The 922,746-nt window shown below is 70.3% G+C and carries 789 protein-coding genes, 2 tRNA genes, 11 pseudogenes, 4 CRISPR repeat arrays and 2 riboswitches (2 of these 808 running past the window's edge); of the genes and pseudogenes, 408 read left to right on the forward strand and 394 right to left on the reverse strand.

Translation table 11 applies throughout. From position 1 onward, the window contains the following. A protein-coding gene (locus tag BJ969_RS13715) for an AAA family ATPase (RefSeq protein ID WP_184479319.1) crosses the window boundary here: on the reverse strand, nt 1–2,217 show its 5' portion. Its footprint begins 165 nt before the window's first position; only the first 2,217 of its 2,382 coding nucleotides appear in the window; its start codon is at nt 2,215–2,217; its stop codon lies off the left edge, out of view. Nucleotides 2,218–2,274: 57 nt separating this feature from the next. Next, on the reverse strand, nt 2,275–3,699 hold the full coding sequence (locus tag BJ969_RS13720) for an MFS transporter (RefSeq protein ID WP_343071391.1): 1,425 nt from the start codon (nt 3,697–3,699) through the stop codon (nt 2,275–2,277). A gap of 133 nt (nt 3,700–3,832) precedes the next feature. Between BJ969_RS13720 and BJ969_RS13725 the strand changes: the two genes are divergently transcribed. Beyond that, a complete protein-coding gene (locus BJ969_RS13725; protein WP_184479320.1) occupies nt 3,833–4,015 on the forward strand; it encodes a hypothetical protein in 183 nt (60 codons plus the stop codon). A gap of 10 nt (nt 4,016–4,025) precedes the next feature. Here BJ969_RS13725 and BJ969_RS13730 read toward each other — a convergent pair whose 3' ends face one another. The 3 genes from BJ969_RS13730 to BJ969_RS13740 form a co-directional block, all read right to left on the reverse strand. Further along, complete coding sequence (locus BJ969_RS13730; RefSeq protein WP_184479321.1) at nt 4,026–4,418, reverse strand: hypothetical protein; 393 nt, start codon at nt 4,416–4,418, stop codon at nt 4,026–4,028. Nucleotides 4,419–4,786: 368 nt separating this feature from the next. Continuing rightward, complete coding sequence (locus BJ969_RS13735; RefSeq protein ID WP_184479322.1) at nt 4,787–5,452, reverse strand: phosphoribosyltransferase; 666 nt, start codon at nt 5,450–5,452, stop codon at nt 4,787–4,789. 79 nt (nt 5,453–5,531) lie between these two features. Beyond that, nucleotides 5,532–7,307, reverse strand: a complete 1,776-nt coding sequence (locus tag BJ969_RS13740; RefSeq protein ID WP_184479323.1) for an ABC-ATPase domain-containing protein — start codon at nt 7,305–7,307, stop codon at nt 5,532–5,534. Between the two features lie 200 nt (nt 7,308–7,507). Between BJ969_RS13740 and BJ969_RS13745 the strand changes: the two genes are divergently transcribed. Beyond that, nucleotides 7,508–8,356 carry a lysozyme gene (locus BJ969_RS13745; protein ID WP_343071392.1) on the forward strand — a complete coding sequence of 283 codons (849 nt, stop codon included), beginning with the start codon at nt 7,508–7,510 and terminating at the stop codon, nt 8,354–8,356. A 77-nt stretch (nt 8,357–8,433) separates the two neighbouring features. Here the strand turns inward: BJ969_RS13745 and BJ969_RS13750 are convergent, their stop codons facing one another. Then, complete coding sequence (locus BJ969_RS13750) at nt 8,434–9,549, reverse strand: LCP family protein (protein WP_184479324.1); 1,116 nt, start codon at nt 9,547–9,549, stop codon at nt 8,434–8,436. 253 nt (nt 9,550–9,802) lie between these two features. After that, nucleotides 9,803–11,059 carry an aspartate aminotransferase family protein gene (locus BJ969_RS13755; protein ID WP_184479325.1) on the reverse strand — a complete coding sequence of 419 codons (1,257 nt, stop codon included), beginning with the start codon at nt 11,057–11,059 and terminating at the stop codon, nt 9,803–9,805. 114 nt (nt 11,060–11,173) lie between these two features. Between BJ969_RS13755 and BJ969_RS13760 the strand changes: the two genes are divergently transcribed. From BJ969_RS13760 to BJ969_RS13770, 3 genes are all read left to right on the forward strand, one after another. Then, complete coding sequence (locus BJ969_RS13760; RefSeq protein WP_184479326.1) at nt 11,174–12,667, forward strand: NAD-dependent succinate-semialdehyde dehydrogenase; 1,494 nt, start codon at nt 11,174–11,176, stop codon at nt 12,665–12,667. Nucleotides 12,668–12,790: 123 nt separating this feature from the next. Further along, complete coding sequence (locus BJ969_RS13765) at nt 12,791–13,546, forward strand: DUF3632 domain-containing protein (RefSeq protein WP_184479327.1); 756 nt, start codon at nt 12,791–12,793, stop codon at nt 13,544–13,546. A gap of 253 nt (nt 13,547–13,799) precedes the next feature. Further along, nucleotides 13,800–14,948 (forward strand): glycerol dehydrogenase, encoded by a 1,149-nt coding sequence (locus BJ969_RS13770; RefSeq protein WP_184479328.1) that lies wholly within the window; start codon nt 13,800–13,802, stop codon nt 14,946–14,948. Nucleotides 14,949–15,040: 92 nt separating this feature from the next. Here BJ969_RS13770 and BJ969_RS13775 read toward each other — a convergent pair whose 3' ends face one another. From BJ969_RS13775 to BJ969_RS13790, 4 genes are all read right to left on the reverse strand, one after another. Further along, nucleotides 15,041–15,754, reverse strand: a complete 714-nt coding sequence (locus BJ969_RS13775; RefSeq protein WP_343071393.1) for a GntR family transcriptional regulator — start codon at nt 15,752–15,754, stop codon at nt 15,041–15,043. A gap of 24 nt (nt 15,755–15,778) precedes the next feature. Continuing rightward, nucleotides 15,779–16,537 (reverse strand): maleate cis-trans isomerase family protein, encoded by a 759-nt coding sequence (locus BJ969_RS13780; protein WP_343071394.1) that lies wholly within the window; start codon nt 16,535–16,537, stop codon nt 15,779–15,781. 180 nt (nt 16,538–16,717) lie between these two features. Then, a complete protein-coding gene (locus BJ969_RS13785) occupies nt 16,718–17,479 on the reverse strand; it encodes a maleate cis-trans isomerase family protein (protein ID WP_184485248.1) in 762 nt (253 codons plus the stop codon). A gap of 14 nt (nt 17,480–17,493) precedes the next feature. Then, on the reverse strand, nt 17,494–17,988 hold the full coding sequence (locus BJ969_RS13790; protein WP_184479331.1) for a DUF3830 family protein: 495 nt from the start codon (nt 17,986–17,988) through the stop codon (nt 17,494–17,496). Nucleotides 17,989–18,266: 278 nt separating this feature from the next. On the opposite strand from BJ969_RS13790, the gene BJ969_RS13795 reads away from it, so the two are divergent. Both BJ969_RS13795 and BJ969_RS13800 read left to right on the forward strand, forming a co-directional pair. Then, a complete protein-coding gene (locus tag BJ969_RS13795; RefSeq protein WP_184479332.1) occupies nt 18,267–19,250 on the forward strand; it encodes a D-2-hydroxyacid dehydrogenase in 984 nt (327 codons plus the stop codon). Beyond that, on the forward strand, nt 19,247–20,683 hold the full coding sequence (locus tag BJ969_RS13800) for an amidase (RefSeq protein ID WP_184479333.1): 1,437 nt from the start codon (nt 19,247–19,249) through the stop codon (nt 20,681–20,683). The genes BJ969_RS13795 and BJ969_RS13800 overlap by 4 nt, the downstream gene beginning before the upstream one ends. A 312-nt stretch (nt 20,684–20,995) precedes the next feature. Here BJ969_RS13800 and BJ969_RS13805 read toward each other — a convergent pair whose 3' ends face one another. Further along, nucleotides 20,996–22,009: a YeiH family protein gene (locus tag BJ969_RS13805; RefSeq protein WP_246456794.1), complete on the reverse strand. Its 1,014-nt coding sequence runs from the start codon at nt 22,007–22,009 to the stop codon at nt 20,996–20,998. Nucleotides 22,010–22,123: 114 nt separating this feature from the next. On the opposite strand from BJ969_RS13805, the gene BJ969_RS13810 reads away from it, so the two are divergent. Together BJ969_RS13810 and BJ969_RS13815 are read left to right on the forward strand one after the other, a co-directional pair. Further along, nucleotides 22,124–23,023 carry a LysR family transcriptional regulator gene (locus BJ969_RS13810; RefSeq protein ID WP_184479334.1) on the forward strand — a complete coding sequence of 300 codons (900 nt, stop codon included), beginning with the start codon at nt 22,124–22,126 and terminating at the stop codon, nt 23,021–23,023. A 133-nt stretch (nt 23,024–23,156) separates the two neighbouring features. After that, nucleotides 23,157–24,500, forward strand: coding sequence for an MFS transporter (locus BJ969_RS13815; protein WP_184479335.1), 1,344 nt, complete (start codon nt 23,157–23,159; stop codon nt 24,498–24,500). A gap of 10 nt (nt 24,501–24,510) precedes the next feature. Here BJ969_RS13815 and BJ969_RS13820 read toward each other — a convergent pair whose 3' ends face one another. Further along, nucleotides 24,511–25,950 carry an aldehyde dehydrogenase family protein gene (locus tag BJ969_RS13820; protein ID WP_184479336.1) on the reverse strand — a complete coding sequence of 480 codons (1,440 nt, stop codon included), beginning with the start codon at nt 25,948–25,950 and terminating at the stop codon, nt 24,511–24,513. 64 nt (nt 25,951–26,014) lie between these two features. Further along, nucleotides 26,015–27,247 (reverse strand): MFS transporter, encoded by a 1,233-nt coding sequence (locus tag BJ969_RS13825; RefSeq protein WP_343071395.1) that lies wholly within the window; start codon nt 27,245–27,247, stop codon nt 26,015–26,017. Nucleotides 27,248–27,344: 97 nt separating this feature from the next. Between BJ969_RS13825 and BJ969_RS13830 the strand changes: the two genes are divergently transcribed. Next, nucleotides 27,345–28,058 carry an FCD domain-containing protein gene (locus tag BJ969_RS13830; protein WP_184479337.1) on the forward strand — a complete coding sequence of 238 codons (714 nt, stop codon included), beginning with the start codon at nt 27,345–27,347 and terminating at the stop codon, nt 28,056–28,058. 161 nt (nt 28,059–28,219) lie between these two features. Here the strand turns inward: BJ969_RS13830 and BJ969_RS13835 are convergent, their stop codons facing one another. The 3 genes from BJ969_RS13835 to BJ969_RS13845 all read right to left on the reverse strand — a co-directional run bounded on the left by BJ969_RS13835 (nt 28,220) and on the right by BJ969_RS13845 (nt 30,806). Further along, nucleotides 28,220–29,440 (reverse strand): SPFH domain-containing protein, encoded by a 1,221-nt coding sequence (locus tag BJ969_RS13835; protein WP_184479338.1) that lies wholly within the window; start codon nt 29,438–29,440, stop codon nt 28,220–28,222. Between the two features lie 13 nt (nt 29,441–29,453). Then, nucleotides 29,454–29,882 (reverse strand): NfeD family protein, encoded by a 429-nt coding sequence (locus tag BJ969_RS13840; RefSeq protein WP_184479339.1) that lies wholly within the window; start codon nt 29,880–29,882, stop codon nt 29,454–29,456. 117 nt (nt 29,883–29,999) lie between these two features. Further along, a complete protein-coding gene (locus BJ969_RS13845) occupies nt 30,000–30,806 on the reverse strand; it encodes a DUF3097 family protein (protein WP_184479340.1) in 807 nt (268 codons plus the stop codon). A gap of 148 nt (nt 30,807–30,954) precedes the next feature. Here BJ969_RS13845 and BJ969_RS13850 point away from each other — a divergent pair, with 148 nt between their 5' ends. Further along, nucleotides 30,955–31,728, forward strand: a complete 774-nt coding sequence (locus BJ969_RS13850) for a hypothetical protein (RefSeq protein ID WP_184485254.1) — start codon at nt 30,955–30,957, stop codon at nt 31,726–31,728. A gap of 13 nt (nt 31,729–31,741) precedes the next feature. Here BJ969_RS13850 and BJ969_RS13855 read toward each other — a convergent pair whose 3' ends face one another. Further along, nucleotides 31,742–32,566: an oxygenase MpaB family protein gene (locus BJ969_RS13855; protein ID WP_184479341.1), complete on the reverse strand. Its 825-nt coding sequence runs from the start codon at nt 32,564–32,566 to the stop codon at nt 31,742–31,744. A 141-nt stretch (nt 32,567–32,707) separates the two neighbouring features. Here BJ969_RS13855 and BJ969_RS13860 point away from each other — a divergent pair, with 141 nt between their 5' ends. Together BJ969_RS13860 and BJ969_RS13865 are read left to right on the forward strand one after the other, a co-directional pair. Continuing rightward, nucleotides 32,708–33,325 carry a TetR/AcrR family transcriptional regulator gene (locus tag BJ969_RS13860; protein WP_184479342.1) on the forward strand — a complete coding sequence of 206 codons (618 nt, stop codon included), beginning with the start codon at nt 32,708–32,710 and terminating at the stop codon, nt 33,323–33,325. Between the two features lie 228 nt (nt 33,326–33,553). Then, the gene (locus BJ969_RS13865) at nt 33,554–34,108 is read left to right on the forward strand and encodes a GNAT family N-acetyltransferase (protein WP_184479343.1); all 555 of its coding nucleotides are present in this window, start codon (nt 33,554–33,556) and stop codon (nt 34,106–34,108) included. Here BJ969_RS13865 and BJ969_RS13870 read toward each other — a convergent pair. The 3 genes from BJ969_RS13870 to fabG form a co-directional block, all read right to left on the reverse strand. Beyond that, nucleotides 34,098–35,126 (reverse strand): ferrochelatase, encoded by a 1,029-nt coding sequence (locus tag BJ969_RS13870; RefSeq protein WP_184479344.1) that lies wholly within the window; start codon nt 35,124–35,126, stop codon nt 34,098–34,100. The two genes, BJ969_RS13865 and BJ969_RS13870, sit on opposite strands and share 11 nt — an antisense overlap. A 77-nt stretch (nt 35,127–35,203) precedes the next feature. Further along, nucleotides 35,204–35,971, reverse strand: coding sequence for an enoyl-ACP reductase FabI (fabI, locus tag BJ969_RS13875; protein WP_184479345.1), 768 nt, complete (start codon nt 35,969–35,971; stop codon nt 35,204–35,206). A gap of 73 nt (nt 35,972–36,044) precedes the next feature. Beyond that, nucleotides 36,045–36,749: a 3-oxoacyl-ACP reductase FabG gene (gene fabG / locus BJ969_RS13880; protein WP_184479346.1), complete on the reverse strand. Its 705-nt coding sequence runs from the start codon at nt 36,747–36,749 to the stop codon at nt 36,045–36,047. A 273-nt stretch (nt 36,750–37,022) separates the two neighbouring features. Between fabG and BJ969_RS13885 the strand changes: the two genes are divergently transcribed. Then, nucleotides 37,023–39,911, forward strand: a complete 2,889-nt coding sequence (locus BJ969_RS13885) for an FAD-binding and (Fe-S)-binding domain-containing protein (protein WP_184479347.1) — start codon at nt 37,023–37,025, stop codon at nt 39,909–39,911. 58 nt (nt 39,912–39,969) lie between these two features. Here the strand turns inward: BJ969_RS13885 and BJ969_RS13890 are convergent, their stop codons facing one another. Together BJ969_RS13890 and BJ969_RS13895 are read right to left on the reverse strand one after the other, a co-directional pair. Further along, nucleotides 39,970–40,362: a VOC family protein gene (locus BJ969_RS13890; protein WP_184479348.1), complete on the reverse strand. Its 393-nt coding sequence runs from the start codon at nt 40,360–40,362 to the stop codon at nt 39,970–39,972. Nucleotides 40,363–40,460: 98 nt separating this feature from the next. Continuing rightward, nucleotides 40,461–41,093: a TetR/AcrR family transcriptional regulator gene (locus tag BJ969_RS13895; protein ID WP_184479349.1), complete on the reverse strand. Its 633-nt coding sequence runs from the start codon at nt 41,091–41,093 to the stop codon at nt 40,461–40,463. Between the two features lie 172 nt (nt 41,094–41,265). Here BJ969_RS13895 and BJ969_RS13900 point away from each other — a divergent pair, with 172 nt between their 5' ends. Both BJ969_RS13900 and BJ969_RS13905 read left to right on the forward strand, forming a co-directional pair. After that, on the forward strand, nt 41,266–42,663 hold the full coding sequence (locus tag BJ969_RS13900; RefSeq protein WP_184479350.1) for an MFS transporter: 1,398 nt from the start codon (nt 41,266–41,268) through the stop codon (nt 42,661–42,663). Beyond that, complete coding sequence (locus tag BJ969_RS13905) at nt 42,660–43,838, forward strand: FAD-dependent monooxygenase (RefSeq protein WP_184479351.1); 1,179 nt, start codon at nt 42,660–42,662, stop codon at nt 43,836–43,838. Before BJ969_RS13900 ends, BJ969_RS13905 begins: the two co-directional genes overlap by 4 nt. 3 nt (nt 43,839–43,841) lie before the next feature. Here the strand turns inward: BJ969_RS13905 and BJ969_RS13910 are convergent, their stop codons facing one another. The 8 genes from BJ969_RS13910 to BJ969_RS13945 form a co-directional block, all read right to left on the reverse strand. Then, nucleotides 43,842–44,564, reverse strand: a complete 723-nt coding sequence (locus tag BJ969_RS13910; protein ID WP_184479352.1) for an MgtC/SapB family protein — start codon at nt 44,562–44,564, stop codon at nt 43,842–43,844. 79 nt (nt 44,565–44,643) lie between these two features. Beyond that, nucleotides 44,644–45,234 carry a methyltransferase domain-containing protein gene (locus BJ969_RS13915; RefSeq protein WP_184479353.1) on the reverse strand — a complete coding sequence of 197 codons (591 nt, stop codon included), beginning with the start codon at nt 45,232–45,234 and terminating at the stop codon, nt 44,644–44,646. Nucleotides 45,235–45,264: 30 nt separating this feature from the next. Then, nucleotides 45,265–46,245: a VWA domain-containing protein gene (locus BJ969_RS13920; protein ID WP_221316470.1), complete on the reverse strand. Its 981-nt coding sequence runs from the start codon at nt 46,243–46,245 to the stop codon at nt 45,265–45,267. Between the two features lie 2 nt (nt 46,246–46,247). After that, a complete protein-coding gene (locus BJ969_RS13925) occupies nt 46,248–47,201 on the reverse strand; it encodes a DUF58 domain-containing protein (protein ID WP_343071396.1) in 954 nt (317 codons plus the stop codon). A 51-nt stretch (nt 47,202–47,252) separates the two neighbouring features. Next, the gene (locus BJ969_RS13930; RefSeq protein WP_184479355.1) at nt 47,253–48,344 is read right to left on the reverse strand and encodes an AAA family ATPase; all 1,092 of its coding nucleotides are present in this window, start codon (nt 48,342–48,344) and stop codon (nt 47,253–47,255) included. A gap of 372 nt (nt 48,345–48,716) precedes the next feature. After that, entirely contained in the window at nt 48,717–49,265 is a 549-nt protein-coding gene (gene mobA / locus BJ969_RS13935) for a molybdenum cofactor guanylyltransferase (protein ID WP_184485258.1), read from the reverse strand. Nucleotides 49,266–49,386: 121 nt separating this feature from the next. Continuing rightward, complete coding sequence (locus tag BJ969_RS13940; RefSeq protein WP_343071397.1) at nt 49,387–50,694, reverse strand: NlpC/P60 family protein; 1,308 nt, start codon at nt 50,692–50,694, stop codon at nt 49,387–49,389. Nucleotides 50,695–50,928: 234 nt separating this feature from the next. Then, on the reverse strand, nt 50,929–51,759 hold the full coding sequence (locus tag BJ969_RS13945; protein WP_343071398.1) for an SIR2 family NAD-dependent protein deacylase: 831 nt from the start codon (nt 51,757–51,759) through the stop codon (nt 50,929–50,931). 154 nt (nt 51,760–51,913) lie between these two features. Between BJ969_RS13945 and BJ969_RS13950 the strand changes: the two genes are divergently transcribed. The 7 genes from BJ969_RS13950 to BJ969_RS13980 are packed head-to-tail and all read left to right on the forward strand — an operon-like array spanning nt 51,914 to nt 61,539. Continuing rightward, nucleotides 51,914–53,317 carry an MFS transporter gene (locus BJ969_RS13950; RefSeq protein WP_184479357.1) on the forward strand — a complete coding sequence of 468 codons (1,404 nt, stop codon included), beginning with the start codon at nt 51,914–51,916 and terminating at the stop codon, nt 53,315–53,317. After that, nucleotides 53,310–55,427 carry a molybdopterin-dependent oxidoreductase gene (locus BJ969_RS13955; RefSeq protein WP_184479358.1) on the forward strand — a complete coding sequence of 706 codons (2,118 nt, stop codon included), beginning with the start codon at nt 53,310–53,312 and terminating at the stop codon, nt 55,425–55,427. The genes BJ969_RS13950 and BJ969_RS13955 overlap by 8 nt, the downstream gene beginning before the upstream one ends. Beyond that, nucleotides 55,424–56,839, forward strand: a complete 1,416-nt coding sequence (locus tag BJ969_RS13960) for an FAD-dependent oxidoreductase (RefSeq protein WP_184479359.1) — start codon at nt 55,424–55,426, stop codon at nt 56,837–56,839. Before BJ969_RS13955 ends, BJ969_RS13960 begins: the two co-directional genes overlap by 4 nt. Continuing rightward, nucleotides 56,836–59,361, forward strand: a complete 2,526-nt coding sequence (gene nirB, locus BJ969_RS13965; RefSeq protein WP_184479360.1) for a nitrite reductase large subunit NirB — start codon at nt 56,836–56,838, stop codon at nt 59,359–59,361. The genes BJ969_RS13960 and nirB overlap by 4 nt, the downstream gene beginning before the upstream one ends. Then, the gene (nirD, locus tag BJ969_RS13970; protein WP_184479361.1) at nt 59,358–59,684 is read left to right on the forward strand and encodes a nitrite reductase small subunit NirD; all 327 of its coding nucleotides are present in this window, start codon (nt 59,358–59,360) and stop codon (nt 59,682–59,684) included. Before nirB ends, nirD begins: the two co-directional genes overlap by 4 nt. Next, nucleotides 59,681–60,820 (forward strand): uroporphyrinogen-III synthase, encoded by a 1,140-nt coding sequence (locus tag BJ969_RS13975; protein ID WP_184479362.1) that lies wholly within the window; start codon nt 59,681–59,683, stop codon nt 60,818–60,820. The genes nirD and BJ969_RS13975 overlap by 4 nt, the downstream gene beginning before the upstream one ends. Continuing rightward, on the forward strand, nt 60,817–61,539 hold the full coding sequence (locus BJ969_RS13980; RefSeq protein WP_184479363.1) for a sirohydrochlorin chelatase: 723 nt from the start codon (nt 60,817–60,819) through the stop codon (nt 61,537–61,539). Before BJ969_RS13975 ends, BJ969_RS13980 begins: the two co-directional genes overlap by 4 nt. Nucleotides 61,540–61,601: 62 nt before the next feature. Here BJ969_RS13980 and BJ969_RS13985 read toward each other — a convergent pair whose 3' ends face one another. Further along, complete coding sequence (locus BJ969_RS13985; RefSeq protein WP_184479364.1) at nt 61,602–62,099, reverse strand: hypothetical protein; 498 nt, start codon at nt 62,097–62,099, stop codon at nt 61,602–61,604. On the opposite strand from BJ969_RS13985, the gene BJ969_RS13990 reads away from it, so the two are divergent. The 3 genes from BJ969_RS13990 (at nt 62,080) to BJ969_RS14000 (ending at nt 68,848) form a co-directional block, all read left to right on the forward strand. Next, complete coding sequence (locus tag BJ969_RS13990) at nt 62,080–62,322, forward strand: hypothetical protein (RefSeq protein WP_343071400.1); 243 nt, start codon at nt 62,080–62,082, stop codon at nt 62,320–62,322. The two genes, BJ969_RS13985 and BJ969_RS13990, sit on opposite strands and share 20 nt — an antisense overlap. A gap of 148 nt (nt 62,323–62,470) precedes the next feature. Then, nucleotides 62,471–67,027: a cation-translocating P-type ATPase gene (locus tag BJ969_RS13995; RefSeq protein WP_184479365.1), complete on the forward strand. Its 4,557-nt coding sequence runs from the start codon at nt 62,471–62,473 to the stop codon at nt 67,025–67,027. A 564-nt stretch (nt 67,028–67,591) separates the two neighbouring features. Next, nucleotides 67,592–68,848 (forward strand): glycosyltransferase 87 family protein, encoded by a 1,257-nt coding sequence (locus BJ969_RS14000; protein WP_184479366.1) that lies wholly within the window; start codon nt 67,592–67,594, stop codon nt 68,846–68,848. A 6-nt stretch (nt 68,849–68,854) separates the two neighbouring features. Here the strand turns inward: BJ969_RS14000 and BJ969_RS14005 are convergent, their stop codons facing one another. Next, a complete protein-coding gene (locus BJ969_RS14005) occupies nt 68,855–69,796 on the reverse strand; it encodes an EamA family transporter (protein WP_184479367.1) in 942 nt (313 codons plus the stop codon). A gap of 55 nt (nt 69,797–69,851) precedes the next feature. Beyond that, on the reverse strand, nt 69,852–70,754 hold the full coding sequence (locus BJ969_RS14010) for an MIP/aquaporin family protein (RefSeq protein WP_184479368.1): 903 nt from the start codon (nt 70,752–70,754) through the stop codon (nt 69,852–69,854). A 502-nt stretch (nt 70,755–71,256) separates the two neighbouring features. On the opposite strand from BJ969_RS14010, the gene BJ969_RS14015 reads away from it, so the two are divergent. Beyond that, nucleotides 71,257–74,079, forward strand: a complete 2,823-nt coding sequence (locus BJ969_RS14015) for an aconitate hydratase (protein ID WP_184479369.1) — start codon at nt 71,257–71,259, stop codon at nt 74,077–74,079. A 90-nt stretch (nt 74,080–74,169) separates the two neighbouring features. Here BJ969_RS14015 and BJ969_RS14020 read toward each other — a convergent pair whose 3' ends face one another. Then, the gene (locus BJ969_RS14020; RefSeq protein ID WP_184479370.1) at nt 74,170–75,594 is read right to left on the reverse strand and encodes an LCP family protein; all 1,425 of its coding nucleotides are present in this window, start codon (nt 75,592–75,594) and stop codon (nt 74,170–74,172) included. Nucleotides 75,595–75,885: 291 nt separating this feature from the next. Here BJ969_RS14020 and BJ969_RS14025 point away from each other — a divergent pair, with 291 nt between their 5' ends. Next, nucleotides 75,886–76,158 carry a hypothetical protein gene (locus BJ969_RS14025; RefSeq protein WP_221315815.1) on the forward strand — a complete coding sequence of 91 codons (273 nt, stop codon included), beginning with the start codon at nt 75,886–75,888 and terminating at the stop codon, nt 76,156–76,158. A gap of 322 nt (nt 76,159–76,480) precedes the next feature. Continuing rightward, nucleotides 76,481–77,185 (forward strand): SAM-dependent methyltransferase, encoded by a 705-nt coding sequence (locus tag BJ969_RS14030; RefSeq protein ID WP_184479371.1) that lies wholly within the window; start codon nt 76,481–76,483, stop codon nt 77,183–77,185. Between the two features lie 7 nt (nt 77,186–77,192). Here the strand turns inward: BJ969_RS14030 and BJ969_RS14035 are convergent, their stop codons facing one another. The 5 genes from BJ969_RS14035 to egtA form a co-directional block, all read right to left on the reverse strand. Next, nucleotides 77,193–77,657: a nitroreductase family deazaflavin-dependent oxidoreductase gene (locus tag BJ969_RS14035; RefSeq protein ID WP_221316475.1), complete on the reverse strand. Its 465-nt coding sequence runs from the start codon at nt 77,655–77,657 to the stop codon at nt 77,193–77,195. Between the two features lie 141 nt (nt 77,658–77,798). Then, entirely contained in the window at nt 77,799–78,770 is a 972-nt protein-coding gene (gene egtD, locus BJ969_RS14040; protein WP_184479373.1) for an L-histidine N(alpha)-methyltransferase, read from the reverse strand. Continuing rightward, entirely contained in the window at nt 78,767–79,522 is a 756-nt protein-coding gene (gene egtC / locus BJ969_RS14045; protein WP_184479374.1) for an ergothioneine biosynthesis protein EgtC, read from the reverse strand. Before egtC ends, egtD begins: the two co-directional genes overlap by 4 nt. Before the next feature lie 6 nt (nt 79,523–79,528). Beyond that, complete coding sequence (egtB, locus tag BJ969_RS14050) at nt 79,529–80,917, reverse strand: ergothioneine biosynthesis protein EgtB (RefSeq protein ID WP_184479375.1); 1,389 nt, start codon at nt 80,915–80,917, stop codon at nt 79,529–79,531. Between the two features lie 83 nt (nt 80,918–81,000). Then, entirely contained in the window at nt 81,001–82,239 is a 1,239-nt protein-coding gene (gene egtA, locus BJ969_RS14055) for an ergothioneine biosynthesis glutamate--cysteine ligase EgtA (protein ID WP_184479376.1), read from the reverse strand. A gap of 264 nt (nt 82,240–82,503) precedes the next feature. Between egtA and BJ969_RS14060 the strand changes: the two genes are divergently transcribed. Beyond that, a complete protein-coding gene (locus tag BJ969_RS14060) occupies nt 82,504–83,097 on the forward strand; it encodes a TetR/AcrR family transcriptional regulator (protein WP_184479377.1) in 594 nt (197 codons plus the stop codon). A 109-nt stretch (nt 83,098–83,206) separates the two neighbouring features. Continuing rightward, the gene (locus tag BJ969_RS14065) at nt 83,207–85,426 is read left to right on the forward strand and encodes an FUSC family protein (protein WP_184479378.1); all 2,220 of its coding nucleotides are present in this window, start codon (nt 83,207–83,209) and stop codon (nt 85,424–85,426) included. A gap of 57 nt (nt 85,427–85,483) precedes the next feature. Here BJ969_RS14065 and BJ969_RS14070 read toward each other — a convergent pair whose 3' ends face one another. Beyond that, on the reverse strand, nt 85,484–86,962 hold the full coding sequence (locus BJ969_RS14070) for a peptide MFS transporter (protein WP_343071401.1): 1,479 nt from the start codon (nt 86,960–86,962) through the stop codon (nt 85,484–85,486). Nucleotides 86,963–87,496: 534 nt separating this feature from the next. Between BJ969_RS14070 and BJ969_RS14075 the strand changes: the two genes are divergently transcribed. The 9 genes from BJ969_RS14075 (at nt 87,497) to BJ969_RS14115 (ending at nt 95,384) form a co-directional block, all read left to right on the forward strand. Next, on the forward strand, nt 87,497–88,858 hold the full coding sequence (locus BJ969_RS14075; RefSeq protein WP_184479380.1) for a hemolysin family protein: 1,362 nt from the start codon (nt 87,497–87,499) through the stop codon (nt 88,856–88,858). Next, the gene (locus tag BJ969_RS14080) at nt 88,855–89,898 is read left to right on the forward strand and encodes a hemolysin family protein (protein ID WP_184479381.1); all 1,044 of its coding nucleotides are present in this window, start codon (nt 88,855–88,857) and stop codon (nt 89,896–89,898) included. Before BJ969_RS14075 ends, BJ969_RS14080 begins: the two co-directional genes overlap by 4 nt. 357 nt (nt 89,899–90,255) lie before the next feature. Continuing rightward, nucleotides 90,256–91,089, forward strand: coding sequence for a mycofactocin-coupled SDR family oxidoreductase (locus BJ969_RS14085; RefSeq protein WP_184479382.1), 834 nt, complete (start codon nt 90,256–90,258; stop codon nt 91,087–91,089). 50 nt (nt 91,090–91,139) lie between these two features. Further along, a complete protein-coding gene (locus BJ969_RS14090) occupies nt 91,140–91,553 on the forward strand; it encodes a nuclear transport factor 2 family protein (RefSeq protein WP_184479383.1) in 414 nt (137 codons plus the stop codon). Nucleotides 91,554–91,590: 37 nt separating this feature from the next. Beyond that, complete coding sequence (locus BJ969_RS14095; RefSeq protein ID WP_184479384.1) at nt 91,591–93,138, forward strand: AMP-binding protein; 1,548 nt, start codon at nt 91,591–91,593, stop codon at nt 93,136–93,138. Further along, nucleotides 93,135–93,584, forward strand: coding sequence for a hypothetical protein (locus BJ969_RS14100; RefSeq protein ID WP_184479385.1), 450 nt, complete (start codon nt 93,135–93,137; stop codon nt 93,582–93,584). Before BJ969_RS14095 ends, BJ969_RS14100 begins: the two co-directional genes overlap by 4 nt. Beyond that, nucleotides 93,581–93,994 (forward strand): MaoC family dehydratase, encoded by a 414-nt coding sequence (locus BJ969_RS14105; protein ID WP_221315817.1) that lies wholly within the window; start codon nt 93,581–93,583, stop codon nt 93,992–93,994. The genes BJ969_RS14100 and BJ969_RS14105 overlap by 4 nt, the downstream gene beginning before the upstream one ends. Nucleotides 93,995–93,997: 3 nt before the next feature. Further along, nucleotides 93,998–94,420 carry a thioesterase family protein gene (locus BJ969_RS14110; RefSeq protein ID WP_221315818.1) on the forward strand — a complete coding sequence of 141 codons (423 nt, stop codon included), beginning with the start codon at nt 93,998–94,000 and terminating at the stop codon, nt 94,418–94,420. Between the two features lie 85 nt (nt 94,421–94,505). Next, the gene (locus BJ969_RS14115) at nt 94,506–95,384 is read left to right on the forward strand and encodes a 3-methyladenine DNA glycosylase (RefSeq protein ID WP_184479386.1); all 879 of its coding nucleotides are present in this window, start codon (nt 94,506–94,508) and stop codon (nt 95,382–95,384) included. Between the two features lie 133 nt (nt 95,385–95,517). On the opposite strand, the gene BJ969_RS14120 is transcribed toward BJ969_RS14115, so the two are convergent. From BJ969_RS14120 to BJ969_RS14155, 8 genes are all read right to left on the reverse strand, one after another. After that, entirely contained in the window at nt 95,518–95,802 is a 285-nt protein-coding gene (locus tag BJ969_RS14120) for an iron-sulfur cluster assembly accessory protein (protein WP_184479387.1), read from the reverse strand. A gap of 88 nt (nt 95,803–95,890) precedes the next feature. Beyond that, a complete protein-coding gene (gene gcvP, locus BJ969_RS14125; RefSeq protein WP_184479388.1) occupies nt 95,891–98,788 on the reverse strand; it encodes an aminomethyl-transferring glycine dehydrogenase in 2,898 nt (965 codons plus the stop codon). A 168-nt stretch (nt 98,789–98,956) separates the two neighbouring features. Next, a riboswitch (glycine riboswitch) is annotated at nt 98,957–99,059 on the reverse strand. Nucleotides 99,060–99,184: 125 nt separating this feature from the next. Then, on the reverse strand, nt 99,185–99,751 hold the full coding sequence (locus tag BJ969_RS14130) for a MerR family transcriptional regulator (RefSeq protein WP_184479389.1): 567 nt from the start codon (nt 99,749–99,751) through the stop codon (nt 99,185–99,187). 331 nt (nt 99,752–100,082) lie between these two features. Next, nucleotides 100,083–100,559, reverse strand: a complete 477-nt coding sequence (locus tag BJ969_RS14135) for a bifunctional nuclease family protein (RefSeq protein ID WP_184479390.1) — start codon at nt 100,557–100,559, stop codon at nt 100,083–100,085. Between the two features lie 550 nt (nt 100,560–101,109). Beyond that, nucleotides 101,110–101,568, reverse strand: coding sequence for a glycogen accumulation regulator GarA (gene garA / locus BJ969_RS14140; protein WP_184479391.1), 459 nt, complete (start codon nt 101,566–101,568; stop codon nt 101,110–101,112). 115 nt (nt 101,569–101,683) lie between these two features. Continuing rightward, the gene (gcvH, locus tag BJ969_RS14145) at nt 101,684–102,067 is read right to left on the reverse strand and encodes a glycine cleavage system protein GcvH (RefSeq protein WP_184485270.1); all 384 of its coding nucleotides are present in this window, start codon (nt 102,065–102,067) and stop codon (nt 101,684–101,686) included. Between the two features lie 185 nt (nt 102,068–102,252). Continuing rightward, entirely contained in the window at nt 102,253–102,858 is a 606-nt protein-coding gene (gene clsA / locus BJ969_RS14150) for a cardiolipin synthase ClsA (RefSeq protein ID WP_246458145.1), read from the reverse strand. Nucleotides 102,859–103,196: 338 nt separating this feature from the next. Beyond that, entirely contained in the window at nt 103,197–103,415 is a 219-nt protein-coding gene (locus tag BJ969_RS14155) for a hypothetical protein (protein WP_221317021.1), read from the reverse strand. 394 nt (nt 103,416–103,809) lie between these two features. Between BJ969_RS14155 and BJ969_RS14160 the strand changes: the two are divergent. Then, nucleotides 103,810–105,693: pseudogene (locus tag BJ969_RS14160) on the forward strand (propionyl-CoA synthetase); the annotation flags it as partial. A 119-nt stretch (nt 105,694–105,812) separates the two neighbouring features. After that, nucleotides 105,813–107,399, forward strand: coding sequence for a beta-N-acetylhexosaminidase (locus BJ969_RS14165; protein WP_184479393.1), 1,587 nt, complete (start codon nt 105,813–105,815; stop codon nt 107,397–107,399). Between the two features lie 143 nt (nt 107,400–107,542). Here BJ969_RS14165 and BJ969_RS14170 read toward each other — a convergent pair whose 3' ends face one another. Further along, the gene (locus BJ969_RS14170; protein WP_184479394.1) at nt 107,543–107,950 is read right to left on the reverse strand and encodes a DUF779 domain-containing protein; all 408 of its coding nucleotides are present in this window, start codon (nt 107,948–107,950) and stop codon (nt 107,543–107,545) included. Beyond that, nucleotides 107,950–109,473: an acetaldehyde dehydrogenase ExaC gene (gene exaC / locus BJ969_RS14175; protein ID WP_184479395.1), complete on the reverse strand. Its 1,524-nt coding sequence runs from the start codon at nt 109,471–109,473 to the stop codon at nt 107,950–107,952. Before exaC ends, BJ969_RS14170 begins: the two co-directional genes overlap by 1 nt. 450 nt (nt 109,474–109,923) lie before the next feature. Between exaC and BJ969_RS14180 the strand changes: the two genes are divergently transcribed. Then, the gene (locus tag BJ969_RS14180) at nt 109,924–111,429 is read left to right on the forward strand and encodes a GAF domain-containing protein (RefSeq protein ID WP_184479396.1); all 1,506 of its coding nucleotides are present in this window, start codon (nt 109,924–109,926) and stop codon (nt 111,427–111,429) included. Between the two features lie 389 nt (nt 111,430–111,818). On the opposite strand, the gene BJ969_RS14185 is transcribed toward BJ969_RS14180, so the two are convergent. The 8 genes from BJ969_RS14185 to BJ969_RS14220 all read right to left on the reverse strand — a co-directional run bounded on the left by BJ969_RS14185 (nt 111,819) and on the right by BJ969_RS14220 (nt 121,057). Next, entirely contained in the window at nt 111,819–112,052 is a 234-nt protein-coding gene (locus BJ969_RS14185) for a phosphopantetheine-binding protein (RefSeq protein WP_184479397.1), read from the reverse strand. Nucleotides 112,053–112,150: 98 nt separating this feature from the next. Continuing rightward, on the reverse strand, nt 112,151–112,804 hold the full coding sequence (locus BJ969_RS14190; protein ID WP_184479398.1) for an isochorismatase family protein: 654 nt from the start codon (nt 112,802–112,804) through the stop codon (nt 112,151–112,153). A 72-nt stretch (nt 112,805–112,876) separates the two neighbouring features. Beyond that, nucleotides 112,877–114,505, reverse strand: a complete 1,629-nt coding sequence (locus tag BJ969_RS14195; RefSeq protein ID WP_184479399.1) for a (2,3-dihydroxybenzoyl)adenylate synthase — start codon at nt 114,503–114,505, stop codon at nt 112,877–112,879. 32 nt (nt 114,506–114,537) lie between these two features. After that, nucleotides 114,538–115,794, reverse strand: a complete 1,257-nt coding sequence (gene dhbC / locus BJ969_RS14200; RefSeq protein ID WP_184479400.1) for an isochorismate synthase DhbC — start codon at nt 115,792–115,794, stop codon at nt 114,538–114,540. A 33-nt stretch (nt 115,795–115,827) separates the two neighbouring features. Beyond that, complete coding sequence (locus tag BJ969_RS14205) at nt 115,828–116,610, reverse strand: 2,3-dihydro-2,3-dihydroxybenzoate dehydrogenase (protein WP_184479401.1); 783 nt, start codon at nt 116,608–116,610, stop codon at nt 115,828–115,830. Nucleotides 116,611–116,966: 356 nt separating this feature from the next. After that, nucleotides 116,967–118,331, reverse strand: coding sequence for a carboxyl transferase domain-containing protein (locus tag BJ969_RS14210; RefSeq protein WP_184479402.1), 1,365 nt, complete (start codon nt 118,329–118,331; stop codon nt 116,967–116,969). Further along, on the reverse strand, nt 118,324–119,775 hold the full coding sequence (locus tag BJ969_RS14215; RefSeq protein WP_184479403.1) for an acyl-CoA synthetase: 1,452 nt from the start codon (nt 119,773–119,775) through the stop codon (nt 118,324–118,326). Before BJ969_RS14215 ends, BJ969_RS14210 begins: the two co-directional genes overlap by 8 nt. Nucleotides 119,776–119,800: 25 nt before the next feature. Beyond that, nucleotides 119,801–121,057, reverse strand: coding sequence for an SLC13 family permease (locus tag BJ969_RS14220; RefSeq protein WP_184479404.1), 1,257 nt, complete (start codon nt 121,055–121,057; stop codon nt 119,801–119,803). Nucleotides 121,058–121,239: 182 nt separating this feature from the next. Between BJ969_RS14220 and BJ969_RS14225 the strand changes: the two genes are divergently transcribed. The 4 genes from BJ969_RS14225 to BJ969_RS14240 all read left to right on the forward strand — a co-directional run bounded on the left by BJ969_RS14225 (nt 121,240) and on the right by BJ969_RS14240 (nt 126,584). Next, nucleotides 121,240–121,953: an FCD domain-containing protein gene (locus BJ969_RS14225; RefSeq protein ID WP_184479405.1), complete on the forward strand. Its 714-nt coding sequence runs from the start codon at nt 121,240–121,242 to the stop codon at nt 121,951–121,953. 208 nt (nt 121,954–122,161) lie between these two features. Next, nucleotides 122,162–122,650, forward strand: a complete 489-nt coding sequence (locus BJ969_RS14230) for a VTT domain-containing protein (RefSeq protein WP_184479406.1) — start codon at nt 122,162–122,164, stop codon at nt 122,648–122,650. A gap of 219 nt (nt 122,651–122,869) precedes the next feature. Next, nucleotides 122,870–124,984 carry a catalase gene (locus tag BJ969_RS14235; RefSeq protein WP_184479407.1) on the forward strand — a complete coding sequence of 705 codons (2,115 nt, stop codon included), beginning with the start codon at nt 122,870–122,872 and terminating at the stop codon, nt 124,982–124,984. Between the two features lie 136 nt (nt 124,985–125,120). Beyond that, nucleotides 125,121–126,584: an amino acid permease gene (locus BJ969_RS14240; protein ID WP_184479408.1), complete on the forward strand. Its 1,464-nt coding sequence runs from the start codon at nt 125,121–125,123 to the stop codon at nt 126,582–126,584. Here BJ969_RS14240 and BJ969_RS14245 read toward each other — a convergent pair. Then, nucleotides 126,562–127,980: an MFS transporter gene (locus tag BJ969_RS14245; protein WP_184479409.1), complete on the reverse strand. Its 1,419-nt coding sequence runs from the start codon at nt 127,978–127,980 to the stop codon at nt 126,562–126,564. The two genes, BJ969_RS14240 and BJ969_RS14245, sit on opposite strands and share 23 nt — an antisense overlap. Nucleotides 127,981–128,307: 327 nt before the next feature. On the opposite strand from BJ969_RS14245, the gene BJ969_RS14250 reads away from it, so the two are divergent. The 3 genes from BJ969_RS14250 (at nt 128,308) to BJ969_RS14260 (ending at nt 130,333) form a co-directional block, all read left to right on the forward strand. Continuing rightward, on the forward strand, nt 128,308–129,234 hold the full coding sequence (locus BJ969_RS14250) for a TetR family transcriptional regulator C-terminal domain-containing protein (RefSeq protein ID WP_184479410.1): 927 nt from the start codon (nt 128,308–128,310) through the stop codon (nt 129,232–129,234). Between the two features lie 94 nt (nt 129,235–129,328). Further along, nucleotides 129,329–130,102, forward strand: a complete 774-nt coding sequence (locus BJ969_RS14255) for an enoyl-CoA hydratase-related protein (protein WP_184479411.1) — start codon at nt 129,329–129,331, stop codon at nt 130,100–130,102. A gap of 60 nt (nt 130,103–130,162) precedes the next feature. Then, a complete protein-coding gene (locus tag BJ969_RS14260) occupies nt 130,163–130,333 on the forward strand; it encodes a hypothetical protein (RefSeq protein WP_184479412.1) in 171 nt (56 codons plus the stop codon). 343 nt (nt 130,334–130,676) lie between these two features. Here the strand turns inward: BJ969_RS14260 and BJ969_RS14265 are convergent, their stop codons facing one another. The 3 genes from BJ969_RS14265 to BJ969_RS14275 form a co-directional block, all read right to left on the reverse strand. Next, nucleotides 130,677–131,618 (reverse strand): NAD-dependent epimerase/dehydratase family protein, encoded by a 942-nt coding sequence (locus BJ969_RS14265; protein WP_343071402.1) that lies wholly within the window; start codon nt 131,616–131,618, stop codon nt 130,677–130,679. Nucleotides 131,619–131,741: 123 nt separating this feature from the next. Then, complete coding sequence (locus BJ969_RS14270; protein ID WP_184479414.1) at nt 131,742–131,945, reverse strand: cold-shock protein; 204 nt, start codon at nt 131,943–131,945, stop codon at nt 131,742–131,744. A gap of 334 nt (nt 131,946–132,279) precedes the next feature. After that, complete coding sequence (locus BJ969_RS14275) at nt 132,280–133,503, reverse strand: Glu/Leu/Phe/Val dehydrogenase dimerization domain-containing protein (RefSeq protein WP_184485276.1); 1,224 nt, start codon at nt 133,501–133,503, stop codon at nt 132,280–132,282. A gap of 572 nt (nt 133,504–134,075) precedes the next feature. On the opposite strand from BJ969_RS14275, the gene BJ969_RS14280 reads away from it, so the two are divergent. Next, nucleotides 134,076–134,963, forward strand: coding sequence for a hypothetical protein (locus tag BJ969_RS14280; protein ID WP_184479415.1), 888 nt, complete (start codon nt 134,076–134,078; stop codon nt 134,961–134,963). 41 nt (nt 134,964–135,004) lie between these two features. Continuing rightward, entirely contained in the window at nt 135,005–136,555 is a 1,551-nt protein-coding gene (locus BJ969_RS14285; protein WP_184485278.1) for an amidohydrolase, read from the forward strand. 95 nt (nt 136,556–136,650) lie between these two features. Here BJ969_RS14285 and BJ969_RS14290 read toward each other — a convergent pair whose 3' ends face one another. Further along, nucleotides 136,651–137,448, reverse strand: a complete 798-nt coding sequence (locus BJ969_RS14290) for a serine hydrolase (protein WP_184479416.1) — start codon at nt 137,446–137,448, stop codon at nt 136,651–136,653. Nucleotides 137,449–137,462: 14 nt separating this feature from the next. Then, nucleotides 137,463–138,407 carry an ornithine cyclodeaminase family protein gene (locus BJ969_RS14295; protein WP_184479417.1) on the reverse strand — a complete coding sequence of 315 codons (945 nt, stop codon included), beginning with the start codon at nt 138,405–138,407 and terminating at the stop codon, nt 137,463–137,465. 378 nt (nt 138,408–138,785) lie between these two features. Between BJ969_RS14295 and BJ969_RS14300 the strand changes: the two genes are divergently transcribed. From BJ969_RS14300 to BJ969_RS14325, 6 genes are all read left to right on the forward strand, one after another. Next, nucleotides 138,786–140,384, forward strand: coding sequence for an aldehyde dehydrogenase family protein (locus BJ969_RS14300; protein ID WP_343071403.1), 1,599 nt, complete (start codon nt 138,786–138,788; stop codon nt 140,382–140,384). Next, entirely contained in the window at nt 140,381–141,523 is a 1,143-nt protein-coding gene (locus BJ969_RS14305) for an NAD(P)/FAD-dependent oxidoreductase (RefSeq protein ID WP_343071404.1), read from the forward strand. Before BJ969_RS14300 ends, BJ969_RS14305 begins: the two co-directional genes overlap by 4 nt. Nucleotides 141,524–141,752: 229 nt before the next feature. After that, complete coding sequence (locus BJ969_RS14310; protein ID WP_343071405.1) at nt 141,753–142,928, forward strand: Glu/Leu/Phe/Val family dehydrogenase; 1,176 nt, start codon at nt 141,753–141,755, stop codon at nt 142,926–142,928. A 4-nt stretch (nt 142,929–142,932) separates the two neighbouring features. Beyond that, a complete protein-coding gene (locus BJ969_RS14315) occupies nt 142,933–143,988 on the forward strand; it encodes a LysR family transcriptional regulator (RefSeq protein WP_184479419.1) in 1,056 nt (351 codons plus the stop codon). Further along, nucleotides 143,988–146,225: a thiamine pyrophosphate-dependent enzyme gene (locus tag BJ969_RS14320; protein ID WP_184479420.1), complete on the forward strand. Its 2,238-nt coding sequence runs from the start codon at nt 143,988–143,990 to the stop codon at nt 146,223–146,225. The genes BJ969_RS14315 and BJ969_RS14320 overlap by 1 nt, the downstream gene beginning before the upstream one ends. A gap of 54 nt (nt 146,226–146,279) precedes the next feature. Continuing rightward, complete coding sequence (locus BJ969_RS14325; protein WP_184479421.1) at nt 146,280–146,825, forward strand: GNAT family N-acetyltransferase; 546 nt, start codon at nt 146,280–146,282, stop codon at nt 146,823–146,825. 145 nt (nt 146,826–146,970) lie between these two features. Here BJ969_RS14325 and BJ969_RS14330 read toward each other — a convergent pair whose 3' ends face one another. From BJ969_RS14330 to BJ969_RS14350, 5 genes are all read right to left on the reverse strand, one after another. Beyond that, entirely contained in the window at nt 146,971–148,365 is a 1,395-nt protein-coding gene (locus BJ969_RS14330) for an FAD-binding oxidoreductase (protein WP_184479422.1), read from the reverse strand. Nucleotides 148,366–148,535: 170 nt separating this feature from the next. Beyond that, nucleotides 148,536–148,742, reverse strand: a complete 207-nt coding sequence (locus BJ969_RS14335; protein WP_184479423.1) for a DUF397 domain-containing protein — start codon at nt 148,740–148,742, stop codon at nt 148,536–148,538. 181 nt (nt 148,743–148,923) lie between these two features. Then, nucleotides 148,924–149,919 (reverse strand): phosphatidylinositol-specific phospholipase C, encoded by a 996-nt coding sequence (locus BJ969_RS14340; RefSeq protein WP_184479424.1) that lies wholly within the window; start codon nt 149,917–149,919, stop codon nt 148,924–148,926. Between the two features lie 139 nt (nt 149,920–150,058). Then, on the reverse strand, nt 150,059–150,178 hold the full coding sequence (locus BJ969_RS30990; protein ID WP_425503549.1) for a DUF397 domain-containing protein: 120 nt from the start codon (nt 150,176–150,178) through the stop codon (nt 150,059–150,061). A 19-nt stretch (nt 150,179–150,197) separates the two neighbouring features. Beyond that, entirely contained in the window at nt 150,198–151,073 is an 876-nt protein-coding gene (locus BJ969_RS14350; protein ID WP_184479426.1) for a Scr1 family TA system antitoxin-like transcriptional regulator, read from the reverse strand. A 155-nt stretch (nt 151,074–151,228) separates the two neighbouring features. Here BJ969_RS14350 and BJ969_RS14355 point away from each other — a divergent pair, with 155 nt between their 5' ends. Both BJ969_RS14355 and mmuM read left to right on the forward strand, forming a co-directional pair. After that, on the forward strand, nt 151,229–151,453 hold the full coding sequence (locus tag BJ969_RS14355; RefSeq protein WP_184479427.1) for a hypothetical protein: 225 nt from the start codon (nt 151,229–151,231) through the stop codon (nt 151,451–151,453). Nucleotides 151,454–151,518: 65 nt separating this feature from the next. Continuing rightward, a complete protein-coding gene (gene mmuM / locus BJ969_RS14360; protein WP_184479428.1) occupies nt 151,519–152,460 on the forward strand; it encodes a homocysteine S-methyltransferase in 942 nt (313 codons plus the stop codon). A 350-nt stretch (nt 152,461–152,810) separates the two neighbouring features. On the opposite strand, the gene BJ969_RS14365 is transcribed toward mmuM, so the two are convergent. From BJ969_RS14365 to BJ969_RS14400, 8 genes are all read right to left on the reverse strand, one after another. After that, nucleotides 152,811–153,704, reverse strand: coding sequence for a mycobacterial-type methylenetetrahydrofolate reductase (locus BJ969_RS14365; RefSeq protein ID WP_184479429.1), 894 nt, complete (start codon nt 153,702–153,704; stop codon nt 152,811–152,813). Nucleotides 153,705–153,952: 248 nt separating this feature from the next. After that, nucleotides 153,953–155,413: an adenosylhomocysteinase gene (gene ahcY / locus BJ969_RS14370; protein WP_184479430.1), complete on the reverse strand. Its 1,461-nt coding sequence runs from the start codon at nt 155,411–155,413 to the stop codon at nt 153,953–153,955. Nucleotides 155,414–155,534: 121 nt separating this feature from the next. Beyond that, a complete protein-coding gene (metH, locus tag BJ969_RS14375) occupies nt 155,535–159,128 on the reverse strand; it encodes a methionine synthase (RefSeq protein WP_184479431.1) in 3,594 nt (1,197 codons plus the stop codon). A 102-nt stretch (nt 159,129–159,230) separates the two neighbouring features. Next, entirely contained in the window at nt 159,231–160,205 is a 975-nt protein-coding gene (locus BJ969_RS14380) for a PfkB family carbohydrate kinase (RefSeq protein WP_184479432.1), read from the reverse strand. A gap of 142 nt (nt 160,206–160,347) precedes the next feature. Beyond that, nucleotides 160,348–161,550 (reverse strand): methionine adenosyltransferase, encoded by a 1,203-nt coding sequence (metK, locus tag BJ969_RS14385; protein ID WP_184479433.1) that lies wholly within the window; start codon nt 161,548–161,550, stop codon nt 160,348–160,350. 133 nt (nt 161,551–161,683) lie between these two features. Continuing rightward, nucleotides 161,684–163,393, reverse strand: a complete 1,710-nt coding sequence (locus BJ969_RS14390; RefSeq protein ID WP_184479434.1) for a glycine/sarcosine N-methyltransferase — start codon at nt 163,391–163,393, stop codon at nt 161,684–161,686. A 1,135-nt stretch (nt 163,394–164,528) separates the two neighbouring features. Further along, complete coding sequence (locus BJ969_RS14395; RefSeq protein WP_343071407.1) at nt 164,529–165,167, reverse strand: MSMEG_1061 family FMN-dependent PPOX-type flavoprotein; 639 nt, start codon at nt 165,165–165,167, stop codon at nt 164,529–164,531. A 188-nt stretch (nt 165,168–165,355) separates the two neighbouring features. Next, nucleotides 165,356–167,080: an AMP-binding protein gene (locus tag BJ969_RS14400; protein WP_184479435.1), complete on the reverse strand. Its 1,725-nt coding sequence runs from the start codon at nt 167,078–167,080 to the stop codon at nt 165,356–165,358. Between the two features lie 415 nt (nt 167,081–167,495). Between BJ969_RS14400 and BJ969_RS14405 the strand changes: the two genes are divergently transcribed. From BJ969_RS14405 to BJ969_RS14415, 3 genes are all read left to right on the forward strand, one after another. Next, nucleotides 167,496–169,232, forward strand: coding sequence for a glycoside hydrolase family 2 protein (locus BJ969_RS14405; protein ID WP_184479436.1), 1,737 nt, complete (start codon nt 167,496–167,498; stop codon nt 169,230–169,232). Between the two features lie 78 nt (nt 169,233–169,310). Continuing rightward, a complete protein-coding gene (locus BJ969_RS14410; RefSeq protein WP_184479437.1) occupies nt 169,311–170,363 on the forward strand; it encodes an aldose 1-epimerase family protein in 1,053 nt (350 codons plus the stop codon). A 280-nt stretch (nt 170,364–170,643) separates the two neighbouring features. Further along, nucleotides 170,644–171,483, forward strand: coding sequence for an alpha/beta fold hydrolase (locus BJ969_RS14415; protein WP_184479438.1), 840 nt, complete (start codon nt 170,644–170,646; stop codon nt 171,481–171,483). A gap of 249 nt (nt 171,484–171,732) precedes the next feature. Here the strand turns inward: BJ969_RS14415 and BJ969_RS14420 are convergent, their stop codons facing one another. Continuing rightward, the gene (locus BJ969_RS14420) at nt 171,733–172,263 is read right to left on the reverse strand and encodes a GNAT family N-acetyltransferase (protein ID WP_343071408.1); all 531 of its coding nucleotides are present in this window, start codon (nt 172,261–172,263) and stop codon (nt 171,733–171,735) included. 238 nt (nt 172,264–172,501) lie between these two features. On the opposite strand from BJ969_RS14420, the gene BJ969_RS14425 reads away from it, so the two are divergent. Then, a complete protein-coding gene (locus tag BJ969_RS14425; RefSeq protein WP_184479439.1) occupies nt 172,502–173,479 on the forward strand; it encodes a glycosyl hydrolase in 978 nt (325 codons plus the stop codon). Between the two features lie 49 nt (nt 173,480–173,528). Beyond that, on the forward strand, nt 173,529–174,056 hold the full coding sequence (locus tag BJ969_RS14430; protein WP_343071409.1) for a DinB family protein: 528 nt from the start codon (nt 173,529–173,531) through the stop codon (nt 174,054–174,056). Here BJ969_RS14430 and paaE read toward each other — a convergent pair whose 3' ends face one another. The 6 genes from paaE to paaZ form a co-directional block, all read right to left on the reverse strand. Next, on the reverse strand, nt 174,057–175,139 hold the full coding sequence (paaE, locus tag BJ969_RS14435) for a 1,2-phenylacetyl-CoA epoxidase subunit PaaE (protein WP_184485287.1): 1,083 nt from the start codon (nt 175,137–175,139) through the stop codon (nt 174,057–174,059). Between the two features lie 14 nt (nt 175,140–175,153). After that, nucleotides 175,154–175,660: a 1,2-phenylacetyl-CoA epoxidase subunit PaaD gene (gene paaD / locus BJ969_RS14440; protein ID WP_184479440.1), complete on the reverse strand. Its 507-nt coding sequence runs from the start codon at nt 175,658–175,660 to the stop codon at nt 175,154–175,156. Further along, nucleotides 175,660–176,532, reverse strand: a complete 873-nt coding sequence (gene paaC, locus BJ969_RS14445; protein ID WP_184479441.1) for a 1,2-phenylacetyl-CoA epoxidase subunit PaaC — start codon at nt 176,530–176,532, stop codon at nt 175,660–175,662. The genes paaD and paaC overlap by 1 nt, the downstream gene beginning before the upstream one ends. A 7-nt stretch (nt 176,533–176,539) precedes the next feature. After that, nucleotides 176,540–176,839 (reverse strand): 1,2-phenylacetyl-CoA epoxidase subunit PaaB, encoded by a 300-nt coding sequence (gene paaB / locus BJ969_RS14450; RefSeq protein ID WP_184479442.1) that lies wholly within the window; start codon nt 176,837–176,839, stop codon nt 176,540–176,542. Next, nucleotides 176,836–177,795, reverse strand: a complete 960-nt coding sequence (gene paaA / locus BJ969_RS14455; RefSeq protein ID WP_184479443.1) for a 1,2-phenylacetyl-CoA epoxidase subunit PaaA — start codon at nt 177,793–177,795, stop codon at nt 176,836–176,838. The genes paaB and paaA overlap by 4 nt, the downstream gene beginning before the upstream one ends. A 317-nt stretch (nt 177,796–178,112) precedes the next feature. After that, nucleotides 178,113–180,161 carry a phenylacetic acid degradation bifunctional protein PaaZ gene (gene paaZ / locus BJ969_RS14460; protein ID WP_221315823.1) on the reverse strand — a complete coding sequence of 683 codons (2,049 nt, stop codon included), beginning with the start codon at nt 180,159–180,161 and terminating at the stop codon, nt 178,113–178,115. 179 nt (nt 180,162–180,340) lie between these two features. Between paaZ and paaI the strand changes: the two genes are divergently transcribed. From paaI to BJ969_RS14485, 5 genes are all read left to right on the forward strand, one after another. Next, nucleotides 180,341–180,739, forward strand: a complete 399-nt coding sequence (gene paaI / locus BJ969_RS14465; RefSeq protein ID WP_184485294.1) for a hydroxyphenylacetyl-CoA thioesterase PaaI — start codon at nt 180,341–180,343, stop codon at nt 180,737–180,739. Continuing rightward, nucleotides 180,736–182,049: a phenylacetate--CoA ligase PaaK gene (gene paaK, locus BJ969_RS14470; protein WP_184479444.1), complete on the forward strand. Its 1,314-nt coding sequence runs from the start codon at nt 180,736–180,738 to the stop codon at nt 182,047–182,049. Before paaI ends, paaK begins: the two co-directional genes overlap by 4 nt. Beyond that, nucleotides 182,046–182,648: a TetR/AcrR family transcriptional regulator gene (locus BJ969_RS14475; RefSeq protein ID WP_184479445.1), complete on the forward strand. Its 603-nt coding sequence runs from the start codon at nt 182,046–182,048 to the stop codon at nt 182,646–182,648. Before paaK ends, BJ969_RS14475 begins: the two co-directional genes overlap by 4 nt. Before the next feature lie 408 nt (nt 182,649–183,056). After that, complete coding sequence (locus BJ969_RS14480; protein WP_184479446.1) at nt 183,057–183,791, forward strand: LuxR C-terminal-related transcriptional regulator; 735 nt, start codon at nt 183,057–183,059, stop codon at nt 183,789–183,791. Between the two features lie 357 nt (nt 183,792–184,148). Continuing rightward, nucleotides 184,149–184,493, forward strand: coding sequence for a LysM peptidoglycan-binding domain-containing protein (locus BJ969_RS14485; RefSeq protein ID WP_184479447.1), 345 nt, complete (start codon nt 184,149–184,151; stop codon nt 184,491–184,493). 94 nt (nt 184,494–184,587) lie between these two features. On the opposite strand, the gene BJ969_RS14490 is transcribed toward BJ969_RS14485, so the two are convergent. Both BJ969_RS14490 and BJ969_RS14495 read right to left on the reverse strand, forming a co-directional pair. Next, the gene (locus tag BJ969_RS14490) at nt 184,588–186,093 is read right to left on the reverse strand and encodes a helix-turn-helix domain-containing protein (protein ID WP_184479448.1); all 1,506 of its coding nucleotides are present in this window, start codon (nt 186,091–186,093) and stop codon (nt 184,588–184,590) included. A 317-nt stretch (nt 186,094–186,410) separates the two neighbouring features. Beyond that, nucleotides 186,411–187,817, reverse strand: coding sequence for a CitMHS family transporter (locus tag BJ969_RS14495; RefSeq protein ID WP_343071410.1), 1,407 nt, complete (start codon nt 187,815–187,817; stop codon nt 186,411–186,413). A gap of 159 nt (nt 187,818–187,976) precedes the next feature. On the opposite strand from BJ969_RS14495, the gene BJ969_RS14500 reads away from it, so the two are divergent. Then, nucleotides 187,977–189,596, forward strand: a complete 1,620-nt coding sequence (locus BJ969_RS14500; RefSeq protein ID WP_246456798.1) for a sensor histidine kinase — start codon at nt 187,977–187,979, stop codon at nt 189,594–189,596. Next, the gene (locus BJ969_RS14505; RefSeq protein WP_184479450.1) at nt 189,593–190,252 is read left to right on the forward strand and encodes a response regulator; all 660 of its coding nucleotides are present in this window, start codon (nt 189,593–189,595) and stop codon (nt 190,250–190,252) included. The genes BJ969_RS14500 and BJ969_RS14505 overlap by 4 nt, the downstream gene beginning before the upstream one ends. Nucleotides 190,253–190,419: 167 nt before the next feature. Here BJ969_RS14505 and BJ969_RS14510 read toward each other — a convergent pair whose 3' ends face one another. Then, complete coding sequence (locus tag BJ969_RS14510; protein WP_184479451.1) at nt 190,420–190,806, reverse strand: hypothetical protein; 387 nt, start codon at nt 190,804–190,806, stop codon at nt 190,420–190,422. A gap of 189 nt (nt 190,807–190,995) precedes the next feature. Next, entirely contained in the window at nt 190,996–191,772 is a 777-nt protein-coding gene (locus BJ969_RS14515) for a bestrophin-like domain (RefSeq protein WP_184479452.1), read from the reverse strand. Nucleotides 191,773–192,203: 431 nt separating this feature from the next. Here BJ969_RS14515 and BJ969_RS14520 point away from each other — a divergent pair, with 431 nt between their 5' ends. The 4 genes from BJ969_RS14520 (at nt 192,204) to BJ969_RS14535 (ending at nt 195,617) form a co-directional block, all read left to right on the forward strand. After that, entirely contained in the window at nt 192,204–193,214 is a 1,011-nt protein-coding gene (locus tag BJ969_RS14520; RefSeq protein WP_184479453.1) for a hypothetical protein, read from the forward strand. Nucleotides 193,215–193,320: 106 nt separating this feature from the next. Continuing rightward, complete coding sequence (locus tag BJ969_RS14525; protein WP_184479454.1) at nt 193,321–193,629, forward strand: hypothetical protein; 309 nt, start codon at nt 193,321–193,323, stop codon at nt 193,627–193,629. Between the two features lie 50 nt (nt 193,630–193,679). Beyond that, nucleotides 193,680–194,939 carry a nucleotide sugar dehydrogenase gene (locus BJ969_RS14530; RefSeq protein WP_184479455.1) on the forward strand — a complete coding sequence of 420 codons (1,260 nt, stop codon included), beginning with the start codon at nt 193,680–193,682 and terminating at the stop codon, nt 194,937–194,939. A 144-nt stretch (nt 194,940–195,083) separates the two neighbouring features. Further along, nucleotides 195,084–195,617, forward strand: a complete 534-nt coding sequence (locus BJ969_RS14535) for an EF-hand domain-containing protein (protein WP_184479456.1) — start codon at nt 195,084–195,086, stop codon at nt 195,615–195,617. Nucleotides 195,618–195,687: 70 nt separating this feature from the next. Here the strand turns inward: BJ969_RS14535 and BJ969_RS14540 are convergent, their stop codons facing one another. Genes BJ969_RS14540 through BJ969_RS14565 form a run of 6 tightly spaced genes read right to left on the reverse strand, consistent with a single transcriptional unit; the run spans nt 195,688 to nt 201,381 of the window. Beyond that, entirely contained in the window at nt 195,688–196,104 is a 417-nt protein-coding gene (locus tag BJ969_RS14540) for a DUF6917 domain-containing protein (protein ID WP_184479457.1), read from the reverse strand. Continuing rightward, entirely contained in the window at nt 196,101–197,060 is a 960-nt protein-coding gene (locus BJ969_RS14545) for a Gfo/Idh/MocA family protein (RefSeq protein WP_184479458.1), read from the reverse strand. Before BJ969_RS14545 ends, BJ969_RS14540 begins: the two co-directional genes overlap by 4 nt. Continuing rightward, nucleotides 197,057–198,178 (reverse strand): Ldh family oxidoreductase, encoded by a 1,122-nt coding sequence (locus BJ969_RS14550; protein WP_184479459.1) that lies wholly within the window; start codon nt 198,176–198,178, stop codon nt 197,057–197,059. The genes BJ969_RS14545 and BJ969_RS14550 overlap by 4 nt, the downstream gene beginning before the upstream one ends. Next, the gene (locus BJ969_RS14555; protein ID WP_184479460.1) at nt 198,178–199,473 is read right to left on the reverse strand and encodes a M20/M25/M40 family metallo-hydrolase; all 1,296 of its coding nucleotides are present in this window, start codon (nt 199,471–199,473) and stop codon (nt 198,178–198,180) included. Before BJ969_RS14555 ends, BJ969_RS14550 begins: the two co-directional genes overlap by 1 nt. Then, nucleotides 199,473–200,351, reverse strand: a complete 879-nt coding sequence (locus tag BJ969_RS14560) for a sugar phosphate isomerase/epimerase family protein (protein ID WP_184479461.1) — start codon at nt 200,349–200,351, stop codon at nt 199,473–199,475. The genes BJ969_RS14555 and BJ969_RS14560 overlap by 1 nt, the downstream gene beginning before the upstream one ends. Next, on the reverse strand, nt 200,341–201,381 hold the full coding sequence (locus BJ969_RS14565) for a Gfo/Idh/MocA family oxidoreductase (protein WP_184479462.1): 1,041 nt from the start codon (nt 201,379–201,381) through the stop codon (nt 200,341–200,343). Before BJ969_RS14565 ends, BJ969_RS14560 begins: the two co-directional genes overlap by 11 nt. 375 nt (nt 201,382–201,756) lie before the next feature. Between BJ969_RS14565 and BJ969_RS14570 the strand changes: the two genes are divergently transcribed. The 9 genes from BJ969_RS14570 (at nt 201,757) to BJ969_RS14610 (ending at nt 212,791) form a co-directional block, all read left to right on the forward strand. Then, entirely contained in the window at nt 201,757–202,971 is a 1,215-nt protein-coding gene (locus tag BJ969_RS14570; protein ID WP_425503550.1) for a DegT/DnrJ/EryC1/StrS family aminotransferase, read from the forward strand. Continuing rightward, nucleotides 202,968–204,125 (forward strand): DegT/DnrJ/EryC1/StrS family aminotransferase, encoded by a 1,158-nt coding sequence (locus BJ969_RS14575; protein ID WP_343071411.1) that lies wholly within the window; start codon nt 202,968–202,970, stop codon nt 204,123–204,125. Before BJ969_RS14570 ends, BJ969_RS14575 begins: the two co-directional genes overlap by 4 nt. Nucleotides 204,126–204,145: 20 nt before the next feature. After that, on the forward strand, nt 204,146–205,132 hold the full coding sequence (locus BJ969_RS14580) for a UbiA family prenyltransferase (RefSeq protein ID WP_184479464.1): 987 nt from the start codon (nt 204,146–204,148) through the stop codon (nt 205,130–205,132). Continuing rightward, nucleotides 205,129–206,499 (forward strand): protoporphyrinogen/coproporphyrinogen oxidase, encoded by a 1,371-nt coding sequence (locus tag BJ969_RS14585; protein WP_184479465.1) that lies wholly within the window; start codon nt 205,129–205,131, stop codon nt 206,497–206,499. The genes BJ969_RS14580 and BJ969_RS14585 overlap by 4 nt, the downstream gene beginning before the upstream one ends. A gap of 1 nt (nt 206,500) precedes the next feature. After that, nucleotides 206,501–208,075 carry a class I adenylate-forming enzyme family protein gene (locus BJ969_RS14590; protein ID WP_184479466.1) on the forward strand — a complete coding sequence of 525 codons (1,575 nt, stop codon included), beginning with the start codon at nt 206,501–206,503 and terminating at the stop codon, nt 208,073–208,075. A 162-nt stretch (nt 208,076–208,237) separates the two neighbouring features. Beyond that, nucleotides 208,238–209,026: a methyltransferase domain-containing protein gene (locus BJ969_RS14595; protein ID WP_184479467.1), complete on the forward strand. Its 789-nt coding sequence runs from the start codon at nt 208,238–208,240 to the stop codon at nt 209,024–209,026. Beyond that, a complete protein-coding gene (locus tag BJ969_RS14600) occupies nt 209,023–210,693 on the forward strand; it encodes a CoA transferase (RefSeq protein ID WP_184479468.1) in 1,671 nt (556 codons plus the stop codon). The genes BJ969_RS14595 and BJ969_RS14600 overlap by 4 nt, the downstream gene beginning before the upstream one ends. Then, nucleotides 210,690–212,333, forward strand: coding sequence for a class I adenylate-forming enzyme family protein (locus tag BJ969_RS14605; protein WP_184479469.1), 1,644 nt, complete (start codon nt 210,690–210,692; stop codon nt 212,331–212,333). Before BJ969_RS14600 ends, BJ969_RS14605 begins: the two co-directional genes overlap by 4 nt. Continuing rightward, the gene (locus BJ969_RS14610) at nt 212,330–212,791 is read left to right on the forward strand and encodes a carboxymuconolactone decarboxylase family protein (protein ID WP_184479470.1); all 462 of its coding nucleotides are present in this window, start codon (nt 212,330–212,332) and stop codon (nt 212,789–212,791) included. Before BJ969_RS14605 ends, BJ969_RS14610 begins: the two co-directional genes overlap by 4 nt. A 25-nt stretch (nt 212,792–212,816) precedes the next feature. Here BJ969_RS14610 and BJ969_RS14615 read toward each other — a convergent pair whose 3' ends face one another. From BJ969_RS14615 to BJ969_RS14625, 3 genes are all read right to left on the reverse strand, one after another. Continuing rightward, nucleotides 212,817–213,638 (reverse strand): nucleotidyl cyclase domain-containing protein, encoded by an 822-nt coding sequence (locus BJ969_RS14615; protein WP_184486155.1) that lies wholly within the window; start codon nt 213,636–213,638, stop codon nt 212,817–212,819. An 83-nt stretch (nt 213,639–213,721) separates the two neighbouring features. After that, on the reverse strand, nt 213,722–214,369 hold the full coding sequence (locus tag BJ969_RS14620; RefSeq protein WP_184479471.1) for a cyclic nucleotide-binding domain-containing protein: 648 nt from the start codon (nt 214,367–214,369) through the stop codon (nt 213,722–213,724). Nucleotides 214,370–214,484: 115 nt separating this feature from the next. Then, nucleotides 214,485–215,372: an endo alpha-1,4 polygalactosaminidase gene (locus BJ969_RS14625; RefSeq protein WP_246456800.1), complete on the reverse strand. Its 888-nt coding sequence runs from the start codon at nt 215,370–215,372 to the stop codon at nt 214,485–214,487. Between the two features lie 372 nt (nt 215,373–215,744). Here BJ969_RS14625 and BJ969_RS14630 point away from each other — a divergent pair, with 372 nt between their 5' ends. Further along, complete coding sequence (locus BJ969_RS14630) at nt 215,745–215,927, forward strand: hypothetical protein (RefSeq protein ID WP_184479472.1); 183 nt, start codon at nt 215,745–215,747, stop codon at nt 215,925–215,927. 26 nt (nt 215,928–215,953) lie between these two features. Here BJ969_RS14630 and BJ969_RS14635 read toward each other — a convergent pair whose 3' ends face one another. Beyond that, entirely contained in the window at nt 215,954–217,240 is a 1,287-nt protein-coding gene (locus BJ969_RS14635) for an MFS transporter (RefSeq protein ID WP_184479473.1), read from the reverse strand. Nucleotides 217,241–218,205: 965 nt separating this feature from the next. Between BJ969_RS14635 and BJ969_RS14640 the strand changes: the two genes are divergently transcribed. Then, nucleotides 218,206–218,373: a hypothetical protein gene (locus BJ969_RS14640; protein ID WP_184479474.1), complete on the forward strand. Its 168-nt coding sequence runs from the start codon at nt 218,206–218,208 to the stop codon at nt 218,371–218,373. Between the two features lie 210 nt (nt 218,374–218,583). Here BJ969_RS14640 and BJ969_RS14645 read toward each other — a convergent pair whose 3' ends face one another. The 5 genes from BJ969_RS14645 to BJ969_RS14665 form a co-directional block, all read right to left on the reverse strand. Further along, nucleotides 218,584–219,048 carry an SRPBCC family protein gene (locus BJ969_RS14645; RefSeq protein ID WP_184479475.1) on the reverse strand — a complete coding sequence of 155 codons (465 nt, stop codon included), beginning with the start codon at nt 219,046–219,048 and terminating at the stop codon, nt 218,584–218,586. A 1-nt stretch (nt 219,049) separates the two neighbouring features. Beyond that, the gene (locus BJ969_RS14650) at nt 219,050–219,295 is read right to left on the reverse strand and encodes an acyl carrier protein (protein ID WP_184479476.1); all 246 of its coding nucleotides are present in this window, start codon (nt 219,293–219,295) and stop codon (nt 219,050–219,052) included. A gap of 58 nt (nt 219,296–219,353) precedes the next feature. Further along, nucleotides 219,354–220,568, reverse strand: coding sequence for a beta-ketoacyl synthase N-terminal-like domain-containing protein (locus tag BJ969_RS14655; RefSeq protein ID WP_184479477.1), 1,215 nt, complete (start codon nt 220,566–220,568; stop codon nt 219,354–219,356). Next, a complete protein-coding gene (locus tag BJ969_RS14660; RefSeq protein ID WP_184479478.1) occupies nt 220,565–221,827 on the reverse strand; it encodes a beta-ketoacyl-[acyl-carrier-protein] synthase family protein in 1,263 nt (420 codons plus the stop codon). Before BJ969_RS14660 ends, BJ969_RS14655 begins: the two co-directional genes overlap by 4 nt. Before the next feature lie 509 nt (nt 221,828–222,336). Continuing rightward, nucleotides 222,337–223,464, reverse strand: a complete 1,128-nt coding sequence (locus BJ969_RS14665; RefSeq protein WP_184485302.1) for a methyltransferase — start codon at nt 223,462–223,464, stop codon at nt 222,337–222,339. A 452-nt stretch (nt 223,465–223,916) separates the two neighbouring features. Between BJ969_RS14665 and BJ969_RS14670 the strand changes: the two genes are divergently transcribed. From BJ969_RS14670 to BJ969_RS14680, 3 genes are all read left to right on the forward strand, one after another. Beyond that, nucleotides 223,917–225,176: a hypothetical protein gene (locus BJ969_RS14670; protein ID WP_184479479.1), complete on the forward strand. Its 1,260-nt coding sequence runs from the start codon at nt 223,917–223,919 to the stop codon at nt 225,174–225,176. Between the two features lie 127 nt (nt 225,177–225,303). Beyond that, nucleotides 225,304–226,212, forward strand: a complete 909-nt coding sequence (locus tag BJ969_RS14675) for an AfsR/SARP family transcriptional regulator (RefSeq protein ID WP_184479480.1) — start codon at nt 225,304–225,306, stop codon at nt 226,210–226,212. Nucleotides 226,213–226,236: 24 nt separating this feature from the next. Next, a complete protein-coding gene (locus BJ969_RS14680) occupies nt 226,237–226,977 on the forward strand; it encodes an SDR family NAD(P)-dependent oxidoreductase (protein WP_184479481.1) in 741 nt (246 codons plus the stop codon). A gap of 99 nt (nt 226,978–227,076) precedes the next feature. Here the strand turns inward: BJ969_RS14680 and BJ969_RS14685 are convergent, their stop codons facing one another. Continuing rightward, nucleotides 227,077–227,946: an alpha/beta fold hydrolase gene (locus BJ969_RS14685; RefSeq protein WP_184479482.1), complete on the reverse strand. Its 870-nt coding sequence runs from the start codon at nt 227,944–227,946 to the stop codon at nt 227,077–227,079. Nucleotides 227,947–228,179: 233 nt separating this feature from the next. On the opposite strand from BJ969_RS14685, the gene BJ969_RS14690 reads away from it, so the two are divergent. From BJ969_RS14690 to BJ969_RS14710, 5 genes are all read left to right on the forward strand, one after another. Continuing rightward, on the forward strand, nt 228,180–229,544 hold the full coding sequence (locus BJ969_RS14690; protein ID WP_184479483.1) for a protein kinase domain-containing protein: 1,365 nt from the start codon (nt 228,180–228,182) through the stop codon (nt 229,542–229,544). Between the two features lie 189 nt (nt 229,545–229,733). Continuing rightward, the gene (locus BJ969_RS14695; protein WP_184479484.1) at nt 229,734–230,231 is read left to right on the forward strand and encodes a hypothetical protein; all 498 of its coding nucleotides are present in this window, start codon (nt 229,734–229,736) and stop codon (nt 230,229–230,231) included. Between the two features lie 97 nt (nt 230,232–230,328). Continuing rightward, nucleotides 230,329–230,715, forward strand: coding sequence for a LapA family protein (locus BJ969_RS14700; protein ID WP_246456804.1), 387 nt, complete (start codon nt 230,329–230,331; stop codon nt 230,713–230,715). A 162-nt stretch (nt 230,716–230,877) separates the two neighbouring features. Continuing rightward, nucleotides 230,878–232,449, forward strand: coding sequence for an apolipoprotein N-acyltransferase (gene lnt, locus BJ969_RS14705; RefSeq protein WP_343071413.1), 1,572 nt, complete (start codon nt 230,878–230,880; stop codon nt 232,447–232,449). A gap of 55 nt (nt 232,450–232,504) precedes the next feature. After that, the gene (locus tag BJ969_RS14710) at nt 232,505–233,293 is read left to right on the forward strand and encodes a polyprenol monophosphomannose synthase (protein ID WP_184479486.1); all 789 of its coding nucleotides are present in this window, start codon (nt 232,505–232,507) and stop codon (nt 233,291–233,293) included. A 438-nt stretch (nt 233,294–233,731) separates the two neighbouring features. Here BJ969_RS14710 and BJ969_RS14715 read toward each other — a convergent pair whose 3' ends face one another. From BJ969_RS14715 to BJ969_RS14725, 3 genes are all read right to left on the reverse strand, one after another. Then, the gene (locus BJ969_RS14715; protein ID WP_184479487.1) at nt 233,732–234,076 is read right to left on the reverse strand and encodes an RNA polymerase-binding protein RbpA; all 345 of its coding nucleotides are present in this window, start codon (nt 234,074–234,076) and stop codon (nt 233,732–233,734) included. 440 nt (nt 234,077–234,516) lie between these two features. Continuing rightward, nucleotides 234,517–235,920 (reverse strand): MFS transporter, encoded by a 1,404-nt coding sequence (locus tag BJ969_RS14720; protein ID WP_184479488.1) that lies wholly within the window; start codon nt 235,918–235,920, stop codon nt 234,517–234,519. Between the two features lie 204 nt (nt 235,921–236,124). Then, on the reverse strand, nt 236,125–236,955 hold the full coding sequence (locus BJ969_RS14725; RefSeq protein WP_343071415.1) for a glycerophosphodiester phosphodiesterase family protein: 831 nt from the start codon (nt 236,953–236,955) through the stop codon (nt 236,125–236,127). Nucleotides 236,956–237,158: 203 nt separating this feature from the next. On the opposite strand from BJ969_RS14725, the gene BJ969_RS14730 reads away from it, so the two are divergent. After that, a complete protein-coding gene (locus BJ969_RS14730) occupies nt 237,159–237,500 on the forward strand; it encodes a hypothetical protein (RefSeq protein ID WP_184485306.1) in 342 nt (113 codons plus the stop codon). An 85-nt stretch (nt 237,501–237,585) separates the two neighbouring features. Then, complete coding sequence (locus BJ969_RS30580) at nt 237,586–238,416, forward strand: universal stress protein (protein WP_343071416.1); 831 nt, start codon at nt 237,586–237,588, stop codon at nt 238,414–238,416. Here the strand turns inward: BJ969_RS30580 and BJ969_RS14740 are convergent. The 3 genes from BJ969_RS14740 to BJ969_RS14750 all read right to left on the reverse strand — a co-directional run bounded on the left by BJ969_RS14740 (nt 238,395) and on the right by BJ969_RS14750 (nt 240,698). Then, on the reverse strand, nt 238,395–239,501 hold the full coding sequence (locus BJ969_RS14740; RefSeq protein WP_184479490.1) for an LLM class flavin-dependent oxidoreductase: 1,107 nt from the start codon (nt 239,499–239,501) through the stop codon (nt 238,395–238,397). The genes BJ969_RS30580 and BJ969_RS14740 overlap by 22 nt on opposite strands. After that, nucleotides 239,501–240,013: an SRPBCC family protein gene (locus BJ969_RS14745; RefSeq protein WP_184479491.1), complete on the reverse strand. Its 513-nt coding sequence runs from the start codon at nt 240,011–240,013 to the stop codon at nt 239,501–239,503. Before BJ969_RS14745 ends, BJ969_RS14740 begins: the two co-directional genes overlap by 1 nt. A gap of 178 nt (nt 240,014–240,191) precedes the next feature. Then, a complete protein-coding gene (locus BJ969_RS14750; protein ID WP_184479492.1) occupies nt 240,192–240,698 on the reverse strand; it encodes a winged helix-turn-helix transcriptional regulator in 507 nt (168 codons plus the stop codon). Nucleotides 240,699–241,107: 409 nt separating this feature from the next. Between BJ969_RS14750 and BJ969_RS14755 the strand changes: the two genes are divergently transcribed. Beyond that, the gene (locus BJ969_RS14755; RefSeq protein ID WP_184479493.1) at nt 241,108–242,796 is read left to right on the forward strand and encodes a hypothetical protein; all 1,689 of its coding nucleotides are present in this window, start codon (nt 241,108–241,110) and stop codon (nt 242,794–242,796) included. A gap of 7 nt (nt 242,797–242,803) precedes the next feature. Here BJ969_RS14755 and BJ969_RS14760 read toward each other — a convergent pair whose 3' ends face one another. Together BJ969_RS14760 and BJ969_RS14765 are read right to left on the reverse strand one after the other, a co-directional pair. Continuing rightward, on the reverse strand, nt 242,804–244,885 hold the full coding sequence (locus BJ969_RS14760) for an NB-ARC domain-containing protein (RefSeq protein ID WP_184479494.1): 2,082 nt from the start codon (nt 244,883–244,885) through the stop codon (nt 242,804–242,806). A gap of 419 nt (nt 244,886–245,304) precedes the next feature. Beyond that, on the reverse strand, nt 245,305–246,270 hold the full coding sequence (locus BJ969_RS14765) for a LysR family transcriptional regulator (protein ID WP_184479495.1): 966 nt from the start codon (nt 246,268–246,270) through the stop codon (nt 245,305–245,307). A gap of 145 nt (nt 246,271–246,415) precedes the next feature. On the opposite strand from BJ969_RS14765, the gene BJ969_RS14770 reads away from it, so the two are divergent. Both BJ969_RS14770 and BJ969_RS14775 read left to right on the forward strand, forming a co-directional pair. Beyond that, entirely contained in the window at nt 246,416–247,525 is a 1,110-nt protein-coding gene (locus tag BJ969_RS14770; protein WP_184479496.1) for a PrpF domain-containing protein, read from the forward strand. A 135-nt stretch (nt 247,526–247,660) separates the two neighbouring features. Beyond that, nucleotides 247,661–248,911 (forward strand): SLC13 family permease, encoded by a 1,251-nt coding sequence (locus BJ969_RS14775; protein ID WP_184479497.1) that lies wholly within the window; start codon nt 247,661–247,663, stop codon nt 248,909–248,911. A gap of 260 nt (nt 248,912–249,171) precedes the next feature. Here the strand turns inward: BJ969_RS14775 and BJ969_RS14780 are convergent, their stop codons facing one another. Continuing rightward, nucleotides 249,172–249,768, reverse strand: a complete 597-nt coding sequence (locus BJ969_RS14780) for a DUF6801 domain-containing protein (protein ID WP_184479498.1) — start codon at nt 249,766–249,768, stop codon at nt 249,172–249,174. Nucleotides 249,769–250,307: 539 nt separating this feature from the next. Here BJ969_RS14780 and BJ969_RS14785 point away from each other — a divergent pair. Then, nucleotides 250,308–250,832 (forward strand): sensor histidine kinase, encoded by a 525-nt coding sequence (locus BJ969_RS14785; protein WP_184479499.1) that lies wholly within the window; start codon nt 250,308–250,310, stop codon nt 250,830–250,832. 249 nt (nt 250,833–251,081) lie between these two features. On the opposite strand, the gene BJ969_RS14790 is transcribed toward BJ969_RS14785, so the two are convergent. Then, on the reverse strand, nt 251,082–251,933 hold the full coding sequence (locus BJ969_RS14790; protein ID WP_184479500.1) for an NAD(P)-dependent oxidoreductase: 852 nt from the start codon (nt 251,931–251,933) through the stop codon (nt 251,082–251,084). Beyond that, complete coding sequence (locus tag BJ969_RS14795) at nt 251,930–253,306, reverse strand: NsdA family TPR-like regulatory protein (RefSeq protein WP_484593013.1); 1,377 nt, start codon at nt 253,304–253,306, stop codon at nt 251,930–251,932. The genes BJ969_RS14790 and BJ969_RS14795 overlap by 4 nt, the downstream gene beginning before the upstream one ends. A gap of 260 nt (nt 253,307–253,566) precedes the next feature. Here BJ969_RS14795 and BJ969_RS14800 point away from each other — a divergent pair, with 260 nt between their 5' ends. After that, nucleotides 253,567–254,580, forward strand: a complete 1,014-nt coding sequence (locus tag BJ969_RS14800; RefSeq protein ID WP_184479502.1) for a glycosyltransferase family protein — start codon at nt 253,567–253,569, stop codon at nt 254,578–254,580. A 328-nt stretch (nt 254,581–254,908) separates the two neighbouring features. Next, the gene (locus tag BJ969_RS14805) at nt 254,909–255,574 is read left to right on the forward strand and encodes a winged helix-turn-helix transcriptional regulator (protein WP_184479503.1); all 666 of its coding nucleotides are present in this window, start codon (nt 254,909–254,911) and stop codon (nt 255,572–255,574) included. A 110-nt stretch (nt 255,575–255,684) separates the two neighbouring features. Here BJ969_RS14805 and BJ969_RS14810 read toward each other — a convergent pair whose 3' ends face one another. Then, nucleotides 255,685–256,113, reverse strand: coding sequence for a helix-turn-helix domain-containing protein (locus BJ969_RS14810; protein WP_184479504.1), 429 nt, complete (start codon nt 256,111–256,113; stop codon nt 255,685–255,687). Nucleotides 256,114–257,064: 951 nt separating this feature from the next. On the opposite strand from BJ969_RS14810, the gene BJ969_RS14815 reads away from it, so the two are divergent. The 3 genes from BJ969_RS14815 to BJ969_RS14825 are packed head-to-tail and all read left to right on the forward strand — an operon-like array spanning nt 257,065 to nt 261,900. Further along, nucleotides 257,065–260,856, forward strand: coding sequence for an AAA domain-containing protein (locus BJ969_RS14815; RefSeq protein WP_246456808.1), 3,792 nt, complete (start codon nt 257,065–257,067; stop codon nt 260,854–260,856). Between the two features lies 1 nt (nt 260,857). After that, complete coding sequence (locus BJ969_RS14820; RefSeq protein ID WP_184479505.1) at nt 260,858–261,706, forward strand: hypothetical protein; 849 nt, start codon at nt 260,858–260,860, stop codon at nt 261,704–261,706. After that, nucleotides 261,640–261,900 carry a hypothetical protein gene (locus BJ969_RS14825; protein WP_184479506.1) on the forward strand — a complete coding sequence of 87 codons (261 nt, stop codon included), beginning with the start codon at nt 261,640–261,642 and terminating at the stop codon, nt 261,898–261,900. Before BJ969_RS14820 ends, BJ969_RS14825 begins: the two co-directional genes overlap by 67 nt. Before the next feature lie 12 nt (nt 261,901–261,912). Here the strand turns inward: BJ969_RS14825 and BJ969_RS14830 are convergent, their stop codons facing one another. Together BJ969_RS14830 and BJ969_RS14835 are read right to left on the reverse strand one after the other, a co-directional pair. Continuing rightward, nucleotides 261,913–262,191 carry a hypothetical protein gene (locus BJ969_RS14830; RefSeq protein ID WP_184479507.1) on the reverse strand — a complete coding sequence of 93 codons (279 nt, stop codon included), beginning with the start codon at nt 262,189–262,191 and terminating at the stop codon, nt 261,913–261,915. 123 nt (nt 262,192–262,314) lie between these two features. Then, nucleotides 262,315–263,514: a helix-turn-helix domain-containing protein gene (locus tag BJ969_RS14835; protein ID WP_184479508.1), complete on the reverse strand. Its 1,200-nt coding sequence runs from the start codon at nt 263,512–263,514 to the stop codon at nt 262,315–262,317. A gap of 364 nt (nt 263,515–263,878) precedes the next feature. On the opposite strand from BJ969_RS14835, the gene BJ969_RS14840 reads away from it, so the two are divergent. Beyond that, nucleotides 263,879–266,332 (forward strand): NACHT domain-containing protein, encoded by a 2,454-nt coding sequence (locus BJ969_RS14840; RefSeq protein WP_184479509.1) that lies wholly within the window; start codon nt 263,879–263,881, stop codon nt 266,330–266,332. A gap of 17 nt (nt 266,333–266,349) precedes the next feature. Here BJ969_RS14840 and BJ969_RS14845 read toward each other — a convergent pair whose 3' ends face one another. Further along, the gene (locus BJ969_RS14845; protein ID WP_343071417.1) at nt 266,350–267,345 is read right to left on the reverse strand and encodes an MsnO8 family LLM class oxidoreductase; all 996 of its coding nucleotides are present in this window, start codon (nt 267,343–267,345) and stop codon (nt 266,350–266,352) included. Between the two features lie 166 nt (nt 267,346–267,511). Between BJ969_RS14845 and BJ969_RS14850 the strand changes: the two genes are divergently transcribed. Continuing rightward, nucleotides 267,512–267,718: a hypothetical protein gene (locus BJ969_RS14850; protein WP_184479511.1), complete on the forward strand. Its 207-nt coding sequence runs from the start codon at nt 267,512–267,514 to the stop codon at nt 267,716–267,718. Nucleotides 267,719–267,786: 68 nt separating this feature from the next. Next, nucleotides 267,787–268,677 (forward strand): universal stress protein, encoded by an 891-nt coding sequence (locus BJ969_RS14855; protein WP_184479512.1) that lies wholly within the window; start codon nt 267,787–267,789, stop codon nt 268,675–268,677. 123 nt (nt 268,678–268,800) lie between these two features. Here the strand turns inward: BJ969_RS14855 and BJ969_RS14860 are convergent, their stop codons facing one another. The 5 genes from BJ969_RS14860 to BJ969_RS14880 all read right to left on the reverse strand — a co-directional run bounded on the left by BJ969_RS14860 (nt 268,801) and on the right by BJ969_RS14880 (nt 276,666). Then, nucleotides 268,801–270,108: an amidase family protein gene (locus tag BJ969_RS14860; protein WP_184479513.1), complete on the reverse strand. Its 1,308-nt coding sequence runs from the start codon at nt 270,106–270,108 to the stop codon at nt 268,801–268,803. Nucleotides 270,109–270,254: 146 nt separating this feature from the next. Then, nucleotides 270,255–272,060 carry a hydantoinase B/oxoprolinase family protein gene (locus BJ969_RS14865; RefSeq protein ID WP_184479514.1) on the reverse strand — a complete coding sequence of 602 codons (1,806 nt, stop codon included), beginning with the start codon at nt 272,058–272,060 and terminating at the stop codon, nt 270,255–270,257. Continuing rightward, a complete protein-coding gene (locus BJ969_RS14870; protein ID WP_184479515.1) occupies nt 272,057–274,153 on the reverse strand; it encodes a hydantoinase/oxoprolinase family protein in 2,097 nt (698 codons plus the stop codon). Before BJ969_RS14870 ends, BJ969_RS14865 begins: the two co-directional genes overlap by 4 nt. A 715-nt stretch (nt 274,154–274,868) precedes the next feature. After that, nucleotides 274,869–275,627, reverse strand: a complete 759-nt coding sequence (locus tag BJ969_RS14875; RefSeq protein ID WP_184479516.1) for an HpcH/HpaI aldolase family protein — start codon at nt 275,625–275,627, stop codon at nt 274,869–274,871. A 163-nt stretch (nt 275,628–275,790) separates the two neighbouring features. Further along, on the reverse strand, nt 275,791–276,666 hold the full coding sequence (locus BJ969_RS14880; protein ID WP_184479517.1) for a LysR substrate-binding domain-containing protein: 876 nt from the start codon (nt 276,664–276,666) through the stop codon (nt 275,791–275,793). A 175-nt stretch (nt 276,667–276,841) separates the two neighbouring features. On the opposite strand from BJ969_RS14880, the gene BJ969_RS14885 reads away from it, so the two are divergent. Further along, nucleotides 276,842–278,443: an aldehyde dehydrogenase (NADP(+)) gene (locus BJ969_RS14885; RefSeq protein WP_184479518.1), complete on the forward strand. Its 1,602-nt coding sequence runs from the start codon at nt 276,842–276,844 to the stop codon at nt 278,441–278,443. Between the two features lie 57 nt (nt 278,444–278,500). On the opposite strand, the gene BJ969_RS14890 is transcribed toward BJ969_RS14885, so the two are convergent. Then, the gene (locus BJ969_RS14890) at nt 278,501–278,893 is read right to left on the reverse strand and encodes a DUF5997 family protein (protein WP_184479519.1); all 393 of its coding nucleotides are present in this window, start codon (nt 278,891–278,893) and stop codon (nt 278,501–278,503) included. 60 nt (nt 278,894–278,953) lie between these two features. Here BJ969_RS14890 and BJ969_RS14895 point away from each other — a divergent pair, with 60 nt between their 5' ends. Further along, nucleotides 278,954–279,709: a LysR substrate-binding domain-containing protein gene (locus tag BJ969_RS14895; RefSeq protein ID WP_184479520.1), complete on the forward strand. Its 756-nt coding sequence runs from the start codon at nt 278,954–278,956 to the stop codon at nt 279,707–279,709. A gap of 105 nt (nt 279,710–279,814) precedes the next feature. Next, a complete protein-coding gene (locus tag BJ969_RS14900) occupies nt 279,815–280,294 on the forward strand; it encodes a nitroreductase family deazaflavin-dependent oxidoreductase (RefSeq protein ID WP_184479521.1) in 480 nt (159 codons plus the stop codon). 259 nt (nt 280,295–280,553) lie between these two features. Here BJ969_RS14900 and BJ969_RS14905 read toward each other — a convergent pair whose 3' ends face one another. The 4 genes from BJ969_RS14905 to BJ969_RS14920 all read right to left on the reverse strand — a co-directional run bounded on the left by BJ969_RS14905 (nt 280,554) and on the right by BJ969_RS14920 (nt 285,422). Then, nucleotides 280,554–281,369: an SAM-dependent methyltransferase gene (locus tag BJ969_RS14905; protein ID WP_246456817.1), complete on the reverse strand. Its 816-nt coding sequence runs from the start codon at nt 281,367–281,369 to the stop codon at nt 280,554–280,556. A gap of 256 nt (nt 281,370–281,625) precedes the next feature. Continuing rightward, nucleotides 281,626–282,750, reverse strand: coding sequence for a DNA alkylation repair protein (locus BJ969_RS14910; protein WP_184479522.1), 1,125 nt, complete (start codon nt 282,748–282,750; stop codon nt 281,626–281,628). A 195-nt stretch (nt 282,751–282,945) separates the two neighbouring features. Continuing rightward, nucleotides 282,946–283,824, reverse strand: coding sequence for a diacylglycerol kinase (locus BJ969_RS14915; protein WP_184479523.1), 879 nt, complete (start codon nt 283,822–283,824; stop codon nt 282,946–282,948). Then, on the reverse strand, nt 283,821–285,422 hold the full coding sequence (locus BJ969_RS14920; protein ID WP_184479524.1) for an FAD-binding oxidoreductase: 1,602 nt from the start codon (nt 285,420–285,422) through the stop codon (nt 283,821–283,823). The genes BJ969_RS14915 and BJ969_RS14920 overlap by 4 nt, the downstream gene beginning before the upstream one ends. 17 nt (nt 285,423–285,439) lie before the next feature. Here BJ969_RS14920 and BJ969_RS14925 point away from each other — a divergent pair, with 17 nt between their 5' ends. The 3 genes from BJ969_RS14925 (at nt 285,440) to BJ969_RS14935 (ending at nt 288,055) form a co-directional block, all read left to right on the forward strand. After that, complete coding sequence (locus tag BJ969_RS14925) at nt 285,440–286,006, forward strand: TetR/AcrR family transcriptional regulator (RefSeq protein ID WP_184479525.1); 567 nt, start codon at nt 285,440–285,442, stop codon at nt 286,004–286,006. A gap of 5 nt (nt 286,007–286,011) precedes the next feature. Further along, nucleotides 286,012–287,517: a glycerol-3-phosphate dehydrogenase/oxidase gene (locus BJ969_RS14930; RefSeq protein WP_184479526.1), complete on the forward strand. Its 1,506-nt coding sequence runs from the start codon at nt 286,012–286,014 to the stop codon at nt 287,515–287,517. 85 nt (nt 287,518–287,602) lie between these two features. Then, nucleotides 287,603–288,055 (forward strand): GNAT family N-acetyltransferase, encoded by a 453-nt coding sequence (locus tag BJ969_RS14935; RefSeq protein ID WP_184479527.1) that lies wholly within the window; start codon nt 287,603–287,605, stop codon nt 288,053–288,055. Here BJ969_RS14935 and BJ969_RS14940 read toward each other — a convergent pair. After that, complete coding sequence (locus tag BJ969_RS14940; RefSeq protein ID WP_221315824.1) at nt 288,039–288,896, reverse strand: DUF6807 family protein; 858 nt, start codon at nt 288,894–288,896, stop codon at nt 288,039–288,041. The two genes, BJ969_RS14935 and BJ969_RS14940, sit on opposite strands and share 17 nt — an antisense overlap. Further along, entirely contained in the window at nt 288,881–290,014 is a 1,134-nt protein-coding gene (locus BJ969_RS14945) for a Gfo/Idh/MocA family protein (RefSeq protein WP_184479528.1), read from the reverse strand. Before BJ969_RS14945 ends, BJ969_RS14940 begins: the two co-directional genes overlap by 16 nt. 288 nt (nt 290,015–290,302) lie before the next feature. Between BJ969_RS14945 and BJ969_RS14950 the strand changes: the two genes are divergently transcribed. The 6 genes from BJ969_RS14950 to BJ969_RS14975 all read left to right on the forward strand — a co-directional run bounded on the left by BJ969_RS14950 (nt 290,303) and on the right by BJ969_RS14975 (nt 297,895). Then, nucleotides 290,303–291,697, forward strand: coding sequence for an MFS transporter (locus tag BJ969_RS14950; RefSeq protein ID WP_221315825.1), 1,395 nt, complete (start codon nt 290,303–290,305; stop codon nt 291,695–291,697). Between the two features lie 101 nt (nt 291,698–291,798). Then, nucleotides 291,799–292,815 (forward strand): substrate-binding domain-containing protein, encoded by a 1,017-nt coding sequence (locus BJ969_RS14955; RefSeq protein ID WP_184479530.1) that lies wholly within the window; start codon nt 291,799–291,801, stop codon nt 292,813–292,815. A gap of 324 nt (nt 292,816–293,139) precedes the next feature. After that, nucleotides 293,140–294,291 (forward strand): Gfo/Idh/MocA family protein, encoded by a 1,152-nt coding sequence (locus BJ969_RS14960; protein WP_184479531.1) that lies wholly within the window; start codon nt 293,140–293,142, stop codon nt 294,289–294,291. Next, the gene (locus tag BJ969_RS14965) at nt 294,288–295,463 is read left to right on the forward strand and encodes a DUF993 family protein (RefSeq protein WP_184479532.1); all 1,176 of its coding nucleotides are present in this window, start codon (nt 294,288–294,290) and stop codon (nt 295,461–295,463) included. Before BJ969_RS14960 ends, BJ969_RS14965 begins: the two co-directional genes overlap by 4 nt. Beyond that, entirely contained in the window at nt 295,460–296,308 is an 849-nt protein-coding gene (locus BJ969_RS14970) for a sugar phosphate isomerase/epimerase family protein (RefSeq protein ID WP_184479533.1), read from the forward strand. Before BJ969_RS14965 ends, BJ969_RS14970 begins: the two co-directional genes overlap by 4 nt. 210 nt (nt 296,309–296,518) lie before the next feature. Further along, complete coding sequence (locus BJ969_RS14975; protein ID WP_184479534.1) at nt 296,519–297,895, forward strand: hypothetical protein; 1,377 nt, start codon at nt 296,519–296,521, stop codon at nt 297,893–297,895. 4 nt (nt 297,896–297,899) lie between these two features. Here BJ969_RS14975 and BJ969_RS14980 read toward each other — a convergent pair whose 3' ends face one another. The 5 genes from BJ969_RS14980 to BJ969_RS15000 all read right to left on the reverse strand — a co-directional run bounded on the left by BJ969_RS14980 (nt 297,900) and on the right by BJ969_RS15000 (nt 303,373). Further along, nucleotides 297,900–298,922 (reverse strand): substrate-binding domain-containing protein, encoded by a 1,023-nt coding sequence (locus BJ969_RS14980; protein WP_184479535.1) that lies wholly within the window; start codon nt 298,920–298,922, stop codon nt 297,900–297,902. Beyond that, entirely contained in the window at nt 298,871–299,488 is a 618-nt protein-coding gene (locus BJ969_RS14985; RefSeq protein ID WP_184479536.1) for a P-loop nucleotide/nucleoside kinase family protein, read from the reverse strand. Before BJ969_RS14985 ends, BJ969_RS14980 begins: the two co-directional genes overlap by 52 nt. After that, on the reverse strand, nt 299,485–300,864 hold the full coding sequence (locus tag BJ969_RS14990) for a sugar porter family MFS transporter (RefSeq protein WP_184479537.1): 1,380 nt from the start codon (nt 300,862–300,864) through the stop codon (nt 299,485–299,487). The genes BJ969_RS14985 and BJ969_RS14990 overlap by 4 nt, the downstream gene beginning before the upstream one ends. Before the next feature lie 188 nt (nt 300,865–301,052). After that, complete coding sequence (locus tag BJ969_RS14995; protein WP_184479538.1) at nt 301,053–301,952, reverse strand: hypothetical protein; 900 nt, start codon at nt 301,950–301,952, stop codon at nt 301,053–301,055. After that, nucleotides 301,949–303,373 carry an FGGY family carbohydrate kinase gene (locus BJ969_RS15000; protein WP_184479539.1) on the reverse strand — a complete coding sequence of 475 codons (1,425 nt, stop codon included), beginning with the start codon at nt 303,371–303,373 and terminating at the stop codon, nt 301,949–301,951. Before BJ969_RS15000 ends, BJ969_RS14995 begins: the two co-directional genes overlap by 4 nt. A 329-nt stretch (nt 303,374–303,702) precedes the next feature. Here BJ969_RS15000 and BJ969_RS15005 point away from each other — a divergent pair, with 329 nt between their 5' ends. After that, nucleotides 303,703–304,590, forward strand: a complete 888-nt coding sequence (locus BJ969_RS15005; RefSeq protein ID WP_184479540.1) for a poly(ethylene terephthalate) hydrolase family protein — start codon at nt 303,703–303,705, stop codon at nt 304,588–304,590. A 275-nt stretch (nt 304,591–304,865) separates the two neighbouring features. Further along, nucleotides 304,866–305,285, forward strand: coding sequence for a PPOX class F420-dependent oxidoreductase (locus tag BJ969_RS15010; RefSeq protein WP_184479541.1), 420 nt, complete (start codon nt 304,866–304,868; stop codon nt 305,283–305,285). A 16-nt stretch (nt 305,286–305,301) separates the two neighbouring features. On the opposite strand, the gene BJ969_RS15015 is transcribed toward BJ969_RS15010, so the two are convergent. Continuing rightward, on the reverse strand, nt 305,302–305,880 hold the full coding sequence (locus BJ969_RS15015) for a DinB family protein (RefSeq protein ID WP_184479542.1): 579 nt from the start codon (nt 305,878–305,880) through the stop codon (nt 305,302–305,304). A gap of 336 nt (nt 305,881–306,216) precedes the next feature. On the opposite strand from BJ969_RS15015, the gene BJ969_RS15020 reads away from it, so the two are divergent. The 5 genes from BJ969_RS15020 to BJ969_RS15040 all read left to right on the forward strand — a co-directional run bounded on the left by BJ969_RS15020 (nt 306,217) and on the right by BJ969_RS15040 (nt 312,719). Beyond that, complete coding sequence (locus tag BJ969_RS15020; RefSeq protein ID WP_184479543.1) at nt 306,217–307,521, forward strand: MFS transporter; 1,305 nt, start codon at nt 306,217–306,219, stop codon at nt 307,519–307,521. Further along, nucleotides 307,518–307,886, forward strand: a complete 369-nt coding sequence (locus BJ969_RS15025) for an L-rhamnose mutarotase (RefSeq protein WP_184479544.1) — start codon at nt 307,518–307,520, stop codon at nt 307,884–307,886. Before BJ969_RS15020 ends, BJ969_RS15025 begins: the two co-directional genes overlap by 4 nt. Then, nucleotides 307,883–309,055, forward strand: coding sequence for an L-rhamnose isomerase (gene rhaI, locus BJ969_RS15030; RefSeq protein WP_184479545.1), 1,173 nt, complete (start codon nt 307,883–307,885; stop codon nt 309,053–309,055). The genes BJ969_RS15025 and rhaI overlap by 4 nt, the downstream gene beginning before the upstream one ends. A gap of 35 nt (nt 309,056–309,090) precedes the next feature. Then, on the forward strand, nt 309,091–311,130 hold the full coding sequence (locus tag BJ969_RS15035) for a bifunctional aldolase/short-chain dehydrogenase (protein WP_184479546.1): 2,040 nt from the start codon (nt 309,091–309,093) through the stop codon (nt 311,128–311,130). Nucleotides 311,131–311,303: 173 nt separating this feature from the next. Further along, a complete protein-coding gene (locus BJ969_RS15040; protein WP_184479547.1) occupies nt 311,304–312,719 on the forward strand; it encodes a rhamnulokinase in 1,416 nt (471 codons plus the stop codon). A 265-nt stretch (nt 312,720–312,984) separates the two neighbouring features. Here BJ969_RS15040 and BJ969_RS15045 read toward each other — a convergent pair whose 3' ends face one another. Continuing rightward, on the reverse strand, nt 312,985–314,124 hold the full coding sequence (locus BJ969_RS15045; RefSeq protein ID WP_184479548.1) for an alpha/beta hydrolase family protein: 1,140 nt from the start codon (nt 314,122–314,124) through the stop codon (nt 312,985–312,987). 294 nt (nt 314,125–314,418) lie between these two features. On the opposite strand from BJ969_RS15045, the gene BJ969_RS15050 reads away from it, so the two are divergent. After that, on the forward strand, nt 314,419–315,645 hold the full coding sequence (locus BJ969_RS15050) for a cytochrome P450 (RefSeq protein ID WP_343071418.1): 1,227 nt from the start codon (nt 314,419–314,421) through the stop codon (nt 315,643–315,645). A 383-nt stretch (nt 315,646–316,028) separates the two neighbouring features. Here BJ969_RS15050 and BJ969_RS15055 read toward each other — a convergent pair whose 3' ends face one another. Continuing rightward, nucleotides 316,029–316,736 (reverse strand): FCD domain-containing protein, encoded by a 708-nt coding sequence (locus tag BJ969_RS15055; RefSeq protein WP_184479550.1) that lies wholly within the window; start codon nt 316,734–316,736, stop codon nt 316,029–316,031. A gap of 141 nt (nt 316,737–316,877) precedes the next feature. Between BJ969_RS15055 and BJ969_RS15060 the strand changes: the two genes are divergently transcribed. The 4 genes from BJ969_RS15060 to BJ969_RS15075 all read left to right on the forward strand — a co-directional run bounded on the left by BJ969_RS15060 (nt 316,878) and on the right by BJ969_RS15075 (nt 322,255). Continuing rightward, nucleotides 316,878–317,645, forward strand: a complete 768-nt coding sequence (locus BJ969_RS15060) for a (Fe-S)-binding protein (protein WP_184479551.1) — start codon at nt 316,878–316,880, stop codon at nt 317,643–317,645. Beyond that, complete coding sequence (locus tag BJ969_RS15065) at nt 317,642–319,150, forward strand: LutB/LldF family L-lactate oxidation iron-sulfur protein (RefSeq protein ID WP_184479552.1); 1,509 nt, start codon at nt 317,642–317,644, stop codon at nt 319,148–319,150. The genes BJ969_RS15060 and BJ969_RS15065 overlap by 4 nt, the downstream gene beginning before the upstream one ends. Next, nucleotides 319,147–319,770, forward strand: coding sequence for an LUD domain-containing protein (locus BJ969_RS15070; protein WP_184479553.1), 624 nt, complete (start codon nt 319,147–319,149; stop codon nt 319,768–319,770). The genes BJ969_RS15065 and BJ969_RS15070 overlap by 4 nt, the downstream gene beginning before the upstream one ends. 652 nt (nt 319,771–320,422) lie before the next feature. Further along, nucleotides 320,423–322,255, forward strand: coding sequence for a rhamnogalacturonan lyase (locus BJ969_RS15075; protein ID WP_343071419.1), 1,833 nt, complete (start codon nt 320,423–320,425; stop codon nt 322,253–322,255). 118 nt (nt 322,256–322,373) lie between these two features. Here BJ969_RS15075 and BJ969_RS15080 read toward each other — a convergent pair whose 3' ends face one another. Next, nucleotides 322,374–322,967, reverse strand: coding sequence for a TetR/AcrR family transcriptional regulator (locus BJ969_RS15080; RefSeq protein ID WP_184479555.1), 594 nt, complete (start codon nt 322,965–322,967; stop codon nt 322,374–322,376). A 95-nt stretch (nt 322,968–323,062) separates the two neighbouring features. Here BJ969_RS15080 and BJ969_RS15085 point away from each other — a divergent pair, with 95 nt between their 5' ends. After that, nucleotides 323,063–324,016 (forward strand): alpha/beta hydrolase, encoded by a 954-nt coding sequence (locus BJ969_RS15085; protein WP_184479556.1) that lies wholly within the window; start codon nt 323,063–323,065, stop codon nt 324,014–324,016. 262 nt (nt 324,017–324,278) lie between these two features. After that, on the forward strand, nt 324,279–325,190 hold the full coding sequence (locus BJ969_RS15090; protein WP_184479557.1) for a bacteriocin fulvocin C-related protein: 912 nt from the start codon (nt 324,279–324,281) through the stop codon (nt 325,188–325,190). Nucleotides 325,191–325,207: 17 nt separating this feature from the next. Here BJ969_RS15090 and BJ969_RS15095 read toward each other — a convergent pair whose 3' ends face one another. After that, a complete protein-coding gene (locus tag BJ969_RS15095) occupies nt 325,208–325,642 on the reverse strand; it encodes a MarR family transcriptional regulator (RefSeq protein WP_184479558.1) in 435 nt (144 codons plus the stop codon). 95 nt (nt 325,643–325,737) lie between these two features. On the opposite strand from BJ969_RS15095, the gene BJ969_RS15100 reads away from it, so the two are divergent. Beyond that, nucleotides 325,738–326,625, forward strand: a complete 888-nt coding sequence (locus BJ969_RS15100; RefSeq protein WP_184479559.1) for an amidohydrolase family protein — start codon at nt 325,738–325,740, stop codon at nt 326,623–326,625. Nucleotides 326,626–326,850: 225 nt separating this feature from the next. Here the strand turns inward: BJ969_RS15100 and BJ969_RS15105 are convergent, their stop codons facing one another. From BJ969_RS15105 to BJ969_RS15115, 3 genes are read right to left on the reverse strand one after another with little or no spacing between them, the layout of a single operon-like run. Beyond that, nucleotides 326,851–327,891: an ABC transporter substrate-binding protein gene (locus BJ969_RS15105; RefSeq protein ID WP_184479560.1), complete on the reverse strand. Its 1,041-nt coding sequence runs from the start codon at nt 327,889–327,891 to the stop codon at nt 326,851–326,853. After that, entirely contained in the window at nt 327,867–328,670 is an 804-nt protein-coding gene (locus BJ969_RS15110; protein WP_184479561.1) for an ATP-binding cassette domain-containing protein, read from the reverse strand. Before BJ969_RS15110 ends, BJ969_RS15105 begins: the two co-directional genes overlap by 25 nt. Continuing rightward, a complete protein-coding gene (locus tag BJ969_RS15115; protein ID WP_184479562.1) occupies nt 328,667–329,764 on the reverse strand; it encodes an iron chelate uptake ABC transporter family permease subunit in 1,098 nt (365 codons plus the stop codon). Before BJ969_RS15115 ends, BJ969_RS15110 begins: the two co-directional genes overlap by 4 nt. Before the next feature lie 60 nt (nt 329,765–329,824). Continuing rightward, nucleotides 329,825–329,934, reverse strand: a riboswitch (cobalamin riboswitch). Between the two features lie 404 nt (nt 329,935–330,338). On the opposite strand from BJ969_RS15115, the gene BJ969_RS15120 reads away from it, so the two are divergent. After that, nucleotides 330,339–331,592: an NAD(P)-binding domain-containing protein gene (locus BJ969_RS15120; RefSeq protein ID WP_184479563.1), complete on the forward strand. Its 1,254-nt coding sequence runs from the start codon at nt 330,339–330,341 to the stop codon at nt 331,590–331,592. 25 nt (nt 331,593–331,617) lie between these two features. On the opposite strand, the gene BJ969_RS15125 is transcribed toward BJ969_RS15120, so the two are convergent. From BJ969_RS15125 to BJ969_RS15135, 3 genes are read right to left on the reverse strand one after another with little or no spacing between them, the layout of a single operon-like run. After that, nucleotides 331,618–332,430, reverse strand: coding sequence for a CPBP family glutamic-type intramembrane protease (locus tag BJ969_RS15125; RefSeq protein ID WP_184479564.1), 813 nt, complete (start codon nt 332,428–332,430; stop codon nt 331,618–331,620). A 10-nt stretch (nt 332,431–332,440) separates the two neighbouring features. Beyond that, nucleotides 332,441–333,307, reverse strand: coding sequence for a helix-turn-helix domain-containing protein (locus BJ969_RS15130; protein ID WP_184479565.1), 867 nt, complete (start codon nt 333,305–333,307; stop codon nt 332,441–332,443). 28 nt (nt 333,308–333,335) lie between these two features. After that, nucleotides 333,336–333,761 carry a nuclear transport factor 2 family protein gene (locus BJ969_RS15135; protein WP_184479566.1) on the reverse strand — a complete coding sequence of 142 codons (426 nt, stop codon included), beginning with the start codon at nt 333,759–333,761 and terminating at the stop codon, nt 333,336–333,338. A gap of 83 nt (nt 333,762–333,844) precedes the next feature. On the opposite strand from BJ969_RS15135, the gene BJ969_RS15140 reads away from it, so the two are divergent. After that, entirely contained in the window at nt 333,845–334,411 is a 567-nt protein-coding gene (locus BJ969_RS15140) for a PadR family transcriptional regulator (RefSeq protein ID WP_184479567.1), read from the forward strand. A gap of 15 nt (nt 334,412–334,426) precedes the next feature. Here BJ969_RS15140 and BJ969_RS15145 read toward each other — a convergent pair whose 3' ends face one another. Beyond that, a complete protein-coding gene (locus BJ969_RS15145; RefSeq protein WP_221315828.1) occupies nt 334,427–335,233 on the reverse strand; it encodes a GNAT family N-acetyltransferase in 807 nt (268 codons plus the stop codon). Between the two features lie 316 nt (nt 335,234–335,549). Between BJ969_RS15145 and BJ969_RS15150 the strand changes: the two genes are divergently transcribed. From BJ969_RS15150 to BJ969_RS15175, 6 genes are all read left to right on the forward strand, one after another. Further along, nucleotides 335,550–336,788: an NAD(P)/FAD-dependent oxidoreductase gene (locus BJ969_RS15150; protein ID WP_184479568.1), complete on the forward strand. Its 1,239-nt coding sequence runs from the start codon at nt 335,550–335,552 to the stop codon at nt 336,786–336,788. 25 nt (nt 336,789–336,813) lie between these two features. Beyond that, nucleotides 336,814–337,173 carry a DUF488 domain-containing protein gene (locus BJ969_RS15155; protein ID WP_184479569.1) on the forward strand — a complete coding sequence of 120 codons (360 nt, stop codon included), beginning with the start codon at nt 336,814–336,816 and terminating at the stop codon, nt 337,171–337,173. Between the two features lie 166 nt (nt 337,174–337,339). Further along, nucleotides 337,340–338,356 carry a glutathione S-transferase family protein gene (locus tag BJ969_RS15160; RefSeq protein WP_184479570.1) on the forward strand — a complete coding sequence of 339 codons (1,017 nt, stop codon included), beginning with the start codon at nt 337,340–337,342 and terminating at the stop codon, nt 338,354–338,356. Nucleotides 338,357–338,486: 130 nt separating this feature from the next. After that, the gene (locus BJ969_RS15165) at nt 338,487–339,788 is read left to right on the forward strand and encodes a cytochrome P450 (RefSeq protein WP_221315829.1); all 1,302 of its coding nucleotides are present in this window, start codon (nt 338,487–338,489) and stop codon (nt 339,786–339,788) included. A gap of 340 nt (nt 339,789–340,128) precedes the next feature. Next, on the forward strand, nt 340,129–341,043 hold the full coding sequence (locus BJ969_RS15170) for a hypothetical protein (RefSeq protein ID WP_184479571.1): 915 nt from the start codon (nt 340,129–340,131) through the stop codon (nt 341,041–341,043). Nucleotides 341,044–341,273: 230 nt separating this feature from the next. Then, nucleotides 341,274–343,094 carry an Hsp70 family protein gene (locus tag BJ969_RS15175; protein ID WP_343071420.1) on the forward strand — a complete coding sequence of 607 codons (1,821 nt, stop codon included), beginning with the start codon at nt 341,274–341,276 and terminating at the stop codon, nt 343,092–343,094. A gap of 5 nt (nt 343,095–343,099) precedes the next feature. Here BJ969_RS15175 and BJ969_RS15180 read toward each other — a convergent pair whose 3' ends face one another. Both BJ969_RS15180 and BJ969_RS15185 read right to left on the reverse strand, forming a co-directional pair. Further along, the gene (locus BJ969_RS15180) at nt 343,100–345,001 is read right to left on the reverse strand and encodes a thiamine pyrophosphate-binding protein (RefSeq protein ID WP_184479572.1); all 1,902 of its coding nucleotides are present in this window, start codon (nt 344,999–345,001) and stop codon (nt 343,100–343,102) included. 802 nt (nt 345,002–345,803) lie between these two features. After that, nucleotides 345,804–347,156 carry a M20/M25/M40 family metallo-hydrolase gene (locus BJ969_RS15185; protein WP_184479573.1) on the reverse strand — a complete coding sequence of 451 codons (1,353 nt, stop codon included), beginning with the start codon at nt 347,154–347,156 and terminating at the stop codon, nt 345,804–345,806. Nucleotides 347,157–347,276: 120 nt separating this feature from the next. On the opposite strand from BJ969_RS15185, the gene BJ969_RS15190 reads away from it, so the two are divergent. After that, nucleotides 347,277–347,362: transfer RNA gene (locus BJ969_RS15190), tRNA-Leu, on the forward strand. Here the strand turns inward: BJ969_RS15190 and BJ969_RS15195 are convergent. The 6 genes from BJ969_RS15195 to BJ969_RS15220 all read right to left on the reverse strand — a co-directional run bounded on the left by BJ969_RS15195 (nt 347,344) and on the right by BJ969_RS15220 (nt 352,955). Then, nucleotides 347,344–349,113 (reverse strand): recombinase family protein, encoded by a 1,770-nt coding sequence (locus BJ969_RS15195; protein ID WP_425503552.1) that lies wholly within the window; start codon nt 349,111–349,113, stop codon nt 347,344–347,346. The two genes, BJ969_RS15190 and BJ969_RS15195, sit on opposite strands and share 19 nt — an antisense overlap. A gap of 141 nt (nt 349,114–349,254) precedes the next feature. After that, nucleotides 349,255–351,396 (reverse strand): FtsK/SpoIIIE domain-containing protein, encoded by a 2,142-nt coding sequence (locus BJ969_RS15200; protein ID WP_184479575.1) that lies wholly within the window; start codon nt 351,394–351,396, stop codon nt 349,255–349,257. Then, complete coding sequence (locus BJ969_RS15205) at nt 351,393–352,076, reverse strand: hypothetical protein (protein WP_246456824.1); 684 nt, start codon at nt 352,074–352,076, stop codon at nt 351,393–351,395. Before BJ969_RS15205 ends, BJ969_RS15200 begins: the two co-directional genes overlap by 4 nt. Then, nucleotides 352,073–352,396: a hypothetical protein gene (locus BJ969_RS15210; protein WP_184479576.1), complete on the reverse strand. Its 324-nt coding sequence runs from the start codon at nt 352,394–352,396 to the stop codon at nt 352,073–352,075. Before BJ969_RS15210 ends, BJ969_RS15205 begins: the two co-directional genes overlap by 4 nt. Nucleotides 352,397–352,401: 5 nt before the next feature. Next, on the reverse strand, nt 352,402–352,743 hold the full coding sequence (locus tag BJ969_RS15215) for a WhiB family transcriptional regulator (protein WP_184479577.1): 342 nt from the start codon (nt 352,741–352,743) through the stop codon (nt 352,402–352,404). Next, nucleotides 352,740–352,955, reverse strand: a complete 216-nt coding sequence (locus BJ969_RS15220; protein WP_184479578.1) for a helix-turn-helix domain-containing protein — start codon at nt 352,953–352,955, stop codon at nt 352,740–352,742. Before BJ969_RS15220 ends, BJ969_RS15215 begins: the two co-directional genes overlap by 4 nt. A 291-nt stretch (nt 352,956–353,246) precedes the next feature. On the opposite strand from BJ969_RS15220, the gene BJ969_RS15225 reads away from it, so the two are divergent. From BJ969_RS15225 to BJ969_RS15235, 3 genes are all read left to right on the forward strand, one after another. Beyond that, a complete protein-coding gene (locus tag BJ969_RS15225; RefSeq protein WP_425503553.1) occupies nt 353,247–353,495 on the forward strand; it encodes a hypothetical protein in 249 nt (82 codons plus the stop codon). Between the two features lie 139 nt (nt 353,496–353,634). Then, nucleotides 353,635–355,311 carry a transcriptional regulator gene (locus BJ969_RS15230; RefSeq protein WP_184479580.1) on the forward strand — a complete coding sequence of 559 codons (1,677 nt, stop codon included), beginning with the start codon at nt 353,635–353,637 and terminating at the stop codon, nt 355,309–355,311. After that, on the forward strand, nt 355,311–355,655 hold the full coding sequence (locus BJ969_RS15235) for a signal peptidase I (protein ID WP_184479581.1): 345 nt from the start codon (nt 355,311–355,313) through the stop codon (nt 355,653–355,655). The genes BJ969_RS15230 and BJ969_RS15235 overlap by 1 nt, the downstream gene beginning before the upstream one ends. Here BJ969_RS15235 and BJ969_RS15240 read toward each other — a convergent pair. Further along, complete coding sequence (locus BJ969_RS15240) at nt 355,630–357,309, reverse strand: transcriptional regulator (RefSeq protein ID WP_184479582.1); 1,680 nt, start codon at nt 357,307–357,309, stop codon at nt 355,630–355,632. The genes BJ969_RS15235 and BJ969_RS15240 overlap by 26 nt on opposite strands. 247 nt (nt 357,310–357,556) lie before the next feature. Here BJ969_RS15240 and BJ969_RS15245 point away from each other — a divergent pair, with 247 nt between their 5' ends. The 11 genes from BJ969_RS15245 to BJ969_RS15290 all read left to right on the forward strand — a co-directional run bounded on the left by BJ969_RS15245 (nt 357,557) and on the right by BJ969_RS15290 (nt 368,990). Further along, nucleotides 357,557–357,847: a hypothetical protein gene (locus tag BJ969_RS15245; protein ID WP_184479583.1), complete on the forward strand. Its 291-nt coding sequence runs from the start codon at nt 357,557–357,559 to the stop codon at nt 357,845–357,847. A gap of 535 nt (nt 357,848–358,382) precedes the next feature. Continuing rightward, nucleotides 358,383–358,514: a hypothetical protein gene (locus BJ969_RS30590; protein ID WP_281398325.1), complete on the forward strand. Its 132-nt coding sequence runs from the start codon at nt 358,383–358,385 to the stop codon at nt 358,512–358,514. Between the two features lie 184 nt (nt 358,515–358,698). Further along, a complete protein-coding gene (locus BJ969_RS15250; protein ID WP_184479584.1) occupies nt 358,699–359,052 on the forward strand; it encodes an SAV_915 family protein in 354 nt (117 codons plus the stop codon). Then, the gene (locus BJ969_RS15255; protein ID WP_184479585.1) at nt 359,049–359,345 is read left to right on the forward strand and encodes a hypothetical protein; all 297 of its coding nucleotides are present in this window, start codon (nt 359,049–359,051) and stop codon (nt 359,343–359,345) included. The genes BJ969_RS15250 and BJ969_RS15255 overlap by 4 nt, the downstream gene beginning before the upstream one ends. A gap of 24 nt (nt 359,346–359,369) precedes the next feature. Next, the gene (locus BJ969_RS15260) at nt 359,370–360,509 is read left to right on the forward strand and encodes a WXG100 family type VII secretion target (protein WP_184479586.1); all 1,140 of its coding nucleotides are present in this window, start codon (nt 359,370–359,372) and stop codon (nt 360,507–360,509) included. Between the two features lie 122 nt (nt 360,510–360,631). After that, on the forward strand, nt 360,632–361,141 hold the full coding sequence (locus tag BJ969_RS15265) for a hypothetical protein (RefSeq protein WP_221315831.1): 510 nt from the start codon (nt 360,632–360,634) through the stop codon (nt 361,139–361,141). Between the two features lie 941 nt (nt 361,142–362,082). After that, nucleotides 362,083–362,766 carry a DUF6338 family protein gene (locus BJ969_RS15270; RefSeq protein ID WP_184479587.1) on the forward strand — a complete coding sequence of 228 codons (684 nt, stop codon included), beginning with the start codon at nt 362,083–362,085 and terminating at the stop codon, nt 362,764–362,766. A 765-nt stretch (nt 362,767–363,531) separates the two neighbouring features. Beyond that, nucleotides 363,532–366,192: a CHAT domain-containing protein gene (locus BJ969_RS30825; protein ID WP_184479588.1), complete on the forward strand. Its 2,661-nt coding sequence runs from the start codon at nt 363,532–363,534 to the stop codon at nt 366,190–366,192. Between the two features lie 237 nt (nt 366,193–366,429). After that, complete coding sequence (locus BJ969_RS15280; RefSeq protein ID WP_184479589.1) at nt 366,430–366,894, forward strand: AbrB/MazE/SpoVT family DNA-binding domain-containing protein; 465 nt, start codon at nt 366,430–366,432, stop codon at nt 366,892–366,894. Beyond that, complete coding sequence (locus BJ969_RS15285) at nt 366,891–367,955, forward strand: tyrosine-type recombinase/integrase (RefSeq protein WP_425503555.1); 1,065 nt, start codon at nt 366,891–366,893, stop codon at nt 367,953–367,955. The genes BJ969_RS15280 and BJ969_RS15285 overlap by 4 nt, the downstream gene beginning before the upstream one ends. Nucleotides 367,956–368,600: 645 nt before the next feature. Continuing rightward, on the forward strand, nt 368,601–368,990 hold the full coding sequence (locus tag BJ969_RS15290; protein ID WP_246456834.1) for a CBS domain-containing protein: 390 nt from the start codon (nt 368,601–368,603) through the stop codon (nt 368,988–368,990). A 92-nt stretch (nt 368,991–369,082) separates the two neighbouring features. Here BJ969_RS15290 and BJ969_RS15295 read toward each other — a convergent pair whose 3' ends face one another. Continuing rightward, entirely contained in the window at nt 369,083–369,814 is a 732-nt protein-coding gene (locus BJ969_RS15295) for a SpoIIAA family protein (protein WP_343071422.1), read from the reverse strand. A 385-nt stretch (nt 369,815–370,199) separates the two neighbouring features. Here BJ969_RS15295 and BJ969_RS15300 point away from each other — a divergent pair, with 385 nt between their 5' ends. Beyond that, nucleotides 370,200–371,204: a zinc-binding alcohol dehydrogenase family protein gene (locus BJ969_RS15300; RefSeq protein ID WP_184485328.1), complete on the forward strand. Its 1,005-nt coding sequence runs from the start codon at nt 370,200–370,202 to the stop codon at nt 371,202–371,204. A 92-nt stretch (nt 371,205–371,296) separates the two neighbouring features. After that, nucleotides 371,297–372,006, forward strand: a pseudogene (gene ppk2, locus BJ969_RS15305) (polyphosphate kinase 2). 53 nt (nt 372,007–372,059) lie between these two features. Here ppk2 and BJ969_RS15310 read toward each other — a convergent pair. From BJ969_RS15310 to BJ969_RS15320, 3 genes are all read right to left on the reverse strand, one after another. Next, nucleotides 372,060–372,941: a universal stress protein gene (locus BJ969_RS15310; protein WP_184479592.1), complete on the reverse strand. Its 882-nt coding sequence runs from the start codon at nt 372,939–372,941 to the stop codon at nt 372,060–372,062. Nucleotides 372,942–373,093: 152 nt separating this feature from the next. Then, entirely contained in the window at nt 373,094–373,780 is a 687-nt protein-coding gene (locus BJ969_RS15315; protein ID WP_184479593.1) for a hypothetical protein, read from the reverse strand. Beyond that, complete coding sequence (locus BJ969_RS15320) at nt 373,708–374,712, reverse strand: inorganic phosphate transporter (protein ID WP_221315832.1); 1,005 nt, start codon at nt 374,710–374,712, stop codon at nt 373,708–373,710. The genes BJ969_RS15315 and BJ969_RS15320 overlap by 73 nt, the downstream gene beginning before the upstream one ends. Before the next feature lie 250 nt (nt 374,713–374,962). Between BJ969_RS15320 and BJ969_RS15325 the strand changes: the two genes are divergently transcribed. Together BJ969_RS15325 and BJ969_RS15330 are read left to right on the forward strand one after the other, a co-directional pair. Beyond that, entirely contained in the window at nt 374,963–375,772 is an 810-nt protein-coding gene (locus tag BJ969_RS15325; RefSeq protein WP_184479594.1) for a universal stress protein, read from the forward strand. 6 nt (nt 375,773–375,778) lie between these two features. After that, nucleotides 375,779–378,214, forward strand: coding sequence for a glycoside hydrolase family 65 protein (locus tag BJ969_RS15330; protein WP_184479595.1), 2,436 nt, complete (start codon nt 375,779–375,781; stop codon nt 378,212–378,214). A 48-nt stretch (nt 378,215–378,262) separates the two neighbouring features. Here the strand turns inward: BJ969_RS15330 and BJ969_RS15335 are convergent, their stop codons facing one another. Both BJ969_RS15335 and BJ969_RS30595 read right to left on the reverse strand, forming a co-directional pair. Further along, nucleotides 378,263–378,634: a CBS domain-containing protein gene (locus tag BJ969_RS15335; RefSeq protein ID WP_246456839.1), complete on the reverse strand. Its 372-nt coding sequence runs from the start codon at nt 378,632–378,634 to the stop codon at nt 378,263–378,265. A gap of 64 nt (nt 378,635–378,698) precedes the next feature. Next, nucleotides 378,699–378,896, reverse strand: a complete 198-nt coding sequence (locus BJ969_RS30595) for a ubiquitin-like protein Pup (protein WP_184479596.1) — start codon at nt 378,894–378,896, stop codon at nt 378,699–378,701. A gap of 225 nt (nt 378,897–379,121) precedes the next feature. Between BJ969_RS30595 and BJ969_RS15345 the strand changes: the two genes are divergently transcribed. Beyond that, nucleotides 379,122–381,137 (forward strand): APC family permease, encoded by a 2,016-nt coding sequence (locus BJ969_RS15345; RefSeq protein ID WP_343071423.1) that lies wholly within the window; start codon nt 379,122–379,124, stop codon nt 381,135–381,137. An 88-nt stretch (nt 381,138–381,225) separates the two neighbouring features. Beyond that, entirely contained in the window at nt 381,226–381,486 is a 261-nt protein-coding gene (locus BJ969_RS15350; protein WP_184479598.1) for a DUF1876 domain-containing protein, read from the forward strand. 543 nt (nt 381,487–382,029) lie between these two features. Here BJ969_RS15350 and BJ969_RS15355 read toward each other — a convergent pair. Both BJ969_RS15355 and BJ969_RS15360 read right to left on the reverse strand, forming a co-directional pair. After that, nucleotides 382,030–384,702, reverse strand: coding sequence for a bifunctional acetate--CoA ligase family protein/GNAT family N-acetyltransferase (locus tag BJ969_RS15355; RefSeq protein ID WP_184479599.1), 2,673 nt, complete (start codon nt 384,700–384,702; stop codon nt 382,030–382,032). 106 nt (nt 384,703–384,808) lie between these two features. After that, nucleotides 384,809–385,816: an Acg family FMN-binding oxidoreductase gene (locus tag BJ969_RS15360; RefSeq protein WP_184479600.1), complete on the reverse strand. Its 1,008-nt coding sequence runs from the start codon at nt 385,814–385,816 to the stop codon at nt 384,809–384,811. 283 nt (nt 385,817–386,099) lie between these two features. Here BJ969_RS15360 and BJ969_RS30830 point away from each other — a divergent pair, with 283 nt between their 5' ends. From BJ969_RS30830 to fdhF, 6 genes are all read left to right on the forward strand, one after another. Beyond that, nucleotides 386,100–386,915, forward strand: coding sequence for a universal stress protein (locus tag BJ969_RS30830; RefSeq protein WP_343071425.1), 816 nt, complete (start codon nt 386,100–386,102; stop codon nt 386,913–386,915). A gap of 289 nt (nt 386,916–387,204) precedes the next feature. Continuing rightward, complete coding sequence (locus tag BJ969_RS15370) at nt 387,205–387,612, forward strand: Hsp20/alpha crystallin family protein (protein WP_184479601.1); 408 nt, start codon at nt 387,205–387,207, stop codon at nt 387,610–387,612. 12 nt (nt 387,613–387,624) lie between these two features. Next, nucleotides 387,625–388,443, forward strand: coding sequence for a universal stress protein (locus BJ969_RS15375; protein WP_184479602.1), 819 nt, complete (start codon nt 387,625–387,627; stop codon nt 388,441–388,443). 252 nt (nt 388,444–388,695) lie between these two features. Beyond that, the gene (locus BJ969_RS15380) at nt 388,696–388,962 is read left to right on the forward strand and encodes a DUF3040 domain-containing protein (RefSeq protein ID WP_184479603.1); all 267 of its coding nucleotides are present in this window, start codon (nt 388,696–388,698) and stop codon (nt 388,960–388,962) included. Nucleotides 388,963–389,018: 56 nt separating this feature from the next. Continuing rightward, nucleotides 389,019–390,653 carry an NADH-ubiquinone oxidoreductase-F iron-sulfur binding region domain-containing protein gene (locus BJ969_RS15385; protein WP_246456840.1) on the forward strand — a complete coding sequence of 545 codons (1,635 nt, stop codon included), beginning with the start codon at nt 389,019–389,021 and terminating at the stop codon, nt 390,651–390,653. Nucleotides 390,654–390,658: 5 nt separating this feature from the next. Continuing rightward, on the forward strand, nt 390,659–393,355 hold the full coding sequence (gene fdhF / locus BJ969_RS15390) for a formate dehydrogenase subunit alpha (RefSeq protein ID WP_184479605.1): 2,697 nt from the start codon (nt 390,659–390,661) through the stop codon (nt 393,353–393,355). 36 nt (nt 393,356–393,391) lie between these two features. Here the strand turns inward: fdhF and BJ969_RS15395 are convergent, their stop codons facing one another. The 3 genes from BJ969_RS15395 to BJ969_RS15405 all read right to left on the reverse strand — a co-directional run bounded on the left by BJ969_RS15395 (nt 393,392) and on the right by BJ969_RS15405 (nt 397,003). Continuing rightward, nucleotides 393,392–394,867, reverse strand: coding sequence for a bifunctional aminoglycoside phosphotransferase/ATP-binding protein (locus tag BJ969_RS15395; RefSeq protein ID WP_343071426.1), 1,476 nt, complete (start codon nt 394,865–394,867; stop codon nt 393,392–393,394). A gap of 295 nt (nt 394,868–395,162) precedes the next feature. After that, entirely contained in the window at nt 395,163–396,035 is an 873-nt protein-coding gene (locus BJ969_RS15400; protein WP_184479606.1) for a universal stress protein, read from the reverse strand. A 140-nt stretch (nt 396,036–396,175) separates the two neighbouring features. Then, the gene (locus tag BJ969_RS15405; protein WP_184479607.1) at nt 396,176–397,003 is read right to left on the reverse strand and encodes a universal stress protein; all 828 of its coding nucleotides are present in this window, start codon (nt 397,001–397,003) and stop codon (nt 396,176–396,178) included. Between the two features lie 175 nt (nt 397,004–397,178). Here BJ969_RS15405 and BJ969_RS15410 point away from each other — a divergent pair, with 175 nt between their 5' ends. Both BJ969_RS15410 and BJ969_RS15415 read left to right on the forward strand, forming a co-directional pair. Next, nucleotides 397,179–397,835 (forward strand): hypothetical protein, encoded by a 657-nt coding sequence (locus tag BJ969_RS15410; RefSeq protein WP_246456841.1) that lies wholly within the window; start codon nt 397,179–397,181, stop codon nt 397,833–397,835. Nucleotides 397,836–398,021: 186 nt separating this feature from the next. Next, nucleotides 398,022–398,279 (forward strand): SHOCT domain-containing protein, encoded by a 258-nt coding sequence (locus BJ969_RS15415; protein ID WP_246456842.1) that lies wholly within the window; start codon nt 398,022–398,024, stop codon nt 398,277–398,279. Here the strand turns inward: BJ969_RS15415 and BJ969_RS30610 are convergent, their stop codons facing one another. Continuing rightward, a complete protein-coding gene (locus tag BJ969_RS30610) occupies nt 398,280–398,408 on the reverse strand; it encodes a hypothetical protein (protein ID WP_281398327.1) in 129 nt (42 codons plus the stop codon). It lies immediately after the preceding gene. Here BJ969_RS30610 and BJ969_RS15420 point away from each other — a divergent pair. Beyond that, the gene (locus tag BJ969_RS15420) at nt 398,407–399,222 is read left to right on the forward strand and encodes a universal stress protein (RefSeq protein ID WP_184479608.1); all 816 of its coding nucleotides are present in this window, start codon (nt 398,407–398,409) and stop codon (nt 399,220–399,222) included. The two genes, BJ969_RS30610 and BJ969_RS15420, sit on opposite strands and share 2 nt — an antisense overlap. Nucleotides 399,223–399,260: 38 nt before the next feature. Here the strand turns inward: BJ969_RS15420 and BJ969_RS15425 are convergent, their stop codons facing one another. Further along, a complete protein-coding gene (locus tag BJ969_RS15425) occupies nt 399,261–400,010 on the reverse strand; it encodes an HAD family hydrolase (RefSeq protein ID WP_184479609.1) in 750 nt (249 codons plus the stop codon). Between the two features lie 367 nt (nt 400,011–400,377). Here BJ969_RS15425 and BJ969_RS15430 point away from each other — a divergent pair, with 367 nt between their 5' ends. The 10 genes from BJ969_RS15430 (at nt 400,378) to BJ969_RS15475 (ending at nt 411,084) form a co-directional block, all read left to right on the forward strand. Next, the gene (locus BJ969_RS15430; protein ID WP_184479610.1) at nt 400,378–400,890 is read left to right on the forward strand and encodes a universal stress protein; all 513 of its coding nucleotides are present in this window, start codon (nt 400,378–400,380) and stop codon (nt 400,888–400,890) included. Nucleotides 400,891–401,029: 139 nt separating this feature from the next. Continuing rightward, a complete protein-coding gene (locus BJ969_RS15435; protein ID WP_184479611.1) occupies nt 401,030–401,851 on the forward strand; it encodes a universal stress protein in 822 nt (273 codons plus the stop codon). A 326-nt stretch (nt 401,852–402,177) separates the two neighbouring features. After that, the gene (locus BJ969_RS15440) at nt 402,178–403,074 is read left to right on the forward strand and encodes an Acg family FMN-binding oxidoreductase (protein ID WP_343071427.1); all 897 of its coding nucleotides are present in this window, start codon (nt 402,178–402,180) and stop codon (nt 403,072–403,074) included. Nucleotides 403,075–403,098: 24 nt separating this feature from the next. Beyond that, nucleotides 403,099–403,977: a universal stress protein gene (locus tag BJ969_RS15445; RefSeq protein ID WP_184479612.1), complete on the forward strand. Its 879-nt coding sequence runs from the start codon at nt 403,099–403,101 to the stop codon at nt 403,975–403,977. A 90-nt stretch (nt 403,978–404,067) separates the two neighbouring features. Beyond that, nucleotides 404,068–404,292 (forward strand): DUF1918 domain-containing protein, encoded by a 225-nt coding sequence (locus BJ969_RS15450; RefSeq protein ID WP_184479613.1) that lies wholly within the window; start codon nt 404,068–404,070, stop codon nt 404,290–404,292. Between the two features lie 220 nt (nt 404,293–404,512). Next, entirely contained in the window at nt 404,513–405,415 is a 903-nt protein-coding gene (locus BJ969_RS15455; protein ID WP_343071428.1) for a universal stress protein, read from the forward strand. A 73-nt stretch (nt 405,416–405,488) separates the two neighbouring features. Then, nucleotides 405,489–406,487: an Acg family FMN-binding oxidoreductase gene (locus BJ969_RS15460; RefSeq protein ID WP_184479615.1), complete on the forward strand. Its 999-nt coding sequence runs from the start codon at nt 405,489–405,491 to the stop codon at nt 406,485–406,487. Between the two features lie 412 nt (nt 406,488–406,899). Then, nucleotides 406,900–409,557: an HAD-IC family P-type ATPase gene (locus tag BJ969_RS15465; protein ID WP_184479616.1), complete on the forward strand. Its 2,658-nt coding sequence runs from the start codon at nt 406,900–406,902 to the stop codon at nt 409,555–409,557. A gap of 238 nt (nt 409,558–409,795) precedes the next feature. Continuing rightward, nucleotides 409,796–410,203 (forward strand): Hsp20/alpha crystallin family protein, encoded by a 408-nt coding sequence (locus BJ969_RS15470; RefSeq protein WP_246456845.1) that lies wholly within the window; start codon nt 409,796–409,798, stop codon nt 410,201–410,203. A gap of 59 nt (nt 410,204–410,262) precedes the next feature. Further along, the gene (locus BJ969_RS15475; RefSeq protein WP_343071712.1) at nt 410,263–411,084 is read left to right on the forward strand and encodes a universal stress protein; all 822 of its coding nucleotides are present in this window, start codon (nt 410,263–410,265) and stop codon (nt 411,082–411,084) included. 78 nt (nt 411,085–411,162) lie between these two features. Here BJ969_RS15475 and BJ969_RS15480 read toward each other — a convergent pair whose 3' ends face one another. Further along, nucleotides 411,163–412,161 (reverse strand): Acg family FMN-binding oxidoreductase, encoded by a 999-nt coding sequence (locus tag BJ969_RS15480; protein ID WP_246456852.1) that lies wholly within the window; start codon nt 412,159–412,161, stop codon nt 411,163–411,165. A 296-nt stretch (nt 412,162–412,457) separates the two neighbouring features. Here BJ969_RS15480 and BJ969_RS15485 point away from each other — a divergent pair, with 296 nt between their 5' ends. Next, entirely contained in the window at nt 412,458–412,742 is a 285-nt protein-coding gene (locus tag BJ969_RS15485; protein ID WP_184479618.1) for a DUF1540 domain-containing protein, read from the forward strand. 48 nt (nt 412,743–412,790) lie between these two features. Beyond that, nucleotides 412,791–414,953 (forward strand): heavy metal translocating P-type ATPase, encoded by a 2,163-nt coding sequence (locus tag BJ969_RS15490; RefSeq protein ID WP_246456860.1) that lies wholly within the window; start codon nt 412,791–412,793, stop codon nt 414,951–414,953. A gap of 231 nt (nt 414,954–415,184) precedes the next feature. On the opposite strand, the gene BJ969_RS15495 is transcribed toward BJ969_RS15490, so the two are convergent. Further along, on the reverse strand, nt 415,185–415,388 hold the full coding sequence (locus BJ969_RS15495) for a DUF397 domain-containing protein (RefSeq protein WP_184479619.1): 204 nt from the start codon (nt 415,386–415,388) through the stop codon (nt 415,185–415,187). Beyond that, nucleotides 415,385–416,245: a helix-turn-helix domain-containing protein gene (locus BJ969_RS15500; RefSeq protein WP_343071429.1), complete on the reverse strand. Its 861-nt coding sequence runs from the start codon at nt 416,243–416,245 to the stop codon at nt 415,385–415,387. The genes BJ969_RS15495 and BJ969_RS15500 overlap by 4 nt, the downstream gene beginning before the upstream one ends. 493 nt (nt 416,246–416,738) lie before the next feature. On the opposite strand from BJ969_RS15500, the gene BJ969_RS15505 reads away from it, so the two are divergent. The 6 genes from BJ969_RS15505 to BJ969_RS15530 all read left to right on the forward strand — a co-directional run bounded on the left by BJ969_RS15505 (nt 416,739) and on the right by BJ969_RS15530 (nt 419,929). After that, on the forward strand, nt 416,739–417,116 hold the full coding sequence (locus BJ969_RS15505) for a hypothetical protein (protein WP_184479621.1): 378 nt from the start codon (nt 416,739–416,741) through the stop codon (nt 417,114–417,116). Nucleotides 417,117–417,695: 579 nt separating this feature from the next. Further along, nucleotides 417,696–418,124 carry an NUDIX domain-containing protein gene (locus BJ969_RS15510; RefSeq protein WP_184479622.1) on the forward strand — a complete coding sequence of 143 codons (429 nt, stop codon included), beginning with the start codon at nt 417,696–417,698 and terminating at the stop codon, nt 418,122–418,124. Nucleotides 418,125–418,198: 74 nt separating this feature from the next. After that, entirely contained in the window at nt 418,199–418,453 is a 255-nt protein-coding gene (locus tag BJ969_RS15515; protein WP_184479623.1) for a hypothetical protein, read from the forward strand. Continuing rightward, a complete protein-coding gene (locus BJ969_RS15520) occupies nt 418,450–418,830 on the forward strand; it encodes a LuxR C-terminal-related transcriptional regulator (protein ID WP_184479624.1) in 381 nt (126 codons plus the stop codon). The genes BJ969_RS15515 and BJ969_RS15520 overlap by 4 nt, the downstream gene beginning before the upstream one ends. A gap of 95 nt (nt 418,831–418,925) precedes the next feature. Further along, nucleotides 418,926–419,282 (forward strand): helix-turn-helix domain-containing protein, encoded by a 357-nt coding sequence (locus tag BJ969_RS15525; protein WP_184479625.1) that lies wholly within the window; start codon nt 418,926–418,928, stop codon nt 419,280–419,282. A 257-nt stretch (nt 419,283–419,539) separates the two neighbouring features. Next, on the forward strand, nt 419,540–419,929 hold the full coding sequence (locus tag BJ969_RS15530; protein WP_184479626.1) for a hypothetical protein: 390 nt from the start codon (nt 419,540–419,542) through the stop codon (nt 419,927–419,929). Nucleotides 419,930–419,934: 5 nt separating this feature from the next. Here BJ969_RS15530 and BJ969_RS15535 read toward each other — a convergent pair whose 3' ends face one another. The 3 genes and pseudogenes from BJ969_RS15535 to BJ969_RS15540 form a co-directional block, all read right to left on the reverse strand. After that, entirely contained in the window at nt 419,935–420,504 is a 570-nt protein-coding gene (locus BJ969_RS15535; RefSeq protein WP_343071430.1) for an IS5 family transposase, read from the reverse strand. Nucleotides 420,505–420,551: 47 nt separating this feature from the next. After that, nucleotides 420,552–420,764: pseudogene (locus BJ969_RS30835) on the reverse strand (transposase); the annotation flags it as partial. Between the two features lie 71 nt (nt 420,765–420,835). After that, a protein-coding gene (locus tag BJ969_RS15540; protein WP_184479627.1) for an IS5 family transposase occupies nt 420,836–421,650 on the reverse strand; the annotation gives its coding sequence in 2 pieces (ribosomal slippage) (nt 420,836–421,302 and nt 421,302–421,650; 816 coding nt in all). 128 nt (nt 421,651–421,778) lie between these two features. On the opposite strand from BJ969_RS15540, the pseudogene BJ969_RS30995 reads away from it, so the two are divergent. Together BJ969_RS30995 and BJ969_RS30150 are read left to right on the forward strand one after the other, a co-directional pair. Then, a pseudogene (locus tag BJ969_RS30995) lies at nt 421,779–421,988 on the forward strand (sulfatase-like hydrolase/transferase); the annotation flags it as partial. Between the two features lie 79 nt (nt 421,989–422,067). Beyond that, nucleotides 422,068–422,409, forward strand: a complete 342-nt coding sequence (locus BJ969_RS30150; protein WP_243794404.1) for an alkaline phosphatase family protein — start codon at nt 422,068–422,070, stop codon at nt 422,407–422,409. Between the two features lie 721 nt (nt 422,410–423,130). On the opposite strand, the pseudogene BJ969_RS15550 reads toward BJ969_RS30150, so the two are convergent. Next, nucleotides 423,131–423,343: pseudogene (locus BJ969_RS15550) on the reverse strand (WhiB family transcriptional regulator); the annotation flags it as partial. 1,137 nt (nt 423,344–424,480) lie between these two features. Between BJ969_RS15550 and BJ969_RS15555 the strand changes: the two are divergent. Beyond that, the gene (locus BJ969_RS15555) at nt 424,481–424,702 is read left to right on the forward strand and encodes a hypothetical protein (RefSeq protein WP_184479629.1); all 222 of its coding nucleotides are present in this window, start codon (nt 424,481–424,483) and stop codon (nt 424,700–424,702) included. Nucleotides 424,703–425,127: 425 nt separating this feature from the next. Here BJ969_RS15555 and BJ969_RS15560 read toward each other — a convergent pair whose 3' ends face one another. Then, the gene (locus BJ969_RS15560) at nt 425,128–426,000 is read right to left on the reverse strand and encodes a MerR family transcriptional regulator (RefSeq protein WP_184479630.1); all 873 of its coding nucleotides are present in this window, start codon (nt 425,998–426,000) and stop codon (nt 425,128–425,130) included. 164 nt (nt 426,001–426,164) lie between these two features. Here BJ969_RS15560 and BJ969_RS15565 point away from each other — a divergent pair, with 164 nt between their 5' ends. After that, nucleotides 426,165–427,091 (forward strand): CPBP family intramembrane glutamic endopeptidase, encoded by a 927-nt coding sequence (locus BJ969_RS15565; protein ID WP_184479631.1) that lies wholly within the window; start codon nt 426,165–426,167, stop codon nt 427,089–427,091. Between the two features lie 459 nt (nt 427,092–427,550). On the opposite strand, the gene BJ969_RS30155 is transcribed toward BJ969_RS15565, so the two are convergent. From BJ969_RS30155 to BJ969_RS15580, 3 genes are all read right to left on the reverse strand, one after another. Then, nucleotides 427,551–427,907 (reverse strand): NADH-quinone oxidoreductase subunit D-related protein, encoded by a 357-nt coding sequence (locus BJ969_RS30155; RefSeq protein ID WP_343071431.1) that lies wholly within the window; start codon nt 427,905–427,907, stop codon nt 427,551–427,553. A gap of 129 nt (nt 427,908–428,036) precedes the next feature. Beyond that, entirely contained in the window at nt 428,037–429,980 is a 1,944-nt protein-coding gene (locus tag BJ969_RS15575; RefSeq protein WP_184479632.1) for a YhgE/Pip domain-containing protein, read from the reverse strand. Nucleotides 429,981–430,000: 20 nt separating this feature from the next. Beyond that, nucleotides 430,001–430,663: an ATP-binding cassette domain-containing protein gene (locus BJ969_RS15580; protein WP_184479633.1), complete on the reverse strand. Its 663-nt coding sequence runs from the start codon at nt 430,661–430,663 to the stop codon at nt 430,001–430,003. Nucleotides 430,664–431,675: 1,012 nt separating this feature from the next. Between BJ969_RS15580 and BJ969_RS15585 the strand changes: the two genes are divergently transcribed. Then, entirely contained in the window at nt 431,676–433,274 is a 1,599-nt protein-coding gene (locus BJ969_RS15585) for a metal-dependent hydrolase family protein (RefSeq protein ID WP_246456872.1), read from the forward strand. 251 nt (nt 433,275–433,525) lie between these two features. Here the strand turns inward: BJ969_RS15585 and BJ969_RS30615 are convergent, their stop codons facing one another. From BJ969_RS30615 to BJ969_RS15605, 5 genes and pseudogenes are all read right to left on the reverse strand, one after another. After that, nucleotides 433,526–433,657, reverse strand: coding sequence for a hypothetical protein (locus BJ969_RS30615; RefSeq protein WP_281398328.1), 132 nt, complete (start codon nt 433,655–433,657; stop codon nt 433,526–433,528). 139 nt (nt 433,658–433,796) lie between these two features. After that, a protein-coding gene (locus tag BJ969_RS15590; RefSeq protein WP_184479627.1) for an IS5 family transposase occupies nt 433,797–434,611 on the reverse strand; the annotation gives its coding sequence in 2 pieces (ribosomal slippage) (nt 433,797–434,263 and nt 434,263–434,611; 816 coding nt in all). Nucleotides 434,612–434,670: 59 nt separating this feature from the next. Beyond that, nucleotides 434,671–435,440, reverse strand: a pseudogene (locus BJ969_RS15595) (IS5 family transposase). A gap of 322 nt (nt 435,441–435,762) precedes the next feature. Next, on the reverse strand, nt 435,763–437,484 hold the full coding sequence (locus BJ969_RS15600) for a recombinase family protein (protein WP_221315834.1): 1,722 nt from the start codon (nt 437,482–437,484) through the stop codon (nt 435,763–435,765). Between the two features lie 662 nt (nt 437,485–438,146). Next, a CRISPR array of direct repeats spans nt 438,147–438,661; the repeat unit is 29 nt; unit sequence CGGAACACCTCCACGTGTGTGGAGAGCAC. Between the two features lie 137 nt (nt 438,662–438,798). Next, nucleotides 438,799–439,104 carry a hypothetical protein gene (locus BJ969_RS15605; protein ID WP_184479635.1) on the reverse strand — a complete coding sequence of 102 codons (306 nt, stop codon included), beginning with the start codon at nt 439,102–439,104 and terminating at the stop codon, nt 438,799–438,801. A gap of 1,098 nt (nt 439,105–440,202) precedes the next feature. Here BJ969_RS15605 and BJ969_RS15610 point away from each other — a divergent pair. The 10 genes from BJ969_RS15610 to BJ969_RS15655 all read left to right on the forward strand — a co-directional run bounded on the left by BJ969_RS15610 (nt 440,203) and on the right by BJ969_RS15655 (nt 450,923). Continuing rightward, nucleotides 440,203–440,451: a hypothetical protein gene (locus tag BJ969_RS15610; RefSeq protein WP_184479636.1), complete on the forward strand. Its 249-nt coding sequence runs from the start codon at nt 440,203–440,205 to the stop codon at nt 440,449–440,451. Then, nucleotides 440,448–441,767, forward strand: a complete 1,320-nt coding sequence (locus tag BJ969_RS15615) for an EsaB/YukD family protein (protein ID WP_184479637.1) — start codon at nt 440,448–440,450, stop codon at nt 441,765–441,767. Before BJ969_RS15610 ends, BJ969_RS15615 begins: the two co-directional genes overlap by 4 nt. Nucleotides 441,768–442,086: 319 nt before the next feature. Then, nucleotides 442,087–442,932 (forward strand): MinD/ParA family ATP-binding protein, encoded by an 846-nt coding sequence (locus BJ969_RS15620; protein WP_343071432.1) that lies wholly within the window; start codon nt 442,087–442,089, stop codon nt 442,930–442,932. A gap of 43 nt (nt 442,933–442,975) precedes the next feature. Beyond that, entirely contained in the window at nt 442,976–446,884 is a 3,909-nt protein-coding gene (gene eccCa / locus BJ969_RS15625; protein ID WP_184479638.1) for a type VII secretion protein EccCa, read from the forward strand. Between the two features lie 216 nt (nt 446,885–447,100). After that, nucleotides 447,101–447,433, forward strand: coding sequence for a hypothetical protein (locus BJ969_RS15630; RefSeq protein WP_184479639.1), 333 nt, complete (start codon nt 447,101–447,103; stop codon nt 447,431–447,433). A gap of 18 nt (nt 447,434–447,451) precedes the next feature. Continuing rightward, a complete protein-coding gene (locus BJ969_RS15635; protein WP_184479640.1) occupies nt 447,452–447,757 on the forward strand; it encodes a pore-forming ESAT-6 family protein in 306 nt (101 codons plus the stop codon). Between the two features lie 44 nt (nt 447,758–447,801). Next, nucleotides 447,802–448,143, forward strand: coding sequence for a DUF6507 family protein (locus tag BJ969_RS15640; protein WP_184479641.1), 342 nt, complete (start codon nt 447,802–447,804; stop codon nt 448,141–448,143). After that, a complete protein-coding gene (locus tag BJ969_RS15645) occupies nt 448,140–449,417 on the forward strand; it encodes a hypothetical protein (RefSeq protein ID WP_184479642.1) in 1,278 nt (425 codons plus the stop codon). Before BJ969_RS15640 ends, BJ969_RS15645 begins: the two co-directional genes overlap by 4 nt. Then, complete coding sequence (locus BJ969_RS15650) at nt 449,414–449,857, forward strand: hypothetical protein (RefSeq protein WP_184479643.1); 444 nt, start codon at nt 449,414–449,416, stop codon at nt 449,855–449,857. The genes BJ969_RS15645 and BJ969_RS15650 overlap by 4 nt, the downstream gene beginning before the upstream one ends. Before the next feature lie 253 nt (nt 449,858–450,110). Further along, a complete protein-coding gene (locus BJ969_RS15655) occupies nt 450,111–450,923 on the forward strand; it encodes a GIY-YIG nuclease family protein (protein WP_184479644.1) in 813 nt (270 codons plus the stop codon). A gap of 65 nt (nt 450,924–450,988) precedes the next feature. Further along, nucleotides 450,989–451,323: a CRISPR direct-repeat array (repeat unit 29 nt; unit sequence CGGAACACCTCCACGCGTGTGGAGAGCAC). Between the two features lie 230 nt (nt 451,324–451,553). Here BJ969_RS15655 and BJ969_RS15660 read toward each other — a convergent pair. Both BJ969_RS15660 and BJ969_RS15665 read right to left on the reverse strand, forming a co-directional pair. Further along, on the reverse strand, nt 451,554–451,775 hold the full coding sequence (locus BJ969_RS15660) for a DUF397 domain-containing protein (protein ID WP_184479645.1): 222 nt from the start codon (nt 451,773–451,775) through the stop codon (nt 451,554–451,556). Nucleotides 451,776–451,816: 41 nt separating this feature from the next. Continuing rightward, complete coding sequence (locus BJ969_RS15665) at nt 451,817–452,638, reverse strand: helix-turn-helix domain-containing protein (protein ID WP_184479646.1); 822 nt, start codon at nt 452,636–452,638, stop codon at nt 451,817–451,819. Between the two features lie 759 nt (nt 452,639–453,397). On the opposite strand from BJ969_RS15665, the gene BJ969_RS15670 reads away from it, so the two are divergent. The 10 genes from BJ969_RS15670 (at nt 453,398) to BJ969_RS15715 (ending at nt 461,933) form a co-directional block, all read left to right on the forward strand. Beyond that, nucleotides 453,398–453,643 carry a hypothetical protein gene (locus tag BJ969_RS15670; protein ID WP_184479647.1) on the forward strand — a complete coding sequence of 82 codons (246 nt, stop codon included), beginning with the start codon at nt 453,398–453,400 and terminating at the stop codon, nt 453,641–453,643. Further along, the gene (locus tag BJ969_RS15675; RefSeq protein ID WP_184479648.1) at nt 453,640–454,038 is read left to right on the forward strand and encodes a response regulator transcription factor; all 399 of its coding nucleotides are present in this window, start codon (nt 453,640–453,642) and stop codon (nt 454,036–454,038) included. The genes BJ969_RS15670 and BJ969_RS15675 overlap by 4 nt, the downstream gene beginning before the upstream one ends. Before the next feature lie 23 nt (nt 454,039–454,061). Further along, entirely contained in the window at nt 454,062–454,520 is a 459-nt protein-coding gene (locus BJ969_RS15680; RefSeq protein ID WP_184479649.1) for a helix-turn-helix domain-containing protein, read from the forward strand. Continuing rightward, nucleotides 454,517–455,638 carry an NUDIX domain-containing protein gene (locus BJ969_RS15685; RefSeq protein ID WP_184479650.1) on the forward strand — a complete coding sequence of 374 codons (1,122 nt, stop codon included), beginning with the start codon at nt 454,517–454,519 and terminating at the stop codon, nt 455,636–455,638. The genes BJ969_RS15680 and BJ969_RS15685 overlap by 4 nt, the downstream gene beginning before the upstream one ends. Nucleotides 455,639–455,710: 72 nt before the next feature. Further along, entirely contained in the window at nt 455,711–456,445 is a 735-nt protein-coding gene (locus BJ969_RS15690) for a hypothetical protein (RefSeq protein WP_184479651.1), read from the forward strand. Nucleotides 456,446–456,553: 108 nt separating this feature from the next. Further along, nucleotides 456,554–457,144, forward strand: a complete 591-nt coding sequence (locus tag BJ969_RS15695; RefSeq protein WP_184479652.1) for a hypothetical protein — start codon at nt 456,554–456,556, stop codon at nt 457,142–457,144. Between the two features lie 41 nt (nt 457,145–457,185). Continuing rightward, nucleotides 457,186–458,169: a DUF4192 domain-containing protein gene (locus BJ969_RS15700; protein ID WP_184479653.1), complete on the forward strand. Its 984-nt coding sequence runs from the start codon at nt 457,186–457,188 to the stop codon at nt 458,167–458,169. 76 nt (nt 458,170–458,245) lie between these two features. Beyond that, nucleotides 458,246–459,727, forward strand: a complete 1,482-nt coding sequence (locus BJ969_RS15705) for a ParB/RepB/Spo0J family partition protein (RefSeq protein WP_184479654.1) — start codon at nt 458,246–458,248, stop codon at nt 459,725–459,727. Between the two features lie 150 nt (nt 459,728–459,877). Continuing rightward, nucleotides 459,878–460,816 (forward strand): bifunctional DNA primase/polymerase, encoded by a 939-nt coding sequence (locus tag BJ969_RS15710; protein WP_184479655.1) that lies wholly within the window; start codon nt 459,878–459,880, stop codon nt 460,814–460,816. A gap of 22 nt (nt 460,817–460,838) precedes the next feature. Then, nucleotides 460,839–461,933 carry a methyltransferase gene (locus BJ969_RS15715; RefSeq protein WP_425503557.1) on the forward strand — a complete coding sequence of 365 codons (1,095 nt, stop codon included), beginning with the start codon at nt 460,839–460,841 and terminating at the stop codon, nt 461,931–461,933. Between the two features lie 14 nt (nt 461,934–461,947). Here BJ969_RS15715 and BJ969_RS15720 read toward each other — a convergent pair whose 3' ends face one another. Continuing rightward, on the reverse strand, nt 461,948–462,835 hold the full coding sequence (locus BJ969_RS15720) for an aminoglycoside phosphotransferase family protein (protein ID WP_184479656.1): 888 nt from the start codon (nt 462,833–462,835) through the stop codon (nt 461,948–461,950). Between the two features lie 67 nt (nt 462,836–462,902). Between BJ969_RS15720 and BJ969_RS15725 the strand changes: the two genes are divergently transcribed. The 3 genes from BJ969_RS15725 (at nt 462,903) to BJ969_RS15735 (ending at nt 464,475) form a co-directional block, all read left to right on the forward strand. Beyond that, entirely contained in the window at nt 462,903–463,355 is a 453-nt protein-coding gene (locus tag BJ969_RS15725) for a single-stranded DNA-binding protein (RefSeq protein ID WP_184479657.1), read from the forward strand. Nucleotides 463,356–463,468: 113 nt separating this feature from the next. Then, complete coding sequence (locus BJ969_RS15730) at nt 463,469–463,999, forward strand: hypothetical protein (protein WP_184479658.1); 531 nt, start codon at nt 463,469–463,471, stop codon at nt 463,997–463,999. Between the two features lie 59 nt (nt 464,000–464,058). Continuing rightward, nucleotides 464,059–464,475 carry a hypothetical protein gene (locus tag BJ969_RS15735; protein ID WP_184479659.1) on the forward strand — a complete coding sequence of 139 codons (417 nt, stop codon included), beginning with the start codon at nt 464,059–464,061 and terminating at the stop codon, nt 464,473–464,475. Here the strand turns inward: BJ969_RS15735 and BJ969_RS15740 are convergent. Beyond that, nucleotides 464,472–464,909: a hypothetical protein gene (locus BJ969_RS15740; RefSeq protein WP_184479660.1), complete on the reverse strand. Its 438-nt coding sequence runs from the start codon at nt 464,907–464,909 to the stop codon at nt 464,472–464,474. The two genes, BJ969_RS15735 and BJ969_RS15740, sit on opposite strands and share 4 nt — an antisense overlap. Nucleotides 464,910–465,832: 923 nt before the next feature. Between BJ969_RS15740 and BJ969_RS15745 the strand changes: the two genes are divergently transcribed. From BJ969_RS15745 to BJ969_RS15760, 4 genes are all read left to right on the forward strand, one after another. Then, nucleotides 465,833–466,672, forward strand: coding sequence for a hypothetical protein (locus tag BJ969_RS15745; RefSeq protein WP_184479661.1), 840 nt, complete (start codon nt 465,833–465,835; stop codon nt 466,670–466,672). A 305-nt stretch (nt 466,673–466,977) separates the two neighbouring features. Next, nucleotides 466,978–471,966: a MobF family relaxase gene (gene mobF / locus BJ969_RS15750; protein ID WP_221315836.1), complete on the forward strand. Its 4,989-nt coding sequence runs from the start codon at nt 466,978–466,980 to the stop codon at nt 471,964–471,966. Between the two features lie 489 nt (nt 471,967–472,455). Then, complete coding sequence (locus BJ969_RS30840) at nt 472,456–473,508, forward strand: NucA/NucB deoxyribonuclease domain-containing protein (RefSeq protein ID WP_184479663.1); 1,053 nt, start codon at nt 472,456–472,458, stop codon at nt 473,506–473,508. Between the two features lie 9 nt (nt 473,509–473,517). After that, nucleotides 473,518–474,027: a hypothetical protein gene (locus tag BJ969_RS15760; protein WP_184479664.1), complete on the forward strand. Its 510-nt coding sequence runs from the start codon at nt 473,518–473,520 to the stop codon at nt 474,025–474,027. A gap of 453 nt (nt 474,028–474,480) precedes the next feature. On the opposite strand, the gene cas2e (BJ969_RS15765) is transcribed toward BJ969_RS15760, so the two are convergent. Both cas2e (BJ969_RS15765) and BJ969_RS15770 read right to left on the reverse strand, forming a co-directional pair. Beyond that, nucleotides 474,481–474,684, reverse strand: a complete 204-nt coding sequence (gene cas2e, locus BJ969_RS15765) for a type I-E CRISPR-associated endoribonuclease Cas2e (protein WP_184479665.1) — start codon at nt 474,682–474,684, stop codon at nt 474,481–474,483. A 4-nt stretch (nt 474,685–474,688) separates the two neighbouring features. Beyond that, the gene (locus BJ969_RS15770) at nt 474,689–474,967 is read right to left on the reverse strand and encodes a hypothetical protein (protein ID WP_184479666.1); all 279 of its coding nucleotides are present in this window, start codon (nt 474,965–474,967) and stop codon (nt 474,689–474,691) included. Nucleotides 474,968–475,158: 191 nt separating this feature from the next. On the opposite strand from BJ969_RS15770, the gene cas3 (BJ969_RS15775) reads away from it, so the two are divergent. From cas3 (BJ969_RS15775) to cas6e (BJ969_RS15805), 7 genes are read left to right on the forward strand one after another with little or no spacing between them, the layout of a single operon-like run. Next, entirely contained in the window at nt 475,159–477,543 is a 2,385-nt protein-coding gene (gene cas3 / locus BJ969_RS15775; RefSeq protein WP_184479667.1) for a CRISPR-associated helicase Cas3', read from the forward strand. Then, a complete protein-coding gene (locus BJ969_RS15780) occupies nt 477,540–477,890 on the forward strand; it encodes a hypothetical protein (protein ID WP_184479668.1) in 351 nt (116 codons plus the stop codon). Before cas3 (BJ969_RS15775) ends, BJ969_RS15780 begins: the two co-directional genes overlap by 4 nt. Then, nucleotides 477,887–479,491 (forward strand): type I-E CRISPR-associated protein Cse1/CasA, encoded by a 1,605-nt coding sequence (casA, locus tag BJ969_RS15785; protein ID WP_184479669.1) that lies wholly within the window; start codon nt 477,887–477,889, stop codon nt 479,489–479,491. The genes BJ969_RS15780 and casA (BJ969_RS15785) overlap by 4 nt, the downstream gene beginning before the upstream one ends. An 11-nt stretch (nt 479,492–479,502) precedes the next feature. Then, a complete protein-coding gene (gene casB / locus BJ969_RS15790; RefSeq protein ID WP_184479670.1) occupies nt 479,503–480,093 on the forward strand; it encodes a type I-E CRISPR-associated protein Cse2/CasB in 591 nt (196 codons plus the stop codon). Beyond that, nucleotides 480,090–481,241, forward strand: a complete 1,152-nt coding sequence (gene cas7e, locus BJ969_RS15795) for a type I-E CRISPR-associated protein Cas7/Cse4/CasC (protein ID WP_184479671.1) — start codon at nt 480,090–480,092, stop codon at nt 481,239–481,241. Before casB (BJ969_RS15790) ends, cas7e (BJ969_RS15795) begins: the two co-directional genes overlap by 4 nt. After that, nucleotides 481,238–481,984, forward strand: coding sequence for a type I-E CRISPR-associated protein Cas5/CasD (gene cas5e / locus BJ969_RS15800; protein ID WP_184479672.1), 747 nt, complete (start codon nt 481,238–481,240; stop codon nt 481,982–481,984). Before cas7e (BJ969_RS15795) ends, cas5e (BJ969_RS15800) begins: the two co-directional genes overlap by 4 nt. Beyond that, a complete protein-coding gene (cas6e, locus tag BJ969_RS15805; RefSeq protein WP_184479673.1) occupies nt 481,975–482,667 on the forward strand; it encodes a type I-E CRISPR-associated protein Cas6/Cse3/CasE in 693 nt (230 codons plus the stop codon). Before cas5e (BJ969_RS15800) ends, cas6e (BJ969_RS15805) begins: the two co-directional genes overlap by 10 nt. A gap of 171 nt (nt 482,668–482,838) precedes the next feature. Here the strand turns inward: cas6e (BJ969_RS15805) and BJ969_RS31000 are convergent. The 13 genes and pseudogenes from BJ969_RS31000 to BJ969_RS15870 all read right to left on the reverse strand — a co-directional run. Beyond that, nucleotides 482,839–483,282: pseudogene (locus BJ969_RS31000) on the reverse strand (CRISPR-associated endonuclease Cas3''); the annotation flags it as partial. Between the two features lie 210 nt (nt 483,283–483,492). After that, nucleotides 483,493–484,316: direct repeats of the CRISPR family, unit length 29 nt; unit sequence GTGCTCTCCACGCACGTGGAGGTGGTCCG. Nucleotides 484,317–484,696: 380 nt separating this feature from the next. Beyond that, nucleotides 484,697–485,053: a WhiB family transcriptional regulator gene (locus BJ969_RS15815; RefSeq protein ID WP_184479674.1), complete on the reverse strand. Its 357-nt coding sequence runs from the start codon at nt 485,051–485,053 to the stop codon at nt 484,697–484,699. Then, on the reverse strand, nt 485,050–485,727 hold the full coding sequence (locus BJ969_RS15820) for a GGDEF domain-containing protein (RefSeq protein ID WP_184479675.1): 678 nt from the start codon (nt 485,725–485,727) through the stop codon (nt 485,050–485,052). The genes BJ969_RS15815 and BJ969_RS15820 overlap by 4 nt, the downstream gene beginning before the upstream one ends. 8 nt (nt 485,728–485,735) lie before the next feature. Beyond that, complete coding sequence (locus tag BJ969_RS15825) at nt 485,736–486,359, reverse strand: hypothetical protein (protein WP_184479676.1); 624 nt, start codon at nt 486,357–486,359, stop codon at nt 485,736–485,738. Next, nucleotides 486,356–488,200 (reverse strand): type IV secretory system conjugative DNA transfer family protein, encoded by a 1,845-nt coding sequence (locus BJ969_RS15830; protein WP_184479677.1) that lies wholly within the window; start codon nt 488,198–488,200, stop codon nt 486,356–486,358. The genes BJ969_RS15825 and BJ969_RS15830 overlap by 4 nt, the downstream gene beginning before the upstream one ends. After that, the gene (locus BJ969_RS15835) at nt 488,197–489,261 is read right to left on the reverse strand and encodes a C40 family peptidase (RefSeq protein ID WP_184485354.1); all 1,065 of its coding nucleotides are present in this window, start codon (nt 489,259–489,261) and stop codon (nt 488,197–488,199) included. Before BJ969_RS15835 ends, BJ969_RS15830 begins: the two co-directional genes overlap by 4 nt. A gap of 179 nt (nt 489,262–489,440) precedes the next feature. Then, nucleotides 489,441–490,247, reverse strand: coding sequence for a hypothetical protein (locus BJ969_RS15840; RefSeq protein WP_184479678.1), 807 nt, complete (start codon nt 490,245–490,247; stop codon nt 489,441–489,443). A 30-nt stretch (nt 490,248–490,277) separates the two neighbouring features. Further along, nucleotides 490,278–491,522: a type IV secretory system conjugative DNA transfer family protein gene (locus BJ969_RS15845; protein WP_246456875.1), complete on the reverse strand. Its 1,245-nt coding sequence runs from the start codon at nt 491,520–491,522 to the stop codon at nt 490,278–490,280. A 257-nt stretch (nt 491,523–491,779) separates the two neighbouring features. Further along, nucleotides 491,780–493,288, reverse strand: coding sequence for an SCO6880 family protein (locus tag BJ969_RS15850; protein WP_184479680.1), 1,509 nt, complete (start codon nt 493,286–493,288; stop codon nt 491,780–491,782). Next, nucleotides 493,288–494,637, reverse strand: coding sequence for a TrbL/VirB6 family protein (locus tag BJ969_RS15855; RefSeq protein WP_184479681.1), 1,350 nt, complete (start codon nt 494,635–494,637; stop codon nt 493,288–493,290). The genes BJ969_RS15850 and BJ969_RS15855 overlap by 1 nt, the downstream gene beginning before the upstream one ends. Then, the gene (locus BJ969_RS15860; RefSeq protein ID WP_221315838.1) at nt 494,637–495,452 is read right to left on the reverse strand and encodes a hypothetical protein; all 816 of its coding nucleotides are present in this window, start codon (nt 495,450–495,452) and stop codon (nt 494,637–494,639) included. Before BJ969_RS15860 ends, BJ969_RS15855 begins: the two co-directional genes overlap by 1 nt. After that, nucleotides 495,449–495,751 (reverse strand): hypothetical protein, encoded by a 303-nt coding sequence (locus BJ969_RS15865; protein ID WP_184479682.1) that lies wholly within the window; start codon nt 495,749–495,751, stop codon nt 495,449–495,451. The genes BJ969_RS15860 and BJ969_RS15865 overlap by 4 nt, the downstream gene beginning before the upstream one ends. Then, entirely contained in the window at nt 495,751–496,725 is a 975-nt protein-coding gene (locus BJ969_RS15870) for a hypothetical protein (RefSeq protein ID WP_246456877.1), read from the reverse strand. The genes BJ969_RS15865 and BJ969_RS15870 overlap by 1 nt, the downstream gene beginning before the upstream one ends. Nucleotides 496,726–497,418: 693 nt before the next feature. On the opposite strand from BJ969_RS15870, the gene BJ969_RS15875 reads away from it, so the two are divergent. The 7 genes from BJ969_RS15875 (at nt 497,419) to BJ969_RS15905 (ending at nt 504,390) form a co-directional block, all read left to right on the forward strand. Further along, nucleotides 497,419–497,841, forward strand: a complete 423-nt coding sequence (locus BJ969_RS15875) for a helix-turn-helix domain-containing protein (RefSeq protein ID WP_184479683.1) — start codon at nt 497,419–497,421, stop codon at nt 497,839–497,841. After that, complete coding sequence (locus tag BJ969_RS15880; protein WP_343071433.1) at nt 497,838–498,746, forward strand: alpha/beta fold hydrolase; 909 nt, start codon at nt 497,838–497,840, stop codon at nt 498,744–498,746. The genes BJ969_RS15875 and BJ969_RS15880 overlap by 4 nt, the downstream gene beginning before the upstream one ends. Nucleotides 498,747–498,898: 152 nt before the next feature. Beyond that, nucleotides 498,899–499,291 (forward strand): hypothetical protein, encoded by a 393-nt coding sequence (locus BJ969_RS15885; protein ID WP_343071434.1) that lies wholly within the window; start codon nt 498,899–498,901, stop codon nt 499,289–499,291. Further along, nucleotides 499,291–500,472: an MAB_1171c family putative transporter gene (locus BJ969_RS15890; RefSeq protein WP_184479685.1), complete on the forward strand. Its 1,182-nt coding sequence runs from the start codon at nt 499,291–499,293 to the stop codon at nt 500,470–500,472. The genes BJ969_RS15885 and BJ969_RS15890 overlap by 1 nt, the downstream gene beginning before the upstream one ends. A gap of 123 nt (nt 500,473–500,595) precedes the next feature. Beyond that, a complete protein-coding gene (locus BJ969_RS15895; RefSeq protein WP_184479686.1) occupies nt 500,596–501,393 on the forward strand; it encodes a cyclic nucleotide-binding domain-containing protein in 798 nt (265 codons plus the stop codon). Nucleotides 501,394–501,559: 166 nt separating this feature from the next. Continuing rightward, nucleotides 501,560–502,363, forward strand: coding sequence for a hypothetical protein (locus tag BJ969_RS15900; RefSeq protein WP_221315839.1), 804 nt, complete (start codon nt 501,560–501,562; stop codon nt 502,361–502,363). After that, entirely contained in the window at nt 502,360–504,390 is a 2,031-nt protein-coding gene (locus BJ969_RS15905; protein ID WP_184479688.1) for a hypothetical protein, read from the forward strand. Before BJ969_RS15900 ends, BJ969_RS15905 begins: the two co-directional genes overlap by 4 nt. 312 nt (nt 504,391–504,702) lie before the next feature. On the opposite strand, the gene BJ969_RS15910 is transcribed toward BJ969_RS15905, so the two are convergent. The 4 genes from BJ969_RS15910 to BJ969_RS15930 all read right to left on the reverse strand — a co-directional run bounded on the left by BJ969_RS15910 (nt 504,703) and on the right by BJ969_RS15930 (nt 508,832). Next, nucleotides 504,703–505,569 (reverse strand): hypothetical protein, encoded by an 867-nt coding sequence (locus tag BJ969_RS15910; protein WP_246456880.1) that lies wholly within the window; start codon nt 505,567–505,569, stop codon nt 504,703–504,705. 430 nt (nt 505,570–505,999) lie between these two features. Further along, the gene (locus BJ969_RS15920) at nt 506,000–506,587 is read right to left on the reverse strand and encodes a VOC family protein (protein ID WP_343071713.1); all 588 of its coding nucleotides are present in this window, start codon (nt 506,585–506,587) and stop codon (nt 506,000–506,002) included. Nucleotides 506,588–506,624: 37 nt separating this feature from the next. Then, entirely contained in the window at nt 506,625–507,389 is a 765-nt protein-coding gene (locus BJ969_RS15925; RefSeq protein WP_184479691.1) for an IclR family transcriptional regulator domain-containing protein, read from the reverse strand. A 99-nt stretch (nt 507,390–507,488) separates the two neighbouring features. Next, nucleotides 507,489–508,832: an RraA family protein gene (locus BJ969_RS15930; protein ID WP_184479692.1), complete on the reverse strand. Its 1,344-nt coding sequence runs from the start codon at nt 508,830–508,832 to the stop codon at nt 507,489–507,491. Between the two features lie 278 nt (nt 508,833–509,110). On the opposite strand from BJ969_RS15930, the gene BJ969_RS15935 reads away from it, so the two are divergent. The 5 genes from BJ969_RS15935 to BJ969_RS15955 all read left to right on the forward strand — a co-directional run bounded on the left by BJ969_RS15935 (nt 509,111) and on the right by BJ969_RS15955 (nt 514,304). Continuing rightward, nucleotides 509,111–510,457, forward strand: a complete 1,347-nt coding sequence (locus BJ969_RS15935) for a TRAP transporter large permease subunit (protein ID WP_184479693.1) — start codon at nt 509,111–509,113, stop codon at nt 510,455–510,457. A gap of 55 nt (nt 510,458–510,512) precedes the next feature. Then, nucleotides 510,513–510,776 (forward strand): hypothetical protein, encoded by a 264-nt coding sequence (locus tag BJ969_RS15940; protein WP_184479694.1) that lies wholly within the window; start codon nt 510,513–510,515, stop codon nt 510,774–510,776. Then, nucleotides 510,773–511,864, forward strand: a complete 1,092-nt coding sequence (locus BJ969_RS15945) for an Ldh family oxidoreductase (protein ID WP_221315840.1) — start codon at nt 510,773–510,775, stop codon at nt 511,862–511,864. The genes BJ969_RS15940 and BJ969_RS15945 overlap by 4 nt, the downstream gene beginning before the upstream one ends. Nucleotides 511,865–512,066: 202 nt before the next feature. Then, entirely contained in the window at nt 512,067–512,684 is a 618-nt protein-coding gene (locus tag BJ969_RS15950) for a TetR/AcrR family transcriptional regulator (RefSeq protein WP_184479695.1), read from the forward strand. Nucleotides 512,685–512,762: 78 nt separating this feature from the next. After that, nucleotides 512,763–514,304, forward strand: a complete 1,542-nt coding sequence (locus BJ969_RS15955; RefSeq protein ID WP_184479696.1) for an FAD-dependent monooxygenase — start codon at nt 512,763–512,765, stop codon at nt 514,302–514,304. Between the two features lie 31 nt (nt 514,305–514,335). Here BJ969_RS15955 and BJ969_RS15960 read toward each other — a convergent pair whose 3' ends face one another. Continuing rightward, complete coding sequence (locus BJ969_RS15960; RefSeq protein ID WP_184479697.1) at nt 514,336–515,298, reverse strand: 2-dehydropantoate 2-reductase N-terminal domain-containing protein; 963 nt, start codon at nt 515,296–515,298, stop codon at nt 514,336–514,338. Nucleotides 515,299–515,386: 88 nt separating this feature from the next. Here BJ969_RS15960 and BJ969_RS15965 point away from each other — a divergent pair, with 88 nt between their 5' ends. Then, nucleotides 515,387–515,956, forward strand: coding sequence for a TetR/AcrR family transcriptional regulator (locus BJ969_RS15965; RefSeq protein WP_184479698.1), 570 nt, complete (start codon nt 515,387–515,389; stop codon nt 515,954–515,956). 93 nt (nt 515,957–516,049) lie between these two features. Continuing rightward, nucleotides 516,050–517,180, forward strand: coding sequence for a pyridoxal-phosphate-dependent aminotransferase family protein (locus BJ969_RS15970; protein WP_184479699.1), 1,131 nt, complete (start codon nt 516,050–516,052; stop codon nt 517,178–517,180). Nucleotides 517,181–517,267: 87 nt separating this feature from the next. On the opposite strand, the gene BJ969_RS15975 is transcribed toward BJ969_RS15970, so the two are convergent. From BJ969_RS15975 to BJ969_RS15995, 5 genes are all read right to left on the reverse strand, one after another. Then, nucleotides 517,268–518,017, reverse strand: coding sequence for an SDR family oxidoreductase (locus BJ969_RS15975; RefSeq protein WP_184479700.1), 750 nt, complete (start codon nt 518,015–518,017; stop codon nt 517,268–517,270). Continuing rightward, on the reverse strand, nt 518,014–518,799 hold the full coding sequence (locus BJ969_RS15980) for an SDR family NAD(P)-dependent oxidoreductase (protein WP_184479701.1): 786 nt from the start codon (nt 518,797–518,799) through the stop codon (nt 518,014–518,016). Before BJ969_RS15980 ends, BJ969_RS15975 begins: the two co-directional genes overlap by 4 nt. A gap of 34 nt (nt 518,800–518,833) precedes the next feature. Further along, nucleotides 518,834–519,886: an MBL fold metallo-hydrolase gene (locus tag BJ969_RS15985; RefSeq protein ID WP_184479702.1), complete on the reverse strand. Its 1,053-nt coding sequence runs from the start codon at nt 519,884–519,886 to the stop codon at nt 518,834–518,836. 105 nt (nt 519,887–519,991) lie between these two features. Beyond that, nucleotides 519,992–520,804, reverse strand: a complete 813-nt coding sequence (locus BJ969_RS15990; RefSeq protein ID WP_184479703.1) for an enoyl-CoA hydratase/isomerase family protein — start codon at nt 520,802–520,804, stop codon at nt 519,992–519,994. 70 nt (nt 520,805–520,874) lie between these two features. Beyond that, on the reverse strand, nt 520,875–522,023 hold the full coding sequence (locus tag BJ969_RS15995) for an acetyl-CoA C-acetyltransferase (RefSeq protein ID WP_184479704.1): 1,149 nt from the start codon (nt 522,021–522,023) through the stop codon (nt 520,875–520,877). Between the two features lie 211 nt (nt 522,024–522,234). Between BJ969_RS15995 and BJ969_RS16000 the strand changes: the two genes are divergently transcribed. Then, nucleotides 522,235–522,984 carry an SDR family oxidoreductase gene (locus tag BJ969_RS16000; RefSeq protein ID WP_184479705.1) on the forward strand — a complete coding sequence of 250 codons (750 nt, stop codon included), beginning with the start codon at nt 522,235–522,237 and terminating at the stop codon, nt 522,982–522,984. A gap of 60 nt (nt 522,985–523,044) precedes the next feature. Here BJ969_RS16000 and BJ969_RS16005 read toward each other — a convergent pair whose 3' ends face one another. The 15 genes from BJ969_RS16005 to BJ969_RS16075 form a co-directional block, all read right to left on the reverse strand. Further along, nucleotides 523,045–524,535, reverse strand: a complete 1,491-nt coding sequence (locus tag BJ969_RS16005; protein WP_184479706.1) for a class I adenylate-forming enzyme family protein — start codon at nt 524,533–524,535, stop codon at nt 523,045–523,047. 27 nt (nt 524,536–524,562) lie between these two features. After that, a complete protein-coding gene (locus BJ969_RS16010; protein WP_184479707.1) occupies nt 524,563–524,883 on the reverse strand; it encodes an EthD family reductase in 321 nt (106 codons plus the stop codon). Nucleotides 524,884–524,914: 31 nt separating this feature from the next. After that, entirely contained in the window at nt 524,915–525,298 is a 384-nt protein-coding gene (locus tag BJ969_RS16015; protein WP_184479708.1) for a hypothetical protein, read from the reverse strand. Next, nucleotides 525,295–525,657, reverse strand: a complete 363-nt coding sequence (locus BJ969_RS16020; protein ID WP_184479709.1) for a nuclear transport factor 2 family protein — start codon at nt 525,655–525,657, stop codon at nt 525,295–525,297. Before BJ969_RS16020 ends, BJ969_RS16015 begins: the two co-directional genes overlap by 4 nt. 381 nt (nt 525,658–526,038) lie before the next feature. Next, nucleotides 526,039–526,665: a TetR-type transcription factor C-terminal domain-containing protein gene (locus BJ969_RS16025; protein WP_184479710.1), complete on the reverse strand. Its 627-nt coding sequence runs from the start codon at nt 526,663–526,665 to the stop codon at nt 526,039–526,041. A 46-nt stretch (nt 526,666–526,711) separates the two neighbouring features. Continuing rightward, entirely contained in the window at nt 526,712–528,010 is a 1,299-nt protein-coding gene (locus BJ969_RS16030; RefSeq protein WP_184479711.1) for an FAD-dependent oxidoreductase, read from the reverse strand. Between the two features lie 297 nt (nt 528,011–528,307). Then, nucleotides 528,308–529,450: an acyl-CoA dehydrogenase family protein gene (locus tag BJ969_RS16035; protein ID WP_184479712.1), complete on the reverse strand. Its 1,143-nt coding sequence runs from the start codon at nt 529,448–529,450 to the stop codon at nt 528,308–528,310. Then, nucleotides 529,447–530,760: an acyl-CoA dehydrogenase family protein gene (locus BJ969_RS16040; protein WP_184479713.1), complete on the reverse strand. Its 1,314-nt coding sequence runs from the start codon at nt 530,758–530,760 to the stop codon at nt 529,447–529,449. Before BJ969_RS16040 ends, BJ969_RS16035 begins: the two co-directional genes overlap by 4 nt. 12 nt (nt 530,761–530,772) lie before the next feature. Continuing rightward, nucleotides 530,773–531,921: a thiolase family protein gene (locus BJ969_RS16045; protein WP_184479714.1), complete on the reverse strand. Its 1,149-nt coding sequence runs from the start codon at nt 531,919–531,921 to the stop codon at nt 530,773–530,775. Next, a complete protein-coding gene (locus BJ969_RS16050; RefSeq protein WP_246456890.1) occupies nt 531,918–532,337 on the reverse strand; it encodes a Zn-ribbon domain-containing OB-fold protein in 420 nt (139 codons plus the stop codon). Before BJ969_RS16050 ends, BJ969_RS16045 begins: the two co-directional genes overlap by 4 nt. 11 nt (nt 532,338–532,348) lie before the next feature. Next, nucleotides 532,349–533,167 carry an SDR family NAD(P)-dependent oxidoreductase gene (locus BJ969_RS16055; protein WP_184479716.1) on the reverse strand — a complete coding sequence of 273 codons (819 nt, stop codon included), beginning with the start codon at nt 533,165–533,167 and terminating at the stop codon, nt 532,349–532,351. Between the two features lie 38 nt (nt 533,168–533,205). Beyond that, nucleotides 533,206–534,426: an acyl-CoA dehydrogenase family protein gene (locus BJ969_RS16060; protein WP_184479717.1), complete on the reverse strand. Its 1,221-nt coding sequence runs from the start codon at nt 534,424–534,426 to the stop codon at nt 533,206–533,208. Continuing rightward, nucleotides 534,423–535,178: an SDR family NAD(P)-dependent oxidoreductase gene (locus tag BJ969_RS16065; RefSeq protein ID WP_184479718.1), complete on the reverse strand. Its 756-nt coding sequence runs from the start codon at nt 535,176–535,178 to the stop codon at nt 534,423–534,425. Before BJ969_RS16065 ends, BJ969_RS16060 begins: the two co-directional genes overlap by 4 nt. Beyond that, complete coding sequence (locus tag BJ969_RS16070; RefSeq protein WP_184479719.1) at nt 535,175–536,182, reverse strand: phosphotransferase family protein; 1,008 nt, start codon at nt 536,180–536,182, stop codon at nt 535,175–535,177. Before BJ969_RS16070 ends, BJ969_RS16065 begins: the two co-directional genes overlap by 4 nt. Nucleotides 536,183–536,243: 61 nt before the next feature. Beyond that, entirely contained in the window at nt 536,244–537,032 is a 789-nt protein-coding gene (locus BJ969_RS16075) for an enoyl-CoA hydratase/isomerase family protein (protein ID WP_184479720.1), read from the reverse strand. Between the two features lie 210 nt (nt 537,033–537,242). Between BJ969_RS16075 and BJ969_RS16080 the strand changes: the two genes are divergently transcribed. The 3 genes from BJ969_RS16080 (at nt 537,243) to BJ969_RS16090 (ending at nt 540,871) form a co-directional block, all read left to right on the forward strand. Then, the gene (locus BJ969_RS16080; protein ID WP_184479721.1) at nt 537,243–538,265 is read left to right on the forward strand and encodes an alcohol dehydrogenase catalytic domain-containing protein; all 1,023 of its coding nucleotides are present in this window, start codon (nt 537,243–537,245) and stop codon (nt 538,263–538,265) included. Nucleotides 538,266–538,362: 97 nt separating this feature from the next. Then, a complete protein-coding gene (locus tag BJ969_RS16085) occupies nt 538,363–539,385 on the forward strand; it encodes an NADP-dependent oxidoreductase (protein WP_221315841.1) in 1,023 nt (340 codons plus the stop codon). A gap of 151 nt (nt 539,386–539,536) precedes the next feature. Then, on the forward strand, nt 539,537–540,871 hold the full coding sequence (locus tag BJ969_RS16090) for an MFS transporter (RefSeq protein WP_184479722.1): 1,335 nt from the start codon (nt 539,537–539,539) through the stop codon (nt 540,869–540,871). Here the strand turns inward: BJ969_RS16090 and BJ969_RS16095 are convergent. Next, a complete protein-coding gene (locus tag BJ969_RS16095; RefSeq protein WP_184479723.1) occupies nt 540,866–542,212 on the reverse strand; it encodes a DUF1254 domain-containing protein in 1,347 nt (448 codons plus the stop codon). The two genes, BJ969_RS16090 and BJ969_RS16095, sit on opposite strands and share 6 nt — an antisense overlap. Before the next feature lie 186 nt (nt 542,213–542,398). Here BJ969_RS16095 and BJ969_RS16100 point away from each other — a divergent pair, with 186 nt between their 5' ends. The 4 genes and pseudogenes from BJ969_RS16100 (at nt 542,399) to BJ969_RS16115 (ending at nt 547,096) form a co-directional block, all read left to right on the forward strand. Next, on the forward strand, nt 542,399–543,463 hold the full coding sequence (locus BJ969_RS16100) for an LLM class F420-dependent oxidoreductase (protein ID WP_343071435.1): 1,065 nt from the start codon (nt 542,399–542,401) through the stop codon (nt 543,461–543,463). Nucleotides 543,464–543,646: 183 nt separating this feature from the next. After that, nucleotides 543,647–544,537: pseudogene (locus tag BJ969_RS30165) on the forward strand (beta/alpha barrel domain-containing protein). Nucleotides 544,538–545,288: 751 nt separating this feature from the next. Then, on the forward strand, nt 545,289–546,023 hold the full coding sequence (locus tag BJ969_RS16110; RefSeq protein ID WP_184479724.1) for a tRNA-dependent cyclodipeptide synthase: 735 nt from the start codon (nt 545,289–545,291) through the stop codon (nt 546,021–546,023). A 131-nt stretch (nt 546,024–546,154) separates the two neighbouring features. Next, nucleotides 546,155–547,096 (forward strand): phytoene/squalene synthase family protein, encoded by a 942-nt coding sequence (locus BJ969_RS16115; protein ID WP_184479725.1) that lies wholly within the window; start codon nt 546,155–546,157, stop codon nt 547,094–547,096. A gap of 110 nt (nt 547,097–547,206) precedes the next feature. Here BJ969_RS16115 and BJ969_RS16120 read toward each other — a convergent pair whose 3' ends face one another. Then, nucleotides 547,207–549,129 (reverse strand): S9 family peptidase, encoded by a 1,923-nt coding sequence (locus BJ969_RS16120; RefSeq protein ID WP_184479726.1) that lies wholly within the window; start codon nt 549,127–549,129, stop codon nt 547,207–547,209. Nucleotides 549,130–549,254: 125 nt separating this feature from the next. Continuing rightward, nucleotides 549,255–550,001 carry a MerR family DNA-binding transcriptional regulator gene (locus tag BJ969_RS16125; RefSeq protein WP_184479727.1) on the reverse strand — a complete coding sequence of 249 codons (747 nt, stop codon included), beginning with the start codon at nt 549,999–550,001 and terminating at the stop codon, nt 549,255–549,257. 232 nt (nt 550,002–550,233) lie between these two features. Between BJ969_RS16125 and BJ969_RS16130 the strand changes: the two genes are divergently transcribed. Continuing rightward, nucleotides 550,234–551,079 (forward strand): universal stress protein, encoded by an 846-nt coding sequence (locus BJ969_RS16130; RefSeq protein WP_184479728.1) that lies wholly within the window; start codon nt 550,234–550,236, stop codon nt 551,077–551,079. Beyond that, nucleotides 551,076–551,213 (forward strand): hypothetical protein, encoded by a 138-nt coding sequence (locus BJ969_RS16135; protein WP_184479729.1) that lies wholly within the window; start codon nt 551,076–551,078, stop codon nt 551,211–551,213. Before BJ969_RS16130 ends, BJ969_RS16135 begins: the two co-directional genes overlap by 4 nt. A 337-nt stretch (nt 551,214–551,550) precedes the next feature. On the opposite strand, the gene BJ969_RS16140 is transcribed toward BJ969_RS16135, so the two are convergent. The 16 genes from BJ969_RS16140 to BJ969_RS16210 all read right to left on the reverse strand — a co-directional run bounded on the left by BJ969_RS16140 (nt 551,551) and on the right by BJ969_RS16210 (nt 571,768). After that, nucleotides 551,551–552,465 carry a glutaminase gene (locus tag BJ969_RS16140; RefSeq protein ID WP_184479730.1) on the reverse strand — a complete coding sequence of 305 codons (915 nt, stop codon included), beginning with the start codon at nt 552,463–552,465 and terminating at the stop codon, nt 551,551–551,553. A gap of 170 nt (nt 552,466–552,635) precedes the next feature. Further along, complete coding sequence (locus tag BJ969_RS16145; protein ID WP_184479731.1) at nt 552,636–553,463, reverse strand: sugar phosphate isomerase/epimerase family protein; 828 nt, start codon at nt 553,461–553,463, stop codon at nt 552,636–552,638. A 26-nt stretch (nt 553,464–553,489) separates the two neighbouring features. Beyond that, complete coding sequence (locus BJ969_RS16150; RefSeq protein ID WP_184479732.1) at nt 553,490–554,875, reverse strand: alkaline phosphatase family protein; 1,386 nt, start codon at nt 554,873–554,875, stop codon at nt 553,490–553,492. Further along, entirely contained in the window at nt 554,872–555,957 is a 1,086-nt protein-coding gene (eboE, locus tag BJ969_RS16155) for a metabolite traffic protein EboE (RefSeq protein ID WP_184479733.1), read from the reverse strand. The genes BJ969_RS16150 and eboE overlap by 4 nt, the downstream gene beginning before the upstream one ends. Before the next feature lie 239 nt (nt 555,958–556,196). Continuing rightward, nucleotides 556,197–557,060, reverse strand: a complete 864-nt coding sequence (locus BJ969_RS16160; protein ID WP_184479734.1) for a TatD family hydrolase — start codon at nt 557,058–557,060, stop codon at nt 556,197–556,199. Further along, nucleotides 557,060–558,454, reverse strand: a complete 1,395-nt coding sequence (locus tag BJ969_RS16165; RefSeq protein ID WP_184479735.1) for an EboA domain-containing protein — start codon at nt 558,452–558,454, stop codon at nt 557,060–557,062. Before BJ969_RS16165 ends, BJ969_RS16160 begins: the two co-directional genes overlap by 1 nt. Further along, on the reverse strand, nt 558,451–559,293 hold the full coding sequence (locus BJ969_RS16170; RefSeq protein WP_425503605.1) for an SCO3242 family prenyltransferase: 843 nt from the start codon (nt 559,291–559,293) through the stop codon (nt 558,451–558,453). Before BJ969_RS16170 ends, BJ969_RS16165 begins: the two co-directional genes overlap by 4 nt. Before the next feature lie 5 nt (nt 559,294–559,298). Further along, nucleotides 559,299–560,480 carry an inositol-3-phosphate synthase gene (locus BJ969_RS16175; RefSeq protein ID WP_343071436.1) on the reverse strand — a complete coding sequence of 394 codons (1,182 nt, stop codon included), beginning with the start codon at nt 560,478–560,480 and terminating at the stop codon, nt 559,299–559,301. A 59-nt stretch (nt 560,481–560,539) separates the two neighbouring features. Then, nucleotides 560,540–563,035: a PQQ-dependent sugar dehydrogenase gene (locus tag BJ969_RS16180; protein WP_343071437.1), complete on the reverse strand. Its 2,496-nt coding sequence runs from the start codon at nt 563,033–563,035 to the stop codon at nt 560,540–560,542. A gap of 48 nt (nt 563,036–563,083) precedes the next feature. Further along, the gene (locus BJ969_RS30170) at nt 563,084–563,854 is read right to left on the reverse strand and encodes a ThuA domain-containing protein (RefSeq protein ID WP_343071438.1); all 771 of its coding nucleotides are present in this window, start codon (nt 563,852–563,854) and stop codon (nt 563,084–563,086) included. After that, nucleotides 563,851–564,897, reverse strand: coding sequence for a substrate-binding domain-containing protein (locus BJ969_RS16185; protein WP_184479737.1), 1,047 nt, complete (start codon nt 564,895–564,897; stop codon nt 563,851–563,853). The genes BJ969_RS30170 and BJ969_RS16185 overlap by 4 nt, the downstream gene beginning before the upstream one ends. Nucleotides 564,898–564,923: 26 nt before the next feature. Further along, nucleotides 564,924–565,928, reverse strand: a complete 1,005-nt coding sequence (locus BJ969_RS16190) for an ABC transporter permease (protein WP_184479738.1) — start codon at nt 565,926–565,928, stop codon at nt 564,924–564,926. After that, entirely contained in the window at nt 565,925–567,421 is a 1,497-nt protein-coding gene (locus BJ969_RS16195; RefSeq protein WP_184479739.1) for a sugar ABC transporter ATP-binding protein, read from the reverse strand. The genes BJ969_RS16190 and BJ969_RS16195 overlap by 4 nt, the downstream gene beginning before the upstream one ends. Next, nucleotides 567,418–568,566 carry a Gfo/Idh/MocA family protein gene (locus BJ969_RS16200; RefSeq protein WP_184479740.1) on the reverse strand — a complete coding sequence of 383 codons (1,149 nt, stop codon included), beginning with the start codon at nt 568,564–568,566 and terminating at the stop codon, nt 567,418–567,420. The genes BJ969_RS16195 and BJ969_RS16200 overlap by 4 nt, the downstream gene beginning before the upstream one ends. Nucleotides 568,567–568,899: 333 nt before the next feature. Then, nucleotides 568,900–570,084 (reverse strand): ROK family protein, encoded by a 1,185-nt coding sequence (locus BJ969_RS16205; protein WP_184479741.1) that lies wholly within the window; start codon nt 570,082–570,084, stop codon nt 568,900–568,902. A 676-nt stretch (nt 570,085–570,760) separates the two neighbouring features. Then, entirely contained in the window at nt 570,761–571,768 is a 1,008-nt protein-coding gene (locus tag BJ969_RS16210) for a sugar phosphate isomerase/epimerase family protein (RefSeq protein WP_184479742.1), read from the reverse strand. A gap of 327 nt (nt 571,769–572,095) precedes the next feature. Here BJ969_RS16210 and BJ969_RS16215 point away from each other — a divergent pair, with 327 nt between their 5' ends. Further along, a complete protein-coding gene (locus BJ969_RS16215; protein ID WP_184479743.1) occupies nt 572,096–572,659 on the forward strand; it encodes a hypothetical protein in 564 nt (187 codons plus the stop codon). Nucleotides 572,660–572,720: 61 nt separating this feature from the next. Beyond that, nucleotides 572,721–573,722, forward strand: coding sequence for an LLM class flavin-dependent oxidoreductase (locus BJ969_RS16220; protein ID WP_184479744.1), 1,002 nt, complete (start codon nt 572,721–572,723; stop codon nt 573,720–573,722). 331 nt (nt 573,723–574,053) lie between these two features. Here the strand turns inward: BJ969_RS16220 and dapA are convergent, their stop codons facing one another. Beyond that, nucleotides 574,054–576,459: a 4-hydroxy-tetrahydrodipicolinate synthase gene (dapA, locus tag BJ969_RS16225; protein ID WP_184479745.1), complete on the reverse strand. Its 2,406-nt coding sequence runs from the start codon at nt 576,457–576,459 to the stop codon at nt 574,054–574,056. 337 nt (nt 576,460–576,796) lie between these two features. Next, the gene (ribA, locus tag BJ969_RS16230) at nt 576,797–578,008 is read right to left on the reverse strand and encodes a GTP cyclohydrolase II (RefSeq protein ID WP_184479746.1); all 1,212 of its coding nucleotides are present in this window, start codon (nt 578,006–578,008) and stop codon (nt 576,797–576,799) included. 360 nt (nt 578,009–578,368) lie between these two features. Here ribA and BJ969_RS16235 point away from each other — a divergent pair, with 360 nt between their 5' ends. The 5 genes from BJ969_RS16235 (at nt 578,369) to BJ969_RS16255 (ending at nt 584,182) form a co-directional block, all read left to right on the forward strand. Then, nucleotides 578,369–579,670 (forward strand): FAD-dependent oxidoreductase, encoded by a 1,302-nt coding sequence (locus BJ969_RS16235; protein WP_184479747.1) that lies wholly within the window; start codon nt 578,369–578,371, stop codon nt 579,668–579,670. A 40-nt stretch (nt 579,671–579,710) separates the two neighbouring features. Beyond that, nucleotides 579,711–580,214: a flavin reductase family protein gene (locus BJ969_RS16240; RefSeq protein WP_184479748.1), complete on the forward strand. Its 504-nt coding sequence runs from the start codon at nt 579,711–579,713 to the stop codon at nt 580,212–580,214. A 70-nt stretch (nt 580,215–580,284) separates the two neighbouring features. Beyond that, nucleotides 580,285–581,700, forward strand: a complete 1,416-nt coding sequence (locus BJ969_RS16245) for an LLM class flavin-dependent oxidoreductase (RefSeq protein WP_221315845.1) — start codon at nt 580,285–580,287, stop codon at nt 581,698–581,700. Between the two features lie 152 nt (nt 581,701–581,852). After that, nucleotides 581,853–582,647 carry an IclR family transcriptional regulator gene (locus tag BJ969_RS16250; protein ID WP_184479749.1) on the forward strand — a complete coding sequence of 265 codons (795 nt, stop codon included), beginning with the start codon at nt 581,853–581,855 and terminating at the stop codon, nt 582,645–582,647. A 431-nt stretch (nt 582,648–583,078) separates the two neighbouring features. Then, nucleotides 583,079–584,182 (forward strand): mandelate racemase/muconate lactonizing enzyme family protein, encoded by a 1,104-nt coding sequence (locus tag BJ969_RS16255; RefSeq protein WP_184479750.1) that lies wholly within the window; start codon nt 583,079–583,081, stop codon nt 584,180–584,182. A gap of 45 nt (nt 584,183–584,227) precedes the next feature. On the opposite strand, the gene BJ969_RS16260 is transcribed toward BJ969_RS16255, so the two are convergent. Continuing rightward, the gene (locus tag BJ969_RS16260) at nt 584,228–585,028 is read right to left on the reverse strand and encodes an ion transporter (protein WP_343071440.1); all 801 of its coding nucleotides are present in this window, start codon (nt 585,026–585,028) and stop codon (nt 584,228–584,230) included. Between the two features lie 381 nt (nt 585,029–585,409). Continuing rightward, the gene (locus BJ969_RS16265; RefSeq protein WP_184479752.1) at nt 585,410–586,360 is read right to left on the reverse strand and encodes a helix-turn-helix domain-containing protein; all 951 of its coding nucleotides are present in this window, start codon (nt 586,358–586,360) and stop codon (nt 585,410–585,412) included. A gap of 85 nt (nt 586,361–586,445) precedes the next feature. Between BJ969_RS16265 and BJ969_RS16270 the strand changes: the two genes are divergently transcribed. Further along, complete coding sequence (locus BJ969_RS16270) at nt 586,446–587,696, forward strand: MFS transporter (RefSeq protein ID WP_184479753.1); 1,251 nt, start codon at nt 586,446–586,448, stop codon at nt 587,694–587,696. A gap of 189 nt (nt 587,697–587,885) precedes the next feature. On the opposite strand, the gene BJ969_RS31005 is transcribed toward BJ969_RS16270, so the two are convergent. The 7 genes from BJ969_RS31005 to BJ969_RS16305 all read right to left on the reverse strand — a co-directional run bounded on the left by BJ969_RS31005 (nt 587,886) and on the right by BJ969_RS16305 (nt 593,713). Then, nucleotides 587,886–588,122: a DUF1272 domain-containing protein gene (locus BJ969_RS31005; protein WP_425503558.1), complete on the reverse strand. Its 237-nt coding sequence runs from the start codon at nt 588,120–588,122 to the stop codon at nt 587,886–587,888. A gap of 24 nt (nt 588,123–588,146) precedes the next feature. Beyond that, nucleotides 588,147–588,491: an NIPSNAP family protein gene (locus tag BJ969_RS16280; RefSeq protein WP_184479755.1), complete on the reverse strand. Its 345-nt coding sequence runs from the start codon at nt 588,489–588,491 to the stop codon at nt 588,147–588,149. Next, nucleotides 588,488–589,627 carry a hypothetical protein gene (locus BJ969_RS16285; RefSeq protein WP_184479756.1) on the reverse strand — a complete coding sequence of 380 codons (1,140 nt, stop codon included), beginning with the start codon at nt 589,625–589,627 and terminating at the stop codon, nt 588,488–588,490. The genes BJ969_RS16280 and BJ969_RS16285 overlap by 4 nt, the downstream gene beginning before the upstream one ends. Further along, a complete protein-coding gene (locus tag BJ969_RS16290; RefSeq protein ID WP_184479757.1) occupies nt 589,624–591,264 on the reverse strand; it encodes a class I tRNA ligase family protein in 1,641 nt (546 codons plus the stop codon). Before BJ969_RS16290 ends, BJ969_RS16285 begins: the two co-directional genes overlap by 4 nt. A gap of 113 nt (nt 591,265–591,377) precedes the next feature. Next, nucleotides 591,378–591,902 (reverse strand): serine O-acetyltransferase EpsC, encoded by a 525-nt coding sequence (gene epsC, locus BJ969_RS16295; RefSeq protein ID WP_184479758.1) that lies wholly within the window; start codon nt 591,900–591,902, stop codon nt 591,378–591,380. Between the two features lie 282 nt (nt 591,903–592,184). Next, the gene (locus BJ969_RS16300; protein ID WP_184479759.1) at nt 592,185–593,339 is read right to left on the reverse strand and encodes an NAD(P)/FAD-dependent oxidoreductase; all 1,155 of its coding nucleotides are present in this window, start codon (nt 593,337–593,339) and stop codon (nt 592,185–592,187) included. After that, a complete protein-coding gene (locus tag BJ969_RS16305; protein WP_184479760.1) occupies nt 593,336–593,713 on the reverse strand; it encodes a cupin domain-containing protein in 378 nt (125 codons plus the stop codon). Before BJ969_RS16305 ends, BJ969_RS16300 begins: the two co-directional genes overlap by 4 nt. Before the next feature lie 435 nt (nt 593,714–594,148). On the opposite strand from BJ969_RS16305, the gene BJ969_RS16310 reads away from it, so the two are divergent. Further along, nucleotides 594,149–595,381 (forward strand): SidA/IucD/PvdA family monooxygenase, encoded by a 1,233-nt coding sequence (locus BJ969_RS16310; protein ID WP_343071714.1) that lies wholly within the window; start codon nt 594,149–594,151, stop codon nt 595,379–595,381. Between the two features lie 297 nt (nt 595,382–595,678). On the opposite strand, the gene BJ969_RS16315 is transcribed toward BJ969_RS16310, so the two are convergent. Further along, nucleotides 595,679–596,200, reverse strand: coding sequence for a DinB family protein (locus BJ969_RS16315; protein WP_184479762.1), 522 nt, complete (start codon nt 596,198–596,200; stop codon nt 595,679–595,681). 29 nt (nt 596,201–596,229) lie between these two features. Beyond that, on the reverse strand, nt 596,230–597,486 hold the full coding sequence (locus tag BJ969_RS16320; protein ID WP_184479763.1) for an amino acid permease: 1,257 nt from the start codon (nt 597,484–597,486) through the stop codon (nt 596,230–596,232). A gap of 158 nt (nt 597,487–597,644) precedes the next feature. On the opposite strand from BJ969_RS16320, the gene BJ969_RS16325 reads away from it, so the two are divergent. Further along, nucleotides 597,645–598,091: an Lrp/AsnC family transcriptional regulator gene (locus BJ969_RS16325; protein ID WP_184479764.1), complete on the forward strand. Its 447-nt coding sequence runs from the start codon at nt 597,645–597,647 to the stop codon at nt 598,089–598,091. A gap of 222 nt (nt 598,092–598,313) precedes the next feature. Here the strand turns inward: BJ969_RS16325 and BJ969_RS16330 are convergent, their stop codons facing one another. The 3 genes from BJ969_RS16330 to BJ969_RS16340 all read right to left on the reverse strand — a co-directional run bounded on the left by BJ969_RS16330 (nt 598,314) and on the right by BJ969_RS16340 (nt 601,151). Continuing rightward, on the reverse strand, nt 598,314–599,027 hold the full coding sequence (locus BJ969_RS16330; protein WP_184479765.1) for a helix-turn-helix transcriptional regulator: 714 nt from the start codon (nt 599,025–599,027) through the stop codon (nt 598,314–598,316). Between the two features lie 984 nt (nt 599,028–600,011). Further along, nucleotides 600,012–600,473, reverse strand: a complete 462-nt coding sequence (locus BJ969_RS16335) for a flavodoxin family protein (RefSeq protein WP_184479766.1) — start codon at nt 600,471–600,473, stop codon at nt 600,012–600,014. 108 nt (nt 600,474–600,581) lie between these two features. Then, nucleotides 600,582–601,151, reverse strand: a complete 570-nt coding sequence (locus BJ969_RS16340) for a thymidine kinase (protein WP_184479767.1) — start codon at nt 601,149–601,151, stop codon at nt 600,582–600,584. A 238-nt stretch (nt 601,152–601,389) separates the two neighbouring features. On the opposite strand from BJ969_RS16340, the gene BJ969_RS16345 reads away from it, so the two are divergent. The 6 genes from BJ969_RS16345 to BJ969_RS16370 all read left to right on the forward strand — a co-directional run bounded on the left by BJ969_RS16345 (nt 601,390) and on the right by BJ969_RS16370 (nt 608,014). Beyond that, nucleotides 601,390–601,866: a nuclear transport factor 2 family protein gene (locus BJ969_RS16345; RefSeq protein WP_184479768.1), complete on the forward strand. Its 477-nt coding sequence runs from the start codon at nt 601,390–601,392 to the stop codon at nt 601,864–601,866. Nucleotides 601,867–601,898: 32 nt separating this feature from the next. Then, the gene (locus tag BJ969_RS16350) at nt 601,899–603,068 is read left to right on the forward strand and encodes a hypothetical protein (protein ID WP_184479769.1); all 1,170 of its coding nucleotides are present in this window, start codon (nt 601,899–601,901) and stop codon (nt 603,066–603,068) included. Continuing rightward, complete coding sequence (locus BJ969_RS16355; protein ID WP_184479770.1) at nt 603,065–603,844, forward strand: SDR family oxidoreductase; 780 nt, start codon at nt 603,065–603,067, stop codon at nt 603,842–603,844. The genes BJ969_RS16350 and BJ969_RS16355 overlap by 4 nt, the downstream gene beginning before the upstream one ends. 10 nt (nt 603,845–603,854) lie before the next feature. Continuing rightward, the gene (locus tag BJ969_RS16360) at nt 603,855–604,985 is read left to right on the forward strand and encodes a sulfotransferase family protein (RefSeq protein ID WP_184479771.1); all 1,131 of its coding nucleotides are present in this window, start codon (nt 603,855–603,857) and stop codon (nt 604,983–604,985) included. 402 nt (nt 604,986–605,387) lie between these two features. Beyond that, nucleotides 605,388–606,395: a 1-aminocyclopropane-1-carboxylate deaminase gene (locus BJ969_RS16365; protein ID WP_184479772.1), complete on the forward strand. Its 1,008-nt coding sequence runs from the start codon at nt 605,388–605,390 to the stop codon at nt 606,393–606,395. Nucleotides 606,396–606,763: 368 nt separating this feature from the next. Further along, nucleotides 606,764–608,014: an MFS transporter gene (locus tag BJ969_RS16370; RefSeq protein WP_184479773.1), complete on the forward strand. Its 1,251-nt coding sequence runs from the start codon at nt 606,764–606,766 to the stop codon at nt 608,012–608,014. A 113-nt stretch (nt 608,015–608,127) separates the two neighbouring features. Here BJ969_RS16370 and BJ969_RS16375 read toward each other — a convergent pair whose 3' ends face one another. From BJ969_RS16375 to BJ969_RS16385, 3 genes are all read right to left on the reverse strand, one after another. Next, nucleotides 608,128–608,355, reverse strand: coding sequence for a hypothetical protein (locus BJ969_RS16375; protein ID WP_184479774.1), 228 nt, complete (start codon nt 608,353–608,355; stop codon nt 608,128–608,130). Nucleotides 608,356–608,600: 245 nt separating this feature from the next. After that, nucleotides 608,601–609,515 (reverse strand): alpha/beta hydrolase fold domain-containing protein, encoded by a 915-nt coding sequence (locus tag BJ969_RS16380; protein ID WP_184479775.1) that lies wholly within the window; start codon nt 609,513–609,515, stop codon nt 608,601–608,603. Between the two features lie 96 nt (nt 609,516–609,611). Then, nucleotides 609,612–609,782, reverse strand: coding sequence for a hypothetical protein (locus tag BJ969_RS16385; RefSeq protein WP_184479776.1), 171 nt, complete (start codon nt 609,780–609,782; stop codon nt 609,612–609,614). Between the two features lie 182 nt (nt 609,783–609,964). Between BJ969_RS16385 and BJ969_RS16390 the strand changes: the two genes are divergently transcribed. From BJ969_RS16390 to BJ969_RS16415, 6 genes are all read left to right on the forward strand, one after another. Continuing rightward, nucleotides 609,965–611,251: an ATP-grasp domain-containing protein gene (locus BJ969_RS16390; protein ID WP_184479777.1), complete on the forward strand. Its 1,287-nt coding sequence runs from the start codon at nt 609,965–609,967 to the stop codon at nt 611,249–611,251. Beyond that, nucleotides 611,248–613,269, forward strand: a complete 2,022-nt coding sequence (locus BJ969_RS16395) for a CocE/NonD family hydrolase (RefSeq protein ID WP_184479778.1) — start codon at nt 611,248–611,250, stop codon at nt 613,267–613,269. Before BJ969_RS16390 ends, BJ969_RS16395 begins: the two co-directional genes overlap by 4 nt. A gap of 46 nt (nt 613,270–613,315) precedes the next feature. Further along, entirely contained in the window at nt 613,316–614,182 is an 867-nt protein-coding gene (locus tag BJ969_RS16400) for an SDR family oxidoreductase (protein ID WP_184479779.1), read from the forward strand. Between the two features lie 46 nt (nt 614,183–614,228). Continuing rightward, nucleotides 614,229–615,818, forward strand: a complete 1,590-nt coding sequence (locus BJ969_RS16405; protein WP_343071441.1) for a phospholipase D family protein — start codon at nt 614,229–614,231, stop codon at nt 615,816–615,818. A 99-nt stretch (nt 615,819–615,917) separates the two neighbouring features. Beyond that, nucleotides 615,918–617,123 (forward strand): trans-sulfuration enzyme family protein, encoded by a 1,206-nt coding sequence (locus BJ969_RS16410; RefSeq protein ID WP_184479780.1) that lies wholly within the window; start codon nt 615,918–615,920, stop codon nt 617,121–617,123. A 190-nt stretch (nt 617,124–617,313) separates the two neighbouring features. Next, the gene (locus tag BJ969_RS16415; RefSeq protein ID WP_221315846.1) at nt 617,314–618,252 is read left to right on the forward strand and encodes a dihydrodipicolinate synthase family protein; all 939 of its coding nucleotides are present in this window, start codon (nt 617,314–617,316) and stop codon (nt 618,250–618,252) included. A gap of 36 nt (nt 618,253–618,288) precedes the next feature. Here BJ969_RS16415 and BJ969_RS16420 read toward each other — a convergent pair whose 3' ends face one another. From BJ969_RS16420 to BJ969_RS16435, 4 genes are all read right to left on the reverse strand, one after another. After that, entirely contained in the window at nt 618,289–619,662 is a 1,374-nt protein-coding gene (locus tag BJ969_RS16420) for a restriction system modified-DNA reader domain-containing protein (RefSeq protein WP_184479781.1), read from the reverse strand. 6 nt (nt 619,663–619,668) lie between these two features. Next, a complete protein-coding gene (locus tag BJ969_RS16425; RefSeq protein WP_184479782.1) occupies nt 619,669–620,352 on the reverse strand; it encodes a hypothetical protein in 684 nt (227 codons plus the stop codon). Further along, entirely contained in the window at nt 620,349–621,296 is a 948-nt protein-coding gene (locus BJ969_RS16430; protein WP_184479783.1) for a ParA family protein, read from the reverse strand. Before BJ969_RS16430 ends, BJ969_RS16425 begins: the two co-directional genes overlap by 4 nt. Before the next feature lie 236 nt (nt 621,297–621,532). Next, nucleotides 621,533–622,987, reverse strand: a complete 1,455-nt coding sequence (locus BJ969_RS16435) for a glycosyltransferase family 39 protein (protein WP_221315847.1) — start codon at nt 622,985–622,987, stop codon at nt 621,533–621,535. A 124-nt stretch (nt 622,988–623,111) separates the two neighbouring features. Between BJ969_RS16435 and BJ969_RS16440 the strand changes: the two genes are divergently transcribed. Beyond that, nucleotides 623,112–623,633 (forward strand): hypothetical protein, encoded by a 522-nt coding sequence (locus BJ969_RS16440; RefSeq protein ID WP_343071442.1) that lies wholly within the window; start codon nt 623,112–623,114, stop codon nt 623,631–623,633. Here the strand turns inward: BJ969_RS16440 and BJ969_RS16445 are convergent. Then, the gene (locus tag BJ969_RS16445; protein ID WP_184479785.1) at nt 623,593–624,711 is read right to left on the reverse strand and encodes an ATP-binding protein; all 1,119 of its coding nucleotides are present in this window, start codon (nt 624,709–624,711) and stop codon (nt 623,593–623,595) included. The genes BJ969_RS16440 and BJ969_RS16445 overlap by 41 nt on opposite strands. Then, nucleotides 624,704–625,384 (reverse strand): response regulator transcription factor, encoded by a 681-nt coding sequence (locus BJ969_RS16450; RefSeq protein WP_184479786.1) that lies wholly within the window; start codon nt 625,382–625,384, stop codon nt 624,704–624,706. Before BJ969_RS16450 ends, BJ969_RS16445 begins: the two co-directional genes overlap by 8 nt. An 87-nt stretch (nt 625,385–625,471) precedes the next feature. On the opposite strand from BJ969_RS16450, the gene BJ969_RS16455 reads away from it, so the two are divergent. Beyond that, entirely contained in the window at nt 625,472–626,080 is a 609-nt protein-coding gene (locus BJ969_RS16455) for a M15 family metallopeptidase (RefSeq protein WP_184479787.1), read from the forward strand. A gap of 50 nt (nt 626,081–626,130) precedes the next feature. Here the strand turns inward: BJ969_RS16455 and BJ969_RS16460 are convergent, their stop codons facing one another. After that, nucleotides 626,131–628,251 (reverse strand): glycoside hydrolase family 97 protein, encoded by a 2,121-nt coding sequence (locus BJ969_RS16460; RefSeq protein ID WP_184479788.1) that lies wholly within the window; start codon nt 628,249–628,251, stop codon nt 626,131–626,133. A 215-nt stretch (nt 628,252–628,466) separates the two neighbouring features. Beyond that, on the reverse strand, nt 628,467–629,093 hold the full coding sequence (locus tag BJ969_RS16465; RefSeq protein ID WP_343071443.1) for a TetR/AcrR family transcriptional regulator: 627 nt from the start codon (nt 629,091–629,093) through the stop codon (nt 628,467–628,469). A gap of 70 nt (nt 629,094–629,163) precedes the next feature. Here BJ969_RS16465 and BJ969_RS16470 point away from each other — a divergent pair, with 70 nt between their 5' ends. Continuing rightward, entirely contained in the window at nt 629,164–630,618 is a 1,455-nt protein-coding gene (locus BJ969_RS16470; RefSeq protein WP_184479789.1) for a carotenoid oxygenase family protein, read from the forward strand. Nucleotides 630,619–630,874: 256 nt separating this feature from the next. Here BJ969_RS16470 and BJ969_RS16475 read toward each other — a convergent pair whose 3' ends face one another. Next, nucleotides 630,875–631,585, reverse strand: coding sequence for an IclR family transcriptional regulator (locus tag BJ969_RS16475; protein WP_425503559.1), 711 nt, complete (start codon nt 631,583–631,585; stop codon nt 630,875–630,877). 123 nt (nt 631,586–631,708) lie between these two features. On the opposite strand from BJ969_RS16475, the gene BJ969_RS16480 reads away from it, so the two are divergent. The 4 genes from BJ969_RS16480 (at nt 631,709) to BJ969_RS16495 (ending at nt 635,888) form a co-directional block, all read left to right on the forward strand. Beyond that, complete coding sequence (locus BJ969_RS16480; RefSeq protein ID WP_184479791.1) at nt 631,709–632,683, forward strand: 2-dehydro-3-deoxygalactonokinase; 975 nt, start codon at nt 631,709–631,711, stop codon at nt 632,681–632,683. A gap of 41 nt (nt 632,684–632,724) precedes the next feature. Beyond that, the gene (locus BJ969_RS16485) at nt 632,725–633,333 is read left to right on the forward strand and encodes a 2-dehydro-3-deoxy-6-phosphogalactonate aldolase (protein ID WP_184479792.1); all 609 of its coding nucleotides are present in this window, start codon (nt 632,725–632,727) and stop codon (nt 633,331–633,333) included. A 105-nt stretch (nt 633,334–633,438) separates the two neighbouring features. After that, the gene (gene dgoD, locus BJ969_RS16490; RefSeq protein WP_184479793.1) at nt 633,439–634,587 is read left to right on the forward strand and encodes a galactonate dehydratase; all 1,149 of its coding nucleotides are present in this window, start codon (nt 633,439–633,441) and stop codon (nt 634,585–634,587) included. Nucleotides 634,588–634,592: 5 nt separating this feature from the next. Further along, on the forward strand, nt 634,593–635,888 hold the full coding sequence (locus tag BJ969_RS16495; protein ID WP_184479794.1) for an MFS transporter: 1,296 nt from the start codon (nt 634,593–634,595) through the stop codon (nt 635,886–635,888). A gap of 404 nt (nt 635,889–636,292) precedes the next feature. On the opposite strand, the gene BJ969_RS16500 is transcribed toward BJ969_RS16495, so the two are convergent. Further along, on the reverse strand, nt 636,293–636,994 hold the full coding sequence (locus BJ969_RS16500) for a GAF and ANTAR domain-containing protein (protein ID WP_343071444.1): 702 nt from the start codon (nt 636,992–636,994) through the stop codon (nt 636,293–636,295). Between the two features lie 325 nt (nt 636,995–637,319). Here BJ969_RS16500 and BJ969_RS16505 point away from each other — a divergent pair, with 325 nt between their 5' ends. Continuing rightward, the gene (locus BJ969_RS16505) at nt 637,320–638,141 is read left to right on the forward strand and encodes an SAM-dependent methyltransferase (protein ID WP_184479795.1); all 822 of its coding nucleotides are present in this window, start codon (nt 637,320–637,322) and stop codon (nt 638,139–638,141) included. 16 nt (nt 638,142–638,157) lie between these two features. Here BJ969_RS16505 and BJ969_RS16510 read toward each other — a convergent pair whose 3' ends face one another. The 3 genes from BJ969_RS16510 to BJ969_RS16520 all read right to left on the reverse strand — a co-directional run bounded on the left by BJ969_RS16510 (nt 638,158) and on the right by BJ969_RS16520 (nt 640,570). Beyond that, nucleotides 638,158–638,682, reverse strand: coding sequence for a formaldehyde-activating enzyme (locus tag BJ969_RS16510; RefSeq protein ID WP_184479796.1), 525 nt, complete (start codon nt 638,680–638,682; stop codon nt 638,158–638,160). A 71-nt stretch (nt 638,683–638,753) separates the two neighbouring features. After that, nucleotides 638,754–639,452 (reverse strand): helix-turn-helix domain-containing protein, encoded by a 699-nt coding sequence (locus BJ969_RS16515; RefSeq protein ID WP_184479797.1) that lies wholly within the window; start codon nt 639,450–639,452, stop codon nt 638,754–638,756. After that, nucleotides 639,449–640,570 carry a zinc-binding dehydrogenase gene (locus BJ969_RS16520; protein WP_184479798.1) on the reverse strand — a complete coding sequence of 374 codons (1,122 nt, stop codon included), beginning with the start codon at nt 640,568–640,570 and terminating at the stop codon, nt 639,449–639,451. The genes BJ969_RS16515 and BJ969_RS16520 overlap by 4 nt, the downstream gene beginning before the upstream one ends. 465 nt (nt 640,571–641,035) lie before the next feature. Between BJ969_RS16520 and BJ969_RS16525 the strand changes: the two genes are divergently transcribed. The 4 genes from BJ969_RS16525 (at nt 641,036) to BJ969_RS16540 (ending at nt 645,225) form a co-directional block, all read left to right on the forward strand. After that, nucleotides 641,036–641,812: an SDR family oxidoreductase gene (locus BJ969_RS16525; protein WP_184479799.1), complete on the forward strand. Its 777-nt coding sequence runs from the start codon at nt 641,036–641,038 to the stop codon at nt 641,810–641,812. A gap of 28 nt (nt 641,813–641,840) precedes the next feature. Continuing rightward, entirely contained in the window at nt 641,841–643,283 is a 1,443-nt protein-coding gene (locus BJ969_RS16530; RefSeq protein ID WP_184479800.1) for an FAD-binding oxidoreductase, read from the forward strand. 8 nt (nt 643,284–643,291) lie between these two features. Further along, on the forward strand, nt 643,292–644,713 hold the full coding sequence (locus BJ969_RS16535) for an FGGY-family carbohydrate kinase (protein WP_184479801.1): 1,422 nt from the start codon (nt 643,292–643,294) through the stop codon (nt 644,711–644,713). Between the two features lie 110 nt (nt 644,714–644,823). Next, complete coding sequence (locus BJ969_RS16540; protein WP_184479802.1) at nt 644,824–645,225, forward strand: nuclear transport factor 2 family protein; 402 nt, start codon at nt 644,824–644,826, stop codon at nt 645,223–645,225. Nucleotides 645,226–645,259: 34 nt separating this feature from the next. On the opposite strand, the gene BJ969_RS16545 is transcribed toward BJ969_RS16540, so the two are convergent. Next, nucleotides 645,260–645,814 (reverse strand): glycerol-3-phosphate responsive antiterminator, encoded by a 555-nt coding sequence (locus BJ969_RS16545; protein WP_184479803.1) that lies wholly within the window; start codon nt 645,812–645,814, stop codon nt 645,260–645,262. Nucleotides 645,815–646,046: 232 nt separating this feature from the next. Between BJ969_RS16545 and BJ969_RS16550 the strand changes: the two genes are divergently transcribed. The 6 genes from BJ969_RS16550 to BJ969_RS16575 all read left to right on the forward strand — a co-directional run bounded on the left by BJ969_RS16550 (nt 646,047) and on the right by BJ969_RS16575 (nt 651,414). Next, nucleotides 646,047–647,057, forward strand: a complete 1,011-nt coding sequence (locus BJ969_RS16550) for an LLM class flavin-dependent oxidoreductase (protein WP_221316535.1) — start codon at nt 646,047–646,049, stop codon at nt 647,055–647,057. Between the two features lie 97 nt (nt 647,058–647,154). Beyond that, nucleotides 647,155–648,048, forward strand: coding sequence for an LLM class F420-dependent oxidoreductase (locus BJ969_RS16555; protein WP_184479804.1), 894 nt, complete (start codon nt 647,155–647,157; stop codon nt 648,046–648,048). Between the two features lie 93 nt (nt 648,049–648,141). Further along, nucleotides 648,142–648,435, forward strand: a complete 294-nt coding sequence (locus tag BJ969_RS30175; protein WP_184479805.1) for a hypothetical protein — start codon at nt 648,142–648,144, stop codon at nt 648,433–648,435. Further along, nucleotides 648,425–649,678 carry a cupin domain-containing protein gene (locus BJ969_RS16565; RefSeq protein WP_343071445.1) on the forward strand — a complete coding sequence of 418 codons (1,254 nt, stop codon included), beginning with the start codon at nt 648,425–648,427 and terminating at the stop codon, nt 649,676–649,678. The genes BJ969_RS30175 and BJ969_RS16565 overlap by 11 nt, the downstream gene beginning before the upstream one ends. After that, entirely contained in the window at nt 649,675–650,574 is a 900-nt protein-coding gene (locus BJ969_RS16570) for a sucrase ferredoxin (protein WP_343071446.1), read from the forward strand. Before BJ969_RS16565 ends, BJ969_RS16570 begins: the two co-directional genes overlap by 4 nt. Nucleotides 650,575–650,865: 291 nt before the next feature. Beyond that, on the forward strand, nt 650,866–651,414 hold the full coding sequence (locus BJ969_RS16575) for a snapalysin family zinc-dependent metalloprotease (protein WP_246456903.1): 549 nt from the start codon (nt 650,866–650,868) through the stop codon (nt 651,412–651,414). A gap of 164 nt (nt 651,415–651,578) precedes the next feature. Here the strand turns inward: BJ969_RS16575 and map are convergent, their stop codons facing one another. Further along, the gene (gene map, locus BJ969_RS16580) at nt 651,579–652,358 is read right to left on the reverse strand and encodes a type I methionyl aminopeptidase (RefSeq protein ID WP_184479806.1); all 780 of its coding nucleotides are present in this window, start codon (nt 652,356–652,358) and stop codon (nt 651,579–651,581) included. Between the two features lie 168 nt (nt 652,359–652,526). Here map and BJ969_RS16585 point away from each other — a divergent pair, with 168 nt between their 5' ends. Next, on the forward strand, nt 652,527–652,724 hold the full coding sequence (locus BJ969_RS16585; RefSeq protein ID WP_184479807.1) for a hypothetical protein: 198 nt from the start codon (nt 652,527–652,529) through the stop codon (nt 652,722–652,724). 22 nt (nt 652,725–652,746) lie between these two features. Here BJ969_RS16585 and BJ969_RS16590 read toward each other — a convergent pair whose 3' ends face one another. Continuing rightward, nucleotides 652,747–653,649 carry a LysR family transcriptional regulator gene (locus BJ969_RS16590; RefSeq protein ID WP_184479808.1) on the reverse strand — a complete coding sequence of 301 codons (903 nt, stop codon included), beginning with the start codon at nt 653,647–653,649 and terminating at the stop codon, nt 652,747–652,749. A 128-nt stretch (nt 653,650–653,777) separates the two neighbouring features. On the opposite strand from BJ969_RS16590, the gene BJ969_RS16595 reads away from it, so the two are divergent. Continuing rightward, complete coding sequence (locus BJ969_RS16595; RefSeq protein WP_184479809.1) at nt 653,778–654,527, forward strand: SDR family NAD(P)-dependent oxidoreductase; 750 nt, start codon at nt 653,778–653,780, stop codon at nt 654,525–654,527. A gap of 366 nt (nt 654,528–654,893) precedes the next feature. Continuing rightward, nucleotides 654,894–655,784 (forward strand): TIGR03619 family F420-dependent LLM class oxidoreductase, encoded by an 891-nt coding sequence (locus tag BJ969_RS16600; protein ID WP_184479810.1) that lies wholly within the window; start codon nt 654,894–654,896, stop codon nt 655,782–655,784. A 57-nt stretch (nt 655,785–655,841) separates the two neighbouring features. Here BJ969_RS16600 and BJ969_RS16605 read toward each other — a convergent pair whose 3' ends face one another. Then, complete coding sequence (locus BJ969_RS16605) at nt 655,842–657,044, reverse strand: RsbRD N-terminal domain-containing protein (protein WP_184479811.1); 1,203 nt, start codon at nt 657,042–657,044, stop codon at nt 655,842–655,844. Nucleotides 657,045–657,169: 125 nt separating this feature from the next. On the opposite strand from BJ969_RS16605, the gene BJ969_RS16610 reads away from it, so the two are divergent. From BJ969_RS16610 to BJ969_RS16645, 8 genes are all read left to right on the forward strand, one after another. Continuing rightward, nucleotides 657,170–658,186 carry an NAD-dependent epimerase/dehydratase family protein gene (locus BJ969_RS16610; RefSeq protein WP_184479812.1) on the forward strand — a complete coding sequence of 339 codons (1,017 nt, stop codon included), beginning with the start codon at nt 657,170–657,172 and terminating at the stop codon, nt 658,184–658,186. Next, nucleotides 658,186–658,878, forward strand: coding sequence for a DUF4286 family protein (locus BJ969_RS16615; RefSeq protein WP_184479813.1), 693 nt, complete (start codon nt 658,186–658,188; stop codon nt 658,876–658,878). Before BJ969_RS16610 ends, BJ969_RS16615 begins: the two co-directional genes overlap by 1 nt. A 19-nt stretch (nt 658,879–658,897) precedes the next feature. After that, a complete protein-coding gene (locus BJ969_RS16620; RefSeq protein ID WP_184479814.1) occupies nt 658,898–659,734 on the forward strand; it encodes a fumarylacetoacetate hydrolase family protein in 837 nt (278 codons plus the stop codon). Nucleotides 659,735–659,786: 52 nt separating this feature from the next. After that, nucleotides 659,787–661,067, forward strand: coding sequence for an MFS transporter (locus tag BJ969_RS16625; RefSeq protein WP_184479815.1), 1,281 nt, complete (start codon nt 659,787–659,789; stop codon nt 661,065–661,067). Between the two features lie 34 nt (nt 661,068–661,101). Further along, nucleotides 661,102–662,232 (forward strand): zinc-binding dehydrogenase, encoded by a 1,131-nt coding sequence (locus BJ969_RS16630; RefSeq protein WP_221315849.1) that lies wholly within the window; start codon nt 661,102–661,104, stop codon nt 662,230–662,232. Nucleotides 662,233–662,260: 28 nt separating this feature from the next. Next, the gene (locus BJ969_RS16635) at nt 662,261–663,793 is read left to right on the forward strand and encodes a CoA-acylating methylmalonate-semialdehyde dehydrogenase (RefSeq protein WP_184479816.1); all 1,533 of its coding nucleotides are present in this window, start codon (nt 662,261–662,263) and stop codon (nt 663,791–663,793) included. Between the two features lie 347 nt (nt 663,794–664,140). Beyond that, on the forward strand, nt 664,141–664,938 hold the full coding sequence (locus BJ969_RS16640; protein ID WP_184479817.1) for a thymidylate synthase: 798 nt from the start codon (nt 664,141–664,143) through the stop codon (nt 664,936–664,938). Then, a complete protein-coding gene (locus BJ969_RS16645) occupies nt 664,935–665,393 on the forward strand; it encodes a dihydrofolate reductase (protein ID WP_184479818.1) in 459 nt (152 codons plus the stop codon). The genes BJ969_RS16640 and BJ969_RS16645 overlap by 4 nt, the downstream gene beginning before the upstream one ends. Here BJ969_RS16645 and BJ969_RS29820 read toward each other — a convergent pair. Continuing rightward, entirely contained in the window at nt 665,369–665,644 is a 276-nt protein-coding gene (locus BJ969_RS29820; RefSeq protein WP_221315850.1) for a hypothetical protein, read from the reverse strand. The genes BJ969_RS16645 and BJ969_RS29820 overlap by 25 nt on opposite strands. Nucleotides 665,645–665,666: 22 nt before the next feature. Next, complete coding sequence (locus BJ969_RS16650) at nt 665,667–666,455, reverse strand: IclR family transcriptional regulator domain-containing protein (protein ID WP_184479819.1); 789 nt, start codon at nt 666,453–666,455, stop codon at nt 665,667–665,669. A 221-nt stretch (nt 666,456–666,676) separates the two neighbouring features. Between BJ969_RS16650 and BJ969_RS16655 the strand changes: the two genes are divergently transcribed. From BJ969_RS16655 to BJ969_RS16680, 6 genes are all read left to right on the forward strand, one after another. Continuing rightward, nucleotides 666,677–667,540, forward strand: coding sequence for an isocitrate lyase/PEP mutase family protein (locus BJ969_RS16655; protein WP_343071447.1), 864 nt, complete (start codon nt 666,677–666,679; stop codon nt 667,538–667,540). 9 nt (nt 667,541–667,549) lie between these two features. Continuing rightward, nucleotides 667,550–668,818: a 3-isopropylmalate dehydratase large subunit gene (locus tag BJ969_RS16660; protein ID WP_184479821.1), complete on the forward strand. Its 1,269-nt coding sequence runs from the start codon at nt 667,550–667,552 to the stop codon at nt 668,816–668,818. Beyond that, nucleotides 668,815–669,357 (forward strand): 3-isopropylmalate dehydratase small subunit, encoded by a 543-nt coding sequence (locus tag BJ969_RS16665; protein ID WP_184479822.1) that lies wholly within the window; start codon nt 668,815–668,817, stop codon nt 669,355–669,357. Before BJ969_RS16660 ends, BJ969_RS16665 begins: the two co-directional genes overlap by 4 nt. Before the next feature lie 73 nt (nt 669,358–669,430). Then, complete coding sequence (locus BJ969_RS16670; protein ID WP_184479823.1) at nt 669,431–670,750, forward strand: MFS transporter; 1,320 nt, start codon at nt 669,431–669,433, stop codon at nt 670,748–670,750. A gap of 274 nt (nt 670,751–671,024) precedes the next feature. Further along, complete coding sequence (locus tag BJ969_RS16675) at nt 671,025–672,692, forward strand: FAD-binding protein (RefSeq protein WP_184479824.1); 1,668 nt, start codon at nt 671,025–671,027, stop codon at nt 672,690–672,692. Between the two features lie 211 nt (nt 672,693–672,903). Beyond that, entirely contained in the window at nt 672,904–674,475 is a 1,572-nt protein-coding gene (locus BJ969_RS16680) for an AMP-binding protein (protein WP_184479825.1), read from the forward strand. Nucleotides 674,476–674,671: 196 nt separating this feature from the next. Here BJ969_RS16680 and BJ969_RS16685 read toward each other — a convergent pair whose 3' ends face one another. Further along, on the reverse strand, nt 674,672–676,138 hold the full coding sequence (locus BJ969_RS16685; protein ID WP_184485391.1) for an alpha/beta hydrolase: 1,467 nt from the start codon (nt 676,136–676,138) through the stop codon (nt 674,672–674,674). 379 nt (nt 676,139–676,517) lie between these two features. Here BJ969_RS16685 and BJ969_RS16690 point away from each other — a divergent pair, with 379 nt between their 5' ends. Both BJ969_RS16690 and BJ969_RS16695 read left to right on the forward strand, forming a co-directional pair. After that, nucleotides 676,518–677,663, forward strand: a complete 1,146-nt coding sequence (locus BJ969_RS16690) for a sensor histidine kinase (protein WP_184479826.1) — start codon at nt 676,518–676,520, stop codon at nt 677,661–677,663. After that, complete coding sequence (locus tag BJ969_RS16695; RefSeq protein WP_184479827.1) at nt 677,660–678,262, forward strand: response regulator transcription factor; 603 nt, start codon at nt 677,660–677,662, stop codon at nt 678,260–678,262. The genes BJ969_RS16690 and BJ969_RS16695 overlap by 4 nt, the downstream gene beginning before the upstream one ends. A gap of 13 nt (nt 678,263–678,275) precedes the next feature. Here the strand turns inward: BJ969_RS16695 and BJ969_RS16700 are convergent, their stop codons facing one another. From BJ969_RS16700 to BJ969_RS16710, 3 genes are all read right to left on the reverse strand, one after another. Beyond that, a complete protein-coding gene (locus tag BJ969_RS16700; RefSeq protein ID WP_184479828.1) occupies nt 678,276–679,496 on the reverse strand; it encodes a cytochrome P450 family protein in 1,221 nt (406 codons plus the stop codon). A gap of 257 nt (nt 679,497–679,753) precedes the next feature. After that, the gene (locus tag BJ969_RS16705) at nt 679,754–680,749 is read right to left on the reverse strand and encodes an aldo/keto reductase (protein ID WP_184479829.1); all 996 of its coding nucleotides are present in this window, start codon (nt 680,747–680,749) and stop codon (nt 679,754–679,756) included. 441 nt (nt 680,750–681,190) lie between these two features. Beyond that, the gene (locus BJ969_RS16710) at nt 681,191–681,697 is read right to left on the reverse strand and encodes a DUF3558 family protein (RefSeq protein ID WP_184479830.1); all 507 of its coding nucleotides are present in this window, start codon (nt 681,695–681,697) and stop codon (nt 681,191–681,193) included. A gap of 336 nt (nt 681,698–682,033) precedes the next feature. Here BJ969_RS16710 and BJ969_RS16715 point away from each other — a divergent pair, with 336 nt between their 5' ends. Beyond that, on the forward strand, nt 682,034–682,591 hold the full coding sequence (locus BJ969_RS16715) for a DUF4190 domain-containing protein (RefSeq protein WP_184479831.1): 558 nt from the start codon (nt 682,034–682,036) through the stop codon (nt 682,589–682,591). Between the two features lie 217 nt (nt 682,592–682,808). Here the strand turns inward: BJ969_RS16715 and BJ969_RS16720 are convergent, their stop codons facing one another. Next, nucleotides 682,809–683,993 (reverse strand): acyl-CoA dehydrogenase family protein, encoded by a 1,185-nt coding sequence (locus tag BJ969_RS16720; protein WP_184479832.1) that lies wholly within the window; start codon nt 683,991–683,993, stop codon nt 682,809–682,811. Nucleotides 683,994–684,159: 166 nt separating this feature from the next. Then, entirely contained in the window at nt 684,160–686,433 is a 2,274-nt protein-coding gene (locus tag BJ969_RS16725; RefSeq protein ID WP_184479833.1) for a cytochrome P450/oxidoreductase, read from the reverse strand. 648 nt (nt 686,434–687,081) lie between these two features. Here BJ969_RS16725 and BJ969_RS16730 point away from each other — a divergent pair. Together BJ969_RS16730 and BJ969_RS16735 are read left to right on the forward strand one after the other, a co-directional pair. Continuing rightward, nucleotides 687,082–687,552, forward strand: coding sequence for a hypothetical protein (locus BJ969_RS16730; RefSeq protein ID WP_184479834.1), 471 nt, complete (start codon nt 687,082–687,084; stop codon nt 687,550–687,552). Continuing rightward, nucleotides 687,549–688,712, forward strand: coding sequence for an FAD-dependent monooxygenase (locus BJ969_RS16735; protein ID WP_184479835.1), 1,164 nt, complete (start codon nt 687,549–687,551; stop codon nt 688,710–688,712). Before BJ969_RS16730 ends, BJ969_RS16735 begins: the two co-directional genes overlap by 4 nt. A gap of 307 nt (nt 688,713–689,019) precedes the next feature. Here the strand turns inward: BJ969_RS16735 and BJ969_RS16740 are convergent, their stop codons facing one another. From BJ969_RS16740 to BJ969_RS16760, 5 genes are read right to left on the reverse strand one after another with little or no spacing between them, the layout of a single operon-like run. Then, complete coding sequence (locus tag BJ969_RS16740; RefSeq protein ID WP_184479836.1) at nt 689,020–690,303, reverse strand: ABC transporter substrate-binding protein; 1,284 nt, start codon at nt 690,301–690,303, stop codon at nt 689,020–689,022. Then, nucleotides 690,300–691,289, reverse strand: a complete 990-nt coding sequence (locus BJ969_RS16745; RefSeq protein ID WP_184479837.1) for a hypothetical protein — start codon at nt 691,287–691,289, stop codon at nt 690,300–690,302. The genes BJ969_RS16740 and BJ969_RS16745 overlap by 4 nt, the downstream gene beginning before the upstream one ends. Then, nucleotides 691,286–692,701 carry a VWA domain-containing protein gene (locus BJ969_RS16750; protein ID WP_184479838.1) on the reverse strand — a complete coding sequence of 472 codons (1,416 nt, stop codon included), beginning with the start codon at nt 692,699–692,701 and terminating at the stop codon, nt 691,286–691,288. The genes BJ969_RS16745 and BJ969_RS16750 overlap by 4 nt, the downstream gene beginning before the upstream one ends. Before the next feature lie 2 nt (nt 692,702–692,703). After that, complete coding sequence (locus BJ969_RS16755; protein WP_184479839.1) at nt 692,704–695,061, reverse strand: serine/threonine-protein kinase; 2,358 nt, start codon at nt 695,059–695,061, stop codon at nt 692,704–692,706. Beyond that, nucleotides 695,058–696,047 carry a hypothetical protein gene (locus tag BJ969_RS16760; RefSeq protein ID WP_184479840.1) on the reverse strand — a complete coding sequence of 330 codons (990 nt, stop codon included), beginning with the start codon at nt 696,045–696,047 and terminating at the stop codon, nt 695,058–695,060. The genes BJ969_RS16755 and BJ969_RS16760 overlap by 4 nt, the downstream gene beginning before the upstream one ends. A 680-nt stretch (nt 696,048–696,727) precedes the next feature. On the opposite strand from BJ969_RS16760, the gene BJ969_RS16765 reads away from it, so the two are divergent. Then, nucleotides 696,728–697,768, forward strand: coding sequence for a C40 family peptidase (locus BJ969_RS16765; protein WP_343071448.1), 1,041 nt, complete (start codon nt 696,728–696,730; stop codon nt 697,766–697,768). A 201-nt stretch (nt 697,769–697,969) separates the two neighbouring features. Here BJ969_RS16765 and BJ969_RS16770 read toward each other — a convergent pair whose 3' ends face one another. Continuing rightward, nucleotides 697,970–698,347: a PH domain-containing protein gene (locus BJ969_RS16770; RefSeq protein ID WP_184479841.1), complete on the reverse strand. Its 378-nt coding sequence runs from the start codon at nt 698,345–698,347 to the stop codon at nt 697,970–697,972. Between the two features lie 157 nt (nt 698,348–698,504). On the opposite strand from BJ969_RS16770, the gene BJ969_RS16775 reads away from it, so the two are divergent. Together BJ969_RS16775 and BJ969_RS16780 are read left to right on the forward strand one after the other, a co-directional pair. Next, complete coding sequence (locus BJ969_RS16775; protein ID WP_184479842.1) at nt 698,505–698,969, forward strand: MerR family transcriptional regulator; 465 nt, start codon at nt 698,505–698,507, stop codon at nt 698,967–698,969. Then, complete coding sequence (locus BJ969_RS16780) at nt 698,966–699,394, forward strand: carboxymuconolactone decarboxylase family protein (RefSeq protein WP_184479843.1); 429 nt, start codon at nt 698,966–698,968, stop codon at nt 699,392–699,394. Before BJ969_RS16775 ends, BJ969_RS16780 begins: the two co-directional genes overlap by 4 nt. Here the strand turns inward: BJ969_RS16780 and BJ969_RS16785 are convergent. After that, complete coding sequence (locus BJ969_RS16785) at nt 699,363–700,280, reverse strand: alpha/beta fold hydrolase (protein WP_184479844.1); 918 nt, start codon at nt 700,278–700,280, stop codon at nt 699,363–699,365. The genes BJ969_RS16780 and BJ969_RS16785 overlap by 32 nt on opposite strands. Before the next feature lie 96 nt (nt 700,281–700,376). Here BJ969_RS16785 and BJ969_RS16790 point away from each other — a divergent pair, with 96 nt between their 5' ends. Beyond that, nucleotides 700,377–700,856, forward strand: a complete 480-nt coding sequence (locus BJ969_RS16790; protein WP_184479845.1) for a CGNR zinc finger domain-containing protein — start codon at nt 700,377–700,379, stop codon at nt 700,854–700,856. Between the two features lie 221 nt (nt 700,857–701,077). On the opposite strand, the gene BJ969_RS16795 is transcribed toward BJ969_RS16790, so the two are convergent. After that, nucleotides 701,078–702,268, reverse strand: coding sequence for a beta-1,3-glucanase family protein (locus BJ969_RS16795; protein ID WP_184479846.1), 1,191 nt, complete (start codon nt 702,266–702,268; stop codon nt 701,078–701,080). Nucleotides 702,269–702,735: 467 nt separating this feature from the next. Beyond that, a complete protein-coding gene (locus BJ969_RS16800; RefSeq protein ID WP_343071449.1) occupies nt 702,736–703,428 on the reverse strand; it encodes a TetR/AcrR family transcriptional regulator in 693 nt (230 codons plus the stop codon). A gap of 127 nt (nt 703,429–703,555) precedes the next feature. On the opposite strand from BJ969_RS16800, the gene BJ969_RS16805 reads away from it, so the two are divergent. The 4 genes from BJ969_RS16805 to BJ969_RS16820 all read left to right on the forward strand — a co-directional run bounded on the left by BJ969_RS16805 (nt 703,556) and on the right by BJ969_RS16820 (nt 707,936). After that, nucleotides 703,556–704,359 (forward strand): SDR family NAD(P)-dependent oxidoreductase, encoded by an 804-nt coding sequence (locus BJ969_RS16805; RefSeq protein WP_184479847.1) that lies wholly within the window; start codon nt 703,556–703,558, stop codon nt 704,357–704,359. 33 nt (nt 704,360–704,392) lie between these two features. Then, on the forward strand, nt 704,393–705,520 hold the full coding sequence (locus BJ969_RS16810; RefSeq protein ID WP_184479848.1) for a DUF5938 domain-containing protein: 1,128 nt from the start codon (nt 704,393–704,395) through the stop codon (nt 705,518–705,520). Between the two features lie 68 nt (nt 705,521–705,588). Then, nucleotides 705,589–707,151, forward strand: a complete 1,563-nt coding sequence (locus tag BJ969_RS16815) for an AMP-binding protein (protein ID WP_184479849.1) — start codon at nt 705,589–705,591, stop codon at nt 707,149–707,151. A gap of 5 nt (nt 707,152–707,156) precedes the next feature. Beyond that, the gene (locus tag BJ969_RS16820) at nt 707,157–707,936 is read left to right on the forward strand and encodes an isocitrate lyase/PEP mutase family protein (RefSeq protein WP_184479850.1); all 780 of its coding nucleotides are present in this window, start codon (nt 707,157–707,159) and stop codon (nt 707,934–707,936) included. A gap of 275 nt (nt 707,937–708,211) precedes the next feature. On the opposite strand, the gene BJ969_RS16825 is transcribed toward BJ969_RS16820, so the two are convergent. The 4 genes from BJ969_RS16825 to BJ969_RS16840 form a co-directional block, all read right to left on the reverse strand. Next, entirely contained in the window at nt 708,212–710,104 is a 1,893-nt protein-coding gene (locus BJ969_RS16825) for a S9 family peptidase (protein WP_184479851.1), read from the reverse strand. A 486-nt stretch (nt 710,105–710,590) separates the two neighbouring features. After that, nucleotides 710,591–710,974 (reverse strand): YchJ family protein, encoded by a 384-nt coding sequence (locus tag BJ969_RS16830; RefSeq protein ID WP_343071450.1) that lies wholly within the window; start codon nt 710,972–710,974, stop codon nt 710,591–710,593. 76 nt (nt 710,975–711,050) lie between these two features. Continuing rightward, nucleotides 711,051–711,932 (reverse strand): UbiA family prenyltransferase, encoded by an 882-nt coding sequence (locus tag BJ969_RS16835; RefSeq protein ID WP_184479853.1) that lies wholly within the window; start codon nt 711,930–711,932, stop codon nt 711,051–711,053. Beyond that, nucleotides 711,929–714,610, reverse strand: coding sequence for a PEP/pyruvate-binding domain-containing protein (locus BJ969_RS16840; protein ID WP_184479854.1), 2,682 nt, complete (start codon nt 714,608–714,610; stop codon nt 711,929–711,931). The genes BJ969_RS16835 and BJ969_RS16840 overlap by 4 nt, the downstream gene beginning before the upstream one ends. A gap of 377 nt (nt 714,611–714,987) precedes the next feature. Between BJ969_RS16840 and BJ969_RS16845 the strand changes: the two genes are divergently transcribed. The 4 genes from BJ969_RS16845 (at nt 714,988) to BJ969_RS16860 (ending at nt 718,949) form a co-directional block, all read left to right on the forward strand. Next, on the forward strand, nt 714,988–715,593 hold the full coding sequence (locus BJ969_RS16845; RefSeq protein ID WP_221315851.1) for a nitroreductase family protein: 606 nt from the start codon (nt 714,988–714,990) through the stop codon (nt 715,591–715,593). A 264-nt stretch (nt 715,594–715,857) separates the two neighbouring features. Further along, nucleotides 715,858–716,661: an AfsA-related hotdog domain-containing protein gene (locus BJ969_RS16850; protein WP_184479855.1), complete on the forward strand. Its 804-nt coding sequence runs from the start codon at nt 715,858–715,860 to the stop codon at nt 716,659–716,661. A gap of 15 nt (nt 716,662–716,676) precedes the next feature. Then, the gene (locus BJ969_RS16855) at nt 716,677–717,315 is read left to right on the forward strand and encodes a methyltransferase family protein (RefSeq protein WP_184479856.1); all 639 of its coding nucleotides are present in this window, start codon (nt 716,677–716,679) and stop codon (nt 717,313–717,315) included. A 293-nt stretch (nt 717,316–717,608) separates the two neighbouring features. Then, a complete protein-coding gene (locus BJ969_RS16860; RefSeq protein WP_184479857.1) occupies nt 717,609–718,949 on the forward strand; it encodes an MFS transporter in 1,341 nt (446 codons plus the stop codon). Between the two features lie 227 nt (nt 718,950–719,176). Here the strand turns inward: BJ969_RS16860 and BJ969_RS16865 are convergent, their stop codons facing one another. Further along, nucleotides 719,177–719,740 (reverse strand): TetR/AcrR family transcriptional regulator, encoded by a 564-nt coding sequence (locus BJ969_RS16865; protein ID WP_343071451.1) that lies wholly within the window; start codon nt 719,738–719,740, stop codon nt 719,177–719,179. A 175-nt stretch (nt 719,741–719,915) separates the two neighbouring features. Between BJ969_RS16865 and BJ969_RS16870 the strand changes: the two genes are divergently transcribed. Together BJ969_RS16870 and BJ969_RS16875 are read left to right on the forward strand one after the other, a co-directional pair. Beyond that, complete coding sequence (locus tag BJ969_RS16870; RefSeq protein ID WP_184479859.1) at nt 719,916–721,157, forward strand: MFS transporter; 1,242 nt, start codon at nt 719,916–719,918, stop codon at nt 721,155–721,157. Further along, entirely contained in the window at nt 721,150–724,317 is a 3,168-nt protein-coding gene (locus tag BJ969_RS16875) for an arabinosyltransferase domain-containing protein (protein WP_184479860.1), read from the forward strand. Before BJ969_RS16870 ends, BJ969_RS16875 begins: the two co-directional genes overlap by 8 nt. 154 nt (nt 724,318–724,471) lie before the next feature. On the opposite strand, the gene BJ969_RS16880 is transcribed toward BJ969_RS16875, so the two are convergent. The 5 genes from BJ969_RS16880 to BJ969_RS16900 form a co-directional block, all read right to left on the reverse strand. Then, entirely contained in the window at nt 724,472–725,260 is a 789-nt protein-coding gene (locus BJ969_RS16880) for a GNAT family N-acetyltransferase (protein ID WP_184479861.1), read from the reverse strand. A 124-nt stretch (nt 725,261–725,384) separates the two neighbouring features. Beyond that, nucleotides 725,385–726,392 carry a glucose-6-phosphate dehydrogenase (coenzyme-F420) gene (gene fgd / locus BJ969_RS16885; RefSeq protein WP_184479862.1) on the reverse strand — a complete coding sequence of 336 codons (1,008 nt, stop codon included), beginning with the start codon at nt 726,390–726,392 and terminating at the stop codon, nt 725,385–725,387. Between the two features lie 677 nt (nt 726,393–727,069). Further along, entirely contained in the window at nt 727,070–728,407 is a 1,338-nt protein-coding gene (locus BJ969_RS16890) for an MFS transporter (RefSeq protein WP_184479863.1), read from the reverse strand. Between the two features lie 50 nt (nt 728,408–728,457). Beyond that, nucleotides 728,458–729,816: an MmgE/PrpD family protein gene (locus tag BJ969_RS16895; RefSeq protein WP_184479864.1), complete on the reverse strand. Its 1,359-nt coding sequence runs from the start codon at nt 729,814–729,816 to the stop codon at nt 728,458–728,460. 258 nt (nt 729,817–730,074) lie between these two features. Beyond that, the gene (locus tag BJ969_RS16900; RefSeq protein ID WP_184479865.1) at nt 730,075–730,422 is read right to left on the reverse strand and encodes a winged helix-turn-helix transcriptional regulator; all 348 of its coding nucleotides are present in this window, start codon (nt 730,420–730,422) and stop codon (nt 730,075–730,077) included. 113 nt (nt 730,423–730,535) lie between these two features. On the opposite strand from BJ969_RS16900, the gene BJ969_RS16905 reads away from it, so the two are divergent. Further along, nucleotides 730,536–731,411 carry an NAD(P)-dependent oxidoreductase gene (locus BJ969_RS16905; RefSeq protein WP_184479866.1) on the forward strand — a complete coding sequence of 292 codons (876 nt, stop codon included), beginning with the start codon at nt 730,536–730,538 and terminating at the stop codon, nt 731,409–731,411. A gap of 9 nt (nt 731,412–731,420) precedes the next feature. Here BJ969_RS16905 and BJ969_RS16910 read toward each other — a convergent pair whose 3' ends face one another. After that, a complete protein-coding gene (locus BJ969_RS16910) occupies nt 731,421–732,152 on the reverse strand; it encodes a FadR/GntR family transcriptional regulator (protein ID WP_184479867.1) in 732 nt (243 codons plus the stop codon). A 232-nt stretch (nt 732,153–732,384) separates the two neighbouring features. On the opposite strand from BJ969_RS16910, the gene BJ969_RS16915 reads away from it, so the two are divergent. Genes BJ969_RS16915 through BJ969_RS16930 form a run of 4 tightly spaced genes read left to right on the forward strand, consistent with a single transcriptional unit; the run spans nt 732,385 to nt 736,134 of the window. After that, a complete protein-coding gene (locus tag BJ969_RS16915) occupies nt 732,385–732,924 on the forward strand; it encodes a MaoC/PaaZ C-terminal domain-containing protein (protein WP_184479868.1) in 540 nt (179 codons plus the stop codon). Further along, nucleotides 732,921–734,150, forward strand: coding sequence for a CaiB/BaiF CoA transferase family protein (locus BJ969_RS16920; protein ID WP_184479869.1), 1,230 nt, complete (start codon nt 732,921–732,923; stop codon nt 734,148–734,150). Before BJ969_RS16915 ends, BJ969_RS16920 begins: the two co-directional genes overlap by 4 nt. Then, nucleotides 734,135–735,301 carry an acyl-CoA dehydrogenase family protein gene (locus BJ969_RS16925; RefSeq protein WP_184479870.1) on the forward strand — a complete coding sequence of 389 codons (1,167 nt, stop codon included), beginning with the start codon at nt 734,135–734,137 and terminating at the stop codon, nt 735,299–735,301. Before BJ969_RS16920 ends, BJ969_RS16925 begins: the two co-directional genes overlap by 16 nt. After that, a complete protein-coding gene (locus BJ969_RS16930; RefSeq protein ID WP_184479871.1) occupies nt 735,298–736,134 on the forward strand; it encodes an aldolase/citrate lyase family protein in 837 nt (278 codons plus the stop codon). Before BJ969_RS16925 ends, BJ969_RS16930 begins: the two co-directional genes overlap by 4 nt. Nucleotides 736,135–736,623: 489 nt before the next feature. On the opposite strand, the gene BJ969_RS16935 is transcribed toward BJ969_RS16930, so the two are convergent. After that, complete coding sequence (locus tag BJ969_RS16935; RefSeq protein WP_184479872.1) at nt 736,624–737,109, reverse strand: Lrp/AsnC ligand binding domain-containing protein; 486 nt, start codon at nt 737,107–737,109, stop codon at nt 736,624–736,626. Nucleotides 737,110–737,264: 155 nt separating this feature from the next. On the opposite strand from BJ969_RS16935, the gene BJ969_RS16940 reads away from it, so the two are divergent. The 3 genes from BJ969_RS16940 to BJ969_RS16950 all read left to right on the forward strand — a co-directional run bounded on the left by BJ969_RS16940 (nt 737,265) and on the right by BJ969_RS16950 (nt 741,219). Continuing rightward, on the forward strand, nt 737,265–739,598 hold the full coding sequence (locus BJ969_RS16940; RefSeq protein WP_184479873.1) for a transketolase-like TK C-terminal-containing protein: 2,334 nt from the start codon (nt 737,265–737,267) through the stop codon (nt 739,596–739,598). Nucleotides 739,599–740,053: 455 nt separating this feature from the next. After that, nucleotides 740,054–740,569 (forward strand): hypothetical protein, encoded by a 516-nt coding sequence (locus BJ969_RS16945; protein WP_184479874.1) that lies wholly within the window; start codon nt 740,054–740,056, stop codon nt 740,567–740,569. A 65-nt stretch (nt 740,570–740,634) separates the two neighbouring features. Beyond that, nucleotides 740,635–741,219, forward strand: coding sequence for a DUF305 domain-containing protein (locus BJ969_RS16950; RefSeq protein WP_184479875.1), 585 nt, complete (start codon nt 740,635–740,637; stop codon nt 741,217–741,219). 47 nt (nt 741,220–741,266) lie between these two features. Here BJ969_RS16950 and BJ969_RS16955 read toward each other — a convergent pair whose 3' ends face one another. Both BJ969_RS16955 and BJ969_RS16960 read right to left on the reverse strand, forming a co-directional pair. Next, the gene (locus BJ969_RS16955) at nt 741,267–742,028 is read right to left on the reverse strand and encodes a sulfite exporter TauE/SafE family protein (RefSeq protein ID WP_184479876.1); all 762 of its coding nucleotides are present in this window, start codon (nt 742,026–742,028) and stop codon (nt 741,267–741,269) included. A gap of 527 nt (nt 742,029–742,555) precedes the next feature. After that, entirely contained in the window at nt 742,556–743,419 is an 864-nt protein-coding gene (locus tag BJ969_RS16960; protein WP_184479877.1) for a LysR family transcriptional regulator, read from the reverse strand. A 186-nt stretch (nt 743,420–743,605) separates the two neighbouring features. Between BJ969_RS16960 and BJ969_RS16965 the strand changes: the two genes are divergently transcribed. Next, nucleotides 743,606–744,856, forward strand: a complete 1,251-nt coding sequence (locus BJ969_RS16965) for an FAD-dependent monooxygenase (RefSeq protein WP_184479878.1) — start codon at nt 743,606–743,608, stop codon at nt 744,854–744,856. A 207-nt stretch (nt 744,857–745,063) separates the two neighbouring features. On the opposite strand, the gene BJ969_RS16970 is transcribed toward BJ969_RS16965, so the two are convergent. From BJ969_RS16970 to BJ969_RS16980, 3 genes are all read right to left on the reverse strand, one after another. Continuing rightward, nucleotides 745,064–748,711 (reverse strand): caspase, EACC1-associated type, encoded by a 3,648-nt coding sequence (locus tag BJ969_RS16970; protein WP_184479879.1) that lies wholly within the window; start codon nt 748,709–748,711, stop codon nt 745,064–745,066. Beyond that, nucleotides 748,708–749,037 (reverse strand): hypothetical protein, encoded by a 330-nt coding sequence (locus tag BJ969_RS16975; RefSeq protein WP_184479880.1) that lies wholly within the window; start codon nt 749,035–749,037, stop codon nt 748,708–748,710. The genes BJ969_RS16970 and BJ969_RS16975 overlap by 4 nt, the downstream gene beginning before the upstream one ends. Before the next feature lie 453 nt (nt 749,038–749,490). Next, the gene (locus tag BJ969_RS16980; RefSeq protein ID WP_184479881.1) at nt 749,491–750,237 is read right to left on the reverse strand and encodes a methyltransferase domain-containing protein; all 747 of its coding nucleotides are present in this window, start codon (nt 750,235–750,237) and stop codon (nt 749,491–749,493) included. A gap of 483 nt (nt 750,238–750,720) precedes the next feature. Here BJ969_RS16980 and BJ969_RS16985 point away from each other — a divergent pair, with 483 nt between their 5' ends. Further along, nucleotides 750,721–752,289, forward strand: a complete 1,569-nt coding sequence (locus BJ969_RS16985) for a PE-PGRS family protein (RefSeq protein ID WP_184479882.1) — start codon at nt 750,721–750,723, stop codon at nt 752,287–752,289. 9 nt (nt 752,290–752,298) lie between these two features. Here BJ969_RS16985 and BJ969_RS16990 read toward each other — a convergent pair whose 3' ends face one another. The 3 genes from BJ969_RS16990 to BJ969_RS17000 all read right to left on the reverse strand — a co-directional run bounded on the left by BJ969_RS16990 (nt 752,299) and on the right by BJ969_RS17000 (nt 756,308). Then, nucleotides 752,299–752,991 (reverse strand): lysophospholipid acyltransferase family protein, encoded by a 693-nt coding sequence (locus BJ969_RS16990; RefSeq protein ID WP_246458259.1) that lies wholly within the window; start codon nt 752,989–752,991, stop codon nt 752,299–752,301. A 405-nt stretch (nt 752,992–753,396) separates the two neighbouring features. After that, nucleotides 753,397–753,873, reverse strand: a complete 477-nt coding sequence (locus BJ969_RS16995; protein ID WP_184479884.1) for a (2Fe-2S)-binding protein — start codon at nt 753,871–753,873, stop codon at nt 753,397–753,399. Between the two features lie 83 nt (nt 753,874–753,956). Continuing rightward, nucleotides 753,957–756,308 carry a molybdopterin cofactor-binding domain-containing protein gene (locus tag BJ969_RS17000; RefSeq protein ID WP_184479885.1) on the reverse strand — a complete coding sequence of 784 codons (2,352 nt, stop codon included), beginning with the start codon at nt 756,306–756,308 and terminating at the stop codon, nt 753,957–753,959. Nucleotides 756,309–756,575: 267 nt separating this feature from the next. Between BJ969_RS17000 and BJ969_RS17005 the strand changes: the two genes are divergently transcribed. Beyond that, nucleotides 756,576–757,814, forward strand: a complete 1,239-nt coding sequence (locus tag BJ969_RS17005; protein ID WP_184479886.1) for a PucR family transcriptional regulator — start codon at nt 756,576–756,578, stop codon at nt 757,812–757,814. Nucleotides 757,815–757,884: 70 nt separating this feature from the next. Here BJ969_RS17005 and BJ969_RS17010 read toward each other — a convergent pair whose 3' ends face one another. Then, on the reverse strand, nt 757,885–758,493 hold the full coding sequence (locus BJ969_RS17010) for a TetR/AcrR family transcriptional regulator (protein WP_184479887.1): 609 nt from the start codon (nt 758,491–758,493) through the stop codon (nt 757,885–757,887). A 94-nt stretch (nt 758,494–758,587) separates the two neighbouring features. Between BJ969_RS17010 and BJ969_RS17015 the strand changes: the two genes are divergently transcribed. Beyond that, nucleotides 758,588–759,316: a class I SAM-dependent methyltransferase gene (locus BJ969_RS17015; RefSeq protein ID WP_184479888.1), complete on the forward strand. Its 729-nt coding sequence runs from the start codon at nt 758,588–758,590 to the stop codon at nt 759,314–759,316. Nucleotides 759,317–759,409: 93 nt separating this feature from the next. Here BJ969_RS17015 and BJ969_RS17020 read toward each other — a convergent pair whose 3' ends face one another. The 5 genes from BJ969_RS17020 to BJ969_RS17040 all read right to left on the reverse strand — a co-directional run bounded on the left by BJ969_RS17020 (nt 759,410) and on the right by BJ969_RS17040 (nt 766,362). After that, a complete protein-coding gene (locus BJ969_RS17020) occupies nt 759,410–760,570 on the reverse strand; it encodes a sialidase family protein (protein WP_184479889.1) in 1,161 nt (386 codons plus the stop codon). 214 nt (nt 760,571–760,784) lie between these two features. Continuing rightward, a complete protein-coding gene (locus BJ969_RS17025) occupies nt 760,785–761,987 on the reverse strand; it encodes a sialidase family protein (RefSeq protein ID WP_184479890.1) in 1,203 nt (400 codons plus the stop codon). Between the two features lie 444 nt (nt 761,988–762,431). After that, entirely contained in the window at nt 762,432–763,730 is a 1,299-nt protein-coding gene (locus tag BJ969_RS17030) for an enolase C-terminal domain-like protein (RefSeq protein ID WP_184479891.1), read from the reverse strand. Between the two features lie 219 nt (nt 763,731–763,949). Then, nucleotides 763,950–764,666 (reverse strand): DJ-1/PfpI family protein, encoded by a 717-nt coding sequence (locus BJ969_RS17035; protein WP_184479892.1) that lies wholly within the window; start codon nt 764,664–764,666, stop codon nt 763,950–763,952. Between the two features lie 100 nt (nt 764,667–764,766). Continuing rightward, nucleotides 764,767–766,362, reverse strand: a complete 1,596-nt coding sequence (locus tag BJ969_RS17040; RefSeq protein ID WP_184479893.1) for an IS1634 family transposase — start codon at nt 766,360–766,362, stop codon at nt 764,767–764,769. A gap of 145 nt (nt 766,363–766,507) precedes the next feature. Here BJ969_RS17040 and BJ969_RS17045 point away from each other — a divergent pair, with 145 nt between their 5' ends. The 5 genes from BJ969_RS17045 to BJ969_RS17065 all read left to right on the forward strand — a co-directional run bounded on the left by BJ969_RS17045 (nt 766,508) and on the right by BJ969_RS17065 (nt 776,359). Beyond that, on the forward strand, nt 766,508–769,117 hold the full coding sequence (locus BJ969_RS17045; protein ID WP_184479894.1) for a bifunctional FO biosynthesis protein CofGH: 2,610 nt from the start codon (nt 766,508–766,510) through the stop codon (nt 769,115–769,117). 608 nt (nt 769,118–769,725) lie between these two features. Then, a complete protein-coding gene (locus tag BJ969_RS17050; RefSeq protein ID WP_184479895.1) occupies nt 769,726–770,838 on the forward strand; it encodes a sensor histidine kinase in 1,113 nt (370 codons plus the stop codon). 84 nt (nt 770,839–770,922) lie between these two features. Continuing rightward, nucleotides 770,923–772,206: a DUF8189 domain-containing protein gene (locus BJ969_RS17055; RefSeq protein WP_184479896.1), complete on the forward strand. Its 1,284-nt coding sequence runs from the start codon at nt 770,923–770,925 to the stop codon at nt 772,204–772,206. 202 nt (nt 772,207–772,408) lie between these two features. Next, nucleotides 772,409–773,632: a PLL family lectin gene (locus BJ969_RS17060; RefSeq protein WP_184479897.1), complete on the forward strand. Its 1,224-nt coding sequence runs from the start codon at nt 772,409–772,411 to the stop codon at nt 773,630–773,632. A 915-nt stretch (nt 773,633–774,547) separates the two neighbouring features. Further along, complete coding sequence (locus tag BJ969_RS17065; protein WP_184479898.1) at nt 774,548–776,359, forward strand: coagulation factor 5/8 type domain-containing protein; 1,812 nt, start codon at nt 774,548–774,550, stop codon at nt 776,357–776,359. 64 nt (nt 776,360–776,423) lie between these two features. Here the strand turns inward: BJ969_RS17065 and BJ969_RS17070 are convergent, their stop codons facing one another. Further along, complete coding sequence (locus BJ969_RS17070; RefSeq protein WP_184479899.1) at nt 776,424–776,804, reverse strand: VOC family protein; 381 nt, start codon at nt 776,802–776,804, stop codon at nt 776,424–776,426. A gap of 122 nt (nt 776,805–776,926) precedes the next feature. Next, nucleotides 776,927–777,682, reverse strand: coding sequence for a 2-phosphosulfolactate phosphatase (locus tag BJ969_RS17075; RefSeq protein ID WP_343071453.1), 756 nt, complete (start codon nt 777,680–777,682; stop codon nt 776,927–776,929). Nucleotides 777,683–777,980: 298 nt separating this feature from the next. Between BJ969_RS17075 and BJ969_RS17080 the strand changes: the two genes are divergently transcribed. The 3 genes from BJ969_RS17080 to BJ969_RS17090 all read left to right on the forward strand — a co-directional run bounded on the left by BJ969_RS17080 (nt 777,981) and on the right by BJ969_RS17090 (nt 780,693). Further along, a complete protein-coding gene (locus BJ969_RS17080; protein ID WP_184479901.1) occupies nt 777,981–778,670 on the forward strand; it encodes a response regulator transcription factor in 690 nt (229 codons plus the stop codon). Beyond that, on the forward strand, nt 778,670–780,124 hold the full coding sequence (locus tag BJ969_RS17085) for a sensor histidine kinase (protein WP_184479902.1): 1,455 nt from the start codon (nt 778,670–778,672) through the stop codon (nt 780,122–780,124). The genes BJ969_RS17080 and BJ969_RS17085 overlap by 1 nt, the downstream gene beginning before the upstream one ends. Nucleotides 780,125–780,300: 176 nt before the next feature. Further along, nucleotides 780,301–780,693, forward strand: a complete 393-nt coding sequence (locus tag BJ969_RS17090) for a hypothetical protein (protein WP_184479903.1) — start codon at nt 780,301–780,303, stop codon at nt 780,691–780,693. Between the two features lie 174 nt (nt 780,694–780,867). On the opposite strand, the gene BJ969_RS17095 is transcribed toward BJ969_RS17090, so the two are convergent. The 3 genes from BJ969_RS17095 to BJ969_RS17105 all read right to left on the reverse strand — a co-directional run bounded on the left by BJ969_RS17095 (nt 780,868) and on the right by BJ969_RS17105 (nt 784,407). Beyond that, a complete protein-coding gene (locus BJ969_RS17095; protein ID WP_184479904.1) occupies nt 780,868–781,704 on the reverse strand; it encodes an SAM-dependent methyltransferase in 837 nt (278 codons plus the stop codon). Between the two features lie 158 nt (nt 781,705–781,862). Then, nucleotides 781,863–783,446 carry an MFS transporter gene (locus tag BJ969_RS17100; protein ID WP_343071454.1) on the reverse strand — a complete coding sequence of 528 codons (1,584 nt, stop codon included), beginning with the start codon at nt 783,444–783,446 and terminating at the stop codon, nt 781,863–781,865. Nucleotides 783,447–783,654: 208 nt separating this feature from the next. Next, nucleotides 783,655–784,407, reverse strand: a complete 753-nt coding sequence (locus BJ969_RS17105) for an SDR family oxidoreductase (protein ID WP_184479905.1) — start codon at nt 784,405–784,407, stop codon at nt 783,655–783,657. Nucleotides 784,408–784,647: 240 nt separating this feature from the next. Between BJ969_RS17105 and BJ969_RS17110 the strand changes: the two genes are divergently transcribed. Next, complete coding sequence (locus BJ969_RS17110) at nt 784,648–785,091, forward strand: hypothetical protein (RefSeq protein WP_221315853.1); 444 nt, start codon at nt 784,648–784,650, stop codon at nt 785,089–785,091. Nucleotides 785,092–785,314: 223 nt separating this feature from the next. Then, nucleotides 785,315–793,837, forward strand: a complete 8,523-nt coding sequence (locus BJ969_RS17115; RefSeq protein WP_184479906.1) for a WXG100-like domain-containing protein — start codon at nt 785,315–785,317, stop codon at nt 793,835–793,837. A gap of 195 nt (nt 793,838–794,032) precedes the next feature. Here BJ969_RS17115 and BJ969_RS30180 read toward each other — a convergent pair whose 3' ends face one another. Further along, nucleotides 794,033–794,467 carry a MarR family transcriptional regulator gene (locus BJ969_RS30180; protein ID WP_221315854.1) on the reverse strand — a complete coding sequence of 145 codons (435 nt, stop codon included), beginning with the start codon at nt 794,465–794,467 and terminating at the stop codon, nt 794,033–794,035. 334 nt (nt 794,468–794,801) lie between these two features. Here BJ969_RS30180 and BJ969_RS17125 point away from each other — a divergent pair, with 334 nt between their 5' ends. Beyond that, on the forward strand, nt 794,802–794,960 hold the full coding sequence (locus BJ969_RS17125; RefSeq protein WP_184486159.1) for a hypothetical protein: 159 nt from the start codon (nt 794,802–794,804) through the stop codon (nt 794,958–794,960). A 203-nt stretch (nt 794,961–795,163) separates the two neighbouring features. Here BJ969_RS17125 and smpB read toward each other — a convergent pair whose 3' ends face one another. Beyond that, a complete protein-coding gene (gene smpB, locus BJ969_RS17130) occupies nt 795,164–795,694 on the reverse strand; it encodes an SsrA-binding protein SmpB (RefSeq protein WP_184479907.1) in 531 nt (176 codons plus the stop codon). 147 nt (nt 795,695–795,841) lie between these two features. On the opposite strand from smpB, the gene BJ969_RS17135 reads away from it, so the two are divergent. Beyond that, the gene (locus BJ969_RS17135; RefSeq protein WP_184479908.1) at nt 795,842–796,681 is read left to right on the forward strand and encodes a hypothetical protein; all 840 of its coding nucleotides are present in this window, start codon (nt 795,842–795,844) and stop codon (nt 796,679–796,681) included. On the opposite strand, the gene BJ969_RS17140 is transcribed toward BJ969_RS17135, so the two are convergent. From BJ969_RS17140 to BJ969_RS17155, 4 genes are read right to left on the reverse strand one after another with little or no spacing between them, the layout of a single operon-like run. After that, nucleotides 796,671–797,834, reverse strand: coding sequence for an acyl-CoA dehydrogenase family protein (locus BJ969_RS17140; RefSeq protein WP_184479909.1), 1,164 nt, complete (start codon nt 797,832–797,834; stop codon nt 796,671–796,673). The two genes, BJ969_RS17135 and BJ969_RS17140, sit on opposite strands and share 11 nt — an antisense overlap. A gap of 4 nt (nt 797,835–797,838) precedes the next feature. Continuing rightward, the gene (locus BJ969_RS17145; protein ID WP_184479910.1) at nt 797,839–798,873 is read right to left on the reverse strand and encodes a zinc-binding dehydrogenase; all 1,035 of its coding nucleotides are present in this window, start codon (nt 798,871–798,873) and stop codon (nt 797,839–797,841) included. Then, nucleotides 798,873–800,045 carry an LLM class flavin-dependent oxidoreductase gene (locus tag BJ969_RS17150; protein ID WP_184485405.1) on the reverse strand — a complete coding sequence of 391 codons (1,173 nt, stop codon included), beginning with the start codon at nt 800,043–800,045 and terminating at the stop codon, nt 798,873–798,875. Before BJ969_RS17150 ends, BJ969_RS17145 begins: the two co-directional genes overlap by 1 nt. Before the next feature lie 5 nt (nt 800,046–800,050). After that, entirely contained in the window at nt 800,051–801,010 is a 960-nt protein-coding gene (locus BJ969_RS17155; RefSeq protein ID WP_184479911.1) for an alpha/beta fold hydrolase, read from the reverse strand. A 237-nt stretch (nt 801,011–801,247) separates the two neighbouring features. On the opposite strand from BJ969_RS17155, the gene BJ969_RS17160 reads away from it, so the two are divergent. Further along, nucleotides 801,248–801,895 (forward strand): TetR/AcrR family transcriptional regulator, encoded by a 648-nt coding sequence (locus BJ969_RS17160; RefSeq protein WP_184479912.1) that lies wholly within the window; start codon nt 801,248–801,250, stop codon nt 801,893–801,895. Nucleotides 801,896–802,002: 107 nt separating this feature from the next. After that, the gene (locus tag BJ969_RS17165) at nt 802,003–804,531 is read left to right on the forward strand and encodes a tetratricopeptide repeat protein (RefSeq protein WP_184479913.1); all 2,529 of its coding nucleotides are present in this window, start codon (nt 802,003–802,005) and stop codon (nt 804,529–804,531) included. Nucleotides 804,532–804,694: 163 nt separating this feature from the next. Here BJ969_RS17165 and BJ969_RS17170 read toward each other — a convergent pair whose 3' ends face one another. The 3 genes from BJ969_RS17170 to BJ969_RS17180 all read right to left on the reverse strand — a co-directional run bounded on the left by BJ969_RS17170 (nt 804,695) and on the right by BJ969_RS17180 (nt 808,347). Next, nucleotides 804,695–805,816, reverse strand: a complete 1,122-nt coding sequence (locus BJ969_RS17170; RefSeq protein WP_184479914.1) for a YwqJ-related putative deaminase — start codon at nt 805,814–805,816, stop codon at nt 804,695–804,697. Nucleotides 805,817–806,008: 192 nt separating this feature from the next. Then, complete coding sequence (locus tag BJ969_RS17175) at nt 806,009–807,331, reverse strand: aminotransferase class V-fold PLP-dependent enzyme (protein ID WP_184479915.1); 1,323 nt, start codon at nt 807,329–807,331, stop codon at nt 806,009–806,011. Nucleotides 807,332–807,333: 2 nt separating this feature from the next. Then, a complete protein-coding gene (locus BJ969_RS17180; protein ID WP_184479916.1) occupies nt 807,334–808,347 on the reverse strand; it encodes an isopenicillin N synthase family dioxygenase in 1,014 nt (337 codons plus the stop codon). A gap of 215 nt (nt 808,348–808,562) precedes the next feature. On the opposite strand from BJ969_RS17180, the gene ykgO reads away from it, so the two are divergent. Beyond that, nucleotides 808,563–808,685, forward strand: a complete 123-nt coding sequence (gene ykgO, locus BJ969_RS17185) for a type B 50S ribosomal protein L36 (RefSeq protein ID WP_184479917.1) — start codon at nt 808,563–808,565, stop codon at nt 808,683–808,685. Nucleotides 808,686–808,942: 257 nt separating this feature from the next. Then, a complete protein-coding gene (locus tag BJ969_RS17190; protein WP_184479918.1) occupies nt 808,943–809,947 on the forward strand; it encodes a 3'-5' exonuclease in 1,005 nt (334 codons plus the stop codon). A 51-nt stretch (nt 809,948–809,998) separates the two neighbouring features. Here the strand turns inward: BJ969_RS17190 and fahA are convergent, their stop codons facing one another. From fahA to BJ969_RS17230, 8 genes are all read right to left on the reverse strand, one after another. Beyond that, a complete protein-coding gene (gene fahA / locus BJ969_RS17195; protein ID WP_184479919.1) occupies nt 809,999–811,171 on the reverse strand; it encodes a fumarylacetoacetase in 1,173 nt (390 codons plus the stop codon). After that, entirely contained in the window at nt 811,168–812,025 is an 858-nt protein-coding gene (locus BJ969_RS17200) for a hypothetical protein (RefSeq protein WP_184479920.1), read from the reverse strand. Before BJ969_RS17200 ends, fahA begins: the two co-directional genes overlap by 4 nt. Beyond that, nucleotides 812,022–813,218, reverse strand: coding sequence for a homogentisate 1,2-dioxygenase (locus BJ969_RS17205; RefSeq protein ID WP_184479921.1), 1,197 nt, complete (start codon nt 813,216–813,218; stop codon nt 812,022–812,024). Before BJ969_RS17205 ends, BJ969_RS17200 begins: the two co-directional genes overlap by 4 nt. A gap of 86 nt (nt 813,219–813,304) precedes the next feature. Continuing rightward, nucleotides 813,305–814,648, reverse strand: coding sequence for an MFS transporter (locus BJ969_RS17210; protein ID WP_184479922.1), 1,344 nt, complete (start codon nt 814,646–814,648; stop codon nt 813,305–813,307). A 63-nt stretch (nt 814,649–814,711) separates the two neighbouring features. Beyond that, nucleotides 814,712–816,133, reverse strand: coding sequence for an FAD-dependent oxidoreductase (locus tag BJ969_RS17215; RefSeq protein ID WP_184479923.1), 1,422 nt, complete (start codon nt 816,131–816,133; stop codon nt 814,712–814,714). Next, nucleotides 816,133–816,924, reverse strand: coding sequence for an SDR family NAD(P)-dependent oxidoreductase (locus BJ969_RS17220; protein WP_184479924.1), 792 nt, complete (start codon nt 816,922–816,924; stop codon nt 816,133–816,135). The genes BJ969_RS17215 and BJ969_RS17220 overlap by 1 nt, the downstream gene beginning before the upstream one ends. Next, nucleotides 816,917–817,744, reverse strand: a complete 828-nt coding sequence (locus tag BJ969_RS17225) for an SDR family NAD(P)-dependent oxidoreductase (protein WP_184479925.1) — start codon at nt 817,742–817,744, stop codon at nt 816,917–816,919. Before BJ969_RS17225 ends, BJ969_RS17220 begins: the two co-directional genes overlap by 8 nt. A 25-nt stretch (nt 817,745–817,769) precedes the next feature. Continuing rightward, nucleotides 817,770–818,195 (reverse strand): nuclear transport factor 2 family protein, encoded by a 426-nt coding sequence (locus BJ969_RS17230; protein ID WP_343071455.1) that lies wholly within the window; start codon nt 818,193–818,195, stop codon nt 817,770–817,772. 145 nt (nt 818,196–818,340) lie between these two features. Between BJ969_RS17230 and BJ969_RS17235 the strand changes: the two genes are divergently transcribed. Further along, the gene (locus BJ969_RS17235; protein WP_246456908.1) at nt 818,341–819,054 is read left to right on the forward strand and encodes an IclR family transcriptional regulator; all 714 of its coding nucleotides are present in this window, start codon (nt 818,341–818,343) and stop codon (nt 819,052–819,054) included. A gap of 388 nt (nt 819,055–819,442) precedes the next feature. On the opposite strand, the gene BJ969_RS17240 is transcribed toward BJ969_RS17235, so the two are convergent. Beyond that, nucleotides 819,443–821,056, reverse strand: coding sequence for an amidohydrolase (locus tag BJ969_RS17240; RefSeq protein ID WP_184479927.1), 1,614 nt, complete (start codon nt 821,054–821,056; stop codon nt 819,443–819,445). A gap of 403 nt (nt 821,057–821,459) precedes the next feature. Then, entirely contained in the window at nt 821,460–822,041 is a 582-nt protein-coding gene (locus BJ969_RS17245) for an FxsA family protein (RefSeq protein ID WP_184479928.1), read from the reverse strand. Nucleotides 822,042–822,191: 150 nt separating this feature from the next. On the opposite strand from BJ969_RS17245, the gene BJ969_RS17250 reads away from it, so the two are divergent. The 3 genes from BJ969_RS17250 to BJ969_RS17260 all read left to right on the forward strand — a co-directional run bounded on the left by BJ969_RS17250 (nt 822,192) and on the right by BJ969_RS17260 (nt 826,049). Then, on the forward strand, nt 822,192–823,286 hold the full coding sequence (locus BJ969_RS17250; protein WP_184479929.1) for a GDSL-type esterase/lipase family protein: 1,095 nt from the start codon (nt 822,192–822,194) through the stop codon (nt 823,284–823,286). Between the two features lie 199 nt (nt 823,287–823,485). Next, nucleotides 823,486–825,768, forward strand: coding sequence for a glycoside hydrolase family 3 C-terminal domain-containing protein (locus tag BJ969_RS17255; protein WP_184479930.1), 2,283 nt, complete (start codon nt 823,486–823,488; stop codon nt 825,766–825,768). A 62-nt stretch (nt 825,769–825,830) separates the two neighbouring features. Continuing rightward, on the forward strand, nt 825,831–826,049 hold the full coding sequence (locus BJ969_RS17260) for a hypothetical protein (RefSeq protein WP_184479931.1): 219 nt from the start codon (nt 825,831–825,833) through the stop codon (nt 826,047–826,049). Between the two features lie 18 nt (nt 826,050–826,067). Here the strand turns inward: BJ969_RS17260 and BJ969_RS17265 are convergent, their stop codons facing one another. The 3 genes from BJ969_RS17265 to BJ969_RS17275 all read right to left on the reverse strand — a co-directional run bounded on the left by BJ969_RS17265 (nt 826,068) and on the right by BJ969_RS17275 (nt 833,100). Beyond that, the gene (locus BJ969_RS17265) at nt 826,068–830,843 is read right to left on the reverse strand and encodes a copper oxidase (RefSeq protein ID WP_184479932.1); all 4,776 of its coding nucleotides are present in this window, start codon (nt 830,841–830,843) and stop codon (nt 826,068–826,070) included. Nucleotides 830,844–830,906: 63 nt separating this feature from the next. Then, nucleotides 830,907–831,446, reverse strand: coding sequence for a hypothetical protein (locus tag BJ969_RS17270; RefSeq protein WP_184479933.1), 540 nt, complete (start codon nt 831,444–831,446; stop codon nt 830,907–830,909). A gap of 259 nt (nt 831,447–831,705) precedes the next feature. Next, entirely contained in the window at nt 831,706–833,100 is a 1,395-nt protein-coding gene (locus BJ969_RS17275; protein WP_425503562.1) for an arsenic transporter, read from the reverse strand. A gap of 186 nt (nt 833,101–833,286) precedes the next feature. Here BJ969_RS17275 and BJ969_RS17280 point away from each other — a divergent pair, with 186 nt between their 5' ends. Further along, a complete protein-coding gene (locus tag BJ969_RS17280) occupies nt 833,287–834,603 on the forward strand; it encodes an MFS transporter (protein ID WP_184479934.1) in 1,317 nt (438 codons plus the stop codon). Nucleotides 834,604–834,796: 193 nt separating this feature from the next. Next, nucleotides 834,797–835,249: a DUF1707 SHOCT-like domain-containing protein gene (locus BJ969_RS17285; RefSeq protein WP_184479935.1), complete on the forward strand. Its 453-nt coding sequence runs from the start codon at nt 834,797–834,799 to the stop codon at nt 835,247–835,249. Between the two features lie 3 nt (nt 835,250–835,252). Here BJ969_RS17285 and BJ969_RS17290 read toward each other — a convergent pair whose 3' ends face one another. Beyond that, a complete protein-coding gene (locus tag BJ969_RS17290; protein WP_184479936.1) occupies nt 835,253–835,720 on the reverse strand; it encodes an NUDIX hydrolase in 468 nt (155 codons plus the stop codon). Between the two features lie 55 nt (nt 835,721–835,775). Here BJ969_RS17290 and BJ969_RS17295 point away from each other — a divergent pair, with 55 nt between their 5' ends. The 7 genes from BJ969_RS17295 (at nt 835,776) to BJ969_RS17320 (ending at nt 842,467) form a co-directional block, all read left to right on the forward strand. After that, nucleotides 835,776–836,843 (forward strand): DNA polymerase IV, encoded by a 1,068-nt coding sequence (locus tag BJ969_RS17295; RefSeq protein ID WP_184479937.1) that lies wholly within the window; start codon nt 835,776–835,778, stop codon nt 836,841–836,843. 57 nt (nt 836,844–836,900) lie between these two features. Further along, nucleotides 836,901–836,974, forward strand: a tRNA-Pro gene (locus BJ969_RS17300). 172 nt (nt 836,975–837,146) lie between these two features. After that, nucleotides 837,147–837,506, forward strand: coding sequence for a hypothetical protein (locus BJ969_RS17305; protein ID WP_246456909.1), 360 nt, complete (start codon nt 837,147–837,149; stop codon nt 837,504–837,506). Between the two features lie 209 nt (nt 837,507–837,715). Further along, entirely contained in the window at nt 837,716–837,847 is a 132-nt protein-coding gene (locus BJ969_RS31010) for a hypothetical protein (protein ID WP_281398334.1), read from the forward strand. Between the two features lie 1,175 nt (nt 837,848–839,022). Further along, entirely contained in the window at nt 839,023–840,126 is a 1,104-nt protein-coding gene (locus BJ969_RS17310; protein ID WP_184479938.1) for an ABC-three component system protein, read from the forward strand. After that, nucleotides 840,123–840,611, forward strand: a complete 489-nt coding sequence (locus BJ969_RS17315) for an ABC-three component system middle component 2 (protein ID WP_184479939.1) — start codon at nt 840,123–840,125, stop codon at nt 840,609–840,611. Before BJ969_RS17310 ends, BJ969_RS17315 begins: the two co-directional genes overlap by 4 nt. Then, entirely contained in the window at nt 840,599–842,467 is a 1,869-nt protein-coding gene (locus tag BJ969_RS17320) for an ATP-binding protein (RefSeq protein ID WP_184479940.1), read from the forward strand. The genes BJ969_RS17315 and BJ969_RS17320 overlap by 13 nt, the downstream gene beginning before the upstream one ends. A 97-nt stretch (nt 842,468–842,564) precedes the next feature. On the opposite strand, the gene BJ969_RS17325 is transcribed toward BJ969_RS17320, so the two are convergent. From BJ969_RS17325 to BJ969_RS17335, 3 genes are read right to left on the reverse strand one after another with little or no spacing between them, the layout of a single operon-like run. After that, on the reverse strand, nt 842,565–845,672 hold the full coding sequence (locus tag BJ969_RS17325; RefSeq protein ID WP_184479941.1) for a type I restriction endonuclease subunit R: 3,108 nt from the start codon (nt 845,670–845,672) through the stop codon (nt 842,565–842,567). Beyond that, on the reverse strand, nt 845,672–846,928 hold the full coding sequence (locus tag BJ969_RS17330; RefSeq protein WP_184479942.1) for a restriction endonuclease subunit S: 1,257 nt from the start codon (nt 846,926–846,928) through the stop codon (nt 845,672–845,674). The genes BJ969_RS17325 and BJ969_RS17330 overlap by 1 nt, the downstream gene beginning before the upstream one ends. Then, nucleotides 846,921–848,522 carry a type I restriction-modification system subunit M gene (locus BJ969_RS17335; protein ID WP_184479943.1) on the reverse strand — a complete coding sequence of 534 codons (1,602 nt, stop codon included), beginning with the start codon at nt 848,520–848,522 and terminating at the stop codon, nt 846,921–846,923. Before BJ969_RS17335 ends, BJ969_RS17330 begins: the two co-directional genes overlap by 8 nt. A 488-nt stretch (nt 848,523–849,010) precedes the next feature. Here BJ969_RS17335 and BJ969_RS17340 point away from each other — a divergent pair. Then, nucleotides 849,011–849,362 (forward strand): annotated as a pseudogene (locus BJ969_RS17340) (transposase); the annotation flags it as partial. 410 nt (nt 849,363–849,772) lie between these two features. Here BJ969_RS17340 and BJ969_RS17345 read toward each other — a convergent pair. Continuing rightward, complete coding sequence (locus tag BJ969_RS17345; protein WP_184485413.1) at nt 849,773–849,937, reverse strand: helix-turn-helix domain-containing protein; 165 nt, start codon at nt 849,935–849,937, stop codon at nt 849,773–849,775. Between the two features lie 781 nt (nt 849,938–850,718). On the opposite strand from BJ969_RS17345, the gene BJ969_RS17350 reads away from it, so the two are divergent. From BJ969_RS17350 to BJ969_RS17360, 3 genes and pseudogenes are all read left to right on the forward strand, one after another. After that, nucleotides 850,719–852,905, forward strand: coding sequence for a GmrSD restriction endonuclease domain-containing protein (locus BJ969_RS17350; protein ID WP_184479944.1), 2,187 nt, complete (start codon nt 850,719–850,721; stop codon nt 852,903–852,905). Nucleotides 852,906–852,920: 15 nt separating this feature from the next. Beyond that, nucleotides 852,921–853,061: pseudogene (locus BJ969_RS17355) on the forward strand (IS256 family transposase); the annotation flags it as partial. Between the two features lie 70 nt (nt 853,062–853,131). Then, nucleotides 853,132–854,703 (forward strand): annotated as a pseudogene (locus BJ969_RS17360) (ISL3 family transposase). A 250-nt stretch (nt 854,704–854,953) separates the two neighbouring features. Here BJ969_RS17360 and BJ969_RS17365 read toward each other — a convergent pair. The 4 genes from BJ969_RS17365 to BJ969_RS17380 all read right to left on the reverse strand — a co-directional run bounded on the left by BJ969_RS17365 (nt 854,954) and on the right by BJ969_RS17380 (nt 856,881). After that, nucleotides 854,954–855,163, reverse strand: coding sequence for a DUF397 domain-containing protein (locus BJ969_RS17365; RefSeq protein ID WP_184479945.1), 210 nt, complete (start codon nt 855,161–855,163; stop codon nt 854,954–854,956). A 9-nt stretch (nt 855,164–855,172) separates the two neighbouring features. Next, nucleotides 855,173–855,439, reverse strand: a complete 267-nt coding sequence (locus BJ969_RS17370) for a Scr1 family TA system antitoxin-like transcriptional regulator (protein ID WP_184479946.1) — start codon at nt 855,437–855,439, stop codon at nt 855,173–855,175. A gap of 411 nt (nt 855,440–855,850) precedes the next feature. Beyond that, complete coding sequence (locus tag BJ969_RS17375) at nt 855,851–856,042, reverse strand: DUF397 domain-containing protein (RefSeq protein ID WP_184479947.1); 192 nt, start codon at nt 856,040–856,042, stop codon at nt 855,851–855,853. Next, nucleotides 856,042–856,881, reverse strand: coding sequence for a helix-turn-helix domain-containing protein (locus tag BJ969_RS17380; RefSeq protein WP_184479948.1), 840 nt, complete (start codon nt 856,879–856,881; stop codon nt 856,042–856,044). Before BJ969_RS17380 ends, BJ969_RS17375 begins: the two co-directional genes overlap by 1 nt. Before the next feature lie 1,694 nt (nt 856,882–858,575). Between BJ969_RS17380 and BJ969_RS17385 the strand changes: the two genes are divergently transcribed. The 8 genes from BJ969_RS17385 to BJ969_RS17420 all read left to right on the forward strand — a co-directional run bounded on the left by BJ969_RS17385 (nt 858,576) and on the right by BJ969_RS17420 (nt 866,715). After that, nucleotides 858,576–859,004: an NUDIX hydrolase gene (locus BJ969_RS17385; protein ID WP_184479949.1), complete on the forward strand. Its 429-nt coding sequence runs from the start codon at nt 858,576–858,578 to the stop codon at nt 859,002–859,004. Between the two features lie 79 nt (nt 859,005–859,083). Then, nucleotides 859,084–859,338: a hypothetical protein gene (locus tag BJ969_RS17390; protein ID WP_184479950.1), complete on the forward strand. Its 255-nt coding sequence runs from the start codon at nt 859,084–859,086 to the stop codon at nt 859,336–859,338. Next, the gene (locus tag BJ969_RS17395; protein ID WP_184479951.1) at nt 859,335–859,751 is read left to right on the forward strand and encodes a helix-turn-helix domain-containing protein; all 417 of its coding nucleotides are present in this window, start codon (nt 859,335–859,337) and stop codon (nt 859,749–859,751) included. Before BJ969_RS17390 ends, BJ969_RS17395 begins: the two co-directional genes overlap by 4 nt. After that, nucleotides 859,748–860,608 (forward strand): helix-turn-helix domain-containing protein, encoded by an 861-nt coding sequence (locus BJ969_RS31015; RefSeq protein WP_425503563.1) that lies wholly within the window; start codon nt 859,748–859,750, stop codon nt 860,606–860,608. The genes BJ969_RS17395 and BJ969_RS31015 overlap by 4 nt, the downstream gene beginning before the upstream one ends. A gap of 131 nt (nt 860,609–860,739) precedes the next feature. Continuing rightward, nucleotides 860,740–861,888 carry an NUDIX domain-containing protein gene (locus BJ969_RS17405; RefSeq protein WP_184479952.1) on the forward strand — a complete coding sequence of 383 codons (1,149 nt, stop codon included), beginning with the start codon at nt 860,740–860,742 and terminating at the stop codon, nt 861,886–861,888. Next, nucleotides 861,885–862,400 (forward strand): helix-turn-helix domain-containing protein, encoded by a 516-nt coding sequence (locus BJ969_RS17410; protein WP_184479953.1) that lies wholly within the window; start codon nt 861,885–861,887, stop codon nt 862,398–862,400. Before BJ969_RS17405 ends, BJ969_RS17410 begins: the two co-directional genes overlap by 4 nt. A 383-nt stretch (nt 862,401–862,783) precedes the next feature. After that, nucleotides 862,784–866,374, forward strand: coding sequence for a DNA polymerase III subunit alpha (gene dnaE / locus BJ969_RS17415; RefSeq protein ID WP_184479954.1), 3,591 nt, complete (start codon nt 862,784–862,786; stop codon nt 866,372–866,374). Then, nucleotides 866,371–866,715, forward strand: coding sequence for a DUF6300 family protein (locus tag BJ969_RS17420; RefSeq protein WP_184479955.1), 345 nt, complete (start codon nt 866,371–866,373; stop codon nt 866,713–866,715). Before dnaE ends, BJ969_RS17420 begins: the two co-directional genes overlap by 4 nt. 120 nt (nt 866,716–866,835) lie before the next feature. Here BJ969_RS17420 and BJ969_RS17425 read toward each other — a convergent pair whose 3' ends face one another. From BJ969_RS17425 to BJ969_RS17445, 5 genes are all read right to left on the reverse strand, one after another. Then, entirely contained in the window at nt 866,836–868,980 is a 2,145-nt protein-coding gene (locus BJ969_RS17425) for an XRE family transcriptional regulator (protein WP_184479956.1), read from the reverse strand. Nucleotides 868,981–869,086: 106 nt separating this feature from the next. Further along, nucleotides 869,087–869,617 carry a suppressor of fused domain protein gene (locus tag BJ969_RS17430; protein ID WP_184479957.1) on the reverse strand — a complete coding sequence of 177 codons (531 nt, stop codon included), beginning with the start codon at nt 869,615–869,617 and terminating at the stop codon, nt 869,087–869,089. Then, a complete protein-coding gene (locus tag BJ969_RS17435) occupies nt 869,614–870,027 on the reverse strand; it encodes an ankyrin repeat domain-containing protein (protein WP_184479958.1) in 414 nt (137 codons plus the stop codon). The genes BJ969_RS17430 and BJ969_RS17435 overlap by 4 nt, the downstream gene beginning before the upstream one ends. A 36-nt stretch (nt 870,028–870,063) precedes the next feature. Beyond that, nucleotides 870,064–871,365, reverse strand: a complete 1,302-nt coding sequence (locus BJ969_RS17440; RefSeq protein ID WP_184479959.1) for a putative T7SS-secreted protein — start codon at nt 871,363–871,365, stop codon at nt 870,064–870,066. Further along, the gene (locus BJ969_RS17445) at nt 871,355–871,639 is read right to left on the reverse strand and encodes a hypothetical protein (RefSeq protein ID WP_343071457.1); all 285 of its coding nucleotides are present in this window, start codon (nt 871,637–871,639) and stop codon (nt 871,355–871,357) included. The genes BJ969_RS17440 and BJ969_RS17445 overlap by 11 nt, the downstream gene beginning before the upstream one ends. 478 nt (nt 871,640–872,117) lie before the next feature. On the opposite strand from BJ969_RS17445, the gene BJ969_RS17450 reads away from it, so the two are divergent. The 16 genes from BJ969_RS17450 to BJ969_RS17525 all read left to right on the forward strand — a co-directional run bounded on the left by BJ969_RS17450 (nt 872,118) and on the right by BJ969_RS17525 (nt 887,176). After that, nucleotides 872,118–872,804, forward strand: a complete 687-nt coding sequence (locus BJ969_RS17450; RefSeq protein ID WP_184479961.1) for a GGDEF domain-containing protein — start codon at nt 872,118–872,120, stop codon at nt 872,802–872,804. 72 nt (nt 872,805–872,876) lie between these two features. Then, complete coding sequence (locus tag BJ969_RS17455) at nt 872,877–873,413, forward strand: hypothetical protein (RefSeq protein ID WP_184479962.1); 537 nt, start codon at nt 872,877–872,879, stop codon at nt 873,411–873,413. A 116-nt stretch (nt 873,414–873,529) separates the two neighbouring features. Next, nucleotides 873,530–873,910, forward strand: coding sequence for a hypothetical protein (locus BJ969_RS17460; RefSeq protein WP_184479963.1), 381 nt, complete (start codon nt 873,530–873,532; stop codon nt 873,908–873,910). Beyond that, a complete protein-coding gene (locus tag BJ969_RS30185; RefSeq protein WP_246456915.1) occupies nt 873,910–874,755 on the forward strand; it encodes a hypothetical protein in 846 nt (281 codons plus the stop codon). The genes BJ969_RS17460 and BJ969_RS30185 overlap by 1 nt, the downstream gene beginning before the upstream one ends. 209 nt (nt 874,756–874,964) lie before the next feature. Continuing rightward, complete coding sequence (locus BJ969_RS17470; protein WP_184479964.1) at nt 874,965–875,546, forward strand: SAF domain-containing protein; 582 nt, start codon at nt 874,965–874,967, stop codon at nt 875,544–875,546. 129 nt (nt 875,547–875,675) lie between these two features. Next, nucleotides 875,676–876,386: a CpaE/TadZ family protein gene (locus tag BJ969_RS17475; RefSeq protein WP_184479966.1), complete on the forward strand. Its 711-nt coding sequence runs from the start codon at nt 875,676–875,678 to the stop codon at nt 876,384–876,386. Next, on the forward strand, nt 876,383–877,726 hold the full coding sequence (locus tag BJ969_RS17480) for a TadA family conjugal transfer-associated ATPase (RefSeq protein ID WP_184479968.1): 1,344 nt from the start codon (nt 876,383–876,385) through the stop codon (nt 877,724–877,726). Before BJ969_RS17475 ends, BJ969_RS17480 begins: the two co-directional genes overlap by 4 nt. A gap of 107 nt (nt 877,727–877,833) precedes the next feature. Further along, nucleotides 877,834–878,574: a type II secretion system F family protein gene (locus BJ969_RS17485; protein WP_184479970.1), complete on the forward strand. Its 741-nt coding sequence runs from the start codon at nt 877,834–877,836 to the stop codon at nt 878,572–878,574. Continuing rightward, the gene (locus BJ969_RS17490; protein ID WP_184479972.1) at nt 878,571–879,440 is read left to right on the forward strand and encodes a pilus assembly protein TadB; all 870 of its coding nucleotides are present in this window, start codon (nt 878,571–878,573) and stop codon (nt 879,438–879,440) included. Before BJ969_RS17485 ends, BJ969_RS17490 begins: the two co-directional genes overlap by 4 nt. 27 nt (nt 879,441–879,467) lie before the next feature. Beyond that, a complete protein-coding gene (locus BJ969_RS17495) occupies nt 879,468–879,716 on the forward strand; it encodes a hypothetical protein (protein ID WP_184479974.1) in 249 nt (82 codons plus the stop codon). Nucleotides 879,717–879,733: 17 nt separating this feature from the next. Next, entirely contained in the window at nt 879,734–880,138 is a 405-nt protein-coding gene (locus tag BJ969_RS17500) for a TadE/TadG family type IV pilus assembly protein (RefSeq protein WP_184479976.1), read from the forward strand. Beyond that, nucleotides 880,135–880,566 carry a TadE/TadG family type IV pilus assembly protein gene (locus tag BJ969_RS17505; RefSeq protein ID WP_184479978.1) on the forward strand — a complete coding sequence of 144 codons (432 nt, stop codon included), beginning with the start codon at nt 880,135–880,137 and terminating at the stop codon, nt 880,564–880,566. Before BJ969_RS17500 ends, BJ969_RS17505 begins: the two co-directional genes overlap by 4 nt. Then, on the forward strand, nt 880,563–880,973 hold the full coding sequence (locus tag BJ969_RS17510) for a hypothetical protein (protein WP_184479980.1): 411 nt from the start codon (nt 880,563–880,565) through the stop codon (nt 880,971–880,973). Before BJ969_RS17505 ends, BJ969_RS17510 begins: the two co-directional genes overlap by 4 nt. Next, a complete protein-coding gene (locus BJ969_RS17515; protein WP_184479982.1) occupies nt 880,970–883,258 on the forward strand; it encodes a LysM peptidoglycan-binding domain-containing protein in 2,289 nt (762 codons plus the stop codon). The genes BJ969_RS17510 and BJ969_RS17515 overlap by 4 nt, the downstream gene beginning before the upstream one ends. An 856-nt stretch (nt 883,259–884,114) precedes the next feature. Next, complete coding sequence (locus BJ969_RS17520) at nt 884,115–885,371, forward strand: AAA family ATPase (protein WP_343071459.1); 1,257 nt, start codon at nt 884,115–884,117, stop codon at nt 885,369–885,371. A 59-nt stretch (nt 885,372–885,430) separates the two neighbouring features. After that, the gene (locus tag BJ969_RS17525) at nt 885,431–887,176 is read left to right on the forward strand and encodes a vWA domain-containing protein (RefSeq protein ID WP_184479984.1); all 1,746 of its coding nucleotides are present in this window, start codon (nt 885,431–885,433) and stop codon (nt 887,174–887,176) included. Between the two features lie 278 nt (nt 887,177–887,454). Here BJ969_RS17525 and BJ969_RS17530 read toward each other — a convergent pair whose 3' ends face one another. The 4 genes from BJ969_RS17530 to BJ969_RS17545 all read right to left on the reverse strand — a co-directional run bounded on the left by BJ969_RS17530 (nt 887,455) and on the right by BJ969_RS17545 (nt 889,858). Next, nucleotides 887,455–887,718, reverse strand: a complete 264-nt coding sequence (locus BJ969_RS17530; protein WP_184479986.1) for a hypothetical protein — start codon at nt 887,716–887,718, stop codon at nt 887,455–887,457. A 412-nt stretch (nt 887,719–888,130) separates the two neighbouring features. Next, nucleotides 888,131–888,490: a hypothetical protein gene (locus tag BJ969_RS17535; protein WP_184479988.1), complete on the reverse strand. Its 360-nt coding sequence runs from the start codon at nt 888,488–888,490 to the stop codon at nt 888,131–888,133. An 81-nt stretch (nt 888,491–888,571) separates the two neighbouring features. After that, the gene (locus BJ969_RS17540) at nt 888,572–889,057 is read right to left on the reverse strand and encodes a hypothetical protein (RefSeq protein ID WP_184479990.1); all 486 of its coding nucleotides are present in this window, start codon (nt 889,055–889,057) and stop codon (nt 888,572–888,574) included. Between the two features lie 75 nt (nt 889,058–889,132). Next, nucleotides 889,133–889,858 carry a hypothetical protein gene (locus BJ969_RS17545; protein ID WP_184479992.1) on the reverse strand — a complete coding sequence of 242 codons (726 nt, stop codon included), beginning with the start codon at nt 889,856–889,858 and terminating at the stop codon, nt 889,133–889,135. 340 nt (nt 889,859–890,198) lie between these two features. Between BJ969_RS17545 and BJ969_RS17550 the strand changes: the two genes are divergently transcribed. Next, complete coding sequence (locus BJ969_RS17550) at nt 890,199–890,636, forward strand: hypothetical protein (protein WP_184479995.1); 438 nt, start codon at nt 890,199–890,201, stop codon at nt 890,634–890,636. A gap of 158 nt (nt 890,637–890,794) precedes the next feature. Here BJ969_RS17550 and BJ969_RS17555 read toward each other — a convergent pair whose 3' ends face one another. From BJ969_RS17555 to BJ969_RS17600, 10 genes are all read right to left on the reverse strand, one after another. Then, complete coding sequence (locus BJ969_RS17555; protein WP_184479996.1) at nt 890,795–892,891, reverse strand: tetratricopeptide repeat protein; 2,097 nt, start codon at nt 892,889–892,891, stop codon at nt 890,795–890,797. A 127-nt stretch (nt 892,892–893,018) separates the two neighbouring features. After that, on the reverse strand, nt 893,019–893,972 hold the full coding sequence (locus tag BJ969_RS17560) for a peptidoglycan DD-metalloendopeptidase family protein (RefSeq protein ID WP_184485422.1): 954 nt from the start codon (nt 893,970–893,972) through the stop codon (nt 893,019–893,021). Between the two features lie 5 nt (nt 893,973–893,977). Then, nucleotides 893,978–894,982: a replication-relaxation family protein gene (locus BJ969_RS17565; RefSeq protein WP_221315857.1), complete on the reverse strand. Its 1,005-nt coding sequence runs from the start codon at nt 894,980–894,982 to the stop codon at nt 893,978–893,980. A gap of 87 nt (nt 894,983–895,069) precedes the next feature. Continuing rightward, nucleotides 895,070–897,526 carry a type IV secretory system conjugative DNA transfer family protein gene (locus BJ969_RS17570; RefSeq protein WP_184480000.1) on the reverse strand — a complete coding sequence of 819 codons (2,457 nt, stop codon included), beginning with the start codon at nt 897,524–897,526 and terminating at the stop codon, nt 895,070–895,072. A gap of 29 nt (nt 897,527–897,555) precedes the next feature. Then, the gene (locus tag BJ969_RS17575) at nt 897,556–899,430 is read right to left on the reverse strand and encodes a VirB4 family type IV secretion system protein (protein ID WP_184480002.1); all 1,875 of its coding nucleotides are present in this window, start codon (nt 899,428–899,430) and stop codon (nt 897,556–897,558) included. Next, a complete protein-coding gene (locus BJ969_RS17580) occupies nt 899,430–900,473 on the reverse strand; it encodes a PrgI family protein (protein ID WP_184480004.1) in 1,044 nt (347 codons plus the stop codon). Before BJ969_RS17580 ends, BJ969_RS17575 begins: the two co-directional genes overlap by 1 nt. After that, nucleotides 900,470–901,369 (reverse strand): hypothetical protein, encoded by a 900-nt coding sequence (locus BJ969_RS17585; RefSeq protein WP_184480006.1) that lies wholly within the window; start codon nt 901,367–901,369, stop codon nt 900,470–900,472. The genes BJ969_RS17580 and BJ969_RS17585 overlap by 4 nt, the downstream gene beginning before the upstream one ends. A 40-nt stretch (nt 901,370–901,409) precedes the next feature. After that, nucleotides 901,410–902,405 (reverse strand): TrbL/VirB6 family protein, encoded by a 996-nt coding sequence (locus tag BJ969_RS17590; protein ID WP_246456922.1) that lies wholly within the window; start codon nt 902,403–902,405, stop codon nt 901,410–901,412. Nucleotide 902,406: 1 nt separating this feature from the next. After that, entirely contained in the window at nt 902,407–902,727 is a 321-nt protein-coding gene (locus BJ969_RS17595; RefSeq protein WP_343071460.1) for a pilin, read from the reverse strand. Nucleotides 902,728–902,858: 131 nt separating this feature from the next. Then, a complete protein-coding gene (locus BJ969_RS17600; RefSeq protein WP_184480008.1) occupies nt 902,859–903,566 on the reverse strand; it encodes a hypothetical protein in 708 nt (235 codons plus the stop codon). An 845-nt stretch (nt 903,567–904,411) separates the two neighbouring features. Here BJ969_RS17600 and BJ969_RS30190 point away from each other — a divergent pair. The 4 genes from BJ969_RS30190 (at nt 904,412) to BJ969_RS17620 (ending at nt 907,738) form a co-directional block, all read left to right on the forward strand. After that, complete coding sequence (locus BJ969_RS30190; protein ID WP_343071461.1) at nt 904,412–905,155, forward strand: hypothetical protein; 744 nt, start codon at nt 904,412–904,414, stop codon at nt 905,153–905,155. Nucleotides 905,156–905,199: 44 nt separating this feature from the next. Continuing rightward, nucleotides 905,200–906,114 carry a TRM11 family SAM-dependent methyltransferase gene (locus BJ969_RS17610; protein ID WP_184480010.1) on the forward strand — a complete coding sequence of 305 codons (915 nt, stop codon included), beginning with the start codon at nt 905,200–905,202 and terminating at the stop codon, nt 906,112–906,114. Between the two features lie 68 nt (nt 906,115–906,182). Then, on the forward strand, nt 906,183–906,431 hold the full coding sequence (locus BJ969_RS30850; RefSeq protein ID WP_184480013.1) for a helix-turn-helix domain-containing protein: 249 nt from the start codon (nt 906,183–906,185) through the stop codon (nt 906,429–906,431). A gap of 101 nt (nt 906,432–906,532) precedes the next feature. Then, nucleotides 906,533–907,738 carry a tyrosine-type recombinase/integrase gene (locus tag BJ969_RS17620; protein ID WP_184480016.1) on the forward strand — a complete coding sequence of 402 codons (1,206 nt, stop codon included), beginning with the start codon at nt 906,533–906,535 and terminating at the stop codon, nt 907,736–907,738. A 142-nt stretch (nt 907,739–907,880) separates the two neighbouring features. Next, nucleotides 907,881–908,903: direct repeats of the CRISPR family, unit length 28 nt; unit sequence GAAGCATCCCCGCGTGCGCGGGGCCGAC. A gap of 65 nt (nt 908,904–908,968) precedes the next feature. On the opposite strand, the gene cas2e (BJ969_RS17625) is transcribed toward BJ969_RS17620, so the two are convergent. From cas2e (BJ969_RS17625) to cas3 (BJ969_RS17665), 9 genes are all read right to left on the reverse strand, one after another. Beyond that, nucleotides 908,969–909,256 carry a type I-E CRISPR-associated endoribonuclease Cas2e gene (cas2e, locus tag BJ969_RS17625; RefSeq protein ID WP_184480019.1) on the reverse strand — a complete coding sequence of 96 codons (288 nt, stop codon included), beginning with the start codon at nt 909,254–909,256 and terminating at the stop codon, nt 908,969–908,971. Next, nucleotides 909,253–910,281: a type I-E CRISPR-associated endonuclease Cas1e gene (gene cas1e / locus BJ969_RS17630; protein ID WP_184480022.1), complete on the reverse strand. Its 1,029-nt coding sequence runs from the start codon at nt 910,279–910,281 to the stop codon at nt 909,253–909,255. The genes cas2e (BJ969_RS17625) and cas1e overlap by 4 nt, the downstream gene beginning before the upstream one ends. Before the next feature lies 1 nt (nt 910,282). Next, entirely contained in the window at nt 910,283–911,017 is a 735-nt protein-coding gene (gene cas6e / locus BJ969_RS17635) for a type I-E CRISPR-associated protein Cas6/Cse3/CasE (protein WP_184480025.1), read from the reverse strand. A 6-nt stretch (nt 911,018–911,023) separates the two neighbouring features. Next, nucleotides 911,024–911,824, reverse strand: a complete 801-nt coding sequence (gene cas5e / locus BJ969_RS17640) for a type I-E CRISPR-associated protein Cas5/CasD (protein WP_184480028.1) — start codon at nt 911,822–911,824, stop codon at nt 911,024–911,026. After that, on the reverse strand, nt 911,821–912,963 hold the full coding sequence (gene cas7e, locus BJ969_RS17645) for a type I-E CRISPR-associated protein Cas7/Cse4/CasC (protein ID WP_184480031.1): 1,143 nt from the start codon (nt 912,961–912,963) through the stop codon (nt 911,821–911,823). The genes cas5e (BJ969_RS17640) and cas7e (BJ969_RS17645) overlap by 4 nt, the downstream gene beginning before the upstream one ends. A gap of 27 nt (nt 912,964–912,990) precedes the next feature. Next, nucleotides 912,991–913,587, reverse strand: coding sequence for a type I-E CRISPR-associated protein Cse2/CasB (gene casB, locus BJ969_RS17650; protein ID WP_184480034.1), 597 nt, complete (start codon nt 913,585–913,587; stop codon nt 912,991–912,993). Beyond that, on the reverse strand, nt 913,584–915,257 hold the full coding sequence (gene casA, locus BJ969_RS17655) for a type I-E CRISPR-associated protein Cse1/CasA (RefSeq protein WP_343071462.1): 1,674 nt from the start codon (nt 915,255–915,257) through the stop codon (nt 913,584–913,586). The genes casB (BJ969_RS17650) and casA (BJ969_RS17655) overlap by 4 nt, the downstream gene beginning before the upstream one ends. After that, the gene (locus BJ969_RS17660; protein ID WP_184480038.1) at nt 915,232–915,540 is read right to left on the reverse strand and encodes a transposase; all 309 of its coding nucleotides are present in this window, start codon (nt 915,538–915,540) and stop codon (nt 915,232–915,234) included. Before BJ969_RS17660 ends, casA (BJ969_RS17655) begins: the two co-directional genes overlap by 26 nt. Before the next feature lie 241 nt (nt 915,541–915,781). Continuing rightward, nucleotides 915,782–918,595 carry a CRISPR-associated helicase Cas3' gene (cas3, locus tag BJ969_RS17665; protein WP_343071463.1) on the reverse strand — a complete coding sequence of 938 codons (2,814 nt, stop codon included), beginning with the start codon at nt 918,593–918,595 and terminating at the stop codon, nt 915,782–915,784. Nucleotides 918,596–918,818: 223 nt separating this feature from the next. Between cas3 (BJ969_RS17665) and BJ969_RS17670 the strand changes: the two genes are divergently transcribed. Continuing rightward, nucleotides 918,819–920,102, forward strand: coding sequence for an IS256 family transposase (locus BJ969_RS17670; RefSeq protein WP_425503606.1), 1,284 nt, complete (start codon nt 918,819–918,821; stop codon nt 920,100–920,102). 610 nt (nt 920,103–920,712) lie between these two features. On the opposite strand, the gene BJ969_RS17675 is transcribed toward BJ969_RS17670, so the two are convergent. Continuing rightward, nucleotides 920,713–921,471 (reverse strand): IclR family transcriptional regulator, encoded by a 759-nt coding sequence (locus BJ969_RS17675; protein ID WP_184480042.1) that lies wholly within the window; start codon nt 921,469–921,471, stop codon nt 920,713–920,715. A gap of 134 nt (nt 921,472–921,605) precedes the next feature. Here BJ969_RS17675 and BJ969_RS17680 point away from each other — a divergent pair, with 134 nt between their 5' ends. Beyond that, the gene (locus BJ969_RS17680; protein WP_184480044.1) at nt 921,606–922,574 is read left to right on the forward strand and encodes a hydroxymethylglutaryl-CoA lyase; all 969 of its coding nucleotides are present in this window, start codon (nt 921,606–921,608) and stop codon (nt 922,572–922,574) included. Next, nucleotides 922,571–922,746, forward strand: partial view of a CaiB/BaiF CoA transferase family protein gene (locus tag BJ969_RS17685; protein ID WP_184480046.1) — the 5' end (the start) only. It continues 1,060 nt past the right edge of the window; 176 of the gene's 1,236 nt are visible here — the first part of the coding sequence; the start codon lies at nt 922,571–922,573; its stop codon lies off the right edge, out of view. Before BJ969_RS17680 ends, BJ969_RS17685 begins: the two co-directional genes overlap by 4 nt.

Raw genomic sequence — 922,746 nt, forward strand, 5'->3', positions numbered from 1 at the left:
GGTGTCGAGTTCCCGCTGGATCACCCGCCGCAGCGGCCGCGCGCCGTATTCGCCGCCGGCGCCGCGTTCGGTCAGCCACTCCACCGCGGCCGTGGACACCTCCAGGCGCACCCCTTTGTCGTGCAGTTGCGCGGCGGTGCGTTCCAGCAGCAGCGCGGTGATCTCGCCGAGTTCCCGGTCGCCGAGGGCGCGGAAGACGGTGACCTCGTCGATGCGGTTGAGGAATTCGGGGCGGAAGAAGCCGCGCAGGTCCTCCAGCAGCAGGGTGGCGAGTTCGTCGGCGGGCGCGGTGGAGTCGAGGATGCGGTCGGAGCCGATGTTGGAGGTCATGATGATCACGGTGTTGCGGAAGTCGACCGCGCGGCCCTGGGAGTCGGTCAGCCGCCCGGCGTCGAGGACCTGCAGCAGCGTGTTGAACACGTCGGGGTGGGCCTTTTCGACTTCGTCGAGCAGCACCACCGAGTACGGCTGCCTGCGGACCCGTTCGGTGAGCTGTCCCGCTTCGCCGTAGCCGACGTAGCCGGGTGGGGCGCCGATGAGGCGGGACACGGTGTGCTTGTCCTGGAATTCGCCCATGTCGAAGCGGGCCATGCGTTCGGCGTCGCCGAACAGCACCCGCGACAGGGCGCGGGCCAGTTCGGTTTTGCCGACCCCGGTGGGGCCGAGGAACAGGAAGCTGCCGATGGGGCGTTCCGGGTCGGCCAGGCCTGCGCGGGCGCGGCGCACCGCCTCGGCGACCGAGCGCACCGCGACGTCCTGGCCCACGACCCGTTCGGTGAGTCGTTTTTCCAGGTCCAGCAGTCGCCGCCGGTCTTGCGCGGACACTTCGTCGACGGGGATGCCGGTGCGTCGGGCCACCACGTCGGCGACGTCGGCGGCGTCGACGAGCGGTTCGGGTCCCCAGGAGGCTCCGCCGCGGCGCATCCGGACCCGCGAGCAGGCCTGGTCGAGCAGGTCGACGGCCTTGTCGGGCAGGAACCGGTCGGTGAGGTAGCGGTCGGACAGGCGCGCGGCGGCGTCGAGGGCTTCCGCGGAGATCCGCACCCGGTGGTGGGTGCGGTACTTCTCGGCGACGCCTTCGAGCACGCGCACCGTGTCGGGCACGGACGGTTCGGGCACGTTGATCGGCTGGAACCGGCGTTCCAGCGCCGGGTCCTTCTCGACGTGCTTGCGGTACTCCTCGACGGTGGTGGCGCCGATGAGGTGCAGTTCGCCGCGGGCCAGGGCCGGTTTGAGCATGGTGCCGGCGTCCATGGAGCCCTCTCCGGCGCCCGCTCCGACGATGGCGTGCATTTCGTCGATGAACACGACGACCTCGTCGCGGTGCGAGCGCAGTTCGGTGAGCACGTCGCGGAAGCGCTGCTCGAACTCGCCGCGGAACTTCGCGCCCGCGACCATGCCCGCCAGGTCCAGCGACACGAGGCGTTTGCCGGCCAGCGGCCACGGCACTTCCCGGTCGACGATGCGCTGCGCGAGGCCTTCGACGAGCGCGGTCTTGCCCACTCCGGGGTCGCCGATGAACACCGGGTTGTTCTTGGAGCGCCGCCCCAGCACTTCCACGGCCTGGTCGATCTCCTCGTCGCGCCCGATGACCGGGTCGAGGCGGCCGGCGCGGGCCAGTTCGGTCATGTCCAGGCCGAACTCGTCGAGGCGCGGTGTGGTGCTGAGCGCGGAGTTCGACGTGCGGGAGCCGCGTGCCCGGTCGCCGCCGCCTTCCATGGCGCGCGCCAGGGCGCGGCCGGCGACGGATTCGGGGTCGGTGGCCAGGCCCAGCAGCACGTGGCGGGCCCCGACGACTTCGGCGCCCTCCCCCAGCGCCTGCTGGTGGGCGCCGAGCAGGGCGCGGCGCGCTGAGGACGACAGGACGGGGGCGCGGCGGGCGCCTCCGGACACGGCGTCGACGGTGCCGGCCACGGTGCGCACTCCGGCGGCGAGGTCGGTGACGCGCACCCCGGAGTCCGAGAGCATCTGGGAGGTCGACTCGACCTGGGTGACGGCCCACAGCAGGTGGGTGCTGTCGAGTTCGCGGCTGCCCCAGTCGACGGTGGCGCGGATCGCTTTGGACACCACGTCGTGGGCTTCGGGGTCGAGCAGGTTCGCCAAGCCGAGCCCGCCGGGGCCCGCGTCGGCGCGCCGCTGCTCACCGCCGCCTTCGACGAGGCTGTTGAGCAGCGAATCGAATGCGGCCGACGCATCGCCTGCACTGCCCCGATCCACCGGTACACCTCCACATCGGCGGGCGCCGTCCGCGCCCGCCGCACGCCACCCTAGTGATCAACTGTGCGCGGTCGGGGACCGCCGTCCGCCGCGGCGGTGACCGAGCACCTGTTCCAGCAGCGCACCGGCCAGCAGTGCCGCGCTGATCACGGCGACGACGGTACCGAGCCGGTGCAGCCCGGCATCGGCGGCGGGACCGGCGAAGCCGAGTTCGATCACGGCCGCCGCGATGTTGGCACCAACATACTGCGAGGTCCGGTACAGCCCGGAGGCCATCCCGGCGTCGGCGGCGTCGGCTTGGCGGTACATCGCGGCCTGGTTGCCGATGTTGTTGAACCCGTTGGGCACGCCGAGCACCGCGGCCACCAGCAGCAGCCACACCAGGGGGCTGGCCGAGTGCAGCCAGGTCAGCCCGAGGCCGCCGGCCAGCAGCGCCACGGATCCGGCGACGAGCACCGGGTGGTGGCCGGATCGGCGCATCACCGGGCCGGCCGCGGCGACCGCCACCATCGCCAGCAGCGCGATCGGCAGCACCACCAGGCCCGCGGCGTCGGGGCTGAGGCCGCGGGCGTTCTGCAGCCACATCGGGTAGCCGTAGAACACGGTGTAGAACGCCACGTAGGTCAACGCGGTGCGCAGGTAGGTGACGGCGAGCGCCCGGTTGCGGGCGAGCATGCGCACGTCGGCGAACGGGTCGGGCACGCGTGCTTCGAACGCGGCGAACGCGGCCACGAGCACGACCAGTGCGGCGGCGAGCCACCAGTTCGGGGTGGTCGCCAGCGACAGCAGGAACAGCATCAGCACGGCGGCGGCCGCGGTGAACAGGGCCGCGCCGGGCAGGTCGAGGGCGCGCAGCACCGCGGTGGTGGAGGTGCGTTCGCGGGGTGGGTCGGCGGGCAGGTGCTTCCAGGCGAGCGCGGTGACCGCGAGGGCCAGCGGCACGTTGATCAGGAAGATCGCTTGCCAGCCCTGCCAGGTCACCAGCACTCCGCCGAGCACGGGGCCGAACGCGACCATGACCTGCCCCGCGATGGCCAGCAGGCTCAGCGCTCCCGCGGGCAGCGCCATGCCGCGCCGGTCCGATTCGGCGCGCAGCATCGCGACTCCGGCGGGGAACGCCGCGCAGGTGCCCAGGCCGAGCAGGATGCGCAGCGCGATCAGCCAGCCCAGGTCCGGTGCCAGCGGCGCGAGCAGTGAGCTCAGCGCGGTCAGCGCCAGCGACACCAGGAACACGCGGCGGGCTCCGACTCGGTCGGCGAGCCTGCCCGCGGTGGGTGAGCCGACGGCGGTGGCCAGGTACAGCCCGGAGATCAGCCAGGACGCGGCGGCGCCCGCGTCGAACGCGTCCCGGATGTCGATCAGCGCGACGGTCATGGTGGAGGCGTTGAGCGCTTGGAGCACGGAGCCCGCGGCGATGGTCGCCACGAATCCCCGGGGCAGGCGCGGTCCGCCGTCGCGGGTGTCTGCGGGTGGGGCGGTCACGTCACGCCAGCCTAGTTCTTTAGTTTGCCTAACTTCAAAGGTTCGGGGTGCGGATCACCGCGTCGCCGGGTGGTTGTGGCGCGCCCGCGGCGGGTACGCGGGGCGCGGAACCGACGCGAGGACGGTGAGCACGATGCAACGCGGCAGCGACAAGCACGGCCCGGCGCAGGACGATGCGCTGGAAGCCGACGTGCGCGGCATGCTCCAGGGCAACCACCCCACGCGGGCGCAGGAGGAGCTCGACGCCGAACCGCCCGCCGACGACGATCCCGCGGTGCTGCAATCCCCGGCCCCGGAGGACGACGAGAACGCTTGAGGGCCGCGGTTCAGGCCGGGTGTTCGGCGGCGTCGACGGCGTCGGCCAGCCGCGCGAGTTCCCGGCTGATGTGGCTGAGCCGTTCGGACATGACGCTGGCGTGCCCGGACAGGGCTCCGGCGTGACCGGCGGCGCGCAGCCATTCGGTGATGCCGGCGACTCCGGCGGACATGCCTTCGACGGTGGTGGCGAATCCGCGGGTGACGTGCTCGAGGTCCTCGATGCTGTGCGGCATCGCGGGGTCTTGGAGGCGTTCGCCGAGGACGTGGGCGGCTTCGCCGATCTGGGCGGCGACCTCGGCGGTGTAGCGGCCGTCGTCGTCCCCGGTGCGCGTGACGCCGCGGCGAGCGGCGGGCCGCTGCGTCGGGGCCGGCGGGTGTTGGGAATGTCCGGGGAGGGTCATAAGGGTTCAGCCAACCCCACTCGGGCGGTCGAGACCACACCTTCGGGTCGAAAGATCCCGAATCCACCCGTTTCCCGCACAACCTCCCCAGCCTGTTGCGCATCGAGCAACACGAGGTGGTTTTGTCGTGATCGGAGGTCCGAATGGTGGAACCGCAGCGGCTTCCCCAGTGCCGCGGCACCCGACTTTTCCGGTGGCTGCCGTGCGGCCCACGACATCGCCGGGATCGCGGTCGAGGAGCCGGTGATCGGCCTGCTCGACGTCACCGCTCACCGGGTTCACCACCGCCAAGACCGCCGATCGAGAACGAGCTGCGCGGACCGAGGTGTCCCATGAAGGCACCAGCCGGCGCGGACCGCGGGGTGGGGTCAGTCCTGCCCGCCGGTGCCGGAGTCCGCGAGCAACCGCAGGATCTCCTCGTCGGTGGTCTCCCGGAAACCGCCGTACCACTGCCCCACCGCGCTGAAGTCCACCGGCCGCAGCACGCACAGCACCTCGTCGGCCTCTCCTTCGAGCGCGGCCACCGCGTCCGGGGCGCCGACCGGCACGGCCAGCACGATCGAGCGCGGCTCGGACTCGCGCAGCATCCGGATCGCCGCGCGCGCGGTGGCACCGGTGGCCAGGCCGTCGTCGACCAGCAGCACGTCGCGCCCCGCCGGGCTCGGGCCGTGGGACCGGCCGAACCGGGCCTCCCTGCTGCGGGCCTCGGCGCGTTCCCGCTCGCACTCCTGCTCCAGCGCGGCCGCATCGAGGTGGAAGGCCCGCAGCAGCCGCTGGTCGTAGGTCGGCGGGCCGTGGGCGGTGACCGCGCCCAGCGCGAGCTCCGCCCGGCCGGGGGCGCCGATCTTGCGGGCCACCGCCACCCGCAGCGGCGCGCCCAGCGCGGCGGCGACCTCGGCGGCGACCGGCACGCCCCCGCGCGCCAACCCCAGCACCAGGGGGCGGTGCCAGTCGCGGCCGGTGAGGTGGCGGGCCAGGACCTGACCCGCGTGGCGGCGGTCCCGGTAACGACCGGCCGCGCCGATGCCCGCCATCACGCGCCTCCCTCCGACCCCGAGGTGACCTGCTGCCACCCCCGAAGGTGCCCGCCGTGGCCGTAGCGGGAAACGTGGCTCAGTCGCGGAACGCCGAGACCCGCAGCAGCCGCAGCCGGTTGAGCGCCGCTGCCAGCTCGAACCGGCGCGGCACCGCGAAGTCGCCCACGTAGCGGGCGTCGACGGCCGCGACGCCGCGTTCGGCGACCTCGGCGCCGTAGCCGTCGAGGACCTCGGCCACGGTGCGGGTGCCGTCGAGCAGGCCCGAACGCGCGCACGTCACCAGCGCCAACCCGATCCCGGTGACCTGGGACGGGTCGACGATCTGCTCAACGGCGCGCAGTTCCACCGTCGACTCCCCCAGCGTCAGCGCGTCGGTGCCCCGCGCCCGCACCTTCGGGCGTTCGGTGGGGATCGACCGCGGGTCCGGCACCCGCCTGCGCACCGGGGGGAACTCGTCGGCCTCCCGGTTGCGGCCGGTGGGGGTCGCCGCGAGCGCCCGCGCCCGCTCGGTGACCTCCTTGGCCTGGTAGGAGTCCATCATCAGCACCCGGTCGGCGACGTCCATGTAGTCCCCGGATCCGCCCATCACCAGCACCGTGGAGACCCCGCGGGACCGCGACAGGGGGCGGATCAGGTCGAGGAACGGGGTCAGCGGTTCGGATTCCTTCGCCACCAGCGCCTGCATGCGGGCGTCGCGGATCATCAGGTTCGTCGCGGCGGTGTCCTCGTCGACCAGCAGCACTCCCGCGCCGGCCTCGACGGATTCGACGATGGAAGCGGCCTGCGAGGTGGAGCCGGAGGCGTTGTCGGTGGAGAAGTCCGCGGTGTCCGCGCCGGTGGGCAGGTGGCTCACGAACGGGCTCACGTCGACCCGGTGCACGCGGCGCCCGTCCTCGGCGCGGACCTTCACGGTGTCCTCGCGGGCCACGACCAGTTCGCGTCCGTCACCGGGCACGTGGTCGTAGACGCCGTTCTCCAACGCCCGCAGCAGCGTGGACTTGCCGTGGAAGCCGCCGCCGACGATGAGGGTGATGCCCTCGCCGATGCCCATGCCGGTGATCTCGCCCCGGTTGGGCAGGGTGACGCGCACCCGCATCGACTCCGGTGAGGAGAACGGCACCGCGTCGGGCAGGGGGCGTTCGTCGACTCCGCTGGCCCGGGGCAGCACGGCCCCGTCGGCGACGAACGCCACCAGGTCGCGGGCGGCCAGTTCCTCTCGCAGCGCGTCGGTGTCCTCCACCGATTCCACGAACTCCCGCATCCGCTCCTGTTCGGCGGTGTCGTGGCGCAGTGCGGCCTCGACCATGTCGGGCAGCCGGTCGCACAGGGCGCGTTCGGCGGCGCGCCCGTCGATGCTGCGGCCCCGGCCGGGCAGGTCGATGCCCAGCCGCAACCGCACCCCACCATCGGGCAGCAGCTGGCAGGAACTGCGGTCGAGGACCTGCTGGCGCCCGGCGTCGACGCGCAGGTCGCTGCCGCGCAGCCGGTGCTCGGCGGCGCGCACCAGGAACCCGGCCAGCCCGCGCGCCCGCACCGGCGTGGACCACAGCTGTGGTGGTAGTGCGGCGGTGTCGGGGTGCACCCGCACTTCGCAGCGGCTCGCGGGCGCGTACGGGTCGGGCTGGACGCGCTGGACCTCCAGGTCGAACCCGTCGAACGACCAGGTGCCGGTGAGGGATTTGTAGCGGCCGTAGCCGGCGCCGTGCAGGTCGCGCAGGGCTGCGCGCAGTCCGTCGGCGTCGCGGGCACCGGTGTGGGCGGCCGCGCCGCCGCGGCCGGTGGTGGTGCGGTGTTCGTGGCGGGGGCGCCCGTCGCGCCGGGGGCCGCCGGGGCCGCTGGATCGTTGTGCCATGGCACCGAGACGTACCGGACGTGCCGGTGATTATCCAATCGGGGGTGGCCAGATCACGGTTCGGCCACTGCGACCCGGCGAGAACGCGATCAAGCGGTTATCGTCGCTGCCCGCACGATCTTCGACGCTCCGTGATCTTGGTGATCGATCGGCGTGGGCGTCTGCCGCCCGGACGTCCCCCACCTAGGAGGCGAACCGCCGTGACCGTTCCCCGCACCCCGCTCCGATCCCGGCGCCGATCCCTGCTGTGCCGCGCGGTGGCGACCGCGCTGGGTGGTGCGCTGCTGGCCGGCTTCCCGCTGCCGGGTGCCGCCTCGCCCGGCGCGCCGCCCTCGCTCGACCGCGCCGACCCCGACGGGGCGTGGGCGGGCTACAGCGTGGGGCGCTCCTCGACCGCTGACACCGACCGCGCCGGGACGCGCGGCGCCGGGGTGGCCGGGATGGACGTCAGCGGACACCAGGGGGCGGTGGACTGGCCGCGCGCCTACGCCGACGGGGCCCGGTTCACCTACGTCAAGGCCACCGAGGGCATCGGGTTCACCAGCGACAGCTTCCTGCAGCAGTACGAGGGGTCGCACGCGGTGGGCATGACCCGCGGCGCCTACCACTTCGGGTTGCCCGACAGCTCCACCGGAGCCGAGCAGGCGCACTACTTCGTCGACCACGGCGGCGGCTGGATCCCGGACGGGCGCACGTTGCCGGGGGCCCTCGACATCGAATCCAACCCCTACGGCGAGATGTGCTACGGCCAGTCCCCGGAGCAGATCTCCGCGTGGATCGCCGATTTCAGCAACACCTACCTGTCGCGCACCGGCCGGTTCCCCGCGATCTACACCACGACGCGCTGGTGGGACCAGTGCACCGGCGCGAATCCGGACTTCGCGGTGAACAACCCGCTGTGGCTGGCGCGGTTCGCCCCGGACATGGGCCCGCTACCGGCGGGCTGGGCGTACCAGGCGATCTGGCAGTTCTCCAACGCCGGGGTGTTCCCCGGTGACCAGAACACCTTCAACGGCGACCCCGCCCAGCTGGAGCGTTTCGTCCTGTAACCCGGCACGCACGAGAAGAGGGGCGCGACGAGTACTCGTCGCGCCCCTCTCGCCGTCTTCCCGGCCTTCCCCCGTGGTCAGGGGCCGACGAGGTCTTCGGGGATGGGTTCGCTGTTGGCGATGGCGTCGAACATGCGCACCGCGTCCTGCTTGTCCCACACGATGACCGACTGGCCGCTGTCGGTCTCACCGAAGTCACCGAAGGGCACGGTGGTGGTGACACCGTTGCCGCCGCTGACGTCACCGAGCGCCTTGGCCAGCCAGAACAGGTGCCAGATGTGGTCGGAGTCGTTGAGCAGGAACGTGGTGCCCGCCGCGTTGGCCAGCGGCACCAGCCGGAACGGGTTGAACAGCGTCGCCGGGCTCATCGCCCGGTCCATCAGGGCCCCGAGCAGCTTGCGCTGGTTCTCGGCGCGCCCGAGGTCGCCACCGGCCACCGAGTAGCGGGCGCGCACGAAGCCCAGCGCCTGGGGCCCGTCGAGCTCTTGGCACCCGGCGGGCAGGTGCGCGTTGGCCATGTCGTCGTCCATCGGCTCGTCGAGGCAGATGTCGACGCCGCCTACGGCGTCGACCAGCGAGGAGAAGCCGCCGAGGCCGATTTCGGCGTAGTGGTCGATGTGTACGTCGGTGACCGTTTCCACGGTCTCGGCCAGCAGTTGCGGTCCACCGATGGCGAACGCCGAGTTGAGCTTGTCCCGGCCGTGGCCGGGGATCGGCACGTAGGAGTCGCGGGGCAGGCTGATCAGCGCCGGTTTCCCGCCACCGGTGGGGATGTGCACCAGCATCATGGTGTCGGTGCGGCGCCCGGCGGCGTCTCCGGCGGACAGTTCCTCGCGCTGGGACTCGTCGAGGCCTTCGCGGCTGTCGGAGCCCACCAGCAGCCAGTTCGTGCCGGGCGTGTCGGCGATGCGGCCCTCGTACTCCAGCGCGGGGGTGCGCTGCAGGAGGCTGTCGGTGTAGATGCCGAAGCCGACGACGACCAGCAGCAGCACCAGCAGCACGATGCCGATGCGCTTGGCCCAGTTCGGGCGCTTGCGCCTGGGTGGCGGCGGGGGCGGCGAGGCTCGCCGCGTGGGCGGTGGCTGCGGTGGTTGCGGCGGTGCGCCGCCGCCGTTGCGGCCGCGGGCGTAGTAGTCGTAACCGCCCTGCTGCGGCCGTCGGCCCCTCGGCGGATTCGCCGACCAATCACTCATGACCTTCACACCTGCGGAGTCGACTCACCGGCACGCTCCGTGCCGACCTGTGCGGTGCAGCATCCCAGAAGGTCTCCCGCCGGTGGCACACCGCTACCGCAACGGTATGGAAACCACCCGTCCGGCGCCTTCACCCGCCCCGGCCCGGGGCGCATCGGCAGGGAGATCCCGCACGTGGCGGATCCGGACAGCGAAAACGGGGTGCGGCGCGTGCGCCGCACCCCGTTCGCGGTCTCCGATCGCGGCCGGTCCGCTAGCCCGCGACGGCGGCGGCCACCGCCTCCGACCACAGGCCCACGGCGTCGTCGACCTGCTGGGAGTCGACGATCAGCGGCGGGATCATCCGCACCACGTTGCCCGCCGGGCCGCAGGTCAACAGCAGCAGGCCGCGTTCGGCGGCGGCGGCGTGCGCGCGGGCGGCGGTCGCGCCGTCCGGGGTGCCTTCGGGGGTGGTGAACTCGTTGCCGACCATGAGGCCCCGGCCGCGCACTTCACCGATCACGGGGTGTTCGGCGGCGACCTTGCGCAACCCTTCCTGCAGCCGCGCGCCCTGCTCGGCGGCGTTGTCGACGAGGTTCTCGTCGCGCACCACGTCGAGGGTGGCCAGTGCCGCGGCGGCGGCCACGGCGTTGCCGCCGTAGGTGCCGCCCTGCGATCCGGGCCAGGCCTTGCTCATCAGCGCGCTGGAGGCGGCGATGCCGGAGATCGGGAAACCGCTGGCGAGCCCCTTGGCGGTGATGAGGATGTCGGGTGTGATGGCGGAGTGCTGGTGTCCCCAGAACTTCCCGGTGCGCCCCACCCCGGTCTGCACCTCGTCGGCGATGAGCAGGATGCCGTGGCGGTCGGCGCGTTCGCGCAGCCCTTCCAGGAACGCGGCGGGCGCGGGGATGTAGCCGCCCTCGCCGAGCACGGGTTCGACGATGAACGCGGCGGTGTCCTTCGGGGACGTGACCGTCAGCAGCAGCTGGTCCAGCTCGGCCAGCGCGAAGCGCACCGCTTCGGCTTCCGACCAGCCGTGGCGGTAGGTCTCGGGGAACGGGGTGAACGCCACGCCCGGCATCATCGGCCCGATCCCGGCGCGCACCTTCACACCCGAGGTCGTCAGGGCCCCGGCGCCCATGGTGCGGCCGTGGAAGCCGCCTTGGAAGGCGACGATGGTCTGGCGCCCGGTGGCCTGGCGCGCCAGCCGCACCGACGCCTCCACCGCTTCGCTGCCGGAGTTGACGTAGAACATGCGGTCCAGGCCCGCGGGCAGGACGTCGCCGAGCCGTTCGGTGAGCTGGAGTAGCGGCCGGTGCATGACTGTCGTGTACTGGCCGTGGATCAGGGTCCCCACCTGGCGCTGCGCGGCTTCCACCACGCGCGGGTGGCAGTGTCCGGTGCTGGTCACCCCGATGCCGGCGGTGAAGTCGAGGTAGCGGCGTTCGTCCTCGTCGTAGAGGTAGACGCCCTGTCCGCGGGCGGCCAGCACAGGTGTCGCCTGCTGCAACACCGGCGAGAGCTCAGCCATGTTCGACTCCAAGCTGTCGTGTCCCGAATGTAGGATTGTTGACAATCGCGTGTGACATGCAACCATCACGACTGCGTCCTGTCCACCCGCCGACACGGAAGGCCCGCTGAACCGATGAGCACCACGAGCAGCTCCCCCGCAGGCACCGAGTCCGAAGAGGCCCGCGTCGTCGACGCAGCCCCCAAGCAGCTGCTCATCGGCGGCAAGTGGCGACCGGCCACCGGTGACCGCACCTACGAGGTCGAAGACCCCTCCACCGGTCGCGCGTTGTGCTCGGTCGCCGACGCCACCCCCTCCGACGGGCTCGCCGCGCTCGCCGCCGCCCACGAAGCCCAGGCGTCCTGGGCCAAGCACCCGCCGCGCGAACGCGGGGAGATCCTGCGCCGCGCCTACGAGCTGATCCAGCAGCGCCACGAGGACCTGGCGCTGCTGATGACGTTGGAGATGGGCAAGCCGCTGCCGGAGGCGCGCGGCGAGGTCACCTACGCCTCGGAGTTCTTCCGCTGGTTCGCCGAAGAGGCCGTGCGCATCGGCGGCGACTACGCCGTGGCGCCCAGCGGTTCCGGCCGGTTCCTGGTCACCCAGCAGCCGGTGGGCCCCACGCTGCTGATCACGCCGTGGAACTTCCCGATGGCGATGGGCACCCGCAAGATCGGCCCGGCCATCGCCGCGGGCTGCACGTCGGTGATCAAACCCGCCCACCAGACGCCGTTGTCGATGCTGGCGCTGGCGGAGATCCTGCAGGAAGCGGGCCTGCCCGACGGGGTCCTCAACGTGGTCACCGCGGTCGGTGCGGGCTCGGTGATGGAACCGATGATCCGCGACGGGCGGGCCCGCAAGCTGTCGTTCACCGGTTCCACGTCGGTGGGCCGCAAACTCATCGAGCAGTCCGCCGAGCAGGTCCTCAACGTGTCGATGGAACTCGGCGGCAACGCCCCGTTCCTGGTGTTCGCCGACGCCGACCTCGACGTGGCCGTGGACGGCGCGATGCAGGCGAAGATGCGCAACATCGGTGAGGCCTGCACCGCGGCCAACCGGTTCTACGTGCACGAAGACGTCGCCGAGGAGTTCTCCCGCAAGCTCGCCGACCGCATGGGGTCGCTGCGCATCGGCCGCGGCGTGCGCGACGACGTCGAGGTCGGGCCGCTGATCGACGCCACCCAGCTGGGCAAGGTCGACGAACTCGTCAACGACGCCGTGGGCCGCGGCGCGGAAGTCGTCGTCGGCGGCTCGGTCCACGGCGGCGAGGGCTACTTCTACCCGCCGACGGTCCTCAAGAACGTGCCACTGGAATCCCGCATGACCCGCGAGGAGATCTTCGGGCCCGTCGCCCCCATCAGCACCTTCACCGACGAGCAGACCGCCATCGACGAGGCCAACAACACCGAGTACGGCCTGGTGGCCTACGTCTACACCCAGGACCTGCACCGGGCGCTGCGCGTGTCCGAGGCGCTGGAGAGCGGCATGATCGGCCTCAACCAGGGCGTCGTGAGCAACCCGGCCGCCCCGTTCGGCGGGGTGAAGGCCTCCGGCCTGGGCCGGGAAGGCGGCAAGGTCGGCATCGACGAGTTCCTGGAGACCAAGTACATCGCCATCGGCGGCCTGTGATCGCCTGAACCCACCGGCAGTGCCCCGCGCGTCCCTGCGAGCGCGGGGCACTGCGCCGTCCGGGCCCCGGCCGGTCTCGGGCGTGTGCGGGCGTGTGCGGGCGCGGCTACGGTGCGGGTCGCCATGGATCACGACACCGCCTCGCGCCACTACCGGGCGCTCATCGACGACCACCTGCGCGCGCCCGCGCCGGAGTCGGCCGCGTCGCTGTTCATCGAGCCCTTCCGTACGGCGCTGGTCGTCGAGGGCGCCGAGGACTCCGCGATCGAGGGAATGTTGTGGGCCGCGTGGGGGCCGGTGGTGCAGGCGGCCCGCCGCTCGCGGGCCGCGCAGCGCGATCTTCTCGACCTGCTCGACGCGATCCGGCGCCGCGCGCCCCTGACCCGCGACGACGGCGACCGGTGCGTCATCTGGGGTGACCAGGTGGTGTTGACCGACCTGCCGTGCTTCGGCGCGCAGCTGCGCGAAACCTGGGACCTCGACGAGACGGGCTCCGAGCAGCAGGTGAACCTCAACGCCTTCGCCGCGCGGCTGACCGCGGCCGGCATCGACTTCTCCCGCTACGCGATCTGGACGCTGCGCGAGCACCTCGAGGACACCACCCCCGCTGCGGATCTGGGCGCGGTGCTGGCGTGGCTCGGCCACTGCGGGCCGACGCTGGCCCAGTTGAGCCTGCGACCGGACCCGCCACCGGACCGGGGTCCGGCGCGGGTGGGGCCGCTGGGCAGGGCCGCGGGCGTCGACGCAGGAGGGTTCAGCCGGACGCGGTGGGCGTTCTGGCGCGGCAGGCTCACCGAACTGGCCCGCGGTGACGGCGCGGTCGCCGAGCAGGCGCGCACGGCCCTGCGCCACATGCCCCCGCTGGAGACCACCACCTGACCGTGACCGCTGACCGGTTCCTCGCCCTCTGACCGTCGCGATCAGGCCGGTGAGCCGGGGTTGTCGGCGAGCCGGGGCGGGTAGTCCACCGGCGATTCGGGACGGGCGTTATCACCATCTGGAGCAGCGATTGCCGCAGACGGTCGCGCGCGATCGAATCGGCGCGGGGGCGCACGACGCGGTGCGCCTGATCCGCACCCCGCCACTCGACGGGCGTCCTCGCGCGGCGAGGGCATGCCAGGAGGGACGTTCGATGACCGAGACATCCACAGCGCTGCGCACCATGATCTCGCCCGGCCGCTACGTGCAGGGCCGCGGCGCGCTCGACTCGCTGGGTTCCTACGTGGTGAAGCTGGGGCGGCGGCCGCTGGTGCTGGCCGATGACGTGGTGCGCGGGCTGACCGAATCCGCGATCACCCGCTCGTTCGAGGACGTGGGCCTGCCGGTGGTGTTCGAGCGGTTCAACGGGATGCCCACGGCCGCCGAGAGCCGCCGGGTCGCCGGGGTGCTGCGCGAACGGGACTGCGACGTCATCGTCGGCGTCGGTGGTGGCGCGCCCATCGACACCGCGAAAGCCGCCGCCGACGACACCGGGCTGCCCGTGGCCAGCGTGCCGACGGTGGCCTCCACCGACGCGCCGTGCTCGGCGCTGTCGGTGGTCTACACCGAGCAGGGCGCGTTCGAGTCGTACCGGTTCTACAGCAGCAACCCGCAACTGGTCCTGGTCGACACCTTGCTGGCCGCGAGTGCCCCGGCTCGTTTCCTCGTCGCCGGGGTCGGGGACGCGCTGGCCACCTGGATCGAGGCCCGCGCGGTGGAGCAGTCCAACGCCGCCACGATGGCCGGGGGCGCGGCGACCCGCGCGGGGCGGGCGTTGGCGAAGCTGTCCTGGGACATCCTGTGGGAATCGGCGATCCCCGCGGTGCGCGCGGTCGAGCACGGCATCGTGACCCCCGCGGTGGAGGCGGTCGTGGAGGCCAACACGCTGCTGTCGGGGCTGGGTTTCGAATCCGGTGGGCTCGCCGCCGCGCACGCCGTGCACGACGGGCTCACCGCCGTGGACCACACCCACGGCCTCGCCCACGGGCAGAAGGTCAACATCGGGTCGATCACCCAGCTGGTCCTGGAGGGCCGCCCGGCGCGCGAGATCCACGACTTCATCGAGTTCACGACCCGCGTGGGCCTGCCCACCACGTTGACCGAGGCCGGGTTGGGCGGTGTCCAGGACTCGGTGCTGCGCACCGTCGCCGAGGCCGCCACGGCCCCGGCCGAGACGATCCACAACCTGCCGTTCCCGGTGACCGTGGACGACGTCGTCGACGCCCTCAAGGCCGTGGAGGTCACCGGCCGCGCGGTGCGCGCCGAAGCGGGACTGCCCGAGCCGGTCGCGCCCGCGCACTGATTCACCGGGCGCCTGGTGCGCGGAGAACACCGCGGCCGATGACGGCCCGCGATGATCACAGCGCACCAGGCCCCGGGTGCCGCGGGGTCGGGTCAGGCGACGGGGTCGGCCTCCGACAGCAGCGGCGTGAACGCGTTGAGGCGTTCCAGCGCGTCGTTCATGTGCGCTTCCAGCCGGGCCAGCAGCAGCGCCTCGTCACCGGACTCGATGGCATCGACCAGGCCGCTGTGCTCGTCGACGAGGGTCTGCGGGTCGGCGGTGTACTTGTCCTGCAGCGCGGTCAGGCACATCCGCTTCTCCACCAGCAGCGTCTGAGCCATCCGCTGCAGCCGCGGACTGCCCGAGACCCGCACCAGGGTTTCGTGGAACTCCTGGTCGGCGTCGCTGAGCTCGATCGCGTCGCCGCGGCCCGCGGCCGAGACGATGCGGGCCTGGGCGGCGGTGAGCTCCGCGACCGCCTCCACCCGGTGGTGGCGGATGATGCGTTCGCACGCGGCGCGTTCCACCGCCAGGCGCGCCAGGTAGATGTCGGTGACGTCGTCGGCGTCGAGCGTCGTCACGAACAGGCCGCGGTGCGGTTCGCTGTGCAGCAGCCCTTCCTGCACGAGCCGCTGCATCGCCTCCCGAAGCGGGCCGCGGCTCACCCCGAGCCGCGACGCCAGTTCGGCCTCGCCCATCTGGCTGCCCGGTGGCAGCGACCCGTACATGATCGCCGACCGCAGCTGGTCGGCCACGATCGCGGCGGTCGATTTCCGCTGCACCGGCTCTAACTCGCCGTGCTGGTTCTGCTCTTCGACTCCGAGCACCGACACCATCTCCTCATCGAGTTCTCAGCGCGGAGCGGCTCCCCCGAGCTCACCCCTGTCCGGGCCGGCCTGCCGGAACAACGTGCCCAGGCCCTCGTGGGGTCCCGGGTCACCGGCCAGCCGAAGCACTTCCCACGCGCTGACCTGGTTGGCGGTCAGCACCGGTTTGCCCAGGCGCTGCTCCAGCTCGTCGAGCCACGCCGCGGTGTGCAGCGCGGTGTCGGGCATCAGCAGTGCCTGCGCGGTCGGATCGTCGTTGGCCGCTGCGAACTCCAGCACCTGCTCGCGGGTCAACGTGCCGACCTCCGCGGCGGTGACGATGCCGCGGCTGGACAACCTGGTCACCTCGATCCCGCCGTGTGCCAGGAAATCGGCGAACCGGTCGGCCACGTCGGCCGGATAGGTCGCCGCCACCGCCACCCGGTCCAACCCGAGGCGCGCCGCGGCGTGCACGAACGCGAACGACGTGCTCGACGTGGCCAGACCGGTGACGGCCTGCAACTTCTCGACCTGGTCGCGGGCGCCTTCCCAGCCGAAGACGAAGCTGCCGCTGGTGCACGCCCAGATCACGGCCTGCACCCCGCGGGTCAGCAGTTCACGGGCCCCTTCGGCGAGGACCTCGGCGGAACCGACGTCGAGCAGCGCGTCCACTCGATGCGCGTCCTCCCGCATCAAGGTGTGCACCAGCGGCAACGAGATCCCGCCGCCGAGCAGGCGTTCCAGGGCCGGGTAGTCGTCTTCGGCGCTGTATCCGGGGTAGAGAATCCCTGCGGTGATCGACACCGGCAGCTCCCTCCTTGATTCGTTCCCGCGACCCGCCATGAACCAGGGGTTGCGGGGGCGAACGACACCGGACCGGCGGTCAATTGTCGACAATGCTACCGCACGGTTCGGTGCCGCCCGCAGTGGTGGACATGCTTTCGTAATTCGATCGACACGGTCACGGAATGTGAACCGCGCAGCTCAGGCGGCCGGAACGTCGAACGCCCCCACCAGGCGCTGCTGCGGGGCCACCGCCGGTAACCCCATCGTGCGCAGCGCCGCCCACATCGTGACCTGGTTCGCCGTCAACACCGGTTTGCCCAGTTCCTGCTCCAACGGGCCGATGATGTCGTAGGTCGGCAGGTTCGTGCAGCTGATGAACATCGCCTCCGCATCCGGGCGGTCCGCCGAACGCACGATGTCCACGACCTGGCGATAATCGACCTTCCAGATGCGCCCGAGCAGGCCCAGGCCCACGCTGGTGACCACCTCGACGTCGTGCTCACCGAGGAAACCCACCAGCCGCTCGGTCACGTTCTCCACGTACGGCGTCGCGATCGCCACCCGCCGCACCCCGAGCACCCCCAGCGCCTCCACCAGCGCCCCCGAGGTCGTCACCGCCGCCGGAGCACCGGCCTCCCGCATCACCGTGGTCAGGTTGCGCTCCCCGGCCGCGCCGTCGACGAAACTGCCCGACGCGCACGCGTAGGCCACCACCTCCGGCTCCGGTGACAGCAGGTCGCGGGTGGCGCTGTGCACCGCGGCCTCGTCCGAGATCAACGACGCCATCTCCACCGTCATCGGCACCGGAACGAACGCCGTGCGCGTCACGTACAACGTCACGTTCTCCGGCGCCCAGCGCCACAACTCGCGGTCCATCGCCAGGTCGAACGGCGCGACCACGCCCACGCCGCGCTGCGGGGCGGGACCCGACACCGCCCCCAGGAAGTCCTCCGGCGCCATGCCACGGCCCCCGGTCAACCGGAGTGGCGTTCGTAGCGCAACCGCTCACCGACGCTGCCGGAACGCCACACGTCGTTGCAGGCCTCCGCGAACGCGCCGAGGTTGTCCACGATCGACCCGTAGACGTTGCCCGGCACCCAGCCCACGTCGCCGTTGAGCAGCAGGTTGTTGCGCCCGTAGAAGATCGCCAGGTCGATCACGCCCGGCAGGGCCTCGATGTCCTTCTCCTCCTTGAACTCGCGGTCGAGCATCCCGCTGTCGAAGGAGAAGTACACGAGGTCACCGGGGATCGGCGTCACCGTCGGGTTCTCCTGGCCCGGTTCCCGCTCGGCGAAGCGGGGGACCATGGTGTAGATCTCGTTGCGCGCGTACTTCGCGTGATGCACCGGCCCGGCCTGCGGCGACGACTGCCACACGGCCTCGCAGGTGCGGGGGGCGTCCTTGTCCAGCAACTCCGCCACGCAGGACACTCCACGCTTCTCCAGCGTGATCGACAGGTACCTGGGCATCGTGAAATCCGTTCCATGAGAGGGCTAGCAGATGTGGATCGGTCTCCGCGGTCTCGGCTCGCGGCCACCAGCGGTGGCCACGCCGTGCCCTGCCCAGGGCCGAAGACCCGCCTCGCGGGCCGGCACGCCGACAGGCTCCGGCCCCACCGCGAGATACCTGCGGATTGTTGACAATCCTACGAGCGCTTCCTAGCGTGTCAATCCCCGGCCGCCGACGGCCCGGAGAGACACCGCGACGACGCGCGAACCGCTACCCGCCCACCTCCGAAGGCCAGGTCATGACCGACAACACCCCCACCGTCGTCGTCCTCCACGGGGGCGAACCGCCCCCCGCCATGGACCGCATCGCAGGCGTCGCCGAACTCCGCGCCACCACCGAAGACGGACTCGCCGACGCACTGCCCGGCGCCGACGTGCTGTTCGTGTGGGACTTCCGCTCCGACGCCGTCGCCGAAGCCTGGCACCACGCCCAGGACCTGCGCTGGGTCCACGCCGCCAGCGCCGGAGTCGACCGGCTGCTGTTTCCCGCCCTGCTCGACTCCGACGTCGCCCTCACCAACTCCCGCGGCGTGTTCGACGGGCCCATGGCCGAATACGTCCTGGCCACCGTGCTCGCCTTCGCCAAAGACCTCCACACCAGCGTCCGCCTGCAAGACCAGCGGCAATGGCGCCACCGCGAAACCGAACGCATCGCGGGCAAACGCGCCCTCGTCGTCGGCACCGGCCCCATCGGACGCGCCATCGCAGGCCAGCTCACCGCCGCCGGACTCCACGTCGAAGGCGCCGGACGCGTCGCCCGCGACCACGACCCCGACTTCGGCACCGTGCACGCCTCCGACGACCTCCACGGCGTCCTCGGCGACCACGACTACGTCGTGCTCGCCGCACCCCTGACCGACCAGACCCACGGGCTCATCGACGCCGAGGCCCTCACCGCGCTCAAACCCACCGCACGCCTGATCAACGTCGGCCGCGGCGAACTCGTCGTCCAACCCGACCTCGTCGAAGCACTCGAAGCAGGCCGCCTCGCCGGCGCCGCCCTCGACGTGTTCGACACCGAACCCCTCCCCGAAACCTCCCCCCTGTGGGAGATGCCGAACGTCCTGATCTCCGCGCACATGTCCGGCGACACCATCGGCTGGACCACCGAACTCGTCGAACTGTTCCTGGACAACCTGCGCGGCTACGCCCAAGGCGGCGCACTGCGCAACGTGGTGGACAAACAACGCGGCTACGTCAGCGGAACGGAGCGCAAGCGATGACCTCGACCCCCCATGCCGACACCCCACCGGCCGCGCCCGCCGAAACCACGGCGGCCGACCTCACCGCCACCGAGATGCTCCACGGCTTCGCCCACGGCGAACTCTCCCCCGTCGAAGCCACCGAAGCCACCCTGCGCCGCATCGACCAGGCCGACGGCGCCGTCAACGCCTACTGCCTCGTCGACGCCGACCGCGCACTCGACCAGGCCCGCGCCTCCGAAGCCCGCTGGGCCCGCGGCGAACCCGACGGCCGCCTCGACGGCGTCCCCACCTCCATCAAGGACATCTTCCTCACCCGCGACTGGCCCACCCTGCGCGGCTCCCGCACCGTCGACCCCGCGCAACCCTGGACCGCCGACGCCCCCGCCGTGGCACGGCTGCGCGAGCACAACGCCGTGTTCGTCGGCAAGACCACCACCCCCGAACTCGCCTGGAAAGGCGTCACCGACAACACCCTCACCGGCATCACCCGCAACCCCTGGAACCCCGAGCGCACCCCCGGCGGCTCCAGCGGCGGCGCCGGTGCCGCCGTCGCCCTCGGCATGGCACCCCTGGCCATCGGCACCGACGGCGGCGGATCCGTGCGCATCCCCGCGGCCTTCTGCGGCATCTACACCATCAAACCCACCTACGGCCGCGTCCCGCACTTCCCCGCCAGCCCCTTCGGCACCATGGCCCACGCCGGGCCGATGACCACCACCGTCACCGAGACCGCGCTCATGCTCGACGTGCTCAGCGGCCCCGACAGCCGCGACTGGTCCGCGCTCGAACCACCCGCGCACTCCTTCCTCGACGGACTCGACGACGGCGTGCAAGGCCTGCGCATCGCCCTGAGCCCCGACCTCGGCTTCGCCACCGTCGACCCCGAAGTCGCCGACGCCGTCGCCCGAGCCGCCCAGGTGTTCACCGAACTCGGCGCCACCGTCGAACACGCCGACCCCGGATTCAGCGACCCCGTCGCCGACTTCCACGTCCTGTGGTTCTCCGGCGCCGCCAAATCCGTCGCCCACCTCACCGACGCACAACTCGCACTGCTCGACCCCGGCCTGCGCGAGATCGTCGACGAAGGCCTCACCTACTCCGCCCAGGACTACCTCGAGGCCACCAACACCCGCATGGCCCTGGGCCAGCGCATGGGCGCCTTCCACGACACCTACGACCTGCTGCTGACCCCCACCGTCGGCATCGCCCCGTTCGAAGCCGGCGCCGAAGCACCCGCCGCAGCCGCCTCCCCCCGCTGGACCGGCTGGACCCCGTTCACCTACCCGTTCAACATGACCCAGCAGCCCGCCGCGAGCGTGCCCTGCGGATTCACCAGCGATGGACTGCCCATCGGGCTGCAGATCGTCGGACCCCGCCACAGCGACGCGCGCGTGCTGCGCGCCTCCCGCGCCTACGAACAAGCCCACCCCTGGAGCCGCCCCCGGCGGTGAACCGAACCGAACCGGTGGGACAACCGCTGGTTCTTCCCGCAACGCGACAGCGCCCGTGGCCCCACGCCACGGGCGCTGTCGCGTGAGAACCCCGGCCCGGACTCCGCATCGGCACCGGGCTCCTCGACACGCGGCGAGAACATCAGCTGCCGCCGCCATCGACGGCGAACTCGCTCGGCCTGAAGGTGCCAGAGCGCCCGTACGCAAGCGGATCCGGACATCACCTCAGCGCAGCGGAATCCCGGTCATCGCGGGTGTCCGGCTCGCACCGGGAGCGCGCTGCGAAGGGAGCCCTGCGTTCACCGCCGCGCTTCAAGCCACGGTCAGCATGCCCGCGACGGTCACCGACGTGATCAGCACCGTCGACCCGACGCCGAGCAACAACGCCCTCGGGCCCGTTCGCACCAAGCCGCGCACCCGCACCGAGGTGCCCAGCGCGAACAACGCGGCCGCCAGCAGCACCGTCGTGGCCTCCCGGGCCACCTCCAGCACCGAACCCGGCACCAGCCCGGTGCTGCGCACCGCCATCGCCGCCAAGAACCCCACCACGAACAACGGCAACAACGGCACCCGCCGACCCTCACCACCACCACCGCGGCGACGGCGGAGCAGACCGATGCCCGCGACCAGCGGCGCCAGCAGCACCACCCGGCCGAGCTTGACCACCACCGCCACCGACACCGCCGCCGCACCCGCCGGGGACGCCGCCGCCACCACCTGCGCCACCTCGTGCACGCTGCCCCCGGCGACCCGGCCCAGCAGCTCCGGCCCCACACCCCACATCCCGCCCAGCAGCGGCAGCAGCACCATCGACAACGACCCGAACACCGTCACCAACGCCACCCCCGTGGCCACCTCCTCGTCCTCGCGGTCCACCACGCCCTCCACCGCCGCGATCGCCGACGCCCCGCAGATCGAAAACCCCGTCGCCACCAGCAGCGACAACCCCCGCGACACGCCCAGCGCACGCCCCAGCAGCACCGTGCCCGCGAACGTCACCACCACCGCGGCCACCACCACGCCCACCGTCGCCGCCCCCAACTCCAGCACCTGCCCCACCGCCAGCTGCAACCCCAGCAGCACCACACCCGCCCGCAACACCACCCTCGACACCCACGCCAACCCCGGCGCCGCCGCACCCGGACACCCCGGCACGTTGCCGACCACCACACCCAGCGCCACCGCCGCCGTCACCAGCCCCACACCCGGCACCAGCGATGCCACCGCCGACGCCACGACCACCGCACCGACCGTCACCACGATCCCGGGCAACCGCCCCGGCACGGCCCGCACGACACCCGGCCCGGCGCTCATCGACATCCGCATGACCCGACCCTCGCCGCCCGGCCACCGACTGCGGTAGCCGGAAACCACGCAGGTCCTCATAACCGCAGTGCATGACCAGCCCCCCACCGCAGGCCACAGAGCTACAGTCGCTGCATGGCCGACCCCGACCCGACGTCCCTGCGGCTACTAGTGCTGCTCAGCGAACTCGGCAGCATCGGCGCCGCCGCCGCCCAACTGCGCATGAGCCAACCCTCCGCCAGCAAACGCCTCAGCAGCCTCGAACGCGGACTCGGCCTGCACCTCGTCGAACGCACCCGCCGCGGCGCCACCCTCACCCCCGCAGGCGACACCGTCCTCGACCACGCCCGCCACGTCCTCACCGAACTCGACGCCCTCACCGCGGGCGTCCACGCCCTGCGCGCCCGCCACCAGCAACGACTCCGCGTCGCCGCCAGCATGACCATCGCCGACTACCTCGCGCCGCGCTGGCTCACCACCCTGCGCACCGCCTTCACCGGACTGCGCATCCAACTCGACAGCGCCAACTCCGCCGCCGTCACCGAAGCCGTCCGCCACGACCGCGCCGACCTCGGCTTCCTCGAAACACCCGACGTCCCCGACGGCCTGTCCGTGCGCTACCTGACCCTCGACCGCATGACCGTCGTCGTCCCACCCGCACACCCCTGGACCCGACGCCGCACACCCCTCGGCCCCGCCGAACTCGCCGCCACGCCCCTCATCGTCCGCGAACACGGCTCCGGCACCCGCGAAACCCTCGAACGCGCACTCGCGAACACCACCACCGCACCCGCCGAACCACTGCTCGAACTGCACTCCACCACCGCCGTGCGCAACAGCGTCGTCGCCGGAGCCGGCCCCGCCGTGCTCAGCGCCCTCGCCGTCGACTCCGACCTGCGCACCGGGCAGGTCACCGAAATCCCCGTCGCCGGACTCGACCTGCACCGCCCCCTGCACGCCGTGTGGCGCGCCGGACACCGCCTCACCGGCCCCGCCGCAGCACTCCTGTCCACCGCCCTCAGCGACACCGCCTGAACCCGCCCCCCCTCGCACGTCACCACTCGATGCACGCGCCGGTTGCAAAACGGCCATTGTCATTGCAACGAGGCGCACGCAGACTGAGCCGATCAACGACCGGCGCGGGTCGACCGTGAACCGAGGAGCCCCCATGACGTCGCAACCCGTGCCCGAACGAACCGGGCTCCAAAGAGTCGTCGCCGCCTCCATGGCAGGCACCGTCGTCGAGTGGTACGAATTCTTCCTCTACGGCACCGCCGCCACCCTCGTGTTCAGCAAACTGTTCTTCCCCGCAGGCGGCAACGAACTCGACGCCATCCTCGCCGCCTTCGTCACCTACGCCGTCGGCTTCGCCGCACGCCCCCTCGGCGGACTCGTGTTCGGCCACTTCGGCGACAAGTACGGCCGCAAAACACTCCTGCAAGTCAGCCTCATCATGGTCGGCATCGCCACCTTCGCCATGGGCTGCATCCCGTCCTTCGACACCATCGGCTACCTCGCCCCCGCCACCCTCGTCGTCCTCCGCTTCATCCAAGGCATCGCCGTCGGCGGAGAATGGGGCGGCGCCGTCCTGCTCGTCGCCGAACACAGCCCCGACGACAAACGCGGCTTCTGGGCCAGCTGGCCCCAAGCAGGAGTCCCCATGGGCAACCTGCTCGCCACCCTCGTCCTGCTCGGCCTCACCACCACCCTCACCGACCAAGCCTTCCTCGCCTGGGGCTGGCGCATCGCCTTCTGGCTCTCCGCCGTCATCGTCCTCATCGGCTACTACGTGCGCACCCGCATCACCGACGCCCCCATCTTCACCGCCGCACAAACCGAAGCCGCCCGCACCCACGCCCCCACCTACGGCGTGTTCGAAGCACTCCGCCGCTACCCCCGCGGCGTCCTCACCGCCATGGGCCTGCGCTTCGGCGAAAACCTCATGTACTACCTGCTGGCGACCTTCTCGATCACCTACCTCAGCGTCGTCGTCGGCAAGACCACCACCGGCATCCTCTGGCTGATGCTGCTCGCCCACCTCATCCACTTCGCCGCGATCCCCCTCGTCGGCGCACTCGCCGACCGCATCGGACGACGCCCCGTCAGCGCACTCGGCGCCGCACTCACCGCCACCTGGGGCTTCTTCGCCTTCCCCATGATGGACACCGGACACGACCCGACCATCCTCGCCGCGATCACCATCGGCCTGCTCTTCCACGCACTCATGTACGCCGCACAGCCCGCGATGATGGCCGAAATGTTCCCCACCCGGATGCGCTACTCCGGCATCTCCCTCGGCTACCAGGTCACCTCGATCGTCGCCGGCTCCCTCGCCCCCATCATCGCCGTCGCCCTGCTCGACACCTACGGCAACTCCACCCCGATCTCCACCTACCTCGCCGCAGGCGCCGCCATCACCCTCATCGCCGTCGCCTGCGCCCGCGAAACCCGAGGCACCTCACTCCACGACCTCGACCGCCTCGACGACCAACGCACCGCCGCCACCACCTGAGCGCACCCGCTCACCCGTCCCACGCCGACATCACGTGCTTGATCCGGCTGTACTCCTCCAAACCGAACCGCCCGAAATCCCGCGCCGACGCCGAATGCTTGAACCCCGAATGCGGCATCTCCGCCACCAACGGCCGATGCACGTTCACCCACACCGTGCCCGCCTGCAATGCCCGCGACATCCGCAACGCCCGCGCATGATCACGCGTCCACACGCTCGCCACCAACCCGTAACGCACCCCGTTGGCCAACGCCACCGCCTCGGCCTCCGAACCGAACCGCTGCACCGTCACCAACGGCCCCAGCACCTCGTGCTGCACCAACTCATCACCCTGCTCCACATCGGCCACCACCGTCGCCTCGTGGAAGAACCCACGCCCACCCCGACGACGACCACCGGCCACCACCCGCGCATGCTCCGGCAACCGCTCCACGTACCCCGCCACCAACTCCAACTGGCCCGCACTGTTGAGCGGACCGAACGCCGCATCCGGATCCTGCGGCGGCCCCGGACGCAACACCCCCGCCTGCTCCGCCAACGCCGCCACCAACTCCTCGTAGACCCCAGGACCCGCCAACACCCGGCTCACCGCCGTGCAGCTCTGCCCCGCATCCCCACCGAACGCCGACGCCGCGATCCCCCGCGCCGCCCGCCGCACATCCGCATCGTCGAACACCACCGCAGGCGCCTTCCCGCCCAACTGCAGATGCGCCCGCTTCAAATCCGCCGCCGCCGAACCCGCCACCTCCATGCCCGACCGCACCGTCCCGGTGATCGAGAACATCCCCGGCACCTCGTGCGCCACCATGGCCCGACCGCTGTCCCGATCACCGCACACCACGTTCAACACCCCCGACGGCAACACCTCCGCCGCCAACTCCGCCAACAGCACCGCACTGACCGGAGTCGTCTCCGCCGGCTTGAACACCACCGCGTTGCCCGCCGCCAACGCAGGCGCCACCCGCGCCACCGCCAGCAACAACGGATGCGTCCACGACGCGACCTGCGCGCACACCCCGATCGGCTCCCGACGCGCGAACGACGTGCACCCCTGCTCGTACTCCCCCGCCGCGCCCGCCTCCTGCAACCGCGCCGCACCCGCGTAGAACCGCAGCAGATCCACCGCCCGCGGCAACTCCGCCTCCCGCACCACCGCCCACGGCTTGCCCGTGTTCCGGCACTCCGCCACCACGAACCGCTCCGCGGACTCCTCCACCAGGTCCGCCCACCGCAACAACGACCGCTGCCGCTGCCCCGGCGTCGCCACCGACCACCGCTCGAACGCCGACGCCGCGACGCCCATCACCTCATCGACATCGGTCCACCGCGTCAGCGGAGCACTCCCGTACTCCTCCCCGCTGCTGGGATCGACCAACGGCAACGCCTCCCCCGACACCGCCCCCGCACGAACCCCGCCCACGACGTTCCGCAGCTCCAGCGCAGTGGACACACGACCTCCTCCGACCGACGAAACCGATCACGCCGACCCTAACCGCGCCGCACAGCCCCGCAGCTCAGCCGCGCCGCGACCGGCACCACCACTGCCCCGCGGTACCCACCGCCAGCAGCACCACCACCGGCACGAACGCCCACCGGTACGCCGCCACCGCGGGCAACCCCGACACGACCTCCAGCACCGCACCCACGAACACCTGGATCAGCACGGCCGCCAGGAACCCGCCCATGTTCACCACACCCGAAGCCGCCCCCGACCGGTGCACCGCGTTGGCCTCCCGCGCACCGTCGAACGCCAGCATCGCCGCGCCACCACCGAAACCGAGCACGCCCAGCACCACCACCAGCAGCGGCGCGCCCAGCACACCCGGCCACGCCACGATCACCACCCACGCCAGCACGACCAGCACCGACATCGCCAACGTGTAGCGCTCCCGCCGACGCGGCCTGCCCGCGATCCACTGGCTGGCCACCAGCGAACCCGCGATGAACCCGACCGCCGACACCAGCAGCAGCGCACCCGCCGAACCACCGGGCACGCCCTGCGCGCCCGTCAGCCACGGCGCACCCCACAACGTCGTGATCGCCAAGAACTGCGACAGCAGCACGAAGTGCACCCAGAACGCGTGCTTCGTCCCGCGCTGCGCCACCACCAGCCGCAACGTGCGCCCGATCCGCTCCCCCACGTCACCGGTGGCCGCCGCGACCGCACCCGCCGGACGATCCCGGATCACGCCCCCGGCCACCACCGCCAGCAACGCCGTCAGCACCGCCGCGCCGAGGAACGTCGACGTCCACCCGAGCCCGTGCAGCGCCGACGTCAACGGGACCGTGGACAACACCTGCCCGAGACCACCCACCAGGCCCGTCAACGCCGCGACCCGGCCGTAGCGCTCCGCCGGGAACCACTGCGCCGCGACCCGCAGCACGTTGGTGAACATGAACGCGTCACCGATGCCGATGAGCACCCGGCCGGCGACCCCGCCCAGGATCGACCCGCTCACCGCGAACACCGCCGAGCCCACCGCCAGCGCCACCACACCTCCGGTGATGACCCGGCGCGGCCCCATCCGGTCCGCCAGCAGACCCGACGGCACCTGCAGCACCAGGTAGACGCCCAGCTGCAACGCCGAGAACAGCGCCAGCACCCCCGGGCCCGCGGAGAACCGCACCAGCGCGTCGGGTGCGGCGACCCCGAGGCTCGCGCGGTGGAACAGCGCCACGAAGTAGCACGCCGCGCCCACGCCCCACACCAGCCACGCACCGCGCGGCGGCGCGACCGACCTCGCCACTGACCGATCTCCGGCAACACCGACCGACACCGGAACACCCACCTTCCTCGACTTGTATCCACCATAGATACAAGATGCGGATCAGTACTATGGGCGCGTGTCGAGCGCAACACCGGAACCCCGGACCGGACCAGCCACCGAACCCGCCTCGGCGGGCACCGGACCGCCAGCCGCCGATCGGGCGTACCAGCACGTCAAAGCGGGACTGCTCGACGGCACCTACCCCGACGGCCACCTGCTCTCCGAAGGCGAGGTCGCCACCGCGCTGAACATGTCCCGCACCCCGGTGCGCGAGGCCTTCCTGCGGCTGCAGACCGAAGGCTTCCTGCGGCTCTACCCCAAGCGCGGAGCCCTCGTCGTCCCGGTCACCCCCACCGAAGCCCGCGCCGTGCTCGAAGCCCGCCTCGCCCTGGAGAGCTTCGCGATCGACAAGCTCGCCACCGAAGGCCCCGAAGCGATGGCCACCGTGGGCCGGGAACTCACCGCGCACCCCGCCTGCGACAGCAGCGCCCTGAGCGCCTCGGAGATGCACGAGACCGACCGCGACTTCCACGCCCGGCTAGTCGCCGCCGCCGCGAACCCCATCGTCGACGACCTCTACACCGCCCTGCGCGACCGCCAGCTGCGCATCACCGCCGGAGCCCGCACCCAGGACTGGCAGCCGCACATCAACCACCAGCACACCCAGGTCGCGGCCGCGCTGCGCGACGGCGAGGCCGCGACGGCGAAGACGCTGCTGCGCGGTCACCTGCTGGGCGTGCTGCACGCGCTCGGCGTCGCCGGCGGCCCGATGCTCGAAGACCCGGCCTGAACCTCCACGAGCGCTCACCGTCTTGGCTGGGTGTCTTCTTTGAATCTTTAGATCGTTAATTTCACTCGACACTGAAATAATCGTGCTAATAAACTCATTCGGGCAAAAGAGTGGGCGGCGCGAACGCCGCCCACTCGGCCGGGCCTCGGCCCGGAACTACCTCACGCCGGGGACGTGCCGCCCGCCGGCGGCTGTCCGAGAGCTCCCGTCTCCCCGCTGATCGCCTGGGGCGCCTGCGGCCCGCCGGACAGCGCCTGGCCGCCCGAGAGCCCGGACGTGGCGCTCGGGACCTCCTTGCGCGCCACCTCCTCCGCGGCCCGGACCGCTTCGGCGACCTCCGGGTTCGACGAGGTGTCGAACCACGCGGCCACCGACTCCTCCTCGTCCTCCGGGCGGTCGGTGGGCGGCTCCTCCTTCGGCGGCTCGTAGCGGAACGTGCCGTCCTCCCCCGGCGCGCCGAGCATGCGGGCGAAACCCTCCAGCGACTTGTTGAAGTCGCTGGGCACCACCCACACCTTGTTCGCGTCGCCCTGCGCCATCTGCGGCAAGGTCTGCAGGTACTGGTACGCCAGCAGCTCCGGGGTGGGCTTGCCGCGCTTGACCGCGGCGAACACCTTCTCGATCGCCTTCGCCTGCCCCTGCGCCTGCAGGTAGCGGCTGGCCCGCTCGCCCTGGGCGCGCAGGATGCTGGACTGGCGCTCACCTTCGGCGTCGAGGATCGACGCCTGCTTGGCGCCCTCCGCGGCGAGGATCTGGGACTGCTTCTGCCCTTCCGCGGTCTTGATGGCCGATTCCCGCGCGCCCTCGGCGTTGAGGATCATCGCGCGCTTCTCCCGGTCGGCGCGCATCTGCTTCTCCATCGAGTCCTTGATGGACGGCGGCGGATCGATGGCCTTGAGCTCGACCCGCGCGACCCGGATGCCCCAGCGCCCGGTCTCCTGGTCGAGCACGCCGCGCAGCTGCGTGTTGATCTGGTCGCGGGAGGTCAGCGTCTCCTCCAGGCTCATGCCGCCGACGACGTTGCGCAGCGTCGTCGTGGTCAGCTGCTCCACGCCGATGATGTAGTTCGAGATCTCGTAGACCGCCGACCGCGAATCGGTGACCTGGAAGTACACGACGGTGTCGATGGACACCGTCAGGTTGTCCTGGGTGATCACGGGCTGCGGCGGGAAGGACACCACCTGCTCGCGCAGGTCGATCTTCGCCCGCACCCGGTCCAGGAACGGCATCAGGAAGTTCAGGCCCGGAGCGGCGACGGTGCGGAACCGGCCCAGCCGCTCGATCACCGATGCTTGCGCCTGCGGCACCACCAGCACCGACTTGGCCACCACGACGATCACCAGCAGTATTACGACCACCAGCACGATCAATCCAGGACCCACTTCGCCCTCCAGTTCACGGTTGCGCCGACACGATGGCGGTGGCGCCGGAGATCTCCATCACCAGCACCGTCGTGTCGGTCTCCAAGACTTCGGCCTCGTCGAGCGTGCGGGCCGACCACACGTCGCCGTCGATGCGGACCCGGCCACCGCGGTGGTCCACGGTGGACACCACGGTCGCCCGCTTCCCCAGCAGCGCGTCCACATTGGTCTTGAGCTCGTTGCGGACCTCGAAGCGACGCTTCAGCGCGGGACGTGCCCCCAGCACGAGCCCTCCGGCCAGCCCGGCGAACACCAGTGCGCTCAACCAGACCGGCGCCCCGAGGGCGACCGCGCCCGCCGTTCCCAGCGCCGCGACGCCCAGCATGACGAGCACGAATTCCCCGGACAGCACTTCGGCGGCCACCAGGAGCAATCCGACGATCAACCACACGAGCGAGGCCATGAGTCCATCGTGGCAGAGCCCACCGGCCTTGTGTGCGAATTCGCTCGACGTGATCAACCCGGGATATCCGGTGGGCACGGACCCGCTCGCCCGCCCGCGCGGCGCGCTCGGGCCGGATCAGCCCTCGGTCACGAAGTCGATCAACCGCTCCACGGCGCCGATCAGCGGGGCCTCCAGGTCGCGGAACCCGTTGACCGAAACGAGCACGCGCCGCCACCCGTCGGCCGGTTCGCCCCAGCCGAGCGCGGCGCACGCGCCTTCCTTCCAGTCCTGCCCGCGCGGGACCCGCGGCCACGCCTCGATGCCGACCGAGGAGGGCTTGACCGCCTCCCACACGTCGACGAAGGGGTGGCCGGTGACGCACACGTGCGGATCGGTGATGCCTTCGACGAGCCGGGACTCCTTGCTGCCCTCGACCAGGTGATCGACGAGCACGCCGACGCGGTGCCCCGTGCGGGGGCCGAATTCGGCGAGCAGTCCGGGCAGGTCGTCCACGCCGTGCAGCGGTTCCACAACGACGCCCTCGACCCGCAGGTCGTGCCCCCAGACCCGCTCGACGAGCTCCGCGTCGTGCAGCCCTTCGACCCAGATCCGGCTGCCCCGCGCCTCACGCGCCCGCAGGCCGTCGACGTGGACCGATCCGGAGGCCGACGTGCGGGTGGCGGCAGGTGCGGTGGCGGGCGCGGGCACGAGGGTGACCGGTCGCCCTTCGCAGAGGAACGCCGCGGGGCGCATCGGGAACAGCCGCCGCGCGCCGTGGCGATCTTCGAGCACCACGTTGCCCTTCTCCACGCGCAGCACCGCGCCGCAGAAGCCGCTCGCCGGGTCCTCGACCACCAGGCCGGGCTCGGCCGGGACCTCGGGGATCTCGCGGCGCTTGCGGCCGGAGGACAGGATGTCGTTGCCGTAGTTGACCGAACGCACGCGCGAACCTTACTCATCCGGGTGAGCCGCGCGGTTCGCGGCGCGCCGCGGGGAGGATCGCGACGCGGCCCACACCGCACCGCCCCCCGGCGGAAATCCGCGTGCGGGATACGTACTCTTCCTTACCGTGCCATGCCCAAGCGCAACGATGGTCGTGTGGGCGTCCGCCTGGTTGCACGGTGCGACCGCCGCGGACGACGTGCTCGACGCTCTGCAGATCTGGGGCGAGTCGCAGGAAGTGCGCGCCGCCGACGACGAACTCGCCGCCCGGCTGGACCTCCCCGGCCCCCAGGACACCCCCGCCGGTCCCGCGCTGCTGCTGGCGGCGCTGCGCAAATCCGGTGCCACCGACGGAGAACTCGCCCTCCCGGCCCCCGGCGACGTCCGGGGCCTCGGTACCGCGAGTCCGTTCTCGAAGCAGGCGTTGCGGCGCGGTGAGGCGGTCATCCTGCCCGAGGCCGGGCTCGGCCTGGTCCCGGAGACGGTCGCCGAGGGCATCCTGCGCTGGACGGTGTTCCCCGTCGGCGAGCTGCCCCCGGCCGAGCACCTGCCGATCGGCGAGGCCGAGCACGGCATGTCCTCGGCGATGCGCGAGGCCGCCAGCACGCTGATCGACCTCGACATCGCCAAGCGGCGCCCCGGCGTGCGCGACGAGATCGCCTCGACCGTCGCCGATCGCCCGAAGCCGCCGTGGCCGGAGGACGTGCCGCAGCGGCCGCTGCGGATCCTGCAGCGCGCCTCCGAGGTGGAGGCGATCCTGTGGGTGGCCACCGACGACGCTCCCGGCGGAGCGCTGTCGGCCTCGGCGACCCGAGCTCGCACGGAGGCGCTGCGCCCGCTGTTCGACTCGGTCCGCGCCGCGCGCCGGGCCTCGATCGCGGAGATGGTCCGGGTGCTCGCCGAGAGCGCCAGCAAGCACTGAGGCGCTCCTCGGTTCACACCAGCGGGCTGCCCGCCTTGATGCGGCGGCGCACGTCCCACAGGTAGTAGTTGAACGGGAACTTGCGCAGCACCGGCGGCAGTCGCCGGATGACGGCACCCATGGCCCGCATCAGCCGGTCGAAGCGGCGCTGGTCGCGTCCGGTCCAGGGCAGTCGCATCTCGTCGCGGAACCGCTGCGGCAAGAAACCCGTGGTGAGGAACTTGTTGAACCCGCCCAGCGGGGCGCTGACGTAGCGCGGCATGAATCCGAGCACCGCGATCTGGTGCAGGTATTCGCGCACCGTGTCGTCGACGTGCACCTGCTCCAGCGCGTCGTTCCAGTACCGCTCGAACTCGGCGCGGTCGGCGGGCCACATGTCGTCGGTGACCTGCAGCGTGGTGCCGAGCGTGGCGGAGCGCTGGTAGAGCTCGTCGATCTCGGCGTCGGTGAGGCCGCCGACGAGCATCGTGTACACGTCCTCGACGCCGCGGTAGAGGCACGCGGCGACCCACAGCTGCAGGTTCTTGTCGAAGGCGTTGTAGGACACCGGGCTGGACTCGGTGGAGCGCACCCGCGCGTGGGAGCGGTTCGTGGCGCGCCGGAACAGGGCTCGTTCCTCGTCGGTGCCCATCGACGCGACCGCGAGGTAGGTCAGCGTGGTCCGGGTTCGCTTGATGGGGTGTTTGATGATGTTGCCGGTGTCGACCTCGCTCTCGACGACTCCGTAGCCGACGCCGGGCCGGGCCAGCTGCATGATCACGTTCGCGCCGCCCGCCAGCAGGCCGGCGCCGACGATCAGCTCGTCTTCGCGCACTCGCGATTCGGTGGGAACTGTCATCGGTCCCTCTCCTCCGCTACCGGGCTCCCGTACGGACGACTCCGCCCGGCGAACTCTGCTCACGCCCGTTAGCAGATATGGAACCGATCTTCGCGGAACCTGTCAAGACCGCGCTCCCCCGCGAGATGCCAAGATGGCCGCATGGAGCCGTCCCCCCTGCGCGTGTACGGCGGTGTCGAAGGCGACGACCGCAGGGCCGAGCGACGGGCGCAGTTCCTGGAAGCGGGCCTCGACCTGCTGGGGTCCGGCGAAGCGACGTTGTCCGTGCGCGGCGCGTGCAAGCAGGCCAGGCTCGCGGCCCGCTACTTCTACGAGAGCTTCACCGACCGCGAAGCGCTGGCCGCCGCCGTCTACGACCACGTCATCGAGGACCTCGCGAACCGCACCTTGGAGGCGGTCGCCGCGGCGCCGTTCGACGCGCGGGCGAAGGCTCGGGCCGGGCTGAGCACCCTCGTGGGCATCGTCGGCGACGATCCGCGGCGCGGCCGGTTGCTGTTCTCCGCGCAGGCGGGCGCCGCGCTCGCCGAACGCAGGCGGCGCTCCACGTTGCTGTTCGTGGGGCTGCTCGGCGGTCAGGCCAAGGACTTCTACGGCCTGCCCGACAGCGCCGATCTCGACGTGCTCAGCCAGTTCGCCGTCGGCGGCCTCGCCCAGACGCTCACGGCCTGGCTCGACGGCACCCTGCCCGTCGACCGCGATGCCCTGGTCGAGCACTGCACGAACATCTTCCTCGCCGTCGGCGACATCTCCCCGCACTGACCCGCACCGGCCTCGGCGAACCCGGACCGTGACGCGGCGGACCGTTCGCGAACGACGAATCCGGACGCGCGGCGGAACCGGCTACGATCCGCGGCATGGAGTGCTTCGCCGCCCTGCGCACCCGCCGCTGAGGGGCCGCTCACCGCCGGTCCGCACCGGCCGTGGGCGAACCCACCAATGCCCTCGTCAGCACCGGGTATCGGCCCTCAGCTCGAAAGGCACCCCATCATGCTCATCCGCGCGTTCGCCCGCGATGATCTCGCCACGCTCACCGAACTGACCATCAACACGTTTCGGCCGTTCTACGAGGACGTCTTCCGCCCGCTGGTCGGCGAGGTCGTCTTCGCCAACCAGCACGGCGATCGGCGCGAGGACTACCGCAAGCAGGTATCCGAGCTCCACGCGCCACAGCGGCACACCTACGTCGCCGTCGCCGAGCTCGGAGGCGCCGTCGCGGGATACGTGGCGTGGAGCGTCGATCCGGCGCGCCGCAGCGGCACGGTCACGCTGCTCGCCATCTCCGCCGAACACCGCAGGCAGGGCGTGGGCACCGCGCTGTGCGAGCACGCCTTCGACGCAATGCGCGCGCTGGGTGCGGAGGTGGTCGAGATCGGCACGGGCGGAGATCCCTTCCACGCCCCGGCCAGGTCGCTGTACGAGCGGCTCGGGTGCGTTCCGCTGCCGGTCACCGCCTACTCCCGGCGACTGCGCGGGACACCGGACTCTTCCGGGACGGGGCTCAGAACGCCCGTCCCGGAAGAACCAGCCGGGCTCAGCCGTTGACGGAGGTGCAGCAGCCCGGGGAACAGGCTTCGCCGTTGCGACCGCAGCCCGCGGCGGGCATCAGCGACAGCTTGCGGGGGCGAACCTCGTCGACGTGCTCGGAGATCAACTCAACGATCATCTTCGCGAACCGCGGGTCGTCCCCGGCGGTACCGGCGCGGGCGAAGCCCATGCCGAGCTCGGCGGCCTTCTCCGCGGCCTCGTTGTCCAGGTCCCACACCACTTCCAGGTGGTCGGAGACGAACCCGATCGGGCTCACCACGACCGAGGCGACGCCCTTGGCGTGCAGTTCCTCGATGTGGTCGACCACGTCCGGTTCCAGCCACGGCACGTGCGGCGGGCCGGAGCGGGACTGCCAGACCACGTCGTAGGTCTCCACTCCCGCCTCCTCGGCGACCAGCCGGGCGGATTCGGCGATCTGCCGCGAGTACCACTCGGGCCGACCGTCGGGGCCCTGCGCGGAGTCGGCGCGCAGCGGGATGGAGTGCGCGGTGAACACCAGCCGGGCCTCGGTGTCGCCCAGGTCCGCGTAGGCGCGGCGCACCGCGTCGGCGTTGGCGGACACGAACAGCGGGTGGTCGAAGAACTGGCGCAGCTTCACCAGGTCCGGGGCCTGCTCCCCCACGGCTTCGCGGGCCCGCACGATGTCCTCGTGGTACTGCTTGCAGCCCGAGTACCCGCCCCACGCCGAGGTGGGGAACACCAGCGCCCGGCGCACGCCGTCCTCGGCCATGCGCGCCACGGTGTCCTCGATCATCGGGTGCCAGTTGCGGTTGCCCCAGTACACCGGCAGGTCGCGGCCCTCGGCGCGCAGCTGCTCCTGCAGGCCGGCCATGATCTCGCGGTTGAGGCGGTTGATCGGCGACACCCCGCCGAAGTGGTGGTAGTGCTCGGCGACCTCGTCGAGCCGCTCCGGTGGCACGCCTCTGCCTCTGGTGACGTTCTCCAGGAACGGCCGGACTTCTTCCGGGCCTTCCGGTCCACCGAACGACAAGAACAGCAGCGCATCGAAACTCACCTGACCATGATGGCCCCGAGCGGAATCGGCCGCTCACGCGGGTGGGGCGTGCGCGATCGGCGCACGCCCCACCGGTCTCACGCGCCGAGCGCGGAGAAACCGCCGTCGACCATGATCATGGAACCGGTCGTCTTGGGCAGCCAGTCCGACAGCACCCCGCAGATCGACTTCGCCACCGGCGTCGGGTCGTTGACGTCCCAGCCCAGCGGCGCACGCTCGGACCAGGTGTCCTCCAGGCCGGAGAACCCTGGGATGGACTTCGCGGCCATCGTGCGCACCGGTCCCGCCGAGACCAGGTTGACCCGGATCCCCCGCGGCCCCAGCTCACGCGCCAGGTAGCGGTTGGTCGACTCCAGCGCCGCCTTCGCCACGCCCATCCAGTCGTAGGCAGGCCACGCGACGCGGGCGTCGAAGTCCATTCCCACGATCGAGGCACCCTCCGACAGCAGCGGCAGCGTCGCGGTGCTCAGGGACTTGAACGAGTACGCCGAGATCTCCAGCGCCGTGGACACGTCCTCCCACGGCGCCTCCAGGAAATCCCCACCCAGGCAGGACGCCGGGGCGAACCCGATCGAGTGCAGAACGCCGTCGAGGCCGTCGACGTGCTCGCGCACCCGGTCCGCGAGGCTGTCGCGGTGCTCGGCGCTGGTCACGTCGAGCTCCAGCACCGGCGCGGGCTTGGGCAACCGGCCCGCGATGCGCTCCACCAGGCTCATCCGGCCGAACCCGGTCAGCACCACCTCGGCGCCCTGCTCCTGGGCCATCTTGGCCGCGTGGAACGCGATCGACGCGTCGGTGATCACGCCGGTGATCAGGATCCGCTTGCCTTCGAGCAATCCGCTCACGTACTTCCTCCGCTGTGCTTGCTGAGGCCCGCCACCGGGCGGGCCGGACGAAAACTGGATCGGCGCCGGGAGCTCAGTGGCCCATGCCGAGGCCGCCGTCGACGGGGATCACGGCGCCGGTCACGTAGGCCGCGGCGTCCGAGGCGAGCCACGCAACGGTGCCCGCGACCTCGTCGGGCTCGGCGAAGCGCGCCAGCGGGATCTGCCCGAAGATCTCCTTCTTGCGCTCGTCGCTGAGCTGGTCGGTCATGTCGGTGGTGACGAACCCGGGCGCGACCACGTTGGCGGTGATGCTGCGCGAACCGAGCTCGCGGGCGATGGACCGCGACAGACCGACCAGGCCCGCCTTGCTCGCCGCGTAGTTCGCCTGCCCGGCCCCGCCGGACAGGCCCACCACCGAGGACACGAAGATCATCCGGCCGCGCTTGAGGCGCAGCATGCTGCTCGCCGCGCGCTTGGCGACCCGGTAGGAACCCGCCAGGTTCGCGTCCAGGACGCGGCCGAACTGCTCCTCCCCCATGCGCAGCAGCAGCCCGTCGTCGGTGATCCCGGCGTTGGACACCAGCACCTCGACCCGGCCCTGCGCGGCCTCCACCTCGTCGAAGGCGGCCGAGACCTGGTCGGCGTCGGTGACGTCGCACTGCACGCCGCGCAGCCCGTCCGGGGCGCCGGATCCGCGGTGGGTGACCGCCACCTCGTCGCCCGCGGCCTGGAACGCGCGCGCGATCGCCAGCCCGATGCCGCGGTTACCTCCGGTCACCAGTACGGACCGTCCCACTGTGGATCTCCTCCCGAATGCCCTGCGTGGTGAACGCCCGCGCCTCGACGGCGCAGCCGATTCACCTGAACAGCCGCGACATTATCGGTTCACCCGCGCGTCCCTCCCATCCACTCCGCACAGAAAACGACCTCCAGAGTGGTGCCGCGCCGACAGTGGACACCGCCGTCGGGCGCCGCGAGGCCCTACGGTGCAGTCAGCGGTGATCCGAACCGCACGCACGTACCCGGACCGTCCCACCGATCGCGCCGATCCTGGCCAGGAGCACCCCCGATGACGACCGCCGCCCACCACCGGCCCACCGCGAACCTGCCCGAACCCGCCGAGATCGCCGCCGCGCTGCGCGGCGTGCTCGACGGGCGGGCGCGCTTCGACCCCGGCACCCGCGCCCTGTACTCCACCGACGCCTCCAACTACCGGCAGGTCCCGCTGGGCGTGGTGTTCCCGCGCCACGCCGACGACGTGGCCGCGACGATGGCCGTGGCCCGCGAGCACGGCGTGCCGATCACCGGGCGCGGCGCGGGCACCAGCATCGCGGGCAACGCCTGCGGTCCCGGCCTGGTGCTCGACTTCTCCCGGCACTTCAACCGGATCCTCGACGTGGACCCCGAGCGCCGACTGGCCACAGTGGAGCCGGGCGTGGTGCTCGACGCGCTGCAGGCCGCGGCGAAACCGCACGGGCTCGCGTTCGGGCCGGATCCCTCCACCCACAGCCGCTGCACCCTCGGCGGCATGATCGGCAACAACTCCTGCGGCACGCATTCGGTGGCGTGGGGCAAGACCGTGGACAACGTGCGTTCGCTGGACGTGCTGCTCTCCGACGGCACCCGGCTCACCGCGGGAGCCACGCACGAGTCCGAGCTCGACGCGCTGTGCGCCCGCGGGGACCGCACCGGGCGGCTGTACCGGAGCCTGCGGGAGCTGCGCGACTCCTCGGCGCAGCTGGTGCGCGACTCGTTCCCCGACCTCACCCGGCGGGTCTCCGGCTACAACCTCGACCAGCTGCTGCCGGAGCAGGGCTTCCACCTGGCGCGGGCGTTGACCGGCACCGAGGGCAGCTGCGCGGTGCTGCTGGGCGCCACCGTCGAGCTCGTCGACGTGCCCGCGTGCCGGGCGATGATCGTGCTCGGGTTCGACGACAGCTACGCCGCAGCGGACCAGGTGACCCGGTTGCGGGGGCTGGACGCGCTCGCGATCGAAGGGCTCAGTTCCGAACTGGTCGACGTGGTGCGCGGCCGCAACCCCGCTTCGCCCGCGCTGCGGCTGTTGCCGGGCGGTCGCAGCTGGCTGCTGGTGGAGGTCGGCGGCACCGACGTGCGCGACGCCGAGAACGCCGCCGAACGGGTCCGCCGGGCGATGGGTTCGCGCGCCGAGTCCGTCGTGCACACCGACCCGGCGCGGATGGGCGCGCTGTGGAAGATCCGCGAGGAGGGCTCCGGTTACTCGACGCGGATGGCCGACGGCTCGGAGCGCTGGTCCGGCTGGGAGGACGCGGCCGTGCCCCCCGAGCGGCTCGGCGCCTACCTGCGCGAGTTCGACGCGCTGCTGGCGCGGTTCGGCCGCAAGGGCGTCACCTACGGCCACTACGGCGACGGCTGCATCCACGTGCGCGTCGACTTCGACCTGCTCACCGGGGGCGGCGCGGCCCGCTACCGCGAGTTCATGGAGGCCGCCGCGGACCTGGTCGTCGCCCACGGCGGTTCGGTCTCCGGTGAGCACGGCGACGGGCAGGCCCGCTCGGAGCTGCTGGCCCGCATGTACCCGCCGGAGGTGATCGGCGAGTTCGAACGGTTCAAGGCCGCCTTCGACCCCGACGACCTGCTCAACCCCGGCCAGATCGTGCGCCCGCGCCCGCTCGACTCCGATCTGCGGCTGCTGGTGGCGCCGCCGCGCATCCCGACCCGCACCACGCTCGCGCTGCACGCCGACGACGGTGATCTCGCGCCGGCCAGCCGCCGCTGCGTCGGCATGGGCAAGTGCCTGAACACCACAGGTGGGGTGATGTGCCCCAGCTACCGGGCCACGAAGGAGGAGAAGCACTCCACCCGCGGCCGCGCGCACCTGCTGTTCGAGATGCTCAACGGTTCTCTCGTGCGCGGCGGCTGGCGCTCACCGGAGGTGCGCGAGGCGCTCGACCTGTGCCTGTCCTGCAAGGGCTGCAAGACCGACTGCCCCGTCGGTGTCGACATGGCGACCTACAAGGCGGAGTTCCTGCACCACCACTACCGCCACCGGGTGCGGCCGGCTTCGCACTACTCGATGGGTTTCCTGCCGCTGTGGCTGGCGCTGGCGCGGTTCGCTCCCGCGCTGGCCAACGCCGTGCTCGGCGGCCGGGCGGCGCCGCTGATCAAGCGCCTCGGCGGCATCGCCGCGGAACGGGAGATGCCGCGGATCGCGGGAAGGTCGCTGCGTTCCTGGTGGGCGCGGCGTGAACACCCCGCCACGCCCGGCGAGCAGCGGGCGCTGCTGTTCCCGGACACCTTCACCGACCACTTCGACCCGCACATCGGCCGCGACGCGGTCGTCGCGCTGGAACGCCTCGGGCACACCGTCGAACTCCCCCGCGAGCCGGTGTGCTGCGGGCTCACCTGGGCCTCGACGGGGCAGCTGGGCACCGCGCGCCGCGTCGTGCGCCGCACCGCGCGGCTGCTGCGACCGCGGATCGACGCGGGGCTGCCGGTGATCGGGCTCGAACCGAGCTGCACCGCGTTCCTGCGCAACGACGCGCTGGAGCTCGCTCCGGACGACCCGGACGTGCGGGCGTTGGCGGCGGCGACCAGGACCTTCGCCGAGCACGTGGAACCCACTCGCGAGCGCTGGCAGCGCTCCGGCGGCGGGAAGGCCCTGGTGCAGCGGCACTGCCACCAGTACGCCGAACTCGGCTTCGACGCCGACGAAGCCGCGCTGGCGGCCACCGGCACCGATGCGCGCGTGCTCGACGCGGGCTGCTGCGGGCTCGCGGGCAACTTCGGGTTCGAACGCGGCCACTACGACGTGTCGATGGCCTGCGGCGAGCAGGCGCTGCTGCCCGCGGTGCGCGCCGCCGATCCGGGCACGGCGGTCGTCGCCGACGGCTTCAGCTGCCGGCTGCAGATCCGCCAGGCCACCGAGACCGAGCCGGTGCACCTGGCCACGCTCGTGCGCCGCGCCCTCGACTCCTGACGCCGACGGGGTGCGTGTTCCCTCCGATGTGGAGGGACCACGCACCCCGTGATCACGGTCAGCCGGTCTGGTGGGCGATCTGGATCAGGTTCCCGCAGGTGTCGTCGAGCACCGCCGTGGTCACCGGCCCCATGTCCACGGGTTCCTGGGTGAAGCGCACGCCCAGCGCCCGCAGCCGCTCGTACTCCGCCGCGACGTCGTCGACGGCGAACGACGTGTACGGGATGCCGTCGGCGACCAGCGCGTCCTTGAAGGGTTTCGCCGCCGGGTGCCCGCTGGGTTCGAGGACCAGTTCGGTGCCGCCCGGGTCCTGCGGCGACACCACGGTCAGCCACCGCGCCCCGCCGCCCATCGGAATGTCGTGCTTGAGCACGAATCCCAGCACGTCGGTGTAGAACCGCAGTGCCGTGTCCTGGTCGTCGACGAGCACGCTCGTCAGGTTGATCCTCATGCCGGTGCGTCTCCCTCCGCGTCGGCGCCGCCGACGGGACGGCCCCGCGGCCATTGTCCGGCCGGCCTCCGACGGCGGCCGGATCGGCGCCGACGGCCCTACCCGGCCCGGTAGGCCCGGAGGAAGGTCCGCACGCCCTCGACGACGAGCGGCCGCACGCGGGAGTCCTCGGCGGCGTTCGCGGAGCCGAGCCGGTCCAGCGCGACGCCGAAAGTCAGCGCGATGAACTGGTCGGCCGCGAGCCGCGGGTCGGGCACGTCGAGCAGCCCCGCCGCGGCGAGAGCGGCGAACCGGTCGGCGACGGCCTCGTCCGGGGTGTCGGCCAGGGAGTTGTAGCCCTGGTGCGGCAGGTTGCCGGATTCGGCCCGCACCAGCCGCCGCAGCGTCGCGTGCTCCGCCGAGCCGAGCATGTCGGTGGAGATGCGCATCGAGAACGCGACCAGGGCGTCTTCGAGCTCGGCCGCGTCGGTGAGCCCGGTGAGGGTGTCGTCGAGGGTGCGCCGGATCGTGGTGATCAGCGAGGCGCCGACGGCGTCGACGACCGCGTGCAGCAGCGTCCGCTTGTCGCCGAAGTAGTCGTAAACGGTCCGCTTGGACACCTCCGCGCGAGCGGCGACCGCGTCGACGCTGGACCGGTCGAAACCGTCGGCGAGGAACAGTTCCCGGGCCGCCGAGAGGATCGCCGCCCGCTTGTGCGCGGACCCCTCGCGCAGTGTCTTCGTGGTCGGCATGGGCACAGCTTAACGTTACTACACTGCACGGTGTAGTGTAGTTTCGGATCAACGGGACCGACACGCGAGCACCGGTGAAGCCCGACCCCGGCGCCGCCCCGGTCACCTCCGGAACCCCACACCGCACTCCGCTCGCCGCCCGCTCGGACCGGCGACGACGGAAAGGACCTCCATGACCACGACCCTCGACCCCCCGATCCGCATCGGGAAACCGGCCGTCGCGGCCCTCGGCCTGCTGGCGATCGCCACCGGCGCCTTGGAATCGGTGGTGACACCGACGCTCCCGCTGCTGCAACGCGAACTCGCCATGAGCCCCGCCGAAGGAGCACTGCTCAGCGTCATGCTGCTGATCACCGGCGCGCTCATCACCCCGATCGCCGGCAAACTGGGCGACCGCTACGGCGGCGAACGCGTCCTGATCCGGCTCATGGCGGTGGTCTGCGCGGGCGGCCTCGTCTCCGCCGTCGCACCGAACCTGCCCGTCCTGCTGCTCGGCCAAGTGCTGCAAGGCGCGATGGTGGGCGCGTTACCCCTGTCGTTCATCCTGGTGCGCCGCCACCTCCCCGAAGGCGAGTCGAAGGTGGCCATCGGCGTGGTCAGCGGCCTGTTCGTCGGCGGCGGCATGGCCGGCACGCTGGCGGCCGGCCCCGTGGCCGAAGGGCTGTCCCGGCACTGGATGTTCGCGCTACCGACGATCGCCGTGATCGGCTCCACCCTGCTCGTGGCACGGCTGATCCCGCACGCCCCGCCAGGCAGGTCACCCGACACCGGGATCGACCTACCAGGGTTCGCCCTGCTGAGCGGCACGCTGATCACGCTCATGCTCGTGCTCGCACTGGCACCCGACATCGCCACCCGACCGCTCGTGCTCGGCGCCCTCATCACGGTCCTCGCCGCCTTCACGGCCGGCTGGGTCACCGTCGAACGACGCGCGGTGACACCGATGGTCGACCTGCGAATGCTTGCCCGGCCCGCCGTGTGGAAGTCGTGCGTGCTGACGTTCGTGATCTGCGTCGGCACGTCGGTGGCGGTCTACCTCGTCCCGCAGCTGCTCGCGGCCCCGGCCGACGCCTACGGTTTCGGGGCCGATGCCACCGAGATCGGCCTGATCCTGCTGCCCGGTGCCGTGACCGCCGCACTGGCCGGCCCGATCAGCGGACTCGGAGCACGGCGGTTCGGCTCGCGCGCCGTGGTCACCACCGGAATCGTCCTGATGGCCGCCGCCCTGATCTCCCTCGCCGTCGCGCACTCCGAGATGTGGCACCTCGTCGTCGGCAAAGCGATGATCGCGCTCGCCAACGGCCTGTGCGTGACCGCCATGGTCACCAGCACCGCCACCTCCGTCGACCACGCCGACACCGGCATCGCCACCAGCCTCGTCCTGGTCACCCGCGTGGTCGGCTTCGCCGTGGGCGCGCAGCTCAGCGGCGCGCTCCTCACCGCCGCGACCCCGCCCGGATCCGACGTCCCCGCCGAATCGGCCTTCATCACCGGCTTCATCCTGGCCGGCATCGTCACGACTACGGCACTGCTCGTCGCCCGCACCCTCCGCAGAGGAGCCCGGAAATGACCCGCACCGAACCGAAGCGCACCGTCCTGATCTCCGGCGCCGGAGTCGCCGGACTAGCCCTCGCGTGCCGGCTCGACCGCCGCGAATTCGACATCACCCTCGTCGAGAAGGCGAGCGCGCCACGCCACGGCGGCTACCCCATCGACGTGCGCGGCACCGCCCTCGAAGTCGCCCGGCGAATCGGAATCCTGCCGCGCCTGCGCGACGCGCACATCGACCTGCGCCGATTGACCTTCCTCGACGAACACGGCGACGAGATCGCCGCGCTCCACCCGCACGCCCTCACCGGCGGCGCGAACCAGGACCTGGAAATGCGGCGCGGCGACCTCACCACGGCACTGCACGCGGCGGCCCGCGACGATGTCGAGTTCCGGTTCCACGACTCCATCAACACCCTCCACCAGCACCACCACGGCGTCGACGTCACCTTCCGCGGCGGCGACTCCCGCACCTTCGACCTCGTGATCGGCGCGGACGGGCTGCACTCGCGCACCCGCGAGCTCGTGTTCGGCCCCGAACGACCGTTCCACCGCTACCTCGGCCACTGCTTCGCCGGATTCACCCTGCCCAACACCTTCGGGCTCGCCCGCGAAACCGTGCTGTGGAACTCCCCCGGCAGGGCGGCCGCCCTCTACGCCGCAGGCGACGACACCGTCCACGCCCTCCTCGACTTCACCCACCCGGGACCGCCGTCCGCCGCGTTCCGCACCCCCGAAGCCCAGCACCACCTGGTCACCACGGCCTTCGCCGACGCCGGATGGGAGATCCCCCGCCTGCTCGCCGCGATGCGCGACGCCGACGACCTGTTCTTCGACGCCGTCGGCCAGATCCGCATGCCCCGCTGGACCAGCGGCCGGGTCGCGCTGGCCGGCGACGCCGCGCACGCCCCCTCGTTCCGCACCGGACAAGGCACCAGCCTCGCGCTCGTCGGCGCCTACGTGCTAGCCGACCACCTCACCGGCCAAGACCACACCGCGGCCTACGCCGCCTACGAACGCACCACCCGCGACTTCGTGACCGCGAACCAGGACCAGCTCGGCGACGGCGCACTGTTCCCCACCACCGCGCACGCCCTGCACCAGCGCAACGCCAAGCTGCGCGAGCTCCGCGCCGCCCCCGCCCCGGCCGCACGACCCGCGCACTCGGCCCTCACCCTGCCGCCGCTCAGGACATGACCCTCAAATACCGGCCTCCGCCGAATCACCGACCGCCGCGTGCAGCACCCCCGGGAACGTGTTGATCTCCTCCACCAGATCGCCCACCGGCCGCTTGCCCTGCAGCCGCACCGCCACCACGGCGGTGCGCTGCTGCTCGTCATCTGTGTCCTCGCGCTCCACCTGCAGGTCCAGCACCTTCAACCCGCGGCTCGTGCACAACGTCAACACCTCCCGCAGCACCCCGTGCCCGTCCAGATACCCGACGCGCACCACCTGCGGCTCCCGCAACACCCCGCGCAGCAACCGCAACAACCGCGGATACCCCACCGCGACCAGGAAGTGCACCAGCGTCGTCGCCGACGCCAACAGCACCAGCCCACCCCCGCAGGCCATCCCGATCGCCGCGACCATCCACACCGTCGCCGCCGTCGTCAGACCCCGCACCACATCGCGGCGCACGAAGATCAACCCACCGCCGATGAACCCGATCCCCGACACCACCTGCGCGGCCACCCGCGACGGGTCCAGCGACACCCGGTCGAACTCCAGCATGTCGCCGAAGCCGTACTTCGACACCAGCATGAACAACGCCGCACCCACCCCGACCAAGGTGTGCGTGCGCAGACCCGCGCTCTTCGCGCGCACCTCCCGCTCCAAGCCCACCAGGCTCGACAGCAGCAACGCGCTGCCCAGCTCCACGAGCAGCGGCAGCTCACCCAGACCTGCGACCACTTCGTCCGCCATCGCACGAACGTAACCCAGCCCCGCCCGCTCCGACATCGTCGAGAACGATCAACGACGGCACCGGATCGGCCCAACGCGATCAGCGCGGCCGACGCGCCAAGTACACCAGCGCGGGCGGCAGGTTCCGCCACACCGTGCGGCTGAGCACCGTCTCCTCGAACACCGCCCGCAGATCCGCGTGCTGGCGCCGAGCCGGCGCCGCCCACCGCGTCCACGTGTACGCGAACTGCGTGAACGCGCCCTGCTCCGTCAGCGAATCCGCGATCAACCGGATCAGCGGCACCCCGTCCTGCGGCGCGTGCGCCGCCCACGGCAACCCGCTGACCACCACATCGGCCCGCACACCCCGCTCCGCCAGCAACCGCGGCAACGCGCGGGCGTCCGCGCACACCGTCTCCACCTCGGGGTACCGCGCGCTCAGCGACTCCGCCCACCGCTGGTTGAGCTCCACCGCCAGATGCCTGCCGCGGCCACCGAGCCGCCGCTGGATCGCCTCGGTGAACGCCCCCGTACCGGGACCGAGCTCCACCACCACCGGATCACCCGTCGCCGGGATCGGCGCGACCATGTCCCGCGCCAGGTACCGCGAACTCGGGCCCACCGCGGCCGTCGTCGTCGGCGACTTCACGAACTCGCGGAGGAACTCCACCGCGCCTGCCGCACTGCTCACGTCCGACTCCCGTGCTCTGCGGGGACTTGCTCAGGGCAGACGTCGCCCCAGCAGCAACGAGAGCACCGCGGCGACGATCGCGGCGAGCGTACCCAGCACCAACCACGGCCTGCTGGCGTCTGTGTGCTTGATCTCGTAGCCGATCTGCTCGCCCAGCGTGTCGTAGACCCGGCGCAGCTGCTCCGCGCTCGCCGCCTTGTGGAACTCACCGCCGGAGAGCCCCGCGATCTCCTCCATAGCCTCGTCGTCGACCTCCACCGGCTGCGACTGGCCCTCGATGTCGATCGTGCCGTAGTCGGTGCCGAACGAGATCGTCGTGATCGGGATCCCGGCCTTCTTCGCCTCGCCCGCCTTCGTATAAGCACCGCGCGGCGCGTTGAGATCACGCGGGATCGTCTGCCCGCCGTCGGCCATCAGCACGATCCGCGCGGGCGGCGCGCCACCGGGACCGCCGACCATCTTGCCGAACGAGTCGATCGCCGACATCGAGGCGTTGATGCCGTCCCCGGTCGCGGTCGCCTCCGACAGCGACAGGTTGTCGATGGCCTGCTTCACCCCGGCGCGGTCGGTCGTCGGCATCACCATCACCGTCGCCGTGCCCGCGAACGACACCAACCCCAGGTTGATGCCGGGAGTCAGCTTGTCGGCGAACTCCTTCGCCGCGACCTTCGCCGCCTCCAGGCGACTGGGCTCGACGTCCTTGGCCATCATCGACAGCGACACGTCCACGGTGAGCATCACCGTGGCCCGGTTGCGCGGAATCCGCTGCTCCGCCGTCGGACCGGACAACGCCACCGTCAGCAGGATCATCGCGACCGCCAGCAACGCGGCGGGCACGTGCTTCGGCCAGCCCTGGCGCTTCGGCGCCACCCGGTCCAGCACCGCGAGGTTGCTGAACCGCAACGTCTCCTTGCGCGCCCGCTTCTGCGCCCACACGTAGCCGGCGACCAGCGCCGCGACCACCAGCAGCAGCAAGAACCACCACGGCGTGGTGAAACCCGACAAACTCAACATCACGCCGTTCCCCCGGACCATCCCCGTTTGCGGGCCACCACGAACCGCACCACGTCGGCGATCCAGTCCGAATCCGTTCGCAGCACCAAGTGCGCGCACCCGGCGCGCCGCAGCGCCGCCGAGACCTCCTCGCGGTGCGCGGCAGCCGCCGCCGCGAACTCCTTGCGCAGCACCGGTGTCGTGCGCACTTCCCGTTGTTCACCCGTCTCCGGATCGGAGAGCACCACCGTGCCCACGTCCGGCAACTCCAGATCCCGCGGATCCAGCACCTCGACCGCCAGCAGCGAATGCCGGGCGCCGAGACCGCGCAGCGCGCGCTGCCAATCCAAGTCGCCGAGGAAGTCGGAGACCACCACCGCCAGGCCCCGCCGGCGCGGCGGCCTGCGCAGCGACTCCAGCAACCGCGGCAGATCACCCCGCGTGCCCTCCGCGGCCCGCGGGATCTCCGCGACCTTGCGCAACAACCCGCGCGAATGCCCCAGCCCGCCCCGCGCGGGCAACCGCACCGGGCCCGTGCCGTTGTCCACGACGGCCCCGATCCGATTGCCACCACCGCTGGTCAAGTGCGTCACCGCCGCCAGCGCGGCCACCGCCAGCTCCCGCTTGTCGCAGGCCGCGGAACCGAAGTCCAGGCTGGGCGAGAGGTCGAGCGCCACCCACGTCTCCAGCTCCCGGTCCGCCACCGTCTGGCGGATGTGCGGCTCCGACATGCGCGCGGTCACCGCCCAGTCCATCCGCCGCACGTCATCGCCGGGCTGGTAGACCCGCGCCTCCCCCGGCTCGGTGCCGGGACCGGGCACCAGGCCCAGGTGGTTGCCCTGCAGCAGCCCGTCGAGCCTGCCGCGCACCGTCAGCTCCAAGGAGCGCAGTGCGGCCTGCAGCCGCGGCCCCTCCAGCTCCGGCGGGGCCCAGGACGGGCGGTCCGCGCCGTCGTGGCCGGAACTCTCCGACACGGCTGATCGCTCCTCGTGGGTCGGGTCGGGCATCATCGCCGCGCGCACTGATCAGTACTGCTGCGCCGGGCCGACCGGAGCCTGCCCGTACCCGCCGGGCTGCGCCTGCGGCTGGGCCGCCTGCGGACGCGCCGAGACCTGCGGCAGCGGCACCGTCTGCAGCACCCGGTTGACGATGTGGTCCACCGGGATGCCGTCGGCGAGCGCGTCGTAGGACAGCACCAGGCGGTGGCGCAGCACGTCCGGCACCACGTCCACGACGTCCTGCGGCAGCACGTAGTCCCGGCCGCGCACCAGCGCGAGCGCCCGCGAGGCCGCCACGACTCCCAGGCTCGCCCGCGGCGAAGCGCCGTAGGACACCCAGCCCGCGATGTCGGACAGCCCGTGGTCGTTCGGCGTCCGCGTGGCCAGCACCAGCCGCACCACGTAGTCCACGAGCGCGTGGTGCACGAACACCTGCGAGGCGACCCCCTGCAGCCGGGTCAGCTCGTCCGCGTTGAGCACCGGCGTCGGCTCCGGACTGGCCACGCCCATCCGGTAGACGATCTCCCGCTCCTCCTCAGCCGAGGGGTACTCGACCTGGAGCTTGAACAGGAAGCGGTCCCGCTGCGCTTCCGGCAGCGGGTACACGCCTTCGTTCTCGATGGGGTTCTGGGTGGCCAGCACCAGGAACGGGTTCGGCATCGGGAAGCTCTCGCCGCCGATGGAGACGTGGCGCTCGGCCATGACCTCCAGCAGCGCCGACTGCACCTTCGCGGGCGCGCGGTTGATCTCGTCGGCGAGCACGAAGTTCGCCAGCACCGGACCGAGCTCCACGTCGAAGCGCTCGCTGCCCTGCCGGTAGATGCGGGTGCCGAGGATGTCGGCGGGCACCAGGTCGGGGGTGAACTGCAACCGGGAGAACGAGCCGCCGACGACCTTCGCGAAGGTCTCCACCGCGAGCGTCTTGGCCACGCCGGGGACGCCTTCGAGCAGCACGTGGCCCTTCGCCAGCAGGCCGACCAGGACTCGTTCGACGAGCCGGTCCTGCCCGACGATGACCCGCTTGACCTCGAACACGGTGCGTTCGAGCAACTGCGCGTCCCGAGCCGGTGTGCTCACCTGCTCCGCGGGCGTCGCCCCGCCCTCGCCGGCCTCGGTCACTTCGGCACCTCTCGTTCGGCTTCCCTGGTCGCGTCGACGTCCGTCGCGCGCCGCCCCGCGTGTTCGATCACGCGCCGGTTCCCGCCTCAGCCGGACCCCGGCCGACGTGGGCACTCGCGCGTCGAGCGCGGTCCGCAGGCGATCTTGGCACGGCTGCGCCTCGGCTGCGCGAGGGGGCACCCGGCCAGGTTCGAAGTCAACCGCACCGGCGGTATGACCCTTGTGAAGCACTCCTGGTGTCGAAGCGGGTTTTGGGGACGCCTACTCGCGCGGACCCGACCCCGGGAGGGTTAATTTCAGTCGACACTGAAGTTTTCAAGCGTACGAACCAATGAGGGCGCGCGGCTTCCGCCGGTGATCGAAATCGGGGGTTCAGTTCAGGCGGTGCAGGTCCTGCGGGGTGTCGACGTCGGCGGCCTCCGCCCCCACCGCGGGGATCCGCACCGGCGCCAGCGACTCGAACAGCGCGCGCACCGGCCGATCCCGCACGTCGGCGGGCATCGCCGCGCGCAGCGCCTCCACCCGCCAGACGCCGAGCAGCCACTGCGGCATCCCGTCCTGGTCGACCAGCACCGCACCGGCCCCCTCGACCGCGGCGTGCAACCGCGCGACGGTCTCCGGGACGAGCCCGGGATGGTCGGCCGCGAGCACCGCCACCGAGCCGTGGTCGAACGGAACCTCCCCCAGCCCCGCGCGCAGCCCGGCGAGCGGACCGGAACCGGGCGGATCCTCCCGCGCCCACCGGACCGGGACCGACACCGCGCGCTCCGGGCCCACGACGACGAGGGGGTCGGCGCCGCGCACCGCGGCGAGCGTGTGGTCCAGCAACGTGCGGCCGCCGGTGGACAGCGCGAGCTTGTCCACTCCCCCGAGCCGCCGCGCACGGCCGCCCGCCAGCACCACCGCGGCGAAGTCCTCCATCACCCGCCGATGCCTACCGCATCTCCGGCGAGCCGGTGCCAGCGGCCCGCCCCGCCGAACGAACGACGGCCGTGCCGGGTGGACGAACCACCGGCACGGCCGCCTTCCGCGCGAACCCCGCTCAGAGCACCCGGACCGCGTAGGGCGCGATGCCCGAGTAGCGGACGGGAGCCACCCGCACCTGCGAACCCGAGTACGGCGCCTCCACCATCTGCCCGCCCCCCAGGTAGAGGGCCACGTGGTGCACGCGCCCGCCCGAGCGCCAGAAGAGCATGTCGCCGCGCTGCATGGACGACAGCGGGACCTGCGTGCCCGATTGGTACTGGTAGCCGCTGTAGTGGTCGAGCTCCACACCCGCCGCGGCGAACGCGTAGATCATGAGGCCCGAGCAGTCGAAGCCGATCTTGCGGTAGTCGCCGTGGGAGTCGGCCACTCCCCCGTCGCGGATGCCGCGCGTCGGGCCGTCGGCGTCGCCGCCGCCCCAGGCATAGGGCATGCCCAGCTGGGACAGCGCCCGCTGGATCACGGCCTCGGTAGATCCCGTGACCGGGCCGGGGTCGTCGTCCGGCACCACGCTGCCCTGGCCGACCGATTCCGAGGCGGCCGCCTGGTCCTGCGCGGCTTGCGCGGCCTGGCTGGCTTCGAGCCACTCCTCGTACCGGTCGCGCTGGGACTCCAGGCCCTGCACGGCGGCGCGCGCGTCGCTGAGCTCGGCCTGCACCCCGTCCCGCTCGGCCTCGATGCCCGCGGCCCGACCGGCCTGCGCGGCCCTCGCGGCGACCGCGGCGTTCTCGGCGGCTTCGGCGCGCTCCTGGGCCGCTGCCGCCGCGGCGCGCGACTCCGCGGCGTCGCGCAACGCCTTGCGGGCCAGCGAGTCCTTGTTGACCCGGTCGATGTGCGCGCGTTCCAGGTCGTCGAGCACGTCGAGCTGGCTGCGCCCGACCGTGTCGAGCAGTTCGGCGCGGTCGAGCAGGTCGTCCGGGCCGCTCGCTCCGACGTAGGCGGTGAGCGAACCGAGCTTGCTGCCCTGGCGGTAGCTGCCCGCGGCGAACTCGTCGAGCCGGGCGCGCTGGCGCTCGACCTCGTTCGCGGCGGCCCCCGCTTGGCCGTTCGCCCCGGCGGCGAGCTGCTCGGCCCGGGAGCGGGCACGTTCGGCGCGGGCGAGATCGACGCGCGCCTTGTTGGCGTCCTCCATGGCGAGTTCCACCTGCGCGCCCAGCTCGGTGAGCCGGGTCTCGGACTCGGCCAGGCGCTGGGTCAGCTCTCCGACGCGGTCCGCCCGGTCGCCGACCCGGTCGCGCTGTGTTTGGATCTCGCCGTCGCCAGGTCGCGCCGGCGGTTCCGGCGCGCTGCCGGCGGCCACCGGGAGCGCGAGGGCGATCGCGGAGGCGAGCACCAGGCCGCCGGTGAGTCGTCGAGGTCGCCGCACGACCGCCACCTCCAGCCACCGAACTAGGCCGTTCGGCCTTGCAGGTATTGCGCCATTCAGCGCATAGGACGGGCACAACTGTGCACCCGCGCCACACGGCTCGCAATTCGTCGCACGAACCACACGCGTCACAGATCGTGCATCGCGACAGGAAACGGCTATTCCGGGCACGCTGGATCGATCAACCCGATGATCGGCCGGACCGCGGGTCGACGTGGTGGGTGTGCGGGAGGCTCAGCTCCAGGTGCTCGGGTCACCCCAGGTGCGCAGGGGTTCCGCGGAATCCGACACGGGGACCGCGGCGAGTTCCGGCAGGATCTCCACCAGGGGATCGCGCAGCACCGCGGCGGCGAGCTCGTCGTACGGAGTGGGTTCGGCGTTGCAGATGACCAGCCGCGCTCCCGCGCGCACCGCGAGCTCCGCCAGGCCCGCCGCGGGATGCACCGTCAGCGAGGTCCCGGCGGCCAGGAACAGGTCGCAGTCCAGCGCGGCCCGCTGCGACGCGCGGATCACGTCGGGGTCGAGGGACTGGCCGAACGAGACGGTGCTGGACTTGAGGATGCCGCCGCAGGACCGGCACGGCGGATCGTCCTCGCCGTCGGCGACGCGGGCCAGCGCCGCCCGCATCGAACCGGTGGCGCCGCAGTCCAGGCAGACCACGCCGAACACCGATCCGTGCAGTTCCAGCACCAGGCCGGCGCCGACCCCGCCGCGCTGGTGCAGCCCGTCGATGTTCTGCGTCAGCAACGAGGTCAACCTGCCCTGCTCGGCGAGGTCGGCGAACGCGCGGTGCGCCGCGTTCGGCTCCGCCGCCCAGGCCGGGTGCTCCGCGCGGGCCTGCCACGCCAGCCTGCGCACCTCCGGGTCGGCGACGTAGGAGTCGATGTCGCTGAGCCGCTGCGCCCGCGGATCGCGCGTCCACACGCCGTCCGGGCCGCGGAAGTCCGGGATGCCGGAGGCGGTCGAGACCCCGGCCCCGGTCAGCGCCGTGATCCGCCGGGCGGTGGCGAACAACTCGCGGGCGTGGGCGTGCGCGGAGGCGGGATCACTACCGGGTGCTGTCACCCCACCACGGTGCCACGTGGCCCAGATCACCGGGAATCCGGGCGTCGCCGCAGCTCACAAGGGCGGCGACGGCTCGTGTGAAGGCACCTTTGCACGGCGGTAACGCGCACGGACGAGCGGTGAAACACCCGGCTCCTAGCTTCGGCCCAGCACGATGAGAGGAGCCGAGGTGACCGCCACCCCGCACACCAGACCAGGCCGCTGGATCGACGGCTGGAACCCGGAGGACGAGGGCTTCTGGGAACGCACCGGCGAACGCGTCGCACGCCGCAACCTGTGGCTGTCGATCCTGTCCGAGCACATCGGGTTCTCGGTGTGGAGCATCTGGTCGGTCATGGTGCTGTTCATGTCGCCGGCCATCGGCCTGGACTTCGACGCGGCCGACAAGTTCCTGCTCACCACCGTCCCGACGCTGGTCGGGGCGCTGCTGCGACTGCCCTACAGCTACGCGGTGACCCGGTTCGGCGGCCGGAACTGGACGATCTTCTCGACGTCGGTACTGCTGATCCCGACCGGGCTGACCTGCTACTTCATCCAGCAGCCGGGCACTCCGCTGGGCGTGTTCCTGGTGCTGGGCGCGTTGACCGGGCTGGGCGGCGGCAACTTCGCCTCCTCGATGACCAACATCACGAGCTTCTTCCCGCAGCGCAGGCAGGGCTGGGCGCTGGGGCTCAACGCGGGCGGCGGCAACATCGGTGTCGCGGTCGTGCAGGTCGTCGGATTGCTGGTGATCGCCACGGTCGGCGGGACCCAACCCGCCCTGGTCGCCGGGGCGTACCTGCCGCTGATCGTGGTGGCGACGCTGCTGGCGGCACTGCGGATGGACAACATCGACGCCGTGGTCACCGCTCCCGGCGCGCAGCTGGAAGTGGCGCGCAGCAGGCACGCGTGGTGGATCTCGCTGCTCTACATCGGCACGTTCGGTTCGTTCATCGGCTACGGGTTCGCGTTCGGGCTGGTGCTGCAGCACGAGTTCGACTTCACCCCGCTGCAGGCGGCGAGCTGCACGTTCATCGGGCCGCTGCTGGGGTCGCTGGCCCGCCCGATCGGCGGCCGGATGGCGGACCGCTGGGGCGGTGCGCGGGTGACGTTCTGGAACTTCCTCGGCATGGCCGCGGGCACGGGGCTGCTGCTGGCGGCTTCGGCGATGAACTCGTTCCCGCTGTACCTGGCGGCGTTCATCGCCCTGTTCGTGCTGACCGGCGTCGGCAACGGCTCGGTGTACAAGATGATCCCGGCGATCTTCGCGAAGCAGGCGGAGCGCGAGATCACCAGTGGGCGGGACGCGGTGAGCGCGTTCGCGCAGGCCCGCAGGCTCTCCGGGGCGCTGATGGGCGTGGCCGGGGCGATCGGCGCGCTGGGCGGGGTGTTCATCAACCTCGCGTTCCGGGCATCGTTCGGCGGCGCGGCCGCCAGCGGTGACGCGGCGCTGGCGACGTTCCTCGCCTGCTACCTGGTGTGCGTGGTCGTGACCTGGGCGGTGTACCTGCGCCGGGAGCCCGCGGAGCCCGTCGCCGCGCCGCGGCCCGCGGTGGCGGAAGGGGTGCCCGGTGCCTGAGCCGCGCACCGTCGCCACCCACTGCCCCTACTGCGCGCTGCAGTGCGGCACCCGGCTGACCAGGGAACGCGCGGGCGTGGTGGTGGCGCCGACGGACTTCCCGGTGAACCGGGGCGGGCTGTGCCAGAAGGGCTGGACGGCGCCATCGGTCCTGGACACCTCCGACCGGCTGCTGACTCCGCTGGTGCGCCGCGACGGGGAGCTGGTGGCCGTGGACTGGGACACCGCGCTGCGCACCGTCGCCGACGGGGTCCGCCGCATCCAGGACCGGCACGGCCCGGACGCGGTGGGCGTGTTCGGCGGCGGTGGCCTGACCAACGAGAAGGCCTACCTGCTGGGCAAGTTCGCGCGGGTCGCGCTCGGCACGAGCCAGATCGACTACAACGGCCGGTTCTGCATGTCCTCGGCCGCGGCGGCCGCGACCGCGGCCTTCGGGCTGGATCGGGGCCTGCCGTTCCCGGTGACCGACCTCGGCACGGCCGACGTGGTGCTGCTGGCGGGCGCGAACGTGGCGGAGACGATGCCGCCGCTGATGCAGCACCTCGCCCGGCCGGACCTGATCGTGATCGATCCTCGGCGCAGCGCCACCGCCGAGCGCGCGGCGCTGCACCTGCAACCGGCGCCGGGCACGGACCTGGCGCTGGTGCTGGGCCTGCTGCACATCGCGGTGGTCGACGGGTGGGCCGACACCGATTACCTCCGGGACCGCACCGCCGGGTTCGACGCGGCCTGGCAGCGGGCGATGAGCTGGTGGCCGGAGCGGGTGGAGCGGATCACCGGTGTGCCCGCGGGGTCGCAGCGGGCGGCGGTGCGGATGCTCGCGCGGGCCGAGCGGGCGTACGTGCTCACGGGACGCGGCGCCGAGCAGCACTCGACGGGCGTGGACACGGTCGCGGGGTTCATCAACCTCGCGCTGGCGCTGGGACTGCCCGGTCGCGACGGCGGCGGCTACGGCTGCCTGACCGGTCAGGGCAACGGCCAGGGCGGTCGCGAGCACGGGCAGAAGGCCGATCAGCTGCCGGGCTACCGGTCCATCACCGACGACGCGGCGCGGGAGCACGTCGCGCAGGTGTGGGGCGTCGCGCCGGAGAGCCTGCCCGGTCCGGGTCGCAGCGCCTACGAACTGCTGGACGCGCTGGGCACCCCCGGCGGTCCGCGCGGGCTGCTGGTGTTCGGTTCGAACCCGGTGGTCTCGGCTCCGCACGCCGGGCACGTCGGCGAGCGACTGGCCGCGCTGGACCTGCTGGTGGTGGCGGACTTCGTGCCCTCGGAGACCGCGCGGGCGGCGGACGTGGTGCTGCCGGTGACGCAGTGGGCCGAGGAGGACGGCACCATGACCAACCTCGAAGGGCGCGTGCTGCGCCGCCGCCGGTTGCGCATTCCGCCCGGACACGCGCGCAGCGACCTGGAGGTGCTGCACGGCTTGGCGCGGCGCCTCGGCGAACCCGGTCACCGCTACCCCACCTCACCCCGCGAGGTCTTCGAGGAGTTGCGGCGCGCTTCGGCGGGCGGCAAAGCCGACTACTCGGGCATCGGCTACGACCGCCTCGACGCCGGGGAGGCGCTGCACTGGCCGTGCCCCGCCGTGGACGGCGACGACCACCCGGGCACGCCGCGGCTGTTCCTGGACGGTTTCGCCCACCCCGACGGCCGCGCCCGGTTCGCGGCGGTCGAGCACCGCGAACCGGCCGAGTCGGTGAGCGCGGAGTTCCCGCTGCACGCCACGACCGGCCGGGTGCTGGCCCACTACCAGTCGGGCGCGCAGACCCGCCGGGTGCGCGAACTGGCCGAGGCCGAACCCGAGGCGTTCGTCGAGGTGCACCCGGACACCGCGCACCGCGCGGGTCTCACCGACGGTGCACCGGCCCTGGTGAGCTCGGCGCGCGGCGGCACCGTGGCGCGGGTGCGGCTGGTGCCGTCGATGCGCACCGACACCGTGTTCCTGCCGTTCCACTTCCCCGGCGACGGCAGCGCGAACCTGATCACCAGCCCGGCCCTCGATCCGCGCAGCCGGATGCCGGAGTTCAAGGTGGCCGCCGCTCGCATCGAGCCGCTCCCGGCGGACCCCGCGGGTCTCGTCGCGGGCGGCGTCGCGGAGGTGTCCGCATGAGCCACGTGCTGATCATCGGCAACGGACCGGCGGCGCACCGGCTCGTGGAACGGCTCCGGGTGCACGGCCACGATGGGCCGATCACCGTGCTGGGCGGCGAGGACCGCCCCGCCTACAACCGGGTGCTGCTGGCCTCGGTGCTCGACGGCACGCTGTCCGCGGCGGCCGTGACGCTGCCCGAGTCGCGGGCCGAAGTCCGGCTGGGCGTCACGGCCACGGCCGTCGACCGCGCCCGGCGGCTGGTGCGCACCGACGGCGGTGTGGTGCACCGCTACGACGAGCTCGTGCTCGCCACCGGCGCGCGGGCCACCGCGCCCGGCGTTCCCGGCGTGCTCGACGCCGACGGCGCGCTGTCCCCGGGGGTCACGCCGCTGCGCACGCTCGACGACTGCGCCCGCATCCCGGACGGCGCGCGGGACGCGGTGGTGCTCGGGGGCGGGGTGCTCGGCGTGGAGTCGGCGCGCGCGCTGCACGCCCGCGGCCTGGACGTGGCGCTCGTGCATCCGCAGGCGCACCCGATGGACCGGCAGCTCGACGCCGCCGGCGGCGCGCTGCTGGGCGAGCACCTGCGCGGCACGGGGCTGCGCACCAGGTTCGGGCGGCGCGCCGCGCGGTACCGGCCGGGCAAGCTCGTCCTCGACGACGGGGAGGCGCTCGCCGCGGACGTGCTCGTGCTGTGCACCGGGGTGACCCCGGAGGCGGGGCTCGCAGCCGACGCGGGACTCGCGGTCGGGCGGGGCGTCCTCGTCGACGACCACCTCACCACCTCCGACCCGCACGTCCACGCGATCGGCGATTGCGCCGAGCACGACGGGCGGGTTCCGGGGCTGATCGCTCCCGCGTGGGAGCAGGCGGAGGTGCTGGCCCGGCGGCTCACCGGCGGCACCGCGCACTACCGGGGCGTCGGCACGGTCACCCGGCTCAAGGCGCGCGGCATCGAGCTGTCCGCGATGGGATCGGCTGCCTTGCTCGACGGCGCCGAACCCGGCGTGGAGCTGGTGGTGGTGTCGGACCCGGCGCGCGGGCGGTACGCGAAGCTCGCGGTCCGCGACGAGCGGGTCGGCGGTGCCGTGCTGATCGGCTTTCCGCAGGCCACCGCGACCATCGCCCAGCTGCACGATCGGAACCTGCCGCTGCCCGCGGACCGGCTCGGGCTGCTGCTCGGGCGCTCCCCCGCGGCCGCCACCGCACCCGCGGACCTGCCGGACGACGCCGTCGTCTGCCGCTGCAACAACGTCACCAAGAAGTCCCTGGTGCGCGCCTGGCACCGCGGTGCCCGCGACCTCGGCGGGCTGGCGCGGGCGACCCGCGCCACCACCGGCTGCGGCGGCTGCGCCGACGAGGTGCGCGGCCTGTGCGGCGCGTTGACCACCGGGGACGGCACCAACACCGAACAGGAGGGCGCCGCATGACCCGCACCCTTGTGGTGATCGGCCACGGCATGGTCGGCCACCGCCTCGTCGAGCAGCTGCGCGCCCGCGACGACGCGGGCACCTGGCGGGTGGAGATCCTCGCCGAGGAGTCCCGCGCCGCCTACGACCGGGTCGCCCTGTCGTCCTACTTGGACGGCAAGAGCGCCGAGGACCTCGGGCTGGCGGGCTCGGACTTCCTGGCCGATCCGCTGGTGCGGCTGCGGCTGGGCTGCGGCGCCGCGCGCATCGACCGCGCCGCGCGGACCGTGCTCACCACCGACGGCACCGAGCTGGGTTACGACGCGCTGGTGCTGGCGACGGGCTCCCGGCCGTTCGTGCCGCCGGTGCCCGGTCACGACCTCGACGGCTGCCACGTCTACCGCACGCTCGACGACCTCGACGGCATCCGCGACGCGGCCGTCGACGGTGCCGCCGGCGTGGTGATCGGCGGCGGGCTGCTCGGGTTGGAGGCGGCGAACGCCTTGCGGCTGCTGGGAATGCGCCCGCACGTGGTGGAGATGGCGCCGCGGCTGATGCCGTTGCAGGTCGACGACGGCGGCGGTCAGGTGCTGGCCGGGCTGGTCGGTGATCTCGGGCTCGCGCTGCACTGCGAGACGGCTACGAACTCGATCATCGCCGGGCCGGACGGGCGGGTCGCCGGGGTGGAGCTCGGCGACGGCAGCACCGTCGAGGCGGAGCTGGTGGTGTTCTCCGCCGGGGTCCGTCCGCGCGACGAGCTCGCCGAACCGGCCGGGCTGGCACGCGCCGAGCGCGGTGGCGTGCTCGTCGACGACCGGTGCCGCACCTCCGACGAGCACATCTGGGCGGTCGGCGAGTGCGCCGCGGTCGACGGCCGCTGCTACGGGCTGGTCGCGCCCGGCTACGCGATGGCCGAGGTCGTGGTGCGGCAACTGCTGGACCTCGACGGTGCCGCCTTCCCGGAGCCCGACATGTCGACCAAGCTGAAGCTGCTCGGGGTCGACGTGGCCAGCTTCGGCGACGCGCACGGCACCGCCGACGGCGCGCTGGACGTCGTTCACGCCAACAACGCGGCGGGCACCTACGCGAAGCTGGTGCTCAGCGACGACGCGCGGGTGCTGCTCGGTGGCGTGCTCGTCGGCGACGCGAGCGCGTACGCGACGCTGCGACCGCTGGTCGGGCGGGAACTGCCCGCGCCGCCCGAGCGGCTGCTGCTGCCCGCCGGGGCCGGGCCGGACGCGGGCGCGCTGCCCGCCGACGCCGTCGTGTGCTCCTGCAACAACGTGTCCAAAGCGGACATCACCGGTGCGATCACCGGTGCCGCGCTGTCCGACGTGGCCGGGGTCAAGGCCTGCACCCGGGCCGGGACCAGCTGCGGGTCCTGCGTGCCGATGCTCAAGACGCTGCTCGGCGAGTGCGGCGTCGCCCCTTCCCGTGCACTGTGCGAGCACTTCGAGCAGTCCCGGTCGGAGCTGTTCGAGATCATCCGGGTGACGGGGATCGGCACCTTCTCCGAGCTGATCGGGAAGCACGGGCGGGGACTGGGCTGCGACCTCTGCAAACCCGCCGTCGCCTCGATCCTCGCCAGCCTCGGGCGCGGCCACATCCTCGACGGGGAGCAGGCCGGGCTGCAGGACACCAACGACCGGTTCCTGGCCAACATGCAGCGCAACGGGACGTACTCGGTGGTGCCGCGAGTGCCGGGCGGGGAGATCACCCCGGACAAGCTCATCGTGCTCGGTGAGGTCGCCCGCGACTTCGAGCTCTACACGAAGATCACCGGCGGGCAGCGCATCGACCTGTTCGGCGCCCGCGTGGAGCAGCTGCCGCTGATCTGGCGGCGGCTGGTCGACGCCGGGTTCGAATCCGGGCACGCCTACGGCAAAGCGCTGCGCACCGTGAAGTCCTGCGTGGGCACCGACTGGTGCCGCTACGGCGTGCAGGACTCCGTGGCGATGGCCATCCGGCTCGAACTGCGCTACCGGGGCCTGCGGGCACCGCACAAGCTCAAGTCCGGAGTGTCGGGGTGCGCGCGGGAGTGCGCCGAGGCGCGTTCCAAGGACTTCGGCGTCATCGCCACCGACCGCGGCTGGAACCTCTACGTCGGCGGCAACGGTGGCTTCACCCCGCGCCACGCCGAGCTGCTCGCGGCCGACCTCGACGACGAGCAGCTCATCCGGCTCGTCGACCGGTTCCTGATGTTCTACGTGCGCACCGCCGACCGGTTGCAGCGCACCGCGGCGTGGATCGAATCCCTCGACGGCGGGCTGGAGCACGTGCGCGAAGTCGTCGTCGACGACTCCCTGGGCATCGCCGCCGAACTGGAGGCCGCGATGCGCGAGCACGTCGCCGGTTACGCCGACGAGTGGGCCGGTGTGCTGGCCGATCCGGTGAAGCTGTCCCGCTTCGTGTCCTTCGTCAACGCGCCCGACGCGCCCGATCCGACGATCAGCTTCGTCGCCGAACGGGGCCAGCCCCGGCCCGGCCCCGTCGTGCTGCCGATGCCGTCGATCCGGCCCGACTCCGAGGAGGTACTCGCATGACCACCTGGCACCCGATCTGCCCTTGGGAGGCGCTGGCACCCGCTTGCGGCGTGCCCGCGCTGCTGGCGGCCGAGCCCGTCGCGCTGTTCCGCACCCACGACGACGAGCTCTACGCCGTCGGCAACGTCGACCCGTTCTGCGGGGCGGGCGTGATGAGCCGCGGCATCGTCGGCGACCGCGCCGGGGAACCGACCGTGGCCTCGCCGATGCTCAAGCAGGTCTTCTCGCTGCGCACCGGCGAGTGCCTGGACGACCCGGCCGCCCGGCTGCCGACGTTCCCGGTGCGGCGCCACGACGAGATGGTGGAGATCGCCGTTCCGTGACGACGCACCCGTCCCTTCCCGCGCGGGACGCCCCGCTGGCCGGATTCACCGTCGGCGTCACCGCCGCCCGCCGCGCCGACGAGCTGAGCTCGCTGCTGGAACGACGCGGCGCCCGGGTGCTGCGCGGACCGGCGCTGCGCATCGTCGCGGTCGCCGACGACGCGCGGCTGCACGCCGCGACCGAGCAGTGCATCGCCGATCCGCCGTCGGTGGTGGTCGCGACCACCGGCATCGGCTTCCGCGGCTGGGTGGAGGCCGCCGACGGCTGGGGTCTCGGCGGAGCGCTGCTCCACGCGCTGAGCTCCGCCCGGCTGCTGGCGCGCGGCCCCAAAGCACGCGGCGCGGTGCGGGCGGCCGGGCTCGCCGACGCGTGGTCGCCGGACTCGGAGTCCTCCGCTGAACTGCTCGAACACTTGCTCACCGCGCCGCTGGAGGGAGTCCGGGTCGCGGTGCAGCTGCACGGGCAGCCGCTGCCGGACTTCGTGGCGGCGTTGCGCCGCGCGGGCGCGGAGGTCATCGAGATCCCGGTGTACCGGTGGGTTCCGCCCGCCGACGTCGGGCCGTTGGCGCACCTGGTCGACGCGGTGTGCGCCCACGAGATCGATGCCGTCACGTTCACCAGCGCCCCGGCCGCCGCCGGGCTGCTCGACCACGCCACCGAACGGGGCCGCCGCGACGACCTGATCGCCGCGCTGCGCGGCCCCGTGCTGTCGGCCTGCGTCGGGCCGGTGACCCGGGCACCGCTGGCCGAACTCGGGATACCTGCGGTGCTGCCGCAGCGGTTCCGGCTCGGCGCGCTGGTGCGGGCGCTGTGCGAGACGTTGCCCGCCCGCTACCCGGCGCTGCCCATCGCCGGGCGCACCCTGCAGCTGCGCGGGCACGCCGCCGCCGTGGACGGCGAGCTGCGACCGCTGTCGCCGAACGCGAAATCCCTGCTGCGGCTGCTGCTGGCCCGGCCGGGCCGAGTCGTGCCCCGCGCGGCACTCGCCGATGCCCTCACCTGCGGGCGGGCGGTGGACGAGCACGCCGTGGAACAGGCCGTCGCCCGGCTGCGCTCCGCGCTCGGCGCACCCGAGCTGGTGCAGACGGTGATCAAGCGCGGCTACCGGCTGCCGCTGGAACCGGTGCCGGAATGACCGCGCCGCTGCTGCTGGTCGCGCACGGCACCCGCGATCCCGCGGGCCCGCGCGTGCTCGACCGGATCGCCGCCGCCGTCGCCGACCGGGCCGCCGTCGCGGTGCGCGTCGCCTACGTCGACGTCATCGGCCCCACCGTCGCCGACGCGCTGCGCGGGCTCGGCGGTCCGGTGGTCGCGGTGCCCGCTTTCCTGGCCGCCGGGTACCACGTGCGCACCGACCTGCCCACGCAGCTCGCCGCCGCCGGGCGCACCGGCGACGTCACGACCACCGCGCCGATCGGTCCCGCGCCGGAACTCGCGGCGGCCATGCTGGACCGGCTCGCCGCGGCCGGGTGGCATCCGGGGGCAGAGGTGGTGTTCGCGGCGGCCGGATCGTCGGATCCGCGCGCGCTGGCGGACGTGCGCGCCGCGGCCAGCCTGCTGGGGCGGCGGTGCGGGAGAGCGCTGCGGCCGAGCTACGTCAGCACCGCGACGCCGCTGACCGAACGGGTGTGCGCGGCCCCGCCGACGGCGGATCGGATCATCGCGCCGTACCTGCTGGCTCCGGGCCTGTTCCACCGGAAGCTGTCCGGGCTCCCCGTCGAGGCCGTCGCCGAACCGATCGGAGCGCACCCGCGGGTCGTCGACCTGGTCGTGCGCCGCTACCGCGAGGCCCTCGCGGACTCGTCCACCGCGTGGATTTCCGCTGCTGCGGCAAGGAAATCTCACTCCAGGTGAATGCCGATCAGCGGTCCTGACTCGTTCGTGGGTTCTTCGGTTTCGTTCGATTCATACCTTGTTCACCGTCGCTTACGGTGGACGTTTCCGTGCGTCGCAACCGGGGAGGAACTCATGACCAGCGCAACCAGTTCCGGAACGAAATCAGGTTCCGGCAGGCGCACGTCCGGCAGCAGCGCCCAAGGGCGCGGTTCCTCCTCCCGGTCCGGTTCCCGCACCAGCACCTCCGGTTCCAGGACCACCGCCAAGCAGAGCACGAGCGGCTCCACGCGCACCACCAGCGCGCAGACCGGCGGCTCCACCCGCAGCACCGGCAAGCAGAGCACCAGCGGGCGCAGCACCAGCAGCTCGGGCCGCGGCAGCGGCAGTCGCCAGAGCACCGGCACCCGGCAGAGCAGCACCGCCCGCCAGAGCACCGGCACCCGCCAGACCAGCGCCACCCGGCAGAGCAGCGGCACGACCCGCAGCAGCAGTGGCTCCAGCAGTTCCGGCACCTCGACCAGGCAGTCGACGAGCACGTCGAACGCGCAGCAGGCCACCGTGCACCTGCCGTTCGTCACCGCCCAGTTCCACCGGCCGGACGTGCACCTGCCCGCCCTTCCGGGCAAGAAGGAGTTCACCTCCGCGGCGGAGACGGTCCGCGCGCAGCTGCCCGAGCCCGGCCAAGCCCTGTTCTACGGCGGCCTCGCCGCCGGGGTCGCCCTGAGCCTGCTCGAATGGCCCGTCGCCCTGGCCATCGGCGTGGGCACCGCCGTCGTCGGCCGCGGCGACCACGGCGAATAGCCACCACCGCCACCCGCCCCGGCACACCGGCCCCGCACCTCGCGGCGCCCGTGGACGCCGGGGCGGACTCGCGCGAAGCGCTCCCCGGCCACCGGCCGCGGTCGAGCCCGCCCGAAGCCCCACCGCCCCGCGCTCAGAGAGGGAACCCATGCCGCTCGGCACCTTGCTGTCGCGAGCCTCGCAGGTGGCCGTGCCCGTCCTCGACGCCGTGCGCACCTTCGGGTCCGCACCGCTGACCCGGCGGACCTACTCCGGGGACGGCCGCACCCACCTCGAAGTGCGCGGCCTGCACCTGCCCGAGTCGGCCGACGCCGTGCGCGACCTGCGCACCCGCATGTCCGAAGTGGACGGCGTCCGCGAGGTCGAGGTGAACGCGGTGCTGGGGCGGGTCACGGTGCACCACGATCCCGACGTCACCGGGCGCGCGGCGCTGGACGCGGTGGTCGACGACGTCGAAACCGACCACGGGCTGCGCGACCTCGGCCGCGCACCCGCCGGTGCCGCGCACCCGGGCAACGCCGACGCGCTGCTGCGCGACGTCGGAGCGTTCGGGCTCAGCGTGCTCGGCCTGGGCTACACCGCCGTCGCCGGGCTGCTCCCGTTCCAGCCCGGTTCACCGCTGGTGCCCGCCGCGATCTCGCTGGCCGACTCGGTGCCGTGGCTGCGCGCCGGAGCCGAACGCACCCTCGGGCGCTCCGGCACCGACGCCGCGCTCGGCGTGGGCGGCGCCGTCACCCAAGGCCTGTCGCAGAACCCGCTGGCCGTGTTCACCGACCTGTCGTCCCGGTTCTGCTCCGCGCGCGAAGTCATCGCCCGGCGCCAGGCGTGGACCCGCTGGGAAGGCGCGACCCACTCCGGCTCGCACGAATCCACCGCGTTCGACGCCCCGCCACGCCCGAGCGCGCTGCCCGACGGACCGGTCGAACAGGTCGCGAACCTCTCCGGCACGTTCGCCCTCGGCGGGTACGGCACCGTCCTCGCCGCCACCCGCGACCAGCGGCGGGCGCTGGCGACCATGCTCGCCGCGATCCCCCGCCCCGCGAAGAGCGGGCGGGAGGCGTTCGCCGCGCAGCTGACCACCGCGCTGTCCGCGCGCGGCACCGTCGTGCTCGAACCGAAGTCGCTGCGGCGCCTGGACCGGGTCGACGCCGTCGTGCTCGACGCCCCCGCGTTGCTGACGGGACGGCGGATCGTCGACGAGGTGCTGCCGTGGGACCCCGACGCGGACGGCGCCCGGTTGTTCGCGCACGCCGCCGAACTCGTCGCCTCCGAACGCCCCAAGGCGCACCAGCGCAGCGGCAAGTGGTCCTGCGCCCCGCTCGACCGCAACGGCACCGACGTGCCCGCGCACCTGCACGAGGCGATGCGCGCGCACCGCGACCAGGGCGCGACGCTGCTCCTGCTGCGCAGGCACGACGAACCCACCGCGGTCGTGGCCGTCGCCGACGAACTCGACCCGCTCGCCGAAGCGCTCGTCGACGCCGCCCGCGCCGCCGGGACCGTGGTGCTCGCCGGGGTCGGCAGCCGCCTCGACCGCAGGCTCGCCGTGGACGACGTCGTGCACGGCGGCACCCGGCTGGCCGGCTCGGTGCGGCGGTTGCAGGAGGACGGCCGGGTGGTCGCGCTGGTCTCGCCGCGCGGGCATTCCGCGCTGGCCGCCGCCGACGTCGGCATCGGACTCACCGAGGCCGACAAGCCCACGCCGTGGGGCGCGGACCTGCTGTGCCCGAACCGGACCGAGGCGTACGCGGTCCTGTTCTCCGCCGCCGAAGCGCGCACCGCCAGCAAGCACGCCGCCGCGCTGTCGGTCGGCGGCACCTGCCTGGGCGTCCTGTTCGGCGCGCTCGGCCCCTCGCTGGGCGCACCTGCTCGCGCGAGCATGCCGGGGCACGCGGCGAGCCTGTTCGCGATCGGCACCGGCACCTTGGCCGGGATGCAGGCCGGCAACCGCCCACCGCCAGCGCCGCGGCAGCGCACGCCGTGGCACGCGCTGCCGGGCAGAGCCGTGCTGGGCCTGCTGGACAGCTCCGTCGACGGCCTCACCGGCGCGGTCGCGCAGCGCTGGCAGCGCTCCCAGCCGCAGGCGGGCGGCCGGGAATCCGGCGTAGCGGGGGCCACCCTCGAAGGACTGGTCAACCCGATGACACCGGTGCTGGTCGCGGGCGCCGTGGTCTCCGCCGGGCTCGGCTCGGTGGTCGACGCCGTGCTGATCACCGGCGTGCTCGGGATCAGCGCCCTGGTCGACGGGGTGCAGCGGGTCGCGACCGATCGCGAACTCGCCCGGCTGCTCGACGCCGGGCAACTGCCCGCGCAGGTCCGCCGGGGCGGCGAGACGATCACCGTGCCCGCCGACCGGCTGGTGCCCGGCGACGTCGTCGAACTGCGCTCCGGAGACGGCGTGCCCGCCGACTGCCGGGTGCTGGAGGCGGAGTACCTGGAAGTCGACGAGTCCAGCCTCACCGGCGAATCGAACCTCGTGGTCAAGACGCCCGAGGCGACCACCGCCGCCGCGCTCGGCGACCGCACCGGCATGGTCTACCAGGGCACCACGGTCGCCACCGGAACGGCCACGGCCGTCGTGGTGGCCACCGGTACCGCCACCGAGATCGGCCGCACCACCCAGGACGACGGTCGCGCCACCGGCGGCGCGGGGGGAGTCGAAGCACGGCTCGCGGAACTGACCCGGCAGATCCTGCCGCTGTCCATCGGCGCCGGTGGCGTGCTCATGGCCGTCGACCTGCTGCGCGGCACCCCGCTCGCGCACACCGTCGGGCGGGCCGTCGGACTGGCCGTGGCCGCCGTACCGGAAGGCCTGCCGTTCGTGGCGACGCTGGCGGAACTCGCCGCCGCGCGCAGGCTGTCCCGGCGCGGCGTGCTGGTGCGCAGCCCCGCCACCATCGAAGCGCTGGGCCGCGTCGACGCGTTGTGCTTCGACAAGACCGGGACCCTCACCCAAGGCCGGATCACCCTCGGCCAGGTCTCCGACGGCAGGCACAGCAGCACACCGGATCGGCTGGACACCGCCGAACGCGCCGTCATCGAGGTCGCGGTGCGGGCCAACCCGCAGGCCGACGACGACCAGCCGCTGCCACACCTCACCGACCGCGCCGTGCTCGAAGGAGCGCTGGCGGCCGGCATCGACCCGAACGGGCGCGAGGTCCTCGCGGACCTGCCGTTCGAGCCCTCCCGCAGCTTCCACGCCACCCGCACCCGCGGCGACGACGGCGTCGCGCTGCACGTCAAGGGAGCACCGGAGGTGGTGCTCGAACGCTGCGTCCGGTGGCGCGGCGCCGAGGGCCACCGGAAGTTCGACGCCGCCGCGCGGACCGAGGTGGAGCAGGAGATCGAACGCCTCGCCCTGCTCGGCTACCGGCTGCTCGCGGTAGCCGAGAAGTCCACACCGGACGAAACCGGATCCGAACTGGACGATTCCGATGTGGACGGACTCGACTTCGTCGGGCTGCTCGGACTCGCCGACCCGGTGCACCCCACGGCGGCGGAGGCCGTCTCGCGGCTGCGGCGCGCCGGGGTCGACGTCATCATGATCACCGGCGATCACCCGAGCACCGCCGAGGCCATCGCCGCCGAGCTCGGCATGCTAGGCGGCAGGCGGGTCATGCACGGCGCCGAACTCGACGAGCTCGACGACGAGGAGCTGGCCGCGGAACTACCCACGATCTCCGTGTTCGCGCGGGTCAGCCCGGCGCAGAAGGCGCGCATCGTGCGGCTGCTGCGCGCCGACGGGCGCACCGTGGCGATGACCGGCGACGGCGCCAACGACGTGCCCGCGATCAAGCTCGCCCACGTCGGCATCGCGCTCGGCTCCCGAGCCACCTCAGCAGCCCGCGAGTCCGCAGACCTCGTCGTCGCCGACGACCGGATCGAGACCATCACCGACGGCATCGTCGAGGGCCGCGGGATGTGGGCTTCGGTGCACGACGCGCTGTCCATGCTGCTCGGCGGCAACCTCGGCGAGATCGGGTACGCGGTGGGATCGGGCTTCTTCGGCGGTGGCGCCGGGCTCAACGCCCGGCAGCTGCTGGTGGTGAACATGCTGACCGACGTGCTGCCCGCGATCGCCATCGCGGTGCGCCCGCCCCCGCACGCCACTCCGGAGCGGCTGCTGTCCGAAGGTCCGGACGCGTCGCTGGGCACGGCCCTGACCCACGACGTGTACCTGCGCGCCGCCGCCACGGCCGGGGCTGCGGGGCTCGCCTGGGCGCTGGCCCGCCCGGTGTCCACGCCCGGCCAGGCCCGCACCACCGGACTGGTCGCGCTGGTGTCCGCGCAGCTCGCCCAGACGCTCGCGGTGCGCGGTCGCACACCGCTGGTGCTGGCCTCCGGCGCGGTGTCCCTCGTGGTGCTGTTCGGGGTCGTGCAGGTTCCCGGCGTCAGCCACTTCTTCGGCAGCAGTCCGCTACTACCACACCAGTGGTGTCTCGCGGCCGGATCCGCGATCGCATCCACCACAGCCGTGGTGCTGTGGCAGCGCCCACCTGCGACGAAGCAGCCCGCGGAGGCCCGCGCGCTGCCCGCCGGGACGACGGAGGCCCCGGCCGTCGCCGCCCCGGCGGAGGTCACGGAGGGTTCGAACGAGGACGTCGTGGAGGGCTCGGTGCTGCCCGCTCCGGCGGCGCATCGGAACGGTTCCGCCGCACGTCGCGCTCCGGCCGGCTCGCGGCCGCTGGTCACCACTCCCGGATGAGCGGCCGGGCAAGCTCACCCCACCTCCACGGTCCCTCCACCAGGTGAAACGGCGGATTTTCCCCGCCGCTTCACCTGCTCGTCACCCGGAGCCCATCCGGTCCTCACTCCGGACCGGGACCGTCGGGGCGTACGAGCGGGATCCGAGACCGGCAGAAAGCGCACCCACCATGAACTTCCTGACGACCCTGCTGACCAGCGTGGCCGTGGCACTCCTCGAGGGGCTCATCGTGCACGCCGCCAAGACCGCCTACCAGCGCATGCTCCGCACGGCCTGACCCGACGCCCGCCGGAGCCGGGCACCGGCGATCCCAGCCGCCCCGCGGCGACCGAGGAGTCGCGGGATCTCAAATAAGAGCCCGCGCACATTCTCATCGCACTGAAAACATATCCGGAATGAACATTCCTATCGATTCATTCCAAAACGTTCCACACCGCGAACCCCTATCCGAATGACGCGTTCCGCGGGGTCGGTTGACAGTCGCATCGTTGTTCGCTATTCAATTCGAAGGCCGGAAATCGCCCGGCCGCGAGCAATCGAGGCGAGTCGTCACCTAGGACGCCGATGACCGAGAACGGGTCGCGCGAGCACGACTCCACCCGAGTCGACGACCGCGTCGAAGCAGTTCGCGCACACCCGCCGCTCGACTCGCGCGGGCGGAGAACGGCGCCGTGGTTCGCCGTCGCGACCCTGGCCTACGCAGCCGTCCTCAGCAGCGCGCTCGCCGTTGCCATTCCCGAGGCCGCGCTCGTCGGCGACCCGGAATGGGGCTTGGATTACCGCGTCTACGCCCGCGCCGGTCGGGAATTGTGGACTCCGGCGCTGTACGCGCCCCGACCGGAACTGCCGTTCCTGTACCCGCCGATCGCCGGGATGCTGTTCGCCGCGCTGCGGTTCATCCCGGAAGCCCTCGGCCACGCCGTACTCAACATCGCGACCGTCGCCGCCACCGTGACGACCGCGCACCACGTGCTCGCGTGGTACGACTTCGGGACCCGCGCCCAGCGGCACGCCCTCGCCTTCGCCGCGGCCGGGTTGTTCTCGCTCACGACGCCGTGGCGCACCGAACTGGCGCTCGGGCAGATCAATTCCCTCCTGCTGGCCGCCATCGTCATCGCGGCGACGCGCACCGGTGACAGGGCGCGGGACGGCGTGCTGCTGGGAGCGGCCACCTCGATCAAGCTCGCCGCCGGGATCGTGGTGCCGGGATTCCTGCTCGCCCGGCGGTGGCGGACCGCGGCGGGCGCCGTGCTGACCTTCCTGGTCACCGTCGCGGTCGGCGTGCTCGTCCTCGGCGGCACCGCGGTGCGCTACTGGTTCGAGGTGCTCCCGAGGATGTCGAACGGGCCGGTGCGCACCGAGGTCTTCAGCCAGAACCTCGCGGCGGCGCTGTCGCGGCTCGGCCTGGCTCCGCCGCTCGGGTGGGGACTGCTCGCGGTCCTGACCGTGATCGGCCTGAGCATCGCCGTCCGGCGGCGGGACCACTTCAAGGCCGTTCTGGTGCTGGGCATGGCGGGACTGCTGGCGCAGCCGGTCACCTGGACGCACCACTGGGTGTGGCTTGGGCCCGCCGCCCTCGTCCTGCTGATCGGGGTCGTCCGGTGCGCGCACCCGTACCGGTGGGCGTGCTGCCTGGTGTTGCTGCTCGGCACGATCCTGTTCCCGGTGGGCTACGCGCTTCCGGGGCACAGCCTGTCCGGCAGCGGGCTGGACCTCGGCCGCGCGCTGCCGGCGTCCGGCTACGCGCTGCTCGGCCTCGCCCTGCTCGTGCTGATCCCGCTGTGCCCCACCGGTCGTCGCCCGCAGGACGCCTCGACCTGACGCGCGTCAGACCTCGACGGGTTCCGCGGTGGGTTCGGGCGCGGGCGCGGAGCGCTGCGCGATGAACGCGCCCGCGAGCACCAGCGCTCCCCCGGCCAGCTGCCACGGCCCCACGTGCTCGCCGAGCAGCATCCACGCCAGCACCGTGGCCACCACCGGCTCCAGGAACGCGACGGCGCCCGCGATCGGCGGCGAGAGCCGCCGCACCGCGACGATGCCGGTGAGGTAGGCCAGCACGGTGCTCATCAGCACGACCCAGCCGACCACCAGCAGCGCGGGGAACGGGGCGCCGGCCAGCTGCACGGGCCCGGCGAGCAGCGCCCAGTCCAGCTCCCAGGGCCGCGCGATCACCGTGACGATGGCGGCACCGATCAGCAGCCCGTAGGAGGCCAGCGCACGCGGGTCCACGTCGGCGGAGCTGTCGGAGAGCAGGAAGTACCCGGCCTGACACCCGGCGGCGGCCAGGGCGAGCAGCAAGCCGAACACATCGAAGCGCAGCCCCGCGGCGATCTCCACCACGCACGCCAGCCCGACCAGCGCCAGCGCCGTGCCGATCGCGGCCTGCTTGGTCACCGGCGCGCGCCGGACGAAGCGGATCCAGCCGAGCACCAGCACCGGGCCGAGGAATTCGATGAGCAGCGCCACCGCCACCGGGATCGAGGCGATGGCCGCGAAGTAGAAGGTCTGCACGCCCGCGATGGCGAACACCCCGTAGCCCAGCAGCAGCCACGGCGCCCTCCGCAGCACCCCGGCGTGGCGCACCGCGAACGGCAGCATCAGCAGCGCGCCGCCGGCCAGCCGCATCCACGCCACCTGCAACGGGGTGAACCCGGCGTTGATCAGCGGTTTGGCGAACGGCCCGGAACCGCCGAAGCAGAACGCGGAGAACATCGCGGCCGTGATGCCCGCGGTCTTCGGATCGTGGAGCGGATTGCGCACGCCGATCATCGAAGCACAGCCGGGTACCGAGCCCGGAGGCATTGGTCTCGACGAGCCGGGCGGCTCAGCTCCCGTCCGCTTCCGTCCCGGGCACGCGCCCCGGCTCCGGCGCCGTGTCCCGCGCCGCGAGCACCTTGCCGATGAACGCGTCGTAGATCAACGCGCCCAGCACGCCGCCGATGAACGGCCCGACGATGGGGATCCAGAAGTAGGCGCTGAACCACTGGTAGGTGCCGGGCAGCGCGATCTCCCCCCACCCGGTGAGGTAGGCCCACAGCCGGGGCCCGAAATCGCGGGCCGGGTTGATGGCGTACCCCGCGCTGACCCCGAAGCTCAGCCCGATCGCCGTCACGACCATGCCGATCAGGAACGGCCCCAGGTTCGACGCGGGCGCCGAGTTCCGGACGTCGATCAGCGCGCAGATCAGCGCGACGAGGATCGCGGTGCCCACGACCTGGTCCAGCAGCGGCCCCAGCCAGGAGGAGCCGAAGTACTTCGCCGGGAAGGTCGCGAAGATGGAGAAGGTGTCCAGCGATTCGGCGCGCCCGACGCCCGCTTTGGCGTTGAACGCGTCGATCGCCCACCGGTAGCAGGAGAACACCACCCCTGCGGCGAGGAACGCGCCGACGACCTGCGCCACGATGTAGGGCACGACCTTGCGCCACGGGAACGACCGGCGGACCGCGAAGGCCAGGGTCACGGCCGGGTTGATGTGCGCGCCGCTCACGCCGCCGGCGATGTACACGCCGAACACCACCGCGAACCCCCAGCCGAACGCGATGATCAACCAGTTCGCCGGCCCGAAGGCGTCCTCCTGCCTGCCCGAGCCGGGCAGGCCGGCGAGCGCGACGGCCACGGAACCGCAGCCGAGCAGGATCAGCACGAAGGTGCCCAGGAATTCCGCGGACAGCTCACCGCCGAGCCCGGAACCGAATTTCGAGCGGGATCGCTCACGTGTGGCCATCATTCCCCCTGCGCGGCACGAGCTTTCAGCGATCGCGCGCCGATGGTGTTCTGCCACGACGCCTTGCCGCATCGAGCGTAAATCCGCGACTCGGGGCGTGCCCGCCATTGACCGGGCATCGGAAATCCCGCCACGCACGGCTACTGCGACGCGGTGGATTTCCTCGAATCGGTGATTTCGGAGCTACGAGCACGTCACCCTCGGCACGAGGTCCGCGACCGGATCGCCGCGTCGCGCACGGCGAGGTCGACCTCGCCCACCGCACCGGGGTGAAACGTGATCTCTCGCACGCTTCCGCGTGGTTCCGCGCGGGATTCCGCCGGAAAAAACGGGGTTGTGCACGAACCGGAACATCGGGCGGTCGATTCGGGCCGACCCGGCCTTGAGCCGAATTACAGGACAAGCGTACTGTTACGGCCACCAGGCCGCCGAGGTCTGCGCGCACGCTCGGCCGACGTGCGCGAGACTCGCGGTCGTTCCCGAATTGACTTGCGCCCGTCGCGAGATGGAGTTGAACGTGACTGCACCTGCGAGCAAGGACAGCTTCGGTGCCCGCGGCACGCTGAAGGTCGGTGACTCCTCCTACGAGGTGTTCCGGCTCAACGCGGTCGACGGCGCGGCACGGCTGCCCTACAGCCTCAAGATCCTGCTGGAAAACCTGTTGCGCACCGAGGACGGTGCCAACATCACGGCCGACCACGTGCGCGCCCTGGCGAGCTGGGACGCCAAGGCCGAGCCGTCGACGGAGATCCAGTTCACCCCCGCGCGGGTCATCATGCAGGACTTCACCGGAGTCCCCTGCGTGGTCGACCTGGCCACCATGCGCGAAGCCGTCGCCGACCTCGGTGGCGACACCTCCAAGGTGAACCCGCTGGCCCCCGCCGAGCTGGTCATCGACCACTCGGTGATCATCGACGTGTTCGGCAAGCCGGACGCCTTCGAGCGCAACGTCGAGTTCGAGTACGGCCGCAACAAGGAGCGCTACCAGTTCCTGCGCTGGGGCCAGGGCGCCTTCGACGAGTTCAAGGTCGTCCCGCCGGGCACCGGCATCGTGCACCAGGTCAACATCGAGCACCTGGCCCGCACCGTGATGTCCCGCAACGGCCAGGCCTACCCGGACTCCTGCGTCGGCACCGACTCGCACACCACCATGGTCAACGGCCTGGGCGTGCTGGGCTGGGGCGTCGGCGGCATCGAGGCCGAGGCCGCGATGCTGGGCCAGCCCGTCTCCATGCTGATCCCGCGCGTCGTGGGCTTCAAGCTCACCGGTGAGATCCCCGCGGGCGCCACCGCCACCGACGTGGTCCTCACGATCACCGAGATGCTGCGCCGCCACGGCGTGGTGGGCAAGTTCGTGGAGTTCTACGGCTCGGGCGTGGCCTCGGTCCCGCTGGCCAACCGCGCCACCATCGGCAACATGAGCCCCGAGTTCGGTTCGACCGCGGCGATCTTCCCGATCGACGACGAGACGATCCGCTACCTCAAGCTCACCGGCCGCCCGGCCGACCAGGTCGCGCTGGTCGAGTCCTACGCCAAGGAACAGGGCCTCTGGCACGACCCGGACCACGAGCCGGAGTACTCCGAGCTCCTGGAGCTGGACCTGTCCACGGTCGTGCCGTCCATCGCCGGGCCGAAGCGCCCGCAGGACCGCATCGAGGTCTCCGACGCCAAGCCGTCGTTCCGCAAGTCGCTCACCGACTACGTCCAGGTGCAGAACACCGACGACGCCGCGCTCGACGAGGCAGGCGAGGAGTCCTTCCCGGCCAGCGACCCGGTGTCGGTGACCCACCACGGCGCGGGCGACAAGCCGCGGCTGGTCTCGGCCGCCGACGGCGCCTCCGGCCGCCCGACGAACCCGATCAAGGTGACCTCGGACGAGCTGGGCGAGTTCGAGCTCGACCACGGTGCCGTGGTGATCGCCTCGATCACCTCCTGCACCAACACCTCGAACCCGTCGGTGATGCTGGGTGCCGCGCTGCTGGCCCGCAACGCCGTGGACAAGGGCCTCACCCGCAAGCCGTGGGTGAAGACCTCGATGGCGCCGGGTTCGCAGGTCGTCACCGACTACTACGAGAAGGCCGGTCTCTGGCCGTACCTGGAGAAGCTGGGCTTCCACCTGGTCGGCTACGGCTGCACCACCTGCATCGGCAACTCCGGTCCGCTGCCGGAGGAGATCTCCGCCGCGGTGCAGCAGAACGACCTGTCGGTCACCTCCGTGCTGTCGGGCAACCGGAACTTCGAGGGCCGGATCAACCCCGACGTCAAGATGAACTACCTGGCCTCGCCGCCGCTGGTCATCGCCTACGCGCTCGCGGGCACGATGGACTTCGACTTCGAGACCGACCCGCTGGGCCACGACCCCGAGGGCAAGCCGGTGTTCCTGCGCGACCTGTGGCCCTCGCCGCAGGAGGTCCAGGAGACCATCGACTCGGCGATCACCCAGGAGATGTTCACCAAGGACTACGCCGACGTCTTCAAGGGCGACGAGCGCTGGCGGGCGCTGCCCACGCCGGAGGGTGAGACCTTCGACTGGGACACCGAGTCCACCTACGTGCGCAAGCCCCCGTACTTCGACGGCATGGGCATGGAGCCGAGCCCGGTCACCGACATCTCCGGTGCCCGCGTGCTGGCGCTGCTGGGCGACTCGGTCACCACCGACCACATCTCCCCGGCCGGTGCGATCAAGCCGGACTCGCCCGCGGGCAAGTACCTCAGCGAGCACGGCATCGACCGCAAGGACTTCAACTCCTACGGGTCGCGCCGCGGCAACCACGAGGTCATGATCCGCGGGACCTTCGCCAACATCCGGCTGCGCAACCTGCTGCTCGACGACGTGCAGGGCGGCTACACCCGCGACTTCACCCAGGACGGCGCTCCGCAGGCGTTCATCTACGACGCCGCGCAGAACTACGCCGCGCAGGGCACGCCGCTGGTGGTGCTGGGCGGCAAGGAGTACGGCTCCGGGTCGTCGCGCGACTGGGCCGCGAAGGGCACCAGCCTGCTGGGCGTGCGGGCGGTCATCGCCGAGTCCTTCGAGCGCATCCACCGCTCGAACCTGATCGGCATGGGCGTCATCCCGCTGCAGTTCCCGGAGGGCTCCTCGGCGAAGTCGCTGGGCCTGGACGGCACGGAGACCTTCGACTTCTCGGGCATCACCAAGCTCAACGACGGTGAGACCCCGCAGTCGGTGCAGGTCGTGGCCACCAAGGCCGACGGGTCGACCGTGGAGTTCGACGCGAAGGTCCGCATCGACACCCCCGGTGAGGCGGACTACTACCGCAACGGCGGCATCCTGCAGTACGTGCTGCGCAAGATGATCCGCTCCTGATCACCTGCCGATCCGGCAGGTAGCTGATCGGCGGCCCCGGCACGTCACAAGCGTGCCGGGGCCGCCGCCTTTCCACCCCCAGGCAGCCGGTCAGTTGATGCAGTTGACGCCGTCGGCGGTGATGGGGTCCGGAGCGATGGGCTGCTCGACCGGGGGCTCCGAGGTCGTGGTGCGCGAGGTGGAGCGCGAGGTCGAGGACTCCGAGGTCCACGTCGTCGACGACTCGCTCGTGCCGGACCGGGTGGTGCTGGACCGGGTCGTCGTCGCGGACTCGCTGGAGCGGGAGCTGCGGGTCGATCCGGTCGTTTCCTCGGCGCTGGAGGAGGACCCCGTGGACTCGTCGTCGCGGGTGCTGCGCGGGGAGGACGCAGTGCCGGTGGACTCCGCCTCGCCGTCACCGGTGGCCGGGTCCGAGCCGGTGCTCTGCCCGCCGGTCTCACCCGCCTGCCGCGGCACCGGCCTGCCGTCCGCGGCGCCCTGCACGATGCGGCTCACCTCGGCCGGGTCGACACGGACCGCCTCACCGTCGGGCGTGTCGTAGTTCGCGTCCCGGATGGGGATGGTCGCGAATTCGACGTCGCCCCCGGCGATGCCCTGCATCCGCTGCGCGAAGGTCAGCACGTCCCAGTTCCGGTCCAGCACGATGGACTGCCGCGCCGAGTCGACCAGCTCGCTCAGCCTGGCGGGCTGGGACAGCACGCCGCCGGAGGTCGCGGTGTCCACCAGACCGGCGAGGAACGCCTGCTGGCGCACCATCCGGTCCAAGTCCCCGCGCGGGAGGCCGTGGCGCTGCCGCACGAACGCCAGCGCGTCGGCACCGGAGATCCGCTGGTGCCCGGCGGCGAACTCGGCACCGGAGTACGAGTCGTGCACCGGGCGCTTCAAGCACACCGGGACCCCGCCGACCGCGTCGGTGAGGCGGGCGAACCCGAGCAGGTTCACCTCGGCGTAGTGGTCGATCTGCGTGCCGGTGAGCCGCTGCACCGTTTCGGTCACCAAGGACCGCCCGGCGTCGGCGGACCGGCGCTCCCGCTCCTGCGCGTCGAGCCCGTCGAGGTGCGCCGCTGCCGCCGCCTTGCCCCGGCCGTACGCCGAATTGATCTTGTGCTGCCCGTGCCCCGGGATGGTGGTGAACGTGTCGCGGGGGATGGAGAACGCGGTGGCCCGCCGCCCGTTCTCCGGGACGTGCACCAGGATCAGCGTGTCGGTGAGGCTCGCCGGGTTCTGCCCGGCCTTCAGCTTCCGCAGCACGTCCTCCGGCAGCGGGCGCCCCTGCGCGTCGGTGCGGCTGTCCAGCCCCACCAGCAAGATGTCGGTGGCCCCGTCGGCGGTGGCTCCGTCGGTGGCGGCGCTGGTGCTCAGCGCCCACTGCAGGTCGCCGTAGTTCGCCCAGCCGTAGCCGGCCACCGCGAGCACGGTGGCGGAGAGCAGGGCGACGGCGACTTTGGCGCCCGTGGCGGCGCGGGAGCGGTACGGCACATCCGGCGCGGCGAACTCACGTCGTTCTCGGCTCAACGAGTTACCCCCTGGATGTCGATGGCCGCCGGTCAGGCTATCGGGAGCTGCTCCGTTCAGCCGTGCACCGAGCGCTCAACGCCGGATCTCCGCTGATGCTCCATTCCGCCGAATTCCCCGCCCGACCGACGGAGATTTTGCCGAATCATCACTGTGCGCACCGAAAATGCGCCGTTCGGCCGGAGACTTCCGGCCTCCTCTCGCGATCGTTACCCTGGTCAGGTAGCGGTTTCGCCTACCACGCGTCACGTTGTGCGGGCGGGCGCGTCCCACTCCCGGAGGTGAACCGGCTTGCCCGACGCATCGGAGAACGCGCCCCCCGACGATCGGCTACCGGCGCCCGCCGAGCGCATCGTGGCGGTGCGCTACGCACCCGGTGTCGTCGCCGAGTCGCGCAGGCAGGCGCACCTCGCGCAGACCGCGCAGCCCCCGGAGGAGGTCGCGCAGTGGCTCACGGCGTGCGGTGAGCTCATCCCCGCCGAGTCCGCGGAGGTCTCGCACGGCCCCGCGGGCATGCCGTGCCTGCGCTGCCTGGTCGGGCTGCCCGCGCCGGGACGGGCGTGACCGCACCGCCCGGTCTGCGGGTCTGGTTGCACTTGACGCACACCAGGCCGCCGCCCTGCTCCGGGATCAGGACGTGGTCACCGCCCGCCGGGCACTCGCCCCGCACGTGCCGGTCCGGGGGATCGGCCAGGTTCGGGCGCCGTGCGGCGCAACGGGATCGGCGCACGCGGGGCATCGGCTCTCCTCCCGGTCGGAAACGCGCTCGCCGCGACTCTTCTCCAGTCCGCGGAACGCGCTAAAGATCCATCCCGGCGGTTCTCGGGCCCGGTGGTCGCCGATTCGCTCCGAGCCCCCTCCGGGAGGTCCGCTACCCTGGCCGCCGATGAGCGACATCGACTACTTCTCCATCGTCGAATCCACCCACGACATCCAGAATCCGAGCAGCCCGGCGAAACTCCGCGAGGTCGCCGAGCACTTGGAGATCGGTGCCGGTGATCAGGTGCTCGACGTCGGATCCGGGCGCGGCTGGTGGGCGGCCGAACTGGCCGCGATGGGCGCGGAAGTGGTCGGACTGGAGATCAACGACGAGTTCGTGGCCGCGGCCCGCAAACGTGCGGACGGCGCCGGGTTGACCGACCGGGTGCGCCACGTGGCGGGCCCGGCACTGGACTTCGAACCCGGCACGTACACGGTCGCGACGTGCCTGGGCGCGAGCTTCGCGCTCGGCGGGTACCGGGCCGCCCTCGAATGGATGGTCGCCACGCTCGTCGAACGGGGCCGCATCGCGATCGGTGACGTGCACTCCGTCGACGGCTCCTCCACCGAGGACCTGCCGTCGCTGATCGAGCTCGTGCACATCGCCGAGGAGTTCGGCGTCGAGGTGACGGGCGTCGTGTCCGCGTCGGTCGACGACTGGGACCGCTACGAATCCGGGCATTGGAAGAACGTCCACAGCTGGGTCAAGCGCAACCCCGACCACCCGGACCGGCACACGGTGCTCGCCGATTCGCGCCGCTTCCGCAACGACTACCTGACCCGCGAACGCGGTTCCATCGGCTGGTCGATCCTCGTCGGCGAGCTCAAGTGAGCGCCCGTCAGCGCGGGGTCAGCACGAAGACGCGCAGTTCGCGGCCTCCCGCGCGGCGGGCGTAGTCGTCGTAGGCGGGCCAGGTCGGGATGATCACCTCGCGCCACAGCCGGTCCCGCTCTGCACCGGTGACCAGCCGCGCCCGCACCGGCACCCGCCGGGACACGAGGTCCACCTCGGCCTCGGGGTGCGCGAGCAGGTTCGCCGACCAGCCGGGGTGCGTGGACTGACCCCAGTTCGAGCCGATCACGATGTGCTCCGCGCCGTGCGGGACGTACATCAGCGGCACCGAGCGCGGCCGGCCGCTCTTGCGCCCGGTGCTGGTCAGCACCAGCGACGTCAACCCGCCGAGCCGCGCCAGGCTCACCCGGCCGCCGGTGCGCCGCTGCACCGCCAGGTCGGCGGGCACCAGCTTCTTGCCCACCGACGCGAACCACTGCTGCCTGCCCAGGTGCTGCGCCACCTTGATCATCGGATTCACGCCCGCAACCCTGTCACACCTGGTCCCGAGCGCGGTGGTCCAGGCCGCTCACGCCCGGCTCCGGTCGCCCGTTCCGGTGGGCGCGCGCTCGTGGCGGCGGCGAAGCGGCCCGGTCCCGAGCGCGGGACGAGCTCAGATCGCCGTGGCCAGTGACAGCGCGAAGTCGCCGCCTTCGTCCAGCCACCAGCGGCTGAGCTCGAAACCGGCGTCGGCCAGTTCCCCGGCGACGCGCTCGCGGCGGAACTTCGCCGAGATCTCGGTGCGGATCTCCTCCCCCCGCTCCAGTTCGACGGTGAGCCCGAGCCCCGCGACCGGGACCCGCATCGCGCGGCTCGCGCGCAGCCGCATCTCGATCCACTCCTGCTCCGCGTTCCACCGCGCCACGTGCTCGAAGGCGTCCGCGTCGAACTCCGCGTCCAGTTCCCGGTTGAGCACCCGCAGCACGTTGCGGTCGAACTCGGCGGTCACGCCCTGCGCATCGTCGTAGGCCTGCACCAGCCGCCGCGGGTCCTTCACCAGGTCGGTACCCAGCAGCAGCCACTCCCCCGGCCGCAGCGAGGACCGCACCGCCGCGAGGAACCGGGCGCGCTCGGCGGGCAGGAAGTTGCCGATGGTGCCGCCGAGGAACGCCACCAACCGGCCCTGACCGGCGGGCACGGCGGCGAGCTCGGTGGTGAAGTCGCCGACGATGCCGCGGACCCGCAACTCCGGGTAGTCCACGGCGATCGCGGTGACGGCCTGGCGCAACGCCGACTCCGAGACGTCCAGCGGCACGAACTCCCGCAACGTCGAGGTCTTGCGCAACGCGTCCAGCAGCAACCGGGTCTTCTCCGACGAACCCGATCCGAGTTCGACCAGCGTCCCGGCACCGGTGATCTCGGCGATCTCCACGGCGTGCCGGGTGAGGATGTTGTGCTCGGCGCGGGTCTGGTAGTACTCCGGCAGTGCGGTGATCCGCTCGAACAGTTCGCTGCCCGCCGCGTCGTAGAGCCACTTCGGCGTCAGCCACTTCGGCCGGTCGGTCAGGCCCGCGCGGGCGTCGGCGCGCAGGTCGCGCGCCGCGTCGGCCTCGGTGAAGTGCACGATCAGTTCGGGCTCGCTCACGGTAGTTCCCCCTCGTCCACTGGCTGAACACGCACGTCGCGGGAGTCGGCGACGACGAGGCTGCGGTCGGGCACCGCCGTCCACTGCTCGTCGTCGCCGAACGGTTCGGACGACACCGTCACCGAGCCCTCGCCGCGCCGCACGGACAGCGCGTGGCCCCACGTGGTGGCGATGAGCGTGGTGCCGTCGGTGAGCAGCAGGTTCATCCGGGACTCCGGCCTGGTCCGCACCACCTGCCCCAGCACCTCGCGCACCGCCTCGGCCGGGTCCGCGCCGCGCCGCAGCCGATGGCGCAGCAGCGCCCACAGCACCGCGGAATCCGTCGGGGCCTCCAAGGTCATCAGGTCGACCACGTCGAGGTCACCGGCCGCCTTCGCCAACGACTCGGGCCAGCCCGCCACGACCCCGTTGTGGCTGAACGACCAGCGCCCGTCGGCGAAGGGGGCGCAGGCCGTCTCGATCACCGGCATGCCGACCGTCGCCGAGCGCACCGCCGCCAGCACCGCGCCCGCGCGCTGCCTGCGGGCGAGCCCGGCGAAGGCGGTGTCCGTCCACATCGGAACCGCGGCGCGGTAGCGGGCGGGTTCGCCGTCGTCCTCGTACCAGCCGACGCCGAACCCGTCGACGTTGACGGTCCCGCCGCCGCGCATGTCCCGCGGCGACCAGGTCTGCTCCAGCAGCGAATGCGCCGGGTCCAGCAACAGCTCCGCCAGCGGGACCGGCGGCCCGAGATAGCCCAGGTGCCTGCACATGCCGGGTCAGCCGAGCTCGCCCGGACGCGGTGTGCGCGCGCAGCGGAACCCGGCGAAGATCTGCCGCCGGATCGGCAGGTCCCAGTTGCGGAAGCTGCCCCGGCAGGCCGCTGCGTCGGTGCCGAACGAACCGCCGCGCAGCACCTTGTGCTCGGGGCCGAAGAACACCTCCGAGTACTCCCGGTACGGGAACGCGCCGAACCCCGGGTACGGCAGGAAGTCCGAGGACGTCCACTCCCACACGTCCCCGATGAGCTGCCGCGCTCCGCACGGGGCGGCGCCGCGCGGGTACGCCCCGGCCGGTGCGGGCTGCAGGTGCCGCTGGCCGAGGTTCGCGTGCTCCGGCCCCGGATCCTCGTCGCCCCACGGGTAGCGCAGCGACCGGCCGGTGCTCGGGTCGTGGCGGGCGGCCTTCTCCCACTCCTGCTCGGTGGGCAGCCGCTTGCCCGCCCACCGCGCGTACGCCTCGGCCTCGTGGAAGCTGACGTGCAGCACGGGTTCGTCGTCGGGCAGCGGTTCGACGTGCCCGAAACGCCGCCGCAGCCAGCTAGCGCCGTCGCGCCGCCAGAACCGGGGTGCGCCGAGTCCCGCGTGCTGCCGGTAGGCCCAGCCCGCGTCGCTCCACCACTGGGGCGAGTCGTAGCCGCCGCCGTCGACGAAGCGCCGGTAGGCGCCGTTGGTGACGGGCGTGGTGTCGATGAGGAAGTCCGCGACGTGCACCTGGTGAGCGGGGCGCTCGTTGTCCAGCGCCCACGGCTCGGTGGAGGTGCCCATCGTGAACGGGCCGCCGGGCACGAGGACTTCCGCCGCGAGGTCTCCGGAGGCGGCGGGCGGCGGCTCGGCCGTCAGCACCGGCGGTCCGTCGCGCAGCTGGTGGGTGGCCAGCATCGTCTCGTCGTGCTGCTGCTCGTGCTGCACGATCATGCCGAACGCGAACGCCTGCTCCACCAGCCGCCTGCCCTCCAGCGGGGCGCGGTCGAGCAGGTCCAACACCTTCTGCCGCACGGTGCCCACGTAGGAGCGGGCTTCGGCCGGCCCGAGCAGCGGCAACTGCGGCCGGTCGCGGCGCGGGTGCTGGAAGGCGTCGTAGAGGTCGTCGATGTCGGGGCGGATCGCCTCGGCACCGCCGACGTCGCGCACCAGCCAGAGCTCCTCCTGGCTGCCGATGTGCGCGAGGTCCCACACCAGCGGCGACATCAGCGGCGAGTGCTGGCGCGTGAGGTCGTCGTCGTCGACGCTCTCGGTGAGCGCGGCGCTGCGTTCGCGGGTGCGGATCAGTTCGCCGGCCACGCGCGAGCGCAGCCGTTCGACGCCGAGTTCGGCGAGGTCGCCGCGGCTGACCTCCGGCGCGGTGTCCGTCTCGGGATCGGTGTGTGCTTTCGACCTGGTGCTCACCGGGTCACCTCCAAGTTCGCGGGAAACGAGCGCGCTCGGGGAGTCGTCGCCCCTGCCCCGACGCGCGGGACTGCACGCGTCGATCAGCGGGCGTCGGCGAGCCGCCGGGCCACCGCATCGGCCAGCGGGCCCACCAGTTCCGGTGCTTCGCCCAGGTCGTCGAGACATCGACAGGCGAGCTCCACGACCGCGGTCGCGGTCCGCGCCAGCACCGGGTCGGCCAGCCCGCGGCGTGCCGCGTCGACCCACCTGCCGGTCACCGGGGCGGCCAGCTCCAGCACCTCGTCCACGGTGGACTCGTCGTGGAACAGCGCGATCAGCGCCGCGGCGGGCAGCATCCACCCGTCGCCGAACTGCGCGTCGAGGTACCGCACCTCCAGGTAACCGCGCGGTCGCACCGGCGGGAACATCGTGGTCAGGTGGTAGTCGAGGTCGTCGAACGTCGGCGGCGCCGGCAACGCCCCGCCGATCCACTCGGCGAAGGTCACCCCGCCCGGCGCGCCCCAGTCGGCGCCGTCGCGGCGCAGGCACAGCAGCGCGGTGTCGAGCACCCGCCGCGCCCAGTCCGCCGCCGGATCGGCCGTCGCCGGGCCGGGGCGCATCCGCGGGATGTCGGTGCGCAGCAGCGACCGGGTGCGCGCCGACGCCCATCCGGTGGGCTCGCCGAACAGCTCCGGCGAGTTCGCGAACGCGGCGATCAGCACCGGCCCCAGCGCGTGCAGCGCGGCCCAGCGCGGCGCGACCCGGTGCGGTTCACCCGCGTCGAGGCACACCTGCACCCCGGCGGTGCTGCACATCATGAGGCGCCCGCCGATGCCGATGCGGTCGAACGCGCATTCCATCGCCGCGTAGCGCGGCACGTGCAGCAGGCGGTGCGGAGTGCGCCACGGGTCCGTGCCGTGCTCCCCCAGCAGCAGTTCGGCATCGGCGAGCCTGCGCCGGACGTGCTCGGCGTCGGCGGCGACCGTGTCGAGCAGGGAGCGCATCGAGGGCGACGGAAGACTGGAGACCTCGACCTGGCCGCCGGGTTCGACGGTGAGCGCGGAGCCGTGCGGCAGCGGGCGCTGCGGGCTGTCCGGGACCAGGGAGTGCGGGGCGTGCGGGCCGAGCGCGCGGATCAGCGTCTCGGCATCGAGCGGTCTGCGCGGATCATCGGCGTGGTGGACGGTCCATTCGAGTTCGACGCCGAGCAGCCTCGGGGGCCCGTGCTTGAAGCAGACCGAGGCCACGTAGGTCTCGGCCTCGGCGCGAGTGCGGATGCGGGAGCTGGGGACCTCGGCGGGCGGGCGCGCCGCGGTCGCGGAATCGATCGACACGGTCATGCTGATCACCACCTGGGTGGGGAACCGACGCTACCGAGGACCGACGTTGGTCGCGCCCGTCCGGTCGAGCGCCCGGCACGATTCGCGAAGGAACAGCAGGAATGACACGAATCGGACGAACATCACTCGAATTGGCGGGATCGGCGCGCAGGTGTGCGGAAAAGTCCAGTGCCTGTGCGAGATGATTCCCCAACAGGTGGACGGTTGCCAACAATACGTACGTACGGATTGCATTGGGCGCCGCCGACCTGGGACGATCATCCAATGCCCAGGGTCAGTCCGGATCACCTCCAGGCCAGGCGCCGTCAGATCCTCGACGGTGCCCGGACCTGCTTCGCGCGCCACGGATACGAAGGCGCCACGGTTCGCAGGCTGGAAGAAGCCACCGGATTGTCCCGCGGCGCGATATTCCACCACTTCAAGGACAAGGAATCGTTGTTCCTCGCCTTGGCCGAGGACGATGCCGCTCGAATGGCCGACGTGGTGGCCGAACAAGGCCTGGTGCAGGTGATGCGCGACCTGCTCTCCGATCGCACGCCCGGGGGCGGGTCCGAATCGGAGACCGAATGGCTGGGCACCCGGCTGGAGGTGTCCCGGCGGCTGCGCACGGACTCCGAGTTCCGGGCGCGCTGGGCGCAGCGCTCCGAACAGCTCACGGCCGCCACGAAGGCCCGGCTGCAGTGGCAGCGCGAAGGCGGCAACCTGCGCGACGACGTGGACGTCGACGTGCTCACGGCCTATCTGGAGCTCGTCCTCGAAGGACTCGTCTCGCACCTGGCGATGGGGCTGCCCGCCGACGATCTCGGGCCGGTGCTCGACGTCGTCGAGGAGAGCGTCCGCCGCCACCGCGGCCGGTGATCGACGTCGCCGTCCGCGCGGCGCGGTTGAGCGGGTCGCCACCACCCGCGCGGGCGTAAGGTCGCGGCGGCGGCCGACCGGACCGCCGGGAGAGGAGCGGGCGCGCGCGATGGTCAGCGAGTGGTGGAACCGCTTCCTCGCCTCCGATCCTGCGCTCCGCCGCCTGCGCAACGCCACGCGCGTGACGGCGGCGACGGCCCTGTCGCTCGTGGTGACGCTCGGGCTCCTGGCGCTGTGGGACCGCCCGCTGACCAACGGGATGATCGCGGCAGTGGTCGCGGTCAACTCGACCACGGCGGTCAACGACGAGACCGAGCGCGAGCGGCGCCGCACGACGCTGCTGATGCCGCTGCCCGCGGCCGTCTCGCTCGTGCTGGCCGTCTCGACCGCGAGCATGCCGGTGCTGCACGTGGGGCTGTTCCTGCCGGTGGTGTTCGTCGCGACCTACATCCGGCGGTTCGGGCCCCGCTACTTCGCCTGCGGCATGGTCGCGTTCATGGGGTACTTCTTCGCGATGTTCCTGCGCCCGCAGCCGCCCCAGCTGCCCGATCTGCTGCTGGCCGCCGTGTGCGGCGCACTCAGCGCGTTCGTGCTGCGGTTCGTGCTGCTGCGCGACGACCCGCGCGGCATCCTCGACCGCGGCCGGCGCACCTTGCGCGCCCAGGTCCAAGGGCTGCTGCACGACGTGCGCAACGTCGCCCAGAACCCCGAGGGCACGCGGTACCGCAAGCGGCTACAGCACCGCTCGACGCGGCTCAACGAGACCGCCCGGATGTTGGAGAACGCGGTCTCCGAGCTGGAAGGGCTCGACGAGGCCGAACGGGAGCTGCTGCGGCGCCGGATCCTGAGCGTGGAGCTGACCGCGGAGAACCTGCTCAACCCGCTGATCCGGGTGGTCGACCACCCCAGCGGTGGCGCCGCGGTGGCGCAGGCCGTGGCGGGGTTGCTCGCCGTGGTGCGCAGCGACGCGTCGGAGGTCCGGGCCGCGGCCCGCGGTCTCGCCGACCGCATCGAACGCGACGGCGTCCGGCCCGTCGACGACTCCGCGGCCGACGAGCGCCCCCGGCCGGGGCGGGACGGCTCGGTGGAGCTGGCGATGGCGATCCGCAGGCTGGGTGCCGCGCTCGCCGAGTTCACCGCCGCGAGCGCGGACCTCGGCCGGGTCGCACCCCGTCCCCGCGATACCGGCTCCGGAGACTCCGGCTCCGGCGACGAGGACGAGGACCACGACGCGGACTCCGGTGAACGCGGCACCGACGACCGCACCGAGCAGGAGACCGGGCTGCGGCGCCCCGAGGTGCGCGCCGCCGTGCAGGTCACCTGCGCCGCGGCGGTCGCGATCGTGCTCGGCCAGCTCGTCTCGCCGAACCGCTGGTACTGGGCGGTGATCACGGCGTTCGTCGTGTTCATCAGCGCCAACAGCCGCGGCGAACTGGTCGTGCGGGCCTGGCAGCGGACCGCGGGCACCATGCTCGGCGTGGTGGCCGGGGTGCTGGTCGCCTCGCGCATCACCGGGAACTCCGCGGCCGAGCTGGCGATGATCCTCGGCTGCGTGTTCATGGCGTTCTACCTGGCCGGGGTCTCCTACGCCGGGATGACGTTCTTCATCACCACGATGCTGGGCGCCCTCTACGGCGTGCTCGGCACGTTCGACGTCACCGTGCTCGGCGTGCGGCTGGCCGAGACGGCGATCGGCGCCGTCGCCGGAGTGCTCGCCGCGACGCTGGTGCTGCCCACCGGCACCCGGCGGCTGCTGCGGGACAACACCGAGGAGTTCCTGCTCCGGCTGCGCGACGTGCTGCGCTCGACGGGCACCTCGGTCAGCGCGGGCACCCCCGACGACGGACTGCGCGAAGGCGTGCGCGAGGTGGACGACGCTCTGCACCAGGCGCTCTCCAGCGCGCGTCCGCTCGTCGCCTACCGGCTGCCGTCGCGGCGCAGCTCGCTGGACCGGTCGTTGACGGTGTTCACCGGCTGCGCGTACGCGGCCCGCAACCTCGCCCAGGTCCTGCCGCCCGCGGTGGAGATGGTCGACGACGACACCAGGACCCGGCTGGCCGAGCTGCTGTGGGCGCTGGCCGAGATGGCGAACGCGATGACCGGCGAGGCCGAGCAGAGCTTCGGCGCCGCGCGGGAGTCGGCGCGCGGCTGGGCCGACGACCTGCGCGACATCGCCGAGTCGTTGCCGCAGGACCCGACCTCGCTGCACCGGACGCTGGCCGTGCTGGACCGGCTGCGTTCCCTGCTCGACGACGCCGCGACCGAGATCGGCGTCCCGGACCAGGGCGCTTCGCCGCTCGGCCGCGACACCGACGCGGCCCGGACGTGAAGCGGCGGGCGGGGCCCCGGATTCCGGGGCCGCCCGCCGCTCGTCGCCCTGCTCAGATCACGGCACGCCGTGCATCAGCTTCTTGATCTTCGGCGCGGCCAGCGCCAGCAGACCGCCGCAGCCGATGGTGGCCAGCCCGATCACGCCGAAGTACAGGGTCTGGTTCGCCGGGTCGTAGAGCTTGACCACCTGCGCCCCGATCCCCTGCCCCATCGCGGGTGCCAGGAAGTACAGGCCCATCGTCTGCGAGGAGAACACCGCCGGGGCGAGCTTCGTGGTCACCGACAGGCCCACCGGCGAGAGCATCAGCTCACCGATGGTCATGATGACGAAGACCATGGCCACGACCAGCGCGAGCTGCTTGCCCTCGGCGTTGGTGACGAAGCCGGACAGGACCACCCACAGGAAGCCGAGGCCGACGAACACCAGGCCGCCGACGAACTTGATCGGCGTGCTCGGCTGGCGGTCGGCGAGCTTGAGCCACAGCGCGGCGAACACCGGAGCCAGGATGATGATCGTCAGCGAGTTGATCGACTGGAACCAGCTCACCGGGAACTCCCAGCCGAACACCTCGTTGGTGGTCTGCATGTCGGTGACGATCACCAGCGTGGACGCCTGCTGCTCGAAGAGCAGGAAGAACAGCGCCGTCGCGAGGAACAGCGGGATGTAGGCGATCAGCCGCTCCCGTTCGACCTTGGTGATCTGCTTGCTCCTGAGCATCACCGCGAAGTAGATGATCGGCAGCACGGCCGAGATGATCGTCACCAGGTTGACCAGGCCGTCGAGCCCGATCGTCCCGGTGCCCACCAGCGCCACGAGACCCACCACGAACACCGCCGCGATGCCACCGGCGCGCCCCAGCACGCCGCCCTTGTGCTCGGCGGGCAGCGGGTTGGCGGGCACCTGGCTGATGCTGGAGAGGTTGCCCCTGCCCACCACGTACTGCACTAGTCCCAACGCCATGCCGACGGCCGCGGCGCCGAAGCCCCAGTGGAAGCCGATCTCGGACTGCAGCAGCCCGGCGATCAACGGCCCGGCGAAGCCGCCGAGGTTGATGCCCATGTAGAAGATCGAGAAGCCGGAGTCGCGGCGCTTGTCCTGCTCGGTGTAGAGGTCACCGACCATCTTGGACACGTTCGGCTTGAGCAGACCCGTACCGGCGATGATCAGGATCAGGCCGATCCCGGTGGTGGTGAGCCCGCCGGGCACCGCCATCGCGATGTGCCCGAACATGATCAGCACGCCGCCCCAGAACACGGCGCTGCGGGCACCGAGCAGGCGGTCGGCGAGCCAGCCGCCGGCGACACCGGTCAGGTAGACCGAGGCGCCGTAGGCGGAGACCAGCGAGGTGGCGGTCGTCTCCGGCAGCCCGAGGCCGCCGTCCTGGATCGCGGTGTACAGGTAGAGCGCGAGGATCCCGCGCATCCCGTAGTAGGAGAAGCGCTCCCACATCTCGGTGAAGAACAGCGTGGACAATGCCCGCGGGTGCCCGAAAAAGCCCTGCTGCGGCGCGTCCGCAACCGTGGGGGTACTCACGATCACGACCTCTCTGGTGCTGGATGCGGCTGGTGGCCGCCTGCGGAACTGCGCAGAGGTTACGCCCTCGGCCAATGGTGTGAACCACAACCCGGAAATACGGTGAAAACTCGGGGGAGCCCCCTCACATGATCATCGAGCGGACGCGGGAGCCGCTCCCCCGTCGTCGACCAGGGCGGCAAGCGCACCACGCGCGTCGTGTCGATCTCCGCCAGGGCGCGTTCGGCACTCCGCACCCGGCCGCCGCCGAACGCTCCACGAGAACCCCGAAACCACTGCTCAACGCCGCTCCGAGCGGCTACCGCGATGCCCGCAGCGCGGTGCCCGAACCGGTGGTGCCCTGCGTCGCGGGCATCACGGTGTGCGGTCCTGGTGCTCCATTCGGGATATACTCGGGTCGCATATTTCCGTTTTTTTCCGAGGAGTGACACGTTCGGTGCCCACGGCACAGTCCACTGAAGGTAGTACCGAGCCGGGACCGAGCAGTCCCGGCTTTCCGCTCACTGTCTCCGGCCCGCAGCGAGGTGATCGCTGATGGCCATCGTGCTCTCCGTCCTCGGACTTCTGTTCGTCGTGGTGCTCACCTTGGGCACCGCGCTCGCCGTGGCCGCGGAATTCTCCCTGACCTCCCTGGAACGCAGCACCGTCGACTCGCACGTCAGCAACGTCGGCGACCGGCGCGCGAAGGCCGTCCAACGGGCGCACCGCACGCTGTCGTTCCAGCTCTCCGGCGCCCAGGTCGCCATCACCCTGACAACGCTGATCACCGGGTACGTGGCCGAGCCGCTGATCGGTGAGCTGCTGCGCCCGGTGTTCCTGACCGTGGGCCTGCCCAACGCGGTGGCCGGGCCGATCTCGCTGGTGGTGGCGATCCTGCTGGCCACCACGCTGTCGATGGTGTTCGGCGAGATGGTGCCGAAGAACCTCGCCATCTCCCGGCCGCTGCTGACCGCGCGGGCCGTCTCCGGGTACCACTCGCGCTTCTCGCAGGTGTTCCGCTGGCTCATCGACGGCATGAACAACAGCGCGAACTGGGTGGTGCGCCGCTTCGGCATCGAACCGCAGGAGGAGCTGCGCTCGGCGCGGTCCCCCGACGAGCTCGGGTCGATCGTGCGCTCCAGCGCCGAGCACGGAACGCTCGACGAGTCCACCGCGGCGCTGATGGACCGGTCGCTGCGCTTCGGCGACCGCTCCGCCGACGAGCTGATGACCCCGCGCGTGAAGGTGGAGTCGCTGCCCTCGGACGCGTCGATCCAGGACCTGCTGGTGGTGGCGCGGCGGACCGGTTTCTCCCGGTTCCCCGTGCACGACGGCGACCTGGACAACGTCCAGGGCGTGGTGCACGTCAAGCAGGCCTTCGGCGTTCCCGGCGATCAGCGCGACACCACCCCGGTCGGTTCGCTGGCCCGCCCGGTGCCGACCGTGCCGGAAACGCTCGACGGGGACTCGCTGCTCAACAGGTTGCGCGGCTCCGGCCTGCAGCTCGCGCTGGTCGTCGACGAGTACGGCGGCACCGCGGGCATCGTGAGCCTGGAGGACGTGGTCGAGGAGATCATCGGCGACGTGCGCGACGAGCACGACCGGCGCGAGACCGCGGCGGTGCGCCAGCTGGCCAAGGACACCTGGATCGTGTCCGGCCTGCTGCGCGCCGACGAGATCGAGGAGGCCACCGGGTTCGAGATGCCCGACGGCGAGTACGAGACCGTCGCCGGACTGGTGATGGCCCGCCTGGGCCGCATCCCGTCCCGCGGTGATCAGGTCGAGGTCGGCCGGTGGCGGCTCACGGTGGCGAGCATGGACCGCCACCGCATCGCCGAGCTGCGGCTGAGCCAGGTGCAGCGCCCGGCCGCCGACACGGCGGCCGATTCCACCGGCACCACTGGGGGGACCCGATGAGCGACACCGTGGCGATCCTGCTCGGAGTGCTGTTGCTGCTGCTCAACGCCTTCTTCGTGGGCGCTGAGTTCTCGCTGCTGTCCTCCCGCCGGGACCGGTTGGAGGCGCTGCTGGACCAGGGCGTGAGCCGGGCCCGCACCGTGATCAAGGCGAGCCAGGAGGGTTCGCTGATGCTCACCAGCGCCCAGCTGGGCATCACCCTGTGCTCGCTGGGGCTGGGGCGGCTCGGCGAACCCGCCGTGGCGCACCGGCTGGAGCTGCTCATCGAGCCGTTCTCGGTACCGGCACCGGTCGTGCACGCGCTGGGCTTCACGATCGCGCTGGCGATCGTGGTCGTGCTGCACGTGCTGGTCGGCGAGATGGTGCCGAAGAACCTGGCGCTGGCCGACCCGGAGCGCCTCGCGCTGTGGCTGGTGCCGGCGCTGGTGGCGTTCGTGAAGCTGGCGCGGCCGTTGATCGCGCTGTTCAACATGATGGCCAACGGCGTGCTCAAGCTGCTCAAGGTGGAGCCGAAGGACGAGCTGGACACGGCCTACACCTCGTCCGAGCTGGCCGAATTGCTGGTGGAGTCGCGCCGGGAAGGCCTGCTGGAGCAGTCCGAGCACCGCAGGCTCGCGCAGACGTTGTCCTCGGTGGAGCACACCGTCGCCGACGTGCTGGTGCCGCTGGACCAGGTCACCAGCCTGCCGGGCGATCCGACGCTGGGCGATGTGGAGCACGCGGTGTCGAGCACCGGGTTCTCCCGCTTCCCGGTGCGCGCGGAGTCCGGTGAGCTGCTCGGCTACCTGCACGTGAAGGACGTGCTGGACCAGGCGGGCGCGGAGCCGTCCACGCGGGTCGCGGCGAGCCGGGTGCGCAGGCTCCCGACGGTGCCGGTGGCGGCTCGCCTGGACCAGGCTCTGACCTCGCTGCGGCGGGCGCGCAGCCACTTGGCCACCGCGGTCGACGCGGACGGGACACCGCAGGGCGTCGTCGCCCTGGAGGACCTCGTCGAGGAGTACGTCGGCACCGTGCGGGACGGCACGCACGTGACCGCCTGACGGTTCGCCGTCCTCCGCGAAGCGCGGGTCGTTCCCCGGGGACGGCCCGCGCTTTCGCGTCTGCGGCCGCCGTCCGGGGACACGGCCGAACGAGTGGCGGACGACTTGGGCTGATCGCGTGAATTCCAGCGAGGCGGGCACCTTCGGTAATCGTGCGAATACCGTGCGCGCTCTCCCATGAGCCCAGGAAACAGGCCCGCGATCCGCCGTCCGGCGCCGTCCGGAGCGCTTCCCGCCGAGGTGGCAACCACCTTGACACCAAGATCGAGTTCGACATACTCCCCAAGAAGTCCAGGCCCGGCGCGGCCCGTGAATCGGATGCCGACCTCCGGACGACACCGAGGGAGAGGCGGACGCATGGCCGATCGGATGGCGGGCAAGGTCGCTTTCATCACCGGAGCGGCCCGCGGCCAGGGACGTGGCCACGCGCTGCGGCTGGCCGCCGAAGGCGCCGACATCATCGCCGTCGACCGGTGCGCCGAGGTCGACTCGACGCCGTACCCGATGCCCACCGAATTCGACCTGGCCGAGACCGCGCGCGAAGTCGAGGAGCTCGGCAGGCGGGTCGTCCCCCGCGTCGCCGACGTCCGCGACCTCGACGGGTTGCAGGCCGCGTTCGACGCCGGCGTGGCCGAACTGGGCAGGATCGACGTCGTGGTGGCCAACGCGGGCATCGTCGGCTTCGGCCGCACCTGGGAGTTCACCGCCCAGGAGTGGCAGGAGATGATCGACACCAACCTGACCGGGGTGTTCCACACCGCGAAGGTCGCCATCCCCGCGCTGATCGAGCAGGGCGAGGGCGGTTGCCTGCTGTTCACCGCGTCCATCGCCGGGACCAAGGGCATCCAGACCGTCGGGCACTACACGGCCGCCAAGCACGGCGTCGTCGGGCTGATGCGCACCCTCGCCAACGAGCTCGGCCCGCACGGGATCCGGGTGAACACGGTCAACCCGACCAACGTGGACACGGCGATGATCCGGCACCCCGCGATGTACGAGACGCTCAGCCAGGCCGACGCGGAAGCGACCGCGGCGAACGCCGAAGTGACGATGCGGTCGATGAACGTGCTGTCCACCCCGTGGGTCGAGGTGTCCGACGTCAGCAACGCGGTCGCCTTCCTCGCCAGCGACGAGGCGCGGTTCGTGACCGGCGCGGCCTTCCCCGTCGACGCCGGGGCCGCCGTCAAATGAGCGCGGCCGCTCACCGACGCGGCACCACCGAACCAGGAGAGGACGTCCCGATGTCGACGGCCGAGGTCCGCGCCGAGGTCGAGGACCTGCTGGCCGCCTACGCGCTCGGCTACGACGAGGGCGACCCGGAGCTGATCGCCGAGTGCTTCACCGCCGACGCGGAGCTGTCGCTGGAAGTCGGCGGTGAGGAGCCCGCCGGTCCGTTCCGCGGCCGCGAGGCGATCGTCGAGATGATGCGCGCCACGGCCCGCTCCCAATCGGACCGGCGCAGGCACGTGCTCACGAACCTCGTGCTCCAGCACGAGGGCGACCGGGCGCGGGCGCGCTGCTACCTGACGCTGTTCGCGGTCGCCGACGGCGCGCTGCGCGCGGTCACCACCGGCGACTACCTCACCGAGATGCACCGCACCGAGCAGGGCTGGCGGCTCACCCGGCTGCGGATCCGGCTGGACCTGCCGTACTGAGGAGCCCCTCCCCCATGAGTTCCGCCGCGAGCCCGCCATGACTCTCAACCAGGGATTCATCCCCGCCAAGTGGGCGGCGCTGACACCGCGCGCGCTGGCCGTCCACGACGTGCCGCACGAGCGGCGGGTGAGCTGGTCGCAGCTCGACGAGCGCGTGCGCAGGCTGGCGAACGGGCTGCTCGGGCTCGGTGCGCGCCCCGGTGACCGGGTGGCGGTGCTGGCCCGCAACCGGCTGGAGTACGTCGAGCTGTACTTCGCCTGCGGGCGGGCCGGCCTGGTGCTGCAACCGCTGAACTGGCGGCTCACCGGCGACGAGCTCGTCCGGCTCGTGCACGACGGTTCGCCTCGGGTCGTGGTGGCCGACGCCGAGTGGGCGGCGCGGGTGCGGCGGCTGCAGCAGGTCTGCGACGTGGCGCGCTGGCTGGAGTTCGGCGCGGACTACGAGCAGCTGCTCGCCGCGTCTAGCGACGCCGAACCCGACGGCAGCGAGCACGTCGGCGGCGACGACCCCTTCTTCATCCTCTACACCGGGGGCACCACGGGCCGCGCCAAGGGCGCCCTGCACACGCACCGCAGCGCGGAGGCGGGCGGGGTGAACCAGACCGTGGCCGAACGGATCGTGCCCGGCGACGTCTACCTGATGACCGGGCAGATGTTCCACATCCCGATCGTGCTCGCGATGAACTACCTCCGGCACGGATGCCCGCTGGTGCTGGTGAACTTCGAGGCCGAGCAGGCGTTGCGGATCATCGAGCAGGAGCGGGTGTCGGCGTTCCTGGGCATCACCACGATGCTGAACTGGATGATGGCGGTGCCCGGATTCGCCGCGCACGACCTGTCGAGCCTGCGCAACATCCAGTACGGCGGCGGCCCGATGCCCTCGTCGATCGTGCGCGCCGCGCTGGACGCCTTCCCCTGCTCGCTGATCCAGGGCTACGGGCAGACCGAGGGGCCGGGCATGGCGTTCCTGTCCCAGGAGGACCACGTCGCCGCGGTCGCCGGACGGCACCCGCACCGGCTGCGTTCCTGCGGACGGGAAGGGTTCGGCGCGCGCCTGCGCGTGGTCGACCCGGGCGGGCGCGAGGTCCCGCTCGACGGGCGCAGCCCCGGGCAGATCGTCGTGCGCTCCGAGGCGAACATGGCGCGGTACTGGAACCGCCCGGAGCTGACCGCGCGCACCGTCCGCGACGGATGGATGTGGACCGGCGACATCGCGACCTGGGACGAGCAGCGCTACGTCTACATCGTCGACCGCGCCAAGGACATGATCGTCTCCGGCGGCGAGAACATCTACAGCGTGCAGGTCGAGGAGGCCGTCGCCGCCCACCCCGCCGTGCTCGAATGCGCCGTGATCGGCGTGCCCGACGACGAGTGGGGCGAGAACGTCAAAGCCGTCGTCGTGCTCAAGCCTGACGCCGCGGCCACCGAGGCGGACATCATCACCACCGCCAAGCGGCACCTGCCCTCGTACCAGAAGCCGAAGTCGGTCGATTTCGTCGCGAGCCTGCCCAAGGCGCCGACCGGCAAAGTGATCAAGCGCGAGCTCCGCGCTCCCTACTGGGCTGATCAGGAGCGGTCGATATGACACCTGCCGTACCCGACGAGGCCAAGCTCGACGAGCTCGTCGGCACCGAATTCCCCGGCGGGGAGTTCACCTTCGAGCGGTGGTGGGTCCGGCTGGTCAACGAGTGCGCGCTGGCCGACCCGGCCGACGAGGCGGGCAGTCCCGTGTTCGTGTTCCTCGCCGCGACCTCCGCGATGGGCGTGTCCTGGGAGCGGCTCTGGTCGTGGTTCGGCGCGCGGGAGTCCGACGGCCCGATGGCCGGGGAGATCCACACCGTGCTGCACCGCCCGCTGCGGGTCGGCGGCACCTACGCGGTGCGCGGGCGCATCGAGTCCGCGCGGCGCAAGCGCGGTGCGCGGACCGGGGTGTTCGACCTGGTCGGCTACCGGCTCGACCTGCACGAGACCTCCGGCGAGCTCGCCGCGTCCTGCACCAGCTCGATCCTCTTTCCGAGGGAGCGGCGATGACCTCCGTGCGCCCCGGAGACGCGCTGCCGGACTACCGGGTCGGCCCGGTCAGCGCCGAGAAGATGAAGACGATGTCGGCGCTGATGCGGGACGCGAACCCGATCCACTTCGACGTCGCGGCGGTGCGCGCGCTCGGCCTCGGCGACCGGGTGATCAACCAGGGGCCCCTGAACCAGGCGTACGTGGTTTCGCTGCTCGGCCGCTGGGCGGGCGGCGCGCACCGGGTCCGGGAGCTGCGGCTGCGCCACCTCGGCGCGGTGCACGCCGGGGATCGGCTGCGCGCGCACGGCACCGTGCTCGACGTGTCCGAACAGGACGGCGAGCTGCTGGTCCGCTGCGAGGTCGGACTCGACGTGCTCGGCGGCGATCCGGTGCTCTCCGGCACCGCGACGGTCCACGTAGGAGGGTGAACGGTGGTCGACGACGTGCAGCGGTTCCGGCTGTCCTACGGGGACTGCGACGCCCTCGGCATCGCGTACTTCGCGATCTACTACCCGTGGATGGAACGCACCTACAGCAGCTGGCTGCACGGCCACGGGCTGCGTTCCGCCGAGCTCGCAACCGAACTCGGCGCCGGCACCGTGGGCGTGCGCTCCGAGGCGACCTACCTGGCGCCGGTGCACGTGTTCGACGAACTGGCCTGCGCGGCGGTGCGCGAGCGGATCGGCGCCACCTCGTACACGCTCGGTTTCGAGTTCACCAGGGGCGGCGAGCTCGTCACCTACGGCCGGATGACCTTCGCCTGCCGCAGCCCCGAAGGCACCAAAGCCCCGATCCCGGACCGGCTGCGGGCCCTGCTGGAGACGCTGCGAGCCGCCGACGCCCCGGCGGGCTGACGGACTCGGCAAGCCCGGCACCGACGCGGACGGGCCCGGGACCGCCGGAACGCCCGCACCCGCCGCCGCCTATCCTGGCGGCACTATGCGAGTGCTGGGCGAACAGGAATGGCGGGCCCGCCGAGCCGCGCACCAGGAGCGGGTCGAACGCTGGACCGGACCGCACCGGCGCAGGCAGCGCGCCGGGCACAAGCACCCGGTGATGGACTTCCTGTTCACCTACTACTCCCACAAGCCGTCGCTGCTGGAACGCTGGCAACCCGGCCTCGGGGTCGCGTTGGAGGGCGGCGAAGAGTTCCTCGAACGCCGTGGCTACCGCGCCACCCCCGACGGGGTCGCGCTCGATCCCGCCGTGCTCACCGCGAAGCGCCGCGACACGGCGCGCTTCGTGCACGGACTGCTCACCGCCGTGCGCTCCCGGCGCCCGCACCTCGGGTGCTTCGGCTTGCACGAGTGGGCGATGCTCTACCGCACCTCCCCCGGCGACGTCCGCCACGAGGCGTGGCCGCTGCGGCTCGGGCACGCGGGCACCGATGAGGTCGTCGAGTCGATGCCGATCAAGTGCAGTCACCACGACGCGTTCCGCTTCTTCACCGAACCGGCCCGGCCGCTCAACGCGCTGCAACCGACCCGCGCCGAGCAGGTCGCGCTGGAGCAGCCCGGCTGCCTGCACAACAACATGGACATGTTCAAGTGGGCCTACAAGCTGGACCCGCTGGTGCCCGCCGAACTCGTCGCCGACTGCTTCGAACTCGCGGTGGAGATCCGGGAGGCGGACATGCGCGCCAGCCCGTACGACCTCAGCGAGCTCGGCTACGAGCCGATCGCCGTGGAGACGCCCGAGGGCCGCGCCGAGTACGTGCGCAGGCAGCGCGACTTCGCCGACCGCGCCGCCCCGCTGCGCGCCCGCCTGATCGAGGCCTGCGAGGACCTGCTCACCGTGGAGCCGCACGCCGCTCCATGAGGCCGCCCTCGTCGAGGGCACCCCGGACAGCACGACGGCCAGGCCCGATCGGGCCTGGCCGGCACGTTCACCGCCGCTGCCCCGTCCGGAACGAACGAATCGGCCCGCCACCGAGGCGGCGGGCCGATCACGTTCAGTCCCGGACGGCCAGGTTCAGCTCGCCGTTGTCGTCGCGCTCGGCGTCGAGCACCTTGTCGCCCAACAGCTCCGCGGCCTGCGGCTCGAGGAAGACCCGAGCACCGGATTCCTCCACCACCTGGTCGTCTCCCTGCGGCTCGCTGGCGATCGCCGCCTGCAACTCGGCCTGACCGGCCTCGTCGGCGACCGGGGCGATGCGCAGCCCCGAACCCTCGGGCGAGTCACCGCCGGCCAGGACGACCTTGATGACCTCAGCTGCGCTCTCGCTGATCGTGAGCATTGCTGCACTCCTCTCGGAGGCGATTGGGATGATGGAGCCGCCCACCGTAGTGCATCGCCCACGGCACCCGCTCACCCCCGCAGGACGATCAGCCTTCGTACGCCGAAAGCGGAGGGCACGAGCACACCAGGTTCCGGTCGCCCCGCGCGCCGTCGATCCTGCGCACCGCGGGCCACACCTTCTGCGTCCCGGTACCCAGCGGGTAGGCGGCCTCCGCTCGACTGTAGGCGTGATCCCAAGGACCGGCGAGCGACGCGGCGGTGTGCGGGGCCTGGCTCAGCGGGTTGTCGTCCGCGGGCCACTGACCGCTCGCCACCTTGTCGATCTCGCCCTTGATCGCGATCATCGCTTCGCAGAACCGGTCGAGTTCGGCGAGGTTCTCGCTCTCCGTCGGCTCGACCATCAGCGTCCCGGCCACCGGGAAGGACATGGTCGGTGCGTGCAGGCCGTAGTCGGCGAGCCGCTTCGCCACGTCGTCCACCGTCACGCCGGAGGCCTTGGTGATCGGCCGCAGGTCCAGGATGCATTCGTGGGCGACGAAACCGCCGGTGCCCGTGTAGAGCACCGGGAAGTACTCGTCGAGCCGGCGGGCCACGTAGTTCGCCGCGGCCACCGCCGTCAGCGTCGCCCGGCGCAGCCCGTCGGACCCCATCATGCGGACGTAGGCCCAGGAGATCGGCAAGATCGACGCGCTGCCCCACGGCGCCGCGCTGATCGGGCCCACACCGGTCTCCGGACCGGCCGCGGGCTGCAGCGGGTGGTTCGGCAGGAACGGCGCCAGGTGCTCGCGCACCCCGATCGGGCCCACGCCGGGACCGCCACCGCCGTGCGGGATGCAGAACGTCTTGTGCAGGTTCAGGTGCGAGACGTCGGACCCGAACTTGCCCATCCGCGCCAGGCCGATCAGCGCGTTGAGGTTCGCGCCGTCGACGTAGACCTGGCCGCCCGCGTCGTGCACCAGGCCGCACACCTGCTCCACGGTGTCCTCGTAGACGCCGTGCGTGGACGGGTAGGTGATCATGATCGCGGCGAGGTCGTCGCGGTGCTGGTCCACCACTTCGCGCAGGTGGTCGAGCTCGATGTTGCCCTTGTCGTCGCAGCGCACCACGACCACGCGCAGCCCGGCCATCACGGCGCTCGCGGCGTTCGTGCCGTGCGCGCTGGCCGGGATCAGGCACACGTCGCGGGCCGACTCACCACGGCTGTGGTGGTAGGCGCGGATCGCCAGCAACCCGGCGAACTCGCCCTGGCTGCCCGAGTTCGGCTGCAGGCTCACCGCGTCGTAGCCGGTGATCTCCGCGAGCCAGCGCTCCAGGTCCCGCACGATCTCCAGCAGCCCCGTCGCGTCCTGCGCGGGCGCGAACGGGTGCACCTCGGCGAACTCCGGCCAGGTGATCGGCTCCATCTCCGCGGTCGCGTTCAGCTTCATCGTGCAGGACCCCAGCGGGATCATGCTCCGGTCCAGCGCGACGTCGGAGTCCGACAGGCGGCGCAGGTAGCGCAGCAGCGAGGTCTCCGAGCGGTGGGTGTGGAACACCGGGTGCGTCATGTACTCCGAGGTGCGCCGCAGCACGCCGGGCAGCGCGTCGGCGGTCTCCGCGTCCAGCGCGTCGACGTCGGCCACCGAGCCGCCTTCGATCCCGAACGCGGCGGCCACCCGCACCAGCGTCTCCCTGGTGGTGGTCTCGTCGCAGCTGATGCCGACGAGGTCGTCGTCGATGTGGCGCAGGTTGATGCCGCCCTCGCGGGCCGCCCGCACGACCTCCGCTGCCCTGCCCGGAACCCGCGCGACGATCGTGTCGAAGAACTCCGCGTGCTCGATCCGCACCCCGCCCCGGCGCAACCGCTCCGCCAGCACCGCGGCCATCCGGTGCGCCCGGCGCGCGATGGCCCGCAGCCCGCTCGGGCCGTGGTAGACGCCGTACATCGACGCGACGACCGCCAGCAGCACCTGCGCGGTGCAGATGTTGCTCGTCGCCTTCTCCCGGCGGATGTGCTGCTCCCTGGTCTGCAGGGCGAGCCGGTAGGCCTGGTCGCCGTCGGCGTCGACGCTCACGCCGACCAACCGGCCCGGCAGCTGCCGCTCGATGCCCTTGCGCACCGCCATGTACCCGGCGTGCGGGCCGCCGAAGCCCATCGGCACGCCGAAGCGCTGCGTCGTGCCGACCACCACGTCGGCACCGATCTCACCGGGAGCGCGCAGCAGCGTCAGCGCCAGCAGGTCGGCGCTGACCACGGCCATCCCGCCGCGCTCATGGACCCGCTCGATGATCGCCTCGTGGTCGCGGAGCGCGCCGGAGGCACCGGGGTAGGCCAGCAGCACGCCGAAGAAGTCGTCCTCCGGCAGCGCCTCGGGACCCGCGGCGAGGTCGGTGACGATCACCTCGATGCCCAGCGGTTCGGCGCGGGTCCGCAGCACCTCCAGGGTCTGCGGCATCACGTCCGCGTCCACCACGAAGCGCGGCGATTTGGCCCGGCCCGCGCGGCGCACCAGCGTCATGCCCTCGGCGGCGGCGGTGGCCTCGTCCAGCATCGACGAGTTCGCCACCGGAACACCGGTCAGGTCGGCGACCATCGTCTGGAAGTTCAGCAGCGCCTCGAGCCTGCCCTGCGAGATCTCCGGCTGGTACGGCGTGTACGCCGTGTACCAGGCGGGGCTCTCCAGCACGTTGCGCAGGATCACCGGCGGCGTGATCGTCGGGTAGTAGCCCAGCCCGATCATCTCGGTGTGCGGGCTGTTGAGCCGCGCCAGGTCCCGGAGCTGCTTGAGCGCCTCGGCCTCGGTAGCCGGCTCCGGCAGGGCCAGCTGCAGGTCCCGTTCGCGGATGCCTTCGGGCACCGCGGCCTGGCCCAGCTCCTCCAGCGAGCCGACACCGATCACGTCCAGCATGCGCGCCAGCTCGGCGGGCAACGGCCCGACATGGCGGTCGGCGAACGGAGTGCCGTGTTCCAGGGCGGCCAGCGGGATACGGTCTTCGGTCGTCATCGCCACACCTCATTCATCGCGACGGACACAGGGCGGCAGCACGAATGCTGCTCTCCCCCTCTGTCACCGTCCGCGATACGAACGCCTGAGAGCTTCACCCGGTACGGCGACCGGGCTTGCACCGTCGGCGGGGAACCACCTACCGGTGGTCCCTCTTTCCAGAGGTATCTCGCCCGTGCGGTCCAGCAGGCCTGAGAGGTTGTCGGGGAGGGTTTGCTCCTTCGGCGCCGCCGGTGACCAGGTCACCGGCGAACTCTCCCGCGCGGGGTCAGCGATGCTCAGCAGCCTACCCGATCCAGTGACGACCGAAAGTGCGATCTTCATCCCGCTCGATCACTCCGGTGCGCCGGGCACGGCGCTGACCGGCGGTGACGCCCCCGTCACGGGGCGAGGCGCTCAGCCCGTGCGGCGGTCCCGGCGACGGCGGGACAACTCGTCGTTGACCGGCTCCTCGTGCTCGCCGCCGTCGGCCCGCTCGGCGGGGAACTCGTGGATCGTCCCGGTGATCTCGCGCATCGCGCCGCTGACCGCGATCCCGAACACGCCCTGACCGCCCTGCAGCAGGTCCACGACCTCCTCGGCGGAGGTGCACTCGTAGACCGTCGTGCCGTCGCTGAACAACGTGATCTTGGCCAGGTCCTGCACGCCTCGATGGCGCAGGTGCTCCACGGCGACCCGGATGTTGTGCAGCGAGACCCCGGTGTCCAGCAGTCGCTTGACGACCTTGAGCACCAGGACGTCCTTGAACGAGTACAGCCGCTGCGACCCGGATCCCGCCGCGCCGCGGATCGACGGGCCGACCAGCTTGGTGCGCGCCCAGTAGTCCAGCTGCCGGTAGGTGATGCCGGCGATCTGGCACGCCGCGGGTCCGCGGTAGCCGACGAGCTCGTCCGGGAGCGCGGTGTCGGGGAACGGCGCCGACTGCTCCGCGGCGGAATCCTCGCCAGGTGCTCGCTCCACCACGCCTGCCTCCCCTCGCCCGGCCCGAGGCCGGCGAACCACCAGAACCCGGCTCGACGCATGATCATCCGCCGAACGGGGGAACGATCATGGAACCGGGGCTTCGACCTTCCCCGACCTGGAAAATCACATCGGGGCGATTCGCGCACTCCGACGGTAAGCCCGGCCCGTGAGCGGGTCAACGCGACGCGCGGAGCCGCCCGCCCACCCCGGGTGTGACGTCCCCGCTCCGGCCCGCGCCGCTCGCCGAACGCGAAAAGGCTCCCGGTGCGAACTCGCACCGGGAGCCGGGTACGGCACCGGGGGTGAGCGGACCGCACGTCCGCTCACCTGATCACGTATCGGCGCCGCGGAAGTCCTCCGGAGAGACCGAGTCCAGGAATTCCCGGAACTTCTCGACCTCGTCCTCCTGCTCGTCCGGGATGATCAGCCCGGCTTCGTCCAGCACCGACTCGTCAGCGTGGATCGGCACTCCGACCCGCAGCGCCAGCGCCACCGAATCACTCGGGCGTGCCGAGACCCGCACATCCCCGTCGAAGATGAGTTCGGCGAAGAACGTACCCTCCTGCAGATCGGTGATCCGCACCTCTTCCAGGTCCCGCCCCAGGGCGCCGATGACGTCCTTGAGCAGGTCGTGGGTGAGCGGTCTGGCGGGTCGCACGCCCTGCTGCTCCAGCGCGATCGCGGTGGCCTCCACCGATCCGATCCAGATCGGCAGGTACCGCTCGCCTTCGGTCTCGCGCAGCAGCAGAATCGGCTGGTTGGCTGGTAGTTCCACTCGCACGCCGACGACGCGCATTTCGCTGCTCATCGTCTCATCGCCTCCTCCAGCGCGCCGAAGCGTGACATCCTTGGTCGAGGATCGCGCACCGACGCCTCTGACGCTACCCGCGATACGGCGGTGGCCATCGCCTCCGCCCGGAATTCCCGCTCGGTGGACGGCTCTTCCGGCCCGTTCACGGCCGCGTACCGGCCGATCGCCGATACCCGGCATTCCCTTGTCCGACTCGGTCCGCACATCGTTCCGAGGCGGTTCCTGACGCCGCCGCTGCCCTCCGCGAACACCCGGAGGTCCCTCGTGGAGCGAGCTCGCGCGGCGTCGCCGACCAGCCCGTCCGATGAAGGACTCCGACCGCTCCCGACGCGAACGATGCCCAACGCCACGATACACCGCACCGCCATCCGCAGAACCCGTTGCGCGCTGCGGAAAGCACCTCGTAACGCGACCGCCCGCCGGCGGCGCCGAACGGCCGTGAAGATCATCGGCCGTGCGGCGGACCGGGTTGCGGTGCCCGCCGAGCACGATCGGGGCGACGCCGCAAGGCGCCGCCCCGATGCGCTCGGTACGCGGAACGCTCGGCTCAGCGGCCCTGGCCCTCGATCGGACCGGTCAGGAACACCAACCGGAACTTCCCGATCTGAACCTCGTCGCCGTTGGCGAGCACCGAGGTGTCCACCGGTTCCCGGTTGACGTAGGTGCCGTTGAGGCTGCCGACGTCGACGACGACGAAGTCGTTGCCCTCTCGCCTGAACTCGGCGTGCCGACGGGACACCGTCACGTCGTCGAGGAAGATGTCGCTGTCCGGGTGGCGTCCGGAGCTGGTGGTCTCCCGATCGAGCAGGAATCGCGACCCGGCGTTCGGGCCGCGCTTGACCACCAGCAGGGCAGCCCCGGCGGGCAGCGCATCGACCCCGGAGGCCGCTGGCTCCGGGGTCGCACTCTCGGTGCTCTCCGGCTCCGAGAGGAACGGCCTGAAGACCGAGGTGGTCTCCGGTGACTGCTCCGGCGGAACGCCGCCGGGCCCGTCGTTCTGGCTCACCTGAGCTCTCCTCTGCGCGGATGGGTCGTGCAAGTGCGTTCAAACGTACCGTGCCGTCCCAGGTCGCAGACGCGGGACTCCCACCTCAAGCCGCCTGCGAACCCGAGATCAACGATCATCCCTGGTCGATGAGGCCTTGGTAGTCGCTCTCCTCGAGCAGGCCGTCGGGCGCGGCGGGGTCGGCGAGCTTGATCTCGATCATCCAGCCGTCGCCGAACGGCGCCGAGTTGACCAGCTCGGGCTGCTCGTCGAGCTGCTCGTTGCGGGCCACGATCTCACCGGCCACGGGTGCGTAGATGTCGGAGACGCTCTTGGTCGACTCGACCTCGCCGATGCCACCCCCGGCTTCGACGGTCTCCCCCACCTCGGGCAGCTGCACGAACACGACGTCGCCGAGCTGCTGCTGGGCGTAGTCGGTGATCCCGACGCGCACGGTGTCCGCGCCGGTGCGCAGCACCCACTCGTGCTCCTGGGTGTACTTGATCCCGTCCGGGGCCACTGGGGTCCCGCCTTCCTCGTCGAGCCGTGGAGCGGGGGCCGAAGTGCGCCACCGCACCCGCGCGCAGTGATCGCGACGGGCCACGCGAGCGTAGGTCGCGGCCGCTTTCGACCGCAAGATGGGCACGCCGTGATCGACACGGCACCGGATCCCGGCCGGGTCGCTCCAGGAGGAAGGCGCGGGCGTCAGGCCGGTCGGGAGCGCGCGGCGCGCACGGCGGCGATGACCTGCATCAGGTACAGCACCCCCGCCCACACGTACAGCGCGCCGCCCCAGCAGGTGAAGGCGTAGGCCACCGGGCGCACGACGCCTTCGAAGGCGAAGTCCTCCTGCACCAGCAGCAACAGCGGGAACGCGTACATCAGGCAGAACGTCGCGGCCTTGCCGAGGTAGTGCACTTCCGGCGGTTCGAAACCGTGCCAGCGCAGCACCGGCAGGCACAGCGTGAGCACGACGTCGCGGCCGATCAGCGCCGCGGCGGCCCACCAGGGGATCACGTCGCGGAGCACGAAGGCGATCAGCGTCGCGACGATGTAGAGCCGGTCGGCCGCGGGGTCCAGCAGTTCGCCCACGCGGCTGTACTGGTCGAGCCAGCGGGCGAGCTTGCCGTCGAGCCAGTCGGTGGCTCCGCTGACCACGAGCACGAGCAGCGCGAGCAGGTCGGATTGCGGCCCGAGCAGCAGCCACAGGAACAGCGGGACGCCGGCGAGCCGCACGAGGGACAGCAGGTTCGGCCAGGTCAGCCAGGGGTCGTCCCAGACGCCGGCGGCGACTTCCTTGATCCGGGCCATGCCGGGATCGGGCGCCGGGGCCTCCGCGTCGGGTTCCGGTCGTTCAGCGGACTGCGACGACCGCTCCGGGGCTTCCGCGCCCCGGTCCGGTTCGTCGTGTTCGGCCATGCTGGAGCCCGCCGGTTCCGGGGACGTGGGATCGCCCGCTTCACCTCGGCCTTTGGCTCCGGCCGTGGTGCCGTCGGCGTCCTGCACCACAGCCCTCCCTGACACGGTTGTCGATCCACCGCGAAGCGCTCACCTGCGCCTGCGGGTCTCGGGCGCCTCGGGCGCCCGCTCGGATCAGGGTGCCACACCCCCCTTGCGGTGGCCGGAGCGGCCGGGGGTGGGCGGACCGGTCAACCGCGGTTGTGGCTCCAGCCGCGGCGCTGCAGTTCCGCGTCGGTGAGGAAGCGGGCCCGGCCGCGGTCGTCGACGCCCGCCCAGCGGGCGCGCCCGCCCACGCCTTCGAGGACGAACGAGTGGCCGCCGCTCCACACCACGCTGCACGGGGTGGTGGGCAGTTCCGCCGTCTCGGCATCATCGTCGACGATGCCGTCCCGGTGAGTCGTTTCCACGCTGATCAATGCTCGACACCTCCATCACGGTTGTCGACCGAACCGCGGTGCGCGTTATCCGGCCGCCTCCCCACCCACGCATTGTGTTCGACCCATGACCGCACGTTCCCCTGAATTCGACGGGGGTGCGCCCAGCGGGAGGACCGCACCGACGAGCGGATGATCTTGAAAGTGCGCGGGTTCGGCGCGGCAGAAACCACACCGACCGTTCGTCGCGAAACACACGATCATCTTGTTGTTGCGACGGAAACCGACCGGCCCGTCGATCGCCCATTGTGGACTGTCGCACGGCGGCGCGCGGGACGGAGCGCGTCCCGGGCCCGGCGCGGCGCGGATGCTGGCGCGAACGCCCGTCGTCGGGTAGGACTCTGAGGCTCGTCGACACCGCCAGCGGGAGGTCATGACCATGGGTGCGTACGCCGACGCCTACCAGCGCAGCCGCACGGACCCCGAGGGGTTCTGGCTGGACGCCGCGGCGGCCGTCGACTGGGACCGCGCCCCGACCAGGGCCTTGGACGACTCCGGCCGGTGGTTCCCGGACGGAGTGCTCAACACCTGCTTCAACGCGCTGGACCGGCACGTCCGCGACGGGCGCGGCGACCAGGACGCGGTGATCTGGGATTCGGCGATGACCGGGCAGGTGTCGCGGTGGACCTACCGCGAGCTGCTGGACCGGGTGTCCCGGTTCGCGGGAGCGCTGCGGGCGCGCGGCGTCGGCAAGGGCGACCGCGTGATCGTGTACCTGCCGATGATCCCGGAAGCGCTGGTGGTGATGCTGGCGTGCGCGCGGATCGGCGCGGTCCACTCGGTGGTCTTCGGCGGCTTCGCGCCCAAGGAGCTCGCCGCGCGGATCGACGACGCCCGGCCGACGGTGCTGGTGGCCGCGTCCTGCGGCCTGGAGCCGAACCGCGTGGTCGAGTACAAACCGATCGTCGACGAGGCGCTGCGGCTCGCCGAGCACCGCCCGGAAGGCGGCGTGCTGATCTTCCAGCGGGACCAGGTGCGCGCCGAGCTCGGCCCCGGCGAGGCGGACGCGGCCGAGGAGCTCGCCGCGTCGGAGCCCACCGATTGCGTGCCGGTGGCGGCGACCGATCCGCTGTACGTGCTCTACACCTCCGGCACGACCGGTCGCCCGAAGGGCGTGGTGCGCGACAACGGCGGCCACGCCGTGGCCTTGCGCTGGTCGATGAGCGCGATCTACGACATCGGCCCCGGCGAGGTGTTCTGGACGGCCTCCGACGTGGGCTGGGTCGTCGGGCACTCCTACATCGTCTACGGGCCGCTGCTGGCCGGGGCCACGACGGTGGTCTACGAGGGCAAACCGGTGGGAACCCCGGACGCGGGGGCGTTCTGGCGGGTCATCGCCGAGCACGGGGTGAAGGCGTTGTTCACCGCCCCCACCGCGTTCCGCGCGATCAAGCGGGTGGACCACGAGGCCGCCGAGCTCGCCCGCTACGACATCTCCGGCCTGCGCACGTTGTTCCTGGCGGGTGAGCGGCTCGATCCGGAGACCTACCAGTGGGCGGTGCGCACGCTGGAGGTGCCGGTGGTGGACCACTGGTGGCAGACCGAGACGGGCTGGCCGATCTGCGCGAACCTGCGCGGGCTGGAGCCGATGCCGATCAAGCCGGGTTCGCCTACGGTCCCGGTGCCGGGTTTCGACGTGCGGGTGCTGGACCAGGCGGGCGAGGAGCTGCCGACCGGTGCGGACGGCGCGATCTGCATCAAGCAGCCGCTGCCGCCGGGCATGCTGCCGACGCTGTGGGGCGATCACGAGCGGTTCGTCGAGTCGTACCTGTCGCGCTATCCGGGCTACTACCTCACCGGCGACAGCGGGCACGTCGACGAGGACGGCTACGTGTTCGTCATGGGCCGCACCGACGACGTGATCAACGTGGCGGGCCACCGGCTCTCGACGGGCTCGATGGAGGCGGTGCTGGCGACGCACCCGGCGGTCGCGGAGTGCGCCGTGATCGGTGTGCGCGATGAGCTCAAGGGCCAGGTGCCGCGCGGTTTCGTGGTGCTCAAATCAGGGGTGCAGGCGGATCCGGAGGCGCTGCGCGCGGAGCTGGTCGCCGCGGTGCGGGACCAGATCGGACCGGTCGCGGCGTTCCGCGACGTCGACGTGGTCGACGGCCTCCCGAAGACCCGCTCCGGCAAAGTGCTGCGCAAGTCGATGCGGGAGATCGCCGATTCCGGGGAGACGAAGGTGCCGTCGACGATCGAGGACCCGGCCGTGCTGGAGGACCTGCGGGCGGCGCTGCGCGGCGACCGCTGAGCACCGCGGCGAGACGGGGAGGGGCCCCGGACGGCGTCCGATACGTCCGTTCGGGCGCTGCCTGAGCGGGACGCGTGGTCTATACCTTTATGATCACGTCCCCTACCGGGAGCGAGCCCATGCCCCTCACCTCCGCACGGCCTGCCCGCGCGCGCCGGGTCCGCGCCGCGACGGCCGCACTGCTGACCGGTGTGCTCACCGCCGGAGCGCTGAGCACGATCACGCCCGCGGCGACCGCCGCACCGGAATCGCCGCTGCACCAGGTCATCCCCGCGCCGGAAACCGTCCGGGAAGCACCGGACGTCGAGTTCGCGCTGACCGCCGAGAGCGCGATCACCGCTGATCCCGGCGCGAACGACGTGGCCGACTACCTGGCCGGGGTGCTGCGCCCCTCGACCGGGTTCCCGCTGCCCGTCGCCGAAGGCGGCGACGTCGCGCTGCGCCTCGACGACGCCGAGCTCGGCCCCGCCGGCTACCGGCTCGAGGTCACCGGCGAGGCCGTGACCCTGCACGCCGGTGCGGCCGAAGGGCTGTTCAACGGCGTGCAGACGCTGCGCCAGCTGCTGCCCGCCGCGATCGAGAGCCCGCAGGTCCAGCCGGGGCCGTGGACGGTGCCCGGCGGCGAGATCACCGACCGGCCCCGCTACGAGCACCGCGCAGCCGGTCTCGACGTGGCCCGGCACTTCTTCGACGTCGAGCAGGTCAAGCGCTACATCGACCAGATCGCGCGCTACAAGATGAACTTCCTGCGCCTGCACCTGAGCGACGACCAGGGCTGGCGGATCCAGATCAACGACTGGCCGCGCCTGACCGAGCACGGCGGCAGCACCTCGGTCGGCGGCGGGCCCGGCGGGTTCTACACCCAGCAGGACTACTCCGAGATCGTCGCCTACGCCGAGTCCCGGCACGTCACGATCATCCCGGAGATCGACACCCCCGGGCACACCAACGCGGCGCTGTCGTCCTACGCGGAGCTCAACTGCGACGGCGTCGCGCCGCCGCTGTACACCGGCATCGAGGTCGGCTTCAGCTCGCTGTGCGTGGACAAGGACATCACCTACGAGTTCCTCGACGACGTGATCGGCCAGATCGCGGAGCTCACCCCCGGCCCGTACCTGCACATCGGCGGTGACGAGGCGGACGCGACGACCGACGAGCAGTACCGGGCGTTCATGGACCGGGCGCTGCCGATCGTCGAGAAGCACGGCAAGACCGCCGTGGGCTGGCACGAGTACGCCAAGGCCGAGCCGCAGGCCGGTTCGGTCGTGCAGTACTGGGGCGTGGAGAGCGCGGAGGCCGCCGAGATGGCCGCTGCCGCCGCCCGCGGCAACAAGATCCTGATGTCGCCCGCAGACCGGTCCTACCTGGACATGAAGTACGACGAGTCCACCGAGCTCGGCTTGAGCTGGGCGGCCTTCATCGAGGTCGCCGACGCCTACGGCTGGGACCCGGCGAGCCACCTGCCCGGTGTTCCCGCGGAGTCCGTGCTCGGCGTCGAGGCTCCGATGTGGACGGAGACGCTGGAGAACTCCGCGCACCTGGAGACGATGGCGTTCCCGCGGCTCCCGGCCATCGCCGAGATCGGCTGGTCGCCCGCGGCCACGCACGACTGGGAATCGTTCCGCACCCGGCTCGCCGAGCAGGGACCGCGCTGGACGGCGGCGGGCATCGGCTTCACCCGCTCCCCGCAGATCCCCTGGCCGTGAGCACCTGAGTGAACGGACCGTTCGCCCAATGCCGTGGGACGAACGGTCCGTTGACTCTTCGAACGCGCCGACCCGCGGGGTTGCGTGAACGGACCGTTCGCCCGATCCGGTTGGACGAACGGTCAGTTCACCCCGGCGCCGCGTCAGCTCTCGCCGAGCGCCGCCCACTCCTCGTCGGTGAGCAGCCGGGAGCGGATCAGGAAGCGCAGGCCTTCGGGCGCCTCCAACGAGAAACCGCTCCCCCGCCCCGGCACCACGTCGATGGTGAGGTGGGTGTGCTTCCAGTACTCGAACTGCGCGCCGGACATCCACATCGGCACCGGATCCGGCGCGCCCGTCTCGTCGTCCACGGCCAGATCGCCGAGGTGCACGTCCGAGACGCCGGTGCGGAATTCGCCCTGCGGGTAGCACATCGGGGCGCTCCCGTCGCAGCACCCGCCGGACTGGTGGAACATCACCGGGCCGTGTTGCGCGCGGAGGCGGCGGATCAGCTCCGCCGCCTCCGGCGTCACGGCCACCCGTGCGGGAGTGCCCGTGTCCGTGTCGCCCATCAGAACAGCCCCGGGCCGCTCTCGGCGTAGCTCACCAGCAGGTTCTTCGTCTGCTGGTAGTGGTCGAGCATCATCTTGTGGGTCTCGCGGCCGATGCCGGACTGCTTGTAGCCGCCGAAGGCCGCGTGCGCCGGGTAGGCGTGGTAGTTGTTCACCCACACCCGGCCGGACTGGATGTCGCGGCCCGCCCGGTAGGCGGTGTTGCCGTCGCGGGACCAGACCCCGGCGCCGAGGCCGTAGAGGGTGTCGTTGGCGGTCTTGAGCGCTTCGTCGTAGTCCGAGAACGACGCCACCGACAGCACCGGGCCGAAGATCTCCTCCTGGAAGATCCGCTGCTTGTTGTGCCCTTCGAAGATCGTGGGCTGCACGTAGTACCCGCCTGCGAGCTCGCCGCCGTGCTCGATGCGCTCCCCGCCGGTGAGCACCTTGGCGCCCTCCTGCTTGCCGATGTCGATGTAGGAGAGGATCTTCTCCAGCTGGTCGTTGCTGGCCTGGGCGCCGATCTGGGTCTCGGTGTCCAGCGGGTGGCCCTGCTTGATCGTCTCCGTGCGCGCCACCGCGTCGGCCAGGAAGTCCCGGTAGATGCCCTGCTGGACCAGTGCCCGCGACGGGCAGGTGCACACCTCGCCCTGGTTGAGGGCGAACATCGTGAACCCTTCGAGCGCTTTGTCGTAGAAGGCGTCGCGCTGCGCGGCGACGTCGTCGAAGAAGATGTTCGGGCTCTTGCCGCCGAGCTCCACGGTGACCGGGATGATGTTCTCGCTGGCGTACTGCAGGATCAGCCGGCCCGTCGTGGTCTCACCGGTGAAGGCGACCTTGCGGATACGGGAGTTCGAGGCCAGCGGCTTGCCCGCTTCCACGCCGAACCCGTTGACGACGTTGAGCACGCCCGGCGGCAGCAGGTCGCCGATCAGCTCCAGCAGCACGTGGATCGACGCGGGGGTCTGCTCGGCGGGCTTGAGCACGATCGCGTTGCCGCCCGCCAGCGCGGGCGCCAGCTTCCAGGTCGCCATCAGCAGCGGGAAGTTCCACGGGATGATCTGGGCGACGACGCCGAGCGGCTCGTGGAAGTGGTAGGCGACGGTGTCGGCGTCGATCTGCGACAGCGAGCCCTCCTGCGCCCGCAGTGCGCCCGCGAAGTAGCGGAAGTGGTCGATGGCCAGCGGGATGTCGGCGGCCAGCGTCTCCCGGACGGGCTTGCCGTTCTCCCAGCTCTCGGCGACCGCGAGCTTCTCCAGGTTCTGCTCCATGCGGTCGGCGATGGCCAGCAGCACCCCGGCGCGCTCGGCGGGCGCGGTGCGTCCCCAGGCGACCGCGGCGCCTTCGGCGGCGTCCACCGCCCGTTCGACGTCCTCGGCGGTCCCGCGGGCCATCTCGGTGAAGACCTTGCCGTTGATCGGCGTCGGGTTCTCGAAGTAGCCGCCCTTGGCGGGCGCGACGTACTCGCCGCCGATGAAGTGGTCGTAACGCGAGCGGAACTCGACCACCGAACCAGCGGTTCCCGGTGCTGCGTAGAGGGTCATCTGGTGCCTCCCGTACGACGTTGTGCGGTGTCGTCGGGAAGCTACGGACGGCGACGTTGCAGTGACGTTGCCGACGCCTCGCGGCGCAGCGGCGGCGGACGGCAACGGAGTGACCATGGTTGCCTGTTGCCTGCGTCACGGTCCAGGATGGTCCGATCGGGCGCGCTCGGCTGCACCGGCCGAGCGGCTTTCCGAGCGCGAGCGCCTCAGCACCGTTCGGTACCGTAGCGGATCCGGATCTTGAAGCGGACCGTTGCCGCTTCGCGGCGATGCCGGGGTTCGGCGCTCGGCTGGAGAGGAGAAGACGCTGGCTCACCGTGGCGTCCGGGCATCCGCGCACCTGGTCAGGACGGTTCGACCAGGTGCCGCGGCAGGTCTCCGGCGGACTCCGCGTCCGCACCGCACCGGCGGCGGGTGGCGCCGCCCAGTCCTCGCAGCGAGTACGGAGTCATGAAGCGCACCGACGACACCCCGGCCGACCCGGTGGAACGGGCCCGCCTGCTGCGGCGGGTGCACAGCGCCGTGCTCTCCGGCCAGCGCGCTCCGCAGGCGCCGCGCCCGGTGGTGTTCGAGTCGTGGCGCCGATCGCTGGCCGCCAGCGTCGACCCGGAGCGGTGGGAGCCGCCGGTGGTGTTCGGCTCCGACCGGCTCGCCGAAGTCCGCGCGGCGCACCCGTTGGCGGCCTGCGTACCGCTGCTGCGGCGCACCCTGCTCGACGCGGCCGACGGCACCACGCACATCATGATCGTCACCGACGCCGACGGGAACATCCTGTGGCGCGAAGGCCATCCGAACGTGTGCCGGGCGGCCGACCGGGTCCACCTGGCCGAAGGCACCACCTGGTCGGAGTCCTCGATCGGCACCAACGCCATGGGCACCACGCTGGCCACCGGCCGCGCGGTGCAGATCCACTCCGCCGAGCACTTGGTCCGCCGCTACCACTCGTGGACCTGCGCCGCGTCGCCGGTGCACGACCCGGAGACGGGGCGGATCCTCGGCGCGATCGACCTCAGCGGTCCGCTGCACACCATGCACCCCGCGCTGCCCGCGCTGGTCTCGGCCGCGGCGACGCTCGTCGAGAGCACCCTGCGGGACTGGATGGCGCGGCGCGACGACCGCCTGCGGGAGCGGCACCGCGACGTGCTGCGTTCGCTGCGCGGTGAGCCGGGGGCGTTGCTGAGCTCGTCGGGCCGGGTGATCGCCGCCGAGCCGGGCGACCTGGGGCTCCCGGAGCGGGTCGAGCTGGACCGGCCGGACGGCGCGCTGCTGCTCGGTGGCCGGGAGGCCCTGATCGAGCCGCTGGACGACGGCTACCTGCTGCGCGCGCCGCGGCAGGCCACCGCGGTCACCGCACCGGAGCCGCCGGCGCGGCGGGCTCCGACGTTGCGGCTGCGCTTCCTCACCTCGCGCCCGGTCGCCGAGCTCCGCGGCCGGGAGGTGTCGCTGAGCCCGCGCCGCGCCGAGCTGCTGGCCGTGCTGGCGTTGCGCCCGGACGGCGTGAACGCCGAGCAGCTGGCCCTCGCGTTGCACGGCGAGCAGGGCAATCCGGTGACGGTGCGCGCGGAGATCCACCGGCTGCGCACCCAGCTGGGCCACGACGTGGTGCACACGAAGCCGTACCGGCTCGCCGCGGACGTCGACGCCGACTTCCTGGACCTGCGCGCCGCGTTGCGGGCGGGACGGCTCGATGCGGCGCTGGAACTGCACCGCGGCGCGCTGCTGCCCTCCTCGGAGGCACCGGCGGTGCGCGACGAGCGGGAAGACCTCATCACCGGACTGCGCGGCGCGGTGCTGGCGGCACGCGACCCGGAGCTGCTGTGGCGGCTGGCCGACGGCCCGGCTGGCAGCGACGACATCGAGGTCCACGAGGTGCTGCTGACCCTGCTGGCCACCCACGACTGGCGCCGCCCCACGATCACGGCCCGCCTGAAACGGCTCCTGCACGACCCGAGCTGAGGCACCGGCCCACGTCCTCGACCACCGGTGGCGAAGCCGCCGAGCAGCGCCCGGCACGCGGTTTCTCGGCTGTCCTCGCGAGGACGGCATTTCTCGTCGTTCCCGCTCGGAAAATGAGCCCGCAGCCAGGAAACCGCTGACCACCTACCTTTGATCTTGCCGTTCCACGGTGGGCGGCGTTGGTGGTCGTTGTCCTGTCAGCGGCGAAGCCGCCGAGCGGTGACCAGCCCGAGCAAGCCGACCACCCGCGGGTTCTCAGCGGTTTCCTCGCGAGGACAGCTTTTTCCCTCGTGGCGGAGCCACTTGGAAAAAGATCCCGCAGCGAGGAAACCGTTGAGAACCCGCCACCCGACCCGCTGCTCAGGCCAAGACCGGCAAGGAGCCGAGGATCAAGCCTTCGGTTCGAGGACGGTCCACCATTCCGCCAAGGTGGGCCGTTCGGCGAGGTCGGCGAACGTGACCTCCACGCCCCGGGTGCGCCAGCGCTCCACCAGACTCATGATCCGCACCGAGTCGAGCCCCCAGTCCAGCAGGTTCTCCTCGTCGGTGAGTTCCTCCGGGTCCTCGTAGAGCAGTTCGGCCACGTCGGCCCGCACGCCCTCCAAGGTCAGCTTCGCGCTCATCTTCTCCTCCTGCACCCGATCTTCCCCGGCTTCGGCGAAGCCCGGTCCTGCCCGATCCACCGGCGGTCGTCAGCGGCGGGGCCGCCTCTCCGAGCCGATCACGCGACCGCGGACGGCTGCGACGCCAGGTCGGCGGCGAGCCGCTGCGTCGAATCGACCACGGCGCACCGCTTCGCCGCGTACTGCACCGCCATCCGGTGGTCGTCGGCGGAGAAGTCCGCGACGGCGTCGGCGGCCAGGAACGCCTGCACCTCCTGCTGGAACGCCTCCGCGGCGGTCATCAGGCATCCGATGTGCGCGTAGATCCCGGTGATGATCAGCTGGTCCCGGCCCCAGCCGCGCAGCATCTCGCGCAGCTCTGTGCGCTGGAACGCGCTGTAGCGCCACTTCGTCAGGTGCACGTCACCCGGTTCGGGCGCGAGCTCGTCGATGATCGCCTCCTGCGAGGCGTCGGACACGCCCGGCCCCCACCACTCCAGCTGCAGCCCGCGCTGCTGCGGCGTCTGGCCGCTGGGCTGCGCGCAGTAGACCACCGGCACGCCCGACGCGCGGGCCTGCCGCGCCAGCGCGCGGATGTTCGGCACGACCTCCGTCAGCGGTTCCGCGTCGGGCTCGAACACGCCCACGAAGTGGCGTTCCATGTCGTGCACCAGCAGCACGGCGCGGCTCGCGTCCGGCCGCCAGTCCACCCGGTTCGCGGGCAGCTCGTCCTGCCGCGGGACCCGGTACGGCGCGATCGTCGGCAACCCCACCTGCACGTCCTCCTGTCCTGCTCACTCGCCCGGCCGCCGTCCGGCCGGGCTTCACCGGGATCGACCGGCCGGTCAACGACGTTCGAGTTCCGGCACCAGTTCGCGCTGCACCGCCTCGCGCAGGTCGCGCTTGCTGACCTTGCCCACGCCGGTCTGCGGGAACCGGTCGACGAACTCGACCCGGTCGGGCACCTTGTAGCCGGCCAGCCCCCGCTCCCGGACGAACTTGATCAGCTCCCGGGGCTTCGGCGGCGTCCCGCGCGCCACCACGAAGGCGCAGGTGCGCTCGCCGAGGTAGTCGTCGGGCATGGACACCACCGCCGCGTCGTGCACGGCCGGGTGCGCGAGCAGGTGGTTCTCCACCTCTTCGGCGGCGACCTTCTCGCCGCCCCGGTTGATCTGGTCCTTCGCGCGCCCCTCCACCACGATGTTGCCCTCCGCGGTGAACCGGACGACGTCGCCGGTGCGGTAGAAGCCCTCCGGGGTGAACGCCTTCGCGTTGTGCTCCTCGGCCCGGTAGTAGCCGCGGATCGTGTAGGGACCGCGGGTCAGCAGGTGCCCGGTGCCGCCGGGGGCCACCGGTTCGTCCGCGTCGTCGACGACGAGCACTTCGTCGTCGGGCGAGATCGGGCGTCCCTGGGTGCTGACGATGACGTCCTCGGGATCGTCGAGCCTGGTGTAGTTGACGAGCCCTTCGGCCATCCCGAACACCTGCTGCAACGTGGCGCCCAGCACCGGGCGCACCCGCCGCGCCACCTCCTCGCTGCACTTGGCGCCGCCGACCTGCAGCACTTCCAGGCTGGAGAGGTCGTGCTCGGTGTTCGCCGCCGCGTCGAGCCACACCAGCGCCAGCGGCGGCACCGCGGCCAGCAGCGTGACGCGTTCCCGCTCGATCAGCGGGAAGACCTCGTCCGGGCTGGGCCTGCGGGCCAGCACGATCCGGCCGCCCGCCTGCAGCACGCCGAACGCGCCCGGCGAGCTCATCGGGAAGTTGTGCGCGGCGGGCAGCGCCACCAGGTAGACGGTCTCCGCGGTGACGCCGCAGATCTCGTTGCTGGCGCGGAACGAGTAGGCGTAGTCGTCGTGGGTGCGCGGGATGAGCTTCGGCACGCCCGTGCTGCCACCGGACAGCTGCAGGAACGCGATGTCACCCGGGCCCGGACCGTCCACATCGGACGAATCCGCGCCGATCCCGGACAGCGGGCGGAAACCGGACTCCCCCGGATCGCCCGCGATCAGCACGTGCCGCAGCCCCGGCACCTTCGCCGCGACCTCGGCGGCCAGTGCGCGGTGGTCGAACCCGGCCTCCACGTCGCAGGTGATGTAGGCCGCCGCCGCGCTGAACTCGCAGAAGTACGCGACCTCGGTGAGCCGGTGCGACGGCAGCGCGAACACCGGCACCGCCCCGATGCGGAACAGCGCGAAGCACACCTCGAAGAACTCGGCGATGTTCGGCAGCTGCACCACGACCCGGTCCTGCGCGCCGATGCCGAGCTCGCGCAGCCCGGCGGCCAGCCGGTCGGCGCGGGCGTCGAGCTCGGCGTAGGTGACCGAGCGCGCGGCGTCCACGATCGCGGTCCGCTCGCCGTGCTCGGCGGCGCGGGCGCGCAGCATCGCGCCGAAGGTCTCACCGCGCCAGTAACCGGCTTCGCGGTAGCGGGCGGCGGCCTCTTCCGGCCAGGTAGGACATCCGGGCAGCATCGTCGTTCCTGTTCGTTCGGGGCGGGCGGGCGTCACAGCGCGTCGGACCAGCCCATGGCCGACAGCGCGGTGCGGAACTTCGCGGAGGTCTCGGCCAGCTCGTCGGCCGGTTCGGAGCCCTCGACGATTCCGGCGCCCGCGTACAACCGCAGTGAGGTGTCCTCGATCTCGGCGCAGCGGATCGTGACCACCCATTCGCCGTCCCCGGAGGCGTCGCACCAGCCGACCATGCCGGTGTAGAAGCCCCGCTCGAACGGTTCGGCCTCGGCGATGGCGACCCGCGCGTCCTGCGGCGGCGTGCCGCACACCGCGGGCGTCGGGTGCATCGCCACGGCGAGCTGCAGCGACGAGGTATCGGGGTCCGCCAGCTCACCGGTGATGTCGGTGGACAGGTGCCACATCGCGGCGGTGTGCACCACCGAGGGGCGCTCCGGCACCACGAGGTCGCGGCACAGCGGGCGCAGCGCCGCCACGACGGCTTCGACGACGGCGGCGTGCTCGCGGAGGTCCTTGCCGGAGTGCAGCAGTTCGTCGGCGCGGCGGCGGTCCTCGACGGGGTCGTCGCTGCGCGGCCGGGACCCGGCCAGCGGGTTCGCCCGTACCCGCACGCCGTCCCGGGACACCAGCAGTTCCGGGCTCGCCCCGAGCAGCGTGCGACCGAGCGCGGGCCGCGGGCCGAAGGCGTCGCGCGAACCGTCCTCGCCGCGGCTCGGCAGGTCCACGGCGTACGTGTAGCCACCGGGGTCGGCGCCCGCGAGGTTGCGCAGCATCACGCCGGGGTCGATCGGCTCCGACGTCGTCAGCTCCAGGGAGCGCGCCAGCACGACCTTGCTCATCTCGCCGTCGCGCAGGCGCTTGAGCACCCGCTCCACCGCCCGCTCGTACTCGGCAGGCGCCGGGACCTGCTTGAGCCGGTAGTCCAGCCGGGGCGGGTCGGGCGGGGTCTCCGGGGCGGTCAGCGGCTCGGCTCGGCGCGTCTCGCTCGGCAGCACCAGGTGCGCGGGCAGGTTCTCGCCGAAGGGCACCGCACCGACGACCATCGGGTTCACCCGGCCGAACTCCTCGGCGTGGCGCAGGAACTCGGCGACCCGCTCCGGCAACCGCCGCCGTCCCCCCGAGCACGTCTTCGGCACCACGGCGTCGACGCCGCGCGCCAGCATCGAGCCGCGCGGCGAGGCGAAGAAGAACGACGAACCGGCTCGGTACCCGGCGAGCAGTTCGGCCGGGCTCAGCCGCTCGCCGAGATCGTCGGATCCTCCGCGCAGAGTGGTATCGCTGTCGGTGGTCATGTGTGCCTTCCGTGCGGGCGGGTGTCGGGCGGCTCAGGCGCGCAGGGTCGCGCCGCCGTCGACGTACAGGTCGTGCATCGTGATGTGCCCGGCCTGGTCGGAGAGCAGGAACACGACCGCCTCCGCGACGTCCTCGGCCGTGGCGAGCTTGCGCAGCGGGATGCCGGTCTTGTAGGTCTCCAACGAGCCGGCGATCACCGGTTCGGCGCCGCGTTCATCCCACAGCCGGTGCTGCATCGGCGTGTCGGTCGAACCGGGCGAGACCACGTTGCAGCGGATGCCGTGTTCGGCGAGCTCCAGGCCCAGCGATTTGGTGAACAGCGTCGAGGCCGCTTTCGAGGCGCCGTAGGCGGCCATCCCGTGCCGCGGCACTCCCGCCGCGTTGGAGCCGACCGTGACGATCGAGCCCCGCCGGCGCGGGATCATCCGCTTCGACACCGAGCGGCACAGGTGGAACACGCCGGTCGTGTTGACCGCGAACGTGCGGTGCCAGTCGTCCTCGGCGAGGTCCTGCACGGTGCCGGGGCGCAGGATGCCCGCCACGTTGACCAGCAGGTCCACCGGGCCCAGCTCCGACTCGACCCGTTCGACCACGGACTCGACCGCGGCGGCGTCGGCGACGTCGGCGGGGCACGCCAGGACGTGGCGCCCTTCGCCCGCGCCGGTCGCGACGACCTCGGCGAGCGCGTCGGCGTCCACGTCCACGGCGGCGACGGTCGCACCCAGCTCACCCAGCGCGTGCACCACCGCGGAGCCGATACCGTGGGCGGCACCGGTCACCACCGCGATCCGGCCGCTGATCCCCCTGCGGTCCATCTTGCCCTTCCCCTCGGCGACGCGAGCCGTACCTGAGATTGACTCGCGCCTGTATGGTTAGGCTAACCTGACCATCGAGTGATCCGGTAGGGGATGACCATCACATCTCGCGCCGGGCGACCCGCCAGGACCTGACGAGCCGGACCTCTCCGCGATCACACGATCCAGCGATGGCGCACAGGTGTTCGAACAGGCAGAGTCGAACGCATGGACCTCCGCTCAGCACATCCGTTCTCGCCCCCGCATCGCTCGACCGCGCGGCACACCAAAACGCCGCCCAGCCCGCACGACGTCGCCGCACGGCCCTGGCCGAGCACGGCGCTCCTGAGTTCGGTGCACATCGGGCTCGGCGCGCCTCAGCCCGGCGGGACCACGCCTTGCACGAAGCCGAGTTCGAGCAGGTCCCGCGGACGGAGCCTGAGCCGGTGGGCGAGCTCCGGGACCTGCTCCGGCGGCTGCTTGAGGATCGCCGCGCTCGACTCCGGCGCGATGACGGCGAAGTACGCGTCCGCCGTGATCCAGGTCGACTCCGGTGCCGCCAGGGCCAACGCGCCGCCGGAACCGCCCTCGCCGATGACCAGCGTCGTGATCGGCACGCGGGCTTCGGCCACGGCGGTGAACAGCTGCCCGATGGCGGCTCCGGCACCCGCGCGCTCGGCCTCGGCGTCGTTGGCCGCACCCGGTGTGTCGACCAAGGTGAGCACCGGCAGGCCCAGCTGATCGGCCAGCCGGACCAGCCGGGCCGCGGTGCGGAATCCGGCCGGGGTGTTCGCCGTTCCCGCCTGCGCGGCGTAGGCGACGGGGCGGCCGTCGTGCTCGCCGATCCCGCACAGCATTCCCGAGTCCGGGCCGCCGGCACGGTCCCCGCTGAGCTCGAACCGGGAGGTGAAGTAGCGATCCAGGTAGTCCGCCGCGTGCGGGCGGTCGGCGGCCCGCGCTCGCCGGACGGCGTCCCACCCGCTGTCCGCACCCGGTCGCACCTGATCCGGTTCGCGCAACGGTGCCGGGACCTCGGCCGGCTCGGGCGGACGCACCAGGCGTTGCGGGTGCAGCAGGCCGACCAGCTGGGCCAGCACGGCGGGGAGCTCCGCGTCCGGGACCAGGCGATCCACCTGGCCGTCGGCGAGCTTGCCCTCCGCGGTGAACGGCTCACCGGTCTCGCTGGCGCTGCGCACCCGGCTGCCACCGAAGGCCACCGCGGCCTCCGGTGCGGCGAGCACGACATCCGCGCCCGCCGCCAGCGACGCCCACATCCCGCCGGTCGTCGGGTTGCGCAGGACGGTGATGTGCGGAATCCGGGCCTGCCTGGTCAGCAGGCAAGCCCGCGCGATCGCCTGCAACTGGACCAGCGCGCGGATCCCCTCCTGCATCCGGCTGCCACCGGAGGCGACCAGGGACACCACCGGCAGCCTGCGTTCGCGCGCCTGCTCGAACGCGGCCACGACCCGCGCGCCCGCCTCCTCGCCCACCGAACCGCCGAGGAACCCGAACTCGAAAGCGATGAACACCGCCCGGTCCGCACCGATCCTGCCGTGCCCGCACAGCACCGACTCCTCGGCGCCGGTGCGCTCGGCGGCGCGGCGGCGCTGATCGTCGTAGCCGGGCCACGCCAACGGCCCGTCCGCGGCCGAGGTGCGCTCGGCGCCGCGCGGGGACTCGAACTCCTCGAAGTCCTCGCACACGGTGCCGATCAGCTCGCGCACGCCGGCCACCTCACCCATGCAGCGCCTTCTTCATGACCTTGCCCATCTCGTTGCGCGGCAAGGAATCCACGAACCGCACCTCACGCGGACGCTTGTGCGGGGTGAGCAGCCGAGCCACGTGCTCGACGAGTTCGCGCGCCGTCGCCTCCGAGTCGGCGGGGTCCGCCGCGGGCACCACCCACGCGAGGATGCGTTCGCCCAGATCCGGATCGGCCTGCCCGGTCACGGCGACCTCCGCGACCGAAGGGTGCTCCAGCAGGGCGTTCTCGATCTCGCCCGCGCCGATCTTGTACCCGCCGCTCTTGATGATGTCGGTGGCCTTGCGCCCCACGATGCGCAGATATCCGTCGGGAGCGCGGGTGGCGACGTCGCCGGTGCGGAACCACCCGTCCACGAACGCCTCGGCGGTGGCGTCGGGGCGGTTGAGGTAGCCGGTGAACAGATTCCGCCCGCGCACCAGGATCTCCCCGACCGTCTCGTCGTCGCTGATCTCGATGTCCCGGCCCGCGTCGTCGACGAGCTTGATCTCCACCCCGTCGAACGGCAGCCCCACGTAGCCGGGTCTGCGGTCACCCGAAGCACGCACGCCCGAATTCATGATCGTTTCGCTCATGCCGTAGCGCTCCACCACCCGCTGCCCGGTCAGCCGGGAGATCCGCTCGTGCTCCACGGCGGGCAACGCCGCCGACCCCGAGACCAGCAGCCGCGCGCGGCCCACCGCCTTCGCGAGCTCCGGATCGGATTCCGCGTCGTCGGCGAGCCGGTGGTACATGGTCGGCACCCCGAACAGCATCGTCGCCGACCCGGCCAGCTCCTCGGCCGCGGCCTGCGAGGAGAACTTGCCCAAGTGGCGCACGGTGCCGCCGAGCCGCACCGGCCCGAGCGTGCCGAGGATCAGCCCGTGCACGTGGAACAGCGGCAGCGCGTGCACCAGCACGTCCTGCTCGGTCCACTCCCAGGCGTCGGCCAGCGCGTCCAGGTTCGCCCGGATCGCGCGCCGCGGCAGCACCACGCCCTTCGGCGGCCCGGTCGTGCCCGAGGTGTAGACGATCAGCGCGGGCGCGTCCTCGCTCGGTTCGGGGGGCAGCTCACTGCCGGTGCGCGCGAGATCCACCTCTCGGACCGGAACCCGCCCCAGCGCCTCCGGCGGCTGGAACCCCGGCGCCGCCAGCAGCAGCTCCGGTTCGCTGTCGCCGATGATGTGGGCGAGTTCCCGCTCCCCCACCTTCGGGTTCACCGGCACCACGGCCGCACCGGCGGCGAGCGCGCCGAGCACCGCCACGCAGGTCTCCAGCTCCGAGGTCGCCCACACGGCGACGCGCCGGGCGGAACCGACCTGTTCGGCGATGCCCGCCGCGGCGGCGGCCAGCTCCGGATAGGTCAGCGCGCGGGCACCGAACCGGAGGGCTTCCTTGCCCTCGGGCCTGCGCAGCGTCGGGAACAACTCCATCGCGCGATCCATGCGTACCTCCGAGCTCGGTTCCATTTCACCCCAGTCCGGGGAGGACGAAAATGAGCCACGCCACAAGCGGGCCCACGGCCACGATCACCCCGCCGTAGATCATCAGGCGGCGGAAGAAGACGTCGCGGTCCACGCCCTTCGCGTTGGCCAGCACGATGGCGCCGTTGGTGGAGAACGGGCTGACGTCCACCAGCGTGGCGGACACCGCCAGCGCGGTCACCATGCCGATCGGACCGATCGTGCCGGTGGCCAGGAACGGCACCGCCAGCGGGATCAACGCCCCCATCAGCCCCACCGAGGAGGCGAACGCCGACACGACGCCGCCGATGTAGCACAGCAGCAGTGCGGCCAGCAGCGGCAGGCCGACCCCGGCGACGGCGTGCCCGACGTAGTCGATCGTGCCCATCTCCTGCAGCACGCTGACGTAGGTCAGCACACCGCAGATCAGCAGCACCGTCGGCCAGGTGACCTCGGCGGGCGCGTTCGCCGCGGTCTTCGGCGAGATCACGGTGAGCACCACCGCGACGCTCATCGCCACCAGCCCGGCGTCCAGTTCGAACACGAGGGTGCACACGACGAGCGCGGCCAGGCCGAGCAGCGTCAGCACCCGATCGCGGGTGAGCCGCAGGCACTCCGGCTCGTCGGCGGAGTCGTCCGGGGCGGCGGTGGTGTCGGCACGGGCGGTGCGCAGTCCGCCGAACACGACGAACACGACCGCCGCGATGGCCAGGTTCACCGCGAAGCTGCCCAGGAACAGCACCAGCGGGCTGGCCGCCAGCCCGTTGTCGGCGACGACCCCGTTCACGATCACGCCGTAGACGCTGATCGGCGAGAACCCGCCCGCTTGCGCGCCGTGCACGACCATCGCGCCCATCAGCAGCGGGTTGATCCCGTGCCGGGCGGCGAGGTTCAGCGCGATCGGCGCGATGATCGCGCAGGCGGCGGGGCTGACCGCGCCGATGGCGGTGAGCAGCGCCGCGATCCCGAACATCACCCACGGGATCACCGCGAGCCTGCCGCCCACGAGCCGGACCGCCCAGTGCACCAGCCAATCCGTCGTGCCGTTGGCGCGGGCGATGGCGAACAGGTACGTCACCCCGACCAGCACCACGAAGATATCGCCGGGGAATCCGGCGAAGATGTCGTCGTCGGAGAGGCCGCCGGCGAGCTTGCCGACCGCGAAGGCGGCGGCGAACGACAGCACCCCCATGTTCACCGACATCGTCGTGGCCAGCACGAAGCAGGCCACGAGCGCGAAGATGGAAATCAGCTCGGGCGACACCGTTGTCTCCTCACCGTCCATACGCCTCGGGTGAGACCGGACACAGTGGTTTACTGGCTGGACCACTTTGCGCTGCCACGCATGGAGCGTCAAGAGCCGAAGTGGTCCAGTGCTAGAACCACTGACCCGCCCCGCCGCTGCTAGTCTGGTTTTCCGCGATCTCCGGAGAAACGGGGGATGAGGTGTCCGACGCGCTGCGGCCGTTGACCCGACCGAGGCTCTACGAGCAGGTCGTGCTGCGGTTGCGCGAGCACGTCGCGGCATCCGGACTCGAAATCGGCGATCGGCTGCCGCCGGAGCGCGAGCTCGCGGAGCGGCTCGGCGTGAGCCGGGCATCGGTGCGCCAGGCGATCGTGGTGCTGGAGGTGCAGGGGCTGGTCGAGGTCCGCCACGGCGGCGGCACCTACTTGCTGCGAAGCACGCTGGACAGCGAGCCCGTCGACGAGCTGGTGGCACGCCGCAACCGGCTTCCCGACGTGCTCGACGCCCGCGAGGGCCTGGAGACCAAGCTCGCCGAGCTCGCCGCCGAACGCCGCACCGAGGCCGACGTCGCGGAGATCGACGCGGCGCTCGCCGACATGCGCGCCCAGGTCGAACGCGGCGAGCTGGGCGGCGACGGGGACCGCCGCTTCCACGCCGCGATCACCGCCGCCGCGCACAGCACGATGCTCGCCGAGTTCATGCGCACCATCGCCGACGAGATCGCCGAGAGCCGCCAGGAGTCGCTGCGCCAGCCGAACCGGCCGCCGAAGTCGCTGGCCCAGCACGAGCGCATCGCCGAGGCGATCCGCGCGGGCAATCCCCGCACCGCGAGCACCGCGATGCGCCGGCACCTGCGCACCGTCAGCCGGGTCCGCCTGCTGGCCTGGAACCCGGACGCCGACGAGCAGCCCTGAGCGGGGCGCACCCCGGCCGCACCCGGCCAGGGCGGTCGCGACCGGCGTCCACCGCGCGGAACAGGACGTACCGCACACCGCCCCACTCCCCCGATGACCTGCCCGGACACCCCGGTAAGGTCGCCCCGTTCCCCCGTTCGAGTTCCGTGGAGTACCGCCTGATGCCCGCTCGCCCCCGACCCGACGGCACGCGGCCGGGACTCGCACGATGATCGGATGGCTGCTGGCCACCGCGGGAACCGCCCTGCTGGGCAGCGTCTTCCCGCTCGCCAACATCGAGCTCTACCTGGTCGGCGTCCTCACCAGCGTCGACGGGCTGAGCTGGTGGGCACTGGCGCTGGCCGCCGCGATCGGCCAGATGACCGGCAAGACGCTGTTCTACTTGGCGGGGCGAGGCGGTTTCAGCCTCGGCACCCGGCTCGGCCGCATGACCGAAGCGCGCAAGGGCGGGCGCTGGGCGGCCTGGCTGGAGAAGTTCCACGACCGCACCCGGCAGCACCCGTGGTGGGGCCTCGGCGTCCTGTTCGTCAGCGCCGTCGCGAGCTTCCCCCCGTTCACCGTCCTGTGCTTCCTCTCCGGCGCGGCCGGCCTCCCGCTGCTCGGCTTCCTGGCGGTGAGCCTCGCCGGACGGGCGATCCACTTCCTGATCATCGCGGGCGCACCGGAACTGATCCACCAGCTGCCCTTCTTCGGCTGATCGCCCGTCTTTGAGCTTGTCTTCCCAGGTGAGCGACATTGTGGTCGTTGCCTGTCAGCGGCGGAGCCGCTCGAAAAATCGATCCCGCAGCGAGGAAGCAGCTGAGGTTCCGCTGAGCGGCCCACTACTCACGCCGAGCTCAAAACAGGCAGCGAGGCGTAACGACCCGCCGGGGCGGGCACCCACCGGGAGCAGGCGAACCCGCTCCCGGAGGTCGGCATGGCTTCTCAGCACGGCGACAAGCAGGAACAACTCGACGGTGTGCGCCAGGATCCGGACGGCACCTACCTGACCACCCAGCAGGGCGTGCGGGTCGACCACACCGACGACTCCCTGAGCGCGGGAGCGCGCGGCCCCACGCTGCTGGAGGACTTCCACGCCCGCGAGAAGATCACCCACTTCGACCACGAGCGCATCCCCGAGCGGGTCGTGCACGCCCGCGGCGCGGGCGCCTACGGCTACTTCGAGGCCTACGACGATCGCCTCGCCGATTACACGGCGGCGAAGTTCCTCACCGACCCGAGCCGCCGCACCCCGGTGTTCGTCCGGTTCTCCACGGTGGCGGGGTCGCGCGGTTCGGCGGACACGGTGCGCGACGTGCGCGGGTTCGCGACGAAGTTCTACACCGCGGAGGGCAACTACGACCTGGTCGGCAACAACATGCCGGTGTTCTTCATCCAGGACGGCATCAAGTTCCCCGACTTCGTCCACGCGGTGAAGCCCGAGCCGCACAACGAGATCCCGCAGGCGCAGTCGGCGCACGACACGTTGTGGGACTTCGTGTCGCTGCAACCGGAAACGATGCACATGATCATGTGGTTGATGTCGGACCGGGCGCTGCCGCGCAGCTACCGCATGATGCAGGGCTTCGGGGTGCACACCTTCCGCTTCGTCAACGCCGAGGGCACCGGCACCTTCGTGAAGTTCCACTGGAAACCGCGGCTGGGCACGCATTCGCTGGTCTGGGAGGAATGCCAGCAGGTGCAGGGCAAGGACCCCGACTTCAACCGCCGCGACCTGTGGGACGCCATCGAAGCCGGGAACGGGCCGGAGTGGGAGCTCGGCGTGCAGCTCGTCGACGAGTCGAAGGAGCACGACTTCGACTTCGACCTGCTCGACGCCACCAAGATCATCCCGGAGGAGGAGGTCCCGGTGCGCCCGGTCGGGCGCATGGTGCTCGACCGCAACCCGGACAACTTCTTCGCCGAGACCGAACAGGTCGCCTTCCACACCGCGAACGTGGTGCCGGGCATCGACTTCACCAACGATCCGCTGCTGCAGGCGCGCAACTTCTCCTACCTGGACACCCAGCTGATCCGGCTCGGCGGGCCGAACTTCGCCCACATCCCGGTCAACCGCCCGGTCGCCGAGGTCTCCACCAACCAGCGCGACGGCTTCCAGCAGCAGCGCATCCACCAGGGGCAGACCAGCTACTCCAACAACAGCCTCGGCGGCGGCTGCCCGGTCATCGCGGGCGCCGGCAACGGAGCCTTCCAGCACTACCAGGAGAAGGTGGAAGGCGCGAAGATCCGCCAGCGCAGCGAGAGCTTCCAGAACCACTACCAGCAGGCCACCTTGTTCTGGAACAGCATGGCGCCGTGGGAACGCGACCACATCATCGCCGCGTTCCGGTTCGAGCTCGGCAAGGTCGAGCACCACCACGTGCGCGAAGCGGCCGTGGAGCAGATCAACCGGGTCGACCACGACCTCGCGATCGCCGTCGCCGAAGGGGTCGGCGTCACGCCCCCTCCGGCCGCGGCGGGGCCCAACCACGGCAAGCACTCCCCCGCGCTGAGCCAGTCCCACTCGGTCACCGACACCATCGCCACCCGCACCGTCGCCGTGCTGGTCTCCGACGGGGTCGATCAGGCCGAGGTCGCCCAGATCCGCGAGGCGCTCGCCCAACGCGGCGCGACCGCCGAGGTCCTCGGTAGCCGGGACGGCAGCGTGCGCGGCGCCGACGACAGCGACGTCCCGGTGGATCGGGCCATCAACACGATGTCCTCGGCGCTCTACGACGGGGTCATCGTGCCCGGCGGCAGCGGCAGCGTGCGGGCGCTGTCGGCCGACGGCTACGCGGTGCACTTCGTCGCGGAGGCGTTCAAGCACGCGAAGCCCGTCGCGGCCAGCGACGAGGGCCTGGCGATGCTGCAGCGCGCCGGGGTGGACAAGGTCCGCCACGCGGGCGAAGGCGACGGCGTGGTGTCCGACAAGGGCGTCGTGACCGCCGCGGCCACCGGCGGTGCGCTGCCCGACGGCTTCATGGCCGAGTTCGCCGCGGTCCTGGCCGGGCACCGCGTGTGGAACCGGGACACCGAGCACGTGGTCGCCTGACCGGGGCGGTGGCGTCCGCCGGTCGCCGCACCCGTTGGCCCGATCGGCGGCGCGCGGGTGAGGATCCGATACCGGCTCGGTCACGCCGCGGGCGATGTTTCGCTTTCGGCTCCGGGACGTTCTACCGTCCCGTCCCGTGAGTGTTCTGCGAACCCTTCCCGTCGAGGACGTGCTGGAACGCACCGAGCGCAGCGGCCTCGCTCGGCGGCTCTCCGGTGTCGACCTCGTCGGCTTCGGCATCGGCATCATCATCGGGACCGGCGTGTTCACCTTGGCGGGGATCGAGGCCAAGGAGCACGCCGGGCCCGCGGTGGTCCTCGCGTTCCTCGTGGGCGGCGTCGTCGCCGCGCTCGCGGCGCTGTGCTATGCGGAGCTGGCCTCCGCGGTGCCGACCGCCGGGAGCGCCTACACCTACGGCTACACGACGCTCGGCGAGATCTTCGCCTGGATCATCGGGTGGGACCTGCTGCTGGAGTTCGCCCTCGGTGCCGCGGTGGTCTCGCGCAGCTGGTCGGGGTACGTGTCGAGCCTGCTCGGGCTACCGCCGGAGTGGTTCAGCGAGGACGCGACGGTCAACGTCGGCGCGATCCTGATCATCGGCGTGCTCACCGTCGTCGCCGTCCTGGGCATCCGCGAGTCGTCCTGGCTGACCAACGCCCTGGTCGTGGTCAAGGTGTCGGTGTGCGTGCTGGTGATCGTCGCCGGGCTGTTCTTCTTCAACGGCGCGCACCTCACGCCGTTCGTCCCGCCATCGCAGCCCGCGGAGCAGGGCGCGAGCATCCTGGAGCAGCCGCTGGTGTCGGCGGCGCTGGGCATGGAGCAGTCGATGTACGGGTTCGGCGGCGTGCTCACGGCCGCCGCGATCGTGTTCTTCGCCTACACCGGCTTCGAGGCGCTGGCCAACCTCGGTGAGGAGACCAAGCGCCCGCGCCGCGACCTGCCGGTGGGGCTGCTGGGCAGCCTGGTGGTGTGCACCGTGCTGTACGTGCTGGTGGCGCTGGTGCTCAGCGCCATGGTCGACTACACGCAGATCGACGAGGCCGCTCCGCTGGCCGCCGCGTTCCACTCCGTCGGCGCCCACTGGGTGGCGGCGCTCATCGCGCTGGGCGCGGTGACCGGGCTGACCTCGGTGATGATGGTGGAGCTGGTGACCATCGGGCGCATCGGCTTCGCCATGAGCCGGGACGGGCTGCTGCCGCCGAAGCTGTCCCAGGTGCACCGGAAGTGGGGCACTCCGCACCGGGTGACGATCGGCGGTGCCGTGCTGGTGATGCTGCTCGGCGGTTTCGTGCCGATCGCCGAACTCGCGGACATGGTGAGCATCGGCGCGCTGTCCGGCTTCGTCATCGTGGCCATCGCGATTCCCGTGCTGCGCCACCGCAAACCGGACCTGCCGCGCCCGTTCCGGATGCCGTGGTCGCCGGTGCTGCCGGTGCTCACGGCCGTCGCCTGCCTGTACCTGATGACGAACTTGAGCGTGCTCACCTGGGTGCGGTTCGCGGTCTGGCTCGCGCTGGGCCTGGTGATCTACCTGGCCTACGGCTACCGCAAGTCCCGCTTGGCCACGGGTGCCCCGGTCACCGACGACGCGTCAGGATGAGCTGTTCGGTGACGGCCAGCAGCAGGGCCAGCGCGACGAACCCGACGGCGACCAGCAGGCCGGTGGAGATCGCGGCGTCGTAGCCGCCGACGGCCAGCGCGCTGAAGAACAGCCCCGATGCGGTCGCCGTGCCGATCGCGGTGCCGAGGCGCTGCCCGGTCTGCTGGATCCCGGCGGCGGTGCCACCGCGAGCGGAGTCGACCTTGGCGAGGGTGACGGTCTGGTTCGGCGAGATGACCAGGCCGCTGCCCACCCCTGCCAGCAGCAGCGGGCCCGCGACCAGCAGTCCGGCGACGTGGCCGGGACCGCCCGCGAGCAGCAGGTCCGTCACGACCAGCCCGGCCAGCGCGCCGACCAGGCCGAGCACGACCAGCGAGCGGCCGAACCGGTTCACGAGCCTGCCGCTGAGCGCGGAGGACGCCGCCGAGCCGATCGCGAACGGTGTCATCGCCAGGCCCGCCTGCAGCGGCGAGTACCCCAGTCCGCGCTGGAAGTACAGCGCCAGCACGAAGAAGATGCTGGTGAAACCGGCGAAGTACAACATGCCCAGCGCGGTGCCGAAGCTGTAGCTGCGGATGCCGAACAGGCCGAGGTCGATCAGCGGTTCCCGTCCCCTGGCGCGGTAGCCGCGTTCCCACAGCACGAACAGCACCAGCAGCACCGGCGCCGCCGGCAGCAGGTACCACGGCGCGCCGCTGCCGCTCTCCCGTTCGATCAGGGGCAGCAGCAACGCCAGCAGCGCGGCACCGAGCAGCAGCACGCCCACCAGGTCGAGGCTGCGAGCGCCGTCGGCAGGCTCGGCCTTCGGCAGGACCCTGGCGGCGAACACCAGCGCCGCCAGGCCGATCGGCACGTTCACGAAGAACACCCAGCGCCAGCCCTGCTCGTCCCCGGCGAGTTCGATGATGAGCCCGCCGAGCAGCGGACCGATCGCGGTGGACAGCCCGATCACCGCGCCGAACAGCCCGAACGCCTTCGCCCGCTCGCTGCCCTGGAACAGCTGCTGGATCAGCCCGAGCACCTGCGGGTTGAGCATGCCGCCCGCCACGCCCTGCACGAGCCGGGACACGACCAGCCAGGTCGCCGACGGCGCGAACCCGGCGGCGGCGCTGGCCGCGGTGAACAGCAGCAGCGCCAGGATGAACATCCGGCCACGACCCCGGTCGTCGCCGAGCCTGCCCGCCGGCACCAGCACCAGGCCGAAGGTGAGCGCGTAGCCGGACACCACCCAGCCCAGCGCGACGGGCGGGGCGTCCAGGCCCTGCTGCATGGACGGCAGCGCGACGTTGACGATGCTGACGTCGAGCAGGGTCATGAACCCCGCCAGCAGGCACACCACCAGTGCCTGCCAGCGCTGCGTCGGCCGCTGGGCGAGCCGCGAGGCACTTGTTCCCATCACCCTCACATCCTGACGGTGTCCGGCGGCGGCGGCGCAGCTGAGGGGGCGGCGCGGGCGATCACCGCTGGTGCTAAGGACTCGGACGGAGTCCCGGTTGCGCCACGCCCGTTGTGGTCGGGGCGAGCGCCCCGGCCGAACCCGCCCGGCCCGTCCGCCGATGGCCGGGCCGACGGCCGACACCGTTCGGGGTGTGCTGGTGCGCTGGTAGCGTCCTGATCGTGCGTGGTCACGGCGCTGGACGGCCGATCCGGCCGTCCTGGGGATGAAGCGCCCGACCACTGCACGCCCCCGATCCCGCGACGCCCGGACGAGCCGCTCACCACCATGACCTCCGAATCCGCACCCGCCGGCCACAACGCCGACTCCGGTCCCGCCGCGCTGCGCGCGAGGGTCCGCGAGGTCGTGGCGGGATATCCGCACAGCCACCGGGCGTTCGCCGACCGAATCGGTCTAGACGCCACCAAGCTCTCCAAGTCGCTCACCGGAGTCCGGCGCTTCACCCCGGTCGAGCTGACGCGCATCGCGGAGATCGGCCAGGTGACGGTGAACTGGTTGATCAACGGCAGGGACGACGCGGAGACGGTCGCCGCCGCACCGCGCCGCGCGGCCCGCCCGCCGGAACGCACCGGTGGGGACCGCTACCAGCAGATCCTCGACGCGGCCTGGGAACTCATCGCCGAACGCGGGTTCCACGCCGTCCGGGTCGCCGACATCGCCGAGGCCTGCGGGGTGAGCGCGGCCGCGATCCACTACCACTTCCCCGGCCGCGACGACCTGCTCACCGAAGCACTGCGGCACTCGGTCCGGCAGGCCTTCGACCGGCAGGTCGCCGAACTGCACAGCATCGACGACGCCCATCAGCGGCTGCTGCGGCTCGTCGAGCTGCAACTGCCGGAATCACCGGGGCTGCGCCGCGAGTGGTCCATCTGGCTGCAGGTGTGGAACGAGAGCGCGCTGCGCCCCGAGCTGCGCGGACTGCACGGCGATTCCTACACCCGCTGGCACGACACGATCGAGCGGACGATCCGCCAGGGCCAGCAGCAGGGCGTGTTCACCGAGGGTGACGCGGACGAGCTCGCGGTGCGGTTGACGGCGCTGATCGACGGACTCGGCATCGGCGTGCTCACCGGCCGCCCGGAACGATCGGTTCAGCGGATGCGCCAGGTCCTGCACGACTTCATCGGCCGCGACATCGTCGGTGAGGGCATGGCGGGCACCGCAACGCAGGCACCTGACGATCACTGGTCGTGATCGCTCGCGGCGAGTTCGGGTCGCTCGTTTGCCCGGTTGAACCACCTGGTCCCGCTCGGTAGTTTCCGAGGGCAATCGCCACGGAGGTGATCAGGTGCCGGAGGACGATGAGATCCTGGTCGAGCACCGCGACGCGGTCCTGCTGCTGACGTTCCACCGCCCGGAGCGGCTCAACGCGTGGACTCCGAGCATGCGGCGGCGCTACTTCGACCTGCTGGAGAAGGCCGATGGCGATCCGTCGGTGCGGGCGGTGGTGGTCACCGGTGCCGGCCGCGGATTCTGCGCCGGAACGGACCTCTCCGCGCTGGACTCGGCACCCGAGCACGACGGCGACGACCGGGCGGTCTCGCTGTCGATCCGGATCCGAAAACCGATCATCGCCGCGATCAACGGCCCCGTGGCCGGAATCGGCTTGGTCGCCGCCTTGTTCGCCGACGTGCGCTTCGCCGCCGAGGACGCCAAGTTCACCACCGCGTTCAGCCGTCGCGGACTCGTCGCCGAGCACGGCATCTCCTGGCTGCTGCCCAAGCTCGTCGGTGCGGGCACCGCGCTGGACCTGATGCTCTCCGCCCGCACCCTGCTCGGCAGCGAGGCGCACGCGCTGGGCCTGGTCGACCGGGTGCTGCCCGCGGGCGAGGTGCTGACCGCCGCGCTGGAGTACGCGCACTCGCTGGCCACCGAGTGCTCCCCCGCTTCGATGGCCGAGATCAAGGAGCAGATCTACGCGGGCCTGGACAGCGGGCTGGAGACGGCGAGCGCCGACGCGAACAACCGCATGATCGCCGCGTTCGACCGCCCCGACGTCCGCGAGGGCGTGCGCAGCTTCCACGAGCGCCGCCGACCGGACTTCCCGCCGCTCGGGAGCTGAATCGCGCCGCGCCCGATACGGTTGGCCGCAGAGCCGCCCGGTCGTGGGAAGGATCGCGCCATGGATTCCGAAACACCCGAAGCCGACGCCGCCGAACAGGCCAGGCATGCCGAGGATCCGGTCACCGAGGACGTCACGTCCGACACCGATCCGGTCGACGAGGCAGACCCGGCGGATCTCGCGGATCAGCGCACCGACGTTCCCGTAGACGAGGACTACGACCGGGAGTAGCGCTTCCCCTCTCGGATCTCGCAGCGCGCCGCACCGATTCGCGGCACCCGCGCCGATGCTGCATTCGCACGATGCCGCCGACGAGGGCGATCCGCCGAATGCGGACCGCCTACCGCATCCGAATCCCTAGGACAAGTTCCTTCCGGAACTTTCCACGAACTGGGCGGCTCGGACGTCACCGGTGGAATTCGTGAAAGCGGGAACCGATTTCACTTAACCGTGGTCAGCACGCGGCATTCGGCCCTACCGGATCACCCGAGTTCCGAGTACGTTCCGGTCGAACCGGGCAACCGGATCGAGCAGATAAGCACTCGTCATTTCCAGCACGAAGTCGTGCTTCACCTCAGCCCGGCCACAGGCCGAACATCGTCGCGAATCCCTCGCGCCAACTCGGCCACCCCGGACGCCAGCCCAACGTCTCGCGAAGGCGGAAATTCGTCGCGCCCCGCTGCTCGGTGAGCCGGTGCACGGTGAGCCAATCCAGCTGGGCCCTGGCCTGGTCCAGGGTCAACGACAACGGCGCCGGACCGCCGATCATCCGGGCGTAGGCCGGTAACCACTCCGCGCATTCCGCCGGTTCGTTGTCCACCACGTTGTAGGTGCCCGTCTCGCCGGCGGTGAGGACTTCGACGACCGCGCTGGCCGCGTCCTCCACGTGCGTGAACGAGGTCAGCCCCACGCCGTCGGTGACCAGCGGCAGCGCACTGCCGCGGACCTGCTCGTGCACCAGCCCGCCGGGCGCGTACCAGGTGTTCGGGCCGTACAGCGACCCGTAGCGCAGCACCACGCCCTCCAGGTCGGACCGGTCCACGACCGCGCTCTCCATACCGGCGACCGCGCGCACCGCCTCGCCCCACCGGCCCGGCGCGTCGATCCACAGCGGCGAGTCCTCGTCCAGCACGTCGTGACCGTTCGGGCAGTACGCGGCGACCATGCTCTGCGCCACCACCCGGCGCACGCCCGCCTCCGCGGCGGCCGCCACGAGGTTGCGGGTGCCGTCCTCCCACAGCCGCGCCGTGCGGGCGAGCGCGTCGTCGTAGTCCGGCCCCCGGAACCCGGAGACCTGGGCCACGACCACGTCCGGCTCGGCGTGGCGCACCACCTGGCGCAGCCGCGGCAGGTCGAGCACGTCGCCCACCACGACCTCATCGGCACCGGGCAGGCCCTGCGCGCGCCCCGCGGTGCGCAGCAGCGCCGTCACGTGATGACCTCGCTGCCGCAGTCTGGGCAGCAAGGTCCTCCCGACCACGCCGGTGGCACCGGCGACGAACACACGAAGGGGCACCCGGAACCTCGCAGAGATCGACATCAGCGGGGAGCGAAGCCTACCGCGAGGGCTTCGACATCCACGACGAACATGCGAGAGGCCCACGCCTGGCAGGCGTGGGCCTCTCGGCGTCGACTGAACTCAGATGCCGCGAATCTGAGAAGCCTGCGGACCCTTCGGGCCCTGGGCGATCTCGAACTCCACCCGCTGGTTCTCGTCCAGCGTGCGGAACCCGGTGGCGTCAATCGCACTGTAGTGGGCGAACACATCGGAACCGCCCCCATCGGGGGTGATGAACCCGAAGCCCTTTTCAGCGTTGAACCACTTAACGGTACCGGTAGCCATTCTCTTTACTCCTACTTCTGATGGCCAGGGCCGACACTGCGTCAACCCCCGAGTCGCCGAGATGATCACCCGAGCCAAAAACGGCCTCCGGCACAACAAAGCGCCTGCGCCACACTTGTATCGCAGGCACTTTCAAGTACTTGTGGGAACCAAAACTGCAACCACGGCTAACGCTAGCACCCCGAACGCGGGTTGTCACACACTTGTCACCCGAAGTCGTGGCCGACTGAGATCGATGTAACGCCGATCCCCATTTCGACGATTTCCCTGAAATGCCCGTGCGTGCCACCCCTTGACGGGATGGCACGCACGTTTCGGCTTCGACCGCGGCGGGCTACGGAATGCTGACCAGCAACCGCCCTTCCGCCTCGGCCACCTTGTTCTGCTCGGTCTGCCAGTCCGCGAGCCGCAGCGCGGCGACCCGCGGAGTGGTGCCCTCCGCGTCCCAGGCCGCGATCAGCGGCGGGATCTTCGCCAGCATCTCCTCGCGGAGCACGCTGAACGAGAGCACGGGGTCGGCGTCCACCCGGCCCAGCAGCAGCCACCACGCCCACGCGACGGCACCGGAGTTGGCCACGAAGTCGGGGATCACCGGGATGCCCCGCTCCGCCAGCAGCTGCTCGGCCTCCGGGGTGATCGGCGTGTTCGCCGCCTCGATGATCACCTTGGCGGCCACCTGCGGCACCCGCTCCGGGGTGATCGCGTAGGACACCGCCGCCGGGATCAGCACGTCGACGTCGACCGCGAGCACCGCGTCCCTGGGCAACCGCTGCACGTCGGCCGGAACCTGATCGCGGTCGATCTCCCCGAACCGGTCCCTGGCGTCCAGCAGCGCCGGGATGTCGAGCCCGTCCGGGTGGTACAGCGAGCCGGCCGCGTCCGCCACGGCGACGACCTTCAGCCCGGCCTCGTGCAGGTACCAAGCCGCGCCACCGCCCATGGTGCCCACGCCCTGCACCGCGACGGTCGTGCTGTCGTGGCCCCAGCCGCGGGCGTGCACCACGCCGAGGCAGCACTGCGCCACGCCGTAGCCGCCGACGACATCACCGAGCAGCAAGCCGCCGGGAACCGGGGCGTTGAGCCCGGCGCGAACCCGGCGCAACGTGTGCTCGACGTCCGGCGCCCGCCGGATCGCGGCGTGGTACGACTGCTCCAGCCCGGCCTCGGCGAAGACCTCGTCGATCAGGTGCTGCGGCACGCCCAGGTCTTCGGCCGTGACCCAGTGCGCGTCGATCCACGGGCGCATGGCCTCGACGAACCGGCGCAGCACGCCGTGCGCCTGGGGGTCCTTGGGGTCGCAGTCGATGCCGCCCTTGGCGCCACCGACCGGCAGGTCGAACACAGCGGTCTTGCGGGCCATGCCCCGCGCCAAGTCCTCCACTTCCGACATCGTGCATCCGGCGCGCATCCGGGTTCCGCCGGTCGCCAGGCCGGACACCAGAGTGTGCACGACGAGGTATCCGTGCTTTCCCGTCACCGGGTCTGTCCAGGTCACCCTCATCAGCGGGTCACAGTCGACAAGTGCCACCGGCCGAACCTCCTCCCAAGTGCAGTGCATGAAATGGGCGCACAGGTCGGCGCCCACCAGAGTTACCTACAGAAGGGGCGTGTTCCGGCCGAGGGATTCCAGGCACCGCTCAGGGTCGAAGACCCACGGGGCCCGAGTTCGGCCGGCCGCACGCGCTGCGGAGTGACCACCGCCGGCAGGCGGTGGTCAGCCTCAATGTCGCAGCCAGAGCGATGAAGACGACAGCCAGCGGAGGGGACGGGGAAGGCCGTACTCGTTGGCCCGCATGGTCACCTCCGTGTCTCGCTGGCGATGGATCGAAGCTAAACCCGAGCTGGATTTATTGTCAACAATCGTCGTATCCGACATTCGCTCCGACATCCGAAGTTCACGGCGAAACCTCGGCGTGATCTGCCGGCAAGCCTCTGACCAGGCTAATCGAAGATCGGGCGGATACCGGCAACTGGCCGCCGACACTCACTCGTCCGGGGTCTTAAGCTCTGGGCGCGGCAGTTGTTCACCGCGTCGGAGTCAGGCTTCGCGCGGGTAAAGGCAGGGCGTCGCGCGGGTATGAGTTCGGGGAATCCGCTCCGCTCCCCGCGCGCGACTGGGAGGATGCAGGCATGAGCCAACCGGGACTCCCCGAGCAGGGGCCCCACCGACCGGACCCGCAAGGTCCACCGGGCGCGCTGGACCAAACGGCGCAGCAGAACCTCATCCAGGACGTCGGCCGGGTGCTGCTGCGCTCGATGCCGCCGGCGTGGAGCGAGGTGACCGTCGAGTACCGCGCGGTCGGCGCGCACTCGGAGATCACCGCGCAGCTGCTCGCTCCCAACGGCACGCCGATCCCGCTGGCCGTGCCCGCGGAGCTCGGAGAGCTGTTCGGCCGGCTCCGCCACGGCATGCACGAACCGGACCGGGGCACCTGGATCAGCGCGCTGTACCGGTTGCAGCGCCCCAGCAGCTACAGCGTGGACTTCAACGGCGACTACGAGCCGTCCTGGCAGCACCCGCCGCCCGCCGAGGCCTTCGCCGCGGAGCTGCGCACCTACCCCCGCGCGGGCGTGAACATCCCCGGTTGGCTCGCGCGCAACGCCGGGGTGCCGGACGCGACGGGCACCGCCACGCGCGCGCCCGCGCTGCGCACCGCGGAGGTCTTCGACGCGGTCGACGAGGGCGGACGGCCCCAGGTGGACCGCCCGGAGGTCGCCATGAACGAGCTCACCGGTCTCGTCGACTACCTCGACCACGCTCCGATCGTGCTCGCCGCGCGCAGCTACGACACCGATCAGCTCGACCCCGCGGCGCCCGCGTCGGTGCCGCTGACCTTCCACACCGACGGCCAGTGGATCTGGCCCGGCGCGGTGGGCTACTACCTGCGCACCCACGGGGTCCCGCCGGACGCGGAGCTCGTCTCGCACATCCGCCGGGCCGGGTTCCAGGTGCCCGAGGTAGACGAACACCTGCGGGAACTCGCGGTTTCGGTGATCACCGGCGAGGAGCATCGCTGACGGGGGCCGACCTGGCGTTCGTGGACGGACCGGTGGCCACCATGGACGCCGCCGGTTCGCGCACGGACGCGGTGGCGGTGCGCGACGGCCGCATCGCCGCGCTGGGGACGGCGGCGGTGCGTGCGCTGATCACCGAGCGGACCGAGGTCGTCGCGCTGCGGGGGCGGTTGCTGCTGCCCGGTTTCCAGGACGCGCACGCGCACCCGGTGTTCGGCGGGTTGCTCCGGTTGCGGTGCGACCTCATGGAGGCGGCGGACGCCGCGGACTGCCTCCGGTCGATCGCCGGGCACGATTCCGGCGGCCGGTGGGTCCTGGGCGGTGGCTGGGACTCGGCGCACTTCCCCGGCGGCGCGCCGACCGCCGCCGCGCTCGACGAGGTCACGGGGTCCCGTCCGGCGTACCTGATCAACCGCGATCATCACAGCGCGTGGGTGAACACCGCAGCTTTGCGGCTCGCGGGAGTGGACGCGACGACCCCTGATCCACCGGACGGGTGGATCGAACGGGACGCCCGCGGCCGTCCCGCCGGGACCTTGCACGAGGGCGCCGCCGACCTCGTCGCCCGCGCGCTGCCCGCCCCGGATCCCGCCGAGTACCGGGCGGCGCTGCTGGAGGGGCAGCGGCTGCTGCACGCCCACGGCGTCACCGGGTGGCAGGACGCGATCGTCGGCGCCTACCTCGGGCACTCCGACGTCCTGGACACCTACCGCGCGCTCGACGAGCAGGGGCTGCTGACCGGCCGGGTGCAGGGCGCGCTCTGGTGGGATCGGCGTCGAGGTCCGGAGCAGCTGCCGGAGCTCGTCGAACGCCGGGCGCGGGCTCGCGGAGCGCGGTTCCGCGCGGACCACGTGAAGCTCATGATCGACGGTGTCTGCGAGAACCGGACGGCGTCGATGGTGCGGCCCTACCTCGGCGAGCGCCGCAGCGGTCTCTCGCACCTGTCGGCCGACGCGCTCCGCGAGGTGGTCGGCCTGCTCAGCGCCGAGGGGTTCGCGGTGCACTTCCACGCCGTGGGGGACCGCGCGGTGCGCGACGCGCTGGACGCGGTGGCCGCCGCGCCGGGCTCCGGCCTGCGCCACCAGATCGCGCACGTCCAGGTCATCCGGACCGAGGACCTCCCGCGCTTCCGGGAGCTCGGGGTCACGGCGAACGTCCAGGAGGCCTGGGCGATCAACGACGCGGCCATGACCGAGCTGACGATTCCCCGTCTGGGCGCCGAACGCGCCGCGCGGCAGTACCCTTTCCGGTCGTTGCTCGACTCGGGGGCGCCGCTGGCCGCGGGCAGCGACTGGCCGGTCTCCGACGTGGCGCCGCTGAGCGCGGTGCACGCCGCGGTCACCCGCTGCGAGCCGGGCGGGACGGACCCGTTCCTGCCGGAGCAGGCGCTCGAGCTCGGCACGGCGCTCGCGGTGCACACCCTGGGCAGCGCTCGGGCGAACGGGTTCGCCGCGGAGACGGGGTCGCTGGAAGTGGGCAAGGCGGCCGATCTCGCGGTGCTCGATCGCGACCCGTTCTCCGCGCCCAGCGCGGAAATCGGGCGCGCCCGGGTCGATCTGACCATCGTGGACGGAGCCGTCGTGCACCGGCGCTGATCCGGCGACCTCGGCACGTTCAGCTTGGCGCGCAAGGTGTTGCTGTAGTCACCGGGCGCGGATCGGGAGGAAACCCTTCCCACGCAAGGATTTCCTCAGCCGAGCGCGCGGAACACCCGCAGCCCCAGGTCCGCGATCCGGTCGTACACCGGACTGCGCCCGGCGCCGCGGCGGGACGGTTCGTCGGTGAGCTCGTCCACCAGCACCGCGACCACCGCGCGCGGCCGGTCGTCCCCGATCAACGCCACGTCGTGGCGGGATCCCTGGATCTCGCCCGTCTTGTTCCAGCACCGCGCCTCCACCGGCAGCGCGGCGGGCAGCCGGTCCCGGATCTGCTGGCGGGACAGCACGTCCAACGCGTGCACGGTGAGCGCCACCGGCAGCGCCCGGCCGGTCGCGAGCCGGTCCAGGATCCGCGCCTGGTCCAGCGCGCAGGTGGTGTTGCGTCCCGGCGCGTCGACGTCCATCAAGCGCCGTTCGACCCGGGTGGCGAGGCAGCCGAGATCCTCGGCGCAGCTCGCGATCGCCGGGAACCCGACGGTGTCGATCACCGCGTTCGTCGCCGCGTTGTCGCTGACGACGATCATGAGCGTGATCAGGTCGGCGAGCGTGAGCCGGTGCACGCCGCGCAACTCCCGCAGCACCCCGAAACCGCCCGCCCGCTGCTCCGGGAGGGGCACTTCGGTGTCCAAGGCGAACCGTCCTGCGTGGACCTCCCGCAAAGCGGCGATCATGACGAGCACCTTGATGGTGCTCGCCGGATGCACTTCGCGCTCCGCCTCCACCAGCACGGGAACGCGCTCGTCCAAGTCCCACGCGGCGAACCCGATCCGGCCCGGGAAATCCCGCCGGGCCTCCGCCAGGGACGCCTCCAACCGCTCCGCGAAGCCCATCCGGCCGCTCCCCCTCACAGCGTTCCGAGCGCGGCGTGCGCCGCGGCGGCGTCCTGGACGCCGATTCCGACGCTGTTGTAGAACACCAGCTGCCCCGGATCGGTCCTGCCCGGTGCACGCCCGGTCAGCACCTCCCCCAGCGAGTGCAGCCGCTCGCGGGTGCGGTCACCGCGTTCCAGCGCGCGCACGATCGGTCCGGCGTGGTGCGCGGCGGTGTCCACGTCGTCGACGACGACCAGGTCGGCGCGCCGCACGAGCTCGTCGTCCACCTCCCGCCGGTGCGGTTCGAAGCTGCCCACCGACACCACCGTGGCACCGGGTTCGACCTCGTCGGCGGTGATCACCGGCTCGGTGCTGAGCGTGCACGCGGCGACGAGCGAAGCGCCGCGCACCGCCTGCTGCGCGGTGTCCGCGGCGCGCACGTCCAGGTCCAGTTCGGCGGCGAGTTCGCTCGCGAGTGCCTCCCGGCGCCGCCGGTCGCGGCCGTGGATCCGCACCGTCCGCAGCGCGCGCACCCGGGTGATCGCGCGCACGTGCGCGCGGGCCTGCACCCCGGAGCCGAGCACCGCCAGTTCGTCGGCCGATTCCGGCGCCAGCACGTCGACGGCGACGGCGCTGCCCGCGGCGGTGCGCAGCTCGGTCAGCGCGGTCGCGGCCATGACGGCCCGGACGCGGCCGTCGGCGGCGTCGAGCACCAGCACGGTCGCCGAGATCACGGGCAGTCCACGCTCGGCGTTGCCGGGGTGCGCGGCGACGAGCTTGCTCACCGCGCCGTGCTCCGGGGAGATCGTGCCGAGGTAGCCCAGCGCGGTACCGGTGCCGCTGGGGACCGAGACCTTCTGGGCCAGCCGCGCGCGACCGTCGCCCAGCGCCGCGAAGGCCGTGCGCTGCGAGCGGATCGCCGTGTCGAGGTCCAGCGCCGCGGTCACGTCCGCGTCGGTCCACATCATGTCCGTCATCCGTGCCTCCAAGCTCGCCGCTCCCCCGCCACCGGCACACGGTAGGCGGGCGGTGGTGGTGATCGTTCTGAGCAACAGCAGAACTGTCGCTCAGAGAACCAGGAAATCACTCTTCTGATGCTCGATGTTCGAACGCCTGCGCGGTTACGGTGGGTTTCGTGACCGGCGGCACAACGCAGGCCGGTTCCGGCGGTTCGGACTGCGGTCCGGGCCGCACACGCGGGAAGACGCCAGCCACGCCCCCGAAACCCGAGGCCGCCGCGGCCACGGCCGCCCGGCTCCGACATCGGCACCGACCGTCGCGACCTCCGCGACGTCTCGACCGGCAGCACGACCGCACTGCACACGCCCGCACGGATGAGGAAGAGGTGGACCACGGTGTCGACGACGGTGAGTTCGGTGATCGGAGCAGCCCCGCGCGAGGCGGCCCCCGGAGCCGGAGCCCCCGGGTCAGGATCGGCGGAGTACTCGTCCCGCAACCCCGCCCGGCTGGACGACGTGGTGGCGCGGGTCGAGTTGAGCGGCCCGGAGGACGTGCACGCGGCGGCCGCTGCCGCCCGCGCCGCGCAGCGCGAGTGGGCGCAGGTGCCCGCTCCGGTGCGCGGTCGTGTCGTGGCCGAGCTCGGCAGACTGGTCGAGGCGAACAAGGAATCGCTGGCCCGGCTGGTGACCCGCGAGATCGGCAAGCCCTACGCCGAGGCGCTCGGCGAGGTCCAGGAGATCGTCGACACCTGCGACTTCTTCCTGGGCGAGGGGCGCAGGCTCTACGGCCAGACGGTCCCGTCGGAGATGCCGGACAAGCAGCTGTTCACCTTCCGCGTTCCGGTGGGCGTCGCGATGGTGATCACGGCGGGCAACTTCCCGGTGGCGGTGCCGTCCTGGTACCTGGTTCCGGCGCTGCTGTGCGGCAACGCGGTGGTGTGGAAGCCTGCCGAGTACGCGGCGGCGGCCGCGCGGGCGGTCGCCGAACTGGCTTGGCGCGCGGGAGTTCCGCAGGGCGTGCTGAACCTGGTCTACGCCGACGGGGAGGCCACCTTCGCGGGCTTGGAGTCCGCGTTGCGGGACGGCCTCGTCGACAAGGTCGGCTTCACCGGTTCCAGCGCGGTGGGCTCCCGGGTCGGTGAGCTGTGCGGCAAGTACACGCAGAGCCCGTGCCTCGAACTCGGCGGGAAGAACCCGATGGTGGTGGCCGCGGACGCGGACCTCGACCTCGCCGTCGAGGGCGCGCTGTTCTCCGGGTGGGGCACCGCCGGGCAGCGCTGCACCTCGCTGGGCAACCTGATCGTGCACCGCGACGTGCACGACGAGTTCGTCGGCCGGTTGGACCAGGCGCTGCGGGCCGCGGTGATCGGCGACCCGGCCGGGGACGTGCTGTACGGACCGCTGCTGGACCAGAAGTTCGCCGACGGCTTCGAATCGGTGCTCAGCACCATCGCCGATCACCACAAGGTGCTCGGGTCCTCCGCGGTCGGCCGCATCGGTGCCACCGCCCCGCGCGCCGGGTTCCAGGGCGATCCGGAAGCGGGCTTGTTCTACCACCCGGTGCTGCTGGACGGACTGCGCCCGGACGACCACGTGTTCACTCAGGAGACCTTCGGCCCGATCGTCGGGGTGAGCACCTTCGACGACCTCGACGAAGCGATCGAACTGGGCAACGCGCCCGGCTACGGGCTCTCCGCGGCCGTCTACACCTCCGACCCGGCCACCGCTTTCCGGTTCCGCCAGGGCACCGGGGCGGGGATGGTCAGCGTGAACAACTCGACCTCCGGGGCCGAGGCGCACCTCCCCTTCGGCGGGAACGGCCGCTCCGGCAACGGCAGCCGCCAGTCGGGCATCTGGGTACTCGACCAGTTCACCCGATGGCAGTCGCTGAACTGGGACTTCTCCGGGAAGTTGCAGAAGGCGCAGATGGACGTCGCCACCGTCGAACCGGACCGGGGATACCGGCTGCCGCCCGAACTGGGCGGCACCTCGTGACCCTGCCGGTCCGGGCCGAGGTCGTCGTGATCGGCGGCGGGGCGATGGGCACGTCCATCGCCTTCCACCTCGCCGAGGCGGGAACGCAGGTGCTCCTGCTGGAACGCGACGAGCTCGGGTCGGGCAGCACCGGCAAGGCCGCGGGCGGGGTGCGGGCGCAGTTCTCCGATCCGGTCAACATCGCGCTGGGCGCCCGCAGCCTCCGCGCCTTCGAGCGGTTCGCGGAGCGGCCGGGCGGGGAGATCGACCTGCGCAGGCACGGCTACCTGTTCCTGCTCTCGGACCCGGCGGACGTGGCGGAGTTCGAGAACTCCGTGCGGTTGCAGAACGAACTCGGCGTGCCGAGCCGGATGCTCACCGCGCGGGAAGCGGGCGAACTCGCCCCGCTGGTGTCGGTCGACGGCGTCCTAGCCGGTGCCTTCTCCCCCACCGACGGGCACTGCACGCCCGACGCGGTCGTGCAGGGCTACGCCGCCGGTGTCCGGCGGTTCGGCGGTGACGTCCGCCGGCACTGCGCGGTCGAGGGCATCGAGGTGTCCGGCGGCAGGATCACCGGCGTGCGCACCGATGCCGGCGCAGTGGCCACGTCCACCGTGATCTGCGCGGCGGGCGCCTGGTCGGCCGAGGTGGGCGCGATGGCCGGGGTGGAGTTACCGGTGCGGCGCTTGCGGCGGCAGATCCTGGTCACCGAGCCGGTCCCCAGCCTGCCTGATCGACTGCCGTTCACGATCGACTTCAGCACCGGGTTCTACTTCCACGACGAAGGGCCCGGCCTGCTGATGGGCATGCCGGATCCGGTCGAGAGCACCGAATCGCGCACCGACGACCGGTGGCTCGACGTTCTCGCCGACACCGTGGCTCGGCGAGCGCCCGCGTTGTCCGCGATCGGTGCGGCGCACCGCTGGGCGGGGTTGTACGAGCTGAGCCCGGACCACAACGCGCTGATCGGCGCTTCGTCCGAAGTGGACGGATTCCGCTATGCGACGGGCTTCTCCGGGCACGGCTTCCTGCAGAGCCCGGCGGTGGGCGAGGTGGTCCGCGACCTCGTCCTCGGCCGACCACCCGAGGTGGACGTCGGGGGCTTGAGCGTCGACCGCTTCGCCCGCGCCGCCCACCGACCGGAGCGCAACCTCGTCTGACGGTTCGCTCCACGCGTTTCGCCGGTGTTCCCGGTCAGCGGCAGCTCCGCTGACCGGGAGCCACCGGAACAGCAAGACCACCGGAGGTTCGCGCCGGTCGCCGCACGGGGACAGCGATTCCTCGTGCGCCGGCACCACTTCCGGACGGGATTTCGCAGTGCCGATGCCGTCGCGGTTCCGCCACGGCCACCACCCAGCTCACTTCGGACGGACCACGCAGGAGGCAGTCGTGAACGACCTGTTGCAGTCGATCGACGAATGGGGACCCGAGAAGATCGTCTGCGTCTCCGATTCCCGCAGCGGGATGCGGGGCGTGCTGGTGGTCGACAACACGGCCCGTGGCACCGGCAAGGGCGGGATCCGGATGAGCCCGACGGTGAGCGTCGCCGAGATCGCCAGGCTGGCCCGGGTGATGACGTGGAAGTGGGCGGCGGCCGACCTGTTCCACGGCGGTGCCAAGGCGGGCATCGTGGCCGACCCGGCGGCCCCCGACAAAGAACGGATCGTGCGCGCCTTCGCCCGCAAGCTCGCAGATCAGATCCCGGCCAGCTACGTCGCCGGCCTCGACATGGGCATGACCGAGCGGGACGCGGCGATCATCCAGGACGAACTCGGCGATCGGGGCACCGCCGTGGGCGTCCCGGAGGTGCTGGGCGGAGTCCCCTACGACGAGCTCGGCGTGACCGGTCATGGCGTGGTCGCCGCGCTCGCCGCCGCGCTGGAACTGCGGAACCGGCCGATGGCGGGCACGCGGGTCGCGGTCCAGGGGTTCGGCGCGGTGGGTGCCGCGGCCGTGCGGCGGTTGCACGAGCTGGGCGCCCAGGTCGTCGCACTGTCCACCGTGGACGGTGGCGTGCACGATCCGGACGGGCTCGACGTGCCGTCGTGGCTGGCGCGGCGCGCCGAGCACGGCGACGCGTGCGTGCACGGCGCTCCGGCGGCCAAGCGCCTCGATCGCGGCGAGGAGCTGGTGGTCGACTGCGACGTGCTGATCCCCGCGGCCGGGCAGGACGTGCTCGGGGAACGCGTCGCGGCGGAGGTCCGGGCCGAAGTCGTCGTGGAGGGCGCGAACCTCCCGACCACACCGGACGCGCGGGCCGCGCTGGCGGCGCGTGGGGTCACCGTCGTACCGGACTTCATCGCCAACGCGGGCGGGGCCATCGCCGCCGGCTTCGCGATGGACGCCCGTCGATCCGCGTTCCGCCCGGCACCGGACCGCATCCTCGACGAGGTCGCGCAGCGGTGCCGGGACAACACCCGGCTGGTGCTGCGCTCGGCGTTGGAGCACGGGGTCGACCCGCACTCCGCCGCACTGGACATCGCGCAGAGCCGGGTGCGCGCCGCGATGGAGCTGCGCGGGCGGCTCGCGACTGTCGAAGCCGAACCGGTCGGCGCGGGCGGCTGATCACATGCTCAACCCGATCCACCTGCGCACCTTGCAGGAATGCGTGCGCACCGGCTCGTTCGCGGAGGCGGGCAGAGCCCTCGGCTACACCGCGTCCGCGGTGTCGCAGCAGATGGCGTTGCTCGAACGCGCCGTCGGAGCACCGCTGTTCGAGCGCTCGGCGCGCAGCGCCCGGTGCACCGCGCTCGCGTCCCGGCTTGCCGAGCGCAGCCGGGACGCGCTGGGCGCGCTGCAATCCCTGGAGCGCGAGGTGCGCGCGATGGTCAGCGGGGAGGAGGGCAGCCTGCGGCTGGCCGGGTTCGCCACCGCCAACGCCCGCATCCTGCCCGGCGTGCTGGCCTCGGTGATCGAGCAGCGCCCGCACGCCGAGCTGCAGCTGGACGAGGGCGAACCGGACGAGGTCGTCGACAGCGTGCTCGACGGGGTGCTCGACGCGGCGGTCGTGTTCGAGTACGACCTGGACCCGCGGCAGTGGCCGACGGACCTGCGCGTGGACGAAGTGGTGTCCGAGCCGCTGCGCCTCGTGCTCCCGGGCTCGCACCGGCTGGCCGGGGCCGCGGAGATCTCGCTGCACGAACTCGCCGACGAACCGTGGATCTGCACCCGCCGCGACACCGCCGGGGCGCGCTCGCTGGTCCGGCTCGCGGCGGCCAGCGGCTTCGTCCCGCGCATCACCTTCCGCAGCAACGACTACTCGGTCATCCGGGACCTGGTGGCCCGCGGCATGGGGGTCGCGATGCTGCCCGGCTTGGCACTCGGGACGGGGTCGGTCCGGGTGACCCGCATCGCCGGGCGGCAGCCGCAGCGCCGGGTGCGCGCCCTGTACCGCAAGGAGAACACCAACCCGCTGCTGCCCATCGCACTGGACTGCCTGCACCGGGCGGGCTCCGAGCTCGCCGTGCTCTGGGGACCGGACACCGCGGCGCACCACCCCGAACCGGATCCGCGGGAGCTGCCGGCGGAGGTGCCCCCGTCGCCACCCGGTGGTCCGCCTGATCTGCGGTGGCACGGCGTCGGCACCGGAGCGTCGGGGACTCGGGACAGCGGAGCGGAGCGGTGATGAGCCAGGGCAGCGATCACGTCGAGCAGATCGACGAGCACTTCCTGTCGGCGGTGCAGGCGCTCACCGGTCCCCCCGCCGGAGCGGGACCGCCGCGTCCCGACGTCGCGGGCGCACCGGGTGCGAGCTCGGCGCCGCAGTTGCTGGCACTGTTCGACGCGCAAGCGGGCAGCAGGCACCTGGACTTCGCCGCGCGCGAGTTGGGTCGCCGCAAGCTCGGCTACTACAGCATCGGTTCCTCCGGCCACGAGTCGAACGCGGCGGTGGCCGCGGCCCTGCGCCCCACCGATCCGGCGCTGCTGCACTACCGCTCCGGCGGGTTCTACCTGCGCCGGGCGCACCAGGTACCGGGCCGGGACCCGGTGCGCGACGTACTGCTCGGCGTGGTCGCCTCGGCCGAGGAACCGATCTCCGCGGGAAGGCACAAGGTGTTCGGGCACGGCGAGCTCGGGATCATCCCGCAGACCTCCACCATCGCCTCCCACCTGCCTCGGGCGATGGGGCTGGCCTTCTCGGTGGGCCGCGCCGAACGGCTGGACGTCACGTCCGAGTGGCCCGCCGACGCGGTCGTGGTGAGCAGCTTCGGCGACGCCTCGGCGAACCACTCCACCGCGCTCGGCGCGATCAACGCCGCCGCGCACTGCGCGCACCAGGGCTTGCCGATGCCGCTGCTGCTGGTCTGCGAGGACAACGGGCTCGGCATCAGCGTGCGCACCCCGCCGGAGTGGGTGGCCTCGGCGCACTCCCGCCACCCGGGGATCCGCTATTCCGCAGTGGACGGTGCCGATCCCGCTCAGTGCTTGGAAACGGCGGCGGAGCTGGCGGAGTGGGTGCGCGAGCACCGCAGGCCCGCGCTGCTGCACCTGCGCACCGTCCGCCTGATGGGGCACGCGGGGTCCGATGTGGAATCCGGGTACCGGACGCGGTCGGAGATCCTCGCCGACTACGACCGGGACCCGCTGCTGGCCACCGCCGCCGCACTGATCCACCGCGGCGTCCGCTCCCCCGCCGAGGTCCTCGACCGATACGAGTCGTGGCGCGCCGAGGTCGCTCGGATCGCCGAAGAAGTGCTGTCCCGCCCCAAGCTCGCCGACCGGGCCGAGGTGATGGCCGCCATCGCCCCCGCCGATCCCGGCGCGGTGCGAGACCGGGCGGCCCACCGGACCGCGCAGCGCGCACGGCACTTCGGTGAGAACGCACCGGAATCGGCCGGACCGCTCACCCTGGCCGAGTCGATCAACCGCGGCCTGGCCGACGCGCTGGCCACCGATCCGGGCACGCTGGTCTTCGGCGAGGACGTGGCGGGCAAGGGCGGGGTCTACGGGGTGACGCGGGGCTTGCGCCGCGCGTTCGGCGGCCTCCGCGTGTTCGACACGCTGCTCGACGAGCAGAGCATCCTCGGCACCGCGCTCGGCGCGGGCCTCGCCGGGATGGTGCCGGTTCCGGAGATCCAGTACCTGGCCTACCTGCACAACGCGGCCGACCAGTTGCGCGGCGAGGCCGCCACTCTCGGGTTCTTCTCCAACGGCCGGTTCCGCAATCCGATGGTGGTGCGCATCGCGGGTTACGGCTACCAGAAGGGCTTCGGCGGGCACTTCCACAACGACAACTCGGTGGCGGCGCTGCGCGACATCCCCGGCCTGGTGGTCGCCTCCCCGTCCTGCCCGGACGACGCCGCCGCGATGCTGCGCACCTGCATCGCCGCGGCGCGGGTGGACGGCCGGGTGTGCGCGTTCCTGGAACCCATCGCGCTCTACCACGAGCGGGATCTCCACGAGCCGGGCGACAACGCGTGGCTCGCCCGCTACCCGGCGCCCGGCGACGGGCACGTGCCGATCGGCAGCGCCCGCACGCACGGCAGCGGCGACGAGTTGACCTTGGTGACCTTCGGCAACGGCGTGCCGCGCTGCCTGCGGGTCGCGCGGCGGTTGGAGCGCGAAGGTGTCGGTGTCCGCGTGCTGGACCTGCGCTGGCTGAGTCCGCTGCCCACCGAGGACCTGCTCACCGCGGCGATGGCGACCGGGCGGGTGCTGGTGGCCGACGAGACGAGGCGCTCCGGGGGCGTGTCCGAACCGGTGGTGACGGCACTGGTGGACGCCGGTTTCACGGGCTCGATCGCGCGGGTCACCAGTGCGGACAGCTTCATCCCGCTCGGGGGCGCGGCCCAGCACGTGCTGCTGAGCGAGGATTCCATCGAGGGTGCCGCCCGTGACCTCCTCCGCCGAAGCACGAGGTGACCGCATGGACCACGACGCCCCGCCGCAACGACCGCCGCACGAGCGGGCCATCGGATGATCAGCTGGCGCACGCTGACCGAGCAGGACTTCCCGCTGCTGGGGAGCTGGCTCGCGCAACCGCACGTGGCCCGGTGGTGGCACCACGAGAGCTCCGCCGCGGCGGTCGCGCGCGATTTCGGGGCGGCGGCGCGCGGCGAGGAGCCGTCGGACGACCTGCTCGTGTTCCTCGACGGGCGGCCGGTGGGCTTGCTGCAACGCAGCAGGTACGGCGACTACCCGGAGCACGCGGCCGAGCTCGCACCGATCATCGAGGTTCCGGCGGAGGCGGTGTGCCTCGACTACTTCATCGGCGATCCGCGGCTGATCGGTGCCGGGCTGGGCACCCGCGTGATCCGGTCGATCGTCGAGGCGACCTGGCACGACTACCCGGAGGCGCCGTCGATCGTGGTGCCCGTGTCCGCCGCCAACCGGGCGTCCTGGCGTGCACTGGAGAAAGCGGGCCTGCGCCGCGTCGCCGAGGGCGAGATGACCCCGGACAACCCGCTCGACGACCGGGACCACTACGTCTACGAGGCGGTCCGCCCACCGGCCGGATTCTGACCGTCAACCGCGTTGGCCACGGAGGAGGAAGGGCCGACGACGCACTCCCCTGCGCCGCCGGCACTCGCCATGCTAAGCGCCGATTCCACTCGGATCATGTTGTTCATGAGGCGCTGACCTGCGACTTGATCCTGTCGCAGCGCGCTCAGCGGGTGGGCTCGCCGAAGACCTTCCCCGGGTTGAAGATCCCGGCGGGGTCGAGCCCGTTCTTCACCGCGTGGTGCATGCCCACGACGGTGGGCCCGAGTTCGTCGTGCAGGCCCGCCCGCTTGAGCAGGCCGATGCCGTGTTCGCCGCTGACCGTGCCGCCCAGCGCGATGGCGTCGGCGACGATGTCGTCGAACGCGCGCTGCGCCCGTTCCCGGGCGGCGTCGTCCCCGGCCGGGGTGATGATCAGCGGGTGCAGGTTGCCGTCGCCCGCGTGCGCGATGTTCGCGATCAACGTGTCGTGGCGGACCGCGGCGGCCTCGACCTTCGCGAGCATGTCCGGCACCAGCGCTCGCGGCACGCACACGTCCTCGGTCAGCAGCGGGCCGAGCCGCTCCAGGGCCGGGTAGGCCAGTCGGCGCGCGGCGAACAGCGCATCGGCCTCGTGCTGATCGGTGGAGGCCGCGCTGAACGTCGCACCGGCCTTCTCGAAGCATTCGACGAGGGTCGCCACCTCCTGCTCACCGGCTTCGCCGGGAGTGTCGGAGCGCCCGAGCAGCAGCACCTCGGCTTCGTCGCTGAGCCCCATGTTCTTCCACTCGTCCACCGCGCGCAGGCAGTGCCGGTCGAGCAGTTCCAGCGCGGAGGGCACCACCCCGGACGCGGCGACGGCGGCGACGGCTTCGCCCGCCGCGACCAGCGAGTCGAAGTAACCGACCACGGTCCGCTCCGGGGCGCGAACGCCGGGCAGCAATTTGACCGTGATCTCGGTGATCACGCCGAGGGTGCCTTCGGAACCGACGAACAAGCCGCACAGGTCGTAGCCGGTGACGCCCTTCGCGGTGCGCCGCCCGAGCCGCACGACCTCCCCGTCGCCGACGACCGCTTCCAGCCCGAGGACGTAGTCCCTGGTCACGCCGTACTTCACGCAGCACACGCCACCGGCGTTGGTGGCGACGTTGCCGCCGATGGTCGACCACGGGGAGCTCGCCGGGTCCGGCGGGTACCAGGCCCCGTGTTCGCGGCAGGCGGCGCGGAAGTCGTCGTTGATCACTCCCGGCTGGGTGACGGCGAGCTGTTCCCGCGGGTTGATCTCCAGCACCGAGTTCATGTGCTCGAACGAGATCATCACGCACCCGTCGAGGGCGTTGGCCCCGCCGGACAGGCCGGTGCCCGCGCCGCGCGGCACCACCGGAACCCCCAGCTCGGCGCAGGTGCGCACGACCGCGACGACGTCCTCGGTGCGCACCGGGCGCACGACGGCGGCCGGGGTGCCGTGCGGGGCCCATTCGGCTTCGTCGTGGGCGTAGCGGCCGACGGAGTCCGGGTCGGTCACCAACAGCTGTTCCGGTACCCGCGCCCGCAGTGCCGCGAGCGTGTTCTCCGTGTCCATCACGCCTCCGTTTCGCCGGTCCGCACCCACGTTAACCCGGTGCCTCGTCGGCACCCAGCATCGTTCCGGAAAACGCGATCATGGCTTCCACCACGGATTTCGCGCGCGTTGACGTCCTGTCAGCACCGCCCCACCGAGCGTGTCGACGGCCCCTCGGGCCGCCCCCGTGGTCAGCGCGCCGAGGCGTCGCGCTTGCGACGCCACTGGTCGGAACCGACCAGGACGAGGAACCCGCGCCACCGCTCCCGCGAGACGCACAGCCGGGCGCCGTGCGGCTGCTTGGAATCGCGGATCAGCGTCACCCCCGCGCGCCGGGCGACCTCGACGCAGTTGCCCACGGACCCGCTGCGGGTGCTTCTGTGCCACTCCTCGGACATGGCGGCCCCTCTCTCGTGGCGTCGGGGACCCTGTCCATCTTTCTTGTTCCCGGAGCGGTTTCCAGTGGTCAGCTGTCGTAACGGCCTGCGCCCAACGCGTCGGCGAACCCGCCCGATCGCCACGTTCGCGCGCTGCCCCGTTCGCCCACGAGATGCCTGCCCGAGAGACCGCCGCGGCGGGTCAGGAATTCCGGGAGATCACCTCGTCGATGAGGTCGCCGCCGGGGAAGTCCATCAGCACGACACCGGTGCGGGGAACGTCGTTGCCCGCCAGGTGTTCCAGCGCGTAGTCGTTGACGCCGCGGGTGCCGCCGGTGCCGCAGGACACGGTCTTCGGGTTGGCGCCCAGGCTCGAACCGCTGGTGAAGTTCCAGAACATCTCACCGGAGTCGGCGGAGTTCGTCTCGTCCCAGTGGTCGCGCACGTGGTTCCACTTGTCGTCGATGTCGCCGATCGTGGGCACCTGGTATTCGTCCTGCACGTAGTCGCCCCAGTTGTCGTTGGTGAACTGGGAGAGGCCGTAGCCGTCGACCAGGCCGCCCTGCGCTTCCTGCAGCGACCCGAGCACGATCTTGCCGCGGGCGTCGCCGAGCGTCGGCATGCCGTCGGAGGCGGGGTTTTGCAGCCGCCCGCCGTGGGGGTCCTCGTCGGCGTAGCGGTCGAGGATGGTCGCGGTGTCCTGATCGCTGTTCTCGTCGGTGCAGGACCCGATGTCCCCGGTGCATTCGGCCTTCAACCGCATCAGGATCGTCTCGCCGGGGTGCGCGGCGAGGAAGGCGTCCGCTTTCGCCAGCACATCGGCGAAGTTGGCGTTCTGGTAGAAGGTGCCGTGGTGGATGGTGAACTGGTTGTCCACCTTGCGGACCCGGATGTCGATGGCGCGCACTCCGGCGTCGAGCTGCGCGGTGAGCGTTTCCGCGCTGTCGCCGTGGTCCTCCTGGGTCTGCGTGATGTCCCCACCGTGCAGCGACAACGTGTCGTGGGTGCCGGGGATGGACAGCGCGGCGAGGCTGGTGTCGTCGGGCAGCCCGCCCATCCAGTCCGGGTTGGCGGCCTCGGTGAGGCTTTCGCAGTAGGCCGTCGCGGCGTGCGCGGTCCCGGCGGGAACGAGGGTGACCGCCAGGGCCGCGGCGAACGCGGCGGCGATCCGGGCGGTGGACGAGGCGACTCCGGTCATGCGCACATGATCTCCACCCGCAGGTCACGACCAGGCCACCCTGGCGTGATCCCGCCAGCATCGGAGTTCCCAGGCTTCGGAACCCGGTCCCGCTCCGGCCTTGTCCTCACAGCCGAGGCGGGACCGGCGTGGGGCGAGATCAGCCTTCGTAGCGGCCGGAGGTCACGGCGCCCAGGAAGCTCCCCCACCGTTCGCGCGAGACCCGCAGCCGACCGTCGCGCGGTGCTTTCGAGTCCCGGACGGCCACCTCTCCCGTCAAGACGGCCACCTCCACGCAATCACCGTTCGATCCGCTGTAGGTGCTCTTCTTCCACCGGTGCACACTCATCGGACAGCTCCTTCTTGATCGACTCGATCAGCTCAGCGGACTGATCACCGGTCAACACGACATCTTCGAGTTCGGCCAGGCCATCGGTAAAGGGCTCCACGTCCTGCGGACGAGTCAAGAAGAGTCCGACACGGCGGGCCTCGATGTAGACGTGCGGAGCTCGGTCCGGAAAGGCCAACATCATGAACGGCCCGTCGAGGCCCGGATGAGCCCCGGCGCTCCTGGGGATGATTCGGATGCTCACGTTCGGCCTGGTGCTCACCCGAAGCAAATGCCCGAGTTGGCCGCGCATGACATCCGGGCCACCGATGAGCCTGCTCAGCACGAGTTCGTCCATGAGCACCGTGACTTCCGGCGCATCGGGCCGCGTCAACAACGCCTGACGTGCGAGCCGAGCGGCGAGCAACCATTCCTGTTCGGCTCCGGATCCGATGACGGCACGCGCGTATTCCTGGGTCTGGAATAACCCGGGCACAAGGCTCATCGCAACACTCGTGATCTCCGAGGCTTTCGTTTCCAAGGCGACGAGGCTGGTGATCTGCTGTGCGGTGGCGGGCCCGGTGGCCAGCCACGCCGTGCTCGCGTCCGTGCCGTCGACCTGCTCGACCATCTGGTCCCGCCGCCTGCCGGTGATTCCGTAGACGGCGCACAGCGCGATGACCTCCTCCGGCTCCGGGACTCGCGTGCCCAGTTCGGTGCGCGCGACCGAGGTGTGCGAGACACCGATCCGCTCGGCCACCGATCGGGTGGACATCCGGCATTGCTCGCGGGCTTTGCGGAGATCCGCTCCGAGCCCCATCTGACGCACCTTGCTGCGCTGCCGCACCCACCGACCTCCGAACATGCGAGAACAATTGTCACAGAATCCGTTACACGCGTTCCACATCAATTCTCAGTCGCCTTTGTAACCGCTTGCTGTTCCGAGAGGAAGCCTTCTAGCCTCCGCTTCACGCAATCGGTTGATCACGAACTGGAGGAATCATGCGGCAAGAAGGCTGGCGCATTCCCGCGGGAGCGAACCCGGCGACGGGTGAAGTGGTGCTGGGGGTGGCGACGCCGCAGAGCGTGGCGATCCGGCAGGGGGATTCGGTGCTCGAACTGACCACCGAGCAGCTCGGCGAGCTCAGCGATCGGATCTTCTACCTGCACGAACTGCTGCGGATCGACCTCTCCGACATCGCGGAGGGACTGCAACCGAGCTGGTGATCGCGCGGCGGTCCGGGTCGGTCGACGGCGTGAGCGAGTGTCCGGGAGGGATTACCGTTCGGGGTATGAGCATCGCGGCGCAGGACCTCTTCCGGGACGGTCCGCGCATCCTGGACGGCGGGCTGGCCACGGAGTTGGAGGCGCGCGGCGGGGATCTCTCCGGCGGGCTGTGGTCGGCCCGGTACCTGCTGGAGGCACCGGAGAAGATCGTCGGCGCGCACGAGGCGTTCTTCGCGGCGGGGGCGGACGTGGCGAAGTCCGCCGGGTACCAGGCGAGCTTCGAAGGGTTCGCCGCGCACGGGGTCGGCCGCGAGCAGGCGGCCGAACTGATGCGCCGCAGCGTCGAACTCGCAGGGGAGGCGGCGCACCTGGCTCCGGTGCGGGACCAGGTCTCCAAGACCGGGGCGCATCGCACCGGGCGGCTCGTCGCCGCCTCCGTCGGGCCGTACGGCGCGATGCTCGCGGACGGTTCGGAGTACCGCGGGCGCTACGGGCTCGGCCACCGCGAGCTCGTCGCGTTCCACCGGCCCCGGATGGAGGCGTTCGCGGCGGCCGAGCCGGACCTGTTCGCGCTGGAGACCGTTCCCGACGTGGACGAGGCCGCCGCGCTGCTCGACGCGCTCGACGGGCTCGGCGTTCCCGCCTGGTTGTCGTACACGATCTCCGGTGGGCGCACCCGGGCCGGGCAACCGCTGGCGGAGGCGTTCGCCGTGGCCGCCGGCCGGGACGACGTGCTGGCCGTCGGGATCAACTGCTGCTCCCCCGCCGACGCGACGCGCGCCGTGCCGATAGCGCGGGAGGTCAGCGGCAAACCGGTGGTGGTGTATCCGAACAGCGGTGAGGGCTGGGACGCCGAGCACCAGCTGTGGACCGGCCGCTCCGGTTTCGACGCCGCCCACGTCACCGGCTGGATCGCCGACGGCGCCCAGCTCGTCGGCGGCTGCTGCCGAGTCACCCCCGCCGACATCGCCGAGGTCGCAGCCCACCTCCACCCCCGACCCCAGTAACCCCCACCTCACCGAAGAGCCTGCCTAGCGGCGAAGCCGTGCCTTGGGCTGCGGAGCACGCCTGCCTTGCGGCCGAAGGCCGTGCCTGTATTCGCGCAGCGAATAGCCCACGCAAGCAAGGCGACCACCCGCGGGTTCTCAGTCGGTCTCTCGCGAGGACAGCTTTTTCCCTCGTGGCGGAGCCACTCGGGAAAAAGATCCCGCAGCGAGAGACCGACTGAGGTTCCGCCACCGGACCACCAAAGCAAAACGACCCCGAAAACCCAACGAGAACGGACCGCCGCCCAAGGGAGGGAGGCGGCGGTCCGTTCGGTGCGAGGCGATCCGGGATCGCCGGGTTTCGGTGCGGCTCAGGCCGCCTGGGGCTTCGGCGCCCAGTAGTCGATCATCGAGGCGAACACGTCGAACGCGGGCTTCGAGTACCCGTACGGCGCTTCCAGGTGCAGGCTCAGCGGGAAGCCGAGGTCCACCACCCCGTCGATGACGCGCTTGTAGAGGTCGAGCAGCTTCTGCTTGCGCTCCTCGAAGGTGAGGTCGGTGATGCCCGCGACGAACTTCTGCTCCGCCTCCACCGCCGGGTTGCCGGGGTCCTGGATGAGCCAGTCGATGAGCTTGCGGCGACCTTCGACGCCCGGCACGAAACCGAACGACAGCAGGATCTCCGGGCGGTGCGGCGTCTTGTCCGCGAATTCCTTCAGGAATCCGACGATGGCGTCCGAGTACAGCAGTTGCGTCATGCCGTAGGTGGCGCCGCGCTCGCACTTGAAGTTGAACCGGCCGTGCTCGCCCTCGCGGGTCGGGATGAGGATGGAGCCACGGTTCGGGACGACGTCCTGGAACTGGGTCAGCGCGTCGGTGGGCGGTAAGCCGCCGCCCTCGCCGTCGGACATGGTGCGCGGCACGCCGACGAACGCGATGCCCTCCATGCCCGCCGCCTGCAGGTCCCGGATGCGGTCGGTGAGCTGCGGCTTGTCCATGAACGCGGTGACCTGCGTGCACAGGCCCTTCACGTCGCCGATCTCCGGGCGCACCGTGTTCCAGAAGTCGATGACGTCCATCTTCGGCTTCATCTCGATCGGACGGTCGTCGTCCTCGGCGATGATGCCGGGAATCATCAGGTGACCGATGCGGTCGGCGAGCCCGGCGGCGCGGCTGTTCTCGGCCACCTTGCGGCCTTCCTCCACGGCCCTCTCGTGTCCACCGTCGAGGTCGGGCGGTGCCAATTCGAGTGCGATCGTGTCCATGTCGGCCTCAGGTCTTCCTTCCTCGCCGGTCACCGTGCCAGTCCGGCCGCTCCCGCGGGCAGCCGTGAGGGCGGGGACCGTGCAACCGGAAATCGAATTCGAGGGAGGGCGGAAACGAGATCGAACGCGGATTCCCTCGACAGGTCTTCTCGATCGAGAACCGGGGGGCCGCCACCGCCCGGACCGAACCGGCCCGGGCGGTGGCGTACGACCACCGGTCGCTCACGCCACGAGGGGCGCTGAGCGGATCAGTAGCGGTAGTGCTCGGGCTTGTACGGCCCGTTCACGTCGACACCGATGTACTCGGCCTGCGCCTTGGTCAGCGTGGTCAGCTTGACGCCGAGCGCGTCCAGGTGCAGCCGGGCCACCTTCTCGTCCAGGTGCTTGGGCAGCACGTAGACGTCCTTGCCGTACTCGCCGGGCTTGGTCCACAGCTCGATCTGCGCCAGCGTCTGGTTGGTGAACGAGTTGGACATCACGAAGCTCGGGTGCCCGGTGGCGTTGCCCAGGTTGAGCAGCCGGCCCTCGGACAGCACCAGGATGGAGTGCCCGTCGGTGAAGGTGAACTCGTGCACCTGCGGCTTGATCTCGACCTTCTTGATGCCCGGGGTCTTCTCCAGGCCGGCCATGTCGATCTCGTTGTCGAAGTGGCCGATGTTGCCCACGATGGCCTGGTGCTTCATCTTCGCCATGTGGTCGGCGGTGATGATGTCGAAGTTGCCGGTCGTGGTGATGAAGATGTCGGCGATCTCGACGACCTCGTCGAGGGTCTTGACCTCGTAGCCCTCCATCGCCGCCTGCAGCGCGCAGATCGGGTCGATCTCGGTGACGATCACGCGGGCGCCCTGGCCGCGCAGCGACTCCGCGGAGCCCTTGCCGACGTCGCCGAAGCCGGCGATGACGGCGACCTTGCCGCCGATGAGGGTGTCGGTGGCGCGGTTGATGCCGTCGACCAGCGAGTGGCGGCAGCCGTACTTGTTGTCGAACTTCGACTTCGTCACCGAGTCGTTGACGTTGATCGCCGGGAACAGCAGCTCACCGGAGCGCACCAGCTCGACGAGCTTGTGGACACCGGTGGTGGTCTCCTCGGTGACGCCCTTGATCTCCTTGGCGAGCTTGGTGAAGCGCTGCTTGTCCTTGTCCAGGCTGGCGCGCAGCGTGGACAGGACGACCTTGAACTCCTCCGGGTCGTTGTCCGTGGGCTGCGGCACGGCGCCGGCGGCCTCGAACTCGACGCCCTTGTGGACCAGCAGCGTCGCGTCGCCACCGTCGTCGAGGATCATGTTGGCGACCTTGCCGCCGTCGAACTGCCAGAGCTGGTCGGTGCACCACCAGTAGTCCTCCAGCGTCTCGCCCTTCCAGGCGAATACCGGCACGCCCGCGGGCTTGTCCACGGTGCCGTTCTTGCCCACGACGACGGCCGCGGCGGCCTCGTCCTGGGTGGAGAAGATGTTGCAGGACACCCAGCGGACCTCGGCGCCCAGCTCGACCAGCGTCTCGATGAGCACCGCGGTCTGCACCGTCATGTGCAGCGAACCTGCGATCCGCGCGCCCTTGAGCGGCTTGGAGTCCGCATACTCCTTGCGAGTCGCCATCAGACCGGGCATCTCGTGCTCGGCCAGCCGGATCTGGTGCCGGCCGGACTCGGCCAGGCTCAGGTCCGCGACGGCGAACTCGATGCCGTTGGCCTTCTGCAGCTTCGCGCTCATGATTTCCTTTCTAGATTTCCCTGCTCGGGTTTCATCCCTGTCAGGGCGCTTTCCCTGCTCGGGTTTCCGCGGCACGTGCGCGGGCCGCTGATGATCAACCTTACGGCCCGCGCACGTGGCCTCATGTGTTGAAGTACTTCGCCTCGGGGTGGTGGGCGACGATCGCGTCCGTGGACTGCTCCGGGTGCAGCTGGAACTCCTCGGAGAGCTCCACGCCGATCCGCTCGCTCTCCAGCAGCTCCACGATCTTTGCGCGGTCCTCGATCTCCGGGCAGGCGCCGTAGCCGAAGGAGTAGCGCGCACCGCGGTAGCCGAGCTTGAAGAACTCGGTCACCTCGTTCGGGTCCTCCTCGGACACCGCACGCCCGCTGGACCACAGCAGTTCCCGCCGGACCCGCCGGTGCCAGTACTCGGCGAGCGCCTCGGTGAGCTGCACGCCCATCCCGTGGATCTCGAGGTAGTCGCGGTAGGAGTTCTTCGCGAACAGCTCGTTGGCGTAGTCGGCGATGGGCTGGCCCATCGTCACCAGCTGCATCGGCAGCACGTCGACCTGGCCGGTCTCCAGCGCCTTCTCCCTGGTCCGGTAGAAGTCGGCGAGGCTGAGCCTGCGGTCGCGCTGCTGGCGCGGGAACGTGAACCGGGTGCGTTCCGCGGCGTCCGGCTCCTCCTTGTCCAGGACGATCACCGAGTTGCCCTCGGTCACGACCGGGAAGTAGCCGTACACCACCGCCGCGTGCTGCAGGATGCCCGCGGTGGCCAGCTCGTCCATCCAGTAGCGCAGCCGCGGCCGGCCCTCGGATTCGACGAGCTCCTCGTACGACGGCCCCTCGCCCTTCTTGGAACCGCGCAGGCCCCACTGGCCGAAGAACGTGGCGCGTTCGTCGAGCAGCGCCAAGTAGTCGGCGACGGGCACGCCCTTGATGACCTTCGAACCCCAGAACGGCGGGGTCGGCACCGGGGCGTCGGCGTCCACGTCGGAGCGGATGGAGTCGTCGTAGAGGTCGGGCAGCGGTCCCTGCTCGGCCTTGCGCTTCTCGGCGATGCGTTTGGAACGCTCGTGGCGCTCCTTGCGCTCGGCCTTCTTGGCCTCTTCCGCCTCGTTCACCTCGGGGTTGTCGCCGCGCTTGATGGACATCAGGCGGTCCATCAGGTTCAGGCCCTCGAAGGCGTCCTTCGCGTAGCGCACATCGCCCTGGTAGACCTCGTCGAGGTCGTTCTCCACGAAGGACCTGGTCAGCGCGGCGCCGCCGAGCATCACCGGGTACTTCTCGGCGATGCCGCGGGTGTTCATCTCCTGCAGGTTGTCCTTCATGATCACGGTGGACTTCACCAGCAGGCCCGACATGCCGATCACGTCGACCTTGTTCTCGTCCGCGGCTTCGAGGATCGCGTTCACCGGCTGCTTGATGCCGATGTTGACCACGTCGTAGCCGTTGTTGGACACGATGATGTCGACGAGGTTCTTGCCGATGTCGTGCACATCGCCCTTGACCGTCGCCAGCAGCAGCTTGCCCTTGCCGCCGGAGTCGTCCTTCTCCATGTGCGGTTCGAGGTAGGCCACGGCGGCCTTCATCGTCTCCGCGGACTGGAGCACGAACGGCAGCTGCATCTGCCCGGAACCGAACAGGTCACCGACGACCTTCATACCGGCGAGCAGGTTCTCGTTGACGATCTGCAGCGGCTTCTTCTCCTGCATGGCCGCTTCGAGGTCGTCGTCGAGGCCGTTGCGCTCGCCGTCGACGATGCGCTTCTCCAGCCGTTCGAACAGCGGCAGCTTCGCCAGTTCCTCCGCGCGGGAGGCACCGGTCGAGGAGGCCGTCTTGCCCTCGAACAGCTGCATCAGCTTCTGCAGCGGGTCGTAGTCCTCGGTGCGCCGGTCGTAGACCAGGTCGAGGGCGACCTGCCGCTGCTCCTCCTCGATCTTGCTCATCGGCAGGATCTTGGAGGCGTTCAGGATCGCCGAGTCCAGCCCGGCCTCGCGGCACTCGTTGAGGAACACCGAGTTCAGCACCTGGCGCGCGGCCGGGTTCAGGCCGAACGACACGTTGGACAGGCCCAGCGTGGTGTTCACCCGCGGGTGGCGGCGCTTGAGTTCCCGGATGGCCTCGATGGTCTCGATGCCGTCCCGGCGCACCTCCTCCTGACCCGTGGTGATCGGGAAGACCAGGCAGTCGATGATGATCGCCGACTCGTCCAGGCCCCAGGTCCCGGTGATCTCGGCGATGAGGCGCTCGGCGATCCGCAGCTTCCACTCGGCGGTGCGGGCCTGGCCCTCCTCGTCGATGCACAGCGCGACGACGGTGGCGCCGTGCTCGCGCACCATCGCCATCACCTTCTGGAACCGCGAGTCCGGCCCGTCGCCGTCCTCGTAGTTCACCGAGTTCACCGCGCAACGCCCGCCGAGGTGCTCCAGCCCGGCCTGGATCACGTTCGCCTCGGTGGAGTCGACCATGACCGGCAGCGTGGAGGCGGTGGCCAGCCGGCTGGCCAGCTCGCGCATGTCCTCGGCGCCGTCGCGGCCCACGTAGTCCACGCACAGGTCCAGCATGTGCGCGCCCTCGCGGGTCTGGGCCTTCGCGATCTCCACGCAGTCGTCCCAGCGGGCGTCGAGCATGGCCTCGCGGAACTTCTTGGAGCCGTTGGTGTTGGTCCGCTCACCGACGTTGAGGATGCTCGCGTCCTGCTGGAACGGCACCGCCTGGTACACCGACGACACCGACGGAACGATCTCCGGGGTGCGCGCCTGCGGGGTGAGCGAGGACACGGCCTCGGAGACCGCGCGCACGTGCTCACCGGTGGTGCCGCAGCAGCCGCCGACGAGCCGGGCGCCGAAGTCGTTGACGAAGCCGACCAGCGCCTGCGCCAGCTCGTCCGGCTGCAGCGGGTACACAGCGCCGTTCGGCCCGAGCTCCGGCAGGCCCGCGTTCGGCATCACCGAGATCGGCACGTTCGCGTGCTGCGCCAGCACCCGCAGGTGCTCGCTCATCTCGGCCGGGCCGGTCGCGCAGTTCATGCCGATCAGGTCGATGCCCAGCGGCTCCAGCGCCGTGAGCGCCGCGCCGATCTCGGAACCGACCAGCATCGTGCCGGTCTGCTCCACGGTGACTTGCGCGATGATCGGCAGCCAGCGGCCGGTCTGCTCCATCGCGCGCTTGGCGGCCACGATCGCCGCCTTGGTCTGCAGCAGGTCCTGGGAGGTCTCCACCAGGACCACGTCGATGCCGCCGTCGATCATGCCCAGCACGTTCTCGACGTAGGCGTCGCGCAGGTCCGCGTACGGCGCGTGACCCAGCGTGGGCAGCTTCGTGCCCGGCCCCATCGAGCCCAGCACGAACCGCGGCTTGTCCTTCGTGGAGAACTCGTCGGCGGCCTCCCTGGCCAGCCGCGCGCCCTTCTCCGCCAGGTCCCGGATGCGCTCCGGGATGCCGTACTCGCCGAGGTTGGCGAGGTTCGTGCCGAACGTGTTCGACTCGATCGCGTCCGAACCGGCTTCCAAGAACCCGCGGTACACCCCGGAGACCACGTCCGGGCGGGTCTCGTTGAGGATCTCGTTGCAGCCTTCGAGGTTCGCGAAGTCGTCCAACGACAGGTCGTAGGCCTGCAACGCGGTACCCATGCCGCCGTCCGCGACGAGCACGCGCTCGTTGAGCGCGGTCAGGAACCCGCTCGGGTCGCGCCCCGAGCCGGTATCGCCGTTCGTGTTGACCCCATTCATGTCGCTGCCTCTTCCCACGCTTACCTGCGCCACGCCCGATACCTCAAGTGTGCTCGCCGGGGGCGGCACCGGGCTCTCGCCCCCGGTGCCGCCCCCGGTACATCAGCGCAGCTTCGAACCGATCTCGGCGGCGGCGGTGTCGCCGTACGCCTCACCGATGCGCGCGAGGAACGACTCGCGCTCGACGTCGTACTCCTGCGGCCCGTCGGTCTCCAGCGAGACGGTCGCCAGCGTGCAGCCGAGCTGCAAGGCCCGCTCCACGCCCAGCCCGCCGGACAGACCGGAGAGGAACCCGGCGCGCAACGCGTCGCCGACCCCCGTCGGGTCGCCCTTCTGCTTCTCCTTGGGCGGCTGCACCTCGAAGGTCGGCGACGACGCCGACTCGACCTTGAGGCCCTTCGCGCCCAGCGAGGTGACCCAGCTGCCGACCTCGGCCAGGACCTCGTCGTGGGTCCAGCCGGTGCTCTGCAGCAGCAGGCTGTGCTCGTACTCGTTCGTGAACAGGTACTCCGCGCCGCGAACCAGCTCGCGGACCGACTCGCCGTCCATCCGGGCCAGCTGCTGGCCCGGATCGGCGAGGAACTTGTACCCGCGCTCCCGGCATTCCTTGGTGTACTTCACCATCGCGTCCGGGTCGTTCGCCGAGATCACCACGAGGTCGAGCCCGCCGACGCGGTCGGCGACCGACTTGAGCTCGATCTCCGCGGCCTCGGTCATGGCACCCGGGTAGAACGAGGCGATCTGGTTGAAGTCCTGGTCGGTGGTGCAGAGGAACCGGGACGTGTGCTTGGTCTCCGAGACGCGCACCGAAGCGGTGTCCACGCCGTGACGCTCCAGCCACGTCCGGTATTCCTCGAAGTCCTGCCCGACCGCGCCGACCAGCAGCGAGGTGACGCCGAGCTTGCCGAGCCCGAAGGTGATGTTGGCCGCGACCCCGCCGCGACGCACCTCCAGCTCGTCGACCAGGAAGGACAGGGACACCGATTCGAGCTGATCGGCGATCAGCTGCTCGGCGATCCTGCCGGGGAAGGACATCAGGTGGTCGGTGGCGATCGACCCGGTCACCGCAATCCGCACTGCAACAACTCCTTATCGGCCGGCCGGCGACATCGTCGGCCACCGGCCCCAAGAACTTCTCGATACCTGGCCCGCACCGGGCCGCGGGGCGTGGCCGTGCCACGCCCCGCGACAGCCGGTACGAACGTCCGCATGTGTTCGATCAGATGCCGGCGGCGGCCTTGAGCGCCTCGGCACGATCGGTGTTCTCCCACGGCAGGTTCACGTCGCTGCGGCCGAAGTGGCCGTAGGCGGCGGTCTGCGCGTAGATCGGACGCAGCAGGTCCAGGTCCCGGATGATCGCGGCGGGACGCAGGTCGAACACCTCGTTGATCGCGGCCTGGATCTTGACCGGGTCCACGTTCTCGGTGCCGAAGGTCTCCACGAACAGCCCGACCGGAGCGGCCTTGCCGATCGCGTAGGCGACCTGCACCTCGATGCGGCCGGCCAGTCCGGCGGCCACCGCGTTCTTCGCCACCCAGCGGGTCGCGTAGGCCGCGGAGCGGTCCACCTTCGACGGGTCCTTGCCGGAGAAGGCGCCGCCACCGTGGCGGGCCATGCCGCCGTAGGTGTCGACGATGATCTTCCGGCCGGTCAGACCGGCGTCACCCATCGGGCCACCGACGACGAACCGACCGGTCGGGTTGATCAGCACCCGCGAGTCGGTGGTGTCCAGGCCGACCCGCTCCAGCTCCGGGGCGATGACCTTCTCGTTGATGTCCTTGGACAGCGTCTTGTCGAGGTCGATCTCCTCGGCGTGCTGCGTCGAGAGCACGACGGTGTCCAAGCGGACCGGCTGGTCACCGGCGTACTCGATGGTGACCTGCGTCTTGCCGTCGGCGCGCAGGTACGGCAGCGTGCCGTCCTTGCGGACCTCGGTCAGGCGACGCGACAGCCGGTGCGCGAGCGTGATCGGCAGCGGCGCGAGCTCGTCGGTGTCGTTGCAGGCGTAGCCGAACATCAGGCCCTGGTCGCCGGCGCCCTGCTTGGCGATCTCGTCGATGACGCCCTCGACCCGGCTCTCGTGCGCGGTGTCCACGCCCTGGCCGATGTCCGGGGACTGCGCGCCGATCGCGATGTTCACGCCGCAAGAGTTGCCGTCGAAGCCCTTGGCCGACGAGTCGTAGCCGATCTCAAGGATCTTCTCCCGCACGATGGACGGGATGTCGACGTAGGCGCTGGTGGTGACCTCACCGGCCACGTGCACCTGGCCGGTCGTCACCAGCGTCTCCACCGCGACGCGGGACCGCGGGTCCTGCGCGAGCATCGCGTCCAGCACGGAGTCGCTGATCGCGTCGCAGATCTTGTCAGGGTGACCTTCGGTCACCGACTCGCTGGTGAACAACCTGCGGTTGATCTCACTCACGGCTCAACCTCACCTCTCAGCTTCTTTGGCGACTTCGATCCTTGCGTACGGGCAGCAGTAATGTCATGAGTGTCCACTCACTGGCACCCCTGCCATCCGGCCCAGCGGGACCGGCCGTACGCATCACTGATGATCATGCACGGGCGTGGATGATGCCCCATGCCAGGCTTCCGCCGTTACCGGACTCCACCCAGGCACGCAGGCCACGCTTCATCTTGGTGCGATATTCCTCACTGATCCGGTCGGACAGTTCGGACTCGCGGGCTTCGAGCACCTCGAGCACCCGCTGGTAGTGCACCGGCAGGTACGAGCTGAGGTCCTCGAAGTCGATCGTCTGCAGGCCCAAGCGGGCCAGTTCGCGCCGGTAGAAGCCGGGCGAACCCATAGTGTCCAGGCTCAGCCGGTCCAGGATCGGACCCAGGTCCTGTTTGCGGGCGTTGTCGGCGGCCATCGGGTCGGTGAACACGAACGAACCGCCCTTGCTCAGGACGCGCGTCACCTCTTCCAGCACCCGCTCGCGGTCCCCGCTGTGCAGGATGGCGTCCTGCGACCAGACCACGTCGAAGGCGTTGTCCTGGAACGGGATGTCCTCGAAGGACCCGTCCTTGACCTCGATGAGGTGGTCGAGGCCCGCCGCCCGGTTGAACTCGACGTTGCGGGCGTTCTCGACCTCGCTGAGGTTCAGGCAGGCGACCTTGCAGCCGTAGGTCTTGGCCAGGTAGCGCGCCGCACCACCGTATCCGGCACCGATGTCCAGGATCCGGGTCTCCGGTGTGATCTCGACCTTGGCCGCCATGCGCTCGACGGTGCGCCGCGACGCGGCATCGATGTCCTCGTCCGGGGTGTTGTAGAGGCCGACGTGAATGTCGTTGCCGCCCCAGACGTGGTAGTAGAAATTATCCGCGTCTTCGGAGTTGTAGTAGTCGCGGGCGGTGTGAACCGCGGTCGAGTACACGTCGGACAGTTCGTCCTCGGTGCGGTAGTTCTTCTCCGCGACGTGAATGTAGAAGTCCGGGTCCTGGTCCGCGTACGTTTCCTGGAAATCGCCGTAGGTGTCGATTCGCTGGAATCCGACCTCGCGCAGCAGGCGACGCACGTAATTCTTCCGCAACGGGTACATGTTGAGGAAGAATTCGCTCTTGTCCGGGAAGGTGTACTTGAATCGGGCCAGGCCCTCGTCCACGTGGTCCGGCTCCGCGGACACGTCCTCACCAGCGTAGTAGTACGTGTGCTTGCTGGAGAATCCGTCGTCCAGGATCGCGTCGTAGTTGCGCTGGTCGATGATCAAAACGCCGTCGTGCTTGAGCATGGCGTAGAACTCGGCCAGGGCCTTGCGCCGGTCGCGCTCGGAGAACAGGTGCGTGAACGAGTTGCCCAAGCAGATGATCGCGTCGTACTCGCCGTGCACGTCGCGGTTGAGCCAGCGCCAGTCGGCGTGCACGACGCGCAGGATGTGCCCGCCGTAGGTCAGGCCGTTGCGGAAGGCCTGGGCCAGCATCTGGGGGCTGCCGTCGGCGCTGACCGTCTCGAAGCCCTCTTCCAGCAGCCGCACCGAGTGGAAACCGGTGCCGGTGGCCACGTCCAGGACGGACTCCACACCACGGGCTTTGAGCTGGTCGATGAAGAACCGGCCCTCGCTCTCGTAGCGCTTCTTCCAGTCGATCAGATCGTCCCACTTGTCGACGAATCCACCGACGTACTCGTGCGTGTAATGGTCGGATTCGCGCACTTCCAACGGGTTGTCGCCGAAGACCTGCTCCTCACGGGCGACCAGTTCGGCCGCATCCTCGGCCACACCGTTGCGTTCGCCGTGCTGCGCCAGGTCGTCCACGCTCTTGGCCATACTTCACTCCCACCACTCGCGTTGGTCATGCGCCTCATGCACCACTCAGGTCCGCGCGAATCCGCCCCGAGATCAACTCGTAGGTCGTGCGGGGTCGCCAATCGAATAAGGCGACACCTGCGCACCGGTGTGGGCGGCCGAAGAACTCAGGCCGCGCACCTGCACCAGCGCTCGCACTCAGTCAGCCCCATTGCCGACCGGGTTCGACGCGAATTCGTGCGTCGAGTAACCAAACTATGCGAATGAGTTGTCGAAGCAAGCGTACAAGAGTGTGACACTGATCACAGCAATGGGATATATGCGTGATTCGGATCGTCACCCTGGGTGAAAAAATGCGCTGCTACCAGCGTTTTCTCCGACCATTTTTCGGACGTGTCACGATCGCATAAGTGCACCGCAGCGACGATGTGTGTATGATCGCGTACGCAGCACTTACCATGACAACATTGAATAGCGCAACCGCGAATGCCTACAAAACCGATCACGGGAGGCTCGCGGGGTGATACCGATTTCCCTTTTTCGCTCGGGACATCGACCCGGGGGCTCAGGATGTTACGATGCCCGCCCCCGCTGCGCCAGACTTGGGCGGAAATTACTGGGGAGATCCTTAGTGGATCGCCGCCCCACCAGGCTCGACCGGGCCTTCCGGACCGCGCGGAAGGCCTGCTCCGAGCCGCGGCCCACCTCCTCGGCCACGCGCTCCGACCTGCGCCGGACGCCGCGAACCGCATCAGCCCGACCGTTTTTTCTCGCATTCGCACAACGCGCGAACGTTGGAATTCATTCCGCCATTTCATGAACCGCGATTCATCGGAGGACGGCGCTCGTCCGCATCCGGTGAACGGCGCGGAACCCGTCGCCCACCGGCCGCCGCGACGCCGATCTCCGCGGCGATCACCGCTGCGGAGACAAGTGTCACCGCGCCACGAGAAACCGCAGCGCACGAACCCAGGGTCGACCTCCGACTCCCCCGGGTGACCGCCCAGTACGCCGTCGGCGCGGGCGCGGTCGCATCCGGGTGAGCATCGCCACCGCGGGGCGCGGGCCGGGCCGACGCGAATTCATCGACGGACGAGGGGCGGCGCTCCGTTCGCCCCGAGCGGCCCCCTCCTCGCCCGGGAGCGGCGAGCGCGCTTCAGTACTTGCGCCAGCGCGCGTCCAGCTTCAGCGCGGCGTCGAGGACCCGCTCCGGCACCTTCGTACCCGCTTGGCTCTTCGCGATGCGGCCGGCGCTGGGCACCGACTCCCGATCCGGCCAGCCCGCCGGGTCCCACAGCGACGACCGCAGGAACGCCTTCGCGCAGTGCAGGAACAGCTCGTCGATCCGAACCGAGATGGCCAGGTCGGGCCGCTTGCCCTCGACCTCGAGGCGTTCGAAGTACGGCGCTTCCCGCACGATCGTCGCCGTGCCGTTCACCCGCAGCGTGTCGTTGACGCCGGGGACCATGAACAGCATCCCCACCTGCGGGTGCCGGAGGATGTTGCGCAGGCTGTCGAGCCGCCGGTTGCCCGGACGGTCGGCGAACACGAGCGTCCGGCCCTCGTCCTCCACCAGCACGGCGCCCGCCGGGTCGCCGCGGGGCGAGACGTCCAGGGACCCGTCGGAGGACGTCGTCGCCAGCAGGAAGAAGGGCGAGGCCGCCAGGAACAGGCGGGACTGCTCGTCCACCCGGTCGATCGACTTCTCCGCGATCACGGGATGCGGTTGCGCCACCAGTTCCCGCAGCTCGGCATCCGAGCTCACCGCGGCGATCCCACTCGTCTCGTTCTGCACGCGCCCCCACCGTCCTGTTCCGAACCACCCGATCAGTTTTGCTTAGGCTAGCCTAACTTGATCGGGTGGTCGACTTCCCCTCCTCGCCGGAGGCGGCACCCGCGGAGGAGGCGAAAGCGGACCGGCCGCCCGAGGAGATCGGGCGGCCGGTCCGTTCGAACGACGTCGAGAAACGCGCGGAAACGCGGTCAGGATTTGAGCTCGGGGAAGTCCTCCTCCCGGTACTCCCCCGCCGGAGAAGGATCCTCGTGGATCTCCACTTCGCGAGTGCGCAACTGCACCCGCCGGATCTTCCCGGAGATCGTCTTGGGCAGGTCGGTGAATTCGAGGCGGCGGATCCGCTTGTACGGCGCCAAGTGCTCCCGCGCGAACCGCAGGATCGCCAGCGCCGTGCCGTCGGACGGTTCCCACCCCTGCGCGAGCACCACGTAGGCCTTCGGCACCGCGAGCCTGATCGGGTCCGGCGAGGGGACCACCGCGGCCTCCGCGACCGCCTCGTGCTCCAGCAGCACGCTCTCCAGCTCGAACGGCGATATCCGGTAGTCCGAGGCCTTGAACACGTCGTCGGTGCGGCCGACGTAGGTGATGTAGCCGTCCTCGTCCACCGAGCCCACGTCGCCGGTGTGGTAGTAGCCGCCGCGCAGCACCTCGGCGTTGCGCTCGGCGTCGTCGGCGTAACCGGTCATCAGCCCGACCGGGCGCGGGTCGACGCGCAGGCAGATCTCGCCTTCGGCGGCCTCCTGCCCGCTGGCGGGATCGACCAGCGCGACCTCGAACCCGGGCAGCGCCCGGCCCATCGAACCCGGCTTGAGCTCCTGGCCGGGGGTGTTCGCCACCTGGACGCTGGTCTCGGTCTGGCCGAAGCCGTCCCGGATGGTCACTCCCCACGCCCGGCGCACCTGCTCGACGATCTCCGGGTTCAGCGGTTCGCCCGCGCCCACGACCTTGTTCGGCGGCGTCGCCAGCCCGGTGAGATCGGCCTGGATGAGCATCCGCCACACCGTCGGCGGCGCGCAGAAGCTCGTCACCTCGCAGCGCTGCATCTCGCGCAGCAGCGCGAGCGCGTCGAAGCGCTCGTAGTTGTAGAGGAACACCGTCGCCTCGGCGTTCCACGGCGCGAACACGTTGCTCCACGCGTGCTTCGCCCACCCCGGCGAGGAGATGTTCAGGTGCACGTCGCCCGGTTCCAGCCCGATCCAGTACATCGTGGACAGGTGCCCGATCGGATAGGACACGTGGGTGTGCTCGACCAGCTTGGGCTTCGCGGTGGTGCCCGAGGTGAAGTACAGCAGCAGCGGGTCCTCGGCCCGGGTCGCGCCGTCCGGCTCGAACGCCGTCGCCGCACCCGCGCTGTCCGAATAGGACTCCCAGCCGTCCGCGCCGCCCACGGCGATCCGGGTGTAGCCGCCCGGCACGTCCGCGAACTTGGCGGTGTGCGCCGAGGACGTCACCACGTGGCGGGCGGCGCCGCGATCCACCCGGTCCCGGAGGTCGTCGGGGCCGAGCAGCGGTGTCGCGGGGATGATGACCGCACCGAGCTTCATCGCCGCGAGGATCGTCTCCCACAGCTCCACCTGGTTGCCGAGCATCAGGATCAACCGGTCGCCGCGCGACACCCCGAGCCCGCGCAGCCAGTTCGCGACCTGGTTCGAGCGGCGCGTCAGATCCGAGAACGCCAGCTTCTGCTCGCTGCCGTCGGCTTCGACGATCCACAGCGCGATGCGGTCCTCGCGCTCGGCGATGGTGTCGAACCAGTCCAGCGCCCAGTTGAACTCGACCGGGCGGGGCCAGCGGAACTCGGCGCGGGCCGTGGCGTAGTCCTCCCGCGTGTTCAGCAGCAGATCTCGTGCTGCCAGGAACTCCGCTCCACCCGGTCCTGCGGCGGCTCGGCCGCTCACCGCTTGCTGGGCCATGTCCGCGTCCTCCTCGACTCCGGCGGCGGGGTTCGCATCGCTTCGGGCGGCCCGGGACGGGCCGCACGTGATGCGCCGGACCAACCTAACCGGCACACCCGATCAGATCCATGGCGTTGCTCCGATGCGCGGGCATTCGGGTGGTGCCGTTGACTTCGCGTGTGGTTGTGGTCACTGTTGTTGCTTGTTGTGGTTTCGCATTCGTCCTGATTTCCCGGCTCGACGCCGAGAACTCCCGACTTTCAGCACTGGGGCTGGACCTGACCTGCTGGAAGCGGCTCGGCGCCCGCCCAGTCCCGCTGATTCGAATCCACCAGGAGGCCACGTGCACCGTCGCGCGTCGACCCGCCGCCCACTACTCCGATTCCGCGTCGGTGCTCTGATCGGCGCCACTTCGCTCGCTACCGTGATCGGCATGCCCGCTCAGGCGTCCCCGTCCGCATGGGAACCGCAGGATCCACCGCTGGCGACCCGGTGGACCGACCAGGTCGGACCGGACAACGCGTTGCCCGAATACCCCCGTCCGCAGCTCACGCGCGAACGCTGGCAGAACCTCAACGGCCTATGGGACTTCGCCGGTGCCGACGCTCCCCCGTCGGAGACCTCCGAGCAGATCCTGGTGCCCTACCCGCCGGAGTCCGGCCTGTCCGGCATCCAGCGCCACGACGACCACCTGCGCTACGAGCGCACCTTCGAGGTGCCCGCCGACTGGGCCGGGCAGCGGCTGCTGCTGCACTTCGGCGCGGTCGACCAGAAGGCGGTGGTCAGCGTCAACGGCCAGGAGGTCGCCACCCACGAAGGCGGGTTCACCGCGTTCAGCGCGGACGTCACCGACGCCCTCACCGGTAGCGGCCCGCAGCAGCTGACCGTCGAGGTCGAGGACCGCAACGACGCGAACCCCTACCCGGTCGGCAAGCAGCGCAACGAGCCTGGCGGCATCTTCTACACCGGCGCCTCCGGCATCTGGCAGACCGTCTGGATGGAACCGGTTCCGGACGCGCACATCACCCACCTGCGCTCCACCCCGGACCTCGGATCCGGCAGCCTCACCGTGAACGCCGCCTCCTCGCAGGGCGGGCAGATCGAGGCCGTGCTCAGCGAACCGGGCGGCGGCGAGGTCGCGCGCACGACCGGGCCCGCCGGTGAGGACGTGCGCCTGGACGTGCCGGACCCGCACCTGTGGTCGCCGGACGACCCGTACCTCTACGACCTCGCGGTGCGCCTGCTCGACGCGAACGGGCAGCCGGTCGACGAGGTCGGCAGCTACGCGGGGATGCGCTCCATCGGGCTCGTCGACGACGAGCAGGGCCGGCCGCGGCTGGCGCTCAACGGCGAGATCCTCTTCCAGCACGGCCCGCTGGACCAGGGCTACTGGCCGGACGGCATCTTCACCGCGCCCACCGACGAGGCGCTGCGGTTCGACCTGGAGCAGACCAAGGAACTCGGCTTCAACATGGTCCGCAAGCACATCAAGGTGGAACCGGCGCGCTGGTACCACCACGCGGACCGGCTCGGTCTGCTGGTGTGGCAGGACGTGCCCGCGCTCGTCAACGGCCAGACGCCCGGTGACGAGGCGAAGGCGAACTTCGAGGCGGAGACCGCCGAGATGATCGACCAACTCGGCAGCTCGCCGTCGATCGTGACGTGGGTGCCGTTCAACGAGGGCTGGGGCGAGTTCGACACCGCTCGCGTCGCCGAACAGGTCCAGGCCCAGGACCCGTCCCGGTTGGTCAACCCGGCCAGCGGCGTGAACTGCTGCGACTCGTTGCCGGACACCGGAGCCGGGCACATCTACGACGACCACACCTACGTCGGTCCGGGCGCCCCGGACGTCACCGGCGACCGCGCCTCGGTGGACGGCGAGTACGGCGGGCTGGGCCTCATCGAGGACGGGCACCTGTGGCCCGGTGAGCCCTCGTCGTACGAGATCGTCGAGACCCGCGAGGACCTGACCCGCCGCTACCAGGAGGTGCACGACGACCTGGTGCGCATCATCGGCGAGAAGGGGATCTCCGCCTCGGTCTACACGCAGACGACCGACGTGGAGAACGAGGTGAACGGCTTCTTCACCTACGATCGCGAGATCCTCAAACCGGACCTGGACGCGGTCCGCGCCGCGAACCGGGCCGTGATCGACGCGGGCACCCCGTAATCGCAGCCGCCCCCGGCCGGTGCGCACCGGTCGGGGGCCTCCGTCCCAACAGGACTTCCCGCAACGAGGAGGACAACGATGTCCGGTGAGCACGTCTCGTCCCGCAAGTGGAGCAGGCGAACGCTGGGTGGTGCGGCACTGGCCGCGGCGGGAACGGCGGGGCTCACCGCCGCCGGCATGTCCGCGACCGGGCAGCGGCGGGCGCACGCGGAGCCCGCCGGTGCTTCGCTGCACGGGCGGCTCTACGAGCTGCGCTCCGGCCGCCACAGCGCCGTGGTGGCCGGAGTCGCGGCGACCTTGCTGTCCTGGCGGGTCGACGGCACCGAGATGCTGCTGACGCACGCGGCCGACGAGCTCGGCGAGGGCTGGCAGGGCAAAACCCTGCTGCCGTGGGCGAATCGCATCGACCAGGGGCGCTACGAGTTCGGCGGCGAGCAGTTGCAGGTGCCGATCAACGAACCGGAGCGGGAGTCGGCGCTGCACGGGCTGATGGGCTTCACCGAGTGGACTCCGGTCGAGCACCGGCGCGACCGGGTCGTGTTGGAGCACGTGCTGCACCCGCACTACGGCTACCCGTTCCAGCTGGCGTTCCGCATCGAGTTCGCGTTGGGGGACGACGGGATTCGCAGCACGCTGTCGGCCCGCAACATCGGGAAGGCCGACGCGCCGTTCGCCACCGCCAACCACACCTACCTGGCGGCCGGGACGGGCAGCATCGACGACATCGTCTTCGAACTGCCGGCGAGCACCTACTACCTGACCAATGATCGGCTGATCCCCACCGGTACCGCCCCGGTGGAGGGCGGCGAGTTCGACTACCGCGCCGCGCGGCCGATCGGCGCGACCGTGATGGACACCGCGTTCACCGACCTGGCCCGCGACGCCGAGGGCATCGCGACCATCCGATTCGGACGGTCCGACGGGAGCCGGGTGGAGCTGTGGGTGGACCGCACCCACGGATACCTGCAGGTCTACACCGACGACTCCCCGGAAGCGGACCGGCCGGCCCGCTCCGGCATCACCGTGGAACCGATGACGTGCGCCCCCAACGCTTTCGTCACAGGTGACGGATTGATCGTGCTCCGCCCCGGCGAGGTCCACGAAGGCTCCTGGGGCTACCGCCTGACCTGACAAGACCAAGAACCGGGCTGAAATCCCGTCTTCGATCTCGCCTATCCGACGCTATTGGACGTTTTCTTGTCAGCGGCGAAGCCGCTGAGCAGTGACCAGCTAGAGCAAGCCGACCACCGGCGGGTTCTCAGCGGCTTCCTCGCGAGGACAGCCATTTCGCCGTGTATGGCATACATCAGAAATGGATCCCGCAGCGAGGAAGCCGCTGAGGTTCCGCCACCCGACCACTACGCAAGCCAAGATCAATCAAAGGCTCCACGACGGGGGTTAAGGTGCGGGGGTGGCTGACTACATCGAGATCCCCACCCCTGCGGGCACCTTCGACGCGTTGAGCGCGGGCGAGGAGGGCGACCGGCCGGTGCTGCTCCTGCACGGGTTCCCGCAAGCAGCCATAGAGTGGCGGGAGCAGTTGGCGGTGCTCGGCGGCGCCGGATGCCACGCGGTCGCCCCTGATCAGCGCGGCTACTCCCCCGGCGTGCGCCCCACCGAGGTCGCCGACTACCGGATGGAGGAGTTGGTCGCCGACGTGCTCGCGATCGCGGACCGGCTCGGCTGGGCGCGGTTCGACCTGGTCGGCCACGACTGGGGTGCCGCCGTCGCCTGGGCGGTCGCCGCGGCCCACCCGGACCGCGTCAAGTCGCTCACCGCGGTCTCCGTCCCGCACCTGGACGCGTTCGCCCGCGCCCTGCGCGAGGACGAGGACCAGCAGCGGCGCTCCGAGTACATGCAGGTGTTCCGCCGGTCCGGCTCCGACAAGCTGCTGCTGGAGGACGGGGCGCGGCGGCTGCGGCGGATGTACGAGCACAAGATCCCCGAGCACCACGTCGAGGAGTACGTGCAGCGGTTCAGCGAGCCGGGCGCGCTGGACGCCGCGCTGAACTGGTACCGCGCGTCGAAGCTCACCGAGGCGATCGGCCCGATCCGGGTCCCGACGCTGTACGTGTGGAGCACCGACGACGGCGCCCTCGGCTCGACCGCCGCGCTGGCCACCGGGGACCACGTCACCGCCGACTACCGCTTCGAGATGATCGAGGACGTCTCCCACTGGGTCCCGGAGCAGGCCGCGGACGACCTCACCCGAGTCCTCCTGGAACACCTCATCGCCCACCAGGACGCCTGAGCCCGAACAAGCCCTCGTTGAGCCTCTTCAGCGGCGAAGCCGCTGAGCAGTGACCACCGAAGCAAAAAGACCACCCGCGGGTTCTCAGCGGCTTCCTCGCGAGGACAGCGATTTCGCGTGTGGCGGAGCCACTCGAAAAATCGATCCCGCAGCGAGGAAGCCGCTGAGGTTCCGCCACCCGACCCCTACGCAGACCAGACCAAGGACAACTCCTGCGGTCCGCTGCTCCGGGCGGCCGGAGAGCAGCGGTCAGTCCAGGTCGCCCGGGCGGATGCGGTAGACGTGCAAGGTGCGGTCGTAGTACTTGGTGGTCTCGCCGACCCATTCCATGCCCAGCCGCTGCGCCGTGCGGTGGGCGCGGTCGTTGAGCGGGTCGACGACCGCGAACAGCTCCACGGCTTCGTGCGCGAACGCCCAGCGGATCAGTTCCCGCGTCGCTTCCTTCGCGTAGCCCTGGCCCCACGAGTTGGGGCGCAGGTGCCAGGCGACCTCCACGTCTACGAGGTGCGGCGGCAACAACCGCAGTTCGGCGCCGCCGATGACCTCGCCGCTCTCGCGGTGTTCGAAGGCCCACCGGCCCAGCGGCGGCGGCAGCTCGCGCTGCTCCTCGATCCACTGGGACAGCACCCGGCGCATCGCGGCGAGGTCGGCGACGCGCGGCATCGAGGGCACCAGCCAGTCGGTGACCGTGGCGGTGCCGTACACGGCGAACGCGTCGTCGACGTCGTCGGGACCCCACTCCCGCAGCACGACTCGCTCGGTGACCGGCATCGGGACCATGGGGAAACGTTAGCCGCCGCCGGAGCCGGTGGCAGATTGGATGTTCCGGCGCCGACGGGTGGGTGCGCCTCCCCGTCGCCCCACGCGTCCCGGTGGTGCGCACCGACCGGATTGCGCCGCACGGCCCAGGCGAGCCGGGCGTGCCCGGCGAGTATGCGACAGCTTCGCCGCGATCGTTGACCGCTGATCGAGCGCGCGTCGAGACTTCCCGGCGGATGCCGATCACCCTGGAGGGCCGATGCGCCGTCGCCGTTCCGTTCCGCTGCTGGCCGTCGCGGCCGTGCTGCTCGCGACCGCCGGCCCGGCGACCGCGGCGCCCCCGGCCGCGACGGGGACCCTCGACTACCTGCGGGCGGTGTCCGGCACGAACACCATCAGCGGGCAGCACAACAAGGAACCGCTGTCGAACCCGACGCACTGGACCCAGCAGGTCCACGACATCACCGGGGACTACCCGGGGCTGTGGGGCGGGGACCTGCTGTTCTCCGAGGCCGACGTGCGCGACCGGCAGAACCTGGTCGACGAGGCGATCAACCAGTGGAACAACGGCGCGCTGGTCAGCCTCACCTGGCACGTGTGCCCGCCGACCCAGGGTTCGTCGTGCACGTGGGACGACGGGGTGCGGGCCGAGCTCTCCGACGAGCAGTGGCAGGAGCTCATCACCGACGGCACCCCGCTCAACGAGGCGTGGAAGGCCCGGCTGGACGAAGCGGTGCCGTACCTGCGCCAGCTGCAGGACGCCGGGGTGCAGGTCCTGTGGCGCCCGCTGCACGAGATCAACGACGGCTGGTCCTGGTGGGGCGGACGTCCCGGCCCCGACGGCAGCGCCGCGCTGTACCGGATCACCCACGAGCACCTGACCGGCCAGGGGCTGACGAGCCTCGTGTGGAACTGGAACGTGAAGGACTCCGACATCAGCGACCTGGGCGCGTACCTGCCCGCGGACGAGCAGGTGGACGTGGCCTCGATCGACATCTGGGAAAAGGCCGCCCCCACCGACGCCGACTACCAGGCCATGCTCGCGGTGGCGGGCGACCGGCCGATCGCGCTCGGCGAGGTCGGCACCGCCCCGACGCCGGAGCTGCTCGACGCCCAGCCGGGGTGGACGTACTTCATGCTGTGGGCGGAGTACCTCGACGATCACGACCCGGCGGAGCTCCAGCGCACCTATTGGGACGACCGGGTCCTCGTGCTCGACGAGATGAGCCGCGGCTGACGTCGAAAAGGATTTCCGCCGCCGTCACCTGGCGTGGCAGGGTCGAGCGGTGCCCACTTCGCGCCCGGAGCTGCTGCGCTGGCAGTTCGACATGACCTGGTCGCTGTTCGAGTACCACTTGGAGCGGCTGGAGGAAGCCGACTTCCGGTGGGAGCCCGCGGAGCTCTGCTGGACGCTGCGCCCGGACGCCGGAGGCGGCTGGACGCCGGATTTCGCCGAGGTCGAGCCCGATCCCGTTCCGGTCCCGACGATCGCCTGGGTCGCCTGGCACATCGGCTGGTGGTGGGGAACGACCCTCGACCACCTGCGCGGCAGGCCGCCGCGCGACCGCGCGGACATCACCTGGCCCGGCGACGGCGACCTGGCGGTCGGCTGGTTGCGCGACCTGCGCGCCGAGTGGCTGGTCGTGCTGGACGAGCTCACCGACCGGCGGCTCGACGACCCCGCCCCGTTCCCCTGGCGGGACGATCCGGCGATGACCGTGGCCCACACGGTCGCCTGGGTGAACGCCGAGCTGATGAAGAACGTCGCGGAGATCGGCCACCTGCGCATGCTGCGCGCCGCGGGTTCGCCGTGATCAGGTGTCGTAGTCGACGGTGACCTCGTCGGTGACGGGCAGGGATTGGCAGGTGAGCACGAATCCCGCGTCCACTTCGGACTGTTCGAGGGCGAAGTTGCGGCGCATCGCGACCGCACCGGAGGTGACCTGGGCGCGGCAGGTGCCGCAGACGCCGCCCTTGCAGGCGAACGGCAGGTCCGGGCGGGACCGCTGGGCTCCGTCGAGGACCGGGACGTCGCGCGGCAGCGACAGCGTGCTGGTGCGTCCGTCGAGCACCACGGTCACGTCGCTGCGCGCGCCGGCGGGCGGGGCGTCCTCCGGCCGGATCGGGTTCGGCGGGGGCTCGTCGACGTAGAACAGCTCCTGGTGCACCTGCTCGCGGGCGACGCCGAGCCCGGTGAGCACGTCTTGCGCGGCGGTGACCATGCCGTACGGGCCGCACAGCCACCAGTGCGCGTCCTCGTCCACCGGGATCAGCGCGTCCAGCAGCGCCGCCAGCTTCGCCGCGTCGAGGCGACCGGACAGCAGCTCCGATTCGCGCGGTTCGCGGGAGAGCACGTGCACCAGGTCCAGCCGGGCCGGGTAGCGGTCCTTGAGGTCGGCGAGCTCGTCGGCGAACATCACCGTGTCGCTGCGCCGGTTGCCGTACACCAAGGTCACGTCCGCGCCGCTGTCCCGCAGCAGGCTCGCCGCGATCGAGAGCACCGGTGTGATGCCGGAACCCGCCGCGATCAGCACGTGCCTGCCGGTGGCGTCCAGGTCGGGGGTGAACGATCCGGACGGCGGCGCCACGTCGATCAGGTCGCCGGGGCGCACCTCCTCCACCAGCCACGCGGAGAACAGCCCGTCCGGAACCAGCCGCACCCCGATGCGGGGGCGCTCCCCCACCGGCGCGCAGATCGAATAGGAGCGGCGGTGCTCGCCGTCGGTTCCGGCGCGGCGCAGCGTAAGCGACTGCCCCGGGCGGAACGCGAACTCGGCGGCGAGCTCGTCCGGCACGTCGAAGGTGACGGCGACGGCGTCGTCGCACAGCCGGTCCACCGCGGCCACCCGCAACGGGTGGAAACCGGTGCCGCGGCGCGAAGTCACCGGCCCGTCCATCGTGGAAGTCACCCTCAGATCTCCTTGACGTGTTCGAAGGGTTCGGCGCAGTCGGTGCAGCGCCGCAGCGCCTTGCAGGCGGTGGCGCTGAACCGCGACAGCTCCTCGGTGCGCGGCGAACCGCAGCGGGGGCAGCGAACCTGAGCCCGCGGCGGCTCCAGCCGCAGCGGCACCGGGCCGCCGCGCGCCGGTGCGGTGCCCGGTGGGGCGATGCCGTGCTCGGCGAGCCTGTGCCGCCCGCGCGGGCTGATCCAGTCGGTGGTCCACGGCGGGTCCAGCGCGGTGCGGACCCGCACCCGCTCGAAACCTCCGGCGGTGAGGCCGCGGTGCACGTCGGCGCGCATCTCCGCCATCGCCGGGCATCCCGAGTACGTCGGGGTGAGCGTCACGACGACGGTGCCGTCGCCGGTGAGCTCGACGCCGCGCAGCACGCCCAGGTCGGCGAGGGTGAGCATCGGCAGCTCGGGGTCGGTCACCGCCTCGGCGATCTCCCGGGCGCGGGGCAGTCCGGTCGCGGTCATCACCACGTCCCCTCCGGGTGCGCGCGGGCGACGCCCTGGAGTTCCGCGAGCAGCGGGGCCAGGTGGGCGGTGTGCTCGCCGACGCGCCCGGACACCTCGGTGGCGGGTGCGATCGGCGGGGCGTCCACGGTGGCCGCGGAGCACACCTGCTCCAGCACGGCCGTCACCTCGTCCAGCGCCGCGGCGGGATCCGCGCCGACGCCCTGCGCGGTCGCGGCGCGTTCGACGTCGCCGACCGCGAACAGTTCCGCCAAGAAGGGCCGGACCTCGTCGAACCCGGCCCGCATCCGGCGGTGCGATTCGGCGGTGCCGTCGCCGAGCCGCACCACCCACTGCGCCGCGTAGTCGCGGTGGTAGGCGAGTTCCTTGGCGCCCTTCGCCGCGATCGCGGCCAGCACCGGGTCCTCCGACGACGTCAGCCGGGTGAACAGGGCGAGCCGCCAGCTCGACAGGACCAGCAGCCTCGCCACCGTCTCCGCGAAGTCGCCGTGCGGCTGCTCGACCAGCCGCACGTTGCGGAACTCGTGGGCGTCGCGGAAGTACGCCAGCTCGTCCTCGTCGCGCACCGCCTCGCCCGTGCGCCCGGCGCGCGCCAGCAGCAGCCGCGCCTGGCCGAGCAGGTCGAGCGCGATGTTCGCCAGCGCCACCTCGTCCTCCAGCTCCGGCGCGCGGGTCACCCACTCGGCGAGGCGCTGCGACGCGATCAGCGCGTCGTCGGCCAGCGCCAGGCAGTACCCGGACAGCACGGCCGCGTCGACGCCCGGTGGCAGTGCGGTGTCCACCCCGGCCAGCGGATCGTCGAAACCGGTGCCGAACGCCCACCGCGCGTCGTTCTGCTCGGTGAGCGCCTCGTAGGCGTTGTCGAAGGACATGGCGGCCTCACATGTGCGGGACGTCGTCGGGGATGTCGTAGAACGTGGGGTGCCGGTAGACCTTGTCGCCGCTGGGCGCGAAGAACGGGTCCTTCTCGTCCGGGCTCGACGCGGTGATCGCGGCGGCCGGCACCACCCAGATGCTCACGCCCTCGTTGCGGCGGGTGTAGAGGTTCCTGGCGTTGTGCAACGCCATCTGCTCGTCCGCGGCGTGCAGCGAACCGACGTGCACGTGGTTGAGGCCGCGCTTGCCGCGCACGAAGACCTCGTACAGCGGCCAGTTCGACCGCTCCTGCTGCTCGCTCATGCCGTCGCCTCCTGCCGTGCGGCCCGCTTCGCGGCGTGCGCCGCGGCGGCCTCCCGCACCCATTCGCCCTGTTCGTGGGCGGTCCTGCGGCGTTCCACGCGTTCCGCGTTGCACGCGCCGTCACCGCTGATGACGCGCTTGAGCTCCGCCCAGTCCGGCTCGCCGAAGTCGTGCGCGCCGCGGTCGGCGTTCCAGCGCAATTCCGGGTCGGGCAGCGAGACGCCGAGCGCGTCGGCCTGCGGCACCGTCATGTCCACGAACTTCTGGCGCAGTTCGTCGTTGGTGTGGCGCTTGACCTTCCAGGCCATCGACTGCCGCGTGTTCGGCGAGTCCCCGTCGGGCGGGCCGAACATCATCAGCGACGGCCACCACCAGCGGTCCACCGCGTCGCGCACCATGTCCCGCTGCGCCTCGGTGCCGCGCATCATCGTCAGCAGCAGTTCGTAGCCCTGCCGCTGATGGAACGACTCCTCCTTGCAGATTCGCACCATGGCCCGCGCGTAGGGCCCGTAGGAGCTGCGGCACAGCGGTACCTGGTTGCAGATCGCGGCGCCGTCGACGAGCCAGCCGATGACGCCGATGTCGGCGAAGTTCAGCGTCGGGTAGTTGAAGATCGACGAGTACTTCTGCCGCCCCGAGATCAGCTTCGCGGTGAGGTCGGCGCGGTCGGCGCCCAGCGTCTCCGCCGCCGAGTACAGGTAGAGCCCGTGGCCCGCTTCGTCCTGCACCTTCGCCAGCAGGATCGCCTTGCGCCGCAACGAGGGCGCCCGCGCGATCCAGGCGCCTTCGGGCTGCATCCCGATGATCTCGGAGTGGGCGTGCTGGGCGACCTGGCGCACCAGGGTCTTGCGGTAGCCCTCGGGCATCCAGTCCCGCGGCTCGATCCGCTGATCCCGCTCGATCGTCTCCTCGAAGACCCGCTCCGGCGTCGTCACCTCCGCCGCGCTGCTCGCCACGTGCGCCACCTCCACCTCTCCACTCCGAACCGACCATTCGGTCAGTAAATTTTCCCGCGCCACCCCCCGAAAAGCAAGGCACCCGCCCCGCCTCTCCGAGAGCGGCCCTAGACCGCATCTCTCGTCTTTGTCTTGTCAGCGGCGAAGCCGCTGAGCAGCGACCACGCACGCAGATCGACCACCCGCGGGTTCTCAGGTGTCTTCTCGCGAGGACAGCTTTTTCCCTCGTGGCGGAGCCACTCGGGAAAAAGATCCCGCAGCGAGAAGACACCTGAGAACCCGCCACCCGCCCCCATCGCAACGGAAGCAGCAGCCACTCACCTCGTCTGCTTGGCGACCAAGGTGAGGACGTCGTACTTGGCTACTGAGGCTCCGTCCTGGTTCGTGACGTCGGCGTCCCAGCGGACCTCGCCGTAGTCGGCGTTCTGCCGCGGGGTGATCTGCTTCGCCGTCAGCGTCACCGTGATCTCGTCGCCGGGGTAGGTGGGCGTGAGGAACCGCAGGTTCTCCAGCCCGTAGTTCGCCAGCACCGGCCCCGGTTCGGGCGAGACGAACAGCCCGGCCGCCAACGACACCACCAGGTAGCCGTGCGCGACCTTGCCCCCGAAGAACGGGTTGGCGCGGGCCGCTTCCTCGTCGGTGTGCGCGTAGAAGGTGTCGCCGGTGAACTCGGCGAAGTGCGCCACGTCCTGTTCGGTCACGGTGCGCGGGCCCGCCACCACGGCGTCGCCGGGGCGCAGCTGTTCCAGGTGCTTGCGGAACGGGTGCTCGTCGGTGCGGGTGCGTTCGCTGCCGGGCACCCATTGGCCGGTGATGGCGGTGAGGGTCTGCGGGTCGCCTTGCACCGCGGTGCGTTGCATGTGGTGCAGCACGCTGCGGATGCCGCCGAGCTCTTCGCCGCCGCCCGCGCGGCCGGGGCCGCCGTGGACCAGTTGCGGCAGCGGCGAGCCGTGCCCGGTGGATTCGGCGGCGTCGTGCCGGTTGAGCACGAGCAGCCGCCCGTGCCGGGAGGCGGCGCCGAGCACCACGTCGCGGGCGAATTCGGCGTCGGCGGTCACGACCGAGCCGACGAGGCTGCCCTTGCCGAGGCGGGCGAGGTGCACGGCGTGCTCGGTGTCGTCGTAGGGCAGCAGGGTGCTGACCGGGCCGAACGCCTCCACTTCGTGCGGCTGGGGCTGTTCGGGGTCGTCGCAGCGCAGCAGGATCGGAGCCAGGAACGCGCCGCGTTCGGCGTCGGCGCCGACCGGTTCCACCGAGTCCGGGTCGCCGTGCACGACGCGCGCGACCTCCAGCAGCGATTTCAGCGACCGCCGCACTTCTTCCCGCTGGTCCAGGCCCGCCAGCGCGCCCATCCGCACGCCTTCGGCGCCAGGCGCCCCCACGGTGATCTCCGCCAGCTTCGCCGAGACCGCCGCGGCCACCTCGTCGATGCGCGAGGCGGGCACCAGCGCCCGGCGGATGGCGGTGCACTTCTGGCCCGCCTTCACGGTCATCTCGGTGACGAGCTGGTCGACGAACAGGTCGAACTCGGGAGTGCCCGGCCGCGCGTCGGGGCCGAGGATCGAGCAGTTCAGCGAGTCCGCTTCGGCGTTGAACCGCACCGAGTTCGCCACCACCGCCGGGTGCGCGCGCAGCCGCTGCGCGGTGGCGGCCGAGCCGGTGAACGACACCAGGTCCTGGTCGGTGACGTGGTCGAGCAGGTCGCCAGCGCCGCCGCAGACCAGTTGCACGGACCCGTCCGGCAGCAGCCCGGATTCGACGATGAGCTCGACCAGCCGGTGGGTCAGGTACGCGGTGCGGCTGCCCGGTTTGATCAGGCTCGGCACCCCGGCGAGGAAGGCGGGCGCGAACTTCTCCAGCGGACCCCACACGGGGAAGTTGAACGCGTTGATCTGCACCGCGACGCCCTGCAGCGGGGTGCACAGGTGCTGGGCGACGAACGTCCCGCCCTTGCCCAGCGGCTCCACGGCGCCGTCGAGGTAGGCGGTGCCGTCGGGCAGTTCGCGGCGGCCCTTGCTGGAGTAGGTGAACAGCACCCCGATGCCGCCGTCGACGTCGAACTTCGAGTCGCCGCGCGTCGCACCGGTGCGCGCGGACAGCGCGTAGAGCTCCTCGCGGTGCTCCCGCAGGTACGACGCGAGCGATTTGAGCAGCGCCGCCCGCTGGTGGAAGGTCAGCGCCCGCAGCGCGGCTCCGCCGACGCGGCGGCCGTGGTCGAGCGCGGCGCCCATGTCGATGCCCGCCGAGGAGATCCGCGCGACCGGTTCCCCCGTGACCGCGTCCGGCAGCACCACTCCCTCGTCGGCCGGGGACTGCCATCGTCCTTGCACGAAACTGGGCAGAACCTGCACTGGCGCGCTGCTCATGGGCGGGCCGACCTCCTGGTGGCCGGCTGCGCCGCCGACCGGATGGGAACGGGATCGCGGCGGGTTGACATCGTGACCGCCGCCACCAACACTGCAATTAATAACCGACTGTTCGGTCAGTACGCAAGGTGGTGGAGCCGTTGAGCACGGCGGAAGACGTGGCCGGACCGGCGCGAGCGATGTTCGACGAGGACGACGCGTCCCGCGCTCTCGGCATCGAACTGCGCACGGCGGCCGACGGGCGGGCCACCGCCCGCATGACCGTCACCCCGGCGATGGTCAACGGCCACGGCATCGCGCACGGCGGCTACGTGTTCCTGCTCGCCGACACCGCGTTCGCCTGCGCCTGCAACAGCCACGGCCCGGTGACCGTCGCGGCGAGCGCCGAGATCACCTTCGTCGCGCCCGCCCACGCCGGCGACGACCTGCACGCCGAGGCCGCCGAGCGCACCCGCTTCGGGCGCAGCGGCATCTACGACATCACCGTGCGCCGCGGCGCGGCGCCGGACGCCCCGGTGATCGCCGAATTCCGCGGCCACAGCAGAACCCTCAACGGTGGGAAGGACCCGAGGCCATGACGGGAACGACGACGGCGCCGGGCACCACCGCTCCCGGCGAGTCCGGGCGGCTCGGCGAGGACGAACTCCGCGCCCTGCAACTGGAACGCCTCCAGTGGACGCTGGACCACGCGTACCGCAACGTCGCCTTCTACCGCGCCAAGTTCGACGCCGCCGGGGTGCATCCGAGCGACTGCCGGAGCCTGGCGGACCTCGCGAAGTTCCCCGCCACCACCAAGGACGACCTGCGGGCCAACTACCCCTTCGGCGCGTTCGCCGTCCCCCGCGAGCAGGTCAGCCGCATCCACGCCTCCAGCGGCACCACCGGGCAGCCCACCGTCGTCGGCTACACCCGCAACGACCTGCAGGTGTGGGCGGAGGTGGTGGCCCGCTCCATCCGGGCCGCGGGCGGCGGCCCCGGCGACCTGGTGCACATCTCCTACGGGTACGGCCTGTTCACCGGCGGGCTCGGCGCGCACTACGGCGCGGAGCACCTCGGCTGCACCGTGGTCCCCGCCTCCGGCGGGATGACGGCGCGCCAAGCGCAACTGATCCGCGACTTCCGGCCGGACCTGATCATGGTGACGCCGAGCTACATGCTCACCCTCGTCGACGAACTGCGGCGCCAGGGCATCGATCCGCGCGACACCGGGCTGCGCGCGGGGATCTTCGGCGCCGAGCCGTGGACCGAGGACATGCGCCGCGAGATCGAGCAGGCGCTCGGCATCGACGCGGTCGACATCTACGGGCTGTCCGAGGTGATGGGACCCGGCGTCGCGGCCGAGTTCGCCGAGACCAAGGACGGGCTGCACATCTGGGAGGACCACTTCTACCCCGAGGTGATCGACCCCGTCCTCGGCGATCCGCTTCCCGACGGCGAATCCGGGGAGCTGCTGTTCACCTCGTTGACGAAGGACGCCCTGCCGATCATCCGCTACCGCACCCGCGACCTGACCCGGCTGCTGCCGGGGACCGCGCGCCCGGCGATGCGGCGGATGGAGCGGATCACGGGGCGCAGCGACGACCTGATCATCCTGCGCGGCGTCAACGTCTTCCCCACTCAGATCGAGGAACTCGTGCTGCGCGCCGACGGGCTGTCGCCGCACTTCCAGATCACGTTGTCCCGCCGCGAGCGGATGGACCACATGACGATCCGCGTCGAAGCGCTCGACGACACGACCGCCGACCAGCGACGAGCCGCACCCGCCTCGCTGACCAGGGCGGTCAAGGACGCGGTGGGCATCACCGCGGAGATCGCCGTCGTCGACCCCGGCACGCTCGAACGCTCGGTGGGCAAGCTGCGCCGGGTGCGCGACGAGCGCGGCGCATGACCCGCGGACGGGGCAGGCCCGGCCACGACGTGGATTCGCTGCTGCGCGTCGCGGCGGTCGTCTTCCACGAACGCGGCTACGACGGCACCAGCATGGAGGAGCTGGCCAAGCGCCTCGGCATCACCAAATCCGCGATCTACCACCACGTCTCCGGCAAGCAGGAGCTGCTGCGCCGCACGGTGGACCGCGCGCTGGACGCGCTGCTGGCCGTGACCGCCGAACCGGAATCCCGCGAGGGGCCCGCGATCGACCGGTTGCGCCACGTGGTGCGGCGCAGCGTGCACGTGCTCGTCGAGGAGCAACCGTTCGTGACGGTGCTGCTGCGGGTCCGCGGCAACAGCGAGGTGGAGCGCGCCGCGCTCGTCCGCCGTCGCGAGATCGACGCGTTCCTCGGCGCCCTGGTCGCGGAGGCGGAACGCGACGGCAGCCTGCGCTCCGACCTCGACCCGGCGCTGACCAGCCGGTTGCTGTTCGGAACGATCAACTCGATCATCGAGTGGTACCGCCCGCAGCCCGGTCTGGACGCCGCCGCGCTCGCCGACGCGGTCACCAAGCTCACCTTCGAAGGTTTGGAGGGCTGCCCCGGCGAACGGCCTTGATCAGTCCTGTTCGGAATGCACGATCGGGACACCGCACAAGCCCGTGGTGGGGCCGTCCTCGGGTTCGCCGAGGTCGCGGCTCCGGACCGCCGCCGCTCGCACGGCAGCACCGACCCTCGTGGCCACCGGGTTGTTGCCGGAAGCCCGAAGCGGGATCGCTTCCCGGTGGCAACAGGGACCATGGACCATGTCGGTCCCGCGCGGCGCGCGGCTAGCGTGGAGCCGCGTTGCGCAAGGCTGCGCGCGGGGAAACCGATCGACGCGCGCTCGAAGCACGCCAGCTGAGAGGCGTGCGGGTTCAGCTGGACGGCCCGCACCGCGCCTGCCGGCGGCGCGAGATGCGGTCGCACGCCTCCAGCGGTTCGGCGCCGTCGCCGCCACGGTCCGGTTTCAAGCGGGGGTTCAACCATGATCGAGGTCGCTGTCATCGCCCCGAACCGGTTCTACCGGGAGGGCTTGGCGCTCATCCTGCGGAACATCGGCGGATTCCACGTGATCGCCGCCGTATCTCGGCCCGAGGAGATCGCACCGCTGTCGGCGGTGCGCGGGGTGATCCTGTTCGATGTGGTGGACTCCGGCGACGGGCTCGGCGCGGTGGGCTCGCTGGCGGCCCGCAACCCCGGGCTGCCGATCGTCGTGCTGGGCGTGTCCGAGGACGAAGTCGACATCATCGCGTATGCCGAGATGGGCGCCGCCGGTTACCTGACGCGGGAGCAGCCGATCGCCGAACTGGGGCGCACCATCGAAAGCGCCGCGACCGGCGAGCTGCGCTGTTCGCCGCGGGTCGCGGCGGCCCTGAGCCACCGGGTGGCCGAGCTGACCGCCGAACTGCGGCCCGGCGGCCCGCTGGAGCCGTTGAGCAGGCGGGAAGCCGAGATCACCGAACTGCTGGAGCAGGGGTTGTCGAACCAGGAGATCTCCCGACGGCTGTGCATCGCGTTGCCGACGGTGAAGAACCACGTGCACCACATCCTGGACAAGCTGGGGCTGCGGGCGCGCGCCGAGGCCGCCAGCCGGGCCCGCCGCCAGCGCCTCAACCACTCCGCGCTGATCCGGTCGAACAACGGGGTTCGAGCGAACCGCGCGGAGACCGCCCTGCACCGGGCCGACGCGCGAGGTGGTCCGGTCTCGGCCCCGAGCTGACGGCCCCGTTCCCCCGGCCTCCGATCAGCGGTCTCACCTGCTCCTGCCGCGCAACCGCCGGTTCAGGTGCGCCGAGCCCGCCGCAGACCCGTTCGGACGCGGCTCCTTCGCGCGTCGGCCGGTGGTACTAGCGAGCACGAGCTCAGTCGCGCGAACCGGTGGCTCGCGGACGCGGCTCGACACCGGCACGTGATCCGCGTGATCGGTCACCGCGTGCCAGGACCAACCCCCAATGAACCCGCCGGACCATTTCGGCCGCGTGCGCACGGAGGTGTACTCGGGACGGGTTTCGGCACATCGGCGGAGGGCGCCGCCGAAGCCCGCCACCCGATCCGGACACCTCACCGGGAGGACGCCATGACGAACTGCAACACCTACCGGGTCCAGACCCATGACACGCTCAGCGAGATCGGCGTCTGGTTCCACGTTCCGTGGCAGGAACTCGCGCGGATCAACAAGATCGAGGACCCGGACCACATCGAGGTCGGCGAGTTGTTGTTCCTGACCGAGGACGAGAACGTGTGCAACGCCTACCAGATCAAGCCCGGCGACACGCTCTCCGAGCTCGCCGAGCGGTTCCACGTCGGGATGCGGCAGCTCGCGCACTACAACCACATCCTGAACCCGGACCAGATCCAGGCCGGAGCCACCCTCTGCGTTCCGCTGCCCGCCCACGTGGGCGCGGGACAACCGCAGGCATAGCGGGGTCAGGCCGTGATCGGGTCCCCATCGCCCCGAGCGCTTCGGCCGGTGCGGTGGGATCCGCTCGTGAGCGGGTGGGCAAGGCCCCGGAGCCTCAGGACGTGCCCAGTGCGGACTCGGCGACCGGCTCGTCGTGCAGTCGCAGGGCGAAGTGCAGGTCGTAGCGGACCGACGGGCCGTGCAGCAGGGACCGTTCGAGCAGCCGCTCGATGCGCACGATCCGCTTGCGCACCGCCGGAACCGACAGGCCCAGGGTGCGCGCCGCCTGCTCCAGCCGGGCCCCGCCGCCCAGCCACGCGCGGAGCGTGTCGAGCAGGTGCTCCTCGGCGTGGTGCAGCGGTTCGAGCTGCCGCGCCGTCCAGGCCCGGACCGCGTCGGTCTCCAGCAGGTCCGGGAGGTCCGCCTCGTCGGGTTCGGCGGGCGGTTCGGCGGACCGGGCGGCCAAGCGCAGCGCCAAGTGCAGCCGAGCCTGGGTGGGCAGGTCCCGCACGTCGCAGTCGAGGATGCGGTCGAGCTGCGCCAACCTCGACGTCAGCGTGTTGCGGTGGATCTTGAGCTGGCGGGTGGCGCTGGTGCCGAGGGTCAGCCACGACCCCAGCGTCAGCTCCAAGGTCGCCGCGTCCGGGTCCTGGGTGCGGGCGGGAACGAACGCGCGCAGCGGCGCCAGGACCCGCGTGGCCCAGCCCTCCCCCTCCGGTCCGACGATCGCGGCGAGGCTCTCCTGGAAGGCGAACAGCTCGAAGGAACCGGCCCCGCCGCGAGCCGCGGCCAGCGCGTGGAAGCCCTGCTCGTAAGCGACCCCGACTTCGCGCAGCGACACGACCCGGCTCACGCCCACCCGGATCCGCTCCTGCCCGGCCACGACCCCGCGCACCAGGTCCGCCACGGCGTCGGCGGGGCGGTGGCGTTCGTGCTCGCCCGCGGGAACCAGCGCGATCAGGTGCTTGACGTACACCGGGCAGTGCACGATCCACGCCCGGCCGCCGGTGAGGCGCGCGATCCGCGCCGCGAGCGAATCCCGATCGGCCTTGTCCGCTTCGATCACGTAGAGCGTGAGGAACGCGGGCAGCCGCGGGGTGAGGGTGCTCGCGACCCGCTGGGCGCTGTCGGTGTGCCCCATCAGCAGCAGGTGGATCACGACCTCGCGGATCGCGGTGGCGGCCTGGCCGACGCGCTGCGCGGCCCGCAGCGCCTCGTCGGAATGCCAGCGCATCGACAGCAGCCGGGCCGCGTCCGCGATGAGCCGGTCGACGCCCTGGTAGGCCGCCGCCCGCGCCGAGATCAGCAGGATCGGCGCGTCCGCGCCGAGGGCCTGCGCGGAGATCAGCCGGTCGTCGTGGTGCACCGCCGCGGAATGCGCCTGGCCCGTCCGGATCCGGTCCAGGTCGGGCGCGATCGCGGCCACGGCGGCCGGATTCACGGGAGGGCCTTCCGCGACCGGTTCGCCCGCGGCGTCGACCAGCGCCGCCTCACCGCGCACGGCGTCGGCTACCCGGCGCAGCAGCAGTCTCGTGCCGTCGGGGCTCAACGCGTCGTGGTGCAAACGGCGGAGCCGTTCGGCGTCACCGTCCGGTTCAGTGGGTGGGGTCCGCTGCTGCACGGCAGTCGACCTTATCGGCCGTGCACGAGACGTGGCGCGATCGGCCCTGGACAGCGCAATGCCACGCTGGCATATTCCATTCGGCGCGATCTCTCATTCACGCAGCAATTTATTACCGGATTCCCGGTCGGCTGGGCAAGATGAAACTTCCCGCGAAGTGGATCAAGCTCTAATCTTGGTCCTTCGCAGGGGGCATCGAGTTCGGGCGACCTGGGGGCGCCCGAACTCGGTCAACGACAGCCTCGCTCCGATCGCGAGCGGGCCGGTACTTCACGCGGCAGGCGGGACCCTCCCCGGACTCGCCTGCCGCGTGGAGATCAATGCACCGAGATCAGGCCGAGCGCGAACCCGGCCGCGATCACGACCAGCGACACCAGCAACGCCCACTTGATGGCGAACCGGTGCTGGTCACCCAGATCCACCTTCGCCAGCCCGATCAGCACGTACATCGCGGGCACCAGCGGGCTGAGCATGTGGATCGGCTGGCCCAGCAACGACGCCCGCGCGACCTCCATCGCCGAAATCCCGTGCTGCGCCGCCGTTTCCGCAAGGATCGGCACCACGCCGAAGTAGAACGCGTCGTTGCTCATGAAGAACGTGAACGGGATGCTCAGCACCGCGATCACGATGCTGAAGTACGGGAACAGCGCGTCCGGCATGCCGTGCAGCAGGTACTGCGCCATCTGCTCGATCATCCCGGTGCCCGAGAGCACCCCGGTGAACACCGCGGCGGCGAACACCATCGACACCACCGCGACCACGCTGTCCGCGTGCGAGGCGATGCGCGCCGCCTGCTCCTTGATGCTCGGGTAGTTCACGATCAGCGCGATCCCGGTGCCGATCATGAACAGCACCGCGATGGGCAGCACACCGACGATCAGCGCGACCAGCAGCGCCGCGGTCAGCGCCGCGTTGAACCAGATCAGCTTCGGCCGCAGGCTCTCGCGGTCCGGGGCCAGCACGTCGAAGTCCCCGCCGGTGCCCGGCCCGTCGGCGGCATCGGACTCCGATCCGCCCAGGCCGCCGCCGCCCGCGCCCACACCGGCCGGCACCGGTTCGGCGCTGCGCGCCCGCAGCTTCGCCCGCTCCCGCAGACCGAGCACGTAGGCGATCACGAACACCGCCACCAGTCCGGCACCCAGCGCCGGGATCATCGGCACGAACATCTCCTGCGGGTCCAGACGCAGCACGCTCGCCGCCCGCGCCGCCGGACCGCCCCACGGGACGATGTTGAGGATGGCGTTGGTCATGCAGGCCAAGCCGGTCATCAGCACCGGGCTGACCTCCAGCTTGCGGTAGATCGGCAGCAGCGCCGACACCGTGATCATGAACGTCGTGGTGCCGTCGCCGTCGAGCGAGACCACGGCGACCAGCGCCACCGTTCCCATGATCAGCTTCAGCGGGTCGTTGCCGGTGAGCCGGACGACCACCCGCGCCACCGGGTCGAACAACCCCGCGTCGATCATGATTCCGAAGTAGAGGATGGCGAACATCAGCATCGCCGCGGTCGGCGCCAGCGAGGTGATGCCCTCGGTGACCATGTCGCCCAGATCAGGGGCGAAACCGGCTATCACCGCGAAGATCGCCGGAATGACGATCAGCGCGACCATCGGGGCCAGCCGCTTGCTCATCACCAGATAGAGAAAGACCGCCACCATTGCCAACCCGAGCAACGCGATCAACGCACTACCCCCCTTCGAACCACGACGTGGCCCACGTAACACCGTTGTTTCATTTCGCGGAACCGTAGGTGCTGCACGCCCGGGGCGGGAGGGTTGCGGATGTTGTACGCCTATTCCGCGTTCGGCGCGTTCTGCTCGTTCTGCTCACCGCCCGCAGCCGCGCGTCCCGGCCGCGCCGAAACGGCTGGGTAGGGTCGCGGCATGTCCCGCCGCCCCATGCGGTTCGCCCGGCAGGTGCTCGCGTTGCAGATCGGGCTGATCGTCCTGGTCACCGGCATCGGTTTCGCGATCGCCGCCGCCCTGCTCGACCGCGGTCTCGTCGAGCAGTACGGGCAGCGCGCGCTCGGCGTGGCGCGCTCGGTCGCCGCCGACGACGAACTCGCCCGCGGCGTCACCGACCCCGCGCTGCACCCGCTGGTCGCGGCGAAGGCCGAACGCGTCCGAGCCGCCACCGGTGCGCTGTTCATCGTCGTCACCGACAGCCGCGGAGTCCGGCTCTCGCACCCCGTTCCGGAGAAGATCGGCGACCCCGTCAGCACCGACCCCTCGGCGGCGCTCACCGGGCGCGAAGCGGTCGACGTGCAGCGCGGCACGCTCGGGTGGTCCGCGCGCGGGAAGGTGCCGCTGCGCACCGCCGACGGCACCGTCGTCGGGCAGGTCAGCGTCGGCTTCGACGCCCACGAGATCGACACCGCCTTCCTGCGCCTGCTGGGCACCTCCGCCGGGCTGGCCGCGGGCGCGCTGCTGCTCGGCGTCGCCGGTGCCGCGCTGCTCACCAGACTGCTCAAGCGGCGCACGCTCGGCCTCGAACCGCACGAACTCGCCGAGCTGGTGCGGCAGCGCGAAGCGGTGCTCTACGGGATCGGCGAAGGAGTGCTCGCCCTCGACGCCGACGAACGGGTCACGGTGTGCAACGCGGAGACCGAACGGCTGCTGGGCCGCCCCGTCGAACCGGGCACCCCGGTCCGCGAACTGGACCTGCCGCCCCGGCTGCGCTCCGCGCTGCTGGCGCGGCGGCCGGTCGACAACCTGATCACGGTGACCGCGGACCGGGTGCTCGTCGTGCACCACCGCCCGGTTCTCCGCGAGGGCGTCGACCTCGGCGCGGTGGTGACCTTGCGCGACCGCACCGACCTGGACAAGCTCACCCGCGAACTGGACGCGGTGCGCGGCACCGCCGACGTGCTGCGGGCGCAGCGCCACGAGTTCACCAACCGGCTGCACGCGCTGTCCGGCCTGTTGCAGACCGGGCACCGCCAGGAAGCCGAGGACTACCTGCAAGCGCTGTTCAGCGGCTCGATCGCCGGGCTGGGGCCGGCGGCCGACGCGGTGCGGGATTCCTACCTGGTGTCCTTCCTCGGAGCGAAGAAGGCCGCCGCCGGGGAGAAGGACGTGACCCTGGAACTCGGCGAGACCAGCTGGGTCGCCACCGGCGTGGTCGCGCCGGTCGAAGTGACCACGGTGCTCGGCAACCTCGTCGACAACGCCTGCGACGCCGCCCGCTCCGGGCGCACCCGGCCGGCCGTGGTGGAGGTCGATCTGCTCTCCGACGGCACCGCCCTGCACCTGTCGGTGCTCGACAGCGGCGACGGCGTGCCCGCCGCGATGCGTGACGAGGTGTTCACCGAAGGAACGTCCACGAAAGGCGGCGAGGGCCACGGCATCGGCCTCGCGCTGGCCCGGCAGGCTGCGCACAGCCTCGGCGGCGAGGTCCGGCTCGCCGACCCCGGCGGCGCGGGCCGGGGCGCGCTGTTCGTGGCCCGGCTGCCCGGCGCGCTGGCCGCGACCGGCGAAACCACCGAACAGGAGACGAAGCGATGATCCGGGTACTGGTCGTCGAGGACGACTTCCGCGTGGCGCAGGTGCACGCCGAGTTCACCGACCGGGTGCGCGGCTTCCGCACCGTCGGCATCGCGCACTCCGCGGCCGAAGCCCGCGACCTCCTGGCCGAGCACCGGCCGGAACTGGTCCTGCTGGACAACTACCTGCCGGACGGGCCGGGCATCGCGCTGCTCGCCGAACTGGACGTCGACGCCATCATGCTCACCGCCGCGTCCGACCCCGCGTCGGTGCGCGCCGCGCTCGCCGCCGGAGCGCTCAACTACCTGGTGAAACCGTTCACCGCCCACCAGCTGAAGGACCGGCTCACCGCCTACGCGCACTACCGGTCCCGGCTGCCCGCCACCGACGGCGCCGTCGACCAGGAGGAGATCGACCGGGCCATGCGGTCGCTGCGGGAAGGCGATCGGCCCGGTTCGCCCAAGGGCCAGTCCAGCATCACCACGAAGCTGATCACCGACGCGCTGCGCAGCGCCACCGCACCGAAATCCGCCTCCGAGGTCGCCGACGAGCTCGGCATCGCCCGCGCCACCGCGCAGCGCTACCTCGCCGGACTCGCCCAGGACGGCAAGGTGACCATGACGCTGCGATACGGAGCCAGCGGGAGACCTGAGCACCAGTACGAACTCGACGGCTGACTCACCTCACGGCCGGGGCGCCCGAAGTGCGCGGGAATCGACTCGCTCAAGCCGGTGGCCGCTTCAGCGGTGTCGCCGCCGGCAGGACGACGATCGACAACGCCGCCCTCCTGGAACGCGACAAGATCGAAGGTGGCTGAGGTGCGCCCGTGCACGGCGACCGGCGGTCAGCTGCGGTGGTGCACCCCTGCGCCGGCGAGGTGGTAATCGCGCATCACGTGCAGCATCGCGTGCAACGAGAGGTCGCCGGGGCGGCGCAGGCGGGCCTTCTCGGACGCGCACAGCGCGGTCGCCGGATTCATGCCCAGCGCGCGCATCCAGCCGACGAAATCCGGGTGCGGCATCGTGCCCTCGGCGGCGTTCGGGCTCAGCTCCAGCACGGCCTCCAGCACCGGCAGCAGCATCCGGTTGAACGCCGCCTCGCCCTGCTCGAACAGGAGGTCTTCGCAGGCCTGGTGGAAGCGGTCGCGACTGATCTCCGCCCCGGCCCCGGCCACGAGCGCGATCTGCTCGAACAACCAGCACAGCGAATTGCGCAATCGGCTGGTGTCCATCGTGGACCCCGATCGGAATTCGCGGACCACACGATCCGCCTCCGCCGCCCAGTCGCACCGTTGCAGCACGGCGTTTCCCGTCAGGCTCCGCACCGCGGCTCGCGGCTCGCATCTGCGACTCATCACGACATGCACCATGACCCCCACCATTTCTCCCCCTGCATTCGGAACGAGGCTGCGACGCTCGACTCATTCGGTCGCCGATGTACCTTCCGGCAGCGCTTCCAGGAATGTGCGGAAGGAATCAGGATCGACACCGAACGGTCCTTGCAATGGGTGCATCAGTTGCACCGAGAGGTAAATGGTGAATCCGAGGGTCAACGTCAGCAGCGCCATGGTCACCACGTTGGCCGGACGAGCGCTCAACCCGACCAGCAACGGAAACACGATCATGAGCACCGCGCCGAGGATGCTGCCCACGAGCAGCACCACGTTGAAGCTCTGGTCGTCGGTCGCCACGTCGACCCGTTCCCGGTGCCCCTCGTCGATCTGGCGCACGTCGGCGAGCACCTGCTCCCGCGCCGACTTCTGCACCTCGGTGTCGGCGAGCAGCGCGATCGCCTCCGCCCGCAACCCGACGAGCAGGCGGTCCGCCTCCGCGTCGCCGCGCCCCTGGCCCAGCGCCGCCCACTCGTGCTCGGCGACCCGGTGCGCGTACTGCTCGGCCAGCGAGCGGATCGACGCGGCCTGCTCCGCCGGAACCGCGCTGACCTGCCAATACGCATCGTTGAGCGCATTGACCTCTTGCTGCGCCGCCTTGTCGACGTCGTCGCCGTTCTGCCACGCGAACACGATGTAGAACGCCAGCAGCACGGTGAACAGCGCGTTGAGCACGCCGCCCACGAAGGACTGCGAGTCGGAGTCGGAGCCGCCGGCGGCGACCGCTTCACGCCGGGCGCCCAGCAAGGTGACCGCGGCGACGGCCGCGGTGAGCAACACCAGCACCAGAAGAATGAGGAAGATCACGAGAAGTCCGTTCCTGACGGCACGACCGGGCGAGGTCGATTTGTGCTGTGCGATGACCGGGACCGGGCCGCGCGAAATGGCGCGCCCGAAGGGGAACGAATCCGGAGTTCGGCTGCTATCTCCGGTCCGCCGCGAAGAACCCTACCCGCCACGCTGCGTTAAAAGGAGGAACTTTCCAAGCGTCAGGCGCAAAATTCACCGAATAGGGTGATCTTGAACGATTCCCGAAACGGATAACTCATCTCGACCATTCCGCGCAGTTCGACAAAATTCCCACATCTCCGCTGGTCAGCAGGCCAATTAGGCCAATGTGGACTTTCCACGAAGAGCACTCGGGGTTCGAATTCGCAGTGCTACGGTTTTCCCGGCCGCCGATAAGGACCTGCCGTCTCCGGTCATTCCGCTGCTTTCCACGTGCCCGAGGGGGTGAGATGTTGCGGAAGCAATCCATTCTGAACCGATGCGCCCCGCGCCGAGCGGCCGCACGGCGTTCCGCCGTGCTGTCGTGCTGCGGGCTGGCCCTGCTGATCCCGCTGCTGACGTCCGCGTACGTCCCGCCGCACCCGGGCGCTCCGGCGCCCGGAGAGCACGTCGGAGAGCACGAGAGCGGGTGGCCGATCGAGCACCCCTCGCTGTCGCTGCGCACCGAGGTCGCGCCCGCCGTCGCGCGGCCCGGTGACCCGATCACGCAGACCGCCGTCGTCGGCAACACCGGCGACACCACGCTCGCCGGTGTCGTCGTGACCCTGGATTCCGGCCCCTGCCACGAAGTTCTCGGCCACCTCCGGCCCGGAGCGACGGAAACCGCCTCGTGCTCCGGTACGGCGCCCGCGCACGGCCGGGTGTCGGCGCGCGCGGTAGGCATGAGCCACGGCGGCCTGCCCGTCGTCGAGCGCGCCACCGCGGAGATCGCCGAATCACCGCCCGAGCCCGAACCGCCCGCACCGAAACGGCCCTCGGTCGCGCTGGAGATCCTGCCCGCGCGTGCCGGATCGGTGCCGGTGCCGGTGCGCAACACCTCGACCGTCCCGCTGCTGGGAGTCGAGGTCACCGGCGAGCCGCCCGCGTGCCGGCGCACGCTCGGCACGCTGGAACCGGGTCGCTCGGTCACCTACACCTGCCGGGCGGCTCCCGGCGAGACGGTGCGCCTCGCGGTCTCCGCCCGGTCGCTGGCGGGCGAGGTCACCGCCGCCGACGCACTGGTCGTGCCCCCGCTGCCCCCTGCGCCGCCTGCCGCCGAACCGTCCCCGCCCGCCGAACGGCCGCCACCGGCGGCGCGTCCGGTCCCGCCGCCGCTCGACGAGACCCGGGTGGAGCTCGCGGATTCCGGCGGGCCGCGCGAATCCCCCGCCCAGACCGCCGGATTCATCGCGGTCCTCGGCGTGCTCGTGATGATGGTCAGCGTCGGCGCGCTGTCGTCGGCGACCCGAGCGGGCCGGTGACCTACGGCCCGGGACGCGGCGACGCGCTCGTCCCGGGTGCAACCCCGCCACTCCCCGATCGGGTGCCACCGGCGGGAATTCCCCCACACAGAACAGGAATCGCACCATGCGCTCGACCGCACGTCTACTGGTGGCCGCGACGGCCGCGATCCTGGCCGCCGGCTTCCCCGCGGCCACGGCGGCCGCCGCCTCCAGCGGCCAAGTCCTGATCTTCAGCACCGAGCTCGAACCGGTGACGACCTACGACACGCCGAACGGGTGCTACCGGGCCCCCCTCACCGCGCACGTGCTGATCAACGAGACGGACTCGCCCGTTCGCATCTACGGCGATCCGTTCTGCATGACGGCGTCCCTCGTCGTCGCCCCCGGCCACGGAGCGCACGTGCCCCCGGGCACCGGCAGCTTCCAGGCCTGACCCGACCGTCCCCGCAGGACCGGAACCAGCATCGGACGAGGAGTCGGATGATGTCTGTTGATCTCGTGGTGGTCGGACTCGGCTACGTCGGCCTGCCGCTGGCGTCCGCCGCCTGCTCCGCAGGCGTGACCACGGTCGGGCTGGACGTGTCCGACGAGGTCGTGGCCGGGTTGAACGCGGGCCGGTCCCACGTCGGGGACGTGCCGGAGGCGGCCGTGGCCGAGATGGTCGCCGCCGGGTTCACCGCGACCACCGACCCGGCGGTGCTGGCCACCGCGGACACCGTGGTGCTCTGCGTGCCCACCGGTCTGTCCGCCTCCGGCGATCCGGACCTGAGCGCCGTGCGGGCCGCGGCCGGGACCGTCGCCGCCCGGCTGCGCGCCGGAACCCTGGTGGTCCTGGAGTCCACCAGTCATCCCGGCACCACCGAGGAGGTCGTGCGGCCGATCCTCGAACGGGGCAGCGGACTGCGCGTCGGCGAGGACTTCCACCTGGTGTACTCGCCGGAGCGGATCGATCCGGGCAACGAGCGGTTCTCGATGCACAACACCCCGAAAATCATCAGCGGTTGCACCCCGCTGTGCGCCAAGTACGGCGTCGCCTTCTACGGCCGGTTCGTCGAATCCCTCGTGGTCTCCCGAGGGACCAGGGAGGCCGAGATGGCGAAGCTCCTGGAGAACAGCTACCGGTACGTCAACATCGCGCTGGTGAACGAGGTCGCGCTGTTCTGCGACCGGATGGGCATCGACGTGTGGGACGTGCTGCACTGCGCGGGAACCAAGCCCTTCGGGTTCGCGCCGTTCCAGCCGGGCCCCGGCGTCGGCGGCCACTGCATTCCGATCGACCCGCGCTACCTGGAGAGCAAGGCGCGCAGCGCCGGGTTCACCTTCGACACGTTGTCGGCCGCTCGCGCCGTGAACGAACGCATGCCTTCGCACGTGGTGCTGCGGGCGGCCGCGCTGCTCGCCGAGCGGGGCGCGGCGCTCGCGGGTTCGCGGGTCCTGCTGCTGGGCGTGGCCTACAAGCCCGACGTCGCCGACACCCGCGAGTCGCCCGCGTACCCGATCGCCCGCGAACTGCTCGCCCGCGGCGCCCGCGTCTCGTTTCACGACCCGGAGGTCGCCGAGTTCGAAGTGGACGGTCGCCCGATCCGCAAGGAGCACCCGCTCCCGGAGGCGTTGGCAGACGCGGATCTCGTCGTCCTGCTGCAGGACCACTCCTGCTACGACCTCGTCGAGATCTCCAGCACTGGTCGCGCGCTGCTGGACACCCGAGGGAAGTCCGCCGGTGGCTCGGTGACGCTGCTCTGACCCACCCCCGCCCCGGCGCGTCGGTGCACCCCGGCGCACCGGAACCGATCTTGCGCGAGGACTTCGGTCTCGCGCGGGCCGTCCGCTGCCGTCCGGTCGCGGGCGGAGCACCATTTCACCAACGAATCATCAAGGAGGATGGCCATGACCGCGGCTATCGCTAACGACCGCCTGCGCAAGCGCTTCGCCAAGTGGGACTTGGACGGCAGTGGCCGTCTGGAGCGCTCGGACTTCGAGAAGGAAGCCGTGCAGATCGCCCAGGCCTTCGGCACGCAGGTCGACAGCGCCGAGGCCCAGTCGGTCCAGGACGCGCTCACCGGCATGTTCGAGTACCTGGCCGTCGAGGCCGGGACCACGGCCGGCGGTTCGCTCTCGGAGGACGACTTCCTGCGCGTCACCCAGAAGCTGATCTTCGAGGACGGCGAGGAGCAGTTCAACCGCGTGCTCGGCCCGCTGGTGCGCAGCATCGTCGGCCTGTGCGACAAGAACAACGACGGCAAGATCGACGCGACGGAGTTCGCCTCCTGGCTCAACGCCGTCGGCGTCGACCACTCGCAGGCCGCGGAGGCGTTCGTCAACGTGGACACCGACGCCAACGGTGAGCTCACCGTGGACGAGCTGCTCGCCGCCGTGCGCAACTTCCACTTCGGTCGGCTGGACGTCGAACTGCTGGGCTGATCCGCCCCCGGCGAACGAACGGCCGGTGACCTTCCCCCAGAAGGTCACCGGCCGTTCGGCTGCGGCGGCGTCAGACGCGGACGGACGCCTGGTCGAAGGCGAGGGCCGTTTCCGGTTCCAGGCCGATCTCCTCGCCGGTGCACGGGATCGAGGTCCGCACGAGGATGTTGTAGTGGTTCGGGTAGTGGCAGGCGTCGAAGCCGAGCACGGTGCCCACCAGCCGGTCTCCGATCCGGAGCTCGTCGCCGCGGTCGAGCACCCCGGCGCTGCCGAACTCGGCGAAGCCGAGGAACCCGACCCGGTCGATGCGGGACCCGGTGGCGGTGTCGCCGTGGTCGGTGGTGACCAGCTCGTGCACCTCGCCCGCCCTGATGCAGCGGCTCAGGTGCGGTTCGAGGGACATGCCCCGGTCATCCCGGCGGTGCCGGAGCACCTTCACGACGGTGGCCCGCAGGCCCCGCTTGCGCCCGTCTTCGTGCGGGTTCATGACAGGCCCTCCCATTCCGGTGCGGTGTCGAGGAATTCGGTGCGGTAGACCGCGTCGACCAGTTCCAGCGCGGCGAGCCCGCCGTCGGGCCGCCGGGCCGCGCCCGCGCCGCCCGCGTCGAGCACCGTCGCGAAGTCCTCCAAGATTCCGACGTACTCGTGCCACAGCGAGGCCTTGAACCCGCGGTGCCCGTGCAGCACGTCCGCGCGGTGCACGGTGCCGTCGGCGCAGCGGACCTCGACGTCCTTGGTCTCGCCCGGGTGGGACCAGTCGAGTTCGACGACGGCGGGCACGCCGGTGGCGGACCGCAGTCCGAGCACGGCCTGCCGGTCGATCCCGTGCTCGTCCCTGACCACGGACACCCCGGTCGGTTCGACGTCGCCGAGGAACAACCGCACCAGGTCGAAGGCGTTCGGTCCGTTGTCGGCGACGCAGCCACCGCCGCAGCGGTCCGGGTCGAGGTACCAGGTGTCGCCGCCGATGTGCTCCTCGATGCGCTCCAGGTAGCGCACCACCAGCGATTCGACCGGACCGCGCTCGCGCAGTTCGTCGACCAACCGCAGCACGTTGTCGTTGTAGCGGCGGTGGAACGCGGTGAACAGCGGGGTTCGCTCGGTGGCGAGTTCGGTGAGCGCGCGGGCCTCGTCCAGGTCGATGCCGAGGGGTTTCTCCACGCACACCGGCACTCCCGCCAGCAGCGCGTCGCGGCAGATCCGGGCGTGCACGTCGTTGGGCACCACGACGATCACGGCGTCCAGCGCGACGGTGGCGAGCAGGTCGCGGTGGTCGAGGAAACCGGGTACGTGCCCGCGGTGCACGGCCAGCGCCGAGCGGCGCACGTCGCACACGGCGACGAGTTCCCAACCGGGGAGCTCGTCGATCGCGGCCAGGTAGTACTTCGAGATCGTGCCGAGGCCGATCACGGCGACGCGGCGCGCGGTCTCCGGGTTCGTCATCGCGCACCTCCGCCGGTGTCGGGCAGGCCGAGCTCGACCAGTTCCCGGTGCAGGCGCGGCCGCAGCGGCACCCCGTCCCGGCGACGGCGGGCGGCCAGTTCCGCCTCGTGCCAGCCGGGGTAGCGGACCGCGTCGCCGGAGGCGGCGGGCGGGCAGTCCAGCAGCGTGCCGAACAGGCTGCGCGCGTCGGCGGCGAACTCCCCTTCCGGGCGCAGCAGGTCCGGGGCTATCGCCAGCACGAAGTAGCCGATGTCGTCGTCGCGGCCGTGCGGTCCGCCGTCGCCGTGCAGCGCCTCCGGGGCAGGGCCGAGCCCGGCTCCCGGCAGCAGCGCGGACAGCAGTTCTACGACGAGGCCGAGCCCGAACCCCTTGTGGGAGCCGGTGTCCGGGTCGCCGCCGAGCCAGCGCAGGTGCGCGGTGCCCCGGTCGAACTCCGCCGGGTCGGTGACCGCGGCGCCGGTGTCGTCGGTCAGCCAGCCCGCCGGCACGCGCTCACCGCTGCTCGCCGCGACGCGCACCTTCCCGGTGGGTACGACGGTGGTGCTCATGTCGAGGACGAACGGGTGGTCGTCGAGGGCGGGAGCGGCGACGCTGAGCGGGTTGGTGCCCAGCATCGTCAGCGCGCCCAGCGGCGGGCGGGCGATGCGCTGGCCGCCGCAGTTGCTCGCGACGATCCCGATCATGCCGCGGTCGGCGACGCGGGCGGCGTGGAACCCGGCGCAGCCGAAGTGCGTGCCGCCCCGTACCGACACCATTCCGATGCCGTGCTCGGCGGCGCGTTCCGCGGCGGAGTCCGCGGCTTCGGCCGCGGCCCACAACCCGAGCGCGCGGCGGGCGTCCACGACGGCGCACGCGCCCAGGTCGGTCAGCGCGCGGAGCTGGGCGGCGGGATCGATCCGCCCGGACTTCAGCAACGGCAGGTACAACCGGGCGAGGTTGAACAGGCCGTGCGAGTCGAATCCGCACAGATCGCCGTAGCACAGCGCGTCGGCCGCGAGGTGCGCTCGGCGATCAGGTATCCCGTGCTCGGCGAACACGCGCGCGGTGAACGCGTGCAGGTCCGCGTGGGACACCGTCGTTCGATCCCCGGAGTGTGCGATCTCCGGCAGCAGTGTCATCAGGTGGTCTCCTCCCCGGCACCCCGGTGGTGCCGCTCGGTGAACTCGGTGAGCAACGACGCCACCGCGCGGGCGAAGGCCCGCAGTTCGGCGACGTCGGCGTATTCGCCTTCGGCGTGGGCGTGGTTGGTCTCCAGCGAACCCGGCCCCAGCACGGCCGTGGCGGTGTCCGGGACGCCGTGCATCCAGATGGCGTCGCAGGTGAACGCGGGCAGCTCGTCCGGCCAGCGGGCGAGGCCGGCGGCGGCGAACAGCTCCCGCGCCCAGGCGGGCGAGTCGTCCAGGCAGGGCAGGCCGCGCTTGAGCCAGTCGACGTGCACGATCTCGGCGGCGTCGGCGGCGGTGCGGGCGAATTCCCTGGTGCGACCGAAGATCTCGGTGAACTCGCGCACCCCGGAGCGCACCGCCGCCCGCAGCGCCCGCTCGGCCTCGGCTCCTTCCGCCGCGGTGGCGTAGGACAGGTTCAGCAGCAGGTTCCCGCTGCCGTAGACCCGGTTGTGCTGCTCGCCCGTGCGCACCCCGGCGACGCAACACCGGCCCGGCCGCTCCCGCGGGTCGAGGTGGCGCGCCAGGTGCTGCGCGAGGAAGCCCAGCAGCACCGTCGCGTTGTGCCCGGCCGAGGGTTCGTCGTCGATGGCACCGCGGCCGTCGACCCGGACCCGCGCGGTCATCGAGGCGGTCGCCCGCGGCAAGTACCGCAGTCCGGTGGGTTCGCAGAACACGTTGAGGCGCCCGAAGAATCCGGCTTCGACCAGCGGCCGGGTGCCGTAGGTGCCCATCGCGCCGCCCTCCTCGCCGGAGACGATCTGCACCAGCACCCCGACGTCGCGCCCGAGCGCCGGATTCGCGGCGGCTGCCGTGCGGATGCCCGCCAGCAGCGCCACCGCGGGTCCCTTCGCGTCGATCGACCCGCGCCCGGTGATCCGTTCCGCGGAGCACGTGACGGGTTCGATCCCGGCCACCGTGTCCAGGTGGGCGTTGAACATGACCGTGCGCTCCGGCGGCAGCTCCGGGCCGAGCCGCAGCACCAGGCTCGGCTGCTCGGCCAGGAAGTCCGCGCTACCCGCCGCGGCCCGGACGGTGCGGGGCACGTCGTCGCGGTCCAGGACCGCCGGGTCGGGCGCGGCGTGGTGCGCGGTGCGGAACCCGATCGCCGCCGCCGCTCGGGCGTAGGCGCGCTGCGCCTGCCACATCCGAGCGGGCGGCTCCACCGATTCCAGCGGGTTCACCGTCGGCAGCAGCAACAGGTCCCGCAGCAGCTCCCGATCCGCCGCGCCGAACGGGTCGGCGGACATCAGGACCGGCCGCGTGCCGATGCCCCCGCCGCGTACGGCGCGAGCAGCTCCCCCAGCATCCGCTCCAGCGCCCGTCCGGCGTCGACGAACCGGTCGGCGGCGGAAGCATCGGCCTGCTCGCCGTCGTGCGGGCGGGCCACCAGGTGCGGCTCCAGCGAGAAGCTGCCCGCGTACCCGGAGTTCAGCAGCAACCGCAGGCAGTCGGCGACCCGCGCCTCGCCGTCCCCCGGCCGCACGTAAGTGGCCGCGCCGGGGCCACCGGTCGCGTCCTTCACGTGCACGTGCGCGACGTGCCCGGCGAGCGGGCGCAGCAGTTCGAGCGCGTCGTAGCCGTGGTCGACGCCGTTGCCGGTGTCGAACAGCAGCCGCAGCGACGAGGCCTCCGCCAGCAGCCGCAGCGCGCGGTCGGGGTCGGCGGCGGCCCAGCCCGCGCAGTTCTCGTGCAGCAGCGTGATGCCGTGCTCGGTGGCGCGTTCCGCGAGCCGGGCGACGCGTTCCCGCGCGCGGGCGCCCCATTCGGCTTCGGCGAGCCCGTCGTTCGGGTAGGACATGATCCGCACGTAGCGGGTGCCGAACGCACCGCACTGCCCGGCGAGCACGTCGAGTTCGCGCAGGTCCGCGTCGAACGGGGCGGTGATCGGACGCGCCCAGTTGCCGATCCGGGAAGCCAGGCACACCACGTCGAGGCCGGCGGCGCTCACCTGGCGCACCGTGCGCCGCAGGTCGTGCACGGACAGGTCGGCGAGCGCGACGCCGTCCACCGCTCGCAGTTCGATACCGGGCCAGCCGAGCCTGCGCATCGCGGCGAGCTGCCCGGTGAGGTCCACGGCGGCCTCGTCGCCGATTCCGGCGAGCGCGGGCCGCAGGTCACCCTGCATGATCTGGAGTCCTCCTCCGCTGTCGAACGGGGCCGGTGAGGTTCCGGCAGTGCTGTTTCGCCGCCCACAGCAGGCGGATCACGTCGCACTGCAGCGCGAAGCGATCGTCGGCGGCGGGGTCGGCGACCGGTCCGGTGGAGTGGAACCGGCGGTAGGCGCGCAGCGTGAACTCGGTGAGCGCGTCGTCGGGGAACACCGACCACTGCTCGTCCGGTCCGTGCACGCTCAGCTGCGCGTGGTGGTCCTGGTCGCTGAGCGGGTAGTGCCCGATCGCCGTTCCGCGCTCGAATTCGAGCGCGACGCGGCGTTCCCGCACCGGGGCGGTCAGGTCGGAGACGATGTCGGTGCGCACGCCCCGGTGGTGGTCCAGGGTGAGCCGCGCGCCGCCCATGCCGGGCAGCACGCGGTCCTCGAAGCGCATGTCGGTGCACGCCGCGTCGAGCAGGTCGGCGGGGCCCGCGAGCCGCAGGGCCACGCCGAGCGCGTGCGGGATCTCCACGTCGAACGCGGTCGGGTGCCCCTGGGTCGAGATGGAGTGCGTGAAGCGCGGTTTGTGCTGGTGGAACGAGAGGGAGCGCAGTTCCCCCAGCGCCCGCCCGTCGACGAGCTCGGCGATCCTGCGGGTGAGCTCGGCGTCCAGCCAGTGCGCGACCACCGCGAGCCGCATGCCGTGCTCGGTGCGGATCCGGTTGATCTCGGCCAGTCCGGCGAGGTCCGCTGCGAGCGGTTTCTCCACGATGACCTGGCGGAAGCCGAGTTCGGCGAGTTCCGCGAGCAGCGCGGGCCGGTCCAGCGGCGGGGTGCACAGGTGGACCACGGTGCGCGCCGGCGGCACGAGTCCGGCGGCGGCGCGCACCGACTCCGCCACGGTCACCCCGGTCAGGGCGCGCCGGGCGCGGGGCTCCGGGTCGCAGGCGATGATCGGGCCGGGGCGGAACAGGTCGCGGTCGAGTTCCCGCGCTTGGGCCAGGACGCGCAGGTGCAGTCCCGCCCCGGCGCGCCCGAGCCCGACCACGAGTGAATGCAACATCGTGCTCCGTTGATCTGTGGGACTTCCGCGGTGGCATTTCCGCGACGACTCGGTTTTCTCCGTCGTCGTCGTGACCGATGCACCGTTCGGCGGAACCGCCGTGGCGCGGTCCTTTGAGGACGGATACCGGGCGGATTCGCGCAATGGATCGCCCGCCGACCGGAATGGTCATCGGCGAACGAGTCCGGCATGCCGAACCGAAGACTAGCGATTTCACCGAACCCGACCGAAACCGGGTCCGACGACTCCGATCCGATGATCACCGAAAAGGATGAAAATCGCTTGTGATCATGCGACGGACTTCCGGGCCGAGACGCCGTTGGGCTAGGTTCACCAGCCGAATACCCCACCCCTTTCTCACAGGAGTTGACCGTCGTGTCCCGCGGTGCGAACGACACAGGGGCGCGAGAATTATCGAGCCTGCCGGACACTTCCGCGCCCGTTCCATTCTTCTCGCAAGCCCGCACTTTCGACCGGCTCTGGCCGGACATCAGCGCCCGCGTCGAAGCGGTCTTCGACAACGGCAAGTTCTCCCACGGCAAGCAGGTCGGCGAGCTCGAACGCGCCATCGCCGACTACACCGGAGCCCGGTACGCGATCGGCGTCAACAGCGGCACCGACGCACTGGTCCTGCTGCTGCGCGCGCTCGGCCTCCGGCCCGGCGACGAGGTCGTCGTCCCCGCCTACTCCTTCATCGCCACCGCGAGTTCGGTGGTCCTCGCGGGCGGAAAACCGGTGTTCGCCGACATCGACCCGGTGACCTACGCGCTGGACCCGGCCGAGGTCGACCGCGTCGCGGGCCCGCGGACCAGGTTCGTGCTGCCGACGCACCTGTTCAGCCAGATGGCCGACATGAGCGCCGTGTCCCGGGTGGCCGCCCGGCGGGGGCTGACGGTGCTGGAGGACAGCGCCGAGGCGATCGGGATGCGCCAGGTCGGAGTGCACGCCGGCCTGCACGGAGCGGGCGGCGTGCTCTCGTTCTTCCCCACCAAGACGCTCGGCGCGATCGGCGACGCCGGCGCCGTGATCACCGATGACCCGCGGGTGGCCGAAGTCGTGTCCGGGCTGCGCCACCACGGGCGCTTCGGCCACACCCTGGACCACTTCCCCGGCATCTCCACCGAGACCGCGCGGCCGGGCACCAACAGCAAGATGGACGACATCCAGGCCGCGGTCCTGCTCGCGAAGCTGCCCGGCCTGGACCAGGACATCGCGCGGCGCGCGCAGCTCGCGGCGGCCTACCGGGAACGCCTCACCGGCATCCCCGGGATCGTGCGGCTGCCGGAAGTCGTGGATCGCGGCCCTGGTTCGGCGAGCGCGTTCTACGTCTACCTGATCGAAGTCGAACGCCGCGACGAACTCGTCGAATGGCTCTCCCGCGCGGGAATCGGCACCGAAACCTACTACCCCATTCCTTTGCACCGGCAACCGTGCTTCCGCGGGCTGCATTCCGGGGGCGCCGCACTGCCCCGCGCGGAGGCGGCCGCGGAACGCGCGGTGGCCCTTCCGCTGTACCCGGATCTCACCCTCGGACAACTCGATCGGGTGTGCTCCGCGGTGCGCGCGTTCTTTTCCCGGAGGTCCGCGTGACGCGTTCCGAGATTCCGTTCTTCCCACCGGATCTGTTCGAACACGATCGCAAGGTCATGTTGGACGTGATCCAGGATATCGGTCGAGATCCCCGACAGAAGTTCATCCTGGGCGAGCACACCCGGGATTTCGAGGAAATGCTGCGCGACGATCTCGGCGCGGGCGACGTGGTCGCCTGCGGCAGCGGCACCGCCGCGCTCGGGCTGGTGCTGCGCGCCATGGACATCGGCCCCGGCGACGAGGTCGTGGTGCCCGCGTTCGGCTGCGCGCCGCTGGCGGCCTCGGTCGTGGAGGTCGGCGCGACGCCGGTGTTCGCCGACATCGATCCGCGCACCCTCGTGCTGGATCCGGCATCGGCGCGGCGGCACATCACCCACCGCACCAAGGCGCTCATGCCCGCGCACATGTTCTCGATCATGGCCGACATGCCCCGGTTCACCGAGCTGGCCGCGAGCCACGACCTGCGGCTGATCGAGGATTCCGCGGTGGCGCAAGGAGCCGTGCTCAACGGCACCCCCGCCGGGCTGTGGGGCGAAGCGGGCGTGTACTCGTTCGTCCAGGTCAAATCGTTCGGCATGCCGGGTGAAGGCGGTGCCGTGGTGACCCGCGACCCGGCGCTGGGCCGGCGGCTGCGCATGCTGCGCAACCACGGTCAGCAGGAGCGGTTCGTGCACCAGGCCGTCGGGACCAACAGCAGGTTCGACGAGATCCAGGCCGCGTTCCAGCGCTACCGGTACGCGGGCTTCCCCGGCCGGCTCGAACGGCGGGCCGAGATCGCCGAGCACTACACCGAGCGGTTCGCCCCGCTCGCCGAGCACGGCCTCGTCGCGCCCCCGCCGGGACGCAACGGCCGGTGCCACTACGTCTACAACGTGCTCGCTGAGGAGCGCGACGTGCTGCGGGAATACCTCGCCGAGCACGGCATCGGCTCGCACGTGTACTACCCGCTCGCGCTGCCGTACCAGGCGGCGTTCCTGCCCTACGCCCCGGCGGACGAGCGATGGCCGAACGCCGAGCACGCCAGCGCCCGCGTCCTGGCCCTGCCGATCTACCCGCACCTCACCGACGCCGAGGTCGCCCGGATCGCCGATGCCGTCCGCGAGTTCGTCCGCCACCGCCCGCGCGCCGCGGCGCCGGGCGTCCCCGCAAGCTGAACGAGGAGTCCCCCCACACGATGACCAGCGAACTGCACGCCGGACCGAGGCATCTCGACGCAGGCAGGCCGGAGAGCAAGGCGCGCAGCTACGCGCGGCTGGGCAAGCTCGACGTCTACGACTACTACCTGAGCATCCTGGTGGTCGCCGCCGCCGTGCTGCCGCCGGCCGCGGTGGGGGCCGGTTCGCTGCCGATGCTGCTGCTGTTCCTGCTCGGCGAGGTGTGCACGCTCGTCGCGCTGGTCTCGTTCGACGACGTGACCGGATTCCGCGACGGCAGCGACATCGCCAACTACGGGCCGAACGATCCGCTGCGCAAGAAGCTGCGCAAGCCGCTGGTCGCGGGCACGCTCACCGACCGGGAGGCGCTGCGGTTCGGCTGGGCCGCGGCGGCCGCCGGGGCGCTGCTGTGGGGAGGGGCCGTCGCGCTCGCCCCGCACCGTCCGATGTGGACGATCGTGGTGATCGCGGTGACCTATGTGATCGCCTTGCAGTACTCCTACGGGCTCAAGCTGAGCTACCACGGCTTCCAGGAGGCGTTCCTGGTCGCGCTGGGCACCGTCCTGGTGCTCGCCCCGTACGGGCTGGCCACCGGTGAGTTCTCCGGCTTCCTGCTGGTGCAGGCGATCCTGTTCGGCCTCGGGCCGCTCATGTTCGGGGTCTACTCCAACACCAACGACGTCGAGGGCGACCGGGGCGTCGGCCGCCCGACGGTGGCCGCGCTGACCACCGCGCGCGGCAACGCCCTGTTCATCGGCGCGTTGTCGCTCGGCGAGTTCCTGCTGGTGCTCGGCGCCTCGCTCACCGGGGTGGCGCCGTGGTGGTTCGTGGTGGTGCTGCTGCCGGCGAGCGCGCTGCGCGCCCGGCAGTACCACCTCGGGTTCCGGGCGCACGACATCATGCGCGCCCGCAGGCTCGGCTTCCGGGTGCACCGGACGTACGTGCTGCTGCTGGTCGTGGCGAACCTGCTGATCACCCTCGGACTCGTCGGGGGGCTCGCCCGATGAGCACCGATCTGGACGTCGCGGTGGTCGGAACGGGCATGGCGGGGCTCGCCGCCGCGACCGAGCTCTCCCGCGCCGGTCTCGACGTCCGCGTGTACGAGTCCGCCCCGCACGTCGGCGGCCGGACCGCGAGCGTCCGGGTCGACGGCTACACGATCGACGCCGGAGCCGAGCAGCTCTCCCCGCGCGGCTACCGCGCGACGTGGGAACTGCTGGCACGGCTGGGGATTCCCGAGCACGAGGTCCCGCTGATCAAGAGCCCGATCGCGATGTGGCGGGACGGGCGGGCGCACGCCGGGGTCGCCGATCCGCGCGGCCTGCTCACCGGCGCCGGGCTCTCCCCACTGGCCAGGGTCGACCTGGCCAAGTTCCAGCTGTGGCTGGCGCGGCGGCGCGGCGAGTTCGACACCGACGACCCGCAGCGGACCCCGCTGGCGGACACCACGGTCGCCGAGTTCGCGCGCCGCTTCCACCCCGACGTGCACGACTACCTGCTGCAGCCGGTGGCGGGCACCTTCTTCGGCTGGGACACCGAGCGGTCCTCGGCGGCGGTGATGCTGTCGCTGCTGCTGGCCGTCGGCGACGCCTCCAGCTGGCGGACCTACCGCGGCGGCATGGACACCTTGGCGCGGCGCCTCGCGAGCCGGCTCGACGTGCGGACCGGGCAGGAGGTGCACCAGGTCGTGTCCACCGGCAACTCGGCCCGGCTGCGGGTCGGCTCGGAGAGCATCACCGCCCGCGCGGTGCTGCTGTGCGTGCCCGCGCCGGTGGCGGCCCGGTTGCACCCGGGAGCACCGGAAGCGGAGGGCGACTTCTTGCGCGCGTGCTCGTTCACCCCGGCGCTCAAGGTGAGCTGCCTGCTGGACCGGCCGCTGGCACCGGCCGCCGGTGCCCCGCCGTACGTGCTGCTGACCTCGCAGGCCGAGGAGGACGTGCTCTCGGCGATCCTGTTCGACCACCAGAAGCACCCGGACCGGGCGCCCGCCGGGGCGGGACTGCTGACCCTGATGCCGAACCCCGCGACCACCGCGGACCTGCTGGGCCTGCCCGACGAGGAGATCATCGCCCGGCTCACCGGCGCCGCGGCCCGGTACCTTCCCGACCTGCCCGCGGCGAACCGCCGCAACTTCGTGCACCGCCACCCGCACGGTCTGCCGGAGGCCACGCCCGCCGCGCTGGGGCTGCGCTCCCGGTTCATGGCCCGCCGCCTGCGCCCCGTCGACTACGCCGGGGACTGGGTGATGTTGCGCCCCGCGAGCGAAGGCGCCGTGCGCGCGGGCGCGCTCGCCGCCTCGCGCGTGCTGAGCAGGCTGCACGCACCGCTGAGCATCCCGACCCAGGCTAGGAGCCGACGCGTTGAAACCGCATGACATGGGTGTCCTGTTCGACGAGTGCGCGCGGCGGCACACCGCGACCACGGTGCGCCTGGACCGGCCGTTCGACATCGCACCGGACGGCGGGTCGACGTACGCGGTGGACGAGCTGGCCGAACTGGTGCGCACCGCGGCGGGGTGGCTGGCGGCGGCCGGGGCCGGGCGGGGCGACCGGGTGGCGATCGTGAAGGACAACCACTGGGACTACGACCTGCTGGCGTGCGCGGCGGTGCGCGTCGGCGCGATCCCCGCGCAGATCTCCGCGCACCTGTCGACGGCCGCGTTGGAGCAGCTGCTCAAGCGGCTGGACGCGGCGGTGCTGGTCACCTCCGGCGGGGTGGCCGCGAGCTGCGCGGAGGACGGGCTCGACCTGGTCTCCGCGGCACGCGCCACCCTGCTGCTCGACGGGTACGCGCCGGGCGCGCTGTCGTTGGACGACGTGCGCGGGCAGCCCGCGCCCGCACCCCGGTTGCGCCCGGACGACGACCCGCTGGTGATCAACCACACCTCCGGCACGACCGGCGTGCCGAAGCTCGTAGCGCACTCCACGCGCACGATCATCGGGCAGCTGGCCCGGTTCGAGTCGACCCGGATGCCGCGGATCGGGGTGCGCCCGGACGACACGGTGGTCAACGCGAGCTCCTACGCGCACGGGCGGACGTTCTGCTGGACCGCGGTGGCGCTGAGCATGGCGCCGCGGGACCTGGTCATCCTCAGCCGCCCGGAGCCGGACCTGGCCGATCCGATGCTGCGCGCCCACCCGCCGACGATCGTGGAGGCGCTGCCCGCCGCGTACGTGGGGTTCCGGCCGCTGACCGAGCGGCTGGACAACCCGTTCCGGCGGGTGCGGCTGTTCATCAGCACCTACGACGCGGTGCACCCGCCGACCGTCCGCACCTTCCTGAACGCCTCCGCCCACCGGAGTCCGCTGTGGATGCAGGGGTGGGGGCAGACGGAGACGGGACCGCTGACCTTCCGCTTCCACACCCGGCGCTCGCTCACCGGCGTGAAGGGCTCCTCCGCGCGGCACCTGGGCTGGCCGGTGCCGGGGCGGACCCGGCTGCGCGTGGTGGACCCGGACACCTTCGAACCGGTCCGGCGCGGCCATCCCGGCCTGGTGCTGGCACGCACCGCCGCGCGCTGCCTGGACTACCCCGGTGAATCGGAGCGCTGGGAGGCGAAGCGGCGCGGCCCGTGGTGGAACACCGGCGACATCGGCGTGCACCACCGCGACGGCCACGTCTCGTTGCTGGACCGCGAAGTGGACCGGACCCCGCAGCTGAGCTGCCTGGAGACCGAGGACGTCCTGGAGGACCGGATCCCCCAGGCGCAGGAGTGCGTGGTGCTCGGGAGGACGGATGAGCCGCCGCTGCCGGTGGTGGTGACCGCCGACGGGACGCTCCCGACCGGTGCCTGGCGCCGGGCGATCCGCGGGCTGCCGACGATGCAGGAACCGGTGCCGCTGACGTGGGAGCAGGTACCGCGCACCGGCACCGGCAAGGTGCGGCGAGCGCTGCTACTCGAACAGCTCACGGGGGACACGGACCGGCCTGGTACCGGACGTTGGACCTAGATCCGCCCGGAGGCGGCGCGGGGGCCTGGTGGCAGTGCTCCGGCCGCGGTGCCGGTCTTCGGAGCCGCCGCGCCGCGCGAGATCGCCGTCCTCGCCGTGGCACCACTGCGAATCGGCCGACGGCCACCTGTGAATCGGCTTCGACGAAGGAGAAAGGGGCGGGTGGTGACCTGCACCTACGTGTTCGACGACCGGCACGTGCACGAGGAGGACTGGCACCGCTGCCTGAGCGCGGCACACGACCCGCTCACCTTGGCGCGGCTGGCCGAGACCGGTGTCGGTGCCGGGTGGCGCTGCCTCGAAGTGGGAGCGGGCGCGGGTGACGTGTCGGTGTGGCTGGCGGATCGGGTCGCGCCCACGGGAAGCGTGCTGATGACCGACCTGCGGCCGATGCGGGAGTCGCGCGGGAACCTGGTGGTGCGCGAGCACGACGTGGTGACCGATCCGCTGCCGGTGGAGAGCTTCGACCTGGTGGTGGCCCGGCTGGTGCTGCGGCACCTGCCCCAGCGGGAGGCGGTGCTGGCCAAGCTGGCGCGGTCGCTGAAACCCGGCGGCTGGTTGCAGATCGACGAGTTCGACACCTCCTACGAACCGCTGCTGCTGGCCGCCGACGAGGACTCCGCCCTGCTCTACGAGAAGTTCCTCACCGCGAAGGCCGTCGTGATGCGCTCCGCCGGGGTGGACGAGGAGTGGGGGCGGCGGGTTCCGCTGGCGATGCACCGCGCCGGTCTGGTCGACGTGGACCCGAGGCCGCACGTGCAGCTGCGGCACCGGGGTTCCGCGGACCTGCGGCTGCTCGTGCACCGCCTCGACCACATGCGGGACGGGCTGCTGGCGGCGGGGATGACCGAGGCCGAGCTGGTGCGGGTGCGGGCCGTGATGCTGCATCCGGAGTTCCGCGCGGCGTCGAGCCTGATGTACTCGGTGCACGGCCGGAAGGCCGGGCGATGAGCACCGCCCCGGTGTCGGACCGCGCGGTGGCGCACGTCGCCGCGGACGTCCACGCGCGGCTGACCACGGCCGTCCCCGACGACGCCGCGCGCTGCGGGATCGACTGGTCCGGGCCGGTGCGGGCACCGCTTCCCGACGAGGCTGCCGTCCAGGCGGCCTGCGGAATCATGCACGTGCACGGCCGGGCCGCCGGACTCCCCGTCGCGCTGGGCGTGGACTACGCGTCGGTCGTAGCCGGAGTGCTGGCGGCGCAGGGCACGCTGGCCGCGGCGATCGCCCGCGCTCGCGGGGCCCACCGCACCGAGGTGCGCACGTCGGTGGCGCAGGCCGCGCTGCTCAGCGTGCAGCAGTACCTCGCGGTCGCGGACGTCGACCCCGACGACGACCCGCAGCGGCCGGAGGGTGTGCGCCCGCCGTTCACCACCTCCGACGGGGTCCGCTGCGAGCTGGAGACGCTCGACGCGGAACCGTGGTTGCGCTTCTGGCGGGCGCTGGGCGCGGACAAGCCCGCCATCGCGCACGGGTGGTGGCCGTTCCAGCAGCGCTTCGGCACCGCGCGCTGCGCGCTGCCCGCCGAGTTGCACGAGGTCATCGGTCGCACCCGGTACGCCGAGGTGCGCGCGGCGGCGGCGGATTCCGGCGTCGCGGTGCTGCCGGTGCGCGAGGACCCGTCCTCGCCCTGGGAGGTCGCGGCAGGCACCAGCGCTCCGCTGCCCGCCGCGCCGGCGCGGGACTGGGGCGTTCCGGCCGGTGCGCCGCTGGAGGGGTTCGTCGTCGTCGAGTCGACCCGGCGGATCCAGGGGCCGGTGGCCGGGCACGTGCTGCGGATGCTCGGCGCGGAGGTGATCCGCGTCGAACCTCCGGGCGGCGACCCGATGCGCGGGCTGCCGCCGATGGCCGGGGACTGCTCGGTGCGCTACCGCTCGCTCAACGACGGGAAGCGGACCGTGGAGGTGGACATCAAGTCGGCCGCCGGGCGCCGCGAGCTGAACGACCTGGTGGCGGGCGCGGAAGTGTTCGTGCACAACTGGGCGCCGGGCAAGGCCGCGCAGCTCGGCTTGGACGCCGACGACCTGGTGCGCGCCAGTCCCGGATTGGTCTACGCGCACGCGTCCGGCTGGGGCGACGCGGCGGGGCCGAATCCGCCGCTGGGCACCGATTTCCTCGTGCAGGCGGGCAGCGGGCTGGCCGCGGCGCTGACCCCGCCGGGCACGCCCGCCGCGCCCTCGCTGATGACGCTGACCGATGTGCTCGGCGGCCTCGCGTGCGCCTGGGGCGTGCTGGAGGGCCTGCTGCGGCGGGTGCGCACCGGTGAGGGATCGCGAGTGGACACGTCGCTGCTGTCCGCCGCGAGCCTCGTGCCCCGGCCGGCACGACGGCCCGCGCCGTGGTCGGGTCCACTTCGGACGGAGGACGGTTTCCTGGTGCTGCCGCGGGAGATCGGACCCGACATCGCGAAGGCCGTGTTCGATTCCGAAGCCGGCGACCTCGTCGACCGGTGCCGAACGCGGCGCACCGAGATCTGGACGCGCCGGGGCGCGGAGGTCGGCGTCGACCTCACCCCGGTGTGCACGGACCTGCGTTCGCTCTCGACCGACGACCGGTTCCGCGCCGCGCTGGGCCGCGCCGAGCACCTGTTCCCGCTGCCCCCTTGGGAGTTCTCATGACCCACGACCCGATGCCCGAGACCGTCCTCCCGATCGGTGACCTCGTCCCACCAGAGCTCCGCGAGCACTGGGTGCGCGCCGGGCACTGCCCGGACCGCGACGTGCACGCCCTGTTCCGCGAGCGGGTCGCCGCCCACCCGCACCGGGACGCCGTCATCGACGCCACCGGAGGGGTGCTCGACTACGCGGGCTTGGACCGCGAGGTCGACCGGATCGCCGCCGCGCTCGCCGAGGCGGGCATCGGCCCAGGCGACATCGTCGGCATCCGGATGCCCAACGGGCGGCGCATGGTCGTCGCCGAACTCGCCGTCGCCGCCGTCGGCGCGGTCGTGCTCGCCTACCCGGCGGGCCGGGGCAGCAAGGACACCCGCAGCCTGCTGGGCCGATCCCGCGCGGCGGCGGCCATCTTCGGCACCGTCGACGACGCCGAGGACGCGCGCGCTCTCCCCTGCCTGCGCCGGATCTTCACGTTCGGCGCAGGCGAATCCGGGCCGCGCTCGCTAGACGACGCCCCGCCCGCTCGCTGGGCCGCCCGGCCGCAGGACGCCGAAGCACCGGTGCGGATCCTCGTCACGTCCGGCTCCGAAGCGGAACCGAAGATGATCGCCTACTCGCACAACGCGATGTGCGGTGGCCGCGCGAACTACGTGCGCGCCCTCGCGGAGGCGGTGCGGCCGGACCGGCCGATGCGGGCGCTGATGCTGATGTCGCTGGCCTCCTCGTACGGTTCGTGCGCGACCCACGTGGCGGTCGCCGCGCTGGGCGCGACCCTCGTGCTGGCCGAGCGCTACGAGACGGCCGCGGCGCTGGAACTGGTCGCCCGGCACCGCCCCACCCACGTGTTCGGGGTGCCGACGATGCTGCGCCGCCTCGCCGATCACCCGCCGGTCCCGGCCGAGGACGTCTCCAGCGTCACCACCGTCGTCTCCAGCGCCGCCCCGCTGTCGGAGGTGACCCGCCGGGCCGCCGCGGAACGCTTCGGAGCTCCCGTGATCAGCGTGTACGGGTCCTCCGACGGCATCAACTGCCACACCGCCCGCGCCCCCGACGCTCCCGGCGCCGGGTTCCCCGACCCGTCGGTCGCGGAGATCCGCGTCGTCGACGAGGCCGAGCGCGACGTGCCCGCGGGCACGAGCGGCGAGATCCTCGCGCGCGGCCCGATGACGCCGCTGAGCTACGTCGCCGATCCCGACCTCGACGCCCGCTACCGCACCTCCGACGGCTGGGTGCGCAGCGGGGACCGCGGCGTGATCGACGAGTTCGGCCGGTTGCACGTGCTGGGCAGGTTGCGCCAGGTCGTGTCCCGCGGCGGCTTCCACATCAGCCCCGCCGAGGTCGAACGCGAGATCGCGGCGCATCCGTCCGTCGTCGACGTGGCCTGCGTGGGGGTGCCGGACGACGACCTCGGCGAACGCCTGTGCGCCTGCCTGTGCCACACCCCCGGCACCGCCGAGCCCACGCTGCCCGAGCTCACCGCGTTCCTCGAAGCCGAGCGCGGGCTGGAACGCCGCAAGCTGCCCGAACTCCTGGTGGTGCTGCCGGAACTGCCGCTGGCCCCCACCGGGAAGGTGTGCCGCCGCACCGTCTCTGCGCTCGCCAACGAGCACTCGCTCACCAGCACCCCAGGGGGAATCCGATGACCACGTCCAGCGCGACCCGCCTCGACCTCGATCAGATCACGCCGCAGCACCTCAGCGCCCTGCACCGGCTCGCGGCGGAATCCGGTGCCGACGCCCAGGAATCCGGCTTGGACCCGATCCTGCTGGAACTGGTGCGGCTGCGCGCCTCGCAGCTCAACGGGTGCGAGTTCTGCACGATGCTGCACTCGCGTCTAGCCCTCGAGAACGGGGAGACCGAGCAGCGCCTCGCGGAACTGCCCACCTGGGCGGAGTCGGCGCGGTTCGCCGGGCACGAGCGGGCGGCGCTGCTGCTCACCGAGTCCGTGACGCGGCTGTCCGGCGGGCAGGTCCCCGACGAGCACTACCGGCCCGCCGAGGAGCACTTCGACCGGTCCCAGCTGGCGCACCTGCTGTGGACGATCACCCTGATCAACACCTTCAACCGCCTCTCGATCGGCACCCGGCCGTCGGTGAACTGAGCGGGCGCGGCGTTCGGCGGCCCGATCATCGGGGACGTCCGTTGTGGACGTCGCCGTAGACCACACCGGCCTGGAAGGACTCCTGGACGTTGCCGTGGACCGTGTTCACGAACTGCTGCGACACCTCGGGCAGTTGGTGCGAGCCGACGGTGCCGGTCTCGGCTCCGGTCTCGGCTCCGGGTTCGGGTTCGGGTTCAGGTTCGGGTTCGGGTTCGGGTTCGGGTTCGGCGGCGAGCGTCGCGAGGTGGGCCGCGACGCTGCGCGCGTCGAAGTCGGCGACCCGCACCCACGCCTCAGCGGCGTACTCCTTGTTGCGCACCGGGAACCGGCTGAACTCCCCTTCCCGCAGCACCCGCAGGTGGTCGCCGCTGAAGGCGATCCGCTTCGCGTGATCGGAGACGATCAGCGCGGTGTTCACCTCGTCGGAGTCGCCGATCTCGCGGCAGCGCGCGATCAGCTCCTTGAACGCGGGCGCGTCCAGCATCCGGGTGAGCGCCGTCTTCGCCGGGTAGTAGCCCGGGACGACACCGACCGGGCCGGTGTCGACGGCGATGCGCAGCCGGATCTCCGGCTTGCTCAGCCGGTTGCGCCGGGCGGCGGCCCGATCCAGGTACTCGGCGGCGTCGAGCACCGAGCCCAGGTGCGAGCCGGGCAGCGTGAGCAGCACGCCGTCTCCGGTCGATTCCCGGTCGAGCACGTCCGCCGCGCCGAGGCCGCCGTGGTGCAACGCGGTGTCCACCAGGCCGTCGACGGCCGGTGCGATCGCCTCGGTGTGGTACCCGCGGTTGCTCGCGGACTCGACCACGTCGACGGCGAACAGCGTGCGATTCTCAGGGACCAGCGACACTGCATACCTCCAGATGGGTGACTACGTGAAGTCACACAGTCTGGAGCGCGCACCGGAGCCGTTCTCCCCCATATCCGGGAGAACTAGTGATCGCTCCGGTTGCCGCGGATCAGATCTCGCACGCCCGGGGCGTCGAGGACGGTGAACGTCCGGCGGCCGGTGCTGATCAGCCCGGCGTGGCGCAACCCCTTCAGCGCCGATTCGACCTGCTTCTGCGAGGCGGCGACGACCCCGGCGATGTCCTGCTGCGTCAACCCGTCCACCCGCCGCCCGGAGCCGGTGGGCCTGCCGAAGTGCTCCGCCCACTTCAGCAGGTGCAGCGCGACCCTGGTCAGCACACCGCGGCTCTGCGCGACCTGGCGGTCGTCGAAGTTCTCCTGGCGCTTGCGCCACGTCTCGTTGAGCAGGTCGCGCACGGCCGGGCGGTCCTGCATGTCGCGGAACACCTCCGCCGACACCCGCCACGCGTGCCCCGCGCTCAACGCGACGACGCTCGCGGTGCGGGGCCGCGCGTGCACGGCACCCATCTCCCCGAGCAGATCGCCCGGCCCGGACACCCCCGCCACCGGCTGCCCGCCCTCGGCGTCCGGAAGCACGATCTTGACCAGGCCCTGCCCGATGAGCAGCACGTCGGTCGCCGGCTCGCCCGCGGTCATCAGCCGATCGTCGCGGTGGAACGCGATGAGCGTGCCCGCACCTTGGAGGAGCCGTTCGCCGTCACCTGTACTCACGATCGACGATTCTGCAAGAAGTGCGGCCCGGATTTCGATCATCCACTCGCGCGGAGCACCGGAGCCACCCGCTCGGCCCAACCAGCCCCCGGAATATGCCGCGGTGGGGCGGGGTTCAGCAGTGGTCGAAGACGTGGGCGGGATCGTCCGGACCGACCAGGTCGTGATCGCGCAGGGTCGTGGTCGCCGGGGTCTGCGGGTCGGCGCAGACCTCCGGGAACGTGCCGCGCAGGTCGTCGGCGTATTCGACGTCGAGCACGCCGGCGCCGTAGACCGCCGCGTAGTCGCCGCACTCCTCCCAGCGGTGGCAGCTCTCGGTGACGACGAAGTCGAATCCCGCCTCGTCCTTGCCGCGGGCGCCGAGCTCGGCGGAGTTCTTCTGCGCCACCGCGAGCCCGGAGCCGTGCGCGACGTCGGCGAGCAGCTTCGCCATCGCCAGGTTGTCGTCCTCGGTCAGCAGATCGCCGGACCTGCTGTAGGAGTCCAGGTTGTCCAGCTCCACCGAGTCGAACCCGCGCGCCGCGCAGCCCTCGACGGATTCGCCGATGATCTCGGCGAGGCGGGTGCGGTGCTGCTCGGTGGAGGTGTCCAGGATGAGCTCGTCGGGCCAGCCCGGATCGCTCACCGGTTCGCCGTCGGGCCCGGAGAGCACCAGGTCCCGGCGCTCGTCCAGCCACAGCTCCCGATCGCCGGGCTGGGACTGGAAACCGTTGACGTAGCAGATGTTGTGCAGTCCCGGCGCCGGTTCCGCCGTGCTGTCCCGCGCGACCACCGTGACGCCCTCCGGCGGCGGGTACGCGCCGCCGAGCTGGTAGTCCAGCACGCCGTCGGCCGGCGGAACGGACAGCGCGGGAGCGGTGTCCTGGGTCGCCGACACCGGCCGGACGGCCGGGGAGTCCCCCGCACCCGTCGTCGTGCCGCAGGCGGCGAGCACGACCGCGCCTGCTCCGATCGCCGCCAGCGCGCGCATCCGTCGCGCAGTCGGGCCACAGTGGTTGCTCATCAGGGCGGGTCCTCGCAGCTTCCGGTGCCCCGGCACGATCCGCCGCGGCGCTCGGCCGGGACATTACCGCGATGATCACCGGATGCCCTGGTGCGCACGGAGCATCCGCGCTCATCCACCTGGACATCCGGCCGCGGCGGCAACCACCCGCCCCCTGCGGCGCGAGCGGACACCGCAGGGACGGCACTGCTCTCGACGCCACCGCGCCCGCGCTGATCGACCTCGATCCGCCGTCCGGCTCCAGATTTCCGGCTTCCGGTCAAGGAATTCGCATCAAGTCCACTCGAAGGGTGGGTCCGGCGCGGGGGACCGTCATGCCGATCCCGAACGGTGGTCACACCCGTGCCTCATCGACGACGCAGGGAGTGTGCGATGCACGACGGATTGGTCGATCAAGTTCGCTGGCTGGTCGACGAGCAGGCCCCGCAGGACCCCGATGTCGCCGCCTCCCACCTGGACGTGCTGATAGCGGCGCACGGCAGAGCCGACGTGGCCGCGGCGCTCGCGGTCGTGGCCCCGGTCGAGATCGCCGGTCTCGTCCGCGAAGGGCGCTGACGGAACTCCTCGCCTCGACGCGGAAATCACCGCGACGCCACGTCCACCCGAGCGGGGCGGTCCTCGACGACCGGTTTCGCGGTCCGGGCCAAGTGCTCGTAGACGAGGGCCGCCCCCGACAGCGCGATCGACAGCACCACCCACGGCGCCGCGCCGGACACGGCGAACAGCAGCGTGTGCAGGCCGGGCCCGATCGCCGCCGCCACGCCCCACACCAGCTGGTAGCAGGCGCCGTAGCGCCCCGAGTCCGCCCCGCCGGCGAATCCGAGCACGATGACCATCGCGACGGCGCCGAACAACGCCTCGCCCAGGCTGAACAGCAGGATCAGCACCGCCATCACCGCCACCGCGGTCGACGGGCCGCAGCCGCCGAGCACCAGGAAACCGCCCAGCGCCACCGCCAGCAGCACCGCGGCCTGCGCCATCAACCGCATCGGGTCCCGTCTCCGGCCCCACCACAGCGCGACGGGCTGGAACGCCGGGATCGCCACGCACGAGAGCACGTACGCCACCGGCGGCAGCCACAGCGGCATGCCCAGCCAGCGCAGGTAGATCGGCAGGATCGAGTCGAACGCGACGCTGGCGAGGGTGAGCGCGAGAGTCGCCCCGGTGAACGCGAGGAAGCGCCCGTCTGCGAAGACCCCGCGATAACCCCGACCGCCCCGCTCACCGCCGGGCTCGCGCACCCGGACGGCGCGGGCGCCGAGGCGCCAGAACAGGTAGCCGGACAGCGCGAAGCCGACCGCGTTGAGCAGCGGGATCAGCGTCCAGAACACCGGCCCCACCCGGTCTTCGAGCGCCGCGCCCACCGCGACCGCCAGCGCCCCGAGCCCGAACCCGAGGGTGCGCAAGCTGTTGAGCAGCGCGAACATTCCACGACGCGCCTGCTCGCCGCGCGCGACCCCGGCGACGAGACCGCCGTGGGCGGCCCAGTAGAGGCGGTCGCCGAGGCTCACCCCGAACGCGATCATCGCCACCGCCACCGGAGTGTCGGCCCACAGGTACGCGGGGAAGACCAGGGCGCGGATCGCGCAGCTCAGGGTGGCGGCCGGGTACGGGCCGAACCGGTCGGTGAAGGTGCCGACGGCCAGCCCGCCGAGCACCAGCGCGGTCACCGAGCCCGTGCTCAGCGCGGCACCGGCCGTGGACAGCTCCATGCCGCGCCCATCGGTGAAGTACAGCAACGAGAAGGTGACCCACACCCCGGCGCCGAGGGTGTCGATGACCATCGCGGTCATGAACGCCCCGGAACCCGCTCGGCGCGGGCGCACCACGGCCCCGGGCCGGTCCGGGCCGGCCACGTCCTCGCTCATCGAGCCTCCTGCGATCGCCGGTGGTGCACTGCGCACCCGCTCACGCCGCGCCGAGCCGGCCGAGCGAGCGGCGGCTCGGCGCGGATCGGATCTCGGCGGGGATCGCGGCAGGGGCGCGATGCGATGGCGGGCGCGGTCGCCCGCTGCGCGGATCGAGCGGAGATCCCACGACGGCGTCGTCGTTCCGGTTTCGGGCACACCGGGTCCGGCGGCGCATTTCGCCGCTCCCGGCCGGGATTTCCGCGATGATCGCTTCCGCGCGGTTCCACGCTAACCACAGCGGAGCGCCGAAATCCAGGGCCGTCACACCCTCGGATCAAAACCGCCGGAGAACGAGATGGATCACGGTTGCGAGATACCGTCGCGAGACCGTCCGAATCGGATTCGCCGTTCTCCGGCGACCGTCGCGCCGATGCGCCACAGATGGCCTTCACCAGGACAGATGCAGCGCTTCTCGCAGACCTGATCTCACCCCGCGCGCATTCTCGCCGCACGCCCCACGGCCGCTGATCGATTTCAAGATCGGAACATCATCCATCGAATCCGAACATCATCCGCAGCGCGGCAAATTCATCTTCCCCGGCGGAATGAATCACCAGCGAGCACATTTCGATGCCGCCACTGCACAACACCGACGGCGGCGAAACCACGAGGAATCCTCGGGAGCACGCAGCGATCCCGCCGGAAGATCCGACCGGCACGCGGGACCTCGCACGCCGAACCGCGAGAAGTTGATCAAGATCCATAGTGGACCTCTCGCCGACCGGGCGCCCCGCACCACCGCCGACCTGCGACGGGTCCGGACGACGTCGAGATCTTGACTGATCAAGTGCCGCGTTTTCCGTACCACGAAAGCCCGTCGCCGCACTTCCGACCGGCCACAGTGGCGCCCACGCCATGCCCGACCGGCGGCGATACCGGGTCCGATGTCGGCGAGACGATCTCGGTCCCTTACCCTCTCGCTCGTGAGGGAAGAACGAACGACGCTGCACGAATTGGTCGACCAGCTACCGGACGACCGCCTGGGGCAGGCCCTGTCCCTGCTGGAGAAGCTGGTCAGCGTCTCGCTGCGCCGCAACTTCAAGACCGACGACAAGCCGGACCCGCACGACCAGCGGTGGACCACATCCTGATCGTCAGCTCCACTGTGGAGCGTTGAGCGGACCGCGGTGGCCGGACCACCGCGGTGGCGCGCGGGATCGCGGATCCCAGCGGCTTCCTCGCGAAGAAGGCGATGCCAGGCGCAGAGGTGCGTGCCACCTCAGGACGCCGCGCCGCATCGGACCGGGGGCAGCGAGGAAGCCGCCACCGCCCCGACGCGCCGTCCGCTCGACGAAGACCGCCTAGCGCGACGCGGCGGCTCCGCCGGCGGCCTTCTCGATGACGGCTTTGATCCGGTCCATGTTCGTCCGCGTCATCGCGTTGATGCGGGCGGTCATCGCCGCGTCGTCGAACGGGGCGTCCGCGCGCATCGTGAACTCCTGCACCCAGCGCAGCACCGTGCCCGCCTCGACCTCCTGGTAGGTCCAGTGCAGGTCCATGCGCTCGAACGGGCCGGTCTCCAACCGGCGCGCCCGCACGGTCCGCCCGTGCACGTCGAGCACCCGGCGCGACACCCAGCTCCACGACCGGCCCTCGGCGTCCGGGCGGGTGGTGAGCCGGAAGTCGATCGTGTCGCCGTCGCGGCGCAGCACCTCGGACCGGGCGTACTCGGCGAACAGCTCGGGCCAGGACTCCACGTCGTTGGTCATGTCCCACACCAGGGGCAGCGGTGCCCGCACCGTCACGGAGTTGTCCGTGCGCGCCACGTCAACGCACCCCCTCGTTCACGAACCGGAGCAGCTCGGCGGGCGTGCCGAGCTCGACGACGGCGTCCTCGGGAACGGTGATCCCGTGGGTACGCCGCAGCGTCGCCGCCACTTCCAGCAGCGCGAGCGAGTCGTACCCGAGCTCGTCGAAGCGGAGCTCCAGGATGTCGCCGTCCAGATCGGCCAGTTCGGAATCGCCCGCGGCGGCGCGGATCGCGCGCACCAGGTCGGCCTGCGTCAACCTCATCAACTGCCTCCTCGAATCCCGTTTCCCGGCCGCGCCGGGGCCGGCGCGGCTCGACCCGTCACACCGCGCTCAGCACCAGCGCGGAGTTGAACCCGCCCTGCCCGCGGGCCAGCACGAGCACGGTGCGCAGCGGCAGTTCGCGCGGCGCGTCCAAGACCAGGTCCAGCTCCGGCGGGACCGAGCGGGCGCCGATCGTCGGCGGCAGCACACCGTCGCGCAACGACAGCAGCGCCGCGACCACGTCCAGCGGCGCGCCTCCGGAGTCCAGCCGACCCGTCATGCTCTTCGGCGCGGTGACCGGCACGCCCGCCACGCCGAACACCTCGCTGAGCGCGTCGATCTCCACCCGGTCGCGGTCGGGCGAGCCGTCCGCGTCGGCGAACACCGCGTCCACCGCGCCCGCAGGCACCCCGCCGTCGCGCAGGGCCAGCCGGATGGCCCGCGCCAGCCCCGGCCCCCGCCCGCTGCCCGGCGGCGGGTCGAACGTCGCCGCGTGCCCGCTGATCCGGCCGTACGCCCGCCGCGCGCCGCGCTCGGCCGCTCCCGCCGCGGACTCCACGACCAGCGCCGCACCGCCCTCACCGGGCACCGATCCCGTGGCGCGCTCATCGAAGGGCCGGTACGCCCACCTCGGATCGGGCTCGGTGCTCGCACCGCCCATCACGGACTGCGCGGCCACGCCCCACGGGCACACGGAGGCTTCGAAGCCGCCGGTGAGCACCAGCGAGTTCGTGCCCTTGCGCACCATCCGCGCGGACTGCGCGATCGCGTCCAGGCCACCGGCCTGCCCGGAGACGAGCACCGAGGAAGCGCCGCGCAGGCCGTGGCGGATCGAGATCTGGCCGGTGTTCACCGCGTAGAACCAGGCGAAGGACTGGTACGCGCTGACCCGGTCCGGGCCCTCTCCCCACAGCTTGCCCAGTTCCCGCTGGCCGAACTCGAAACCGCCCGCGGCGGCGGCCGTGACCACGCCCAGGTCCGCGCCGAGTCCGGGGCGCACGTCGGCGTCGGCCACCGCCCAGTCCGCGGCGGCCAGCGCATAGCGCGTCATGCGGTCGGTCTGCGCGAGCAGGCGCGGCGACAGGTAGCGGGCCGCGTCGAAGTCGAGCACCTCGCCCGCGACCCGCACCGGGTACGCGGAGGCGTCGAACCGGCTGATCGGGTACAGCCCGCTGCGGCCTTGCAGCGTCGCGTCCCAGTAGTCCTCCACGCCGATGCCGTTGGGCGCTACCGCTCCCATCCCGGTCACCCACACCGCACCGCCCCGGCTCATCGGTCCCCCCTGGTCAGCACCACGGCGCTCTGGAACCCGCCGAAGCCGCTGCCGACGCTGAGCACCGCGTGCAGCTCCGCCTCGCGCGGATCGCCCGGCACGTAATCCAGGTCGCACTCCGGGTCGGGTTCGGCGAGGTTCGCCGTCGGAGGGATCACGCCGTGCCGCAAGGCCAATGCGCAGGCCGCGATCTCGATCGACCCGATCGCGCCCAGCGAATGCCCGACCTTCGATTTGATCGAGCTGATCGGGACCCGGTGTGCGGCGGCGCCCAGGCTGCGCTTGATCGCCGCGGTCTCGTGCCGATCGTTCTGCTTGGTGCCCGAGCCGTGCGCGTTGACGTAGTCGACGTGGTCGAGCCCCGATTCGCGCAGCGCGGCGGTGATCGCCCAAGACAGTTCGCGGCCGTCGGGCCGCAGGCCCGTCATGTGGAAGGCGTTGCAGCGCCCGGCGAATCCGGCGATCTCGGCGTGCACCCGAGCACCGCGCCGCAGTGCCGCGGCGCGCTCCTCCAGGACGAACGCGGCGGCGCCCTCCCCCAGCACGAACCCGTCCCGCCGCAGATCGAACGGGCGCGCCGCGTGCGCCGGGTCGGCGTTGTTCGCCGACGTCGCCTTGATCGCGTCGAAGCAGGCGACGGTGATCGGCGAGATCGGCGCGTCGGCGGCCCCCGCGATGACGACCTCGGCCCGCCCGTCGCGGATCAGTTCGGCACCGTGCCCGACGGCGTCCAGCCCGGAGGTGCATCCGGTGGAGATCAGCGCGACGGGGCCTTCCGCCCCGACGTCCCAGGCCACTTCGCGGGCGATGGCCGAGGGCACCTGGTAGTCCCGCAACCGCGGGGAGGCCAGCGCGTGGTCGACGAGCCAGGTCGAGCCGAACGAGGACACCCGCTGGTGGTCGCGGTCCAGGCCGATGGTGGAGCCGACGGCGCTGCCGATGCTCACGGCCACCTCCGCCGGGTCCGGCCGCGCGAGGTCCAGCCCGCTGTCCCGCACTGCGTCGCGGGCGCAGGCCACCGCGAACGAGGTCACCCGGTCCCACTCGGCGGCGTCGCGCGCGGTGAAGCCCTCCGCGCCTGCGTCGAAGTCGACCTCCGCGGCGACCCGGGAGCGGAACGGCGCGGGGTCGAACGCGGTGATGGTGCGGGTGGCCGTGCGGTCGGTGGTGAGCAGCTCCCAGAAACCCGCCGTCGCGTGGCCGCCGGGAGCCCGCACTCCCATGCCGGTGAGCACGACCCGCCGCTCGGCGCCGCTCATCTCTCCGATCCGTCCGCTCGCGGGCCGACGCGCATTCGCGGCGCAGGATGAAAACGATTCGGTCGCATTGCGGGACGTCGACTCCGGGGCAATTCACGCGTTCGCATGGCCACCTCTGGTGAATGAGACTTACTCACGCACTTCGGCCGGGCCGGAAACCCGGTGGAACGATTTCCCGGAAACAGCCGAGGAAGCGGATGAAGCGGCGCGCGCTTCGCGGGGGTTGAACGCCCCGAGCTGGATCCGGCCACGTCAACGGTGACGGGCGAGCCGTGTCCCGAGTTCCGCGCATCGCTCCCGGCGCATGGCGAACGCCAGAAATCGCCGCGACTGCGTTCCGGACGATCAACCGCGGCGAATCGGACTCCGGCGACACTGGATCAGAGGCTAGCTCCCGACCCCGCCGGAACAGCACGACCAACCGAGTGATTCACCGAACAATTACTTTTTCTCCCGGAAGAATCGGAGATTTTCGGCGGCCGCTCCGATTCCATATCACCGCGACCGGATCAGTCCCGCGCCACCAGCCGCCACAGCGACACCGTCTCCGCCGAACGGGCCTCGTGCAGCGGGTCGGTCGGATCCGCCGCCCTCGGGTGCCGCGGCGGTGCGTCGCTGCGGCCCGCGACGGCCAGCCCGGCCGCGTCGATCGCGCTCATGAGCTCGTCCTGCGAGCGCAGCTCCAGCAGCTCGGCGAGGTCGGAGAGCACCAGCCACCCCTGCCCGCCGGGCTCCAGGTGCGCGGCGAGCCCGTCGAGGAACCCCCGCAGCATCCGGCTGCCCGGGTCGTAGACGGCGCGCTGCAAGGCGGCCGACGGCTTCGCCGGAACCCACGGCGGATTGCACACCACCAGCCCGGCCCTGCCCTCCGGGTAGAGATCGGCCGCCGCGACCTCGACCCGATCCGCCAGCCCGAGCGCGTGCACGTTCTCCGACGCGCAGGCCAGCGCGCGGTCGTCCAGGTCCGTCGCCACCACTCGCGGCACCCCGCGCCGCGCCAGGATCGAGGCCAGCACGCCCGTGCCGGTGCCGACGTCGAACGCGGTCGCCGTCTCCGGCAGCGGTTCGGCGGCCAGCAGCTCCACGTAGTCCGCGCGCTGCGGCGCGAACACCCCGTAGTGCGGGTGGATCCGAGCCCCCAGCGCCGGGATCTCGATCCCGTTGCGCCGCCACTCGTGCGCCCCGATGATCCCGAGCAGTTCCCGCAGCGACAGCACGAACGGCTCGTCGGCCGGGCACCCCGCGGCCAGGCAGGCCTCCCGGATCTCCGGCGCGCGCCGCAGCGACAGCTCGCAACCGGCCTCGACGGGGATCAGCACCATGCCCAGCAGCCGCGCCCGCTGCGCCTGGCGCTGGCGGTGCCGGTGGAAGGTCTGGGCGACGGTGTCCATCGCGGGCAGCGGTTTGCGGTCCACCCGGCGCGCCATCGCGGTCAGCAGGTTGCGCGCGTTGTGGAAGTCGCCGCGCCACAGCAGGGCCGTACCCTCCGCCGCCTGGCTGTGCGCGTCGTCGGCCCGCACCCGGTCGTCGCCGACCAGCACGCGCCGCGGCGGGGCGGCACCGTTCTCCGAGCGCCAGATCGCGGAACGCGGCTCGCCTCGCTCGGTCCATTCCAGCGTCGGCAGAGGAGTAGTCAGCACCGCGTCTCTCTTTTCACCTGATGTCCGGACCCACCATCGTAACTGTGCTGCCCAGGGACAACGCCGCCAGTGCACCCCAGCCCGCCACCGCACCCGGTGATCTTGATCGAGGTCTCCGCCCGCTGCTGATCAGCGCGTGCCGCGCCCTCGGCCCGGCCGACTCCGGCGGGACCACTCGCTTGGGGGCATCGCGGCGACCGGCGTGCTGCGTACGGTGCGGGACGGGGGTGATCCGCGTCGTGCCCGGAGCTGAGGACTCACCGCAACGTTCTCGCCCCGCCCCCGGCCGCCCACGACCGGAACCACCGGTCGCGCACCCGCCGCACCGGACCGCGACCCATCCGGCTCCGTTCCCCGACGCCGCCACGAACATCCCGCGCCCGCCGATCGGCGAGCCGCCGGGACTCCCGCGCCGCCCGGGTCCGGCGCCGCGCGGCGAGGAGGTGTCGGTGCGTTCGGTGTTCGACGTGTCGTACCAGGAACTCCCGGCGCAGGCCCGAGAGCTGTACCGGCGCTTGGGCCTGCACCCTGGTCCGGAGTTGCACGTGACCGCCGCATCGGCCGCCGCCGGGTGGAACGGAACCGCGCTGCGCGAACCGCTGGACGCGCTGCTCGGCGCGAACCTGCTCCAGGAAGTCCGCGCCGACCGCTTCCGCTTCCACGACCTGATCCGCGCGCACGCCGCGGAGCGCGCAGCAGCCGAGTGCACCGCCGAGCAGCGCCGCGACGTGGTGGTGCGGATCGTCGAGCACTACCTCCGCCGCGCCCGCGCCGCCGCCGAGCTGTGCGCCCCGCGCCTGCCGGTCGCCGCCTACGACTTCACCCACCCCGCACCGGATTCCGCTGATTTCACCGGCCCCCGGGAGGCGCTGGACTGGCTGGAGACCGAACGCGCCAACCTGGTCGGCGGGGTGCGCGCCGCCGTCGGGCACCGCCTGCCCGCCACGGCGTGGCAGCTGGGGCACGCGCTGTGGCCGCTGTTCCGGTACGGCGGTCACCACGCGGACTGGCGCACCGTCGACGAGCTGTGCCTCACCGCGGCCCGCGAACTCGACGCCCCCGAACGCGAAGCGAGCACCGCGCGCAGGCTCGCGGCGCTGCACCACCGGCGGGGCGCGTGGGCGGAGTCGGCGCGGCTGCTGGAGCGCTGCGGCGAGCTGTGCGCCGCCACCGGGGACGCCTTCGGCAGCACCGACGCACACGACGCCCGAGCGGTTCTCGCGCTGGCGCAAGGCGATCCGGCCACGGCCCGCGCGTGCGCGCTGCGCGCCGAAGCGGGTTTCCGCGAGCTCGGCTTCCCGCGCGAGGCCGCGCTGGCGCTGCTGCTCGCCGGACAGGCGGAAGCGTCGGCCGGCGACGGACTCGATCACGTGCGCGTCGCCGAATCCCGGTTGCGGGAGTTCCGCGACGTGGACCCGTTCAACGCGGCGCGCGCCCGGATCGCGCTCGGCACCGCGCTGCTCGCCGCCGGTGCGCTCGCCGAAGCGTCCACCGCGCTCGACGACGGGGCGGCCGCGATGACCGAACTCGGATCCGCGACCGGGCAGGCGCTCGCGCACCGCGGACTCGCCGATCTCGCCGCCGCACGACGAGATCCGACGACCGAACGGCTGCACCTGACCGAGGCGGTACGGCTGTTCGACCACCACGGCGACGCGGCGGCGGGGCCGCTGCGGGACCGGCTCGGCGATCTCACCGGCCCGGCGTGACCCGCACCGGGTACGGCTCCCCCCTTGTCGACAGGTCTCGGACCGCGCGGCCCATCTCGGCTCGTGCCACGGCGCACGGTTCCCCGCCGGGGAAGCGACCGGGACGCGCGGGGCGTTGCACCGTGGCATGAGCCTGCACTTCTTCCTGATGGGGTCGGTCCGCGCTCGGCGCGACGCCGACGAGATCCCGCTGGGTCCGCGCCAGCAGCGCGCGGTCCTGGCGGCGCTGCTGCTCAACAACGGCCTCCGGCTGAGCAACGACCAGCTGATCGGCATGGTGTGGGACGACCCGCCGCCGAGCGCGGTGATGGCGGTGCGGACCTACGTCTACAAGCTCCGCAAGCTGCTGCCCGAACTGGAACTGGCGGGCAAGGACGGCGGCTACGCCGTCCGGGCCGAAACCGCGGACGACGGCACGGGGGAACCGCTGGAGGGCCTGCACAGCCGGTACTTCGACGCTCAGCGGGTCAGGCTCACCCAGCGGCGGCTCAAGGCCGTGGAGGACAGGCTCGAACGCGAGCTCGACGCCCTGGAGTTGCGCGACCACGTCCACGCGAACCCGCTGCGGGAGCACGCACGCGCCCTGCTGATGCACGCGCTCTACCTCGACGGCAGGCAAGGGGAGGCGCTAGACCAGTTCCACGAGGCGCGAACGCTGCTCAACGAGGAGCTCCGCATCGAGCCGGGCCCGGAGCTGCGCGAGGTCCACCGGAAGAACCTCGACGGCACGGCGAAGCACGTCGCCGCGCCCGACCGGCTACCCCCGGAGCTGCCCGATTTCACCGGCCGGGCACGGGAGATCGCGCGGCTCGTGGCGGCCCTGCCCGGCTCGGTCGGCATCACCGGCATGCGGGGCAGCGGGAAGACCGCGCTGGCGTCGAGTCGATGCTGGAATCGCTGGCCGACGTGCACCTCGTCGAACCGGTCGTGCTCGGCCGCTACCGGCTTCCTCCGCGCTTCGTGCGCACCTTCTTCGGCGCGAGCGCCGCGGCCACGTCTTGAACAGGCCGTACATGGCGGATTCACGTCCCGATGAGGGGACGCGACCACCGTCGCGGACATGACGACCAAGGAACTCGAAGGCAAGAAGGCACTCGTCACCGGCGCGACCTCCGGCATCGGCCGGGCGATCGCGGTGCGGCTGGCGCAAGAGGGCGCGACGGTCACCACCACCGGGAGGCGAGCGGAGCTCGGCGAACAGACCGTGCGGCTCATCGAGCAGGCGGGCGGGAAGGGCCGGTTCATCGCGGCCGACGTCGGCGAGCTCGACGACATCGCACGCCTCGCCCAGGAGGCGGGCGACGTCGACGTGCTCGTCAACAACGCGGCCACCGCCTCCTACACCCCCACCCCGCAACAGACGCCGGCCGTGTACCAGCAGGTGTTCGACGTCAACGTGCGCGCCACCTACTTCCTCACCGCCGCGCTCGTCCCGAGCATGGTGGAACGCGGGCACGGCACGATCATCAACGTCTCGTCCATCACGGCGGTCGCGGGCGCCCCGGTCGGCGCCGTCTACAGCGCCTCGAAGGGAGCCGTCGACGCGCTGACCCGTACGTGGGCGGCCGAGTTCGGCCCGCAGTGGATCCGCGTCAACGCCCTCGCTCCCGGCCCGGTCCGCACCGACAAGGCGCTCGAACTCGGGGCCGAGCTGTTCGAGCAGATGACTCCGACGATGCCGCTGCGGCGCATCGGCGAGCCGGCCGAGATCGCGGAAGCCGCGCTGTTCCTGACCTCCGAGCGCACCGGCTACATCAGCGGCACGGTGCTCACCGCCGACGGAGGTTTCACCGCGATCTGACCGGCGGGCAGCGCCGAGCCCGCGCCGCACGGTAGGAAGCGCCTCCCGCGCCCGGAAGAACCGGGGCGGGAGGCGCTGACCCGAATCGGCGGGGGCGGATCAGTCCGCCATGAACTCCTGGATCTCGGCGAGCACGCGTTCGGGCTGCTCGTCGACGATGAAGTGGCCGGCGCCGGGGACCCAGCGCAGGTCCATCCGCTCCGCGTACCGCTCGTAGCCCTCCAACAGGCTCGGGGAGATCGCCGGGTCCGCGGTGCCGAACACCAACCGCGCCTCCGTCGACATCGGAGTGCGCCGGTACTTGCCGCGGCGGACCTGCGGCAGCTCCCGCAGCAGGAACGTGCGGTACAACGCCACCGAGGCCCTGGCCCGCGCGGGAATCCGCCAGCGCTCGGCGAACGCCGCGCGGTCCCGCCGGGACAGCGCGCCGCCCTTGATGGTGCCGAGCACGCCGCGCGAGATGAACGGCGTCCGCCGGATCAGCAGCGCGCCCAGCGGCGAGCCCACCACGACCTGGTACCAGAACCGCCACAGCGAGCGCACCGCCGCGGGCGACATCGACGGCCACGGGTGGGCGATGTTGAGCGCGAGGAACCGCTCGAACCGCTCCGACGCGCGCATGCACGCGAGGAACCCGACCCAGCCGCCCCAGTCGTGGCCCACCAGCCGGACCCGGTCGAGCCCGAGCGCGTCGAGCAGGCCGATCAGGTCGGCGGCGAGGTTGTCCTTGTCGTAGCCGGTGGCCGGGGCGTCGGTCCAGCCGTGTCCGCGCAGATCGGGGGCGATGACCCGGTAGTGCTTCGCGAGCTCCGGGATCTGGTGGCGCCACAGGTACCAGTGCTGCGGCCAGCCGTGCAGCAGCACCAGCGGTGGGCCGTCGCCCGCCTCGGCGACGTGCACCCGCAAACCTCCGACCTGGACGTACCGGTGCGTCACACCGGCCACCTCCAGCAAAGCCGGTTCCGCCACCAGCTCACCTCCCCGCAAGACCATCCGGTACCCCACCACACCCCGCCCCCGATGCCAACCCGCGTCCGCTCGGCCGGAACGCGACGGACACCGCGAACCCGACCCGGCGAACGGACCAGTCCGCTGCGCCGACGACCGGGCAAGAGCGGCGGGGAGAACGGGCGTACTCGCGCACATCCCGGCCCGTCACCCAATAGACTGACGTCACGCGATCGGGAAGAGGGGTCAAGCGGGTGGAGTGGCAGTTCGGTCCTTATCTGGTCCAGGGCCTGATCGCGCGAGGCGGCATGGGAGAGATCCACCGCGCGCACGACACCCGCCACCAGCGGCCGGTGGCGTTGAAGCTGATCGCCGAGCGCTACGCCGGGGACGCCGAATTCCGCCGCCGGTTCCAGCGCGAAGCGCAGGCCACCGCGCGGCTGCGCGATCCGCACGTGATCCCGATCCACTCCTACGGCGAGATCAACGGCAGGCTGTACCTGGACATGCGGCTGGTGGACGGGTCGGACCTGGCCACTCGGCTCGACGCCTCCGGTCCGATGCCGCCGGACCGAGCGGTCGCGCTCATCGAGCAGGTCGCCCACGCGCTGGACTCCGCGCACGCCGACGGGCTGGTGCACCGCGACGTGAAGCCGTCGAACGTGCTGGTCAGCAGCAGCGGATTCGCGTACCTCGTCGACTTCGGCATCGCCTACGCGGCGAGCGCCGGAACCGCGCTGACCTCCACCGGGATCACGGTGGGCACGCTGGCGTACATGGCGCCGGAGCGGTTCGGCGAGGCGCCGGCGGATCCGCGCTCGGACGTGTACTCGCTGGCCTGCATGCTCTACCAGTGCCTCACCGGGCGGAAACCGTTCGAGCGCGACGCCACCGTGGCGATGATCAACGCGCACCTCAACGACGACCCGCCGCGCCCCGGCGTCACCACCCCGCACCTGGGCACCGCCTTCGACCCCGTGATCACGCGCGGCATGGCCAAGCAGCCCGCGCACCGGTTCGCCTCCGCCGGTGAACTGGCACGGGCCGCCCGCGCGGCGCTGGACTCGACCGGCCACGTCCCGCACCCCGCCGTACCGGGCGGCACCGCGCCGCAACGGGTGCCGCGAGGCCGCAGGAAGGGCCTGCTGATCGGCGCCGCCCTGGGCGCGCTGCTGGTGGCGGGAGCCGCCGCCGGGTGGGCGGCCATCACCCGTGGTGGCAGCGCGGACCCCGCGGCCGACTCCCCCGCTCCGACGGCGCCGTGGTCCTCGACCGCGCCGGCATCGCCCGACCTGGGGCTGTCGGTTCCGCTGAGCACCCCGCCCTGCGACGGCGGGTTCACCGTGGTCGTCGGCGCCGCGTTCGACGCGGACACCGCCCAGCAGCTGCTCGACGAGAACGCCGGCGCGCACTACCTCCACGTGCCCAGCACTCCGTGCGGGGCGTCCGCCACGACCTCGAAGACCGGCAAGGACATCTACTCCATCTACTACGGGCCGTACCAGGACCGGTCGAGCGCGTGCGCGGAATGGAACTCGGCCAGCGCCACCGCCGACGACGCCTACGTGAAGCAGCTGAGCCCGACCTCCGGCGGCGCCGCGGTCATCGCCTGCGGCTGAAGCCCGGCCGCGCACCGCGGGTGCTTCCGCGGACCGGCGGCGCGGCGGTCGCCGGAAGTGATTGGTCCGTCCGCCGGTACCGGGGCGGACGCCGCTGCGCCAGGCGGTGGGGATCCCGAAGATCCCACCGCCGCCACCGGAACGGGCTGCTAGAAAGGATTGGCGAGCGCGCAACCGGGGGGACGCACGGTGGACATCGACCGGACGCGGCGAGAGCTGACGATCTTCGCCGACTACCACAGCTTCGAGGTCCGCGACGCCCACGCGGACTACGACCTGGCCGCCATCAACGACACCGACGCCGATCTGCGCCGCGACCTGATCTCCAGCCGGGACGGCGTGGTCACCGTCGGCACCGCCCGCCGCAGGAACGTCCCGGTCACCGTCGAGATCGTCCCGGCGGCGCCGGAGTGCGACCTCGCGCCGTGGGACCACGTCACCGAAGCCTCCGTCGAGATCGCCAGCGGTCAGATCCTCGTGCTGGGCGGTTCCGACAGCAGGCGCAGCGCCCACCTGTTCGCCGTGCCGGTCGGCATCTACCGGGTGCGGACGCGCTGCGAGGGGTTCGGCTCGATCAGCGCGAACGGGGCCACCGGCAACGACGCCTACCACGTGCAGATCTGGCCCGGGTCCGCGCGCCGGACGGTCGTGCTCAAGCGCTTCACCGGCGGCCTCCCCACCCGCTGAGGGCACGACCGCCACCGACCCGCCCGGCGGCGCGTTCATCCGATCTTCGCGCGGAGCGCCGTTCAGCACGGTCGGTGCATATTGCACAATGAGCCGCATGGCCAGCGATGACAGCACCGCCGACGACCGGACTACCCCGGCGGAACCGCTCACCGAGCCCGAGCACCAGCGCGGCGAGCTCGAACCGTCCGCACCCGTCGAGGAACCGTCCGCGGCGGAGAAGCTCCAGCACACCCGGACCGCGGGGACCTGGGCCGCGGTCGTCGTCGCGACCATCGCGCTGATCGTGCTGCTGGTGTTCATCCTGCAGAACCTGCAGCCCACCTCGGTCACCTTCCTCGGCCTGCGCGGCGACCTCCCGGTCGGCGTCGCGCTGCTGCTGGCCGCCGCGATCGGCGGGCTGCTCGTGGCGCTCGTCGGCGCCGCCCGCATCCTGCAGCTGCGGCGCACCGCGAACCGCCGCAACCGCGCCGCGACGCACTGACTCCGCTCCCGGAACCGGCGAGGCAGCGCGCGGCACCTGCCAGGTCCAGACCTCCGCTTCGCCCGGTCGGCGTACATTTGACGCGGGCGCGCGCCGATTCGCGCGCCCGCAGCGTCAAGTCCGCCCCGGTTCGCCGGCCGCAGTACCGAGAGAGTTGATCGGGTGAGTGCCCCCACGGTGACCTCGCAGAACAGCGCCGAGGGGCAGCCCGGCAGACGCGTTGCCGGCGGAGCCGCCCGCTGGCTGCGGATCATCGCCGTCGTCGCCGCGGGCCTGCTGCTCTACGCGGCTTCCCCGCCGCGCGACCTGTGGTGGCTGGCGCCGCTCGCCGTCGCCCCGTTCGCCGCCGCCGTGCACGGGCGCCGCACCCGCGGCGGATTCGGCTACGGCGTGCTGTTCGGGTTCGCCTACATGCTGCCGCTGCTGGGTTGGATCCAGGACTTCCTCGGGAACCAGTTCGGCCCGTGGCCGTGGCTGGGCGTCGCACTGGTCGAGGCGGTGTTCCTCGGACTCGCCGGTGCCGGCATGGCGCGGGTGAGCAGCCTGCGCGGCGCTCCGGTGTGGATGGCGGCCGTGTTCGTGCTGTGCGAGGCGCTGCGCGGCGCGCAGCCCTTCGGCGGGTTCCCGTGGGGGCGGCTCGCGTTCACCCAGCCCACGGGACCGCTGCTGCCGCTGGCCTCGGTGGGCGGCGCCGTGCTCGTCACCTTCGCGGTGGCGTTGATCGGTTGCGCGCTCGGCGTCCTCGCGCTGCGGCTGCGCCGGTCCCGCACCCGGCTGATCACCCCGGTGGTCGCGGTGCTGGTACCGCTGGTGGCGGGCGCGGCGCTGTGGCCCACCGTCGGCGTCGCCCCCGAAGCGGGCACCGCACGGGTCGCGACGGTGCAGGGCAACGCGCCGGACATCGGCCTCGACCTGCTCTACGAGGACGACGTGCTGCACGACAACCACATCCGTGGTGCCCGGCGGCTCGTCGAGGACGTCCGGGCGGGCCGGGTGCCGCGCCCGGACCTGGTGGTCCTGCCCGAGCAGGTCGGCAGCTGGGGCCCGACCCGCTACGACCCGGAGCTCAGCGCGGTCACCGCGCAGCTCGGCGTCCCGGTGATCGCGGGCGGTTTCGCGCAGGACCCCGACGGAACGTTCCGCAACCGCATCGTCGAGTGGGATCCGGAGCGCGGCGCCGACGAGGAGTACGCCAAGCAGCACCTGGTGCCGTTCGCCGAGACGATCCCGATGCGCTCCGTCGCCCGCCTGGTCAGCCCCTTCGTCGACCGCTTCCAGCAGGACATGGTCGCCGGGGACGTGCCGGGCGTGCTGCAGGCCGGAGCGATCCGGCTCGGCGTCGGCCTCTGCTACGACGTGGCCTACGACGACGTGTTCACCGGTGCCGCCCGCGAGGGCGCCACCCTGCTGGCGGTGCCCACGAACAACGCCTGGTACGGACACTCCGAGATGAGCTGGCAGCACCTGGCGATGTCCCGGTTGCGCGCCGTGGAGCACGGTCGAGCCGTGGTCGTGTCCGCGACCAGCGGCATCAGCGCGATCATCCGGCCCGATGGGGTGATCACGGCTCGCTCGGAGCAGTTCACGGCGCAGAATCTCCACGGCGACGTGCCGCTGCGCACCGAACGCACCCTCGCCACGACGCTCGGAGCCGCGCCCACCTGGGTGCTCTCGCTCCTGGGCGTCGGCGCCCTCGCGGCCACCGCGCGGCGACGCGCGCACGACAAGAACTGACACGCCCGGTCACGCGCCACGCACTGGGGGACGTGTGACCCGAAGGAGGATCGCTATGACGGACCGGCACGCCCCCGATGGTGGAGCGGGGCTGCCCGGCTCGGCTCTGGTCGTCATCCCCACTTACGACGAGCGGGAGAACCTGGAGCCGGTCGTGCAGCGACTGCACGCCGCGCTGCCGGCCGCGCACGTGCTCGTCGTCGACGACGCGAGCCCGGACGGCACCGGTGAGCTCGCGGACGAGCTGGCCGCCGCCGACGAACGGGTGCACGTGCTGCACCGCAGCGACAAGGCGGGCCTGGGTGCCGCCTACGTGGCCGGGTTCGATTGGGCGCTTGCCCGCGACTACGCCGCGGTGGTGGAGATGGACGCCGACGGTTCGCACCCGCCGGAGGATCTCGCCCGTATGCTGGCGATGCTCGGCCCGGACGGCACCGGCGCCGACGTGGTCATCGGTTCCCGCTACGTCCCCGGCGGCCGGGTCGTGAACTGGCCGTGGCACCGCCAGGCGCTGTCCCGCGGGGCGAACCTGTACTCGAAGTACGCGCTGGGCGTCCCGATCAACGACAGCACCGCCGGTTTCCGCGCCTACCGCAGGCACGTGCTCACGGAGCTGTCCTTGCACGACGTCGCCTCGCAGGGCTACTGCTTCCAGGTAGACCTGACGCTGCGCGCCGTCGAAGCGGGCTTCGCCGTCGTCGAGGTCCCGATCACCTTCACCGACCGAGAGTTCGGCGAATCCAAGATGAGCCCCGACATCGTCCGCGAAGCCCTCCTCCGAGTAACCAAGTGGGGCCTCCGCCGCCGAGCCACCCAGCTCAAAGCCCTACTCCCCCGCACCTGACCCCCGGCAAAGCGAGCCAATCCCACCCCACAGCCGAAGGCCATACCTCACGACGAAGCCGTGCATCAGGGGCGGGCGAAGCCACGCCTGCTCGGCGGCCGAAGGCCGTGCCTAGCGGCGAAGCCGTGCAGTGGGCGGCGAAGCCACGCCTGCCTTGCGGCCGGAGGCCGTGCCTGTATGTGCGAAGCACATAGCCCACGTCAAAAAGCCCTCACCCGCGGGTTCTCAGCTTCCTTCTCGCGAGGACAGCTTTTTCCCTCGTGGCGGAGCCACTTGGGAAAAAGATCCCGCAGCGAGAAGGAAGCTGAGGTTCCGCCACCCGACCACCAAAGCAGAACGAGCCGTCACCCCCCAACACACAAAGACGCCTGGGCTCCCCCGCACGGGGCCCAGGCGTTCGGTGTGCTCACCCGCTGGTCGCGGGGGTGCTGTTGTCGCTCAGGCGGAGTGGCTGCGCCGGCCGCGCAGCACTTCGAGCCGCTCGTTGAGCAGTTCCTCCAGTTCGGGGATGCTGCGGCGTTCGAGCAGCATGTCCCAGTGGGTGCGCGGCGGTTTGGCCTTCTTCTGCTCGGGCTCCGATCCGTCGATGATCTTGGATTCGGAGCCGTGCAGGCGGCACTCCCAGGTCGGCGGGATCTCGGCGTCGTCGGAGAACGGCACCTCGAACTCGTGATCCTTGGGGCAGGCGTAGCGCACCGTCCGGCGCGGTGCGAGGTCGTGGTTGCGGTCGGTCTCGTAGCTGACCGCTCCGAGCCGGCTGCCACGCAGAACGCGATCGGCCATGACGGTTCCTTTCACTTCGGCCCGGAGCAGTGTCCGGACGGGTTGTGCTCACCGAGTGCAACGACGGACGGACCGTCGCATGTTCCCGGCACGAGGCTTTCAGTTGCCGTCGGTGACGTTCTTCACTCGTCAACGACGTTGTCCCCTCTAGAGATGCAAGGAGGTCGCGTTCGTGACGCGTTCTCCTTCTCGCAACCTAGAGGTTGCACCGAACGGGTGATAGTGCCAGACAAGTTGTAACTAAGGGCAAGTTAACCTTCACTCTCTTGCTGAAATTGAAAGCGAGATCACCCGTGGACCGGCGGCGGTCGCCCGGGGCTCGATCACGTTGCGTGCCGACCACCCGCCCTCGACTGCGCGACGCTGCGTACCGGCATATGCCAATCATGCCGGTGTCCTCACTGAAACGCATCACCGGCACGGCCGAGCGCCGACATCGTTCACACCCGCTCCGGAGGACGGTTGCCGACCGCTTCGATGGCCCGGCGGACCGGCACCATCGACACCAGCACCAGGCCGACGACGAAGAAGAAGACCAGCGAGACGATCGCCAGCCGGAACGAACCGGTGGCCTGGCCGACTCCGGCGAAGACCAACGGCCCGAGCCAGGACGTGGAGCGCTCCCCGACCTCGTAGAGCGAGAAATACTCGGCCTCCTTGCCTTCCGGCACCATCTGGCTGAACAGCGAACGCGACAGCGCATTGGTACCGCCGAGCACCAGGCCGATCCCGACGGCCAGCCCGTAGAACTGGAACTGCTGGCCGGACTGGACGAAGTAGGCCGCGGCCAGCACGCCGACCCAGACCACCAAGCTGATCATGATCGTCTTCTTCGCGCCGATCCGGCTTGCGAGCAAGCCGTGCAACACACCGCCGACGAAAGCGATGAACTGCACGATCAGCAACGTGATGATCAGTGACTCCTGGGGCAGCCGCAACTCCATGTCACCGTACTGAGCGGAAACCTGGGTGACCGTCGCGATCCCGTCGGTGTAGATCATGTACGCGCCGAGGAACGCCAGCGTCAGCGGGAAGCTCCGCGCCTGCCTGATCGTGGAGCTCAGCTGCTTGAACCCGGCCGTGATCACCGAGGCGCCCCGCTCGGTCCCTTCGGGCGCGTGGTGGCCGCGCAGCGCCGCCAGCGGCAGCAGGGTGAACGCGGCCCACCAGATACCGGAGGTCACGAACACGACGCGGACCGCGGTGTCCTCGCTGAGCCCGAGCGCGTCGTGACCGAGGTAGAGCGCCAGCTGCAACGCCAGCGCGCAGCCGCCGCCGAGGTAGCCGAAGGCCCACCCGCGGGAGGACAACCGGTCGCGCTCATCGGCGTCGGCGATCTCGGGCAGGAACGAGTAGTACACGACCACCGACGCGCCGAAGCAGATGTTGGCGGCGATGAAGAAGACCAGCCCCCACTGCCAGTTCGACACGCCCACCAGCCCCAGCAGCGAGGTGGCCAGCGCGCCGCCGAAGGCGAAACCGGCGAGCATGCTCCGCTTGTTCTGGGTGCGGTCGGCGATCGCGCCGGTGATGGGCAGCACCAGCACCTGCACCACGGTGGCGACCGAGAGCAGGTAGCCCCACAGCGAACCGGCCGGGAACGCCAGGCCCAGCACGGAGATGTCGCAGCGCACCAGCGAATTGCCGCCGGGGCAGGCTCCGATCCCGTTGCGCGCGACGTCCGCGGTGGCGGCTTCGGTGGCCACGCTCGTCAGGTACAGCGAGAGGAACACCGTCGTCACCGACGTCGGGAACACCGAGTTGGCCCAGTCGTACCAGCACCAACCTCGCTGCTCGCGGCGTCGTCTCGCGGTGTCCGGCGCGAGACCGCCCTGCACGCTCATACCTCTCCGTCCTCAAGTGTTCACTCGATAGGGGTAACGGGGACTGTATCGGCTCCAGATCAACGCGCGGTCGCGGTGCGATGATCATGCTTCCGACGGCTCCTGATACCCCTATCTCCCCAGTTCATCGCGTTGGCCGGTGATGCGATCGCAGCCGGTCCGGCCGTTCGTGCGGCGCTCCCGCCCCAGCGCGCCGCGGGCGGTTCAGGACAGGTCGTCTCCCCGCTCCGCTTCCCGGAGGCCGCCCGGTCCGGTGCCGCCCGCGAACCGGTCGCCCAGCACGTCGCGCAGCACGTCGCGCAGCACGTCGGGACGATCGGTGACCACTCCGTCGACCCCCAGGTCGAGCAGGTCCCGCATCTCCGACGCCTCGTTCACCGTCCACGTGTGCACTTCCAGTCCCCAGTGGTGCGCCATCCGGACGAACCGCTGATCGACGACGCGGATCCTGCCGTGCCACCGCGGCACCTGCGCGGCCCACCCGTCGATCCGCGACCGCAGGCCCCGGCCGCCGTAGCGCGACGCTCCCCACAGCGTCGCCGCGCTCCGCTTCCCCATCGACGTCAGCAGTTCCGAGCTCCCGCCCTTGCGCAGTTCGCGCAGCCGGCGCTCGTCGAACGACGCGAGGCAGACCCGATGCCACGCGTCGTGCCTGCGCAAGGTCTCCAGGACCGGCCGAACCGCGGCGTCCTCCTTGACGTCGATGTTCAGCAGCGCCTGCGGGAGTTCCTCCAGCACGTCGTCGAGGCGGGCGACCGGTTCCCGCCCGCCGACGCGGGCGGACCCGACCGCCGACCACGGCAGCCGACGGATCGTACCGCGCCCGTCCGTCGTGCGGTCCAGGTTCGGATCATGGTTCAGGACGACCACCTCGTCGGCCGTGGCGTGCACGTCGGTCTCGAGGTAGCGGTAGCCCTCGTCGACGGCGCGCCGCAGGGCGCTCATCGAGTTCTCCATGTCGTGCAGGTCGCCGAGGTGCCAACCTCGGTGGGCGAATGCGCGTGGCCAGGGTCCCTGCAGGAACGGGTGGGTCACGGGGGCTCGGGTCCTTTCACGACCGGGGATGCGGGCGGGATCGCCGCTCCACTCTGCCCGACGCGGCGCGCGCGGCGGCACCCGCACCGGCGTGGCAATGCGATGTTCGCCGAGAGGTCGCATTACGGTTGCGCACCGTGGACAGCCTGCCCGAGATCAATTCGCCCACCACCGAGACCGCCTCCAGTGGTGCCGCACCACCGGTGGCGGAGTCGGGGCGCCGTCGTGCGGACCGGCATTGCGCCTGGTGCGGGCGTCGACTGGCCGCCTCCGGGCGGCAAGGGCGGCCGCGCCTGTACTGCACGCAGTCGTGCAGGCAGCGCGCCTACGAGCGCCGGGGAGCGGTGCAGCGCTCGGGACTGCCGGAGGACGCGGTGGTGCTCTCGGCGGCGGAGATCGCGGACCTGCAGGACCGGCTGTTCCAGCTGCGCTGCGCGGCCGAGGACGTGGGCACCGCGGCCGAGGACGGCGCGAGCACCGAGGAACTGCGCAAGATGGCCGCCGAAGTGGTCTCGGTGGCCGCGGAGCTCGAACGCCTGCGCTGAGCACCCGCTCCCGTGCCTTTGGACCCTGGTTCCGCGCCGTCCCGGCGGGTCAGGCTCGAAGGCCGTGCGCGCGAAGGGGGTCAGGGTGTTCCTTCCCGCCAGAACCGTGCTCGCCGGTGTCGACGGTTCCGAGCAGTCGGAGCGCTGCGCCGAGTGGGCGACCGCGGAGGCGGCGCTGCTCGGGGCCTCGCTGCACCTGGTGCTCGCCTACGACACCGCGCACCGCCGGGAATGGGCGGACGAGCTGGTGCGCGGCGTCGCCGCGCGGTGCCGCGCCGCCGAACCCGAACTGCACGTCCGCGCGCAAGCGGTGCCCGGGAATCCCGCCGAGGACTTGGTGGCGCGGTCCGCGGAAGCGGCGCTGGTCGTCGTCGGGTCCCGCGGTCGCGGAGCGATCCGGGACGCGTTGCTGGGTTCGGTGAGCACCGCCGTCGCCACGAGCGCCGGTTGCCCGGCGGTCGTGGTGCGCGGGGCGGGCGAGCCGGGTCCCGGCCCGGTCGTCGTCGGCCTCGACCTGTCGCCCGCGAGCAGGCCCGCGCTGCACTTCGCGTTCGACTGCGCGGACCGGCGCGGGCGCGAGCTGGTGGCCGTGCAGGCGCTGCCCGACGCCTACTTCCTGCCGGCCATCCTCGACGACGCCGAGCGCCGCAGGCACCAGGAGGACGCGGAGGAGCAGGTGAGCGGCCAGCTGGCGGTGTGGCGGGAGCACTATCCCGATGTCGTGGTCCGCCGGATCGCGACGGACCAGCATCCGGTGGAGTCGCTGTGCGAGCAGGCACGCGGCGCGCGGCTGCTGGTCGTGGGCCACCGGTCGCGGAGCACCCCGGCGCGGCCGGGCTCGGTCGCGCTCGGCGTGCTGCACCACTCGCCGTGCCCGGTGGCGGTGGTGGGCGATCAGGTCGGGTTGGACTGGTAGCCCGGCCGATCACTCCTGCGCGGACCGCGGTGCTCCGGTGGTCGGCCGTCCACCTCGCGCACCAGCTCGATCGCCCTGGCCAGCGTGCTCAGCCGTTCGTCGAGGTCGTCGCCCGCCGGGTAGAGCCGCACCAGGTCGACCCCGGCGTCGCGCCATACCCGCAGCCGTTCCCGCACCATCGGCTCGGTGCCGATCAGGGTGGTGGCGAGCACCATGTCATCGGTGACGAGCGCCGCCGCGCCCGCGCGGTCGCCCGCCTGCCAGCGGTCGCGGACCTCCGCCGCGACCTCCGCCCAGCCTTGGCGGCCGTAGGCCCGGTTGTAGAAGTTGGTCGACGCCGAGCCCATCCCGCCCAGGCTGAACGCGAGCGCTTCCTTGCGCGCCGCCACCATCGGGCGCAGCGCGTCCTCGTCGCGCGCGAACGCCACCTCCGCGCCTTGGCACACGTCCAGGTCCGCTCGGCTGCGCCCGGCGTCGCGCAGTCCCTCGTCGAGGTGCGCGAAGTAGGCCTCCACGGCGCCTTCCGGCACGAAGCTGGTCCCGAGCCACCCGTCGGCGATCTCGCCGGTCAACCGCAGCATCGCGGGCGACATCGTCGCCAGGTAGATCGGGATCGGATGTTCGGGCCGGGCGGAGAGCCGCATCGGCACCGCCTCTCCCGGCAGCGGGATGGTGAACTCGCGGCCGGAGTGGGCGATCTTCTCGCCCCCGAGGGCGGCTCGGACGATCTGCACGGTCTCCCTGGTCCGGCTGCGCGGCCGCGCGAAGGGGACGCCGTGCAGCCCCTCGATCACCTGCGGCCCGGAGGCTCCCAGCCCGAGCAGGAAACGGCCACCGGACAGGTTCGCCAAGGTGATGGCGGTCTGCGCCACCGCGACGGGAGTGCGCGTGCCGACCTGCATGATCCCGGAGCCGAGCAACATCCGGTCCGTCTTCGCCGCGTAGTGGCCCAGCACGGAGGGCGCGTCGGAACCCCAGGCCTCGGCGACCCAGCACACGTCGAGCCCCAGCTTCTCGGCCTCCACCACGAACGCCACGTGGTCTCGGCCGCCCCCGGATGCCTCGACCGTGGTCGCCGTGCGCATCAGGCCGCCCGTTCCGCGGTGCGCTTGAGGAGTTCGAGGGTGGCGCCCATGTTCTCCGCCAGGTCGGACAGCCGCCGGAACACGATCTTCTGCTCCTTCTCCGGCATCCGCTCGACGGCCATCGTGAGCCCGGAACGCCCCGGCCCGATCCGCACCCGGTAGCTCAGTTCGGTCCCGCCGTCCTGCGGTCGCAGGGCGAACCGCCAGGTCGCGAGGGGCTCGGCGGGGTCCTGCACGGCCCAGGCGAAGGCGCGGCCGGGCTCGCACTCGACGACGTGCGAGGTCGTGGTCCACTCCCCCAGCACGTCGTTGCCGTTGTGCCCGCGGAAGCGCGCGCCCAGCGCGGGGCCGGTCGCCCCGTCGAGCCACTGCACGGAGCGCAGTTCGCGGCTGCCGCCGGGCAGCAGTTCGATGTCGGACACGACCGGCCACACCTGTTCCGGAGTGGCGGCGACCCAGGTCCGCACTTCGGTACCCGGCCGGTCCGCGAGCCGTGCTCCAGTCCACTCCATCGTCGACCAGGCCTCCGCTGTTGCTCCCAGTAGATCGTTGTTGAACACCAGAGTTTCAACATGAGACCGACAATGTCAACCAGGCTGCCCACCCGGCGAACACGTGCCAGGAGGCATCGCGAGACGGAGGCGGACCTCGGTGGTCGCCGGGGGGTTCCGGCGAACGGCACCGGAGCCGTCACTCCGGTTCGGCACCGAACCGACGCACGACGTCGGGACGCCGGGCCAGCTTGGGCGGGAACCCGGGCCCCATCCGCATCTCGCTGTCCTGCGCGCGCATCGGCCGGGCGCACTCCGCGCACACGACCTCGGCGTGGCTGTCGTGCCCGCAAGGGTGGTGGTGGAACGTGATCGGCGGCCCGTCCGCGTCGGCGAGCCAGCGGTCTCCCCAGGTCGCCATCGCAGCCAGCACGGGGAAGAAGTCGCGGCCCTTGTCGGTGAGCACGTACTCGTACCGCTCCGGCTCAGCCTGGTAGCGCTGCTTGGCCAGCAGCCCTTCGTCCACCAGCAGGCGCAGCCGGTCGGTGAGGGTGTTGCGCGCGATGCCCAGTTCCTGCCGGAACTCGTCGAAGCGCCGGAACCCGTAGAACGCCTCCCGCAGCAGCAGCGTCGTCCAGGCGTCGCCGAGCAGGTCCGCGACCCGCGCGATCGAGCAGGGCCAGTTCCCGAACGAAGTCCGCCGCATGCCCGTCAACATACGCACGCCCACCCCGCGGAGCCCCGGCGCTGCACCCCGGCCGCGGGGGCGCGGGTACGTACCATGGACGGGTACCAGGAAGCGGGGACGTCATGCGCACCACGGCACCGATCGGCGCGAACAGGCCGGTCAGCGGGCCACCCGCCGATCCGTGCGGTCGCCTGGTCCGGTATGATCAACTCGCGAACCGCGAACCGCGAACCGCGAACCGCGAACCGCGAACCGCGAACCGCGAACCGCGAACCGCGAACCGCGAACCGCGAACCGCGAACCGCGAACCGCGAACCGCGAACCGCGAACCGCGAACCGCGAACCGCGAACCGCGAACCGCGAACCGCGAACCGCGAACCGCGAACGGGCCTAGCCGGGGCGGTACCGCTCGGGGCAGCATGGTCCGGTGCACGCTCGATCACCGGAAGTCACCATGACCGGTGAGCCGCCGCAGCCGCTGGTCACCGAGGACGAGCCGGTGCACGGCACGTTCGGCTGCGAGCGCACGGTCCTGGTCATCGCACGCACCATCACTTCGACCGCTCGGCTGCTCGACGCGCTCCGGTTCTTCCGGGACGACTTCCGGGTGGACCTGGTCTTCACCGTCAACGACACCTCGCGGCACAGCACCGGAGTGCACGAGCTGCTGCGCGATGCGCGAGCCGACCGGATCGTCCCGTGGGACCAGGTGCGGAAGGTCCCGTACGCGCTGGCGATCTCGGCGAGCGAGAACGTCGACTTCGACGAGCTCGACCTCTCCCGGCCGGTCGTGGTGCTGCCGCACGGCATCGGGTTCAACAAGTACGTGCCCGACCCGAAGACGGGCGGCACCCGCCTCGCGGGCCTGCCCTCGGAGTACGCGCTGCGCACCGGCAACGTGCTGGTGACGTTGGCGAACGAAGCGCAGGACCGGCAGCTGCGGGCGGTCCGGCCCGAGGTCGCGGGCCGCACCGCCGTCGTCGGCGACCCCACCTTCGACCAGCTGCGGGCGAGCCTCCCGCTGCGCGACCGCTACCGGCGGGCGCTGGGCCTGCGCGGCCGGAAGCTGGTGCTGCTGAGCTCAACGTGGCGCGAGGAGGGACTCCTGGGCACGCATCGCGGGCTCGCGGAGCGGTTGCTCGCGCAGCTGCCCGCCGACGAGTACGCCGTGGCGTTGGCGATGCACCCGAACATCTGGTCCTGGTACGGCGAGCTGCGGGTGCGGACCTGGTTCGCCGACGCCGTCGACGCCGGCCTGCTGTTGCTGCCGCCCGATGGCGGCTGGCAGGCATCGCTGGTCGCCGCGCACCAGGTCGTGGGTGATCACGGTTCGGTGAGCCTCTACGCCGCATGCCTCGGAAAACCGTTGCTGCTGGCCGCGTTCGGAGCGGAGAGCGTGCCCGGAACTCCCGTCGAAGTGCTCCAGCGCGGCGCGGACCACCTCGAGGTGCGGGGCGACGTGCTGGAACAGCTGGAGCGTTCCTCCCGCGAACACGATCCCGAGCGGTTCGCCGCGCTGTCCGAGCAGGTGTTCGCGCACCTCGGCGACGCCTCCCGCGTCCTGCGCGACGTGCTCTACGACCGCCTCGGCCTGCCCGCGCCCGACCGGGAAGCGCCGCTGCTGCGCCCGGCGGACCCCGCGCCGCACCGGCGTGAACCGGCCTCGTTCGAGGTGTTCACCGAGTTCACCGCGCCGGACGCGGTCGTGCTGCGCCGCTACCCGGCGGCCGTTCGGCGTGCGGACGACCCGGCCGATCTCGACGGAGGTGCGCAGCGGCACCTCGCCGTGGACGAGGACGAACCTCGGCTGGCACGGCACCAGTCCGCCGCGGTGCTGGCGCGCGGCGCGGTGACGAATGAGGCGGACGCGCTCGCATGGCTGTCCCGGTCCGGCATCGACTTCCCCGGCGCCCGGATCCGTGCCGCCGCGACCGCGGACGGCTGCCTCGCGACCGTCCGCAATGGACCGGCGGTGCGGATCGCGACGGATCGCCCCGCCGTGGCCATGCTCGCCGCGTCGGCGCTGTACGCACTCGTCGTCGCAGGGCGGCGCGCTCAGCAGGTCACCGTGGTGTCCGGTGCGCAGGAGTTCCGGATGACCGTGTCCGAGCGCTGACGGGCGCTCAGCCGAGCCGTTCCAGCTCCGCCCGCAGGTCCGCCGCGCGGGGCCCGCCGAAGCTCTCGTGCACGGCGAGCGCGGCGCGCAGGTTGTCCCGTTGCAGCGCCACGTCTCCACGAGCGGCGGCGACCTCGGCGAGCCGTTCCCTGGCCTGCGCGGCGTAGTAGTGGTCCTCGCCCGCGATGAGCACCGAGATCGCCTCGTGCAGCACATCGTTCGCGGCGTCGAGTTCGCCGAGCCCCGCGTGGGCGACGCCGATACCGGTGAGGGCGCGCCCCGCCATCCGCTCGTCCGGCACGTCCCTGATCAGCCGCAGCGCCTCGTGCAGCGTCTCCAGGGCTCGCCGGTGCTCACCGGACGCGTCCAGGCTGCACCCGAGGAAGTACGTCACGAACGCCCGGCCTCGCAGGTCCCCGGCGGCGACGAACAGCTCCAGCGCCTGGCCGTACGCCTCGACCGCCGTCGCGCTCCGCCCGGTCGCGTCGCGGTACCGGCCCACGAGTTCCCACACGGAGGCCAGCAAGCGCGGCTGCCCGAGTCCCTCCGCCCGCGGCAACGCGGCGTCGAGCTCCGCTTCGGCGCGTGCGAGCTCACCGAGGTCGGTCAGGGCGCGGGACACGAAGCTGCGCAACCGGGCGACCGCGTCAGGCCGCTCGTCGAGTTCCGCGGCCCGCACCCCGAGTTCGGTGGTCGCGACCCATTCCAGCAGGTAGCGGCGGTTGACGTAGAGCGCGGTCATCGCCTCGGCCAGCTGCCACGCCGCGCGGTGCAGCCCACCGTCCACAGCGGACCGCAGCACCGCGGCCAGCGTCGCGCGTTCGGCGTCCATCCAGCTCATCGCGTCCTGCTTCGCGCGCTCACCGGTGAACGGCTGCTCCTGTCCCGCGAGCAGTTCCGCGTGGTCGGTGATCCGCAGCCTGCCCCGTCCGAGGATCGCCAGGTCGGCGAACGCGGCCCGGTGCAGGCAATGCCGCACGATTCGCCGCAACGTCGCGGCCCGGGACTCCGCGGAGTCGTGCTGCTCGGCGCAGGCCCGCGCGTGCGCCCGCACCAGGTCGTGCATCCGATAGCGGCCGCTGCCGTCGTCGACCACGAAGTGCGCGTCCAGCAAGGCGACCAGCACCCGGCGCGCCCGAGCCGGGACCTCGGCCGCGGCGCGCACCAGGTCCAGGTCGAAGTCGCCGACCGGCACCAGGCCGAGCCGCCGGTACAGTTCCGCGGCCTCCGGCGGCAGCATCTTGTAGGCGACGGTGAACGGCGAGGTCAGCTGCGACCCGTCCGCCCGGTTCTCCGCGACGAGCTCCGCCACCGGCAGGCTCGGATGTGCGCGCAGCGCGGCGGCCATGATCCGCAGCATCTCGGGGAAGCCGCCGCAGAGCCCGGCGAGCTCGCGCATCGCCGCCGGTTCCTGCTCGGCCCGGCGGGCACCGCACATCGCCTGCATGAGTTCGCTGCCTGCCTCGTCGCCGAGCGGGTCGATCTCGACCACCGAGGCTTCGTCGAGCAGCAGGTCGCTGAGCCGCCGGTTGCTGGTCACCAGCACCGAACTGCCCGGCGCCTTCGGCACGAACGGCTCCACCTCGGCGGGTTCGGCCACGTCGTCGAGCAGCACCAGGACCGGCGATCCGCTGGTCCACGTCTGGTAGAGACCGGCGCGCCCGGCGAACGTGGACGGCAGCACCTTCTCCTGCACGCCCAGCGAACGCAGGCAGTCCGCGAGCGCATCGCTGACGGCGACACCGTCGGGTCCGCGCAGCTTCCCGAGGTCCACGAAGAGCTCGCCACCGGGATAGGCGTCGACCTCACCCGCCACGTGCCGAGCCGTAGCGGACTTCCCCACACCGGGCAGCCCGGTGAACATCACGATCTTCGAGCCGGGCTTCCCGTCGCTGTGCGCGAGCAGTGCGCGGGCACGGGTGCGCTCCCGGTCGCGATTGACGAACTCCCCCGTCAGCGGATGGATCTCACGCGGCACGCGCACCGGTGTCGTACCGATGTAGGTGTCCCCGTAGTGCGCGCCGGTCTGCACGACCGGACCACCGGCCGCGCCGGACACGGAGTTCGCCTGCTGCGGCCGATCGTCCATGCGCCCATCCTCATCACCCGGCGGTAGTCGGCTCCCCACGGTACGCGAGCAGCCCGCGCAGATCAGCCGGATCGCAGCTCACGACGAAGTGCGCAACCGGGGCGTCGACGCGCTCCGCAGCGGTGCTCCAGGTGATCGCTTCGGCTCCGCGATGTCCCCGGCAGCGGCAGGACCACCTCGCCGCCCGGTTCCGCACGCGCGCTCGCGATGCCGAGCTCGTTGTCCTCGCGCAGATCAGCACGCCCCGCACGCTCGGCCACGACGGCGAGTTCCAGCCGCGCCCGCACTTCGTAGAAGTGGTCACCACCGGAATCGCGACCGCCTCCGGCAACGACGCGACGGCGTCGCCGAGCAGGTCCGCGCCCCGCTCAGGGCCGGTTCCCGAACGAAGTCCGCCGCCCACCCCCGCGGAGCCCGCCTCACCGCCCCTGGTGCGGGGTGCGCACGGTGCCGAACTGGGTGCTGTTGAGGTTCTGATCGGCGAACTTCACCGCCACGGCGCCCAGGATCTCGGCCATCGCCGCGGCGGCGGGAGTGGGATTGCGATTCGCGGGGCGGGCCAGCAGGATTCGCCGGATCGGCGCGGGCACTCCGGTGGCGAAGCGCACCAGCCGGACGTCGCTGCGACGGTTCGTCATCGCCAGCCTGGGCGCGATGGCGATGCCGAGCCCGGCGGCCACCATCGCCTGCGCCTCCTGGTAATCGTGCGACTCGTACCCGATGCGCGGTTCGAAACCGGCGCGCCGACAGCTGCGGCGCAGCACTTCCGCAACGGGATGGTTGTCCGCGCGGATGATCCACTGCTGTTCGGCGAGATCGGTGAGGCCGATCTCGCCGGCTTCGAGCAGCTCCGAGTTCGCGGGCACCACCAGCACGGTCGGATCGTCGAGCAGGTGGCGCACGATCAGCGAGGGGTCGTCGACGCGGTTCCACTCGTAGTCCCACAGCATCGCGAGTTCGATCTCGCCGGTGTCGAGCCGGTCGAGCAGGTGCGCCAGCAGCCCGGAGTGCACCTTGACGTGCAGGCTCGGGTGCTTGCGGGCGAAGCGGGTCAGCGCCGGGGGCAGCAGCGACGCGCTCACCGTGGGGAACGAACCCAGCCGCAGCGTCCCGCGGTCCAGCCGGGCGAGCGCTTCCAGATCCGCGTCCGCGCCGCGCAGCTCGCGGCGGATCGCCCGGCCCCTGGCGACGAGGGCTTCGCCCGCATCGGTGAGCCGGACTCCGCGCGGCAACCGGTGCAGCAGGGGCTGACCGAGGTCGGCTTCGAGCCTGGACATCTGCTGCGAGGCGGCGGACGGCGTGACCCCGGCCGCGTCGGCGGCCGCGGTGAGCGATCCGCGTTCCGCGACCTCCACCAGCAGCAGCATCCGCCGGACGTCGAGCATGCGCTTCCTCCTGCCGAAACGGAGCCGATCCAGAGCGATCCTTGAGCTGTGCTTAACGGCATCTTAGAAAACGAACATTGTCCTCAAGCCTACCTCTCGCCACTGTGGACCTCGCCCGAATGGTTCGGAACAACGGAGAAGCCCAGTGCACATACCGGCGACCTTGGTGCGGGGCGGGACCAGCAAGTGCTGGTTGTTCGCCCAGGAGAACGTGCCGGACGACATCGCGGAACTGGAACGGCTGCTGGTCGACGCCTACGGTTCCGCGGACCCGGTGCAGCTCGACGGCGTCGGCGGCGCCACCCCGACGACCTCGAAGGCCGCCGTGGTCTCGGCCTCGCAGGCACCCGGCGTGCACGTCGACTACCTGTTCGGCCAGGTCGGCATCGGGGTGCCGCGCGTCGAATGGGGAAGCAACTGCGGCAACTGCGCCACCGCCATCGCGCTGTGGGCGGTGGCGCGCGGACTCGTCCCGCCCGACGGAGACCGCACTCGCGTGGTCATGCGCAACACCAACACCGGAGCCGTCCTGGAGTCCGATGTGGACACCACTGGCGGCGTGGTGCACGAGTTCGGCGACCAGACGGTGCCCGGCACCAGAGCCGGGGGCGTCGCGGTGGGTCTGACGTTCCTCGATCCGGGCGGCCGCACGACGGGTGCGACCCTGCCCACCGGGCGGGCGCTCGACGTGCTGCGCGCGGGCGACGACGACTTCCCGGCGACGCTGGTCGACGCCGGCGCACCGGCGGTGCTGGTCCAGGCGGGCGCGCTCGGCGCCAGCGGAACGGAATCCTTGGAACGAATGCGTGACCTGGTGGCTCCGCTGCGCCAGGTCCGGCGAGCCGCGGCCCACCTGATCCTGCCCGGCCGCGACACCGGCGACGCGGTGCCGAAGGTCGGCATCGTGGGACCACCGGCCGACTACATCAGCACCACCGGCGAGCGCATCGACGCGCGATCGCACGACGTGTCGGTGCGGATGTTGTCCATGAACAGCCCGCACCCGGCGATCGGGCTCACCTCGGCCGTGGCCGTGGCCGTGGCCGCTTCCTTCCGGGGCAGCACCGTGCACGACGCGGCGGGGTCGCCGAGCTCGACCGCCACGCGGATCGGGACCGCGGCCGGGGTGGTGACCGTGGCCTGCGACGACCTCACCGACTCCGGCCCGCGACGGGTGACCATCCGACGCGCCGCCCGGGTGCTGTGCGAGGCGCGCATCCACATCCCGGACTCGGCGCTGCCGCAGCCCGCATAGGAATTCCTCCCAGATGATCGGTGCGGTGGTGGAGCGGATCTTCCGCTGCGGGACTCCAACGGCTCCGATGACCGACCGCCGCGTCGCACGCCCGCCTCCACCGCGTCGCGCCCCGACCCAGCACTGAGGACAACGATGTCTGCTGAACTGATCTCCATCGGCGCACTCGCCGTGATGTTCGTGGTCGCCACCGTGCTGCCGATCAACATCGGCATCCTGGCGTTCCTAGGCGCGTTCGCCGTCGGCACCGCCTCGCTCGGCTTGTCCGAGGACGAGATCTTCGCCGGATTCCCCGCCTCCCTGTTCGTGACGATCGTCGGGGTGACCTACCTGTTCGCGGTGGCACGGCGCAACGGCACGGTGGACCTGCTGGTCTCAGCGGGGGTGCGGCTGGTGCGGGGCGAGGTGGCGCTCATCCCGTGGGTGCTGTTCGCCGTGGCCTGCGTGCTCACCGCGTTCGGCACGTTCACCCCGGCTGCCGTGGCGTTGCTGGTCCCGGTCGGCATGAACTTCGCCCACCGGCACCGGATGAGCCCGCTCATGATCGGCATGATGATCATCTGCGGCGCGCACGCGGGAGCGTTCTCGCCGATCGCCGTGTCCGGGGTGCTGGTGTCGGGGATGCTGGCGGAGACCTCGCTCGCGGTCGCGCCGCACGTGCTGTTCCTCGCCAGCCTGGGATTCAACTTCGCGCTGTCGGCGGTCACGTTCCTGCTCCTGCGCCGCTCGGCGACCGTCCCGGCCGGAGAGCCCGAGGAAGCGCCCTCCGTCGAGCAGGCGGGCGCCGGGATCACCTGGAGGCAATGGCTGACGCTGGCCTCGCTGCTGGCTTTAGCGGTGGGCGCGCTGGTGTTCCAACTGGAGATCGGGATTCTCGCGCTCGCCGCAGGCACGCTGCTGACCCTGGTGGACATGCGCGCCCAGGCGAAGGCGGTGGAGGGCATCAGCTGGTCGACGATCCTGCTGGTCGCGGGGATGGTCACCTATGTCGGCGTGCTGGAGAAGGCGGGCACCATCGATCTGATCTCGCACCAGGCGGCGTCCTCCGGCGCGCCGCTGCTGGTGGCGCTGCTGCTGTGCATCGTGGTCGCGGTGGCGTCCGCGTTCGCGTCGTCGACCGCCATCCTCACCGCGATCATCCCGGTCGCCGTGCCGCTGCTGCTCTCGAGCCACCTGAGCGCGGCGGGCCTGGTCGCGGCGCTGGCCGTGTCGACGACCATCGTGGACGTCTCGCCGTTCTCCACCAACGGTGCGCTGGTGCTGAGCAACGCGCGGGGTGTGGACAAGGACGCCTTCTACCGGCAGGTCATCGGCTACTCCGCCGGAGTGGTCGCCCTCGGCCCCGTGTTCGCCTGGGGCGCGCTGGTTCTGCCGGGCGCGATGTGAGCACCGGATGCGAGGACGACCGCCGGGTGCTCGACGTCGATCGGCTCGCCCGGTGCGGCCATGCGGGGGAGCCGACTTCGTCGAATTCGGCCGAGACGGTCGCGTCGATCGTCCGGTCCGCCGCAGCGGGCGTCCGGTTCCCGGTGCACGGGGTCCGCTTCCGCGGTGAACGTGTGGACCAGGGTGAACAGCACCGCGCAGGAGCTCGATCACATCCGGTCCACACGTCGGTCACCTCTCGGCGTCGCGGAACGGGCGGGTCAGCTCCGGTGCGCCACGGCGGCGTCGGCGACCGGCACGGTCCCCAGCACCAGGTCCTGCCCGGCGTCGACGGTGCAGGTCAGGTCGAAGGTGCCCAGCGCGGTGTCCGAGCCGTCGGCCTTCTTCGGGGTGAGTTTCGAGGTGAACGTGTCCGCGACCGCCACCGTCGCGTCCCCGGCGGCGTCCGGCGTCACCGCGGGCACCGGGCCGGCGGCGGTCACCACCAGCGGGCCGGACTCGGGGATCGGCGTGCTGGGCACCGGCAGGTCCTGCATCACCACGTCCTGCGCCGCACCCGCCCCGTCGGTGACCACGGCGTTCACCGTGGCGGAGCCTTCTACCGTGGCCGCGCCGAGCAGGTCGAAACCGTTGACGGTCTCCTCCGGCACGCTCACCGTCGCGGAGAAGTCGGTCGCCTCGATGGGCTGGCCCAACACCGCCGCGTCCGGCAGCGTCACCGCGATGTCCGTGCTCACCTGGCCGTTGCCGATGAGCGGGAAGGCGCAGGTGTAGCTGAGCGTCTTGGTCACCGGCGCGGCCGACGCCACGCCCGCACCGGCTGCGGCGACACCGACGGCCAGCACCGTCCCGGCCACGACAGCGATACCACGGCGTGCCGCCAAGGCGAATTCGACATTCTTGTTCACAGTTCCTCCAGTCTGCGCACAGCCGTCCCGAACATGCGGGAACCGCTGCTCCTGAATTCATTCCGAACCAGTAGAGAAAACGCACCACCGCACAAGGAAGTACTGATGCCGCAACGAATCCGGCACCGATCAGAGCGAATGGACCCGCAGCAATTTCGACTTCTGCTCGCGGATTTCGGAGATTACCGAGAGGAAACTCCCCGCACAACATCCGGTAATGAAAATCCGAAGGAAACCGCCGAAACCGGGCGATCCTTGTCATCTCGCTCATAACGACCGTCCCCGCGACGCGCACCGGCGGACGAAGCGAGCGGCGCCGGCGACGACGCAGATGCTCATCGGGGACCGGATCGTGACTGTTGCACCGGCGGCCTGGCATGACACCCTCAGCGGCAACCCTGCCAAACACGGGAGAAAGTCAGGTTGGCAAGATACGGAGTCCGGGTGACGGCTGCGGCTCGCACCGGAGCACGACAGGAAGGAACCAGGTGAACGCCGACACCGCACAGGTCGACGACCTGCGACTCATCGCCCTGCCCACCGCGCTGAACTGCACTGACATCTTCGTGCGCTTCACGCTCAGCGAGTGGTCGCTTCGGCCGCTCGCGGACGAGGCCGCGCACACCACCGGTCTGATGGTGGACGCCGCGGTGCAGGCCTCCGATCCGAACTCGCCTGGGTTCCTCACGATCAGATTGCGATTGCGCGGCGATTGCCTGGTCATCGAGGTCGAGGACGAGACCAAGGGCGGGGCTCCCGCTCAGTTGAAGGAATTACAAGGAATGCGCACCGGAGTGGAACCGCTCGGCGGCCGCGGCAACCGCCGCTGGTGCGAGCTGGCACTGCCGCCGGGCATGAGCGCCTCCGCGGTGCCGCTGCCGCGGCGCGAGAAGCGACGCTCCCCCGCCGCCGAGGCTCTCGGCGACGAGCCCGACGAGCTGGACCCGCAGGTCATGCAGCGACTGCTGTCCGGTTTGAACAACGCGGGCGGCGGCCACCGCAAGCCTGACTGAGCACCGCTTCCGCGACCAACCTAGAACAGGTCCGCGCCTGGACCCCCTCGGCGTCCAGGCGATTCGGCCTGTCCGGATGCCGGTGCGCGTGGCGCGGGCCGGCGACCACCGGCCCGCTCTACGCGGCCGATGACGAGCGGGCGGGGCGCGCATTCGGCCGATCATCGGATTTCCCGCGTCCTTTCGGATCGAACGTCGGCGGTGGCGAATCGTCGAGCGGGCCATCGCCGAGGATCGAATGCTCGGCGATCAGGGAATGCGCAGGCGCGCCAAGACGGCCTCCGGTGACAGTTCCGCGAGATCGCGATCGGCGCTCCACCTCGCCAGCACGGCGGAGGCCGCCTCCGCCAGTTCCGCGGGCAGCCCCGCCGCCTCCAGCGTGCGGGCGATCTCCCGCATTTCCGGTTCCCACCGCCACGCGCGTGCTGCCACGCTCGGCAAGTAGTCGCGTTCAGCCAGGATGCGACCGGACATTCGCTCCGCCTCGCCCAGCAGGGCATCGGTGACGTCGTGCTCGTCAGCCAGGGAATGCGCGACGGCCGCCAGCACCCGGCTCGCCTTCTGGAACGACGCGAACGCCATCTTCAGCGCGCTCGCCCGCCCGATCGCCTCGCCCAACCCCACCGGTTCGAGACGGGAACCGGCGAACAGGCCCGCGAGGAACCCCACGTGCTCGGTCGCACCCGCCAGGTACAACCGCGCGGTGTGCGCGGCGTCGGGCGGCGGGCCGATGATCGCCCCGTCGACGACGGTGATGCCTGCGCCCGTCAGCACCGCCGCAAGGCCCCCCACCGTCTCGGGCGCGATCGCGTTGGCGTCCACGTACACGCCGTCGTAGCCGATCTCCGCGACCGATTGAGCCACGTCGAACGCGGTGGCCGGTGGACACACCGAGAGCACCGCGTCGCAGCGGGCCAGCAACTCCGGCAGCGCGCCCACCTCGTGCAGTCCGGCTCGCACGGCTCGATCTCTGCTCTGCTCGCTGCGGCCCTGCGAGCACCACAGGACGGTGTGGCCGCGGCTGCTCAGCTGCACGGCGACCGCCGCTCCCATGGCTCCCGGATGCAGCACGCCCACCGTCGACGGCTTCGCGCCCGTCATCTCGCGCCCTCGAACAACTCGGCCCGCTGCGAGGACTCGCAGCACGACACCACTTGTTCCCGCAGTTCCCACGCCAACGACGTGCCGTGCAGGTGCGGCCGTTGCAGCACCTGGCTGATCTGGCGCAATCGCCGAACCACGCTGTCCGTGCGGCGCCGCCCGGTCACCTCCAGCACCGCACGCACCTGCTCGGCCGCGCCTTCCAGGTCGTCCTGGCCGAGCCGGGCGACCGCCAGGTCAAGGCGGGCCAAGCTCATCTCTCCGACCCGTCTCCGTTCCGCCGGGTCCCGCCGGTAGAGCTCCACCGCCTCGGCCGCCGCCCGTTCGGCCTGCGCCAAGTTGGCGCGGTCGCCCAGCCACAACCAGGTGGTGGCGCTGTAGAACGTCTGCTTGGCCACCGGGAAGGTCATCAGCCCGCCCGGTTCGTCCTCACCGACCACCTCGGTCCTGGCCCGGTCGGCCCGGCGCAGCGAGTCCTCGGTGGCGCGCTGATCGCCGAGCCGCGCGTGCGCGCGCGCCTCGATGGACGCGAGCCGCACCCGCGGCGTGCCCGCCTCCGGCTCGTAGCGCCAGCCCTGCGCCGCGAGCGCCACCGCGTCGCGGGGCCGTTCGTCCCAGTACGCGACGAGGCTCTGGGTGCCGCGGATCCACGAGCGGAGCGAGTTGTTGCCCGCCAGTTCGGCGCACAGGAAGGCCGTGCGCGCCTGCGTCTCGGCCGCGGCGAGCCAACCGAGGTCGAAGGAGGCGTTGGCCAACACGCCGCAGACCACGCCGCCGACCAGGTACAGCTCTTGAGACTGGGCTGGACGCTGCCTTCCTTCCAGCAGGTCGAAGATCCTGTCCCGGAGTTCGCGCAGTTCCACGAACAGCGGGTACACCGGACGATTCGGGTAGCTGGTGACGATCCGGCCCACATCCGCGCGGAACTGCTCCAGGCTGTGGGGACCGACGTTGCTCTGTTCGGCGAACTGCCCGAACCGGGCGGATTCGACGGCCGCCGTGGCGACCTCGCTTTCCATCGACATGTCCACGTTGTCCAGGTGGCGGGAGCCGTGCGTCCCGGCCTGCGTCGTGGCCGGGCCGGAACCACCACCGTCGTCGCCCCGCAGGGGTGGCCCGAACAGTTCCTCTGCCGATTCTCCGAACATCCGTTCCAGCACCCGGCAGGTGGCCGGATGCGGGAGCCCGCCCAGCTGACCGCCCAGCCACCGACTGACCTGCCGCTGTGACACGACGGCGGATTCACCGCGTTCACGAGCAGAAGCGTGGAAATCCCCGCAGAACTCCTGAACGGTCCGGCGGTTCTGCCGCAGAACCTGCTCCAGCCTGGTCCGCGCGGACACGTGCACTCCGACCACCGCAGGCTCCCTCATCTCCGCCAGTGCCCTTCGCCAGAACCGTTCGGCCGCGTCGGCCGTGCCGACAGCCGAGGAAGTGAACGGCGTGTTCCACACCTATGTCAGGCAAATGTCGGACAGGCGCGGGCAATTGTCGTCGCCGTGTCGCGCCCGTTCGCCGCACACTGTGGTGTCAAGATCCAGGGAGGTGATCTCTCATGCCGATCCAGCAGGACCTCGTCCAGTGGCATGTGGAAGACGTTCGCTGCCATCGCGGGGGCAGGATTCGAGTTCCGGTGGAACAGTCTCCGTTCGGCCGCGTGCTGCCCTATCACCGCCGCGCGGGCGAACATCCGAAACCGGGTTGCGGCGAGTTGGTCCGGTCCCGGGGGTGGATCGCCGATCTCGGCCAGCGAAGCCTCGGCGAACTGCTGCTGGGCCTCTCCGCCGTGACCGCGTTGAGCGAAGTCACCAAGCAGGTGCCATTGCACTACAGCGGGCCGGACGCCGAGCTGATGCGGCGGTGTTCGGTTCCCGTCGAGTCCACCGAGCACACCTGGGGGCCGCACGTCGTCCGGACCGCCACCCGCGCGCCGATCCGCTTCCGGATCGACCCGGACGAGCAGCCGACCTGGCTGGACTCGATCGGCCCCGGGGAGGTCGAAGTCCACTCGGCGTTGCCGATGCGGCACTACCTCGCGGTGGAGCAGAGCCTCGGCGAGCGGCTGTCCGCCGACGGCGCCCCCGCTCCCAGGTTCACCTCCGCGACAGACCCCGAACCGTGGCACGTCGTGTTCGTCGCCGTGCCGGGCTGGCCGCGGAACCTGGAGTTCCGGCCCGCCGATTTCGCCGCGGTGGCCCGAGCTCTGGTCAGCCTGGTCGACGCCCCGTGGCGGTTCACCGTCGTGACCGCGCGCAACACCGCGACGGCGGACAGGTTCGACGGACTGCCCGCCGACGTGCTGTGCGAGCCCGGCGCCGCGGACTGCGTGGATCTGTTCGCCTCCGCCGAACTGGTCGTCGGCACCGACTCCGGGCTCACCCAGCTGGCGGCGCTGACCGAACGCGCGGACGGCGGCGGCCCGCAGGTCGTCGGCCTGTACTCCAGGCACGCGCACATCAAGTGGATCACCGGACTGCCGGATCACCACGCGATCGCGACCCGCTTCGCCCAGCTGCTCGCGCTGGCCGACCGCAGCGCCGACCACGCCGAACTCACCGACGCCACCTGGGGTGCCGGAGCGGATCTGCGGTCGGTCCCGCCCGAACTGGTGGCCGACTTCGCCGCCCGGTGCGCCGGTTGGTGCTGACCGACCCGGTGGCCCGAACCCGGCTCGGTGACGGGCCTTCCCCGCCGCGCTCGGGCTCGCGCTCCGTCCAGATCGCGAAGGCGCGGTCACGTTCTCGCCGTACCCACCGGTGCCGCACTCGCACATGGTTCCTCCCAAGGGATCGATGCCTATCACGCACCCACGACCAAGCGCGTTTGGACGAGTTCCGGCGGTTTCCACCACGAGACAAGGGAAACGCAACGCCGGATCGGGAGCGACGCCGCAGGCGAACCTCCCGACACCACTAAGTAAAACGTACCTGCTCCCGAAATGGCATCGCTCGATCGAGGGGTCGTATCATGGGCGCGTGTCCGCAGGTGCAGGCGAAGTCCGCTACGACGACGCGTTCGTCGCCGCGGTCGGCGTGCTCAACACCCGGTGGGCGTTGCACGTCGTGCACGCGCTCAGCGCGGAGCCGCTGGGCTTCAACGAACTGCGGCGGCGCGTCCCCGGTGCCGGCCCGAGCACGCTCAAGCAGCGGCTCTCCGAACTGGCCGAGGCGGGCCTGCTGCACCGCGAGGTGCTGGACGGATCGCCGCCGCGCACCCGCTATTCGCTGACCGAACGCGGCGCAGGGCTCCGGCCGATGTTCACCGAGATGACGTCCTGGGCCGACCGCCACCACCTGGAGGCACCGGACCCCGCCGAGATCAGCGGCGGAGTTCTCGGGCTGTTCCAGGAGAAGTGGGCCATGCACGTCGTCTGCGTGCTGCTGACCGGGCCGCACGGCTTCAACGAGCTGGCCCGCGAGGTCGGGATCAGCCAGGTCACCCTGTCGCAGCGGTTGACCGAGCTGGAACGCCGCGGCCTGGTGGATCGCGACCGCACCGGCTCCGCCCCGGCCTACGCCCTCAGCCCCGCGGGCATGGACTTCCGCGTGGTCGCCGAGCCGCTGGTCGAATGGGCCCACGACCTGCACGCCCACCACGAGCGCCGGACCGCCGATCGCGCCGAGGACGCGGCGCGCGGCTGAGCGGACCATGGCTCGTTCGGGCCGCCGGTCGCGCCGCGTCAGCCGACGATCGGGTCGCCGGGCTGCTGCGCGTCTTCGCGGCGCGGCACCTGGTCTTCGCAGCCGTTGAGCTAGTCCGGCGTCGTCGCCAGCAGGACCGCGAGACCGTCGACGATCTCCGCTCGCGGGTTGGTGTTGCGGCTGCACGCGAGCTGCTGCAGGTACTGGGTCGAGACCGTCACCTGCCGGTACCGGTGGAGCTGGTCGGCCAGCGCCGCCAGCGAGCAGCCGCGCTCCCGGTACAGGTCACGGAACCGCTTCCCCAGGAATTGCCGGTCACGGCCCACGAGATAGCCCACCGAGGACTTCAGCACCAGCGCGAGCTCGGCCGCGTAGTGCGGCACCGGCGAATCCGGCGCTCTGCCGAGCTTCGCCACGCCCGGCCTGGTGACGACGACCCCGCGCTTGCCCAGGTCGCGCACCAGTTCCGGGTAGCCGTACCCGCGCTGCTCGCACAGCAACCGGAACCGTCGCGCGCTGATGCGTTGATCGCCGGACACGACGAACACCCCCAGGAACCACGGAGTTCGGCACACCCCTGACCATCCACTGTAAGCGGTGATCCCCTTGTCTTCGGCGGGCGCCACAATTTAAGCTGCTCACCAGCAGGAATCAACTCAGTCGCGGATTCCTCCGTTCAGCGGTCCCGCGGCTGGGGATTCGGCGTGTCCGGCGCGGAGCCCGATGTGCCGCGTTCCTGCACCCGAGCCGGGGGTCAGGAAGCGCCGCACATGCGGTGCCGCGCCGGATGCGCTGTTCAGGGGGTGCATCGCATCCGGCGCGCAGGGCTCCGGGGCACGCGCCGACCTGCTCGATCAATCCGGCCAAGGACAGCTTCGCAGGGAACCGCGTTTTCGCACCCGATCGAGGCCGAATGAACGGAATGCCGCCGAGTGGCCTCGCACTAGCCGACGAATCGAACTTCGCGCCGCTCCACAATGGAAAGACGCCCGGCCCGACGAGCCGTTAACACGGCATCCGGCTGACACGATCCGCAACCCCTTGCACTATCGCGAGACCCGTGCGGCACGATGCAAAAGGACCACTCACCGCCGGGCAACTTGCCGAGCTTTTTCACCCGAACAGATGCTTGCCACGACTGGGGGCGGTTCGAGATTCTATTCAGCTCGCCAAGATCAGGCAGCGCGCAAGAGGCCAGCACGAATCCAGATCGCATGGTGACAGAGGAGATCCGCGGCATGTCGGCCGACCAGCACGATCAACGCCTCCAGCTCGTGAGGACCAAAGCGGAGCTGTGGGCAAAGAACCTCATCGAGTTCGGCCCCCAGAACACGTTGCTGCACTTCAAGAACACAAAGACCACAAGCCTGGATCTAACGACAGCAAATCCCGTATCCGTGCGGGATCTGCTCTCTGGAAAGCAGGTCAAACTCGGCGCGCTCTTCGTCGATTCCGACGTGCACAAGGATTCCTGCGCACGAGCCCGATCCTTGCGACGCACCATGACCGCGTTCGCCGAGGAACAGGGAATCGACATCGGCAAGGTCGCGCAGGGACTGGTCAAAGCCACACCTAGGCACGGGTCAACACCGCAGACTCCCAGTCGCGGCACCCGCGCCCCGCTGCTGCTGCGCTCTCTGCGCATCACGGCGCGAACGGTGGCCGAGAACGAGTTCATGCTCGAGGCCGACCGAGATGTGGAGGTCAACCCGGTTTTGCTCTACGCGCTCGACCAGGATTACGGGCTCGACCTCGACCTCGCCGAGTTCACTGCCACCGCGCAGGACCTCCTGGCCGGCACCGAGGACCCGCAAGAGCAGTTCGACGGGGTGTGGGCCGAGCTGACCGCAGTGGCCGAGCACCAGGGCGTTCCGCTGAGCGTGGAACGGGCAACCGTGTGCGGCCTGTTCAACTACGCCAAGCAGCCCATGGTCGAGGACCTGCTGCACGCGTCGGAACTACTCAGCAGCCATGACTTGGTCGCCGCTCTCGCCGGGGACGTTCCGGCGCGGGCAGCGGTCACGGCGGAAGGCGCCGGGTTCAGCCCACCGGCGGCGGACTCCATCGAGCCGGCCGAAGAATTCCTGGTGCAGGACGCGGATTCCTCGCAGCAGCGGGCGATCAACACGGCGCTGGCCGGGCACCACCTGCTCATCGAAGGCCCTCCCGGCACCGGCAAGAGCCAGACGATCGCGAACATCATCGCGGGTGCGGCCGCACGCGGAATGCGGGTCCTGTTCGTCTCCGAGAAGCGCGCGGCGATCGAAGCGGTCACCGGTCGACTGGCCCTAGCCGGCCTGGACAGGCTCGTGTTCGACCTGCATCAGCAGCGAGTCGACAAGAAACACGTCGCCCGCCAGCTCCAGAACAGCCTGGAAAACGCTGGGCGGCAGCCGCGGCCGGACGTCGGCGACACCCACCGCAAGGTCGGTGCGCACCGGGCTGAGCTGCGCGGTCACTCCGACGAACTGCACCGGCCACGCGCACCGTGGAAGATCAGCGCGTACGAGGTCCAAGCGGAGCTGCTGTCACTGCGCGCTCCGGCATCGCCGCACACGTTCGCCAGGCCGACACTGCAGCTTCTCGACGCCGACACGGTCACGGGACTACGGGAGAAGCTGCACTCCTTCATCGACAAAGGCGGACTCCGCGTCGTCCGACGAGAATCACCCTGGTGGCAGGCCGAGATTCGCGGTGTCGACGACATCGACGACATCCTGATGAAGCTCGACGCGCTCGCCACGAAGACCTTGCAGGCGGGCAGGCGGAGCATGACCTCGGTGTTGCACCAGACCGGGCTGCGCACTCCGGTCGACCTCGCGGGCTGGCAAGTGGTGCTGCACCTGCTCGGAGAGGTCAACGACAGCGTCCGAGCGTTCGGACCGGACGTCTTCGGCACACAGCTCGACGATTGGTACTTCGCCACGGCTTCCCACCGGGAGCGCACGCAAGCCGGGCACAAGCTCGGCTGGCTCACCAGGCGGAAACTCCGCAAGGAGATCACGGCGGCCTCCACGGACGAGATCAAGCAGCGCGGCGTGCTGCACCGCAAGCTGCACGCGGTCCGAGGGCAGCGGGACCGGTGGCAGGAACTCGGTGATCCGGCCGGGCATCCCTCCGAGGTGGTCGAACTCGGCGAGACGATGGAACTGTTCAACACGTTGCGCGACCAGCTGACCTCCGTAGCGCTGTTCGCGAATCTCACTGATATGGAGCGCAAGCCGCCAGAACAGGTGGATGCGGAGTTGGAAAGGCTGCTCGAGGACAAGGCCACGCTGTGGCAGATGGAGAACATCACCGCGCTGCTCGGCGAGTTCGAGCGGCTGGGTCTCACCCAGCTGGTGCAGGACGTCGCGCGGCAAGACCTCGACGGTGACGCCGCATGGCGCTTGTTCCGGCACACCTGGTTGAAGTCGCTGCTTCAGCGGTTCAAGCTCGATTCCCCGGCGCTGCGGGGCTTCACCTCTGCAGAACACGACCGGCGGGTGCGCGAGTACCAGGACTCCGACATGACCCATCGGGAGAGTTCGGCCAACAGGGTGCTGTGGGAGGTCGGCAAAGCGCTGCGCCAAGTGCGCGACGACCACCCGGACGAAACCAAGCTGATCCGCGAGCAGGCGAACAAGAAGTCCCGGCACATGCCGTTGCGCAGCCTGGTCGAGAAAGCGCCGAACGTGCTGCTCGCACTGTTCCCGTGCTGGGCGATGTCGCCGCTGGTGGTGAGCCGCACACTGCCTGCCGAGCGGCTGTTCGACCTGGTGGTCTTCGACGAAGCGAGCCAGATCCAGCCGCACGAGGCGATCGCGACGATCGCCCGTGGCACCAGCCTCGTGGTGGCCGGGGATGACAAGCAGCTACCGCCCTCGAACTTCTTCGGCCGCATGCTGGCCGGTGATGAGGACAGCGACGAGACGGGCTTGGAGGACTACGAATCGATCCTCACCGTGATGCGGACGTGGATCTCGCGCCAGGAGCAGTTGAAGTGGCACTACCGCAGCCGGGACGAACGGCTCATCGCCTTCTCGAACCGGGAGATCTACGGCGACGGCCTCGTCACGTTCCCCGGTTCCAGCAAGGAGGCACCGGTCTCGTTGCACGTCGTGGACGGCGTGGCCGCACCGGGCCAGGACGGCTCGGCTCCGGCCGAGGTGGCGCGGGTCGTGGAGCTGGCGCTGCAGCACGCGGCGGCGCGCCCGCACGAAAGCCTCGGCGTGATCGCGATGGGCGACAAGCACGCCGCGCGGATCGAGACCGCGGTGCGTCACGCGGTCCAGGGGAAACCGGAAATGCAGGAGTTCTTCACCGAGCAGTCGAGTCCGGGCTCGCGGTTCTTCGTCAAGAACCTGGAACGCGTACAGGGCGATGAGCGGGACGCGATCATCCTCACGGTCGGCGTAGCCAAACGTGCCACCGGCCGGGTCGACGGGCGGAGCTTCGGCCCGTTGAACCGCACCGGTGGCGATCGCCGGTTGAACGTGGCGGTGAGCCGCGCGAAGCGGCGGATGAGCGTGGTGAGCTCTTTCGAACCGGGCGAGCTGGCGCCGTCGGACACGGGCACCGGAACCGAGTTGCTGCGCAGGTACCTGGAGTTCGCGCAGGCGCACGCGGACATCGACCAGGTGGGCCGCCAGGAGGCTCTGGACCTCAACGGTCTCGAGCTGGACGTGGAGCAGGCATTGGCGGAGCGGGGGATCAAAGTCTTCCCGCAGTGGGGCTTCTCGGGTTACCGCATCGATTTCGCGCTGGCTCATCGCGACCAGCCCGGGCGGATGGTGCTGGCGGTGGAGGCCGACGGCGACAGCTACCACCGGTCGTACAGCGTCCGGGACCGCGACCGGTTGCGGCAGTCGCACCTGGAGAACCTGGGATGGCGGTTCCACCGAGTCTGGGCGTCGGCGTGGTTCAGCGATCGGGCCGGGGAGACCGACAAGATCGTCAAGGCGTGGGAGCAGGCAATGCTCGACACCGACGACGAACGCTCGGGTGCTCCCGCTGGCCACTCCGCCCAGGAACCGGTCCGGCGTGCGGACCCACCCCCCGAATCCCGACGCGGCCCGCGGCCGGACGTGACACCCGGGCAAGCGATGGACAAGTACACCGAGCGGGAACTGATCTCGCTCTGCCGCTGGCTGCTGCGCGACGGTCTGCAACTGGACCGCGATGAGCGAATCACCCAGGCCATGCAGGAGCTGGGCAAGAGCAAACGCGGCCGGATCATCGTGGAGCGGCTGACCCGCGCCGTAGAGATCGCCCAAGACCAGGCAGACCGAGAGGACCGTTGACATGTTGCCGCTGGACGACCGCACCGCGGAACGAATCGCCACCGTGATCGTGGACATGGGCGGACCGTACGAACGCAAGTCCTACGAGTTGGAACCGCTGCTGGCACGAGCGGGCTGGGTACCGGCGCCGGAGTACGACGGAACTCCGCGCGTGCGGTGGTTGGCCGAGCAGCTCATCGAGCATCGCGATGACCACGCCCGCATCGAGCGTCTGCTGTGCCGGGTCTGCGATCCCATCGAGTACGACGACGGCGCTGAGGTCGCCGAAGAGTTCCGCACGATACTCAACGAGAAGCTGATGGCAGAACGCCTCATCATCTCGCTCGTCGGTGGTCGTCCAGTGTTGGGCGAGATCGGGTCGGACGGCTCAGCCCAGTTCACCGCCCCCGACGACCTAGACGAACGCATCAGCGGCTTGATCGTGGATACGTTCGCCGCCGACCTGCTCGTGCGCAGGCTCTCGGAGGCGCGAATCTGCGCGAGCCACGGCGCGCACACGATGGCCGTGATCGGCATCGGGAGTTTGGTCGAGGGCTTGCTCTACTCGGTTCTCGTCGAGCGGGATCCGAAGATCCGCGAGTGCGGCTTCACCAACGAGAAGGGCAAGGAAGTGTCTCCCCATCAGGTCGGTCTGGCGATGCTGATCAGCCTGGCGCACGACAACGGGTGGATCCAGTTCGACGCGCGCGCCTTCATGGATCGCGTGCGGGAGTTCCGGAACTTCATCCATCCGAGGTTGGAGATGGAGAAGCAGTCCCGGTTCGACGACGACACGGTGATGATGTGCTGGGCGCCGGTCCGCGCGCTGCTCAACGATCTCGAAGAGCACCTGCCACCGGTCCCGCGCTGATCCGTCGGCTGCTCGGGCAAGCGGTCAGTCCCTCCGCCGAGGCCGTCGCGCTCGCCGGTGCGGGCGCCGTCGTCTCCGCTGCGGGCGGCCTCCGCGGCGCGGAGTTCGCGGGAGCGCTGCACCTCGTCTGCGCGGTGCTCGCCGCGCTGGCTGCGATCTCGGCGGTGGCGGTGCTCGTGCTGGCCCGGTGCTGAGGTCGCGGCGGTTCACCGCGCGCCGCGACGGCGGGGTTCCGGGCCGGGGCGGCTCGGGACTTCGTCGTTGCGGCGCAACCACTGCCGGGCTCGCACGCGGACGTCTTCGTCGTCGTCCCAATCGCCGCCGGTGTGCACGACGTCGAGCACGTGCTCGTCGTCGTGCGAACCGCGCCGGTCACCCGCGTGCACCGTCATCAAGTGCTCCCCGCGCCCCCAGCGGAAGGTGTAGGACCGACCCGAAGGGGCGCGGGCGAACACCCAGGTCATCGGCAGGTACCGCTTCGTCACGACAGCAGCCCCTCGGTCTCCGGGAGCGGGTTCCGCACTCGACCACGCACTAGCGCTTCGGACATACCAGGACGTTAGGACGAGGATGCCGCAGCTCCGGGTAGGTTTTCTCCCCTCACCTGATCAGCTGACCCGCAGCTCGCGAGCCAATTCACGAGCCGTGGCCGACTCACCGGCGGGTGGACTGTCACGCAGTCCGCAGGCGAGCTGACGAGCCCAGCCGTTGTAGCGCGTGGTCTCCGGCGCGGTGCGATGCGCCTCCCGCAGAGTGGCCAAAGTGGACGGTGCATCGCCCTGCTGGTCATGCGCGCGTGCGACTTCGATCAAATGCCGCGCGCGACGCGGGACCGACGCGATCTCACCGCGCGCCAGGCTGCGCTGGTACCGCAGCGCCTCGCCGCCGCGGCGCAGGTCAACGCTGATGCTCACCGCATGCGCGCGCATCACCTGGGTGCTGAAGCTCGACTGCACGTGCCGGTACCCGGGGCCGAGCGTGCGCGCCACCGAGTCGGCGAGTTCCCAATACCGCCAAGCCTCACCGAGATGGCCCTTGCGCGCGCAGGTCAACGCGCACTCGACGAGCAGCGCGCCGCGCAGCCCGTTCCGAGCATCGTCTTCGCCCGCTTCGAGGGCGTGCTGAGCCTCGATGGCGACCGTCAGCGCTTCGTCCCAGCGCCCGGATTCCCGCAAGACCTGCACCAATGCCCACGCGCCGCCGCCGATGAGGTACGGGTCGTCGGCCTCGTACCCTTCGGTCACGGCACGGTCGACGACGAGCCACACCAGTTCCGGCGCGGGCTGGTAAGCGACGTAGAAGTTGGCCAACTGGTAGACGCCGGCGAGCAGCCGCCGAGCCTGCCGCTGCTCAGGGCCGCGCCGGGAGCGCACCGCGTGCTGTGCGTCGCGGATCAGGCCCGGAAGCACACGCCCGACCCTCGTCCGGTGATCAGGCGAAGCGTGGCGGATGGTCCAAGCTGCGTTCAGCCTCTCCGCCAGATGCGCCGTATCCACCTCGCCCGTCGAAAGCCGGAACCGATCCGCGGTGAGCGCGGCCTGCACCTCCCGCAGCGCGGAGTGCTCGTCCCCGCCGTCGAACCGAGCGACGGACACCGCGGTGTCGTTGCCCGTCAGCTCCGCCAGATCGGCGATGTCCAGTGCTTTCGCCAGGCGCACCAGCATGTGCAGCTTCGGCGTCTGCAAACGACCCGACTCGACTGACTTGACCCACTCCGCTGAACGGTCCACCAAGCCGCCCAGCACGGGGCGGCTCATGCCGACACGTTCCCTGGCCCGTTTGATCCGCCAGCCGACGTCAGCGCTCATGCACCCGAAGTATCCACATCCGGTTGCAAAACGGAACATCAACACGGCCGCGGGCGAGCCGATCGCACCGCCGCCTCCCGGTGATCGGAGCGTTCGTCTCCTCTCGTTGGACGAACGGTCCGTTCACTCCGCCCGGTGCTGCATCGCTCGGTGTGGATCATCCCGGCGGGCGTGGTCGTCGGAGGGCGTGCGATCTTGTTGATCGTTGAACGACTCCGCTTCAGCCGGGCGTCCCGATCGGTGCCGTTCGGCGCGTCACGGATCACACTCGGCCACACCGACCGGAATGGAGCGTTTACAGTGCGTGCCCGCCAGACCATAGTTTGAGGCGCACGCGCGGTTGCCGACTCGTGGAGAGACGATCATGCAGAACAGGCTCGCCCGCACGGTGCGGACGGCACTGCTCATCGGGGCAGGCAGTGCGGTCACACTGGTCCTCGTCCCGACCGCCATCAGCATCGGGACCGGCGGAAAGCTCCCCGGATTCCTCCAACCGCTGGCGACGTTCCTGTGGCCGCTGGTCATCGTGTTCCTGCTGTTCGCCGCCGCGCTCGCCGCGTGGGAACGCATCACCAACGCCGACAAGCCCATCACCGCGCGCCGGCTCAACTCGCCGTCGAACCGCGAACGGTCCGTGCAGAGCACCGAGCGTTACGCCCGCGAACGGCTCAACGGCTCCCTCGCCGAACACGTCGCGCAACTGCTCGACGTCGACGAGGTGCCCGCGACGGTCGCCCGCCCGGCGGACGTCGTCGTGCAGCTCAACCAAGGCGGGAAATCCCGGCTGCCCGCCCACGCCGACCTGCCCGAGACCCTCGACGACGCCAACGGCGCGCTGCTGATCCTCGGCGCGCCCGGCTCCGGCAAGTCGACGCTGCTGCTGGAGCTCACCCGTGCGCTGTCGCTGCGGGCCGCGGGCGACCAGCGGCGGCCGATCCCGTTCATCATCGACCTCGGATCCTGGGCGATGTCCGGGTGGCGGTGGGACAACCGCAGGCCCGCGCCGCCCGCCGACTTCGAGAAGTGGCTGCTGCGCGAGATCGAACGCCGCTACACCGTGCACCCCTCGCTCGGCCGGATCTGGCTCGAACAGGGCAAGGTCGGGCTGATGCTCGACGGGCTCGACGAGGTCCCGCCCGAATACCAGGAACGCTGCGTCAACGAGATCAACAAGCTGCGCGACTCGTTCATCATCCGGGAACTCGTGGTCTGCTGCCGCAGCGAGGAGCACGAAGCGCTCACCACGCCGCTGCAGCTGAACAACTCCGTCACGATCAACCCGCTCACCCGCAAGCAGGTCGTGGAGTTCTTCACCCGCATCGGCCCCCGCGTGGACGGCGTGCGCTCCGCGCTGCGCACCGACCCGGAGCTGTGGCGCCTGCTGGACTCGCCGCTGATGCTGAGCCTGATGGCGCTCGCCTACCAGGACCGGCCGTCGTCGGAGATCCGGCTCAGCGGCGCGCTCCCGCAGCGGCGGCGCCAGGTGTTCGACGCCTACCTCACCGCCGTCCCCACCCGGGAGGCCGACGACCTCGGCTATCCGCCGGAGAAGGTGCTGCGGACGCTGCGCTTCCTCGCGCGGGTCTCGGCGAGCCCGCTGTGCAACGACCTCACGGCTCGCACCCGGTTGCCGAGCCTCGTCGCCTGGGCGCGCTTCCTGCCGTCGAGCACGCTGGTGCACGTGTTCGGGCGCGGACTTCCCGGCGTGCTCGCCGGATCCGTCACCGGTGCCACGCTGGCGATGGGCATGCTGCTGGGACCCGCGTCCGCGCTGGTGACGGCGCTGCTGCTCGTCGGCTACGTGGCGTTCCTCGACCACCTCTCGACGCTGCCGTGGGTCCGCCCTGCGCAGAAGTCCGGCACCATCCCGCAAGGCTGGATCACCGCCGCCTGCGGGTACCTGCTCGGGCTGGTCGTGAGCCTGGCGCTGGTCGGGCTCATCACGCCCGCCACGAACTGGCTCGCGGCGCAGCCGCTGTGGGTCGGGGTGCCCGTGGTGATCCTGACGGCGTTCCTGACGATCATGAGCGCGGTCGAAGCGTGGTCGAAGATGCCCGGCAACAGCGCGGCGCTCGGGGCGGCCGGGTCGGTGCTCGTCGGCGTCTCGATGTTCTGGATCGGGCCGCAGGAGCTGCTGACCTCGATGGGCATCGGCGTGGTGCTGGGCATCGTCGCGGGACTCACCACCGCGGCCCGCGACGAGGTGTGGTGGCAATTCGGCGAGGACCAGTACGAAGCGTTCGACGGGCAGGGTTCCAAGCTGCTGAAGAACTCCGCTCCCCTGGTCGGCGCGGCCGGACTGATGGGCGTGCTGCCGGTGCTGTTCTCCGGAACGCTGCTCGACGAACGCGCCCTCGACACGGGAATCGGCCTCCTGGTCGCGGGACTCGCCGCACCCGCCGCGTGGCACGCCGACGTGTTCCCCTTCGACAGCGCGAAGAACGCAGCCTCCGAATGGCTGGCGCGGGCGATGGCGCTGAGCGAACTGCCGGTCCGCCGGGCGCGGTTGCTGCGCGGGCTCGCGGAGCACAGCATGCTGTCCCGCGTGGACGGTGGGTACCGGTTCACGCACCTGCTGCTGCGCGATCACCTGCTCGGCTACGAGCGGAAACCGGCGAAGAAGCCGGGCGGCGAAGAGGCCACGGACTCCGATGCGGCGGAGAAGAGCTCGTCCGGCACCGGCGAATCCACGAGCTCGGACGAGGCGGCGAAGGCGGACTCGCCGGAGCAAACACCCTCCGATGCCGGGGCGGATTCCGGTTCAGGAGAGGAGAAGGCCGCGGCGGACCCGGCGAAGCCCGGCGCCGCGAAGTCCTGATCGGCACCCCGCGGTGATCAGCGCACCGCGGGGATCAGCCGCGCCAGGCGGCGGTACGAATCGAGCAGGGCGTCCTCGTCGTGGCCGCTGGTCGTGATGAGCAGCTCGTCGGCCTCCACCGCGTCCACGATGGACTGCAACCGGTCGCCGACCTGCTCCTCCGTGCCGTAGACGTGGCCGCGCATCGCGCGCTCGAAGTGCTCGCGCTCCTTGTCGCTCGGGCCACGAGCGAGGATTTCCGCCGCGGGCTCCAACGGCGGGAAGACGCCGTGCACTCGCGAGTACGCGGTGGACCACGCTTCCGGAACGAGGATGCGGCGCGCCTGCTCGGTGGTCTCCGCGACCGCGACGGAACGAGACAACACCACGTGCGGCCGATCCGACCAGGCCGACGGGCGGAACCGCTCGCGGTAGGCGTCGATCGAACTCCGCAGCGCGTCGTCCCCGCGCACGGCGGCGATCACCAGCGGCAGCCCGGCCACCGCCGCGAACTCGACGCCCGCCCCCGTGGCCAGTACGAACACCGGGATGTGCAGCCCCTCCGAGGGCACAGCGCGCACCGCGGACTCCGGGCCACCGGTGAAGTAGCCGAGGAGTTCGGCCAGCTGCTCGGCGAAGCGCTCCGCGGACTCGCGCCCGTGCCCCAGCGCCCGGCGCACCGCTGAGGTGAACCCGAGCGACCGGCCCAGGCCCAGGTCGATGCGGCCCGGGTGCAGCGATTCGAGGACGCCGAACTGCTCGGCCACCACCAGCGGCGCGTGGTTCGGGAGCATCACCCCACCGGTGCCGACCCGGATGCGCGAGGTCGCCCCCGCCACCGCCGCCGCCAGGACGGCCGGGGCCGCCCCGGCCACACCGGGGACGCCGTGGTGCTCGGCCACCCAGAACCGGTGGTAGCCGAGCGCCTCCGCTTCCACGGCGAACCGGACCGTGCGCGACAACGACTCCGCGGGAGCGCGCCCGCGGCGCACGAGCGAACGGTCCAGGACGGAGAAGCGCAGGGGTGCGGTCACACCGGTGCCAACACCGGCGGTCGGCGGCCGGATTCCCGACTGGCGCCGAGATCTCCCGGTCGACCGAACGGTCCGCTTTTGATACCCCGAATGGAGCAGTGCCCGGAATGAAGATACTCTCTGCATTCGATCAACACGTTGCGTATTCACAACAGGAGGATTCGCTGTGCCGACCTTGGCTCCACCAGCCCTCACCTACCAGTTGACCTGCGACGACACCCATGGCTGGGCGGCCGTGTACCGCACCAGCGGAGCGGTTCTGGAGTTCCTGGGCTTCCAGCGCCTCGACGAGGCCACCCTGCGGGTGCTGCGCGAGAACCCGGGCACCCACCGCGACGAGGACGGCATGCTCCGGTGCACGATCGCGGTCTGAGCACCCGGTAGCCGGTGCGCCGAACCTCCTGCACAGTCGGATGCGACGAGGACACGCGGGGGGACGAGATGAACGAGGCGCAGACCGAGCCGGTCGTGGTCGGCATCGACGGATCCGGGACCGCGCGACGAGCCGTCCGCTGGGCGGCGGGGGAAGCCGCGCGCCGGCGCACGCGCCTGCGGATCGTCTACGGCGACGTGTTCGCCGCACCCGCGATCCCCGGGCTGCGCAAGGCGCAGGCGCCGCCCGAAGTGGTCCGCGCCGACGTGGAGAAATCGCTGGCCGAGGCCGCCGAAGCCGCCCGGCGGGAAAGTCCGGAGCTCGCGGTGGAGACCGCCTCGCTGCCCGGAACCCCGTCGTCGGTGCTGATCGAGGAGTCGCGCCGAGCAGGACTGGTGGTGGTCGGGGACCGCGGGCTCGGCGGCTTCACCGGACTGCTCGCGGGCTCGGTCGCCGTGGCCGTCGCCGCGCACGGGCACGGCCCCACCGCCGTGGTGCGCGCGCGCAACGGGCACGAGCAGGAGGCGGCGCACGGGCCGGTGGTCGTGGGGCTCGACGGCTCCCGCAACGACGAGCGCCTGCTCGTGCAGGGGTTCGAGGCCGCAACCGGGTACGAGGCCCCGCTGCACGTCGTGCACGCCTGGAACCTGGTGGGCGTGGACGTGCGGCGGATGCGCGTGGGGCTGGCGGCCGACGAGATCCAGGCGGGAGAGGAACGCCTGCTGTCCGAACTGCTGAGCGGCTGGGGCGAGCGGTATCCGGACGTCGAGGTGCACCACCACGTCACCCGCGGGTCGGCGGCGGCGGAACTGCTGCGCCACGCCGAGCAGGCCCGGCTCGTCGTCGTGGGGGCGCGCGGTCGCGGCGGATTCACCGGCATGCTGCTGGGCTCGACGAGCCAAGCGCTGATCCACCACGCGCCGTGCCCGATCCTCATCGTGCGCGCCGCGAACGGCTAGCGCCGATCAGCTGGTCGCGGCGGCACGCGTTCTTGCGATGCGGGAGTCGGAACACGACCGGCCGGAGGTGGGACGCGACCGGGCGGAGGTGGGACGCGACCGGGCGGCTCAGGTCGCCGCGCCTCACGCGAAGGTCGACAGCTCCTCCACCGCGAGCGCCGCGCGCAGCGCGAGGTGGTCGTGCCAGCGCGCGGCGGTCAGCTGGATCCCGACGGGCATGCCCGAATCCGGGTGGCGACCGCAGGGAACGCTGATCGACGGCCCGCCGTACATCGACCAGACGTAGGTGAACCGGGCGATGCTCCTGGTGGAATCCGCGAGGTCGACCGCGTCGCGCCGCGGCACGTCCACCGGGATCGTCGGCGTCGCGATCACGTCGACCTCGGCGAACACGTCGTCCACCCGCCGCTGGAACGCGCCGCGCCACCGCCGGGCCTCCTGAGCGCGGTGAGGCGGGACGTCGTGACCGAGCCGGATCCGGCGCAGCACATCGGGATCTAGGGTTTCCGGGCGCAGCCGCACGCGTTCTTCGTGCACTTCGGCCGCCTCCGGGTACATCATGTCGAGCATCTGCCGCTGCGCGATCTCCGCGTCCGGGACCTCGATCCGCCGCGGTGCGCCCCACACCTCGCGCAGCGCGTCCAGCGCGGACCGCAGCACGCGCGCCACTCCCGGTTCGACGTCGTCGAAGAAGGCGTTCGCGGGCACGCCGACGCGCAGGTCGCCCGCTGCGCCAACGAACGCGGACTCCACGGGGATGCGCTCGGCGTCGACCGACGTCGGGTCCGCCGGATCCCACTCGTCCAGCGCGGCGAGCACCGCCGCCGCGGTGCGCACGTCCACCGCCATCGGGGACACGGCGTCGAACGACGGGCTCACCGGGAACACGCCCAAGTTCGAGACCCGGCCCAGGGTCGGGCGGACGCCGACGATGCCGTTCACCGCGGCCGGGACGCGCCCCGAACCCCCGGTGTCGGTGCCCAGCGAGGCGGCGCACATCCCGGCCGCCACCGCGACGGCGGAACCGCTGCTGGAACCGCCCGAGATCCGCGCGTGGTCCCACGCGTTGCGGCAATCGCCGAAGGTGTCGTTGCGGCCGACGACGCCCATCGCGAACTCGGCCATGTTGTTCTTCGCCAGGACGACCGCGCCCGCCTCCCGCAGCAGGCGGGTCGCGGTCGCGTCGGCCGCTGCCGGAGTGCTGCTGTGATGGGCCGAACCCGCCGTGCTGACCACCCCGGCGACGTCGATGTTGTCCTTGACGGTCACCGGCAGCCCGTGCAGCGCACCGTCCGGGCCGGACGCCGCGTCGAGCCGATCCGCGTCGCGCAGCGCCTGCTCGTCGAGCGTGGTGATCAGCGCGTGCAGCGCGGAATCCTTCGTGGCGGCCAGTTCCAGCCGCGCCTCGACGAGGTCTCGGATCGACGTCACTGAGCTCTCCTCACGATGACGCCGGTGGGCGGAGGCGCGTCCACCGGCTGGTCCTCCCCCGGCGCGGACGTGCCGGGGGTGGTGCTCCGCGCGCAGCGGCCGCTCACCGGCGGAAACCACCGCGGTCCCGCCGGTGAGCGGCGCGCTCAGCGCGCGGAGCGCAGTCGAGCCGTCGCCGCCTCGTCCACCGCCGAGGCGGCCAGGTCGATCTCCACCCCGTAGTGGGTCCGCGCGTCGTCGACCGAGACGAAGTCGTCCAGGACGTCCTCCAGCACGGTCGCGGCGTCGCGCTCGAACGGATCGCCGTACCCGCCGCCGGAGGGCAGTTTGATCTCCAGCGTGTCGCCCGCGGCGCACTTCTCCTGCGTGACCTTCGAGTGCAAGGGCTCTTCGCGGTCGGTGCCCGCGTTGCGGGTGAACGATCCGGCGCGGCCCGCGTGGCCGCCTTCGAGGCCCTTGGGCGGGTCGTTGCGGTTGTCGGCCTCCGACCCGATGAACGTGTCGGTGAGCATCTTCCACTTGCGCACGCTGCCGATCCCGCCGCGGTAGCGCCCCGGCGCCGGTGGCTCGTCGCGCAGCTCGTAGCGCTCGGCGATCATCGCGTGGTTGAGCTCCAGCTCCTCGATCGGGTTGTTGCGGGTGTTGGCCATCAGCGAGTCGACGCAGTCCATGCCGTCCTTGCCGTTGCGCCCGCCGTAGGAGCCCTCGTTGATCTCGATGTAGACCCAGTACGACTGGCCGTCCTCGGCCAGCCCCGAGTAGGCGATGGCGCACAGCGCCGCCGACGAACCCGCGACCGCCCGGTCCGGCAGGACGTCGGACAGCGCCAGGTTGATCGAGTCGAAGATCCGGTTGATCTGGGAGAACCGCGCGAAGCACGACGCCGGGAAGTCCGGGTTGAACAGCGTTCCCTCCGGCGCGTACGCCTTCGCCGGACGGAAGCAGCCGTCGTTCTGCGGGACGAACTCCTCCGTCAGCGCCTCGTCGAGCAGCAGCGTGCGCACCGCGGAGGCCACGGTCGGCAGCACCGAGCCCTCGAACGGCACGTTGAACGCGGTCGGCACCTGCCCGTGGGAGCCGGTGAGATCGACCACGACGTCGTCGTCCTCGACCTTCACCCGCACCGAGACCTTCAGCGGTACGTCCCGGTTCTTGCCGTCGTCGTCCAAGTAGGACTCCGGGGCCACGTACTCGCCGTCCGGGATCTCCCGGATCTTGCGGCGCAGCATGTCCTCCGAGTAGTCCATCCACTTGTCCGCGGCCGACATCACGACGTCGAGCCCGTAGCGGTCGAGCAGTTCGAGGAACCGCTTCTCCCCCAGCCGGGAACAGGCGATGAGCGCTTCCAGGTCGCCCGCGTTCTGCTCGGGAGTGCGCACGTTGTCCAGGATGTGCTGGATCAGCGCCTCGTTGCGCACGCCCGCGTCGTAGATCTTCATCGAGTCCATCAGCTTGCCCTCGGCCCAGACGTCCACGACGTCCATGCACAGGCCGGGGAAGTTCCCGCCGATGTCGGAGACGTGACCGGTGCAGCCCGCGAAGCCGATGTGCACGCCGCCGAAGAAGATCGGGATCATGATCCCGTAGTCGGGCGAGTGCGCCGCCCCGTGGTACGGGTGGTTGTGCAGGATGACGTCACCGGGCCGGTAGGTGCCCGCGAGCTTGCGGTCGATGCCGCGGATGTAGGCCGGGATCGATCCGCAGTGCATCGGCGTGGAATCCGACTCGCACAGCTCCCGGCCGTTCGCGTCGAAGATGCCCGCGCCCAGGTCTTCCGATTCCCGGATCAGGCTGGAGTACGCCATCCGGTAGAGGATCTGCGCCATCTCCTTGGCGATGCTGTTGAGCGCACCGCCGATCACCCGCAGGGTGATCGGGTCGACGTCGACGGTGGTGAAGTTGCGGGGTGCGACTCCGGCGAGCGACACGCCGGCGGGGTCGAGCGCGGTCACCGCTGGCCTCCTTCGGTGCTGACGGCGGTTTCGATGATGATGTGACCCACCCGGTCGATCGTGGCCGTCTGCTGCGGGCCGACGATGGTCGTGGAGTCGAACTGCTCGACGATCGCCGGTCCGGCGAAGACGTTGCCCGCCTTGAGCAGCGCGCGGTCGTAGACGGGGGTGTCGAAGGTCTTCGGCTGGTTGTCGGCGGTCCAGAACAGCGCCTCGGTGCTGCCCTTCACCGCGGCCGACGCGTCCGGACCGCCCGCCTCGACGTCGGCGAGCGGCACGTGGCCGACCTTGCCGACCGCCGCGACCCGCACGTTGACCAGGTGCACCGGCTTGTCGTCGAAGCGCTGCGAGTAGGTCCGCTCGTGCACCTCGTGGAACGCCTCGGCCGTGCGGGCCACCCATTCGGCGTCGATCTCGCCCGGCGGGGCGGGCACGCGCAGTTCGTAGCCCTGCCCGATGTAGCGGCAGTCCAGGCTGCGCTCCAGCACGATCTCCGAGGGGTCGAGTCCGTCCCCGGCGAGCTGCTCCACCGCCTGGGTGCTGAGCCGGTCGAACTCCGCCGCGATCCGGTCCAGGTCCGGGTCGGTCGACGACGTCCACACCGTCGCGGGCGTCTCCACCCGGATGTCGGTGCTGAGCAGGCCCATCGCAGAGGCGATGCCCGGGTGGTGCGGCACGATCACGCGCGGCACCCGCAGCTGCTCGGCGATGTGCCAGGCGTAGAGCGGCCCCGCCCCGCCCTCGGCGACCAGTGAGAAGTCCCGCGGGTCGTAGCCCTTGCGCACCGAGTGCAGGCTGATCGCCTCGGTCATGGCGTGCGCCAGGATCTGGAAGATCCCGATCGCGGCCTGCTCGACGGAGGTGTCGAGCTTGCGCGCGATGTGCTCGTCGATCGCCTTGGTCGCCAGCTGCGGGTCCACGAACATCGAGCCGGACAGGAAGCTGTCGGCGCGCAGCCAGCCCATCGCCACCATCGCGTCGGTGCTGGTGGGTTCGGTGCCGCCCCGCGCGTAGCAGGCCGGTCCCGGTGTCGCGCCCGCGCTGCGCGGCCCGACGCGGAACATGCCGCCCGCGTCGACGAAAGCGATGGATCCGCCGCCCGCGCCGATCGTGTCGACCTCCGCCATCGGCACCATCGCGTGGTAGTCGCCGATGCGGGTGTCCAGCAGGTGCTTCATGCGCAGCTTGCCGTCGGGGGCCACGCCGATGTCGGCCGAGGTACCGCCGACGTCGAGGGTGATGACGCTCGGATGCCCGGACGCGGCGCCGATCGCGCAGCCGCCGAGCAATCCGGCGACCACCCCGCTGGTGAGCAGCAGCACCGGGTTGTCCGCCGCGAGCCGCGAGGAGATCAGCCCGCCCGCCGAGGTCATCAGCCGGATGTCGCCGCGCACCCCGGCGTCGCGGGTCGTCTCGGCGAGGTTGTCGATGTAGCCGGACACCCGCGGGCCGACGAACGCGTTGAGCGCGGTCGTGGAGAACCGCTCGTACTCCCGGTACTGGGGCGCGACCTCGCTGGAGAGCGAGACGAACATGCCGGGGCACTCCTGCTCGATGATCCGCTTCACCGCCTGCTCGTGGACGGGATTGCGGTAGGAGTGCAGGAAGCACACCGCGATGGCCCGCACGCCGCTGCTCACGAGCTCCCGCACCTGCTCGCGGACCGCGTCGAGGTCGAGGGGCACCAGCACTTCGCCCGCGGCGTTGATCCGCTCCGGCACCACCCGGCGGTTGCGCCTGCGCACCAGCTGCCACTTCTGCCACGGCAGGTCCTGGTACGACGAGTAGTTCAGCGGACGCTTCTTGCGGGCGATGTGCAGGATGTCCCGGAAGCCCTCGGTGGTGATCAGGCCGATGTCGGAACCGTTGTGCTCGAGCACGATGTTGGTCGCGACCGTCGTCCCGTGCAGGAACTGGTCGAGGTCGCTCACCGAGATGCCGACCTCGTCGGCGAGCTGCTGCACCCCGTTCACCGTGGCCAGTGACGGATCCTGGGGCGTGGACGGGATCTTGTGCACGGACACCGATCCCTCTTCGTCCCAGTACATGAGGTCGGTGAAGGTGCCACCGACGTCCACTCCGATGCGCTTCATTGCGTGGTCTCTCCTAGCCGGGTGACGCTGTCGTGGGCCGTTTCCCACCGCCGCGCGCGGACTTCGCCGCTCGGGTGGCGCGTGGGGACGGGCCGAGATCTCAGCGGTGGGCGACTTGCCGGGGTGATCGCTGCGCGGCGGGGCCGCCGCCGTCGAGGCGCTGGTCGACGACCGCGCCGGAGGGGTCCCCCGTCCGAGGCCGCGCATCGCCGGTTCCCCTGCCGAGGAGGTGGCGGTGGTCGGAAGAATGCCGTGCGACGGCGGGGTCGCACGAACGCTCTGGCTGGCCACACTGCACGGCCACAGCGGCACCTCCTGTGAATCGGCGCCCCGAGCGGATCGAGCCGTGCCGCCGAACAGGGCCGGCCCCGACCTCCGGGTTGGCGTGAAGTATGCGGCGAACGGAGCAGCGAATCAATACGTCGGACATTTTTCGTCGGCGCGACCGGCGGAGTGCCCCGCGGCGTCGACGCGGCGTCGACGCCGCGATCCGATCAGCCCAGCGCCCGTGGACCGAACGGTCGCGACCGTCGATCATTTCGAATCAGCCCGGAAACGGTCGCGAGCCCCATCAGTCGATCTTGCCGAGCTTGACCGGCCACCGACGAGGAGAATCCTTCGCCACAGACCCGAGGCGCCTGGGCGCGAACTTCGACTGAGGGCCATCCGCGCGACGGCGACCGATCCTTCAATTGTCTGATGTTTAGTGCGCGGTTCAGCTGCGCGCGTCGTCCAGGTGCGCGCGGGCGACCTGCTCCAGGTGTTCCAGATCCGAGGACACGCTGGCGAAGGTGAACCCCTCGGCCAGCCGCCGCGCCGCCGTGGCGCCGTCGGGCGTGTGGATGCCGACGGCGATCCCGGCCGCGTCGGCCGCGGCTCGGACCCTGGCCAGCGCCGCGTCGAACTCGGCGGCGACCGCCGGATCGTCCGGGCGTGCCGCGCCCACCGCCAGCGCCATGTCCGCCGGGCCGATGTAAACCCCGTCCAGACCGGGCGTTGCGCAGATCGACTCGACGTTCGCCAGCCCCAGCGGCGTCTCGATCATCGCGAGCACGACGACGCTCGCGTCGGCCTCCGCGGGGTCGGGGCCGATGCGCAGGCTCGACCGCATCGGCCCGTACGAGCGGATCCCGCCCGGCGGGTAGCGGGTCGCCGCGACCGCGGCGGCGGCCTGCTCGGCGTCGTCCACCAGCGGGACGATGATGCCGCGCGCGCCCGCGTCGAGCGCTCGGCAGATCGCGGCCCGGTCGTGCGAAGGGACTCGCACGACACCGGCGGCACCGGCCGCGGCGTCGATCGCGATGAGGCCGTTGAGCACGCCCTGGTAGCCGAGCAGCCCGTGCTGCCCGTCCAGGCACACGTAGTCGTAGCCCGCCCTGGCGAGGCGCTCGGTGGCGGGCGGGGCGTCGAGCATCACCCAGTACCCGAGCACGGTTTCCCTGCTGCGGATCTTGCGCACGAAATCGGCGGTCATGCGACCCCTCCCCGTCGGCGTTCCCGCACTGGCCGATCGATTGAAGCACCCGGTGCGCCGCCCAGGACTGCTCCGATCTGGTTCCACGAAGCCGATTTCCACCAGAAGGAGTACTTCAGTCCACTGTGGACATCAAGGGCCCGCGCCGCGCCCGGCGTTCGGCTCACAGCAGCGCCAGCAGCGCGCCCAGCGCCGGGTTGTCGTTGGCCCCGCGCCACGCCAGGTGCAGCTCCACCGGCTCCGGATCCGGCAGCTCCACGGGGCGCAGCACCACCCCGTCGAACCGCAGCAACGTCGCCGTCGACGGCACCAGGGCGATGCCGAGCCCGGCCCGCACCAGCGCGAGCACCGTGTGCACCTGGCTGACGTGCTGGGTGTAGTGCGGCGAGACGTGGGCTTCGCGGAACACGCTCACCAGCAGCTCGTGGAAGTAGCGCGCCTCCGTCGGCGAGTACATGACGACGTCCGCCGCGTCGAAATCGGCCGGGCCCAGCGGTTCCTCCGCCTCGGCCAGCGGGTGACCGGCGGGCAGCGCGGCCAGCAGCGGTTCCGCGAGCAGGCGGCGCGACTCCAGCTCCGGGCGCGTGATCGGCGGCCGGACCAGGCCCAGGTCCAGCGCGCCGGAGGAGAGCATGTCGAGCTGTTCCCGGGTCACCAGCTCCCGCAGCACCACGTCCACGTGCGGCAACCGCTCCCGCGCGGTCTCCAGCACGCCGCCGAGCATCCCGTACGCCGAGGTCGCCGTGAACCCGACGCGCACCACCCCGGCCTCACCACCGGGCACCCGCCGCACCGCCAGCGTCGCGTTCTCCGCCTCGTGCAACAACCTGCGGGCATCGCGCAGGAACGCCTGCCCCGCCGGCGTGAGGCGCACCGCGCGGCCGCTGCGGTCGAACAGCCGCACCTGCAGGTCCCGCTCCAGCAGCTGGATCTGGCGGCTCAGCGGTGGTTGGGTCATGCGCAACCGCGCGGCGGCGCGGCCGTAGTGCAATTCCTCGGCGACCGCGACGAACCCGGCGAGCTGGTTGAGCGTGAACATGCGGTACCCGCCTCCTGGTGCGCGATGCGCTTCCCGCATCGGTCGATGCTCGATTGGAGTTGGACACGCATCGATCGCGGATCCTAATGTCCTGACTGGCGAGTTGTGCCCGCCGCCGGTCGCCGGTGCGCCCGCAGCCGCCGCCGAACCGCCCGGACCAAGGAGGATTCACCGCATGACCACAGGCCACACCGCCACCGACCTCACCGGGCGGATGCTGATCGCGGGCACTCCGGTGTTCGGCGAGGGCGAGAAGATCCGCGCGGTCGACCCTGGAACCGGGGCCGAACTGGAACCGGCCTACGGGCACGGCGGCCAGGCGGAGGTCGAACGCGCGTGCGCGGCGGCGGAATCGGCGTTCGAGATCTACCGCGCCACCACCTTCGAGCAGCGCGCGGTGTTCCTGGAGACCATCGCCGACAACATCGAGGCGATCGGCGACGCCCTCTCCGCTCGTGCGCACGCCGAAAGCGGCCTGCCGCTGGCGCGCACCACCGGTGAACGCGGGCGCACCACCGGGCAGCTGCGCCTGTTCGCGCAGGTCGTGCGCGAGGGCAGCTTCACCGGCGCCCGGATCGACCCGGCGCTGCCCGATCGCGCGCCCGCACCGCGCGCCGACATCCGCCAGCGCAAGATCCCGCTGGGACCCGTCGCCGTGTTCGGCGCCAGCAACTTCCCGCTCGCCTTCTCCGTCGCGGGCGGCGACACCGCCTCGGCGTTGGCCGCCGGATGCCCCGTGGTGGTCAAGGCGCACGACGCCCACCCCGGCACCTGCGAGCTCGTGGCGCGCGCGATCAGCGACGCCGTCACGTCCTGCGGGCTGCCGGCGGGCACGTTCTCACTGCTCTACGGAAGCGGTCCCGGGCTGGGCACCGCGCTGGTCACGGATCCGCGGATCCAGGCCGTCGGGTTCACCGGCTCGCGCGGCGCGGGGCTGGCGCTGACCGCCGCGGCGCATTCCCGGCCGCAGCCGATCCCGGTGTACGCGGAGATGAGCAGTATCAACCCCGTCTTCCTGCTGCCCGGCGCGCTGCACGCGCGGGCCGCCGAGCTCGGCGGGGAATTCGTCGGGTCGCTGACGATGGGCTCCGGGCAGTTCTGCACCAATCCCGGCCTGGTCGTCGCGATCGACGGCCCCGAGCTGACGGCGTTCCTGGACAGCGCGGCCGACGCGGTCTCCGCGTCCGCACCGACCCCGATGCTCACTCCGGGCATCGCCCGCTCCTACGCGGCCGGAGTGGAGGCGCTGGCGGCCAAGGGCGAGGTGACCGTGCTGGCGCGCGGGCAGGAGTCCGACGCGCCCCAGTCCTGCCGGGCCGCGCTGCTGGTCACCGACGCATCGGCGTTCCTCGACGGCGAAGGACTGGACGAGGAGGTGTTCGGCTCGTCCTCGCTGGTGATCCGCTGCCGCGACGCCGACGAACTCCGCCAGGTCGCCGCCGGGCTGGAAGGCCAGCTCACCGCGACCGTGCACGCCACGGCCGAGGACACCGGCGAGGCGGGCGCGCTGCTGCCGACGCTGGAGCGCAAGGCCGGCCGAATCCTGTTCAACGGCTGGCCCACGGGCGTCGAGGTCGGCCACGCCATGGTGCACGGCGGGCCGTTCCCGTCCACATCGGACTCCCGGACGACGTCGGTGGGGACGTTGGCCATCGACCGCTTCGTACGGCCCGTGGCCTACCAGGACGTGCCTGCCGAACTCCTGCCCGGAGTGCTCGCCGACTGCAACCCGGAGAACATCTGGCGCCGCGTGGACGGCGAACTCGGCAAGCACTGACCCGATCGGTCCCGACGGCCTCATCCGCGCCTCGTGCGAGGTGCGGATGGGGCGCCGTCAGGAACGGTTCTCGCGCTCCTCCGCCGCCTTCTGCTTGGCGCGGGCGTTCTCCTTGCGGACCTCGGCCTGGGTGGCGCGCTCCTGCTCGAGCCAGTCGGGGCTCTCCGCCTTCAGCGCGTCGATCTGCGCGGTGGTCAGCGGTTCGGTGATGCCGCCACGGGCGAGACCGCCGATGGAGACGCCCAGCCTCGCCGCGACCACCTGGCGCGGGTGGGGACCCTTGTGGCGCAGTTCGCTCAGCCACTCCGGCGGGTCGGTCTGCAGGGCGTTGAGCTCGTCGCGCGAGACGACACCCTCCTGGAACTCCGCGGGGGTGGCTTCGAGGTACACGTTCAGCTTCTTGGCCGCGGTCGCGGGCTTCATCGTTTGGGGGGTCTTCTGCGACGTCATGGGGTCCAGGGTATCGACCGGGCCCGCGGTACCTGCGATGACGCCCGGTAGCCTGGCCTGGTGGCAGGCTCGGTCGACTCATCGTCGTTCGCACTCGCGTTCGTCCCAGGGGTGACGCCCGGCAAGTGGGTGCGGATCTGGAACGAGCGGCGACCGGAAGTCCCGCTGAACCTCGTGGACACCTCCGCCGCCGACGCGGCGGACCTGGTGCGCCGGGGCGAGGTCGACGCGGTGCTGCTGCGGCTGCCGACCGACCGCTCGGGGCTGCACGCGATCCCGCTCTACACCGAGACGACCGTGGTGGTCGTCCCGAAGGACCACCTGGTCGCCACCGCCGACGAGATCACCACCGACGACCTCGCCGACGAGGTCGTGCTGCACCCGCTCGACGACGCGCTCGGCTGGGAGGGCCCGCCCGGGCTCCCCGCGGTGGAACGCCCCGCCACCACCGGAGCCGCCATCGAACTGGTGGCCGCGGGAGTGGGACTGCTCGTCGTCCCGCAGTCGCTGGCCCGGCTGCACCACCGCAAGGACCTCACCTACCGGCCGGTGACCGACGCCCCGCAGTCCCGCGTCGCGCTGTCCTGGCCGGAGGAGGAGACCACCGACCTGATGGAGGAGTTCATCGGCGTGGTCCGCGGGCGCACGGTCAACAGCACGCGCGGGCGACGGCAGGAACCGGCCCCGGCCAAGCGCGACCGCTCCGGCGGCGACGCGAAGAAGTCCCCCGCCCGCAAACCCGCCGGTGGACGGCCCCGCCCCGGCTTCGGCGGACCGAAGGGCGGCAAGCGGGGCAAGCCGCGCCGACGCCCGTAGCCCTTCCACCGCCGTGCGGAGCGCCAGCACCTGCGTCGGAAGCGGCGAACAGCGACGGTGGGCCCGTCAGCCCGAACTCCGCACCGGACGGGATCGAGGTGGGCCATGTCGACCGCACTCGGGCGAGCCGGGGCGAAGGTGCTGCGCAACCGCGTGCTGATGCGCGCGCCGATCGCGCTCTACCGCGCCCGCCTCGGGTTCCTGCTCGGCTCACGGCTGCTCATGCTGGAGCACCTGGGCCGCAAGTCCGGCGTCACGCGCCGCGTCGTGCTCGAGGTCATCGGGCATCCCGCGCCGGACGTCTACCTCGTCGCCTCCGGTTTCGGCACGCGAGCGCAGTGGTACCGCAACGTGCAGGCGCATCCGCGGGTCCGAGTCTCGGTGGCCCGGCACCACCGCGCACCGGCCACCGCGCGACGACTGCCCGCGCCCGACGCCGACGCGGCGATCACCGACTACGCCCGCAGGCACCCCCGAGCCTGGGCGAAGTTCAAAACCGTCCTCGAGAACACGCTCGGCACGAAGATCACCGAACAGGACACCGCACTCCCCATCCTCGAACTCCACCTAGACCGAACCCCCTGACGAGCCCGACTCGTCAACCGTCCCCAAGCTGCGCCCGACTCGTCGTTCAGACCGAGCAGGGTTCTCGTCCTGCGTCTTGTCAGCGGCGAAGCCGCTGAGCAGCGACCGCCAAAGCAACCGGCACCGCCGCGGGTTCTCAGCGGGATTCTCGCGAGGACAGCTTTTTCCCTCGTGGCGGAGCCACTTGGGAAAAAGATCCCGCAGCGAGAATCCCGCTGAGGTTCCGCCACCCGCCCCCTACGCAGAGCGAGACGGGAAATCAGGGTTTCCGGGCGATTCCGCCGTACATTGCTATGTCGGCGTCGGGCACCGACAGGTGCTCGTCGTCGTCGGGGCGCCACTTGTGCATCTGCACGAGGCCCGGGTCGACCAGTTCCAGGCCGTCGAAGAACCGCTCCGCGGCGGCCTTGTCGCGGAACCGCATGCTCTCGCCGTGCTCGTGGTAGGTGTCGGTGACCTTGGCCAGCATCTCGGGCGCGAAGTCGTCGGTCGCCACCGTGGCCGCCACGTAGCTGCCCGAGGGCATCGCGTCGATGATGCGGCGCACCACCGCCAGCGCTTCGTCGTCGTCCTCGATGAAGTGCACGATCGCGATGAGCATCAGGCCGATCGGCCGGTCCTGGTCCAGCGTCTCGTGCAGCTCGGGTGCCGCGAGCAGGGCTTCGGGTTCGCGCATGTCGGACTGGATGTACGCGGTGCGGCCCCGCTCCGCGCTGGTCATGAGCGCGCGGGCGTGGGCGAGCACGATGGGGTCGTTGTCGGTGTAGACGACCCTGGTCTCCGGCGCCACCTCCTGCACGATCTCGTGCAGGTTGGGCGGAGTGGGGATGCCGGTACCGATGTCGAGGAACTGGCGGACACCGCATTCCTGCGCGAGGAACCGGGCTGCTCGGTGCATGAACGTGCGGTTCGCCCGCATGTGCACGCCGAGCGCGGGCCAGATCTGCAAGGTCGCTTCGGCCGCGGCGCGATCGACGGCGTAGTTGTCCTTGCCACCGAGGATGTAGTCGTAGATCCGCGCACCGTGGGCGCGATCCGTGCGCAGGTCCACTTCCGGGCGCATTCCGTCCGCCATCGTGCTCCCACCTTCGTCCAGCTCAGCTCAGGTGCCCCCGACAGGCACTGCCCGACGCTCCCGGAACGGGCCCCGCTTCCAGCACGTGGAACGAACGACCCGCCGCGGTGCTCCTGGCATATGCAGCATCCCACGATCACCCCCGCGTGATCACGACGGGCGCCCCACCGGATCTCGGATCGGATCGCGATCGGTGCCACGGAGCCGACGAATCGGGACGCGCACGACGAACCGGGCGGCGCCGGCCCTGCCGGGCTCAGCCCGCGTCGACCGGTTCCGCCGCGGGCAGCAGGGTGAACTCGGCGCGCCCCGAGCGGACACCGTTGACCTGCAATTCGATCCCGTGCAGGCCCGGGTGGTAGCGCCGGGTCGTCAGGACGCGGAACGGGTGCGCGCGGGTCAACTCGACCGTCTCGCCGGGCGCGACGGTCCGGGTGGTGAGCTTGAAGGTCTTCGCCGTCCGGCTCCCGTCGGCCTTGCGGTGGTGCACGAGGTAGTCGATCACCAATCGGGCCGGTTCGGGTTCCGGGTTGTGCACGGAGGCCGTGAAGGTCAGCGCCGCACCGATGGCAACCTCGTCGGCGGCCAGTTCGGGGCCGGTCACCTCGACCCGGACCGGCGGGAAGCCCAGCAGCCGCAAGGCTTCCGGATGTCCGCGCTTGACCAGGGTCCGCAGCCCGTGCCGCACCAGGCGCGGGGTGTTGGCGTCGGGTTCGGCGAGCCACTTCGCGGCGGTCGAGGTCACCAGGTCGGGATCCACCCGACTGAGGTCGTTGAGGTGGTTGGCGACCGAGCGCCGCACGTAGTCGCTGTCGTCCCGGTAGAGCTCCCCCAAGATCGGCAGCGTCGACGAGGGCTCGGAGAGCAGTCGCGGCACCCGCACCGCCCACGGCAGGTACGGGCGGGTTCCTTCCGAAGCGAGCCGCCGCACGCCCTCGTTCTCCGACCTCGTCCAGCCGGAGATCACCGCCAACGCACGGTCGAGGTCGTGGTTCAGCAGGGAGCGCAGCGCGAACTCGGAGCTGAGCCGGTCGGTCAGCTCCGCCAGCAGCGCCACAGCGTCGTCGAACGCGGCCGCGGCATCGTCTCGGATCGCCCTGGCCGCGACCGCGGCGGTCACCGGCCAGATCAGCCATCCGGTGAACGTCGGAGCGCGCCGCGCCGCCGCGCGCACGACGTCCGCGAACTCGTCGTAGCCGTCCGGCAGGTCCGCCAGCAGCGCGTCCCGCAGGAGATCGCTGCGTTCCCGCAAAGCCAGCGGCGGCAGCGCCGGACCGGCCGCGCGCACCGCGGGCAGCTCCGCGTCCGGCAGGACCACCCGCAGCGCCGCGGTGAGCTCCTGGACGGTGCGCGCGCCGATCAGTTCCTCGGCGAAGGGCATGGGACGGCCTCCCGGTCGTGGCGGAACCTCGACGCCGCGGCCGGCCCCGTGCCCGGCCCGCGCGTGAACGTCGAAGGTCGCGCGACGGTACCGCCGACCCCCGACAACGCCCGGCGATCCGCGCGCCGGAGTCCGACGACCGTCGAACCGTGTTCCGGCAAGCGGACCCGCACCGGGAATCCCCACGTGGCCGGACTAGACCGGCACAAGCGCCTTGGCCGCGAGCGGGACGCATTCGCACGTCACCGGCAGCTTCTCGAAGCGCTCGCCGTCGGCGTAGCCCGTGACGCCCGGCGTGGACAGGCGGACCCGGCTCGCCCGGTAGGTCGTGACCTGCGCGTGCTCGACGTGCGTGCCGGGGTAGATCGTCGGCAGCAGCCGCACGATCTGGTCCCGCCGGGCGGCCCCGATGACGGTGACGTCGAACAGGCCGTCGTCGATCACGGCGTCCGGGCAGATCCGCATGCCGCCGCCGTAGGTCTGGCCGTTGCCGACCGCGACCAGGATCGCCTGCGTGGACACCTCCCGGCCGTCGAGCTCCAGGACGTAGTCCAGCGGGCGCAGCGCCGCCAGCTCGACGAGCATCGCGAGGTTGTAGCGCAGCTTGCCGCGCGGCCACTTCAACCGGTTGGTGCGCTCGGTGACCAGGGCGTCGAAACCGCCGGCGAACGCCGTGCCGAACCAGCGGTCCCCGACCCTGCCGAGGTCGATCGGGCGGACCGCGCCGTCGAGCACCACCCGCGCGGCGGCGATCGGGTCGTGCCGCGCAACCCCCAGCATCCGGGCGTGGTCGTTGCCCGTTCCCGCCGGGATCACGCCGAACGGCGTGTCCGTCCCGGCGACCGCTTGCAGCGCGAGGTTGACGACGCCGTCGCCGCCGCAGGCCACCAGCGCGCCCGTGCCCGACTCGACGGCCCGGCGCGCGAGCACCAGCGAATCCGCCTCGTCCCGCCCCACCAGGACGGAGGTCGACACCCCGGACTCGCGCAGGTAGCGCAGCGCGCGCAGCGCGACCGCCGGTGTGCGCCCCTGGCCCGAGCGCGGATTCACCAGCATCGCGATGTCGGTGATCACGGGATCAGCTTGCCCGGGTTGAGCACGCCCGACGGGTCCACGGTGGACTTCACGGCGCGCAGCACCGCCACGCCGAGCTCGCCGATCTCGTCGGTCAGCCACTCGCGGTGGTCCAGGCCCACGGCGTGGTGGTGGGTGATGGTGGCGCCGGATCGGCTGATCGCGTCGCCCGCCGCGCGCTTCGCCTGCCGCCATTGGGAAACCGGTTCGTCACCGCGTCCGCAGGCGATCGTGAAGTACAGCGACGCGCCGGTCGGGTACACGTGCGAGATGTGGCACATGACCAGTGGCGGAGTGCCCTGAGCCTGCAGCGATTCGGTGAGCGCCTCCCGCACCGCGTTGCAGGTCTCCTCCAGCCGGGACCAGGTGCTCGCGGTCTCCAGCGTCTCCACCAGCGCGTTGACGTCGAGCAGCGCGTCGCGCAGGTACGGGCCGTGGTAGCGGCCGTGGTCCCACTTCTCGGCCGGAGCGGCGCCCAGCGAGGTGCCGCCCGACTCCGACAGCAGCTGCTCGACCCGCGCGCGCACCGCGATCCGGGAGCCTTCGTAGCGCGTGATCATCAAGCAGCCGCCGGACTGCTCCCCGCCGCCGACCTCGTGGGCGGTGGCCAGGTTGATCATCGTTTCCAGCTCGTCGGAGAGCCGGGCCACGGTGGGCAGCGCGCCCTCCTGCGCCAGCACGCGCAGCGCCTTCGCGCCGGTGGCGAAGTCCGGGAACGACCACGCCGCGGACTCCACCTCCTGGGGCTTCGGGTGCACCCGGACGGTCACCTCGGTGATGATGCCCAGCGCGCCCTCCGACCCGAGGAACAGCTGCCGCAGGTCCGGCCCGGCCGCCGAGGCGGGAGCCCGGCCCAGGTCGAGCTCACCGGTGGGGGTCGCGACGCGCAGCCGCACCACCATGGCGTCGAAACGCCCGTACCCCGCCGAGGCCTGCCCGGACGAGCGGGTCGCCGCGAAGCCGCCGATGCTGGCGTGCTCGAAGCTCTGCGGGAAGTGGCCGAGCGTGAAGCCGTGCCCGGCCAGCAGCTCCTCCGCCTCCGGGCCGCGCAGCCCGGCTTGCAAGGTCGCGGTCTGCGACTCCGCGTCGAGGTCCACCAGGCCGTCCAGCAACCGCAGGTCCAGCGCGATGACCGAGGCGAACCCACCGCGCTCCGGCTCGACGCCGCCGACGACGCTGGTCCCACCCCCGAAGGGGACCACCGCCACCCGGTGCTCGGCGCACCGCGCCAACAGCTCGCACACCTGCTCGTGAGAGCCGGGCAGCACCACGGCGTCGGGCGCGGAGTCCGCGTCCCCCGCCCGGCGGCGCAGCAGGTCGGGAGTGCTCTTGCCGCCCGCGTGCAGCAGCCGCGCGTCGTCGTCGGTCCGCACGCCGTCGTCGCCGACGATCGCGACCAGCGCGGAGCGGACCTCGTCCGGCAGGCGCGACTCCCCGACGCGCACTGCGGACCGGTCCACCGACGGCGTGTCCCGCCGCACCACACCGAGGCCCTGTTCGATCAGGGTGCGCATCTCCTCGGGCACGGGGCTCGCCCCGTCGGCGGTGCCCCAGGCGTTCCACTCCTGCTCCGGGGTGCGGTGCTCAAGCTCAGTCATGCGTTACAGTTTTACACATGACGTCAAGTCGTAACGATGACGCTATCCTCGACGCGGCGAAGCAGTGCGTGCTCGCCGTCGGCATGCGCCGCACCACGCTCGCGGAGATCGCCCGCAGAGCAGGTGTGAGCCGCCCGACCGTCTACCGGCGGTGGCCGGACGTGCGGACCCTGTCCGCGGACCTGCTCACCCGTGAGCTCGTCGCGCTGCTGCCGGCCGACACCGGCGACGGTTCGCGCAGGCACGGCATCGACGGGATCGTGCGCACCGTCTCGGCGGCCCGGCAACACCCGCTGTTCGTCAAGATCCTCGAAACCGACCCGGAACTGCTCAGCACCTACGTGTTCGACCGGCTCGGCGCCAGCCAGCAGCGCATCCTCGAAGTCCTCACCACCGCGATCCGCAGCGGCCAGGCCGACCGCACGATCCGCTCCGGCGATCCCGACGAACTGGCCGCGATGGTCCTGCTGCTGGTGCAGTCGGCGGTCCTGTCCGCCCGCATCGTCTCCGACGCGCTGCCACCGGACCGCCTCGACGCGCAGCTGCGCACCGTGCTCGACACCTACCTCCGTCCCGAGGAGTGACTCCGATGACCTCGCTGAACGCCGCCCGGCGCACCAAGGACCTGACCGAACTGGCCGAGGGCGGCCAGGTCGACGTGCTCGTCGTCGGCGGCGGCGTGACCGGCGCGGGCGTCGCGCTGGACGCGGCGTCGCGCGGGCTGAACGTGGTGCTGGCCGAGAAGCACGACCTCGCCTTCGGCACCAGCCGGTGGAGCTCGAAGCTGGTGCACGGCGGACTGCGCTACCTGGCCTCCGGCAACGTCGGGATCGCCTACGAGAGCGCCGTCGAACGCCGGATCCTGATGGAGCGCACCGCACCGCACCTGGTCCGCCCGCTCCCCCAGCTGGTGCCGCTGGTCGCGGGGGTCGGGGCGAAGCAGGCGGCGCTGGTGGCCGCCGGGTTCGTCGCGGGCGACCTGCTGCGCCGCGGCTCCGGGACGCCCGGATCGGTCCTGGCCGCACCGCGCCGGGTCTCCAGCGTCGAGACGCGGCGCATGGTCCCCACCGTCCGGCAGGACCGGCTGCGCGGCGGGCTGCTGTCCTGGGACGGCCAGCTCGTCGACGACGCGCGCCTGGTCGTCGGAATCGCGCGGACCGCCGCGGGGCACGGAGCGCGAATCCTGACCCGCTGCGCGGCCGAGCAGGTCACCGGCGACGGCGCCGTGCTGCGGGACCGGCTCACCGGCGAGACCGTCGACGTCCGCGCCCGGAAGGTGATCAACGCCGCCGGGGTCTGGGCCGGTGAAGTGGCGCCCGGACTGCGCCTGCGCCCGAGCCGGGGCACCCACCTGGTCGTGTCCGACGCGGTGTTCGGCGGGCTCGACGCGGGCCTCACGGTGCCGATCCCCGGCACCACCAACAGGTTCGTGTTCGCGCTGCCCGCCGGCCACGGCAGGGTCTACATCGGACTCACCGACGAGGAGCAGGACGGCCCGGTCCCCGACGTGCCGACGGCCTCCGCCGAGGAGATCACCTTCCTGCTCAAGACGGTCAACTCCGTGCTGGCGCGGCCGATCCGCGAGGACGACGTGCTCGGCACCTACTCCGGCCTGCGCCCGCTGCTGGACGGCGGCGACGGGCAGAGCTCCGACCTCTCCCGGGAGCACGCGGTGATCACCGGGGACAACGGCGTGATCAGCGTCGTGGGCGGGAAGCTGACGACCTACCGCAAGATGGCGCAGGACGCCGTGGACGCCGCCGCGCTGACCGACCGGCCGTGCCGCACGAAGAACCTCCCGCTGGCCGGAGCCGCGAACCCCGTCCAGCTGTCCACAGTGGATGCTCCGACCCGGCTGGTCTCCCGCTACGGGACGGAAGCGGCGGCCGTGGTCGCGGAGGCCGGCGGCGATCGGCGGCTGCTGGAACCGATCGACGACGTGGACGTCACCCCGGCCGAACTCCGCTTCGCGGTGCGGCACGAGGGCGCGCTCGACGCGTCCGACCTGCTCGACCGCCGCACCCGCCTCGGCCTGGTCGCGGCCGACCGCGACCGCGCCGCGAACGCCGCCGAGGAAGCCCTGCGCGCGGGCTGACCGGCATCGCGGGCCGCCTCTGGCATGCTGGACGTCGCTTTGCAGTGGCCATGCTCGATCCGGCGAGGCGAAGGGGTTTTCGCACATGCTCGACGACATCACCGTTCGCAGCGCGGTCCCGCAGGACTACGACGTGATCGTGGGCGTGGTCGACGACTGGTGGGGACGCCCCGCCTCGCGGGACCTGACCAGGGTCTTCGTCGACCACTTCGGTTCCACGAGCCTGATCGCCGAGGCGGGCGGCACGATGGCCGGATTCGTCATCGGCTTCCTGTCGCCGTCCGACCCGGCGGTGGCCTACATCCACTTCACCGGTGTCGCCCCGGAGTGGCGGCGCTCCGGGCTGGCCCGCGACCTCTACGAGCGGTTCTTCGCGAGGGCGCGCGACGACGGCCGGACCGAGGTCAAGGCGATCACCTCGCCGCAGAACGCGACGTCGATCGCGTTCCACCGAGCGGTGGGGTTCACGGCCTCCGACCCGATCCCGGACTACGACGGGCCTTCGCTCGACCGCGTCGTGTTCACCCGCGCGCTGTGAGCTCCGCACCTGCGCCGCCCGCCCACCGCTCGACGGCTCCGCCGTCGAGCGCGCCGTCGGCGACGAGCACCCGCAGGCCGCGGTGCAGCGCGCCGCCCGGCTCCAGCAGGACCGCGTCCGGGGCGGCGAGCTGCGAGCCGACGCCCGGGTAGTCGCCGACGCGGACGAACCACGGATCGGCCCGGGTCGCCGCGTCGGTCCCGGTGAACACCAGGGTGTGGTCGCGATCGACCCAGGCCAGCCAGGGGGCGGCGGCGCCGTGCACCCGCTGCTCCCCCTCTCCCGCTTCGGTGCGCACCCGGGGCGCGACCGCGGGCGGCAGGCGCCAGAAGAATCCGCCGTAGCCCGCGCCGGGGCAGCCGTTCGCGGCAGGCCCGGCGAGCCGCAGCTCCCGGCCGGTGGCGTTGGTGAGCGCGGTGGTCATCTCCAGTTCCCAGCCGTGCTCGCTGAGCCGCGCCCGCACCCGCCGGTGCTCGTCGAGCAGGTGCTCACCGTCCGCGCCGCACCAGCGCGACCGCTCCTCGAAGGCGTCCTCGCGGACGTCTGCCAAGCCGACGCGCTCGATCCGCCCGTGATCGTCGAGGTCGACGTAGCCCCGGCCGCGCACGAAGGTGGGGCCGCCCCACAGGTTCCAGCCGCCCACGTCCTGCAGCGCGACCGAGAAACCCTGGTGCCACGGGTGGTCCGCGGGCCGGGCGTCGGTCACGGTGCTCCCGCCCAGGGTGCGGATCGGGTGCAGGTGCGGACGCGGCCCGAGGCGTGCGGGCAGCTGCGCGCCGTCGACGCACTCGGCCACGACCGCACCGGCCAACCGCAGCCTCGCGATCATCGGTTCCGCCACGACGGGTCAACTTCGGACAGCAGCAGCATCTCGTCGGCGGCGCGCACGACGGCCTCGTCCACGCCGGTCACCACGAATCGGGGGTGTGGTCCGACGCGATCGATCCACCGCCGCGACGGGGGGATCTCGCGCGGTTCGGGTGCGGTGCGCACCGCCTCCAGCACCTGCATGAACGGGCGGGTCGCCGCGGGCGGCACCAGCAGCGGGACCGATTCGTCGTGCACGTGGGCGATGAGGTTCTCCAGCAGGCCGGTGAACCCGTGCGCGCTGGTCCGCACCCGTCCGCCTGATTCCAGCCGGACCAGGCCCGTCCGGTATTCCAGGACGATCCGGCCGCTCGTGCCGTGCACCACGACGTGGGGCTCCACCTCGCCCTCCGCGCACAACGTGCCCGCGACGGTGATCGTGGTGCCGCGCGCGGTGATCAGCCGCAGGCAGGAGGTGTCGTCGGCCTCGATCGGATTCGCCCGGTACAGCTCCACTTCCCAGTCCCGCAGCCGTTCGTCGCCGCGCACCCCGTCGAGGGCGAGCGCCGTCGCGATGGCGTGCGCGAACGGGTTGGTCAGCGCGCCGTCGACGACCGCGACGCCCTCCAGCGAACGCCGCCCGGCCCACGGCGCGCGGGCGTAGTACGCGGCGTCGCGCTGCCACGCTCCCGCCGCGCCGATCCCCCGCACCTCGCCGATCGCGCCGTCGTCGATCAGCGCGCGCACGTGGCCCAGCGCCAGCGAGCCGAGGCTCTGGAAGCCGACCTGGCACGCGCGGCCGGTGACCGCCAGACCCGCGGCCAGCCGGTCGAACTCGGCCAGCGTCGGCGCGGGTGGTTTCTCCAGCAGCACGTGCGAACCGGACTCGGCGGCCAGCAGCGCCAGTTCGGCGTGGGTGTGGATCGGGGTGCACACGATCGTCACGTCCGGCCGGACCCGGTCGAGCAGGTCCCGGAGGCTCGGCAGCACCGGGACGTCCCCGGCGAGGTCGTCGTCGGCGTCCTCCGGCGGACGCGGATCGCAGATCCCGACCAGCCGCGCCCCCGCACCGCGCAGGCGCCGGAGTTCGCGCAGGTGCCAGCGCCCGTGGCCGTGCATGCCCGCCAGGACGACCGTGGTGGTGCCGCTCATCGAACCTCGCAAGGAATTCGCCGGGCCCCCGTCGGCGCGCATCGTAACGATCGAACGACCACTCCGGAAAGCGCATTCCGCACATTGGCGCCGTGACCTGCGCCTGATCCGCCGTCGCGATGCCGCCGACGAGAACCGGGGTGTTGACAGCTCGATCCGGTACTTGTTCCATCTGGAAAGCGCTTACCCAGACCGCGTGCGCGCAAGCCCGGCCGATTCGGCCGCATGGCGGCCTGCATCCCGCTGATCGGAACAACGACGTCACCGGATCATGCCGAGGAGAACACATTGACCAGCGATACCGGGGAATCCCGCCCGGAAGCACCGAAGGATTCCCGCAGCACCTCCAGGAAAGCGGCCGCCAGCGGCTGGATCGGCAGCGCGCTGGAGTACTACGACTGGTTCGTCTACGCGCAGGCCGCCGCGCTGGTGTTCCCCAGCATCTTCTTCCCCGAGGGCGACCCCACCGTCGCCCTGGTCGCGTCGCTGGGCACCTACGCGGTCGGCTACGTCGCCCGCCCGATCGGCGCGATCGCGCTCGGGCACTGGGGTGACCGCCGGGGCCGCAAGAACGTGCTCGTGCTGGCGATGCTGCTGATGGGCCTGTCCACCTTCGCGGTCGCGCTGCTGCCCACCTACGGCCAAGTCGGCATGTGGGCGCCCGTGCTGCTGGTCCTGCTGCGGTTCGTGCAGGGGTTCGCGGTCGCCGGGGAGCTCAGCGGCGCCAGCGCCATGATCGTGGAGAACGCGCCGTTCGGGCGCCGCGGCTACTACGCCAGCTTCAGCCTGCACGGCACCCAGGCCGGGCAGATCATCGCCGCCGCGATGTTCCTGCCGCTGTCGGCGTTCCTGTCCGACGAAGCCTTCGACTCGTGGGGCTGGCGAGTCCCGTTCCTGCTCAGCGCGCTGGTCGTGCTCGCCGGGTACGTCATCCGGCGGCGCGTCGACGAGAGCCGGATCTTCCTGGAGGAGAAGGAGGAACGCCGCCGCGAGCGGCCCCCGTTCGTCCAAGTGCTGCGGGAGAGCGGCATGGACGTGGTGCGCGCCGCGTGCATGACGCTGGTCAACGTCATCGGCGTCGTCGTATCCGTGTTCGGCGCCGCGTACGCGACGCAACCCGGCTACGGCATCGAGATGGACAAGAGCGTCTACCTGTGGATCCCGGTGGTGGCCAACCTGGTGGCGCTGGCGTTCATCCCGTGGTTCGCGAACCTGTCCGACAGGTTCGGCAGGCGCCCGCTGATGATCGTGGGCTCGCTGGGATCCGGCGTGCTGTCCTACGCCTACCTGTGGTCGATCAGCCAGCAGAACGTGGCGCTGACGATCGTGCTGGCGATCCTCACCTGGGGACTGCTCTACCAGGTGTGGAACGCGACGTTCGCGGGCTTCTTCCAGGAGCTTTTCCCCGCTCGCACGCGGGTCACCGGGTTCGCCATCGCCCAGAACCTGGGGCTGGCGATCACCGCGTTCCTGCCGAGCATCTTCACGCTGGTCGCACCGCCCGGATCGGCGAACGTGCCGTTGATCGTCGGCACGCTGTGCTTCGCGATCACAGTCGTCGGCGCCGTCGCCGCCTGGTCGGCGAGGGAGACCCACCGCATCCCGCTGGAGCAGCTCGGCACCAAGGACGCGAAACCGGTTCCCCGCGCCGAGTTCGACCGGCGCCGCGCGGAATCCCGCTGAGCGCGTGGGAGCCCGGCGCGCCGGGCTCCCACGCGGATCTCCGGACGTCCGGCGCCGGGCGCTATCCTCGGAATACGCATTCCCCGTGGAAGGAGCGCCCGGTGCCGGCACGTGCAGCGACCCTCACCGACGTCGCCAAGGAAGCGGGCGTGTCGCTCGCGACGGCGTCGCGCGCGCTCAACGGCAGCGAACGCGTCGTCCGGGCCGAGCTGCACGCCCGCACGCTGGAAGCCGCCGCCCGGCTCGGCTACACGCCCAACGCCCAGGCCCAGTCGATGGCCCGGGGCTCCACCGACCTGGTGGGACTGCTGGTCAACGACATCTCCGACCCCTACTTCTCCACCATCGCCGCCGGGTTGGCCAACGCCGCCGAGCAGCACGGGCTGCTGGTGATGCTGTGCAGCACCGGCGGCAGGCCCGAACGCGAGCTGGAGCTGCTGGCGGCGCTGCGGCGCCAGCGCGGGCGCGCGATCGTGCTGGCGGGCAGCCGCACCAACGACCGCGCGCACCTGCGGGAGCTCGCCGCGCAGGTGGAACCGTTCACCGAGTCCGGCGGGCGGGTGGCCGCGATCAGCGAACCCCGGCTGCCGGTCGACACCGTGGTCGTCGACAACCGGCGGGGCGCCCACGACCTGGCGGTGGAGCTCGCCGCGCTCGGCTACCGGCGTCCCGCCGTCCTCACCGGACCGGAGCGCCTGCTCGTCTCGCGCGACCGGCGGGACGGTTTCACCGCGGGCTGGCGGAAATCCGCCGACGGAGAACCGTTCTTCCTCGCCGAGGAGTTCACCCGCGACGGCGGGTTCCGGGCGATGCAGCGACTGCTGGACGAGCACCCGGAGGTCGACTGCGCCTTCGCCATCAACGACCTGATGGCGCTGGGCGCGATGGCGGCCTGCCGGGAGCGCGGCGTGGACGTGCCGGGTGATCTCGCGGTCGCGGGGTTCGACGACATCTCGACGCTGCGCGACGTCACGCCGGGGCTGACCACGGTCCGGCTGCCGCTGACCGAGATGGGCGGCATGGCGCTGGACCTGGTGCTCAACGAGGCGGACGGCAAACCGCGCCGCCGCAAGGTGCGCGGCGAGGTCGTGGTGCGGGAGAGCACTCCGCGGCGTTGACGCGGTCTCCCCGACCGGAGCGGTGGCGGAACCTCGGGTCCTGCCTTGGAACCTCTCGTTCCAGGTGAGCGGTGTTCTTGGCCGACGGGCCCCACGAGGCTCCTCGGGAGTGCGGCCCTGCGTTGCGCCTCGGACCGGTGATCCTGCCGAGCGGCCGGCAACGCAGATCTGGACCGCAGCGGTGTCGCAGCTGACGAGCTCAAGACCGTTCCCCCGGTACCGCCGCCGACGTCCTCCTCGGAAAACGCCTTCCGTTGCACCTTGCCTCGCGAACCGGCTTCCGCCTACGGTTTTGGTAAGCGCTTTCCAGAGAGGCGGTACCGCATGACGGAGCGAAGGCTGGGCGTCATCATGAACGGCGTCACCGGCAGGATGGGGCACCGCCAGCACCTGGTGCGGTCGGTCCTGGCCATCCGGGAGCAGGGCGGCGTCGAGCTCTCCGACGGCAGCCGGGTGCGGCTCGACCCGATCCTCGTCGGCCGCAACGCCGAGAAGCTCGCGGAGCTCGCGGCACGGCACGACCTGGACCGGTGGACCACCGACCTCGACACCGCCCTGTCCGATACCGAGGACGCGCTCTACTTCGACGCGCAGCTGACGAGCGTGCGGGAACCCGCGATCATGCGGGCGATCGCCGCGGGCAAGCACGTCTACACCGAGAAGCCGATCGCCGACGACGTCGAGGGCGCGCTGCGGCTGGCCCACGCGGCGAGCGAGGCGGGCGTACGGGCCGGCGTGGTGCACGACAAGCTCTACCTGCCGGGCCTGCTGAAGCTGCGGCGCCTGGTGGAGAGCGGCTTCTTCGGCCGCGTCCTGTCGGTGCGCGGCGAATTCGGCTACTGGGTCTTCGAAGGCGATCTGCAACCGGCGCAACGCCCGAGCTGGAACTACCGCCAGGAGGACGGCGGCGGCATCACCACCGACATGTTCCCGCACTGGAACTACGTGCTGGAGAACCTGTTCGGCCGCGTCGAAGCGGTCACCGCACGCGTGGTCACGCACATCCCGCAGCGCTGGGACGAACGCGGCGACGCCTACCCCGCCACCGCCGACGACGCCGCCTACGGCATCTTCGAGCTCGACGGCGGGATCGTCGCGCAGCTCAACTCCTCGTGGACGACCCGCGTGCACCGCGACGAGCTGGTGGAGTTCCACGTGGACGGCACGCACGGCAGCGCCGTCGCCGGCCTGCACCAGTGCCGCGCGCAGCACCGCGCCGCGACCCCGAAACCGGTGTGGAACCCCGACCTGGTGGAGCGCACCCCGTTCCGGGAGCAGTGGTCGCCCGTGCCCGACAACGGGGAGTTCGACAACGGGTTCAAGGCGCAGTGGGAGCAGTTCGTGCGCTACCTGCACAACGACGGCGACCACCCCTACGACTTCCTGGCCGGAGTGCGCGGACTGCGGCTCGCCGAGGCGGGGCTCACGTCCTCCCGTGAGGGGCGCCGCGTCGAGCTCGGCGAGGTGGCACCGTGACCGCGCTGCAGCTGCCCCGCGCGGACGGCACCCTCGTCGAGCACGTGCTCACCCCGCCCCGGCACTGGCCGGAACCGGCCGGTCCATTGAGGACTCGCGTCGCCTACGCCGCGGTGCACGTGGTGCCGAGGGCGCTGGGCGAGAACGTGCCGGGTGCCCCCGCCGACATCGATTGGGAGTCGACCCTGGCGTACCGGCGCCGCATCTGGTCCTACGGGCTGGGGGTCGCCGAGGCCATGGACACCGCGCAGCGCGGCATGGGCGTCGGCTGGACGCAGGCCGCCGAGCTCATCCGCCGCTCAGCCTCCGAAGCGCGCGCCACCGGTGGCGCGATCGCCGCCGGAGCGGGAACCGATCAGCTCGACCTCGCCGCGCTCCCGTCCGGGCGCGCGGGCCTGGAGGCGGTGCTGGACGCCTACCGCGAGCAGCTGGAGGTCGTCGCGGACAGCGGCGCGACGGTCATCGTGATGGCCTCCCGCGCGCTGGCCGCGATCGCGCGCTCGGCCGCGGACTACGCCGCGGTGTACGGAGCGTTGCTCGACGAGGCCGACGCACCGGTGATCCTGCACTGGCTGGGACCGATGTTCGACCCGCTGCTCAACGGCTACTGGGGCAGCGAGGAGGTGGCAGCGGCGACGCGGACCTTCCTGGAGATCATCCGGGCGCGCCCGGAGAAGGTCGACGGCGTGAAGGTCTCGCTGCTCGACGCCGAGCACGAGATCGCGCTCCGACGCGCCCTGCCGACCGGAGTGCGCCTCTACACCGGCGACGACTTCAACTACCCCGGCCTGATCGTGGGCGAGGGCACCGACCATTCGGACGCGCTGCTGGGCGTGTTCGCGGCGATCTACCCGGCCGCGTCCGCCGCGATCCAAGCCCTCGACCGCGACGATCCGCGCACCGCGAAGTCCATTTTGGACAGCACGGAACCGTTGGGACGACTGCTGTTCGAATCCCCGACGTTCCACTACAAGACCGGAATCGCGTTCCTGTCCTGGCTCAACGGTCACCAGCCCGGCTTCGCCATGGCCGGTGGCCTGCACGCAGGCCGGTCGGTCCCGCACCTCGCCGAGGTGCTCCGAGCGGCCGACGGCGCGGGCCTGCTGCTCGACCCCGACCTGGCGGCGCACCGGATGCGGCAGTTCCTCGCGGTGAACGGAGTGCGGACATGACCGACGACCTGGCGAGGCTGTCGCTGAACACGGCGACGACGAAGCGGTGGACGCTGCGCGAAGCCGTCGACGGCGCGGCTCGGGCCGGGCTGCCCGCGGTCGGGCTGTGGCGCGACCGCGTCGCCGAAGCAGGGCTGGAGACGGCGGCGAAGACGGTGCGCGACGCGGGCCTGCGGGTCTCCAGCCTGTGCCGGGGCGGCTTCCTCACGGCCGCCGACCCGGCGGGAGCGCAGGCCGCGCTGGACGACAACCGGGCGGCGATCGTCGAGGCCGCCACCGTGGGCACGGACGCGTTGATCCTGGTCGTGGGTGGCCTGCCCGACGGGAGCCGCGACCTCGCCGGAGCGCGCGCCAGGGTGGCCGACCGGCTCGCCGAACTCGCCCCGTTCGCCCGCGAGCACGGCGTGCGCCTCGTACTCGAACCCCTGCACCCGATGTACGTCGCCGACCGCGCCGTGGTCTCCACGCTGGAGCAGGCGCTGGACCTCGCCGCGCCGCACCCGGCCGACGCGGTGGCCGTCGTCGTCGACACCTTCCACGTCTTCTGGGATCCGAACCTCGCCGACAGCGTCGCGCGCGCGGGCCGCGAACACCGCATCGCCGCCTACCAGGTGTGCGACTTCAACCTCCCCATCGCAGCGGATGCCCTGCTGTCCCGGGGAATGATGGGCGACGGCGTCATCGACTTCACCCCCATCACCCGCGCGATCACCGCCACCGGCTACACCGGAGACGTCGAAGTGGAGATCTTCAACGCCGACATCTGGTCCACCCCCGGCGACGAAGTCCTCCCCACGATGACCGCCCGCTACCGACAACTCGTCTTGCCCCACCTCGGTGGATGAGCATGACTCCCCCTGACGGCCCAACAGGCGATCGTTCACCGCCACCGCGCCCTTTCAAAACCCCCTGGACGCACCAATCGACCGGCGTTCGGAGGACCCGCGAGCTGCGCAAAACGCTGCTCCGAACGTCAGCCGACAGGCGGCAGACAACGAGGCGCCGCTTGTGGTGAGTTGGCACGGTCTCGCTGATCAAGCAGCCGTGGAGGGTGAGTGGACCTCAAGACAGCGTTCGAGAAGCTCAACGAAGAATCCGTCGTGTCGTTCCACTCGACCCCTCGCCTTGTCGACCAAGTGCGCGGGCGCGCGAAACACCTCGATCGGGAACGCGTCAAGAAGAAGCGTCCGCCCCTGGCGCGGCCCGGCCGAACATTTCCGTTCCCTGGCGCGCAGAACGCAGCGAGCGGTATGTCAGTCACTCCTTGGCAGCTGCTGCACACCTTTGCCCGTGCGGTCGCACTGGCCGGACAGGGTTCCGCGCGTGCGTTGGCCCAGCAATGGGACTGCCTGCGCTACGTCACGGCCATCGAAACCCGCGACGGACGTCGGATGCGGCTCAGTTCCGAGGGCGAGAACTGGCACACCCACAAGCGGTCGCTGCAAGCTCGAGATCTCGGCAGTGCCTTCGGACTTTCAGCCGCACAGCAGCTGTTGCGGGAGCGCTACCCCGATCACCGGTTCGACGTCCTGGATGCGGAAATCGTGTTCAGCGCCTTCCGCCCCGCGAAGGGGCGGAGGCCTGCGGCAGGAAACTCCGGATTGCCGAACCATTTCCTCGTGGGGCGCAAACCAGGTGCCCCGCTGCGCATCTTCGCCGTGGACGCAAGGGGATCGCACGGTAAGCCGGAGGCCCAGCACGACCAGCTCGCGCGTTCACAGCACCGTGCGCACACGTTGCTGCTCGGCGAGTCGGACACGAGAGGAGAGCCGGTTCCCGCACTGATGCTCGCGACGAGCTTGCTCAAGGGCGAGGGCATCGAGACCCGAGTGTTGGCGACGGACGGGCTCGGCATCCTGACGGTGCCTGGGAAGTCCGCTCCGAACCTGTCCGAACCTGCTGCCGACAAGAACTTGTACCCCGAGATCGACACTCGCGATGCCGACGGGCTCCCGAGTTCACGTCCCGGCTTCGCCATTCACGAGGATCACTGGGAATGGCTGTCTCAGATCCTCGCCCGCACTGGGGCCGCTTCTCTGCTCACCTTCGCCGGAGAACGAGACACAGCTCGCGGCCTTCTCACGGAGCGTCAGCAGAAGCTGCTGGGCCCGACCGGCTCCGACTCGACCCCTGGACTCCAGTGCGATGCCAGCATCACGCTCGGAGGCATGACCTTTGTGGGAACCGACCAGGTCTTCCGCCTGCGAAAGCAACGCGTCGAGGTGTTCTCCGCGCTGCTCTCCGAGCAACGCGACCTGCTTGCCAACTGGCGTTTGGATGAGCACGAAGCACGCCTGCCGACGGTCCTGAAGGCATGGCACCGCAACAAGTCCGTCGTCGAGCACCAATGGGGTGGACTAGTGCACATGGACTCGAGCGGCGCGTTGCTGGCGATCAGGAAGCAGCGCAGGTCCAACCGACGACTGCTCTGACCTACTACCGCGATACCGCGGAGAGGGGGATTTCGCCGGAGCCTCGGGGGGTGAGGGTGAGCGGGAGGGTGAGGGTGGCGCCGGTCCCCGTTGTGCCGTCGAGTTGGTTGAACAGCTCGGCGGTGGCGGTGCGGGCGATGACGGCGGGGGCCTGGTCGACGACGGTGACCGCCGGGTACAGGGACTCGGCCATCGGGAAGTCGCCGAAGCTGATGAAGGCGATGTCGGGGCGTCCGCGCGCGTGCAGCGCGGGCACCACGCCGAGCGAGCAGCGCGCGTTCGAGGAGAGCACCGCGGTGGGCGGTTCCAGGGAGCGCAGCAGGTCGTCGAGCGCGCTGCGGGCTTCGGCTGCGCTGGACAGGCCCGTTTTGACGAGGTGCTCGTCCACGCCGACGCGGGAGGACTCCATGGCGCTGCGGTAGCCGCGGATCCGCTCGCCGGTGGTGTAGACGTCGGGTCGGTCGCCGATGAGCGCGATGCGGGTGTGCCCTGAGTGCAGCAGGTGGCGGGTCGCGGCCTCCGCCGCGCCGAAGTCGTCCCCGAGGACGGTGGTGCCGAGCCCGGTCGCCGGTCGTGCCGGGCGGTCCGCGAAGACCACCGGCGTGCTGCCCGCGACGGCGCGCAGGTAGCTCTGGTCGCGGCTGACCGGAACCATGATCAGGCCCGAGACCTGGCGCTGCAGCAGGCTTTCCACGAGTCCGTGCTCGCGTTCCGGGTCGCCGCCGACGCTGGAGACGAGCACCGCGTGGCCGCGTTCCAGCGCGCTTTGCTCGATGACGCTGGCCATCTCGGCGAAGAACGGGTCCGACAGCGATTCCAGCACCACGCCGATCGCCTCGTCGCGGCCCACCCGCAGCGAGCGGGCGTGGAAGTTCGGCCGGTAGTTCAGCTCGTCGATGGTGGCCTGCACCTGACCGCGGGTGCTCTCGGAGACCCCGGCCGCGCCGTTGATCACGCGCGAGACGGTCTTGGGGCTCACTCCGGCCGCGGTGGCCACGTCGTAGAGCGTGACGTTGCCTCCAGGCACGCCGGTTCCCTTCCACTCAGGCCGCGCCGGTCCAGCTCGGCGAGCTGCTCGGCGATCGGCCGCGTCGCGTCCACTTTAACGTGCGGGGTGATCGGCGGGGCCGTCCGCGCGGCCAGCACCCGCTCCGGGGCGGCGAGCTTGTCGGCGTCGCGTTCGGCCGCCCGCCCGCGCATCCGGGCCAGGACGACCTCCGGTGGGCTGTCCATCCAGACCAGCACCGGGTCGACGTCGACCGCGCGGAACCGCTCGGTGGCGGCCGCCCACGAAGCCGGGTCGGCGCGTTCGGCGGTGAACGGCGCGACGAGCACCGCGGAGGTGCCGACCCGCACCGAGTCGAACGCCGTGGCCAGCAACGACTCGTAGCGCGCGCCGCGGGCGTGCTCCCGCATCCACGGGTGGTCCGGCGCGGCGCCCGCGCCGCTGACCTCGCCCAGCAGGGAGGTCAGCGGCCCGGTGACGACGTCGAGGTCGAGCAGCGCGGCACCCAGCCGTGCGGCCAGCGCCCCGGCCAGCGTGGTCTTGCCGCTGGCCGGAGCACCGGAGACGAACACCGCGAGCGGGCTCATCCCCGCGCCCTGGCCCGCAGGGTCGCCTCGACCTCTTCGAGCGTGCGGTTGCGGGTCTCGGGCAGGTACTTCTTCAGGTAGAAGAAGCCGATCAGGCCGAACAGGGCGTAGAGCCAGAACAGCCCGCTGGGCGTGAACGCCTCGAAGGCGCTCAGCACGGTCAGCGAGATGATCAGGTTCAGGCCCCAGTGGGTGAACATGCCGAAGCTGCCCGCCTTGCCGCGCAGCGCGGTCGGGAAGATCTCGCTGTTGATCAACCACATGGCGAGTCCGATGCTGGCCGAGAACATCGCCTCGTAGGTGATCAGCAGCGCGACCAGCGCGACGCCCCACCCGCCGCCGAGGTCGGTCACCGCGTAGAGCAGGCCGATCCCCACCAGCGAGGCGACGACCCCGCCCAGGCCCACCAGCAGGAGCGGGCGGCGCCCGATCCGGTCGACCAGCAGCAGCCCGACGAGGGTGAACACCACGTTGGCCACACCGATGCCGACCGACGACAGGATCGCCGCCGACGTCCCGAAACCGGCCTTCGTCAGCAGGGTCGGCGCGTAGTAGGTGATCGCGTTGACGCCGACCAGCTGGTTCACCGCGGCCACACCGATGCCGAGGTAGATCGCCGGGCGCATCGCGGGCTTGAGCACGTCGCGGTAGGTCACGCCGTCCTCGGCGGTGACCGCCGAGGACAACGCGCGCAGCTCCGACTCGACCCGGTCCGGACCGACGATGCGCCGCAACACTTCGCGCGCCTCCTGCGACCGCCCGCGCGAGACCAGCCACCGCGGGCTCTCCGGCAACCGGAACAGGCCGGCGAACATCAGCAGCGACGGCAGCCCTGCCAGCCCCAGCATCCAGCGCCAGGCACCCGCTTCGGCGAGCACGTACCCGGACATGTAGGACAGCAGAATCCCGGAGCTGATCATGATCTGGTTGATCGACACCAGGCTGCCGCGCTTCTCCGGGGGCGCGATCTCGGCGATGTAGGCGGGCACCGACAACGACGCCGTGCCGATGGCGAAGCCGAGCAGCAGCCGCGAACCGAGCAGCGTCGCCAGGTCCGGTGCCAGCGCCGAGATCACCGCGCCGGCGGTGAACACCACGCTGGTGATCGACAAGGTGCGCCTGCGGCCCAGGGCGTCGGCGATGATCCCGCCGAGCCCGACGCCGACGATCGCGCCGACCAGCAGCGAGGCGACCACGACCTGCTGCCACAGCTCGGAGAGCTGGAACTCCGGGGCGATGTAGAGCAGGGCCGCCGAGATGACGCCGGTGTCGTAGCCGAACAGCAGCCCGCCGAGCGCCGCGACGAGCGCGGCTCCGGTGACGGCCTTCCCGGCGGCGCGGGAGGGTGGTGCGGGATCGAGTGACGTGGTGGCCACTGTCGAACCTCATTTCTCCGGCGACGCTGCCGGGGAAGAGCGGTGCGGAATCTTCAGGTGTCGCCTGCCGGTGCGGCGAGCGCGTGTCCTGTCGGCGGTGGAGCCGCTGAGCGGTGCCCGGCGGCTCCTCAGCGATCTCCTCGCGGGACCGGCGATGTCGTTGGCCCCGCAGCGGAAACACCGCCCGGTCAGGCGGTGATGGAGGTCCACGGGGTGGCTCGGCCCTGGATGGCCGTCACGCACTGGTCGAGCCGGCGGCGGGCGGTGTCGGCGAGGAACGGGCGCCGCTCCGGCTGGTCCAGCGCCACCGCGTCCTTCCAGAAGGCACGCCCCGCGATGAAACCGGAGGCGCCGCCCTCGTCGCAGGAGATCCGCAGCACGTCCTGGAACTCGTCGAAGCCGACTCCGGCGGAGAGCACGACCCACGGGACGGTGACGACCTCGGCGAGGCGGCGGCACGCCTCGGCCGAACCCGGGTACTCCAGCTTCAGCAGGTCGGGCTTGAGCTCGTCGAGCGCGCGGGCGGACTCGATGATCGCGTCGGCGCGGGCCTGCGGGGACAGCTCGCCCTCCCCGGGCAGCGGGTAGATCAGGTTCTCGATCACCGAGGGCACGCCGTCGGCGCGGCAGTCCGCGACGACCTCCGCGGCGGCGTCGACCGCCTCCGCCGAGACGTCCCGGCCGCCGAGCTCGCGGTCCCGGTCGGCGCGCAGCTGCACGAAGAACTTCACCGCGTGCCCGCCCATGTCGCGCACCCACTGGGCGTTCTGCTCGGGCTCGCGGCGGGTCAGCGGCTCGTCGCCGAACTTCCCGCGGTCGGACGGTTCCGCGGCGACGGCGAGTCCGGCGCCGGGCGCGAGGTTGCCGTCCTCGACGGCGGCCGGGACGCCGAAGTCGGGGTCGACGAGCAGGCCGCTGGCGCTGGGCGAGAGCCCGCCCACCACGTCCCCCTTGAACCCGCGCAGCAGGTCGTCGTCGATGGGCTGGTTCGCGGCGGTGAACATGCGCCGCAAGGTGTTGCGCTGGTCGAGCGCGACGATGGCGAAGGTGCCGTCGGACTGGGCGATGTCGGCGAGGGCCGCGGTCATGGTTGCGCTCCGATGGTGTCGAGGGCGTTGTCGGTGAACTGACGGGCGATGTCCACTGCGGACACCGCGGTCTCGCCGTCGGCGTGCGCGGCGGCACGGGCGGCGAAGATGGCAGCGCCGTAGGCGCTGGGCTGGTCGAGGCGCGAGTAGCGGACCTCGGGCAGGCTGCGCTGCTTCGCCGCGCGGAAGCTGCCCATCCGGGTCCAGCCGCCCGCGGCGGTGACGTGCTCGTGCGGCCCGGCTTCCGCGGCCATCAGCGCGATCACGGCGTCGGTCTCCGCCATGGCGTGCGACAGCGCCGCCGACCACACCCGCAGCGGGGTCGCGCCGTCGCCGCCGAGCCGCACGTCGACGTGCTCGCTGCGGGCGTGCGCACCGCTGACCTGGATGGCCGCGCCTTCGGGGGGCTCGCTGAGCCACTGCTCGTCGAGTTCGGCCCGGCCGGGTTGTTCCTTGCGCCCCAGCAGCGCGAGCACCTGGTCCAGCAGCAGGCCGCCGCGGGTACCGCCGAGCAGGATCCAGCGGCCCGGCAGGACGTGCATGCCCTGCGCGATGCCTTCGTCGGTGAGCCGGGCGCGCTGGTCGTCCCGCAAGGGCGCCGACGCGACGCGCAGCAGCGCCTCGGAGGTGCCGCAGGAGTCGAACAGGTGCTCGCCGTGCCAGACGCCGCTGGCGACGGAGGCGACCGGGTGGTCGTGCCCGGCGACGCTGAGCACCGCGCCGCGCACCGACTCCGGGACATCGGGGTGGTCGACGGTGCCGATCGGCGTTCCGGCCGGGGTGAGCGGCGGCAGCACCGCGGCGGACAGCCCCAGGTGCTCCAGCGCAGGGGACCACGGCGACCGGGTGGCCTGGTCGAGCAGCCCGGTCCGGGAGGCCAGCGACGGTTCGGTGACCGCCGCGCCGCCCAACGCGTGGGCGACGTACTCGGGCACGTTGAGCCAGCGCCCGGCGCGGCGCGGGGACAGGCCCTGCTCGACGAGGCGGTTCAGCTTCGCGAACGAGCACAGCGGGCTCAGCGGCAGTCCGGTGCGCGCGCTGAACTCGCGCACCAGATCTCCGGGCAGCGCGGCGAGTTCGGCTCCGCCGCGCTGGTCGAACCACGCGATGATCGGGTGCATCGGGGTGCCGCGGCGGTCGAGCAGGACCCCGGACTCCGCCATCCCGGTGATCGCGACGGACGTGACCCGCAGGCCGTGGGCGGAGCGCTCGGCCACCTGCACGGCACCGGACACAGTGGACAGAACTCTGCCCAGGAGCAGCTCGGCGGGCAGTTCGCTGTGCCCGTCGGCGGTGCGGCGCCAGTCGGTCGGCGTGCGCCGGAGGCTCAACGTCCCGCCGCGCCGATCGGTGACGAGCACCTTGATCTCGGTGCTGCCCACGTCGATGCCGACGACCGCTTCGGTCGTTGCGAACTCCACTCGGCACGCTCCTTCAGACCACGACACCGGCCTCTTCGCCGGCTGGCACAGATGGAACGCGAGCCATGTCATCGATGTCAACGCTTTTTCGATTCACCTTGGACATCGATGTCAGGCGCCGTGACCGGCACGAACCTCAAGCGGAACCGAAATCCCCGGCAGCACAGGTGAAAGACGGCCGAAAACCCGGGCGCGAAACCCGTTTCTTGACTCGCCAGTAGGCAGCGGGCAACATCATCGGAACGTGATATTCCCGGCACCGGTGGTGATCGACCCCGTGCCGCGCAGTGCGCACCGCCCATCGATTCATTTCGAGAAAGGCGTGGTTCATGACTGCAACATCGCCCTCATCGCCCGGCCGAAGACGCCGCACCCTGGTCGCCGCGACCGCGCTGCTGGGCCTGCTCGCGGGCGGCTCGCCGATCGCGCACGCCGCCGACGACTCCTACCAGCGCGGACCCGACCCGACCGAGGAGAGCATCGAAGCGCCCCTCGGCTCGTTCGCCGTCGAGCAGGAAGTGGTGCCGCGCAGCGGCGCCACGGGCTTCGGCGGCGGCACGATCTACTACCCCACCGACACCTCCGAAGGCACCTTCGGCGCCGTCGCCGTCTCCCCCGGCTACACCGGGGACCAATCCACGATGTCCTGGTACGGCCCCCGATTGGCCTCGCGGGGCTTCGTGGTGTTCACCATCGACACCCTCACCCCCTACGACCAGCCGGACTCGCGGGCCGGGCAACTGCTCGCCGCCCTCGACCACCTGAGCACCGAGCCCGCGGTGCGCGATCGCCTCGACCCGGACCGCCGCGCGGTGATGGGTCATTCGATGGGCGGCGGCGGGTCGCTGCGGGCCACCGTCGACGATCCGAGCCTGAAGGCCTCGATCCCGCTGACGCCGTGGCACACGGTGCGGGACTGGTCGGCGGTGCGGACGCCGACGCTCATCATCGGTGCGGAGAACGACGCGGTGGCTCCGGTGAGCTCCCATTCGGAACCGTTCTACGAGAGCCTGCCCGGCTCACCGGACAAGGCCTACCTGGAGCTCGCGGGCGCCGGGCACCTGGCGCCGAACACCGACGACACGACCATCGCGAAGTCGAGCATCGCGTGGCTCAAGCGCTTCGTCGACGAGGACGTCCGCTACGACCGGTTCCTGTGTCCGCCGCCGAGCGGGTCCGAGATCGCGGAGTACCGGGACACCTGCCCGATCGGGTAGTGCTCATCGCGGATCGATCGCCGTCGTGCCGGCCCGGCGCGGCGGCGTTCGCGCGTCCCGCGCGCGCGAGATCGCGTCCACTGTGCACTCGAACGCCCGATTCCCTTGAGCCGGAACGGTTTCCTCGATCCGCCGTGGATCTGCTCGGCCGCTGCGGGCGAACCCTCCACATTCGACCGGCGCTCCGCGATCACCCCCACCGCTGCGCGCGCCGAGCCGTGCGCGCCGGTACGTTGGCCACGGTCCGCACCACCACGCAGGAACGAGGAGGACCCATGTCCGTGCCACCACTGCCCGCCGACACGATCGCCCTGCTCCGCAAGCCCAACCCGTCGACCATCACGACGTTGCGCTCGGACGGGCAGCCGGTCTCCACCGCCACCTGGTACCTGTGGGAGAACGACAAGGTGCTGGTCAACATGGACGAGGGCCGCAAGCGGCTGGACCACATCCGCCGCGACCCGCGCGTCACGCTGACCGTGCTCGACGACGGCGACTGGTACACCCACGTCACCTTGCTCGGGCGGGTCACCGAACTGCGCGAGGACACCGGGCTGACCGACATCGACCGGTTGGCCGAGCACTACCTCGGCCAGCAGTACCCCGACCGGCAGCGGCCCCGGGTGTCCGCGCTGATCGAGATCGACCGCTGGCACGGCTGGGGCAGCCAGAAGGACAGCAGCCAGCCCGGCTGACCCCGCGCGGGACGGATCAGCCGCGGTGCTCGTCGGCCGCGGCTTGGATCCGCCCGACGTACGCCGCCCAGTGCGCGGCGTCTCCGAAGTCCTCGTGGTCGGGCCCGCCCCGGCCGTCGACGCCCTCGCGCAGGACGTCGACGTGCCCCGCGTGCTGCGCGGTCTCCGCGACCACCCTCACCAGCAGGTGCCCCAAGGTCGTGTCCCGCCGCGCCGCCGGCCACCACGGCACGTGCGCGGGCGCGTCCAGCGGCAGCTCCGCCACCACCCGGTCCGAATGCGCCCAGGCCTCCCGGTAGAGCCCCACGAGGTGGTCCCGGGACTGCTCGGCGGTGGCCCACATGTCCGCGCCGTCCCAGATCGAACCGTCCTCGACCCATGGCAGCCGCACCGGTGACGGGCGCCCGGCGCAGTCGCCGAGGTAGCCGGCTTCGATGCCCGCCAAGTGCTTGACCAGGCCGAGGACGTTGGATCCGCTGGGTGTCAGCGGACGGCGCGCGTCGTACTCCCCCAGCCCGTCCAGTCCGCGCAGCACGGTGTCGCGGGACTGCTGGAGGTAGTGCAGCAGATAGTCCGCGATCGTCGTCTCACCCATGGGGAGGACCGTAGTGCGCCGGTCCGACGGCGCGCGGCTCGCGGCCCTGATCCGACGGTGGATCAAGCCGATCCCACGCCAGGTGTTTAATCGTTACACACCTACGCGGCCTGCGGATCTTGCACCTCGACCCCAGCGGACACCCGGCCGCTCCTGCTCCGTTTCCGGAACGTCCTCGGCTCGAACGCGTTCGGAGCACCTGCCACTAGACCAGCAGGACCTTGTCCTCCGACGGCGCAACCCCTTATCGTGCGGATCCATTGATTGAAACGTTTCAACACTCCGTGCGCTCGCCGCCGGAGCCTGCGACATCAGAGCCGATGGACAGGAGGACCGATGGGGGTCCGATTCGGTAGCGAACGCACGACCGGCTGGCGCGCGACGATCGCCGTGGCCATGTCGAACTACATCGAGGCGGGCTCGATCATCGCGATCGCCACCAGCCTCAGCCTCTGGCAGGAGCGCTTCGGCCTGGACGATCTGGCGGTCGGGCTGCTCGCCGCGCTGAGCGCGAACGCGTTCGGCGCCGCCGCGGGCGCGGCCATCGGCGGCCCGCTGTGCGACCGCTACGGCCGCAAGTTCATCTACACCTACGACCTGCTGCTGTACATGCTGGGTGTGCTGCTGGCGGTGTTCGCCACGTCCTTCGGGATGCTGCTGACCGCGTTCGTGCTCACCGGCATCGCCGTCGGCGCGGGCGTCACCGCCTCCTGGACCTACATCGCGGAAGAAGCGCCGCACGACAAGCGGGCCGCCCACGTCGGCGCCGCGCAGCTCGCGTGGTCGATCGGGCCGACGCTCGGCTACCTGCTGGCGGTCGTGGCCGCCCCGTTCGGCCTGCTCGGCAGCCGGTTGATCTTCCTGCACCTGTTCGTCGTCGCGGCCGTGACCTGGTGGGTGCGCCGCGGCCTCGCGGAATCGACGCTGTGGCGCGACCGCAAGGACGATCCGAGTCAGCAGCTCACCTTCCTGAGCAGCGTGCGCGGCCTGTTCAGCAGGAGGACGAACCTGCTCGCGATGCTGTTCCTGTTCGGCGTGTACGCGCTGTGGAACGCGGTCGCGGGGCAGGCCGGGATCTTCCAGCCGCGGGTGTACGACGCGGTCGGCCTCACCTCGGTGACCGAGCAGTACCTGCTGCAGGTCCTCGTGTGGGGCTGCACCAGCGTCGCCACCTACTTCGGATTCATGCTGCTCGCCGACCGGGTGAGCCGCCGAGCGCTGTACTGCGCCGGCGCCGCGCTGGGCGTGCTGGCCTGGGCCGCGCTGATCTACGCGCCCGCGAACACCGCGACCCTGCTCGTGTTCGCCGTCGGCTGGGGCGTGTCCTCCGGCATCGGCGCGCAGGCGTTCTACGGGCTGTGGGCCAGCGAGCTGTTCGCCACCCGCTACCGGGCCAGCGCGCAGGGCGTGCTGTTCCTGGCGGCGCGAGTGCTGGTGGGCCTGCTCAGCGTCGGATTCCCCGCGCTGCTGACGCAGATCGGACTGCGCGGGCTCGGCACGCTGATCCTCGGCTTCCTGATCGCCTCGCTGCTCATCGGCACGGTCTGGGCGCCCCGCACGCAGGGCAAGAGCCTCCAGCAGATCGAGCACGAACGCTACGGCACGCCCGAGAGCACCGGCGGCGCGGTGGTGAGCCCGTGACCCGCGTGTGCTTCCAGCTCCAGGTCGACCCGGAGCGGCTCGACGAGTACCGGCGCCGCCACGCCGCGGTGTGGCCCGAGATGCTGCGCGAGATCGAAGCGTCGGGGCGGCGCAACTACTCGTTGTTCCTGCGCCCGGACGGGCTGCTCATCGGGTACTACGAGACCGATTCCCCCGCCGCCTCCGACAACCACCTCGCCGCATCCGCCGTGGCCGCGCGGTGGGAGCGGTCCATGGCGGACCTGTTCGTCGGCGACGGCGGGCGCGCCGATCAGGCCGCCACCGCGCTCGACGAGGTCTTCCACCTGGCCGACCAGCTCGCCGACCTACCGGAAACCGATCCGTGCGAAGGAGAACGCGCATGACCCCGCCTCGTTTCGAGGAGATCACCGGCACCCTCGCCCGGCAGGCCATCGAGCTGCCGAGCTGGGCGTTCGGCAACTCGGGCACCCGGTTCAAGGTGTTCGGCACCCCCGGAACACCGCGCACTCCGCAGGAGAAGATCGCCGACGCCGCCAAGGTGCACGAGCTCACCGGCCTGGCGCCCGCCGTGGCGCTGCACATCCCGTGGGACCAGGTCGACGACTTCACCGCGCTCAAGGCGCACGCCGAAGGGCTCGGGGTGCGGCTGGGCACGATCAACTCGAACACGTTCCAGGACGAGGCCTACAAGTTCGGCAGCCTCACCCACTCCGACGCTGCGGTGCGGCGCAAGGCCGTCGACCACCACTTCCGGTGCATCGAGATCATGCACGCCACCGGGTCCACCGACCTCAAGATCTGGCTCGCCGACGGCACCAACTACCCCGGCCAGGATTCGTTGCGCGCCCGGCAGGACCGGCTGGCCGAGTCGCTGGCCGAGATTTATGAGCGGCTCGGCGAGCACCAGCGGCTAGTGCTGGAGTACAAGTTCTTCGAACCGGCCTTCTACCACACCGACGTGCCCGACTGGGGAACCTCGTTCGTCCAGGTCAGCGCGCTCGGCGACCGCGCGTTCACCTGCCTGGACACCGGGCACCACGCGCCGGGCACCAACATCGAGTTCATCGTGATGCAGTTGCTGCGCCTGGGAAAGCTCGGTTCGTTCGACTTCAACTCGCGCTTCTACGCCGACGACGACCTGATCGTCGGCGCGGCCGACCCGTTCCAGCTGTTCCGGGTGCTGCACGAGGTCGTCGCGGGCGGCGGGCTCGACGAGGGCTCGCCGGTGCGTTTCATGCTCGACCAGTGCCACAACGTGGAGGAGAAGATCCCCGCGCAGATCCGGTCCGTGCTCAACGTGCAGGAGATGACCGCGCGGGCGCTGCTGGTCGACCGCGCGGAGCTCGCGAAGGCGCAGGACGCCCACGACGTGCTGGGCGCCAACGAGGTGCTGATGGACGCCTTCCAGACCGACGTGCGACCGGCGCTCGCGCAGTGGCGCGCGTCCCGCGGGCTGCCCGCGGAACCGATGCGCGCCTACGCCGACTCCGGCCACGCCCGCTTCCTCGCCGAGCAGCGCGTCGGCGGCGCGCAGGCCGGGTGGGGAGCCTGATGTCCGACCGAGCAGGAGAGGAGAGCGCTGCCGCCATGGCGAATTCCAGCGCCGTCGAGGAACTGATCGCCCGCAGCAACCGGTTGGGCGCCGACCCGCGCAACACCAACTACGCGGGCGGCAACACCTCCGCCAAGGGCCACGACACCGACCCCGTCACCGGCGAACCGGTCGAGCTGATGTGGGTGAAGGGCTCCGGGGGTGATCTGGGCACGCTCACCGAGCGCGGGCTGGCCGTGCTCCGGCTGGACCGGTTGCGCGCGCTGTCCGGGGTCTACCCCGGGGTGGAGCGCGAGGACGAGATGGTCGCCGCGTTCGACTACGCGTTGCACGGCAAGGGCGGCGCCGCGCCGTCCATCGACACCGCGATGCACGGGCTGGTGGAGGCCGTCCACGTCGACCACCTGCACCCCGACAGCGGGATCGCGCTCGCCACCGCCGCCGACGGCCCGGAGCTGACCCGCGCGATCTTCGGCGAGAAAGTCGTGTGGGTGCCGTGGCGGCGACCCGGCTGGCAGCTCGGGCAGGACATCGCCGAGATCAAGCGGACGCACCCCGAGGCGATCGGCACCGTCCTCGGCGGGCACGGCATCACCGCGTGGGGCGAGACCAGCGACGACTGCGAGCGCAACTCGCGGTGGATCATCGAAACGGCCGCCGAGCACATCACCGCGCACGGCCGCCCCGATCCGTTCGGCGCGGTCCTCGACGGCTACGAGGCGCTGCCCGAGCGGGAGCGCCGCGCCAAGGCCGCCGCGCTCGCGCCGGTGCTGCGCGGCCTCGCGAGCACCGACAAGCGCCAGGTGGGGCACTTCACCGACGGGCCGGAAGTGCTGGAGTTCCTGGCTCGCGCGGAACATCCCCGGCTGGCGGAGCTCGGCACCAGCTGCCCCGACCACTTCCTGCGCACCAAGGTGAAACCGCTGGTGCTCGACCTGCCCGCCACCGCCTCCGTCGGCGAATCCGCGCGGCGGCTGGCAGAACTGCACGCGCAGTACCGCGAGGACTACGCGGCCTACTACCGGCGACACGCCACCGCCGACTCGCCGCCGATGCGCGGCGCCGATCCGGCGATCGTGCTGATCCCCGGCGTCGGCATGTTCAGCTACGGCGGCGACAAGCAGACCGCGCGCGTCGCCGGGGAGTTCTACGTCAACGCCATCAACGTGATGCGCGGCGCGGAGGCGCTGTCGACCTACTCCCCCATCGACGAGCGGGAGAAGTTCCGCATCGAGTACTGGGCGCTGGAAGAGGCGAAGCTGCGGCGCCGCCCGGCGCCCAAGCCGCTGGCGACGAAGGTCGCGCTGGTCACCGGGGCCGCCTCCGGCATCGGTAAGGCCACCGCGGCCCGCCTCGCCCGCGACGGGGCGGTCGTCGTGCTCGCCGACCTCGACGAGGCGAAGGCCCGGGAAGCCGCGGCCGAGATCGGCTCCCCGGACGTCGCGGTGGGCGTCGGCACGGACGTCACCGACGAGGACGCCGTGGCCGCCGCCGTCGACGCCGCGGTGCTGGCGTTCGGCGGGCTCGACGTGGTGGTCAACAACGCCGGGCTGTCGCTGTCGAAACCGCTGCTGGAGACGACCGCCGCCGACTGGGACCTCCAGCACGACGTGATGGCGAAGGGCTCGTTCCTGGTCAGCAAGGCGGCGGCGAAGGTGCTCGTCGAGCAGGGGCTCGGCGGCGACATCGTCTACATCGTGTCGAAGAACGGCGTGTTCGCCGGGCCGAACAACGTCGCCTACTCCGCCGCGAAGGCCGATCAGGCGCACCAGGTGCGGCTGCTGGCCGCCGAACTCGGCGGGCACGCGATCCGCGTCAACGGCGTCAACCCGGACGGCGTGGTGCGCGGCAGCGGCATCTTCGCCGGTGGGTGGGGCGCGCAGCGCGCGAAGGTCTACGGCGTCGCGGAGGAGGACTTGGGCGAGTTCTACGCCCAGCGCACCCTGCTCAAGCGGGAGGTGCTGCCCGAGCACGTGGCGAACGCGGTGTTCGCGCTGCTCGGCGGCGACCTGAGCCACACCACCGGGCTGCACGTCCCCGTGGACGCGGGCGTGGCGGCGGCGTTCTTGCGGTGAGCACCGCGCGGGGCCGGACCCGGCTGCCTGCTCGTCTCGGGGGTGCCGCCACACCGCTGCCTCCGCGAGGGGGTAGCTGGGGCCCGCCCGCGGTGCCGGGTCGGCGGTTCCGCCGTTGACGAGGAATTCGCCGCCGTGGCGGCAGAAGCGTTGAGCGATCCGAGGAGGAGGACATGGCTGGGGCTGTCGCCGCGGTCGACCTGGGCGCCACCAGCGGCCGGGTGATGCTCGGTCGCGCCGGGCCGGACGAACTCCGGATGCGCACCGTCGCCCGGTTCCCGAACCGGCCGGTGCGCATCCGGGGAGCGCTGCACTGGAACGTGCTGGAGCTGTACCGGGAGGTGTGCGACGGCGTTCGGCAGGCGACGCGGGAGGCGGACCTCGCGAGCATCGGCATCGACTCGTGGGCCGTGGACTACGCGCTGCTGCGCGGCGGCCGGATGCTCGGGATGCCGCACCACTACCGCGACGACCGCAACGCGGCGGCGGTCCCTACCGTGCACGAGATCGTAGGTCCTGCCGAGCTGTACGAGGTGAACGGCTTGCAGCACCTGCCGTTCACCACCACCTTCCAACTCGCCGCGGATCGGGAGGACGGGCTGCTGCCGCTGGCCGAGCGGCTGCTGCTCATCCCGGACCTGCTGGCCTACTGGCTCACCGGCGAGCAGGTCGCGGAGCGCACGAACGCCTCCACCACGGGCCTGCTCGACGCGCGGACGTCGCAGTGGTCGGAGGTGCTGCTGGACCGGCTCGGCGTCGGCCGGGACCTGGTGGCGCCGCTGGTCTCGCCCGGCGAGCGGATCGGCGAGATCACCCCGGAAGTCGCCGACGAGCTCGGCGCGGGCCGGTCGGCGGTCACGGCGGTCGGCTCGCACGACACCGCGTCCGCGGTGGTCGCCGTGCCCGCCCGCGACGACTCGTTCGCCTACATCTCCTGCGGAACGTGGTCGCTGGTCGGCGCGGAACTGGACCGGCCGCTGTTCTCCGAGCAGGGCCGGGCGGCGAACTTCACCAACGAGCTCGGCGTCGACGGCAGGATCCGCTACCTGCACAACGTGATGGGCCTGTGGCTGCTCACCGAATCCGTCGACCGGTGGAGCCGGGCGGCCCCGGCGGTCGATCTGGAATCGCTGCTCGCGGAGGCCGCCGAGATCCCGCCCGGCAGGGTCGCCGAGTTCGACCCGAACGACGCCAGGTTCCTGCCGCCCGGCGACATGCCCGCCCGCATCGCGGCCTGGCTCACCGAGCACGACCGGCCGGTTCCGGGCACCCGCGCCGAATTCGTGCGCTGCATCCTGGAAAGCCTCGCCACGGCCTACGCCGAGTCCATCGACCTGCTCGAACGGATCACCGGCCGGGCACTGTCCACCGTGCACGTCGTCGGCGGCGGGGCGCGGAACACGCTGCTGTGCCGGCTGACCGCCGAGCGCACCGGCCGCACGGTGATCGCCGGGCCGGTGGAGGCCACCGCCCTCGGCAACGTCCTCGTGCAGTCCCGAGCGGCGGGGACGGTCAGCGGCACCTTGGAGTCGATGCGGGACCTGGTGCGCCGCACGTGCGAACTCCGGCACTACCGGCCGTCCCGCTGAGCGTCCTTGCTCGTTCTGCGTGGGGTCGGGTGGCGGAACCTCAGCGTTCTTCTCGCTGCGGGATCTTTTTCCCAAGTGGCTCCGCCACGAGGGAAAAAGCCGTCCTCGCGAGAAGAACGCTGAGAACCCGCGGGTGGTCGGTTTGCTCTGGTGGTCACTGCTCAGCGGCTTCGCCCCTGACAAGACAACGACGGTGATCCCGCGCGCACGCACCGGGCCGGGGGGGGGGCGAAGACAGGACTCGGTCCCAGGGCGCGGGGGCGGATCACTGGTCGTGGTGCCAGAACAGCGCTTCCGGGTTCTCGGTGGTGGGACCGTCCAGGATCGGCTGCGCCCGCCCGCGCAGGTGCAGGTCCAGGAACGCCGCCACGTACCGGTTGCCGAGCTCGGCGCCGCGCGCGCCGGGCAGCGGCTCACCGGGGAACTCGATGCCGTACTGGTTGACCAGCATGCTCAGGTCCGTGGCCGAACCGTGCCCGGAACCGTTCAACGTGATCCACCGCTTCCAGCCGCGCAGTCCTTCCCAGGTGGCGTCCCACGTGGAGTCCGTGCCGCCGGGACCGTGCGCGCCCGAGCCGAACATGAGGAACGGGCGGTCGAGCCCGCCGGCCGGGGGTTCGAAGAAGGTGCCGTCGAGGTTCACGCCCGCGTCGATCCGCGGGTCCGCGAGCATCGATTCGAGCGCGCTCGCGCCACCGATGGAATGCCCCACCATGCCGATCCGCCGCTCGTCGACGAGCTCGCCGAACTCCGGGGCGCGGGCGAGCTCGTCGAGCACGAACCGCACGTCGTCGCTCCTGCCGCGCACCACCTTCGCCATGTCCTGCGTCTCGCAGGCGACGCATTCGGTGACCCGCCCGTCGGGGAACTCGGTTCCCGCGGACTCGTGGTCGTGCCCGATGTCGGCCACGACGTAGCCGCGACCGGCCAGTTCCTCCGCCATCCCGCTCAACGTCGCCCGCGGCCACGAGAACCCCGGGGAGAGCACGACCAGCGGATGACCCTCGGGAGTGCGCAGTGCCGGTGCGCCGACCTTCGCGTGCGTGCCGACGGTGCTGAGGATCTCCGGTGGCTCGACCGGCTGCGCGCCGTGCTCCTCCTGCAGTTCCACGAACAACCGGGATTCGGCCGGGCTCACGTACCGCGTCGGCTCGCCCACCGGTTCCGCCGCCGGGTACCAGACGGTGAGCACGAGCTCGCGCCGTTCGGCAGGCACCCACGGGTCGGCCCGGGACTCGTCGCGCAGGTGCAGCGCCGTGGATCCGACCGGGTGCGGGCCGCTCGGCTCGGGCAGCGCGAGCGCCGGCTCCGATCGCGGTGGCTCGGCCACCGCCGTGGCCGGGACCGCCAGGCACAGCAGCGTTGCCGCCAACAACGCCCCCGTAGTGCGGTTCGGTTCGCCCATCGTGTTCTCCCCAGTGCTCGCAGGAACCGCGGTGTTCGCGGGAAACCGCCGACCGCGGCTTCGGAACCACACTGGCCCGGTGCACCCGGCCGGACATCGGGGAGATCACCGAGCCGGACCCCGGCGTTGCCCGATGCGCGGCGCGGACACCTGCGCGTTGCGGTGATCGTGCTGCCCGATGGGCGGAATTCCGTTGCGCCGAGGGCGATTCCCGCTCCGGCGACCGGGCGATGCCGGTGCACGGCCGAGTGATTCCTCCTGACACGGCACCGATCGGCCCGGAGCATGGCGGCTGTGTCCCTCCACCGCGTCGAACGGCCGTCCCCCGACGACCGCGGGAGCAGCACCGCCGCGATCGACGAGCACGCCACCACTCGCAGCACCCCGTTCGCCCCGCACGACGGGTTGCGCGACCTGCTCCCGCACCGGCCGCTGGCCCGGATGCACCACCCCGGTGACGCGCCGGGCTGGCTGGTGACCGGGTACTCCTCGGTCCGCGAAGTGCTCACCGATCAGCGCTTCCGCTCGCGCATCGACCTGCTTCGCGGCCCGGCCGACCGGCGACCCCAGGAGACCACGGCCGCACCCGGCCTGTTCAGCGTCATGGGACCGCCGGAGCACACCCGGTACCGGCGCAAACTGGTGTCGGCGTTCACCCTGCGGCGGGTTCGGGAGATGGAGCCGCTGGTGGAGCGGGCGGTCGCCGAACGGCTCGACGTGATGGAGCGCGCGGGCGGACCGATCGACCTCGTCGAGTCCTTCGCCAGCCCCGTCGCCTTCCAAGTGATCCGCGACCTGCTCGGGATGCCGATGGACCGGGCGTCGGTGCGGGCGACGACCGAAGCGCTGCTGCGGCTCGACGCCGACCCCGAGCAGGCCGGGCAGGCGTGGGAGCGGTTGCTGGCGGAACTGCGCGAGCACGTGCGCGCCAAGCACGCCGACCCCGGCACGGACCTGACTAGCGCGCTGGTGGCCGACGGGGAGCTCTCCGACGAGGAGATCGCGACCATGAGCGCGATGCTGGTCACCGGTGGAGACGACACGACGGCGAACATGCTCGCGCTGGGCACCTACGCCCTGCTGGCCCACCCCGCGGAACTCGCCTGGCTGCGCGAGAACCCGGCGGCCACCGGCACGGCGGTCGAGGAACTGCTGCGCTACCTGACGATCAACCAGTTCGGCACCACCCGCACGGCGCTGGAGGACGTGGAGCTGCACGGCCAGACCATCCGCCGGGGCGAGCTGGTCACGCTGTCGCTGTCCACGGCCAACCGGGACCCCGAGCAGTTCCCGGAACCGGACCGGCTGGACCTCGCCCGATCAGGCGCCGGGCACCTCGCCTTCGGCCACGGCATCCACCACTGCCTGGGCGCGCAGCTCGCCCGGGTGGAGCTGCGCGCGGGATTCTCCGGGCTGCTGGGCCGATTCCCCACCTTGCGGCTGGCCGTCGCACCGGAGCAGGTCCCGCTGCGCTCCGCCGCCGTCAACTACGGAGTCCACACCCTCCTCGTCGACTGGTGACCGTTCGTCGGCCCCGTTAACTCATGCGAGAGTTTCCGGCCGAATTGTTTCCGCGGCATCCGAGCGGTTCCCGGGAACGGCGCGCACCCGATGCCCGTCCACGGCAGCGCAGCCACAACCCGCCGGAGAGCACTTAGTGCGCAGGACGCGGCCCCGCCACGCGAAATCACCGCAATGAACCAACGATCACCCGAACCGGTAGCGCACACTTTCGAAACCGGAGTCCGCAGGCCCTGACGAATCCAGGTCGCGCGGCCTCTCGCGCGAAAATCCGACGCCGGAATTGCAGTTGCGTCGATTTCCGCAATCTCGCCGGATTCCCCGCAAGTGAATCACGCGCAGCGCAAAGTTTCATAATGCAGGAAGAGCAGGTGCCGCCACGATTACAACGACAGCCCGCCCTCGGCGTAATAGCCCTTGATGTGCGCGGTCATCCGCCACCCCGCCACCTCGCCGTCCCCGGCCCGGATCGCGGCGAGCACCTCCCGGTGCTCCCGCCGCAGCCGGTCCGAGGTGTCCGCCCACGACCGCAGCAGCGGCAGGGTCTCGCGGGTGTAGTTCTCGATCGAGTCGCGCAGCCCGGACATCATCGCGGCGATCACCTCGTTGCCCGCCGCCTGGGCGAGTGCCAGGTGGAACTGGGCGTCGAGCGCCAGGAACTCGGCCGCGGCCAAGTCCGGCTCGTCCATCGCGTCGAGCAGTTCCGCCGCCACCGCGAGGTCGACCGGCGCGGACGCCCCGGCCAGCGCGGTCACCGACGCGGTCTCCAGCACCAGCCTGGTGCGCACCACATCGCGCACCTGAAACCCCTGGCCCGCGACCTGCAACCGCAGCAGCGCGCTCATGCCCCCGGTCGGCCGCGCCAGGATCACCGCCCCCGCGTCCGGCCCGGAACCGGTCTGCGCGCGCAGCAGGCCCAGCGCCTCCAGCACCCGCATCGCCTCGCGCACCGAGGAACGCCCCACCTGCAGCTCCTCGGCCAGCGCCCGCTCGCCGGGAAGCCGCTGGCCGGGCGCGATCCGCCCGGTGAGCAGGTCGTCCTCGATCTGTGCGAGCACCCGTTCCCACGCCCGCGGCCCAGCATTCGCCACGGCCCGAGCCTATCGACGCCCCGGCGCGTTGCGGGCACCGCGCACCCGCGCAACGCTGACGCGACGGCCACCACCCGTTCCCGGCGCCACCGCTCGCGGTTACGGTGTGGTCAGACCACACCTTCGGAAGGGGTTCGACGGATGCGGGTAGCCCTGTTCGCCACCTGCCTCGGGGACACGCTGTTCCCCGACGCGGTCAAGGCCACCGCGCTGCTGCTGAGCAGGCTCGGCCAGGAAGTCGTGTTCCCGCAGGCGCAGACCTGCTGCGGGCAGATGCACGTGAACACCGGCTACCAGCGCGAAGCGCTGCCGCTGGTCGACAACCACGCGGCCTGCTTCGCCGACGAGTCGATCGACGCCGTGATCGTGCCCTCCGGCTCCTGCGCCGGCTCGATCCGCCACCAGCACCAGATCGTCGCCGAGCGCTTCGGCACCCCGGCGCTGCGCGCGCAGGTCGAGCAGTCCCGCGCGAAGACCTACGAGCTCGCCGAGTTCCTCGTCGACGTGCTCGGCGTGGTCGACGTGGGCGCGACGTTCCCGCATCGGGTGACCTACCACCCCACCTGCCACTCGCTGCGGATGCTGCGGGTCGGGGACAAGCCGCTGCAGCTGCTGCGCGCGGTGCGCGAGATCGACCTGGTGGAACTGCCCGACGCCGACCAGTGCTGCGGCTTCGGCGGGACCTTCGCGCTCAAGAACGCCGACACGTCCACGGCGATGCTCTCGGACAAGCTGCGCAACGTCGCCGCCACCGGAGCCGAGTTCTGCTCCGCCGGGGACTCCTCGTGCCTGATGCACATCGGCGGCGGCCTGTCCCGGCTGCAGACCGGCATCGGCACCCTGCACCTCGCCGAGATCCTCGCCTCCACCGAGCACGCCATCAGCCCGAAACGGGGAGCACTCGCATGAGCGGCACCTTCCTCGGCATGCCCACCGCTCCCCCGCGCGGAGCCGGCAACCTGCGCGGCGAGGAACCGTTCCCCGCCGCGGCCCGCACCGAACTCGGCAACACCCAGATGCGCCGCAACGTCGGCAAGGCCACCCGCACGATCCGGAACAAGCGCCTGCAGGTCACCGGGGAGCTGCCCGACTGGGAGCAGCTGCGCTCGGCGGGCGCGGCGGTCAAGCGCGACGTCATGGCCAGGCTGCCCGAGCTGCTGGAGCAGTTCGAACGGGCGGTGACCGAGCGCGGCGGGCACGTGCACTGGGCGCGCGACGCCGCCGAGGCCAACGCGATCGTCACCGGTCTGGTCAAGGACACCGGCGCCGACGAAGCCCTCAAGGTCAAGTCCATGGCCACCCAGGAGATCGGGCTCAACGAGCACCTCGCCGACGAGGGCATCACCGCTATCGAAACAGACCTGGCGGAGCTGATCGTGCAGCTCGGCGAGGACCGCCCCTCGCACATCCTGGTGCCCGCGATCCACCGCAACCGCTCCGAGATCCGCGAGATCTTCCTGCGCTCCATGCCGGGCGTGGACCCCGGCTTGGACGACGACCCGACGCACCTGGCCAACGCGGCGCGGCGGTTCCTGCGCGAGCGGTTCATGCGGGCGCGGGTCGCCATCTCCGGGGCCAACTTCGGCATCGCCGAGACCGGCACGCTGTCGGTGGTGGAGTCCGAGGGCAACGGCCGGATGTGCCTGACCATGCCGGAGACGCTGATCACGGTGATGGGACTGGAGAAGCTGATCCCCGCCTACGCCGACCTCGAAGTGTTCCTGCAGCTGCTGCCCCGCTCCTCCACCGGCGAGCGGATGAACCCGTACACCTCGATGTGGACCGGCGTCACGCCCGACGACGGACCGCAGGAGTTCCACCTGGTGCTGCTGGACAACGGCCGCACCGCGACGCTGGCCGACGAGGTGGGTCGCGAGGCGCTGCACTGCATCCGGTGCTCGGCCTGCCTCAACGTGTGCCCCGTCTACGAGCGGACCGGCGGGCACGCCTACGGCTCCACCTATCCGGGGCCGATCGGCGCGGTGCTGACCCCGCAGCTGGCCGGGATGGACACCGGAGGCGGTGATCCGAACTCGTCCCTGCCGTACGCGTCGAGTCTGTGCGGGGCCTGCTTCGACGCCTGTCCCGTGAAGATCGACATACCGTCGTTGCTGGTGGAGCTGCGCCACCAGCACGTCGAGGAAGCCCGCGTCAGCGCGGAGCAGCTGATGATGAAGGCCGCTTCCACGGCCATGGCCACCTCCGGCCGGTGGACCGCGGCGCAGCGCGCGGCGCAGCTGGGACGGCTGCTCGGGCGCGGCGGGCGGATCCGGACGCTGCCGCCGCCGGGCAGCGCTTGGACGGCGGCGCGGGATCTGCCGGTACCGCCGAAGCAGACCTTCCGGCAGTGGTGGGATTCCGCGGAGGGCCGGGCCGCGATCGACGACGCCCACCGCGAAGGAGGCCGGCCGTGAACGCCCGCGACACCGTGCTGGGCCGGGTGCGCGACGCGCTCGCCATCGCCCCGCCCGCCGCCGTGCAGGTCCCGCGCGACTACCGCCGGGACCGCGACCTCCCGGCCGACGAGAAGCGGGAGCTGCTGGTCGACCGGCTGGAGGACTACCAGGCCACGGTGCACCAGTGCGCCGCTGCCGACGTCGCGGCCACCGTCGCGAGGGCGCTCGGCGGCGCCGCGCGCATCGGCGTCCCCGCGGGTCTCGACCGCGGGTGGCTCGCGGAGTTCGGCGGCGAGGTCGTGGTCGACTCCGCCGAGGTGCCCCCGGACCGCCTCGACGCGTTGGACGGCGTCGTCACCGGGTCGGCGGTGACCTGCGCCGAAACCGGGACGATCTTCCTCGACGCGTCCCCGGACCAGGGGCGGCGCGCGCTCACCCTCGTTCCGGACCTGCACGTGTGCGTGGTGGCGCTGTCCGCGGTCGTCACCGGCATCCCCGAAGCGGTGGCCCGGCTCGAACCGACCCGGCCGACGACCCTGATCAGCGGCCCGTCGGCGACCTCGGACATCGAGCTGGACCGGGTCGAGGGCGTGCACGGCCCGCGCACCCTGCACGTGGTCCTGCTGCTGGACGGCTGATTGCCTGGCTTTGGTCCCTGGCCTGGGTAGGGGTCGGGTAGCGGAACCTCAGCGGTTTCCTCGCGAGGACAGCTTTTTCCCTCGTGGCGGAGCCACTCGGGAAAAAGATCCCGCAGCGAGGAAACCGCTGAGAACCCGCCGGTGGTCACCTTGCTCAAGCTGGTCACTGCTCAGCGGCTTCGCCGCTGACAGGACAACGACGAACAACGCCGCTCACTTGGAAATTCAAGCTCAAAGACGGGCAGCGAGGAGCCGTCTTCCGGCACGATCCCGCTGCGGGTCGGCGGGCGGCGCGGTGCCGCCCGCCGATTCCCGGGCACGGGCACGCGACCACTCTCGTCCACAATGGACGAATTCGCCCTAGGTCCCGCTCTCCGCGGCGAACCGTCACCGATCGCGCGCTGCCGAACGGGCTCCCCTGCACCGCGCCGAAGTGGTCCGTCCGGCGGTCCGCGACGACGCAGGTGGCCGCTTTGCGGCGGATTCACGCCGGGCGTCGCCGATCACCCTTGCCAGTGCGCGGCGAGCGAACCTACGCTTCGGAAAGCGCTTACCACATTTCCATTCGACGAGCGCAGGACTGCTCCATCCACCGGGGTGCGACCAGGCACCCTCGACCTGATCGGCACCGTCCTCAATGGAATCATTCAAGGTGAACGACTCCCGATCCCGCCGCCGGGCACTGCTTCCCGCGCTGGCCGCCGCACTGCTCCCGGTCACCTGGCCGTTACCGCAGGCGGTCGCCGCACCGCCCGCGGCCGAGCCCGGCCGGGCCGCCGTCAGCGTCCGGGCCGGCGACGGCAACTTCGTCTCGTGGCGGCTGCTCGGCTCCGACCCTGCGGGCATCGCGTTCGACGTCTTCCGCGACGGCACGGAGCTGACGCCCGCGCCGCTGACGGGCCCCACCGGCTTCTTCGACGCGGGCGCACCGCCCGAAGCCCGCTACACGGTCGTCCCGGCGACGCCCGGTGGCGCCACGATGGCCGCGTCGCAGGCCCGGTCGTTCGCCGCCGACCACCTCGACGTCCCGCTGCAGATCCCCGACGGCGGCACCACCCCCGACGGCACGGACTACACCTACAGCGCCAACGACGTCAGCGTCGGCGACCTCGACGGGGACGGCGAGTACGAGTACGTGGTCAAGTGGGATCCGTCCAACTCGAAGGACAACTCGCAGAGCGGCCACACCGGAAACCAGATCGTCGACGCCTACAAGGCGGACGGCACGCTGCTGTGGCGCATCGACCTCGGGCGCAACATCCGCGCGGGCGCGCACTACACCCAGTTCCAGGTCTACGACTACGACGGCGACGGCCGGGCCGAGGTCGCGATGAAGACCGCCGACGGCACCGTCGACGGCGCGGGCACCGCCCTCGGCGACGCCGACGCCGATCACCGCAACGACGGCGGTTACGTGCTGGACGGACCGGAATTCCTCACCATGTTCGACGGGGAGACCGGCGCGGTCCTGCACACCACCGACTACCTCCCGCAGCGCGGCGACGTCGGCGAGTGGGGCGACGACTACGGCAACCGGGTGGATCGCTTCCTCGCCGCCACCGCGCAGATCGGGGACAAGCCCGCTCTGATCCAGGCGCGCGGCTACTACACCCGCACTGTGATCACGGCGTGGCACTTCGAGGGCGGCGAACTCGTTCCGCTGTGGACGTTCGACAGCGATGAGGCGGGCGAGCAGTACGCCGGGCAGGGCAACCACAACCTGTCGGTGGCCGACGTGGACGACGACGGCAGCGACGAGATCATCTACGGCTCGCTGGCCCTCGACGACGACGGCACGCCGCTGTGGAACACCGGATACGGTCACGGCGACGCGCTGCACGTCGGCGCCTTCGCCCCGGACAACGAGGGCCTGGAGGTGTTCAAGGTCGACGAGAACTCCGACCAGCCCGGTTCGTGGCTGGCCGACGCCGCCACCGGTGAGATCCTCTGGGAGACCGAGCCTTCGGGCGACAACGGCCGCGGCGTCGCCGGGGACATCTGGGCGGACAACCCCGGTGCCGAGTACTGGTCGGCCGCCGACGACCGGCTGCGCGACTCCGCGGGCGCGGAGATCGGTCCCGCTCCCGGTTCGATGAACTTCCTCGTCTGGTGGGATGGCGACGCGACCCGCGAACTGCTCGACGACACCCGCATCGACAAGTACACCGGCGACGGCGAGCGGCGCCTGGAGGACTTCGAGGGAGTCGCCTCGAACAACGGCACCAAGGCCACCCCCGCGTTGTCCGCTGATCTGATGGGCGACTGGCGCGAGGAGGTCGTCTACCGCACCGAGGACAGCAGCGCGCTGCGGATCTTCAGCACCGCGGAACCGACCGAGCTGAGCCTGCCCGGCCTGATGGAGGACCGGCAGTACCGGCTGGCCGTCGCCTGGCAGAACACCGCCTACAACCAGCCCCCGCACCCGAGCTACGACCTCGGCGATCAGGACGCCGCCACCCGCAGGGAGTCCGGCCCGCTGCCCTGATCCGGAGGACACCTCTCGCGGACCGCACAGGTGTCCCGCGGGCGGGCCGTTCGCCTGCGAGCCGGGGCGAACAGCCCGCTCACCCCGAACACCGCTGCCGCGCAACGGGAATCCCGGTTCAGCTCCGGCGCGGCAGGGTTTCGGCGAAGGCCGCGAGGACATCGGCGAGCACCTGGCCGAACGAGGTCTCTCCCCCGCGCTGGGCGAGTTCGGCGAACGCGAGCTGGGTCAGCGCGAGCAACGACGTCGCCAGCGCCCGCGCCCGCAGATCCCCGGGGGCCCAGCCCTCGCGGCGGCAGATCATGTCGGTCACGAACTCGACGATCCGCTCGACCCGGCCGAGCACCAGGGCGAACACCTTGGAGTCGGCGGCGATCGCCTTCTCGAACAACCGCCGCTCGTCGCTGACGCCCGGCCGCTCGGAGAGCTCGGCCATGGCGGCGCGGACCGTGATCGTCAGGTCCTCGTACAGCTCCCCGGTGGGGCCGCCGCCGACGAAGACCTCGATCTCCGGTCCGGAGGGGAGCTCGTCGGGCCCGAGCACGGCGGAGGTCTTGTCCGCCAGCAGGTTGAACACCGTGCGGCGGCTCAGCTCGGCGGCCTCGGCGAGGTCGTCCATCGTGAAGCCGTCGAACCCGCGCGCGATGACGAGCTCGCACGCCTTCCGCTGGATGAGCGCGCGACGCTCCAGCAACTTGCACTCCCTGGACATGGAGTGCATTGTTGCACTGAGGGCTAGCCCAGTGCAAAGGCGCCACGCCGCGCACGGGCCGCCGCACCGACATCGAGCACGAGAGGCGACGCACGTTGAACGCAGCAACACCGGCCCGGATCGCACCGCTGACCTGGCTCACGGCCGCCACGGCCAAGTTCGCGCTCCCCGCCCTGATCCGGCCGTTCCGGATCGCCCCCCTCAGCGAGCGCACGATCGACGAACCCGAAGTCGTCCACGTCCCGACCCGGCACGGACGAGTCCGCTGCTTCGTGCACCGCCCGCACCCGGACGCCCCGCTGGCGCAGGGCCGTCCTCCCGTGCACCTCAACATTCACGGCGGCGGCTTCATCATCACCGATCCGCGCCAGGACGATCACCTCGCCACCTACCTCGCGGCCGAGGCCGGCGCGGTCGTGGTGAACATCGACTACAGCACCGCCCCGCAAGTCCGGTTCCCCGTCGCCGAGGAGCAGTGCTTCGACGTGCTGCGCTGGGTCGCGGACTCCGGCGACGCCCTGGGCTGGGACGGCGAGCGGATCAGCCTCGGCGGCGGGAGCGCGGGCGGGAAGCTCACCCTCTCGACGCTCCAGCTGGCGCACCGAGCGGGCGCGCCCCCGGTCCGCGCCGCCGCCGTCGTCGTCCCGCTGGTCGACGCCACGATCCCACCGCAGGACTACACCTCGGCGCTGCCCCGCCCGCAGGTCGGCCCGTGCATCGCCCGCCTGGTCCGGGACACCTACTTCGTCGACGCCGAACGCCGCGCGGACCCGCTGGCCTCGCCGCTGCTCGACCCGGACCTCGCGGCGGCGCTGCCCCCGCTGCTGGTGATCAGCGCGGAGCACGACACGCTCACCCCGCAGATCGAGCGCTTCGTCGACCGCGTCACGGCGGAAGGCGCACCGGTCACGCACCGCGGCTTCGAGGGACGCGACCACGGCTTCGCCGCCCAGCGCTCCACCGGCGCCGCGGTCCTGCGCGAGTGCGCCGACCTGATCGCCGACCACCTCCGCACCCACCTCGCCCGCACCACCCCGAACCCGACCTGATCGACGCGGCGGGTGCACACACCGACATCCGGCGCGGATTTCCGGACCGCAACGGCGAATTCGGCGAATCGAGGACGGTCGCACGACCCGATCGGCCGAGATGGCCCGCGTTCGCGCAGGAATGATTACCGAATCCCCCTCCAGCAGGACGCCCGGAACCTTTCCGGATCACTCTGATCGCTCATTGACCAGCGTGAACGGCGAATGGTTCCGTTCAAACAGGTAATCGCCGCAATCGACGCGCGCGACATGGGGGGATTCGATGCAGAACTCCGACGACCGCTGGGTGCTGGCCTTCGACGGCTCGTGCCGACTCTGCCGGACCACTTCCCGAGCCGTGGCCGATGTCTGCGGTGACGCGCTGGAAGTCATCCCGCTGGCGCGCGCGGACGTGCGGGAGTGGCGCGAGCGGGCGCTCGGGGCGAATCCGCCGTGGGCACCCACGCTGATCCGCGTGCGCTCCGACGGGGTGGACGCCTGGACCGGGATGTCGCTGGGGCTCAACCTGGTCCGGCACCTGGGAGCGCGCGCCACGCTGGCCGTGCTCGGTGCGCTGGGCCGGACGCGCCGCGGCACGCGCCGCGTCCGGCTCGGCGGCCTGCCGCTGATCGCCGGTCTCGCGGTCGCGGCCGGTCTGCTGAGGTTCCGGCCGCGCGGCGGTGACGGCGACGATCCGGACGCCTGGGTGGCGGCCAACCGGGACCGGCTCCCGCAGTCCTACGCGGCGGTCGTCGAGCATCCGATGGCCTACCGGAAGGCGATCTTCAACGCCTCGTCGGCGGCGGTCAAGGGCCGCCTGTGGGTGGAGCACCTCGAGCAGTACGGCGCGCAGCACCCCGAGCTCTCGGAGCACCAGCAGCGGACGCTGCGGCGTGCCGCGGACGTGCTCGGGGACGAGTCGCTGCACGCGCAGCCGTCGCCGCCCGAGCTGGACCGCGTGCTGGAGGACCTGCGGATCGACGTGACCGCCGCCTTCGGCGGGGAAACCCAGGCGCTCATCGCGACCCTCGGTCCGCCGGATCACGGCACCGCCAGGAAGACGGATTGCCAGTGCAGCACCAAGAGCGACTACTGCTGGATGGGGTGCGTCGACAGCGACGGCGGCTGCCGCGAGGTCTCCGGATGCGGGTCCGGCTGGGCCTACACCTGCAACGGGTGGTGCGAAGGCCCCTGATCCGAGCGAACCCGCGGTCAAGTGTCGGGAAAAGCGATGCCGCGCAGGGTTTCGCGGAGTTCGTGCAGGAGTTCCGGTGGCAGGTGGGCGAAGTGGGCGGCTTGCGCTTCGTCGATTCGCCGGCGGGCCTCGTCGCGGAGGCGGTGGCCGTCGTCGGTCGCGGTGATCCGCTTGTTCCGGCGGTCGGCGGGGTCGGGGCGGCGGGTCACGAGGTCGCGGTCCTCCAGCTCGTCGACGAGCGCCACGATCTGGCTCGGGTCCAGGCCGACGAGGTCCGCCAGCCGCCGCTGGGTCACTCCTCCCGAGCCCTCCGCGACGAAGGACAGCACGGAGTAGGAGCGCACTCGCAGGCCCAGCGGGGACAGCGCTGCGCTCGCGAGCTTCGCGACCACTCCGCTGGCGCGGGACAGCAGGAAACCCAGGTCTTCGGCGAACGGCTCGGGCCTCTCCACATCCGGACAGTAGCAGTCTTCAACCGTTGAACTCCTCAACGGTATGTGGTTGCCTACGGTCCGGACGCGGTGAGTTCCCGAGGGGCGGCGACACGATGAGCAGGTACGAGTACGGCATCGACTTCGACGGGATCACCGCGCTCGACTTCCACGCGCACATCGAGATCGACTCCCACGGGAACCGGTCGCTCGACGACGACCTGATGGCGGCCTCGGAGCGGTACTTCAAATCCGGCGCGGAACGCACGCCGTCGCTGGACGCCGTGGCCGAGCACTACCGCGAGCGGGGCATGGCCGCGGTCGTGTTCACCGTCGACTGCGCCGCCGCGACCGGGCACCCCGCCAATTCGATCGAGGAGATCGCCGACGGCGCCGCGCGGCACAACGACGTGCTCATCCCGTTCGGCTCCGTCGACCCCTGGCAGGGCAAGGCCGCCGTCGACCGCGCCCGCAGGCTCGTCGGCGAGCACGGGGTGAAGGGCTTCAAGTTCCACCCCAGCCTGCAGGCGTTCGAGCCGAACGATCCGCGGTTCCACCCGCTGTACGCGGCGATCGCCGAACTCGGGGTGCCCGCGCTGTTCCACACCGGGCAGACCGGGATCGGCGCCGGGATGCCCGGCGGGCACGGCATCAAGCTGCGCTACTCCGACCCGATGCTGCTCGACGACGTTGCGGCCGACTTCCCCGAGCTCACCATCGTGCTGGCGCACCCGTCGGTGCCGTGGCAGGACGAGGCGATCTCCATCGCCTCGCACAAGTCCAACGTCCACATCGACCTGTCGGGGTGGTCGCCGAAGTACTTCCCGCCGCAGCTGGTGCGCGCGGCGAATTCGGTGCTGCGGCACAAGGTGCTGTTCGGATCGGACTTCCCCGTGATCCAGCCCGATCGGTGGCTGCGCGACTTCGACCGGCTGGAGATCAAGGACGAGGTCCGGCCGTTGATCTTCAAGGAAAACGCACTCAAGGTCCTCGGCATCCGATGACCCCTCAACGGGTCCTCGCAGAATGGCGATCGTTGTCCTGTCAGTGGCGGAGCCGCTGAGCAGTGACCACCAACGCAGATCGACCACCCGCGGGTTCTCAGCGGTTTCCTCGCGAGGACGGCTTTTTCCCTCGTGGCGGAGCCACTCGGGAAAAAGATCCCGCAGCGAGGAAGCCGCTGAGGTTCCGCCGCCCGCCCCCTACGCAGGTCGCTCGGAGAGGCCCCCTCAGGACCCGACGCGATCGTCGAACCGGGGCGTGATCGACGACGGCGGTACGAGGCTCCACCGCTCCAATTCCTTGCGAACCTGCTCGGCGGCGTCGATGTTGAGCGGCCCGGAGGTCCACAGCGCGTAGGGCAGGTTGACGAACCGCTGCTCGGTGATCGCGCGCAGGCGGTTGATGCCCGGACGCGCCTGCAGCATCGCCACCTTCTCCTGGAAGCTCTGCGGCGGGTAGTCCACGAACACGAACGCGTCGGGATCCGCCGCCGCGACGCGTTCCCAGGAGACCTTCGTCCAGGTGTCCCGGACGTCGTCCAGCGCGTTGCGCCCGCCCGCGGCGTCGACGATCGCCTGCGGCCCGCCGAGGTTGCCGCTGGAGAACACGGTGTCGCTGGCGCTGTCGAAGACGAAGATCGTCGGCGGTTCCGGCGCCTGCGGGGCGGCCCGCAGCGCGTCGAGCCGGCTCCGCAGGTCGGCGGTGACCTGCTCGGCCTGGGCCGTGTGCCCGGTGATGGTGCCGAGGTTGGTCAGGTCCTCGTGCAGCGCCCGCCACGGCTCGACGATGCCGCGCGCGGAGCCGCCGCCCGGTTGCCGGCAGCTCTCGGTGAGCACGTACGGCGCGATGCCCAGCTTGCGCAGGCCGTCGGGGGTGAGCTGGTTCGCTTCGCTGTAGCCGTAGTTCCAGCCCGCCACCACGACGTCGGGGCGGTGGGCGAGGACCGTCTCGCGCGTGGGCTTCTCGGGTGCGCCGATCCGCAACGAGTCCACCACGGGGCCGTAGTGGCGGCGCAGCACGTCGACGTCCTGCTGCATGCTCGACACGGCCGCGATCCGCTGCTCGGCGCCCAGCGCGAGCGCCATCGAGATCATGTTGCCGTCGTTGATGAACAGGCGTTGCGCCGGGGCGGGGAACTCCGCGGGCGAGCCGCAGTTGGTGACGGTGACCGAAGCCGTGCCCTGCGGCGTTCCCGGCGCGTGCGCGCCGCAGGAAGCCAGCAGGGTGACCGCGGTGACCGAGATCAGCGCCTGGATGCGTCGTCGCATGAATCGTCCTCGATATCGCCGATGAGCAGGTGGGGCTTGCCGGTGCGCGGGTGCGTCACGGGGGTCGCCTCGACGCCGAACACGGCGCGCACGACCTCGGGGGTCAACGCCTCGTCCGGCGCGGTGGCGGGCCCGGCGGTTCCCCCGTGCAGCACCAGGATCCGGTCGCAGGTGGCCGCGGCGAGGCTCAGGTCGTGCAGGCTCAACACGCAGGTCCGGCCCGAGCCGCGGACCAAGCGCAGCAGCTGCAGGCGGTGGTGCACGTCGAGGTGGTTGGTCGGTTCGTCGAGCAGCAGCAGCGGGGTGCGCTGGGCGAACCCGCGGGCCAGCAGCACCCGGCGGCGTTCCCCGCCGGAGAGCCGATCCACCGGCCGGTCCTCGAAGCCGGCCAGGTCCACCGAGCGCAGCGCGGCGGCCACGGCCGCGCGTTCCGCGTCGCCGCCACCGGACCAGGGCGCGCGGTAGGGCGTGGTGCCGAGCGCGACGAACTCGCCGACCAGGAAATCGGCGGGCAGGTCCTCCTCCTGCGGAACGAGGGCCACCCGCTGAGCGCGCTGCCGCGCCGTGAGCCGGTCCAGCCGCACGCCGTCCACCAGCACTTCTCCCCCGGCTGGCCGCAGGATTCCGGCGAGCGCTCGCAGCAGGGTCGATTTGCCCGAGCCGTTCGGGCCGACGACGCCGATGGTCTCTCCGGGCTCCGCGGTCAGGGACACGTCGGTGAGCACGGTGCGGCGGCCCAGCGAGCACCGCAGCCCGTCCGCCCGCAGCGGCGCGCTCACGACGCTCCGCCGTAGGAGTAGCGGCGCCGCCCCAGCAGGATCAGGAACACCGGGGCGCCGATCAGGCCGGAGACCACGCTGAGCGGAATCTCGGTGGGGCGCACCAGAACCCGGGTCGCGACGTCCACCCACAGCAGGAACACGGCCCCGGCCAACGCCGCCACCGGCAGCAGCGCGCGGTGGCGCGCGCCGACGATCAGCCGCGCCACGTGCGGCACCACGAGGCCGACGAATCCGATGCCGCCGGAGACCGCGACCAGCACGCCGACCAGGACGGTGAGCGTGGCGAACAGGGCGATCCGCAGGCCCCGGACCGGAACTCCCAACGCCGCCGCGGTGTCCGGCCCGGTGGCGAGGGCGTCGAGCCAGCCGCTCCCGGCCAGCAGCGCGATCCCGGCCGCCAGCACCACGCCCGCCGGGAGGGCCAGCTGCGCCCACTCCGCCCCGGCGAGGCTTCCCAGCAGCCAGAACAGCACGGACTGCGCCGCCGCCGGGTCGGCGCTGCGGAACACCAGGAAGCTCGCGATGGACGAGAACGCCGACCCGAGCACCGTGCCGATCAGCACCAGCCGCAGCGGGGTCAGCCCGCCTTGCGCGAGTGCGATGGCGAACACCAGCAGCGACGAGCACAACGCACCGGTCAGCGCGCCCGCCGACAACGCCCACGTCCCTGCCCCGGCGAACAGCCCGGTCGTGATCACGGCGGTGGCCCCCACGCCCGCGCCGGACGACACGCCCAGCAGGTAGGGGTCGGCCAGCGGGTTGCGCACCAGCGTCTGCATCGCCGCACCGGCCAGCGCCAGTCCCGCGCCGACGACGACGGCGAGCAGCGCGCGCGGCAGCCGCAGGTTCCAGACGATGGTGTCGTAGACCAGATCGGGCGGCGCGGTGCCGGTGAGCCTGCTGAGCAGCACTTCGGCCACCTGCACCGGCGGGAGCGATTCGGCGCCGAACGCCGCCGAAAGCCCGATGCTCACCGGCAGCAGCGCCACCAGCAGCAACGTGATCAGGGGTGTGCGCAGGCGGCGAGGCGCGGGCGCCGCGGCCTTCCCCTGCGCGCTCTCCCGCCGGACGGGAACGAGACGTGGCGGCACTGCGACGACCCTCCTCGGACTGGCGCGGTCCGGGTAGCGGCTGGTGCGACGGGGAGGGGGCTGGCTGCCGGAGATCCGTTCAGGTCTCCGGTCACAGTGGCGCGACCGCTCCGAATTCTCATCGGATTCCCTCGTCCGTCACGTGTTCCGGATGATCCTAGACGGGGATTTCGCCGCTCGGGAAAGAGATCGCTGTCGATCGGGTCACAAGGCCTTCGCCTTCTCCTGGGAGTGCTCGTGCGAGCGCGCGGAGTCACCGCGCGCCCTTTTCACGCAGCCCCGCGAGAAGTCGCCGAGGCCGATCCCGAACGCGATCAGTCCATTCGGAACAGTCGTTTCACCGACAGCGCGAAGGACGGAGACGAGCGAGGGCGCTCGATTCGCACGCGAAGTTCGGCGGCGATCCCGATTCCGCTTCACAGAAGGAATGCGCCGCCGTCAAGGAGGTCTCGCCGCTCGTACTGATCTTTCACCTACCCGGTGGGTCGTGCGGGTGAATCGATCACCGCTCTCGACAGCCGGGGCCGCTCGCGGTCGAGGTAGTGGGGAGACGTCCCCGACCTAGGAGAACCACGTGCGAAGTGCCGCCGCCCCGGCCTGCGCCGACCGCGCCGACCGCCGGGACATCCCCGTCGCGATCATCGGGGCCGGCCCCAGCGGGCTGGCCGTCGCCGCCGAACTCGGCCGCCGCGGCGTGGCCGCGACCGTCTTCGAGAGCTCCGGGCACGTAGCGGCGAGCTGGCGCGGGCACTACGACCACCTGCGGCTGCACACCGTGCGAGGTCTCTCTGCGCTGCCCGGCATGCGGATCCCGCGCGGCTTCGGCCGGTGGGTCGCCCGCGATGACATGGTGCGCTACCTGGAGGACTACGCGCGCCACCACGACCTCGACGTCCGCCTGAGCACTCCGGTCGACCGGATCCGCCCCGTCGAGCGGGACGGGGTCGTGGACGCGTGGCGGCTGTGCACCGGCAGCACCACCGCGACGGCGGGCACCGTGGTGGTGGCGACCGGGCTCAACCGCACCCCGCACCTGCCGACGTGGCCGGGCCAGGACACGTTCGCCGGGTCGGTGATCCACTCGGCCGACTACCGCGCTCCCGAACCCTACGAAGGCCGGTCGGTGCTCGTCGTCGGAGCAGGCAACAGCGGAGCGGAGATCGCGGTCGCGTTGACCCGCCGCGGAGCCGCCCGCGTCTGGTGGGCGGTGCGCACGCCGCCGAACATCGTGCCCGCCTCCTCGGATCGCCTGCAGCGGCTGGGGATCGCGGTCGGCGCACTGCCCACTTCGGTCGCCGACCTGCTGACGACGGCGTTCGAGCGGAGCTTCCTGCCGAACCTGACCGCGCACGGGCTGCCGCGCGCCCGCGAGGGCCTCTACACCCGCGCCCGGCGCGACGAGGTCAGCCCGGTGCACGATCGCGGTGTCGTCGCCGCGGTCCGGCGGGAGCGGGTGCGACCGGTCGCGGCCGTGGCCGAGTTCGATCAGGGCCAGGTAGTGCTGGCCGACGGGACCCGAATCCGTCCCGACGACGTCGTGGCCGCCACCGGGTACCGCTGCGGCCTGGAACGGCTGGTGGGGCCCGACGTGCTGACCTCGCGCGGAGCGCCCCTCGCGCGCGGGGCGCGCACCGCGCCGGGGACGCCGAACCTGCACTTCGTCGGGTTCACCAACCATCCGAGCGGACACCTGCGCTTCGCCGGGCTGGAGGCGCGGGCCACGGCGAAGGCCATCAGCCGACGGCTCCGCCGCTGCGGCGACCGCCCGGTGGAGCACGCACCGGACTGCGCGTGCGCTCCCGAAAGGGTCTCCGAGGAGGTCGCGTGACCGGGTTCCGCGCAGCAGCGGCACGTCACCTGCGCTCCCCGGCGGCGAACCGGAACCGCGCCAGCGTCCCCGGCCCCCACAACACCACGACGAGCACCGCGAACAGCACCACCACCGGCGCGTTCGCGGAGGTCGGGATGCTCGGCACGTAGGAGCTGCACATGTTCGTCACGGCGTGCACGACGATGATCGCGCACACGCTGCCGCCGTTGTTGGCGAACAGCCACGTCCACAGCACCCGCATCCCGACGGTGCCGAAGAACCCGAGCACGAACAGCACCGGCCCCTGCCCGCTCTGCAGGATCGACGGGATGTGGAAGGCCCACCAGACGACGCCGAGCACGAGGCCGCCGCCCAGCGCGCCCCACCGCCGCCGCAGGGGTTCGAGCGCGTACCCCGACCACCCGAGCTCCTCACCGGCAGCGGCGGCGAGGAACACCGCCGCGAACAGGAGCGCCGTGCTGAGCGCCAGTTCCGGCTGCGGCTGGAAATCCAGTCCTATTAGGACGGTCGGGGCCCAGGTCAGTATCAGGCACACCACCGGCAGCAGCAGCACCGGCAGGTACCAGGCCTTGCCGGTGATCCGGCGGTGGTCGACGACGCGCCGCAGCAGGGCCCGCGCCCCGGCCGCGCCCTCGGCCCGGTAGGTGAGGATCAGCGCCGCCACCGCCGGGACGAACGCCGCGACGAAGTCCGTCACCGGGGCGTTCTTCGGCAGTCCGGGCACGTGCACGAAGTGCGCCAGCACCGGGAAGGGCAGGAACAGCGCGGCGGCCAGCGCGAAGAACACCACCGGCGATCGTGTCTCCTGCGGGGTGCGGGTCCGCTCCGTGGTCATGCGCGGGAACCTACTGAGCCGGGCCCGCCCCGGCTTGAACGAACGGGACACCGGCGGCCGCGGACGTGAAGCCGCGCAGTTGGGAGGGAGTCCACCGGGTCAGCGCGCGGACCTCGCGGCTGAGGTGGGCCTGGTCGGCGTACCCGGCGTCGGCCGCCACCTGGGCCAAGCCGCGGGAATCCTGCGCGAGCAGTCGCGCGGCGCGCTCGAAGCGCAGGACTCGGGCGGCGGCCTTGGGCGTGATGCCGAGCTGGTGGTGGAACCGCCGGACCAGGTGCCGCCTGCTCCAGCCGAGCCGCGCGGCCAGCGCCGCGACGCGCACGTCGCCCGCTCCCGCGCGCAACCGCCGCCACGCCCACACCACCTGGGGGTCCGCGCGCGGTCCCCTGGCCAGCAGAGCGGCGACGGTGTCGTCGAGGACGGCGAACCGCGCGTTCCAGTCCGGCGCGTCGGCGAGCCGGTCACCGAGCCGGGCCGCCTCCGCGCCGAGGACCGCCTCCAAGCAGGGCGCGGCACCGTCGAGCAGGCGCAGCGGCACGCCGAGCACCGCGTGGCCCAGCACGGGATCGCAGCGCAGCACCAGCCCGCGCTGCCTGCCGCCGAGGGTGAGCTCGTCGGCTCCGTCCCGGAGCCCCAGCACCATCGAGCGGTATCCGGCCACCGCCCCACCGCTGGTCAGCGTGATCGGGTCGCCGAAGCCGAGCGCGAGCGTGACGCGGCTGGACGGGAGGACGCGCAGCGGCACCGGCGCGGGCAGCCGCTCCTCGTAGCCCGCGCAGTCCCAGCCCCGCCTCGCCGCCCGGCCAGGCCGGTGGCAGGCGGACTCCCCGCCACCCGGAACGCGCCCGGCGACGGGCAGGGCGTTGACGAAGTTCACCCCGGCAGTGTGCGCCCGGCGGCGCTGCTCAGGCGTCGGCGGGAACGAGGCCTTCGGCGACGAGACCCGCGTGCACGGCTTCGCCGAGCGTCGTGACGGCGCTCAACGGACGGACCATGACGGTGAACTCCGAGATGAGGCCGTCCTCGTCGAGCTGGATCAGGTCGATGCCGTGGATCTGCCTGCCGCCGACGGTGGCCCGGAAGATCAGCACGTGCGAGTCGGCGTGCTCGTCGGCGTCGGTCTCCGCTTCGCCGCTGAGGGTGCCGACGTACCGGAAGTCCTCGAACACGCGGCGCAGCAGGACGCCGAACACGCCGAGCACCAGCTCGCGGCCTTCGAAGGGCCGGAACTTGACGGGGCTGAAGAACCGCGGTGCGACGGCGAACAGCGGCTCCAGTGCGTCGGCGTCGCGGTGCTCCACTGCGGCGCGGAAGCGCTCGATGGTGTCCACTCGAACTCCTTGGTCAACGATGTGATTAGTCAGAAAGTTGACTATAGTGTCGAGCGGGCGCGTTCGACCAGGGAGGAGTGCGGATGGCTCTGCGACATGCGGTGCTCGCGGCGTTGCTGGACGGCGAGCGCAGCGGCTACCAGCTGGCCAAGGCGTTCGACGTCGGCATGGCCAACTTCTGGCACGCACTGCCCCAGCAGCTCTACGCCGAGCTCGCGAAGCTGGAGCGGGAAGGGCTGGTCGCGGGCCGCGAGGTCGTCCAGGAGGCCCGGCCGAACAAGCGGCTGTTCACCGTCACCGAGGCGGGTTCGGCGGAGCTGGAGCGGTTCGCCGCCACCCCGTCGAAGCCCTCGTTCATCCGCGACGACCTCCTGGTCAAGGTCGCCGCCGCCGACTCGGTCGACCCGGCCGAGCTGATCAGCAGGCTCGACGAACGCGCGGAGGCCTCGCGCGCCAAACTCGACCTGTTCGACGGACTCCTGGCCACGATGCGCGGCGACCTCGACGAGGACGAATTCCTCGCTCGCGGCACCGGAATCGGCCCGTACCTGACGTGCCTGCGGGGCCGGGTGTTCGAGTCCGAGAACCGCGACTGGTGCGCGCGCACCGCCGACGTCCTGCGCAACAGGGCACGGCTGCGATCGGAATGATCCGCTCGCGCGCGGCTAGGACGTCGTGGTCGCGTAGAAGCGGATCGGCGAGTTCGCCGCGAAGCCGATGCGCGGGTACACGGGCGCGCCCGCGGCGGTGGCGTGCAGCGTCGCGCGGGTGAGCCCGGTGGCGAGCGCCCCCTCGTGGAGCGCCTTGCGCGTCACGGCCTCGCCGAAGCCCTGCCGCTCCCATTCGGGTGCGGTCGCCACGAGCACGACGAACAACCGCCCGTCGCATTCCAGCGCGGCCGCCGCGGTCACCGGGACCCCGTGCCGGAGACCGAGGTAGGCGTGGATCCCGGTGCGCCAGAGCTCCGACCCCACCAGCCCGTCGCGCCCGTCCTCGATCGCGAAGCCGTAGGCGCGCGAGTTCAGGTCGGCGTAGGCCGCCACGTGCTCCTCGGTGCGGACCCGCACGAAGGTCAACTCCGGGTGCCGCGGTTCGGGCAGGGGCAGGATGTCGCCCGCCATGCCCGTACCGGAGAACGCGAGTTCCAGGCCAGCGCGTGCGGCCGCGCCGGGCAGGGCCTCGCGCGCGGGCGGAGCCAGCAGGTCTTCGAACACCCACAGGAATCCGGGCCGCGACTTCTCCCGCATGATCGCGGCGGCCGAGTCGAGGCGATCGGCGAGCAGGTCCGGCTCGATGCCGATCTCGGTCAGCGTCAGGCAGTTCCAGAACACGAACCGGGATTCCGCCCAGCGCACCGACACGCCCGGCAGGTCGCGCACGTCGGCCCGCGGATCCGCGTCGAGGACCAGAGTTCGCCAGCCGGTGCGGAGCTGGTGCATCGATTCCACCGCGTCCGCATCGATCGTCGTCACTGCTGTCGACCTCCTGGATGAGCGGCACGTGGTGGGTTCGGCGATCGGCGGCCCGGTTCCTGCGGTGGTTCGCCGCGGCCGGGCCGACTTCCCGCACCGGCGACGAGAGTATCGGGCGCGGTTCCCGCTCCGGTGCGGCTCACGACGTCTGTTCCGGTGAAACCGATCAGGAAGGGGGCCGGACGAACGGACCGTTTCAGGGAGTGGCGGAACGGGAAAGCCGAGCCCAGCAGGACGGTCCGGTCCGGCGCGGGCGTCGTGCGCGACTCGCCGGACGCGGGGCGAACAGCGACGCGGGAACGCCGACGGGAGCGCCATGGCACATCCGGGTTTCGTGATCATCGGTGCCGGGCTCGCCGGCGCCAAGGCCGCCGAAGCACTCCGCCACGAGGGCTTCGACCGCGGGATCACGCTCATCGGCGACGAACCCGACCGCCCTTACGAACGCCCGCCGCTGTCCAAGGAATACCTGCAGGGCAAGGCGGATCGAGAAACGATCTTCGTGCACCGCCCGGAGTGGTACGCCGAGCACGGCGTGGACCTGCGTTCGAACCTCGCTGCCACGGGCATCGACCGGGAACGCCGCGAAGTCGTGCTCGGCAGCGGTGAGCGCGTCGGCTACGAGAAGCTGCTGCTGGCCACCGGCTCCGCGCCGCGCCGGCTGCCGGTGCCCGGCGCGGACGCCGCCAACGTGCTGCGCCTGCGAAGCGTGCACGACAGCGACCGCATCCGGGACGCCCTCCGATCCGGCGCGCGGGTGGTCGTCATCGGCGCGGGCTGGATCGGCCTGGAAGTGGCCGCCGCGGCCCGCGCCGCCGACACGGCCGTGACCGTGGTGGAGACCGCCGAGCTGCCGCTGCTGCGTGTGCTCGGCACCCGGATCGCGCCGGTGTTCGCCGAGCTGCACCGCGAGCACGAGGTCGACCTGCGCCTGGGCACCGGCGTCGAACGGATCGTCCAGCAGGACGGGCGGGCCACCGAGGTGCACCTGACCGACGGTGCGCGCATCGGGTGCGACGCGGTGATCGTGGGCATCGGCGCGGCGCCGCGCACCGAACTCGCCACCGCCGCGGGATTGGAGGTGTCCGACGGCGTCGTCGTCGACTCCGCGCTGCGCACCTCCGACCCCGACGTGCACGCCGCCGGAGACGTGGCCCGCGCCTTCCACCCGCTGCTGGGCGCCCACATCCGGGTCGAGCACTGGGCCAACGCGCTCGACCAGCCCGCCACCGCAGCCCGCGGCATGCTCGGTGATCCGCTCGCCTCCTACGACCGGGTGCCCTACTTCTTCACCGACCAGTACGACCTGGGCATGGAGTACGCGGGCCACATCGAGCCCGACGGCTACGACGAGGTCGTCGTCCGCGGCGATCTCGGCACCCGCGAGTTCATCGCGTTCTGGCTGTCGCAGGGCCGCGTCCTGGCCGGGATGAACGTCAACGTCTGGGACGTCAACGAGGCCGTCCAGCAGCTGGTCCGGTCCGGCGACCAGGTCGATCCGGCGGCGCTGGCCGACCCTGCGGTGCCGCTCACCGGCCTCGTCGGCACGCCGTGACCGACCCACCCTGAGAGGAGCCACCATGGCGAACAAGGACGTCAGAGTGCGCCGCGTCTACGACGAACCGGGCGAGCAGGACGGCGAGCGGGTGCTCGTCGACCGCGTGTGGCCGCGCGGGGTGAGCAAGGACGAGGCCCGGCTCAGCGAGTGGTGCAAGGACGTCTCGCCCTCGTCGGAGCTGCGCAAGTGGTTCGGCCACGACCCGGACAAGTTCGACGAGTTCAGCCGCCGCTACCGCGCGGAACTCGACGAACCGGAACGGGCCGAAGCGCTCGAGCACCTGCGCGCGCTCGCCGCGAAACGGCGCGTCACCCTGCTGACCGGGACCAAGCACCCGGACATCAGCCAGGCCGCCGTGCTCGTCGACGTGCTCGGCGGCTGACCGCGCGAATCCGCCCGATCGCCGACGGGAAACGCCTCCGACGAGCCCCGCCGCACGGCCTCGACGACGTACCATCACGCCCGGTAGCGGCGGCGTTCCCGGTGCGGGCCGACGCCGCCGAGCGGAACCTCCGGATCACCGACGCCGCAAGGGAGCCCTGATCACCATGGGAGCCGCGCAGTCCTCGACCGACGAGTTCGTCCGCGAACCGCTCGGCGTGCAGGAACGGATCACCGCCGACGGGTCCTCGCCGTGGCCCGTCGAACCGCACCGGTACCGCCTCATCGCCGCGCGGGCGTGCCCGTGGGCGAACCGGGTCGTCATCGTCCGCCGCCTGCTCGGCCTGGAACCGGTGCTGTCGCTGGGGATCGCGGGGCCGCTGCACGACGAGCGCAGCTGGCGCTTCCACAACGACCCCGGCGGCGTCGACCCGGTGCTGGGCATCGAATGGCTGCGCGAGGCCTACGAGAACGCGATCCCCGGCTACGACAAGGGCGTGACGGTGCCCGCGGTCGTCGAGATCTCCAGCGGCAAGGTCGTCACCAACTCCTACCAGGACCTCGAATTCGACTTCGCCACGCAGTGGACGGCCCACCACCGCCCCGGCGCCCCGGACCTGTTCCCCGCCGGCCGCCGCGACGAGATCGCCGCGATCTCCGACCAGGTGTTCCACGACGTCAACAACGGCGTCTACAAGTGCGGGTTCGCGAAGGCGCAGTACGCCTACGACAAGGCCTACGACGCCCTGTTCGCGCGCCTCGACGCGCTGTCCGAGCGGCTCTCCGGGCAGCGGTACCTGGTCGGCGACACGATCACCGAGGCCGACGTCCGGCTGTGGGTCACCCTCGCCCGCTTCGACGCGGCCTACCACGGGCACTTCAAGTGCAACCGGTCCACGCTCGCCGCGATGCCCGTGCTCTGGGCCTACGCCCGGGATCTGTTCCAGACGCCCGGTTTCGGCGACACCATCGACTTCGAGCAGATCAAGCAGCACTACTACGGCGTGCACGCGGAGGTGAACCCGACAGGGATCGTCCCGAAGGGCCCGGACCCCTCCGGCTGGCTCACCCCGCACGGCCGCGAACAGCTCGGCGGACGTCCCTTCGGCGACGGCACCCCGCCGGGACCGCCGCCGGAGCCCGAACGGGTGCCATCGCTGCCGGAACCCGCGCATTCGGGCTGAATTCGCCCGCGATGTCGGTGGTGCGTGCTTCGATCGTGCTCGCCCGACGGACAGAGGACGATCTAGCGACGGGCACCTGAGCGCGCGCGGACGGCGCGCGGACCCGCCGCCGCACGACGAAGGGATCTCGATGAGCACGACCAGCGACCGGTCCCCCGCCACCGACTCCGACCGGTTGATCCAGCGGCCGCTACCACCGGAACTGCTGATGCGCGGCGACGACCCCTTCTCCCCGCCACCAGGACTGGACCGCCTGCACGAGCGGGCGGCGGTCTCCCCGGTGGAACTGCTCAACGGGGCGCGCATCTGGATGGTCACCGGCTTCGCCGAATCCCGCGCCGTGCTCACCGACGAGCGCTTCAGCGCGGACACCCACCGGCACCCCAACGCGATGCAGCTGACGCCGAACCAGGTGGTCGAGCAGCGGGCCGCCGCGGCGGCGGGCCGCGGCGGGTGCCCCGCGACCGAGCAGCAGCGCACCGACGGCCTGTTCATCTTCATGGACCCGCCCGAGCAGACGCGGTTGCGCCGCTTGCTGGTCGGGCAGTTCACGGTGCGGCGGATGCGCGCCCTGGAGGCCAGGGTCCGGGAGATCACCGTCGAGCACATCGAGGCGATGCGGGCCGCCGGGCCGAGGGCCGACCTGGTGTCCGCGTTCGCGTTGCCGTTGCCGTCGCTGGTGATCTGCGAACTGCTCGGCGTCGCCTACGAGGACCGGGCCGAGTTCCAGGAACGCTCCGCGGTCGCGGTGAACCTCGACGCGAGCGACGAGGAACGGCTGCACGCGCAGGCCGGGCTCTACGAGTTCATGCGCGGGCTGGTCGCCGACAAGCGCACCCACCCCGCCGACGACCTGATCTCCGGGCTGGTGCACGGCGACGCCGACCCGGCGCTGACCGACGAGGAGCTCGTAGACCTCTCCACGATGCTGCTCGGCGCCGGGCACGAGACCACCGCGAACATGCTCGCCCTCGGCACCTACGCGCTGCTCGAACACCCGGAGCAGCTCGCCGCGCTGCGCGCGGATCCCGGCCTGATCGACACCGCGGTGGAGGAGCTGCTTCGCTACCTGTCGGTCATCCACACCGGCCCGGTGCGGGTCGCCGTCGAGGACCTCGTGCTCGGCGACGTCACCATCCCGGCCGGGGACACCGTCATGATCTCGCTGCCCGAAGCCAACCGGGACACCGGCCAGTGGCCCGACCCGGCCGAGCTCGACCTGACCCGGGTGCGCAACCACCACCTGGCCTTCGGCCACGGCGTCCACCAGTGCCTCGGACAGCAGCTCGCCCGCGTCGAACTGCGCATCGGCCTGGCCGAACTGCTCGCACGCCTGCCCGGCCTAAGACTGGACGCGTCCCCGGCCGACATCGGCCTGCGCACCGGAATGATCATCTACGGCGTGCACTCACTCCCGGTGACCTGGGACTGAGGGATCTTCAGAATGCTGTTCTGATCGTTGTCCTGTCAGTGGCGGAGCCGCTGACCGCCTGTCTTTGATCTTGTCTGCCCAGGTGAGCGACGTCGTTGGTCGTTGTCTTGTCAGCGAGGAAGCCGCTGAGGTTCCGCTACCCGGACACCTACGCAGATCAAGATCAAAGACGGGCGGCGAGCACTCCACCTGTTGCGCCGCGAGGCTGCGGCGGTTGCGCCGGTCTCCCCGAGCGGACCGGCGAGTTCTCGCCAACCGCGCACCTCCGGGTCCGCGCGCCGACACGATGTCGATCTTGCCGTGCGCACCGGGCGCACCGGCCCGACACCGAGGTGCCACCGTGCGGAGAAGAACCTTCCTGGCCACGACGCTCACGTCCGCGATCGTCGTTCCGGCCTGGGCCGGAGCCGCGACGAGTTCCGCCGCCCCCGCGCCGAGGCTCGACGCGCCACCGGAGACCTGGAAGGAGCACTGGTTCGAGCACGCCGAGGACCTGCGGCTGGCCGGGCACAACGACACCGTCGCGCTCTACTTCGACCAGGACGTCGACCCGGCCGCGAGCGAATGGCTGCTGCCGTTCATGACCTCGATGTGGCAGTACGCGCAGCGGACCTACGGCAACGACGGCAACAAGATGACCGCCGACCGCCTCTACTCGATCCACCACGAGGGCAAGCACAGCGGCGGTCACCCCTCCACCGTCTACGACGAGTCGCACGACTTCCGCAACGTCAGCGACGTCGGCGGCAGCGACTGGACCACTCCGCAGTACGAGATCGTCACGCACGAGACCGGCCACGTCGTCGAGCTCATCGCGTCCGGCAAGCACGGCTCCCCCGCGTTCTCCCTCTGGGGCGACAGCAAGTGGATGGAGTTCTACATCTACGACGTCTACAAAGGACTCGGGATGGAGGCCGAGGCCGCGGACTTCCACGACCGGATGATGGCCGACGACCACACCGACGATTTCCCCCGCGAGCAGACCCACTGGTACCGCGACTGGTTCCACCCGCTGTGGCGCGACCACGGCGGCGCGCAGGTCATGGTGCGCTACTTCGACCTGCTCGGCCGGCACTTCCCCGCCTCCGGCGACGACTTCGAGCGCGACCTGAACTGGGGCGAGTTCGTGCACTTCATGAGCGGCGCCGCCGGCAAGGACCTCAAGGAGCTCGCCGCCGGCGCGTTCGGCTGGCCCACCGAGTGGGACGAGCAGTTCGCCACCGCCCGGAGCGACTTCCCCGACATCACCTACTGAGCACGGCGCCCCGGCGGTCACCCGCGTCCCGTCCCTGATGCGGGTGACCGCCGATCGGCCGGGCCGGTTCCGCCGAACGACCACGCGCCCGCCCGCGATTCCGCTACCGCACCGCCCGAAAGGGCAGAGTGCAGTGCAGTCCTGCGGGATTGATCACTGTCCGTGTCGTGCTCCACCTACCATCGATCGCACACGGTGGTTGTCCTCACTGACGTCAAGGGGCACGCATAGTGCGGTACAGCGTTGGCATCGATCTCGGAACCTCCTTCACCTCGGCCGCCATCAGCGGCCCGAACGGCACCCGCATGGTGCAGATGTCGCCCTCGATAACCGTCCCGTCGGTCGCCTACCCCGCCCCGGGCGGCAGCCTGCTGACCGGGGAGAAGGCGCTGCACGCCGTGTCCGACCCGAAGCTGGTCGCGCGCAACTTCAAACGCCGCCTCGGCGATCCGACCTCGCTGGTGCTCGGCGGGTCCGGCTACTCCCCCGCCGCGCTGATGGCCGCGCAGCTGCGCGACGTGCTCGCCACCGTGAGCACCCTCGTCGGCGGCCGTCCCGACTCGGTCGTGCTGACCCACCCGGCGATCTGGGGGCCGTACCGGCGCGAGCACTTCACCGAAGTTCCCCGGCTGGCGGTCGTGGACGATTTCCGCCTGCTCACCGAGCCGGAGGCCGCGGCCACGCACTACTCCAGCGAGCGCAGGCTCGGCGACGGCGAGGTGGTGGCCGTCTACGACCTCGGCGGCGGCACCTTCGACACCACGATCCTGCGGATGCGCGGCGGCCGGATGGAGATCCTCGGCACGCCCGAAGGCATCGAGCACTTGGGCGGCATCGACTTCGACGAGGTGCTCACGGCCCACATCGACGAGCGGCTCGACGGCGCCGTCAGCGAATTGGACGCGGCCGATCCGCAGGCGGCGGTCGCGCTCGCGGCGATCCAGGCGATGTGCGTGCGCGCCAAGGAGGACCTCTCCACCGAGCCGGACGTGCGGTTGTCGGTCCCGCTGCCCTCCGGGCCGCGCGAGGTCACCATCACGCGCCTGGAGTTCAACGAGATGATCAAGCCCTCGGTCCGGTTGACCATCGAGGCGATGCACCGCACCACCGCCTCCGCCGGGCTGCGCGTCGAGGACCTCTCCGCGGTGCTGCTGGCCGGGGGCTCGTCCCGCGTCCCGCTGGTCGCACAAACGGTGGCCGCGGAGTTCAACAAGCCCGTGCGGGCGACGCTGCACCCCAAGTTCACCGTCGCGCTCGGCGCCGCCCTCGTCTCCGCGCGCCCCCGGCCCGCGGCGCCACCGCCACCACCGGCCCCGGCGGAACCGGCACCAGCTTCAGCGTCGGCGTCGGCCGAACCCACGGTCGTCATCAAGACCCCCGCACGACCGCAGCGCCGGAAGTGGCTCGTACCGGCCATCTCCGCAGCGGCCGTGCTCGTCGTCGGAGCCGCCGTGGCGCTGTTCGCCACCGCGGGCTCCGGCGCGCCGAGCGAGCCGCTCCCCCTCTACGACGGCGCCCCCGTCGCACCGTTCACCGGATACGTGGGCTCCGACTCGGACGGCTGGAACGGCACCGCCGTCGAACCGGGCGGCACCGAACAACCACCGCACATCACCGCCGAGCCGGACGCCGACGGCCTGCGCGTGACCTGGACCGATGAGGATCCGGCGCAGTTCTACCTGCAAACAGCCAACCCCGAGAGCGCGGTCGACCTCTCCGCGTACGCGGAGCACGGAGGCGCCGTGGTCTTCGACGTCGTGCCGCACGTGGCACCGACCGACGGCTACACGAAGATCGCGATGCACTGCCACCACCCGTGCGGCGCCGAACTCCCCGCCACCGACCTGTTCGGCGACCTGCCGGTGGCTCAGCCGACCACGATGAAGATCCCGCTGTCCTGCTTCACCTCCGCAGGCCTCGACCCGAAGCAGGTCAACACGCCGTTCCTGGTCTACTCCCAGCGGCGCATGGACATCACGTTCTCCGACGTCCGGGTCGAGCCCGGTGCAGCGGATGCGCCCGACGCCACCCCCTGCACCGAGCTGCGCTGACCTCGTCAGGCAGGCCCGAAGTTCCAGATGGCGCTGTTGCCCCGCGAGGTGCTGAGCCGACCGTCCGCGTTGAGGTCGACTTCCGCCATGTCCGGCAGAGCCGGGTCGGTGAGGACCTCCACGACGTAGGGCTCGCCCCCGTCGACCACCCGAACCGCCTCGGCCAGCGCCCGCTCCAGGTCGTCCGCGGAGTCGACCAAGCACCCGCCGACGCCGAATCCCGCCGCCAGGTCAACGAACGACAGCTGCGGATTCCCGTCGAGCTCCAGGTACTCGGCCGCACCGCTGGGATCCCAGTCGTAGGACTTCCGCATCACGTCCAGGCCGACCCGCAGCGTCTTGTACTGCTTGTTGTTCGTGATCAGGTACAGCACCGGGAGCCGGCGCTTGACCGCGGTCCACCACGTGTTCAGGTAGAACAGGGCCGACCCGTCCCCCACCGCATTGACCACGAGGGGCCGCTTGCCCTCCGCCGCCGCACCGGGCCGCAGCACCGCGTCAGCGACACCGAGGCTGGCGGGCATCGAGTACCCCAGCGAGCCGCCTTCCGAGGACATGTAGCTGCTCGGGGTGTCGAAGGCCAGTCCCTGCTGGAAATCAGCGGTGTCCGAGCAGGCTTCGTTGATCAGCCGGACCGAGTGCTCGCGCAGCGCCGCGTTCAGCACGTCCACCAGCATCGCGGGAGCGATCCCCTGGCCCGGGACCTCCTGCGCGCGCTCCCGGAACTCTTCCGCGAGCGCACGATCCTCCTGCGCCAGCTCCGCGTTCAGGCCGTCCACGTGCGCCTCGTCGTAGGCGGGATGGGTCTTGACGGCAGCGGTGATCTTCGGCAAGGCGTCCTTGATGTCGCCCAAGGCCGCCGCCGCGCCGTAGTGGTTCTTGCCGATCTGCCACGGATCGTTGTGCAGGTAGACCTGGGTCAGGTGCGCCGGGATCAACGGGCCGTCGTCCCAGTTGTAGATCACCAGCTGCGCCTGCGCGTTGAACCCGCACAGGAACGCGGTGTCCCGCACCGTGTCCGAGTCCTTGCTCCCCAGCACCTGCCTGACCTGCTGCTGCGCGCTCGGCAGCTCGCCACGGGCATGAGCGAGGTGGTGGGGGTAGTTGAGGTAGCTGCTGAGCTGCTCGTTGTACACCGGCGCCCCGATGGCCGTCGCCAGGTCCTGCAGCTCGCGCCACGCCCCCGCTTCGCCCACGCCGTCCCCGGCGACGATGACCGGGTGCCGAGACCGGGCCAGCAGATCGGCGGCCTTGTCCAGCTCGGAGGGCTGCGCGTGGAACTCCCCCGCGATCCGGGTGAACCGGCCCCGCTGCGGATCGGCGCCCTGCTCCAGCAGGAACTGCCACGGAATGGACAGGAAGACCGGCCCCATCGGCGGTGCCAGCGCCGTCTTCAGCGCGCGCTGCACGGCCATCCCGATCTCGTGGGGCCCGCGGATCTCGTAAGCCCACTTGGTGTACTGCCGGGCCACCTGGACCAGGTCCGAGCCCAACAGCGGCTCCTGGATGAGCAGGTTGCTGTGCTGCTGCCCGCACAGCACCAGCAGCGGCACGTTCGACCGGAACGCGTTGAACAGGTTCCCGAGCGCGTGCCCGACCCCCGGCGTGACGTGCAACCCGACCACACCGGGCACCACCTCACCTGCCTCGGTCCGCCGGTGCCGCGCGTACCCCATCGCCGCGCCGAGCGCGATGTTCTCGTGCAGGCAGGGCACGTACTCGACGCGGTTCTCCGGAACGTCGGTCCCGTCGATGAGCGGAATCTCGTTGGTCCCCGGCACCCCGTAGAGCCGGTCGACACCCGCGGTCTTGAGATAGTCGAAGATGATGTCCCGGCCCAGCCGGGTGTTGTTCTCTTGGTCGATCGGGAGCCACTGAGCGGACTGGCCGTGATCGATTTCGGTCACCTTGTTCTCCTCCTCGGTCATCGAGTCGTGAGCCCCGGTGGTGCAGCGAGGCGCAGGGCGACAGGTGCGATTTCCGTTGCGGCACCGAAGCAATCCGGTGCTGCCTGGCGCTCCCGTCCGGCGAATGGGCTCAAATGCGGCCGAAAGTCGGAACCTGGTCGAGCCGAGCGCTCATCGGCGCACTTCGTTCCCCGTCGATGAGCGCCCGTCGCATCGGCCTCGACCCGCGCCGATGATCCACCTGCCAGCGAGATCCGAAGGTAACAGGACGTCCCGAACGCGTTGGCCGAATCGCGAGAACGAGCGCCGGAATGCCCGATCGGGCATTCCGGGTTTCCGCTGAGGACCACCCGATCGTCCGATCCACGGCGATCAGTTGCACCCGACCGAGTGACCTGCCACGAATCGAACCTTGAGCCGATCTCCGGTGACTACCTTGACCGAGTGCGATTCGGAATCAGCATGGGTCCGCGCGTCTTCCGCATCCGGGCGAGCACCCGAGGGGCGGGAATCGGCAGCGGCATCGGACCGTTCCCGATCCACGCGAATTCCGGCTACGGGCGGCACACGGAGATCGGCGGCGCCGCGAAACACCCGCAGACGCGCCGGTCAGCCCTCCCTGCCCGGTGACAGCACGACCACCGACCTGATCGGTGCCAGCGCCTGGCAACTCACCCCGACCGGATCGGACGAGCTAGCGGCCCAGCTCAACCGCGCTCAACACCGGATCACCGGGTGGGGCGGGGCTGCCGCCACCGGGGACGAGGCGGCCTGCGCCGGCCTTCCGACGCAGGCCGACCGCTCACGCCTCCCGCAAGAACCGGTCCAGGACGCGCGTGCCGAACCGCAGCGCATCCACGGGGACGCGCTCATCCACCCCGTGGAACAGCGCGCTGAAGTCGAGCTCCGCGGGCAACCGCAGCGGCGCGAACCCGTAGCAGTTCATCCCGAGCCTGCTGAACGACTTCGCATCGGTGCCGCCGGACATCATGTACGGCAAGGTCTTCGCCGCAGGGTCCTCCGCGATCAGCGAAGTGCTCATCATGTCCACCAGGCGGCCCTCGAACTTCGTCTCCACCGGCGGCAAACCGACCCATTCCCGCTCGACGTCCGGCCCCAGCAGCTCCGCGAGTTCCCGGTCGAACGCCTCCTCGCGCCCCGGCAGAATCCGGCAGTCCACCGCGGCCTCCGCCACCGAGGGGATCACGTTGTGCTTGTAGCCGGCGGTGAGCATCGTCGGATTCGCCGTGTCCCGCAGCGTCGCCCCCACGATCCGCGACAGGTTCCCCAACTTCGCCACGGACCCGTCGAGGTCGTCCGCCGGGAAGTCCCACCCGGTCAGCTCCGTGACCCCGTCGAGGAACTCCCGCACCGACTCGTTGAGCACCAGCGGGAACCGGTGCCGCCCCAGCTTCGCGACCGCCTCCGCGAGCTGCGTCACCGCGTTGTCGTCGTGCACCATCGACCCGTGCCCCGCCCGCGCCCGCGTGCGCAGCTTCAACCAGCGAATGCCCTTCTCCGCCGTCTGCACCAGGTAGGCCCGCACCCCGTCCTGGAACGTCACCGAATAGCCGCCGACCTCGCTGATCGCCTCGGTGCAGCCCTCGAACAGCTCCGGCCGGTGATCCGCCAGCCACTGAGCGCCCTGCAGCCCCCCGGCCTCCTCGTCGGCGAGGAACGCGAACACGATGTCCCGCTTCGGCGTGATCCCGTCCCGCTTGAACCGCCGCGCCACCGCCAGGCTCATCGCCAACATGTCCTTCATGTCGACCGCGCCACGCCCCCACACGTAGCCGTCCTGCACCGCACCGGAGAACGGGTGAACCGACCACTCCGAGGCGTCCGCCGGCACCACGTCCAGATGCCCGTGCACCAGCAGCCCACCCCGATCCGACCCCGACCCGGGCAACCGCGCGATCACGTTCCCGCGCCCCGGGTGGTCACCGGACTCGACGTAGGTCGTCTCGTACCCGACCTCCGCCAACTTGTCCGCCACGTACTCGGCGGCCACCCGCTCACCCGCGAGCGTCGCCGGATCACCCGTGTTCGTCGTATCGATCCGAATCAGGTCACTGGCCAGCCCGACGACCTCGTCCTCGGCCACCCGCAGCCCAGCCCCAAGATCACCCGCAGCGCTCTCCTTGTGCTCACTCACCAGGCCTTTCTATCACTCCAGCCCCATAGTGGGGGGTGGGTCTCAGGCCTCGAAATGGATCAGCTAATCTATGAACACAACACAGCAGGGGCCGCCAGGCAAGACAGGCGGCGCTGAGGCGTCCGAGTGGCGGAATGGCAGACGCGCTAGCTTGAGGTGCTAGTGCCCTACTAATGGGCGTGGGGGTTCAAGTCCCCCCTCGGACACGCACGCTAACCACACGCGGTGAGATCGTAGCTTCTACGACTCGCGCGTGTGGTTCGTATTTGAGGCGGAGTTGCAGGCTGTCGTAGAGCTGGTTCAGGCTCTCCGGCTTGCCATCCGCGAGGGCAGCCCTCACGTCACCGAGCGAATCGATCATGGCGTAGACCTCCCCGTCTTTCAGCGTCCGCGCCTCGGGTGTGCCGTCCAACTCTGCTTGCGCGGCGGACCGCTCGGCTTGTGCCGTGTTGATCGCGTCGACGAGCGCCGCCGGATCGGCTCCCGCTTCGACAGCGGATTGCAGGCGGTGCAGCCGCGTAGTGGAGTCGGTCAGCTTCTTCTTCAGCGCGTCCTTCGGGCCGGTCCGGTTGCTGGACTCGGCCTGAGAGCCGAGCAGTGCCGCGACGGTGCGATCGACGTTCGCCGGGGCGAACAGGTGTCCGATCCAGGTGTTGAGCGGTTCCAGCACGTCGGCTTCTCGCAGGTTCACCGTTCTCGGGTGATCGGCCAGTGCTTCAGAGCCGGGTGCGAGTGAGCGCGCCAGGCATCGGTAGTAGGTCTCGTGTTTGCGGATCATCGCGCCGTGCATCTTGCGGCCGCAGAACCCGCAGCGCGCCATTCCCCGCAGCAAGTACCGCCGGGTGCCCTTGTCGCGGGTCCGTTCCAGCTTCGCGATTCCTCGGTTGCCTCCCGCGGATCGCGATCGGCGGAGAAGCTGGGCTTGCGTGAACTCGTCCACGGACACGATCTCCGGGTGCGCCGGTGTGCGTGAGCGGACGATCCGGTCCGGGCTAGAACGGCGGAACCGCGTCACGTGTCCTGCGGCGACGTCATCGGGGTTGAGAAGGGTTTCGTGCTTCGTCCAGCGGCCGAAGATGGCGTAACCGGTGTACCGGGGATTTTCGAGGACGGCCCGCACGGTGCCAGCCTGCCAGCCGTCGGCGAGCCGGTGCCGGTTCTGGTCCGGCCGCTTCGCCGAGGGGCAAGGAATGCCGTCCCGGTTGAGTCCGTTGGCGATCGCCCGATCGCCCATGTCGTTGAGGTAGTCGCGGAAGATACGGCGTACGGCTTCGGCTGCTTCCTCATCGATCGCGAGCACCTTCAGACGGTAGCCCTCGGCCGCCTTACGCGGATTCGGGTGCGGTCCCCCATCGACAACCATGTAGCCGTAAGGCGCTCGGCCGCCCTGATGGCGCCCCTCGTTGAGGACCTGAGCATCCATCGCAGCCCGAACCCGTGCTTGCACGTGCTGGCGCTCGGACTCGCTCATGCCTCCGAGCACGCTCATGAGCATCTTGTGCGACGGGTTGCGGGTGTCGAACCTGCCGCCCAACTCCGGCACCCACAGATCCACCCCGTAGGCACCGAACTTCGGCGCGATCAACGAGAACTGGTTGCCGAACCAGCACCGGGTCCCTTCCCCGACCACTACGGCGTTCCAAGTCCGATTCGGGTCCTTCAGCGCGGCAAGGAGCTGGGAAGCGGCTTCACGGCGCTCCCACGGCACGGATCGGGACTGGCCCACGTCGAAGTACTCGGCGGCGACGACTCCGCCGAAGGGTTCGACGAACTTCTGAGCGTTGCCGAGCTGCCAGCCGTGCGAGGTCTCCGGGTCCTGGTTGTCCTCGGTAGAGCACCGCCCGTAGAACGCCACCGGGCCGATCCCGTCATCAACGGCTTCGGTGACCTCGACGCCAAGTAGTTCGTCCAGCACCGCCAACGGATGCGAGCCGATTTCATCAGTCAAGCTGTTCACCTCCCTCGGCCCCGTTCGGGGCCTTTGCGTCGGCCAGTTCAACCAGTATGACAAGTAGAGCGCGGCAGGTCTGCGGGGTTAGCTCCGGAAGTTCTGACGGGAAGTGGACGGTGATCCCGTCGCTCCTGTCGTCTGCGCTGCTCACGCCCCGTCGTCCTCCGTCTCCTCATCGGAGCCGATTTCATCAGCCGCAAAGCGCTGGATGGCCGCGCGTATCTCGGCGGTGAAGTAGCCGCGAACCCGCTTGGTCTCGCCGTCGTCGGCGGGAACCCGGTTGCGGGTCGGGCGGCATCCGAGGTCGCCCATCTGCTGAGCGAAGATGCCGGGAACCACGTCGAGCGCAGCGGTCAGTTCGCCGGACGGCACGAAGTCCCTTTCGTCGAGTTCCGAGCCGAGGTAGTGGCACACGGACGCCAGGGGTTCGGGCAGGTTCTCCGGGATCGGCGCGCGGGCGGTCCCCGCACCGAGTGCCTTCACCACTGCGGTTTCGTCGATCGCCCGGTGAGCGTCGTCGCCGTTGGCATGTCCTGTGAGCGTCCCCGTGGCTTCCCGCAATGCTCGGCCGCGCTGGCAGATGTTCCGCCACTCGGCGTTGAGCATGTAGTAGGTCCGCACGATCAGCGCCAACGTCTCCTCGCCCGCATCGGTGTCGCCGTCCGGGCGGAGGATGCCAACTCCCTTGTGATTGGTGAGCAGCGTCGAGGCGTCGAAACCTCGGGTGTTCATCTGCTCGCCGAGCACGATGTTGGAGTCCCGCCAATCCATCACCCGCAACGCGAACCGCGATCCGAGCACGGCCCGCAGACGGGACGGGATCGTGTTCGAGTCCGGCCGTTGCGTGGCGAGCACGACCACCACGCCGACCGCCGGCCCCTTTCGTGCGAGGTAGGTCAGCAGGTCCGCGATGTACCCGCCGAGCGTCGTCTTCCGCCCGCCTACGTCCTCGCGTTCCGGGTTCTCCAAGAACACCTGAACCTCATCGATGATCACAGCGGTGATCGGCATCGCAAGCGCTGAATCTCTAGATATGGCAGGGGTAATCTTCGACTCGGGGCAAACGTCATCGTCCAACTTGGACATACGGGAGTAGCGGCTCTGCACCTCGGCGACCAACTCGGCGAGGTGATCCCGAACAGCCGTCGCGTGCTCGATCTCGTCTCCGCAGACGAACCGGTGCGCCACAGCCTCGGCAGCCTCCCAGTCCTTCCCGCCCTTCCCATCGAAGACGTAGAGCCGGGTGTGCGGATCGAGGACCAGTCCGGCCGCCGGAACTCGAACCGCCGAAGTCTTGCCCTGCCGAGGGATAGCGCCGACGAGTAGCGAGGTCCACACCAACGGCAGGTCGACCTTCCGATTGCGCGCGTCCACTCCGAACGGGATCGGTCGCCATGCGTCCCACCACTCCGCTTCGAGCAGCGGGAACCGAACCGGCGGACCGGCGTACGGGTCCTCGTCAGCCACCCACAGGAAGACCCGACCGGCGTGCCCACCGCGACCGCGCACCCGCTCGACGACAAGCTGAACCTCGTCGACCGCCAACGCGGAGGCGAGCGCTTCCCGGTTCTTCACGACGTCGGCCGCCTTGCGAGTGGCCGGAAGGTCCACTGTGATCGCCCAGCCGTCGCCCGCACGCGACGCGCGCTCGACCAGACGCAGTGACTCGTCCTTGCCGACCAGCTTCGCGTCCCGGAAAGCGTCCACGAGAACTTGAGGTTCCATCGCCCACGCGAACGAACGCGGACCGGACAGCACCGCTTTGCGGCCCGGAGCGCCTTCCTTCCGGCGACCGGTGACGGCGAGAGCGACCGCCACAACGCCACCCGATCCCCACAGCGCCACCGTCCCGAAGCACAGGTCTGCGACGAGGAGCACCGAAGCCGTGAACAGCGCGACGGCACCCGTGAGCTTCCACCGGAACAAGGTGAGTTCACGGATCTCAATGAACTTGTCCGCCAACTTCTCGGACTGCTCGGCCGCTTCCCGGTAGTCCACGACGCGCACCCACCGGCGCCACGTCCGCACGGCCAGCACCAGGCCGCGCCACACCGCACCGACGAACGACTTCGGCGAGCCGAGCAGGAACAGCGCGACATCCACCGCGGCGTTCTTGGCGGCTTCCCGTGAACGCAGCCCCGCCGGAATGTGCGTGGAGCTTCGCCACCACCTCGCGAAGCGTCGCCAACGGCTCGGCTTCGGCACCGGCGAGACGTCATCGACGAGATCCGCCTCGAACACGTGCCGTTCGACGTGCCCGAAAGAGCCCGAACCTTCCTCCGTACTCATCCGCGCACCTCCTCGGCGAGCGTCGCGGCGAGCCGGGACGACAGCCCACGCGAGCAACCGGCGACCTCCCGAACCCAGGCAGGCGTGACGACCGTTCCAGGAGTCCACGCCGACCGGGCGCGGTCCAAGTACTCGTCGAAGCTCACCCGCCGCTTCGGACCGGCCTCCTCGTCCACGGCCGGAGCTGGGTGTTCATCGACGTTCACAGCCATCCCGCGTGCGGCTTCGCCGAGCTTGTCCCGGAGGTCGGTCACGGCCTCGGCGGCGACGAATACCACCAGCGGCGGGACCGAGTGCAGCACCGCCAGGGCCGCAGAAGCGTCCGCGAACGCCTGCCAGGTGTTCATGACATAGGTGGCCGCGAGCGTGAACCACTTCGCGCCGCGAACCCACCCACCGGTGCGGATGCCGTACCGGGCGGTGACCTGCTCGGCCCGGAGTACCGCGAGCAGCACTAGCGACACCATCGGATCGAGCAGCCACGCGGCCCACCAAGGCAGCGACCACACCGCGGCACCGGCAGCGGCGAAGCTCTGAACGTTGGTCATGGTGAACGCGAGCCCGAGCAGGATTCCCGTCCAGCACAACCGGTCCACTTGCGACCGGGTCCGCTCGATTGTCTCGACTTCGGGTGAGGCGGGCGGCTCGTGCCGCCCGCTCTCGGCATCCCGCCGGTTCATCGTCGGCCGCCCTTCCGGCGCGGTGTCTCGACGGTGACGGTCAACGCCTTGGTCACGGTGTAGGCGGCGAACAGCGCGGGGACCGCGAGCACCGTCCAGAGGAGCGCCCGGTTCTCGGCGTGGCTGATCACGATCCACTGCACGCCGACGATCACAGCCGCGCCGAGCAGCACGCGGCTCGCGAGCGACATCAGCCGTGTGCCGACCTGCGCAGCGTCGTGCGCTTTCCGTGCGGCCCGCGCGCTGGCCCGGCGTAGCGCGACCAGGGCGACGAGCACGGCGACGCCGATCAGGATCTCTACCGGGGTGAGTTGGGGCATCATGGTCAGTCACCTCCCTCGGCGCGTTCACCGCGCTGGAGCCAGTGCATGAGCAGGTCGCGCCGGTCGTCCTCGGGCAGTGCGCCGAAGACCCCAACGGTGTTCTCGCCAGCGGTGCGGAGTTCCAGTTCCAGGCACTCGTCCTGAACCGGGCAGCCCTCGCAGAGCCGGGCGGCAAGCTCCCGATCCGAGAACGGTTCCTCGGGCGGCTCGTCGTGCGGGTCGCTGGTCATGCAGCTGCCGTTGCGGCCGACGATCTCGGTGAGCGAGGCGGTCGGCACCCAGCGCAGCCGATCCAGCCGCCACGCGATCCCGATCAGCCGGAGGTCGTTGAACGGCGTGCTCATCGGCCACCCCCGGAACGGATCTCGGTGGGCTCGCCGAGCAGCCGCGTGAGGGCGCTGGCCGGAACGACGAGCCGACCGCGCCGCAGGACGGCGCGAAGGTGCCCGACGCGAACGGCGCGGGAGGCGGTCGCCGTCTCGACGCCGAGGATCGAAGCGGCTTGCCGAACCGTGTAGAAGGTCGAACGGTCGGCGGGACGAATAGCAGATCGCATCAAAAATCCCCTTGGATTACTGATTTCATCATTATGTTGATGAAATCAGCGCATGAATGGACGTGTTCGTTCGCCGTGCCGCGAAAAGCGCGGTGTCACGGGTGGAAGGAAGAGCGAGAACGGTTAACCTCGGCGCCGAGGCGGAGCGCGGAGGAATAGGTGTCGGAAGATTGGGCGTCAGTCGCCAAGGCCATAAACGAGCGCGTCAACGCGCTCGGATGGCGCCAACGGGAACTCGCGGACCGATCGCGCGTCTCGCAAGCGATCGTCAGGGAGATCCAGCACCACACGGTGGAGCGCCGGCGGAGCGCGCGAACGCTGGAGTCCCTGTCCACCACCCTCGGGTGGCACCCGCAGCACCTCGACGCCGTGCTGAACGGGCGCACACCACCTGAGCAGTCCGAAGACACCGGCCGCGGCGACTCGCTGGCGTCCAGGTTGGACGCCGTCGAGGACCGCCTGGCCGAGATCACCGAGCGCTTGGACGACTTGAAGACCGACCTGAGAACGGTGGCCGAGAATGTCCGCCCGAACCGGTAGCGGGAAATTCGCCGCCGTGGTGTTTTCCATGCCATTGATTTCATCTGGAATCGCCGCCGATCCCCATGCGGATTCGACGCACTTCCAGTGCATGAGCAGTGCGGAACCAGTGCACAACGGCTTTGCGAGGCGCTGAACGATGGACCTGACCAGCGGCTGGACGGGCGAGACCGCGTGCGCATTACAAGCGGCGTTAAGGCTCAGCAATGAGGGATTCGCCGAGCACCTCGGAATCGGTGTGCGCACCGTGGCCGGGTGGCATCAGAAACCGGACCTACGTCCGAAATCCGAGATGCAACAGCTCCTCGACACCGCGTTGGAGCAGGCTTCGGCTCAGGCGAAGGACCGCTTCGCCGCGCTCACCGCAAACTCGACGGAACAGGATGTCCGCAACGAACTGTCAGGCAGCGTCTCTGGCTTGGTCTTTCAGGTAGGGCAGCACGTCGGCGACACCCATGTGCACCAGCACTTCTCCTCGGATACGGGCTCGGCGGAGCGGGTCTCTGCGGTCACCGAAGCTGAGCGCCGGTTAAGCGCAGACCCGAACATCGGTGCGGCGCTGGACTGGGTCGACAACAGGGCTGGATGGGAACCTGGCACCGCGCGCAGGAAGACTGCGGCACGGTTAGCGGAGCTCGACGCGAGCTCTTTACAGGACCGAGGAAAACGCCGCGGGCGAGTGAATCAGCGCGACATCGCGCACGCACTTGCCGAGTACTACCGGGACCGTCCGGACACTCACGGGCTCTACAGCGCGCGGTACGGCGACCACGAGTCGGCGACGAGCATCCTCACCAGCTCGGATTGGCTCGATCTGAACGCGCCTCTCATCGCATCGCATGACCGGCTTCGAGCTTCGACTGCGGCTGACGCCGAACTGTCGTTGGACGAGGAAGCCGCCTCGCGTGCCATCGATCGGCTGGCGGAGACGCTGACGCTCGGAATCCGCATGGTCGACATGCCGCTATACCGGCTGCTTGGCGTCGACTTCGAAGGTGGGCGGGTCGGCGGGTCACTCGGGATGACGCGGTTCGTCGAGTACGCGCTGACGATGGATCTACTCGAAGCCGAGCTGGTCGACGCGCTCACCTCGGGCCAAGTGCCGGAACCGGGGGCGCTCTCGCTACGGGACCGCCACCTGCCCGACGTGGCATCGGTGTTGGACATGTCCGGGCGGCTCTGTTCCGGCGGCACGCTGGCCTTGTGCGCCTTCGCGCGCCCGGCGAGCCCACTCCGCGGTGAAGCCGACTACCTGTTGCTCGTTCAGGAGCGTTCGGGCCACGTCGTGAACGCCTCCCGACGCCTGGCCGTCACGCCGAAGGGCTTCCACCAACCGTTGACCGACGTGCGCGCCGATGCGCAGGTCGGCGCGACGCTGCGGCGCGAGATGGAAGAGGAGCTGTTCGGCCGCGACGAGATCGACAACACCGTGGGCGACCAACGCAAGGCCGACCCGATGCACCCGAGTCGTCTCTCCGAGCCGATGCGCTGGCTGCTCGATGAGCCCGGCCGACTGCGGACGGAGTGCACCGGTTTCGGCCTGAACCTGGTCAGCGGGAACTTCGAGTTCGCCGGGCTGATCGTCGTCGAAGACGAGGAGTTCTGGAACCGCTTCGGCGGGCAGATCGAAGCCAACTGGGAGACGGCGAACCTACGGCAGTACTCCAGCCTCGACGGCGAAGCGCTGGCCGACCTGGTGCGCGATGTAGCGTGGAGCAACGAAGGATTGTTCGCGCTGCTGCAAGGACTTCGGCGGCTCGCGAACCTTGGCGGCGAGCGGGTGGACCTGCCGGAAATCGGATGGGAGCTTCGGTAGTGGGCGACAACTGGTACAGCGGGAACGCCGCCGAAGACGGCAAGGAAACCCGCGGCTGGCTGCTCGGCCACTTCAGGCCCGAAGAGGACGTGCGTCACTCGACTGACGCCGAAGTGAAGTGGGGCATCCACGAGCCCGGCGAGGCGCGTACGGAGTGGGCATCTGACGCCGACCGCACGACGATGCTGCTTCTCGTCCAGGGGCGGTTCCGACTCGATCTCGCCGAAACCAGCATCACGCTGGAGAACCAGGGCGACTACGCGGTTTGGGGACCGGGCCACGAACACAAGTGGGAAGCGCTGACTGACGCGGTCGTGATCACCTTCCGCTGGCCGACGTCGTGAACTCGGCGTCCACTGTGGGCAGATCCAGGCGCGGATCATTGCTCTCGCCGAGCCTGCGAATTCCCTGAAGCAGCGCGAAAAGACCTTCGTTGCTCCACGCTTCGTCAGCGATCAGTTGGTTCCACAGCTCGCGGTCCAGTGTGGAGTAGAGCCGCAGCCCGGACGCCTCCCAGTTCGCCTCGATGTCGCCGCCGTACCGCCTCCAGAACTCCTCATCGTCGATGACGACGAGACTCGCGAACTCGTAGTTCCCGCTCACCAAGTTGAACCCGAACCCGGTGCACTCCCGACGCAGTCGGCCGGGCTCGTCGAGCAGCCAGCGCATCGGGTCCGAGAGCCGACTCCGGTGCATCGGAGCGGCCACGCGCGGCTCTCCAGCAGTGCCATCGACCTCGGCCCGGCCGAACAGCTCCTCTTCGAGCTCTCGAAGTAGCGTCGAACCGATCCGCGCTTCCGCGCGAGCTTCCTTCAACGGCTGGTGGAACCCCTTCGGGATCACGGCTAGCTGTCCGGTCGCGTTCAGCACGTTCCCCGAGCGCTCCTGAACGAGAAGCGCGAAGTCCGCTGGACCTCGGTACGGGTCGGCTGGTCGCGCGACCGCACAGAGCGCCAGAACTCCGCCAACGCACTTCCTCGCGCGAAGATCGAGCACTTCGGACAGGCCCGGCAGGTATTCGCCCCGGATCGGTAACTCACCGCGCCGAATCGGCTGCCCGTCGCTGATCGCGTCGAGCAGTTCGCCTTCGAGGAGATCCGAGGTAAGCGCGTACTCAGCGAAGGGCGCGAGGCCGAACGAGCCGTTCACCGCGTCGCCGGTGAGGTCGACACCGTGGAGTCTGTAGAGCGGTGCGTTGGTCATTCGCACGCCGAGCGCCGTGGCTTCGGCAAGGCGGTGAATCGCCCTCCGGCTGTCGATGGGACTCGTCGATGATCCGGGCGCCTGATCAGCTAGCGCCAACATGTCGTGTTTCGGTGTGAGCGGGATTCCGAGGCTGGTCCAGTCTGGTCGTGCGAGAAGGCTGGTGCCGATCTCTCGGTCGTCGACGCGCACGCGGTGGATCGAGTATCCGTTGGTGACGGTCTGCCCGTAGTACTCGGCGAGCGCTTCGGCGACTGCCGTCCGTCCAACCCGACAGCGACGAGCGTTCCGGTCGAGCAGGTCGCCCGCGCTCAGTCGGGACAGGCGGGACCGAACCTTTCGCTTGGCGGTCCCGGCAGTCCACCCGGCGTGCTGATCGAGCCAGGCGAAGGCAGAAGGCAAGTCGCCGGTTACCTCTGTCCCGATCGTGGACGCCTCACTGACCGCCGCCGTGCTCGGCTCCACTTGCGTTCGAGAAGCGCTCGATCGGTCGTCGCTACGGGGTCCCGCTGAAGGAACGCCCGAAGGAACCGACTGTGGATCGGGCTCGCTGAGCAGCGTCTCAACGCTGTCGCCGAAGATCCGTTCCAACAGGCGTGCCGTCGCTGGCCGCACCCGGCCCAGCGGCTTCCCACGAGCCCCACGCCCGGCGACAAGTCGCTGCAAGTGCCGGACCCCGAGCGTGCCCACCTCGCCGTGCTCGCGCGCGTACGCCTCGGCGTACTCGGCGAACTCATCCAACGTCAGCCGCCGCTCACGTATCCGCTGTTCGAGCACCGTCCGGTAGCTCCACACCGCCGATCCCCTCCCCGAAGAGGCCGCCCCGTGTCGTCCGCAAGCCGTCCCGAAGTCGTTCCGTCTCGATTTCGGCGACAACAAGCTGATTTCAGTCTGACACGGACCGAACACACACGGTCCATTGAGTCGTCCGGCGTCGAGCGCTCCGCCTCTATTGCGCCGCCGCCGGACCACCGCGGGCGGAGCCGGCAAACCCCCGATCCCCGGTTCCGCCCGCGGCCCAACTTCACCAAGGAGCAGCCGCGTGTCCGACACGATCCAGTGGTTCCAGTACAAGCCCGGCCTCGTCGGCGAAACCCAACGCGTCACCCACTGCACCCGCATCACCGTCGGAGACCGGATCCGCTCTTGGTGCCGCCGCGAATTCGACGTCTCCGCCGTCGAAGAGGCGGCAGAGCCCGGCGCAGAGCCAGGTCCCGGCCAAGTCGCGCCCTGCGGACCGTGCGTCCCGTGTCTACTGCTCGCCACTGCTGCAACCGAGCAATCCCCGGCCCAGCCACCCGCCCGCGCCGCGCTCGCAGTCGGGCATCCATAACTAGTCATGTGCTGCCGATACGCCTGGATGACCAGCGTCCGCGAATCCCGCTGGCACCTAGTCCCGATGTCACGCAGCGGGCCGACCCCCGCCGCCGTATGCGGGCACCGCCTGCGCTCTCCCGTTCACCGGCGGCTGGCCGAGACACCACCTCTCGGAACTGGACGGCTGAAGCGCACGCTCTGCGACGCCTGTCAGCACTCGGCTTGTTCGGAGGCGAGCGGGATCACGCCCGCGTGGCACCCGCGAAATGGCCGGGACGCCGTCCCTGTCCCGGCAACGGTGTCTCGCCACAAGCCGCTGACGGCATCCACGGGACAGCAAGGACGGACGGCCCGTGCTGTCCCAAACCTCAAAACAGCAGTTCAGCGGCATGAGGACGCTGTCCCAGGCGTTGAAGCCCGAGCTGTTCGCGGGACACCAATGGGACGGACGAAGGACACCCCAAAGAGCGCAGAAGTCGGGACCGTCGGCTCTCTCGGCAACACGCACCGGAGTCGACGCCTCACACAGCCGACGGAAAGGAAGCAGAGCCGTGGACGAGATCGGCGAAGAGCAGCCAGCGATCGTTGGCCCCCCAATCCTGATCCGGGTTCAGACGGACTTCGTTGCGGCCGGTGTCGGCAACGAAACGACCGAGACACCCGAAGGCTCAGCGGAGGAGTGACTCGGCTCAGACGGATCCGAGTACCCGCCATCGCAGCGGTGTTCCGCAGCGCCAAACCAGAGTGATTGATCCAATCGGGTTACCTCGCAAGTCCGCCACCCACGTTAATGATCTCGTGGGTATGGTCCCGACCTGGATCGACATCTGGAGGGATGCCCGCTTGGTTTATGGAGACCGAGACTTCATGCGAGTGCATGAGGACGCTGCGCCATCGGTGATCGGAGCCGAGCACATGGCGACGCTCGATGGTGACGACGATGTACCGGAGACTGCCTATGTCCCGGCCGCGCGAGTGACCAAGCGGGACGCTGAAGTGACCTTGGAACTACGGCAGACCGCTTCGGGAGACCGCGCGCTGCTGGCGTTCACGTCACTCAAAGAGTTGGTCGAAGGATGCGGTGACGGACAGGCGTGGGTCGCGGTCCGCGGCTGGCAGGTAGAGGGCTTGCGGGAGAAGTCCGGGGCCGATGTGATCCTGTGGGATGCGGCGCTACCGATCGAGGAGCGCCAGGCGAGGTTCCAGGAGGGCAACCGGTGAGCGGCAGCGAAGTCGATCCCGCAATCCTGGACGGGCTGGCCAGCAAGCTGCGCAACGCCAGCGCAGATATGGAAGGCGCGGCGACGGCTCCGCCGGAACCTCAGGCTGGTGTGGTCACCGGCGCCATCATGGGCGCGCTGGCCCAATTGACCGAGGCACTGGGCAATGTCGTGACCGGCGCAGGTGCAGCAGGAGACTCCGTCGCAGAGAGCCGCGTCGTGTACGTGGACACCGACTACGACCAGGCGGCTGCCTTCCACGCGCAGGAGCTCCAGGCCGAGCAGCCGCGCTAAGAATCTTCGAGGGGGAACACCGCAGTGGGGCTGGATACCAAGGTCGAGGGCGATCCGGAAAGCCTGACGGCCACGTGCGATTGGCTGCGTGAGCAAGCCGAAGGAAGTTCCTCGACCGCAGACCAGGTGCACTCGGTTCGCGGTGAGTCCGAAGCCGGGTGGGGCGAGTCCGCCGGTGAAGCGTTCCGCAACCTCATGACCCAGTTCGGGCGCATGACCGACGACGTCACCGGTGCTCTGAACGACACGTGTGGAGCGCTGGAGACGCACAGCGACGACTTACGGACCGTCCGAACCAAGATGCAGCAGGCTCGCGACGTAGCCGCAGCAGGCGGTCTGGAGATCAAGGGCTACGAGATCCAGGAACCGGGGCCTGCTCCTGCGAATCCGACTCCGCTGCCCACGGACAAGCCAGCAACCCCGCAGCAGAAGCAAGACCACAGCGCAGCGGTCCAAGCTCAGGGAGCTTTTGAGAAGAAGGCGCAGGCTTACGCTCAGGCTTCGCAGATCGTGAAGGATGCCCGCAAAACGGAATCCGACTCCCAGCACGTCCTGATCCGCTTCCTGTCCGGAACCCTGGACCCTGCGAAGCTCTCGCTGACCTTGGCCGACATGTCAACGGGTATGGCTGGCGCGATCGCGGTCCGCACCACCAAGTTCCGCGAGTTCGCCGAATCTGCCATCAGCAAAGCCGAACGAGCCGCCCACCTCACCTCCAGCCAGAACCTCAGCCTGGCCAACCGGACCCAAGCCGCGCGCATCCAGATCACGAACGACCTCGCAGCCAAGGACGCGATGGATAACGCGACGGCATCACGTGCAGCCCGTGTCATCGACCGGTTCCCGCCGAAGATCCAAGCGGGCATCCGCGTTCTGGACAGAAAACTGGTACCGAATCCGCCCAAGTCAGGAAGTCCCGTACTCAAGGGCGCAGGTAAGATCGCATCCAAGCTGCCGTGGATCGGACTCGGGATCACAGCAGGCGGCGTCGGCTATGATATCGGTCAAGGTAAGGACCCGACACAAGCCGTTGTCAGCGGGGGCTCCTCGTTCGTATCCGGAGCTGTCGTCGGAGCTGCAATCGGTGGACCGGTCGGCGTCGTCGTCGGCGGCGTAGTGGGAATCGGCGTCGGCTTCGTGGTCGACGAGATCTGGCCAGACTGAGAAACGCCGATGATTTCCTTGTTGAGAGGCTGAAGTTGCCCGAAATCGCGCCCAAACCAAACTCCCTCACCGGGAATCCTCGTCCGCCGCGCGCTCCGGTCTCCGCCGATTACAGCGGTGACGTGAAGAATGACCCGGATCGGGCTGACTATCCGGCAGCCCCAGAAGGGCACGGGCCAGTGCTCGAATGGCACCAAGGCCGTGCCTCGACATCGATACTAGGTGGATTCTTTCTCCTGCTGATTCTTTTTTTGTTCATGTGCCTTCGGGATTGGGGAATCAGCTGGATGAGCACCTGGTGGCTGTGGCTCTTCATCGCCTGGCCTCCATTCGTTTTTTACTTCATCGGCAAAAGCGTTGGCATTTCCGCAGGCGCCGACTGGTTCGCAGTCAAAACCGGCTACGTCGAAACCTACGAACTAGCCCAGGTAAAAGTGGTCGGAACTAGTGGAGGACTCGCATGGGATCTCGAGCTCAAGGACAAACAAGGAAACGAGTTATCGATCAACCTGCGGGAGATCCAGACTAATCGCGACCTCTGGGATCTTGTCTACAACGGAATTGTCCACTCAGTACAGCGGGGCAGCGCAAAAACCAACACCCGCGCCTTGGATAAACTGAAGTTGCGGTAGGCTTGTTTCCCACTCTGCCTCTATGCTCGGGAATCGACATACTACACCCCAATTCAAACGTGCCTGTTTTTTTAGCTAGCGCATGGTCCGTCGGTCCAGCAGCTAGCGCGCCTGCGCGTTATCAACTCCCTATCTGGAAAGGTCGTTTTTGGCTCTATGCAGGGCGACCCGAAACTGTACTTAAGTTGTGATCAGTACCCCACCAGACATAGCACGTTTCGCGGCCCTCAGGACGGTCGAGACACCTTTGGCTGAATTTCACATTACTCGGACACCGACAGCTGTACCCGGGTGACTATCGTTGGCGGATGACGGACCAGTACCGTTTCTCGCAATCTTGGCGAATTCAGTTCATTGACTTCCTCGTTCGGCCTCGCGCTGTCCCCGCCAAGGCGCACCGAACTGCATCAGGACACCGGTCGACCTCTACGGAAGCGCACCTGGTGGCGTCACAGCCAAGCCTGAAACGCACCAACCGAAACGTTCAAGTCAGCTTCGGAAGGAGCCCGGACCACACCTGCCGCCCGTCCACCGGCACGTCGGCGAGCCAAACGATTCAGATAGCCATGCGCCTACCCGGTGTCCACGGCGCATCCCGATCAGCTCAGCCACATCCTCCACTCCCTCGATGACCAAGAAAAATAGCCCAGAGAACACCAATTTACGAGCTGGCAACAGCGTACCGGTCTCACTCTGTCGCCATACGGAGTAGCCATACGGAGCGACCGACCGAAACGGGCCGCCGCCACCAAAACAGGCCAGAGCCGTTAAGCCGACAGCCCTCTCCCGCCGATGCGGCACTAACCTCGTCGTCAAGCGGTACCCCGATCGTCAACACCACCACAGACTCACCCGACGCTTAATCATGCTGAAAGTGTCCCCCGAGATCTGGGCGTACGGTACAGTATCCCTGAGTGATTGACTGAATACCCGGAGGCGCTGTGAAGACGGTTCCCTCAAGCTTATTGCAAGTGGCGTTCATCGTCCTGATCGTACTACCCGGGGTGACTTACCAGTTCCTCCGGGAACGCTGGCGAGGACCAGTTCCAGCCGAGCAAAATTTCGGGCAGCGTGTACTGCGAGCAATTACTGCATCACTGGTGCTGGATGCCTTTTACGTCATTATCGCTGGGCCGCAGCTGTTATTCCTGGTACGCGGCAACCTACCTACCGGGTTCGATGGATTGACGCAGAATATTCGGACAGTGGGCGTGACCGCTATGTTATTATTCACCGTCATTCCTGCCATTGCCGCCGGTGCCGTGTCGTGGTGGGAACGACGACGACTGGGCGCCACCTTCCGGGGGGTTCCAACCGCCTGGGACCATACTTTTCGAGACCGAGGGCCGTGCTTCGTTCGTGCCCGACTAGCGAATGGATCATGGATTGGCGGCTGGTACGGAACGCGTTCGTACGCTACATCGTACCCACACGCGGGTGAAATTTTCCTCCAATCAGCTTGGCAAATGGATCAAAATGGTAGGTTTATGCGCAAAACTAACGACAGCGCTGGGGTGTTCTTTCGGATAGACGACATCGAAATTCTCGAACTACTCGATCCCCCCTCGCATCCCGATATGCACAAGGAGACGGATTGTGAACAAGAAGCGGCAGCTAACGCCTGACGAAAAGGCACTCCTCGTCAACGGAGGGCCAGGTCGCGGCTACGTTCCGAAGGGCGATGATGATGAACCCGATGAAGCTCCCTCAAGTCCGGGCTCACCCTCACCCTCACCCTCCAGCGACGCAGACCAGTAACCCTGCGACCAGCCGAAGCCAATTCACCTCAAACGCTATTGCCAGAAAGTGACTCAGGGAATTAAGTCCAAGATAGATACAAACCCTGTGGTTGCCCTTCTGGTGTACCCCTACCTGCACTGTTGGGCGCGTGACCAATCGTAGCTCTTAATTGGCCGTCATCATTGAGTTCGATTGGAAGCAGCCTCTCTCTACCTGGAAGGGCACAAGGATTGCCAGACGAATCAGTGAGAAATCCAGGACAGGATCGGGTACGAGCTGAGCTGCTCTCCGCCGTGGTCGATCGGCTGCGGCGGGTCGAAGATACGTTCGCTCTGTCACCGGTCTTGGAGCCCGCAGCGCTCGACCAAGCGCGACAATTAGCCGATTTGCCGTGCTTCGCCGAAGGGGATGTCGACGTGCGGTATGCACTGGGCTGGTTTTACTGGTTACGACACCTAGCATTGTCCGGGACGAAGAGGCAGACAGCACGGGACACTGCCATGCGTGTGTTTCGCCCCTGCTTCATCGTCGGAGCCCGCCGCCTTCCGGAGCCGCTGCGACCTGACCTCGCGAAGGCCACCGCACCAGTAGCCGACGCCTTACTTGAACGGGCACGTACTACGAAGGATCTCGACGAGGCCACCTGGGCCGTGACCGTGTGGAAACGCCTGGTGCGTGCCACGCCCATCGATCACCCGTCCCATGCGGTCTTCCAGACCAGCCTTGGAATCGCTTTGGAGGTTCACTTCAAGAATGGCGGTCAGCTGCGTGACCTTGACGAGGCGGTCAGGGCCCACCGGATCGCCGCGCACCTGATCCCTGCCAATCAACCCAACCGGTGGAAGGTAATAACTAACCTGGCCAACCAGCTGCATTCCCGCTCCGTACACACTGGCTCACCGGAGGATTTGAACGAGGCGATCCGGCGCGGTTGGGAAAGTATCGCCACCATATCCGACGAGTCAAAGCACCTGGCTGGGCCACTAATCAACGTTAGTAACGCACTACAGACGAGGTTTGAGCGCACTGGCTCCGCCGACGACCTTGACACGGCTATCGAAGCGGCACGGCGCGCGGTGGAGGTTACTCCCGCCGCCTGCCCTGAGGAGGCACTTGCGCACGCCTGTCTCGGGGGTGCGCTTATAACGCGGTTTGGACGTACCAATACAAGGAAAGATCTTGACGAGAGCGTCAACGCGTTCGAAGTGACGCTCAAAGCCACACCAGCCGATCATCCGAGTCTGGCTGGGCGCTTGTCTAATCATGGATCCGCACTGCTCACCCGGTTTAGCCGTGTCAACGATGACGCTGATCTACGTAGAGCGATCGATGACCTACGTAGTGCAGTGGCAGTCACCCTCGCAGGCCATCCTAGTCGTGGGGGGTACCTGATAAAATTGGCAGCAGCATTGGATGAATACGGCAAGCTGACGGGCCAACCGCCTGCGCTGGATGAGGCTGTCCGGATCGCCCGCGAAGCTATCGATACCACCCCCGAAAATCATCCGAGTCGGGGTGGACACTTGATTGGCCTCGGAAACGCATTGCATGTCCGATACGACTTCCTGGGGGATCCAGCGGACTTGGATGCCGCCATACGGATATATGAGGACGCGGCTAACGATACTGGCTTGTCGCCTTCGGTACGCATCGAAGCAGCACATGAGGCCGCCAGGCATCTGGTGGAGTCTGAACCTCATGAGGCAGCGGTGCTGATGGAGAACGCTGTCCATCAGCTGCCGGAGTTAGCTTCGCGCCATATGAGGCGTGTCGACCAACAACGTGCACTTGACCGGCTTCCCGTTCTCACTAGCGATGCTGCCGCCCTTGTTCTCGCCCATGCATCCGGAACCTCACACAACCGCGCTGTTCGAGCTCTACAAGTGCTTGAGTCCGGGCGCGGCGTACTTCTTAGCCAGGCGATGGAGGTTCGGGATGACCTCACCGAGTTGCGTCATCGGCACCCAGAGCTGGCAGCAAGGTTCGTCGATCTGCGCAACCGACTCGATCAAGGCGTTGACGATATATCCTCTTTCGTCCATTTGATTGCGCAGCGCAAGTCGGGAATCGACCCGCAGAGCCGGTATCAACTTGTCACCGAATTCAATAAGGTTCTCGCGCAGATTAGAGCAAAGAACGGATTCACATCATTTGGCCTTCCACCAAGCTTGGACGAAATCCTCTCTGCAGCGACGGAGGGCCCGGTCGTGATGTTCAATGTCAGCCGACACCGCAGCGACGCTATACTGATCACAGCAGCTGGAGTTACCTCAACGCCCCTTCCTGGACTGGAAATCCGCGCTCTAATCCGCGCATTCGAATCCTTTCACCAAGCCGTGCATACCTCCATGCACGACAGCATAGACGCCGTGTACGACGCCCAGACGACTCTGACACAGACCCTGGAATGGCTTTGGGATGTGGCTGCCGAACCGGTCTTGGAAGCACTCGGGTTCCACGATCAACCCTTACCCGGAGAGCCATGGCCGCGGGTGTGGTGGGCGCCGGGCGGCGTCCTCGGACTGCTACCCATCCATGCCGCCGGCTACCACGACGATCCCGCCGGAAAATCAGACCGGCGCACCGTCTTGGATCGTGTCGTTTCCTCCTACACGCCAACCATTCGCACCCTGCATCACGCCCGCGGGCGGGCGTTGGCAACAACTACTTCACACCATGCATTGATCGTCGCGATGCCCACCACGCCTGGACAGATGCCGCTAGCCCATGTACGAGCAGAAGCCACACGGCTGGCGAATCGCCTACCCAACTCGGTCACACTTATCGAGCCCGAAACCGAGATATGCAAGGAAGGCGATCAGGGGTCGCGCCCGACTCGGGAGCGTGTTCTTAGCCATCTCCCCGCGTCTCCCATCGCACATTTTGCTTGCCACGCCATCACTGATCCTCGTGACCCGTCCGAGAGCCGACTGCTGCTTCACGACCACAACACCGCGCCACTAACTGTGGCCAGTCTCGGCCCCCTCAATCTCGACCAAGCCCACCTTGCCTATCTGTCAGCATGCAGTACATCAGTCGTGCACACGCCCGGGTTGGTCGACGAAGCCATCCACCTCACCTCCGCGTTTCAGGTGGCCGGATATTCACACGTGGTTGGCACGCTCTGGGAAATCCACGATCAAGTCGCTGAAGAAGTGGCTGACACCTTCTACAGTAAGCTAATTAATGATCACTACGGCCTTGACGCGAAACGCGCCGCGTATGCCCTCCACCACACAGTCCGCGCGGTACGAGACCGACTGCCCAATACCCCGTTTCTGTGGGCTGCCTACCTCCATGCGGGGGCCTAGCACTGAAGCGACACGTCATACGATTCATGCCTGCTAGGCGCATTGCTGCGGCCCTCAATCCTTTTCGGGAAGGATAAGGCGTGTGGTTAGCGCGCAACTCCCCCCTCGGACACCAGTGGGTGGGATCCCTCCCACACATTGCGAAGCAGTACAGCAATCGACATGGCGGTGTGGCGCAGTGCGCCCGCCGCCATGTCGCATTGAGTCGTCGGTCCCGTGGCTGCGGGGGTGATGACCGTGGCTGAAGCGAACGTGCCCGCAGTCGTGCCGCGGCAGTGGACTGGTAGCGATCATGCCGGGCCGGTGTCAGCCCAGCTTCTGCCCGTGCCTGATCTGGCTGCGGTGCACAGCGGTCCGAGCACTGTGTACCGGATCGCCGCGGTCGACGAGCGAGGGCGCATCGCCGAGCGTGCAGTGGTCCAGGCATTGGAGTGGGGCCCTGGCCAACGAGTGCGGTTCGATCTGCTCTCGGCCACGGCGCTGGTGCTCCGGCCGGAACCGACCGGGTTGTTCGGCCTCACCCGACGAGGCCACATTCCACTGCCTGTCCCAGTGCGGCGGTGGTGCCGCGTGCAGGCAGGCGATCGGGTGCTGCTGGCCGCCAGCGCGCAACGCGGCCTGCTGGCCATCTACACCATGGCCGCCCTGGAATCCATGATCAACGAGTTCCCCCTCCCGAATGACGGGGGTGAGCGGTCGTGAGTACCGGTTCGGACAAGCCTGCGGGCGCCGCGGAGTTGCAAGCGGCACGGGTCGTGCTGGAACGGATGGGAGTCTCGCCGCAAGACCTGCTCGGTCCGTCCGCACAGCGCGCTCCGCTGCCGACGTTCGCCGACTACATCCCGAAAGTGTCGGCCGCGGTCTCCCAGGGCACGCGACGGGTGTACGACTCCTACTGGAAGCGAATCGAGCAGCAGTGGGGTGATCGACGCCTGGACGAGCCCACACCGCTGGAAATCAAACAGCTGGCCGAGCACGTCCGGGAGCATGTGGTATCGCGGCGCAACGCGCGCGGCGGGCGCAGCGCCGCTGAGCACCTCATCGCAGCGCTGCGGTGCCTGTACCGGCACGCGGTCGCTGACGAGCTGATCAGCGAGGCCGAGAACCCGGCGAAGCGGGTGCCGAAGCCACGCCGGCTCCCCAGCACCCGGCGCGGACTACCGGCGACCGGCCTCGAAGAGGTCCAGCGGATCGCAGCCACCACAGGCAACGACCCCGCGTTGGACACACTCCTGCTGCGACTGCACACCGAGACGGCATGCCGACGGGGAGGCGCACTCACCCTGCGCCCGCACGACCTCGACGCTGACCAATGTCTGGTCCTGTTGCACGAGAAGGGCGATACGGTCCGCTGGCAGCCGGTGTCGCCAACGTTGATGTGGCATTTGCTCGCCCACGCCGAGGAACGCGGCGCGTCCGTCGACGGTGGACAATTGCTGCGATACCGCTCCCGTGCGCCGATCACCTCTCGCCGCTACGACCACTTGTGGAAACGAATCGGCTCTCACCTGCCGTGGGTGGCCACCCAGCAGATCAGCACGCACTGGCTTCGCCACACCACCCTGACCTGGGTCGAACGCCACTTCGGCTACGCAGTAGCCAGAGCCTTCGCCGGGCACACCAGCACCAGCGGAGACACCGGCACCACCACAACCTACGTCCGCGCCAACCTCGACGAAATCGCCACCGCCCTCGCAGCACTCACCAACGAACCCCACCCACTCGCCCCCAGCACACCACGACGGGAACAACAGCACGGCTGAACTTCATCCACACATCCACACATCCGCCTACGCCTTGGCCCAGACCTAGGCGTAGGCGGTTCGAGTTAGTTGGTCGCCCCCAGCCGTCGATCACGACGTCGACTCGTCCGGAACGAGCGAGGCGTTATCAAGCACGGGCACGCGGTTACAGCTGGCCGAGACGATCACTGTTCGCTGGTGCGCTCGCCGCAGGGGAGATGAGCAACGCGGCTGCCCTCGAACTACTCGCACGCGATTTGCGGATAAGTCATCCTGGAAGTAGACGCCCTTCAGCTTTTCCAGTCCTACCGGCGTTGCATCGCCGGGAAGTGCGAACGGTGGCCACGGGGGTCGGTTCCCATGCGAAAGCGGGAGATCGAGCAGACCATCCGTGCACGGCTTGCCATCGACATTGTCGAGGCAGTCAGCTGAGGCCGTGTCGGTCAGTACGCCGCCACCTCGAAGAGGACAGCATCCTGCCGTTGTTGGCTCCCGGCGACAACGGCCGTCGATCGGCTCGACGTGGGTCCATCGACTCTGGCATGGGGCGAAGTTTCACCTGAGCTTCGAATGACCTGCACTCGCATATCCGATCCGTTCCGACTTGCACATGCGGACGGCTGAACCACCGGAGGGCTCATGACCACGGATCGTCGGAAAGCGTCGATGCTCGGCGCCCTGGAGCTCGCGACCAGTCCCGTCGTCTCGGTTCGAGGCGGAATCGGCGCCATGGATGCTCTTCGGGAGATGTACGGCCACGGGGTTCACCACCTGGCAGTGCTGCCGGAGACGACGCCCGGTCTCGTCACGACCACGGACCTGCTGTTCGGCATCGCCGCTCGGAGACCCGGCGAACAGGTGCCGGTCGAAACGCTGTGCCGGAGGCCGGCGCCCAGCGTGGCGGTCGGTGACAGTGGTGCCGTCGCCGCCGAGCGCATGATCGAGGCGGGCAGCGATGCGGTGCTGGTCCTCGAAGGTGCACGCGTTCGCGGCGTGCTCACCGCGGTGGACCTCGTCCGCGCGATAGCCGCCGGACAGCATACCGCATCGCCGTGAGCACCGCGGTCCTTCGGCAACGTGGAGATCACCAGCGTGCCGGCACGTTGGAGGAGTTCGCGGCCTCGCCGCAGCGGAGCCGTCCGAACACCTCACCGGGTCGCCGGAGCGCCGGTGGTCCAGGAGACGGCCTTGTCCAGGTCTTGGTAGTCGAACTTGGCCACCTCCGCATGAACGAAGTGCTTGGCGAGGTGTGGGACGATGTCGCCGAGCACGCTATCGGCCGCCAGCGCCACGCGTTCGATCTTGCGGTGGTGGTCGTGGACGAACCGGACGTGGCGAATCAGGCTCGGGAGGTTCTGCCAGCCGGGAAACGCTCGAGCGTGCACCACGAGACCGCGCAAGTCGTTGTGCTGTTCGATCCAGGCATCCACGGTGACGGCCAGTGCGTCGAAATCCTGCACTCGCAACGGTTGCCGCACATCGATGACGAGGACACCGGAGTCGGCGTCGAGTCGATGCGCGACACCAGGCCCTTCGGGTAGTCCGTTCAACCAGGCGACCGCCTTCTCCCACTCGTCGCCGTTGAAGACCCGTACCGGGCACGACACCAGGAATGCACCGAGCCTGCTCAGATCGCGGATCCAGCCGATGTCGGTGACGACGGCGCAGCCTTCGAACAACCGCAGCGACGCCAGGCCGACCTTGGTGTCCTCCCACATCGCGGCCGGCGAGAAACCGTGCAGCTCCGGGCCCGCCTGGTACAGCAAGCGAATGCGCCGGTTCTCCCGCCTCGCAGCGTCCAGCAGCGGTTCGACCACGCGCTGATAGTCCTCCTTCGTGACCGTTCCGCTGGCGCGGATCGCGTCGATCCCGTGGGGCACTTCTCGGACCGTTTCCAACATGACGTCCCCCGACCGCGTTGAGCTGATGACGCCCTCGGGACAGGAGGCGTATCAGTCGCGTCGTCGCTCGCACTTCTGCCGTGTCCCAAGGGAGTGAGGCGATGAGTATCGGCACTGGCACGCGGCGCGTTCCAGGGTTGAGAGTCCCGAATCGCCGATGGTGCCGACCGGTCTCGTCTCGGGTGTCCTCTGCACGTCGTCACTGGGCCGCTGCCGCTGACGGAACCAATTCGGCACTGGAGCGCGGTGGAGGCCGATGGGCCCTGGCATCACGGGCCGTTGCTCCGGATGGTGAGGCGGCAACGGTGCCGAGCAGCCGGTGCGGGACGCGCAGGAGATGGGGATGGCTTTCGTCGACGAGACCATGAACGCGTGGGTGGTGGACGAGCCAGGTCCGCTGCCGAGCTCGCCGATTCGCTGGAACCTGCGGCCGGTGCCGAGGCAGAGCACCGGCGAACTGCTCGTGCGGGTGCTGGCGTGCGGGGTGTGCCGGACCGACCTGCACGTCGTCGAAGGAGATCTGCCGGTGCGCACCCGTGGAGTCGTGCCCGGTCACGAGGTGGTCGGCGAGATCGTGGCCTGCGATCCGGCGAACACCGGTTTCGACGTGGGCGAACGGGTCGGCGTGCCCTGGCTGCGCGAGACGTGCGGGCATTGCGAATTCTGCTTGCGCGGAAAGGAGAACCTCTGCCCCCGGTCGCGGTACACGGGCTGGGACGCCGACGGCGGCTACGCGGAGTTCCTCACGGTCCCCGCCGGCTACGCCTACCGGTTGCCAGGTGGGTACTCGGACGCGGAGCTCGCTCCGCTGCTGTGCGCGGGCTTGATCGGCTACCGGGCGTGGCGGCGCGCCGAGGTCCCGGTCGGCGGGGTGCTCGGGTTGTACGGGTTCGGGGCGAGCGCGCACCTGACCGCGCAGGTCGCCATCGCGAGCGGTGCCCGCGTGCACGTGCTCACCAGGGCCGCGCGAGCACGCGAGCTCGCGCTGGACCTCGGCGCCGCCTCTGCTCGCGCAGCGGCCGACGAACCCCCTGAGCCGCTGGACTCGGCAGTGCTGTTCGCACCGGTCGGTGAACTCGTGCCGGTGGCGCTGGCGGCCCTCCGGCGCGGTGGCACGCTGGCCGTCGCCGGAATACACCTCTCCGACATCCCCGCACTGGACTACCACCGGCACCTGTTCTACGAACGCGACCTGCGCAGCGTCACGGCGAACACCAGGGCCGACGGCCTGGACTTCCTGCGCTTCGCAGGCCAGCACCGCCTGCGGGTGACCACCACGCCGTACCGGCTCGACCGGGCCGACGCGGCGTTGCGGGACTTGGCGGCGGACCGGGTGGACGGTGCCGCGGTTCTGCTGCCCGGTGGGTGATCGACGTGGCGGGCGAGCCGCGCCTGGCCGCGCCGACCTATCGCGCGGAGCTGCGGCGGCTGCAAACGGAACTGGTCAAGCTCCAGGAGTGGGTGCGCCGCGAGCGGCAGCGGGTCGTCGTGGTGTTCGAGGGCAGGGACGCGGCGGGCAAGGGTGGTGCGATCAACGGGTGACCGAGCACCTCAACCCCCGCGGCGCGCGGATCGAAGCGCTGCCCGTCCCCGACGAGCGCGAACGCACCCAGTGGTACTTCCAGCGCTACGTCGAACGACTGCCCGCCGCCGGGGAGATCGTGCTGTTCGATCGGAGCTGGTACAACCGTGCGGGCGTTGAACGCGTCCTCGGTTTCTGCACCGAACAGGAGTATCGGCGGTTCCTCCGGCAGTGCCCTGTGTTCGAGCGGTTGCTCGTCGACGACGGCCTGCTGCTGCACAAGTACTGGTTCTCCGTGAGCCGCGCCGAACAGCTCCGACGCCTGCGTCACCGGGCGCACGACCCGCTGCGCAGGTGGAAGCTGTCCCAGGTCGACGTCGAATCGGCACTGCGCTGGGACGACTACTCGATCGCCCGCGACGAGATGCTCGTGGCCACCGATACCGACGAGGCGCCCTGGTTCCTGGTCGACAGCGAGGACAAGCGCAGCGCCAGGATCAACATGATCGCGCACCTGCTGTCCACAATCCCCTACACCGATCTCGACGTCCCCAGGATCGCGCTGCCGCAGCAAGTCGTCGCGAGCCGCCAGCACCGACCACCGCGGGAGCGGTTCCGGTACGTGCCGGACCACGCGTCCACCTTGTGATCGGAGATCGCCCCACACGCCGGGCGATCTCCGGCGACCACGACCGCTGCTGGTCAGTGCACGATCGCTACCGCGCACGGCGCGTAGTGCACGATCGCGTGGCTGGTGGACCCCAGGACCGTGGCGCGCACCAAGGAACGACCGTGCCGACCGACCACGACCAGGTCGGCGTCGTCCGCGTGCCGCAGCAGGATCTCCGTCGGCAACTCCGTTGTGGTGACCTCCGGGTGCACGTCGACGTCCGGGTACCGCTCGCGCCACCCCGCGAGCGATTCGGCCAAATCGCGCTCGCACGAGCGCGTGATGTCCGTCCAGTCCAGCTTCCAGTCCCCCGCAGGCGGAATCGCGTCACGAGGGAACTCGTCCCACGCGAGCACGGCGACGAGAGCGGAGCCGTGCCGCGCGGCGTGGTCGAAGGCGAATCCCACCGCACCGGTGCTCGCCCGCGAACCGTCGACCCCGACCACGACCTTCCCGCTCGGTTCGTCGCCCTCCCCTCGGACGACGACCACCGGCACGGATGATTTCCGCGTCAGCTCATTCGCGGTAGAACCCAGCAGGACTTGATGCAACCGGCCGTGCTCTGAGGAACCGAGCACCAGCATCTCGCCGCGCTCGGAGGCATCGTGCAGCACGGTCGCCGGGTGCCCGAGCCGGACATCGCTCGTGATGTCCAGCTTCGGCCGGTGGCGGGCGCACTCCTGGACGAGGTCGTCCGATTCTCGTTCCGCGCTGGCGCGCAGCGGCCCGAGGTCGACGGATTCGGTCGGCAGGTGAATCCGTGTGAGCTCTTCCAACGGCGCGGAGAAGGCGCGCACGAGTTGCACCCGCCGACCACGAAGCTCCGCTTCACGGCACGCCCACATCACCGCCCGCCGTGCTCCCGGTGTCCCGTCGAAACCCACGACGACCGGTCCGGACTGCCCGCTGATCATGAAGCCTCCCGGAGAAGTACTCCGGCGAGCATCGCATCGGGGAACGCTGAGGCGGAACGGACTTTGGCCCGTAGGCACCGGGCGTCGGTGACCGGAAAAGAACCCGGCCGGTCGGGTGCGCCCCGGTTCCACCTCTGCGCAAGGCGGTGAGATCACTCGGTCTTGCTGACCCCGTACCAAATGCGATGCAGGACCCGTGCCGTCGCAGTGGTGGCGTGCTCGGCCCGCCGATACAGCTCGCGACGCCGAATCTCCGTTCTCAGGTCGACTTCATCGTTCAGCTCGATGATCGCGGCGCGGTAGGCGTGCTCGGCCGGCTCCAGCAGCCGAGCGGCTTCATCGGCCACGTCCCCGGCATCGGCGTGCGGCAACCTGGCCACCGCACGACGGCACATCCGGTTCGCCCCGGCGATTCCCCCCACGATCTCGGTGATGTTCGGATCGGGTGCCACAAAGGTGAGCTCGGCCTCCTGCACCAAGCGGTGAACGTCCTCGACCAGTTCGGCGAGCCGCTGGGCCAACTCCAGGATGTCTTCGCCTTGGAGCGGGGTGCTGAACCGTTCTCGGACCGCGATGTGCAGCTCTCGGCGCTGGTGTTCGACCTCTCCGGCCAGCTCGCGGATTCGACCGGCGGCCTCCACGGCGGCGATGTGTTCGTGAGCCCACTGGACGAGCAGCTCCACCGCGGCGCACGACGTGTCGGCCTGGGCGCGCAACATCGCCAGCACATCGTGTTCGGGAGGCAGGAACCACGCTCGCGGCAGCTTCATGCGAACAACCCCCACACCGGTGTCAGACCAGCGGCGAGCACGGCGGTCACCGGCATCGTCACCAGCCATGCCGACCCCATCTCCTGCACCACGGCCCACCGCACGCGATGACGCCGATGTTCCGCCCCGACGCCGACCACGCTCGCCGCGACCACGTGCGTTGTGCTCACCGGCGCCCCCGCGGAGGCCGCCGCCAGGATCACCCCCGCGGAGCCGCCTTGGCTGACCAGGCCGTCCAACGGCCGCATCCGGTAGATCCCGCGGCCGAGAGTGCGCACGACTCGCCCGCCGCCGACAGCCGTTCCGAGGACCAACGACAGTGCGGCGGCGACCTTCACCCACACCGGCACCCGGAACTCCGCCAAGTGCCCTTCCGAGACGAGGAGCAAGGTCATCACTCCCATCGTCTTCTGCGCGTCGTTGGTGCCGTGCGCGAAACCCAAGGCCGCCGCGGTACCCCACTCGCCCACCCGGAACGCCCCTTCGACACGACGCCGTGCACTGCGCAGACCTGTGCGGGCCAGCCGACCGCACACGCCACCGACCACGGCGCCGACCACCGGGGACACAGCGAGTCCCAGGAGCACACCGAAGACGCCCGACGCGCGGCCGTCGTGCCAACCGCCCCAGTGCACGGCTGCCACTCCGGAGGTCATCGTGCAGGCCCCCACGAGCCCGCCCACCAGTGCGTGCGAGGAACTGGACGGCAACGCCCACCACCACGTCGCCAGGTTCCACAAGATCGCTGAGGTGAGCGCGGCCCCCACCGACGCCACCACCAAGTGGCGCGGCAGCGCGACAACGCCCCCGACCGTGTCCGCCACGGCGGTGCCCACCAGCAGCGCTCCGGCGATCTGAGCGGATCCGACCACGAGCACCGCGGGCCCGGGACGCATCGCCTCCGTCGCCACCGGCGCGGCGACCGCGTTGGCCGCGTCGTGGAAACCGTTGGTCAGGTCGAACACCAAAGCCAGCGCGATGACCACGACCAGGAACAACACCCGTTCAGTGTGGGCGACGGCGCCCCATCCCACTCGACGGCGGAAGCCCCTCGTCAGGCTCTCCGCTCCAGGCCCGTTCGGACCGAGGCGGTGCGTCCGACGACCGGCGTTCGCATGATCGGGCGCAGCTCGTCACCCGCATCGTCTCCGCCGCCCCCGGGTACTCCGACATGCCGTGGCACGGCTGCTTTGCCAGCCTGGCAGGGACGTACGGAGGTGGCTGATGGCGGGCGGTGGGCGACAGTGTGCGGTGGGGGTGGACAACGCCGCCCCTTCGGAACGCGCCGTCGAGTGGGTGTGCGCGAACGCCCTCCTCGATAGGGACGAGCTGCTCCTGGTCGCGGTGGAGGCCGAAGCGCACCCGGACGAGGCCGTCCCGGAATGGCTCGGGGACCTCGCCTCCCGGTTCAGGCGTCGTCATCCCGGCCTTCGCGTGACCGCGCGGACGGCGACCGGTCACCCGGTGCCGTGTCTCGTGGAGATCTCCCGGCGCTCAACGCTGCTCGCGGTCGGATCACGCGGTCACGGAGCTTTCCACGACGCGCTGCTCGGCTCGGTGGCGCTCGGAGTGGCGATGCGGTCGGCCTGCCCGGCTGTCGTCGTCCGCGGCGAGACCGAACGCGTGACGCACGAGACCGTCGTGGTCGGTATCGACGGGTCGGCTGCCGCCCGGCGGGCACTGGAGTTCGCCTGCCGCACCGCCGAGGCACTGCGCTGCGACCTCATGGCGGTGCAGGCATCTCCGGACGCGTACTTCATCCCCGGCCCTTACGAGCACCCGGACCGCGAGGAACTGCTCGGACGCGCGGAGCGGCTGCTCGCTGAGGAACTGGCGGGCACCGGACCGGAACACCCGGACCTCGTCCTGCGAGGAGTCACCAGTTCCATGAACCCGATCGACGCGCTCGCGGAGGCCGCCAGCGGCGCACGCCTGCTGGTGGTGGGTCACCGCGGTGCGGGCGGTTTCTCCGAGATGCTCTTGGGGTCGGTGTCCCGCGGAGTTCTGCACCGATCCCCCTGCCCGGTCGCCGTGGTGCCCGGCACTCGGGACTTCCGGTGATGGCGGATGACCGATGAGCACCTATGGCGGTTCAGCGGCCTGGACCTCGACGACGTGGGACGGCGGGAAGCGTTGTGCACGCTCGGGAACGGGTACTTCGCCACGCGCGGAGCCGCGCCGGAAGCGGTGCGCGACGACGTGCACTACCCCGGTACGTACGTGGCGGGCTGCTACGACCGCCGAACAGCCGAGGTCGCCGGGCAGGAAGTCACGAACGAATCGATGGTGAACCTGCCGAACTGGTTGCCGCTGACGTTCCGCTTCGACGACGGCGCCTGGTTCGACCTTCGCCGATTCTCGCTCGTGGAGCACGAGGTCGAGCTGGACCTCGAACACGCGCTTCTCCGGCGGCGCTGCCGGTTCCGCGACGACGCAGGCAGGACCACCAGCCTGCTCCAGCGCCGCATCGTCCACATGGGACTGCCACATCTCGCCGCGCTGGAGACGACGCTGATCCCCGAAGATCACGCCAGCACCATCACCTTCCGCAGCGGGCTGGACGGCCGCGTGCGCAACTCGGGTGTCGCGCGCTACGAAGAAGTGGAACGTCCGCACCTGACCGGTTTCGACGCGCGCGAGCTCTCACCCGACACCGTGCTCTTGAGCGCCCGCAGCGCCCAGTCCCGCATCTCGGTCGCCGAAGCAGCGCGCACCCGGGTCCGGCTCGACGGCCGTGAACTGTCGCCGCTGCGCACTGTGATCGCCGAAGAGGACCTGATCGCCCACGAGTTCGCCGTGACCGCGGGGCCGGGACAACACGTCCAGGTGGAGAAAGTGGTCGCGCTGCACACCTCGCGCGACGCCGCGATCTCCGAACCGGCGGCCGAGTCCGCCGAGCTGTGCGCGGAGGCGGCCGACTTCGACGCGCTGCTGCGCTCGCACCGGGCGGCGTGGGCCCGCTCGTGGCGAACCTTCCACTTCGACGTTCGGGGCTCGGCAGAGATCCGGCGCAGCGTGCGCCTGCACGTGTTCCACCTGATCCAGACGATCTCGCCGAACACCGCGGACCTCGACGTCGGGGTTCCCGCACGAGGACTTCACGGAGAGGCCTACCGCGGGCACGTCTTCTGGGACGAGCTGTTCGTGCTGCCCGTGCTCACGTTGCGCGCCCCAGACGAATCCCGCGCGCTGCTGATGTACCGCTACCGCCGACTCCACCAAGCCCGCCGCACCGCGCGCCTCGCGGGGAGCACCGGCGCGATGTTCCCCTGGCAGAGCGGCAGCAACGGCAGGGAGGAAAGCCAAGCGCTGCACCTCAACCCGCGCTCCCGGCACTGGTCGCCCGACCACACCAGCCTCCAACGGCACATCGGCATCGCGATCGCGCACAACACCTGGCGCTACTACCAATCGACAGCGGATGAGGCGTTCCTCAACGACTTCGGCGCGGAACTGATCTTGGACACCACCCGGTTCCTCGCCGGGCTCGCCCGCTACGACCCGGCACGGGACCGGTACGTCGTCGAAGGCGTCGTCGGCCCCGACGAGTACCACACCGCCTACCCCGGTGCCGCAACGCCGGGAATCAACAACAACGCCTACACCAACGTCATGCTGGCCTGGCTGTGCCGGACGGCGTCGACCGTGCTCGACATGCTCTCGGCGCACCGCCGCCGCGAACTGACCACCGAACTCGGCTTGCACAGCACCGACATCGACCACTGGGACCGGCTGTCCCGCAAGCTGTTCGTGCCCTTCCGCAACGGCATCCCCGACCAGTTCGAGGGCTACTCCGAACTGGCCGAACTCGACTGGCGCGGCTACCGCGACCACTACGGCGACATCCGGCGGCTGGACCGCATCCTGGAAGCCGAAGGCGACGACCCCAACCGGTACCAAGCCTCCAAGCAAGCCGACGTGCTCATGCTGTTCTACCTATTGTCGGCCGAAGAGCTGCGCGACGTGCTCGACCGCCTCGGCTACCCGTTCCCGCCGCACCGCATCCCCGAAACGATCGAGCACTACCTGCGACGCACCAGCCACGGATCCACCCTCAGCGCGGTGGTGCACGCGTGGGTTCTGGCCAGGGCGAACCGCCACCAGGCTTGGGAGCACTTCCACCGCGCACTGGACTCCGACGTCCACGACACCCAAGGCGGCAGCACCAGCGAAGGCATCCACCTCGCCGCCATGACCGGCACCATCGACCTGCTCCAACGCTGCTTCGCCGGAATCGACGCCCGCGACGGCGCGCTGCACCTCAACCCGTGCTGGCCGCAGGAGCTCGGCGAGCTGAAGCTCGAACTCCTCTACCGGGGCCACCCCCTGTCCATCACGGTCACCGGCCGCACGGCCGTGGTGCGCGTCGGGCTCAGCTCGGTCCGCACCGAGTTCAGCTGCGCTTGTGGTGGACGGGAAGCGTTGCTGCGGGGCGGTTCGGCCGTGCGGTTCTCCTTGGAGCACGGCGTCCCCGCCCGCACCGACGTCAGCCACACGCCGTAGCCGTCTCCACGACCAGAGCCCGGCCAGGCCGCACCACGGCGACCTCCTTCAGATCCACGCCTCGACAGCGAGGAGATCGCGCATGGACACGACCCCTACGACGGTGCTTCCCTTGACCACCGGCATGTGCCGGACGCCGGTATCGAGCATCCGCCGGGCGACGTCGAGCGTGTCGTCGTCCAGCTTGGCGGAGGTGACGTGTTGCGATGCGAAGTCCGCGGCCGTCGCGTGGTGCGGAGATGCCTGCTGCGCGACGGCTCGTGTGATGTCGCGTTCTGAAATGATGCCGACGATGATGTTGCCATCGACCACCGCGAGCGAACCCACGTGGTGTTCGGTCATCGTCGAGGCCGCATCGGGCAGCGAGTCCGTGCTTGCGCAGGTCAGTGCTCCGGGGTGGTACGCCTCCGAGACGAGCATGAATCCTCCCTGTCCTGTGCCGTGACGACCGCCCGAGCGGAGTGAGCGAACGGCGGCGACGCGGCTACTGGCCGCCCTTCTGGACGTAGGAACGCACGAACTCTTCGGCCTCCTCGTCCAGGAGTGCATCGATGTCGTCGAGCACGGACTCGGTGTCATCGTCGAGCCCCTCCCGCCGCTCAGACCCCGCTGCGTTCACCTCGGGAACTTCCGTCTCGACATCTCGATCGTCATGCCGGTGCTTGTGCTCGCCTCGACGCATCACGCACTCCGTCCGCCGCTTCGCGGTCCGATTCCGAAGTCGAGCGTGCCGCCGCCCGGCTACTGGTGTGCAGGGCCTATCGACCCGCGTGGGCGGACGGACGTGTCCAGCAGTTGCCGCAACGTCGAGCAGCGGGAGATCGGGCTTCTCCTGTGCCTAGCACACGGCCTCGCACGGGAGAGTTCTGAGCAGCGTCATTGCGGCCAGCGCCCCTATGCTCCAGACGTGCGGGGGGCTGCGACGTGGTTGAAGCGATTGGCCGTGGGACGGCCGGTCCGCAGCGACCAGGTCGCGGAGACGTTGTTGCCGAAGCGGCTGGCCCTCCCCATCTTCGCCAGCGATCCCTTCTCCTCCGTGGCTTACGCTAGCCAGGAGATACTGCTGGTCTTGGCTTTGGGCGGGGTCGCGGTGCTGCACTTGGCGTGGTGGGTGGGCGCGGCGGTGGTGCTCCTCCTGGCCGTCGTGACAATCTCCTATCGGCAAGTCGTGCGCGCTTACCCGTCCGGTGGCGGGTCCTACGCCGTGGCCTCGGAGAACCTCGGGCCCGCGGCCGGGCTGGTCGTGGCCGGGGCACTGATGGTCGACTACGTGCTCACCGTGTCGGTGTCGGTGTCGGCGGGCGTGGACAACATCATCTCCGCGTTCACCGAGCTGAACCCGTACCGGGTGGAACTCGGCGTCGGGTTCGTCGTCGTGCTCACGGCGTTGAACCTGCGCGGCATGCGCGAGTCGGGTCGCGTCTTCGCGTGGCCGAGCTACCTGTTCATCGCCGGTGTGCTGGCCATGACCGCCACCGGATTGATCAGAACGCTGGCAGGGGCCGCCCCCGTAGCCCAGAGCGCCGCTTACGACGTGCGGGCGGAACACACCTCGTGGACCACCTTCGCGCTGCTGTTCCTGCTGTTGCGGGCGTTCGCCTCAGGATGCACGGCCCTGACCGGCATGGAAGCGATCTCCAACGGCGTTCCCGCCTTCCGCAAGCCCAAGGCCGGCAACGCCGCGGCCACGATGGCCGCGACCGGGCTGATCGCGATCACCATGTTCGCCGGGATCACCGCGCTGGCGCTGATCAGCGGAGTGCACTACGCGGAGAACCCCTGCGACTTGATCGGCCTGCCCGGCGACTGCGCGAACGAGCCACAGCGCACCGTCATCGCTCAGATCGCGGCGGCGGTCTTCGGCGGGACGACCAGCCCGGGCTTCTACTACGTGCAAGCCACCGCAACGCTGATCCTGATTCTGGCCGCGAACACCGCCTACAGCGGGTTTCCGTTGCTGACCTCGCTGCTGGCACGGCACCGCTACATGCCGCGCCAACTGCACACGCGCGGGGACCGGCTGGCCTTCTCCAACGGAATCGTCCTGCTGGCATTCGCCGCAGCAGTCCTGATCTGGCTGTTCGAGGGATCGACCACCCACCTCATCCAGCTCTACATCCTCGGCGTGTTCACGTCGTTCACCCTCGCCCAGGCGGGCATGGTGCGGCACTGGAACCGCGAACTGGCCTCGACCACCGACCGGGCAGGGCGGGGACACCGGCACCGCGCGAAGCTGATCAACGGAGCGGGCACGGTCATGACCGGTCTAGTGCTGGTAATCGTGCTGATCACAAAGTTCTCCCACGGCGCCTACCTGGTCGTGATAGCCGTACCGACGCTGGTCGTGCTGATGCGCGGAATCCGCGGCCACTACGACCGGGTCCAACGCGAACTCGAACCGGAGGACGAGGACACCGTGTTCCCGGCCCGCGTCCACGCGGTGGTACTGGTCTCCAACGTCCGCAAGCCGACCCTGCGCGCACTGAGCTACGCACGTGCTACCCGCCCGGACGATCTCACCGCGATCACGGTGAACGTCGAGGACGCCGACACACGGCTCCTGGAGCAGGCGTGGCAGCGGCGCGAGATACCCGTCCCACTCAAGGTGCTCGAATCGCCTTATCGGGAGATCACCCGGCCCGTCGTGCAGTACGTCCGGAATCTGCGGCGGACCAGCCCGCGTGAGGTGGTCGTCGTCTACATCCCTGAATACGTCTTCGGCCGCTGGTGGGACAACGCGTTGCACAATCAGAGCGCGCTTCGGTTGAAGACCCGGCTGCGATTCGAACCCGGAGTCATGATCACCAGCGTGCCTTGGCAGCTGCCGTCCTCCCACGACCGCTACCACGAACTCGAACGCCGCAGGCCCGGCGAACTGCGGCGCGGCATCACCGGCCCGAACTCAGGTTTTCCGCACCAATAGCGACAACAACCACAGGGCTTTGGCCCCTGTGTACTCGCCCGAAGACCACCGCACCCTGATGACCCCGGTGACGAGAACAGGAGGGACCATGCGCACGGAACGATGGACGGTGCTGGTGAACATTTCCGAGCACAGCGATCACACGTCAGCGGACGCCCGTCTGCACAGCCGCGACGACATCGCGGGCAGAGGACTGGCCAGACGCAATCCCAGCGATACGGACATTCCTGAGATCGGCGCGGAGTTGGCGACCTCCCGGGCACTGTCAGACCTCGCCCACCAACTGCTCGACGCGTCCATCGCGGACGTCGAACAGGCGACCAGTCACCCGGCGACGTTCCGGAGCTAGGGCTCGACTCTGGCCTCGGCCGAGTCCGAATCCGCTCGCCGCGCTTCTTCGCCGCAGGTGACGGCGGCCGGGACTCTCGTCGCCGGCTTCCGTGCGACGTTGGGTCGGAAACAGAAGAATCGGCCGCGAGGGCCGGGTGGCGACGTGATGGCGCAGGTCGGTGACCGGTCGCCGAAGGTGTCCGCTCCGACGACCGCAAGGGCGGTTCGTCGAAGCGCACGCCACGCGGAGCACCTCCTTGCGAGGTGCGGTGCCCGCGAGCGGTATCCGGACGCCGTCGTGGACCGCTTCGTCGAACGCGAACCGACCGCGACCGAATCGCTTGCGCACGCGGCGGGAGTCCACCTCCTCGGAGTGGGCACCGCGGACGCAGTGGGTTCAGCGAGCCGCTGCTCGGCTCACGAGCGATGATCCACCGCTTGCGACGTGGGGAGGCGAGGCCGCCGCTCACGTCACGCCGCCCCGTGCACGACCTCGCCGCCGAGCACGGCTGACCCCGATCACGGGGCCTCCGTTCGCCGATCGAGCAACCGCGCCGAAGGATCACACGGCGAGCCGCCGCAGCAGTGGATCCTCCGCGACAGCACCACCTATGTTCATCCGGGCCTCCGGGAGGAGCAGCCTTCCCCCGCTGAACAAAACCGGATCCAGCTCCAGCTCCACCAGCTCAGGCACCTCCTCGGCGAACCGGCCGATTCGCACCAGCAGGTCCACCAGCGCGCTCCGGCCCGAAGCGGCGTCGGGCCCGGCCCCGAGCACCGCGGTCGCCACGGGGTCGCTCGCCAGGTCTGCCGCGTCTTGGTCGTTGAGCGGCACCAAGCGGTGACTGCGCGTCGGTGCCAGCCGGCCCGCGGCGCCCCCGAACCCGACACCGAGAACGGGGCCGAACGATTCGTCGTGCTTGGCGGTGACGGAGAGGGAGCGCTCCGAAGGGACGTGATCGCGCACGGAGACCCCGCGAAAATCCGCACCCACGGTGTTGCGCAGATCCCGCCACGCTCCGCGCAACTGGTCTGCGCCCTCGACGCCCCCGCGGCTGACCACTTCCGGGTCCGGCGCATCGGTCAGAGCCGTCACGACCACCGGTCCCGCCGCGGCGTTCACCGCCGCGAGGGCTTCCTGCTCGGTGGCGCACGTCGTCCGGTGCAGCAGCGGCACGCCCACCGGAGCCAGGCAGTCACGGATCTGCTCGAACGACAGCCAGCCGCCGCCCCTCCGGTAGGCCGAGACGGCGATCACTCGACGACGTGCCGCATCCGCGTCCGCGTCCGCGGGCACCTCGGCGGGTACCGCCGACCGCTCCCGCCAGCGCTGATAGCCCGCGAGCCCGCCAATCGCCGTCGCGGCCGAGGTGGGGCTGGCCAGGCTTGGCAACGACTCGCCGGAGCAGCGCAGGAACTCCACCGGCAGCGACCGGCCCGGCCGGACCAGGACAACCGGAGCCCGGTAGTCCGACGGGTAACTTGCGAGCGCGTCGGCCAGCGCCCCGGCCGGTTCCCCGAGAGCCGTCTCGATGACCGGTACCACCAGGGCGTCGACATCCGGATCGGCTCGGACCAGCGCGACGCACCGCGCGAACGCGGGAGCCTCGACGACGGCCGTGGTGTCGACGGGGTTGGCCACCGAACCGTACGAGGGCAGCAGCCCCGCCAGTTCGTCGCGGGTGGACGAGTGCAGCTCGGCGAAGTCCAGACCGGCACGGGCGCAGGCATCGGCCGTCAGCACTCCCAGCCCCCCGGCGTTCGTGACGACCGCGACCCGCCTCCCCCGCGGAATCCCTTGCGCGGCGTGCACCGCCAGCACCGCCAGCACGTCGTCGACGTCGTCCGCTCCGATGATCCCGGCCTGCAGCAGCAGCGCTTCCCGGAAGGCCTCGGGGGCAGTGGTGGACGAGCTGTGCACGGCCGCCGCGCGCCGCGCGACCGGGCTCGCCCCGCCACGCAGCAGCACGAGCGGTTTCGCCCGTCCGAGGTGTCTCGCGGACCAGGAGAACTTGCGGGGATTGCCGAACGATTCCAGGTACACGACGCCGATCCCGGTGCGCTCGTCCTGATCCCACCATTGGAGCAGGTCGTTGCCGCTCACGTCGTACTTGTCCCCTGCCGACACGAGCGTCGAGACGCCGAGGCCCAGCTGCCGCAGCCGGCTCAGCAGCACGATCCCGACACCACCGGACTGCGTGACGATCCCTACGTCACCCGGCGGAATTCCGTCCACTCCGAAGGTGGCGTCCAGGCGCACGTCCGGGTCCGAGTTGACCGCTCCGAAGCAGTTGGGGCCCAGCAGCCGCATCCCCCACCGGCGGACCGCGGAGACGAGTTCCCGCGCGTCCGCGCCGCCGAGCCCGGAGCTCACGACGAGCAGCGCGCGCACGCCACGCCGACCGCACTGCTCGGCGACCTCGGCGACCGAGCGGGCCGGTACGCACAGCACTGCCAGCTCAGGTGCCTCCGGGAGCCGCGCGAGGTCCGGGAAGGCCGCCACCCCCTCGATCTCGGCGGTGCGCGGATTGATCGGGAAGACGGTCCCCCGGTACCCGCCTGCGAGGAGGTTCCGCAGCACCGCGTTTCCCACCTTGCCGCGGGACGCGCTGGCCCCGACCACCGCGACCGATCGCGGCGCCAGCAGGTGTCGCAGGCTTTCCGCCGTAGCGGCGCGATCTCGTGCAGCACGGCGTTCCGAGTAAGAATCGTCCTGCCCCAGCTCGACGACGACGTGCGTCACTGATCCTTCGACGGTGTGCAGGCAGTGCAGTCCGCTGTCCAGGAAAACACGCAACATCGCGGCGTTCGTGGTGAGCACCTCCGCGATGAAGGTGCGCACACCCCGCCGCGACGCCGCGAACGCGAGGTGTTCCAACAGCAACGTCGCCACGCCTTTGGCGTGCACATCGTGCTCGACGACGAACGCGACTTCGGCATGCGCCGGGTCGTCCACGACTTCGAAGTGGCCGATTCCGATCAGCCTCCGCTGGCGGAAGACCCCCATCGCGACGACCTCGGCGTCCTCGGCCACCAACAGGTGGCGCAGCAACCGCTCGACGGTCTTCGGAGACGGGACGCCCAGGAACCGCGAGTGGAGGTCGCCTTGCGGCAACTCCGCGTGCAGCCGACGCACTTCCACGGCATCGCGTTCGGTCAGCGCCCTGAGTTCGACCACCTGGCCGTCCGCCAGGAGAGCGTGCAACCCGGCCTCCGCGGGCTCGAATCCGTTCATCGCCACCACTTCCAGCCGCCGTACCGCCGCGGCTGCTGCGCCTCCCCGCGATCATCCGTGCGGAGCGGAACGCGTCCGGCAGGTGGCGGAGCCACGCCCGTCCTGGTCATGGGGCGGGGGAGGACGTCCGCACGTCCACCACGTCCTCCGTCGAACGACGCGGACTCGGCGGGCCGGGCGTGCCGAACCCGATCCGCACCACCGCGTGCGGGTTCCACCCACCGCCGAGCAGGCCCGCCAGCTCCTGCCTGGTCTCGGACACCTCGATCACTTGAGATAGCGGCGAAGCGACCAGGCCGCCCGCAGTCGCGGTCAGCAGCATCCGCTGCAACGCCTCACCGGCGCGCACCTCCGCGCCGGGGCCCGAATCCTGCGAGGACACCACCGCCAGCAGCGGCTGCGTCTCGAAGTCGTGGCCCGGATCCCGCCGACGGGCGCGGCCCGCGGAGAAGTCCCGCACCACCCACCGGTCCTGCGGCTCCGGCGCGGGTCCGGCTGCGGCAGCGGGAACGCCCTCGGGATCTTCGAGGCCCCTGCCCGTCCACCGCTCCAGCTCTTCCCGGAACCGGCGGTCGGCCATCTGGACGCGGTGCGCGCGGTGGACGAGTCCCTCCAGCTGCCCCAACTCGCCTCGCCCTACCACGTGCAACCAGCAGCCTTCCTGCTGCACGGCCTGAATCATCTCGTGCCGCAGCTCGGCGGGCACCGGCCGTTCGCGGAACGGAGCACGGGCCGTGTGCCGCCGATCGATCATCCGGTAGAGCTGCTCGGACGCGGTGGAAGGCGAGCCACGCTGCCCGGCGCGGACCTCTGCCAGCAACGTCGGCCGATCGTCCCCATCCGGCGGGATCGTGACCACCGGGTGCACCTGTTCATGATCGAGCGCCAGCCGCAGGTTCAACAACGCCGCACCGCAGGCCAGCCGCAACTCCCTGTCGTCCGGATCGGCCGCCGGAAGCCTCCTGGTCACATCCGCGTGCACCTCGATCAGGCGGCGCCAAAGACGAAATTTCCAGGGTTGGCTGTTGTGCAGCGACGGAGCTTCAGCCGCGGCGTGCAGCACCGCCTCGCCCCGCTCCGCGGGCAGACCGAGTACGGTCGGGCACCCTTGCATTCGCTTTCCTCTCGCGACAGCACGCAATCTCGTCCGAGGTTCTCGCGCGCCGCTTCCGGATTCACCTGCCGAACGTCCTGAACCCACGATTTCCAGCCAAGTGGGCGGGTGGGGCACGGGCGGCGCGCGTTCGCGCACCGGATTCGAACGTTTCGAACGTCCTCGAAGGGCTTTCGCTCACTGCACCGGAGGCACCGTTGGGCCATCCTGGCGACGTCGTGCGAGAGGCCCCACGGGCGTCATCGACCAATCCACGTCGAGGTGAGAACGGGGGGCACCCGCCGTGTCGCAACCCGAGAACGAGATCGTGGCCGCCATCGACGGTTCCCGCCGGTCCGTCGAAGCGGCGCTGTGGGCCGCCGAGGAAGCCCAGCGCCACCGAGCGGGGCTGCGAATTCTGCTGATCAACGACGACCCGGCGAGGTTGGATTTCGCGGAGCAAGCCGTCCGCGAAGCCACCGCGGCCTGCCTGGACAAGGCTCCGGACGTGCAGGTCGCCGACGAGGTGCGCCCCGGTCATCCCGTCGAAGCGCTGCTGCGCGCCGAGGAAACCGCCCGGTTGCTCGTGCTGGGTTCACGCGGCCTCGGCGGTTTCGCCGACGCGCTCCTGGGTTCCGTCAGCACCGAGGTGGCCACCCGCGCGACCGGATCCGTGGTGGTCGTGCGCGGTGACGTCGAGCATTCCGGTGGGCCGGTCGTCGTCGGTCTGGACGACTCCCCGGGCATCGACAACGCACTGCACTTCGCCTTCGAGGCCGCAGCGGTTCGCGGGTGCGAGCTGCTGGCCGTGCAAGCTTGGAACGAGGCGGCGCTGCTCGCACCGCCGCTTCCTCCCGCCGAGCGCGACGAAGCGCAGCTGCGGATCGAACAGCGCGCGCACCAACGCCTCTCCGGCTGGACGAAGCGGTACCCCGGACTGCGTGCGCACGCGGTGGCCGTGCGCGCGCATCCCGTGCCCGCTCTCGTCGATGCCGCCGATGCCTCCCCGCTGCTGGTGGTCGGACATCGGGGCAGTGGCGGCTTCAGCGGGCTGCTGCTGGGATCGGTCGCCGCGGGCGTGCTGCATCACGCACGATGCCCGGTGGCCGTGATCCGGTGATCCCGGCCAATGATCGCGACCCCGAGCCACCGAACTGCTCCCCCGGGACTTGCGCACCTCCCGCCGCGGACTCTCCGAACGGGAGCCCGACAGCCGGTTCGGGAGGCATGGCCCTTGAACCAGCCGCCCCAGTGCTCGGCACGACCGGGACATCGGGGGACGTTCGCCCCTCCACGCGAAACCGGGTCTCCGGTCAGCCTGGTAGCAGCCTCGGTGTGATGCGCCCCCGGGGCACCGCGAAGCGCTCCCCGAGCGGGGAGGAGCCGCACTCGATGACGGAGGAGAAGCCATGACGCACCTCATGCCCAGTCGCGGAACGCCAGTCCCGGACCTGCTCGACTGGATCGAGGGCCAATGGCCGTTCGGCGATCGCCACCCGGTCAAGGTCGAAACCTTCCACGACGGCGACCAGCTGGTCGTGCGCTGCGAACTCCCGGGGATGGACCCCGAACGCGACATCCACATCACGGTCGAGGGCACGATATTGAAGATCAGTGCCGAGCGCACCCGCGAAGAGCGCGACGATCGGCACAGCGAGTTCCAGTACGGTTCCTTCGTCCGCAGCCTGAACATGCCGTCGAGCGCTGATCCGGACAACATCGAGGCCGACTACGAATCGGGCATTCTCACCGTTCGTATTCCGCAGCGGGAATCCGGCTCCAGCAAGGAGATACCGGTAGCCCGCCGAGAGCGGTAGGCCGCGACCGCGATGGGTGCCCGGAACCTGGTGATCGCCGCCGTGGACCGCTCGGACAGCGCGCGGCAGGCCGCCTTCTGGGCGGCGGAGGACGCGGCGCTGCGCGGGGCCGGGCTCCAGCTCGTCGGAGTCGCCGAGGCCGGGGCCGACGACGCGCACGAGCGTGCGACGCTCGACCACGTCGCCCAGCGGTGCCGCCAGCTGCACCCGGAAGCACTCCCGGATGTCCTGGTCGCGCACGGCAATCCGATCACCGAGCTCGTCCGCCTCTCGGCCGAGGCCGAGCTGGTCGTGCTGGGCGCTCACGGGCGGACGGCGAGCCGATGGGCGAGCGTGGGATCGGTCGCCACGCGCGTCGCCACCCACGCGTCCTGCCCGGCCGTGGTGGTTCGCGAACCGCGTTCGGCGAGCCCGGTCGTGGTCGGGGTCGACGGATCGCAGCGAGGACGGCGGGCGCTGGAGTTCGCCTTCACCGAGGCGCGGGCGCGCAACAGCGAGCTCGTCGCGGTGCGCGCCCGCGACCTCGCGACCGTGGAGCGGTTCCCCGTCGTGCCGCCACTGGACTTCGAGATCCAGGCCGAGCTGGATCGCGCGCGTCGAGAACTCGACGAGGCCCTTTCCGGAGTGGTCGGACGGTACCCGGAAGTGACGGTGCGCAACGAGGTGCGCTGCGGGCATCCGACCGCGGTGCTGCTGCACCTGGCCTCGCGGGCGCGGCTGCTCGTGGTCGCCCATCGCGGCGCCGGAGGTTTCGCCGGTCTGCTGCTCGGCTCGACCGCGGCGGGCGTGCTGCGCGACGCCCCCTGTCCGGTGGCGATCTTGCGCGGTTAGGAACGGGCCGTGCGACCCGCTCCGGCCGGGAAGGGGCGGACCTCGGCGGTGTCCCGAGCGCCTGGCCGGGCGCTCGGGCTTGGAGCTTTCGCCAGGCGAACGGTCGCCGCCCTCCGCGGAGCGCGGCAACCATCGCGCCGACCAGCAAACGACCGCGCACTACCACCCGCCTTTGGTCACTGGTGGGCCATCGGGTCGCTGAGGACACTGCAAGCAGGATCGGTTCTACGCCATAGGCCGCTGGAGCACGCGATGATGGGCAGGGACGAACGCCGCCGCCTGGACGAGATCGGACAGCACCTCTCCGAGGACGACCCCGATTTCGCCCGCAAGCTGACCAAACCACGTCCGCTGTGGAACCTGCTGCACCGGTGGCCTGTCCGAATGTGGTTGGCGGCGGCGCTTTTCCTGCTCGCCTCCGTATGCCTGGTCACCGGGGACATGGTGTCGATGCTGGTGGCCGCCGCCGCCGGGACCGCGATCGTCATGCTGCGGAACTGGAGCTTCGACGCGCGTTGAGCGATGGCCACGATTCACCGGTGGCGGCCAACGCCAGGATCGAACAGGGGGCCAGATTGACACCAGACGCGTTCGTGTCCTGGCAGCGGCGCTTCGGCGCCGCGGGAATCGGCGCCCTCGACCGGATCCGCGCCCTGCACGAACGCCGCGGGACCATCGGACGGCGAGAACGGCAGGAGATCGCCGTCGAGCTCAGGTGGCCGGTGGCCGCTGCAACCGGGTCCACGTCGTTCTACGCGGACCTCCGCGGTGAGGTCCGGCGGCGGCACGTGCAGGTGTGCACGGGCACGTCGTGCTTCGTATCCGCCGGAGGCCGTCCGGTCGCACAGGCGGAGTCCGCGCTCGAGAATGCGGGACCGGCCCGCGCGATCTCGTCGGCTTGCGCGCATTGCCTGGGCTTCTGCTACGCGGCCCCCGCCGTCCTCGACGGCGCCACTCCCCTGGCGGGTTCCGGGGTCTACGAACAACTCGTCGCGGACGCTCCGAACCCCGCGCCCACCATGCCGTTCCGCAGCGAATGCGAGCCGGTGGTGCTGTCCGGCCTGCTCGGCGCCGAACCCGCGTGGCAGGTCTGGCCGGAAGCTCTCGCCGCCGGATCCGGCGCGGTGCTCGGCGAGGTCGATTCCTCGGGTCTGCGCGGCCGGGGCGGGGCGGCGTTCCCGGTGGCGGCGAAGTGGCGAGCGGCGCGGAACGGGCGTGCACCCCGGTACGTCGTCGCGAACGGCGACGAGGGGGACCCGGGATCATTCTGCGATCGGCTGCTCATGGAAGGCGATCCGCACCGCGTGCTCGAGGGCCTCGCGCTCGCCGGGATCGCGGTGGGAGCCCGGCGCGGTTTCGTCTTCGTGCGCTCGGAATACCCGGATGCGGTGCGAACTCTTGGGGAAGCGGTCGCCGAGGCGCGCGCCGCGGGACATCTCGGCTCCCGCGTGCACGGCTCCGCGGTGGATTTCGACATCGAGATCGTCCGTGGCGCGGGGTCGTACGTCGCGGGTGAAGAGACGGCGCTGCTGCGGGCGCTGCAGGGCTTGCGCGGCGCGGTGGTGCCCCGCCCGCCCTATCCGAGCGAACGCGGCGTGCGGCACCGGCCGACCGCGGTCAACAACGTGGAAACGCTGGCGGCGGTGCCCTGGATCCTGCGGCACGGGGCCGCTGCCTACGCGCGCCTGGGCACCGACCTGGAACCGGGCACGAAGCTGGTCTGCTTCAGCGAACGCTTCCGCTCGCCCGGCGTGTGCGAGGTGGAGTTCGGCGTGCCGCTGCGCCACCTCGTCGACCGCCTCGGCGGGGGCTTGCGTGCCGGTCACCGGCTGCGAGCCGTGCAAGTGGGCGGGCCGCTGGGGGGTTTCCTCGCACCGCACGAGCTGGATGTGCCGTTCACCGCGCACGCTCTCGACGGTGCGGGGGTCGCGCTGGGCCACGGCAGTCTCGTGGCGATCGACGACGCGGTGCGGGCTCGGGACCTGCTCCAGCACGTGTGGTCGTTCGCCGCCGCGGAGAGCTGCGGAGCCTGCGCTCCCTGCCGGATCGGGACCCGGCAGGGCAGCGATCTGACCGCCGCGGGTGACGTCGAAGCGCAGCAGCGCGTGCTGGAGGTGATGGCGCGGGCGAGCTTGTGCGGCTTCGGCCGCGGAGTCCCCGGTGCGGTGCGCAGCCTGCTGCGGGTCTACCACGAGGAGCTGGGGGGCTGATTCGGATGACGCGGGTGTGGATCGACGGTGCCGCGGCCGTCGAAGTGCCGGACGGTTCGACCGTGCTGGAGACGGTGCGCGCCTCCGGCATCGAGGTTCCCGCGCTGTGCCGGGACGAACGGCTCACCCCGCAGGGCTCGTGCCGCGTGTGCCTGGTGCGCGCGGCGGGCGGGATCGTGGCCGCGTGCACCACACCGGTCTCCGACGGGATGCGCATCGACACCCGCGCACCCGAATCCCGCGATGCGGCACGGGCCGCTCTGGAGCTGATCCTGTCCGAGCTGCCCCCGCGCTCGCTGGAAGTCCCCGCCGAACGCAGCGAGCTCGTCCGGACCTGCCTGCACTTCGGCATCACCGGAACGACCTTTCCCCCCACGCCCCACGAGCGGGGGCTCGATCATTCCCATCCCTACGTCAAGCTCGACCGCGATCTGTGCATCGCCTGCGGGCGGTGCGTGGCGATGTGCTCAGAGGTCCAGGGGACCTTCGCCCTGGAGCTCGCGGGACGCGGGTTCGACACCGCGGTCTCCGCCGGGGACGGCGGACCGTGGGCGGAGTCCCCGTGCGTGGGCTGCGGTGGTTGCGTGGACACCTGCCCGACCGGAGCACTGTCCGAACCCGGCCTGCTCGACCACCGGCCGATCTCCCGCACCACCACGACCACGTGCGGCTACTGCGGCGTGGGGTGCACCCTCGACGTCCACGTCCGCGACGAGGGGATCGCCGCCGTCACACCGCACCGCACGGCACCGGTGAACCGCGGGCACGCCTGTGTGAAGGGGCGCTTCGCGCACGGCTTCACCGACGCCGCCGACCGGCTCACCGAGCCGTTGGTCCGCCGTCACGGGCGGCTCGAACGAGCGACGTGGGCGGAGGCGCTGGACCTCATCTCTCACCGGAACGCCCGGATCCGCGAGCGGCACGGCCCGGACGCGTTCGCACTGATCTCCTCCGCTCGCGCCACGAACGAGGAGAACTACCTCGCGCAGAAGTTCGCCCGCGCCGCACTGGGGACCAACAGCGTCGACAACTGCTCGCGGCTGTGCCACGCGCCCTCCGCGGCCGGGCTCACCGCCGCGTTCGGCCTCGCCGGTGGCACGAACTCGCTCGACGATCTCGACCGGGCCGACTGCATCCTGCTGGCCGGGGCCAACCCGACCGAGGCGCACCCGGTCGTCGGCGCCCGCATCAAGCAACGGGTGCTGCACGGCGCGCGTCTGGTGGTCGTCGACCCACGGCGCACCGAGCTCGCCGGTCTCGCGGACGTCCACGTGCGCTGCAAACCGGGGTCGAACGTCGCGGTGTTCCACGCGCTCGCGCACGTGCTGCTACGAGAGGGCCTCGTGGACGAGGAGTTCCTGCGCGAGCGCGCCTCGGGGCGGGCGGAGCTGGCGGCGCTGCTGCACGACTACGCGCCCGACCTCGTCAGCGCGGTCTGCGATGTCCCGGCGCGCGAACTCCTGTCCGCGGCGCGGCTCTTCGGGCACTCGCGGCGCCCGGCGATCGTCTACGGGCTGGGGGTGACCGAGCACGCCCACGGGACCGACGGCGTCCGCGCCCTCGCGAACCTGGCGATCCTGCGCGGCTCGGTCGGCGAGCCTGGGTGCTGCGGCATCCTGCCGCTGCGGGGGCAGAACAACGTGCAGGGCGCTTCGGACATGGGAGCACTGCCTGACCTGCTGCCCGGCTACCAGGCCGTCGCCGACCCTGCGGTGCGCGATCGAACCGCACGGATCTGGCGGCATCCGGTGCCCGCCGAGCCCGGCCGGCGCATCCCCCAGATGTTCGACGCGGCGATCTCCGGCCGGCTGCGCGCGCTGCACGTCATCGGCGAAGACATCTGCCAGAGCGATCCGGACACCGCTCACGTCCGAGAGGCGCTGCGCTCGTGCGAATTCGTCGTCTGCCACGACCTGTTCTTGTCGCGGACTGCGCAGCACGCCGACGTCGTGCTGCCCGCGGCCTCCTTCCTGGAGAAGGAGGGCACCTTCGTGAACTTCGACCGCCGTTTCCAACGCGTCCGGCCCGCGCTGAACCCGCCGGGGGAGGCGATCGACGACTTCCAGATCCTGCACCGGATCGCGGGCGCGCTCGGCACCGACCTCGGTTGTCCCACGCCTTCGGCCGCGCTGGACGAGTGCGCCTCGATCGCCCCGCTGTTCGCGGGCGTCTCGCACGAACGGCTCGACCGCGAGGGCCCGCTGCACTGGCCGTGCCGCGCCCCCGGCGAACCCGGTGAGCCGATGTTGTACCTCGACGGATTCGCCACCCGGTCCGGTCGTGCGGAACTCGCCGCGGTGCCGTACCGCCCGCCCGGCGACGCGACCGACGACGAGTACCCGATGACACTCGTGACAGGCCGCCGCCTGGAGCACTACAACACCGGTTCGATGACCCGGCGCACGCCGGACCTGCGGTTGCTGCCCGAGGAAACGCTCGACGTGCACCCAGAAGACGCCGCACGCCTCGGCCTCTCCGACGGCGCGGCCGTCCGCGTCACGAGCCGGTGGGGCGCGGCGGTGCTGAGCGCGCGCACCACCCGCGCCGTCCGCCCGGGCGAGGTCTTCGCCGCGTTCCACTTCCCCGAGGCGGAGATCAACGCCCTGACCTCGTCCCACACGGACGACGTCACCGGATGTCCGGAGTTCAAGGTGACCGCCGTCGACCTCCGCCCCGCCGCGCGACCGGACCAGCAACGCTGAACGCGTCCCGGGCTTCGGCCTCCGCGGGCCCAGGGCTCATCCCGGCTCGGTGAAGGCCCTCCGCGCCGCGGCGATCGCCTCCTGCGGCGAACCGGAGGTGTCGACGGGCAGGGACTCGGGCCACTCTTCGAACTCGGCGGCCATCCGCGCGGCGATGTCCGGGGTCGCGTCCGAGAGGTCGCCCGTCCGGTCCGCGATCCGTCCGGCGGTCACGTATCCGGGGGCCGTGCAGCGCAGCTCGACCGATGCGCATCGGGCCAGCTGGACGAGGTCCCGGGCCCGAGCCCGTTCGTCCGCCTTGCTCCAGCTGGCGTCGAGCACGACGCTCTCGCCGTGCTCCAGCAGCGTCCGCGCCCTCGCGAGCAGCTCTGAGTAGGTCCCGTGCACGTGCTCCGCCGCGTACAGCCCGCGCCCGTACCCGGCGTGCGCGGGCTCGCCCCGCCCGGCCGCGAGTTCGCGGCGCACCCGGTCGGTGCTGAGCAGCACCGCCCCCAGCCGGTCCGCGAGCGAACCCGACACCGTCGACTTGCCGGTCCCCGGCAAGCCTCCCACCAGCACCAGGCGCACTTGTCCGGCCCGTAGGTGCGCGCGGGTCATGTCCGCCAGCAGGCGAGCCTCATCAGCCGCTCCCGCCGCCCCCTGGGCGTGCTGCAGGCAGGCGACCTTCGCACGGACGAAGGCCCGGTACGCGAGGTAGTGATGGGCCAGCGAGTCCGCGGCCTCCGCTCCGGAGAACTCGCGGTACCAGCGCAGAAACCGCCTCCCGAGGTCCGCCGCCCCGAGGCGTTCGAGATCCATCGCCAGGAACGCCGCGTCGTCGAGTCCGTCGACGTGCCGCAGCTCGTCGTCGAACTCCAGGCAGTCGAGCAGCCGCGGCCCGTCGTCCAAGCAGAAGATGTCGTCGGCGACCAGATCGCCGTGCCCGTCCACCACGCATCCGCGGCGGGCGCGCTCCTCCAGCAGCGGGCCCCGGCCGTCGACGTACTCCAGCGCCAGCCGGGCGATCTCCTCGAATTCCTCGGAGTCCAGGACATCTCCGACGAACGGTTCCACCCCCGCGACGTTGTCGCTCCACCGCCCGCGCAGCGCGGGCGCCCTTCCCGCCGCCGCGATGTCCGCCCCCGTCCGCGCGGTGCTGTGGAACGACGCCAGCACCCGGGCGATCCGTTCGAGCTCTACGAGCGGAGCTCCACGCTGCCGGACCACCGTGGACAATCTGCGTTCAGCGGGCATCCGCCGCATCACCACGATCCAGTCGCAGGTGCGGCCGTTCCCGTCCAGAGCCTGCGCCACGTCGAGGTAGACGTCCGGCGCCAGCCTGCGGTTCAAGTCCACCTCACGACGGCAGGCCCGTTCCCTGGCACCGGTCGTGCTGAAGTCCAGGAAGCCGAAGTCGACCGGCTTCTTGACCTTGTACGCGCGGTCCCCGGTGAACAGCAGCACCGCGGTGTGGCTCTCGGCGACCGCCGCAGGCAGGCGTTCTCCGACCGAATTTTCGTCCGCCTCCTCCACCGCTCCCCCCTCGCATCTCCGACGACCCGACCGCGGACGCTCCCGGCACGCCCGTCCACCGTGCAGGCTCCCGGTTCGCCTCGGGCACGGGCAGGGCCAGAGGGCCTTACGCGCTCAGCGCGCCGCGACGACCGGACACGGGAACGTGGCAAGCGTTGCTGCGCGACGGAACCCGCTGTGCGCTCAGGAATTCTCAGGACTGCGCCACATACCGGGGAGGTCGGCGTCGGTCGCCACGGTGGGCGAAGCACGGGCGTCGTGGTCCGCGAACACCGTGGATCGGCACGGACGCACCTCACCGCGCGATCACCACCGGGCACGGTGAGTGCTGCACCAGCTGTTGGCTCGTGGACCCCAGCACCAGCCCGGTGAAACCTCCCCTCCCACGGGCTCCGACCACGACGAGCTGCGCCTGCTCCGCATGCGTGAGCAAGGCCCGCGCGGGTTTGTTCAGCGGTGCGAAGCGCTGCACCACGACGTCGGGGCGTTCCTCCGACCAGCCCGCCAGCACCTCCGTCAGGAGGCGTTCCTCATCGGACTGGACCGCGGCCCACCCCTCGTCGATCCGGTTCCGCAAGCGCGCCTCATCCCACGCCAGGGAGTGCCAGGCGTGGACGGCGCGCAAGGGCACCTCCCGTGCGGCGGCGAGCTCGAAGGCGTAGCCGAGAGCGGCGGCATCATGCGCGGAACCGCTGACGCCGACGACGACCGGCTCGGTCTGGTCCGGCTCGTGCTCGCCGCGGACCACCGCGACCGGGCAGCGGGCATGTGCGGCCACGGCGATCGCCACCGAACCGATCAGCAGCCCGGTGAACCCTCCGAGCCCCCGGCTGCCCAGCACCACCACATCCGCTCGCCGGGACTGCTCGACGAGCCCGCTCGCCGGAGCCTCCATGCGGAACTCGGTTTCCACGACTACGTCCGGTGCGACTTCGCCCACCTGCTCCTTCGCGAGCCGCAGCGATTCCTCTGCTTCCTCGCGGACGCTCTCCAGGAGCGTCTGCCGCGGTGGCACGACCGGCATGTCCGGCACGACGACGAGCGACTTCACGTCGCAGTGCAGCAGGTGCAGCTGCGCCGACCGCCGCCGTGCCTCCCGCGCCGCCCACCGAGCGGCGCGGAGAGCCGACGACGATCCATCGATCCCGACGACCACCGTCCGCGCCATCGCACTGCACCTCCACCGCGTCGATCGCCGGTCCCGGCTACCCCGCGCACGGCACCCGATTACACGCACCGCGTCGCCCGGACCGACAGAGCCGAGAGTCCCGGGGAGGTGTTCGGGCACCGCGCGCCGGACCGAGTCGCTCAGGTCCGTGCGCGCACCACCATCACCGGGCAGGCGGCGTGGTGCAGCAATGCCTGGCTGGTCGAACCGAGCAAGAGACCGCGGAAGCCTCCGCGACCTCGACTGCCCACCACGACCACGCTGGCCCGCCGCGCCTGCGCCAGCAGCACTTCCCTCGGGTCGCCGCGCTCTTCGACCCAGTGGAGGTCCACCTCGGGGTGGCGCCGCCGCCATTCAGCGACGTGCTCGCCAGCACCACCGGCGCCGCCGGACGTCCGGTGGCGCTCCTCCACAGCATGTGCCGCCACCAGCGGAAGCCCCGTGCGGGAGGCGCGCTCGAAGGCCGCCGCGAGCGCCACGTCCGCAGCCGCACCCCCGTCGACGCCCACCACCACCGGACCGGTCGCATCCGGATCACCGCGCACCACCACGACCGGACTGCGGGCGCGGGCCGACACGCTCGTGGCCACGGAGCCCAAGAGCATCTCGGGAAAACCGCTGAAGTCCCCCTGCCCCAACACGACCTCGTCCGCCTGCTCCGAGAGGTCCACCAGGGCCAGCGCCGGTGGCTGGTTGGTGACCGCCGTCGTGATCGGGATGTCCGGAGCCGCCGCCCGCACCACGTCGGCAGCCGCGTCGAGGCGCTCGCGGGCGTTGCTGTCGATCCCTTCGTAGTAGCACTGCATCGGATACGCACCGGGCAGCACCGGGGCGACGCCTCCCAGCGCGAAAACCAGGTGCACCGGCAGGTTCCGCCCGCGCCCGTCGACGGCCGCCCACCCCGCGGCGAGCTCGGCGGACCGGGAACCGTCGATCCCGACCACCACCGACCTTCTGATGTCATTCATGCGATCTCCTCCCCCCGGCTGGAACACCGGCCGCTGTGACCGGCGCGGGCTCCGATACTCCAGCGTGGCCGGGGAATCCGGAGCCTGCCAGGAGAGCCCAACGCCTCTGCCGCATTCGCGAGTGCCGGTGCAGCCTGGTCCCGGCGATGGAAGGACGAACCGCAGGTGGTGCGACATGGAGGGACGCGAGCACGATGTCCGCGAGGGCGAGACGACGCGGTGGGCGATGACGGCATCGGGCCACCCGCAGGAAGAGCCACCCGGCATCGACGACTTCATGGACAGCCCTGATTTCGCGATGACGGAGCACCTTCCGGTGCGCTGCCCGCCTCGTGCGTCCTACGCGGCGCTGCGACATTTGGACCTGCTCACGGTGCGGTCCCCCGTGATCGACGCGGCGATGCTCGTGCGGGGCTGGCCGGCCAGGTTGCGCCGACACATGCCTGCGCGAACCCGAACCCGGTTGACCTTCGACGACCTCGTGGCCGAGGGAAACTGGGTCCGGCTCTCCGAAAAGCCGGATCACGAACTCGTCCTAGGGGCCGCGGGCAGGTTCTGGACGCCGGTCCCCAGCCTCGAATCGCTCGGTCCCGGCGAATTCGAACGCTACGACCGCCCCCGCCACGGCCGTATCGCGATGTCGTTGTCCGCTCGGGCCTACGGTCGCGGCAGCCTGCTCAGCTACGACGTGCGCGTCTCCCTCGACGACGCGCTCTCGCTGCGGACCTTCGGCTGGTACTGGTGGACCGCTGGCCCCTTCATTCGCCTGATCATGCGCGCCACGCTGCGTCGAGCCGCGGCCGACGCGCTGACCGGCGAGGACGAGTCCTAGCGCGGATGCCCCGTCGAGCACGCTCGTCGCGAGCACCGGAGACGAGGCGCTGTCCGGGTGACGGACGCGATGGGGCGCTTCCCGGCCTGGCCGCACGGTGTGTGCGGGCCAAGGTCCCTAGCCGGTCGGGTCGCACGTCGCCGACGATGGAACGGCAAGCATCCGGTTAAGGAGCTGTCGGCGATGATGTACGGCTATGGGCCCGGACTCTGCTGGATGTTCGTGCTGCCCATCATCTGGCTCATGTTCCTCGCGTTCCTCGGGCTGATCGTCTGGGCCGTGGTTCGCCTGACCCGTGAGTGGCGTCCTCGGCACGACAACGGCGCCGCGCACCAGGAAACCGCCGAAGAAATCCTCGATCGCAGGTATGCCCGCGGGGAGATCGACGCGGAGGAGTACCGGCAAGCACGGGCGAACCTGACCGAGCATCGGGGAAAAGAATGATCAGAGCGCGCAGCCCTCGGCCGCCACCCTGCCGATGGCCCGTTCCGGCCGCGCCAGGGCCTCGGTGGTCCGCTGCTCGTTCCACGCTCTGGGCATCATGATCAGCCACGTCGGGGGGAGAGAGAACATGGCACAACCTGAGCACGCGGTCGTGGCCGGAGTCGACGGCTCCGGCCATTCCGCCGAAGCCGCGGCCTGGGCGACGCGGGAAGCCCGGCGTCGTGGCGCCCGCCTGCACCTGGTGCTGGTCAACGACGACCCGAATCGCTCGGCTTTCGCGGGCAAGAGCGTGCACGCGGTCGCCGAACAGTGCCGCGCCCAAGAGCCCGAAGTCGAGGTGAGCGAGGAGGTCCGCACCGGGCATCCGATCGAACAGCTGCTTCGCTGCGAGGAGACCGCCCAGTTGATGGTGCTGGGATCGCGCGGACTCGGTGGTTTCGCCGACGCGCTGCTGGGCTCGGTCAGTTCGGAGGTCGCCACCCACGCGGCAGGGCCGGTCGTGGTCGTGCGCGGGGGCGGGGGCGATCTCGGGGGGCCGGTCGTCGTCGGGGTGGACGACGCGGCGAATGCTCACGCGGTGCTGCGCTTCGCGTTCGACGCGGCGGCCTCCCGCGGGGTCGATGTGCTCGCTGTGCAGGCCTGGCACGAGCAGGGGCTGCTCGCGCCGCCCCTGCCACCACCCGATCAGGACGAAGTGCAGACTCGCATCGAGAACTCCCTCAACGCCCAGCTCGCGGAATGGCGCGACCGCTACCCGGGGCTCCACGCGCGCACCCGCGCCGTGCGCGGCCATCCGGTCCCGGCCCTCGTCGACGCGGCCGGTGAGTCCCCGCTGCTGGTGGTGGGCCACCGCGGCACCGGTGGGTTCAACGGGTTGTTCCTCGGCTCGGTGGCCGTCGGAGTGCTGCACCACGCGAGATGCCCGGTCGCCGTGGTGCGGTGAGCACCGGAGCAGGATCCGCACGTCGCTCATCCATCACGTCAGGGGCGACCTGACGTCGTCACCGAGATCTCCCGCAGCGAACGGATCACGACCTCCGCGCCCACGTCCCGCAGGTCGTGGGATGCGGCGACGCGGGCCACCCCGATCACGAGGCCGAAGCCGCCCGCTCGGGCAGCCCGGACACCGGCCGAGGAGTCCTCGATCACCGCCGAGCGCGACGGGCGGCAGCCGCACCTACGGGCGGCCTCAATGAACGTCGCCGGATCCGGTTTTCCCGGCAGACCGAGTTCGTCGGTCACCACTCCGTCGACGACGACGTCGACCAGCCCGGCGAGACCGGCGCGCTCAAGCACGAGCGCGCAGTTGCGGCTGGCCGACACGACGGCGACGCGCACGTGCGCCTCCCGCAGGGAGACGAGCAGGCCGATCGCACCATCGAACACCCGCACCCCGCCGGTGGCGAGAGCGTCGCGGAAGTAGCGGTCTTTGCGCTTTCCCAACCCCACCGCCGTTTCCGCGTCCGACGGGTCCGACGGCGCACCCCTCGGGAGTTCGATTCGCCGTGAACGCAGGAAGTCGAGCACGCCGTCGGCGCGCGGTTTGCCATCGACGTGGTCCAGGTAGTCCGCCGTCGTGAACGGCTCGTGGTGGCCGGCCCTCGCCGTCAGGTAGTGGTCGAACAGCCGCTTCCAGGCCGCGCAGTGCACTGAAGCCGTGTCCGTCAGCACGCCGTCGAGGTCGAACAGGACCGCGTCGTACCGCTGCGGACGGACGGTGATCGCGGTCATCGGTCCTCCCGAGACGGGCCCATCGCCGACTGGCGGGCGATTCGATCTCGCCCAGCCTTGGATCTGCTCAGCACCTCGGCTCCACGTGCCGCGTCCAAAACTCCCGGCGGCCCACGCGACCGCTTCGTTCCGGCCGCTGGTGGTCGAAGCCGGTCAGCGCGCACGAAATGCTCGACGATGTCGCCGAGCACGCTGTCAGCCACCTCCGGAGTACCCGGAGCACGGCGCACCGACGCTGCGATACGACGGACCTCAGCCGCTGCCTTCCGACCGCTGAAACGGACCGGCGAGGACGAAAGGCTCTGGCGGCCGGTCGCCGGTCCGGACACCGTCGTCGTTGCCGGACTCACGTCCGAGGAGGTCGATCATGTGCGCCGACAACTCGCTCGTCGTCGGCATCCACGGGTCCGAGAGCAGCGCACGTGCCCTTCGCTGGGCCGTGCGCGAGGCACGGCAACGCCACCGGGCGGTGCGCGCCGTCATGGTGTGGTCGCGGCACGCCGTCCTCTCCGGGCCGGGCCCCCTGCTGATGAACCCCGAGCTGGCCCCGCACCACCTGCACGAGCAGTACCGGCGGGAGCTCTCGAGGACGGTTCACGCGTGCGTGGGTGACCAGCTGCCCCCGGGACTGCGCATGGAGCTCATGGAAGGACGGACCGTCGATGTCCTCTCGGCACTCTCGGCCGAGGCAGCCATGCTCGTCCTCGGCGGGGGCCACCATCACCGCGGCATCAATCCCACGACGGGCCACGTCGTGGGAGGGTGCCTTCGCCATGCCCGCTGCCCGGTGGTGATCGTTCCGCACGACGTGGAGTTCGCCCCGGACGAGCAAGAGCGAGCGTCGGGACCAGCGTCAACTCACGACCCCGTGCTCGGCTGAACGCCGTGCAGCGGCCCGCGAACAGGTCCGCGGTCACGTCGCGCCTCGACCGGATCGGCCTTATCTTCGCCGCAAGCTCCAGGACGCAGAGAGGTGACCGCGCGTGGACGTTCAGCGGAACCCGGTCATCGTCGCGGGCGTGGACGGATCCGACTCGGCTTTGCGCGCGGCGGAGTGGGCCGCGCGCGAGGCCGTTCTCCGGCAATGGCCGATGCTTCTGCTCACGGTGCTGCCCGCGGACCTCCCTCCCGGCGGGGAGGCAGCGGTGCGACGTCGCGGCGAGGAGGTGCTGCACGCCGCCGAGCGAGCCGTCAACCGGCACGGCCCCATCCCAGTCGTCCGTAGCGAGCTCAGGCGCGGAACCGCGGCCCAACAGTTGGTCGCCGAGTCCGCTGCCGCCGGCCTGGTCGTCGTCGGCAGCCGTGGGCTCGGCGAGTCCGGGGCAGAGCTCGACTTCGGTTCGACGGCCGAAGCCGCCATCGCGCTCGCGGCCTGCCCGGTGGCCGTAGTACGGGAGCCGTCCGGCACCCGTCCGTCCGGCGGTGTCGTCGTCGGTGTCGATTCGGCCGGAGTGGCCGACTCGGCGCTCCGCTGGGCCTTGCACGAGGCCGACCTGCGCGGCACATCGCTGCTGGCGGTGCACACCTGGCGGGAAGTCGCGGCGGAGGACTGGAACGAACTGACACCGACGATGCCGCCCGGGGAGCGGGAATCGATCGCACACCGCCTGCTCGCCGAACGTCTCGCGGGAATCGACGAGCGCTTCCCCGACGTCGAGATCCGTCGCTCGGTCGAACACGATCGCCCGGTCCGAGCACTTCTCGCGCACGCCGAACACGCGGAATTGCTCGTGATCGGAAGTCGCGGCCACAGCGGCCTCACCGGGATGCTGCTCGGGTCGACCAGTCGTGCGCTCGCCCATTGCGCACCGTGTCCGCTGCTGGTCGTCAGGCCGACGTAAGACGCCGTCATCCGTTGCCGCCACGAATGCGACGGCGCGATGCCGGTGAACAACGCAGCGGCCCCGGTTGGCCACGCTCATCCCTTGGTGTTTTTCGATCACACCGGGCTTTTCCCGCGCACACCGTTGAGATGCGTGCCGAACCGGGATGACGCAATGTCGAGCGGAGCGCGCAGAAACCCGTGCCGCCGCGCACGCGACGAAACCGGTCTCCGCACCGTCGGCGGCACGTCCGGCACATCGTGGAGCGAGGAGTGGCCTTGGTGATGGCAGATCGGGATGGTCAAGGCGATGCCGCATCCCCTTGGACGGAACAGGAACGAGAAGTGCTGTCCGAGGCCGTGGGCGCGGCGCCCTCGGTGCACAACACGCAGCCCTGGACGCTGGTGCTGCGTGAGTACCTCGCCGAGTTGCACCCCCGTCAGGTCGACCTGCTCGACGAACACGACCCGCGGGGCCGCGATCGGGCTATGTCCTTCGGCGCCGCGTTGACCAACCTCCTGGTGGCGGTCCGCCACCTAGGGCGGCTGCCTCACGTGGAGCGCGCTGCGGAGCCAGACGGCGAACCGGCGACCGCGAAGATCACCACGACCCGGCAGGCCACGCCGTCGGTGGTGGACGAGCGTCGCTTCGCCGCCATCGAACGCCGCCGCAGCTACCGGGGCGCGTTCGCCGGAGGCCCGGTGACGGACGCCGAGCGGGACACGTTGCGGACGGCCGCCGGGCTCGGCCCGGACGAAACGCACTGGATCACCGGTGGTGCCGAAGCACTGGCCGTCGCTCGCTCGTTGGCCTACGCGGCCCGCGTGCTGCACGCGGACGCCGAATATCAGCGTGAGCTCGCCCACTGGATCGTGCGGCAGGATGCGACGGGGGAACCCACTCCGGGAGCGGGGATTCCGGAGAACGCCCTGGGCCGGCAAGGACTTCCCGCGGTGGGGTTGGTCACCGAGCACACCAAGCTGCCGGACGAATCCCTGCTGGCGTCGCGCATCGAACACGACTCGGTGCTGGTCCTCTGCGGCGGAACCGATTCCACCGTTGACCACGTGCGCATCGGGGAGGCACTCCAGTCGGTCTGGTTGGAGGCGACCGCGGGCGGGCTCGCCGTGTCGGTGATGACGCAACCGCTGCGGCTGGAAGAGGTGCGCAAGGCAGTGACCGAGCAGCTGGGGCTGGCGGGAATTCCACATGCCTTCATGCGATTCGGCCGCACTGCGTGAACCACCGACCGTGTTGGGAGCGTCATGACGAACCGTGCTCTCGTCGTGGGAATCGACGGATCGGACTCGGCCCTGCACGCCGCCAGGTGGGCGGCGGCGGAGGCTCTCGCGCGATCGGCGCGATTGCGGTTGATCTGCTGCGACACGCAATCAGCTCTCGTGGTGCCGGAAATACCCGGTGTCGTGCTGCCGCAGTCGTTCTTCGACGCTGTCCGGGAACAGGGCGAGAACTGGTTGCGCCAAGCACACGACACGGCAGCGGCCGTAGCGCCGGGTGTGCCGATCGAGACCGAATTCGTGCCGCGCTCCGCACCGGCCGCCGTCCTCATCGCGGAATCGCGCACCGCCTCGCTGATCGCGGTGGGCAGCCGCGGGCTCGGCGGCTTCACCGGGTTGCTCGTGGGCTCCGTCGCCATATCCGTCTCCGCGCACGCCTCGTGTTCGGTGGCTGTGATTCGGGGCCGGGAGCAGCGCACCGGTGACGAACCGGTGGTCGTCGGGGTGGACGGCTCCTCGGAGTCCGCCGTGGCGCTCCGGTACGCCTTCGAGACCGCCTCCCGCGAGCAGGTGCCGCTGCGCGCGGTACACGCTTGGCACTCCTTGTCCGCGGACGAGGCGTGGGCACGACGCCGCGTCGACGGTGGGTGGGCGATCGTGCAGGACGACGAGGAGCGCCTGCTCGCCGAGTCCCTTGCCGGCTGGTGCGAGCGCTTCCCCGACGTCGCCGTGCAACGCTTCGTCCCGTTGGACAAGCCCGCCCGAGCACTGCTCGAACACGCCGAAAGCGCTCAACTGGTCGTCGTGGGCGCGCGGGGCCGCGGGGCCTTCACCGGATTGGTGCTCGGTTCCACCAGCCAGCACCTCGTCCAGCGTTCGCCTTGTCCGGTCGCGATCGCTCGATGAGCGCGCACGCGATGACGGGACGGCGCTTGCTGTGCACGCGAGGTCCCGTGTCGCCATACTCGGACTGCGAGGTGGAGGAGTGCGATCGTCATGTACGCAGAAGTAGGTGAATGGCTGATCGTCGAGGGGATTCATCTCGACGACCCTCGTCGCAAGGGACAGATCACCGAGGTTCGCGGTCCGGACGGCACGCCGCCGTACGTGGTGCACTGGCTGGAAGACGGGCATGTGAGCCTGTTCTTCCCAGGACCGGACACCCACACCGAGAAGGCTCTCCCGCATCACCTGAAACTGGATCAAGCCGTGTCCTCCTGACCGTGCACGGCGAAATTCAGGGCTGCGGCTTCGACCACACCCTCACATCCGTGCTCGCACAGCGCCGGCTGACGGTTCGGCCTCGGTCTGTCAGGACCTCGCACCGTCCGGTCTCCTGATGAACCGCCGAGCAGTCGAACACCCAGGCTGCGGAGCGGCTCGCGGGTGCGGGCCCACAGCCGCTCGGGCACCCTGATGACGACAGTGAGACCTCGACGCGGTGCGACCGCACGCGCTCCCCCCGTGCCCGCGCGCACCGAATACTCGAAGGCAGGGTCGCATGGCGTGGGAAGAGGGCGGCATCGTCGTCGGCGTTGACGGCTCAGAGCAGTCGATCGCCGCTCTGTCCTGGGCTGCCGTGGAAGCCGGGCGCCGCCGGACTGACCGGGTGCACGCCTTCGTCATCAACGACTTCCCCGCACAGGACGACCAAGCGTGGAAGATGCTCGAGACCATCGCCGGGCGCGTTCGAGCCGACAATCCGTCCATCACCATCAGCGAAGTGGTCACTCGTGGACGACCGGCCGCAGCATTGATCGACATGTCGTGGAGGACGCAGCTCATCGTCGTAGGAGCACGAGGGCGGAACACCGCGGTGGGAACGTTGCTGGGTTCGGTCAGCACCAAGGTCGCGACCCATGCTCACTGCCCGGTCGCCGTCGTGCGCGAACCGCGGACGGAAGGACCGGTGTACGTGGGGGTGGACAGCTCTCCGCATAGCCAGGATGCTCTGGAGTTCGCCTTCGCCGCCGCAGCCGCCAGGCGATCCGAACTCGTCGCGCTTCAGATCTGGGACGTGCCGGGGCCGGACATCTCGATCGTGCCGCCGCTGCCGGACGAGATCGCACTGGCCGAGGCGGACGCCCAACGCAGCATCGCCGAACAGCTCGCGGGCTGGAGCGAACGCTACCCGGAGGTCTCCTTGGTCAAGGCCGGTCAGCGGGGGCATCCGGTCATCGGGCTGACCGAACGAGCGCGGGAAGCGCAACTGCTCGTGGTGGGGCACCGTGGACGTGGTGGATTCGCGGGCCTGCTGCTGGGCTCGGTCGCCGCCGGGGTCCTCCAGCACGCACGTTGCCCGGTGGCGGTGGTCCGCGGCGACAAGCACAACATCCGGCCATGACGGAGCCCGGCGACGTGGGCATCTGCTGTCGCGCACTTCGCCCGGCCGAATCCTCTTCGCTCTGGGGGCGGGCATGACCAACGACGTTCCTGACCACGAAGCGATGCGAGAAGCGGTGGCGTTCTCCACTCGTGCGCCCTCGCTGCACAACGTCCAACCTTGGCGCTGGGAGATCCGCGATCACTCGCTGCACCTCGTGCTCGACCGCTCACGTCCACTACCGGCCACCGACCCGGCGGACCGAGAACTCGTCTTCAGCTGCGGGGCCGCACTGCACCACGCCGCCCTGGCCCTGACCGTGCTCGGTCGGCGGACCCGGATACGACGCATGCCCGAGCGAGCCACCACCGACCTGCTCGCGACCATCGAGCCCGCAGGACACGCCGAGCCGTCCGAGGCCGCGGTCGCACTGCTGCGAGCCGCCTACGGACGGCAGGCGGATCGACGCCGGTACGCGGCCGAACCGGTGCCCGCCGCCACGCTCGAACAACTGGTGCGCGCGGGTACCGGAGCAGACGTTTCGATCTTGGTGGCCGAGCACGACGACAGGTACGCCGTTGCGCGCGCGTTCGCGAAAGCCGCTTTCCTGCACGGGTATTCGGCGCAGTACCGCGACGAACTCGCCGCGTGGACGGCACTTGACTCGTCCTCCGACACCGGCGTCCCCGCCACGAGCACGCCTCACCCCGGCCTGCGGTACGGCGACCTGGTGCTCCGCGACTTCGGACGGGTCGCCATCGCGCAGGAGGAAGCGGGCTCCGCGCGCACCGCGGGGAGCATCCTCCTGGTAAGTACCGAAGATGACGACGCCCGCGCACACTTGGCAGTAGGAGAAGCCACCAGCATTGTTCTCTGCACCGCAACTTTCCACGGCCTGGCCAGTTGCCCGCTGAGCGAGGCCTTCGAGATCGACAGCACCCGTGACGCCCTCCGTCGCGAAGTGTTCGCCGGGTCTCGACACCCGCAGATCGCCATGCGCGTGGGCTGGCCGCCGGATCCGCGCAACCCTCCGCTCACACCCCGGCGTCCCGTGCGCGAACTGCTCCGCGATCTCACCGAGGAACGAAGCTGACCCGGGGGACTTTCAGCCACCGCGCTCCACTGCCGCACCAGTCCAAAAACGTTCTTTCCCGCACGCAACAGCGAGCAACGACGAGGTCGGCCGAACCAGGCAGGCCCGCAGCGGATCGATCTCGTGCCTCTCCTGCACTTCGAGCGAGGTTGCTCCATCCTGGCGACGCTGGGGAGAACACTCCTGCCGGCGATCGTGTTCGCCTTGCTGGCAAGCGAATTCGCACGAGTGCGCAGAGGGACGCCATGTCGCAGTATGAAACCGTGGTCATGGCCGGAGGCGCCAGCGCGACCCGGCTCCGGGGAGGCCGTGACCGAGGTGGCTCCGACTGGCCACGACAGCCCGCCAGCGGCACCGAGGGCGGTTTTATCGGCCTGTCGGGCCACCTCCGTTACCCGACGACCGCAGTCCGGTGACCGAACCGGCGGCGGTCGATCCGCGCGAAGCGAGTGCGCGGCTCCTGCGCGACCTGCGGACCTCGCCGGACGGGCTCTCCGCGCGCGAGGCCCGGCGCCGCCTGGAGGTCCACGGTCCTAACGAGCTGCCGAAGCGCTCCGCGCGCGGCTGGCCCGCAGCGCTGTTGCGCCAGCTCGTCCACCCGCTGGCTCTGCTCCTGTGGGCCGCGGCTGCTCTCGCTTGGGTCTCGGGCACCGCCGAGATCGCCGTGGCGATCGTCGTCGTGGTGCTGCTCAACGCGGTGCTCGCCTTCTGGCAGGAAGAACGCGCCGAACACGCCGTCGAGGCGCTCGGCGAGTACGTCGCGTTGCAGAGCATGGTCCGTCGTGAGTCCACCACGGGGCCGTTTCCCGCCGCGGAGCTCGTTCCCGGCGACGTGGTGGTCCTGTCCGAAGGTGATCGCGTTCCGGCCGACGCCCGGCTGTTGTCGGGAGCGGTGGAGATCGACGCCTCCATGCTGACGGGCGAGTCGAACCCGGTAGAGCGTGCCGCCGACCTGCCCGACGCCGCCGAGCGGGTGATCGACTCGGCCGTGCTGGTCTTCAGCGGCACCACGTGCACAGGCGGCACCGCCGAAGCCGTCGTGCACGCGACCGGCAAAGCCACCGAGCTCGGACGCATCGCCGCGCTCTCGGCCACCGTGCGCCTCGCCGAAAGTCCGCTGGAACGCCAAGTCCGCCGGGTCGCCTGGCTCATCGCCGCCGTCTCCGCTGCGGCTGCCGCCGCGTTCCTGCCGCTCGGCGTGCTCGCCGGGCTCTCCTGGACGCAGGCGTTCCTGTTCGCGATCGGCCTGCTGGTGGCGAACGTCCCGGAAGGACTGCTTCCCACGATCACCCTCGCCCTGGCCGCGGGCGTGCGCGACATGGCCCGCAGCGGTGCTCTGGTCGAACGCCTCTCCGCGGTCGAGACGCTGGGCTCGACGACCGTGATCTGCACCGACAAGACCGGCACGCTGACGCAGAACCGGATGCGCGTGACCGAAGCCCGCGCCGGGACCGGTGCGAGCGCTGCCGGACCGGACCTCCTCCGAGCGTTGGCGCGATGCTCGACGGCGGACTTGGATGCGGTCAGTGGAGACCCCATGGAACTCGCGTTGCTGGAGTTCGCCGCCTCCGGCAACGTTTCGCTGTCCCGGCAACAACGCACATCGGACCAGGCCCGCCTGTACGGATTCGACCCGCACCTGCGCCGGATGACCACCGTCGACCGCGAGGACGGGCGGCTCGTCGCGCACACCAAAGGCGCTCCCGAGGAGATCGTCCGGCGAGCCACCTCCTGCGTCGACGAACGCGGACAGGTGTTCCCGCTAGGCCCGCACGAGCACGAAGCCGTGGTCCGGGCGCTGAAGGAGATGGCCGACGACGGGCTGCGCGTGCTCGCCGTAGCACGCCGCCGCCTCACCTCGGTCCCCGAGCGACGAGACGATGCCGAGAGCCGCCTCGAACTGCTCGGGCTCGTCGGGTTGCTGGACCCGCCAAGGCGGGAGGTTCCCGGCGCCGTCGACCACTGCCACGGCGCCGGCGTGCTGGTGCACGTGGTGACCGGCGACAACGGCCGCACCGCCGCCGCGATCGCTCGCCAGGTCGGGATCCGGGCCGAGCGGGTCGTCGACGGTCCCGAACTGGAGGCGATGACCGAAGCGGAGCTCGACGCACTGCTGACCGGCGGCGCTGAGATCGTGTTCAGCCGCAGCACACCCGAGTCGAAGCTGCGCATCGCCGACGCGCTGCACCACTGCGGGCACATCGTCGCGATGACCGGGGACGGAGTGAACGACGCCCCGGCGTTGCGGCGCGCCGACCTCGGGGTCGCCATGGGCGCCAGCGGCACGGACGTGGCCAGGGAAGCCGCGACGGCCGTGCTCACCGACGACAACTTCGCCACGATCGTCGCCGGTATCCGGCAAGGACGCCGGACCTACGACAACGTGCGCAAGTTCGTGCTCTACATCTTCGCCCACGCGGTTCCCGAGGTGCTGCCGTTCCTGCTGTTCGCGCTCGCCGGCGGCGCGATACCGCTGCCGCTGACGGTGTTGCAGATCCTGGCGATCGACTTGGGAACCGAGACGCTTCCGGCCTTGGCGCTCGGGCGCGAACCGGCCGAGCCGGGCTTGATGACCAAGCCCCCGCACCGGCGAACGGACCACGTGATCAACCGGAGGTTGCTGCTGCGGGCGTGGGTGATCATGGGGCTCCCATCCGCCACGCTGGTGCTGATCGCGTTCTTCGCCGTGCTGATCACAGCCGGATGGCAGCCGTGGCAACCACTCCCCTCCCCGATCACCGCGCAGGCGACGACCGCGAGCTTCTGCGCGATCGTCGCCTGCCAGATCGGCACCGCGTTCGCGGCGCGCGCCGACCGCGCGTTGCTGCGCGACATCGGTGTCGGCACGAACCGGCTGCTGCTGCTGGGCATCGCGTTCGAACTCGCGGTCACCGCTGCCGTCGTCTTCACCCCCGGACTGCAGGACGTGTTCGGGACGGCCCCGCCACCGTGGTGGGTGTTCGCGCTGATGCTCCCCTTCCCCGTTCTGGTGTGGAGCGCCGACGAGTTGTACCGGGCGCGCGATCGCCGGGCGCACTGCCGGCGTCCCCGGCGGACGACGTCGGCGTGAGCACGGACGCGGCTCGCCAGGCCGGGTTTGGTGCGCTCGGATGCTGACCTGGCTGCTCTTGATGGACGCCGGGCGAGGCTCAGCGGCGTGTCCGAGGACGTTCGTCCCTGCACGCGACCGCGTTGTCGGCAGCAAGCTGAACGCGTCCGTGGGTTCCCAGAGATCTGCCCGTGGCACTGCGTTCGCAGGGTGCGCAGCGGGCTGGACTCGGCCGTGCCCGCCCGCGCTGGAGGCGAAGATGATTCAACTGACACCGCGCCGGGGAACTCCGATGCCGGACCTGCTGGAGCGGCTCGGCAGCCGGGGACCGTTCGGTGATCACCACCCGGTCAAGGTGGAAACCTACGCCGAGGAAGGTGAGCTGATCGTCCGCTGCGAACTGCCCGGTATGAATCCGGAACGCGACATCCACCTCACCGTCGAAGGCACCGTGCTCAAGATCAGCGCGAAACGCGGCCGGGAGGAACACGGCTACCACCACACCGAGTTCCAATACGGCGCGTTCACCCGCAGCCTGACCTTGCCCGCAGGCGCCGATGCGGACCAGATCAAGGCCGACTACGACGCCGGGATCCTCACCATCCGCATTCCCTTGCGCGAGTCCGGCGCGGGCAAGGAGATTCCGGTGGCACGCCGAGGACGATGACGGATCGACGAACTCACCCCACCGCCGGATTCGGGGCGGCGAAACACGATCACCCGTTGGTGATCGCCGCCGTGGACGGATCCGAACGCGCGCAGCAAGCCGCGCTGTGGGCCGCCGACGAGGCCGCGCGTCGAGGAGCCGAACTGCGCATCGTCGAAGTCACCGAGTTCACGGACACGGATGAGCGGGAGCGCGCGATGCTCGATCACGTGGTTCGCCGGTGCCGCCAGGAGACACCGGATCTGCCCGTGTCCGACCGGGTCGCGCACGGGCACCCGGCCACCGAACTCGTGCGAGCCTCGAAAGAGGCGGACTTGCTGGTGCTGGGCGCCCACGAGCGGACGGCGAGCCGGTGGGCGAGCGCGGGTTCGGTGGCCACCCGCGTCGCCACCCACGCCGAATGCCCCGTCGTGGTGGTGCGCGAACCTCGCCGGGCGGGCGGCGTCGTGGTCGGCCTCGACGGCACGGTGCTGGAACAGCAGGCACTGCACTTCGCTTTCACCGCCGCGCGGAGGCGCGGAACCGAGCTCATCGCGGTACGCGCTCGCGACCTGGTGCGCGCCGCCGAACGGTTCCCGGCCATTCCACCGCTGGACTTCGAGGTCCAGGCCGAACTGGACAAGGCTCGCCGAGACTTGGACCACTCCCTCGAAGGGTGGAATGAGCGCTATCCCGACGTCCCCGTGTGCCGTGAAGTGCGCTGCGGTCACCCCACCGCCGTTCTGCTGCACCTGTCCGCCCGAGCTCGAATGCTCGTGGTCGGCCACCGCGGTACCGGTGGCTTCGCCGGTATGCTGCTCGGTTCCACTGCGGCGGGCGTGCTGCGGGACGCGGAATGCCCCGTCGCCGTCCTGCGCGGCACCGAGACGCCGCGGTCATGACCGCGCGGGCGACCGCTCTTGCGGCGGTCAACTCCCCACCGCACCGCTCTCACCGCCGTGTCCCTGCGCTCGCTGTCCTCACCGGAACCTGCCCAAGGGCGCGACGCACTCGGCCGACGACCTCCGCGGTGTGGGCGGGCCGGGCAGCTTCTCCCGCACCGGCCACCCGACTCGAAGCGCCAGCTGCGGATAGCCCGCACCGCCGAGCACCTCATCGCGCACGTACGAGCGCGTCGTCCCGACTTCCGCGAGCTGGCTGAGCGGGCACGTCGCCAGCCCCTCCAGTTCTGCCAGCAAGAGCACCGCACTGAGCGCTTCACCCGCCGCCAGCCAGCTCTCGTAGCTGTCACCGGAGGTCGACAGGACTGCCAGCTGAGCTCCGTCGTCAAGAACGGGAACCGGCAGCTCACCTTCCGACACCAGCCCGAAGTCCCGTTCCGGCCTCGCGCGCCCGGGCTGCGCGGGAAGAGCTTCGGCCGGAACACCGTCAGGCCCAGGTACGTGCCGACCGGACCACGCGGCGAGTTCCTCCCGGTAGCGCGCTGATCGCCGCTCCTGCTCGCCGGCCTGCTCGATCGCGAGCGTCAGCTCGTGCCGGTGCACCTCCTCGGTCACGGGTCCGAGCGTGCCGCGCTGGGCCTGCGCAGCGTCCACGAGTCCGTCGACCAGTGCCTCCGGGATCGGCGCGGACAAGAACGGCCTGCGATCGGTGCGGCGCCGGTCCGCCGCCGCGGCCAGCTCGACAACGTGCGGGTCGAGGCTCTTCGCGCGCCCGAATTCGATCGCGGCCAAATGCGTCGGGATACCGGGATTGGGCAGCCGGTGCACGACCGTGCGCCAGCCTTCCGATCCGAACGCGATGCGCGCGTGGTGCAGAACCGCCCCGCAACTGATCACCGCCTCCCGCCCCGTCGGGTCCAGCGCGCCGAGCGTGCGCTCCGGGTCCAAGTAGAGGTGCAGGGAGCGATCTGCCGGCCGCCAACGCCACGGCTGGGTGTTGTGCACCGACGGGGCTCGGCAGGCGAGCACCAGCACCGAGCGGATTTCCGCCGCGGTCGGCATGTGCCGTGGTGCCATCGTCGCTCCCTCATCGTTGGGGTGCGCCTTCCCGAGGCCGAGAACGAGCACGTGCTGACCGGGAATCACGTGCAGTGTGCCGACCGAGCGGGCGAGCACAGCAGGGACGAAAGTCAGGGCCCGGTCGAACGCCCGGCCCGCCCCGCTCGCCGCCGACTCGCACTCGGTGGTGACGTCACACCGTCAGGCCTCGGCAACCACCCGAACGGCGAATCGGAGCGCCGGAAAGCGCGAGTTGACGTCGCAGCTCCGGCCGTGCCGTCGCACAGTGGTCTTCCCCACCACGAGGAGGAACCATGCACATGCCGGCCGTCGCCGAATGCACCGCCGAGAGCTGCGCCTACAACAACGACCACACCTGCCACGCCCTCGCCATCACGGTCGGCCAGCAGACCGATGCCCGGTGCGACACCTTCACCACCGCCGCCGAACGCGGCGGGGACCCTGCAGCCACCGGCCACGTCGGAGCCTGCACGATGTCCGACTGCCGCCACAACATCGACCTCGAATGTCAGGCCCCCAGCATCACGGTCGGGCAGCAGCAGGACATCGTCGACTGCCTCACCTACCAACCGGCGTGACCCGCCCAGCTTGGAGAACCCGCGCTTTGACGCAGCCCGCCGCCGTCATTGACGAAGACGGAGGGGCGCACCTCCACCGCTGAACCTGAGCCCAGCGGTGCCTGCTCGGCTGCAGGACCGCCAAGCGGGCACCGCCGAACGTCGTCGGCAAAGGGGTGCGTTCAAGGACAAGTCACGGCTGCTGCGCGGATCTGTGCTCCCCGCCCCGTTTCACGCACCCGGGCGACCGACGATCGCATCCCGCCTGGACGGCGAGTTGACGAGCCACGGCACCTGATCCGCGTCGACGCTGTGTCCACAGCCGAACTTCGAGGCGAACCCATGAGCGAGCAGAACGCGACCGGGTGGCTCGTGCTCCGCATCGCACCGCTGCGCGAACAGGTCGAGCCCTTGTTGCTCGTCCTCTCGGCAGGATTGCTCGCCGCGGGGGTGCTCAGCTGGCTCGGCGACGCCCGAGCTCTGGCCGATGCGATGTGGGCCGCGGGCACCTCTCTCGGTTTGCTGCCCTCGGTCGCCTGGATGGTCGTCGCTCTGATCCACGGGCGGACCGGAGTCGACCTGATAGCGGCGCTGTCCCTGGTCGGGACCTTGGCGACCGGGGAGTACTTCGCGGGAGCGCTGATCACCTTGATGCTGGCCTCCGGGAGAGCCCTCGAATCGGCGGCTCGACGCCGAGCTACCCGAGACCTGCGGGCACTGGCGGCAGACGCCCCTCAGTTCGCCCACCGGTACGGCGATGCGGCCGTGGAGAGAGTGCACGTCGAAGCGGTGGCGCCCGGCGATCACCTACTGGTGACCAATGGCGAGGTCGTTCCTGTGGACGGCTCCGTCATCGGTGACACCGCGGTTCTCGACGAGTCGGTGGTGACGGGAGAGGCTTGGTACGTCCGCAAGGTTGCCGGGGAAGCCGTGCTCAGCGGGACCGTGAACGTCGGAGACGCCTTCGACATGCGGGCCGACGCCACCGCCGCCGACAGCACGTACTCCGGCCTCGTGCGGTTGACCCGCGAAGCCGGCGCCGAACAATCCCCGGCTGCCCGCACGGCGGACCGTTACGCCACCTGGTTCCTGCCGCTGGTACTGCTCCTGGCAGGAGTCGCGTGGCAGGTGCAGGGGACGCCGGTCGCCGCGGTCGCGGTATTGGTGGTCGCGACCCCGTGCCCGCTGCTGCTGGCCGTTCCCATCGCCTTGGTGTCCGGCTTGTCTCGATCGTCGCGAACCGGAGCGGTGGTGCGCGACGGCACCGCACTCGAAAACCTGGCCTTGGCGCGAACGGTGCTCTTGGACAAGACGGGGACGCTCACCGAAGGCAGCCCTCAGGTCGAGCGCGTCGTCACTCCACGGGCGGGAGAGGCCGACGAACTGCTCTCCCTCGCCGCGTCGCTCGAGCAGGCCTCGTCGCACGTGATGGCGGAGCCGATCGTGGCGGAAGCCCGGCACCGGCATCTGCACCTGGTCACCCCGGACCACGCGATCGAGCAACCGGGGCGAGGGATGAGCGGAGTGGTGCGCGGCCAACGGATCGAGGTCGGAGCCCTAGCACTCCCGGAACAGCGGCCCGAATGGATGCGCGCGGTCGAGCGTTCCACGCGCGGGCACGAATCCGCCATCGCATGGATCGCGCGGGAGGGCGCGCTGTGCGGCGCGATCGTCTTGCGCGATCAACTGCGCGCCGACGCACGCCAGGCGGTGGACAGACTGCGCCGTGCAGGGGTGCGCCGCATCGTGATGCTCACCGGTGACCGTCCGGAAGTAGCCCGAGCGATCGCACAGGCCGCCGGGCTGGACGAAGTCCTCTCCCAGCGGACACCCGCCGACAAGGTGGCCGCCGTCCGCACCGAGCGGGCCCGGGAAATCACGATCATGGTCGGCGACGGCGTCAATGACGCACCGGCCTTGGCCGCGGCGACCGTCGGCGTGGCGATGGGAGCGCGAGGAGCCACCGCCTCGTCGGAGGCAGCGGACGTCGTGCTCACCGCGGATCGACTCGCCCCGTTGGCCGACTGCATGGACATCGCTGTGCGCGCCCGCCGGATAGCAGCGCAGAGCGCGATCACCGGGATGTCGCTGTCCCTGCTGGCCATGCTCGTGGCGGCGACCGGAGCGCTGGCTCCTCCTGCGGGAGCGATCCTGCAAGAAGCGATCGACATCGCGGTGATCATGAATTCGTTGCGCGCGCTTAACGGCCGACCGGTCACGAACCCCTCGTAGAGGGCGGTGGGCACGCTCAGGGATGCGGGCTTTCGGATGATTTCGCTCTTGTCGCGACCCCCTTGTAGGGGGCGTCCCAATCCCCGCCTCCCAGTCGGGCTTCGGCGCACCATCGAAGAACCTCGGCGCCTGCGGCGCCCAGCCGACAGACCGACATCGCAGGTTCAGCGTCAGCGATTGAGCGCGTCGTACTCTGGCAGGTGCTCTGCCAGAGTACGACGGCATCGAAGATCAGCCTTGGAAGCGATCGGCCTTCACCGCATCCAGAAAAACGGCGAAGGTGGTCGATCCGACGCCAATGATCGGAGAGTGTTCACAGAGCTTAGAGTCGCGAATCAGTGCCGTGCCTGGGACGTTGGTAGCTACCTCGACACACTGCTGTGCGCCACCGCTCCGACTGGACTTGCGCCAAACGGGGGTGTTGCTGCTGCTCATCCGGTTTCCTCGTTCTTGCCGACGTAGTGATCTATGAGCGCCCGCGTGTCCTCCTCGGACAACGCGTCGCTCGCAGCCTGGTCAAACGCGAGCGTATATGCGCTGGTGGACTTGACGTAGTCCGCGCCCGTTAGGGTCTCTACGTAAGCGATGGTCGTGCGAGCCTCTTCGATCCAGAGCAAGGTGAACGGGCAGCTCAACCCTGCATGTGGCCCGTTCTCGAGCGGCACTACGCGCAGCGAAACCGACGGCAGTTCGGAGATCTGACGCAGCCGCGTGAGTTGGGCAGCCATCTGGTCAGGCGTGCCAACTCTACGCAGCATCGCCTCTTCGCCAAGTACAGCCCGGACCTTTGGAGCCCTCGCCTGGAACAGGCGGTTACCCCGCGCCTCGCGGGCGCCTGCCATCGATTCAAGGTCGGCAGCGGTGACCACCGGCGAACGCGACAGCTGTGTCCTCGCATAGCAAGTGGTTTGCAGCAACCCGGGAATCTCGCTGTAGACCATGCGGATCTCGGAGGAAGCTCTCTCCAGCGGGATGTACTGCTTCGCCCAATCTGACACCCGCTCAGGGGCAGCGCGACGCCGGGCTTCTGCACCCAGCTGACGAACCTGCTCTGCTTCCGGCCCGGAGACGCCGATGTACGCCAAGAGGGTACTCAGCTCTCGCTCCGAAAGCCCGAGAGTGCCAGTTTCGATCTTGGAAAGCTTGCCCCGGTACCACCCCAGCTTCGCGTTGGCATCGTCCAGCCCCACGCCACCAGCCTCCCGGAGGGCGCGGAGACGCTCTCCAAGAATCAGACGCTGAACAACGGGCCCTGGATCTTCATCAAGCATGGGCACAGTCTGCACCATCATGCCGCGCTTACCCTTCGTAGCAAGTTGAGTCTCAGTTACACCCAAATGGACCACACCCTTGGCGCTGTCGCATTTTGAGACTCAGTTATACGCTCAATCTGAGTGGTTTCCGTGGCCGGGTTGGCAGCGGCACCGCTCGAAACCCTCACGATGGCGCTCCGCTGATCGAGCGAGAGATCGACGGCGATCGGTTCTGGCAGTGCGACGAGATCCGGAACAAGAGAAGGGAGAGAAGGAGATGCGGCAGGCGTGGCGCCGTTGGTGGCGCCGGTCGAGATCAGTGGAATTCGCACCTCGGTGTGCGACGGCGAGAAGGGAGCGGTGGCGAGATGACGGGGCTGGCGATGGTGCTGTTGCTAGTGGTCGTGGCGTTGGCGGGGACGGCGTTGACGTTGTTCGCGTAGCGGCGCTTCCCGGGCCGGTGTGGGTGCGGCTGGAGCGGGGTTCCCAGTGGCATCGGGCGGGGGCCGAATGTGGGCTGCGGTCGGGTGCGGTGACGGAATTTTCCGGCGTGTGCCCACCGCGCGCGGGCGGGTACGTGATCTGCCTGGATTGCGCGTTCGTGTCCGGTATCGCCGAGCAGGCGGCGGCCTACGTGCCGGAACAGCTTGCCGAACGGACCACCGAAATCCCTGCAGTCCCGTCCGAGGAGTTCGCGGACTCGGGTGCGGTTGTGGTGGGGCCGTGGGCCTCGGTCACCCCGGGGCGGCACCGCGCCGACGGCCCGACCCGCGAGATTCCCCGCGTGCCTGCGCACATCCGAACGAGTCCGTCTTGGTCTCGCACCAATGTGGGCGTGGAAGCCCCCGACAGCTGGTACCTGCCGGGGACATCCGCGCCCGCCGTCGAGGGTATCGCCTCGGCCGCCTAAACGGTCCGGGCACCGACGTTTTCCGATCGAATCGAGGTCTTCCGATGTCTCCAGAAGCACGCCCACCCACTTCCGGCTCGGCCGCTCCGAGCGCTGGGGAGGTGGCCGAGAAGGCCCGGCAGGTGCACGACCGGCTCGGCACTGTCCTCGGAAACCTGCCTGGCCCCGGCATGGTGACCGACGAAGAGTGCACTCGCCTCGCCGCGGCACTACGCGGGCTGGCGAAAACGTTCGACCGCCATTCCCCCGTTTGTCCCGCCCCCGCTCCGCTCGAGTCTGAATCCGGTTCGGGCGGGCGGGCGTGGGTCTTCCCGGGCCAGAACCGGTAATCGGTGTTCCGCCTCCCGGTTACGGGCCGGGCCTGATGGCCCAAACCGGGTGTCCCGGCATCCAAGCGCTCCGCTGCGGGTGCCGGTCCAGAGCGGGGAACCGTGTTTCCCCGGACACGTCCCGCTCAGCCCGGCCGCGCGGCCCTTCCCCGTAGGTCGCGCGGCCGGGTCCCACACCGCTAGATCCCGACGCGCTGGCGCCGTTCCTGGTGTCCCCGTGGCGTTTGTCGTTGCACGAATAGGATTTTGTATGGGCCCAGATCCGCCACCCTCGATTCACGCCGAAGTACGGGCGTTGCTCACCCGCGGGGCGGGCCGGGAGTGGTTACTGCTGCCCGCGCGGCATGCACGGTGGCGCCTGTCAGGTGGGCCGGTGCGGGAGGGCGAGACCCCGACCGACGCAGCCTGCCGGGTCCTGCACGACGACGCCGGGCTCACCACTTCGCAAGACCCGGTGCTCGGCGCGCACATCTGGGACGCGGCGACGTTCGGCGGCAGACCGGTCAAGCTCACTTACGTCTTCACCGTGGCCGCTCCGGCCACCGTGGTGCCTTCTGGGGAATGGGTCGATCGTCGCGCAGCGGTCAGCCTGCTCGACCCCGGCGACATCGGCCGCCTTGCTGACCTCGCCGACGGTCTTCGGCTCCCAAGGGTGCATTACCAGGAACACCATCCCTGACCGAGGTCGTGCCCACCTCGCGCTACTGCACGTCCTCGCCCGCGGCGCTTTCGATGAACAGACAAGGTCCTTCGATGACGACCCGAAACCCCAGGCTGCCCTGTGCCTGGCACTACCACCCCGAGCGAAACATCACGCTGCGCTGGGCACGACCCGACGGTCACTTCACTGTCCACTCCGGTGATCAACGCGGCAAACACGACGACCACACCCTGCTCGACACCGTTCGCGTCGCCCCGCCCTGGCAAGACGATCACGACGTCGCCCGCAAGGCGCAGGACTGGGCCGCGAAAAACCCGCTCACGCCCCAAACCGGAGGACGCTCGTGATCTACCTGTACCCGGACAGGATCGCGCAACTGGCGTTGCGCGCCGAGTTCACCGGTGCGCAGTTGGAGGTGGCGCGGCTGGTGGCGTGCAACATGACCAACACCGCGATCGCGAGGCACCTGTGCCGTAGCGAGGACACCGTCAAGACCCACTTGCGACGGATGCTGCGCAAGACCGGCACTACGAGCCGTTGTCAGCTCGTGGTGTGGATGTACGAGGCCGGGCACCTCGTGCCCGCACACCCCGAATTCCTGGCCCAGCCCCACCCGCCCGAACCGCCAGCACCGACATCACCGGCCGCCCGGAACCTGCACCACACCCTCTCAGCCGCGCGCAGCGACCTGGACTCGGCCTTGACTCACCTCGGCACCCTCTGACCGGCCTACCCCATTCTTGCGAGGAATTCGTGAACACCTCCGCGCGCCTCCCGGACCGATGTGCCGGGCTCGACTTCGACGGCGAGATCCCGGACGTGACCCTCCCGGTCGTACAGCTGATGGTCTGCGGACTGTCCACCATCGACATCGCCACACGGTTGGACCGCAGCGAAGACCTCGTCAAAAACCACCTCGTGCGCGCGTTCCGCGCCACCGGCGCGACCACCCGGTTGCACCTCGTGGTGTGGATGTACGAAACCGGACGAGTCATCCCCGGCATCGTGCACCTGCCCGACGCCCCTCCCCGATCGCGGCAACACCTCACCACGCCGCTGACCGCTGACGAAGCCGCCTTGCTGAGGCTTGCCTCTCTGCGCCACCAACTCGCCGCCACCCGCGCCGAACTCGACACCCTCGTTGTCCTCGTCGAACCCAACCCGGAACAACGATGACTCCTGTACCCGGCGACCCCCTGCCCGGTCGCGCACCGAGCCCAGCACCCTCCGAACCCGACCCACGCCACCGCCACCGCACGTACCTGCACCAGCAGGCCACCCCAGGGCCAGACCGTTCACCCGAGCGCGTCGCCACATGGGTACGAGACCACCGCGACCTTCTCCTCGCCGGGCTACGCCTGGGCTCGGTTGTTGCTTACAGCGCAGCCGCCGCTCAACTGGCGCTTGCTGTGTGGCGAGCTACCGCCGAGCAAGTGCCGGACTCGACGAGCTGGCAGGCCGAGCTGGCTCACGCAGGTGAACACGCCGCGATCACGGCCCACCAACCCGACGTTCTAGCTGAACTGCTCGAACACAGCGCCCGCGCCTGGCACTCCGCCAACCCGGTCACGGCCGAGAGCCAGTGGATTCGGGCGTTAACGATCCGCCTGTGCCTCCCTAGCGACGACGCGCTGCTGGCCACCGTCGACGCACTCACCCAGCTCTACGCACAACATCATCGTTGGTCCCTCGTCCTGGACCTCAACCTCTGGCTCCTCGCTTACTGCGACGACCACGGTCACCTCGCCGGAGCAGTCCACGCCCACCTCGCACTCGTCCACGCCGGACGTTCCCTCCCGGCCCGCGAACACCTCGGCCCTTAGAACCGCTAACAGAAGGTTTGGGTGCGTCGGTGTTGGATGAGGCAGGTGGTGAGTTGGAGGAGGCTATCTTGGATGTCGGCGCGGCGTTCCCATCGAATGCGTAGACGGCGTGGCCAGTGCAGCCAGCCGAGGCTGCGTTCGATGACCCACCGGACGACTCCGAGGCCGGATCCGTGCTCGTCGCCGCGGCGGGCGATCACGGGTGTGATGCGGCGATGCCGGAGCAGGCGCCGGTATTTGTCGTGGTCGTAGGCCCGATCGGCATAGACCGTGTCCGGCCGGAATCGGGGCCGTCCGCGTCGTCCGCGGACACCGGGAACGGCGTCGGTCAGCGGGATCAGCTGGGTGACGTCGTTGCGGTTGCCACCGGTCAACGTCACCGCCAGTGGGGTTCCGCGCGCATCCGAGATCATGTGGTGCTTCGAGCCCGGTCGGGCGCGGTCGACCGGACTCGGCCCCGTTTTGGGCCGCCTCGCATGGCCCGCACGTGGGAGGCATCGACCACCGCACGGGAGAAGTCGAGCTGGTCGGCCCCGCGCAGCTTGTCCAGCAGCACCTGCTGGAGTCGCGTCCACACATCGGCTTCGTGCCAGTCACGTAACCGGCGCCAGCACGTCATCCCCGAGCCGAACCCCAACTCCTGAGGCAGAAACTCCCACTGGATACCGGTGTGCAGCACGAACAAGATGCCCTGTAACGCCTTTCGGTCATCGATCCGGGGCCGCCCGCCCCTCTCCGGCACCCGCGTGTCCTGCGGAAGCAAGGGTTCGAGCAGTTCCCACAACTCGTCGTCGACCTCCCACGGTCGCCGCCGGGCCACCAGACACCTCCACACACGACAACAAGATCAACCTACGGCCACCGTGCCACCAAGATCAGTTTTGTTACAAGTACTAAGAGCGCGTCTCACTTGGCGTGTTGGAGTCGTTTGAAGCAGACGAGGGCGGCTGCCAGGGCGAGGAAGGCTTTGAAGGTGTCGGCGCGGCGTTCGTAGCGCAGGGTCAGGCGGCGGTAGCCGGTGAACCAGGCCATGGAGCGTTCGATGACCCACCGGTGGCGGCCGAGGCGTTCCTTGGGCTCGATGTCCTTGCGGGCCAGTCGGGGTCGGATTCCCTTGTCTCTCAACCATCGGCGACGTGCGCGGCTGTTATAGGCCTTGTCGCCATGCAACTTCGCGGGCTTGCGGCGTCGCGGCCCGCGGCGGGAGCGGACCGGCGGGATCGCGTTGACCAGCGGGATCATCGCGTCACCATCAGCCGTGTTGCCTGCCGAGATCCCGGTGACCATCGGCAGCCCGGTAGCGTCGGAGAGCATGTGGAGTTTCGAACCAGGCTTGCCCCGATCGACCGGGCTCGGACCGGTCATAGATCCCCTTTCTTCGCCCGAACATGGGCGGCGTCAACCACCGCGCGGGACCAGTCGATCAAGCCCTGACCACCTAACTCGTCCAGCATCGCGTGATGGATCCGTGCCCACAAGCCCGCTTCGGTCCAGCGCACGAACCACCGGTGCGCGGTCGGGACCTTGACGCCGAACGACGGCGGCAGCCACCGCCACGCGCACCCGCTGGTGAGCACGTACACGATCGCCGTGAACACCATCCGAGGGTTCGCCGGCGCCCGACCACCACCCTGCGGGCGGTCCTTAACCTCGGGAATCAACGGCTCGACCAGCTCCCACAGCTCGTCAGGAACCAACCGGCGCGACAACGCATCAACCACAATGGACGATCATCCCGGACGGCGGGTCAAGATCCAAACGAGACACGCTCTTAGAGGTCGACCACGGCGGAATCGTGCACCTGGAGAACCCCACCGAGGAACAACTGGCGCGCCAGCGCCAGCACTACATGGCGAACATCTCCAATATCGACGACCAGATGGGCGCCATCATCGAAGCGCTGGACCGTCGCGGGGTGCTCGACGACACGGTCATCATCTTCACGTCCGACCACGGCGACTGTCTTAACGACCACGGCCACATCCAGAAGTGGTCCATGCACGACCCGAGCGTGTGCGCCCCCGCGCTAGTGCGGGGCCCGATAGTGAGGGCCGGGCAGGTCGTGGAAGGGCTCGCGTCGCTGATAGACCTCGGCCCGACGGTGCTGGGAGCTCGCGGGTATCACGCCGCCGGAGTGGATGGAGGCGGAGTCGCTGCTACCCGCGCTGCGCGGCGAGGAGTGGGCGGGCCGAGAACACGTGTTTTCCAAGCTCGCTCGCGACATGATTCTCCAAGAAACGGAACTCATGACCATGGTTCGAGATCAGAGCATGAAGCTCGTCGAGTTCATCGACTCCGACGGAGGAGAATTGTTCGATCTGAACACGGACCCGCACGAAGAGTGGAACCTCTGGGACGGGCCGCGGTTCGAACAACATCGGCAGCGACTGTCCTGGGCCATCGCCCGGTGGCGTGGCAAGAGACAGTTGCGCACTGCCACTTGGGCCGCCCAGTACCGCCGAAGCCCTGCCCTGGCGTGAGAACCTGCCACACTCGCCGGAAGACCAACCCGTCTCGCAGACGCCATTGACCACACCGCGCGTCGAATGCCCCGGTCCGCTGGAGCGGGTACCAACCGCCAGGAGCCACCCTGCGCGGACGAAGGCGTCAGCGGTGCACGGTAACGGCCGGACGCGTGAGGATCAGGCAGTGTCGCATCGGCCGCAATTTCGGAGCGCTGCGGGCGGTCCGCCAATGCAACGAGGTGGGGGCCTCGTATCCTGGCCCCGAGCCTCAGCGGATGTCGGACTGGTCGTCAGCTAGGGAGAGCTTCATTCCGGTCCCTCTGCATTGCGGGCACATTCGCGGGGCGAGAACGAAGTGGGGTGTGGCGTCGGTGACATATCGGGCTCGCAAAGTCGTTATCGTCTGCTTCCCGTGGCAGCGTGAGCACCGCGATCGGGGCCAAGTCGTGGACGGTAATGCGGTGGCTCGTTGAAGCACTGCTACTCGCAGGTCACGGAGATGTTCGTCCTCGTCTTCGACGGTGGCATGACGTTCATGAGTCTGTACGTGTTCCACCAGTGCTCGTTCGAACGCCGTGAGAGCGTTCTCGAGTTCGACGTTCGGTGTCGGAGTGCTGTCAGCCATCACGCCTCCTTCGTTGCTGGGTTGTGCAGCAGGGCTTGTAAAAATTCACGCCACGTCCTGCCGCCGTATCGTGGTGTCGCGCCGAGGTGCGGGCAAATCGTTGTGGGACTGAGCAGCGGCACGCAGCTTGCGGCGATCGGTTTCTCCTAGCCCACCCCAAATCCCGTACCTCTCGTCGTGCAGCAACGAGTGTTCGAGGCAGGCCTCTCGGACAGGGCAGGCGCCGCAGATGCGTTTAGCCGCCGTACCCGGCTGGCCTTGCTCAGGGAAAAAGGCCTCCGGGTCGGTCTGCGCGCACAGTCCGGACTGGTACCAGTCCGACTGTCGATCTTCGGCCGCCGGTTTGGCGTCAACAATGCGCATGTTCAGAACCCCCGTTCAGAGCACTTGTACGCCCGTGTGACGGCCACCCGGACGAGCCATGACGCACTGGGTTTCGTGTGCGGCATCACACCTAGCGCTGCGGAGGACAGAGCGGGACACGTAGAGCGGAGGGCGAACGCAATTTCGACATCGATCAAGGTGCGCTTCTTACCGCAGAGCTGCGACGAAACCTTCGCGCTTGCTTGATTCGCTGCACGTATTGATCGAACCAAGTACTTTACGTAACCGGCTCGTCACAGATCTCTCGATCGCTGGCGCCCGAACACCCATCAGGTGCCCCGCATAAAACGGCCCCACCGACAAAGAATCGAAGGAGCCGAGACCGGCACTCTATGCTCTGATGATTCAGCTTATGCCACCCTCCGCGCTAGCTAGATGGCTCTAGCCTTTCGCCCCGCGCTGACCTCGTGGACATGCTGGTGCCATCGCCACGATTTCTGACCGACGGCTCGCTTCCAAAGGGGCGAGCCTACCGCGCGGACGGCTGGAGTGCTGACGCGGTCGGCCACGAACCCGAAGTCTTGCCATCATGCGCTGCGCGAACCTAACAAAACAATGGACACGAGGAGCGAACGTCCAAGTTTCATCCCACTGTTGAAGCTCGATCGCTGCGATTTCGCCTCGACGATCGGCAGCCCCACTTGAGCACGAAGCCGGCATGCCATAATCCGCGCGCCGTGCGGCTGAGCTGCATCCGCGAACCCGTTCACTACCCCATGGCCCTCCCTGTCACACAAATGTGACTAATTATATTGCGCCGCAGCACGACGGGTAGCACTCATCCGAGAGGGACCTTGTCCCATAAGCGGCACCTCTGGGCGGGTCTGGCCGGTTCCCGGCGCCGCCGCCTGACCCCCACCGGAGGTGAGACGCCGGAGGCACCGCAGAGCCCCCTCGCCGATGAGCCGATCCAGCCCGCCAGGGGCGTCAACGCCTCCAGTCGGGAACCAGCCCAATCCTCCGGCCGCCCACGGGCTGTAACGCCCGGTGCGGCCAGCCCAGTATGTTGCGGAGTACCGCCGAGTAACCCCGAAGAGATGAATGCAACTGGTCCTTACGTCCTAATACTGTTGATCCATGCACAGACAGGCTGTCCAGAGACCGAAGCCGGTACATGAAGACGCGCTGCTCCAGATTTGGCTGACCGGCCGCGTATCAGACCTGCTGGAGCTTGCTTCTAGCGACCTCGAACAGGCCCTCGAACAAGCGTGCCAAAAATTCGACGAACTTGTCTCCAGATGGGGTGCCGAGCGTGTCGGACGCGCACTCGACGCTCTCTTCCAGGACTTTCAGCGCTGAATGGGAATAAGGCGGTCTCCCCTGCCCCCTGCTGTGCTCCCGGATAGAATCGCTGCCGGATCTTTTTGGTCAGCATATGAGCGGGTCGCATAAAGGCGTCCCTCTTGGGCTGCCGCAAGAGCATCAAATCTCGACGAGAAGCAGTGACGTGAAGACGTCATTGCATATGGATGAGTAGCTTCTTGACATGTCCTGAGCTGGCTACGAGTGAGGTTGCCGGAGGGCGGCTCGGGCGATGCTCGATGTTGGTCGCCGCGCGGAGCCAGCCGTCCAGTGCCCGCTGCCGAGCGTGATCGGGGCTTTGCTGAGAGACCCGTACTTGGTGTGGCTCACGTGTGAGAGCCCCACGCCCGGTTTCCGTACATCGGATCAATCCGTTACGGACGGCAGCGCGCGCACTAGGGCGTGTCTCCCAGAATGGGCGGTCAGGGTAGGCGATGTTTGATCGGTCTGCGGTGGCGCGGCCTCCACCCTCGACTGCAAGCTCGACCCACCGCGGCGCGGTGGTGCCGAGGGCGAATGTCACCAAAGACGCCCGTCGATGAGGCCCAGCTACCGGGATCACTCGTCGACGGCCTGTCGCGATCCTTGCCCTGCCAGAACAGTGCTGTCGTCCGGCGCAGCACGTCGAGTTGAGCCGGGTTGTAGATTTCCTGCGAGACCTGCTCGACGGTGCAGTGGAAGCGTCGGGGATCCGACGAGCCCAGCTCGAAGACACCGGGGTGCTGCTCGCGCAGCGTCTCCAGGTGCGCCGCCATGCGCACGGCGAGGTCGTGCCGGACGGCTTCTGCGGCGTCGGCCGCAAAGCACTCGAAATCGTCGTCAACCTGACTGCGCGCATCCGAAGCGACCAGGTTCGCGTAGGCGCGACGATCGTCGCGATCGAGAAGTCTCCCCAGAACCGAGGTCAGACGCCTGTCCGCGTCGGACATCGGCACGGCCGCGGTCACCGCGAACTCCGGCGGCAGATCCGTGGCGAGCTGCTCCTCCAACATCATCGTGACCTCGGCTCGTGCCCTGCTCAACCGGCTCATCTGTTCGCTGAGCTCGGTGTCGAGGGCCCGCAACGTCTCCACCGGATGTTCGTCATCGGTTAGCTGGGCGATGGTGTGCAGGCCGACACCGAGCTCGGCGAGTCGCTTGATCCGCAGCAGACGGATCAGGTGGGTCACGCCGTACTGCTTGTAACCGTTGCTACGTCGTTCCGGCTCGGGCAACAGCCCGATCTGGTGGTAGTGGCGAACCGTGCGCGCGGTCGTCCCCGCCAACTCGGCGATCTCCCTGGTGCTCCACGCCATCCCGGCCCTCCAGCCGCTCCGCATTCCTCGTGTCCGTCTCTCCGCCGGCCGCCGCGCCGGTGATCACCTCGCAGCCAAGCCTTGAGTGTGACGTCACGTCAACGTGTCCACTTGGTCGCGGCGAACAGGTATTCCCCACCGACGACCGAGAAGCGGAGAACAGCATGGCAGGTAGCACCACTGCATTGTGGGCGGTCGACGCCGCGGAGACCGGCACCGACCGCGCGGGCGGCGTCCCCTTCCACCGGGCGCTGGTCCACGACCGTCGACGGGTGGGACGTGGCGTCGCCGCCATCGTGCTGGTGGTCGTCGGGCTGTTCGGGTTCGGATCGGTGATCACCTGGCTGGCGGCCCAAGTCGACCTGGCCATGGGGAGGGTCAACCCGACGCTCGGCGGTGACGACGTCACGATCCTCTTTCAGGCCGCCGGGGCAGCCTCCATTGCGTTGCTCATCCCGTGGAGCATGCTCGTGCAGCGCTGGCTCTACGGGGTCCGGGGGCGCTCTCTGATCTCGGTCGTCTCCCGGTTCCGGTTCGACGAGTTCGGACGAGCGCTTCTCTTCGCCGGCCCGCTGGCGATTCTCTGCATCGCCATCGTCTCGCTCGTGACCCCGGTCGAGCCCGCGCAGTTCAACAGCGCGGATCTGATCGGCCTCCTCGCCGTCACCCTGCTGCTGACCCCGCTGCAGGCAGCGGGGGAAGAGTTCGGGTTCCGCGGTCTCGTCCTGCGCGTCGCGAGCAGCTGGAACCGGAACCCGCGCACCGCACTGATCGTCGGCGTAGTGGTCTCCGCAGCGTTGTTCAGCGCGATCCACTTCCAGAGCAACCCGTGGCTGAACCTGAACTACCTGACGCTCGGCGTCGGCGCGGCACTCATCACCTGGCGTACGGGTGGGCTCGAGACGGCCGTGGTCCTCCACGCTCTGAACAACACCGTCAGCTTCACCTTCGCGCTGGTACTGCACACCGATCTGCTCGGCGGTACAGGTGAACCCGCGCTGCTGCTCCTCGCCGTGCCCACGGTCGCCACGACGGCCGCGGTCTTCGCATCCGCCCGTCAACACGGCCCCACGACCCAGCCGAACCACTAGGGCGTGTCTTCCAAATTGGGTGGTCAGGGTGGGCGACACTTGATCAGTGTCGCGCACCGCTGTCCTGACTGACACCCAACTGACGCCCAGTGGGCCCGCCTGGCCCTGCTACTGCCCTCGTCGGAGGGGCGCGGCGTGGGCGGCCGTTCCGTTCCTCGCGCACGATCCGCGGCCACCTGCGTGCGCGGCGGCTCGTCGCGGCCATCCTTAAACCTGTTGACCAGTAAGGACACCGACACCAGCCGCCCTCGGCGTTCGACCGTGTCGACTACCGCAATCGACCGGGCACTCCGCCGGACTTTAGAGGCCCGTTGCCCGCGTAGGACAAGTTGAAACTTTTGTTTGTCAGCGGAAAATCGGGAACGATCGTGTTGTTCAACGCCACCGGCAGCGCTGCCCATTTGAAGAAGCTCGGGTAGGCGACCTTTACTCGGCTCAATCGCCCATCCACCGCGAGCTCTACCCGGTGAACGATAGTGCCCTCCAACCTTCGGTGATGCCCACACCGGAACGACCGGGCCTACCGACGTCGTCGACGTGCTCACTCGTAGCGGAAACCCGGCCGTCCATCTGCTTCACCAAGTGCGCGATCATCTCGATCGAACGACCGATCTCCTCAGCCCTCCCGGAAAAACGGGCCAACACGTCGCCCCCAGTCTGCTCGTAGCAGAGGCGCTTCTGCGGCGGAGGCAGCACCGGGTGGTCCCACCGGGCATCTACCGCCAACCCGCTGGCGCGGGCGACGTAGCCCAAGGTTCCCAGATCGGATGCCTGCTGTGAGGAAAGCACTGCGGTACCGGTGAAGCGGTCCCGCACCAGTGCAGATGTGAGTTTGTGCGGTAATTCCGTACGGTCGGAACCGGCTGCAACTCATTGGTGACGGGCCTGAAAGGCGGTGGGCTCGACGGAGCCGGGCCGTCGCGGCCTCGATAACCCCCCGCGGCCTCACAACACGACATCCGGGTGCAGCCGGGAGACCGTCCACATTCGCTGCCTACGCACCACCAGCGTTGTCGCCAGTAGGAACACCACCAGGAACCCGCCCAGCACCGCGAAGTCCCGCACCAGGTGTTCCGCGAGTCCTCCGGAGATCGTTACCCGCAGCCCGTCGACGAGGTAGGTCATCGGCAGCAGGGGGTTGAGCGCTTGGAAGAACACCGGTGTGGTGGGCATCGGGTACAGCCCGCCCGAGGAGGTCAGCTGGAGCACCAGCAGGACCAGTGACACCACGTCTCCCGGTACGCCGAGAGCGGTGCGCAGGAAGTGGTCGATCGCCGTGAACGCCGCGATCCCGACCAGCATCAGCAGCACGCACGCGATCGCGTGCCGCGGCGCCAGCCCCAACCCGAGGTCCACCACGGCGTAGAGGATCAGCGCTCCGAGGCCGCCCAGGATCGCCGCCGGCATCCATCCGGCGACCGCGATGGTGAACGAGCCGGCGCGTCCGGCCAGGGCGCGCAGGTTCACCGGCCGCAGCAGCAGGAACGCGAACAGCCCGAACACCCACAGCGCGATGCTGAAGAAGAACGGCGCGAAACCTCGGCCGTAAGGCCCGGCCGGGTTCAGATTCTCCCGATCGATGCGCACTGGGGTGCCCAGCACCCGCGCGGCCTCGGTGACCTGGTCGGAGTTGGTCGCCGGAATGCGGCCGAACGCCGAGTCCACGGTGTGGGTGAGGTCCGCGGCCGCGGAGTTGGCCTGATCCGCGGCGGTCCGCATCGTGCCGGAGCCCTCTTCCAGCGCGCCGAGACCCGTGGTGATCGTCCGGGATCCTTCCGCGACGGAGTGGGCTCCGGAGTCGATTAGCCGGATCGGGACGTTCGCGTCCAGAACCTTGCGCTGGGCCTGCCCGACGTCGTCGCGGGCTTCCTGCGCTCGGGCCAGCGCCTGGCCCGCCTCCTGCTGGCTGCGCGCCGCGTCCTGATCCGCCCGGCCGGCGCGGGCGTCGAGATCGCGTGCGTGCTCGCGCGTCCGCTGCACGATCGGCTCGTCGGCCAGCTCGGGACGAGCGCGCACGAGTTCGTCCAAGTCGGCCATTCCGCGCTCGGTGCCCTGCTTGACCGCGCTGGTGGCCGCGTGCGCAGCGGCGGTTCCGCGATCCACCTCGGCGGCGGTGTCGACCATCGCGTCCGCGACGGCGGGAAGCCGGTCCGCGACCGCCCGGTTGAGCTCACCGGTGACCTGGTCGATCTGCCCGGTGGCTTCGGCGACCTGCGCGGCTCCGTCGCTGACCTGCCCCGCTCCGTCGTGCAGCGCGCCGCTCCCCGAGACGAGCGAACCGGTTCCCTGCTGGGCCACCTCGGTGGCGCCGAGCAGTCGGTGCGCGCCGTTGGAGGCCGCGCTCAAGCGGTCCCTCACGTCGGAGAGCTCGCCGTAGATGCTGCGCACGTAGGCGCCGTGGGCCGCCGCGTTGATCTGGTCCTGAAGTCGGGGCTGCACGACCTCCGTCATGATCCCGGCGATGTAGTTGTTCGCGTCGTTGAGCCGGATGTCGATGCCGGCCTGCTCGGGCACGGTGTTGCTCGCGGTCGCGAGCTTCGCGCTGAAATCGGACGGGATCGTGATCGTGAAGTAGTAGCGCCCCTGCTCCAGCCCGTCCCGCGCCTCGTCCTCGCCGGTGAAGCTCCACTGGAACGTCCCGGCCGCTTTGAGCTGCTGCTGCACTTCTCGCCCGGCGTCGACCCGCTGCCCCTGCGCGGTGTGCGCGACGTGGTCCTGGTTGACCACGGCGACCGGAATGCGGTCGAGCTTGCCGTAGGGATCCCAGTTCGCCCACAGGTACATGGCCCCGTACAGCAGCGGGATCAGGCACAGCAGCGGCGGGACCAGTTTTCGCAGCGGGCCGCGGAACCTGCGCAACTCCAGCAGGGCCAGTTTGACGGCGGTCATGTGGCTACCGATCCTCCGCTTCAGTTCGGGCGTTCAGCACTGGCCAGCCGGTCCGCGCTGCGCTGCGGCAGCACCACCGGTACCGCGTCCGGGAAGCACGGTGGGAAGTCCGTGGTGCTGAGCAACAACGTGGTACCGGATTCACGCACCCGGCCGAGGCCGCCCCACACCTGCGCACGCCCGTCCGGCCCGCACCCGGTGTCCGGCTCGTCGACAACCACGGCCCCCGGCTCGCGCGCCACCGCCAGCGCGACGGCGACCAACACGTTCGTCGCCGGGTCCAGGTCCTCGACCACTGCTCGACCCGGCACGTCGACCCCGACGAGTTCGAACGCAGCGCAGATGGCCGAGGAATCGACCCGGTCGATCCAGCGACGTTCGGCGATCAGGTCGTCGACCCGCAGCCGCTCCTCCAATTCGCACACCGGTGCGCGGGCGAGCGCCACGGTCTCGCGAACCGCGGCGGCATCACCGGGCAGGAAGTGCTCCCCGACGCGCACCGCTCCGCTGACGAACCGCATCCGGCCGGAAAGCGCGAGCAGCAGCGAAGTCCGCCCGGAACCGGAGGGGCCGCGAACCAGCAGCACGCCGCCCGCCTCGACGGCGGTCGAGACGTTCTCGAAAACCGGCCCCCTGTTCCCACGCACCGACACGCCTTCGGCGACCACATCCGTCCCTGACACCGGGGCACCCTAACCGGAATGGCACCCGATCACGCAGCACCACGCTCTCGTTTCCCGGAAACAACGATCGCTCCTGCCGAGATGCGGCGGCGCTCCCCCAGCCGCCCGCTCCGCGCTCCAACCGAACCACTTTCGTCAGCGGCGTAACGATTCCCCGATAAAGGGGGTCAGGGCGTACGACGTCGTAGTATCGAAACACTCTCATTAGACCCCATACAGCTTTCGCGCAGACCCCTTTACTTTGCCAAGTACGCTGAGAGCTGAGCATGCCGCTGACCGCCAGTGCAGCCGGGAGTCAAGGGATCGTGGCTTCGAATCTCGTCGTCCCGACGGTCGAGGAAGCCCGCTGATCTAGTACGAAAGTGCAGTTCAGCGGGCTTTTTGGTATTGTGGTGTCGATCTCACATTGGATCTTCCCGGATCCGCCGTGCCGATTTTTGGGAGGATCCGTCCGCGCACCGCGAAATGGGGTCGCGCAGTGGGAGGATTTCCTGGTCACCTAACCGGGTGTTCTTCAGAACAACGCCCACACTCGCCTACGCCGCCGTACTGCGAACCCGGGAACCCATGAACCGACGACCAAGCTCCACGCCGGGCCACGAGCCGGAGTGAATAATAACCGCACCTACCCGAGATAAAACACCAGGTCAAGAAGTGTCGGCCCCGCGTACGCGGGGATGTTCCTTTCGGCGAGCTCCGCCGCGGCGATCGGGTTCAGTCGCCCCGTGTACGCGGGGCCCGTCGGCCACCATCACGACAACCAACACGCAGCCCGACACCGAGAGTGCGCCGCTGTCCCACTGTCGGCATGGACGCGTCGGCGCCATCACTATCGCCGTCGGCCACTTGTACGGCGAACCCGGGTTGACCGGCGTCTTCCTCGTGCTCGTCGCGGCACTGCCGATCACCGTCCTCGTCGTCAGCCGGGGCGAGCAAACCGGACGCACGCCTTCCAAAACGATCTCGACAACACCTCACCTCTACGAGCCCAGCAACACCCAGCGGAGGCCCCATGACAACGACACTGTTCACCAACGCCGCCGTGCTCGACCCTGTCACCGGGACTCGCACCCCGGATCAGGCCGTGCTCATCGTCGACCACAGGATCCGCGAAACCGGCCCCACCACCGAAGTGCACACCGCTACGTCCGACCGCATCATCGACGCCGGTGGCCAGACCCTCCTGCCAGGGCTCATCGACGGTCACGTACACACCTATTTCCAAAGCCTGAACCTACCTCTGATGCAGTCCTGGCTGCCCTCTTACCTCATCCCGAAGGCCGTCCGGTCGCTGCAGGACATGCTCCAGCGCGGCTTCACCACCGTCCGCGATACCGGCGGCGCCGATTTCGCCCTCGCCCAAGCCGTCGATGACGGGATCATCGCTGGCCCTCGTCTCATCTACGGCGGCGCCGCCCTGTCCCAAACCGGAGGACACGGCGACGGGCGCCAACCCGGCGACGTCAGCCGCAACGACTGCTGCCGCTGCCCGTCCATCGCCCGGATCGCCGACGGACCCGACGAGGTCCGCGCCGCCGCCCGCGACGTCCTGCGCACCGGCGCACACCACCTCAAGCTGATGCTGTCCGGCGGAGTGTCCTCCCCGACCGACAGCATCTCCTCGGTGCAATACAGCAACGAGGAAATCGCCGTCGCCGCCCGCGAGGCCACCGCCGCGGGCCGCTACGTCACCGGCCACACCTACCTCGCCGCAGCGATCGCCAACGCACTCGACCTCGGGCTGCGCTGCATCGAACACGGAAACCTGATCGACGAGACCACGGCGCGGAAGTTCGTCGACAAGGACGCCTTCCTCGTACCCACCCTCGCCACTTACCACGCGATGGACGAAGTCGGCCTCGAGATCGGCATGACGAAGAGCAGCCACGACAAGAACCGCGAGGTCCTCGACGCCGGCCTTTCCGCGCTCGAACTCGCCCACCGCACCGGCGTCAACCTGGTCTACGGCACCGACCTCATCGGAGAGATGCAGGTCCGCCAGCTCGACGAGTTCACGCTGCGAACCCAGGTCCAGCGACCCATCGACGTGATCCGCTCCGCCACCACAACCGCAGCCCGGCTGCCCGGACTCGAAGGACACATCGGAACCGTTGCCCCCCGGCGCATCCGCCGACCTCATCATCGTCGACGGCGACCCGCTCAACGACATCTCCGTACTCACCCGCCCCGACCAATGCCTGTCCCTCGTCATGAAGAAGGACGAGGTATATCGCAAGACCCTCTGACATCATCCGCCCACGAATCGCCCGTCCCTGCCCCAGCAGCATCGACAAGCGCGATGGTGTCGATCGAGGTGTGGTCGAGCCGAGCAACCGGGGTCGGTTCCGCGCCTCGGCGGCTTCGACCATGGGCAGCGCCTGGGCGATCACGGGAGCCACGGAACCGTTTTCGTTCAGCGGCCACACCTTGTTCTGCACTTCAGCAACGATTGCGGCCTTCATCCGTCGAGCCATATCAGCCGGGCACTTCGGGACGACCGACCCCGAGCTCGCGCTCGCTACCGCAGGCGGCGCACTCCTCGGACTCCTCCACCTGCGCGTGCACAGCAACGACCACGGTCCCGACAATCACCCCGAGCAACTCAGGCTGACGCTCCAGAACCGTTGCGTCCCTGTTTCGTCCGGGCCGGTGAATTGTGGTTGCGTCCATCGCATTCGGTACAATGAATACTCCTGAATTACCGAATCTGCTTGAGTGAAGGCTGGCGAACTGGGCGCTGAGAGCTTGAAACGAGAGCTCGGCGCTTTTGACTGGCACGGAAGGTCTGGCCACTCTTCGGCCGCTTTGGCTTGTGCTGAGGTCTCTCCGCGCGTCATGGCTTGCTGGGCAGCACTCTGCGAATCAGCTGAGCTGGCGCTGGACGTTCGTCGCGGTGCCGGTGCTGGGCGCGGTGGCGCTGCTCGCGGCCTGGCGGTTCGTGCCGCACCAGCCTTCCGGGTCGGTCGGGGTGCGCCACGAGCTGGCGCTGGGCATCGTGGGTGTTCGGTTTCGCCGGAGTCTTCGCCTGCTACAACTACATCGCTCCAGCGCTTCAGTCGCGGTCGGTTTTGAGTGCTGATGTGCCTAGCCAGTAACAAGCGTGGAGAGCGAGTTCGACGTCTAAGAGCGCGTCTCACTTGGCGTGTTGGAGTCGTTTGAAGCAGACGAGGGCGGCTGCCAGGGCGAGGAAGGCTTTGAAGGTGTCGGCGCGGCGTTCGTAGCGCAGGGTCAGGCGGCGGTAGCCGGTGAACCAGGCCATGGAGCGTTCGATGACCCACCGGTGGCGGCCGAGGCGTTCCTTGGGCTCGATGTCCTTGCGGGCCAGTCGGGGTCGGATTCCCTTGTCTCTCAACCATCGGCGACGTGCGCGGCTGTTATAGGCCTTGTCGCCATGCAACTTCGCGGGCTTGCGGCGTCGCGGCCCGCGGCGGGAGCGGACCGGCGGGATCGCGTTGACCAGCGGGATCATCGCGTCACCATCAGCCGTGTTGCCTGCCGAGATCCCGGTGACCATCGGCAGCCCGGTAGCGTCGGAGAGCATGTGGAGTTTCGAACCAGGCTTGCCCCGATCGACCGGGCTCGGACCGGTCATAGATCCCCTTTCTTCGCCCGAACATGGGCGGCGTCAACCACCGCGCGGGACCAGTCGATCAAGCCCTGACCACCTAACTCGTCCAGCATCGCGTGATGGATCCGTGCCCACAAGCCCGCTTCGGTCCAGCGCACGAACCACCGGTGCGCGGTCGGGACCTTGACGCCGAACGACGGCGGCAGCCACCGCCACGCGCACCCGCTGGTGAGCACGTACACGATCGCCGTGAACACCATCCGAGGGTTCGCCGGCGCCCGACCACCACCCTGCGGGCGGTCCTTAACCTCGGGAATCAACGGCTCGACCAGCTCCCACAGCTCGTCAGGAACCAACCGGCGCGACAACGCATCAACCACAATGGACGATCATCCCGGACGGCGGGTCAAGATCCAAACGAGACACGCTCTAAGAACTCCTAACAGAATGTTTGGGTGCGTCGGTGTTGGACGAGGCAGGTGGTGAGTTGGAGGAGGCGGTCGTGGGTGTCGGCGCGGCGTTCCCAGCGAGTACGTAGACGGCGTGGCCAGTGCAGCCAGCCGAGGCTGCGTTCGATGACCCACCGGACCACCGGATCCGTGCCCGTCGCCGCGGCGGGTGATCACGTGTGTAGTACGGCGATGCCGGCGCAGGTGCCGGTATTTTTCGTGGTCGTAGGCATGATCGGCATAGACCACCTCTGGCCGGAATCGGGGCCGTCCGCGTCGTCCTCGGACACCGGGAATGGCGTGGGTCAGCGTCATCAGCTGGGTGACGTCGTTGCGGTTGCCATCGGTAAACGTCACCGCCAGTGGGGTTTCGCGCGCATCGGAGAACATGTGGTGCTTCGAGCCCGGCCGGGCGCGGTCTACCGGGCCCGGCCCTGTTTTGGGCCGCCTCGCATGGCCCGCACATGAAAGGCATCGACCACCGAACGGGAACAGTCGAGCTGGTCAGCCCCGCGCGGCGTGGCCAGCAGCACCTGCTGGAGTCGCGTCCACACGTCGGCTTCGTGCCAGTCGCGTAACCAACGCCAGCACGTCATCCCCGAGCCGAACCTCAACTCCTGAGGCAGAAACTTCCACTGGATACCGGTGTGCAACACGAACAAGATGCCCTGGAACGTCGTTCGGTCATCGATCCGGGGACGCCCACCCTTCTCCGGCACCCGCGTGTCCTGCGCAGCACGGGCTCGAGCAGTTCCCACAACTCGTCGTCGACCTCCCACGGTCACCGCCGGGCCACCAAACACCTCCACTGACGACAACAAGATCAACCCGCGGCTACCGTGTCACCAAGATTATTTTTGTTACAAGTCCTAAAGATGTTGACGGACGACATCCGCAACGAGGACCGGATCGTGCTGTATCCGCCTTACCGGGCCGCCGATCAACCAGATCTGGAACGCCCCACACACGCCACCCATGACGCGCCCCCACTCGAATAGCCACACACGAGCCACGCAGCGCGCCACAACACCACCCACGACACGCGGGTTAAACCACGACTCGACGCCCCTCACTCGGGGATATCAGACACAAACTGCACACCGTATGCTAACTTCGCAGGCATGGAGATGAATCCCACGAACGGGGATTCCTCCCACTGGTGGGGGTTCAAGTCCCCCCTCGGACACGCGCCAATACCCCAACGAGTCCGGGTCGAGAGTCATCTCGACCCGGACTTCGTCGTTGTGGGGATGGTAGGTGAGGCGGAGACCGAGGTTGCCGTAGAGGTCGGCCTTGTCGTCGTTGTCCGCGTTGCGGAGCAGTTCGTGTGGATCGCCGATCCGGGCGACGAGTTGGTGGATCTCCTCGCGGGTGAGTTGCCGTTGGCCACCGTGGCGGATGCGCCGCAACCGAGCAGTGGCCTCGGCTCGCCGTGTTTGAACCTCACGCATCCACCCGGCGACCAACCCGGGATCCGCCCCTGCCTCCAGGGCACGGCGGTGCGCGGCGAGCTTGCCGTCGCAGTCGTCGATGACCCGTTGCGCTTCGGCCACCTCCGCCTGTCCGGTGTCGTCTTCGTGCGCGTTAGCCAGAGCGTCCAGGGTCCGCTCCAGCGCGGGTGGCTTCAGCGCCGAGCCGATCCAGTGGTCGAGCTCGTCGAGGATTCCGTGCTCGGGCAGGTAGACGTTGGCCGGATGTTCGATCTCGTTGGCCAGCGCGTACTCTTGGGTGAACCGGCACCGGTAGTAGAGCTGGTGACGGCTCTTCTGCCCCTGCATCCGCCGGTGACACAGCCCGCAGTACAGCAGGCCGCGCAGCACGTAGCGGTGCTTCACCCGCGCCTGAGCACGACGAGGATGCTTCGCCGAACGGGTCGCGGCGACCTCTTCAGCTTGAGCGAAGGTCTCATCGCTGACGATCGCCTCGTGAGCCGGCGCCGCCGAATACACCCAGCTCTCCCGCGGGTTCCACGCCAGCTTCGTGCGATGCCCGAGCGCGACGTCGTCGACGTCGATCAACGACTCCTGCTTGCGCTGCTTGTTCCACACCTGCCGCCCCGTGTACCGAGGGTTCCGCAAGATCACCCGAACAGCACCCTTCGACCAGGCGACACCACTGCGGTGCCGATTTCGCTCTCGATCATGAGCACTCGGGCAGGCGATGCCGTCCCGGGTAAGCCCTTCCGCGATCGCGTAGATCCCGACACCCGCCAGGTACTCGGCGAAGATCCGCCGCACGACGGGCGCAGTCACGGGATCGGGCTCCAGCCTGTGCAGGCGAACTCCATCAGCCGCCTTCGCCGGATTCGGATGCGGCCCCGCATCCACGATCCGATACCCGTACGGCGGCCGGCCACCGAGAAATCGTCCTTCGATCTCGGTCTGCGACTGCATCGCCGTCCGGACCCGCACCTTGATCCGATTCCGCTCCCCCTTCGACATCCCCCCGAACACGCCCATGATCAGGTCGTGTGCTTCGGACACCGAATCGATCGGGCCGCCGACCTCGGGAACCCACAATCCGACGCCGTAGTGCTCGAACACCGGGTAGGTGAGGCTGTACTGGTTGCCGTAAAACGCACGTTGTGGCTCACCGATGACCACCGCGTCGAAACCTCGCGCCGGGTCCTTAAGCGCGTGAAGCAGCCGAGCCGCCTCCGTCCGCCGCTTCCACGGCAACGACCGCGAGTGCCCTACGTCGAAGTACTCGGCAGCGATGCGACCGTGCGATTCGATCAGAGCCTGTGCACGAGTACGTTGCCAGTTCCGCGATGATTCCGGATCTTGCTGGTCCTCAGTGGACACGCGTCCATAGAAGGCGAACCGAAGTGGCATGCCGTGCTTCCTCACTCGTCGGGGGTCGAAGTGTCCAGGCAGTCGCCTACCGCGCCGGACAGGATGATCCGAAGCAATGCCTGCGCAGCTTGAGCGGAGAGCACGGGCGGACTCTCCGGAGCCAACACCTTCGTGCTGCGGGGGCAGCTCGACCGAAAGCCTCGGGAACCCGCGGCGTTCCGGCCCGACCGCCTGTCGCTGCGCGGCCCTGCTCGGCACGGCCTGCGACCTACGTCTCCCGCAGTCTCCTCCTCGGGGCCGAAGACCATCACGCCGCCACCACACCGCATCGCCCACGCCCCGAACGGGACGCTTGCGGCGATGCAGCTGGCCGGCCCACCCACCAGCAGAAATCTCGATCTTCCTCTATAGCGGAAAACATGAGGCAAATTTAGCCGCGCGGTCAACCAAGGAGGAATCGCGTGATCAGCCGAGATCGAGCTCGGACGTTGCCGAAGATGCCATTGCCCAGGCTTTACCACGGCAAGATCGCCGGAACGGAAGCCGAACGATCAATTCACCTCCGCACGCACTCAGCACTGCTCGACACCGCCGACGGCCAAGTCCGCAACGGGCCCACTTCACATCCGTGGAAAGCGCACCAGCACGGTTTCGAACGCCGACCGCATCACCGGACCACCTCCACGAGTGTGGAGAGCACGCCGTACGCACTCCGGGCGGATCTTGCTGCGCGGAACACCTCCACGTGCGTGGAGAGCACGAACTGCCCGCCGTGCGCACCGCGCTGCGCGACGGAACACCTCCACGTGCGTGGAGAGCACCGCCGGTCTCCTGGACCCGGTAGGACACGGTCGGAACACCTCCACGTGCGTGGAGAGCACGGCGGCTCACTCGTCGACGTCCGCGTCGTCGACGGAACACCTCCACGTGTGTGGAGAGCACGAACACGCCCGGTTCGGGGCGGCTGCTCTCCGCGGAACACCTCCACGTGTGTGGAGAGCACCGTAGCCGGTCGGCGAGCACGCGGTTCGTGACCGGAACACCTCCACGTGTGTGGAGAGCACGCGGTTGGGCGAGCCGTGGCTGATCGCCACCGCGGAACACCTCCACGTGTGTGGAGAGCACTCGGGCTGCTCGCGACCTCCCGTTGGTGACCACGGAACACCTCCACGTGTGTGGAGAGCACCCTTCGCGAACTGGGGTTTTAGGGACCGTGTTGCACGTTTTCGAAGGGTCTCATGTCGCGACGGTAGCGTCCGCCCGTGGCTCGCCGACAACTCGGCGGCCAGTGCCGACTTCGTCGCGAGCCGCTCGACCACCTGGTCACCGTGGTGGCTGGCCGAGGATTTGGAGGATCTCGGCGACCCACACCAAGGTGTGCTCGTTCATGTGCTCGCCGGTGGCGTGCATCCGCTTGAGCGCGTTCCACGACGACGTCAGCTGACCAAGGGTGAGCTGTTCAGAAGCTGGGGCACTGTAGGGGTCGTAGCGGGCTTCACGGGGAACGGACCAGAAGAAGTCCTCGTCGAGTTCGACGACGTCTCCGACGCGCTCCTCGAGGTTGTTTATGGCTTCGTTGAACACCTGGCGCAACGTCTCCAGCGAGATCGTGCAGTCATCCTCGCCCACAGCTCATCCCCCTTGAGACCGCTCTCCCAAATTCCCGACAGCAACCTCCGGGCGCTGCGGGCCACGAAGTAATTGCGCTGCAATGTCGTCCTCCATGATCGCTGCCCACAAAGTAGAACAAGTCCATACCCACGGCGGGCGAGAACACGTCACACCGCGTCGCCCCCTCTTATGAAACGGGCTCCTCCACGCGAGGGGAGAGCGCCCTTCGGGAGCTGGGATTTCAGGAACGCCCCCGAAGTACACGGCATCGGCACGGGAAACGACCATGCACAACGACGCGCTGTACCTTCCGGGATGCTCCCACCGAGAACCGACCGAGCACGGTCCGCATAGGCTCGATTCGGAGCGCATCTACCGGGAGAAACTTCGGCCGCGCGCACGCGCAGCCAACCAACGCAGTGCCAGTTCGCCCATCGTCGTGCAATGACGAACGAGGCGGCTTCGCAAGTGTCCTTGCACGGCGCTGTAGCCTCGTTCCTAGTCAAGTGAGCGTTGAGAGCGGCATCCGTCGACTCGACGAAGCTGACGCCTCACGAGGTGGCTCGACGACCGGAGTCATCAACGCTGCGGTTGCCCCCGCAGCGACAGCCGGCCGCCGAGCCATTCGGGGTGCTGGTCAGTACGGCAATGCCGTACTGACCAGCACCAGCCCGTGAACCAGGCTCGCGATCACGTAGACCACGATCCGCATGGTCTTGTGCCACTCCTCGCAGCAGCAGCCATGCCGGAACACGCGCATCACCCCCTTCCCGCAGTCGGTCCGGTAGGTGATCGGAAGAGTAGTGCCTTCATTAACCGGCAGTAACCAGCACCCCCTCTGAGCCCGAGGGTGTTACCTGCAGTTGACAACGCACGTTACCGCTGGTTGACGCGATGTCGTCACCTGTTGACGAGATGTTGTCACCTGTTGACGAATTGGCGCTCGCGCTCCTTTTCCACTCGCTCCATCGGCCACCTTCTTGCCGCTCGTTCCGGACCGCCCATCCGCGGGTCCTGCCCGAGCGGAGAATTTCGGCAGGGTCTGGGACCTTGCTTCCGCGGCCGTTTCGTCGGTCCCTCCCCGTTGGCGGGGTGGTGCTGGGTAGCATCCCGGAAGTGGCACGGGAGTATGACGCTCAGCTTCTTGAGTCGGTCGCGGTTCGGCGTGGTCGGCTGCGCGAGTCGTTGCTGTGGGGACAGGCGCATCGCCGGTTGGGGATGGTCGACAACCTGAAGCGGTTCGCGATCGGTGTCGTCGTCGCGGCGGTGGGATGCGCGGGCTGCGTCGGGTGGTCGTTCTTGGAGAACGTGCTTACCCAGCAGCAGATGCGCCAGCAGAGCACGGTCGGCCAGGTGTTGAAGTGACGGGGCCGTCCGCCGCCGGAACGCTCACCCGGCTCACGCTCGCGACCCCGTGGCGCCGGGTCGATCTGGTGCTGCCCGCAGAGACGCCGTTGGGCGAGTTGTTGCCCGAGATCGTGCGGATCCTCGGTTTCCCGACGCCTCCGACGCCGGAGTCCTACCGGTTGTCCTTGGTCGACGGCCAGGTCGTCGAACTCACCGAGAGCCTGCGGTCGTCCGCGATTCCGGACGGTGCGCTGGTGCGCGTCGACCGGGTCAGCGATGCTCCGATGCCTTCCGTGGTCCACGACGTGACCGAGGAGGTCGCCGACGACCTGGAGCGGCGCCCCGGCAGGTGGAGCGACGGTACTCGGCGGTGGGTGGCGACGGCGGTGATCGCCGTGACGACCGCGTGGGCCGGGTACCTCGCGGTGGCGGCCATTCCGCCGGTGGCGTTGCTCGTCGCGGGGCTGGTCCTGGTGGCAGCGGGAACGGGTGCCGCGCTTGCGGGGGTGCGCGCGGTCGGCACGGCCGTGCTGGCGGCAGGCGCTTCGGTCGGTGCGATGTCGGTTCCGTTCTTGTTGGAAGGGTGGCCGCAGCGCTGGTCGGCGTGGACGCTGATCGTCGCGGTGCTGGTCTTGGCGGCCGGGATGGCGAACTCGCGGTTCCGCGCGTCGGCGACCGGTGCGGGCGTGCTGTTCGGGATGCTGCTGTTGTGGGTGGTTCCGCTCGTGTCCGGTCTCGACGTGGTGGGGACCGCGACGGTGGCGGGGATCGTGTCGACCGTCCTGCTCGGTCTGCTGCCCCGGTTCGCTCTGGTGACCTCCGGGCTGACCCGTCTGGACGACGTGCGGGCGGGTGAGCAGCCGGTCGCTCGGACGTCGGTGCGCGCCGCGCTGGACTCGGCGCATCGCGGGCTCGCGCTCGCGGTGGTGTTCACCGCGGCGTCGGCGGCGCTGGCCGGGTGGCACCTCGCGCACGCGGCGAACGGGTGGGCGATCGCGTTGGCGTGCCTGCTCGGCATCACGACCTTCGCGCGCGTGCGGGCGTGCCCGTTGACGGTCGAAGTGATCAGCCTGGTCACGGCTGCTCTCGTGGTCGTGGGCGGTTTGGTGCGTCATTGGTCGCTGGTGTCGCCGTCCCAGTGGTGGGGTGGGGTGCTCGTGGCGCTCGCCCTGTCCGGTGCGGGGCTCCTGGCACTCGCCTACCGCCCGGCCGCGCACACGCGGGCGCGCGCTCGACAGGTCGTGGACCGGGTCGAGGGTGTGGCGGTCGTGGCGATGGTGCCGGTCGCCGTCGGGGTGTTCGGGCTGTACCAGGACCTCTTGCAACTGTTCTGACCTAGGAAGGCCTTCAGTGTCCACAGCGGATCGCGAGCCCGGCGGGCAGCCGGGCCCTCCTGCGGCGCGCCCGTGGAGCGGCGGAGCAACCAACCGGCCACCTTGGGAGCAGAACGCCGAACCATCGGCCACGCAGCGCATCTCGGTGAACCCGAGGACACCACCTCGGCAGGCACCTGGCGCGGGTCAGCAGCCGGGCCCTCCCCTTCCGAACCGGCAGTCGTTCTCGCCGGGCCAGCAGGCCAACCAGCCGCCAGGACCAGCGGGCGGGCCTCCGGCTCCTCCCGCTGCGCACGCTCCCGGCGATCTGGTCGGGCGTGTGGCGCATGGAGATCCGCTGCCTCGCCGGGTCGCCCGCACCGTCGTGCGCGCGTTCTCCAGCACGAAGCAGCCGCGTGAGCTGGCGGAGATCCTCACCGCGGTGCAGGCGCCCGTCACGACGGGCCGCCGGATCGCGGTGACCTCGGTGCGAGGTGGTGCGGGCAAGACGGCGGTGGCGGCGCTGGTCGGTTCGGTGTTCGCCGCTCGGCGGGCCGAGCCGGTGCTCGCCGTGGACGCCGAGCCCGAGTTCGGTTCGTTGCCGTGGCGGCTCGGTATCGAATCCGCGATGACCTTGCCGGGGGCCGCTCCCGCGCTGATGACCGCCAGCGGGCAGAACCTGACCAGCCTGGAGCAGTTGTTGCCGCGCACCACCGGCGGCCTGTGGGTGGTGCCCGGTGGCTCTGGGCAGCGACCGCAGCTGGTGCGTGACCTGACCAGGGCGTTGTCGCGACTGTTCGCGGTCTCGGTCCTGGACTGCACGACCGGGATGGCCGCCCCCGCGAACAACGCGGTGCTGGCCGATGCGCACGCGGTGATCGTCGTCGTTCCCGCGACACCGGACGGGGTGCGCACGACGGCCGACGCGCTCGCACGCCTGGCACCCGGCGCGTTGCAGCACGTGGTGATCGCGCTCAACTCGCTGCACCCGCACGGGCGGGACGCCCTGCGGAACGCTCCGGCCCGCGCCGCCTTCGAACGGCTCGGGCTGCCGGTGGTGTCGTTGCCCCACGACCGGCACGTGGCCTCCGGGGCGCCGATCAACCCGGGCAGGATCGCCGAGCCGACGCTCACCGAAGCCTCCCGGCTCGCCGCGTGGGTGCTGCACCGGGCGCGGCAGTGGTGAGGGGCGGATCGCGACCCGATCGCCGGTACGACGAGGAGACGCAGTGACGACCCGCCTGGTTCACCGACCTGCACGCACGGTGCGCCCGATCGAAGACCAGGCGCCGCTCGACCTGGACCCGCCGCCGCTGCTGCCGGAGGGGAAGACCGCCGCCGGAGTGCAGGCGCTGCTGCCGATGGCCGGTGCCGCCGCGGCGATGGTCATGATGATGTTCTTCCGCAGCGGGTTCGCCGCGTTGGGCGCGGTGGTCATGCTCGTCTCGGTGTGCGCCGCGGGGGTCTTCTACTTCACCCAGCGCGGGCAGGCGACCCGCAAGCGCCGGCAGCAGCGCGAGCGCTACCTCGACCACCTCGAAGAGCTGCGGGAGGACCTGCGGGGCTGGGAGAAGACCTTCCAGACCCGAGCGGCGGTGCCCGATCCGCCGGTGGGCAGCCTGCTCGATCTCGTGCACGACCCGGCTCGGTTGTGGGAGCGGCGCCGCCGCGACGGCGACTTCCTGCTGCTGCGCGTCGGCAGCGGACACCGGCAGGTGCGCGAGCTGCGGATGCGGGTCGAAGGCACGCCGGTCAACCCGACCGATCCGTTCATGCTGGCCGAAGCGGAAGCGCTGCGCCGCAGGTTCGGCGCCGTCCCGGACCTTCCGCTGCGGGTGGACCTGGACCGCGCCGGTGACGTCTCGCTGATCGCGCAGCACCGGGAGGACGTCCTGGGCGCTGCGCGGGCACTGCTGCTGCAACTCGCGGCCACGCACGCACCCGACGACGTCACGATCGCGGTGATCACTCCGCCCGAGCGGGAATCGCAGTGGGGATGGGTGCGCTGGCTGCCGCACGCGCTCGACCGCGCCAACATCGGTGCGGCCGGGCCGCAGCCATTGTTCGCGCCCGATGCCGCCGCGCTGGCCGCGCTGCTGTCCGAGGACCTCGCCGACCGCGCCACCCGTGCCGCGCAAGCACTCCGCCACGGTGCGCGGGCATCCGAGGCGACGACCCGCTCGCGGCTCGTGGTGATCGACGATGCATTCGGCGGTATCGCGCACGTCCTGCCGACACCGGACAAGGGCGTCGGCTTCGGCCTGCTCGGCGTCACGGTGCTGCACCTGCTCTCCGACCGGCTGCACGAGCCCAGCGAGATCTCCAGCCGAGTGACCATCGGCGAGCAGGTGACCGTCGAACAGCTCTCCCCCGCCGTCACCGTCAGCGGCACCCTCGAACCGGCTTCGCACGCGTTCGCCCTGGGGTTGGCCCGCGAACTCGCGCCGCTGCGGTTGTCGGCGGACTCCTACGACGACGGATCGGGCATTCCGCCCGCGGATTTCCTGGCGCTGTTGAACATCGACGATCCCGCGCGCTTGGACCTCGCGCGGATGTGGGCGCGCCGAGGCGACCGGGACTTCCTGCGGATCCCGATCGGTGTGACCGCGCTCGGCGCCCCCACCCTGCTGGACTTGAAGGAACCGTCTCGCTTCGGGATGGGGCCGCACGGCCTGTGCGTCGGGGCGACCGGCACGGGCAAGAGCGAACTGCTCCGCACGCTGGTCCTCGCACTGGTCGCGACCCACGCGCCGAGCCAGCTCGGCCTGGTGCTTGTCGACTACAAGGGCGGTGCGACCTTCGCCCCGTTCGAGAACCTCCCTCACACGGCAGGACTGATCACCAACCTGGAATCCGATTCCTCCCTGGTCGAGCGGATGTACTCCAGCCTCGACGGGGAAGTCGAGCGCAGGCAGCAGCTGCTCGCCGACGCAGGCAAGAGCGTCGACTTCGACGAGTACGAGCAGTACCGCGCCGCCCACGGCGAACCGGCCGAGCTGCCCGCGTTGCCGCACCTGTTCGTGGTGATCGACGAGTTCGGCGAGCTGATGACCGCCAAACCCGAGTTCATCGAGCTGTTCCTGCGCATCGGCCGCATCGGCCGGTCCATCGGCGTGCACCTGCTGTTGTCGAGCCAGCGCATCGAAGGCGGCAAGCTGCGCGGTCTGGACACCTACCTGGCCTACCGGCTGGGGCTGCGGACGTTGTCGGAGATGGAGAGCCGGACGGTGCTCGACACCCCGGACGCCTTCCACCTGCCACCGGTGCCGGGCGCCGGATACCTCAAGGTCGACACCAGCGTGTACGACCAGTTCAAGTCCGCCTACGTTTCCGGGCCGCTCACCGAACCGACGCGCGACAAGCCCGCCGACACCGCACTGCCGCGGGTGCACGCACTCCCCCGCTACGGCTCCACCGGCGGCCAAGAGCACGCCGAGGAGCCGAAGGCGACCCGGCGCACGGTGGGGCCGACGCTGCTGTCGACCATCGTCGGGCAGCTCGAAAGCGCCGCCGAACCGGTTCGCCCGGTGTGGCTGCCGCCGATGCCCGCCGGGATCTCCCTCGACGTGGCAGCAGGCGGCTACGACCTCACCGAGCAAGGACTGCGGTTGCGCAACACCGGCGACGGCGGCCTGCCCGTTCCGCTGGGCTTGCTGGACGATCCGGCACACCAGTGGCAGGGAACGTGGACGCTGGACCTGTCGGTGGCAGGCGGAAACCTGATGGTTCTGGGCGGTCCCGGCGCGGGCAAGACCACCGCGCTGCGCACGCTGGCCCTCGGCCTGGCCGGCGCGCACCGGCCCGTCGACGTCGGCATCTACGGCATCGACCTGCTCGGCAGCGGCATGCGCGCACTCGCCGACCTGCCGCACGTCGGTGGCGTCGCCGCCCGCGACGACCGGGAGCGGATCCGGCGCACCATCGACGAGGTCCACGCCATGCTCGCCCAGCGGGAGAAGCTGTTCCAGCGCGAACAGATCGACGACATCGCCCAGCTGCGCGGCGTTCAGTCCGACCTGCCCTGCACCGACGTCGTGCTGCTGATCGACGGCTACGGGCAGCTCGCCAGTGACTTCGAGGCGATCGAGGCCCGGGTGCACGACCTGCTCTCCCGGGGTGCGCGCTACGGCATCCACGTCGTGGCCACCGCCCGCAGGTGGAACGAGGTGCGCGGCGCGCAGCAGGCCACCTTCGGCAACCGCATCGAACTGCGGCTCAACGACGCGGCCGAGTCGAGCATCGAGGGCAAGCTCGCCCGAGGCATCGGCCCGAAGCAGCTGGGCAGGGCGTTGACCGCCGACAAGCTCTACGCCCAGGTCGCACTCCCCCGCTTGGATTCCGCGACCGACTCCGCGGGCTCAGGCTTGCCGGATGCGGCAGCGTTGGTGCGCGACGGTTGGAGCGGCCCGGTGCCACCACAAGTGCGAGTGCTTCCCGCAGTGCTCGCCCCGCAGGATCTCCCCACCACCGAGCCCGGAACCATCGCGCTCGGTCGCTTCGAGCACGACTTCGAGCCCGCCACGTTGAACCTGTTCGGCCGCGACCAGCACTTCGTGGCCCTCGGCGACACCGGCACCGGCAAGACGAACCTGCTCAAGCTGGTCACCACGACCTTGCTCCAGCAGTACTCCGAGGACGAGATCGTTTTCGCCGTGTTCGACCCCCGCCACGCGCTGGCAGAACTCGTTACCGAATCCCACCTCGGCGGCTACGCATCGAACCACGCGCTGGCCAACGACCTCGCGATGTCGGTCGCCAAGGAACTGTCCAACCGGCGAGCGGCGGGGAACTCGAACGGCCCGAAGATCGTGCTGGTCATCGACGACTACGACGTCCTCGCCGCTTCCGGCAACCAGCCGCTGGCCCCGTTCGTGCCCTACCTGGCTTCCGGCCGGGAGCTCGGACTGCACGTGGTCCTGACCCGGCGGGTGATGGGCGCGGCGCGCGGGCTGTTCGAACCGTTCGTGCTGGGCGTGCGGGAGTCCGGTTGCCTGAGCCTGCTGATGTCCGGGGATCGTTCGGAAGGACAGCTCTTCCCCGGCGTCCGGCCCTCGACGCTGCCACCAGGCCGCGGCATGTTCATCCGCCCCGGCGACACGGCGCGCGTGGTGCAGACCGCGATGATCGAGGAAACATGACATATCGGGCGATCCACATTCGATCTTGCGTGAACTCGTTGATCACGACTAGATCACGAGGGCATAGTCCGAATGCTCGAAACGGGCTGCGCAGCGATAACCCAGCGCGTACCGGCGAACGGGCGTGCTGATTTCGACGGTTCGGCCCACAGGAGCTGATCGGCCTATTACGATCTGTCCCGGAAACGTCCGGGTCGAAGACTGGTGAGGTGTGACGTGAAGTTCGACATGGGGTCGTCGACGCTGTCGTCGTTGACCAAGCAGACGCAGGGTTCCAGCGACGACCTGGGCACGCTGATCCGCCAGCTGATCGCCGCTGCCGAACCGCTGGAGGGCAAGTTCAACGGCGCCGGACGCGCGGCGTTCGACGGCTTCAAGGCGCGCGCCGACGAGATCACCGCCGAGCTGAACGGATCGCTGAACGCGATCCTCGGCGGGCAGTCCGGCATGGACACCTCCTTCGTGCAGGGCGACACCGAAATGGCCGACAACGCCACGTCCACGCAGGCCGGTGCCAACTTCGACGCGGCCCGCTTCGGCGCCCGCTGACCTGGGGGAGAAGAAATCATGACGATGGATCGACGCAGTTTCGACACCGGCACCTCGCAAGCCGTGCAGGGCGACCTCCAGGGCATCGTCGGCCGCTTGGAGGCGGTCATCGGCCAGCGCGACCAGGCGGTCGCCGCAGCGATGGCGGACTTCCAGGCCGACGGGGTATCCGACGAGTACCACCACGTCGAGCAGCGGTGGAAGTCCGCGGCCGGCGAGGTCCGCCAGATCATCCAGCTCGTCAAGCAGACCATGACGCAGAACGACGACTCCGCGGGCAACGCGCTCTCCCGCGCCCGTTCCGCCGTGCAAGGCATCGGCTGATCATCGGTACAGCTCTCAGCTCGACGCGATAGAGGAGTCGATCGGTGCAATGGGACATTCACCCTGAGCAGGTGCGGGGTGTTCTGGGGCGGACGGCGAGCACGGCCGCCGAATTCGACGGGCACGTCGAGTCGATGCTCTCGGAAATGGAAGGCGCCGCCGGACAGGCGACCTCGGGGATCATCAGCGAAGCCCTCGCGGGTTTCGCCGAAGCCACCGGCCGGGACCTGCGATTCGTGTACTCCCGAGTCGAATCGGCGATCGGCGGGGCGACCACGGCGGTGAACGCCTACCTGCAAGGCGACCACGAGATGGTGCTCAACGCCCAACGCGGCGTCGCCAACGCCCCGGACCCGCGGGCGCAGATGCCGGGAGGCCACCGGTGATCAATCCGGGTGCCATCCCGCAGATCCCCGGCGACATGGGCGCGTTGTCCACGCACGCCGCAGCAGTGGGCACCGCCGGTACCGGCATCGCCGACACCGGCTCGGACGTGCACGCGAACTGGCAGGCCCTGGCGCCCGCCTACATCGCCCCGGAGTCCGGCCAGCTGCTCCAGGCCACCGCGCCCGTCGCCCAGGTCGCCGGGAACATCGGCCGCGACGTGGAACAGGTCTCCGGCGCGCTGAAGGCCTACGCCGACGAGGTCCGCCCCATCCAGCAGCGCCTGCGCGACCTGAAAGCCCAAGCCGAACAGCTCGTCGCCGACATCCACAGCTACGAGAACCAGAAACCCAGCAACTCCGAACTCGCCGCCAGCGCCAAGACCGGCATTGTCCCCGAGAAGGACTGGACCGACGACGGAGACCTCGTCGACCGCGACGGCCAGATCATGAGCGCCGTCAACCAGGCCATCGCGGATTGGATGGCCGCGCAACGCCGCTGCGCCAACAGCATCACCGCTCTCTACGGCGGCACCCACTACACCGCGGACAACGCCGACGGGAACCAGACCGCAGGCGAATACGGCTACACCGCCGACCAACTCACCGCAGCCGCCGGAAGCGACGAAGGCCTCCCCTGGGGCAAAACCGAGGACACCGGCAACCCGCTCTCCGACATCGGGCACTTCGTCCTCGACCTCGGCGGCCTCGTCCCCGGCATCGGCGAGCTCGCCGACGGAGCCAACGCCGCCTGGTACACCGCCGAAGGCGACTACGCCAACGCCGGACTCTCAGCAGCCGCAATGATCCCGTTCGTGGGATGGGGAGCCACCGGCGGCAAACTCGTCGGCAAGGGCGCGAAGGTCGTGACGCCTGGAAATGTAAAACCCCTCGATGTCGGGAAGTACAGCGATCTCAAAAAATACGAGAAGGTCGGCGACAATTTGGAGCACGACCACATCCCGTCGTCAGCCGCACTCAAGAAAGCCAAAGAAGAAGAATTGGGCCGCAAACTAACCCCTCAAGAAAGAAGGGATCTCCACAACGAAGGAATCGCTATCGAGGTCCCGAGGGAAGTTCACGCCAAGGGCGACACGTGGCGGCACAAAAACACCCAGGATCAGATCAGTACCGACGCATCCGATCTTGGCACTGCAGCGAGCAGGGACTACAATACAGCCCGAAAGAACCTTATCGACCATGGCTACTCAGCCGAAGAGGTCGATGCAGCCATCGAAACCATGCGTCAACTGAACCGAGAAAAGGGAATTGGATGACAGTCACTGGCGAAGTAGCCGTAATGCTAGATGTACTGGGATACCGCCAGGGCGATAATCGCATTCTCGACGCAATCGCACTAGTTGGACCAAACATGGAAGTCGAGGAGCTCGACTTCGATGGCGAAAAGTCAACACATTTCATCTTCAAGCCGTCCGGAACAGATTTCATCTTCGAAGATGACGTCTTGGTTTCGATCATGATACGCACGCAGCCGGACAGTAAAGATGAGACCTATGCGCTTTATCCGCGACCGACAGCACTGGTCGATGGACTCTCTCCTACCGCAAGCCGCACAGAAGTAACAGCGCTCCTGGGCACCCCGGAGCGAGTCGGCCCAAATTTTGACCGATACGAAGCGAACGGTCGGTATCTTCATTTCGAGTTCGATTCAGACGAACATGTAACTATGATTTCTACACTTCTTGAACCGATCTAACGATCACACACTGACATCGTCACCCACGCTGAAAAACTCCACTACCGACTTAGCGCCAACGAGCACCAGTTCGCCGCAACCATCATTCAGTGCCCGAGCAAGTAGATGGGTTGAACTGTTGTAGAGACTTACTACGTAGGCGCTGATCACGGAACATAAGCAGCCACGGCGGGTTTCTCGTGTTACGAATTCGCCCCGAAGTCCTACTGTCTCCGCCGGACTCCCTCAGAACACAACGAGAGACGGTACGTCGATGACGCTCACGCTAGGTCCGATTCTGCACAGCGCCGACATCGACCCCGGCGAGACTCATGTGATCCGTCACGCCTACGTACGTGAGCATGAGGACAGCGGATTGCCAGGCATCCACGCAGATTCCACCGACGCAGAGATCTTGCGGTACACGAGCCAGCAGTCTGCGAGACCACGAATCTTCCCAACCGTTGCGCCCCGAACCTGGATCGTGTTCATCCGGGAGGGCGGTAACCGGGCCCGGCTCTGGTCGGTGTTGAAAAACAACGGCGAGATATCCAACGATGGGAAGCTCCGCACGTTCGATCTCGTCGTCTCCGAGCAGTTGGCCGACCTCAAGAACCGCTTGGTGATCGGCTGGAAATCACCGCGCACTTGGCGGATCAACGCTACGACGGCCGCCGGCTACCCGGTATTCGAGATCGCCGACGCAGAGCCGGTGCCGTTCCCCGGCTTCGACCGGCTTGCTCTGGGCTACGTGGAACTCCAGGCCGTGATGCGCGAGCATCGCTACTCCTCCTGGCATACCGCGCTGGCGTCGGTGACAGGCGTCTACCTGATCACCGACACCCACGACGGACGGCAGTACGTCGGCAAGGCCGACGGCGCGGAAAGCATCCTCCAGCGTTGGCGGTCCTACGCTGCCAACGGTCACGGCGGCAACATCGAGCTACGCAAGCTCAATCCGGCGACCTTCCGATTCTCGCTGCTACGGGTATTCGACCCAACAACTCCCACGCGGCAAATCGACATCGCCGAGAGCCACTTCAAGGACGCCCTCGACACACGCAAGCACGGCCTGAACCGCAACTGACGGCCGCACTCTTTCCGATCACCGATGGAGATTCCGACCTGCCTACTGGAAGATGACCGCAATGTCGGAACACCTCCACGCGTGTGGAGAGCACATCCGGTCGATCAGCCGCCCGCCGCGGGTCTCCGGAACACCTCCACGCGTGTGGAGAGCACGCACCCCCCCCCGGTTGAGCCCTTGCGGGCAGACGGAACACCTCCACGCGTGTGGAGAGCACGGCACCACCATCTACAGCGCCGCCACCGTCACCGGAACACCTCCACGCGTGTGGAGAGCACTCCCACCCGCCTTCGATGAACGAGTCGTAGAGCGGAACACCTCCACGCGTGTGGAGAGCACCAGGCCGAGCCGAGCAGGCCGATAATGCCGGACGGAACACCTCCACGCGTGTGGAGAGCACCCTTTGCGAACTGCGGTTTTAGAAGGGGTGTTGCACGTTTTGGGAGGGAGTCATGTTGAGACCGGTTCTGACCTTCCTCGGCGCCTCCGTGGCCAACAGCCGGTCATCGGGTAGGTCGCCGAACGAAGCGAACCGACTTCGCCGGTGTAGCTCGAAAAGCGCCACGGCAGCTGTCGTAACCCGGTGCTGGTCATGGCGGCGGCCTCCACGATCCTCGTCGTGTCGAACCGTCAGCGTTGCGAGGAACGGCCGACTAAGTCGATGAAGGCGGCCCACCGTGCAGCCGACACACCGAGCACCGGACCTTCCCCGTGTTCCTTGCTGTCGCGGACGTGTACGAGATCGGCACCGAAGCACACCTCGACGCACTGGTTGCCGTTCGGGTTGCTGTACGAGCTCTTGAACCAGACTCCCCGCGTGCGGCGGGCGGCATCTGCGTCGGTCGAGGTCATCTCTGCTGCGATCCTTCAACGTCGGTGCTCGGGTGGGCGAACTACAGCTCGTCCGCGAAGTCGAGCAGCAACCGGCGCGTCTGTTCCGGGCCGACCGCGGCAGCCTTCTGCTGCTCCCACAGCGCCAGGGACTGCGCCGCTCGCTTGCTGTCATCCACGTACGAACCAGCGTCATGGTGTTCCAGGTAAACGATACTGACCGGAGGCTTCGTGTCGTACCCGAAGATGCTGTAGTCGTGACCTTGGCCCATGTAGTAGCCGACTCCGAACGGCACTACCTGGATCTCGACGTTAGGCCGATCAAGCTCCTCTATCAGCCGGTTGACCTGCTCCCTCATGATCTCGGCGCTTCCCGCGGTCCGCCTGAGCGCCGCCTCGTCAACGACGAACCAGAACTTCTGCGCCGTGTTGTTCAGCACATGCTGACGTGCAAGCCGGTCGGCGGTGTCGCTGTCGATCTGCTCCTGACTCGGGGAAGGCCTCCAAGCGCGGAACAGCGTCCGCATGTAGCCCTCCGTTTGCAGCAATCCAGGAATGACCAGCGATTGGTACGAGAAGAAGCGCTGACAGCTGGGCTCCATGTCGACGAGCAGCCGGAGATGCTGCCGGAACCGTGAGCTGAAGGCGCCACGCTTCGCCCGGCGGTTGCCTTCGGCTTGGAGGTCCCGCGCGTACGCCCGGTCCGCCTCTTCCGCCCCGTACGCCTCGAGCAGGGCGTCCAGCTCCATCGCTCGGATGCCACTGCCCGACTCGATGTGGGCGATCTTCTGCTGAGTGCAGCGCAGCACCGACGCGGCGTCGGCTTGCGTGAGCCCCGCATTCGTCCGCTGCCGCGCGAGTTCGTTCCCCATCACGATCTTCATGACCGCGGGCGGGAGCTGCCGGACCACATCTACCTCCGATTCACCTCTGGACACGGGCGCACCACCGCAGAACAAGTTCACCCGTTCAGTTATGTACTCAAGTTGAGTACACGAGTTACGGTATTGCGCACTGGGGATGCGATGACAGGAGAGCTTCCGCCTCGATCCCTTCGAGTACACAAGTTACCGCTCTCGCCGAGCGGACAGAGTGCAGACACGCGCGGCGATCCACCGGCCCGCAGAGGAAAAGAGGTCCCATGTCCGCATCACCGACTTCGTCGGACTCACCTCCGTCTCCGAACGCGGGTGACGTGGTCGAGCAAGCGCACGCCGTTCAGCACCGGCTCCTCGCACTGGTAGCGGCGTTGGAGGCGCCAGCCGCGGTGACCGCCGAGGACTGCACTCGGCTCGCGGCTTCACTTCGAGGCTTCGCGAAGAGCCTCGATCGCTTCGGCGGGCGCTGCCCCACCTCGTCGCCGAGCTCCGAGACGCGCACCTGGGTGTTCCCCGGCCAGCAGCGTTGACCCGAACTCCTCGAACCGGACGGACCCCGACCGCCGGTTCGGGGCGCACCGGCACCTGACCGCCCCCTCGGCAGGTGCTGGTAGCCGGCCGCGTGACGTGCTCCCCCGAGCGTCACCGGCCAGCCCGGCCGCACGACCGCCTTCCCGGTCGTGCGGTCGGGCCCGGCTGCCTCGCGGGAGCCACTTCGAACGGATCAGCACGTGGCGATCCGCCTCCCGAACAGGACTTCACCTGATGACCACCCGTACCTACGGACTCCCCTGCGCGTGGCACTACGAGGCCGCCCGCGGGATCACGCTGCGCTGGGGACGACCCGACGGCCACTTCACCGTCCACAACGGTGACCAGCGCGGCAAGCGCGACGACCACGCCCTGATCGACACCGTGCGCGTCAGCAACCCGTGGCAGGACGACGCCGACGTCGCCGCCAAAGCACGCGCTTGGGCGCGCGCCAACCCTCGGAACGGAGGAAGACCATGAGCAACGAGTACCCCGACCGGATCGCCGCGTTGAAGCTGCACGCCGTGCCCACCCCCGCCGAAATGGACGTGGCGCGGTTGTTGTCGTGCGGACTGACCAACAGCGCCATCGCAACTCGGATCTACCGCAGCGAAGACACCGTCAAGTGCCACATACGGCACCTCCTGCGCAAAACCGGCGCCACGAGCAGATCCGGGCTCGTGATCTGGATGTACGAAAGCGGTCACGCCGTGCCCGGCCAAGCCTGTTTTCCCGACTGCCCGCGCCTCCCGGCGAGCCCACCTCCTCCGAGCTCCGCCGTCGCCCACAACCACGCGGCGGCACGCCTGCACCGCACGCTCACCGCCGCCCGCGCCGATGTCGAAGCCGCACTCACCCGCCTCGGCACGCTCTGAGACCACGACCAGGAGGAAGAACCATGGTCGAATTCCCCGACAGAACCGACCGGCTCGATCTCGACGCCGTGCTCTCGCACACCGATCTCGTCCTAGCTCGACTGATCAGTTGCGGGTTGTCCAACGCGGTGATCGCCAGCCGGCTGCACCGCAGCTGTGCCGGAATCCGGGCCCAGACCAGCAAACTTCTACGCCGCACCGGTGCGCGCTCGCGAACCCAGCTCGTGGTCTGGATGTACGAAACGGGTCACGTCATCCCCGGCATAGCCGCCAACCCGGACGGTCCCCGATCGCCGCAACCGGGCTCGGGCAGGGCGCTCTCCCCGGAGCAGGCCACCGCGATGAGCCTGCCCGCGCTGCGCAGGCAGCTCACCACCACCCGCAACGACCTCGCCACGCTCGCCCGGGTCTTGGAAAGGCCCCGCGTACCCCGGCTCCCATCGGCGACCCCGCCCGCGAAGCACGGAAAGTTCCGACCATGACCGCCCGGCACCACCGAGTCCGGGTGATCTCGTTCAGCATCGGCGCACTCGCCACCACCAGCGGCCCCACGCTCGGAACGGCGCTGACCGCGGCCTCGCCTCACGATGCGGCCACCGTCGCCGACGTGCTGCGCCGCACGCTTTACCCCCGCGCCAACACCACACCGGAGTTGGTCGAACAGCTCGCCGCCGAACTCTCCCTTCCGCCGAGGAAAGTGCGCTGCCTCCTGCACTCACCGCGCCCGCTGCTCCTCGCACCGACCGCGCGGGCGCTGCTCGCCGGACTGCGCGACGCCTACCCGGAAGTCCGGCTAGCTGTGTGCTCGAACGTCGCGGCTGCCGACATCAGCCATGCCGACCTCATCCGGGCTGAACTCGGCCCGCTGCTCGACTCCACGCACTTCTCGCACCGAACCGGCCTCGCCAACGGATCCGGGCCGGAGTCGTTCGAAGCGCTCGCTCACCACCACGGCATCGCCCCCTCCGCAGTTGTCCACACTGGACTCGATAGGCACGAGGACGTCCACGCACCGTTGCTCGCCGGTTGCCGCGCCCTGCTGATCCACCGCGACCACACCGGCACACCGCGCGTCGCTGACACCGACCGCTACCGCACAGCTGCAGACCTTCCCCGAACCATCGCCGAACTCCGGCGGTGGATCCCGCAGAGCCGACCCCGTCCCACGCTCCCCGTACGGGCCTCCGCGATGATCCGCGACGCCCAAGGACGGCTCCTGCTTGTCCGCGGACCCGACGACGAGCAATTCTTCTTCCCCGGCGGCCGTTGTCATCCCTTCGGAGGCGAAGCACCGCCGGAAGCGATGATTCGCGGAGTTCGCGAAGAACTCCGCCTCACCGCCACCGCCGGGAGGCTGCTGTGGGCGGGTTCGTCGCACGCTGAATCACCGGACGGGGAGAACGAGGTCCACTTCCTCTTCGAAGCCCGGCTCGACGGCACCTGCGTGCCTGATCCCGAACCCACCGAGGTCGCCGAATACCGGTGGGCGAGCAACAACGAAGCGCTCCACTTACTGCACCCTGCCGAGGCCGACCGCCTCGTCCGCATCTCCCGCGGACAGCACCACGGCTGGCAACGACGGGACCGTTCCCGGCGATAGCCACGACCCACCTGTTCCGAGTCGTGCGGTGCGGCCCGCCCAAGCAAATGTTGATCTACCCGGAAGCGAGCGATGACGCCTGCGGTGCCGGGCCGCGATGACGGTTCGATTTCGAGCGAAAGGGCAGGTGAGGTCATGTTGTCGGTTGTTCCTCCGCGGTACCTGGCGCAACGGATCGCTCGCGCGGACGAGACCGCCGAGCACGCCGCCGACCAGCTCTACCGGCTGCGAATGCTGGAGGTGTCCCAGCTCGTGCGCGACGTTCTCCCGACGGCCGATGCCTTGGTCGTCAGTGTTCGCAGCAAGGCCCCCGAGGGGTTTCAGGTACACGCCGTGCTCGCCGCCGATGAGCAGCCGCTCTGGTCTTCCGGCGACCCCGCGCCCACTTCCGCCCCGAACGATTGGGGAGAGGTGTGCGCGCAGGTCGGCTACGCACTGGCGTCATCCCTCGGCAACCGTTCCCCGCAGGATCGTTGGCCGCAGAGCGGGTCCGGCGACACCGAGTCCTACATCGTCCAGCTGCACGGGGACGACGAGATCGCAGCCGCCATGTCGGTGTCCCCTGGCGAGCTCGCGGTCAAGCTGCACGACAAGGAAGACGACCATCCACTGTGGCTCGTTGAGCCCACCACCACGCCGACCATGACCGTCGGCGAAGTGCACATCACCGCGCACATCGGCGGAAACGGACACCTGATGGTGGACGTCACTCGCGAACGCACCACCGCGAACCGCTGGAAGACCGGGGCCGAGGTGGAGATCGACGTCCGCATCGACGGGATGAACGTGTTCCCCGCAGCCAGCTGACGAGCACGCGCTGTCCCATCTCGGCTCGTCCACCACCGACGAGCCATCCGCATTCCGCTTCAACCGACGCCCGTCCCAGGACGGGCGTCTTTTTCATGGGAGGTGAACATGGCGGCAAACCCGTCGCTCACGATGCACGGCTCGATTTCGGCCGTACTCGGCGACATCGGTCACGATGTCGCGGGGTTGTTCGAGATCATGGCTTGGGCGGAGGAGGAGATCGAGGCGGCCCGCCAACGGCACGCCGTCGATGCTGACACGCTCTGGCATTCGTTCACGCTGCTCGTTCCCCGACACGAGCTGATGTCCACCGAGTTCGTGTACCGCTCGCACGCCGTGGAGATCTTGGAACGGGTCGCAGCTGGAGAGGACACGCGGACGGCGACCGCGGCGGAAGTGTGCTGCGTCCTGGCCCAGGCCAGTCAAGTCACCCCGTTGAACTCGGTCGCTTCCGGCCTGTACTGCCGGATGTGGCAGCGCGCCTTCCCCGATCAACCGTTGTTCTGGGACACCCACGACGCGCATGAAGCGCTCGAAGGCGCGCGGATCGACGAACTCGAGGCGACCACACGCCGCAAAGCCGCCAGTCCGGACCGGGCGTTGGCCGAGATCGTCTGCACGGGGCGGCACCACGGTGAGCCCGTGGACTGCACGTACGCGACCGGGCACGGCAAGGAGCACCTAGATCTGGCGAGCTGAACACCCTCTCTCCCCCTCCACACTCAGAAAGGACTTCCACCATGGAGAAATCCGAACTGGTTCTTCCCGGAACCGACGCGATGATCAGCGAGATTCCGAACCTGCTCGGCTTCGTCCCTGCCGAGTCCCTGGTGCTGATCGGGTTCGCCGACCTCGGAACCCGCTCGGCTATGCGATTCACCCTCCGCATCGACCTGCCCGATCCGGAACACCGTTCGCCCGCAGCTCGCTACCTCCTCGGCTTCGCCGAGACCAGGCAGATCGACGCGGCCCTCGCGGTCATAGTCGGAGGTAGCCGGAGCGAGCAGCGGGAACTGGTCAACGAGCTCCGCTCGGAGTTCGACAAGCACGAGATCACGGTGCACGCGATCTGGACCGCCGCCCTGCACACCGGTGAGAGCTGGTACTGCTACCAGGACAGCGGATGTCGAGGTTCGGTGTACGACACCAGCGAATCCCAGCTGGCCGCCATGGCAACGGTCGAAGGGTTCCGCCGGTGGGGCAGCCGGGAGGAGATGGTGGCGTCGATCGCCCCCGTCCCGGACGAGGATCGACAGGTGCTCGCCGACGGAGTGCGGGCGTGGCGTGCGCTCCCCGAGAGCGCGCCCGGCTCACTGCGGGAGGCCACGGCCCCGGTGTTCGCCGCCTTGGAACAGCTCCGCGGCGGCGAAGCGCTGAGCACGGACCAGGCCGTGGCAGCGCTCGGTGCGCTGGGCTATCCGCTCGTGCGAGACCTGATGCTCGCACGCCGGGAGCCGGGCGCTGAGCAGCTCTGGACGATCCTGCTGCGGCATGCTCCGGACGCGGAGGTCGAGGCACCGGCGGTGTTGCTGGCGACCGCCGCGCACCTCAACGGCGACGGCGTGCTGGCCAGGATCGCGCTGGACCGCGCGCTGGAGGCCGTCGCTCCTCAGCCGCCCAGCAACGTCGTGCGCATGCTCGAAGAGATTCTCGTGCGCGAGCCGGCCCACCTCCGCGAGATCCTCGACGACGTCGCCGGTGACCCTGACCTCCGCCTGGACTGACAGTCCCCATCTCGCAGCCACCGCGCACCCCGACCGGGGTGCTTTTTTGTTGCTCTGAAAGGAGAACACCTTGACCATGACCACCACCGGACCCGGTGCACAGCACGACCCCGGCGCTGAGGCGCCCGAGGCACAGCTCCTGCAGGTTGATCCCAACGAACTGATCATCGGCGTCAACGTCCGCGCGAACGTGGCGCTGGGCTCGGGGTTCGTCGCCGACATCAAACGCCGTGGCGTCCGGGAGCCCGTCACCGTCGTCCGGCGAGCCGACGGTGCACTCGTGGTTCGCAAGGGGCAACGGCGAGTTCTCGCAGCGATCAAGGCCGAGCGGGCGACCGTGCCCGCGCTGCTCCTCGACGAAGCGGAGGAAGCCGACACCAAGACGCGGATCGCCACGGTCATCGATCAGCTGGGCGAGAACGAACACCGCGAGCAGATCACCGACCGCGACGAGCTCACCGCCACCCAGGAACTGCTCGAGCTCGGCCTCACCGCACGGCAGATCGCCCGCGAACGCTCGATCCCCCGCAAGCGCGTCGAAGGAACCGTCGTCGTCGCCCGCAGCGACGCCGCCCGCCGCGCCGTCCTCGACACCGGCATGGACCTTCTCCACGCCGCCTCACTCGCAGAGTTCGACGGCGACGAAGAAGCGATGACCGAACTGCTTACCACGGCCGCCGAACACCCCCACCGGCTCGACCACGTCGCTCAGCGCTGGCGGGACCAGCGCACCGAGGAAGCCGCGCTAGCCGCACGCAGCGCCGAACTCGTCGAGCAGGGCGTCACCGTCATCGACCGGCCCTACATCTACCCCGACGGGCTGCGCCAGCTCAGCGCGCTGCGGCCGACGCCCGAGTCCGAGCCTGGCAACGAGGTCGACCTCGAACAGCACCGCCGCTGCCCGGGGCACGCCGTGTTCCTGGACTACTCGCGGCGCAGCGGTGAGGTCCGGGACGTCGAGGTCTGCCAGGACTTCCTCGCTCACGGTCACGCCGAGCGCCTCGCTCCGCCGGGGCAGGCCACCAGCGCACCGAGCAGCGGCGGTTCGATGACCGAGCAGGAACGGAAAGCGAAGAAGGCCTACGGGCGCACCGTCATCGCCCATGGCAAGGCCTGGGATTCCGCCACGACGCTGCGCCGCGACTGGCTGCACCGGTTCGCAACGAGGCGCACGGCGCCGAAGGACGCGCCGGTGTGGACCACGCAAATCTGGGCCAGCGGTGGCCACAGCTTGCGCAAGGCCCTCGACAACGGCCACGAACTCGCGGGCGAGCTCCTCGGGCTCCCCGGTGGTCCGTCTGAGATCGCGCGCGCAGCACAGAACGCCACACCCGGACGCGCCACGGTGATCATGACGGTGCTCGCGATGGCCGCGATCGAGGCAGGAACCGACCGTCGCCACACCTGGGAACGACCCGACGAGCTCCAGCGCCTGTACTTCGCGCAGATCCAGCAATGGGGTTACGAGCCCGCCGAAGTCGAAGCCCTCGTCACCGGCGGGGCCTCGTCGCGCACGGGTGACACCGAGGACTCGCCCGAACTCGACGAGGCCGCCTGAACCACGTCCACCTGGCCGGTCCCGCCACTGCGGAGACCGGCCAGGTGCTGACCCGAGGAAGGAGGGAGTCGTTGTGCTGCACCGCCGCTGGCCGTGGTGCCCTGCTCGCTGCGTCCGCATCGACGTTCCCGTTCCGGGAAGGCCGAGCCGATGAGCATCCCCACCGACCGTTTCGCCGACGTTCACGACACCGACCCACCGTTGCTCTGCGCCGCCTTGGCCGCAGCACGCCGGGGGCACGCGGTGCTCCCGCTGTGGCCCCGCTCGAAACGTCCCGCCTTCACCGACTGGGAGAACGCGGCCACCACCGATCCGCAGAAGATCCGCGAGCTCTGGACGGCCGCGCCGTTCAACATCGGCATCGCCTGCGGCCCATCACGGCTGCTGGTCATCGACCTGGACGGCGCGAAGGGGCAGCGTCCTCCGCCGCGGTGGGCGGGAGCGCGCAACGGAGGCGACGTGCTCGCCCGCGTGGCCCGCGAGGCCGGTCGACCGTTTCCCTCCGAGACCTACACCGTGGCCACGCCGAGCGGGCTCCACCTGTACTTCCAGGCGCCGCGGCATCCGGTGCTGCGGTCATCGGTGGGGCGGCTCGGTTGGCGGATCGACACCCGTGGTGAGGGCGGATTCGTTGTCGCGCCAGGTTCGATGCGCGCCGCCGGCTCCTACCGGGTGCTGTGCAGCGGGCCGATCGCCCCGCTTCCCCAGTGGCTCCACAAGGCTCTGACGCCACCTGCCCTGGTGGAGACAACATCGACTTCGGTCGAGCCAGGGCGCATGGAGCGGTACGTGGCAGCCGCCCTCACCGCCGAGTGCCAAGCAGTGGCGACCGCCGCTGTCGGTGCCCGGCACACCACGCTGCTGCATGCCGCGATCTCCCTCGGCACGCTCGTCGGCGCTGATGCACTGGATATCGATGATGTCCGCAGCGCGCTGCGGAATGCTGCCGCGAAGCACGACGCGGACTTCCCCGCCTCGGAGGTCCACCGCACGATCGAAGACGGACTCGCCTACGGCGTTCGACGCCCCCGCGCACTGCTACCTCGGGCCGCGCGGGACAGCGCAACCGCACACATCCGAGGCGCATAGCGGCCAACCAGGGACTTCAGCGATGTTTCACGAGTATGTGATCATCCAGGCGAATTCGCCCGTCCCGCCACGTATTCAGTTGACACGCATGCCACTGTCGACCCTCGTGGACCAAATCGACAACGTCTCGGCGATCCGGAACATGGCCGGGCTGGCCAATCCCATGGCGTTGCGAGTCGCGGTCACGCTGGGGCTACCGGACCGCTTGCGCGGAGACGGTGCCGATGCCGACCGGCTCGCGACCGAACTCGACTTGTCACCCGTGGCGCTCGAACTGCTGCTGGACCACCTGGTGACGCTCGGGATCCTCGAGTTCGTCTCCAGCGGCTATCGGACCACCGATTTCGGCGAAGCCCTCTGCACCGACGCCGACAACGGCTTGACCAACTTCCTGCACCTGAACATGGCCGGCGGCCGAGCCGAGATGGCTCTTGTCGAACTCCTGCACAGCATCACCACCGGACACGCCGCCTACCCGCGACACCACGGGCAGGACTTCTGGGCCGACCTCGCCGAACACCCTCACCTCCGCGAATCGTTCGACCAGCAGATGACCGACCGCTTCCGCACCCAAATCCCGCACATCGTCAGCGGCTACGACTGGTCCCGCTTCACGACCATCATCGATGTCGGTGGCGGTCACGGAACCCTGCTCGCCGCGATCCTGGCCGCCTGCCCCCGACTCCACGGCCACCTGATCGACCTCGACCCCACCGCAACCAAAGCCCGCAACACCTTCACCGCACACGACGTCGATGACCGAGCGGACAGCACCGCAGCCAGCTTCTTCGACCCTCTTCCCACTGGCGCGGACGCCTACCTGCTGTGCGACATCCTCCACGATTGGGACGACGACCACGCGCACCAAATCCTGTCCCGCTGCGCCGAAGCCGTTCCCGCCCATGGCCGCGTTCTGATCATCGAACCCGTCGGCGGAAGGCATGCCGCCACCGAGTTCGACCTCGCGATGCTCGCGATCTTCGGTGGCCGCGAGCGCCGAGTCGACGAGTTCCGCAAGCTCGCCTCCACCCACGGACTCGCCCTCGAAGCCGTCACCGATCTGACCGACCAACGCTGTCTCCTGGAATTCAGGCCTGCCGAAGCGCCGCCAGCCTGATGCGCTCTCCTTCGTCAGTTCGCAGCCAGAACTCGTTCGAGGGCGGCATAGCCCGCTGATTCCCACGACGGCTTTCCACCAGGCAGACCCCGCCTCCCGTTCTGCCCGATCCCGATCAACCCCAGCGCGCGCACGACAGCCCAGCCACGGGCGCGGGTGATGGTCGCTTCGTCGACCGGTCCGTAGGCGTCGAAGAATCGATTCGCCGCACCGGTGGGCAGCAGCAGCCAGGCGGCTGACAGATCTGTAGCGGGATCACCCGCGCACATCTCACCGAAGTCGATCACCCCTGCGAGCGTTCCGTCCCGGACGACGACGTTCGCAGGGTGCAGGTCACCGTGCAGCCACTGCGGCGACCCTTGCCAAACGGGAGCCGCTACCGCCTTCTCCCACACCCCGCGAGCGTCATCAACGCCCGGGTGCTCGGCGATGGCCTCGAACCAGCCGTCGATGCCCTCGTGCCATCCGATCAGAGGAACGCCGCGCGAAGGATTGGTCGGCGCGTCGGCAGGCGCCCGCTCGTGCAGTGCGCCCAGGAACTCCGCAAGAGCCTCAGCCGCGCCGAGGTGAGTCACCGGCACCTGATCAGCCGGTTCGCCCTTGACCCAACGCACGACCGTCCAAGTGCGCTCGAACAATCGCGACGGCTCGCCGATCCGCACCGGGGTGGGCGTGGGCAACGGCAGACGACTCGCCAACACCGGCAACCACGTCTGCTCATTCCGCAGCAGGACCGGCGCGCGCTCGGTCCGCGGCAACCGCACGGCCAACTCTTCCCCGAGCCGCCACTGCTGGTTGTCCCAGCCCCCGTTGACAGATCGGAGCCGGAGCTCGGCGAGATCCGGGTGCTGATCCCGCAGCAACGCCCGCACCAAGTCTTGCCCGTACTCGGCCTCACCCATCAACGAACCCCGTTCGGTCACACGCATCGAATTCCGCGTTCTGGATCAACTACCTAGGAGGAACATCATGGCCGGTGAAACCCCGATCACGGTGGTGGGCAACCTGACCGCCGATCCCGAGCTGCGCTACACCCAGTCCGGGACGCCGGTCGCGAACTTCACCGTCGCCTCGACGCCGCGGTCGTTCGACCGGGAGTCCGGGCAGTGGACCGACAGTGAGGCGATGTTCTTGCGCTGCACGCTCTGGCGCCAGCCCGCCGAGAATCTGTCCGAGACCCTCACCCGCGGCATGCGGGTGGTCGTGCAGGGCCGGTTGCGGCAGCGGTCCTTCACGACGAAGGACGGTGACAAGCGCAGCGTCATCGAGCTCGACGTCGACGAGATCGGGCCGAGCCTGCGCTTCGCCACCGCCAAGGTCACCAAAACCAGCCGAGCCTCCAACGGTTTCGGCAGCAACGGTTCCGGCGACGACCCGTGGAACACGACTCCGGACGGCGGCGAGGGCGAAGCGCCGTTCTGACCCCGCCCCCGGTTGCCTCGGAACACCCGTTCCGAGGCAACCGGACCCTCGTCACGTTCACCCCTCGGCCGGGCACCTAGTCCGGCCGATCTCCCCGATCCCTGGAGATCTTGATGTTGCTTCGCGTCACGATCACCCGCTACGCCGACTGGCTCACCCAGCCCGACAACATCGTCGACTGGACCACCACCCACTACCGACTCGACCCCTACCGTGCCCTGGAACTGATCCAGGAGCACACCCGCCGGATCTGGAACGAGTTCACCGACTACACGATCGTCGACGAAACCACCGCATTCCCGGTCACCCTCGACGACATGGCACGAGCCGCCTACGAAACCGCCCGCCAGGACCCCACCTGCCAAACCCGGTTCGCCACCTGGCTCGCCGGGCTCCTGCACGAGCTGCTGTTCCCGTGGGACGACGGCGCCCCGATGGCCGAGCCCCACTGGCGCTACTGGGCCCACGCAGCCTGCAAGCTCCGAGAATTGTTCGACACCGTCGACGACTGGCTCATCGACCGACTCGACGCCACCTGCAACGGCGACTTCCGCCTCGAACTCGCCCGCCACGACGTGGCCGCCGCCTCCGGACTCCTCAAACCCTGGCACTGCCACCACACCCCGAGCATCACCCCGTCGTGAACGCATGGCCGGGTACGAAATTCGGCGCTCGTGCCCGAGGCGGGCGTTACCCTCCCGACGTGCGCTTCAACTTCTACATCGTGTGCCTGCGGTGCAGCGGCGCGTCCGGAATCGGCGTGCTGTTGGGATGCGCCACGGCGCACCTGTTCGGACTCCTGCTGGGACGGGTCCCCTTGACCCACGAGTGGCTGCTGGGCGCGCCCGTCCTGGCGTTGCTCGGCGCCGTAGCCGGTCTCGTCACCGCGAAGCTCACCCGGCTCTGGCTGGCGCCCGATGCCTCTCGCCGCAGACTGCGATTCACGATCATCGGCGCCGCCGCCGTTCCTCTCGGGATGGGAGGCCCTCCGGACACGACGCCACCAAGCTCGCTCACCGTGGCAGTAGTGCTGCTGAGCGCGGCCCTGTTCGTAGCGCTGTGGTTCCGCGGCTTCCGTCGCGAACTCGCGACGGTGCGCCAGTACCTGCACGGCCGCTAACACTTCGCGTCCCACGCCTCAGGCACCGTTTCGTCCTCCATGCGGGCTGTCGCGAGAATGCGCCGGGTCTCCTTCACCGAACCGATCTCCAGCAACTCAGACACCTGCTCGACGGTCCGGCCACCGACCTCGTGAATCCGCAACGCCGCCCGAGCCTGCCGATCACGCGAAGCCGCAGTCATCGCCCGCACATCCGCACGAACCCCGTCGATCTTGCGCTGCATCGCGCTGATCTTCTCCTCGGCAGCGCGGTCTGCGGCTGCGATGTCCTCGCCTGCTGCCACGAACTCCGCGAGGGCACCATCGACTTCCGCCTCGCGGCGGCGCTGTTCGGCCAGCTGCTCGACGTTGCGACGGCGGGCAGCCTCGAGCCTCTCGCTGATCTTCGTCGAACGACGACGGCGCTTACTAGTGATCTTGATGTCTTCGGACATCACAGCCTTCCTTCCAAGACAGCGTTCCGATCTGCGTGCCTTGTCAGGCTAAGAACGCTGTCGAGCAAGGTTCCCGGCTTGGGCAGTGCGGCGTTCGGGCAGGCCAGGCATCTCTCAGCCGGCGGCCACAGGCCGGGTGCTGGTGAAGGTGGGCAGGGCGTGCAAGCCCCGAAGGGCTAACCGCCGAGGCGGCTCGACCAAAAACACGCCCTGCCCGGCACCGGCATGGAAGGGGTCTACCTGACCATGCGCGCAGTGCCCGGCCAGGCTACCGCGCGAGCCGTCCCCTTCGGCACAGGACAAGCCCACCACTCCCGAAAGCACGGCAGTGTGAGCCTCCGCTTCAGGGAGCGGGTCGTAATGCTGCCTGACGGCGGCGGCTTTCGGTGCCGTCTCACCTGGGTCTGCTCCCCTTTTTCCCGCTGGAAGGCAGCGGAGGGTAGCCCTCCACTGGGGCGCGTCAAGTCGCAGGGAGAAACTTTTTGGGCGGGGACCCCTAACCCCACCCAAAAACTTTCTCCCTAAGCGCGACTTGACCCACCCCAGCTCCGGGCAGTTAGTGAGCTGCCAGCGGAAAAAAGAAGAGCAGGGGCGGGCTACGCCCTCAAAGAAAACAAGCCCACTTGGCATGCCTTACGGCGACAACTAGGCATTACAAGTCACACGTACATTAAAGCCCCCCCCCAGTTCAGCGCCCCAATCAAAACAACACATCACCCGATCGAGCAGTGCATACAAAAGCTTTCCGCTGGATTAGATAGCTCAGCCTTGTTAGCATTAAACCCGTAAGGAAATCCGGGAGGCCAAACCCGGTGAACTTTCAAATTAGGGGTCTAGTCATGCAGATTTCTGGTTTTCTTCCGATTTCACACCTCCTCTCAGCCGTGTCGGAGTGCTTGGACAGTCGGGACTATCGCGGCGCGGTGGAGTTGTTCACCTCGCTGCGCCCGTCCGAGCGAGAGCTTGCGGCACTGCTGGAGTGCGCGCGGACGTTGCAGCGCCCGACGAAGGTAGCGCGGCCCCGGTTCGAGGCGTTGCAGAAGCGCGCCGCCGACGCGGACGACGTGCGCGACATCATCGCCGCGTGCGCACCGGCCGAGTGGGACCAGCACCGCCCGGTGGTCACCGTCGGGCACGCTGACCAGCGCGCGCCGCGCTGGACCGAGGACAACCGCCAAGAAGCCCCCCGAGACATCAGCATCGGCCGCGCGCTGCGACGGCTGCCCGACCCGGCCAGCGAGGAAGCCGCGCAGCGCGCGCACAACCTCATGGAGGCCTACGCCGCGACCCGGCTCGGCGTCGATGACGACACCCCCGCCAAGCCGGTGCAGGTCGACGCGGTGTCGGTGCGCCCGGACTCCCCGACCGTCTACGCGTCCGGTCTGGACTACGACGACGCCGCCAAGCACCCCGCGCGCGGCCGGTGCTTGGTGTGCAACGTCGAACCGTCGGAATGCGACCGCCGCCAACGGGACGGGTTGTGCGAAGACTGCCGCGAACGCGGACGCCCTGGCCTGGACGTGCTGCCGGTCAACGCCTCCCGCGCGACCCGCATCCGCGCCGTGTGCGCCTACCGGCTGGCACACGCCCCGCACCCGTTGCGCGCGTTGCGCGCCGAGTGGACCCGGTACACGCGCGACGAAGACCGCCGCGTGATCGAAGATTGGGTCAGCCGCAACGTGCGAACCACCCGCGCGGTCACGCTGCCCGCCCCGCGCACCGCGCCCGAACGCAGCCGCTACCAGGTGCGCGCCGCCGCCTGATCAAGCCCCGGTGGTGCCCTTCCGCGGGGAGGGCACCACCGGGAACCCCGCAGACACCGCACCCCGATCGGCCACCGCCAGCACTCCGGCCGCGCCAACCACCCCGACCGCGCCGCGCCCGCGCCCGCCCGGCCACCCCTACCTGCCCGGCTCGCGCCGCCCGCGCCGCTCGCCCACAGCACCTCTTGCACTCGGAGTGCTCCCAGGTGCTGAATCGATTGCGGTCACTCGGGAATCGCGTACGAACCCGCAAGCATGGAGCGCACCGCTTCGTCGTCGACCATTCCTGCACGGGTGCCGCCATGATGGGAATTCGCAAGATCACGCCGGGAGGTCATGAGTACCTCGTCGGCAGGGTCGCGTGCGGTGACCGCGACCTGGACGTCGGCGAAACGCTCGCGGACTACTACTTCCGGCACGGCTACCCGCCCGGGCAGTGGTTCGGCTCCGGTGCCGCGGCGTTGGGCATGACCGGAGAGGTCAGCGCCGCACAGATGCAGGCGCTTTTCGGTGAAGGCCGTCATCCCGACGCCAACGGCATCGAAGCCCGGCTGCTGGCGGCCGGTGCGAGTCCGCAGGAGGTGTTGAGGGCGACCAAACTCGGCAACCGGTTCCCGCGCTTCGGCGGCATCGACGACCTCCGCACGATGATCCGTGAGGCGTACACGGCCTACAACCAGGCCCATGGCAGGGAAGCGAATGCACCCATCAGCGAGACCGACCGCTCGCGCATTCGCCGCGACGTGCAGGTCCGGGCCTTCACCCAGGCCCGCGGCGCCCCACCCACTGACGACGACGAGTTCGAGGCGTGGCGCGCGGAGCAGCGGCGGCTGCTCAAGAACGCCACCGCCGGATACGAGCTCGTGTTCGCGCCGCCGAAGTCGGTCAGCGTCGCGTGGGGCTTGGGCGACTCGGCAACCCGCGAACGCATCGTGGAGGCTCACCGCCGAGCGGTACGAGACACGCTCGGCTACCTGGAACGGCAGGCGGCGTTCACGCGCAAGGGTGCGGGTGGCATCGCCCAGCACGACACCCGTGGGATCGCGGCGACGCTGTTCGAGCACTGGGATTCCAGGGCCGCAGACCCGCACCTGCACACTCACGTACCAGTGAGCACGAAGGTCCAGTCCGCTGTGGACGGAAAGTGGACTTCGGTGGACGGGCGCACGTTGCTGGCGTCAGCGGTGACGCTCAGCGAGTTCTACAACTCCCGGATCCGCGACCTCATGCGGGAACAGGGCGCGCAGTTCAGGCTGCAACCGCACCAGGGCATCGACCTCAAACGTCCGGTGTGGGAACTCGACGGAGTCTCCTCCGAGCTGTTGGAAGGGTTCTCCCAGCGCTCCGCCGCGGTCGAGCGGGAACGGGCGCGCGGCATCGTCGCCTATCGCCGCGCGCACGGCCGCGAACCGAACTCCAAGGAGCTGCTGGAGATCGGTCGGCGAGCCCAGTACGCGACGCGCCAAGCGAAACCCGCCGAGTCCCTTCCCCTCGCGAAGCACGTCGCTCGGTGGCGCCAGGAAGCGACAGCGATCGCGGGCGCAGCGGTGGTGGGCCGGATCGGTGAGCGAGTGTTCGGCGCGCGCCCGGCCACCTCCGATGAACGTTCGCTCGAAGAGTTGGCGGTGGCGACGTTGACGACGGTGTCCGAGCACTACAGCCATTTCAACCGGTGGAACCTGCTGGCCGAAGCTCACCGTCAGTCCGCAGGCGCAGCCATACACGCCGACGAGCGCGAACGATTCGTCGACCGGATCGTGCAGGCGGTCCTCGACGCACCGGACACGATCGCCTTGCAAGCCCCGTCGCTGGTGGAGGAACCTGAGTCGCTGCGCAGAGCCAGCGGCGAGAGCGTGTTCACCGAGCACGGCGCTGAACGCTTCACCACTCACCAGACACTGCGGGAAGAAGCCGCGCTGGCCGCGTGGGGACAACGCCGTGATGGTCACCGGCTCACCTCCGGCACCGTCGACGCCGCGCTGGCCCGCACCGAGCTCAACGACGCGCAACAGGCGGCGGTGCGCGGTTTCGCCACGTCGGGGCGTCGGATCCAGCTGCTGGTCGCCCCGGCCGGAACCGGCAAGACGACCACGATGAAGGTCTTCGCCGACGCATGGCGGTCCGCAGGCGGGCAGGTGTACGCGTTCGGGCCTTCCGCGCGTGCGGCGCAGGAACTCGGCCAGTCGATCGGTGCCCGACCGCACACGCTGCACCAGGTCACCACCGCTCTGGACCTGGGCAACGCGCACCGCCGGTTCGGCTTCACCCGCGGCGACGTCCTCATCATCGACGAAGCGGCGATGGCCGGAACCCACACCCTGCACACCGTCGTGCGCTACGCCCTGAGCCGAGGCGCCGATGTCCGCATGGTCGGCGACCACCGTCAACTCTCCGCGGTCGAAGCCGGCGGCGCGGTGCGGTGGTTCGCGCACCAGAACGCCGACTCCGTGCTCAAGCTGCGGGAGGTCGTGCGGTTCCGCGACCCCGACCAGGCGCAAGCCTCACTGCTGCTGCACGCGGCACAACCAGAAGGCCTGAACTACTACTTCGCCAGGAACATGGTGCAGGACGGATCGCTGGAGACGATGCGCGACGCCGCGCACCGGGCATGGCGCGCCGACCTGGACTCCGGACTCCAGTCGCTGCTGATCGTGCCGAGCAACGACGACGTCGTCGACCTCAACGTGCAAGCCCGCGAGCTGCGTCTGGCCCGCGGCCACGTCGACGACGAACGTTCCGTGCGGCTGCACGACGGCACCACCGCCGGTGCCGGGGACTGGGTCGTCACCCGGCACAACGACCGGTTGAAGACCCTGTTCCGCGGCACCGACTTCGTCAAGAACGGCGACACCTGGACCGTGCAACGTGTGCACGACAACGGATCGCTCGTGCTGCGCCACCAAGCCACCGGCGGATCGGTGCGGCTGCCCGCCGAGTACGTGCGCGAACACGTCGAACTTGCCTACGCCGCCACCGTCAACCGCGTGCAGGGCATGACCGCCGAGCACACCGCCCACAGCGTCATCACCCGCGGGATCTCCCGCGAACAGCTCTACACGATGGTCACCCGTGCCCGCGGGCAGAACCGGCTGTGGGTCGAAACCCACGAGCACACCCTCAACTCCCACCACGAAACCCCGCTGGAACGCACCGCACGCGGAGTCCTCGAAAACGCGCTGCAACGCTCTTCTGCCGAGACCTCCGCGTCCGAAGAACTCCGCTCGTCCCTCGGCGCCGAGGAGTCACTGCGCACGCTCGTTGCCCGTCACACCCACGTCGCCGACCTCGGTCGCGCCGACCGCATCGACTCCGTGCTCACCGAGCACGTCCCCGAACTCCTCGACCTCGACGGAGCCGGAGCACTGCGCCAACAACTGCGCAGCGCCGAACACCTCGGATGGCAAGCCGAACGCCTCATCCCCGAGCTCGCCAGCGGGCTCGACGACGCCGACAACCTGGCCGCACTGCTCACCTGGCGCATCGGCGACCTTGTCGCCAACCAACAGCCTCCCGCGCGCACCGCCACGCCGACCGCCGAACAGATGTCCCGCTGGCGCAGCACCATCGAACGCCACGACCACACCGCCGCACCCGAAGACCCCGAGTGGAACCGGGTGTGGGAACGCGCAGCCGCGGCGGCCGCCGAAGGCCTCGATGCCGACGCCGCGATCCGACGCGCCGCACACGCGCTCAGCATCCGCAACGCCACCGACCCGGCGTCGGCTTCCACGGTGGCCGCCGACGTCGTCGCGGCAGCCTGCGCCGAGCAACGCGGACACCAGCCTGTTCCCTGGCTCGCCCACGCCGACTTCCGCAACCTCTCCGCCGACGAGGCCGACTACCTGCACCGGCTCCAGCTAGCCATCACCGACCGTGTGACAGAACTCCGCCAGGCCACCGCCGCCAACCCGCCGCACTGGTCGACGGGGCTCGGCCCGCGGCCGGACGAACCACGAGCCGCTCTCCGATGGGAGGAACTGCTCGGGCATGCCGCCGCCTACCGCGAGACGTACGGCATCGACACCACCGACCCCGCACGCCCGCTCGGCGAACCACCCGAAGGCCACAACCTGCGCGCTCAAGCCTGGCACCACATCCTCGACCGCTGGACGCCCGAAGCACACCCCGACACGGACCGCCGCGATCCGAACGACCGGCTGCGCGAGGAGTTCGGCGAACCCCTCATGGCCACGCTCACCGCAACCGATCGCCCCACCAAACACCGCACCGAACAGCCCCTCTCCGACACCGTGCACCGCCGCGAACAACTCGTGCGTTCCCTGCTCGACCAGGCAGCGCGCGAAGCGCTGGCCATCCACGCCCCGGCCGCACTCGGCGCCCCCGCCGAAGAAGCACTACTGCGCGCCCTCCACGACGCCACCCGCGCAGGCTGGCAACCACACCGACTACTCCCCCGACTCAACGAACTCGACGACGCCCGCGACCCCGCAGCCCTGCTCGCCTGGCGCATCCACCGCCACACCGACGGCCGCGAACCGCCCGCACCCACAGCCGAACCGACCACCGACCAAATCGAGCACTGGAAAGGCCTGATCCAGCACGCCGAACAACCCGACTGGAGCAGTTGGGGCACCGTCTGGCGCCACGCCGCAGCCGCTTCCTCGGCCGGCCTCGACACCGACCGCGCACTCACCGACACCACCCACGCGCTCCGCTCGCGGACCGAACTCAACCCGCGCGAAGTCGCCCAACGCCTCGTCGACCACCTCGCCGACCAACGCACCGCCGGACTCGGGTACCGGCCCGCCCTGCCGTGGATGAGTTCGCTCCCACCCGACATCGACACCGGCCAACTCGACGACCTCGACCACGCCATCCGCGGACGCCTCACCGAACTCCGCGACGCAACCACAACCAACCCACCCCGCTGGGCGACGAACCTCCCACCCCGACCCGACGACCCCTACGCCGCCGAGCAATGGGCCGAACTCCTCACCCGCACCGCCGCCTACCGCGAAACCTACGGCGTCCGCACGGACCACCCCGACCTACCGCTCGGTCCCCAACCCCACGGTGACAACACCCGCACCCAGAACTGGCACACCCTCAACAACCATTGGAGGCTCCCGATGCACCCCGAACACACCGAGTACACCCAGCGCCGCCTCAACAACATCCGCGAGAATCTCATCGACGCCCAGGACGACCGCCGGGACGATCGGACCGATCAGCGCGAACATCTCAGCGACGAGCACCACCGCCTCCGCGCTGAGGAAGAGCACCACCACACGCAGGACCACGGCAGAGGCAGTGGCCTGAGCCACGGCGCATAGGAACCGATCGGGCATCGACCAGAAGAAGGTGGGTGGCGAGGGCCGCGATCCGGACGCGGTCAACAAGGCGCCGAGTCTGGCGGTGGTCCCACGTTCGCCGGGGCTTTCTTCGCTGAGCGAGGTCCGACTGCGAGCGCGTTCTTCCAGTGTGGTTCCTGGAAGGGCGAGTAGGGCTCGCCCCCTGAACAGCAGTGAAGGCACCTTCGCCGCCGAGTCCGATGCGCGAGCGCAAGGATCAACCGGCATCCGCTAGTCCATTCGAGTGTGGCGAGCAGCGTTCGACCGCTCCGCCGTTCGTGATCCTCCTATCTTGATCGAGTTTCCAATTGGAAGTTTCCAGTTGTTCTCGCGACCAGAGAAGAGGACGCAGTGGAGAACCGAACGCGATCGTGCTCGTGGGGCTCTTCCCGCAGCCGGTTCCGTGCAGGACGAATTCCAGGAATCTTGCTGACAGCTGCTCTGAGTGCCTGCATCATGCCGAGCACGGCCGTGGCCACGACTGCTCCGGAGGTGCAGTCGACCGCACATGAGCAGGGCTGCGACCGGTTACAGGAGCAACTGCCGGAGCTGGCGAGCCGCGGCGAAACCCGTGCCTTGTGCGTCGAAACCCGAGAAGCGAACCCGGCAGATGGTGGACCCGCGAACTCGATGATGGCCGCCGCCGTCCCCGAACGGTGCATGGGGGACTACCCGAACGACGCGTGGATCATCGATCGCTTCGTGGGATGTCACCGCGAGCTCGTCCTGCTACGGGTGGTCGAAGTTCCGAGCGGCCAGCAGATCGGGGAGGTCGACCTGTCGGTGGTCAACTCCCTTGAGGTCGACCCGAAGACGTTGACGTGGAACCACAGCGCTCAAGTCTTCCGAGTCGGCGCTCGTGGCGATGTCAACGGCGTCATCGCCAATGCCGAAGCCACCTGCGACACCGGGTGCACGGTCGCCACATCGACGCCACCGTCCGGCCTGGTGCTCACCAACCCGCAGGGGAGCATGACCGCCAACTCCATTGTGGATCCAGCGGTGCCCGGCTCCGTTGTGGCTGGCCGCACGAGCTGGACCATCAGCTACACGCAGATGGGCGCTGCTCCGTCGGAACCTGCCGTCTACACCAGTGAGCCTGTGCGATGCGACAATGCCACACCTAACGCAGCAGCAGGATGTGTGTTGGCGCGCTACACGCCGACCTTGACCTACAGCTTCGCGAACAACGGCGAACTCGCACAACACGTCGCTGACGCGCAGGCATCCGGGCTGCCGGGTTCGCCGATCAGCAGCGCACTCACCCGGCAAACCGACCCCGAACTCATCAACAAGAACCGGAACACCGCTTGCCCAGGTAGTTTGCCGCGCCCAGACGGGACGGAATGCGACGAGTACCCCTTCGCCAGCACCAACCAGGGAGCGTTCCTCGGCAATGGCTACAGCCAGCGCATGATCCTCGCGGGCGACAACCAACAAGGCGGGCGCGAACTCGCCGCGTTCTATCGCACCAACCGCGTGATGAACTTCGACCCCTTCTACGTTGAAGTGGTCGGAAGCTAGACTGGTGAGATGCCGGAACCGTTGACCATCTCGGGGACCGTCGAAGCGAGCTATCACCAGTTCTTCCTGCTCGACGTTGACACCTACCCCGAAGATGCCGGTCGGTTGTCCTGGCAGGACAACGGCCTCGTCACCACCACCACCGGCATCCTCGCCATCAGCACCGGCATCCACACCGGACCAGCTCGTCTGGTGGTGGAGCGCTTGTCCAGCGCTCCACCACTGACGACGCGAACGTGGGACGATGTCGTGGAAACCTCTCTGCACGTGCCGCAGCGCGAGCTTCGCGTAGCCGGACTGATGCAAGAACCCTCGCCCGAACTGCGGACTCCGGTTCAGGTCGACAGCACCCTGTGCCGCGTGCGCGTGCACGCCAGCGGTCGCGATACGGCATTCGACGTCGCCGTCTCGGATGCCGTCGAAGATTACCTCGTGCAGCTGTGGGAAACCGACAGCGACGATCCCGATGCCATCATGCATGCGACGAGTTCTTATGGAACAAGAATGCGCGGCCATTGAACGGGAAGCTCCCCAAGGCTGCTGAACAGCTCGTTTGCACGCCGAGCGGTCCGCGGAAAGCATCAACATCGCAGTCCTGCTGCCTGCCCTGGGGTGCGTGTTGCTGCGCTGTGCGCCCGAAGGGGGTGGTCTGGCCGAGCAAGTGCGCCAAGCGCACCGCGACGCGTGCTCTCCACGCGCGTGGAGGTGCTCCGCGACCGGCCAAGGCCCGCCTCTTGGATAGGGGTGCTCTCCACTCACGTGGAGGTGGTCCGGACCCGCACGACGAATCCCACCGCAGGCGCCTGCGCTCTCCACGCATGCGGAGAACACCCCTTCGCGAACAGGGGTTTTAGAAGAGCAGTTGTTCGTTTTCGCCGCCTTCGGCGTATGCGAGTCGTGGAAGCCGATGCGCTGCAGTCCTTCGAAGTCCAATGCGCTCCGGCGTCGCTGTCCTGCAGTGGTGATGGTGTATCACTGTTCGTTGTCCGTTGGATGAACGCACACGGCCGCTCCGTCACCGATGGCGTCGGCTACCTGGTTCCACAGTTCGTCGCGTACCCGAGCTGAGATGGAGCCGACGTAGAGGCCTGGTGCCGGCTCGGTAAGCCAGCGCGACAACGAACCGCGCACGTAATCCGGTACGGCAGTCGTGGAGATGACCACGAGGTTGGACATCCGCTCAGTCCTTATCGAGTTCCCGGACGTGGTTGACACCTGCATCGATCGGACCGAGATCGGGGTTCCACAGGTGGACGAGCTCGATCTCGGTGGGACCGTCGGCGTCTTCCGATGACGTCACACGCCGATCTGGATCGAGCGGATTCTGCACATCGGTGACTATCCACGGCAACAGCCGTACGAGGTGGAAGTCCTTACGAAGCAGGATGCGTACGTCGCGGGTGACTGCCCGCTGGCCATCCTCTGGCCACAAGCGCGCGACCGGAACAACAGCAGACAAGTTCGTTGAGTTACGCCGCTGAATAGCCGTGCTGCGCGCGCCAGAACTCGTAGTCGTCACCCAGCTACACGTTGATCCATTCGGGGGATTCTCCAGTCCGAGTGACGAAACACCGCTCAAAGTGTCAGGGGCGCCGGGCAGCATGTGGCCGTCAGTTGATCACCATGTTGAAACGCTGCTGAGGATCACTCGTGTTGGACGAGCTCAAGATCAGCCCTACGGCACCGCTGTGGGGGCCGTGGGGCAAGGCGGGGAAAGCGAAACATCCGCATCCGTTGATCTGCCACGCGATCGACACCGCGGCGGTCGCCGGCTTGCTGTACGACGTCCTGCTCGGCCCGCAGGTGCGTCGAGACTTGGAGGAAGGGCTGCGCCCGCTCGGGGACCCCAGGGCGTGGGTCGCTGTGCTGGCCGGGCTGCACGACATCGGCAAGTCCAGCCCGATCTTCCAAGCGATGCGGCATGAGCTGGCAGCCGAGCACATTGGGAAAGAAGTGCGCCCGCTGCTCACCGAGCTGGAACCGAGTGCCAAGCGGAACGATTCCAAGACTTTCCACGGCACGCTCACCGCTGTGCACCTGAGCCGCTGTTTGGACGGATGGGGAGCGTCCGTCGAGCTCCGCGACGCACTCTCTTTCGGCCTCGGCGGTCATCACGGCTCCCTGCTGACATCCCACGAAGTACGCTTAGCCTGCGGGCGCCTGCCGCACCACGGTGGCGAACCCTGGCACGAGCTGCGCTGCGCCGTGGTCCGGGAGGTCGCGAGGCTGTGGGGGCTCGGTGACCCGGCGGAGGCCGACTGGCGCAACGCGAAGCTCGACGTGCCGAGCGCGGTGGGCCTCGCGGGCTTGACGTCGGTGGCGGACTGGATCGCCTCCGACGAGAACAACTTCGGCTATGTCGAGCCCCCGCTGAAAGAGCTCGATCTCACCGCTTACCGGGATAAGTCCCTTGCCCTGGCGGAAAAGGCCGTCTACGAGACGCTTCGCTGGAAGCGGTGGACCCCGCCCGCCGACACCACGTACCGGGCCCTGTTCCACAACGATCCTCGCCCGCTGAACGAGGCGGTCGAGCAACAGCTCGCGGACCGGGACGAACCCGGTGTGCTGGTGATCGAGGCGCCGACCGGAGAAGGCAAGACTCGTGCCGGGTTCCAGGCCGCGGCCACGTTGGTGAACCGGCTCGGCTTGTCGGGGATGTACTTCGCGCTGCCGACGAAGGCGACCGCGGCCCAGGTCCACGAGGAGCTGACCTCCGTCGCGACGGAGCTCCAACTGCCCTACCTGCCGAACCTGGTGCAAGGCCGATCGCCGGTCGATCCGTCCTGCGTCAGCGAGGACGGAGACGGTGCCCACGACGGGCACGAGTGGTTCACCCGCAAGCGCGGGCTGCTGTTCCCCATCGGAGTCGGCACGATCGACCAGGCGCTGCAATCGGTGATCACCTCGCGACACGTGTTCGTGCGGCTCACCGGACTGTCCGGGAAGGTCCTGGTCCTCGACGAAGTGCACGACGTCGACGCCCACATGACGACGCTGCTGCGGAGGCTGATGTGGTGGTGCGGGCGGTTCGGGATTCCGGTGGTGCTGATGTCCGCGACCCTGCCCGCCGGTCACCGCGAGCAGCTCATCGCGCAGTGGCGCGCGGGACGCGGTGGCCGTTCACCTAGGCACGCTGAACCTGGGCCTGCCACTTCCGGTGGCCGGCAGGTCACGTGGGCCGGCGAGTGCAGCGCTCCGGTTTCCGTGCCGATCAACGAGCTTTCGAGGATCAACGCGAACCGTCCTCCCGTGGCTCTGCACCACATCGCCGAGGCGGAGCTCGCGGGCTGGCTGCGCGAGCAGGACGGTTGCGCGTTGGTCGTGCGGAACCTGGTGCGCGATGCGCAAGCCACCTGCGAAGCGCTGGAACACGAGATCAAGTCCTGGCAACGCAAGCCCGAGCTCGTCCTGCTCACCGGGCACACGCCCACGAGCAAGCGAGCGAAGATCGAACGTTGGCTGCGCACTTCCTTCGGACCGACGGCCGCGACGCGCCCGTACGCCATCGTGATCGGCACCCAAGTGCTCCAGCACAGCCTGGACGTGGACTTCGACGTGCTCGCCAGCGACCTGGCTCCGATCAACGAGCTGATCCAACGGCTCGGACGCGTTCATCGCCACGAACGCGACGACGTGCGTTCGAACCCGGCGCCGCAGTTCGCGTTGATCCAACCGCCCGAGGATGACGTCGGGCCGAAGTTCGCGCGCGGACTGCACAACGTCTACCACCACGCTCCGATGCTGCAGACCTGGCGCGTGCTGTGGGGCCGGGCGGAACTGAAGTTGCCCGGCGAAACCGGCCAGTTGGTATCCGAGGTCTACGACGCACCGGTTGACGTCCTGAGCCCGGCGATGCGCCGACGATTCGAGAAGGCCGAACGAAGCATGGCCGCCCAGGACGCGAACGACGAGTCCAAGGTCCGCCGGTTCTACCTCCCTCCGCTGCGCCCCGAGGACTCCGTCCGAGAACTGACCGACCGCCCCACGATCGCCGCCCGCACCCGCAAGGACACCCCCTGGAAGGACAGCACGTGACCACCGACGACACCGTGTCGCTCGAACCGTTCGAGGTCGTACTGCTGCGCCCGGACGAGCCGTTACCGCGCGCGCTCGACGGCACCCCGGTCGACCTGTCCGACACGCACGATCTCGACGAGGCGGAGCAGCAGGCGCTCGTGGATTCGACCGTGCACATCCACCCCGCAGAGCTCGGGGAACGTGCTCTCAGGGTGGTGAGCGACCTGCCGGTGCCCGGGTGCTTCGAACGGTCCGGCTGGCTGCAGGACCACCAAGTACTCGTGCTCGACGAGGCCTCCCGTATCGGCCCCGTCCGCTTCGAGCTCCACGAGACCCTCGGCCTGCGCATCGAGGAGGACGGATGACCCGGCCATCGTTCGACCTCTCGACCGAACCGTGGATTCCAGTGGTCGACCGCGAGGGCGACTCCCGCACGCTCAGCATCATCGATGTCTTCCGCCAAGCGCACGATCTGCGGTGGATCGACGCGGAAGCCCCGCCGGTCGCCGCCGCCCTGCACCGGCTGCTGCTGGCCGTGCTGCACGCCGGCCTCGGCGGTCCGCGCGACCGGAAGGCGTGGGGAAGCCTGTGGGAGGCGCCCGAGCTGCCCGCCGAATCGGTGCGCAAATACATCGAGAGCGTGCCCGGCGCATTCGACCTGTTCGACGCGGAGCGGCCGTTCCTGCAGTGCCCGGCGTTGGAGACCGTGGACGTGCGGCCGGTGGCGCAGCTCGTCCAGTTCCGCGCGGTGGGCAGCAACCTCACGCTGTTCGACCACACCACTGCAGGCGATCGGCTCGCTCTCACCCCGGCCGAAGCAGCGCGCTGGTTGGTGACCGTGCAGTGCTACGACCCGGGTGGCACGAAAACTCCGTACGAGAAGGTCAAGAACTCCTCCGCCGGGCTCGGGAACAGGTTCGGCGTAGTCATGGCCGAAGGCAGCACCGTGAAGGAGACCCTGCTCCTCAACGCCCACTGCTACGACCCCGAGTACGAGATCCCGTGGAGTTCGACGCACGACGATCTGCCCGCGTGGGAAGCAGGTCCTCCGAACCCTCGCCCGGAGGAACGCGCCCCGTACGGATGGCTCGATCTCCTCACCTGGCCCGCCCGCCGAGTGCTCCTGCACCCCTCGACCAAGTCCGGCGACTGCACCGTGGACGGCGTCGTCATCACCCCCGGCGTCACCTTGAAGAACGAGCTCCGCCAGGTCGAGCTGATGGCGGCGTTCGAGAAACCACCTTCGAAGTCGAAGAAGGACGACCAGCCGTGGAACCCGGTTCGACTGCACGAGCTCCGCGGGGTGTGGCGGCACGCGCGCAAACTGCTGCTCGCCGAGGACACTCGGCAGCACGAACGCCCCAAGATCCTCGACCACGTCTCCGATCAAATCGAGTGGGGGACGCTGCCGGTCGACGCTGTGTTCACCATCCGCGTGTTCGGCCAGCAGCTCGACGACAGCGGCGGCGGTTCGGTGTACGCCTGGCTGCAGGAACAGCTCCCCGCACCCGCCGCACTACTCACCAACCGCCAGCCCTGGCTCGGTGAGGTCCTGGGCAGTTGCGTCGCACTCGCGGACAACCTCGGCAGGGCGCTGGACCAGTTCGCGAACGAGTGCCGCAAAGCCTTCCACGCCGAACACAGCACCGATGCGAAACGCCGCGCCAAGCACAACTTCGGACTCACGCAGGCCTATTGGCCGACTCTCCCCACCGAGTTCGCCACGCTGCTGCGCGCCCTCGGCACCGTCGTCGTCGATCGGTCACCGGCGAAGCCACCGATCAACGCATGGCGCGACACCGTGCGCTCGACCGCCGAAGACGCGGTGGACCGCGCCGTCGCCCAGCTGCGAGACCGGCAGGCACGCCACCTCGCCGAAATCGCCGCGGCCTACGAGGAGTTCCGGAAATCGGTGTTCCACCACTGCCGCACCTTCGACGACCAGATCGGCCGCCATCTTCTCTGAGACGGGACACCATGACCACCAGCGAGAAACCGCCGGTCCGCGAACGCCGCGAGCAGTTCATCGCCCAGCTCGAAAAGCTGGCCCGGACTCTCGCGCACGACCAGAGCAACGCCGCATCACAAGCACGACGCACGCTGGCCCAGCTGCGGCGATCGGTCAGTGGCCAACGCCACGAGCACGAGGCGCTCGCGCTCATCTTCGAGCACGACCCGCCGCGCGCTGAGGAGAAGATCTGGCTGCTCGTCGCCGGGTTGTTCGCCTTCAACCCGCAGCCGAGCAGGAACCGGACCCCGCTGGGCGCCTCTCTCCGCCAACTCGACCGCAAGCGCTCGGGCAGCACCGCCCAGAAGCGCCTGCGCCAGCTGCTCGCCGCCGACGTGAACTCGCTGCCACACCACCTGCGTTCGACGCTGCAACTGCTGGCCGCCGACGACATCCCGGTGAACTACCGGGCGCTGCTCGACGACGCGGTCGTCCTGCTCCGGCCGGACGTCGACGAAGAAAGAGCTCGCGACGTCCGCTGGCGGTGGGCCCGGGACTTCCACAGCTATACCGCACCGAAGACCGACAACGACGATTCTTCCCAGGAGAACGACCAGTGATCCTCGAACTGCACCTGCTCCAGTCCTTCCCGGTCAGCAACCTCAACCGGGACGACCTCGGCCAGCCCAAGAGCGCCACCTTCGGCGGGGTGCCGCGCGCCCGGATCTCCAGCCAGTCGCTGAAGCGCGCCGCCCGCGACGAGTTCACCGAGTACGGGTTGCAGAAGACGAACCTCGGGTCACGCACGAAACGACTCGTCATCGGCACTGCCGAGGAACTCGGCAAGCGCGGCTGTGACACCGAGATCGCTCCCGCCATCGCCACAGCAGCACTGGGCCAACTCGGATTCAAGGTGGAGAAGGCCCAACGCACCCAGTACCTGATGTTCGTCGGCCACCACGCGATCGAGCTGCTCGCCGACTTCTGCGAGGAGAACTGGGACCCGATCGCCGAAGCCGTCGAAAAGGCGAAGGCGTCGAAGAAGAAGGACTCGGACGAGCCGGTCAAGATCGCCAAGGTCAAGCCGGAGAAGGAGGTCGCCGCCGCCGCGAAGCGGATCTTCGACGCGACCCGTTCCGCCGACATCGCGCTGTTCGGCCGCATGATCGCCGACAACAGCGACTTCAACGTCAACGCCGCTTCGCAGGTCGCGCACGCGATTTCCACGCACGCGGTGGCGACCGAGTTCGACTACTACACCGCGGTCGACGACCTGAAGAAGGACGATGAGCCCGGCGCGGACATGATCGGCACGATCGACTTCAACACCGCCTGCTACTACCGCTACGTCAACCTCGACCTGACCCAGCTCCGGAAGAACCTGCTGGGCGACGAAGAACTCGTCGCGCAAGCCGCGAAGGCCTGGCTCGGCGCGTTCATCGAGACCACCCCCACCGGCAAGCAGACCACGACCGCAGCCCGCACCATGCCCGAAACCCTGCTCGGCACCGTGCGCAACCGCGGCGCGTGGAACCTGGCGAACGCGTTCCTGCGCCCCGTCACCGGAACCGACCTCCTCGGCACCTCCACCCAGCGGATGTTCGAGCACTTCGAGAAGCTTCGGGGCTTCTACGGCGACTCCGCGCTGCGCACTGTGGCCGGCGCCGCGCTCAGCTGCGGAACAGACCCGCTGCCGGCCGAGGACACCGTCACCGGCATCGACGAGCTGAGCACCCGGCTGCTGACCACCGCACTGGAAACCGCATGACCCACACGCTCGCACTGTGCCTGGACGCCCCCATGCAGTCCTGGGGTCTGCGCTCCCGGTTCCAGAGCCGCGACACCGCGCAGGAACCCACCAAGTCCGGCGTCATCGGCCTGCTCGCCGCCGCGCTCGGCATCGCCCGGGACAAGGACGACGAGGTGCAGGAACTCGCAAAGGCTCGGATGGGCGTTCGCGTCGACCGGGAAGGCCTCGTGGAACGCGACTACCACACGGTCAACCGCGTCCCCAACACCGAAGGCAAGGCCCACCGCACCGCCGTCAGCCACCGCTACTACCTGGCCGACGCGGTGTTCCTCGTCGCCCTCGAACACGAGGACCGGGCCGAACTGCTGCGCTGGCACGCCACGCTCAACGACCCCGTGTGGCCGATCTACTTCGGGCGCAAGGCCTTCGTACCCGCCCGCCCGCTCGTCTCGCCGGAGGCCGACTCGTCCTTGCTCGGCGTCACCGAGCAGTCCGCTGCAGACGTGCTCGCCGAGCACGGATGGTTGGAGAACCGAACCAAGGACCGGGACAGCACGACGAAGGCCGTGTCCCACGGCGAAGAGCGCTCGCTTCGGACGCTGATCGACACCGGCCCGGACGACGAGATCGCCGAACCGCGTCGAGACGTCCCGGTTTCCTTCCACCCGCGCAACCGCCTGTACGGAACCCGATCCGTGCGTCCCGGACACGTGCAGCTCACCGAATCGATGATCCACGCCGGAGCACACCTGTGTACCTGAGCCGACTCACGCCCGACACCACCTCGCACCGGTTCCGCCGCGACCACGGCGACCTGCAGCACATGCACCGCACCGTCATGTCCGGATTCCCGGACACCGAACAGGACAAGCGCGCCCGCTCCGAACACGCGGTGCTGTGGCGACTGGACTCGGCCGACCGCGGCTTCGCCCTCTACGTCCAGAGCCGCACTCGCCCGGACTGGGACCACCTCGGCGACTACCTCGACCAACCCGCCGAGGTCCAGGAGCTTGCGCCCGTGCTCGATGCCGTCCAGCCCGGGCGCAAGCTCGCGTTCCGCCTGGCGGCGAACCCCACGAAACGCCTTCGCTACGAAGACCAGCGCGTATCCGGGCGCGCCGGTCGCCGCGACAACCGCTACCCCATCATCAAACCCGAAGCGCAGCTCGCCTGGCTGGTCAACCAGGGCGACCGCAACGGCTTCATCATCCCCGCAGGCTCCGACGCGCGACCCGACGTCGCGCTCGTCCCCGGTCCGCGCCTCACCGGCCGGCAAACCGGCTCGCCGAAGACCAACAAGGTCTCGGTGGATCCCGTGCGCTTCGACGGGCACCTCGTCGTCACCGACGCCGAACTCCTCACCGCAGCGCTCGCCGCGGGAATCGGCCCGGCGAAGGCCTACGGGTGCGGTCTGCTCACGCTCGCGCGAGCGCGCCAGAGCTGAAGCCGGGCCCCACCGCAAACTCGAAACTCGCGCTGCCGCAACGAGAAGTGCGATCGGTTCGACGAGGTCGAACGTTGCGCTGGTTTCCCGCCGAAGCCCGATCACGGCGGGAAACCCGGCCAGCGCTCGGCTTCCACCTCCCGTGCCACACCCCGGACAAAAACCCCGCGCGCCCTCGACGCTGTGGAACCGCCCATGATGGCCTCCCAACAGCTGTGCAACCAGCCGCCCCACTGACCGAGCCGACCGCGACGGATACCTCAAAACGCCTAGCCCGGTGGGCAGCCACAAGTTCGTCGCCTGGTCATGCCGAATCCGAACCTCCGCCGAATCCGCCGGAAAATCCGGAGGCATCGGCAGCTGCAACGCGAACGAGGGGACGATCTTCCCGATGTCGTGGAGCGCCGCCCAGAACTCCAGTACGGAGCACGTCTCCGACTCGCTCAAGCCAAGGCCCGCAGCCAACCGTCGTCGAAGACCCGACGAGACGAAGTCGCGCCACAACGCGCGCACCGCCGCAGCGGCGTCCAGACCATGGCAGGCAACGGGATACCGAGCTCCCCCAAGTCCACGTTCCTTGCCCCACAGCCGCAGATCAACCAAGGGGTCGGCCACCGCACCTCCCAAAACGAGAACACTCAATCACGGAGCGGCACGTTAACGGCTACCTCCGACAATCCGGACCGCCTAACGCCAAAGCTGGTCTCAACGGGTGAATCGCAGCTCGGATGGCCAAAGCCATCTACCGCACCCGTGCGCTACCGTCACCGCATGGTTCCGTTCGAAAACGTGCAGCAGCGTTCCTAAAACCCCAGTTCGCGAAGGGTGCTCTCCACGCACGTGGAGGTGGTCCGCAGCTGTTCGACGCGGTGACGTCGCCGTCGTGGTGCTCTCCACGCACGTGGAGGTGGTCCGTCGTCCATGCCGGGCGAGGCGGCGGCCATCCGGTGCTCTCCACGCACGTGGAGGTGGTCCGGCTCAGGAGTCTTCGCTAGTCCTCCGTCTCGGGTGCTCTCCACGCACGTGGAGGTGGTCCGGTGATGGGGCAGGTGGCGCAGCAGGTCAAGCCGTGCTCTCCACGCACGTGGAGGTGGTCCGTGAACGCTGCGTCTGCCGTCCAGGAACGCGAAGTGCTCTCCACGCACGTGGAGGTGGTCCGGTCTACGGGATCGCGACCCGCGCGTCCTCGATGTGCTCTCCACGCACGTGGAGGTGGTCCGGAGGGGCTGTACGTGCCGGAGACCGCGACCCGCGTGCTCTCCACGCACGTGGAGGTGGTCCGCCCTCAGTGCCTCGTCAGGAAGTCGTTCGATAGTGCTCTCCACGCACGTGGAGGTGGTCCGTGCGCGAGGACGAGGGTGAGCACGCGGCCGTCGTGCTCTCCACGCACGTGGAGGTGGTCCGTGGCCTGCCGCTCGCGGCCGACGTGCTGTTGTGTGCTCTCCACGCACGTGGAGGTGGTCCGGGCGGCCCGTGGTAGCTCCCGATCCGCAGCCGGTGCTCTCCACGCACGTGGAGGTGGTCCGGCCCTGGCCCAGAAGGGCCGCGGTCCGTCGCCGTGCTCTCCACGCACGTGGAGGTGGTCCGGAGGCGATTCACAAGTTCGAATTGAAGAGGAAGTGCTCTCCACGCACGTGGAGGTGGTCCGTTATCCCGAACTGTCCTCAACATCTCAAGCTCGTGCTCTACACCCGTGGAGGTGGTCCGCCTTCGCCGCTCATGCTCGCGCAGACGTGGAACGTGCTCTCCACGCACGTGGAGGTGGTCCGCACCTGCTGGCGGCGAACGGCCTCGTGCGTGCGTGCTCTCCACGCACGTGGAGGTGGTCCGACCGTCGCCCGGCCGGAGTTTGACCGGCTCCTGTGCTCTCCACGCACGTGGAGGTGAGCTGATCACCGCGGGCGTGTAGTCGGCTCGCGTGGAAGCGTTCCGCGAGGCGTGGCGAACTGGTCGCGCGCTTGAAATGTTCTTCGTCTGCACGGGTTACCGCATACCGAAGGCCCTGCACCGGTCGTCCAGGCCGGGTTTTCTACGCCGTCCGCTGGCGTGGTTCTTCACCGAGGAGTGCGCGCAGTGCATCGGCGTTGGCCGGCGAGGCGTGTCCGGGTACGAGTCCGGCGGCCCTCCAGCGGGCGAGGATTCGGGCTCGTTCTCCGGGGGTGGTGGCGCCGCGGATGCCGTGTTGTTCGGGATGGGGGCGCAGGAGCTCGTCGACGAGGCAGTCGGTGAGCACCGGGCAGGTTCGGCAGATCGCTTTGGCGTTTTCGCGGCGGCGGTGGGCGTCGCTGCCGGATTCGCGGACGTCGTCCTCGCCGAACCACAGCCGGGGGTCCGTTCCAGCGCAGGCTGCTTCGCGTTCCCAGGATCGGGCGTCGTGGATCTTCACGGAGTCCTCCCGAGGTGTGGTTGGGGACCGTGGTCCCGGACGCGTTCGAGCGGTGCGGAACAGTGGGCGGTTGGTGGGTCGGCGTGCAGCAGCGGGTCGTAGCGGCGCCAGCCGGATCGGAAGACCTTCGCCTCGTACATGGCGCGGTCCGCCGCGGTGACCGCTTCGCGCAGCAGCACCGGTCGGCTCGGCAAGTCCCGCAGCAGCACCAGTCCTGCTGAGCAGCCGACCTGAACCGCACGTTCGCCGATCGGTAGGGGCGCGGTGATGACGTCGAGGAGTTCGTCGGCCGCTGCACCGATCTCCGCCGGGTTCCAATTAGCGAGGAAGACGAACTCATCACCGCCGAGTCGAGCGAACACGGAATCCGCTGGCAGCACACAACGAACTCGCCGCGCCACAGCACGCAGCACGTGGTCACCGCTGGCATGGCCGAAGGTGTCGTTGATCTGCTTGAAGCCGTCGAGGTCGAGCAGGCTGCACACGGTGCTGCGATGCAGTGCTTCGGGGGCGGTGCTCTCCCAGCCGGATCTGGTGAGCAGTCCGGTGACCGGATCGCGGTGGGCGATGCGGAGTTGGCGGGTGCGGTGGTGCAGGCGGTGGGCGGCGTGCGCCCAGCCGACTCCGGCGGCCACGGCTCCGGCGCCGGCCGCCGCGGTACAGGTTTGGTGCATCCAAGGTTTCATTCCGTCTCCTCCCCCGATGAGATGGCGTCCTGTTCTGCCGCGTCGGCGGCAAAGCGGGTGGGTCGGCAGCGGGCGCCGACCGGGCGGTGGCGTCTGTCGAAGCAGTGCGAATGGGTCCAGTCGCTCAACCGCGCGGCGAAGCCCGGTCTGGTCTGCTGCAACCAGAGCTGGGCGTCGCGAACGTTGGCGGTCGTGCCGATGTTGGCTCGGCGCCACGAGTACGCGAGCACGGCGACTTCCTGGGCCAAACCGGGATGTTCGGTCCAGCACGGCGGAATCGCCCTCGCCGAGGAACCCGGGGTTCCGAGGAACGTGGCGTTGTACCAGCCGACGAAGTTGCGCACCGTCCACAGCGGAGTGTGCTCATCGCCCCGGTGCCGACGGTCTTCTGCGGCGGCCGGTGGTGCGAACAGGACCCATGAGGCGGGTTGGTCGTGCTTGTTCTCCTCTTCGGCCGGTTCGTCGGGTGCGTCGGTTTCCAGGGTTTCGATGCGTCCGCGCAGGGCGGCGAGTTTGGCCGTGAGGCCGCCGACGATCTCGGTCAGCGCCTCGATCGCGGCTCCGGCACCGTCGTCGTGCCGCGGACGGTTCCGGGGCACGAACTCTTCGTCGTCGTTCACCGAGCATCCACCGCCTTCGCGGCGTAGCCGTCGGCGTCGATCGCCGCCGTGCCCGCTCGGACGGCTTGCTGGTCGGCTCGAAGCTGCGGCCAGTCGGAGCGTTTTCGCACATCGACGGTGCGGGCGAGGATGGGACGCAGGTGCCGGTGGAAGATGAGCACCCGACCTCGCGGCAGGGTTCGGACCGCACCGGGCCGATAGGTGGGCACGTCCTCGGTGCCCACGGAGGTGCGGCCGAAGCCGAACAGCCCGTCGGATTGCTGCTGGTAGCGCTTGCGCTCGTGATGAGCGGCCAGGGTCGAGACCAGCTCCAAGGTTTTAGCGTCTTTAATGCCGCCCCAGAACGTCAGCGTCGTGGTGTTGTCCAGCAGCTGGCGTCGGCCGGACTCGCCGTACAGGTCTTCGAGGTGCGCCATCGACTGCGCGGCCCAGTGGATCAGCACGCCTCGACCGGCGGAGTCGGCGAGGATCTCCGGAAGCTTCGGGATCGGTGTGGCGTCGTAGAGCTCGTCGAGGTCGTTCGTCGCCGGTGGATCCAGGCGCCGGTGGGGATAGCTCAACGCCATTTCCTGTTCTGTGGTGAGGATGTCCTCCACGAGCGCGGTCAGCACCGGACGGACTTGCGCGGCCTGGTGCTTGTCGGCGACGAGGAACAGCGAGCCCTGGTTGGCCACAAACGACGCCGCGTCGAACTCCTTCCCTGCCGCCGGGGAGCACAGCTCCCGAAGTTGCGGATCCAACCACGGCTCGATCACCCTGCGCACCGACAGCCACACCGCATCCGAGGTTTCCGCGACCATGCCGATCTCGGCTTTCAGGTTGTCGGCCAGCTCGGGGAAACCGTGCTTGCGCAGCAGCTCGACCGGCTCCTGGTCCGGTGGTTTCGTGATCGACCAGGCGACCAGGTCGGCGACTCCGCGCTGCTCGTGGGCTGCGGCGATCAAGTAGGCCTGCACCACGGCCTTGGCCCTCTCCCGGAACACTTTGTCGTTGCCGCCCACGTCGCTCAGGCCGACCGCGGAGGCGTCCACCAGCGTTTCCGCGCGGCGTCGCGCGACCGCGAAGTCGCGGCAGCCGGGGATCGGAGACGGCTGGATCCGAGCCGGCCAGTGGACCTTGCCCGTCGTGTCGAACACGTACACCGGACCAGCGCCTGGACGGCGCGAGCGCGCCAGCGCGGCGAACTCCACGAGGTCCGGCTTCGTCGACGAGCAGACCAGCACTCCTGGCGCAGCGAGCGCCTTGTGGACGACATCGGTTCGGCTCTTGCCGCTCTGGGTTGGGGCGAACGCGCCCGTCGGGTTCTCCAAGGGCGTGCCCAGCAATTGCCAGTTCGGGCCGCGGTGCAGCGGTGCGGCGACCTGCTCCAGCGGTGCTGACCGCCGCTGCTCTGCGCTGAGTCCAGGTCGGGTCCACTCCGCGGTGCGCCGAGCAGCGTGCAGGGACAGCTCGCGGCGGACCTCCATCCGGCTGGCGTGACCGAGCTCGGTGGGACCGAACCGGGACCACGCCGCCATTCCCACCGGCACGACGGCCGCGGCACCGACCGCGAGGGACCCGACTGCGAACGTCCAGTACAGCTGAGCCCGGCCCGCCAACGCGCTCGCCCACGGCTCGCCGAGCGCGACGCCCGGATCCGTCGGCTGTCCGAGGACGGACATGGCTGCCGGGAGCCAGGCGCCGTAGTCGGGCAGTCGCCACGGCCCGCCGGCGAACGCCGTGGCGGCTGCGGCGGCGAGCACAAGCACCCCGGCGAGTGCGAGCACTCCGCTGGCCACGACCACGAGGAGTCCGACCACCACGAGGTCACGGTCGACCGTCGGGGAGAAGGTGCGGCTCATGCGTTCGCTCCTCTCGGTTCGGCGACGCGACGGATCGCCACGACCTGCGGTTCCCAGGCGTCGAGCTGTTCGAGTACGACGCCGGTGCTCTCGTCGTAGGCGTTGACGATCAGTCCGTGCCCGGCGTACATGCCGACGTGGCGCGGGTTGCTCGGTGAGCCCAGCGAGCCGGGGATGAACACGAGATCCCCCGGAGCAATCTGGCCCAGCGCGGCAACCGCGCGACCGTCGTGGACTTGGCTGGTGGTGCCCGCCGAGATCGGGACTCCGGCGTGCGCCCACGCGGCTTGCATCAGCCCGGAGCAGTCGAAGGCGTCGGGGCCTTTCGCGCCGAAGACGTAGGGCTTCCCGAGCTGGGCGAGTGCGTACTGCACCGCCGCGCGCCGGGTCGGCTCCGCGGGAAGCCGGTAGCCCGGTGGAAGCTTCTGCGGGTCGAGCGGAGTGCTCGCACCACCCGGATCACCGCAGACCGCTGCGGGCTCCGCGCCGTTGGTGGGTGGCGGGTTGTCGGGCCCGCGCCAGAAGCGGTTCATCAGCTCACTGGCGGGGGCTTCCTGCGGGGCGTAGCGGTCGGGGAAGGCGGATGCCTGCACGGTTTGCTGGGCGACGCCGGGCGGCATCTCGTACCAGTCGTCGAGCTCGACGAGGTGGTCGAGGAAGGTGTTGGTGGCGTAGACGGGGTTGGTGACCTGCTCTGCGGAGCCCCATCCTTGGCTGGGGCGCTGCTGGAACAGCCCGAGGCTGTCGCGGTCGCCGTGGTGGACGTTGACCAGATCGGATTCGACGATCGCGGTGGAGAGCGCGAGGACCGCGGCGCGTTGGGGCAGCTGTCGCTGCTCGACGATGCCGGTGATCGTCTGGGCGTTGGTCATCTGCTCACCGGTCCATTCCCGGTCGCTGGCCTGCTGCCCGCCGGCACCGGGACCGCCGCTGCAGCCGCTGAAGGCGACGCCGAGGCTGCTGGACACCGCCAGCACCGCGATTCCGACCAGCGCCACGGGCAGCACGATCAGGAAGGCCGCGGCGGCCGTGGCCAGCGCTGCTTTGCTCGCACCGGACATGGCCACCTACCGGTCCTCGTGGCCGTAGCCGAGCTGACGGCTGGGCGCATCGCCGCGGCGCGAGCTGTCGTGATTCAGTTCGCTCGGGACACGGCCGGCCGCGCGTGTACCGAGGCCCTCGTGTCGCTGCGGCTGCGCTGGCGCTACCCGTTTCGGAGCCAACACGTGTGCGGATTCCATCAGTACCCCAAACCTGAGTGAAAATCGCTGCCGTTGCGCATTTCCATCCCCTCGTATCTTTCATAGTTTTCGCTGTCCGACACAGGCGAATAGTTGTCTCGGCGCACGGCGTCGAGCAGCTTATGTATGGCTTCGATGCGCTGCTTCAAACCGGCCATCAGGCCATCGACATGGGATGTGCCCTCAGCTGCGGGGTGATCGCGTGGCAACACGCTCGGGTCGCGAAGAACCTCGGGAAGCTGATCTGGTCTCACCTGGCCCCGCACGTGTTCTTCCCCGTCCGCGTCCACAGTGAACAGGGTGGCTTCAACCAGGTCGGCTTGACCTCGAACAGTTCGACATTCCAGCCGGTAGTCCTCTCCAGCACCCAAGGAGCTGGGTGCTACGAAATACTGGTTCCAGTTGCCGGCATCGTCCGGGCGGTTGACCCCCCAGATCCATCCGTACTGCACTGGATCCATGACCGGGTCGTAACCGTCAGCAAGCACATACGGCGAACGATGCACCAGTTCGGTATCGCGCGCGTATCCCTCCGGATCTTGGAGGGCATCGCCGATCGAGTCAGGCCCTACCTGCCAATAGTCATCTCCCGACTCCCGATTCCAGAGCCTCACCTCGAGCAGATCCCCCGCATCGAGATCGCATACGTAATCCACCATGAAGTTCTCATCCGGGGAAACGTAGGAATCAGTTTTATTTCCCAGGCCGGAATCGGGATACGAGTCGTAGTAGGACCAGTCGTACATCTCCGGGCTCGGAGCCAGTGCGGACTCAGGGGCGTGGCTATCGCGTGTTCCCTCAGTCATGGCGGCCACCTCGTGGGGAGCGCAATGGCCTCACCCGCCCTTGACGCGCAACTGGGCGTTGGTGTCGAACACGGCCTTCTCCACGCCGCTGAGCACCGTCTGGATCTTGAAGCCGGGTTGGTTCTCCAGCTTCCACAACGCGCGGCCTTGCCGTTCCATGCACCAGCCGGTCGTGACGTCCTGCTCGGGTTCGCCGAGCCCGAGGTCCTCTGCGAGGTCGTCGGCGACCCGGGTGGACTGTCCGAACAGGATTCTCGTGCTGCACAACGCGAGCAGGTCCTGGGCGATGGCTACTTCCTGCGATCCGGTGTTGCCGACCGACAGGAAGTCCGAAGGCTTGTGCCCCACCAGGATCTGGATCTTCCGCTCGGTGCGCGACAGGCGCAGGTCCGAGTCGACGGCCTGCACCGCCTTCACACCGAGCCGCATCTGCCGCCAGACCTCGTCGCGCACGACGATGCGGATCTCGCCGTCCTCTTGCAGATCCGTGATGAGCGACGACCATGAGCCGAGCACGGTCAGCGCCACCGCCACGGCCTGGTCGCCACGGGACCGCAGCTGCGAGAGGTCCATCGACTGGATCGGCGCCGCCCAGTCGAGCGCGAAGTTGGTCGGTTCGTCGAACAATCCCGCCAGCGGCCCGGAGATCAGGTTGCCGAGCGCGTCGGTGATCGGCCGCAAGGTGTCGAGGAACTGGCGCTCGTCGGCGAACCGCGCCCGGTCGATCAACGCGCGGTCCGGATGCGCCAAGGCGTGGTGGACCGCGGGGACGGTGACCTGCCGAAGCCCGGTGTAGCCGTCCTCCGCTCCGACCAAGCGCCGGAGCACGTGCGAGAGCACGGCCTCATCGCTGACCGTGGCGGCGTAGCCCTGGGCTTCGGCGAGCGCGGTGAGCAGCTTCGTCCACCGCCCGAGGACTCCGTCGAGCTCGTCACGCTGGCGAGCCACCGACCAGGAATCCCACCTGGTGGTGATCGGCCCGAGGTCCAGGGCGTTGAGCCGCGCCGGCGAGCCACGACCGAGCGCGATCGGCTCGATCCCCAACGCGCGGACCAAGGGGCTGTACTCGCCCTTCACATCACCGGAGATCAAAGTGCGGGTGCCGAACAGCATCATCCGCAGCAGCAATGCGACCACTGTGGACGATTTGCCGCGACCGGGTTCGCCGAACACCACCAGGTTCGGATTGGTGACCAGTCCGGCGAGAACCCAGTCGATCGGGCTGCAATGGAACGCGCCACCGCTGAGCGTGTCGTAACCGATGCGCGCACCCATCGCAGGGTTCTGATTCGCCGCCAGCAACGGGAACAACCCACCGATCTCGTGAGTAGCGGCGAGATAAGTCGCCAACGGCGCTTCAGCCGCTGACCAGCCGCGTCCGGGCAGCGCCCGGCCCCTGCGAGGTGCGCGGACGCGGTTGACTCGTCCCTCTCGCCGGAGGTTCGCAGTCACGGTCGGACGTGGACGCGGAGCGCTTGGAGCTCCTCCGAATTGGGTGAGCAGCTGGGCGGCGCTGCGGTCTCGTTCGCGCATCAGAGCAGACCTCCTCGGGAGCGGGGCAATCCGATGCCCAGCGGCACGCAGGCCGCGACGAAACCGGAATCCTGAGCCAGATCGAGCCGCAGCAGCCGGAACCGACCGGCCGAGTCGTTCTCCAGCCGCGCGGCATGGTCTTCGACCTGCCACGTCGCGGGAACCGTCACCGCGGCAGCCACCGAGTAACGCACCAAGCTGTGCCCAGCGGCCACGGCCCGCTCCTGAGCCTGGGCGCCACCGGCCGCACGCTCCTCGACCGCCGATGCGGAAAACCCCTTGTGCGCCTTGAAATCACGCAGCACCCCAGTGCGGAACCGGATGCTCTGCACCTCACGTCCCGCCCGCCGTGAGTCCAGCACCTCGTAATGGATCGCGACGCAACGCCGCTCGCCCGCGGTGCGCACGGCCAGCAACGGGGAAAGGCTGCCGAACACCGTGCCCGCATCGGGCATCAGCACCGAGTAGGACACCGTGGAGTAGGCGTCGTGGTCGTATCGGCGCATCGACGGCGACGGCGACGCGACCGGGCCAGCGGCGGCCTTGGGCAGCCCGCCCTCAGCACCGCCGGTCAGGTGCGCGGCGCGCAGCACCGCGCTGGAATCCGGGTTGAACGAGGTCCGCACCGCCTCCGCCAGGTCCGAGCCCGAGAGCCAGGTGACCGAGGTCGCGCCCATCGCCTTGAGCGGGTCCTCCAAGCCATCGAGAACTCGGTAGAGCACCCGTGCACGGCCGTGCACTCCACCGCCCGCGGCCGCCGCCGGCTTCCGCAGCGCGTCCTCAGTGCCGGAGACCGTGACGAACACTTCGTGCCGGACCCCGGCGTTGCCGATCGTGCGGTCCAGCTCGTCGGCCACGCGGCGAGCGAGCTCCGGAGCGTCGGCGACCTCGTGCTCGCGGCGCCACACCTCGTGCTCGGTCCCGTCATCGGGCACCGTGCGCACCAGCAGCGACAGCCGGTCGACGACATCGCGGTGCCCGATGGACAGCAGCAGGTTCCCCAGCCGGGCTGCGAGGCGCTCGCACTGCTCCGCCGAGAGCAGCCCGACGCCGGAGTGCGTCAGCCGCGCCGACGCTCCCCACCGGCCGTCGCCGGTGTCGTGGATGAGGCACACCCGGCCCTGGTCGCGCAGCGGCGGCCCGTCCGGCAGCTCGACCCGCTGCAACACACCGGGCAGATCCGGCTCGTCCGGATCGACCGGGTGGCCCGCTGCCGCGGCCGACTGCCACCGCGACCAGCCGGTGGCCACGCCGAGCTGGTGCAGCAGCAGGTGCCCCAGCCAGCGCAGCGCCGGACGCCCCCGAACCGGCACCACCACCAGAACCGCGACGCCTCCGCACCCGGCGAAGAGCATCAACGCATCCAGGAAGCGACCCGCTGAAACCGCCCACAGCACGGGCGCGGACAAGACCAGGCAGGTCACCGCCTGCACCGGGGTGAGGCCCATGATCCAGCCGGCGCGTTCGCGGCGCGCCAGTCCTCGGTAGATCCGCACGTTGCCGCTCATCAGGCAATCACCCCTGGTTCCACGTCTCCACCTGCGGTGCTGCCACCGCCATTGCTGTTCGGACCGTCGCCATCGGGCGGTTCCCAGTCGGAGCCGGTGGCGGGAGGCTCTGGTGACGGCGGGTCCTCCTCGTCACCGGCTCCGGTGAACTGGGGACCGATCCCGTCGTTGCTCGTGATCGACCCGCGGTTGGCGGCAGGGGGCTGAGCCGAGTCGGAATCGGCGTCGGCTCGCGGTTCGTCCGGTGCGTCCGACCGTTCCGCGTCCGGATCGAGCGGCTGATCCGCCGAACCGGTTGCTCCGCCAGTGCTGCCGATACCGTGGGCGTTCATCGCGCCGTCGCTGAAGTCCGACCAGGCCGCGTCAAACCGCCCGGCAGACGCGTCTTCCTGCGCCGAGCCACCCGAACCACCGTCACCGAACCCGGCCATGGCGGTGGCGGCTTTTGTGACCGGGCTGTTCATGCCGTAGGAATCGATGCCCGTTGACGACGACAACGCGTCCCGGAACACGCCGCCTGCATCGGTGTTCGGGTCGACGAACGCGAACAACCGGAACAGCACCAGCGGGCTGAACACGCTCAGCACCAGCACGCCGATCCCCGCGAGCAGCGCGGACAAACCCTCCGCACCTGCGACCAGCCCGATGCCCAACACCAGCGCGAGCGCGAGCACCGGTTTCATCGCGATGCACGACAGCAGCCACCGGACCGTCGTCCAGAACCAGCGCTTGGTGACGTTGGCCAGCAGTCCGGCCGCGGTGATCGGGATGGTCGCGACCAACAGGTAGATCGCCGCTTCGCGGAACAACATCTCCAGCAGGTAGCCGACCGCTGCGGGCAGAACCCCGATCACCGCGCACAGCCCGAGCACGACAGCCTTGATGCCTTCGCCCGTGCCACCGGCGAACTGGGTGCGCTCCAGAGCTTCTTGGAAGTTCGCCGCCTGCAAACCTGCTTGCAGGATGCCTTGGGTGAGCCCGTCGGCGGCGGCGAGGAACGTGCCGACCATGCCGACGGTGACCGCCAACGCCACGCCGTACTGCAACGGGCCGGTGGTCAACCGCACGATCCCGCGTCCGCCGCGCAGCGAAGTCATGGTGAGCTGCCAGAAGAACAACCCCAGCGCGAGCACCCCGGAGATCCACAACATCATCGGCCACAGCACCCCGACCGGACCGTCGTGCGGATTCACCTCGAATACGGAGAAGCGGTCGGCGAGCGCGAACGCCTCCCGCAGCAGGTCGAGGCTGCCGTCCCATAACGCCCGCATCGCGGACTCGAAAGCGGACGCCGCGAGCTCGGCGATCTCCGACCCGAGGGAGTCACCGATGTCGTCGAACGGCCACATCAGCCCTCCCGCAGTTCTCGGTAGCCGACCGACACCGCGTCCTCGCTGCCCGGCCACGCGCTCGGCGCCGGCGCGGCCAGCGGCATCGCTGCGATCCGCCAGCGGTGTCCGTTCCAGCGCAGCGCCTGGCAGTCGCCGATCCCCGCGGTGACGGTCTGACCGCGGTGGTCCACGGAGAACTGGCCGAGCACGCACGCGACTACGAGCCGGCCGCCTTCGGCAATGCCTTTGATCTGCCCGTGCGTGGGTTGGAAGTCGGCGAGCATCCCGGGAACCGGGCCGGTCGGTGGCATGCCCGCCGAGGTCCGCAGCGACCGCAGCAGCGAGTGCAGACCGGTCTCGGTAGCGCCCGGTGCTCCCGGTTCGGAGAGCTCGGTGAATCCGCGGGCGTAGAGATCCGGATCGGCACCGCGCAGCGCGGCCTCGTCCAACGCGGCGAGCTGGGCGAGGGCGCCGCGCGCGGTTCCCGGAACACCGCCGGGGATCCAGCCGCCCCGCACCGGACGGGTCGGCGGAAGGGTGATCGGAGGTCCGGCCGAACCGGTGCTCAAGGGTTGCGGTCGTACGGCTTGCGGCGGCAGCACTGGCATCGGCCGAGTCACCAGCTCCAGGACACCGGGCTCGATGCTCCCAAGGTCGGCCGATGGCGCGGCGACCGGCTCGCGGGATTCCGTCGTGTTCGGGTCGGAGGTGGTCGCGCGGGCCACGATCAGCGCCACGAGCATGACCACCAGGGCCAGCGTTCCGAGCACCACGGCGACGAGCCCGACCCCGGCTCTGCGCCGTTCCCGCGCTTCGCTGCGCGGGGCGCTCATGCCCCACCTCCGGCGAAGTGGTTGATCAGCGGGTACCCCACCGCGTACAGCAGGCCGCCTGCGACGCCGCAGAGCATCATGACGACGCCGACCTTGCCCGCGCGGTGGTGATCCACCCACCGGCCGCCCGCCCACACCGCCAGGCCCGCGAAGAACCCGATGAGCAGGGCAATCTGCGCGCCCCACTTGAACACCCCCGCGACCTCGGTGATCTTGTCCGCACCCGGCGGCGGCGCGGGTGCCGGGTTCGGAAGCTGCGACAGGACGGGGACCACGGCATCGAATCCGATGTGGAGCATCAGTGGATCACCTTTCGGGAGAAGGATTTCCCAGCCGCGTGAGCCGGGCCGGGGAGCAGGCGCAGGTGCTGCAGCAGCGGAATCGCCGCGTCGCGCAACCGCGCAGGAGTGACTTCGGCGGTGATCCCGCCGAGCGCTACGGACGAGTCGTGCGGCAGGAACACCGCGTTCTCCAGTAACACCGAGGTGCGTCGCCCCGCCGCGCCCGCGACTCCGGCAGGCCACTTCCGCGTACCCAGCACGACCAGCTGCGCCGGAGGGACGATCGTCCCGGTCTGGTTCCAGGCATCCAGCCGAGCCAGCACCTGCTCGGCGTGCAACAACGACGGCCTGCTCGCCCGGCACACCAACAACGGTCTCGGCACCGGCTCCCCCACTCGAAGCCACGCCCCCGCACCAGCCAGCGGATGCGCCGCCACCCGCCACGGGTCGTGTCCGATGTCGACGATCGTCGCCTGCACCGACCGAGCAGCCGCAGCGAAGAACCGCGGCGGCGGCACCATCCCCGGCGTCACGATCGGCAACGACGTCTCGACCCGCGCCAGCACCGCATGCGCCCGCCACGAAGCCCGGATCCGCACGGCAGGGTGCGGGCCGTCGAACACCGGCCCGTCTGCGCGGGCAGCCGCAGCCAACCCCGAACGCGCCGGATCCGCGGTGTCCACCAACAAGACCCGCCGCCCCGCCAGCTGCAATGCATCAGCGAGCACGGCCGCCACCACTGACGCGCCAGCTCCCGCTGATGCCGCCAGCACCGGAACCACCGAACCGAAACCCGACCAGTCCGCGCCACCGAGCGATCCCGGCGGAAGCCCCTGCCGTTGGACCACTGCCGCTGCCTGCCCGGTCGCGGCAGCCGTGCGGAACGCGACATCTTCATCATCCGGCTCGTTCGCCCCCGACTCGGCTGCCGCCGCAAGCCGACCGGCTTCGACGGCACCTGCGACATCCGGCGTAGGCAGGTCACCGCGCATCGCGGCGGCGGCACCAGCCAGTCGCTGGTCACGGGCGATCAGGCCAACTTCCGCACCGGCTGCCTTCCGGAGCGCTGCGGCGCACGGCTGTCGTGTTCCCGACGAGGCTCGGCCGCGTGGTGGCGCTGCGGGAGCGGACGGAGTGTCCGGCTGCTGCTGAAATGAGGGCATCACGATTTCTCCGACATTCGTTTGACGTGTGAACTGCGAAAACCTGGACGGATCAGGACATGCGGGTTCGGCGCCCGAAGACCGTGCGGCTCGGGTCGGTGCTTTCGGTTCAGCCGTCCTGACGGCGCGCGGCATCGCGCCGCGCCGAGAGGTGCTGCGGGTCGATGAAGTTCGAGATCGCCACCGGGCTGTTCGGCCTCGGTGACCGAGACGGTGATGCCCGTTCAGGGCCAGGGACTCAGCAGTCCCACCGACTCATGCATCGGCGGAGGCGTTCGTGGATCACTGCGCTCCGGTGGTCGTCGCGTCCCACGAACCCAGTGGCGTCCCGGCCGGACGTCGTGATGCCCGGTGTGGTGACCGAACGGTGAGCATCGCGCCTACCGGTGGATCTTCTCCACTGATTTCCGCTATAGTGGAACGGACGATGCCAACGTAACCCGGCCAACCGGGAGCGTCAACTGTAGTGGTTTCTTGATGTTGTGATTCCGCTATAGTGGACCCAGGGAGTGGGTGGTCGACATGCCCGACAAGACCGACATGAGCTTCGCCGCACGCCTGCGCAGGCTGTTCGACAGCGTCACGAAGGAAGGCGGCGAGAAGTACACCGCGACCGAGGTGGCCGCCGAGATCACCGCCCGCGGCAAGGTCAAGGTGTCCAAGACCTACCTCTACGACCTGCTCAACGGGCAGAAGACCTCACCGAGCTGGCAACTCGTGCAAGCCCTAGCGGACTTCTTCGAAGTCCAGCTCGACTACTTCTCCGACAGCGACCGCGCCCACGACCTCAACCGCCAGTACGAGGCGCTGGCAGTGCTCGGCGAAGCCGGCGCCCAACGCATCGCCGCCCGCGCCAGCGAACTCTCCCCCGACGCCCTCGAAAGCGTCATGCGCTTCATCGAATTCCAAGCCGACCAGAGCAGGAAACAACACCCGGAAGGGTGAGCACACCTCATTGGCATCACCAGGACGAGCGGGAGACGGTAAGCAGCGGAACAGGACTTGACCGTAAAGCGGGGTGCCGGTTGCACACGGATGGCTTCGTCGAGATCGACGGCGGCAAGCTGTACTACGAGCTCCGCGGTCAAGGACCGCCGGTCCTGCTCATTCAGGGTGGGCTCAGCGAAGCCGGCGCCACCACGCAGCTCGCCGACCGCTTGGTCGCCGCAGGGCAGCAGGTGATCACCTACGACCGGCGCGGTCTCTCCCGCAGCCCGGTCGCCAGCACTGAACCGTCGGTGAGAATGCAGCTGCACGCCCGCGACGCCGCCACCCTGCTCGCCGCAGTCGCGGACCGACCGGCCCGGATCGTCGGCCCGAGCATCGGCGCCGTGATCGGACTCCACCTCACCGTCGACTTCCCCGAACAGGTCGCGCTCCTGGTCTCCCACGAGCCGCCGATGTCATGCCTGGTTCGCGATCCCGAACAGGAAGCCGGACTCGACGCCGTCACCGACATCGCATCGCGCGGCGATGTCCTCGCCGCGATCCAACATTTCGTCGCCCTAGGCGGAGAACGCAACGACGAACCCGAGCAAGATGCGAGCTCACCCGAGCCGGTCGGGGACCTACGCGCCAACCTGCGCCGCTTCTTCGACCACGACTTCCCCGCCGTGCGGGCTGCGGAACTCACCCCTGACGACCTGATTGCCGCAGCATCCCGAACCCGAATCGTCCCGACCGGCGGCGAACGCTCGCGAGGACAGTGGGAGCACCGCTGCGCTCAACGACTCGCGGCACTACTCGACCGGCCCCTCGTTGAACTTCCGGGCGGGCACAACGGGTTCGTCAGCCATCCCAGCGGCAACGCGACGGCACTGCTGGACCTGTTCGGCGAGGCCGCTCAATGAGGCGCCGCCGCGGGCTCAGTGCCTGGCGCAGCGAGCTCGAACTACGGCGCTCGGTCCGGGATCTGCTCCGTGAACTGGACCTGCACCCACCGCTGGACGTAACGCAGCTTTGCGAAGAACTCGGACAGCGCCGCAACCGGCCGATCCGGCTCGTGCCGTGGCCGCTTCCCGCGCCCGGTGCGTTCGGACTGTGGATCGCCACCGCGGACACGGACTGGATCCTCTACCAGCGCGACACCACGACGGGGCACCAGGAACACATCATCTTGCACGAGGTCGGCCACCTCATCAGCGGTCACGCTTCCAACGAGGCCGACGACGACATCTGGACCCAACTCTTCCCCGACATCCCGCCCGAAATCGTGCGCCGCGCACTGCGCCGCGACGGATACGCCCCCGCCGCCGAACACGAAGCCGAGATGGTCGCCACCGTCATCAAAGAATGGGCCGAACTCCTGCACCGGCTGGAAGCACCACCGGACCGCACCAGCGACGCCTCCACTCGGATCGGCCGCGCCTTCGACGACCACCAGGGCTGGCTCTGATGCTGGTACCGAACCTGCTGATGTGGGCAGCCGCAGCGATCGCGGCGCTGTGGAAGCTCTCCCAGATCGCACGGGCACCCCGCGACAAGGGCCTGCACGCGGTCACGATCTGCACGATCCTCGTCGTGCTCGCGCTGACCGCCCAACTGGCCGGCCACCTACCAGCCTTCGCCGCAGCACTTCCGGCAGGTTTCCCGAAACTCGCGCAGAACACCCTGCTGACCGTCTTCTTCGCCCTACTGATCGTGCTGCTGCACGGCAGCGTCTCCCCGCAGCTCGCCGCCCGCCGCGGCTACCGCGAAATCGGGCTCGCCCTGCTGACCTCCGCCGTACTCACCGCGACCTTCGCCCGCACCGAGCCCGACGACCGCACCGGCTACGAAGAAGCCGCCGCACCCGACATGCTCGCCTTCTACCTAGCAGGCAACCTCTACCTCGCCTACGCCTGCGCCCGCGGCGCACGCCTCGCCAAAACCACCGCCGGGCACACCCGCTCACGCGCACGCCTCAGCCTCCACATCGCCGCCACAGGCCTGCTGATCAACCTCATCGGAACGCACCTGCCCCGAGCGATCTCCACCGCCAGCCGCCTCTTCCTCGGAATCGACCCGATCCCCGGCACCGCGACCTGGACCACCCCGATCCTCGCCATCGGCATCACCACGTTCTTCCTCGGAATCGGCTACCCCGGAGCACGAACCGCCCTGATCAAAACCCGCCTGTGGTTCGAAGCCCGGCGCACCTACCGCCGACTCCGCCCACTCTGGTCAGCCCTCACCGACCGCTTCCCCACCATCGCGCTTTTCCCCAAGGTGTCCCCCGCCCACGAACGCTGGCACCTGCGCACCATGCGCCTACGCACCTACCGCCGCATCGTCGAAATCCGCGACGGCCTCGTCTGCCTCAGCCCCTACCTTCCGGAACCCGCAGAGACCGCACACACCGCGGGCGAACAGGCTCGGCTGATCCACGCCGCACTTCAACGCAGCACCAAACCTGAGCCGCCATCCCGCGCCCCCAGTATCATCGCCCCACCAAGCTCCACAGATCCCATCGCCGACACCCGCCAACTCCTCGCCATCGCCGACGCACTCAACACACTGATACTGCGCGGTTCAGCAGGCAGTCCGACATCGAGTCGATGCGATGATCGTGTGGATTATCGACCCGATTCTGGATGAATGAGTCGATCATGTTGCACTATCGCATCGTGCAACAGCCGTACGACGAGGCGAATCGACGTGGCGTGGTGCGAAGCGAGCTTGGTGGCACTGTTCCAAGCGCGTGCCCACGATCCACATCGAGTGACCGATCGGCCCGCCGGTCGTCTGCAGCAGTCGAAGACTGATGTTTGGGGGTCCGTGTTGGATGATGGCGAAGTCCGGCCCGCGTCGGAGAACCGGGACGATCACGCCGGATTCGCGTTGGCGCGCGGTACCTTCATTAACCAGGCGGGGAAGCAGGTGTGCGCGCAGCTCCGCGAGCTCGGCACCCTGACCAGGTTCGCCCGCAACGACACCCTGCTCCCCTTCAACGCGGCGAGCGACCACGTTCTCCTAATCGAGGAGGGGCTCGTCAAAGTACTGCTGCCTGGGCAGGGCAGGGAACTCGCCGCGGGGATCTACGGACCGGGCGAGTTGATGGGCGACCAGGGGGTGCTGGACGGTGCCCGCCGCAGCGCCACCGTGGTGGCGCACACGCGAGGCGCGGCGACGCGGATCTCGGGACGTCTGTTCCTGAATTATCTCGACCGGAACCCTGCGGTGTTCGTGGCGCTGTGCGGCATCCTCCGCCATCGCCTCCGCAAGGCAGATCACCGCCAGGTGACCTTCGCCTTCCAAAACGTGGCAACCCGGGTGGCGCGCCAACTTCTCGCATGGTCCGAAACGCTCGGCATCGAGACCGCCGAGGGTGTCGTGATCAGCGGACTCAGTCGGAAGGACCTGTCGCAGTGCATCGGTGCTGGTGAGACCACGGTCGACGCTGTGCTCAAGGAGTTCACCGGGCGCGGACTGGTGCGCACGCACTGGCGGAAGTATGTGTTGCCTTCAGTCGTGCGCTTGCGCGAGCACGTCGATAGCGGAGACCGCGAACACGGGTAGTGAACGGACCACTACGTGGATTTCCCTAGGGCAAGGGAGACACGGCCGTGCACGTCCGATGAAACTCCGTTCCGTCCGACGCGACGAACCGAACGGAGCCGAAACCTTGACCGAAAGCTCAGAACCAGCCCCGATGCCCGAGCATCGGGCCTTACTAGCTGTGGACATGATCGAGTCGGGGGGCAGCCATCCAGAACACCTCGGCCAGGTCCCGGATCTCGTCCGGGAACCGGTACACGCCGCCCTGCGGGCGGTCGGCCTCAACCGTGATTCAGCCCAGGACGAGCAGTTCACCGGTGACGGATTCCTGCGCGCGTACCCGAGCGGATTCCTGCCGGCGTTGATCGACATGGTCAGCATGCTCGACGAGCTCCTGGACACGCGCAACAGGTCCACGAAACCCGAGGTGCGGTTGCGGATCGCGGTGCACCTTGGGCCGTTGCCACTGGAACGAGGCTTCCACCGACCGAACATCGATCTCAACAGGCTGTTGGGCGCGGAGGTGTTCAAGCGAGTCATCCGGCACTGTCGGGAACACATCACCAACGATGCGCTGACGACAGCGCTGATCGTCTCGAACAGCGCGTATAAGACCGTATTCGGGGGTGACTACACGCGGGTGCTCCGGCGGGGCGAGTTCGCCTCGTTGCCCATTGTGCACAACGAGTTCAACGAGGATGCGTGGGTCCGCATCACCGGAGTGCACCCGACACAGCTAGAAAACATCCCCATCGACGGTGAGCCGACACCGGAGGCGCCGCAGACGCCGATCTCGGGCCTCGGCCATGCACCCGGTCAGCGATCGATCAGTAACCAGGGCACTGTCGACGGAAATCTGGTCACCGGCGACGGGAACAGCTTCACGACGAATCCGACCACCAACGTGAGTAATTACGTCGGCGGCAGGAACGCTGGGGTCCAGGCCGGGACCTTCAACGGGCGCTTCAACCAGGGTGAAGATCGGCGTTGACCGCGACGAGCGAGACCGGAGAAACCGCCCGGTCCCAGAATCCGGGCAGCCCAGGTGGTTCGACGAGCAACACGGCCGAGCACAACAGCGGTGTCCAATCGGAGAATTTCAACGGGGATTACAACATCTTCAACTGGTATGCGGAGTCCAAGCAGCCGCCCCTCAAGGACCGCCAGGTCTCCGAGACCGAGATCGCCCGTGCCCGCGATCACTTCGTGCCATGCCCGGGTTTCGAAGAAGCCCAGGCGACGCTGGAACGCAGCCGCGTGCTGTTCCTCCGCAACACCGGGACCGGCCGCTCACTGGCAAGCGTCCGATTGCTCACCAAATGCGCGGTCGCTTCCATCTCGTGCCTCAGCGAACGCCGGTCGTTCGACAGCCTTGCCGACTCAGACCTGGAACCGGGGGGTGGCTACATCTGGCAGGGTCTGGACCGCGAGTGGCACGAGCAGATCACCCCCGCTTCCGTTGACCGGGTGGCGACCTGGGCCTTGAAGCAGCACAGCTTCGTCGTGGTGATCGTCGATCACCGCGTGGAGGTCGACCTGCGCAAGTACACCGAGCGGCTGGGGAAGCCAGACCCGGTGCAAGTGGCCTTGTCCGTGCTGCGTTCCCAACACGGGCTGGCGGCGGATACCGCCGAGAAGGTCTTGGACGCGGAATTCCGCGAACAACTCACCAGCACATCGGCGCCGAACGACGCCGAGTTCGTCGCCATCCGCGCTTGGGAGGTGCATCGGGGTGACCGGGACAAGGAGCAGGCTATCGCGGACGCTTCGTCGGACCTTCGTACGTCTGTGGCCCGATGGTTCCTGGAGGTAGATAAGCGCAGCCCGATCGAATACGCGATGCTCGTGGCCATCGCGGTGTTCGAGGGCCGGGAGTACGACGACGTCGTACAGTTGGCCGAGGACCTCGAGAACATGATCTACAAGCGGGACAGCGGTAAGGACGTCGAGTCCCGCAAGATCTTCGAATTCAGCAAAACGGTGATCCTCTTCCGACTCAACGCCGCGGTCACTCCGCACCAGGACACGGACGGAAGTGGATTCCCAAGGGAAGCCGTGCATTTCCGCCGCTCTGACTGGGCCCGAGAGGCATTCCGCCGGGCGTGGAGTGAGTACGACCTCTTCCGCCCCGTTCTCGTGGACTGGATGGCGAAGCAGGCAAAGCTGGGATTCCAGTGGTACTGCGCGAAAGCGCTCCACGACGTGCTGGTCAACGTCCCCCACAGTGAACCGCTCGCACACATCGGCGCCTTGGCTGCCAAGCAGTCCCGGCACGCCAACGAACTGGCGGCCGAACTCGTGGGCCGGCTCGCGCGGGACGACCGCACCAAGCACGTCGTCGAGCCGACGCTGCTGGAATGGTGCGACGGTGACCGGGACTTTCATCGCAAGTGGACTGCCGCTTCGGTCTACGCGACCGAGTACGGACGGCGTCAGCCCGATACAGCGCTTCGCGAGCTGGAGAAGATCGCGCGGACCAACGCCAACCTCAACTCTGCGGTGAACGCAGCGATCATCTCCCTGCTCGACGAGCCTGCAAATCGCACGAAGGTGCTACAAACCTTGGTGCAGTGGACCGGGGTACGAGCCATCGACACGGATTCCATGGAGCAGGGCGCGAACCTGCGGGCCATCGGGCTCGACTGTGCGCAAGCGGTTCTCGGACTCATGCACGGCACCAGCTACCTGCGCTCGATTCGTGCCGGCGGTTCGTTCGGCGACCCGGATACGCGGCTGGTGGCCAAGCTGTTCGGTCGGCTGTTCCAAGACCAGAACAAGCGTGCGGAATCGCTGCACGCGTTGCTCGAACTCAGTGCCCGGAGTGCAGCAGATCCGACGAGCGATGAGGCGGTCGGCTTCGCCCAGCTCCTGTTCGCTGTGGTCCCCGAGCTCGAGCGCGCCCGAGCGCTGTTCCAGCACTGGAAGAAGGTGTTCCCCGGAAACACACAACGAATCAACCGCGCATTCGTAACATTAAAGAACCTTTACAGGAGGTTCGGGCTGGCCCCTGAACAATGAGGAACGATTCGCCGCTGGCATGCTTCTCCGGCCTTTCTCGACGACGTCTGGGACAAGTCCGACCGCTACCGACGGATCGGACTAGATCGGTGCACCTGGAGCACGCGATCTCATGCGCGCGCACATCCGGCGCAGCCTCACCGCCCGCTTCCAGGAAGCCGCGGCGTTCCATGTCTTCGGACTTCGACCGGACCGTAGACGTGCGGACGACGCGGGTTGTATTGAGATGGGGTTTTGCCGCGTGTTGCGAGGGGTGTGGTATTTGAGAATTAGATGACGGCCACGTAGCTCGTGTGCATGCCCTGCGGTCCGTCACGTAAGCATCGGCCCACGAGAAGCGAAAAGCCTGATCAGAGCCTGAGCACACCAATCCTGCCAGTAACCACGAGAGGCTGGGCCTTTGGTTCGACTCCCCCCTCGGACACGCATGCTAACCACACGTGGTGAGATCGTAGCTTCTACGACTCGCGCGTGTGGTTCGTATTTGAGGCGGAGTTGCAGGCTGTCGTAGATCTTGTTCAGGGTCTCCGGCCTGCCATCCGCCAGGGCAGTCCCCACGTCGCCGAGCGAATCGATCATGGCGTAGACCTCTCCGCCTTTCAGGTTCCGTGCTTCGGGTGTGCCGTCCAGCTCTGCCTGTGCGGCGGCTCGCTCGGCTTGTGCCGTGTTGATCGCGTCGACGAGCGCCACCGGATCGGCTCCCGCTTCGATGGCGGCTTGCAGGCGGTGCAGCCGCGTAGTGGCGTCGGTGAGCTTCTTCTTCAGTGCGTCCTTCGGGCCGGTTCGGTTGCTGGGCTTGGTCTGAGAGCCGAGCAAACCTGCTTCGCCTATTCGCCAGAAATGACCCTGCAAATCCGGTTGATACTCCGCCAGGTGCAACTGTTCACCGGGTACCGAGTTCAGCAAATCATACATCGGGGATATCCTCTTTCGCTGCGAGCAAAGTCGCACGGGGAGAACCACGAGCCGCTCGCCGGAGGCCACTGTCGTCCCGCTTGGAAACCGACCGGCACACTCCTCAGTGAGATCGCGGCCAATCACCGCGACGTCACCACCGACCAGCTCCCAGATGTCCGGGCAACCGTCGTCGTTACCGCTCACTCCGAGCTCGCGTGCGGGTTTCCCCAACCTGCGCACGAGCGGCGATGCCGAATCCGCTTCCCAATCCTTTTCTGTCATCTCCCCCACCTCTCAATGCTGGAACGACCGCCCTGAAAAGGTGACAACCGGCCATCAACAGCTGGTATCACTACTATTGGTGTCGTGTATTCGGCTAGAGATTCTCTCGGTACTGACTGCTCCGGGTACCGTGCCGGACGAGCATGTTGTTACCAGCCGTCCAGATACACTCCACATGACCCGCCAGGCGACAGTGGTATTCACGTCGGCCGCCCGGTGCTGTCCACCTCTTCGCCCGGGGGCTCCGCCGGCGGTGTCGGCGACGATTTGCTGGGGCACGCGAATCCGGTAGGTGTGCCCGTGAACGGCGGTCGAGCGCGACCGCGACATGAACGAGCGACGGTCGCCTCGCGGGGAACCTCGTCCCGAGCCGTTTCGCGTCCTGGGTGCGGGCCGTCCGCTCGATAAGCGAAGGCGTCGAGCAGGCCGGTCAGTAGACCTCGGGAAGCAGGATGTCGGCGGGCGGGTTTTCCGGCGCGTAGTTGCCGGCGTGCGCGCCGGCGTGGATCTCGTCCTTCGTGAGGCCTTGCTCGCGTGCCTCGACGAGCTTGTCCGGGTCGAAGAAGGAGCCGATGGGGTTCTCGGCGAACTCGCGCGAGGCCCACATCCACTCCTTGGACACCGCCCAGTCGCCGAAGGCGTCGACCTGGATCTCCACGCCGTTGCCCTCCGGGTCGGCGTAGTACATCGACATCGTGATGCCGTGGTCGAGGCTCATGAACGGCAGGATGCCCTCATCCTTGAGCCGCAGGTAGTTGTCGAGCCACTGGTCGAAGTCGGTGTACTCGAACGCGGTGTGGTGCAGACCGGCGCTGGTCGACTTGTCCACCGGCTTCTTGATGGCCGGATGCGCGATGAAAGCGACCCGGTGGTTGGCCTCGTCGTTGGTGAGCCACGCCGCGCCGTCGCTGTAGTGGACTGGGGTGAGCCCGGCGACCTTCTCGTACCAGGCGACCATCTCGTCGAGCTTGAGCGTCAGGAAGGTCGTGTGATGCAGCTTCGGCGCGGGTTGACGAATCGCTGGTCACGCCAGATCTTGCGTGAGCGGTGTTCGGTCAGCTGAGGCGGCGGGTGATGGCGAAGGCCGCCCGTTGCACCTCGACGCCGAGCTGTTCGATGCGTTCGGGGGGGATCTCTTCTTGGGTGCCTGCGACCTGGATCGCGGCTGTGGTGGGTGTGTCGTTGGCCAGGCCCGCCGCGACCGACGCCATTCCGGGTTCGCGTTCGCCCACCGCGTGCCCGAAGCCCGTGTCGCGAATGCTCTTGAGGTCGTTGAGGAATGCGTCTCGGTCGATGGGCGTTCCGTCGGCGCGGGTGTGGTCGTCGAGCCGGTCGAGGAGCCGTTCGACCTCCTCGGGGTCCATGGCGGACGCGAGGACCTTGCCGGCGCCGAGGTGGAGCGGGAGCTGTTCTCCGATGGGCAGTTCGTAGCGCAGCGGGCGGGCACCGTCGACGCGAGCGAGCACGACCCGGTGCCGACCCATCCGCTTGAACAGGGATGCCGTGAGGCCCGTCTCGGCGGCGAGGTCCTGCAGCACGGGCCTCGCCGCGTTCAGCAACGGACTGGTGGTGAGGTAGGCGTGCGCACCGAAGATCAGTCCGACTCCGGGGCGATACCCGGTCGCGTCGCGTTCGACCCGCCCACGAGCTTCGAGGACGTTGAGGATGCGTTGCGTGGTCGCGACCGGGAGGTCGGCGCGGCGGGCGATGTCACTGAGCCGCAGGGTGTGGCGGCTGCTTTCGAGCACCTCCAGGACGTCGATGGCGCGCTCGAGGGACCGCATGCTGCTCGCCGGGTTCTTCGGCGTTTCCGGAGCCACCTCGACCACCCTTCTGTTCGACGCCTTCCCCCTCATCTTTCCACACGGTGGTGAACAATCTCGGGTGGCGTGGGCAGGACCGGGGCTCCGGACTGCACCTCACGCGCCGGCGAGAATCGCGGCCCGGCGCCGCGCTTCGTCGGCTTCCACGGCCCGGCCGGCGAGCAGGCTGGAGGCCGCCTGGGCGGCGGGGATGGTGATGACGCCGTCGTCGTCGGCGACCACCACATCTCCGGAGTGCACGACGACGCCGCCGACCGCGACGGGCACGTCGACCTGGCCGGGGCCGTTCTTGTAAGGCCCGGCGGGCGACACGCCGCGGGCCCAGACCCCGAACCCGATGCGTTCGAGCTCGACGACGTCCCGCGCCGCCCCATCGATGATCATGCCCAGGACGCCGCGGGCCTTGAAGCGTTCGGCGATGAGCTCGCCGATGAGCGCGCGGGTGACGTCTCCGTCTCCGTTGACCACGATGACCTCACCCGGCCGGGAGACTTGGACCGCGTCGTGGATGGCCTTGTTGTCACCGCTGCGCACCCAGACCGTGCGGGCGCGTCCGACCAGCCGCGCACCCTTCCACAGCGGGCGAATACCGCCGTCGAGCACGCCCATCCGTTCGCGACCGTCGCCGATGTTGGCGACGGCGAGGCCCTGGTACTCCGCGAGCAGATCGCCGGCGGGCAACAGGGCGGCGTCGGCGCAGGTCGCGTGGAGCTCGGCGGTGGCCCTGCTCATCACGGGCCGCAAACCGAGCGAGTCGAGCAGCGCCGCTGCGGCGGTGACCTCCCCGGCGCGACGGGCGGCGTGCTTGTGGGTGCCGCTGTAGAGGCGGTCCAGGGTCGCCTCCCCGCCTGCGAGCTCGACGGCGATCTGGGCTCGGACCCAGTCTTCGGCTCCTGCGGCCCGGCCGGCGGTGCAGGACTCGACGATCAGCGCGGCGAGGCCCTTCATGAACGTGCTGCGCAGCAGCTTGCGCGCTGACGCGTCGCCGGGACTCCCCCCGATGTCGTTCGCCGGAGCGCCGAGCGAGGTGAACACGGCGGTGGCGCCGGCGGAAGCCGCGCCGCTGATGATGACGCTGGTCTGCGCTCCGTGGTTGGGGACCGGACCGATGACCGACACGTCGGCGAACCGCTCCGCGCCGATGACCTGCGCGACGGCGTTCATCACGACGGGGTCTCCGGCGTTCATGTCCGCGAAGATCGCATCCGGCGCGAGGTGGTCGGCCACCGACTCAGCGGCTTCCTGGGCGCGCGCGCCGCCGACGAGGCTCATGACCACCTCGGCATCGCGCACGGCCTCGCCCGGAGTTTCGGCCAGCTGAACTCCGGTCGGCGCGGCGTCGACCGCCGGGTCGTACCCCGTGACGGTCCAACCCAGCTCGACCATCCCTGCCGAGTAGAGCGTGCCCGCTTCGCCCAGCCCCAGTACCGCCGCCCGCATGCTGACTCCCTCTGTCGACATCCCGTTCCGTGGTAATCCTTACCGCTGAGTGCGCAGTATTGCCACGAAATGGAAGCATGTCAACGCCGCCTTGCGCCCATGTGCTCACTGCATGGAACTTGCTTGCGCCCTGCGGAACAAAACTTCACTGCGAGTCTTGCCGTGCGACACGGCTCCATGTAACTCTCGCACACCGATACGGATTCCCACCCTATGGAGAACTGGCTCTTGTCAGCGCGACGGGGTGCACCACAGCGGTGTGGCGACGAGGAGGAACGATGGGACTGGCCGTATGGGCCCTGATCGCCTACATCGCGGTGATCGTGGTCTGGAACGCGGTGCTGAAACGCAGCATCGGGGAGGCGATGATCCTCGGGTTCGTCGTCCTGTGCGCCTTCGGCACCGTGGACTTCCCAAAGCTGGTGGGGGTCGGATTAGCTGAGGCCGGAAGCCAGAACATCGTCTTCGCGGGGCTGGCTTTCACCTTCATCGGGTCGATCCTCACCCGCACCGGGGTGATCGATCGGCAGATCGACATCCTCAACTCCCTGCTGGGGCGGGTCAAAGGCGGCGCCGGTTACGTCGCGACCGTCGGATCGGCGGCGTTCGGCAGCGTGGCGCACTCGGGCTCGGCGAACGCCGCCACGATCGGTTCGGTCGCCATCCCGTGGATGAACCGGTCGAACTGGTCGCCGCACATCGCCGCCACCGTGGTGGCGGGCAACGCGGGCAACGGTGCTGTGATCCCGCCGAGCGCCTCGTTCTTCGTGCTGATCGGCTCCGCGGCGGTGGCGCCGTTCGTCTCGGTCGAGCAGCTGTTCGTCGCGATGTTCGTCACCGCGGGCTGGTGCGTGTCGTGGCGCCTGCTGTGCATCGCCTACTTCGTGCGCCGGTACAAGATCCCGCGCGTTCCGGCATCGGAGATCCTCGGGCTCGGATCCAGCTTCCGGCGCGGCTGGACGTCCCTGTTCGTCTTCGTAGCGATCGCCGTGCCGATCGTGCTGACCTTCGGCGCAGGCGGAGATGCTCTCACCTCGGCGCTCGGTGCGGCCGCGGTCGAATCGATCGACATCCTCGTGTGGATCCCGGTGATGCTGGGTGTGGTCGCCGGAGTGATCGGTCGGCAGAACCTGCCCAAGACCTGGCGCGGCTGGTCGGAGCTGATGGACGAGTCGGCGCCGCGGTTCAAGGACGTCGGCGCCACCATGGTGTTCGCCTTCGCCGGGGGCGCCGTGCTCAGCGAACTGGGGCTGTCCGACCAACTCGGCGCTGTGCTCAACGGGCTCGGCGCGCCTCCGATCGTCGCCGCCCTGATCGTCGGAGTCATCATCATCTTGGTGGCCGGCCCGCTGAACTCCACCGCCACCGTCGCCACGGTCGGCGGCGTGGCTTTCGCCGTGCTCGTCACCGCCGGGGTGCACCCGGTGCTGGCCGCGTGCTCGATCCTGGTCTTCTCCTCGACCGAGGGCGCCTCGCCGCCCGGTGCCGCCGCGATCTACATCTCGACCAGCCTCGCGCAGGTCAACCCGGCACGCACCTTCGTTCCGCTGATCGTCTTCTACGTCGTCCCGTTCCTGTTCATCGGGACCGCCATCGCCCTCGGTGTCCTACCGGTGCCGCACTGATGGCCGGATCCCGCACTACTCGCGACAACCGATCGGAGGCCCACCGATGCCCCCTGTGACCGAGGAAACCGAGCGGCGCACGCTGCGCCGACGAGCCGATGCCGTGCTGTCGGCCGGCTTCAAACTCACGCTGATCACCATGCTCGCGCTGGGTGCGGTGGTGGTGCTGATCCAGATCGTCGGGCTGCTCACCGTGAACGCCGGCCTGGTCGAGGGTGCTGCGAACGCACTCCAGCCGACCCTGTTCGCGATTTCGGCGGGCTTCGGCGTTCTCACCATGGCGCTGGCCTACGTGCGCGGGTGGAAGAACAGCGAGTGAAGCGGTTCAGCGAGAGGACCGTCCGCGCGCAGATCGCCGGTGTTCTGACGGCGTGGGGAATGCCCGCCGAGCACGTCGCGACCACCACGGAGGCGATGGTGTACGCCGACCTCTCGGGAATCGACTCCCACGGGATCTCGATGCTGATGATGTACGAGAGGTTGTGGGACGAGGGGCATCTCGATCTGCAAGCCCGCCCGGGTGTGGAGCGTGAGAACGCCGCGATGGCGCTGCTGGACGCCGGAGGAGGCCTCGGCCACGTGGCCGGGGTCAGGGCGATGAACCTCGCCATCGACAAGGCTCGCGTCGCTGGCGTCGGGATCGTGTCGGTGCACAACTCGCGTCATTTCGGTGCGGCCGGCTACTACGCCGGCCTCGCCGCCGAAGCGGGACTGGTGGGGCTGGTCACCACCTCGGCGAAGGTCGCCGGCGTGGTGCCCACCGGCGGGGCGGTGCCGAGGCTGACCACCAACCCCATCGCCTTCGCCGCGCCCGCCCGCACCAACCCGCCGTTCCTGCTGGACATGTCGACGAGCACGGTCGCCTCGAACAAGGTGAAGGTGTACGACCTGCAGGGCACGACGATGCCCGAGGGGTGGGTCGTCGACGAATCCGGCGGCCCCGTGACCGACCCCGCCGAGGCGATGACCTACATCCACGAACGCGAGAACGGTGGCCTGACACCGCTCGGCGGGACGGGCACCCACGGAGGCCACAAGGGGTACGGGCTCGCGGTGATGGTGCAGATCCTCTCCGCCGCCCTGTCCGGGGCCGACCTCGCCGCCACCCGTCGGCCCGGGGCGGTCGGGGACATCGGGCACTTCTTCCTCGCCCTCGACGCCGATTTCTTCCGCCCTGGCGGGGAATTCCTCGCCGACGTCGACGAGCTTCTCGACATGCTGCGCGCCACCGCCCCTGCCGAAGAGGGGACCCCGGTTCAGGTCGCGGGGGACCCCGAGAGGGCCAGCCGCGAGCGGCGACGTGCGGACGGAATCCCGTTGCCCGACACCCTCATCGCGAAGATCGCGGCGATCTGCGACCGGGCGGGAACGAGGTCGCTGCTAGACCACCCCATCCTGGAGAGCTGAACCGATGTACGACTTCTGCGTGATCGGCGGAGGGATCGTTGGCGTCGCCACGCCCTGAGGCCGCGGACCCCGGCCCGCCGGATGCTCGACCTCGTCGGCCGGCCCGTACCCCTGGGTAAACCGGCACTGGTGGCCGAGCCGACTGAAACTTTCCGGTCGCGCATTTTTGCGCAATGCGCAAGTTGTCGGTACGGTCGTCGGCATGGACGCAGAGCGGATCGGCTTGCGCGAGCGCAAGAAGCAGGAAACCCGGCTCGCTCTGAGCTGGGCGGCCATCCGGCTCGCGGTGGAGCGCGGGCTCGACAACGTGCGAGTGGAGGACATCGCCGCCGAGGTCGGCGTCTCCACCCGCACCTTCAACAACTACTTCGGCGGCAAGGGCGAAGCGATCGCCGCGCGGCACCTGGAGCGGGCGCGCCAGATCGCGGTGGAGCTGCGGGCTCGGCCCGCGTCCGAGCCGTTGTGGACGGCCATCACCAACGCCGCTTTGGCCCGGTTCGCGCTGGGCCAGGGCACTGGCGAGCACGAACCGGAGCAGCAGTGGATCGACGGCGTGCGCCTGATGGTCTCGGAACCGGCGCTGCAAGGCGATTTCATGAAGGCCAACGCCGCGGCCGAGGCCGAGCTCGCCGCGGCCGTCGCCGAGCGCACCGGCGCCGACCCGGCCCGCGACCTGCATCCGCGGCTGGTGGCGGGGGCAGTGGGGGCTGCGATCGCGGTAGCCACCGAGCACTGGCTGAGGGCCGCCGAACCCACCCCGATGGCACCGGTGCTGCGCGACGCGCTCCGGCAACTCGCCGCAGGGTTGCCCGTGCCGTAATCCCGACCTCCACTGGACGCCACAGTGCCGCCGGGCCGACCGGCGCGCTGTTTCCCCCACGACAGCAAGGAAAAATCCGTGACCACCGATGTCGTCATCGCAGGCGCCGGACCGAACGGGCTGATGCTGGCCTGCGAGCTGAGCTTGGCCGGGATCAAGCCCCTGGTGCTCGAACGTCTGCCGGAGCGGACGTCGCAACACCGCGCCAACGGACTGGTCGGCCAGGTGGTGCGGATGCTCGATCGCCGGGGTCTTTACCAGCGCCTCAACGGGAATACCGTTCCGCCGCAACCGATCCCCGCGTTCGCGTTCGGGGCGATGCGGCTCGATCTGGAGGCCCTCGACGACAACCCGATGTACGCGCTGGGCGTGCCGCAACGCCGGATCGAGCAGGTGCTGGAGGAACGCGCGGTCGAACTCGGCGCGGAGATCCGTCGCGGGCACGAGCTCGTCGGGCTGGCCCAGGACACCGATTCCGTCACCATCGACGTCATCGGGCCGGACGGACCGCACCGATTGCGCGTCCGCTACCTGGTCGGCGCGGATGGTGGGCACAGCCCGACGCGCAAGCTCTCCGGCATCGGATTCCCCGGCGCCACCACGGACGGCGTCGTCTCCCGCCTGGCACACGTCACCGTTCCGCCGTCACTGGTGGACCCGGCGACCCTGGGACTGAACGTGCCCGGGTACGGCCTGGTGCCACCGTTCATCCACCACCGCACCGAGCGCGGCGTGCTCGCCTACGCCCCGTTCCCCGGGAAGGCACCATTGGTGTCCACAATGGAATGGAACGCGGAACCGGCCGACCAGGCGATGACGGTGAACGACCTGCGTGAGAGCGCGAGCCGGGTGCTCGGCACCGACCTGGCGCTCGGCCCGCCCGAAGGTGACGGCCCGCACCAGCTGCGCCGGTTGACCAGCAGCAACACCCGGCTGGCCGACCGGTTCCGGGACCGCCGGGTGCTGCTGGTCGGCGACGCGGCCCACGTGCACTCGGCGATCGGCGGTCCCGGGCTGAACCTCGGGCTGCAGGACGCCGTCAACCTCGGCTGGAAGCTCGCAGCCGAACTGCGGGGCTGGGCGCCGACCGGCCTGCTCGACAGCTACGAAACCGAACGGCGAACGGTGGCCCGGCGGGTCGTCATGCACACCCGCGCCCAGTCCGCACTGCTCTCCCCCGGCGACGAGATCACCGCGCTGCGGGACCTGTTCGGCGAAATCCTCCAGGAACCGCGCAACGTCCAGCACATCGCGGACATGATGTCCGGAGCGGACGTCCGCTACGAGATGGGCACCGGCGACGAGCACCCGCTGGTCGGCCGGTGGGCGCCGGACCTGCGGCTCGACACCATCGACGGTTCCGTCCGGCTGGCGGAGCTGACCGCGGGCGCCAGCCCCCTCCTGGTGGACACGACCGGCTCGCTCGGCGATGCGCTTTCCGGCTGGCGGGACCGGGTGCAGATCGTCACCGGTCGCGCCGACACCTCGACCACCGCGATGCTCCTGCGCCCGGACGGCTACACGGCCTGGGCATCGAACGCCGCCCGGCCCGACACCCGATCCCTCCGCCAGGCCCTGACCGCGTGGTTCGGCGCCGCCACAGCGGAGGTGAGCGCGTGACCGCGACGGACCGCCGACAACATCGGCAAAATCAGGAACCCGTCTCCTCGCGGGCGAAGTGCGGTTCCGCTGCTTCCAACCGCGGTACGGAGATGCCCAGCCGTCGTGCTTCGGCCAGGACGTCTCGGCAGACCTCGCGCGGCTCCTCGGCATCGGGGTCGTCGTGCATCGTGAGGCTCACGCGCGCGGGCGGGACATGAGCGGTCAGCCAGGCGAGCGCGGGGGCGGTGAGCCAGGTGGGCGCCCGGAACGGCAGCAGAGCGCCCCGGTGCCGTCGCAGGTCGAGGTCGCGCGCCTGGAGGAGCGGCAGCAGTTCGCGGCCGGCCAGCAGTGCCTCGCGCAGGTCGCCCCTCGCCCCGGCCAGTTCGGACAGGGAACCCCGCCGCAGGCCCTGCGAGAACATGCCGGCATCCGACACGAAATGGACCCACAGCCAGCCGTGGAAGTCGGGCCGCTCTTTGATCCGGAGCCCGGCCTCGCGAAACGCCTGACGCACGACCTGTTCCCGGCCTGTCGGGGGCCGGCCGAGGGTGCCGAAGACGACCGACCGCAGCAGAGCCCCGTGGAGCACGTCGTCCACGCCGAAACCGCCACCGGCCTGAGGAAAGCCCCAGGCGATCTGGTCGGGCGGGAGTGCACCGATCGCGGCGAGCGGCTCGGTCCAGAGATTGCCGAAGATCAGCACCGCGGCCCGGCCGACGCGCGGGGACAGGAAGGCCGTCGCCTCCGGGAGGCGGTGGTGCGGCACGCTGAGCACGATCAGGTCGAAGTCGTGGTCCGGCTCCAGCGCTTCGCGGTAGCGCACCGGCCACCGCTCCGCGACGCGCTGCCCCCACACCCGGCGTCGCATATCGATCAGGTCGAGGTTCACCGCGCCTCCGTACGACGCCGCGCGGCCCGGCCGGACGTAGAACTCGACGCTATGACCAGCCCGTTCCAGGGCCCAGCCGTAGATGGTGGCGATCACGCCGCGGCCGAACATCAAGATCTTCACACTGCACCTCGTGGGGTACGGTCGATTCGGAGACAATCTCCATTTTCAAAATATGGAGACCGTCTCCACTTGTCAACGGGAGGTACGCATGACCGCCGACAAGCCACTGCGGGCCGACGCCCAACGCAAGCGCGAGGCCCTGCTCGCGACGGCCCGGGAGGTCTTCGACGCCGGAGGCTTCTTCGACCTGCGCTTCGATGACTTCGCTCGGATGGCCGGGGTGGGCACCGGCACGCTGTACCGCCATTTCCCCACTCGGGAGGCGCTGGCCGAGGCGGTCTACCACGGCGAGGTCGCCACGCTGTGCGACCTCGCCCGCCAGCTGCAGGCCACGCTGCCCGCGGCGGAGGCTTTGGCGGCTTTCCTACGCGGCATGGTCGACCACATAGCCGCCCACGAGGGCCTGGCCCGGACGCTGGCCACGCTCTGGGCCGATCGCTCCGGCACCCTCGCCGAGGGCGGCAGGGCGCTGGAGCAGGCGGTCACCGACCTCGTGGCCGCCGCGGTGCGGGACGGCACCGTTCGCGACGACGTGGATGCCGGTGCCGTGATGATGGCGCTGCACGGCATCGGTGCGGCCCATGACCGGCCCGGTTGGCGAGCTGAGGCCGACGATGTGATCACCCTCGTGCTGGACGGACTGCGCCGCCCGCGATGACGAGGTGCGGCACGAGGTCGCATGCCGCGGGGGAAGGATTCGGCCCACGATGCTGTCCGCAGCCGACTCCCCCGCATGTGCCAGGCTACGGGCATGGCACTGCCTCATGACGACATCGATCCCGGTGGACTGCTCGAGTACTCGGTGGTGTTCACCGACCACTCGCTCAATCACATGTCCCAGCGCTTCGTGGGCGTGATGCAGGGCATCGTCGACGTCCTGCGCACGACCTACCGAGCGCACAGCGTTGCGCTGGTGCCGGGAGGTGGCACCTACGGCATGGAGGCCGTCGCCCGCCAGCTCGCGACCGGCCGCCGCTGCCTCGTGGTGCGCAACGGGCTCTTCTCCTACCGCTGGTCGCAGATCCTCGACATGGGGTCGATCGCGCAGGAACACGCGGTATGCCGGGCACGACCGATCGATGAGTCGTATCAGGCCCCGTGGCGGCCGGCACCGATCGACGAGGTCGTCTCCGCCATCCGCGAGCAGCGGCCCGAGGTGGTCTTCGCGCCGCACGTCGAGACCGCCGCGGGCATGTTGCTGCCGGACGACTACCTCCGCCGCCTCGCCGAGACCACCCACGAGGTCGGTGGGCTGCTGGTCCTGGACTGCATCGCCTCCGGAGCGCTCTGGGTCGACATGGCCGACCTCGGCGTCGACGTTCTGCTGAGCGCCCCGCAGAAGGGCTGGAGCGGCTCCCCCTGCGCCAGCTACGTCATGCTCAGCGAGGCCGGGCGGGCGGCGGTCGAGGCCGGCACGTCAACGAGCTTCTCCGCTGACTTGAAGAAGTGGCTGTCGATCGCGGACGCGTACACGCAGGGCCAGACCCCGTACCACGCGACCATGCCGACCGACACCCTCGCGCACAACCTGGAGCTCATGCTCGCGACCCGCGATCGCGGACTCGAGGACCTCCGCGCCGCGCAGGTCGACCTCGGCAGCCGCGTTCGCAAGCTCCTCGCTGAACACGGGCTCCCCTCGGTCGCCACCGACGAGTTCGCAGCCCCCAGCGTGGTGGTCGTCCACACCGAAGACCCGCAGCTGCGCAGCGGTGCCGCCTTCAAGGAAGCCGGTATCCAGATCGCGGCCGGAGTACCACTGCACTGCGACGAGCCGGCCGAATTCTCCACCTTCCGCATCGGCCTGTTCGGGCTCGACAAGCTCGGCGACGTCGAGGGCACCCTCGCCCGGCTCCGGACGGGATTGGACAAGGTCAGCAGCTGATCAGCCCTTCATGCCCAGAGGCTCCTCTTCCACATCCGCGTGGGACCCGTTGAGGTCACCGGCCTCGGGCGTGCAGGTGATCTCCGGTCAGACCGCCGTGTAGCCGCCGTCGACGGGCACGGCGGCGCCGGTCATGAACGATGCGCCTGGGGAGCACAGGAAAGCGATGACGTTCGCGATCTCCTCCGGCGATCCGGCGCGGTGCAGCGGCGGAGTCGTCCACCGCTGCGGGCCCGCCGGTACGACTGAGGCACCGTAGACGTCCTCGCTGTTGGTCGTCAGGTTCGTCGAGACGTGACCGGGGCACACGCAGTTGGCCCGGATTCCGCGGTCGGCGTACTCCGCCGCGATGCCGCGCGTCAGCTGCACGACGCCGCCCTTCGTCGCGTCGTAGGCGGCGCTGCGCCCAGCGGCGACGAGCGATCCGACCGACCCGACGGTGACGAGGGAGCCGCCACCGGCAGCGAGCAGGTGCCGCAAGCCGTGCTTGGCCGTGAAGAACGTTCCGGTGAGGTTGACGTTGACGAGGTCGTGCCAGGACTCCGACGACATCTCGTGGGCGGGACCGCCGATCACGATGCCGGCCGCGGCGACGACCGAATCAAGCCCGCCGAACCGCTCTGCGGCCACCATCATCGCGTGGGCGACGCTGTCCTCGTCGCTCACGTCGCACTCCACGCCGACGCACGCCTCCCCTAGCGCGTCGGCGACCGCCGCTGCGGCTTCGCCACGCACGTCGCAGACCACGACGGACGCGCCGTCCCGGGCGAAGCGCTCCGCCGTTGCGCGTCCGATGCCGCTGCCCGCACCGGTGATGAGAATCCGCTGTGGAGTCACGGCTCGCTCCCCTTCAGTTCGATGCCGTACGAGGTCGCCGTCAGGCCTCCGTCGACCGGGAGGTCCACACCGGTGACGAACGCGCTCAGGTCCGAACCCAGCCACGCCGCCGCTTCACCGATGTCCGCCGGACGCCCGAGCCGCCCCAACGGCAGCTTCGCCGCGTACGCGCCCCAATCCGCCTGCGCGAACTGCGGGTCACCGACGCTCATGCCGCTGTCGATCGGCCCTGGGCAGAGGGCGTTGACCCGGATTCCCAGTGGTCCGAGCTCCACCGCGGCCGACTTGGTGAGCCCGCGCACGCCGAACTTCGTCGCGGAGTACGTCGTGGCACCCGCACCGCCGATCAAGCCGCGCGTGGAAGCGACGTTGACCACGGACCCGCTTCGGGCCCCGCTGTCCCGGTGGAGCTCGGCGAACGTCTGCAGGCCGAGGAACGTTCCCATCACGTTGACCCGGAAGCCGCGTTCGAGATCGGCGTGGCTGGACTGGGCGAGCGTCTTCCCGACGATGAGTCCGGCGTTGTTGACGAGGACGTCGAGCCGTCCGAAATCGCGGCGCACGACACCGGCGACTTCCGCCCATGCGGCGGGATCGGCCACGTCGAGCGGGTGGCACGCCGCGGACTTCCCCAGCCCGGCAGCGGTCTGCGCCAGTTCTTCGCTCAGCACGTCGGTGAGCAGTACGCGCGCGCCGTGCCGCACGCACGCGTCGGCGATGGCGGCACCGAGACCGCGGGCCGCGCCGGTCACCAGCACGGTTTTCCCTGCGAGCAGCTGCATTCCCACCTCCCTGTGAGTACGGTCCCGGGTTCGTTCAGCGCGAGTCGCCGGTGCCGTCGTCGTCGGTCCGCACGTACCGCTGCACTCCCTCCACCAGTTCGACCGCGAGTCGTCCGCGTTCGACCAGCACGTCGAGGTGCGCGGCCGTCTCGTTCACCGCGAGCATCTGGTTGAAGGCGTTGAGCTCGGCGAACGGGACCGCGTGCCTGGTCCACATCAGATCCCGCGCCACCGCCGACGCGTCGCTCGTGCGGCGGCCGAGCGCGTCGATGGTGGCGTCGAGCCGCGCGTCGTGGTGGTCGAGGAGTTCGGCGACTCTCGCGTGCGCACTGCCGCCGGCGGGCCCGTGCGCCGGCAGCAGCTCCGCGTCGGCGAACGCGGTGACGAGGTGCAGCGAGTCCAGGTAGTCCGCGAGCGGCCGTCCGGACGTGGTCAGCTCGAAGCCGATCGACGGGGTGATGTGCGGAAGCACGTGATCACCGGAGTACAGCAGGCCGCGGCTCTCATCGAGATACACGACGTGTCCTCGGGTATGGCCGGGCGTCGGGATCACGCGCAGCGCGTGCCGCTCGAATCGGACCACGCCCGGCCCCAGCCATTGATCCGGCTTCTCCCAGACGCTCGCATCGAACTCGCCGCGGTCCATGTCCCGCAGCACGCGCTCGGCGAGCTCGCCGGCACCTGCCCGGCGCAGCGTGTCCAAGGATGTGACCGGAACCTCCGTGCGGATCTCGTCCAGCATGTCCAGTCCTGGACGTTCCCCGGCTCCCAAGTACACCCGCGAGCCGACCAGCCTGCGCAGCTCGACGGCCTGCGTGTAGTGGTCCCGGTGCACGTGCGTGACCAGGATGCGGCTGACGTCGCCGAGGTCGTGGCCGAGCGCGGCCAACCCGGCTTCGAGCACCTGGCGCGACTCCGGGATCGCCCAGCCCCCGTCGATCAGGACGACGTCGTCGCCGTCTTCGAGGGCGTAGATGTTGACGGCCCGGAGACCGTCGTTGGGCAGCGGCAGTGGAATCCGGTGCACGTCCGGCCGGATCGTTTCCACTCCGCTGTCGGCCCACGGCCCCCTGTCCAGTTTCGTCACGCGCTTCCCTTCGCCGCGTTGGAGCTTGGTTCGGTGCTGCCGCGAGATGGCCGTTCTCCAGGCCGCGTCGGAGTCGTGACCGATCGGGCCGGAGGGTTTCGCGGCTCAGTCCTCCGGCGGTGGGAGGAAGCGGGGTGGGCGTTTGGCGCGGAACGCCGCCAAGCCTTCGACGCCCTCGGGTGATACCGCCGCTGCTGCGAGGGAACGGGATTCACGATCCAGTTGGGTGTCGAGTCCGCTGGAGAGCCCTTGGGCGACGAGGTGCTTCGTGGCGCCGAACGCTCCCGTCGCACCGCGGGCCAGTTGACCGGCGAGCCGCTGCGCCTCGTCGACCAGCGTCTCGCCCTCGGTGACGCGGGTGATCAGCCCCATGGCGACCGCCTCGTCCGCGGAGATCCGCGGGTTGGTCAGCAGCAGTTCCATGGCTCGTTTCGGGCCGACCAAGCGCGGTAGCCACCAGGTCACCCCGGCATCCGGCGAATAGCCGATCCCGGTGTAGGCGAGCCTGAACACCGCGTCCGCGGCGGCGATCGTCACGTCCGCGGCGGCGGCCAGGCCGACTCCGGCACCGGCCACCGAGCCGTGCACGGCGGCGATGAGCGGTGCCTCCATCGACGCGAAGACGCGCAGCGCGTCGTGCAGGGCGTCGGTGACGGAGATCAGGTGATCCCGTCGCTTCTCGACGTCCACCGCCTCGAAATCGCGGAGGTCTCCCCCGACGCAGAACGAGTGCCCTTCGCCGCGCAGCAGGACGACCCGGGCGTTCGCGCGGCGGCAGGTCCGCGCGGCGTCCAGAAGTGCGCACGCCATCACGAGATCGATGGGGTTGCCGCGGTCTCCGCGCCGCATGACCACGTGGGCGATCGAATCCCGCACCTCGACGGTGACGGGTGATCTCTCCGCGCTGTTCCCGCTCATGGCCCCATCCGGCCCCCGTCGACGATCGCCGCACGGCTCCTCGGTCATCTCGGACCTCCCTCTCGTGTCGTCAGATGCGTTCGACGACTGTCGCGTTCGCCATGCCGCCGCCTTCGCACATGGTCTGGAGCCCGTACCGGCCGCCGGTCCGGCGGAGGTGGTGGATCAGGGTGGTCATGAGCCGTCCCCCGGTCGCACCGAGCGGATGGCCCAGCGCGATGGCCCCGCCGAGCACGTTCGTCCTCTCCCAAGGAGCCCCGGTTTCCTTCAACCAGGCCAGGACCACCGAAGCGAACGCCTCGTTCACCTCGAACAGGTCGATCTCGTCGATCGTGAGGCCGGCCTTGGCCAGGACCGCCTTCGTCGCGGGGATCGGGCCGGTGAGCATGAACACCGGGTCGGACCCCACGACCGCCATGGTGTGAATCCTCGCCAGCGGTGTGAGTCCGTGAACCTCGACGGCCTTCTCGGAGGCGATCAGCATCGCGGACGCGCCGTCGGAGATCTGGCTCGACACGGCGGGTGTGAGCCGGCCGCCCTCGCGGAGGGGCTTCAGGCCCGCCATCTTCTCCAGCGAACCGTCCGGACGCGGCCCTTCGTCCGCGACGACATCACCCACCCGCACGACCTCTTCGGCGAAAAGACCGTCCTCGGTGGCAGCGATGGCGCGCTGGTGGCTGTCGAAGGCCAACCGCTCCATGTCGCCGCGGGAGATGCCCCACTCCTGCGCGATGAGTTCCGCGCCGCGGAACTGGGAGATCTCCTGATCTCCGTACCGGCGCGTCCACCCGTCACCGCCGTAGGGGAACCCCATCCCCTCTCGTTGGCCGACGACCGCGGGACCGGCGATCGGCACCAGCGACATCACCTCGACACCACCGGCGACGACGAGGTCCTGCGTCCCGGACATCACGGCCTGCGCGGCGAAGTGGATCGCCTGCTGGGACGACCCGCACTGGCGGTCGATCGTGGTCGCGGGGACCGTCTCCGGCAGCCCGGCGCTCAGCCACGCGTTGCGGGCGACGTTCCCGGCCTGCGCACCCATCTGGTCGACGCACCCCAAGATCACGTCGTCGACGGACGCCGGATCGACACCGGTCCTCTCCAGCAACGCGGCGAGAACGCGTGCGCCGAGATCGTTCGGGTGGACGGCGCTGAGCCCGCCGCCGCGACGTCCGACCGGCGTGCGAAGAGCTTCGACGACGTAGGCCTCGGGCATGGTTCCTCCAGGTGCGACGGAGTTGAACGAAGCGGGACAGCCGAACCGGGTAGGGCCTATCGGCGCACTGCCGGCGTGCGCTCCGCACTCGACGGCCGCTCAAGCGAGCCTCAAATTAACAGAACTGAATTCAGTTGCATAGGTGCGAGCAACTAGGAGCCGGGCGGCTCACGGGCTAAACTGACTCCAGTTCAGTTCCCTAGGAGGGTATGTGACCAGGCGACTCGACGGCAGCACGGCACTCGTCACCGGCGCCACCGGTGGACTCGGCGTACCCATCGTCCGCCGACTCGCGGCCGAGGGCGCACGGGTGATCATCACGGACGTCGACGTCTCCGCGTGCGAACGGCTCGCCGCCGAGCTGGGCACCGAGGCGACGGTCCACGCACTCGACGTCGCCGAGCAAGAGCGCTGGCACGAGGTCACGGTGGCGGTGGAAGCCGAGCACGGCGGTCTGGACGTGCTGGTCAACAACGCCGGCATCGGCAGCCTGGCCACCGTCGAGGACGAGACGGTCGAGCGCTGGGAACGGGTGATCGACATCGACCAGCGGGGCACCTGGCTCGGCATGAAGCATTGCGGCCCGCTGATCGAGCGCAGCGGCGGCGGGTCGATCGTCAACATCGCGTCGATCCTCGGCACGGGCGGCGGCTTGGCCAACAGCTTCGGCTACGCCGCCGCGAAGGGCGCCGTGCGCTCGATGACCGCGAACGCCGCGCTGCACTGGGCCGAGCGCGGTGTCCGCGTCAACGCGGTGGTGCCCGGGTTCATCGGCACCGCCCAGCTGCACGAGCGCTTCGACGGCGGCGAACGGCACCGGGCCATGCTCGCCAACACCCCGATGGGCAGGTTGGGACGACCGGAGGAGGTCGCCGCCGCGGTCGCCCACCTGGCCAGCGACGACGCCGGTTACACGACCGGTTCGGAGCTGTACGTCGACGGCGGCTGGGCCGCCCGGTAATCCCGGAAGGTCAGCGGGGCCGTCCTCCACCTCGAAGGACGGCCCCGCTTCTCGTTGCCGTCAGACCGCGCTGCGCTCGCTGAGCTCGCGGGCCGTGCGCGCGGCATCCGCGCGGGACAGCTTGCCGACCCGGTTCAGCGGCAGCTCGTCCACGCGGAACAGGTACTCGGGCCACTTGGCCTTCATCAGCCCGCGCCGGTCCAGATGCGCCGTCGCGGCGTCGAGGTCGAACCCGGCGTCCTGCGTCACGATCAGCACCGCGACCCGCTCGCCCAGCAGCTCGTCCGGCACCGGCACGACGCACAGCTGCTCGACGGCGGGGTGCGAGGCGAGGGCCGTCTCGACCTCGACGATGTCGATGTTCCGGCCACCGCGGATGATCACGCTCTTCTCCCTGCCCCGCACCGACACCACGCCGTCGGCGCGCACCGACATCAGGTCGCCGGTCGGGAAGAAACCGTCCGGGGTCACCTCGGGTGCCGCGACGGTTCCGCTGCGCGCGTACCCGAGGAACAGCGATGGTCCGCGCACCTGCGCCCGCCCGACCTCGCCCGCCGCGACGGGCGCGCCGTCCAGGTCGACCACGCGCAGCTCCGTGCCGGGGAACGGACGGCCGTCGGTGCCCAGGCGCGTCTCGTCCGGGTCGTCCATGCGCGGCGACGTGTGCCCCAGGCACTCGGACATGCCGAACACCCGCAGGATCCGGGTGCCGAGACGTCCCTCCGCGCGCGCCAGCGCCGCCGCTTCCATCGGCCCGCCGCCGACCGTCATGGCCCGCACGTCGCGCAGCGGCCGATCGCCCCCCACCGCGCTCGCCAGCTGCAGGACCATCGTCGGCACGCACATCGTCCATCGGACGTCGTGCTCGGCCAGCAGTCGCAGCGCGGTCGGCGGATGCCACCGGTCCAGGAACACGATGCGGCCGCCGAGCATGAGCGGCAGGTACAGGCCGAAGCAGAACGCCGCCGCCGACGACAGCGGCACCAGCGCCGCGACGGAGTCACCAGGGGCGAGGCCGACCGCGTCGATGGTGCTGCGCCCGGCGTAGCGCAGCGCGGCCTCCGACTGCACCACGCCCTTGGGGCGGCCGGTCGACCCGCTGGTCAGGCCGATCACCACGCCACCGTTCCAACGCGGGCCCGGCCTCGCCGGCCGCGTCCGGCTGCCCCACCCGTCGAGGACTTGCGGCCCCTCGGAATCCGGTAACCACTCGCCGAGGCGTTCCGGCGAGGCGATCACCACGGCCGGGTCGATGTCCTCGCACGCGGCGTCGTACTCGGCGCGAGTGGCGTGGTGGCTGAGCAGGCCGAGCGTGCCGTCCAGCTTGCCCGCGACGAGGGCGGCGACCACGGTTCGCCAGGAGTTGTCCGCCTGCACCAAGATCGTCGCCTGCGGTCCGGCCACATCGCGCACCGCGGTGGACAGTTCCTCGGCGGCGTGCAGCAACTCGCGCAGCGAATGCTCGCCGTCGCCGTCGGCCGCGACGACCGCATCGCCGCCCGCGTCCGTCGCAGCCGCTCTGGACTCGAGTTCGGCCACCAGTTCCCGCATTGCATTCGCCTCCGTTGGCTCAGGGACTCAGCCCAGGAACATTTCCCGCTCTTCGCCGAGCACCGCGAGGCGCTTGCCCCGCATGCGCCCGACGTGGCGGATCGCCGCGTCCCATTCCTCGCTGGCCAAGGCCGCGCGTGCCGCCTCTTCGGAGTCGAAGCCCAGCACGGACAACCCGTCCCAGCCCTCCGATCGCGGCTCCAACGCGCTGGTGATGGCGGTGTGCCGCCACGCCCGCAGACCCGGCAGCGGGTAGGTCACCTCAGCGTGTTCGCCCCGCCACCACTCGATGAACTGCTCATGGGTCCACTCCGGGGGACGGGAGGCCAGCAGCGCCAGATTGAACATTCCACGTCGTCCTTCCACACCTGGCACCCGCTCAGTCGGACTCGTGCAGCTCCAACATGGGCGAGCGACCGATCATCAAATTCCGTACCGCGCCGTCGGCCCCGAGCCGGGCCGCCGCGACGAAGGTCGACTCGAACACGTCCCCGCGCCTGGTCTCACCGAGCACGAGTTCGTCGTGGCCGTCGGCGCTCGCGGACACCACGTGGTGCGTGAGCACCCCCTTCTCGCGCTGCCGCAGATAGCCCTCGAGCGCCGCGCGGTCGCCCGCGAAGTCCGTCGCCTGCCCCGCGCCCGTGCCGAACACGATCGAGAACCTGAAGTCCGACGCGATCAGGTCGAGGATGTCTTCGGGACGGTCGGAGTCGATCAGCGCGAACCACCGGGTCAGCGTGGGCGCACCTGCCACGGCCGTCATGCCGCCTCCTCGGGGAACATCGAGAACGTCGGGTGGAAGAAGGACTGGTAGCGCGCCAGTTTCCCGCCGGGCGAGACCACACCTGCAGAGGCGAACGAACCGGTGGGCTTCTCCTCCGGTCCTTCGACGACCACGCCGTAGACCATCTCCAGCTCGCCGTCCCGGCTGGACCTGAGAACGCGGTGCTTGCGCCCGACCGCCGGGCGGCCCGAGATGTAGGAGGCGAGGTCCTCCAGGCCGCGGCCGGAGACCTCGTTGCCCGGCAGCGCGAGCAGGAACTCGATATCGGACTCCACCAGCTCCAGCCCGCTCAACGGATCCGGGCCGTCCAGCCGTGCGAAGTAGTCTGAGATGAGCACGTGCGGCTCCTCCTTGTCGCCGTTGACGAGGTGGCACACCAGCCGGAACGAGATCGGCCACCAGGTGGATCACTAGGCCCGCTCGAAACCAAAGCTGAATTCAGTTCGCTTCGTCTGACGCTAGCCCTCCCCCAAACCCGCCGCAAGACTCAAAATCGCCCAGCCGCGGAGAAGGTGTCGAAACAGGACGAAGCTCCCCGCGCGGACGTCGGAGTCGACGCGCGGGGAGCGCACGGATACCGCTGCTCACAGCGGGTACCGGTTCGATGGAAAGGTGACGCGGCGACCGGTCAGGGCCGCGAGAACGAGGGATCAGAAGTCAGCGGCGAACGCGGGCGGCGCACCACCCGCGCACCGCCGCACCGCGCACGCGGCGCGGGGTCACGGTGTCACGATGCGCACGCAGCAGTGGGTCACCAGCTCGCAGATCGCTTCGAGGCCGGTCTCGCCACCGGGTCGGTACCAGCGCCACACGGCGACGATCGTGCCCAGGAGCGTGCGCGCCAACAGCTGCGGATCACGGCGCGCGAACTCACCGGAATCCATTCCCTGGCGGAGCAGCTCCGTCCAGTTCCGCTCGATTCTGGCGACCAGTTCCCGGCACGCCAGCCGCTCGGCCTCCTCCCGCTCCGAGCTGCGCTCGCTGACCAGCAACGCGATGTTGGCCTGCAGGATCCGGTTCTGCCGCACTTCCAGATCCGAGATCTCGTAGGCGCTGCGCACCGCCCGGCGCAGCGCCTCGTGCGCGCTCGGCGCGTCCGCGGTCGCCGCGCGGAACGCCTCGTCCGAGTTGTGCAGGCCGATGCGCATCACCGTGAGCAGGCAATGCGCTTTCGACTCGAAGTAGTGGTACAGCGCGGTCTGGCCGATGCCGACGTGCTTGGCGATCTCCGACCACTTGGTGGCTTCGAAGCCGACCTCGCCGAAATGTTCCACGGCAGCGCCCAGAATCGCCGCCCGCTTCGACCTGGGGCCGTCGTCGGCCTCCCGCAACGTCTCGACGCCCACACCTTTCCCTCCGTCGGTGAGGATCCAGCATAGATGCCAACCGATGTCAGTTCACGAGGGATCCGGCCGCGGCGCGCCGCCCGAACACGATCGCCGGTGCCAGTCCCCCGGCGTAGGCGCGCTCGTACAGGCCACCGATGTCGGCACCTGCCGCGAACAGGCCCGGGATCGGTGCACCGCTCGACGACAGGACCCGCGCCCGCGGGTCGATCCGGACACCGGTGAACGGGAACGTCACGGCCGGCCGCGCCTCCACGACGTAGTACGGCGGTTCGTCCAGCGCCCGAGGATCGGACTCCCGGCCAGGCCCTGCCGACTCGCCTCGGGCGAGGCGCCCCAGCTCCTCGGCGATCTTGGGGCCGTCGTAACCCCACTCAGCGGGCATCTCGGCGAAATCGGACGCGCTGTCGGCGACCACGCACCGCGCGCCCCTGGACCGGGCCAGTGCGAACTTGTCCAGGCTGTCGGCTCCCTCGACGTAGGCACCGGTGATCCACTCCCGGTAGCCGCGGGCGTCGGTCACCAGCAGACCCCGCGCCTCGGGTTGGTCGAGCAATGCCATCGCCGTGAGGTGATCCGCCGCCGTCTCGTCCACGAACCGCTCGCCCGCCAAGTTGAACAGGGCCGCGTGTTCGCTGTAGTAGAGCGTGATGTCCACGAACAGCTCGGGCTCCAGCGCGACGCCGGACGGGATCAGGTGGCCGTAGAACCCTGCGCCCTCCGATCCGATCGCCGCACCGGCCTCGATCGCCAGCCGCAGTCCGTCCCCACTGCTGAACGGGTTCGACCGCAGCTCGACGTCCCGCGCCTGCTCGTGCAGGTACCGCGCGCGCAGCTCGGGGTCCGCCTGGAAACCGCCGGTGGCCAGCAACGTCGCCGTCGCCTCCACGGTCCGCGCCGAACCATCGGCCAGGCCGATCTCCGCGCCGCGCACCACGCCGTCGTCGAGCAGCAACCTCCGGGCCGACGCCTCCGTCACGATCACACCGTTCTCCCGGACCACGTGCCGGCAGCCGTCGACGTAGTGCGCCGTGTCGAACCGGTGCCCGCGCCCGTAGCCGATCACCGGTACGCGCTTGCCGCAGCTCACCCCCAGCGAGCCGATCCACTGGACGGCGTCGTCGAAGTCGTCCACCAGCGCCCTTTTCAGCCCGAGGTCGCCACCGGGGTTCACCCGGTCCATCACGTCGTGGTCGGGCGCGGTCCAGATGTATCCCGCGTACTGGCCCGATCCGCCGAGCAACGGACCCTTCTCCACCACCATCGCCGACCCGCCACCGCGGACCGTCGTGGCCGCGGCGGTCATACCGGCGATACCACCGCCGAGCACCAGCAGATCGAACATCGCTCACCGCACCTCCTCGTAGAGCGTCGTGCGAGTTCTTCCGGATGAACCGAGCGATCACCAGGCCACCGGGCCGCTACCGAGCGCCGGGCTCATGCACGTGGAGACCACCTGCCAGGTCGCGACGGGGAGAACACCACCGCGAGAGGCCGCAGAGCGCGAAGTCGTTGCACTCCAACGCCATTCCGGCAGCAGCCGCGGAACTCGCTCGTTCAACGAAGTGCATCTGCTTCTGTGAAGCGGTTTCGTTGATGATCACCGTTGCCCCCTCGGCGGCGGCGGTCGTCCCGCGCCTGGTCACCCGGCGTCGACGTGCAGACCGGACAGCAGGCGCTCCTGGTGGGTGTGCCGATCGCCGAAGAGCACCGCGCTCGTCGCCGCCCGGCGGAAGTGCAGGTGCGCCGGGTGTTCCCAGGTGAACCCGATGCCGCCGTGCACCTGGATGGTCTCGGCGGCGACGTACTCGTAGGACCGGCTGCAGGTCAGCGCCGCTGCGGCTGCGGCGATGCCGACGTCCGGCGAGTCCTCCGCGATCGCTCCGGTGGCCCACAGCGATGCCGACCGGGCGGCCTCGAGCTCCACGGCCATGTCGGCGCAGCGGTGCTTGATCGCCTGCAGCATCCCGATCGGACGTCCGAACTGGACGCGGTTCTTGACGTGCTCGACCGCCATGTCCAGCGATGCCGCCGCCCCGCCGGTCTGCTCGCAGGCCAGCGCCGTCACCGCGCGGTCGCGCACCCGCGCGAGCACCCGCTCCCCGGTGCCCGGATCGCTGACCAGTCGTGCCGGTGCCCCGTCGAAGATGACGGTGGCCAATTGCCGGTTCGGATCCATCGCGCGGTCGGCGGTGCGGACCACACCCGGCGCATCCCCGTCGACGACGAACAGGGCCGGCCCGTCTTCCGTCCGGGCCGCGACGAACAGCAGGTCCGCCGTGGCGCCCTCGACGACGAGGATCTTGCGTCCGGTGAGGCGCCAGGTGTCGCCGTCGCGCACGGCCGACGCGTCGAGGCTGGGCGCGTCCAAGCCCCCCGGGGTTTCGGCCCAGGCCAGCGTCGCGGTGCGCGCACCGGCGGCCAGCGCCGGCAGCAGTCGCCTCCTGCATTCCTCGGCCTGCGCTCCCTCGGCGTGCAGGAGCACGCCGACGCCGAGCACTGCGGTGGTGAACCACGGCAACCGGACCAGGGATCGGCCCAGTTCCTCGGCCACGACCGCGACCGGGCGGAATCCGGCGTCCGCGCCGCCGTAGCTCTCCGGCACGTCCAGCCCGACCACGCCGAGCTCGCCGGCGAACCGGTTCCACACCGCCGGGTCCCCAGCACGCTGCTCGCGCATCTCCCCGAACACCGCCGCGGTGTCGGCGTGCTCGCGCAGGAATTCCCGCACGGCACCGCGGAACTGCTCGATATCCGCGTCGTGCGTCAGCCTTCGGGCCGTCATGCCGCACCGCCCGGGTCGACCTCGTCCGCCTCGGCGAGCAGCTCGGAGTACCGGCCGAGCGCCTCCCGGGTGAGTTCGGGTCCGATGTAGGGCGGGAAGAGCCCGTCATCCGGCGTGGTGCTGCGCACGAGCGCCTTGGCGAGGTTGGTCTTGTGGACCTCGGTGGCGCCGTCGGCGAGTCCCATGTGGAACGACTCCATCACCCACTTGCCGAACGGCAGCTCCTTGGAGATGCCCAGCGAGCCGTGGATCTGGATGGCTCGGGACGAGACGTCCAGAAGCACCTTCGGCATCGCGGCCTTCACCGCGGCGATGTCGGCGCGCACCGCGCGGTAGTCGTCGTGCTTGTCGATCTTCCACGCCGTGCGCAGCACCAGCAGCCGGAACTGCTCGATCTGGATCCAGGAGTCGGCGATCATCTCCTGCACCAGCTGCTTGTCCGCCAACCGCGCGCCCTTCGTGGTGCGCGAGACCGCGCGGCGCTTCATCAGCTCGAACGCGCGCTGGACCAGGCCGACGGTGCGCATCGCGTGGTGGATGCGGCCGCCCCCGAGCCGGGTCTGCGCGACCGCGAAGCCCTCGCCGCGCCGCCCCAGCAGGTTCTCCGCCGGCACCCGGACATCGGTGTAGCGCAGGTACTGGTGGGTTCCCACGGGTTCCTCGTGCCCCCACACCGACACGTCCCGCACCCGCTCGACCCCCGGCGCGTCCGCGGGCACCACGAACATCGACATCCGTTCGTGCGGTGCGGCGTCCGGCTCGGTCACCGCCATCACGATGAGGAACTCGGCGAACAACGCGTGCGAGGAGAACCACTTCTCCCCGTTGATGACCCAGCTGTCGCCGTCGAGCACCGCGGTGGTGCGGAAGCCCGTCGGGTCGGACCCGCCGTGCGGCTCCGTCATCGAGAACGAGGACACGATGTCGCCCTCGATCAAGGGCTCCAGGTAGGTCTTCTTCTGGAAGTCGCTGCCGTAGTGGGCGAGGATCTCGGCGTTGCCCGAATCCGGCGCCTGGCATCCGAACACGACCGGTCCGGAATGCGTGCGCCCCAACTTCTCGTTCAGCAGCGCCAGCCGCAGCTGCCCGTACCCCTTGCCGCCCAGCTCCGGGCCGAGGTGGCAGGCCCACAGCTCGCGCTCCCGCACCCGTTCCTGCAGCGGCTTGATCAGCGCGTTGCGGCGCGGGTCACGGGTGTTCCAAGCGTGCTCGATCACCTGGTCCACCGGTTCGACCTCGTCGCGGACGAACTCCTCGACCCAGTCCAGCTCCCGCTGCACCTCGGGGTCGGTTTCGAAATCCCAAGCCATTCCCTCGTCCTCTCAGCGGGTCAGAACCGTGCACGCGCTGATTCCGGGCGCACCGTAGACGTGCGTGAACCCCACGTGCGGTCGAGACGGCACCTGGTGGGCACCGGCGTCACCGCGCAGCTGGAGCGCGTTCTCGTAGATCTGCCGCAGCCCGGAAGCGCCGACCGGCTCACCGTTGGCGATGCAACCGCCGTCGGTGTTGATGGGCAGCCGTCCCTCGATCTCGTTGTCCCCGGCCTTGATCAGGTGCTCCTGTTCACCGTGCTCGCACAGACCGGTCTCGGCCATGTGCATCAGTTCCGCTCCTGACTCGGTGTCCTGGATCTGTGCGACGTCCACTTCGGACGGTGCGATGCCCGCGGCTTCGAACGCCGCCTGCGATGCCTGCACCGTGGGCGACTCGGCGCGCTCGGCGGCGATCCAGGGCGCGTACACCTCGAACGAGCCGTAGCGCCTGCTGCGGAACGCCGCGCCTTTCAGGAAGACGGGTTCGTCGCTGTACCGGCGCGCCTGGTCCGCGCGGCACAGCACCAAGGCCACCGCGCCCTCACCCGGGGAGCAGTACATGTATTGCGTCAACGGGTGCGAGATCATCGTTGCCGCGGCGATCTCGGCGGCGGTGAGCCGATCGCGTCGCCACGCGTTCGGGTTCAGCGCTCCGTTGCGGAACGCCTTCTCCGCGATCAGCGCGAGGACGTCCGAACCGATGTCGTGGTCGTGCAGGTACCGCTGGATCTTCATGCCGAAGAACTGGGTGGTGACCATCATCCCGGTCTCGCCGTACCACGAGCCGATGCCGTGCTCGGCCGGATCCACGTTGAACGCGCCCCGGGGATGCTTGTCGAAACCGATCACGATGCCGAGCTCGTGCTGCCCGGAGCGGATGGCCGCGTCGGCCGAGATCAGCGCCGACCCGCCGGTCGCGCAACCGTTGGCCACGTTGATGAACGGCAGCCCGGTCAGCCCCAGCTCGGAGACCAGCGTGTCGGCGTCTCCGGCCGAGTGCGACCCGCCGAACCCGAACTGCATGTCCGAGAAGGACAGTCCCGCGTCCCGCAACGCCTCCCGCGCGGCGTGCACCGCCTGAGCCCGGCCGGAGACGCCCTTCGTCCGCCCGAACCGGTGCATCCCGATCCCGACGATCGCCACACCGTCCGTCATGCCCGCACCTCCCGGTCCGGGGCGAACGCGAAGGTGTGCACCGGCGCACCGTCGTCGGCCGTCCGGAACGGCACCAGCTCCACGTGCATCGGCATCCCGATCTCCAGTGCCTCCGGGTCCGATTCCGTCAGGCGGGTCTCCACCAGGAGCTGCCCCGGAAGTTCGACGTACCCCACTGCGAACGGTTCGAACTCCTCCGGCCCCGTGTACGGCTCCTTCGGCCGGAAGCCCTGGATCGTGAACGTCCACAGCGAGCCGCGCCGCGCCAGCGGGGTGTCCACCATGGACGCTCCGGTGCACCGCGGGCACCCTGCCTGGCGCGGGAACGTGCAAGCGGCGCAGTCGGAGCACCGGCTGCCCAGCAGCGCCGGACCGTCCGGCGTGTCGGTGACGAGCGAGTCGTCCACCATTCTCATCGCGACTCCTGTCATGGCGCGGCCAGCCTTCCTCCGTCGACGGCCAGCAGCGACCCGGTCGTGTAGCTCGACGTCGGCCCGCACAGGTACAGCGCCGCGCCGACGATCTCCGCGGGATCACCGCCGCGCTTCGACGGCCAGTCCTCGGCCATCGCCTCGAACGCGTCCATGTCCCACGCCGTGCTGATGTCGGTGAAGAACGGCCCGGCGAGGATCGTGTTCACCCGCACCAGCGGCCCGTACTCCTGGGCGAATCCCGCGGTGAGCGTGTTCAACGCCGACTTCGCCGCCGCGTACGGCAGGTCCCCGCGGGTCGGTCGACCCGAGGCGATCGAGGAGATGTTGAGGATCGAGCCGCCGTCCCGGGACGCCATCCGCTCGCCCGCGAGCGCCATCAGGCGGAACGGCCCCTTGAGGTTGACCCCGACGACCTTGTCGAACAACTGCTCCGAGACCTCGGACAGGCTCGGGTAGACCGGGGCGATCCCCGCGTTGTTCACCACGATGTCGACCGGCCCGAGGGATTCCTCCACCTCGTCGAGCAAGGCGGGAAGCCGATCCCACTCACCGACGTGAGCCCCGTGCGCGCTCACCCGGCGCCCGGTGGCCTCGGCGAGCTCACCCGCGAGCTGCTCGCAGGCGTCCTTCTTCCGGGACACCACGGCCACGTCCGCGCCGGCGGCCGCGAAGGCTATCGCGATCTCCCGGCCGAGCCCGCGCGAACCGCCGGTCACCAGCGCGGTCCTCCCCCGCAGCGGGCTCTGCTGGGGCCGCGCTTCGGCGACGGATTCCGCCACGGTGCGCACCGGGCCGGTGCTGTCTGCCTGCATGGCCACTCCCGTCTCGTGTCCCTCTTGCCGTGCTGCCGCTACCGCGGGATGTCCCGCCACGGAACGTTCTTGTCCCCGCGCGGCTCGGTGGGCAGGCCGAGGATGCGTTCGGCGATGATGTTGCGCTGGATCTCGTCCGATCCGCCCGCGATGCGGTACCCGGGCGCACCGAGCACGTGCTCGGTCCACTGGTAGACGTCGTCACCGGTGTCGGCGATCAGCCGGTTTCCCAGCACGGTGGCCGCGACTTCGCTGACCTGCTTGAGCTTCTGCGCCCACGCCAGCTTGCGCAGCGAGCCGATCGCCGACGGTTCGGCACCGTCCAGGCGCGCTTCGCGGTCCCGGGTGGACGCCAGTTCACCGAGCTTCTCCTGCACCCACACCTCGGCCAGGCCGCGCCGCACGTCGGGATCGTCGAGCCTGCCGAGCCTGCGCGCTGTCGCCACCAGATGCCGGTACCCGCCACCGAGTTCGGTGTTCGCACCGGAGTGGCTGCGCTCGAACCCCAAGGTGGCGAGGGTGACCTTCCACCCCGCACCGACCTCACCGAGACGCCACTCGTCGGGGATGCGCACGTCGTCGAGGAACACCTCGCAGAACGACGCCCCGCCCGACATCTGCCGCAGCGGCCGCACGTCGACCCCCGGGGTGTCCATCGGCAGCAGGAACGCCGTGAGGCCGCGGTGCTTCGGGGCGTCCGGGTCGGTGCGCGCGATGAGCTCGCCCCAGCCCGCGAACTGGGCACCGGAGCTCCACACCTTCTGCCCGTTGACCACCCACTCGTCCCCTCGCCGCTCGGCCCGGGTGGCGAGCCCGGCGAGGTCGGATCCCGCGGACGGTTCGGAGAACAGCTGGCAGGCGAGTTCGTCACCGCGCAGCAGCGGCCGGACGAGGTGCCGGCGTTGCTCCGGGGTGCCGAACAGGTCGATCGTCGGAGCGATCAAGTGCGCGCTGACCGACGCCAGCTCGTGCTGACCCGGTGTGTCGAAGTCGCGCTCCAGCTCGGCGAACGCCTCCTCGTGCGCGGGGGTGAGCCCCGCGCCGCCGTCGGATTCGGGCCAGGTCAGCGCGCCGTATCCGGCGTCGAACCGCTTGCGCTGCCAGGTGCACACGCGGGCGAGCAGCGCGCGTTCCTCGTCCGCGGGCAGATCGTGGAACACCGACACCGACGTGCGGGACGCGTCGACGTCCTGACGTGGAGTCGAGTTCCGCTCAAGCCACTCGCGCGCTTCGGCGGCGAATTCGTCGATGCTCGTCATCGGGCCGTCCACCCTCCGTCGACCGCCAGCACCTGACCGGTGCAGTAGCTCGACGCCGCTGATGCGAGGAACAGCAGCGCACCGTCCAGTTCTGCCCCTTCACCGGCCCGGCGGAGCATCGTGTTGCGTTCGATCCACCGCACCGACCGGTCGTCGGCGAACAGTTCGTCGTTCATCTCCGTGCGGAACCACCCCGGCGCCAGCGCGTTCACGCGCACCCCGCGTCCACCCCAGTGCCCGGCCAGTTCCCGGGTGAGGCCGATCAGACCGGCCTTGGCAGCTGCGTAGCTCGCACCGCCCAGCGGTGCCGCGGAGACCAGTCCGAGGATCGAACTGACGTTGACCACCGACAGCGGAGCGCCGTCGGCCGCACGAGCCGCGAGCTGGGCCAGGTGGAACGGGGCGACCAGGTTGGTGCCGAGCACCCCCGCGAATCCGGACGGAGTCTCGTCCAACGGCTTCGCGCCGCTTTCCGTGCCCGCGTTGTTCACCAGCACGTCGACCGCTCCGGTCTCGGCGAGCAGCGCCTCCCTGGCTTCCTCGTCGGAGAGGTCGGCGGGCAGGACGCGCAGCGCCGGATCGGCCGCCGCCAGCGCATCCAGCTTCTCCTTGCGCCGGGCCGTGATCCACACGGTCGCGCCCGCGGTGGCCAGCACGGTCGCGAACCGCGCACCCAGTCCTGACGACGCCCCGGTGACCAGCGCCGTCTTGCCCTGCAGCCCGAACAGCTCCCCGGGAGTCGGCACCGTCATCGCGACCCCCCTTCGAGGATGGAGCGCCCAGAAACGATCAGCGCGTCGATGGTGGCCGGTAGTTGCTCCTGGACCGGATCGTGGTGCACGCCCTCGCGGTGCCGCTTCAGGTTGTGCCCCATGATCGCGGCCATCTTCATCCGCCCGAGCGCGCGGAACCACGCGTGGTCCGGTGGTTCCGGGTTCCCGTAGACCGCCAGCAGCTCCGCTTCGGACGGCAGCTCCGCCACGACGCGACCGACACCGGGGAACAGCGCGCCGTCGGTGAACACGCCGAACCAGCCGAGGTCGACCCGCGGATCGCCGAGGCTCCAGATCTCCCAATCGACCAGCGCCGTCGGTTCGGCACCGACGCAGAGCAGGTTGCCGAGGCGGAAGTCGCCGTGCACCAGCACCGGATCCACGGCTACGGGCACCGCGGCCCGAAGCGCGGACAGCAACGCCTCCGAACCGGAACGGAGTTCTTCGGGAACGGCGTGCATCGTCTTCGTCCAGCGCGCGAGCTCGTCGGCGGGCCCGAGCGGTTCCGGTACCTCGCCCCCGGCCGAGCGCAGACCGGCTTCGACACCCGCTAGCGGCAAGGCGTGGAGCTCTCCGAGGACGCGTGCCGCCGCGACCATCCGCTCCCGGGCGACCCCCGGTGGCAGCGGATGCTCTTCGAGCACCGGTTCCGCTGCCGTTCCCGCAGCGCACTCCATGGCGAACCAAGCGGGCTGCGCTTCGCTGCGAGCGGTGACCGCGGGAAGCGGCAACCCCTGCCCGGCGCCGGCCGCGGCCAGCGCCGACAGCACGTGCGACTGCCGCAGGACGTCGTTTCGCCCCACCGCACGCCGCCCCGGCGGCACCGCCTTGACGACGTGATCGTTCCCGACGGCGTCCGTGACCCGGTAGGTCAACCCGCTGCGGCCACCTTCCAGCGTCCGCAACGGCCCCGACCCGCCGAGCTCGGCACGCACCCGCGCACCGAGCTCGGGATCGGCGTCCACGACGGCCGGCTTCGTCATCGCAAGCTCCTTTGCCAGCAAGGCCACCACTGCTCGATCACCGCGGAACGGACCACCGGACTCAGCGACCGGTCCACTTCGGGTCGCGCTTCTCCAAGAACGCCGAGACGCCTTCGGCCGCGTCCTGGGAGTTGAGCGTGACTCCCACCGCGAGGTGCTCCAGCACCATCAGCGAGGCGATGTCGGCGTCCAAGCCCCGATCCACCGCCATCTTGGTGAGCTTCATCTGGAACGGGCTCTTGTCCGTGAGGTGGCTGATGAACTCCTCGACGGTCTCGTCCAGCTTGTCGGCCGGTGCGCTGGCGTTGACGAGGTCGAAGTCGTCGGCCTCCTTGCCGCTGAGCAACTTGCCGGTGAGCATGAGCTCCTTGGTCTTGCGGATGCCCAGCATGCGCGGCAGGCGGTAGATCGGACCGGCACCGCCGAACAGTGCACGGCGAATGTGGAAGTCGCCGATCTTCGCGTCGTCGTCGGCGATCGCGAAGTCGCAGGAGATCATGACCTCGAACCCGCCCGCGGTGGCGTAGCCCTCGATGACGGCCACCGACGGCGTCGACATGTTGTAGAGCCGGTCGCAGACCTTCGCCGACACCACGGCGACGTCCATCGCGGTGCTCGACCCGATGAACTCGGACTGCAAGCTGTCCAGGTCGAAGCCGGACGAGAAGGTGTTCTCCCGGCCTCGGAAGACCAGAACGCGCAGTTCCGGGTCGTTGTCGATCTCGGTGATGATCTCGTCGAGCCGGTTGAGCATCGGCACCGTGATGCAGTTGCGCTTGTGCGGGCGGTTCAGCCAGACGCGTGCGACGTTGCCGTCCTTCTCGAACTGGATGTCGTCCTCGACTGCCATGTGCTCCTCCTTGAACTGACTTCAATTCGATAATGGGTCGCGGGCTCTCCCGTGTCAACACTTCGGGCGCCACTCCCTCCCCTTGGCCGCACCGCGGCAAGGAGGTCGCCGACCTGCACCGCCACGCCCGACGTTGCCAAGGCGGCCACATCGCGCCCATGCTGAACTCACTTCACTTCAGGGCCCAGGCCAGACGCGACGAGGAGCAGCATGCGTGCGTATCGGATGTTCGGCGACGGCCGCAGCGGACTGACCGAGGTCGCCTCACCCGCGCCGCGGGCCGGCCAGGTCCGGCTGGAGGTGCTGGCCACCGGTCTCTGCCAGTCGGACCTGCACGTCCTCGACGCGACCGGAGTCCGCTCGGCCACGGCCTGGTCGACGCCGTACACGCTCGGCCACGAAACCTGCGGCCGGGTCGCCGAACTCGGGACGGGCGTGACCGGCGTGCACGTCGGCGACCAGGTGATCGTCCACGGCCCGTGGGGATGCGGGCAGTGCGCGAGGTGCGCGGCGGGCAGGCCGAACTACTGCGACCAGCCCGATCCGAAAGCAGCGGGGATCGGACTCGGGGTCGACGGCGGGCTCGCCGACGAGATGGTCGTCGAAGCCGGGCGCCTCGTTTCCGCCGACGGCCTCGATCCCGCTCTCGCCGCGACCCTGGCGGACGCGGGACTCACGTCCTTCCACGCGGTCAGCGGCTGCCGGGACGCGCTCGCCGAACCGGACACGACCGCGCTCGTGATCGGCGTCGGCGGCCTGGGACACCTCGCGGTCGGCATCCTCGCCGCCGTGTCGAACGCGCACGTCATCGCCGTCGACGTCCGCGCCGAAGCACGCGATCTCGCACGCGCCTGCGGTGCCGCGACCGCCTGCGCGCCGGACGACGTCGGCGCCGCGCTTCCCGCCCGGGGCGCGGACGTGGTGCTGGACTTCGTCGGCAGCGACGCGACGATGGCGCTGGCGGCGCGATCGCTGCGCCGGGCCGGCGACCTCGTCGTCATCGGCAGCGCAGGCGGCACGCTGCCGGTCGCGAAAGGGACCGCGCTGCCACCCGGCGCTCGTGTTCACGTCCCGTTCTGGGGAGCCCGCGACGAACTCGCCGAGGTCGTCGGGCTCGCGCGCGACCGCGGTCTCCGCGCCGAGATCACGACCTACTCGCTCGACGACGCGGACCAGGCGCTCGACGACCTGCGGCACGGCAGGTTCCTCGGCCGCGCCGTGGTCCTTCCGTAGCGCCGAGCGAGCCGGCCCCGTCCATCGGCGTCGGCACACCCGGCGAAGCATTTCGCTGCCGGCCAAGTCAGGTACATCAACGATCTTGGGAGAACCCATGGAATGCGTTCAAGTGCAGGTGCTCGAGCTGCCGGTCGGCGAAGTCGGCAGGCACCACTTCGAGCTCGCGACCGCCGTCCTGCCCGATCTCGAACCGGGGCAAGTGCTCGTGCGCAACACGTGGACCTCGGTGGATCCCGGACTGCGGCTGCGTTTGCGCGCCGACGCACCGCAGGGGTACTTCGCCGCGTTCCCGGTCGGCGAGGCGATGGACGGCATCTTCACCGTCGGCGTCGTCGAAGAATCGCTGGCCGAAGGCTTCCCCGTCGGCAGCACCGTGTGGCATTCCTACGGCTGGCGCAGCCACGCCGTGGTCGATTCCGGCGAGGTCGCGATGAACGGCATCGCGAACCTGCGCCTGCTCGACGTCGACAGGGCTCCGGCCCAGGCGTACCTGGGCCCGCTCGGCCCGATGGGCTTGACCGCTTATGCGGGATTGCACGTGATCGACGCGTTGGGCGGCTCCGGCACGATCTGGGTTTCGGCCGCCGCAGGCGCCGTCGGCAACCTGGTGTGCCAGATCGCGAAGCACAGCGGCCTCCGGGTCGTGGCCAGCGCCGGAAGCGACGAGAAGGTGGCCTGGCTGCTCGACGAGATCGGTGTGGACGCGGCGTTCAACCGGCGTTCGCGACCGTTGGCGGAGTCGCTGGCGCAGGCCGCGCCCGAGGGGCTGGACTTCTACTTCGACGGTGTCGGCGGCGCGCACCTCGAGGCCGCGCTCGACGCGTTGAACAACGACGGCCGGGCCGCGCTCTGCGGCTCGATCTCCGAGTACGAGGGCGGGACGGCCGGGCCGGGCAACCTGTTCCTCGCCACCTCGAAGAACCTCATCCTGCGCGGATTCCGCGGCAGCGCGCACGTTCCGCTGCTCGACGAGATGCAGCGGCGCCTCGGCGGCTGGCTGGCCGAGGGACGTCTGGTCCACCGGGAGAGCGTTTACGACGGCCTCGAGGCGGCGCCCACCGCCATGGTCGACATGCTGGCCGGACGCACGATCGGCAAGACCCTCGTCCGGATCTGAGCAGCGCACGAGCGACCGGGCGCGGGTGTCCGTTCGACATCGTGCGCTCCACGCTCCTGGAGCTAGTTGAACTGACGTCAATTCATGTCTACCTTATCGGCACTGCGGCCGAACGACTGCGACGGTCGTTGCACAGCGCAAAGGAGCGCCGATGTCGACACAAGCAATGCGCGATCGCGAGCGCCTGGCCCGCCGCGCCAGCGTGGCAGCGTCAGCCGGAACGGCCATCGAGTACTACGACTTCGCCATCTACGGCTACCTCGCGGTCGTCCTGGCACCGCTCTTCTTCCCCGCCGGTGACAGCCTCGTCGGACTGCTCGGGACACTGGGGGTGGTCGCCACCGGGGCACTGGCCCGGCCCATCGGTGGGTTGATCTTCGGCCGCATCGGTGACCGGCGCGGCCGCAAGGCCGTGCTCATGGCCACCGTCGCGGTGATGGGGGCGGCCACGATGCTGACCGGACTCCTGCCGACCTACGCCTCGATCGGCATCTGGGCCCCCATCCTCCTGACGCTCCTGCGCATCGTCCAAGGGCTCGCGGCCGGAGGCGAGATCGGCGGGGCCGCCTCGCTGTCCACCGAATCGGCCCCCTCCCGGCGACGCGGCCTGTTCGGTTCCGCGACCTCGATCGGAGTGTCACTCGGCATCGCGAGTGCCGCGGGGACCGTCGCGATCCTGAGCGCCCTCACGTCCACGCAACAGATGGCCGCCTGGGGCTGGCGCGTACCGTTCCTCATAGCCGCGCCGCTCCTGGCGGCCGCCGTGGTCTACCGGATGCGGGTCGAGGACTCCCCGATGTTCGTGCAGCTGGCCAAGAAGTCCGCTCCTCCCAAAGCGCCCGTGCTCGAAGTCCTTCGCACGCACAAGGCCTCCGTCCTCCGGGTCATCGGCATCGCGTACTCGACCATGACCACCGGTGGGATCGCATCGGTCTACTTGCTCGTCCACCTCTCGGCGGTCCTGAACTACCCGCTGACCGGGTCGCTGTGGCTGATCGTCCTGATCGTGCTCATGCCGTTGGCGGCCATCCCGTGGGCGGGCGCCCTGAGCGATCGCCTCGGTCGACGTCGTGTCTTGGCGGGCGCGATGATCGGATTCGTCCTGCTCTCGATCCCCTGCTTCTGGGTGATGCAGCAAGGTTCGCTCCTGCTGGCCATCGTCGCCGCCCTGGTCTTGAACATCCCGTTCAGCATCCAGCAGGGCGTGGTCTACACGCAGTACAGCGAGCTCTTCCCGACCAGGGTGCGCTACACCGGGATCTCGCTCGGGTTCAACATCGGCGGTGTCATCGGCACGGGGCTCGTATCGCTGATCGCGACCGGACTGGTCAAGGTCACCGGACTCACGATCTCCCCGGCGTTCTACGCGGTGTTCGCCGCGCTGGTGGGCCTGGTCGTCGTCGCGACGATGCACGAGACCTCGCGCGAGGACATGACGGGGGAACCGGCCGCCGACGAGCCGGAACCCCGGCCGGTCCGGTCATAGGCGGTCCGACGCGCCCGCTCCTCGACGCACCGGAGCGGGCAGCCAGGACCCCGCGACGACCTCCTGACCCGGCGAATAGATGCGCAGGATCAGGTAGAACTCGCCTTCCGGACACGGGAGCCAGTTCGCGGTGCCGGGATCGGTGTGGCTGATCACCAGCCGCGCCGATCCCTCGTCACCGAGCGCCGCGCTGCCCAGGGCGTGGCGATGCGCGGAGTTCGCGTGCAGCCGTCCCGTTTCAGCGTGGTAGAGGGTCACGCTCCAGAACGCGGTCTGCGGTGGCCGCTCGGCGAATTCGAGGGAGTAGGGCCCGTTGCGCCCGGCCAGCAGCTGTCCGGTGGAGTCCACGTGCGTGTTGAACGACGTGTTCTCCTCCGCGACGTTCGCGCCGAGACCGACGTGGTTCATCACCGCGCGAGCGAGGAAGTTGTGCCCGTGCGCCCCCTTGTCGAGGACCCGCGTCCAGCCCGTGCCGGTGGCCACGCCCAGCTGCGGACGTGAGGAGCGGAGCAGGGACTGGGCGGTCGCGAAGGAACGCTCCAGCGCCCCCGCGGTTGCCGGGTCGAGCACGTCCGGGTCCCAGGGCCTCGGCCCGAGCAACTCCAGCCCCCGGAACTGCCGCACGTGGACCCATTCGTCATACGGGAAGGAGTTGAGGCGCAGCACCGCGTCGAACGCCCGGAAGAATGCGCGCCAGTCCTCCTCCACCTCGTCGGCACCCACAACGACACCGAGATCGTCACCGGGTTCGCCGCCCGTCAACCCGACCTGGTCCTGCAGCTCGTGGACCACGTCGAGGTCACCGTCCAGCACCTGGATCCGCAGCAACAACCAGATGATGGTGGTCGCCACCCGCACGACCGCGACGTCGTCGGGCGCTTCTTGCGACCAGCCGGGCGGAACCAGCCAGTAGCGGGCCGCGGCGCTGCCGAAGGTCCGGGCGCTGATGTTGATGGAGTTGCTGTAGGCGTCGACCACCTGAACGGTGAAGTAGCGGCCTCCGAAGTCCGGGAGCCGAAGCTCGGCCGGCTCCTCCCCCAGGCGCACCCACGCGTTGGAGTAGAGGGTGTCCACGTTGGGCGCCCGGAACGCCTGGAACTCAGGGCCGGCCGGAATGCGCTCGTGAGCGAACGAGGCCATTCGTCCCGGTGCGCCCGGACGTAGCACCTGCTCCGACATCTGCGCGTACTGCAGCACGGCGGGCGTGGCGTAGATCGTGGCCTGCACGCCCAGCGCCTCGATCCAGCTGGCGCGGCTCGCCTGCGCTGCGGGGAGGATGTCGTCACTCGCGGATCTCCCGACCTGGGGCAGATCGTTCGTGTCATAGCCGAGCGGACCCATGTCCCACCCATCCTCACGTACGCGTCGTGCTTCCGATATCGCGCTCCCAGCCAGCGGCATCAGCGGGCGCGGCTCGGCCATAGTAATCGAACCGAGTTCAAATCAGCAGGAGGCGCTGCAGGTGGGATCGGCCAACTCGAACGGTTCCATCGGCATCACCGGAAGACCACGCCTCGGTACGAACTCGTGCACGGCAGCACCCGAACTCCCGGTCGCTACGCAACGTCGCTCGCACGTAAGGTCCGTGGCACCGATCCTGTAGCCCTGCGCCGCGCAACCAGAACCGCCGAGGGCGGATCTCGCGAGCGCACCGGGGACGACCATCCGACTCACCCGCGGAGGAGTCGCACGATGACCGAGAAGCGTGTTGGCGTCGAGTTTCCTTCCAAAGTCGGCATCTGGTGGAACAGCGAGGCCTGGCCGATCCGCGAGGCGCAGAACGTCGCCCGTGACATCGAAGCACTCGGATTCGGCTCGCTGTTCATGCCCGAAGGCGGCGGGAAGGACGTCCTCGTCGAATCCGCGGCCTTCCTCGCCGCCACGGATCGGCTCGTGGTCGGCACCGGAATCGCCAACATCCACGTCCGGCTCCCCATGGCCGCTGAAACCGCGGGCCGCACGCTCAGCGCCCTGCACCCCGGACGCTTCGTCCTCGGCCTGGGCGTCAGCCACGCCCCGTTCGTCGAGCAACTGGTCGGCAACCCCTACAGCAAGCCGCTGACCACGATGCGAACCTACCTGGAACGCATGGACGAGGTGCCCGCTGAACTAGAGTCCGACGGTCGGGCCCTCCGCCTGCTGGCGGCTCTGGGACCGAAGATGATCGAGCTGTCCGGTGAACTCGCCGACGGCGCACACCCCTACCGAGTCACGCCCGAACAGACCCGCAACACCCGTTCCCTCCTCGGACCCGACCGCTGGATCGTGAGCGAGCAAGCGGTGGCCATCGGCGGAGACGAAGCAGACCAACTCCGACGCGCGCACGAGCACCTCCGGCTCGCCTCGTCGTTGCCCAACTACCGCAACTCCTGGCTGCGACAGGGATTCGACGAATCCGACCTCGTTCCCGGCGGGTCGGACCGATTGGCCCGCGCACTGGTCGGCATGGGTTCCGCAGAGCAAGCGGCGGAGTCGGCCACCGCACACCTCAACGCCGGCGCCGACCACGTCGCCGTCCAACTCCTGCTCGACACCCCGACGACCGATCCACGCCCGGCGCTGCGCGCACTCGCGTCCGCCTTGAAGCTCTAGGCCCGGCGCCGCGCACATCGCGACCAGGCCGACGGCCTCCTGGTGGAACGCCAGGACCGCCACGCAGTCCACCTCGGTCACGACCTCCCGCACCGAATGGACCGTCGACTTCGGACAATTCGACCCGCCGACCGGACAATCCCTTGCGCAGACGCATTTCCGCCGAAGTTACTCCATATCGCGGTGTCGGATAATCCCGGTCGGCAACAGTTGACACCGCATGCACCCCTGGACACGATCGTCCCGCTCCGGCTCCGATTCGGATGCGGCTGTCCGCCGCCCTCACCGACAGGGTTGATCCACTTGACGACGACGTACGATCCGAATCCCGTCCTCGATGAGCCGTGGCTCGAGATCGGAGAACACCAGTTCAGATCCCGGCTCATCGTCGGCATCGAGCAGTACGACTCCGTTCCCGTCGTCAGGGACGTGCTGACCGCGACCGGTGCCGATGTCTTCATCACCACCGTGGACCCGGACAATCGCCGTTCCAGCCTGCTCCTGTCGGATCTCGACGACGCGCTCCCCCTGGAGAACTTCAGCTGGATCGGCACCACCTCGTTCTCCCGCTCGAAGGACAGCGCGGTCAAGACCGCGGGAATTCTGCGGGATTCACTAGGAATCGATGTGCTGAAGCCGGACGTCCGGGGCGAGGACAACATGCCCGACAACCGGATGACGATCTAAGCGGCTCACGAACTCCGCCCCCAGGGAGTGGAACTCTTGCCGTTCATCCTGCCGGAGCTCGAAGCGGCGCGGGAACTTCAGGATCTCGGGTGTGCCGCGCTGCGCGTGATGGCCTCGCCGGTGGCCTCCGGCCGAGGCATCGTCGACCCGACGCGAATCCGGGAGGTCATCGAGCACTCGGACATCCCGGTGATCGTCGAGGGCGGACTGGGGAGCGCTAAGCACGTCGCACTCGCGATGGAGCTCGGAGCCGCGGCGACGCTGATCAACACCGCGTTGGTGCGAGCAGGTGAGCCGCTCAAGATGGCCAGGGCCATGCGGTACGCGGCGATCGCTGGACGCCTGGCATTCGAATCCGGCCCGATGGCGGAGGCCCCGGCCGCCTGATCGTCGACCCCGTGTCACGCTCGGCGGTCCCGGAATCCAGCTGATCGGACGAACTCGACGGACTTTTCCACCATGATCGCCCTTCCGCGCGAAACGGGGCTCGTGTCGAGTGAGGCACTGCCCGGCGATGACGTCGGCCTCCGGGAGCGGGTGGAACCGGCGGAACCACGAACCGGGTCCTGGAACAGCGGCTTGACGAACCGCGTCTCGAAGTGCCCCGCGCCGGCACCCACCTGCCGCCGCGCCCACGAATGTGACCGCGCATTCCGGCCCCCGGCCCGCTCATCCGCTCCGGCAGTGCAGCGGTCGTCCAAGTGACGTAGCCGAAACGGGTCCGCCAGCACCGCACGGGAGGACGTTGCGATCGCAGCATCGGAAGGCGCTCTGCACGGACCCGCTACGCAGCGGGACTTCAGTCCCCTCCCGGACACCAGTGGGGGCGATCCCTCCCACGTATGACGCGGCAGTTCAACGATGACGGTGTGCCGCGGTGCGCCCGCAAAGGTGACAACCGACCCCATTGCAGAATTAATTCCGACTTTCCGGACCTGGACCGCGCAGAAAGTCACCCGCCAGAACGACGGGCCACAATTCCCGGATGCCCGCAAAAACGGCCATCGGTAATCTCTGCTTGAGAATCGGAGTCGTGGGGGCGGCGGAACCGGCACTGGGGGCCGCCGCACGCTTGCCGCGCTGCGAATCCCATTGACGATCCGCAGAACCGAGAACGCACGGAGCAGGAGCGCGGCACATGATCGTCCCGGGGGACCACAACGACATTCCGCCTTCTCGACGGGCGCCCTTCATCGTCGAACCGTTCACGGACGCATGCCGTGCGATCTGGGAGCAGCGGCAGCACGCGCTGTTCGGGGTCAGCCCCGGGAACAGCTACTTCCAGGTCGCACTGCTGACCGACCTGCTGGGCTGGCTCTGCGAGGAGTTCGCCCGGGGCGATGTCGTCGTTCCGGACTCCGCGCTGGAACACACCTACCGCGCCCTCGGCTACTCCCCGCAGCGCGCGGCGACGAAGGCGCGGGGCGAGACCAATGTGCTGCGCAACAGAGTTCGCAGGGCCTGGGAGAACTGCGGCGGGCCGAGAGAGGGCGACGGCCTGCACCGGATGTCCGAGCTGGCTTCCCACGGGACCTACCGGCGAACGCTCGCGGAGTGTGAGGAAGCACTGGCGGCCGACGAGAACCTTCGGGAAACGTGCGCGCTGGCGAGCAGGAAGGTGCTCACCGCACGGGGATTCGACGGGCCGCTGACCGAGGACCAGATCAACCGGGCCATGCGGTACCTGATCGGCGAACTCCCGTTCTTCCTGGCTTCGGCCGAGATGTTCAACGTCACGTCCTCGCTGAACTTCTACCATCAACGACTTCTGCTGGCGGACCTCATCTTCTCCGGGAAGGCAGCGCTCAGCCCCTCATCCCGCCAGGCGTACGCGGTCATTCGCCGCGCTTCACATTTCCCGGGAAAGGAGTGAACAAGCATGCCGGACAATTACGACCACTGCGCACGGAAACCGGCCGACGTGGAAACACAATGCGAAACCTGGATCTTCAACGCGGGTGATGCCGACCTCGCGGAGGACGCCGGCGGAATCAGGCGAGCACCATGAGGAAGTACGAGCTGGCCGCCGCAGGGATCACCGACCCGCTCCTGGTCGAGGCTTATGCGGCCTGCAGCGCCCGAGTGCGCAGGCGCAACCCGGCCGCCTACCCGACCACCCGGTGCCTGCTGCCCGTGGCGAAACGGCCCTACTACGACGCGGCTCTCGCCTTCTGCCGCCACGCGGACGACCTGATCGACGCTCCGGAGCGGACTCCGGAGGAACGTGCCCAGCGATTCGACCGCTTCCAGGAGACCTTGCTCGCGGCCCCGCGGCACCGGACGAGAAGCACCACCACGGACGGTCGCATCGCGGCCGCGTTCACCCACTTCGCGTCGACCTGGGGCATCACGACCGATTCCCTCGGGCACTTCCTGGAAGTGCTCCGCAGCGACCTGCACGTGACGTCCTACCAGGCCTACCGCGACCTCGAGCACTACATGCGGTGGGTCAGCGGGGAACCGGCTGCTTGGATCAACCTCCTGCTCGAACCGTCCACGGCCGAAGCCGAGCACCGCGCGATCTCGCTCAGCCACGCCCTGTACCTGCTGCACTTCCTCGACGACATCGGCGAGGACCTGGAACTCGGGCGCGTCTACCTGCCGGAAGACGATCTGGCGCAGTGCGGCTTGACCCGCGAAAGCCTGCGGACCGCCGTGTCCGGCGGGGTCACGACGGGTGCGTTGCGGCTGCTCGCCCGCTGCCAGGCGGACCGCGTCGACCGGCTGCTGACCGAGTCCGAAGACTGGTGGCGACTGGTGCACCCTTCATCGCGCTGGTTCGTCCAGCGATACCACCGCCTCGCACGCCAGTCGTTGCGCACGATCCTCCGGCGCGACTACGAGGTCCTGCTCCCCGTGCCCCGGACGCAGGCCATGTGGAACCGCACGAAAGCCATGGGCGGCACCGGACTCACCTACGCCCGCGCCCTCGCCACCAGACCTTGACCGAATGCGGCCCCACACCCAATGACTCGCCTTGCCGTGCCTGCGGCCGCCGGACGGGAGTGCTCGGACGTGCGTGCCGCCGGTGAGTTCGAAGAGGTGGCGGTGTCGGTTCAGGCTTCGTCGGGGACGCGGGCGCCGAGGTGGCGGGCTAGGAAGCGCTCCAGGGTGGCGTAGAGCTCGATGTTGCTGTCCGGGTTGACGAACCAGTGGCCTTCGCGGTCGTTGAGCAGGTACTCCACCTCTGCGTCGCGGGCGCGCAGGGCGGCGGCGATGCGGTCGGCGTTGCTGCGGTGGACGCGGACGTCGTTGGCGCCGTGGATGAGCAGGACCGGTGCGGTGATGGCGTCGACCCGGCTGATCGGGGACCGGGCGAGCATGTCGGCTTCCTGCGCCGGATCGTCGGGGTCGCCGATGTAGCGCAGGTAGCTGTTCACGACCGAGCGCCGGGCGAACGGGACGACCGACCGGACCAGGTCGGTGAGGTCGGACATGCCGGTGTAGCTGATCGCGGCGGCGAAACGGTCCGGGGTGAACGCGGCTCCGACCAGTGCGGCGTAGCCGCCGTAGGAGCAACCGTAGATCGCGACGCGGTCGCGGTCGGTGCAGCCCTGCTCGACGGCCCAGTCCAGGGCGTCGATGACGTCGTCGTGCATACGGCCGGCGAACTGCCCGATGGCGGCCTGGGTGTGGGCTTTGCCGTAGCCGGTGGAGCCGCGGAAGTCGACCTGCAGCACGGCGTAGCCGCGGTTGGCCAGGAGCTGGACCTCGGGGTCGTAGCCCCAGCTGTCGCGGTACCAGGGGCCGCCGTGCAGCAGCACCACGGTCGGGAGGTCGCGGTGTTCCACCCCGATCGGCAGCGTGAGGTGGCACGGCAGGTCCAGGCCGTCGCGGGAGGTGACGGTGACGGGGGTGACCGGAGCCAGGTGGGCTGGATCGAGGTGCGGGTAGGGGCGGAACAGGCGCTCGGCGGTGCCGGTGGCGTGGTCGTAGTACCAGGTGACTCCGGGGTCGCGGTCGTGGGTGAAGTCCACTACCCAGCGCCGGGCCTCGGCGTCGCAGGACACGTGGGCCAGGTCGCCGTCGGAGAGCTCCGCCAGCTTCGGCAGCACTGCTGCGAAGTGGGGTTCGAGCGCGTGGATCTCCTGGCGTGCGCCGAGGTAGCGGGCTCCGAGCAGTTCCCCGGTGACCGGGTGCAGGATCAGCGAGGACGGGAAGCGCGGGTCGGCTTCGGGGCGGGGCGTGTCCAGGTCGAACACCGGGTGGCCGTCCACGCCGATCTGCTCGCCGCCGGCCAGGTCGACCTTCACCAGGCGGGTGCGGTCCGAACCGCGGGGCGACCCGATCCACAACCCCGTGCCGTCCGGGGTCGGCGCGAACGGGAGCGGAGCGAAGGGGTGGTCGAGACCGGAGAACCGGGTGATCAGCGTGGACGTGCCGGCGTTCCACTCCGACAGCAGATGGGTGCCGTCATCGGCCAAGCCGAACGTCAGGATTCGTCCCGTCGGAGTGCGCACCCAGCCCGTGACGTCGCCCGGGTTCTCGGCGATCAGGACCAGCAGGCCGGTGTCCAACTCCAGCTCGTACAGGTCTCCCAGGTCGGCGCGGCGGGCGTTGAGCTGCACGAACACCGATTCGGGCCGGTCAGCGCAGAACTGGGTGCCCAGCACCCGCGCCCCGTCGATCGGAGTCAGGTCCACCGCGGGCTCGTCCGGGTGCGCCAGGTCGACGCGGTGCAGGTGGGCGTTCTCGTCGCCGTCGCGGTCCTGGGTGAACAGCAAGAACCGGGAATCGGCGGTCCAGAAGAACGACTCGATGCTGCGGCGTTCCTCGGAAGTGGCGCGCCACGAAGCCGGGTCGTCCGCCGACTCGGTCTCCGGCCAGCCTCCCGCCGAAGCGCGGACGAACACGTTGAGCCGATCCCGCCACGGGGCCAGGTAGGCGATTTTCGTGCCGTCCGGTGAAATCCGGGCGCGGGTGCGCGACGGTGCGGTGAAGAACTCCTCGACGGGGATCAGCGCGGGTGAGGACGACATGGTGGGCCTCCGGACATCGGGTATCGGACCTCCTGATCCCAGTCCCTGACGTCGCGTCGGACTCAAGGCCGCGAGAGGTGAGCCACGCCACGGTTCGGGCGGGTCGGCAGGTCCTAGGCCGTCGTTCAAGACCGCCCGGCGTTCCCCGCCTCGTCCGTCGCGAGTCGCCGCTCGACCTCGCGCAGCGCGAGGTTCTGCTCGGGGCGCAGGGTCCGTTCGTTCAACTCCGCCAGCAGCGCCGATGCCCGCGAGCCGAGCGGAGCCATCTCGGCCAGCCGCGCCACGGCCGGGGCCAGGTGCGCGACCAGCTCGTCGACCAGCGCAGCGACCTCGTCGTCCGCGGTGGCGGGGCCGAGGCCGTAGAAGCGTTCGGTCAGCGCGGCGGGGACCACCACCCCGTCGCTCAGCAGGGCCGCTAGCCCGGCCGGGCCGTCAGCACCGAGCAGGTGGCCTGCCAGCACCAGCTGCTCGTGCTCGAAGCGGGCCATGTCCGCCGGAGTTCCCGCGGCGGGGTCGGACCGCCACGACGACAGCTCCGGTGGGAGGTCGGGCGGTGCTCCGGCGCGGCGCAGCGCGGCGATGGCCGCCCGGCGGGCGGTGAGCCGCTCGATGTCGGCGGCTGCCCGGCGATCGAGCTCGCCGAGCAGCTCGTCGGCGGCCACCGCGTCGTCCAGCACGCCGGGCAGTTCCGACAGCGGGATTCCGAGCGCGGTCATCCGCGTGACGCGCAGCAGCCGGACGAGATCGCCGACGTCGTAGTGGCGGTAACCCCCGGCCGAGCGCGGCGGCTCGGGCAGCAGGCCGATCTGGTGGTAGTGGCGCAGCGTGCGCACGGTGACCCCGGCCAGTTCGGCGAGCTCGCTGCTGAGCACCGGGTAACTCCTCTCCACGGGTGGCGCCGTCGGCCCACCGCTTCAACCCACCCGTCGCATGATCCTCGCCGACGAACTCCGCGCCAGATCGGGAAGGGCCTCCGATGGCGTGCCGGCTAAACGGTCGCCACCTCCGCTTCGGGATCGGCATCCGTTCGACCGTTGCCGACGAAGGGGCGCCGAGATGCCACCCGTGCGCGCCTTTGCCAGCCTGGAGGCGGGGGTGGGTGCGATGCCGATCGGGAGACGCGGGTGCGCGGTCGCCGTGGACGGCACGCCCGAATCGGAACGGGCCGTCGAGTGGGTCTGTGCGAACGCGGAGCTCTGCGGCGATGAACTGGTGCTGAGCACGGTCGTCGCCGACCCGCTCCCGGCCGACGCCCACCCGGATTGGCTCGTCGATCTCGCCGCCCGCACCCGGCAGCGCCTCGGCGTGCCGGTGCGCGACGAGGTCCTGATCGGCCGACCGGTTCCGCGGCTCCTGGAAGTGGCGGGCCGCGCGCCGCTGCTGGTGCTCGGTTCACGTGGTCACCGCGCGTTCCACGACGCCGTGCTCGGTTCGGTGGCGCTCGGGGTGGCGACGCGCTCCCCGAACCCCGCGGTGGTGGTGCGCGGGGCGGCCGAGCAGGTGCGGCACGAGACCGTCGTGGCCGGGGTCGACGGGTCGGCCGGCGGGAACCGCGCCCTGGAGTTCGCCTGCGAAGCGGCGGAAGCGCTGCGCTGCGACGTGCTCGCGGTGCAGGCGTCGCCGGATGCCGCTTTCATCCCGGGGCCCTACGGCCAGCCCGACCGCACGGAACTGGTCGACCGCGCGGAACTGGTGCTCGCCGAATCGGTCGCGGGATTCGCCCCGAGGCACCCGGACGTCACCCTCCGGCGGCTCACCAGCTCGATGGATCCGATCACCACCTTGGCGGAAGCCGCCACCGGTGCGCGCCTGCTGGTCGTGGGGCGTCGCGGATCCGGCGGGTTCACCGAGATGCTGCTGGGTTCGGTGTCGCGCGGGGTGCTGCACCACGCCACGTGCCCGGTCGCCGTGGTGCCGCCGGGCGGTGAGCCGTCGCGAGGAGCCCGATGAGCGCCAAGACGGGCAGCAGCGGGATTCAGGGGCTTCTAGGGGTCAGTATCCTTGCTCGTTCGCGCGATGCGGCCGAAGCCCTGCGCCGCCACCTCGACACGGTCGGCAGTGCGAAGACGCCCACGGGCCAATGACGTTCCCCCTTCGATCCCAGCGGCACGCAGTCCGTGCGGGGAGCACTCCGCGTTCGACGTGGCGAAACGATCAGTCCATCGTGTACTCCTGGCGCGGGTGACGCTGAGAAGTCGACCCGAACACCCTCGGCATGTCGGGCGTCGACGCTCGGACCGAGGGCGAGCAGATGCCCGGCGCCACCGGTCTCGTGCTGCACATGATTCCCGAGAGCGCCATCAGCGCTTTCACCGACAACGAGCTGCTGCCGGCCGTGCTGTTCGCGGCGGGACTGCAGCAGGTGGGCTTCAACCGCGCACCGCAGGCGACCGCCACCCCACCCGCCTCGCGGCACCGACGTCAGAAGACCGACCAACCGGTCAAGGTGGTGAAGTGGTCGAGCGCCGCGACACCGGCCACCGAGTTGCCGCGCTCGTCGAGCCCCGGACTCCACACCGCGACCGCGCACCGGCCCGGCACGATCGCGAGGATGCCGCCACCGACCCCGCTCTTGCCGGGAATGCCGACGCGGTAGGCGAAATCCCCCGCGGCGTCGTAGGTCCCGCAGGTCAGCATGATCGCGTTGATGCGCTTCGCCTGCCTGCGCGTGACCAGCTCCGAACCGTCCCGCCGCTCGCCGCGCGCGGCGAGGAACAGTCCCGAGCGGACCAGGTCGCGGCAGCTCATCTCGATCGAGCACTGCCGGACGTACTGGTCGAGCACCGTCGCCACCGGATTTCGCATGTTGCCGTAGGACGCCATGAAGTGGGTCAGCGCCAGGTTGCGGTCCCCGTGAGCCGCCTCGGAAGCGGCCACCTCCTCGTCGACCCGCAGGTCCGGGTTGCCGCTCTCGGCGCGCAGGAACGCCAGCAGCTCGCCGGTGGCGTCCCCCGCCAGCGAGACCAGCTCGTCGGTGACCGTCAACGCGCCCGCGTTGATGAACGGGTTCCGCGGGATGCCCCGCTCGTGCTCCAGCTGGACCAGCGAGTTGAACGCGTTGCCCGACGGCTCCCGCCCGACGCGGCGCCACAGCGACTCGTCGTCGCCACCGGCCAGCACGAGCGCGAGGGTGAAGACCTTCGAGATGCTCTGCACCGAGAACGGCGCCTCCCACTCCCCCGCCCCGCGCACCCGGCCGTCGAGATCGGCGATCGCGATGCCGAAGCGCCCCGGATCGACCCGCGCGAGCGCCGGGATGTAATCCGCGGCCGACCCCGCTCCCCGCAGCGGGGCGACCTCATCGACGATCCGTCCGAGCAACCGGTCCAAGTCCACGAAGGACGATCATGTCATCGCCACCGCAACCACCCGCACGGGGAGGGCCACCAGGGTTCGACGGGGACCCCGGCCCTCCCCTGCGGGCGCGGGAGAACCGGTCAGGGCGAGGTGTCCCGGCGGTGGTGTTCGGGTGGGTGAGCGACGGCCTCAGCGGGTTCCTGAGCGGGTCACCAACGGACCTTGCGGAGGTAGTCGTAGCCGACTCGGGCGGTGTTCAGCGCGTCGGTCGGGTTGTCGTGCTCGACGATGAACTCGTGGGCCCTCGCGTGGTCGAAGATCTCCGGGAAGTCCATCGTCCCGGTGCCGGGGTCGGCCATGTCGCCGCTCGGGGTGCGGTCCTTGACGTGGAGCTGGCGGATGCGGTCGCGTTCGGCGTCGATCAGCGCGAGCACGTCCTGGCCCGCGTGCACCGCCCAGTACAGGTCGAGTTCGAAGTGGACGAGCCGCCGATCCGTGCGCCGGCGCAGGATGTCGTACGGGAGCACGCCGTCGATCGGGGCGAACTCGTGGTCGTGGTTGTGGTAGCCGAAGCGCAGACCGGCGTCGCGGCACTTGCTGCCCGCTTCGTTGAGCCGGTCGGCGAAGGCGCGCCAGCCGTCTGCGGTGTCGAACTCCGCGTGCGGGACGACCAGGTGGCGGTGGCCCAGGGTGTGCGCGTCCTCGATCAGCGCGTCCACGTCACCTTCGAGGTCGGAGTGCCCGGAGGTGGCGCGCAGTCCGAGGTCGTCGAGGATCGTGCGGAACTCGGCGGTGGTGAGCCCGTGGGTGCCCGCCGTTTCCACGCTGCGGTAGCCGATGTCGGCGACCTGACGCAGCGTCGCCGCCACGTCCTCGTCCAGCTGCGCGCGCAGCGTGTAGAGCTGGATGCTGATGGCGTGGTGCGGGATGCGGCCGTGGCCGGTGGCGGCGGCGGCGGTGGTCGTCGCGGCGCCGGTCGCTCCGGCGGCGGCGAGCAACGCGGCGGTGTGCAGCAGGGTTCTGCGGGGCAGCGGCATGAGTGGTCCTTTCAACGGCATCGTTGTCAGCGGATTCCGTGCAGCTGGAGCACCAGGTCGTGGACGTCGGTCGCCGCGAGGCGGCCGGTGCGTTCCACGGCGGCGGGCACGCGCGGGGCGGAGCACAGCAGGACCGGTCCGTCGGCCGGATCGTCCGGCAGGCGACCGTGGGAGCCCTGGACGGCGCGTCCGTCCAGCGGCACCACGTTCATGGCGTAGCGCAGGCCCGTCTTCTTCTTCGCGAGGTTCAGCGCGGCCTTGGCCTTCACCCAGCGGTCGTCGGGGTCGAGGAACAGCTCCGCCGGGTCGTAGCCGGGTTTGCGGTGGATCTCCACTCCCCTGGCGAAATCGGGGGCTCGGTCCTGGTCGAGCCAGTAGTAGTAGGTGAACCAGGAGTCCGGTTCGGCGACCGCGACGAGGTCGCCCGCTCGCGGGTGGTCCAGGCCGTAGCGGGCCTGCCGGGTCCGGTCGAGCACCTCGTCGACGCCGGGCAGCCCCGCGACCAGGTCGCGGACGCGCGGCACGTCCGAGGGGTCGCGGACGTAGACGTGCGCGGTCTGGTGGTCGGCGACGGCGAACGCCCGCGAAGCCCACGGGTCGAGGTACTCCATGCCCGCCTGGGTGTGGACTTCGAGCAGGCCCTCCCGGCGCAGTTCCCGGTTGACGTGGACCTGGCGGTGCACCGGTGTGATGCCGTACTCGCTGAGCACGACGACGGTCGCCGACGCATCGCGGGCCTGCGCGAGCAGCCCGGCCAGGGCCGCGTCGACCTCCGCGGCCGCCGTGCGCGCCTGCGGGCTGCGCGGGCCGTGGCGCTGCAGGTCGTAGTCGAGGTGCGGGACGTAGCACAGCAGCAGGTCGGGCCGGTGCTCGCGCAGGACGCGGCCCGCCGCGGCGGCGATCCACCGGCTGGAGGCGATGCTCGCGGTCGGGCCCCAGTACTGGAACAGCGGGAACGGTCCGAGCTCGGCGGTGAGATCGTCGTGCAGCTGCGGCGGGCGGGTGTAGCAGTCGGGGGATTTGCGGCCGTCGGCGTGGTAGATCGGCCGCGGCGTCACGGTCCAGTCCGTGCTCGCTCCCATCGCGTACCACCAGCACACGTTCGCCGCGGTGTAGCCGGGGTGATCGCGGCGCGCGGTGTCCCAGACCTTGTCGCCGTGCACGAGCCGGTTGTGCTGGCGCCACAGGAAGACCTCGCCGAGCTCGCGGAAGTACCAGCCGTTGCCGACGATGCCGTGCTCGGCGGGCATCGTCCCGGTCAGGAAGGTGGACTGGGCGCTGCAGGTGACCGCCGGGAGCACGGTGCCCAGTTCGGCCTGCCACCCCTCGTCGGCGACGGACCGCAGGTTCGGCATGTGCGCGAGCAGCGCCGGGGTCAGGCCCACGACGTCGAGCAGCAGAACGGGTTTCACCGGGTGCTCCGTTCGTCGAGGAGTCGCCGGGTGAACCTCAGCTCCGCCGCGATGCCGTCGGCGAGGTCCTCCGGTGGTTCGGGCAGCACGTTCCAGGTGTAGGTCTCCACTTCGACGTCCGGCAGCGGATCCGCCAGCGCGGCGAGGGCGTCGCGCAGCACGTCGGTCGTCGGGCGCACCGGGCCTTCGGCGGCCCAGTGCACGGGGACGTGGAAGTGCACGCGCCACGGCCCGGTTCCGGGGAGTTCGTCGAACGCCTGGGGCAGGTCGTCGCAGCAGCGGACGCCTTCAGCGGTGCGCTCGCGAACCTGGTGCAGGTAGCGGGGTTCGGCGTAGCGGGCGAGTTCGCCGCGCGCCGCGGCCGGATCGTCGACGTGCAGCGCGGCGGAGGCCTGGACTTTGACGACGTCGACGCCGCTGCCGGTGATCGCCCGCACCGTCGCGGCCGGGTCGGCGAAGGACACCGCCAAGTGGCAGGTGTCCAGGCACAGCCCGATGTAGTCGGTGTCGCAGCCGGGCAGCCACGCCAGCGCGTCCGCGACGGTGTCCAGCAGGCAACCGGGTTCCGGTTCGACCGCGAGGCGCACCCGGCGGCCGGTCCGGTCCTCCAGCTCCCGCAGTCCGGCGGCGGCCCGGTCGAGGTTGCGCCGGGCCGCGTCCTCGTCGCGGGTCGTCCACGGCGTGCGCCATCCCAGCGGGAGCGTGGAGATGCTGCCCCGGCCGCCTTCGGGCAGCAGTGCGGCGAGGATCTCGGCGCAGCGCAGGGTGTGGTGCAGGCGTTGCGGCTCGGTCCAGCGCGGTTCGTACACCCGGTGCTTGACCACCGGGTCGTGGAATCCGCGGTGCGGGAAGGCGTTGAACGTGACCGCGGCGAGCCCGAGTCCGTCCAGCTCGGACTTCAGCCCGCGCACCGCGCCCGGGTCCGCGGACAGCTGCTCGGCGACGTCCGCCGCCAGCCACAGGCCCACGCCGAGCACGTCCACGTCGAGCTTCTTGCGGATGGGCGCCGCGTGCTCGGCGAGCTGGGCGCGGACCCCGTCGAGGTCTTCGGCAGGATGAACGTTGGTGCAGTAGGACAACATCGGCCTCGCTCCTAACGGGTCCTTTCAGAATGATCTTTTGGTCGTTGTCCTGTCAGCGGCGGAGCCGCTGAGCAGTGACCACCTCGAGCAAGACGACCACCGGCGGGTTCTCAGCGGCTTCCTCGCGAGGACAGCGATTTCGCCGTGTATCGGACGTACATCAGAAATCGATCCCGCAGCGAGGAAGCCGCTGAGGTTCCGCTACCCGACCCGCTACGCAGGTCGTGGTGAAAAACCTCCTAATTCCGGGAGCCGCGCAGCACGGAGTTGTCGGCGAAGGTGGCCGCGTCGGCGGTGAACCCGGGCAGCGGGTCGAGGTTGAGCCGCCCGCTCTGCCCGTAGAACGCGATCGGGTTGTGCCACAGCACCTGGTCGACGTCGGCGTCGGTGAACCCGGCGCGCAGCATCGCTTCGCCGGTGGCGCGCGTCTTCAACGGGTCGGACCGGCCCCAGTCGGCGGCGGAGTTGACCAGCACCCGCTCCGTGCCGTGCTCGCGCAGCAGCGCGACCATCCGCTCCTCGTCCATCTTGGTGTCCGGGTAGATGGAGAAGCCCATCCAGCAGCCGCTGTCGGCGACCGCGCCGACGGTGACCTCGTTGAGGTGGTCGACGAGCACCCGTTGCGGCGGCAGCCCGGATTCCCGCACCACGTCGAGGGTGCGGCGGGTGCCGGCGGGCTTGTCGCGGTGCGGGGTGTGCACCAGCACCGGCAGGTCGGCGTCGACGGCCAGCTGGAGCTGGTGGGCGAACGCGTCGTCCTCCTCCGGCGTCATCGAGTCGTAGCCGACCTCGCCGACCGCGACGACGCCGTCCTTGGCGAGGTAGCGCGGCAGCACGTCGAGCACCGCGCGGCAGCGGGGATCGTTGGCCTCCTTGGGGTTGAGCGCGATCGTCGCGTGGTGGCGGATGCCGAACCGCGCGGCTCGGAAGCGCTCCCAGCCGATCAGCGAGTCGAAGTAGTCGGTGAACGAGCCGACGCCGGTGCGCGGCTGGCCGAGCCAGAACGCGGGTTCGACGAGCGCGCGGACCCCTGCGGCGTGCATCGCCTCGTAGTCGTCGGTGGTGCGCGAGGTCATGTGGATGTGCGGGTCGAAGATGCGCATCAAGCCTCCAGGAGCGCGAGGGCGTCGTCGGGAACGGCGCGCCCGGCGGCGCGGCGTTCGGCGGCGAAGTCGGCGACCATGCGCCGGAGCTCGTCGTCGGCGCGGCGCCGCAGGCCGGCGACGGCGGTCAGCGGCACCCCGGTGAACAGGCACTTGAGCACGCCGTGGCGCCAGGTGTGGTCGTCGAGGTGCCGGGCGAACGGCCCCATCGCGGCGGCCACCAGCCGGATGTCGTTGGTGCGCAAGGCATCCCGCACCAGTTCCAGACCGGCCGCGATCAGGCTGGGGCGGTCGAGGCCGGGCAGGGCGCGCAGGACGCCGCGGCGTTCGGCGTCGTCGCCGTAGCGGTACAGCGCCGTCATCTCCTCGGTGAGGCCCGCCGGAGCGACGCCGTCGGCCAGGGCGCGCAGCAGCCGGCCGCGCACCTGGTCGTCGACGGTGCCGTGCACGAGCCCGTCCGGGTCGTCCACCTCGACGGGACCGCGTCCGACGTGGCGGCCCACCGCGGGGAACGACGTCGCGATGCTCGCCGGTTCCCGGCGCACCGCGGCGAGCGCCTCGGCCACCCAGGGGCACCGCAGGGTGTCGATCGCGCGCCGGGCGACTTGCGGGGCGGCGTGGCCGTGCCGGGGCAGTTCGACGGCGGCGAGGCCGGTGAACCCGACCTCGGCCAGCGCGTCCAGCGTCCCGGCCAGGTCGAGCTCGCCGTCCCCGAACTCCAGGTGCTCGTGCACGCCCCGGCGCATGTCGTCGAGTTGGACGTGCACCAGCCGGTTCCGCAGCCGCCGCACGCAGTCCGCGGCGGTGTCCCGCTCCACCGCGACGCAGTGACCGACGTCGAGGGTGATGCCGAGCGGTTCCGGGTCGCCGAGCCGCGCGCGCACGGCCAGCGCCGCGTCGACGGTGTCGACGGCCATGCCGGGCTCCGGTTCGAGCCCCAGCAGCACGCCGCACCGCGCGGCCTCCTCGACGACCTGGGAGGTGCCCTCGACGACCCGCTGGAACGCGGTCGATTCGTCCACATCGGACGGTCGAATGCCGGACCAGAACGACACGACGTCCGATCCGAGGTCGGCGGCGATGCGCACCGCTCGCCGCAGGAAGTCCACCCGGCGCTCGCTGTCGTCGGACACCAGCGTCGGATGGTGCTTGACGTGCGGGTCCAGCAGGTAGCGCGCCCCGGTCTCGACCACGACCGACAGCTCCAGCCGCTGCAGCACGCCGCGCACCCGGCGCACCTGCTCGGTGAGGTCGTCGGCGAACGGGTCCAGGTGGTGGTGGTCGAGCGTGAGCGCGACCCCGTCGTAGCCGAGGTCGGCGATCAGCCGCAGGGCGTCGTCGAGCCGGTGGTTGGTGAATCCGTTGGTGCCGTAGCCGAATCGCAGTGCGGTCACGTCGCCGACACCGTCCTCCCCAGGCTCCGGACCGCCGGCGGGATCGCGGCGAGCACCGTCGCGGCACCGAGGTCGTGGCGGGCGGTCAGGGCGAGCTGCAGCGCCACCATGCCGTGGATGCCGTCGCGGGTCGCCGCGCGGACGGTGCGCGCGTCCGGGCTGCGGTAGGCCCGCAGCTGCGCCGCGCCGACCTGCGCGGCGTACAGCCCGGCCGCGGTGACGGCCGCGACGCGGTGCCGGTGCGACGCGCAGCGGCCGCTCGCGGCGGCGACCGCGGCCAGCGCCGTGGTGGCGAGCGCGGCCGCTGCCGTGCGGGGGTCGGCGCCGCGGACCTCACCGCGCGAGAGCGCGGTGACCGAGCAGGTGTGCGCCGCCAGCACGGCCGCCGCGGGCCAGGCCGCGCGAGCACCGCCCGCGCCGAGCAGCACGTCGAGGCCGCGGCACGCGGCCATGGCGGCGGGTCCGGCCGCGCCGTCCTTGAACACCACGTCGTAGCCGACGACCGCGGCGGCGAGTCCCGCGACCAGCCCTGCCTCCGCCGTTCCTGCGGCGGCTCCGGCAGCCACGCCGCACCCCGCGAGCAGCGCCGCCACCCCGGCCGCTGCCCCGGCTCCGACCTGCCCGGACGGGATGGGCCGTTCCGGGCGCTCCACGGCGTCGAGCTCGCGGTCCGCCCAGTCGTTGAGCGCCATGCCCGCCCAGTACAGCGCCACCGAGGCCGCCGGCAGCAGCGCGCGGCGCCCGCCCAGGCGGCGCCCGGCGGCCGCAGCGCCGACGGCGGTGTCCCCGAGCACCGTCAGCGCGGCCGGAGCGCGGGTCAACGAGATCAACGTTGCCAGCCGGATCATGCCCCACCCCCTGCGGCCTCGGTGGTGACGCGCACCCACTCGTGCAAACCGCGCACCTGGTGGTCGAAACGGTGCTGCGCGGAGCCGAACGGGTCCTTGAAGAAGCACGCCAGCGCGGTCAGCGGCCCGCGCTGCCCGGCGTGGTGCGCCATCGCGACGAGCCGGGTCAGGTCGAGCACCAGCGGCGCGGCCAGCGCCGAGTCGTAGGCCGACCACGTCAGCTGCAAGGTCACCGGCGCACCGAGGAAGCCCTCGGCGTGGACGTGGTCCCACGCGACCTTGGTCTGGCCGAGGTCCGGCACGTTGTCGATGTGCAGCGGCGCGGCGACCTCGCCGCCGAGCAGCGCGTGCAGCCCGCGGGACTTGGAGTCGAGCTTGCTGGCGACGGCGCGCGGATCGGCGAGCGTCGCGCCGTCCCCGCCGCCGAGCAGGTTCGTGCCCGCCCACGACCGCACGACGAGCGCGCGTTCGGTGAACATCGGTGCGAGCACCGTGCGCAGCAGTGTTTCACCGGTCTTGCCGTCGCTTCCCGCGTAGGGCAGGCCGCGCTGCTCGGCCATCCGCAGCAGCGCCGGGATCGCGATCCCGGTCGAAGGGGTGAACTCCACGTACGGGCAGCCCGCCCGGACGGCGGCGCAGGCCGCGACGACGCTGGCCGGGACCTCGCCCGCCGCCAGCGCGGCGTCGAGCGCGGCGACGTCGTCGAGGTCGGCGCCGCGCGGCCACGGCGACTCGGTGGAGGCGACGTTGACGACCACGACCCGTTCCAGGTCGTGGCGCCGCGCGAACGCGCCCATGTCCCCGGCCAGCCGCGCGACCTCGCCCGCCTGATCACCGCCGCCGGTGGCCGGGTCGTAGCCGTGGCGCAGTTCCGACTCCACCGCCGTCAGCTGCGCCGCGACCGCGGAGACCACGCCGACGGGCAGCACCCCCGCCGACACCAGGGCGTCGGCGGTCTTGTGCAGGTCGGTGCCGGAGATGTCGTGGCCGCCGACGACGATCTCGTCCCAGCCCGGCAGCGGTGCCGAGCCGAACGCGGGCAGCTCGGTCACGCAGCCGGTCGGACGCACCAGACCGGACCGCAGCGCGGCCAGTCCGACGATCGCCGTGGTCGCCACCGAACCGCGCGCGCCGAGCAGCCACAGCCCGGTGCGTCCCGGTCGTGAGTTCTCGCCCACGTAGTCACCTCCTGGAGCCGGGGTGGTGGCCCGCACCGCGCGGGCCACCACCACGTGGATCAACGCGGCAGGTCGCCCTTCGCCCGCGCCGACGAGTCGTCCGGAGGAACGGGCTCGGACACCCCGTCGCCGGTGAAGTGCACCGCGTCGATTTCGAACAATTCGGTCCCTTCACCCGCGAACACGAAGAACAGCGGCCCGGAGTTGCCCGGATCGGTCACCGGAACCGGTTCCACGTCCACATATCCGCCACCGGTGCTCGGCACTTCGGCCGTCTGCAGCAGTTCGCCGTCCGGAGCCCCGGCGCGGACCTCGATGGTGCCGCCCGGCCCGGCCGCCGAAACCCGGTAGCCGATGCCGTCCACGCCCGTCAGGTTCACCGGGTCGATCGAGATCCAGTCGCCCGCTTCGATGCCGCCGACCTTGCGGCCACCGGCCGCGTCCGGGTCCTCCACGACCTCGACGCCCTCGGCGTCGGTGAAGAACTCGGCCTGCTTGTCCGCGGGCTGCAGCACGACCCGGCCGCTGCCCGTCACGGGCGGCAGGCCCTCGGCACCGGTGTCGGTGTAGTCGGCGGTGATCACGCCGAACACGTCGGCGTCGAGCCCGTGGCCCTCATCGGCCGGGGTTTCGATGACGCCTTCGCAGCCGAACTCCTCGCTGAGCGGGTGCGCGTGGGTGTCGTGGCCGAGCGCGTAGCTGACCTGCACCCGGGAGCAGTCGATCTGCTCGTCCTCGGCGTCGGTGACGCTGACCCGGAACGGCACCTGCTCGCCGAAGGTGAACACCCCGCCGTCCGGCGGCAGCTCGACGCTGACCTGCGGCGGCGTGTTGCCGACGACGATCTGCACGCTGGCGTGCCCGACCTTGCCGGTCGAGTCGGTCACGGTGAGCTTGGCGGTGTAGCTGCCGCGCTCGTCGTAGGTGAACGACACCGGCCCGTCGGTGGTCGAGTCCGGGGTGCCGTCGCTGGTGAAGTCCCACTCGTAGCTCAGCGGCCCGCCGTCGGGGTCGGTGGTGCCCGCCGGGTCGAACTCGACCGTCAGCGGTGCCTCACCGGCTGAGGTGACGTCGGCGCTCAGCTTCACCCGCGGGGTCTTCGCGTCCGGGCTGTGCTCGATGCGGTACAGCGCCGAGTCGTCCGCGCCGCCGAAGTAGCTGGAACCGTAGTCGAGCACGTACAGCGCGCCGTCGGGCCCGAACTCGATGTTCATCGGCCGGGTCAGGTCCATCGAGTCGAAGAACGGCCGGATCGCGGCCAGGTCGCCGTCCTCGGTGAGCTCGAACTCCTTGATCCAGCCCCGGTCCCACTCGTAGTTCAGGACTTTCCCGTCGTAGTACTCCGGGAACTTCAGCGGCTCGTCCAGGTCCGGGTCGAAGTGGTACACCGGCCCGCCCATCGGCGATTCCGGTCCCTCGCCGAGTTCGGGCACCGAGCCGTCGTCGTAGTCCAGCCACGCGGGTTGCGCGGGTGGCAGCTCGACCAGCCCGGTGTTGTGCGGGCTCTCGTTTCGCGGCGCCGCGCAGTCGAAGGGCTGCCCGGACTCGCCGGTCGCGAAGTCGTGGTCGATGAACGGTTCGTTGGCGCCGATGCAGTACGGCCAGCCGAAGTTGCCCGGCTCCTTGATCAGGTTGTACTCGACGGTGCCGCTGGGCCCGCGCTCCGGATCGGCCGAACCGGCGTCCGGGCCGTACTCGCCGAGGTGGATCCACCCGGTCTGCTCGTCCACGGTGAACCGGAACGGGTTGCGCAACCCCATCGCGTAGATCTCGGGCCGGGTGCCGTCCGTTCCCGCCGGGAACAGGTTGCCCTCCGGTGCGGTGTAGCCGCCGTCGTCGTCGACGTGGATGCGCAGGATCTTGCCGCGCAGGTCGTTGGTGTTGCCCGCGGAGCGCTGCGCGTCGAAGGCGGGGTTGCGCTCGGCGCGCTCGTCGATCGGGGTGTAGCCGTCCGAGGAGAACGGGTTCGTGTCGTCCCCCGTGGACAGGTACAGGTTGCCGTCGGCGTCGAAGTCGATCTCACCGCCAGCGTGGCAACAGGTGCCCCGGTTCGCCGGGACCTGCAGGATCTCCTGCCCGCCGGCGAGGTCGAGCGTGCCTTCGTCGGTGAGCTGGAACCGGGCCAGCACGTTGTGCCCGTCGAAGGGGGCGAAGTCCGCGTCCTCGCCCTCTTCCGGGGCGTCGCCCGGGGGCGTGTCCAGCGGCGGCGCGTAGTACAGGTAGACCCACCGGTTCTCGGCGAAGCCGGGGTCCACGGCGATGCCCTGCAGGCCGTCCTCGTCGTGGTTGTAGACGGGCACCGTGGCGGCCAGCGTGGTGGTGGCGTCCGGCGTGGTGAGGTACACGTCGCCGTCGCGGGAGGTGTGCAGCACGCGGCGGTCGGGCAGCACCGCCAGCGCCATCGGTTCGCCCAGCTTGGTCTCGCCCTGGGCCAGCGTGATCTGGTCGAACGCCGTATCCGGTGGGGGTGATGCGGCGGATGCGGCAGGAACCGTCAGGGCGGCCGCAGTCACGACCGCCAAGGTCGTGGATGCGGCCAATCGTAAGAATCGCACCAGGTCACTCCTCATCGCTCACGGTCCCGGCTCCGTCGCCGGGACGTTTCAGCAGGGGGTCTGCCCGGTGGCGGTGCGGATGCCGCCGAGCAGGTGACGCAGGAAGTCCGGTTCGGTGAAGGACTCCTCGGTGTGACCGCCGCCGGTGTAGTAGGCGCGGCCGGAGTCGACGGCGTGGCACCAGGCGATCGGGTGGTCGCCCATCGCGCCTTCGCCGGGGTCGTAGCTGGACTCGTCGAGCACGGCCAGCACGTGCGCGCCTTCGCGGGGATCGGAGGCGAAGTTGTACCACTCGTCGGTGCGGTGCCAGTGCCTCGGCAGGTGCGCCGTGGAGTCGTGCTCGTGGTCCTCGACCAGGACGGTCGCGGGCTGGATCTCGGGGTGGTCGGCGAAGTAGGCGCCGACGAGCTCGCCGTAGAACGGCCAGTCGTACTCGGTGTCGGCGGCGGCGTGCACGCCGAGGTAGCCCCCGCCGCCGCGGATGTAGCGCTCGAACGCCAGCTGCTCGTCGGGTTCGAGCACGTCCCCGGTCGTCGACAACCACACCACGGCGTCGTGCCGCGCCAGTTCGGCATCGGTGAACACGGCGGAGTCCTCTGTGGACTCGACGGCGAATCCGCTGTCCTCGCCGAGGAGTTCGATCGCCGCGATCCCGGCTTCGATGGAGTCGTGCCGGAATCCGGCGGTCTCGGAGAAGACCAGCACGCTCGGCTCGTCGTGCTCGCCCGCCGACGCCGTGGCGGCCAGTGCCCCGGCCGTGCCCAGCGCCAGCGCCAGTCCCAGGAGCCGCGTGCCCGCGGTCCCGCGCCCGGCGCTCACGACGCGAACCCGACGTCGAGGTACTGGTCCACGTTCTCGCGGGTCACCACGGCCGAATACGTCGTGATCGAGCGTGGCACCTCGTGCTCGGCCAGGTCGGACATGCCGCGGGCCTGCACCAGCAGCCGCGCCAGCGCGATCGCCGACGAGCACATCGACGGGTTGTAGAGCACCGTGGCCTGCACGACGCTGCCGCCGGCCTTGATGCGGTCCATCATGTCGCGCGAACCCGCGCCGCCGACGAGGAAGAACTCCTCGCGCCCGGCGGCCTCCACCGCGGCGAGCACCCCGATCCCCTGGTCGTCGTCGTGGTTCCACACCGCGTCCAGGTGCGCCGCGGCCTGCAGCAGGTTCGTCGCCTGCCGCTCACCGGACTCGGCGGTGAAGTCCGCGGCGACCCGCCGCGCCACCCGGAGCCCGTGCCGCTGCAGGCCTTCGCGGAAGCCGGCGCTGCGTTCCTGGGTCAGCGGCAGCGAATCCGTACCCGCGATCTCGGCGATCACCGGGTCGGTGACGCCGCGGCGCTCCAGCTCGGCGGCGATGTGGTCGGCCGCGTTGACGCCCATGCCGTGGTTGTCGCCACCGATCCACACCCGGTAGGCGTCGGACGAGTCGAAGACGCGATCCACGTTGACCACGGGAATCCCGGCCCGTGTGGCCCGCCGCGCCACGTCGGTCAGCGCCTTGCCGTCGGCGGGCAGGATCACCAGCACGTCGACCTGCTCGTTGATCAGGGTTTCGACCTGGGCGATCTGCTGGTTGACGTCGCTGCTGCCTTCGGTGGCCCGGAACGTGACGTCCGGCAGCCCTTCGGCCTGCGCGCGGGCGTTGGTGGTCATGGCCGCCATCCAGCCGTGGTCGGCGGCGGGTGCGGAGAAACCGATCGTCACCTGGGTACCGGGGGCGGCGTTGTCGCCGCCCGCGGCGACCGCGGACGGGTTCTGCCGCTGCGGCGGGTCGTTGGCCAGGCACCCGGTCAGCAGCGCGGTCGCGCCCAGCGCACCGGTGCCGAACAGGAACCCGCGACGAGGAGTTGCGGACATGGCGATCTCCGAAGGTGGGAGGGGATTCAGCTGAGGGAACTGCGGCGGCGAGTGCGGGCCTGCAGCAGCACGGCGAGCACGATGATGGCGCCCTTGACGATGTTCTGGATGTCGGTTTCGAGGTTGTTGAGCGTGAAGACGTTGCTCAACGTCGTGAAGATCAGCACGCCGATCAAGGTGCCGGTCATGCTGCCGCGCCCGCCGGAGAGCAGGGTGCCGCCGATGACGACCGCGGCGATCGCGTCCAGCTCGTAGTACAGGCCGTTGGTGGACGCGCCGGAGGTAGTGCGCGCCACCACCATGATCGCCGCGATGGCGCAGCAGAGGCCGGCCAGCGCGTAGACCAGCGCGGTGTGCCTGCGGACGTTGATCCCGGCCAGCCGAGCCGCTTCGGCGTTGCCGCCGACCGCCAGCGTCCGGCGTCCGAACGTGGTGCGGTTGAGCAGCGTCCAGCCGCCCGCGAACACCGCGGCGAAGATCCAGATCAGCACCGGGACGCCCAGCAGGTCGGCCTGGAAGACCGCGCCGAACGCCGCGACGTCGACCACCTGCGTCTGCCTGCCGCTGATCCGCTCGGCCAGCCCGCGCGCCGAGGCCATCATGGCCAGCGTCGCGATGAACGGCACCACCCGGCCGTAGGCGACCAGCAGCCCGTTGACGAGGCCGCAGCCGGTGCCGACCAGCAGCGCGCACACCACCATCGCGCCCACCCCGTAGGACTGGGTGGCCCAGGTGGTCATCCACACGCTGGACAGCGCCACCATCGAACCGACCGACAGGTCGATCCCGCCCGCCGAGATCACGAACGTCATCCCGACGCTGACCACTCCGATGGCCGCGGCCAGCCGCAGCACGGTGGAGATGTTGCCCTCGGTCAGGAACGCGTCCGGGCGAGTGATGTAGCCGACCACGCACAGTCCGATGAGGACGATCAGCAGCGCGACCAGCCTGATGTCGGTGCGCGCCCACCAGCGGCTCACCAGTGACGAGCCGGTCGCGGGGGGTGTCGCGTCGAGGGTCCGCTCGTTCATCGCGCCGCCTCCATGACGAGGTCCAGGACGTCGGATTCGGTGATCTCCCCGGCGGTCGCGGTGCGCACCGCTGCGCCGTCGCGCAGCACCAGCACCCGATCGGCCAGCGCCAGCACTTCCGGGATGTCGCTGGAGACCACCACGATCGCGATCCCCTCGGCGGCGAGCCGCCGCATCAGGGCGTACAGCTCCGCCCTGGCACCGACGTCGACGCCGCGGGTCGGTTCGTCGAGCAGCAGCACCCGGCAGCCGCGCAGCACCCAGCGGCCGATGACGGCCTTCTGCTGGTTGCCGCCGGAGAAGGCGGCGATCGGCCGGGCCGGATCGGCGGGCCGCAGCTGGAGCTGGTCGACGACCTCCCGCGTCTCGGCGAGTTCCCGGGAGCGGTCGGTGAAGCCGAACCGGCTCAACCGCGGTAGCGACGCCAGCGTGACGTTCGCGGCCAGCGGCAGCAGCGGCAGCAGCGCCTGGCTCTTGCGCTCCTCCGGGGTGAGGCCGATCCCCGCCGCCACCGCCGCCGGGACGCTGCCCGGCCGCACGCGACGGCCGCCGACCCGCACCGCACCCGACTCCGCAGTGCGGGCGCCGAAGATCGTCTCCAGCAGTTCGCTGCGACCGCACCCGACGAGTCCGGCGAGCCCGAAGATCTCCCCCGCGTGCACCGTGAAGCTCACGTCCGCGAACTCGCCCCGGCGGCCGAGCCCGAGCACCTCCAGCACCGGTCGCTCGGTGGCCGTGCTGCCCACCGCCTCCAGTTCCGGTGGTGAACCACCCGTCATCAGCGCGACGAGTTCGCCGGTCGTGGCCTCCGCCACCGCGAGGCCCGCGGCGACCGTGCGGCCGTCCTTGATGACCGTGACGCGGTCGGCGATGCGCCGGATCTCCTCCATGCGGTGGGAGATGTAGATGACGGCGACGCCGTCGGCGGTGAGTTCGCCGATGACGCGGAACAGGTTGTCGACCTCCCCTGCCGACAGCGCCGCCGTCGGCTCGTCCATCACGATCAGCCGCGCTTCGTGCTGCAGCGCCCGCGCCATCGACACCAGCTGCCGCGACGCGGCGGGCAGGCTGCCGACCTCGCGGTCCGGTTCGATCTCCGGGTGCCCCAGCCGCGCCATCAGCCCCGCAGCCGCACCGCGCGCCGCGCCCCGGCGGCTGAAACCGGCGGTGGCCGGTTCGTGGCCGAGGAAGATGTTCTCCGCGACGCTCAACCCGGGAACCAGGTCCAGCTCCTGGTACATCGCGGCGACGCCGCGCCGCAACGCGTCGGCGGGCGAGGACAGCGAGATCTCCTCACCCCGCCACCGGATCGTGCCGCCGTCGGCCGGATGCGCACCGGACAACACCTTGATCAACGTGGACTTCCCGGCGCCGTTCTGCCCCAGCAGGCAGTGCACTTCACCGGGGCGCACCCGCAGCTCCACCCCGTCCAGGGCGCGCACGCCCGGGAACTCCTTGACGATGCCGGACATCGCCAGCAGGTCGGCCGTCATCTGCCGCCTCCCACCGGTATCCACCTGCTGTGGTGGGCGGCGCTGCGCTGCACCGCGTCCAGCACCCGCTGCACCCGCAGACCGGCCGCGAAGTCCGGGCTCGGCGTGGTGCGCTCGGCGATGGCGGTGACGAAGTCCCGCAACTGGTGGGTGAACGTGTGCTCGTAGCCCAGCACGTGCCCCGGCGGATACCAGGCGCCCAAGTACGGGTGGTCGGCCTCGGTGGCCAGGATGCGCCGGAAACCGGCGGTCTCAGCGCCCTCGGTCGCGTCGTAGAACGACAGCTCGTTCATCGACTCGAAGTCGAACGCCAGGCTGCCCGCGCTGCCGTTGATCTCGATGCGCAGCCCGTTCTTGCGCCCCGCCGCGTAGCGGGTCGCCTCGAACGTGCCGAGCGCGCCGCCGCCGAACCGCGCGGTGAACATCGTCGCGTCGTCCACCGTCACCGGACCGGTGCGCTGAGCGTCGTCGACCAGCGGTCGCTCCGCCACGAAGGTGTCGACCAAGCCGCACACGCTGACGATGTCCTCGTCGAGCAGGAACTGCGCCAGATCCACCAAGTGCGCGCCCAGATCGCCCAACGCCCCGGACCCGGCCCGCTCCGCCCGCAACCGCCACGTCAGCGGCGCCTGCGGATCGAGCAACCAGTCCTGCAAGTACTGGGCCCGCACGTGCCGGATCGTGCCCAGCCTGCCCTGCTCGATCAGCTCGCGGGCCAACGACAGCGCCGGCACCCGGCGGTAGTTGAACCCGACCATTGCCTGGATTCCGCCGCGCCGCGCGCGATCCGCCGCCTCGGCCATCAACTCCGCTTCGGCCACGGAGTTCGCCAGCGGCTTCTCGCACAGCACGTGCTTGCCCGCCTCCAACGCGCTCATCGCGATCTCGGCGTGGCTGTCGCCCGGGGTGCAGATGTCGACCACGTGCACGTCGTCGCGCAGCAGCACGGACTTCCAGTCGTCGCTGGCCTCCCGCCAACCGTGCCGGGCGGCGTCCTGGTGCACGGCGTCCTTGCGCCGCCCGCACAGCACCACCATCTCCGGCCGGGCCGGGAGATCGAAGACCCGTCCCACGGTTCGCCACGCTTGCGAGTGGACCACGCCCATGAAGGCATGACCCACCAAGGCAACACCGAGCACGTTCATTCGTTTTTCCTCCATCGTGGCTGGTTTGCCGTGGGGGTTGGGTGGCGGAACCTCAGTCGGCCTGTCGCTGCGGGATCTTTTTCCCAAGTGGCTCCGCCACGAGGGAAAAAGCTGTCCTCGCGACAGACCGACTGAGAACCCGCCGGTGGTCCATCTGCGTGCTGGGTCGCTGCTCAGCGGCTTCGCCGCTGACAGGATTAAGCCCAAAGGCGTTGTGGTGTCGTGCTTTTCGGATTCTTGTTCCCGATAATCCGTTGCGATTTCGAACGGTTCGGTGGTCGAAGATCAGCCGGCTCGGTACCGGCCGAACGAAAGATCGAAGGTTGTGTGGTGTCAGGGGGTCGGGCCGGCTCCGAAGACCTGGTCGCTGATGAGGGCTGCTGCGCCTACCACTCCGGCGTGTTCGCCGAGTTCGGAGAGGGCGATGGGCAGGGTGCTGGTGGCCAGGGGGGTTGATCGGCGGTAGAGCTCGCTGCGGACCTCCGCCAGCAGCGGGTGGCCTAGTCCGGCCACGCCGCCGCCGACCACGATCATCGCCGGGTTGGCGAAGTTGACCAGGCCTGCGAGCACCCGGCCGAGCCTGCGGCCTCCGTCGCGGACCAGCCCGAGCGCCTGCGGATCGCCGTGGCGCATCGCGATCCCCACGTCGTGCGCGGTCAGCGCGTCGCGGTCGCCGAGGAGCTCGTGCAATCCCGGTGATTCGCCGCCGCGCGCCAGCGCGGTCGCATCGCGGGACAGCGAAGCGCCGCTGAACCACGCCTCCAGGCACCCCGTTCGCCCGCACCCGCACACCGGGCCGGTGTCGTGCACCGCGATGTGCCCGATGTCGCCCGCGCTCCCGTTGCTGCCGCGCAGCACCCGGTTGCCGGTGACGATGCCGCACCCGATGCCGGTGCCGATCTTGACGAACAGGAAGTCCGGCACGGACCGGGCCAGCCCGCAGTACATCTCGCCGAGCGCCATCAGGTTGACGTCGTTGTCCAGCTGCACCGGGCAGTCCAGCTGCTGCGTGAAGTGCTCGCGCACCGGGTAGCGGTCCCAGCCCGGCATGATCGGCGGGGAGACGGTGAAGCCGTCCCGGAAGCTCACCGGGCCCGGCACCCCGACGCCCACCCCGTTCAGCGCGGGCAGGTGCCCTTCGGCGCGCAGCTTGTCGATCACTTCGACGGCCCGCCCGAGTATCGCGTCCGGGCCGTCCTTGATGTCGATGGGTTCGCTGGTGTGCGCGACCAGTTCCAGCAGTCCGTCCGTGACGCCGACGTCCAGCGAAGTGGCGCCGATGTCCACGCCGACGAAGCGCAGCCGCCGCGACAACTGCACCAGGCCGGACCGGCGTCCGCCCTGCGACGCGGCCTTGCCCGCCCGTTCCACGAACCCCAACTCCTGCAACCGGCCCAGTTCTTGGCCGATCTTGGAGCGGGACAGCGACACCTGGGCGGCGAGTTCCGCGGCGGCCTGCGCCCCGTTGAACCGCAAGGACGCCAGCAAGCGGACTTGGTGGGAATTCTCTGGTTGCACCGACTACCCCACTTCTTGCACGAAGCGTATGAAGTCCGTCACAGAGTAAGCGAACGGTTTCTCCCCAGGTCAAGGGAGAATTCGCGATGTCCCCCGGATGTTCGCTGCCCGATCGGCCGCATCCACCCGCCGCCGTTCGGACCTCGGCGGCGGAACCGGGCGACACCAGCGGAAACGCCGCAACGCCGCCCCACCTTCCACCTTGAATCCACAGTGGACAAGGCGCGGACCTGTGTGAACACCGCTGCGAGGTGTCGCACGCCCCCGAAGCGCCCTCGTCCGTCCGCCGACTCACCGCGCCGCCGAAAGGCCCCGCATCCGCTGGACCGAACGCCTACCCCCCGAGGTGCGGCGAGCACTCGGATCCCACCTGCGGAAAAACCACTCCCGAACGCGAAAATCGGCGTCGCCGTCGAACCGACGGCGACGCCGATGATCAGGTACACGGGAATCCGCTCAGAATGATCTTTTGATCGGTGTCTTGTCAGCGGCGGAGCCGCTGAGCAGTGACCAGCTAGAGCAAGCCGACCACCGGCGGGTTCTCAGCGGCTTCCTCGCGAGGACAGCGATTTCGTGGTGTAGGGAGCTACATGAGAAATCGATCCCGCAGCGAGGAAGCCACTGAGGTTCCGCTGAGCGACCCGCTACGCAGGTCATCCCGAAAAGACCAGGTCCGCTACTTGTCGGTGGCGAAGGCGGCGTCGAAGGCGACCTCCGGCGGTTCGATCGCCGTCAGCTTGCGGACGAACGCGAGCGCGTCCGGCGCGCCGAGCATCCGGTCCATCCCCGCGTCCTCCCACTCGACGGAGATGGGCCCCGCGTAGCCGATCGCGTTGAGCCCCCGGAAGATCGGCTCCCACGGCACATCGCCGTGCCCGGTCGAGACGAAGTCCCAGCCGCGCCGCGGATCCGCCCACGGCAGGTGCGAGCCGAGCCGCCCGTTGCGCCCGTTGAACTGCTTGACCGACTCCTTGCAGTCCACGTGGTAGATCCGGTCCTGGAAGTCCCACAGGAAGGTCACCGGGTCCAGGTCCTGCCAGAGGAAGTGGCTCGGGTCGAAGTTCAACCCGAACGCGGGCCGGTGCCCGATCGCCTCCAACGCGCGCCGCGTCGTCCAGTAGTCGTAGGCGATCTCGCTGGGATGCACCTCGTGCGCGAACCGCACGCCCACCTCGTCGAACACGTCGAGGATCGGGTTCCACCGCGCGGCGAAGTCGGCGTAGCCCCGTTCGATCATCTCCGGTGGCACCGGCGGGAACATCGCCACCGCGTGCCAGATGGAGGAACCGGTGAACCCGACCACCGTGGACACCCCGAGCTTCGCCGCGGCTCGCGCGGTGTCCTGCAACTCCGCCGCGGCGCGCGTGCGCACGCCCTCGGGCTCACCGTCGCCCCAGATGCGCGCGGGCAGGATGCCGCGGTGCCGCTCGTCGATCGGGTGGTCGCAGACGGCCTGCCCCACCAGGTGGTTCGACAGCGTCCACACCTTCAACCCGTGGGCTTCCAGCAGGTCCAGCCGCCCCTGGACGTAGTCGTCCTCGGCCAGCGCCCGGTCGACCTCGAAGTGATCCCCGGAGCAGGCGATCTCCAACCCGTCGTAACCCCAGCCGGCGGCGAGCCTGCACACCTCCTCGAACGGCAGGTCGGCCCACTGGCCGGTGAACAACGTGACCGGTCTCGGCATCGTGATCTCCCTTGCTCGACGGTGCGGGAAGAACACCCGCCGGGGGCGCCGATCGGCCTGGGAACGTCCGCGGGATTTCCGCGCGAGGCACGGCGCTCGCGAGAAGGAGGACGGAAGAAGTCCGGAAATCCGCGGTGGGCCGACCGGTTCGGTTCGCCGATTCGCGGCGAACAACGCATTCCGGGCGGGCACGAACTCCGCCCAAATTAAGCCACCCGCAACACGAGCACCAGACCCCGCGAACGAGTTCCCGCGGAAGTCGGCCTCGACCGCGTTCGACGCCGCTCGATCTGCGCAGATCTCCCGCCAGCTGGGTACTCGATGCGCATGAGCAAGGACCGCGACGACTACCAGCAGGACTACACCCACCCCGAGCTGCGGGAACGACTCAAGGAGGAGCTGAAGGACTCCAGCAAGGGCGGGCGCCGCGGACAGTGGTCCGCGCGCAAGAGCCAGCTGCTCACCCAGGAGTACGAGAAGCACGGCGGCGGCTACCGGCACCCGCGGCGGCCGACCAGGTCCCAGCAGGACCTGGCCGAGTGGACCGAGCAGCGCTGGATGACCGAGTCGGGCTCGGCGCACGCGCGCCACGGCGAGCGCACCGAGCGCTACCTCCCGGAACAGGCGTGGGCCGAGCTGTCCCCCGCCGAACGCCGCGAAGCGCAGCGGGCGAAGCGAGCCGGGTCGCGACGCGGCGAGCAGCACGTGCCGAACCCGCCGGCGGCGAAGTCCGCGCGCAAGGTCGCCGAGCTCGACGCGCTGCCCGCGCGGGAGGCGGCGCGGCGCGCGCGGAAGCTGACCGCGCGCGAAGCCGAGGAAGCGCGGCGGCACGAGCGCGAGCACAAGGGCCGCAAGACGGTGCTGCGCGAGCTCGACAAGATGATCCCCTGAGCTCCGTCGCTCGTTCCCGCCACGGGGTGTTGCCCGTCCCGGGGCCGCCGCGTCGAGGAGAATGCCGCGGGTGCCTCGGAAGCTGACGTTGTCCGTCCTCGACACCTCGCCGATCGTCGCGGGCTCCTCGCCGCAGCAGGCGCTGCACCGCACCCTCGACCTCGCCGCGCTCACCGACGAGATCGGCTACCACCGCTACTGGGTGCCCGAGCACCACGGCATGCGGGGCGTCGCCTGCGCCGAGCCCGCGGTGCTCGCCGGGGCCATCGCGTCGGCCACGGCACGGCTGCGGGTGGGCGCGGGCGGGGTGCTGCTGGCGAACCACGCGCCGCTGCTGGTCGCCGAGCGGTGGGGCATGCTCGCCGCCCTGCACCCCGGCCGGATCGACCTCGGCATCGGCAGGGCTCCCGGCGGCGCGCCCGCCACCGCCGAAGCGCTGCGCCGACCGCCCGACGCCACGAGCGCACCGGCGCACGCCGCCGCGCTGGCCGAACTCCTGGACCACTTCGAGCCCGAGCCGCAGCGATCGCGAGTGCGGGCCGTACCGGCTCGCGGGAACAGGCCCGACATCTGGCTGCTCGGTTCGTCCGGCACCGGCGCGCGCCTGGCCGCGCGGCACGGGCTGCCCCACGCGAACGCCCACCACCTGAACCCGGACGACGCGCACGTCGTCGCCCGCGACTACCGGGCCGCGTTCCAGCCGTCCGCGTCGCTGCCGGAGCCCACGACGCTGGTCAGCGTGGCGGTGATCTGCGCCGGCACCGACGCCCGCGCCGAGTGGCTCGCCGGGTCCACGCGCGCGAAGGCGCTGAGCCGACGGCGCGGGAACCGAATCCTGCTGCCCGGCCCGGAGGACGCGGCCGGTGAGCTGGCGGCGCTCGACCCGGCAGAGGTCGCCGCGTGCTCCCCCGGCCTCGTCGCGGGCTCGCCGGGCACCGTGCGCCGCGAGCTCCACGCCATCGCGGCGCGCACCGGCACCGCCGAACTGATGATCACCACCCCGATCCACGACCACGAGCAGCGCCTGCGCTCCTACGAACTCCTCGCGGACGCGGTGCGGTAGCGCCCCGCAGGAACCGAATCGCGCCTCGCCGGTTCCCTTCCGCCACGGCATCAGGAGTCCTTCCAGAGTGATCTTTTGATCGGTGTCTTGTCAGCGGCGAAGCCGCTGAGCAGTGACCGGCTTGAGCAAGACGACCACCCGCGGGTTCCCAGCTGCTTCCTCGCGAGGACGGCTTTTTTCCTCGTGGCGGAGCCACTTGGAAAAAAGATCCCGCAGCGAGGAAGCCGCTGAGGTTCCGCTGAGCGACCCACTACGCAGGTCATCCTGAAAGGGACTCCTCACCACCAGCGCGCGGTCGGCCGCCCTGGTGACCCCGGCTGCGGCGGACGGTTCAGCGGGTGTGGTTGTGCATGACGTGCTTGGTGCGGGAGTAGTCCTCCAGCGCGAGGATCGACAGGTCCCGGCCGTAACCGGAACCCTTGAACCCGCCCCACGGGACCTCGTTGGCCAGCGCCAGGTGCGAGTTCACCCAGACCGTCCCGGCGTGGATGCGCGCGGGCACGTCGTGCGAGCGGCGCGCGTTCTCCGTCCACACCGATGCGGCCAGCCCGTAGGGCACGTCGTTGGCCCGGCGGATCGCCTCTTGCTCGTCGCGGAAGGTCTCGACCGTGACGACCGGCCCGAAGACCTCCTCGCGAGCGATCTCGGCGCCTTCGGGCACGTCGACGAGCACGGTCGGCGCGATGAAGTACCCCGGCCCCTCCAGCGGGCCGCCGCCGAGCGCGGCGCGCGCACCGTCGCGCAGCGCGCGCTCCAGGTGGCCGCGCACCCGGTCGAAGTGCGCCCGGGACACCAGCGGGCCGATCTCCGCACCCTCCGCCGCGGCCTCGCCGGTCGCCAGCGTGGCGGCCTCGCGGACGAGGTGCTCGACGAACTCGGTCGCCACGGATTCGTGCACCAGCACTCGGCACGCGGCACCGCACTCCTGGCCGGAGTTCCAGAACGACGCCGTGCGCAGGGTTTCGGCCGCCGCGGCCAGGTCGGCGTCCTCGAAGACGACCACCGGCGCCTTCCCGCCGAGCTCCAGGTGCACTCGCTTGAGCCCGTCGGCGGCCGCCCGCGCCACCGCGCGACCGCTGGGCACCGAACCGGTCAGCGCCACCAGGTCGACGTCCGGGTGCGAGGACAGCCGCGCACCCACCACATCACCGCGACCGGTGACGATGTTGAGCACGCCGGGCGGCAGCAGGTCGGCCACCAGCTCGGCGAACTTCAACGTGGTCACCGGCGTGATCTCCGAGGGCTTGAGCACGCAGGTGTTGCCCGCGGCCAGGATCGGCGCGATCTTCCAGGCCGCCATCATCAGCGGGTAGTTCCACGGCGTCACCACGCCCACCACGCCGACCGGTTCGCGCACGATCAGCGACAGGTGGTCGTCGAGGTACTCCCCCGCCGGCATCGAGCCGGTCGCCCGCACCGCACCCGCCATGAACCGGAAGGTGTCGACGGTGCCCGCGATGTCGTCGCGGGCCACCGCCAGCGGCTTGCCGGTGTTCGCGGATTCCAGCCGTGCCAGCGAATCCTCGTGCTCGGCGACGCGGTCGGCGATCGCGTGCAGCACGTCCGAGCGGTCCTTCGGCACCCGCCGCGCCCAGGAGCCGCGCGCCGCGACGGCTTCGGCCACGGCCCGGTCCACGTCCTCGGCGGTGCCGTCGGGAGTGCGGCACAGCACCTGCTCCGAGCACGGATCGATCACGTCGAGTTCCCGAGCCGAGGTCGAGTCGGCGTACCCACCGGCGATGAAGTGCCGCGACGGGGGCAGTTCCGCCGCCACGACCAGCGGACGCGAGTCGCCCGAGCGCAGCACCTCCGCGGGTGCCGCCGGTGCGTTCCCGGCGCGCACCGGTGCGGTCTCGCCCCGGGCCGCCGCGGCCTGCGCCGAGATGCGCCGCGTCGCGTCGGGCGCGAGGTCCAGCAACGGGCTGCGCGGGCTGCCGACGGGCAGTCCCTCCGCGTTGAGCACGGCCTTCACCGCGGAGATGAACGGCACCGTCATCAGGGTGTCCATCAGCGGGTGCAGCCGGGACCACTCGGCGCGAGCGCCGTCCAGTTCACCGGCGCGCAGCGCGCGGTGCATCGAGACGAGCTCGGCGGGCACGAGGTTCGCGCTGCCCGCCACGACCCCGGCAGCCCCTTCGGTGAGCGCGGCGAGGATCAGCGTGTCCCAGCCGCCGAAGGTCGTGATCACGTCCCCGTGGTGGTGGATCAGCTGCCGCAGCCGCGACATGTCGGCGTTGGTGTCCTTGATGTAGCGGATGTTGCCGACCTCGCGCGCGAGCTTCGCGACCAGCTCCGGGGAGAGGTCGACACCGGTCACCGCGGGCAGGTTGTAGAGCATCACCGGGATGTCGACGGAGCCGGCGACCGCGCGCAGGTACTGCTCGGTCTCCGGCTCGCTCAGCGGCTCGTAGTACGGGGTCACCAGCATCACGACCGCGGCCCCGGCCTCCTGCGCGTGCCGGGAGAGCCGGATCGCCTGGTCGGTGCTCACCGCGCCGGTCTGGGCCACGACCGGGACGCGCCCGGCGGCCCGCCGCACCACGGTTTCCACGACCAGGCGGCGTTCGTCCTCGTCCAGCGCGGCGAACTCACCGGTGGAGCCGCAGGCGACGAGGCCGTCGACCCCGCCGTCGATGCTGCGATCGACCACGCGGCCCAACGCGGCCACGTCGACCTCGCCGTCGGAGGTGAACGGCGTAGGCAGGGCGGTGAGAACTCCGCTCAGGTGCGGCGACATGCAGAAACCCCTTCTTCTCGTTCGTTCACCGGCCGCAAGGCGGCCGGACGCGCGTGGTGGTGATGCCGACTCCGCGACCTCGGACCGCTCAGAACCTGCCCATGACTTGTCGCTCCCGACGCACAACGTCCTTGATCTGTGTCCTGTCAGCGGCGGAGCCGCTGAGCAGTGACCAGCCAGAGCAGGCCGACCACCGGCGGGTTCTCAGCGGTTTCCTCGCGAGGACGGCTTTTTTCCTCGTGGCGGAGCCACTTGGAAAAAAGATCCCGCAGCGAGGAAACCGCTGAGGTTCCGCCACCCGACCCACTACGCAGGCCATCCGGAAACAACCCCTCGATCAAGCGGATTGCTGGAGTAGGTGGCCCATTCGGTCGCGTTTGGTTGCCAGGTATCCGGTGTTGTGCGGGTTGGGCGGCGCTTCGAGGGCGATGCGCTCGGCGACGTCGATCCCGTGCTCGGCGAGGGCGCGGCACTTGTCCGGGTTGTTCGTCATCAGCCGCACGGAGCTCACCCCGAGGTCGTGCAGGATTCGCGCCGCGTCGGTGTAGTCGCGGCCGTCGACCGGGAATCCGAGTTCCACGTTGGCCTCCAGGGTGTCCATCCCGCGGTGCTGCTGGAGTTCGTAGGCCCGCAGCTTGTGTCCGAGCCCGATGCCGCGCCCTTCGTGCCCGCGCAGGTAGAGGAGGATTCCCCGCCCCTGCTCGGCGATGGTGCTCATCGCCGTGCGCAGCTGCACGCCGCAGTCGCAGCGCAGCGAGCCGACGAGGTCGCCGGTGAGGCATTCGCTGTGCAGCCGCACCAGCGGAGCTCCGGCGCCGCTCGGGTCGCCCATCGTCAGCGCGAGGTGCTCGATGCCCGCCGCGGACGGGTAGGTGGTGGCCTGGAACGTGCCGAGCTCGGTGGGGAGTTCGGCACGTCCGGTGGGCCGGACCGTCGCCGCGGCGGTGCGGGCGTGCTCGACGAGGTCCGCGATCGTGATCATCGGAATGTCGTGCCGCAGCGCGAAATCGTCGAGTTCGGGGCGGCGCATCATCTCGCGCCGGTCCGGGGTGACGATCTCGCACAGCAGCGCGGCGCCGCTGAGGCCCGCCGCGCGGCACAGCTCCACGCCCGCCTCGGTGTGCCCGGCGCGTTCCAGCACCCCGCCGGACTTGGCGCGCAGCGGCAGCACGTGACCGGGCCGGGCCAGGTCGGCGGGCGCGAGCGCCGGGTCGGCCAGCGCTCGGATGGTGGCGGCCCGGTCACCGGCGCTGATGCCGGTGGAGGTGCCGTGCCGGAGGTCGACGCTGACCAGGAACGCCGTGCCGTGGCTCTCGGTGTTGGCGGTGACCATCAGGTCCAGTTCGAGCTCGCGCGCCCGGTGCTCGTCCAGCGACACGCACAGGAATCCCGAGGTGTGGTGCAGGAAGAACGCGACCTCGTCGGTGGTGGCGTGTTCGGCGGCCATGATCAGGTCGCCTTCGTTCTCCCGGTCCTCGTCGTCGATGACGAGGACCTTCCCACCTGCGGCGAGGGTGGCGACCGCTTCGGCGACGTTCGACGTGGGCATGGGCCCTCCTGTGCGCGGGTGTGTCGCTCGGCCGGAGGTGGCGCCGAGTGCTGGCCGGTTGCTGCGCGTTGAGCCGTTCGAATGATGCGGCCCGTAGACGTTCACTTAATGAACGCTTCGTTCACGGATACTGACATCCACCTCCGGCACGGTCAAGAAAATCCCTTGCCCAGCCTTGCAAATCGCCACTCTTCAAGACTATTGACGAGCCGGATAAGCGGCTCCACACTATCGGCATCGCGTTCGCATAATGAACGTTTCGTTCGTAAGTAGCCGCATTTCGCCCCCGGTCCGCCTTGCGCTCACCACCGCGAGGCCCGGCCGGACCCGGACGAACCGACTGCGAGGGAGCACCGCCCCGTGACCGAGGAAACTGACGTCGTCGTGGTCGGCGGCGGCATCGCCGGCCTGATCACCGCTCGCGAGCTCGGCCGCCAAGGCCTGCGCGTCACCGTGCTCGAAGCCCGCGACCGCCTCGGCGGCCGGGTGTGGACCGACCACCGGCTCGGCCGCGACCTGGAGATCGGCGGGACCTGGCTGCACTGGGTCCAGCCGCACGCGTGGGCCGAAGTCACCCGCTACGGCCTGGACATCACCCGCGGACCGCGCCCCGAACAGGCCTACTGGCTGGCCGGCGACGAACGCCGCACCGGCACCCTCGACGAGTTCATGGAGCTCATCGACCCGGGCATGCGCCGGTTGCTGGCCGACACGATGCAGCGCATTCCCCGGCCGCACGCTCCCCTGTCCGAACCCGGCTTGGAATCCGCCGACGCGTTCAGCGTCCAGGACAAGCTCGACGAACTCGACCTGCCCGTCGAGGAGTACCGCGCCAACGAAGCCGCCTGGGTGGGGCACTTCAACGCCCCGCTGACCGACGGCGCGTTCACCAGCGCCCTGCGCTGGACCGCGGCGACCGCGGGCTCCTGGCACCTGATGCACGAGGCCTCCGCGGTGTTCCGCCTCGTCGGCGGCACCCGCTCGCTCGTCGAGTCGATCGTGGCCGACACCGACGCCGACATCCGCACCGGCACCGCCGCGCACCGGATCGAGCACGACGCCGACGGCGCCGTGGTGACCACCTCGGACGGCGGCGCGATCCGCGCGCGCCGGGTGGTGCTGACCCTGCCGCAGAACATCCTCGGCGAGCTCGACGTCACCCCCGAGCTGTGCGCGGAGAAGCGCGCCGCGACCGAGGAGGGCACCGCCTCGCGGGGCGTCAAGGTCTGGATTCGGGTGCGCGGGCCGATCAAGCCGTTCTTCGCGTACTCCTCGGCTTCGCACCCGCTTTCCGTGGCGCGCACCGAATTCCTCGGCGAGGACGACGCCGTGCTGGTGTCCTTCGGCGCCGACTCCAGCCGGATCTCCCCGCACGACACCGCCGCCGTCGCCGACGCGCTGCGCGTCTGGCGCGACGACCTGGAGGTCCTCGAAGTCACCGGCCACGACTGGATGGCCGACCCGCACTCGCGGGAGACCTGGCTGATGCAACGACCGCAGCAGCTCACCCGCTACTTCGCCGCCCAGCAGCGCGCCGAAGGCGTCCTGCACTTCGCGGGCAGCGACTACGCCAACGTCTGGGCCGGCTTCATCGACGGAGCGATCGAGAGCGGCCTGCGCGTGGCCCGCGAGGTCCGCACCGGACTGACCACTTCTCCGTGACAGCAGCACAAACCGGTAACCGCCAGGGAGGAACAAGATCATGACACTGCCGACTGCGACGATCGAGCCCCGTTATTTCCGCGACGTCATCGGTCACCTGCCCACGGGCGTGACCGTCGTGGCCGGGCGCGAGCCCGGCACCGGCTCCCCCGCCGGGCTCGTCGTCGGCACCTTCCAATCGCTGTCCCTGGACCCGCCGCTGGTCACCTTCAGCGTCGCGGCCACCTCCGGCAGCTGGCCGAAGGTGCGCGCCGCCCGGCACTTCAGCGCCAGCGTCCTGTCCGACGGCCAGCACGACGTCTGCCACGCGATGTCGAGCAGGGGAGCCGACAAGTTCGCCGCGCTGAACTGGCACGAATCCATCGAGGGCAGCCCGCAGATCGCCGGTGCGCACGCGTGGATCGACTGCGCGGTCGTGCAAGAGCTGGAGGGCGGCGACCACGTGATCGTGGTGGCCGAGGTGCTGCGGCTGCAAGCCGGTGGCGGCCGGCCGCTGATCTTCCACCGCGGTTCCCTCGGCGGCTACCGCGAACCCACCCCGTAGGTGCTCCGCCGCGGCGCACCGCGGCGCCGAATCCCGCTCCATCCTCCGGTACGTGAACAGGAGTAAGACGATGCTGTCTCGCCGCATGCGGCTGTTCGCCTTCGAATTCCAGGGCCCGGCGCACCTCTCCGCGGGATTGTGGCGGCACGAGAAGGACCAGGGCCACCGCTACAAGGACGTCCGCTACTGGACCGAGTACGCCCGGTTGCTCGAACAGGGCCGCTTCGACGGGGTGTTCTTCGCCGACAACGTCGGCTACCACGACGTCTACCAGGGCGGCCCCGCCGCCGCGCTCGCCGATGGAGCGCAGCTGCCCGCGAACGACCCGGCCCTCGTGCTCTCCGCGATGGCCGCAGCCACCGAGCACCTCGGGTTCGGCCTGACCGGCTCGACGACCTACGAGCACCCCTACACGCTGGCCCGCAAGTTCAGCACCCTCGACCACCTCACCGACGGCCGCATCGGCTGGAACCTGGTGACCTCCTACGCCGACAGCGCCGCCCGCAACATCGGCAACGGCCTGCTGCCCTCCCACGACGAGCGCTACGACGTCGCCGCCGAGCACCTGGAGGTCTGCTACAAGCTCTGGGAGGGCTCCTGGGACGACGACGCCGTGGTCCGCGACCGGGAGCGCTGCGTCTACGCCGATCCGTTGCGGGTGCACGACATCGACCACCGGGGCAAGTACTTCACCGTGCCGGGGTTCTCGTTGTGCGAGCCGTCACCGCAGCGCACCCCGGTGATCTTCCAGGCGGGCGGTTCGTCGAAGGGCCGCGCCCTGGCCGCCGCCCACGCCGAAGGCGTGTTCGTGAACGCCGTGTCGAAGAAGGCGCTGCGCAGGCAGGTGGACGCGCTGCGCCTGCAGGCGGCGCAGGCGGGCCGCGATCCGCGGTCGGTGCGAGTGCTGCAGATGCTCAACGTCGTCGTCGCCGAGACCGACGAGCAGGCGCACGCGAAGTACGAGCGCTACCGCGAACTGGTCAGCTACTCCGGTGCGATGGCCCGCTACAGCGGCTGGACCGCCCTGGACATGTCCCAGTTCGACCCGGACGTGCCGCTGCGGCACGTCAAGACCGAGGCCGGGCAGACCATGGTCGACCTGTTCTCCAAGATGGACCCGGACCGGGAGTGGACACCGCGCGACATCGCCGAATTCATCGGTATCGGCGGCAGCGGGCCCACCATCGTCGGCTCACCGCGCACCGTCGCCAAGGAGCTGATCAGCTGGGTCGAGGACTGCGACATCGACGGCTTCAACCTCGGCAACGCCGTGAAGTACCAGGACATCGCGGACTTCATCGAACTCGTCGTGCCCGAGCTGCAGCGCCGCGAAGCGATGTGGACCGAGTACGAAGGCCGCACCCTGCGCGAGAAGCTCCACGGGCCCGGCCAGGTGCGCCTCGCCGACGACCACCCGGGCCGCCGGTACGCCCGCGCCCATGCCGGCGCCGCCGCGGGCGACCGGCTCGAAGTCACACCCGCCTGACCGGCCGGGGCCGCGGCGGCACCACCACCGCGGCCCCCGCCTCCGCGCCCACGTGCACTTTCGGCCATCGCGTCCACTAAGTGAACGCGCCTGTTAGCCTGTTCGCACGAACGGCTCCCCCGAATCAGGCGCGATCAGGAGGCGAGAGTCCGATGGGCGACGAGCCCAAGCAGTCGGAGCTGGCCAACAAATCGGTCACCAAAGCAGTGCGGCTGCTCCGCGAACTGGCCGCCCAACCGCGCACCGGCACCACCGCCACCACGCTCGCGAAAGCGGCCGGGCTGAGCAGGCCCACCGCGTTCCGGCTGCTCTACAGCCTGGAACAGGGCGGCTTGGTCGACCGCATCGACACCAACTACGTGCTCGGCTGGGAACTCGCCCGCCTCGGCAGGCACGCCGACCCGTACGCCGGTCTCGTCGCCCACGCCAAGCCCGTGCTGCAGGAACTGGCCGACGAGTTCAACGAAGCCGTGACGCTGTCGATCCCGAACTCCCTCGACGGCCTCGACCTGGTCGCCGAAGCGGTCGGCTCGCACGTGGTCGGCGTGCTGTCGCGCAACATGGTCGGCGAGCGCTACCCGATGCACGCCAGCTCCACCGGCAAGGTGCTGCTGGCGGAACGTTCCGCCGACGCCCTGCGCGCGACGCTGCCCGCCAAGCTCGAAGCGTTCACCCCGCAGACCATCACCGACCGCGAAGCGCTGCTCACCGAACTGCAGCAGGTCGGCGAACAAGGCTTCGCCATCATCGACAACGAACTGGAACCGGAGCTGCTGTCGCTGTCGCGCCCCATCCGCGACAGCGCCGGAACCCTCGTCGCGATCCTGACGCTCAACGGCCCCCGCAGCCGCTTCGGCCGCGCCCGGATTCCCGAAGCACTCCACCAGATGCAGAGCACGGTAGAACGCCTGGCAGAACTGCTCTGGCGCGACGCGGCAAAGCCGTGACCTCCTCCGCCCCGGCTGCGTCGTGGTCAGGTGGCGGAACCTCAGGTGGTTCCTGTTGCTGTTCCTTGTCAGCGGCGAAGCAGCTGCAGCGACCACCAGAGCAAACCGACCCCAGCGGGTTCTCGGGTGCTTCCGCGACTCCGCCGGGTACAGCTCGGCCACGACGGTTGTGTTCATATTTCGAACGCAGCGACCGAAACCTTGGCAGAGCGGCTACGGCGGAGTGGAGGTTTTCGGCGTGCACCGGTGGAGGTCGACGGAAGAACTCCCGGACGCAACGCCGCTAACGAACAACCCGTTCACTAATCGGCGGCGATGACCACGCCCTCTCACCGGCCGTAGGATGATCGTTCGACGAAAGCCGACCACCGCGCCGCACTGCTCGCCGAAGCGGCGTCCGTTTCCGCTTCGCCGTCCAGGTCTGGAGCCGCATGAAGATCCGCGAAATCCACGTCTACGCGCACGACCTGCCGGTCGCGAACCCGCCGTTCGTCATCGCCAGCAGCACCGTCTGGTCGCTGCAGACGACGCTGGTGCGCCTCGTGGCCGAGGACGGTACCGAAGGCTGGGGCGAGACCTGTCCCGTCGGCCCCACCTACGCCGAGGCCCACGCCGGGGGCGCCCGCGCCGCGCTGGCCGAGATGGCGCCGGGGCTGATCGGCGCCGACCTGTGGCCGCTGGCGCTGCACCGCCGGATGGACGCGCTGCTCAACGGCCACCACTACGCGAAGGCGGCCCTCGACATCGCCGCGCACGACCTGATCGGCAAGCGACTCGGCGTGCGGGTGGCCGAACTCCTGGGCGGCGCGGCGACGGAACGCGTGCCCTCCTACTACTCCTCCGGCGTCGGCGATCCCGACGAGACCGCGCGGATCGCCGCCGACCGGGTCGCCGAGGGGTATCCGCGGCTTCAGGTGAAGCTCGGCGGGCGTCCGGTGGAGACCGACATCGAGGCCCTGCGCAAGGTCTGGGAGGCCGTCGGCGGCTCGGGCGTGCGGCTCGCGGCGGACGGGAACCGCAGCTGGAACACGCGCGACGTGCTGCGCCTCAGCCGCGAGTGCGCCGACATCCCCGTGGTGCTGGAACAGCCCTGCGACAGCGTGGAAGAACTGGCCCGCGTCCGCCCGCAGCTGCAGCACCCGATCTACCTCGACGAAGGCGGCGTCGACCTGAACACCGTGATCACGGCGGCGGGCACCGGCCTGGTCGACGGGTTCGGCATGAAGGTGACGCGGATCGGCGGCCTGCAGCCGATGCGCGCGTTCCGCGATCTGTGCGCCGCGCGGCGGTTGCCGCACAGCTGCGACGACGCCTGGGGCGGGGACGTGATCGCCGCCGCCTGCCTGCACGTCGGCGCCACGGTGCGCCCGGAGCTCAACGAAGGGGTCTGGATCGCCGCGCCCTACATCGCCGAGCACTACGACCCGCGGGCGGGGATCCGGATCGAGGGCGGCCACATCACCATGCCCACCGGACCCGGTCTGGGCGTGACGCCCGACGCCACCCTCTTCGGCGACCCGATCGCCTCCTTCTGAGCGGGAGTCCCGCGAGGAGAGTCCTCGCGGGACGGGAACCTCCGATCACTCCGGGGCTCGGGCGGGTTCGTGCAGCCTGCGGACTTCGGCGCGGAGGTCCTTGACCTCCGCCAGCAGCACGTCGAGCACGGGCCGGTCGTCGTGGCCGCTGTCCTGCCGTTCGTCGGCGATCTGCGTTTCCATCGCGCTGACGGCGACGGCGATGACGAGGTTGAGCACGGTGTAGGTGGTGACCGCGATGTAGAGGATGAAGAAGATCCACGCCATCGGCTGCTCGTCCATCACCTCCCGCGCCACCTCGGACCAGGCCTCGCCGGTCATCACCTGGAACAGGGTGAACAGCGAGCTCGCCAGGTCGCCGAAGTACTCCGGGGAGACCGCGCTGAACAGCTTGGTCGCCACCACCGCGGCGACGTAGAGGATCAGCCCGAGCAGCGCGGCGATCGACGCCATGCCCGGAAGTGCCGAGAGCAGCGCCGAGACCACGCGCCGCATGCTGGGAACGGCGGACACCAGCCGCAGCGCGCGCAGGACCCGCAACGCGCGCAGCACGCCGAACGCGCCCGAAGTGGCCATCAGCGCCACCCCGACGATCACGGTGTCGAAGCAGTTCCACGGATCGCGGAAGAACGCGGCCCGGTAGGCGAACAACCGCGCCGCCAGCTCCGCTACGAAAACGACCAGCGCCGTCTGGTCCACCGCTCGCAGCACGTCCCCGTACTGGGCCGACAATCCCGGGAAGGTCTCGCACCCCAGGGTGATCGCGTTGATCAGGATCACGGCCGTGATCGCTTTCTGGAACGCCGGAGCGTCGACGACGACTCGAACGCGTTCGGACAGGCTCACTGCGGACTCCCCCGGTTTCAACTCCGCGCGTCGGACGTGCGCGCGGATCCCCATGAATTCCTTGCGACCACGGAAAGTAGCGCAGGTTACGCATAGCGATATCACCTGGTCGCGAGATCACCACGAAAGCTTGATCAGCTTCCGCTTAGGCACCGCGCTGAGCGCGCTGCGTCAAGATCGCCCGAGCCGCGAGCTCCCCGGTGCACCGAGCACAGTGCTCGGTGCATCGGGTGAAGCAGACCGGCGAAGGCCACCCGGTGATCCGCCAGGTCCAGCAGAACGACGTCCACGAGCTCAGCGGCTCCGGGGGCGCTCGAAGGCTGAACACGGCCCTGCGGGCAGGAAAGCGCCGAGGTCGCGCCACCCGCTCCAGGACTCGCGCTACGCGTCGAGGAAGGTGCGGCGGTACTGGGTCGGGGAGGTGCCCAGGTTGCGGGTGAAGTGGTGGCGCAGGTTCGCAGCGGAGCCCATGCCGCAGCGCCGCGCGATGTCCTCGATGGAGTGATCGGTGGCTTCGAGCAGTTCGCGCGCGCTCGCCAGCCGCCGTTCGTGCAGCCAGCGCAACGGGGTCGTGCCGGTGGAGTCGTGGAAGCGGCGGAGGAGGGTGCGCGTGCTCAGCCCCGCGTGCCGCGCCACGTCGGCGATGGTCAGCGGGGCGTGCAGGTTCTCGACCATCCAGTGCAGCACCGGCCCGAGCCCGTCGTCGTAGCGCGGGACGGGGGTTTCGATGTACTGCGCTTGCCCGCCGGGGCGGTGGCTCGGCGCGACGAGGCGGCGCGCCAGCCGGTTGGCCGCTCCCGTGCCCAGGTCGACGCCGACGAGGTGCAGGCACAGGTCGAGGCCGGCGGACCGTCCCGCGCTGGTGAGCACGTCGCCCTCGTCGACGTAGAGCACCGCCGGGTCGACCCGCACCCGCGGATACCTGCTCGCCAGCGCGTCGGCGTGCAGCCAGTGCGTGGTGGCGCGGCGCCCGTCCAGCAGGCCCGCGGCGGCGAACGCGAACGCGCCGGTGCACAGCGCCACCATCCTGGCTCCGGCCAGGTGCGCCGCCCGCACCGCGTCCACCAGGCGCGGTTCCGGTTCGGTCCCGTGGTCGGGCAGCGCGGGCACCACGACGGTGTCCGCGGCGGCCAGGGCGTCGAGCCCGTGCTCGGTCCGCACCTGGAACCCGCCTTGGACGGAGGTGCCGCCGGGGTCGGCGGCGCAGAGGCGCAGCGAGTACCAGGGGTCGGCGAGGTCGGGCCGGGCGGTGCCGAAGATTTCGCACGCGATGGACAGCTCGTACATCGGCATGCCGTCCACTACCGCCACAGCGACGGTTCCGGTGGGCATGCCGACAGCGTATGTCACGATCTTGACGAAGGTTGTCGACTCTGCCACTCGTGCGCGCTGCGAGCCCGGCGCAGACTCGGGACTCGTGCACGAATCGGATTCGACCCTCGCGCGCCCGCGTCGGCTCGCTCGTGGCGCCGCGTTCGCGGTGTCCGCCGCGGTGATCGGGCTCTGCCTGGCCGCGGCGACCGCCCCCGCCCCGCTCTACAAGCTCTACCAGGCGCAGTGGGGTTTCTCGACGCCCGCGTTGACCTTGGTGTACGCGGTGTACTGCGTCGGGGTGCTCGTGGCGCTGCTGCTGTTCGGGCGCCTGTCCGACAGCTGGGGTCGGCGGCCGGTCATCATCGCGGGGCTGGTCGGTCTGCTCGCCGCGATGGCGGTGTTCCTCAACGCGTACTCGGTGAGCTGGCTGTTCGTCGCGCGCGGGTTGCAGGGGCTCGCCACCGGGATCGCGATCAGCGCGGCCGGCGCCGCCCTGCTGGAGTTCGCTCCGCCCGCGGAACCCGGACGGGGTGGCTTGCTCAACGCCGTCGCCAGTTCGCTCGGGGTCGGCTGCGGCGGGCTGTTCGGGGCCGTGCTGGTGCAGTTCTCGCCGAGCCCGCTGGTCGTTCCGTTCGCGGTGCTGGCCGTCCTGGTGGCCGCGCTGGTCGTTACCGCCGCGTTCTTGCCGGAGACGGTGGCGCGCGGTTCCGGGCCGCGCCGCCTGCGGTTCGCGGGACCGCGGGTTCCGCGCGGCATCCGGGCACCGTTCGTGCTGTCCGGGCTGGGGATCACGGCCGCGTGGGCGAACGTGGGGCTCTACCAGTCCCTGGTGCCGACGCTGGCCCCGGCGCTGCTGCGGTCGCAGACCTACCTCGCCGCCGGGCTCGCCATCTTCGCGCTGGGCGGGGCTTCGGCCGTCGCACCGCTGCTGCTGAAGGCGCGCGCCACGAGCACCCTCATCGCGGGCGGCCTGGTGACGCTGGTCGCCGGAGTGGCCATCATGGCGCTGTCGCTGGAATTCCCGGCACCGGTGCTGTTCATCGCAGCCAGCCTGGTGATCGGCACCGGAGTCGGCACCAGCATGGTCGGCTCGATCCGCCTGGTGGGCGAGATCGCCCCACCGACCCACCGGGCGAGCGTCATGGCCGCCTTCTACGTGGTCGCCTACTGCGCGATCTCGGTCCCGGCCGTGATCGTCGGATTCCTGGTGCGAGAAATCGGCACCACCGCCACCTTCCAGCTGTTCGCGGCCACCATCGCCCTCCTCTCCCTCACCGCCCTAGCAGTCAACCGCCAAGTCCTACGCCCCGCCCGCAAAACCCCCGCCCCAGCTCTGGCCCGAGACCGGAACTGACTTACCGAACAAGAACGCGTTCCCCGTCTTGTCAGCGGCGAAGCCGCTGAGCAGCGACCACGCACGCAACCGGACCACCCGCTGGTTCTCAGCGGGATTCTCGCGAGGACAGCTTTTTCCCTCGTGGCGGAGCCACTCGGGAAAACGATCCCGCAGCGAGAATCCCGCTGAGTTTCCGCCACCCCACCCCTACGCAGGCCCAACCCGAGAAGGCCGCAACTGCAAGATTCCGCCGCAGTTGGGGCAGGTTCTGGTCAGTTCGGTGGTGCACCGAGCGCAGAAGGTGCATTCGTAGGAGCAGATGTAGGCCTCCGTCGAATCGCGCGGCAGTTCCGCCGAGCACCGCTCGCACGCCGTTCGCATGTCCAGCACGTCGCCTCCTCGCCGCGGTGCGGCACGGCCGATACCGCGCCCCGGCCTCATCATGCCCGGATCAGCGGGCCGGCGGAATCACGCCGCACCGTCCTTCGCGAGGCTCGTCGCGGCTTGCTCGGGCACTTCCAGCACGATGGTGTGGTAGCTGCTGATGCGGGACACGATCTCCTCCCGAGGCCCGGTTTTCCAGGCGTCACCGCCGTAGAACGCGTCCTCCTGCGCGACGCGGGTCTCCAGGTCGGGGAACGCGCGGATGAGGTACGCCTCCTCGTGGCCGTCTTCGGCGACCGCCGAGAGCCCGTGGTCGAGCACGCGGATCCCGGACCGGCGCAGCATCGGCACCGACCTGTCGCGCAGCAGCCCCGCGAAGCTCTCCCCCGTTCCGGGCTCCAGCCGGTAGGTGCGGATCTCGATGATCACGTTGCCTCCTCGATCTCGGTTCCCGAACGTCTCGCCGCGCCTGCCGGGCCACCGGGTCGCACCAGCGCGAACCGGGCGAACGCGATCGCCCCGACCACGCCGGGGAACAGGATCGCCGGACCCAGCGCCGGGGACACCACCAGCAGCGCCCCCGCGCCGGCGATGCCCGCGACCCGCGCACCGGTCGCCGCCGCCGCGTTGGCGGCGACCCTGCCGGACATCCAGGCGAACAGGCACAACGTCATCGCGGCGGGCCCGTAGAGGAAGTAGCCGACCTCCCAGCCACGCAGCTGCGCCAGCACCAGCACGACCGCGACGGGCGCCACCGCCGCTGCCACCGGCAGCGGACCGCGGGTGCCGCGCAGCCCCGCCGACAACGTCGAGGCCGCGACCAGGTTGGTGCGGCAGTAGCTCACCGCGAGCAGGCCGACGAGGGCCGCCAGCACCGGGCCCGCGCTCCCCGGCCCGTCGGCACCCGCGCGGACCAGCCGCAACGAGATCAGCCCGGCCCCGAAGGCGGCCACCACCAGGAAGACCGGGAACAGCACCCGGCGTCCGGTGCGGGATTCCGCGGGCGACCAGGAGCGGCGCACCTCCCAGCCCACGATGGACACGAAGAACAGCAGCCCGGTCGCCACCGGCCCGGCCGCGCTCACCGCGCTCGACGTGCCGGACAGGTCCACCGCGGCGGGCCACCACGACCACACCAGCGCGGTGAGCACCGTGAGCACCGTCCGGGCCCGCTTCGCCGCGTCGCCGAGCGCCGGGCGGGCGAGCGCCAGCAGTCCGCTGAGCACGAGCAGCCCGACGCCGATCCAGCCGCCCGCGCCGCCGGCGCCGATCGCCGCGGCCACCACGTGCCCGGCGAACCCGCACAGGAACACCTGCCCGGCGAGGATGCCGCCGACGTACCAAGCGCTGATCACGCCCTGCTCCACCGGGTCGCCCGCGAGCACCCCGCGCTCCTCGGTGCGGTGCGCCAGCGCCAGGCGGGTCGCCACCCCGACGACCAGCCCGAGCGAGCACGTCAGCAGCCACGACGCGACGTCGACCATCCGGTCCGCGAGCACCGGCACGCACAGCAGCAGCCCCACGCCGACCACTTCGGCCAGCAGGCGGCCGAACGTCCGCGTCAACGCTGCCCCCGGTACCGCGCCAGCGGCGTGCGCAGCTCCGGGCCCACCAGCGCGTCGCCGGTCAGGTTCACCGACGCCTCCGGCCAGGTCCGCAGCCCGTCGAGCGACCAGCTGACCTCGGCGCCGAAGTGGCGCAGCACCGACTCCGACCAGGTCGGCATGATCGGGTAGGCGGCCACCACGAGCCGCAGGAACGCCTCCGCGAGGTCGTGCAGCCGCCGCCCGCCGCCCGCGGTCTCCTGGCCCAGCGAGTAGATCCGGAACACCTCGGAGTAGGTCTCGACCGCGAACGAGCGCAGTTCCTCCGCCGCGGACCGCAGCGAGAACGTGCGGACGTCGAACGCGGCGGCGAGCCGGTCGACCCGTTCCTGCGCCATCGCGGTGTACTTGCCGGGCGCTGCGGCGTCGAATCGCGGGATGCGCCCCGCATAGCTGCGCCGCACCATGCCGACCAGCAGCTCGGCGGTGTCTCCGAAGTAGGTGCCGAGTTCCCGCGTCGCCGCGTCGAAGCGCTGCCGGTAGAAGCTGGTCTCCTCGGTCTCCGGGCTGGTGCGTGCCAGGTAGAACCGGACGGCGTCGGCCGCGTGCTCCTCGAAGAACTCCGAGCCCCAGATGGCGTGACCGCGGCTGGTGGAGAACTTCAGCCCTTCCAGCTGGTAGAACTCGTTGGTCACGATCTGCTCGGGCAGCACCAGCGACTCCTCCGCCATGCACAGCGCGGGCCAGAACACGGCGTGCGAGTACAGGCAGTCGAAACCGAGGAAGTGCACCACCGCGGTCTCCGGGTCCTCCCAGATGTCGCGGCCGGACCTTTCCGAGTTCATCCCGCCCTGCAACGTGTCCAGGCTGAACAGGTAGCCGCACACCCCGGCGAACCAGGTGTCGATGATGTGGCCCTCCCACCCGGGCAGCGGCACGGGCACGCCGTAGGTGCCGCGCCGGGTGAACGCGGCGTCCTCCAGCGGCTCGGCGAGCAGCGCCTTGATGAAGTCGCGCGGACGCGGGCGGAGGTCGACGGAGTCCAGGTAGTTGCGCAGCGCCTTGCGGTACCGCTCCACGGGCAGCACGATCCGCTCTTCGTCCACGATGGACGGAGCTTCGCCGCAGAAGTGGCAGCGCGGTTCGGCGAGCCCGTCGCTGGCCTGCGGCCAGCCGCACGCCTCGCAGTACATGCCGCCGTTGGTCGAACCGCACTCCTGGCACAGTCCGGTGAGTTCGGCCTCGTACAGGTTGAGGTCGCAGGTCTCGCAGTGGAACACGCGCTGGGTGCGGACTTCGAGGCGACCGCGCTCCCACAGGCGCAGGAACAGGTCGTGCACCACTTCGACGTGCCGCGGGTCCTGCTTGGGGTGGGCGAAGCGGTCCGGGAGCATGTTGCCGCCGGCCAGGGACCGCTCCATCCGCTGGGCGAAGCGGTACGCGGTCCGATGTGGATCCTCGCCGATCTCCGCCGCTTTCCGGGGCACGTAGCAGGAATGCTCGTCGGCGTAGCTCACGTGGTGCACCCGGTGACCGGTCTGGCGCAGGTAGCGAGATAGCACGTCGGAGCCGAGGAAAGGGCCGGAGAGGTGACCGAGGTGCAGGTCGCCGTTCGGGTTCGGCGGGGCCGCGGTCACCACGTACGTCTTGTTCTCCACAGGAACTCCCAAACCGGTAGTGGGCAAGCGGGTAGCGGGCATGCGGTAGCGGGCATGCGGTAGCGGGCATGCGGTCGGAAAGGCACTGCGAACCGTTCGCGCGAACGGGGACGTCAGGAAGCCGGGGTGCGCGCGCCCTGCCTGCCGTCCCTGGCGTGCACGACGGCCCCAGGCAGCACGGAGCGGGTGACGACCGCGTGGGCGGCGATGTGCGCCCCGGCACCGATCTCGATGGCACCGAGCACGCTCGCGTTGGTGCCCACCACGACGTGGTCGCCGATGACGGGATGCCGGGTGGAGCCCGGACCGCCGTCCTTCCACCAGCCCACCGAGCCGAGGGTCACCTGGTGGTAGAGCATCACGTCGTCCCCGATGACGCAGGTCTCGCCGATCACCACGGCGGCACCGTGATCGACGAAGAACCGCCGTCCGATGCGCGCACCGGGGTGGATCTCGATGCCGGTCAGGATGCGCGCCGCGTTCGCCAGCACCCTGGCCGGGACGTACCGGCGGTTCCGGTAGCAGCGGTGCGCGATCCGGTACGTCCAGAGCGCGGTGATGCTGGCGTGCAGCAGCGCTTCGGCTCTGCTGCGGACCGACGGGTCCTTGCCGAGGACCGTGTCCAAGTCCTCTTTCATGCGCGGGAGAATGTTCGTCACCTCGAACCTCAGAGCCTGTCGTGGAACTTGGCCCGCTCAGCGGATTGCTCAGCGGTACCTCAGCGGCTGCCGCACCGACGTTCGCCGGGTGTGGCCGCGACTTCCTGTTGCGCGCCGCTGTGCGGCGAGCGCGCCGTCCTCGCGGAGGGACCGCCGAGGGCTCCCCGGCGGTCGTTCCGCTGGAGCCGGTCGCTGCTCAGCGGGTCCGCCGATGGCGGGCGGGCGGTGCGCACCGGGGACGACGAGGTCGGCAGCGGGCGCTCAGACCGTGCTGTAGGTGTAGTCCGACGAGATCGATTCGCTGGTGGCGAACCGGTCCGGCCGGTAGGCGGCGGACATCGGGTTCGGCGCCCCGGTCGCGATCTCGCTCGCGACGGCGTGCCCGACTCCGGCGGCGAGCTTGAAACCGCCGCCGCTCATCCCGGTGGCCAGGTAGATCCCGGGCTTCCCGGACCAGCCCACCAGCGGCCGCCGGTCCGGTGTGTACGCCTCGAAGCCCACGCCGCCGCCCACCACGGCGGCCCCTGCGGTGCGGGGGACCCGTTCGGAGAGCGCGTCGCGGGCGGCGAGCACCGTGCGCCGGTCGAGTTCGGCCGAGCCCCGTTCGTCGCCGAGCTCCTGGTCCACCCCGAACAGCACGCCCGCGTCCCCGTCCGGCCGGTAGTAGGTGCCGAGGACGTCGTCGATGACCAGCGGAATCCGCACCGGTCCGGCGCCGGTGGCGGCGACCGAGGCCGTACCGATGGGACGGGACCGGATGGGCACGCTCACCCCGGCCGTGGCGCCCAGGTGGTGCGACCAGATCCCGTTGGCCAGCACCACGACGTCGGCCTCCACGTCCGCGCCGGGCAGCTCGGCGACGACCGGCCCGCCCTCGCCGACCGACAAGTGCTGCACCCGGCTGCGGAGGCGGAACCGCACGCCCCGGTCGGCCGCCAGCCGCGCCAGCGCCGCCGAGATCTCCGCGGGCGCCGCGTAGCCCGCGTCCTGCTCGACGGCCACCACCTCGGTGGCCGCGAGCCGCAGGTCGGGGTGCGCGGACCGCACGGATTCCCGGTCGTGCAAGGCGATCCGGATGCCGGCCTGCCGGGCCCGCGCGACGTGGGCTTCGAGCACGCCGCGGTTGGCCTCGTCGGTGATGAACGCGAACCCGGTGCGCCGGAACCGCCCCGGGCCGGCGTGCCGCGCGGTGAGGTCGCGCATCAGCGGGACCGCGCGCGCGGCCAGCTCCAAGTCCACATCGGACATGTGCAGTCCGCGGATCAGACCGCCGGACTTCGCGGTCGCACCGACCTCCGCGACCTGGTTCTGCTCGCAGACGGTGACCTGCACCGAGGGGTGCGCCGCGAGGTGGTACGCGACGCTGACACCGATGACCCCGGCACCGACGACGAGCACCCGGACGTCCGCGGTCATGCGGGGGTCGCCTCGCCGGTGGGGAACCAGATGGACAGGTAGACGAGGTCGTCGGCGCCGTCGTTGGTCACCTCGTGCTCCACGCCGGGCCGGATGTGCACCTCGTCGCCGTAGGCGACCGGTTCCGCCTCGTCGCCCACCCGCACCGTGCCGGTGCCACCGAAGAAGAAGAAGATCTCGCGTTCGTGGTGCGCGTGCGCCGTGGACGTCTGCCCCGGGGCGACCGCGCACCACGCGCCTTCGAACGGGAACTTCCCGATGACCTCCGGAGCGGACAGGCGCTTCGCTCTCAGGTTGTAGTCGGCCTCGTAGGTCAACCCGTTGCTCGGCCAGGAACGCAGGTCCACGGCGATCTCCCAAGGTGTCGTCCTCATCGGTTCGCCGGCCGCACCGGCGAGTGATCCGAACACTACGAACGGAATTCGCCGGTGTCCCGCGCTGAGCACGGAGAACGGTCTCCACGTTCGACTAGCGCTTCCGGGCGAACACGCGACTCCGTTCACCTCGGCGCCGTTCGTCCCGCGACTCCACCACCTCCCCGATCGTCGTATTCGGGTCCGGAATCGCAGGCACGACTACCGCGAAGGTGGAGGCGAAGTCGTCGATTTCCCGCATTCCGGCTCCGTCGAGGTGCACCGACGTGCAGTGCGTTTCGGCCGCCGATCGAGGCCGGATCGGCTTTTCGGCCGGTAGATTTCTCCTCGCGGTAGCCGTGCGCACACCGCACCGCTGCCGCACCAATCCACACGCCCGCTTGTCGGATTTTTAATGGGGTAGCCTTGACTTCATTCGACGTTGAAGTGCTCGCCGTGGGAGCCGGTCCGTCCAATCTGGCCTTGATGGTGGCGCTGGAGGACGCCGAGTCCGGACTTGCCGAGCAGACCCTGATGGTCGAACAGCACGCCGAGGTGCAGTGGCAGCGCGGCATGCTCATCCCCTGGGCGCAGAGCCAGGTCTCGTTCGTCAAGGACCTCGCCACGCCGCGCAACCCGCGCAGCCGCTTCACCTTCCTCAACTACCTGCACGAACAGGGCCGGATGGACGAATTCGTCAACCTCGGCACCTTCCACCCGTACCGCCTGGAGATCTCGAACTACTTCCGGTGGGCCGCGTCGAACCTGTCGCGAGTGCGGTCCCGGTACAACACGCGGTGCGAGACCATCGCCCCGATCGTCGGCGAGGACGGAACGGTCACCGGCTGGTCGGCCCGATTCGGCGACGGTTCGACGGTGACGGCCCGCGACGTGGTCTTCGGGATCGGCCGGGACGCGCACGTTCCGGCGGTGTTCCGGGACCTCCCCGAATCCCGCCTCATCCACAGCACCCGATTCCTGGACCGGGTCGAGGAACTGCGCGACAACGGCTGGCGGCGCCCGGTCGTGGTCGGCGGGGCGCAGAGCGCCGCGGAAATGTTCGCGTCCGTTCAGGACTACGTCCCGGGCAGCAGTCCCACGATCATCATGCGGTCCATCGGTTTCGACTACTACCAGACCAGTTCGTTCACCAACGAGCTCTACTACTCGTCCTTCGTCGACGAATTCCACAGCGCGCCGCCGCAGCAGCGGGAACGCATGAACGCGGAAATGCGCACCACGAACTACGCCGGCCTGGCACCGTACCTGCTGGATTCGCTCTACCGGGACCAATACCTGCAACGACTGGTGGGCGACGAGCGCTTCCGGATCGTCACCACCACCGACATCACCTCGGCCCGCGTCGACGGGGACGAGGTCGTGCTCACCACGTTCGACCGCAAGACCGAGCGCAAGTCCGAGGTCCGCTGCGACGTGGTGCTGCTCGGCACCGGGTTCGACCAGCGACCGCCCGGCCTGGTGCGCTCCGCGGTGGAGGGCGCCGGAGCGCGGGACGCGACCGTCGACCGGAACTACCGGGTGGAACTGGGTGAGGACGACCGCGCGGGGATCTACCTGCACGGCCTCAACGAGGACACCCACGGCATCTCCGACTCGCTGCTGAGCGTCCTCGCCCAGCGCGCCACCGAGATCAGCGCGGACATGGTCAAACGCCGCTCCAACGACTGAGTTCGTCGGGTATCCGGCCTCGGTCTGCGTAGCAGGTCGGGTGGCGGAACCTCAGTAGTCTTCTCGCTGCGGGATCTTTTTCCCAAGTGGCTCCGCCACGAGGGAAAAAGCCGTCCTCGCGAGAAGACTACTGAGAACCCGCGGGTGGTCTTCTTGCTTTGGTGGTCGCTGCTCAGCGGCTTCGCCGCTGACAAGATTGCGATGAACAACTCGCGCGCACACCGGAAATGCGACGTCGAAGACAGGCGCTGAGGCCATCCGAGGCGGGGCTCCGAAGTGGAGCCCCGCCTCGTGGCGTTACCAGCCGCGTTCGCCGTCCCACTGCTCGCGGATGATGTCGGCTTGGCCGGCGTGGCGGGCGGTGTCGAGCGCGACGTGGCACAGGGCCCAGCGCAGGGTGTAGTCGCCCGCGGTCTGCGCGCCGGTGCTCGTGAGCTCCAGTTCGTCGATGACGGCGTCGCTCGCCGCGCAGGCCGCGTCGTAGCGCTCCAGCAGCACCGGCAAGTCCTCGCCGGCGCCCAGAACCCAGTCGCCGTCCGGGTTCTCCGGGCCGAACGGCATCGGCAGGGTCGTTCCCCCCAGAACTTCCTGGAACCAGTGCTGCTCGACGGTCGTGAGGTGCTTGACGATGCCGCCGAGCGAGGTGCTGGACCGGGTGGGGTTGTAGGCGGCGCCGTCGGCGGTGATCCCGCGGACCTTGGCCCGGATCGTGTCGCGCCCGAACCGCAACCAGCTCCGCAGCATGTCCTTCTCGTCGAGACCGTGCTTCGGGATCCACCGATCCGGTTTGCCCACGCAGGTCGGGACGTGATGCGCCATTGTGCGAATTCTCCTCGGTATCAGGGGGTTCAGGCCGCGACGGGCGTCTTCGGCTTCGCGTAGCGGCGGAACGCCAGCGAGCCCAGTGCCAGCGCGACCGGCAGCAGCAGGAACCACCCGGAGAACACCAGCACCACGGCCATGACCGCGCACGCCACCAGCGAACCGATCCAGACCGCCGAGCCGGTGGGCAGCAGCTTCGCACCGGCGGCGAGCCCCGCGACGTACACGGCCATGAAGCACGCCGACGCGGCGAGCATCAGGTTCCCCAGGTCCATCCCGGCCGCCAGCGCCCCGGTGGCCACGACGACCGTGACGCCACCGAGCACCGCGAGGCTGCGGCGCGGGGTCTCCCCCGCCGCGCCACCGCGGGCCAGCGGCAGCGGCAGCGCACCGTCGCGCGCGAGCGCGGCACCGAGCCGGGCCCCGCCGGCGAGGTAGGCGTTCATCACCCCGGTGGTCAGCAGGAACGCCAGCACGCCGGTCAGCATCGCCGCCCCGGAGCCGAGCCCTTCCTCCAGCAGCAGGGTGATCGGCACCGACGAGGCCGCCAGCCGCGGTCCGAGCACGAGCACGCAGGTCAGCGCGAGCCCGACGTAGAGGACGCCGACGACCACCAGCGTCCAGGCGGTGACCTTCGGCAGGTCCCGCTTCGGGTCGGCGAAGTCGCCGGAGAGGTGCGTGACCGCCTCCCATCCGGCGAAGGTGAAGAACAGGACGCTGGCCGCGCGTCCCACCGCCGCCCACCCGTTCGGCAGGAACGGCGCGAGGTTGCCGGGGTCGGCCTTCGGCAGCGCGGCGAGCACGGTCACGACCATCAGCAGGGCCAGCACGCTGATCAGCAGCAGCTGCACCCCGCCCGAGACGTGCAGGCCGATCGCGTTGGTCGTCAGCCCGATCAGCACGATCACGGCCGCGACCAGGTAGGCCACGTCGTCGCCCGCGCCGAAGGCGTGCGCGACGTACTGGCCGCCGACGTAGGCGACGGCGGTGGCTCCGATGGGCAGCGCGAAGTAGAACCACCACCCCACCGCCGCGCTGGCCTGCGGCCCGAAGGCCTGCTTGACGAAGGTGGCGACGCCGCCACCGTCCGGGTACCGGGTGCCGAGCGCGGTGAAGGTCGCCGCCACCGGCACGCACAGCGCCACCAGCGCCAGCCACGCGAGCACCGACGCCGGACCGGCGATCTGCGCCGCCAGGGACGGGAGGGCGAGCACGCCCGCGCCGAGGATGGCGCCCACGTAGAGCGCGGTTCCTTGCGCGAGCCCGATTCGTCGATCGCTCACCGGCGGTGACCTCCTGCGTTTGGCGTGCTCGGCGGCTTGCGCGCACCACCCCGGTACCGGCACGGTGACACGACACGATGCGTTCAGCTTATATATCGTAGGCGGAACGTGTCCATCACCTTCGAAAGACAGGCGCCGTGGCGGAAACACCTTCGGAAATGGACTCGATCGACCTCGCGTTGCTCGCCGACCTCCAGCGGGACGGCAGGACTTCCCACGCCGAGCTGGCGCGCCGCGTCGGGCTCAGCGCGCCCGCGGTCGCCGAGCGGCTGCGCCGCTTGGAGCGGACCGGGGTGATCACCGGCTACGCGGTGCGCCTCGACCCGGCGAAGCTCGGCTTCGGCATCGTGGCGTTCATCCGCCTCGCCGCGTTCGGCGTCGGCTACCGGGACGAGGCGGTGCAGGACCTGCTGCGCCTGCCCGAGGTCATGGAGACGCACCACGTCGTGGGCGAGGACTGCTGGATCTTCAAGGTCGCCGTCCCCGACGTCGGCAGGCTCGAATCGGTCCTGTCCAAGATGACCGAGGTCGGCCGCACGACGACCTCCATCGTCCTGTCCTCCCCGGTCACCGACAACACCCTCCCGTTGACCCCGGAATCCTGACCCGCAGCGAATTTCCCGCAGTTCCCGGAAAAGCTCCTTGTCCTGCCAGGAGCCGCTGAGCAGCGACCACGCAGCCAGCCGGACCACCCGCGGGTGCTCAGCGTTCTTCTCGCGAGGACGGGGTCTTCCCTCGTGGCGGAGCCACTCGGGAGAAAGATCCCGCAGCGGGAAGAACGCCGAGGTTCCGCCACCCGACCCTGCGCACACCGACCGGGGAAGGCCTCACTCCGCCGATTCCGTGAAGAGTCTCTTGTTTAGCCAGCCCGTGCGGTACACCATCGCCACGATCTGGGACCGCTCGTCGAAGTTGAGCTTGCTGAGCACGTTGGAGATGTGCGTTTTCACGGTGGCCCTGGTGATGAAGGTGCGAGTGGCGATCTCCTTGGTGGTCATGCCCATCGCGAGCATCTGCGCGATCTCCTGCTCCCGGTTGGTGAGCACGTCGAAGACCACCTGGTCCGCCGGTTCGGACAGCCGACCGGTCTCATTGATCATCTGCACGACGTGGGTGGTGATGGTGGGCGCCAGGCTGCATTCGCCGTTGAGCAGCGCCCGCGCGGTGTTGACCAGCACCGCGGGCTCGTCGTACTTCGTCACCAGCCCGCGCACCCCCATTTCGAGCGCGCGCAGGACGTCGTCCAAGCCGCTGGAGAGCACCGCGAGCACGGGTGTCGCCTGCGAGTGCCGCATCCGGTTGCGCAGCAGCGCCGGTCCCGGGTCTTCGAGCAGCGAGTCGAAGTAGACCACGACGAGGTCGATGTGCGCGTTCTCCAGCGCCCGCAACAGGTCGGACTCGTTGGCCGTGACGTCGATGCTCGCTTCGGGCAGCTGGCGCAGGGTGGCGACGATCCCCGCTCCCGCGAGCCGGTCGTTGGTGTGGACCACGATCTTCGGCCCCTCGACGTCGCCCACCGACTCCTGCAGACCGATCCCCAACGCCCGTCCCCCCGGCTCGTCCTGATGCCTGCCCTCCCGCGCCACCTGCCCATGGGGGCGTTCTTCGATGCACGGGATCACCCTCCCGACCACATCCCCGCCGTCATCCCGGCGACGCCGCACCCGGACCGCCCGGCCGATCACCTTTCCTCCCGAAAACGAGGATCGGGAAAACCCTCAACAATGGTCTCGCCCGAGCCACCGACACAGGGCGAGACCATTATTCCGATTGACGAAGACGAGCTCAGCGCTCCTGGATAACATCGTCGACGGTTGTGCACAACACGATCAGGGAATCTGACGCAACGCCACACGACTCCACCCTCAACACAATTCTACGCAGGTTGAGCCGTCGAGACCCAACTCTAAACCGACTCTAGCGCCGGGAACCGCGTGAGCACCTACTCCATCCAGACCAACTTGGCCTTTCCCCGATTGCCCAGGAACTGCGGCCGAACCGCCCGGCCGATATCACCAAAGCACCCTCCTGCCCTGGCCTAGCCGCCAGAGGCATGCCGGAACGGCACGCCCACCCGAAGCCGCCGACGCCCCACCGAGGGGATTCCCTAGGCCCAAGCGACCCGCCCGCGGCATTCTTCCGACACCTCAGACCGCATCAATCATTTGAAAGCGCTTCCATTAACAAATCAAGAACATCCCCCACAAGACCCGATCAGCCAATGGGACTCCGGAGGCGGCCGATCAATCAGGAGCCCAATTCGAACCGCACCGAGCAGAATCCCTCGACAACCCGCCCACGGAAATACCTGCGCACTCTTCCTCCGGCAACACGATTTCAGATATGAGGCGCACTGGCGAGACCAGCAGACAACAGCATCACCGTCGTGCAGCCGCCTGCGACGACCAGCCGGGGAGCCCGCGGGCGCACGGCAGGCAGAATCCGCGGGTTCCCCGACATCCACGCTCGCCGCATCAACGGCCGGGGTGCGCCACCTGACCGAACGCGGGACCGGCTCATCGCCGCTACGCGCGCCCCGCGCGCACCTTCGCGGCGAACGCGCGCGCGGCGGCCAGGTCCGCGTCGTTCGGGCGGCGCTTGCGGAGCCCGCCGATCGGCTTGAACGGTGCCCAGGTGTCGAACGCGCGGCACGAGAAGGTGCCGTCCACCGCGAAGCCCTTGCCTTCGAGCAGCCGGGTCAGCGGCCGGGAGAACGGCAGCAGCGGCATCTCGGGGAAGCCGCTGGTGGCGAAGACGAAGGCGCTGCCCCGCCGTCCGGGCAGCTCCTCGACGAAGCCGGTCAGGCGGGGGTGCATCTTGCCGCGGAAGACGCCCGAACCGAATCCCACCAGGTCCGCCGCGGCGAGCTCCGCCGGGTCGGCCTGCTCGGGTGCCACGACCCGCGCGTCCAGCACCCGGGCCATTTCGTCGGCGACGCGACGCGTGTTGCCGTGCGACACCGAGACGCACACGATGACGGTCCTCATCATCACGATCCTTTCGTCCGCTTCCTCGGTCGGGACGGCGCGGCGGCGCCGGACGTGACACCGCCGGCACGTGATCGCAGCCACTCGATCCGAGGTCGCGGAGGACCGCTACCCCAGGGTGCCGATCTTCAGCAGGTAGCAGGTTCCGCACATGGATTCGTAGCCGACCTCGCCGTCGATGGCGACCTGGCTGCCCTCCCGCGTGAAGGCGCCCCCGACGGTGCGCGCGTTCAGCGTCGCCTTGCGCCCGCAGCGGCAGATCGTCTTGAGCTCCTCGATGGAATGCGCCAGTTCCATCAACCGGAGGCTGCCGGGGAACCCGCGGGTGCGGAAGTCGTTGCGCAACCCGTAGGCGATCACCGGGATTCCGTCCTGCACGGCGAGCCGGAACAGGTCCTCGACCTGGGCTCCGGTGAGGAACTGCGCCTCGTCGACGAGCAGGCAGTCCGGTGCGCCCGCGGCCAGCACGGCATCGCGCAGGGCGGCCTCCTCGTCCAGGACGAGGTCGACCTCCCTGCTCACCATGAGCCGCGACACCACCTGCGGGCTCTTGGTGTCGACCGTCGGTTTCACCACGAGGACGTGCTGTCCGCGTTCCCTGTAGTTGTGCGCCACTTGGATCAGCGCCGTCGACTTGCCGGAGTTCATCGCTCCGTACCGGAAGTAGAGCTTCGCCACGAGCGGACACGCTAGCCAAAGCGTCGCGACGAGCTCGAACCGCCAGGGAGGAGATCTGCCGCAGCGGACGCCGCGGAGGCGCCCAGGGGTCGGTTCAGCATGACCTGCGGAGCTGATCGGGTAGCGGAACCCCAGCGGCTTCCTCGCTGACAAGACACCGATCAAAAGATCATTCCGCGAGGACCGACAAGTAGAACAGGTTCTTGCGCCAGGCGAGCGGACTCGCAAGACTGCCGAGATGGACATCGCGGCTCTCGAAGAGATCAAACGGCTCAAGCACCGCTACCTCCGCTGCGTCGACCTCAAGCAGTGGGACGAGCTCGCGGACACGCTGACGGTCGACGCCACCGCCGAGTACGGCACGGCCGTCCAGGGCGGCCCCCTGCGGCGGGCCGGGCGCGACGCGATCGTCGGCTTCCTGCGCGAGACGCTCACGCCGGGCATCATCACGGCGCATTCGGCGCAACAGCCCGAGATCCACCTCGACGGCGACACCGCCACCGGCACCTGGTGCTTCACCGACACCGTGATCGCGACCGAGCACGACCACACCATGATCCAGGGCGCCGCCTTCTACGAGGACCGGTACGCGCGCGGCGGCGACGGCGCCTGGCGCATCCGGCACACCGGGTTCACCCGGACCTACGAGTACGTGGTCGCACTCGGCGAGCTGCCGGGCTTCCGGATGACCGCCGACCGCTGGCGCGAGCGTTGACCACTCACTAGAACTAGTTCTACTCTCGGTCGATGCTCACTCAGCCGTTCGCCGACGCCGTCGTCGAAGCCGAGAAGGTCATCGCCGAGGCACCGCACATCCGGACCGAGCAGGACCTGGTCGAGGGCTACGAGTACCTGGCGGGAAGCATCCGGGCCTCGCTGCAGATGGCCTGGGCGTACGAGCGGGACTTCCCGTTCTTCGTCAGCTCCACCGGGCCGCACACCAAGATGGGGTTGGACAACCCCGACGCGCTGTACTTCCACGCCTACCTGCGCGACGACGCCGAGTACGTCGTCACCGGCACCCGCGGCTCCACCCGCGACCTGAGTTTCCAGGTGCTCGGTGGCGACTACTCGCCGGTGGAGGTGCCGGACAGCCTCACGGCCTTCGACGACCGCGAGCTCGACATCGGCCCGGACGGCCGGTTCGAGCTGCGGTTCGGGCCCGACCGCACCCAGGCCGGCCCCGGGTACGTGGTGCTCGGCGAAGGGTCGGCGATGCTCGTGGTGCGCGAGGTCTACGGCGACTGGAGCACCGAGCGGCGCGGCACGCTGCGCATCCACCGCGCCGACCGGCTCGGTTCGGCGCCGCCGCCGCGGCAGCGCACGACGCTGGAGAAGCGGTACGGGGTCGCGGGCAAGATCCTGCTCAACCGGCTGCGGACGTTCCTGGCGTTCCCGGAGTGGTTCTACCTGGACCTGCCCGCGAACACGATGACCGAGCCGCGGCGCACCCCCGGTGGGCTGGCCACGCAGTTCTCCTCAGCGGGGCACTACGACCTCGCCGACGACCAGGCCATGATCGTCACCGTGCCCGCGTCCGAAGCGCCGTACCAGGGAATCCAGCTCGGCAGCCGGTGGTACGTCTCGCTGGACTACAGCGACCACCAGACCAGCCTCACCGCCGATCAGGCGCGGACCGACCCGGACGGCATGCTCCGGTTCGTGATCAGCGAGCGCGACCCCGGCGTCGCGAACTGGCTGGAACGGTTGGGGCATTCCCGCGGATTCGTCCAGATCCGCTGGCAGCGGCTTTCCCGGGAGCTGGGTCCCGCCGACGGCCCGCAGGTCGAGGTGGTGGACGTCGCCGAGCTGCCCGCGAAGCTCCCGCACCACGAGCGCTCGCGGATCACCCCCGCCGAGTGGGCGGAGCGGATCGCGGCGCGGCAGATCGCGGTCGCGGAGAGGATGCTCGGATGACGTTGTTGCGGGACAAGGTGGTTCTGGTGTCCGGGATCGGCCCCGGGCTCGGCAGGGCGCTCGCGGTGCGGTGCGCGGCGGCCGGTGCGGACGTGGTGCTCGCCGCCCGCACGCGGCACCGGCTCGACGCGGTCGCCGAGGAGGTAACCGCGCTGGGCAGGCGAGCGGTCACGGCCGCGGTCGACATCACCGACGAGGACGCGCCACGACGGCTCGCCCAGGCCGCGGCGGAGGAGTTCGGGCGGCTGGACGTCCTGATCAACAACGCGTTCGCGATCCCCCCGCGGACCGAGCTGCTCGACACCGACCTCGACGCGGTGCGCGCCGGGTTCGAGACCGGGGCGTTCGCCGCGCTGCGGCTTACGCGCGAGTGCGCGCCGCTGCTCGTGGAGCGGCAGGGCTCGGTCGTAATGATCAATTCGGCGGTGCTGCGGCATTCCCGGCGCACCTTCGGCGCGTACAAGATGGCGAAGACGAGCCTGCTGTCGATGGCGCAGACCCTGTCGACCGAGCTGGGCCCGCGCGGCGTGCGCGTCAACACGGTCGCGCCCGGCTACATCTGGGCGGGCTCGCTGCAGTGGTACTTCGCCCAACTGGCGAAGGAACGCGGCGTGGACCCGCGGCAGGTCTACGACGAGACGGCGGCGACCACCGACCTGCGCAAGCTGCCCGAGCCGGACGAGATCGCCGATGCCGTGCTCTTCCTCGCCTCCCCCATGGCACGCGCCATCACCGGCCAGTGCCTCGACGTCAACGGCGGCGAGTACCACCACTGAAGGGGACATCATGAGTGTGGGCACCGTGGCCGACCTGCACGCCTCCGCGACGCGGCGCACCGGGCTGGACGACTTCGGCCCCGACGACTACACCGACGGGCTCGCCGCGCTGCTGGAGTCCTACGAGCGCGAGGCGGGCCTGACACCGCTGGGCGAGAAGGTGCACCGGTCGTTCCTGCGGGGAGCGCTGGTCGCCCGGTCGCTCAGCGAATCCGCGTGGCGGACGCACCCCGAGCACGCCGACGTGCCCGTCGCCCGGCCGATCTTCGTCACCGGCCTGCCCCGCACCGGCACGACCGCGCTGCACCGGCTGCTCACCGCCGACCCCGCGCACCAGGGATTGGAGGTGTGGCTGACGGAGGCACCGCAGCCGAGGCCGCCCCGCGAGACGTGGCCGGACGACCCGGTGTTCCAGCACATCCAAGCCGGGTACCGGCAATACCACGTGCGCCACCCCGAATTCCTCGGTGTGCACGCGATGTCCGCCGACGAGGTCGAGGAGTGCTGGCAGCTGCTGCGGCAGTCGATGCGCTCGATCTCCTACGAATGCCTCGCGCACGTCCCGTCGTACTCGCGGTGGCTGGCCGGGCAGGACTGGACGGCGGCCTACCGCAGGCACCGGCGCAACCTCCAGCTGATCGGCCTGCCCGATCCGCACCGCCGCTGGGTGCTGAAGAACCCGAGCCACCTGTTCGCCCTGGACGCCCTGCTGGAGGTCTACCCGGACGCGCTGATCGTGCAGACCCACCGCGCGCCCGAAGTCGCGATCGCCTCCGTGTGCAGCCTCAACGCGCAGGCCAGCGCGGACTGGTCGGAGACGTTCCGGGGCGGCACCGTCGGTCGCGACCAGCTGGAGCTGTGGTCCCGCGGTTTGGCCGCGTTCACCGCCGAGCGGGCGAAGCACGACCAGGCGCGGTTCTACGACGTGCACTACGAGGACTTCGTGGCCGACCCGCTGGGCACGGTGGCCGCGCTCTACGACCACTTCGGGTTGGAACTCGGCGACGAGGCCGACGCGGCGATGCGGCGCCTGCACACCGAAAGCACCACCGGAGCCCGAAAACCCTCGCACCGCTACCACCTCGCCGACTTCGACCTGTCCGAAGCGGACGTCAGGTCTCGGTTCCCCGCATCGGGTTGAGGCGACCGGTTCCCCAGACGGAATCACCGGAATCACTCAAGTCCGCGAGCGTGATCCCGAGGCCGAAGAGAACCCGCTGAGCGATCAACACCACCTCATTAGCGGTTGTCCCTGGTGAGAGGACAATCTCGCCCATCGGAACCTTTGTGCGCTAGGTACTTCCCCCTCCTCGTCATCTTGCGCTTCCGTTGACACACCGGACACGGACGAAGCTCCCGCGGCAGCTGCGAACGACTCCGCAGCCGCGGGCTTCCTCTTGATTTCCCGTGCAGCGGGAACGGGGGTGGCGTGCGGTGGGGTCGCCGCGCAGGATCGGCGGGTGATCAGTGGTGCCGGGTGGTCCGGCACCAGCAGGTGCGGCGGCTCCGGAGGGAACCGCCGCGGACGAGACGCAGGAGCTCCATGTCGCTCGCCGACTTCCCCCGCTACCCGCTGCTGTTCGGCCCCAGTCCGGTGCACCCGCTCGATCGGCTCACCGCCCACCTCGGCGGGGCGCGGATCTGGGCCAAGCGCGAGGACTGCAACTCCGGCCTCGCCTACGGCGGCAACAAGACCCGCAAGCTGGAGTACATCGTGCCGGACGTGCTCGCCTCCGGCGCCGACACGCTGGTCTCCATCGGCGGCTACCAGTCCAACCACACCCGCCAGGTCGCGGCCGTCGCGGCGAAGCTGGGGCTCGGCGCGCGGCTGGTCCAGGAGAAGTGGGTGGACTGGCCGGACTCGGTCAACGACAAGGTCGGCAACATCCTGCTCTCCCGGATCATGGGCGCCGACGTGCGGCTGGACCCGGCCGGGTTCGACATCGGCATCCGCGAGTCCTGGGAGGAGGCGATGGAGGAGGTCCGGGCGTCCGGGGGAACGCCCTACGGCATCCCGGCCGGGGCGTCCGAGCACGAGCTCGGCGGGCTCGGCTTCGCGAACTGGGCCGACGAGGTCGCCCAGCAGGAGGAGCAGCTGGGCGTCTTCTTCGACACCATCGTCGTCTGCACCGTCACCGGCTCCACGCACGCCGGGATGATCGCCGGGTTCGCCGGGCAGGAACGCCCGCGGCGGGTCATCGGCATCGACGCTTCCGCCACGCTGGACAAGACGCGCGAGCAGGTCGCGCGGATCGCCCGCGCCACGGCCGAGCTGATCGGACTGGGCCGGGAGCTCCGCGAGGACGAGATCACCGTGCTCGCGGGCTGGGCGGGCGAGCTCTACGGCGTGCCGGTGCAGTCGACGATCGACGCGATCCGGCTCTGCGGCAGGCTGGAAGGAATGATCATCGACCCGGTGTACGAGGGGAAGTCGATGGCGGGGCTGATCGACCTGGTCCGCGACGGCGAGATCGAGCAGAGCTCGAACGTGCTCTACGCCCACCTCGGCGGGCAGCCCGCGCTCAACGCGTACGCGGGCGCCTTCGGCTGAACCGCCTGGCGAGGCGGCCCCGGATCGCATCCGGGGCCGCCTCATCACGCCAGTGGAACACGCAGGGGCTCCGGACCGGCGGACGGCTCGCACGCCGGCCGCTCCCCCTCGCGACGACCGGAACCACCTGGTGATCGCGGCGCGTGGATCACCGCGCCGAACGCGGACGTTGAGACCGCTGCATCGTGTTCCCGCCTCGCGATCCCCGTGGTTCCGACGCCCCCCGGATGCGCTCGAACGTTGTTGTCAAGGGACTGTCACCTGCTGGGAATGCGCAGGCTCCGGCGCTGGTTCTACCCCTCTGGCCGGAGTGCGATCGCGTCCGGTTCGTCGAACGGGAGCGAGGCGGCGTGAGGTCAGGGAAGTCGATGCGGACAAGCGGGTCCGGCACCGAGGAGCGGTTGCCGCGCGAGATCTGGATCCTGGTCACGGGCAGCTTCATCGTCGCGATCGGGATGGGCATCGTCTCCCCCGCGCTGCCGGCGTTCGCGACCTCGTTCGACGTGGGGGTGACCGCGGCGTCGTTCATCGTGAGCGCGTTCGCCTTCATGCGGCTGGCCTTCGCTCCCGCGAGCGGTCGGCTCGTGGCGTGGTTCGGCGAGCGCCCGATCTACGTGTGGGGCGTGTCGATCGTCGGCGTGAGCAGCGCGGCCTGCGCCTTCGCCGACTCGTACTGGCAACTGCTGGTGTTCCGGGCGCTCGGCGGCACCGGTTCGACGATGTTCACCGTGTCCGTGGTGGCGCTGCTGGTGCGGCTGTCGCCGCCGAAGCAGCGCGGGCGGGCCTCCGGGCTGTGGGCGACGAGCTTCCTGCTGGGCAACGTCTCCGGCCCGATCATCGGCAGCCTGCTGGTCGCCTACTCGCTGCGGCTGCCGTTCCTCATCTACGGTGCCGCGCTGTTCCTCGCCGCGTTCGTCGGCTGGCTGCTGCTGCGGAACTCGACGCTGGCCGCGCCGGTGAAGGACGACGTCCCGGCGATGACGGTCCGCGAGGCGCTGGGGTCGCGGATCTACCGCGCGGCGATGCTGTCGAACTTCAGCACCGGCTGGGCCGTGTTCGGCGTGCGCATCGCGCTGATCCCGCTGTTCGTGGTGGAGGCGCTGCACTCCACGCAAGCGATGGCCGGGGTGGCGCTGTCGGTGTTCGCCGTCGGCAACGCGGCGGTGATCATGCTGTCCGGGCGGATCTCCGACCGCCACGGCCGCAAGCCGATGGCGCTGCTCGGCCTCGCCGTCTCGGTGGTCGGCACCGCGGCACTGGGGTTCAGCGGTTCCGTCGCGGTCTTCCTGGTGGCGTCGCTGGTCGCCGGGGTCGGCGCGGGACTGCTCAACCCGGCGCAGAACGCGGCCGTCGCCGATCTGCTCGGCAGCAAGGGCAAGGGCGGTCCGGTGCTGGCCGCGTTCCAGATGTCCGCCGACGTCGGAGCGATCGTGGGGCCGCTGGTCACGGGCATGATCGCCGACGCCGTCTCGTACGAGGTGGCCTTCGGGGTGACGGCGCTGACCGCCGTGCTCGCCCTGGGCGCGTGGCTCGCGGCTCCGGAGACCCAGGGCGGCCCTCCCGCGTCGGAGTCGGTCCACCCGGACACCGACATCGACCCGGAACGAGCCGCGAAGTAGACCTGGCCCGGAAGACGTTGCACCGCACCGAATTCGCGGACCGCGTCGAGCGACGTGCGGCGAGGTTCCCGGCCGGGGACCTCGCCGCACGTCATCCGGTCAACGCCGGATCATCAGAGCTGGTAGGCCCACAGCTCGTACACGCCGACGGAGTTGCGGCGGCACTCGTGGCCCAGGCTCGTCCCGCCACCACCGCCGTGCGCGTCCGCCCAGGCCTTCTCGCACGCGGCGGCGGTGTTGTACCACTTGCCGGTGTAGACGTAGCCCTCCGCGGCGGCGGGCGCCGCGGTGACCAGCAGCATTCCCAGCCCGATCGCGGCACCGGTCGCAAGCTTCTTCACGAACGATCCTCTCGTCAGCACAGATGACGCGCACCGGCCGGATCATCGGCCGGTGTCGCTTCCCGAATCGGGGCGGACGTCGACTCCTTCGCAGCGCGACTCTCGCCGCTCGACGCCCGGAATCCGGTCCGCCCCGCCCGGCAAGTCGACCGCACCGACGCGCACCCGATCACCGGATCACGCACCAGGCTCGACTATGCGGGGAAATCTTCCTCGAACCTCGGACGCGGGGCGCCCGGCCGGACTCAGCCGGAGGCACCCGCGACGGCGCCGGTGCGGAGGAAGTCCGCGGTGCGGTCCAGGGCGGTTCGCGCTTCGGGGAGCCGCTGCAGGATCCAGCCGTGGAACATGCCCTCGTACTCCTCGTAGTCGACCGCGGCCCCGCGGGCGCGGGCGAGGGCGTTGAGCCGTCGCGCGTCGGAGAGCAGCACGTCGCGCGTGCCGCTGAGCACCCGCATCGGGCCGAGGCCACCGAGTTGCCCGTACAGCGGGCTCACCCTCGGATCATGCGGATCGAGATCGCCCGCGTACAGGCGACCGGCCTCCCGCAACCCGGCGATGCCCAGGTACGGGTCCTGCCGGTCCAGCGCGGGGACGTCGGGATGGCTCACCGCGATGTCCAGCCACGGCGAGATCAGCACCAGACGTCCCGGTTGCGGCCGTCCGAAGGCCGCCTGGCGCTGCGCGAGGAACAGGCTCAGCGCGCCCCCGGCGGAATCACCCATCACGACCTGGTCCGCCGGTGCCGCTCTCGCCGCGGTGCGCTGGAACGACGACCACACCATCGGCAACGTCGCGGTGTGGTCGTAGGTCGGCGCCAGCGGGTACAGCGGGACCGACACCGCCGCGCCGGTGCGAGCGATGAGACGGTCGAGGAAGTCCCAGTGCGCGGCTTCGATCTGGTGCACGTACGCGCCGCCGTGCAGGTACAGGACGTGCTGCGGGTTCCGCGTGCGCGGCGGCCGGAGCGTGTAGCAGCAGTGCCCCCGCACGTCGTGCTCGGTGACCTCGAACCGGTCCCGGAAGGACGGCGGCAGCTGGGCGTGCTCGGACTCGTGGCTCTCGGCGCTGCGCCGCAGCAGCACCGGATCGGCGAACGTGCGCTTGCGCCGGGTCAACCGGTACTTGCCGATCGTCAGCGCGCTCTGCCAGCTCACCATCGTTCGGCTTCCTCGGGTCGTGGTTTCCGGGTACCCACGGCGCGGGTTTCCACGCGCCGGCCGGATGAAACCGGCTCCGCACGCCGCCGCGCCCGCTCACCCGAGCGGCGGGTCCGGGAGCCGGGGCTTCGCTGGTGCCTCGGGCTCCTCCGGCGCGCTGGGCGCGGCGGGCGCCTCCGGTTCGGGCCGCACCGGCGGATCGGGGGCTTCGGGTTCGTCGGGTGCGCGAGCCGGGGACGGCTCCCGCCCCGGGTGCTGTTCGTCCATCACCGCTCCCGGTTCGAAGGTTCGGGATCCAGCGCTACCCGTCCTGCCCGGCGTGCACACGAATCTTCGCGCGCTCGTTCCCTCGCGGCGGCGGCCCCGGCGGGCCCTCGAACTCGGTTCCGATTATTCGTCCGCCAAGCGGGGTAGGCGGGGGCCAGTGCCCCCGACCCCTTGAGGAGACCATGGTCGCCCACGTCTTCGTCCTAGGACACGACGAGCGCAACGGGGAAACGCTGCGCGGCCTGCCCGCCCTCGCCGACTGCGAACTGCACCCGCTGCTCGACGTCGACCGGCTCGTGCACGTCGACGAGATCGACCTGCCCGCGCTGCTGGAGGAGGCCGACCGCGAGTTGAACGCCTTCGACGGTCGGGTGGACGCCATCGTCGGCTACTGGGACTTCCCGGTGAGCTCGCTGGTGCCGATCCTCTGCGAGCGCCGCGGACTCCCCGGCGCGGACCTGCGCGCCGTCGTGCTGTGCGAGCACAAGTACTGGAGCCGCGTCGTGCAGGCCGAAGTGATCGACGACGTGCCCCGCTTCGGGCTGGTCCACGTCGACGAGGACACCGCTGCCCCGGACGGCGTGCGCTACCCGCTGTGGGTCAAGCCGGTGAAGTCCTTCTCCTCGCAGATGGCCTACCGGGTGACCGACGACGAGGGATTCCGCGCCGCGCTGGCCGAGATCCAGGAGGGCATCGACAAGGTCGGCAAGCCCTTCGAGGACGTCCTCGCCCGGCTCGACCTGCCCCGGGAGATCGCGGAGGCAGGCGGGCGTTCCTGCGTCGCGGAAGAGGCGGTGAGCGGGCGGCAGATCACCGTCGAGGGCTACGACCAGGGCGACGGCGTGCACCTCTACGGCGTCATCGACACCGTGAACTACCCGGGCACCTCCAGCTTCCTGCGCTACCAGTACCCGTCGTCGCTTCCCGCGGACGTGGTGGAGCGGATCACCGCGGACACCCGGCGGGTCATCGAGCACATCGGCCTGCGCCACGTGCCGTTCAACGTGGAGTTCTTCTGGGACGAGGACTCCGGCGCCGTGCACCTGCTGGAGATCAACGCCCGGCACTCCCAGTCGCACGCGCCGATGTTCGAGGACGTCGACGGCGTCCCCAACCACCAGGTGCTGGTGCAGCTCGGGCTCGGCCGCGACCCGGACTTCCCGCACCGCCAGGGCGAGCACGCGATCTCGGGGAAGTGGTTCTACCGCACCTTCGAGGACGGCTGGGTGCGCCGCGCCCCGACCGACGCGGAGATCGCCGCGCTCGAACGGGAGCATCCGGGCGTCCGGGTGCACCTGATGGCCGAGGAGGGCGAGCGGCTCTCGGAGCTGCCCGACCAGGACAGCTACAGCTACGAGCTCGCCCACCTCTACATCGGCGCCGGCTCCGAGCAGGAGTTCCACGACACCTACGAGCGCTGCACCCGCGCTCTGCCCTTCGAGATCGAACGCCGAGGAGGTGACGCATGAGGACGGTGACGAACCTGCCGCACGCGGTTCGCACCGACGAGCACGTGTGGATCCCGCTGTCGGACGGAACCCGGCTGGCCGCGAAGATCTGGCGGCCGGTCTCCTCCGACGACGCCCCGTGCCCCGCCGTGCTGGAGTTCATCCCGTACCGCAAGCGCGACCTGACCGCGCTGCGCGACTCGATCCACCACCCGTACCTCGCCGGGCACGGCTACGCCTGCCTGCGGGTGGACCTGCGCGGCAGCGGCGAATCCGAGGGCGTGCTCACCGACGAATACCTGGAGCAGGAACTCCAGGACGGCGAGGAGGTGCTCGCCTGGATCGCCGATCAGCCCTGGTGCACCGGCCGGACCGGCATGATGGGCATCTCCTGGGGCGGTTTCAACGCGCTGCAGCTGGCCGCCCGCAAACCGGAGAGCCTGAGCGCCATCGCCGCGGTGTGCTTCACCGACGACCGCTACGCCGACGACGTGCACTACATGGGCGGCTGCCTGCTCAGCGACAACCTGTCCTGGGCGTCGACGATGTTCGCCTACAACTCCTGCCCGCCCGATCCGGCGCTGGTCGGCGACCGCTGGCGCGAGATGTGGCACGAGCGGCTGGAGGGCAGCGGGCTGTGGCTGCGGGAGTGGCTGGACCACCAGCGCCGCGACGACTTCTGGCGGCACGGCTCGGTGTGCGAGGACTACTCGTCGGTGCGGTGCCCGGTGCTCGCGGTCAGCGGCTGGGCCGACGGCTACTCCAACGCCGTGTTCCGGACGCTGCAGAACCTCGACGTCCCGCGCAAGGGCCTGATCGGCCCGTGGTCGCACAAGTACCCGCACCTGGGCCAGCCGGGCCCGGCCGTCGGGTTCCTGCAGGAACTGGTGCGCTGGTGGGACCGGTGGCTCAAGGACGTCGACAACGACGTGATGGACGGGCCGATGCTCACGACCTGGATGCAGGACAGCGTGCCGCCGTCCACGGCCTACGCCGACCGGCCCGGCCGGTGGGTGGGCGATCCCGCATGGCCGTCCCCACTGGTGGAACCGGCCCGGCACCCGCTGCGCCCGCACCACGTCGGACTGCCCGGCGACGAACCGGAGGAGAGCGAGCTGGTCGTGCAGTCCCCGCTGTCGGTGGGCCAGTTCGCCGGGAAGTGGTGCTCCTACAACGCTCCCCCGGACCTGCCCTACGACCAGCGAGAGGAGGACGGCGGCTCGCTGGTGTTCGACACCGAGGCCTTCGACGAGCGCGTCGAGATCCTGGGCGCGCCCGTGGCCGACCTCGACATCGAGGTGAGCGAACCGGTCGCGATGCTCGCCGTGCGCCTGTCCGACGTGCGCCCGGACGGATCCGCCACCCGCGTCACCTACGGGCTGCTCAACCTCACCCACCGCGAAGGGCACGACGAGCCCGCGGAACTCGTGCCGGGGCGGCGCTACCAGGTGTCGGTGGCGCTCAACGGGGTGGCGCAGGCGTTCCCGGCCGGCCACCGGATTCGGGTGTCGCTCTCGACGTCCTACTGGCCGCTGGCGTGGCCGCCGCCGCGCCCGGTGCGGCTCACCGTCCACACCGGACGCAGCTCGGTGCTGCTGCCGTGGCGGCCGAACCGGGGCGATGAACCGGAGGTGCGCCCCTTCGACGAACCGGAAGGCGCACCGCCGGTGTCGTCCAGCCAGCTCGAACCGGGCGAGGAGCGCTGGACGGTGTCCCGCGACCTCGTCGGCTACGAGTCGGCGCTCGAAGTGGTCAAAGACCTCGGCGTGGCCCGGCTCGACGACATCGACCTCGAACTCACCCGGAAAGCCTGGGAGCGCTACAGCTGGACGGGCGACGACTTCGACTCGGTGCGCGGCGAGAACACCTGGTGGATGGGATTCCGGCGCGGTGACTGGGAAGCGCGGACCGTGACCCACACCGTGCTCACCTCCACGCCCGAGGAGTTCCAGCTGCACGCCCGGCTCGACGCCTACGAGAACGAGCAGCGCGTGCTGTCGAAGAACTGGCGGCACTCGATCCCGCGCGACCACGTCTGACCGCCGGGCGAGCCCGGACGAACCGCACGACGAAGGAGGCGCCACCATGGCCGACCAGAACTCCGCTCCCCCGCCGCAGCAGCAGACCCCGCCCGGATCGAGCGAGACGATGGTGCCCGCTCCGCGCGACGAGATGACCGACTACCGGGGGCGCGGGCTGCTCGACGGCAAGCGCGCGCTGATCACCGGCGGCGACTCCGGGATCGGGCGCGCGGTGTCGGTGGCGTTCGCCAAGGAAGGCGCCGACGTCGCCATCGCCTACCACGCGGATCTGGAGGACTCCGACGCCGAGCGCACCGCGGAACTCGTCCGCGCCCAGCGGCGGCGGTGCGAGCTGCACAAGACCGACCTCGGCGAGGAAACCGCCTGCCAACGGCTCGTCGACGGGGTCGCCGACGAGCTCGGCGGCCTCGACGTGCTGGTCAACCACGCCGGAACCCAGGCACCGGTGGACGACTTCACCGACACCACCACCGAGCAGTTCGACCGCACCTTCAAGGTGAACGTCTACGCCCCGTTCTGGCTCACCCGCGCCGCGCTCGCGCACCTGCCGGAGGGGTCGGCGATCGTCAACACGGGTTCGGTCAACGGCCTGCGCGGCAACAAGACGCTCATCGACTACGCCGCCAGCAAGGGCGCCGTGCACGTGCTCACGATGTCGCTGGCGCAATCCTTGGCGCAGCGGGGAATCCGGGTCAACTGCGTCGCGCCCGGTCCGGTGTGGACACCGCTGATCCCGGCCACCCTGCCGGAGAGCTCCGTGGAGGGCTTCGGCGAGCACGTGCCGATGGGGCGGATGGCGCATCCCGACGAGATCGCGCCCTCGTACGTGTTCTTCGCCGCCGACCGGCTCTCCAGCTACTACACCGGCGAGGTGCTGGCGCCCGTCGGCGGCGAGACCCATCCGGGGTGACCGGGAGGACCACGTCGACGACGCGGAAGGCGGTGAACGACGACCCGTGGACCCGCACCTGAGCGGGACGGCGCCGGAGAGCGGACCAGCGCACTGGTTCCTGGCGGCGGAGGAACGCGGCAACCCGGCCACGGACCTCGACCGGCGGCACCCGGCGGGGACTTCCTGGTCGGCGGGCAACCTCGCGCAGCCGCTGATCGACGGAACCGAATGCTTCCGGCACCTCGTGGCCGAACTCGACGACGTCCACGCCGGGGACCGGATCTTCCTGTCCGCGTGGATGGGCGTGCGCGGCAAACCGCTCGACGAAGCGGGCCACGCCCTGGGGGCGCTGCTGAAGCGCGCCCTGGACGCCGGCGCCTCGGTGCACGCGCTGTTCTGGTGGCCGTTCCTGACGTTGCGCCGGGACCTGATCCCGGACAACCGGCGGTTCGTCACCGCACTGCGCCGCCGCGGGGGTGCGGCGCTGCTCGACCAGCGGGTGCGGCCGATCGGCTGCCACCACCAGAAGTTCCTGGTAGTCCGCCGGCCGCGGCGCCCGGAGACCGACGTCGCCTTCGTCGGCGGGATCGACCCGTGCCCGAGCCGCCGCGACGACGAGCACCACCGCGGCGATCCCGACGTGCAGTCCTCCATCGACGACCGCTACGGCACGCGCCCGGCCTGGCACGACGCGCACCTGCTGGTGCGCGGCCCGGCCGTCGACGACGTCGAGCACTGCTTCCGGGAGCGGTGGTCGGACGCGGCGGCCTCCCGGCGCGGGCCGATCTCCCGGACCCGCCGGTTGCTGAGCCCGCGGCCCGCGCCGCTGCCCACGCCGCTCCCGCCGCCGCCCCCGGCCGGGACGTGCTCGGTGCAGCTGCTGCGGACCTACCCGGCGAAGCGGCCGCGCTACCCGTTCGCCCCGCAGGGCGAGCGCAGCGTCGCGCGCGGCTACGTCAAGGCGCTGCGCCACGCCCGGCGGTTCGTCTACGTGGAGGACCAGTTCCTGTGGTCACCGGTGGTGGCCGAGGCCTTCGCGGCGGCGCTGCGCCGCGAACCCGGTCTGCGCCTGATCGCCGTGGTGCCGCGCCTGCCGGAGAAGGGCGGCACCGTGGAGATCGCCACGAACGGCGTGGCCCACGGCAAAGCCCTCGACCTGCTGCACGCGGCGGGCGGCGACCGGGTCGACGTGTACGACCTGGAGAACGCCGAAGGGCTGCCGATCTACCTGCACTCGAAGGTCTGCGTCGTCGACGACCGCTGGGCGGCGGTGGGCTCGGCGAACCTGAACCGGCGGTCGTGGGCCTACGACTCGGAACTCACCGCCGCGGTCGTCGACGAGGAGCCCGGAGGTCACGCCTTCGCCCGGGACCTGCGCCTGCGCCTGTGGCGCGAGCACCTCGGCCGCGAGCCCGGCCGCACCTCGGACCTGACCGACCCGGTGGCGGGAGCCGACGTGCTGCGCCGAGCCGCGGACCGGCTCGACCGCTGGCACCGGGCGGCCGAGCCGGCTCCGCGCCCACCGGGGCATCTGCGCGGCCACGCCCGGCCCGGCGCCTCCCCGCTGACCCGCGCCTGGGCGGTGCCGGTCGAACGAGCCGTGATGGACCCGGACGGCCGACCGGCCCGATTGCGCGGACGAGGCCGGTGGTGACGCATCGCGGAGATGTCGGTGGGCGCTGACACACTGGGATCCGGATGCGGCCGAGTGACCCGGGTTCGCCGCCGTTCTGCGCTCGACGAAAGGAAGCGGATGTCCGCTCCGGACAAGCACGACCCGGCCACGGTCGCCGACACGACCTGGGCCGTGCACGGCGGGAACGCCATCGACCCGGCCACCGGCGCGTTGCGCACCCCGCTGGTGCTGGCCAACTCCTACCTGCTGCCCGAAGACGCCTCCGAGGTGAGCTGGTCGGATCCGAACCGACTCGTGTACGCCCGCAACGGGCACGTCAACCAGCGCGCGCTGGAGTCCAAGCTGGCCGCGCTCGACGGCGGTGAGCAGGCGGCGGTGTTCGCCACCGGGGTCGCCGCGCTGCACGCGGTGTTCTTCACGCACCTGCGCAGCGGTGACCACGTCGTCGTGTCCTCGGTGACCTACGAAGCGGTGTGGCGGTTGTTCGCCGAACTGCTGCCGGAGCGCTACGGGATCGAAGCGACGTTCGTCGACAGCACCGACCTGGACGCGGTGCGCGCCGCCATGCGCCCGGCCACCCGGCTGGTGCACGTGGAGACCATCGCGAACCCGACCACCGCCGTCACCGACATCGCGGCCGTCGCGGAGATCGCGCACACCGGCGGGGCGCTGCTCAGCGTGGACGGCACGTTCACCCCACCGCCGCTGTACCGGCCACTGGCCGACGGCGCGGACCTGGTGGTCCACTCGCTGACGAAGTTCATCAACGGGCACGGCGACGCCACCGGCGGAGCGGTGATCGGCTCGCACGAGCTCGTCGGGAAGATCCGCGGAGACGCCGGCGTAGATGTCGGCGGGATGCTCGCACCGTTCAACGCCTGGCTCATCATGCGCGGATCGGTGACGCTGCCGCTGCGGCTGCGCCAGCACCTCGCCTCCGCGCAGCGCATCGCCGAAGCCCTCGACGCCGACCCGCGGATCGCGTTCGTCGCCTACCCCGGCCTGCCCGGTCACCCGCAGCACGAACTGGCCACGCGGCAGTTCGGCGGCCGTGGCCACGGCGCCGTGCTGGCGTTCGCGCTGGACGGGGACACCGCCGTGCAGAACCGGTTCGTCAACGCGTTGCGCGTGATCACCTCCGCGGTCTCGCTCGGCCACGACGAGACGCTGATCGTGCACGTCGCAGCCGGTGCTCGCGGCGGCGACGAGCACTACCCCGAGCAGTTCCAGCGCTACGGCCACCTGCGGCTCGCCGTCGGCTTGGAAGACCCGGAAGACCTGACAGCCGACATATCCAACGCCCTCTCCGTTGCCTTCCCCTGATGACCTGCGTAGGGGTCGGGTGGCGGAACCTCAGTCGTCTTCTCGCTGCGGGATCTTTTTCCCTAGTGGCTCCGCCACGAGGGAAAAAGCCGTCCTCGCGAGAAGACGACTGAGAACCCGCGGGTGGTCGGCTTGCTTTGGTGGTCACTGCTCAGCGGCTTCGCCGCTGACAAGATGACGGACGAGGGCGATGGCAACGGGTTCGCGGGTGTACGTGGAGGGTGAGGTGGGGTTGGTGTTCAGCGGCCTCAGTGCTTTCCCGTTGACTCCGGTCAGCGAGGACGGGGTTGATGAGGTGGCGTTCGGCGGGCTCGTCGGGCGGCTCGCGGCGGCGCGGGTGGACTCGATCACCGCGCTCGGGTCCACCGGCTCCTACCCCTACCTGGAGCGGGCCGAACGCGCCCGCGTCGCGCGGCTCGCCGTGGAGCACGCCGGGGACGTTCCGGTGCTGGTCGGCATCGGAGCGCTGCGCACCCGCGAAGTTCGCGCCCTGGCCGAGGACGCCCAACGGGCCGGGGCCGCGGGCGTGCTGCTCGCGCCGGTGTCCTACCAGGCGCTGACCGCCGACGAGGTGTTCGGCCTCTACGAGGACGTCACCGGCGAGCTGTCGGTCCCGCTCGTGGTCTACGACAACCCCGGCACCACGCACTTCACGTTCACCGACGAGCTCCACGCCCGGATCGCCGCGCTGCCCAACGTCGCCTCCATCAAGATCCCCGGGGTGCCGCCGGCGCCCGCGGAAGCCGAATCCCGCGTGTCCCGCCTGCGTTCGCTGCTGCCCGAGTCGGTGACGATCGGGGTCAGCGGGGACCCGCTGGCCGCGACCGGGCTCAACGCCGGGTGCGAGGCCTGGTACTCCGTAGTGGCCGGAACCCTGCCCGAACCGGCCCTGGCGATCACCCGCGCGGCGCTGGCGGGCGACGCCGCCACCGCGAACGCGGAATCCGAACGGCTCCGCCCGCTGTGGGAGCTGTTCACCCGCCACGGCAGCTTCCGCGTCGTCTCCGCGATCGCGGAACAGCTCGGCCTCGTCTCCCACCCCAACCTCCCCCGCCCCGTACGAGCCCTCCCCGAAGCCGACCGCGCCGACGTGACCCGCGTCCTCCACGACCTCGACCTGCACCGCTGATCAGATGCACCCGGGCTTTACCACTTCCACTAAGCGCTATCGCTGCGCGCGGTGCTTGTGCAAGAGATCGAGGAACCAACGCAGCTTGTTCACCGCGTCCTCGGGCACAGGATCGGAGTGGAAGTGCATGACCTTATTGCGGACAAGCCGGATCTCCTCCAACCGAGCGGTGAAGACCGCCCGGTCCAGCGGCCAACCCAACCGCACCCACATCTCTTCATCCTCCAGAACTCGCAGAGATTCCCCAATGGAGAGATCTTCGAAGGCGGTGATCCGCCGACGACAGTGCCGCCGGACCAACTCGAGATCGAAGGTGCGTTTCAAGATCCAGCGCAAAGTCTGGTCGACTTCGCCCAGCAAGAAGAACGGGGTGGCCATCTCCCCGTAGCGATGCGCCACGTCGGCTGTCGTGACGATTCCCTTGATCTCCTTGGACTGGTCGCGGACGAACACGAAGTCCCGTTGTTGCAGCGCAGGCAAGATCTCGAAGAGGTCGCGGTCGTAGGCGACGACTTCCACCCTCGAATCGATGGCGTCAGCGACCGTAGCGTCGGGATTGCCCTGCCGCGCCAATGCGATCGAGCGCCAGGTCACAGCCCCCCTGAGGTTGCGCGGACCGTTGAGCACGGCGAGTTGCGAGAAGTCGTCCAAAGCCATCTTCGTGATCACCTCCTCGAGCGTTCCGTCGGGACGGACCGATTCGACACCGCATAACGGGGACAGGTTCCCCACCGTGAGCCGCACGTTCAAGTCGTCGCCCTCGTCGTTCTCCACGACTTGCAGGTCGCCGATCTCAGGCTCATCCGGCGTTTCGAACCCGTCAGCCAATGGGGTCGTCAGCGCTACGAGCGTGTCAAGCGTGACCGCGCGGAATCCGGGCGAAGTGGTCAGCCCGTGGTTGGCAAGATCCGCTTCGATCTGGTCGATGTGGTCACCGCGGTCCTTCGCTCCCCAGAGCCCAAGCAGTTCACGCACTGAGAGGCGTTCCGGATCATCTTCATCCGCCCGTTTACGAGCTTGTTGCAACCGTTTGTGCACCATCAGTCGTACGGCGTCCCGATGCGGTGGGTGGCTACCAGGCACGTTCCGGTCGAGCAGCTCCTGGCGTGCGGCGTCCAGCAGTCGGCCGTCGTCTACCATCGTCCACGCTCGCCAACCGTCGACGGCCCGCATCCCCGCCGCCACCATGGCCGCACCCGACGGAGAGCGGAACTCCTCGCCGAGGTCATCGACCCGGATCCGTCCATCTTCCGTCACGGTGGCGTAGAACGTTTTCCCGATGCGGTTACGGTCGAACCGGAGCCGAGCCCCGGCCTCGATCAGCCCGTGGTCCAACAGGTCCGCGACCCTGACCCGGCGACCCTCGATCAAATACTTGGCGCGGCCGACTGCCTTCGCACTTTCCGCCACCGGTTCTCACCACTTCCGCAGACCCGCGAACTTGCGTCGCGCACCGATCGCCTGCTTGAGGATGCGACGCTTCAGCTCCTTCAAACTAAGACGCTCCACTCGCGTCATCTGAAGCTCGGTGGCGACGGCCAACAAGCCCGCTCGATCGAGCCGCTGGCCCTCCAGATAGGTGGCGCCCTCAGACTCGGTCTCGGTGACCCGCAGTTGGTCAGCGATTGCCCTCACATCAATGCCAGATCCTCTCGCTTCCCGCACTGGCGCCGACGTGCTCGGCGCAGCGGCCGGATCAGCAGTAGCCCTGCGGCTTCCTCCACTACCGCTTAGCAGGTCAACCAGCTCGTCGCGCTTGAGATTGCTGTAACCGGATAGTCCGCTCTGCTTGGCAATCCCGCGCAACTGCTTAACGGTGTACCCGACCAGGTGTTTCCGCCGTTCGTGTTCCGATGACACGGTGGCGAGCGTTCGTGCCGCGGCGCTCGGATCGCGGGAAGGGCGGTCGGCAGTAGCACGGGCTTTCGGTTCTCGTTGTTCGGCAATCGGCTCGCGCGTTTCGCGCTCGCAACCGTCCCGAACGATCGCCAACCGACCGTCCCCCGCAAGCAAACAATCCACTCTGGATTCATCTTGTCGACGCAGGAACTCGTTCCAGATCTCGTTGAGTCGTACGAGCTTGTCCAAGTCGCTGCTCATCGCGCGCCCTCCGATACCAACCCGAGCGCTCCCAGCACCTCGTCGGCGAGCTGGTGGAATTCGCGAACAACGTCGTCATCCTTCGTTGTGCGGCGCAGCATGGAGGGCACACCACCTTCGCCCGACCCACCGAAGTGACGCGCGCTGTTGCGGATCATGCTACTCAGGACGGTGATCTCAGAACTTTCCTTCACCTCCTCGATGTACTCGCTCTGTGAAGCAGTCGGCTTCTGCGAGTAGATCTGCACCATGGTGAACACCACGCCGAGGATCGTGGGATCGATCGGCCAGTGCCCCCCGACACCACCCTTGTGCTTCGCGAAATCGTTGAAGTGCTGCTTCAACTCGTTGCAGCTTCCTGCGAGGTACTCCAGCCCCAACGTCGATAGGTAGTCGGCCTTGGCAGGGACCAAGATCCGCTCACTTGCCACGATCGCCGTCTTGGTCACGATGCCGAAGTTCGGCGCGCAATCGATGAGAACCAGGTCGTATTCGCTGAAACGGTCATCTTGCAGCGCGCGCCGCAGGCACCCGTGCAAGTCCAAGAACTTCCGCTGCGAGCCGTCTAGAGTCGTGGAGCCCCCAAGGTGTGCGGCGAGATCAAGATCGATGTTGATGAGGCCGAGGTGCGAGGAAATCAGGTCGAGCCGACCTCCGGAGTCACCGAGCGCTGTGTTCACGGGCTCGGGGGTCAGCACCAGATCGGCCAACGAGACCTTGCTCCCTGGCGGGTCGCCTTCGAACCACTTCTTGATCGTGTGTTCGTTCTTGATTCGCTCGTGCCAATCGTCGATCGAGAAGAACGAGAAGGTCAGGTTGGTCTGCGGATCGAAATCCAGCAGCAGCACTCGCATTCCCCGGCTCGCGGCCACTGCTCCCAAATTCGCGGTGAGGGTCGTCTTGCCCACGCCGCCCTTGTAGTTCATCACTGCCACGACCTGCATAAGTTCCCCCACGCTCTCGCGCTCGATGGTGCGGCGAAACAATGCTCGAACACGGCTCGACGGCCTCGACGACCTTGGCAGAGCGCACGTTCCGAAGGCAACGGACGCGGCAGTGCTTCGACACGAACGGACGCTGGGTGATGGGCCGTTCGCCGCAGCCGCGGTGATACAAGGCAGCGCTTCCGATGCGCGAGCAATTTCGTGGCGCCTGCTGACCGTTCCGTTCCGGCTCGGGGTCAGTGCGGGGTGAGGGGGAGGTCGCGGAGGTCTTGCCAGAGGGCGGGCCACGGGGCGGTGCGGCCGGTGAGCTGCCAGATCGTCGTGCGTTCGGGGACGAGGCCGCCGTAGGTGCCCAGCGGTGTCGGTGCGTCGACGACCGCGACCGGGCGGGCTTCGGTGAACCACGGGCGCAGCCGCGCGGGGTCGCCGACGAAGAGCATCCGGTCTTGGTGCTCCGGTGGTGGCGGGAACCAGCCGTAGGCGCGGTTGGTGCTCGCGGCGGGTGGCAGCCCGAGTTCCGGTGGTACCGCGTCGAGGTAGGTCGCGTGGACGTAGGGCGTCGCCACGAGCGCGGTGCGGGCGCGCTGCTCGGCGGGGATGTCCGCGTAGGCGCGGGCGGTCGCGGTCACCAGTTCGTCGGCGAAGCGCGGCGAGGCCATCACCGAGGTGAACGCCAACGCGCCCGCGGCGAGCACCGCGCTGAGCGCGACGACCGGCCACGCCCGCCGCCGCGCGCCCGCTTCCCTGCGGTGCTGCAACGCGACGGCGCCGATCGCGACGTACGGCGACCAGAGCGGGATCAGGTAGTAGTGGCGGCCCGAACCGAGCACGACGGCGGCGACCAGCAGCACGAACACCACCGCGAGGAACCGGTGTTCGCGCCACCGCTCCTCCCTGCAGAGCGCGACGAGTCCGCACACCGCGAGCCCGAGCGTCAGCGGCCCGGTGACGGCGACGCCGTGCAGCACCACGAGGAGCCTGCCGCCGTAGATGAGCTCGTTCTCCCCCGCCACCACCTGTGCCATGTCCGCTTGCGGCCAGCCGTGGACCGCCTGCCATCCCAGCGTCGGAGCCGCGATCAGCAGTGCCAGCACCACGCCCGCCCACAGCAGCGGACGGCGCAGCAACTCGCGGGGCCCTGCCAGTCCGACGGCGGCGAGCAGCACGATCCCCAGCGCCAGCACCTGGAACCGGGTCTGCGCGGTGATCCCGGCGAGCGCGCCGAACACCACCAGCAGCCGGTCGTCGCGGAGCCGGATCCAGCGCAGCAGCAACCAGAACAACCCCGCCCACAGCGCGGGTTCCAAGGTGTACGGCGTCAGCCAGTGCCCGAACTGGGCCGCGGCCACGCACGTCGCCTGCCCCGACGCGGCGAGCACCTGCGCCCGCCGGTCACCGCCGAGTTCGCGGGCCATCAGCGCGACCAGCACGATCGCGGCGGCGGTGGCCAGCACCGCCGGGAATGCCAGCACCACCTGGTTGCCCGGCGCCACCGCGTCGGCGACCCGGGCCAGCAGCGGGGTCAGCGGCGGCTGGTCGACCGCGCCCCAGTCGAGGTGGTGGCGGCCGATCGTGAGCATCAGGTCCTCGTCGAACCACCTGCGCGGGACGGCGGCGAGCACCAGGTGTGCGGCGGCGACCGCGGCGGCGATGACCGACACCGGCGCCCACGCCGGCCGTGAGATCTCCACGCCCGCTCCCGTCTCCCCGTGATCAGCGAACCCAGCGAACACCATGCCGCGGCGGCACTGTCAAGGGAGGCGGTTCGGAGCGAAGGCCTCCGAGGTTTTCCCCTTCGCGCGGCGAGGAACCCTGGTGCGACCGGCCGCGGACGACCGGGCCATCACCGAGGAGGTGCACGTGCTGGGAGAACCGGTGCGCGGCGCGTTGGCGGGCGCCGCCGGAACGACCGCGCTCAACGCCGCGACCTACCTGGACATGGCGGTGCGCGCCCGGCCGGGCAGCACCAGTCCCGAGCAGACGGTGCGGCAGGCCGAACGCCGCTTCGGCGAGCTCCCCGGCGACGACGCCTCGGCCCGGGACAACCGCAGGTCCGGGATCGGCGCCCTGCTCGGCATCGGAGCCGGTATCGGAGTGGGTGCCGTCTACGGCTGCGTCCGGGCGAAGGCCGCGCACGCGCCGCTGCCGGTGATGGCCGTCGTCGCCGGTGTCGCGGCGAACGCGGGCAGCACGGCGCCCATGTCCGCGCTGGGCGTGACCGATCCGCGCGAGTGGACCGCACGGACCTGGCTCATGGACCTCGTCCCGCACCTCGCCTACGGCGTCGTCACGGCCGTCACCTTCGACGCCTTCGCGAGGCACCGGGGTCGCCGATGAGGTCCGCGGCCGGAAGTGCCGCTGTGATGCGAAGTCCGCCGCCGGGACGCGGAGCCAAGGTGAGGGTGCCGTCGTGGGCGTCCACGACGCTGCGCACGATCGCGAGGCCCAACCCGGCGCCCGCGTGCTCCTCGTCGCGCACGCGTTCCGCGCCGCGCTGGAACGGCTCGGTCAGCCGCGCCACCAGTGCCGGGTCGAGCGCGTCGCCGGTGTTGTCCACGTCGAGCACGGCCGCGCCCGCCCGCACCTCGGTCCGCATCCGCACCAACCCGTCCGCGGGGAGGTTGTGCACGATCGCGTTCTGCACCAGGTTCGTCGCCATCCGCAGCAGCAGCGGTCCCGATCCGGAGGTCGCCGCCGCCGTACCCGCCACGTCGAGCGCCACCCCGCGACGCTCCGCGAGGGGCAGCAGCGTCTCGACCGCTTCCTCCACGAGCAGCGAGAGGTCGACGGGTTCGCGGGTGAACGACCGCCGGTCGGCCCGGCTGAGCAGCAGCAGCGCCTCGGTCAGCTCCACCGCCCTCGTGTTCACCCGCTCCAGGCGCACGAGGAGCTCGTCCACGTCCCGCGCGGGATCGTCGCGGGCGACTTCGAGCAAGGTGCGCGAGATCGCCAGCGGCGTGCGCAGCTCGTGGGAGGCGTTCGCGGCGAAGCGCTGCTGTTCGGCGGTGTGCGCCTCGATCCGTTCGAGCATCTCGTCGAAGACGTCGGCCAGCTCCCGGAACTCGTCGCGCGGGCCCTCCAGGTCGATCCGGTGCGACAGCGACCCGGCGGCGGCCAGCTCGGCGGCGCCGCCGATCCGGTGCAGCGGGGCCAACATCCGCCCGGCGAGGAACCAGCCGCCGACAAGGCCGAACACCAGCACTCCCGCCAGCACCGCCGCCGCCTTCGGGGCGAAGGCGCGCAGCAGGTCCCCGCGTCCGGGGACGAACCCCGCCGGGCTGCGGACCTCCTCGGGCACGTAGCGCAGCAGGAACAACCAGACGACGACCAGCAGCAGGGCGTTGGCGAGCAGGAGGAACCCGGCGTAGCTCAAGGTCAGCTTCCACCGGACGCTGAGCCCACCGGGCCTACCCACGCGGAGCCTCCTCGGCGGCGTCGATCCGGTAGCCGACGCCGGGCGCGGTGGCGATCAGCCACGGCTCGCCCAACCGCTTGCGCAGCGCCGACACGGTGATGCGCACGGCGTTGGTGAACGGGTCCGCGTTCTCGTCCCACGCCCGCGCCAGCAGCTCCTCGGCGCTGACCACGCCACCGTCGGCCGCGACGAGCACCTCCAGCACCGCGAACTGCTTGCGGGTCAAGGCGACGTAGCGGCCGTCGCGGAAGACTTCGCGCCGGAACGGGTCCAGCCGCAGACCGGCGAGCTCGCGCACCGGCGGCCGGGCGTGCGCGCGCCTGCGGTCCAGCGCGCGCAGCCGCAGCACCAGTTCCCGCAGCGCGAACGGCTTCGTGAGGTAGTCGTCGGCGCCGAGCTCGAAGCCGGTTTCCTTGTCGTCGAGGCGATCCGCCGCCGTGAGCATGAGGATCGGCAGGCCGCTGCCGGAGTCGACGATCCGCCGCGCCACCTCGTCGCCAGACGGCCCCGGGATGTCGCGGTCGAGGACGGCGAGGTCGTAGGTGTTCAGCCGCAGCAGCTCCAACGCGGTGTCGCCGTCCCCGGCGACGTCCGCCGCGATGGCCTCCAGCCGCAGGCCGTCGCGCACGGCCTCGGCCAGGTAGGTCTCGTCCTCCACGATCAGCACCCGCATGCGGGGAATCCTAGGTGCCGGGGGATATCGCGGGCGTATCCGAAAACGAAGACGACCGCGCAACAGCGCGCGGTCTTCGCTGGTCCCATGCAGACCACGACCTCGCCCCGCCCCCGGCGCGGGCACCGGAAGCTCTTCGTCGGAGTCGCCCTCGTGCTCGCGGTGACCGGCGCGCTCACCGCGCAGCGGGTGCTCGCGCCCTCCTGGTCACCGTGGGAGGCGTTGCGGGGCCAGCCCACCGCGGCCGACGGCGCGATCCCCGCGGGCCTGCGGCTCTCCGTGCACGACGAGGCGTCGCCCGCGGTGGCGCGGCTCGACGAGGACCTGCTCGCCGCGCTGCGGGAGGCTGCGGCCGACGCGACGGCCGACGGCGTCCAACTGCTGGTCAGCAGCGGATGGCGCTCGGCGGCCTACCAGGATCGGCTGCTGCGGGACGCCGTGGACACCTACGGTTCGCGGTCGGAGGCGCTGCGCTGGGTGGCGACGGCCGCGACCTCCGCGCACGTCTCGGGCGATGCGGTCGACATCGGCCCGTACGACTCCTCGGACTGGCTGGTGCGCCACGGCGAGGACTACGGGCTCTGCCAGATCTACGGCAACGAACCCTGGCACTTCGAGCTGCGCCCGGGGACCACGACCGAGGGCTGCCCGCCGAGGTACGCGAACCCCGCCGAGGATCCGCGGATGCAGCTGTGAGCGGGGAACGCGGGCGCGCGCCGCCGTGGCCGGTGCGCGCCCGCGTTCGGTCACCGGTACTCGGGCAGGTGCGCGTCGTCCTGCCCCGCGGGCGCGAGGTGCAGGGCGTGCCCGCCGCCTCCGGCGAGCTCGGCGCGGATCACGGTGCTCGCGTCGACGAGGCGGTGGTCCACCTCCACCTCGTTCGGGTTGGTCTCGACGTCGGTGCCGGGAGCGTCCCGGTAGAAGTGCGCCACGTACCGGCCGTCGCCGAGGAAGTCCAGCGGGATCTCCAGCGTCCGCTGCTGCTCGTCGGTCAGCGAGCCCACGAACCACGCCGGGCCGCTGCGCCGCGCCATCGTGATGAAGTCGCCGATCTCGCCGTGCAGCACGCGGGTCTCGTCCCAGGACACCGGGACCTGCCGCAGGAACTCGAACTCCGGCACGCCCTCGTAGTGCTCCGGCACGTCCGCGAGCTGCTGCAACCCGCTCAGCAGCACCGGGTACAGCGCGAGCTGGTGCGCGCGGGTCGTGTGCACGCGGGTGCCGTCGTTGCTGTCGCCGTGGTCGTCCTGCGGGCTCTGCGGCGGGAACCAGGTGATGTCGAAGATCCCCGGCGTGTAGTCGAACGGCCCGGCCAGCATGGTGGTGAACGGCAGCGTCACCGTGTGCTCCGGCGGGTTCCCCTGCGACCAGGCGTCGTACTCGATGCCGCGGGCGCCTTCGCGGGAGACGAAGTTCGGGTAGGTGCGCTCGATGCCGGTGCCCTTGATCGGCTCGTGCGCGTTGATCAGCAGCCGGTGCCGGGCGGCCTTGTGGATCACCCGCTGGTAGTGCTCCACCATCCACTGGTCGTGGTGGTGGTGCGCGTCGATGTCCCCGGCGTAGCCGGTCTTCACGCCCGGCATTCCGAGCTCGGCGTAGAGGGCGAAGGCCTGGTCGAGCTGCCGCTCGTAGTTGTCGACGCCGCCGCCGGTCTCGTTGTGCGCGAGGAACGCCACCCCGCGCTCGCGGCAGCGGTCGAGCACCTGACGCAGGTCCAGCTGCTCGTTCGGCGTGAGGAAGTCCTGGTCGTCGCCGAAGTCGCCGCCGGTCTTCCAGCCCTTGTTCCAGCCTTCGGCCAGCACGTAGGGAATCCCGTTGTCCGCGGCGAAATCCACCGCGCGCAGCACGTTCTCGGTGCTCGCGCCCAGGTCCGGGCCCTCGATCCAGGTGTTGCGTCCCTTGTGGATCTCCCACCACACGCCGAGGAACTTGCCGGGCGCGATCCACGAGGTGTCCTCGATCGCGCAGGGCTCGTTGAGGTTGAGCACCAGGTTCGACTCGACCAGCGCACCCGGCTCGCGGCCGATCAGGAACGCCCGCCACGGAGTCGGGAAGGGCGTGCGCAGCAACGCCTTCCGCCGCCCTTCGCCCTTGCGCGGCACCAGCGCGCTGCGCAACCCCGGCCCGCCGTCGATCTTGGTGAGCGTCATGTCCGGGTAGCTCAGCAGCGCGGCCTCGTGCACCGCGAGGTACAGGTCGTCGGCGACCCGCAGCGTCAGCGGCGTCGCGAGGTCGCCGAGCCGTTCGGCGTCCTCGCGGGGTTCCTGCCAGGGGTGCAGCTTCCCCGCGCCGGTCAGGGGCGTCTCGGTGTAGAGGTATTCGACGGAGTCGTAGTTGGCCGGGGTGGACCACGCGGTGTGGTCGGCGGTGAAGCGGAACTCGGTGTGCTCGTCGAGCACCTCGAAATCGCCGAGGTCGGGCTGCTGCGGGAAGAAGTAGCGGAATCCGACGCCGTCGTCGAACACGCGGAACTCGACGTCGAAGTCGACCTGTTCGTGCAGCCGCACCACGGTGCTGCGGCAGTGGCTGCGGATCTCGGCCGACGAGCCCCACACCGGCCGCCAGGTCTCGTCCAGTTCGTCGTGGGCGATGCCCACCAGCTCGGCGGCCTCGCCCAAGCGCCGGTCGCCGAGTTCGAAGCCCATGCCCGACCAGTCGAGCACGACCTGGGTGCCGCGGGTGATGCGGTACTGCGGTGTCCCCTCCTGCAACCGGAACTGCGCGGTGATCGAGCCGTCGGGCGAGCTCGTCGTGATCGGTTCGCCCGCCGCTTGCGCCGCGGTGCCCGGACTCCAGGCCAGTGCGGTGAATCCGGCGACGCCCGCCGCCTTGCCGAACGTGCGCCGGTCGATCTCGTTCGTGGACATGCGACCCCTTCGTCGTCGTTGCGCCACCGGCTCGTCCGTCCGCAGCGGGGCGATCCGCCGCGGGCTCGGCCGGAAGCGGGTCGAAACGATTCGATCAAGACCGGCGGCCAGTGTTCAGCCGACCGCGGGGCCGGTCAAGGGAAAGGGCACGTCATTGCGACATCCGGGCGACCCGCCCGATCACCGATCAGTCCTCAAAGGACGGTCCGCGGTTCTCAGTGCTGAATCCGGGACCAGGAACGCGCGGCGCGATCGGACGCGTCCCCCAAGCCGACGATCAGGTTGACGGCCATCGGGATGAACACCTGCTCCAGATCGTCGAACCGGTCGAAGTGCCCGGACAGTTCGAGGGTCACGTAACCGTGCAGCATGCTCCACAGCTGCGCGGCGGCGCGGGCCGGTTCCTGCTCCCGGATCCGGCCCGCGCCGACGGCCCGGTCGGCGGCGGCGACGAGATGCCCGTAGGCGCGCTCGGCCACCTCCGACTCGCCGGCGGAACCCCCGGACGCCGGTAGGCCGAACATCAGGTCGTAGAGGTGGGGGTTGTCCCGAGCGGCGGCGCGGTAGGCCAGCGCGAGGCCGCCCAGATCGGTGATGGGGTCGTCGGTGATCGGCACCGCCGCGAGGCGGCCGTCCAATCGCCGGAAGCCCTCGTCGACGACCGCGGCGAGCAGCTGCGGCATCCCGCCGAAGTGGTGGTAGACGGCCATCGTCGACGCGTCGACCTCGCGCGCGAGCCTGCGGGCCTGCAGCACCGCCGGACCTTCTTCGACGAGCAGTCGTACCGCGGTCTCCACGAGCCGATCCCGCATGCTCGCGCCGCTCTTGTCCGTGGTGCTCACTCTTGCCAACCTCCCATAACGCCGTTATGTTAGCCGCATAACAGCGTTATGAACAGGACGGAGCTCGATCATGAGCGACAACCCCTACCTGAACGGCAACTTCGCCCCCGTCACCCAGGAGCACACGCTGACCGAGGTGGCCGTCACCGGGTCGATCCCGGAACACCTCGACGGGCGCTACCTGCGCAACGGCCCCAACCCGCTCGGCGAAGTCGATCCGGCCACCTACCACTGGTTCATGGGCGACGGCATGGTGCACGGGCTCCGGCTGCGCGACGGCCGCGCCGAGTGGTACCGGAACCGGTGGGTGCGCTCGCCGGAAGTCGCCGCACGGCTCGGCGAACCCCTGCCGGGCGGCCGCAAGCACCGGGCCGGGCTGAACACGCTCGGCGCGAACACCAACGTCATCGAGCACGCCGGGCGCACCCTGGCGCTCGTCGAAGGCGGCGTCGCGAACTACGAGCTCACCGACGAGCTCGACACCGTCGGCCCGTGCGACTTCGACGGCACCTTGACCGGCGGCTACACCGCCCACCCCAAGCGGGACCCCGCCACCGGCGAGCTGCACGCCGTGTCGTACTTCTTCGGCCGCGGCAACACCGTGCAGTACTCGGTCATCGGCGTCGACGGCCGGTGCAGGCGCAGCGTCGACATCGAGGTCACCGGATCGCCGATGATGCACGACTTCTCGCTGACCGAGAACCACGTGGTGTTCTACGACTTACCCGTCACCTTCGACGTCCGGGAGGCTTCGCGGACCACGGTGCCGCCGCTGCTGCGCAGGCCCGCGCAACTGGTGCTGTCCGCGATCATCGGCAAGGTCCGGGTGCCCGATCCGATCGCCGCGATGGCCGCCGACCGGGGCGGCGCCAACACCGGGTTCCCGTACCGCTGGGACCCGCGCTACCCGGCGCGGGTCGGCGTCATGCCGCGCGACGGCGGCAGTGCCGACGTGCGCTGGTTCGAGGTCGAACCGTGCTACGTCTTCCACCCCATGAACGCCTACGACGACGGCGCGACCGTGGTGCTCGACGTGGTGCGGCACCCGAAGATGTTCGACGCCGACCGGCGCGGCCCCGACGACGGGCCGCCCGCGCTGGATCGCTGGACCGTCGACCTCACCGCCGGGAAGGTGCGCGAACAACGCCTCGACGATCGGCCCCAGGAATTCCCCAGGGTCGACGAACGACTCGTCGGACGGCGGCACCGCTACGGCTACGCGCCCGCGGTCGGGCGCAGACTGGAGCAGGGATCCGCCCTGCTCAAGCACGACCTGCGGGAGGGCACGACCACGACGCGGGAGTTCCCGCCCGGCACGGAGATCGGCGAGTTCGTCTTCGAACCCCGCACCCCGGATTCCACCGAGGACGACGGCGTCCTGATGGGCTTCGTCCACGACAAGCGGGAATCCCGCAGCGACCTGCTGATCCTCGACGCGGCCGGCCTCGACACCGTCGCCGCGGTGCACCTGCCCACCCGGGTGCCGAACGGTTTCCACGGGAACTGGGTCCCCACCGGACGATGACCTCCACCGCCTGTCTTTGATCTTGGCTTGAGCAGTGGGCCGGGTAGCGGAACCTCAGCGGTTTCCTCGCTGCGGGATCTTTTTTCCAAGTGGCTCCGCCACGAGGAAAAAGCCGTCCTCGCGAGGAAACAGGAAACCGCTGAGAACCCGCCGGTGGTCTTCTTGCTCAAGCCGGTCGCTGCTCAGCGGCTCCGCCGCTGACAAGACAACGACCGACAACGTCGCTCACTGGGAATCCGAGATCAAAGACAGGCGGTCACGATGCGCGATGGCCCAGGGCGGCCGAAATGCCCTGGGCGCTGCGGCCGACCACCTTCACCAGGCCGCGCATCCGGGCGGCGGGCATGTACGGCCGGGTCGCCGAGACGCTGATCGCGCCGACCAGGTCGCCCGCCGCGTCCCGGATCGGCGCCGCGACGCAGCGGATGCCCGGCTCGTTGTCCTCGGTGTCCATCGCCACCTGCGAGTCGACGTACTCGCGCATCCTGGCGGTGAACGCGTCGATGTCCCCGCCGCGCGCCGCGCCGGGTTCGACCGGGGTTTCGGCTTCGTACAACGGTTCCCACTCCTGCGGCGAGTCCAGCAGCAGCGCCATGCCGACCCCGGTGCGGGTCAGCGGCATCCGGTGCCCGATGCGCGAACGCATCTCCGCACCCCGGGAACCGGGCAGCTTGTCGAGGTAGAGCACCGAGGCGCCGTCGCGGACGGCGAGGTGCACGGTGTCCTGCAACTGCTCAGAGAGCTCCTCCAGCACGGGCCGCGCCACCACCGGCAGCGGATTGCCGTGCAGCGCCTGGAATCCGAGTTCGATCAGCGTCGGCCCGAGCGCGTAGCCGTCCCGGCCGGTGCGCAAGTACCCCTCCCGGACCAGCAGCTGCGCCAGCCGGTGCGCGGTGCTGCGGCCCAGACCGGTGCGCTCGACGAGGGCCCGCAGGTCGGTGGCGCCGTCGGCGACGGCGCGGACCACGGCGAGCCCCTTGGCCAGCGTCCGGGTGCCGGCAGCTCGGCGGCGTCCTCGGAAACCATGCCGCGATCCTACATATCGGGACCGTATTCGCATTATCGGGAATCATCTCGCACAGTTCCGCCCATGACCGACGCCGCTGCGAGCCTGATCGCGCTCGATTGGGGGACCACCGCCCAGCGCGCCTGGCTGCTCGACGGCGACGGCGGAATCCTCGCCACCCGCCGACCCGAACTGGGCCTGCTGCCGACCACGGCGGGGCTCGACGTCCGCGACGCCGACGCGCGGGCCCGCGCGTACGAGACCGCGTTCTGGTCGGCGTGCGGCGAGTGGGTCACCGCGCACCCGGAGCTGCCGGTGCTCGCGTGCGGGATGGTCGGCAGCGCGCAGGGCTGGGCCGAGGCGGGCTACCTCACCGCCCCCGCCGAGCTCCGCTTCGGCTCCGGCGCGCTCACGCGGGTCGAGCACCGCGGCGGTGCCGCCCACCTCGTTCCCGGGCTGCGGACACCGTCCCAGCACGGCCGCCCGGGCGACGTCATCCGCGGCGAGGAGACCCAGATCGTCGGTGCGCTGGAGGCACTGGGCTCCCCCGCCGAGGCGGTCACGCTGGTGCTGCCCGGCACGCACGGCAAGTGGGTGCGGGTGGACGGCGGCAAGGTCGTCTCGTTCGCCACGGCGATGTCCGGCGAGCTGTTCGGCCTGCTCACCACCGGCGGCATCCTCGCCCGCACCGCCGCCGGAGCGCGCCGCGACGACGCGGCGTTCGCGCGCGGACTGGCCGCCGACCGTTCGCGCGGACTGTCCACCGAACTCTTCGGCGCCCGGCCGCTGGTGCTCGACGGGCTGCTCGATCCGGCCTCGGTGCCCGACTACGTCTCCGGCGTGCTCATCGCCGACGAGGTCGGCCACCTCGCGCCGACCGTCGGCGCGGGCCCGGTGGTGCTGTGCGGCACCGAGGACCTGTGCCGCCGGTACGCGGCGGCACTGGCCGCGCACGACATCGTCCCGACCGTGCTCACCGAGGACGTGGCGGCGCGCGGGCTGTGGCGGATCGCGCTGTCGACCGGACTCCTGGGCTCGTCCGGGCGGAACGGGTCATGACCGAGCATCGTCCCCCGCGACATCGAGGAACAGGAGCGGCAATGGCAAGCACCGGACTGGTCGCGATCCTGCGCGGCGTCACCCCCGGCGACGTGGCCGGCATCGGCGAAGTCCTCGCCGACGAGGGCATCGACGCCATCGAAGTACCGCTGAACTCCCCGGAGCCGTTCACCTCGGTCGCGCGCCTCGCCGCCGCCGTGGGCGACCGGTGCGTGGTGGGCGCCGGCACCGTGCTCGACGTGGAGGACGTGGCGCGCGCCCGCGACGCCGGTGCGCGGATCGTCGTCGCGCCCAACGCGGATGGCGCGGTCATCGCGGCGGCCGTGGACGCGGGGCTGCGCCCCTACCCCGGCGTGGCCACGCCGACCGAGGCGTTCGCCGCCGTCGCCGCCGGAGCACGCCACCTCAAGCTGTTCCCCGCCGACTCGATCGGCATCGCCGGGATGAAGGCGTGGCGCGCGGTCCTGCCGCCCGACGTCGAACTGCTCCCCGTCGGCGGAGTCGACGAGACCGGCCTCGCCGCCTGGGCGGCGGCCGGAGCGGGCGGCGCGGGCCTCGGCTCCGCGCTCTACCGGCCGGGCGACGGTCCCGAACGGGTCCGCGCCCGAGCAGCCGCGTTCCGCCGGGCCTGGACCGCCGGAACCGGCTGAGGAACCCGGCTCGCGGGCTCGCCACGTCGGCGCCGAAGCCGATGAGCACCGCCGAACGACCCGCCGCGCAACTCACCCCGAACGTGCTCCGGAGAAGGAAGAGCCATGAAGATCACGTCAATGACGACATATCAGGTTCCGCCGCGCTGGCTGTTCCTGAAGATCGAGACCGACGAAGGCGTCGTCGGGTGGGGCGAGCCGGTCCTGGAGGGCCGCGCCGACGCGGTGGCCGCCACCGTCGACGAGCTCTCCGACTACCTCATCGGCCAGGACCCGTCCCGGATCGAGGACATCTGGACGGTGCTCTACCGCGGCGGGTTCTACCGGGGCGGCGGCATCCACATGAGCGCGCTCGCCGGGATCGACCAGGCGCTGTGGGACATCCGCGGCAAGGCGCTCGGGGTGCCGGTGCACGACCTGCTCGGCGGCCGGGTGCGGGACCGGATCAAGGTCTACTCGTGGATCGGCGGCGACCGCCCCGCCGAGACCGCGCAGGCCGCCGCCGCGGTGGTCGAACGCGGCTTCACCGCGGTGAAGATGAACGGCACCCAGGAACTCCAGTACCTGGACAGCTGGGCCGAGGTCGACCGGTGCGTGGCCAACGTCGCCGCGGTGCGGGAGGCCGTCGGCCCCGACATCGGCATCGGCGTGGACTTCCACGGCCGCGTGCACCGGCCGATGGCCAAGGTGCTGCTGCGCGAGTTGGAGCCCTACCGGTTGATGTTCGTCGAGGAACCGGTGCTCTCCGAGCACCTGGACGATTTCGCCGGCGTGCTGCGGGGTTCGCCGATCCCGATCGCGCTGGGCGAGCGGCTGTACTCGCGGTGGGACTTCAAGTCGGTGCTGGCCTCCGGGGCGGTGGACATCGTGCAGCCCGACCCGTCGCACTGCGGCGGGATCACCGAGGCCCGCAAGATCGCGCACATGGCGGAGGCCCACGACGTGGCGCTGGCGCTGCACTGCCCGCTCGGGCCGATCGCGCTGGCCGCCTGCCTGCAGATCGACGCGGGCTGCCACAACGCCACGATCCAGGAGCAGAGCCTCGGCATCCACTACAACACCTCCAACGACCTGCTGGACTACCTGGTCGACCCGGCGGTGTTCACCTACGACGCCGGGCAGGTCGCGATCCCGACCGGACCCGGACTGGGCATCGAGATCAACGAGGCCTACGTCGCCGAGCGCGCCGCCGAAGGGCACCGCTGGCGCAACCCGGTGTGGCGGCACGCCGACGGATCCGTGGCGGAGTGGTGAGCGACATGACCGACACCGCAACGACCGCTCGCTCCGCTTCCCGCGCCCGCGTGCTCATCGCGGTGCTGCTGTTCGGCACCGTCGTGATCAACTACCTGGACCGCTCGAACCTCTCGATCGCGCTGCCCGCCATCGCCGAGGAGATGGACCTGTCGAAGGCCCAGCAGGGCCTGCTGCTCTCGGCGTTCGGCTGGACCTACGCGGCGATGCAGCTGCCCGGCGGCTGGCTCGTGGACCGGATCCGGCCGCGCGTGCTCTACCCGCTGTGCCTGGTGCTGTGGTCGCTGGCGACGGTGTTCATGGGCATGGTCGGCGGTTTCGTCGCGCTGATCGTCTTACGGCTGCTGGTCGGCGCCTGCGAAGCCCCCGCCTACCCGATCAACAGCCGGGTCGCCACGGTGTGGTTCCCGGAGCGGGAACGCGCGACCGCGATCGGCTTCTACACGTCCGGCCAGTTCATCGGCCTCGCGATGCTGACTCCGGTGCTGTCGTGGTTGCAGGCCGCGGTGTCCTGGCACTGGGTCTTCATCCTCACCGGCCTGGTCGGGATCGTCTGGGGCGCCGTCTGGTACCTCGCCTACCGGGAACCGCGCGAGTCGCGGGCCAACGCCGCCGAGATCGAGCTGATCAGCTCCGGCGGCGGGCTGGTCGACCTCGTCGACGAGCAGCCCAAACGCGCCCGGATCACCCGCGGCGACCTCGCCACCGTGCTCGGGCGGCGGAAGCTGTGGGGCATCTACCTGGGCCAGTTCTGCCTGACCTCGACGCTGTGGTTCTTCCTCACCTGGTTCCCGACCTACCTGGTGGAGTACCGCGGCATGGACTACATCGAGTCCGGTTTCCTCGCCGCGCTGCCGTTCGTGGCCGCGCTGATCGGAGTGCTGACCTCGGGCGTCGTCTCGGACTTCCTGCTGCGCCGGGGAACGTCGCTCGGCCTGGCGCGCAAGGCGCCCATCGTCGTCGGCCTGCTGCTGAGCACGCTGATGGTGGGCGCGAGCTTCACCGACTCGACGGCCCTGGTGATCGTGTTCCTGTCGGTGGCGTTCTTCGGCAACGGCCTCGCCTCCATCACCTGGTCGCTCGTGTCGGCGCTGGCACCGGAACGGCTGCTCGGGCTCACCGGCGGCATGTTCAACTTCATCGGCAACCTGTCGTCGATCGCGACGCCGATCGTGATCGGGTTCCTGGTCACCGACGTCAGCTTCACCCCGGCCTTCGCCTACATGACCGCGGTCACCCTGCTCGGAATCCTGTCCTACGTCGTACTGGTCGGCCGAGTCGAACGCGTCACCGAGCGGTGACGAAGCCGGATCAAGCCGTCCCCTAGGAGGAATCCCAGTCGACGCCGAATCCGCTCGCCACGCTCACGAACTGAAATCCCGGTATATCAGGAGATCCGTGATCACCGGAGTTCGCACGCGGACCGTCCACAGGAGACTCTGCTCGGTGAACACGTTGGTGCGCCGAGGCAATCGCGCCCGGACGGGATCGCGGCGAGCGGTTCCTGCGGTCGAACGCCGCCGCGAGGCTGATCGCATTCGGAGGCCGTGGCGGATGAGCAACGTCGGCTGCATGACTGCAGACGGACTGGTCCCGCGACCCGCCGGGGGTCGACCCGCTGCGGATCGCGCTGGAGCAGCGGCCAGAGCATGACCCGGCCACTTCGCGGTGATCACCCGGCTGAGCGCGGTCCACGGCGAGCCTGCTAGCGCTCTCCGGGGACCTCGCCGGTGCGGGTGATCTGCTCGGCGATCTCGCGCAGTTTGACGTTGCGGTGCTGCGAGCCGGTCTTCAACACCTCGAAGGCCTGGTCCTCGCCGACCTTGTAGCGCTCCATCACGATGCCGAGCGCTTCCCCGATGACCTGCCGGGTGGTGATGGACGAGTGCAGTTGCGCCCCGAGCCGCGCCGAGGACATCGCGACCGCGGCGTGCGAAGCCACCAGCCAGCCCGTCAGTTCGGCCCGCTCGATGAAGGCGCCGGGACGCGAGGAGTACAGGTCGAGCGCTCCGAACTCGTCGGCGTCGGTGTAGAGCAGGAAGCCCATCATGCTGCCGATGCCGAGGTCGCGGGCCCGCGGGCCGTAGCGCGGCCAGCGCTGCTGGGTGTCGTTGAGGTCGGCGATGCGGTACACCTGCTCGCTGTTGGCGGCCGCGTCGAAGCACGGGCCTTCGCGCAGCTCGGCCTGGATGCGATCCGAGCGGCGCACCAGGTCGTCGCTGACGGCCAGCGTCTCGACCTTCCCCTTCTGCAGCAGCAGGATGCCCGCGTGCTCGCAACCGTCGACGAGGTCGATCGCGTGCTCGACGATGCGGTCCAGGGTGCGCTGCACGGTGTCCTGGGCCAGCAGGTCCCGCGACATCTCGGCCATCGTGACCGCGAGGTTCGACTCGGAGCCGCCCTGCACGTCCGGCCTCCTTCCTCGTTGACGATCTACCCGGAGGACACCGTTCTACCGGTTGTGGGCGGAACCCGACACCCGTGCGCGCATCGGAGCGTAGGGAATCCGCGGACCGCCCCGCCACCCGGCGCTCGCGGGTGCGGTCGACGTCCGGGCCGCTCCCCCGAAGTCTTCGCGGCCGAGCGCGCGCGGCGCCCGCAGGTCCCGGCTCCGACCGCGCGCACCGGCTCGACGCCGATCAGAACCGCGGCCGTGCCGCGTAACGGGCGGCATCGGGTGGCCCGGTATGTTCACGCGTGGTGCCGGAGCGACAGCGGTGGGGAGCAGCGCGATGAGTGCGGAACGGACGGCGAAGCCGGAGATCGACCAGTCGACGGCGAGCATCGCGCGGGTGTACGACGTCTTCCTCGGCGGCAAGGACAACTACGAGGTGGACCAGGCCGTCGCCGGTGCGGTGATCGACCGGATCCCGCAGACGCTGGCCTTCGCCCAGGAGCACCGGGCGTGGCTGATCCGGGCGGTGCGATTCCTCGCGAAGGCGGGCATCGACCAGTTCCTGGACTGCGGTTCGGGGCTGCCCACGCAGGAGAACACCCACGAGGCGGCGCAGCGGTTCAACCGCGACTCCACAGTGGTCTACGTGGACAACGACCCGATCGTCGCGGCGCACGGGCGCGCCCTGCTGGAGGAGAACGACCGCACCCACTTCGTCGACGGCGACCTGACCCGACCGGCCGAGCTGCTCGCCGACCCGCGGATCGCGAGGCGCCTCGACCTGCGCAAGCCGCTGGCGCTGATCCAGTGCTCGACCATCCACCACGTCACCGACGAGCAGCGCCCGCACGAGATCATGCGCGACTACGTCGACGCGCTGCCCTCCGGTTCCTACCTGGCGCTGACGCACTGGCACGATCCCGCCGACGGCGGCGAAGGCAGCGGCATCGCCCGCTACATCTCCGAGACTTTCCGCGCCAGCTCCATGGGGTCGGCCAACTTCCGCTCCCGCGAGGAGATCGAGCGGCTGTTCACCGGGCTGGAGTTCGTCGAGCCCGGCTTGACGCTGCTGCGCGACTGGTGGCCGGACGGCCCGCACCTCGCACCGGCGCAACCGGTCGACGAGATCGTGCTCGCCGGAGTCGCCCGCAAGCCGTGACGGGCCACCGGGCCGATCACCCCGGGTCGCCGCCGTAGAACGGGTGGGTGAGCCCGTCGCGTTCGCCGACGAGCCGTTCGACCGCGGCCGGGTCCCGGCCGGTGGTGGCCTCGCCGACGGCGTTGCGGGTGGCCTCCCTGCTGGAGCGCTTCGCGGCCGTCTCGTCCGCGGCGTCCGGGTCGAGCCAGATCGAGACGAACACCAGCGTTTCCTGGTCCGCCACCAGGGTTCCCGCTGCGACCACGTCGAGCACTCCCTGCGCGATGCCCACCTGGCAGGCCCCCGCGATGAGGCCTGGGTCGGCGCGGGCCTTGTTCATCATCAGCGTCGGCGGGTGCACCGTCTCGTAGGACGGCTGGTCCGGGCCCACCGACACCAGGATCGGGGTGAAGCCCTCGGCCGGGGCCGTGTAGGTGGTCATCATCGCCGCAGCCGTCGGGCTGCCCCGGTCGGCCAGCACGACGTTCACGTGGCAGCCGTGGGGTTTTCCGCCACCCCAGCCCTGCGCGATGCGGCCGTCCAGTCGGCGGGTCGTGTTCATGCGCTCTCCTCGTGCCGGTTTCTCGCGCCGGTGGCGCGGGGTCGTCGTGTCGCGGTGAGCTCGCGGCGGCCTCACAACCGCCGGGTCATCTCGGCGGCGCCACCCACGAGCTCGTCCGCGCGTTCGTGCGGAGCGTCGCCCGCCGTGCACGCGCTGATCGCGGCCAGCCCGCGCCCGCGGCGGCCGAGCACCGGCGCGGCGAGGCACCACCCGTGGCCCGCGCGCCGCTCCACCGCGTAGCCCCGCACGCGGATCTCGGCCAGCTGCGCGCGCAACGTCTCCGCCTCGGTGCCGTGGTGCGGGGCGAGCGCCGCCGCGCGCTCGTCCGCGCCGCCGAAGGCGAGCAGCGCCCTGCCGGTCGCCGACGCGTGCGCGGGCGACCGGCGGGTCCGGGCGGGCTCGCCGACCTGCGCGATGAAGGTGACGTCGGTACCGGTGAGCACGCCGAGCCGCACCGGCTCGCCGAGTCCGCCGCGCAGCCGCTCGGCGAGCGAGTGGAACGCCCCGAGCAGCCCCGTGTCCTCCGCGGTCCGGGAGTACGCGGCCATCCCGGGCCCGATCCGGTAGGTGCCGGCTCCGGCCCGGTGCACCACCGCGCCGACGTCCACCAAGGTCCGCAGCAGCCGGTGCGCGGTGGTCTTCGGCAGGTCCACGCGGTGCAGGATCTCGTTGAGCCGCAGTCCTTCCGGCGATTCGCCGAGCACGTCGAGCACTTCGAAGGCCTGGCGCACCGCGGGCGAACGCGGGCCGGGCGCGGATGCCCCGCTCACCAGGCGAGGGCCTCGTCGAGCACCACGACGCCGCGCCGGAGCTCCCCGGCGAGCATGTCGTCGAAGGTGTCGTTGATGCGTTCCAGCGGATACGTCCGGGAGATCAGCTTGTCCACCGGAAGCCGCCCGGCCGCGAACAGGTTCAACAACGCGGGGATGTCCTGGCCCGGACGGCTCGACCCGTAGAGGCTGCCGGTGAGGTACTTCTCCTCGCGCACGAACCGCGCGCCCGGCACCGCCGCGTAGGCGTCCGGGCCGGGGACGCCGACGCAGACGATGGTGCCCCCGGTCGCGGTCGCGTCGAACGCCTCCCCCAGCACGCCTTCGCCGCCGACCGCATCGATGGACACGTCCGCGCCGAGCCCGTCGGTCATCGCGCGCACCGTCTCCACGACCGGCCGTTCGCTCGGGTCGATCACGTGGGTGGCGCCGAACGCGGTCGCACCGTCGCGCTTGTCCGCCTTCGGGTCGACCACGATGACCCGCAGCGCACCGGAGTTGCAGGCCGCCATCACCGCGCTCAGCCCCACCCCGCCCGCGCCGTAGATCAACACCGAGCTGCCGGGTGCGACCTTCGCTCGGTTCACCACAGAGCCGTACCCGGTGAGCACCCCGCAGCCGACCAGCGCGGCCACCGCCAGCGGCACGTCGTCGCGGATCCGCACCGCGCTGGCCGCGGGCACCACCGCGTGGTCGGCGAACGTGGACAGGAACGAGTAGTGGTGCACGTCGCGGCCCTCGTCGCGCATCCGGACGCCGCCGTCCATCAGCGTTCCGCCGAGCAGCGCGGGCGCGCTGACCGCGCACAGCACCGGCCGCCCTCCCTCGCAGTGCCGGCAACGCCCGCAGCTGGGCATCCAGGACAGCGCGACGTGGTCGCCGGCCGCGACGTGGCCGACCTCGGAACCGGTGGCCACCACCACCCCCGCGCCTTCGTGACCGAGCACGACCGGCAGCGGCGAGGGAATCCGCCCTGCTCGGGTGTGGGCGTCGCTGGCGCAGACGCCGGTGGCGGCGATCCGCACCAGGACCTCCTGCGGGCCCGGTTCGTCGAGCTCCAGTTCACGGAGCCGCAGTGGGTCGCCGTACTGCTCCAGCACGGCAGCGTTTACGCGCATGACCGCTCGCTTTCGGGTCGAGGGGACGACGGCGCGCAGGGGTGGGGAAAGGCCCGGCGGCCGTCGGAGCACGAGGGGGATCGTCCGGAGGAGAAGGAGTGATTCGTTCCAGATTTGGAACGGATTCCGGCGTGACGCCGGAAGTTTGCGAGGGGCGCCGTGGGAGTGTCAAGAGCGCTCCGGCGAATCGCCCGGAAGGCCGCCGAATCACCCGGAAGGCACAGCGCCGGGCGCCGCGCTTGACAGGCGACGAACGCGCTGGTTAGCGTGGCGGCACGCCGCTGAGGCGTCCCCCAACTTCAGATGTGCCCGCAGTTCCTGCGGGCGGTTGCTAGAGACCTAGAGAACAGCGACCCGTGCTCACGCCGGGGACTGTTCTCTTTTTTTGCGCTCGGAGCCCGGTTTTCCACCGGACTCCGGAATCGTCGTGCCCGAATTCGCCCGGGAACAGCGGAAAGGAAGCGGATGGACGTTCGAGAATTCTCGCTGGACGCGTTCTCCCTCGCCGGCAAGAACGCCGTCATCACGGGCGGCAACACCGGTTTGGGGCAGGCGTTCACGCTGGCGCTGGCGAAGGCGGGCGCCGACGTGTTCGTGCCCAGCGTGCTCGACGACGGCGGCGCCACGCGGGAACTGGTGGAGGCCACCGGGCGCCGGATGGAGTTCCTGCCCACCGACCTCACCGCGGACGGCGGCCCGCGCGCCGCGATCGAGGCCTGCGTCTCGCGGCTCGGCTCGGTGGACGTCCTGGTCAACTCGGCCGGGATCTGCCGCACCGCGCCGGTCGCGGAGTTCGGGCGGGCCGAGTGGGACCCGATGGTGGACATCAACCTCACCGTCCCGTTCGAGCTCAGCCGGGAGGCGGCGCGGTTCATGACCGCGCAGGGCTCCGGCAAGATCATCAACATCGCGTCGCTGTTCTCGTTCCTCGGCGGCCAGTGGTCCCCCGCCTACGCGGCGACCAAGCACGCGATCGTGGGCTTCACCAAGACCTACTGCGACGAGCTCGCCCAGCACGGCATCCAGGTCAACGCGATCGCGCCGGGCTACTTCGCCACCGCCATCACCGAGCAGACGCGGGCAGACCCGGTGGCCAGCCGCCGGGTGCTCGACCACATCCCCGCCGGGCGCTGGGGTGAGGTCGCCGACCTGATGGGCACGACCGTCTTCCTCGCCAGCCGAGCGTCCGACTACGTCAACGGGCAGGTGCTCGCCGTCGACGGCGGCTACCTGACCCGCTGATCAGCACCGAACCGGAACGGAGAAACCCTTGACCGCAACAGCCGCATGGATCGTCGAGCGCCTGCACGACATCGCGGGACCGCAGCGCGTGGTGACCGACGAGCAGGAACTGCGCGAAGCCAGCGTGGACCGCTTCAAGAAGTACACCGCGGTGCACGGCATCTTCGACGGTCCGCTGCCGTGCGCGATCGTCCGCGCCGCCGACACCGCGCAGGTCGCGGCGGTGCTCGCGTTCGCCGACGAGCACCGGATCAACGTGGTCCCGCGCACCGGCCGGACCGGCACCGAGGGCGGGCTGGAGACGGCCGTCGAGGGCACGATCGTGCTCGACGGCTCGGCCATGGACGCGATCCTGCACATCGACCCGCAGAACATGCAGGTCACCGCCCAGTGCGGCGTGCCGCTGCAGGTCCTGGAGGACGCGGTGCGCGAACACGGCCTCACCACCGGCCACTCCCCGCAGTCCAAGCCGCTGGCACAGCTGGGCGGGCTGGTCGCGACCCGGTCGATCGGCCAGTTCTCCACGCTCTACGGCGGAATCGAGGACATGGTGGTCGGTCTGGAGGCCGTGCTCCCGGACGGCAGCACCAGCCGGATCAAGAACGTGCCGCGCCGCGCGGCGGGCCCGGACATCCGCAGCATCGTGATCGGCAACGAAGGCGCGCTGTGCTTCGTCACCGAGGTGACGGTCAAGTTGTTCAAGCACCAGCCCGAGAACAACCGCTTCCACGGCTACCTGCTCGACGACCTGCACACCGGGATCTCGATCCTGCGGGAGGTCATCACGGGCGGTTTCCGGCCGTCGGTGGCGCGGGTCTACTCCGAACAGGACGCCGACCAGCACTTCGCGCACTTCAACGACGGCCGCTGCGTGCTGGTGTTCGTCGCCGAAGGACCCGCGGGCATCGTCGAGGCCACCAGCGCCGAGATCGAGCGCGTCGTCGCGGAGCACCCGAACGCGCCGGTGGATCCGGCGCTGATCGAGTCCTGGTTCGAGAACCTGAACTGGGGGACCGACAAGATCCGCGCCGAGCAGCAGGCGATGCTCGACGAACGCCGCCTCGGCTACACCACGGAGATCTCGGCCGACTGGTCGAGCATCGGCGCCATCTACGACAGCGTCATGCGGCGCGTCCGCGCCGAGTTCCCGCGCTTCGAGGACCTGACGATGCTCGGCGGGCATTCCTCGCACAGCTACCAGACCGGCACGAACATGTACTTCGTCTACGACTACCGGATCAACTGCGAACCGCGCGAGGAGATCGAGCAGTACCACAAGCCGCTGAACGCGATCATCGTCGAGGAGGCGCTGCGCCACGGCGGATCCATGGTGCACCACCACGGCATCGGCAAGTACCGTGCACAGTGGACGGAGCAGGAGCACGGCAGCGCCTACGAGATGCTGGTGCGGCTCAAGGAGTCCTTCGACCCCAACGGAATCATGAACCGCGGCACGATCTTCCCGGCGTGAGGAGTCCCGTGACCCGCTACCTGGTCGGCATCGACAACGGTTCGCAGAGCACGAAGGTCACGATCTTCGACGAGCACGGCACCGTCATCAGCCACGGGCGCCAGGCGCTGCGACCCAGCAGCACGCCGCGCCCCGGTGTGGTCGAGCACCCCGACGACGACCTGTGGGACTCCATCGGCGCCGCGTGCCGCGCGGCGATGGCCGGATTTCCCGGTGCCCCCGAGGAGATCGCCGGGGTCGGGCTGTGCACGATCCGCTTCTGCCGGGCGCTGCTGCGCGCCGACGGGAGCCTCGCGCGGCCGGTGCTGAGCTGGATGGACGAGCGGGTGTCCCGGCCGTACGAGCACGAGGACGAGGCGGTGGCCCGCGTGACCACGTCCTCCGGCTACCTCACGCACCGGCTGACCGGGGAATTCCGCGACACGGCCGCGAACTACCAGGGCGTCTGGCCGATCGACACCGACACCTGGCAGTGGGACTCGTCGGCGCAACGATCGACCGGGATGCCGCTGGACATGCTGTTCGACCTGGTCATGCCGGGCGAGGTGCTGGGCCGGGTCACCCCGGCCGCAGCCGAGCACACCGGCCTGCCAAGCGGGTTGCCGGTGGTCGCCACCGCCAACGACAAGGCCGTGGAAGCGCTGGGGTGCGGCCTGCGCGACCCGGGCACGCTGCTGATCTCGCTCGGCACCTACATCACGAGCATGACGACCGGCGAGCGCAACATCAGCGGCGCGAACGGGTTCTGGACGAACTTCGCCTGCGAACCGCACCGCTACCTCTACGAGAGCGGCGGCATCCGGCGCGGGATGTGGACGGTCAGCTGGCTGCGGGACCTGCTCGGTGACGAAGTCACCGCGCGGGCGCGGGAAGCCGGTCTCGACGTCGAGCGGTTCCTGGACGTCCAGGCCGCGCAGGTCCCGCCGGGCTGCGACGGCCTGATGGCGGTGCTGGACTGGCTCGCGCCCGTCGACGCGCCGCACCGCAAGGGAGCGTTCCTCGGCTTCGACGGGCGACAGGGCAGGTTCCACCTGTACCGCGCCGTGCTCGAAGCCATCGCGCTGACCATGCACGAGCACGCCACGACGATGGCCGCCGAACTCGGCACCCGGTTCGACCGGGTGCTGGTCTCCGGTGGTGGCGCGGGATCCGACGTGATGATGGGCATCGTCGCGGACGTGTTCGGCGTCCCCGCCGCTCGTCCCGCGGTGAACAACGCCGCCGGGCTCGGCGCCGCGCTGATCGCGGGAGTCGGCCTCGGCGTGCACTCCGACGTGGACGAGGCGACGCACGCGATGATCTCGGCCGACACCGGGTTCCGGCCCACGCCCGAGAACACCGAGCTGTACGCGCGCCAAGGCGCGGTGCACCGCGACATCACCCACCACACCGACGAGATCTTCCGCCGCTCCGCAAGGATCTTCGGCTGAGCCCCGAATTCCGCTGCACCCTGCCTCCGGCGCTCGGGGAAGTTCACGGAATACTCGATGCGGAGGCAGGGCGGCGAGCAGGCGCCCCCGTCCCGACGACGAGGGCGAACATGACGATCGAGCAGAACAGGGCATCGGCCCGGCGCCTCGTTGAAGGGCTGTCGACAGGCCGGCTCTCCGATGCCCTCGACGTCCTCGACGACGCGGCCGTGTGGACGGTGATGGCCGACCCGAGCTCGTTCCCGGTCTCCGGGAGCATGTCGAGGGCCGCCTTCATCGAGCACATGGAGCGCTTCCACGCATCGCTGCCCGACGCGATCAGCGTGACGGTGACGAACGTGATCGCGGATGAGGCCGGCGCCGCCGTCGAGGCGGTTTCACGCGCACGGTTGCACAACGGGAAGCACCTCGACCAGGCATATCATTTCGCGTTCGAGTTCAGGGACGCGAAAGTGGTGGCGGCCAGGGAGTACATCGACACGGCCCGTGCTCTCGCCGCGTTCTCCGAGTAACGCCGCGCTCCGCAGAACTCCCGACGTCAGCGGCTCACATGGCCCAGACGTCGGTGTTGGAGGAGGCGATGGCCGCCGCGCCCGCGCCCAGGGCCGCCACGACGTCCTCCTTGTCGCACACCAGGCCCCCGGCGATGATCGGCACGTCGATGTCCGCGCGCAGCCAGCTGATCACCCGCGGTACGCAGCCGGGGAGGATCTCGACGAAATCCGGCTTGGACAGCTCGATCTGCTTCGCCAGGTTGTGGTACGAGAACGAGTCGACGAGGAAGAAGCGGTGCACCGCGTGCACTCCGTGGTTGCGGGCCGCCTTGACGACCACGGCCTTGGAGCTGAGCAGGCCGTCGGCGCGGGTGTTCTCCCGCAGGAAGCGCACGGCGATCTCCTTGCCGACGAGCCCGTCCACCATGTCGACGTTGACCAGGACCGTCTTGCCCGCCTGTTTCAACTCCTCGACCAGGCGGGGAAGGGTGAGGATCGTCCCGAACAGCAGGAAGACCACCGAGCGGTCCGAGCGCAGCACGGCCCGCAGCCCCGCCTCGTCCTTGACGCTCGCGATCACCGGATCGTCGCGCAGAAGTTCGTGCATGGTGCCCGAATCATGCCACGGCGGCGGAACTCCGAGCACCGCGCCCGCGATGAGGAATACCACTCCCGCGAGCCGCTGACCACGCGGAACGCACCACCGGGACCGGCGCGCCGCCGCCCGGGAGCACTCGCGTCCCGCCGGTTGGGACGCCCGCCGCCGCGGGACTACCGGTGCGCACCGTCGCGTTGAGAACCGTGACCGGAGCGACTGGACGGAGGACCCCGTGTCCGAGCTGGTGACACCCCTGCGAAAGCTGGGATTCCTGACGATCGGGCTGTTCGACGGCGACGACCCCCGTCCGGGCCACGAGTCGACGCTGGAGATCGTGGAGCTGGGCGAGCGGCTGGGGTTCGACTCGGCGTGGCTGCGCCACCGGCACCTGCAGTACGGCATCTCCTCGCCCACCGCGGTGCTCGCCGCGCTCACCCAGCGCACCAGCCGGATCGAACTGGGCACCGCGGTGATCCCGCTGGGCTGGGAGAACCCGCTGCGGCTGGCCGAGGACCTGGCGACGGTGGACGTGCTCTCCGGCGGGCGGCTCAACCCGGGTGTGAGCACCGGGCCCCCGATGCACTTCGACCGGGTCCGCTCGGCGCTGTACCCGGACACCGCCGAGCAGGAGGACCTCGGTTACGGCCGGGCCGAGCGGTTCATCGACTTCGTGCGCGGAGCCCCCGCCTCGGAATTCCGCGGCACCGAGGGCATCGAGGTGTTCTCCGACCGCGTGCAGCCGCACTCGCCCGGCCTGGCCGACCGCCTCTGGTACGGCGGCGGCAGCCTCCGCTCAGCGGCCTGGGCCGGACGTCAGGGACTGAACCTGCTGGTCAGCAGCGTGGTCAAGGCCGAACGCTCCGAGGACTTCGAACAGATCCAGCTCGGGCTGATCGAGGAGTTCCGCGCCCACCACCCCGCCGGGCAGCACGCCCGGGTCTCGCAGGGGCTGGTGGTGATCCCGACCGACAGCGCCACTCCCGCGCAGCGCGCCAAGTACGCCGCCTACGCGGCGGACCGGTTGCCGCGCACCACGACTCCGCACGGCCCGGCACGGCTGGTGTACTCACCCGACCTGGTGGGCGACTCCGCCCAGCTCGCCGAACGGCTGTCCGCGCACGCGGGATTCCGCGCGGTGGACGAAGTCGCGTTCGCGCTGCCGTTCCACTTCGACCACGACGACTACGTCCAGATCCTCACCGACATGGCCACGAAGCTGGGCCCGGCCCTGGGCTGGCGCCCGGCGCGGTGACGACCCTGGACGGCCTCCGGCTCCGGGGGGAGGAGACGGTCCCAGACGGCAAATTTGATCACGCGGGTTTCCGGCGGACGCCGGTAGCCTCGGCGGTATGAGCAAAATCAACTTCCGGTCCCGCGTCGGTGTGTGGTGGACCAGCGATCTGTGGCCGATCAACGACGTCATCGCCCGTGCCCGCGAGATCGAGCAGCTCGGGTACGCGTCGCTGTTCTACGGCGAAGCCGGCGGCAAGGAGACCTTCACGCAGGCCGCCGCGCTGTTGGGAGGCACCGAGCGGCTCGTCGTCGGCACCGGCATCGCCAACATCCACGCCCGCAGCGCCCCGGCCAGCGAGACCGCCACCCGCACGCTCGGGGCGCTGCATCCGGGCCGGTTCGTGCTCGGGCTGGGGGTCAGCCACGCGCCGCTGGTGGAGCACAGCTACGCGGGCACCTACGCCAAGCCGCTGAGCACCATGCGCGACTACCTGCGGACCATGGACGCCGTCTCGGACAAGATCGAGCCGAACGACCAGCGCCCCGCCCGGCTGCTGGCCGCGCTCGGGCCGAAGATGATCGAGCTCTCCGGGACCGCCGCCGACGGGGCGCACCCGTACCTGGTCACCCCCGAGCAGACCGCGAGCACCCGCGAGCAGCTCGGCCCGGACAAGTGGGTCGTCAGCGAGCAGGCGGTCGCCCTCACCGCCGACCGGGAGACAGGTCTGCGGCGCGCGCACCAGCACCTGCACATGTACTCGCAGCTGCCGAACTACCAGAACTCCTGGCTGCGCCAGGGATTCGACGAATCCGACCTGGTCGTCGGCGGCTCCGACCGGCTGGCCGACGGCATGGTCGCCATGGGCGACGCCGACGCGCTCGCCGCGCACGTTCGGCGGCACCTGGACGCCGGTGCCGACCACGTGCTGGTCCAGGTCCTCGGCGACGACCAATCCGAGGACCCGCTGCCCGTCCTCCGCGAGCTTGCCCCGGCGCTGGGACTGAGCTGACGGTCCCGTTCGGGTCGGCCGGGCATGGTCCGCGCCGGATCGGGGTACGCCAAAGGAACGTTGCTGTGGTCGGTCACAACACGAGGAGGATTCGTGGCACTCGACGACGATGACATCAGGACTTCCGGCGGCGGCGGTGCGGAAGGACCGGCCGACTCCGGCGCGGGACGAGGCACTCCCGGTCAGCACGACGGGGGCGCCGACGGGGGCGCCGACTCCGGGGCCGAAGGACCGGCCGATTCCGGCGCGGGACAAGGCACTCCCGGCCAGCACGACGGCGGCGCCGACGGCAGTGCCGAAGGGCCGGCGGACTCCGGCACCGGCCGCGGCACCCCCGGCCAGCACGACGGCGGAGCCGACGGCGGAGCCGACAGCGGTGCCCGCTGAGCTCAGCGAATCGGCGGAGAGCGCCGCCGCTCCCCCGGCGGCGCTGGCGCGGGTCGTCGGCCCGGACGTGACCGGGTTCGGCGACCGGCACTGGGGACGGGCTCCGCTGCTGGTGCGGGGCGCCGACCCCGACGCCTTCCGCGATGTGCTCGACCTCGACGGGGTCGATGAACTGCTCTCGCGCCGCGGCTTGCGCACGCCGTTCCTGCGGCTCGCACGGGAAGGCTCGGTGGTCGGCTCAGAGTGGTTCACCGGCCCCGGCGGGGTCGGCGCGGAGATCGGCGACCAGGTGCGCGACGACGAGGTGGCCGCGCTCTTCGGCGACGGCACCACGGTCGTGCTGCAGGCGCTGCACCGGACCTGGTCCGGCGTCATCGACTTCACCACGGCGCTCGCCGAGGAGCTCGGGCATCCCGTGCAGGCCAACGCGTACGTGACGCCGCCGTCCTCGCGCGGGTTCGCCGCGCACTACGACGTGCACGACGTGTTCGTGCTCCAGCTCGCCGGGCGCAAGCACTGGACGGTGCACGCTCCCGTGCACGCCGACCCGCTGCGCGATCAGCCGTGGAACGAGCACGCCCGCGCGGTGGCCGACCGCGCCCGCGAAGAACCCGAGATCGACACCGTCCTGGAGCCGGGCGACGCGATGTACCTGCCGCGCGGCTGGCTGCACTCCGCGACCGCGCTCGGCGACGTCTCGGCGCACTTGACGGTGGGCGTGCACGTGCTGACCCGGTTCGCGCTGGTGGAAGCGCTGACGGCGCTCTGCGCGCAGGACCGGGAGCTGCGCTGCTCGCTGCCGCTGGGCATCGACGTGGCCGATCCGGCGCAGCTCGCCCCGCACCTGGACTCGGTGCGCTCGGCGCTGGCCGACGCGCTGCGGGACGTCTCCGCCGACGCCGTGGCGCGCCACGTCCGCGGCGCGGTCTGGTCCGGTGGGCGGCCCGAGCCGGTGCGACCGGTGGCCGGTGCCGCGTTCGCCGAGGGCTTGGCCGCGGGCGACGCCGTGCGGCGGCGCACCGGGCTGCACCACCGGCTGCTGGAGCAGCACGACGAGGTGGTGCTGGAGCTGCCGGACCGACGGCTCTCGTTGCCCGCCGCGACGGCGGTGCCGCTGCGCGCGCTGCTCACCGGCGGCACGGTCCGCGTGGGCGAGCTGCCGGGAGCCGACGAGGCCGACCAGGTGGTGCTGGTGCGCCGGCTGCTGCGGGAGGGCGTGCTAGTACCGGCCGCCACGCCGTGACGGGACCGCCCGCACCGATCTGGCCGCGCTGCTCCTTCGTCGCCCAGGCCGCGGGTGATCCGCTGGAGGGTTCCGCGCCGCCCGCGGACCGCTGGTTCCTGATCGAACATCCCGGACCGTGGGGGCGCGGCGGGCTGACCGATTCGGGCCTCGATCCCGGCGTCGTCGCCGCGCTGTCGCAGTGGGCGACCGCCTGGAGCGCGCGCTTGGTCCTCGTGCGCCGACCGGAACGCGCGGCCCGCAACGGGACGACGCGGCGGTGGTTCCGCGTGGATTCCCGACCCGGCCACGAGTCGATCCGCACCGGCGAGTTCACCGCGGACGCCGAACTTCCGGCCGCCGCGCGCTCCACCGGCGAGATCGCCGAGGGACCGCTGAACCTGGTGTGCGCCCACGGCAGGCACGACACGTGCTGCGCGGTGCGCGGCCGTCCGGTGGCGGCGGCGCTCGCGGCGTCGGCTCCGGGCAGCACCTGGGAGTGCAGTCACGTCGGAGGCTGCCGGTTCGCGCCCGCGGTGGTCCTGCTGCCGCACGGCTACCTCCTCGGCGGCGTCCCGGTGGCCGACGCGGTCGAGGCGGTGCGGCACTACCGCGCGGGGAACCTCGATCCGCGCTGGCTGCGCGGCAGGACCTCGCTGCCGCCCGCGGCGCAGGCCGCGCAGCACCACGCGCGGGCGGTGACCGGGAAAACCGGGATCGACGCGTTGCGCGTGCTCGGACTCGAACCCGACGGGGCCGAGGGCTGGCGCGTGGAACTCGCGGAGCCCGCCTGCACGGTGCTGCTGCGCGAGCGGTGGGTCGACACCGGACGGCCGCTGACCTGCGCGGCGACCGCACCCGGCCGTATGCGCGTGTTCGACCTCGCGGAGCTGCATCGGTCCACGAAGGACACCTGAACCCCCTCCCCGCCCAACCGCGCCACACCCGCTTCAAACCCTCGCAATTTCGCGAGAAGTTGAAACACCACCCACCAGAGATCAGCGGTTATCTTCCCTTTTCGCGGGGCGTTTTCCCGAGCGTCATCCCGGTGACCGGGGTCGATTTCTCCCGAAATTGCGGGGGTCGTGCGCGGGCAGCGCTCGGTGTGGCGGTTATCCGCCAAGGGGCGGGGCCGGGGAGATCGCGGGCCTAGCCTCCGGGCGTGTCCATCTAGGCCATCGGAACACGGCCGAAGCGGAGGAGCCCACATGCCCAGGTTTTCGATGACGACCGCACTCGCGGGTGCGGCGACCGCGGCTCTGCTGGTGGCGGGCGCGCCGCTGGCCGGCGCCGTCCCCGGCGACTACGCCGAACCCCACGTCGTCACCTACGACGCCAGCCAGGCCGAGGAGTTCCAGGCCGCCATCGACGAAGCCGCCGAGGTGTGGAACGGCCAGCTCACCAACGTCAAGCTGGAGAAGGCCACCGGCGGCGAAGCCGACCTCACCGTGCTCGCCGACGACGAATGGCCCCGCGCCCAGACCGAATCCCTCGGCGTCGGCACGGTGTGGATGGGACGTCAGGCCGTCAACGAAGGCCACCACATCCCGCGCATCGCCACCCACGAGATCGGGCACATCTTCGGACTCCCCGACGACCGGACCGGCGTCTGCGAGGACCTGATGTCCGGGGCGAGCGCCGGGACCGACTGCAAGAACAACCTCGCCAACCCCGAGGAGAAGGCCCAGATCGAGGAGAACTTCGCGCAGGGAGCGGAGATCGAGCCCCACCTGTTCACCGAGGCGCCCGCTCGGTGATCCGCTCGGGGACCGAGTAGCGCTCGGACAGCGGAAGCTCAGCGGCCTTCTCACCGCGAGATCGATTTCGCCGTGCACGTCCGGCGCGGCGAAATCGGCGTCCCGAGAAGGCCGCTGAGAACCGCGGTGCCGGTCGCTCGCTCAGCCACTTCGTCGCCGGACCCCTAGTGGTGTTCGCCTTCCCTGCGGGTGAGGACGAGCGGGTCGCCTTCGGTGATGGCGATCGTGTGCTCGGAGTGGGCGGTGCGGGAGCCGTCGGCCGAGCGGATGGTCCAGCCGTCGGGGTCGTAGACGATCTGGTCGGTGGTGGCGGCGAACCACGGTTCCAGCGCGAGGGTCAGGCCCCGCCGGAGCTTCAGGCCGCGCCCCGCCTTGCCCTTGTTCGACACGTGCGGTTCGCCGTGCATCGTGCGGCCGATGCCGTGCCCGCCGAACTCGGTGTTGACCGGGTACCCGTAGTCGCGGGCCACCGCCCAGATCGCCGCCGAGATGTCGCCCAGGCGCTTGCCCGGACGGGCCACCGCGATCGCCGCCTCCAGCGCCTCCTCGGTGGCGCGGATGATCCGCAGGTCCTCCTCGGCGGGCGTGCCGACGATGATCGTGCGCGCCGAGTCGGCCACCCAGCCGTCGATGCCGAGCGCGAGGTCAGCGGTGAGCACGTCCCCGTCGCGCAAGGTGTAGTCGTGCGGCAGCCCGTGCAGGACGGCGTCGTTGACGGCGAGGCAGATGACGTTGCGGAACGGTCCCCTGCCGAAGGACGGCGAGTAGTCCCAGTAGCACGACTCCGCGCCGCGCCGTTCGATCATGCCGCGCGCGTGGTGCTCCAGGTCCATCAGGTTGACGCCAACGTCGGCGATGCGGCCCACCTCGGAGAGCACCTCGGCGACGAAGCGCCCGGCCACGTGCATGCGTTCGATCTCCGCAGCCGTCTTCAGTTCGATCACGAGTACCTCAAGCCCTCCGGGTCGGTATAGTTATACCGACACCGTAGCAGGGTTCCGGTATAGAAATACCCTCCACCTGTTCGCCCGAAGTGACGTGGTGGCGCCGGTGTCACCGTTAAGCTCGGGCGGTCGTCGGAGCGGGAGGCGCACGTGCGAGGTGATCGACTGGTGACCATCGGCCGGGGCGCGAGCGACGTGGAACGGTTCTGGATCTCCGTGGCGCTCGTCGTGGTCGCGCTGCTGTGGAGCACGCGCGAGATGGCTCCGTGGGCGGTGGCGGTGAGCTGGGCCGGCGTGGCGGCCGGCGCGGCGGGCGCACTGCACTTCGGCCTGCGCTACGCGCGTTCGCGCGGCGCTCGGCGCTAGAGCGCGTCCGCGAATCGTCGCCTCAACGCTTCGACGCGCTGACGTCGGCGCTCGGCCAGTCCTGCTGCCTCAACTGGTCCAGCAAGGCGATCTCGGCCCGGCCCGGTGAGCGGCGCACGCCCGCGAGCACCGGCTCCGACAGGGCGGGCCCCAGCGGACGGGTCAGCGGTTCGAACCCGGCGGGGATCGCCGACGACGGCGCGAGGGTGACACCGAGTCCTTCCGCGGCGAGCCGCACCGCGGTCGAGATCTGCGAGGCCCGGCCGACCGTCCGCGGGGCGAGGCCGCGATCGGCGAGCAGGCGCGCCAGGTACTCGTCGAGCTTGCTGGTCCGGCGGTAGCGCACCCAGCCCTCGTCGGCGAGATCCTCGAGGAGGAGCGGCTCGTCCCGGCCGAGCAGCGGGTGCCCTTCGGGCAGCACCGCGACGTACGACTCCCTGCCGAGTTCGTGGACGTCGAACAGGCATCCCGGCGGGATCTCGTGCACCAGGACCATGTCGAGCGTGCCCTGGCGCGCGAGCCGCTCCATGTCCGTGGGATCGGGCTCCTCGTGGAGGGTGACCTGCAGGCGGGGATGACGGCGGCGCAGCTCGCCGAGCGCGCGCGGCAGCCGGCGGGTCCCGAGCCCCAGGTAGACGGCGATGATCAGCTCGCCCGTCAGATCGCCGTCGGCGGCGCGGGCGGCGGTGAACGCGCGCCGGGACGCGGTCGTGGCGACCTCCGCCTCCGCCAGGAAGGCCCGGCCCGCCACCGTCGGCAGCATTCCCTGCGGGGTGCGCGCGAACAGGCGCACCCCGACCTGCTTCTCCAACGTGCCGATCTGCTGGGACAGCGACGGCTGCGCGAGCCCGAGCCGCTCGGCCGCCGCCGTGATGCTGCCCTCTTCTGCCACCGTCAGCGCGTACTCGTACTGCCGCAGGTTCATCCGGAGCCACCTCGCCGCATAGAGATTCTTCTATGCGGAGGATAGCGAACGACTCTTTGCGCCTATGTCTCGCCGTGCGTACCTTCTGGACCGCAAGCGTCAGTTCATGCAGGCAACAGGGAGTAAGAATGCGTCTCGCCGACAAGGTCGCGCTGGTCACGGGCGGAGGAGCAGGCCTCGGCCTGGCGGTGGCCGAGAGGTTCGCGGCCGAAGGTGCGCACGTCTACATCACGGGCCGCCGGAAGGACGTTCTCGAAGAGGCGGCGTCCTCGATCGGAGGGCGGGTCACCGCGGTCGTCGCGGACTCCACGTCGTCGAGCGATCTCGCCCGCCTCGCCGAGACCATCAGGAGCGAGAACGACCACCTCGACGTGCTCGTGGCCAATGCGGGCATGATCGAGCGAGCGGACTTCGGCGAGATCACCGAAGATCACGTCGACCGCACGTTCGACATCAACGCCCGCGGCACCATGTTCACCGTCCAGACGATGCTGCCGCTCATGCCGGCCGGCGGCTCGATCATCCTGGTCGGCTCGATCCAAGGGTTCAAGGGACTGCCCGGGTCGACCGCCTACAGCGCGGCGAAGGCGGCCGTGCGCTCCTACGCGCGGGTGTGGGCCGCCGAGTTCGGCGACCGTGGCCTGCGGGTCAACGTGCTGAGCCCCGGACCGTTCGACACGGCCATCATCGACGGGCAGGCCGAGTACTTCGGGCAGGACCCGGCGGCGCTGCGCGCCCAGATGGCCGCGCAGGTCCCCATGGGCCGCCTCGGGGACCCCCGCGAGCTCGCCGGAGCCGCGCTGTTCCTCGCTTCGGACGACAGCGGTTTCATGACCGGCGCGGAGCTCTGCGTGGACGGCGGCATGGCCCAGGTGTAGACGCCCTGCGGGCGGGGGGTTTCGGCTTGGCCTGCGTAGCTGGGCGGGTGGCGGAACCTCAGTGGCTTCCTCGCTGCGGGATCTTTTTCCCAAGTGGCTCCGCCACGAGGGAAAAAGCTGTCCTCGCGAGGAAGCCACTGAGAACCCGCGGCGTGCCAGTTGCTCTGGCGGTCGCTGCTCAGCGGCTTCGCCACTGACAAGACACAGATCAAAAGATCAGTCGGAAAGGTCCCCGTCAGGACGCTGAATCCGCGACGCACATCCCGACACCCGGCCCAGGACGTTCGCCGGAGCGCTGCTGGACGGAAGTCCGTGTGGAAGACAGTCTGGGGCGCAGGCGAAGATCCACGAGGGGTAGGAGCACGGGTGCGATTCGGCGTCAACATACTGAACTTCGGGCCGGGCACGGATCCGTCGACGCTGCTGGGGTGGGCCCGGTACGCGGAGGACCGCGGGTTCGGCTTCGCGATGATCTCCGACCACGTCGCGATCACTCCGGACGCGGCCGAACCGTACCCGGCGCCGTTCTACGACCCGTTCACCACGCTCGCCTGGCTCGCCGCGCAGACCGAGCGGATCGAGCTGGGCACGACGGTGACGATCATGCCGTACCGCCACCCGCTGCACACCGCGCGCGTGACCGCGAACCTCGACAGGTTCAGCGGCGGGCGGCTCCTGTTCGGCGCCGGGATCGGCTGGGCCCGCCAGGAGTACGAGGCGCTGGGCCTGCCGTTCGAACGCCGCGGCCGGATGACCGACGAGTACCTGGAGGTCCTGACTCGGGCGTGGACCGAGGAGACGCTGTCCTTCCACGGCGAGTTCGTCTCCTTCGACGACGTGTCCACCGGCCCGCTCCCGACCCGCCGTCCCCCGCTGTGGGTGGGCGGCAACGGTTCCGCGGCGATCCGCCGGGCGGTGCGGTTCGGCGACGCGTGGCACCCCTACAACCAGCGAGTCCCGTGGCTGCGTGACGAGGGCGTGCCCGCGCTGCTGCGCGCCGCCGAGGACGCGAGTCGCACGGCACCCGACTTCGCGCCGCGACTTCCGCTGCTGCTCACCGACTCCGAACTGGACGACGACGCTCGCTTGGCCGGTCAGGGCACGCTCGACCAGGTCCGCCGGGACCTGGACGTGCTCGCCGAGCTCGGCGCGACGCACGTCCTGTTCGACACCTATCCCGGCACGCCGGACGAGATGCGCCCGCAGGAGGCCGACCACCGGATCCTCGACGCCCTCGCCCCGCACGTCCTGGGCTGATCGCGCCGGACCGGTGGGGCCGCACGGGCCCGCCACACCGGGATCGGCCGCTCGGCGTCAGGGAGTCGGATCGGTCGCGCGGATCTTCCGCCAGCGCAGCGCCAAGGAGAACTCCAGGACGTCCGGGAAGCGCAGCGGGTCGAGGCCGGTGATCTCGCGAATGCGATGCAGGCGGTGGCCGATGGTGTTCAGGTGCACGAACAGCCGCCGCGCCGTCGCCGCCTGCGACAAGTGGTCGTCCGCCAACGCTTCCAGCGTCTCGATCAGGTACGGGTGCGGTTCGAGCGGCGCGATCCGGCTCGCGTGCAGGGCCTCCGCGGCGAGCGGGTCGGCGAGCAGCATCGTCTCGACGACGACGTCCCGGTAGTCGACGACCGGGACGCCCGTCCACGCCGGTGACGCCGACACCCGCAGCGACGCGAGCGCCTGCCTGCACGACTGGGCGGCGGTACGCAGCGAGGCGGTGGCCGTCCCGAGCCCGCAGGCCAGCGGCGCGGCCTGGCCGATCCCGGCCATCGCGGCAGCCAGGACCTGCTCCACCTGGTCCTGGCGGTCCCGCGTGCGCAGCAGGAGCACCAGCGTGTTGTTGAGCTCGCCGCAGATGACGTCGTCGACGTCGGATGCCAGCTGCCGCAGCAGGACCTGGCGCTGCGGCACCGCCGGCTCCCCCGAATCGCCCGGCCGCCCGCGCAGGGCCGCGGCCGTCCAGCAGCCGTCCTCGTCGACGTCGAGCAGCCGGACCCACCGGTCGAACCGGGTCGAGTCGCTGTCGATCCCGTCCGCCAGCGCCGCGACGACCTCGTTCTCCACCTGCCGCCGCGCCGCCTCGCGGGCGCTGGAGGTGTCCCGGTAGGAACCGATCATCGCGTCGGTCAGCTCGTCGAACACCGAGATGAGCAGCGCCGTGGCCCGGTTCGCCTCCTCGTGCGGCCACTCCCGCGACCGCTGCAGGAAGTCGAGCACGATCACGCGTTCGGTCTGCCGGTAGGCCTGGATGATCGATTCGAGCGGCACCGACTGATCGGCCCGAGCGGCGCCGAGAGCCCGCGCCGGTTCGAGTTCGGCGAGGGTCGGCCCCCGGCCCTGGCCGAGCGCGGCCACCGCGAGCTCGATGTTGGCTCGGATCGCCGGGTCGAGTTCCGACCGGTCGAACCGCTCCGGCTGGTAGCCGGGGTAGACGCCCCACATGCGCTCGGCGGCCTGCTCGACGAGCTCGTCGACGACGGGATCGTAGCGCCGAGGGGATTGGGAGGTCTTCACAACACGGCTCCGCTCACGTTGGGTATTTCTAGGATGGCCTGCGATGTTCACACAATGCGAGTGTGTGCTGAATCCCGGCGGCAGTCATGTCGCCGTCGATGCAGCCCACTCCTCGGAGGTCATCGATGACCGACATCGCCGTCTTGGAAGATTCGCTCACCAAGCCCACCCCCGACGTCGTCGAGGCGGTCGCTCGCCTCGACGGTGACATCGCCGTGCTGGGCGTGGGCGGGAAGGTCGGCCCCAGCGTCGCGGTGATGGCCGCCCGCGCGGTGGTCGAGGCGGGCGTGGACAAGACGGTGTTCGGCGTCGCCCGCTTCTCCGACCCGGCGGCCCGCGCCACTCTGGAGAAGTACGGCGTGCGGCCCGTCCCCGCGGACCTCACCGACGACGACCAGCTGGCGGCACTACCGGACGCCGCCAACGTCGTGTTCATGGCCGGGAACAAGTTCGGCACCGCGGGCAACGAGCACTTCACCTGGATGATGAACGCCTACCTGCCCGGACGGGTCGCGCAGCGCTTCCGGGACTCCCGGATCGTCGCGTTCTCCACGCTGGTGACCTATCCGCTCGTCGACGTCGCGACCGGCGGTTCCCGCGAGGCGGACTGGCCCGGACCGCTCGGCGAGTACGCCGCGTCCTGCGTCGGGCGCGAACGGATCTTCGAGCACTTCTCCCGCAAGAACGGGACGCCGCTGCTGCAGTTCCGCCTCGGGTACTCCATCGAGACCCGGTACGGGGTGCTGGCCGAGATCGCGCAGGCCGTGCACGACGGCGAGCCGATCCCGCTGGAGATGGGCCACGCGAGCGTGATCTGGCAGCGCGACGTGGCCGCCTACGCCCTGCGGTCGCTGCACCTGGCGACCTCCCCGCCGCGGCGGCTCAACATCACCGGGCCGGAGATCGTCTCGATCCGCCGGTTGGCGGAGCACTTCGGCGAGATCTTCGGGCGCGAGCCCCGGTTCGACGGCGTCGAATCGGGCAACGCCTACGTGATGGACGGGTCGGAGTTGCAGCGGGAGTTCGGGTTCCCCGGCACGACGCTGGCCGAGATGGTCGACGAGGTCGCCGCGTGGGTCGCCGAATCGGGCCCCACGATCGGCAAGCCCACCAAGTTCCAGCAGCGCGACGGGCTGTTCTGATGGGCGGCGACTTCACCTCGGTCACCGGGGCCGGGGCGATGCTCAACTGGATCACGATCGCCGACGGCGACCGCGAGCTCTTCGAGGACTGGTACAACTTCGAGCACCTGCCCGAGCGGGTCGAGATCCCCGGCTTCCGGCGCGCGCGCCGCTACGTCGCTCCCGGCGGGGCGCGCGACGGGCACACCGACTTCCTGACGATCTACGAGACCGACGACGTCGAGGTGCTCGCCTCCCCCGCCTACCTGCGCGCGCTCGACACCCCGACCGAGCTCACCCGCCGCGTCGTGCCACTGTTCGCGCGGTTCCGCCGCTCGACGTGCCGGATCACCGTCACCAGCGGCGCGGGCTCGACGGGCCGGTGCGTCGCCGTGGAGCTCGCCTCGGAACGCCTCGACGCGGCCCGGGACGAGCTGGCCGGAACCGTGCTGCCCGCGATGCGCGCCGCGCACCTGCTGCACGCCGCCTCGGTGTACGAACCGGACGCGGCGGTGGGGGCGGCCAAGGCCGCGACGAGCGAGGGGAAGGCGACGACGCAGCAGCAGGCGGCCGAATCCGCACTGCTGCTGCTCGAACCCCAGCCGGAGGTGCCGGCCGCTCGGCTGCTCGCCGAACTCGAACCGGTCCTCGGCCCCGCCCCGTCCACCGCGCGCGAGTTCACCCTGCTGTTCGAGCTGCGCTCCGCGTCCTGATCTCCGAGGAGGAGAAGCCATGAAGTTCGCATCCGTCCGAGGCCGGTCGGCCCTGATCACCGACGCCGGCCCGATCGACGTCGAGACGAGCAGCGGAGGCCGGTTCGGCTCCGATCCGCAGCGCGCGTTCGACGACTGGGACGCGTTCCGGGGGTGGGCCGCCGGGGCCTCGGGCGACGTGGTCGAGCACCGCCCGGAGGACTTCGGCGCGCCCGTCCCCCGGCCGCGCCAGATCTTCGGGGTCGGGCTGAACTACCGCCGCCACGCCGAGGAATCCGGCCTGCCCGTGCCCACCGAACCGCTGGTGTTCACCAAGTTCCCGAGCGCCGTCACCGGCCCGCGCGGCGACATCGCCCTCAGCGGCGACACCGTCGACTGGGAGGTGGAGCTGGTCGTCGTCATCGGCCGGGAGGCCCACCGGGTGCGGCGGGAGGACGCGTGGTCCTGCGTGGCGGGGTTGACCGCCGGTCAGGACATCTCCGACCGCACCGTGCAGCAGGCCGGGTCGCCGCCGCAGTTCAGCCTCGGCAAGTCCTTCCCCGGCTACGCCCCGATCGGGCCGGTGCTGGTCACCGCGGACGAGGTGGCCGACCCCGACGACCTGCGCGTGATGACCACCGTCGACGGCGAGGTCCGCCAGGACTCCCGCACCTCCGACCTCGTGTTCTCCGTCGCGGAGCTGATCGAGCGGCTGTCCGCCATCGTCACGCTGCTGCCCGGCGACCTGATCTTCACCGGCACCCCGGAAGGGGTCGGCCTCGGCCACCGCCCGCCGGTCTACCTGCGCGCGGGCCAGATCCTCGGCACCGAGATCGAGGGGATCGGCGCCATGCGGCACGTGCTCGTGCCGCGGTGATCCCCGCGACCCGCTCGTGCTCACCCTCCAATGACGAAGGGCCACACCGACCATGGGATTCTCATCGGGAGCCGCTCCCGAGCACCCCGCCGCGGTCACCGCCGCCACCGCCTACACCTCCCGCGAACGGCGCCTGATCCTCCTGTTCGCGATCGTCGGGGCGCTGATCGAGAGCATGGAGCTGAACCTGCTCAGCTTCCCGCTCACCGACCTCGCCGCCTCGTTCGCGGTGTCGACGCAATCGGTCGTCGGCGTGATCACCTTGCAGAGCCTCGCCTCCATCGCGGGCGGATTCCTGTTCGGCTGGATCGCCGACAGGTGGGGCCGCAAGGCCAGCTACGTGACGTTCACGGCGATGTACTCGATCGCCGCCGTCGTGGGCGGATTCGCGCAGGACTACACGACGTTCACGTTGACCCGCGCCATCGCGGGGCTGGCGATGGGCGGCGCGTTCGGCGTCATCTTCGCGATGTTCGCCGAGAGCTGGAAGTCGCGGAAGCGCGGATTCATGGGGGCCGTGCTCCAGGGCATGTTCATCGCCGGGACGCTGATCACCCAGCTCGTGCTCTACACGACGATCTCCGCGCTCGGCTCCGACGCGGGCTGGCGCACCGGGTTCGTCGCCATCGGCCTCGGCTGCCTGCTCATCGCGGGCACCGCCGCGCTGTGGCTGCCCGAGTCGAAGGTGTGGCTGGCCGCCAAGGACGAGGCCGGTGCCACCGCGGCGGCCCCCGTCCGGGCGAAGCCGGACTGGAGCGTGATCCGGGGCGCGGTGTTCTTGACCCTCACCACCACCGGCGTGTTCGCCGCCAGCTACTCCTACATCACGTTCGCGCCGACCTACCTGCGCGAAACGGCGGGTGTCTCGCTGACGGCGTCCACGATCATCCTCACCGTCGGCACCTTGCTGGGCATCGCGTCCTACGTGGTCGCGGGCACGCTGTCCGACCGGGTCGGACGGCGGCGGGCGACCCTCTACGCCTCGGTCGTCGGCGTGGCCGCGTTCGGCGCGTTCGCCTTCGCCGACATCGGCAGCCCTTCGGTGGCGGTCATCGCGCTGATGGGCCCGGCTATCGGCTACGCCGGTTTCGGGGTGCTGGGGACGTGGATCTCCGAGTTCTACCCCACCCGCTACCGGGCCTTCGGCAGCAACGCGACCTACTACGTCGCCCGCGGGCTCGGCTCGGGACTGTTCCCGCTCGGCGCGGTGGCCCTCGCCGGCGGGGACCTGCACATCGCCCTGGCGCTCGGCGGGGTCGGGGCGCTGGTCGGGCTCGTCGGCTGCCTGTTCGTCCAGGACACCGCCGACCGCGTCATCAGCGCCGGTTCCTGAGCGCGACGGCGTCCCCCACCGGAAAGGACTCACGATGCAGACCATGACCGCCGCCGTCTGGAGCGGCCCCACCGAACCGCTGCGCCTGGAGGAGATCGCGCGGCCCTCGCCCCGACGCGGTGAAGCCCTGGTGCGGGTCGTGGCCTGCGGGGTGTGCCACACGGACCTGCACGTCATGAAGGGCGAGGTCGGTTTCCCCGCACCGGCCGTGCTCGGTCACGAGATCTCCGGTCACGTCGTCGAAGCGGGACCGGACACCGAACTGCCCGCCGGGGTGGAGATCGGCGGCGCGGTGGTGGGCGCGTTCATCATGCCCTGCGGCGAGTGCGCCGCGTGCCGCGCGGGCCGCGACGACCTGTGCGGGCCGTTCTTCGCGCAGAACCGAGGGAAGGGCCGGCTGTTCGACGGCACGACCCGACTGCGGGGGCGCGACGGCGCGGACCTGGCGATGTACTCGATGGCGGGCCTGGCCGAGTACTGCGTCGTGCCGGTGACGGCGCTCGTGGCGCTGCCGGACTCGGTTCCCGCCGCGCAGGCCGCCATCCTCGGCTGCGCCGCGTTCACCGCGCACGGCGCCGTCGCCAACGCCGGGGGTGTCGCCGAAGGCGAAGCCGTCGCGGTCGTCGCCGTCGGCGGCGTCGGGTCGAGCATCGTGCAGCTGGCCAAGTCGCACGGCGCGAGCCCCGTCATCGCCGTCGACGTCGACGACGCCAAGCTCGCGGCCGTCCGGGACCTCGGCGCCGATCACGTGGTGAACTCCACGACCGAGGACGCCGTGGCGAAGGTGCGCGAGCTGACCGGCGGCGCGGGCGTCAGCGCGGTGTTCGAGGCGCTGGGCCTGCCGCAGACCTTCGAGCAGTCCGTGCGGATGCTCGCCGACGGCGGCCGGATGGTCGCCGTCGGCATCGGCTCCGGCGCGGCGAGCGCCCAGGTGGAGATCACCCCGCTGGTCCGCCGCGGACTGCGCATCATCGGTTCCTTCGGAGCGCGCACGCGGGAGGCGCTGCCCGCCGTCGTGGCCGAGGCCGTCGGCGGTGCCCTGTCGCTGGAGCGCACCGTCACCCGCACCTATCCGCTGGAGCGGGTCAACGAGGCGTTCGACGACCTGGCCGGCGGTCGCATCCCCGGCCGCGCCGTGATCACGATGGACGCTTCGCACAGCTGATCCGCAGACCACCCATCGAGAGGTTCCCATGGTCACCGCACCACCCCGCCGGGAGGACTCGGCAGGCACCGCCCGCACGCTGCACCACTGGTCCGGCGGGCAACGACTCGACGGCACCTCGGGGCGCTTCGCCGAGGTCACCAATCCGGCGACGGGCGCCGTCACCGCGCACCTCCCGCTGGCCGACGAGGACGAGGCCGCCGCCGTGATCGCGGCGGCGAAGGCCGCGTTCCCCGGCTGGCGGGACACCTCGCTGGCCAAGCGGGTGCAGGTCCTGTTCCGCTTCCGCGAACTGCTCAACGCCCGCTCCGGGGAGCTCGCCGAGCTCATCACCGCCGAGCACGGCAAGGTCCTGTCCGACGCCGCCGGCGAGGTCGCCCGCGGTCAGGAGGTCGTCGAGTTCGCCTGCGGCATGCCGCACCTGCTCAAAGGTTCCGCGACCGAGAACGCCTCCACGGGGGTCGACGTCCACTCGGTGCGCCAGCCCCTGGGCGTGACCGGGATCGTCAGCCCGTTCAACTTCCCGGCCATGGTGCCGATGTGGTTCTTCCCCATCGCGATCGCGGCGGGCAACACCGTGGTGCTCAAGCCGTCGGAGAAGGTGCCCTCGGCCGCGCTGTGGATGGCCGAGCTGTGGCGCGAGGCCGGTCTGCCAGACGGCGTGTTCAACGTCCTCAACGGGGACAAGACGGCCGTCGACGCACTGCTGACCAGCCCGGACGTCAAGTCCATCTCGTTCGTGGGCTCGACGCCGATCGCCCGCTACGTCTACGAGACCGCCACCGCCCACGGCAAGCGCGTGCAGGCCCTGGGCGGCGCGAAGAACCACATGGTCGTGCTCCCGGACGCCGACCTCGACCTCGCCGCCGACCAGGCGGTCAACGCCGGGTTCGGTTCCGCCGGTGAGCGCTGCATGGCCATCTCCGCGCTCGTCGCGGTCGGCGACATCGCCGACACCCTCGTGGCCAAGATCGCCGAACGGACGCGCGGGCTGCGCACCGGCGACGGCCGCCGCTCCTGCGACATGGGCCCGCTGATCACCCGCGCCTCCCGGGACCGGGTGGCGGGCTACGTCGACGGCGGCGAGGCCGACGGCGCCACCGTCGTCGTCGACGGCCGCGCGGGCGAGTTCGACGCCGACGGCGAGGGCTTCTTCGTCGGCCCCACGCTGCTCGACCACGTCCGCACCGACATGGGCGTCTACACCGACGAGATCTTCGGCCCGGTGCTCTCGGTGGTGCGGGTGCAGACCTACGAGCAGGCCGTCGACCTGATCAACGCCAACCCCTACGGCAACGGCACCGCGCTGTTCACCTGCGACGGCGGCGCCGCCCGCCGGTTCCAGAACGAGGTCGAGGTCGGCATGATCGGCGTCAACGTGCCGGTCCCGGTGCCGATGGCCTACTACAGCTTCGGCGGCTGGAAGAACTCGCTGTTCGGCGACACCCACGCGCACGGCACCGAGGGCGTGCACTTCTTCACCCGCGGCAAGGTCGTCACGACCCGCTGGCTCGACCCGAGCCACGCCGGGCTGAACCTGGGCTTCCCGCAGAACGGCTGAGCACGCCGCGAGGCGGGCGGTCCCAGGGCCCGGGACCGCCCGCTTCAGCTGCGGAGCCGGTCGCGGGCGGGACTCTCGTCGGTGTTGATCCGGACGCTCTCGGGCCAGGTGCGCTCGCGGATCACCTCGGTGCCGACTCCGCTCTGCGCTGGGACATCGGCGACCGGGCGCGCGGGACGGGTCGCCGCCGCACTCCGGCGGCGGGCCGTAGGAGGTGTGGCCTGCCGGCCACCACCGCCTCCCCGATGTCGAACGACATCACCGCGAGCACCGGTCCTCTCCGGGCCGGATCCGCCGCCCCGACCGCCCTACCTCCGCCGATCCGAGCGACGTCTACGCTCGCGGGCATGGTTGATGCGCAGTACGAGGACCTGCTCCGCCACGTGCTCGACACGGGTTCCCGCAAGGACGACCGGACCGGCACCGGCACGCGATCGATCTTCGGCCACCAGCTGCGCTACCGGCTCTCCGACGGCTTCCCGCTGATCACGACGAAGAAGGTCCACTTCCGCTCCGTCGCCTACGAGCTGCTGTGGTTCCTGCGCGGCGACTCGAACGTCGGGTGGCTGCGGGAGAACGGCGTGACGATCTGGGACGAGTGGGCCGCGCCCGACGGCGACCTCGGCCCGATCTACGGCGTGCAGTGGCGGTCCTGGCCGACCCCGGACGGCGAGCACATCGACCAGCTCAGCGAGGTGCTGCGCACGCTGCGCGAGAACCCCGACTCCCGGCGGATCGTCGTGTCCGCGTGGAACGTCGCGGACATCCCGCGGATGGCACTGCCGCCGTGCCACGCGTTCTTCCAGTTCTACGTCGCCGACGGCAAGCTGTCCTGCCAGCTCTACCAGCGCAGCGCGGACCTGTTCCTGGGCGTGCCGTTCAACATCGCCAGCTACGCGCTGCTGACGCACATGATGGCCGCGCAGGCGGGCCTGGAGGTCGGCGACTTCATCTGGACCGGCGGGGACTGCCACATCTACGACAACCACGAGGAGCAGGTGCGCAAGCAGCTCTCCCGCGAGCAGTGGCCCTTCCCCGAGCTGACCTTGCAGCCCGCGGACGGCCTGTTCGATTACACCTACGAGCACTTCGTGGTCGAGGGCTACGACCCGCACCCCGGTATCAAGGCGCCGGTGGCGGTGTGATCGGGCTGATCTGGGCGCAGTCGGCCAACGGCGTCATCGGCCGCGACGGCACGATGCCGTGGCACCTGCCCGAGGACCTCAAGCACTTCCGCTCGGTGACCTCGGGCGCGACCGTGCTGATGGGCCGCCGCACCTGGGAGTCGCTGCCGCCGCGGTTCCGGCCGCTGCCGGGCAGGCGCAACCTTGTGCTCTCGCGCACGCCGCAGGACGGCGCGGAGACCTTCCCCGACCTGCGCGAGGCCCTCGACGCGGCCGACGGGGACGTGTGGATCATCGGCGGCGCGGCCGTCTACGCCGCGGCGCTGCCGTTCGCGGACCGCGTCGTCGTCACCGAGATCCGCGAACTCTTCGAAGGCGACACCCTCGCCCCCGAGATCGACCGCGCCCCCGACTCCACCGGGGACTGGCAGGAATCCACCACCGGCCTCCACTACCGCTTCCTCACCTGGGACTGAAGCCCCGCGATTTCGCGAGAAAATGACGGCACTACCGCCTGCGTTTGATCTTGCCTTTCAGCGTCGTTGTTGGTCGTTGTCTTGTCAGCGGCGAAGCCGCTGAGCAGCGACCACCAGAGCAAAAAGACCACCAGCGGGTTCTCAGCTGCTTCCTCGCGAGGACAGCTTTTTTCCTCGTGGCGGAGCCACTTGGAAAAAAGATCCCGCAGCGAGGAAGCAGCTGAGGTTCCGCCACCCAACCAGCCACTCAAGCCGAGATCAAAACACGGCAAGCTAAACCCGGGCGGCGTTCAGGGTGGTGCTGAGGCGGTTCGCCGCGGCGCGGACCGCTTCGGCCCGGTCGTCACCGGCGGCACCGGTGAAGTCGTCGCTGTGGCCGCCGAGGCTGATCGTGCCGATCAGCGACTCGCCGGAGCCGAGCACGGGAGCGGCCACCGCTGAGACGCCGTGCAGGTAGTCGTTGCGGCTGCGGGCGATCCCTTCCGCTCGCGCCCGGTCGAGGTGTTCGGCGAACTCCGCCGGGTCGACCACGGTCTCGCCGGTGAACGCGGGCAGCGGTTCCCGCAGGACCCGGCGGCGCAGCTCGGAGTCGAACGCGACCATCGCCACGGGTGCCGCGGCGGCGTGGAACGGCAGCACCGATCCGATGGCGACCGCGGCCAGCACCATGGGCTTGCCGCCCTCGACCCGGTCGATGCACACGGCCCCGGCGCCGGAGGGGACCATCAGGAACGCCGTGTCGCCGAAGCGCTCGGCCAGCGCTTCGAGCTCCGGCCGCGCCTCGGTGCGCAGGTCGAACCCGGCGAGCGCGGCGGCGCCGATGGTGAACACCGGCATCCGGACGCGGTAGGCGCCGCTGTGGTCGCGGTGCATCCAGCCCGCTTCGACGAACGAGCTCATCAGCCGGTGCACGGTCGGCTTGTTCAGCCCGCTGGCGGCCGTGAGCTCCGCGAGCGTGATCACCGGCCGCTGCGCGCTGAAGTGGCCGAGCAGCTGGCAGGCGCGCAGCACCGAGCCGACGGTCTCCCGCCCGGCGCCGTCTTCGGCAGCCTCTTGTCCCACCGTCACCTCACCCGTCGCGTCCGTGGCGTACCAGGCTAGCGAGTCCTCGCCGCCCGGTACTCGATCAGTGTCCCGCTGGTGGCCGAGCCGCCACCTCGTCCGGCGCGCGGGGCGTGGACGGGCCGTCACCAGCCCCGCGGTGCCGATTGCTTGACATGGCCCGCCCCCTCCCGCACAGTTTCGTAACGCGTTTCGGATCACGATACACAAGGGAGTGGTCAGTGGATCTGCGCGAGATGATCAACGAAGGACTCGTCCAGGCACCCGGTGTCTGGGACGGGCTCACCGCACGGCTGGCGGAGCAGGCGGGATTCCCGGCGCTGTGCGCGTCCGGGTTCGCGATCTCCGCGGCGCTGGGCTACCCGGACGCCGAGCTCTACACGATGTCGGAGAACCTGCAGGCCGTCCGCACGATCCGCGAGGCCAGCCCGCTGCCCGTCATCGCCGACATCGACACCGGCTACGGCAACGCCGTCAACGCCGCCCGGACCGCGCGCCGGTTCGCCGACGCCGGGGTCGCCGCCGTGTTCATGGAGGACCAGCGCTCCCCGAAGCGCTGCCCGCTCATCCCCGGAGCCGAGCTCGAACTGCTCGACCTGCCCGAGGCCACCGGCAAGATCCGCGCGGTGCGCGACGCGGCGGCGGCCACGGGGATGCTCGTGATCGCCCGCACCGACGCCAAGGGCGACGAGGCGCTGCGCCGCGCCGAGGCCTACGCGGCGGCGGGCGCGGACCTGATCATGCCGGTCACCAAGACGTTCACCAGCACCGAGGAATGGCGGCGCTGCCACGAGGTCGCCGGCGTCCCGCTGATGGCGACGCTGACCGCCTCGGCGTGGACCGAGCGGGAGTTCACCCCCGAGGTGATGGAGCAGATCGGCGTCCGTATCGCGCTGCTGCCCACCCAGGTGCTGATGGCGGTGACCGGCGCCGCTCAGGAATCCCTGCGCCGGCTCGCCGCCGGTGAACCCCCGGCGCAGGTCAGCGCCGACGCCACCGCGCACCACGACTTCGTCGAGCTCATCGGCATGCCGGAGATCGAGCGCCAGCAGCGCTCGTACCTGCCCGCCGCCGAAACGGCCTGAAGGAGCGCCATGCCGAGCACGATCACCGAGAAGATCCTGGCCAGGGCCGCGGGCGTCGCCTCCGTGAAAGCGGGCGAGAACCTGCCGGTGCGGCCGGACCACATGATCGCCTACGACTTCCCCGGCTACACCGACGTGATGTTCCGGCAGATGCACGACGACTTCGGCATCCGCGAGCTCGCCGAGCCGGAGCGCTACCTCGTGTTCATCGACCACATGCTCACCAAGGGCACCGACAAGGAGCAGGAGGTCCACCAGGTCACCCGCGACTGGTGCGAGTTCTACGGCATCCCGCTGCACGAGGCCCAGGGCATCGGGCACCAGGTGATGGCCGAGCTCGGCTACGCGCTGCCGGGCAACTTCCTGATCCACTTCGACGGCCACATCTCCGGCGCGGGCGCGTTCGGCGCGCTGGGCTGGGGCGTGCGCCGGGACCTGCTGGAGGCGTGGGTCTCCGGGCGGATCCACCTCGACGTCCCCCGCACCACCCGCTTCGAGCTGACCGGCGAGTTCGCCCCCGGCGTGGACAGCAGGGACCTGGTGCACCACATCATCGGCGAGTTCGGCGCCGACGGGTGCGCGCACCAGGTGATGGAGTTCGCCGGGCCGGGCGCGCGGTCGATGTCCATCGACCGCAGGCAGGGCCTGTGCGGGATGGCGATGTTCACCGGCGCGGTGTCGGCGGTGTTCGAGCCCGACGAGGCCGCGCTGTCCTACGCGCGGCGGGTCGCGGCGGCGGACTTCACCCCGCAGCTGCCCGATCCCGGCGCCGAGTACGCGGCCGTGCACACCATCGACCTCTCGGCGCTGCGCCCGCAGGTGGTGCTGCCCGGTTCGGCCCGCTCCGCCAACACCCGCGGCGCCGCAGAGCTGTCCGGCACTCCCGTCACCAAGGCGTTCATCGGTTCCTGCGCCAGCGGGCGGATCGAGGACATCCGGGCCGCGGCCCTGGTCCTGGACGGGCGGCAGGTCGGTCCGGGCGTGGAGCTCAACGTGGTGCCGACCTCCGACGCCGTGCACCGGCAGGCCGAGGCCGAGGGGCTGCTCGACGTGCTGCGGGCCGCGGGTGCGCAGATCGCCCGCTCCAGCTGCGACTTCTGCTTCGGCTACCAGAAACCGCTGCAAGCCGACGAGAACTGCATCTCCACCGGCGTGCTCAACATCTCCGGCCGGATGGGCAGCACCGAGGCGAACATCTACATGGGTTCGGCCTACACGGTCGCGGCGAGCGCCGTCGCGGGCACCATCACCTCGGCGGAGGAGGTGACGCGGGCATGAGCGCCGCGCGCGACTACCCGCCGCCGCCGGACGTCATCCGCGGCCGGGTGGCCTGGGTGTTCGGCGACGACTTCGACATCGACCTGGTGATCGGCGTCGAGAACATCAAGTCCTACGACGCGGATTTCCTGCGCGGCAAGGTGATGCGGGCCTACGACCCGGATTTCGCCGACCGCGTGCGGCCGGGCGACGTGATCGTGGGCGGCCGGAACTTCGGCTACGGGCACCCGCACTACCCGCCGATGGTCGCGCTGCGCGACTTGGGCATCGCGGCGGTCCTGGCGGAGTCCTTCTCCCCCGGTTTCTGGCGCGGCGAGACCTACAACGGCATGCCGCTGCTGACGGTGCCGGGCATCAGCACGGCGGTCGGCACCGGCGACGACGTGGCGGTCGAGTGGCGGCGGGCCGTGGTCCGCTCCGGCGGCACCGAGCTGCACGGCGAGCCGCCCAGCGACCGGGCGCGGCGGGTGATCGAGGCGGGCGGTTCGCTGAAGCTCCTGCTCGCCGAGCACGCCGCCGATTCCGGCCCGCCGCGCTGAGGGCTCGCGCCGACCACCACCTCACCGGCGACCCGTTCCGCCGACCCGATCAACGATGATCAGGAGCTCCACCATGCCCGACACGACCTCACCCGCCGGTGCGGCGACGACGACCGGGACGAACCCGGCGATGGCCCGCCGCGCCGCCATGGCGGGCGGCGTCGGCACGCTGATCGAGTACTACGACTTCAGCGTCTACGCCTTCCTCGCCGTGACGATCGGCCCGCTGTTCTTCCCCAGCGGCCAGCCCGCCGTGTCGCTGCTGCTCACGCTGGCGGTGTTCGGTTCCGCGTACGTGATGCGGCCGATCGGCGGCTGGTTCTTCGGGCGGCTCGGCGACCGCCGCGGCCGGCGGCACGCGCTGGTCGTGACGGTCGTGGCGATGGGCGTGTGCTGCGGGCTGCTGGGCATCCTGCCGACGTACTCCGCGGTCGGCGTGCTCGCGCCGGTGCTGCTGGTGCTGATCCGGCTGGCGCAGGGGTTCTCGGCGGGCGGCGAGATCGGCGGCGCGGCGACCTACGTCGCGGAGTCCGCCCCGCCCCGGCGGCGCGGGCTCTACGGCTCGGTCACGGCGCTCGGCTCGACCTTCGGCTTCGCGCTGTCGGCGGCGATCGTGGGCCTGGTCAGCACGCTGACCACCGACGAGCAGATGGCCGCGTGGGGGTGGCGGATCCCGTTCCTGATCTCCATCCCGCTGGCGGTGCTGTGCCTGTGGGTGCGGGTCCGGCTGGAGGACACCGCGGAGTTCGCCGAGATGGCCGACAAGCAGGAAGTCGTGCGCAGTCCGCTGCTGCAGGTCGTCAAGGAGCGCCCGGGCGCGGTGCTGCGGGTCATCGGCATCGCGATCGCGATGAACGGCAGCGGCTACATCGGCCTGACCTACTTCAACGTCTACCTGATCAACGATCTCGGTTTCGAGGAGCAGGCGGTGTACTGGACCTCGGCGATCGGCATCGCGCTCGCCTGCGTGACGTACCCGATCGCCGGTGCGCTCTCGGACCGGTTCGGGCGCAGGCCGGTGCTGATCACCGCGTACGTCGGCTACCTGGTCATCGCCTGGCCCGCCTTCGCGGTGCTCGGGGCGACGTCGAGCATCGTCGTCGTCGGGCTCGTCTACGTCGTCTACATGTCGTTCAACGGCTTCGCGCAGGTCCCGGCGTTCCCCCAGTTCACCGAGCTGTTCCCGCGACGCGTGCGCTACACCGGCGTGGCGCTGGGCTTCAACGTCGGCACGATCATCGCCGGGGGCAGCGCGCCCTACATCGCCGCGCAGCTCGTGCAGAGCACCGGGGACCCGATGGCTCCGGCGTTCTGGGTGATGGGCGTCGCGGTGGTCGGTCTCGTGACGGTGCTGACCATGCGGGAGACCAGCCGCGAACGGCTGCCGGTGTGACCGCTTAGGAATTCTTTCAGATTGACCTGCGTAGCTGGTTGCTCAGCGGAACCTCAGCGGCTTCCTCGCTGCGGGATCAATTTTTCGAGTGGCTCCGCCACACGCAAAATTGCTGTCCTCGCGAGGAAGCCGCTGAGAACCCGCCGGTGGTCGGCTTGCTCAAGCCGGTCACTGCTCAGCGGCTTCGCCGCTGACAGGACAACGACCAGAAGATCACGCTGCAAAGGCCCCTCAGCACAGGAATTCGACCGCAGTTTCCGAGAGGAGATCGACCGTGCTCGATCCGATCCGCCGCACACCTGCGGAGGCTCCGTCCGCCGCGCCGGACGCCGACGTGGTGGTGGACCGGGAGGTGGACTTCCTCTGCATCGGTGGTGGGCTCGGCGGGCTCGCCGCGGCGGTGCGGGCGGCCGAGCTCGGCGGCGAGGTCCTCGTCGCCGAGCGGTCCGAGTTCGTGGGCGGCGTCGCGGCCTACAGCGGCGGGTTCGTCTGGGTCGGCGGGAATCCCCTGCAGTCACCGCAGGACGCCCCGATCGACGCGGTCGAGTCCTATTTGGACCACGTCCAGGGCGACCGCCCGGTGGACCGCGCGGCCCGGCGCGACTACCTCCACGACGCCCGGGAGGCGACCGCGTGGTTCGCGTCGGCGGGCGTGCCGCTGCGGACCATCCCGGGAGCTCCGGACCTCTACTACCCCGCGCCCGGTTCGACGGCCGAAGGGCGGTTGTTCGAGTGCGTCGTCGACGGCCGGGAGCTCGGCCCGTGGCGGGAGCACCTGCGGCCGGGGCCGTACTACGACGTGGGCGTCAGCCGCACCGAGCAGTACGCCGATTCGCGCCGCGACGAGCGGGACGCGGACCGCTTGACCCACGGGGTCGGGCTCGCCGCCGCGTTCGTCCGGGAGGCGCTGGTGCGCCGGGGCGTCGAGTGCCTGCTGGAGTCCAGGGCGCGCGAGCTGCTGCTCGACGGCACGACCGTCGTCGGCGCCGTGCTCGACGGGCCGCACGGGCAGGTGCGGGTCCGGGCCCGCGGCGGCGTGCTGATCGCGGCGGGCGGCTACGGCGGCTCTCCGCAGGGCGCGGAACTGGAGGACCTGCCGGAACTCGTCGAGAGCGCGCCTCCGGTGGTCGACGGCGATTCGATCGCGCTCGCCGAGCAGACGGGAGCGGGCCTGGTCCGGGGCGCCGACCCGTTCTTCAGCGTCGGGTACGCGTTCCCCGGCGAGGTCCACCCCGGCACGGACGTCCCGCTGGTGCGACCGCTGCTGACGCACCTCGGCTCGCCGCACTCGCTGATCGTGAACCGGGACGGGCGCCGGTTCGGCGACGAGAGCTACTACGGCGCGTTGATCAGCGCGCTGCGCCGCTTCGACGCCCGGCAGCGCCGGTGGGCGAACGTGCCGTGCTGGTTCGTCGTCGACGACGAGTTCCGCCGCCGCTACGGCATAGGCCCGCACGCGCCGGGCGCGCCGTGGCCGAGCTCGATCCCGCGCGCCGACGACCTCCGCGAGCTGGCCGGGCTGATCGGCGTCGACGAGAACGGGCTGGAGCGGACCGTCGCCGAGTTCAACCGGGCCGCCGACCTCGGCGAGGATCCCGAGTTCGGCCGGGGTTCGCTGCCGTTCGTGCGGCGGACCTACGGCGACCCGGCCCACGGGCCGAACCCCTGCCTGGGCGCGCTGCGGACACCTCCGTTCCACGCCCTCGAACTGTCCCTGGTCGGGTTCGGCATGGGCACGCTCGGCCTGCGGATCGATCGGGACGCCCGGGTGCTCCGGCGCGACGGTTCCCCGGTCGACGGGCTCTACGCGACGGGCAACGCCGCGGCCACCCGCGAGCTGCGCGGGTACGTCACCGGGCTGGCCAACGCCCGCAACTACACCTACGCCTACCGCGCGGCCGGGCACGCCTCCGGCCGCCGCGCCGTCCCTGAGAGCCCGTGATCTCGCGCCCCGAGCTGCTCAGCGGTGCAGCCGCTGAGCAGTGACCGGCTCGACGAAGCCGACCACCGGCGGGTCCTAAGCGACTTCCCCGCGAGGACGGCGAATCCACAGTGGACATGCACGAAAACGCGCCCCTGCGCAGTGGAATCCGCAGAGCTTCCGCCCCACCAGCTACCCGCACCGAGCTCGCAGCAGAGATTCGAGGAGTCCCATGGCGATCCGCAGCCCGTACCCCGACGTCGACGTCCCGGACGTCTCGCTGACCGAGTTCCTGTTCGGGGCGGGCCCCGGGGACCACGCCGACAAGACCGCGCTCGTCGACGGCACGACCGGCACCGCGATGACGTTCGGCGACCTGCACACCGCCGTGCACGGCGTCGCCGCCGGACTGCACGCTCGCGGTGCCCGCACCGGAGACGTGATCGGACTGGTCGGGGCGAACTCCCCGGAGTGGGTGCTGGCCTTCCACGGCGCGCTGCGCGCCAACGCCACCGTGACGACGGCGAACCCGCTCTACACGGCCGGGGAGCTGGCGAACCAGTTCGCCGACTCGGGCGCCCGGTTCGTCATCACGGCGGCGGCACTGCGGGACAAGGTGGTGGCGGCCGCGGCGAAGGCCGGGATCGACCCGGACGCGGTGTTCACCCTCGAACCCGCCGACGGGCACTGCGACCTCGCCGAGCTCGCGGCGGAGCGCGGCGCGCCGCCCGCGCCGGTCACCGGCGGCGGTGGCACGGCGGTGCTGCCGTACTCCTCGGGCACCACCGGCCGGGCCAAGGGCGTGGTGCTGATCCACCGCAACCTCGTCGCCAACGTCCTGCAGTTCGACCGGATGGTGTCCTCGACCAGGGGCAGCGCTCAGCTGGCCGTGCTGCCGCTGTTCCACATCTACGGCATGACCGTGCTGATGAACCACTGCCTGCACACCCGCGCGCCGCTGACCACGATGCCGCGCTTCGAGCTCGCCGAGATGCTGCGCCTGGTGCGCGAGCACCGGGTCCGCAAGCTCTACGTCGCGCCGCCCACGGTGCTCGCGCTGGCCAAGGACGAGCTCGTCGACTCCTACGACCTGTCCAGCCTGGAGATCGTCTTCTCCGGCGCCGCGCCGCTGGACGGGGAGCTCGGCAAGGCGCTCACCGAACGGCTGGGGTGCGCGGTCGTGCAGGGCTACGGGATGACCGAGATGTCCCCGGTGTCGCACGCGGTCCCCGAGGACCGGCTGGACCTCGACCCGGCGAGCTGCGGTGTCCCGCTGCCCGGAGTCGAGTGCCGCCTGGTGGACCCGGCGACGGGCGCGGACGTCGGGCCCGGCGAGCGCGGTGAGCTGTGGGTGCGCGGCCCGAACGTCATGTCCGGCTACCTGAACAACGCCGCGGCCACCGCGGAGACCCTCGACGCGGACGGCTACCTGCACACCGGCGACGTCGCGACGATCACCGCCGACGGCGTGCTCACGATCGTCGACCGCGTCAAGGAGTTGATCAAGTACAAGGGCTACCAGGTGCCGCCCGCCGAGCTGGAGGCGTTGCTGCTCACCCACCCGGCCGTCGACGACGCGGCGGTGATCGGCATCCGCGACGACCACGGCGAGGAGGTGCCGAAGGCGTTCGTCGTGCGACGCGCCGGGAGCGAGCTCTCCCCCGACGCGGTCCTCGCCTACGTGGCCGAGCGGATCGCCCCGCACAAGAAGGTCCGCGCCGTCGAATTCGTCGACGTGATCCCGAAATCCGCCGCCGGCAAGATCCTCCGCAACCAACTCCGCACCCGTCCCCCGCGGGAGTGATCGGCGTCGGCGGTCACCCGCGAGGTGCGGTCGTCCTCCTGGTCTGCCGCGGAGCGGTGGTCGGACGCCGAGAGCCGATCCCCGGCGGGTTCGCGGCGGCTTCCGCGAGCGGGCAGCGATTTCGCCGATATACCTGAGAAATCGCCGCCGCACACAACCAAGGGACGCCGAGGAAGCCGCACGCCGCGACGAGCCTTCAGCGGGGCTGCGCCGCGCAGGTGGTGTCCTCCGGCCGCTCACCCGTGACCAGGAACTCCGTCACCGCGTCGTTCGCGCAGCGGTTGGCGCCGACCGCGTAGACGCCGTGACCGCCCTCCTCGACGGTCACCATCCGGGCGCGCTCGCCGAGCGCCGACCGCAGTTCGCGCGCGCCGCTCAACGGCGTCCCCGGGTCGCGCTCGTTCTGCACCATGAGCACGTTCGACGGGCCGCCGTCGGTGATCGCCACCTTCGGCTCGACCGGGTCCGTCGCCCAGAACGCGCAGGCCGCGATGTTCGCCGAGGCAGCGCCGATCAGCGGGTACCGCTCCCGGTCGACCGCTACGTCCCGCTGGTAGCTCTGCACCGAACGCGGCCAGGCCGAGTCGCCGCAGAGCACGGCGAAGCGGGCCGCCGGGACGTTGTCCGACACCGGCGGCTCACCGCCCGGCACCTCGGGTTCCTCGCCCCGGTCCAGGGACCGCCACGCCCGCGCCAGCGCACCCATGTCCGAGCCGTACAGCGAGGAGAACGTCATGCCGCGGAAGATCGAGCCGGTGTAGGCCGCGACCGGTTCGCGGTCCAGGCGGGCGGCGAGCTCGTGGTACTTCGCGGTCACCTCGTCCGGTGTGGTGCCCAGCCCGTGTTCGGGGTGCCGGGCGGCGAACTCCGCGAAGTCCGGGAACCGCTCCTGCATGCCGCGGCCGAAGGCCCGCATCGCCTCGATGCCGTAGCCGCCCGGACCGAGGTTGCTGTCCAGCACGATCCGGTCGCCGCGCTCGGGGAACAACGTCGCGTAGACCGCGCCCAGGTAGCTGCCGTAGGAGGCGCCGAGGTAGGACGCCGTGGGCTCCCCCAGCGCCGCGCGGATCCGGTCCATGTCGCGGGCGGTGTTCGCCGTGGTGGTGTGCGGCAGCATCGCGCCGGTCTCGGCTTCCGCGCACTGGCGGGCCTCCGCTTTCGCGACCTCCGCCTGCCGCACCACGTCGGCCGGGTCGTTCGCGTAGGGCAGGTTCCCGATGGCCAGCTGCTCCGGCGTCAGGTCGCACGTCACGGGCGTGCTATGACCGACTCCGCGCGGGTCGAACCCGATCACGTCGTACCGGTCGCGCACGCTGCGCGGCAGCGGCGAGGGCAGCGCCGTGCTCGTGAGCAGCTGCGGGTAGTCCAGCCCGCTGCCGCCGGGCCCGCCCGGGTTCGTGAACAGCACACCGCGCCGCTGCTCGGGATTCGTGCTGGGCAGGCGCGAGATCGCGAGCTCGATGGTGGGGCCTCCGGGGTCCCGGTGGTCCAGCGGGACCCGCAGCGTCGTGCACTCCAGATCCGGTGTCGGAACGGGCGTTTCCGGGCAGGGGCCCCAGTTCAGCTCATCGGTGGCCGGTGCCGCGGACAGCGCCGGGACCACCACCGAGGTCGTCGCGGCGAGGGCGGCGCCGAGGGCCACCGGCAGCAGGAACCTGCGCATCGAACTCCTTCTCGCGTGCATCGTCCGGTCGCGGTCGGCGACGCGGGTCCCGCCGGTCATCGCGGAGACGCCTCGGCAGCCGTGGCCGAGGCGTGCTCGCACGGCCGGAGAGAGCGGGGCGCGTCCGCCGACCTGGTTCGCAGGGCGGCCGGTCGATGCCTGGGTGCGGGCAGGGCCCAGGGAGCGAGGCCGAGGGCGACGAGGACCGGTGTCGTGGGCATGTCCCGATCTCATCGCGATCCGGGGCCGCTCAGTAGTGCGGCCGCGTCACCACCGCACCGTGACGTGGCCGCCCCCGCGGACCTGACGTGGTGTCACTGGTGGCGTCGCCGACCGGTGCGGCATGCTCGGCGAGAACCACCGCCCGAACCGGAGGACCATGACCGACACCCGCCCCGCGGGCCGCCCGAGCTGGACCGGTGGCGCGCTGCAGAAGCGGCTGCGCACGCTCAACCTGATCACGACGGTGCCGCCGGTCGCGATCGCCGGCGTGGCCTCGCTGGTGCTCACGGCCCAAACCTGGGCGCACGTCGTGATCCAGGCCGTGGGAGTCGCGGCGGCCGTGGCGACCGCCGAGCGCTGGACGGCGGGCGACTTCCTCCGCGTCGCCCGGCCCTGCCTGGTCGTGACCGCGGCGGTGTGGCTCGCCGGGGCGCTCACCGACGCCTACGGCGCGGCCTACGGGGTCTGCCTCGTGGGCGCGTTCCTGATCCCGCCGCTGCGCCGCCACCGGCTCGCGGCGCTGCTCGGGTTGACCGCCTTCGTCGCCGCGCTGGGTGCGGCGAACCTGCTCGTCCACGGCGACGACACCGGCGCCCGGCTCTTCCAGTACGTCGTGGTGCCCGCCCTGACCCTGCCGGTGGGGACCGCTTTCGTGTTCCTCAACCAGCGCTTCTACGACCTGATCGCCGAAGTGGAGCAGTCGAGGGAGCGGGACGCCGAACTGGCCGTGATGCGCGAGCGCATGCGCTTCGCCGGGGACCTGCACGACATCCAGGGCCACACGCTGCACGTGGTGAAGCTGAAGGTCGCGCTCGCCGAGAAGCTGCTGGACGTCGACACCGGCCGGGTGCGGGAGGAACTGCGGGAGGTGCACACCCTGGTCGGCGACACCATCGTGCAGACCAAGGAACTCGCGCACGCCCAGCGGCGGCTGAACCTGTCCGCGGAGCTGGAGAACGCGAAGAACCTCTTCGAGGCGGCGGGGATTCGGGTGCGCGTCGAACGCGAAGCCGACGCGCACCCGCGCATCGGCGAGCTGCTCGGCCAGGTCCTGCGCGAGACCACGACGAACATCCTGCGCCACGCCCAGGCAGGCCAGGTCCGGATCACGCTGTCGGTCACCGGCATCACCATCGTCAACGACGGCGCGGCGGAGTCCGGTCCGCCGGAGCTGAGCGGGCTCGCCGCGCTGCGCGAGCGCGTCGCCGATCACGGCGGCGAGCTGGAGGTGTCGCGGCGGGACGGCCGGTTCCGCACCGCGGCGGCCTTCCGCGACCTGCCGGACCGGGAGGAGACCCGATGACCACGGTGGTGCTCGCCGACGACGAGGCGCTGCTGCGCAAGGCGCTCTCCGCCCTGCTACCCCTGGAAGGCGAGATCACGGTGCTCGCCGAAGCCGAGGACGGCCGGGCCGCGGTCACCGCCACCCTGCGGCACGAGCCGGACGTGCTCGTGATCGACCTGGAGATGCCGCGGGTCGACGGCCTCGGCGCCGTCGCCGAGATCCGCCGGGAACGACCGGGACAGGTGATCCTCATGCTCACCCGGCACGCGCGGCCCGGCGTGCTGCGCCGCGCGTTGAAGCTCGGCGTCCAGGGCTTCGTCAGCAAATCCGCGGAACCCGCGCACATCACGTCGGTGATCAAGGCGCTGCACGCGGGCAAGCGCTGGATCGACCCCGACGTCTCCGCGCTCGCGGTAGTCGACGACTGCCCGCTCACCGAACGCGAACTCGACGTCCTGCGCGCGACCCGCGACGGCTTCTCGGCCGCCGAGATCGCCGCACGCCTGCACCTCGCGGAAGGCACCGTCCGCAACTACCTGTCGAGCGCCCTGCAGAAGACCCAGACCCGAACCCGCCACGAAGCAGCCCGCTACGCCCGCGAACACGACTGGCTGTAGTGACGACCGCTGATCACAGTCCTAAATAGACTGGGAGTTCGGCGTGGCCGTTGGAGATGAAGGAGGGGTAGGGGCGGAGCTCGGCCGCCGGGACCGCGAGCGACAGGTTCGGGTAGCGGTCGAACAGGGCCGGTAGTGCGAGCGCCGATTCCAGGCGGGCCAGCGACGAGCCGAGGCAGAAGTGCGTGCCGTGACCGAAGGTCAGGTGTTCCTTGTCCTCGCGGGTGATGTCGAAGCGATCGGCGTCCTGGTGCGCTCGCGGGCACCGGTTGGCGCTGCCGAAGGCCGCCAGGATCGGGTCGCCCGCGCGGATCGTCACGTCCCCGACCGCGATGTCCTCGACGGCGTAGCGCAGCGGCATCACCGAGACGGGCGGCTGCCAGCGCAGCGCTTCCTCGATCGCGTCGTCCCAGCCGCGCTCGCCGGACCGGACCTGCGCGAGCTGGTCGGGGTGGGTGAGCAGGGCCGTGATCGCGTGGTCGAGGTGGTTCGCGGTCGTCTCGTGCCCGGCGCCGATGAGCAGGAGCAGGGTCTGGATCAGCTCCTCCTCGGAGAGAAGGGAGTGCTGCTCGTCGCGGAGGGTGAGCAGCGCGCTGGTGAGATCGTCGCCGGGGTCGCGGCGGCGCTCGGCGATGAGCTCCAGGAACAGGTTCCGCCCGGCGTCGAACGCGGCGGCGGCAGCACCGGGTTCGGCCGTGGTGGACACCAGGACGTCGGTGAGGTACCGCAGCTGCGCGCGCGGACCGCCTTCGGGGACGCCGACCAGCTGGCAGATCACCTCGATGGGCAGCGGATAGCAGAACCGCGCGCGGAGGTCGACGACGTCGGCGCCGTCCTCGGCGAGCTCGTCGAGGAGTTCTTCGACGACCCGCCCGATCCACGGGCGCATCGCCTCGACCCGGCGAGCCGTGAAGGCCTGCGAGACCAGCGAGCGCAACCGCCGGTGCTCCGAACCGTACGCGTTGAGCATGTCCTGCCGGGCGATCCACGCCATCAGCGGCCAGTCCGCGGAGACCTCCCCGTTGATCCAAGCGGGCCAGTGCCGATTCGGGTCCTTCGACACCCTCGGGTCGGTCAGCAACCGCCGCAACGTCGCCGGATCGGAGACGGACCAGGCGACGACCTCCCCCGGTAGCACCACCTGCGCGACCGGGCCGCGCTCGCGCACGCGCGCGGCCTCGGCGTGGATGTCGGTCGCGTCCGGATCGAGGACGTACGGCTCGGGCGTCTGCATCGGCGGCCCCTCTCGTCACGGCGAGTGATCGGCGGTGCTCCCCACTGTCTTGCGATTCGAGCCCGGCCGTCAGCCACCGAACAGGTCGCCTCGCCACTTCACGCGTACGGCGGATCGCCCACCCCGAACCGAACGCCGCGAGCTGCCGACGAGGCCGTAGGCGTGCGCTCTCGCCGGACCCGGTCGCGCGGTCCGCGACGCGAGGCACCGCCGAGGTGCGCGAGCCGCCACGCGTCGAAGACCTGCGGACGGAGCGCTCAGCCGCGCCGGACGCCTTCGACTGCTCCGGGGGCGAGGGTCGGGGTGGTCACGGGGGCATCGCCCAGCGCGTCGTCCACGGCCGCGAGCACGTCCGGGGAGAGCTCCACCCCGGAGGCCGCGGTGTTCGCCCAGACCTGCTCCGGCCGGGAGGCGCCGACGATGGCGGCGGCGACCTCACCGCGGCGCAGCACCCACGCCAGGGCCAACGTCGTGAGGTCCAGCCCGGCCCCGTCCGCGATGGGCGCCAAGCGGTCGACGGCGGCCAGCGCCACGGTCTCGTCGAAGATCGCCGTCATCGCCCGCGAGCCCTGCGCGTCGACTCGGCGGCTGCCCTCCGGCGGCGGCGTGCCGGGTCGGTACTTGCCGGTGAGCATGCCCTGCGCCAGCGGGGACCAGACGATCTGCGCGATGTCGTTCTCGGCGCACAGGCCGAAAAGTTCGGCTTCCGGCGCCTGCCACAGCATCGAGTACTGCGGTTGCGAGGACGCGAACAGCTCCGGCCCGGCGAGATCGATCGCCGCCCGGATCTGCTCCGGCGTCCACTCGCTGAAACCGAGGTGGCGGGCCTTGCCCTGCTCCACGACGCGCTGCAGCGCGGTGATCGTTTCCTCGATCGGGACCTCCGGGTCGAACCGGTGGGCCTGGTAGAGGTCGACGTGGTCGGTGCGCAGGCGGGTCAGCGATGCGTCGATCTGCTGGGCGATCTTGGGCGCGGACAGGCCCCGTCCGGTCTCCGGCATGGCGCCCCAGACCTTGGTGGCCAGCAGGTAGGAATCCCTCGGGTGGCGCGAGAGGATCTCCCCCCAGGCCAGTTCCGCGGCGCCGTTGCCGTAGATGTTGGCGGTGTCGAACAGGGTGATGCCCGCGTCGAGCGCTGCCTCGGTGACCGCCCGGTTGGCTTCCAGGTCGGTGTCGTCGTCGAAGAACATCCAGGAACCGAGGGCGATCTCGGAGACTTCCAGGCCGGACGAGCCGAGCTCGCGGTACCGCATGCGGTCGTTCCTTTCCGGCGGGGCCGCCGACTCGTCCGTGCCGATCACCGGGTGCGGGACCGACGGGACGATTCGGCCGGGTGCCGCCGGTAGCGTGACGCCTGCTCCTCGATGGCCGATCCAGGCCGGTGGCGATCGGGGATGAACAAGGTACACGCTAGCCGCAGCGGCCCACCTGCGTGCGAATCAGTGCAGAAGTGCCACCGATCCCGAATGGTCACCCACACGCCCACGAACAGGTTGCGGGAGGAGTGCGCGCACTTTCACCGCCTGACAGCTCGGCCACCACGGAGCCGCAGGGCGAAGAGTCGGTGCACGCACTCCTCCCGCAACCGCGCCACCTTCCGCTCGACACCGCCGCCGTCCCAGCGCGCGCCCGTCCGGCGGGACGGTGATCCGCAGCGCGCCGGGGTGCGGTTCAGTCGTTGTGGAGCGGGGCGATCACTCCGCCGCGGGCCAGGAGGGGACGGCTGCGTCGAGGGCTCGTTGAGCGAGGGCGCAGGGGTCCGCGGTGGCCCCACTGGGGATCTTGGCCTTGGCCGAGACGGCCTGCTCGGCGTTGGCGGCCACGACCAGTTCGCACTTGCCGTCGGCCTTCGGGTCGCCGGAGTTGGCGCGGACCGCGGGGTGCTCGCCGACGGTCAGCTCGCCGAAGTCGGAGTACTTCGCGGCCTCGTCGCGGAAGTCCTGCACGGAGCGCTCCGGCTCCACGCCGACCGCGAGCTCCACGCCACCGCCCGCGGACTTCCAGGTGCAGCCGTCGGTGGTCTCCTCGCCCGCCTCGTGGAAACCCAGCTCGTGGATCGTCTGGGAGGGCACCAGGTCGCACGGGGACTCGTTGCTCGGGTCCTTCGGGGACGCCACCTGCTCGCCCTGGCCGCAGGCGGCCAGCGACGCCGCGACGGCGAGGCCGACCAACCCGAGCCGTGCCGCTCCGAAGCGGGTCATCGCAACCTTCTCGTTCACACTCATCACGCCTGCCGTTGATCCGGTCCGGATCGGGTCGATCCGGAGAACTCGCGCCCTCCCCGCTGGACGCGCTGCATGATGCCCCGCGCACCCCGCCGAAACCCCGCCGTGGCGAGAACCCGCCGACTTCTGAGGCCGCCCGGACGCGGAATCCGCAGTGGGTTTGTTCACCCGTCCGCGATGGGCACCCGGTAGCGACGAGGTCAGCTCCACGCGATCCGCCGCGGCCGTTCGCCGGGAGTCGGCGCGACACGGCGCCGCCGTCGGCGCACCCGGCGATCCACCGGGGTCCACTCAACGTGAAAGAGATTCGCCATGACGCATTCGCGCAGCTCACGTGGTTCACACCGCTCGAACAAGGAAGAGCGCCGGCCCGATGAGGTCGAGACGAACGAAAGGACCTCCTGGACCACCGGCTCACCCTCCGCCGGGGCTTCCGCCGGAGGGGCGTCCGCCGTCGGAGCGTCCGCCGTCGAGCGGCCCTCAGGCGAGGAACCCGCCGATCGGACGCGCGGCGATGACGCCCGGGCCGACCGCACGAACGGCACGGCAGAGCCGGTCAAGAACAGCCCCATGGCGGTGGCCGCCCTCGTGCTGGGGTTGCTGTCCCTGTTCTGCATCCTGGTCGGCGTGCTCGCACCGTTGGCGATCGTGCTCGGGATCGTCGCCATCGTGCTCGGCATCATCGGCCGCAAGAAGGGTTCTCAGCCGCAGCGGGCCGGTCAAGGCCTCGCCACCGCGGGCATGATCATGGGCATCATCGCGCTGGCCCTCGGCATCTTGGCCGGCATCGCCGTCATCATCGGCCTGTCGAACCCCGACATCATCGGCCCGGTCCAGGAGCAGATGAACAACGTGATGCCCCCCGGCTGACAGCAAGGCGTCAGTCGTCGTTAGTCCGGTCAGTGGCGAAGCCGCTGAGCAGCGACCACCAGAGCAACCGGCACTGCAGCGGGTTCTCAGTCGTCTTCTCGCGAGGACAGCTTTTTCCCTCGTGGCGGAGCCACTCGGGAAAAAGATCCCGCAGCGAGAAGACGACTGAGGTTCCGCCACCCGACCCCTGCCCAGGCCGAGAACAGCGACAAGGCCGTCAGGGGTTTTCGTGGAGGGTTAGGAATGTCCAGGTGGAGCCGGGGGCCAAGCCGCTGAGGGACTTGCCGCAGTTCTGCAGGACCACCGGTCCCGAGGTGATGTGCTGGGTACCGGCGTGCAGGTCGCGGAAGAACCGCTGCAGCGCTCCGCGGCGCAACGCCGCCGTGGCGGCCCACTTGTAGACGGTCTGCCCGACGGATTGCGCCGACCAGGTGGCGTTGTTCAACGCCAACCGGGTCAGGGTCTCCTGCTCGGCGGTGAGGAGTTCGCCGCGGACCAGGGTGGCCGCGTTGTCCGCCCAGACCTCGTGGACCCAGGCGCGCGCCGACCGCAACGCGCTCTCCGCCTCGGCGTATTCGGCGTGGAACTGGCCGGTGTCCACGGCGGCGTGGGGCTTGCCGGTCTTCTCGGCGGCCAGCACCTTCATCTCGTCGAGCATGCGGCGGCCCACGCCGAGCGCCCAACCGGCGTGGAAGAGGGAGGACATGTTCACCAATCCCGCGCGGTAGAGGGCGCCACCGTGCGGGTTGTCCGTGGTGGCCGCCTCGTAGACGTGGGAGCCGGGCACGAAGACGTCCGCGCAGCGGTAGTCGATGCTGCTGGTCGCGCGCAGCCCCATCACGTCCCAGTCGTCGATCTGCCCCACCTGGTCTTTCGGCAGGGTGCAGATGAGCGCCGCACCGGTCTGCTCGCACTGCGCGGCGGTGTGGACGTGGTCGGCCAGCGGCAGTCCCGAGGCGAAGTGCCAGCGGCCCGTGATGCGGTAGCCCCCGTCGACCCGCACGGCGGTGCCGGGTTTGGTCCCCTGGCCCGCGATCAACGCGTGGTCGCCGTTGCTCACGTCGGGGAACAGGTCGCGAGCCGCCTCCGCGCCGAGGTACGCGGCGGTCGTCCCGGTCACCATCTGCAGGGCCATCACCGACCAGCTCGCGGTGGAGTCGGCGTGCGCGAGGCGGGCTACGGAGTCGATGATCTGGTGCGGCGCGAACTCGTAGCCGCCCAGTTCGCGGGGGATGCAGACCCGGAAGACACCGGTGTCGCGCAGCGCCTCGACGACCACGTCGGTGAGGCGGCCCAGTTCCTCGGACCGTTCGGCGTTCTCGTCCAGCAGCGGGGCGATGGCGTCCAGCCGCCGCATGAGCGGTGCGTACTCGTCGCTGACGTTGATCCCGGCCTCGGCCATGCTCGTCCCTCCCGCGCAGAGGTGGTCCGGTCGCTGCGGTGCGCCTCGGGCCAGGCTAGGAGGCGGGAACGCGGCGTGCAGGCAGAACGGCGAATTCGCACCGCGTTTCGACGACGACCGCGCGGATCTCGTCAGTCCACAGTGGACTAAGACTAGGGGAATCCGCTCAGAGGCCGAGCCGCAACGTGGAGCCGCACGCCCGCGAGCAGCAGGTCATCATGCTGCGACCGGCGGCGCGCTCGGCCTTGGTCAGCACCCGGTCGCGGTGGCCGATCGCGCCGTCGAGCACCGCGACCTCGCAGGAACCGCACAGGCCCTCCTCGCAGTCGCTGGGCACGTCGACACCGGCCGCGCGCAGCGCGGACAGCAGCGTCCCGTTGGCGGGGACGGCGACGGTACCGCCGGAGTCGGCGAGTTCGACGTCGAACGCGTGCTCGCGGGCGGGGTCGAGGAGTGCCTCCACCGCACCGAAGTGCTCGACGTGCAGGGAATCCGCCGGCCAGTGCCGCATCGACTCCTCGATCGCGTCGAGCAGCCCTCGCGGTCCGCACGCGTAGACCTGCCCGCCCGGCACGGGTTCGGCGAGCAGCGCCGCGACGTCGAGCCGGTCGCCGCGCGCGTGCACCGTCAACGCGTCGCCGTGGTCTTCGCGGAGCCGGTCGAGGAACGCCATCGTCGTTTCGCCGCGCCCGCAGTAGTGGATCTCGTAGGTACCACCGGCGGCGCGGACCTGGTCGGCCATCGCGATGATCGGGGTGATGCCGATGCCACCGGCCACGAACACGTGACCGCCGGCGTCCGGGGCGAGCCGGAAGTGGTTGCGCGGCCCCCGGATCCGCAGCACCTGCCCTGCTTCGAGCCGGTCGTGCACGAATCGCGACCCGCCCCTGCTCCCGGGTTCGCGCAGCACGGCGATCCGGTACCGGTCCGGGTCGGCGGGGTCACCGCACAGCGAGTACTGCCGCGACAGCTCCCCCAGCTCGACGTCGATGTGCGCGCCGGGTGTCCAGCGCGGCAACCCGGAACCGGCCAGCGTCACCGAGACGACGCCGTCGGCGACCGGCTCGACGGCGTCGACCGTCACGGTTCGCGCGAGGGCGCGGCGGACCGGTTCCCCGATGCGCACCGGGTGCTCGCGGCCGAGCAGTCCGGGGTCGCGGCGCTCCGGGTTGGCCGCCGGGTCCCAGCGCACCCACAGGTGCTCCGGCCCGCGGAAGGACGTGTTGGGCAGGTACGTCAGCTCCCGGCCGGGCACCCGCTCCAGGTGCGGGAGCCGCTTGGTGAGCTCTTCCAGGAACACCTGCAGTTCCATCCGGGCGAGGTTCTTGCCCAGGCACTGGTGGCTGCCGTAGCCGAAGGTCAGGTGGTCCGCGGCGTTGTCGCGCCGGATGTCGAAGCCGTCCGGGTCGTCGAAGTGGCGTTCGTCGTGGTTGGCCGAGGAGTTGACGATGAGCAGCTTCGCGCCGCGCGGGATCGACACGCCCCCGATCTCCGCGTCGGCGGTCGCCACGCGCCGCCAGGCGGCGACCGATCCGTTGTGCCGCAGGCATTCCTCGACGGCGTTGGAGATGAGCGACGGGTCCGCGCACAGCTCGTCCCACGCGGAACGGTTCTCCAGCAACGACTTCACCGCGTTGGCCGCGGCGTTGGCCGTCGTCTCGTGCGCGGCGACGATCCCGGCCATCATCATCGAGTGCAGGTAGGAATCCGTGATGGTCTCGGGCATCTGCTGCTGCAACCGGATGCTGCACGGCATCCAGCCCGGCCCGGACGGGTCCGCCCGCAGCTTCGCCAGGACTTCGCCCGCGTACCGCCAGAAGTGTCCGACCGCGTCCGCCACCTCCACCTGCTGCTCCGGTGACGGGCGCCCCCAGGTGTTGACGGTGTGGGCGATCGAGTACTTCCGCAGCGTCGGCACGTCCTCCTCCGGCACGCCCAGGAAGTGCAGCGCGACGGTGAGGGTGACCTCCCAGAACATCTCGTCGACGAGGTCCGCTTCGCCCGCGTCGACGAACCGGTCGACGTACTCGCGGGCGAGCTCGCGCACCATCGGCTCGTGCTCCGCCAGCGCCTCGGGCGCGAAGGAGCCCATGAGCGCCCTGCGCCGCGGCTGGTGGGCGGGCTCGTCCTCGTTGACCAGCGTGCGGTCCATGGCGTAGCCGTGTTCGGCGAGCTTGCGGGTGGCCGCCGCCGAGACCGGGGTGATCTTCTCCAACGCGATCGACGGCGAGAACAGCACGTTGTCCCGGAACACCGCCCGCACGTCGGCGTAGCGGGTGATCACCCAGTAGCCGATCTCGGGACTGTAGAAGACCGGTTCCTCGTCGCGCGACCAGCGCAGCGAAGCCGGCGGATCGGCCTGGTACCGCTCGCCGAACGGGTCGAACGCCGCCGCGCCGGCCGAGACCGAGCGGGCGACGGGGCACGATCCTGCGCTCATGGTCGCCTCCGGAATTCCGCGCCGGTGACCCGTGCGCGCTTCGGATCCGTCATCGCACTCCTCGAAGGCTAGTGCGGCCCGCGGGAGCGGCCAAGCCCGGCGAAGCCGATCGGGACGCGCGGAGGCCGCTCCTCCGCCCTCGAAGAATCTCACGGCGAAACTGCTTTCGGAATTCAAATCCAGGGAGAGTCTTCCTTGCCTGCGAAATCACAATTCGCGCGCAACATCCTGCGGAAATGCATTCCACTGGACCGGCGGAACCAACATTCACTGCACCGAACAGACGCGATCACCGCCCGATTGAACCCGCGAATTGTGAACAAATTAGGACATCTCGCCAGAAAAGATTCCAGAAGTCCGATTCCGCTACGTTTTCGCAGCTCAGCGCCAATTTAAATAGGCGCTGCTCGACTCTTCATAAGCATGCTAATGTCTCGAACCGTCATCTCCGCACATCCGGATCGTGATCGAACGCGGGCGGCCGGAAAAACGCTCCGGGCGCAGCGAGACCACGTCCGCACACCCCGACTCAGGTACATGAAACTTCTGGACGACGCAGCTCCGGGCACGACCGAGAGCCCTTTCCGCATCCGCCGCACCTCGGCGGTTCCATCCGACACGGCGAAGTTCTCCTCACCGATCACGAGAATGCTGCTCAGCAGCGACGGGCTGACCACGACCCTGCTGGAGTCCTGCACCGGACGCCGAGTGCGCCTGCACCGCGCCGCCCACGCCGCGGTCGCCGCCCGCTCCGCACCGTCCGGGGCCGCGGGCCTGCTGGGCCTGGGGCCGGACGACGAGCTCGTGGTCCGGCGCTCGACGCTGGTCGTCGACGACGACCGGACGGTGTCGGTCAACCACGTGGTGGCGCGCACCGACCTCCCCGGCGCCGCATGCCTCACCGACCCGGCGACGCTGCTCGGATCCGCGTTGCACGCCGCCGGAACCGGATTCCGGCGCACCGTGCTCGACGTGGGCCTGCGCGACTGGGACGGCACGCCGGTGCGGCCCGCCGCGTTCAAGACCTACCTGCTCTGGCACCACGACGTCCCGGCCGTGGCCATCAGCGAACTGTTCAACCCCGAGATCATCCCCGCCTCGCAGGAGGCGGTCCGATGAGCCGCGTGCTGCGCACCACGGTCGCCATCGTCGGCGCGGGCCCGGCCGGACTGGTGCTCGCGAACGTCCTGCACCGGGCCGGGATCGACGCCCTCGTCATCGAGCGGCGCTCCCGCGAACAGGTGCGCGACCAGGCCCGCGCGGGACTGGTGGAACACCGGGTCGTGGAATACCTGCGGCGGTGGGGGCTCGCCGACCGGCTGCTCACCGACGGCACCTGGCACGGCTGGTGCGACGTCGTGGTCTCCGGCGAACGGATCCGGCTCGACTACGCGGCGCGCTCCGGGGGCGATCACCACTGCGTCTACCCCCAGCAGCTGCTGCTGCGCGACCTGCTCGCCGCGCTCGACGACGCCGACCGCACCCCGCTGTTCGACAGCGCCGTGCAAGACGTCGACCTCACGTCCGCGACGCGGGCGCGGGTCCGCTGCGCGGAGTTCGAAGTGGACGCCGACCGCGTGGTGGGGTGCGACGGCGCGCGCGGCGTCGTGTCCCGCTCGTTCCCGGGCAATTCCGGCGTCCAGCGCCGCTACCCGTACGACTGGCTGACGATGCTCGCCGACCTCACCGCACCCGTCGGAGGAATCCGCTACGCCGTCCACGAACGCGGCTTCGCGGGCATGATGCCGAGAGCGGGCCGGCAAGGGCGCCTGTACCTGGAGGTCCCCGCCGACGAGGACGTGGCGAGCTGGTCCGCCGCGCGACTGCGCGACGAGCTCGAGGTCCGGCTCGGCGACGACTCCGGCATCGTCGACATCGGCGAACCGGGCGTGCTGCGGATGCGCAGCAGCATCGCGCGAACCTCCCGGCACAAGCGGGCCTTCCTCGCCGGGGACGCGGCGCACGTCCTGACCCCGTCCGGCGCGAAGGGCATGAACCTCGCCATAGCCGACGCCGCGGACCTCGCCGACTCGCTCGTGCGGTTGTACCGGGACCACGACGCGACGGCTCTGGTCGGGTACCCGGACCGGAGGCGGACCCAGGCGCGCGACGCGCTCAGGTTCTCCGAAGACCTGTTGCAGCTGCTCCACCTCCCGCCGGACGCGGCGGACCCGGCGGCCGAACTCCGCACCCGCCGAGCTCGGGCCCACCGCCTCAGCCGCCCGACGCCGGAGGCTGAGCGGTTCGCCCGCACCTACGTAGGCTCCGGACGACTGTGAGGTCCCTTTCGGGTCCTTTCAGGGAACGACCTGCGTAGCCGGTCGCTCAGCGGAACCTCAGCGGCCTTCTCGCTGCGGGATCGATTTCTGATGTATGCCATGCACGGCTAAATCGCTGTCCTCGCGAGAAGGCCGCTGAGAACCCGCCGGTGGTCGGCCTGCTCAAGCTGGTCACTGCTCAGCGGCTTCGCCGCTGACAAGACGAAGATCACCGGCGTCGCTCACCTGGAGCGTCGAGATCAAAGACAGGACAACGATCAGAAGATCATGCTGAAGCGGCCCCCAAGAGGAGCGGAATCGGTGCCGGTCAGCCTCCGCAGGCGCGGTCGGTGAACTGGTGCTTCGGTAGTTGTGCGCGGATCCGGTCTAGGGCGTGCAGCAGCGCGTCCAAGCGGGTCGGGTCGCTGAGGTGCTCCAGCACCGCGCGCTGGAAGGCGTCCCGCATCGGTGACGGCATCAGGTCGGAACCGTCCAGGCACAACCGGTCCCGGCCGTCGGTGAGCACGGCGGCGATGCGGCGCCCGGACGGCGTGCGGTAGGCATCGGCGGGCACCGCGGAGTTCGCCGAGAAGGCCTCCCCTGCCGCCCAGATCTCCTGCGCCCGCCGGGAAACCAGGAACCGGATCAGCTCGCGGGCCTGCGGGGTGTCGCGGAACATCCCGGCCACGTCGGCCGACACCTCCCAGGTCCCGGCGGAGTCGGGGTGTTCCGGCGTGAAACCGGGGAATCGGGCGAAGTCCGCCTCCGGTTCGCCGCGCGCCGCGTGCACACCGGCCATGAACGAACCCTGGTGCTCCAGCAGGCATTGCGGCGGGTCGGCGGACATCGGGCGGGACGCGTCCTGGAATTCCGTGAGCAGCGCGGCGATCCGCCCACCGCGCACCTGGCCGGAGCCGGCGAACCGCTGCCAGGTCTCCCACGCCTGCCGGACCTGCGGGGAGGTCCACGGCAGCTCACCGGCGATCCACTGGCGGTAGACCTCCGGCCCGGACTGCCGCAGCAGCAGGTCCTCGATCCAGTCCGTGCCGGGCCAGCCGGAGGTGGCGGAGGCGGACATGCCCACGCACCACGGCGCCATGCCCGACTCGCGCAGCGATCGGCTCAGCTCGTCGAGTTCCGCCGCGTCGCTCGGCGGCGGGACACCGGGCGGGAACCAGATCATGCTCTTGAGGTTCACGTGCACCGGGACCGCGCGGATCGGTCCGCCGCCGACGCGCGCCAGGTCCTGCCACTGGCGGCTGTGCTCCGCGGTCCAGCCGCGGTCCAGCACGTCGTCGAGCGGTTCGAGCCGGTCGCCGTAGCGCGGCAGGTCGCCGATGCTGGGCAGCACCGCCACGTCCGGCGGCGTGCCGTCGCGCAATCCCGACGACAGCACCTCCCCCAACGCGCGGGTGCCCTGGAAGTCCACCCGGATACCGGTCTGCGCGGTGAACTCGTCGAGCGCCCTGGTGAACTCGGCCTGCTCCCGGCCGGTCCACGGGCCGAGCACGGTCACGCTGCCCGCCGTGCCGGGAATCCGGCATCCGCCGAGCACGGCCAGCAGCACCACCAGGACCGAGCAGCAGACCGCCGCGCGCGCTGTTCGCCTCATCGCGACCGGTATCCGTACTCGTCGATGCGGGCGGCGAGACCGAGCTGCACCAGCAGCGCCGCGGCCACCGCCAGCACCGGGATCGCCCACAGCAGCGCGGCGTCCGCTCCCACCTCCACCGCGCCGGCCCCGGCGTCGACGGGGCCGGGGAACCGCGCCGCCCAGCGCTGCACTGTGACCCCGCAGGCGGCGAGATCGTGCGGGCACTGCTCGGTGAGCACGCCCAGCACCGCGTCCCGGTAGCCGAGGTCGTCGTACCAGGTCCGGTTCGTCCACTGCTCGGCCAGCGGTTCCAGGCGGGCCCGCGTGACCAGGATTCGGGAGGCGAGCTCGGCGAGTCCGGCCGCGCACGCCGTGGCCAGCACCAGCGGCGGGTTCAGCACCCGCCGGAACCGCCGCGCCAGCTGCACCTGCACGACCACCAGCAGCACCAGCAGCAGCACCGCGGGCACCAGCCACAGCACGATCGTCACCACCCGAGCCTCGGCGGCCCGCAGGTATTCGGCGCGCAGCACGTCGAGCTGGAACAGCACTCCCTCGCCCGGCCGGTCCAGCAGCAGCGTCGCGTTCCACAGGTACGTGGTGCCCAGCGGGGAAGCCTGGTCCTCCCGGAAACCGGTGGCGGCGAGGTCCATCTCCGCGCCGTAGGAGGCGAGCAGGCCCTGCGCGACCTCCAGCCGGGACGGATCGACGTCCGGCAGCCCGGTCTGGGCGACCTCGGTGAGGTGCCGCTGCGCGATGGCCAGCTGGGTGCGGTACTCCTCGCCGGGCCCGGACAGCAGCACCTCGCCGGAGCGGATGCCCTCCACCGCTCCCCGGTGCGCGTCGACCAGCGCTTCCCGCGCGGCGAGCACTTCCCCGGCCGCGGGCAGCGCGGTGTGCACGCGGTGGAACGACCACGCGGAGAACACCGCCGTGAGCCCGATCAGCACCAGCAGCGCGGTCCGCCAGCGGCGCAGGTCGCGCATCGTCGTGGACGCCGTCATCGCCCGCTCCCGGTGCCGAACCGGTGCCCGCACTCGCAGAACCGCGCGTCGCCGGGGTTGCGGCGATCGCACTCGGGGCACCGCCGTTGCGGGCCCGCCGCGGCGGGCGACTCCGCGCGCCGCGGGCCTCGGGTGGAGATGTTGGATCCGACGGCGGCGTTGAGGAAGTCCACCCGCCGCAGGTCCGGGCGCACCGCGACCACGCCGCCCGCGGCGTCGCGGATCTGCACCAGCCGCCGCAGCCGGGCCAGCACGTCCTCGTTGCCGGAGCCGTGGGCCAGCACCACCGCCCGCGCCCAGTGCCGCCGCGTGCCCTCGGCGTCGCCGCGGTCGAACGCGTCGCACCCGGCGAGCACGGCCGCGTTCAGGTCGGCCTGACCGGTGTAGTGCGCCACCAGCGGGTCGACGTGGCTGGACCGCTGCGGATCGTCGGTCCAGTGCACCAGCACCGGCACCGGCGGGCCCGCTTCGCCGCCGTCGTCCGCGCGCACCGCCTGCACCACCGCGATCTGCAGGTCCTCGGCCATCGGTTCCCCGTCGTGGCGCAGTTCCACTGCCAGTTGGTACTCGCGGACCTCCCCCGACGCCCAGGCGCCGGTGCGGAACTCGGCGATGCGCTCGCCGCGGGACGTCGGCTGGAGCTCCAGCTCGGCCGGGAACGCCTGCTTGACGAAGCGCAGCCGCGAACCGGGCAGCGCGGTGACCCGGATCAGCAGGTCCGGCAGCACCTTCGCCATCGCCGCCCGGACCAGCCGCCGGAAGTCGTCGGCCAGTTCCGCTTCGACGCGCACCGAATCGGCTCCGCCGCGCAGCGCCGACGCGATGCGGCGCAGCTCGTCCGGGCGCCAGTCCTGCCCGATCCCCCTCGCGTCGCAGACGAAGTGCCCGGCGCACTCGCGCAGCGCGCGGTCCAGCACCGCGACGCTCTCGCCCTCGTTGTGGCCGTCGGTGAGCAGCAGCGCGTGCCGGACCGCGCCGACGTGCCCGGCCAGCAGCCGATCGGCCAGCTTGAGCCAGCCGCCCATCGCCGTGCCGCCGCCCGCGTACAGCCGGGACACCGCCGCGGTGGCCTCGTCGCGGGTCCGCGCGTCCATCCGGGCCAGTTCGGGGCTGCGCGGATACGCCATCCGGGCGCGGTCGGTGCCCTGCACCACGGCGAACAGCACCCCGTCGGGCAGCGCGTCGAGCGCGCCGATCGCGGCCCGGCGCGCTTCGGTGATCTTGGTGGGCGGCGTGCTCATCGAACCGGAGCAGTCCACCAGCAGCACCTCCGCGGAATCCCTCGCCGGGCCGAGCTCACCGGCCGCGACGGTGAGCACCGCGTGCATCCGCGAGTCCGATGTGGACAGATACTTCTGCTGGCTCAGCCGCAAGTGCACCGCGGCCCCCATCGCATCCCCCCGCTCCGCCACCGTCACCACCACGTCCTCGGCCGCACGCCGTTGGCCAGGTCGACCAGCGCCGCGTGCGCGTCCGCTCGCCCGGCCTGCCCGGCGAGCCTGCGGATCGAGTTCTCCAGCAGCGCGCGCAACGAGCGGACGTCCGGGTTCGCGCCGAGCACGGCACCGGCGGGCAGCCGCACCGGTTCCCGACCGGCTCGGGCGAGCGCGACCTCCCGCAGCGACGCGGTCAGCCGGGCCCGGCCCGCGCCGTCCGGCTCACCGCCGTCCAGCGCCAGCGCGTCCAACCGGCGCACCGCGTCGGCGAGGTCGTCGACGCCGGGCGGCTCCCCGCCGCGGAGGCGACCGGCCCGCACCCGGAACGCGGCCACCCGGGACTCCTGCGCGTGGCGGCATTCCGGCGGCACGTCGTCCAACGCCTCCACCGCGCGGTCGCGCGCGCCGTCGGCGAGCGCCAGCCGGGCGAGGCCGAACGCGGCGGTCGCGGTCCGGCGGTCCTGCGGCCACGCGGCCTCGTACGCGGCCCGCGCCTCGGTCGCGTCGCCCTCGTGCTCGGCGCAGAACGCCAGCGCCAGCTTGGGAACCAGCTCGCCCGGCAGTGCGTCGCGCACCGCGGTGAACTCCCGCCGGGCCGCGGGCACGTCTTCCCTGGCGAGCGCCAGCAGGCCGCGGAAGTGCGCGGGCCGCCAGTCCGGCGCGTGCTGATCGGCCTGCTCGGCCGCCGCCAGGCGGGATTCCGCCGCGTCGGGCTCGCCGAGCCGGATCAGCGCGCGGCAGGCTCGCAGGTGGATCTCGGGGGACTCGCGCTCGGACGCGTCGAGTGCGGCGAGCAGTTCGCGAGCATCGGTGGTGACCAGCGCGGCGAGGTAGCCGGCCTCCGGGTCGTCGGCGCGCACCAGCGGCGCGGGCAGCGCGGCGGCGGCTCCGGCGGGCGAGGGCCTGCCGTCGTCGAGTTCCACCGCCAGCTGGGCGAGCGTGCGCGCACCGGTCCACCGCCGCAGCGGCGGGATCGAGCCGAGCCCGTTGTCGAGCAGCGCGAGCGGGTCCTCGAACAGCCGGGACGGGCTGGGGCGCAACGACATCCCGCGCAGCGCGAGGATCTCCCGCAGCACGCCGCGCAGCTGCTCGCCCATGTCCGCGGCCGTGGTGAACCGCTGTTCGAACGGCCCGGTGGCGCGGGCGAGCACGCGGCGGAAGGACGCCACCCCGCAGGCGTCGCCGGAATCCGGCTCCTCGACCGGGCCCGGCTCGGCCTCACCCGCTGCGGTCTCCGAGCTCCCGTTCCGACCGGCACCGGCCGCCTGCCGCCGCGTGCCCGGCGACCAGGACTCCTCCGTCACGTGGAACAAGGTCTCCAAGGTCCGCCCGACCGTGTGCAGGTCGGAGCGGATCGTCAACCCGTGCAGCTCGCGTTCCTCGTCGGACACCTGGTAGCCGCGGGTGCCGACGACGAGACCCTCCTGGTCGTCGATCCCGCGCACCGCGCCCAGGTCGATCACCTTCAGCCGGTTGGTGCTGCGGATGACGTTGCCCGGTTTCATGTCGCAGTACAGCAACCCCGCGGCGTGCAGGTGCTCCAGCGCCGCCAGGATCTCCAGCCCGTAGGCGATGACGTGCTCCACCCGCAGCTCGCCGTGCCGGGCCCGCGCCGCCGGATCGTTCTTGAGCTGCGCGAGCGACGGGCCGCCGACGTGCTCCATCACCAGGTAGTCGACGGGCTCGCCGGAGACCGGGTCGGGATGCTGCACGAAGTCGTAGATGCGCACGATGTTCGGGTGGTCCAGCCTGGTCAGCGCGGTGCGCTCGTTGGCCACCAGCTCGCGGGCCCGCCGGTCCCGGCTGTTGATCAGTCCTTTGAGGACCACGTAGGTGTCGTCCAGGTTGCGCGCCTTGGCGAGGTAGACCCAGCCGAGCCCGCCGCGCTGCAACGGCCCGACCACTTCGTAGCGGTCGGCGAGCAGATCCCCCGCCACGAGCTTCAGCGAGTACGAGTACCGCGCACCGCACTGCCCGCAGACTCCGTCCAGCAGCGGCGGCTGTCCCTCGTAGGTCCGCGCGACGGGATGGCCGCACTCGGCGCAGACCCGGCTCGCCTCCGGCACTTCCGCGTTCGCCAGCACCAGGCTCGACGGGTCCGGCAGCTCGAACACCGGCAGCGACAGCAGATCACCGCTGACCCACGCGCCGCCGTCGCTCTCGCGCGGCCCGCTCGCGGAGCTCGGCGCGACCGCTCGTTCCGCTCGTTCCGCTCGTTCCGCTCGTTCCGCCCGGGTCGGCGGGGCGGCGGGCGAAGGGCGGCGACCGCAGCGATCGCAGAACCCGGTCGCCACCACGGTTCCGCCGCATCCCGGCCGGTCGCAGGGGGCGGTCATGCCGGACCGATCCGCGCGCGCACGGCCGTTCCGTAGCCGCGCACGAGTTCTCCGGCCGCGTCCAGATCGCAGGGTCCCCGCCACAACGCGTCGTGCGAGCGCCGGTACGGCTCGTCCAGCCCGACGTCCTCCACGAAGCCGTGGTCGATCGCCTGCGCCCGGTAGGCCTCCAGCAGCCCGCGCAGGTCGTCGCGCCGCTCCAGCAGGGAGTCCAGTTCGCCGCGCCGCTCCCGCAGCAGGCGCGAGGTCTCCGCCACGTCGGCTTCGGCTCGGGCGAGCCGCCGCGCCCGCGCCTCCGGCGCCATGCCCGGGTCGTCCGTCCGCAACCCGGTGACCACGAGCCGCAGCGCGATGGCGCGGTCCGGGACCGCGGGCGCCCCGGCGATCCTGCCCGCGACGTGCGCGCGGTGGCGGTGCAGCGCGTTCTCCCGCTGCGCGAGTTCGTCGACGGCCCGCGCCAGCAGGTCCAGCCGGGCCCGGAAGACCTCCGGGTCCGCGTCCTGCTCCGGCCACAGCTCCCGCGCCACCCGCAGCGCGGCGGAGGAACCGCTGCGGAACCCCAGCACCAGGCGGATGCCGCTGTTCGCCACGGGCGCGAGCACTTCGCGCAGCACCCGCTCCGGTTCGGACGCCTCGTCGATGCCGTCCAGGACGAGGGTGCGCGGTTCGGCCTCATCCAGTGGGGGCGTTTCGGGCTTCGGCGGTCGGGGCTCGGAGTCCGACCGCACCCGATCGAGGGCGTCGCCGATCTCCGCCCGCGCGTCGCTCGACGTGCGTCCGGCCATGTTCAGCGGCCGTTCGCGCACCGGGTTTCCGTCGCGCAGCACGCCGAACCCGCCGGTGACGAACAGGTAGACGTCGCGGTGCACGTGCACGTCGCCCGCGACGCGGCCCGCCTGCACCACGTTCCCGGCCTCGCCCCGGACCTGGTTGCGCACCGCCTCCGCGGGCCGCGCACCCGTCTCCGGCGTCCGTCGCTCCCCCACGTCGCGCTTCACCCCTTCATCGGAGATCGCTTCGAACGATACTCCGAGTGCACGGATGATCACCGCTGGTCGCGCCGCGCCGCGCTGGGCCGCGCGGCCGCATCACCTGATCCGATCAACGCAGCGGCCGATCGGGGCGGTGTTCGATCACCGGACCCGCCTCGGACGCGGCCGAACGAGCGACGCCCACTCCCCGATCGGCCCCTCGTCCGGCCGGGCCGGAATTACGCCGGGCACGGGGAGAATCCGCCGCAATGCGGGCTGTCCTCCGATATCGACGCCGAATTCCCCCGGCCGCTTTCGAAGAGCACCACTCAGCCGCAGCGACCGTATCGGGGAGTCCCGAAGATCGACCTCGGTTCCCGTGTGCGCACAACTGATCGCACAACGTCGCCACCGAATCCGCGCGGTAATCGGCGCACGGCCGCAAGTCCTGTAACGGCAACGGAAATCGCTGATCACAGCGCCGCGAAAGCGTTGTGCGGAATGCCACTCCGCACTGGTGGACCACGTGCTCGCGTGGTGCGTAGCCTGTGCCGCGGTTTCGCGGTGATCAGCCATCCGGCAGGGGGCTCCGCGAATCGCACCGAATCGGTGGGCGGCCTCGTCGAGGCGATCGTTCATCCGAGCCTCGGCCCTTCGCGGGCCGATGTGCCGGTGTCAGCGGCAAAAGGAGTTGTGTGCGTTCAGCGTCGTCGTCCAAGTTGAAGCGTTCGATGGGCGGAGCCCTCGCGGCCACGGTGGTCGCCACCGCCGTCGGCGTGTCCGCTCCACCGGCCGTCGCGCAGCCGCCGGGCAACGCGTCGGACGCCCAGAAGCAACTCAAGGAGCTGGGGCGCCAGGCCGAGGAACTCACGGAGACGTACAAGAAGGCGCAGGACGACCACGCCAAGCGGCGGGGCGAGCTGGACCAGGCGAACGCCGACAGCGACCAGGCCGGCCGGGTCGCCGGCCAGGCCCGTGCCGATGAGCAGCGGTTCCGCAGCGGGGTCGACCGGCTGGTGCACGCGTCCTACCAGGGCGCTCGGCTGAACAAGCTCTCCGCGCTGCTGGTCAGCGAGTCGCCGGACGACTTCCTGGACCGGTCCTCGGCGCTGGACGTGCTGGCCAAGGACAACAACGACGCCGTCAAGGCGCTGGCCGGGGCGACCCACCGCGCGGAAGGCGCCGAACGCCAGGCCCAGGACGCGCGCGGGCGCGCGGAGACCGCGGCGGCGGAGGCCGCTCGCATCGAAGGGGAGATCGCGGGCAAGAAGGACGCGATGGACGCCCAGGTCGCGAAGGTCAAGGAGCAGTACGACAGCCTGAGCGAGCAGGAGCAGGAATCGATGTCCGGCGGCAGCTCGGTCGGCTCGCTGCTCGGTTCCGGCACCGCGATCGAGGCCGTCAACGCCGCGCTGAGCAAGCAGGGCTCCCCGTACGTGTTCGGGGCCAAGGGGCCGCAGCAGTTCGACTGCTCCGGACTCGTCGCGTGGTCCTTCCGCCAGGCCGGGGTGTCGCTGCCGAGCTCGACGCAGTCGCAGATCTCGGAGGGCAAGAAGGTCTCCCAGAGCGAGATGAAGCCCGGCGACGTGATCTTCTTCTACAGCTCGGGCAGCCACAACGGCATCTACATCGGCAACGGCAAGATCGTGCACGCCCCGACCGAGGGCCAGGACGTCACCGTCGAAGAGGTCGAGTACATGGGCCAGGTCAACAGCGTCCGCCGCTTCGCAGGCTGACCCGGCCCGCCGGGTCGACGGCCCCCGAGCAGCGGAACGCGGAACGCTCCGCCGCCCCCGAGGAATCCGCGCAGGGTGATCGTTCGATCTTTGTCCTGTCAGCGGCGAAGCCGCTGAGCAGCGAAGCCGCTGAGCAGCGACCAGGCAGAGCAGAACGACCTCCGGCGGATTCTTCTCGCGAGGACAGCGATTTCGCCGGCGTCAGCCCGCGGCGTAGGTGCTCATGAGGGCCTGCACCTCGTAGACGTCGACGCCCTTGCCGAACTGCTTCACGATCGGCTCGACAGCGCCGGAGAGCCAGATCTTCAGCTCCGCGTCGAGGTCGAAGGTTCCCGCGGTCTCGACGGAGAAGTGGGTGATGCTGCGGTACGGGATCGAGTGGTACTCGATCTTGCGACCGGTCATCCCCTGCTTGTCGACGAGGATCAGGCGCCGGTCGGTGAAGATGAACGAGTCCCGGATCAACTGGTACGCGGCGTGGACGACTTCCCCCTGCGCCAGCAGGCGCCCGAACTCCTTGGCCGCCGCACGCGGATCGATGCTCGACGCGTTGCCCATCATGCCGCCGAATAAGGCCATTCCCACTCCCCTGCCGATCTGCGCTCCTGGAGATCACGGTACCGAAGCCCCGCCCCGGGGAGCCGTGATCCGGCACCTCGGCAGGTGCGCTGAGTGGGGACGCGGCTCGATCGCGTCCTTGCGTTCGAGTGCGCTCACACCTCTACCGTCGGCCGGGATGGAACAAGACGAGGCACTGCGTCAGGCCCTGCGCCTGGCGGTGGATCCGCCCGGTGGGGTCTCGATCGAGGCTCTGCGTGAGCTCGCGCGGGATGACGACGCGACCGAGTGGGACATCGCCACAACGGCCAAGCACCTCGGGGTGAATCCCCACACACTGCGGTACTACGAACGCATCGGCCTGGTTCACGTCGCCCGTGATGCAGCCGGTCACCGCCGCTACGACGCGCCCGCGGTGCGCAGGCTGGTGTTCCTGACCCGGATGCGCACCTCGGGCATGCCGATCAGCGACCTGCGCCACTACATCGGCCTCGTCGACGCCGACCAGGACACCGTGTCCGAGCGCATGGACATGTTGCTGGAGCACCGCGACACCGTGCGGGCCCAGATCGCCCAACTGCAGCTCGCCCTCGCCACCACCGAGTACAAGATCGCTACCTACCAGGAAGTGCACCAGCTATGACGAATCCCGCCTCGCAGCACGACATCAACAGTCCCGGCAACCTCGCCCGCCGCCGTCACGGGCAATCGGTCCTATCCGAGATCGACGGGCAGCAGGGCGAGGCCGTCATCGACTCGCTCGCCGACATCAACCCTGCCCTCGCACACCACGTCGCCGCGTTCGCCTTCGGAGACATCTATGACCGGCCCGGCCTCGACGCCCGCAGCCGCCAGCTGGTCACCCTCGGCGTCCTGACCGCGCTGGGGGGATGCCAACCGCAGCTCAGGGTCCACCTCGGCGCCGCCCTCAACGTGGGCATCAGCCGCGAGGAGATCACCGAAGCGCTCCTGCACGCCGCCGTGTACTGCGGCTTCCCCCGAGCCCTGAACGCGACCTTCACCGCCCGCGAGGTCTTCACCGAGCGGGACGACCCGCCCGCGAGCTGATCCGCTCCGTCCCGTGACCACGGCCCAGGACCCTGCCGAGGAAACCGCGGAGGTACCCCGCCACGACGTCCAAGTGGCTCTCCAGCAGGAAATGTCCGCCGTCGATCAGGTGCACCTCCGCATCCGCGGCGTCGCGGGCGAAGGCGCGGGCGCCGTCCGGGCCGAAGATCTCGTCGTTGCGGCCCCACACCGCGAGCACCGGAACCCCGCTGGTGCGCAGGAATTCGTGCAGCAGCGGGTAGAGCGGCCGGTTGTTCGGGTAGTCGCGGAACAGCGCCAGCTGGATCTCGTCGTTGCCCTCGCGGGAGAGGAGGGCGACGTCGTGCTCCCAGGTGTCGGGACTGACCACGCTCGGGTCGGGCACGCCGTGCAGGTACTGCCAGCGGACGGCGTCGATGCCCAGCGCCGCGCGCACCGGCGGTTCCGTGCCGGGGCCGGGGTTCGCCGCGTACGCCCAGACGTCGTTCCAGAACGACTCGACGAACCCGTCCTCGTAGCCGTTGCCGTTCTGGGTGACCAGCGCGGTGATCCGCTCGGGGTGCTCCAGCGCGAGCCGCCACCCGATGGGTGCGCCGTAGTCCTGGACGTAGAGGGCGTATCGCTCCAGCCCCAGCCGGTCGAGCAGCCCGGAGGTGATCCGGGCGAGCGCGTCGAAGGTGTAGTCGAACTCCTCGGGCGCGGGGGTGGCGGAGCGGCCGAAGCCGAGGTGGTCCGGGGCGATGACGTGGTGGTCCCGAGCCAACAGCGGGATGAGCTCGCGGAACATGAACGAGCTCGTCGGGTAGCCGTGCAGCAGGACGATCGCGGGAGCGTCGGCCGGGCCGGCTTCGCGGTAGAAGATCTCGTGGCCGTCGACGAGGGCGGTCCGGTGTTGCACCGAGTTCATTTCTAACCCCTTCATGCTCTTTATCTGGTTATCTCCGTCATGCAAGCACGACATGAGCTAACCTGTCAAAACGATCGAACAGGTTAGAGGAGGCTCGTGGACACACTGCTCGACCTGCTCAACAGCAGGCCACTGATCAACGGCGTGGAACAGGACGAGCTCGGCGACCCGGATTCCGGCAGGCGCTGGGCACGGGAGCACGGAGGCGACGGGACGCTCGCGGAACTGGCGCTGCTGCGCGAGGCGCGGGACGCACTGCGGGACGTGGTGTGCGCGACGGCCTCGCCCGAAGCGCTGCGCCCGCTGCTCGACGGGGTCCACCAGGTACCGGAGATCACCCCCGAGGGCCTGCGGTGGACGGTCGAGACGCCCCCGCACGCCCGGCTCGCGGTGGCGGCGGTGCTCGCCTGGGCCGACGCCGAGCAGCGCCTGCCCGGCAGGTTGCGCCCCTGCGCCAACGGCGATTGCCGGCTGTTCCTGCTCGACCGCAGCCGCGCCAACCGCGCTCGCTGGTGCTCGATGGCCACCTGCGGCAACCGCGAGAAGGCGCGCCGCCACTACGAGCGCACCCGGTGACCGGAAACCGGATCGTCACGACGGCGGGCGTCCTCGCGCTGCTCGGCGTGGTCTCGGTCGTTCTGCCGCCCGCAGCCGCCCCGCAACGGGAGCCCTCAGTGGACTCGACCGTGTGAACGCGATCCCGCCGCACACCGACGCCGATGCGCGGCGGGGCACGACGCGAAGCGGCGGCCGACCCACGCCTCGCGTGGATCGGCCGCCGACTGCTTCGAGCGAGATCAGCGCATGGCGCCGAGCGTCAGGGTGAACACGTCGGGGTCGCCGGCGTTGACCTTGCCGCTGTGGTCCTCGCCCGCGTTCGAGCTGACGTCGTCGTAGGCGAACGCGTAGCCCTTGCCGTCGGGCAGGTTCTCGTGCACCACGCGGGCGTAGTGGTTGGTGATCTCGTTCTGGTAGAAGGTCGCCGGGTCCTCGTCCTGCGGCTGGTTCGGGTTGATCAGCAGCGTGGTGCGGTTGAACGCCGCCGCCAGGCGCGGCACGATCGCCAGGCGCTCCTGCGAGTCGCTCTCCGGGTTGTTGGCGAACGGACCGCTGTTGCAACCCCAGATGTCCACGGAGGACGGCTTCTCGAAGCGCTCCGAACCGAAGACGAACGCGTCGCCCTCGACCTTGCCCTCGATGACGCCGAGGTCGTCGCGCTGGGTGTCGACGAAGATCGACTCACCCGCGTACTTGGCGTAGACCTCGTCCACGTAGGGCTCGAGGTAGCCCTCGAAGTCGGCGGCGCGGTGGTTCGGGTTGAGCACCCGCACGACCCGGCCGTCGGCCTCCTGCACCAGGTTGGCCCAGTTGCCGCCCTGGGCGCGCAGGCCCTCGGCGACGCCGTCGAGCGCACCGGTGGGCATGCCGGGGACTTCCTGGTCACCGCTGGCCGCCTTCAGGTGCAGCGCGATGGGCGCGGCGACGAAGTCGACGTAGCTGATGTTGGCGTAGAGCTGCTCGGAGTTGAGGGTGAACTCCGCGAACGTCCAGTCCTTGCCGTAGTTCGGGTCCTCTTCGGACACGAAGTTCGGGTGCACGACGGAGGTGGCACCGTCGCCGTCCTGCACGACCTGGAATTCCAGCGTGTCGTTGAGGGAGAAGTAGACCCGCGCGCCGTACATCCGCGGGACGGTGACCTCGACGCTGCCGTCAACCGGGATGGCGGCTTCCTCGCCGACCGGGGTCGGCTCGGGGCCACTCGCCTCCGGGAAGTACGGGGTGCCGTCCTTCGTGATGAACACGGCCTTCTTCTCGGCGTCCGAGAAGCCGGCGATGTACGCGGTCGCGGGACCACCGGAGTTGTTCTGCAGCACGAACTTCAGGTTCTCGGGCGCGGCGGACGCGAACGGGGCGCTGATCGCCTGGACCCAGAACGGGGTGCTCAACGCGGCAGCGGAATACCCGAGAAACCGGCGGCGAGAAACCATGGGGGATACCTCCTGAGACAACAGGATCGGCCCGGGGGGTGGCCGACCCTTTCGTGATCGATCCCGAGAGTCTGCCGGTCTAGACCTGCCACTTGATACCCCCAAAAGGACCGAATTCACCACCTCCAAACACCAATCAACTCAACCGCACATCAAGCCGGGAAATGCAAGCAGCAGGCGAAATCCAGCCACAGAAATGGGAAAACGGGAGCCCTTTCCGAAGAAAGACGAGCTCAGTCCACTGTGTTCACGAAAGATAAGACGAAAGTCGGTCCGCGAACTCACACCTAAGGCTGCTCACGCGAAGTGACCACAGTGCACCGCGATCAATCGGGCCGCCGAATGAAGACGGCGACCACTGCTCGAATACGCGGAGTGCCCGTCCGGATACAGCGAGGTGAACGTGAACGGCGAGAGGTCGGCGGGGGACGGTCGCGAAGGAGGATCGGCGGCCTTCCCGCCGCGGGTCAGGACCGCGCGAGCAGCAGCGCGAGCACGCCCGGCATCTCCGCTTCCAGCCGCGCGACCTCGTCGTCCAGTCCGGACAACGCGTGACTGAGACCGCGCTGGAAGATCCCGTCGATCATCGCGTAGGCGACCGCGGACGACATCGCGGTCCCGACGCCCGCCAACTCGGCGCAGCGGATGATCACCCGCCAGATCATCTCTTCGCGGCGCTGGTCGATCTCCACCACTTCCTGGCGGAACGACTCGTCGAAGAGGCTCTGGTTGCGCAGGTCGTACCAGAGCCGGTGCAGCGGAGCGTCGGTCTTCAACGTCGCGAAGAACCGGGCGACGAAACCGTCGCGCAATTCGTCCGCGCTCGTCGCGTTCGCGACGAGTTCGTCGTACCGGGTCACGCACACGGCCTCGTACTGGCGGACCGCTTGCACGATCAGGTCCTGCTTGTCCGCGAAGTAGTAGTGCAGGACTCCGTGGGAGAACTCCGAATTCTGCGCGATCTCGCGCAGGCTCGTCCGCGCGTACCCCAGGTCGGCCAGGGTGTTCAGCGTCGCGACGGCGAGCTCGGTCCGCCGCACCTCGAACTTGTCGATCTGGCGGCGGGCGATCCGCTTCTGCTTCGTCTCGGCGACCTCGGTCACGTGCTCGTCCTGTCGGCTGGCGGCGGTGTGCTGCTGCGGCCCGCAGTCTACCGCCACCGCCGTCCATGACAGTCGTCCAAGAAATTCTTGACGACTGTCCAAACCAATGCATACGGTGTGATCCGCGCCGCACGGGAGATCTTGGCAACCGTGCTGACCAGCGATCTCAACGAGGAGATTCCGGATGAGCAGCTATGACCTGACCGGCAGAAGAGCCCTCGTGACAGGGGGTGCGCGCGGCCTCGGCGCCGGAATCGCCGAAGCGCTGACGAAGGCGGGAGCAGCGGTCGTCATCGGCGACGTGCTCGAAGAGGCCGGCAAGGACACGGCGCGAGCGCTGCGCGACGCGGGCGCCGACGCGGAGTTCGTCGCGCTCGACGTCACCGACGACGACAACTGGGCCGCGGCGATCCAGCAGACCGTCGACTCCATCGGCGGCCTGGACATCCTGGTGAACAACGCCGGGGTGGAGATCACCAGCCTGATCGTCGACCTCGACCCGGCCGACGTGCGCAAGATGCTCGACGTCAACGTGCTCGGCAACTCGCTCGGCCTCAAGCACGGCTTCCGCGCCATGCGGCCGGGCGGTGCGGCGGGCGCGGGCGGTGCCGTGGTCAACATCGCGTCGGTGGCCGCGACGATCGCGTTCCCCGGCATCTCGCTGTACTCGGCGACGAAGTCCGCGATCGACCGGCTCACCCGCGTCGCCGCCGCCGAGTCCGGGAAGCTCGGCTACGGCGTGCGCGTCAACTCGATCTACCCGGGCCTGACGCCCACCACCATGGGCAACCAGCTCGCGGCCGACTGCGCCGAGATCGGGCTGTTCCCCTCCCCGCAGGCGGCGGCGGAAGCCGTCGTCGGGCTCACCCCGCAAGGACGGCTCGGGCAGGTCGACGACATGGCCGACGCCGTGGTCTTCCTGGCCTCCGACGCCGCGAAGTACATCACCGGAGCGGGGCTTCCGGTCGATGGCGGCATGGGCATGTGACCAGGACACCACCAGCACTGGAGGAACGAATTCATGGCCACTGACAAGCGCGTCGTCGTCTACGGCGCCTCCGGGTACACCGGACGGCTGATCTGCGAATACCTGCGCGAGTACAACATCCCCTTCCTCGCGGCGGGCCGGAACCACCAGCGCGTCAAGGACGCCGTCGACGCGGTGCCCGGCATCGAGACCGTCGAGCACGAGGTCGTGGAGGTCGAGCACACCGCCGCCGCGCTCGCGGAGACCTTCCGCGGCGCCTCGGTCGTGCTCAACACCGTCGGCCCGTTCGCCCGCTACGGCCACGAGGTCGCGCAGGCCTGCCTGGACATCGGGGCGCACTACACCGACACCAACGGCGAGCAGAACTGGATGATCGACGCCGAAGCGCGCTACGGCGCCGACTTCGCCGCGCGGGGCCTGCTGCTCACCCCGGGCCTGGCGCAGATGTACACCATCGGCGAGATCGCGGCGAACATCTGCCTGGAGACGCCCGGCCTGGACACCCTCGACATCGAGGTGTTCTGGAAGGGGCACCCGACCGTCGCCTCCACCAACACGATCCTGCTCAACGCGGCGTTCGCGAAGGCCTACCACCTGGAGCAGAACGAGTACGTGGAGTGGCGGGCGGACGGCTGGCCCGCCGAAGTGGTGGTGCCCGGCCAGCACGAGCTCGGGCTGGCGCTGCCCTGGGGCGGCACGTCGCACCCGGTGTGGTTCAAGAACGACCCGCGGGTGGCCAACGCCCGTGCGCTGGGCGGCGTGTTCGACAGGGCGTTGATGTCGGCCGTGCCGCAGATCGTCAACGCCGCGCTGGAGCAGATGGAGGGGCTCTCCACCGAGGAGAAGCTCAAGATCATCGACGCGACCTCCGCGCAGGTCCGCAGCGAGATGCCGCCGCGGGAGAACCCGCGCATCAACACCTCGCTCGACTCGGTGCACGCCTCGGGTCCGCTGGGGCGCGCGCACTGCGTGATCCACGGCAACTGCAACTACAAGCAGACCGCGCTGCTCAACGTGCACGCCGCCGCGTCGCTGCTGCAGCAGCCGCCGCGCAAGGCCGGGTTCGCCTCCAGCTGCCAGGCCTTCGGGCACCGGGAGCTGCTGGGCACGCTGCGCGCGTTCGGCCTGGTGCTCGACCCGATCCTGGAAGTCCACCGCTGATGCGCGCGTGCGCCGGTCGCCGTGCGCGGCGACCGGCGCACCCCGCGTCCCGCACCACGAGGTGAGCGATGCAACTGGCCGGCTACTTGGACAAGGGCGCCTCCCTGGGCGGCGGCGAGCCCTGCTTGACGACGAACGGGCGATCGCGCGACTACGCGGCGGTGCAGGAGTCGTCGTGGCGGATCGCGGGGGCGCTGCGCGGATCCGGGATCGGCGCGGGCGACCGCGTCGCGGTGCTGTCGGCGAACGATCCCGACGCACTCGGCTGCGTGTTCGGCATCTCCCGCGCGGGCGCGGTGTGGTGCCCGGTCAACCCGCGCAACGAGGCCGCCGAGAACGAGCAGCTGCTGGGGATGTTCGGGTGCCGCTGCCTGTTCTTCCAGGCGAAGTTCGCCCCGCTGGTGCAGCGGATCCGCCACGGCCTGCCCGAGCTGACCACGCTGGTGTGCCTGGACGGGGAGGTCGACGGGGCCTGGAACTTCGCCGAGTGGCTCGCGCGCGCCGACCCGCTGCCCGGCCCGGTCACCCGCGCCGGGGACGACCTGTGCATGCTCGCCGCGACCGGCGGCACGACCGGACTGCCGAAGGGCGTCCGCTTGACCGGCACGAACATGGCCACCGCGACGGCGACGACGCTGATGAGCTACCCGTTCGGCGACTCGCCCCGGTATCTGGCGCTCGCGCCGCTCACCCATTCCGCCGGGGTGCTCACCTTCCCGATCATGGCGCTCGGCGGGGAGGTCGTCATCATGCCGAATCCGGACCTCGGCGAGTTCCTGCGGCTCGTGCAGCACCACCGCATCACGCACGCCTTCCTGCCGCCGACGGTCATCTACGGGCTGCTGGAGCACCCCGACCTGGACGCGACGGACCTGAGTTCGCTGCGCTGCCTCTGGTACGGGGCCGCCCCGATGTCGCCGACGCGGCTGGCGGAGGCGCTCACCCGGATCGGGCCGGTCTTCGGGCAGCTGTTCGGGCAGACCGAGGCGCCGAACATGATCTCGACGATGGCCCCGGCCGACCACTTCCGCCCGGACGGCTCCATCGCGACCGAGCGGCTCACCTCCGCCGGGCGCCCGAGCCCGCTGACCCAGGTGGCGGTGATGGGCGAGCAGGGCGCGCTGCTGCCTCGGGGCGAGCGCGGCGAGGTCGTGGTGCGCGGTCCGCTGGTCATGGACGGCTACCACGAGAACCCGGAGGCCACGGCCGCGGTCAGCGAGCACGGCTGGCACCACACCGGCGACATCGGCTACCTCGACGCGGAGAACTTCCTGCACATCGTCGACCGGGCCAAGGACATGATCATCACGGGCGGGTTCAACGTGTACTCCGCCGAGGTGGAGCAGGCGTTGCTGGCGCACCCGGCGGTGCTCGACGCGGCGGTGATCGGGCTGCCCGACGAGAAGTGGGGCGAGCGGCTGACCGCGGTCGTGCAACCGCGCCCGGAGCGGCAGGCGGAACCGGACGAGCTGAAGTCCTTCGTGAAAGAACGGCTGGGGTCGGTGAAAACGCCCAAGCAGATCGAGATCTGGCCCGACCTCCCGCGATCGAAGATCGGCAAGGTGCTCAAGCCGGAGATCAAGAACCGGTTCGCGGCCGATCCGGACACCGCGCCGCGGGGACTAGATTGAGCGGTATGACCTCCATCGCTGAGAAGGCCACCCGCCTGCAAGAACTCCACGCGGCGCCGGAACTGCTGCTGCTCGTCAACGCGTGGGACTCGATCACCGCGAAGGTCGTCGCCGAGACGCCCGGCACGCGGGCGCTGGCGACCCCGAGCCACGGCATCGCCGCCGCCCGCGGCTACCCCGACGGCGAGCGCATCCCCCGCGACGAGATGATCGCCGAAGTCGCCCTGATCGTGCGGGCGGCCGGCGACCTGCCCGTCACCGCCGACCTCGAAGCGGGCTACGGCGATCCCGGCGGCACCATCGCCCGCGCCATCGACGCCGGAGCGGTCGGCGCCAACCTCGAAGACCAGGTGAAGCCGCTCGCCGAGTCGGTGCGGGCGGTCGAATCCGCCGTCGCCGCCGCCGAATCCGCGGGCATCGACTTCGTCCTCAACGCGCGCACCGACGTGTTCCTCCGGGCCGCCGACCGCGACCCCGAGGAGGTCCTCGCCGACGCCATCACCCGCGGACGCGCCTACTTGGACGCCGGAGCCTCCAACTTCTTCGTCCCCGGCAAGCTCGACGCCGACCAGGTCGGGCGCCTCGTCGAAGCGCTCGGAGACCGCAAGGTCAACCTGATCGGCATCCCCGGTTCCCTCCCGCTGCGAACGGCTCAGGAACTCGGCGTCTCCCGCGTGTCCTACGGCCCGTGGAGCCAGAACGTCGCCCTGACCGCGCTGGCCGAGCTCACCGAGGACGTCCACAACGGCGGCGGACTCCCGGCCGATACCCGCAAGCTGAACTGACCACCGAGGCCCTGCGGCTCCGCCCCTGGCAAGGCACCGGCCGAATCGTGCGCTCAGGGGAATTCAAAAGGATCTTTTGATCTTTGTCGTGTCAGTGGCGGAGCCGCCGAGCAGTGACCGGCTTGAGCGGAACGACCACCGGCGGGTTCTCAGCGGTTTCCTCGCGAGGACGGCTTTTCTCCTCGTGGCGGAGCCACTGGGAAAAAGATCCCGCGGCGAGGAAACCGCTGAAGTTCCGCCACCCGACCCCTACGCAGGCCAAGCCGAGAGCCCCCTCAGCCCTGAGCTTCTCGTCCTCCCAGGTGTTCACCGAGGAAGCGGTCGGCGGCGTGGAACATCGCGATCAGGTTGTCCGGGTTGGTGAACAGGTGCCCCTCGTCGTCGAAGACGAGGTAGTCGACCTCGACACCGCGGGCGCGCAGCGCCTCGACGAGGTTGTCGGACTCGGCCTGCACGACGCGGACGTCGTTGGCGCCTTGGACGACCATCAGCGGTGTGCGGATCTCGTCGACGCGGGTGATCGGCGAGCGGGCGCGCATGTCCGCCTCCTGCGCCGGGTCGGACGGGTCGCCGACGTAGTGGTACCAGTTGTTGATCAGGGCGGGCTTGGCCATGTCCGGCACCGTGCGCATGAAGTTCGCCAGGTCGGAGATCCCGACGTAGTCCACCGCCGCGGCGAACCGGTCCGGGGTGAACGTGACGCCGACCAAGGTGGCGTAGCCCCCGTAGGAGCCGCCGAAGATCGCGACCCGGTCCGGGTCGGCGTAGCCCTGCGCCACGGCCCAGTCGACCGCGTCGATCAGGTCGTCGTGCATGGCACCGGCGAACTCCCCGACCGCGGAACGCATGTGGTGCTTGCCGAAGCCCGACGAGCCGCGGAAGTTCACCTGCAGCACCGCGTACCCCCGGTTGGCCATCAGCTGCACGCTCTTGTCGAAGCCCCAGGAGTCACGGGCCCACGGTCCGCCGTGGACCATCAGGACCAGCGGCAGCCCGGCGGGCTCGATGCCCACGGGCAGCGTCAGGTACGACGGCAGCGGCAGCCCGTCGCGGGCGGGGATCGTCACCGGCGTCATCGGGGCCATCGCGTCGGGGTCCAGGTGCGGGTTCGGCCGGAACAGCAGCCGCCGCTCCCCCGTCTCGTGATCGTAGAACCAGGTCAGCCCCGCTTCGCGGTCGTGGGTGAACGACACGACCCAGCGGCGGCCGTCCTCGTCGCAGGACACCGCGGCGAGGGTCCCGTCGGACAGCGACTCCAGGTTCGCCAGCACCTCGGCGAATCCCGCGTCCAGCGCGCGGATCACCTGGCGGCTGCCGAGGTAGCGAGCCCCCAGCAGTTCGCCCGTGCGCCGGTGCCGGATCAGCGGGGAGGGCAGCGCGGCGAAGACCGCGGCGCGGGTGTCGAGGTCGAACTCTGGGTGCGAGTCGACTTCGGTCTCCTCGCCGGTGGTCAGGTCGAGCCGGACCAGGCGGGTGCGGTCGGTTCCCCGGTTGGAGCCGATCCAGGCGGCGGTCCCGTCCGGCGTGGCCTCGAACGGGAAGATGCTCATCGGGTGGTCGGCGCCGTCGAAGGTCGTGATGCGGTGCAGTTCGCCCGTGTCGCCGTCGCGGCGGGACAGCGCGAGGTCGCCGTCCTCGGTCAGGGTCTGGGCGAACAGCCGGCCCTCCCCCGCGTAGAGCCAGTCGAGCACCGGGCCGGGGTTGCGGGCCAGGGTCGTGAGCTCACCGGTGGCGATGTCGAGCTCGTGCAGGTCGAACTCGGCGGCGTCGCGAGCGTTGAGCTGCAGCACCGCCTTGCCCGGTCGCGCAGCGGGGAGCACGAGGCCGACGGCCGCCGCGCCGGGGAACGGCGTCAGGTCGACCGCGGGCGCGTCGGGCTCGTCCAGGTCGACGCGGAACACGTGCCAGTTCTCGTCGCCGTCGTCGTCCTGCAAGTACAGCAGCCAGCGCGGGTCGTCGGTCCACGCGTAGTGCTGGACGGTGCGGCGTTCGTCGGCGGTCACGCACCGCGGTTCGGCGCGCCCGTCGAGGTCCTCGATCCAGACGTTGAGCCTGTTCTTCCACGGCGCCAGGTAGGCGATCCGGGTGCCGTCGGGCGAGATCGACGCGCCGGCGCGCTCCGGTGGCCGGAAGAAGTCCTCGACGGTGATCCGTTCGGGCAGTGCCATGGCGCTGTCCCCTCCTCGGTGTTCGCAGCGGCGGGTCCGCTGCGACCAGGAAAGGCCGTGCCGCCACGGCATGCTCAAGCCCGGAGCGCCGTGACGGGCACCACTGCCCGGCATCGAGCGCGGAGTCCACGGAGGACTCGGTTCGAGACGACCTGCGCCCCTTCCTCCTTCTCGGGGCCGGTCCTGGCCGGTACCGCCCAGGATCGTGTACTCGGTCGAAGGGACCCGCTCGATCCGTCGTGCGAGGTGCTGATGACGTCCTGGGGAGAGCTCACGTGGCCCGAGATCCCGGCCGCGGTCGCCGAGCACGTCGCCCGGCACCTGGCCGAGCGCGCGGGCCTGCTGCGGCTCCCGACCGTCCCTATGGGCAGGGCAACTCTTCGCCGTCGTCCGGAAGGGGCGCGGAGGACGGAGTTCGCCTCGTTCGGTGGTTCGATTTCTCGCGAGATCGCGGGAATCGTCCACACCGTGACGGCAGGGCTCCGGCTAGTCGTGGTCGCCGTCGACGTAGGTCCAGGACTTGTCCGCCCGGGTGAAGCGGGAGTGCTCGGTGAGCGAGCCCGCCCGGCCGTGCAGGTGGTAGTGCGCGCGGAAGGTCACGGTGCCCTCGGTGTCGAACGGGCCGCCGCCGGTGCGGTCGAGGACGTCGAGGCGCACCCAGCGCTGCTCGGGGTCGAGGTCGAGCTCCGCCGGGCGGGTCGACGGGTGCCAGGTCGCCAGCAGGTAGGCGGCGTCGCCGACGGCGAACGCCGCGTAGCGCGACCGCATGAGCTGCTCGGCCGTCGCGGCCTTGCGCTCGCCCGCGTGCAACGGGCCGCAGCAGGTCGCGAACGGCTCACCGAGTCCGCACGGGCAGGGATTCGCACTCACCCGCACAGGTTCTCACCCCGAACGCGCCCGGAGGCGGCGGCCCCGCCACTCGACGGGGCCGCCCCGGGCGTCCGCCTCACCAGGTGGTGAGGCGGAACAGGATCATGCTCGCCAGCAGGGCGATGTAGCCGAGCAGCGTCCACCCGGCGGGGGCGTAGCGCTCGCCGGTGGTCCTGGCGAACTTGACCAGGCCGCACGCCGTGAACGGCAGCGGCAGCAGGAACAGCAGCAGCTGCGGACCGGCCTGGCCGGCGCTCACCGCGACGACCGCCTGCAACCCGCACGCCAGGACCTGCAGCACGCCCACGACCGTCAACGCCCCGGCCGCGCCGGCCGCCGTCGAGTACAGCTTCTCGCCGGACAGGGCGAATTCGGCGCGGACGGTCTTTCGCGCGATCTCCCAGTGCAGGTAGCCGAGCACGATCGAGAGCAGCACCAGCGCCGTCGGCACCACCGGCACCGACGGGCCGAGCGCGACGACGAGGCACAGCAGCACCGTCTTGAGCTGGACGGTGAGCGCGATGTTGCGCCACATGCTCGCGTCGAACCGGTCCCAGCTCGTCTCCAGCCAGCACAGGAACAGCGAGAACGCCATCGCCGCGACCGCCACCAGCACCGGCGCGAGTCCCGCCACCGCGGCGGCGGCCAGCGCCACCGCCGCGGAGACCAGCAGGTAGGTCCTGATGTCGGTCGTCGTCACCTCACCGGTGACGACGGGGCGGCGCGGGTTGAACTCGCGGTCGTAGTCGCGGTCCTTCACCTCGTCCACCGCGCGCAGGAAGAACAGCAGCGCGAACAGCGCCACCGCCGCGCCGACCGCAGCGACCAGGCCCGGCCCCGGCTCGGTCCGCAGCGGCGCCAGCGCGGACAGCACCGCCGCCACCAGCATCGACACGTAGAAGACGTACTTGCGCGGTGGGAAGCGCTTGGTGAAGAACCGCCAGAACACCGCGATCATTCGACCACCCGCACAGTTCCGGCCACGCCGTCGAGCTCCACGGTCGCGCCGTCGGGGATGCGCTCGACGGCGCCCGGCACGGCGACGATGGTCGGGATGCCGAACTTGCGGCCGGTGATGGCGGTGTGCGACAGCAGGCTGCCGCGCTCCACCACGATGCCCTTCGCCGCCAGCATCAGGTACAGCCATCCCGGATCGGTCTCGCGGGCGATGAGCACGTCGCCCTCGTCGAGGTCGTCGGCGAACGACGGGTCGAGCACGACCCGCGCCCGCCCGCGGACCTTGCCGGGGCACGAGCCGAGGCCGCGCATGACGCCGTCAGCGGACTCGGGCACCTCGGTCTCCTGCGGGACGTCGACGACCTCCGGGATCGACAAGCCGACCACGTCCGCCGTGGAGAACTCGCGCTGCGGCCGGCGCCGCTGGGCGCGTTCGTGGTCGCCGCGCCGCACTTCGACGAGACCGGCGAGGTCGTGGGTGGTGCCGGAGCCGTCGAAGAACCCGAGCAGTTCCTCCACGTCGAGCCAGAACACGTCCTGGGCATCGGCGAGCACCCCGCGCTGCTGCAGGTGACCGCCCAACGCCTTGATCACCTGCTTGCTGTAGCCGAACAGCTCGCTGCGCTGGTAGCGGCCCGCTTCGCGGTAGTAGAGGAAGGTGCGCAGGCGGTCGAACAGGCCCAGCACGACCTTGCGCCGCGCCGCCGAGGGCAGCGCCTCCTTCAGCCGCTGCTCACCGGCCAGCCGCGTCTCGTGCTCGGTGCGCTCCATCTCGGCCGCGACGACGCCGCGGGCGGCGTACTGCCCGGCCAGGCGCAGCAGTTCCCACGGCTGCTCGCGCAGGTTGGGCCGTTCCAGCTTGAGCTCTTCGAGCCCGCGGTCGCCGTACCGGTTCAAGTGCGCGTCCACCGAGGTGGTGAACTCGGCGGGCAGCTCACCGGCGCGCAGCCGCTCCCAGATCTCCTCCGGCGGCTTGGTCCGGAACAGCAGGTCCAGGTCGGCGTCGGCGCGGACCTGCTCGCCCAGCCGCACGGCGCTGAGCGCGATCTCCGCGCCGCGCAGCTGCTTGCCGCCGCAGAGCAGCTGGCTGAACAACGTGTCGGTGTCGCCGACGCCCCACTTCTTCAGCAGGCGCTCCAGCCGACCGTGCACGATCAGCATGAACTGGTAGTTGATGAGCGTGATGCCCCAGAGGTTCCCGGCGCTGCGCCACACTTCGCGGTAGTCGTCGACGAGGGTCAGCGGGTGCGCCTCGGTGAACCGGTCGCCGCGCCTGCTGCGCAGGAGCTCGGTCCACTCGGTCTCGAACGCGGCGAAGTCCCGCGCCATCGTGGCGTAGTTCAACCCCGCCCGCGCCCAGCCGCCGACGAGCTTCGCCGACCGGGTCAGCTGCGCGCGCAGGTCCTTGCCGCGCCCGTCGGAGTGGTAGTAGCTGTTGTCCAGCTCGGCGACCAGCCGCTCCCAGTCCCGGCGCATCCCGTCGAACAGCGGGAACACCGCCAGTTCGCGCAGGAACGAGCTGATGTTGTGGTAGATCCGCCCGTCGATGAACGCGACCAGCCGGGTCATCGTCTCGTGCAGGTCGTGCAGCTCGCGGGCGGGAACTCCGCAGCGGCGCAGGTAGTCGTGGTTGAGCAGCCAGTAGAACCGGCGGGCCACGGAGTACGTCATCGGCGTCGTGGTGCCGGGGAAGCTCTCCGAGACGTTGGCGCTGCTGAACACGCGGTAGTGGCCGGGGTTCATGGTGATCGGCCGGGACTGCAGCACGTGCACCGCGCCGTCGGGCGTGATCGTGGCCTCGATGTCCTGCGGGCTGCCGAACAACCCCTCGATGCGGTCGCCCAGCGCGGACAGCTCCCGCACTTCGTCGTCGCTGAGCACCGGCGCGTCCCGCCGTTCCTGCGGCACCGGCGCGATCCTGGTGCCGTGGCCGCGCTCGGCGTCGAAGGTCACCATTTCCGGCTTCTGCACGACCACCCGGCGCAGCTCGCCGGACTGGCCGTGCAGGAAGTAGTGGTCGGTCGGGGTCTTCTCGGCCACCACGCCTTCCCCGATGCCCCAGCCCGCGCTGATCACGGTGTCCTTGGCGTAGCTGGTCGGGTCGCAGGTGAACAGGACCATGGAGCGCTCGCCGAACACCATCTGCTGCACGCCGACCGCGACGGAGATCCGGTCCAGCGACAACCCCTGCCGGTGGCGGTAGAGCAGCCCCTCGGGGTTGAACGCCGACGCCCAGCACTTGAGCACGGCGTCGCGGACCTGCGCGACGGGCACGTACAGGTAACTGTCGCTCATGCCGGCGAAGGCGTGCTCGGCGGAGTCCTCGCCCTCTTCGGGGCGGGCGCCCACCATGGACGCGCGCACGGCGACAACGGAGTCGGCGTCGAAGGTCGTGCTGAGCGCGTCGGCGAGCAACCGCTCGCCTTCCGCGCCGAGCCCGCCGCTGAGGATCGTCTCGCGGGCCCGCCGCGAGGCTTCGCGCAGGGCGTGCCAGTCGTCGAAGTCCAGCTCCCCCAAGGCTTCCTTGACGGCACCGGCAGACACGGAGCGGGTGAACAGCTCACCGGTGAGGCAGAACAGCGGGGGCACCGTGACGCCGTCGTCGCGCAAGGTCTTGAGCCGGGCGAACTTCCAGCCGACCCGTTCCGGGAGCATCGGATGGTCCAGGGTCTCGATCACGGACGAACTCCCTCGATGTGCCGGACGCCGTCGACGTCCGCAGTGGATTCGCTCGCGGTGGAGCGACGCAGCGCCAGGTGCACCGCACGGATTCGCGACGGGCCGGGCGCTGAGCACCCGCGGCCCGACCGGGTCGCGCGGGACCGCCGAACCGGTGGCGCGACTGCCGGGAGAACGTCGACCGGCTTCGGCGCCGGCGCGCGGCGGGCATGCGACGGCTGCGATTGGCCAAGATCCACACTAGCCGGGCGAAGACTAGGTGAATCACCACAAACCCGCTGGCACGGTGAAAACCAGGTGCTCCGCGGGAGCGCTCGCAGACCGTCCTGCGTGGACTCCGGGCGGACGGTGCGGCGATCTCGGCGGAGGAGGCTGCGGTGGATCTCGACCAGGCGCTCACGACGACGCGGACGGTCCGGCGGCGCCTGGACCTCGCGCGCCCGGTGGACCCCGAACTGATCCGGGAATGCCTGCGGCTCGCGACGTGCGCACCGAATGGCGGGAACCGGCAGGACTGGCGATTCCTCGTCCTCGACGACGCCGAGGTGAAGGAACAGGTCGCCCGCCATTATCGGGAGGCTTCGGCGGAATACCTCGCGGACAAGCCCGAGAACGCGAACACCGCCGCCGCACGAGCGCTCGCGGAACGGCTCGCCGACGTGCCCGCGCTCGTGCTGGTGTGCTCCCGGGGCAGGCTCGCGGCCGACGCGCCCCCGGCGAAGCGATCGAGCTTCTACGGCTCGATCTACCCCGCCGTGTGGAGCTTCATGCTCGCCGCGCGCGCCAGGGAGCTCAGCACCGCGCTGACCACGGTGCACCTCGCCCGCGAACGCGAGGTCGCCGACCTGCTGGGCATCCCCTTCGACGAGGTCACCCAGGTCGCGCTGATCCCCGTCGCGCACCGCCTGGGGCCGCAGCCCTCCGGACGTCCCCCGCGCGGCCCGGTGGAGGAGGTGGTCGCGCACAACCGGTGGACCCCGTGACGGGCCGAAGGGCGCACGAGCACCAGGGCCGAACGGCGCAACGAGATTTCTTCGCGAATCGCGATCAGAGCATTGCGGACAGGTTGCGGAACCAATTCCCGCATTCGACCCGAACGCGCGAATGAACGCGCCACCGGAGTCCGATAATTGCGCCTCCGCGCAGTCTCGGAAATGCGGCGGACGATCTAAGGAAAGCCCCAGACCTGCCGCACCTATAAAGGAAAACATGAAGATCGAAATGTTATCGAGGCGCGGGAGGCGACTATGACCTTGGCGCTCGATTCGCTGGTGCTCACGTTGGAAGGAACGCTGATCGCCGATCAGCAGGACACCTTCTACTTCGACCACCCGCTGGACCACCTGCCCGCCACGCTGCTGCTGGACGGCGCGGTGGACCTCGCCACGGCGTCCCTTCCGGGCCACGTCGCGGAAATGCACGTGAAGTTCCACCGCTTCGGCGAGATCGACGAACCCGTGGACGTGCGGCTCACCCAGACCTCCGACGGTTCCGAGCGGTGCGCGCTGCGGTTCTCCGCACGGGACGCGGACCTCGCCGACGGGCACGTGGTGCTGCGGGAGATGCCGCCCGCACCGGCCGTTCCCCCGGTGCGCGGACCGGAACCGGCCCCCGTCGACCGGGCGCTCGTGCACCGGCACCGCACGGACAACGTCGCGATCGGCGGCGTCGTCGCCGGGCCGGACGGATCGGCCGCCGAGATCCTCGACCTCGCCGCGGACCACCCGCTGCGGCGCCGCGACGCGGCGCACCGCTCACCGGTGGAGCTCATCGAGGCCGCGCGCCAGCTCACCACCTTCATCGGGCACGCGGTGTGGGAGATCCCCGACGACTGGAAGTACGTCTTCTCCGCGGTCGGCTACGAACAGCGCCGCCCGGTGGCCGCCGACGAGCCGCTGCGGCTGCGCACTTCGCGGATGTCGTTGCACCGCAGGCGGATCGACGTCGTAGTGGAACTCGAAGCCGCCGACGGCGTGGTCGGCTCGGTGTCCATCGACGGTCTCGTCGCCGCGCCCCGCATCTACCAGCACCTGCGCTGGTCGCAGCACTGACGGAAAGGATCGTCCATGCTCGGCAGGCTCGAAAGCCTCTTCCCGCCCGCGCTGTTCGTCTGCGCCACCGCGATGCTGGGCTGGGGCACCTGGTCCCACGGCTCGCGAGGTGATCTGCTGGGCGTCGCGGTGCTGGTCGCCTACTTCGCCTGGATTCTGCTGGAAATCCGCATCACCTTCCAGAGCGCGACCCAGGAGACGAGCTCGGGCGACCGGGGAAGCCTCCAGCTCTACGGGATCTCCCGCATGCTGGTGCTGGGCACGCTGGTGTTCCTGCCCTCGGCGTGGGAGGACTGGAGCGCGCTGCGCGTGCTGGCCGCGGTGGCGTTCGTCGCCGGAGTGGTGCTGCGGCTCGGTTCCATCCAGCAGCTCGGGCGGTTCTACTCGCACCGGGTCCGCACGGTGGCCGAGCACCAGATCATCCAATCAGGACCGTACCGGTTCGTGCGCCACCCGTCCTACGCCGGAATGGTGCTCGCCCACCTCGGCGTGGTGGTCGTGTTCTTCAACCCGGTCAGCCCGATCCTGTTCGTGGCGCTGATGGTCCCGGCCATCATCTGGCGGATCCTGGTCGAGGAGAACACCTTGATGCGGCTCGACGAGTACCCCGCCTACGCGCAGGGCCGTCCCCGCCTCGTTCCCGCCGTCTGGTGACCCACCGGCGCCGACCCCCCGCCGGAGTCCGGGTCGAGCCCCGCCTCGGCCCGGATTCCCGCACCTCCCCGCGAGTGGCCTTGCGCACAGTCGGCGGACGGAACTTGAGCATGCCGCGACGGCACGGCATCTCCTGAGCGCGGCTCCCCCGGCCGACGACGGCACGACCGGCGCCGCGAACGCGGGCGGAGCCGTTGCCCGCTGAGGTGTCCCCGCGACAACGAGCCCTCCGGTGCGCGGAACCCCTCCGCCCGGATCGTCGTCGCGAGGCCCGTCGTCTGCTGGAGGATGGTGTGCGTCGCAGTCCGGCGATCTACTTCGCCTCGTACGGTTCTTCCTTGCTGGGTCAGGGAATCGCGAGCGCGGTGCTGCCGCTGCTCGTGCTGGAGCGCACCGGTGACGTGCTCGCGGCCGGGTTGCTCGCCACGGTGTCCACGGCGGCGTCGGCCGGGACCGGGCTGGTGTCCGGGCTGGTGGTCGATCGGATCGATCGGCGCACCGTGTCGATCGTCGCGGACCTGCTCGCCGCGCTGTCGGTGGCGGCGCTGCCCGTGGTCGACGCGGTGGCCGGGCTGAACATGACCGCCTTCCTCGTGCTGGGCGTGATCGGGGCGGTGATCCGCGTGCCGGGCATGACCGCGCGGGAAGCGCTGCTGCCCGCCCTCGCCCGGCTCGGCCCCGTCACGGCGGGGCGGATGGATCGGCTGATCGCCACCCGGGAGACGGTGGGCAACGTCCTGCTGCTGGCCGGTCCCGGGCTCGGCGGGCTGCTCGTCGGGGTGTTCGGGCTGTCGCCCGCGCTGCTGCTGACGACGGCCGCGACGAGCATGCTCGCCGCGTGCAGCACGGTCGTGCTCGACCCGCGCGCCGGAGTCGTCCCGCCGCGGACGGCCACGGCGGGCTCGCCCGCGCGGCGAGCGGTGGCCGACCTGGCGACCTCCTGGCGATTCTTGATCTCCGACCCGCTGCTGCGCGGCGCCACCCTGGTCAGCGCGGTGCTCGTGGCCGTCCTGAGCTCGCTGCAGACGACGCTGATGCCCGCCTACTTCACCGGCGCGGGCCTGCCGGGGTTCACCGGGTTGACGTTGAGCGCGCTCGCGGCGGGCAGCATCGCCGGATCCGCGCTCTACGCCGTCACTTCCGGGCGGGTCCGGCGCCGCACCTGGTTCGTCCTCGGCATGCTCGGCATCCTCGCCGGATTCGCCGCCGTCGGGAGCATGGCCGCGCCGTGGATCGTGCTCGGCGGCGCGATGCTGGTCGGATTCACCAACGCTCCGGTGTCGGCGGTGCTCGGGGTGCTGACGGTCGAGGCGACGCCGGACGCGATGCGCGGCCGCGTCCTGGGCGCGCAGAACACGGTCATGCTCGGCGCACCCGCGCTCACCAGCGCCCCGCTCGCGGCGATCGCCGCCACCGCCGGGCTGCCCGCCGCCGGTGCCGCGCTGGCCGGGCTCGCCGCGCTCACCGCCGTCGTAGCGCTAGCCGCGCCGGCGTTCCGCTCCCTCGACACCGCCCGACCGGACGCCCCACCTGCCGCTCCCCCGGTCGCCCTCGCGGGAGTCACCGGTGCCGCCCCGGCCCGCGCGGACGGCGACGAGCCGACGCCCTCGCGGACCCGCACCACCCACCCCTGATCCAGGCGAGCGGGCGCCGTTGATCTTCATCCTGTCAGCGGCGAAGCCGCTGAGCAGTGACCAGCCTGAGCAAGAAGACCCGCCGCGGGTTCTCAGCGTTCTTCTCGCGAGGACGGCTTTTTCCCTCGTGGCGGAGCCACTCGGGAAAAAACTGCCACACCGGCCAGGGGCGCAGCGAGAAGACGACTGAGGTTCCGCCACCCGACCCCTACGCAAGCCGAGAACGGCTAAGAGTCGACCGCAGTGAGGCGGTGGATGGCGTCGAGGGTTCGTTCGCGGTCGAGACCGCCGGAGCCGAGCGCCCGGTGGATCGTCAGCCCCTCGATGAGCGCGTCGATCTCGCGGGCGATGTCGGGGGCGAAGTGCCGCCCCAGCGCCTCCTGGCTGCGGCGCATCCACTCGCTGATCAGTTCGCGGTAGGCGGGTTCGCGGGCCGCCAGGGCGTAGAGCTCGTGGGTGAGCACGACGTCGTCGCGGGTGGTGAACACGTCCTCGTGGATGATGTCGGCCACGGCCAGCCGCGCCTCGTCGATGCCGCGAGCCGCTGCCAAGCGGACTTCGAACCGGTCGATCACCGCGCCGGTGAACCGGGAGAACGCTTCGCGCAGCAACTCGTCCATGCTGGCGAAGTGGTAGGTCATCGAGCCGAGCGGCACGTCGGCGCGGGTGGCCACCTTCCGGTGCGAGGTGCCTGCGACGCCTTCGTCGGCGATGAGGCCCAGCACGGCGTCGATGATGCGCGCCCGCCGTTCCGGGTCGAACCGGCGCGGCCTCGGCGTTTCCCCCGTCACCCCAGCAGACCGTAGACGACCCGGATCGCCGCGCGCTGCCCGGGTCTCGCACGCCGCGAAGAGACCGGCCCCGCGTTGCGTACGGTCGTACACATCTCCTGTACGGTCGTGCCCATCGCCGTCCGGGACTTCGCGGGCGCACGAATCCGCCACACCGCGCTTCGCCGGGGGAACCATGACCGAACACAAGGGAAGCGGCGCGCCCACGGCCCGCACCGGCACGCGCGCTCGACGCCGAGCGCTGCTGCTGATCTTCTTCCTGGTCGGCGTCGGGCTGGCCTCCTGGGTCACCCGCACCCCCGCCATCAGGGACGCGCTCGCCGCCTCGACCGGCGAGATGGGCCTGGTGCTGTTCGGACTCTCGATCGGGTCGATGACCGGCATCCTCGCCGCGGGCCCGCTGGTGCGGCGCAGCGGCACCAAACCCGTGATCGCCGTGAGCACGGGTTTCGTGGTCGCGGGACTCGCGGTGCTCGGCGGGTTCACCGCGCTCGGCGCCGCCCCCGGCGCGTTCGCGGGCCTGCTGCTGTTCGGACTCGGCATGGGTTGCTCCGACGTCGCCCTGAACATCGAAGGGGCCGAAGTCGAACGGCTCGCCGCTCGACCGCTGCTGCCGCTGCTGCACGGCACCTACAGCGCCGGGACCGTTCTGGGCTCGCTGCTCGGATTGGCCTTCGCCCACGCCGGAATCGGCGTCGGAGCGCACCTCGCGGGCGTCGCCGTGCTCGGCGCCGCGGCCACCGCGGTCGCCGCGCCCGCGCTGCCCGCCGGGTTCGGGCAGGAGCGCGGCGCGACGGGGCGCGGGATCGGCGTGGCCGCCCGCCAGCAGATCGCCCTGTGGTCGCAACCGCGGATCGCGCTCATCGGCTGCGTCGTGCTGGGCATGGCGCTGGCCGAGGGCTCCGCGAACGACTGGCTCCCGCTGCTCATGGTCGACGCGCACGGCTTCGACCCCGTGCTGGGCGCCTTGCTGTTCACCGCGTTCGCCGCCGCGATGACCGCGGGCCGGTTCGCCGGTTCCGGGCTGGTGCGCCGCTTCGGGCGGGCGCCGGTCGTGCGCGCCGGCGCGCTGTGCGCGGGGATCGGCATCGCCCTGGTGATCTTCACGGGGTCGCCCGCGGTCGCGGTCGCCGGCGTGGTGCTCTGGGGGCTCGGCACCTCGCTGGGATTCCCGCTGGCGATCTCCGCCGCCGGGGACGGCGACGGTGACTCGACGGCCAGGGTGAGCGCGGTCGCGACGGCCGGATATCTTGCCTTCCTGGTGGGTCCGCCGATGCTCGGCTTCCTCGGTGACCACTTCGGACTCCGGTACGCGATGATCGTCGTGCTGGTGCTCGTCGGATGCGCGGCGGCCACGGCGTCCGCGGTGCGGGCCCCCGCACGGGACGCGAACGGAGAGGCGATGACCGATGCGTGAACCGAAGCCGTCCGAACGAGCGCTGCGGCGGATCGCAGCGGTGTCCGGACTGCTGGGAGTGCTGGCGGCGCTGCTGGTGCCGTTCCTGCCGGTCCGCTACGAGGTCACCGAGCTGCACTGGCCGACGGCCGCCGGAACGCAGGCCGTGTCGGCGCCGCTGGCCGCCTACCAGCCGCTGCGGCTCGACCTGGACGTGCCGTGCGCCACGGCCCGCTCCCTGGACGCGCGCAGCGCCGAACCGGCGGTGCTGCTGAGCACGAATCCGCCCGCGGCGGAGTACGGCACGCTCACCGGCCTGCGGCTGGAAGTGCACGACGGCACCCTGCGCCTGCTCTCGCAGGGCCAGCAGCTCGGCACCGCGCCGCTGCCCGCCGGTGACTGCGCGATCAGCGTGCACTCCGACGGCACGGCCACCAGCGCCGAAGTCGGCGGCGAGCGGTTCGCCCACGTCCCGGGCGACGCGCGGCCGCAGCTGACCGGCATCCATTCCGATGTGGACGGTGCGGTCGACGACGTTCGCGGGCTGTCCTTCTCCGCCGAGGTCGACGACCGCTACAACAGCCACCCCACCCCGCTGAAGATCGCGGCCATGGCGCTCGCCGTGCTCGGCTGCGGGGTCGCGCTGTGGGCGCTGCACCGCATCGACACCTCCGCCGGGCGCATCCCGGTCCGGCGGGCGCGCGGGCGGTGGCGGTTCACCGGGCGCGACGCCGCGGTGACCGCGGCACTGCTGGCGTGGTGGCTGATCGGCGCGATGACCGCCGACGACGGCTACTTCCTCACCATGGCGCGCGCCCGCGACGACCTGGGGTACGTCAACGACTTCTACCGCTGGTTCTCCGGCCCCGTCGCGCCGATGGGCTGGTTCGTCGAACTGCAGGCCCGCTGGGTGGCTTTCTCCACCGCGACGCCGTGGATCCGGTTGCCCGCGCTGGGCATGGGCCTGCTGAGCTGGTTCCTGATGAGCCGGTTCGTGCTGCCCCGGCTCGGGCAGCGCGTCCGGCGCAGCCGCGCCGCCGGGTGGGCCGCGGCGGCGGTGTTCCTGGCCTGCTGGCTGCCCTACGACAACGGGCTGCGGCCGGAGCCGGTCGTGGTCGTGCTCTCGCTGCTCGCGCTGTGCGCCGTGGAGTACGCGGTCGCCACCCACCGGCTCGCTCCCGCCGCGCTCGGGCTGCTCATCGCCGCGTTCGCGGTCGGGGTGAACCCGCACGGCATGGTCGCGGCGCTGCCGTTCCTCGCGGCGGCGAAACCGCTGGTGCTGCTGGTGCGCCGCCGCGCGGAGCGGTTCGGGTGGACCGCGGTGCTCGCCCCGATCGCCGCGTCGGGCGTGCTGGTGCTGGTCGCGGCGTTCTCCGACCAGCCGTGGCAGGCGGTGGTCGACTCGGCCGAGGTGCGCTCGGAGATCGGCCCGTCGCAGTCCTGGTTCGAGGAGCTCAGCCGCTACGCGCTGCTGTTCGGCCAGTCCCCGGACGGTTCGCTCACCCGCCGGTTCCCGGTGCTGCTGCTGGCGCTGTGCCTGGCGACCTGCACGGCGGTGCTGCTGCGCCGCGGCCGGATCCGCGGGGCCGCGCTCGGGCCGAGCAGACGGCTGCTGACCGTCGCGGCGCTGTACTTCGTGGCGCTGGCGCTCACCCCCACCAAGCACACCCACCACTTCGGCGTCATCGCCGCGGTCGGCGGCGCGGTGGCGGCGATGACGGCGCTGGCCACCAGCAGCACCGTGCTGCGCTCCCGGCGCAACCGCGCGGTGTTCTTCGCCGGGCTGATGGTGGTGCTGGCGTTCGCGTTCACCGGCACCAACGCCTGGTGGTACGTCTCCGGATGGGGCGTGCCGTGGTTCGACAAGCCGCCGTCGATCGGCGGGTACCAGTTCAGCACCGGCATCCTGGTGATCGCGGCGGGCGCGCTCGTGCTGGCGCTGGTGGAGCACCTCAAGCTCGACGAGCGCACCCCGCCGGTCGTCGTCGAGGAGGACCGTTCCCGAGGGCTGCGCCTCGGCAGCGCGCCGCTGTCGATCGTGTGCGCGCTGCTGATGCTCGCCGAACTCGCCTCGCTGGCCAAGGCGATCCCCGAGCGCTGGGACACCTACAACCTCGCCACCGACAACGTCCGCCAGCTGGCGGGCGCGAGCTGCGGCCTGTCCGATTCGGTCCACGTCGAGAACGATCCGATCGCCGGGATGCTCGCCATCGCACCGCACCAGCCCGCGACCGCCGTCCCCGACGCACCGTCCGAAGAGGACGAATCGGCCGACGAGCGGCTGCGTCCGGTGGACACCGGTTTCCGGCCGAACGCGCTGCCCGGCACCAAGAATCCCGACACCGGCCAGCCGTTCTGGACCCCGCCGCACCGCTTCGGCACCGACCGCGCCCCGGTGTGGGGGACCTACGGTTCGCCGACCGGCACCGGCCGGTTGCGCACCCCTTGGTACGCCCTGCCGGAGCGGGCGCGCAGCGGTGAGGTGCCGATCGTGGTGAGCGCGGCCGGAACCACCTCCGGCACGAATTCGCTGAACGCCGAGTTCGGCCGGGACACCGAGGACGGCTTCGAGGTCCTCGACAGCGCGCCGCTGGCGCAGGACGGCGAGCGGCACTGGCGCGATCACCGCGTCGCGGCTCCCGCCGAGGCCACGCGGGTGCGCATCGTCGCCCGTGACCGCGCGCTCAGCGAGGACGGCTGGATGGCCGTCAGCGCCCCGCGCGCACCCCGCCTGTCGGTGATGACCGACGTCATCGGCGACGCTCCGGCGTTCGTCGAGTGGCCCGCGGCGATGGCCCACCCCTGCTTGAACGTGACCACGATCCACCACGGCATCGCCGACCTGCCCCGCTACCGGATCTCCGGCGGCGGGGACGTGCGGGGCACCGGCCAGGGCTGGTCCGCGCCGGACGCGGGCGGGCCGTTCGGCTACCTCAACGTGGCCACGAGCATGACCGAGCTGCCGACCTACCTGCGCAACGACATGAGCACCGACTGGGGCTCGCTCTACGCCGTGCACCCGTACGAACCCGACGCGCTGCCCGCCTCCGCCGCCGCACGCACCCGCACCGAGGACCACTGGGGCTGGTGGAGCCCCGGCCCGACGCCGAACCCGATCACCTTGCCCGGCGACGTCCCCGACTCCAACGACCGCGACGACGTCCGCCCCGGACCGGGCTGATCCCGGCGGACCCGCCCTCCTCGACGCGACCGGGGATGGTGGGTCCTTCCGCACGACCGGAGGCGCTTCGTCGGGCCGGTCCGGTTCACGCCGCCGGACGCGATCCCGGCGGGCGCCGCGTCCGGCGACCGCAGCCGCGTGTTGAGGTTCGCGCTCAGGTCCGGTGGCGGTAGGGGGTCGTGGTGGAGACCTCGCGGAGACCGGAGCGTTCGAGGATCGGGCGGGAGAACTCTGTGGAGTCGCTGTTGATCAGCGTCTTCCCCAGCTCCAGGGCCGCCCGCGCCCGCGCGGCCGTCAACGCGCGGTAGATCCCCCTCCCGCGCCATTCCGGACGGGTCGCGCCGCCCCAGATCCCGGCGAAGTCCGTGCCGCGCACCGGTTCCAGCCGACCGGCGCAGACGATCAGGCCCGCGGACTCGGCGGCCCACAACTGGATCCCGTCGTCGAGCGCGAGGCGGCGGTGCACGGCGTCGACCTGCTCATCGGAGATCGGCACGCCGAACACCTCGTGCTGCATCTCGGTCATCGCCCGGACGTCGGACTCCTCGGTCACCCGGCGGACCCGCACGCCTGCCGGCAGTTCCACGTCGACCGCCAGCGACCGAGTCGCGCCGATCATGATCGACTCCGGGGCGTCGGGGACGAATCCGTTGTCCAGCAAGGCATCGTGCAGCCCCGGCGCGTGGTCGTGGCCTCGGGTCTTCCACTCCACCTCGGTGATCGCCGGATCGGTCCGGTAGTGCGCCACCGCTTCCTCGACCAGCCGCCGGACCCCGACCGCGTCGGCACCGCCGAGATCCCGGTAGGTGACCAGACCGCGTCCACCGCTGAAGGTCAGCAGCAGCAACGGCCCGCGCCGCGCGCTGCCGAGCGCGCCGACCGCCTCCGCATCGGCGCGCAAGTGCTCGTCATAAGCCGCCAGCAGCGACGCGTGCTCGTCCATGCGGCCATCATCGACGGCGAACGACCGGGAACACCAACGGTTTTCCCCGTCCCGCGCGACCCGCGCCCAAGACGGCACCAGGCCCGCCGCCCGAACGGGGCGGCGGGCCTGGACGGCACCTGGATCAGGCGCAGAGGTCGCGGATGCGGGGCGCCACGTCCCGGGAGAAGGACTCCAGGAAGCGCGTCTGGTCCGAGCCGGGGGCGTGGAAGACGAGGTGGTCGAAACCGGCGTCGATGTACGCCTTGACCTCGGACAGCACCTCCTCCGGGTCGGAGGCCACGATCCAGCGGCTCGCCACCTGCTCGATGGGCAGGTCGTTGCCGGCCTTCTCCATCGCCTCCGGGTCGGCGAGGCTGTGCTTGAGCTCGGCAGGCAGCGACAGCGGCGCCCAGAAGCGGGTGTTCTGCAGCGCGCGTTCCCGGTCGGGGTCGTAGGAGAGCTTGATCTCGATCATCTTCTCCATGTCGGCGGCGTTCTTGCCACCGGCCTCCGCCCCGGCTTCGACGGCGGGCAGCAGCTTGTCGGTGTAGAGCTCCATGCCCTTGCCGCTGGTGCAGATGAAGCCGTCGCCGACGCGGCCCGCGTACTTGGCGACCATCGGGCCACCGGCGGCCACGTAGATCGGCACGCCGCCTTCGGGGCGGTCGTAGATCGTCGCGTTGGAGGTGCGGTAGTACTCGCCCTCGTAGCTGACCCGATCCTCCGTCCACAATGTACGAATGAGGTCGATGGCCTCGCGGAAGCGACGGAACCGCTCCTTGAACTCCGGCCACTCGCGCGCGGTCACCGCGGTCTCGTTGAGCGCCTCACCGGTGCCGACGCCGAGCATGACCCGGCCCGGGTACAGCGACCCGAGCGTGCCGAACGCCTGCGCCACCACGGCGGGCTCGTACCGGAATGTCGGCGTGAGCACGCTGGTGCCCATTTGGATGCGCGAGGTCCGCTCCCCCACCGCGCTCATCCAGGACATCGCGAACGGCGCGTGCCCCTGGTTGTGGCGCCACGGCTGGAAGTGGTCGGAGACCATCACGCTGTCCAGGCCGTTCTCCTCGGCCTGGACGGCGAACTCCACCAGGTCGCGCGGCGCGAACTGCTCGGCGGACGCCTTGTAACCGATCTTGATGCTCATAGCTCGCTCGTTTACCTAACCCATCACCACGGTTGCCGGAACGTCGTGGCACTCGTCGTTGAACACCGCGAACAAGGTCGGCGTGCCGGTGCGCACCGCCACCGCGCCGTGCGGACCGGCGGGTCCGCGGCGCAGGAGGTCCGCGGTCGGCCGGCTGCGGGCCTCCGATGCGGACCGGGCGGTGGTGCGAACACCTGGCGCGTCACTAGTCGAACAGCCTTGTCGCACAACATATTCCGCGCATGCCCGGAAACCTCGGCCGGTCGTCGGCCCGCGCACGCCGTCCCGGCCGCGATTCGGGCGCGTCGGTGGCGGCGTGGTGGAACCGGATCATGGTGGCCTTTCAGCGGCGCCGGGTGCGCTTGCTCGAACAGTCGTACAGCGTCCCACGGCGCCCGTCGCGACCGGGCCGCACCACCGCCGCGCCGCTATGGGAACGGTCACACCACCCGGAAATCCCTCACCGCACGCGTCCGCACGCGCACTGGAAGTCAGATCGGAACGCTCCGGAATCGAGCGGTTCCGCTGAGTGCCCACCGGAACTCCGGGGCAGGGCGCGAAAAAACGCGGCGCGACCGCGGCGACCGGGTGAACGCGTTCGTCCACCCGGCACCGCGATCGCGCCGCGTTCGCAGCGATCCGATCGCCCGCACGCCCCGCCGAGCGGGCGTGCGGCGTCAGCCGTGGCGCTTGACCTTGTTGGACAGCACCACGCCGAGGATCGTCATGCCACCGCAGAGCACCAGGGTCAGCGACAGCGGAACCGAGGAGCCGTCGAAGGTGCCCACCAGCGCCAGCGCGCCGATCGGCAGCAGGCCGCCCGCGATGGCCGTGCCGAAGGCGATGCACAGGCCGGCCCCGGTGTAGCGGGCGTCGACCGGGAACAGCTCCGAGAGCAGCGAGGGCACCGCGCCGTTGAACGCGGCGTAGCAGATCGTGCCGACCAGCATCGCCAGCAGCATCGCGCCGAAACCACCGCTGTCGATCAGCCACAGCGCGGGGAACGCCCACAGCACCAGGATCACGCCGGACCCGATCGTCAGCCGTTCCCGGCCCCACCGGTCCGCGTTCATCGCGCTCACCAGCGTCAGCCCCACCAGGATCACCGAGGTGATGAGCAGGCCGAACTGGACGCTCACCGCGGTGAGCGACGGCACGTACTGCTTGGTGTACGCGACCAGTCCCGTCATCAGCACGTACAGGTACGAGCACGGCGCCGACCACATCAGCGACCCCGCCAGCAGCGCCAGGCCGTTGTCCCGGAACACCGCGCGCACCGTGGGCCGCGCCGCCTTCTCGCCGCTCTCCCGCTTGGCGAGTTCCGCCAGGAACGCCGGGGTCTCCTCCAGCCTCCTGCGCAGCACCAGCCCCAGCACGATCAGCAGCGCGCTCGCCAGGAACGGCAGCCGCCACGCCCAGGACAGGAACGCCTCCTCGCTCACCCACAGGTTCACGACGAGGATCACCGCGCTGGCCAGCCCGATGCCCAGCACCGTGCCCAGCTGCACGAACGCGCCGTAGAGCGACTTGCGCTTGGGCTCCGCGTGCTCGACCGCGACGAGCACCGCGCCGCCCCACTCGCCGCCGACGGCGAGCCCCTGCAGCAGGCGGCACGCCACCAGCAGCACCGGCGCCCAGAACCCTGCGACCGCGAACGGCGGCAGCAGGCCGATGGCGACGGTCGCCCCGCCCATCATCAGCATCGAGGTCAGCAGCGCGGTGCGCCTGCCCCGGCTGTCGCCGAGCTTGCCGAACAGCACCGCCCCGAGCGGGCGCATGCCGAACGCGACCGCGTGCGTGGCCAGCGCGGCCAGCGTGCCCATCCACGGCGAGGCGCCGGGGAAGAACAGCGGGCCGAACACCAAGGCCGCCATGAACGAGTAGATGATGAAGTCGAAGATCTCGATCAGCGTGCCGAGCAGGGACGAACCTGCGATCCGGGCCGCCGACAGGGGCCGCCCGGCCGGTGCCGGTGATCTGTTCTCGCGCGAAGGGTTCGCGGCAGTTTCAGGCATGGGGGTACCGCCCTCGATATGTGGTTTGGGCATGCGCGGGAAGCGCGGGATCAGGCAGCGCGCAGTGCTTCGGCGAATTCGGCGGCGCTGCCTGCCGTGCCGAGCGCGAGCACGTGCTCCATGGTCGGCTGGGCGCGTTCGCCCAAGTTGCCGGTGAACTTGGCGCGGATGTCGGCTTCCGACAGTGGCCGGTCGGTGTGGCCGCGGTTGACGTCCTCGCGGCGGTGCAGGCGGCGGCCGTCGGTGAGCACGATCTCGACCTCCGCGGAGTACGCCTGCGGGAAGCGGCTGTCCGGGTCGTCGGCGATCTCCACCAGCTGCGCGAGCCGCAGGATCTCCGGGTCCGCCAGCGATTCCGGGGTGAACTCGTCGAGCGTGAGCCGGTCGCGGGCCAGGCAGGCCCCCGCGATGAACGGCAGGCTGAACTTCGCGTCGTAGTCGTCCTGGGGGCGGCGCTTGCGCTCGATCGGCTCGCACACGGCGGCGGCCGGGGTCTCGTGGATCAGGCAGCGCACCGTCTCGACGTCGCTCGCGGCGAAGCCCTCGGATTCCTTGAGCACCAGGATCGCGTCGGCGAAGGCGTGGGTGAAGTGGCAGCTCGGATACGGCTTGACCGCGGTCGCCAGCAGCTCCCAGCGCTCCCCGAGCCCGTCGAGCGCCTCGGTGGCGTCCCACTCGGTGTCGCGCAGATGCGTGGCGTAGAGCCCGTACCGGCCTTCGTAGACCTCCTCCGGCCCGGGCCAGCCGACCGAGGCGAACGTGGCGGCGGTCAGCGCGCTCGTGGCCGCCCAGCCGGGGTGCAGGCGCTTCGTCCACGCGCCGTCGGAGAGGAACTCCAGGATGCCGGAGGCCATCGAGCCGACGATGCGCTGCGACTCGGCGATGCCATCGGCGGGCAGCCCCGCCAGCTTCGCCGCGGCGACCGAGGAGCCGAACGCCCCGGCCAGCCCCGTCGGGTGGAACCCGGTGGCGTGGAACCCGCCGTGGGCGACGGTGCCGACGCGGGCGCTGATCTCGATGCCGAGCACGTAGGCCAGCAGCAGGTCCTCGGCGGAACGCCCGTGCTGGATGGCGGCGGCGAGGCTCACCGGCAGCGCGGTCGCCGAGACGTGCGTGATGGCGGGCAGGTGGGTGTCGTCGAAGTCCAAGCCGTGCACCAGCACGGCGTTGAGCAGCGCGGCCTCGCGCGGCGCGAGCCGGTCCGGCAGGCCCAGCACCGGCTGGTCGCCGGGTCCGAGCGCGGCGGCGGCCTTGCGGGCCCGCTGGGTGAATTCCTGGTCCACCGCGGCGAACGCGACTCCGACCGAATCGAGCGCGAGGTGCCGTGCGCGCCCCAGGACCTCGTCCGGGACGTCCCGCAGCGTGGTGCGTGCGGCGAATTCGCCGATCACGTCCGCGATGGCAGGCATGGGTGCCTCCTTGCTGGCCTCGTCATTGATGACCCCGCGGATGCGCGGCGCATCCGATGCGGACAGTGTGCAATCCCACCCCGCGCCCAATCAAGACAAAAGTCTGACGTTTTCAAATCGGACGTTTCCCCGCCCCTGCCCACAACCGGTGGCCGAGCCTCGAATGCCAGCGCGATGCTGCCGCGCGGCGCAGGATTTCCGCCATCGCTCGACCACCCGGCGCGCGGAGCGCCTGGCCCGCGGGACGCCTGCGGTCGTTCAGCCCTGACTGTCCGACGTGACGTGCGCGATCCGAGCAGCGTGTTCGTGGCCCCACGCCCCCAACGGCTCCAGCGCGCGGTTCAGGCTCTCACCGAACGCGGTGGCGGCGTAGTCCACGTGCGGCGGCACCACGGGGTGAACCGTACGGGAGACCAGATCGTGCGCTTCGAGCTCGCGGAGCTGCTGGGTGAGGACCTTCTCCGAGATCGGGTCCAACCGCCGCCGCAACTCGGAGAAGCGCATCGTGCCGTGCACGGCCAACTCCCAGATGATCAGCGGCTTCCACTTGCCCACCATCACCGCCAGTGCCGCCGTCAGTCCGCACTCCGCGACGCGCCCCGCCATCGATACCCCTTCCTCGAAGGTAAGTACCCCACAAAATGGTGCGTACTGTACCGACGAGGCGGCGGAACGGACACTGCGAACGACCGGAACACCACGTCGCAGGAGCTGCCCTCATGCCAACGACCGCGCAGGCCACCGTCACCGTGATCGGACTCGGCCCGATGGGGCGGGCACTCGCAGGCACCCTCATCAAAGCCGACGAGACGGTCGCGGTCTGGAATCGAACCCCCGGCACAGCGTCGCCGTTGCTCGAACGGGGAGCGCAGTGGGCGAACTCGCCCGCCGAAGCCATCGCCGCCAGCCCGGTCACGCTGATCAACGTGGTCGATCACGACGCGGTCGATCAGATCTTGTCCTCGGCAGAGAGCGTGGTAGAGGGGCGGAGCATCATCGGCCTGACCAGCGACACCCCTGAACGGGCCAGGCACACCGCCCGGCTCGTGGCCGACCGGGGCGGCCGCTACCTGGACGGGGCGATCATGACACCGGCTTACACGATCGGAACCCCGTCGGCGTCCATCCTGCTCTCCGGACCACGAGAACTCTTCGCCGAACACCAGGCGCTGATCGAGCACCTGGCCACCCCGACCTGGCTGGACGACGAACCCGGTCGCGCCGCAGCGCACGACGTCGCGCTGCTGGACCTGTTCTGGAGCACGATCTCGGGATTCCTGCATGCGACCGCGCTCGCGCGCGCCGAAGGAATCTCGCCCACCGCCTTCGTCCCGTTCGCCCACGGGATCCGCGAGATCCTCCCCGCGATCTTCGACGGCTTCGCCGAACGCGCCGAGCAGAACCGGCACGACGACCCCGTTTCGATGATCCGCTCGATCCGCGCCTCGTTGGCGCACCTCATTTCGGCGACCCACGACCGCGGACTCGACGCGGCAGCGCTCGAAGCGATGCGCGGCTACCTCGACCGCGCCGAACGCGCCGGCCACGGCGAGGACGAGGTCACCCGCATCCTCGAAACGATGTCCCGCGGCTGAAGGACGCCGCTAGTCCTCCATGCGCTCGTAGAGCGGGCGGAGGCTCAGGAGGTGTTCGCGCACCAGGGTCTCGGCGGTGTCGGCCTCGCCGCCGGCGACGGCCTCGTAGACCTTGGCGTGGTCCTCGTCGATGCCCTCCCACGCCTGCCGGGCCACCCGGTCGCGGTGCATCCGGCCGCTCAGGACCACGTTGATCGGCTGGCACATCACGTGCAGCAGCGGGTTCCCGCTGATCGACACGAGCGTCGTGTGGAAGTCCCAGTGGACGGTGAAGCCCTCGTCGGGATCGAGGTGCCCGGTGCGCTCCACGGTGCGCCGCAGCTCGTCGAGATCTTCGGCGGTGGCGCGTTCGGCGGCCAGCCTCGCGGCGTGCGGTTCCAGCAGCAGGCGGGCTTCGAGCAGGTTGTCGACGCTCATGCTCCGCGAGTTGACCAGCAGCCCGAGGCTGCCGCCGAGGTTGTCGGCGATCAGGCCCGCGTCCGGCGCGGCCACGAAGCTGCCGCCGGTGGCGCCGCGGGTGGTGTCGATCAGGTGCTGGCTGGCGAGCTGGCGCAGCGCTTCGCGCACGGTGCTGCGGCTGACGCCGAACATCGAGCCGAGCTCGGTCTCGCTGGGCAGCCGCGACCCGGAGGGCAGCGCGCCGCTGACGATCTGGTCCCGCAACTGCTCGGCGACCTGCCGGTACGCCGCCTGCACGGGACGCACCCGCAGGCGGGCGGGGCCGCCTGGATCAGCCGTCATGTCGCCTCGTTCTTCCTCGGCCGGGTCCCGTCGGATCTCGCGCCGTACCGATCGGTGTCGCCCCAGGGTACGGGACGCCACCCGTTTCCCCGAGCAACCGGGAATCTAATTGTCAGACGTATTGCGTCGGAGTCGGCGCGCGACGCATACTCCCGGAAGCTCCTGGCGCGGTCGCCACTGCCGATCCGCGCCGCGGGGCCTCGGCGACAAGCACGGAACAGGAGGTGCGGCGGTGGCCGTGCACGGAGGTCGGCAAGGGCGCTACTTCGAGGACTTCGTCGTCGGGGACGTCTACAAGCACCCGCTGGGTCGCACGATCAGCGAGGCGGACAACACGTGGTTCACCTTGCTCACGATGAACACCCATCCCGCGCACTTCGACGCGCACTACGCCTCGAAGACGCCGTTCGAGAAGGTCCTGGTCAACTCGGGCCTCACCATCGCGATGCTGCTCGGCCAGAGCGTCAGCGACATCAGCCAGCGCGCCGTCGCGAACCTGGCGATGACCAACATCCAGCTCACCCACCCCGTGTTCGTCGGCGACACCCTCTACGGCGAGTCGATCTGCACCGGCACCCGGGAGTCGAAGTCCAAGCCGTACGCGGGCCTGGTCAACGTGCACACCCGCGCGCTCAACGCCGACGGCGACCAGTGCCTGTCGTTCGACCGCACGGTGCTGATCTACAAGCGCGCGCACGCCGACGCGATCGACTCGTTCCCCACCGCGAAGAACGGCCCGCTGTCGCTGGACGACCACGGAGGTGAGGCATGAGCAGGCTGCCGTTGGAGGACGTGCGGATCCTGGCCGTCGAGCAGTACGGCGCCGGGCCGTTCGGGTCCGTGCACCTGGCCGACCTCGGCGCTGAGATCATCAAGATCGAGGACCCGCGCTTCGGCGGTGACGTCGGCCGCCTCACCCCGCCCTACGCCGAGGACGGCGACTCGCTGTTCTTCGAGGCGTTCAACCGCAACAAGCGCTCCGTCGTGCTCGACCTCACCAGCGACGCGGGCCGCGAGGTCTTCGAGAAGCTGGTGGCCGTCAGCGACGCGGTGTACTCGAACCTGCGCGGTGACGTGCCCGCCAAGATGGGCATCCGCTACGAGGACCTCAAGCACATCAACCCGCGGATCGTGTGCTGCTCGCTGTCCGGCTACGGCATGACCGGGCCGCGCGCGAAGCAGCCGGGTTACGACTACATGCTGCAGGGCCTCGCGGGCTGGATGTCGGTCACCGGCGAGCCGGACGGTCCCCCGACCAAGTCCGGACTGTCCATGGTGGACTACTCGGGCGGCCTGGTGGCCGGGCTGTCGCTGCTGTCGGCGATCCACGGCGCGCGGCGCGACGGCGTGGGCTCGGACTGCGACGTGAGCCTGTACGACACGGCGATCGGCATGCTCACCTACCTCGCCACCTGGCACCTCAATGCCGGGTTCGAACCGCAGCGCACCCACCACTCGGCGCACCCGAGCCTGGTGCCGTTCCAGAACTTCCCCACCGCGGACTCGTGGATCGTGATCGGCTGCGCGAAGCAGAAGTTCTGGGAGAAGTTCGTCGACGTGCTCGGCTCCCCCGCCTGGGCCGCCGAGGCGCGGTTCGCCACGACCTCGGACCGCTACGAGAACTCCGCGGACTGCGTGCGGCTGATCGAGCAGGAACTCGCCCGCCGCGGCACCGCCGAGTGGCTGGGCCTGCTGGAGGCCGCCGGCGTCCCGTGCGCGCCGATCAACACGATTCCGCAGGCGCTGCAAGAAGAACACACCGAAGCGCGCGGGCTGGTCGTCACCACCGAGCACCCGCGCTTCGGCCAGGTCAAGCAGGTCGCCTCCCCGGTGCGCGCGGGCGAACCCCGCACCGAGCACCAGCGCGCGCCGTTCCTCGGCGAGCACACATCGTCCACTTTGGACGAACTGCTCGGGCTGGACGCGGCGGAGTTCCAGCGGCTGGCGGGCGAAGGTGCTTTCGGAGCGAAGGGAGACGCGCCGTGGATTTCGAGCTGAACGAGGACCAGGCCCAGTTCCAGCAGGTCCTGCGGGACTTCGTGAACACCGAGATCGTGCCGGTCGCCAAGGAGTACGAGCACGAGGGCACCTACCCCACCGAGATCGTGGCGAAGATGGGCGAACTCGGCCTGTTCGGGCTGATGATCCCCGAGGAGTACGGCGGCGTGGACGCGGACTTCGTGTCGTTCACCCTCGTGTTCGAGGAGATCGCGCGCGGCTGGATGGGCGTGGCGGGCATCCTCGGCAGCCACTCCGTGTCCACCTGGATGCTCAGCAGGCACGGCACCGAACAGCAGAAGCGCAAGTACCTGCCGGAGCTGGCCACCGGCGCGCGCCGCACCGGCATCGCACTGACCGAACCGGACGCGGGCACCGACCTGCAGGGCATCCGCACCACCGCCGAACGCGACGGCGACCACTACGTCGTCAACGGCAGCAAGATGTGGATCACCAACGCCCGCTACGCCGACCCGCTGCCGGTGCTGGTCAAGACCGACCGCAGCGCCGAGCCGGCGCACAAGGGCATGAGCGTGCTGCTCATCGACGCGGACACGCCCGGGTTCACGGTCACCAAGGACATCCCGAAGCTCGGCTACAAGGGCACCGAGTCCTGCGAAGTCGTCTTCGAGGACGTGCGGGTGCCCGCGGAGAACCTGCTCGGCGGCGTCGAAGGCCGCGGCATGCAGCAGGTGCTCTCGGCGCTGGAGACGGGCCGGCTCAACATCGCCGGTCGCAGCCTCGGCATCGCGCAGCGCTCCTACGACGAGGCGCTCGCCTACGCCTCCGAGCGCAAGGCGTTCGGCAAGCCCATCGCCGAGTTCCAGGCCATCCAGATCCGCATCGCGGAGATGGCCACCCAGCTGCAGGCCGCGCGGCTGCTGTCGTACTGGTCGGCGAGCAAGCTCGACAGCGGTGAACGCGCCGACCTGCAGACGGGCATGGCGAAGCTGTTCGCCTCCGAGGTCGCGCTGCAGGCCGCGCAGGAGTCGATGCGGGTGCACGGCGGCTACGGCTACTCCGCCGAGTTCGAGATCGAACGGCTCTACCGCGACTCGATCCTGATGACCATCGGCGAGGGCACCAGCGACATCATGCGCACCGTCATCGCGAAATCCCTGGTGGCGGGCAAGGGAAAGGTCGGCTGGTGAACCCGCGCAGCTGGCTGTTCTGCCCCGCCGACCGTCCCGACCGCCTGGGCAAGGCCGCCGGTGCGGCCGACGTCGTGGTCGCCGACCTCGAAGACGCCGTGCACGTCGACGGCAAGCAGGCGGCCCGCGACGCCCTCGTCGCGGTGCTCGACGAGGACCGCGCGCGGGCGGGCCGCATCTGGGTGCGCATCAACAACGACGGGCACAACACCGCGGCCGACCTGGAGGCGCTGCGCGACCGGCCGATCGCCGGGATCGTGGTGCCGAAGGCCGAGCACGAGATCGTCCGCGACGTCTCGGCGCGCAGTTCGGTGCCGCTGCTCGGCCTGGTCGAGACCGCGACCGGCCTCTGGCAGGCCCGGGACATCGCCGCCGTGGACCGGGTGGTGACGCTCGGCCTCGGCGAGTACGACCTGGCCGACGACCTCGGTGTCAGCACGCCGGACGTCGACGCGGAACCGTTGCGCTGGGCGAGATCCCGCGTGGTGGCCGCCGCCGCGTCCGCCGGGCTCGCGCCACCGCCCGCACCGGTGCTGGTGACTCTCGACGACGACGAGGGCTACCGGTCGGACACCGCTTCGCTGCTGCGGTTCGGATTCTTCGGGCGGATGTGCATCCATCCGCGCCAAGTCGGACTGGTGCACGAGGCGATGCGGCCCACCGACGCCGAGGTCCGGACGGCCCGGCAGGTCGTGACGGCGGCGGAGCAGGCGGAGCGCGACGGGCGCTCGGTGCTCGTGGTGGACGGTCGCATGATCGACCCGCCGGTGGTCCGGCGAGCCCGCCAGGTACTCGCCCTCGCAGCGTTGGGCAGCCCCGCTGCGAAGGGTTGAGCGAACGGTCCGTTCGTCCGGCCCCGTTGGACGAACGGACCGTTCACCCCCGATCCGCCGCGCCCCGCCACGGGTCGAGTGAACGGACCGTTCGTCCCATCTGGTCGGTCGAACGGTCCGTTCACTCCGGAAAAGCTCCGGACGCCGCCCGGCCGTCGTCGACGCCCGGACTCCGAGAGGGAGTGAACGGCCTGTTCGTCCAACGGGATTGGTCGAACGGTCCGTTCACTCGAAAAGAGCTCCACACGGCGTCGGCTTCGCGGACCTCAGGCTGAGTGAACGGCCTGTTCGTCCAATCCGCTTGGACGAACGGTCCGTTCACTCGGCGAAATCGGGTGCGCCCGTCGCCGGTTCGGCAGGCGGTGGGGCGTTGCGGTGGTGGAGCCGGTCGGGGTGAACGGACCGTTTGTCCCATCGGATTGGACGAACGGTCCGTTCACCCATCTCGCGGCGCGGGACGGGGGAAGCGAGGAGGTCGTGGTGGTCGGATCAGGCGGAGGGGTCGGCGTGGCGCTCCAGCAGCGGGGTGAGGCGGTAGTCCACCAGGTCGCGCATCACCAGCGCCGTGTCCGTGCGTTCGACGCCGGGGATGGCCAGCACTCGCCCGGCGATGCGGTACAGGTCGTCGGTGTCCCTGGCGACCACCTGCACGAACAGATCGGCACCGCCGCTGATCCCGGCGACCTCCAGCACTTCGGGAATGGCCCGCAGCGCCTCCGACACCGTGCTCAGCCTGCTCTGGGTGACCTGGATCGTCACGAACGCGCGCAGCGGATACCCGAGGGCGCGCGGGTCCACCCGCCGTTCGAAGGAGCTGAGGGCGCCGCGTTCCTCCAGCCTGCTCACCCGGCTCTGCACGGTGTTGCGGGAGAGCCCGGTCTCCTCGGCGAGCGCGCTGATCGTGGCGCGGGGCGCGGCGGCGATCGCCAGCAGCAGCCGGGCGTCGACTCCGTCGACACCGTCCTGACTTGGCACCTTGCTCAGCTCCTTCGGGGATCGCACGGCGGTGGTTGAGCATTCTGCTTCATCATGACTCGCCCACTTGTGCAGAACGCAAGGAGTTGGTGGGCTTTCCACAATTCATGCCCAAAGGTGGCCGCAGGCCACCCGGTTCGGGAGGAGTTCGGCCGATGGTGGACAACGCAGTCGCACACGAGGACGCGACGCGGGACGCGCGCGAGGACGCGGCGCTCGCGGAGATCGAGCGGCGCGTGCTGTGGCTGTCCACGGCGATCATCCACGAGGCGAACCGGAACCGGCCCAACCCGTCGGGCCTCAAGGTCGGCGGGCACCAGGCGTCCTGCGCCTCGATGGTGTCGATCATGACGGCGCTGTGGTTCCACGAGCTCGGCCCGGACGACCGGGTGTCGGTGAAGCCGCACGCCTCCCCCGTGCTGCACGCCATCAACTACCTCATCGGCGAGCTCGACGAGAGCTACCTGCCGACGCTGCGCGAGTTCGGCGGGCTGCAGAGCTACCCGAGCCGTTCGAAGGACCCCGACCCGGTCGACTACTCCACCGGCTCCGTCGGCATCGGGGCGACCGCGCCGATCTGGGGCGCGCTGGCACGGCGCTACGTGCGCTCCACCACCGAACGCGGCGGCACCGGGCGCCAGTTCTCCCTCGTCGGCGACGCGGAGCTCGACGAGGGCGCGGTGTGGGAGGCGCTGCTGGACCCGTCGGTCGCCGAGCTCGGCGAACTGGTCTGGATCGTCGACCTCAACCGGCAGTCCCTGGACCGGGTGGTGCCGAACATCGCCGCCGGGCGGCTGCACGGCATGTTCGCTGCCGCGGGCTGGCAGACGCTGGAGCTCAAGTACGGGCGGCTGCTGGAGGAGCTGTTCACCCGGCCCGGCGGCGCGCAGCTGCGCGACCGCATCGACGGGATGACCAACCCCGAGTACCAGCGGCTGCTGCGCTGCGACGCCGCCCAGCTCCGCGAGCGGCTGCCCGGTGACGGGGCGGACCGCGAGGCGATCTCCGCGCTGCTGGCCGAGCTCGACGACGCGACGCTGCTGGACGCGGCGCGCAACCTCGGCGGCCACGACCTGGGCGCGCTGCGCGACGTGTTCGGCGACATCGACGACGACCGGCCGACGGTGATCTTCGCGTACACGGTGAAGGGCCACGGCCTGCCCACCGAGGGGCACCCGCAGAACCACTCCTCGCTGCTCACCCAGGAGCAGTTCGACGCGCTCGCGCCGCGGCTGGGCGCCGACGTGGACCGGCCGTGGGAACGCTTCGCCGCCGACGGCGCCGCGGGCCGGCTGTGCGCCGAGACGGGAGCGCGGCTGCGGCGGGAGAGCACCTCCAGCACGCCGCCGCCCGCGTTGCCGCAGGACATCGGCCGCACCCCGGCGGGTGCGGCGACCACGCAGGCCGCGCTGGGGCGCGTGCTGCTCGACCTCACCCGGCAGTCCCCGGAGGCCGCGCGCCGCGTCGTCACCGTGTGCCCGGACGTCAGCTCCACCACGAACCTCGGCGGCTGGGTGAACAAGGTCGGAGTGTGGTCGTCGCGGCAGCGCCGCGACTGGTTCGCCGACGACGCCGAGACCATCCTGCACTGGCGCGAACAGCCCACCGGCCAGCACCTCGAACTCGGCATCGCCGAGACGAACCTGGTGGGACTGCTGGGAGAACTCGGCGCCACCTGGAGCCGGTGGGGCGAGCCGCTGCTGCCGATCGGCGTGCTCTACGACCCGTTCGTGGAGCGCGCGCTGGAGCCGTGGTCGTTCGGGATCTACGCGGGCGGGCAGTCGATCCTCGTCGGCACGCCCTCCGGGGTGAGCCTCGCGCCGGAGGGCGGCGCGCACCAGTCCATCAAGACCCCGTCCATCGGCCTGGAGCAGCCGGGCTGCGTGAGCTACGAACCCGCGTTCGCGCTGGACGTGGAGTGGGCGCTGCTGGCGTCGCTGGCGCAGCTGGGGAAACCGGACGGTTCCTCGGCGTACCTGCGGCTGTCGACGCGGCAGGTCGACCAGACGCTGGCGGCGGTGCCGGCGGACCCGGCGGCGCGCGAACGCCGCAGGCGCCAGGTCGTGGCGGGCGCGTATCCGTTGCGCAGCACGGAGAACCCGAAGCTGACCATCGCCGCGATGGGCGTGACGGTGACCGAGGCGCTGGCCGCCGCGGACCGCCTCGGGCAGGCGGGCGTGGACACCGACGTGGTGTGCGTGACCAGCCCCGACCTGCTGTTCCGCGCGCTGCGGGCGCGGCAGGGCCGCCAGGAGGGGTCGAGCTGGATCCTGGACCAGGCGTTCCCCGCGCACCGGGCCGCACCGCTGGTGACGGTCTGCGACGGGCATCCGCACACGCTGGCCTACCTCGCCACCATCAACCAGGTCCCCGGCACGACCTTGGGCGTGACGGGCTTCGGCCAGTCCGGCTCCCCCGAGGACGTTTACCAGCACCACGGACTCGACACCGACAGCATCGTCCGCGCTGGCCTCGACCTGCTGGCGTGAGCCGCTCGGCGCCAGGCGGCGCCGACAGCGCACAGCGGGCCGTCCGGTCGAATCGACCGGACGGCCCCGTTGGGAATCTCGTGGGACCGAGCGGACGACGGCCACCGTTCGATTCCTGGAGATGTTCCCACCGAGGGCGGTCACCGAACTGTCGTGAGCAGTCGGCGAAGCGGCGTTTCGCCGCGCTTCGACGACTCCCCCGAAACCCGGCCCGTGCGACGCCGCGAAGCCTGACCGTTCCCGCGGCGACGTCCACCGCGTGACACTCGTGCCGGTGAACCCGGACTTCGCACCGTGATCGGCTCCACGATCGTGACGCCGTTTTTCCCTGGTGTGCGCCGATTTCTCGCGAAATCGACGTGGGGTGGGTGAAATTCGGCGACAGGGGCTGGGCGCGGAGTGTGCAGAGGCGGGTGCGCGACGGGGCAGGGCGGATGGCGCCTAGGATGCCGGGCGTGGGGTTTTCGGTGCGGCGGTTCCGATGGGTTCCGCTGATCTTGCTGGTGCTGGGCGTCGTGGTGATGCACCACGTGCCCGCGCACTCGGCCGCGCATCGAGCCCCGTCCGCTCACTCCGCCCTCGGCGCGGTGCCCGCCGAACACCCGCCGACCGCCGTGCCCGAATCTGCCGAGCACGAGCCGGCCGCCGCACTCGGATCCGCCGGGCACCCGGCCGTCGTGCTGGGCGTGGCCTCCCCCGAGCGCGCCGGTGCCGCAGAGCACGAGGTGATCGCGGCGCCCGGCGCCTCCGGCGTCGTGCTGGACGCTCCGGCGATGCCCGCGCACGATCCGCTGCACCTGTGCCTGGCGATCCTCGCCGGGCTGGCGATGCTGCTGCTTCCCCTGCTGGGCGGCGCGATTCGGCCCGTGCCGGTCGTGGCGGGCTCGGCCGCCGTTCCCGTGCGCAGCAGGCCGCGGGCGCCGCCGAGCGTGCCGCGCAGGCTCGCCCTGCTGTGCGTGCTCCGACGCTGATCCGGAGTCCGATCGCCCGCGCGGCGATCGCGACGGACCGGTTTGGAGCGACGAACGAGGAAAACATGAACAAGATCTGGACCACCGCTCTCGGCGGTGTGCTCACCGCTGCCCTCCTCACGGGCTGCGGCGCGCAGCAGGGCGGCCACGAAGGTCACGGCGCGAGCAGCGGCGCGCAGCAGGAGGCGCGGCACGGCGCCGCGGCCGCCGACATCGCCTTCGCCCAAGGCATGATCCCGCACCACCAGCAGGCGCTGGACATGGCGCGACTGGCCCCGCAGCGCGCCGGTTCCCCCGAGGTCCGCGACCTCGCCGCCCGCATCGAAGCGGCGCAGGGCCCGGAGATCACCACCCTCACCGGGTGGCTGCGGAACTGGGGCGCACCGGCCGGAGGCGGCGGGCACGAGCACCACGGCATGCCGGGAGTGATGACCGCGGACCAGCTGGCGGCGCTCGCCGCGAGCGGTGGTGCCGAGTTCGACCGGCTGTTCCTGGAGCTGATGATCGCGCACCACCAGGGCGCGGTGGAGATGGCCCGCACCGAACTCGCCGAGGGCACCGACCCGGCGGCGAGGGAACTGGCGACCTCCATCACCACCGCCCAGCAGTCCGAGATCGAGGAGATGCGCGGCCTGCTGGCGCGGCGCTGATCGGAAGTGCGGGGCCCGCCTCGGCGCGGGCCCCGCACGAGCACCGCTCAGCCCCGGGCGAAGTAGACGACGGTCATCATGACCGCGGTGGTCAGCACGATGCCGCGCAGCACGGGAGCGGGGAGCTTGCGCGCCCAGTGCGCTCCGGCGAACCCGCCCGTCGCCGCGCCGACCAGGACGGCCGCGACCTGCACCGGATAGCTCAGGACGTCGGAGGCGATCAGGAAGAACCCGGCCGCGGTGGCGTAGATGGCGGCGAGCTGCACGATGCGCGCGGAGTTCCCGGCCGCCGGGTCGATGCCCAGCCCGACGTTCCACAGCGCCAGCATCAGGATTCCGACCGCGCCGCCGAAGTAGCCGCCGTAGCCCGCCAGCACGAACTGTCCGATCAGGACTCCCCACGCGCCGAGGTGGACCGAGCGCCCGATCGCGGCGGTCAGCAGCCGCGACAGCGAGCGGCCGAAGGCGAGGACGACGGTGGCGAACGCGAGCAGCCACGGCACCGCCGCGTCGAAGGTGGCGGCGGGCAGCACCAGCAGCAGCGCCGCGCCGACCGCGCTGCCCAGCAGGCTGGCCACCGTCAACGCGCTCCGGGGAGGGGAACCGACCTGCACGATGTCCCCCCGGTACGCCCAGGCGCCGGCGAGCGCGCCGGGCAGCAGCGCCACGGTCGACGACGCGTTGGCGGCCACCGGCGGCAGCCCGGCGGCGACCAGCGCGGGTAGCGCGATGAACTTGCCGCCGCCTCCGACGGCGTTCAACGCGCCCGCGGCGACACCGGCGAACAACAGGGCGATGGTCTGCAACATGAATCCAGCATCGGGTTCGGATGTTCGGAAAAGCAATCCATCCCGATAGGACGATCCTCGCGGACCGAGCGCGCCGGAACCGACAGAGCCGTTTCGGCGACCGCTCGCCGATAGCGCGGGAAACCGGCCCGGCCGAAACACACCACGAGCTCATCAACGCCGTCCCACCTGCGACGAACTGCTCATCACCCGTCGACACGCAGAACCGTCCACCCGCCCGGATAGGCGCTCCCGTACACCTCCGATCAATCGATTCCAGAGCTGAATCGCAGCGATGAAAAGTGTTGGACCGCGCCCGAAACCGGTCGAATACTGGGTGAGCGATCCGCCCTTTCCACCCGTGACCGAATTCCGGAGGGATGCCGACATGCCGTCCACCGATGTGGCCCTCCTGCTGCGGGCGCTCGGAATCCGCGTCCTGCTGCTCGGGCTCCTGCTCGGGGTCTCGGGGGCACCGCTGGCGGCACTGGTCGTGCTGCTCGCGGGCACCGGCCTGCTCGCCCGGTCCGGCGCGGCGTTCCCTGCGGTCAGCCGAGCAGGTGCCGGAGCAGCGCCCGAGCCGCCGGGTTGGCGGGTTCCGGCGACCGGCCGACCAGACGGATCGGCCTGGTGATGCTCGGCCCCTCGATCCGCGCGTGCGGCAGCCCGGAGCGCTCGGCGATCGCGTCGGGCACGATGCTCACCCCGAGCCCGGCCGCGACCAGGTCGACCAGCAGCGGGATGTGCGTCGCCTCGCACACCCGGTTGAGCCGCACACCCGCCTCTGCGCAGCTGCGCTCGATCAGCGCCTGCAACCCGCTTCCGCTGAACTCCACGAACGGTTCGTCGTCGCATTCGGCGAGCCGCACCCGCCGCCGGTCGGCCAGCCGATGTCCCGGATGGCACAGCAGCACCATGCGCTGGCTCCACTCGCGGAAACCGACCAGGTCCGTCACCGGCTTGCCGTCGCCCGCCAGGTAGGCCAGGTCCAGTTCACCGGCGGCGACGGCATCCACCAGCTCCGGCGCGATCCCCTCCCGCACGCAGATGCGCACACCGGGGTGGTGCTGCCGGAACTCCCCGAGTTCGGTGGGCAGGTCGACGACGGTGAGGGTCTGGATGGTGCCGACCGAGACGCGACCGCGCGACAGGCCCGCGACGGCCGACACCTCGCCCCGTGCGGCGACGACGTCCGCCGCGATCCGCTGGGCCACCGGCAGCAGTGCGCGGCCCGCTTCGGTCAGCAGCACCCGGCGGGTCGTGCGCTCGAACAGCTGCGCGCCCAGCGCGGCCTCCAGCTTGCGGATCGAAGCGCTCAGCGCGGACTGCACGACGTGCGTGTCGCGGGCCGCGCCGGTGAAACTGCCCTGCCGCGCCACCGCGAGGAAATGCTCCAGCTGCCGCAACTCCATCCGGCCACGGTAGTCCCCGCGGTCGAGGGCGCGGCCGCGCACGACCGAGGTGGCCACCGACGATCACGAGCACGAATCGCGCGTTCTGGTCGGCGCGAGGGCGTGCGCGCCGCGTTCCCCCGAGGATCACCCGGATAGATCTCCGAACAGCCGGATCGGCGTCGGGTCCGTCAGTACCGTCGACGCATGGACGGCACGCGCGCGGGACGGGTCCTCGTCGTCGGAACGGGCATCAGCGGAGTCGCGACCGCCGCGCGGCTGCGCGACGCGGGGTGGCGGCCCGTGCTCGTCGAACGCGCCGCGGCACGACGATCGGGCGGCTACTTCGTCGCGCTGTTCGGCGCGGGCAAGGCCGCCGCCGAACGGCTGGGCGTCCTCGGCTCCCTGCACGACCGCTCCGCCACCAAGCAGCACCTCGACGTCGATCGCCACAACCGGCAGCGCTCCGGGCTCGCGTTCGGCGACATCCCCGGGCGACCGTGGCTGATGACGCGCGGCGACGTCGAACGAGCCGTGTTCGCGAGGCTGCAATCCGACGTGGAGATCCGCTTCTCCACGGTGCCGACCGCCATCGCGCAGGACGACGACGGGGTCGACGTGACGCTGCTCGACACCGCATCGGGCAGCTCGACCCGCGAGCGGTTCGACCTGGTCGTGGGGGCGGACGGGCTGCGCTCCACGGTCCGCTCGCTCGTCTTCGGCCCGCACGACGCGTGCTTGAAGCGGCAGCACCACATGATCGCGGCGTTCCAGCACCCCGGAACCCCGCCGGGATTGGAAGAGGGCCAGGGCGCCACCCTGCTCGAACCGGGCCGGTCGTTGTGGGTGTTCGCGTTCTCCGACCATCCCCCGACCATCCTGCTGTCCTACCGCACCGACGACGTGGACGCCGAGTTCACCCGCTCCCCGGCCGAGAGCGTTCGCGTCGCGTTCGGACCGCAGCCGCTGGGCGCGATGCTGGAGGACGTAGTCACCGCGCTCGACGACAGCGACGAGGCGCTGTTCGACTCCGTCGAAGAGGTGCACCTGGACACGTGGCACCGGGGTCGCGTCGTGCTCGTGGGAGACGCCGCCTGGTGCGTCACCCTCTACGCCGGGATGGGCGTCTCGGCCGGGCTCGCCGGGGCCGACGTGCTCGCCGCCGCCCTAGAACAGCACCCCGGCGACCTGCAGACCGCGCTCAGCGAGTGGGAACGGGTGCTGCGCCCCCACATCGACGCCTACCAGGCCAGCGCCCCCGCGCAGCGCAAGATCTTCGTCATGGACGGCCGCTGGGAGATCCGGCTGCGCCGAATGGTCCCGAAGCTGACCAAGACCCGCTTAGGCAGGCGCTTGGTGCAACGCCTGATGCCGAACATGGACGCAACAGAGGCCCGCAAGGCCGTGGACATCGTCGGCGAAGCCTTGAAATCCTTGCACAGCCGGGAAAACCACTGACCGACCAGCGTTCTCGGCCTGGACAGGGTCGAGCGACGGACTCACTACCTGCCTTTGATCTTGTCATTCGAAGTGAGCGGCGTTGGTCGTTGTCCTGTCAGCGGCGAAGCCGCTGAGCAGCGACCAGCTTGAGCAACCGGCACCGCAGCGGGTTCTCAGCGGTTTCCTCGCGAGGACAGCTACCCAGGCCGAACAACCTCACCCCGATCACGCGAGTGCTTCGTTTGTGTCGTCGCGTTCGTAGAGTCGCCACACGGGCACGCGCACGGCCGAACGCACCCCACGCTCCGGATCGAGCAGGTCCCGCTTGCGCAACATCCGGTGCAGGTGCTCGCCCGGATCGACGCCCGCGGCGGGGCCGCGGTCGAGCAGCACCGAGAGCGGAACCCCGCCGTGCGACACCGTCGCGTCCACGCGGTGCCCGTTGAGCACCTGGTTCAGCTGCACCGCGGCGCCGGGCACGAGACCGTACAGCCGCTGCTGGTGCTCGTCCGGGTCCGGCAGGGCGTGCCCGTTGCGCGCCGCGGCGGCGAGTTCGCCGCCGACTCCGGCGCGGGTGCTCCAGTACTCGGCGTTCCCGGCCACGATCAGCTGCGAGCGGGCGCGGGTGATCGCGACGTTCCACAGGTTGCGCTGCTCTTCCAGCCACCGCACCGATTTCTCCTCGATGCCGGGGGCCGCGACCGGGGAGAACACGATCACGTCGCACTCGCCGCCTTGGAACGCGTGCACGGTGTCCACCTTGATCCGCGGGTTCCCGGCGAGCCGCCGGTCCAGCAGCCGCTGCTGCGGGCGGAACGGCGTCACCACGCCGATCGTGGCGTCCACCGGTAGCGAGCGCCGCAGCGTCGCCACGATCCGCACGACGGCGTCGGCCTCCTCCGCGTTCTGCCACGTACCGCCCGCCGCCGGGGTGGCCGCGCGACCGGCGACGTGCTGCCACTCCAGTGCGGGTCGTTCCATCGCGGGCCTGCCTCGGATGTCGGTGAGCACCGCCAGTTCCCCGTCGTAGAACAGCCGGTTGGCCGTGTCCGCGATGCGCGGGTGGCAGCGGTAGTGCTCGTCGAGCAGCAGCGCGCCGCCGGTGGCGCGTTCGGCGGCGTGGAACGCGGAGTGGCGCACGAAGGTCAGCGACCGGCGTTCCAGCCAGTCCGCCCGGATCCCGACTTCGCGGCGGACTCCGGCTTCGCCGACCGGGTCGAGCTTCGCGATGTGCTTGAGCTGCATGACGTCCCCGATCACCACGGCCCGCCGCGCGCGGAACAGCAGCGGCAGCACCGGCGCGATGCCGCACTGGCTGGCCTCGTCGATGACGACGAGGTCGAACAGGCCGGGTTTCAGCGGGAAGCGGTTCGCGGACTGGCAGGTGACCGCCCAGCCCCGCACGTGCTCCAGCACGGCCTGCACCTCGGGGCGGTCGAAGGAACCTTGCCGCTCCAGCAGGGCGCGGATGGCGCGGCGTCCTTCGCGGGCGGCGTCGCGCACCGCCGTGCGCAGCACCGTCGCGGACGCGTCCCGCGCCGAGTCCGCCGCCGCCCGCAGCGACTCGGCGAGCCGCTGGTCGTCGGGCCGGTCCCGCAGCAGCGCGCGCCGGTCCTGCCACACCTGCTCGGCCTCGGCGAACTCGGCGACCCGGCGGCAGATCGCGGCGGGCTCGGGGTCGGCGCAGTCGTGCGGATCGATGCGCATCGCGCGCACCACCCGGGAACGCCGCCACCCCGCGAGCACCCACGCCGTCGCCGCCGCGCCCGCCCGCCGCGCCCACCGCTGAGGCCGCTGCCCCAGCAGTTCCACGAGTTCCGCTTCGGTGCGCCCGAGCGCTTCCGCCGCGTCGTGCCGGGTGGCGCCCGCCGCCCGCAGTTCGCCGTCGAGGCGGCCGATGGCGCCGAGATCGCGGCGGGCCCGGGTGGCTCGGTGTTCGGCGGCGGCGAGTTCGGCGATGGCCGTCGCGCGCCCCGGCTCCTGCGGTGCGTCGCCCGCGAGCAGGCGCAACGAGTCCGCTTCCCGTTCCCGGTTGGCGCGGGAACCGGTGCGCACCAGCGCGCCCGGCTGCACCTGCTCGCAGCGGTGCCACACCTCGTCGACGGCCTTGTTGTTCGTGGACGCCACCAGCACCCGCTGCCCGTCGGCGACGGCGGTGGCGACGATGTTCGCGACGAGCTGGCTCTTGCCGGTGCCGGGCGGACCGGTGACCGTGCTGAGCCGCCGCGTCATCGCCCCCAGCAGCGCTTCCCGCTGCCGATCGTTCAGCGACCACGGCGCGACGACCCGCGGCGTGTCCGCTTCGGTGGTGGTGTCGCCGTCGAACAGCGCGCCGAGCGCGGTGTCCCGGATCCTGCCCGGTTGTTCCGCGATGGCCGCGAGGTCCTTGAGCACTCCGGCGTCGGCCTTGCCGCCCCGCGGCACCGCCAGCAGCACCGCCGCGTTGCGCGCGCCCTCCCCCGGCGACCGGTCGTCCAAGACCTCGTCGAGCGAGTCCGGCACCAGTTCGGCGTTGTTCTGCCACCGGTAGGTCTCGCGCAGCAGCGCCAGCACGTCGGCGGCCATCCGCTGCCGCTGGCCGCCCTGCCAGTTCGGTTCGAAGCTCTCCGCGAGCACGTCGGCCTCTTCCTTGCCGAGCTTCTTCTTCGCCAGTCCCGGATGCGGCAGCACCGGGCCGGAGGGGCGCAGCCTCCGCCGACCGGTTCCGGTGTCGACGAGTTCGACCCGGCGCACCAGCAGCGGCGCGAACTCCGGTCCGGAGCCGCGGCGCCGGTCGTGCAGCACGACCGCCGGATATCCCGCCCACAGCTCCCCGCCCTGCCGTTCGGCCTCGTCGAGGAACTTCTCGGCCTCCGGCGGGACGGGCGCGCAGCCGTCGTCGTCGAGCTCACCGCACAGGAACCGCTCCTGGCCGGGCAGCATCGCGTACTGCTCGCCTTCGGCGCGGACCGGGATCAGGCCGGTCTCCGGGGTCGCGGCCAGCAGGCAGCGGCGGTGGTAGTCGAGCAGCGCTTCCCGCCCCGGTGCCGCCTTCGGCGCGGCCGGGGCCGGTCCTTCGACCGCGGGACCCGCGGGGCGCGCGGCGAGCGGTTCCAGCACCGGCGCCGCTCCTCGCGGGCAACGCGCCAGCACGATGCGGTCGTCCACGCCGATCGACGAGCTCACCGGCACCTGGCCGCCGTCCTCGCGCATCCGCTGGTTGACGTAGCCGAAGAGGTCGGCGACGGTGACCACTCCGCTTCCGTCGTGGCCGACCTTGCCGGTGCGCAACGCCTCCACCAGCCGCCCGGTGAACGCCGACGGTTCCCCGTCCGCCCCCGCCACGGCGGGTTCGCGGGCGCGGGCGGAGCCGATCACGTAGACGCCGCGGCTGCTCAGCGGCGACGGCCGCTTCCGGGCGGCCCGGGTGCTCTTCAGCGGCTTGTGCTTGGTCTCGAAGCCGAGCGCGAATCCGCCGCTGGCGCAGGAATCCAGGATCGCGACCTTGTGCGGCGAGCGGCACGCCTCCAGCTGCTCGTTGACGAATTCGGCCCCGACCCCGGTGCCCGCGATGTCGTCGAGGCTGGTGTCCGTGGCGAGGAAGACGTACTCCCCGTCGACCGCGACCATCCGCTCGCCGTGGCCGGTGATGTAGAGCAGCGCGAGCTCGTCCGGGCCGCAGTCCTCCAGGAATCCGGCGATCTCCGCGCGCATGTCGTCGGCCGTCGGGTCGTGCACGACGCGGACGGGCTGGAATCCGCCGATCTGCCGGTGTTCCAGCACTTGCCGCAGCAGCCCGGTGTCGGTGCGGCTGGAGGGCAGCGCCTCGATGCGCTCGTCGCGGTGGTGCCCGGTGCCGATCAGCAGCGCGCGTCGGCGCTGCGGGCGGGTCACGCCCGGCCCCGCAGGTCACGCGGCAGCGACTTCACCAGCTCGGCGCACTCGTCCGGACGCCCGGCCAGCCACAACGACCGGCCGCCGAGCGTCAGCTCCACGCGGCGGGTGCGCTCGCGGGCGCACCAGGAACTGATCGAGGACAGCAGCATCGAGGCGCTCGCCGAGCCGGCCGCTCCCAGCGACGCCCACAGCAGCAGGTCGGTGGCTGTCCCGCCCTTGTACCCGTCGCCGTGGGGTTCCCGCTCGGTCGCGAGGGAGACCTGCACTCCCAGCGAATCGCGGAGGTCGTCGCGCAACGATCGCACCAGACGCTCTTCGCGCATCGGGTCGTCCGCTGCCGCCACCCTGATCCAGAAGACCGTCGAGCCGTCCGCCATACCGCCCTCTCCAGCTGAATTCGCCCAGATCGCCGCAGAGCCTAGAAGATCGCGCGGCGAATTCGGGCAGATTCGCGGAGATAGCACCCCGACAGCGCAGAACTGAGATGATCTCACTACTTGTGTTTGATCTCGGCTTGGGCAGCGGGTCGGGTGGCGGAACCTCAGGTGCTTCCTCGCTGCGGGATCTTTTTCCCAAGTGGCTCCGCCACGAGGGAAAAAGCTGTCCTCACGAGGAAGCACCTGAGAACCCGCCGGTAGTCGCCTTGCTTTGGTAGTCACTGCTCAGCGGCTTCGCCGCTGACAAGACGACGACCAACGACGCCGCTCACCTGGAACGACAAGATCAAAGACAGGCGGTCAGAACTGCGCGTCGGGGAATCCCGCACTAGTGCGGGATCAGTGCTCCGTCCGGGGGCGTGCCGTGCGGAGGTGGAACGCCGCGCTGGACGGGTGGGCATATTCCGGCAACAAATGATCCACTCGATCACCGGGGTCGAATCCCGCGGACCGCAGCAGATTCTCGGCCTTCGCCGCGGTGAGCCCGGCCCAGTTCGGAGTGGCACGTCCGATCTTCGCGTAGTCGCGCACGATCTTCGCCAGGTAGCGGTGATCCGCGCCAGGCCGCAGCGACGCCAGCACACGGCGCGCGTCGAGGCCCCAGGTGTGCCACACCCCGTCGGCGAGCAGCAGCGCCCCGCCCGGCGCCAGCACGTCCCGCCACGCCCGCAACGCCCGCACCGGATCCGGCAGCGTCCACAGCACGTAGCGCGCGCTGACCAGGTCGAAACCTCCCGCACCGGCCACGTCGCGCACGTCGTGGCCGCCGTGCCCGGCGAATTCGATCTCGACGCCGCGCCGCCGCGCCTCCTCCCGCGCGTAATCCAGCATCGCCGGGGACGGATCGACGGCCGTGACCTCGTGCCCGAGCTCCGCCAGCAGCGTGCTCAGGAATCCGGTGCCGGTGCCCACGTCGAGCACCCGCAGCGGCTCCACCCGATCCGGGAACGCCGCGTGCAGCGCCTTGTCGCAGACCGCCCGCCACGCCTCGCGCTTGTCCTGCGCGTAGCGCTCGTAGAAGTCGTTGTACGCCGCGGCCCGCGCCGTCCAGTTGTCGCGGACGGCTTCGATCGCACGGTCGGTCACGAGCTGGTTCCTTTCGCCGGGTCCGGCCAGCCTGAACGCTCTCGCCACTGATGTGCAACAGTGCGCGCCCCGCCCGACGCAGGTCACACCCCCACCGGCCGGGAGCGGTGCGCCACATCACCCGGCTGGATCACGAGTTCCGGCACCTCGCGGGCAATTCCCCTGCGGTGACTGGCTCCGGCATCCGCACGATCACCAGCCGTGATCATGACCTGCGGCACTGGCACGCGAGCGACGGCGAGTCGCACGACACCGCCGAGGGCTGGACCCCGGTGGGACCGCCTTCCACGACGTGCGCCACAACGGCGACCGGCGAGCACGCGGCGTGGTCCTTCCGGGGACCACGCCACCTGATTCCGCCGTTCGACCGCCGCCGCTGTCCATAAGGTCAACAACGCTGCCCCCGACGACGCACTTCCGGGCCTTCCGCGCTCGAAGCGCCTGCACGATTCTGCGGGTACCTCGATCGCGAAGGGATCACGGATGCGCGCGGGCAGACACCAGCCGGCCGGGAGTCATCTCTCCACGACGGGCCGTGCCTCGGCACCGCGGCCCGGACGGGCGACGGCGCCGAACCGCTTCGGGCCGGGCGGGCTCGCGCCGGAGCAGATCGAGCAGCTGCAGCGAACAGCGGGAAACCGGGCCGTCGCCGGGACGCTCCAGCGAAGCGCGGAACAACAGGAGGACACGACCTCCGATCCGGTTCAGAGCACGGGAGCGACGGCCAGGACGATCGTCGGCCAGCCCCACGGCGGCCTGCGCAAGATGGCCCCGGACAAGGTGCAAGCCCTGTTCGTCCGGAAGAAGCTCGTGAAGCGGCTGCTGAACGGACCGGTCTTCAACGACGCCGAGATGCAGGACCTCAAAGCGCAGAGACCGACGTGGCTCGCCGCAATCGGAACGGGCGAGTACGCGAAAGCCGTGGCCTACGCCCAGGCGAGCCGGTACGACGATTGGCTCACGCTGCCACCGGGGAAGCGATTGCTCATCGCCACCGTCGAGTGGCGGGAGGGCAAGGGAACGACGCACAAGAGCCCGGCCTACACCCTGGGCAGACACCTGGATCTGCGCGGCGGCGCCGTCGCCGAAGACGAACGCGGCCGAGTGGAGGGAGAACGGGACGCGCAGATCCGCGACGCGTTCGTCAACACCCTTGATCCACCGGGGCTCGCGGCCGATCAGATCGACGACCAGGCTGCGGTCGTGAACGCCAATGCCAACGCCAACGCGATCCTCGCCCGCGTCTTCCTGATCCTGCAGAACGGTCTGCAGCTGTACGAGAAGTCCGGCGCGCACCTCAATCTCACCAACAAGGACGTCGCCCGAGCCCTCGCGCACGGTGGACGGGTCAACATCCGGATTCCCGCGTTGCAGGGCGACGAGACCGGAACCGAGCTCACCGACTGGCTCGGAGTCACCGACGCCGGCGAGCTGAAGGACCCCGCGGTGACGCGCAAGTTCGCCACGCACCACATGTCCGTGCGCGGCACCGGCGGGAAGTTCAAGGAACGCGGCGGGAAGATCGCGGCCGTGCGCAATGCCCTGACCTGGGGGGACAAGCGAGTCCGGCTCTACGGGGTGGACCTCGCGGCCGACGGCCTCGGCAATCGCGACTTCAACGGCGATGTCATCCTTCCCGACGGCGGGCACGGTCACATGCTGCTGGTGTTCACGCCGCCGCGCCGGAAGCGGGACGGTGCGCTGGAAGTCGGCATCGAGACGACCAAACCCCACGGCAAGAGTCCCGTCGGGTACCGGCACAACATCCTCTCGACCGAAGCCACCGCGAATCCCGAGTCCAGCACTTACGGGCACAAGAAGGACAAGCTCGGCGACGGGAAGCTGGCCGACAACCAGCGCTACGTGGACCTGTCCACGATGTCGCCCGTCTCCGGAGACTGGATGAAATTCCTCCAGAGCTTGAAAACGGACTGGGAGCAGCGCTTGACCGCCACCGAGAACGACCCGGCCGCTCGGCGAGCGCTGCACGAAGACCTGGTCGGCCCCCGGCAAGGCCGGTTCTCTCCCTCGATGCAGGAAGATCAGCCATGACGCGGAGCCTCACGCCGCAGGCGGCTGCTCCTCGCGGGCGTCGGCGAGCAGCGCGGTGATCGCGGCCATGATGCGGTCGGTGGCCTCCCGCAGCACCGCGGCGGTGAGCGGCTTGCCCATGAGGTCGTCGAGCGGCACCGCGGGACCAGCGACGAGGTCGATCGGGGTACGGCGGAACAGCCTCGGCAAGCCGCCGCGCGGCAGCAGGTGGTGGGTGCCCCAGTTGGCGAGCGGGATCACCGGGACTCCGGTGGTGAGCGCGACGCGGGCGATGCCGTTCTTGCCGCGCATCGGCCAGTGCTCCGGGTGGTCGGAGAAGGTCGCCTCGGGGAAGAACAGCACGCACTCGCCGTCCTCTGCGGCCGCGACCGCGTCCCGGTAGGCGTCCTGCGCTCGCGCGGTGCCGCGGTGCACCGGGATGTGGCCTCCGGAGCGCATCACCCGTCCCACCACCGGCATCCGCCACAGGTCGTCGCGCGCCAGGTAGCGCGGGACGCGCCCGGTGGCGAGGCAGAACGCGGTCACCGTGATCGGATCGGCGAACGACAGGTGGTTCGAGGCCACCAGCACCCCGCCCCGCTCCGGCAGGCCCCCGCGGAACCGCAACCGGGAGCTGAGCACCAGCACCGGCCACAGCACGTCGATCGCCAGCCCGAACCAGAACCCGCGCCCCCGCCGGGGGAAACGCCTGGTCAACCGCATCGTCCCGGCCACGGGGGGACCGCTCGCATCGCTGTGCACAACCCCCATTCGTAGCCGACGCCCCCAGCGACCGGTCACCCCACCCACCGCAGGCGAACGGACCGTTCGACCAAGCCCACTGGACGAACGGGCCGTTCACCCCGAACGCCTCCCGAGTCAACGGCCCCTTTGCCCAATCCCGTTGGTCAAACAGGCCGTTCACCCCGAGCAGCTCCCCGAGTGAACGGACCGTTCGACCAAACCCACTGGACGAACGGGCCGTTCACCTCGAACAGATCCGAGCGAACGGACCCTTTGCCCAACCGCATTGGACGAACAGGCCGTTCACTCCCAACGCCTCCCGAGTCAACGGACCGTTCGACCAATCCCGTTGGACGAACGGGCCGTTCGCTTCGGCTTCCGCACTCACATGTTCTGGGCGCCGGACTTGATGGCCTTGCGGATTCGGGTGTAGGTGCCGCAGCGGCAGATGTTGCGGATCTCGTCGAGGTCCGCGTCGGTGATGTCGCGGCCTTCCTCGGTGACCTGCCGGACCTTCGCGACGGCCGCCATGATCTGGCCGGGCTGGCAGTAGCCGCACTGGGCGACGTCCTCCTCCAGCCACGCCTCCTGCATCGGGTGCAGGTCCTGGCCGACGGTGCCGGGCAGGCCTTCGATGGTGGTGACCTCGTCGTCCGGCGTGATGTCGCCGACCCGCACCGAGCAGGGGTTGAACGCCTTGCCGTTGATGTGCGACGTGCACGCCTTGCAGACGTTGATGCCGCACCCGTACTTCGGCCCGTAGAAGCCGAGCACTTCGCGCAGCACCCACAGCAGCCGCACGTCGTCCTCGATGTCCACGGTCACGGTCTCGCCGTTGAGCCGGAAAGTGTGCTGTCCCATGTCGAAAGCTCCTCCGATGGATGGCGCGCGCCCGGCCGCGGACGGCTTCGCGGCCGGGCGGGGCGAAAAGCGGGAAGGTCGGCTCAGTACGCGAAGTCGAGGCCGTTGGTGGGCGACTGCGGCAGCGGCGGAACGGTGGGCTTCGGGGTGAAGCTCAACTCCCCGTGATTGATCGGGAAGCTCGTGGGCATGGTCCCGGTCGCGGCGCCGTAGGCGCAGGCCGTCGCGGCCATCGCCGAGGGCACCGCGAATTCCCCGGCGCCACCGGGTTTCCCCGTCGTCGGCGGCATGATGATGATCTCGACCTCCGGCGGCGCGTTCCACTGCCGGGTGTAGAAGTAGTCGTCCCAGCTGCCTTCGAGGAACGTGCCGTCCTTGAGGTGCAGGCTGGAGGTGAGCGCCTGCGCGATGCCGTCGGAGATGCCGCCCTGCATCTGCGCTTCCAGTCCGCGCGGGTTCAGCGCGAGCCCGGTGTCCACGGCCAGCACCACCTTGGTGACCCGCGGACCGGTGACGGCGTTGCGGATCTCGCGGTTCACCGTCTCCGGGCGGCAGTCGATCTCCACGAGCGTCGCGGACGCGCCCTTGTACTCCTTGTGCACGGCGAGTCCCTGCGCGATACCCGGTTCGGTGCTGCGGCCCCACTGCCCGACTTCGGCGACCTTGTCCAGCACCGCGATCAGCCGTTCGTCGTCGAGGAAGGAGCGGCGGAACTCGTAGCGGTCCTTGCCGAGCTTCGCCGCGAGCTGATCGACGATGAGCTCCTGCGCGGTGCGCACGTCCGGGTTGAACAGGTTGCGGTTGCTGCCGGTCGGGAACGTGTCGTACTGCATGATCTCGTTGAGCAGCTGCGTCGTGACGCCGAACTTGTAGGGCACGCCGACGGTCAGCTCGAACACGGGCAGCGAGAACCCGGCGAAGTTGCCCAGCCCCAGCGGGGGCAGCCGCGCGGCCAGCGAGGTGATCGCCTCGGCGAAGCCCATCGTGTAGTCGGTGGCGACGCTGGTGTGGCGCTGCTCGAAGGTGAGCACCTTGTCGCCGGTGTAGCCGGCGCGGATCCGGGAGGTGCACATCGGGTGCGTGCGGCCCTGGCGGCATTCGTCGGTGCGGTGCCACATGAGCTTGACGCGCTTGCCCATGGCCTTCGAGATCTCCACGGCCTCCAGCACGACGTCGTTGAACATGCGCCGCCCGAACGCGCCGCCGCCCTGCTGGACGTGCACCGTGACCAGTTCCTGCGGGATGCCGAGCTTCGCGGCGACCTCCTGCTTGCACAGGATCGGCGATTGCAGGCAGGACCAGATCTCGACGCCGTCGTCGCGCACGTCGGCGACGGCGGTGTTCGGTTCCAGCGCGGCGTTGTTGCGGAAGTGGAAGGTGAACTCGCCCTCCACGGTCTCGCCCACGTCCGGCACGACCAGCGGGATCTCGGCGGCCTTGATCTTCTCCAGCACCGTCTCGTCGGATTCGCCGTCGACGCTGCCCGGCCCCCACGCGACCTCCAGCGCGTTCACCGCGTCGATGCACTGGCCGAAGGTGCGCCCGCGCACGGCGACGCCGGTGGAGATGACGGCGACGTCGGTGATGCCCGGCATGTCCCGGACGGCGTCGAGGTTCGCGACGGATTCCGGCGTGCCCTTGATGGTCGGCGGCCGGCACACCATCGTCGGCAGCGCGTCCGGCACGTCGAGGTCCATGCTGAACTGCTTGCGCCCGGTGACCGCGTCGCGGGCGTCGAGCCGGTTCTGCGGTTTGCCGAGGACGCGGAACTCCGATTCCGGCTTGAGCACCGCCTCGACCTGCTTGGTGACGTCGCTGGCGGCCTTCTCCGCGAGTTCCCCGTAGGGCAGCTGGGTCCCGGCGACGGAGGTGATCACGCCGAGCTTGCTGGTCAGCAGCGACACGGGTTCGCCGAGTTGGGCGGACGCGGCCTGCAGCAGCCGTCCGCGCGCGATGGCCGCCGCGACCCGGACCGGGGTGTAGATCGAGATCGCGGTGTTCGAACCGCCGGTGAACTGGTTGAACATCAGCTCCGGGCGCGCGTCGGCGAGCGTCACGTCGACCTTCTCGACCGGCAGGTCCAGCTCCTCCGCGATGATCATCGCGACCATCGTGGTGATGCCCTGACCGCTTTCGACCCTGGGCAGCGCGAACGACGCGGTGCCGTCGGGGTTGACCTGCACCGAGATGAGGTTCGACGTCGGCAAAGCCGCCTCGGTCAGCAGGTCGTTGAGGTCGAAGATGTCCGACGGTTCCGGCAGCGCCGCGTGCGCGGCGGCCGGGTCGGCGAGCTGCCCGAGCTGCGCGGCGGCGGCCACGGTGGGTGCCGCGAGCAGCAGGCCGAGGAATCGGCGGCGGCCCAGCCCCGCCGAGCCGGGCTCGGTTCCGGCGAGTGCGTCCGGGGTCTCGGGGTGGAGCGAACGGCGCTGTTCCATCGAGTTCCTTTCGCCGCCCCGGCCTGCGCGGCGGGACGGGCGATCGATCGGCGTTGATCGGTGGTGGGATCAGTGCCTCATCCTGATCAGCGCGACCGCTGTGATCGAGGACATATCGCCCAGCGATCTCGCTCGGATCTTGTGCGGATTGCTCCAATCCGGCGCCCGGACGGCCCAGCGGGCGCTCGCGCGAGTGGTGGACTTGCCGTGATCGGGTAACTAGCCTTCCCCGAACGGTGCTCGCGAGAGCCGCAAAGGAGCGGGCTCATGGCCGACGGAACCAGCACGGACAGCTCGACGGTCGACGGTGTGGAACAGCGGATGCTCGCCGGTCTGGCGCACACCTCGCTGACCAGGCTGCCCGGACTCGCCGACGCGCTGGTGGAGCAGACCTGGGGCGACGTCTACACGCCCGACGGGCCGGTGGGCAAGGACGACCTGTGGCGGTCCTGCCGGGACAACATCCACAGCATCCTCACCACGCTCGCGGGCTCCGGCCCGTCCCAGCAGGACCTGCTGCGCGCGGCTCGCGCCACGGGTTCGCGCCGGGCGCAGCAGCACTGCCCGCTGGATTGGGTGCTGCACGCCTGGCGGCTCGGCGGCCAAGTGCTGTGGACCGACCTGGCCTCCCGCAGCGGCGCGCAGAGCCCGGAGGAGTTGCGCCGGCTCGTCGGCGCCGCCGGTGAGCTGTGGGGCGTCACGGAGCGGTTCTCCACCGAGATGGCGCTGAGCTACCACACCTCGGAGCAGGAGATGCTCGGCGGCGTCGAGCTCCGGCACACCATGATCCTGGACGCGCTGCTGGACGGCCGGGCCGCCGAGGTCCGCGCCGAGGCGGAGCACCTGCTCGACCTGGGCCGGGGCCGCGGCTTCGTGGTCGCGGTCGCGGAGACCTCGGGCGAGCACCAGGTCTCCCCGCGCGGGCTCACCCAGGCGTTGCAGCGCCGCGGCCTGCGCTCGGCGTGGCGGCTGCGCACCGGGTGCCAGGTCGGCATCATCGGCGTCGACGACGGCCGGGCGGGCGAGGTCGCCGCCGCGCTGCGCGAGCACGCGGTGGCGCGCATCGGCGTCTCGCAGGAGCTCACCGCGCTGATGGAGGTCGGCGCCGGGTACCGGATGGCGATGCTCGCGATGGCCACGCTGCCCGCGCACCGGCCGGGCGCGGTGGCGCTCGACGACTGCCTGCCGGACGCGCTGGCGCTGAGCTCGCCGCAGCTGGCGGACCGGATGGTCGCGGTGACGTTCGGCCCGGTGCTGGCCCTGCCCGCGGCCGAGCGGGAGGAGCTGCTGCGCACCACCTCGGTGTGGATCAGGTCGCTGGGTTCGACGCTGCGCGCCGCGAAATCCCTGTACTGCCACCGGAACACGGTGCTCAACAGGCTGCGCAGGCTGGAGTCGCTGACCCACCTCGACCTCAGCGACGTGACGGTGTGGCCGCAGGTCCTGCTGGCGCTGTCCATCCTCCGCCGCGAAGGCCGCCTGCCCCCGGAACTCGACTCGGCGTGACTCCATGGCAGCGACTCCCGCAGCGCCGCGATCGCGAACTCCGCACCGGTCGCCGGAGGCGCTGCGCGGCTCAGCTCGCGGTCGAGCCCGCCGCGGTGAGCGCCGCCCACGCCGCCGCCGTGACGAGATCGCGGTCCTGTTCGGACAATCCCGGGCCGATGCCGGATTCGGGCGGGCGGTTCAGCGCCAGCGCGTCGACGTCGCGGGCGGGGATGATCGCGCCCCGGATCGTGCCCAGCGCACACCGGGCCAGCAGCAGATCCGCGGCCTCGCCCGAGACCGCGAGGGCGCGCTCCAGGGCACCGAGCCCGCCGAAGAGGTCGTCCTCCGCCAGCAGGACCTGCCGGGCCGACGAATCGTAGAGGGTGCCGCGCAGGACGTGGCGGTTGTCGTCGAACAGGTCCACCACCCGGCGCAGCAGGTCGCGCCGCGGCTCGGCGCGGGATTCGGCGGCGCGCACGCACGCGGTGAGTTCCACCGCGACCGGGGCGACCAGCTCGCGCAGCAGGTCCTCCTTCGCCGGGAAGTGGTAGTACAACGCCGCTTTCGTCATCTCCAGGTGTTCGGCGATGTCGCGGATCGACGTTCCCGCGTAGCCGCGTTCGAGGAACAACGCGCGGGCCGCCTCCAGCACCCGCTGCCGCGTGCGGATCGCCGAGCTTCCGGCCGTTCTCGCCATGACCACCTCCCTGCCGTGGGCTCCGAGGTTAGCGGACCCTTGACGACCACAGTAATCTACCGGTCGTCCGATTAATTACACGACGGAGGACGCGATGCCGGACGACGAGCGCTTCGCCAAGACGATCGACCTGGGACGAACCGACTTCGACGCCGTGTACCGCGGCGACGGACTGGCCGAAGTCCCCTTCGAGAAACCCCCGTGGGACATCGGTGAGCCGCAGCCGCAGGTGGTGCGGCTGGAACGGGACGGCGCGTTCCGGGGCCGGGTGCTCGACGCCGGCTGCGGAGCGGGCGAGAACGCGATCTTCCTCGCCGCGCGCGGATACGCCGTGACCGGCGTGGACGGCTCCCCGAGCGCGATCGAGATCGCGCGGCGGCGAGCCTCCGACCACGGCGCCGACGTCACCTTCCAGGTCGCCGACGCGACCCGGATGGACGGGGTACCGCAGGAATTCGACACCGTCCTCGACAGCGCGCTCTACCACTGCCTGCCGGAGGACGCGCGGGCCGCGTACTCCGCGGCCCTGCACCAGGTCACGCGGCCCGGCGCCGGGCTGCACCTGCTGTGCTTCGCCGACGTCGAGCGGCGAACGCCGTTCATCCCTGCCGCGATCAGCCAGGACGAGCTCCGCGCGAACTTCGGGGCGCACTGGCGGATCGCCGGCATCGAGGAGGTCGACTACTCCGCGGCGTTCGACGAGGAGACCGCGGTCCGCACCTTCGGGGAGCACTTCGCGAGCGCGCCCCCCGGGCGGATCACCACGGACGACGAAGGCCGCATCACCATCCCTATGTGGCACCTGCGGGCCGAGCGAGCCTGACCGCCCCGATTCCCCCGCGCGCGGCGCACCCGCCCACCGGCGATTGCGCCGCGCGACCCTCCGGGCGAACGCGCAGGTCCGCGGCCTACCGGATCACAGCGCGCCCGTCGCGTAGTAGGCGCGGCACTTGCCGCTGTCGTCGTAGTCGGTGGCGATCTCCAGGATCTTCGACGTATCGGCCAGCGGGGTCAGCGCGGAGCTGTAGTTCGGGCAGGGTTCGTTGCGGGCGCCCGGGACCTGGACCGGCGCGAGGATCTCCGCGTTCTCGCCCGAGCCCGGCGCGTCGCTGACGAACAGGGTCGCGCCGTTGCCCTCGGCGACCGTGCCGTCGGGGTGCTTGAGCTCCTGGCCGACGGTCACCACCTTCCCGTCCGGCGTGCCGTCGTCCACGACGGTGATCTTCGGCGCGTGCGCGAAGAACCTGCCGTCCGGGAGGGTGAGCAGCGTTCCGGCGTCGGCCGGGTCGCCCCAGTTCGAGCCGTCCTCGGAGAGCCGGAAGTACGCGGCGCAGTCGTGCGCGTCGCCGGTGCCGCAGATCTCGTAGGAGAAGTAGTACCGGTCGTCGGGCAACCGGCGGATCACCGGCATTCCCGGTCGCTGCCCCGGATTCTCCAGCGCCACCACGTTCTCCGGCGCTCCCCAGTTCACCCCGTCGGTGGACGTGGTGCGGCGCAGCACCTGGCTGTGCGCGGGCTGGTCGTTCTCGTCGGCGAAGTAGCAGCCCAGCGCGCCGCCCGCGTCCACCGCCAGCTCCGGCTCCCAGAATCCCTTGTCGCCCGAAGCGGTCCCGCAGGTCGACAGGTACGACCAGGTCCGGCCCTGGTCGCGGCTCTGGAACACCGGCAGGTGCATCCGCCGGTTCTCCTCCTCGGCGCCGACGCTCGCCGTCCACAGCAGTGTTCCTTCCGGCAGGTCGCCCACCTGCCGGGGCAGTTCGAGCATGCTGCCGCAGCACAACCCGGTCGCGAACGACGGATCGCTGATCCGCCCGACCTCGGTGAACGTGGTGCCTTCGTCGGTGCTCTCGTAGATCGGGGCGGTGCCGCCGTCCGCGCCGAAGCTCACGGTGGCGGCCAGCACCGCGCCCGACGCTTCGCCTGCGTGCTGCAGCCGCACCGACGTCGGGTACAGCCCGACGTCGTCGGACAGCGGAGTTCCCGTCGCCGCGGGAGCGGCCGCCGCACCGGTGACGGGGAGCACCAACGCCGCCAGCGCCGCGCACAGCAGCAGCGTTCTCGATTTCGCACCACGCATGGATTCACTCTCCCCAGAACAGGTTCGGCGAACGCACGGACCACCCGGCGATCACGCCGAAGTCTGCCCCGGCGAGCCCGCGCGCGGTGACCGCCACCGGGGTGGCGAGGGCTTTCCCCCGCACCGGAGCGGACTCAGGAGTCCTTTCAGAACGACCTGCGCGGCTGGTCGCTCTGACAAGACATCGATCGAAAGATCATTCTGAATGGCCCCCTCAGAGGGGACCGGTGGCGAAGTAGGCGTGGCACCGCTCGCCTTCGTCCTGGTCCGCCGCGATCTCCAAGATCTGCGAGGGCTCGTCCAGCGGGACCAGCGCGGAGCTGTAGTTCCCGCACGACGCGCCGTCCGCGCTCGGCACGTGGACCGGGGCGGTCGAGGCGGTGAACTCCGCCGTTCCCGGATGTTCGCCGACCAGCAGGGTGCCGCCGTTGCCGTCCGCCGTCTTGCCGTCCGCGTTCTTGAGCTGCTGTCCGACGACGACGAGCAGCCCGTCGGGAGTGCCGTCGTCGATCACCGCGATCTTCGGGGCGTGCGCGAAGAACCTGCCGTCGTCCAGCTCGACCGGCGTGCCCCGGTCGGTCTCGGCGCCCCAGTCGACGCCGTCGGGCGACGTCCGCAAGTGCGCGGCGCAGTCGTGAGTGCCGGACCGGCCGCAGATCTCGTAGGACATGACCGATTTCCCGTTCGGCAGCCGCCGGACCACCGGCATCCCCGGCCGCCGGTCCTTCTCCGGCAAGACCACCACGTCTTCCGGCTCCGACCAGGTGCCGTCGCCGAAGGTGGTCCGGACGATCCGCTGGCTGTGCGCGAAGTCCTCGTTCTCCTCCGCGTACGAGAAGTAGCACTGCAACCGCCCTGCGTCGGTCACCGCCAACTCCGGTTCCCACAGCCCGTCCTTGTTCGCGGCCGTCGCGCAGGGCTGTTCGAGCCGGTTCCAGGTGAGCCCGTGGTCGTCGCTCCGGAACACCGGCGTCGACATCCGCCGATCGTCGTTCGGTTCGTCCGGGGGCCGCGGGTGGTCCGGATCCGGACCGTTCGCGCCGACGCTGGCCGACCACAGCAAGGTTCCCGGCGCCATGTCGCCGACCTGCCGGGGCAGTTCGAGCAGGCTGCCGCAGCACAACCCGGTCGCGAAGGACGGGTCGTGGATCCGGGAGACCTCGGTGAACGTCGCGCCGCCGTCGGTGCTCCGGTAGATCGGCGCGACCCCCGCGGGGAAGCTGATGGTGGCGGCGAGCACCGTTCCGTCGGCCTCGCCCGAGTGCCGCAACCGCACCGCCGTCGGGAACTTCCCGTTGTCCTCCGCCAGCCGCGTACCGCCGGCCGACGTGTCCCGGGCGGCGGTCTCGGCGGCCGGATCGGCGACCGCCCCGCATCCCGTGGCCCCCAGCAGCAACGCGGCCAGCACCGCGCTCACCCGTGCTCCCGATTTCGGCACCGCCATCGTCCCCTCTCCGGCGCGGTCGCACCGCGCACCTGCCCGCGACGTCACGCGGTGATCGGTGCTCAGTGTCGTCAGGGGCGCCGTCGCGCCATACCGCGACACGGCGCCACCCCGGGCGTCGATCGGGCATTCATCGCTGCCCGATCGACGTCTCGCCCCTCCGGCCGGTGAGCGAACGTTCCGCCAGTACAGCCTCACCGGCGCGCACGCCGACGCGGTGGAGTTCACCGTGTCGAGGTCCCGGACGGCGCGACCGCCTACCTCTGCGGTCCGCCCCCCCTTCCTGCGCGCGGTGCGCGGGCAACTGCTGGACCGCGGAGTGGCCCTACGAGGTCTTCGGCCTCGACATGTGCCTGGCGCGGTAGGGCCCAGCTCCGCCGCCCGGCGCCGGTGGGGTTCCGGTGCCAGGGCGGCGGTTCAGGACCACTCCGGGCCGTCGGGAAAGCTGAAGCGGCGCAACGAATCCCGGCGGATCTCCGCGCTGTAGCCCGGCGCCTCCGGCGGCAGGTAGCGACCGTCGCGCATCCGGACCGGGTCGACGAAGTGCTCGTGCAGGTGGTCGACGTACTCGACGACGCGGTCGTCGAGCGAGCCGCTCACCGCCACGTAGTCGAAGATCGACAAGTGCTGCACCAGCTCGCACAGGCCCACTCCCCCGGCGTGCGGGCACACCGGGACACCGCGCGCCGCCGCCAGCAGCAGCACCGCGACGGCCTCGTTGACCCCGGCGAGCCGGCACGCGTCGAGCTGGCAGATGCCGATCGCCTCCGCCTGCAGGAACTGCTTGAACATCACCGCGTTGTGCCCGTGCTCTCCGGTGGCGACGTGCGTCGGGGCGATGGCGCGCTGGATCGCGGCGTGCCCGAGCACGTCGTCGGGGCTGGTGGGTTCCTCGAACCAGTGGATGTCGAACTCGGAGAGGCCACGGTGCCAGCGGATCGCGTCCTGCACGCCGAGCGTCTGGTTCGCGTCGATCATCAGCCGCCGCTGCGGGCCGAGCACCTCGCGGGCGATGCGGCAGCGCCGCCGGTCGTCGTCGAGGTCCGCGCCGACCTTCAGCTTCACCGAACCCCACCCGGCGTCCACCGCTTCCCGGCACAGCCGCCGCAGCTTGTCGTCGTCGTAACCGAGCCAGCCCGCGCTGGTGGTGTAGGCGGGATAGCCGGACTCGCGGACGTGGCGCTCCCGTTCGGCGCGGCCGGGTTCCGCGGCGCGCAGCAGGTCCAGCGCCGCCGCCGGGCTCAGCTCGTCGCGCAGGTACCGCCAGTCCACCAGGTCGACCAGCTGCTCCGGGGGCATGTCGGCGAGCAGCTTCCACACCGGTTCGCCCGCGATCTTCGCCGCCAGGTCCCAGACGGCGTTGACCACGGCCGCCGTCGCCAAGTGCAGCACGCCCTTGTCCGGTCCGAGCCAGCGCAGCTGGCTGTCGGCGGCCAGGTGCCGGGCGAAGCCGCCGAGGTCCGCGGTGATCTCCTCGACGGGCAGCCCGGTCGCCCGCCGCGCGACGGCCTCGACGGCGGCGACGACGAGCTCGTTGCCGCGGCCGATGGTGAAGGTGAACCCGTGGCCCTCGGGGGCGCGCGGGTGGTCGGTGCGCAGCACCAGGTAGGCCGCCGAGTAGTCCGGCGCCGGATTCATCGCGTCGGAACCGTCGAGCTCCCGCGACGTGGGGAACCGCAGGTCCACGGTCTCGAAGTCCAGGATGCGGGCGGTCATCGGCGGCTCCTCGCTGCGGTCGGCCCCGGCGCGTGCCGAGTCCTTGCGGAACGGTTCGCGTGACGGATCGGGGGCGGAATCTCAGCGGCCACCTCGCCGACGGGACGCGGAACGAAGACCATTCTGCAAAAACGCGCTCGCCCCCACCAGAGGGAACGCCCGACGGTAGGAGGAATCCCGTTGTCCCGCACGGGATTCCTCCCTCCGGCGAGACGGAGCTCAGGCCACGGGGCGCCGGGCTCGCTCGACCGCCGCGACCAGCGGGGTCTCCGGGTCCGTCAGGGCCGCGCGGATCCACGCCACCTTCTCGGGATTCGCGCGCTCCGGGCTTCCCGCGTCGAACGGCGGCGCCGGGTCGTACTCCAGGGCGAGCTGCGCGAACTCGGCGGTGTCGTCGCCGAACATCCTCGCCACCAGCGTCAGCCCGAAGTCGATGCCCGCCGTGACACCACCGCCGGTGATCCGGTTGCCGTCCGCGCACACCCGCTGCGCGGCCACCTCCACCCCGAGCCGGCCCAGCAGCTCGCGGGTGCTCCAGTGCGTCGCCGCCCGGTGCCCGTCGAGCAGCCCGGCCGCCGCCAGCACCATGGAACCGGTGCACACGGACGTGACGTACCCGGCGGTGGCGCCGCGGTCGGCGAGGAACGCCAGCGCCGCCTCGTCGGCCATCACCTCGCTGACGTCACCGCCGGGCACGAACAGCACGTCGACCTCGGCCGGGCAGTCCTCGGTGGTGGTCGTCGGCACGATCCGCACCCCGCTGTCGCAGCGCACCGGTCCCGGTGCGACCGCGACCAGCGACACCCGCATGCCCGCTGCCGTGAACACCGCCTGCGGACCCACCAGGTCCAGCAGCGTCATGCCGTCGAACACCAGCATCGCCACCGTGCGGGCGGGCACGTCCGCGTCGAGGGCGGAAATCAGCTTGTCGGTCATCAGTTCTCCGTCGTTCGGTCGGTCCGATGACCTCACGCTAAGGATGATCGACTCCGGGTGACCGGGGCGAAATGGACAGGTTCCGCCGAGTTCCCGCCGATCACCGGCGGCCCGGGGCCGACGCGTCCAGACCGAACAGGTCGTAGAGCCGCTGCTGGACCTCGGTGCGATCGGTGATCACCCGGCGGGTGCGCGGCCTGCCTCCGGTAGACGGGTAGCGCAGCACCGTCTCCTGGATGTCGGCGAGCTGCTCGAACAGCTCCCGCACCGACAGGTCCAGTCCGGCCTCGGTCGCCTCCTGCCGCATCAGGTGCAGCACCGCCACCGCCAGCACCGAGATCATCCGGTGCACCGCGATCGCGTCCCCGCCTCCCGGCGACTGCGGCGCGCTGAGCCTGCCGAACGTGGAGTCCAGGTGGTAGCGGGCGCGGTAGGCGGTGATCACGTCCGCGGCCCGCCACGAATCCCGGTCGGTGACCAGCAGCTGCTTGCCGAAGAACTCGGCGGCGACCCGGCGACGAGCGGTGCCGTCGATGTGCCAGTGCAGCCGCATCTCGCCCGGCGTCGACCCGTGCAGCGCCGTCACCAGCACCCGCTCCACCCAGCGCACCCGGGTGATCCGGGAGATCTCCGCGAGCACGTGGTCCCGCGAACGCCGGTTGCCGCCCGCGGCCAGCGCCTCGGCGAGCCCGTCCAGGCGCCGCGCCGCCTGGCCCAGCGCTTCGGTGAACCCGCGCGCCTGCGCCGCGTGCAGCGTCTCGGAGTGGGTGAGGATGACGCGCCTGCTCACCCCGTCCATCACGATCCGCGTGTCCAGCGCCGTCAGCCCCGGCAACCGCCGCTGGTCCACCGGGCGGCGCGCCGTCGCCGGGTACGCCAGCAGCTCGGGGTGGTCGCCGGGCAGCAGGCCGCCCACGAAACCGAGCCCCGAATCCGGGTGCGGCCGCGGGTGGGTGCCCGCGTCGTAGACCACGGTGATCTCCCCCGCGCCCGCGTGCTCGCGGTACCGCTCGGCGAGCCGGTGCGCGAGCACGCCGTAGGGCGCGCAGTCGTCCCGGTCGCGCAGGTGCTCGTGCGCCAGCAGCGGAATCGCGCCGTCCCGGCTCACCAGCACGCTCATCCCGGCGAGCTCACCGCGATCCGGGACCGCCGGTGCACCCAGGTGCGGCACGTCCACGATCAGCGCGGGCAGGCCGTCGGAGGCGCCCAGCTGATCGCGCACGGCCGCCGACACCCGCGCCTCGACCTCGCCGCGTTCCACCGGGCCCAGGCGGCGCATCGCGCGCCGGAAGCGAGCGCGGTCCCACAGCGGCACCGGCGGCTCCGGGCGGATCAGCCGGGAGACCTCCGGCCACCAGCGACCCGGATCGGTGCGGCCCGCGGTGGCCCGGTGCAGCACCGCCAGCGCCAGGCAGGTGCCCGCGGAGACCGCCGCGCGCTGCCTGCCGACGACCTCGTCGACGATGCCCGCCAGGTCCAGGCGCCGGATCACGCCCCACACCGCGGCCACCTCGCCGAACGGGAGGTGGCGGGTGTGCTCCGGTTCCGCGGCCGCCCGGTTCAGCGCGGCTTCGACGTCCTCGGCCGTGCCCAGGTAGCGCTGGGCGACGATGCGCGGCTTGCCGTCGACCCGGGCCGAGTCGGCGGCGTAGTAGTACGTCCGGCCGTTCACCCGTTTGCCGATGATCGAAGACACCCTTTAGGTAATACACCCGCCGACCCCGCCGGACAACCGGATGTGACGCGCTGATCAGGCAGAACACCGCACCCCGCAGGGCTCCGCCGATGACGCGCGTTCGTGTAGTGGCGGACGCGCGCGGCAGCCGCTTAGCGTTTCGCGCATGGCTTCCGACGACGTTCCCACCACCTCGGCCGCCCCGAACGCCTCCGCGATGCGCCGCGCGCTCGCCCGCGCGCGCGACGGCAAGGCGCTGGACCACGACGAGGTCACCGTGCTGCTGCAGGCGCGGGACTCCGACCTGGACCGGCTCGCCGAATACGCGGCCCGCACCCGCGACGCCGGGCTGGAGGGCGTCGGCCGGGAAGGCGTGATCACCTACAGCCGCAAGGTCTTCATCCCGCTGACCCGGTTGTGCCGGGACCGCTGCGGGTACTGCACGTTCGTCACGGTGCCCGGGCGCGTCGAGTCGCCCTACCTCTCCCCCGACGAAGTGCTCGACATCGCCCGCAAGGGCGCGGCGATGGGCTGCAAGGAAGCCCTGTTCACCCTCGGCGACCGCCCCGAGGACCGTTGGACGGCCGCCCGCGACTGGCTCGACGCGCACGGCTACGACGACACGCTGTCCTACGTGCGGGCGATGGCGATCCGGGTGCTGGAAGAGACCGGCCTGCTCCCGCACCTCAACCCCGGCGTGATGAGCTGGCAGGACCTGCAGCGGCTCAAACCGGTCGCGCCGTCGATGGGCATGATGCTGGAGACCACCGCCAGCAGGCTCTACACCGAGAAGGGCGGGCCGCACTTCGGCTCCCCCGACAAGGACCCCGAGGTCCGGCTGCGGGTGCTCGACGACGCGGGCCGCACCACGGTGCCGTTCACCACCGGCATCCTCATCGGCATCGGCGAGAACCACGACGAACGCGCCGACACGATCTTCGCGATCCGCAAGGCGGCCCGCGCCTACGGCGGCATCCAGGAAGTCATCGTGCAGAACTTCCGCGCCAAACCCGACACCAAGATGCGCGCCACCCCGGACGCCGACCTGCAAGAGCTCGCCGCGACGATCGCCGTGACCCGGCTGGTGCTGGGCCCGAAGATGCGCGTGCAGGCACCGCCGAACCTGATCGGCGACGAGTACGCGCTGATGATCCGCGCCGGCATCGACGACTGGGGCGGGGTGTCCCCGCTGACCCCGGACCACGTGAACCCGGAACGGGAATGGCCGCAGATCGACGAGCTGGAACGGCTCACCGAGCAGGCCGGATTCGCGCTGCGGGAACGGCTCACCATCTACCCGGAGTACGTGCGCGCGGGCGAACCGTGGCTGGACCCGCGGGTCAGCGCGCACGTCGCCGCGCTCGCCGATCCGGAAACCGGGCTGGCGAAGGAAGGCGTGCAGCCGACCGGGATCACCTGGCAGGAACCGGACGGCGGCTGGCAGAACCTCGCGGGCAGCGGGCGCACCGACCTGCACGTCGAGGTGGACACCGTGGGCCGCACCGGCGACCGCCGCGGCGACTTCGACTCCGTCTACGGCGACTGGGACGAACTGGCCGAGCGGGTGCCGAACGCGCCGGAGCGGATGGACACCGACGTGCGCGACGCGCTGCGCCGCGCCGAGCAGGACCCGGCGGGCCTGTCGAACGAGGACGCGCTGGCGCTGCTGCACGCCGACGGCGCCGACCTCGACGCGGTGACCCGGCTGGCCGACGGACTGCGCCGCGACGCCGTCGGCGACGACGTCACGTTCATCGTCACCAGGAACATCAACTTCACCAACGTCTGCTACACCGGCTGCCGGTTCTGCGCGTTCGCGCAGCGGCGCACCGACGCCGACGCCTACACGTTGTCGCTGTCGCAGGTGGGTGAGCGCGTCGACCAGGCGTGGGAGGCCGGCGCCACCGAGATCTGCATGCAGGGCGGCATCCACCCCGACATGCCCGGCACCGCGTACTTCGACCTCGCCGCCGAGGTCAAGCGCAGGCAGCCGGACATCCACCTGCACTCCTACAGCCCGATGGAGGTCGTCAACGGCGCCTCCCGCACGAACCTGTCCATCCGGGACTGGCTCACCAGGGCCAAGGAGTCCGGCGTCGACTCGCTGCCCGGCACGGCCGCGGAGATCCTCGACGACGACGTCCGCTGGGTGCTCACCAAGGGCAAGCTCCCCACGTCGAGCTGGGTCGAGGTCGTCGGCACCGCGCACGAGCTGGGCATCCCCACGACGTCGACGATGATGTACGGGCATGTCGACACCCCGGAGCACTGGGTGGGCCACATCAAGCTCATCGCCGAGCTCCAGCGCAACGCCCTCGACAAGACCGGCAAGCCCGGGTTCACCGAGTTCGTGCTGCTGCCGTTCATCCACCAGAACTCGCCGATCTACCTGGCCGGGCTGGCGCGGGCGGGCACCACGCCGCGGGAGAACCGGGCGGTGCACGCCGTCGCCCGGATCCTGCTGCACGGGCTGATCGACAACATCCAGTGCTCCTGGGTGAAGCTCGGCGTCGACGGCTGCCGCGACGTGCTCGCGGGCGGGGTCAACGACCTGGGCGGCACCCTGATGGAGGAGACGATCAGCCGGATGGCGGGCGCCGACAACGGCTCCTACAAGACGATCAGCGACCTGGAGGAGCTCGTCGGGCCGACCGGGCGCCCGCTGCGGCAGCGCACCAGCCTCTACGGCACCCCCACCGCCGACCGCGTCGAAGCCGCCCGAGCCAGCGACGGCGTCACCCCCGCCGTCCGCAACTCCCTCCCCATCGTGAGCTGACACCCCGGCGCCTCGGTTTCCAGTGAACGGACCGTTCGCCCAACGCGCTTGGACGAACGGTCCGTTCACCTGCCCCAGCGCGAAGTCAACGGACCCTTCGTCCAACGGGATTGGTCGAACGGCCCGTTCACCACTTCTGGGATCGAGTCAACGGACCGTTCGTCCAACCGGCCTAGCCAAACGGGCCGTTCACCACTCCTGGGTTCGAGTGAACGGACCGTTCGTCCAACCGGTTTGGTCGAACGGTCCGTTCACCCACTCCGGTGCGAAGTCAACGGACCCTTTGCCCAACCGGTTCGGTCAAACGGGCCGTTCACCACTCCTGGGTTCGAGTGAACGGACCGTTCGTCCAACGGGGTTGGTCGAACGGTCCGTTCACTCCGCGAGGTCGTCGGGGGATGTGGCGGAATCGGTTCGGGCGGGCGGGGTGAGCCGATAGGGTCGCGGAAGCTGATCTTCCGGAGGCCGGGCCGATGCCGCGCCGGAGGCGTCGGCGACGACGACCCCTACCCCGGAGCGCGACGCTTGGTGCCCGACGAGGCTGGACAGGAGCAGGCCCGCGCACAGCGAGCGGGCGCCCGGCGCATGTTCGCCCCCGGCGGGCGCCGATGACCTCACCGCAGCTCATCGTGCTCATCGCGGCCTGCGAATCCGCGGGGGTCGGCCTGCTCGGGGCGACGGTGCTGCACCTGCTGCGGCGGCAGCCGCTGGGCCTGTCGCTGATCGCGGTCGTCGTGATCACCGTGTGCGCCACCAACATCAGCGTGATCACGGCGATGTTCGTGACCGAGTCCGACAGCATGCCGGTGACGGTGAGCCTCGCGGTCAACTGCGTCGCCGGGGTCGTATCGGTCGGCGTGAGCCTGGTGCTGGGGCGATCGGTGATGACCGGTGGCAGGCGGCTGGCCGACGCCACCCGCGCCTTCGGCCGCGAGCAGCGGTTCAGCGCTCCGACGGACCTGCCGAGCGCCGAATTCGCCGAGCTGGCCCGCGAACTGCGGGTCACCAGCGAGAACCTCGCCGAGTCGCAGCGCAGGGAACGCGCCTTGGACGCGTCGCGGCGGCGGGTCGTGTCGTGGATCTCGCACGACCTGCGCGCTCCGCTGCACCGGATGCGCCTCAAGGCGGAGGCCGTCGAGGACGGGGTGTCGCCGGATTTGCCGCGCTACTTCCGGGAGGTCCGCGCCGACGTGGACCAGCTGACGGAGATGGCCCAGGACCTGTTCGAGCTCTCCAAGCTCCAGTCGGGGACGTTGCGGCTGAAACCAGTGCGGGTGCCGCTCGACGACCTGCTCAGCGACGTGGTCGCCCGCACCGATGTGCTCACCGAGAAGCGCGACGTGCGGCTGCGGGCGGAACGGATCGACCCGGTGGTCGCGACCGTGGACTACGACGCGATGAGCAGGGTCTTCACCAACCTGCTGGTCAACTCGGCGCAGTACGGCCCGGTGGGCGGTGCGGTTTCGCTGGAGCTGCGGGCCGACGGCGAGCACGCGGTGGTCTCGGTGTCCGACGAGTGCGGCGGGATCCCGGCGGCGGACCTGGATTCGGTGTTCGACACGGGCTGGCGCGGTGGCGACCGCGACACGGCACCCCAGGGCGGTGGGCTCGGACTCGCGATCGTGCAGGGCATGGTCGAGGCCCACCACGGGCGGGTCAGGGTGTTCAACGTCGTGGGCGGATGTTGTTTCGAAGTCCGGATTCCGCTGGCCACCGCATGATCGTCCGGCCGCCGACCCCGGTTCACGCCCTACCGGCCCTGCGGTAGCGTCGGCGGGAAATCGATTGCCTTGCGTGAGATTCGGATGCGGATGCCTCGATTCGACGACCAGCCCGTTGACCAGCCCCAGGACGGGACGTCGCCGAATCACGGCTCCGAGCTTCCCGGCGCTCGCTCGGACGGACCGCACCGGCAGCAGCGGACGGGGCTGCTGGTCGCCTCGGTCTGCGGGATCGCCTTGATCGCGGCTCCGCTGGTGTGGGCGGTCGCCACGCAACGGCCCGAGTACCCGTCGTCCGTTCCCGCCGGTCTCGGCGCGCAGGCCCCACCTCACTTGGCCGAGCACGCGGGGGCGTTGCCCGCGGGCCCCGCGAACCTCGATTCCAGGGGCCGGCTGGTGCTGGTGGCCCGGCAGGCCGCCGGATCGGTCGGGCTGAAGTTCCAGCGCGAGTCCGACCGCGGCCAGTGGGACGGCTGGTACGCGATCGGCCAGGACGCGGCGGGCGACGTGGTCGCGGCCCAGGACTCGCGCGGCGGCATGGGCGCGTTTTTGATCGACACCGGCGGCGCCCTCAAGTTCGCCGCGGAGACCGCCCCGGAGTCCCCGCGCCCGGCGCGGTGGACCGATTTGGGCGGCACCGACCTGCGCGGAACGCCCGCCGCCTCGCGCGATGCCGAGGGCCGTTTCGTCGTCGTGGCACGGGATTCCGGCGGGCGCCTGCACGAGACCCACCAGGTCGGCGGCGGCTGGAGCGACCTGCGCGAGTTGCCGGGACCGCCCGTCGACGGCGACCCGGTGCTGCGCCAGGACGACCGGCAACGGCTGACCCTGTTCGCGCTCGACCGCGAGCAGCGGTTGCGCGTCCAACGCGAATCCGACCCCGGTGAGTGGGCCCCGGCGCGAGCGGTCGGCGAGCGCTTCGCGGGGCGCCCCAGCGTGGTCCTCGACTGGGACGGCAAGCAGCGCATCTACGTGCGGGGCACGGGCGGCAGCGTGCGGGAGGTCGTGGAGACCGAAGCCGGTTCGGGCCAGTGGGCCGACTCGACCGAGCTTTCCGGGGAGGCACCTGCGAAGGGCGATCCGATCGCCACCGTCGACCCCAACCGCACCGTCGTCGTGTTCGCCCTGGCCGGGGACGGGTCGGTGCACGAGCGCTTCATCGGCCCGAAGAAGAAGCGGTGGACGGACTGGCGTCCCCTCGACGGCCAGGTCGAACGGCTGCTGGCGGCGGTGCAGGACGGCGGCGGCACCCTGGTCGTGCTGGGGATCGGGAAGACCGGTTCGATGGAGCAGAACTTCCAGAGCCCCGGCCCCGCTCCGTGGGAAGGCTGGGAGCACGGCCTCGGCGGCCGGTTCGCGCCGCGGTGACGGCCCTGGTCGCCGCCCCGCTCGGCCGACCGCGCCGGGCGCGGATGCCCTCGGTTCCACCGGAACGCCACGGCATTCGTCGCAGCGCGGCAGGTGTTCGAGGCGGATCCCCTGGCCACACCCCACCCGGTACGGTCGAGGACGGCGATCATGGAACGAGCGCGGGGTGGTGTCGTTGCCGCAACCAGGGGGATCGGGGCCGGTGACCGGGCCGGAAGAGCACCCGCCCGCCGACCCCGACCGGGCACCGCGCAAGGACAGGCGGTTCATGCTGGCCGCGGGCCTCGGCGGGATCGGCCTGATCGTCACCCCGCCCGCCGTGTTCGCGCTGCTGACCAACGCCCGCCACGCGCAGGACGATCCCGCCGCCCGCCCGCGCCTGTCCCCCGACCCCGGCGGGCCGGTGCACTCGGACGAGCAGAACCGGATCGTGGTGCTGGCGAAGGGCACCGATCTCGCCGTGCTGCGCAACCACCAGTCGACTTCGCAAGAGGGGGCGACCGGCGACTGGCTGGACCTGGGCGAGCGCGCGGCGGGCCAGCCGATCGGCATCATCGACCGGGACGGCAGGCTCGCCGCGTTCGTGATCAACACCGCGGGGGTCCTGCGCTACGCCGAGCAGATCGCGCCGAGCGAGCAGGCCGCGCCCCGGTGGCGGAGCCTCGGCGGCGGCGAACTCGTCGGATCGCCCGCCGCCGCGCAGAACTCCGCCGGACTGCTCGTCGTCGCCGCCCGGGACCGCGCTGGGGCGCTGTGGGAGACCCACCAGTACCCGTCCGGCGGCTGGAGCGAACCGCACCGCCTGCCCGGCCCGCCCGTGCGCGACGATCCGGTGCTCCGCACGAACCCCGGGGGTGCGCTGGCGCTGTTCGCCTTGGGCCGGGACGGCCGGGTGCGGGCGCATTCCGAGCAAGGGTCGAACTCCGGCGAGTGGCTGCCCGCCTCCGACATCCCGGGAACGGTCGAGACCTCCCCCGCGACCATCATCGACAAGCAGCAGCGGCAACGGCTCTACTCGATCCGCGCGGACGGGACGATGTGGGAGAACGTCGAGACCGCCGCGTCCTCCGGGCAGTGGCGGGGCTGGCGCGAGTTCGGGCTCGGCGGCCCGTTCGCGGGCAGGCCGGTCACCGTGGCGGACGGCAACAACACCCTGGTCGTGCTGGCGCGCCACGAGGACGGGACGGTGTGGGAACGCTTCCAGCGCGACCGGGCCGATGACCGCTGGTCGTTGTGGAAGCGTCTCCACGGCGACCTCGCCGAACTCGTCGGGGCCGCGCAGGACGCCAACGGCGTCCTCGTCGTGTTCGGAATCGGCCGCGACGGGGTGATGCAGCGCAACTACCAGGTCAAGGGACAGCGCACGCCGTGGTCGGGGTGGCACGCGGACTTCGGTGGCGAATTCCCGAAACAACGCACGCCGTGATCTCGCCTTTTCCGACACCGCAACCGGGAAATTCCCGGATTATGGGAATGGCGATCGAACCGCGCGGAAAGCGTTTGTCCGGCGCAATGCCGCCGACGCCCGGGGACGCGGACGATTCACGAATTCCGGCACCCGCCGCGGGCCCGTCGAGGCGATCACCGAGCGGACGCGGCAAGCCCACCGGGGACGCCCCCGAACGCATCTCCCCGAACTGCTCCCATCACTGGATTCCCCAGTGGTGAGACCGGAACGCGCCCCACACGCGCCCCGATCCGCACCGCTGCGGTCGACACCGCGAACGCCGGCCTCCGCGGTCCGCTCGAGCCGGTGAGCGGGCCGCGGCCGGTCGTTCAGCCACTCCTCACCGCACGGCCCCCGAAGCCGGGAGACGGGCTTCGGAACCGATTCCGATGACGAGCACCGCAGAGTTAACAACACGGCCATAGCAGCGTCAAGACCGAAGCCGTCGATCTACGCAAACCGCTCGTTCCCATTCACATTTCCGCGAACACCTCGGCCGATCACCCCCTTGACATTCCAGAATCGGCGCCTAAATTCGTGAGAGCGTTCTCATGGAGTGCGTTCCCCGCTCTGAGCACTCCGCGAGCAACGGCGAGCCGGATGGACCCCGCGTCGACCTTCGCTTCCGCGACGGTCGGCGAACGTCGTCGGAAGGGCTCGCCGTGCCGCTGTCGCCTCCTGTTCGTCCCCCGGACGTCGCGCGCCGCTCGACCGCTCGCGGCCGGCGCGCCGAGGAGTTCAGCGCGCCCGGATCCGACGACCCCCGAACCACCCGCCTCCGGGCGGGTCTCCCGCCATCCCCGACGAAAGGACGAGACCACCTCCCTCCCCTTCGCAACACGATTCACCGGCGAGGAGCCGACCGGCTCCTCACCCCGTCAGACAGGCAGAACCATGAAGATCTTCGGTAGAACCGAGACCCGCCCCCGGCAGGCGGTGATGGCGCTGGCGACGGCGTCGGCCGTGGCCGCCGGGCTCGTCACCGTCACCGCTGCGGGAGCAGAGCCGCAGGCTCCGGCGCCGCAACCGGCGCAGGCGGTGCGCGACACCGACCCGAAGAACCCGGACCTCGGTCCCAACACCTACATCGCGACCCCGTCCACTCCCGCGGGCGAGTTGCAGGGCAAGCTCGACGAGATCGCCGAGCGCCAGCACACCAACCAGTTCGGCCCGGAACGCGACGCGGTCCTGTTCCAGCCCGGTGATTACAACGCCGACGTCAACCTCGGCTTCAACACGCAGGTCGCCGGTCTGGGCATGTCGCCCGACGACGTGAACCTCAACGGCCACGTGCGGGTCGAGGCGGACTGGCTGGGCGAAGGCAACGCCACGCAGAACTTCTGGCGCTCGGCGGAGAACCTGGCGGTCACGCCGCCCTCCGGCGAGATCGAGCGCTGGGCGGTCTCCCAGGCCGCCCCGTACCGCCGGATGCACATGCGCGGTCAGATGCAGTTGTGGAACGGCTACGACGGCTGGGCCAGCGGCGGCTACATCGCCGACTCCAAGATCGACGGCCTGGTCGAGTCCGGTTCGCAGCAGCAGTTCCTCACCCGCAACAGCGAACTGGCCGGTGGCTGGTCCGGTTCGGTGTGGAACATGATGTTCACCGGCACGGTCGGCGCTCCGGCGCAGCACTTCCCGGACCCGTCGCACACCAACGTGCCGGAAACCCCGAAGTTGCGGGAGAAGCCGTTCCTGAACATCGGCGAGGACGGCAACTACAACGTGTTCGTCCCCGCGCTGCGGGAGAACACGCAGGGAGTCAGCTGGGCGAACGGCGCACCGGAAGGTGAGCAGATCTCCCTGGCGGACTTCTACGTCGCCAAGGAGGGCGACAACGCCGCGACCATCAACGCGGCGCTGGCCGAGGGCAAGCACCTGCTGTTCTCCCCCGGTGTCTACCACTTGGACGACACCATCAAGGTGGACAACCCGAACACGGTGGTGCTCGGCATCGGCATGGCCTCGTTGGTGCCGGACACCGGCAAGCCCGCGATGTCGGTGGCCGATGTGGACGGTGTGAAGCTCGCCGGTCTGTTCATCGACGCGGGTGAGCAGAACTCGCCCGCGCTGATGACGCTCGGCGAGGAGGACGCGAACGCGAGCCACGCGGAGAACCCGACGCAGCTCTCGGACGTGTTCTTCCGCATCGGCGGCCCCTGGGCGGGCAAGGCGACGACGACGCTGGACATCAACAGCAACGACGTCCTGCTCGACCACTCCTGGCTCTGGCGCGGCGACCACGGCGAAGGTGTCGGCTGGGACGTCAACACGGCGGAGACCGGGCTGATCGTGGACGGTGACAACGTCACCGCGCACGGGCTGTTCGTGGAGCACTACCAGAAGAACAACGTGGTGTGGAACGGCAACGGCGGCCGCACCTACTTCTTCCAGAACGAGTTCCCCTACGACCCGCCGGACCAGGCGGCGTGGGGCGGCGACGGCGGCTGGGCGGCCTACAAGGTCGCCGACGACGTCACCGACCACGAGGCGTGGGGCCTGGGCAGCTACTGCTTCTTCGACACGAACCCGGCGGTCACGGCCCCGCGTTCCTTCGAAGTGCCGGTGAACCCGGGCGTCAAGATGCACGACCTCGTGTCCGTCTCGCTGGGAGGCACGGGCACCATCAACAAGGTCATCAACGACCAAGGTGACACGGCGAACGCTGACAACCAGATCAGCTACGTCCCCGAGTACGGCGGCTGAGCCGAAGCTCGACCGACCGGTGCCCCAGGTGCGATCCGCACCTGGGGCACCGGTGTTCCCGGTGTCAGAGCTGAGGAATCCGGGCTCGCAGGAGGCAGAACTCGTTGCCCTCCGGGTCGGCGAGGACGTGCCAGGGCTCCTCGCCGGTCTGGCCGATGTCCGCCGGGCGCGCGCCGAGCGACAGGAGGCGTTCGAGTTCGGCCTCGTGATCGCGGTCGGTGGCGTTGACGTCTATGTGCAGCCGGGTTTTGCCCGGTTCCGGCGCGTCCCTGCGGCTGAGGATGATCGTCGGCTGCGCGCCGCCGAACCCCTCGCGCGGACCGATCTCCACCATCTCGCCGTCCTCGCGGTCGAGCACGACGAAGTCCAGCACCTCGCACCAGAACCGCGCCAGCAGCTCCGGGTCGTGACAACCGAGCACGAGCTCACTGATCCGACACGCCATCGATGAAACCTGCTCTCGGCTCGCGAACCGCACGTGCTCCCCCAGCGGGAACCTGCCCGGAACCGTAGCTGGCGGCGACCACGGCCGCGACGGATTTTCCCACCCCGTGCCGAATCCGCTTCTCACCCCACGGCCCCGAAAGCCCCGGCGGTGAGAACGGGAACGACGACCGACTCGTCGAGCTCGACCGCGATGCCGACATCGTCGGCGAACCCCCCGTCCGCGAGTTCCCGACCGGAGGCGCTCGCCCGGACCGCGGTGCGGACGTCCGAGGTCGCAGTGAAGGCGGCGGCCGCCACCGCGGCCTCCGGCGACCACGTTCCACCGCCGTGGGAGTGCAGCGACGCGATCACCGCACCCGCGCCGAGCAGGTCCTCCACCGCGGGCCGGAGGCCGTCGTCGGGCCACCGCTCCCCCGCGGCGACCACGCCGACGGGACGAACAGCGGTGCCGTACCCGTGCGCCGCGAGCCATTGCCCCACCGCGTCCGCGTTGCGCAGGCACGCGGCGAGGACGATGGCCGTGCCCGCCGCGGCGGCGATGGCCGAGCCGTTGGGCGACGGGAGGACCAGGCGAGGGGGCGCCGGAGCCCGCCGCAGCGCCGCCGGGGACAACGACCACGGACGCGCCGCCGTCGCCATCCGGCGCCCCACCGCCAACTCGGCGTCCCGCTCGGCGGCGTAGGCGGCAGCACTGCCGTCCCGCCACCGGTAAGGCAGAACACGGGTGCCCGACTCGACCGCCACCGACACCGACGTCGTGAACGAGAGCACGTCGACCACCACCAGGCAGGCGACGCCCGCAGCGAGCCGTTCCGCGCCCACCGGCCCCCATTCGAACCGCGTCCCGAACCCGACCTGCGCAAAGCACTCGTCCACACCCCGGATCATGCCGGACCCGAGCAACGGCGACGGCGGAACTCCGCATCTCCGCAGGACGTGCACGACCCACATCCGGCCGAGGTCCTGGCTTCCCCGCCAGACCGGTACTTCCTGCGTGAGGGAGGGCTCGCGTCGGGTGTGCGTTCCGCGTCCGACGGTCGGGACGGTCGGACGCCGGGGGGTTCGAACCGTCGGCGCGCACGCTGGTCGTCGTCCGTTGACCAGGAACGGAACCGTGCGCCGCGAACGTGCCTAATCTGGGTTGCGGAAGATCAGGGATACGGGTGAGGACGGTATGGGGTCGCGGAATTTGCTGGTGGTGGATGACGAGCCGACGGTGCGGGAGCTGCTGGCGGCGACGTTGCGGTTCGCGGGGTTCCGGGTGACGGCCGCCGCGACCGGGGCCGAGGCGGTGCGGGCGGCGGTGGACGAACGTCCGGATCTGGTGCTGCTGGACGTGATGTTGCCGGACGTGGACGGCTTCGAGGTGCTGCGGCGCCTGCGGGAGCAGCGCGGCGGGCAGGTGCCGGTCCTGTTCCTCACCGCTCGCGACGCGCCTCGGGACAAGGTGCAGGGGCTGACGCTGGGCGGTGACGACTACGTGACCAAGCCCTTCGACCCGGAGGAGCTGATCGCCCGCATCCACGCGGTGCTGCGCCGTTCCGGGCACGCCGGGACCTCGGGGGCGATGACCGTCGCGGACCTGGAGGTCGACCCGGACAGCCACCAGGTGCTGCGCGGCGGGGAGCCGATCCGGTTGTCCCCCACCGAGTTCCGGCTGCTGACCTACCTGGTGCGCAACTCCGGGCAGGTGGTGTCGAAGCGGCAGATCCTCGACGAGGTGTGGCAGTACGACTTCGGCGGTGATCCGAGCATCGTGGACACCTACATCAGCTACCTGCGGCGCAAGGTGGACAACGCCGAACCCAAGCTGATCCACACGGTGCACGGGGTGGGTTACGTCCTGCGCGGGCCGCGCTCGTGATGGCCCGGCTGTCGCTGCGCGCCCGCGTGCTGCTGATCGCGATCGGCCTGCTCGCCGCGGGCCTCGCGATCGGCAGCGTCGTGGTGATCGGCGCGCTGGAGCGCAACCTGGTCGGCAAGCTCGACGCGCAAGTGGTGGCGACCGCCGAAGCGGGCGCGACGATCTACAAGGTGCCCGGTCCCGGCGCGTCCGACCCGATGCCGAGCCCCGGCCCGACCGATCCGGGCGGCGCCGGGCGGGGAACGGTCGTGGTGCGGGACAACTTCGCACTGCCCGGCTCCACCGTCTACACCGCGCGGCTGCGCGCGGACGGCACGATCGCCGACGAGGACCGGGGCGCGGGGCGGGACGCGGCCGGGCCGGACCTCGCGGGGATCACCACCACCGCGCAGCCGGTCGACGTGCGGAGCCGGTCGGGTTCGCAGCACTGGCGGCTGGTGGCGCATGCCGGCCCGGACGGGCTGGTCGTCACCGCGATCTCGCGGGCCGAGGTGGACGACACCGTCGGTCAGCTGCGGGCGGTGTCCGCCGGTACGGCCGCGGTGCTGCTGACCGTGCTGGCGCTGGCCGGGTGGTTCGCGATGCGCGCCGGATTGCGACCGCTGCGCCGGATCGAGCAGACCTCGGCGGCCGTCGCGGCGGGCGACCTCGCCAGCCGCGTTCCCGAAGCGGGCGGGCCGGGCACCGAGATCGGGCGGCTGTCGCGGGCGCTGAACGTGATGCTCGGCCAGAACGAGGCCGCGTTCGCCGCGCGCAGCGAGTCGGAGGCGCGGATGCGCCGCTTCGTCGCGGACGCCAGCCACGAGCTGCGCACCCCGCTCGCCGGGATCAAGGGGTTCAGCAAGCTGCACCGGATGGGCGCGCTGCCCACCGGAGTGGACGCGATGTCCCGGATCGAGAAGGAGTCCGACCGGCTGGAACGCCTCGTGGAGGACCTGCTGCTGCTGGCGCGGCTGGACGAGCAGATCCCGTTGCAGCTCGCCCCCATGGACCTGCGGACACTGGCCGCCGACGCGCTGCACGACGTGCACGCGCTCGACCCGACCCGGACCGCCGAACTCACCGGTCCGGGCGGCGGCCCGCCCGCGGCCGCACCCGCGCTGGCCGACGAGGAGCGGTTGCGGCAGGTCGTGACGAACCTCGTCGGCAACGCGATCCGCCACACGCCGCAGGGCACGCCCGTGCGGATCGGCGTCGGCGCGGTGGAGGACGGCGCGGTGCTGGAGGTCGCCGACGACGGCCCCGGACTCGCCGCCGAACAGGCGGAGCGGGTGTTCCAGCGGTTCTACCGGGCCGACGACTCCCGCAACCGCTCCAGCGGCGGATCGGGGCTGGGCCTGGCGATCGTGCGCTCGCTGGTGGAGGCGCACCGCGGGCGCATCGAGCTCGACACCGCCCCCGGGGCGGGCACGCGGGTCCGGGTAGTGCTGCCGCCGGCCGTCGAGTCGGAGTGATCTCGGGGAATTCCTGGGAGTTCTCCTGGAGAACCATCCCCGTCGGGCCACCGCTGCCGCAGCGTCCGGGAGGAACGTGGCGCGGTTCCCAGGAATCTCCCAGATCCGCTCCGATTTCACCAAGATCGACCGGTCAACCTGAGTGGGTCAGCTGCTCCACGAGGAAAGGAAATCCCATGCGGCTCAACACTCTGCGACGCACCTCCGCGATCGCCGGACTCGCCCTGGTCCCCGCGCTGGCCTTCGGCGCCGCGGCGCAGGCCGCGCCCGCCGCCCCCGCCGCGCCGACCTCCGCGTCCGCCGAGCAGGCCCCGGCGTCGGCGCCCCAGGAGGCCATCGCCGAGACCGGCACGATCTCCCAGGTCGGGCAGGTCGAGACGCCGGAAGGCCGGTTCACCGCGTTCCAGTTCGGCCCCGAGGGCACCTGGTGGCTCGCGGGTGCGGACACCGTCGTGACCAAGGGCGGCCAGGTCGTCGCGCCGGAGGCCCTCCAGGTGGGCGACGACGTCACCGCCGAGGGCGAGTTCGACGGCCGGACCGCTTCCGCGTCGCGCGTCGAGGTTCGCTGAGACCGGCCGGGCCGCGGAGGACCCAGGTCCTCCGCGGCTCGGCTACCGAGCTCTGCCCGCGACCCCGAAGCGGGCAGGGCGGCGGGTTCTCGGCGGCTTCCTCGCCGCGGAAGCGATCGCGAGGAAGTCGCCGAGAACCGCCGGTAGTCCCTACTGCTCCACCGCCGGAACGTCCTAGGGCTTGCGCGCCACCGCTGCGAAGCACACCGCGTTCTGCGGGTTCTCCGCGGCGAACTCGTCGACCTCGGTCAGGTCGGAACGCCATTCCGAGGTGAACTCGACGCCCGGTTCCAGCAGTTCCCAGCCGGTGAAGAAGCGGCGGAACTCCAGTTCGTCGCGGGCGGTGAAACCGGGGTTCTGGGTGTCCTTGTAGGAGTCGATGAAGTCCAGCGTCTGCGACCGGACGGGTTCCGCGACGCCGTCGACGGTGGCGTGGCTGATCGCGAGCCTGCTGCCCGCGGGCAGCGCTTCCTTGTAGCGCTCCAGCGCGGCCTCCGGGTGCTGCTCGCGGGGGATGAAGTGCAGCAGCGCCACCGCGAGCACGCCGATCGGGCGGCTGAAGTCGAGCAGTTCCCGGGTGGCCGGTGCGGCGAGGATGCTGTCGGGTTCGAGGAAATCCCCCTGCACCACACCGGTTCCGGGCACCGCGTCGAGCAGCTCCTTGGTCTGCACGACCGCCACCGGCTCGTTGTCCGCGTAGAGCACGCGCGCGTCCGGGTTCACCTGGTGGGCGATCTCGTGCGTGTTGCCCACGGTGGGCAGGCCGGCGCCGATGTCGAGGAACTGGTCGATGCCCTCTTCGGCCATCGTCTGCACCGCGCGGCGCAGGAAGGTGCGGTTCCACCGGGCCACGTCGGCGATGTGCGGCAGCTTCTCCTTGGCCTGGGCCACGAAAGCCCGGTCCGACGCGAAGTTGTGCGCTCCGCCGAGGTACGCGTCGTACACGCGGGCCGCGCTCGGGAGCTCCACGTCCACACCGAGCTCCCGCCACCTGTCTTGATCACCAGCCATTCACCCAAAGTAGTGATCACCAGAGGTGACGACAACCACCCGTTGGACGGTCGGGTTCCCCCTCCCAGCACTGGAGAACCGGCTTGACCTGGGTAATCCCGATCTTGAAACTTCGCTCAGTAACGAACCTCACCAGCGCCCCCGGGTCGTCGCCGTGATCAGACCGCTGCCTGCTCGCGGGACCGCTGGCGTTCGAGACCGCTCTCGGTCTGCAGCGGGATCTCCTTGATGCCGAGCACGGCGATCAGCGACACCGCGCCCAGCACGGCGGCCACCACGAAGATCGTCGCGGTGCCGTTGCCGTACGCGCCCCGCACGATGTCGGCGAGCGCGGGCGGCAGCTGGTTGAGGCTGCCCAGCCCCACCCCGGCCGAGTCGCCGCCCGCCGGGACCTGGACGCCGATCGCGGCCAGCCCCCGCGCGATCCGGTCGCTCACCTCGGTCGCCAGCACCGCGCCCAGCACCGACACCCCGACGGTGCCGCCGAGCGAGCGGAAGAACGTCACCGTGGAGCTCGCCGCGCCCAAGTCCGAGGGGGCGACGGTGTTCTGCACGGCCAGCACCAGGTTCTGCATCATCATGCCCATGCCGCTGCCGAGCAGGAACAGGTAGCAGCCGAGCAGCACCATGCTCGTGCTCTCGGTGATCGTGCCCAGCAGGCCGAACCCCACGACCGTGAGCGCACCGCCGCCGACCAGGTAGCCCTTCCAGCGGCCGAAGCGGGTGATCAGCGCGCCGGACCCGGCCGAGGAGAGCATCGATCCGATCACCATCGGCAGCGTCAGCAGACCGGCCGCGGTCGGGCTGTAGCCGCGGGCGATCTGGAAGTACTGCCCGAGGAACACCGCCCCGCCGAACATGGCGATGCCGACGGCGATGCTCGCGACGGTGGCCAGGACGGTGGTGCGGTCCCGGAACAGGCGCAGCGGGATGATCGGCTCCGGAACCCGCGCCTCCACGACGACGGCCAGCGCCAGCAGCGCCGCGCCGAACCCGGCCAGCGCCCAGGACGTGCCCGAGGCCCAGGCGAACTGCTTGCCGCCGAGCGTCACCCAGATCAGCAGCGCGCACACGCCGCCCGCGATGAGCGCCGCGCCGAGGTAGTCGACCCGCACCTCCCGCTTGATCACGGGCAGGTCGAGGGTGCGCTGCACGACGATCAGCGCGACCACCGCGAGCGGCACCCCGGTGAAGAAGCACCACCGCCAGCCGAGCCAGCTCGTGTCCACGATGAAACCGCCCAGCAGCGGCCCGGCGACGGTGGCCACCGACATGACCGCGGCGATGGGCCCGGTGTACTTGCCGCGTTCCCGCGGGCTGATCATGGCCGCGACCACGATCATCACCAGGGACTGCAGGCCACCGAGCCCGAGCCCTTGCAGCGCGCGCCACGCGATCAGCGTGCCGACGGACTGCGCGAGGCCCGCCGCGACGGAACCGGCGGTGAAGATGCCGATCGCGATCTGCACCAGCAGCTTCTTGCTGAACAGGTCGGCGAGCTTGCCCCAGATCGGGGTGCTCGCGGTGGAGGCGAGCAGGGTCGCGGTGACCACCCAGGTGTACTGGTCCTGGCTGCCGCGCAGCTCGGTGATGATCGTGGGAAGCGCGGTGGACACGATGGTCGACGACAGCAGGGCCGTCATCATCGCCAGCAGCATCCCGGTGAGCGCCTTGATGATCTGGGGCTGCGTCATCCGGCCGCTCTCCTCGGCCGTGGACTCCGGTACGGGCGCGTCGGGCACGGGTGGTCTCCTGTGGGGAACGTCGTGGGAGTCAACCTGGACCGCCCGACGGCCCCTCCAGACCGCCACCGCTGCACGGTGACCCGCGGGCAATGGTTGATACCTTCAACCATACGCGAGCCGTTGCATCGTGCAACCAGTCGCCCGGAGTCCGACCCCGCGCGGTGGCCCGATCCCGCGACGAGCGGGCCACCGCACGCGCGACGCATCAACGCCCGGCGGCATCCCTGATCCCGGCCAGGTACCGGTCGAAGGTCCACTGCCCCTGGACGTGCTCCCCGCGCGGCAGCAACCCGCCGCCGCGCATGCGGGCGCCGACCTCACCGGGCGCGGAGATCGGCAGCACGAGCTTGCGCAGCCCGCGCGCCTCGACCAGGCGGCGCGCCATGTCGACCACGTCCATCCGCTCGGGGCCCGCGAGCTCCGGCGCGTAGCCCGTCGCGTCCTGCTCCGCGTGCGCGACCAAGCTCGCCGCCACCTCCTCCGCCGCCACGGGCCGCGACAGCATCCGCGGCACCACCGCGACGGGCGAGCGGTTCGCGAGCAGCGGCTCCGGGAACTCGAAGAACTGCGTGGCACGCAAGATCGTCCACGGAACGCCGCCGCCCGCGACGACCTCTTCCTGCGCCCGCTTCCCGTGGTAGTAACCGAAATCGACGGCGTCGCAGCCCACGATCGACAACGCGACCAGGTGGCGCACACCGGATCGCCGCGCCGCCGCGAGCAGGTTCCCGCTCGCGCGGGCGAAGAACTCGACCGAGACCCGCTTGCGGACCGTGACCACGTTGCTCACGTCGATCACCGCCCGGCAACCGGACAAGGTCCCCTCCAGCCCGGCGCCCGTGACCAGGTCGACGCCCTGCGCACGCGCCAGCACCACCGGCTCGTGCGCCGCGGCCAGCAGCCGCGCCACGACCATGCGCCCCACCAGCCCGGTGCCTCCCGCTACCGCGATCCTCATCGGCTCCTCCTCCCGCGTTCGGCCGGTGCTCACCGGCGTCGAGTCGGGGACGAGACGGCCCGCGGCCGATGTGACAGCAGGTGATCGGAGTCACCGCCACGAGCCGCCCTGTCACACCGGCGGTGCCGCTCTCGTCCTCCGAGCACCGGGGGACGAGCGTCGCTCCCACGGGACGCGGTCTCCCGCCCGTTCGCTCGCGAGCCGGAGTCCGAGCGCCGAAGACCGGGAAGGTCACCGAACATGTCGAACGAAGCACCGACCGAACGCAGCGGCCGGACGAAGGTCGCCGTCGACCGAGCCGCCCTGGTGGCACTGATGCTGGTCGCGGCCGGCACCGGCTGCTGGGCGTACCTCGCCCCGCTGTCCTGGCACCTGTCGTTCCCCGGTTTCGGCCTGAGCTGGCTGCCGCAGCTCGGCCCGTACAACGAGCACCTCGCGAAGGACACCGGTGCGATGTTCCTGGCGCTGGCCGTGCTCAGCGCGATCGCGCTCCGGCGGGCCGCCGATAGGGCGCTCGTGCGCGTCGCCGGGGCGGCATGGCTGGTGTTCGACGTCCTGCACCTCGGCTACCACCTGACGATGCTGCACATGTACGGCCCGCTGGACCAGGTGCTCAACGTGCTCAGCCTCGGATTCCTGGTGGTGCTGGCGCTCGTCCTCGTCCTGCCCGCACGCCACCGCTGAGCGACCGGCGGGCGGCATGCGCGATCTCACAGGTCATTGCGACTTGCCGGAAAGAATGGTTAGGCTAACCTAACCAAGATCTCCGGCCGATGCGATGCACCATCGGCGGCCCTCGATCCCCACCCCGCCACCAGGCGACCAGCGCGCAGCTGCTCGTCGCGATGCCGCCTGCCTCGCTCCGGTTCGCCCGGCGCGGCCCAGGTTCGATGGAGAGAACCAGCGCATGCCCACCGAACTACCCGCCGGGCTCCAGAAGGCCCTGGAGATCGTCGGCGGCCAGCCGTGGCCCGAGGGCGACGAAGCAGGACTGGAACGCATCGCCGGCGCTTGGGAGTCGCTGATCGGCGCGATCGACGAGACCGCCGCCGCGCTGCGGAAATCGGTGCACGGGCTGCAGGAGCACATGCGCGGCGAATTCGCCGAGTCCTACGGGGACCACGTCCGCGGCACGCTGCTGCCGACGCTCGACGGCCTGCGGGAGACCGCGCGCGGACTCGCCGACCAGGCGCAGAACACCGCCGCGGACATCCAGTACGCCCGGATCATGATCGTGGTGCAGCTGGTGATGCTGGCGGCGACGATCGCGCTGGCCTGGATCCCGGGGATCGGGCAGGCGCTGGTGGCCGCGGCGGCATCGGTGGCGCGCGTGGTCATCGGCCGGGTGCTCTCGCAGGTGCTGGCGAACATCATCGCGCGGGCGGGCACCACCGTGGCCGGGCGCGTCGCGTTGAACGCCGCTTCCGGCGCGGTCGTCAACGAAGTCGTCGAGCTGTCGCTGGACGCCACCGTCCAGGGATTGCAGCTGGCCACCGGCAAGCGCACCGACTGGAACGAGCAGTTCACCAAGGGAGCGGCCATCAGCGGCGCGGTCGGCGGAGCCGCGGCCGGGGCGGCCGGTTCGCTCGTGCACGAGCTGACCCGGATCGGCGGTGCCGCGCTGAAGAAGTCCGCGAGCGCACCCGGTGCGGGTGGCGGCCTCGGCCGCGACGCGGTGCGCGGGATGGACCGGTTCGCGGACAGCCGGGCCGGGAAGGAGGCGAACCGGGCCCTCGGCGCCGGAGCTCAGGGCGCCGCGGCGCTGGCCGGGGACGCGGCGGCGAACGCGGCCGGCGGGATGCAGGGCGTGGGCGCGTACACGTTCACCTCGGCCGCGTTGGAGAGCCTTGCGGGCGGACGCGGTCGAGGACGCGGCGGTGCCGGGGCCTACGGCCCGGTGCAGGCGGCGCCCGACGTGGGCGACGCGATCGGCGGGCTGGATTCGGTGACCACCGAGTCGACCGGGCCGGACCTGCCCAGCGCGGAATCCGCCGCGCGCGGCGACACGACGGCGTCCGATGCCGCCGCGGGCGGTGACCCGGTCAGGACGGTCTCGCGGGACGCCGTGCCGGAATCAGGTCCGGAGCGCGCGGACGGCGTTGCCGAAACACGTCCCCGCGCCGCACCGGATCCGCGCTTGTCCACAGTGGAGTCGAATTCATCGAGCGCGGCTCGATCGACCTCGGGAGCCGAAGCGATCGCGGACGCGGTTCCCGCCACGCGACGGTCCGACGACGACTCCGGCACGGCTCCGGCACCGGCTTCGACCACGGGTTCGGACGCGCCGCGGGGCCGATCCGAGGCGGAGGGCATCTCCAGCAGTGGTGCGAGAAGTGCCGAGCCGAGCCAGGAGCGTCGCGAGGAGTCCACCCCGGCGACGCCCCGGGAACGAGCCGCCGCACTGCACCGGGAGTCGCCCGCTCAGGATTCCGCGATCGAAGACCACCGGAATACCGGTTTCCCTGAGAACACCGCGCAGAATTTCACCGCAGGGCAACGGGAAACGCCGGTCGAACATCGCGCGTCGGAGTCGGCACGGCAGTTCGCCGCGGCCGAGCGGGCGGAGACCGCGACCGAGCAGACGCCCCGCGATCCGCGATCGGAATCCGCCGAACCGGCGCGCGGAACCGGACACCCGCACCCGGCGGAATCCGGCGCGGCACAGGGGCGGAACGCCACCGCCGGGGACGACACGGCTTCCCCCTCCCGCACCTCGACGTCGGCGGAGTCGGCGCCGGACGCATCCGCCCGGCAGGACTCGCCGACCGCCGACACGACGACGGAGCCCGCGCCCCGTGTCGCACCGCAGGAACCCGCTGGCATCGCGCCGCACGACCCGGCCACCGCGGACGGCGCGCGGCACGACGACACCGCATCGCCGCAGCGCGCCGTCGGCGAATCCGCGCGGAGCGAAACGGCTTTCGCGCGACCCGCGAGTGATTCAGTGTCGTCCGACTCCACCGATGTGCTCGCCGGGGAGCACTCGCGCACAGCTCCCGTGCCGCACTCCCCAGTCGACCGCGCAGCTCCGTCCGAACTGAGCTCCGCTCAGGACGGCGACGCGCCCAGCGCCGCCGCGCGTGCGCGGGGCGACTCGGCATCGCCCCCGGTCGCGCCGCGCGAAGCGGCACCTGAGGCCGAAATCGCCGCGACCACCGCCACCGAGCGCGCACCGCACGAGCAGGACGACACGGCCCCGGCCGAGCCTCGCCAGCGCGACGTGGAACGCGCCGAGCCGCACGACCGGGAGACTCCGCAGGAGCAGCACCGCGACCACCGCATTGCACCGGCCCAGCCGGACGGAACCGACCGGTCGGTGATCCAGCACGCCACCGACCACTCGGATCCGGGCTCCCGGAGCGAAACCGGCCAGCGGGAGCCGACGATCCAGAACGAGACCCGCCCGCCGGAGTCGACGATCCACAGCATCACCGCCCGACCGGAGCCAGGAGCCCGGAGCGAGACGGATCAGCCCGGCTTCCGGCAGCGGGGTGACACCGCCCAGGTGGCGCGAGACAGCGCCGAACGGGTCGCGCCGCCGGAGCAGCGCGTCGGCCAGGAGGGGACCCGATCCGCTGAGCCCTCAGCGGTTCCGGCCACGACTCCGCTGCCGAACCACTCGGTCGCGACGCACTCCGCACCGTCCTCCGCACCTACGACGGCGAGCCCTTCCGGCACCGCGAGCACCCCCGGCATCACGAGCGCTCCCGGCACCCCTCGCGATGCGCACACGCGACCGGCTACCAGCAGCGACCCGAGCGGACCGGCGGGGAACGCGACGCGCCGCCCGGTCACGACCTCGGCGACGGCCGAGACCGGCGCCGCCCCTCCAGACCGGCGACCGGACGCGCCCGCCCCGCCGCCGCGCGCGCACCTGCGTCAGGAACGCGCAGCGGAGCCCGCCCCGCGCGCGCACGAGGATTCGGCGCCGCCCGCCCGCGAGCACGCGCCCCGCTCGGGACTCCCGACCGTTCCCGAGCGGGCGCACCTGTCCGACGCGGACGGCATCCCGCTGCGCGAGCTCCCCACCCGATCCAGGGGCGCGGAGCTCGACCCGGCGTCCGAACCCGACCGGGCACCGCTCGCGGCGACACGGCTCCAGGAGGGTTCCGGCGACGTCGTCCTGGACATCGACGGCACCGCTCCGCGCGAAGGCCCGGTCACCGAGCGGACCCAGCGCGTCCACGACCTGGTGCGGCACAACGCGGTCATCGCCGACGCCATCGACGGCACCGCGCTGCGAGCGGACGCGCGGGCCGCGCTGCACCGAGCGGAGGTCCCGGCGGCGCGCGTCGACCGGTTGCTCGACGGCCTGTCCGACATCGCGCTGAAGGACGACTTCAAGGTGCTCACCCAGGAAGGACTTCGGTTGCGCACCGGGCAGGGCGCGGACGCGGTGGAGGTCCACGTCCGGCTGCGGCCCGGTGACGACACCTCGGACGGCGCCTCGCCGGAACCGACCTCGGGCAAGCAGGACTTCGCGCACGGCACGGATTCGGTGGCGGGCGGCGCCTACGGCAAGGCCGCCGGGGACAAGCAGTCCGGTCCGCGCCGCGACGGCGGATTCAACCACTTCCTGTCGCTGCCGCCCCCGACGGGCACCTCGAACCCGCACCGCACGATCGACCCGTCGTTCGGGTTCCGCGGCGCCACCCCGCAACCGTCCTGGGCGCACGGCGACACCACCGAGCTGGAGCACAGCGCGAGCTACACCCCGCCGAACACGTGGTCCGGCAGCACCCACGACCTCGTGCACGACCTGGTCGTGCGGCGCCCCGACCGGACCACGGCGAGTTCGGGGACGCAGCCGGGCGGCGCGAAGCTGACCATGCCGGAGGTGCTGGTGCAGGTCGACGCGGCCGAGGCGAAGTCAGCGGGCGGCCCGCGCGCGACCTTCGTGCGGGGTGATCAGGGACTGTTCGACGTGCTGAGCGATCTGGTGGGCGGTCATCCGCGGTGGACGGCCGCGACCGGCGCCGTGAACTCGCCGGTGCGCAACGACCTGCTGGAGCTCACGGGGAGCAAGAGCCTGTCGCACCTGGGCAACGACGTGCTCGACGGCTCGACGCTGACGAAGGCGCTGGAGATGCACGACGACGCGGGCCGCAGGCGCACCGCGCAGGTGGAGATCCGGTTCCGGCAAGGCGGCGCGCGGGGGTTCACCACTCCGCCGCGCCCTGAACCGGCGACCTCGGAGGCCGGATCGCAGCGGCCCGGCACGTCCGCGGGCACGAGCCCGGCGGAGCGCAGCGATCCCGGCTCATCCGAGCTCCGTCCCCCGCCGGACTCGGAAGAAGCGGCACGCAGCGTCCCGGCCACGGCGGAGACCAGCGCATCCGACGAGACGTCCGGATCGGCGGAAACCGCGCGGAAATCCGGGAAGGACGCCGAACCGGACGACGAGCCGAAACCGACGATGCTCACCGAGCAGGGCCGCGGCTACAAGAACGAGGCCTCGCACACGGCGGGGTCCGCGCAGCCGTTCAACGTCAACGCCGGGCTCGGGCTCGGCTTCACCTGGAGCCTGTTCGACAAGCCGGGCACCGCGCAGCCGAGCTACACCCACGGCGACCGGCTGGACCTGCGGCTGGACGGTCGGGCGTTCCGGTCCAGCGGCACCGACCGCTCCACCGTGCGCACGGTGGAGAACACCGCCGCGACCACGTGGTTCGGCAGCGGACGGCTGCACGGCGTGGTCGGCGACCTCACCTACGACGTCACGGTCCGCTTCGACGACGGCCAGGTCCGCCACGCGGGCCACCACGTTCCGGAAGGCGCCACGACCTGGTCGCTGGCCGAGCCCGACGCCCCGGACAAGCCGGCGGACGACCCGGGCCACCTCGCCGAGGACAACACGGCCCCGTTCGCTCCGCACCGGGTGATCGGGGCCGCGGAGACCCACTTCCCCAACGCCGACGGCCTGCGCACGGCGCTGCGGGACCGGTTGCCCGCCGCCGTGCTGCGCGATGACGCGGGGACCGCCGGGAACGTGCGCGCCTCGGACAACGAGGTGGCGTTGCGCTACTTCACCTCGCCGCGCGGGTTGCTGTCGCACTCCCCCGAGCTCAACGGCGACGGCATGTCGTTCCTGCTGAACCGGGGGACGCACGCCGGCACCGGCACCCCGGACGACTTCGTGCGCGTCGTGATCCGGGCGGTGCCGCGCGAAGGCTCCGCCGTCGAAGCCGGCACCGCGAGGGCATCCGCGGCGGGGAGCTCACCCGACGCGCGGGACACCGCCGACGCGAGCACCACCGACTCTGACGACTCCGGGAGCACGCGACCCGTCGGCCTCGCCGGCTCAGCGGACGGCGTGGTTCCTCCCAGCAGCGCGCAACGCCGCTACACGCCCGAAACCGACCGCTCCCGCGAGGGATCCGGTTGGGAGGACACGACGTTGCGCGGCGAACTGCAGGAGAAGGGCCGCATCGACCACTCCGAAACGGTCCGCGGCGCGACCACCGCCGGCGGCGGTTCCGGGGTTCGCGCGGGCATCGGCTCCGAGCGCATCAACCGCACCCTGGAGTTCACCGCCGGGTACAACCGGTCGTTCGGCGGCGAGCAGCGCACCGTGGACTCCTCCAGCGGGCAGGGACGCGGGTTCGGCTGGTCCGGGAAGAAGTTCACCGCGCACCAGCGCCCGATCGACTACGAGATCTCGTTGCGCGACAACGGGATCGTGGAGCGCTTCACCGTCGACGGCGGCGCGGCCACCACCTACCGCAGCGGGCGCACCGCGCTCACCGAGCCCGCCACCGACGGCAACTCCGAGTACCGCGCGGTCGACCACGACGCCCCGGCGCGCCCGGACGGCTGGGCGCCCGGCTCGTTGCCGGACCACTTCGCCGTGCACGGGCTCGACCTGCCCGCGGGCCGCGCCGATCGGCTCAGCGGCGAGCTGCTGGGCGAACACCCGGACGGCGCGCAGGTTGCGGAGCAGCAGGTGCACGTCTTCGCGGGCGAGGACAAGGTCGCGGTGAACCTGGACCGCGCCACGACCGGCACGTACACCACCCCGGTGCACCGGTACGCCGAAGGCGAATGGCTCGGTTTCCGCAACCGGCTCGGCGACGCCGCGATGCACGTGGCGCTGAGCAATCCGCGCGTCTCCGGCCCGCCGACGAAGATGACGTTGACGTTCATCGGCAAGTCGACCGGCTCCACCGGGCACGGTTCGGAACGCGGCAGGACCGACTACACCTTCGGCAACGGCCGGATGAGTGTGGCGCCGATCAAGCAGTTCTACCTGCTGCCGCAGCCCGGTTACGGGTACGCGCGCAACGACTCCGAAGGCGGTTCGGTCAAGCAGGAGCACGAGCACACCACGACGACCACCTACGACGGTCCGGCGTACCTGGTCACCTACGACACGACGACGCTGCTGTCCGGGCGCGACGTCGTCCACACCGGGGTCGGCCCGTACGACGGGCGCGGTGTCGGCGAGTGGCGGCACGCGCAGGCGGACCGGCGGGACTCGGTGCAGGTGTGGGTGCCCGCGCGGGAGATCGACCAGGTCGGGTTGCCGCCCGGCTGGGACGACGGTCACGACCGCGCGGACGCCGAGCCGCGCACGTCCGGCGAACGCGCGCCCGCCTCCGACCGCGCGGGCGAGGGCGACGACGCGTCCCGCGGCACCGCCGAGGAGCGGCCGGTGCCGAGGCTGGTCCTCGACGGGCACGCCTCGCCGAGCGTGCGTCCCGAGGTGACCGAACGACTCGTCTCGCAGATCAAGGACTCGCTGCTGCGGGTGCCTCCCGCCGAGGTCCCGCAGGCCGCGCTGGCCCGGTTCACCCGCTTCCTCACCTCCGGCATCGCCGACGCCGCGGGACGCGTCGTCCACGGTTCCGGGCAGCGGGTCGCGGCCGAGGACCTGGCTCGGCAGGTCCTCGGTGACGTCTCGCCGCGCGGCCTCGCGACGTTGCTGCCCGACCTGGTGGGGCTCGGCAAGGAGTGGTCGACGTCGGTGGACGGCCCGCTCGGCTCGACCCGGCTGAGCCTGCTGCTGCGGGCTCGGCTCGGCGAAGGCCGTTTCACCGGGACCGACGAGGGCTGGTCGGACAACCACCAGTCGAAGGCCACGACGACCACGAGCGCGGTCGTGTCGTCGAGCCGTTCGCACAACGGCAACTTCTCGCTGCGCACCCCGATCTACACGGACGCGCAGATCGCTCGCTCGGTCGGGGCGGGCGCGATGACGACGGGTTCGCTCGCGGACACGCGCAAGCGCACCGAGGAGTCGGTCACCGAACGCACCACGTCCCAGTTCACCTCCGGCGACATCGCCTGGTTCAGCCACCCGATCGAACTGGAGCTGGAGGTCCGCCGGACCGCGCACGCCAACCACGCGGCGCGCGCGCTCACGGGCGGCCTCGTCGACAACATCATGCCCGGGGCGGACGTGCGGCATCCGCGCGTCGACGCCATCCCGGACGCGGTGCACAGCTACCACCCCGCCGGAGAGAGCGCCCCCGGTGACCGCGAGGCGCAGCCGGTCACCGGATTCCCCGACGCGCACTACTCCCGCGCCGGCGGCGGCTCGATCGCCGGGGTGGTGCGGGACGTCCTCGACGGTGTCCCGGCGGGCGAGCACACCGGGCAGGCTCCCCCGGCGGTCCCGCCGGAGGCGACCTCGGCCCGCCAGGCCATCAACACCGGGGCGAGCCCGTCGGCGCTGTCGGCGCACCTGCCGGACGCGCTCGGCGACACCGGCTACCGCTTGGACGGGCTCGACCACGACGCCCGTTACCGGACCGCGTTCGGGCAGCGGCACCCGTTGCGGTCGCTGACCTTCCACGTCCGGCTGGAGCAGGCGCGGGTGACGCCCGCCGGGTACACGCCGCTGGAAGGCTTGGAGATCAACAAGACGGAGGTCTCGAAGAGCTCGGTGAACGACGAACGCACTTCCGGTCCGATGTGGAACACGCTGATGGCTTCGGCTCCGCTGACCCTGTTCCCGCGGCCGACGGCGGGCAGCAGCTTCGAACCGGGCACCGCGCTGACCGAGATGGGCGAGGTGCGCGGCAGCGGCCCGGCGCTGAGCTGGCAGCGCACCGACACCGCCGCCCTCAACGGCAAGAAGACCGAGGACATCGAGCTCTCCGACGGGGAGATCTACCTGGTCGAGGCCCGCGCGCGGTGGACCATCACCCCCGGATACCGGGGCGAGGTCCCCTCGGAGTGGACTGCGCCCCGGACCGCGCGGGACGCGGTGCACGTGCGCACCGACGAGAACGGCTTGCGCGCGATGGGCCTGGAACCACCGCCGAAGACCGAGGACGACTCCGACGCGGAGTCCGACGTGTTCTTCGACGCGGTGTCGGACTTCGGCGAGGACGTCTTCCACGACGCCCCCACAGACCCGGCCCCACCAGGAGACGAACCCACCTCGGAGCTGGCGCACTTCCTCACCCCGAGCAGAGAGAACCGTTGAGAATTTCTAGTCACCGGCGAAGCCGGTGAGCAGCGACCACCAAAGCAACTGGAACACCCGCGGGTTCTCAGCTGTCTTCTCGCGAGGACAGCTTTTTCCCTCGTGGCGGAGCCACTCGGGAAAAAGATCCCGCAGCGAGAAGACAGCTGAGGTTCCGCCAAGCGACCCACCAAGCAAAAAGACCCCGACCCCCCATCACAAGTCGGATTCGCCGAGGCGGTGCAGGAGGCGGGTGAGCTCGGCGACGTCGTCGGGGTTCCAGCCGCCCAGCGCTTCCCGCCACCGCCGCGCCTGGTCGGCGAGCTGCTCGGCGACCTTCGCGCGGCCGTCCTCGGTGAGCACGACGAGGCGGGCGCGGGCGTCGCTGGGGTCGGGCACCCGTTCGGCGAGGCCGATCCGCACGACGGCGTCGACCTGCCTGCTCACGGTGGACTTGTCCAGCGACAGCGCCCCGGCGATGGCCGACATGCGCATCGCCCCCTCCTTCGACAGGAGGACGACCAGCGGATAGGCGGTCGGGTCGAGCCGGGGGTGCACGGCGCGGGCGAGCTCGCGGGTGCGCAACCGCGTGCGGCGCCCCAGTTCGCGCATCTCCTCTTCCAGGGCTGGCAGGTACTCCTCCGCGGACACCTGGCTCCTTCCGTGCCGAACCGATCAGTTGATCTTACGGCTCGTCTTCGCTCTCGGCCTGCGCAGCGGGGCGAGCACCGGAACCTCAGCGGCGACGCCGGTCAACGGCTTCGCCGCTGACGAGAACACGATCGACCATGCTGCTCATCCGGCACGACGAGTTCACGGGCGAGCAGTGGGAGACCCCGCCGCGGATCGATCAGGTCATCACCTGATCACCCAGGGTGCACGCGACGCCCTCCCCGGTGCTCACACCCGGTGCGAGACCAGGCATCCTGGGCACCGTGCCGCCAGGCGGCACCCACTGAGGAACCGGAACCAGAGGAGGCACGGCATGAGCGAGCCCGACCCGTTGATCGACCCGACCCGCGACCCGAACCCCGGCGTCGCCGACCACGCCGCCCCCGAGGGCGCCGACATCGATCCCCTGATCGACCTGTCCCGCGACCCGAACCCCGGCGTCCCCAACCACGCCAAGCCGGACGAGGACTGAACGTCCTTCTCCGCAGCGACTTGCGCGGCGGTCGAGTAGCGGAACCTCAGCGGCTTCCTCGGTGCGGGATCGATCTCTCATGCATGCCGTACACAGCGAAATCGGTGCCCTCACGAGGAAGCCGCTGAGAACCCGACCGCTCGGGGTGACCTTCGCCGCTGCCGGGGTTCCGAACCGATGACCGCTGTGGCCACCGGCGGGTCCTACGGGCTGTAGCGCAGCACCGGGTCCTCCGGGGGTCTGCGCCTGCCCTTCTCGGCCGGGCGGCCCTTGAGCTGCCAGCCGATGCCGCGGGCCATCTCGCGTTCGGCGTCGCGGGCCGCGATGTCGCGGCGCTTGTCCCAGTTCTTCTTGCCGCGGGCCAGCGCGAGCTCGACCTTGACCCAGCCGTCGCTGAAGTACATCGACAGCGGGACCAGCGCGAACCCGGTCTCCCGGGCGCGCACGTTCAGGGCCCGGATCTCCTTGGCGTGCAGCAGCATCTTGCGGGTGCGGCGCGGCGTGTGGTTGGTCCAGCTGCCGTGCCAGTACTCGGCGATGTGCAGGTTGCGCAGCCACACCTCCCCGCCGTCGACGGTGGCGAAGGCCTCCGCCAGCGAGGCGCGGCCGAGCCGCAGGCTCTTCACCTCGGTGCCGACCAGGACGAGTCCGGCCTCGTAGGTGTCGACGATCGTGTAGTGGTGCCGCGCCCGGCGATTCGTCGCGATCACCGAGCGGTCCCCGTGCTGGACCATGCCTCCGACTCTACGACCTCCGCCCGAGGTCGTGTTCCGGCCGCCATGATCATCCGATCGGGTGGGTTCGGCCCCGACCGTGCGGTGATCGACCGCCCGCCTGCTGGACTGGCCGTGATCGATTTCCGCCTTCCGGGAGGAACCACGGTGCGACTCCGACTCGACCGCCTGCGCGGTGCGGCCCTGCTGCTGCTCGTGCCCACCCTGATCGCGCTCGGCTGCCCGCCGGCGAGCGCGGCTCCCGTCCGCGACGGGCGGTCCTGCGCGGCGGCGCTGGACTGCTCGGCGCTGGAGCTGGAGCGGTTGCCGCTGAGCGAGCGGCTGGTGTTCGTGCGCGCGATCCAGGACGAGATCGCCGCCGAGTACATCCCCGGATTCCGGCACTGGCGCAACATCGAAGGGGTCATCCGGTTCTTCGACGAGAACGGCTTCGGCGCCCCCGGCACCTGGGTGTCCTACGTGGACGCGGCGATCCTGGAGGGCGTCGAGCGCGGCGCGGCCATCGCGCTGGGCCGCTCCGAGGACGACTTCGGCAACCCCGGTTCCGAGCTGTGGGCGGACTACCTGCGCCGTTCGCACCGCGGCGAGCTCACCGACCGGTGGGTGCACGACCCGGCGTGGGGCAACGCCGAGCAGGCCTCCACCGAGCACGGCCTGCGCTTGGCGGCGGCTCACGGCGCGGTGGCGAGCAGGGTGGACGAGCAGATCTACGAGTTCTCCGAGTTCTACCGGTGGTTGCTGCGCAACCCGCAGACCGCGTTGCTCGCGCTGAACGAGGCGCTGCGCGGAACGGTCGGGCTGCCGCTGCCCCCGGCGGACTTCCTGCGCTGGTTCACCGACGTCACGATCTCCGAACCGACCTACCGGGGCGGGCACCTGGCGAGGGACGTCGCGGTGCCCGACCCGGTGGCCGCCCCGATCAGCGCGTTGCGGCTGCTGCTGGCCTACGCTCCGGAGCTGCTCGCCGACGACCGGGTCAGTCCGTAGGCCAGCGGGGTTCGGCGAGCGGGTCGATGCCGAGCGCGCTCTTGCCGATCGTCTCCAGCGCCACGTCGTTGTTCGGCGGGTGGAACTGCCCGGCCCGCACGTCGCGGTAGAACCGCTCCAGCGGCAGCTTCCGGAAGATGCCGTGCCCGCCGACCATCCGCACGCACTGGTCCACCGCCTCGTCCGCGGCGTTCACGGCCACGTACTTGAGGGTGTTGAGGTCGGCGGGCGCCAGCACCTCGCCCGCCGCGCGCCTGCGCAGCCCGTCGGAGACCAGGGCCTCCGCCGGTCGCAGCAGCAGTTCGATCCGGCTGGCGTTGAACACCTGGGCGGGCTGGCGCGCCATCGGCAGGCTCGCCCCGGTGACGGTCCGGTTCGTGACGTAGTCGTAGGCGAACCGCGCCGCGGCCCGCGCCACGCCCAGGTAGATCGACGCGACGGTGAACGCGAACCAGGCGAATCCCCGTTCCTGCACCTCGTCCCACACCGCCGGGTCGCTGGGCTTGCGACCGCGCTGCACGGCGGCGTCGGGCACGAACACGTCGTCGAACTTGACGTCCCACGAACCGGTGCCGCGCATCGCCATCGTGTCCCAGGTGTCCACGAAGTCCAGGCCCGGAGCGTCGCGCCGCAGCCCGAACAGCAGCAGCTCACCGGTCTCGGTGTCGGCGGCCGTCCCCCAGAAGAAGCCGAGCACCGGCGCCAGCGAGCAGAACGATTTGCGCCCGCTGATGACGTAGCCGCCGTCGGTGCGCTTCGCCGGGGTCGACGAGGTGCGCACGTTGAGGCCGGTGGCGGCGTCGGTGAGGCTCCCGCCGACGATGGTGCCGCCCGCGGCGAGCCGGAAGATCGGTTCGGTGGCGGGATCACCGGCGGCCCAGCTCTCCGCGGCCGAGCCCAGGCCGAACACGTGCATGTTCGCGGCCAGCGCCGTCGAGGCGCAGCCGCCCGCGAGGATCCGCTGGCATTCGGCGACGGTGGCGAGGTCCGCGCCGCCACCGCCGAACTCCGCGGGCACCGCGATGGTCAGGTATCCGGTCTCCCGCAGGCGCTCCAGGTTCTCGACCGGAAATCGGCCGGTGCGGTCGATCTCGGCCGCCCGTTCGGCGAATTCCGCCGCCAGGTCGGTGGCGAGCGCGGTCCAGTTCGTCATTGCTTCACGGCTCCACGATGATCTTGCAGTGTTCTTCGGGATCGCCGAGGGCGTCGAACGCCCACGGCACGTCGTCCAGCCCGACCCGCGCGGTCACCAGCGGGGCGACGTCGACGTCCCCGTCGGCGATCGCCCGCAACGACTCCGCGAACTCCGCGGGTTCGTAGCCGAAGGCGAACCGGACGGCGAGCTGCTTGGTGACGGCGAAGTAGGGGTTGATCACGTCGTCGCCCATGCACACGCCCACCACGACGACCTGGGACCCGGCCGGCGCGTGGCGCAGCACGTCGTTGAGCACGCCGGGCACGCCGACCGCCTCGAACACGACGAGCCGCCGATCACCGCCGACCCGGCGCCACGCGGCCCACCCGGTCTCGGCGGCGGGATCGACGACGTGGTGGGCGCCGAGACGTCCGGCGAGCCGGCGTCGCGCCGGGGAGAAGTCCGCGGCCACGATCGGCGCGACGCCTCGGGTTCGCAGCGCGGCGATCACGGCGAGACCGACCGGCCCGCAGCCGAGCACGACGGCGCCTTCGCCGGTGGGTGCGGCGAGGTTCACCGCGTGCAGCCCGACGGCCATCGGCTCGGTGAGCGCGGCGTGGTGCGCGGGCAGCCCGTTGGGCACCGGGAGCACCAGTGGCGCCGACAGCAGCATCCGCTCGCCGTAGCCGCCGTGCACCGTGTTCGAGTACACGATCGGCGCCGGCCCGTTCTCGGCCAGCAGCAGGGGGAAGGACGTCACGAGCTCGCCCGGGCTCAGGTCGGTCTCGGTGTCCGGCCCCACTTCGAGCACCTCGGCCGCGAACTCGTGTCCCATGTGGACATCGCGGGCCAGGTCCACCTCGTCGGCTTGGAACGGGAGTCCGCTCATCTGGCGGCCCAGCGCCAGCATTTCCGCGCCGTGCCGGGCGAAGTGCAGGTCCGATCCGCAGATCCCGCAGGCCTTCACCCGCACCAACACCTGGCCCGCGCCCGGTCGGGGTTCGGCGATGTCGTCGCGGACGAACACGCGGCCCGAGTTGAGCACCGCCGCGCGCATCAGGAGCGCTCCTGCTCGGCGGCGTGCGACTTGATGGCGTTGCCGATCGCCTCGCCCGCCCGGCCGAACAGTTCCTCACGCTTGCCGGTGGCCCACTCGTGCGAGGCCCGCGGCGCGCTCAGCCTGCCCTTGAAGTGCGGCAGGACGTACTGAGCGAACAGCCGGTACGAGTTGAGCGTGCGCTCGGGGCTCGCCCAGTCGTGGCCCAGCATCAGGAACGTGCCGAAGCCGCCGGACTGATCGAGCAGCATCTCGATGTGCGCGATGGCGTCGTCCGGCGTGCCGATCACCACGCTGTCGGATTCCGCGTAGGCCGCCGCGTACTCGTGACGGGACCGCGGCTCGCCGTCGACCTGCTGGGCCAGCGGCACGAACCCGGCGCCGCCGCCGAAGTACGCGCCGAACTCCGGCAATCCGTAGGCGCAGTCCGCGATGGCCTGCTCCTTGGTCTCGGCCAAGTGCATCGCTCCCAGGACTCGCCAGCTCGCCCGGTCCGGCGCGGGACGACCGGCCTTCGCCGCCTCCTCCTCGACGACGCCCCAGGCTCGCCCGATCGCGGCGAACCCGTCGGCGAGCGCGGACATCGACAGCGACAACAGCGAGGCGCCGTGCAGCCCGGCCAGCCGCGGCCCGGACGGCGAGACCATCGCCGCCACCGCGACCTCCGGATGCGGCCACGAGTACGGGCGCAGCTGGAGCCGCGCCTCGTTCATCTCGAACCAGTCGGTGCGGCGGGTGACCGGCCCGTCCTCGGTGAACAGCGCGAGGATCGCCTCCAGCGACTCGGCCATCATGCGGCGCTGCTCGACGGGGTCGATGCCGAGGATGGCGGCGTCGGTGGGCAGCGCGCCGGGCCCGGCACCGAAGATGAGCCGACCGCGGGTGAGGTGGTCCAGCAGCACCAGCCGGTCCGCCAACAGCCACGGGTGGTGGTACGGCAGCGACACCACACCGGTGCCGAGCTTGATGTGCAGGGTGCGCTGCGCGGCGGCGGCGATGAAGATCTCCGGGGAGCCGATGATCTCGTAGCCGCCGGAGTGGTGTTCGCCGAACCACGCCTCGTCGAACCCGTACTCGTCGAGCGCTTCGACGCGCCGCAGGTCGTACTCCAGGGCCAGCGTCGGGTCTTGGCCGGTCGGGTGGAAGGGGGCGTAGAAAACGCCGAAGTTCATGGGTTTCACGCGCGCTCCTGCTCTGCGACGAAGTCGAGGAACGCCAGCAGCGCCGCGTTCACCTCATCCGGCTTCTCCTGCTGCACCCAGTGCCCCGCGTCCGGCACCAGCACGTCGCCCTGATGCCGGGTGAGCCATCCGTCCTGAGTAGACGGTGGTGCGCCGACGAGCACCGGATCGAGCGCGCCGCCGATGAACGCGCTCGGCACCCGCACCTTCGCTCCCGCCAGCTCGGGAGTGATCTCCCAGTTGCGGTCGAAGTTGCGGTACCAGTTCAGGCCTCCGGTGAACCCGGTGCGGGCGAACTCCGCCGCGTAGTGGTCCAGTTCGGCCTGACTCAACCAGGCGGGCAGCCCGGCGGGTTCCGGGGAGCGCTCGATGAACCCGCGCCCGTCGGCCGCGGATACCATCCCGCTTTCCGCGCCCGGCTCGACGCGGACGCCGGAGAGCAGCCTGCGCATCGTGCTCGCCGGGTCGGCGGCCAACTCGGCGTCGGCCACGCCGGGTTCCTGGAAGTGCAGGATGTAGAAGAACTTGCCCCGGAACGCCTCCCGCCACAGTTCGGTCGGCGGGCGCGGCGGTCGCGGCGAGAACGGCACGCTCATGCCGCACACCCCGGCGACGCGCTCCGGGTGCAGCAGCGCCGTCTGCCACACCACCATCGATCCCCAGTCGTGGCCGACGAACACGGCCCGCTGCTCCCCGAGGTCGTCGAGCAGCGCGATGAGGTCGTCGGCGAGGTGCCGGATGTCGTAGGCGGCGATGTCCTCCGGCTTGCCGGAGCGGCCGTATCCGCGCTGGTCCGGCGCCACCGCGCGGTATCCGGCGGCGGCGATGGCGGGCAGCTGGTGGCGCCACGAGTAGGCGAGTTCCGGGAAGCCGTGCGCGAAGATCACCGGCGGGCCGGCTCCCTCCTCCACGACGTGCAGCTCGACGCCGTTGACGGCGACGGTGCGCTCAGGCATCGGCGGGTCTCCTTTGACATGAGCCGGGAGCGTGCGGGCTGCTCGACCAGGCGGCCGGAGCGGATTTTCCTTGCCGTGCGGTCGAAAACGTCGGCCCTTTATTTTGGCAACGCCTGTGTCCAAATATAGGACATGGCAACACCCGTTGCCAATACCCGATCACTCGCGGACACCCACGGCCCTCGACGCCGCCGCCGTGCACGGCGGGGCGACCGCCGCGAAGTAGGGTGAGCACCGTTGTCCACCACCGATGAACCCGGCAAACCCGGCCGCTGGGCCGGAAAACCGCCCGCGGACCGAGTCGCGGAGCGGCGAGCGCTGCTGCTCGACGCCGCCCTCGACCTGCTCGGCACCGAAGGCTGGACCGGTACCTCGGTGCGCGCGGTCTGCCAGCACGCCCGGCTGAACCCGCGCTACTTCTACGAGAGCTTCCCCGACCTCAACGCCCTGGTCATCGCCCTCTACGACCGCCTCATCGACGACCTGCACACCGAAGTCCGCGCCGCCGCCGAAGCCGCCGGGAACGAACCGCACGAGCGGGTCCGCGCCGTCGTCGACTCCACGACCCGCTTCGTCGCCGAAGACCACCGCCGCGCCCGCGTCCTCTACGTGGAAGCGCTCGGCAACGAGGCCCTCAACCGCCGCCGCATCGAAACCGGCCACCTCATCGCCCGCTACGTCGAAGCCGACGCCACACGCGGCGCCCCCGGAGACCCCGTCGTCGGCATCACCGCCGCCGTCCTCGTCGGCGGCTTCAGCGAACTCCTCATGAGCTGGCTCGACGGCCGCGTCCCCGTCACCCGCGACCACCTCGTGGACGACGCCACAGCCCTGTTCACCAGCCTCGGCGACACGGCGGCGAGGATCGTCGGCGAGCGGGGTTGATCCCGCACTTCCGGAAGCGGAATCGGCAACGTGCAACCGAATACCGCCGCTCATGCCACTCCACACCGACGCATTCTCCGCCGGGTCGCCACAACTGATCTTTTCGAGTGATTCGCGGTTGGTGGCATTGCAGGTTCGGCACACTGAGGCGCATGTCCGAGACGGAGAACGTCCGCAACGACATCAGCGGCACTGTCGAGAACGCCCTCCAGGTCGGAGTCGTCCACGGCGACATCTACCAGAGCGGAGTGCATCAGCATCACCATCACGGTCAGCGGCTGGAATGGCCGTGCCGGGTCGGGGTGATGCCACCGCGCGCGAACTGCTTCCAGCAACGCGATCTCAGCGCCATGCTGACCGAAGCCACGGGCACGGGCGGCACCACCCCGCTGAGCCACGTCCTCGCAGGGCTCGGCGGTGTGGGCAAGACCCAGCTCGCGGCCGAATACGCTCGACAGCGCTGGGGCGACCGCGAGGTCGATCTGCTGGCGTGGATCACTGCGGGCTCACGTGAGGCGATCGTGTCGGGCTATGCCGCCGCCGCGCTCAAAGTCGGGCAGAACACCAACACCGCGGAGCGCGACGATGAGGAAGCGAGCAGGCGCTTCCTGGAATGGCTGGAAACGACCGACCGCCGGTGGCTGCTCGTCCTGGACGACGTCCAGAACCCGCGGGACCTCAACGAGCTGTGGCCACCGCAGCAGCCGACCGGGCAAGTGCTCGTGACCACCCGTCGTCAGGACTCCGCCCTCACGCAGCTCGGACGGCGCATCGAAGTCGGCTTGTTCACCCCGGCTGAATCGACCGCCTACCTGCACGCGAAGCTCGCCGACCGGTCGGCTTCCGCCGCAGGAGCCGAAGAACTGGCCGAATCGCTCGGGTTTCTTCCGCTGGCGTTGGCCCAGGCCGCCGCCTACCTCAACGATCGGGATCTGACCTGCTCGGCATACCTGCGGCGATTCGCCGATCGGCGCCGCCTGCACGAGTTGGTGCCCGAGTCTGAAAGCCTGCCGGACGCGCACCGCACCACCCTCGCGACCACGTGGTCGTTGTCCGTGGAGCTCGCCGACCAGCTCGCGCCGTCCGGACTGGCACGTCCGCTGCTGGAAATCGCCGCCGTGCTCGACTCCAACGGCATCCCCGACGCCGTACTGACCTCTCCCGCTGCGTTGGCCTACATCACCGCGAGGTCCGGCCGGACGAGTCCGGTGCGGGCCGACGACGTGCGGGACGCAGCGCATTCCTTGAACCGCCTGAGCCTGGCCACCGTCGATCCCGACGACCCGCACCGCAGCGTGCGGGCGCACGCCCTCGTCCAACGCGCCACCCGCGACCAGCTCACCGAACAGCACCTCGCGGAAGTGGCCCGCGCCGCGGCCGACGCGCTCACCGAGACGTGGCCGGAGATCGAGCACGACGCCGGATACGGGCAGATCCTGCGGACCAACACCGACACGTTGCGCATCAACGCCCACGACCACCTCTGGAATCCTCGCTGCCATCGGGTGCTCTTCCGCGCGGGCGCGAGCAGGGGCGAGGCCGGACTCGCCGCCGAAGCCGTCAACTACTTCCGCCACCTCTACGACCACACCAGCCGACTCCTCGGCCCCGACCACCTCGACGCCCTGGCCGCGCGTGGCGACCTGGCCGATTGGCAGGGCGAGGCCGGAGACGTCAGCGGTGCGATCACCGAGTTGAGCGAGCTGCTCGACGATCGATCTCGCGTGCTCGGCCCCGACCACCTCGCCACCCTGGCCACCCGGAGCAACCTGGCCCTGTGGCGAGGCAGATCGGGAGATGTCGCCGGGGCGATCGAGGAATTCGAGCAACTGCTCACCGACCGGTGCCACGCACTGGGGCCCAGGCACCCCCACTCGTTGACCGCACGCAGCAACCTGGCGCTCTGGCGCGGCGAGGCCGGGGATGCCGCCGGAGCGATCGCCGAATACGAGCAACTGCTCACCGACCGGACCCACGCGCTAGGGCACGACCATCCGGACACCCTGGCCACCCGCAACAACCTGGCGCATTGGCGAGGCGAGGCAGGCGACGCCGCCGGGGCGATCACCGAATACGAGCAACTGCTCACCGACCAGACCGAGGTCTTGGGGCCCGATCACCCCCGTACGCTGACCGCACGCAACAACCTGGCCAACTGGAAGGGCCGTGCAGGAGACGTCACCGGGGCGATCAGTGACTGCCAGCTGCTGCTCACCGCGATGCTCGAAGTGCTGGGCCCCGACCATCCCCACACCCTGACCGCACGCAGCAACCTGGCGAACTGGAAGGGCGAGGCCGGCGACGTCACCGAGGCCATCACCGAATACGAACAACTGCTCACCGACCGGTCCCGCATACAGGGGCCCGACCATCCCCGCACCCTGACCGCACGAGGCAATTTGGCCCATTGGCGAGGCGAATCGGGAGACATCGCCGGAGCCATCACCGAATACGAACGGCTCCTCGCCGACCGCCACCGCCTGCTCGGCCCCGACCATCCACGCACCCGGACCACCCGCGACAACCTCGCCCATTGGCGCGGGAACTCGGATGCCGCAGCGATCACCGAGCACGAGCAGCTGCTCGCCGACCGATCCGACGTTCTGCGCCTCGACCGCCCCGACACACGAACCTGAACGTCCGCCGCAGCGACCAATTCGTCAACGACGCCACTGCGCTGTTCACCAGCCTCGGCGACACATCCGAAACCATCGCGACAGTACGTGCGTAGGGCGACGGCGTCCCAGCAAGACGAGCCGGCCGCCGATCTCTGTTTCACAACCGAGCCCGCAAAACCCTTTACACGGCCTCCCACACCTCGCGGGTGTACCAAGAGATGCCCAGTTTCCCGGTCAAGTACTGGCAACTGGGGCAGGCGTCGGCGGGCTTGCCTGCCGGCTCACCGCTCTTCTTGCCCGGCCTGTGCGCCGTCGTCGCCGCTCCGACCCGTTCGAAGTGGCGCTTGGCCTCCTCGACCGTCCAGGTGTTCCGTCGGTCGTTGTTGTGCAGATAGTCCGAGATTGCGCCGACCTCGGCGCACTTGCCGTGCTGTGGCCGACTACGCAGGTTCTCAGGCGCGTTGTCCATGACCTGCCGCACGACGCCGTGCAGGTTAGGGTCCCCGCTCTTCCACTTCATACTGCTGTGCGGGATCACATGATCGCCGATCAGCAGGGCACTTCCCATACCCGGCCGGTTCTTCCCACCGAAATCATGCATCAGGTTCTGCGCGTTCATGTACGAAGCGGTGGTCAGGCCGCCGTCATCAGCTCGGAGCGGGTGGTTTCCCGACTCAGGGGCCCCGGTGAGGCTGTGCGAATTCCTCCCGGTGACGTGCTGGAAATTCCCGGATTGCAGCGCCGCGTTGCCGGGTACACGGGATGCTTGCTGGCCGTCCTGCCCGATGAGCGCCCCGGAATGCTGCGTGTATGCCGGGACTGCCCCATACCGATCGTCGCGTCGGACCTCGGTTTCCTGATCGAAGTGGTACTCCTGTGTCTCCTGATCGAACCCGACCGGGTGCCGAGGCTGTTTGGGCGAGCTCAGTGACTGCATCCGCTCGCGCTCGCTGAACACCTGGTCATGCATACCGGGGTCCTTTTCGAGGTTCTCCATGGAGGAGAGGACCTTCAACTTCATGGGTACCACACGCTGGACCGACCGACCGTGTTCGATCCCGTGCTCACACGAATCTGGTTGTCGTCGCTGGGCTTCGAGCAGGTGGGCCACACAAGCGTTGCCGACGGTGCGCTGCAGGTGCAGGATCTCGTGCTGGGTCAGGGGAGCGGCCGGGTGGACCTGCATCTGGCCGACGGCCGAGGAAGGTGCCCGCGGTGACCGTGATCGAGACGAGCCGGCTGGTTCCCAGTCCTGCGCACGCATGAGGCGGCCTCCCTGGCGGCCCGGCTGCAGGCCGCGCATCTGACACTCCCAGTCAGGACCACGCCACGGAAAGGGCTACATGGGTACGAATTCCCCATTCGTCAATACCCGGAAGGCACCCTTCAACCGACCCGCACACCAGGCGGAGGTACCGCGCGCCCCTCCCCTTATCCGACTCTTCGGCAGCGGAATCCGCCGCTCGCGTTGAAACCAATCTTGATGGTGATACAGCTATTCGGCCACGTCCGCCGCTTCACTCGACTCCGCTGCTGCCAGCCCCACCGCCAGGTCCGCGAGCAGGTCCTGCACGTCCTCCAGGCCCACCGACAGGCGGATCAGACCAGGTGTCACTCCCGCTGCGCGTTGGTCGGGTTCGGGGAGTTGGGCGTGGGTGGTGGAGGCGGGGTGGATGACGAGGCTGCGGACGTCGCCGATGTTGGCCAGGTGGCTGAACAGGGTCAGGGCGTCGACGAAACGGCGGCCGGCGGCCACTCCCCCGGCGAGGTCGAAGGCGAGGACCGCGCCGGCGCCTTCGGTGAGGTAGCGCTTCGCCGAGGCGTGCCACGGGCTCGACGGGAGGCCCGCGTAGTGGACTCGCGTCACGCCGGGCTGGTCTTCGAGCCAGTTCGCGACGGCGCGCGCGTTCGCGGTGTGGCGGGTCATTCGCAGCGACAGCGTCTCGATTCCTTGCAGCAGCAGGAAGCTGTTGAACGGGGACACCGCCGGGCCCAGGTCGCGCACCAGCCTCGTGCGGACCCGCATCAGGTAGGCGAGTTCGCCGAATTCGGCGTCGAAGATCAGGCCGTGGTAGCTCGGATCGGGGCGGGTCAGCTGCGGCCAGCGCTCCGGCTCGGCGGCGTAGTCGAACCGGCCGCTGTCGACGATGATGCCGCCGATCCCGGTGCCGTGGCCGGAGAGGAACTTCGTCGTCGAGTGCACCACGACGTCCGCTCCGTGGTCGAGCGGGCGGCACAGGTACGGGGTGGCCACGGTGTTGTCCACGATCAGCGGGACGCCCGCGGTGTGCGCGACGGAGGCGACGCCTTCGACGTCGAGCACGCCGCCGCTCGGGTTCGCGATGGTCTCCGCGTACAACGCCCTGGTCCGGGGGCGCAGCGCCGCGCGCCACTGGTCGAGGTCGTCGGGGTCGGCGACGAAATCGACGGTGATGCCGAGGTCGGCGAGGGTGTGGGCGAACAGGTTGTAGGTGCCGCCGTAGAGCGCCGAGGACGCCACCACGTGATCTCCGGCCTTCGCGATCGCCAGCAGCGCCAGCGTCGAAGCGGCCTGGCCGCTGGCCACCGCGACCGCGCCCAGCGCGTTCTCCAGGTCGGCGATGCGCTGCTCGACGACCGACGTCGTCGGGTTCGACAACCTGCTGTAGGCGTAGGTGTCCAGGTCCTGCAGGGCGAACGCGGCGGCGGCGTGCTCGGCGTCGTCGAAGACGAACGAGCTCGTCTGGTAGATCGGGGTCGCGCGCGCCCCGGTCGTCGCGTCCGGTGCGGAGCCGGCGTGCACCTGCCGGGTTTCGAAGGACCAGCGTCGATCGGTCACGGTCAGCGCACCTCCTGCGCGTCGAGCACGTCGGACCACCAGCGCCGCGCCACCTCCGGGTGCGAGCGCACCCAGCCGAGCACCGCGTTCTCCCCGAACGCCGCAAGCAGCGGGTTGTCCGCGTCCGCGCTGACCCCGCGCGCCTCGGCGGCGAGTTCGGGTGGCAGTTCCAGCGGTTCCACGACGGCGTCCAGGCGCGGCGCCAGGAAGAACGGCACCGAGTAGCGGTCCACCCCGGCGGCGGGACTGCGCACGCGGTGCCGGGTCGCGGTGAGGTAGCCGCCGGTGGCGATCTCCAGCATCTCCCCGATGTTGACGACGAACGCGCCCGGCACCGGATCAGCGTCGATCCAGCCGCCCTCGTCGTCCTGCACCTGGAGCCCGGCGATCGAGTCCTGGTGCAGCAGCGCCAGGTAGCCGTAGTCCTTGTGCGCTCCGACGCCCTGTTCGGAATCCGCGGTGCCCGGGTAGTGGATCAGCTTGAGGTGGGTGCTCGCCTCCTCGTCGAACCACGCGTCGAAGTGGTCCTCGGCCTGCCCGAGGGAGGCGGCCAGCGCGCGCAGCACCTCGCGGCTCACCCGCAGCACCTCCGCCTGCCAGGCCAACGTGGTCTCGCGCAGCTCCGGCAGCGCCGCCGGCCACTGGTTCGGGCCGATCAGCCGCCGCCACGCCGGATCTCCGGGCCCGGTCGGCACCGCGTCGCGCTCCGGGCCGATGTCGAGCTGCTCCCGCTGGTCCGGGGCGCCGCCGGTGAGTTCGCGGCCGGTGGCGGTGTAGCCGCGGAACTGCGGCGAGCGCACGTTCTCGATCTCCCTGCGCTGCTCCAGCGGCAACGCGAAGAACCGGCGGGTCGCGGTGAAGATCCCGCGCATGAGCTCGTCGGGCACGCCGTGGCCCACCACGTAGAAGAACCCGACGTCGTGCGCGGCGTGGCGTAGCTCCGCCAGCAGCGCCTCGCGTTCGCGGGGGTCGCGGAACCGGGACAGGTCGATCAGCGGGAGCGCGGGCTGCGACATGGTGGCACCTCCGAGCGGGAGCGTAGGCCGCGAAGATCCACCTGTGGTGATCTCCCACTGGACGGGACCCGATCGGGTCACGTGATGCCGCCGGGCGCGTGATCCGGCGCGACACGGGAAAAGCCACCGCTCGACGGAGCACACCTGCAACCTTTCTGAAAATGATTTCCATCTTCAGTTACACTGGTGCCGTCATCGCGAGAACGGGAGGACGGATGAAGGTTCGGGCATCGCTCAAGTCGCTCAAGGAGAAGGACGGCTCCCAGGTCGTGCGCAGGCGCGGCAAGCTCTACGTGGTCAACAAGCGCAACCCCCGCTGGAAGGGCCGCCAGGGCTGACCGGAGGCCGGGGTTCGGCGATCCGGCGAGCCCCGGCCGAGCGGCCACCGCGACGGAGACCACATCGAACCGGACTTTCCGCGATGAACCACCCACGCGATCTCCGCAGCTCAGCACGCCCCTCGCCCCGGCACCCCGCGCCCCACCTGCGGCGCGAGGTGTAACGCCGAGATCAGCGATCTCGAAAAGCTGATGAGCGACAGCGAACAGCGCCACCTCGGGGCTGTTCGTCGCGGCGGACAGCGAGGGGACCTGTCATGTCCTGGGGTTATGCGGTGATCGACGTCGAGACGACGGGCCTGCTGCCGAGCGCGGGCCATCGCGTCGCGGAGATCGGCGTCGTGCTGCTCGATCCGGCCGGTGCGGTCCAGGACGAGTGGCGCACGCTCGTCGACCCCGGGCGCGACCTCGGCGCGCAGCACCTGCACGGGATCACCACCGCCGACGCGCGGTCGGCCCCCGCGTTCGCCGCGATCGCCCCCGAACTCACCCGCCTGCTGACCGGCCGGGTGCTGGTGGCGCACAACCTGAGCTCCGACGCCCGGTTCCTCGCCGCCGAGTACGAGCGCATCGGCTACGGCGCGCTGCACGTGCCCGCCGCCGGCCTGTGCACGATGAAGCTGTCCAACAGCTTCCTGTACGCGGCCGGGCGCAGCCTCACCGCGTGTTGCGAGGCCGCGGGCGTACCGCCGGCCGAAGCGCGCTCCGCGCTGCACGAAGCGCGGGCCGCCGCCGGGCTGCTGCGCTACTACCTGCAGCTGTCGCCCGACGATCCGCGCTGGACGTGGGCGGAGCGGACCGCGCGGTCCTGGCCGTGGCCGGTGCTCGACGGACCCGTCGCGGCGCCGGCGCCGCGACGGCACCCCGACGCGGTGCCGGACCACTTCCTGGCCCGGATCGTCGAAGTGCTCCCGAGCGTGCCCGAACCGCCGCAGGCCGACGAGTACCTGACCGCGCTCGACGCGACGCTGGTCGACCGGAACCTGTCGATCGACGGGCAGGACGCGCTGTCGCAGGCCGCCGAGCACTGCGGCCTGGAGCAGGAGCAGGTCTCGGCGCTGCACGCCGACTACTTGCGCGCGCTGGCCGCGGCGGCCACCGCCGGAGGTGTGCTCGACGAGCCGGAACGCGAGGACCTGGTGCTCGTGGCCGAGCTGCTCGGCTCGTCGCGGGCCGATCTCGATGCGGCGCTCGCCGCGGACCACCCGGCGTTGGCGCCGCGCGTCCGGCAGGCACCGGACACCGCCGTGCTCACCTGCTAGGCCCGTCCCGCCGAACCCCGGCCGGGCGGAACGGGCCACGTAGGCGGTGGATCAGGTCCGGGCGGGCAGGATCAGATTGGTGAGCTCACCGAAACCGAGGCGAGCGCCCGAAGCGGTGGGCGCCGAAGCGGTGAGGGTGATCTCGTCGCCGTCCTCCAGGAACGTCCGCTCGGCACCGTTGACCAGCACCGGTTCCGCGCCGCCCCAGGTGAGTTCGATGAACGCGCCGCGCTGGTCCCGCGCCGGCCCGGAGACGGTGCCGGAGGCGAACAGGTCCCCGGTGCGGCAGGTGGCGCCGTTGACGGTCAGGTGCGCGAGCATCTGCGCCGGGGACCAGTACATCTCGCGGTACGGCGGGCGGCTGACCTCCTGTCCGTTCCACCGCACGCTGAACTCGACGTCCAGGCCCCACGGTTCGGGCTCGCGCAGGTACGGCAGCGGCTCCGGGTCCTGGCGCGGCGTGGGCACCCTGGCCCCTTCCAAGGCGAGCAGCGGAACCACCCACGGCGAGATCGAGGTGGCGAAGCTCTTGCCGAGGAACGGCCCCAGCGGCACGTACTCCCAGGCCTGCAGGTCGCGCGCGGACCAGTCGTTGACGAGCACGGCCCCGAAGACGTGCGAGGCGAACTCCTCCACCGGCACCGGAACACCCAGGTCGGAACCGGTGCCGACGACGAAACCGAGCTCCGCCTCGATGTCCAGCCGCCTGCTCGGCCCGAAACCGGGAGCGGACTCGTCCGGTGCCTTGCGCTGACCGCTGGGCCGCACGATCGGCGTGCCGGAGGAGATGACGGTGCCCGCGCGGCCGTGGTAGGCGACGGGCAGGTGCTTCCAGTTCGGCATCAGCGGTTCCGAATCGGGCCGGAACAACCTGCCCAGGTTCGTCGCGTGGTGCTCGGAGGCGTAGAAGTCGACGTAGTCGGCGACCTCGAACGGCAGGTGCATCGTCACCTGCTCCACCGGGTGCACGGCGGCGTCGGGCACGTCGCCGGACACCAGCTCGGTGAGCCGGTCGCGGGCCTCCCGCCACTCCCGCGCGCCGCGGCGCAGGAACGGGTTCAGCGACGGGGCCGCGAAGACGTCGTCGTGCAGCGCCTCAGCCAGGTCGATGACCTGGTCCGCGAGCCGGACCCCGACCCGCGGCGGCGCTCCGGGCGTGCTGAACACGCCGTAGGGCAGGTTCTCGGTGCCGTAGGGGGAATCGGCGGGAACGTCGATGATCACGCGGTGGCTCCTCGTGGGTGCGCCAGGTCGTCGGGGGTGAGGCCGAGCTCGGCGAGCTCGACGAGCGGGTCGGTGATGCTGCAGGTGCCGAAGGAGGCGAACCGCTCGCGCGCGGCGCGCACCCGCGGCTCGCCCAGGCCGGTGATCCGCGCGGCGATGCCCGCCGCGTCCCGGTCCGCCAGCACCCGCTCCAGGTCGGCGGCGGTCCCGCCGCGCAGCGCCGAGTCCACGGCGAGCAGGATGTTCAGGAACCCGTGTTGGTCGAACCCGGTCTCCGGGTCGGTGTTGCGGACGGCGTGGTGCAGGCCCGCGGTGGCCTTGAAGGGGATTCCGGCGCGCACCACCGCCTCGATCGCCGCGGCGAGCTCGGGCACCGGCGGGTAGAGCTCGGCGCGGACGCCGCCGGTGCGGAACTTCGCCCGGCAGCCCAGCGGCGCCAGCGACGCGAGCACGCCGGGGCGCCGGCCGTCCCGCGGGACCTCGACGAACACCTCGGCGCCGGTGGTCGCCCGCACCCGTTCCAGCTCGGCGCGCAGGACGTCCACCGCCATGCCCTCCGGGGCCGGAATCTCCAGCGCGCGCAAGGAGAACCGCCCGGAGACCGCGTCGAGCACGCCGGGCACGCCCGCCGGGCCTTCCGGCACGGTCACCGACAGCGGCGCGTCGCCCACCGGTTCCAGGTCCTGCGGCGTCGCCAGTGCGGAGGCGGGCACCACCAGCGGCCCGACGATCTCCGCGCGGGCCGCGGCGCGGTGCCGGGCGTGCGCCCGCGCGGCCTGCGGCAGCGGCAGCAGGCCGGGCGGGAACACCGCCGCGTCGTCGAGCAGCCCCCGCACCAGGGCGGGCACCGTCATGATCGCTTCCCGCCCGCCCAGGTCCACGCGTACTTCCCGTCGTCGCAGGCGGTGCCGCCTTCGCCGAGCTCCAGCGGCCGGAACGTATCGACCATGACGGCCAGCTCGTCGAAGAACTCCACGCCGATGCTGCGCTCGTAGGCGCCCGGCTGCGGACCGTGCGAATGCCCGCCGGGATGCACCGAGACCGAGCCCTGCCCGATGCCGGACCCCTTGCGCGCCTCGTAGTTCCCGCCGCAGTAGAACATGATCTCGTCGCTGTCGACGTTGGAGTGGTAGTACGGCACCGGGATCGACAGCGGGTGGTAGTCGACCTTGCGCGGGACGAAGTTGCAGATCACGAAGTTCTCGCCCTCGAACGCCTGGTGCACCGGCGGCGGCTGGTGCACCCGGCCGGTGATCGGCTCGAAGTCGTGCACGCTGAACGTGTACGGGTACAGGCAGCCGTCCCAGCCGACGACGTCGAACGGGTGCTGCGGGTAGACCAGGCTGGTGCCCACGATGCCGGTGGAGCCGCGGTGCTTGAGCAGCACCTCCACGTCGGTGCCCTCCCGCAGCAGCGGCTCACCGGGCCCGTGCAGGTCGCGTTCGCAGTACGGCGCGTTCTCCAGCAGCTGCCCGAAGCGGGACAGGTAGCGCTTCGGCGGCACGATGTGCCCGTTGCCCTCGATGGCGTAGGCCCGCAGCGGTTCGCCGTCGTGCGGCAGCCAGCGGTGCGTCGTCGCCCGCGGCAGCAGCACGTAGTCCCCGGTCTTCGCCTCCAGCGCGCCGAACACCGTCTCCACGGTCGCCGCACCGGACTCGACGTAGACGATCTCGTCGCCGATCCCGTTGCGGTACAACGGGGAATCCTTGCTCGCCACCACGTAGGAGATCCGCACGTCCGCGTTGCCCAGCACCAGCCTGCGGCCGGTGACGACGTCGGTGGAACCGGCCGCCTCGGCCGTGAACAGGTCGTGCAGCTTCAGGTGGCGCGGCGTGAGCGGGTGGTTCGGCGTCGTCGCCTGCTCCGGCAGCTCCCACACCCCCGAGTCCACGATCGCCGACGGGAGGTTGCGGTGGTAGAGCAGCGAGGAGTCCGAGGAGAAGCCCTCCTCCCCCATCAACTCCTCGTAGTACAGCCGGCCCTGGTCGTCCCGGTGCTGGGTGTGCCGCTTCGGCGGCACCGCACCGACCTGGCGGTAGTACGCCATGACTTCCCCTCCTCGATCCTTCGTCCACGCTGCGCGGTCATTGCACAGAACGAGCCGCGAGCCCACCACCGCTGAACGCCTGAGGCTCACCCGACCGCGGAGGCCGAGCCCTCGGACCGCTTCCGCTCAGCACCGTCGTCCCTGGGTACCCGCACCGCCAGCAGCATCACCGCGCACACGATCAAGCACCCGATCGGGAAGTACAGGCCTACCGACACGTCGCCCTCGCCCGCGTTGACGCCGATCACGTACGGCCCGAGGAACCCGCCCAGCGCCGCGATCGAGTTGATCGCCGCGAGGCCGACGGCGGTGTGCTCGCGGGAGAGCACCCGCGCGGCCATCGCCCAGTACGGCGCCATGTAGCCGAGCACCCCGATCGCCACCAGCGACAGGCACACCAGCGCGGGCACCGGCTGCTCGCGGAAGGCGATGGTGCCCGCGAGGCCCGCCGCGGCCAGCACCATCAGCGCCACCACGTGCCCGCGCCGCTCCCCGGTGCGGTCGGAGTTGCGCGCCACCAGCAGCATGCCGACGGCGCCGACCAGGAACGGGATCGCGCCGAGCACGCCGATGTTGGTGGCCGAGTAGGACGGGTCGAGCTGGCTGATGATCTGCGGCAGGAAGAACGTGAAGCCGTAGAGCCCGCAGGCCGCGAACAGGTTCGCCACCGCCAGGTACAGCACCTTGCGGTTCTTCAGGATTCGCAGCTGACCGAGGAAGGTCTCGGGTTCCTCCGAGTGGTATTCGGAGCGGATCTCCCGTTCCAGCCATTCGCTCTCCTGCTTGCTCAGGAACCGGGCCTGGCTGGGCACGTTGGGCAGGTACAGCAGGGTGAGCGCGCCCAGCAGCAGCGCCGGGGCGCCTTGGAGGATGAACACCCAGCGCCAGCCGCTGAGCCCGAACCACTGCACGTGGTCGAGGATCACGCCGCCGGTGAGGCTGCCCAGCACCATCGCCACGGGCTGCGCGAGCGCGAGCGCCGCGATGGCCCTGCCCCGTTCCCGCGTGCGGAACCACAGCGTCATGTACAGCAGCAGGCCGGGGAACAGCCCGGCTTCGGCGATGCCGAGCAGGATGCGCGCGCCGTAGAGCTGCGGCACGTTCTGCACGAAGCCGGTGAGCACGGTGACCAGGCCCCAGCTGATCGCGATGCGCGCCAGCCAGACCCGGGCGCCGATCTTCTTCATGATCATGTTGCTGGGGATCTCGAACAGCACGTACACCAGGAAGAAGATCGACGCGGCGACGCCGAAGGTGGCGGTCGTGATCGCGAGCTCGTGCTGCATGCCCAGCTGGGCGTAGCTGATGTTGGCCCGGTCCATGTAGTTGAACACGTAGAGCAGGCCCACGATCGGCAAGATCCGGGTGGAGACCTTCCGGACCGTTCTCCTGCCGATGTCACCGCCTTCTACCTCGGCGGGTGCTGGCATGACGTTCTCCTCGACGTTGAGCAGGTGAGTCCTCGCCCTGGACGAGTCGCCCAGGGACGGTGTTCAGGCGCGGTCGGCGCGGATCGCCGCCGTCCGGCCCGCGATGCGGCCCATGGTCACGGCGTTCGCCACGGCGTTGCCGCCGCCGACGTAGCGGGCGCCGAGCACGCCCGCGCCGGCCTCACCGGCGGCGAACAGGCCGGGCACGACCGCCCCGTCCTGGTCCAGCACGGCCGCCGAGCCGTTGATCTCCAGCCCGGCGTGCGTGCAGACGAGTTCCGCGGGCAGGGTGCGCACCGCGTAGAACGGCGGTTCCGAGATCGGTTCGGGGGGCGCGGCGGATCCCTTGTTGCGCAAGGTCTCGTGGCGCCGGAAGTCCTCGTCGGTGCCGTGCGGGAGCTGCTCGTTCCAGCGCCGCACCGCCGCGCTCAGCGCCGCCGGGGGCACCCCGATCAGCTCCGCCAGCGCGGGCAGGCTCCCGGCTCGCGCGGTGCGGCCCGCTTCGGCTTCGTCGTGGACCTTCGCTGCGTCCCAGTCGGCGTACCCGGCGGGCAGCGCGCGGCGGGCCCGGTCGTCGAAGACCGCCCACACCGGGCCGGGCTGGGCCTCGATGATGCCGGTGGACACCGCGTAGGAGGCGTCCTCGTCCATGAAGCGGCGGCCGTGCGCGTTGACGTGGATGCGGGACTTAGGCGGGAAACCGGACTGCCAGTGGTGCTTGCGCTGGAAGTACGCGGTGGGCAGCATCAGCCCCCAGCCGTCCCCGGCGAGCCCGGCGCGGACCTGCTCGCCGAACCGCAGGTGATCGCCCCTGCTGCCCTCGGCGGCGACGACGAACAGCGCCTCGCCCGCCCGATTCGCGGCCGGGTAGTACCGCGCCACCAGCTCCGGATCGCGGGCGAAACCGCCGGAGGCGACGACCACGGCGTCGGCCGACACCGCCACGTCGTCGGCGACGACACCGGTGACCCGATCGCCGTCGGTCAGCAACCGTTGCACGCGGGTGGCGAGCACGGTCTCCACGCGGTGCGCGCGACGAGCCGCGTCCAGCGCCAGCACCACGCCGTAGCCCTGGTCCTTCGGCACGTGCCCGCGCCACACGTCCTCCACCCCGGCCTGGCACAGCCCCGGCTGGTGCGCGTTCCCGGATACCTGCGCGGGAATCTCCACGCCGAGCTCGATCAGCCATTCCAGCGCCGCCCCGGCGTGCGCGCAGAACGCGCGGATCAGGCCGGGTCGCAGCAGCCACTGGTTGAGGTCCATGTAGTGCTGGAAGAACGCCTCCGGCGAGTCCCGCACGTCCAGCGCCGCCTGCACGCTGGTGCCCGCGGCGGTGAACATGCCCGCCGACAGCCGCGTGGAGCCGCCGAGTTCGCGCTCCGATTCGAACAGCAGCACCGAGGCGCCCCGTTCGGCGGCCGAGACGGCCGCGGCCAGCCCCGCTCCGCCGCCGCCCACGACGATCACGTCGTAGTGCTCGGTCATCAGAGCTCACCTCCGGTGTCGGCGAGGATGCGGTGGTACAGGCCGTTGGACACGAGCCCGCCGTCCACGGTCACCTCGCTGCCGGTCATGTACGCCGAGCGGTCGGAGAGCAGGAACAGGACCGCGTCGGTGACCTCCTCCGGCGTGCCGGTGCGCCCGGCGGGGATGCTGGCCACCGCGGATTCCACGAACGCGTCCGACCCGGCCAGCAATCCGGTGTCCACCAGCCCCGGGTGCACCGAGTTGACCCGGATGCCCCACTCGGCGAAGTTGCCCGCCGCCGACTTCGACAGCCCCGTCAGTCCCCACTTGCTCGCCGAGTAGGCGGGTGAGAAGTAGCCGATCTGCCCGGAGATCGACGAGATGTTCACGATCGAACCGCCGCCGGAGTCCCGCATCAGCCCGGACGCGGCCTTCATCCCGTGGAACGGCCCGTGCAGGTTCACCCGCAGCACCAGGTCCCAGATCTCGGTCGTGGTCTCGGAGAACTCCAGCCGCCGCGAGATGCCCGCGTTGTTCACCAGTCCGCCCAGCGCGCCGCGATCCGCGCGGATCTCGTCCACCACGCGCTCCCACGCCGCGGGGTCGGTGACGTCGAGGTCGTGCGCGGAGGCGGACCCGCCCACCGCGGCGATCTCGGCCGCCACCGGTGCCGCGTCGACGACGTCGGCCAGGCACACGTGCACGCCGCGCCGCGCCAGCGCCCGCGCGTGCGCGGCGCCCATCCCGGCCGCGGCGCCGGTGATCAGCACGACGTCCGGGTAGCGCACGGGCTCGGTCGCCTCAGACATGCCGGGACCCGCCGTCGACGGCGATGCTGTGCCCGGTCACGTAGCGGGCGCTGTCGGACAGCAGGAACAGCAGCGCGCCGAACACCTCCTCCGGGGAGCCGATCCGGTGCAGCGGCACGGTGTCGACCGCGTGCTTGAGCGCCACCGGGTCCTCCTTGACCCAGCGGGTCATGTCGGTGTCGATGTAGCCGGGGGCGATGGAGTTGACCCGGATGCCCTTGTCGCCGAGCTCCACCGCGAGCGATTCGGTCAGGTGCGCCACCGCCGCCTTCGAGCTGCAGTAGGCGCCCCGGCCGCGACGCACCCTGGTCGCCGACACCGAGGACATGTTCACGATCGCGCCGCCGGGCGCGAGGTGGCGCGCGGCGGCCTGCGCGCCGTAGAGGACGCCTTCGACGTTGACCTTGAGGGTGCCGCCGAACTGGTCCGGGGTGATCTCCTCGGCGAGCGCGAACGGGAAGATTCCCGCGTTGTTGACCCAGAAGTCGAGCCCGCCGAACTCCGCGAGCGCCGTCGCGGCGAGGTGCTCGTGCTGCTCGGCGAGCGTCACGTCCACCTCCTGTCCGACAACGCGCCCCGGAACATCCACATAGGATTCGTCTGCGACGGCCGCGTTGATCCGCTCGGCTTCGGCCGCCATCCCGGCGGCGTCGATGTCACCGCCGACCACGTGCACGCCGCGCGCCGCGAGGCCGCGCGCGAACACCGCTCCCATTCCGCGGGCGGCGCCCGTCACGACGGCCACCTTGCCGGGCAGTTCCGGGTAGACGGCGCCGATCGGCCGGTGCAGCGCCCCGCCGGGGCCGGTCGCAGTGCTCATGGTTTCTCCTTGCGGTGTCAGGGGATCAGCGCGGTTCGTCGTCGCGGCGCACCACGCGGCGGCGAATTCGCCACCGCCCGTCGAGGCGCACCAGGTCGTCGATGAAGGTCGTCATCCGCGCCAGCCGCGACGCACCGCCCGCTTCGGTGACGACGATCTGGAGGTAGCCGCGCACGACGAGACCGGCGCCGTCCGCCGATGCGACGTCGAGGTTCGTGATCACGTGCCGCGTCCTGGTGCCCGCCTGCTCATCGGCGGCGGCGAAGCGCTCGGCGAAGGCGACCAGCGCGGCGGTGCCGACGGCGGGCTCGGGGTAGCTCGGCGACCAGAACTCGCCGTCCGGGGTGAACGTCGCCGCCCATTCCTGCGCGCGCCCGCCGTCGATGCGGTGGCTCTGCGCGCCGTAGAGGCGGTGGACGTGCCCGAGCACCTCGTCGCTGACGTCTCCCACCGGCACGGAGCACCTTCCTGAGCTCGGACGTCCGGGTCGGGTCGATCACCCGAAGCAGACGTGCTATTATCGCACTCGGCGTGCGATTCCACTGGACTGTAAGCGGGCTCACCCACCCCGTCAAGAGCCGTACGAGAGGTGCAGCATGTCCGAGACCAGCGCGGAACCGACCGCGCCCAGCGGCGTCGAACTCGACTCGGGAATGTCGAAGACCCTGCACAACGGGCTGCGCATCCTCGAAGTGCTCGCCGAACACCCGCGCGGGCTCACCCTCAACGAGATCGCCGAACGCGTCGCCGTGCACCGCACCGTCGCGCACCGGCTGGTCCGCACCCTCGAAGCGCACCGGCTGTGCCGCCGCGACGACGTCAAGCGCATCTCGCTCGGCACCGGCCTCGTGCACCTGAGCGAGCCCGTCGAGCAGGACCTGCGCACGCTCGCCCGGCCCGTGCTGGAAGAGCTCACCGAACGCACCCAGGCGACCGCGCACCTGGTGGTGCAGGAGGACGAGCAGCAGGTCCGGATGCTCATGATCGTCGAGCCGCGCCGCGCCCGGATGCACGTGTCGTTCCGGCCCGGCCAGGTCGACCCGATCGACCGCGGCTCCGCGGGCCTCGCGCTGCTGGCCGCCGCACCCGCCCGCGAGCACGAACGCGACGAGGTGCGCAGCACCCGCGAACGCGGATTCGCCGTGTCCTACGGGGAGATCGCGCCGTCGATCACCGGGATCTCCGCGCTGGTACCGGGAACCGAACGCCCCACCAGCCTCGGGCTGTCGCTGTTCGAAGTCGACGACGAACGCGAACTCGGCCGCATCGTCCTCGACGCCGCACACCGCCTGGGTGCGCTCCTGCGATGACCGAGGCGCGTCAGCCGGGAAATCGCTGGGCAGGGGCCACCGGGCAACCGTCATCGCCGCGGATTCTCGAACGACCTTCGCGCGAGAGCGGCGAGCGGCCTTGAGCAACCGGACCGCCCGCGCGTTCTCAGCGGCTGGCTTCCGACGACATTCACCCCGGCGCACAAGAGAAATCGCTCCCGCAGCGGGAAGAGCGCTGACTACCGCTGCTTGAGCTCGTCATTCCAGGTGCGTTTTCGGTCGTCGCCCCGTCAGCAGCGACCACGGGCCACCGGCGGGTCCTCAGCGATTTCCTCGCGAGGACAACACCTTTCCGCGTGGGTGAGCCACCGGGACGAACCGCCGAGGTTCCGCCGCCCGGCCCGCAGAGCAGGCCGGGTGCGGCGGATCAGTCCTCTTCGTCGGGGTCGCGGATGTAGAGCGCCTTGCCGCGCAGGACCGTGCGCTGGCAGCGCGGCAGCGGAGCTCCGGGGCTCAGGTCCGGCAGCGGCGGCACGCCCGCGCGCGGATCCGTCGACCAGCGCTGCACCCGCGAATCCGGTGCGGTCACGACCAGATCGCCCGTTTCCCACACCGCGTAGGTCGCCGGGGCGCCCGGCACCAGCGCACCCGTCACGCCGTCGTCGAAACCGGCGGCGCGCCAGCCACCACGGGTGTGCGCGGTGAACGCGGCTCGCGGGGAGATCCCGAAACCGTCCGTGCGGTGGTGCACCGCGGCCCGCACCGACGCCCACGGGTCCACCGGGGTCACCGGTGCGTCCGAGCCGAAGGCCAGCACGATCCCGTTCGCCGCCAGCGCCGAGAACGGGTTCAGCCGGGTGCCGCGCTGCACGCCCAACCGGCGCGCGTACATGTCCGACGAGCCGCCCCAGGCGGCGTCGAACGACGGCTGCACCGAAGCGACGACACCGAAGGAACCGAGCTCGGCGGCCTGCTCCGCGTCGACCATCTCCAGGTGCTCCAGGCGGTGCCGCATGCTCGCCAGCGCGGGAACGCCCAGCACCTTCGCCGCCCGGCGGAAACCCTCGCAGGCTTCGGCCACCCCGGCGTCGCCGATCACGTGGAAACCGGCCTGCAAGCCCTGCCGGGTGCAGTCGATCAGGTGCTCGGCCACCGCTTCGGCGTCCAGGTAGAGCACGCCCGACGTCGTCGGATCGTCGGTGTAGGGCTCGCCCAGCGCGGCCGTGCGCGACCCCACCGCGCCGTCGATGAACAGGTCGCCGCCGAGGCCGCGCACCCCGAGTTCGCGCGCGGTCTGCAGCGCGCCCAGCTCACCCCAGTAGCCGATGACCTCCGGCACGTCGCCGCGAGCGGAGAGCTCCATCAGGTCCCGCAGGTCGTCGGCACCGGAGATGTCCGGGCCTGCGCACTCGTGCACGCTGGCCACGCCTTGCGACGCGGCGTGGCGCAGGAACGCCAGCTGGGCCTCGCGGCGCTGCTGCAGGCTCAGGGATTCCCTGGCCGCGCTGCGCGCGTGGTGGTGCGAGACGCGGGTGAGGGGGCCGTCCGGGCTCCAGCCCTCGGTGTCCTTGGCCAGCGGCGCGCGGTCGATCAGCGCGCTCGACACCAGGGCCGAGTGCACGTCGATCCGCGACAGGTAAACGGGCGCGCCACCGCAGGCGGTGTCGATCTCCGCGCGGGACGGCGGGCGGCGCTCCGGCCACCACGTCTCGTCCCAGCCGTGCCCCCACACGAGCGCACCGGGGTGTTCCTCCACGTGATCGCGCAGCGCGTGCAGGAACTCGGTGAGCGAAGCGCAGCCGGTCAGATCCAGGCCGTTGATCAACAACCCGGACGAGGTGGCGTGCACGTGCGCGTCGACGAACGCGGGCGCGACGAACGCCCCGCCGAGGTCGACGATCTCTGCCTCGGGATGCAGTGCACGGCCGACCCTGTCAGAACCGACCCAGGCGATGGTGCCGTCGATGACGGCCATCGCGGTGGCGTCGGCATCGGCGGGCGAATGAATCCGGCCGCCGAGCAGCAACGTGGTCTCGGACATGTCCTGTGTTCCCTGTCCTGGGGATCTCCCCCGGCTTCGGCTTGCTGGCGACGCAAGGCGTGGCGACCTGTTTCACCTGGTCCCCGCCCATCGGCGGACCCCTCCACTCCGGGCCGCGCCGACCGCCTCGGTCGACGCGGGACCGCCGGTTCCGCGTCGCCGACCTGGTCCGGCCGATCAGGGCGGCACTCTCCCACCCGAACGACCCCACCCGCTCGGTCAGGAGCCGGGTCGATCACCTTACGCGGATCACCGCGGCTGGGGTCGATCGAGGTCCGCGCCGTCCGGACTTCGCCCGTGCGCCACCGTGGCCGGCGTCTGGAGCGCCGCTCCCGACTCCGGCCACGATCGTTCGCCGAAGCTTACCCGCAGTGCTCGCGGGATCGACGTCACGCCGTGCGGTTCACCGCGCCGAGCCGCCGTCCGGGCGCTCTGCCTGCGTCGATGCGTCCAGCGACGGGTGCTGCTTCGGGATGTCGTCCTCACTGACCGACACGACCTCGCCGTCGATGACGTCGCCGTCGTCGCGGTAGCCCGCGCCGGGCCGTCCCGCGCCGGGGAACCGGGCGCCGGGCATGCCGCCGACCCAGCCGGCGCCGGCGCCCGCGCGCATCCGCTCCTGCATCTGCTCGGCGCGGCGTTCCGCGGCGCGCTGCAGGCGGCGGCGCAGGAACGCCCTGGTCGGCGGCAGCAGGCACAGCAGCCCGAGCACGTCGCTGACGAAACCGGGGAGCACGACGAGCAGCCCGCCCGCGACGATCAGCACGCCGTCGGCGACCTCCCGCTCCGGTGGCCTGCGCAGCCGGGCGGCCTCGTTGAACGCTTCGAAGGCGCGGCGCCCCTCCCTGCGCAGCATCCAGCTGCCGAGGGCGGCGCCCGCGATCAGCAGGCCGATCGTGGGCAGCACGCCGATGGCGCTGCCGACCAGCACGAGCACGCTGATCTCCACGACGCCGATGGCCAGGAGCAGCAGGAGAATGGGCAAAGCGAACCTCCGGAGGCATTCCGTCTCACTCGCTCAACGCACGGGATGCCCGATTTGCTCCCGAACCGGACGATCGATTCACGCGGTGTTACCGGCACCACTCCGGACACCGCCCATGATCGAGTTCGGCTGCTCATAGACTGATCGGCGATGCGGGCGCACAAATCGAGATTCCTCGCACTGCTGGCGGTCTGCGGCGTCCTGGCGCTCGCGATCCTGGTCAGTGATCAGTACCTGCCGAGCCTGCCGCAGCAGCCGCAACGGCTGCCCCCGGCGGTGGTCACGCTCGGCGACAGCACGCTGTCCGGCGAGGGCGGCGGGCGTTATGAAGCGGGCACGAACGGTGAGAACGGCGACTGGTGCCACCGCTCACCGGCCGCCCCGGTGCACCAGCTGGCGCTGCCGCCGCAGGTGACGCCCATCAACCTCGCCTGCTCCGGGGCGCAGGCGAAGCTGGTCGGCTCCGACGAGAGCCCCGAGCACGCCGAAGGTTCCCAGGCGGCGCGGCTCGCGGAGCTCACGCAGCGGTTCCGGATCACCGACATCGTCGTGCAGGTCGGCGCCAACGACGACCCCGGTTTCACCGACCTGGTCAACCGCTGCGTGGAGGCGTGGGCCACCCGCGCCCCCGGCGGCTGCGCCGAGCCGATGCGCGACGAGTGGCCGCAGCGGGTGGCGGCGATGCGCCCCAAGGTCGTCTCCGCGCTGCGCGACGTCCGGTCCGTGATGGACGAGGCGGGCTACACCCCGGGCGCCTACTCGCTGGTGGTGCAGTCCTACGCCTCCCCCGTCGGCCCGGACCTCGACCCGCGGCTGAACAACCTCTCCGGGTGCCCGTTCCAGCCGGGTGACCTGCGGTGGATCCGCGACACCGGGGTGCCGCAGCTGTCCGAGGGACTGCGCGCGGCGGCGGACGAGACCGGGGCGCGCTTCCTGGACCTCTCCCGCGCGGGCCACGGGCACGAGGCCTGCACGGGGGCGCCCACCGACGGCACGCCCGCGGGCCAGGTGCCGGTGCCTCGCAACGACGCCGAGTGGTTCACCCGCCTCACCGTCGACTGGGAGAGCCTGCAGGACGACTACCGCGCGCCGCACGCGATGCAGGAGTCCTTCCACGCCAACCCCGCCGGTCACGCGGCCCTCGCGGGATGCCTGGGCGATTTCCTCGCCGGTGACGACCAGCGGGCGGCCTGCGTCGCCGACGAGCGCGGCGAGCTCAAGCCCGTTCCCGAACAGGCACCTTGACGGGCTGTCTTTGATCTTGGCTCGAGCAGCTGGCCGCTCACCTGGAAAACCAAGATCAGGGACAGGCAGTGAGGTCGTTCTCGTTGGCGGACCTGGGCTTTCGCCGCGAACGGCGGCTCCGGCCCGGCGGGCGGGGGCTGATCTCCACGTCCTCGATGGGACGATCTCATCGGTATCGGACCGTCGGAGGGGAGCCGTCATGGCGACAACGCCGGAGACCGCAGCGGACGGGACCTGGGACGTTCCCGCGCTGCTGCGCTCGTTGACGATCGAGCAGAAGGCGGCGCTGCTAGACGGCGCGGACTTCTGGACGACCGAACCGCTGCGCGAGCACGGCGTCCCGTCGATCATGCTCACCGACGGCCCGCACGGCCTGCGCAAGCAGCGCGCCGGCGGTGATCACCTGGGGCTCGCCGACAGCGTGCCCGCCACCTGCTTCCCCACCGCGTCGGGCCTGGCGAGCTCGTGGAACACCGACCTGCTCGACGAGGTCGGCCGCGCGCTCGGCGCCGAGTGCCGGGCCGAGGACGTCGCGGTGCTGCTGGGGCCGGGCGTGAACATGAAGCGGACCCCGCTGTGCGGGCGGAACTTCGAGTACTTCGCGGAGGATCCGCTGCTGGCCGGGCACCTGGCGGCGGCGCTGGTGCGGGGCGTGCAGTCGCAGGGCGTGGGCACCTCGGTGAAGCACTTCGCGGTGAACAACCAGGAGACCGAGCGGCTCACGATCTCCGCCGAGGTCGACGAGCGGACGCTGCGGGAGATCTACCTGCCCGCGTTCGAGCACGTCGTCCGCGAAGCCCGGCCGTGGACGGTGATGTGCTCCTACAACCGGATCAACGGGGTGTACGCCTCGGAGAACCGCTGGCTGCTCACCGAGCTGCTGCGCGACGAGTGGGGGTTCGACGGGCTCGTCGTGTCCGACTGGGGCGCGGTCAACGCGCGCGACGAGAGCCTGGCGGCCGGGCTGGACCTGGAGATGCCCTCCTCCGGTGGCGCGGGAGCCGAGGTGATCGTCGCGGCCCACCGGGCGGGAACGCTGCGGGGGCAGGACATCGACGTCGCCGCTGGACGGGTGCTGCGCCTGGTCGAGCGCGCCACCTCCGCACCGGGCGCGGCCGGTTTCGACCCCGACGAGCACCACGCGCTCGCCAAGCGGGCCGCGATCGAGAGCGCGGTGCTGCTCAAGAACGATTCCGGCGTCCTCCCGCTGCGGCCGGAGTCGACGACGGTGGCCGTGCTCGGCGAACTCGCCCGCACGCCGCGCTACCAGGGCGCGGGCAGTTCCCAGGTGCGCCCGACGCGGCTGGACGACGCGCTGAGCGCGCTGGAGACCGCCGGATTCGCCGAGCTGCGCTTCGCCCCCGGCTACGAGGTGGAGGCCGACGCCCCCGATCCGGGCCTGGCCGCCGAAGCGGTGCGCCGGGCCGCCGAATCCGACGTCGCCGTGCTGTTCCTGGGCCTGCCCCCGTCCGCGGAATCCGAGGGCTACGACCGGGATCACCTGTCGCTGCCCGCGAACCAGCTCGACCTGCTGCGGGAGGTGGCGGCCGTCAACGAGCACGTCGTCGTGGTGCTCGCGGGCGGTTCGGTGGTCACCGTCGACGAGTGGCAGCGGCACGCGACGGCGATCCTGCAGGGCTGGCTGCCCGGCCAGGCGGGCGGCGGCGCGCTCGCCGACCTGCTCACCGGCGCCGCGAACCCGTCCGGACGGCTCGCCGAGACCATCCCGGTGCGCGGCGCGCACGCCCCGGCCGCCGGCGGGTTCGCCGGGGAGCACGGCGCGGTCCGCTACGGCGAGGGACTGCTCATCGGCTACCGCTGGTACGACGCGCACGAACTGCCCGTGAGCCACGCGTTCGGGGAAGGCCTGTCCTACACGACGTTCGACTACACCGACCTGGACGTGTCGGTGCTGGAGGACGGGCCGCGGCCGAAGGTCGGCGTCTCGCTCACCGTCACCAACACCGGTTCCCGCGCGGGCCAGGAGGTCGTGCAGCTCTACGTCGCCGACCCGGAGTGCTCGGTGTCCCGGCCGGAGCAGGAGCTCAAGGCGTTCGCGAAGGTCGCGCTGGAGCCCGGTGGCAGCACCCGCGTGGCGCTGGAGCTGGATCAGCGCGCGTTCGCCTACTGGCACGGGCCGCTCGGCCGCTGGGTCGTGGAGGGCGGCGAGTTCGAGCTGCGGGCCGCGTCGTCGTCCCGCAGCACGCGGCTGTCGGCCGTGGTGGAGCTCGCGGGTGAGCCGATCCGCAGCCCGCTCGCGCCGGAATCCGAGCTGGGCGCCTGGCTGGACGACCCGGTGGCGAGCCGCCTGCTGGGCGAGGCGCTGGCGGCGGGCCCGATGGGCGAGCTGGCCGCCGACCCGCAGCACGTGCGGATGATGCGGTCGTTCCCCGCTTCGCGGCTGGCCAGGTTCCCCGGTGTGGCCATCACCCACGCGCAGTTGCGGGAGTGGGCGGAGCAGGCGAACCGCGCGCGGCGGTGACCGGCATCTCGCGGCGGACGCCCCGGTCGAGGCCGGTTCTGCCGGGACTGCACACTGGGGGTGTGGAGACGGTGAAGAACGCACGCCCCCGGCTGGACGCCTCGTCGGTCGCCGTGTGCGCACACGTGGGCATCGGAGCGGACGACTCGGTGGCGCGGGCCGCGCGGGACCGGCTGGGCAACGCGCTGGCGAACTACCGCAGGCACTGGTCGGCCGACGCCGAGCCGCAGGTGTTCGAGGATCGCCTCCTGCCCGGCGACGAGGCCAAGAACCCCGCCTGAGCTCGCGGCCGTTCCCGCTCAGCCCCGGGTCCGCCGCCGCCTCCGACGGCGGGGTGCTCCGCGGCCCTCGACGATCGCGGCGGCGGGCAGCACCGCCGGGTGCACCGGTTCCGGTGCGGGACCCGCTCGCCCGTTCAGCGGCAGCAAACCGGGCCGGTGGCGCGGTTCCACCCGCAGCAGCCCCCACAACCCGGCGTTGACCTGGTTGATGGTCAACCCGTCCCGGATGAGGAAGTCCCCGGTCCGCCCGCCGGGTCCGCCGGCGCCGCCGATGAGCTCGACGGTCGCCTCGGTCTCCGGCAGCATTCCGCCGACGGCGGACCGGATCGCCGCGTTCGCGTCGGCGCGCTGGTAGCGCCACATGTGCCCCGACACCAGCATCGTGTGCACCCGCCCGCGATCGGCACCGTGCACGAACCGCACCGTCACCGGATCACCCTGGTGCGCGCGGAACACCGGTGTCGCCGGGTCGCCGTGCACCCGCGAGCTGAACATGTGCGCCTGTTCCGGATCGTCCCGCAGCCGCGGGGCGAAGCGCTCGTTGCGGTAGTTGATGCCGCGGTTGCCCCGCTCGTAGGGATCCAGGTCGACGTCCTCGCCCGACACGGCCTCCGGGTTCGGCTCGCCGTCGCGGTCGAACAGCCGCACCCCGTCCTGCCAGATCGCGACGAACTCGCGGGTGGCCCGCGCAGCGCCGTCCTCGACCCAGCGGACATCGGCGGCCGTGCCGGTGGCCGGGCGGCCGGTCACCGGGTCCGTCCAGATCGACCCTGGCGGCTCGATGATCAGCGTCCCGAACAGGCTGTGGTGCGCGTTGCCCCGGCGGTCCCCGAAGTCGGACAGCGTGATCGTGGAGCCCTCGATCTCGGGAGCGGCGAACCAGTAGGTCGTGATCGACTCACCGGGCCGCACCGTCTGGTCCGCGTTGAACCCGACGGTCGATCCGTCGGAGGTCCGCACGTCGTAGTCGACCATCCCGCCGTGCAGCGACACCCGGTCACCGCGCGGGAACGGGGCGTCCGCGGGCAGCGGCACGTGGTTCCCGTGCGGCGGCTGGCCGCCTGGGCGCAGCCCGTTGGTCAGCGTGATCTCGATGCACTCACCTGCGCGCGCCCGCAGGACCAGCGGTTCCGGTGGCCGGAGTCCGGCGCGCACCGCCGCCGCGTCCTGCGACCTGACGTAGGCCAGCCCGAACGGATCGTGGTCCCCGTCGTCCGGGTTGAACCGGAGCGGGTGCTCGACCGCGTCGACGCCCAACCTGCGCACCGGTGCCGTGCTCGGGCAGGTGTTCATCGGTTCCGCGCGCCGTGGCGCGTGGGGCCGCGACCGGTCGGCGGCGGGCTCCCGCGCGGGCGCCTGTCCCGGGAGGCCGTGGTCGGGCAGCGGAGCCAGATCCGGCTGCGGCCGGTCGGTGGTGCGGAAGATCCCCCACAGCCCCAGCCACTGGTCGTCGAGCGCGGTCGAGCCGTACAGGAAGTCGCCCGGTCCACCGGCGCCCCTGTTCACGATCGCCGGCCCGCCATTGCCCGGTGTCACTTCGGCTTCGTCCTTGAGCTGCTCGCCCTCCATTCCCCGGTGGACGACGTTCGACCCGATGATCTCGTAGTTGAAGTACTCGGCGAGCCCGAGGGCCTGCTGGTCGGTAAGCTCGCTGTTCGGGTTGTCCGGTTCGTTGAGCCATTTGTGCCCGTGCAAGGTGAAGTCGTGCATCTCCTCGTGCGCCGCGGCGATGTTGCGGATCAGCACGGGCTCACCGGTGTAGGCGCGCAGCACCGGAGTGGCCGGATCTCCGTGCACCGTCGAGGAGTACACGTACGCAGGATCACCGCGAGGCCCCGGTAGGCCCGGCCGCGTGCGGATCTGGAACGGCTCGTTGCGGTAGTTCACCGCGTAACCGCCCTGGTCTTCGCCGAAGTCACCCGGAACGCCCGGCGGCTGCACCGGTGGCCCCGCGCCGAAGTTCCGCCACAGCGGGACGCGGTCGGCGTAGTAGAGGGTGAATTCGCGGAAGTCCATGCCCAGGTCGGATTCGATGATCGCTTCGGTGCCGACGCCGTCGGTGGGTTCGCCGGTGCGGGTGTCGCGCCAGACCGCGTCCGGCGGTTCCACGTTCATCGACGCGTACAGCCCCTTCTGCTGGTGCAGGCTGGGGTACTGGTGGTCGTGGAAGAACACCGATCTCAGCGGTTCGTCCACGTACCACCGGAACGCGGCCGTCTGCCCGAGCATCGCGGTCTGCGCGTAGTTGAACCCGACGGACGTGCCGTCCGAGGCGAGCTCGTCGAACTGCACCAGGTGCACGTGCGCGGAGACCTCCGAGGTCTCCTCCGGCAGCATGTAGTCGCCGTCGAAGCGGTTGACGTGGTCGATCGGTTCGTCCGGATCCTCGTCCAGGTGCAGGTCGTTGGTGAGCAGGATCCGCATGCAGTCGCCTTGGCGTGCTCGGATCGTGTACGGCTCCGGTCTCTCCCGCCCGGAGGTGACCGCGTCGAGGTGGCTCTCCTCGACGTAGAGCCGTCCTTGGCGGTCCTTCCACCCCGCTTCGTTGTAGAGCAGCGGCAGGTCGATGGCGTGCGGCCGGTAGGTGCGCTCGGGGCGTTCCGGCGGGCACGGGTCGACGAATCCGGCGCCGGGTTTGGCCGGGTCCAGCGCCGGCATGTTCGCCGCTTCCATCGGAGTCGGCCCGCGGACCGTGTCGCCGGGGCGCCGCAGCTCCGCGAAGTCGTCCTCGATGACGGTGTGCGGCGGTTTGTACGCGCGCTGGCCGAATTGTCCTTCGACGAACAGCGGAAAACCGGGGTGCCGGGCGTCCGGCGCGGGTGTCGCACCGGCCCGGTCGGGAAGTTCCCGCAGCGCTTGCAGCGGCGTGCCGTCCGGGTTGGCCGCGGCGCCGTCGCGCAACCGGTCGAAGATCCGCAGGTGCCCCCAGAAGCCCTGCGCGAAGTGCGGGTAGAAGTGGCAGTGGAAGACCGAATCGCCGACGGTGCCCTGCACTCCGCCCGCGCCGCCTTCCAGGCGCAGCTCGAACGCCTCGCCCGGCCCGATCGCCTGGACGTCCTTGCGCGGTGACGTCGGGTTGTCCGGGTCGGCGAACCAGCGCTGGGTGTGCTGGTGCCAGGGGTGGGTCTCGCGGACGCCGGGATGGATGAGCGCGAACCGCACCGGGTCGCCCACGTACGCCTTGGAGATCATCGCGTCGGTGTCCACGACCGGCTCCGCGCCGGGTCCGCCCGGTCGCGTCAGCTTGCCCTCGTCGCCGAAGACCCAGGACTGCAGGTGCGATTCCTCGCTCTGGCACTTCGCACCGGGATCTTCGACGACCCGGTCGAGCTCCACCACGTACCCGTCGCAGAAGTGGTCCTGCGGGGTGAAGGTGCGCCCGTTGGGCAACGTGATGGTCTTCGCCGTGCCCGACGGGTTCTCCGGGGTGGGCGTGCCGCGATGCTCCAGGATGGCCCGCAGCCGGTTGCGCAGCGGCTCGCTGCGGTAGTTGATCCCGAACGTGGCGTCCGCCAGGCCCGTGGTCGGGAAGGTGGGCTGCTCGCCGTCGCGGTCCCGGACCCCTTCGACCTCGTCCATGATCATGATGGCGAAGGAGCGGTGGTCCTCGCCGCCCGGAACGTGGACGTCGGCGAACAGCTCGGACTGCACCGCCCGGCCGGTGCGGCGGTCGAGCAGGTCCGCTCCGGTGATCGGGTCGTGCCACGTCGAACCGCGCGGGTGCACGATCACGCCGCCGAACAAGCCGCGCTGAGTGCTGGTGGAGCCTTCGGCCGCGCTGTCGAGGTTCGCGATGTCCACGACCGGCGCCTGCCCCTCGTGGTCGGCGTACCAGGTGAACGTGCCCTGCTCCCGGTGGCCGAGCGAGGTGTCCGGGTTCCCGCCGACCATCGCACCGTCGGAGTCCCGCGGGTCGAACTGCACCAGGCCGTCGGGGTGGATGCCCACCCGGCGGTCGCGGATGTCGTTGCGCAGTTCGATCCGCACGCAGTCCCCGACGTTCGCCCGGATCGTCAACGGCTGCGACAGCTGCGGATTCCGTTCCAGATCGCGCTTGCCGACACGGGCGTCGTCGTTCTTCAGCGCGTACACCAACCCGTCCGGCAGGTGGTCTCCCCAGCCGTTGAGCGGGATGTCCAGCTGGAAGGCGGACAGGTCGTAGGTGATCTGGCGCGCTCCGGCCGGGCACACCCCCGACGACGGCGGTGCGGCGGGAGGCGGCGGGCCGGGATCACCGGTAGCCGGTACCGCGCACAGCGGCACCACCACGAGCACCGCCAGCACCCCGGCAACCGAAGCCCGCCGCCACGACCGCTCACGACACCACGCCCCGAGGGCCACGATCACCGTCGTCGGCAGGCACACCACGGCCGCCGCCACCACCAGCACCGGCGCCACCACCGCCACCTCGTGCACGATCCCGCCCGCGTCCGGCAGCGACTCCGGCCTCCCGAGGAACACCCCGGACAGCGCCGTCCTCGCCGGGGCCACGACCGCCAGCGACGCGCACATCGCGAGCGCGGCGGCGCAGGACCGCTGCACCCATCGCGTCGCCGGTGCGGCGGAGCCCACCGCGACGTCGACACCGGCCAGCGCCAGCACCACGGCCGTCATGGCGAACGCGAACGCGAACAGCCCGAACCCCACCGCCTGCGCCGGCGCCGGAAACCCGCCGACGTCGATCCACCCGACGCCGCGCGGTTCCGCCAGCGCGACGCCCGCGACGAGCACCGCCGCCGCAGTGCTCCGGGCCAGCACCGACGACCGGTACCGGCGCTGCATCGTCGTTCGCACGAGGCCTCCCCCGCTTTCTCCAGGCGAGCTGTCGGATGGATCGCTGCGCATGCCGCCACGCCCCTAATGACCGCCGTGGCCGTGCCCCGGCGGCGCAGGATCTCGCTCCGGCTCCTGCTCCATCGGCCGGACCGGCAGGCCGACGGTGATCTCGCCGTCGCCGTCCGGAACGGTCAGCCGGACGTGCTCGGCGCCGTCCCGGGCGCGGAACCGCAGCCGCTCCTCGACGGTGCCGCCCGGCCGGATCCACCGCGGCCCGCCGACGCCCGCGACGGCGGCGGCCGGTCCGTCCGCGCCGTCGATCCGCAGCTCGACGTCCTCGAAGGGCACTCGCACCGGCGCGCCGGTCGTGTTGCGCAGTTGCAGCACGATCTGGACCTCGGGGCTGTGGTCCATCGGCATCGGCGCGATCATCTGATCCATCGGCGGCGACGGGATCAACGTGGCCGTGGCGTCCAGCCAACCGGCTCCCCACCGCGCCGGGACGCCGGTCGCGGGTTCCGGCGCCACGAGGCCGAATCCCACCGCGCAGGCGGCGATCAGCGGCAACGGCAGCAGGCCGAGCGTCCGCCGCCACCGACGGGATCGAACGGGGAACCGCATGTGAACCTCGCATGCGCGGCCAGAGGTGCGCCGCATCCGGAAGACGGGAGCACGACGAGATCTACCGCCGCGTTCGCCGCTGCGCCAACGAGCGCAACCGAGAAGAACCCGAAGGGACCAGCATTTCCCGGCATTCAGAGCGCGTCTCGCCGCCGGGACGCGAATCTCTTGGCATGCGGGGGATTCGACGAGGCCCTGCGGTGATCTCCGCTCGCGGATGATGAGCCCGTCGCAACGACCGCCGTCGATCCGATGCGGATCAGCCGAGCACCGTCAGCCATCCGGCCAGCGCGAGCAACGTCACCAGCAGCACCGGCACGGTGAGCACGATCCCCGTCCGGAAGTAGCGCCCCCACCCGACGTGCAGGCCCTTGCGGTCGAGCACGTGCAGCCACAGCAAGGTGGCCAGGCTGCCGATCGGCGTGATCTTCGGCCCCAGGTCGGATCCGATGACGTTCGCGTAGATCATCGCCTCGTGCGCGAGCCCGGTCGCGCCCGCACCCGCGATGGCCAGCGCCGCGATCAGCACCGTCGGCAGGTTGTTCATGATCGACGCCAGCACCGCCACCACCACGCCGGTCCCCACGGCGGCGGCGACCGTGCCGTGCGCGCCGAAGTGGCCGAACAGCGCCGCCAACTCCCGCGTCAGCCCGACGTTGCGCAAGCCGTAGACGACGAGGTACATGCCGATGCTGAACAGCACGATCTGCCACGGCGCTTCGCGGACGACCTTGCCGACGGCGATGCGCCGCCCACCGGAGTCCGGCCCGGCGGGTCCGCCACCGGACACGACGAGCGCCTTGCGCTCGGCGCGGAACAGGAATCCTGGCCACCGGGCCGCCACCGCGAGCAGCACCACCGCTCCCGCCCCGATCACCGCGGACAGCGGCACTCCCAGCGGTTCGGCCGCGAAGTACCCGACGAGCAGCATGCCCAGCACCGCCCACCCGGCGCGGAACGTCACCCGGTCCCGGATGGCGGACGCGGGCTCGGCGAGCGCGGTCAGGTCGTAGGCCGCCGGGATGTCCCGCCGGAAGTACCAGAGCAGCACCACCAGGCTCGCCGCCACCGAGACCAGGCCGACCGGCACCATCACCACCGCGTACCGGGCGAACCCGATCCCGAAGAAGTCCGCGGACACGATGTTGACCAGGTTCGACACCACCAGCGGCAGGCTTCCGGTGTCGGCCACGAACCCCGTGGCCAGCGCGAACCCCAGCGTGGCGGCCGGGGTGAAGCGCAGCGCCAGCATGATCTGCAGCACGATGGGGGTGAGGATCAGCGCGGCGCCGTCGTTGGCGAACACCGCCGAGATCGCCGCGCCGAGCAGCACCACCAGCACGAACAGTCGCCGCCCGCGCCCGCCGCCCCAGCGGGCCACGTGCAGCGCGGCCCACTCGAAGAAGCCGGACTCGTCGAGCAGCAGCGAGACCAGCACGATCGCCACGAAGGCGAGCGTCGCGTTCCACACCAGTCCGACCACAGTGGACACATCGGAGACCGCGACCACCCCGGTCAGCAGCGCCGCGGCGGCCCCGCCGAGCGCGCTCCACCCGATCCCCAGCCCACCGGGGCGCCGGATGACCAACGCCAAGGTCAGCACGAAGATCGCCCCAGCGACCACCGTCATCACGAGCTCGAACCCCTCCGCCATGCGCGGTGGAACCCTCGCCGCCGCCCTCGCCCCGCGAGACTAGGCCATGCCCCACCTCGGAGGACGACGCGCCGTGGTCGATGCCACGTCCATTTCTTGAGAATCGGTTCCCGCTGAATGGGCAGCGAGGGTTACCCTACGTGTGCTCATTCTGGTCTGAACGTGTGAACAGGGAGGTTCCGGACCATGGCGGTCGGCCACGTTCCCGATGCCGTCGCGGAGGACTCCGCGCCGCGCAACTCCACTCGCCAAGTCGTGGTGGCCAGCCTCGTAGGAACCTCCATCGAGTTCTACGACTTCTACGTCTACGCCACCGCCGCCGTGCTGGTGTTCCCGAAGCTGTTCTTCCCCGCCGGCGACCCCACCGCCGCGACCTTGCAGTCGCTGGCGACGTTCGCCATCGCCTTCGTCGCGCGGCCCGTCGGTTCCGCGCTGTTCGGGCACTTCGGCGACCGCATCGGCCGCAAGTCGACCCTGGTGGCCTCGCTGCTGACGATGGGGATCTCGACGGTGCTCATCGGGCTGCTGCCCGGTTACGCGTCGATCGGCGTGGCCGCGCCGCTGCTGCTGGCGCTGTGCCGGTTCGGGCAGGGGCTCGGCCTCGGCGGCGAATGGGGCGGCGCGGCACTGCTGGCCACCGAGAACGCGCCCAGCGGCAAGCGCGCCACCTTCGGCACCTTCCCGCAGCTCGGCGCCCCCATCGGTTTCTTCGTGGCGAACGGCCTGTTCCTGCTGCTGTCCGAGACGATGGACGACGCGACCTTCCTGGCCTGGGGCTGGCGGGTGCCGTTCCTGGTCTCCGCGGTCCTGGTCATCGTCGGCCTGTGGGTGCGGCTGAGCCTGCACGAGACACCCGCGTTCGCGAAGGTCGTCGAGTCCGGCGCCCGCGCCAAGGTCCCCTTCGTGCAGGTCTTCCGCACCGGCCTCAAGGGCCTCGTGCTGGGCACGTTCATCATGCTCGCGACCTACGTGCTGTTCTACCTGATGACCGTGTTCACCCTGTCCTACGGCACCGCCGAGTCCGGGCTGGGCTACAGCCGCTCCGAGTTCCTGGTGTTCCTGCTCATCGGAGTGGTGTTCTTCGGCCTGACCGTGCCCATCGCCGGCGTGCTGGCCGACCGCTTCGGCCGCCGCTCCACGCTGCTCGTGATCACCTCGGCGATCATCGTGTTCGGACTGCTGATGGGGCCGTGGTTCGGGAGCGGTTCGCTGCCCGCGGTGCTCAGCTTCCTCATCGTCGGCCTCGCCCTGATGGGCTTGACGTTCGGCCCGATGGGCGCGGTGCTGCCGGAGCTGTTCCCCACCGCGGTGCGCTACACGGGAGCGTCGGTGTCCTACAACCTGGCGAGCCTGCTCGGCGCCTCCGTCGCGCCCTACATCGCGACCTGGCTCGCGGGCAGCCACGGCGTCGGCTGGGTCGGCGTCTACCTCGCCGCGATGGGAGCGCTGACGCTGATCGCGCTGCTGATCAGCCGCGAAACGAAGGACTCCGCGCTGGACTGACCGAGTCGTCGCCGGTTCCGCGAGGAGCCGGCGACGCTCGTCCTCCAGGCCGGAACCACTTGGCAGGGCGGCGAATTCTCGTCCTTTCGGCCACCCGCCACCGACCCGGAGTCCGATCCGCGCACCTCGCCCCGCGCCCTAGCGTGAGCTCATCGCCGAGGGACGGCGGCACGAGCACTTCGAGGTGAACGCGATGACGCACGCGGACGTGGATACGAGCACCTGGATCCTGGAGCACGGCGGCACCCGCCTGTCCGACTCCGACCGGGCGCAGGGCCAGCGCCTCCTCAACGAGCACGTGGCGATGGGCCGCCTCACCTCGGAGGAATTCGGGGACCGCGCCGTGCAGGTGCAGCACGCCCGCACCAGGTCGGAACTGCTCGCGGCGTTCCAGGACCTGCCCCGCCCCCACCCTCGTCTCGACGAGCCGGTGGAGCTGCGCCGCACCGCGATCCCGGAGCCCCGCGCGGACGTCCCCCACCTGCGCTACGCCGTCACCGCGACCGTCTCGTCGTGCGCCGTCGCGGGCGCGCTCGGCGTCCTGCTGCTCGCCCTCCAGGAGCCGGCGGTCCTGTTCGCCGCGGCCGGGGTACTGCTGACGGTGTACTTCGCGCTGGTCATCCTCGGCCACCGCACCGAACGCTGACCCTCACTCCGACCCCAGTTCCCCCAGCAACCGGGAGAGGAATTCCGCCTGCGCGGCAAGGATCTTCTCCCGAGCCACCGCCGGAGCGAACCACTCGGCCCGGTCCACCTCGGGGAAGCTCTGCGTGCGACCGGACCGCGGCGGCCACGCCAGCTCCACGAGGTTGCTGCGCAACGAGCTCACGTCGAACTCGCCCCGCACCGCCCACGCCGTGACGACCTTGCCGCTCTTCTGCCGCACCTCGCCCAGATCGATCGCCGAGTCCGCGACCGGCCGCAGCCCCGTCTCCTCCTCGAACTCGCGCACCGCGGCGGACAACGGCGCCTCGTCCTCGCCGTACTCGCCCTTCGGGATCGACCAGGCACCGAGGTCCTTGTTCTTCCAGAACGGGCCGCCCGGATGCACCAGCAGCACTTCCGGAGCACCCTCGCGCATCCGGTACAGCAGGATCCCCGCGCTGCGCTTCGCCATCCGCCGACCGTACCGCCGAGCTGCCGCCACTCCCCGAACCAGGCAAGCTGGCCAGGTGGAGCAGGTGGTGCTGCACGTGGACCTCGACCAGTTCATCGTCGCCGTGGAACTGCTGCGACGCCCCGAACTGCGCGGCGAACCCGTGCTCGTCGGCGGCATCGGAGACCCCACCCGCCGCGGCGTCGTCGCCGGAGCCTCCTACGAAGCCCGCGAATCCGGCGTGCACTCCGGAACCCCGTTGCGCACCGCCGCGAAGCGCTGCCCCCGAGCCGTGTTCCTCCCCCTCGACAAGGACGCGTACCTGGCGGCGTCCGCGACCTTCGTCGAAGCCCTGCGCGACCGCTCCGACGTCGTCGAGGAAGCAGGCTGGGACGAGGCGTACCTCCTGCTCGACACCGACGACGCCACCCGCTCCGCCACCGAACTCCGCGACCACGTGCACGCCCGGACCGGACTCGTGTGCTCCGTGGGAATCGGCGACAACAAGCTCCGCGCGAAAACGGCCTCCGGCTTCGCGAAACCCACCGCGGGCTTCACCGACACCGGAATCTTCCGCCTGGACCAGCACAACTGGCCGCACATCATGAACGAGCGCCCGCCCGAAGCCCTCCGAGGCGTGGGCCGCCGCACCGCCACCCGCCTAGCCGAACACGACCTCCGCACCGTCGGCGACCTCGCCACCACCGACCGCTTCGCCCTCGCCGAGCACTTCGGCCCCCGCACCGGCCCGTGGCTCGTGGCCCTCGCCCGCGGCTACGACCCCACCCCCGTGCAACCCGAGCCGTACCGGCCCCGCTCCTACGGCCGCGAGATCACCTTCCAAACCGACACCACCGACCCCGAAAGGCTGCGGACCGAACTCACCCGCCTCGCCCACCTGATAGCCGACGACCTCGCGGTCCACGACCTCCTAGCGGGCCGCGTCGTCGTCAAGCTCCGAAACTCCCACTTCCGCACCCACTCGCACGGCGTCCGCCTCACCACCCCCACCCGCGAACCCAGCGCCCTAGCCGCCGCCTCCCACGAGGCCCTGGCCGCCTTCGCCCTCACCCGCCCCGTACGCCTCATCGGCACCCGAGCCGAACTCCTGACCAGCACGAACACCGAAACCGAGGGGCGATGAAGATCCTCTGCGGACAGTGCGCTAAGCTTTCCGCACACCGCAAACAACGGGTGTGGCCGGGACGTGGCGCAGCTTGGTAGCGCACTTGACTGGGGGTCAAGGGGTCGTGGGTTCGAATCCCGCCGTCCCGACGGCCTGGAAAGCCCGCTGATCTAGCACGAAAGTGCAGGTCAGCGGGCTTTTTCATGCGCTGAAGTCGATCAGGCAGTGGATCTTCGCGGTCGGCTGATGTGGGTTTTTGGGAGGATTTTGGGAGGATCCGTCCATCCGGGGCGAAATGGGGTCGCGCAGTGGGAGGATTTCGTGATCACCCAGACGTGTGATCTTCGGCAGCCGGTTGAGATGACGTCGCCGCCGCGGCGGTTCGCCCAGTCGTGTTCCTTCCGGTGCGAGACACTGGCGGGTATGTCCGAAGTCGTGTTGTCGTCCGAGATCGTCGCACCGCCAGGCGGGGTCATGACCGACGAAGTCGGTGTCATCACCGGCGACCTTGAACTCCGCACCACCTGCACACCAGACGGTTCTCTCACTGTCGAGGTGCGCTACGCCGGCGCCGACGAGTGGTACCGGATCCCCACCGCCGAAGTCCAACTGCACGACCCCGCCGACCACAAAGCCGCACACCACATCCTGACCGGAGTCCTGCACCGCCCCGAGGGATGACAGGGGCTGGGAGGGCGCTCCCATACGGCCGGCACCCTCCCCTCCTCGTTGTGGTCAGTTACAGGTGCCCAGCATCAAGCCCAACCTGTCACGTTCGGGCTCGGTGATCGACAACCCGTACGTGTGCTTCACATGCGTCCACGCCCGCGCATACGTGCACCAATACTCGGCCCGCGGCGGCCGCCACTGATCCGGAGACTGATCCCCCCTTGGACCTGTTCGTCCGCGCCGAGACCGCCAACAACTGCGGCGACTCCAGATCATTCGCGAACCGCCTCCGCATCGGCGTATCCCATGTGTCCGCGCCCGAACGCCACGCGTTCGCCAGCGGCACCATGTGATCAATGTCCAACCCGAGCCGACGTGACCTCCAGACCGTCGTAGACACTCACCCAGTTTCCTGACACCGCCCGGCACCGTTCATCGGCGACCACACCTCGACCGTCACGGGCCAGCACCGTCTCCCGGGTATCACACGCACCGTTCTGCATGACCCAATGCGGAAACCGATCACGGCTATACCCGGTCATCGGATGCGGCGCCTCCACCGTCAACCCCGCCAGCTCACCACGGACCACCTCAGCCACCGGGGGCTCCGGCAACTCCCTAGCCTCCGGGACATCCCCTGCATGGGCAGGAACAGTCCCGAACCCCGCAGCCAGCACAACCGCAACAACAACAGCCCGCACAGACCGGACAACCGAGCTCCCCACTAAACGCTCCTAGCAATCGAGGATGATCACCCACTGCCTCGACCACCACCAGCCCCGCCTATCGAGGACAGCCAGCGATTCACCCTCAAAAACCACCAGCCAGGTAAACCAAGCACTCGACGCGCCCTACCAGCAAGCCCAATTACGCACCCCAACCGACGCGACCCCAACCAGCCTTCAACCCCAGAGCCACATCCGGCTGACACGTCTCTGAACAGCGCAAACGGGCAGGGCGACCTCTACCGTGTCAAGGTAGCCGTCGGCGTCGCCCTGACCTTCACAGACGCAACTTCAGCAGGTCAGGGCGGCGCGGCTCAGAGACACCCACACCCGTTCAGTGCCTTCAGTGCACCTGGCGCCTCCCAATTTCCTCCCATACGCCGCCTCCCACCAGGCGGTTTGCCGCATAGCTTTGAACACGAGCCCTTGTCAAAATTCGCCTCTTGCGACACGGGGGCTGGGGCACCTTCACTCAGTCGTAGATCACCCATCGTGTCGGCTCCATGCCCCGCTCGAACGGACCAGTGCGCCCAGTGCACGCAGTAGATTGTCCGGTCGCCGCCCACCCTGGATCGGTCGGGCCCTGCTGCGCCGGTCACTCACGCCCCACCACTGTCGCCCGACGTACCCAGACGTGGTGATCACCCGCCCGACTCATGATCTTCGATCCGACTGAGCCCCTCGGGTCAGTCCATCTGCCATCTGCCAGTCGTGTACCTGCCACCCATCGAAATACGCACCCTCGCTCACCCTGTCCCGGATAGGGTGAGCAGCCGATCAGGAAGACGGAGGCAGGGCTTAGCGTGGCAACGGCGAAGCAGCAGGTAGACGAGCGGGCGGCGCTCACCGAGATGCCCTTACCTGCTGATTCGACCCCGTCTGTGGCCTTGGACGGTCCCCCCGTCCCGCCGGTGGGCCGCATCCGGTTGTACTCACCCGATGAGTGGGAAGAGTTCATCCGCGAGTGGGCCACCGCCATGGAGGAGAACTACGTCCAGATCAAGTTGCTCGGCGGGGCGGGTGACAGAGGCACGGACATCGTCGGGTTCAAGACCGACCGACAGTTCGAGGGGCCGTGGGATTGTTTCCAGGCCAAGCACTACGACAAGCCGCTTAACTTCTCCGCCGCCGCGGCCGAGATGATCAAAGTCTTCGTGGCTGTACTAGATGGGGTGTATAGCCTGCCCCGCACCTACCGATTTCTGGCCCCCAGAGGGCTATCAACTCATTTCAACATGATGATCAGTAATCCGACCACGCTGCGTGAGAACTTCCTGGCCTTGCTCGTCAAGGGCGAGGCTCCTTCAGTTAAGGCGTTGGCCCGGCCCCTCCTTGAGGAAGTAAAGGCTCTTGCGGCGGAGACCGACTTCGCCATGTTCAGGTCGGTGGAGGTGCTGGATGCGCTGACCACTCACAGCCGGACCCGGTGGCACACGGCCCGGTTCGCCACGGCACTTCCTGAGCGCGGCGACAGCAAAACCCCTCCAGAGGAGTACGCGCCGGAGGAAGCACGCTACTTGCAGCAGTTGCTGGCCGTGTATGCGGAACGCGCACCGGACAAGATCACTACTCTGGATTCCGTGGCCAACGTCCCCAAGCTGGACAAGCACCTGCAGCAGCAACGAGTGCGGTTCTTCCGGGCAGAGTCGCTCAAGGCGTACTCGGTCGGGGCGGTGCCCCCGGGCACCTTCGAGAAACTCCAGGGCGACATCCACGCCGGGGTCATTGACATAGCCCAAGACGACCATCCGGACGGCTACACGAGGCTGGGCCAGGTACTGACACAAGTGGGCAGCCTCGACCTCAACCGGCACAAGCTCATCGGAGTGACCGAAATCGACGACCGCAAGGGCGTCTGCCACCAGCTCGCCAATGACGACCGGCTGACCTGGATGGAGGAGCCGTGAGACCTCCACTCAACGGCCCCTTGGAGTACGGGGTCCGGGTCCTGGTAATGCTGACCGAGGCATACCCGGAGCAACTGGATATCAACCACTTGGTCCTGCTTGACCACAGCGTGCTGCACACTGCCGAACTCGGCGGGCCACCCAACATTCATCCTTCCCACGCCCTACACGCCGGAGAGCTGGGTGTACGGCGCGCGAACGTCGACGAGGGGCTGCAAGTAATGCTGCGCGCCGGACTGATCGACATGCGCGCCTCGAGCACCGGCATCTGCTACGAGGCCGGCGACGAAGCACACAGCTTCATCTCCTCACTCACGTCGAACCACATCGCCGAGCTACGCAACCGCAGCCAATGGGTGGTCGAGCAGTTCGGAACATTGTCCGAGGAGCAGATCCGGAGGCAAACGGCGGCGATCGTCGTCAGCCGCCCGGAGAACGGCGACACCAGCGGCAGTAAGAAGGAGGCAGGTACATGGAGAGGCTGAACCTGTCGCACCTGACGTTCATCGGACCGTCGGTCAACCCGGCTACCGTCGAGTTCGGGCCCAACCTCACCCTTGTCCGCGGGCCGTCGGATACAGGAAAGTCCTACATCGCCGAGACCATGAACTTCATGCTGGGCGGGAAGACGCTATACAAGATCCCGGAACAAGAGGGCTACGACGCAATTCTGCTCGGCATCCGTCTCCCTGATGCTGAACACGTCACCCTGTACCGAGCTACCAAGGGCGGCGACTTCCGACTCTACCGCGGAGATCACCGTGCTTACCCGCTGCCCGTCGAGCACGAACCGCTGGCGGCGAAGCACAGCGGCAAGGACTTCAAGAACCTCTCGCACTACCTCCTGGGCCAAGTCGGCCTGGATGAGAAGGCCATCCGCACGAACGCCGCCGGGGGCACGGTCTCCCTGAGCCTGCGCGTGCTGGTTCCCCTGTTCCTGGTGGACGAGACCAAGATCCAAGCCAAGATCGCACCCGTCTTGACGGGGCAGTTCACGACGAAAACCCGCGAGATCTCCACCTTCCGCCTGCTCTTACAGGGGGAAGATGACTCCGCGATCGAGTCGGGCGAGTCAGAGACCGCACATCGGCGGTCCAAGGTCGCCAAACACGACGTCATTGACACGCTACTGGCCGAGCTGCGTGAACAGCTTCAGACAGACGAGACGCTTCAAGCGGTCAACGACCGTCTCGGCCGCCTGCAGGCCACGGTCAACGCGTCGACCGACTCCATCGAGCAAACCGCCGCCGCGAGGCAGCAATGGGGACACACGCTGTCCAACAGCGAACGACTCGTCGCCGCGACGCGCCGCAGTCTCGCCGAACTCGACGCCCTTGAAGCCCGGTTCACGCTGCTGTATGAGCAATACACCTCGGACCTGGCTCGACTGGAAGCCATCGCCGAAGCCGGGTCCTTGCTGGGCTACTTCACGCCCGGAGACTGCGTATTCTGCGGCGCCGAACCCGAGCACCAGCACCTCAGCGAGGACTGCGCCGACGACACGACCGCGTTCGCCGCGTCCGTGCGCGAGGAGCAACGCAAGACGACCGCTCTCCGCGAAGACCTGCTCCACGCCATCAGCGGGTTGCGTACCGACCGCGCGGAAAAGGGCCAACGCCTTCAGACCTACACCGACCAGGCTGCCCACGCCCGCTCGGCGATCGCGCGGCTAGATAGCGAGCTCAGCCCTCAGCAACTCGAGCTGCGCGAGTTGATCAACTCGTCGTCGCAGCTCGAACGCGATGCAGAGACCATCCGCCGCATCCAGCGTCTCGAAGCCCTCCGCGCCGAAGTCGATGCAGAACCGAAGCCTGACACGATGGAACCTACCGCCGGCTTTCAACGCAGCGCCGTCAACGATCTGTCGCATCTGATCGCGGCCCGGCTACGGTCCTGGGGGTTCCCCGAAGCCGACAACACCAGCTACAGCTTCGAATCCCAAGACATCGTCTCGGGCAACCAGCTTCGCGCCGCCCACGGCAAGGGCGTCCGCGCCATCCTGCACGCCGCGTTCACCATCTCGCTTGCCCAGTACTGCCTCGACAACGACCTGCCCCACCCTGGTTTCGTCGTGCTCGACTCACCCTTGGTCGTCTACCGGCCACCAGACCCCAACGCCGAACCAGACAACAGCGGCGACGTCCTCGACACCACCACCCTCGCAGGCCGGTTCTTCGCTGACATCCAAACGAACTTCACCGGACAGATCATCGTGCTGGAGAACGAGAACCCGCCGAACGGACTGGAGCCTGGGTCTCGGGACGTCTCCTTTACCAAGAACACTGGCCGGGGTCGCTACGGCCTGTTCCCACACAGCCAAGCCAGCGGAGTCGCGACGTAACCAACCATTCACTCCAGGACGGCAGCCCTTCTTGCGGACCGTACCGGTGTATCCGGCGACGTAGAGTTGCTAGGTGTCTACGGTTTGACCCGCGTAGTCAGTCCACGAGGTAGTGGGCCTCGATATAGGCGACCGTGGAGTCATAAGGTTCCCCGACCGGTTTGATCTGATAGCGGCGGAAGACGGCCGCAGCGGAGCGTCGGACGGCTCGTGAGCGGGCTTCGGCGTTGTCATAGGTGCGGGTAAGGGTACGGGTGACGACCTGGTCGATCTCTTCAGCGAGTCGCTTCTCGGTGATCGAGAGCCCCTTGGGGGCGTGATCAGCAATAATCCGGGTTAAGACCCCGATCCGGTCGTCCTCGACAACCACAACCTCATCAGGCTTCTTCTGCACATCCACGACCGCCTGCGCGATCCGAAGCGCCTCGGTCAGGAACGCGAGCGCGTCCTCGGCGCCCTGGATGATCTGTTCGCGCAGTTCCCGGATCCGTTCAGCCAGCGCGACGTACTTGGCTGAGTGCTCATCGACGCCCTCGTCCAGGGCCGTCTTGATCTGGTCCAGGATCTCCTTGGCCGTCGGCGGCTCCTGGTCCTCTTTGCCGCTGCTCTTTTTATCCGCAGACCTCACCAGTGCCATGAGTTCCTTGAGAACCATGAGGCCCTGGGCGTCGAGCACGAGAGGCTCTTCCCCGGCCAAAGCGACCTGGAAGGAGTGGACGTTGGCGTTGATGATGTCGAGCACCATCGGGCCTAGGGAATCTAGTCGCTCCTTACGTTCCTCGTCGGTCGACTTCTTAAACAGGGTCACATACACCGACCCGAACAGCGCGAACGACGCCCGGTACCGGTCGATCCTGACATCGGTGGTCACGTATGGGAACAGGCGCGAGAGCAGCAGATAGTCGTTCTTGAACGCCGTCGAGACTTCCTCGTCGGCGTCGAGGAAGTCAGATATGAGGCGGAGCGACTCGTAGTCGTTGCGGTTGATGTCGAGCCCGTCGACACCGGCGAGTAGGTCCTCGATCCGGGTGAACGTGGCCCGGAACTCGTTGATGAGTTCGCCTATGTCGTCGAGGAACGTCGGCCCCTTCTCTCCGGTGCCGTCCTGGTCGTCGGTGGGATCCTTGACGGCCTTCTGGAGGGCCTCGCCGAGACCAACGTAGTCGACGATCACGCCACGGGGCTTGACCCAGCCGGTGACCGGGGAAACCCAGGTGCGGTTGGGACGGGTGATGGCCTGGAACAGGTTGTGGGCGTAGATTGGCTTGTCTAGATATAGGACGCCTTCGTTGGGGGCATCGAACCCGGTCATCAACTTCGCGGTCACGACGACGAAGCACAGCGGGTTCTCCGGGGACAGGAACCGGCGCCGCTGGTCTTCTTCCTCGGTCTCAGTGAGCCGATACACCTGCAGGGACTTGTTCTCGTTCTTCGCATCCGAGACCGAGATGTTCACCTCCGCGGTGATCGCCTCATGACGCGGCCGTCCGCCCCGCTCGTGCACGCTGGCGAGGGTCTGCTTGATGTCGTACCCGACCAAGATCTCGTTGATCTTGGCCGTATACGCGACCGCCAGTTCCCGGTTGTACGCCACGACCTGGGCCTTCATCCCGTTGCGGTACGCAGAGGAGAGGTAGTGGTCGACGATGTGCTCACAAACCTCCTGGATCCGCTCAGGGTTGGCGAACACCGAGGTCAGGCGCCCGAACTTGCGCGAGAGCACGTCCCGGTCGTGCTCATCGAGGCCCTGAACATCCGCGAACGCGTCGAACTCGGCCTGCAGTTGCTCATCATCGACGTCGAACCCGACCGGGTGAGAGTGAAGCGCCACCGGCACCGTGGCCTCATCGAGCAGGGAGCGGGTCATCGAGTAGCGGTGCATGACCCGGTTCGGGTCGGCCGGGTCGCCGAAGAGCCGGAACGTGTTGGTGTTCAGATTCTTGATCGGAGTGCCGGTCATCCCGAAGAACCGCGCGTTCGGCAACGCACGACGCATCTGGTCCGACAACGATCCTTCCTTCTCCGACTGGGTTCGATGCGCCTCATCGATCATCACGATGATGTTGTCCCGCTCCGACAGATCCTCTCCGGCACCGGCGAATTTGTGGATCGTTGTCGAGATCACCCCGGCGACGCCCGTAGAGAGCAGGTCACGCAGATCAGCTGAGGTGGCGGGCTCATGGAAGTAGTCGTCCCCCATTGCGGAGGTGAACACCCCCGATGTCTGCCGGACGATCTGGGAGCGATCGGAGAGCATGATGATCGTCGGCGACGCGGTCCGGGTGTCCTTGAGCAGCAGCGAGGCCGCGAACACCATCAGCAGCGTCTTTCCGGAGCCCTGGTGGTGCCACACGAGCCCCTTACGGCCACCCATCACGACCCTGTCGTGAATCAGATGCGCCGCCTCGCGTTGCGGGTAGCGGGGCAGGTACTTGGCGTCCGTACCGCCGCCGGCGGTGTCGAAGAGACAGAAGTTGGCCAGAATGTCGAGGACCGTGGACGGGTTGAGTAGCAGCGTCATTGACCGATGCACGTCGGCCATCGTGTCCATGGTCTCCGGGTCAGCGGTGGACCGGAACGGCTGCCAGAAGTTCGTCGGCGCACCAGCCGCCCCATACCGCAGTGTCAGCCCATCGGCGGCGATACAGAACACGTTCGGGGTGAAGTACCACGGATACTCGGCTACATAGGTGTTGTTGATGTCGTCCGCTGCGGTCCGCCACGTCGAGGTCGACGTCGGCGACTTCACTTCGACCGCCACCAGCGGGAGCCCGTTGACGTAGTACACGAGATCGAACCGGCGGGACGTCTTGCCCGGCACGCTGATCGTGACCTCGTCGGCGACGACCAGGTTGTTCTGTGTCGGGTGGTTGAAGTCGATGAACGACAGCGGATGCCACTCACCGTCCTTGTCGCGGAACTCGCGCCCACCAGCCAGCAGGTCGAGGACCTTCTCGTTCGCCGCGACCAGGCCACCGTCGACGTTGTTGACCGCCGCGACCACCTCGGCCAGGACCGTGTCGAGGTCGTAGCCGTCAATGCTGTCCGGATTGAGTTTGATGATCGCGTCGCGCAAATGAGACTCGATCACGGTCTGGGCCTTCTCGCGCGGCAGCTTCCGACCCGCCACGAAGTCCCAGCCGAGCGGGATCGACCACTCGATCATCTTGTCCTGGAACTCACGCTCCTTGACACCGTTCGCCATCAGACTGTCACCGTCTCCCCCGCAGGCAAGGTCGTCGTTGCGTCTGCGCTGTCGTTGTCGAGGTTCACGTCACCGATCTCGATCTCGCGGGTCAGCAGACCCGCCAGGAGCCGGGAGCGAAGGCGTCGCAGACGCTCCGCCTCAGTACGTAGATCCGCAGTGTCGTCCTCGATCGCTTCGAGCACTCGTGCCGCATTCGCCTGGGCTGGAGGGCGTGGTATCGGGAGTTCGATCTCCAGCAACTGTTCCGGGTTCAACCGCTTGCGTCGCTGCACGGTGCCCTTGACGCGCGACTTCATCTCCGCCCACAGGCGCGAGGAACGACACACGTGCCGCATCCAGTCCGGCAAGACCCCTTCGTCGAGTGCGAAGGTAGGGAATTCGTTGCTAGCCACGTATCCGTCGAACGCGCTCGGGATCACGGCGATCGGGCCTTCCCACGCGGTCAACTTGCGCATCACGACCTGGTTCTCGCGCAGAGTGACCATCCGCTTGTACTCGGTGCTCTCTGCGTCGAGTTCACCCTTGTCAACGAGCCCCCGACCGGCGTTGAGGACTCCAGCGAGACGGTAGGTGGACCCGATCTCGATCGGTGTCCACGAGATATCCAGGCGCATGACATCGCTCAACGGCCGGGCCGGAGCCTCCTGCCCGGCCCCGTCACCCCACAGCACGTCAACTGATCCCTCATAGAGCGTCCAGAGGGCACTCGCTTCGTGTTCCAGGGCGGTGATCTGGTCGTCAATCGCACCCATGACCTCAGCGATCCGCCTCTGAACCGGAGGAGGCGGCAGTAGAACACGCATCGCCTCGGCCCGGCTCGATCCGATGTGCTTGATATTTGTGCCACTCGCCGCCGCACGGAACGCACCGGACTCGAAGGCCCACCGGCACCACTGGAACACGAACGCAGGCTCCGAGACGCCTGGTATCGCCCGGTACCGCAATACCGTGTTCTGAAAACACACCTCTCCGTCGAGTTCGCCGTTCCAGACCGCAGCCATCCCGACAGCCGTCGCACTGGCGCTTCCTTCCGAGACGAGCACATCACCAGGCTTGAGCCCGAAGCGCTCCCGCTCGGCAGCGGTGAAGTCCATGGTCTTGACATCGGCAAAGTCGAGGGAGCCGTTGCCGACGTTGGCGGAGCGTAGGTATGGGGTCATGTTGGGGCCGGTCGCTCGCTGAGGTGAGCGTTGGCGTCCCATCAGGATCGAGAACACCTCGCTTGCTGGAATCTCCGACCAGCCCTCACTCATCGAGGCCCTCGATCCCGGCCTCGGCGAGCACCGTCAGCATGTGCTTCTCGGTGCGCTGGCGCTGTGCTCGCGCGACGTTGTAGGAGGCGACCAGTGCACCCAGGTCGGCGGCCTCCTGGGTTTCGGCCTCGATGTAGCGCTCGATGCTGAGATCGAACCCGTTGGTCTTGATCTCATCGAACTCGACGAATCGTGTCGGCACCCTGCCGCGTCCGCCATCCGGGTCGCCCCCGGAGAAGTAGGCGGCGACTGTGTCCTCGATGTCGGCGCCGGTCATGGTATTGCGGTTCTTGCCCTTCACCGACCGCGCGGACGCATCGACGAATAGCACACCGTTGCGGCGTTTCTCGATCTTGGTTCCTGGGGCACGGAAGAGCAGGATACAGGTGGGGATCGTGGTCGAGTAGAACAGTTTGTCCGGCAGCCCGATGACTGCTTCGAGAAGGTCCTCTTCCAGGGCCTTCTGTCGGATCGCAGCAGGGGAGCCGCCGCGGAACAGGACCCCGTGCGGCAAGACGACTCCGGCTCGTCCACCAGCCGGTTTCATGGAGGCGATCATGTGCTGGACGAAGGCCCAGTCGGCGGTCGCCATCGGTGCGACGCCGCCAAACGCTCGCGACTCAGACGCTTTCCAGGGGTCCCACTTCATTCCGTAGGGCGGGTTGGCCACGACCACGTTGAACTGCGCGACCGACCCGTCAGGCTGCTTGAAGACGGGCTTTTTGAGCGTGTCACCAACCTCGATTTGGAACTGGGTCAGGTTGTGCATGAACAGGTTCATGCGCGCCACACCGGCGGTGTCGGGAACCGAGTCCTGTCCGTAGAGGTGGAGCGAGTAGCCGCGCCCACCGCGGGCCTTCAACTGGCCCGCCGCGGCAATGAGCATGCCTCCGGAGCCGCAGGTGGGGTCATAGACCGACTCGAAGTTCTCGGGCTTGAGAATGGTCACGATCAGGTTGACGACCTCACGCGGGGTGAAGAACTGCCCCGCCCGCGTCCCGGCCCCATCCGAGAATCGTTTCAGCAGGTACTCGTACGCGCCGCCGAGCACATCGTGGGACATGTTGTCCTCGTGCATGCGCGGGATGCGGTTCATCGCCTGCATCACACCAGTGAGCACACTGGAGTCGAGGGTCGCGGTCCAGTCCAGGGCACCGAACAGTTTCGAGAACTTGTCCGGGTTCGCGGTCTCGATCGCGCGCAGCGCGGTACGAACCCTGGCCCCAAGCCCCGGCTGCGTGACCGTGGCCAGGACGGCCGACCAGGAAGCACGCGTCTCGCCGACCTTGCCGCGCTCGATGAACGGGATCTCGAACGATTGGTAGTCGCGGTACTCGATCTCGTGCGCTTCCTCCACCGAGAGCACGTCGGGAAGTTCCTTGTTCTCCTCGACGAACTGGTCGTGGTTGTGGTCCCACGTGTCGGAGAGGTACTTCCAGAACATCAACGGGAAGATGACCGAGGCGTACTGGGCCTCGGCCATCGCGACGCGAAGTTCATCAGCAGCCGCCCAGAGTAGGCCCTCGATCTCCTGCTGGGTGATGTGCTTGTGGGTGGTGTTCGGGGCGGGCTCGTTCGCCTCAGTGGACGACATGCGTTGGTGTTCCTTGAATGCTGCTCGACAACGGTGTGGAACCCATCATTGCGTACCGCACCGACAAGGCGCGTGAAGACCGGCCGAAAGCAACCCCGCGAGCACCCTCTGATCGGCTGTCCCGGGCGCCGACCGTCCGCCCGATATCCGCGTCGCTGCTCGCCACGCCGCCGGATCTTACCCAAACCCGAGCAGCCTTCGGTAGGCTTGCCGACCTCCTCATACCCAAGATCAGGTAACCTGTGGCGCCATCCGACGCAACCCACAAGCGGACCGGCAGCGCCACCCAGCCCCACGCTACTGGCGGGGTCAGCGCACCTCCACGTCCGCGGAGGACAGGGCGACCTGCTCGTCGCGTCGAATCCCCCGGCCGGATCACCTTTACGTGCGTGGAGAGCACACTCCGCTACCGGGACTTTTAGTACAACAACGACAGGGTGTGACTTGATAGCCGATCATGGTAATTGATCTTGGTCTTGACTGACACGATGGTCGAGTGGTCGGGGGGTTCGAGGCGTTCTGCGGCCGGTTTCCCCGGGCGGAATCCCCGGGCGGAATCCCCGGCGGCAGATGCGGTGGCCTTACGTGCGGGGACTGTTGCGGAGCGCAAGAACGGGTGGACGCTGGCGGAGACCGCTGGAGACGCAAGTCCCGAGCGAATGCAGCGACTGCTGAACTGTGGCTGTGGAATGCCTCGGAGATTTTGATTGTGGTGTATTGATTGCGGATCAGACTGGATTTGTCAAGAAGGACGCCAAGTCGGCGGGTGTGGCCCGTCAGTATTCGGGAACGGCGGGCCGGATTGAGAATTCCCAGATTGGCGTGCTTCTGGCGTACGCGATCCTCCCGTGCCTGCCACTCGGCCACCCGCTCCCAACCGGTCTGGAGCCGCCCCGGCGGCACCCACTCCTCCCGGCCTTCGTAGGCATCATCGAGAAAAACCACCCTCACCCGCGGCGGCCGAGAAGTACCAAGTCGCCGGACTTCGACACACGTCGCCGACTCGCGGGCACCCCTGCGGTACACCCACCGCTGACCGACCACGAGCGCAATCCCGTCAGCCCCGCACAACACCGGAGCCGACCCGCCCGCACCCTGTGAGGACTTCGCCACCCCTCCACCATCGCAGAATCAGCAGTTGCCCAGCGAAACGACGACAGTCTCGACAGATCCTGACTCCTACACCTAGCGCCGGGCCGCCCGCATACTCGACCCACCCGGCTGGGTCGCATTGACAACACCTCGAAGCGCTATTCCGCCCGACTGCGAAGAGTGCGGACGTACTCGTCGAGCGCTTCAGTAGGGACCCTGCGGGAACGCCCGATCAGCACAGTCGCAAGTTCACCAGACTTGATCAACGCAAAGACGGCTGTACGGCCAACAGCCAGGCGCCGGGCAACTTCCTCGGCCGTCAGGCATCAACCGCGGCCCCTCACCCCGACCACGCTTCGAACCCTCTGCCCCGGACAGCACATCGGCATCCGCAAGCCGTTCAGTCACAGCAGCCGCCACCATCGTCGCGAAACCGTGGACAAGAGCATCCAGATCTACCGATCCGGATCCACCTTTTCCTTGCTCACTGGCAGGCTTCAACATTGTCGCCTCCGGTTCACGTGAGAGCTGGTCAACACACCTCGCGGCAAGCCTGGGCGAAACGGTGCCGCTGCTCGCCCACGCCCACGCCCACGACTGACCGGCACCCTTATCCAAGATCCCCGTGAGCGCCAATCCCAAACCTGGAGCAGCTCCAGGCGGACCACTAGAACACCCCGGAACCGACCGCGCCACAGCACACCGGACTCACGTCGCCAACTTCCTCCTTACAAATGACCAGTCGGCCCTCCAAGCCAGATATCCCTGGGCCCCCGAGCGGCGTTGTGAGCCAATCGTCGTACCCACTGACGATCACTGTTGATCATGTTTGTTCACGGCAGCACAACCGGCAGCGTCAGGCCGATGTGGTACAAGTAGGTCGTCTCAACAAGTATCTCTTATCCGTTGTCCAGTTCGGTTTCGACGGGAGCGCGCCGGCAGGGCTCGTTCGTCAGACTGATGCCCCAGCCCGCCACTGAGGCGGCGCTGCATGGCGCAACGCCAGAACCTGCTCGCTGCCTGTACCCCATTCAGCGGGGTGACGAACCAGCGCATCTTTGCTAGAAGTTGATCAGACGGAGCACATGCAATGAGGGGTACAACGTGGCCGACGCGCCGATTCAGGGACACTCCTATACAATACATCAGCTCTTCTCTGGAGATCGCACCTTCCAGGTAGACAACTATCAGCGCGAGTACAGCTGGGACCAGCGCGATGTTGCTACTCTCGTCCATGATCTCCACCAGAGCTTTAGGAAATCCTGGGATCCCACGCATGGCCGACGAGAAACCGCCGAGTACCATCCGTATTTTCTCGGCCCATTTGTCTACGTTGAGTCCGGTGAAACCACTATCCTCGTGGACGGCCAGCAGCGTATCACCACCCTGCATCTCCTCCTCATACATCTTTATCGGCTAATGAAAGACCGAGAAGAATTTGAGGAGGCCAGCAAGCTTTCCAATCTAATATCCACGTCTAGCTATGGCGAGACAACATTTACCGTGCATGCTCCAGAGAGAGACGAGTTACTACGGTCACTCGTCGACTGGTTACCATACGAGCTTCCCGGAGAGCCAAGTCCGTCCGTGCGCAACCTGTATGAGCGAGCACAGGACCTGGAGGAGGATTTCCCCGACGAACTCTCCGGTGAAGCCTTACTGCACTTCACTGACTGGCTACTCACACGAGTTTGCATGGTCGGAATCAAGGCACACAGCAATCAGCACGGCTGGGAAATTTTCGTCACCATGAACGACCGTGGTGTTCGTCTAACCCCGATTGACCTATTAAAAGGTCATCTCATCGAGAAAGCCCATCAGGATTCGATTGACCTGAACGCTGAGTGGCGCGAGATGCTCGCCCAGCTCTCCACACTCGGCATGCGAACCCCCGGTGAATTCATCGAGACTCTTCTGCTGGCGAAGTACGCCACGATCGACGACGAAAACGACCGTGCCGCTGTCATTGGTGCCAGTCATGAGTGGGTCCGAACCCACGCCGATCGCATTGGTTTGCGCAATTCCGAGGACTACCGAAAATTCCTCAAAATCACCATTAACAACTTGGCCCGCCGCTACCAGACCCTTGTCGCAGCAGCACGGAGCCAGGACCCTGACTTCGCAGCCATCAGGTATAATGCCGAGAACGGCTTGAGTAAACAGTACTTGCTCGTCATGGCTGCCATCGAACCTACCGACACAGAAACAGAATTCCGAAGCAAGGCCACGTTGATTGCATCATTCCTGGATCTCGTCTACCTACGGAAGCTCGTGAACGGAACAGTTAGCCGACCAAACGAGCTTGATGACGACATCTACGAACTCGTCCGCGAACTCCGAGGAATCGGCCCCACCGATAATCTCCGCAGTTCCCTGTCAAGACATATCGCCGAGTTAACCGACGAGTTCAATGGCATGACAAACTTTGGCCTGCAAGACAACCGGCGTCACATACGATATCTACTGGCAAGATTGACCGCTTTCGTCGAATCAGAGTGCGAAACCGATCGCGATGAACTCAGCGAGTTCGTCAGATACGTCGGCGGCGAAAGGCCTTTCGAGATTGAGCATATCTGGGCCAACAAGTTCGAACGTCATCAAGCTGAAACTAAAACGGAAAAGACCTTTTATTCGATTCGCAACAGGTTAGGCGGACTCCTGCTCCTGTCGAAATCTGACAATGCCAGCTTCAACGACAAGACTTACCAGGAAAAGCTGCCGTTCTATTTTCGGCAGAATACGTTAGCTCGATCACTAAACAAGAGCAGCTACGAACATTACTCAATGTATCGAAAGTTCCGCAAAAAATACAACCTAGATAAGATCATGACGCACTATGATGATTTCACCAAAGAGTCAATAGAACAACGACAGCAGCTCTACATAAGACTGTGCGAGATTATCTGGTCCCCTGAGCGACTCGGATTCTCCATCCCGAAAAATGTCGCCCCTCAGCGTCGGCGAGCGCGGCGCACACGTGCCAACTATGACGTGTCGCTAAACGACCTGCTCGCAGCTGAGTTCATCAATCCTGATGAGCAGATCGTAGGCGCACACAAGGGAACGGATCATAATGCGCGCTTGCTCAGCGATGGCAAGATTCAACTGAGCACTGGCGAGCTTTTCCCCAGCCCCTCGCGTGCAGCGATGTATGCAGTAAGCCGACAATCGTGCAACGGGTGGACTTTCTGGAGACTCGCGCGGGACCCCTCCCAGAGTCTCGCCGACGTACGCGCGCAAGCGCTCGCCTCCGGAAGACTGGATAACAACCGGCAGCTCCCGATGCAGTAACCCAGGTGGGTCAACATTCGGTGCCTGTACCTCGTCGCCCGTAGCCTGGACCCCACCGGCACCGGACGAGCGCGATGGACCCAACGCTGGAAACCCGTGATCAACGCCTTCTCGATCACCTTCAGCGACCGCTGGCCAGCCGCGGAAACCTACTAACCCCACCGCCGAAAACACCGTTCAAGCGGCTCTGGCCCGGATTCGGTGGTGACGATGCGTGTCGGATTTGGTGCTGTGCCAGGGTGAACGCCGTGCGTTTGGTGATCAACTTCTTGCGTTGGTGTTCGCGGGGCTGTCGTGCCTGGTCCTCGATGGTGTCGATGATGAGGCCGGGGTGCTCGTGGTGCGGGCATCGACGCGGCCAGGGCCTGCGGCCAGGGCCTGTGGACTGCCCGGACTGCGGGGTGGCGACGGGGCGGGTGCACGGTTATGTCGTCCGGCAAGTGGCCGATGTGCCGGTCGATGGACGGCGAGTGCTGATACGGCTGCAGACTCGACGGATGCGCTGCGGGCGTCTCGGGTGCGTGCGGCAGACGTTCCGTGAGCAACCTCCCCGCCTCGTGCAGCGATATCAGCGTCGAACTGTTCGGCTGGCCGCGCAGGTGGGCAGCGTTGCACGGGAATTAGCCGGCCATGCAGGTGCCCGGGCCGCCCTGGCCGCTGTCGGTGTGGTGGTGTCGAGGCAAACCGCGTTGCGCGCGTTGCTGCAGTTGCCGTTGTCGGCCAGGTCGGTGCCCCGGGTGATCGGGGTGGACGACTTTGCCCTGCGTAAGCGGCAACGCGACGCCACCGTGATCATCAATGCGGAGACAGGCGAGCGGGTTGACGTGTTGCCAGGCCGCAAAGCAGAGGTGCTGGAGGCCTGACTTCGGGAGCATCCCGGTGTGGAGGTTGTGTGTCGAGATGGTTCGGCCACCTATGCCCAGGCGATCCGTCGATCCCTGCCCGACGCGGTGCAGGTTGGCGACCGTTGGCATCTGTGGCACAACCTCGCCGAGGTCGTGTTGAAGGAGGTCGCCGCGCACAGCACCTGCTGGGGCAAGACCGGTCCGCCACTGCGGGAGGGCGCGCGGGCAGAGACCACCCGCCAACGCTGGCAACAGATCCACGACCTGCTCGACCACGGCGTGGGGCTGCTCGAAATCGCACGCCGGCTGAACCTGGCATTAAACACAGTGAAGCGCTACGCCCACATCGATCAACCCGACCAGCTTGTTCGTGCACCGCAGTACCGGCCGACCCTCGTCGACCCATTTCGCGACTACCTGCGCGGCCGCCGCCGCGAGGACCCGGCCGTTCCCGTGCATCAGTTGCTGGCAGAGATCAAACAGCGCGGCTACCCCGGAAGCCACAATCTGTTGTATCGCTACATCACCCAAGGACGAGTCGAATCCGACCGGCCAGCGATCTCTCCGAAGCAACTCACACGCTACCTGCTCACACGCCCGGACAAGCTCCAAGTTCACCAGCGAGAACGACTCGAAGCCACCACGACCGCTTGCCACGAGATGACGGTACTGGCCGCCCTCGTCGGCGACTTCGCGGCTCTGCTCGCCCCGGCCGCCGGCAACGATGACCGTCTTACCGATTGGATCGACCAAGCACGAGCCGAGGATCTACCCCACCTGCACGCTTACACCCGCGGACTCGAATTCGACCGCGACGCCGTCAACGCCGCCCTCACTCAGCCATTCCACAATGGACGAACAGAAGGAATGAACACCAAACCAAGATGATCAAGCGCCAGATGTACGGCCGCGCAGGCTTCCCCCTCCTACGTCACCGCATCCTGCTCGGCTGACGCCACCCAGCGCTACCACCGAATCCGGGCCAGAGCCGTTCAAGCGATAGACCCCAGCGCTCACGGGCGTCCCCGGAGAGTATCCGTCGCTCGCCGCCTGGCCGAACGCGACGGTAAATGAGCTCGCGGACTTGCAGTGCCCACCTACTGCCCGTGCAGGACGTGACGCCTGACGATGGAAGCAACGGCACGCGAAAAACCCACCCAACTTGTTGGCTCCGGGTGGGTCGGGTGCCGTAGTAGCTCGGGGTCAGCGGTTGAACGTTCCGCCCTTGATGGCCAGCAGGAACGTGGACCAGCCCGCGGTGGCGAAGGGCAGGACGGGACTTGCCTCACCGAGTTTGCTGTCCCGGACGCCCGTGATCGACGGGATCGTCGCGACCTCGACGCACGCTCCCCCACCGCCGTTGCTGCGGTTGCTCTTGTGCCAGGTCGCCTGACTAAAGTCTGGGGCGTTCATGCTCGCTCCCTATCGTGCCCGCAGGTCTTCAGCGAGCGACGTGATGAACTCAATCGACGCCGCCGGGGCCAGCGCCTTGTCCTGTAGAGCGCCAAAGTTCAGGTTATACGACTCCAGTTCGTCGGAGTCCTCCACAAAGACGCACCCGGTCAAGTGATCAGCGAAGGCGACATCGGGTTCGTCTGGTCCGGCAAAGCTCAAGATGATGAAGGGTTCGCCGAGCGGTGGCACGGCACCTGCGCTGAAGGGGAGTATCTGCATGGAGATGTTGCTCAATTCGGACGTGGTGTTGCGCTTGGGGGCATTTGGGGCTACTGGTACGCGATGAAGGGGCGGTACCCTCGATGGGAACCGCAGGCGTAGCTCGTGATCGGCTACGAGGGACTACGTGAACCTGCTGGCTCGATGAAAGGGTGGTTCCCGAAGGGAACCGCGGTGCCTGAGCGGGTGCGGCCGATGAGCAGGATGTGGCGAACCCTCTCGCATACACCACTCGAGCCGGTCAAACTTTTCACGGATGCAGGGCGCGGCGTGCACCTTCCGCCCGCTCACGAAAGCCGAGCGGGCGCACGCCTCGGGACGATGCAAGAAAGTCCGCCCGGCACGACGCCGGGCGGACTTGAGGTTGCGGCGACTTACGCAGTGGCCAATCGGCACGACATCTACTCGGTTACCGCATCGGCTCGATCAGATGTCGTAACGCCCTGTCTTGATCGCGTTAACGAACGTGGTCCACTGCTTGCTGGTCGCAACGAAATACCCGGCGGCGCGGTCCTTCGTGTCCCGCAGGGCTCGTGCGCCCTCGGCGAAACCAACTTCGACACAGTTTCCCCCGCTAGTCCCGCTGCGGCTTGATTTTTTCCAGTTTGCGAACTTCACTACGTTTCCTTTCGCATATGACGGTCGGCGTGCTCTTCAATCAAGATGGCCGAATCGGCTACACCGAGAGCCTTCGATTCGATGTGCTCGACAGTCTCGACAAATGGCTTTACTTCTTCGGTTTCATCGAGCAAGAATCCAGCGTTGCTGGCTTCGGCATGCACGTTGACCGTGCCATTGGGCAACTTGAGCAGCATGAACTGCCCGTCCAGTCCGCGGTGCACACCGATGCTCAACGGGATCAGATGAATCGAAACGTTAGGGCGCCGCCCAACGCTCAGAAGATGTCGAAGCTGCTCGGCCGTCGTCAAATGACCTCCAACAGGGCGAAGGAGTACTGCTTCATCGACGTAGGCGGTAAATTGAACTGGGTCGGCTCGTTCAAGTACGTCTTGGCGGTTCTGTCGCACGGCTACAGCATCCGAAATTTGATGAGCTGGCATCGCTTCGTCAAGCAAGGCACGCGAGTAAGATCGAGTCTGAAGCAAACCAGGAATCAAAGTGTTTGCTACGTCTACGATAGTTTTCGCTCGTTGCTCTACTTCGATTAGCTCAGTAAGCACGGCAGGCAAACCGTGCCTTGTCTCCCACCACACGGGCTGGTCCAGCTCCCGCGTCATCTTGAGAAGCTGCTCGCGCTCGGGGCCGACTACGCCAAGTGCAACTAGCAAGGCGGAGACATCAGCCTCGGTGATCCCTTGTTCGGCCAGTTCAACCCGGCTCACCTTGACTCTTGACCAGCCGACTTCTTTGCCTATCGCTTCCAGGCTTTTGCCGAGGGACTCTCGCTTGCTGCGCAGCTCCCGACCGAGCGCCCGTGCGCGTGGTGTCTGAGGCATACCTCGAAGCGTAGACGTAGGGCAGACGTGGCCAGGTTCCCCCAATCGGTGTATTGAGAGCTCTCACGTTGGAGTGGGAATCTCTCAGGTGAATCTGGGAATGACCATTGTCACATGGGAAGGTGGACGCCAGACATGGGCCGCCTCAAGTCGACCGCTGTGTTCTGGGTGGTGCGGCGTGGCGGCTTGGTGCGGCACGCGATCACGGTGTCCCCGTGTGCACACGCCCCGAACAGTGCAGTTGAGGGTGCGTGTGGTGCGGCGGTGACGTTGCGGTTGCCGACGCCGAACGATCGCGTGCCGAAGACCCGGACGGTCACTGCTCGGTGCGCTGAGTGCACCGCCGCCGTAGGGCGGCTGGGTGCGCGCGATGTCGTCTGGGATTCCTGACCGGCCAATTGCGCGTCTCGGGATGGCGGGCGCGGAGGGTGATCGGTCGTTTCGGTGCGACGAGATCCGAAAGAAGGGAGAAGGAGATGGGGACGGTCTGGAGCCGGTGGTGGCGCCGGTCGAGATCAGCGGGTTTTGCACGTCGGTGTGCGACGGCGAGAAGGGAGAGGTGGCGGGATGTCGGGGCTGGTGATGGTGCTGTTGGTCGTGGTGCTGGTGGTCGTGGCGCTGGTGGTGACGGCGTTGACGATGTACGCGTAGCTGCGCTTCCCGGGCCGGTGTGGGTGCGGTTGATACGGGGTTCGCAGTGGCACCGGGCGGGGGCCGAATGTGGTCCGCGTTCGGGTGCGGTGACGGAATTTTCCGGAGTGTGTCCGCCGCGCGCGGGCGGGTATGTGATCTGCCTGGACTGCGCGTACGTGTCCGGTATCGCAGAGCAGGCGGCGACCTATGTGCCGGAGCAGCCTGCCGAGCGGACCACCGAGATCCCTGTGGTGCCGGAGGAGTGCGCGGACTTGGGTGCGGCGGTGTTGGCGGGGCCGTGGGCCTCGGTCGCGCCGGGTCGGCACCGAGCCGACGGGCCGACCGGCCAGATCCCCCGCGTGCCTGCGCACGCGCGATCGAGGCCGTCTTGGTCTCTCAGCAATGTGGGCGTGGAAGCTCCCGGCAGCTGGTACCTGCCGGGGACGTCCACGCCCAGTGGCGAGGGTATCGCCTCGGCCGCCTGACGTGCCCAGGCCCCGAAAGTTCTTCGATCGAATCGAGGTTTTTCCGATGTCCCCAGCAACACCCGTATCCACTTCCGCCTCGGCCGCTCCGAGCGCGAGGGAGCTGGTCGAGCACGCCCAGCAGGTACAGGACCGGCTCAAGACCGTCCTCGAAGATCTGCCACGTTCCGGGGTGGTGACCGAGCGGGACTGCACTCGCCTCGCTGCGTCGCTCCGCGGTTTGGCGAAAGCCTTCGACCGCCACGCCCCCACCTGCCCTGCTTCCGCGCCGATCGAGCCTGCGCCCGGTACGCGCGGCCGTGCATGGGTGTACCCGGGGCAGCAGCGGTAATCGGTAATCGATCTCCCGGCGCGGGCTGGACATGGCAGTCCGTTGCCGGGTGGCCCGGCACCTGACGAGCCCCTCGGCGGGTGCCGGTGGCGGGCGGGGTCTGTGTTTCCCCGGACACGCCCCGCCCACCCCGGCCGCACAGCCCGCCGCCCTGCCGGTTGTGCGGCCGGGTCCCGCCCCGAAGCCCTATGCGGCTACCGGTTCTTTGTCCCGTGTCGTTTGTCGTTGTGCGAAAAGAGCTATCAATGGGTCCTGATCCGCCGCCCTCGATTCACGCCCAGGTTCGGGCGCTGTTGACCCGCCAGGCGGGCCGGGAGTGGTTACTGCTGCCCGCACGGGACGCGAGGTGGCGGCTGCCGGGCGGATCGGTCCGAGAGGGTGAAACCCCCACTGACGCAGCCTGCCGGGTTCTGTACGAGGAAGCCGGGCTGACCACTGCGGAGGAACCGAAACTCGGCGCGCACATCTGGGATGCGGCGTCGTTCGGCGGCGGGCCGGTCACGATCACCTACGTCTTCGCCGTGACCGCCGCGAACAACCTGGCCCCGCCCGGGGAATGGGTCGATCGCCGCGGAGCGGTCACCTTGCTCGACCCCGACGACATGATCAGCCTCGCCGACCTCGCCGACGGACTCCGTGTCCCGAGGGTGCACTACCAGGAACACCTGCCCTGACCGAGGTCGTGCCGGCCGCCTCGCGCAGACCTCGCGTCCTCGCCCGTCGGCGCGCTCCGGTTGAACAGAAAGAAATTCAATGACGGCTAAGACTCCCGGGCTGCCCTGCGCCTGGCATTACCACCCGGGCCGCGACATCACGCTGCGATGGGCGCGCCCCGACGGTCACTTCACGATCCATGCCGGTGATCAGCGCGGCAAGCACAGCAACCACACCCAACTCGACACCGTCCACGTCTCCCCACCCTGGCAGGACGACCACGACGTCGCCCGTAAAGCCGCCGATTGGGCCAAAAACAACCCGCACACACCCCAGGTCGGAGGACACCTGTGATCGACCTGTACCCGAACAGGATCGCGACGCTGAGGTTGCGCGCTGAACTTTCGGCTACCGAGCTCGAGGTGGCACGGCTGGTGGCGTGCAACCTGCCCAACATGGACATCGCGACGTCGCTGTGCCGCAGCGAAGACACCATCAAAAACCGCCTCGTACGCCTGTTCCGCGCCACCGGCGCGAGCACCCGGCCGCAGTTCGTGGTGTGGATGTACGAAACCGGACACGTCCTGCCCGGACTGCCCCGCCTGCCCGAAGCCCCACTCCGGCCCCGACACCGCACCAGCACGCCTCTCACCGCCGAAGAAGCCGCCGCGCTGAGCCTGCCCGCCCTACGCCATCAGCTCGCCGCCACCCGCACCGAACTCGACACCCTGGTCACCTTTGTCGACCCCCACCGGGAACGGACATGAGCTCCGCACTTGGTGAACCCCGTCCCGGTCGCGCACCGACCCCAGCGCGCACCTCTCCCGAATCTCGCCAGCATCACCTCGCCTACCTGCACCAGCAGGCCACCCCTGGTCCACACCGCGCACCCGAGCAGGTCGCCGGGTGGATCGGGGACCACCGGAACCTCGTCTTAGCCGGGGTACGTCTGGGCACCGCCCCTGAGCTGGGTGCGGCTGCTGCGCAGCTGGCGCTCGCGGTGTGGCGCCACGCCGGGCAGGTGCCGGACCCGGCCTGGCAGGCCGCTCTCGCGCACGCGGGGGAAGAAGCCGCGATCACCGCCCGCCAACCCGCAGTCGTGGCCGAACTCTGCGAACACAGCGCCCGCACCTGGCAGAACACCGACCCGGTCACCGCCGAGAGCCAGTGGATTCGAGCACTCACGATCCGGCTGCGCCTGCCCGTCAACGACGCCCTGCTGACCACGGTCGATGCACTCACCCAGCTCTACGCCCTGCGCCACCGCTGGCCCTTGGTCCTGGACCTCAACCTCTGGCTCCTCGACTACTGCGCGGACCACGGCCACCTCGCCGGAGCAGTCCACGCCCACCTCGCCCTCGCTCACGCCCGCTCCCACGCCGAACGCTCCGCCTCAGCCCACGAACACCTCGAACCACATGAGGAATCCCCCATGCACGAAGCAAATACCCCACACCGGCGACACTGCGGTCTCGAACGCGTCCAGCTCGCCCAGCAGCTCAAAGCTTCCTACGAGAACGGCGCCACCATCCGGTCTCTGCGCGCGGAGACCCAGCTTTCCTACGGCAAGGTCCATCGCCTTCTGGCAGAAGCGGGCACGACCTTCCGCTCCCGAGGGGGCTAGCGCCTCCACTCGAACTGACCCCGGACCCGTCCCCCGTGCCTGCTGGCCGAAAGCGACGTCCCCGCCGTGCTCCGGCACCTCGACCAACCCGACCACACCAGCCTTGCGGCCCCGTACCAGGAGCTCCTCACATGACCGGAAGACATAGCGGGATCCGGCTTGTTTCGGTCGATGTCGGCGGCGTGCTCGGCACTGTCGCAGGACACAGCCTCGGCACAGCGCTCGCCGCCGCCTCACCGCACGAGCACTCCACCGTCGTCGACATCGTGCGCCGCGCACTCCACACCCACCCCCAGACCACCGACGAGTTAATCCAGCACCTCGCCACCGAACTCGCCCTGCCCGCCCGAAGAGTGCGCGACATCCTGCGCACACCACGGCCCCTGCTGCTGATCCCCACCGCACGAGCGCTCCTGGCCGGACTGCGGGATGCCTGCCCTGACGTGCAGGTCGTGGTGTGCTCGAACCTGGCCGCCGCCGACGCCGCCCACGCCGACCTCGTCCGCGCCGAACTCAGTGACCAGCTCGACGCCGCTTACTTCTCCTACAGGACCGGACTCGCGAAAGGCACTGGTCCGGACGTGTTCCAGCACATCGCCCGTCAGCACCACGTACGAGTCTCCGAGATCGTCCACATCGGCGACAAAATTGACGACGACGTCCACGCACCCCTGCTCGCAGGCTGCCGCACCCTCTGGGTCCACCCCGACCACACCAGTACACCCCGCGTCGCCGCCCTCGACCGCTACCGCACCGCCGCCGACCTGGCCGGGGCCGTCACCGAACTCCGTCGGTGGATCCCCGACAGCGTTCCGCGCCCGACCCTTCCCGTACGCGCAGCCGGGCTGATTCGCAACACCGCCGGGCAGCTTCTCCTCGTCCGGGGACCGACTGACGAGAAGTTCTCTTTTCCTGGTGGACGCTGCGAATCCCGCGGGGCCGATTCGCCACCGCAGGCGATGGTCCGCGAAGTCCACGAGGAACTCCGTCTCACCGTCACGCCGGGAGCGCTGCTGTGGGCCGGGTGGTCGGAAGGCGAGTCCTCGGCCGGCGAGAACAAAGCCCACTTCCTCTTCGAAGCCCACCTCGTCGGCACCACCGTGCCCGATCCGGACCCCGCCGAGGTCGCCGAATACCGGTGGGCCTCCAACAACGACGCACTGCACCTACTGCACCCGGCCGAAGCCAACCGGCTCGTGCGCATCACCCGCCGACAACCCCACGGCTGGCAATACCAGCCCCGACCCATCCGCACGTCCGAACCGGGAACCGCCCCATGACCACACCCAGCCGCGAAGCCGCGCTGCGAGGACGCCGCCGCCGCACCCTCGCCCGCAAACTCACCGCACGCTTCGACGCGGGCGAGACCGTCATCGGCGACCTCGCCACGGCAATCGGGCGCAAACCCAGCCTCGTGCGGCGGCTACTGGAAGAAGCCGGAGTCCACACCGAACACAGCCCCTATATCGGCGCCGACGACGACCAGCTCGCTACCTGCCTCGCCGCCCGGCACCACCAGCACGGCGACTCCATCACGGCACTGATCCACGACACCAGCCTGCACCGCGCCCGTCTCCACGCTCTGCTCCACCACGCCGAACAACCACCCCGCCGGGCCAAGGCCGCCACACCACCCCCACCTGGCACGGGCCAGCAGTACCTCCACGGCGCCAGCCTGCGCGAACTCGAACGCCGCACCGGCATCGACTACTCCACCCTCGCAACCAAACTCCGCGCCGCAGGCGTGCCGTTGCGCCCACCGGGACGTTCACCCACGAAACCTGACCTGTAGGTCGTTTCACTGAGCGGGAACAACCAGCCAGAGATGCCAGCCGGTTGCCGCAGCAGGCGATCTCAACCCACAGAACCCGAGGGTATGGCCTTGCAGGTGCCGATACCTGCACATATGGCCATATCTTGATCAAACTAACTGAGAGGAGGTGAGCACAGATGGGTAGCGACGGCGGACCTTGCCCGAACTGCGGCGGAAGCGGCCAGCAGGGCGGTGACGACTGCAACACCTGCGGCGGCACCGGCCAGATTTAACCCGTCCAGAGGCTCGGTGTGGCTGGGCGGCAACACTCGCCTGACGCTGCCCGGCTACACCGAGTAGGACGACTAGAGTTGGCCCGCCAACGACCTCAGCCCCTACCTGATGCTCCCGGAGATGCCCGCGTGTCTGATCGGTTCGTTCACCTGCACGTGCACACCGAGTTTTCGATGCTAGACGGTGCCGCCAAGCACGACGCGCTGTTCGCCGAGGTCGCTCGGCTTGAACAGCCTGCGGTGGCAATGACCGACCACGGCAACATGTTCGGTGCGCACTCCTTCTATGCGCAGGCCAAGAAGGCCGGCATCAAGCCGATCATCGGCATTGAGGCCTATGTCGCTCCAGCCAGCCGCTACCACAAGAAACCCATGTTCTGGGGCGAGCGCGCGCGAACCGGCAAGAAAGAGGTCGACGAGTACGGCGAGAGCGGCGACGTCTCCGGCGCCGGTGCGTACACGCACATGACCATGGTCGCCCAGAACTCGACCGGACTACGCAATCTATTCAAACTGTCCTCGCTGGCGTCGACGGAAGGATTCTTCCGCAAGCCTCGAATGGATAAGGAACTGATCGCCGAGCATTCCGAGGGGATCATTGCGACCAGCGGTTGTCTAGCGGGTGAAATACTCACTCGACTCCGCCTCGGCCAGAAGCAAGAAGCATTGCAAGCCGCCTCGGACTACAAGGATATTTTCGGGGCAGACCGCTTCTTCATCGAGGTCATGGACCACGGAATCCAGATGGAGCGCGATATCCGCACTGAATTGCTGGATATTGCCCGTCAACTTGAGCTCCGCACCGTGGCGACGAACGACAGTCACTATGTGACCGCCGATCAGGCTGGCCACCACGATGCGTTGTTGTGCCTGCAAACACGCTCCACGCTGGCTGACACCGACAGGTTCAAGTTCAACGGCGACGGCTACCACATCAAATCGTCAGCTGAGATGCGCGAATACTGGGATACCGAGGTGCCCGGCGCGGCAGATAGCACGCTGCTCATCACTGACATGGTCGAGGGCTACGAAGAGGCGTTCGCAGCGACGAACCGAATGCCCCAGGCCAAGATCAAGCCTGGCAGTACCGACGTCGAGGTGCTACGCGACGAGGTCGAGGAGTTCATTCCGACCCGATTCGCGGGTGACAGCTTCACGCAGGAATACCGTGACCAGCTTGAGTGGGAACTCAAGGTCATCACCGAGAAGGGGTACAGTTCGTACTTCCTAGTCGTCGGCGACATGATTCGGTGGGCCAAGGACAATGGAATCCGTGTAGGCCCGGGTCGCGGGTCGGCGGCGGGCGCATTGCTGTCGTACGTGTTGCACATTATCGATATCGACCCTTTGAAGCACGGGCTGCTGTTCGAGCGGTTCCTTAATCCCGAGCGTGACTCGCCGCCGGATATCGATATCGACTTCGATGAGCGCAGGCGCGATGAGGTCATCGCCTATGCGAAGCAAAAGTACGGCGAAGAGTACTTCGCTAAGGTCATCACCTACGGCACGATTAAGACCAAGGCTGCATTCAAGGACGCTGCTCGTGTGCACCTCGGGCAACCCGGGTTCCAGCTTGCCGACCAGTTCAGCAAAGCGCTACCAGCGCCAATCGCAGCGAAAGACATCCCATTGTCCGGGATCGTCAACCCAAAGCACGAGCGTTACGCAGAGGCCACCGAGGTTCGTGCGCTGATCGAAAAAGACGCGCAGATCGGCAAGATTTTCGACACCGCTCTCGGCCTCGAAGGGCTGATCCGAAACGCGGGCGTGCACGCCTGCGCCCACATCATCTCCCGCGAGCCGTTGCTCGACGTGCTGCCGCTGTGGAAGCGAGACGACGGCGAGATCATTACCGGCTGGGACGGGCCGCAGTGTGAGGACGTGGGCCTACTAAAGATCGATATCCTCGGGCTGGTCAACATGACCACGATCGACGACACCGTGCGCATGGTGAAGGCCAACCACGGTGTCGAGATCGAACCGCTCGACATCCCTCTCGATGACGCGCCTACCTACGAGCTCCTGGGCCGTGGCGAGAGCTTGGGCGTGTTCCAGCTTGAAGGCGGCGGGATGCAGTCGCTGCTCAAGCGCATGGCCCCCACACGGTTCGGCGACATCGTCGCCTGCGTCGCCCTATACCGACCGGGCCCGATGGACGTCAATGCTCACCTGGACTACGCCGACCGCAAGAACGGCAAGAAGCCAGTCGAACCGATTCATGCCGAACTCGACAAGCCTCTTGAGGATGTACTCGGTGAGACCTACGGCCTGATCGTCTATCAGGAACAGATCATGGCCATCGCGCAGCAAGTTGCCGGGTACACCCTCGGACAAGCCGACTTGCTACGGCGTGCGATGGGTAAAAAGAAGAAGGAGGTGATGGACGAGCAGTTCGCCCGCTTCGAGGCCGGGATGGCCGAACGCGAGTACAGCAAAGAGGCCATCAACCAGCTCTGGGCGACAGTGCTGCCCTTCGCCGGGTACGCGTTCAACAAGTCCCACGCCGCTGCCTACGGCCTGGTGACCTACTGGACGGCCTACCTGAAGGCACACTACCCGGCCGAATACATGGCGGCACTACTCACCGCCAACGCGCACAACAAGGACAAGACCGGCGTCTACCTGTCCGAGTGCCGCCGGATGGGCATTCGAGTGCTGCCACCGGATGTGAACGAATCCGTAGTCGGGCACGCCGCCGTGGACGGCCGCATCCGCTTCGGAATGGGAGCCATCCGCAACGTCGGCGCGAACGTGGTCGAGTCGATCACCAAGACACGTAAGACCAAGGGACGCTACACCTCGTTCACCGATTTCCTCGACAAAATCGAGATCACCGCCTGCAACAAGCGAGTCATTGAGTCCCTGATCAAGGCCGGAGCCTTCGATTCGCTCGGACTCACTCGCATGGCCCTAACTCAGCACCACGAAGCAGCAGTCGACGCCGTGATCAGCCTCAAGCGCCAAGAGGCAATGGGACAGTTCGACCTGTTCGGCGGAGCCGACGACACCTCAGCCAGTGATGACTCCTCACCGTTGGCACATCTTCAGTTCACCAACGAGGAATGGCCACGCAAACAGCTTCTCGCGTACGAACGTGAAATGCTCGGCCTCTACGTCTCGGCACATCCCCTGGACGGAGCCGAACGGCTGTTGAGGCCGTACCAAGACACGAGCATCGCCGAACTCGTCGGCGGGGAGCGCGAACCGAGCAACAATGGCAAGGAAGAAGCCAAAATCGCCGGGATGATCTCGGGGATTCAGCGCCGTCTTAACAAGAACGGACAACCCTGGGCGATCGTCACCCTGGAAGACTTCGACGCCAGTGTCGAAGTGCTGTTCTTCCCGAAGTCCTACGAGATGTTCTCCGACTGCTTGATCGAGGACAACGCAATGGCGGTAAAGGGCCGGGTCAACGAACGTGAGGGCGAGATCAGCGTGTTCGCCGCGGATGCGGTTCCGGTGGACATCGCTGCAGCCGAGCACTCTCCCGGCTCAGCACCGCCGCTGGTGCTGCGCGTCGATGCCAAAAGGATCACCAAAGAGATCGTCGCCGAGCTACGCAACACACTAGGGTCTTACAAGGGCGACACCCCGGTCCACATCCACTTGAGCCGTACACGCCTCGAACTACCAGCGTGGCCGGTCAAGGTCTGCACCGAACTCGTCTCCGAACTCAAATCGGTACGAGGCATCGCGATCGAACGCGCGGCCTCAACATGACCAATGAACCAGAAGTAGAACTCACCACACAACAACCGTGTCCGCGCTGTGGGACACCGACCCTGGCTGCCGTCACCGTGCCCACGCGCAACACCGAGCATTCCGTCCCGCAGTACGCCACGGTGACCCTCTGCCCGAACTGCGATCGTCACCACCCCGCACCCGAGGTACAGGGCGTAATCGCCTACTTCACGCTCAACGAACACATCTCCACAGACGAGATCGAGGGCGCAGGGCAGGTCCTGTCGGACTGGGCTCGGTACGTTGCCGCTCACCCTCCGGTCTACAACTCAGACAATCTTGACGAGGACATCGAGGCATGGGCACGCGGCGAGATGTGAACCGGCCTTTTCAAGGGATCGAGCGCGTCGTTAAGGGACAGGGTCGAGTACGTCGAGTTGGTCCTGAATACGGTCGGCTTCGGGATCGCCGATGTGGTCCGCGATCTGGAGAGCACGGCGTCAGGAACGGGCCGCACCCTCAGCGTCCTGTTGTTGGTTAAGGATCTGGCCGAGGATGTCGAGGGCGTCGACCTCGCTGAATCGTGCGGTGTGTTCGGCTGCGTATTCGATGGCGTGCCGAGCGAGTACTTCGGCGTCACCGAGATCGTTCAGATGCAGGCGGGTCTCGGCCAGGCGGGTGTAGGCGTAGCAGTGCAGCAACGGGTCGCCGCCGATGGGAAGTTGCTCCACGGCGCGGGTGAGATCAGTTGCGGCTGCATCCAGGTCACGAGTGGCCAGGTAGAGCATTCCGCGCAGGGACCGGGCGCTGGCTGCACCCGAGGTGGCACCGATGCTGTCGAGGGCGTCAATTGATTCGGTCAGTGGGCTCGCCGCGGTGTCCGGAGCGTCGCCTCGCAGGAGTTGTGCTCGGCCGAGGACTTGGGCCGCCCAGCCGATATCGCGGAGATCTCCTCGGCGGCGACGCAGTTCCAACGAGTGGCTCAGGTGTTCAACGGCTGAGTCGAGTTCGCGTCGTTCCTGGTCGATATAGCCCAGGATGTAGTGCAGCCAGGCATGTCCTTCGATGGCGTCGGAGCGTTCGGTGACCTCCATGACGGCTTGAACGAGGGAATAGGCCGTGTCGTAGGTCTTGACGAGGATGACGTAGTTGAAGGCGCAGGCGACGAGTTGCCAGGCCAGCCGGTTCCAGCCCTTGTCGATGGCGGTGCGCACGGCTGCGGGGAGGTATTCCCACCGGGTTTCCGACCATTCGAGGGCAGCTTCGTAGGAGTCGAATGCGGGCGGGGAGACCGACGGGGGCGGGGTGTCCAGAGGGGGGCCGATGGCGCGGTCGGGTGCGAGCATGACTGAGGCGTTGGCCCAGCCGTGCAACATGTAGATCAGGCCGCGCTCGGTGGCGCCGTCTCTGACTGCACGAGGATCAACTCGGCGAGATTCCTCAAGTGCGATGGCCCGGTGTAGTTCGTGGTAGGTCCAGTCCCGGCCGTGTTTGGTCAGCAGTGACACGTCGGCGACCTCGTTGAGCAGTTCCCGCACGAGTGCAACGTCGGTGCCTGTCGTGGCGGCGGCTGACTCGGGCGTGATTTCGGGCAGGATCGCGCAGAGCCGCCAGGCTCGGGCTTGGTCTTCGGTGAGGTGTTGGTAGGACAGGCGTGCGGCGCGGCGGACGGCATCGGGAGGGGCGGTGTCGGCGGACATCTCGGCGATCATCTCCTCGTCGGCGTTGTGCGCGGCGATGTAGTCCCCGAGTGACCGCAGTGCCAGCGGAAGGCCGCCGCCGCGGGAGGCGAGTCCGGCGACCTTGTACTCGGGCTGCCTGGCTCGGGTTGCGATGAGTGCCGTGGCGTCGTCAGGTTCCAGGGGCGGTACGGACAGCCACAACACCCGGCCCGGGACGTCAGGCACTCGATCACGACTCGTTATCAGCACCACGCTACCGGGCGAAGCGGGGATCAAGGCCGAGATTTGCTCTGATCGGGCGTTGTCCACACCGATGATGTAGCGCTTGTCCAGCAGGACGCTGCGCCACAGTCCCATCAGTTCGTCGAGGTCCGACGGCAACTCGGTGACCGGGGTTCCGGTGGCGATGCCACACCACGACCGCAGCACCACCGCCGGAGCACGAGGTCCGGTGTTCGAGTCCCAGGCCCGCAGATCCGCCCACAGCACTCCGTCGAAGCGGCGACGCATTCGCGCGGCGGCGGCGACTGCGACGGCGGTCTTGCCAATCCCACCCGGGCCGGTCAGCACCACCGTGCGCGGCGATGACGCGTCAGAGGGTACGGGTTGTGACCACTCACCGGTGATGGTTTCCAGCAGCTGCACGCGGTCGACGAGGTTCTCGACCGGGGGGAGCTGCGCTGGGACGACCGCTGCACCGTTTCCGTGGGCAGCGCTGTTGCCGTTCGTGGTGTTGTGGCCGTTGGAAGTCTGCAGGTGTGTGACGGCGTCGGCGAGGTCGCCGGCCGTAGCGAGCTCGTGATCGAGCTTCCGGGCCATCTCCAGGCCCAGTCGACGCTGCCCGGACTCCAGCCGCGACAGCATGGTGTGGTGCACCTGGATTGACTTCGCCAATTCGCGGACGCCGCGTGCGCGTTCCTGGCGCCACTGCTGTACGAGCGCGCCGATGTCCTCGTCTCGCATCGGCCACCCCCATCTGAGCTACGAGGTCTCCCCAATCTGTCGTAGCACGACAGAGCCGAAAGCCCCTGCCCGTGATACTCGAACGAGTGAATGTGAAGTGGTCGTCTCAGAGGGCCGAGGGGCGAGTCACGTCGGTGAGGTCTGGGTTCGCCGCTTCGAACGCATCCAGTAGCTCCTCGGCGTTTCCACCACGAGCCCGCGCTGCCTCGGCCGCGGTGAGGGGGATCAAGGTCATTACGTCCACCAGCACCGACTTCTCCGGGCCGAACAGGACATTGAACTCGTCGTCCAGGTACGGGTGCGCGGCGACCAGCACCCCGTGGATCTGGGTTTCGGCGAGCAGCGGCTCGGGGTTGCTGATCACGCTCTGGTGCACCATGCCCCGCCCCGAGCTCGCGATCACCTCCAGCGTGGCCCGCACCAGGACCTGTGCCGCACCGGCCTGCTCAGGCTTCACCGAGCACACGAGCTCCTGCGGGTAGATCACGGTTATGCGCTTGCGGCACAGTCCGAGCGTGGACACCGAAGCGAACTCGGGCCGCACCCACTGGGCAATCTCGATCTCGTCCTCGGACTGGCTTTCCGTGATATCTCCGAGAAAGCGTGCGTAGTGAGCGCGAAGTACGTCGAGGTTCATACGTCGAGCAGTTCCGCTAGGTCATCAGGAAACTCGAACTGCCCCTGTGCAATGAGTCTCGGAGTGCGCCCCTTTCTCGTCGTGGCGGCTTTGTCCGCCCCGTATTCGAGCAAGAGGCGGATCATCGCTCCGTCTGGGCTCTTGCGCCAACGACTGACCGCGAGATGGAGCGGAGTCTTTGCGGCACCTGCGGTCGTGGTGGAACGTACACTCGCGCCTGCTTCCAAGAGGTGCCGTGCCGCGTCGACGGCGCCCTCTTGCACAGCAAAGAACAAGGGCGTGTAGCCCTCACGGTCCTCTGTGAGATCCACGCCTACGCCTGCCGCGAGACGCTGCTGCACGGTCGTGACGTCGTTTTCCGCCGCTGCATAGTGCAGCGGGTCACGGCCCATGCGGTCCAGATCAGTCATCCTGACCTCCTTCTACGGAAACGGATGATACGTTGGCTACCGCGGGTGCTCATATCGGTGGCTACGGTTCGCCTGGGGAGTTTCAATCCGATATCTATCGGGATCATTTTGATCCTCAATGACCCGTTGTCTCGAATACCCTCCCTCTTCAGCCTCGATCTTGTACCGCCACCACTCTCTGTAAGGCTGGTGGCCGAAATGGAACTCTCCGGGCTGCGGCACGCTCATGCCGTTCCGGTCAGGTTTACCGGTGTCTGGGTTGATGAGCACTGGGTTACCGTCTGGGTACCGCCGGGCCGGGATCTCTTCTTCAGTCGCCGCACATTCGAAATCTTCGCCGTTTGGTGCACGATCAGCAGATCGGTAGATGTCACGTTTGGTTTGGGCGCGGAGTTTGACGCGGTTGCGGACGGGTTCGTAGCCACGCCGTTCGTCGCGTGGCGCGCCGTCTCCGGCGAGGGCGCGGCCTGTAGCGACTTCTCCGGCGACGCGTTTGACGGGACCGCCGCCGACGGTGTCGGCGATCAGGTGTCCGACGGCGCGGCCGGGGTTGTCCTTCCAGGTGTCGACGTCGAGGATGTTCTTGACCGTTTGGCCTGGATTGCTGACCGCGGAGGCGATGTTGGTGCCCGCTGCCACGGCCGCGTCGTCGATCTTGCTGGGGTTCTGGGCGAGTGAGGCTGCGAAGTCGAGCGTGGCTCCGAGGTTTTCGTCGATGCCGTCGCGTACTCCGTAGGCGAAGTCTTCGAGCATGCCCATCGTCTGCCCGAACCAGCCGGGTTTCTCGGGAGCGTGGTCGCGGGCTGCGGCGACGACGGTCGCGGCGAGGTCGGCGGACCCGCGGAGCTGGTCTCGGGTGCGTCGGAGAAGGTCCACGGCGGCCGTACGTTTCTCGTGACCGGGATCGTGGAACGGAGCTTGCTCGGGGGCGGGCGCACCTCGAGCTGCGGCCTCGTTGGCGGCTTGGTCGAGGGCGCGGGCGTGGTCGGCTCGCGCAGCGTCGGTGACTGCTTGGGCTTCGTCCCACATCAGCACCGCTTCGGCCGCCTTGCCCTGTGACCAGAGCAGGGCATCGGAGTAGGTGGTCAATGCCGAGGCGGCGTCGTTGAACGCATCGCCGCACAGCAGCCAGCGTGGCGGTTCGACCTCGTACATCGCGAGGAACCGGTCGGCGGCCGTGCCGTTCCACCCGTCGACGGTGATGTCGCGCATGCCCTCGCCAGCGGTGATCAGTGCGTCGCCGAACAGCGTGAACTTCTCGACCATCACGTTCAGCGCGTCCGGATCACCCGGGATCAGTGCTTTCGGGTCCCGGGTCTGCCCGAGTTCAGCGGCCATACTGCTCGATCGCCTTGCGCGCAGCTTCGTCGCTGTCGAGGTACTCCTGCGCGGCAGTGTCCAGCGCATAGGCGATGCCCTCGCCATCGCGGGTGAGGTTCTTGACCCCGTCGTGCCAGCGATCGCAGAACTCCGCGGTCACTGCGGCCAGGCGGGCATGTTCCCCGAATGCCGCCGCGGGGCTGTCGATGTCTCGGACGTCGCCGACTTCTCGCAGGGCGTCCATCACCCCGTACACACCATCAGCGGCCTCCACCAGCGCGTCCACCGCCACCGAGAAACCATCCGGCACCCCTCTGCGCCCCTTCGCTGATCGCCGATCCGCAGGCACACGCCCACCGCAGGAGCGCCCCAGGCGCTAGCTGATCGCCTGCGCCCACGCCTCCATGTCAGCGACGTCTCCTCGCCACGAGCGCCTTTTGATCTTGGTCCGCCCTAGCGAAAGAGGACTTTCGCACAGCACGGGCATCGCGTCCACAAGATCCGTGATTTCGCCCTCGGAGTGCGAACACGATCACAGCACTCACGCGTTTCACCGGTACTCCAGAGTCCTGCGAATCTGCTGGGTAGAGACCAACGACCCGACTCGATAACCCATTGGAGTGAACCGACGTGAGGTGACCAAGATTGTCACCAGGTCACCACTACCACCGCGGTTCCCGCTCCCCGCACGGTGTGTGCCAGGCACGAGCAATCGAAATCTCGGATCACCGAGCTCGTGATCACGATTCACCCGCGTAAGGAGTCGATCAATGCGTGTTTCGACGGCACAAGCGACGACGGTGGCACGGGCCTGGGTGCGCACATCACGTAGCACCCTCGCCGCGGAGAACAGTGAACTGCGTCGTCAGCTTCAATCCTGGCAGATCTACATCGCCGAGCTGGAGCGAGAGCTGGCGAGAGCGAGTGCGCAGGCGTGGGACACCGTGGCCGAGGTACCGGTGCGGGCCGTGTGGGAGTCCATTGTGGATTCCCGACTCGCGGGTGAACGGGAGCGCACGTGGGTGGTGTGGGCGGATCTCGATCAGTTCAAGCGGGTCAACGATCGGTATGGGCATCTGGCCGGGGACGCGGTCCTGCGGGCGGTGGCGCGGCGTCTGGAGGAAGCGTTCGCGGCGCGGTCGCCGGTGGTGTGCCGTCTCGGTGGCGACGAGTTCGGAGTGCTCGCCCGCGACCTCGACCGCGACGCGGACTTGGCACGCTTCGCCGCCCTGATGGCTGAACCGGTGGCGTTGCCGCATGGGTGCTCGGTGCTCGTGTCGGCGTCGATCGGTCTCGTGCATGCCGGCGAGCTCGCCCCCGGTGTGTCGCGCGAGGACGTGCTGCGCCGGGCGGACGCGGACTCCTACGCCCACAAACCACACCCTGTCCTCGGTGCTCCGAGCCCACGCACGCGGGCACGGCAGCTCGGTGGCGACGTGATCGGAGCGGCACGGTGACGGCGCGGACGGACCACGGCGGTACTCGTGATCACGATGCTCTGGGGCCTGGCAGCCGCTCCGCTGGTCGCGGTGAACCTGCTGGTGTGGCTTCCTCGATGGTGGATGCCGATCGCGGTTGGGACGAGCCTCGCGCTGTTGTCGGCGACGGTGCACGCGCGGTTCGGCGGGGACCCAGCGCTCGTGGCCTGGTGGTGGCTCTCCCTGGTCGGGTCCGTGCTGGGGCTGGTCGATTCGGTGCATCATCGGCTTCCGCACCCGTGGCTGGCGATCCTGAGCGCGGGGGGTCTGGTGGTGTTCGCCACGCTGCGCCCGGAAGCACTGGGCAGGCTGTTCGCCGCGAGCGTGGTGGTGCTGCTGCTCGGGCTGATCGTGCAGTGGATGGCGCCTGGGAAGGTCGGCTTTGGCGACACCGTGCTGTTGGTGGCGTTGACGCCGTACTGGGCCTGGTCGGGTTGGGCCACCGTCCTTACCGGACTGATCACGTCCCATCTCGTGCTCGGCGTGTTCGCCGCGGTGGCCTGGCTGGCCGGGATGCGGGGGCCGAACGCGCGGATCGCGGCCGGGCCGGGTTTGCTGCTGGGCGCGTGGGTTCCGTTGCTGGCGTGACCCTCGGCGCGCTGCTCCTCGCGGGTTGTGGAAGCGCACCGCGGCCGGTCGCGTCGGAGCCGACGATCGCCCCGCCTCCGCAGGCCGAAGCCGGGATCGGCGGTGGTGACCGGGAGGTGGTGAGGGCGTATGAGCGGTTCTGGGTGGTCTCGCGCGGACTGCCGCACCGCCCGGCCGAGCGGTGGCGCCCGGAGCTGGAACAGGTCGCGGCCGGGCCGATGGCCGAGATGATCCTGACCAACCTCGCCCGCCAACGGGAGCAGGGCATCACCCTCTACGGCGAGCTCCACCCGCGGATCACCGACGTTCACGTCGACGGGCCTCGGGCGGTGGTGACTGATTGCCAGGACGCGAGCCGGTCCGGGCAAGCCGAGGCCGTCTCCGGGGAACCGCGCACGGTTGGCGTGGCTCGTAATGCGGTGTCGGGCACGGTCGAACGCGGCCCGGACGGTACGTGGCGCGTCACGCGGATCGACTACCCGCAAGGAGGCTGCTGATGTCGCGCCGTGCCGACCTGGTGTTCGTGGCGCTGGCCGCGCTGGGAAGCAGCGTTCTCTTGGCACCTCCGGTGTTCGCTGACGGGGTCGTGGTCAGCCCTGGTGATGCGGACGGGCTGTACGGGTCCCCGTCGATTGACCTCGGTGCCGTCGCTGGCGGCACACCGTCGAACCCGGGCAGGCCCGGCTCGACGGAGCCGGGCAGCACGGCGGGCGGAGGTGTGGCGGGGCCGCCGTTGGGCTTGAGCTGGTCGGCCCCGGGAAGCGGTGTGCCCGAGTGGTTCACGGTTCTGCCGGAGTTCCGGTTCCCCGACTTCAGCGCACCTGCTCCGCCGTCGCCGGGGGTGCTGGCGGGGCAAGCCGCCGAGCAGTTACAGCTCCCATTGCCGACGCCCTCGCATTCCCCGGACGTGGCGTTGCCGGATGGCCGTTCGGCGACGGTGGTCGGTGAGCACACCTGGTTTTGGACCGAACCCGCCCGGTGGGAACCGGTGTCGCGGCGGGTGCAGGCCGGTGCGGTGTGGGCCGAAGTCACCGCCACCCCCGAGCGGTTGAGCTTCGATCCCGGCAATGAGCAAGGGCTCGTCTCGTGTCCGGGACCGGGCACTCCGTACGACCGCTCCTTCGGTGTGCACGCGCCGTCTCCGGACTGCGACGTCGTCTATCAGCGCTCCTCGGCCGACGAGCCGGGTGAGCAGGTGCGGGCGCAGTGGGCGATCACCTGGGCGGTGTCCTGGCGCGGCTTCGACGGCATCGCGCCCACCGGAGGCCAGCTTCCGGACATGACCTCGCGGGCCGCTGCGGATCTGGCCGTGGTCGAAGCCCAAGCACTCACCACCGGCTAGCTCGCCGAGATTTCGAGATCTCGAGTTTTCGAGGTTTCGAGGTTTTGTTCATCGCTGGTCACAGGGTTGATCGGCGTTTCGTTTCGCAGTTTTCCTATTCATGAGAGGGGACAGCTATGTCCGCACTCGAGAGGAGTGCCTCCAGCGCGCGGTCGTCGCCGAAGGAGTCAGCTACTTCTCCCCTGGTGCCGGGTCGTCGGCGTTGGTGGGTGTGGTTCACCGCTGGCCTGCTGATGGCCGGTGCGGTGGTGGGCAATGCGGTGTTGATCGGGCAGATGTCGGGTCGCGAGCCGGTGCTCGTGCTCGCTCGCGATGTGGCGTGGGGACAGCCGGTGTCCGGCGACGACGTGAAAACCGTCGACCTTCCGGTCGAGGTGGGCGCGTTCGCGGTTCGGGAAGTTGCGCAAGCCGGGATCGTCGGGCAGGTCGCCGGGCGGAACCTGCACGCCGGAGACCTCCTCGCGCCGGACGACCTCGCCGCTCAAGCGGTGCCGGGACCGGGGCAGTGGGTTCTCGGTCTGCGGCTGGAACCCGGCCGCTACCCCGCACGCGGCCTCGCCCCGAACGACCCCATCGCCGTTCACCCCGCCCCCGACGAGGGGGTCAGCAGCGGAAGTGGGACGCAGCAATCAGGGCAGGAGTTCCCGGCGCGGGTCGTGCACGTGTCACCGCCGGACGCGGACGGAGCGATCACCGCCGACGTCCTCATTCCCGAATCCACTGCACCGGCCGCGGTGGAGGCGGCCGTGGGCGGGGCGCAGGTCAGCCTGCTCGGCCCACCCCAGAAGTGACCAATCCCCTTGAGTAGAAGGAGAAACGTTCGCATGGCGATCACAGCAATGATCAGCGCACTCGGCGCACCAGGAGTCTCGACGACGGTGGCGGCGTTGGCGACTGCATGGCCCGGCCCGGTCTTGGCCGTGGACGCCGACCCGGCGCGGGGCAGCTTGGTGCCGGGGTGGTTGTCGCGGTGGTGGGTCGACGGGCGCCTCACCACGGACGGCGCGGTGACCTTCGCGGCGAGCACACGCAGGATGACGAGTGTGCCGGCCGAAGGACTCGCCGGTCACGCCCAGGAGGTTCCCCACGCCCGTCACGTCCGGGTTCTGCCCGGGGTGCTGCACCGCGAGCAGGCGACCGCTATCGGCTCGGACGGCTGGTCGCGTCTCGCGAGCGCGCTGCGCGACCTCACGGCCTCGGGGCCGGATGTCCTCGTCGACGCCGGACGGTGGTCCCCGCAGACTCCGTGGCCGCTTTTGGGTGCGGCGGATCGGGTGCTGCTGGCGGTGCGCCCAAGCCTGCGGTCGTGCTCCGGCAGCACCGATCTCGCCCGCCACCTGGCCGACCGGTACGCCGCGGTGGAACTGGCGGTGCTGGCAGCCGACTCCCGCGGTGCAGCCGACACCGCCGCAGCGCTCGGGCTGCCGGTGGGGCTCACCGTGCCCGAGGACGCGATGAGCGCGCACGTGTTCAGCGACGGTGCCCGAAGCCCAGCACGCCTCGATCGACGGCCCTTGTGGAGAGCCACTCGCCGCAACGCGCGCGCCTTCCACCGCCAAGCCCACCAGCCGGTGCGTTTCGACCATGACACGAACGTGGGCGTGGACATCGTGAGGGCGGGGATCGAATGACCACGACATCGACGCTGCCGTGGTTCGACGACGGCGACCCGATCCCTGATCCGACGTCGGTGGAATTCGTGCGGGGCGAGGTCGCCCGCCGAGTCGAGGCCGGCGACCTCGACGAGGCCACCGTGATCCATGAAGAACTCGCCATGTGGGCCGCCCACCGAGTCCGGCGAGGGCTCCCAGAACTCTCACATGCGGCCGAAAAACGCCTCGAAGAAGCCGTCCGTGGCGCCGTGAACGGACTCGGCGGCCTCGCACCGGTCCTGAACCGCGACCGTGTCGAGAACATCCACATTCACGGCTGCGACCACGTCCTCGTCGAATGCTCCGACGGCACCACAGCCCGCTGGCCCTACTCGGTAGCCGAGTCCGACGAAGCGCTACTAGAGCTGCTCGGAGAACTGTTCGCCCGGCTCGGACACACCTCCCGTGAGTTTTCTCCAGCGCACCCGATCGCGAACATGCGCATCCCCTTCGGTGGTCCGCTCGGGTCTCGTGTCGCGGCGGTCCGGGAGGTGTGCGCTCGGCCGCGGGTGGCAATCCGGCGGCATCGGCTCGCCCACGCCACCCTCGAGGACCTCCACACGAACGGCACGGTCGACAACCGGCTTCACGAGGTGCTCGCCGCAGCGGTCGCTGCCGGACTCAACGTACTGGTCACCGGCGGCCCGTACGCGGGCAAGACGACCATGTTGCGGGCACTGTGCCAGCAGATCCCCGCACCCGAGCACGTGATCACCATCGAGGATGACTACGAGCTCGGCCTGCACCTCGACCCACACCGACATCCTCTGATCACGGCGTGGGAAGCCCGCACCGCCGGAGCCGAAGGAACCGGGGAGATCACCCTCGATGATCTACTCAAGCAGGCCCTGCGGCACTCGCCCTCGCGGGTGATCGTCGGAGAAGTCCGTGCTGGGGAGATCACCGCGCTGCTGCGCGCGTTGGGCAACGGGGCAGCTGGCGGCATGGGCACCCTGCACGCCACCAGCGCCGCCGCCGTCCCCGACCGCATCGCCGCCCTCGGCCAGCTAGCCGACCCGCCGCTGCCGATCACGGCCGCGCACCGCTGGACCGCGTCCGCACTCGACCTCATCGTGCACGTCACCCGACACGACACCCCGCGAGGACGCCTCCGCACCATCGGGGAGATCGTGGAGGTCGGCCCGGTCGGCGACGCCGACATCCCCGACCTCACCCCGATGTTCGCCACCCCGGCGGGCCAGGACCGTGCGGTGCCGATCGGCCCGCCCAGCCCCGGGCTGCTCGACCGGCTCATCCACGCCGGGCTCGACCCCGACGTATTCGAGCCCCCGGTGCTCATCGGTGGTGGTCGGCGATGAACTCCTTCTTGCTGGGCGGAGCACTGTGTGGGTTCGCCTTCGCCCTCGCCACCCTGATCCTCCTGTGTGGACATGTCGGGTTTCCGTCGATCCGCTGGGTCCGTCCGGTGGCGAGCCGGTTCTCCCCGAGGTCGCTGCGGCTGGCCGCCGTGGCGGTGCCGCTCGGCGCGGTGGCGTGGTGGGTGACCGGCTGGCCGGTGGGCGGGATCGCCGTCGCGGCGGCCACGGTCGGCCTGCCCCGCATCCTGGCCCCGACCGCAGCACGCGACGGGATCGTGCGCGCCGAGGCGTTGGTGACCTGGACCCGTCGGGTCGCCGACCTGCTCGCTTCCGGTGCAGGGGGGCTCTCGCAGGCGATCACCCGCTCCGCCGCCACCGCCCCCGGGCCGCTGGCGGAACCAGTCGGACGGCTCGCGCACCGAGCCCGGCATCAGGGCACGGAGACGGCGCTACGTGCCTTCGCCGACGAACTGGCCGATCCTGCGGCCGATGCGATCGTGCTCGCCCTGCTGCTGCGGCTGCGCACCGGCGGACGCGGGCTCGCCGAGCTCCTGCACCGCCAGGCCGACGCCCAGGCCCGCGACGTCACCGCACGCCGGGACGTCGAAGCGGACCGGGCGAAACCGAGAACCACGGTGCGGTCCCTGATCGGCATCACGCTGACGATGCTCACCGGCCTGCTGATCTTCGCCGGGCACTACCTGAACCCCTTCGCCACCACCGACGGACAGCTGGTGCTCGCAGGGATCGCGGCGCTCGCGGCGGCCTCACTGGTGTGGATGCACCGCCTCACCACCCCGCCCACACCACACCGCTACCTCATCAGCACTGCTGGGGAGGTCCGATGACCCCGCTCGCACTACTGCTCGGGACCACCTTCGGAGCCGGTCTCGTCGCCATGTTCACCGCGTGCGTGCCCGCAGCACGGCTGGACCTTCCTGCCGCGCTGAACCACATCACCGTCCGCACGAACTCCGGGACGAACACGGCCCGCACCCTGCCCGCACGTCTTGCCCGACGGGCCGCGCGCGCCCGTCACCCGTGGCTCGGGCTCCCCGAAGCCGACCTGGACCTGCTGGAGATCGCCCCGCCGCAGTACGTGTCCCGACGGCTGCGCGGTGCGCTACTCGGCGCCGCAGGCGGAACCGGACTCGGATTCCTCGGGATGGCCGGGAACCTGGTTCCCGCTGTTGTCGTGGCCTTCGGCGCGGTGGCAGGCGCCGGGTTCGGCGGGATGCTCCCGTACTTCCAGCTCCGGGGCGCTGCCGCGCGGCGGCGTGAGGCTTATCGGCGGGTGCTCGCCGTCTACCTCGACCTCGTCGCCCAAGAGCGCAGTGCCGGCCGAGCGGCGAGTCCCGCGTTGCGCGAGGCCGCGGAGCTCTCCGAGCACCCGTTGTTCCTGCGGATTCGGGCCACCGTGGCACACGCACACCGGTTCGGCCACACCCCCTGGGACGCACTACGCGAGCTCGGCGACCGTATCCAGCTGCCGGAGCTGGCCGAAGTCGCCGACCTGGCCGACACCGCCGCCGACGGTGCGGCCATCGCCACCAGCCTGCACACCAAAGCCGCCTCCCTGCGTCACGCCGCGCTTGCTGCTGACAGCGCCGACGCCAACTCGCGCAGCGAACGCCTCAGCGTGCCGACCTCGTTGCTGATGCTCGCGTTCCTCGGCCTCGTGCTCTACCCGACCCTCGCCCAACTGCTCACCTGACACCGCACCACGAAAGGAACGCAGCTCATGCACGCGCTTCGCCACACCCTCACCCGCAGCACCGAAACCCTTCAGTACTGGGTCCTCACGCTCGTGCTCTCCACCACCACCGCCCTCGACCACCTGGCCACCCGCGCCCACCGAATCCGGTTCGACGACACCGGCTCGGAAACCACCGAGAAGGCCGTGCTGACCGCGATCGGCCTGGCCGTCGCGGTCGGGCTCGGCGCAGCGATCACCGCCGTGGTCAACAAATACCAAGGCCAAATCCACTAGCCGAAGGACCCTCCCCCATGTCTGTCCACACCAGACACAACTACTCGGATCGCGGGTCGGAGACCGTGGAAACCGCAGTGCTCGCCGGGCTGGCGCTAGTGCTACTGGTCTCGATCGTGCAGGCCGCGTTGTGGTGGCACACCCGCAGCCTGTGCCAGCACGCCGCCGCCACCGGCCTGCACGCCGCCCGCACCTACCACTCCACGCCCGACGCCGGAGAACACGCCGCCACCGACTTCCTCACCCGCGCGCCCAACGCCGCCACCGACCCCACCACGAACGTGGACGCCAGTGCGGAGGCGGTGACGGTGCGGGTGTCGGCGACCGCGCCGCGCCTGCTGCCGATCCCGGGCCTCGAATTCCGCGTCACCCGCACGGCGACGGCCGAACGGGAACGGTTCACCATAGGAGGCAGATCATGAACCGCCCGTGGACCTCGGATGAGGGTTCGGCGAGCGTGGAGCTCGCCGTGTTGACCCCGGTGGTGCTGGTGGTGCTGGCCGTGGTGATCGCGGGCGGACGGATCGTGACCGCTCACGCCGCCCTGGACACCGCCACTACCGCCGCAGCCCGCGCGGCTTCGCTGGCCCGCACCGCCACCGCAGCACACGCCGCAGCCACCACCACGGCCCGCGACACCCTGGCGCAGGAAGACGTCCACTGCGCACAGCCGTCCCTCCACATCGACACCGGCGCCTTCAACACCGCGCCGGGGACCGCCGGTGCGGTCGTGGTGCGGGCTTCGTGCACCGTCGCGCTCGCCGACCTCGCCCTGCCCACCATGCCCGGCAACATCCCACTGCACTCGGAGTTCACCAGCCCGATCGACCCGTTCCGGGGGCGCACATGAATTCCCACGACCGGGATCGGGGTTCGGTGAGCGTGCTGGTCGCGGTCCTACTGCCCGCCCTGCTGCTCCTGCTCGCCCTCGTTGTCGACGGGGCCGACCGGATGCGGGCGCTGGCCCGAGCAGACGCGGTCGCGGCCGAAGCCGCCCGCGCCGCACTCACCGCCCTCGACACCCGCACGCCCCAGATCACCCTCGACACCGCGCCGGCACGCTCAGCCGCGCAAGACGCGCTCACGGCTACCGGGCACCGCGGCGAGGTCGCCTTTGACGGGCAGCGCACCGTGCGCGTCACCGTGGCCCACACCGAACCCGCCCCGATCGGTCTGCTCGGCCCGGTCCACCACGTCACCGGGCGCGCGGAGGCGCAGCTCGGTGTCGGCACCAGCAACCCCGGACTCGCACCATGATCCTGCTCCTCGCGTTCCTGCGACGGCTCCCGATCCTGCTCGGGCTGCTGATCCTGCTCACGGTCCTGCCCGCGATGCTCGTACTCGGCACCCAATGGCTCGACTGGCCCCACCTCACCTGGCCCCCGCTGCACACCGGGTTCCTCGGGGAGTTCGAGCCCGCGCACTTCCGAGCCTGGACGGTGGACAGCTACCACGAGATCCGCCTCACCCTCGGCATCGACGGGTTCGTCATCGGCGGGTGCCTGCTGTTCATGTGGGCTCTCTGGGGCGTGATGATCTGCTGGATCACCGAAGACACCTACCTCCTGCTCCGATACGGGGCCAGGCAACTCCGCGAACACGGACCCAACGGGGCACGCGGCTGGATCACCGCCTTGGTCACCGGCACCGTCCTGCTCGGCACCGCCACACCCAGCCTCGCCTCAGCCCTTCCCCACACCCCGGTGGCGGCCAGCGCGCCCCGCCACCCCGGCGGCCCACACCGCGCTCCCCCCGAAGCGCCGCGGGCCGCACCGGAGACGGACGGGCACCACGCCCACGGCCCGTCCGTCTCCGGCCCCACCGTGTTCGTTCACCGCGGCGACAGCCTCTGGCTCCTCGCCAAGACACACCTCGGCGACGGCAACCGATGGCCCGAGATCACCGAACTCAACCCCCACCTCTCATGCGAACCCCAATTCCTCCTCGTCGGACAAACACTCCGCATGCCCGACGACGCCGCGCACACCCGACCACCGCCCCTACCCGAAGGAGTCCGCTGGATCACCGTCGGCAACGACGACACCCTCACCAGCCTCGCCCAACACCACCTCGACGACCCCGAACGCTGGCAAGAAATCTTCGACCTCAACGCCGGACGAACCCAACCCTCCAACCGCACACTGCGCTACCCACACATCCTCATCCCCGGATGGCGACTCGCGCTCCCACCGGCCAACACCACGATCAACCCGACCGCGCAGCCCGCCCACGACGAGCCCGAGCCGCACCCGCAGCCGCCTTCCGGCAGAAGCGAGCCGGTCGGCTCTCCGGCGGGACCCGCGCCAACGGCACCGCCTGCGCAATTCGACCGCACGCCTGCGGACCGCCCTTCGGGCAGTTCTCTCGCACCGGGTGTCATCGCGGCCTTGTCCGCAGCCGGAGTCGTGAGCGCCGCTGCGCTCCTGCGCTATCGATTCCGGCTGCGCCACGCCCCCACAACCGAGGCCACTCCACTTCCCGTGGTGTATCCCCTTCCCGTCGCCCTGCACCGCACACGCCTGGACAACGCGGACCATGGTGACGACGAACCCGCCGCCCCAGAGCCCGCCGAGGGTGCCGGCCCGAGTGCGACTCGGGACAGCGGCGAGCCGGTGACTGAGCCTGGTCGTCAGGGCACAGCCGGGGGCGTCGAGGCTGAATCGTCAGCGGCCGAGCCTGCCTTCGCCGACACCGAGGAGGCTGATGCGGGGCTGGAAATCGTGCACACCCCGGCGCCATCACCCGCTGCCCTGCGCGAACCTGTCCCGGCCCCGCCGACAAGCACGATCGAGAGTGAACCTCGGTTGCGCATCACACTGTTCGGGCCGCTGAGCCTGCACTACGGCCTGGAGACCGACCAGCGGGCACGTGAAGTCACCGAGAACTTGCAGCCACGGATGCGTGAGCTGCTGGCGTTCGTGGCCCTGCATCCGGCAGGGGTCAGCCGCGGGGAGTTCCTGGACGCGTTGTGGACACACTCCCCGAACACCAACGCGTTCAACACCGCCCTTTCGCGACTGCGTCACGCCCTGGCAACGATCGACCCGAACCTGGCGGAGTTGATCCGGGCTGGATCGGGCCGCTACCGACTCGATCCGGACAGGGTCACCGTGGATTACTGGGAGTTCACCACCGCACTCGCCTCCCGGCGCGGCGCGAACACCGATACCGACCGGTTCGCCGCTGACGAGCACATCATCGCCACGTACCACGGGACCCTCGTGACCGGCATCGACGCCGCATGGGCCGAACCACTACGCGAACGCGCCCGACGCGTGTTCCTCGAAGCCGTCGCCGCCTGCGCCCGCGCCCTGCACCACCACGATTCCCAACGCACACTCGCTCTCCTGGAGAATGCCGGCGACCTCGCGCCTGCCCACGAACCGTTGTATCGCGACATCATGCGCCTGCAATCCCACCTCGGGCATCACGAGTCCATTCCTCGCACCTTTGCCCTCCTCCAGACGCGGCTCGCCGACCTCGGCATCTCCCCTAGCGCCGATACTCGTTCCCTCGCCGTCCGCCTCACGCAACGCCCCTAACGAAACGCTAGCGATGCACCGACACCGCCCATTTCCGAGTACACGCATCGTTTCCATCGGTCATTTCCGCGATGATAGAATGGCACCGTCGCCAAACTTATCCGCATGACACTGGAGTGCGACCTCATCGCACTTCGAGGCGTGACTACTCGCCTAGAGCGTCGCCCCGCAAGGGAATTGTGGTGTTCCAGGGGTAGCCGGTGCGGCATCTGCCCCTTGCTCTTACCGCCGCGCCGACCGGGGTACCAACCGGGGCGCCAGCCGGGGGGCCACACGAGGATCCGCTTCATCACTCGCCCCCCGCCCCGCCCCGGAGAGCGCTGGTCACCGAGGATGCGGACAGTGCCGAGGCACACCCAGGCTCGTACGTCCCGCACTAGGAAGGACACATCAGCAGCCGGGCGGGCACCTCACATCCTCGGCGTTCCGCCGTCCTACTCTGCCTGTCTCACCAACCCCTGATTTCCACCTAATACCCTCTCGCCCCTTATATTCCACCGCCTCTTTATGGCTTTGATTGCGGGTTCGCGAGTTCCGCATTGCTCCACCCCCCTTGTCCCTATCTTTGGGGCGGCGAATGCGCCCCACTTTTCGCAGTTTCCCTGGTCGCGGGACTGGATTTTTTGAGAAGAGTACGGACTTCGCGGCCGTTTTCGCTTGCATTCATGGCTCGAGTCGAGCTAGCTTCGGGTTGTTCGGAATTCGCCGGACAATTTCGCGAATGGCACACCTGGCGTGAGCCATGTCCGCTACCCGTTGCGATGGAAAGGGAATTGCCATGACTGAAACGCCTACCGCCCCCGCCCCGACGTCCGGACGGTTGCGGAATGGTCAGTTGCGCGCTCAGGTGGCCGGGGTGCTGGCCGCCGATCGGAAAGCCGACCACAGCCCCCGGCAGGTGGCCACGGTATTGAACCGGTCGGCCGGTGCGGTCGGCAATGCGCTCAAGAAGTTGGCCGAGGAGGGTGCGGCGGAGGTCACCAGCGCGGCGCCGTTGCGCTACAAGGCCACCCGCACCACCCGCAAGGCCGCCACACCCCCCGCCGACACCGACGCGGGCACTGGTGCGTCCCCGGCGGCGAAGTCCGGCACCACCCGCGCGACGGCGAAAACCGGTGCCACGGCCAAGAAAACCACCACGGCCAGCAGCGCCCCGAAGTCGCGCAAGGCCGCCGCACCGAGCAAAACCACCACCGCCGTGAAAACCAGCAAGGCGGGCAAGACGGGCACCGCCGCCACGTCCAGCAAGGCGGGCGCGAAGTCGGGGAAGCCTGTTGCGTCCACGGCGCCGAGGGCGGTGCCGTCGTCGACGAAGGTGTCGGGTCCGGTGGCGCGGCCGAACGGGCAGCAGTACCACCCTCGCACCCTGGCCGGGCTGCCCGACGTGACCGCGTTGCGCAAGCTTCGCGAGGCCGAGGTGCCGGTGTTGCTGTACGGCCCGCCCGGCACCGGGAAAACGGCCATCGCGGAGGCCGCATTCCCCGACGTGATCACCGTGGCCGGGGACGGCGACACCACCGTCGCCGACCTCGTCGGTGAGTACACCCAAACCCCCGACGGGCGGTACCTGTTCGTACACGGGCCGCTGGTGCAAGCCATGCGGGAAGGCCGTCCTCTGTTCATCGATGACGCGAGCCTGATCTCGCCGACCGTGCTGGCGGTGGTGTACCCGGCGATGGACGGGCGCCGCGAAGTCGTGATCAAAGCCAACGGCGGCGAAAAGGTGACCGCCGCGCCGGGGTTCTACGTGATCGCCGGGCACAACCCCGGGGTACACGGGGCCATCGTCACCGATGCGTTGTCGTCGCGGTTTTCCGCTCAAGTTCAGGTCTCCAGCGACTACGAACTCGCCGCGCAGCTCCGGATCGAACCGAAAGCGGTGCACATCGCCCGCAACCTCGCCTCCAAGCAGCGCGCGGGCGAAATCGGGTGGGCGCCGCAATTGCGGGAATTGATCGCGTTCCACCGCATCGCAGGCGTACTCGGGACGAACGCAGCAGCCGGGAACCTGCTCAACCTGGCCCCGGAAGAAGACCGCGACACGGTGGCGGGCGTGGTCCGGTCCGTGTTCGGCGGGGCCATCGCCCCGCTTGCCCTCGGCGGGCGCATCTAGCCCGCCCGGCCCCGTCCCGGTTCGTATTTTTCTGTTGCTGTGAAAGGACATTCCCGCCCATGAGTACGCATGTGATCACCGACCCCGCCGCGACCCGCACCCCGATCCACGCGCCACCGTCGCCCGCGTGGCTGAGGCTGTCGGCCGCGCTGACCGAGGAGGTGCCGATCATCGCCGACCGCGACGACCTGATCGTGGACATCGCCCCCGGCGCCGGGCACGGCGCCCCGGCCTGCTTCCTGCCGCCGCACGCATCCATCGAAATCGACGGCACCCACCTCGGCAAGATCGACCCCGCCACCGTTGACCCCGCCGACCCGGCCGATCGCGCCCGCTACGCGACGGTGTGGGGGTTGTTCACCCACGAATGCGCACACGCCCAGCATTCCCGATGGGACCCGCCCGCCGATGCCCCAGCAGGGGCGGTGTCGGCCGCGATGTTGTTGGAGGAGTCGCGCATTGAATCCGCCCACCTGCGGCGCCGCCCGGATGATCGTCATTGGCTGCGCGCGTCGGCGCGCAACCTGATCCTCGCCGACATGCCCACCACACCCGGCATGACCGCCCCCGAAGCCGCGCAGGCGGCCGGGCTGCTGCTAGCCCGCACCGACGCCGGAATCCTCGAAAACGACGAAACCACCGGGCTGAAGTGGGTAATTCGCCACGTCCTCACCACCGACACGCTCGCCACCCTGAGCGGAATCTGGCGGAGCGCGCACGCCGTCGCCGACGACGATGCCGAGGCCATGATCGAACTCGGCCGCCGGTGGTGCGAGGCCGTCGGCACTGACCCCTACACCACGCCCCCGGACAGCAGTAGCGGAAGCGGCAGCACAGACTCCGGCGCGCGGGGGACGCGGTCGCCGTTGGCCAGCGAGGTACGGCGCACGGTGGACGAGGTCGCCCGCCATGCCGCCCGCGAGACACCCCCCGATGGCGGGGCGGCCCGTGCTGCTTCCGCTGCTGTGGAACAGGCCACCGCGACGCAATCCCAACAGATCAGCAAGGACGTCTTCGGCGACGGCGGCAACGGCCACTCCCGCACCGGCACCACCATCATCAGCGGACGCCGGGCACCGACCCCGGCCGAACGACGCGCGGCCCGCACGTTGGCCCGCGCACTCAACACCGCCGGGACCACCGAACGCCACGCCACCCGTACCACCTCACCGGTGCCGCCGGGCCGATTGCGGATGCGCGGCGCGCTAGCCGCCGACGCGCAACGTGCCGCCGGACGCATGCCCACCGCCGAACCGTTCACCCGCACCACCCGTAAAACCGCCCCCGCACCGCCCCTGCGGATCGGCATCGCCTGTGACACGTCGGACTCCATGGGGCGTTACACCGCCGAGGTGGCCTCGGCCGCGTGGATCTTGGCGCAGGCCACCCGACACACTTCCACGCCCGCCGAGTCCGCGACCGTGATCTTCAACCGCACCGTGCTTCCGATCACCTACCCCGGCACCGCGCCCGGCCGTGTCACCGACTTCACCACCTCCGGCAGCGACGAAAACCTCCCCCGTGCAATCCATTCCCTTGACGGCGCGCTTGGCCTCGCTCGCCCCGGGGCAGCCCGACTGCTGGTGATCATCAGCGACGGACGCTTCCACCGCTACGCCGCCGACGACGGCCAACGACTCCTCGACCGGCTCCGCGCCACCGGGTGCGCCGTGCTGTGGTTGACAACCGGCTCCGAGCCCACCCCGTTGACCGGTGCGACCGTGCACCACCTCAGCGACCCGGCCACCACCGCCACCGTCATCGGCCGCGCCGCCACCACCGCACTACGCCACGCCGCCCGCTAACCCCCGGCAGCCCGAGCCCGGTGCGGGGCCGACCACCTACCGGTCGGCCCCGCACCGCACTCGGTCACCACCCCGCACCCGCCACGCCACCGGTTCCGCACCCGTTCACCCCTGGTACCCGCGCCACACGGGAACCGGGGGCGAACCACGCCAACGGGGCACCATCGGCACCCATCACCCAGGACCACGGGTACGCGTGCCGGTAGTCGCCCCCGCGCGGCCGGGGCGCCAACCGGCGAAATGCGGGCAACAGGCCGTCACGTGGCAGCCGCCGAGGGCTAGTCGGGTGGTTCGGCGAGGATCTCCTCGGCCATCTCCAGCGCCAGGCGCCGGACCCCGCCGGGGAGCTCCCCGCGTCCGGCCGCCCACCCCAGCTCGTCCAGCAGCCCCACCCAGATGTAGCGCGACACCGGCACTATCGGCGCGATTCCGGCCAGGCCCGCCGCCTGCCCGCGCCGCGCTTCTTCCCGTGCCCGTTCCGCTGCCTGCGCAAGCCGCGCGCCCTCCTCACGCCATCGCTCACGCTGTGCCCGCGTCGCCACGCCTGGACCGTAAACCGCGCACTCCGCCCCCGCCCAGGTTCTCCACGAGCCCCTGCTCCGTAGGCGAGGCTCCTCGCCGCGGCACCGTGTCCTCGCCACCTCGATGCCGGCGAGAACACCACGTCCTCAGTTCAGCCCTACCCGCGAGCCGCGAGCACCCGAAGTCGCAGGCGAGGCAGACAGGCGCCGCGTAGCGGCAACGGTGCCGAATACCACCGCCCGCCGGGTAGGGGTCCTGGCCCGCCCCGCCCGGCGGTTTCGGCGCCGCCCTTGCCCGTCGCCGGTGTCCGGGCGTCGGCGGTGTCGGACCGTGCCGGGCACGCAGCCCGCTGCACCCCGTACGGGTTCCCCGGCTGGACATGGCCGTGCCCCGCCACCGGGGGGCGGGGCACGGTTCTGGGTGGGTGGACGGTCAGCGTGACCAGGGCACGGAGTGGGTGAAGTGGTGGCCCTGGGCGCTCATCAACAGCCGCACGGTCGGAGCGATCACAAGCGGCCAACGCTCGCCGAGGCTGGGCCAGTGCCCGACCATGCGCCACACCCCCGTTTCGCCGTGCAGCAGCCGCACCGTCACCCGCGCCGCATCGCCCACCGGTTCGGCCTCCTCCAACATGATCAGCACTTCGCACGGGCGGCCGGGAACCGGCGGCCGAGCGCTCCGGCGCCAGATGGCCGACAGCAGCCTCGGGATCGGTCCATCGGCCTCGTCAGGTGGCCCGGCAAGCTCCGAGACGACGAGTTCCAGGCAGTGCGCCCAGGACGGTGTGCGCATCGGTGGGCGCACCCGGACTCCGGACGCGGCGAGAATGATCTCATCGGCGCGCAGGTTCGTACGGCCCGCACGGAACTCGGACTAGGCCATCACCGCCGGATAGTTAGGATCAGCCGCGAGGGCGATCTGGACTGCCGGGGCCACTGTGGACGGCCACGACCGATCCAGGCCCCAGAATGCCTGGCACATCCGCCACCCGACCGGAGTCGCGACCACCACCCGCGCATCCACCGCCTCCGCCGATTCCGGCGCCACCCCGCCGTGCGCGGTCAAAACGACCACCGCCATCGGCCCGGGCATCAGTGGATGCGGGGGCTGTGGCGAAGTCCGCCACTTCCCCAGAAACCGCACCGGGCCGGGGCCACCGGCGGGGCCGGGATCGAACTCGGTCACCGCCAGCCCCCACCCGTCGGCCCGCGCCCACGGCGGACGCACCGCGACCCCCGGGGCGGCCAACACAACCTCATCGCCACGCACACCGGTACGCCCCCGATAGTCCTCCTCGGATTCCAGCGGCCACCCGGTCACATCTGAACTCAATTCGTTCTCCACGATCACGACCTCCATGTCACGCACACAGAATGGGGGCGAGACCGTGCCGCGCACGACACGGCCCCACCGTAACGCCCGAAACGAGAGGACTCAGTCGTCGTTCGCGGCGAGCGTGAACCGTTTCGGCGCCTCGCAGGTCTTCACCACAACGCCTTTTTCCGTCATCTTTTCCAGCGCGTTGTTCACAGCCCCCGAGGACCGACCCAATTCCTTCCCGATCTTGCTCGGTCCGAATTCAACACCGGGGTGCTCGGTGAGGAAATCCTCGACCAAACCGTGCAACGCTCCGGGTGCCAACCGTTCCTGCGTCACCGGCAGTGCAGACTCCTCCTTCTGCCCCGAGTTCGGTTCAGCCTCGGCCCCCTCCTCCGTCGCCCCTTCGGGCACGACCGCGAGCTCAGGCTGTCGGGGAACCTCTCCCGACTCCGATACCGACTCTTGGTCTTGGTCTTGGTCGGGGGCAGCTTCGGGTGCCGGGTGCTGCGGGCGGGACCACACCGATCGCGAACCGACGACATCGCGGATGACCGTGCCTGCCTGTGCCCACCTAGGCAGGGCCTTCGCCGCCGTGGACCGGCCGACCCCGGCCGCCACGGCCAGCGCAGCCGTGGTTTGCGGCTCGGCAGACAGCACCGTCCAGAGCTGACCCTCGGCGTCGGTCCGGGGACCGCCGTCTCCGCCCTGTGCGGCCGGGGCCGCATCCGGCACGGCATCCGCCGCAGGGGCGGCGGTGTCGGACTGTGCGGCCGGGGCCGTGGCCGCGCGGTTCTTCTTGGCTGATTTGGTGTTCGTCTTCTTCGTGTTTTTCGCGGGCATGACTTCACTCCCATATCCATCAGGAAACCAATAGGGGCCATGCCCCGGCCGGGGCGCCACCCCACCCGGTGCGCATCCAGAAATCGCGGGGTGACGCCATCCATGGACGCTCGATACCGCTCCGAATGTCAAGCGGAATCGCAAACAAGACACGTGACTTGTTTCCCGCTAGGCATGAAACCCCGACATCGTTACCCCAACTGGGTCCATTCACCGGATTCCGGATTGACAACCCAACCCCATGGAGCGTCGATACGCATCAGCGCCATCCCGGCGCCGTCAATTCCAGTTTCTCTCACTATCCCGTGCGGCGATTGCCCGTGCGGCGAAAGGACTCGTCATGCCCGAAAACACCTACGCGATCCACGGCCTGCGCGCCGGAACCGGCCATGGCTACAGCCTCGAAGCCACCGCCGTGCGCCTCGCCGACGCCATCACCGAACTCCGCGCCGACGACGGCCTGCCCGCCCACATCAACACCCGCATCGAGATCAACCCGCAGCAACGCGAACTCGTCCTCCGCGTATGGGGCCTCTCCGTCGAAGCCGACCCGGACCGCACCCAGATCCGCTACGTGATGCTTACCCTGTTCGAGCTCGCCTCGTTCCACAACATCGTTCCCCTCGACACCACCGCGCCTCTGTTTACCCTGAAGATCCTGCTGATCGACCACTGCGAAAGGCCTGTTGCTGGACTTGTCGGCAGCGGGGTCGGCGACGTCGAACGCCTGCCCGCCGGAGGTCCGTGGGACACCCATCCGGCCGGTGCGCGCGACTAACCAGCATCAGCCGCACCCTCGGGGCCGGGGCGTGAGCGGACGCCGCTCACGCCCCGGCCAATTCACGTTCGTCAGGACGCGCGACATCGCGCAGGCAGCGACGTTCATTGTTGCCACGGGCTTGTAACGAAACTTCTTTGCTCACTCTCCGGTGAGGCTCAATCAGTGCTGCTTTCGCTCGACCAGTAGTCGCGCATAGCGCGCGCGTAGTCGGTGTCGGGGTGATCTGTTCCCAGCACTCGTGTTCGGTCGGCGAGCACGTGCTCGGATTCCTCTGCAGCCCCTGCGACATCACCCGCTACGCCGTGCCACCACGCGAGGTTGCTTCGTGTGATGAGCGTGTCTGGGTGATCTGACCCCAGCACGCGTGTTCGGTCGGCCAGCAATCGCTCACACTCCTTTACAGCTCCCGCAACATCGCCCGCTTTGCCGCGCCATGAGGAGAGGTTGCCGCGACTTGCCAGAGTGGCACGGTGATCCGGGCCGAGGATTCGCAATCGGTCAGCGAACAACTCCTCAAACGCGGTCACAGCCCCCGCGGCGTCGCCCGCTCTCCCCCGCCACACAGCGAGGCCGCTTCGGGTGGCGAGCGTGTCTGGGTGATCTGACCCCAGCACGCGTGTTCGGTCGGCGAGCAACCGCTCACACTCCTCCATCGCCCCCGCGACATCGCCAGCCCTGCCACGAGACGAGGCGAGGTTGTGGCGGGTGGTCAGCGTGTCGGGGTGATCAGGGCCGAACACTCGCACCCGGTCGGCAAGCAACCGCGCACAGTCTTCCGCAGCACTGGCGGCATCACCCGCTCTGCTTCGCGCTGAAGCCAGATTATCTCGGGCAGTAAGAGTGTCAGGATGATCTCGGCCGAGCGACCGTGCCGAGGTGATGCACAGATCCCGGTAGTGGTCGATCGCTGCCTTGAGCAGGCCGCTTTCGTGGAGGCTTCGCCCTAACCGGAACAGGATTGGGTGGACACGGCCGATGTTGAGCTGCTCGATCGCGTAGTTGTGAAGTGCGCTCGCGTTCACGCGCAGGAGGCGAGCATAGAGGCGATCTCGTTCGATCTCGGGCCAGATCTGTCCAAGCGCATCGGCGGCAACACGGGCGAGACCGGCGAACTGGCTCTCGGTGAGCTCTTCGCGCGCAACACGCTGGACCAGCCCGTGAATGCGGATGGTGTGTGGGCTCTCGCTCGGATTGTCGGTGATGAGATTGAGGCGGTGCAGCACTCGCCACGCACTGCGGATCGCATGGCCGGTCACCTCCCGCCCCAGCTGGTGGGTGAGGTAATTCTGAACGGCGCGAGTGGTGAACAACTCGACAGGAATGCCGTTTGCATCCAGGAGTGCGGCAACCTCCAAGACGCGAGGTGCGAGCCCCCGGGGCCGTTGCCGGTCGGCCAAAGCAACCGACAACGACCACGTTCCTGTGATGGGGTTGCGATGGTCATCGGGTAACGCATCCGGTTCAGGAACGAGTTCAACCAGCTTTTGACGTCGATCAGCAAGCAGGCGCCGATACCCGCGACAGTCGAGGTCTTCATCGACGATGTACGCAGTGGCCTGGGACAAAGCGAGTGGCAGATGACCCAACTCGACCGCCAGATCAGCAGCCTCGGCAAGTCGGCTGGATTCATGGCCGAACCGATCGGCGAGGTAGCGCAGTGATTCGGTCGGGGTGAACACACCGACCGAGATCAGAGTGCGGAGGTGGCCGGTCAACGCATCCTCGCGGCGGCGCGTGGTAGCCACAACTCGCCCGGTGAGCGTGGCCGGTGGCCACAATCCACTTACGACACCTGGAGATTCGAGATCGTCGAGTACAACCAACCAAGGTTTCGCCAGTACGGCGAGTCCATCGAGAAATCGCGTAGCTGCCAGATCGGTCTGCTGTCCGGTGTGCCATCCCAGTTGGTTGGCCGCTGCCGCATAGGTAGCCAGGATCGCCGCTCGTGAGGACGCGTCGACCCACACCACCAACTCGACCACTCCCGTCGACCACGCGCGTTGCGCGTAGTCAGCGGCCGCTTGAGTTTTCCCGACTCCCCCCATGCCGGAAAGCACCCATGCAGCTCCAGCACCTGCAGTGTGGTCCGGGAGTGCGGTGAGATCGCGATGCTGGAAGCTCCCTACTCGCGCGGGGATCACACCTACGCGCTGCGGCCACTGCACCCGCCGTACTCCACCCAGGTACACGTCCCGGACCTGCCCGGCTTGGAGCAGCGAGTCCACCGTTCCTTCACTGACGCTGTTGTTCACTTCGCCAGGTTTGCAATCCTCCATGATTGAGTGGCTCCATCGCAGTTCGTCGTCCTGCCCTAACCATGATGCCTCAGAACCGGATTGACCGGCGCGGATACCGCGAGTTTCTCCACTCCTAGGCATGTCAGCGGCACATTCGGAACCCACGCTGCGTGTAGAACTCGGCGGGATCAACCGGCCGTCCGTCTACCTCGATCTGGAAATGAAGGTGGGCTCCGGTCGATTGGCCGCGGTTACCGACCACACCGATCGGTTGCCCGGACCGCACGGCTTGTCCCTCAACGACGTTGTTTCGATGGTTATGGCCGTAAGTGGTGACGGTGCCATCAGGTTGTTGGATGCGGACCCAGAGGCCGTAGCCAGAAGCGGGGCCTGCGTTGATCACGGTGCCGTCATGGGCGGCGAGGATGGGGGTGCCGATGGGTGCGGCGAGGTCTTGGCCCTCGTGGAACTCGCCCTCGCGTGGCCCGAACCCGGAGGTGCACCGTCCTTGCACCGGCACGCTCCAGCCGTCGGGCGAGGTGGCCGGCGTGCTCGCCGCGGCCCGGTAGTCCTCGGCTTGAGCGAGGACCTTCGAGACGTACCAGTCGGCGTGGTTGTAGGCGAAGATCGCCGAGCGGAGGTCGCCGTGGCGGGCGCCGGAGTCGCAGAGGTAGAAGGCGGCGGCGTGGATGGCGTCGTGCGGGTGGTACCGCGACGGCGGGGTTGCTCCGCCTGGTGGGAGCGGATGTTCGGCGGTGACGGAGTCGAAGGTGGGGGCGAGGAATTGCATCGGTCCGCCCGCGCCTGCGAAGTTTTCGCCGTCGTGGACTCCGGGGGCGTCGAGGCGTCCGTGGTCGGTTTCGATTTTGCCGATCGCGGCGATTACGGCCCAGTCCAGTCCGGGGCATAGGGGTGCGGCGTGTTGGTAGAGGGCGAGGTAGTCGGCGGGGATGTCGGCCAGTGCCGCCTCGCTAGGCGTGCTCCCGCTTCCGCCGCTGCTGCCGGTGAGGGCGGCGACGGTGCCGGTCACGGCGGCGATGAGGGTGACGAGCAGGAGCAGGAACGCGGCGGCGGCCGTGGTGATGAGGCGTACCACGGCGGTCACCGGTCACCGGGGCGCATTGCTGGCGCGCGGGGTGGAGGTGGCGGCAGGAGCACGGTGGCGCCCGCTGGGGAGGGCGGGTCGTGTTCGCTGGTGGTGTCGGGTGCGGCCAGGTCGGGCCAGTGGTCGGGTAGTGCGGAGAGGGAGAGTCGCGGCCCGGTCGCGTCCAGTGGGAGCCAGACGTGTGCGGCGGGGTCGAAGACGGGTTGCGGGGTGGCGGTGGCGATGGGGACGGTGGCCGGGCGAGCGAGTTGGGTCCAGGCTCGGTGCAGGGCTCGTCGGGCGGTGGTTTCGCGTCGGGTGGTGGGCAGCCAGATCAGGACGGGTGTGGTGTGGCCGGTGGCTTGGGCGAGGTCGTGGTAGCCGGAGAGTTTGCGGGTGAGTTGGGTCAGGGATTCGGTGCCGAGGTCGAACTCCAGGTAGGCCCCGAGATCGGTGCGGGGGCTGTGCCAGTGGGCGTAGGCGTCGGGGCGGACGAGGTCGCCGATGTGGCGGGTGCAGCGTGCTTCCGACCACCAGCACGTTAATCCCGCCTCGTCGCGGCCTCGGGTGGCAGCGAGGGTGGAGAGCAGGTCGTTGGTGCCGATCAGGTGGGCGAGTCGCAGGCTGTTGGCCACGGCGAACGCGCGCTCGCGCCGGTAGCCGAGGTCTTTGCCGTCCACGCCGTGTTGGGCGGCCAGGACGGTGGCCCCGGCGGGGCCGAGCACGTAGTGCATGGGCGCGGTCCCGTAGGTCACGAAGGGTTGGAACCGGTCGAGCACCGACCACTGGAACAGTTCCCGCAACCGGGCTCGGGCGGCCCGTTCGGACGGGAACGCCAACCGGGTGATCTGCGGGCTGGTCAGCACCCGGTGTTCGTGCAGCATCGCCGCCAGCCACCGGTCCCGGGGTGTCAGCCGGGAGATCAAGAAGACCTGGTGCTCGAGCGTGTTCGCCGCACGCGGCACACGCCCGTCGACACGGGGGCTGCGCAGCGCACGCTGACGTGGAGTTGGCACAGACATCACACACCTCACAGAGATCGGAAAAACGGGCACGACGAGATGGCCGTGTCGGGCACGGCGGGGCGGAATGCGGGGAGGGAGCGGCTTCTAGCGCGGGCTTTGTGTGTCCACTGTGGCGTGTTGGCTGGTGGTGCGGATGTGGCGTGCCCGGCCGGGGATGGGGTCGGGCAGGGGGCGGGTGGTGAGGGTGAAGGGGCGTGCGTGTTCGCCGTGGGAGACCAGGCGTGCGGCGGCGTGGTAGGCGCCGAGGTGGGTGAGGTCGTGCTCGGACAGGTGCGGGTGGGTGTGGCGGGCGAGGTCGCGGGCGTCGTCGGGTCCGGCGGCGAAGTAGATCTTGGAGCGGGCGTTGGTGGAGATGCCTTCGCGCAGGTCGCGTGGGAGTTGCCCGAGGTGCTGGTGGGCCAGCGTCATCGAGAGCCGGAAGCCGCGGGCTTCGGCGAGCATGTCCTCGATCGGATACGGCAGGTTGAGGAAGTTGTGGGCTTCATCGATCACGAGGCTCGCGTCGGGGCGTTCGGGTTGTGGGGTGTGGGCGCGGGCGGTGGTGGCTTGCCAGGTGCGGGCAACGACGAGGGAGCCGAGGAGTTTGGTGGTTTCTTCGCCGAGGGAGCCTTTCGGGATGCGCACCAGGCAGATCCCGCCCTCATCGAGTACCCGGCTCATGTTCACGGTGGAAGGCCCGGCGGTGAGGGCGTCGCGAACGAACGGGCGCAGCAAGAACGCGCGGAGTTTGTTCATCAACGGTGCGATGACCTGGGAGCGTCCGGCTTCGGTGAGCTCGTCGTACCAGCTCCAGAAGCCGCGCAGCACAGGGTCGTGCAGGCGGGCCACGACGCGGGCACGGAACGCGGGTTCGGCCAGCAGCTTCGGGAGGTCAGCGAGGGTGGTGACTCCGGCTTGGGCGCGCAAGGTCAGGCAGGCTGCCCGCATGACGTCGTCGGTACGCGGTCCCCAGAACGCGGAGTAGACCCGACGGAACACCGAGACCAGGTTGTCGACTGCCAGGTCGGTATCACCGCCGTCGAGCGGGTTCAGGCACGGAGGCGGGGCGGGATTATCGGCGTCGAAGAGCACCACCCGCTGCCCGGCGTCGCGGGGCAGGCGCATCAGCAGGTCGGTGGCAAGGTCGCCTTTCGGGTCGATCAGGACCAGGCCGCGTTCGGCTTCGACATCGGCGAGCAGCATGTTCGCCAGTAGCGTGGACTTCCCGGAGCCGGTCGCGCCGAGCACGTGCACGTGGTGCCGTGCGTCGGTGACCCGCAGCCCCACCGGCCGGTCCTGGCCGGAGTCGGAGTCTCCGAGTGGCTTCACCGTGGGGCCGGGGACAGGGATTCCGGGTGGGGGTGCGAGTGCTTTCGCTCCGGCGCGGTGCAGGCCGGGGAGGTTCTCGTCGTGCGGGAGGTGCGCGACGGCGGCGAGCTCGGCGACCGACAGCAAGTCGCCTCGGCCGAGCCGTCGCTCACCGACGATCCGGGCCGGTTGCAGGAGGCGGTGGCGGCGGTAGTGGTTGTGATCAGTGAACGCCGCGAATCCCGACGCGAGCGCGTGTGCCCGGCCTCGTGCGGTCTCGCATGCCGAACGGAGCTGCTGTTCGCTGGCGTCGGCGGGGAGCTCGCTGGTCACCGTGTAGCGCACGCGGGTTTCGTACTGGCCGCCTTGCTGTTTGGCGACCACGGCGCGGTTCAGCGCCGACAGCGCCAGGGAGGTCTGGGGGTCCTGCTGCGGCGTCCGTGTTCGCGTGGTACTGCGTCGGCGGGGCGTGGTGTGCGGGGTCAGCAGGTCCACCACCCGGCCCACCAGCCGAGTCGAGTGACCGGCCTGCAGGTTCCGGGCCGTGCGGCGGGCTCGGGCAGCGCGAGCGCCGGTGACGGGCCGGGCGAGGACCTGCACGCAGGCGTACTCGCCGGCCATCAGGCCGACCGGAGCGCCCACCATGCCGCGGAGAGGATCCACGTCGAAGCTCGTACGGATCGGCAACGCTTCCGGCCTGCCGAGGCGCAGTTCACCGGCGACGAGGACTCGCTGCTGCCCGTGCTCCGGTTCCGGCAGCGGCGGGGCGGCAGGTTCGGTGCTGGTGCGCGCACCGGGCCACGCGGCCTCCACCGCGCGCTCGACCAGGCCCGGTGGGATCACTCCCGGCACCCACAACCGCAGCGCGGTACCCGCCTCGGAGAACGCGTACTCCCAGGCCACGTGCGGCTGACCGCGCAGCCAGCGTCGCCACGAGGGACGCAGCAACCCGACGAGGTTCGACCACAACGCCGCCCCACCCGCCGGGTCCACCTGCGGGGGTGCGAGCACCGTCACCACCCGTGCGTCGGCGGCCAGCTCGGCGCGACGACGGGCCAGCCACCAGCACCGCGCCCACGCCAGCAGCGCGGCGACCACGACGAGCAAGGGCACCACGACCGGCCACCAGGCCACGGCGACCTGTACGGCAGCGTGCACAGCATGGCCGAGGACTGCGGCCGGGTCGCGGAGATAGTCGGCCACCCAGCTGCCGCCCGGTTCGGACGCGCTGGGCAGTGGAGTGAGAACGAGCATCAGCTACTCCCTTCCGGAGCGGGTGGCAATCAGGCTGGGCCGAGGTCGAGTTCGCCGTCGTCGCCCATCGGCACTGCGGCCTCGTCGACATCCCTGGACTCAACAGAGTCCACAGTGGATTCTTTGAATGCGTCGTGGTCGGCGAGTTCGGCGGGGTTGCTGGTCACCAGCTCGTGCTCCACCTGCGAGGCGAGGGCTTGGAACGCGACACGCTGGGTGCCTGCCGAGAGCAGTCCCTGCCCGAGGTCGGCGGACAGGAGGAATTGGCGTTCTCCGGCGGAGAGGTCGAACACGCTGGTGATCTCGTCGATGGCTTGGGATGCCTGGCGCAACAAGACCTGGGTGGCGGCGTTGTTGACGACGGCTTTGCCCAGGTCGGTGCCGAGAACGTCGGCGGTGTCCTGGGTCGCCACGGTCAACCCGGCCCAGTGCTTGCGGGCGGCCTTCGCCATCCGGAACAAGAACCGAGCGCCTTCGGGTTGCTGCATGAGCAGCCATGCCTCGTCGACCACGACCAGCCTGGGGCGCCGGTCGGCGGGGTTGGTCACCCGCCGCCACACCGCATCCAACGTCAACAGCGTCCCGAGCGGCTTGAGCTCCTCGGGCAACTCGCGCAACCCGAAGGTGACCAAGTGGCCTTCGGGTTCAGTCGTCGTCGGCCCGTCGAACAGACCCGAGAACGCGCCGTCGACGTAGGGGTGCAGCCGCTCGGCCAACGTTCGCGCGGTGCTGTCGGCGTCGGCGGCGAGGGCGTCGCGCAAGTCCCGCAGCAGCGGCGCAGGCCGGGTCCACGTGCGCGGGTCGTCGGTAATCCCGACAGCCTGATAGGTCGCCGAGATACCGCGATCGAGCACCGCTCGCTCGCCCGGATCGAGGTCGCGGCCGAGTAGGACGGCCAGGACGGTGTGCAGGAACAGGCTCCGGCGGGCGAGGGCGTCCGGGGCGATCGTGCGGCGCCCGTCGGCGCGGACGTGCACGGGCAGGTCGAACGGGTTCAGCCGCACCCCCGGCTCTCCCAGATTGACCTGCGTCCCCCCGACCGCCGTGGTCAACCGCGTGTACTCGTCTTCCGGGTCCAGGACGGCGACTTCGACGCCGCGGTAGAGGCTGCGCAGCAGCTCCAGTTTCACCAAGTAGCTCTTGCCTGCGCCGGAGCGGCCGAGGACCACGCTGTTGTGGTTGTGCATCCCGGGGCCGAACCGGTCCCAGTGCACGAGCCCTTGGGAGCCGAGGTTGTAGCCGTAGAGCACCCCGTCGGCCACGGCAGGCGATGCCGGATTCGGCGGCGGCAAGTCGGGGCTGGTGAACGGGAAGCTCGCGGCCAGCGCGGTGGTGTCGAAGGCTCTGCGCATCCAGATCAGATCGAGGCCCATCGGCAGGGTGGACACCCAGCCCTGCACCGAGCGGAACGTCGTGGGCTGGGCATCGAGCAGCAGGCTCGCCGCCAGGGAGCGGACTGCTTGGACTTCGTCGGCCAGGGCCTGTTCGGTGTCGGCGTGCACGCTCACGTACAGCCCGAGGCGGAACAGTTTCCCTTCACCGCGGGCGATCCGGTCGGAAAGTTCGTAGGCGTCTTCGGTGGCGGCCTCGATCTGCGGGTCGGCAAGCCGCCCGTGCTCGGCGGTTTGACGGCGGCCGGATTCGAGCTTGCCGAGCTGCTTACGCAGCCCTTTCGCCGCGGTAGCAGGATCGACCGGGGTGACATGCACACTGACGTCCACGCGGCCCGGATAAGTCAGCAGCGGCGACAGCCACCCCGGGTGCACCTCGCGGGGAAACCCAGTGATCGCGAAACTCGCGACCCAGTCCGAGCCGACCTGCACGTGCCGGGTCCCCACGGCCAGCGAGTCGGGAATGAACGCGGCGGAGGGGTTTTCCTTCTGTGCCGTGTTTTTCGCGCGCATTACTGCCACTCCTCGTCCTGGTGGGCTGTCACGGCTTCACCGGCAGAGGCAAGCTCCGCCGAGGCGGACAGGAGCCGGTCCGGGTTGCAGGCCGACGCGAGCACCGTTTCCGCCTGGGCCGCATCAAGCGGGGTCACGGTGATTCCGGCGGGGTGCAGTAGCTCGGCTGCTTCGCCGAGGCGCCGGGCCAGGCGGGTTTCGGCGGCACGCCGCTCGGCACTGCCGGGGGTGTGCCCGCCGGAGTCCTCACGATCACGGCGGCCGGGCAGCAGGCCGCCGAGCCCGCTGGAGTTGGCGAGGGGCGTGCGGGGTTCGCGCAGGACGAGCAGGACTTGGCGGCGTAGCAGGTCATTGCCCTCCGCCAGGTCGGCGAGGTAGTCGGCGTGCTCGCGAGCAGCGGCCTCGAGTGCCGGGTGCGGCAGGCCGGGGGCGTGGGCGTCGAGTTCGGCGACCTGCCCGGACACATCCAGGCGTTCGGCACGCACCAGGATCTGGGCCGGGGCCGTCAATGAGTGCAGCCACCTGGCGAACACACCGACCAGCGACTCCTGCTCCCCTGGCGTCCGCAGGGCGAAGTTCGTTGTGGAGCAGGCAGCGACGACGGCGAGTCCGTCGCGCCCGAGGTCGAGGACACCGGCCTCGGAGATGTCCTCGGCCGGCAACCCGATCCCCACCCCTACCTCGCGGTCGTTGTGGGGTGAGTCGGTGGTGGTATGGGCGGTGATCCAGGCCGGAGCGGGCTGGATGCCCTCGGGCGCGGCCACCCGCAAGCGGGGCTGCAGGCGTTGCCGCAGCGCAGCCAGCAGGAGCCGGTCCAGGGGCAGGCCGTCGCGGCGGCCCAGCACCAGCACCGCCACCCCGCCCCCGACGAACACCGCAACAGCGAGGAACACGGGCAGCGGCACGAGCCCGTGGGTCGCGCGCCAAGCCACATACAGCGCGAGGGCGGTCGCGGTGAACACGGCGAGCTGGCGCGCGGTCAGCGGACCGAGCACGCGGTCTTCGACCTCGACATCAGCGGGAATCTTGATCGGAGCACTCATGACGGGCCTCCAGAAGAACGGGGATGACGGAGACTGCGGCGTGGGGGCTTCAGCGGCAGCGGGAGCTGGCGGGCGGCGCGGCGCCGCGGCGCCCGGGGCGGCGAGGCCGGTGGGTCAGCGGGCCGGGCGGGGCGGGGTGGGGATTGGCGGCGCACGTTGAGCGGAAGCCGGTACTGCCCGTCGCGGCCCACCCGGGGCCGGTTCTCCGGCCAGTCCCGCCCGAGCGGCAACGCGATCTGCTCTGAACGCCCGGTCGCCTTCGGCTCCGGCGGCACCGACGGCGGGGCCGGGCGCGCCTGGCGGCGCACCGAGATCGGCAGCCGGTACTGCCCGTCCGCGCCTTCACGGGGCTTGTTCTCCGGCCATTCCCCATCGGTCGGGAACCTCATCTGCCGGGAACGGCCCGGTTTCCGCGGAAGCGGTGACACTGGTTCTTTCGGGCGGGGCTGGCGTTGTGCCCGCATCGGCAGCCGATACTGCCCGTCGGCTTCGAGGACGGGCTTGTTCTCGGGCCATTCCCCGTCCAGGGGCAGCATCAGTTGCCGGTCGGGGCCACGCCGGGACCGAGGCGTGGTCTGCTTCGGCGCGTACTTCTGATGTGCGGGCTTCGGTGGCTTACGCCGCTTGATTCCCTCGAACGGAATCGCATACTGCCCCCGAGCGTCCGTGCGCGCTTTCGCATACGGATCCACCGGCTCCGCCGACGCTGCCGACTTCGTTTTCTGCGCCCCGGAACGACCACCTCCACGGAGAAGACCGAAGGTCTTGTAAGCGATCAATCCCCGAATCAGACCGCCGATCAGTGACGAGCCACGCCCTTTGATCGAGCTCAATACCCAGAACGGGATTTTGATCAGCACATAGCACAGCGCAAGCGCCACTAGAAAATTGATCATGAGACACCAACCGCGAGAGGCCGAAAAACAGGGTCGGGTTTCAGAAAAGCGTGATACCACCGGGAAGGAAGAACATTTTCATCGCTGCCACCAGAGTGAAGGCTTGTCCGATCTGGATCACGAGGACTCCGCCAAATGCCTTCCACCACCACAGCGCGATCCCCTCGGTCTGCGGCAACGCATGACACATCAGCAACAGGGGCGCGGCGGCGAGCAGAACGATGGTGAGCATGAGCCGCACGACATACGTCAACAGCACCACCACAAGCATCACCAACAACGCCAGTGCGACGAAAATGAGAAAGACGCCGCCAACGTCGAGGTCCTGCATCAACGTCTCGGTCATCGCCTGCCCTGCTTGCCCCGGGTCGAGGTTGTTCCCGAGAATTGCTTGCGAGAGTGCGTTCGCAATGTCGATCGCGTATCCAGCGAACAGGAGCGAGAGGTTCGCGGCGAGGAATCCGACCGCGACCCTCGGTAGTACTTCTTTGATCGACGCCCGGGTCTGCAAGGTCTGATACGCCAGGACGATGAGTCCGGCGATCGTGACCACGAGGCTGTAGGCCACGAGCACGATCTGACGAGACTGCTCCCAGATCTCGCCCATCACCGGCAACTCGTCCAGTCGAGGCGTCACCAACAACGAATCGGCCAGTAACCCGAGTACCTCGTTCAAACCGGGCGTGACCAGACCTTTGAAGAACGAGGCGACCGCATCCGAGACGCACGCCGGAACGTTCGAGAACCCACACTCCTCACCCCCACCCGGTTTCGGCGTGACCGGCTGCGGAGGCTCCGGGGGCGGCCTGGTCGAAGGCGGAGGGAATGCGCAGACCGGCAACGTCGTGCCCGGCCCGCACGCATCCGGGCGCGGCGGCAACGGCACCGGCACCGTCGGATCCGCAGGAGCAGGCACAGGAGACGGCGCGGGCGAAGGGGCCTGAGCCAGGGCAGTCGCGGCGGGACCGGCGAGGCCGAGCACGGCCAACAGCGCAATCACAACCAGCCGTGCTGCGGGCGTTCTCAGGGCGTGCATGTCAGGCCCCGACCAGGCTGCGCAGGATGTCCACAACCACTGGTGCCAACGCGGCGAGCAGGTAGCCGAAGGCGGCGTTGCGGATGCTGCTCTTAGCTTTCTCGATCTCGCCGGGGTCGCCGTTGGCCAGCAGGTAGCGGACTCCGCCGATGGTGAGGAACACGGTCGCGACCAGGGCGAGGATGCCTATGACCCAGTTGCGGATGTTGGTGAGCACTTCCTCCAGCGAGCCCACCAGTGCGACCACGTGCGTGGTCTCCGCCTGCGCCGGGCACGACACCGCCAGCAGCCCGCAAGCCACCAGCACGACCAGGAACAGCACCCGCCGGGTATCCAGGCGAGCGGAACGACAGCGGAATCGACGGTGACGGGGCGAGGCGAGGCGTGACGTGGTGTTGCGCATGAGGACACCTCCGGGGCGAGCGGGGTGGAAGCGGGAACGGGGAGCCGGGGTCATCCCTGTGCTCCGGATGCCGGGCCGCGTGGCGGCTGCGGACGTGGCGTCCGCGGGGACGAACCGCTCACGTCCGGAGTCACTGTGCGTGACTTCTCGGCGGTTCTCGCGATGCCGGGACCGGCAGGTTCGCGGGACTGGTGGAGATAGGTGGCGAGGCGGTGTTCGGCGCGGCGGCGTTGCTGTTTGAGCGCCGGATACGAATGGCCACGCTCGGCGGCCAGCTCCGTCAGCGGGCGGCCGTCGAGGCGGGTGGCCGCGATCAAGTCCGCTTCGCCTGGGGCTAGGGCGCCGTCGGCGACCGCGCGAGCTAGCACCAGGTCCGGGTGCCCTGCCTGCACCTCGACGGAGCGCGCCAGGCGGGCCGTGAGAACGGGACGTCCGGTGGCGGGAGCCGGGGCATCGAGGGCGTCACGCAGGGCCGCGTGCCCGGCGCGGAACGCGGCCCAGCGAAGCCGGTTCATGATCCGCGGTGCATCCAGGTCGATCTCCGCGAGCCCGGACAGGAACCCGGCCAGCACCGCCGAGTGCAGGTCCCCCGGGTCGGCGGCGAATCGCGCCGACAAGCGCGCGGCGATCGTGGTCAACGCGGGCAACGCGACCCCGGCACACGCCACCGCCCACGCCCCGCCCTCGGCCCGCGACCGCACCACCAAGTGCGCCCACACCCGATCACGCACCTGCTGCGGGCAGCGGCGATGCAACACCGCCTCCCGCACCTCATCCAGCCGCAACCACCGGGACGGCAACCCCGGAAACATTCGGCCATCCAGGCACAGCGGATACGGCCCGGATACCAAGAATCCGAATGCGCTGCGGGCAGTATCGAGGGCGCCTGTCTCGGAGTGGTCCGGACTGGGATCAACGTGGTCGTCATTCATCGCGGCCTCCTGGTGGAATGGGACGAGCAATGCCCCACAAGAAGGCCACATGAGGTGGCACCAAACTCTTACCAAACTAGTACCGGCCTCTTACTGAACTAGTACCGATCAAGTACCGCGCCGAGCATCAAGATCACACCGCGCTCCTCGCCCCTCTGCCGCACTGGATCACCGGTGATCGCCGGTACACGGCATACGCTGCGTTGTTAGTGACATTACCGATGCCGCGCTGACTGCCCACCAGATCTCGCACACTCCCGCACAATTGACTCACCAAGATTTTTCCAAGTTTTCGCGAAGAATCTTGGAAACCTGCCCATGCTCAACCCCCGGACCCCCACCCCCGGAGGACACAACGCATTCGGACCGCCGTCACTCAAGGCGGAACAGCGGAAGAAAACAAAAAAGTCGGCGCGGCCGTGTTCCATCGGGGCCGTTTTTTCGGAGTTCAGGGGTGCCACAGCAACACAGGCATTCATCCGACCCGAGAAAGGGACCCTGCGATGCCTCGACCGCACACCCCCGGCAACCGGCTCCCGCGCGGTACCGACCCCCGCCCGTACCCCGGCGCACCGGATCGCACCCGCCCGCACCACGCACGTCCCGCCACCACCCGGCGGCGCCGGGAACAGAGCCCGCGCGGCAAGGCCGCCGCGGCGATCCCGAGCTCGGTGTGGGCACCCACCGCCCCCGTTGACCCGGCGCTGGCCTGGCCTGCCGCGCTCATCCGGCAAATCACCACAGCGTTCACCGAGCCCGGCGCCCGAGTCGGCCTGCTGCCCTGGCCACGCACGGAGACCACTGAGAACACCCCCGAACTTGACGAGCAGGCCGACGACGCCCTTGCCGCGATCGACCGAACCGGTCGCGTCGCCGTCCTCGACCAAGTCCCCAGCCCCGGCACGGCCGCGGCGAGGGCCGTGTCACGGCCGTTCTGGGACGGGCTCATCGCTCCCGACGCCCACCACACCGCCCTCACCCCGGAGCCCGCGGATGCGGTGTGTGGCCTGGCTGCCGACGTGTCCGATGCGGATCTTGACTTGATCATCACCAGCCTCGATCCCAAGGCTTCCGGGGACGCGGTGACCGATCTCGTCGCCCTGCACGCAGCACGTCGTCTCCGCACCGGCGGCACGCTGGCCGTGCTCACCCACAGTAACCAACACGACGGGGTGCTGGTCGATCCCACCGGATCGGTTGTGGCGGCCGGGCAGAACGCCGACCTGCTCTACCTCCAGCACCTCGTCGTCCTCCACACACCCCTGCACCGCCACCCCCTCACCTCAACCGAGACCGCCACGCCCAACTCCACCGCCGAAGGCCGGACCGGGCGGGTGGCGCCGCATCGACGGATCCACTCCGACCTGCTCGTGTTCGCCCAGCCCACCGACCACGCGGACGGCGAACACCCGTGAGCACGCACCAGAGCTCCGAGCCCGACGACAGGAAGGCCCCCGCCATGTCCGAACCCCAGCACCCCGACGCCACCGACAGCGCTTCACCCTCGGGGGTGTCGGTGTGGGCGACGGCGCAGTCGGCGCCTGCTTCCCAGCGCAAACACCGCTACACCCCTGAATCGACCGCCCACCCGGCGAAGATGCTCCCGGCGGTGGCCGCCCACGCCATCGCCCACTACACCCAGCCCGGTGATCTCGTCCTCGACCCGATGTGCGGCATCGGCACCACCCTCGTCGAAGCCCTCCACGCCGGACGCCACGCGGTCGGCGTCGAATACGAACCCCACTGGGTCCAGGTCGCCCGCGACAACCTCGCCCTCGCCGCCGACGACGGCGCCCCCCACCACGGCGAGGTCTACTCCGGAGACGCCCGCCAACTCGGCTCACTACTGCCGATCGAGTACGCCAGCCAAGCCTCCCTCGCGGTCACCAGCCCGCCCTACGGCCCTTCAGTCCACGGCCAGGTCATCACCAAACCGAACAAGACCGTGCAGAAGTTCCACCACCGTTACGGCAACACCCTCGACCGCGGCAATCTCGCCAACATCGGCCACCATCGACTCCTCGCCGGATTCACCCGCATCCTCGCCGCCCTACGCGCATTCCTCAAACCCGGCGGACACATCGCCATCACGCTGCGACCCTGGAGAGAACACTCCGAACTCATCGACCTCCCCTCCCAAATCCTCAGCTGCGGGCAACAAGCCGGACTCATCCCCACCGAACGCTGCGTCGCACTGCTGGCCCGCGCCACCGACACCGAACTCATCGCACGAGGCAGCTTCTTCCAACGCGACTTCATCCGCAAACAACGCGACACCGGACTCCCGCTGCACCTCATCGCCCACGAAGACGTCCTCCTCTTCCGCACACCCGACCAACCTGCCAAGCAACCAGCAGCGAAGCATCCCCACTGAAACCCAAAACACCGCACGATGCACCGCGGCCAAATCTCCGATATTCGAATCCCCAGAGGGACGAACTTATGTCCGACAGCAAGGAATTTAAGTTAGATACCCCGCCATCGACGCTTCTCTATACACCGAAGCAAGCCGCGGACCTCTTGACGATCAAAGAGTCTTGGTTGCGACGGAAAGCCGGGAACCGCACGATCCCATGCACATTCCTAGGGAAACACCTTCGCTTCTCCGAACACGACATCCGCTCGATCATCAACCAAGGCGAGACCACTCCCCCGGCACGACACGGAAGGCCCCGACGCGCACACCCCTGACGATTATCCATTCGGGTGAATCCAGTCATACACACTGGCGCTTCGCTACACAACGAGCGTCCATCGGTTCGTCAAAATCCACAAACATCCCGGAGCAAAACATGGCATGGAGCGAACAACGCGGACCGAATTCATGGCGGGTTCGATACGAGAAAGATGACGGAACCCTGGGATCCGTCAACGGCTTCCCGAAGAAGAAAGCAGCCGACGACTACGCCGACTCGATCAAAACGGACAAACGCAAAGGAATCTGGATCGACCCGTCAGCCGGGAAACTCACCCTCGAAGAGTGGAGCGTGGACTGGCTCGGCGCCCTCGATGTCGCCGCGAATACCGAGTCCCAATATCGCAGCCTGCTCAAACACCACATCCTGCCCCGCTGGGGCCACACCGCCCTGTCCGACATCACCACCAGCGGCGTCGCCACCTGGGCCAAGAAAGTGCGCGCCCGCGGCTACGCCGACGCCACCGTGTCCACCATGACCAAGGTGTTGTCGATGATGCTCGCCGACGCCACCGACGACCGCCTCATCCCCGCCAACCCTGTCCGCACCCGACGACGCGGACAACGGCGACGCACCAAACGCACCGAGCGCATCTGGGCCACCCCTGACCAAGTCGTGCGCGTCGCCGACAACACCGCAGCCCTGGTCGGCCCCTGGGCCGCCGCACTACAGATCACCGCCGCCTGGACCGGCGCACGCTGGGGAGAACTCTGCGGACTGCAACGCCACAACACCCACCTCGACGACGCCCACGTCGTCATCCACCCCGACAACGGAGCGCTGCACGAAATCAACGGACACTTCAGCCTCGGACCACCCAAAACCGCCGAATCCGCCCGCACCATCACCTTGCCGCCCTTCCTCGTCGAACTACTCCGTCACCACCTCGCAAGCCACCACTCACCGTTCGTGTTCGTCACCGCCGAGAACGAACACCCCCGCAGATCCAACTTCTCCCGCCGTGCCATGCGACCCGCCGCCGACGGCAACCAGCACCTCACCGACCCGACAATCCCCATCAACCCGGTCAAAACCGGCCTGACCTTCCACGGCTTCCGCCACAGCCACAAAACCTGGCTCATCGAAGACAACATCCCCGAAATCGCCCAATCCCGTCGCCTCGGCCACGTCCTCGACGACGACATCCGCGAGGCCTACTCACACTCCGGCCCCGTCCTCGAACGCCGACTCATCGACGCCCTCCAACAACGCTGGACCACCACCATCACCACCACCCCGATCAACTACCTCCCCAGCGCCTGGCGTGCTCACACCCCACCCAGCCTCCGAGTAGTCAGCTAACCCAGCCGGGGCACAGGGGCAGGGGCAGGAATCGCAATAAGACTCCCGCCCCTGCCCTGTACGACCGCCTCTACCCCAAATGCTGGGACCATCACCGCACGCGCGGTGCGCACGGTCGAACTCGGTGGCCTCCCAAGCACTGAATGCGTCCCCGCGTGCGCGGGGCCGACGGGTTCTTCGCGCTGGTCTCGGCGGTCTCGGCGGTCTCGGCGGTCTCGGCGGAAGCATCCCCGCGTGCGCGGGGCCGACGCGGTACGCATGAGCTGGGTCAGCAGTCCCGGTGAAGCATCCCCGCGTGCGCGGGGCCGACGTCCGGGCCGAGCGGTCCGAGCGTCCACCCCGTTGAAGCATCCCCGCGTGCGCGGGGCCGACTTGATCTCGACATGGACGACGACCTCGCCGTCCGAAGCATCCCCGCGTGCGCGGGGCCGACAGTGCCCCCGTTCCATCCGCCGACCGGTCGAGCGAAGCATCCCCGCGTGCGCGGGGCCGACCTGGTCCATGGTCATCGACTTGGGTTTCTTGCCGAAGCATCCCCGCGTGCGCGGGGCCGACCCAGTACCTGGCGGGGGCCCCTTCGTGTCCGGCGAAGCATCCCCGCGTGCGCGGGGCCGACCGCGTGGCACGCCCACAGGAACCACAAGTCATAGAAGCATCCCCGCGTGCGCGGGGCCGACGCATACCCCCCGAAAGACCTCGTCCTCATGATCGAAGCATCCCCGCGTGCGCGGGGCCGACATCATTCCTCGCTCGAACGTCGCCGTGGCGAAGGAAGCATCCCCGCGTGCGCGGGGCCGACCGCTTTCCTTTTGCTCACACCGAGTTCGCCGCCGAAGCATCCCCGCGTGCGCGGGGCCGACCGCGAGGTGAGAGCCAGTACGCGATCGGTTTGCGAAGCATCCCCGCGTGCGCGGGGCCGACGCCCGGTAGCGCTCGGCGCGGTACTGCACCCGCGAAGCATCCCCGCGTGCGCGGGGCCGACGACCCACACCCGGCCGCGGCCGCCGGTGCGCTGGAAGCATCCCCGCGTGCGCGGGGCCGACTATGTGTCCCATGAGCAGGATATGCATGATGTGGAAGCATCCCCGCGTGCGCGGGGCCGACGCAGGAGAGGCCGTCGCGCTCTACGCGCCACGGGAAGCATCCCCGCGTGCGCGGGGCCGACACTTGTTGACCTGCGGATTTACTGGCGGATGACGCGGTTTTCGTTTAGTGCGTTTCTGGAATGGATCATGTTGGGGTGTGGCGGTTGCGGGCGGAGAGGATGAGGCCGTCGAAGTCGACGGGTCGCCATCGGTCGGTTCCGGCGCTGCGGACGGCCCAGCCTTGTTCGTTGGGGGCTTGTTCGACGAGGATGGCTTGGCCGCCGCGGATGCGGTCGGCGAGGAGTTCCCAGAGGCGGTCGCGGATGCGGCGGCTGGGGTTGCCGACGAAAACGCCGGCGTGGACTTCGACCATCCATCGCGTGAGGTGTCCGCGGAGCCCTTCGGGTGCGGCGATCAGGATGACGACCGTCATGGTCGGCCTTTGCCGGTCGGTGTGTCGAGCTCGGGGCCGATGACGGCGATGTGCTGGTCGTCGAGGTGGGGTTCGGTGAATTCGGTGTCGTAGTCTTCGTCGAACACTCCCCAGTTCACCCCGCCCGCCACGGTTCCTGCGTGTTCGTCCCAGAGGTGGTTGGCATCGGAGTCCGGTGGTTCCTCTCCTTCGGGGAGCAGCAAGGTTTTGATGTCGCGGACGATCGTGGTCAGCAGGTTCGTCTCGGCAATCTTGTCTCGTAGGCCGGTCCGGGCATCACGTTCTTCCACTAGTCCGGCGGCGGTGAGTTCGAACGCGAGCGGGATAGTGTAGTCGGCTTTGTAGAGGTCGGCGATGTCCATGACGAACGACGTCGCCGCTCCGGTGTGGACGAAGCCAAGGCCAGGGCTCGCTCCAAGACCGACGATGACGGCGTGGCAGATGCCGTAGAGGGCGGTGTTGGCTGCGGAGAGCATCCGGTTGAGGTCGTCGCCCGCGGCGAAGGCGTCGCCGGGTTTGTAGACGCGGCCGTGCCAGGCGAGGTCATGTTGTTCGGCGTGCTGCCTGTAGAGCTTGCGGACGCGGGTGCCTTCGCGGCCGCGGAGTTGCTGCATGGTCAGTTCGGTGACGTCTTCGCCGGGGAAACGCATGCCGTACATGGCGCGTGCGACGCGCAGCCGCTCCGGAGGCCGGCTCACGAGCCAGGCCTGGCGATGCAGCAGGGCGGCGCCGCGGCTGGGGCCGAGGCCTGCTGCGTAGAGGCGCACTCCTTGTTCGCCGACCCAGCACACCGCGGTGCCGGAGTCGGCGAGCAGTTGCATGGCACCGTGGGTGACGCGGGTTCCCGGCCCGAGCAGCACGACGGCGACGAGCGCGGCCGGAAGGCGCACGGTTTCGCGTTTGTTGATGATGGCGATGGCGTTCTCGTCGCGGTCGAGGTGGCTGCGTTCGATGTAGACGCTCGAGACTCGGTCGGTGAGCCGGTGGAGGTCTTGCGGATGGGCCTTCCACCAGATGTCGGCCACTTCAGCACCCGTTTCCGGTAACCGGGGCGAGAGTGAGCAATCCGCAGCCGTAGGCCTTGGCCGGGCCGAAACCGTTGGTCAGGTGGTGGGTGAACCGGTCGTGGTCGGTGATGCGCAGGCGGCCGTGGAAGGAGGCGATGGTCAGCACGACCGACTTGCCCTTCTTGTCGAACGCGAGGCGCTGTCGGTGGGTGATGCGCAGATCGACCGCCGCAGCCGGATCGTCTCCCTCTCGTTCGGTGGGTGGCAACGGTGCGGGTGGGACCTCGAATCCCCAACCTTCGGCGCGGGACAGGAACCACCGCCACTGGTGTCCGGCGGTGCGATGTCCGGCTCGGCGGGAACGGATCTTCTTCTCTCCGCGGTGCTCGGCAATGTCCCCTTGCGACGGTGGGATGTTCTGGACGGGGTTGGCAGTGACGCGGAAGGCGTATTCCTGCCCGGTTGCCAGGCGTTCGAGAAGCGGGCTGTAGTCGCGGACGAGGACATGGTCTCCGTCCGCATCGGGCCAGCCGTACTGCTCGGTGATGTGCGACCAATCCGGTTTGGACGGTGTGCACACGGTCAGGTGGGGACGTTGTGCGTGGTCGGTGTCCCACCGCCACAGCGGCCGTTCGGTGCCGGTGATCTCAGCGAGACCCCCGACGACGGCGCCGTGGGTGACGTGCGGGTTGGCCAGCAGCCGTTGGCTGGCCGGGCGCAGGTGGTTGATGCGGATGCGGGAAAGGTAGGGCATGTCGGGTCACCAACCCAGCAGGGCGAAGGGGTCGTGGGAGGACGCGGCCGCGGCACCGCCGACGGTGGTCTCACCGGTGGGCACGGTCAGCCAGGTGTGGCGGACGCGGCGGGTGCTGTAGCGGCGGTCGCGGACGTTGAAGGACAGTGGCAGGTCGTTGACGACGTCGGTGCCGTCTTCGTCGTCGAACGTCGCCGGGAGATCCACTTCGGCGACGGTTCCGCCCTGCCTACGCCGATACACCTGGCGTGCGTGCCTTGCGGCGTGCCAGGGCTCGCTGGTCAGCTCGGCTTCGAGCGCGCCGGGGCGCACATCGAGCACGAGCGGTTGCGTCGGCGTGCAGCTGCGGCGTCCCAGCGCGAGCGGGAACGCCGGACGGCGTACCGCATCGGCCAGGGACGCCACAAACTCGGGATCCCCGGCCAGCGAGGCCACGAACACCGCGTCCTGCAAGTAGAAGCGGTGCGTCACGTGGGTCGGTTTCGCTGGGGACGTCGGCTTCTGCACGCCCTTGGCCGAGACTCCCGCTTGCAGCAGCGGCACGCCACGGTAGTCGCTAGCGGTGTGATAGTCCCGCAACACGGTGCCGGGCTGGTCCACCCGCACTCCGCAACGCAAACCGGCCAGGTCCGTGAGGTCGGCCCCGCGTGGTCGGCCCAGCGCTGCGGCGAGCAGGCCGACGAGTCCGGACTTGGTGGGTTCGGGCCGGGTTTCGCGCCGGTTGAACGAGCTGCGGTCGCCCCACGACTGCATCGGTCCCGCCAGCCGTAGCAGGAGCACCGACTGCGGGGAGGTCTCGGGGCTCATGCCACCTCCTGCACGGCGGGCAGGTGGGCCTGCACGGCGTCGAGTAGCTCAGCGAAGGTGCGGTTGTCCCCGAACGCCTCTCCGACCTTGCCGGCCTCGGGCGAGTCGGGGTCCAGGGTGTGGCAGACACCGGTGAACAGGGGGTTATCTCCCCACTGGGCGACCGAGCGGGAGTGCTCCTCGGCGAGGCGGCGGGCGGAGGTGGCCGCGATGCCGCTGGTACTCGCCACGGGCTTCTCGAACGCGGAGACCAGACTGACCGGTTGGTCCCCTCGGATCACCGCCGCCACGAGGGTAGGCCTGGTGTGGTGGGCGAAGGCGTTCTCCTTGCCGGTGGGCATCGATCGGGCGAACGCCTCGGTGAACAGGCGGATCCCGTCGCGAGCCGCTGCGGGGTCGGCGAGGTTGGTTTCGAGCTGGTGCAGACCGACGGTGGCGTAACGGTAGAAGGTCGCGGAGTTGAACCCGACGGTGCCGATCATGCCCGCACCGGTGCTGTCGACTTGCTTGTCGTCGACGGCGGTGTAGTAGTCCATCTCCAGCTCGACGGCATGGGTGGAGAGGGCATGGGCGACCTGGGTCGCGGCGTCGACGTTGAGGGCGGGGATGTCGGCGACCATCCGGCCGAACAAGCCGACATCCAGCGGGTGGCCCTGGTTCAGGGTCTGCTGCACCGGCAGGTCCTTGAGCCGTGCCGCCAGGTCCTCATCACCGAGCTCGCACAGCTCGGCGACGTCGTCGACGAACAGATCGATGACCGCGTCCAGCTGGGCGTGACCGAAGAACAGCAGGTATGCGGTCTCCCCTGCCTTCTTGCCCGGCTTGATGTCCAGCGGTTGCAAGGCGGAGGTCGCGATCCGTGCGGCAGTCTCCGTGTCGAGCGAGGCGCGCTCGGCCAGCCGCCGGGTGAGCTGCTCGGCGATCTTCTTGGTCCGCATCGCCCGGTCCCCGTCCGGATTGTGCTCGGCGAAAAACGCTCGGGTCGCGCGCTTCCACGCCTGCGAAGACACCCGCGAGCGGCGCACCCCACCAAAAAATGCCTCCTTGGGATCGCCGTTGTCGTCCCGGTTGAGATTTGCCGGGGGCACGGTGTGCAAGACGTGCAGATCGATGTAGGTCCGTGCAGAGGTCACGATCACTCCAAATCAAAAAAGGAAGGGTGCAGATCAGTTCTCGAGTTCGATGGCCGGATCGGTGGACCAGATGCGGTAGCCCAGCGCCCAGCGCTTCCGAACCGTGTCGCGACGGGACGGGTCAGCCCAGTCCCGCAAGTCGCACAACAGCCGGTCGTAATCCAGCGGCTGATCGACGGTGCGCAGCTGATCGATCAGCCCGCGCAACCGGGTGCGCAGCACCGGCACGCTCGTCGACGCCGCCGCGACCGTGAGTTTCCGGTCCAGCGCCTCCGCGCTGAACTTGTCAGTACGGCGCCGCAACACCAACCACGCCGCGCCGAGCCCGACACCGCGCCGGTGCATCGGGGTGTCCTTGCTCTGCTGATGCCGACCGAACAGCGCCAGCGCCGCATGCTCGGCGAGAAGCTCATCGGGAAGCCGATCGCGGTACGCATCGTCGTCGGTCACCGCAGTGGTGTAGTACGGCCAGAACTTCGGCACCGCACCTGCTTCGCGGCCCAAGCCGGAACGGAAGACAGCGAGGTCTTGCGGGACCGGTCGTCGCTCGCGCTCGGAGGAGTCCTTCCTCCAAGTTCCGTCATCGGCGATGAACCGGTGCCAATAGCGCCGGGTGCGTGCAGAAGTCATGCCGTTTCCTCTCCCCGCTCGTCATCAACTGCCCTACGTTCGGCAGCGGCCCGAAGGCGATGCTCGGCCGCCCGGGGCAACGCCTCCGCGAGACGCTTGCGGAACCGGCCCTCGGCAGTGCCCAGCGAGAACAACGTCTCTACCTTGTTCGGTCCGACTTTGATGACCCGCCCGCCGAACGTGCCCGGCCCGGCCGCGGCGACGACGTGGTCAGCGATGCGCCGGGTCGCCTCCCAGGCTTTGAGCTCCCACGCCAGCTGACCGCGCCACACCACGTCCTGATCACCTCCGGACGCCTGGACCCCGGCGAGCATCCGGCGGACCAGCGGATCCAGAGCATGCAGCACCAGCGAACCCGGGCGATTCCCCTTGTCCCACGGGATCGGGTCCGCCCGCAGCGCCCGGCGCAACTCCTGCGAAAGCCCGTTGATCGCCTTCTCCAACTGCTCGGCCTGCTCGGTCGCTTCGACCACGAGATCGAACACGTCCCCGTCCCGGTCGAGAGCACTGATCGGCAACGGGATCGCGTCGTGCAGCAGGTCTTCCACGACCGCGGACTGCGTCCCGTACACCGCGCCGAATGCCTCCAGGCGCAGCGGGTAGTCCTCATCGATCTCGCCCTCGCCGCGCAGTCCGGACAGCTTGGTCAGCAGCTCGCTGGTGTGCTCACGGTCCGCGTGCTCGACTTCCAGCAAGGCCTGCATGCCCCGCCAGATCGCCCTACCCGACGCCAGCCGCCGCGGGCGCCGCGCCCCTGCCGCGGCCTTCTTGTCGGTCACGGGCTTCCACGCGGTATGCGGCTCGTAGTCGGGAAGTTCCAGCAGCCGGTCCCCCGCCGACAGCACAACCCGCGTCACCCACACCCCGCCCCCGGTCTCCTCCGGGATCAACCGGACTCGGCGGGACTGCCACGTCCACAGGTCCAGCAAACCCTCCGCCGGACGCGTGTCCCACTCCGGTGAGGCCGCGTTCTCCGCACGCCACTGAGGTTTCCCGGCTCGCGGGCCGGACCAGATCAGGGTGTTCAGGAGCAAGGTGTCGTAGAGCGAGACCCCCATCGGCACCAACACACCGAGCTGCCCCAAGGGCCCCGTCGGATTACCGGTCGTCTTCCCCGCCTTCACCTTGGAATCACCGACCGCGCCGCTCTTGATCGCGGCGGTGTCCCAGCACTGCACGTGCAGCAACCACCGCACCGCCTCATCCACCGCCAGCGGGTAGACATCGGCATCGGTTCGGGAGGAGAACAACGGCACGTTGTTGCCCGAAGCAGCCGTCGCCACCATCAGCGCCGTCGACTTCGTCTCGTCCTTCGCCGTGCGCAACCCGGCCACCTGGCCGAACGGGCGCTCCTGGTCGAAGACCTCGAACCGGTCCCGATGCGCGGCGAAGTACTCGCGCAATACCTTCTGCTCGGCTGAGGTGAACGCGTGCGCGGCGAACCGGCGCCCCCAGTCCTCGAAGGTCGCCGGTAACCCCAGCGCGTCAGCGACGACCGGCAGCAGCACCTGCCGCAACAGCGCCGGAACCTGCGTCGGCACGTCCCCGACCAGATCCGAGAACGCCTCGGCCCGCAGCAACGCCTCGGCGATCCCGACCTTCACCAGCCGGCCCTCGGCCTTCGTACGAACCGGAATCCACGGCTCATCGATCAAGTTGAACTCGATCACCACCACTCCCCTTCCCTTGCACACACAGCACCAGCACGCGAGCGAGAGCATCCCGCTCAGCGCTGATGCGCTCGATCTTCTTTTGCAACGCGGCCACCTCCGGTGCACGCAACCGCGGCGTCTGAACCTGATGACGGCGAGCAGCGGCGATCCAGCTGGACAACGTCGTCCGCTTGACTCCCAACTCATCTGCCACCCGGCAAAGCGGCGACGCCGACTGCGTCGCCACCTCCACCGCGAACTCCCGGAACTTGGGCGAGTACTGCCTACGAACCTGGGCCACCGATGCCTCCATCGAACACTTAGCGCCAATCTTCGAAGACACAGAGTACTCGATCAACTGGCAAAGCATCATCGCTGCCCCTCTTGAACGGTCTTCTCGCCTGCCCGTGACACGGCATGATTAAATGCAGCCCACACGCCCCGAGCTTTCGGGGATGCTCCATGGCAGAGCATGATCGCGAGGTCGGCCCCGCAACGCGGGGATGCCGCGGGCACGGCCCGCGGCCACCTCGATCTCATCATCACCCAGCCTTCCTGGGGCCAACGACGAGCCCGAGCGAGCCGTCGTACCCCACGAGGTGGTCGCCCAACCTCGCGCCACCATTCGCCGGCAAGACCAGTGCGCGGCTGTGGCCCAGCCAGGGGTGCGTTCGCCACGCCGGTAGCGGCGCGAGTTCCTCTTCCGCGGCTGTGGTGAGCTTGGCCGGGAGCCGTACGGTGCTACCGAGAATGTCGTCGAGGACCTCGGCGCTGGCATCTCCATTCAGCCCCAGGGAACGGCCGTTGATCGTGCGGTAGCCGCGGTCATCGCGGGTGAGCAGCTGGACTTCGATGCTGGGGTCGCCGTCTCGGACCAGGGCTCGTGCCTGGTGTTCACCGAGCTCGCCCGCGCCGCCACGATGCAGTCCTGCCAAGGTTGGTTCGCCGTGGTGGCCGACACGGGTGAGCAGGAACTGCTCCGCTTTCGTGATGCGGTCCCGCCGATCGCGCAGATCTTCGTCCGCGGCATCCCGTTCCGCATCGCTCCACCCCGCGGGGACGGGCTCGGTCCCTTCGTAGACCTCGGCGACCAAGGACGGCACCTCGGAAGGGATCGACCACGTACCACCTCGTGCCGCCAAAACGGTTGCCGCGGTACGCAGCAACAGCATCCGGCCGTAAATGGCTTCGCTGGCAGGAAGCAGCCACGGTGGCTCGTTCCCGCGATCCTGAAACCCGGTGATGATCACTTCGGGTTCGCGCAGGGACTCAGGCCGCGAGGTGGCGTGGCGATGCAACCGGCCGATGCGTTGCAACACCAAGTCGATCGGTGCGAGGTCGGTGATCAGCAGGTCCGTCGAGACGTCGAACGACTGCTCCGCCAGCTGTGAAGCCACGAGAATCCATCGCTCTCCCGGGGCTGGGCGGTGGTTTTCCTCGGGCCCGAGCAGTGCGAGGTTGTCCGCGGTGCGAGTGGCCCGGTCGGCGGCGGACAAACGCCCGTGCAGCAGACCGACATCGGCGCCGAACCGGGCTCGTAACGCCCTGTAGGTCTCCTGCACCCGATCGACGGTGTTGTGGATGACCAACGCGGTCCCGCCGTCGGCAAGGCGTTCCTGCACCAGATCGGCAACGACGTCGCCACTGCCCCGAGAAGCCGCCGGAGGTTCATCAGCGATGCTCACCCGCACCCGCAGATCACCGCGCCACGAGCCGCAGTGCTCCACCACATGAGCGGGTTTCCCGTGCTCATCGGCCCACACCGCCGTCACGCTCGGATAGCCCGCGGCCCGCGGCACACCGACCGCTTCGTGCTCGTCACCGGTGGCACCGGAGAGGTACGCGGCCAGCAGCTGGTCCCGCTGCGCCGGCGGCAACGTCGCCGACAGCAACACCACCGGAACCCCGGCTTGGCCGAGCCAGCGCAGCCCTTCCTTCAAGAACTGCGACATGTACACGTCGGCAGCGTGCACCTCGTCAAGCACGACGACCTTGCCGACCAGACCGGCCATCCGCAGCATCACGTGCTTGGTCCGCGTCGCCGCGAACAGCAACTGGTCGATCGTGCCGACCACGAACGGACACAACAAACCCCGCAACCGGCCCAGGAACCACTCCGCGGGAACGAGCCGCTCACCATCCGACCCAGCCGACTGTGGCAAACCGTAGGCCGCGTCCTCCTCGATCGTGCCGAAGTCGTCATCCGGGTCCTCGGCCACCGCCTCCAGCAACGCACGCCACTGCGCGTTCAACGCTCGCTTGCCGTGCAACAACGCGACCTGACTGCCCAAACCTGGCTCGATGCGCTCCACCCATTCCCGCACCTGGATGAACATCGGATCGCACGTCGCCTGCGTCGGCATGCCGAAGAACACGCCGTCCGCACCGAACCGCGCCGCGAACACCTCGGCAGCCCCCAACGCGCCCTTGGTCTTGCCCTCCCCCATCGGCGCCTCGACGACCATCAGCCCCGGCGCCGGCATCCTCCGCGCCACCTCCAGCACCAGCGACTGCGACGTGCGAGGCCCCCTGTCGAACCGGTTCTGGAACACCTCCGGGCCCGGCACCGGCAACTTCCCCCAGCCGCCGCGCAAACCCAGCTCCGCCCACACCTCCCGCGCCCGGCGCCGGGCAGCGTCCATGCTCACCGCTTCCAGCCCGTCAATACCGTCGAGGCGGGATGCGATCCAGTCGGCCATCACGATCAAGCCACTCAACTGCAACTGTTCCGCCCGCGACGGCACCGAAGACGGCTGCACCGCCGCCACATCACCGAACCCGACCTCTCCGGTGAACACTCGCACCAACCCGGCCTGCGCTGCAGCCCAGTCAGCATCCGGCACTTGGACCGCCCGCAAACGGGCCCCACGCAGCGCCAACTCACCCCCGCCGGGAAACCGGCCATGATGCCCGGCGACCAACGGCCACACCCACGCCACCTGCTCGTCCGCCCAACCTTCGTCAGGCAAAACCCTGCGCAGCAACACCGCCCCAGCCTTGTCGTGCCGCCACCGAACACGACCGACCTTGAACCGATCCCACCGCAGCCCCGCCTGCCACACCGCCTCGGCACAGTCGGCATCCATGCACTGAAACGCCGGAGTGGCCTTCCCGCAATCATGAATCCCGCACAACCACGCGAAAAATCGCCGCCCCCGCCCCGGACCACCCGCCACACGATCAAGAAGATCCCGAGTCACCACAGGCAGATACCCATCCCACAAGCACTCCGCCACCGCCGCCGTATCCAGCATGTGCGACAACAACAAGTTCCGACGCCCACCACCCCGCGACGCGGACTTCCCCCACAACGCCCCCAACCACCGCCGCAAGTCAGCCTCGACCTCCACCACCACGCGCGACTCCAACCCCAAGCCCCCTCAGTAACATCGGACGCACGCACCGTAGCGAAACCCACCGACAAACCAGCCCAGAACACATGAACCCACCACACAACCTCGACACCACCACCAAAAACGGAGTGAATGAAAGGGACTGTCGGTCAGACGGTGTTTTCGGCCTGACGCGCCGGACGTGGTTCCGGCGGGAAAGGCGCTGTGACTGATGGCATCGGATGCTGTGAGCCCACGCAAAAATGAGAAGAATTCAGATCGGCAGCTGTCTCCGGAGCAGGCCGCTGCGGCAGCCATGATCTCCCAGGCTCGCCGGGAAGGGCTGGACCTGACCGGCCCGGACGGCGTACTGAAAGTGTTCACCAAAAACGTCCTGGAAACGGCGTTGAACGAGGAAATGACCGAACACCTCGGACACGAGAAAAATCGGACTGACCCCGCAAGGGACTCGGGCAATATCAGGAACGGAACACGCCCCAAGACAGTACTCTCCGATGCGGTAGGCGAGGTGGACATCGCCGTGCCGCGTGATCGCGAGGGCACTTTCAGCCCGCAGATCGTGAAAAAGCGCCAACGCCGCATCGGCAGCGTGGACGAGATCGTGCTGTCACTGTATGCAAAAGGACTCACCACCGGCGAGATCGCGGCGCATTTCGCCGATATCTACGGTGCCTCGGTATCCAAAGACACGATCTCGACCATCACCGACAAAGTCGTCACGGAAATGGAAGCCTGGTCCGACCGGCCCCTCGATGCCGTGTACGCGGCCGTGTTCATCGACGCGATCCACGTGAAGGTCCGCGACGGCCAGGTCGCCAACCGGCCCGTCTACGCCGCCATCGGCGTCACCCTCGACGGCCGCAAGGACGTCCTGGGCCTCACAGCGGGCCACGGCGGCGGCGAAGGCGCGAAGTTCTGGATGAGCGTGCTCATCGACCTCAAAAACCGCGGCATCAGAGACGTCTTCTTCCTCGTCTGCGACGGACTGAAAGGACTCCCCGAAGTCGTGGCCAACGTATGGCCGCAAACCATCGTGCAAACCTGCATCATCCACCTGATCCGCAACTCATTCCGACTCGTATCCCGGAAACACTGGGAAGAACTCAAACGCGACCTCACGCCGATCTACACCGCCCCCTCCCCACGCGCAGCCGAGGCCGCATTGGACGAACTCGACAACAAATGGGGCACGAAACACGCGGCGATAATCCGATTCTGGCGCAACGCATGGCAGGAATTCATCCCCTTCCTCGACTACGACACCGAAATCCGCAGAATGATCTGCTCCACCAACGCCATCGAATCACTCAACGCCCGCTACCGGCGAGCAGTCCGAGCGAGAGGACATTTCCCCACCGAACAAGCCGCCATGAAGTGCCTCTACCTCGTCACCCGTAGCCTGGACCCCACCGGCACCGGCCGCACACGATGGACCCAACGCTGGAAACCCGTGATCAACGCCTTCGCGATCACCTTCAGCGACCGCTGGCCAGCCGCGGAAACCTACTAACCCACCACCGCCGAAAACACCGTTCAAGCGATAGACCCCCACTGGGGGTCAAGGGCTCGTGGGTTCGAATCCCGCCGTCCCGACGGTCTAGAGGGTCTTCGCAGGTCAGACACTGCGAAGGCCCTCTTTTTCTGCTCTTGGTCGGTTCTTCGAAGTCGAGCACGCCGTTGCTGGACCCCTTGACTTCGGAGGTTCCCCATCTCGGGTGAGCTGACCGCGAAAAGCACTCGACAGGCCAATATCGGCTTTACCGGATTGTGCACCGGAGAGGCACACCGCCCGTAGAAACCTGCACCGGCGTCCGTCCGACACGCGCAGTGGCAGCGGACCGACGGCCTCGGTGGAGGTGTGCTGCCAGGCGAACTGTTCTCTAGGCGCCAAAAATTCCCCGTCGAGAGGGAAAGCGAGCACTACCGGCAGTTCGCACGGCCATGCATAACATGCCCGTTCACGGCACCGGCAGCACCGGCGCCGTCCTGGACGGAACGCGCGGCGAGACGGGTGAAATTACCACGGGAGCGTCGCGGCTGGACGGACCCCTGAGATCTGGTGATCGAGCGCGAATCGGAATGGCCGGACCAGCGTGGAAGACCACGAGGGGATCGGGGTTTCAGTGTCCGCCGAGTTGCGCTGTGAGCTTCTCGGCGTTTCGCAGCAGTAGGTCCTTGATCTCGGTGGATCGTTGCGCGCTCATCCTGTGTCGAGGGCCGACGACGCCCAGCGCTCCGACGAAGCCGCCGTTCATGCCGAAGAGGGGGACGGCGACGGCGCCGGTCTCCGGGTTCCACTCCCCGTCGGAGAAGTAGAACCTCTGATGGCGGATCTGTGCGGCGTGTTCGTCGTCGCCGCCGGTGTAGACGGTGAGGATCCGTCCGCCTGCGCCGAGCTCCAGGGGAAGTGCGGACCCTTCGTCGAGGTGGTGGCGCATGGGCTGGTCGCTGTTGACGCGGTAGAGCACGATGCGCTGATCCCCCTCTCGGACGTAGAAGGCCGCGCTCTCGCCGGTCTCGGCGCTGATGTCGGCGAGTGCGGGACGGATGTAGTCGGCGAGGTGGAAAGCGCGCTGGTATTGGGAGCCGAGCCGCCACAAGGTCGGCCCGAGCCGATAGCAGCCGTCGGCATCACGGTTGAGATAGCCCATGCGCTGCAGTGACGCGGCCAGCCTCAGGATGGTGCTGCGGTAGAAACCGGTGCGCTTGGCCAGGTCCGCCAGCGAGAGCCGGTCAGCCCCGTCGGCGAACGCCTCGAGCAACCCCAGAGCTCGCTCGACCGCCTCGACCCGCTGTTCCTTGGGCTGCTGCCCAGTCGACATCGGCGTTCCCTCCTCGTCGCGAAGTGGCTGCACCGCGGCGACATCGTTGCGCTCCAACGCCGAACATTCTGCCAGCCAGAACGACCGGTGCCGATCATCCTCCCGCTTCCACCCTTGACTCCGGCCGCCCACTGCTCTTAACGTTCTGCCTACCGCACTAGTAGTCTGCTAGACAGAATGGTGGCGAGCAAATGGGAACTCCGGAACGGGCGTCTCGAACGTCTGATGTGGACGTCCTGGTAAGCGAGGTCGGCCCTCGGGACGGTCTGCAGAACATCGATCGAGCCATGCCGACCGGGGCCAAGCACCGCTGGGTCGCGACGCTGGCTGCGGCGGGGCTGCGGGAGGTCGAGGTCGCCTCGTTCGTCTCCCCGAAGCGGCTCCCGCAGATGGCGGATGCGGCGGAAGTGGTCGCCGAGGCGCTGCGGATTCCGGACCTGACCGTGCTGGCGCTGGTGCCGAACCTGATCGGTGCCCGCAACGCCGTGGCCGCTGGCGCCCGATCCCTGACGATGCCGGTCTCGGTATCGGAATCGCACAGCCGCGCGAACATCGGCATGAGCCCCGAACAGGCCGTCGAGCAGGTCGTCGCCGTCGCCGCGCTGAAGGCTGAACACCCCGACCTGCACATCGAAGTCGGGCTGTCGACCGCGTTCGGATGCACCATCGAGGGTTCGGTGCCGGAGGATCGGGTCATCGAGCTGGCGGTGCACGCCGCACGGGCGGGTGCGGACTCGGTCGGCCTCTCCGACACCACCGGTTACGCCAACCCGGCCCAGGTGCGGCGACTGTTCACTCGCCTGTCGTCCGAGCTCGGGGAGCGTGCCGGCGGCGCCCACCTGCACAACACCAGAGGCCAGGGCTTGGCCAACGTCGTGGCCGCGCTGGACGCCGGGGTGCGCACGTTCGACTCCTCGCACGCCGGTTTGGGCGGTTGCCCCTACGCCCCGGGGGCGAGCGGGAACGTCGTCAGCGAGGACCTGGTGTTCCTGCTGGAGTCCATGGGCCTGCGCACCGGGGTCGACCTCGATGCCCTGATCGCGGGGCGCTCGGTGATCTCCGAGGGCCTGCCGGGTGAGCAGCTTTACGGCCACGTCGCCGACGCGGGGCTTACCAAGGGGTTCCGCTACGCCGACGAGATGGCGGAGATTCCCGCATGAGCGCGCCGCAGGACGTGGCGACCGGACGGCTACCGCTGGAGGGCGTGCGGGTCGTCGAGTTCTCGCACATGATCATGGGGCCTTCTTGCGGACTCGTCCTCGCCGATTCGGGCGCCGACGTGATCAAAGTCGAGCCCGTCGGCGACGGAGACAAGACTCGGGTCCTACCGGG

It is taken from the genome of Saccharopolyspora gloriosae, assembly GCF_014203325.1.
GTDB classification, from domain to species: Bacteria; Actinomycetota; Actinomycetes; order Mycobacteriales; family Pseudonocardiaceae; genus Saccharopolyspora_C; species Saccharopolyspora_C gloriosae.

Excerpts from the sequence above, each read along its gene's own strand:
- BJ969_RS16360 (WP_184479771.1), top strand. The coding sequence starts at position 603,855 with ATGAGTGTGGGCACCGTGGCCGACCTGCACGCCTCCGCGACGCGGCGC.
- BJ969_RS17290 (WP_184479936.1), bottom strand. The coding sequence starts at position 835,720 with ATGGCGAAGCGCAGCGCGGGGATCCTGCTGTACCGGATGCGCGAGGGT.
- BJ969_RS16030 (WP_184479711.1), bottom strand. The coding sequence starts at position 528,010 with ATGTTCGATCTGCTGGTGCTCGGCGGTGGTATCGCCGGTATGACCGCC.
- BJ969_RS14330 (WP_184479422.1), bottom strand. The coding sequence starts at position 148,365 with ATGGACACGGAGAACACGCTCGCGGCACTGCGGGCGCGGGTACCGGAA.
- BJ969_RS13900 (WP_184479350.1), top strand. The coding sequence starts at position 41,266 with ATGACCACGACCCTCGACCCCCCGATCCGCATCGGGAAACCGGCCGTC.
- BJ969_RS15250 (WP_184479584.1), top strand. The coding sequence starts at position 358,699 with ATGCGAGTGCATGAGGACGCTGCGCCATCGGTGATCGGAGCCGAGCAC.
- BJ969_RS17095 (WP_184479904.1), bottom strand. The coding sequence starts at position 781,704 with ATGGCTGGTGATCAAGACAGGTGGCGGGAGCTCGGTGTGGACGTGGAG.
- BJ969_RS16135 (WP_184479729.1), top strand. The coding sequence starts at position 551,076 with ATGAGCGCCAAGACGGGCAGCAGCGGGATTCAGGGGCTTCTAGGGGTC.
- BJ969_RS14060 (WP_184479377.1), top strand. The coding sequence starts at position 82,504 with ATGCCCAGGGTCAGTCCGGATCACCTCCAGGCCAGGCGCCGTCAGATC.
- BJ969_RS15835 (WP_184485354.1), bottom strand. The coding sequence starts at position 489,261 with ATGTCCGGTGCGAGCAAAGCAGCGCTGGCCACGGCCGCCGCGGCCTTC.
- metH (WP_184479431.1), bottom strand. The coding sequence starts at position 159,128 with ATGAATGGGGTCAACACGAACGGCGATACCGGCTCGGGGCGCGACCCG.
- BJ969_RS17425 (WP_184479956.1), bottom strand. The coding sequence starts at position 868,980 with ATGCGAGACGAGGACATCGGCGCGCTCGTACAGCAGTGGCGCCAGGAA.
- BJ969_RS17505 (WP_184479978.1), top strand. The coding sequence starts at position 880,135 with ATGAACCGCCCGTGGACCTCGGATGAGGGTTCGGCGAGCGTGGAGCTC.
- BJ969_RS17215 (WP_184479923.1), bottom strand. The coding sequence starts at position 816,133 with ATGACCGAGCACTACGACGTGATCGTCGTGGGCGGCGGCGGAGCGGGG.
- BJ969_RS15460 (WP_184479615.1), top strand. The coding sequence starts at position 405,489 with ATGACCAACGACGTTCCTGACCACGAAGCGATGCGAGAAGCGGTGGCG.
- BJ969_RS31015 (WP_425503563.1), top strand. The coding sequence starts at position 859,748 with ATGAGCTCCGCACTTGGTGAACCCCGTCCCGGTCGCGCACCGACCCCA.
- BJ969_RS15380 (WP_184479603.1), top strand. The coding sequence starts at position 388,696 with ATGATGGGCAGGGACGAACGCCGCCGCCTGGACGAGATCGGACAGCAC.
- BJ969_RS14355 (WP_184479427.1), top strand. The coding sequence starts at position 151,229 with ATGCGGCAAGAAGGCTGGCGCATTCCCGCGGGAGCGAACCCGGCGACG.
- BJ969_RS16780 (WP_184479843.1), top strand. The coding sequence starts at position 698,966 with ATGACGAATCCCGCCTCGCAGCACGACATCAACAGTCCCGGCAACCTC.
- paaB (WP_184479442.1), bottom strand. The coding sequence starts at position 176,839 with ATGAGCGAGCAGCAGGAGCGGTCGAACTGGCCGCTGTACGAGGTCTTC.
- BJ969_RS14790 (WP_184479500.1), bottom strand. The coding sequence starts at position 251,933 with ATGACGGGCGCGAAGCCGTCGACGGTGGGCGTGCTGCATCCGGGAGCC.
- BJ969_RS13960 (WP_184479359.1), top strand. The coding sequence starts at position 55,424 with ATGAGCCACGTGCTGATCATCGGCAACGGACCGGCGGCGCACCGGCTC.
- BJ969_RS15315 (WP_184479593.1), bottom strand. The coding sequence starts at position 373,780 with ATGGCTGGTGACGATGCCGGTGACCGCCGTGCTCGCCGCTGGTCTGAC.
- BJ969_RS14315 (WP_184479419.1), top strand. The coding sequence starts at position 142,933 with ATGCTCAACCCGATCCACCTGCGCACCTTGCAGGAATGCGTGCGCACC.
- BJ969_RS16685 (WP_184485391.1), bottom strand. The coding sequence starts at position 676,138 with ATGCGCAGGTTCCTGCTGCCGGTGGCCCTCGGCGCCGCCCTCGCCGCG.
- epsC (WP_184479758.1), bottom strand. The coding sequence starts at position 591,902 with ATGAAAGAGGACTTGGACACGGTCCTCGGCAAGGACCCGTCGGTCCGC.
- BJ969_RS14405 (WP_184479436.1), top strand. The coding sequence starts at position 167,496 with ATGCCCGCTCAGGCGTCCCCGTCCGCATGGGAACCGCAGGATCCACCG.
- BJ969_RS15870 (WP_246456877.1), bottom strand. The coding sequence starts at position 496,725 with ATGCGCGGTGACCTGCCTACGCCGGATGTCGCAGGTGCCGTCGAAGCC.
- BJ969_RS14545 (WP_184479458.1), bottom strand. The coding sequence starts at position 197,060 with ATGACGAACCCGGAGACCGCGCGCCGCGTCGCCGTGATCGGCCTCGGC.
- BJ969_RS16495 (WP_184479794.1), top strand. The coding sequence starts at position 634,593 with ATGACCGACACCGCAACGACCGCTCGCTCCGCTTCCCGCGCCCGCGTG.
- BJ969_RS16335 (WP_184479766.1), bottom strand. The coding sequence starts at position 600,473 with ATGAGGACCGTCATCGTGTGCGTCTCGGTGTCGCACGGCAACACGCGT.
- BJ969_RS15690 (WP_184479651.1), top strand. The coding sequence starts at position 455,711 with ATGACGCCTGCGGTGCCGGGCCGCGATGACGGTTCGATTTCGAGCGAA.
- dgoD (WP_184479793.1), top strand. The coding sequence starts at position 633,439 with ATGAAGATCACGTCAATGACGACATATCAGGTTCCGCCGCGCTGGCTG.
- BJ969_RS14115 (WP_184479386.1), top strand. The coding sequence starts at position 94,506 with ATGCGAGTGCTGGGCGAACAGGAATGGCGGGCCCGCCGAGCCGCGCAC.
- BJ969_RS14970 (WP_184479533.1), top strand. The coding sequence starts at position 295,460 with ATGACCGACGACCTGGCGAGGCTGTCGCTGAACACGGCGACGACGAAG.
- BJ969_RS17250 (WP_184479929.1), top strand. The coding sequence starts at position 822,192 with ATGCGGGCGCACAAATCGAGATTCCTCGCACTGCTGGCGGTCTGCGGC.
- BJ969_RS13980 (WP_184479363.1), top strand. The coding sequence starts at position 60,817 with ATGACCGCGCCGCTGCTGCTGGTCGCGCACGGCACCCGCGATCCCGCG.
- BJ969_RS16730 (WP_184479834.1), top strand. The coding sequence starts at position 687,082 with ATGCTGCTCAGCAGCGACGGGCTGACCACGACCCTGCTGGAGTCCTGC.
- BJ969_RS15995 (WP_184479704.1), bottom strand. The coding sequence starts at position 522,023 with ATGCCCGAGGCCTACGTCGTCGAAGCTCTTCGCACGCCGGTCGGACGT.
- BJ969_RS14905 (WP_246456817.1), bottom strand. The coding sequence starts at position 281,369 with ATGGCGGACGGAATGCGCCCGGAAGTGGACCTGCGCACGGATCGCGCC.
- BJ969_RS16160 (WP_184479734.1), bottom strand. The coding sequence starts at position 557,060 with ATGCGCATCTTCGACCCGCACATCCACATGACCTCGCGCACCACCGAC.
- BJ969_RS13790 (WP_184479331.1), bottom strand. The coding sequence starts at position 17,988 with ATGCCCAGGTACCTGTCGATCACGCTGGAGAAGCGTGGAGTGTCCTGC.
- BJ969_RS13740 (WP_184479323.1), bottom strand. The coding sequence starts at position 7,307 with ATGGCACAACGATCCAGCGGCCCCGGCGGCCCCCGGCGCGACGGGCGC.
- BJ969_RS15165 (WP_221315829.1), top strand. The coding sequence starts at position 338,487 with ATGAGCACGACCAGCGACCGGTCCCCCGCCACCGACTCCGACCGGTTG.
- BJ969_RS15480 (WP_246456852.1), bottom strand. The coding sequence starts at position 412,161 with ATGGCACCACGGCACATGCCGACCGCGGCGGAAATCCGCTCGGTGCTG.
- BJ969_RS15355 (WP_184479599.1), bottom strand. The coding sequence starts at position 384,702 with ATGAACGGATTCGAGCCCGCGGAGGCCGGGTTGCACGCTCTCCTGGCG.
- BJ969_RS16740 (WP_184479836.1), bottom strand. The coding sequence starts at position 690,303 with ATGAGGCGAACAGCGCGCGCGGCGGTCTGCTGCTCGGTCCTGGTGGTG.
- BJ969_RS15740 (WP_184479660.1), bottom strand. The coding sequence starts at position 464,909 with ATGTCCGAAGACATCAAGATCACTAGTAAGCGCCGTCGTCGTTCGACG.
- BJ969_RS15890 (WP_184479685.1), top strand. The coding sequence starts at position 499,291 with ATGCTGGTACCGAACCTGCTGATGTGGGCAGCCGCAGCGATCGCGGCG.
- BJ969_RS17500 (WP_184479976.1), top strand. The coding sequence starts at position 879,734 with ATGTCTGTCCACACCAGACACAACTACTCGGATCGCGGGTCGGAGACC.
- BJ969_RS15660 (WP_184479645.1), bottom strand. The coding sequence starts at position 451,775 with ATGACCTCGACCGACGCAGATGCCGCCCGCCGCACGCGGGGAGTCTGG.
- BJ969_RS14885 (WP_184479518.1), top strand. The coding sequence starts at position 276,842 with ATGACCACAGGCCACACCGCCACCGACCTCACCGGGCGGATGCTGATC.
- paaE (WP_184485287.1), bottom strand. The coding sequence starts at position 175,139 with ATGGACGGGCCGGTGACTTCGCGCCGCGGCACCGGTTTCCACCCGTTG.
- BJ969_RS13760 (WP_184479326.1), top strand. The coding sequence starts at position 11,174 with ATGAGCACCACGAGCAGCTCCCCCGCAGGCACCGAGTCCGAAGAGGCC.
- BJ969_RS16890 (WP_184479863.1), bottom strand. The coding sequence starts at position 728,407 with ATGCCTGAAACTGCCGCGAACCCTTCGCGCGAGAACAGATCACCGGCA.
- BJ969_RS14765 (WP_184479495.1), bottom strand. The coding sequence starts at position 246,270 with ATGCTCGACGTCCGGCGGATGCTGCTGCTGGTGGAGGTCGCGGAACGC.
- BJ969_RS15560 (WP_184479630.1), bottom strand. The coding sequence starts at position 426,000 with ATGGCGTGGAGCACCAGGGAGATCGCCGAGTTGGCGGGGACGACCGCG.
- BJ969_RS17490 (WP_184479972.1), top strand. The coding sequence starts at position 878,571 with ATGACCCCGCTCGCACTACTGCTCGGGACCACCTTCGGAGCCGGTCTC.
- BJ969_RS14540 (WP_184479457.1), bottom strand. The coding sequence starts at position 196,104 with ATGAACCCGCACGAAGACGGGCGCAAGCGGGGCCTGCGGGCCACCGTC.
- BJ969_RS15045 (WP_184479548.1), bottom strand. The coding sequence starts at position 314,124 with ATGGGCGAACCGAACCGCACTACGGGGGCGTTGTTGGCGGCAACGCTG.
- BJ969_RS16620 (WP_184479814.1), top strand. The coding sequence starts at position 658,898 with ATGAAGTTCGCATCCGTCCGAGGCCGGTCGGCCCTGATCACCGACGCC.
- BJ969_RS15685 (WP_184479650.1), top strand. The coding sequence starts at position 454,517 with ATGACCGCCCGGCACCACCGAGTCCGGGTGATCTCGTTCAGCATCGGC.
- BJ969_RS16265 (WP_184479752.1), bottom strand. The coding sequence starts at position 586,360 with ATGCCCACCGGAACCGTCGCTGTGGCGGTAGTGGACGGCATGCCGATG.
- BJ969_RS13865 (WP_184479343.1), top strand. The coding sequence starts at position 33,554 with ATGCTCATCCGCGCGTTCGCCCGCGATGATCTCGCCACGCTCACCGAA.
- BJ969_RS16305 (WP_184479760.1), bottom strand. The coding sequence starts at position 593,713 with ATGAGGACGACACCTTGGGAGATCGCCGTGGACCTGCGTTCCTGGCCG.
- BJ969_RS16120 (WP_184479726.1), bottom strand. The coding sequence starts at position 549,129 with ATGTCGTCCTCACCCGCGCTGATCCCCGTCGAGGAGTTCTTCACCGCA.
- paaI (WP_184485294.1), top strand. The coding sequence starts at position 180,341 with ATGTTCGACGAGGACGACGCGTCCCGCGCTCTCGGCATCGAACTGCGC.
- BJ969_RS14930 (WP_184479526.1), top strand. The coding sequence starts at position 286,012 with ATGACCTCGCTGAACGCCGCCCGGCGCACCAAGGACCTGACCGAACTG.
- BJ969_RS13885 (WP_184479347.1), top strand. The coding sequence starts at position 37,023 with ATGACGACCGCCGCCCACCACCGGCCCACCGCGAACCTGCCCGAACCC.
- BJ969_RS17270 (WP_184479933.1), bottom strand. The coding sequence starts at position 831,446 with ATGCGGTTCCCCGTTCGATCCCGTCGGTGGCGGCGGACGCTCGGCCTG.
- BJ969_RS15665 (WP_184479646.1), bottom strand. The coding sequence starts at position 452,638 with ATGAAGATCGTGATGGGGAACGAACTCGCGCGGCAGCGGACGAATGCG.
- BJ969_RS14795 (WP_484593013.1), bottom strand. The coding sequence starts at position 253,306 with ATGAGGGAGCCTGCGGTGGTCGGAGTGCACGTGTCCGCGCGGACCAGG.
- BJ969_RS16905 (WP_184479866.1), top strand. The coding sequence starts at position 730,536 with ATGCCAACGACCGCGCAGGCCACCGTCACCGTGATCGGACTCGGCCCG.
- BJ969_RS15830 (WP_184479677.1), bottom strand. The coding sequence starts at position 488,200 with ATGAGCCGCACCTTCTCCCCGACGGTCGACCGTGACCTCGTGGTGGTC.
- BJ969_RS15015 (WP_184479542.1), bottom strand. The coding sequence starts at position 305,880 with ATGGGTGAGACGACGATCGCGGACTATCTGCTGCACTACCTCCAGCAG.
- BJ969_RS15850 (WP_184479680.1), bottom strand. The coding sequence starts at position 493,288 with ATGAGCGGCAACGTGCGGATCTACCGAGGACTGGCGCGCCGCGAACGC.
- BJ969_RS16690 (WP_184479826.1), top strand. The coding sequence starts at position 676,518 with ATGACCGACACCCGCCCCGCGGGCCGCCCGAGCTGGACCGGTGGCGCG.
- BJ969_RS13805 (WP_246456794.1), bottom strand. The coding sequence starts at position 22,009 with ATGCGGATGTCGATGAGCGCCGGGCCGGGTGTCGTGCGGGCCGTGCCG.
- BJ969_RS14555 (WP_184479460.1), bottom strand. The coding sequence starts at position 199,473 with ATGTCCGCCGACCCGTTCGGCGCGGCGGATCGGGAGCTGCTGCGGGAC.
- BJ969_RS15375 (WP_184479602.1), top strand. The coding sequence starts at position 387,625 with ATGGGTGCCCGGAACCTGGTGATCGCCGCCGTGGACCGCTCGGACAGC.
- BJ969_RS14295 (WP_184479417.1), bottom strand. The coding sequence starts at position 138,407 with ATGACGGACATGATGTGGACCGACGCGGACGTGACCGCGGCGCTGGAC.
- BJ969_RS16040 (WP_184479713.1), bottom strand. The coding sequence starts at position 530,760 with ATGGCTTGGGATTTCGAAACCGACCCCGAGGTGCAGCGGGAGCTGGAC.
- exaC (WP_184479395.1), bottom strand. The coding sequence starts at position 109,473 with ATGACCCTCTACGCAGCACCGGGAACCGCTGGTTCGGTGGTCGAGTTC.
- BJ969_RS13750 (WP_184479324.1), bottom strand. The coding sequence starts at position 9,549 with ATGAGTGATTGGTCGGCGAATCCGCCGAGGGGCCGACGGCCGCAGCAG.
- BJ969_RS16680 (WP_184479825.1), top strand. The coding sequence starts at position 672,904 with ATGGCGATCCGCAGCCCGTACCCCGACGTCGACGTCCCGGACGTCTCG.
- BJ969_RS17380 (WP_184479948.1), bottom strand. The coding sequence starts at position 856,881 with ATGCCTCAGACACCACGCGCACGGGCGCTCGGTCGGGAGCTGCGCAGC.
- BJ969_RS16195 (WP_184479739.1), bottom strand. The coding sequence starts at position 567,421 with ATGACGGCCGACCTGCTGGCGATGTCCGGCATCGTCAAGGAGTTCCCG.
- BJ969_RS17585 (WP_184480006.1), bottom strand. The coding sequence starts at position 901,369 with ATGATCAATTTTCTAGTGGCGCTTGCGCTGTGCTATGTGCTGATCAAA.
- BJ969_RS15370 (WP_184479601.1), top strand. The coding sequence starts at position 387,205 with ATGACGCACCTCATGCCCAGTCGCGGAACGCCAGTCCCGGACCTGCTC.
- BJ969_RS16960 (WP_184479877.1), bottom strand. The coding sequence starts at position 743,419 with ATGGAGTTGCGGCAGCTGGAGCATTTCCTCGCGGTGGCGCGGCAGGGC.
- BJ969_RS17030 (WP_184479891.1), bottom strand. The coding sequence starts at position 763,730 with ATGACCGCCCGCATCCTGGACTTCGAGACCGTGGACCTGCGGTTCCCC.
- BJ969_RS16785 (WP_184479844.1), bottom strand. The coding sequence starts at position 700,280 with ATGAACTCGGTGCAACACCGGACCGCCCTCGTCGACGGCCACGAGATC.
- BJ969_RS15980 (WP_184479701.1), bottom strand. The coding sequence starts at position 518,799 with ATGCAGCTGCTCGCAGGGAAAACCGTGCTGGTGACCGGCGCGGCCCGC.
- BJ969_RS14275 (WP_184485276.1), bottom strand. The coding sequence starts at position 133,503 with ATGCACTGCACTTGGGAGGAGGTTCGGCCGGTGGCACTTGTCGACTGT.
- BJ969_RS16775 (WP_184479842.1), top strand. The coding sequence starts at position 698,505 with ATGGAACAAGACGAGGCACTGCGTCAGGCCCTGCGCCTGGCGGTGGAT.
- BJ969_RS15840 (WP_184479678.1), bottom strand. The coding sequence starts at position 490,247 with ATGACTGAGGGAACACGCGATAGCCACGCCCCTGAGTCCGCACTGGCT.
- BJ969_RS17015 (WP_184479888.1), top strand. The coding sequence starts at position 758,588 with ATGCCGGACGACGAGCGCTTCGCCAAGACGATCGACCTGGGACGAACC.
- BJ969_RS16665 (WP_184479822.1), top strand. The coding sequence starts at position 668,815 with ATGAGCGCCGCGCGCGACTACCCGCCGCCGCCGGACGTCATCCGCGGC.
- BJ969_RS16215 (WP_184479743.1), top strand. The coding sequence starts at position 572,096 with ATGAGCAAGGACCGCGACGACTACCAGCAGGACTACACCCACCCCGAG.
- BJ969_RS14510 (WP_184479451.1), bottom strand. The coding sequence starts at position 190,806 with ATGGACACCAGCCGATTGCGCAATTCGCTGTGCTGGTTGTTCGAGCAG.
- BJ969_RS17255 (WP_184479930.1), top strand. The coding sequence starts at position 823,486 with ATGGCGACAACGCCGGAGACCGCAGCGGACGGGACCTGGGACGTTCCC.
- BJ969_RS14335 (WP_184479423.1), bottom strand. The coding sequence starts at position 148,742 with ATGTCCGAGGAGTGGCACAGAAGCACCCGCAGCGGGTCCGTGGGCAAC.
- BJ969_RS14260 (WP_184479412.1), top strand. The coding sequence starts at position 130,163 with ATGGATTCCGAAACACCCGAAGCCGACGCCGCCGAACAGGCCAGGCAT.
- BJ969_RS17150 (WP_184485405.1), bottom strand. The coding sequence starts at position 800,045 with ATGAACTTCGGCGTTTTCTACGCCCCCTTCCACCCGACCGGCCAAGAC.
- BJ969_RS17035 (WP_184479892.1), bottom strand. The coding sequence starts at position 764,666 with ATGACCGACAAGCTGATTTCCGCCCTCGACGCGGACGTGCCCGCCCGC.
- BJ969_RS14565 (WP_184479462.1), bottom strand. The coding sequence starts at position 201,381 with ATGTTGCATTCACTCGTGGTCGGGCTCGGGCGCGCCGGGGCGGGACTG.
- dapA (WP_184479745.1), bottom strand. The coding sequence starts at position 576,459 with ATGTCGCCGCACCTGAGCGGAGTTCTCACCGCCCTGCCTACGCCGTTC.
- BJ969_RS16325 (WP_184479764.1), top strand. The coding sequence starts at position 597,645 with ATGGACTCGATCGACCTCGCGTTGCTCGCCGACCTCCAGCGGGACGGC.
- egtA (WP_184479376.1), bottom strand. The coding sequence starts at position 82,239 with ATGACCGTGTCGATCGATTCCGCGACCGCGGCGCGCCCGCCCGCCGAG.
- BJ969_RS13725 (WP_184479320.1), top strand. The coding sequence starts at position 3,833 with ATGCAACGCGGCAGCGACAAGCACGGCCCGGCGCAGGACGATGCGCTG.
- rhaI (WP_184479545.1), top strand. The coding sequence starts at position 307,883 with ATGACCCCGCCTCGTTTCGAGGAGATCACCGGCACCCTCGCCCGGCAG.
- BJ969_RS14165 (WP_184479393.1), top strand. The coding sequence starts at position 105,813 with ATGCCCCTCACCTCCGCACGGCCTGCCCGCGCGCGCCGGGTCCGCGCC.
- BJ969_RS15105 (WP_184479560.1), bottom strand. The coding sequence starts at position 327,891 with ATGCGACGACGCATCCAGGCGCTGATCTCGGTCACCGCGGTCACCCTG.
- BJ969_RS16005 (WP_184479706.1), bottom strand. The coding sequence starts at position 524,535 with ATGCGGGAACTGGTGGCCGAACTCGAGTCCAGAGCGGCTGCGACGGAC.
- clsA (WP_246458145.1), bottom strand. The coding sequence starts at position 102,858 with ATGGCCCGGATCAAGGAAGTCGCCGCCGGCGTCTGGGACGACCCCTGG.
- BJ969_RS16350 (WP_184479769.1), top strand. The coding sequence starts at position 601,899 with ATGCTCACTCAGCCGTTCGCCGACGCCGTCGTCGAAGCCGAGAAGGTC.
- BJ969_RS16090 (WP_184479722.1), top strand. The coding sequence starts at position 539,537 with ATGTCGACACAAGCAATGCGCGATCGCGAGCGCCTGGCCCGCCGCGCC.
- BJ969_RS16770 (WP_184479841.1), bottom strand. The coding sequence starts at position 698,347 with ATGGCCTTATTCGGCGGCATGATGGGCAACGCGTCGAGCATCGATCCG.
- BJ969_RS14820 (WP_184479505.1), top strand. The coding sequence starts at position 260,858 with ATGTTGCCGCTGGACGACCGCACCGCGGAACGAATCGCCACCGTGATC.
- BJ969_RS15430 (WP_184479610.1), top strand. The coding sequence starts at position 400,378 with ATGTGCGCCGACAACTCGCTCGTCGTCGGCATCCACGGGTCCGAGAGC.
- BJ969_RS14340 (WP_184479424.1), bottom strand. The coding sequence starts at position 149,919 with ATGACCGGAGTCGCCTCGTCCACCGCCCGGATCGCCGCCGCGTTCGCC.
- BJ969_RS14610 (WP_184479470.1), top strand. The coding sequence starts at position 212,330 with ATGACCACGTCCAGCGCGACCCGCCTCGACCTCGATCAGATCACGCCG.
- BJ969_RS15555 (WP_184479629.1), top strand. The coding sequence starts at position 424,481 with ATGCACAGACAGGCTGTCCAGAGACCGAAGCCGGTACATGAAGACGCG.
- BJ969_RS14410 (WP_184479437.1), top strand. The coding sequence starts at position 169,311 with ATGTCCGGTGAGCACGTCTCGTCCCGCAAGTGGAGCAGGCGAACGCTG.
- BJ969_RS16145 (WP_184479731.1), bottom strand. The coding sequence starts at position 553,463 with ATGCCGCTGCCCCGCAGAACCCTGCTGCACACCGCCGCGTTGCTCGCC.
- BJ969_RS17020 (WP_184479889.1), bottom strand. The coding sequence starts at position 760,570 with ATGCGTGGTGCGAAATCGAGAACGCTGCTGCTGTGCGCGGCGCTGGCG.
- BJ969_RS14135 (WP_184479390.1), bottom strand. The coding sequence starts at position 100,559 with ATGAGCAGCGAAATGCGCGTCGTCGGCGTGCGAGTGGAACTACCAGCC.
- BJ969_RS15470 (WP_246456845.1), top strand. The coding sequence starts at position 409,796 with ATGATTCAACTGACACCGCGCCGGGGAACTCCGATGCCGGACCTGCTG.
- BJ969_RS15010 (WP_184479541.1), top strand. The coding sequence starts at position 304,866 with ATGTCCGTGCCACCACTGCCCGCCGACACGATCGCCCTGCTCCGCAAG.
- BJ969_RS16805 (WP_184479847.1), top strand. The coding sequence starts at position 703,556 with ATGAGCAGCTATGACCTGACCGGCAGAAGAGCCCTCGTGACAGGGGGT.
- BJ969_RS14535 (WP_184479456.1), top strand. The coding sequence starts at position 195,084 with ATGACCGCGGCTATCGCTAACGACCGCCTGCGCAAGCGCTTCGCCAAG.
- BJ969_RS17115 (WP_184479906.1), top strand. The coding sequence starts at position 785,315 with ATGCCCACCGAACTACCCGCCGGGCTCCAGAAGGCCCTGGAGATCGTC.
- BJ969_RS14005 (WP_184479367.1), bottom strand. The coding sequence starts at position 69,796 with ATGATCGGCGTGCGCAATCCGCTCCACGATCCGAAGACCGCGGGCATC.
- BJ969_RS14870 (WP_184479515.1), bottom strand. The coding sequence starts at position 274,153 with ATGAAGCGCATCGGAGTGGACGTCGGTGGCACCTTCACCGACCTCATG.
- BJ969_RS15675 (WP_184479648.1), top strand. The coding sequence starts at position 453,640 with ATGAGCAACGAGTACCCCGACCGGATCGCCGCGTTGAAGCTGCACGCC.
- BJ969_RS16725 (WP_184479833.1), bottom strand. The coding sequence starts at position 686,433 with ATGAGCGCAGGATCGTGCCCCGTCGCCCGCTCGGTCTCGGCCGGCGCG.
- BJ969_RS14520 (WP_184479453.1), top strand. The coding sequence starts at position 192,204 with ATGTTGCGGAAGCAATCCATTCTGAACCGATGCGCCCCGCGCCGAGCG.
- BJ969_RS15060 (WP_184479551.1), top strand. The coding sequence starts at position 316,878 with ATGCGGGTAGCCCTGTTCGCCACCTGCCTCGGGGACACGCTGTTCCCC.
- ahcY (WP_184479430.1), bottom strand. The coding sequence starts at position 155,413 with ATGAGCGCGAAGCTGCAGAAGGCCAACGGCATCGAGTTCGCCGTCGCG.
- BJ969_RS14105 (WP_221315817.1), top strand. The coding sequence starts at position 93,581 with ATGACCTCCGTGCGCCCCGGAGACGCGCTGCCGGACTACCGGGTCGGC.
- BJ969_RS16625 (WP_184479815.1), top strand. The coding sequence starts at position 659,787 with ATGGGATTCTCATCGGGAGCCGCTCCCGAGCACCCCGCCGCGGTCACC.
- BJ969_RS17680 (WP_184480044.1), top strand. The coding sequence starts at position 921,606 with ATGGGAACTCCGGAACGGGCGTCTCGAACGTCTGATGTGGACGTCCTG.
- BJ969_RS14000 (WP_184479366.1), top strand. The coding sequence starts at position 67,592 with ATGACCGAGAACGGGTCGCGCGAGCACGACTCCACCCGAGTCGACGAC.
- BJ969_RS16555 (WP_184479804.1), top strand. The coding sequence starts at position 647,155 with ATGAGCAAAATCAACTTCCGGTCCCGCGTCGGTGTGTGGTGGACCAGC.
- BJ969_RS30185 (WP_246456915.1), top strand. The coding sequence starts at position 873,910 with ATGTCGCGCCGTGCCGACCTGGTGTTCGTGGCGCTGGCCGCGCTGGGA.
- fdhF (WP_184479605.1), top strand. The coding sequence starts at position 390,659 with ATGACGCGGGTGTGGATCGACGGTGCCGCGGCCGTCGAAGTGCCGGAC.
- BJ969_RS15965 (WP_184479698.1), top strand. The coding sequence starts at position 515,387 with ATGACCGCCGACAAGCCACTGCGGGCCGACGCCCAACGCAAGCGCGAG.
- BJ969_RS15040 (WP_184479547.1), top strand. The coding sequence starts at position 311,304 with ATGGCTGGGGCTGTCGCCGCGGTCGACCTGGGCGCCACCAGCGGCCGG.
- BJ969_RS17275 (WP_425503562.1), bottom strand. The coding sequence starts at position 833,100 with ATGGCGGAGGGGTTCGAGCTCGTGATGACGGTGGTCGCTGGGGCGATC.
- BJ969_RS16640 (WP_184479817.1), top strand. The coding sequence starts at position 664,141 with ATGGTTGATGCGCAGTACGAGGACCTGCTCCGCCACGTGCTCGACACG.
- BJ969_RS16045 (WP_184479714.1), bottom strand. The coding sequence starts at position 531,921 with ATGACGGACGGTGTGGCGATCGTCGGGATCGGGATGCACCGGTTCGGG.
- BJ969_RS17065 (WP_184479898.1), top strand. The coding sequence starts at position 774,548 with ATGAAGATCTTCGGTAGAACCGAGACCCGCCCCCGGCAGGCGGTGATG.
- BJ969_RS14925 (WP_184479525.1), top strand. The coding sequence starts at position 285,440 with ATGACGTCAAGTCGTAACGATGACGCTATCCTCGACGCGGCGAAGCAG.
- BJ969_RS16820 (WP_184479850.1), top strand. The coding sequence starts at position 707,157 with ATGACCTCCATCGCTGAGAAGGCCACCCGCCTGCAAGAACTCCACGCG.
- BJ969_RS15725 (WP_184479657.1), top strand. The coding sequence starts at position 462,903 with ATGGCCGGTGAAACCCCGATCACGGTGGTGGGCAACCTGACCGCCGAT.
- BJ969_RS16385 (WP_184479776.1), bottom strand. The coding sequence starts at position 609,782 with ATGGACGAACAGCACCCGGGGCGGGAGCCGTCCCCGGCTCGCGCACCC.
- BJ969_RS14120 (WP_184479387.1), bottom strand. The coding sequence starts at position 95,802 with ATGCTCACGATCAGCGAGAGCGCAGCTGAGGTCATCAAGGTCGTCCTG.
- BJ969_RS15155 (WP_184479569.1), top strand. The coding sequence starts at position 336,814 with ATGGCGAACAAGGACGTCAGAGTGCGCCGCGTCTACGACGAACCGGGC.
- casB (WP_184480034.1), bottom strand. The coding sequence starts at position 913,587 with ATGACTTCTGCACGCACCCGGCGCTATTGGCACCGGTTCATCGCCGAT.
- BJ969_RS16630 (WP_221315849.1), top strand. The coding sequence starts at position 661,102 with ATGCAGACCATGACCGCCGCCGTCTGGAGCGGCCCCACCGAACCGCTG.
- BJ969_RS15760 (WP_184479664.1), top strand. The coding sequence starts at position 473,518 with ATGCCGGAACCGTTGACCATCTCGGGGACCGTCGAAGCGAGCTATCAC.
- BJ969_RS16995 (WP_184479884.1), bottom strand. The coding sequence starts at position 753,873 with ATGGGACAGCACACTTTCCGGCTCAACGGCGAGACCGTGACCGTGGAC.
- BJ969_RS14700 (WP_246456804.1), top strand. The coding sequence starts at position 230,329 with ATGGCCAGCGATGACAGCACCGCCGACGACCGGACTACCCCGGCGGAA.
- BJ969_RS15970 (WP_184479699.1), top strand. The coding sequence starts at position 516,050 with ATGGCACTGCCTCATGACGACATCGATCCCGGTGGACTGCTCGAGTAC.
- BJ969_RS17325 (WP_184479941.1), bottom strand. The coding sequence starts at position 845,672 with ATGGCGAACGGTGTCAAGGAGCGTGAGTTCCAGGACAAGATGATCGAG.
- BJ969_RS17575 (WP_184480002.1), bottom strand. The coding sequence starts at position 899,430 with ATGCGCGCGAAAAACACGGCACAGAAGGAAAACCCCTCCGCCGCGTTC.
- BJ969_RS16695 (WP_184479827.1), top strand. The coding sequence starts at position 677,660 with ATGACCACGGTGGTGCTCGCCGACGACGAGGCGCTGCTGCGCAAGGCG.
- BJ969_RS17440 (WP_184479959.1), bottom strand. The coding sequence starts at position 871,365 with ATGGCCGCTGAACTCGGGCAGACCCGGGACCCGAAAGCACTGATCCCG.
- BJ969_RS16480 (WP_184479791.1), top strand. The coding sequence starts at position 631,709 with ATGACCGACGCCGCTGCGAGCCTGATCGCGCTCGATTGGGGGACCACC.
- BJ969_RS14100 (WP_184479385.1), top strand. The coding sequence starts at position 93,135 with ATGACACCTGCCGTACCCGACGAGGCCAAGCTCGACGAGCTCGTCGGC.
- BJ969_RS16365 (WP_184479772.1), top strand. The coding sequence starts at position 605,388 with ATGTCGCTCGCCGACTTCCCCCGCTACCCGCTGCTGTTCGGCCCCAGT.
- BJ969_RS14085 (WP_184479382.1), top strand. The coding sequence starts at position 90,256 with ATGGCCGATCGGATGGCGGGCAAGGTCGCTTTCATCACCGGAGCGGCC.
- BJ969_RS17365 (WP_184479945.1), bottom strand. The coding sequence starts at position 855,163 with ATGAACGCCCCAGACTTTAGTCAGGCGACCTGGCACAAGAGCAACCGC.
- BJ969_RS17140 (WP_184479909.1), bottom strand. The coding sequence starts at position 797,834 with ATGACGAACTGGACCGCGCTCGCCACCGACCTGGCGGCGGAATTCGCC.
- BJ969_RS13755 (WP_184479325.1), bottom strand. The coding sequence starts at position 11,059 with ATGGCTGAGCTCTCGCCGGTGTTGCAGCAGGCGACACCTGTGCTGGCC.
- BJ969_RS15415 (WP_246456842.1), top strand. The coding sequence starts at position 398,022 with ATGTACGGCTATGGGCCCGGACTCTGCTGGATGTTCGTGCTGCCCATC.
- BJ969_RS13810 (WP_184479334.1), top strand. The coding sequence starts at position 22,124 with ATGGCCGACCCCGACCCGACGTCCCTGCGGCTACTAGTGCTGCTCAGC.
- BJ969_RS15450 (WP_184479613.1), top strand. The coding sequence starts at position 404,068 with ATGTACGCAGAAGTAGGTGAATGGCTGATCGTCGAGGGGATTCATCTC.
- fgd (WP_184479862.1), bottom strand. The coding sequence starts at position 726,392 with ATGAGCATCAAGATCGGTTACAAGGCGTCCGCCGAGCAGTTCGCGCCG.
- BJ969_RS14635 (WP_184479473.1), bottom strand. The coding sequence starts at position 217,240 with ATGAGCGAGGACGTGGCCGGCCCGGACCGGCCCGGGGCCGTGGTGCGC.
- BJ969_RS15005 (WP_184479540.1), top strand. The coding sequence starts at position 303,703 with ATGACTGCAACATCGCCCTCATCGCCCGGCCGAAGACGCCGCACCCTG.
- BJ969_RS16485 (WP_184479792.1), top strand. The coding sequence starts at position 632,725 with ATGGCAAGCACCGGACTGGTCGCGATCCTGCGCGGCGTCACCCCCGGC.
- BJ969_RS15860 (WP_221315838.1), bottom strand. The coding sequence starts at position 495,452 with ATGAGCGCCCCGCGCAGCGAAGCGCGGGAACGGCGCAGAGCCGGGGTC.
- BJ969_RS14075 (WP_184479380.1), top strand. The coding sequence starts at position 87,497 with ATGGCCATCGTGCTCTCCGTCCTCGGACTTCTGTTCGTCGTGGTGCTC.
- BJ969_RS16715 (WP_184479831.1), top strand. The coding sequence starts at position 682,034 with ATGACGCATTCGCGCAGCTCACGTGGTTCACACCGCTCGAACAAGGAA.
- BJ969_RS16940 (WP_184479873.1), top strand. The coding sequence starts at position 737,265 with ATGGTGGACAACGCAGTCGCACACGAGGACGCGACGCGGGACGCGCGC.
- BJ969_RS17110 (WP_221315853.1), top strand. The coding sequence starts at position 784,648 with ATGTCGAACGAAGCACCGACCGAACGCAGCGGCCGGACGAAGGTCGCC.
- mmuM (WP_184479428.1), top strand. The coding sequence starts at position 151,519 with ATGAGCATCGCGGCGCAGGACCTCTTCCGGGACGGTCCGCGCATCCTG.
- BJ969_RS17010 (WP_184479887.1), bottom strand. The coding sequence starts at position 758,493 with ATGGCGAGAACGGCCGGAAGCTCGGCGATCCGCACGCGGCAGCGGGTG.
- BJ969_RS17105 (WP_184479905.1), bottom strand. The coding sequence starts at position 784,407 with ATGAGGATCGCGGTAGCGGGAGGCACCGGGCTGGTGGGGCGCATGGTC.
- BJ969_RS13950 (WP_184479357.1), top strand. The coding sequence starts at position 51,914 with ATGAGAGGAGCCGAGGTGACCGCCACCCCGCACACCAGACCAGGCCGC.
- BJ969_RS14080 (WP_184479381.1), top strand. The coding sequence starts at position 88,855 with ATGAGCGACACCGTGGCGATCCTGCTCGGAGTGCTGTTGCTGCTGCTC.
- dhbC (WP_184479400.1), bottom strand. The coding sequence starts at position 115,794 with ATGACCACCGACAGCGATACCACTCTGCGCGGAGGATCCGACGATCTC.
- BJ969_RS15900 (WP_221315839.1), top strand. The coding sequence starts at position 501,560 with ATGATCGAGTCGGGGGGCAGCCATCCAGAACACCTCGGCCAGGTCCCG.
- BJ969_RS16615 (WP_184479813.1), top strand. The coding sequence starts at position 658,186 with ATGGGCGGCGACTTCACCTCGGTCACCGGGGCCGGGGCGATGCTCAAC.
- BJ969_RS17210 (WP_184479922.1), bottom strand. The coding sequence starts at position 814,648 with ATGCCAGCACCCGCCGAGGTAGAAGGCGGTGACATCGGCAGGAGAACG.
- BJ969_RS30610 (WP_281398327.1), bottom strand. The coding sequence starts at position 398,408 with ATGTTCTCTCTCCCCCCGACGTGGCTGATCATGATGCCCAGAGCGTGG.
- BJ969_RS16910 (WP_184479867.1), bottom strand. The coding sequence starts at position 732,152 with ATGACGGCTGATCCAGGCGGCCCCGCCCGCCTGCGGGTGCGTCCCGTG.
- BJ969_RS16835 (WP_184479853.1), bottom strand. The coding sequence starts at position 711,932 with ATGATCGCGGTGTTCTGGCGGTTCTTCACCAAGCGCTTCCCACCGCGC.
- BJ969_RS14480 (WP_184479446.1), top strand. The coding sequence starts at position 183,057 with ATGATCGAGGTCGCTGTCATCGCCCCGAACCGGTTCTACCGGGAGGGC.
- BJ969_RS16055 (WP_184479716.1), bottom strand. The coding sequence starts at position 533,167 with ATGCAGGCAGACAGCACCGGCCCGGTGCGCACCGTGGCGGAATCCGTC.
- BJ969_RS15715 (WP_425503557.1), top strand. The coding sequence starts at position 460,839 with ATGTTTCACGAGTATGTGATCATCCAGGCGAATTCGCCCGTCCCGCCA.
- BJ969_RS14585 (WP_184479465.1), top strand. The coding sequence starts at position 205,129 with ATGAGCACCGATCTGGACGTCGCGGTGGTCGGAACGGGCATGGCGGGG.
- cas5e (WP_184480028.1), bottom strand. The coding sequence starts at position 911,824 with ATGAGCCCCGAGACCTCCCCGCAGTCGGTGCTCCTGCTACGGCTGGCG.
- BJ969_RS16240 (WP_184479748.1), top strand. The coding sequence starts at position 579,711 with ATGACACTGCCGACTGCGACGATCGAGCCCCGTTATTTCCGCGACGTC.
- BJ969_RS15910 (WP_246456880.1), bottom strand. The coding sequence starts at position 505,569 with ATGACAGAAAAGGATTGGGAAGCGGATTCGGCATCGCCGCTCGTGCGC.
- BJ969_RS15150 (WP_184479568.1), top strand. The coding sequence starts at position 335,550 with ATGGCACATCCGGGTTTCGTGATCATCGGTGCCGGGCTCGCCGGCGCC.
- BJ969_RS17090 (WP_184479903.1), top strand. The coding sequence starts at position 780,301 with ATGCGGCTCAACACTCTGCGACGCACCTCCGCGATCGCCGGACTCGCC.
- BJ969_RS16250 (WP_184479749.1), top strand. The coding sequence starts at position 581,853 with ATGGGCGACGAGCCCAAGCAGTCGGAGCTGGCCAACAAATCGGTCACC.
- BJ969_RS16430 (WP_184479783.1), bottom strand. The coding sequence starts at position 621,296 with ATGCAGGTCGTGGCAGTGATGAACTACAAGGGCGGCGTGGGCAAGACG.
- BJ969_RS30615 (WP_281398328.1), bottom strand. The coding sequence starts at position 433,657 with ATGCCCAGCGCCAGCTCGTGGCGCACCCCGACCGACCCGGAAGGCTGG.
- BJ969_RS17320 (WP_184479940.1), top strand. The coding sequence starts at position 840,599 with ATGGAGAGGCTGAACCTGTCGCACCTGACGTTCATCGGACCGTCGGTC.
- BJ969_RS17515 (WP_184479982.1), top strand. The coding sequence starts at position 880,970 with ATGATCCTGCTCCTCGCGTTCCTGCGACGGCTCCCGATCCTGCTCGGG.
- BJ969_RS16950 (WP_184479875.1), top strand. The coding sequence starts at position 740,635 with ATGAACAAGATCTGGACCACCGCTCTCGGCGGTGTGCTCACCGCTGCC.
- BJ969_RS15950 (WP_184479695.1), top strand. The coding sequence starts at position 512,067 with ATGGACGCAGAGCGGATCGGCTTGCGCGAGCGCAAGAAGCAGGAAACC.
- BJ969_RS14325 (WP_184479421.1), top strand. The coding sequence starts at position 146,280 with ATGATCAGCTGGCGCACGCTGACCGAGCAGGACTTCCCGCTGCTGGGG.
- BJ969_RS16870 (WP_184479859.1), top strand. The coding sequence starts at position 719,916 with ATGACCGAACACAAGGGAAGCGGCGCGCCCACGGCCCGCACCGGCACG.
- BJ969_RS17390 (WP_184479950.1), top strand. The coding sequence starts at position 859,084 with ATGACGGCTAAGACTCCCGGGCTGCCCTGCGCCTGGCATTACCACCCG.
- cas2e (WP_184479665.1), bottom strand. The coding sequence starts at position 474,684 with ATGTCCAACCTCGTGGTCATCTCCACGACTGCCGTACCGGATTACGTG.
- BJ969_RS15205 (WP_246456824.1), bottom strand. The coding sequence starts at position 352,076 with ATGAACCGGCGGGATGCCGAGAGCGGGCGGCACGAGCCGCCCGCCTCA.
- BJ969_RS16035 (WP_184479712.1), bottom strand. The coding sequence starts at position 529,450 with ATGACGGCCCGAAGGCTGACGCACGACGCGGATATCGAGCAGTTCCGC.
- BJ969_RS14630 (WP_184479472.1), top strand. The coding sequence starts at position 215,745 with ATGCACGACGGATTGGTCGATCAAGTTCGCTGGCTGGTCGACGAGCAG.
- BJ969_RS14215 (WP_184479403.1), bottom strand. The coding sequence starts at position 119,775 with ATGGATCGCGCGATGGAGTTGTTCCCGACGCTGCGCAGGCCCGAGGGC.
- BJ969_RS14185 (WP_184479397.1), bottom strand. The coding sequence starts at position 112,052 with ATGAGCGCGAAGCTGACCTTGGAGGGCGTGCGGGCCGACGTGGCCGAA.
- BJ969_RS16390 (WP_184479777.1), top strand. The coding sequence starts at position 609,965 with ATGGTCGCCCACGTCTTCGTCCTAGGACACGACGAGCGCAACGGGGAA.
- BJ969_RS14745 (WP_184479491.1), bottom strand. The coding sequence starts at position 240,013 with ATGGAGTGGACTGGAGCACGGCTCGCGGACCGGCCGGGTACCGAAGTG.
- BJ969_RS17285 (WP_184479935.1), top strand. The coding sequence starts at position 834,797 with ATGACGCACGCGGACGTGGATACGAGCACCTGGATCCTGGAGCACGGC.
- BJ969_RS13795 (WP_184479332.1), top strand. The coding sequence starts at position 18,267 with ATGACCGACAACACCCCCACCGTCGTCGTCCTCCACGGGGGCGAACCG.
- BJ969_RS17155 (WP_184479911.1), bottom strand. The coding sequence starts at position 801,010 with ATGCCTGAGCGCACCGTCGCCGTCAACGGCGTCGAGCTGCACGTCGTG.
- BJ969_RS16595 (WP_184479809.1), top strand. The coding sequence starts at position 653,778 with ATGCGTCTCGCCGACAAGGTCGCGCTGGTCACGGGCGGAGGAGCAGGC.
- BJ969_RS16470 (WP_184479789.1), top strand. The coding sequence starts at position 629,164 with ATGAGCGACAACCCCTACCTGAACGGCAACTTCGCCCCCGTCACCCAG.
- BJ969_RS16210 (WP_184479742.1), bottom strand. The coding sequence starts at position 571,768 with ATGCCGAGACCGGTCACGTTGTTCACCGGCCAGTGGGCCGACCTGCCG.
- BJ969_RS16460 (WP_184479788.1), bottom strand. The coding sequence starts at position 628,251 with ATGTCCACGAACGAGATCGACCGGCGCACGTTCGGCAAGGCGGCGGGC.
- BJ969_RS16010 (WP_184479707.1), bottom strand. The coding sequence starts at position 524,883 with ATGTTCAATCTGGCGCTGCTGGCCTCCCGTCCCCCGGAGTGGACCCAT.
- BJ969_RS17205 (WP_184479921.1), bottom strand. The coding sequence starts at position 813,218 with ATGGCGTACTACCGCCAGGTCGGTGCGGTGCCGCCGAAGCGGCACACC.
- BJ969_RS17235 (WP_246456908.1), top strand. The coding sequence starts at position 818,341 with ATGTCCGAGACCAGCGCGGAACCGACCGCGCCCAGCGGCGTCGAACTC.
- BJ969_RS17070 (WP_184479899.1), bottom strand. The coding sequence starts at position 776,804 with ATGGCGTGTCGGATCAGTGAGCTCGTGCTCGGTTGTCACGACCCGGAG.
- BJ969_RS15215 (WP_184479577.1), bottom strand. The coding sequence starts at position 352,743 with ATGAGCACGCCGTTCAACGACCTCCGGCTGATCGGGATCGCGTGGCGG.
- BJ969_RS17540 (WP_184479990.1), bottom strand. The coding sequence starts at position 889,057 with ATGGAGGTCGTGATCGTGGAGAACGAATTGAGTTCAGATGTGACCGGG.
- BJ969_RS16080 (WP_184479721.1), top strand. The coding sequence starts at position 537,243 with ATGCGTGCGTATCGGATGTTCGGCGACGGCCGCAGCGGACTGACCGAG.
- BJ969_RS15065 (WP_184479552.1), top strand. The coding sequence starts at position 317,642 with ATGAGCGGCACCTTCCTCGGCATGCCCACCGCTCCCCCGCGCGGAGCC.
- BJ969_RS13890 (WP_184479348.1), bottom strand. The coding sequence starts at position 40,362 with ATGAGGATCAACCTGACGAGCGTGCTCGTCGACGACCAGGACACGGCA.
- BJ969_RS30850 (WP_184480013.1), top strand. The coding sequence starts at position 906,183 with ATGTCCGACAGCAAGGAATTTAAGTTAGATACCCCGCCATCGACGCTT.
- BJ969_RS15080 (WP_184479555.1), bottom strand. The coding sequence starts at position 322,967 with ATGTCCAGGGAGTGCAAGTTGCTGGAGCGTCGCGCGCTCATCCAGCGG.
- BJ969_RS15635 (WP_184479640.1), top strand. The coding sequence starts at position 447,452 with ATGACGATGGATCGACGCAGTTTCGACACCGGCACCTCGCAAGCCGTG.
- BJ969_RS15575 (WP_184479632.1), bottom strand. The coding sequence starts at position 429,980 with ATGACCGCCGTCAAACTGGCCCTGCTGGAGTTGCGCAGGTTCCGCGGC.
- BJ969_RS16355 (WP_184479770.1), top strand. The coding sequence starts at position 603,065 with ATGACGTTGTTGCGGGACAAGGTGGTTCTGGTGTCCGGGATCGGCCCC.
- BJ969_RS14090 (WP_184479383.1), top strand. The coding sequence starts at position 91,140 with ATGTCGACGGCCGAGGTCCGCGCCGAGGTCGAGGACCTGCTGGCCGCC.
- BJ969_RS15710 (WP_184479655.1), top strand. The coding sequence starts at position 459,878 with ATGAGCATCCCCACCGACCGTTTCGCCGACGTTCACGACACCGACCCA.
- BJ969_RS17550 (WP_184479995.1), top strand. The coding sequence starts at position 890,199 with ATGCCCGAAAACACCTACGCGATCCACGGCCTGCGCGCCGGAACCGGC.
- BJ969_RS16415 (WP_221315846.1), top strand. The coding sequence starts at position 617,314 with ATGGCAACGGGTTCGCGGGTGTACGTGGAGGGTGAGGTGGGGTTGGTG.
- ykgO (WP_184479917.1), top strand. The coding sequence starts at position 808,563 with ATGAAGGTTCGGGCATCGCTCAAGTCGCTCAAGGAGAAGGACGGCTCC.
- BJ969_RS15935 (WP_184479693.1), top strand. The coding sequence starts at position 509,111 with ATGGGACTGGCCGTATGGGCCCTGATCGCCTACATCGCGGTGATCGTG.
- BJ969_RS15510 (WP_184479622.1), top strand. The coding sequence starts at position 417,696 with ATGGGCCCAGATCCGCCACCCTCGATTCACGCCGAAGTACGGGCGTTG.
- BJ969_RS14775 (WP_184479497.1), top strand. The coding sequence starts at position 247,661 with ATGTCTGCTGAACTGATCTCCATCGGCGCACTCGCCGTGATGTTCGTG.
- paaD (WP_184479440.1), bottom strand. The coding sequence starts at position 175,660 with ATGACCGCGACCGGACTGCCCCGCGCCCGGGAGATCGCCGAGGCGGTG.
- BJ969_RS15290 (WP_246456834.1), top strand. The coding sequence starts at position 368,601 with ATGCTCGGCGCCCTGGAGCTCGCGACCAGTCCCGTCGTCTCGGTTCGA.
- BJ969_RS13815 (WP_184479335.1), top strand. The coding sequence starts at position 23,157 with ATGACGTCGCAACCCGTGCCCGAACGAACCGGGCTCCAAAGAGTCGTC.
- BJ969_RS16345 (WP_184479768.1), top strand. The coding sequence starts at position 601,390 with ATGGACATCGCGGCTCTCGAAGAGATCAAACGGCTCAAGCACCGCTAC.
- BJ969_RS13855 (WP_184479341.1), bottom strand. The coding sequence starts at position 32,566 with ATGACAGTTCCCACCGAATCGCGAGTGCGCGAAGACGAGCTGATCGTC.
- BJ969_RS16220 (WP_184479744.1), top strand. The coding sequence starts at position 572,721 with ATGCCGCGGGTGCCTCGGAAGCTGACGTTGTCCGTCCTCGACACCTCG.
- BJ969_RS14910 (WP_184479522.1), bottom strand. The coding sequence starts at position 282,750 with ATGCCCTTCGCCGAGGAACTGATCGGCGCGCGCACCGTCCAGGAGCTC.
- BJ969_RS15720 (WP_184479656.1), bottom strand. The coding sequence starts at position 462,835 with ATGGGTGAGGCCGAGTACGGGCAAGACTTGGTGCGGGCGTTGCTGCGG.
- BJ969_RS15875 (WP_184479683.1), top strand. The coding sequence starts at position 497,419 with ATGCCCGACAAGACCGACATGAGCTTCGCCGCACGCCTGCGCAGGCTG.
- BJ969_RS13770 (WP_184479328.1), top strand. The coding sequence starts at position 13,800 with ATGACCGAGACATCCACAGCGCTGCGCACCATGATCTCGCCCGGCCGC.
- BJ969_RS13850 (WP_184485254.1), top strand. The coding sequence starts at position 30,955 with ATGGTCGTGTGGGCGTCCGCCTGGTTGCACGGTGCGACCGCCGCGGAC.
- BJ969_RS14580 (WP_184479464.1), top strand. The coding sequence starts at position 204,146 with ATGACCAGCGAACTGCACGCCGGACCGAGGCATCTCGACGCAGGCAGG.
- BJ969_RS15350 (WP_184479598.1), top strand. The coding sequence starts at position 381,226 with ATGCGCACGGAACGATGGACGGTGCTGGTGAACATTTCCGAGCACAGC.
- mobA (WP_184485258.1), bottom strand. The coding sequence starts at position 49,265 with ATGGAGGACTTCGCCGCGGTGGTGCTGGCGGGCGGCCGTGCGCGGCGG.
- BJ969_RS15230 (WP_184479580.1), top strand. The coding sequence starts at position 353,635 with ATGGACCTGACCAGCGGCTGGACGGGCGAGACCGCGTGCGCATTACAA.
- BJ969_RS17085 (WP_184479902.1), top strand. The coding sequence starts at position 778,670 with ATGGCCCGGCTGTCGCTGCGCGCCCGCGTGCTGCTGATCGCGATCGGC.
- BJ969_RS16825 (WP_184479851.1), bottom strand. The coding sequence starts at position 710,104 with ATGGCACTGCCCGAACGGATCACCGTCGAGGACTTCTTCCGGCCACCG.
- BJ969_RS14095 (WP_184479384.1), top strand. The coding sequence starts at position 91,591 with ATGACTCTCAACCAGGGATTCATCCCCGCCAAGTGGGCGGCGCTGACA.
- BJ969_RS16315 (WP_184479762.1), bottom strand. The coding sequence starts at position 596,200 with ATGGCGCATCACGTCCCGACCTGCGTGGGCAAACCGGATCGGTGGATC.
- BJ969_RS16795 (WP_184479846.1), bottom strand. The coding sequence starts at position 702,268 with ATGGTTTCTCGCCGCCGGTTTCTCGGGTATTCCGCTGCCGCGTTGAGC.
- BJ969_RS16085 (WP_221315841.1), top strand. The coding sequence starts at position 538,363 with ATGGAATGCGTTCAAGTGCAGGTGCTCGAGCTGCCGGTCGGCGAAGTC.
- BJ969_RS14835 (WP_184479508.1), bottom strand. The coding sequence starts at position 263,514 with ATGAGCGCTGACGTCGGCTGGCGGATCAAACGGGCCAGGGAACGTGTC.
- BJ969_RS14210 (WP_184479402.1), bottom strand. The coding sequence starts at position 118,331 with ATGGGTGAGGTGGCCGGCGTGCGCGAGCTGATCGGCACCGTGTGCGAG.
- BJ969_RS16395 (WP_184479778.1), top strand. The coding sequence starts at position 611,248 with ATGAGGACGGTGACGAACCTGCCGCACGCGGTTCGCACCGACGAGCAC.
- BJ969_RS16255 (WP_184479750.1), top strand. The coding sequence starts at position 583,079 with ATGAAGATCCGCGAAATCCACGTCTACGCGCACGACCTGCCGGTCGCG.
- BJ969_RS14230 (WP_184479406.1), top strand. The coding sequence starts at position 122,162 with ATGATCGGATGGCTGCTGGCCACCGCGGGAACCGCCCTGCTGGGCAGC.
- BJ969_RS14170 (WP_184479394.1), bottom strand. The coding sequence starts at position 107,950 with ATGGGCGACACGGACACGGGCACTCCCGCACGGGTGGCCGTGACGCCG.
- BJ969_RS17220 (WP_184479924.1), bottom strand. The coding sequence starts at position 816,924 with ATGTCTGAGGCGACCGAGCCCGTGCGCTACCCGGACGTCGTGCTGATC.
- BJ969_RS16590 (WP_184479808.1), bottom strand. The coding sequence starts at position 653,649 with ATGAACCTGCGGCAGTACGAGTACGCGCTGACGGTGGCAGAAGAGGGC.
- BJ969_RS14605 (WP_184479469.1), top strand. The coding sequence starts at position 210,690 with ATGACCCACGACCCGATGCCCGAGACCGTCCTCCCGATCGGTGACCTC.
- casA (WP_184479669.1), top strand. The coding sequence starts at position 477,887 with ATGACCCGGCCATCGTTCGACCTCTCGACCGAACCGTGGATTCCAGTG.
- BJ969_RS16185 (WP_184479737.1), bottom strand. The coding sequence starts at position 564,897 with ATGTCCGCAACTCCTCGTCGCGGGTTCCTGTTCGGCACCGGTGCGCTG.
- BJ969_RS17125 (WP_184486159.1), top strand. The coding sequence starts at position 794,802 with ATGAGCGAGCCCGACCCGTTGATCGACCCGACCCGCGACCCGAACCCC.
- BJ969_RS14560 (WP_184479461.1), bottom strand. The coding sequence starts at position 200,351 with ATGCAGGGTGACCTGCGGCCCGCGCTCGCCGGAATCGGCGACGAGGCC.
- BJ969_RS17580 (WP_184480004.1), bottom strand. The coding sequence starts at position 900,473 with ATGAGTGCTCCGATCAAGATTCCCGCTGATGTCGAGGTCGAAGACCGC.
- BJ969_RS15930 (WP_184479692.1), bottom strand. The coding sequence starts at position 508,832 with ATGCGGGCGGCGGTACTGGGGCTGGGCGAAGCGGGCACGCTCTACTCG.
- BJ969_RS14245 (WP_184479409.1), bottom strand. The coding sequence starts at position 127,980 with ATGGGAACAAGTGCCTCGCGGCTCGCCCAGCGGCCGACGCAGCGCTGG.
- BJ969_RS17335 (WP_184479943.1), bottom strand. The coding sequence starts at position 848,522 with ATGTCGTCCACTGAGGCGAACGAGCCCGCCCCGAACACCACCCACAAG.
- BJ969_RS15730 (WP_184479658.1), top strand. The coding sequence starts at position 463,469 with ATGTTGCTTCGCGTCACGATCACCCGCTACGCCGACTGGCTCACCCAG.
- BJ969_RS17525 (WP_184479984.1), top strand. The coding sequence starts at position 885,431 with ATGAGTACGCATGTGATCACCGACCCCGCCGCGACCCGCACCCCGATC.
- ribA (WP_184479746.1), bottom strand. The coding sequence starts at position 578,008 with ATGCCCACGTCGAACGTCGCCGAAGCGGTCGCCACCCTCGCCGCAGGT.
- BJ969_RS31005 (WP_425503558.1), bottom strand. The coding sequence starts at position 588,122 with ATGATGAGGCCGGGGCGCGGTATCGGCCGTGCCGCACCGCGGCGAGGA.
- BJ969_RS13995 (WP_184479365.1), top strand. The coding sequence starts at position 62,471 with ATGCCGCTCGGCACCTTGCTGTCGCGAGCCTCGCAGGTGGCCGTGCCC.
- BJ969_RS16245 (WP_221315845.1), top strand. The coding sequence starts at position 580,285 with ATGCTGTCTCGCCGCATGCGGCTGTTCGCCTTCGAATTCCAGGGCCCG.
- BJ969_RS16095 (WP_184479723.1), bottom strand. The coding sequence starts at position 542,212 with ATGGGTCCGCTCGGCTATGACACGAACGATCTGCCCCAGGTCGGGAGA.
- paaZ (WP_221315823.1), bottom strand. The coding sequence starts at position 180,161 with ATGAGCAGCGCGCCAGTGCAGGTTCTGCCCAGTTTCGTGCAAGGACGA.
- BJ969_RS14015 (WP_184479369.1), top strand. The coding sequence starts at position 71,257 with ATGGAGTTGAACGTGACTGCACCTGCGAGCAAGGACAGCTTCGGTGCC.
- paaK (WP_184479444.1), top strand. The coding sequence starts at position 180,736 with ATGACGGGAACGACGACGGCGCCGGGCACCACCGCTCCCGGCGAGTCC.
- BJ969_RS14505 (WP_184479450.1), top strand. The coding sequence starts at position 189,593 with ATGATCCGGGTACTGGTCGTCGAGGACGACTTCCGCGTGGCGCAGGTG.
- BJ969_RS14500 (WP_246456798.1), top strand. The coding sequence starts at position 187,977 with ATGTCCCGCCGCCCCATGCGGTTCGCCCGGCAGGTGCTCGCGTTGCAG.
- BJ969_RS14030 (WP_184479371.1), top strand. The coding sequence starts at position 76,481 with ATGAGCGACATCGACTACTTCTCCATCGTCGAATCCACCCACGACATC.
- BJ969_RS16895 (WP_184479864.1), bottom strand. The coding sequence starts at position 729,816 with ATGCCTGCCATCGCGGACGTGATCGGCGAATTCGCCGCACGCACCACG.
- BJ969_RS17385 (WP_184479949.1), top strand. The coding sequence starts at position 858,576 with ATGGGTCCTGATCCGCCGCCCTCGATTCACGCCCAGGTTCGGGCGCTG.
- BJ969_RS16425 (WP_184479782.1), bottom strand. The coding sequence starts at position 620,352 with ATGAGCAGCGACTTGGACAAGCTCGTACGACTCAACGAGATCTGGAAC.
- mobF (WP_221315836.1), top strand. The coding sequence starts at position 466,978 with ATGGGAATTCGCAAGATCACGCCGGGAGGTCATGAGTACCTCGTCGGC.
- BJ969_RS16745 (WP_184479837.1), bottom strand. The coding sequence starts at position 691,289 with ATGACGGCGTCCACGACGATGCGCGACCTGCGCCGCTGGCGGACCGCG.
- BJ969_RS15565 (WP_184479631.1), top strand. The coding sequence starts at position 426,165 with ATGGCAGGTAGCACCACTGCATTGTGGGCGGTCGACGCCGCGGAGACC.
- BJ969_RS16400 (WP_184479779.1), top strand. The coding sequence starts at position 613,316 with ATGGCCGACCAGAACTCCGCTCCCCCGCCGCAGCAGCAGACCCCGCCC.
- BJ969_RS16380 (WP_184479775.1), bottom strand. The coding sequence starts at position 609,515 with ATGGTGAGCTGGCAGAGCGCGCTGACGATCGGCAAGTACCGGTTGACC.
- BJ969_RS15400 (WP_184479606.1), bottom strand. The coding sequence starts at position 396,035 with ATGGCGCGGACGGTGGTCGTCGGGATCGATGGATCGTCGTCGGCTCTC.
- BJ969_RS17420 (WP_184479955.1), top strand. The coding sequence starts at position 866,371 with ATGACCAATGAACCAGAAGTAGAACTCACCACACAACAACCGTGTCCG.
- BJ969_RS14650 (WP_184479476.1), bottom strand. The coding sequence starts at position 219,295 with ATGAGGTTGACGCAGGCCGACCTGGTGCGCGCGATCCGCGCCGCCGCG.
- BJ969_RS15695 (WP_184479652.1), top strand. The coding sequence starts at position 456,554 with ATGGCGGCAAACCCGTCGCTCACGATGCACGGCTCGATTTCGGCCGTA.
- BJ969_RS15485 (WP_184479618.1), top strand. The coding sequence starts at position 412,458 with ATGCACATGCCGGCCGTCGCCGAATGCACCGCCGAGAGCTGCGCCTAC.
- BJ969_RS14400 (WP_184479435.1), bottom strand. The coding sequence starts at position 167,080 with ATGGCCCAGCAAGCGGTGAGCGGCCGAGCCGCCGCAGGACCGGGTGGA.
- BJ969_RS14875 (WP_184479516.1), bottom strand. The coding sequence starts at position 275,627 with ATGACCGCCGATTTCGTGCGCAAGATCCGCAGCAGGGAAACCGTGCTC.
- BJ969_RS17080 (WP_184479901.1), top strand. The coding sequence starts at position 777,981 with ATGGGGTCGCGGAATTTGCTGGTGGTGGATGACGAGCCGACGGTGCGG.
- BJ969_RS16710 (WP_184479830.1), bottom strand. The coding sequence starts at position 681,697 with ATGACCCGCTTCGGAGCGGCACGGCTCGGGTTGGTCGGCCTCGCCGTC.
- BJ969_RS14285 (WP_184485278.1), top strand. The coding sequence starts at position 135,005 with ATGGACGCCGCCGGTTCGCGCACGGACGCGGTGGCGGTGCGCGACGGC.
- BJ969_RS16850 (WP_184479855.1), top strand. The coding sequence starts at position 715,858 with ATGACCTTGGCGCTCGATTCGCTGGTGCTCACGTTGGAAGGAACGCTG.
- BJ969_RS14710 (WP_184479486.1), top strand. The coding sequence starts at position 232,505 with ATGACGGACCGGCACGCCCCCGATGGTGGAGCGGGGCTGCCCGGCTCG.
- BJ969_RS17545 (WP_184479992.1), bottom strand. The coding sequence starts at position 889,858 with ATGCCCGCGAAAAACACGAAGAAGACGAACACCAAATCAGCCAAGAAG.
- BJ969_RS16545 (WP_184479803.1), bottom strand. The coding sequence starts at position 645,814 with ATGCACGAACTTCTGCGCGACGATCCGGTGATCGCGAGCGTCAAGGAC.
- BJ969_RS14600 (WP_184479468.1), top strand. The coding sequence starts at position 209,023 with ATGAGCACCGCCCCGGTGTCGGACCGCGCGGTGGCGCACGTCGCCGCG.
- nirB (WP_184479360.1), top strand. The coding sequence starts at position 56,836 with ATGACCCGCACCCTTGTGGTGATCGGCCACGGCATGGTCGGCCACCGC.
- BJ969_RS16070 (WP_184479719.1), bottom strand. The coding sequence starts at position 536,182 with ATGACGAAGCCGGCCGTCGTGGACGCCGATCCCGAGCTCGGTGCGCGG.
- BJ969_RS13730 (WP_184479321.1), bottom strand. The coding sequence starts at position 4,418 with ATGACCCTCCCCGGACATTCCCAACACCCGCCGGCCCCGACGCAGCGG.
- BJ969_RS15515 (WP_184479623.1), top strand. The coding sequence starts at position 418,199 with ATGACGACCCGAAACCCCAGGCTGCCCTGTGCCTGGCACTACCACCCC.
- BJ969_RS15035 (WP_184479546.1), top strand. The coding sequence starts at position 309,091 with ATGGCGAATTCCAGCGCCGTCGAGGAACTGATCGCCCGCAGCAACCGG.
- casB (WP_184479670.1), top strand. The coding sequence starts at position 479,503 with ATGACCACCAGCGAGAAACCGCCGGTCCGCGAACGCCGCGAGCAGTTC.
- BJ969_RS17510 (WP_184479980.1), top strand. The coding sequence starts at position 880,563 with ATGAATTCCCACGACCGGGATCGGGGTTCGGTGAGCGTGCTGGTCGCG.
- BJ969_RS16880 (WP_184479861.1), bottom strand. The coding sequence starts at position 725,260 with ATGGACGAGCACGCGTCGCTGCTGGCGGCTTATGACGAGCACTTGCGC.
- BJ969_RS14880 (WP_184479517.1), bottom strand. The coding sequence starts at position 276,666 with ATGTTCACGCTCAACCAGCTCGCCGGGTTCGTCGCGGTCGCCGAGGAA.
- BJ969_RS14760 (WP_184479494.1), bottom strand. The coding sequence starts at position 244,885 with ATGGACGATCGGCCGCAGCAGGCGAACTCCGTGTCCGGCGCGGCCGGT.
- BJ969_RS14985 (WP_184479536.1), bottom strand. The coding sequence starts at position 299,488 with ATGAGCCCGCTCGCGGTGTTCGTCTCCGGTGCTCCGGCCAGCGGCAAG.
- BJ969_RS17435 (WP_184479958.1), bottom strand. The coding sequence starts at position 870,027 with ATGACTGATCTGGACCGCATGGGCCGTGACCCGCTGCACTATGCAGCG.
- BJ969_RS14205 (WP_184479401.1), bottom strand. The coding sequence starts at position 116,610 with ATGGACCGCAGGGGGATCAGCGGCCGGATCGCGGTGGTGACCGGTGCC.
- BJ969_RS17170 (WP_184479914.1), bottom strand. The coding sequence starts at position 805,816 with ATGCGCGGCCTGCAGCCGGGCCGCCAGGGAGGCCGCCTCATGCGTGCG.
- BJ969_RS16190 (WP_184479738.1), bottom strand. The coding sequence starts at position 565,928 with ATGAACGAGCGGACCCTCGACGCGACACCCCCCGCGACCGGCTCGTCA.
- BJ969_RS14530 (WP_184479455.1), top strand. The coding sequence starts at position 193,680 with ATGTCTGTTGATCTCGTGGTGGTCGGACTCGGCTACGTCGGCCTGCCG.
- BJ969_RS13735 (WP_184479322.1), bottom strand. The coding sequence starts at position 5,452 with ATGGCGGGCATCGGCGCGGCCGGTCGTTACCGGGACCGCCGCCACGCG.
- BJ969_RS15585 (WP_246456872.1), top strand. The coding sequence starts at position 431,676 with ATGACAACGACACTGTTCACCAACGCCGCCGTGCTCGACCCTGTCACC.
- BJ969_RS15500 (WP_343071429.1), bottom strand. The coding sequence starts at position 416,245 with ATGATGGTGCAGACTGTGCCCATGCTTGATGAAGATCCAGGGCCCGTT.
- BJ969_RS17050 (WP_184479895.1), top strand. The coding sequence starts at position 769,726 with ATGACCTCACCGCAGCTCATCGTGCTCATCGCGGCCTGCGAATCCGCG.
- BJ969_RS17430 (WP_184479957.1), bottom strand. The coding sequence starts at position 869,617 with ATGAACCTCGACGTACTTCGCGCTCACTACGCACGCTTTCTCGGAGAT.
- BJ969_RS13785 (WP_184485248.1), bottom strand. The coding sequence starts at position 17,479 with ATGGCGCCGGAGGACTTCCTGGGGGCGGTGTCGGGTCCCGCCCCGCAG.
- BJ969_RS15420 (WP_184479608.1), top strand. The coding sequence starts at position 398,407 with ATGGCACAACCTGAGCACGCGGTCGTGGCCGGAGTCGACGGCTCCGGC.
- cas2e (WP_184480019.1), bottom strand. The coding sequence starts at position 909,256 with ATGACGGTCGTCATCCTGATCGCCGCACCCGAAGGGCTCCGCGGACAC.
- BJ969_RS16370 (WP_184479773.1), top strand. The coding sequence starts at position 606,764 with ATGCGGACAAGCGGGTCCGGCACCGAGGAGCGGTTGCCGCGCGAGATC.
- BJ969_RS16410 (WP_184479780.1), top strand. The coding sequence starts at position 615,918 with ATGTCCGCTCCGGACAAGCACGACCCGGCCACGGTCGCCGACACGACC.
- BJ969_RS16705 (WP_184479829.1), bottom strand. The coding sequence starts at position 680,749 with ATGCGGTACCGCGAGCTCGGCTCGTCCGGCCTGGAAGTCTCCGAGATC.
- BJ969_RS16610 (WP_184479812.1), top strand. The coding sequence starts at position 657,170 with ATGACCGACATCGCCGTCTTGGAAGATTCGCTCACCAAGCCCACCCCC.
- BJ969_RS13765 (WP_184479327.1), top strand. The coding sequence starts at position 12,791 with ATGGATCACGACACCGCCTCGCGCCACTACCGGGCGCTCATCGACGAC.
- BJ969_RS15310 (WP_184479592.1), bottom strand. The coding sequence starts at position 372,941 with ATGATCAGCGGGCAGTCCGGACCGGTCGTCGTGGGTTTCGACGGGACA.
- BJ969_RS16015 (WP_184479708.1), bottom strand. The coding sequence starts at position 525,298 with ATGACGGCCGTGGCAGGTGCGCCCACGCTGACCCGGTGGTTCGCGCTG.
- BJ969_RS15220 (WP_184479578.1), bottom strand. The coding sequence starts at position 352,955 with ATGCGATCTGCTATTCGTCCCGCCGACCGTTCGACCTTCTACACGGTT.
- BJ969_RS15445 (WP_184479612.1), top strand. The coding sequence starts at position 403,099 with ATGACGAACCGTGCTCTCGTCGTGGGAATCGACGGATCGGACTCGGCC.
- BJ969_RS13840 (WP_184479339.1), bottom strand. The coding sequence starts at position 29,882 with ATGGCCTCGCTCGTGTGGTTGATCGTCGGATTGCTCCTGGTGGCCGCC.
- BJ969_RS17330 (WP_184479942.1), bottom strand. The coding sequence starts at position 846,928 with ATGAGTGAGGGCTGGTCGGAGATTCCAGCAAGCGAGGTGTTCTCGATC.
- BJ969_RS15300 (WP_184485328.1), top strand. The coding sequence starts at position 370,200 with ATGAACGCGTGGGTGGTGGACGAGCCAGGTCCGCTGCCGAGCTCGCCG.
- BJ969_RS16990 (WP_246458259.1), bottom strand. The coding sequence starts at position 752,991 with ATGCGGTTGACCAGGCGTTTCCCCCGGCGGGGGCGCGGGTTCTGGTTC.
- BJ969_RS16520 (WP_184479798.1), bottom strand. The coding sequence starts at position 640,570 with ATGCGCGTAAACGCTGCCGTGCTGGAGCAGTACGGCGACCCACTGCGG.
- BJ969_RS16735 (WP_184479835.1), top strand. The coding sequence starts at position 687,549 with ATGAGCCGCGTGCTGCGCACCACGGTCGCCATCGTCGGCGCGGGCCCG.
- BJ969_RS16955 (WP_184479876.1), bottom strand. The coding sequence starts at position 742,028 with ATGTTGCAGACCATCGCCCTGTTGTTCGCCGGTGTCGCCGCGGGCGCG.
- BJ969_RS15200 (WP_184479575.1), bottom strand. The coding sequence starts at position 351,396 with ATGAGTACGGAGGAAGGTTCGGGCTCTTTCGGGCACGTCGAACGGCAC.
- BJ969_RS14590 (WP_184479466.1), top strand. The coding sequence starts at position 206,501 with ATGGGTGTCCTGTTCGACGAGTGCGCGCGGCGGCACACCGCGACCACG.
- BJ969_RS16455 (WP_184479787.1), top strand. The coding sequence starts at position 625,472 with ATGCAGACCACGACCTCGCCCCGCCCCCGGCGCGGGCACCGGAAGCTC.
- BJ969_RS17450 (WP_184479961.1), top strand. The coding sequence starts at position 872,118 with ATGCGTGTTTCGACGGCACAAGCGACGACGGTGGCACGGGCCTGGGTG.
- BJ969_RS16985 (WP_184479882.1), top strand. The coding sequence starts at position 750,721 with ATGCGCGCGGGCAGACACCAGCCGGCCGGGAGTCATCTCTCCACGACG.
- BJ969_RS16670 (WP_184479823.1), top strand. The coding sequence starts at position 669,431 with ATGCCCGACACGACCTCACCCGCCGGTGCGGCGACGACGACCGGGACG.
- BJ969_RS14290 (WP_184479416.1), bottom strand. The coding sequence starts at position 137,448 with ATGGGCTTCGCGGAGCGGTTGGAGGCGTCCCTGGCGGAGGCCCGGCGG.
- BJ969_RS14195 (WP_184479399.1), bottom strand. The coding sequence starts at position 114,505 with ATGCTGCCCGGATGTCCTACCTGGCCGGAAGAGGCCGCCGCCCGCTAC.
- BJ969_RS17480 (WP_184479968.1), top strand. The coding sequence starts at position 876,383 with ATGACCACGACATCGACGCTGCCGTGGTTCGACGACGGCGACCCGATC.
- BJ969_RS17495 (WP_184479974.1), top strand. The coding sequence starts at position 879,468 with ATGCACGCGCTTCGCCACACCCTCACCCGCAGCACCGAAACCCTTCAG.
- BJ969_RS16975 (WP_184479880.1), bottom strand. The coding sequence starts at position 749,037 with ATGCGCGAAGAGCGTCTGGTGCGATCGTTGCGCGACGACCTCCGCGAT.
- BJ969_RS17410 (WP_184479953.1), top strand. The coding sequence starts at position 861,885 with ATGACCACACCCAGCCGCGAAGCCGCGCTGCGAGGACGCCGCCGCCGC.
- BJ969_RS13895 (WP_184479349.1), bottom strand. The coding sequence starts at position 41,093 with ATGCCGACCACGAAGACACTGCGCGAGGGGTCCGCGCACAAGCGGGCG.
- BJ969_RS15090 (WP_184479557.1), top strand. The coding sequence starts at position 324,279 with ATGCAGAACTCCGACGACCGCTGGGTGCTGGCCTTCGACGGCTCGTGC.
- BJ969_RS15855 (WP_184479681.1), bottom strand. The coding sequence starts at position 494,637 with ATGTGGCCGTTCGACGACATCGGTGACTCCCTCGGGTCGGAGATCGCC.
- BJ969_RS14855 (WP_184479512.1), top strand. The coding sequence starts at position 267,787 with ATGAACGAGGCGCAGACCGAGCCGGTCGTGGTCGGCATCGACGGATCC.
- smpB (WP_184479907.1), bottom strand. The coding sequence starts at position 795,694 with ATGGTCCAGCACGGGGACCGCTCGGTGATCGCGACGAATCGCCGGGCG.
- BJ969_RS13860 (WP_184479342.1), top strand. The coding sequence starts at position 32,708 with ATGGAGCCGTCCCCCCTGCGCGTGTACGGCGGTGTCGAAGGCGACGAC.
- BJ969_RS17565 (WP_221315857.1), bottom strand. The coding sequence starts at position 894,982 with ATGTCTGTGCCAACTCCACGTCAGCGTGCGCTGCGCAGCCCCCGTGTC.
- BJ969_RS17005 (WP_184479886.1), top strand. The coding sequence starts at position 756,576 with ATGGCCGACGGAACCAGCACGGACAGCTCGACGGTCGACGGTGTGGAA.
- BJ969_RS16525 (WP_184479799.1), top strand. The coding sequence starts at position 641,036 with ATGGACGTTCGAGAATTCTCGCTGGACGCGTTCTCCCTCGCCGGCAAG.
- BJ969_RS16815 (WP_184479849.1), top strand. The coding sequence starts at position 705,589 with ATGCAACTGGCCGGCTACTTGGACAAGGGCGCCTCCCTGGGCGGCGGC.
- BJ969_RS16810 (WP_184479848.1), top strand. The coding sequence starts at position 704,393 with ATGGCCACTGACAAGCGCGTCGTCGTCTACGGCGCCTCCGGGTACACC.
- BJ969_RS15495 (WP_184479619.1), bottom strand. The coding sequence starts at position 415,388 with ATGAGCAGCAGCAACACCCCCGTTTGGCGCAAGTCCAGTCGGAGCGGT.
- BJ969_RS15405 (WP_184479607.1), bottom strand. The coding sequence starts at position 397,003 with ATGAATGACATCAGAAGGTCGGTGGTGGTCGGGATCGACGGTTCCCGG.
- BJ969_RS13910 (WP_184479352.1), bottom strand. The coding sequence starts at position 44,564 with ATGGCGGACGAAGTGGTCGCAGGTCTGGGTGAGCTGCCGCTGCTCGTG.
- BJ969_RS15655 (WP_184479644.1), top strand. The coding sequence starts at position 450,111 with ATGACGCTCACGCTAGGTCCGATTCTGCACAGCGCCGACATCGACCCC.
- cas6e (WP_184480025.1), bottom strand. The coding sequence starts at position 911,017 with ATGCCCTACCTTTCCCGCATCCGCATCAACCACCTGCGCCCGGCCAGC.
- eboE (WP_184479733.1), bottom strand. The coding sequence starts at position 555,957 with ATGTTGTCCTACTGCACCAACGTTCATCCTGCCGAAGACCTCGACGGG.
- BJ969_RS15700 (WP_184479653.1), top strand. The coding sequence starts at position 457,186 with ATGGAGAAATCCGAACTGGTTCTTCCCGGAACCGACGCGATGATCAGC.
- BJ969_RS16110 (WP_184479724.1), top strand. The coding sequence starts at position 545,289 with ATGATCGTCCCGGGGGACCACAACGACATTCCGCCTTCTCGACGGGCG.
- BJ969_RS16075 (WP_184479720.1), bottom strand. The coding sequence starts at position 537,032 with ATGGCAGTCGAGGACGACATCCAGTTCGAGAAGGACGGCAACGTCGCA.
- BJ969_RS17240 (WP_184479927.1), bottom strand. The coding sequence starts at position 821,056 with ATGTCCGAGACCACGTTGCTGCTCGGCGGCCGGATTCATTCGCCCGCC.
- BJ969_RS16450 (WP_184479786.1), bottom strand. The coding sequence starts at position 625,384 with ATGCGGGTGCTGATCGTGGAGGACGAGACCTACCTGGCCGAGGCCGTG.
- BJ969_RS15650 (WP_184479643.1), top strand. The coding sequence starts at position 449,414 with ATGACAGTCACTGGCGAAGTAGCCGTAATGCTAGATGTACTGGGATAC.
- BJ969_RS13905 (WP_184479351.1), top strand. The coding sequence starts at position 42,660 with ATGACCCGCACCGAACCGAAGCGCACCGTCCTGATCTCCGGCGCCGGA.
- BJ969_RS15140 (WP_184479567.1), top strand. The coding sequence starts at position 333,845 with ATGGCTCTGCGACATGCGGTGCTCGCGGCGTTGCTGGACGGCGAGCGC.
- BJ969_RS15100 (WP_184479559.1), top strand. The coding sequence starts at position 325,738 with ATGAGCAGGTACGAGTACGGCATCGACTTCGACGGGATCACCGCGCTC.
- BJ969_RS16635 (WP_184479816.1), top strand. The coding sequence starts at position 662,261 with ATGGTCACCGCACCACCCCGCCGGGAGGACTCGGCAGGCACCGCCCGC.
- BJ969_RS14180 (WP_184479396.1), top strand. The coding sequence starts at position 109,924 with ATGAAGCGCACCGACGACACCCCGGCCGACCCGGTGGAACGGGCCCGC.
- BJ969_RS15820 (WP_184479675.1), bottom strand. The coding sequence starts at position 485,727 with ATGCACCAAACCTGTACCGCGGCGGCCGGCGCCGGAGCCGTGGCCGCC.
- BJ969_RS14715 (WP_184479487.1), bottom strand. The coding sequence starts at position 234,076 with ATGGCCGATCGCGTTCTGCGTGGCAGCCGGCTCGGAGCGGTCAGCTAC.
- BJ969_RS16900 (WP_184479865.1), bottom strand. The coding sequence starts at position 730,422 with ATGGCGGGGCGCGTCGCGGAGTGCGGACTGACGGCGGCACTGGCGGTG.
- BJ969_RS15210 (WP_184479576.1), bottom strand. The coding sequence starts at position 352,396 with ATGCCCCAACTCACCCCGGTAGAGATCCTGATCGGCGTCGCCGTGCTC.
- BJ969_RS14945 (WP_184479528.1), bottom strand. The coding sequence starts at position 290,014 with ATGAGCGGCACCACCACGGTCGTCCTGGCGGGCATGCACGGCCACGGG.
- BJ969_RS14655 (WP_184479477.1), bottom strand. The coding sequence starts at position 220,568 with ATGAGCCGGGGCGGTGCGGTGTGGGTGACCGGGATGGGAGCGGTAGCG.
- BJ969_RS30150 (WP_243794404.1), top strand. The coding sequence starts at position 422,068 with ATGGAGGCGGAGTCGCTGCTACCCGCGCTGCGCGGCGAGGAGTGGGCG.
- BJ969_RS14010 (WP_184479368.1), bottom strand. The coding sequence starts at position 70,754 with ATGATGGCCACACGTGAGCGATCCCGCTCGAAATTCGGTTCCGGGCTC.
- BJ969_RS14425 (WP_184479439.1), top strand. The coding sequence starts at position 172,502 with ATGCGCCGTCGCCGTTCCGTTCCGCTGCTGGCCGTCGCGGCCGTGCTG.
- BJ969_RS17620 (WP_184480016.1), top strand. The coding sequence starts at position 906,533 with ATGGCATGGAGCGAACAACGCGGACCGAATTCATGGCGGGTTCGATAC.
- BJ969_RS14475 (WP_184479445.1), top strand. The coding sequence starts at position 182,046 with ATGACCCGCGGACGGGGCAGGCCCGGCCACGACGTGGATTCGCTGCTG.
- BJ969_RS14365 (WP_184479429.1), bottom strand. The coding sequence starts at position 153,704 with ATGGACACGATCGCACTCGAATTGGCACCGCCCGACCTCGACGGTGGA.
- BJ969_RS14995 (WP_184479538.1), bottom strand. The coding sequence starts at position 301,952 with ATGACCGCGGCCCTCGCCGACATCGCCCAGTCCGACGGCACCTTCGCC.
- BJ969_RS16510 (WP_184479796.1), bottom strand. The coding sequence starts at position 638,682 with ATGAACACGACCCGCCGACTGGACGGCCGCATCGCGCAGGGCTGGGGT.
- BJ969_RS15330 (WP_184479595.1), top strand. The coding sequence starts at position 375,779 with ATGACCGATGAGCACCTATGGCGGTTCAGCGGCCTGGACCTCGACGAC.
- BJ969_RS16660 (WP_184479821.1), top strand. The coding sequence starts at position 667,550 with ATGCCGAGCACGATCACCGAGAAGATCCTGGCCAGGGCCGCGGGCGTC.
- BJ969_RS17610 (WP_184480010.1), top strand. The coding sequence starts at position 905,200 with ATGTCCGAACCCCAGCACCCCGACGCCACCGACAGCGCTTCACCCTCG.
- BJ969_RS14550 (WP_184479459.1), bottom strand. The coding sequence starts at position 198,178 with ATGACACTGCTGCCGGAGATCGCACACTCCGGGGATCGAACGACGGTG.
- BJ969_RS16060 (WP_184479717.1), bottom strand. The coding sequence starts at position 534,426 with ATGACGAGCATCGACGAATTCGCCGCCGAAGCGCGCGAGTGGCTTGAG.
- BJ969_RS17225 (WP_184479925.1), bottom strand. The coding sequence starts at position 817,744 with ATGAGCACTGCGACCGGCCCCGGCGGGGCGCTGCACCGGCCGATCGGC.
- BJ969_RS16300 (WP_184479759.1), bottom strand. The coding sequence starts at position 593,339 with ATGACCGCGGACGTCCGGGTGCTCGTCGTCGGTGCCGGGGTCATCGGT.
- BJ969_RS17180 (WP_184479916.1), bottom strand. The coding sequence starts at position 808,347 with ATGTCGCAGCCCGCGCTCCCGCTGATCGACCTGTCCCGGTTCCGCGAC.
- BJ969_RS16115 (WP_184479725.1), top strand. The coding sequence starts at position 546,155 with ATGAGGAAGTACGAGCTGGCCGCCGCAGGGATCACCGACCCGCTCCTG.
- egtC (WP_184479374.1), bottom strand. The coding sequence starts at position 79,522 with ATGTGCAGGCACCTGGGCTATCTCGGGCCGCCGGTCCCGCTGGCGGAG.
- BJ969_RS16755 (WP_184479839.1), bottom strand. The coding sequence starts at position 695,061 with ATGACCGCCCCCTGCGACCGGCCGGGATGCGGCGGAACCGTGGTGGCG.
- BJ969_RS17045 (WP_184479894.1), top strand. The coding sequence starts at position 766,508 with ATGGCTTCCGACGACGTTCCCACCACCTCGGCCGCCCCGAACGCCTCC.
- BJ969_RS15845 (WP_246456875.1), bottom strand. The coding sequence starts at position 491,522 with ATGGGTGCGCGCATCGGTTACGACACGCTCAGCGGTGGCGCGTTCCAT.
- BJ969_RS15335 (WP_246456839.1), bottom strand. The coding sequence starts at position 378,634 with ATGCTCGTCTCGGAGGCGTACCACCCCGGAGCACTGACCTGCGCAAGC.
- BJ969_RS14740 (WP_184479490.1), bottom strand. The coding sequence starts at position 239,501 with ATGCGCACGGCGACCACGGTCGAGGCATCCGGGGGCGGCCGAGACCAC.
- BJ969_RS17190 (WP_184479918.1), top strand. The coding sequence starts at position 808,943 with ATGTCCTGGGGTTATGCGGTGATCGACGTCGAGACGACGGGCCTGCTG.
- BJ969_RS14680 (WP_184479481.1), top strand. The coding sequence starts at position 226,237 with ATGACGACCAAGGAACTCGAAGGCAAGAAGGCACTCGTCACCGGCGCG.
- BJ969_RS15125 (WP_184479564.1), bottom strand. The coding sequence starts at position 332,430 with ATGACCACGGAGCGGACCCGCACCCCGCAGGAGACACGATCGCCGGTG.
- BJ969_RS16575 (WP_246456903.1), top strand. The coding sequence starts at position 650,866 with ATGCCCAGGTTTTCGATGACGACCGCACTCGCGGGTGCGGCGACCGCG.
- BJ969_RS14890 (WP_184479519.1), bottom strand. The coding sequence starts at position 278,893 with ATGACGTCGCAGAAGACCCCCCAAACGATGAAGCCCGCGACCGCGGCC.
- BJ969_RS15160 (WP_184479570.1), top strand. The coding sequence starts at position 337,340 with ATGGGAGCCGCGCAGTCCTCGACCGACGAGTTCGTCCGCGAACCGCTC.
- BJ969_RS14250 (WP_184479410.1), top strand. The coding sequence starts at position 128,308 with ATGACCTCCGAATCCGCACCCGCCGGCCACAACGCCGACTCCGGTCCC.
- BJ969_RS14960 (WP_184479531.1), top strand. The coding sequence starts at position 293,140 with ATGACGGAGCGAAGGCTGGGCGTCATCATGAACGGCGTCACCGGCAGG.
- BJ969_RS17535 (WP_184479988.1), bottom strand. The coding sequence starts at position 888,490 with ATGCGCACACCGTCCTGGGCGCACTGCCTGGAACTCGTCGTCTCGGAG.
- BJ969_RS15680 (WP_184479649.1), top strand. The coding sequence starts at position 454,062 with ATGGTCGAATTCCCCGACAGAACCGACCGGCTCGATCTCGACGCCGTG.
- BJ969_RS30595 (WP_184479596.1), bottom strand. The coding sequence starts at position 378,896 with ATGCGTCGAGGCGAGCACAAGCACCGGCATGACGATCGAGATGTCGAG.
- BJ969_RS17280 (WP_184479934.1), top strand. The coding sequence starts at position 833,287 with ATGGCGGTCGGCCACGTTCCCGATGCCGTCGCGGAGGACTCCGCGCCG.
- BJ969_RS17145 (WP_184479910.1), bottom strand. The coding sequence starts at position 798,873 with ATGCGCGCGGCGGTGCTCAACTCGGGCCGCGTGTTCGTCCGCGACGAC.
- BJ969_RS17570 (WP_184480000.1), bottom strand. The coding sequence starts at position 897,526 with ATGCTCGTTCTCACTCCACTGCCCAGCGCGTCCGAACCGGGCGGCAGC.
- BJ969_RS16720 (WP_184479832.1), bottom strand. The coding sequence starts at position 683,993 with ATGGCCGAGGCCGGGATCAACGTCAGCGACGAGTACGCACCGCTCATG.
- BJ969_RS14720 (WP_184479488.1), bottom strand. The coding sequence starts at position 235,920 with ATGAGCGTGCAGGGCGGTCTCGCGCCGGACACCGCGAGACGACGCCGC.
- BJ969_RS16700 (WP_184479828.1), bottom strand. The coding sequence starts at position 679,496 with ATGCAGACGCCCGAGCCGTACGTCCTCGATCCGGACGCGACCGACATC.
- BJ969_RS16130 (WP_184479728.1), top strand. The coding sequence starts at position 550,234 with ATGCCGATCGGGAGACGCGGGTGCGCGGTCGCCGTGGACGGCACGCCC.
- BJ969_RS16855 (WP_184479856.1), top strand. The coding sequence starts at position 716,677 with ATGCTCGGCAGGCTCGAAAGCCTCTTCCCGCCCGCGCTGTTCGTCTGC.
- BJ969_RS14390 (WP_184479434.1), bottom strand. The coding sequence starts at position 163,393 with ATGGCCAAGAGCGTGGACGACCTGGCGCAGCACGGCGAACGCAACGGT.
- BJ969_RS17055 (WP_184479896.1), top strand. The coding sequence starts at position 770,923 with ATGCGGATGCCTCGATTCGACGACCAGCCCGTTGACCAGCCCCAGGAC.
- BJ969_RS14625 (WP_246456800.1), bottom strand. The coding sequence starts at position 215,372 with ATGAGCAACCACTGTGGCCCGACTGCGCGACGGATGCGCGCGCTGGCG.
- BJ969_RS17590 (WP_246456922.1), bottom strand. The coding sequence starts at position 902,405 with ATGCACGCCCTGAGAACGCCCGCAGCACGGCTGGTTGTGATTGCGCTG.
- BJ969_RS14900 (WP_184479521.1), top strand. The coding sequence starts at position 279,815 with ATGTCGACCGCACTCGGGCGAGCCGGGGCGAAGGTGCTGCGCAACCGC.
- BJ969_RS15670 (WP_184479647.1), top strand. The coding sequence starts at position 453,398 with ATGACCACCCGTACCTACGGACTCCCCTGCGCGTGGCACTACGAGGCC.
- gcvP (WP_184479388.1), bottom strand. The coding sequence starts at position 98,788 with ATGACGACCGAAGACCGTATCCCGCTGGCCGCCCTGGAACACGGCACT.
- paaC (WP_184479441.1), bottom strand. The coding sequence starts at position 176,532 with ATGTCCTTCGACAACGCCTACGAGGCGCTCACCGAGCAGAACGACGCG.
- BJ969_RS16540 (WP_184479802.1), top strand. The coding sequence starts at position 644,824 with ATGACGATCGAGCAGAACAGGGCATCGGCCCGGCGCCTCGTTGAAGGG.
- BJ969_RS14525 (WP_184479454.1), top strand. The coding sequence starts at position 193,321 with ATGCGCTCGACCGCACGTCTACTGGTGGCCGCGACGGCCGCGATCCTG.
- BJ969_RS15865 (WP_184479682.1), bottom strand. The coding sequence starts at position 495,751 with ATGCTCCACATCGGATTCGATGCCGTGGTCCCCGTCCTGTCGCAGCTT.
- BJ969_RS14935 (WP_184479527.1), top strand. The coding sequence starts at position 287,603 with ATGCTCGACGACATCACCGTTCGCAGCGCGGTCCCGCAGGACTACGAC.
- BJ969_RS14840 (WP_184479509.1), top strand. The coding sequence starts at position 263,879 with ATGCAGAACAGGCTCGCCCGCACGGTGCGGACGGCACTGCTCATCGGG.
- BJ969_RS14420 (WP_343071408.1), bottom strand. The coding sequence starts at position 172,263 with ATGGTCCCGATGCCGGTCACCGAGCGAGTCGTGCTGCGGGAGTGGGGT.
- BJ969_RS14065 (WP_184479378.1), top strand. The coding sequence starts at position 83,207 with ATGGTCAGCGAGTGGTGGAACCGCTTCCTCGCCTCCGATCCTGCGCTC.
- BJ969_RS14235 (WP_184479407.1), top strand. The coding sequence starts at position 122,870 with ATGGCTTCTCAGCACGGCGACAAGCAGGAACAACTCGACGGTGTGCGC.
- BJ969_RS14035 (WP_221316475.1), bottom strand. The coding sequence starts at position 77,657 with ATGATCAAGGTGGCGCAGCACCTGGGCAGGCAGCAGTGGTTCGCGTCG.
- nirD (WP_184479361.1), top strand. The coding sequence starts at position 59,358 with ATGACCACCTGGCACCCGATCTGCCCTTGGGAGGCGCTGGCACCCGCT.
- BJ969_RS14920 (WP_184479524.1), bottom strand. The coding sequence starts at position 285,422 with ATGACTGAGCTTGAGCACCGCACCCCGGAGCAGGAGTGGAACGCCTGG.
- BJ969_RS16505 (WP_184479795.1), top strand. The coding sequence starts at position 637,320 with ATGAGTGCGGAACGGACGGCGAAGCCGGAGATCGACCAGTCGACGGCG.
- BJ969_RS16875 (WP_184479860.1), top strand. The coding sequence starts at position 721,150 with ATGCGTGAACCGAAGCCGTCCGAACGAGCGCTGCGGCGGATCGCAGCG.
- BJ969_RS15360 (WP_184479600.1), bottom strand. The coding sequence starts at position 385,816 with ATGCAAGGGTGCCCGACCGTACTCGGTCTGCCCGCGGAGCGGGGCGAG.
- BJ969_RS14660 (WP_184479478.1), bottom strand. The coding sequence starts at position 221,827 with ATGAGCGGCGCCGAGCGGCGGGTCGTGCTCACCGGCATGGGAGTGCGG.
- BJ969_RS15020 (WP_184479543.1), top strand. The coding sequence starts at position 306,217 with ATGGGGGTCCGATTCGGTAGCGAACGCACGACCGGCTGGCGCGCGACG.
- BJ969_RS17000 (WP_184479885.1), bottom strand. The coding sequence starts at position 756,308 with ATGGAACAGCGCCGTTCGCTCCACCCCGAGACCCCGGACGCACTCGCC.
- BJ969_RS15990 (WP_184479703.1), bottom strand. The coding sequence starts at position 520,804 with ATGAGCGGGAACAGCGCGGAGAGATCACCCGTCACCGTCGAGGTGCGG.
- cas5e (WP_184479672.1), top strand. The coding sequence starts at position 481,238 with ATGACCCACACGCTCGCACTGTGCCTGGACGCCCCCATGCAGTCCTGG.
- BJ969_RS16200 (WP_184479740.1), bottom strand. The coding sequence starts at position 568,566 with ATGAACGTGCTCGGTGTTGCCTTGGTGGGTCATGCCTTCATGGGCGTG.
- BJ969_RS14320 (WP_184479420.1), top strand. The coding sequence starts at position 143,988 with ATGAGCCAGGGCAGCGATCACGTCGAGCAGATCGACGAGCACTTCCTG.
- BJ969_RS16965 (WP_184479878.1), top strand. The coding sequence starts at position 743,606 with ATGGACGGCACGCGCGCGGGACGGGTCCTCGTCGTCGGAACGGGCATC.
- BJ969_RS15425 (WP_184479609.1), bottom strand. The coding sequence starts at position 400,010 with ATGACCGCGATCACCGTCCGTCCGCAGCGGTACGACGCGGTCCTGTTC.
- BJ969_RS14675 (WP_184479480.1), top strand. The coding sequence starts at position 225,304 with ATGAGCCTGCACTTCTTCCTGATGGGGTCGGTCCGCGCTCGGCGCGAC.
- BJ969_RS14485 (WP_184479447.1), top strand. The coding sequence starts at position 184,149 with ATGACGAACTGCAACACCTACCGGGTCCAGACCCATGACACGCTCAGC.
- BJ969_RS13800 (WP_184479333.1), top strand. The coding sequence starts at position 19,247 with ATGACCTCGACCCCCCATGCCGACACCCCACCGGCCGCGCCCGCCGAA.
- BJ969_RS14270 (WP_184479414.1), bottom strand. The coding sequence starts at position 131,945 with ATGGCTACCGGTACCGTTAAGTGGTTCAACGCTGAAAAGGGCTTCGGG.
- BJ969_RS17200 (WP_184479920.1), bottom strand. The coding sequence starts at position 812,025 with ATGACGGTGCCCGCCCTGGTGCGGGGGCTGCTCGACGACGCGGCGGTG.
- BJ969_RS16050 (WP_246456890.1), bottom strand. The coding sequence starts at position 532,337 with ATGAGAATGGTGGACGACTCGCTCGTCACCGACACGCCGGACGGTCCG.
- BJ969_RS15705 (WP_184479654.1), top strand. The coding sequence starts at position 458,246 with ATGACCACCACCGGACCCGGTGCACAGCACGACCCCGGCGCTGAGGCG.
- BJ969_RS16920 (WP_184479869.1), top strand. The coding sequence starts at position 732,921 with ATGAGCAGGCTGCCGTTGGAGGACGTGCGGATCCTGGCCGTCGAGCAG.
- BJ969_RS15410 (WP_246456841.1), top strand. The coding sequence starts at position 397,179 with ATGGAGGGACGCGAGCACGATGTCCGCGAGGGCGAGACGACGCGGTGG.
- BJ969_RS14750 (WP_184479492.1), bottom strand. The coding sequence starts at position 240,698 with ATGCGGCGGACTTCGTTCGGGAACTGGCCCTGCTCGATCGCGCGGGTC.
- BJ969_RS14280 (WP_184479415.1), top strand. The coding sequence starts at position 134,076 with ATGAGCCAACCGGGACTCCCCGAGCAGGGGCCCCACCGACCGGACCCG.
- BJ969_RS16065 (WP_184479718.1), bottom strand. The coding sequence starts at position 535,178 with ATGACGGTGCCGACTCCCGGGGAGCTGTTCGGGCTGCAGGGCAAGACG.
- BJ969_RS17405 (WP_184479952.1), top strand. The coding sequence starts at position 860,740 with ATGACCGGAAGACATAGCGGGATCCGGCTTGTTTCGGTCGATGTCGGC.